The sequence below is a fragment of the Streptomyces sp. NBC_00523 genome, assembly GCF_036346615.1.
In the GTDB taxonomy this organism is placed as follows: domain Bacteria; phylum Actinomycetota; class Actinomycetes; order Streptomycetales; family Streptomycetaceae; genus Streptomyces.
This window is the reverse complement of the sequence record NZ_CP107836.1, coordinates 5800953-6720495: the sequence shown is the minus strand read 5'-3', so window position 1 is coordinate 6720495 and position 919543 is coordinate 5800953. Positions and strand designations below refer to the sequence as shown.

At 72.2% G+C, this 919543-nt stretch carries 784 protein-coding genes, 4 tRNA genes, 7 pseudogenes and 2 riboswitches (2 of these 797 only partly in view); of the genes and pseudogenes, 349 read left to right on the top strand and 446 right to left on the bottom strand.

Annotated elements, in window-relative coordinates:
• The 3 genes in view from OHS17_RS30315 to OHS17_RS30305 are tightly spaced (at most 54 nt apart) and all read right to left on the bottom strand, a layout consistent with a single transcriptional unit that may run on beyond the window.
• Positions 1–34: the 5' portion of a sirohydrochlorin chelatase gene (locus OHS17_RS30315; protein WP_330314738.1), read on the bottom strand. Its footprint begins 845 nt before the window's first position; only the first 34 of its 879 coding nucleotides appear in the window; its start codon is at positions 32–34; its stop codon lies beyond the left edge, outside the window.
• A gap of 2 nt (positions 35–36) precedes the next feature.
• Positions 37–342 carry an urease subunit gamma gene (locus tag OHS17_RS30310; RefSeq protein WP_018523064.1) on the bottom strand — a complete coding sequence of 102 codons (306 nt, stop codon included), beginning with the start codon at positions 340–342 and terminating at the stop codon, positions 37–39.
• A 54-nt stretch (positions 343–396) separates the two neighbouring features.
• Complete coding sequence (locus OHS17_RS30305; protein ID WP_330314737.1) at positions 397–1356, bottom strand: urea transporter; 960 nt, start codon at positions 1354–1356, stop codon at positions 397–399.
• A 198-nt stretch (positions 1357–1554) separates the two neighbouring features.
• Here OHS17_RS30305 and OHS17_RS30300 point away from each other — a divergent pair, with 198 nt between their 5' ends.
• Together OHS17_RS30300 and OHS17_RS30295 are read left to right on the top strand one after the other, a co-directional pair.
• Positions 1555–2025 carry a fluoride efflux transporter FluC gene (locus OHS17_RS30300; protein WP_330314736.1) on the top strand — a complete coding sequence of 157 codons (471 nt, stop codon included), beginning with the start codon at positions 1555–1557 and terminating at the stop codon, positions 2023–2025.
• A complete protein-coding gene (locus tag OHS17_RS30295) occupies positions 2022–2396 on the top strand; it encodes a fluoride efflux transporter FluC (protein WP_330314735.1) in 375 nt (124 codons plus the stop codon). The genes OHS17_RS30300 and OHS17_RS30295 overlap by 4 nt, the downstream gene beginning before the upstream one ends.
• Before the next feature lie 64 nt (positions 2397–2460).
• Here OHS17_RS30295 and OHS17_RS30290 read toward each other — a convergent pair whose 3' ends face one another.
• Both OHS17_RS30290 and OHS17_RS30285 read right to left on the bottom strand, forming a co-directional pair.
• On the bottom strand, positions 2461–2637 hold the full coding sequence (locus OHS17_RS30290) for a hypothetical protein (protein ID WP_330314734.1): 177 nt from the start codon (positions 2635–2637) through the stop codon (positions 2461–2463).
• A 345-nt stretch (positions 2638–2982) separates the two neighbouring features.
• Positions 2983–4467 (bottom strand): SDR family NAD(P)-dependent oxidoreductase, encoded by a 1485-nt coding sequence (locus tag OHS17_RS30285; RefSeq protein WP_330314733.1) that lies wholly within the window; start codon positions 4465–4467, stop codon positions 2983–2985.
• 206 nt (positions 4468–4673) lie between these two features.
• Here OHS17_RS30285 and OHS17_RS30280 point away from each other — a divergent pair, with 206 nt between their 5' ends.
• The 5 genes from OHS17_RS30280 (at position 4674) to OHS17_RS30260 (ending at position 9594) form a co-directional block, all read left to right on the top strand.
• Positions 4674–5576, top strand: coding sequence for an RNA polymerase sigma factor SigF (locus OHS17_RS30280; protein WP_330314732.1), 903 nt, complete (start codon positions 4674–4676; stop codon positions 5574–5576).
• A 148-nt stretch (positions 5577–5724) separates the two neighbouring features.
• On the top strand, positions 5725–6984 hold the full coding sequence (locus tag OHS17_RS30275; RefSeq protein WP_330315398.1) for a PP2C family protein-serine/threonine phosphatase: 1260 nt from the start codon (positions 5725–5727) through the stop codon (positions 6982–6984).
• Entirely contained in the window at positions 6974–8599 is a 1626-nt protein-coding gene (locus OHS17_RS30270; RefSeq protein ID WP_330314731.1) for a sensor histidine kinase, read from the top strand. The genes OHS17_RS30275 and OHS17_RS30270 overlap by 11 nt, the downstream gene beginning before the upstream one ends.
• Positions 8596–9039 carry a response regulator gene (locus OHS17_RS30265; RefSeq protein ID WP_328903796.1) on the top strand — a complete coding sequence of 148 codons (444 nt, stop codon included), beginning with the start codon at positions 8596–8598 and terminating at the stop codon, positions 9037–9039. The genes OHS17_RS30270 and OHS17_RS30265 overlap by 4 nt, the downstream gene beginning before the upstream one ends.
• 99 nt (positions 9040–9138) lie before the next feature.
• Positions 9139–9594, top strand: a complete 456-nt coding sequence (locus tag OHS17_RS30260; RefSeq protein WP_330314730.1) for an ATP-binding protein — start codon at positions 9139–9141, stop codon at positions 9592–9594.
• A 39-nt stretch (positions 9595–9633) separates the two neighbouring features.
• On the opposite strand, the gene OHS17_RS30255 is transcribed toward OHS17_RS30260, so the two are convergent.
• The gene (locus OHS17_RS30255) at positions 9634–10809 is read right to left on the bottom strand and encodes a PP2C family protein-serine/threonine phosphatase (protein WP_330314729.1); all 1176 of its coding nucleotides are present in this window, start codon (positions 10807–10809) and stop codon (positions 9634–9636) included.
• A gap of 80 nt (positions 10810–10889) precedes the next feature.
• Here OHS17_RS30255 and OHS17_RS30250 point away from each other — a divergent pair, with 80 nt between their 5' ends.
• Both OHS17_RS30250 and OHS17_RS30245 read left to right on the top strand, forming a co-directional pair.
• Entirely contained in the window at positions 10890–11402 is a 513-nt protein-coding gene (locus OHS17_RS30250) for a MarR family transcriptional regulator (RefSeq protein WP_330314728.1), read from the top strand.
• 250 nt (positions 11403–11652) lie between these two features.
• The gene (locus tag OHS17_RS30245) at positions 11653–11985 is read left to right on the top strand and encodes an STAS domain-containing protein (protein ID WP_330314727.1); all 333 of its coding nucleotides are present in this window, start codon (positions 11653–11655) and stop codon (positions 11983–11985) included.
• Between the two features lie 72 nt (positions 11986–12057).
• Here OHS17_RS30245 and OHS17_RS30240 read toward each other — a convergent pair whose 3' ends face one another.
• The gene (locus tag OHS17_RS30240; protein ID WP_330314726.1) at positions 12058–14418 is read right to left on the bottom strand and encodes a GH92 family glycosyl hydrolase; all 2361 of its coding nucleotides are present in this window, start codon (positions 14416–14418) and stop codon (positions 12058–12060) included.
• A gap of 250 nt (positions 14419–14668) precedes the next feature.
• On the opposite strand from OHS17_RS30240, the gene OHS17_RS30235 reads away from it, so the two are divergent.
• Positions 14669–15832, top strand: a complete 1164-nt coding sequence (locus tag OHS17_RS30235; RefSeq protein WP_330314725.1) for a DMT family transporter — start codon at positions 14669–14671, stop codon at positions 15830–15832.
• Here the strand turns inward: OHS17_RS30235 and OHS17_RS30230 are convergent.
• From OHS17_RS30230 to OHS17_RS30220, 3 genes are all read right to left on the bottom strand, one after another.
• Positions 15802–17091: a transglycosylase family protein gene (locus OHS17_RS30230; RefSeq protein ID WP_330314724.1), complete on the bottom strand. Its 1290-nt coding sequence runs from the start codon at positions 17089–17091 to the stop codon at positions 15802–15804. The two genes, OHS17_RS30235 and OHS17_RS30230, sit on opposite strands and share 31 nt — an antisense overlap.
• A gap of 121 nt (positions 17092–17212) precedes the next feature.
• A complete protein-coding gene (locus OHS17_RS30225; protein ID WP_330314723.1) occupies positions 17213–17758 on the bottom strand; it encodes a hypothetical protein in 546 nt (181 codons plus the stop codon).
• A gap of 75 nt (positions 17759–17833) precedes the next feature.
• Entirely contained in the window at positions 17834–18355 is a 522-nt protein-coding gene (locus OHS17_RS30220) for a hypothetical protein (RefSeq protein ID WP_330314722.1), read from the bottom strand.
• 181 nt (positions 18356–18536) lie between these two features.
• Between OHS17_RS30220 and OHS17_RS30215 the strand changes: the two genes are divergently transcribed.
• Both OHS17_RS30215 and OHS17_RS30210 read left to right on the top strand, forming a co-directional pair.
• Positions 18537–21047: a glycoside hydrolase family 3 C-terminal domain-containing protein gene (locus tag OHS17_RS30215; protein WP_330314721.1), complete on the top strand. Its 2511-nt coding sequence runs from the start codon at positions 18537–18539 to the stop codon at positions 21045–21047.
• Between the two features lie 8 nt (positions 21048–21055).
• Positions 21056–22153 carry a LacI family DNA-binding transcriptional regulator gene (locus OHS17_RS30210; protein ID WP_330314720.1) on the top strand — a complete coding sequence of 366 codons (1098 nt, stop codon included), beginning with the start codon at positions 21056–21058 and terminating at the stop codon, positions 22151–22153.
• 27 nt (positions 22154–22180) lie between these two features.
• Here the strand turns inward: OHS17_RS30210 and OHS17_RS30205 are convergent, their stop codons facing one another.
• Entirely contained in the window at positions 22181–23527 is a 1347-nt protein-coding gene (locus OHS17_RS30205; RefSeq protein WP_330314719.1) for an ROK family transcriptional regulator, read from the bottom strand.
• A 145-nt stretch (positions 23528–23672) separates the two neighbouring features.
• On the opposite strand from OHS17_RS30205, the gene OHS17_RS30200 reads away from it, so the two are divergent.
• The 4 genes from OHS17_RS30200 to OHS17_RS30185 are packed head-to-tail and all read left to right on the top strand — an operon-like array spanning position 23673 to position 28287.
• Positions 23673–24986 (top strand): ABC transporter substrate-binding protein, encoded by a 1314-nt coding sequence (locus OHS17_RS30200; protein ID WP_330314718.1) that lies wholly within the window; start codon positions 23673–23675, stop codon positions 24984–24986.
• A gap of 10 nt (positions 24987–24996) precedes the next feature.
• Positions 24997–26007, top strand: a complete 1011-nt coding sequence (locus OHS17_RS30195; protein ID WP_018099970.1) for a carbohydrate ABC transporter permease — start codon at positions 24997–24999, stop codon at positions 26005–26007.
• Complete coding sequence (locus OHS17_RS30190) at positions 26000–26908, top strand: carbohydrate ABC transporter permease (RefSeq protein WP_161212061.1); 909 nt, start codon at positions 26000–26002, stop codon at positions 26906–26908. The genes OHS17_RS30195 and OHS17_RS30190 overlap by 8 nt, the downstream gene beginning before the upstream one ends.
• Positions 26909–26928: 20 nt before the next feature.
• Positions 26929–28287 carry a GH1 family beta-glucosidase gene (locus tag OHS17_RS30185; protein WP_330314717.1) on the top strand — a complete coding sequence of 453 codons (1359 nt, stop codon included), beginning with the start codon at positions 26929–26931 and terminating at the stop codon, positions 28285–28287.
• 167 nt (positions 28288–28454) lie between these two features.
• On the opposite strand, the gene OHS17_RS30180 is transcribed toward OHS17_RS30185, so the two are convergent.
• Both OHS17_RS30180 and OHS17_RS30175 read right to left on the bottom strand, forming a co-directional pair.
• On the bottom strand, positions 28455–29036 hold the full coding sequence (locus OHS17_RS30180; RefSeq protein ID WP_161212050.1) for a TetR/AcrR family transcriptional regulator: 582 nt from the start codon (positions 29034–29036) through the stop codon (positions 28455–28457).
• Between the two features lie 276 nt (positions 29037–29312).
• Complete coding sequence (locus tag OHS17_RS30175; protein WP_330314716.1) at positions 29313–30701, bottom strand: cellulase family glycosylhydrolase; 1389 nt, start codon at positions 30699–30701, stop codon at positions 29313–29315.
• A gap of 242 nt (positions 30702–30943) precedes the next feature.
• On the opposite strand from OHS17_RS30175, the gene OHS17_RS30170 reads away from it, so the two are divergent.
• The 7 genes from OHS17_RS30170 to OHS17_RS30140 all read left to right on the top strand — a co-directional run bounded on the left by OHS17_RS30170 (position 30944) and on the right by OHS17_RS30140 (position 38349).
• Entirely contained in the window at positions 30944–31966 is a 1023-nt protein-coding gene (locus OHS17_RS30170; RefSeq protein WP_330314715.1) for a LacI family DNA-binding transcriptional regulator, read from the top strand.
• A gap of 208 nt (positions 31967–32174) precedes the next feature.
• Entirely contained in the window at positions 32175–33278 is a 1104-nt protein-coding gene (locus OHS17_RS30165; protein ID WP_161212048.1) for a lytic polysaccharide monooxygenase auxiliary activity family 9 protein, read from the top strand.
• Positions 33279–33441: 163 nt separating this feature from the next.
• On the top strand, positions 33442–34182 hold the full coding sequence (locus OHS17_RS30160; protein ID WP_018099988.1) for an MgtC/SapB family protein: 741 nt from the start codon (positions 33442–33444) through the stop codon (positions 34180–34182).
• Positions 34183–34225: 43 nt separating this feature from the next.
• Positions 34226–35842, top strand: coding sequence for a PucR family transcriptional regulator (locus OHS17_RS30155; RefSeq protein ID WP_330314714.1), 1617 nt, complete (start codon positions 34226–34228; stop codon positions 35840–35842).
• Between the two features lie 120 nt (positions 35843–35962).
• Positions 35963–37339, top strand: coding sequence for a diaminopimelate decarboxylase (locus OHS17_RS30150; RefSeq protein ID WP_330314713.1), 1377 nt, complete (start codon positions 35963–35965; stop codon positions 37337–37339).
• A 78-nt stretch (positions 37340–37417) separates the two neighbouring features.
• Positions 37418–37900 carry a MarR family winged helix-turn-helix transcriptional regulator gene (locus OHS17_RS30145; RefSeq protein ID WP_330314712.1) on the top strand — a complete coding sequence of 161 codons (483 nt, stop codon included), beginning with the start codon at positions 37418–37420 and terminating at the stop codon, positions 37898–37900.
• Positions 37897–38349 carry a hypothetical protein gene (locus OHS17_RS30140; RefSeq protein WP_330314711.1) on the top strand — a complete coding sequence of 151 codons (453 nt, stop codon included), beginning with the start codon at positions 37897–37899 and terminating at the stop codon, positions 38347–38349. The genes OHS17_RS30145 and OHS17_RS30140 overlap by 4 nt, the downstream gene beginning before the upstream one ends.
• Before the next feature lie 389 nt (positions 38350–38738).
• Here OHS17_RS30140 and OHS17_RS30135 read toward each other — a convergent pair whose 3' ends face one another.
• From OHS17_RS30135 to OHS17_RS30120, 4 genes are all read right to left on the bottom strand, one after another.
• Positions 38739–39377, bottom strand: a complete 639-nt coding sequence (locus OHS17_RS30135; RefSeq protein WP_330314710.1) for an aspartate/glutamate racemase family protein — start codon at positions 39375–39377, stop codon at positions 38739–38741.
• Between the two features lie 21 nt (positions 39378–39398).
• Positions 39399–39752, bottom strand: a complete 354-nt coding sequence (locus OHS17_RS30130) for a GNAT family N-acetyltransferase (protein WP_330314709.1) — start codon at positions 39750–39752, stop codon at positions 39399–39401.
• A gap of 30 nt (positions 39753–39782) precedes the next feature.
• Positions 39783–40208, bottom strand: a complete 426-nt coding sequence (gene panD / locus OHS17_RS30125) for an aspartate 1-decarboxylase (protein WP_018099995.1) — start codon at positions 40206–40208, stop codon at positions 39783–39785.
• Positions 40209–40813: 605 nt separating this feature from the next.
• On the bottom strand, positions 40814–42889 hold the full coding sequence (locus tag OHS17_RS30120; protein WP_330314708.1) for an alpha-galactosidase: 2076 nt from the start codon (positions 42887–42889) through the stop codon (positions 40814–40816).
• Positions 42890–43106: 217 nt separating this feature from the next.
• On the opposite strand from OHS17_RS30120, the gene OHS17_RS30115 reads away from it, so the two are divergent.
• A complete protein-coding gene (locus OHS17_RS30115; protein ID WP_330314707.1) occupies positions 43107–44081 on the top strand; it encodes an alpha/beta hydrolase in 975 nt (324 codons plus the stop codon).
• Between the two features lie 80 nt (positions 44082–44161).
• On the opposite strand, the gene OHS17_RS30110 is transcribed toward OHS17_RS30115, so the two are convergent.
• Together OHS17_RS30110 and OHS17_RS30105 are read right to left on the bottom strand one after the other, a co-directional pair.
• Entirely contained in the window at positions 44162–45043 is an 882-nt protein-coding gene (locus OHS17_RS30110; protein WP_330314706.1) for a fructosamine kinase family protein, read from the bottom strand.
• A gap of 34 nt (positions 45044–45077) precedes the next feature.
• Positions 45078–46625, bottom strand: coding sequence for a GH39 family glycosyl hydrolase (locus OHS17_RS30105; RefSeq protein ID WP_330314705.1), 1548 nt, complete (start codon positions 46623–46625; stop codon positions 45078–45080).
• A gap of 332 nt (positions 46626–46957) precedes the next feature.
• Here OHS17_RS30105 and OHS17_RS30100 point away from each other — a divergent pair, with 332 nt between their 5' ends.
• From OHS17_RS30100 to OHS17_RS30080, 5 genes are all read left to right on the top strand, one after another.
• A complete protein-coding gene (locus OHS17_RS30100) occupies positions 46958–48250 on the top strand; it encodes an ABC transporter substrate-binding protein (RefSeq protein ID WP_330314704.1) in 1293 nt (430 codons plus the stop codon).
• Between the two features lie 10 nt (positions 48251–48260).
• Complete coding sequence (locus OHS17_RS30095) at positions 48261–49283, top strand: carbohydrate ABC transporter permease (protein ID WP_330314703.1); 1023 nt, start codon at positions 48261–48263, stop codon at positions 49281–49283.
• Positions 49283–50176 carry a carbohydrate ABC transporter permease gene (locus tag OHS17_RS30090; RefSeq protein ID WP_330314702.1) on the top strand — a complete coding sequence of 298 codons (894 nt, stop codon included), beginning with the start codon at positions 49283–49285 and terminating at the stop codon, positions 50174–50176. The genes OHS17_RS30095 and OHS17_RS30090 overlap by 1 nt, the downstream gene beginning before the upstream one ends.
• A gap of 125 nt (positions 50177–50301) precedes the next feature.
• The gene (gene arfA, locus OHS17_RS30085) at positions 50302–51801 is read left to right on the top strand and encodes an arabinosylfuranosidase ArfA (RefSeq protein ID WP_330314701.1); all 1500 of its coding nucleotides are present in this window, start codon (positions 50302–50304) and stop codon (positions 51799–51801) included.
• A complete protein-coding gene (locus OHS17_RS30080; RefSeq protein WP_330314700.1) occupies positions 51798–53594 on the top strand; it encodes a CocE/NonD family hydrolase in 1797 nt (598 codons plus the stop codon). The genes arfA and OHS17_RS30080 overlap by 4 nt, the downstream gene beginning before the upstream one ends.
• Before the next feature lie 49 nt (positions 53595–53643).
• On the opposite strand, the gene OHS17_RS30075 is transcribed toward OHS17_RS30080, so the two are convergent.
• The 3 genes from OHS17_RS30075 to OHS17_RS30065 form a co-directional block, all read right to left on the bottom strand.
• Positions 53644–54705, bottom strand: a complete 1062-nt coding sequence (locus OHS17_RS30075; protein ID WP_330314699.1) for a LacI family DNA-binding transcriptional regulator — start codon at positions 54703–54705, stop codon at positions 53644–53646.
• Between the two features lie 73 nt (positions 54706–54778).
• A complete protein-coding gene (locus tag OHS17_RS30070) occupies positions 54779–56314 on the bottom strand; it encodes a glycoside hydrolase family 43 protein (protein ID WP_330314698.1) in 1536 nt (511 codons plus the stop codon).
• Positions 56315–56460: 146 nt separating this feature from the next.
• Positions 56461–57909 (bottom strand): endo-1,4-beta-xylanase, encoded by a 1449-nt coding sequence (locus OHS17_RS30065; protein WP_330314697.1) that lies wholly within the window; start codon positions 57907–57909, stop codon positions 56461–56463.
• A 305-nt stretch (positions 57910–58214) separates the two neighbouring features.
• Here OHS17_RS30065 and OHS17_RS30060 point away from each other — a divergent pair, with 305 nt between their 5' ends.
• On the top strand, positions 58215–59687 hold the full coding sequence (locus tag OHS17_RS30060; protein WP_366438452.1) for a non-reducing end alpha-L-arabinofuranosidase family hydrolase: 1473 nt from the start codon (positions 58215–58217) through the stop codon (positions 59685–59687).
• Positions 59688–59740: 53 nt separating this feature from the next.
• Here OHS17_RS30060 and OHS17_RS30055 read toward each other — a convergent pair whose 3' ends face one another.
• The 6 genes from OHS17_RS30055 to OHS17_RS30030 all read right to left on the bottom strand — a co-directional run bounded on the left by OHS17_RS30055 (position 59741) and on the right by OHS17_RS30030 (position 64873).
• Positions 59741–61399, bottom strand: coding sequence for a catalase (locus OHS17_RS30055; protein WP_330314695.1), 1659 nt, complete (start codon positions 61397–61399; stop codon positions 59741–59743).
• A gap of 166 nt (positions 61400–61565) precedes the next feature.
• Positions 61566–61811 (bottom strand): DUF6480 family protein, encoded by a 246-nt coding sequence (locus tag OHS17_RS30050; RefSeq protein WP_161212407.1) that lies wholly within the window; start codon positions 61809–61811, stop codon positions 61566–61568.
• 134 nt (positions 61812–61945) lie between these two features.
• The gene (locus OHS17_RS30045) at positions 61946–62212 is read right to left on the bottom strand and encodes a DUF4235 domain-containing protein (protein ID WP_018100035.1); all 267 of its coding nucleotides are present in this window, start codon (positions 62210–62212) and stop codon (positions 61946–61948) included.
• Positions 62209–62523 (bottom strand): hypothetical protein, encoded by a 315-nt coding sequence (locus OHS17_RS30040; RefSeq protein ID WP_330314694.1) that lies wholly within the window; start codon positions 62521–62523, stop codon positions 62209–62211. Before OHS17_RS30040 ends, OHS17_RS30045 begins: the two co-directional genes overlap by 4 nt.
• Before the next feature lie 281 nt (positions 62524–62804).
• Complete coding sequence (locus OHS17_RS30035) at positions 62805–64355, bottom strand: pectate lyase family protein (protein ID WP_330314693.1); 1551 nt, start codon at positions 64353–64355, stop codon at positions 62805–62807.
• Between the two features lie 221 nt (positions 64356–64576).
• The gene (locus OHS17_RS30030) at positions 64577–64873 is read right to left on the bottom strand and encodes a DUF3592 domain-containing protein (protein ID WP_330314692.1); all 297 of its coding nucleotides are present in this window, start codon (positions 64871–64873) and stop codon (positions 64577–64579) included.
• 452 nt (positions 64874–65325) lie between these two features.
• On the opposite strand from OHS17_RS30030, the gene OHS17_RS30025 reads away from it, so the two are divergent.
• Both OHS17_RS30025 and OHS17_RS30020 read left to right on the top strand, forming a co-directional pair.
• Positions 65326–66240: an AurF N-oxygenase family protein gene (locus OHS17_RS30025; RefSeq protein WP_330314691.1), complete on the top strand. Its 915-nt coding sequence runs from the start codon at positions 65326–65328 to the stop codon at positions 66238–66240.
• Positions 66241–66261: 21 nt separating this feature from the next.
• Positions 66262–67896 (top strand): FAD-dependent oxidoreductase, encoded by a 1635-nt coding sequence (locus OHS17_RS30020; protein WP_330314690.1) that lies wholly within the window; start codon positions 66262–66264, stop codon positions 67894–67896.
• Positions 67897–67906: 10 nt separating this feature from the next.
• On the opposite strand, the gene OHS17_RS30015 is transcribed toward OHS17_RS30020, so the two are convergent.
• Entirely contained in the window at positions 67907–68431 is a 525-nt protein-coding gene (locus OHS17_RS30015) for a DoxX family protein (protein ID WP_330314689.1), read from the bottom strand.
• Between the two features lie 235 nt (positions 68432–68666).
• Here OHS17_RS30015 and OHS17_RS30010 point away from each other — a divergent pair, with 235 nt between their 5' ends.
• Together OHS17_RS30010 and OHS17_RS30005 are read left to right on the top strand one after the other, a co-directional pair.
• The gene (locus OHS17_RS30010; RefSeq protein ID WP_330314688.1) at positions 68667–70682 is read left to right on the top strand and encodes an NADPH-dependent 2,4-dienoyl-CoA reductase; all 2016 of its coding nucleotides are present in this window, start codon (positions 68667–68669) and stop codon (positions 70680–70682) included.
• A 43-nt stretch (positions 70683–70725) separates the two neighbouring features.
• Positions 70726–71262: a PadR family transcriptional regulator gene (locus OHS17_RS30005; RefSeq protein WP_330314687.1), complete on the top strand. Its 537-nt coding sequence runs from the start codon at positions 70726–70728 to the stop codon at positions 71260–71262.
• A 42-nt stretch (positions 71263–71304) separates the two neighbouring features.
• On the opposite strand, the gene OHS17_RS30000 is transcribed toward OHS17_RS30005, so the two are convergent.
• Positions 71305–72240, bottom strand: coding sequence for a hypothetical protein (locus OHS17_RS30000; protein WP_330314686.1), 936 nt, complete (start codon positions 72238–72240; stop codon positions 71305–71307).
• Positions 72237–73052, bottom strand: a complete 816-nt coding sequence (locus OHS17_RS29995) for a phosphatase PAP2 family protein (RefSeq protein WP_330314685.1) — start codon at positions 73050–73052, stop codon at positions 72237–72239. Before OHS17_RS29995 ends, OHS17_RS30000 begins: the two co-directional genes overlap by 4 nt.
• A gap of 148 nt (positions 73053–73200) precedes the next feature.
• Here OHS17_RS29995 and OHS17_RS29990 point away from each other — a divergent pair, with 148 nt between their 5' ends.
• From OHS17_RS29990 to OHS17_RS29965, 6 genes are all read left to right on the top strand, one after another.
• Entirely contained in the window at positions 73201–73830 is a 630-nt protein-coding gene (locus OHS17_RS29990; RefSeq protein WP_330314684.1) for a TetR/AcrR family transcriptional regulator, read from the top strand.
• A 206-nt stretch (positions 73831–74036) separates the two neighbouring features.
• Entirely contained in the window at positions 74037–75044 is a 1008-nt protein-coding gene (locus OHS17_RS29985; protein WP_018100046.1) for an SPFH domain-containing protein, read from the top strand.
• On the top strand, positions 75041–75940 hold the full coding sequence (locus tag OHS17_RS29980) for a hypothetical protein (protein ID WP_330314683.1): 900 nt from the start codon (positions 75041–75043) through the stop codon (positions 75938–75940). The genes OHS17_RS29985 and OHS17_RS29980 overlap by 4 nt, the downstream gene beginning before the upstream one ends.
• Positions 75941–76010: 70 nt before the next feature.
• A complete protein-coding gene (locus OHS17_RS29975) occupies positions 76011–76499 on the top strand; it encodes a nucleotide triphosphate diphosphatase NUDT15 (protein ID WP_330314682.1) in 489 nt (162 codons plus the stop codon).
• Between the two features lie 68 nt (positions 76500–76567).
• Positions 76568–77062, top strand: a complete 495-nt coding sequence (locus OHS17_RS29970; protein WP_330314681.1) for an FBP domain-containing protein — start codon at positions 76568–76570, stop codon at positions 77060–77062.
• Positions 77063–77105: 43 nt separating this feature from the next.
• A riboswitch (TPP riboswitch) is annotated at positions 77106–77199 on the top strand.
• On the top strand, positions 77190–78572 hold the full coding sequence (locus tag OHS17_RS29965; RefSeq protein ID WP_330314680.1) for a purine-cytosine permease family protein: 1383 nt from the start codon (positions 77190–77192) through the stop codon (positions 78570–78572). (Overlaps the previous riboswitch by 10 nt.)
• 1 nt (position 78573) lies before the next feature.
• Here the strand turns inward: OHS17_RS29965 and OHS17_RS29960 are convergent, their stop codons facing one another.
• From OHS17_RS29960 to OHS17_RS29950, 3 genes are all read right to left on the bottom strand, one after another.
• On the bottom strand, positions 78574–80166 hold the full coding sequence (locus OHS17_RS29960; RefSeq protein WP_330314679.1) for a TROVE domain-containing protein: 1593 nt from the start codon (positions 80164–80166) through the stop codon (positions 78574–78576).
• A 276-nt stretch (positions 80167–80442) separates the two neighbouring features.
• Positions 80443–81375 carry a helix-turn-helix domain-containing protein gene (locus OHS17_RS29955; RefSeq protein ID WP_330314678.1) on the bottom strand — a complete coding sequence of 311 codons (933 nt, stop codon included), beginning with the start codon at positions 81373–81375 and terminating at the stop codon, positions 80443–80445.
• Positions 81376–81627: 252 nt separating this feature from the next.
• Complete coding sequence (locus tag OHS17_RS29950) at positions 81628–82386, bottom strand: DeoR/GlpR family DNA-binding transcription regulator (protein ID WP_330314677.1); 759 nt, start codon at positions 82384–82386, stop codon at positions 81628–81630.
• A gap of 48 nt (positions 82387–82434) precedes the next feature.
• On the opposite strand from OHS17_RS29950, the gene OHS17_RS29945 reads away from it, so the two are divergent.
• The 3 genes from OHS17_RS29945 to OHS17_RS29935 all read left to right on the top strand — a co-directional run bounded on the left by OHS17_RS29945 (position 82435) and on the right by OHS17_RS29935 (position 85439).
• Positions 82435–83148, top strand: a complete 714-nt coding sequence (locus OHS17_RS29945; RefSeq protein WP_330314676.1) for an NUDIX domain-containing protein — start codon at positions 82435–82437, stop codon at positions 83146–83148.
• A gap of 52 nt (positions 83149–83200) precedes the next feature.
• Complete coding sequence (locus OHS17_RS29940; protein ID WP_330315397.1) at positions 83201–84943, top strand: immunity 49 family protein; 1743 nt, start codon at positions 83201–83203, stop codon at positions 84941–84943.
• Between the two features lie 148 nt (positions 84944–85091).
• Entirely contained in the window at positions 85092–85439 is a 348-nt protein-coding gene (locus tag OHS17_RS29935) for an SRPBCC family protein (RefSeq protein WP_330315396.1), read from the top strand.
• Positions 85440–85453: 14 nt separating this feature from the next.
• On the opposite strand, the gene OHS17_RS29930 is transcribed toward OHS17_RS29935, so the two are convergent.
• The 3 genes from OHS17_RS29930 to OHS17_RS29920 all read right to left on the bottom strand — a co-directional run bounded on the left by OHS17_RS29930 (position 85454) and on the right by OHS17_RS29920 (position 88849).
• Positions 85454–85786 (bottom strand): STAS domain-containing protein, encoded by a 333-nt coding sequence (locus OHS17_RS29930; RefSeq protein WP_330314675.1) that lies wholly within the window; start codon positions 85784–85786, stop codon positions 85454–85456.
• Between the two features lie 305 nt (positions 85787–86091).
• A tRNA-Pro gene (locus OHS17_RS29925) sits at positions 86092–86165 on the bottom strand.
• A gap of 50 nt (positions 86166–86215) precedes the next feature.
• A complete protein-coding gene (locus OHS17_RS29920; RefSeq protein WP_330314674.1) occupies positions 86216–88849 on the bottom strand; it encodes an ATP-binding protein in 2634 nt (877 codons plus the stop codon).
• Between the two features lie 110 nt (positions 88850–88959).
• Here OHS17_RS29920 and OHS17_RS29915 point away from each other — a divergent pair, with 110 nt between their 5' ends.
• Together OHS17_RS29915 and OHS17_RS29910 are read left to right on the top strand one after the other, a co-directional pair.
• Positions 88960–89454, top strand: a complete 495-nt coding sequence (locus OHS17_RS29915) for a DUF309 domain-containing protein (protein WP_330314673.1) — start codon at positions 88960–88962, stop codon at positions 89452–89454.
• Positions 89455–89533: 79 nt separating this feature from the next.
• Positions 89534–89944 carry a hypothetical protein gene (locus OHS17_RS29910; protein ID WP_330314672.1) on the top strand — a complete coding sequence of 137 codons (411 nt, stop codon included), beginning with the start codon at positions 89534–89536 and terminating at the stop codon, positions 89942–89944.
• Positions 89945–89956: 12 nt separating this feature from the next.
• Here OHS17_RS29910 and OHS17_RS29905 read toward each other — a convergent pair whose 3' ends face one another.
• The 3 genes from OHS17_RS29905 to OHS17_RS29895 are packed head-to-tail and all read right to left on the bottom strand — an operon-like array spanning position 89957 to position 94054.
• On the bottom strand, positions 89957–91168 hold the full coding sequence (locus OHS17_RS29905; RefSeq protein WP_330314671.1) for an NAD(P)/FAD-dependent oxidoreductase: 1212 nt from the start codon (positions 91166–91168) through the stop codon (positions 89957–89959).
• Positions 91165–92589 (bottom strand): NAD(P)/FAD-dependent oxidoreductase, encoded by a 1425-nt coding sequence (locus tag OHS17_RS29900; RefSeq protein ID WP_330314670.1) that lies wholly within the window; start codon positions 92587–92589, stop codon positions 91165–91167. Before OHS17_RS29900 ends, OHS17_RS29905 begins: the two co-directional genes overlap by 4 nt.
• Before the next feature lie 31 nt (positions 92590–92620).
• Complete coding sequence (locus OHS17_RS29895; protein WP_330314669.1) at positions 92621–94054, bottom strand: FGGY family carbohydrate kinase; 1434 nt, start codon at positions 94052–94054, stop codon at positions 92621–92623.
• 331 nt (positions 94055–94385) lie between these two features.
• Here OHS17_RS29895 and OHS17_RS29890 point away from each other — a divergent pair, with 331 nt between their 5' ends.
• Complete coding sequence (locus OHS17_RS29890) at positions 94386–95372, top strand: hypothetical protein (RefSeq protein WP_330314668.1); 987 nt, start codon at positions 94386–94388, stop codon at positions 95370–95372.
• Positions 95373–95422: 50 nt separating this feature from the next.
• Positions 95423–96952 (top strand): amino acid permease, encoded by a 1530-nt coding sequence (locus tag OHS17_RS29885; protein WP_330314667.1) that lies wholly within the window; start codon positions 95423–95425, stop codon positions 96950–96952.
• A 70-nt stretch (positions 96953–97022) separates the two neighbouring features.
• Here OHS17_RS29885 and OHS17_RS29880 read toward each other — a convergent pair whose 3' ends face one another.
• Genes OHS17_RS29880 through OHS17_RS29865 form a run of 4 tightly spaced genes read right to left on the bottom strand, consistent with a single transcriptional unit; the run spans position 97023 to position 100774 of the window.
• The gene (locus OHS17_RS29880) at positions 97023–97790 is read right to left on the bottom strand and encodes a sulfite exporter TauE/SafE family protein (protein ID WP_330314666.1); all 768 of its coding nucleotides are present in this window, start codon (positions 97788–97790) and stop codon (positions 97023–97025) included.
• A gap of 37 nt (positions 97791–97827) precedes the next feature.
• On the bottom strand, positions 97828–98475 hold the full coding sequence (locus tag OHS17_RS29875; protein ID WP_330314665.1) for a LutC/YkgG family protein: 648 nt from the start codon (positions 98473–98475) through the stop codon (positions 97828–97830).
• Complete coding sequence (locus OHS17_RS29870) at positions 98472–100010, bottom strand: LutB/LldF family L-lactate oxidation iron-sulfur protein (RefSeq protein WP_330314664.1); 1539 nt, start codon at positions 100008–100010, stop codon at positions 98472–98474. The genes OHS17_RS29875 and OHS17_RS29870 overlap by 4 nt, the downstream gene beginning before the upstream one ends.
• Positions 100007–100774, bottom strand: a complete 768-nt coding sequence (locus tag OHS17_RS29865) for a (Fe-S)-binding protein (protein WP_330314663.1) — start codon at positions 100772–100774, stop codon at positions 100007–100009. The genes OHS17_RS29870 and OHS17_RS29865 overlap by 4 nt, the downstream gene beginning before the upstream one ends.
• A 207-nt stretch (positions 100775–100981) precedes the next feature.
• On the opposite strand from OHS17_RS29865, the gene OHS17_RS29860 reads away from it, so the two are divergent.
• Complete coding sequence (locus OHS17_RS29860) at positions 100982–102658, top strand: L-lactate permease (RefSeq protein ID WP_330314662.1); 1677 nt, start codon at positions 100982–100984, stop codon at positions 102656–102658.
• A gap of 18 nt (positions 102659–102676) precedes the next feature.
• Here OHS17_RS29860 and OHS17_RS29855 read toward each other — a convergent pair whose 3' ends face one another.
• The 4 genes from OHS17_RS29855 to OHS17_RS29840 form a co-directional block, all read right to left on the bottom strand.
• Entirely contained in the window at positions 102677–103429 is a 753-nt protein-coding gene (locus OHS17_RS29855; RefSeq protein ID WP_330314661.1) for a FadR/GntR family transcriptional regulator, read from the bottom strand.
• Positions 103430–103521: 92 nt separating this feature from the next.
• On the bottom strand, positions 103522–104565 hold the full coding sequence (locus OHS17_RS29850; RefSeq protein ID WP_330314660.1) for a S66 family peptidase: 1044 nt from the start codon (positions 104563–104565) through the stop codon (positions 103522–103524).
• 9 nt (positions 104566–104574) lie between these two features.
• On the bottom strand, positions 104575–104994 hold the full coding sequence (locus OHS17_RS29845; RefSeq protein ID WP_330314659.1) for a nuclear transport factor 2 family protein: 420 nt from the start codon (positions 104992–104994) through the stop codon (positions 104575–104577).
• Positions 104995–105026: 32 nt separating this feature from the next.
• On the bottom strand, positions 105027–105767 hold the full coding sequence (locus tag OHS17_RS29840) for a class I SAM-dependent methyltransferase (RefSeq protein ID WP_330314658.1): 741 nt from the start codon (positions 105765–105767) through the stop codon (positions 105027–105029).
• Positions 105768–105942: 175 nt separating this feature from the next.
• Between OHS17_RS29840 and OHS17_RS29835 the strand changes: the two genes are divergently transcribed.
• The 3 genes from OHS17_RS29835 (at position 105943) to fusA (ending at position 109668) form a co-directional block, all read left to right on the top strand.
• Positions 105943–106869: a DUF2510 domain-containing protein gene (locus tag OHS17_RS29835; protein WP_330314657.1), complete on the top strand. Its 927-nt coding sequence runs from the start codon at positions 105943–105945 to the stop codon at positions 106867–106869.
• A gap of 102 nt (positions 106870–106971) precedes the next feature.
• Complete coding sequence (locus OHS17_RS29830; protein WP_330314656.1) at positions 106972–107271, top strand: hypothetical protein; 300 nt, start codon at positions 106972–106974, stop codon at positions 107269–107271.
• A gap of 303 nt (positions 107272–107574) precedes the next feature.
• Positions 107575–109668: an elongation factor G gene (gene fusA, locus OHS17_RS29825; protein WP_330314655.1), complete on the top strand. Its 2094-nt coding sequence runs from the start codon at positions 107575–107577 to the stop codon at positions 109666–109668.
• Positions 109669–109725: 57 nt separating this feature from the next.
• Here fusA and OHS17_RS29820 read toward each other — a convergent pair whose 3' ends face one another.
• Both OHS17_RS29820 and OHS17_RS29815 read right to left on the bottom strand, forming a co-directional pair.
• Positions 109726–111171 (bottom strand): glyceraldehyde-3-phosphate dehydrogenase, encoded by a 1446-nt coding sequence (locus OHS17_RS29820; protein ID WP_330314654.1) that lies wholly within the window; start codon positions 111169–111171, stop codon positions 109726–109728.
• Positions 111172–111254: 83 nt separating this feature from the next.
• Complete coding sequence (locus OHS17_RS29815) at positions 111255–112244, bottom strand: Gfo/Idh/MocA family protein (protein WP_330314653.1); 990 nt, start codon at positions 112242–112244, stop codon at positions 111255–111257.
• Between the two features lie 174 nt (positions 112245–112418).
• Between OHS17_RS29815 and OHS17_RS29810 the strand changes: the two genes are divergently transcribed.
• Positions 112419–113162 carry a GntR family transcriptional regulator gene (locus tag OHS17_RS29810; RefSeq protein ID WP_330315395.1) on the top strand — a complete coding sequence of 248 codons (744 nt, stop codon included), beginning with the start codon at positions 112419–112421 and terminating at the stop codon, positions 113160–113162.
• Positions 113163–113328: 166 nt separating this feature from the next.
• On the top strand, positions 113329–115035 hold the full coding sequence (locus OHS17_RS29805; RefSeq protein ID WP_330314652.1) for an RICIN domain-containing protein: 1707 nt from the start codon (positions 113329–113331) through the stop codon (positions 115033–115035).
• A 61-nt stretch (positions 115036–115096) separates the two neighbouring features.
• Here OHS17_RS29805 and OHS17_RS29800 read toward each other — a convergent pair whose 3' ends face one another.
• From OHS17_RS29800 to OHS17_RS29785, 4 genes are all read right to left on the bottom strand, one after another.
• A complete protein-coding gene (locus OHS17_RS29800) occupies positions 115097–116920 on the bottom strand; it encodes a glycoside hydrolase family 2 protein (RefSeq protein ID WP_330314651.1) in 1824 nt (607 codons plus the stop codon).
• A gap of 70 nt (positions 116921–116990) precedes the next feature.
• Positions 116991–117887 (bottom strand): carbohydrate ABC transporter permease, encoded by an 897-nt coding sequence (locus OHS17_RS29795; RefSeq protein ID WP_330314650.1) that lies wholly within the window; start codon positions 117885–117887, stop codon positions 116991–116993.
• Positions 117888–117889: 2 nt separating this feature from the next.
• The gene (locus tag OHS17_RS29790; RefSeq protein ID WP_161212455.1) at positions 117890–118825 is read right to left on the bottom strand and encodes a carbohydrate ABC transporter permease; all 936 of its coding nucleotides are present in this window, start codon (positions 118823–118825) and stop codon (positions 117890–117892) included.
• A 22-nt stretch (positions 118826–118847) separates the two neighbouring features.
• Complete coding sequence (locus OHS17_RS29785) at positions 118848–120221, bottom strand: extracellular solute-binding protein (RefSeq protein ID WP_330314649.1); 1374 nt, start codon at positions 120219–120221, stop codon at positions 118848–118850.
• A gap of 250 nt (positions 120222–120471) precedes the next feature.
• Between OHS17_RS29785 and OHS17_RS29780 the strand changes: the two genes are divergently transcribed.
• Entirely contained in the window at positions 120472–121530 is a 1059-nt protein-coding gene (locus tag OHS17_RS29780) for a LacI family DNA-binding transcriptional regulator (protein ID WP_330314648.1), read from the top strand.
• Positions 121531–121540: 10 nt separating this feature from the next.
• Here the strand turns inward: OHS17_RS29780 and OHS17_RS29775 are convergent, their stop codons facing one another.
• Positions 121541–122143: an HAD family hydrolase gene (locus OHS17_RS29775; protein ID WP_330314647.1), complete on the bottom strand. Its 603-nt coding sequence runs from the start codon at positions 122141–122143 to the stop codon at positions 121541–121543.
• A gap of 127 nt (positions 122144–122270) precedes the next feature.
• Between OHS17_RS29775 and OHS17_RS29770 the strand changes: the two genes are divergently transcribed.
• From OHS17_RS29770 to OHS17_RS29760, 3 genes are all read left to right on the top strand, one after another.
• Positions 122271–122663: an aldehyde dehydrogenase family protein gene (locus OHS17_RS29770; protein WP_330315394.1), complete on the top strand. Its 393-nt coding sequence runs from the start codon at positions 122271–122273 to the stop codon at positions 122661–122663.
• Between the two features lie 591 nt (positions 122664–123254).
• The gene (locus OHS17_RS29765) at positions 123255–124277 is read left to right on the top strand and encodes a helix-turn-helix domain-containing protein (RefSeq protein ID WP_330314646.1); all 1023 of its coding nucleotides are present in this window, start codon (positions 123255–123257) and stop codon (positions 124275–124277) included.
• A 136-nt stretch (positions 124278–124413) separates the two neighbouring features.
• Positions 124414–125403 carry a hypothetical protein gene (locus OHS17_RS29760; RefSeq protein ID WP_330314645.1) on the top strand — a complete coding sequence of 330 codons (990 nt, stop codon included), beginning with the start codon at positions 124414–124416 and terminating at the stop codon, positions 125401–125403.
• A 93-nt stretch (positions 125404–125496) separates the two neighbouring features.
• Here OHS17_RS29760 and OHS17_RS29755 read toward each other — a convergent pair.
• The 6 genes from OHS17_RS29755 to OHS17_RS29730 all read right to left on the bottom strand — a co-directional run bounded on the left by OHS17_RS29755 (position 125497) and on the right by OHS17_RS29730 (position 133029).
• Positions 125497–125570 (bottom strand) — tRNA-Pro (locus OHS17_RS29755).
• A gap of 119 nt (positions 125571–125689) precedes the next feature.
• Positions 125690–127882 (bottom strand): right-handed parallel beta-helix repeat-containing protein, encoded by a 2193-nt coding sequence (locus OHS17_RS29750; RefSeq protein ID WP_330314644.1) that lies wholly within the window; start codon positions 127880–127882, stop codon positions 125690–125692.
• A complete protein-coding gene (locus tag OHS17_RS29745) occupies positions 127879–129345 on the bottom strand; it encodes a M1 family metallopeptidase (protein ID WP_330314643.1) in 1467 nt (488 codons plus the stop codon). The genes OHS17_RS29750 and OHS17_RS29745 overlap by 4 nt, the downstream gene beginning before the upstream one ends.
• A complete protein-coding gene (locus tag OHS17_RS29740) occupies positions 129342–131015 on the bottom strand; it encodes an extracellular solute-binding protein (RefSeq protein WP_161209392.1) in 1674 nt (557 codons plus the stop codon). Before OHS17_RS29740 ends, OHS17_RS29745 begins: the two co-directional genes overlap by 4 nt.
• A gap of 48 nt (positions 131016–131063) precedes the next feature.
• Positions 131064–131924 carry a carbohydrate ABC transporter permease gene (locus tag OHS17_RS29735; protein WP_330315393.1) on the bottom strand — a complete coding sequence of 287 codons (861 nt, stop codon included), beginning with the start codon at positions 131922–131924 and terminating at the stop codon, positions 131064–131066.
• Between the two features lie 82 nt (positions 131925–132006).
• Positions 132007–133029, bottom strand: coding sequence for an ABC transporter permease (locus OHS17_RS29730; protein WP_330314642.1), 1023 nt, complete (start codon positions 133027–133029; stop codon positions 132007–132009).
• Positions 133030–133369: 340 nt separating this feature from the next.
• On the opposite strand from OHS17_RS29730, the gene OHS17_RS29725 reads away from it, so the two are divergent.
• From OHS17_RS29725 to OHS17_RS29705, 5 genes are all read left to right on the top strand, one after another.
• Entirely contained in the window at positions 133370–134359 is a 990-nt protein-coding gene (locus tag OHS17_RS29725; protein ID WP_330314641.1) for a hydroxyacid dehydrogenase, read from the top strand.
• 95 nt (positions 134360–134454) lie between these two features.
• Entirely contained in the window at positions 134455–135549 is a 1095-nt protein-coding gene (locus OHS17_RS29720) for a LacI family DNA-binding transcriptional regulator (protein ID WP_330314640.1), read from the top strand.
• 158 nt (positions 135550–135707) lie between these two features.
• Positions 135708–137114: a M60 family metallopeptidase gene (locus OHS17_RS29715; protein ID WP_330314639.1), complete on the top strand. Its 1407-nt coding sequence runs from the start codon at positions 135708–135710 to the stop codon at positions 137112–137114.
• 28 nt (positions 137115–137142) lie between these two features.
• The gene (locus OHS17_RS29710; protein WP_330314638.1) at positions 137143–139539 is read left to right on the top strand and encodes a polysaccharide lyase 8 family protein; all 2397 of its coding nucleotides are present in this window, start codon (positions 137143–137145) and stop codon (positions 139537–139539) included.
• Between the two features lie 29 nt (positions 139540–139568).
• Positions 139569–141491: a DUF2264 domain-containing protein gene (locus OHS17_RS29705; RefSeq protein ID WP_330314637.1), complete on the top strand. Its 1923-nt coding sequence runs from the start codon at positions 139569–139571 to the stop codon at positions 141489–141491.
• On the opposite strand, the gene OHS17_RS29700 is transcribed toward OHS17_RS29705, so the two are convergent.
• The 10 genes from OHS17_RS29700 to OHS17_RS29655 all read right to left on the bottom strand — a co-directional run bounded on the left by OHS17_RS29700 (position 141492) and on the right by OHS17_RS29655 (position 150571).
• On the bottom strand, positions 141492–142079 hold the full coding sequence (locus OHS17_RS29700) for a GAF domain-containing protein (protein WP_330314636.1): 588 nt from the start codon (positions 142077–142079) through the stop codon (positions 141492–141494). It abuts the gene before it with no gap.
• Positions 142076–142810, bottom strand: a complete 735-nt coding sequence (locus OHS17_RS29695) for a GTP-binding protein (RefSeq protein WP_330314635.1) — start codon at positions 142808–142810, stop codon at positions 142076–142078. The genes OHS17_RS29700 and OHS17_RS29695 overlap by 4 nt, the downstream gene beginning before the upstream one ends.
• Positions 142788–143159, bottom strand: a complete 372-nt coding sequence (locus tag OHS17_RS29690) for a DUF742 domain-containing protein (protein WP_026171133.1) — start codon at positions 143157–143159, stop codon at positions 142788–142790. Before OHS17_RS29690 ends, OHS17_RS29695 begins: the two co-directional genes overlap by 23 nt.
• Before the next feature lie 2 nt (positions 143160–143161).
• Positions 143162–143596, bottom strand: coding sequence for a roadblock/LC7 domain-containing protein (locus OHS17_RS29685; RefSeq protein ID WP_161209832.1), 435 nt, complete (start codon positions 143594–143596; stop codon positions 143162–143164).
• Positions 143597–143603: 7 nt separating this feature from the next.
• Positions 143604–145478, bottom strand: coding sequence for a sensor histidine kinase (locus tag OHS17_RS29680; protein ID WP_330314634.1), 1875 nt, complete (start codon positions 145476–145478; stop codon positions 143604–143606).
• A 322-nt stretch (positions 145479–145800) separates the two neighbouring features.
• Positions 145801–146799 (bottom strand): alpha/beta hydrolase, encoded by a 999-nt coding sequence (locus OHS17_RS29675; RefSeq protein WP_330314633.1) that lies wholly within the window; start codon positions 146797–146799, stop codon positions 145801–145803.
• Positions 146796–147509: a C39 family peptidase gene (locus tag OHS17_RS29670; RefSeq protein WP_330314632.1), complete on the bottom strand. Its 714-nt coding sequence runs from the start codon at positions 147507–147509 to the stop codon at positions 146796–146798. The genes OHS17_RS29675 and OHS17_RS29670 overlap by 4 nt, the downstream gene beginning before the upstream one ends.
• 153 nt (positions 147510–147662) lie before the next feature.
• Positions 147663–148658 (bottom strand): ArsR/SmtB family transcription factor, encoded by a 996-nt coding sequence (locus OHS17_RS29665; RefSeq protein WP_330314631.1) that lies wholly within the window; start codon positions 148656–148658, stop codon positions 147663–147665.
• 105 nt (positions 148659–148763) lie between these two features.
• Complete coding sequence (locus OHS17_RS29660; protein WP_330314630.1) at positions 148764–150032, bottom strand: MBL fold metallo-hydrolase; 1269 nt, start codon at positions 150030–150032, stop codon at positions 148764–148766.
• A gap of 98 nt (positions 150033–150130) precedes the next feature.
• Positions 150131–150571 carry a PPOX class F420-dependent oxidoreductase gene (locus OHS17_RS29655; protein WP_330314629.1) on the bottom strand — a complete coding sequence of 147 codons (441 nt, stop codon included), beginning with the start codon at positions 150569–150571 and terminating at the stop codon, positions 150131–150133.
• A 244-nt stretch (positions 150572–150815) separates the two neighbouring features.
• On the opposite strand from OHS17_RS29655, the gene OHS17_RS29650 reads away from it, so the two are divergent.
• Both OHS17_RS29650 and OHS17_RS29645 read left to right on the top strand, forming a co-directional pair.
• The gene (locus OHS17_RS29650; RefSeq protein ID WP_330314628.1) at positions 150816–152024 is read left to right on the top strand and encodes a Glu/Leu/Phe/Val dehydrogenase dimerization domain-containing protein; all 1209 of its coding nucleotides are present in this window, start codon (positions 150816–150818) and stop codon (positions 152022–152024) included.
• Between the two features lie 88 nt (positions 152025–152112).
• Complete coding sequence (locus tag OHS17_RS29645) at positions 152113–152703, top strand: TetR/AcrR family transcriptional regulator (protein ID WP_018100125.1); 591 nt, start codon at positions 152113–152115, stop codon at positions 152701–152703.
• 40 nt (positions 152704–152743) lie between these two features.
• Here OHS17_RS29645 and OHS17_RS29640 read toward each other — a convergent pair whose 3' ends face one another.
• Both OHS17_RS29640 and OHS17_RS29635 read right to left on the bottom strand, forming a co-directional pair.
• A complete protein-coding gene (locus OHS17_RS29640; RefSeq protein WP_330314627.1) occupies positions 152744–153748 on the bottom strand; it encodes a DUF6745 domain-containing protein in 1005 nt (334 codons plus the stop codon).
• Between the two features lie 90 nt (positions 153749–153838).
• Positions 153839–154165, bottom strand: a complete 327-nt coding sequence (locus OHS17_RS29635; protein ID WP_018100127.1) for a hypothetical protein — start codon at positions 154163–154165, stop codon at positions 153839–153841.
• A 174-nt stretch (positions 154166–154339) separates the two neighbouring features.
• Between OHS17_RS29635 and OHS17_RS29630 the strand changes: the two genes are divergently transcribed.
• Genes OHS17_RS29630 through OHS17_RS29605 form a run of 6 tightly spaced genes read left to right on the top strand, consistent with a single transcriptional unit; the run spans position 154340 to position 160486 of the window.
• A complete protein-coding gene (locus tag OHS17_RS29630; protein WP_330314626.1) occupies positions 154340–155287 on the top strand; it encodes an STM4015 family protein in 948 nt (315 codons plus the stop codon).
• Between the two features lie 7 nt (positions 155288–155294).
• Complete coding sequence (locus OHS17_RS29625; protein ID WP_330314625.1) at positions 155295–156269, top strand: STM4015 family protein; 975 nt, start codon at positions 155295–155297, stop codon at positions 156267–156269.
• The gene (locus OHS17_RS29620) at positions 156250–157395 is read left to right on the top strand and encodes an STM4014 family protein (RefSeq protein WP_330314624.1); all 1146 of its coding nucleotides are present in this window, start codon (positions 156250–156252) and stop codon (positions 157393–157395) included. The genes OHS17_RS29625 and OHS17_RS29620 overlap by 20 nt, the downstream gene beginning before the upstream one ends.
• Positions 157396–157426: 31 nt before the next feature.
• Positions 157427–158239 (top strand): STM4013/SEN3800 family hydrolase, encoded by an 813-nt coding sequence (locus tag OHS17_RS29615; RefSeq protein WP_330315392.1) that lies wholly within the window; start codon positions 157427–157429, stop codon positions 158237–158239.
• Entirely contained in the window at positions 158236–159585 is a 1350-nt protein-coding gene (locus OHS17_RS29610; protein WP_330314623.1) for an STM4012 family radical SAM protein, read from the top strand. Before OHS17_RS29615 ends, OHS17_RS29610 begins: the two co-directional genes overlap by 4 nt.
• A gap of 7 nt (positions 159586–159592) precedes the next feature.
• Positions 159593–160486, top strand: coding sequence for an STM4011 family radical SAM protein (locus tag OHS17_RS29605; RefSeq protein WP_330314622.1), 894 nt, complete (start codon positions 159593–159595; stop codon positions 160484–160486).
• Positions 160487–160505: 19 nt separating this feature from the next.
• On the opposite strand, the gene OHS17_RS29600 is transcribed toward OHS17_RS29605, so the two are convergent.
• Together OHS17_RS29600 and OHS17_RS29595 are read right to left on the bottom strand one after the other, a co-directional pair.
• Entirely contained in the window at positions 160506–161330 is an 825-nt protein-coding gene (locus OHS17_RS29600; RefSeq protein ID WP_018100134.1) for an SGNH/GDSL hydrolase family protein, read from the bottom strand.
• Between the two features lie 183 nt (positions 161331–161513).
• Entirely contained in the window at positions 161514–162437 is a 924-nt protein-coding gene (locus OHS17_RS29595; RefSeq protein ID WP_330314621.1) for a M23 family metallopeptidase, read from the bottom strand.
• A 3-nt stretch (positions 162438–162440) separates the two neighbouring features.
• Positions 162441–162600: riboswitch (cyclic di-AMP (ydaO/yuaA leader) on the bottom strand.
• Between the two features lie 409 nt (positions 162601–163009).
• Between OHS17_RS29595 and OHS17_RS29590 the strand changes: the two genes are divergently transcribed.
• Positions 163010–163822, top strand: a complete 813-nt coding sequence (locus tag OHS17_RS29590; protein WP_330314620.1) for a tyrosine-protein phosphatase — start codon at positions 163010–163012, stop codon at positions 163820–163822.
• Between the two features lie 11 nt (positions 163823–163833).
• On the opposite strand, the gene OHS17_RS29585 is transcribed toward OHS17_RS29590, so the two are convergent.
• From OHS17_RS29585 to OHS17_RS29500, 18 genes are all read right to left on the bottom strand, one after another.
• Positions 163834–164010 (bottom strand): DUF6126 family protein, encoded by a 177-nt coding sequence (locus tag OHS17_RS29585; protein WP_018100137.1) that lies wholly within the window; start codon positions 164008–164010, stop codon positions 163834–163836.
• 42 nt (positions 164011–164052) lie between these two features.
• A complete protein-coding gene (locus OHS17_RS29580; RefSeq protein ID WP_330314619.1) occupies positions 164053–164661 on the bottom strand; it encodes a helix-turn-helix domain-containing protein in 609 nt (202 codons plus the stop codon).
• Positions 164662–164723: 62 nt separating this feature from the next.
• On the bottom strand, positions 164724–166121 hold the full coding sequence (locus tag OHS17_RS29575) for an aspartate aminotransferase family protein (RefSeq protein WP_018100139.1): 1398 nt from the start codon (positions 166119–166121) through the stop codon (positions 164724–164726).
• Positions 166118–168046 (bottom strand): 1-deoxy-D-xylulose-5-phosphate synthase, encoded by a 1929-nt coding sequence (gene dxs / locus OHS17_RS29570; protein WP_330314618.1) that lies wholly within the window; start codon positions 168044–168046, stop codon positions 166118–166120. Before dxs (OHS17_RS29570) ends, OHS17_RS29575 begins: the two co-directional genes overlap by 4 nt.
• An 82-nt stretch (positions 168047–168128) precedes the next feature.
• Positions 168129–169148, bottom strand: coding sequence for an adenosyl-hopene transferase HpnH (hpnH, locus tag OHS17_RS29565; protein WP_330314617.1), 1020 nt, complete (start codon positions 169146–169148; stop codon positions 168129–168131).
• Positions 169149–169153: 5 nt separating this feature from the next.
• Positions 169154–169804, bottom strand: coding sequence for a phosphorylase family protein (locus OHS17_RS29560; protein ID WP_330314616.1), 651 nt, complete (start codon positions 169802–169804; stop codon positions 169154–169156).
• Complete coding sequence (gene shc / locus OHS17_RS29555) at positions 169804–171807, bottom strand: squalene--hopene cyclase (RefSeq protein WP_330314615.1); 2004 nt, start codon at positions 171805–171807, stop codon at positions 169804–169806. Before shc ends, OHS17_RS29560 begins: the two co-directional genes overlap by 1 nt.
• 106 nt (positions 171808–171913) lie before the next feature.
• The gene (locus OHS17_RS29550; protein WP_330314614.1) at positions 171914–173017 is read right to left on the bottom strand and encodes a polyprenyl synthetase family protein; all 1104 of its coding nucleotides are present in this window, start codon (positions 173015–173017) and stop codon (positions 171914–171916) included.
• Positions 173014–174402: a hydroxysqualene dehydroxylase HpnE gene (hpnE, locus tag OHS17_RS29545; protein ID WP_330314613.1), complete on the bottom strand. Its 1389-nt coding sequence runs from the start codon at positions 174400–174402 to the stop codon at positions 173014–173016. Before hpnE ends, OHS17_RS29550 begins: the two co-directional genes overlap by 4 nt.
• Before the next feature lie 149 nt (positions 174403–174551).
• Positions 174552–175505, bottom strand: a complete 954-nt coding sequence (hpnD, locus tag OHS17_RS29540; protein ID WP_073861724.1) for a presqualene diphosphate synthase HpnD — start codon at positions 175503–175505, stop codon at positions 174552–174554.
• A complete protein-coding gene (gene hpnC, locus OHS17_RS29535; RefSeq protein ID WP_330314612.1) occupies positions 175502–176422 on the bottom strand; it encodes a squalene synthase HpnC in 921 nt (306 codons plus the stop codon). The genes hpnD and hpnC overlap by 4 nt, the downstream gene beginning before the upstream one ends.
• Positions 176423–176864: 442 nt before the next feature.
• On the bottom strand, positions 176865–177650 hold the full coding sequence (locus OHS17_RS29530; RefSeq protein WP_018100148.1) for an ABC transporter ATP-binding protein: 786 nt from the start codon (positions 177648–177650) through the stop codon (positions 176865–176867).
• Positions 177643–178572: an ABC transporter permease gene (locus tag OHS17_RS29525; RefSeq protein WP_161212426.1), complete on the bottom strand. Its 930-nt coding sequence runs from the start codon at positions 178570–178572 to the stop codon at positions 177643–177645. Before OHS17_RS29525 ends, OHS17_RS29530 begins: the two co-directional genes overlap by 8 nt.
• A 106-nt stretch (positions 178573–178678) precedes the next feature.
• Positions 178679–179551, bottom strand: a complete 873-nt coding sequence (locus OHS17_RS29520; RefSeq protein ID WP_018100150.1) for a glycosyltransferase family 2 protein — start codon at positions 179549–179551, stop codon at positions 178679–178681.
• An 8-nt stretch (positions 179552–179559) separates the two neighbouring features.
• Positions 179560–180339, bottom strand: coding sequence for a CDP-alcohol phosphatidyltransferase family protein (locus tag OHS17_RS29515; RefSeq protein WP_161212425.1), 780 nt, complete (start codon positions 180337–180339; stop codon positions 179560–179562).
• Entirely contained in the window at positions 180317–181378 is a 1062-nt protein-coding gene (locus tag OHS17_RS29510; protein ID WP_330314611.1) for an iron-containing alcohol dehydrogenase family protein, read from the bottom strand. The genes OHS17_RS29515 and OHS17_RS29510 overlap by 23 nt, the downstream gene beginning before the upstream one ends.
• Entirely contained in the window at positions 181366–182103 is a 738-nt protein-coding gene (locus OHS17_RS29505) for a phosphocholine cytidylyltransferase family protein (protein ID WP_330314610.1), read from the bottom strand. Before OHS17_RS29505 ends, OHS17_RS29510 begins: the two co-directional genes overlap by 13 nt.
• On the bottom strand, positions 182100–183809 hold the full coding sequence (locus OHS17_RS29500; protein ID WP_330315391.1) for a DUF5941 domain-containing protein: 1710 nt from the start codon (positions 183807–183809) through the stop codon (positions 182100–182102). The genes OHS17_RS29505 and OHS17_RS29500 overlap by 4 nt, the downstream gene beginning before the upstream one ends.
• Here OHS17_RS29500 and OHS17_RS29495 point away from each other — a divergent pair.
• The 4 genes from OHS17_RS29495 (at position 183747) to idi (ending at position 186556) form a co-directional block, all read left to right on the top strand.
• Entirely contained in the window at positions 183747–183881 is a 135-nt protein-coding gene (locus tag OHS17_RS29495) for a hypothetical protein (protein ID WP_265539059.1), read from the top strand. The genes OHS17_RS29500 and OHS17_RS29495 overlap by 63 nt on opposite strands.
• Before the next feature lie 406 nt (positions 183882–184287).
• Complete coding sequence (locus tag OHS17_RS29490; protein ID WP_330314609.1) at positions 184288–185226, top strand: cation diffusion facilitator family transporter; 939 nt, start codon at positions 184288–184290, stop codon at positions 185224–185226.
• A gap of 103 nt (positions 185227–185329) precedes the next feature.
• Positions 185330–185836 (top strand): GNAT family N-acetyltransferase, encoded by a 507-nt coding sequence (locus OHS17_RS29485; RefSeq protein WP_443066155.1) that lies wholly within the window; start codon positions 185330–185332, stop codon positions 185834–185836.
• 126 nt (positions 185837–185962) lie between these two features.
• A complete protein-coding gene (gene idi / locus OHS17_RS29480; RefSeq protein WP_161207366.1) occupies positions 185963–186556 on the top strand; it encodes an isopentenyl-diphosphate Delta-isomerase in 594 nt (197 codons plus the stop codon).
• Positions 186557–186575: 19 nt separating this feature from the next.
• On the opposite strand, the gene OHS17_RS29475 is transcribed toward idi, so the two are convergent.
• Both OHS17_RS29475 and OHS17_RS29470 read right to left on the bottom strand, forming a co-directional pair.
• The gene (locus OHS17_RS29475) at positions 186576–187031 is read right to left on the bottom strand and encodes an ATP-binding protein (protein ID WP_026171141.1); all 456 of its coding nucleotides are present in this window, start codon (positions 187029–187031) and stop codon (positions 186576–186578) included.
• A 133-nt stretch (positions 187032–187164) separates the two neighbouring features.
• Positions 187165–187809, bottom strand: a complete 645-nt coding sequence (locus OHS17_RS29470) for an HdeD family acid-resistance protein (RefSeq protein ID WP_018100160.1) — start codon at positions 187807–187809, stop codon at positions 187165–187167.
• A 78-nt stretch (positions 187810–187887) separates the two neighbouring features.
• On the opposite strand from OHS17_RS29470, the gene OHS17_RS29465 reads away from it, so the two are divergent.
• On the top strand, positions 187888–188649 hold the full coding sequence (locus OHS17_RS29465) for an enoyl-CoA hydratase/isomerase family protein (RefSeq protein WP_330314608.1): 762 nt from the start codon (positions 187888–187890) through the stop codon (positions 188647–188649).
• Here the strand turns inward: OHS17_RS29465 and OHS17_RS29460 are convergent.
• A complete protein-coding gene (locus OHS17_RS29460) occupies positions 188636–189271 on the bottom strand; it encodes a DJ-1/PfpI family protein (protein ID WP_330314607.1) in 636 nt (211 codons plus the stop codon). The genes OHS17_RS29465 and OHS17_RS29460 overlap by 14 nt on opposite strands.
• Before the next feature lie 23 nt (positions 189272–189294).
• On the bottom strand, positions 189295–190260 hold the full coding sequence (locus OHS17_RS29455) for a GlxA family transcriptional regulator (RefSeq protein ID WP_330314606.1): 966 nt from the start codon (positions 190258–190260) through the stop codon (positions 189295–189297).
• A 134-nt stretch (positions 190261–190394) separates the two neighbouring features.
• On the opposite strand from OHS17_RS29455, the gene OHS17_RS29450 reads away from it, so the two are divergent.
• Together OHS17_RS29450 and OHS17_RS29445 are read left to right on the top strand one after the other, a co-directional pair.
• A complete protein-coding gene (locus OHS17_RS29450) occupies positions 190395–191252 on the top strand; it encodes an SCO6745 family protein (RefSeq protein WP_330314605.1) in 858 nt (285 codons plus the stop codon).
• Positions 191253–191402: 150 nt separating this feature from the next.
• Positions 191403–193769, top strand: coding sequence for a Tex family protein (locus OHS17_RS29445; protein ID WP_330314604.1), 2367 nt, complete (start codon positions 191403–191405; stop codon positions 193767–193769).
• A gap of 98 nt (positions 193770–193867) precedes the next feature.
• On the opposite strand, the gene OHS17_RS29440 is transcribed toward OHS17_RS29445, so the two are convergent.
• From OHS17_RS29440 to OHS17_RS29430, 3 genes are all read right to left on the bottom strand, one after another.
• A complete protein-coding gene (locus OHS17_RS29440; protein WP_330314603.1) occupies positions 193868–195094 on the bottom strand; it encodes an amidohydrolase in 1227 nt (408 codons plus the stop codon).
• Between the two features lie 39 nt (positions 195095–195133).
• The gene (locus tag OHS17_RS29435; RefSeq protein ID WP_330315390.1) at positions 195134–195802 is read right to left on the bottom strand and encodes a GntR family transcriptional regulator; all 669 of its coding nucleotides are present in this window, start codon (positions 195800–195802) and stop codon (positions 195134–195136) included.
• 112 nt (positions 195803–195914) lie between these two features.
• Positions 195915–197552: an ABC-F family ATP-binding cassette domain-containing protein gene (locus OHS17_RS29430; RefSeq protein ID WP_330314602.1), complete on the bottom strand. Its 1638-nt coding sequence runs from the start codon at positions 197550–197552 to the stop codon at positions 195915–195917.
• Positions 197553–197624: 72 nt separating this feature from the next.
• Here OHS17_RS29430 and OHS17_RS29425 point away from each other — a divergent pair, with 72 nt between their 5' ends.
• Entirely contained in the window at positions 197625–198548 is a 924-nt protein-coding gene (locus tag OHS17_RS29425) for an FAD-dependent oxidoreductase (protein ID WP_330314601.1), read from the top strand.
• Between the two features lie 104 nt (positions 198549–198652).
• Here OHS17_RS29425 and OHS17_RS29420 read toward each other — a convergent pair whose 3' ends face one another.
• Both OHS17_RS29420 and OHS17_RS29415 read right to left on the bottom strand, forming a co-directional pair.
• Positions 198653–200398 carry a BCCT family transporter gene (locus OHS17_RS29420; protein WP_330314600.1) on the bottom strand — a complete coding sequence of 582 codons (1746 nt, stop codon included), beginning with the start codon at positions 200396–200398 and terminating at the stop codon, positions 198653–198655.
• A gap of 74 nt (positions 200399–200472) precedes the next feature.
• Positions 200473–201798 (bottom strand): M14 family metallopeptidase, encoded by a 1326-nt coding sequence (locus OHS17_RS29415; RefSeq protein ID WP_330314599.1) that lies wholly within the window; start codon positions 201796–201798, stop codon positions 200473–200475.
• Between the two features lie 172 nt (positions 201799–201970).
• Between OHS17_RS29415 and OHS17_RS29410 the strand changes: the two genes are divergently transcribed.
• Entirely contained in the window at positions 201971–203011 is a 1041-nt protein-coding gene (locus OHS17_RS29410) for a LacI family DNA-binding transcriptional regulator (protein ID WP_330314598.1), read from the top strand.
• Here the strand turns inward: OHS17_RS29410 and OHS17_RS29405 are convergent.
• The gene (locus tag OHS17_RS29405; RefSeq protein WP_330314597.1) at positions 202974–203873 is read right to left on the bottom strand and encodes an oxygenase MpaB family protein; all 900 of its coding nucleotides are present in this window, start codon (positions 203871–203873) and stop codon (positions 202974–202976) included. The two genes, OHS17_RS29410 and OHS17_RS29405, sit on opposite strands and share 38 nt — an antisense overlap.
• A gap of 142 nt (positions 203874–204015) precedes the next feature.
• Between OHS17_RS29405 and OHS17_RS29400 the strand changes: the two genes are divergently transcribed.
• Positions 204016–204918, top strand: coding sequence for an oxygenase MpaB family protein (locus OHS17_RS29400; RefSeq protein ID WP_330314596.1), 903 nt, complete (start codon positions 204016–204018; stop codon positions 204916–204918).
• A 9-nt stretch (positions 204919–204927) separates the two neighbouring features.
• Here OHS17_RS29400 and OHS17_RS29395 read toward each other — a convergent pair whose 3' ends face one another.
• The 4 genes from OHS17_RS29395 to OHS17_RS29380 form a co-directional block, all read right to left on the bottom strand.
• The gene (locus OHS17_RS29395; protein WP_330314595.1) at positions 204928–205737 is read right to left on the bottom strand and encodes a tetratricopeptide repeat protein; all 810 of its coding nucleotides are present in this window, start codon (positions 205735–205737) and stop codon (positions 204928–204930) included.
• 56 nt (positions 205738–205793) lie between these two features.
• Entirely contained in the window at positions 205794–206405 is a 612-nt protein-coding gene (locus OHS17_RS29390) for a TetR/AcrR family transcriptional regulator (RefSeq protein WP_330314594.1), read from the bottom strand.
• A 72-nt stretch (positions 206406–206477) separates the two neighbouring features.
• Positions 206478–207452, bottom strand: a complete 975-nt coding sequence (locus OHS17_RS29385; RefSeq protein WP_330314593.1) for a GNAT family N-acetyltransferase — start codon at positions 207450–207452, stop codon at positions 206478–206480.
• A 29-nt stretch (positions 207453–207481) separates the two neighbouring features.
• Positions 207482–207958: a macro domain-containing protein gene (locus OHS17_RS29380; protein ID WP_330314592.1), complete on the bottom strand. Its 477-nt coding sequence runs from the start codon at positions 207956–207958 to the stop codon at positions 207482–207484.
• Between the two features lie 104 nt (positions 207959–208062).
• Here OHS17_RS29380 and OHS17_RS29375 point away from each other — a divergent pair, with 104 nt between their 5' ends.
• Positions 208063–208794: a MerR family transcriptional regulator gene (locus OHS17_RS29375; RefSeq protein WP_330314591.1), complete on the top strand. Its 732-nt coding sequence runs from the start codon at positions 208063–208065 to the stop codon at positions 208792–208794.
• A 55-nt stretch (positions 208795–208849) separates the two neighbouring features.
• Here the strand turns inward: OHS17_RS29375 and OHS17_RS29370 are convergent, their stop codons facing one another.
• Genes OHS17_RS29370 through OHS17_RS29355 form a run of 4 tightly spaced genes read right to left on the bottom strand, consistent with a single transcriptional unit; the run spans position 208850 to position 214611 of the window.
• Positions 208850–211021, bottom strand: a complete 2172-nt coding sequence (locus tag OHS17_RS29370; RefSeq protein ID WP_330314590.1) for a 3-hydroxyacyl-CoA dehydrogenase NAD-binding domain-containing protein — start codon at positions 211019–211021, stop codon at positions 208850–208852.
• Between the two features lie 30 nt (positions 211022–211051).
• Positions 211052–212266 (bottom strand): acetyl-CoA C-acetyltransferase, encoded by a 1215-nt coding sequence (locus OHS17_RS29365; RefSeq protein ID WP_330314589.1) that lies wholly within the window; start codon positions 212264–212266, stop codon positions 211052–211054.
• Between the two features lie 51 nt (positions 212267–212317).
• The gene (locus tag OHS17_RS29360) at positions 212318–213460 is read right to left on the bottom strand and encodes an acyl-CoA dehydrogenase family protein (RefSeq protein WP_164403913.1); all 1143 of its coding nucleotides are present in this window, start codon (positions 213458–213460) and stop codon (positions 212318–212320) included.
• Entirely contained in the window at positions 213460–214611 is a 1152-nt protein-coding gene (locus OHS17_RS29355; protein WP_330314588.1) for a CaiB/BaiF CoA transferase family protein, read from the bottom strand. Before OHS17_RS29355 ends, OHS17_RS29360 begins: the two co-directional genes overlap by 1 nt.
• A 213-nt stretch (positions 214612–214824) precedes the next feature.
• Between OHS17_RS29355 and OHS17_RS29350 the strand changes: the two genes are divergently transcribed.
• Positions 214825–216015 (top strand): saccharopine dehydrogenase family protein, encoded by a 1191-nt coding sequence (locus OHS17_RS29350; RefSeq protein ID WP_330314587.1) that lies wholly within the window; start codon positions 214825–214827, stop codon positions 216013–216015.
• A gap of 7 nt (positions 216016–216022) precedes the next feature.
• Here the strand turns inward: OHS17_RS29350 and OHS17_RS29345 are convergent, their stop codons facing one another.
• Positions 216023–216685: an endonuclease V gene (locus OHS17_RS29345; protein ID WP_330315389.1), complete on the bottom strand. Its 663-nt coding sequence runs from the start codon at positions 216683–216685 to the stop codon at positions 216023–216025.
• Between the two features lie 66 nt (positions 216686–216751).
• On the opposite strand from OHS17_RS29345, the gene OHS17_RS29340 reads away from it, so the two are divergent.
• The 4 genes from OHS17_RS29340 to OHS17_RS29325 all read left to right on the top strand — a co-directional run bounded on the left by OHS17_RS29340 (position 216752) and on the right by OHS17_RS29325 (position 220703).
• The gene (locus OHS17_RS29340) at positions 216752–217045 is read left to right on the top strand and encodes a YciI family protein (RefSeq protein ID WP_161210442.1); all 294 of its coding nucleotides are present in this window, start codon (positions 216752–216754) and stop codon (positions 217043–217045) included.
• A gap of 150 nt (positions 217046–217195) precedes the next feature.
• A complete protein-coding gene (locus tag OHS17_RS29335; protein ID WP_018100187.1) occupies positions 217196–217609 on the top strand; it encodes an SsgA family sporulation/cell division regulator in 414 nt (137 codons plus the stop codon).
• A 317-nt stretch (positions 217610–217926) separates the two neighbouring features.
• A complete protein-coding gene (locus tag OHS17_RS29330; protein WP_330314586.1) occupies positions 217927–219558 on the top strand; it encodes an ABC-F family ATP-binding cassette domain-containing protein in 1632 nt (543 codons plus the stop codon).
• A 170-nt stretch (positions 219559–219728) separates the two neighbouring features.
• Entirely contained in the window at positions 219729–220703 is a 975-nt protein-coding gene (locus tag OHS17_RS29325) for an acyl-ACP desaturase (RefSeq protein ID WP_330314585.1), read from the top strand.
• A gap of 44 nt (positions 220704–220747) precedes the next feature.
• Here the strand turns inward: OHS17_RS29325 and OHS17_RS29320 are convergent, their stop codons facing one another.
• Positions 220748–224110: a hypothetical protein gene (locus tag OHS17_RS29320; RefSeq protein ID WP_330314584.1), complete on the bottom strand. Its 3363-nt coding sequence runs from the start codon at positions 224108–224110 to the stop codon at positions 220748–220750.
• A 72-nt stretch (positions 224111–224182) separates the two neighbouring features.
• Between OHS17_RS29320 and OHS17_RS29315 the strand changes: the two genes are divergently transcribed.
• On the top strand, positions 224183–225100 hold the full coding sequence (locus tag OHS17_RS29315; RefSeq protein ID WP_330315388.1) for a chitosanase: 918 nt from the start codon (positions 224183–224185) through the stop codon (positions 225098–225100).
• A 31-nt stretch (positions 225101–225131) separates the two neighbouring features.
• On the opposite strand, the gene OHS17_RS29310 is transcribed toward OHS17_RS29315, so the two are convergent.
• Both OHS17_RS29310 and OHS17_RS29305 read right to left on the bottom strand, forming a co-directional pair.
• Positions 225132–226715 carry a GMC family oxidoreductase gene (locus OHS17_RS29310; protein ID WP_330314583.1) on the bottom strand — a complete coding sequence of 528 codons (1584 nt, stop codon included), beginning with the start codon at positions 226713–226715 and terminating at the stop codon, positions 225132–225134.
• A gap of 97 nt (positions 226716–226812) precedes the next feature.
• The gene (locus tag OHS17_RS29305; protein WP_018100193.1) at positions 226813–227067 is read right to left on the bottom strand and encodes a WhiB family transcriptional regulator; all 255 of its coding nucleotides are present in this window, start codon (positions 227065–227067) and stop codon (positions 226813–226815) included.
• 144 nt (positions 227068–227211) lie between these two features.
• On the opposite strand from OHS17_RS29305, the gene OHS17_RS29300 reads away from it, so the two are divergent.
• The gene (locus OHS17_RS29300; protein ID WP_330314582.1) at positions 227212–229395 is read left to right on the top strand and encodes a DEAD/DEAH box helicase; all 2184 of its coding nucleotides are present in this window, start codon (positions 227212–227214) and stop codon (positions 229393–229395) included.
• A gap of 18 nt (positions 229396–229413) precedes the next feature.
• Here the strand turns inward: OHS17_RS29300 and OHS17_RS29295 are convergent, their stop codons facing one another.
• The 3 genes from OHS17_RS29295 to ligD all read right to left on the bottom strand — a co-directional run bounded on the left by OHS17_RS29295 (position 229414) and on the right by ligD (position 232577).
• Positions 229414–230361 carry a multicopper oxidase domain-containing protein gene (locus OHS17_RS29295; RefSeq protein ID WP_330314581.1) on the bottom strand — a complete coding sequence of 316 codons (948 nt, stop codon included), beginning with the start codon at positions 230359–230361 and terminating at the stop codon, positions 229414–229416.
• Positions 230362–230508: 147 nt separating this feature from the next.
• Positions 230509–231570, bottom strand: a complete 1062-nt coding sequence (locus tag OHS17_RS29290) for an ABC transporter permease (protein WP_330314580.1) — start codon at positions 231568–231570, stop codon at positions 230509–230511.
• Positions 231567–232577, bottom strand: a complete 1011-nt coding sequence (gene ligD, locus OHS17_RS29285) for a non-homologous end-joining DNA ligase (protein WP_161207124.1) — start codon at positions 232575–232577, stop codon at positions 231567–231569. Before ligD ends, OHS17_RS29290 begins: the two co-directional genes overlap by 4 nt.
• A gap of 97 nt (positions 232578–232674) precedes the next feature.
• On the opposite strand from ligD, the gene OHS17_RS29280 reads away from it, so the two are divergent.
• The gene (locus OHS17_RS29280) at positions 232675–233739 is read left to right on the top strand and encodes an ATP-dependent DNA ligase (RefSeq protein WP_330314579.1); all 1065 of its coding nucleotides are present in this window, start codon (positions 232675–232677) and stop codon (positions 233737–233739) included.
• Positions 233740–233804: 65 nt separating this feature from the next.
• Here OHS17_RS29280 and OHS17_RS29275 read toward each other — a convergent pair whose 3' ends face one another.
• From OHS17_RS29275 to OHS17_RS29210, 14 genes are all read right to left on the bottom strand, one after another.
• The gene (locus OHS17_RS29275) at positions 233805–235001 is read right to left on the bottom strand and encodes a lytic transglycosylase domain-containing protein (protein ID WP_330314578.1); all 1197 of its coding nucleotides are present in this window, start codon (positions 234999–235001) and stop codon (positions 233805–233807) included.
• Positions 235002–235029: 28 nt separating this feature from the next.
• Positions 235030–235773, bottom strand: coding sequence for a hypothetical protein (locus OHS17_RS29270; RefSeq protein WP_330314577.1), 744 nt, complete (start codon positions 235771–235773; stop codon positions 235030–235032).
• 33 nt (positions 235774–235806) lie between these two features.
• The gene (locus OHS17_RS29265) at positions 235807–236337 is read right to left on the bottom strand and encodes a hypothetical protein (RefSeq protein ID WP_330314576.1); all 531 of its coding nucleotides are present in this window, start codon (positions 236335–236337) and stop codon (positions 235807–235809) included.
• Between the two features lie 99 nt (positions 236338–236436).
• Entirely contained in the window at positions 236437–237030 is a 594-nt protein-coding gene (locus OHS17_RS29260) for a hypothetical protein (RefSeq protein ID WP_330314575.1), read from the bottom strand.
• Positions 237027–237548, bottom strand: coding sequence for a hypothetical protein (locus OHS17_RS29255; RefSeq protein ID WP_018100203.1), 522 nt, complete (start codon positions 237546–237548; stop codon positions 237027–237029). Before OHS17_RS29255 ends, OHS17_RS29260 begins: the two co-directional genes overlap by 4 nt.
• The gene (locus OHS17_RS29250; protein ID WP_330314574.1) at positions 237545–238807 is read right to left on the bottom strand and encodes an MlaD family protein; all 1263 of its coding nucleotides are present in this window, start codon (positions 238805–238807) and stop codon (positions 237545–237547) included. Before OHS17_RS29250 ends, OHS17_RS29255 begins: the two co-directional genes overlap by 4 nt.
• On the bottom strand, positions 238807–239976 hold the full coding sequence (locus tag OHS17_RS29245) for an MCE family protein (protein WP_330314573.1): 1170 nt from the start codon (positions 239974–239976) through the stop codon (positions 238807–238809). The genes OHS17_RS29250 and OHS17_RS29245 overlap by 1 nt, the downstream gene beginning before the upstream one ends.
• Complete coding sequence (locus OHS17_RS29240; protein ID WP_330314572.1) at positions 239973–241103, bottom strand: MCE family protein; 1131 nt, start codon at positions 241101–241103, stop codon at positions 239973–239975. Before OHS17_RS29240 ends, OHS17_RS29245 begins: the two co-directional genes overlap by 4 nt.
• Position 241104: 1 nt before the next feature.
• Positions 241105–242121: an MCE family protein gene (locus OHS17_RS29235; RefSeq protein ID WP_330314571.1), complete on the bottom strand. Its 1017-nt coding sequence runs from the start codon at positions 242119–242121 to the stop codon at positions 241105–241107.
• On the bottom strand, positions 242118–243149 hold the full coding sequence (locus OHS17_RS29230) for an MCE family protein (protein WP_330314570.1): 1032 nt from the start codon (positions 243147–243149) through the stop codon (positions 242118–242120). The genes OHS17_RS29235 and OHS17_RS29230 overlap by 4 nt, the downstream gene beginning before the upstream one ends.
• On the bottom strand, positions 243146–244450 hold the full coding sequence (locus OHS17_RS29225; protein WP_330314569.1) for an MCE family protein: 1305 nt from the start codon (positions 244448–244450) through the stop codon (positions 243146–243148). The genes OHS17_RS29230 and OHS17_RS29225 overlap by 4 nt, the downstream gene beginning before the upstream one ends.
• Positions 244450–245253: an MlaE family ABC transporter permease gene (locus OHS17_RS29220; protein ID WP_026171148.1), complete on the bottom strand. Its 804-nt coding sequence runs from the start codon at positions 245251–245253 to the stop codon at positions 244450–244452. The genes OHS17_RS29225 and OHS17_RS29220 overlap by 1 nt, the downstream gene beginning before the upstream one ends.
• A 3-nt stretch (positions 245254–245256) precedes the next feature.
• Complete coding sequence (locus OHS17_RS29215) at positions 245257–246117, bottom strand: MlaE family ABC transporter permease (protein WP_330314568.1); 861 nt, start codon at positions 246115–246117, stop codon at positions 245257–245259.
• The gene (locus tag OHS17_RS29210) at positions 246114–247109 is read right to left on the bottom strand and encodes an ABC transporter ATP-binding protein (RefSeq protein ID WP_026171149.1); all 996 of its coding nucleotides are present in this window, start codon (positions 247107–247109) and stop codon (positions 246114–246116) included. Before OHS17_RS29210 ends, OHS17_RS29215 begins: the two co-directional genes overlap by 4 nt.
• Positions 247110–247879: 770 nt before the next feature.
• Here OHS17_RS29210 and OHS17_RS29205 point away from each other — a divergent pair.
• Complete coding sequence (locus tag OHS17_RS29205) at positions 247880–248812, top strand: hypothetical protein (protein ID WP_330314567.1); 933 nt, start codon at positions 247880–247882, stop codon at positions 248810–248812.
• Between the two features lie 81 nt (positions 248813–248893).
• On the opposite strand, the gene OHS17_RS29200 is transcribed toward OHS17_RS29205, so the two are convergent.
• From OHS17_RS29200 to OHS17_RS29190, 3 genes are all read right to left on the bottom strand, one after another.
• Positions 248894–250426, bottom strand: coding sequence for a DUF6801 domain-containing protein (locus tag OHS17_RS29200; protein ID WP_330314566.1), 1533 nt, complete (start codon positions 250424–250426; stop codon positions 248894–248896).
• Between the two features lie 59 nt (positions 250427–250485).
• A complete protein-coding gene (locus tag OHS17_RS29195; protein WP_330314565.1) occupies positions 250486–251100 on the bottom strand; it encodes a hypothetical protein in 615 nt (204 codons plus the stop codon).
• A 111-nt stretch (positions 251101–251211) separates the two neighbouring features.
• Entirely contained in the window at positions 251212–251829 is a 618-nt protein-coding gene (locus OHS17_RS29190) for a hypothetical protein (RefSeq protein WP_330314564.1), read from the bottom strand.
• 746 nt (positions 251830–252575) lie between these two features.
• On the opposite strand from OHS17_RS29190, the gene OHS17_RS29185 reads away from it, so the two are divergent.
• The 6 genes from OHS17_RS29185 (at position 252576) to OHS17_RS29160 (ending at position 259256) form a co-directional block, all read left to right on the top strand.
• A complete protein-coding gene (locus OHS17_RS29185; protein WP_161208666.1) occupies positions 252576–253790 on the top strand; it encodes a helix-turn-helix domain-containing protein in 1215 nt (404 codons plus the stop codon).
• 217 nt (positions 253791–254007) lie between these two features.
• Positions 254008–254271, top strand: coding sequence for a hypothetical protein (locus OHS17_RS29180; protein ID WP_330314563.1), 264 nt, complete (start codon positions 254008–254010; stop codon positions 254269–254271).
• A gap of 92 nt (positions 254272–254363) precedes the next feature.
• On the top strand, positions 254364–254837 hold the full coding sequence (locus OHS17_RS29175; RefSeq protein ID WP_330314562.1) for an SCP2 sterol-binding domain-containing protein: 474 nt from the start codon (positions 254364–254366) through the stop codon (positions 254835–254837).
• A 4-nt stretch (positions 254838–254841) separates the two neighbouring features.
• Complete coding sequence (locus OHS17_RS29170; protein ID WP_073861678.1) at positions 254842–256056, top strand: acyl-CoA dehydrogenase family protein; 1215 nt, start codon at positions 254842–254844, stop codon at positions 256054–256056.
• Positions 256057–256138: 82 nt separating this feature from the next.
• On the top strand, positions 256139–256966 hold the full coding sequence (locus OHS17_RS29165) for a hypothetical protein (protein ID WP_330314561.1): 828 nt from the start codon (positions 256139–256141) through the stop codon (positions 256964–256966).
• A 217-nt stretch (positions 256967–257183) separates the two neighbouring features.
• The gene (locus tag OHS17_RS29160) at positions 257184–259256 is read left to right on the top strand and encodes an MDR family MFS transporter (protein ID WP_330314560.1); all 2073 of its coding nucleotides are present in this window, start codon (positions 257184–257186) and stop codon (positions 259254–259256) included.
• A 58-nt stretch (positions 259257–259314) separates the two neighbouring features.
• Here the strand turns inward: OHS17_RS29160 and OHS17_RS29155 are convergent, their stop codons facing one another.
• From OHS17_RS29155 to OHS17_RS29145, 3 genes are read right to left on the bottom strand one after another with little or no spacing between them, the layout of a single operon-like run.
• Positions 259315–259770 (bottom strand): YchJ family protein, encoded by a 456-nt coding sequence (locus OHS17_RS29155; protein WP_330314559.1) that lies wholly within the window; start codon positions 259768–259770, stop codon positions 259315–259317.
• A 56-nt stretch (positions 259771–259826) separates the two neighbouring features.
• On the bottom strand, positions 259827–260063 hold the full coding sequence (locus OHS17_RS29150) for a DUF397 domain-containing protein (RefSeq protein WP_018100225.1): 237 nt from the start codon (positions 260061–260063) through the stop codon (positions 259827–259829).
• Positions 260063–260923 (bottom strand): helix-turn-helix domain-containing protein, encoded by an 861-nt coding sequence (locus OHS17_RS29145; protein WP_330314558.1) that lies wholly within the window; start codon positions 260921–260923, stop codon positions 260063–260065. Before OHS17_RS29145 ends, OHS17_RS29150 begins: the two co-directional genes overlap by 1 nt.
• A gap of 208 nt (positions 260924–261131) precedes the next feature.
• On the opposite strand from OHS17_RS29145, the gene OHS17_RS29140 reads away from it, so the two are divergent.
• The 3 genes from OHS17_RS29140 to OHS17_RS29130 all read left to right on the top strand — a co-directional run bounded on the left by OHS17_RS29140 (position 261132) and on the right by OHS17_RS29130 (position 265530).
• Positions 261132–261590, top strand: coding sequence for an ATP-binding protein (locus OHS17_RS29140; protein WP_330314557.1), 459 nt, complete (start codon positions 261132–261134; stop codon positions 261588–261590).
• Positions 261584–262021, top strand: coding sequence for a hypothetical protein (locus OHS17_RS29135; protein ID WP_330314556.1), 438 nt, complete (start codon positions 261584–261586; stop codon positions 262019–262021). Before OHS17_RS29140 ends, OHS17_RS29135 begins: the two co-directional genes overlap by 7 nt.
• A gap of 134 nt (positions 262022–262155) precedes the next feature.
• Positions 262156–265530, top strand: a complete 3375-nt coding sequence (locus OHS17_RS29130) for a DUF4132 domain-containing protein (protein WP_330314555.1) — start codon at positions 262156–262158, stop codon at positions 265528–265530.
• Here OHS17_RS29130 and OHS17_RS29125 read toward each other — a convergent pair.
• From OHS17_RS29125 to OHS17_RS29085, 9 genes are all read right to left on the bottom strand, one after another.
• A complete protein-coding gene (locus tag OHS17_RS29125; protein ID WP_330314554.1) occupies positions 265525–266877 on the bottom strand; it encodes a 6-phospho-beta-glucosidase in 1353 nt (450 codons plus the stop codon). The two genes, OHS17_RS29130 and OHS17_RS29125, sit on opposite strands and share 6 nt — an antisense overlap.
• Before the next feature lie 84 nt (positions 266878–266961).
• Positions 266962–268503, bottom strand: a complete 1542-nt coding sequence (locus OHS17_RS29120; protein ID WP_330314553.1) for a cytochrome P450 — start codon at positions 268501–268503, stop codon at positions 266962–266964.
• Between the two features lie 85 nt (positions 268504–268588).
• Positions 268589–269203, bottom strand: coding sequence for a GTP-binding protein (locus tag OHS17_RS29115; protein ID WP_330314552.1), 615 nt, complete (start codon positions 269201–269203; stop codon positions 268589–268591).
• The gene (locus OHS17_RS29110; protein WP_018100233.1) at positions 269184–269555 is read right to left on the bottom strand and encodes a DUF742 domain-containing protein; all 372 of its coding nucleotides are present in this window, start codon (positions 269553–269555) and stop codon (positions 269184–269186) included. Before OHS17_RS29110 ends, OHS17_RS29115 begins: the two co-directional genes overlap by 20 nt.
• Positions 269552–269959: a roadblock/LC7 domain-containing protein gene (locus OHS17_RS29105; RefSeq protein WP_018100234.1), complete on the bottom strand. Its 408-nt coding sequence runs from the start codon at positions 269957–269959 to the stop codon at positions 269552–269554. Before OHS17_RS29105 ends, OHS17_RS29110 begins: the two co-directional genes overlap by 4 nt.
• Positions 269956–271569, bottom strand: a complete 1614-nt coding sequence (locus tag OHS17_RS29100) for a sensor histidine kinase (protein WP_330314551.1) — start codon at positions 271567–271569, stop codon at positions 269956–269958. The genes OHS17_RS29105 and OHS17_RS29100 overlap by 4 nt, the downstream gene beginning before the upstream one ends.
• A 320-nt stretch (positions 271570–271889) precedes the next feature.
• Complete coding sequence (locus OHS17_RS29095) at positions 271890–272396, bottom strand: MarR family winged helix-turn-helix transcriptional regulator (RefSeq protein ID WP_018100236.1); 507 nt, start codon at positions 272394–272396, stop codon at positions 271890–271892.
• Positions 272393–274069, bottom strand: coding sequence for an FUSC family protein (locus OHS17_RS29090; protein WP_330314550.1), 1677 nt, complete (start codon positions 274067–274069; stop codon positions 272393–272395). The genes OHS17_RS29095 and OHS17_RS29090 overlap by 4 nt, the downstream gene beginning before the upstream one ends.
• A 147-nt stretch (positions 274070–274216) precedes the next feature.
• Entirely contained in the window at positions 274217–275053 is an 837-nt protein-coding gene (locus OHS17_RS29085; RefSeq protein ID WP_330314549.1) for a phospholipid scramblase-related protein, read from the bottom strand.
• Between the two features lie 116 nt (positions 275054–275169).
• Between OHS17_RS29085 and OHS17_RS29080 the strand changes: the two genes are divergently transcribed.
• From OHS17_RS29080 to OHS17_RS29065, 4 genes are all read left to right on the top strand, one after another.
• Positions 275170–275589, top strand: coding sequence for a hypothetical protein (locus OHS17_RS29080; RefSeq protein WP_330314548.1), 420 nt, complete (start codon positions 275170–275172; stop codon positions 275587–275589).
• A gap of 95 nt (positions 275590–275684) precedes the next feature.
• Positions 275685–276335, top strand: coding sequence for a DUF3105 domain-containing protein (locus tag OHS17_RS29075; protein ID WP_330314547.1), 651 nt, complete (start codon positions 275685–275687; stop codon positions 276333–276335).
• On the top strand, positions 276332–276982 hold the full coding sequence (locus tag OHS17_RS29070) for a DUF305 domain-containing protein (protein ID WP_018100241.1): 651 nt from the start codon (positions 276332–276334) through the stop codon (positions 276980–276982). Before OHS17_RS29075 ends, OHS17_RS29070 begins: the two co-directional genes overlap by 4 nt.
• Before the next feature lie 75 nt (positions 276983–277057).
• Positions 277058–278299 carry an ROK family protein gene (locus tag OHS17_RS29065; RefSeq protein ID WP_330314546.1) on the top strand — a complete coding sequence of 414 codons (1242 nt, stop codon included), beginning with the start codon at positions 277058–277060 and terminating at the stop codon, positions 278297–278299.
• 67 nt (positions 278300–278366) lie between these two features.
• On the opposite strand, the gene xylA is transcribed toward OHS17_RS29065, so the two are convergent.
• On the bottom strand, positions 278367–279536 hold the full coding sequence (gene xylA / locus OHS17_RS29060; RefSeq protein WP_330314545.1) for a xylose isomerase: 1170 nt from the start codon (positions 279534–279536) through the stop codon (positions 278367–278369).
• 229 nt (positions 279537–279765) lie between these two features.
• Between xylA and xylB the strand changes: the two genes are divergently transcribed.
• The 3 genes from xylB to OHS17_RS29045 all read left to right on the top strand — a co-directional run bounded on the left by xylB (position 279766) and on the right by OHS17_RS29045 (position 283438).
• The gene (xylB, locus tag OHS17_RS29055) at positions 279766–281256 is read left to right on the top strand and encodes a xylulokinase (RefSeq protein ID WP_330314544.1); all 1491 of its coding nucleotides are present in this window, start codon (positions 279766–279768) and stop codon (positions 281254–281256) included.
• A gap of 83 nt (positions 281257–281339) precedes the next feature.
• Complete coding sequence (locus OHS17_RS29050; protein WP_158680413.1) at positions 281340–282605, top strand: VWA domain-containing protein; 1266 nt, start codon at positions 281340–281342, stop codon at positions 282603–282605.
• Positions 282605–283438 carry a hypothetical protein gene (locus OHS17_RS29045; protein WP_330314543.1) on the top strand — a complete coding sequence of 278 codons (834 nt, stop codon included), beginning with the start codon at positions 282605–282607 and terminating at the stop codon, positions 283436–283438. The genes OHS17_RS29050 and OHS17_RS29045 overlap by 1 nt, the downstream gene beginning before the upstream one ends.
• A gap of 52 nt (positions 283439–283490) precedes the next feature.
• Here OHS17_RS29045 and OHS17_RS29040 read toward each other — a convergent pair whose 3' ends face one another.
• From OHS17_RS29040 to OHS17_RS29030, 3 genes are read right to left on the bottom strand one after another with little or no spacing between them, the layout of a single operon-like run.
• On the bottom strand, positions 283491–284225 hold the full coding sequence (locus OHS17_RS29040; RefSeq protein ID WP_330314542.1) for a GNAT family N-acetyltransferase: 735 nt from the start codon (positions 284223–284225) through the stop codon (positions 283491–283493).
• A gap of 55 nt (positions 284226–284280) precedes the next feature.
• Positions 284281–285468 (bottom strand): GDSL-type esterase/lipase family protein, encoded by a 1188-nt coding sequence (locus OHS17_RS29035; RefSeq protein WP_330314541.1) that lies wholly within the window; start codon positions 285466–285468, stop codon positions 284281–284283.
• A 41-nt stretch (positions 285469–285509) separates the two neighbouring features.
• Positions 285510–286088, bottom strand: a complete 579-nt coding sequence (locus OHS17_RS29030) for a TetR/AcrR family transcriptional regulator (protein ID WP_330314540.1) — start codon at positions 286086–286088, stop codon at positions 285510–285512.
• Between the two features lie 193 nt (positions 286089–286281).
• On the opposite strand from OHS17_RS29030, the gene OHS17_RS29025 reads away from it, so the two are divergent.
• Entirely contained in the window at positions 286282–286788 is a 507-nt protein-coding gene (locus OHS17_RS29025; RefSeq protein ID WP_330314539.1) for a DUF4232 domain-containing protein, read from the top strand.
• Between the two features lie 38 nt (positions 286789–286826).
• On the opposite strand, the gene yicI (OHS17_RS29020) is transcribed toward OHS17_RS29025, so the two are convergent.
• Together yicI (OHS17_RS29020) and OHS17_RS29015 are read right to left on the bottom strand one after the other, a co-directional pair.
• Positions 286827–289097 (bottom strand): alpha-xylosidase, encoded by a 2271-nt coding sequence (yicI, locus tag OHS17_RS29020; protein WP_330314538.1) that lies wholly within the window; start codon positions 289095–289097, stop codon positions 286827–286829.
• 52 nt (positions 289098–289149) lie between these two features.
• Positions 289150–292011 (bottom strand): glycoside hydrolase family 3 C-terminal domain-containing protein, encoded by a 2862-nt coding sequence (locus tag OHS17_RS29015; protein WP_330314537.1) that lies wholly within the window; start codon positions 292009–292011, stop codon positions 289150–289152.
• A gap of 448 nt (positions 292012–292459) precedes the next feature.
• On the opposite strand from OHS17_RS29015, the gene OHS17_RS29010 reads away from it, so the two are divergent.
• The 6 genes from OHS17_RS29010 to OHS17_RS28985 all read left to right on the top strand — a co-directional run bounded on the left by OHS17_RS29010 (position 292460) and on the right by OHS17_RS28985 (position 301229).
• Positions 292460–294067, top strand: a complete 1608-nt coding sequence (locus OHS17_RS29010; RefSeq protein WP_330315387.1) for an extracellular solute-binding protein — start codon at positions 292460–292462, stop codon at positions 294065–294067.
• Between the two features lie 83 nt (positions 294068–294150).
• Positions 294151–295227 carry an ABC transporter permease gene (locus OHS17_RS29005; RefSeq protein WP_330314536.1) on the top strand — a complete coding sequence of 359 codons (1077 nt, stop codon included), beginning with the start codon at positions 294151–294153 and terminating at the stop codon, positions 295225–295227.
• Positions 295224–296186, top strand: a complete 963-nt coding sequence (locus tag OHS17_RS29000; RefSeq protein WP_164627641.1) for a carbohydrate ABC transporter permease — start codon at positions 295224–295226, stop codon at positions 296184–296186. The genes OHS17_RS29005 and OHS17_RS29000 overlap by 4 nt, the downstream gene beginning before the upstream one ends.
• A 92-nt stretch (positions 296187–296278) precedes the next feature.
• On the top strand, positions 296279–298255 hold the full coding sequence (locus tag OHS17_RS28995; RefSeq protein WP_330314535.1) for a beta-galactosidase: 1977 nt from the start codon (positions 296279–296281) through the stop codon (positions 298253–298255).
• Positions 298252–300489: a glycosyl hydrolase family 95 catalytic domain-containing protein gene (locus OHS17_RS28990; RefSeq protein ID WP_330314534.1), complete on the top strand. Its 2238-nt coding sequence runs from the start codon at positions 298252–298254 to the stop codon at positions 300487–300489. Before OHS17_RS28995 ends, OHS17_RS28990 begins: the two co-directional genes overlap by 4 nt.
• A gap of 32 nt (positions 300490–300521) precedes the next feature.
• On the top strand, positions 300522–301229 hold the full coding sequence (locus tag OHS17_RS28985) for a glycoside hydrolase family 12 protein (protein WP_330314533.1): 708 nt from the start codon (positions 300522–300524) through the stop codon (positions 301227–301229).
• A 48-nt stretch (positions 301230–301277) separates the two neighbouring features.
• On the opposite strand, the gene OHS17_RS28980 is transcribed toward OHS17_RS28985, so the two are convergent.
• The 4 genes from OHS17_RS28980 to OHS17_RS28965 all read right to left on the bottom strand — a co-directional run bounded on the left by OHS17_RS28980 (position 301278) and on the right by OHS17_RS28965 (position 307236).
• A complete protein-coding gene (locus OHS17_RS28980) occupies positions 301278–302285 on the bottom strand; it encodes a LacI family DNA-binding transcriptional regulator (RefSeq protein ID WP_330314532.1) in 1008 nt (335 codons plus the stop codon).
• Between the two features lie 190 nt (positions 302286–302475).
• On the bottom strand, positions 302476–303729 hold the full coding sequence (locus OHS17_RS28975; RefSeq protein WP_330314531.1) for a cytochrome P450 family protein: 1254 nt from the start codon (positions 303727–303729) through the stop codon (positions 302476–302478).
• The gene (locus OHS17_RS28970) at positions 303726–305021 is read right to left on the bottom strand and encodes a cytochrome P450 (RefSeq protein ID WP_330314530.1); all 1296 of its coding nucleotides are present in this window, start codon (positions 305019–305021) and stop codon (positions 303726–303728) included. The genes OHS17_RS28975 and OHS17_RS28970 overlap by 4 nt, the downstream gene beginning before the upstream one ends.
• A 148-nt stretch (positions 305022–305169) precedes the next feature.
• A complete protein-coding gene (locus OHS17_RS28965) occupies positions 305170–307236 on the bottom strand; it encodes a phosphocholine-specific phospholipase C (protein ID WP_330314529.1) in 2067 nt (688 codons plus the stop codon).
• A gap of 289 nt (positions 307237–307525) precedes the next feature.
• Here OHS17_RS28965 and OHS17_RS28960 point away from each other — a divergent pair, with 289 nt between their 5' ends.
• The gene (locus tag OHS17_RS28960; protein ID WP_330314528.1) at positions 307526–308761 is read left to right on the top strand and encodes a hypothetical protein; all 1236 of its coding nucleotides are present in this window, start codon (positions 307526–307528) and stop codon (positions 308759–308761) included.
• Here OHS17_RS28960 and OHS17_RS28955 read toward each other — a convergent pair.
• Entirely contained in the window at positions 308715–311777 is a 3063-nt protein-coding gene (locus OHS17_RS28955; protein ID WP_330314527.1) for an Eco57I restriction-modification methylase domain-containing protein, read from the bottom strand. The two genes, OHS17_RS28960 and OHS17_RS28955, sit on opposite strands and share 47 nt — an antisense overlap.
• Positions 311778–311994: 217 nt before the next feature.
• Here OHS17_RS28955 and OHS17_RS28950 point away from each other — a divergent pair, with 217 nt between their 5' ends.
• The 5 genes from OHS17_RS28950 to OHS17_RS28930 all read left to right on the top strand — a co-directional run bounded on the left by OHS17_RS28950 (position 311995) and on the right by OHS17_RS28930 (position 317684).
• Positions 311995–313731 (top strand): AAA family ATPase, encoded by a 1737-nt coding sequence (locus OHS17_RS28950; protein WP_330314526.1) that lies wholly within the window; start codon positions 311995–311997, stop codon positions 313729–313731.
• A 21-nt stretch (positions 313732–313752) separates the two neighbouring features.
• Entirely contained in the window at positions 313753–314481 is a 729-nt protein-coding gene (locus OHS17_RS28945; RefSeq protein WP_330314525.1) for a response regulator transcription factor, read from the top strand.
• On the top strand, positions 314465–316525 hold the full coding sequence (locus tag OHS17_RS28940; RefSeq protein WP_330314524.1) for a sensor histidine kinase: 2061 nt from the start codon (positions 314465–314467) through the stop codon (positions 316523–316525). The genes OHS17_RS28945 and OHS17_RS28940 overlap by 17 nt, the downstream gene beginning before the upstream one ends.
• Positions 316526–316628: 103 nt before the next feature.
• Positions 316629–316997, top strand: coding sequence for a sortase-dependent protein (locus tag OHS17_RS28935; RefSeq protein ID WP_330314523.1), 369 nt, complete (start codon positions 316629–316631; stop codon positions 316995–316997).
• A gap of 90 nt (positions 316998–317087) precedes the next feature.
• Positions 317088–317684: a class F sortase gene (locus OHS17_RS28930; RefSeq protein ID WP_330314522.1), complete on the top strand. Its 597-nt coding sequence runs from the start codon at positions 317088–317090 to the stop codon at positions 317682–317684.
• Positions 317685–317694: 10 nt separating this feature from the next.
• On the opposite strand, the gene OHS17_RS28925 is transcribed toward OHS17_RS28930, so the two are convergent.
• Both OHS17_RS28925 and OHS17_RS28920 read right to left on the bottom strand, forming a co-directional pair.
• Positions 317695–318516: an RNA methyltransferase gene (locus OHS17_RS28925; RefSeq protein ID WP_330315386.1), complete on the bottom strand. Its 822-nt coding sequence runs from the start codon at positions 318514–318516 to the stop codon at positions 317695–317697.
• A 110-nt stretch (positions 318517–318626) separates the two neighbouring features.
• Positions 318627–318711 (bottom strand) — tRNA-Leu (locus OHS17_RS28920).
• 257 nt (positions 318712–318968) lie between these two features.
• On the opposite strand from OHS17_RS28920, the gene OHS17_RS28915 reads away from it, so the two are divergent.
• A complete protein-coding gene (locus tag OHS17_RS28915; RefSeq protein WP_330314521.1) occupies positions 318969–320273 on the top strand; it encodes a DUF2254 domain-containing protein in 1305 nt (434 codons plus the stop codon).
• An 18-nt stretch (positions 320274–320291) separates the two neighbouring features.
• On the opposite strand, the gene OHS17_RS28910 is transcribed toward OHS17_RS28915, so the two are convergent.
• The 16 genes from OHS17_RS28910 to OHS17_RS28835 form a co-directional block, all read right to left on the bottom strand.
• On the bottom strand, positions 320292–321455 hold the full coding sequence (locus tag OHS17_RS28910) for a sugar phosphate isomerase/epimerase family protein (protein WP_330314520.1): 1164 nt from the start codon (positions 321453–321455) through the stop codon (positions 320292–320294).
• 6 nt (positions 321456–321461) lie between these two features.
• Positions 321462–322886 (bottom strand): nucleotide pyrophosphatase/phosphodiesterase family protein, encoded by a 1425-nt coding sequence (locus OHS17_RS28905; protein ID WP_330314519.1) that lies wholly within the window; start codon positions 322884–322886, stop codon positions 321462–321464.
• Complete coding sequence (gene eboE, locus OHS17_RS28900; RefSeq protein WP_330314518.1) at positions 322883–324058, bottom strand: metabolite traffic protein EboE; 1176 nt, start codon at positions 324056–324058, stop codon at positions 322883–322885. The genes OHS17_RS28905 and eboE overlap by 4 nt, the downstream gene beginning before the upstream one ends.
• A gap of 4 nt (positions 324059–324062) precedes the next feature.
• Positions 324063–324911 carry a TatD family hydrolase gene (locus tag OHS17_RS28895; protein ID WP_330314517.1) on the bottom strand — a complete coding sequence of 283 codons (849 nt, stop codon included), beginning with the start codon at positions 324909–324911 and terminating at the stop codon, positions 324063–324065.
• Complete coding sequence (locus OHS17_RS28890; RefSeq protein ID WP_330314516.1) at positions 324911–325573, bottom strand: EboA domain-containing protein; 663 nt, start codon at positions 325571–325573, stop codon at positions 324911–324913. The genes OHS17_RS28895 and OHS17_RS28890 overlap by 1 nt, the downstream gene beginning before the upstream one ends.
• A 21-nt stretch (positions 325574–325594) precedes the next feature.
• Positions 325595–326452: a sugar phosphate isomerase/epimerase family protein gene (locus OHS17_RS28885; RefSeq protein ID WP_330314515.1), complete on the bottom strand. Its 858-nt coding sequence runs from the start codon at positions 326450–326452 to the stop codon at positions 325595–325597.
• Complete coding sequence (locus OHS17_RS28880; protein WP_330314514.1) at positions 326449–327333, bottom strand: SCO3242 family prenyltransferase; 885 nt, start codon at positions 327331–327333, stop codon at positions 326449–326451. The genes OHS17_RS28885 and OHS17_RS28880 overlap by 4 nt, the downstream gene beginning before the upstream one ends.
• Positions 327330–328448, bottom strand: a complete 1119-nt coding sequence (locus OHS17_RS28875; protein ID WP_330314513.1) for an inositol-3-phosphate synthase — start codon at positions 328446–328448, stop codon at positions 327330–327332. Before OHS17_RS28875 ends, OHS17_RS28880 begins: the two co-directional genes overlap by 4 nt.
• Positions 328449–328564: 116 nt before the next feature.
• Complete coding sequence (locus OHS17_RS28870) at positions 328565–332281, bottom strand: ThuA domain-containing protein (protein ID WP_330314512.1); 3717 nt, start codon at positions 332279–332281, stop codon at positions 328565–328567.
• Positions 332282–332577: 296 nt separating this feature from the next.
• Positions 332578–333582, bottom strand: a complete 1005-nt coding sequence (locus tag OHS17_RS28865; protein ID WP_330314511.1) for a sugar phosphate isomerase/epimerase family protein — start codon at positions 333580–333582, stop codon at positions 332578–332580.
• 14 nt (positions 333583–333596) lie between these two features.
• Positions 333597–334811, bottom strand: coding sequence for a Gfo/Idh/MocA family protein (locus tag OHS17_RS28860; RefSeq protein ID WP_330314510.1), 1215 nt, complete (start codon positions 334809–334811; stop codon positions 333597–333599).
• Between the two features lie 50 nt (positions 334812–334861).
• Positions 334862–335902: a substrate-binding domain-containing protein gene (locus OHS17_RS28855; protein ID WP_330314509.1), complete on the bottom strand. Its 1041-nt coding sequence runs from the start codon at positions 335900–335902 to the stop codon at positions 334862–334864.
• A gap of 58 nt (positions 335903–335960) precedes the next feature.
• Positions 335961–336995 carry an ABC transporter permease gene (locus OHS17_RS28850; protein WP_330314508.1) on the bottom strand — a complete coding sequence of 345 codons (1035 nt, stop codon included), beginning with the start codon at positions 336993–336995 and terminating at the stop codon, positions 335961–335963.
• On the bottom strand, positions 336992–338518 hold the full coding sequence (locus OHS17_RS28845) for a sugar ABC transporter ATP-binding protein (RefSeq protein ID WP_330314507.1): 1527 nt from the start codon (positions 338516–338518) through the stop codon (positions 336992–336994). Before OHS17_RS28845 ends, OHS17_RS28850 begins: the two co-directional genes overlap by 4 nt.
• Before the next feature lie 62 nt (positions 338519–338580).
• Positions 338581–339762 carry an ROK family protein gene (locus OHS17_RS28840; protein ID WP_330314506.1) on the bottom strand — a complete coding sequence of 394 codons (1182 nt, stop codon included), beginning with the start codon at positions 339760–339762 and terminating at the stop codon, positions 338581–338583.
• A 168-nt stretch (positions 339763–339930) separates the two neighbouring features.
• Entirely contained in the window at positions 339931–340884 is a 954-nt protein-coding gene (locus OHS17_RS28835; RefSeq protein ID WP_018100299.1) for a beta-ketoacyl-ACP synthase III, read from the bottom strand.
• Positions 340885–341119: 235 nt separating this feature from the next.
• On the opposite strand from OHS17_RS28835, the gene fdhD reads away from it, so the two are divergent.
• Positions 341120–341956, top strand: coding sequence for a formate dehydrogenase accessory sulfurtransferase FdhD (gene fdhD, locus OHS17_RS28830; protein ID WP_330314505.1), 837 nt, complete (start codon positions 341120–341122; stop codon positions 341954–341956).
• A 31-nt stretch (positions 341957–341987) separates the two neighbouring features.
• On the opposite strand, the gene OHS17_RS28825 is transcribed toward fdhD, so the two are convergent.
• Positions 341988–343001: a bile acid:sodium symporter family protein gene (locus tag OHS17_RS28825; RefSeq protein WP_330315385.1), complete on the bottom strand. Its 1014-nt coding sequence runs from the start codon at positions 342999–343001 to the stop codon at positions 341988–341990.
• Positions 343002–343125: 124 nt separating this feature from the next.
• Between OHS17_RS28825 and OHS17_RS28820 the strand changes: the two genes are divergently transcribed.
• The 3 genes from OHS17_RS28820 to OHS17_RS28810 all read left to right on the top strand — a co-directional run bounded on the left by OHS17_RS28820 (position 343126) and on the right by OHS17_RS28810 (position 347054).
• A complete protein-coding gene (locus OHS17_RS28820; RefSeq protein ID WP_330314504.1) occupies positions 343126–344010 on the top strand; it encodes a LysR family transcriptional regulator in 885 nt (294 codons plus the stop codon).
• A 314-nt stretch (positions 344011–344324) separates the two neighbouring features.
• The gene (locus OHS17_RS28815; protein WP_330314503.1) at positions 344325–346124 is read left to right on the top strand and encodes an AMP-dependent synthetase/ligase; all 1800 of its coding nucleotides are present in this window, start codon (positions 344325–344327) and stop codon (positions 346122–346124) included.
• 93 nt (positions 346125–346217) lie between these two features.
• Entirely contained in the window at positions 346218–347054 is an 837-nt protein-coding gene (locus OHS17_RS28810; protein ID WP_161209738.1) for an aldo/keto reductase, read from the top strand.
• Between the two features lie 76 nt (positions 347055–347130).
• Here the strand turns inward: OHS17_RS28810 and OHS17_RS28805 are convergent, their stop codons facing one another.
• Positions 347131–348066, bottom strand: a complete 936-nt coding sequence (locus OHS17_RS28805; RefSeq protein WP_330314502.1) for a class I SAM-dependent methyltransferase — start codon at positions 348064–348066, stop codon at positions 347131–347133.
• 62 nt (positions 348067–348128) lie between these two features.
• Entirely contained in the window at positions 348129–348869 is a 741-nt protein-coding gene (locus tag OHS17_RS28800) for a class I SAM-dependent methyltransferase (RefSeq protein ID WP_330314501.1), read from the bottom strand.
• 102 nt (positions 348870–348971) lie between these two features.
• Here OHS17_RS28800 and OHS17_RS28795 point away from each other — a divergent pair, with 102 nt between their 5' ends.
• On the top strand, positions 348972–349934 hold the full coding sequence (locus OHS17_RS28795) for a LysR family transcriptional regulator (RefSeq protein ID WP_330314500.1): 963 nt from the start codon (positions 348972–348974) through the stop codon (positions 349932–349934).
• Between the two features lie 4 nt (positions 349935–349938).
• On the opposite strand, the gene OHS17_RS28790 is transcribed toward OHS17_RS28795, so the two are convergent.
• Complete coding sequence (locus OHS17_RS28790; RefSeq protein ID WP_330314499.1) at positions 349939–350244, bottom strand: 4a-hydroxytetrahydrobiopterin dehydratase; 306 nt, start codon at positions 350242–350244, stop codon at positions 349939–349941.
• 63 nt (positions 350245–350307) lie between these two features.
• On the opposite strand from OHS17_RS28790, the gene OHS17_RS28785 reads away from it, so the two are divergent.
• Complete coding sequence (locus OHS17_RS28785; protein WP_330314498.1) at positions 350308–351117, top strand: helix-turn-helix domain-containing protein; 810 nt, start codon at positions 350308–350310, stop codon at positions 351115–351117.
• 51 nt (positions 351118–351168) lie between these two features.
• On the opposite strand, the gene secD is transcribed toward OHS17_RS28785, so the two are convergent.
• The 4 genes from secD to ligA form a co-directional block, all read right to left on the bottom strand.
• Positions 351169–353460, bottom strand: coding sequence for a protein translocase subunit SecD (gene secD / locus OHS17_RS28780; protein WP_330314497.1), 2292 nt, complete (start codon positions 353458–353460; stop codon positions 351169–351171).
• A 44-nt stretch (positions 353461–353504) separates the two neighbouring features.
• Positions 353505–354083, bottom strand: a complete 579-nt coding sequence (locus tag OHS17_RS28775) for a hypothetical protein (RefSeq protein ID WP_330314496.1) — start codon at positions 354081–354083, stop codon at positions 353505–353507.
• Entirely contained in the window at positions 354080–354871 is a 792-nt protein-coding gene (locus tag OHS17_RS28770) for a rod shape-determining protein MreC (RefSeq protein WP_330314495.1), read from the bottom strand. Before OHS17_RS28770 ends, OHS17_RS28775 begins: the two co-directional genes overlap by 4 nt.
• A gap of 157 nt (positions 354872–355028) precedes the next feature.
• Complete coding sequence (gene ligA, locus OHS17_RS28765; RefSeq protein WP_330314494.1) at positions 355029–357128, bottom strand: NAD-dependent DNA ligase LigA; 2100 nt, start codon at positions 357126–357128, stop codon at positions 355029–355031.
• A 290-nt stretch (positions 357129–357418) separates the two neighbouring features.
• On the opposite strand from ligA, the gene OHS17_RS28760 reads away from it, so the two are divergent.
• The 3 genes from OHS17_RS28760 to OHS17_RS28750 all read left to right on the top strand — a co-directional run bounded on the left by OHS17_RS28760 (position 357419) and on the right by OHS17_RS28750 (position 360118).
• Entirely contained in the window at positions 357419–358354 is a 936-nt protein-coding gene (locus OHS17_RS28760; RefSeq protein ID WP_330314493.1) for a DUF1996 domain-containing protein, read from the top strand.
• Positions 358355–358424: 70 nt separating this feature from the next.
• On the top strand, positions 358425–358991 hold the full coding sequence (locus tag OHS17_RS28755; RefSeq protein WP_330314492.1) for a DUF305 domain-containing protein: 567 nt from the start codon (positions 358425–358427) through the stop codon (positions 358989–358991).
• Between the two features lie 74 nt (positions 358992–359065).
• Positions 359066–360118, top strand: coding sequence for a LacI family DNA-binding transcriptional regulator (locus OHS17_RS28750; protein ID WP_330314491.1), 1053 nt, complete (start codon positions 359066–359068; stop codon positions 360116–360118).
• Here the strand turns inward: OHS17_RS28750 and OHS17_RS28745 are convergent, their stop codons facing one another.
• Together OHS17_RS28745 and OHS17_RS28740 are read right to left on the bottom strand one after the other, a co-directional pair.
• Complete coding sequence (locus OHS17_RS28745) at positions 360119–362209, bottom strand: phage holin family protein (RefSeq protein WP_330314490.1); 2091 nt, start codon at positions 362207–362209, stop codon at positions 360119–360121.
• 84 nt (positions 362210–362293) lie between these two features.
• On the bottom strand, positions 362294–362698 hold the full coding sequence (locus OHS17_RS28740) for a hypothetical protein (RefSeq protein WP_330314489.1): 405 nt from the start codon (positions 362696–362698) through the stop codon (positions 362294–362296).
• 224 nt (positions 362699–362922) lie between these two features.
• On the opposite strand from OHS17_RS28740, the gene OHS17_RS28735 reads away from it, so the two are divergent.
• Both OHS17_RS28735 and OHS17_RS28730 read left to right on the top strand, forming a co-directional pair.
• Positions 362923–363705, top strand: coding sequence for an MBL fold metallo-hydrolase (locus OHS17_RS28735; protein ID WP_330314488.1), 783 nt, complete (start codon positions 362923–362925; stop codon positions 363703–363705).
• Positions 363702–364328: a DedA family protein gene (locus OHS17_RS28730; protein ID WP_330314487.1), complete on the top strand. Its 627-nt coding sequence runs from the start codon at positions 363702–363704 to the stop codon at positions 364326–364328. The genes OHS17_RS28735 and OHS17_RS28730 overlap by 4 nt, the downstream gene beginning before the upstream one ends.
• Here OHS17_RS28730 and OHS17_RS28725 read toward each other — a convergent pair.
• From OHS17_RS28725 to OHS17_RS28715, 3 genes are all read right to left on the bottom strand, one after another.
• The gene (locus tag OHS17_RS28725) at positions 364276–365367 is read right to left on the bottom strand and encodes an MBL fold metallo-hydrolase (RefSeq protein WP_330314486.1); all 1092 of its coding nucleotides are present in this window, start codon (positions 365365–365367) and stop codon (positions 364276–364278) included. The two genes, OHS17_RS28730 and OHS17_RS28725, sit on opposite strands and share 53 nt — an antisense overlap.
• A 36-nt stretch (positions 365368–365403) precedes the next feature.
• The gene (locus OHS17_RS28720) at positions 365404–366654 is read right to left on the bottom strand and encodes an aminotransferase class I/II-fold pyridoxal phosphate-dependent enzyme (protein ID WP_330314485.1); all 1251 of its coding nucleotides are present in this window, start codon (positions 366652–366654) and stop codon (positions 365404–365406) included.
• Positions 366655–366795: 141 nt separating this feature from the next.
• Entirely contained in the window at positions 366796–367569 is a 774-nt protein-coding gene (locus tag OHS17_RS28715) for an IclR family transcriptional regulator (protein WP_330314484.1), read from the bottom strand.
• 113 nt (positions 367570–367682) lie between these two features.
• On the opposite strand from OHS17_RS28715, the gene OHS17_RS28710 reads away from it, so the two are divergent.
• The 3 genes from OHS17_RS28710 (at position 367683) to OHS17_RS28700 (ending at position 370579) form a co-directional block, all read left to right on the top strand.
• The gene (locus OHS17_RS28710) at positions 367683–369179 is read left to right on the top strand and encodes a bifunctional phosphatase PAP2/diacylglycerol kinase family protein (protein WP_330314483.1); all 1497 of its coding nucleotides are present in this window, start codon (positions 367683–367685) and stop codon (positions 369177–369179) included.
• 177 nt (positions 369180–369356) lie between these two features.
• Positions 369357–370166 carry a class I SAM-dependent methyltransferase gene (locus OHS17_RS28705; RefSeq protein ID WP_330314482.1) on the top strand — a complete coding sequence of 270 codons (810 nt, stop codon included), beginning with the start codon at positions 369357–369359 and terminating at the stop codon, positions 370164–370166.
• Positions 370167–370225: 59 nt separating this feature from the next.
• The gene (locus tag OHS17_RS28700; RefSeq protein WP_330314481.1) at positions 370226–370579 is read left to right on the top strand and encodes a VOC family protein; all 354 of its coding nucleotides are present in this window, start codon (positions 370226–370228) and stop codon (positions 370577–370579) included.
• On the opposite strand, the gene OHS17_RS28695 is transcribed toward OHS17_RS28700, so the two are convergent.
• Positions 370576–371112: an AAA family ATPase gene (locus tag OHS17_RS28695; RefSeq protein WP_330314480.1), complete on the bottom strand. Its 537-nt coding sequence runs from the start codon at positions 371110–371112 to the stop codon at positions 370576–370578. The two genes, OHS17_RS28700 and OHS17_RS28695, sit on opposite strands and share 4 nt — an antisense overlap.
• Before the next feature lie 15 nt (positions 371113–371127).
• Positions 371128–373095: a DUF5107 domain-containing protein gene (locus OHS17_RS28690; protein WP_330314479.1), complete on the bottom strand. Its 1968-nt coding sequence runs from the start codon at positions 373093–373095 to the stop codon at positions 371128–371130.
• 185 nt (positions 373096–373280) lie between these two features.
• Between OHS17_RS28690 and OHS17_RS28685 the strand changes: the two genes are divergently transcribed.
• Together OHS17_RS28685 and OHS17_RS28680 are read left to right on the top strand one after the other, a co-directional pair.
• A complete protein-coding gene (locus OHS17_RS28685) occupies positions 373281–373616 on the top strand; it encodes a DUF6204 family protein (RefSeq protein WP_161211258.1) in 336 nt (111 codons plus the stop codon).
• 108 nt (positions 373617–373724) lie between these two features.
• The gene (locus OHS17_RS28680; protein ID WP_330314478.1) at positions 373725–375593 is read left to right on the top strand and encodes a transketolase; all 1869 of its coding nucleotides are present in this window, start codon (positions 373725–373727) and stop codon (positions 375591–375593) included.
• Here the strand turns inward: OHS17_RS28680 and OHS17_RS28675 are convergent.
• The 7 genes from OHS17_RS28675 to OHS17_RS28645 all read right to left on the bottom strand — a co-directional run bounded on the left by OHS17_RS28675 (position 375586) and on the right by OHS17_RS28645 (position 382840).
• On the bottom strand, positions 375586–376170 hold the full coding sequence (locus tag OHS17_RS28675; protein ID WP_330314477.1) for a GNAT family N-acetyltransferase: 585 nt from the start codon (positions 376168–376170) through the stop codon (positions 375586–375588). The two genes, OHS17_RS28680 and OHS17_RS28675, sit on opposite strands and share 8 nt — an antisense overlap.
• Positions 376171–376239: 69 nt before the next feature.
• Positions 376240–376479 (bottom strand): DUF1049 domain-containing protein, encoded by a 240-nt coding sequence (locus OHS17_RS28670; RefSeq protein WP_018100331.1) that lies wholly within the window; start codon positions 376477–376479, stop codon positions 376240–376242.
• 122 nt (positions 376480–376601) lie between these two features.
• Positions 376602–377546, bottom strand: a complete 945-nt coding sequence (locus OHS17_RS28665) for a S66 peptidase family protein (protein WP_330314476.1) — start codon at positions 377544–377546, stop codon at positions 376602–376604.
• A complete protein-coding gene (locus OHS17_RS28660) occupies positions 377543–379531 on the bottom strand; it encodes a S9 family peptidase (RefSeq protein ID WP_330314475.1) in 1989 nt (662 codons plus the stop codon). Before OHS17_RS28660 ends, OHS17_RS28665 begins: the two co-directional genes overlap by 4 nt.
• 24 nt (positions 379532–379555) lie before the next feature.
• Positions 379556–380899, bottom strand: coding sequence for a M20/M25/M40 family metallo-hydrolase (locus tag OHS17_RS28655; protein ID WP_330314474.1), 1344 nt, complete (start codon positions 380897–380899; stop codon positions 379556–379558).
• Complete coding sequence (locus OHS17_RS28650) at positions 380892–381725, bottom strand: M55 family metallopeptidase (RefSeq protein ID WP_073861611.1); 834 nt, start codon at positions 381723–381725, stop codon at positions 380892–380894. Before OHS17_RS28650 ends, OHS17_RS28655 begins: the two co-directional genes overlap by 8 nt.
• A 113-nt stretch (positions 381726–381838) precedes the next feature.
• The gene (locus OHS17_RS28645) at positions 381839–382840 is read right to left on the bottom strand and encodes an aldo/keto reductase (protein WP_330314473.1); all 1002 of its coding nucleotides are present in this window, start codon (positions 382838–382840) and stop codon (positions 381839–381841) included.
• A 120-nt stretch (positions 382841–382960) separates the two neighbouring features.
• Here OHS17_RS28645 and OHS17_RS28640 point away from each other — a divergent pair, with 120 nt between their 5' ends.
• Positions 382961–383851 (top strand): LysR family transcriptional regulator, encoded by an 891-nt coding sequence (locus tag OHS17_RS28640; protein ID WP_330314472.1) that lies wholly within the window; start codon positions 382961–382963, stop codon positions 383849–383851.
• 51 nt (positions 383852–383902) lie between these two features.
• Here OHS17_RS28640 and OHS17_RS28635 read toward each other — a convergent pair whose 3' ends face one another.
• The 4 genes from OHS17_RS28635 to OHS17_RS28620 all read right to left on the bottom strand — a co-directional run bounded on the left by OHS17_RS28635 (position 383903) and on the right by OHS17_RS28620 (position 390399).
• The gene (locus OHS17_RS28635) at positions 383903–384622 is read right to left on the bottom strand and encodes a class I SAM-dependent methyltransferase (protein ID WP_330314471.1); all 720 of its coding nucleotides are present in this window, start codon (positions 384620–384622) and stop codon (positions 383903–383905) included.
• A 97-nt stretch (positions 384623–384719) separates the two neighbouring features.
• The gene (locus OHS17_RS28630) at positions 384720–387155 is read right to left on the bottom strand and encodes an ATP-binding SpoIIE family protein phosphatase (RefSeq protein WP_330314470.1); all 2436 of its coding nucleotides are present in this window, start codon (positions 387153–387155) and stop codon (positions 384720–384722) included.
• Between the two features lie 152 nt (positions 387156–387307).
• Positions 387308–389770 (bottom strand): MFS transporter, encoded by a 2463-nt coding sequence (locus OHS17_RS28625; protein ID WP_330314469.1) that lies wholly within the window; start codon positions 389768–389770, stop codon positions 387308–387310.
• A gap of 185 nt (positions 389771–389955) precedes the next feature.
• Positions 389956–390399, bottom strand: a complete 444-nt coding sequence (locus OHS17_RS28620; RefSeq protein ID WP_330314468.1) for an SRPBCC family protein — start codon at positions 390397–390399, stop codon at positions 389956–389958.
• 148 nt (positions 390400–390547) lie between these two features.
• Here OHS17_RS28620 and OHS17_RS28615 point away from each other — a divergent pair, with 148 nt between their 5' ends.
• From OHS17_RS28615 to OHS17_RS28600, 4 genes are all read left to right on the top strand, one after another.
• The gene (locus OHS17_RS28615; RefSeq protein ID WP_330314467.1) at positions 390548–391594 is read left to right on the top strand and encodes an Rv2578c family radical SAM protein; all 1047 of its coding nucleotides are present in this window, start codon (positions 390548–390550) and stop codon (positions 391592–391594) included.
• Between the two features lie 132 nt (positions 391595–391726).
• Entirely contained in the window at positions 391727–393304 is a 1578-nt protein-coding gene (locus OHS17_RS28610; protein WP_330314466.1) for an alpha/beta hydrolase, read from the top strand.
• Positions 393279–393971: a GNAT family N-acetyltransferase gene (locus OHS17_RS28605; RefSeq protein WP_330314465.1), complete on the top strand. Its 693-nt coding sequence runs from the start codon at positions 393279–393281 to the stop codon at positions 393969–393971. Before OHS17_RS28610 ends, OHS17_RS28605 begins: the two co-directional genes overlap by 26 nt.
• Complete coding sequence (locus OHS17_RS28600) at positions 393854–397045, top strand: type ISP restriction/modification enzyme (protein ID WP_330315384.1); 3192 nt, start codon at positions 393854–393856, stop codon at positions 397043–397045. Before OHS17_RS28605 ends, OHS17_RS28600 begins: the two co-directional genes overlap by 118 nt.
• A gap of 33 nt (positions 397046–397078) precedes the next feature.
• Here the strand turns inward: OHS17_RS28600 and OHS17_RS28595 are convergent.
• From OHS17_RS28595 to OHS17_RS28575, 5 genes and pseudogenes are all read right to left on the bottom strand, one after another.
• Positions 397079–397990 (bottom strand): annotated as a pseudogene (locus tag OHS17_RS28595) (IS5 family transposase).
• A gap of 21 nt (positions 397991–398011) precedes the next feature.
• On the bottom strand, positions 398012–398341 hold the full coding sequence (locus tag OHS17_RS28590) for a hypothetical protein (RefSeq protein WP_129858186.1): 330 nt from the start codon (positions 398339–398341) through the stop codon (positions 398012–398014).
• 46 nt (positions 398342–398387) lie between these two features.
• The gene (locus tag OHS17_RS28585; protein ID WP_330314464.1) at positions 398388–398759 is read right to left on the bottom strand and encodes a hypothetical protein; all 372 of its coding nucleotides are present in this window, start codon (positions 398757–398759) and stop codon (positions 398388–398390) included.
• A gap of 191 nt (positions 398760–398950) precedes the next feature.
• On the bottom strand, positions 398951–399964 hold the full coding sequence (locus OHS17_RS28580) for an EcsC family protein (protein WP_330314463.1): 1014 nt from the start codon (positions 399962–399964) through the stop codon (positions 398951–398953).
• A 240-nt stretch (positions 399965–400204) separates the two neighbouring features.
• Positions 400205–400780, bottom strand: coding sequence for a HEAT repeat domain-containing protein (locus OHS17_RS28575; protein ID WP_330314462.1), 576 nt, complete (start codon positions 400778–400780; stop codon positions 400205–400207).
• A gap of 341 nt (positions 400781–401121) precedes the next feature.
• On the opposite strand from OHS17_RS28575, the gene OHS17_RS28570 reads away from it, so the two are divergent.
• The 10 genes from OHS17_RS28570 (at position 401122) to pssA (ending at position 412770) form a co-directional block, all read left to right on the top strand.
• Complete coding sequence (locus OHS17_RS28570) at positions 401122–402903, top strand: 3-hydroxyacyl-CoA dehydrogenase family protein (protein WP_330314461.1); 1782 nt, start codon at positions 401122–401124, stop codon at positions 402901–402903.
• Between the two features lie 91 nt (positions 402904–402994).
• The gene (locus tag OHS17_RS28565) at positions 402995–403810 is read left to right on the top strand and encodes a TetR family transcriptional regulator (RefSeq protein ID WP_026171159.1); all 816 of its coding nucleotides are present in this window, start codon (positions 402995–402997) and stop codon (positions 403808–403810) included.
• A gap of 53 nt (positions 403811–403863) precedes the next feature.
• Complete coding sequence (locus OHS17_RS28560; protein ID WP_330314460.1) at positions 403864–404676, top strand: GNAT family N-acetyltransferase; 813 nt, start codon at positions 403864–403866, stop codon at positions 404674–404676.
• Between the two features lie 351 nt (positions 404677–405027).
• The gene (gene ccrA / locus OHS17_RS28555; protein WP_443053341.1) at positions 405028–406389 is read left to right on the top strand and encodes a crotonyl-CoA carboxylase/reductase; all 1362 of its coding nucleotides are present in this window, start codon (positions 405028–405030) and stop codon (positions 406387–406389) included.
• A gap of 1 nt (position 406390) precedes the next feature.
• Positions 406391–408403, top strand: coding sequence for a protein meaA (locus OHS17_RS28550; RefSeq protein ID WP_330314459.1), 2013 nt, complete (start codon positions 406391–406393; stop codon positions 408401–408403).
• Positions 408400–409365, top strand: a complete 966-nt coding sequence (locus OHS17_RS28545) for an HpcH/HpaI aldolase/citrate lyase family protein (RefSeq protein WP_018100350.1) — start codon at positions 408400–408402, stop codon at positions 409363–409365. The genes OHS17_RS28550 and OHS17_RS28545 overlap by 4 nt, the downstream gene beginning before the upstream one ends.
• A gap of 1 nt (position 409366) precedes the next feature.
• The gene (locus OHS17_RS28540; protein ID WP_330314458.1) at positions 409367–409900 is read left to right on the top strand and encodes a MaoC family dehydratase; all 534 of its coding nucleotides are present in this window, start codon (positions 409367–409369) and stop codon (positions 409898–409900) included.
• The gene (locus OHS17_RS28535; protein WP_018100352.1) at positions 409897–411102 is read left to right on the top strand and encodes an acyl-CoA dehydrogenase family protein; all 1206 of its coding nucleotides are present in this window, start codon (positions 409897–409899) and stop codon (positions 411100–411102) included. The genes OHS17_RS28540 and OHS17_RS28535 overlap by 4 nt, the downstream gene beginning before the upstream one ends.
• A gap of 182 nt (positions 411103–411284) precedes the next feature.
• Positions 411285–411932, top strand: a complete 648-nt coding sequence (locus OHS17_RS28530) for a phosphatidylserine decarboxylase (protein ID WP_018100353.1) — start codon at positions 411285–411287, stop codon at positions 411930–411932.
• Positions 411919–412770, top strand: coding sequence for a CDP-diacylglycerol--serine O-phosphatidyltransferase (gene pssA, locus OHS17_RS28525; protein ID WP_191133900.1), 852 nt, complete (start codon positions 411919–411921; stop codon positions 412768–412770). Before OHS17_RS28530 ends, pssA begins: the two co-directional genes overlap by 14 nt.
• Positions 412771–412835: 65 nt before the next feature.
• On the opposite strand, the gene OHS17_RS28520 is transcribed toward pssA, so the two are convergent.
• Positions 412836–412976 carry a hypothetical protein gene (locus tag OHS17_RS28520; RefSeq protein ID WP_330314457.1) on the bottom strand — a complete coding sequence of 47 codons (141 nt, stop codon included), beginning with the start codon at positions 412974–412976 and terminating at the stop codon, positions 412836–412838.
• A gap of 240 nt (positions 412977–413216) precedes the next feature.
• Between OHS17_RS28520 and OHS17_RS28515 the strand changes: the two genes are divergently transcribed.
• Positions 413217–415574: a discoidin domain-containing protein gene (locus OHS17_RS28515; RefSeq protein ID WP_330314456.1), complete on the top strand. Its 2358-nt coding sequence runs from the start codon at positions 413217–413219 to the stop codon at positions 415572–415574.
• Positions 415575–415649: 75 nt separating this feature from the next.
• Here the strand turns inward: OHS17_RS28515 and OHS17_RS28510 are convergent, their stop codons facing one another.
• The 6 genes from OHS17_RS28510 to OHS17_RS28485 form a co-directional block, all read right to left on the bottom strand.
• Entirely contained in the window at positions 415650–416900 is a 1251-nt protein-coding gene (locus tag OHS17_RS28510) for an ABC transporter substrate-binding protein (RefSeq protein WP_330314455.1), read from the bottom strand.
• Complete coding sequence (locus tag OHS17_RS28505) at positions 416897–417988, bottom strand: branched-chain amino acid ABC transporter permease (protein WP_330314454.1); 1092 nt, start codon at positions 417986–417988, stop codon at positions 416897–416899. Before OHS17_RS28505 ends, OHS17_RS28510 begins: the two co-directional genes overlap by 4 nt.
• Entirely contained in the window at positions 417981–418871 is an 891-nt protein-coding gene (locus OHS17_RS28500; protein WP_018100368.1) for a branched-chain amino acid ABC transporter permease, read from the bottom strand. The genes OHS17_RS28505 and OHS17_RS28500 overlap by 8 nt, the downstream gene beginning before the upstream one ends.
• The gene (locus tag OHS17_RS28495) at positions 418868–419650 is read right to left on the bottom strand and encodes an ABC transporter ATP-binding protein (RefSeq protein ID WP_330314453.1); all 783 of its coding nucleotides are present in this window, start codon (positions 419648–419650) and stop codon (positions 418868–418870) included. Before OHS17_RS28495 ends, OHS17_RS28500 begins: the two co-directional genes overlap by 4 nt.
• Positions 419638–420438, bottom strand: a complete 801-nt coding sequence (locus tag OHS17_RS28490) for an ABC transporter ATP-binding protein (RefSeq protein WP_330314452.1) — start codon at positions 420436–420438, stop codon at positions 419638–419640. The genes OHS17_RS28495 and OHS17_RS28490 overlap by 13 nt, the downstream gene beginning before the upstream one ends.
• 242 nt (positions 420439–420680) lie before the next feature.
• Complete coding sequence (locus OHS17_RS28485; protein WP_330314451.1) at positions 420681–421811, bottom strand: glycerate kinase; 1131 nt, start codon at positions 421809–421811, stop codon at positions 420681–420683.
• A 105-nt stretch (positions 421812–421916) separates the two neighbouring features.
• On the opposite strand from OHS17_RS28485, the gene OHS17_RS28480 reads away from it, so the two are divergent.
• Positions 421917–422408: an NUDIX hydrolase gene (locus tag OHS17_RS28480; protein WP_330314450.1), complete on the top strand. Its 492-nt coding sequence runs from the start codon at positions 421917–421919 to the stop codon at positions 422406–422408.
• A 14-nt stretch (positions 422409–422422) separates the two neighbouring features.
• On the opposite strand, the gene OHS17_RS28475 is transcribed toward OHS17_RS28480, so the two are convergent.
• Positions 422423–422623 (bottom strand): hypothetical protein, encoded by a 201-nt coding sequence (locus OHS17_RS28475; RefSeq protein ID WP_018100373.1) that lies wholly within the window; start codon positions 422621–422623, stop codon positions 422423–422425.
• A gap of 40 nt (positions 422624–422663) precedes the next feature.
• On the opposite strand from OHS17_RS28475, the gene OHS17_RS28470 reads away from it, so the two are divergent.
• Both OHS17_RS28470 and OHS17_RS28465 read left to right on the top strand, forming a co-directional pair.
• Positions 422664–423305, top strand: coding sequence for a class I SAM-dependent DNA methyltransferase (locus OHS17_RS28470; protein WP_330314449.1), 642 nt, complete (start codon positions 422664–422666; stop codon positions 423303–423305).
• A 239-nt stretch (positions 423306–423544) separates the two neighbouring features.
• Positions 423545–424129 carry a TMEM165/GDT1 family protein gene (locus OHS17_RS28465; RefSeq protein ID WP_330314448.1) on the top strand — a complete coding sequence of 195 codons (585 nt, stop codon included), beginning with the start codon at positions 423545–423547 and terminating at the stop codon, positions 424127–424129.
• Between the two features lie 68 nt (positions 424130–424197).
• Here the strand turns inward: OHS17_RS28465 and OHS17_RS28460 are convergent, their stop codons facing one another.
• From OHS17_RS28460 to OHS17_RS28430, 7 genes are all read right to left on the bottom strand, one after another.
• Positions 424198–424698, bottom strand: a complete 501-nt coding sequence (locus tag OHS17_RS28460) for a methylated-DNA--[protein]-cysteine S-methyltransferase (protein ID WP_330314447.1) — start codon at positions 424696–424698, stop codon at positions 424198–424200.
• Entirely contained in the window at positions 424695–426185 is a 1491-nt protein-coding gene (locus OHS17_RS28455; RefSeq protein WP_330314446.1) for an AlkA N-terminal domain-containing protein, read from the bottom strand. Before OHS17_RS28455 ends, OHS17_RS28460 begins: the two co-directional genes overlap by 4 nt.
• Positions 426186–426454: 269 nt before the next feature.
• Positions 426455–428167, bottom strand: coding sequence for an aldehyde dehydrogenase family protein (locus tag OHS17_RS28450; RefSeq protein WP_330314445.1), 1713 nt, complete (start codon positions 428165–428167; stop codon positions 426455–426457).
• Positions 428168–428197: 30 nt separating this feature from the next.
• Positions 428198–429499, bottom strand: a complete 1302-nt coding sequence (locus OHS17_RS28445) for an MFS transporter (protein WP_330314444.1) — start codon at positions 429497–429499, stop codon at positions 428198–428200.
• A gap of 30 nt (positions 429500–429529) precedes the next feature.
• Complete coding sequence (locus tag OHS17_RS28440; RefSeq protein WP_330314443.1) at positions 429530–430453, bottom strand: TauD/TfdA dioxygenase family protein; 924 nt, start codon at positions 430451–430453, stop codon at positions 429530–429532.
• Between the two features lie 181 nt (positions 430454–430634).
• Positions 430635–431237 (bottom strand): TetR/AcrR family transcriptional regulator, encoded by a 603-nt coding sequence (locus tag OHS17_RS28435; protein ID WP_330314442.1) that lies wholly within the window; start codon positions 431235–431237, stop codon positions 430635–430637.
• A gap of 56 nt (positions 431238–431293) precedes the next feature.
• Positions 431294–432814, bottom strand: coding sequence for a class I adenylate-forming enzyme family protein (locus tag OHS17_RS28430; protein WP_330314441.1), 1521 nt, complete (start codon positions 432812–432814; stop codon positions 431294–431296).
• A gap of 73 nt (positions 432815–432887) precedes the next feature.
• Here OHS17_RS28430 and OHS17_RS28425 point away from each other — a divergent pair, with 73 nt between their 5' ends.
• Positions 432888–433505 carry a TetR/AcrR family transcriptional regulator gene (locus OHS17_RS28425; protein WP_018100383.1) on the top strand — a complete coding sequence of 206 codons (618 nt, stop codon included), beginning with the start codon at positions 432888–432890 and terminating at the stop codon, positions 433503–433505.
• Between the two features lie 24 nt (positions 433506–433529).
• A complete protein-coding gene (locus tag OHS17_RS28420) occupies positions 433530–435188 on the top strand; it encodes an acyl-CoA dehydrogenase family protein (RefSeq protein ID WP_330314440.1) in 1659 nt (552 codons plus the stop codon).
• A gap of 30 nt (positions 435189–435218) precedes the next feature.
• Here the strand turns inward: OHS17_RS28420 and OHS17_RS28415 are convergent, their stop codons facing one another.
• The gene (locus OHS17_RS28415) at positions 435219–438566 is read right to left on the bottom strand and encodes an ATP-binding protein (protein WP_330314439.1); all 3348 of its coding nucleotides are present in this window, start codon (positions 438564–438566) and stop codon (positions 435219–435221) included.
• Between the two features lie 139 nt (positions 438567–438705).
• Between OHS17_RS28415 and OHS17_RS28410 the strand changes: the two genes are divergently transcribed.
• Both OHS17_RS28410 and OHS17_RS28405 read left to right on the top strand, forming a co-directional pair.
• Entirely contained in the window at positions 438706–440007 is a 1302-nt protein-coding gene (locus OHS17_RS28410) for a hypothetical protein (RefSeq protein WP_330314438.1), read from the top strand.
• A gap of 16 nt (positions 440008–440023) precedes the next feature.
• A complete protein-coding gene (locus OHS17_RS28405; RefSeq protein WP_330314437.1) occupies positions 440024–441043 on the top strand; it encodes a DUF389 domain-containing protein in 1020 nt (339 codons plus the stop codon).
• Between the two features lie 6 nt (positions 441044–441049).
• Here the strand turns inward: OHS17_RS28405 and OHS17_RS28400 are convergent, their stop codons facing one another.
• The gene (locus OHS17_RS28400) at positions 441050–442486 is read right to left on the bottom strand and encodes a phytoene desaturase family protein (protein ID WP_330314436.1); all 1437 of its coding nucleotides are present in this window, start codon (positions 442484–442486) and stop codon (positions 441050–441052) included.
• Positions 442487–442573: 87 nt separating this feature from the next.
• Between OHS17_RS28400 and OHS17_RS28395 the strand changes: the two genes are divergently transcribed.
• Positions 442574–443416, top strand: a complete 843-nt coding sequence (locus OHS17_RS28395; RefSeq protein ID WP_383168556.1) for a nucleotidyltransferase domain-containing protein — start codon at positions 442574–442576, stop codon at positions 443414–443416.
• A 6-nt stretch (positions 443417–443422) separates the two neighbouring features.
• On the opposite strand, the gene OHS17_RS28390 is transcribed toward OHS17_RS28395, so the two are convergent.
• A complete protein-coding gene (locus OHS17_RS28390; RefSeq protein ID WP_330314435.1) occupies positions 443423–443854 on the bottom strand; it encodes a MarR family winged helix-turn-helix transcriptional regulator in 432 nt (143 codons plus the stop codon).
• Between the two features lie 90 nt (positions 443855–443944).
• On the opposite strand from OHS17_RS28390, the gene OHS17_RS28385 reads away from it, so the two are divergent.
• A complete protein-coding gene (locus tag OHS17_RS28385; RefSeq protein WP_330314434.1) occupies positions 443945–444790 on the top strand; it encodes an SDR family NAD(P)-dependent oxidoreductase in 846 nt (281 codons plus the stop codon).
• A 15-nt stretch (positions 444791–444805) separates the two neighbouring features.
• Here the strand turns inward: OHS17_RS28385 and OHS17_RS28380 are convergent, their stop codons facing one another.
• The 6 genes from OHS17_RS28380 to OHS17_RS28355 all read right to left on the bottom strand — a co-directional run bounded on the left by OHS17_RS28380 (position 444806) and on the right by OHS17_RS28355 (position 452906).
• Positions 444806–445633 (bottom strand): inositol monophosphatase family protein, encoded by an 828-nt coding sequence (locus OHS17_RS28380; protein WP_330314433.1) that lies wholly within the window; start codon positions 445631–445633, stop codon positions 444806–444808.
• Positions 445634–445680: 47 nt separating this feature from the next.
• Positions 445681–446961 (bottom strand): lectin, encoded by a 1281-nt coding sequence (locus OHS17_RS28375; protein WP_330314432.1) that lies wholly within the window; start codon positions 446959–446961, stop codon positions 445681–445683.
• 285 nt (positions 446962–447246) lie between these two features.
• Positions 447247–448911 carry an ABC transporter family substrate-binding protein gene (locus OHS17_RS28370; protein WP_330315381.1) on the bottom strand — a complete coding sequence of 555 codons (1665 nt, stop codon included), beginning with the start codon at positions 448909–448911 and terminating at the stop codon, positions 447247–447249.
• Positions 448912–448982: 71 nt separating this feature from the next.
• Complete coding sequence (locus tag OHS17_RS28365) at positions 448983–451064, bottom strand: ABC transporter ATP-binding protein (RefSeq protein ID WP_330314431.1); 2082 nt, start codon at positions 451062–451064, stop codon at positions 448983–448985.
• Positions 451061–451921 (bottom strand): ABC transporter permease, encoded by an 861-nt coding sequence (locus OHS17_RS28360; protein ID WP_330314430.1) that lies wholly within the window; start codon positions 451919–451921, stop codon positions 451061–451063. Before OHS17_RS28360 ends, OHS17_RS28365 begins: the two co-directional genes overlap by 4 nt.
• A gap of 1 nt (position 451922) precedes the next feature.
• The gene (locus tag OHS17_RS28355; RefSeq protein WP_161207841.1) at positions 451923–452906 is read right to left on the bottom strand and encodes an ABC transporter permease; all 984 of its coding nucleotides are present in this window, start codon (positions 452904–452906) and stop codon (positions 451923–451925) included.
• 267 nt (positions 452907–453173) lie between these two features.
• Here OHS17_RS28355 and OHS17_RS28350 point away from each other — a divergent pair, with 267 nt between their 5' ends.
• Positions 453174–454238, top strand: coding sequence for a lipoate--protein ligase family protein (locus tag OHS17_RS28350; protein WP_330314429.1), 1065 nt, complete (start codon positions 453174–453176; stop codon positions 454236–454238).
• Here the strand turns inward: OHS17_RS28350 and OHS17_RS28345 are convergent.
• Complete coding sequence (locus tag OHS17_RS28345; RefSeq protein ID WP_330314428.1) at positions 454235–455722, bottom strand: amidase; 1488 nt, start codon at positions 455720–455722, stop codon at positions 454235–454237. The two genes, OHS17_RS28350 and OHS17_RS28345, sit on opposite strands and share 4 nt — an antisense overlap.
• A 113-nt stretch (positions 455723–455835) precedes the next feature.
• Positions 455836–456177, bottom strand: a complete 342-nt coding sequence (locus OHS17_RS28340) for a hypothetical protein (RefSeq protein ID WP_330314427.1) — start codon at positions 456175–456177, stop codon at positions 455836–455838.
• A 259-nt stretch (positions 456178–456436) separates the two neighbouring features.
• Between OHS17_RS28340 and OHS17_RS28335 the strand changes: the two genes are divergently transcribed.
• On the top strand, positions 456437–457210 hold the full coding sequence (locus tag OHS17_RS28335; RefSeq protein ID WP_330314426.1) for a hypothetical protein: 774 nt from the start codon (positions 456437–456439) through the stop codon (positions 457208–457210).
• Here the strand turns inward: OHS17_RS28335 and OHS17_RS28330 are convergent.
• The 8 genes from OHS17_RS28330 to OHS17_RS28295 all read right to left on the bottom strand — a co-directional run bounded on the left by OHS17_RS28330 (position 457173) and on the right by OHS17_RS28295 (position 465747).
• Positions 457173–458735, bottom strand: a complete 1563-nt coding sequence (locus OHS17_RS28330; RefSeq protein WP_330314425.1) for an NCS1 family nucleobase:cation symporter-1 — start codon at positions 458733–458735, stop codon at positions 457173–457175. The two genes, OHS17_RS28335 and OHS17_RS28330, sit on opposite strands and share 38 nt — an antisense overlap.
• A 94-nt stretch (positions 458736–458829) precedes the next feature.
• Positions 458830–459846, bottom strand: a complete 1017-nt coding sequence (locus tag OHS17_RS28325; RefSeq protein ID WP_073861569.1) for a TIGR03842 family LLM class F420-dependent oxidoreductase — start codon at positions 459844–459846, stop codon at positions 458830–458832.
• A gap of 11 nt (positions 459847–459857) precedes the next feature.
• The gene (gene hydA, locus OHS17_RS28320) at positions 459858–461258 is read right to left on the bottom strand and encodes a dihydropyrimidinase (RefSeq protein ID WP_330314424.1); all 1401 of its coding nucleotides are present in this window, start codon (positions 461256–461258) and stop codon (positions 459858–459860) included.
• Positions 461259–461332: 74 nt separating this feature from the next.
• Positions 461333–462616: an aspartate aminotransferase family protein gene (locus OHS17_RS28315; RefSeq protein WP_073861567.1), complete on the bottom strand. Its 1284-nt coding sequence runs from the start codon at positions 462614–462616 to the stop codon at positions 461333–461335.
• The gene (locus OHS17_RS28310; RefSeq protein ID WP_330314423.1) at positions 462613–463455 is read right to left on the bottom strand and encodes a nitrilase-related carbon-nitrogen hydrolase; all 843 of its coding nucleotides are present in this window, start codon (positions 463453–463455) and stop codon (positions 462613–462615) included. The genes OHS17_RS28315 and OHS17_RS28310 overlap by 4 nt, the downstream gene beginning before the upstream one ends.
• Before the next feature lie 171 nt (positions 463456–463626).
• Positions 463627–464907 (bottom strand): hypothetical protein, encoded by a 1281-nt coding sequence (locus tag OHS17_RS28305; RefSeq protein ID WP_330314422.1) that lies wholly within the window; start codon positions 464905–464907, stop codon positions 463627–463629.
• Positions 464908–465049: 142 nt separating this feature from the next.
• Positions 465050–465430 (bottom strand): PPOX class F420-dependent oxidoreductase, encoded by a 381-nt coding sequence (locus OHS17_RS28300; RefSeq protein ID WP_330314421.1) that lies wholly within the window; start codon positions 465428–465430, stop codon positions 465050–465052.
• Positions 465431–465477: 47 nt separating this feature from the next.
• Positions 465478–465747, bottom strand: a complete 270-nt coding sequence (locus OHS17_RS28295) for a helix-turn-helix domain-containing protein (protein ID WP_018100409.1) — start codon at positions 465745–465747, stop codon at positions 465478–465480.
• A gap of 72 nt (positions 465748–465819) precedes the next feature.
• On the opposite strand from OHS17_RS28295, the gene map reads away from it, so the two are divergent.
• Positions 465820–466587, top strand: a complete 768-nt coding sequence (gene map, locus OHS17_RS28290) for a type I methionyl aminopeptidase (protein ID WP_018100410.1) — start codon at positions 465820–465822, stop codon at positions 466585–466587.
• Between the two features lie 56 nt (positions 466588–466643).
• Here the strand turns inward: map and OHS17_RS28285 are convergent, their stop codons facing one another.
• Positions 466644–467465: a glycoside hydrolase family 75 protein gene (locus OHS17_RS28285; RefSeq protein ID WP_330314420.1), complete on the bottom strand. Its 822-nt coding sequence runs from the start codon at positions 467463–467465 to the stop codon at positions 466644–466646.
• A gap of 67 nt (positions 467466–467532) precedes the next feature.
• A complete protein-coding gene (ggt, locus tag OHS17_RS28280) occupies positions 467533–469350 on the bottom strand; it encodes a gamma-glutamyltransferase (protein ID WP_330314419.1) in 1818 nt (605 codons plus the stop codon).
• 105 nt (positions 469351–469455) lie between these two features.
• On the opposite strand from ggt, the gene OHS17_RS28275 reads away from it, so the two are divergent.
• From OHS17_RS28275 to OHS17_RS28265, 3 genes are all read left to right on the top strand, one after another.
• Positions 469456–470199 carry a hypothetical protein gene (locus tag OHS17_RS28275; protein ID WP_330314418.1) on the top strand — a complete coding sequence of 248 codons (744 nt, stop codon included), beginning with the start codon at positions 469456–469458 and terminating at the stop codon, positions 470197–470199.
• 39 nt (positions 470200–470238) lie between these two features.
• Positions 470239–471024, top strand: coding sequence for an AraC family transcriptional regulator (locus tag OHS17_RS28270; protein WP_330314417.1), 786 nt, complete (start codon positions 470239–470241; stop codon positions 471022–471024).
• Between the two features lie 84 nt (positions 471025–471108).
• Complete coding sequence (locus OHS17_RS28265) at positions 471109–472281, top strand: 4-hydroxybenzoate 3-monooxygenase (protein WP_330314416.1); 1173 nt, start codon at positions 471109–471111, stop codon at positions 472279–472281.
• On the opposite strand, the gene OHS17_RS28260 is transcribed toward OHS17_RS28265, so the two are convergent.
• Together OHS17_RS28260 and OHS17_RS28255 are read right to left on the bottom strand one after the other, a co-directional pair.
• Positions 472278–473057: a hypothetical protein gene (locus OHS17_RS28260; protein WP_330314415.1), complete on the bottom strand. Its 780-nt coding sequence runs from the start codon at positions 473055–473057 to the stop codon at positions 472278–472280. The two genes, OHS17_RS28265 and OHS17_RS28260, sit on opposite strands and share 4 nt — an antisense overlap.
• On the bottom strand, positions 473057–473521 hold the full coding sequence (locus OHS17_RS28255; protein WP_330314414.1) for a hypothetical protein: 465 nt from the start codon (positions 473519–473521) through the stop codon (positions 473057–473059). The genes OHS17_RS28260 and OHS17_RS28255 overlap by 1 nt, the downstream gene beginning before the upstream one ends.
• 233 nt (positions 473522–473754) lie before the next feature.
• Between OHS17_RS28255 and OHS17_RS28250 the strand changes: the two genes are divergently transcribed.
• On the top strand, positions 473755–474552 hold the full coding sequence (locus tag OHS17_RS28250) for an SAM-dependent methyltransferase (protein ID WP_330314413.1): 798 nt from the start codon (positions 473755–473757) through the stop codon (positions 474550–474552).
• A 13-nt stretch (positions 474553–474565) separates the two neighbouring features.
• Here OHS17_RS28250 and OHS17_RS28245 read toward each other — a convergent pair whose 3' ends face one another.
• From OHS17_RS28245 to OHS17_RS28225, 5 genes are read right to left on the bottom strand one after another with little or no spacing between them, the layout of a single operon-like run.
• Positions 474566–475096 carry a hypothetical protein gene (locus OHS17_RS28245; RefSeq protein WP_330314412.1) on the bottom strand — a complete coding sequence of 177 codons (531 nt, stop codon included), beginning with the start codon at positions 475094–475096 and terminating at the stop codon, positions 474566–474568.
• Entirely contained in the window at positions 475093–476514 is a 1422-nt protein-coding gene (locus OHS17_RS28240) for a sensor histidine kinase (RefSeq protein ID WP_330314411.1), read from the bottom strand. Before OHS17_RS28240 ends, OHS17_RS28245 begins: the two co-directional genes overlap by 4 nt.
• A complete protein-coding gene (locus OHS17_RS28235) occupies positions 476511–477194 on the bottom strand; it encodes a response regulator transcription factor (protein ID WP_330314410.1) in 684 nt (227 codons plus the stop codon). The genes OHS17_RS28240 and OHS17_RS28235 overlap by 4 nt, the downstream gene beginning before the upstream one ends.
• Positions 477195–477253: 59 nt before the next feature.
• Positions 477254–478948: a murein biosynthesis integral membrane protein MurJ gene (gene murJ, locus OHS17_RS28230; protein WP_330314409.1), complete on the bottom strand. Its 1695-nt coding sequence runs from the start codon at positions 478946–478948 to the stop codon at positions 477254–477256.
• Positions 478945–480108, bottom strand: a complete 1164-nt coding sequence (locus OHS17_RS28225) for a lipid II:glycine glycyltransferase FemX (protein ID WP_330314408.1) — start codon at positions 480106–480108, stop codon at positions 478945–478947. The genes murJ and OHS17_RS28225 overlap by 4 nt, the downstream gene beginning before the upstream one ends.
• 226 nt (positions 480109–480334) lie before the next feature.
• Between OHS17_RS28225 and OHS17_RS28220 the strand changes: the two genes are divergently transcribed.
• Positions 480335–481552, top strand: coding sequence for a L,D-transpeptidase (locus tag OHS17_RS28220; RefSeq protein ID WP_330314407.1), 1218 nt, complete (start codon positions 480335–480337; stop codon positions 481550–481552).
• An 86-nt stretch (positions 481553–481638) separates the two neighbouring features.
• Here the strand turns inward: OHS17_RS28220 and OHS17_RS28215 are convergent, their stop codons facing one another.
• The 10 genes and pseudogenes from OHS17_RS28215 to OHS17_RS28170 form a co-directional block, all read right to left on the bottom strand.
• Positions 481639–482511 carry an amino acid ABC transporter permease gene (locus OHS17_RS28215; RefSeq protein WP_328903419.1) on the bottom strand — a complete coding sequence of 291 codons (873 nt, stop codon included), beginning with the start codon at positions 482509–482511 and terminating at the stop codon, positions 481639–481641.
• Positions 482508–483152: an amino acid ABC transporter permease gene (locus tag OHS17_RS28210; protein ID WP_018100426.1), complete on the bottom strand. Its 645-nt coding sequence runs from the start codon at positions 483150–483152 to the stop codon at positions 482508–482510. The genes OHS17_RS28215 and OHS17_RS28210 overlap by 4 nt, the downstream gene beginning before the upstream one ends.
• A 17-nt stretch (positions 483153–483169) precedes the next feature.
• Positions 483170–484063, bottom strand: a complete 894-nt coding sequence (locus tag OHS17_RS28205) for a glutamate ABC transporter substrate-binding protein (protein WP_330314406.1) — start codon at positions 484061–484063, stop codon at positions 483170–483172.
• 32 nt (positions 484064–484095) lie between these two features.
• On the bottom strand, positions 484096–484839 hold the full coding sequence (locus OHS17_RS28200) for an amino acid ABC transporter ATP-binding protein (RefSeq protein WP_164631497.1): 744 nt from the start codon (positions 484837–484839) through the stop codon (positions 484096–484098).
• Positions 484840–484976: 137 nt separating this feature from the next.
• The gene (locus tag OHS17_RS28195) at positions 484977–485417 is read right to left on the bottom strand and encodes a DUF6278 family protein (protein ID WP_330314405.1); all 441 of its coding nucleotides are present in this window, start codon (positions 485415–485417) and stop codon (positions 484977–484979) included.
• A 117-nt stretch (positions 485418–485534) separates the two neighbouring features.
• Positions 485535–486314 carry an exodeoxyribonuclease III gene (locus tag OHS17_RS28190; protein WP_330314404.1) on the bottom strand — a complete coding sequence of 260 codons (780 nt, stop codon included), beginning with the start codon at positions 486312–486314 and terminating at the stop codon, positions 485535–485537.
• A 48-nt stretch (positions 486315–486362) separates the two neighbouring features.
• Complete coding sequence (locus OHS17_RS28185; protein ID WP_330314403.1) at positions 486363–487022, bottom strand: MBL fold metallo-hydrolase; 660 nt, start codon at positions 487020–487022, stop codon at positions 486363–486365.
• 12 nt (positions 487023–487034) lie between these two features.
• Complete coding sequence (pcaDC, locus tag OHS17_RS28180; protein WP_330314402.1) at positions 487035–488312, bottom strand: bifunctional 3-oxoadipate enol-lactonase/4-carboxymuconolactone decarboxylase PcaDC; 1278 nt, start codon at positions 488310–488312, stop codon at positions 487035–487037.
• A 32-nt stretch (positions 488313–488344) separates the two neighbouring features.
• Complete coding sequence (locus OHS17_RS28175) at positions 488345–489451, bottom strand: IS110 family transposase (protein ID WP_330314401.1); 1107 nt, start codon at positions 489449–489451, stop codon at positions 488345–488347.
• A 381-nt stretch (positions 489452–489832) separates the two neighbouring features.
• Positions 489833–490150 (bottom strand): annotated as a pseudogene (locus tag OHS17_RS28170) (transposase); the annotation flags it as partial.
• Positions 490151–490390: 240 nt separating this feature from the next.
• Here OHS17_RS28170 and OHS17_RS28165 point away from each other — a divergent pair.
• The 5 genes from OHS17_RS28165 to OHS17_RS28145 all read left to right on the top strand — a co-directional run bounded on the left by OHS17_RS28165 (position 490391) and on the right by OHS17_RS28145 (position 504427).
• A complete protein-coding gene (locus OHS17_RS28165) occupies positions 490391–491173 on the top strand; it encodes a transposase family protein (protein WP_330314400.1) in 783 nt (260 codons plus the stop codon).
• Positions 491174–491767: 594 nt separating this feature from the next.
• Positions 491768–493318: an FG-GAP repeat protein gene (locus OHS17_RS28160; RefSeq protein WP_330314399.1), complete on the top strand. Its 1551-nt coding sequence runs from the start codon at positions 491768–491770 to the stop codon at positions 493316–493318.
• Between the two features lie 241 nt (positions 493319–493559).
• Positions 493560–497003, top strand: a complete 3444-nt coding sequence (locus OHS17_RS28155) for a LamG-like jellyroll fold domain-containing protein (protein ID WP_330314398.1) — start codon at positions 493560–493562, stop codon at positions 497001–497003.
• A 228-nt stretch (positions 497004–497231) separates the two neighbouring features.
• Entirely contained in the window at positions 497232–503930 is a 6699-nt protein-coding gene (locus tag OHS17_RS28150; RefSeq protein WP_330314397.1) for a polymorphic toxin-type HINT domain-containing protein, read from the top strand.
• Between the two features lie 5 nt (positions 503931–503935).
• A complete protein-coding gene (locus OHS17_RS28145) occupies positions 503936–504427 on the top strand; it encodes an SUKH-3 domain-containing protein (protein ID WP_330314396.1) in 492 nt (163 codons plus the stop codon).
• An 838-nt stretch (positions 504428–505265) separates the two neighbouring features.
• Here OHS17_RS28145 and OHS17_RS28130 read toward each other — a convergent pair.
• Positions 505266–505400: pseudogene (locus OHS17_RS28130) on the bottom strand (3-oxoadipate enol-lactonase); the annotation flags it as partial.
• A gap of 100 nt (positions 505401–505500) precedes the next feature.
• On the opposite strand from OHS17_RS28130, the gene OHS17_RS28125 reads away from it, so the two are divergent.
• From OHS17_RS28125 to OHS17_RS28100, 6 genes are all read left to right on the top strand, one after another.
• Positions 505501–506085, top strand: coding sequence for an ArsR/SmtB family transcription factor (locus OHS17_RS28125; protein ID WP_330314395.1), 585 nt, complete (start codon positions 505501–505503; stop codon positions 506083–506085).
• Between the two features lie 13 nt (positions 506086–506098).
• Positions 506099–506287 (top strand): hypothetical protein, encoded by a 189-nt coding sequence (locus OHS17_RS28120; RefSeq protein ID WP_330314394.1) that lies wholly within the window; start codon positions 506099–506101, stop codon positions 506285–506287.
• Between the two features lie 126 nt (positions 506288–506413).
• Positions 506414–506653 (top strand): hypothetical protein, encoded by a 240-nt coding sequence (locus OHS17_RS28115; protein ID WP_161207781.1) that lies wholly within the window; start codon positions 506414–506416, stop codon positions 506651–506653.
• 19 nt (positions 506654–506672) lie between these two features.
• On the top strand, positions 506673–507140 hold the full coding sequence (locus OHS17_RS28110) for a hypothetical protein (RefSeq protein ID WP_330314393.1): 468 nt from the start codon (positions 506673–506675) through the stop codon (positions 507138–507140).
• An 86-nt stretch (positions 507141–507226) separates the two neighbouring features.
• Positions 507227–508453: a metallophosphoesterase gene (locus tag OHS17_RS28105; protein ID WP_330314392.1), complete on the top strand. Its 1227-nt coding sequence runs from the start codon at positions 507227–507229 to the stop codon at positions 508451–508453.
• A gap of 125 nt (positions 508454–508578) precedes the next feature.
• On the top strand, positions 508579–509568 hold the full coding sequence (locus tag OHS17_RS28100) for a helix-turn-helix domain-containing protein (RefSeq protein WP_443053268.1): 990 nt from the start codon (positions 508579–508581) through the stop codon (positions 509566–509568).
• Here the strand turns inward: OHS17_RS28100 and OHS17_RS28095 are convergent.
• A complete protein-coding gene (locus OHS17_RS28095) occupies positions 509550–509948 on the bottom strand; it encodes a nuclear transport factor 2 family protein (protein ID WP_330314390.1) in 399 nt (132 codons plus the stop codon). The genes OHS17_RS28100 and OHS17_RS28095 overlap by 19 nt on opposite strands.
• A gap of 242 nt (positions 509949–510190) precedes the next feature.
• On the opposite strand from OHS17_RS28095, the gene OHS17_RS28090 reads away from it, so the two are divergent.
• Positions 510191–513247 carry an AfsR/SARP family transcriptional regulator gene (locus OHS17_RS28090; RefSeq protein ID WP_330315380.1) on the top strand — a complete coding sequence of 1019 codons (3057 nt, stop codon included), beginning with the start codon at positions 510191–510193 and terminating at the stop codon, positions 513245–513247.
• Between the two features lie 12 nt (positions 513248–513259).
• On the opposite strand, the gene OHS17_RS28085 is transcribed toward OHS17_RS28090, so the two are convergent.
• Complete coding sequence (locus OHS17_RS28085; RefSeq protein WP_018100441.1) at positions 513260–513454, bottom strand: hypothetical protein; 195 nt, start codon at positions 513452–513454, stop codon at positions 513260–513262.
• Positions 513455–513770: 316 nt separating this feature from the next.
• Here OHS17_RS28085 and OHS17_RS28080 point away from each other — a divergent pair, with 316 nt between their 5' ends.
• The 15 genes from OHS17_RS28080 (at position 513771) to OHS17_RS28010 (ending at position 550643) form a co-directional block, all read left to right on the top strand.
• Positions 513771–515126: a helix-turn-helix domain-containing protein gene (locus OHS17_RS28080; RefSeq protein WP_330314389.1), complete on the top strand. Its 1356-nt coding sequence runs from the start codon at positions 513771–513773 to the stop codon at positions 515124–515126.
• A 167-nt stretch (positions 515127–515293) separates the two neighbouring features.
• The gene (locus OHS17_RS28075) at positions 515294–527938 is read left to right on the top strand and encodes a non-ribosomal peptide synthetase (RefSeq protein WP_330314388.1); all 12645 of its coding nucleotides are present in this window, start codon (positions 515294–515296) and stop codon (positions 527936–527938) included.
• On the top strand, positions 527935–528717 hold the full coding sequence (locus OHS17_RS28070) for a thioesterase II family protein (protein WP_330314387.1): 783 nt from the start codon (positions 527935–527937) through the stop codon (positions 528715–528717). Before OHS17_RS28075 ends, OHS17_RS28070 begins: the two co-directional genes overlap by 4 nt.
• A gap of 46 nt (positions 528718–528763) precedes the next feature.
• Positions 528764–529801 (top strand): TauD/TfdA family dioxygenase, encoded by a 1038-nt coding sequence (locus OHS17_RS28065; RefSeq protein ID WP_330314386.1) that lies wholly within the window; start codon positions 528764–528766, stop codon positions 529799–529801.
• 8 nt (positions 529802–529809) lie between these two features.
• Positions 529810–531639, top strand: coding sequence for a non-ribosomal peptide synthetase (locus tag OHS17_RS28060; protein ID WP_330314385.1), 1830 nt, complete (start codon positions 529810–529812; stop codon positions 531637–531639).
• Positions 531640–531701: 62 nt separating this feature from the next.
• Positions 531702–535517, top strand: a complete 3816-nt coding sequence (locus OHS17_RS28055) for a condensation domain-containing protein (protein WP_330314384.1) — start codon at positions 531702–531704, stop codon at positions 535515–535517.
• Positions 535518–535692: 175 nt separating this feature from the next.
• Positions 535693–542796 (top strand): amino acid adenylation domain-containing protein, encoded by a 7104-nt coding sequence (locus OHS17_RS28050; protein WP_330314383.1) that lies wholly within the window; start codon positions 535693–535695, stop codon positions 542794–542796.
• A complete protein-coding gene (locus OHS17_RS28045) occupies positions 542793–543008 on the top strand; it encodes an MbtH family protein (protein ID WP_164399134.1) in 216 nt (71 codons plus the stop codon). Before OHS17_RS28050 ends, OHS17_RS28045 begins: the two co-directional genes overlap by 4 nt.
• A 176-nt stretch (positions 543009–543184) precedes the next feature.
• Entirely contained in the window at positions 543185–543598 is a 414-nt protein-coding gene (locus OHS17_RS28040) for a cobalamin B12-binding domain-containing protein (protein WP_330314382.1), read from the top strand.
• Positions 543595–545922 (top strand): amino acid--tRNA ligase-related protein, encoded by a 2328-nt coding sequence (locus tag OHS17_RS28035; RefSeq protein WP_330314381.1) that lies wholly within the window; start codon positions 543595–543597, stop codon positions 545920–545922. The genes OHS17_RS28040 and OHS17_RS28035 overlap by 4 nt, the downstream gene beginning before the upstream one ends.
• Entirely contained in the window at positions 545919–547214 is a 1296-nt protein-coding gene (locus tag OHS17_RS28030) for a glutamate synthase-related protein (protein WP_330314380.1), read from the top strand. The genes OHS17_RS28035 and OHS17_RS28030 overlap by 4 nt, the downstream gene beginning before the upstream one ends.
• Positions 547211–547615 (top strand): hypothetical protein, encoded by a 405-nt coding sequence (locus tag OHS17_RS28025; RefSeq protein WP_330314379.1) that lies wholly within the window; start codon positions 547211–547213, stop codon positions 547613–547615. Before OHS17_RS28030 ends, OHS17_RS28025 begins: the two co-directional genes overlap by 4 nt.
• A gap of 146 nt (positions 547616–547761) precedes the next feature.
• Entirely contained in the window at positions 547762–549051 is a 1290-nt protein-coding gene (locus OHS17_RS28020; protein WP_330314378.1) for an MFS transporter, read from the top strand.
• 7 nt (positions 549052–549058) lie between these two features.
• Positions 549059–549823, top strand: coding sequence for a 4'-phosphopantetheinyl transferase family protein (locus OHS17_RS28015; RefSeq protein WP_330314377.1), 765 nt, complete (start codon positions 549059–549061; stop codon positions 549821–549823).
• Between the two features lie 139 nt (positions 549824–549962).
• Entirely contained in the window at positions 549963–550643 is a 681-nt protein-coding gene (locus OHS17_RS28010; RefSeq protein ID WP_330314376.1) for an AroM family protein, read from the top strand.
• A gap of 15 nt (positions 550644–550658) precedes the next feature.
• On the opposite strand, the gene OHS17_RS28005 is transcribed toward OHS17_RS28010, so the two are convergent.
• Positions 550659–551429: an IclR family transcriptional regulator gene (locus OHS17_RS28005; RefSeq protein ID WP_018100456.1), complete on the bottom strand. Its 771-nt coding sequence runs from the start codon at positions 551427–551429 to the stop codon at positions 550659–550661.
• Between the two features lie 201 nt (positions 551430–551630).
• On the opposite strand from OHS17_RS28005, the gene OHS17_RS28000 reads away from it, so the two are divergent.
• The 3 genes from OHS17_RS28000 to OHS17_RS27990 are packed head-to-tail and all read left to right on the top strand — an operon-like array spanning position 551631 to position 555851.
• On the top strand, positions 551631–553283 hold the full coding sequence (locus OHS17_RS28000) for an OPT/YSL family transporter (RefSeq protein WP_330314375.1): 1653 nt from the start codon (positions 551631–551633) through the stop codon (positions 553281–553283).
• 56 nt (positions 553284–553339) lie between these two features.
• Positions 553340–554404: an S-methyl thiohydantoin desulfurase domain-containing protein gene (locus OHS17_RS27995; RefSeq protein ID WP_330314374.1), complete on the top strand. Its 1065-nt coding sequence runs from the start codon at positions 553340–553342 to the stop codon at positions 554402–554404.
• Positions 554397–555851 (top strand): M20/M25/M40 family metallo-hydrolase, encoded by a 1455-nt coding sequence (locus tag OHS17_RS27990; RefSeq protein ID WP_330314373.1) that lies wholly within the window; start codon positions 554397–554399, stop codon positions 555849–555851. Before OHS17_RS27995 ends, OHS17_RS27990 begins: the two co-directional genes overlap by 8 nt.
• 7 nt (positions 555852–555858) lie before the next feature.
• On the opposite strand, the gene OHS17_RS27985 is transcribed toward OHS17_RS27990, so the two are convergent.
• The 6 genes from OHS17_RS27985 to OHS17_RS27960 all read right to left on the bottom strand — a co-directional run bounded on the left by OHS17_RS27985 (position 555859) and on the right by OHS17_RS27960 (position 562478).
• A complete protein-coding gene (locus OHS17_RS27985) occupies positions 555859–556458 on the bottom strand; it encodes a class F sortase (RefSeq protein WP_330314372.1) in 600 nt (199 codons plus the stop codon).
• A 49-nt stretch (positions 556459–556507) separates the two neighbouring features.
• Positions 556508–557176: a hypothetical protein gene (locus tag OHS17_RS27980; RefSeq protein ID WP_330314371.1), complete on the bottom strand. Its 669-nt coding sequence runs from the start codon at positions 557174–557176 to the stop codon at positions 556508–556510.
• Between the two features lie 206 nt (positions 557177–557382).
• Complete coding sequence (locus tag OHS17_RS27975) at positions 557383–558243, bottom strand: ABC transporter ATP-binding protein (RefSeq protein WP_330314370.1); 861 nt, start codon at positions 558241–558243, stop codon at positions 557383–557385.
• Positions 558240–559976, bottom strand: a complete 1737-nt coding sequence (locus tag OHS17_RS27970) for a dipeptide/oligopeptide/nickel ABC transporter permease/ATP-binding protein (protein WP_330314369.1) — start codon at positions 559974–559976, stop codon at positions 558240–558242. The genes OHS17_RS27975 and OHS17_RS27970 overlap by 4 nt, the downstream gene beginning before the upstream one ends.
• A complete protein-coding gene (locus tag OHS17_RS27965) occupies positions 559973–560914 on the bottom strand; it encodes an ABC transporter permease (RefSeq protein ID WP_018100464.1) in 942 nt (313 codons plus the stop codon). The genes OHS17_RS27970 and OHS17_RS27965 overlap by 4 nt, the downstream gene beginning before the upstream one ends.
• A gap of 28 nt (positions 560915–560942) precedes the next feature.
• Positions 560943–562478 (bottom strand): ABC transporter substrate-binding protein, encoded by a 1536-nt coding sequence (locus OHS17_RS27960; RefSeq protein ID WP_330314368.1) that lies wholly within the window; start codon positions 562476–562478, stop codon positions 560943–560945.
• 156 nt (positions 562479–562634) lie between these two features.
• Here OHS17_RS27960 and OHS17_RS27955 point away from each other — a divergent pair, with 156 nt between their 5' ends.
• Complete coding sequence (locus tag OHS17_RS27955; RefSeq protein ID WP_330314367.1) at positions 562635–563267, top strand: TetR/AcrR family transcriptional regulator; 633 nt, start codon at positions 562635–562637, stop codon at positions 563265–563267.
• 4 nt (positions 563268–563271) lie between these two features.
• Here OHS17_RS27955 and OHS17_RS27950 read toward each other — a convergent pair whose 3' ends face one another.
• Positions 563272–564192: an SGNH/GDSL hydrolase family protein gene (locus OHS17_RS27950; protein ID WP_330314366.1), complete on the bottom strand. Its 921-nt coding sequence runs from the start codon at positions 564190–564192 to the stop codon at positions 563272–563274.
• Between the two features lie 325 nt (positions 564193–564517).
• Between OHS17_RS27950 and OHS17_RS27945 the strand changes: the two genes are divergently transcribed.
• Entirely contained in the window at positions 564518–566812 is a 2295-nt protein-coding gene (locus tag OHS17_RS27945) for a glycoside hydrolase family 3 C-terminal domain-containing protein (protein WP_330314365.1), read from the top strand.
• Position 566813: 1 nt separating this feature from the next.
• Positions 566814–567989, top strand: coding sequence for a serine hydrolase domain-containing protein (locus OHS17_RS27940; RefSeq protein ID WP_330314364.1), 1176 nt, complete (start codon positions 566814–566816; stop codon positions 567987–567989).
• A 55-nt stretch (positions 567990–568044) separates the two neighbouring features.
• Here the strand turns inward: OHS17_RS27940 and OHS17_RS27935 are convergent, their stop codons facing one another.
• Together OHS17_RS27935 and OHS17_RS27930 are read right to left on the bottom strand one after the other, a co-directional pair.
• Positions 568045–568632: a TetR/AcrR family transcriptional regulator gene (locus OHS17_RS27935; RefSeq protein ID WP_330314363.1), complete on the bottom strand. Its 588-nt coding sequence runs from the start codon at positions 568630–568632 to the stop codon at positions 568045–568047.
• Between the two features lie 10 nt (positions 568633–568642).
• On the bottom strand, positions 568643–569938 hold the full coding sequence (locus OHS17_RS27930) for a glycoside hydrolase family 1 protein (protein WP_330314362.1): 1296 nt from the start codon (positions 569936–569938) through the stop codon (positions 568643–568645).
• 219 nt (positions 569939–570157) lie between these two features.
• Here OHS17_RS27930 and OHS17_RS27925 point away from each other — a divergent pair, with 219 nt between their 5' ends.
• Positions 570158–571714, top strand: coding sequence for a family 20 glycosylhydrolase (locus tag OHS17_RS27925; RefSeq protein WP_330314361.1), 1557 nt, complete (start codon positions 570158–570160; stop codon positions 571712–571714).
• A 7-nt stretch (positions 571715–571721) separates the two neighbouring features.
• On the opposite strand, the gene OHS17_RS27920 is transcribed toward OHS17_RS27925, so the two are convergent.
• On the bottom strand, positions 571722–572396 hold the full coding sequence (locus OHS17_RS27920; protein ID WP_330314360.1) for an ArsR/SmtB family transcription factor: 675 nt from the start codon (positions 572394–572396) through the stop codon (positions 571722–571724).
• Between the two features lie 65 nt (positions 572397–572461).
• Here OHS17_RS27920 and OHS17_RS27915 point away from each other — a divergent pair, with 65 nt between their 5' ends.
• A complete protein-coding gene (locus OHS17_RS27915; protein WP_330314359.1) occupies positions 572462–574045 on the top strand; it encodes an isocitrate lyase/phosphoenolpyruvate mutase family protein in 1584 nt (527 codons plus the stop codon).
• On the opposite strand, the gene OHS17_RS27910 is transcribed toward OHS17_RS27915, so the two are convergent.
• The 8 genes from OHS17_RS27910 to OHS17_RS27875 form a co-directional block, all read right to left on the bottom strand.
• Positions 574007–574606 (bottom strand): hypothetical protein, encoded by a 600-nt coding sequence (locus OHS17_RS27910; protein WP_330314358.1) that lies wholly within the window; start codon positions 574604–574606, stop codon positions 574007–574009. The genes OHS17_RS27915 and OHS17_RS27910 overlap by 39 nt on opposite strands.
• Before the next feature lie 13 nt (positions 574607–574619).
• Positions 574620–575783, bottom strand: a complete 1164-nt coding sequence (locus tag OHS17_RS27905) for an ROK family glucokinase (protein ID WP_018100476.1) — start codon at positions 575781–575783, stop codon at positions 574620–574622.
• Between the two features lie 145 nt (positions 575784–575928).
• Positions 575929–576771, bottom strand: a complete 843-nt coding sequence (locus OHS17_RS27900; RefSeq protein WP_330314357.1) for an ATP-binding cassette domain-containing protein — start codon at positions 576769–576771, stop codon at positions 575929–575931.
• Positions 576768–577814 carry an ABC transporter permease gene (locus OHS17_RS27895; protein WP_330314356.1) on the bottom strand — a complete coding sequence of 349 codons (1047 nt, stop codon included), beginning with the start codon at positions 577812–577814 and terminating at the stop codon, positions 576768–576770. Before OHS17_RS27895 ends, OHS17_RS27900 begins: the two co-directional genes overlap by 4 nt.
• Positions 577811–578824, bottom strand: a complete 1014-nt coding sequence (locus tag OHS17_RS27890; RefSeq protein ID WP_443053282.1) for a sugar ABC transporter substrate-binding protein — start codon at positions 578822–578824, stop codon at positions 577811–577813. Before OHS17_RS27890 ends, OHS17_RS27895 begins: the two co-directional genes overlap by 4 nt.
• 141 nt (positions 578825–578965) lie before the next feature.
• Positions 578966–580141: a cytochrome P450 family protein gene (locus OHS17_RS27885; RefSeq protein ID WP_330314354.1), complete on the bottom strand. Its 1176-nt coding sequence runs from the start codon at positions 580139–580141 to the stop codon at positions 578966–578968.
• An 86-nt stretch (positions 580142–580227) separates the two neighbouring features.
• Entirely contained in the window at positions 580228–580926 is a 699-nt protein-coding gene (locus OHS17_RS27880; protein WP_330314353.1) for a response regulator transcription factor, read from the bottom strand.
• A complete protein-coding gene (locus OHS17_RS27875; protein ID WP_330314352.1) occupies positions 580923–582137 on the bottom strand; it encodes a sensor histidine kinase in 1215 nt (404 codons plus the stop codon). The genes OHS17_RS27880 and OHS17_RS27875 overlap by 4 nt, the downstream gene beginning before the upstream one ends.
• Positions 582138–582284: 147 nt before the next feature.
• On the opposite strand from OHS17_RS27875, the gene OHS17_RS27870 reads away from it, so the two are divergent.
• On the top strand, positions 582285–582488 hold the full coding sequence (locus tag OHS17_RS27870; RefSeq protein ID WP_330314351.1) for a hypothetical protein: 204 nt from the start codon (positions 582285–582287) through the stop codon (positions 582486–582488).
• Positions 582489–582493: 5 nt separating this feature from the next.
• Here OHS17_RS27870 and OHS17_RS27865 read toward each other — a convergent pair whose 3' ends face one another.
• Positions 582494–583423 carry a DMT family transporter gene (locus tag OHS17_RS27865; protein ID WP_330314350.1) on the bottom strand — a complete coding sequence of 310 codons (930 nt, stop codon included), beginning with the start codon at positions 583421–583423 and terminating at the stop codon, positions 582494–582496.
• 200 nt (positions 583424–583623) lie between these two features.
• Between OHS17_RS27865 and OHS17_RS27860 the strand changes: the two genes are divergently transcribed.
• Both OHS17_RS27860 and OHS17_RS27855 read left to right on the top strand, forming a co-directional pair.
• Positions 583624–584370, top strand: coding sequence for an SDR family oxidoreductase (locus tag OHS17_RS27860; protein ID WP_330314349.1), 747 nt, complete (start codon positions 583624–583626; stop codon positions 584368–584370).
• 83 nt (positions 584371–584453) lie between these two features.
• The gene (locus tag OHS17_RS27855; RefSeq protein ID WP_330314348.1) at positions 584454–585284 is read left to right on the top strand and encodes an aldo/keto reductase; all 831 of its coding nucleotides are present in this window, start codon (positions 584454–584456) and stop codon (positions 585282–585284) included.
• 34 nt (positions 585285–585318) lie between these two features.
• On the opposite strand, the gene alc is transcribed toward OHS17_RS27855, so the two are convergent.
• On the bottom strand, positions 585319–586434 hold the full coding sequence (alc, locus tag OHS17_RS27850) for an allantoicase (RefSeq protein ID WP_330314347.1): 1116 nt from the start codon (positions 586432–586434) through the stop codon (positions 585319–585321).
• Positions 586431–587780 (bottom strand): allantoinase AllB, encoded by a 1350-nt coding sequence (gene allB, locus OHS17_RS27845; protein WP_330314346.1) that lies wholly within the window; start codon positions 587778–587780, stop codon positions 586431–586433. Before allB ends, alc begins: the two co-directional genes overlap by 4 nt.
• A 314-nt stretch (positions 587781–588094) precedes the next feature.
• Between allB and OHS17_RS27840 the strand changes: the two genes are divergently transcribed.
• Positions 588095–588895: an IclR family transcriptional regulator gene (locus OHS17_RS27840; RefSeq protein ID WP_018100489.1), complete on the top strand. Its 801-nt coding sequence runs from the start codon at positions 588095–588097 to the stop codon at positions 588893–588895.
• A gap of 51 nt (positions 588896–588946) precedes the next feature.
• Here OHS17_RS27840 and OHS17_RS27835 read toward each other — a convergent pair whose 3' ends face one another.
• Together OHS17_RS27835 and OHS17_RS27830 are read right to left on the bottom strand one after the other, a co-directional pair.
• Positions 588947–589627: an ABC transporter ATP-binding protein gene (locus OHS17_RS27835; RefSeq protein ID WP_330314345.1), complete on the bottom strand. Its 681-nt coding sequence runs from the start codon at positions 589625–589627 to the stop codon at positions 588947–588949.
• The gene (locus OHS17_RS27830; protein WP_330314344.1) at positions 589624–590691 is read right to left on the bottom strand and encodes an ABC transporter permease; all 1068 of its coding nucleotides are present in this window, start codon (positions 590689–590691) and stop codon (positions 589624–589626) included. The genes OHS17_RS27835 and OHS17_RS27830 overlap by 4 nt, the downstream gene beginning before the upstream one ends.
• 109 nt (positions 590692–590800) lie before the next feature.
• Between OHS17_RS27830 and OHS17_RS27825 the strand changes: the two genes are divergently transcribed.
• Positions 590801–592003, top strand: coding sequence for a sensor histidine kinase (locus tag OHS17_RS27825; RefSeq protein ID WP_330314343.1), 1203 nt, complete (start codon positions 590801–590803; stop codon positions 592001–592003).
• The gene (locus tag OHS17_RS27820) at positions 592000–592632 is read left to right on the top strand and encodes a response regulator (RefSeq protein ID WP_018100493.1); all 633 of its coding nucleotides are present in this window, start codon (positions 592000–592002) and stop codon (positions 592630–592632) included. Before OHS17_RS27825 ends, OHS17_RS27820 begins: the two co-directional genes overlap by 4 nt.
• Positions 592633–592652: 20 nt before the next feature.
• Here the strand turns inward: OHS17_RS27820 and OHS17_RS27815 are convergent, their stop codons facing one another.
• Positions 592653–592967, bottom strand: a complete 315-nt coding sequence (locus OHS17_RS27815) for a DUF5955 family protein (RefSeq protein WP_026171170.1) — start codon at positions 592965–592967, stop codon at positions 592653–592655.
• 185 nt (positions 592968–593152) lie between these two features.
• Between OHS17_RS27815 and OHS17_RS27810 the strand changes: the two genes are divergently transcribed.
• Both OHS17_RS27810 and aceB read left to right on the top strand, forming a co-directional pair.
• Complete coding sequence (locus tag OHS17_RS27810; protein WP_330314342.1) at positions 593153–593746, top strand: nucleotidyltransferase family protein; 594 nt, start codon at positions 593153–593155, stop codon at positions 593744–593746.
• Between the two features lie 232 nt (positions 593747–593978).
• A complete protein-coding gene (gene aceB / locus OHS17_RS27805; RefSeq protein ID WP_330314341.1) occupies positions 593979–595598 on the top strand; it encodes a malate synthase A in 1620 nt (539 codons plus the stop codon).
• Between the two features lie 64 nt (positions 595599–595662).
• Here aceB and OHS17_RS27800 read toward each other — a convergent pair whose 3' ends face one another.
• The 4 genes from OHS17_RS27800 to OHS17_RS27785 form a co-directional block, all read right to left on the bottom strand.
• Entirely contained in the window at positions 595663–596559 is an 897-nt protein-coding gene (locus OHS17_RS27800) for a sucrase ferredoxin (protein WP_330314340.1), read from the bottom strand.
• Positions 596560–596575: 16 nt separating this feature from the next.
• Positions 596576–597787 (bottom strand): cupin domain-containing protein, encoded by a 1212-nt coding sequence (locus OHS17_RS27795; protein WP_330314339.1) that lies wholly within the window; start codon positions 597785–597787, stop codon positions 596576–596578.
• Positions 597784–598128 (bottom strand): hypothetical protein, encoded by a 345-nt coding sequence (locus OHS17_RS27790; protein ID WP_018100499.1) that lies wholly within the window; start codon positions 598126–598128, stop codon positions 597784–597786. Before OHS17_RS27790 ends, OHS17_RS27795 begins: the two co-directional genes overlap by 4 nt.
• 146 nt (positions 598129–598274) lie before the next feature.
• Positions 598275–600563 (bottom strand): glycosyl hydrolase family 18 protein, encoded by a 2289-nt coding sequence (locus OHS17_RS27785; RefSeq protein ID WP_330314338.1) that lies wholly within the window; start codon positions 600561–600563, stop codon positions 598275–598277.
• Between the two features lie 212 nt (positions 600564–600775).
• Between OHS17_RS27785 and OHS17_RS27780 the strand changes: the two genes are divergently transcribed.
• From OHS17_RS27780 to OHS17_RS27760, 5 genes are all read left to right on the top strand, one after another.
• Positions 600776–600851: transfer RNA gene (locus OHS17_RS27780), tRNA-Cys, on the top strand.
• Between the two features lie 26 nt (positions 600852–600877).
• Positions 600878–602014, top strand: a complete 1137-nt coding sequence (locus tag OHS17_RS27775; RefSeq protein ID WP_330314337.1) for a gala protein — start codon at positions 600878–600880, stop codon at positions 602012–602014.
• Positions 602011–603756 (top strand): ankyrin repeat domain-containing protein, encoded by a 1746-nt coding sequence (locus OHS17_RS27770; protein WP_330314336.1) that lies wholly within the window; start codon positions 602011–602013, stop codon positions 603754–603756. Before OHS17_RS27775 ends, OHS17_RS27770 begins: the two co-directional genes overlap by 4 nt.
• Positions 603753–604967 carry an AAA family ATPase gene (locus OHS17_RS27765; protein ID WP_330314335.1) on the top strand — a complete coding sequence of 405 codons (1215 nt, stop codon included), beginning with the start codon at positions 603753–603755 and terminating at the stop codon, positions 604965–604967. The genes OHS17_RS27770 and OHS17_RS27765 overlap by 4 nt, the downstream gene beginning before the upstream one ends.
• A gap of 4 nt (positions 604968–604971) precedes the next feature.
• Positions 604972–606183: a vWA domain-containing protein gene (locus OHS17_RS27760; protein WP_330314334.1), complete on the top strand. Its 1212-nt coding sequence runs from the start codon at positions 604972–604974 to the stop codon at positions 606181–606183.
• Here the strand turns inward: OHS17_RS27760 and OHS17_RS27755 are convergent.
• Complete coding sequence (locus tag OHS17_RS27755; protein ID WP_330314333.1) at positions 606180–607175, bottom strand: fibronectin type III domain-containing protein; 996 nt, start codon at positions 607173–607175, stop codon at positions 606180–606182. The genes OHS17_RS27760 and OHS17_RS27755 overlap by 4 nt on opposite strands.
• Before the next feature lie 132 nt (positions 607176–607307).
• Here OHS17_RS27755 and OHS17_RS27750 point away from each other — a divergent pair, with 132 nt between their 5' ends.
• Together OHS17_RS27750 and OHS17_RS27745 are read left to right on the top strand one after the other, a co-directional pair.
• Complete coding sequence (locus tag OHS17_RS27750) at positions 607308–608369, top strand: amidohydrolase family protein (RefSeq protein WP_330314332.1); 1062 nt, start codon at positions 607308–607310, stop codon at positions 608367–608369.
• 37 nt (positions 608370–608406) lie between these two features.
• Positions 608407–608988: a TIGR03086 family metal-binding protein gene (locus OHS17_RS27745; RefSeq protein ID WP_330314331.1), complete on the top strand. Its 582-nt coding sequence runs from the start codon at positions 608407–608409 to the stop codon at positions 608986–608988.
• A gap of 59 nt (positions 608989–609047) precedes the next feature.
• On the opposite strand, the gene OHS17_RS27740 is transcribed toward OHS17_RS27745, so the two are convergent.
• On the bottom strand, positions 609048–609731 hold the full coding sequence (locus OHS17_RS27740) for an alpha/beta fold hydrolase (protein ID WP_330314330.1): 684 nt from the start codon (positions 609729–609731) through the stop codon (positions 609048–609050).
• Between the two features lie 60 nt (positions 609732–609791).
• On the opposite strand from OHS17_RS27740, the gene OHS17_RS27735 reads away from it, so the two are divergent.
• The gene (locus tag OHS17_RS27735; RefSeq protein ID WP_330314329.1) at positions 609792–610622 is read left to right on the top strand and encodes a chitosanase; all 831 of its coding nucleotides are present in this window, start codon (positions 609792–609794) and stop codon (positions 610620–610622) included.
• A 115-nt stretch (positions 610623–610737) separates the two neighbouring features.
• The gene (locus tag OHS17_RS27730) at positions 610738–611604 is read left to right on the top strand and encodes a chitosanase (protein ID WP_330314328.1); all 867 of its coding nucleotides are present in this window, start codon (positions 610738–610740) and stop codon (positions 611602–611604) included.
• 67 nt (positions 611605–611671) lie between these two features.
• Here the strand turns inward: OHS17_RS27730 and OHS17_RS27725 are convergent, their stop codons facing one another.
• From OHS17_RS27725 to OHS17_RS27680, 10 genes are all read right to left on the bottom strand, one after another.
• Positions 611672–613120, bottom strand: a complete 1449-nt coding sequence (locus OHS17_RS27725; RefSeq protein ID WP_443066154.1) for a nucleobase:cation symporter-2 family protein — start codon at positions 613118–613120, stop codon at positions 611672–611674.
• 272 nt (positions 613121–613392) lie between these two features.
• Positions 613393–614790 carry an 8-oxoguanine deaminase gene (locus OHS17_RS27720; RefSeq protein ID WP_073861498.1) on the bottom strand — a complete coding sequence of 466 codons (1398 nt, stop codon included), beginning with the start codon at positions 614788–614790 and terminating at the stop codon, positions 613393–613395.
• 42 nt (positions 614791–614832) lie between these two features.
• Entirely contained in the window at positions 614833–616230 is a 1398-nt protein-coding gene (locus OHS17_RS27715) for a nucleobase:cation symporter-2 family protein (protein ID WP_330314327.1), read from the bottom strand.
• A gap of 67 nt (positions 616231–616297) precedes the next feature.
• Positions 616298–617221, bottom strand: coding sequence for a factor-independent urate hydroxylase (pucL, locus tag OHS17_RS27710; RefSeq protein WP_073861496.1), 924 nt, complete (start codon positions 617219–617221; stop codon positions 616298–616300).
• 7 nt (positions 617222–617228) lie between these two features.
• On the bottom strand, positions 617229–617621 hold the full coding sequence (uraH, locus tag OHS17_RS27705; RefSeq protein WP_330314326.1) for a hydroxyisourate hydrolase: 393 nt from the start codon (positions 617619–617621) through the stop codon (positions 617229–617231).
• A gap of 17 nt (positions 617622–617638) precedes the next feature.
• Positions 617639–618148: a 2-oxo-4-hydroxy-4-carboxy-5-ureidoimidazoline decarboxylase gene (gene uraD, locus OHS17_RS27700; protein ID WP_018100515.1), complete on the bottom strand. Its 510-nt coding sequence runs from the start codon at positions 618146–618148 to the stop codon at positions 617639–617641.
• Positions 618149–618325: 177 nt separating this feature from the next.
• The gene (locus tag OHS17_RS27695) at positions 618326–618703 is read right to left on the bottom strand and encodes a helix-turn-helix domain-containing protein (RefSeq protein ID WP_018100516.1); all 378 of its coding nucleotides are present in this window, start codon (positions 618701–618703) and stop codon (positions 618326–618328) included.
• On the bottom strand, positions 618700–618951 hold the full coding sequence (locus tag OHS17_RS27690) for a hypothetical protein (protein ID WP_073861495.1): 252 nt from the start codon (positions 618949–618951) through the stop codon (positions 618700–618702). The genes OHS17_RS27695 and OHS17_RS27690 overlap by 4 nt, the downstream gene beginning before the upstream one ends.
• Before the next feature lie 39 nt (positions 618952–618990).
• The gene (locus OHS17_RS27685; RefSeq protein ID WP_330314325.1) at positions 618991–620166 is read right to left on the bottom strand and encodes a lactonase family protein; all 1176 of its coding nucleotides are present in this window, start codon (positions 620164–620166) and stop codon (positions 618991–618993) included.
• A 170-nt stretch (positions 620167–620336) separates the two neighbouring features.
• Positions 620337–621176, bottom strand: coding sequence for a GntR family transcriptional regulator (locus tag OHS17_RS27680; protein ID WP_018100519.1), 840 nt, complete (start codon positions 621174–621176; stop codon positions 620337–620339).
• Positions 621177–621403: 227 nt separating this feature from the next.
• Here OHS17_RS27680 and OHS17_RS27675 point away from each other — a divergent pair, with 227 nt between their 5' ends.
• The 8 genes from OHS17_RS27675 to OHS17_RS27640 all read left to right on the top strand — a co-directional run bounded on the left by OHS17_RS27675 (position 621404) and on the right by OHS17_RS27640 (position 631344).
• Positions 621404–622672, top strand: coding sequence for an extracellular solute-binding protein (locus tag OHS17_RS27675; protein WP_330314324.1), 1269 nt, complete (start codon positions 621404–621406; stop codon positions 622670–622672).
• A 44-nt stretch (positions 622673–622716) separates the two neighbouring features.
• Positions 622717–623703: a carbohydrate ABC transporter permease gene (locus OHS17_RS27670; RefSeq protein WP_330314323.1), complete on the top strand. Its 987-nt coding sequence runs from the start codon at positions 622717–622719 to the stop codon at positions 623701–623703.
• Positions 623700–624542 (top strand): carbohydrate ABC transporter permease, encoded by an 843-nt coding sequence (locus OHS17_RS27665; RefSeq protein WP_330314322.1) that lies wholly within the window; start codon positions 623700–623702, stop codon positions 624540–624542. The genes OHS17_RS27670 and OHS17_RS27665 overlap by 4 nt, the downstream gene beginning before the upstream one ends.
• Before the next feature lie 60 nt (positions 624543–624602).
• A complete protein-coding gene (locus tag OHS17_RS27660; RefSeq protein WP_330314321.1) occupies positions 624603–626195 on the top strand; it encodes a beta-N-acetylhexosaminidase in 1593 nt (530 codons plus the stop codon).
• Between the two features lie 40 nt (positions 626196–626235).
• Positions 626236–627678 carry a cellulose binding domain-containing protein gene (locus OHS17_RS27655; protein ID WP_330314320.1) on the top strand — a complete coding sequence of 481 codons (1443 nt, stop codon included), beginning with the start codon at positions 626236–626238 and terminating at the stop codon, positions 627676–627678.
• A gap of 200 nt (positions 627679–627878) precedes the next feature.
• A complete protein-coding gene (locus OHS17_RS27650) occupies positions 627879–628718 on the top strand; it encodes a TIM barrel protein (protein ID WP_330314319.1) in 840 nt (279 codons plus the stop codon).
• A 40-nt stretch (positions 628719–628758) separates the two neighbouring features.
• Positions 628759–629658 (top strand): 2-hydroxy-3-oxopropionate reductase, encoded by a 900-nt coding sequence (locus OHS17_RS27645; RefSeq protein WP_330314318.1) that lies wholly within the window; start codon positions 628759–628761, stop codon positions 629656–629658.
• 228 nt (positions 629659–629886) lie between these two features.
• On the top strand, positions 629887–631344 hold the full coding sequence (locus OHS17_RS27640) for a catalase (protein WP_330314317.1): 1458 nt from the start codon (positions 629887–629889) through the stop codon (positions 631342–631344).
• 293 nt (positions 631345–631637) lie between these two features.
• Here OHS17_RS27640 and OHS17_RS27635 read toward each other — a convergent pair whose 3' ends face one another.
• Positions 631638–632126: a hypothetical protein gene (locus OHS17_RS27635; protein WP_330314316.1), complete on the bottom strand. Its 489-nt coding sequence runs from the start codon at positions 632124–632126 to the stop codon at positions 631638–631640.
• A gap of 204 nt (positions 632127–632330) precedes the next feature.
• Between OHS17_RS27635 and OHS17_RS27630 the strand changes: the two genes are divergently transcribed.
• A complete protein-coding gene (locus tag OHS17_RS27630; RefSeq protein WP_330314315.1) occupies positions 632331–632807 on the top strand; it encodes an RICIN domain-containing protein in 477 nt (158 codons plus the stop codon).
• Here the strand turns inward: OHS17_RS27630 and OHS17_RS27625 are convergent.
• Positions 632794–633513, bottom strand: coding sequence for a hypothetical protein (locus tag OHS17_RS27625; protein ID WP_330314314.1), 720 nt, complete (start codon positions 633511–633513; stop codon positions 632794–632796). The genes OHS17_RS27630 and OHS17_RS27625 overlap by 14 nt on opposite strands.
• Positions 633514–633743: 230 nt before the next feature.
• On the opposite strand from OHS17_RS27625, the gene OHS17_RS27620 reads away from it, so the two are divergent.
• A complete protein-coding gene (locus OHS17_RS27620; protein WP_330315378.1) occupies positions 633744–633968 on the top strand; it encodes a cold-shock protein in 225 nt (74 codons plus the stop codon).
• An 11-nt stretch (positions 633969–633979) separates the two neighbouring features.
• Here OHS17_RS27620 and OHS17_RS27615 read toward each other — a convergent pair whose 3' ends face one another.
• From OHS17_RS27615 to OHS17_RS27595, 5 genes and pseudogenes are all read right to left on the bottom strand, one after another.
• A complete protein-coding gene (locus tag OHS17_RS27615) occupies positions 633980–634687 on the bottom strand; it encodes a hypothetical protein (protein WP_330314313.1) in 708 nt (235 codons plus the stop codon).
• A 71-nt stretch (positions 634688–634758) separates the two neighbouring features.
• Positions 634759–635232, bottom strand: coding sequence for an ATP-binding protein (locus tag OHS17_RS27610; RefSeq protein WP_330314312.1), 474 nt, complete (start codon positions 635230–635232; stop codon positions 634759–634761).
• 220 nt (positions 635233–635452) lie between these two features.
• Positions 635453–635578 (bottom strand): annotated as a pseudogene (locus OHS17_RS27605) (thiamine pyrophosphate-dependent enzyme); the annotation flags it as partial.
• Positions 635579–635592: 14 nt separating this feature from the next.
• A complete protein-coding gene (locus tag OHS17_RS27600) occupies positions 635593–635886 on the bottom strand; it encodes a DUF1330 domain-containing protein (RefSeq protein WP_330314311.1) in 294 nt (97 codons plus the stop codon).
• 35 nt (positions 635887–635921) lie between these two features.
• A complete protein-coding gene (locus tag OHS17_RS27595) occupies positions 635922–636488 on the bottom strand; it encodes a carboxymuconolactone decarboxylase family protein (protein WP_330314310.1) in 567 nt (188 codons plus the stop codon).
• A gap of 67 nt (positions 636489–636555) precedes the next feature.
• Between OHS17_RS27595 and OHS17_RS27590 the strand changes: the two genes are divergently transcribed.
• The 4 genes from OHS17_RS27590 (at position 636556) to OHS17_RS27575 (ending at position 639133) form a co-directional block, all read left to right on the top strand.
• Positions 636556–636912 carry a winged helix-turn-helix transcriptional regulator gene (locus OHS17_RS27590; RefSeq protein WP_330314309.1) on the top strand — a complete coding sequence of 119 codons (357 nt, stop codon included), beginning with the start codon at positions 636556–636558 and terminating at the stop codon, positions 636910–636912.
• Between the two features lie 46 nt (positions 636913–636958).
• Positions 636959–637219, top strand: coding sequence for a cold-shock protein (locus OHS17_RS27585; protein ID WP_330315377.1), 261 nt, complete (start codon positions 636959–636961; stop codon positions 637217–637219).
• 391 nt (positions 637220–637610) lie between these two features.
• Complete coding sequence (locus OHS17_RS27580; protein WP_330315376.1) at positions 637611–638357, top strand: NAD-dependent epimerase/dehydratase family protein; 747 nt, start codon at positions 637611–637613, stop codon at positions 638355–638357.
• Between the two features lie 119 nt (positions 638358–638476).
• The gene (locus OHS17_RS27575; protein WP_330314308.1) at positions 638477–639133 is read left to right on the top strand and encodes a DUF6518 family protein; all 657 of its coding nucleotides are present in this window, start codon (positions 638477–638479) and stop codon (positions 639131–639133) included.
• On the opposite strand, the pseudogene OHS17_RS27570 reads toward OHS17_RS27575, so the two are convergent.
• The 3 genes and pseudogenes from OHS17_RS27570 to gcl form a co-directional block, all read right to left on the bottom strand.
• A pseudogene (locus tag OHS17_RS27570) lies at positions 639130–640041 on the bottom strand (IS5 family transposase). The gene OHS17_RS27575 and the pseudogene OHS17_RS27570 overlap by 4 nt on opposite strands.
• Before the next feature lie 21 nt (positions 640042–640062).
• A complete protein-coding gene (locus OHS17_RS27565) occupies positions 640063–640392 on the bottom strand; it encodes a hypothetical protein (RefSeq protein WP_129858186.1) in 330 nt (109 codons plus the stop codon).
• A 305-nt stretch (positions 640393–640697) separates the two neighbouring features.
• A complete protein-coding gene (gene gcl, locus OHS17_RS27560) occupies positions 640698–642473 on the bottom strand; it encodes a glyoxylate carboligase (protein WP_330314306.1) in 1776 nt (591 codons plus the stop codon).
• Positions 642474–642743: 270 nt separating this feature from the next.
• On the opposite strand from gcl, the gene OHS17_RS27555 reads away from it, so the two are divergent.
• The gene (locus OHS17_RS27555; protein ID WP_330314305.1) at positions 642744–643442 is read left to right on the top strand and encodes a hypothetical protein; all 699 of its coding nucleotides are present in this window, start codon (positions 642744–642746) and stop codon (positions 643440–643442) included.
• A 154-nt stretch (positions 643443–643596) separates the two neighbouring features.
• A complete protein-coding gene (locus OHS17_RS27550) occupies positions 643597–643821 on the top strand; it encodes a hypothetical protein (RefSeq protein ID WP_018523791.1) in 225 nt (74 codons plus the stop codon).
• 4 nt (positions 643822–643825) lie between these two features.
• Here the strand turns inward: OHS17_RS27550 and OHS17_RS27545 are convergent, their stop codons facing one another.
• Positions 643826–645433: an AMP-binding protein gene (locus tag OHS17_RS27545; protein ID WP_330314304.1), complete on the bottom strand. Its 1608-nt coding sequence runs from the start codon at positions 645431–645433 to the stop codon at positions 643826–643828.
• On the bottom strand, positions 645430–647106 hold the full coding sequence (locus OHS17_RS27540) for an AMP-binding protein (protein ID WP_330314303.1): 1677 nt from the start codon (positions 647104–647106) through the stop codon (positions 645430–645432). The genes OHS17_RS27545 and OHS17_RS27540 overlap by 4 nt, the downstream gene beginning before the upstream one ends.
• A 136-nt stretch (positions 647107–647242) precedes the next feature.
• Here OHS17_RS27540 and OHS17_RS27535 point away from each other — a divergent pair, with 136 nt between their 5' ends.
• Positions 647243–648094: a helix-turn-helix transcriptional regulator gene (locus OHS17_RS27535; RefSeq protein WP_330314302.1), complete on the top strand. Its 852-nt coding sequence runs from the start codon at positions 647243–647245 to the stop codon at positions 648092–648094.
• Positions 648095–648191: 97 nt separating this feature from the next.
• Here the strand turns inward: OHS17_RS27535 and OHS17_RS27530 are convergent, their stop codons facing one another.
• Positions 648192–649337, bottom strand: a complete 1146-nt coding sequence (locus tag OHS17_RS27530) for a winged helix DNA-binding domain-containing protein (protein ID WP_330315375.1) — start codon at positions 649335–649337, stop codon at positions 648192–648194.
• 143 nt (positions 649338–649480) lie between these two features.
• On the opposite strand from OHS17_RS27530, the gene OHS17_RS27525 reads away from it, so the two are divergent.
• The gene (locus OHS17_RS27525) at positions 649481–650359 is read left to right on the top strand and encodes a DMT family transporter (RefSeq protein WP_330314301.1); all 879 of its coding nucleotides are present in this window, start codon (positions 649481–649483) and stop codon (positions 650357–650359) included.
• Positions 650360–650396: 37 nt separating this feature from the next.
• Here the strand turns inward: OHS17_RS27525 and OHS17_RS27520 are convergent, their stop codons facing one another.
• Positions 650397–650981, bottom strand: coding sequence for a TerD family protein (locus OHS17_RS27520; protein ID WP_018100552.1), 585 nt, complete (start codon positions 650979–650981; stop codon positions 650397–650399).
• Between the two features lie 214 nt (positions 650982–651195).
• Positions 651196–651426: a DUF6296 family protein gene (locus OHS17_RS27515; RefSeq protein WP_018100553.1), complete on the bottom strand. Its 231-nt coding sequence runs from the start codon at positions 651424–651426 to the stop codon at positions 651196–651198.
• 168 nt (positions 651427–651594) lie between these two features.
• On the opposite strand from OHS17_RS27515, the gene OHS17_RS27510 reads away from it, so the two are divergent.
• Both OHS17_RS27510 and OHS17_RS27505 read left to right on the top strand, forming a co-directional pair.
• Positions 651595–652047 carry a DUF5709 domain-containing protein gene (locus OHS17_RS27510; RefSeq protein WP_330314300.1) on the top strand — a complete coding sequence of 151 codons (453 nt, stop codon included), beginning with the start codon at positions 651595–651597 and terminating at the stop codon, positions 652045–652047.
• 121 nt (positions 652048–652168) lie between these two features.
• Positions 652169–652531 carry a nuclear transport factor 2 family protein gene (locus OHS17_RS27505; protein WP_164624700.1) on the top strand — a complete coding sequence of 121 codons (363 nt, stop codon included), beginning with the start codon at positions 652169–652171 and terminating at the stop codon, positions 652529–652531.
• Here OHS17_RS27505 and OHS17_RS27500 read toward each other — a convergent pair whose 3' ends face one another.
• From OHS17_RS27500 to OHS17_RS27465, 8 genes are all read right to left on the bottom strand, one after another.
• Positions 652532–653575 (bottom strand): aldo/keto reductase, encoded by a 1044-nt coding sequence (locus tag OHS17_RS27500; protein WP_330314299.1) that lies wholly within the window; start codon positions 653573–653575, stop codon positions 652532–652534.
• Positions 653572–657411, bottom strand: a complete 3840-nt coding sequence (locus OHS17_RS27495) for an ABC transporter ATP-binding protein (protein ID WP_330314298.1) — start codon at positions 657409–657411, stop codon at positions 653572–653574. Before OHS17_RS27495 ends, OHS17_RS27500 begins: the two co-directional genes overlap by 4 nt.
• Positions 657408–658793, bottom strand: a complete 1386-nt coding sequence (locus OHS17_RS27490; protein ID WP_164631385.1) for an LLM class flavin-dependent oxidoreductase — start codon at positions 658791–658793, stop codon at positions 657408–657410. The genes OHS17_RS27495 and OHS17_RS27490 overlap by 4 nt, the downstream gene beginning before the upstream one ends.
• Entirely contained in the window at positions 658777–659574 is a 798-nt protein-coding gene (locus OHS17_RS27485; RefSeq protein WP_330314297.1) for an ABC transporter ATP-binding protein, read from the bottom strand. Before OHS17_RS27485 ends, OHS17_RS27490 begins: the two co-directional genes overlap by 17 nt.
• Positions 659550–660422 (bottom strand): ABC transporter permease, encoded by an 873-nt coding sequence (locus OHS17_RS27480; protein WP_330314296.1) that lies wholly within the window; start codon positions 660420–660422, stop codon positions 659550–659552. The genes OHS17_RS27485 and OHS17_RS27480 overlap by 25 nt, the downstream gene beginning before the upstream one ends.
• Complete coding sequence (locus OHS17_RS27475; protein WP_330314295.1) at positions 660419–661486, bottom strand: ABC transporter substrate-binding protein; 1068 nt, start codon at positions 661484–661486, stop codon at positions 660419–660421. The genes OHS17_RS27480 and OHS17_RS27475 overlap by 4 nt, the downstream gene beginning before the upstream one ends.
• A 20-nt stretch (positions 661487–661506) precedes the next feature.
• Positions 661507–662031 (bottom strand): flavin reductase family protein, encoded by a 525-nt coding sequence (locus OHS17_RS27470; protein ID WP_018100562.1) that lies wholly within the window; start codon positions 662029–662031, stop codon positions 661507–661509.
• A 332-nt stretch (positions 662032–662363) separates the two neighbouring features.
• Complete coding sequence (locus OHS17_RS27465) at positions 662364–663638, bottom strand: ROK family transcriptional regulator (RefSeq protein ID WP_330314294.1); 1275 nt, start codon at positions 663636–663638, stop codon at positions 662364–662366.
• A gap of 334 nt (positions 663639–663972) precedes the next feature.
• Here OHS17_RS27465 and OHS17_RS27460 point away from each other — a divergent pair, with 334 nt between their 5' ends.
• Positions 663973–666447, top strand: coding sequence for an endonuclease/exonuclease/phosphatase family protein (locus OHS17_RS27460; RefSeq protein WP_330314293.1), 2475 nt, complete (start codon positions 663973–663975; stop codon positions 666445–666447).
• A 21-nt stretch (positions 666448–666468) separates the two neighbouring features.
• On the opposite strand, the gene OHS17_RS27455 is transcribed toward OHS17_RS27460, so the two are convergent.
• From OHS17_RS27455 to OHS17_RS27445, 3 genes are read right to left on the bottom strand one after another with little or no spacing between them, the layout of a single operon-like run.
• Positions 666469–667389 carry an alpha/beta fold hydrolase gene (locus OHS17_RS27455; RefSeq protein WP_330314292.1) on the bottom strand — a complete coding sequence of 307 codons (921 nt, stop codon included), beginning with the start codon at positions 667387–667389 and terminating at the stop codon, positions 666469–666471.
• A gap of 22 nt (positions 667390–667411) precedes the next feature.
• Positions 667412–668656 (bottom strand): beta-ketoacyl-[acyl-carrier-protein] synthase family protein, encoded by a 1245-nt coding sequence (locus OHS17_RS27450; RefSeq protein ID WP_018100566.1) that lies wholly within the window; start codon positions 668654–668656, stop codon positions 667412–667414.
• Complete coding sequence (locus tag OHS17_RS27445; RefSeq protein WP_026171182.1) at positions 668653–668886, bottom strand: phosphopantetheine-binding protein; 234 nt, start codon at positions 668884–668886, stop codon at positions 668653–668655. Before OHS17_RS27445 ends, OHS17_RS27450 begins: the two co-directional genes overlap by 4 nt.
• A 333-nt stretch (positions 668887–669219) precedes the next feature.
• Here OHS17_RS27445 and OHS17_RS27440 point away from each other — a divergent pair, with 333 nt between their 5' ends.
• Positions 669220–670764, top strand: coding sequence for a peptidoglycan-binding protein (locus OHS17_RS27440; RefSeq protein WP_330314291.1), 1545 nt, complete (start codon positions 669220–669222; stop codon positions 670762–670764).
• Positions 670765–670798: 34 nt separating this feature from the next.
• Here the strand turns inward: OHS17_RS27440 and OHS17_RS27435 are convergent, their stop codons facing one another.
• On the bottom strand, positions 670799–671365 hold the full coding sequence (locus OHS17_RS27435) for a dihydrofolate reductase family protein (protein ID WP_330314290.1): 567 nt from the start codon (positions 671363–671365) through the stop codon (positions 670799–670801).
• Between the two features lie 98 nt (positions 671366–671463).
• Between OHS17_RS27435 and OHS17_RS27430 the strand changes: the two genes are divergently transcribed.
• Positions 671464–672504 carry a hypothetical protein gene (locus OHS17_RS27430; RefSeq protein ID WP_330314289.1) on the top strand — a complete coding sequence of 347 codons (1041 nt, stop codon included), beginning with the start codon at positions 671464–671466 and terminating at the stop codon, positions 672502–672504.
• A 148-nt stretch (positions 672505–672652) separates the two neighbouring features.
• Positions 672653–673873: an MFS transporter gene (locus tag OHS17_RS27425; protein WP_330314288.1), complete on the top strand. Its 1221-nt coding sequence runs from the start codon at positions 672653–672655 to the stop codon at positions 673871–673873.
• A 70-nt stretch (positions 673874–673943) separates the two neighbouring features.
• On the opposite strand, the gene OHS17_RS27420 is transcribed toward OHS17_RS27425, so the two are convergent.
• The 6 genes from OHS17_RS27420 to OHS17_RS27395 form a co-directional block, all read right to left on the bottom strand.
• A complete protein-coding gene (locus OHS17_RS27420; RefSeq protein WP_330314287.1) occupies positions 673944–677702 on the bottom strand; it encodes a S8 family peptidase in 3759 nt (1252 codons plus the stop codon).
• 109 nt (positions 677703–677811) lie between these two features.
• Complete coding sequence (locus OHS17_RS27415) at positions 677812–678963, bottom strand: XdhC/CoxI family protein (RefSeq protein WP_330314286.1); 1152 nt, start codon at positions 678961–678963, stop codon at positions 677812–677814.
• Between the two features lie 33 nt (positions 678964–678996).
• Positions 678997–680454 carry an NCS2 family permease gene (locus OHS17_RS27410; protein ID WP_020207247.1) on the bottom strand — a complete coding sequence of 486 codons (1458 nt, stop codon included), beginning with the start codon at positions 680452–680454 and terminating at the stop codon, positions 678997–678999.
• Between the two features lie 270 nt (positions 680455–680724).
• Positions 680725–683109, bottom strand: coding sequence for a xanthine dehydrogenase family protein molybdopterin-binding subunit (locus tag OHS17_RS27405; protein ID WP_330314285.1), 2385 nt, complete (start codon positions 683107–683109; stop codon positions 680725–680727).
• A gap of 3 nt (positions 683110–683112) precedes the next feature.
• Positions 683113–683709 (bottom strand): (2Fe-2S)-binding protein, encoded by a 597-nt coding sequence (locus OHS17_RS27400; protein WP_093704893.1) that lies wholly within the window; start codon positions 683707–683709, stop codon positions 683113–683115.
• Positions 683710–683711: 2 nt separating this feature from the next.
• A complete protein-coding gene (locus tag OHS17_RS27395; RefSeq protein ID WP_330314284.1) occupies positions 683712–684602 on the bottom strand; it encodes an FAD binding domain-containing protein in 891 nt (296 codons plus the stop codon).
• A 257-nt stretch (positions 684603–684859) separates the two neighbouring features.
• Here OHS17_RS27395 and OHS17_RS27390 point away from each other — a divergent pair, with 257 nt between their 5' ends.
• Both OHS17_RS27390 and OHS17_RS27385 read left to right on the top strand, forming a co-directional pair.
• Entirely contained in the window at positions 684860–686581 is a 1722-nt protein-coding gene (locus OHS17_RS27390) for a PucR family transcriptional regulator ligand-binding domain-containing protein (protein ID WP_330314283.1), read from the top strand.
• A gap of 175 nt (positions 686582–686756) precedes the next feature.
• Positions 686757–687542: a hypothetical protein gene (locus OHS17_RS27385; protein WP_330314282.1), complete on the top strand. Its 786-nt coding sequence runs from the start codon at positions 686757–686759 to the stop codon at positions 687540–687542.
• Positions 687543–687587: 45 nt separating this feature from the next.
• Here the strand turns inward: OHS17_RS27385 and OHS17_RS27380 are convergent, their stop codons facing one another.
• On the bottom strand, positions 687588–688352 hold the full coding sequence (locus OHS17_RS27380; RefSeq protein ID WP_330314281.1) for a GntR family transcriptional regulator: 765 nt from the start codon (positions 688350–688352) through the stop codon (positions 687588–687590).
• A gap of 145 nt (positions 688353–688497) precedes the next feature.
• On the opposite strand from OHS17_RS27380, the gene OHS17_RS27375 reads away from it, so the two are divergent.
• Both OHS17_RS27375 and OHS17_RS27370 read left to right on the top strand, forming a co-directional pair.
• Complete coding sequence (locus OHS17_RS27375; protein ID WP_330314280.1) at positions 688498–689346, top strand: (2Fe-2S)-binding protein; 849 nt, start codon at positions 688498–688500, stop codon at positions 689344–689346.
• Between the two features lie 206 nt (positions 689347–689552).
• Entirely contained in the window at positions 689553–690635 is a 1083-nt protein-coding gene (locus OHS17_RS27370) for a DUF2637 domain-containing protein (RefSeq protein WP_018100582.1), read from the top strand.
• A gap of 48 nt (positions 690636–690683) precedes the next feature.
• On the opposite strand, the gene OHS17_RS27365 is transcribed toward OHS17_RS27370, so the two are convergent.
• Together OHS17_RS27365 and OHS17_RS27360 are read right to left on the bottom strand one after the other, a co-directional pair.
• Positions 690684–691049 carry an ATP-binding protein gene (locus OHS17_RS27365; protein ID WP_330315374.1) on the bottom strand — a complete coding sequence of 122 codons (366 nt, stop codon included), beginning with the start codon at positions 691047–691049 and terminating at the stop codon, positions 690684–690686.
• 156 nt (positions 691050–691205) lie between these two features.
• A complete protein-coding gene (locus OHS17_RS27360; protein ID WP_330314279.1) occupies positions 691206–693071 on the bottom strand; it encodes a serine/threonine-protein kinase in 1866 nt (621 codons plus the stop codon).
• 175 nt (positions 693072–693246) lie between these two features.
• Between OHS17_RS27360 and OHS17_RS27355 the strand changes: the two genes are divergently transcribed.
• The 3 genes from OHS17_RS27355 to OHS17_RS27345 all read left to right on the top strand — a co-directional run bounded on the left by OHS17_RS27355 (position 693247) and on the right by OHS17_RS27345 (position 694793).
• Positions 693247–693837, top strand: coding sequence for a TetR/AcrR family transcriptional regulator (locus tag OHS17_RS27355; RefSeq protein WP_330314278.1), 591 nt, complete (start codon positions 693247–693249; stop codon positions 693835–693837).
• Positions 693838–693987: 150 nt separating this feature from the next.
• Positions 693988–694380 (top strand): ribonuclease domain-containing protein, encoded by a 393-nt coding sequence (locus OHS17_RS27350; RefSeq protein WP_330314277.1) that lies wholly within the window; start codon positions 693988–693990, stop codon positions 694378–694380.
• A 23-nt stretch (positions 694381–694403) separates the two neighbouring features.
• Positions 694404–694793: a barstar family protein gene (locus tag OHS17_RS27345; RefSeq protein ID WP_330314276.1), complete on the top strand. Its 390-nt coding sequence runs from the start codon at positions 694404–694406 to the stop codon at positions 694791–694793.
• Between the two features lie 12 nt (positions 694794–694805).
• Here OHS17_RS27345 and OHS17_RS27340 read toward each other — a convergent pair whose 3' ends face one another.
• From OHS17_RS27340 to OHS17_RS27300, 9 genes are all read right to left on the bottom strand, one after another.
• Positions 694806–697163: a M9 family metallopeptidase gene (locus OHS17_RS27340; RefSeq protein ID WP_330314275.1), complete on the bottom strand. Its 2358-nt coding sequence runs from the start codon at positions 697161–697163 to the stop codon at positions 694806–694808.
• 232 nt (positions 697164–697395) lie between these two features.
• Entirely contained in the window at positions 697396–698085 is a 690-nt protein-coding gene (locus OHS17_RS27335; protein WP_330314274.1) for a GntR family transcriptional regulator, read from the bottom strand.
• A gap of 69 nt (positions 698086–698154) precedes the next feature.
• Entirely contained in the window at positions 698155–699156 is a 1002-nt protein-coding gene (locus tag OHS17_RS27330) for a proline racemase family protein (RefSeq protein WP_330314273.1), read from the bottom strand.
• Between the two features lie 14 nt (positions 699157–699170).
• Complete coding sequence (locus OHS17_RS27325) at positions 699171–700079, bottom strand: dihydrodipicolinate synthase family protein (RefSeq protein ID WP_330314272.1); 909 nt, start codon at positions 700077–700079, stop codon at positions 699171–699173.
• 53 nt (positions 700080–700132) lie between these two features.
• On the bottom strand, positions 700133–701563 hold the full coding sequence (locus OHS17_RS27320) for an FAD/NAD(P)-dependent oxidoreductase (RefSeq protein WP_330314271.1): 1431 nt from the start codon (positions 701561–701563) through the stop codon (positions 700133–700135).
• Positions 701544–701882 (bottom strand): (2Fe-2S)-binding protein, encoded by a 339-nt coding sequence (locus OHS17_RS27315; RefSeq protein WP_330314270.1) that lies wholly within the window; start codon positions 701880–701882, stop codon positions 701544–701546. Before OHS17_RS27315 ends, OHS17_RS27320 begins: the two co-directional genes overlap by 20 nt.
• Positions 701883–701951: 69 nt before the next feature.
• Positions 701952–703124 carry an NAD(P)/FAD-dependent oxidoreductase gene (locus tag OHS17_RS27310; RefSeq protein WP_330314269.1) on the bottom strand — a complete coding sequence of 391 codons (1173 nt, stop codon included), beginning with the start codon at positions 703122–703124 and terminating at the stop codon, positions 701952–701954.
• An 81-nt stretch (positions 703125–703205) separates the two neighbouring features.
• Positions 703206–704948: a pyruvate dehydrogenase gene (locus tag OHS17_RS27305; RefSeq protein WP_330314268.1), complete on the bottom strand. Its 1743-nt coding sequence runs from the start codon at positions 704946–704948 to the stop codon at positions 703206–703208.
• 113 nt (positions 704949–705061) lie between these two features.
• A complete protein-coding gene (locus tag OHS17_RS27300) occupies positions 705062–706621 on the bottom strand; it encodes a protein phosphatase 2C domain-containing protein (RefSeq protein WP_330314267.1) in 1560 nt (519 codons plus the stop codon).
• Between the two features lie 267 nt (positions 706622–706888).
• On the opposite strand from OHS17_RS27300, the gene OHS17_RS27295 reads away from it, so the two are divergent.
• Both OHS17_RS27295 and OHS17_RS27290 read left to right on the top strand, forming a co-directional pair.
• A complete protein-coding gene (locus OHS17_RS27295; RefSeq protein WP_330314266.1) occupies positions 706889–707866 on the top strand; it encodes a helix-turn-helix domain-containing protein in 978 nt (325 codons plus the stop codon).
• Between the two features lie 51 nt (positions 707867–707917).
• Complete coding sequence (locus OHS17_RS27290; RefSeq protein ID WP_026171186.1) at positions 707918–708400, top strand: DUF456 domain-containing protein; 483 nt, start codon at positions 707918–707920, stop codon at positions 708398–708400.
• Here OHS17_RS27290 and OHS17_RS27285 read toward each other — a convergent pair.
• Positions 708325–709752: a DNA-3-methyladenine glycosylase 2 family protein gene (locus tag OHS17_RS27285; RefSeq protein ID WP_330315373.1), complete on the bottom strand. Its 1428-nt coding sequence runs from the start codon at positions 709750–709752 to the stop codon at positions 708325–708327. The genes OHS17_RS27290 and OHS17_RS27285 overlap by 76 nt on opposite strands.
• A 72-nt stretch (positions 709753–709824) precedes the next feature.
• Entirely contained in the window at positions 709825–710994 is a 1170-nt protein-coding gene (rsgA, locus tag OHS17_RS27280; protein WP_330314265.1) for a ribosome small subunit-dependent GTPase A, read from the bottom strand.
• A gap of 316 nt (positions 710995–711310) precedes the next feature.
• Between rsgA and OHS17_RS27275 the strand changes: the two genes are divergently transcribed.
• Entirely contained in the window at positions 711311–711811 is a 501-nt protein-coding gene (locus OHS17_RS27275; protein WP_018100602.1) for a DUF5949 family protein, read from the top strand.
• A 104-nt stretch (positions 711812–711915) separates the two neighbouring features.
• On the opposite strand, the gene OHS17_RS27270 is transcribed toward OHS17_RS27275, so the two are convergent.
• The 6 genes from OHS17_RS27270 to OHS17_RS27245 all read right to left on the bottom strand — a co-directional run bounded on the left by OHS17_RS27270 (position 711916) and on the right by OHS17_RS27245 (position 714694).
• Positions 711916–712326, bottom strand: coding sequence for a rodlin (locus tag OHS17_RS27270; RefSeq protein WP_330314264.1), 411 nt, complete (start codon positions 712324–712326; stop codon positions 711916–711918).
• Positions 712327–712444: 118 nt separating this feature from the next.
• Positions 712445–712615: a hypothetical protein gene (locus OHS17_RS27265; RefSeq protein ID WP_018100604.1), complete on the bottom strand. Its 171-nt coding sequence runs from the start codon at positions 712613–712615 to the stop codon at positions 712445–712447.
• A 114-nt stretch (positions 712616–712729) separates the two neighbouring features.
• Complete coding sequence (locus OHS17_RS27260; RefSeq protein WP_330314263.1) at positions 712730–713140, bottom strand: rodlin; 411 nt, start codon at positions 713138–713140, stop codon at positions 712730–712732.
• 103 nt (positions 713141–713243) lie between these two features.
• Positions 713244–713534: a hypothetical protein gene (locus OHS17_RS27255; RefSeq protein ID WP_018100606.1), complete on the bottom strand. Its 291-nt coding sequence runs from the start codon at positions 713532–713534 to the stop codon at positions 713244–713246.
• A gap of 255 nt (positions 713535–713789) precedes the next feature.
• On the bottom strand, positions 713790–714023 hold the full coding sequence (locus OHS17_RS27250; RefSeq protein ID WP_018100607.1) for a chaplin: 234 nt from the start codon (positions 714021–714023) through the stop codon (positions 713790–713792).
• A 269-nt stretch (positions 714024–714292) separates the two neighbouring features.
• A complete protein-coding gene (locus OHS17_RS27245) occupies positions 714293–714694 on the bottom strand; it encodes a rodlin (protein ID WP_018100608.1) in 402 nt (133 codons plus the stop codon).
• A 382-nt stretch (positions 714695–715076) separates the two neighbouring features.
• Between OHS17_RS27245 and OHS17_RS27240 the strand changes: the two genes are divergently transcribed.
• Positions 715077–716018 carry a chaplin gene (locus OHS17_RS27240; protein ID WP_330315372.1) on the top strand — a complete coding sequence of 314 codons (942 nt, stop codon included), beginning with the start codon at positions 715077–715079 and terminating at the stop codon, positions 716016–716018.
• An 87-nt stretch (positions 716019–716105) separates the two neighbouring features.
• Here the strand turns inward: OHS17_RS27240 and OHS17_RS27235 are convergent, their stop codons facing one another.
• The 5 genes from OHS17_RS27235 to OHS17_RS27215 all read right to left on the bottom strand — a co-directional run bounded on the left by OHS17_RS27235 (position 716106) and on the right by OHS17_RS27215 (position 722610).
• On the bottom strand, positions 716106–717041 hold the full coding sequence (locus OHS17_RS27235) for a dihydrodipicolinate synthase family protein (protein ID WP_330314262.1): 936 nt from the start codon (positions 717039–717041) through the stop codon (positions 716106–716108).
• Positions 717038–718018: an ABC transporter ATP-binding protein gene (locus tag OHS17_RS27230; protein WP_330314261.1), complete on the bottom strand. Its 981-nt coding sequence runs from the start codon at positions 718016–718018 to the stop codon at positions 717038–717040. The genes OHS17_RS27235 and OHS17_RS27230 overlap by 4 nt, the downstream gene beginning before the upstream one ends.
• Positions 718015–719982, bottom strand: a complete 1968-nt coding sequence (locus OHS17_RS27225; RefSeq protein WP_330314260.1) for a dipeptide/oligopeptide/nickel ABC transporter permease/ATP-binding protein — start codon at positions 719980–719982, stop codon at positions 718015–718017. The genes OHS17_RS27230 and OHS17_RS27225 overlap by 4 nt, the downstream gene beginning before the upstream one ends.
• Position 719983: 1 nt before the next feature.
• The gene (locus OHS17_RS27220) at positions 719984–720934 is read right to left on the bottom strand and encodes an ABC transporter permease (RefSeq protein WP_330314259.1); all 951 of its coding nucleotides are present in this window, start codon (positions 720932–720934) and stop codon (positions 719984–719986) included.
• 80 nt (positions 720935–721014) lie between these two features.
• Positions 721015–722610 (bottom strand): ABC transporter substrate-binding protein, encoded by a 1596-nt coding sequence (locus tag OHS17_RS27215; RefSeq protein WP_330314258.1) that lies wholly within the window; start codon positions 722608–722610, stop codon positions 721015–721017.
• A 169-nt stretch (positions 722611–722779) separates the two neighbouring features.
• Here OHS17_RS27215 and OHS17_RS27210 point away from each other — a divergent pair, with 169 nt between their 5' ends.
• From OHS17_RS27210 to OHS17_RS27200, 3 genes are all read left to right on the top strand, one after another.
• Positions 722780–723499: a FadR/GntR family transcriptional regulator gene (locus tag OHS17_RS27210; protein WP_330314257.1), complete on the top strand. Its 720-nt coding sequence runs from the start codon at positions 722780–722782 to the stop codon at positions 723497–723499.
• Between the two features lie 171 nt (positions 723500–723670).
• The gene (locus OHS17_RS27205; RefSeq protein WP_330315371.1) at positions 723671–724672 is read left to right on the top strand and encodes an acetylxylan esterase; all 1002 of its coding nucleotides are present in this window, start codon (positions 723671–723673) and stop codon (positions 724670–724672) included.
• Between the two features lie 17 nt (positions 724673–724689).
• Positions 724690–726126, top strand: a complete 1437-nt coding sequence (locus tag OHS17_RS27200) for an exo-alpha-sialidase (RefSeq protein WP_330314256.1) — start codon at positions 724690–724692, stop codon at positions 726124–726126.
• A gap of 35 nt (positions 726127–726161) precedes the next feature.
• Here OHS17_RS27200 and OHS17_RS27195 read toward each other — a convergent pair whose 3' ends face one another.
• Together OHS17_RS27195 and OHS17_RS27190 are read right to left on the bottom strand one after the other, a co-directional pair.
• A complete protein-coding gene (locus OHS17_RS27195) occupies positions 726162–726857 on the bottom strand; it encodes an ABC transporter ATP-binding protein (RefSeq protein WP_330314255.1) in 696 nt (231 codons plus the stop codon).
• Positions 726854–727969: an ABC transporter permease gene (locus tag OHS17_RS27190; RefSeq protein ID WP_330314254.1), complete on the bottom strand. Its 1116-nt coding sequence runs from the start codon at positions 727967–727969 to the stop codon at positions 726854–726856. The genes OHS17_RS27195 and OHS17_RS27190 overlap by 4 nt, the downstream gene beginning before the upstream one ends.
• Positions 727970–728107: 138 nt before the next feature.
• Between OHS17_RS27190 and OHS17_RS27185 the strand changes: the two genes are divergently transcribed.
• Positions 728108–728689: a TetR/AcrR family transcriptional regulator gene (locus tag OHS17_RS27185; protein WP_330314253.1), complete on the top strand. Its 582-nt coding sequence runs from the start codon at positions 728108–728110 to the stop codon at positions 728687–728689.
• 6 nt (positions 728690–728695) lie between these two features.
• Here OHS17_RS27185 and OHS17_RS27180 read toward each other — a convergent pair whose 3' ends face one another.
• A complete protein-coding gene (locus OHS17_RS27180; RefSeq protein WP_330314252.1) occupies positions 728696–729385 on the bottom strand; it encodes a FadR/GntR family transcriptional regulator in 690 nt (229 codons plus the stop codon).
• Positions 729386–729489: 104 nt separating this feature from the next.
• Here OHS17_RS27180 and OHS17_RS27175 point away from each other — a divergent pair, with 104 nt between their 5' ends.
• The 5 genes from OHS17_RS27175 (at position 729490) to OHS17_RS27155 (ending at position 734290) form a co-directional block, all read left to right on the top strand.
• Positions 729490–730449, top strand: coding sequence for a dihydrodipicolinate synthase family protein (locus OHS17_RS27175; RefSeq protein WP_330314251.1), 960 nt, complete (start codon positions 729490–729492; stop codon positions 730447–730449).
• Entirely contained in the window at positions 730446–731444 is a 999-nt protein-coding gene (locus tag OHS17_RS27170) for an ROK family protein (RefSeq protein WP_330314250.1), read from the top strand. The genes OHS17_RS27175 and OHS17_RS27170 overlap by 4 nt, the downstream gene beginning before the upstream one ends.
• Complete coding sequence (locus OHS17_RS27165; protein WP_330314249.1) at positions 731441–732121, top strand: N-acetylmannosamine-6-phosphate 2-epimerase; 681 nt, start codon at positions 731441–731443, stop codon at positions 732119–732121. Before OHS17_RS27170 ends, OHS17_RS27165 begins: the two co-directional genes overlap by 4 nt.
• 62 nt (positions 732122–732183) lie before the next feature.
• Positions 732184–733641 carry a sialate:H+ symport family MFS transporter gene (locus tag OHS17_RS27160; RefSeq protein WP_330314248.1) on the top strand — a complete coding sequence of 486 codons (1458 nt, stop codon included), beginning with the start codon at positions 732184–732186 and terminating at the stop codon, positions 733639–733641.
• 127 nt (positions 733642–733768) lie between these two features.
• The gene (locus OHS17_RS27155; protein WP_330314247.1) at positions 733769–734290 is read left to right on the top strand and encodes a cupin domain-containing protein; all 522 of its coding nucleotides are present in this window, start codon (positions 733769–733771) and stop codon (positions 734288–734290) included.
• Between the two features lie 8 nt (positions 734291–734298).
• Here the strand turns inward: OHS17_RS27155 and OHS17_RS27150 are convergent, their stop codons facing one another.
• The 6 genes from OHS17_RS27150 to OHS17_RS27125 form a co-directional block, all read right to left on the bottom strand.
• Complete coding sequence (locus OHS17_RS27150) at positions 734299–735525, bottom strand: acetyl-CoA C-acetyltransferase (RefSeq protein WP_330315370.1); 1227 nt, start codon at positions 735523–735525, stop codon at positions 734299–734301.
• A 128-nt stretch (positions 735526–735653) separates the two neighbouring features.
• Positions 735654–737855 carry a B12-binding domain-containing radical SAM protein gene (locus tag OHS17_RS27145; protein WP_330314246.1) on the bottom strand — a complete coding sequence of 734 codons (2202 nt, stop codon included), beginning with the start codon at positions 737853–737855 and terminating at the stop codon, positions 735654–735656.
• A complete protein-coding gene (locus OHS17_RS27140; protein WP_241836429.1) occupies positions 737852–739192 on the bottom strand; it encodes an MFS transporter in 1341 nt (446 codons plus the stop codon). Before OHS17_RS27140 ends, OHS17_RS27145 begins: the two co-directional genes overlap by 4 nt.
• Positions 739193–739219: 27 nt before the next feature.
• On the bottom strand, positions 739220–739813 hold the full coding sequence (locus OHS17_RS27135; protein WP_018100615.1) for a flavoprotein: 594 nt from the start codon (positions 739811–739813) through the stop codon (positions 739220–739222).
• The gene (locus OHS17_RS27130; protein WP_330314245.1) at positions 739813–741180 is read right to left on the bottom strand and encodes a radical SAM protein; all 1368 of its coding nucleotides are present in this window, start codon (positions 741178–741180) and stop codon (positions 739813–739815) included. Before OHS17_RS27130 ends, OHS17_RS27135 begins: the two co-directional genes overlap by 1 nt.
• Positions 741181–741274: 94 nt before the next feature.
• Positions 741275–741472 carry an aroma-sacti cluster domain-containing protein gene (locus OHS17_RS27125; protein WP_018100617.1) on the bottom strand — a complete coding sequence of 66 codons (198 nt, stop codon included), beginning with the start codon at positions 741470–741472 and terminating at the stop codon, positions 741275–741277.
• Between the two features lie 221 nt (positions 741473–741693).
• Between OHS17_RS27125 and OHS17_RS33925 the strand changes: the two are divergent.
• The 6 genes and pseudogenes from OHS17_RS33925 to OHS17_RS27100 form a co-directional block, all read left to right on the top strand.
• A pseudogene (locus OHS17_RS33925) lies at positions 741694–741837 on the top strand (helix-turn-helix domain-containing protein); the annotation flags it as partial.
• Between the two features lie 6 nt (positions 741838–741843).
• Positions 741844–742218: an aroma-sacti cluster domain-containing protein gene (locus tag OHS17_RS27120; protein ID WP_330314244.1), complete on the top strand. Its 375-nt coding sequence runs from the start codon at positions 741844–741846 to the stop codon at positions 742216–742218.
• Positions 742215–745328, top strand: a complete 3114-nt coding sequence (locus OHS17_RS27115) for an AAA family ATPase (protein WP_330314243.1) — start codon at positions 742215–742217, stop codon at positions 745326–745328. The genes OHS17_RS27120 and OHS17_RS27115 overlap by 4 nt, the downstream gene beginning before the upstream one ends.
• Positions 745325–746200, top strand: a complete 876-nt coding sequence (locus OHS17_RS27110) for a S8 family serine peptidase (RefSeq protein WP_330314242.1) — start codon at positions 745325–745327, stop codon at positions 746198–746200. Before OHS17_RS27115 ends, OHS17_RS27110 begins: the two co-directional genes overlap by 4 nt.
• Before the next feature lie 13 nt (positions 746201–746213).
• Positions 746214–746738 (top strand): GAF domain-containing protein, encoded by a 525-nt coding sequence (locus tag OHS17_RS27105; RefSeq protein ID WP_018100621.1) that lies wholly within the window; start codon positions 746214–746216, stop codon positions 746736–746738.
• Complete coding sequence (locus tag OHS17_RS27100; protein WP_330314241.1) at positions 746731–747714, top strand: hypothetical protein; 984 nt, start codon at positions 746731–746733, stop codon at positions 747712–747714. The genes OHS17_RS27105 and OHS17_RS27100 overlap by 8 nt, the downstream gene beginning before the upstream one ends.
• A 1-nt stretch (position 747715) precedes the next feature.
• On the opposite strand, the gene OHS17_RS27095 is transcribed toward OHS17_RS27100, so the two are convergent.
• A complete protein-coding gene (locus OHS17_RS27095) occupies positions 747716–748612 on the bottom strand; it encodes a LysR family transcriptional regulator (RefSeq protein ID WP_330315369.1) in 897 nt (298 codons plus the stop codon).
• A 164-nt stretch (positions 748613–748776) separates the two neighbouring features.
• Here OHS17_RS27095 and OHS17_RS27090 point away from each other — a divergent pair, with 164 nt between their 5' ends.
• Both OHS17_RS27090 and OHS17_RS27085 read left to right on the top strand, forming a co-directional pair.
• Positions 748777–750330, top strand: a complete 1554-nt coding sequence (locus OHS17_RS27090) for a 3-hydroxyacyl-CoA dehydrogenase (protein ID WP_330314240.1) — start codon at positions 748777–748779, stop codon at positions 750328–750330.
• An 80-nt stretch (positions 750331–750410) separates the two neighbouring features.
• Entirely contained in the window at positions 750411–750806 is a 396-nt protein-coding gene (locus OHS17_RS27085) for a VOC family protein (RefSeq protein ID WP_330314239.1), read from the top strand.
• Here OHS17_RS27085 and OHS17_RS27080 read toward each other — a convergent pair.
• Positions 750803–751498: a helix-turn-helix domain-containing protein gene (locus OHS17_RS27080; protein ID WP_330315368.1), complete on the bottom strand. Its 696-nt coding sequence runs from the start codon at positions 751496–751498 to the stop codon at positions 750803–750805. The genes OHS17_RS27085 and OHS17_RS27080 overlap by 4 nt on opposite strands.
• A 53-nt stretch (positions 751499–751551) precedes the next feature.
• On the opposite strand from OHS17_RS27080, the gene OHS17_RS27075 reads away from it, so the two are divergent.
• On the top strand, positions 751552–751896 hold the full coding sequence (locus tag OHS17_RS27075; RefSeq protein ID WP_018100627.1) for a CU044_2847 family protein: 345 nt from the start codon (positions 751552–751554) through the stop codon (positions 751894–751896).
• A 4-nt stretch (positions 751897–751900) separates the two neighbouring features.
• On the opposite strand, the gene OHS17_RS27070 is transcribed toward OHS17_RS27075, so the two are convergent.
• On the bottom strand, positions 751901–753028 hold the full coding sequence (locus OHS17_RS27070) for a YihY/virulence factor BrkB family protein (protein WP_330315367.1): 1128 nt from the start codon (positions 753026–753028) through the stop codon (positions 751901–751903).
• Between the two features lie 74 nt (positions 753029–753102).
• Here OHS17_RS27070 and OHS17_RS27065 point away from each other — a divergent pair, with 74 nt between their 5' ends.
• From OHS17_RS27065 to OHS17_RS27000, 14 genes are all read left to right on the top strand, one after another.
• The gene (locus OHS17_RS27065; RefSeq protein WP_330314238.1) at positions 753103–754740 is read left to right on the top strand and encodes an acyl-CoA dehydrogenase family protein; all 1638 of its coding nucleotides are present in this window, start codon (positions 753103–753105) and stop codon (positions 754738–754740) included.
• A gap of 336 nt (positions 754741–755076) precedes the next feature.
• On the top strand, positions 755077–756291 hold the full coding sequence (locus OHS17_RS27060; protein WP_330315366.1) for a helix-turn-helix domain-containing protein: 1215 nt from the start codon (positions 755077–755079) through the stop codon (positions 756289–756291).
• Positions 756292–756372: 81 nt separating this feature from the next.
• Positions 756373–756969, top strand: coding sequence for a GNAT family N-acetyltransferase (locus OHS17_RS27055; protein WP_026171188.1), 597 nt, complete (start codon positions 756373–756375; stop codon positions 756967–756969).
• A 185-nt stretch (positions 756970–757154) separates the two neighbouring features.
• A complete protein-coding gene (locus OHS17_RS27050; RefSeq protein WP_309486338.1) occupies positions 757155–757238 on the top strand; it encodes a putative leader peptide in 84 nt (27 codons plus the stop codon).
• A gap of 114 nt (positions 757239–757352) precedes the next feature.
• Positions 757353–759050 carry a nitrite/sulfite reductase gene (locus OHS17_RS27045; protein ID WP_330314237.1) on the top strand — a complete coding sequence of 566 codons (1698 nt, stop codon included), beginning with the start codon at positions 757353–757355 and terminating at the stop codon, positions 759048–759050.
• Positions 759047–759226: a hypothetical protein gene (locus OHS17_RS27040; protein ID WP_330314236.1), complete on the top strand. Its 180-nt coding sequence runs from the start codon at positions 759047–759049 to the stop codon at positions 759224–759226. The genes OHS17_RS27045 and OHS17_RS27040 overlap by 4 nt, the downstream gene beginning before the upstream one ends.
• A complete protein-coding gene (locus OHS17_RS27035; RefSeq protein WP_330314235.1) occupies positions 759223–759939 on the top strand; it encodes a phosphoadenylyl-sulfate reductase in 717 nt (238 codons plus the stop codon). The genes OHS17_RS27040 and OHS17_RS27035 overlap by 4 nt, the downstream gene beginning before the upstream one ends.
• Positions 759940–759962: 23 nt before the next feature.
• Positions 759963–760508 (top strand): adenylyl-sulfate kinase, encoded by a 546-nt coding sequence (cysC, locus tag OHS17_RS27030; RefSeq protein ID WP_018100635.1) that lies wholly within the window; start codon positions 759963–759965, stop codon positions 760506–760508.
• Positions 760505–761440, top strand: a complete 936-nt coding sequence (gene cysD / locus OHS17_RS27025) for a sulfate adenylyltransferase subunit CysD (RefSeq protein ID WP_330314234.1) — start codon at positions 760505–760507, stop codon at positions 761438–761440. The genes cysC and cysD overlap by 4 nt, the downstream gene beginning before the upstream one ends.
• Positions 761441–762772 (top strand): sulfate adenylyltransferase subunit 1, encoded by a 1332-nt coding sequence (locus OHS17_RS27020; protein ID WP_330314233.1) that lies wholly within the window; start codon positions 761441–761443, stop codon positions 762770–762772.
• Positions 762773–763024: 252 nt separating this feature from the next.
• Complete coding sequence (locus OHS17_RS27015) at positions 763025–764134, top strand: aliphatic sulfonate ABC transporter substrate-binding protein (RefSeq protein WP_330314232.1); 1110 nt, start codon at positions 763025–763027, stop codon at positions 764132–764134.
• A 25-nt stretch (positions 764135–764159) separates the two neighbouring features.
• Positions 764160–764957, top strand: a complete 798-nt coding sequence (locus OHS17_RS27010; RefSeq protein WP_330314231.1) for an ABC transporter ATP-binding protein — start codon at positions 764160–764162, stop codon at positions 764955–764957.
• Entirely contained in the window at positions 764944–765855 is a 912-nt protein-coding gene (locus OHS17_RS27005) for an ABC transporter permease (protein WP_330314230.1), read from the top strand. The genes OHS17_RS27010 and OHS17_RS27005 overlap by 14 nt, the downstream gene beginning before the upstream one ends.
• Before the next feature lie 7 nt (positions 765856–765862).
• The gene (locus tag OHS17_RS27000; protein ID WP_330314229.1) at positions 765863–766621 is read left to right on the top strand and encodes a sirohydrochlorin chelatase; all 759 of its coding nucleotides are present in this window, start codon (positions 765863–765865) and stop codon (positions 766619–766621) included.
• Positions 766622–766636: 15 nt separating this feature from the next.
• On the opposite strand, the gene OHS17_RS26995 is transcribed toward OHS17_RS27000, so the two are convergent.
• Together OHS17_RS26995 and OHS17_RS26990 are read right to left on the bottom strand one after the other, a co-directional pair.
• A complete protein-coding gene (locus OHS17_RS26995) occupies positions 766637–767269 on the bottom strand; it encodes a mycothiol-dependent nitroreductase Rv2466c family protein (RefSeq protein ID WP_330314228.1) in 633 nt (210 codons plus the stop codon).
• Between the two features lie 68 nt (positions 767270–767337).
• On the bottom strand, positions 767338–767919 hold the full coding sequence (locus OHS17_RS26990; protein ID WP_330314227.1) for a TIGR03086 family metal-binding protein: 582 nt from the start codon (positions 767917–767919) through the stop codon (positions 767338–767340).
• A 137-nt stretch (positions 767920–768056) separates the two neighbouring features.
• Here OHS17_RS26990 and OHS17_RS26985 point away from each other — a divergent pair, with 137 nt between their 5' ends.
• A complete protein-coding gene (locus OHS17_RS26985) occupies positions 768057–768893 on the top strand; it encodes an ABC transporter ATP-binding protein (RefSeq protein WP_330314226.1) in 837 nt (278 codons plus the stop codon).
• A gap of 3 nt (positions 768894–768896) precedes the next feature.
• On the opposite strand, the gene OHS17_RS26980 is transcribed toward OHS17_RS26985, so the two are convergent.
• Both OHS17_RS26980 and OHS17_RS26975 read right to left on the bottom strand, forming a co-directional pair.
• Positions 768897–769274 carry a nuclear transport factor 2 family protein gene (locus tag OHS17_RS26980; protein WP_330314225.1) on the bottom strand — a complete coding sequence of 126 codons (378 nt, stop codon included), beginning with the start codon at positions 769272–769274 and terminating at the stop codon, positions 768897–768899.
• A gap of 115 nt (positions 769275–769389) precedes the next feature.
• Positions 769390–770592, bottom strand: a complete 1203-nt coding sequence (locus OHS17_RS26975; RefSeq protein ID WP_330314224.1) for a S8 family peptidase — start codon at positions 770590–770592, stop codon at positions 769390–769392.
• 359 nt (positions 770593–770951) lie between these two features.
• Between OHS17_RS26975 and OHS17_RS26970 the strand changes: the two genes are divergently transcribed.
• Entirely contained in the window at positions 770952–773243 is a 2292-nt protein-coding gene (locus OHS17_RS26970; RefSeq protein ID WP_330314223.1) for an MMPL family transporter, read from the top strand.
• 54 nt (positions 773244–773297) lie between these two features.
• On the opposite strand, the gene OHS17_RS26965 is transcribed toward OHS17_RS26970, so the two are convergent.
• Genes OHS17_RS26965 through OHS17_RS26955 form a run of 3 tightly spaced genes read right to left on the bottom strand, consistent with a single transcriptional unit; the run spans position 773298 to position 776358 of the window.
• Positions 773298–774590 carry an ABC transporter substrate-binding protein gene (locus OHS17_RS26965; RefSeq protein ID WP_330314222.1) on the bottom strand — a complete coding sequence of 431 codons (1293 nt, stop codon included), beginning with the start codon at positions 774588–774590 and terminating at the stop codon, positions 773298–773300.
• Positions 774590–775429 carry a carbohydrate ABC transporter permease gene (locus OHS17_RS26960; RefSeq protein ID WP_330314221.1) on the bottom strand — a complete coding sequence of 280 codons (840 nt, stop codon included), beginning with the start codon at positions 775427–775429 and terminating at the stop codon, positions 774590–774592. Before OHS17_RS26960 ends, OHS17_RS26965 begins: the two co-directional genes overlap by 1 nt.
• On the bottom strand, positions 775426–776358 hold the full coding sequence (locus OHS17_RS26955; protein WP_026171190.1) for a carbohydrate ABC transporter permease: 933 nt from the start codon (positions 776356–776358) through the stop codon (positions 775426–775428). Before OHS17_RS26955 ends, OHS17_RS26960 begins: the two co-directional genes overlap by 4 nt.
• Before the next feature lie 124 nt (positions 776359–776482).
• Between OHS17_RS26955 and OHS17_RS26950 the strand changes: the two genes are divergently transcribed.
• A complete protein-coding gene (locus OHS17_RS26950) occupies positions 776483–777349 on the top strand; it encodes a phosphotransferase enzyme family protein (protein WP_330314220.1) in 867 nt (288 codons plus the stop codon).
• A 182-nt stretch (positions 777350–777531) separates the two neighbouring features.
• Here OHS17_RS26950 and OHS17_RS26945 read toward each other — a convergent pair whose 3' ends face one another.
• Both OHS17_RS26945 and OHS17_RS26940 read right to left on the bottom strand, forming a co-directional pair.
• On the bottom strand, positions 777532–778260 hold the full coding sequence (locus OHS17_RS26945) for a 3'-5' exonuclease (protein WP_330314219.1): 729 nt from the start codon (positions 778258–778260) through the stop codon (positions 777532–777534).
• 67 nt (positions 778261–778327) lie between these two features.
• On the bottom strand, positions 778328–779560 hold the full coding sequence (locus tag OHS17_RS26940) for an SAV2148 family HEPN domain-containing protein (protein ID WP_018100654.1): 1233 nt from the start codon (positions 779558–779560) through the stop codon (positions 778328–778330).
• 367 nt (positions 779561–779927) lie between these two features.
• Here OHS17_RS26940 and glgX point away from each other — a divergent pair, with 367 nt between their 5' ends.
• Together glgX and treY are read left to right on the top strand one after the other, a co-directional pair.
• Positions 779928–782090, top strand: coding sequence for a glycogen debranching protein GlgX (gene glgX, locus OHS17_RS26935; protein WP_330314218.1), 2163 nt, complete (start codon positions 779928–779930; stop codon positions 782088–782090).
• A gap of 91 nt (positions 782091–782181) precedes the next feature.
• A complete protein-coding gene (treY, locus tag OHS17_RS26930) occupies positions 782182–784548 on the top strand; it encodes a malto-oligosyltrehalose synthase (RefSeq protein ID WP_330314217.1) in 2367 nt (788 codons plus the stop codon).
• Position 784549: 1 nt separating this feature from the next.
• Here treY and OHS17_RS26925 read toward each other — a convergent pair whose 3' ends face one another.
• The 3 genes from OHS17_RS26925 to OHS17_RS26915 form a co-directional block, all read right to left on the bottom strand.
• On the bottom strand, positions 784550–785545 hold the full coding sequence (locus OHS17_RS26925) for a cytochrome P450 (RefSeq protein ID WP_330314216.1): 996 nt from the start codon (positions 785543–785545) through the stop codon (positions 784550–784552).
• A gap of 151 nt (positions 785546–785696) precedes the next feature.
• Positions 785697–786341, bottom strand: coding sequence for a hypothetical protein (locus tag OHS17_RS26920; protein WP_330314215.1), 645 nt, complete (start codon positions 786339–786341; stop codon positions 785697–785699).
• Positions 786342–786372: 31 nt separating this feature from the next.
• The gene (locus tag OHS17_RS26915) at positions 786373–787272 is read right to left on the bottom strand and encodes a LysR family transcriptional regulator (RefSeq protein WP_330314214.1); all 900 of its coding nucleotides are present in this window, start codon (positions 787270–787272) and stop codon (positions 786373–786375) included.
• Between the two features lie 88 nt (positions 787273–787360).
• Here OHS17_RS26915 and lpdA point away from each other — a divergent pair, with 88 nt between their 5' ends.
• Positions 787361–788782 (top strand): dihydrolipoyl dehydrogenase, encoded by a 1422-nt coding sequence (gene lpdA / locus OHS17_RS26910; protein ID WP_330314213.1) that lies wholly within the window; start codon positions 787361–787363, stop codon positions 788780–788782.
• A 9-nt stretch (positions 788783–788791) separates the two neighbouring features.
• On the opposite strand, the gene OHS17_RS26905 is transcribed toward lpdA, so the two are convergent.
• Complete coding sequence (locus OHS17_RS26905; protein ID WP_330314212.1) at positions 788792–789358, bottom strand: DUF1707 and FHA domain-containing protein; 567 nt, start codon at positions 789356–789358, stop codon at positions 788792–788794.
• Between the two features lie 165 nt (positions 789359–789523).
• On the opposite strand from OHS17_RS26905, the gene OHS17_RS26900 reads away from it, so the two are divergent.
• On the top strand, positions 789524–790480 hold the full coding sequence (locus OHS17_RS26900) for a GNAT family N-acetyltransferase (protein WP_330314211.1): 957 nt from the start codon (positions 789524–789526) through the stop codon (positions 790478–790480).
• A gap of 65 nt (positions 790481–790545) precedes the next feature.
• On the top strand, positions 790546–792306 hold the full coding sequence (gene treZ / locus OHS17_RS26895; protein ID WP_330314210.1) for a malto-oligosyltrehalose trehalohydrolase: 1761 nt from the start codon (positions 790546–790548) through the stop codon (positions 792304–792306).
• A 17-nt stretch (positions 792307–792323) separates the two neighbouring features.
• Here the strand turns inward: treZ and OHS17_RS26890 are convergent, their stop codons facing one another.
• The gene (locus OHS17_RS26890) at positions 792324–793451 is read right to left on the bottom strand and encodes an aminopeptidase P family protein (protein WP_330314209.1); all 1128 of its coding nucleotides are present in this window, start codon (positions 793449–793451) and stop codon (positions 792324–792326) included.
• A 67-nt stretch (positions 793452–793518) separates the two neighbouring features.
• Entirely contained in the window at positions 793519–794130 is a 612-nt protein-coding gene (locus tag OHS17_RS26885; protein ID WP_330314208.1) for a nucleoside/nucleotide kinase family protein, read from the bottom strand.
• 60 nt (positions 794131–794190) lie between these two features.
• Here OHS17_RS26885 and OHS17_RS26880 point away from each other — a divergent pair, with 60 nt between their 5' ends.
• Complete coding sequence (locus OHS17_RS26880) at positions 794191–794577, top strand: VOC family protein (RefSeq protein ID WP_018100666.1); 387 nt, start codon at positions 794191–794193, stop codon at positions 794575–794577.
• Positions 794578–794589: 12 nt separating this feature from the next.
• On the opposite strand, the gene OHS17_RS26875 is transcribed toward OHS17_RS26880, so the two are convergent.
• The 4 genes from OHS17_RS26875 to OHS17_RS26860 form a co-directional block, all read right to left on the bottom strand.
• A complete protein-coding gene (locus tag OHS17_RS26875) occupies positions 794590–795489 on the bottom strand; it encodes a LysR family transcriptional regulator (RefSeq protein ID WP_330314207.1) in 900 nt (299 codons plus the stop codon).
• A 70-nt stretch (positions 795490–795559) separates the two neighbouring features.
• On the bottom strand, positions 795560–796753 hold the full coding sequence (locus tag OHS17_RS26870) for a glycine C-acetyltransferase (protein ID WP_161211242.1): 1194 nt from the start codon (positions 796751–796753) through the stop codon (positions 795560–795562).
• Between the two features lie 27 nt (positions 796754–796780).
• Entirely contained in the window at positions 796781–797809 is a 1029-nt protein-coding gene (gene tdh / locus OHS17_RS26865; RefSeq protein WP_161211243.1) for an L-threonine 3-dehydrogenase, read from the bottom strand.
• Between the two features lie 234 nt (positions 797810–798043).
• Positions 798044–798490: a MarR family winged helix-turn-helix transcriptional regulator gene (locus OHS17_RS26860; protein WP_018100673.1), complete on the bottom strand. Its 447-nt coding sequence runs from the start codon at positions 798488–798490 to the stop codon at positions 798044–798046.
• A 244-nt stretch (positions 798491–798734) separates the two neighbouring features.
• On the opposite strand from OHS17_RS26860, the gene OHS17_RS26855 reads away from it, so the two are divergent.
• Positions 798735–799355 carry an L-threonylcarbamoyladenylate synthase gene (locus tag OHS17_RS26855; protein WP_018100674.1) on the top strand — a complete coding sequence of 207 codons (621 nt, stop codon included), beginning with the start codon at positions 798735–798737 and terminating at the stop codon, positions 799353–799355.
• A gap of 52 nt (positions 799356–799407) precedes the next feature.
• On the opposite strand, the gene OHS17_RS26850 is transcribed toward OHS17_RS26855, so the two are convergent.
• Together OHS17_RS26850 and OHS17_RS26845 are read right to left on the bottom strand one after the other, a co-directional pair.
• Entirely contained in the window at positions 799408–799623 is a 216-nt protein-coding gene (locus OHS17_RS26850; RefSeq protein WP_330314206.1) for a hypothetical protein, read from the bottom strand.
• Positions 799624–799742: 119 nt separating this feature from the next.
• Positions 799743–800720 (bottom strand): helix-turn-helix domain-containing protein, encoded by a 978-nt coding sequence (locus tag OHS17_RS26845; protein WP_330314205.1) that lies wholly within the window; start codon positions 800718–800720, stop codon positions 799743–799745.
• A gap of 269 nt (positions 800721–800989) precedes the next feature.
• On the opposite strand from OHS17_RS26845, the gene OHS17_RS26840 reads away from it, so the two are divergent.
• Positions 800990–803437: a GTPase-associated protein 1-related protein gene (locus tag OHS17_RS26840; protein WP_330314204.1), complete on the top strand. Its 2448-nt coding sequence runs from the start codon at positions 800990–800992 to the stop codon at positions 803435–803437.
• Positions 803438–803455: 18 nt separating this feature from the next.
• Here the strand turns inward: OHS17_RS26840 and msrB are convergent, their stop codons facing one another.
• The 4 genes from msrB to OHS17_RS26820 all read right to left on the bottom strand — a co-directional run bounded on the left by msrB (position 803456) and on the right by OHS17_RS26820 (position 806757).
• Entirely contained in the window at positions 803456–803860 is a 405-nt protein-coding gene (gene msrB, locus OHS17_RS26835) for a peptide-methionine (R)-S-oxide reductase MsrB (protein WP_018100678.1), read from the bottom strand.
• Between the two features lie 10 nt (positions 803861–803870).
• Positions 803871–805268 (bottom strand): UDP-N-acetylmuramate--L-alanine ligase, encoded by a 1398-nt coding sequence (gene murC / locus OHS17_RS26830; RefSeq protein ID WP_330314203.1) that lies wholly within the window; start codon positions 805266–805268, stop codon positions 803871–803873.
• Positions 805269–805337: 69 nt separating this feature from the next.
• Positions 805338–805790, bottom strand: coding sequence for a hypothetical protein (locus tag OHS17_RS26825; RefSeq protein ID WP_018100680.1), 453 nt, complete (start codon positions 805788–805790; stop codon positions 805338–805340).
• A gap of 202 nt (positions 805791–805992) precedes the next feature.
• A complete protein-coding gene (locus OHS17_RS26820; RefSeq protein ID WP_198956930.1) occupies positions 805993–806757 on the bottom strand; it encodes a pyrimidine reductase family protein in 765 nt (254 codons plus the stop codon).
• Positions 806758–806794: 37 nt separating this feature from the next.
• Between OHS17_RS26820 and zapE the strand changes: the two genes are divergently transcribed.
• The 17 genes from zapE to OHS17_RS26735 all read left to right on the top strand — a co-directional run bounded on the left by zapE (position 806795) and on the right by OHS17_RS26735 (position 823237).
• Positions 806795–807937 carry a cell division protein ZapE gene (gene zapE, locus OHS17_RS26815; protein ID WP_330314202.1) on the top strand — a complete coding sequence of 381 codons (1143 nt, stop codon included), beginning with the start codon at positions 806795–806797 and terminating at the stop codon, positions 807935–807937.
• Positions 807938–808026: 89 nt separating this feature from the next.
• The gene (locus OHS17_RS26810) at positions 808027–808452 is read left to right on the top strand and encodes an OsmC family protein (protein WP_330314201.1); all 426 of its coding nucleotides are present in this window, start codon (positions 808027–808029) and stop codon (positions 808450–808452) included.
• Between the two features lie 187 nt (positions 808453–808639).
• Entirely contained in the window at positions 808640–809446 is an 807-nt protein-coding gene (locus tag OHS17_RS26805; protein WP_330314200.1) for a polyphosphate polymerase domain-containing protein, read from the top strand.
• Positions 809443–810120, top strand: coding sequence for a DUF4956 domain-containing protein (locus OHS17_RS26800; protein WP_330314199.1), 678 nt, complete (start codon positions 809443–809445; stop codon positions 810118–810120). Before OHS17_RS26805 ends, OHS17_RS26800 begins: the two co-directional genes overlap by 4 nt.
• The gene (locus OHS17_RS26795; RefSeq protein ID WP_330314198.1) at positions 810117–811826 is read left to right on the top strand and encodes a CotH kinase family protein; all 1710 of its coding nucleotides are present in this window, start codon (positions 810117–810119) and stop codon (positions 811824–811826) included. The genes OHS17_RS26800 and OHS17_RS26795 overlap by 4 nt, the downstream gene beginning before the upstream one ends.
• Positions 811827–811956: 130 nt before the next feature.
• Positions 811957–812676, top strand: coding sequence for a response regulator transcription factor (locus OHS17_RS26790; RefSeq protein ID WP_330314197.1), 720 nt, complete (start codon positions 811957–811959; stop codon positions 812674–812676).
• Positions 812677–812710: 34 nt separating this feature from the next.
• On the top strand, positions 812711–814222 hold the full coding sequence (locus OHS17_RS26785; protein WP_330314196.1) for a sensor histidine kinase: 1512 nt from the start codon (positions 812711–812713) through the stop codon (positions 814220–814222).
• 93 nt (positions 814223–814315) lie between these two features.
• Complete coding sequence (locus tag OHS17_RS26780; RefSeq protein ID WP_330314195.1) at positions 814316–815689, top strand: alkaline phosphatase PhoX; 1374 nt, start codon at positions 814316–814318, stop codon at positions 815687–815689.
• A 172-nt stretch (positions 815690–815861) separates the two neighbouring features.
• Positions 815862–816251, top strand: a complete 390-nt coding sequence (locus tag OHS17_RS26775) for a DUF6507 family protein (RefSeq protein WP_161207474.1) — start codon at positions 815862–815864, stop codon at positions 816249–816251.
• The gene (locus tag OHS17_RS26770) at positions 816248–818431 is read left to right on the top strand and encodes a hypothetical protein (protein WP_330314194.1); all 2184 of its coding nucleotides are present in this window, start codon (positions 816248–816250) and stop codon (positions 818429–818431) included. Before OHS17_RS26775 ends, OHS17_RS26770 begins: the two co-directional genes overlap by 4 nt.
• Positions 818412–819059, top strand: coding sequence for a pentapeptide repeat-containing protein (locus OHS17_RS26765; protein WP_330314193.1), 648 nt, complete (start codon positions 818412–818414; stop codon positions 819057–819059). The genes OHS17_RS26770 and OHS17_RS26765 overlap by 20 nt, the downstream gene beginning before the upstream one ends.
• A gap of 8 nt (positions 819060–819067) precedes the next feature.
• The gene (locus OHS17_RS26760) at positions 819068–819373 is read left to right on the top strand and encodes a hypothetical protein (RefSeq protein WP_330314192.1); all 306 of its coding nucleotides are present in this window, start codon (positions 819068–819070) and stop codon (positions 819371–819373) included.
• Between the two features lie 18 nt (positions 819374–819391).
• Positions 819392–820081, top strand: a complete 690-nt coding sequence (locus OHS17_RS26755; RefSeq protein WP_330314191.1) for a hypothetical protein — start codon at positions 819392–819394, stop codon at positions 820079–820081.
• Positions 820082–820098: 17 nt separating this feature from the next.
• Complete coding sequence (locus tag OHS17_RS26750; protein WP_330314190.1) at positions 820099–820575, top strand: pentapeptide repeat-containing protein; 477 nt, start codon at positions 820099–820101, stop codon at positions 820573–820575.
• A complete protein-coding gene (locus OHS17_RS26745; RefSeq protein WP_330314189.1) occupies positions 820572–820877 on the top strand; it encodes a hypothetical protein in 306 nt (101 codons plus the stop codon). Before OHS17_RS26750 ends, OHS17_RS26745 begins: the two co-directional genes overlap by 4 nt.
• 37 nt (positions 820878–820914) lie before the next feature.
• On the top strand, positions 820915–822342 hold the full coding sequence (locus OHS17_RS26740) for a DUF6177 family protein (protein ID WP_330314188.1): 1428 nt from the start codon (positions 820915–820917) through the stop codon (positions 822340–822342).
• 46 nt (positions 822343–822388) lie between these two features.
• On the top strand, positions 822389–823237 hold the full coding sequence (locus OHS17_RS26735; protein WP_330314187.1) for a polysaccharide deacetylase family protein: 849 nt from the start codon (positions 822389–822391) through the stop codon (positions 823235–823237).
• Positions 823238–823243: 6 nt separating this feature from the next.
• On the opposite strand, the gene OHS17_RS26730 is transcribed toward OHS17_RS26735, so the two are convergent.
• The 4 genes and pseudogenes from OHS17_RS26730 to OHS17_RS26715 form a co-directional block, all read right to left on the bottom strand.
• Complete coding sequence (locus OHS17_RS26730) at positions 823244–823432, bottom strand: hypothetical protein (RefSeq protein ID WP_026244837.1); 189 nt, start codon at positions 823430–823432, stop codon at positions 823244–823246.
• Between the two features lie 14 nt (positions 823433–823446).
• Positions 823447–824117 (bottom strand): annotated as a pseudogene (locus tag OHS17_RS26725) (ABC transporter).
• Positions 824114–824956, bottom strand: coding sequence for an ABC transporter ATP-binding protein (locus OHS17_RS26720; protein WP_330314186.1), 843 nt, complete (start codon positions 824954–824956; stop codon positions 824114–824116). The pseudogene OHS17_RS26725 and the gene OHS17_RS26720 overlap by 4 nt, the downstream one beginning before the upstream one ends.
• A gap of 65 nt (positions 824957–825021) precedes the next feature.
• Positions 825022–825699 carry an AIM24 family protein gene (locus tag OHS17_RS26715; protein WP_330314185.1) on the bottom strand — a complete coding sequence of 226 codons (678 nt, stop codon included), beginning with the start codon at positions 825697–825699 and terminating at the stop codon, positions 825022–825024.
• Between the two features lie 71 nt (positions 825700–825770).
• On the opposite strand from OHS17_RS26715, the gene OHS17_RS26710 reads away from it, so the two are divergent.
• The 4 genes from OHS17_RS26710 (at position 825771) to OHS17_RS26695 (ending at position 829799) form a co-directional block, all read left to right on the top strand.
• Positions 825771–826526, top strand: a complete 756-nt coding sequence (locus OHS17_RS26710; protein ID WP_330314184.1) for a peptidyl-tRNA hydrolase — start codon at positions 825771–825773, stop codon at positions 826524–826526.
• Positions 826527–826647: 121 nt separating this feature from the next.
• Positions 826648–827934, top strand: a complete 1287-nt coding sequence (locus tag OHS17_RS26705) for a DUF692 domain-containing protein (protein ID WP_330315365.1) — start codon at positions 826648–826650, stop codon at positions 827932–827934.
• Between the two features lie 5 nt (positions 827935–827939).
• Positions 827940–828953 carry a TIGR04222 domain-containing membrane protein gene (locus OHS17_RS26700; protein WP_443066153.1) on the top strand — a complete coding sequence of 338 codons (1014 nt, stop codon included), beginning with the start codon at positions 827940–827942 and terminating at the stop codon, positions 828951–828953.
• Between the two features lie 63 nt (positions 828954–829016).
• A complete protein-coding gene (locus OHS17_RS26695) occupies positions 829017–829799 on the top strand; it encodes a TIGR04222 domain-containing membrane protein (protein WP_330314183.1) in 783 nt (260 codons plus the stop codon).
• Between the two features lie 132 nt (positions 829800–829931).
• Here the strand turns inward: OHS17_RS26695 and hemQ are convergent, their stop codons facing one another.
• Entirely contained in the window at positions 829932–830666 is a 735-nt protein-coding gene (hemQ, locus tag OHS17_RS26690; protein WP_020487531.1) for a hydrogen peroxide-dependent heme synthase, read from the bottom strand.
• Between the two features lie 4 nt (positions 830667–830670).
• Entirely contained in the window at positions 830671–832143 is a 1473-nt protein-coding gene (gene hemG / locus OHS17_RS26685) for a protoporphyrinogen oxidase (RefSeq protein WP_330314182.1), read from the bottom strand.
• A gap of 102 nt (positions 832144–832245) precedes the next feature.
• On the opposite strand from hemG, the gene OHS17_RS26680 reads away from it, so the two are divergent.
• Positions 832246–833628 carry an FAD-dependent oxidoreductase gene (locus OHS17_RS26680; RefSeq protein WP_330314181.1) on the top strand — a complete coding sequence of 461 codons (1383 nt, stop codon included), beginning with the start codon at positions 832246–832248 and terminating at the stop codon, positions 833626–833628.
• A gap of 22 nt (positions 833629–833650) precedes the next feature.
• Here the strand turns inward: OHS17_RS26680 and hemE are convergent, their stop codons facing one another.
• Entirely contained in the window at positions 833651–834724 is a 1074-nt protein-coding gene (gene hemE / locus OHS17_RS26675) for a uroporphyrinogen decarboxylase (RefSeq protein WP_330314180.1), read from the bottom strand.
• 92 nt (positions 834725–834816) lie between these two features.
• Here hemE and OHS17_RS26670 point away from each other — a divergent pair, with 92 nt between their 5' ends.
• From OHS17_RS26670 to OHS17_RS26650, 5 genes are all read left to right on the top strand, one after another.
• Positions 834817–835476: a DUF3000 domain-containing protein gene (locus OHS17_RS26670; RefSeq protein WP_330314179.1), complete on the top strand. Its 660-nt coding sequence runs from the start codon at positions 834817–834819 to the stop codon at positions 835474–835476.
• A 301-nt stretch (positions 835477–835777) separates the two neighbouring features.
• Positions 835778–836440: a helix-turn-helix transcriptional regulator gene (locus tag OHS17_RS26665; RefSeq protein ID WP_018100712.1), complete on the top strand. Its 663-nt coding sequence runs from the start codon at positions 835778–835780 to the stop codon at positions 836438–836440.
• A gap of 115 nt (positions 836441–836555) precedes the next feature.
• Positions 836556–837830 (top strand): HRDC domain-containing protein, encoded by a 1275-nt coding sequence (locus OHS17_RS26660; RefSeq protein ID WP_330314178.1) that lies wholly within the window; start codon positions 836556–836558, stop codon positions 837828–837830.
• Between the two features lie 284 nt (positions 837831–838114).
• On the top strand, positions 838115–839341 hold the full coding sequence (locus OHS17_RS26655; protein WP_330314177.1) for a thiolase family protein: 1227 nt from the start codon (positions 838115–838117) through the stop codon (positions 839339–839341).
• Positions 839338–841467, top strand: coding sequence for a 3-hydroxyacyl-CoA dehydrogenase NAD-binding domain-containing protein (locus OHS17_RS26650; RefSeq protein WP_330314176.1), 2130 nt, complete (start codon positions 839338–839340; stop codon positions 841465–841467). The genes OHS17_RS26655 and OHS17_RS26650 overlap by 4 nt, the downstream gene beginning before the upstream one ends.
• Positions 841468–841518: 51 nt before the next feature.
• On the opposite strand, the gene OHS17_RS26645 is transcribed toward OHS17_RS26650, so the two are convergent.
• The 7 genes from OHS17_RS26645 to OHS17_RS26615 all read right to left on the bottom strand — a co-directional run bounded on the left by OHS17_RS26645 (position 841519) and on the right by OHS17_RS26615 (position 852923).
• Positions 841519–842811: a phosphodiester glycosidase family protein gene (locus OHS17_RS26645; RefSeq protein ID WP_330314175.1), complete on the bottom strand. Its 1293-nt coding sequence runs from the start codon at positions 842809–842811 to the stop codon at positions 841519–841521.
• 56 nt (positions 842812–842867) lie between these two features.
• Positions 842868–843590: an Ig-like domain-containing protein gene (locus tag OHS17_RS26640; RefSeq protein WP_330314174.1), complete on the bottom strand. Its 723-nt coding sequence runs from the start codon at positions 843588–843590 to the stop codon at positions 842868–842870.
• 14 nt (positions 843591–843604) lie between these two features.
• Positions 843605–844414: a rhamnogalacturonan acetylesterase gene (locus OHS17_RS26635; protein ID WP_330314173.1), complete on the bottom strand. Its 810-nt coding sequence runs from the start codon at positions 844412–844414 to the stop codon at positions 843605–843607.
• On the bottom strand, positions 844404–848888 hold the full coding sequence (locus OHS17_RS26630) for a bifunctional glycosyltransferase/CDP-glycerol:glycerophosphate glycerophosphotransferase (RefSeq protein ID WP_330314172.1): 4485 nt from the start codon (positions 848886–848888) through the stop codon (positions 844404–844406). Before OHS17_RS26630 ends, OHS17_RS26635 begins: the two co-directional genes overlap by 11 nt.
• Positions 848885–850099, bottom strand: a complete 1215-nt coding sequence (locus OHS17_RS26625; RefSeq protein ID WP_330314171.1) for a CDP-alcohol phosphatidyltransferase family protein — start codon at positions 850097–850099, stop codon at positions 848885–848887. Before OHS17_RS26625 ends, OHS17_RS26630 begins: the two co-directional genes overlap by 4 nt.
• Before the next feature lie 188 nt (positions 850100–850287).
• Complete coding sequence (locus tag OHS17_RS26620) at positions 850288–851793, bottom strand: hypothetical protein (protein ID WP_330314170.1); 1506 nt, start codon at positions 851791–851793, stop codon at positions 850288–850290.
• Between the two features lie 23 nt (positions 851794–851816).
• Positions 851817–852923: a hypothetical protein gene (locus OHS17_RS26615; RefSeq protein WP_330314169.1), complete on the bottom strand. Its 1107-nt coding sequence runs from the start codon at positions 852921–852923 to the stop codon at positions 851817–851819.
• A gap of 254 nt (positions 852924–853177) precedes the next feature.
• Between OHS17_RS26615 and OHS17_RS26610 the strand changes: the two genes are divergently transcribed.
• Positions 853178–854281: an LCP family protein gene (locus OHS17_RS26610; RefSeq protein ID WP_330314168.1), complete on the top strand. Its 1104-nt coding sequence runs from the start codon at positions 853178–853180 to the stop codon at positions 854279–854281.
• 128 nt (positions 854282–854409) lie between these two features.
• Here OHS17_RS26610 and OHS17_RS26605 read toward each other — a convergent pair whose 3' ends face one another.
• Positions 854410–855540 (bottom strand): hypothetical protein, encoded by a 1131-nt coding sequence (locus OHS17_RS26605; protein ID WP_018100723.1) that lies wholly within the window; start codon positions 855538–855540, stop codon positions 854410–854412.
• Positions 855541–855716: 176 nt separating this feature from the next.
• Between OHS17_RS26605 and OHS17_RS26600 the strand changes: the two genes are divergently transcribed.
• Positions 855717–856112, top strand: a complete 396-nt coding sequence (locus tag OHS17_RS26600) for an NTP pyrophosphohydrolase (RefSeq protein ID WP_330314167.1) — start codon at positions 855717–855719, stop codon at positions 856110–856112.
• Positions 856113–856137: 25 nt separating this feature from the next.
• On the opposite strand, the gene OHS17_RS26595 is transcribed toward OHS17_RS26600, so the two are convergent.
• From OHS17_RS26595 to ngcE, 9 genes are all read right to left on the bottom strand, one after another.
• Complete coding sequence (locus OHS17_RS26595) at positions 856138–857643, bottom strand: amino acid permease (protein WP_330314166.1); 1506 nt, start codon at positions 857641–857643, stop codon at positions 856138–856140.
• 159 nt (positions 857644–857802) lie between these two features.
• Positions 857803–859779, bottom strand: a complete 1977-nt coding sequence (gene dxs, locus OHS17_RS26590) for a 1-deoxy-D-xylulose-5-phosphate synthase (protein WP_018100726.1) — start codon at positions 859777–859779, stop codon at positions 857803–857805.
• 187 nt (positions 859780–859966) lie between these two features.
• Positions 859967–861283 carry a sugar ABC transporter permease gene (locus OHS17_RS26585; protein WP_330314165.1) on the bottom strand — a complete coding sequence of 439 codons (1317 nt, stop codon included), beginning with the start codon at positions 861281–861283 and terminating at the stop codon, positions 859967–859969.
• Positions 861280–862068, bottom strand: a complete 789-nt coding sequence (locus OHS17_RS26580; protein WP_063822575.1) for an ATP-binding cassette domain-containing protein — start codon at positions 862066–862068, stop codon at positions 861280–861282. Before OHS17_RS26580 ends, OHS17_RS26585 begins: the two co-directional genes overlap by 4 nt.
• Positions 862069–862303: 235 nt before the next feature.
• The gene (locus tag OHS17_RS26575) at positions 862304–863371 is read right to left on the bottom strand and encodes a sugar ABC transporter substrate-binding protein (protein WP_026171201.1); all 1068 of its coding nucleotides are present in this window, start codon (positions 863369–863371) and stop codon (positions 862304–862306) included.
• Positions 863372–863494: 123 nt separating this feature from the next.
• On the bottom strand, positions 863495–864694 hold the full coding sequence (locus OHS17_RS26570) for an ROK family transcriptional regulator (protein ID WP_330315363.1): 1200 nt from the start codon (positions 864692–864694) through the stop codon (positions 863495–863497).
• A gap of 223 nt (positions 864695–864917) precedes the next feature.
• Positions 864918–865838, bottom strand: a complete 921-nt coding sequence (locus OHS17_RS26565; RefSeq protein WP_330314164.1) for a carbohydrate ABC transporter permease — start codon at positions 865836–865838, stop codon at positions 864918–864920.
• A 94-nt stretch (positions 865839–865932) separates the two neighbouring features.
• Positions 865933–866856 (bottom strand): carbohydrate ABC transporter permease, encoded by a 924-nt coding sequence (locus tag OHS17_RS26560; RefSeq protein ID WP_018100732.1) that lies wholly within the window; start codon positions 866854–866856, stop codon positions 865933–865935.
• 50 nt (positions 866857–866906) lie between these two features.
• Positions 866907–868352: an N-acetylglucosamine/diacetylchitobiose ABC transporter substrate-binding protein gene (gene ngcE, locus OHS17_RS26555; RefSeq protein WP_073861363.1), complete on the bottom strand. Its 1446-nt coding sequence runs from the start codon at positions 868350–868352 to the stop codon at positions 866907–866909.
• A 500-nt stretch (positions 868353–868852) separates the two neighbouring features.
• Here ngcE and OHS17_RS26550 point away from each other — a divergent pair, with 500 nt between their 5' ends.
• A complete protein-coding gene (locus OHS17_RS26550; RefSeq protein WP_443066152.1) occupies positions 868853–872698 on the top strand; it encodes a GH92 family glycosyl hydrolase in 3846 nt (1281 codons plus the stop codon).
• A gap of 61 nt (positions 872699–872759) precedes the next feature.
• On the opposite strand, the gene OHS17_RS26545 is transcribed toward OHS17_RS26550, so the two are convergent.
• Positions 872760–873404, bottom strand: coding sequence for a histidine phosphatase family protein (locus OHS17_RS26545; protein WP_330314162.1), 645 nt, complete (start codon positions 873402–873404; stop codon positions 872760–872762).
• Between the two features lie 115 nt (positions 873405–873519).
• Positions 873520–874401, bottom strand: coding sequence for a LysR family transcriptional regulator (locus OHS17_RS26540; RefSeq protein WP_202533223.1), 882 nt, complete (start codon positions 874399–874401; stop codon positions 873520–873522).
• A gap of 158 nt (positions 874402–874559) precedes the next feature.
• On the opposite strand from OHS17_RS26540, the gene OHS17_RS26535 reads away from it, so the two are divergent.
• Positions 874560–875732 (top strand): alpha/beta hydrolase, encoded by a 1173-nt coding sequence (locus OHS17_RS26535; protein WP_330314161.1) that lies wholly within the window; start codon positions 874560–874562, stop codon positions 875730–875732.
• Here the strand turns inward: OHS17_RS26535 and yicI (OHS17_RS26530) are convergent.
• Positions 875701–877950 carry an alpha-xylosidase gene (gene yicI, locus OHS17_RS26530; protein WP_330314160.1) on the bottom strand — a complete coding sequence of 750 codons (2250 nt, stop codon included), beginning with the start codon at positions 877948–877950 and terminating at the stop codon, positions 875701–875703. The two genes, OHS17_RS26535 and yicI (OHS17_RS26530), sit on opposite strands and share 32 nt — an antisense overlap.
• A gap of 268 nt (positions 877951–878218) precedes the next feature.
• On the opposite strand from yicI (OHS17_RS26530), the gene OHS17_RS26525 reads away from it, so the two are divergent.
• The 4 genes from OHS17_RS26525 to OHS17_RS26510 are packed head-to-tail and all read left to right on the top strand — an operon-like array spanning position 878219 to position 882656.
• On the top strand, positions 878219–879448 hold the full coding sequence (locus tag OHS17_RS26525) for an ABC transporter substrate-binding protein (RefSeq protein WP_330314159.1): 1230 nt from the start codon (positions 878219–878221) through the stop codon (positions 879446–879448).
• 12 nt (positions 879449–879460) lie between these two features.
• Complete coding sequence (locus tag OHS17_RS26520; protein WP_330314158.1) at positions 879461–880408, top strand: carbohydrate ABC transporter permease; 948 nt, start codon at positions 879461–879463, stop codon at positions 880406–880408.
• Positions 880409–880413: 5 nt separating this feature from the next.
• Positions 880414–881268, top strand: a complete 855-nt coding sequence (locus OHS17_RS26515; protein ID WP_265539856.1) for a carbohydrate ABC transporter permease — start codon at positions 880414–880416, stop codon at positions 881266–881268.
• 8 nt (positions 881269–881276) lie between these two features.
• On the top strand, positions 881277–882656 hold the full coding sequence (locus OHS17_RS26510) for a GH1 family beta-glucosidase (protein WP_330314157.1): 1380 nt from the start codon (positions 881277–881279) through the stop codon (positions 882654–882656).
• A gap of 72 nt (positions 882657–882728) precedes the next feature.
• Here the strand turns inward: OHS17_RS26510 and OHS17_RS26505 are convergent, their stop codons facing one another.
• Positions 882729–882989 carry a GlsB/YeaQ/YmgE family stress response membrane protein gene (locus tag OHS17_RS26505; RefSeq protein WP_018100744.1) on the bottom strand — a complete coding sequence of 87 codons (261 nt, stop codon included), beginning with the start codon at positions 882987–882989 and terminating at the stop codon, positions 882729–882731.
• A gap of 270 nt (positions 882990–883259) precedes the next feature.
• Here OHS17_RS26505 and OHS17_RS26500 point away from each other — a divergent pair, with 270 nt between their 5' ends.
• Both OHS17_RS26500 and OHS17_RS26495 read left to right on the top strand, forming a co-directional pair.
• On the top strand, positions 883260–884096 hold the full coding sequence (locus tag OHS17_RS26500; protein ID WP_330314156.1) for an FG-GAP-like repeat-containing protein: 837 nt from the start codon (positions 883260–883262) through the stop codon (positions 884094–884096).
• 170 nt (positions 884097–884266) lie between these two features.
• Entirely contained in the window at positions 884267–885148 is an 882-nt protein-coding gene (locus OHS17_RS26495; protein WP_330315362.1) for an FG-GAP repeat domain-containing protein, read from the top strand.
• 78 nt (positions 885149–885226) lie between these two features.
• Here OHS17_RS26495 and acnA read toward each other — a convergent pair whose 3' ends face one another.
• Together acnA and OHS17_RS26485 are read right to left on the bottom strand one after the other, a co-directional pair.
• Positions 885227–887941, bottom strand: coding sequence for an aconitate hydratase AcnA (acnA, locus tag OHS17_RS26490; RefSeq protein ID WP_330314155.1), 2715 nt, complete (start codon positions 887939–887941; stop codon positions 885227–885229).
• 198 nt (positions 887942–888139) lie between these two features.
• On the bottom strand, positions 888140–888832 hold the full coding sequence (locus tag OHS17_RS26485) for an MOSC domain-containing protein (protein WP_330314154.1): 693 nt from the start codon (positions 888830–888832) through the stop codon (positions 888140–888142).
• Positions 888833–888980: 148 nt separating this feature from the next.
• On the opposite strand from OHS17_RS26485, the gene OHS17_RS26480 reads away from it, so the two are divergent.
• Positions 888981–890510, top strand: a complete 1530-nt coding sequence (locus tag OHS17_RS26480) for a helix-turn-helix domain-containing protein (protein WP_018100749.1) — start codon at positions 888981–888983, stop codon at positions 890508–890510.
• 93 nt (positions 890511–890603) lie between these two features.
• Here OHS17_RS26480 and OHS17_RS26475 read toward each other — a convergent pair whose 3' ends face one another.
• The gene (locus OHS17_RS26475; RefSeq protein ID WP_330315361.1) at positions 890604–891440 is read right to left on the bottom strand and encodes a LysR family transcriptional regulator; all 837 of its coding nucleotides are present in this window, start codon (positions 891438–891440) and stop codon (positions 890604–890606) included.
• Between the two features lie 210 nt (positions 891441–891650).
• On the opposite strand from OHS17_RS26475, the gene OHS17_RS26470 reads away from it, so the two are divergent.
• The 3 genes from OHS17_RS26470 (at position 891651) to OHS17_RS26460 (ending at position 894132) form a co-directional block, all read left to right on the top strand.
• Positions 891651–892010: a DoxX family protein gene (locus OHS17_RS26470; RefSeq protein WP_330314153.1), complete on the top strand. Its 360-nt coding sequence runs from the start codon at positions 891651–891653 to the stop codon at positions 892008–892010.
• Between the two features lie 491 nt (positions 892011–892501).
• Positions 892502–892627 (top strand): hypothetical protein, encoded by a 126-nt coding sequence (locus OHS17_RS26465; protein ID WP_330314152.1) that lies wholly within the window; start codon positions 892502–892504, stop codon positions 892625–892627.
• A 101-nt stretch (positions 892628–892728) separates the two neighbouring features.
• Entirely contained in the window at positions 892729–894132 is a 1404-nt protein-coding gene (locus tag OHS17_RS26460) for a cytochrome P450 (RefSeq protein ID WP_330314151.1), read from the top strand.
• A 77-nt stretch (positions 894133–894209) separates the two neighbouring features.
• Here the strand turns inward: OHS17_RS26460 and OHS17_RS26455 are convergent, their stop codons facing one another.
• Positions 894210–896357, bottom strand: a complete 2148-nt coding sequence (locus tag OHS17_RS26455) for a glycoside hydrolase family 3 N-terminal domain-containing protein (RefSeq protein ID WP_330314150.1) — start codon at positions 896355–896357, stop codon at positions 894210–894212.
• Between the two features lie 164 nt (positions 896358–896521).
• On the opposite strand from OHS17_RS26455, the gene OHS17_RS26450 reads away from it, so the two are divergent.
• Entirely contained in the window at positions 896522–897328 is an 807-nt protein-coding gene (locus OHS17_RS26450) for an endonuclease/exonuclease/phosphatase family protein (RefSeq protein WP_330314149.1), read from the top strand.
• Between the two features lie 37 nt (positions 897329–897365).
• Positions 897366–898958: an alpha-amylase family glycosyl hydrolase gene (locus OHS17_RS26445; protein WP_330314148.1), complete on the top strand. Its 1593-nt coding sequence runs from the start codon at positions 897366–897368 to the stop codon at positions 898956–898958.
• Between the two features lie 46 nt (positions 898959–899004).
• On the opposite strand, the gene OHS17_RS26440 is transcribed toward OHS17_RS26445, so the two are convergent.
• The 6 genes from OHS17_RS26440 to OHS17_RS26415 all read right to left on the bottom strand — a co-directional run bounded on the left by OHS17_RS26440 (position 899005) and on the right by OHS17_RS26415 (position 905571).
• The gene (locus OHS17_RS26440; protein ID WP_330314147.1) at positions 899005–900417 is read right to left on the bottom strand and encodes a sulfatase family protein; all 1413 of its coding nucleotides are present in this window, start codon (positions 900415–900417) and stop codon (positions 899005–899007) included.
• The gene (locus tag OHS17_RS26435) at positions 900414–901133 is read right to left on the bottom strand and encodes a hypothetical protein (RefSeq protein ID WP_330314146.1); all 720 of its coding nucleotides are present in this window, start codon (positions 901131–901133) and stop codon (positions 900414–900416) included. The genes OHS17_RS26440 and OHS17_RS26435 overlap by 4 nt, the downstream gene beginning before the upstream one ends.
• Positions 901130–902014: a carbohydrate ABC transporter permease gene (locus OHS17_RS26430; protein WP_330314145.1), complete on the bottom strand. Its 885-nt coding sequence runs from the start codon at positions 902012–902014 to the stop codon at positions 901130–901132. The genes OHS17_RS26435 and OHS17_RS26430 overlap by 4 nt, the downstream gene beginning before the upstream one ends.
• Entirely contained in the window at positions 902014–903000 is a 987-nt protein-coding gene (locus OHS17_RS26425) for a carbohydrate ABC transporter permease (protein WP_330314144.1), read from the bottom strand. The genes OHS17_RS26430 and OHS17_RS26425 overlap by 1 nt, the downstream gene beginning before the upstream one ends.
• A complete protein-coding gene (locus OHS17_RS26420) occupies positions 902997–904253 on the bottom strand; it encodes an extracellular solute-binding protein (protein ID WP_330314143.1) in 1257 nt (418 codons plus the stop codon). Before OHS17_RS26420 ends, OHS17_RS26425 begins: the two co-directional genes overlap by 4 nt.
• 259 nt (positions 904254–904512) lie before the next feature.
• Positions 904513–905571, bottom strand: a complete 1059-nt coding sequence (locus OHS17_RS26415; RefSeq protein ID WP_330314142.1) for a LacI family DNA-binding transcriptional regulator — start codon at positions 905569–905571, stop codon at positions 904513–904515.
• A gap of 215 nt (positions 905572–905786) precedes the next feature.
• Here OHS17_RS26415 and OHS17_RS26410 point away from each other — a divergent pair, with 215 nt between their 5' ends.
• Positions 905787–907202, top strand: a complete 1416-nt coding sequence (locus tag OHS17_RS26410; RefSeq protein ID WP_330314141.1) for a lamin tail domain-containing protein — start codon at positions 905787–905789, stop codon at positions 907200–907202.
• Between the two features lie 170 nt (positions 907203–907372).
• Here OHS17_RS26410 and OHS17_RS26405 read toward each other — a convergent pair whose 3' ends face one another.
• The 7 genes from OHS17_RS26405 to OHS17_RS26375 all read right to left on the bottom strand — a co-directional run bounded on the left by OHS17_RS26405 (position 907373) and on the right by OHS17_RS26375 (position 913940).
• Complete coding sequence (locus tag OHS17_RS26405) at positions 907373–907879, bottom strand: MarR family winged helix-turn-helix transcriptional regulator (protein WP_330314140.1); 507 nt, start codon at positions 907877–907879, stop codon at positions 907373–907375.
• A gap of 49 nt (positions 907880–907928) precedes the next feature.
• A complete protein-coding gene (locus tag OHS17_RS26400; RefSeq protein WP_330314139.1) occupies positions 907929–908339 on the bottom strand; it encodes an STAS domain-containing protein in 411 nt (136 codons plus the stop codon).
• The gene (locus OHS17_RS26395; RefSeq protein ID WP_330314138.1) at positions 908336–909427 is read right to left on the bottom strand and encodes a cobalamin B12-binding domain-containing protein; all 1092 of its coding nucleotides are present in this window, start codon (positions 909425–909427) and stop codon (positions 908336–908338) included. The genes OHS17_RS26400 and OHS17_RS26395 overlap by 4 nt, the downstream gene beginning before the upstream one ends.
• On the bottom strand, positions 909424–910977 hold the full coding sequence (locus OHS17_RS26390) for a PP2C family protein-serine/threonine phosphatase (protein ID WP_330315360.1): 1554 nt from the start codon (positions 910975–910977) through the stop codon (positions 909424–909426). The genes OHS17_RS26395 and OHS17_RS26390 overlap by 4 nt, the downstream gene beginning before the upstream one ends.
• Before the next feature lie 275 nt (positions 910978–911252).
• Positions 911253–912437: a PP2C family protein-serine/threonine phosphatase gene (locus OHS17_RS26385; protein WP_330315359.1), complete on the bottom strand. Its 1185-nt coding sequence runs from the start codon at positions 912435–912437 to the stop codon at positions 911253–911255.
• Positions 912438–912623: 186 nt separating this feature from the next.
• A complete protein-coding gene (locus OHS17_RS26380; protein ID WP_330314137.1) occupies positions 912624–913154 on the bottom strand; it encodes a putative immunity protein in 531 nt (176 codons plus the stop codon).
• Between the two features lie 27 nt (positions 913155–913181).
• Positions 913182–913940 (bottom strand): MerR family transcriptional regulator, encoded by a 759-nt coding sequence (locus OHS17_RS26375; RefSeq protein ID WP_330314136.1) that lies wholly within the window; start codon positions 913938–913940, stop codon positions 913182–913184.
• Between the two features lie 205 nt (positions 913941–914145).
• Here OHS17_RS26375 and OHS17_RS26370 point away from each other — a divergent pair, with 205 nt between their 5' ends.
• The 4 genes from OHS17_RS26370 (at position 914146) to OHS17_RS26355 (ending at position 917753) form a co-directional block, all read left to right on the top strand.
• Positions 914146–914916: an MBL fold metallo-hydrolase gene (locus OHS17_RS26370; protein WP_330314135.1), complete on the top strand. Its 771-nt coding sequence runs from the start codon at positions 914146–914148 to the stop codon at positions 914914–914916.
• A gap of 55 nt (positions 914917–914971) precedes the next feature.
• Complete coding sequence (locus OHS17_RS26365) at positions 914972–915745, top strand: class I SAM-dependent methyltransferase (RefSeq protein WP_330314134.1); 774 nt, start codon at positions 914972–914974, stop codon at positions 915743–915745.
• Positions 915746–915854: 109 nt separating this feature from the next.
• A complete protein-coding gene (locus tag OHS17_RS26360; protein ID WP_330314133.1) occupies positions 915855–916448 on the top strand; it encodes an ArsR/SmtB family transcription factor in 594 nt (197 codons plus the stop codon).
• A 33-nt stretch (positions 916449–916481) separates the two neighbouring features.
• Positions 916482–917753: an MFS transporter gene (locus OHS17_RS26355; RefSeq protein WP_330314132.1), complete on the top strand. Its 1272-nt coding sequence runs from the start codon at positions 916482–916484 to the stop codon at positions 917751–917753.
• On the opposite strand, the gene OHS17_RS26350 is transcribed toward OHS17_RS26355, so the two are convergent.
• Together OHS17_RS26350 and OHS17_RS26345 are read right to left on the bottom strand one after the other, a co-directional pair.
• Positions 917750–918403 (bottom strand): hypothetical protein, encoded by a 654-nt coding sequence (locus OHS17_RS26350; RefSeq protein WP_330314131.1) that lies wholly within the window; start codon positions 918401–918403, stop codon positions 917750–917752. The two genes, OHS17_RS26355 and OHS17_RS26350, sit on opposite strands and share 4 nt — an antisense overlap.
• Before the next feature lie 77 nt (positions 918404–918480).
• Entirely contained in the window at positions 918481–918978 is a 498-nt protein-coding gene (locus tag OHS17_RS26345) for an ATP-binding protein (protein ID WP_330314130.1), read from the bottom strand.
• Positions 918979–919101: 123 nt separating this feature from the next.
• On the opposite strand from OHS17_RS26345, the gene OHS17_RS26340 reads away from it, so the two are divergent.
• Positions 919102–919543, top strand: the 5' portion of a protein-coding gene (locus OHS17_RS26340; RefSeq protein WP_330314129.1) for a helix-turn-helix domain-containing protein. The gene runs 413 nt beyond the window's last position; 442 of the gene's 855 nt are visible here — the first part of the coding sequence; its start codon is at positions 919102–919104; its stop codon lies off the right edge, out of view.

The window sequence follows — 919543 nt, the reverse complement described above, 5'->3', positions numbered from 1 at the left end:
CGCAGACGGCGATGACGGCCGCGTTCCCGGCCATGGTCAGCCGCCGATGGGGTCGTGGACGGAGACCAGCTTGGTGCCGTCCACGAAGGACGCCTCGACCTGGAGGAGGCCGAGCATCTCCCGTACGCCGGGCATGGTGGCGTCCTCGCCCACGATGTGGCGGCCCAGCTCCATGCAGTCCGCGACGCTCTTTCCGTCGCGGGCCGCTTCGAGGATCGCCTCGGTGATCAGCGCGACCGACTCGCTGTAGTTGAGCTTGAGGCCGCGGTCCTGGCGCTTGCGGGCCAGGTCGGCCACGACGTACACGAGCAGTTTGTCGATCTCGCGGGGGGCGAGGTTCATCGTGGGTGCCTTCCTCGGGATGTGCGGTGGCGGGGCTGCTGGGCTCGGGTCCGGTCAGCTGCGGCGCAGGCGCGGCAGCAGCGGGACGGCCGCCAGCAGCGTCCAGGTGGTGAGGATGAACGGCCAGGTGAAGGTGTGGCCGCCGAACGGTTTGAAGAAGGAGGTCAGGGTGGCGGTGAGGCCGGTGCTGACCATCGCGCCGAAGACCGCGTAGGCCGCGGTCCAGGTGGTGTTGGCCATGAAGACGGCGCCGAGGCCGATGGCGACGAGCACCGCGTTGTAGCCGTAGATGCCGTTGGCGATCAGGTCGGTGGGCGCGCCGAGCAGCCAGGCGGCAACGATTCCGGCGATGCTGCCGACGGCCGCGTAGAGCACGACGCGCAGGCCGGCGAAGGCCAGTCCGACGAGCATGATCAGTCCGACGTACCAGCTCTCGACCAGGAAGATCTGCGAGACGTTGTTGAAGAAGGCGTGCCAGAGGTCGTTCCAGGTGATCCCGGTGTCCCCGCTCGTCGTGCTGGAGACGGCCGCCGGGGCGCCGTGCCAGACCCGGTCGAAGGACGGGGCGCCGACCACCATCACGCCGGAGACCAGGCAGAAGGGCGCGGTCATGGGCGTGAGGTTGTACGGCGTGAGGAACGTGGCCAGGGTCGCCATGAGGATGACGCAGAGGACGGCGCCCACGACGGTCAGCACATAGGTGGCCGGGTGGTGGCCCAATGAGGAGACGAGCGCGATGCCGGTCAGGCAGCCCGCGAACCCCTGCATGCCGAGCGCGATGCTCCCCCGGTCGACGGCCAGCGCGTAGGCGGTGGCCGTGGCGACCAGCGTCCCGATCGTCGCGAACAGGCCCGTCCGCCAGCCCGCCACCCAGAGGCCGGCGAGGATCGCGGCGCCGGTGTACAGGCTGGCCTGGAAGTCGACCTGCCCGACGCCTCGCAGTGACGCCAGGAGGTACGCGGACGGCTGGCGGCTCTCCAGTCTCCGGACGAGATGCGGCTCGGCGAGGGACAAGGCAGGCTCCAGCGGCTCGTCGTCACATGGGGTCGGGGCGCGACGGATGCACGAGGACGTCCGTCATATGCCATGAAGTCATACAAAGTTGGCTTCTTCGCGCCGGGAGCGATCCGGGTAGTCCACTCGGGTACACCGCGGGAGGCGCGCGGCCGTCCCGGCCCCCAGGGCCCGGCCGTCATCCGTAGCATCCGCGGGATGGCCCGTAAGATGCGGTTGCACCAGCACAGCCACCCCGACCACCATCCCGGCGTGCAGTTCCCGGTCGTGGTGGCCGTCGCGGTCGGCGGGGCCGCGGGGGCCTGCGCCCGGTACGCGGCCGAACGCCTGTGGCCGACCGGGACCTTCGCCTTCCCTTGGACGGTCCTGCTGATCAACACGGTGGGCTGCCTCCTGATGGGGGCCCTGATGGTCACCCTGAAGCTGCGCTTCCCCGGGGCTCCCCGGCTGATCAGTCCGCTGCTGGGCACCGGGGTGCTCGGCGGCTTCACCTCGTTCTCGCACTACACGGACAATGTGCGGCAGCTCTTCGAGAACCATCAGCCCGGTTACGCGACCGGCTGCCTGGTGCTGACCGTGGTGGCGGCGCTGGCCGCAGTGACGGCCGGGGCGTTCACGGCGCACTTCGCCTTCGGCCGGTCCTACGATGAGCGGGGCGAGGCGTCATGACCGACTGGCTGCTCGTGCTGGCCGGCGGCCTGGTGGGCGCGCCGGTGCGCTATCTGCTCGGCGTGGACGCGAAGTTCCGCCTGCACAGCGCCTTCCCCTGGGGCACCTTCGCGGCCAACACGGGTGCGGCGATGTTCCTCGGCTTCGTCGCGGAGGCGGCCACCGACGGTGATCTGGGCACCCGGCTGAATCTGCTGCTGGCCACCGGCTTCTGCGGGGCCCTGTCGACCTGGTCGACGTTCTCGTACGAACTGCTCACCCTCAACTCGGCCCGCCGGCTGGGCCTGGCGGCGGCCTATCTGCTGCTCACCGTCGGCACCGGGCTGGGCCTCTCCTTCGCCGGGGCCGCCGTGGCGCGCGCGGTGTTCTGAGGGGCGGCGGAACGCACTGTGGCCCGCCCCGGTGGGGGACGGGCCACAGCGTGTGTCCGAGGGGTCAGTCGATGCCGGGCAGGATGTGCGGCTCGGCGAGGTCCTCCTCGTAACCGGCCAGGCGGATCGGCGCGGATCTGGCCCAGACCTCGATGTTCTGGAGCTTGTCGCTGCCGCGCCCCGGCTTTGCGTGCCGTTCGGCCGGACGCTTCTCTTGCTTCGCCAATTCCGGTGTCGTCACCGCGCACTCCTTCGTGTCGCGTGGCCCCGGGCGTCGCCGACGCTCCGGTTCTCATTGCCGGGAATCAGCCGCCCATGCGGGGCAGGGGCAGGAACAGTTCGGTCGCGGTGGCGCCGGGTACGGGGCGGGACGGCGACTTGGTTGACAAGCCTGTCCCAGGACGGTCGAGGAAGGTTCGTGGACTCCTCGATGACGTCCGTTCACATCAGAGTAACCAAATGAGCGCGTCCGCGCTCGATGGAACGTGTGCCATGGGTCACTTTCAGCCACCGCGTACGGAAAAGACCCGGCCAGGAAATCATCCCTGCCGGGTCTCCGCATTCCGGGGCGACCGCCCTCGCTCCCCTACCAGTTGGCGGGGGCGTAGTCCTTCAGGAAGCAGCCGTACAGCGCCTCGCCGGCCTCGCCGCGCACGATGGGGTCGTAGACCCGGGCGGCGCCGTCGACCAGGTCGAGCGGGGCGTGGAAGCCCTCCTCGGCCAGCCGCATCTTGTCCGGGTGCGGGCGCTCGTCGGTGATCCAGCCGGTGTCGACGGCGGTCATCAGGATGCCGTCCTTCTCGAACATCTCCTGGGCGCTGGTGCGGGTCAGCATGTTCAGCGCGGCCTTGGCCATGTTGGTGTGCGGGTGGCCCGCGCCCTTGTAGCCCCGGCCGAACACGCCCTCCATCGCGGAGACGTTGACCACGTACGCGTGCTGGGCGGCGGTGGCCGCCATGGCCGGGCGGAGCCGGCTGATCAGGATGAACGGCGCGGTGGAGTTGCAGAGCTGGACTTCCAGCAGCTCGATCGGCTCGACCTCGTCGACTGTCTGGATCCAGCTGTTGGTGTCGTGCAGGTCCGGGACGAGACCGCCCGCGTCGATCGCGGTGCCGGCGGCGATCCGGGCCGGCGTCGCCGAACCGCTGACCAGGGCCAGGTCCGTGACCTCCTGGGCGCTCAGCGTCTCCTTGCGCGCGGCGGGCAGCGCGGCGACCCGGTCGACGCTGCCGCTGCCGAAGGTGCCGATGACCTCGGCGGCGGGCAGCTCACCGGCGGGCAGCGGGGCCGACTCGGCGGACAGCAGCTCGCTGTACGCCTGCGGGGAGCGGCGGACCGTCTGCGCCGCGTTGTTGATCAGGATGTCGAGCGGGCCCTCGGCCGCCACGGAGTCGGCGAGCGCGACGACCTGGGCCGGGTCTCGCAGGTCGATGCCGACGATCTTCAGGCGGTGGATCCACTCGTCGCTGTCCTCCATCGCCTTGAAGCGGCGGATCGCGTCGTTGGGGAAGCGCGTGGTGATCGTGGTGTGCGCCCCGTCACGGAGCAGCCGCAGCGCGATGTACATGCCGATCTTGGCGCGGCCGCCGGTGAGCAGCGCCCGGCGGCCCGTCAGGTCGGTGCGCGCGTCGCGGCGGGCGCGGTTCTCCCGGGCGCAGTCCTGGCAGAGCTGGTGGTAGAACGCGTCGACCTCGACGTACCGCTTCTTGCACACGTAGCAGGACCGGGGCCGCTGGAGGATGCCGGCGATCTCGCTCCGGGCGGACGAGGACGGCAGGACCCCCTGGGTCTCGTCGTCGATGCGCTCGGCCGAGCCGGTGGCGGTGGCCTCGGTCACCGCCTTGTCGTGCGCGGTCTTGGCGGCCCGGCGCTCCTGGCGCCGGCGCTGCTTCACGGTCCGGTAGATCCCGGCGGTGGCCCGGCGCACCGCGATGGCGTCCGGGTGGTCGACCTCGATGGTGTCGAGCTCGTCCAGCACGCTCAGGCAGACGGCCAGCCGCTCGGGGTCGATACCCGGGCCGAAGGTCTCGGTCCCGGCCACGATCTCGGGGCCGTCCTCTGTCACCGTCATCGCCGTTCCTCTGTGCTCGTGCCGCCGGCCTCACCGGGGGCGTGGGGCTCGGTCAAGTTTGCCATGATCCACGCGCTGCTCCGATCGGGTGAGTACGGGGCCGGGCGGAAGGAGCGCAAAAAAGTTTCGCATCAGTTGTGCATGGCCTCGCGGATCCGGGGCAGGCGGTGTGCGAAGCACTTGGCGAGCAGGAGGGGCCACACATCATGGCGACCACGACGGAGCAGACCCACGGAGTCCTCGGCGACGCGCGCACGCTCTCCGGACAGGACGGCGCACCCCTCGGTGCGGGGACTGCGGAGCTGCCGTGGATCGAGGACACCGGGAAGGTCGCCCCCAAGGACGCCCGGGCCCTCTCGAAGATGTTCCTGGACCAGCTGCAGACGCTGGAGGAGGGCACGCGCGAGTACCAGTACGCGCGCAACACCCTCATCGAGATGAATCTCTCGCTGGTGCGGTACGCCGCCTCGCGGTTCCGCAACCGCGGCGGTGACGACACCGAGGACATCATCCAGGTCGGCACCATCGGCCTGATCAAGGCCATCGACCGCTTCGACCTCTCGCGCGAGGTGGAGTTCGCCACATTCGCCGTCCCCTACATCGTCGGCGAGATCAAGCGCTTCTTCCGCGACACCACCTGGGCGGTGCACGTGCCGCGCCGGCTCCAGGAGCTGCGGGTCGATCTCGCGAAGGCGAAGGAGGCGCTGTCTGCGCGGCTGGACCGCGATCCGACGGTCGCCGAGCTGGCCGCCCACCTCGATCTCTCCGAGGAGGAGATCATCGAGGGCCTGGTCGCGGCCAACGGGTACTCGGCGGGTTCGATCGACACCCCCACCGCCGACACGGACTCCGGCAACGAGCAGCGGTCGCTGGCCGATGTGATCGGTGAGGCCGACCCCGGCATGGAGACCGTCGAGAACCTGCACACGCTGGCGCCCCTGCTGGAGCAGCTGGACGAGCGCGAGCGCCGGATCGTCCAGATGCGGTTCGGCGAGGAGATGACGCAGGCCCAGATCGGCGCCGAGCTCGGGGTCTCGCAGATGCACGTGTCCCGGCTGCTCGCCCGCATCGTCAAGCGGCTGCGGGCGGGAATGTCCGTGGAGGCCTGACCCTCTCGAATCGGTCGCACACCGACGTAGTGTGGCCGAAGACGATGCGAACGACGCCCGGCGGCAGATCGCCGGGCGTCGTTCACATATGCTGCGCAACACCGGCGGGCGGCCCGCTCGGTACAAGGAGAGAGTGAAAGTGGCTGAGATGCGCCTGGGCGCCCCGGCCCGACCTCCCGTCCCAGTGGCCTTCCCGGTCCAGGCGGCATCCGAGGCGGACGACCGCGACTCCGTGTGGGACGTCGGCGGCACCATTCTGCTGGTCGAGGACGACGCGGGTGACGCCCTCCTCGTCGAGGAGATGCTCGCCGACGGCGAGCTGGACCCGACGCTGACCTGGTGCAAGACCCTGTCCGAGGCGCTGGCCTTCCTGCGGTCGCACCACGCTCCCGTCTGCGTACTGCTCGACCTGCACCTGCCCGACGTGCACGGTCTGAGTGCCGTCACCCAGATCGTGGAGACGTCCCCCGACGCCGCGATCGTGGTGCTCACCGGCCTGGCCGAGTCCGACGCGGGGCTCGCCGCCGTGGCGACCGGCGCACAGGACTACCTGATGAAGGGGCTGCTCGATCCGCAGGCCCTCGCGCGCGCCATCCGGTACGCCCTCCAGCGCAAGCAGGTTGAGCGGGCCGCCTCGGCGCTGCGCGCCAACCAGCTGATGGCGCAGGAGAACGCGCGCCTGGAACGCGGGCTGCTGCCCGTCCCCCTGCTGAACGACGACACCTTCCAGGCCGTCGCCCGCTACGAGCCCGGCCGGGCCCACGGGCTGCTCAGCGGTGACTTCTACGACGTGGTGCAGACGCCGGACGGCACGGTGTGGGCGGTCATCGGCGATGTGTCGGGGCACGGCGCGGCGGAGGCCGCGCTCGGGGTGTGCCTGCGGGTCGCCTGGCGCACCGCCGTCCTGTGCGGCACCGACCCGTTGGAACAGCTCGGGCTCCTGGAGTCGATCCTCGTCGCCGAGCGCTCCGACCCCCATCTCTTCGCGACCGTCACCTCGCTGGCCTTTCCGCCCAGCCGCGACCGGGTCCGCGTCATGCGGGCCGGCCACCCCGGGCTGCTGCTCCGGCACGGCGCGGAGGTCGACTGGGTGGAGCCCGAGGGCGGGATGGCGCTCGGGCTGCTGCCCGGGCACGGCCAGTGGTCGGTCACCGATGTGGAACTCGCCCCCGGCGCCGCCCTCGTCCTGTTCACCGACGGCCTCTTCGAAGGGCGCACCGGACCGCACAGCCGGCTGGGCGAGGAGGGGCTGCTCGACATGGCCCGGGAGCTGGCGCCACTCGGCGCCCGCCCGTTCATCGACGCACTGGTCGCCGGCGCCACGGAGGCCGCGGCCCCCCACGGGGGTCTCGCCGACGACGTCGCCGTCCTGCACCTCGGCTGGAGAAGCACCCCGCATGAGCAATGAGATACCGGACCCCGTCGTCCAGCCGGCCGGCCGGTGGGCGCGGCTGTCCGTACAGAACTGGGTCCACCTGATCCTGGGCGCCTTCGTCCTCGTCGTCTGCGCCTGCGTGGTCGCGGGCGGCCTGGTCCTGGCCGGGATCTCGGACCGGACCACCGAGCTGGTGGACCGCATCCAGCCCGCCCGCTCCGCCTCCTTCCAGCTCCAGAACGCGCTGCTGAACCAGGAGACGGGGGTACGGGGCTACGCGCTGACCGGTGACGACTCGTTCCTGGAGCCGTTCGCCGCCGGCAAGAAGGAGGAGGCGGACCGGCTGGCCCGGGTGCGCTCCGCGATGGGCGACCAGCAGCCGTACAGCCGCGACCTGGACCGGATCGCCGCCGCCGCCGCGGAGTGGCGCCGGGTGCACGCCGACCCGCTGATCGCCGGTGTCCGGCGCGACGGCCCCGGGGCGCGCTCGTCCGCCAGGACGGCCGAGAGCAAGGCCGCGTTCGACAAGCTGCGGCAGCTGTACGGCGCCCAGCAGGCGCATCTCGACGACGCCCGGGACCGGGTGCGCGGGGAGCTGGACGACGCCCGCCACACCCGCGACCGGGTACTCACCGCCCTGCTGATCGTGTTCGCGCTCTGCGTGATCGCCCTCAGCATGCTGCTCCAACGCACCGTGGGGCGGCCGCTGAACGCGCTCGCCGAGGCGTCCCGGCGGGTCCGCTCCAGCAGCTTCCGCCGGCAGCGGATCGAGGTGCGCGGGCCCGCCGACGTACGGGCCGTGGCCGCCGCGGTCGAGGACATGCGGGGCAGGCTGGTGGCCGAGCTGGACGCCGTGCAGGAGCGGGAGGACGTGCTGGCGCAGCAGACCGTGGAGCTGCGCAGGTCCAACTCGGAGCTGGAGCAGTTCGCGTACGTCGCCTCGCACGACCTCCAGGAGCCGCTGCGGAAGGTCGCCTCGTTCTGCCAGCTGCTGGACAAGCGGTACGGGAACGAGCTCGACGGCCGCGGCAAGCAGTACATCGACTTCGCGGTCGACGGCGCCAAGCGCATGCAGGTGCTCATCAACGACCTGCTGACGTTCTCCCGGGTCGGCCGGGTCCACGACAGCTGGACGCCCGTGGAGCTGGACCGGTCCCTGGACCGGGCGCTGGCCAACCTGGGGATGGTGATCGAGGAATCGGGGACCACGGTGGTCCGCGAGGACCCGCTCCCCTCGGTCACCGGCGACCCCACGACGCTCGCGATGATCTGGCAGAACCTGATCGGGAACGCCGTGAAGTTCCGCCGCGCCGACGAGCCGTGCGTGATCACGGTCGGCTGCGAGCGGGAGGGCGACGACTGGCACTTCACGGTGGCCGACAACGGGATCGGCATCGCGCCGGAGTTCGCGGAGAAGGTCTTCGTCATCTTCCAGCGCCTGCACGCCCGTGACGAGTACGACGGCACGGGGATCGGCCTCGCCCTGTGCCGCAAGATCATCGAGTTCCACGGGGGCAGGATCTGGCTCGATCCCGATTCCCGTCAGGGGGCGCGGGTCCACTTCTCGCTCCCCGCCGACCCCGAGCCCGAACCCGCGGAAACCAACGACGCCGCAGCCCCTGCGGAGATCACCGGAGCGACCACGTGAACACCCCTGTAGAGCCCATCGAGGTCCTCCTGGTCGAGGACGACCCGGGCGACGAGCTGATGACCCGTGAAGCGTTCGAGGACAACAAGATCCGCAACACGCTCCATGTGGTCCGCGACGGCGAGGAGGCGCTCGACTTCCTGTACCGCCGGGGTGCCCACGCCGACGCGCCCCGGCCCGATCTGATCCTGCTCGACCTGAATCTGCCGAAGTACGACGGCCGCCAGGTGCTGGAGCAGATCAAGCAGGACCCGGAGCTCGCGCTGATCCCGGTCGTCGTGCTCACCACCTCCTCCGCCGAGGAGGACATCCTGCGCAGCTACAAGCTGCACGCCAACGCCTACGTGACCAAGCCGGTCGACCTGGACCAGTTCATCGCGGCCGTCCGGCAGATCGACGACTTCTTCGTCACCGTGGTGCGGCTTCCCGGCCGCGCGTAATATTCGCTGACGACGCAGGGGAGTGGGATCTCCCGACGCGGGTACACGATCACACGAAAGAGGTCTGCGACCTCCCCCGCTGCGCCCTGGCTGGAGCACATGAACGAACAGGCGATCTCCCGGCCGGACGACTCCCCCCGGAGCTGTCCGCCCACGGAGGCATTGCACAGCGCCGAAGTGTTCGACGGCGAGCCGGGCTGCATTTCCCAGGCGCGGGCACTGGCGGACCGCTTTCTCGGCAGGCTGGTGTCCGAGTGGATGGCCGTGCTCGGCACGCACACCCGTAACGACCTCATGCTGGCCGTGAGCGAGCTCGTCACCAACGCGGAGCGCTACAGCCACGGCCCGTATCTGCTGGAGCTGGAGGGCACGGCGGAGCGGATCAGCATCACGGTGTACGACAGCAGCAGCGCGCTGCCCGTGTTCTACGCCCCCGACCCGAGCCGCCTGGGCGGCCACGGCATGGAGATCGTGGTGGCCCTCTGCGACCGCGTCACGGCCGAGCGGGTGCCGGTCGGCAAGCGCATCCGGGCGGAGTTCACGCTCAGCAGCTGAGCCGGGGAGTACCGGACCGGGCCGCACCCCGGCCCGGGTTCAGCCCCTGGCGTCCGGCCTGCCGAACCAGTCGATGCACATGACCAGGGCGTCGTCCAGGGTGTCGGACGCCCGGTGTTCCGCGAGTTCACGCAGGACCGCGCCGGGCACGGCGGCCGCCGGCAGCAACCGGGTGGCGAGGACGGCCCTGGACAGGCCGCGTTCCGCGAACGTCTCACCGGCCGGCGAGATCGCGTCGTAGACCCCGTCGCTGACGAGCAGCAGCCGGTCACCGGGGCGGGCCTGGAGGTGCTGGACGGCGTACTGCGACTCCTCGAACATCCCCAGCGGGAGCTGGGCGTCCAGCGCGACCCGGGTGACCGTGCGGCCGCGCAGCCGCCACAGCTGCGGGGAGCCCGCGTCCACCGCCTCGACCGATCCCGTGGGCAGGTCGAAGCGGAGCAGCAGCGTCGAGACGTGGGCGGCGCCGCGGTGCTGTTCGTAGATGGCCTGGTCGGCCAGGGCCGCCTGGTCCGCGATGCCGATCCCGGCCCTTCTGGCGTTGCGCAGCGCGTTGACGGCCAGGTTGGTGAGGAGGGAGGCGCGGATGCCCTCCCCCAGGCCGTTGGTCACGGCGACGCTCAGCTGGTCGCCCTCGGCCGCCCAGTCGAAGTTGTCGCCGTGGATGGCGTAGGCGGGTTCGAGCTGGGCTCCTATGGCGTACTCGGCGGCGACGAAGGACCTGGCCGGGAGCAGCTGCCACTGCATCTCCGCGGCGAGGGTGAGGCGCGTGGTGCGGCGGGCCCGCTGGTAGTGGTCGGTGTCCCGCTCGGCGACGACGATCTCGTGGGCGAGGAGGTCCGCGACATGGGTGAGGTCGTCCGTGATCTGCGGGGTGGCCCGCGCGGAGGGCAGCCGGACGGTGAGAATGCCGAGGCGTTCGCCCCGGACGGTGACCGGGAAGTGGTGGTCGGCCGCGTCGTCCGGGCCGGTGCGGCCCTGGTGCGGGCGCTGGCTGCCGAAGGCGCGGCCCTGCGGGCTGTTGTTCAGGGAGAGCGGCTGCCCGGGTCCGTCGCCGGCGTCGACCGGGTTGAGCACGGTCATTCCGTAATCCGCCAGCAGAAGCTGCACCGAGAGGGCCCCGTACGATTTCGCGAGGATCTCGCGCACCGTCTTCACCAGGGCATACGGCGGCGCCGCGCGGAGCGCTCGTTCGATATCCGTGGGGGCATTCACGCTGTTTCGCCCATTCTTCGGTGGCCGACGGGAGCGGAGCCAGGCTGACAGGAGCACGCTACGGGTGACAGAGTGGAAGAATGCCCCACCGCACCGGACTCCCTCACCGCCCTGAACAGGTGTCCGAGGACGTCTGTGCCGCGTCCGAGCTTCTGGAGGTGTTGTGGGGGCGTGGCCAGGAGGCCGCCGCCCGGGGAGTTGTCTCCCCCTCCCAGCTTCGCGCGCTCCTCGTCATCGAGCAGCACGAGGGGAGCAATCTGCGCTCGCTCGGGAAGGCGCTCGGCTCGCGGGCCCCGTCCGTGAGCCGGCTGTGCGACCGGATGGAGGCCATGGGCCTGGTCCAGCGGGACCCGAGCCCGACGAGCCGCCGGGAGGTCGAGCTCCGGCTGACCCTCCAGGGCCGGGAGCTGCTGGAGGAGTACCGGGCGATCCGCACGCGGGAGCTGACCGCCGTGCTGGAGCGGATGCAGCCCTCCGAGGTGGCCGCTCTCGCCGTGGGGCTGACCGCCTTCCGCTCGGCGGCATCGCAGCGGCTCACCGGTGAGCGGAGTACCGCCGCCCGGCTTCGCGACGATGTCGCGGACAGCGCCTAGCTTCATGCACGCCCCTGCTTCCGCGTTCCGAAGGCGCCGCTCGGACGGGCGCTCACGTTGATCGTTCGGTACAGATTGTTGCCCCACGAAGAATGTTGTCAAATGGCAACTGTTACTTTTATCGTTGAGCATTCCCGCCGCGAGCAGGGACGGAGCAGAATCGGACTGCCCGTCCGATCGCGGCGTTACCCCCCCCCGCCCAGTGCAACACGAGGTGAACGTGCTTCCACCGCCCAGCGCCGGCAGAGCCATGCAGATCGTCCCACGGCAGGAACGTGGGGCGTTGGTGCTCGCTGTAACCGGTGACCTCGACATCGACAACGTGGCGCCCCTCGGCACCGCGCTGGAGAACGCGTCGCTTGAGGGTGCCGGGCCGGTCGTCGTGGACCTCTCGGACGTGAGTTTCGCCGACTCCACGACGGTGAATGTGCTGCTCCAGGGACAGGCGGCCCTCGGTCCCCGGCTGCGGCTCGCCGCACCCTCGGTCTTCATGGAACGGCTGATCTCCGTTCTCGGCCTGGACAGCGCCGTCCCGGTCTTCCCGAGCGTCGCCGAGGCGATCGACCCGCCGCTTCCCGTGTAGCGAAGAGGCAAACACCGAGCGCCCTTCTCCCCGCCGACGGGGAGAAGGGCGCTCGGCCGTGCGGCCGCCCGGTCAGTCCAGGGCGGGCGGAGCGTCCTCGGGCGAGGTGCCCCACGCCGACGGCTCGCCGCCCACCGTGAAGGAGAGCGAGCGGGCCGAGCGGATGTCGTCCGTCGTCAGGTAGGTACGCGACTGCGTCGCGCCGTCGAGCCGGGCGGACTGGATGTAGCGGTCGGCGTCCGAGGTGCCGGGGGCCCTGACGGTCAGCGCGCCGCGCGGGTAGTAGCGGCGGTCGAGTTTGATGTCGACGCGTTCGAACGCGGGCGTGGACAGGCCCCAGGTGTCGGTGCCCGGCTGGACCGGGAAGACGCCGATGGACGAGAGCACCATCCAGGCGGACATCGTGCCGAGGTCGTCGTTGCCGGTCATGCCGGTCGGGCCGTTGGTGAAGAGCGTCAGGGCCGCGTGGACCACGTCGGTCGTCTTCCACGGCTGGCCGGTGGAGAGGTAGGTGTACGGGGCGATGAGGTCGGGCTCGTTCTGCGGGTTGTACTTGTCGGCGTTGTAGTACGCGTACGGGCCGTTCACCCACACCTCGCGAGCGGTCTTCGCCGGGTCGGCGAGGAGCTTGTCGTACGCGAAGAACGAGTCGAGCCGCTGGTTGGCGGCGTCCTTCCCGCCGATGAGGTCGACCATGCCGGGGATGTCCTGCGGGACCAGCCACTGGTACTGCCAGGACGTGCCCTCGTGGAAGCCCTCGCTCTCGGCCGGGTCGGCGGGACCGGTGAAGGCGCCGGCGGCGTCGCGGGCGCGGAAGAAGCCGGTCGAGGGGTCGAAGATCTTCCGGTAGTTCTGCGCGCGGGCCCCGTAGCGCGCCGCATCGGCCTTGTGGCCGAGGTCGCGGGCCATCTCGGCGAGCATGCCGTCCGAGAGGGCGTACTCCAGGGTCGCGGAGGCGCCGTGGTCGAAGTCGGAGTCACCGGGCTTCGCGTGCGGCCGGTCCTTGATGTACGGGGCGAAGCCGTCCTTCAGGTACTGGACGTTGGCCTCGCGGCCGACGGGCGCGGAGTCGGTGGGCGGGACCCCGTCCGCGTTCTTCTTCAGCGCGCGGTACGCCTCCTCCTCGTACCCCTTCAGCAGGCCCTGCTGGTAGGCGTTGGTGAGGAAGGGCGTGACCGGGTCGCCGGTCATGATGTTGGTCTCGACCGTGCCGTAGCCCCACTTGGGCAGCCAGCCGCTCTCCGCGTCGATACGCAGGACGGATATCGCCATGTCGCGGGATTCGCGCGGGGCGAGCAGGGAAAGCAGCTGGGCCTGGCTGCGGTAGGTGTCCCAGAGCGACCAGTTCTGGTAGTAGGTGAAAGTCCCATGCGAGTCGACAGCGCGGTGCTTCTTCTGGTCCCAGCCCGTGTAGCGGCCGTCCACGTCGCTGCCCACGTTGGGCGCGAGGAAGGACCGGTAGAGGGAGGAGTAGAAGGTCCGGCGCAGTTCGTCGCTGCCGCCCTGGGCCTTCACCCCTTCGAGGCGGTCCTCCCAGGTGCGTTCGGCGGAGCGCAGGACGTGGTCGAAGCTGTGGCCGCCCTCGGCACGGAGGTTGAGCGCGGCGCCCTTGGCGTCGACGTAGCTGAGCGCCGTGGTGGCCTCGACGGTGCGGTCCTTGGTGGTGTCGAACCGCAGCCAGGCACCGTTGCGGGCGTCGGTGGCCGTGGACTGCTTCGCACCGGTGACGGTGTCGCCGTTCCAGGTGCCGGAGGTGGTGAAGGGGCGGTCGAAGCGGGTGATCGTGTAGACCGTGTACGGCTTGGTGTCCTGGCAGAAGCCGCTGCCGGTGATGGCGGTGCGCACGGTGCGGTTGTCCAGGATCTCCACGTCGGACGAGAGCGTCCGGTGCAGCGACTGGCCCGCGTTGAGCAGGACGTTGGCCTTGTCGGTGGCCGGGAAGGTGTAGCGCTGCACGCCGGTGCGCTGCGTGGCGGTCAGCTCGGCCTCGATGCCGGTCTTGAGCCCGACCCGGTAGTAGCCGGGGCTCGCCTTCTCGTCGTCGTGGCTGAACTCCGCCGCGTACTTCGCGTAGTCGGTCTCGGTGACGTCGCCGGTGGTGGGCAGCGTCGGCAGGTCGCCGCCGAGGCCGCAGCCGACGCCGGAGAGGTGGACGGAGGAGAAGCCGCGGATGTGGTTCTCGCCGTAGTCGTAACCGGTGTTGTGCCCGGTGTCCGGCGAGAGCTGCACCATGCCGAAGGGCACGGAGGCGCCGGGGTAGGTGTTGCCCTCGTTCTGGGTGCCGATGAACGGGTTGACCAGATCGGTCAGCCGGCCGTCGCTCCGCGGGGCGGCCTCGGCCGTGGCCCCGGGGAGGAGGACACCGCCCAGGAGCGCGGCGGCAGCGAGTACGGCCGCCGGGCCGCGCAGCCCCGGCCGTGGGGTCCGATGCATGGTGAGACTCCTTAGGACAACGTTGTCAGAGCGCGATCATTCTTGGATTCCGCCGTGACCGCGTCAAGGGGTCGGACGGACACCATCCGTGTCGGTCCCGTGAAGGCCGCCCTCACCAAGATCCTTCTGACGTCCGGCGCGCGGAGGACTACCGTCAAGAGGAGGACACCCGGACCACTGCCGTACTACCAAAGCAGTACGCCGGATCGCCGCCTCAGGGACGACGACGCGGCGGCTGGAAAAGGGGATCGTGGTGTACATGAGTTCCCTTGCGCTGTCCGTGCTCCTGTCACTGGTCTCCGCGGTCGCCTACGCGGCCGGGGCGATCGTCCAGGAGCGCGTGGCCACGGCCTCCGACGGCCGCTCGCTCGCACCGCTGCGCAACCGGGTCTGGTGGGCGGCCGTGACGCTCAACGGGCTGGGCGCCGTCCTGCACGTCGTGGCGCTGGCGTACGGCCCGCTGAGCCTCGTCCAGCCGCTGGGGGCGCTCACGATCGTCTTCGCGCTGCCGATGGCCGCGCTGTTCGTACGCCGCAGGGCCGGGGCCACGGCCTGGCGCGGCGCGGTCATGGCGACGGTGGGTCTGGCCGGGCTGCTCGCGCTGACCGGCAGCTCCGACGCGCACAGCCTGGGGGCGCCGCAGCAGCTGATGCTGGCGATGGTGACCTTCGGCGCGGTGGCCGCGCTGATCCTGCTCTCGCGGGCGATGCGCCGCCCGGTGATGCGGAGTGTGGTGCTGGCCGGGGCGGCGGGTGTCGCGTTCGGCATCGCGTCGGTGTACACGAAGACCGTGGCCATGGAGTGGACGGCCGGTGCCGTGAAGTCCGGGCTGCTGCCGCTGCTGGTCATCGCGGCGCTGGCGGGCGCCGGTCTGCTGCTGTCCCAGGCGGCCTACCGGGGCGCGGGTCTGACGGCCCCGCTGGCGACGGTGACCGTGGTGAATCCGGTGGTGGCCGCGGCGGTGGGGATCACGCTGTTCGGCGAGCAGTTCCGGCACGGGGTCACGGGCACGGTGCTGGCCCTGGTGTGCGGGGCGGTCGCGGCCGGCGGGCTGATCATGCTGACCACGGAACGGATGACCGCGGAACGGCTGACCGCCGAGCGCCCGGCGCCGGTGGAGCCGGAGACCGCGGACGCGGAGGACGCGGAGGAACCCGCGGATTTCGCCGCGCCCGCCGGGCCGCCGGCCTCGACGGGCACCCTGTCTCGCACGGTGGAGCCGGTTCCGGCCGCCGCGGCCGGTCCCGGGGCGGGTCCTCGGACGCCGCGCCCGGCGCTGCCCGGGCGGATGCCGCTGGACGGCCTGGCCGGGCGCGTGGAGTTCGGCCATCGCCCGGGCGCCGCGCGCCGGGCCGCCGCCAGGGAGGCCGGTGACCGGGGCGTTCAGACCTTGACGCCGCCCGCCCGGAGGTAGGCCAGCGGGTCGATGTCGGAGCCGTACTCGGGGCCGGTACGGACCTCGAAGTGCAGGTGCGGCCCCGTGACGTTGCCGGTGGCGCCGGAGCGGGCGATCCGCTGGCCGCCGCCGACGTGCTGCCCGCCGCGCACGAGCAGCGAGGACAGGTGCGCGTACTGGCTGTACTTGCCGTCCCCGTGCCGGATGACGACCTGGTAGCCGTACGGCCCCGCCCAGCCCGCCGATACGACGGTGCCCGCCGCCATCGCCTTGACGGAGGTGCCGGTGGGGACGGGGAAGTCGACACCCGTGTGGTAGCCGCTGGACCAGGAACCGGCCTGGTGGTACGGGGTGCCGGTGCGGGCGACGACGGGGGCGGTGAGTCCGCTGTGCTTCTGCGCGTGCTCGGTCTTGTGCGTCTGGGTCTTGCGGGTCTCGGTCCGCTGCGGCTGGGTCTTCTTCGGCTGCGGCTTCGTCTGCTGCTTCTGCTGCGGCTTGGGCGTCTGGACGGGCTTCGGCGCCGTCTTCGGCGTTGCCTTCGGGACCGCCTTGGAGGCCGTCTTCGGTTCGGCCTTCGTGGCCGTCCTGGGCGTTCCGGTCAGGGTCAGGCGCTGGCCGGGGAAGATGAGGTCCGGGTCGTCGCCGACGACCGCGCGGTTCGCCGCGTAGAGCCGCTGCCAGCCGCCCTGGAGGTGCTGATCGTCCGCGATTCCGGAGAGCGAGTCGCCCGGCGTCACGGTGTACGACTCGCGCTTGCCCGGGACCGTGGTCGGCGTGGCCGGGGGTGTGGACTGCTTGGTCCGCACGGGGCGGGACGACAACGACGCGTTGTCCTGCTTCTTGGGCGTCGGGACGCTCGCCCTGCGCTCACTCTGCGGGCTGACGTCGGGCGTGGCACCGCCCCGGGTCAGGCCCGCCTTTCCGGAGCAGACCGGCCAGGCGCCGGGGCCCTGGCCCTCCAGGACCTTCTCCGCGATGGCGATCTGCTGGTCCCTGGTGGCGAGGTCGGCGCGCGCCGCGTAGACCGTGCCGCCGTACGCCGCCCAGGTCGAGCGGGTGAACTGGAGGCCGCCGAAGTAGCCGTTGCCGCTGTTGATGTGCCAGTTGCCGGTGGACTCGCAGGCGGCGACCTTCTCCCAGACGTCCGCCGAAGCGGCGCCCGCCGAGGCGGCGGTGAGGAGCGGGAGGGCGAGGCCTGCGCCTCCTGCCGTGACGGTGAGCGAAGCCCGGTTGATGCGGCTCGGCTGGTATCTGCGGTGCCGTCCGTTCGCGGCCATGACTTGGCTCCCCCACTGGCTGTAGGACATGTCGCAAGCGGTCAACTTATGGGCAGACAGCGGGTGATGACAAGACCACGGTACGTTTCGGCCATCGCCGCGCGGCGCGGGTGCGGGGCGGTCAGCGGAGGGCGAAGGTCAGCGGCCAACCGGTGCCCAGGGAGCGTTCCGACGCGCCGACGGCCTGGCCGTTGACCCGCGACGTGATCGTGAGCAGGCGGTCCTCTCCGTCGAGGTCCCCGGTCCCGGCGAACCTGAGCCGGACCTTCCGCCTGGAGTCCGCGGGCAGTTCCCCCAGCGGCAGGGTGAACGTCTCGGCGAGCAGGGTGCCGTCGTCCGGCGCGGAGACGTCCTGCCAGCGGCCGTCGTCGTACCACTGGGTGCGCAGGCGGGTGGTCACGGCATGGCGCCGCGAGCCGGAGCAGCCGACCCCTTCGAGCGGGTTGTCCGGTCCCGCCTCGCAGGCGCCGAATTCGGCCTGAACCTGGGCCTGCGGGTAGCCGCTGTGGGAGTGGTTGACGACGGTGTACGTCACCTCGGTCCAGCGCCCGTGGCCCAGCGCGGCGGGCTCGTCCACCGTGGCGTGGTCGAGCGACAGGGTGGCCGGGCGCACCGACGCGTGACCGCGCGCGAGGGTCCCGGAACCGTCGGACAGGGTGACGTCCACCGGGAGTTCGTCGCCCTCGAACCGGGGTCTGTCGTCAGACTGGCGTCGTCCGCCCGGAGGGCGGGCCGGGCGGCGTCAGGTGCGTGCTCTCGGCGTGCCGGCCCCAGACCCCTGTACTGGATGTACTGGGGTCTGGGGCCGGTGCGGCGAGAGTGCGTGCATGGCGTCGCCCGGCAGACGCCAGTCTGACGACAGGCCCCGGGGTCCGGCGTGCGGGGTGACATCCAGGAAGCCGAGCAGGCCGCCCTTCGGCATGCTCGTCCGGAACGTGCCGGTCCAGCCGCGCTTGTCCCGGTCGGCGGCGAGCGCGATGACCTTCCAGCCCGCGTCGGACCTCTCCTCCAGCTCCGGAACGGGGTCACCGGTCCGGGAGGCTCCGATGTGCACCCGCACGCGGACTCCGGGGCGGGTGGGCCCCTCGTTGTCCAGGTGCATCGCCAGCCCGAGGCGGGTGTCCCCCGGCGCGCCGATGTTCTCCAGCCGGACGGCGACGGGCGGCGAGGCGGACGGGCTCGGCTCCGGGCCGGGACCGCTGCCGCCGCACGCGGCCAGGAGTACGACGAGGGCGAGGACGCCCGTGACGCGTATGGCTCTCATGTTTCCCCCAGAACAAGGACCGGGGGCATGGTAAGCCCCGCCCCTGGACCGGGAGCCCGAACAGGCCCGCTCCGGGCCCCCATTGACACGGTCGGCGGCGAGCGGGGACCCTGGGCGCGACTGCCGGGAGAGCGCTCTCCGATATCCGTGGGAGCGCGGTGCACGAAGGAGCATGGCCGCCATGACGGACGAAGAGACCGAACCGCTGCTCGACAAGCTGGACGCGGCACAGAAGGTTCGTCTGCTCACGGGCGCCAGCAACTGGCGCACGTACGCCGAACCGGCCGCCGGGCTGCGCGCGCTCACCCTCTCCGACGGCCCGGCCGGTGTCCGGGGCGAGACCTGGGACGAGCGCGAGACCTCTCTCGTCCTCCCCTCCCCCACCGCGCTCGCCGCCTCCTGGGACGAGCGGCTGCTGACGGACCTCGGCGCGCTGCTCGCCTCCGAGGCGAGACGCAAGGGCATCGACGTCCTCCTGGCCCCCACCCTCAACCTGCACCGTTCCCCGCTGGGCGGCCGGCACTTCGAGTGCTTCTCCGAGGACCCGCTGCTCACCGGCCGCACCGGCACGGCGCTGATCCGGGGCATCCAGTCGGGCGGAGTGGCCGCCACCGCGAAGCACTTCGTCGGCAACGACGCCGAGACGGACCGGCTGACCGTCGACGTGCGGATCGATGAACGCACCCTGCGCGAGGTGTATCTCGCCCCGTTCGAGGAAGCCGTCGCGGCCGGGGTCTGGGCGGTCATGTCCGCGTACAACAAGGTCGACGGCGTCACCATGTCCGCCTCACCGCTCCTGGAGCACCCGCTCAAGGACGACTGGGGCTTCGACGGTCTCGTGGTCTCCGACTGGGGCGGCGTACGGACCCTCCTCGACGCCGCGCGCTCCGGACAGGACCTGGCGATGCCGGGACCGGACAGCCCCTGGGCGGCCGGTCTGCTCGCGGCGCTCGAAGCGGGTCTGGTCCCCGCCGACGCCGTGGACGACAAGGTACGCAGGCTGCTGCGGCTGGCCCGCCGGGTGGACGCGCTCGGCCCGGACCGCCCGGCGCCCCGGCCCGCGACAGCCCCCGAGGCCGGGCGCGCCCTGCTGCGCCGCGCCGTGTCCGCCGGTGCGGTGCTGCTGCGCAACGAGGGCGGGCTGCTGCCGCTGGCCGCGTCGGCGCTGAAGTCCGTGGCCGTGATCGGGCCGCACGCCACCGCCGTACGCATCCAGGGCGGCGGCAGCGCGGAGGTCTTCCCCGAGCACGTGGTGACCCCGCTGGCCGGGATCGAGCGGGAGCTCGACGGAGTGGCGGCGGTGACGTACCGGCCGGGTCTTCCCCCGTCCGGGCGGCCCGAACCGCTCGGCCGCGACCGGGCCCGCGATCCGCGCGACGGCGAACCCGGGGTGCTCGTGCGGCTGCTCGACGCGGACGGGGCCGAACTCCACGCGGAGCACCGGCTGTCCGGGCGGATCGTGGAACCTTCGACGCCCGCGGGGGACGCGGCGTTCGTCGAGATCCGGGCGCTCCACCGGCCCGCCGAGAGCGGCACCTGGACCTGGGCGGTGGGCGGCTGGGGCGACATCTCGCTCTCCGTCGACGGGCACGAGGTGCTGTCCGGCACCTTCCCGCTGGACAGCGACGACCCGACCCGGGTACACGTCGCCCCGCCGCTCCGCACCGCCCGCGTGGAACTGACGGCGGACCGCGAGGTGGAGGTCGTCGCGCTCCGCTCGCTCGCCCCGGGATCGGGGGTCGCGACGATCCTCGCCGCCGCCCCGCCCGCCGGTGACGCGGAGACCGCGCTCGCCGAGGCGGTCGCCGCCGCACGCGCCGCCGACGTGGCGGTGGTGGTCGTGGGCACGACGGAGCAGAGCGAGTCCGAGGGCCACGACCGGGAGAACCTGGACCTGCCGGAGGGCCAGGACGCCCTGGTGCGGGCGGTGGTGCGGGCCAACCCTCGCACCGTCGTCGTGGTCAACGCGGGCGGCCCGGTCGCCCTGCCCTGGCACGAGCGGGTGCCCGCGCTGCTGCTCGCCTGGTTCCCGGGCCAGGAGGCCGGGGGCGGGCTGGCCGACGTGCTGTTCGGGCAGGCCGAGCCCGGCGGACGGCTGCCGACCACCTGGGCCGCCGCCCAGGACGACGTACCGGTGCTCGGGACCTCGCCCGACGGCGACGGGCGGCTGCACTACACGGAGGGCCCGCACATCGGCTACCGGGCCTGGCTGCGGTCGGGGGCCGCTCCGGCGTACTGGTTCGGCCACGGGCTCGGGTACACCGGCTGGGCGTACGAGGAGCTGACGGCCCCGGCGGCGGTGCGGGCCGGGGAGCCCTTCGACGTACGGGTGCGGGTGCGGAACACCGGGCGGCGGCGCGGGCGGGAGGTGGTGCAGGTGTACCTGGCGCGGAGCGGGTCCGCCGTGGAACGGCCGGTGCGCAAGCTCATCGGCTACGCGGCGGTCGTGGCGGAGCCCGGGGAGAGCGCGGTCGCGGTGGTCCGGGTGGGCGGGCGGGCGCTGGCCCACTGGTCGCCCGGTGGGCGCGGCTGGGAGACGGAGGCGGGTGCGTTCACGCTGCTCGGGGGCCGTTCGGCGGGCGATCTGCCGCTCACCGCGCGGATCGTGGCGGGGCCCGGCGCGAACTCGGCCGGGAAAGGATCCGGTAACGGTTCGGAGCACGATGGAGAGCGCTCTCCGCTGATGCTATAAATGCGCTCATGACGGATGATCTGCGACCGGCCGGAACACCCACCCTTGAGGACGTGGCGAGGGCGGCCGGTGTCTCCCGCGCCACCGTCTCCCGGGTGATCAACGGCGTACGGAATGTCGACCCGGTAATCCAGGAGGCGGTGCGCCGCGCGGTCGCCTCCACCGGCTACGCGCCCAACCGCGCGGCGCGCTCGCTCGTGACCCGGCGCACCGACGCCATCGCGCTGGTGGTGTCCGGCGCGGGCGTCGAGCCGGAGACGCAGACGGAGGAGGACGCGCCGGCGGACGAGGCGGACGGGGGTGAGGGGGCCTCGTTCACCGGGCAGGTCTTCGCCGACCCGTTCTTCGGGCGGGTGGTCACCGGAGTCGTCAACTATCTGCGGCCTCGCGGGATGCATCCGGTGCTGATGTTCGCCGAGACGTCGCGGGCGCGGGAGGACGTGGTGGCATTCCTGCGCCAGGGCAGCGCGGACGGCGCGCTGGTCGTCTCGACACACGCGGAGGACCCGCTGCCGGGCATGCTGACGGACGCGGGGCTGCCCGCCGTGCTGTACGCGCGCCCGGCGCGGGCGGCCCGGATCAGCTATGTCGACGTCGCCCATCAGGACGGCGCGCGGCTGGCCGCCGAGCATCTGCTGGCCCGGGGCTGCCGCCGGATCGCGACCATCACCGGCCCGCTCGACGTGCCCGCGGTGCAGGAGCGGCTGGCCGGGTTCCGGGACGCGATGACGCAGAACGGGCACCCCTACATCGCGATCGCCGAGGGGCGGTTCACCCAGGAGAGCGGCGAGACCGCGATGGAGCGGCTGCTCGTCGAGCATCCGGACCTGGACGGGGTGTTCGCGGCCAACGACCTGATGGCCACGGGCGCCTGCCACGTCCTGCGGGAGCGCGGCAAGCGGGTCCCGGAGGACGTCGCGGTGATCGGCTTCGACGACAGCAGCGCGGCCCTGGCCTGCCGCCCGCCGCTGACCACGGTCCGGCAGCCGGTGGAGGCGATGGCCGCCGAGATGGCCCGGCTGCTGATCGAGCGGCTGGGCAAGCCGGAGGGCGCCGCGACGTCCGTGATCTTCGAGCCGTCGCTGGTGGTGCGGGACTCGGCGTAGGAGCCCGCAGACCGCCGGAGACCCCGCTCACCCCGTCCGGGGCCGTTCCCTGCTGCGTACGGCGTCCGCCGGGGTCCGGAGCGCCGCAGGTGCGGTGGGGCCCGGGCGGGTCGCCGGTGCGGGGCGGCTGCCGCCGCGCGCCAGGAAGTCGGCCAGGGGCAGGGTCGCCGCGCCGACCGTGACCGCGTCCGGGCCGAGGCGGCCCATCTCGATGGTGGTCCGGGCCGCGGCGTGCTTCAGCGCGTACTCCTGGGCGTACCGCCGGATGTCGGGCAGCAGGTGCGGGCCGATGAGGAGGCCCGCCCAGCCGCCGAGCAGGATGCGCTCGGGCAGGAAGAGGTTGATCAGGTCGCCCAGCGCGGCGCCCAGGCACTCGGCGGTCTCGTCCAGGAGCGCGACCGCGACCGGGTCCGGCTCGACCCCGGGGGGCGGGTAGGCGGCGCCGAGGAGCGCGGCGAGCGCGGTCTCGTCGTCGGCGTCGGCGGGCAGCGGGCCGCCCGCCTCGTGCCAGCGCTCGCGCATCGCCTCGGCACCCGCGTACGCCTCCAGGCAGCCGATCGAGCCGCAGCGGCACCTCCGGCCGCGCAGCTGCACGGTGCTGTGGCCCCACTCCAGGGCCTGGCTGCTGCGGTCCTCGTCCAGGAGTCCGCCGTGGTTGACGCAGGCGCCGACGCCGGAACCGATGAGCGCTATGGCCGAGGCTCCCGCGTCGCGCCCGCCGCCGAACCACATCTCGGCCTGGCCGAGCGTCTTGGCGCCGTTGTCGATGAAGAACGGGACCTCCGGCGGCACCCGCACGGCGTCCCGGAGCAGCCGCTCGAAGGGGACGGCGCTCCAGTCGATGGTCTGGCCGTGCACGACGGAGCCCACGTCGCCGACGGAGCCGTCCGGCGCGTGGCGCTCGATGATGCCGGGGACGCCGATCCCGATGCCGAGCAGCCGGTGCGGGTCGGCGCCGGCGTCCCGCAGCACGTCGGCGACGCCGCTGCGGACATGGCCGACGATGCGGTCCACGTCGTAGCCGTGCTGGGCGAGCAGCCGCTCGGTGCGGGCGAGTTCGGTCAGGGAGAGGTCGAAGAGCTCCACCCTGATCCGAGTCTCACCGATGTCGATGCCGATGAGGAGGCCGCCGCCGGGGGCGACGCGCAGCAGGGTGCGGGGGCGGCCGCCGTCGGAGTCCACGACCCCGGCCTCCTCCAGGAGGTTCTCCGCGGAGAGCTCCGCGACGACGTTGCTGATGGAACCCGAACTCAGCCCGGTCGCCGGACCGAGCTCCTGGCGGCTCAGCGGGCCGTCGAAATACAACCGTTGCAATACCCGCGACCGGTTGCCGCGTCGCAGGTCACGCACGGTCCGTCTGTTGCGCTCAGCCATGTGGCTCCTTCCCTGGCGGAAACATACCGCGACCCCGGGACTTGACGCGACCTTCTCTCACCTCTTAAATCACGTCATAAATTAAGTCCTGAAGGTCATTCGGTTCTCGAACACAGCCTTCCTCCCCGGAAAGGGGCCATCCCGTATGCGCACCATCAGAGCCGCGGCAGCCGTCACCCTCGCGATCTCCATAGCCGCCGGTGTCACCGGCTGCGGAGGCGGTACGTCCTCGGGCGGCGGCAGCAACGATTCGCCGAAGACCCTCACGTACTGGGCCTCCAACCAGGGACCCAGCATCGAGGCCGACAAGAAGATCCTGACGCCCGAGCTGAAGAAGTTCGAGAAGCAGACCGGCATCAAGGTCAAGCTGGAGGTCGTGCCGTGGGCCGACCTGCTCAACCGGATCCTCGCCGCCACCACGTCCGGTCAGGGCCCGGACGTGCTGAACATCGGCAACACCTGGTCGGCCTCGCTCCAGGCCACCGGCGCGCTGCTCCCCTGGAGCAAGGATAACTTCGACGCGATCGGCGGCCGTGACCGGTTCGTCGACTCGGCGGTCGCCTCGGCCGGTGCGGAGGGCCAGGACCCCGCCGCGGTCCCGCTGTACTCACTCGCGTACGCCCTCTACTACAACAAGAAGAGCTTCGCCGACGCCGGCATCGAGAAGCCCCCGGCCACCTGGGACGAGCTGGTCGCGGACGGCAAGAAGCTCTCCAAGGACGGCAAGTGGGGGCTGGGCGCCGAGGGCTCGAACCTCTCCAACAACATCCACCAGACGTTCGTCCTGGGCCAGCAGCACGGCGCCGACTTCTTCGACGCCGACGGCAAGCCGACCTTCACCTCGGACGGCGCGGTCGCGGCCGTGAAGCAGTACATCGACTTCATGGCCAAGGACAAGATCATCGCTCCGGGCAACGCGGAGTACGCCCAGAACCAGTCCCTGACGGACTTCGCCAAGGGCAAGACCGCGATGGTGCTGTGGCAGGCCGCCGCCTCGACCTTCGCCTCGCAGGGCATGAAGCCCGAGGACTGGGGCGCCGCCCCCGTCCCCGTCGCCTCCGGCACCCCCGGCCAGGGCAAGAACACCAACTCCATGGTCGCCGGCATCAACATGGCGGTGTTCAAGAACACCAAGAACATCGACGGCGCCAAGAAGTTCGTGAAGTTCATGACGAGCGACGAAGAGCAGAAGCTGCTCAACAAGACCTACGGGTCGATCCCGCCGGTCAAGACCGCCCAGGCGGACGAGGCGTTCTCGGCGCCCGACCTCGCGGTCCTGCGCGACACGCTGGCCAAGAGCGCGGCCCCGCTGCCGCAGGTCCCCAACGAGTCGCAGTTCGAGACCGCCGTCGGCACCGCGGTCAAGGAGCTGTGGGCCGACGCGGCCGCCGGACGCCCCGTGACCACCGAATCCGTCAAGGCGCGCCTGGAAAAGGCCCAGCAGACGATGCAGCAGTAAGGCTCCCTTCATGACCGCCACCGTGACCACCGACAGCCTGACGGAAAAGTCGGACAGGGTGACGAGCCGGGGCAGCGGGGGTGCGCGCAGGAGACTGCCGCGCATCCCCGACCGGATCCGCCAGGGCGGACTGCCCTATCTCCTGCTCCTGCCGGCCGTCCTGCTCGAACTCCTCGTCCATGTGATTCCGATGATCATCGGAATCGTGATGAGCTTCCGCCAGTTCACGCAGTTCTACATCAACAACTGGGGCGGGGCGCCCTGGAGTGGCTTCGACAACTACAAGATCGCCGTCGACGTCAACGCCCCGATCGGCGAGGCACTGCTCCACTCGTTCTTCGTCACCTGCGTCTTCACGTTCTTCGCCGTCGGCCTGGCGTGGCTGTTCGGGGTCGCGGCGGCGATCATGCTGCAGGAGAACTTCCGCGGCAGGGGCTTCCTGCGGGCGATCTTCCTCGTCCCGTACGCCCTGCCGGTGTACGCGGCCGTGATCACCTGGGCGTTCATGTTCCAGCGGGACAACGGCCTGGTGAACCACGTGCTGCACGACCAGCTCGGGATCACCGACCAGCCCTCGTTCTGGCTGATCGGCGACAACAGCATCTACGCGCTGATCATCGTCTCGGTCTGGAAGGGCTGGCCCTTCGCCTTCCTGATCGTGATGGCCGGGCTCCAGAACATCCCGCGCGAGCTGTACGAGGCCGCCTCGATCGACGGCGCCGGCATCTGGCAGCAGATCCGCAAGATCACGCTGCCCTCGCTGCGCCCGGTCAACCAGGTCCTGGTGCTCGTCCTCTTCCTGTGGACGTTCAACGACTTCAACACCCCGTACGTGCTGTTCGGGAAGGCCGCCCCGGAGAACGCGGACCTGATCTCGATCCACATCTACCAGTCCTCGTTCGTCACCTGGAACTTCGGCACCGGCTCCGCGATGTCCGTGCTGCTGCTGCTGTTCCTGCTGGTCGTGACGGCCGTCTACCTGTTCATCACCTCACGCGGAAGGAAGGGCGCCGATGCCTAGCCCTGCCCAGCCGTCCGTGCTGCCGGCGAAGACGACGGGGCGCTCGCGCCCCCGTTCCCCGATGGCCGCGCCGCAGTCCTTCCTCTGGACCCGCCGGATCATCCTGACCCTCCTGACCGGATTCGTCCTGCTGCCCGTCTATGTGATGATCAGCAGCTCGCTGAAGCCGCTCCAGGACGTGTCGGGGAAGTTCCACTGGATCCCGTCCGGGCTGACCATCAAGCCCTACATCGACATCTGGGACACCGTTCCGCTCGCCCGGTACTTCGTCAACTCACTGATCGTGGCGGGCGCGGCGACGGTCCTCTCGGTGATCATCGCGATCTTCTCCGCGTACGCGGTGAGCCGCTACAAGTTCCGCGGCAAGCGCGTCTTCACTGTGACGGTGCTCTCCACCCAGATGTTCCCGGGCATCCTCTTCCTGCTGCCGCTGTTCCTGATCTTCGTGAACATCGGCAACAGCACGGGCGTCGCCCTCTACGGCTCGCGCGGCGGTCTGATCCTCACATACTTGACGTTCTCGCTGCCGTTCTCCATCTGGATGCTCATCGGCTACTTCGACTCGATCCCCCGGGATCTGGACGAGGCGGCGCTCGTCGACGGCTGCGGCCCGATCCGCGCCCTGTTCCAGGTCGTGGTTCCGGCCGCCGTGCCGGGCATCGTGGCCGTCGCGGTGTACGCGTTCATGACGGCCTGGGGCGAGGTCCTCTTCGCCTCCGTCATGACCAACGACGCCACCCGCACGCTGGCCGTCGGCCTCCAGGGTTACGCCACCCAGAACGACGTGTACTGGAACCAGGTCATGGCCGCCTCGCTCGTCGTCAGCGTGCCGATCGTCGCCGGCTTCCTGCTCCTCCAGCGCTACCTGGTGGCCGGCCTGACCGCGGGAGCCGTCAAGTGACCGCCCCGGAAAGGAAGTCCGTGAACGACCTCAGCGCCCTGCCGGCCGGCTTCACCTGGGGCGTCGCCACCGCCGCGTACCAGATCGAGGGAGCCGTGGCCGAGGACGGCCGCGCCCCCTCCATCTGGGACACCTTCTCGCACACCCCGGGCAAGGTGGCCGGCGGCGACACCGGCGACGTGGCCTGCGACCACTACCACCGGGTCCCGGAGGACATCGGCCTGATCAAGGAGGTGGGGGCGAACGCGTACCGCTTCTCGCTCGCCTGGCCGCGCATCGTGCCCGGCGGCGACGGACCGGTCAACGCGGCCGGCCTCGACTTCTACGACCGGCTGGTGGACGGGCTGCTGGAGGCCGGGATCACCCCGTTCGCCACGCTCTACCACTGGGACCTGCCGCAGGCGCTCCAGGACCGGGGCGGCTGGACCGTACGGGAGACCGCGGAGCACTTCGCCGCGTACACCTCGGTCGTCGTGGAACGCCTCGGGGACCGGGTCAAGGACTGGGCGACCCTCAACGAGCCGCTGTGCTCGGCGTGGATCGGCCACCTGGAGGGCACGATGGCACCGGGTCTCACCGACCTGACCGCCGCCGTCCGGGCCTCGTACCACCTGCACCTGGGCCATGGCCTCGCGGTGCAGGCGATCCGGAGCATCTCCCCCGACGCCCGGGTCGGCATCGTCAACAACCTCAGCCCCGTCGAGGCGGCCACCGACCGTGAGGCGGACCGGGCGGCGGCGGTGCGCGGTGACGGGCACATCAACCGCTGGTGGCTCGACCCGATCCTCGGGCGCGGCTACCCGCAGGACATGGTGGACCTGTACGGAGTCGAACTCCCCGTCCAGGAAGGCGACATGGAGCTCATCTCCGCGCCGCTGGACTGGCTGGGCGTCAACTACTACTTCCGCCAGGTCGTCACCGCCGACCCGTCCGGCCCGGTCCCGCACGCCAAGCAGGTGTACCTGCCCGGGTCCCGCCACACCCACATGGACTGGGAGGTGCACGCCCAGGGCCTGGAGCAGTTGCTCCTGCGCCTCACCGAGGAGTACGGCGTCGAGCGCATCTACGTCACGGAGAACGGCTCGGCCTACCAGGACGTCGTGCTGCCCGACGGGTCCGTGCACGACCCCGAGCGCACGCAGTACCTGGAGGAACACCTCGCGGCCTGCGCCCGCGCCGTCCGCAAGGGCGCCCCGCTGGCCGGGTACTTCGCCTGGTCGCTCCTCGACAACTTCGAGTGGGCGTACGGCTACGACAAGCGGTTCGGCCTGGTCCACGTCGACTACGCGACCCAGCGCCGCACGGTCAAAACCAGCGGCCGCCGCTACGCCGAACTGATCCGCGAAGCGACAACACCCCGCTCCCGCAAGGCCGCCTGACACCCAGCCAGGGCTCCGGACAGCCCCCGGCCGCGACGGACCACCGCCGCCGCCGGGGGTTTCGGGGTGCGCGACGCAGCCACCGGGCGGCACCCCACCACTGGACGTGCACCGCGCACCGGCCGACAGGCCGCCGGATGCCCCATGCGCTCCGGCCCCGGCGAGGGCTACGCCCCCTCGGTCGCCCGCGCCCAGTTCGACAGCAGGAAGTGCAGCCCCTCCACCGCGCGCTCCCACGACTTCTGCACGGGCCGCGGCGCCTCGAAGCCGCCGTCACCCTCCAGGGCGGTGAAGCCGTGGAAGGTGCTGCGCAGCAGGCGTACCGCGTCCGTGAGGTCGGGTTCGGTCAGGCCGTACGCGCGGAGCATCGCGGAGGTGGTGCGGAGGGTGCGGTGGTACGCGGGGGCCTCGGCGACGATCGCGGGGTCGACGCGGTACTGCGTGGCCGCGTACCGGCCGGGGTGCTCCAGCGCGAAGGTGCGGTAGGCGTCGGCGAAGGCGACCAGCGCGTCCTTCCCGGCCCGGCCGGCCACCGCCGCCTCGATGCGATCGATGAACTCCTCGGCGGCCAGCAGCGCGACGCGTGTCCGCAGGTCGCCCAGGTTCTTGACGTGGGAGTAGAGGCTCGCGTCCTTGACACCGAAGCCCCGGGCCAGCGCGGAGATGGTGACCTTGTCGAAGCCGGCCGTGTCCGCCAGATCGGCCGCAGCCGCCACGACCCGTTCGGTCGTGAGCCCCGCGCGCACCATGTCCACCCCTGCCGACGTGTTTCCTAGACCCCTTAGCTTTGCGCTCCGCCGAATATACACAGAAGCCCGCGGTGGTCACGGATGGCCGTGACCGCCGCGGGCTTCCGTACCGCGCCGACAGCGGGGAGTGGGTCGACACGGTGGCCGAGATCGCTCGGGAGAGCGCTCTCCCAAAGCGCTCACAGTGTCTCGCCGCTATCGACGGAGTGTCAAGGTTCGGCCCGTGGACACACGGATGCGGAGCCCCGGCCGCGCCGGGGCCCCGTATCTCACGGATCAGCTGGTGGGGAAGTTGTCCGGGGTGCTGATCCGGGACTTGAGCAGCGCGCCCGACTCGGTGAGGACACCGCTGCTGCTGTAGTCGCCGCCGTCGCAGGTGCCGGGCTTGAAGGCGGCACTGCTCTCATTGGCGTCCGAGTAGGTCCAGTTCGCGTAGCTGATCTTCAGCTGGTCGAGCAGATCCAGCCAGGCGGTCGTGCTCGCCTGGTCCAGCGCGCCGCCGCCGGTGGCGCTCACCGTGCCGAACTCCGTCACGAAGAGCGGGAGTCGCGAAGCGGCCCGGCTCACCGTCGAGCGGTAGTTGTCCTTGTGACTGGCGGCGTAGAAGTGGAACGCGTACATGATGTTGGTGGCGTTGACGGGGCTGTTGACGACCTCGCTCTCGTTGGAGCCGTCCGAGACACCGAGCGACGACCAACCGCGCGTGCCGACGATGACGACCGCGTCCGGGTCGGCGGCCCGAATGACCGGGATGACCTGCTCGGCGTAGTTCTTGATGCCCGCCCAGCTCACACCGTTGGGCTCGTTGGCGATCTCGTAGATGACGTTCTTCTTCGAGGCGTTACGGGCGGCGACGGACGCGAAAAAGGTCTTGGCGCGCTCCAGGTTGTAGTTCGGGTCGCCCGGCGTGAGGGTGTGGAAGTCGATCAGGGCGTACATGCCACGGGCCTCGGCCATGTCGACCAGGCTGTTGACCTTGTTGGTGAAGCCCGCCGGGTCGGTCTCGTAGCCGTCCTCCTGCACGTACATGGCGGTGCGCAGCAGGTCCGCCTTCCAGTCGTTCGCCAGCGCGTCCAGCGACGCGTTGTTGTAGCACTGGCTGAACCACTGGAGGCCGTGCGTGCTCATGCCGCGCAGCTGGATCGGGCGGTTGTACTGGTTGCACAGGTTTGTGCCGCACACATGGAGCTGGCCGTTGGTCTCCACCGGGGTGCCACCCCCCGTGGCCGGTGGCGGATCGTCGTCGTCGCCCCCGCCCCCGACGGTCCCCGTGCAGGCGACGCCGTTGAGCGTGAAGCCCGTGGGCGCCGGGTTGGCGCCCGAGAAGGAGCCGACGAAGCCCAGGTCCGCCGTGCCGCCGGTGGCCAGGGAGCCGTTCCAGTCGACGCCGGCCGCGGTGACCGCGGAGCCGGACTGCGACCAGGTGGCGTTCCAGCCCTGGACCACCTTCTGGCCCGAGTCGGGCAGGGTGAACTTGAGCCGCCAGCCACTGACGGCGTCACCCAGGTTGGTGACCTTCACCCCGCCCTGGAAGCCGCCCTCCCACTGGCTGGTGACCGTGTACTCCACCTTGCAGCCGGTGGCGGCCGCCGCGGGAGGGCCGGCCAGGACCGTCAGGCCCGTGGCCGTGGCACCGGCCGCCAGCAGAGCCAAGAAGCGTTTCACAGCATTTCTCCTCGTTCGTAGGGGGACCAACTGAGGAACAACTGGATGGGAGCGCTCCCAGAACCCATCGGCCCTGGACCGTACACGCCGCGGGTCGCCGCGCATAGCCATTCGACGCTGTCATGCACAAATAAACTTGGGAGCGCTCCCAGGAGAACGGCCCGATCACGCCGTCAATTGATCCGACTCCCCCGGCCGTTCACCCTCCTGGCCGTAGGATCGGTGCCTCTTGGGGGTGGTCCATGCTGAACAGGGGTTCCGGCACGCCGACGCTGGAAGAGGTGGCGGCGCTCGCCGGGGTGGGCCGGGGCACCGTCTCCCGAGTGATCAACAACGCCGCGGGCGTCCGGGAGTCCACCCGCCGCGCCGTGCAGCGCGCCATCGACGAACTGGGTTACGTGCCCAACCTGGCCGCCCGCTCCCTGGCCGGACAACGCGCGGGCGCCGTCGCCCTGGTGATGACCAAGACGGACTGGCGGCTGTTCGGGGAGCCGTTCTTCTCGGAGATCGTGCGCGCGGTCGGGGACGCCCTGAACGAGCAGGGCGTGCAGCTCCTGCTCACCCTCGTCCGTACGGACAGCGAACGGCAACGGCTCCTGGAGTACGTGCGCGGCGGCCGGGTCGACGGGGTGCTGCTCATGTCGGTGAGCGCCGAGGACCGGCTGCCCGACATGCTCGCGGACGCCGGGGTGCCGACCGTGCTCCTCGGCCGCCGCTCGGGCGACGAGCGGGTCACCTATGTGGACGCCGACAACGTTGGCGGGGCGCGGGACGCGGTCGGCCATCTGGTGCGCGGCGGGCGCAGAACCATCGCCGCGATCGCCGGTCCGCCCGAGATGTACGTCGCCCAGTGCCGACTGCGCGGCTACCGGGAGGCCCTGCGCGAGGCGGGCTGCGCCGAGCCCCCGTCCCTGGTGGCCCAGGGCGACTTCACCGAGGCCAGCGGGCGGCGCGCGATGGCCCGCCTGATCGAGCGGCATCCGGAGGTCGACGCGGTGTTCGCCGCGTCGGACAGCATGGCGGCCGGGGCGCTGGCCGCGCTGCGCGCGGCGGGGCGGCGGGTGCCGGAGGACGTGGCGGTGGTCGGCTTCGACGACTTCGAGCTCGCCGAGCAGACCGACCCGCCGCTCACGACGGTCCAGCAGCCGATGGAGGAGATCGGCCGGGCGATGGTGCGGCTACTGCTGGAGGAGATGAGCCGGCCGAAGGTCGCGTGGCACCACGTGATTCTGCGTACGCGGCTGATGGTGCGTCAGTCCGGCTGATGCGCAAGGTGGTTGACGACAGCCGGTAGGCGCGTGCGCCAATCGCGGCCCATTTCAGCCGATGCTGGCCGCAGGGTTGTCAGGGACACGACTACTGCCTTACAGTCCCCTACCAACGAAAGCATGGGAGCGCTCCCACATTCCGCACCCCCGTAATCCCTTCGCACCCGCACCCGCACCCGCACCCGCACCCGCAGAAGGAGACACCATGGCACGACGCAGAACACAACTCGCCTCCCTGGCGGCGGTGCTGGCGACACTGCTCGGCGGTATCGCCTTCACCCTGCTGGGCCAGGGAAGCGCGCAGGCCCACGGTGTCACCATGTCACCTGGCTCGCGCACCTACCTCTGCTGGCTGGACGCCAAGACGAGCACCGGTTCGCTGGACCCGACCAACCCCGCGTGCAAGGCCGCCCTCGCGGAGAGCGGCGCGAGCTCCCTGTACAACTGGTTCGCCGTGCTGGACTCCAACGCGGGTGGCCGGAACCAGGGTTACGTCCCGGACGGCACGCTGTGCAGCGCCGGTGACCGCTCCCCGTACAACTTCACCGGCTACAACGCGCCGCGCGGCGACTGGCCCCGTACGCACCTCACCTCGGGCGCCAAGATCGAGGTGGACCACAGCAACTGGGCCGCGCACCCGGGCGAGTTCCGGGTGTACATGTCCAAGCCCGGGTACTCCCCCACCACCGAACTGGGCTGGGACGACCTCGATCTGATCCAGACGGTCTCCAACCCGCCCCAGGTGGGTTCGCCGGGCACCGACGGCGGTCACTACTACTGGGACCTGACCCTGCCCTCGGGCCGCTCGGGTGACGCGGTCATGTTCATCCAGTGGGTGCGCTCGGACAGCCAGGAGAACTTCTTCTCCTGCTCCGACATCGTCTTCGACGGCGGAAACGGCGAGGTCACCGGCATCCGCGGCTCGGGCAGCACCCCCGACCCGGACCCCACCGACCCGACCCCGGACCCGACCGACCCCACGGACCCGACCGACCCGCACACCGGGTGCATGGCGGTCTACAACGTGACCAACTCCTGGAGCGGCGGCTTCCAGGGCTCCGTCGAGGTCATGAACCACAACACGACGGCGCTCGACGGCTGGGCCGTGCAGTGGAAGCCCGGCACCGGCACCACGGTCAGCAGCGTGTGGAGCGGGGTGCTGAGCACCGGGTCCGACGGCACGCTGACGGTGAAGAACGCCGACTACAACCGGTCGATCCCGCCGGACGGCAGCGTCACGTTCGGCTTCACGGCCACCTCGACGGGCAATGACTTCCCCGTCGGCTCGATCGGCTGCGTCAGCCCGTAACCCCTGACGCGGACGGCGGCGGTTCCCGGCGGCTCGGGAGCCGCCGCCGCCTTCTTGTGGCGGCCTTGACCCGCGACCGCCCGCCGCTTGCCTCCGGGCCCCGATTGGACGGGTACGGTGGACTCTGTCCGATCATGTTCCGCCGGACGGGTACGGAGGCTGCGTGGCACTCGACATCAACGAACCGTTCGGTCAGAACTGGACGCACGCGGCGCAGTTCGGCATCGCGTTCGTCCTGTCGTGCGCGATCGGGATCGAGCGTGAGATCCGCCAGAAGGCGGCCGGGCTGCGCACCTACACGATCGTCGGGCTCGGGGCCGCGCTCTTCACACTGGTCAGCAAGTTCGGCTTCTCCGACGTCGTGGTGACCGGCCAGGTGGAGCTGGACCCCTCGCGGGTCGCGGCCCAGATCGTGTCCGGGCTCGGCTTCATCGGCGGCGGCGTCATCTTCGTCCACCGGGGCTCGGTGCGGGGCCTCACCACGGCGGCCTCCATCTGGCTCACCGCCGCCGTGGGCTGCGCGGCCGGCGCCGGGCTGCCCGTGCTCGCGACGCTGGCCACGCTCGCGTACTTCCTGGTGTCCTACGGCGTACGCCCCCTCGCCCACCGGCTCCCCACCCTGCGCAACGCGTCCATCGGCTACCGCATCACGTACACCGAGGGCGTCGGGGCTCTGCGCGAGCTGGTCAACCACTGTACGGAGACCGGGTTCGCGGTGTCCGAGCTGACCACGCTCTCCGGGTCCGGCAGATACCGGCGGCGGCGCGCGCAACCGGACGCCGAGGGGACCGTGGAGATCGCGCTGAGCGTGCAGGGGCGGGGCGACCCGGACGCGCTGACGGCACGGCTCGCGGGCACGGCCGGGGTCCTGGCGTGCAGCCGGAACGACCTCAACGACGAGTGAGCGCCGGTCCCGCGCCGCGGGGGTGCTCGTATGCTCGGCTGCCATGACGAGCCGTGCCGCCCTCCCGCCGGAGCCGTCCGTCGCGCTGCGCGAGGTCCTCGCCTTCGACGACGGGGGTAGCCTGCGGCTGCTGCTCGCCCCGGCCGGCCGTGACGTCGGAGTGCGCGGGGTGGCTGTGGGCGACGAGGGCCCGGCCCGGTCGCTGGACGGCTGCCTGGTCCTGGTCACCGGGGCGCCCGCCTCGTCCCCCGAAGCCGCCGCCCCGGTCCGCGAGGCCGCGCGCCGGGGCGCGTCCGGCGTGGTGCTGCGCGCCGTGGAGGGGGTGGCCGTCGCGCCGCAGGTGCTCGCCGCCGCCGAGGAGGCGGGGGTGGCCCTGCTCACCCGCGCGGAGTGGGCCGACTGGACGGACGCCGCCGCGCTGCTGCGTTCCGCGCTGGCCTGCGCCCGGGCGGGCGCCGACGACGGAGCTGCCGGGCGGATCGCGCCCGGGGGCCCGGAGAGCCTGAGCGCGCTCGCGGCGGCCGTCGCCGAGTACACCGGCGGGTCGATCACCATCGAGGACACCCGCCTGCGGGTCCTGGCCCACTCCGCCACCGGCCCCGACGCCGATGCGCTGCGCCGGTCCACCATCCTGGGCGGCCGGGTCCCGGAGTGGCGGGTCGCGGAGCTGCGGCGCAGCGGGCTGCTGCGGACGCTGTGGACGTCCCGGGACGTGATCCACCGCGCGGCCGACGCCGAGGGACCGGAGCGCCTGATCATCGCGGTCCGCAGCGGCCCGGAGGTCCTGGGCTCGATCTGGGTGGCCGGCGACGGACGCCCGCTGCGCCCGGACGCGCCGGACGCGCTGCGCCGGGCCGCCGAGGTCGCCGCACCCCTGCTGGTGCGGCACCGGCTGCGCGAGAGCGGCGCCGCCCGCCGCAGCGAACTCGCGCTGCGCGGACTGCTGTACGGGGACGGGGACGCCCGTACGCACGCCTGGTCGCTCGGCCTCTCCCCCGACGCCGCCTGCGCGGTCGTGGTCGCCGAACCCCTGGCCGCCGCGCCCGCCCCGGGCGACCGCACGCTCGACGTGGCCGCGCTCCAGGCCGCGACGTACCGCCCGTCCGTACGCGTGCTGCGCGACGGCGACCGGCTGCTGGTGCTGCTGCCCGTGGACGCCGGGCCGGACCGGGGCGCGGCGGCGCTGGCCCGGGAGCTGGCGGGCCAGGCGCAGGACGCCGGGGCGCTGGCGGGGGCCGGTCCGGTGGCGGCGGGGGCGGCCGGGGTGCGGGAGTCGTGCGAGGAGGCCCTGCTCGTCGTACGGGTGCTGCGCGAGCGGGCGGCGGCGGGGGACGCCCGGCGGTCGGCGGACGCGGCAGGCGTGGGCCCCTCGCTGGATGTCGCCCGGGTCCTGGACGCCGCCCGGCCGGTCTGGGAGGCGGGGCGGGGGCCGGTGCACGAACTGGTCCGGACGGATCTGGCGGCCGGGGGCGAGCTGGTCCGGTCGCTGGCGGCCTATCTGGACGCGTCGGGCGACGTGGCGCGGGCGGCGGAGCGCCTGGTCGTCCACCCGAACACGCTGCGCTACCGGCTGCGGCGCGCCCGGGAGCGGTTCGGGGTGGATCTGGACGACCCCGACACCCGGCTGCTGGTCACGCTCGCCGTCCGGCTCAGCGGGTAGGTTGCGGTCTGTCCGTACGGCCGCGCCTCCTCTTCACTGTTGGCCGACCGGACAAGGAAGCGCACCGTTCTTGGCCGCCCGGACAGAGACCTGGGGGCACTCATCGCCGACTCTGGCTCCATGAGCCTTTCTTCGCCCTCCTCCGCCCTCTCTCCCTCGATCCCGGCGGGCTCCGCGCGTGTCGCGGCGGTCGTCCGCCACGCCGTGGCCGCCGGTCTGCTCGGCGAGGCGAGCCCGGTCGCCGGTTTCATCGACACGGACGGCGTCCGCGCCTCGGTCGCCGCCCTGCACGAGGCGTTCCCCGGGGTGCCCGCCGTGCTGCACACCTTTGCCGCGAAGGCGTCCTCGCTGGTCCCCGTGTTGCGGCTGCTCGCCCGGTGCGGGATGGGCTGCGAGGTCGCGAGCCCGGGTGAGCTGCGGCTGGCGCTGGACGCCGGGTTCGCGCCGTCCCGGATCGTGCTGGACTCGCCCGCCAAGACCCGGGACGAGATCCGGCACGCCCTGGCCGTGGGCGTGGCGATCAACGCGGACAACCTGGACGAGGTGGCCCGGATCGCCTCGCTGCGCCCGTCGGACGCGGTGTCCGCCATCGGCCTCCGGGTGAACCCGCAGGTCGGCGGCGGCTCGATCGGCGCGATGAGCACGGCGACGGCAACCTCGAAGTTCGGCGTGGCGCTGCGCGACCCCGGCGCGCGCGAGCAGGTCGTGAAGGCGTTCGCCGCTCACCCGTGGCTGACCCGGCTGCACGCCCATGTCGGGTCGCAGGGCTGCTCGTTGGAGCTGATCGCGGCCGGGATCGCCGAGACGTACCGGCTGGCCGAGGAGATCAACGAGACGCTGGGCCGCCGCCAGGTCACCGGGCTCGACATCGGCGGCGGCCTGCCGGTCAACTTCGCCGACGACGAGGTGCGCCCCACCTTCGCGGCGTACGCGGCGGCGCTGCGGGCGGCGGTGCCGGGTCTCTTCGACGGGCGGTACGAGCTGGTCACCGAGTTCGGGCGGTCTCTGCTCGCGAAGAACGGCTTCATCGGCGCGCTGGTCGAGTACACGAAGGACGCGGGCGGCCGCCGTATCGCGCTGACCCACGCGGGGGCGCAGACCGCCACCCGTACCGTCTTCATGCCGGACGCCTGGCCGCTGCGGGTCGGCGCCTTCGACGCCGAAGGACGACCCAAGGACGGGCCGATGGTGGTCCAGGACATCGCGGGGCCGTGCTGCTTCGCCGGGGATGTCGTCGCGCACGCCCGGGAGCTGCCCGAGCTGCGGTCGGGCGACTTCGTGGTGCTGTACGACACGGGGGCGTACTACTTCTCCACCCCGTGGTCGTACAACAGCCTGCCGCGCCCGGCGGTGTACGGATTCGACCTCACCGGTACGAGCGGCCGCGAGGATCCGGTGGTGCGGTTCGCGCCGGTGCGCGACGCCCAGTCGCTGGACTCGGTCTCCGCCGAGAGCGGCCTGGCGCACGCCGACGCGCTGCTCGACATGGGGGACTGAGCGGGCGGGTGTGCGCGCCGCGGTGGCCCTCGCGGAATTTAGTAGCCATGGACATAGTAGCCATGTACGTTATTCGTCATGAGCAATGCGATCGAGGGCGCAACCCCGGGTTTCCTGGTCTGGCGTCTGTCCATGAAGTGGCGGGTGGCCATCGACCGCGCGCTGACACCGCTCGGCCTGACGCACGCGCAGTATTCGCTGGTCGCCTCCCTGCAAGGCATGGAGCATGCGGGGCTGCGGCCGAGTCAGCGGGCGCTGGCGGACCACACCGGACTCGAAGCGCTCTACGTCTCGAAGCTGGCCCGCGCCCTGGAGGCAGCGGGCCTGGTCGAACGGACCACCGACCCCTCGGACAGCAGGGCCGTCCGGCTCTCACTGACCGAGGAGGGCCGCGTGACGACGGAGCGCGCGGTCGCGGTGGTGCGGGAGCTCGTCAACGGGCTGCTCGCACCCCTCGGCGGTCTCGGCGGCCAGGGCACCGAGGCGTTCACCGAGGCACTGACGGCCCTGCTCGACGTGCCGGTCCCCCCAGCCACCGCTTCCCGCGAGGAGTCATCATGACCACCCCACCCACCGCACCCACCGCACCCACCGTGAACGGCCAGGTCATCGGCATGGCCCACTACGCCACCCGCGCGCTCGCCGAACGGCTGCTGCCCCGGGGCGCCACCTTCCACCAGGCCTTGGCGCTCAGCGCCGCCGAAGCCGCGGGCGGCACGGTCGGGCGCCGTGCACTGATCGAGCGCCTCACCGGCGCCGTGAAGCTCGGCGTTCCGGCGGCGGAGGCCACCGTCGGCGAGCTGACGTCCGCCGGTCTGGTGGAGGAGCGGCCCGGGGACCTGCTCGCGCTCACCCCGGCGGGCGACGCGCTGATCCAGTCGTACAAGGCGGGCGTCGCCGACCTCGCTGCCCGGCTCTACGGAGACCTGCCGGCCGAGGACCTGGCCGCGGCGGGCCGGGTGCTGACCGAGGTCACCGCCCGGGCCGACGCGATGCTGGCCGCGGGCTGAGGGCCTGCCGCACGCCGGGGCCGCCGATCCGCGGCGCTCAGACCGGTGACGGCTCGGGCTCGGGCGGCGGCACCGGGTCGGGGTCCGGCGACGGCGGCTGCGGAATCGGGTCGGGCGCGGGCCCCGGAGGCGTGGGCGTCGGGCCCGGGGGCGTGGGCACGGGCGGGGTCGGCGCGGGCGGCGTCGGCTCCGGCAGCGGACCCGGGGTCGGCGCCGGAGGGACGGGGTCGGGGAACGGATGAGTCATCTCGGGCCTCCGAACGATCGGGGGTGGACCTCTTCCACCGTCTCCCGGAGCGGCTGCCCGCGCCCGGCGAGCCCATACGTACGGACGCGGAACTCCGCTGCGTACGGACGAAGCGACGGAGCGCGCACGCGACCCCGCCGGGTCACCGCCGCGCGGCCGCCACGGCTGCGGCCAGGCCGGGGCGCGGGCTGGACAGGACCGGGATCGCGGTGGTCGTACGCTCGGCCGCGCCGGCCATGGAGCCCTGGGCGAGCACGATGACGTCCGCGTCGCGCACCTCGTCGGCCGAGGCCGCCACCAGGTCGAGGAAGCCGTCGTTGTCCCCTGCCGTGAAGCGGTCCCAGGCACCGTCGACCAGCACGGTGCGCACGTCGGCCCCCGGCAGCCCGGCACCGGCCGCCTCCTCGGTGAGCAGCGCGCGGGTCGGCTCCAGGGTGGAGGTGAGGGCGGCGAGGACGGTGACCCGGCCGGCCCGGACGGCCGCCGCCGCCATGGGCCGGTCGACGCGCAGGACAGGGACGCCGACCGCGACCCCCGCCGCCTCCGCCACGGCCCCGATGGTCGAGCAGGTGCAGAGCACGGCGTCCGCGCCTTCGGCCACCAGCTCCGCGACGACCGCCTCCACCTCGTCGGCCACCGCCTCGGGCCCCAGCGCCGCCGCCGTGGTCAGCAGCTCCTCCCGTACGACGTGGCGCAGGGCGGTTCCCGGGTGGTCGGCGTCGCGCAGGGCGTCGAAGACCGGGACGTGGACGGGTGAGGTGTGCAGCAGCGCGAGCGTCATGGCCGGGCCGCTCCTTCCGGTTCAGTACAGCTCGGGGTGCGAGGCCAGCTGCGTCTTCGCGCGCTCGACCAGCCCTTCGGGCGCCTCGGGGGCCTCGTCGGGATGGCGCGAGGCCCACTTCGCGGCGTACGGGCACAGCGGCACGACCGGGACGCCCTCGCGCCCCGCCATGGCGTAGAACTCCCTGACCAGGGAGGCGCCGATGCCCTTGCCCTCGTGCCCGGACCCGACGACCGTGTGGACGGCGACGAGCCCGGCGGGCTCACCGTCCATCACGAAGTACGCGATCACGCCGACGGCCTCGCCGTCCTCGTACGCGGACAGCTTGCCGGCCGCCCGGTCGTCACGGATCTCGGGCCCGGTCTGCTCTGCCATGGCGCTGTGCCCCTCGTTGGGAGAGCCGCCTCAGCGCGCCGCGGGCACCGCGTGCGGGCTGCGCTCGGTGTCACTGCCCGGCACGGGCGCGGAGGCGTCGGCACCGAGTGCGACGATGCGGTTGTCCGCGTCGACGTGCACGATACGCGGGACCAGGGCACGCGCCTCGGCATCCTCGACCTGGGCGTAGCTGATGAGGATGACCAGATCACCCGGGTGCACCAGATGGGCGGCGGCCCCGTTGATCCCGATCACCCCGGAACCGCGCTCGCCCTCGATGACGTACGTCTCCAGCCGCGCCCCGTTGTCGATGTCCACGATGTGCACCAGCTCCCCGGGCAGCAGATCCGCCGCCTCCATGAGCTCGGCGTCGACCGTGACGGAACCGACGTAGTGCAGGTCAGCCTGGGTGACGGTGGCGCGGTGGATCTTGGACTTGAACATGGTGCGCAGCATGTGGGGCTCCTGGAGGACGGCTCCCTGCCTGCGTTCTTACAGGTCAAGGGCTGGCTGCCCAGACTACAGCGAGTCGCTTGCTCCCGGCAGCCCTCCTCAAGTGATTCAGGCCCCGTGCGGCCCGGCGCCAGTAGCCGGGCCCGAAGCGGCCCGTGCGCTCGCCCGGGGCGATGTCCTCCGCGGGCTGAAGCAGGTCCACAGCCGGTCGGAGGTGCACAGGACGTTCGGGGCGTCGCGGCCGGGGCCGATGTTGTTCTTCGCGCGGAAGAGGAGAGGGTCGGGGCCGAGGCGCCTCGCTCAGCCCCGGCGGCCGGCGGCACCACCCGCACGGTCAGCGTCGCGTGCGGGCGTCTCGCCGGCGCCGGGCCCGCGCGTCTCGGGCAGGCCGGGCCCCGGCGCCTAGGGCCTGTCGTTCACCGTGCCGGTGCGCGACGGCGAGCGCGGGCGCGAGGAACAGCCAGATCGTGGTGCCCCTGATGATGGTCCTGCCGCGGTCGGTCGCGGTCCTCGTGCTCCCGTCCTTGCCCAGCAGGGGGACGCAGTGGCGTAGCGGCGCCCGGTCCCGGTGGGGTGGTCGTGCTGCGTTGCGGGCCGGCGCGGTGCGGTCAGTGGGCGCGGACGGCGTGCAGGACGAGCGCCGACTCGGGGTGGAGGAGAGGCAGTTCGAGGCCGATGTACGCGAGGAACTCGCCGGTGAACTCGGCATGTTCCGCGTACCAGCCGGGCGCTCGGCTCAGTCCGCCGGGGGCGGGGGCCCGGGGGCCGACCGGGGTGAGCCGGTAGACACCTTCCGGGTCGAGGCCGGTGAAGCGGGCCCGGGACGGGATCTCCGCGCGGGTCGCCGTGAGTTGGACGTACGACAGGAGCGCCTCGCTGCCGTCGGGGGCCACCACGGCGGTGAGCGAGGCGGCGTCGTCGTCGGGGCTGTCGTGGCGGTACAGGCGGCCCGTGTGCAGCAGGGTGCGGTGGCGCTTGTACTCGGTGACCCAGCCGGCGAGTTCGGCGCGTTCGGCGTCGGTGGCGGTGGTGATGTCCCACTCGATGCCGAAGTGCCCGAACAGCGCGGTCGCGGCGCGGAAGGCGAGGGTGTGCGTACGGCCGGTGCTGTGGCAGGTGGTCGGTCCGACGTGGGCACCGGTCAGTTCGAGGGGCAGCAGCAGGTTGGTGCCCCGCTGGATCTCCTGACGTTCCAGGGCGTCGTTGCAGTCGGAGGTCCACACGCGGTCGGTGTGTTCCAGGATGCCGAGGTCCACGCGTCCGCCGCCCGAGGCGCAGCTCTCGATCTCCACACCGGGGTGGCGCCCGCGCAGCTCGGCCAGGAGCCGGTACGCGGCGCTGGTCTGGGCCCGGACGGCGGCACGGCCCTCGTGGCCCGGCTCGACCAGGTCGCGGTTGTGGTCCCACTTGAGGTAGGCGATGTCGTAGGCGGAGAGCAGCGCGTCGAACCGCTCCAGCAGATAGGCGTAGGCCTCCGGCCGGCACAGGTCGAGCACCTGCTGGTTCCGCCAGTCCGGCGGAAGCCGGTCGGCGGCGTGCAGCGCCCACTCGGGGTGCTCCCGCAGGAGCCGGGAGTCGGGGCTCACCATCTCCGGCTCGCACCACAGCCCGAACTCCATGCCGTGCGCCCGCACATGACGGATCAGCGGGTCGAGCCCGTCCGGCCACACGTCCGGGTCCACGTACCAGTCGCCCAGACCCGCGGTGTCGTCGCGTCGGCCGAGGAACCAGCCGTCGTCCAGGACGAAGCGCTCGACGCCCACCTCCGCCGCGCGCTCGACCAGCGGCATGAGGCGCCGCGGATCGTGGTCGAAATAGGTGGCCTCCCAGTTGTTGAGGACGACGGGACGCGGCCGCGCCTCCGGGTCGGGGTGGTGGGCGCGGGCCCGCAGCCAGTCGTGGAACCGGGGCGTGATGCCGTTGAGTCCGGTCGCGGAGTACGCGGCACAGAGCCAGGGCGTCACGTATTCCTCTCCGGGTGCGAGGGCGCACTCGCCGGGCAGGAGCAGTTCTCCGGTGCCGATCACGCAGCCGTTGGACGGCATGCGTTCCGCGTAGGAGCGCTGGTTTCCGCTCCACGCGAGGTGCACCGACCAGACCTCGCCGTCGTCCCAGCCGAATCCGGGCGTTCCGGCGGACAGCAGATACGGGCTGTCGTGACCGGGACGGCCCCTGCGGCTCTCCCGCAGATGGGTGCCGTGGCTCAGCGGGTGGCGCTGGGGCTGGCGTTCCTTGGCCCACCGGCCGGTGAAGTCCATGACCTCGACCGCCCGCGAGGGAATCGGCAGCACCGGTGTCAGCTCGTCCAACTGGTACGCGTCGGTCCCGGTGTTGCGCAGCCCGTGCCGCATCCGCAGCAGCCCCGAAGCCGTCAGCTCCAGCTCCGCCCGCCACGCCAGCCGACTGTGCGGGTCCTCGGCGTGAACGGTGAGCCGGGCACCGTCGGCGCGAACGGTACGGCCGTGGGTGAACGAGGGCGACCAAGCCGTGCCCGCCCGGTGGCCGATGAGGCCGGGGCGGCCCTGATGGACCTGGGCGTTCAGCGGGAGGAGCGAGGTCCCGGCGACCGCGTCACCCAGGCTCCGGGCGGTGGCCTCGGAGAGCCCTCTCCCCCAGTGCAGGACGCGCCCGTCCGTCTCGTCGGCAACCAGGCTGACGCCTGCGGCGGTCAGGTGAATGGGCATGTGTGGTCCCTTCCGGCGCTGACTGTATATCCGGCCTGTGCGCGCCCACCCCGGCTTCCGGCGGGCATCGTGGGCGGTCCGTCGGCGGTGGGCGGTGCGGTTTCCTTCTCCCCACGTTGCGAAGCGTGGAACCAGCGCGAACGATGGAATCGGGCCCGATTCCCGAGATGCGAGGGCGCGTGGACTGGGCGCTCGTGCGTCATGACCTGGAGCGGACATGACTGATCTTCCTCCTCCGATCACCCCCTATCTGGAACCGGCCGCGAAGGATCTGTGCGAGGCGACGGATCCGCATCCGCGGATCTACGAGGTCCCTCCGGAGAAGGGCCGGGACATCCTGCTCGGCCTGCAGAGCGACGCGTCCGTCCCCCGTCCCGACGTGGACGAGGAATGGGTCGACGTGGACGCGGGCGAGTGGGGCACGGTACGTGTCCGCATCATCCGGGCCGCCGGGTCCACCGGGCCGCTGCCGGTGGTGTTCTACATCCACGGCGCCGGATGGGTCTTCGGGGACGAGAAGACCCACGACCGCCTCTTCCGCGAGCTCACGGTCGGCGCCGGGGCGGCCGGTGTCTTCCCGGTCTACGACCGCGCGCCCGAGGCGCAGTACCCGACCCAGGTCGAGCAGAACTACGCCGTGGGGCGGTGGGTCCTGGAGCACGGCGCCGACCACGGCCTGGACACCTCGCGGATCGCCGTCACCGGCGAGTCGGTCGGCGGTTGCATGTCCACGGTGTTCGCGCTGATGAACAAGGAGCGCGGCGGGATCGACCTCAAGGCGCAGGCGCTGCTCTACCCGGTGACCGACGCGGGCTTCGACACCCCCTCGTACCACCAGTTCGCCGAGGGCTACTACCTCACCCTCGACGGCATGAAGTGGTTCTGGGACGCCTACACCACCGACCCCGCCCAGCGCGCCGAGCACCACGCCTCGCCGCTCCGGGCCTCCCTGGACCAGCTCAAGGGCCTGCCCAGGACGCTCGTCATCACCGATGAGGCCGATGTCCTGCGCGACGAGGGCGAGCAGTACGCCAACAGGCTGCGCGAGGCCGGTGTGGACGTGACCTCCGTCCGGGTGGCGGGCATGGTCCACGACTTCCTGCTCCTGGACAGCCTGCGCGACACCCGCGCGGCCAACGTCGCCCGCAAGCTCGCCGTGGACTTCCTCCGCGCGGCGCTGCACGACGACTGATCCGAGGGGCGGGCCGGTCTTGCCCCGCCGCTGGTCCTCGCGTTCGGGCACCGGGCACGACGGAGCCCGATCCAGGGAACTCAGGACCGGCGGAACGGGGCGAGTGTGGCACGTACGAGGTCCGCGGCTCCCCAGTCCGCGTCGAACTGGGCGATGACGGCCAGGTGCTGGCGCAACTGGAGGATCGGCATGCGTGCGCGCCAGTCCCGGTCGAGGCCGGTCAGCTCCGCGTAGACCTCGAAGAACACGTGCGACTCGGGCGGAGGCGATGTCGTCCACAGGTGAGCCAGGTCGACCTCCGCCCACAGGTAGGACACGGCCGGATCGATCAGCGCGGGCCGCCCTTCGGCGGTGGCCATGACGTTCATCGTCCACAGATCGCCATGCGTCAGACACGCGGGCGCGGGCGGCAGCAGATCCGGCAGCCGGTCGCACAATCGCTCCAGCGCCGCCCGGTCCCCGGCGTCGAGCGCTTCCTCGACACGTCGTTCGCCGAGCCAGCGCAGCAGACGGTACCGGGCGAAGAACTCGAATCCGTCGTCGGCCCAGGCGTTGACCTGACGACGACGCCCCAGCCAGTTGTCACGGTGCCATCCGAATCGGGGATGCCGCGTGGCGGTGTGCAGGTGGGCCAGGACATGCGCGAGCTGCTCCCAGAACGACTCGGTCGCCGGCCGGGGGTGCAGCGCGGACAGTACGAGTACGTCGCGGTCGGCGAAAACGACCTCGGGTGTGGTGATGCCTCCCACCTCGCGCAATACGGTCAGCCCTTCGGCTTCCGCGGCGAAGACGTCGTCAGACGGTGACTCGGCGAACGCCTTGGCGAACACCGACGTGCCGTCGGCGCGGCGGGCCAGTCCGCCGGTCGCGGCGAAACCTCCGGTGGTCGGCTCGACCGCGATGACATCGGTCAGGCCCGCCGCGAGGAGGCGATCCCACAGGGAGACGGTCGCCTTCGGCACGGGTGTGCTCCTCTCATGCGGTGGGGTGGAGTGCTCAGTCCTGGGCCGCGAAGGCGTCGGCCCCCTCGTCGCCGAGCCCGAACAGGCGGTCGTCGCTCCACCAGTCGGGCGTCTCGTCGGCGACCGGGGTGAGCTCCACGAGCGTCACCTCGTGCCGGCTCAGGACGAGGTGCACGTCGGCACGCCCGCCGACCACGGGAACGTTCCCGTGCGAGCGGGCCGGTTCGGCCGCCTCGCGCAAGGCGTCGATCTGACGGCGGCCGGGCGCGAGCGGCCGGCCCATCTCGCACCAGGCGGTCCAGGGGTTGCCCGCCTCCTCACTCACGGAGCGGCGACGGAGATAGGCGGAGCCCCGCGCGTCCGGGGCTCCGACGGGCAGGGACAGCCGGAGGGAGCGCCCGTTCACGGGATCGCCGCCCGCCGGGTCGGCCGGTGCCCAGGCCAGCACGGTGATCCGGCCGTCGTCGTGCCGTGTCACCAGGTGGTCCTCACCCCGGGCAAGGATCTGCTCCCCCATCTCCGCCATGAATGTGTACAAGTGGTAGGTGGGCTTCTTGATCTGGCGGTGCGTCAGGAGGCCGAATCCGCCGTGGAACGCCGCCGTGGGTATGCCCACCTCTTCGAAGACGTCACTGAAGGTCCAGTACGAGAAGGAGTCCGCGAGGTCCCCTCCGTTCACGAGTACCGGGGCCAGGTACGCCGCATGGAACGCGGTGTCGTGGATCGGGTTGTCCGGCCGGTACGAGGAGTTGAACTCCGTGATGTGCAAGGGGAGTTCCGCGAGCCGGGTGCCCGCCAGCTGCCGTCGCGGGGCCTCGAACTGCTCCAGCAGGGCCGAGGCCGGCATGAGGGTCTGGTGAGCGCCGAACGGTACGGGCTGGACGGGGCCGGACGAGTAGGCGTGGCGGCTGACGAAATCGATGGGCAGGTCGCGAGCCTCCACGAACTCCGCGAAGCGCTGGATCCACTCGTCCTGGTAGCCCGGCGCCAGCGACGGACCGCCGACCTGGAGCCCGGCGTCGACCTCCTTGACGGCCAGCGAGGTCACCTCGTACAGGCGGTGATAGCCGTCCTGGTCGGAGGCCCAGAACGGAGCCAGGTTCGGCTCGTTCCACACCTCGACCGGCCACCGGCGCACCTGGTCGGCGCCGTAGCGGTCGATCAGGTGCCCCATGACGGCCCGGACGAGGTCCGCCCACTCCCTCTCGTCACGCGGAGGAGTGATGTTGCCCTTCCACCAGAACACGGTGTCGTCGCCGGAGGCCAGCCCCGAGGGCATGAACCCCAGTTCGAGGAAGGGTGCGATGCCCATCTCCAGGTAGGCGTCGACCACTTGGTCGACGTACGTGAAGGCGTGACGTACGCGGCGCTCGCCGGCGTGGTGGTAGGGGTGGTGGATGCCCATCCCGTCGCTGAGGAGGCCGTGCCCCCGGATGTACCGGAAACCGATGTCGCGCTGAACGAGGGCGAGCGATTCCTGGTAGTCGCGCCGTAGCGCGAGATCGAGGCGGCCGGTGCCGACGCAATGACGCCAGGCATCGGAGAGTCGGGCTGTCGGCTGTCGGGGGACGACGATCCGCATGGTGGGGTTCCTCTGCTGCGGTGCGGCGCGAGGCGCGCCTGGACGGGCGGGCGGAAGGCCGGCGCTCGCTCAATGTGCTGCGCACCGTAGGGAGATCGGGAAAGCGGTGTCAAGACGTCGGACGGACCGTCCGGCGATCTTCGGGCGCCCTCTCGCGGCCCGCCGCCCCGGCGATCGAAACGATCGATAACGATCCCGCAACTTGCGAAAACTAATGGTTGCTCAGCGTTCATTTCAGGCGGTAGACCTTGCACCTACCTCACGGGTGGCTCATTAATTTGCGCAAAAAACCCGGCAGTTGGACCACCGGCAACAGATCAGGAGTTCCCACGATGACGAGGAGAATCCGCAGCACGACCGGTGCCGCGATCGGCTTGTGCGTCGCACTCGCCGCTGCCGGCTGCGCGGGCGGCGGCGACGACGGCAGCGGTACGTCCGACGGGCACGCCACGGTGACCGTCTGGACGAATGCCATGGAAGGCCGGGGCGCCAAGTACTGGAAGGACGCCGCGAAGGCGTACCAGGCCCTGCACAAGGACGTGACGGTCAAGATCCAGTCGGTCCAGAACGAGGACCTCGACGGCAAGCTGCAGAACGCGCTCAACTCGAACTCGGCGCCGAGCATCTTCCTCCAGCGCGGCGGCGGCAAGATGCAGGCCATGGTCGACGCCGGGCAGATCCGGGCACTGGACCTGACCGACACCGACCGGGCGAACGTGGGCGAGGCGGCCCTGCAAGGTGTTTCGATCGACGGCAAGGTCTACGCGATGCCGCTCGACACCCAGCCCGAAGGCATCTACTACAGCAAGGACCTGTTCAAGAAGGCCGGCATCACCGCGCCACCCACGACGATGGACGAGCTCACGGACGCCGTCGCCAAGCTGAAGACGGTCAAGGTCGCGCCGATCGCCGTCGGCGCCAAGGACGCCTGGCCGGCCGCGCACTGGTACTACAACTTCGTTCTGCGTGAGTGCAGCCAGGAGACCATGCAGGAGGCCGCCAAGTCGCTCACGTTCGACGACCCGTGCTGGAACAAGGCCGGCGAGGACCTGGCAGGTCTGCTGGGGCACACCCCCTTCCAGAAGGGCTTCCTGACGGCGACGTCGCAGCAGGGAGCCGGATCGTCCGCCGGCATGCTCGCCAACCGCAAGGCGGCCATGGAGCTCATGGGCAACTGGGACCCCGGTGTGATCGCGGACCTGACGCCCGACAAGAAGCAGCTCCCCGACCTGGGATGGTTCCCCTTCCCCGCGGTGCCCGGCGGGAAGGGCGACCCGACCGCCATCATGGGCGGCGCCGGGGGCTACTCCCTCGCCAAGAACGCGCCGAAGGCGGCAGCGGACTTCCTCCGGTTCGTCGTGACCAAGGAGCAGCAGGAAGCGTACGGGAAGGCATTCGACACCATTCCGGTGAACAAGGCCGCCCAGGGGGTCGTCACCGAGACGTACAACATCTCGGCGCTGCAGGCGTTCAACAAGGCGGCGTACTCCATGCAGTTCCTCGACACCGTGTACGGCCAGAACGTCGGCAACGCCATGAACATCGCCGTCGTGAACCTGATGGCCGGCAAGGGCACGGCCGGCGACATCGTGAAGGACGTCAAAGCCGCCGCCGAGAAGGGCTGAGTAAGCAGACATGAGCGACACCCTGGGCGCTGACCCGGCCCACGGCCGCCAGTCGCAGGGCATGCAGGGGGCCAGGGGTGTGGCGAAGTCCGCAACCCCGGCTCCGCCGCGAGCGGCTGCCCACCGCCGAGGCCGTGCCAGGATGCGACTGGAGATCGCGGTCCTGTCCGCGCCGGCGATCATCATGTTCCTGGCGTTCGTGATCTTCCCGATCGTGCTCGCCGCGTACTACGGGTTCTACCGGTGGAAGGGCTACGGAGATCCCACCGACTGGGTCGGCCTGAGCAACTACAAGCTGATCCTGACCGACCCCGCGTTCCACGACGTCCTGTGGCACAACGGGCTGCTCCTCGTGCTGTCACTGGTCGTCCAGGGCCCGATAGCGATCGCCCTCGCCCTGCTGCTCAACCAGAAGATCCGCGGCCGCTCGGCGATCCGCGTCCTGATCTTCGTGCCCTACATCGTGTCCGAGATCATCGTCGGCATCGGCTGGGGCTTGATACTGCAGAGCGACGGCGCCGCCAACGGACTGCTGGAAAGGATCGGCCTGGGATCCCTGGCAGCCGACTGGATCGCCGACCCGGACCTGGCCATCTGGACCCTGGTCGCCATCATCACGTGGAAGTACATCGGCTTCGCGGTGATCCTCATGCTCGCCGGCCTCCAGTCGATCCCCGAAGAGATCTTCGAGGCCGCGCAGATCGACGGTGCCACCTACTGGCAGATCCAGCGCCGCATCACGCTGCCGCTGCTGGGGCCGACGATCCGCATCTGGGCCTTCCTGTCGATCATCGGCTCACTGCAGTTGTTCGACCTCGTCTACATCATCTGGGGCCCGTACGTCGCGGGCACGACCGGCACGTCGACGATGGCGATCTACATGCTCGCCCAGGGACGCAACGCGGGCAACTACGGCTACGGCAGCGCCGTCGCGGTGGTCATGTTCGTCATCTCGCTCGTCGTCGCCCTGATCTACCAGCGCTTCGTCCTGCGCCGCGACCTCCGGGGCGCCGTCACGGAAGGGACCGTGTGATGAGCGTGACGACCACCGTTTCCCGGACGTCCCCCGCGCCGGAGCCGACGCCACCCACCGGCCGCCGCGGCGCTCCGCAGAAGTGGGGCAGCCCGGTCGTCTACTTCGTCGCGCTGCTCTTCGTCGGTGTGTGCGTCGCACCGGTTCTCTACATCGTGCTCGGCGGATTCCGCTCCAACTCGCAGATCACCACGGATCCGGCCGGCCTGCCGCACCCTTGGGTGATCGGCAACTACACCGGCATCCTCACGTCGAACGTCTTCTGGGGCGAGTTCGCCAACTCCCTCATCGTCGCGATCGCCAGCACCGTCGGCATCGTCGCCACGGGGATGATGGTGAGCTTCGTCATCGCACGCTACGACTTCAAACTCAAGGGGGCGATGTACTCCCTGTTCGCCGCCGGGTTGATGTTCCCCCTGGTCATCGCGATCACTCCGCTGTACCTGGTCATCAAGGACCTCGGACTCGTCGACAGCCTGCTCGGCGTGATCATCCCGCAGATCGCCTTCGGCCTGCCGACCACCGTCATCATCCTCGTACCGTTCCTCAGGGCCATCCCGAACGAGATCGAGGAGGCCGCCGCGATCGACGGGCTGGGCCGGCTCGGCTTCTTCTTCCGCATGGTGCTGCCGCTGTCACTGCCCGGCGTGGTGACCGTCGGCATCCTCGGATTCGTCGGCAGCTGGAACAACTACATCCTGCCGCTGTACATCCTCAACACGCAGGCGAACTACACCCTGCCGCTCGGCGTCCAGGTCTTCACCTCCCAGTACTCCACGGACACCGCGAAGGTCCTCGCCTTCACCTCACTCGCCATGCTGCCCGCACTGGTCTTCTTCTCGATATTCGAGAGGCGCATCGTCGGTGGCCTCACCGGCGCCGTGAAGGGCTGACGCAGGCATCCGGCCCGCCGTACCGCCCACCCCTGCCCTGCCCCTGCCGCACGTCCCGGCGGGGGCGGGCCGCTGCCCGGTGCCGACCGCCCGGCACGCGCCATCACCGCGAAAGGACCGCCGCATTGCCCCGCGCCCACATAGAACTCGACAGGCAGGCCGTCATCGCCCCTGTCCAGCGCCGCACCTTCGGCTCGTTCGTCGAGCACCTCGGCCGGTGCGTGTACACCGGTCTCTACGAGCCGGGTCACCCGAGCGCGAACGCGGACGGGTTCCGCATGGACGTCGTCGGTCTCGTCCGGGAACTCGGCAGCACGACCATCCGCTACCCGGGCGGCAACTTCGTCTCCGGGTTCCGCTGGGAGGACTCGGTCGGCCCGCGCGAGAAGCGGCCGGTGCGCCGCGACCTCGCCTGGCGTTCACTCGAATCCAACCAGGTCGGTCTGGACGAGTTCGCGCGATGGCTCAGGCTCACCGGCTCCGAGTTGATGCTGGCCGTCAACGTCGCCACCCGGGGCATCCTGCCCGCACTCGACCTGCTGGAATACGCCAACCACCCGTCCGGCACGACGTTGTCGGACCTGCGCGTCGCCCATGGGACTCCGGAGCCGCACGACGTGCGCATGTGGTGCCTCGGCAACGAGATGGACGGGCCGTGGCAGACCGGTTTCATGACGGCGGACGACTACGGCAAACTGGCCGCCCGCACCGCCGCCGCCATGAAGCGGGCCGACGCGAACCTCGAACTCGTCGTCTGCGGCTCCTCCGGATCGGCCATGCCGACCTTCGGCGACTGGGAACGCACCGTACTGGAGCACTGCTACGACCACGTCGACTACGTCTCCTGCCACGCGTACTACCAGGAGCACGACGGCGACCTCGGCTCCTTCCTCGCCTCGGCGACCGATATGGACTACTTCATCGACACCGTCGTCGCGACCGCCGACCACGTGGGGCACAAGAAGCGCTCGTCCAAGAAGATCGCCGTCTCCTTCGACGAGTGGAACGTCTGGTATCTCAAGGAGCACCAGGAATCCGACAAGATCCAGGACGAGTGGCAGCACGCACCCCGTCTCCTGGAGGACACCTACACCGTGGCGGACGCCGTGGTCGTCGGCAACCTGCTGATGACGCTGCTGCGCCGCAGCGACCGCGTCACCTCGGCATCCCTGGCCCAGCTCGTCAACGTGATCGCGCCGATCATGACGGAACCCGGCGGCCCGGCCTGGCGGCAGACGACCTTCTACCCGTTCTCGATCACGAGCCGGCTGGCCACCGGAGAGGTGCTCCGCCCCCTGATCGACGCGCCGGTGTACGAAACGGCTCGCTACGGTGAGGCGTCCGTCATCGACGCCGTCGCGACCGCCGACGAGGACCGGGCCGCGATCTTCCTCGTCAACCGCGACACCGCGGAAGCGGCCGAGGTCACCGTGGACGTGCGCAGCCTCGGCCGCTCGCACATCACGGAGGCGGTGACCCTGGCCGACTCCGACGTCTACGCCAGGAACACACTCGCCCACCGGGACCGGGTGACCCCGGTCCCGAACACCGGCGCGGCACTCGCCGACGGCCTGCTCACCATCGAGCTGCCGCCGACCTCCTGGACGGCGGTCGCCCTGCGGTGAGCGACGGCACGAGCGAGGCTCAACCGCAGACCGGCTTCCGGGCCACCGGCCCCGCGGACGATTCGGCGGACCCGGTCGCCGAACGCCGCGAGACAGCCTGCGCGTTGCGTGACGGGACGCGCCTGCGCACCCTGCTCCTCATTCCGCACGGACCTGGGCCCTGGCCCGCTCTGCTGACCCGCCACCCCTACGACATCGCCCGTGAGGAGCGCGAGGGGATGCTCGACGTCGGGCGGCTCGTCGCCGCCGGATACCTCGTCGCGCTCCAGGACGTCCGGGGCCGCTACGGCTCCGAGGGGGTGTTCGTCCCCTGTGCGCAGGAGGTGGACGACGGCGCCGACGCCGTGGCGTGGCTCGCGGGGCTCCCCGAGTGCGACGGCACCGTCGGGATGTGGGGCGCCTCCTACGCCTCGGACACCCAGTTCGCCGCCCTGCTCGGAGGCTCACCGGGGTTGCGGGCGGTCGCCGCGGCCATGACGCCTGCGTTGTCGGCACTCGACGGTTTCCGGTTCCGGGGCGGGGTGCCCGAGATCGGCAGCACCCTGGCGTGGACCCACTACGCGATCGCCCCGGATCTGATCGCGCGCATCGGTTCCGTACGCGAACGGGAGGCCGAGACGGCACGGTGGGAGGCCACCGAGCGGGCGCTCACGGACCGTTCGGCGTTCCGGGCCGGGGCCCCGCACACCGCGCAGGACGCAGAGGCGATCGTCGCGTGGGGTCTGGACCTGCTGCGGGAGCCGCTCGCGTCGGGACGTCATCGCGAGGGAAAGGTCGTCGACCGGATCGAAGCGGTCGACGTACCGGTCTTCCTGATCGGCGGCTGGTTCGACGTCTTCCTCGGCCCGACCCTGGAGCTCTACCGGCGGCTGCTGCGCCGTGCGAAGAACACCGGCGGACCGGCCCCCCGCCTCCTGGTCGGCCCCTGGACGCACGACGACTTCTCGGGCCGGGCCGGCGGAGCGGCCTTCGGACCGGAGGCGTCCGCCGACCATCTCGGCGGCCACGGCGACCTCACCACCCAGCACGTGCTGTGGTTCGGCGCCACCCTCCGCGCCGCGTCGGCGGACTTGCCGCCGGTGCGGGTGTTCCTCATGGGCGCGAACCGGTGGATCGAACTGGGGGAGTTCCCTCCGCCCGGCACACGGACGCTGGAGCTGTACCTGAATGCCGAAGGCACGCTGACGACAGAGGCGGCCGGGCCCGGCGAACGGCGGCTGACGAGCGATCCGGCGTGCCCCGTTCCCACGTGCGGCGGATCGGTGCTCCTCTTCGGGCCGTTCGGAGCGGGGCCGGAGGATCAGGCGGCAATCGAGGCGCGTCAGGACGTGGTCTCCTGGCGGACCGCACCGCTCACCGAGGAACTCACTGTGCTGGGCGCGGTCCGCGCCGTCATCCACCTCACGACGACGGGGAACGACGCGGACGTGATCGTGCGACTGTGCGACGTGGGCCCGGACGGTGTCAGTCGCGTCGTCACCGACGGGGTGCAGCGCGGGTCGGCGCGGGTCGTGGACCCGGTCACGGGCGTGGGCCGGCGACGGCCGTTGGAGCCGGGCCGGGACCACGAGTTCGTGATCGATCTCTGGTCGACGGCGCACACGTTCCTGCCGGGCCACCGGGTGCGCGTCGACGTCGCGCCCAGTTCGTCACCGCGCTGGGACGTCGGAAGCAACGTCTTCGACCCGGCCGGGCAGGCGGCGGAGCCCGTCGTCGCGGTGTACACGATCCGTCATGGCGCCGCCCGTCCGAGCCGCCTCGTCCTCCAGGTCGTGCTGACTGCGCCGTCCTGACGCGGACGGGGACCACGACAGGAAAGCGGGCCCGAGCCGTCCGCCCCGGTCAGCGGGGCGACGGCGCGACCGCCCGGACGGGACCGGTGGAGGCCCGGACGACCAGTTCCGTGGCCAGTTCCATGCGCGCGGGTGACCGGGCGCCCCCGTCCTCGCCCCGGGAGAGCTCGATGAGCAGCTTGACAGCGGCGGCGCCCAACTCGGTACTCGGCTGTCTGACCGTCGTCAGGCCGGGGGTGATGTACTGCGCCTCGGGCAGGTCGTCGAAGCCGATGACGCTGATGTCCTCGGGGATGCGCTGGCCCCGGGCCGCCAGTGCGTCGTAGACGCCGAGGGCCATGGAGTCGGCGCAAGCGAAGATTCCGGTGATCCCCGGATCGCCGTCGAGCAGGGCATGGGTGGCGGTCGCGGCCTTCGCCCGGTTCCACGCGCCGTGGGCCACCGAAACGGTGGCGCTGCCCGCGGTCGTGGTGTCGGCGGCCGCACGGAATCCGTCGACGCGCGCCCTGCTGAAGAGATGGCGGGCATGGCCGGCGACCACGCCCATCCGCTCGTGCCCGAGCGACAGGAGGTGTTCGCCGGCCATGCGGCCGCCTTCCCAGTTCGCCACACCGACGCTCGCCACCCCGGAGGGGGGTGTGCTCATGGGATCGATCAGCACGACCGGGACACCCGCGGCGAAAAGTGCGCCGAACTGCTGCGACGCGGGATCGACCAGCGTCCCGATCACACCGATGGTGCGCCTTCGCAGCAGCCGCGACACCCAGTCGCCCTGCGGCTGGGCGAGGGTCAGGACGACGTCGAGCCCCGCTGCCGCCGCTTCACGTCCGACACCGGCTATCAGAAGGTTCGCCCACGACCCCTCGAAGTGGGTGACCACCAGGTCGAGCACCTGGGAAAGGCCGCCGCTGTCGTCGCGCCGCTTCTCGCTCTTGGCCCCGGCCCGGCGGGTGTAGCCGACGGCCCGCACGGCTTCCATGACCTTCGCACGGGTCTCCGCCGAGACGTCCGTTCCGCCTCGCAGCACCTTGGACACCGTGGGAACGCTCGTACCGGCGGTCTTGGCCACCAGGGAGAGGGTGGGGCGCGATGCGGCTGGTCGGGGCGGCATGGGGAAAGGTTAGCCCAACCGAGGAGGGGGCCCTTCGCAGGCCGGAGGCGGCTTCGGGCGGGCGCGCGGGGCCTCATACGGACGGCGGCGGAGCCGGGACGTACTCGTACCAGTCGAACGCGACCGAGCCCCGCGTGGCGTACATGCCGATCACCCGGCCGGTGAATCCGCAGGCGACCTCGGTGGAGAGGTAGCGCCCGTCCAGTTCGGCCAGCGGCGAGGCGTCCGGCGCTCCGGGATCGCCGAGCCAGAAGGCGAGGGTGTCGGGGCCGGTGGTGCCGCCGTCCGTGAGGTGGGGGGAGGCGGGGACGAGGTCGCACGTACGGATTGCCACGGTGAGGCGCAGCGGCCCGGCGGTGACCGGCCTGCGGGCCACGGTCCGGACCAGGGGGCCGATACGTGCGACGACGCGGGCCTCCCCGTCGCCGGCCTCCACCTCGTAGTGGTGGGCCTCGTCCAGGCGTACGCAAAGACCGCCGCGGCCCGTGCCGGGGTCGATCAGTGCGGTGACCCGGCAGTCGTGGTGCTGCTGGCGGCGGCCGACGAAGGTGTACCCGGGGGTGTCCAGGGTGGGGCCCGTGGCGTGGAGAACCAGCCGGCCGGGCCGCTCAGTGAGGGACCAGGAGCCTTCCGGGCGGGTGAACGGCGAGATCCAGTGGGGCGCGAGGGCCGGCGCGTCGAAGTCGTCGCGGACGGGCGGCGCGGCGATGGGGTGCCAGGCACCGCCCGGGGCCGGGTGGTGCCCGGGGACGGGCGCAACGACGGGCCAGCCCTCGTCGTCCCACTCGACGGGCGTCAGGTACGTCTCGCGGCCGAGCACGTGCACGTCAGGGGTGAAGCCGCGTGGGCGGACGCCGAGCAGCACCATCCACCAGCTGCCGTCGGGAGCCTGCACCAGGTCGGCGTGGCCGGCGTTCTGGATGGCGCGGGCGGTCCCGCTGTGGGAGAGCAGCGGATTGGCGGGTGCGCCCTCCCAGGGGCCGCGCGGCGAGCGGCTGCGGGCGATGGACACGCTGTGGCCGCGCTCCGTGCCGCCTTCCGCGATCAGCAGGTACCACCAGTCGCCGATGCGGTAGAGGTGTGGTGCCTCGGGGAACTTGAGACCGCTGCCCGACCACGTGGGGAAGGGCCCCTCCAGGACCTCCCCCGTCACCGGGTCGATCCTGGCCATGTTGATGCCCCCGGCGGGTCCGGAGAAGGCGCACCAGCAGGTGCCGTCCTCCTCCCAGGCGAGGTCGGGGTCGATGCCGGTCAGATCGATCCACACCGGATCGCTCCACGGCCCCTCGGGCCGCTCGGCCGTGACGACGAAGTTGCCGCCCCCGTCGACGTTGGTGTTGATGACCCAGTAACGGCCGTCGTGGTGACGGATCGTGGGGGCGTACAGACCGCCGGACGCCTTGGCGCCGGGGAGCGGCAGGGGCAGCTGCGCCGGGCGGTCCAGGACGTTGCCGATCTGCTCCCAGTGCACCAGGTCCTTGCTGTGGAAGAGGGGCAGCCCCGGGAAGTACTCGAAGCTGGAGCACACCAGGTAGTAATCGTCACCGGCCCGGCAGATGCTCGGATCGGGGTGGAAGCCGCTGATCACCGGGTTGTCGTACGTGTGCACAGAAGCGGATCCCTTCAAGGTGCCGGGGTGCGGGGGTCGCCTCGGCAAAGCGGTGGGCCACGCCGCAGGGGCCACCGCCGTAACGGCGGTGGCCCCCGACTCTCAACCGATTCCCCGCAGGGCGAGGAGGCCGGCGCGGGACCGTGTCAGGACGACAGGGCCCAGCGTTGGTTGCTGCCGCCCGAGCAGGTGTAGAGCTGGAGCTGGGTGCCGTTGGCGCTGCCGGCTCCCACGGCGTCGAGGCAGAGTCCGGACTGCACGCCGACAATGGATCCGTCGGAGTTGATCCGCCACTTCTGGTTGTCGCCGCCCCAGCAGCTGTAGATCTGGATCTTGGCGCCGTTGCCGCTGCCGGCGGCGTCCAGGCACTTGTTGCCGTATACCTGCAGTTCCCCGGCGGAGGTGGACACCCACTGCTGGTTGGTGGCGTTGTGGCAGTCGTACAGCTGGACCGCGGTGCCGTCCGAGGTGCTGGAGTTGGGCACGTCCACGCAACGGCCCGAAGCGACGCCCTTCAGCTGCCCGCTCCCCTCGTTCCCGCCCGGGTCGGGGGGCGTGGTGGAGCCGCCGTTGAGGGCGTTCAGGACGGAGGTGTAGGCGGCCTTCTTGCTGCCGTCGTTGTTGAACAGCAGCGGCGTGTCACCCGAACGCCAGGAGTCGCTGTCGCGGACGCCCCAGACGGTGATGCCGAGGCAGCGCGATACGGCCAGGCAGTCGTTGGTCACGTTGGCGTAGGTCGAGGCCGACGCGCCCTGGATGTCGAGCTCGGTGATGGCCACGTCCACGCCGAGGGCGGCGAAGCTCTGCAGGGTGGTGCGGAAGTTGCTGTCGTACGGGCTGCCGCTGTTGAAGTGGGACTGGAAGCCGACGCAGTCGATGGGCACGCCGCGCTGCTTGAAGTCCTTGACCATGTTGTACACGCCCTGGGTCTTGGCCCAGTTCCAGTTCTCGATGTTGTAGTCGTTGTAGCAGAGCTTGGCGGACGAGTCGGCGGCGCGCGCGGTACGGAAGGCCACCTCGATCCAGTCGTTGCCGGTGCGCTGGAGGTTGGAGTCCCGGCGGCCACCCGAGTTGCCGTCCGCGAACGCCTCGTTCACGACGTCCCACTGGGCGATCTTGCCCTTGTAGTGGCCCATCACACCGTTGATGTGGTCGATCATCGCCTGGCGCAGGGTGCTGCCGCTGAGGCTTTGCATCCAGCTGGGCTGCTGGGAGTACCAGGCGAGGGTGTGCCCGCGCACCTTCTTGCCGTTCTGCACCGCCCAGTTGTAGACGCGGTCGCCGGCGCTGAAGTTGAACTGGCCGCGCTGCGGCTCGGTTGCGTCGATCTTCATCTCGTTCTCGGCCGTCACCATGTTGAACTCGCGGGAGGCGATCGAGGTGTACGCCGAGTCGCCGAGCTTGCCCGAGGCGATGGCGGTGCCGAAGTACCGCCCGCTCTGCGCCGCGGCGGCGCCGAGGGTCGACTCGGCGGCATGCGCGTTCGAAGGTGCGACCAGTGCGGCGGACGCGCCCAGGACGCCGACGAGCAGGGCCGGCAGGAGTGCGCGGAGTGGCCGGCTGAGAGCGGATCTCGGAAGGGCGTAGGAGCCCATGGCTGTGCCTCCTCGGTAGGGGGGATCGGGGAAGGACCGGAGCGCGGCGGGCCGTGTGACCCGCTCAGCAACGGATGATTGAGGCTTTGACCGTGACTCGTCAATACTTCGGTCAAAGAATGTTTCCGAACTTGAAACGAAATATTTCGGAACGCCTGACGCTGAGTTATCCGCAAGAGAATCCGCCGTACACCTTGACTGTGAGCGCTAACATTTCTAGCTTGTGGCACCACACGCGGAGCCCTGTTCGAAACATTTCGACGGTGTCTCTGCCCTCAAACCCCTGCTCTCAGGAGGTCCCCCCCATGCGGTGTCGCCCCTTGTTTCCCTTCCACAGAGGTCGGCTGCTCGCCGTCCTGGCGCCCTTGCTGCTCGTCGCCGCGTTCCTCGGTGCGCAGCCCGCCACCGCAGCGACCGTGGACCCCAGCGCCTCGTACGTGCTGGTCAACCGCAACAGCGGCAAGGCGCTGGACGTATACAACCTGGCGACGAACGACGGAGCCCGCATCACCCAGTGGTCCCGGAACGACCAGGCCCAGCAGCAGTGGCAGTTCGTCGATTCCGGAGACGGCTACTACCGCATCCGGTCCCGCCACTCGGGCAAGGTGCTGGACGTCTACAACTGGTCGACGGCGAACGGCGGTTCAATCGTCCAGTGGTCCGACCTGAACGCCACCAACCAGCAGTGGCGGCTGGCCGACAGCGGTGACGGCTACGTGCGGCTGATCTCGCGCCACAGCGGCAAGGCCCTCGAAGTGCAGGGCGCCTCCACCGCCGACAACGCCAACATCGTCCAGTACGACGACTGGAGCGGCGCCAACCAGCAGTGGAAGCTGGTGAAGGCCGGCGACGAGAACCCGGGCACCGGTACCTGCGAGCTCCCGTCCTCGTACAGCTGGAGCTCCACGGGCGCGCTGGCGCAGCCCCGGTCCGGCTGGGCCTCGCTGAAGGACTTCACCGTCGTCCCGTACAACGGCAAGCAGCTCGTCTACGCGACGACGCACGACAACGGGACGAGCTGGGGTTCCATGAACTTCAGCCCGTTCACCAACTGGTCGGACATGGCGTCGGCCGGCCAGAACGCGATGTCCTCCGGGACCGTCGCACCCACGCTCTTCTACTTCGCACCGAAGAACATCTGGGTGCTCACCTACCAGTGGGGCGCGACCGCCTTCTCGTACCGGACGTCGAACGACCCCACCAACGCGAACGGCTGGTCGGCCCCGCAGACCCTCTTCTCCGGGAGCATCAGCGGCTCCGGCACGGGACCGATCGACCAGACACTCATCGGGGACGGGACGAACATGTACCTGTTCTTCGCCGGTGACAACGGCAAGATCTACCGGGCCAGCATGCCGATCGGGAACTTCCCGGGCAGCTTCGGGACGTCCTCGACCGTGGTCATGAGCGACAGCACGAACAACTTGTTCGAAGCCCCGCAGGTCTACAAGCTGCAGGGCCAGAACCGTTACCTCATGATCGTCGAGGCGATCGGCTCCCAGGGCCGCTACTTCCGCTCGTTCACAGCCACCAGCCTGAACGGGTCGTGGACGCCCCAGGCCGCGACCGAGAGCAATCCCTTCGCCGGCAAGGCCAACAGCGGGGCCACCTGGACCAACGACATCAGCCACGGCGAACTGATCCGCACCGGGGCCGACCAGACCATGACCGTCGACCCCTGCAACCTGCAACTTCTCTACCAGGGCCGCAGCCCCCAGTCCGGAGGTGACTACGGTCTGCTGCCCTACCGCCCGGGTCTGCTGACGCTCAAGCGCTGACCGCGCCGACCCCGGCCCTCCCGCGGCGGACGCGCGAGAGGGCCGGGGTCGGTTCAGCGGGTGACGACGTGGCGTTCGTCGGGGACGCAGTGGGTCATCGTCAGGCCCGTGACGTCGCGCGGCGGGTTGTCGCCGAGGCGGGAGAGGCGCTGCCGGTCCTCGTCGGTGAGGGTCTGGCCGGGCAGCGGCTCCAGGCCCTTGACGTCCGCGGGGGTGATGCGGAGCCCTTCGCCGATCTTGAGGCCCAGGTCGTTCTCCACGAGCAGGAAGTGCCAGACCATCCGCTCCTGCACCGGCCGGTCGCACTGCGAGAGCAGGTCGACGAGGTTGTGCACGAGGTCGTCGCGCTCCCACTGTTCCATCAGGAGGTAGCGCTGCCCGGCCTGGAGGTAGTCGTTGGTCCGGGGGATGCGCTTGCGGGTGAGCCGGCCGCGCACCTCGGGGCCCACCTCGTCGTGCGTGGGGTAGTGCGCCTCGCGCAGGCCGCCCGTGATGGACGGCTCGTAGTTGACGATCGGGTTCCCGCCGCCGCCGTCCACGTGATACGTCATCAGGCCGTCGCGCTGGTTGGTGCGCACCGTGGCGTTCTTGGCCTGGTTCACCGGCAGTTGCAGGTAGTTGGGCCCGACCCGGTAGCGCTGGGTGTCGCTGTACGAGAAGGTGCGGCCCACCAGCATCTTGTCGTCGGAGAAGTCGAGCCCGTCCACCAGCACACCGGTGCCGAAGGAGATCTGGTCGTTCTCCGCGAAGTAGTTCTCCGGCATCCGGTCGAGCACCATCCGGCCCACCGCCCTGGGCGGGAAGTCCTGCTCGGGCCAGGTCTTGGTGTCGTCCAGCGGGTCGAAGTCCAGCTCCGGGTGGTCGTGGTCGTCCATCAGCTGGACGAGCAGTTCCCACTCCGGGTGGGCCCCGCGCCCCACCGCCTCGTACAGGTCCTTCGTGGCATGACCGAGGCCGTCGGCCTGCACGTTGGCCGCGTCCTCCTCGGTCATGCTGCGCACGCCCGCCTTGGGCATCCAGTGGTACTTCACGAGGAAGGACTCGCCGGTCTCGTTGACCCACTTGTACGTGTTGACGCCGAAGCCCTGCATGTGGCGGTAGTCCGCCGGGATGCCGCGCGGGCTGAACAGGTTGACCAGCATGTGCATCGACTCGGGCGTCTGCGACATGAAGTCGAAGATGCGCCTCGGCTGCTGCTCGAACGTGACGGGGTCCGGCTTGAGGGCGTGGATGACGTCGGGGAACTTGATCGCGTCCCGGATGAAGAAGATCCCCAGGTTGTTCCCGACGAGGTCCCAGTTGCCGTCCTCGGTGTAGAACTTCACCGCGAAACCGCGCGGATCGCGCGCCGCCTCGGAGGAGTCCCGGCCGCCGATGACGGTCGAGAAGCGCACCGCGACGTCCGTGCGCTTTCCGCGCTCCTGGAAGAGCTTGGCGCGGGTGAAGCGGGCGACGGGCTCGTCGCCGAGGGCACCGTACGCCTCGAAGTAGCCGTACGCGGTCACGCCCCGGGCGTGCACGACGCGCTCGGGGATCCGCTCGCGGTCGAAGTGGCTGATCTTCTCCAGGAACTGGTAGTTCTCCAGCGTGGCCGGGCCACGGGCGCCGACGGTGCGCTGGTTCTGGTTGTCGTACACGGGATGGCCCTGCCGGTTGGTGAGCGTCTCGCGCTCGTCACCGGCGGCGGGCCCCCTGCTCGATACGTCCGTCACGTGCGTCGACTCCTTCGGAACGTGTACGTATGCGCCTTTTCCTCAAGCTATGCGAGGTTGACGCACCCGGCAGGGCGGGCCGCCCGTGCGGGCGCGCGGACACCGCCTTCCCGCTCCGGGCGGGTGCGGCTGTTCGGGTTCGGGTTCGGGTCGCCGCTCCCCCGCGTCAGAGCAGCAGGATGATCGCGTACACCAGGAAGAACGCCGCCATGAGCAGCGTGATGCCGATGATCAGCGCCATCGGGGCCTTCGCCCAGCCCTTCGGCGGGTTGTACGTGGTGTCCTGGGGCCCTGCCCCCGACAGGCCGCTCTCGGGGGGCGGCGTCTCCCCGGGCGGCACTCCGCCGGCGGGGTCCGGTCCTGTGGTCGCGCGGGGTTCCCGGTCCGGGTCCGGGGTCTGCGAAGGAGTCATGTGATCCACGTTCCCCGAAGACCGCCGGGTTCGCCCGCGCACGGCCCGCGTGCGCCTGTCGGCGGGTCCCGGTACGCGGAGGGGGCCGGCGCCCGTGGTCGGGTGCCGGCCCCCTCCGTTTCCGCTGCGCCGCTTCAGCCCGGCCAGCTGCCCGTCAGGCGGCGGGCGGTCACCGCGCCGGAACGCTCTATCGCCGCCTTGACCACGGCGAAGATCGCGCCCTGGACGGCCGCGGCGAGCAGGATCTCCCTCCAGCGGCGGTCCTCGTCCATGGCGTCGGGGGCATCGCCCTCGCCCTCGATGACCTTCCACACCTGCTTGAACGCCATGCCGGCGAGCATGCCGCCCGCGGCGCCCAGGATGAGCCCGACCGGCTTGTAGGCGATCTTGGCCGCGTTCACCGGCGGTGGCCCCGGCCGCGGCGGACCAGCATGACCACCGCGAGCAGGGCCCCGGCCGCGAGCAGCGGGGTGCGGTGGGTGCGCGCCGCGGTGGCGGCCTGGCCCGCGGTCTCCCGCAGGGGTTCCGGCGCCTTGTCCGCCGCGTACTGTCCGGCCTTCGCCGCGCTCTCGCGTACCTGGGCGGCGGCCTGGGCCGTCTTCTCCAGGACGGGGTCCGGCGTGCGCTCCTTCAGCTTCTGGGCGATCAGTGCCGCCTTGTCGCGCACCTGGACGGTGGCCTGGGCTGCCTTCTCCGCGGTCTCCTGCTTCACAGCGGTCGTCCTCTCCTGCGTCTGCGCCTTGTTGCGGGCCTCGACGCTGTCGATGGTCTGCTCGGGTGCCGGCTCCCCGTCTCGGATCTGCCGGGTGCCCGCCGGGGCGGTGCCCTTGCGTACCGCCTGCCCGGCTCCATGGTGGTCATACGGGGCCGGCCGTTCTTCCTTGATCGTCCGATTCGCGGGCCGCGCCCATCCGTCCGGCGCAGTGGTGCGCGAAGGGCCGGTCCGGGGAGGGTGCAGCTCCCCGGACCGGCCCGGCTGTGCGTGCGGGGCCGCTATCCCGCGTACGTCTCGAACTCGGCGATCCTCGGTGTGCCGGCGGCCGAGGTGATCTCGAAGGTGATCTTGCGCAGGGAGGTGGCCGGGATGGTGATCGTGCCCGCGCCGCTGCCGGTCTTGAGGACCGCTCCGGTGTCGGCGTTCAGGAGCCGCCAGGATCCGGTCACGCCCTGGGCACCCGCGGCCTCGCGGATCGTGACGGCGGAGACGGTGGTGGCGGAGGCCCACTTGACGGAGACGGAGCCGGTCGATCCGGCCGGGGACCAGTAGGTGCTCAGGTCACCGTCGCGCACGTTGCCGTAGCTGGTGCCGCTCGCCTTGCTGGAGCCGTCGGCACCGGCACCGAGGCTGAGGTTGGTGCCGGCGGGTGTGGTCGGGTCGGTCGGGTCCGTGGGATCGGTCGGGTCGGTGGGGTCCGTCGGGTCGGTCGGGTTCGTCGTGGAGCAGTTGCCGTCCGAGACCTTGAGCCCCTTGTTGGCGCCCGCCGTGCTGGTCACGATCGCGGGCACGCAGGAGGACGCGTCGAGGGTGTACGCGTAGGGGATGCTGACCGTGGTGTTGGACTGCGGGTTCGGGCCGGCCGGGTGGTTCTCGGTGCCGGGCGAGGACCAGGTGACGTTGTCGAAGGTGTTGCCGCTGACCTGCCAGTACCCGGTGGTGTCGGTGTAGAAGGTGCCCAGGACGTCCTTGGAGTCCTTGAAGTAGTTGTTGTCCACCTTGGCGTGGGCACCGGCCCGGGAGTTGATCCCGGACTTGTTCAGCTTCACGTAGTAGTTGTTGTAGATGTGGGCGATGCCGCCGCGCAGCAGCGGTGTGCGGGAGTCGACGTTCTCGTACAGGTTGTGGTGGAACGTGACGAAGCCGTTGTCGAGCTGCGTCTCGCTGGAGCCGATGAGGCCGCCCCGGCCGGAGTTGCGCAGGGTGCTGTAGGACAGCGTCACGTACTGGGTGTTGTCCTTCATGTCGAAGAGGCCGTCGAAGCCGTCGTCCTCGCCGCCGGACGCCTCCAGGGTCGCGTGGTCGACCCAGACGTTGCGGACGTCGCTCTCCATACCGATGGCGTCGCCGCCGTTGGAGGTGGGCGAGCCGGACTTCTTGACGTTCTTGACGGTCACGTTCTGGATGATGATGTTGCTGGACTGGCGGATGTGGATGCCCAGTTGGTCGAAGACGGCCCCGCCGCCGACACCGACGAGGGTGACGTTGCTGATCTGCTTGAGCTCGATGACCCCGGCCGCCGTGTTGCAGCTGTCGCCGGACACCTTGGCGGTGTTGGCGTGGTTGATGGTGCCCTCGACCTCGATGATGATCGGGGTGCTGCTGCTGGCCCGGCCGCACAGGGCCTGGTGGATCTGGGTCCCGGTGGTGGCCCGTACGGTCTGCCCGCCCGCGCCGCCCGTGGTGCCGCCGTTCTGGCTCGCGTAGCCGGTGGCGCCGCCCGCGACGGCTGCGGATGCCGCGGGCATCGTCAGGACCGCTCCGGCCGCGGCCGCCAGGGCCATCGTGGACAGCGCCGCAGAAAGTCTCAGTGCGACTGGTCGCCTCATGTTCGTTCCCATTCGTCGAAGAGAGATGGAAAGCGCTTTCTGGTTGGCGAGGATAGAGGCGTCAAGACTTGCCGTACAAGGATGTGAACGCGAAAAGATGGCGCTTTCTTGATTTGGGCACGTCAACACCAGGACGTTACGGTCCCAATCGGTCCGTAACGCTGCCTGTCGAGGCTCCGGGCAGCCGGAGCGGCCGTACGGGGACGGCCCCGCGGGTCGGTTCAGAGCACCCCGGCGAGGATCGCGGCCGTCACCAGTGCGAAGGCGCACCCCAGCCCGGCCACGAGTTCCCGGGCGCACCGGGTCCCGAAGGACGGGGCCTGCGCGGTGGCCGCCTCGGGGGTGTCCTCCGCGTAGTACACGGCCACGAAGTCACCCTCTGCCACGTCCGGTTGGCGGCGGCGCTCCTCGAAGGAGACGGCCCGGCCGGCCTCCGTACGGAACTCCAGGGTGGCGTGCGACTGGGTGGTGGGGACCCCCTCGGCGTCCTGCGCCTCCTCCGTCGGACACCCGTGCACCGCGCCTCGGCGGTACGCCCGGCCCACGCGGCCCGCAGCCGGGGGCCCTCCATCTGCCGGTCGAGGCTCCGCGCGAGACTCACGGCCGCGGACACGGCGATGACGAAGTAAACGGCGACGATGACCATGACGCTCCCCCGGGTCGGCCGCCCCGGGGCCGCACCGCCGGGCCGCGGCAGACCGCCATGATCCCCCGGCCCCGATGCGCGGACAAGGGCCCCCGGGGCCCCGCGCCAACGCCCCGCACACGGGCCCGCCGTGGAGAGAACGTACGAATTTCCTACGCGGGGGTAGTGAGCGCGCGCCTCTTGCTATACCTTCCGTCTAACAGCTTGCTAGACGTCGCGTCTAACAAGCGAGGGCGGCGTCCGACGGCCGGCGATCTCATCGGGCCGTACCCGATGAGGGCCGGACGGCGCCGGGGTCGATCTCTCGAGTCAAGGAGCCGCAGCATGGCAAGCAGCACCGTTCGGCCGGAGGACCAGGACCGGGCCGCCGAGCAGGACGTCGCCCGGCGCCTGCTCGATTCGTCCGCGAAGCTCTCGTACGACCCGGCCACCGAAGTGGACTGGGACACCCCCCTCGACACGGACCACCACGGGGCGAGCCCCGAGTGGAGCACCCTCTACGCCACCGCGTACTGGGGCGAACTGACGGAGGCTCAACGCAAGGCGCTGACCCGCCAGGAGGCCGCCTCGGTCGCCAGCACCGGCATCTGGTTCGAGATGATCCTCCAGCAGATGGTGCTGCGGGACATGTACGCCAAGGACCCGACCGACCCGCGCTTCCAGTGGGCGCTGACCGAGGTGGCCGACGAGTGCCGCCACTCGATCATGTTCGCCCGGGGCGCGGCGAAGCTGGGCGCACCGGCCTACCGGCCGCGCCGTCCGGTGGTCGAACTGGGCCGCGCCTTCAAGACCCTTGCCTTCGGCGAGGCGGCGTACGCGGCGATCCTCGTGGCGGAGGAGGTGCTCGACGTGATGCAGCGCGACTGGATGCGCGACGAGCGCGTCGCGCCGTTCGTCCGCACGATCAACAACATCCATGTGGTGGAGGAGTCCCGCCACATGAAGTTCGCCCGCGACGAGACCCGCAAGCGGCTGCGCGACGCGGGCCCGGTGCGCCGCCACCTCAACGCGCTCGTCGTCGCCATCGCCTCGTACTACATCGTCACCAGCATGGTGAACCGGGACGTCTACGCGAACGCCGGCCTGGACGCCGCCCGGGCGCGGGCCGAGGCGAAGACCAACGAGCACCACAAGTCCCTGATGCGGTCGAGCTGTTCGGGGCTGATGGAGTTCCTGGCCTCGGCCCGTCTGCTGACGAAGCCGGCCCTGTTCTTCTACAAGCGCGCCCACCTGATCTGACCCGAGCCGAGAGCCCGAGCCATGACCTACGCCATCACCCAGACCTGCTGCAACGACGCCACCTGTGTCGCCGTGTGCCCCGTGAACTGCATCCACCCGACGCCGGAGGAACCGGACTTCGGCCGTACGGAGATGCTGTACGTCGATCCGGAGGCCTGCATCGACTGCGGGGCGTGCGCCGACGCCTGCCCGGTGGACGCGATCTTCCCGGTGGACAGCCTCTTCGGGGCGCGCAAGGAGTACGCCGCCATCAACGCGGCCTACTACGCGGACCGGGAGCCGGAGCCCGCCACCGGGCCCAACTTCCATGCCTGGGGCGCCCCTTCCTTCGAGCGGAGCCTGCCGTCCGACTTCGCGCCGATCCGGGTCGCGGTCGTCGGCACCGGGCCCGCCGGGATGTACGCGGCCGAGGACCTGCTGCTGCACACCAACGCCGAGGTGACCCTGATCGACCGGCTTCCGGTGGCCGGCGGGCTCGTCCGGTACGGCGTCGCACCGGACCACCCGGGGACGAAGGGGGTCGGCGAGACCTTCGCACGGTTCCACGCCCACCCCAGGGTGCGGATGCACCTCGGGGTCGAGGTCGGTACGCACCTCTCCGCCGAGGAGCTGTCGGCGCACCACGACGCGGTGATCTACGCGGTCGGGGCCGGCGCCGACCGCCGGCTCTCGATCCCGGGCGAGGACCTGCCGTCGAGCATCGCGGCGACCTCGTTCGTCTCCTGGTACAACGCGCACCCGGAGGTGGCACCGGACACGGTGGACCTGTCCCGGGCCGAGCGGGTGGTCGTCGCCGGGAACGGCAACGTGGCGCTCGACGTGGCGCGCATCCTCGTCGCGGATCCGGCGGGGCTCGCGGGCACCGACATCGCCGACCACGCGCTGGCCGCCCTGCGGGGCTCCGGGGTGCGCGAGGTCGTGCTGCTCGGGCGGCGCGGCCCGGAGGACGCCGCCTGTACGTCGTCCGAGCTGCTGGCGCTCAAGCATCTTCCGGGGGTGGAGCTGGTGGTGGACAACCACGATCCGCGCATCGGCCCCGCGATCGAGGACGCGGTCCCGGGCAGCGCGGCCGCCGTGCTGCGCGGGGTGCGCCGGGAGTCCGTGGACTGGACGCGGCCGCCTGCGGAGGGGCGGCGCATCGTGCTCCGCTTCCACTCGGCGCCCGTGGAGATCACCGGCCGGGACGACGTGGAGGGCGTCCGGGTCACGGCGGACGGGGGCGAGTCCGCGATACCGGCGCAGCTGTTCCTGCGGGCCATCGGCTACCGGGGCCTCGCGGTGCCCGGGCTGCCCTTCGACGAGGCGAGCGGCACGGTGCCGCACGAGGGCGGCCGGGTGGCGGGCCGGCCCGGCACGTATGTCGTCGGCTGGATCAAGCGGGGGCCCTCCGGGGGCATCGGGGCCAACCGCACCTGCGCCGCCGAGACGGTCGGCACGCTGCTCGCGGACGCGGTCGCCGGTGCGCTCCCCTCCCCCGCCCACCCCGCCAGGGCTTTCGGCCGCCTGGTCCGGGGCCGCAGCCGCCAGGTGGTCGACGCGCGCGGTCTGGCCGCGATCGACCGGGCCGAGCGGGCGCGGGGCCGGGACGGCGGGCGCCCGAGGGTGAAGTTCGGCACGGTCCCGGAGCTGGTCGCGGCGTCGAAGGGGCGCCGCTGAGGGGCCCCCTTCAGAACTCCTCCGGCTCCGGCATCCGCGCCCGGGCCCGCTTGCCGACCACCGCCGCGGCCGCCGCCGCGCTGCCCGCGAAGGCCAGGGCGACCATCCAGGGCCGGTTGAACGCGTGGCCCGTCGCGTGGTCGACGGAGTAGCGCCCGGGGCCGGTCAGGCCGATCGCGGCGGCGGTGAAGCCGAGGAACGCCGGGTACTCGTAGCCGCCGCCCTGCGCGAAGAAGCCCGCGGGCGCGTGGACGGCCACCGCGCCCGCCATCGCCCCCGCCGCCGCCGCACCGGCGGCGGGCGTGGCCAGGCCCAGGGCGAGCAGCACGCCTCCGCCCGCCTCGCCGAGCCCGGCGGCGAGCGCGCTGTGCTTCGGCGGATGGAAGCCCATCGCCTCCATCGCGGCGGTGGTCCCCTCGATGCCCCCGCCGCCGAACCAGCCGAGGAGCTTCTGCGCTCCGTGCGCGGCGAGCACCGCGCCGGTGCCGGCGCGCAGGACGAGCAGACCGAGGTCGTGACGGTTGACGCAGCCCATGGCGGTCTCCGGTGGGTTCCGGGGCCCCGCCCGGACGGCACGGGCCCCTCGTTTCCGTACGTCACCACTCTCCGCGCCCCGCGGAGCACGGGGACCGCGGTGTTACTCCATCCGGGCGACTCACGCCGGGCCGTGAGCCGTGACACAGTGCGACGAACGCCATTGTGCAACTTGTTGCACAATGGCGCGGCGTTGGATTAGAACTGGGGGCGACGCCACAGCGAGGAGCCGCCGCATGAGCCCGTATCCGCACCTTCTGAGCCCGCTCGACCTCGGGTTCACCACCCTGCCGAACAGGGTCCTGATGGGGTCGATGCACGTCGGCCTGGAGGAGGTCGAGAACGGCTTCGAGCGCATGGCGGCCTTCTACGCCGAGCGCGCCAGGGGCGGCGTCGGCCTCATGGTCACCGGCGGCATCGCGCCCAACGAGCGCGGCTGTACCTTCCCCGGCGGGGCGAAGATGACCACCGAGGCGGAGGCGGCCGAGCACGCCCGGGTGACCTCGGCGGTGCACGAGGCGGGCGGCCGGATCGCCATGCAGATCCTGCATTTCGGCCGGTACGCGCATCACCCGGACCTGGTGGCGCCGAGCGCGCTCCAGGCGCCGATCAGCGCGTTCACCCCGCACGCCCTGACCGACGACGAGGTCGAGGCGACGATCGAGGACTTCGCGACGGCGGCGGCGCTGGCCCGGAGCGCGGGGTACGACGGCGTCGAGATCATGGGCTCCGAGGGCTATCTGATCAACGAGTTCATCGCCTCGGCGACCAACCACCGCGAGGACCGCTGGGGCGGCTCGTACGAGAACCGCATCCGCTTCCCCGTCGAGATCGTGCGCCGGGTCCGCGAGCGCGTGGGCGACGACTTCATCATCATCTACCGGCTGTCGATGCTGGACCTGGTGCCCGGCGGCTCCTCCCTGGAGGAGGTCGTGCACCTGGCCCGGGAGATCGAGGCGGCCGGCGCGACGATCATCAACACGGGCATCGGCTGGCACGAGGCCCGCATCCCCACCATCGCGACCTCGGTCCCCCGGGCCGCGTTCACCTGGGTCACCGAGAAGGTGCGCGGAGCGGTCTCCGTACCGCTGGTGACGAGCAACCGCATCAACACCCCCGAGGTGGCGGAGCAGGTGCTCGCGTCGGGCCGCGCGGACATGGTGTCGATGGCCCGGCCGTTCCTCGCCGACCCGGACTTCGTCGCGAAGGCGGCGGCGGGCCGCGCGGACGCGATCAACACCTGCATCGGCTGCAACCAGGCGTGCCTGGACCACATCTTCAGCGGCAAGGTCACCTCCTGCCTGGTCAATCCGCGCGCCTGCCACGAGACGGAACTCGTCCTCTCGCCGACCCGGACCCGCAAGCGCGTCGCCGTCGTCGGCGCCGGTCCCGCCGGTCTCGCCTGCGCGGTCACGGCCGCCGAGCGCGGCCACGAGGTGACGCTCTTCGACGCGGCCGAGGAGATCGGCGGGCAGCTGAACGTGGCCCGCCGGGTCCCCGGCAAGGAGGAGTTCAACGAGACGCTGCGCTACTTCCGCACCCGGCTCGCGGAGGAGAAGGTCGCCCTGCGGCTCGGCACTCCGGTCGGCGCCGGGGACCTCGACGGCTACGACGAGGTCGTGCTGGCCACCGGGGTCACGCCCCGCACCCCCGCGATCCCCGGCGTCGACCACCCGAGCGTCGTCAGCTACCTGGACGTGCTGCGCCACGGCGCGCCGGTCGGCGACCGGGTCGCGCTCGTCGGGGCGGGCGGGATCGGCTTCGACGTGGCGGAGTTCCTGACGGACGGCGGCGAGGAGGCGAGCCTGGACCCGGAGGTGTTCTTCCGGCAGTGGGGCGTCGACACCGCCTACCGCGGGCGCGGCGGCCTCGCGGCCCCGGAGCGCCCGAAGACCGCGCGCACCGTGCATCTGCTCCAGCGCAAGGCGAGCAAGGTCGGCGCGGGTCTCGGCAAGACGACCGGCTGGATCCACCGCACCGAGCTCCGCCACCGCGGGGTCTCGATGGCGGCGGGCGTCGCGTACGACCGGATCGACGACGAGGGCCTGCACATCACGGTGGGCGAGGAGCGGCACGTCCTGCCGGTCGACACGATCGTGCTGTGCGCCGGGCAGGACCCGCGCCGGGACCTGTACGAGGAACTGCTCGCCGCGGGCCGCGAGGCGCACCTGATCGGGGGCGCCGACGTCGCGGCCGAGCTGGACGCCAAGCGAGCGATCCGGCAGGGCACGGAGCTCGCCGCCGCCCTCTGAACCGGACGGCCGGGGAGACCCGGCCGTACCTAGGATGCACCCCATGTCACTGCCGCACGCGATCCTCACCGCCCTGCTGGAGAAGCCCTCGTCGGGGCTTGAGCTGACCCGCAGGTTCGACCGGTCGATCGGTTACTTCTGGTCGGCGACGCACCAGCAGATCTACCGCGAGCTGGGCAAGCTGGAACAGACCGGGCAGATCAGGGCGCTGGAACCCGCGCAGCCGGCCCGGGGGCAGAAGAAGGAGTACGAGGTGCTGCCGGCGGGCCGCGAGGCGCTGTCCGCCTGGGTGGCCCGGCAGGAGGACCCCAAGCAGGTACGCGATCCGCTGCTGCTGCGGATGCGGGCGGCGGCGGTCGTCGGGGCGCCCGGCCTCGACACGGAGCTGCGCCGCCATCTGGAACTGCACCGGCGGCAGCTGGCGGAGTACCGGGAGATCGAGGTCCGCGACTTCCCGCCGGAGCGCGACACCCCCGGGGACCGGCTGCGGCACCTGGTGCTGCGGGGCGGCATCGACCTGGAGAACTTCTGGATCGGGTGGATCACCCGGGCGCTGGAGGACTACCCGGAGCCGGCGTAATCGCTACGGACCGGGCCCCCGTGACGCGTACGGCGTACGGAGTCAGTGGCGTCCCGCGCCGACCCGGCGGCGCTGTTCGCGGCGGGCGACGCGGGGGCTGCTGATGACCACCCGCGACGGGGCGGGCGGCGCGGCACCGGCCACCGCGGGCGCGGTCTGCGCCTGGGCGCGGGTCAGTAGGATCACGCCCCGGACCGCCGCCACCGTGCCGATCAGCGCCGGGACCAGACCGGCCGGTCCGCCCTGGAACCGCTCCCCCAGCAGCGCCAGGCCGATCGCCGCGGCGGCGACCGGGTTGGCGAGGGTGACGACGGCGAGCGGGGCCCCGAGCCCGCCCCGGTAGGCGGTCTGGGAGAGCAGCAGGCCGCCCATCGCGAAGGTGGAGACCAGCACGGCGACGACCACCAGGCGCGCGCTGAGCAGCGGTCCGGTGTGGTCGGTCACCGCGACGGTCAGGGTCTGGGTGAGCGCCGACGCGACGCCGGACGTGATGCCGGAGGCCGCCGCGTGCCGCAGCCCGGGGCGGGCGCCGGGGCGGCTGAGCCCGGCGACCAGCGCCATGGTCCCGGCGCCCACGGCCAGCGCCTCGGTCATGGTCAGGGTCTCGTGCGGGGCGGCGCCGCCCGCCGTCAGGAGCAGGGCGCCGAGGCCGAGCAGGGTGAGCAGCGTGCCGCGCCACTCGGTGACCGTGACCCGGCGGCCCGCCGCCCGGGCGCCGAGCGGGACGGCCGCGACCAGGGTCAGCGCGCCGAGCGGCTGGACCAGGGTGAGCGGGCCGTACTTCAGGGCGGCCACGTGCAGCAGGGCGCCGCCCGCGTTCAGGCCGACCGCGCACCACCAGGCGCCGCGCCCAAGGAGCCGGAGCGCGCCGGTGCCGGGGGCGGTGCGGCCGGCCAGCCGGGCCTGGGCGACCGCCGCGGCGGCGTAGGCGGCGGCGGAGACGAGGGAGAGCGCGACGGCGACCAGGGTGGCGTTCACCGGCGCGCCCCGGAGGTGGCGTACACCGCACCGTGCTCCCGCTGCCGGACGACGGACGGCCACGGCTGCGGCGGGCGGACCGGTTCGGCGCGCGGGAGGCGGAGCGCGGCGAGCGAGACGGAGAGCAGCGCGGCCACCACGATCGAGTCCAGCCAGTAGTGATTGGCGGTTCCGACGATGACGAACAGGGTGATCGCCGGGTGCAGCAGCCACAGCCAGCGCCACCGGGAACGGGTGGCGACGACCAGGCCGACGCCGACCATGACGGCCCAGCCGAAGTGCAGTGAGGGCATCGCGGCGAACTGGTTGGCCATGGAGTCCGTGGCCGGCTGGGCCCCGTACACCGAAGGTCCGTACACCTGGCCGGTGTCCACGAGGTGGGTGGCGGCGAGCAGGCGCGGCGGGGCGAGCGGGAAGAGCAGGTGCAGGGCGAGCGCGGCGCCGGTGAGCGCGGCGAGGACGCGGCGCGCCCAGACGTAGTGGCGGGGGCTGCGCCAGTAGAGCCAGGCCAGAAAGAGCAGCGTGGCCGGGAAGTGCACGGTCGCGTAGTAGGTGTTCGCCAGGTGGATCAGCGTCTCGTTGTGCAGCAGCAGGCCCTGGACCGCGCCCTCGCCGGGCAGGTGCGCGGCGCGCTCGGCGTCCCAGACGTGGCCCGCGTTGCGGAACGCCTCGTCCACATGGCCGTTCGCGGCCTGGCGGCCGAGCTTGTAGATCAGGAAGAGCCCGACGACGAGAAGAAGCTCGCGGACCAGGGGCGGGCGGGCGAACGTGTCCGGCTTCCGATCGGCGGGCGTGGTGCCGGCGTACTTCACCCGGTGCCCCTTTGCTGATGCGCTTCGGCGGACGTCCGCCCTTATCGATACGCCAGTGTACCGATACGGCGGCGTATCGGTACACACGCGTATCGGTACACTGGCGTATCGATGGACCTCGTCGCAGAGTCGCAGAGAGGGAAGACACATGTCGCCGCAGCGGACCGAGCAGGAGCAGACCCCCGCGCAGCGCCGCTCGAAGATCACGCCGGAGCGGGCGCAGGAGCTCTACACCGCCGTGCTCGACATGCTGAGGGAGAACGGCTACGAGTCGCTGACGATGGAGGGGGTCGCCGCGCGGTCCCGTTGCGGCAAGTCGACGCTCTACCGCCAGTGGGGCTCGAAGCCCGAGCTGGTGGTGGCCGCCCTGCACGGCACCCGGCGCGGCGCCCTGCGGAAGATCGACACCGGTTCGCTGGCGGGCGACCTGCTGGAGGCGGCGCGGGCGATCGGCGAGGGCGCGGGCCGCGACACGCCCCTGATGCTGGCGCTGAGCCATGCGGCGCTCCAGAGCCCGGAGCTGCTGTGCGCGCTGCGCGAGTCGCTGATCCTGCCGGAGCTGGCCGCGATCGACGCGCTCGTACGGCGCGGAGTGGAGCGCGGCGAGGTGGCGCCGGACAACCGCGCGGCGGACTTCGTCTCCGCGCAGCTGCTCGGCGTGATGCGGGCCCGCCCGATGCTGGCGGGGGCCCACGCGGACGAGACCTACCTGGTCCGTTTCGTGGAGGCCGCGGTCCTTCCCGCACTCGGCCTGGACGCCCCGGCGTCCGGGTCCTGACAGGCGTGGGCCGTCGTCCGAGCGGATGACGGCGGCCCGCTCGCGCCGCACCGTGGGGACGGGGGCGGCGCGCACCCGGCCGGCCGGTGACTTCCCGGAAGTCACCGGCCGTTCGCGTACCCGGAACCTCCTTTATTCGTCCTCTTGACGATAAGGCGGGATTCCGCTTATCGTCGTCATGACGAAAACGACATCTGGGGGTCCCCATGGCCGACATCACCCGCCGCTTCGGCTGGCGCCATCTCCGCTCGGCGCCCACCGCGCACATCCGCCACCACAAGCGCGGCAAGCTGACCCACGACGGGGCCGGACTGAGCTTCTGGTACCGGTCGCTGAGCGCCGCGCTCTCCGAGGTGCCGGTCAACGACCGCGAGCTGGCCATGGCGTTCCACGCGCGCACCTCCGACTTCCAGGACGTCACGGTCCAGGCCACCGTCACCTACCGGATCAGCGACCCGGCCGAGGCGGCCGCCCGCCTCGACTTCTCGGTCGACCCGGACACCGGGGCCTGGCGCGGCGCCCCCCTCGAACAGATCGCCACCCTGCTCACCGAGACCGCCCAGCAGCACACCCTCGACGTGCTGGCCCGCACCCCGCTGGCCGGCGCCCTGGTCGACGGGGTCGCCGCCGTCCGCGAGCGGGTGGCGGCCGGTCTCGCCGCCGAGCCGAGGCTCCCCGCCACCGGCATCGACGTGGTGGCCGTCCGCGTCGTCGCCATCCGCCCCGAGGCCGAGGTGGAGCGTGCCCTGCGCACCCCCGCCCGCGAGCAGATCCAGCAGGAGGCCGACCGGGCCACGTACGAGCGGCGCGCCGTGGCCGTCGAGCGCGAGCGGACCATCGCCGAGAACGAGCTCGCCAGCCAGATCGAACTGGCCCGGCGCGAGGAACAGCTGGTCGAGCAGCGCGGCACCAACGCCCGCCGGGAGGCCGAGGAGGGCGCCGCCGCCGACGGGGTGCGCGCCGAGGCGGAGGCCGCCCGCACGGTGCGGCTCGCGGGGGCCGAGGCGGAGGCGGCCCGGCAGGTGGGCGCGGCGCGCGCCGAGGCGCAGGCGGCCTGGCTGCGGGCGCACGGCGAGGTGGAGGCCGCGACGCTGCACGCGCTGGCGGCCACCCGGCTCGCCGAGAACCTGCCGCACATCGACAGCCTCACCCTGTCGCCGGACGTGCTCACGGGCCTGCTCAGCAAGCTGGGCCGGCCGGAGGCCGGGGCGTGAGCCTGGCCCCGCGGGCGGTCCTCGTCCACCGCACCACGGAGTACGAGGAGCTGCTGGCCCGCCACGGCACGCACGGCCAGGCCGCGTTCCTCCTGGCCGCGCGGGGCCGGTCCATCGAGGAGGTGGCCCGGCGGCACGAGCGGACCCGGCAGGCCCTGGCGGATGTGGCGGCGGCCGTTCCGCTCACCTGGCGGCACTGCCGGGTGGAGCGGGCCGACCTGGACCGGTTCCTGTTCGCGCCGGAGGACGTGGTGGTGGTCGTCGGGCAGGACGGCCTGGTCGCCAACGCCGCGAAGTACCTCTCCGGCCAGCCGGTCATCGGCATCGACACCGACCCGGGCCGCAACCCCGGCGTCCTGGTGCGCCACCGCACGGCCGACGCGGCGGCGCTGATGCGGGCGGCCGTGGCGCCGGGCGGGCGGGCCGACGCGCTGACGATGGTGGAGGCGGTGGCCGACGACACGCAGCGGCTGCTCGCCCTGAACGAGGTCTACCTGGGCCCGCCGGGCCACCAGACGGCCCGCTACCGGCTCGGGCCCGACACGGCGGACTCCCCGGCCGAGCCGCAGGCGTCCTCCGGCGTCCTGGTCGGCACCGGCACCGGGGCGACCGGCTGGCTGCGCTCGCTCTGGCAGGAGCGCCACAGCACCCTCCCGCTGCCCGGGCCCGCCGATCCCCGGCTGCTCTGGTTCGTCCGGGAGGCGTGGCCCTCGCCGTCGACCGGGACGTCGTTCGTCGCGGGCGAGCTGGGGCCCGGGCAGGGGCTGCGGCTGACCGTGGAGTCGGACCGGGTGGTGGTGTTCGGCGACGGGATGGAGGCGGACGCGCTGGAGCTGACGTGGGGGCAGAGCGTACGGCTCGGGGTCTCGGAGACCTCGCTGCGGCTGGCGGTATAGCGCGGGGGTGGACGCGGCATCCCCGTAGGCTCCTCAACGCCCACCGCCCCGCCCCGTCCAGAGGAGCAGCATGGCCACCGAGAACCCCCTCGCCCCGTCCCGTAACTCCCGGCCGCCCAAGGCCCAGGCCGCGCTGGGGGTCGGGGTGATCGTGCAGGACGCGCAGGGCCGGATCCTGCTCGGCCGGCACCACAGCGGCACCTGGGAGCTGCCCGGCGGCAAGGTCGACCCGGTGCCGGAGTCCGTCGCGGCGGCGGCCGTGCGGGAGCTGCGCGAGGAGACCGGGCTGACGGTCCCCGAGGACGGGGTCACCGTCTTCGCGATGCTGCACGACGCACTCGGCGGGATCAACCGCGTGACGATGGCCGCCCTGGTGCGCGTGGAGACCGGCGCGGCGCGGGTGACCGAACCGCATCTGATCAGCACCTGGGAGTGGACACCGCTCGACGCGCTCCCGTCGCCGCTGTTCGACCCCTCGGCGCAGATCCTCGCGACCTGGCGCCCGGACCTCGGCATCCCGCATCCGCCCGTGCACCGGCTCCCCCTCGTGACCGAGTAGCCCCAGGTGAGCGCCTAATCAAATTAATCGTTTGCCTAGGGGCCATAGGCAGGGTTAGCTTCGTGGGTATGAAGGCCCTGACCGAGCAGGACATCCGCTCATCGTTCGTGAATTGCTCCAAGGGGGAAGCCAAGCGTCTGCCGCTCCCCCGCGACTTCGAGGAGCTGCCGTGGGACGACCTCGACTTCCTCGGCTGGCGCGACCTGTCCGCGCCGGGACGCAGCTACATCGTCACCGAGCACGACGGCAGGCATGCCGGGATCTCGCTGCGCTTCCCGTCGCAGCAGCGCGGCTTCCTGCACCGGAGCATGTGCTCGCTCTGCCTGACCACGCATCCGGGCAGCGGGGTCTCCCTGATGACCGCCCGCAAGACCGGTCCCGCCGGGCGTGACGGCAATTCGGTCGGCCTGTACATGTGCACCGACCTGGCCTGCTCGCTGTATGTGCGCGGGAAGAAGAAGGTGGACTCCGGGGCCCGGTTCAAGGAGAGCCTGACCACGGAGGAGCAGATCGCGCGCACGGTCGACAACCTCCACGCGTTCGTGAAGAAGCTCTTCAGCTGACCCCTGCGACGGCATCGGACGGGCCGGCGTTATTCTGGCCGCCACACCGGACACGGGGTGCCCCGCACGGGGCTGAGATCACACCCGTCGAACCTGAACCAGTTAGCACTGGCGGAGGGATGTCTTCATGTCGTTGCCGTATGCCCAGGACGAGCGCGCCGCCTTCGGCGGGCGCATGCCCACCGCCCCCGGCGATCTGCACGTCGAGGCGAACGGGATAGCCCCGGTCCCCGAGGACCGCCGCTACGGCCGGGCGGGCCGGCTGTTCACCGTCTGGTTCGCGCCCAACCTGACCATGACCGGCGTCTTCACCGGCACCGTCGGCGTCGCGCTCGGCCTGGACTTCGCGACCGCGCTCGCCGCCGTCGTGCTCGGCACCCTCGTCGGCGCCGCGCCGACGGCGTATCTGGGCACCTGGGGCAGCCGCACCGGGTCCGGCCAACTGCCGCTCGCCCGGATGGCGTTCGGTCCGGGCGTCGTGCTGCCGGGCGCCCTGCAGTGGCTGTCGTCCATCGCCTGGGACGCCCTGATCGGCCTGTTCGGCGGGGACGCGCTGGCGCAGTTGTGCGGCTGGCCGTTCTGGCTGGGGGTCCTGGTCATGATGGCCGCGCAGGGCGCGCTCGGGGTGCTGGGTTACGAGGTGATCCACCGGCTCCAGACCGTGATGACGTTCGCCCTGGCCGCCGCCTTCGCCGTGCTCGCCACGAAGCTCCTGAACGGGGTGGACCCGGTGACCACTTCGGCCGTGCACGGCGCGGACCGGGCCGGTGCGTTCGTCCTGACCTGCACCATCGCCCTGAGCCTGGCGCTGTCCTGGGCGCCGTACGCGAGCGACTTCAGCCGTTATCTGCCGCGCGAGACGTCCCGGCCTCGCATGTTCTGGTGCACGCTGGGCGGGATCAGCGCCTCCTTCGTGGCGGTCCAGACGATCGGGCTGTGGGGTGCGTCGGTCTTCACGGACCAGACCGCGCGCGGCATCGACTCCCTGCTCGGCGGGGGCGCGCTCGGGGCGTTCGGGCTGCTCGCGGTGGCGCTGGCCGCGCTGTGCAGCAACGCGATGAACGACTACAGCGGCTCGCTGGCCTTGCAGACCATGGGCGTACGCCTGCCGCGTCCGGTGGCGGCGGCGCTCGCCGCCGCCCTGGGGTTCCCGCTGGTGCTGTGGATGCACGCGGCGGACACGACCGCCCGCTTCCAGAACGTGCTGCTGCTCGTCGGCTACTGGATCCCCGGCTTCGTGGCGATCGTGGCCGTGGACTGGCTGGTCCGCGCCCGGGCCCGGCGGGGCGCCCCCGTCGACCTCGCGGCCGAGCACGCCCGCCCGCGCCCCTGGTGGCCGGCGCTCGCCGCGTTCGCCGTGGCCTTCGGGGCTGCGGTGCCGTTCATGAGCACCGGGCTGTACGTGGGCCCGGTGGCCGAGGCGCTGCACGGGGCGGACCTGGCGTACGGGGTGGCGTTCCTCGTGGCACTCGTGGTGTACGCCCCGCTGCGGATGCGCCGGGCCCGCTGACTCACGCCTCGGCGGTCCACGGCCAGGCTTCCCGGCGTCCGTTCTCGATGAGCCCGGCCAACCGGAACGCGGCGTCGGTGAGCCCGCCGAAGGTGTGCCGGTTCGGCCGGTCGGGGCCGTGGGCCGGCCGGTATCCGGCGAGGTTCCAGGTGTACACGGGGACCTCGCGCGGGATGGGGTCCGGGCCGCCGGGGGCGTAGGGCAGGGCCTGTTCGTCGGTGACGACGAGCACCCGGTCGTGCTCCCGGTAGTGGGTGCGCAGCGCCTTGGTGGTGTCGGTGCCGCCGAGCGTGTGGAACCGCTTCAGCACGTCGAGGACCGGTTCGCCGGGCGCATACGGGACCGGCGCGCTGCGCCGGCCGAACTCCACCAGGTCCGCCTGCTCGGCGCGCAGGGCGAGCGCGGTGCCGAACACGGCTGCCGTGTCGGCCCGGTTGAGCCGGGAGCGCTCGGAGTGGGTGTCCCAGAACATCGAGTCGGACCGGTCCACCAGGACCAGGGTGCGCCCGGGCAGCGCGGGCACGTGGGCCAGGCAGTGGCCGAGGGCGGCTTCCAGCGCGGCGGCCCAGCGGGGTGCGGCGTGCTGGTGGGCGGCGAGGTAGCGGAACGGGAACTGCCGGGCGCGGGCGACCTCTTGAGGGTCCGCGATGCGGGCGGCGACGCGCTCGGCGGCCTCGTCCGTCAGGCCCGCCCGGTCGAAGTTACGGAGGTTGCGCAGGAGGGCCATCGGACCCATGGCGGGGATCAGCGCCTGCCAGACGCTGGCATCCATCGGCCCGTGCAGCCACCCGGCCACGGACTCCCAGGTCATGCCCGCCCCGGTCAGCCGTTCCGGGCCACCGGGGCCGGTGATCAGGGCGCGCCGCTCGTCCACCGGGGTGTCCAGGAGCGCCCGGTGCGCGGTGAGCAGCCGGTCGGCGGCCGGGGCGGTGGCCCGGTCCGGGTGGTGGCGGCGGTCCAGGGCGTACCGGAAGAGCGCGCCCTGCCAGGGCTTGGCCCGGTCGGGGGACGCGTGCACCAGGTTGAGCACATCACCGAAGCGGAAGCCGTGGGACGCGGTGTCGTACTTCAGCAGGGAGCGGGACGTGTAGAGCCTGCGTACGGCGTCGGCGACGCCCCGCTTCACGGGCTGCGGCACCTGGCGCCCGTACGTCGCGATCCAATGCGCGAGCAGTTCGCCGGGCTCGTCGGCCCGTTGAAGCACGGCGTCGACCACGGACCGGTTGGAGGGCCCTTCGCTGCTCCCGGCCGTGAGCCTCGCGCGGACGTACGCGGCGGCGCCGACCAGGGACGCGGTGCGCATGTTGCCCTCGCCGCGCAGCCAGCGGAGCAGCCCGGCCGTCCAGGCGGGGTGCTCGACGGCGAGACGTGCGACGAGAGCGGTGTACCGGTCGTCGCGGTCCGCGCCGCTCTCGTAAAACGTGTCCTGGGAGACGAAGTTGCCGACGGCGAGGAGGAAGAGTTCCTCGCGGGGCTCCCGGATGTACGCGGGGCCGCCCTCGTAGGTATGGGGTTCACGTGCGGTGGAGCCGGGCACGGGCCGGGTGGCGGTCAAGTGGCGGGCGGCGGCCGAGACATGCGGGGCCACCAGCATCTCGGACCAGACCTTCGAGACGCGTCGGGAATGACGAGGCAGTGAATCCCCCCGAATTCGAGCGATGGTGAGGCGCGCGCCCGGCGAGATCAAGGAGCATGGCGGCGGCGTCACTTGGAGTGTCAGAAGGAAGGAGCCGCAGCCGGGCGCACCGCCGGGCGCGGGCGCGTCGGTAACGTACAAGACCCGCCGAGAGGCGCACCACCGATTTACCGCGCACCCGCTCCGACGGGGCCCGGGACCGGCGGTGGCCCGCCGGTCCCGCCGGCCCGTCCGTCAGGGCATCCTGGCCGTCCCCGTCGGCGCACACTGCATCTGCTTCTCGGAGGGGATCTCCCCGCACACGCTCATGGAGTCGAGCGGCGCCTCCTTGGAGACCCCGAGCATCTTGGTGTACGAGTCGTGCTCGAAGCGGATGAAGGCGTCCAGCTCCATCCCCCGGGCGTCCCTGATGATCACCTTGTCGCCGACGGCGCCGCCCTCGATCCGGCCCCAGACCGCCTGGCAGGCGGCGCTGTAGCGGAGCTCGATCTGCATCCCGCGCAGATAGGTGCTCTTGGCGGTCTTCGCGTCCCACTGGCATTCCATGGCCTGGGGGTCGTTGCGCCAGCAGGTGTCCGCCGTGCACTTGACCTTGATGTCGCCCGCGCCGGGCACGAGGTCCGCGCCCTGTCCGCTCGCCTTCTTGCTCTCGGTGCGGGTCCTGGCGGCGTCCGGGCTCCGGTCCGCTCCCGCGAGATACGGGGAGAGCAGCCCGGTCGCCACCGAGCCCATCAGGGCACCGGCCGCGATGTACCCGATCACCGCGCAGCGCCGCCGCCACGAGATCCCGGGCCGCCCGCCCGGTGTCCGCCCCTCGGCGGCCGGGTCACCGGCGGCGGTGTGCGTGACCGTGGGCCGGTCCCGGCCGGCCGCGACCGGCATCGGGTCCGTGACCGGGGCGCCGGCCCTGGCCAGCAGGTCGAGCAGCGGTTCCGGCGGGGTGCCCGCCACCGCCGCCAACTGCTCGACCGCCACGGGGGTCGGCAGTTGCTTGCCGTTGAGGAACCTCTCCCACGAGGAGCGGCTGTAGTGCGTACGGTCGGCCAGACCGCCGAAGCTGAGCTGCGCCCCCTCCTTGATCCTCCGCATCTCCGCGCCCAGTTGGGCGCGGGCCGCATCCGTGGCATCCGGTGCCGGGTTCTTCCGGTCCGACTTCGCGTTCGACATGCAAGAGCCCCCCTCGTCATGTGCGCCCCACGCGTCGTTTCCTCCCCCGGACCGACGCGGCGCGAGGGACACAATAGATCGGGTAGGTGACAGCTCCGCAGCAGCTCAAGCGCGTGGCGCGGCGCGGAATCGGGCCTGCCTGTCACACGACCTGCCGAGCCGTTCCGGGCACCCGCGAAGGTCTGCGCGGGTTGCCAGGAATCCGTGCACGCGATGCCAAGTTGCCGCCGCCGAAGGACGGCCAAGGGCCCGTCACTCGGCCACAAGGACCTCCACCCCGAGCGCCTGAAGCCGTTCGACCACCGGATCACGGGGATCGGCGTCGGTGATCAGGCCGGTGATCTTGTCCCACGGCAGGACGCGGTACGGGGACGCGGTCCCGATCTTCTCGCGGGAGGCGAGGATGTAGGTGTCGGCGGCCCGCGCGGACAGGGCGCGCTTCATCGCCGCTTCCTCGACGTCCCCCGTGGTCAGCCCCGCCTCGGGGTGGACGCCGGTGACGCCGAGGAGGCACAGGTCGGCGGAGACGTTCTGCGCGGCCTCGACCGCGGCGGCGCCGCAGGTGACCGCCGAGTGCTTGAAGACGCGTCCCCCGAGAAGGAACAGCTCGGCCCGCGGGTGGTCGATCAGGGCCGTGGCGATCGTCGGGCTGTGCGTGATCACCGTGCAGGCGAGGTCGCCCGGCAGTGCCCGCGCCACGGCGAGGGCGGTGGTGCCGCCGTCCAGGATCACCGAGCCGCCCGGCCGCACCAGCGCCGCGGCCACCGCGGCGACCCTCCGCTTGCCGTCCGGGGTTACCGCCCGCCGGGCGTCGTAGTCCACCACCGCGGGAGAGGCGGGCAGCGCGCCCCCGTACACCCGCTGGCACAAGCCCTCGGCGGCCAGATCACGGAGGTCGCGCCGCACGCTGTCCTCGGAAATCCCCAGTTCGGCGGCGACCTCCTTGGCCACGATCTTTCCCGTACGGGCGAGCAGATCGAGCAGGTGCTCGCGTCGTTCAGCTGCCAGCATTCACGTTCCTTCCTAGTCTTGCATGTTTCTGCATGTATCTTAGCCGCCATGACCGACGTATCTCTGCCCAACCTCAGCTCGGACGGCTGCCCTGGCGTCGACGCCCCGGATCACCGCGGCCGCACCGGGCTCCATCTCGCCGGACGGGACCTCGACCGCAACCCCGGTGTCCGGATACGCGACGTCGAACTCACCTCCCAGGGCTGGCACGTCCTGCGCCGGACCACCTTCGACTACCGGCGCCGCGACGGGCGGTGGGAGACCCAGCAGCGCGAGACCTATGACCGGGGCAACGGCGCCGTCGTCCTGCCCTACGACACGGAGCGCGGCCGCGTCCTGCTGACCCGCCAGTTCCGCTACCCGGCGTACGTGAACGGCCACCCCGACGGCATGCTGATCGAGGCCGCCGCCGGGCTGCTGGACGAGCAGGACCCGTACACCGCGATCCGCCGCGAGAGCGCCGAGGAGCTCGGCATCCGTCTCGGCGAGCTCGTCCCCGTGCTCGACGCCTACATGAGCCCGGGCTCCGTCACCGAGCGCCTCCACTTCTTCGCCGCCCCCTACACCCCGGCCGACCGGACCGGCGCGGGCGGAGGTGTGGAGGAGGAGGGCGAGGACATCGAAGTCCTCGAACTCCCCTTTGCCGAGGCCCTCGCCATGACCCGCGACGGCCGCATCACCGACGGCAAGACCATCATGCTCCTGCAATGGGCAGCACTGTCCGGACCGTTCGCCCCGGGCCAGGACTTCCCCGGGACTTAGGCTGTCGGGAGATCGATCAAGGAGCGGGGCAGTGCGAATAGAGCGTCACCAGGTGGGCCAGGCAGCCGTATCGGCAGCGCGTACGGACTTCACGAACCGGATCGGGAGCCAGGTCCGGTCCATGTCGAAGGCGGACCGGATGACCACCTGCGACTGGAGGATGATCGCCGACGAGTTCCTCGACTACCTGGGCGCCCTCTCCGTGGAGACCCCGGATCTCGACACACCGGAGGCGAAGGCGGCCCTCAAGGACGCCTCGGAAGCCGCGGCCGGATCGGTCGCCTACGCCGCCTACCACCCGCACTGCAGCTTCCACGTGTTCCTGGAGTACGTGAACTTCGGCATGAGCTACGAACCGGGCGAGGACGCGCCGGAGGAGAGCGTCACCGCCCGGGACTGGATCGACGCGCTCTGCCTGGCCGTCCTCAGGGACAGGGCCCAATGGCACGGCGAGGCATTCCACTTCGCCCGGCAGAAGTTCGCGGCGGAGGCCCAGGGCACACCCGTGGGCGAACTCGTCACCGGGCTGACGGCCGTGGTCCTGGACGACACCGGCAACGAGGACGAATACCCACCGAGCACCCAGCAAAAGCTGGCCGCCGTCGACGCGGCCCTGGAGCGCGTCCGCGCCCGCGCCGCGGAGACCGGCCGGCCACTCCTCGATCAGCCGGACAGCGTGGCGCTCCACGCGTTGCGCACCCTGGTCGTCGAGGACCGGGACGCCTTCGACACCGCGCTCGCCGGTCTGCTGACGGGGCACGCCGCACGGCAGAGCCCTGCCGCTTCCCCGAGCACCCTGCTCCCGCTGGTCCCCCTCGCTCTCGCCGCGCTCGCGTACAGGACGCTGGGCTGGACACCTGCCGTCGCCTCGGACTACCTCCCTCACGCGCTGGTCACCGGCTTCGAGACCCGGGGCCCGAGGGTCGGGGGACTCGGCCGGGACCGGCGGCCGGACGCCGTCGCCGCGCTCGCCGCGGGTCCGCTGGTGGTGGAGCGGCCCGCCTGCGAGCGCGACGGACTTCCGCAGATCGAGGCCCTGTACGAGAAGAACCTCCGGAAGGCGTTCGCCGCCGACGACGACGGAGAAGGGCACGTTGCCGTCTGGCGTCTCGGCATGGCGATGAACGACCAGGAGCGCCTCTTCAAGTGGCGGGCGGGCAACCCCGGCCACGACACGGGCGCCCAGCTCGCCGCGGTCCGGCTGGCCTCCCGGCTGGGGGCGGCGCTGTTCCGCATCGCGATGGCGGAACCGGGCACCGACGTCGAGCTGGTCATCGACGGGCACACCGTCCGCTGTGCAGCCGAGCGGGGTGACAGGGCGAGTGCGGGCAACTGGCAGACGGCCGTCTCCCTCGCCCTGATCACCGGGGCACGGGAGGACCTCGCTCCGCTGGTCCTCACCGGCCCCGTCTTCGCGCAGCCGGACGGCTCCGCGTTCGCCGCGTACCGCAAGGCCCTCCACGCCTACTTGACGGGCGACGACCCCGAAACGGCCGCCCAGCCGGCGCTGCGGGAGGCGGAGAAGGCCAAGGACTGGGGCTTCCCCATGCCGCCCGCCGTGCTGCTCTCCCAACTCGTGGAGGGTGACGAGGAGAGCTTCAACCTCGCCCTGGCCGACGCGCTCGAAGCCCACCGGGCGCACCACCAGGTCGCCGACCGAGGCGACGACCCCGACGCCTCCGTCAACCTCGACGTGCTCGCCCTGGCCTGCCACGCCCGCCGTCGCGGGTGGGCGGTCCGCGTGGACAGCCCCTACCTGCCGCTGGACCTCCTGCGGACCGCCGAACCCTTCTAGGGCCTGTCGTCAAACTGGCGTCGTCCGCCCGGCAGACGGCAGTTTGACGACAGGCCCTGGCGGACTGCCCGCCGACCGGCGCGCTCCGGACTTCCGTGCGCATGCTGGGAGGGTGAGGAGAACGGTACGCGCTGTGGGTGCGGCGCCTGTGGAATCGGTGTGGAAGCGGTACGTCCGGACCGCCGCCTGGAGCTCGTGGGCCCCGCAGATCCGGGCCGTGGAGGCGGAGGCGGAGCTGCGGGCGGGCATGCGGGGGCGGGTGGTGCCCGTGGTGGGGCCGGGCGTCGACTTCGTCGTCGAGGCCGTCGACCATCGGGCCCGTACCTGGCAGTGGCGCGTCCGGGTGGGTCCCGTGCGGATGCGTCTGTGGCACGCCGTGCGGGCCCGTACGCCGTCCGGCACGGAGGCGGAGCTGCACCTCGACGGGCCCGCCCCGGTCGTGGTCGCGTACGCGCCGCTGGCCCGCCGTGCGTTGCGCCGTCTGGTACGGGACTGAGGCGGGCCGGGCGGTCAGGACCCGGCGGGTGTCGCGGTCAGCCGGTCGGGGCCGAAGGTGCCGGGGTTCATGTCGGCGGCGAGGAGCAGCAGGCGCAAGGGCTGGGGCTGAAGTCCGGTCACGGTGATCCTGCACTCCGGGGCGCCTTCCCGCGCCCGCGGCGGCAGCAGGAGGTGGAGGCCGGAGACGTCCATGAAGGGTGTGCCGCGCAGGTCCCACTGCACCTCGGTGACGTACGCCGGGAGTGCCGAGGCCGCCGCGCGCAGCGGGGTGAGGGTGTCGGAGTCGATGTCGCCGCACGGGGTGATGCGTGCGGATGTGCCGTGGATGGCGGTGGTGATGTCCATGGTGGGCGCGCCCCCTTCCGGGGGTTGTTGAGCCCAAGGGCGAAGCACCCCCGTGGGGGGCTACGACGATGGCAGGGGGCCGGATGCCCGGGACGGGGGCAACGCCCGGCTCCCCGAAAGACCGTCACCCGTGGCGGGGCCGACGGTCGGTCTCGTGTCAGCCCACCGTCGCACACTTACGTCCCGTCCTGCGAGTCCCCCCGGGGGCCTCCTACGAGAGAGACTGCCCGCCCAGTCCCCGAGAACGATCGAAGGCCGGTCTCGGAAAATTCCGAAACCGGCCTCTGACCTGCGACTCCTATGAGTCGGGACGACAGGATTTGAACCTGCGACCCCTTGACCCCCAGTCAAGTGCGCTACCAAGCTGCGCCACGTCCCGCTGCCGTTCACCCGGTCCGGCCGGGTGGTGGCTGCAGGGAAAACATTACCTCACTCGGTGGACCGGATCGACGCGCGTGCCTGCTCGGCGCGGGCGGCCAGTCCTTCCGCCCCGCAGGCGGTGGCCAGTTTGTGCGCGCGGGCCAGTTCGCGGGGCGAGCGGGTGGCGATGCCGTAGTCGACCAGGGCCTGGGCGAACTCGTAACCGGAGGGTGACGCCTCCAGATGGCGGACCGCCTCGCCGAGGAGGTGCACGGACTCCTCCGGGCGCGCGAAGAGGGCCACGCAGCGCAGGGCCTCGCCGATCGCGGTCTCCGTGCCGAAGCGCTCCGCGTGGACCCGGGCCGTGTTGGCGAGCTGGGCGGCGCGGCCTGGGTCGTCGTCGGCGAGGGCACGGGCCAGGTCGCCGGCCCAGGGGCCCCAGATGCCGTTGAACCTGCCGCGCGGTTCCAGCGAGCGCCCGGCCGCCTCCAGCTCGGTCACCGCTTCCTTCGTACGGCCTTCGGCCAGCAGCAGGCGGCCCCGGACGCACGGCGCGTCCGGCAGCACCATGGCGCTCGGGTACGGCAGACCGAAGTCGTAGTGGTCGGCGACCTTGCGGGCCTCGGGGACCCGGCCCCGGGCGAGCAGGGTGTCGATGAGCAGGCAGGCCGCGTCCCAGTGGACGGGGAGCCCGCTGCCGACGCGGTCCGCGAGGCGCAGTCCCTCGCGCAGGAAGCCCTCCGCCTCGGCGAGGCGGCCCCGGCGGCGGTGGACCAGGCCGAGCAGGGTGTGCGCGAAGGCCAGGTGGGCGCCACTCCAGCCGGAGATCTCGAAGGCCCGGACCGCCTCACCGAACAGCTCCTCGGCGCGGTCGAGCCGGTCCGTGAAGGCGTAGGTGATCCCGACCATGGCGGGGAGCTCGAAGCCCCACTCCGAGTCGGTCCAGCCGAGTCCGCGTGCGGGGTGGCCGTTCACCAGGGCGCGCTCGCAGAAGTCGACGATGACCTCGGCGTTCTCGCCGCGCAGCATGGCGTCGAAGGCGCGGAGCGTGAGCAGGGCGCGTTCGGCGTTGTCCCGGCCCTTGAGGTGGTCGGCGTTGGCGGCGAGCCGGCGCGAGCGGCCGGGGCCGTCCTCCTCGGTGGCCTGCATGCCCTCCCAGAGGAAGTGGGCGGCCTGGAGCCGCATCAGACCGGGTCCCGGTGCCGTGCGCTCGGCCTCGGCCGCGAGGGCCAGGGCCGCCTCCTTGAGCTGGTTGTTGTGGGACAGCGCGGCGGCGAGCCGGAACGTGGCGTCCACCCGCAGATCGTCCACGAGGCCCGGCATGTCCAGGGCGGCGCGCAGGTGCTGCACGGTGGTGGCCGGGGAGCTGAGCAGCGTCGCGCAGCCCAGCTCGTACAGCAGAGTGGCGCGTACGTCGTGGCGCGGCGGCTCTTCGAGCGCGCGTTCCAGGCAGCGCCGGGCGGCCTCGGGGGCGCCGACGGCGAGGTGCTGGTTCGCGGCGGCCCGCAGCTGTGCGACGAGTTCCTGGTCGTCGTCCGGGTGGACTTCGAGCAGGTGGCGGGAGGCCGCGGCGGGGCCGAGCCCGGCGTTGGTGATGGCCCAGGCGGCCCGGCCGTGCATCGCGGTGCGGGTGGCGGGCGGGATGGAGCGGTAGACGGCCGAGGCGATCAGCGGGTGCACGAACTCCAGCGGGTCGAAGCCGGTGACGATACGGGCCTCGCGCAGCCGGGCCGTGCAGTCCGCGGCCTCGGCGGAGCTCATCCCGGCCAGGGACGCGGCGACGTCCTGGGAGATGTCGGTGCCGAGGACGGCGGCCGCCCAGGCGAACCGGTTGGCGTTGGTGCCGAGCCGTTCGAGGCGGGCAACGAGGCCGCTGCCCCGGGCGGAGGCGCCGAGTTCGCGCAGGAGCCCGGCGGACTCCTCCAGTGGGGCCAGCTCCTTGTCCTGGACCTTGGCGACGAGCTCGACCGCCTCGTAGGGATTGCCGCCGGTGACGGCCCAGACCTCACGACAGAACGGGTCGTCGGCGTGCTCGCCGAGGGTGGCGCGGACCAGTTCGGCGGTGGCGTCCGGGGTGAGGGCACGCAGGGCGACGCGGATCTGCGCGGGGTGGCCGTCGGCCGCGTTGCGCGCGGCCTCGCGGGCGGCCAGCTCCTCCGGGCGGTGGGCCTGGACGACGAGCACGCGCAGGTCGCCGAGGCGGGCGGTGAACGAGGAGAGCCAGGCCAGGGATTCGCCGTCCGCCCAGTGGGCGTCGTCGATGATGAGGAGCAGCGGACGGTGGCTGAGCCGGGAGGCGAGCCGCTTCACGACGTAGTCGAGGCCGTCGCGGACACCCTGCGGATCGGGCTGCGGGCCGGAGGGCTCGGCGAGCCCCAGGGCCGGGGCGGCGCTGTCGAACCAGGGGCCGAACAGGGCCCGTACTTCGTCGGGCGGGAACTGGCCCAGGGCCGGCTGGAGCAGCTGCCGTACGACGTGGAACGGCACCGAGGTGACCGTCTCACCGCCGCGTGCCGACCAGATGGTGCACCGGTCCGCCGCCATGGCCCGGATCTCGTCCAGGAGCGCGGTCTTGCCGATGCCTGCCTCGCCGCTGTAGATCAGCAGCCCGCCGGTGGCCTGTGCCCCGCAGAGCGAGTCGATGGCTTGTGCGGCAGTGGCGAGTTCCGGTTCGCGCTCATAAAGCGGCCGGGACGGCTTCATGCCTACCCTCCCCCAAAGTGGTGACCATGGTGGTCGAGCCTAGTCGCGCGCGGGGTCCCACGGACAGTGGTTCGGACAGTTCACCGCAGGTGCGGGGCACAATCGGGGGCGTGAACGAGACACGCAGGGACCGGGATTCCGAGGGACGGGCGCACAACGCGCGCCCCCGTGACGGGCTGGGGCGCCCGCTGCCGTACGGGACGCCGGGGGTGGAACGCCAGCCGGAGGGCGTCGAACGCACCGCCGGTGAGACCGTCCGGGAGGCGCAGCGGCTACTGGACGCGGGCATGCCGTTCCACGCGCACGAGGTCTTCGAGGACGCCTGGAAGTCTGGCCCGGAGTCGGAGCGGGACTTGTGGCGCGGGCTCGCCCAGCTGGCCGTGGGCCTGACCCATGCCGCCCGGGGCAACGCGACCGGCGGGGCGCGGCTGCTGCGACGCGGCGCGGCGGCGCTGGAGGCGTACGGCACGGGCGAGGCGCACGGGATGGGGCTCGGGGAGCTCACCGGCTGGGCGCGGGGGCTGGCGACGCGGGTGGAGCGTACGGGCGCGGGGCCGGTGGACGCGGCGGCGGAGGCACCGAGGCTGCGGGCGGAACAACCGTGAACCACAACTCGGCCTGGTTTCGACGGTGTTGTTTGACAACGGCGAACAGGCCGGGGTGGAACCATTACGATCCCGCGTCATGAGCACTTCTGACCAGGACCGAGCCGTGGACGCCCCGATAGCCGAGGACACCGCCGAGACCACCGCCGAGGACCCGGCCGAGGACGTCACGGACGACCTCTCGGACGACGTCGAGGGCGGTCTCGCGGAGGAGGGTGAGGACACCGGCGAGCGCCGGCTGACCCCGCGCCAGGCGAGACGGCTGCGCATCGTGCTCTCCTCGGTCGGCATGGTGGCGATGGCGGTGGTGCTCGGGCTGCGGCTCGCGAGCCGCGCCTCCGTCCTGGTGGTCGGGGTGTACGGGCTGGCGCTGATCCTCTGCGGGATCGTGATCGAGCTGAGCCGGAACGGCCGCACCCGGCTCGGAAGCTGGCTGCTGGCCGTCGGGCTGGTCGCGGCGATCGGCGCGGACTGGCTGCTGATTCCCTGAGCGGTACGGGGGTCAGGCGATCCGGAGGTGCACCGTGCCGCCGTCGGGCTCGACGCGTCGCAGCCAGTAGGCGGTGAGGGTGAAGGAGCGGCCCGGCGCGACGGACCGCGCCAGGCGTCTACGGTGCAGCAGCGCCCCGTCCTGGCTGACGACGAGCAGCGGTGCGGTCAGCCGTCGGCCCGTCCGCAGCAGGAGCCGGCGCCCGCCGGGCCCGGTGACGTTGGGGGCGGCCCATTCCAGCGGTGCGGCGACGGCGAGGGGCGCCCCGCCCGTCGGCCAGCTGCCGGTGTCCAGGTGGGCCAGCACGGGTCCGGTGACGGCCCGGCCCTCGCGGGCGGCGGTGGCCGCGCTCTCCCCGCCGTGCAGGAGGTTCCCGACGGCGAAGACCCCAGGCTGTCCGGTGCGGTACGCGGGGTCGTGCGCGGGTCCCCTGGTCCCGGGGTCCATCGGGAGGCCGCCGCGCCGGGCGAGTTCGTGGTCGGGGATCCAGTCGGCGGTGAAGACCACGGTGTCGCAGGCCAGGGTGGCGGTCCGCCCGTCCGCGTGGCGCACGCGAACGCCGGTGAGACGGGGGCGGCCGGTCAGGGCGGTGACGGTGGTGCGGGTGAGCAGGGGTGCGCCGCCGGACGGGCGTACGGCCGCGAAGGGGCGGGGCGGGTGCTCCGTGACGCGGGCGACGAGGCGGACCCCGGCGGTGCGCAGGGTGTCGGCGGCGGCGAGGCTGACCGGTTCGTCGCCGACGACCACGGCGCGGGTGCCGATGGGCTGGTGGTGCAGGTGGACGGACTGCTGGAGTTCGCCGGTGGTGTAGACGCCATCGGGGCGGGTGCCGGGGACGAGCCGGGCGGCGCGGGAGCGTTCGCGGGCGCCGGTGGCGAGGACGACGGCCCGGGCGGTGATGCGTTCCAGGCCGCCGGGGCCGGTGGCGTCGAGGGTACGGGGCCCGGCCCAGCCGGTGACCGTGATGCCGGTGCGGAGCGTGGCGCCGGCCGTGCGGGCGTCAGCAGCGCAGCGCAGGGCGTACGCGGGACCGGTGAGATCGCCGCTCGCGCGCGTACCGAATCCGCCGTGGGCGCAGTGCCTGGGGGCGCCGCCCGGCTCCTGGTCGCGCTCCAGCACCTCGACGCGCGGCACCCCGGCGGCGGCGAGACCGGCCGCCGCCGCGAGGCCGGCCGGTCCGGCGCCGACGATCAGTACGTCGACCGGGCGTTCGCGGCGGCTCATGGGCGGGCCTCCTCGATCCGGGCGCGGAGCGCGGCCCCGCAGTGGAAGCCCTGGCAGCGTCCGTTGCCGGCCCGGGTCCTGCGGGCGAGCCCCGCGGCCGAGCGCGGCGGGAGCACCGAGGCGAGAGCGTCGCGGATCTCGCCCTCCGTGACGCGCTCGCAGTGGCAGACGACCGTGCCGTACGCGGGATCGCGCGCGATCAGACCGGCGTCGAGGTAGGGGCGCTCGGAGGTCTCACCGAGACCGGGCAGGGTGAGGGGGGCCGGTTCGGCGGGCTCCCCCGGGTCGAGTCCGGCGCCGGGGAGCAGGGAGACGACGTACTCGGCGATCGCCATGGAGGCGGTGAGTCCGGTGGAGCGGATGCCGCCGACGGTGATGAGGGCCAGGTCCGGGTGGGCCGTGATCCGGTAGTCCTCCTGGCCGGTGGCGGCGCGCAGGCCCGCGTAGACGGCGGTGACCTCTTCGTCGAGCAGCCGGGGCAGGACGCGGCGGCCCTTATCCCGCAGCAGGGCGAGCCCTTCGGCGGTGGACTCGGTGGCGTCCTTGTCGTCCAGGTCCTCGGCGGTGGGGCCGAGCAGGACGTTGCCGAAGACGGTCGGCGCGACCAGGACGCCCTTGCCGGCGGCGGTGGGGACGGGCAGCAGGATGTGGTGGACCAGGTCGCGGGCGAGCTTGTCGAAGACGATGAGCTGGCCCCGGCGGGGGCGCACGGTGAAGGTGTCGAGGCCCAGCAGCCGGTCGATCGCGTCGGCGTGCAGCCCGGCGGCGTTGATCAGCAGGCGGGTGCGCAGGGTGCCCCGGGCGGTGGTGAGGGTGTGCAGGCCCCCGGCGTACGCGATGTCCTGGACGGGGCAGTCGAAGTGGAGGTGGACCCCGGCCAGGACGGCTTCGGTGGCGTAGGCGAGCGGGGTGGTCCAGGGGCAGATGACGGCTTCGTCGGGGATCTCCAGGGCGCCGAGCGCGCCGGGCCCGAGGTGCGGTTCGCGGGCGGCGGTCTCCTCGGCGTCCAGCAGCCGGGCCGCGTGGTAGCCGTTGCGTTCGGCCTTGGCCAGCAGGGCGGGCAGGGCGTCGAGTTGTTCCCGGTCCCAGGCGACGAGGAGGGCGCCGACGCGCTCGACGGGGATGCCGGTGCGGGCGGCGTACGCGGAGAGCAGGCGCTGCCCCTCCCGGACGAGGCGGGCCTCCAGGGTGCCGGGGGCGGCGTCGAAACCGGTGTGCAGGATGGCGGTATTGGCCTTGGAGGTGCCGTTGGCGATGTCGTCCGTGGCCTCGACGAGGGCGGTGCGCAGGGGGTGGCGGGCCAGTGCGCGGGCGATGGCGGTGCCGACGACTCCGGCGCCGATGACCGTGACGTCGTAGGGCGGTTCGTCGGGGAGCGGGTCCGCGGCGCGGGTGACGGTGGGCCGTGTCGCGGCTACCACGTCGTCGGGCCTGTCCGATGGGCCTTCGCGCTCACGCCCGCTCCAGCAGCCCGCGCACCGCGGTCCGGAACGTGTCGAGGCGTTCGGCCGCCTCGTCCGGGCCGATGCGGGGTTCGTAGACCGCGGCCGGTTTCCAGTCGGGGACGGCCCGGGCGAGCGGGAGCGTGGGGTCGGCGCCCATGCGGGCCACCGCGCCGACGCCGAGCGCGGTGACGTCGGGGAGCGCGGACACCTCGACCGGGCGTTGCAGCAGGTCGGCCTGGGTCTGCATGAGGAGGGCGGAGCGGGTGAGGCCGCCGTCGACGCGCAGGACGGACAGGGGGGTGCCCCGGTCGGCGGTGACCGCGGCGGCCAGCTCCACCACCTGGGCGGCGATCCCCTCGCACAGGGCGCGCACCAGGTGCCCGGCCGAGGTGTCGAGGCCGAGCCCGGTGACCGAGCCGCGCAGGTCGCTCCGCCACCAGGGGGCGGCGAGGCCGGCGAGTGCGGGGACGAAGGTGACGCCGCCGGTGTCGGGGACGGTGGCCCCGACCGGGTCGAGATCGGCGGCGCCCGCGATCACCCCGAGGTCCGTGAGCCAGCGCACCGCGGAGGCCGCCGTGTAGACCTGGCCGTCCAGGCAGTAGCTGGTGCGCCCGCCGAGCCGCCAGGCCACGCAGCTGACCAGTCCGCCGGTGCTGCGGCGCGGTGCGGTACCGGTCCCGGCGAGGAGGAACGCGCCGGTCCCGTAGGTGCACTTGGCGACGGACGGGTCCAGGGCGCTCTGGGCGAGCAGGGCCGCCTGCTGGTCGACCAGGAGCCCGGTGAGCGGGAGTTCGCCGCCGAAGACCCCCGTCGTACCGAAGGATCCGGCGGCGTCGGTCACGGTCGGCAGCCGCTCGTCGCCGAGGCCGTACGCGTCCAGCGCGGCCGGTGACCAGGCGACGCGGTCCAGGTCGAGGAGCTGGGTGCGTCCGGCGGTGGCGGCGTCCGTGACGAAGGCGCCGGTGAGCTGGTGGACGAGCCACGCGTCGCTGGTGGTGACGACGCCCTCGCGGGTCAGTTCGCGGCGGATCCAGGCCATCTTCGGCGCGGCGAAGTACGGGTCGAGAGGGAGTCCGGTGAGGTGGTGCAGTTCGTCGCCGCGGGGCGCGAGTTCCGCGCAGACGTCGGCGGCGCGGCGGTCCTGCCAGACGATGGCCTCGGTGAGCGGCCGCCCGGTGTCCGGGTCCCAGGCGAGGACCGTCTCGCCCTGGTTGGCGAGCCCCACGGCGTCGACGGTGCCGCCCGATTCGGCCAGCGCCTGCCGGCCTGCCGCGACGACCGAGGCGAGCAATGCGGCCGGGTCCGTCTCGACGGCACCACCGGGACCGTAGCGGGGCCGTACGGGGGCGGAACCGGACCCGGTCACGCCGCGCTCGGGACAGATCACCAGCGCTTTCGTTCCCGATGTGCCCTGGTCGATTGCCAGCACCGGGCCTGTCATCGGTTCTCCAGCGGTACGCGAGCCCGAGGGCTCGAACGGAATCGTGATCTTCGATCGCGGCCACCCAGAGTGGTGCAGCCCAGCGGTTACGTCAAGCACGCGCCGGCCGTCTGTCCGGAACCGTTCGAAGGGGGCAGGGAGGTGCCAACACGAGTAACCAGTAAGCGACTTGGGTGGAATCAATGATTCGTTCGAGAGTTCCGCGCAAAGGGCTCTACACTCACCGCCGAGCAGCAACCGGAAGCCCAAAAGCGGTTCGTTCTTCAACTGTTTCTCCGCCGCAATAATCCCTGAGGATCGATGAATTCAGCACCCCGTCCCGAGCGCGTCCATGGCCAACGGTGAATTCCGGCCGGTTTACCATCCGGCCGGCCACGACAAGGAACTCCGAGCGGCGTTACAGGACTTACGCACCGGCCGCTGGATCGCCATGCGCGACCTGCTGGCGGGCACCCCGGACTGGGCCCGGTGGACCCAGCGCACCCAGGTCCTCGGCGCGGTCGCGGCGGGGACGGACGCGATACGGACCTGGCTGACCGAGGAGCCGGAGAGCGTCGCGGGGGCCGTGATGCGCGCCCGGGTCGCCGTGGAGCGCGCGGTACGGGCCAACCGCTCGGGCCACCCCAGCGGCCGGGAGCTCTGGCAGGAGGCGTGGGAGGCGTGCCGTGCGGCGGCGCACGCCGCACCGGCCGACCCGGTGCCCTGGGTGTGCCTGCTGGCCCTGTCCCAGCTGGACGACGACCAGCGCCTAGCCGAGCACCGGCTCCCGCCGCCCGGGCCCATGCTGTTCCCCGGCCCGTGGGGGCTGCTGGCGGAGGCCGACCGGCGGGACCCGCACAACCGCGAGGCGTACCACCGGATGCTCCAGTTCGTGTACGCGCGCAGGGCGGGCGGCACGCTCTCCGAGGCGGTGAACTTCGTTCAGTGGGCGTCGTCCACGGCGCCCGAGGGCTCGGCCCTCCATGCGCTCCCGCTGTACGTCCGGGTCGAGCGCTACCGCCGCGAGCACGACCACGACAAGGCCCTCGACCTGCACTGGGTCACCGAGGACGCCGAGCGCGAGGCGGTGCGCGCGCTGGACGTCTGGTACCGCCGCTCCCCCGCCGCCGGCCGCACCCTGCCCGACCTCAACCACCTGGCGCACGCCCTGTGGGGGGCGCTCCGGTTCGCCGACGCGGCCGAGGTGTTCCGCGAGCTGGGCCCGTACTTCACCTCGCTGCCCTGGGCCTGCCGCTCCCGTACGCCCGACGATCCCGGCGGTGCCGAGGAGGTCTTCGTGCGGGCGAGGGCCCGTGCGCTGGCGGCGGACCCCGGCTGAGCACCCGCCCCCTTTTCCGAGTTGCCCATCCACCCCCCAGGAGGTCCTCCATGTCCGTGTCCACCTCGCCCCGCAAGGGTGCCGGGACCAGTGCGCCGAAGGACGAGGAGCAACGGCTCCGTGAGCTCGGCTACCAACCGGTCCTGGCCCGCCGCATGGGCGGGTTCGGCAACTTCGCCATCAGCTTCTCCGTCATCTCGATCCTGTCGGGGTGCATGACCCTGTACGGCTTCGGCATGTCGACGGGGGGGCCGGCCGTGATGCTGTGGGGCTGGGCCGGGGTCGGCCTGTTCGTGCTGTGCGTCGGCATGGCGCTGGCCGAGGTGACGAGCGCGTATCCGACGTCGGGGGCGCTGTACTACATGGCGGACCGGCTGGGCGGCCGTAAGTGGGGCTGGTACACCGGCTGGCTCAATCTGCTCGGGCTGCTCGGCGCCATCGCGGGCATCGACTACGGCGCCGCGCTGTTCACGGGCGCGCTGATGAACCTCCAGTGGGGCTTCACGCCCACCCCGGGCAAGACGATGATCATCTTCGTCTGCATCCTGCTGCTGCACGCCGTCCTCAACCTGTTCGGGGTGCGGCTGGTCAGCATCCTCAACTCGATCAGCGTGTGGTGGCACCTGGCGGGTGTCGCGGTGATCGTCTCCGTACTGGCGATCGTGCCCTCGCACCACCAGTCGCCCTCGTTCGTCTTCACCGAGTTCGTCAACGACACCGGCTGGCACAACCCCTTGTACGTGGCGGCGATCGGACTGCTGCTCGCGCAGTACACGTTCTGCGGCTACGACGCCTCGGCCCACCTGTCGGAGGAGACCTCGAACGCCTCGGTGTCGGCGGCGCGCGGCATCGTCCGGGCGATCTGGGTGTCGTGGGTGGCCGGTTTCGTCCTGCTGGCCGGGCTCACCTTCGCCATCCAGGACTACGCGGGTACGCAGAACAGCGACACCGGTGTGCCGCCCGCGCAGATCCTGATCGACGCGCTGGGCACCTCGGGCGCCACGGCGATGCTGCTGATCGTGATCGCGGCGCAGCTGTTCTGCGGCAACGCCGAGGTCGCCGCCGCCAGCCGGATGGTGTTCGCGTTCAGCCGGGACAACGCGCTGCCCGGCTCCTCGCTCTGGCGGAAGGTGAGCGCGCGGACGCAGACACCGGTTCCGGCGGTGTGGCTTTCGGTCATCGTCGCCGGGGTGCTGGCCCTGCCGTCGCTGTACTCGGAGACCGCGTACGGCGCGGTGACCGCGATCAACGTCATCGGGATCACGCCCGCTTACGCGATCCCGATCTTCCTGAAGCTGCGCGCCGGGAGCCGCTTCCAGCGCGGGCCGTGGCACCTGGGCCGCTGGTCGAAGCCGGTCGGCTGGATCGCGGTGGTGTGGGTGGCGATCGTGACGGTGCTGTTCCTGCTGCCGCAGTCGTCCCCGGTGACCATCGACTCGATGAACTACGCGTCGATCGCCCTGGTCGCGGTGCTGGTCCTGGCCACGGTGTGGTGGTTCGTCGCGCGGCGCTCGTACGGCACGCCCTCGGCGTACGGGAACGCGCGCGAGCAGGCGGAGATCGAGGAGGGCATCATCTGACCGGCCCCGCCGCCCTACGCGAGACGGCCCCCGCGGACGCGTGTCCGCGGGGGCCGTCGGCGTAACGCGTTCAGACCAGGAGGAGCTGGAGGCCGCCGACGACGGTGGCGGCCAGGACGATGCGTTCGAAGAGCCGCTGGTTGATGCGGTCGACGCATTTCCGGCCGATCCAGGCGCCGGGCAGGACGAACACCAGCAGGCAGGCGTCCAGCAGCAGGGAGCGCCCGTCGATCAGTCCGAGGCCCACGCTGAACGGCACCTTCGAGGTGTTGACGATCAGGAAGAACCACGCCGAGGTGCCCAGGAAGCCCAGTTTCCGGAATCCGGCCGAGAGCAGATAGAGCGACATCACCGGGCCGCCCGCGTTGGCGACCATGGTCGTGAAACCGCCGAGCACCCCGTACGAACGCGCCTTGAGCCGTTCACCGGCGGTCGGCGGTCCATCGTCGGCGCCGGGCTCGGCGACGGTCTCCGCCGTGCGGCGGCGCCAGACGGTGACGCCGGCCATGAAGACCAGGATCGCGCCGATCGAGGTCCGCACGGTGGCGTCGTCGGCCCACATCATGAACAGCGTTCCCGCCACCACGCCGGCCGCGACGGCCGGGAAGAGCCGCAGCAGGGTCGGCCAGTGCGCGTGGCGCCGGTAGACGAGGACGGCGAGCACATCGCCGGCGATCAGGATCGGGAGCAGTACCCCGGTGGATTCGCGGGCGGGGAGCACCGCCGCGAAAACCGCGAGGCTGATCGTGTTGGCGCCGCTGACGGCCGTCTTGGAGAAGCCGACAAGTGCGGACGCCGCGGCCAGTGCCGCCAGTTGCCAGAGGGTAAGTGTGTCCATGCCAGGCAGAGAGCGTAATCCCGCCCGGCATGAGCACCTAAACGTCTGTGCGAATCACGACCGCGAGGGTGCGCGGGCCGTGGACGCCCTCGACCCGCTCCAGCTCGATGTCGGAGGTGGCCGAGGGCCCGCTGATCAGCGTGGTCGGGCGCTCCGGCACCAGCCGGGCCACCGCCTCCGGCACACCCACCTCCACGGTCGACAGGTCGACCACGCACACATGAAGGTCGGGCACGAGGGACAGCGCCCGTCGCCCCTGGTCGGGCGAGCCGTCCAGGAAGATGGTGCCGGTCTCGGCGCAGCTGACGGCGGACGCGGTGACGACCCCGTCGAGGGCGTCCAGGCGCGGCGCCGGAATGTCCGCGGAGTCCTGCCGGACCTCGCCCTTGTACGCGGCCAGCCACCCGGTGTCGAGTCCCGGGGGCACACCGATGCGCGCGGCTCCCCGCTCCCGCAGCACCTCGGCGATCACCTCGGCGGTCCGGTCGGCGGTGCACGGGTGGACCTGCGCCTTGTAGTCGACCAGCCGGTCGGTGAAGAGGGCGAGGCGTTCCTCGTCGGGGAGGGTGCGCCCGGTGCGGTAGACGCGCGGGCCGGGGGTCTCCCCGGCGGGTGTCTCACGGGCGGGCGCGAGGGCGAGCGCGTCCCGGACGCGGCCGAGCACGGTCTCACGGGCGGTCGTCATGCGCCGTCCTCCTGCTGCTGGTTGCGGGTGTGTTCGGCGGACGCCTCGCGCATGGCGGCCGCGCCCTCGGCCGAGGCCAGCCAGGCACGGAAGGTCTGCTTCGGCGGGGCGGGGGTGTCGCGGCTGTCGCTCCAGCCGTTGAGCGGGGGCGGCAGCGCAGGGAGCTTCCCGTCCCGGGCCAGGACCCGGCCGAGCCGAGCGGCCTTCTGCGCGGCGGTGTACACCTTGGGCCGGCCCATGACCGCACCGGCCGCCTTCATGGCGAGCTTCTCTGCGGTGGTGCCGGACTGCTCGGTGTGCTGGTGGCGCAGTTCGACCAGCAGCGAGGGGATGTCGATCTTGACGGGGCAGGCGTCGAAGCAGGCCCCGCAGAGACTGGAGGCGTACGGCAGCGAGCTGTTGGGGTCGTCCTTGGCGGCGTCCATCCCGGCGAGCTGCGGAGTGAGGACGGCCCCGATCGGTCCGGGATAGGTCGAACCGTAGGCGTGGCCCCCGGCCCGTTCGTACACCGGGCAGACGTTGAGGCAGGCCGAGCAGCGGATGCAGTTCAGCGCCTCGCGGCCGATGCGGTCGGCGAGGGCTGCGGTCCTGCCGTTGTCGAGGAGGACCAGGTGGAAGGTCTGCGGTCCGTCCCCGGGGGTGACGCCGGTCCACATCGAGGTGTACGGGTTCATCCGTTCGCCCGTGGAGGAGCGCGGCAGGAGCTGGAGGAAGACCTCCAGGTCCTGGTAGCGCGGGAGGATCTTCTCGATGCCCATGACGGTGATGAGCGTGTCGGGGAGGGTCAGGCACATCCGGCCGTTGCCCTCGGACTCCACGACGGAGAGGGTGCCGGTCTCGGCGATCCCGAAGTTGGCCCCGGAGACGGCCACCTTGGTGGTCATGAACTTCTCGCGCAGGTAGGCGCGGGCGGCGGCGGCCAGGTGGGCGGGGACGTTGTCCAGGGCCGGGTCGACGCCGGGGATCTCGTTGAGGAAGATCTCCCGGATCTCGTCCCGGTTGCGGTGGATCGCGGGGACGAGGATGTGCGAAGGCTTGTCGTGGGCGAGCTGGACGATGAGTTCGGCGAGGTCGGTCTCGTGCGCGGCGATGCCGAGGGATTCGAGGTGTTCGTTGAGGCCGATCTCCTGGGTGGCCATCGACTTGACCTTGATGACCTCGTCGCTGCCCGTCTCCTGGACCAGCCGGGCGACGATCTCGTTGGCCTCGACTCCGTCGCGCGCCCAGTGCACGGTGCCGCCGCGTGCGGTGACGTTGCGTTCCAGCTCCTCCAGGAGTTCGGGGAGCCGGTTCATGGTGTCGGTCTTGATGGCCGACCCGGCGTCGCGCAGCTCCTCCCAGTCGGGCAGTTCGCCGGTGGCATGGAGGCGTTTGGCCCGGATGGTGTGGGTGGCCCGGCCGAGGTTGCGGCGCAGCTGCTCGTTGCCCAGCTCGTCGTGGGCGGCGGCGGGGAACTTGCGGTCGCCGCGCAGGTTTCCCGTGCCGTACGGGGAGCGGGGCGGGGTCGCGGGCATGCCGAGAAACGTCGCGCTCATCGGGCGGCCTCCGTCAGGACGTGCGGCGAGGTGCGGGTGGCGGACAGGATCTGGGCGAGGTGCAGGGTCCGCGTCCCGGCCTTGATGCGGGAGAGCCCGCCGCCGATGTGCATCAGGCAGGAGGAGTCACCGGCGGTGCACACATCGGCTCCGGTCGCGGTGACGTGGCGCATCTTGTCCTGGAGCATGGCCGTCGAGGTGTCGGCGTTCTTCACGGCGAAGGTGCCGCCGAACCCGCAGCAGGAGTCGGCCTCGCCCAGCTCGACCAGGTCGATCGCGTCGACGGCGCGCAGCAGCCGCAGCGGTTTGTCGCCGACCCTGAGCATGCGCAGCGAGTGGCAGGTGGGGTGGTACGTGACCCGGTGCGGGAAGTACGCGCCGACATCGGTCACGCCCAGCACATCCACCAGGAGTTCGGACAGCTCGTACGTCTTCGCCTTGACGGTGGCGACGCCCGCGCGCAGCGCCGCGTCCCCGTACCGCTCGGCGACGATCTCGTGCTGGTGGCGGACCGATCCGGCGCAGGAGCCCGACGGCATGACGACGGCGTCGATGGAGGCGTCGCCGAACTGGGCGGCGAAGTTGCGGACCAGCGGGACGGGCTCGCGCTGGTAGCCGGTGTTGACGTGCATCTGGCCGCAGCAGGTCTGGCCCGGCGGGAACACCACGTCGTGACCCAGGCGGGCCAGCAGCACCGCGGTGGATTTCACCGCCTCGGGGAAGAGCGTGTCTCCCAGACAGGTGGCGAAGAGTCCGATACGCATGGAACCTCCCCGATCGCAAGTTATGGTCCGACCATACTACCCTCCGGCCGTCTCCGGCGGGGTGCAGGCGCATCCGGGGAGCACCCGAAGAGCCTCTGGAGCGCGAAGTGACCTGGCCAGCATTTGGTCTGACCTTATTGACATACGACATCTCCGGTGTCCTACTGATCGCTGAATCAGCTGCGTCACTCAGCGAGGAGTAATTCCGTGGCTTCCGCACCACCCGCCACCGTGCCGGCTTCGTACGCGCCGGACGTCCACGCCATCGGGGGCAGCCTCCTGGCGACCGCGCTGGTGAGCCTGATCCCTCTGGCCGTGTTCTTCGTGCTCCTGATGGCGGCCAAGCGCTCGGCGCTGGTGTCCGCGCTGGGTTCGGTCCTCACAGCGCTGCTCGTCGCGGTGACCGGCTTCGGGATGCCGGTCGGACTGGGGCTGCTCTCGGCGTCCCAGGGACTGGTCTTCGGCCTCTTCCCGGTGATGCTGATCGTCGTCGCGGCCATCTGGTTCTACGAACTCACGGTCGTCAGCGGCCGGTTCGAGGATCTGCGCCGTTCGTTCAGCGCCGTCGGCCGGGGCGACCTGCGGGTACAGGCGATGCTCATCGCGTTCTGCTTCGGCGGTCTGCTGGAGGCGCTGGCCGGCTTCGGCGCGCCCGTCGCCATCACGGCCGTGATGCTGCTGGCCCTCGGCCTGCCCCCGGTCAAGGCAGCGGTCACGGTGCTCCTCGCCAACACCGCGCCGGTCGCGTTCGGCGCCATGGCCATCCCCGTCACCACCGCGGGCAACCTCACCGGCATTCCCCCCGAGGACATCGCCTCGGTCATCGGCCGCCAGTCGCCCCTGCTCGCGATTTTCGTACCGCTGCTGCTTCTGTTCGTCGTGGACGGCACGCGCGGCATCCGTCAGCTGTGGCCGATCGCGCTGGTCACCGGTGGCGTCTTCGCCCTGACCCAGTTCTGGTGCGCCAACCACTTCGCGTACGAGCTGACCGATGTGGTCGCCTCGCTCGTCGGGTTCGGCGTCGCCGTGCTGATGCTGCGGTTCTGGAAGCCGCGGACGCCGGACGACCAGCGCTCCCAGGTGGAGAACGAGCCGCTCACCCGGCACCGGGTCACCTATGCCGTCCTCCCGTACATCCTGGTGATCGCGATCTTCGGGATCGCCAAGCTGCACGTGGGCGGTCTTGACATGCCCGAGGTGCTGGGCCACGCCAACCTGAAGATCGAGTGGCCGGGCCTCTACGGCGAGCTGATGACCACCGGCGGTACGCCCTCGTCCAGCGCGGTGTACACCCTGGAGGTGCTGGGCAATCCGGGCACCCTGCTGATCATCTCCGGCATTCTGGTCACGCTGGTCTACCGCTTCGCCAAGGACCGCGACGTCTATCCGATGACCGCCGGCACGGCGCTCTCGGCGGCGGGCCGGACGCTGAAGAACATGCGGACCGCCATCGCGACGGTCGCCACCGTGCTCGCGCTGAGCTACGTGATGAACCAGTCCGGTCAGACCGTTGCCATCGGCACCTGGCTGGCGACGGCGGGCGGCCTGTTCGCCCTGCTCTCGCCGGTGCTGGGCTGGCTCGGCACCGCCGTGACCGGCTCCGACACCTCGGCCAACGCGCTGTTCGCCAACCTCCAGCAGACGGCCGGGCAGACCGCCGGGATCGACCCGACCCTGCTCGTCGCCGCGAACACCTCCGGCGGAGTGGTCGCCAAGCTGGTGAGCCCGCAGAACCTGACGATCGCCGCCACCGCGGTCGCGATGCCGGGCTCGGAACGCATCCTGCTGCGCAAGGTCGCCGGATACAGCGTGGCCATGCTGGCCGTCCTCTGCGTGCTGGTCTACCTCCAGTCCACGGCCGCGCTCTCCTGGATGCTGCCGTAGGACCGTGCGGCGGGGGTGCTACTCCGCGCCCTCGCCGCCGGAGCCGGTCCGGTCCTCGTCCACCAGCGTGCCGTGGAAGCCGCGGATGTGACGCTCGGCCAGGTCGGCCGCCGCCTCGCCGTCACCGGTACGCACCAGCCTCAGCATCTCCGTGTGCTCGGCGTTGAGCCGGGCCTGGGTGGCGGGCCAGTCGTCCACCTCTTCGAGGGCCCGCAGGATGAGGGGCCGTACGGACTCCCGTACCGCGGCGGTCAGTGTGGAGGTCAGCGCGTTGCCCGAACCGCTCGCCACCTTGACGTGGAACTCCGTGTCGAGTTCGTTGAACTCCTCCGGCCCGATGCCCTCCCGCGCCATCCGGGCCACCACCGCGCCCGCCCCGTCCAGGTCCTCGTCGGACGCGTGCTCCGCGGCGGCCGCGAAGCTGGAGCGCTCCAGGGCGACCCGGGCCTCCATCACGTCGTGCAGGCTGTAGCTGCCGAGGGCGAAGTGCAGGCGCAGCAGCCGGCCGAGCGCGTCGTCCGGGTTGCGCACGATACGGGCGCCGGAGTCGTGGCCCCGGCCGGGCTGCGCGACCAGCACGCCGATCGTCTCGAGCACCCGCAGCGCCTCCCGGAGCGCGGAGCGGCTCACCCCGAACACGGGGGCCAGCTCGCGCTCCGGCGGCAGCCGGTCCCCGGCCCTCAGCTTCCCGGCGAAGACCTGCTCCTCGATGCTCTGGAGCACGAGTTCATGGGTCCGGGCCTGCCGTACGGGCTGCCACTCGACAGGCATCCGCTTCTCCACTCCCCGTTCGGGCGTATGCGTACATCACGACTATGTCACACACGCCATGTGGTCGGACCACAAACGGGGCGCCGGCCCGCTCAGTAGGTGACGGTGATGCGCCGGGCCACACCGTCCACCCGGATGGTGCCGCCGAACGGGATGATGACCTGCGGGTCCGTGTGACCGCAGTCGACGTCGAAGACGGCCATCGTGTCGGGGGCGTACTCCGCGAGGGCGCGCAGCACCGCCTCCCGCTGCTCGCGGCAGTACGCCGCCCCGGCTTCCGCGTCGAGCGGCCGGTCGAAGGACCAGTTCTTGGCGCGCGCCATCAGCAGGGCGGGGAAACGCCGCAGCAGGCCCCGCTCCCCCATGTTGCGCAGGATGCGGTACACCTCGTCGGCGCTGGGCAGTTCCTCGGAGGTTTCGAGGAACAGCACCCGGCCCTCGTAATCCTCCGGGGGCAGGATCTCCCGGTCGGCCATCAGCATCCAGGCCAGGATCTCCAGGTTGCCGCCCCAGCTTGCCCCCTCGACCACCCGGTCGGCGTGGTGCCAGGTCCAGCCATCGGCGGGGAGCAGTTCGGGCTCCTGCTCGAAGGTGTGCGGGTCCCTCCAGTCCCGGTTGGTGCTGCCGGTCTCCTTCGCGGGCGCCAGCTCGTACGCACCGTGGGTGAAGAGTGCGGCCCGCAGGGACTCGGCCGTCTGCGGGTGCAGCGCGCCGGGGCGGCCGAACTCGACCATGACGGTGCCGCCGTGGTAGCCGACGATGCCGAGGTTGTCGAGGAACACCAGCAGGTTGGTGTTGTCGCTGTAGCCGAAGAACGGTTTGGGGTTGGCGCGCAGCAGTGCGCGGTCCAGGTGGGGCAGCACGGTGATCTGGTCGTCGCCGCCGATGCTGGCTATGACGGCCTTGATCTCCGGGTCGGCGAACGCCGCGTGGAGGTCGGCGGCGCGTTCCTGCGGGGTGGAGCCCATCTTCCGGGTGCAGGGATACTCCACCGGCTCCAGGCCGAAGTCCTCGCGAAGCCTGCGCAGACCCAACTCGTAGGGCAGCGGCAGGATTCCGGGCAGACCGGAGGCCGGTGAGAGCACGGCGACGCGGTCGCCGGGACGGGGCTTGGAGGGATAGCGCGAAGGTGTCATCGGGTGAGCCTATGCAGCGCCGCCGGGGCTGTCCGCCGGATATCCGGCGGCGGCCCGGTCGGGACCGGCCGGGGTGCCCTGGTGGAAGTACAGCCGCCACCGCTCACCGGTCCTGCGCCACAGCGAACTGCGCCTGAACAGCAGGCCGTTGCGCTCGGTGACGTACGTCAGGTGGACCAGATCCGGGGCGAGCAGGGTGCCGGAGAGCTCGGAGACGACCGGGGCGGGGTCGTCGTCCTCGACGGCGGAGGTGACGGCGAGGATCGAGGCGCGGTCGTAACGTCGCCCGGAGGCGCCGAATTCGGCGAACTCCGGGTCGAGCAGTTCCGTCACCGCCTCGGGCGACGCCCGTACCGCCGGGTCGAGCAGTCGCAGTTCGCCCGCCATGGCGGCCCGTACGGCCCGCCCTTCCTCGTCGCTGAGCTTCATACGGACCGACCTTACGTCGGCGGGGCGCGCGGTCAGGCCAGGACCAGCAGGTCCATCCAGCTCACGGCGGGCCGGTCCGGCTCCTGCTCCGCCGCCGTACGCAGGCGGCGCATCCCGCGCTCGAACTCGTCGTCGCCGAGGCCGCGCAGCTTCGCGTCGGTGTCCCGCCTGATCCGGTCGGCGAACGCGGCGAGGCTCGGCGCGCTCTCCTGCGGCACCGCGTGCAGCGCGACGCGGGTGAAGCCGGCCCCGGCAAAGGCGGCGCACGTCCGCTCCACCGTCGGGTAGCCGTCCACGATGCGTTCGGCGCCGGGGAAGAAGCGGACCCGCAGGTCCCGTGCGCACCGGCCGGGGAAGGAGTTGCGGATGAGCACGGGGGCGCCGGGCTTCAGGGCTCTGCGCAACTCCCGGGCGGCTGCGGCCAGATCGCCGATGTGGTGGACGACCGAGCCCAGCCAGGCCGCGTCCGCGCAGCCGTCCGGCACCGGCAGCGCCTCGGCCCGCCCGTCCAGCGCCTCGATCAGCCCGTTTTGGGGGATCAGCGCCCGCATGGCGGCGGCCGGTTCCACGGCCAGGACCCGGACGCCGAACCAGTCGGCGAAGGCGGAGGCGAAGGAGCCGGTGCCCGCGCCCACGTCCAGGACGGTGGCGCCCGGTGCGAGTTCCACCTCGGCGGCGACGGCGGCGCGCCAGGCGGTGAGCCCGTCGCGCGGGATCTCCCGGGCGAGGCGGTAGTCCTCGGCGAAACGACGGTCGGGGGCGGTCGCTTCCATGGGGCCCTCACTTCTGGGCGCGGTCGGGCGGGTCCACCGCGCCTCGTCGGCGGATGCTAGCGACACCCCCTCCACATGTCTAGACCAAGGAAGGCGGCAGCTGCGGGCGGTGGACCGACGGGGTTCCCCCACCCGGTTCATAGGATTCTCAGGCAGTCCGGTTAACGTGTCGGGCGTGACCCAGACGAGCCCGCCCGGCTGGCATCCAGACCCCGGGTATTCAGGATTTGGCCCCCGCCACGAGCGCTGGTGGGACGGCACCCAGTGGACCGACCATCTGCGCGTACCGCCGGCGGCCGTCCGCAGTAGGCGCATACGCATCGGGGCGGGCATCACCGCCGCCGTGGTGGTGCTGGCCGCCATCGGGGGTGGCGTCTATCTACTGACGGACGACTCGGACGGCAAGAGCGACACCGCTGCCACCACCCCCTCCGCCTCCCCATCGCCCGGACCCGACCGGCAGCGCGGCGGCGGCCCGGGCGGCAGCGGCGGCAACGGTGACGAGCGCGGCAACGGCGGCTCCGGTGACGGCGGCGACAACCAGTCGCCGGAGCAGGGCCAGCCGCAGATCGAGGACGGTTACGCGACGGACCTGGCCAGCGGCATCAGCATCCCGGTCCCCGACGGCTGGAAGGGCGAGTCGGGTATGGGCGCCGGGGTGACCACCGGGTCCTACGCCTGCCCCGGTGACACCGAGCAGAAGTGCGTGCGCGGCGGGGTGTTCTCCGCCCCGGCCGAGGCGCTGAAGCTGACCACCAAGACGGCGCAGGCCACCGCCGAGAAGGACATCGAGACCAACGCCAACGAGTCCTACGGTGAGAAGATCTACGGCGGCATCACCTCGCACGAGGAGCTGAAGTCCGAGGCGGTCACGGTGGCCGGGCAGCAGGGCTACCGGGTGCGCTGGAAGGTGGTGACGAAGAACGGCGACGACGGCTACGTCGAGTCGCTGGCCTTCCCGTCCCCGCTGGCCAAGGACATGCTGGTGGTGATCCGCTCCGGCTTCGACATCAACACCAAGGCGCCTTCGCTGTCCGTCCTGGACACGATCACGAAGGGCATCAAGGCGGCGTCGGGCGGGGGCTCCGGCACCAACGCCTGAAGGTCCGGCGGGCGCGCCGCACGGTCCGGGTGAGTATCCGGGCCGTGCGGTCTGAGTACGTACCCCGATCCCGGGCCGGGGCGCCGCCGCTGAAATGGGGTCATGGCTCCCGACCCGAAGCGCCTCCGCGTGCGGCACGTCACCAGTGCCGGCACCTCCCTGGCCCTCTCGCTCGCCCCGCTCGTGATCGGCGTGCTGTTCGCGCGCACGATGGCCCTGGACCCGCACACGCCGGTGAACGCCCTGATCACCCGGGGTGGCCGGGGTGTGGGTCCGTCGCCCGCCGAGTGGCGCGGCTGCGGCCGGAGCGCGCTGCGCCGGTGCCGGAGCGCCTGCCGGCCGCTGGGTCCGGGACGCACCCGGCCGAAAAACCGGTTCCCCCGCACGCCCCGCCTTCCCTAAACTCGCCCCACACCGCGCGCCGGCCGTCCGCCGTCGCGTCCGCCGTGACCGTTGAGGGGAGACCGCCGTGCGTTACCGCACCGCTGCCGTCGTCCCCCCGTCGCGGTTCGAGGTGATCCTGGTGTCTCGCGCCGCCCGGAGCCGGCTGCGCGGCCGGCCCCGGACCCCGTGACGAACACCCGGTCCCCGCACATTTTCTGACATGCAGTCATGTCGAGTGGGGCCCGCAGGCCCGCATCCGGGCCGCTTCGTCCGGGGGTATCGCGCCGTCTTCTTCCGGATCATCCCGAAAGGCCACCGGCCGTGCGTACCCACCAGCACCGTTCTCCCGTCATCGCTCTCACCACCGTCCGCAACCTGGGCATCCTCGCCCATGTCGACGCCGGCAAGACCACGGTGACCGAGCGGATCCTCTACACCACCGGCACCACTCACAAGCGCGGTGAAGTCCACGACGGTACGACCATCACGGACTTCGACTCCCAGGAGCGCGACCGGGGCATCACCATCTTCGCCGCGGCCGTCAGCTGCACCTGGGACGGTCACCGGATCAACCTCATCGACACCCCGGGTCACGTCGACTTCGCCGACGAGGTCGAGCGTGCGCTGCGGGTGCTCGACGGTGCGATCGCGGTGTTCGACGCGGTCGCCGGGGTGGAGCCGCAGAGCGAGTCGGTGTGGCACCAGGCGGACCGGCACTCCGTTCCGCGCATCGCCTTCGTCAACAAGCTGGACCGAGCCGGTGCGGACCTGGACACGGCGGTCGCCTCGATCCGGAACCGGCTGCACACCGTTCCGCTCGTGGTGCAGCTGCCCATCGGGGCGGAGGACGCCTTCCGCGGTGTCGTCGACCTGGTGCGCATGCGCGCCCTGGTGTGGGCGGACGGCGCCGATGCGTACGAGGAGGGCGAGGTGCCCGACGGGCTGCGCGAGGAGGCGGTCCGGCGCCGGCGGCTCCTGGAGGAGGCGGTGGCGGAGCTGCATCCGGCGGCCCTGGAGGAGTTCTGCGTACGCTCCGAGTTGTCGGCACAGACGCTGACCGGGGCGCTGCGAGATCTGACGCGGACCGGTGAGGGGGTCGTGGTGCTCTGCGGTTCGGCGTACCGGAACCGGGGTGTCGAACCGCTGCTGGAGGCGGTCGTCGCGTATCTGCCCTCCCCTCTCGATGTGCCGCCGGTACGGGGCACGCTCGACGGGGCGGTGCAGGAGCGGGCCGCCGATCCTCAAGGGCCGTTCGCCGCGCTGGCGTTCAAGGTGAACGCGACCGCGACGGGCCGGCTGACGTATCTGCGCGTGTACGCGGGAACGATCCGGAAGGGGGAGACGGTGCTGGACGCGACCACCCGGCGCAGTGAGCGCGTCGGGCGCATCCTGCGGGTCCAGGCGGACCGGCATGTGGACGTGGACGCGGCGGTGGCCGGGGACATCGTCGCGGTCATCGGTCCGAAGGCCGTCCGTCCCGGTGCCACGCTGTGCGCGCCCGGTGCCCCGCTGGTCCTGGAACCGCCCACGGTGGCCGATCCGGTCGTGTCCGTGGCGGTGGAGGCGCGGCGGAGCACGGACACGGAGCGGCTGATGGCCGCGCTGGTGCGGCTGGCCGAGGAGGATCCGTCGCTCGTGGTGCGGGCGGACCCGGAGACCGGTCAGACCGTTCTCTCGGGCATGGGCGAGCTGCATCTGGAGGTGGCCGCGGAGAAGATCCGCCGCGACCACGGTCTGGATGTCCGGGTCGGCCGCCCGCAGGTCGCGCACCGGGAGACGCTGGTGCGCGGGGTGTCCGGTCTGGTCTACCGGCACGTCAAACAGGACGGCGGGGCAGGGCAGTTCGCGCATGTGGTCATCGACGTCGAACCGCTGGAAGCCACCGGCGGGGACGGCGGCGAGGCGGCGGCGGAGTTCGCGTTCGGTTCCGCGGTCGTCGGCGGCCGGGTGCCTCAGGAGTACGTGCGGGCGGTCGAGGCGGGCTGCCGGGACGCGCTGACCGAGGGGCCGCTGGGCGGGCATCCGGTGACCGGGGTGCGGGTGACGCTGACCGATGGCGCGACGCATCCCAAGGACTCCTCGGAGATGGCGTTCCGCACGGCGGGGCGGTTCGCGCTGCGGGAGGCCCTGCGGGCGAGCGCGATGGTGCTGCTGGAACCGGTGGTCGAGGTGACGGTCACCGTGCCGGGTGACGCGGTCGGCGGGGTGCTCGGCGACCTGGCCGCCCGGCGCGGCCGGGTCTCCGGCTCCACCACGCGGGGCGGTGCGGCGGTGGTCACGGCGACCGTACCGCTGGCCGAGCTGTTCGGTTACGCGACGCGGCTGCGCAGCCGTACGCAGGGCCGGGGCACGTTCACCACCCGGGCGACGGGGTATGCGCCCGCGCCCGCCGTCACCGCCTCCGGGACCGGCTGACGGTCAGGTCCCGCCCGCCTTCGTGGCGGGCGGGACCTGTCGTCGTACGGGCCGGGGTCAGGCGACGGGGACCGGGAAGGTCGGGTACTCGACGCCGGAGACGTACTGCACGACCCGGATGACCTGGCACGAGTAGCCGAACTCGTTGTCGTACCAGAGGTAGAGGATCGCGTTGTCGCCGTCCACCTGGGTGGGTCCCGCGTCCACGATGGAGGCGTGGCGCGAGCCGATGAAGTCGCTCGACACCGCGTCGGGGGCGGTCGTGAAGTCGATCTGCCGCTTGAGCGGGGAGGTCAGCGACACCTCGCGGAGGTAGTCGAGGACCTCGCCGCGGGTGGCCTCGCGGCCCAGCTTCAGACTGAGGATGGCGATCGACACGTCCGGGACGGGGACGCGGATCGAGCTGCCCGTGATCGTCGCCTCCAGGTCGGGCAGCGCCTTCGCGACGGCGGAGGCGGCGCCCGTCTCGGTGATGACCATGTTGAGCGGCGCGGAGCGGCCGCGGCGGTCGGAACCGTGGTAATTGTCCAGCAGGTTCTGGTCGTTGGTGAACGAGTGGATGGTCTCCACGTGTCCGCGCAGCACGCCGTACTCGTCGGCCATCGCCTTCAGCGGCGGCACGATCGCGTTGGTGGTGCAGGAGGCGCAGGAGATGATCTGCTCGTCGGGCTTGATCATGTCGTGGTTGACGCCGTGCACGACGTTGAGGACGTCGCCCTTGCCGGGGGCGGTCAGCACGACCTTGGCGATGCCCGGGCGCAGGTGCTTGGACAGGCCCACGCGGTCGCGCCACTTGCCGGTGTTGTCGATGAGGATGGCGTCATCGATGCCGTAGGCGGTGTAGTCGACGGAGGTCGGGTCGTCCGAGTAGATGACCTGGATCTCGTTGCCGTTGGCGACGATCCGGTTGTTCGCCTCGTCCACGGTGATCGTGCCCTGGAACTGGCCGTGGATGGAGTCGCGGCGCAGCAGCGAGGCGCGCTTGACGATGTCCTGGCCCGCTCCCTTGCGGACCACGATGGCGCGCAGCCGCAGGCCGTTGCCGGAGCCGGCCTTCTCGATGAGCAGCCGGGCGAGCAGGCGGCCGATGCGGCCGAAGCCGTAGAGGACGACGTCGCGCGCCTCGCGGCGCTCGATCTTGTTGTCCCCGGTGGCGCCGGCGACGGCCTCCGCGGTGAACTCCGCCGCGCTGAGGCCGCGGTCATCGGCCTTGTGGGTGGCGGCGAGCATGCCGATGTCGATCTGGGAGGGGCCCAGGTCGAGAGTGGTGAGGGCCTGGAGGAAGGGCAGGGTCTCGGTGACCGAGAGCTCCGCGCCGTCGATCTGCCGGGCGAATCGGTGGGTCTTGAGGATGCTCACCACCGATTTGTTCACCAGCGAGCGGCTGTGCAGGAGGACGGTGACGTCCCGCTCGCGGTGCAGCTTCCCGATGATCGGAATCATCGATTCCGCGATCTCCTCGCGGTTTTTCCAGTTGGTGAACGCGTCGTCATTGACAGTCACAGGTTTATCTTTCGAGCTAGGCGGCGCTCATATGGTAACCGGACGTTCATTCGACGCCTCACCCCGGCCCGGCCTCCCCGCCCTCACTCCCCCACGCGCACCGGCCGCCCCGTGCGCCGAGAGCGGTCGGCGGCCTCCGCGATCAGCAGCGCCGCCAAGGCGTCTGCCCCGGTGCAGGGGCTGGGCCGCAGACCTGCCGCGACCTCGGTGAAGGCCGCCATCTCGGCGACGTACGCGTCGTGGAAGCGGCTGAGGAACCCGTCGTACGGGGCGGTGCCGGACGGCGTCCCGTCGGCGGTGGTCCGCAGGGGCGCGCGGTCCCCGTACCCGGTGGCCAGCGTGGCCCGCGACCCGGCGAGCTCCATGCGCGCGTCGTATCCGGCGCCGTTGTAGCGGGTGGCGGTGCAGCTGACGAGGGTGCCGTCGTCCAGCGTGAGGACGGCGACGGCCGTGTCGACGTCACCGGCCGCGGCGAAGGAGCCGTCGCCCCGGTTGGCCCCGGTGGCACTGACCTCCACGACCTCACGGCCGGTGACCCAGCGCACGCTGTCGAAGTCGTGCACGGCGCAGTCCCGGAAGATGCCGCCGGACAGGGGCAGGTATCCGGCCGGTGGCGGCGCCGGATCGGCGGTGCACGCCCGTACGGTGTGCAGCCAGCCGAGCTCCCCGGCGGCGGCCGCGTCGCGCAGGGCGGTGTACCCGGCGTCGAAGCGGCGCTGGAAGCCGACCTGGAGCGGCACGCCGGAACCGGCGATACCGGCCAGCAGGGCGTGGGTGGCTTCGAGGCCGGCGGCGACCGGCTTCTCGCAGAAGACGGGCACCCCGGCGGCGACGGCCGCGCGGATCAGCGTGTCGTGGACGGCGGTGGGGGCGGCGATCACGACCCCGTCCAGGCCGGAGCCGAGCAGCGCGTCCAGGTCGCCCGCCCAGTCGGCGCCCAGCTTCCCGGCCAGCTCGCGGGCCTGCTGCTCGACGGCGTCGTGCAGGACGAGACGGCCGACGGCGGGCAGAGCGGCGAGGGTGGCGGCGTGGAACGCGCCGATGCGGCCCGTTCCGATGAGTCCGATGCGCATGCGCGGGTGCCTCCGGGGCGGATGGGGGCCTGCTGGCCGACGCTCCTGATCTTCATCTTTGTATCGTCGCCGATCGCGCCGGGTCAAGCATTTGTACTGACATATATACGTACTGAGCTGGGTGCGGGCTTACGGCATACTGAGTACGTGGCACGACGTTCCGAGGAGCCCGGCATGGAACCGCTCACCAGGCTGATCACCATCGACCGGTCCAGCCCGGTTCCGCTGTACTTCCAGTTCGCGCAGCAGCTCCAACACCTCATCGAATCCGGCATGTTGGCGCCCGGCGCCCGGCTGGAGAACGAGATCGGGCTGGCAGACCGGTTCGGGCTCTCGCGCCCGACGATGCGTCAGGCCATGCAGCATCTGGTGGACAAGGGGCTGCTGTCGCGCAAGCGCGGGGTGGGCACCCAGGTCGTCAACAACCGGGTCCGCCGCCAGGTGGAACTCACCAGCCTGTACGAGGACCTGCAGCGCGAGGACCGCCGCCCGCGCACCGAGGTCCTGTCGATGCGCGTCCGCCCCGCCGAGGGCCGGATCGCCGCCGCCCTCCAGCTCGAACCGGGCATGGACACCGTCGAGTTGCGCCGGCTCCGGTACGCGGACGACGAGCCGATGGCCGTCCTGGAGAACCACCTGCCGATGGGCCTGGCGGACCTCACCGAGGACGACCTGGCCGCGCACGGGCTCTACGCGCTGCTCCGGCGCTCCGGCATCACCCTGCGGTCCGCCGAGCAGACCATCGGCGCCCGCCGGGCCACGGCGGCCGAGGCCCGGCTGCTGGCGGAGGGGCGCGGCGGCACCCTGCTCACCGTGGAGCGCACGGTTCTGGGCGACGGGGGCCGCCCGGTGGAGTACGCCCGCCATCTGTACCGGGCGTCCCGGTACTCCTTCGAGATGACGCTTACGGCACCCTGACGCGCCCGGCCCCGACGCGCTCGGGCAGCCATTGAAGCGGAAGCCGTTCGCCCTGTTTACATCGATGTACATCCGGCCCTACTGTTTCGCCGTCAGCAGCCCCGCCGGACAGGACCTGGGCCACCCCCCACGCCTTCGTGCCCCCGTGCCCCGAGGAAGGAAGCCTGTGCTCTCCTTGCGCCGACCCCCCAAACCCGCATCCCACCGCTCCCCCGCGCCGACAGGCCGCCTCGCTCACTGGGCGGCGCGTGCCGTCGCCCCGGTCCTGGCCGCCGCCATCGGCCTGACCTTCGCCCCGGCGTCGGCCGCCCCCGCGACCTCCCCCGCCGCGCCTGCCGTCGCCGCCGCCAACGGCACGCCGCTGGGCAGCGGGACCGGCCTCTACCCGAGGGTGATCCGGCTGGAGCACAACGGCTCCGCCAACGGCCGGGTGCTCGCCAGCGTCGTCACCTTCAACGGCAACAACGGCGTCGGTGCCATCCACGAGAGCACCGACGGCGGAGCCACCTTCCGGCAGGTGGGCAGTGTGGCCGAACCGGAGTCGTCGGGCGGGCAGGGCCTGTGCTGCTCCACCCTCTTCGAACTCCCGCGCCAGGTCGGCTCGTTGGCGCCCGGCACCCTGCTGTGGTCCGCCTCGTCCGGCGCGGACGAGCAGAACCGCCGCATGGCGCTGCGCGTCTGGCGGAGCAACGACGTGGGCCGGACCTGGTCCTACCTTTCCACCTGCGCCACCGCGAACGGCACGGGCGGGCTGTGGGAGCCGGACCTCTCCGTCGCCGCCGACGGGGCGCTCGTCTGCCACTACGCCGACGAGACGGACCCCGCGCACAACCAGAAGCTCGCCGCCGCCCGTAGTTATGACGGGGTCACCTGGCAGGACCGCCGCAACACGGTCGCCAGCTCCTGGGAGCCGGACCGGCCGGGGATGCCCATGGTGCGCCGGCTGCCGAACGGCACGTACTTCATGAGCTACGAGATCTGCAATCCGGGCGGCCAGTACCAGTGCGTCGTGCACTACCGGACCTCCCCGGACGGCTGGGACTGGGGCGACCCGGCATCGCTGGGCTACCGCCCGGAGACCGTGGACGGCAAGTACTTCCGCGCCGCGCCGACCATCGCCTGGGCGCCCGCGCCGGGCGGCGGGGCCAACGGCCGCCTCCTCCTCATCGGCCAGCAGCTCCTGAACCGCGACGGCACACCCGCCGCCGACAGCGGCCGCACGATCCTCGCCAACACGGAGAACGGCACCGGCCCGTGGTACGAGATCGAGGCCCCCGTGAAGGTCGCGGCACCGACCGCCACGTACTGCCCGAACTACAGCTCGCCGCTGCTGCCCTCGGCCGACGGCCGCACCGTGCTGGAGATCGCGACGGACTGGGACGGCGACGTCTGCCGCCCGTACGTGGCCACCGGCCCCCTCACCGGCAGCGGTGACGCGGCCGGGGTGGCGGACGGGGCGCGCTACCGGCTGCTCAACGCCAACAGTGGCCAGTGCTTAAACGTCGCCGCCGACTCACGGGACGCGGGCGGCAACGTACAGCAGTGGACGTGCAACGGCCTCGGTCCGCAGGCCTGGACGCTCCGGGCGCACGGCGACGCGTTCACGCTCACCGGCGTCAACAGCGGCTTCTGCCTGGACGTGGAGAACGGCTCCGCGACGCCCGGCGCGAACGTACGGCAGTGGTACTGCAACGCGGCGGCCGCGCAGGACTGGCGGCTGGAGAACGCCGGGCGGGGCTACTACCGCTTGGTGGTCAAGTCCTCCGGGCAGTGCCTGGACGTCTCGCAGGGCTCCCGTACGGCGGGGGCCAACGTGCAGCAGTGGACGTGCAACGGCCAGCAGCCGCAGCTCTGGCGGCTCGAACGGGTCTGACCACGACGGATGCCCACCCCCTCGCGGCGAGGAGGGGGTGGGCATCCGTCATGCGCGACCGTCAGCCGGCGTCCGGCTCCTCGATCGCCGCGGGCCGCAGCTGGGCCTCTCGGATGCGGGCGATGTCCAGCTTGGTGCCCCGGTCGAAGCGGTAGACGCCGTTCTGCTCCTGGAAGACGTCGGTCAGCTGGGTGTAGCAGTAGCCGAACATGTCCGGGTCCTCCAGCAGCGCACCGGTCAGACCGGCGAACCGCTCGTGGAACTCGTCCTCGGTGCGCACCCGGTCGCCGTAGCCCCAGGAGACCGTACGGTCGCTGCCCGACTGCTCGGCGGCTGCCTCCGGGTCCCACCAGACCCCGCCGAACTCGCTGACGAAGTAGGGCTGTCCCCGGTACGGCTGCGAGTACGCGGCGCCGTTCTCGTACGCGTTGACGAACGGCTCCCCCTTCGCGAGCCCGGAGACCAGCTGCCGGAAGGCGGCCGGGTCCTGCTCGTAGGTGTGGGAGTCGTAGATGTCGGTCTCCAGGACCCGGTGGGAGTAGCCGGAGGCGTCGATGACCGGGCGGGAGGTGTCCATGGCCTTGGTGGCGAGGAACATCGCGCGGGTCACATCGTCCAGCTGGGTGATCCGGTCGTGGAGCTTCTGGTACGTCTCGTTGAGCGGGCACCAGCCGACGATCGACGGGTGGGAGTAGTCGCGTTCGACGGCTTCCAGCCACTGCGCGACGAACGAGGCGTCGGGCCGCTGGTTGTCGCCGGAGGAGCCGCCGACCTCGCAGCCCCAGTCACCGAACTCGCCCCAGACCAGGTAGCCGAGGCGGTCGGCGTGGTGGAGGAAGCGCTCCTCGAAGACCTTCTGGTGCAGCCGGGCCCCGTTGAAACCGGCCTCCATGGCGAGCTCGATGTCGCGGACCAGGGCCTCGTCGGTGGGGGCGGTCATCAGCCCGTCCGGGTACCAGCCCTGGTCGAGCACCAGGCGCTGGAAACGGGGGCGGCCGTTGAGGAGGACGGCCTTGCCCCGGATGGAGACGGAGCGCAGGCCCGCATAGCTCTCGATGGTGTCGGCGGATTCGCCGTCGGGTCCCAGGAGTTCGAGGCGCAGCCCGTACAGGTGGGGGTCCTCGGGGCTCCACTCGCGGCGCCGGTCCTCCGGGACGGGCAGGTACAGGCGGGGGGCCAGGTCGAGGTCGGCGCGGGCCTCGGCGCGGCAGACCTCGCCGGTGCCGTCGCTGAGGACGGCGCGCACGCGGTGGCCGGGGAGGTTGGCGGACAGGGGCAGTTCGAGGTGGAAGGCCCCGGCGGCCAGGTCGGGGGTGATGCGGGGGCGGCGCAGATGCGCGTCGGCGACCGGCTCGGCCCAGACGGTCTGCCAGATGCCGGTCGTCCGCGTGTAGTTGCAGTCGTGGTTGGCGTACTGGATCGCCTGCTTGCCGCGGGCCTGCGGGCCGGACTTCGGGTCGCGGGCGCGGACGGTGATCTCCACCTCGCGCCCGGCCGGGGCCAGGTCGCCGAGGTCGGCGGTGAAGGGGGTGAACCCGCCCCGGTGGCGTACGACTTCGGTACCGTCCACCCAGACGGTGGTGTCGTGGTCGACGGCGCCGAAGTGCAGCAGCACCCGGCGGCCGGCCCACTCGGCGGGCGCGGTGAACCGGCGCCGGTACCAGACGGCCTCCAGGAAGTCGGTGTCGCCGACGCCGGAGAGCTCGGACTCGGGTGCGAAGGGTACGAGGATCTCACCGGTCAGGTCGCGTTCCAGGAGCCCGCGTTCGAGACCGCTGTCCCCCTGGTCGGTCTCGAACTGCCAGGTCCCGTTGAGGTTGAGCCAGTCGCGCCGTACGAACTGCGGGCGCGGGTACTCCGGACGGGGGACGGAGGGGGTGTGCACAGGTACTCCAGGTGGATCGTGGTGACGGCCGGCCGGGAGACCGGCGCCGGGGCAGGGACAGTCGGCGGGGTCAGCCGCCGCCGAGGCCGGTGGTGGCTACGGAGTTGACGATGCGCCGCTGGAAGAGCAGGAACATGACGATCAGGGGCAGCGCGGCCAGCAGGGCCGACGCCATGGACTGGGCGTACTGGATGCCGTACGCGTCCTTGACGGTGGCGAGGCCGACCGGGAGCGTCATGAGGTCCGGGTCGTTGGTGACGACGAAGGGCCACATGAAGTTGTTCCAGGCGCCGATGAACACGAAGATCGCGACGGCGGCGACGATCGGCCGGGACAGCGGAAGCACGATGGAGGTGAAGACCCGCAGCTCGGACGCGCCGTCGATGCGGGCGGCGTCCTCGAGTTCGCGGGGTATCGCGTCGAAGAAGCGCTTCAGGATGAAGACCATCATGGGCGCCACCACCTGCGGCAGGATGACGGCCGCGTAGGTGTCGACCAGGTGGAACATCGTCATCTGCTTGAAGAGCGGGACGATCAGCAGCTGCGGCGGGACCATGATCGCGGCGACGGTGACCGCGAGCAGCGTCCGGCGGCCGCGGAAGGTGCCGCGCGAGAAGCCGTACGCGGCGAGCGTGGAGACGGCCGTGGTGATCAGGGTGACCAGGACGGAGATCAGCAGACTGTTGAACGCCCAGGTCGGTACGTTGCCGCGGTCCAGGATCTGCCGGTACGCGGAGAGGGTGAAGGCTCCCTTGAACGGCGAGAGGCCCGACTTCATCACGTCCTGCTCGCTCTGCAGCGAGGTGGCGACCGCCCAGACGAAGGGCAGCAGCCAGGCGACGGCGAGCACGGTCAGCGTGGTCCCGGCGAGCACCCGGGGCAGCCGCCCGTGACCGAGCAGCAGGGGCGAGCCGGACTCCTCGCGCGGCCGGCGCGGGCGGCGCACGGGGGTGGAGATGGCGGACACGGTCAGCCCTCCTGACGGAAGAAGCGGAGTTGCAGGACGGAGACGACGATGACGATCGCGAAGAAGATGTAGCTGACCGCCGAGGCGTAGCCCAGCCGGTATCCGGTGAACCCGACGTCGTAGACGTATTCCAGGATCGGGCGGGTCGAGCCGTTGGGGCCGCCCTTGGTGAGGATGTAGATCTGGTCGAACACCTTGAGGGACGCGAGGACTTGGAGCATCGCGACCAGCACGGTGGTGTGGCGCAGCTGCGGCAGGGTGACCGACCACAGCCGCCGCCAGGCGCCCGCGCCGTCGAGCGCGGCGGCCTCGTCGTACGTGGTGGGCAGGGACTGCAGGGCGGCCAGGTAGAGCAGGAAGTTGAAACCGACGGTCCACCAGACGGTGAGGGCGGCGACCGACCACATCGCCACGGACTCGTCGGAGAGCCAGCCGACGGGTTCCATGCCCAGCGAGGTGAGCAGCTGGTTGCCGAGGCCGATGTCGGGCTGGTAGAGCCACGTCCAGATGAGCGTGACCACCGTGACCGGCAGCAGGTACGGGGCGAAGTAGGCCAGCCGCCACACCCATTGGCCGGCCAGTCCGCTGTGCACGAGCAGGGCCATGCCGAGCGCGACCAGGACGAGCGGTACGCAGGAGATGACGGTGAAGAGGACGGTGTTGCCGAGGCTGCTCCAGACGTCCGGGTCCCCGAACGCCTCGGTGTAGTTGGCGAATCCGACGAACTCGGTGCCGCGCAGGCTGAGCGAGGCGTCGGTGAGGCTCATCCAGAGGCCTTGGACGATGGGCCAGACCAGGAAGAGCGCGAACACGACCAGGAACGGCAGGACGAACAGCCCGCCGCCCCGGGTCAGCGAGCGGCGGCGCCGGGGCGCGGCCGTCGTCGCGGAGGGTGGCTGCGGGGGCGCCGCGGCTCCGGCGGGCGCGGTGGTGGTCACGATGCGGCTCCTTCGGCTGTCGTCAGGCGACCGGGTTGGGCTGGCGCAGCAGGGCGTCCGCCTCACGGACCATCTGCCGTACCGCGCTCTCGGCGGAGGTGTTGCCCAGCAGCGCCGACTGGAGCGGCTGGCACATGCGGTTCTGGAAGTTGCCGCCGGCCCCGGCGAACCAGTTCGGCGGGTCGAGCACGGCGATCTCGCCGGCGGCCGCGTAGGACGACTGGGGGTCGAGCTTCGCGTACTCGGGGCGGGCCTGCACCGGCAGGTAGGCGGGGATGTGGCCGGCGCTCGCCCAGGTCAGGCTCTGTTTGACGATCTCGGCGATGTAGCGGTGCGCCTGGCGGCGGCGGGCCGGGTCGGGGTCGTTCTGGTGCGGCAGGACGAAGCTGTGCGAGTCGGCGTAGACGGCCGGGCGGGCGAAGACCTGCGGGAAGGGGGCGGCGCCGAGGTGCTTGATGCCGGACTTCCGGAACGTGGGCAGCTCCCACTCCCCCGCCATGATCATGCCGCCGCGGCCGTCCATGAAGGCGGCCATGGCGCCGTTGTAGTCGAGGTTGTTGGGGTTGGTGCGCCCGTCGAAGAGCTGCTTCATGAAGGTGACGACCTTCACCGCGGCGTCGATGTCGATCTTCGGCGGCCCGCCGTCGGGCAGCGTGAAGGAGGCCCCGGTCTGGGCGTACAGCGCGGCGAACTGGCGCCAGCTCTGGGCGGTGTCGGTGACGTGCCCGAAGAGCACGCCGGACTTGCCGGTGATCTCGGCGAGCTTCTTCCCGGCGTCCAGAAGGGCTTCGGGCGATCCCATCGGCGCCAGGTGGCCGGAGGAGTCCAGCAGTCCGGCCTTGTCGGCCACGTCCTTGTCGTAGAAGACGATGAAGGGGTGGACGTCCAGCGGGACCGCGTAGACCGTGCCCTGGTGCTGGGCGCGCTTCCAGACGGCGGGCGCGAAGTCCTTCTCGCTCACGCCGAATTCGGCGAGGACGTCCAGGTCGAGCGGGTCGAGCAGACCGCCCGGGGCGTATCCGGCCAGCCGTGACAGGTGGAGCACGGCGACGTCGGAGGCCCGACCGCCCGCCGCCGACATGGCGAGCTTCGTGTAGTACGACGGGCCCCAGTCCAGGATCGTGCGGTCCACGTCGAAGCCGTCGGAGCCCCTCGAGACAGCGGCGATCATCTCGTCCATGAGCATGCCGTCGCCGCCCTGGAAGAGGTCCCAGACCTTCAGTGCGGACGCCCCGCCCGCACTGGCCGGCGAGGCGCAGCCGGTGAGCGGGCCCGCCGCGAGCAGCGCGGCTGCCCCGGCCGTGCCGTAACGCAGCAGTCCGCGGCGCCCGATGGCGGGCGGACGGCCGGAGTCCGGGGGTCCGGGCAGCCCTCGTGCGGGAGGTGCAGAGTTCATCACTGACCTTTCGACGCCGGACGACGTGCCCGGCCGACGGCAGGCGCCATCGGCACGGCAGCCGTCGGCCGCCCGTGCACATCGGGGGTGATCCGCGCCGGTCTCCCGATGCGGTGACCTGTTTTTACATCGATGTACATTGGCTGTAAAGAGCTGGGTCATCACCTGTGCCGGATGCACCGCCCATCGGTCCGGGGCCGCCGGGGCGTACGGCATAGACTCGGCGCGTACCGAGGGTGGGGAGTCGCGGGTGGCACGACCGAGGATCAAGGACGTCGCACGGCACGCGGGGGTGTCGGAGAAAACGGTGTCCAACGTGCTCAACGACTATGTGCACGTGTCCGACCGGACGCGGCGGGTGGTGCAGGAGGCCATCGACCACCTCGGCTACCGCATCAACCTCGCCGGCCGCCATCTGCGCAGCGGACGCACCGGCATCATCGCCCTGGTGGTGCCCGAACTCGACGTCCCGTACTTCGCGGAGCTCGCCCGGCATGTCGTCCGGGAGGCCGAAAAGCGCTCCCTGACCGTGCTGATCCACCAGTCGGGCGGCGACCGCGAGCGCGAGAAGGCCGCCCTCGCCGGTTTCGGCTCGGACTTCGTGGACGGCGTCATCCTCAGCCCGCTCGCCCTCGCGCCGGACGACCTGCGCGCCCACACCGGACCGCCGCCGACCGTCCTGCTCGGCGAGCTGCTCAACGAGGGCGCGGACCATGTGGCGATCGACAACGAACGCGCGGCCCGCGAGGCCACCGAGCACCTGCTCGCGCTGGGCCGGCGCCGCATCCTCACGGTCGGCGGCCGGGACGACGGCTGCGTCGGTACGGCCCAGGCCCGCACCCGCGGCTTCCGCCTCGCGCTGTCCGGGGCGGGCCTGCCGTACGACCCGGCGTCGCTGCTGCCGGTGGAGGCGTTCCACATGAGCGACGGCGCGGACGCGGTCCGCCGGGTGCTGGCCTCCGGCGCCCGGCCGGACGCCCTGCTCTGCCTGAACGACCAGCTGGCGCTGGGTGCGCTGCGCGCGCTGCACGGTTACGGGGCACGGGTGCCCGAGGACGTGGCGGTGATCGGTTTCGACAATGTGGAGGGCGGCCGCTTCAGCGTGCCGTCCCTGAGCACGGTAGCCCCGGACAAGGAGGCCGTGGCCCGGGTCGCGGTGGACCTGCTGCTGCACCGCATCGAGGAGGCCACGCGCCCGGACGCCACCGGGAGCCCGGCCGCGGAGCACCCGCAGGACCGGGTGGTGGCGCACCGCCTGGTCCTGCGCGAGTCCACGGAGGGGGCGGCCGGGCGCGACGGGGTGTGGTGAGCGGCGGGCGTCAGCCCGTGAGCAGCCGCTCCAGGGTCCGCCGGAGCGCGGCCCCGCCCTCGAAGAGCTCGGCGGTGAGCCCGAGTTCGCGTGCGGCCCGGACGTTGGCCTCCCTGTCGTCCACGAAGAACGCCTCTTCGGGCGCGGCCCCGAGCAGTCCGAGCGCGCCCGCGAAGGCTTCCTCGGCGGGCTTGGTCGCCCCGAGCGCGCACGAGAACGCGAGCACGTCGAAGCGGTCGTTCACCTCGGGCAGCCGCTCGGGCAGCCCGGCGCGCAGCAACGCGTCGTTGTCCGTGAACAGGGCCGTCGGCCGGTCCCGTACGAGGTCGGCCGCGGCAAGAACGTCGGGGTCGGGCTCGAACGCCCCGCACCAGATGCGGCGCAGCTCCTCCGCCGTACCCGCGAACCCCAGTCGCCGCCTGATCTCCCCCTCCACCTCTTCGGCGCTCCCCTGCCCCCGGTCCCAGGCCGCGATCAGCCCTGCCCCGTACAGCTCCGACTCGACGCGCCGCGCGGGGAGCCCGCACACGGCCCCGAGACGTTCGAGCCGCCGCTCACGGTGAAAGCGGCAGACGACACCACCGAGATCGAAGAGGAACACCCGAGGCTTCATGCAGGGCAATCTAGCCCTGTCCGGCGGACCGTGACCGCGGTTTCCTCGACCGGTGTGGTCGGTCCGCAGGGTCGGTGGACCTTTCCCGGGCCGCGTCCGGGCCCCAGCCGGCCAGGAGGCGTAGTGCCTGTTCGCCTTCGGCGGCAGCCGGATCGACCGACCCGGGTTCTCCCTCGAACCGACGATCGTCACGGACCTCACCGAGGACAACCCGCTGTTCCACGAGGAGGCGTTCGGCCCCGTGCTGTCCTTCTACGTCGTGGACAGTGAGGAGGAGGCGATCCGGCCGGCCAACGCCACGCGCCTCGGCCTGTGTTCCTATGTGCGCGACGCGGACGTCGAGCACGCCCGTCAGGTGGCCGGCCGCCTGAAGGCCGGGATGGTGTACATCAACTCCTGCTTCGCCGACTCGCCCCGGCTGCCCTTCGGCGGGGTCAAGAACTCCGGGTTCGGCCGCGAGGTGTCCGAGCTCGGCATCGGCGAGTTCCTCAACCGGAGGATGGTGAAGGTCGCGAGGTGACCACGGCCCGGGCCCGGCAGCCCGCGGGCCGCCGGGTCAGAGGAAGAGGACGCGGCCTGCGTCCCGGCCGAGCTGCCCGCGCCGCTGCGCGCGGCCCTGGCCCGGATCCGTCCGGGGACGCGCATCGTCTCCATCTGCTCCGGCGCGTTCACCCTGGCGGCGGGACTGCTGGACGGGCGGCCCGTGACCACGCACTGGGTGCTGGCCGACCGGTTCCGCAGCCTGTTCCCGCACATCGACCTCGACCCGGACGTGCTGTTCATCGACGACGGCGACGTCCTGACCTCTGCGGGTGCCGCCTCCGGGCTCGACGTCTGCCTGCACCTGATCCGGTCCGACCACGGCAGCGCCGTCGCCAACCGGGTCGCCCGGCGGCGCTTCGCTGCGCCAGCACCTGCACGCGGTCATCGGGGTCTCACGAAGGCGTACCGCAACACGTTCCGCGCGCGGGCTGTGCGACGGTTGCGGACTGACGGTCACGGCACCTCATGCCCTTCGGCGATCCGAGCTGCCGGGCCACGCTGCCCCTCGCCCCCCATATGGCCGGGCACCACCTACCGGAGCAACTCCCCCTCCGGGCACCATCGTTGCATGCCAAGCTTCAGGGGTACGCCCGGGAAGGAACCGGCGGAGACGGGGCCCGTGGCGACCGTGGACACCGACGAAATCGCGCTCCCCGACCGGTTCGGCTGGTGGAGCGACATGGTCGGCCGGGAAGTCATGCCCGTCTCGATCCGGAGTCCGCACGCTCGACGTTTCCGGGGCTGGGCGGAGGCCATGGAACTCCCCCGCAGCCGACTCGCGGCCTTCGGCTTCTCCCCTCTGACCGCGCGGCGCTCCCCGGCTCAGATCCGCAGGGAGGACCCCGAGGACGGCTTCCTGGTGCTGGTTCGGGAGGGCAGGGTCCGTTTGGAGCAGGGGCGCAACGACGTCGGCCTCGGGCCGGGCGACATGTCCCTGTTCTCCAGTTCGAGACCGCTGGCCTGCGACTTCGTGGACACGGGTGCCCCCGTCCACATCACCCTTCTCCGTCTCCCGCTGGCCCTCCTCCCGTTGTCCGGGAACCGCGCCGACCGCCTGCTGGCCGAGCCGCTGCCGGCCGGGACCGCCTCCGGCGCACTGCTGGTCCCGTATCTGACCTCCTTGCCGAAGGCCGCCCGTACCGCGGGTCCTGCCGAACTCGCGAGGCTGGGCACCATCGCGGTGGACCTGGCCACATCTCTCTTCGCGGCGCGACTCGACGACCGGCGCGCACTGCCCGCCGAGTCGCGCAGAACAGTGCTCCTCGCCCGGATCGACGCCTTCATCGAGCAGCACCTCGATGACCCGTCCCTGGGTCCGGCGGCCGTCGCCGCCCATCACCACATGTCCGTACGGACCCTTCACCACCTCTTCCGCGACGAGCGGGAGTCCGTCGCCGCCACCATCCGGCGCCGGAGACTGGAACGGTGCCGCGGCGACCTGGCCGAGCCCGGCCTGCTGCACCTCACGGTCGGCGAGATCGCCCTGCGCCGGGGCTTCCGGCACCCGGCCGACTTCAGCCGGGCCTTCCGCAGGGCCTACGGGGTCCCGCCCAGCGAGGTCCGGGCCGGGCATGCGCTGAATGCGCCGTAACTCCGCGCTGTCCGCCAAAGACAGGACGCGCCGGGGCGGGCCACATTGGTCCCCCACCACGCCGCACGTCGTGGGGGACGACGAGAACCGGGCGTGGCGCCTCGCGGGGGCCGGGCACCGGAGCCGGGGGGAGCGCATGGAGGCATCCGCGTTGGCGGCCATGGTCGTCGCGATCATCACCGCGACGGCGACCGAGGCGGCGGGCGCCGTCGGCCAGGGAGCGGGAAACGCGCTCGCCGAGGCCCTGCGTGCCCGGCTCGCCGCGACGGAACGGGGGCGGACGGCCCTGGACACGCTGGACCGGGCCCCGGACGACCTCGCCGCGGTGGCCTCGGCCAGGTCCGCGATCCAGGAGGAGATAGAGGCGGACCCGGAGCTGTCGCACCAGTTGCACGTGCGGCTGACCGCCCCCTCGACACGGACCACGGGCAGCCTGATGATCAGCGGCAGCAGGGTCTCACGCAGTTCCATCGCCCTGGGACCGCTGACCGTGCACAACACCCGGGCCGGGCGGGCCGTCATCGCCCTGGTGGCCGCCCTGCTGGTCGCCGTGGTCGTGCTGGCCGTGTACGGAGGCGTGGAGCTGCTCGTACCGAACGGCTCTCCCGGGGCGTCCCGGAGCGGCGACCACAACGCCGTGCGCACCCTGAACGCCGACGAGGTCAGGCGGGTCGTCCCGGACCTCGCGAGCATGCCCGGCGACTGGAAGAGGGACGGGTCCGTCAGTTCCGGCCGGAACGAGAGCGTCAACTGCTCGTGGGCCGAGGGGAGGTTCGTCTCCGCCTACGGGCGCGACAGCTCGGGAACGCTGGTCCGCAGCGTGTTCAGGGTATGGTCCTGCTCCAGCGCGGCGGCGAGCGCGAAGGCTTTCGAGGAGAGCCGGGCGGGCCTGACCACCGGGGCGGACGAACTCCCCCTTGCGGAAGTCGGCGATCAACGTGCCGCGACGACCACGCACGATGCCGCCATGGACGAGACGACGGCACGTGCCGCAATCCGTGTGGGCACGGTCCTCATCGAACTCCGATACGGGCCTGGGCTCTCCTCCGACGAGGAGTGGACCGCGGAATTCGAACAGCTGGCCACGGTGGCCGCCGACCGGGCCCAGCGGGCCCAGAACGCCTGACCGCCGGTTCCGGGTGCGGCAACCGGACGGAAACGATCGAGGGCCGGTCTCGGATGTCTCCGAAACCGGCCCTCGATCTACGACTGTCACCAGTCGGGACGACAGGATTTGAACCTGCGACCCCTTGACCCCCAGTCAAGTGCGCTACCAAGCTGCGCCACGTCCCGATGCCCGTCTGACCTGGGGTTTCCCCTTGGCCGAACGCGCATGAGAACAATACCGCACTTCATCGGGTGGTCACGAACCGCTTTCCCGTGCGACGCGCTCCGTGTCCGGGCGGGCACCCTCAGTGGATCAGGACCTGCGAGAGGGCGATCCGGCCCGTGCCGGTCCTCACGATCCGGACCGTGCGGGTGCGGCTGTCCATGTCCACGACGGTGGGGCGGAGTGCCTTGCCGCTGACGTGGACCGTGGTGTCGTCGGTGACGATGTCGAAGTCGGCCGTCGTCGTGGAGGCGTCGTTCCAGACCTCGACCTGGCGGATGTGGCGGGTGGCCCCGAGGTCCGCCTGCCACCAGGCGCCGTCCTCGGCGAGGGTGCGGGTGTCGGTGTTGGTGTCGGCGTCCAGGGCGAGCGCGGCGGTGGCGGTGCCGTCCGTCGAGGACTGGGTGGCCGTGCCGGTGCGGGCGAGGTCGGTGCGCAGCTGCTCGACCGGGCCGCCGTGGGCTCCGGCGCGGGCGGCGACGGCCAGGGCGGCGGCCGGGAGGCGGTCGAGGCCGGTGTGGTTGCCGGTCATGACGGAGCCGGTGCCGCCGAGGGCGGGGGCGGCGGTGTCGGTCCAGTTGCCGCGCGCGGTGTTCCGGATGCCGTAGTCCGCCCAGTTGGACACCCACTTGTAGCCGATGCGGGTGATGACGTTGTTCTCGACGGTGATGTACGAGGACTGCTCGTCCAGGTAGATGCCGTTGCCGTCGCGCTCGGTGTTGCCGTACGCGGAGCGGTTGATGTAGTTGCCGCCGACGACCGTGCCCGGCTGGGCGCCCTGGGTGTAGATGGCGCCGCCGTCGTGCTGCTGCCGGGCGGCCTCCATGACGTCGGTGATGCGGTTGTTCGTCACCTTGTTGTCCCGGAGCACGGACTTCTGCGCCTCGGGCTGGTTCCAGCCCCAGCCGACGGAGATCGCCGAGTACGGGAGGTGGTCCAGGCTGTTGTGGTCGACAGTGAGCTCCGCCTCGTATCCGGCCCAGATGCCGACCGCGTCGGTGTACTCGACGCCGGTGCGGCTGATCGTGTTGTACGCGACGGTGTTGCGCTCCCCGGTGAGCGCGGCCTCCGGCAGGGGCTCGGTGTCACCGACGTACACCGCGCCCGAGGAGAGGTCGGTGAAGGTGGAGCGGGTGAGGGCGCTGTCCTTGGTGCCGGCCTCCAGGACCGCCCCGGCGCCGCCGAGGTGGATGAAGCGCGCGGAGTCGACGGTGACCCCCCGGCCGCCGCGCACGGTGAGCGCGGCGGCCGGTTTGGTGTAGTAGCGGCCCGCGTGGTCGACGGGGCCGGTGGCTCCGGTCAGGGTGAGACCGGCCTGCATCCCCGCGTAGCCCTCGTCGGTGTCGGGCTGCCGGTAGGCCGCATACGCGAAGCCGATGCCGCTGACCGTGAGGTCGTGGGCGCCGTCCACGGTGAGCAGCTGTTCGGTGTGCGGGCTGACGGCCCGCGCGCGGCGCATGTTCTCGCCCTCGCGCGGGAGGTAGGTGACGGTGCGGTCGGCGGAGTTCCACACGAACTCGCCCGGCTCGTCCAGGAGTTCGGCGGCGTTCTCGAAGAACGCGACCCCGCTGTAGCGGGTGGAGTCGACGGCGGTGGTGTCCCAGGCGGGGCCGGTGCGGTCGGTGCCGCTCGCGGAGTTGGTCCAGCAGGGCTGGGCGAAGGTGAGGGTGTCACCGCTGACGCCCGCGATCCGGCAGTGGTAGTTGCGCCAGCGGATACGGATGACGACCTCGGCGTCCGTGGGGTGCGCCCAGTGGTCGATGCCGGTCGCGGTGGCGCCGGTCATGCCGGTGGCGGTGGCGTCGCAGGTGGCGGCGGAGCACGCCTCGCCCCGGGCGCGGGTGGCGCGGTGGCCGTCCACGAAGAGCTGGCGCGGGGTGACCCCGGCGGGGACGGGGGCGGTCCAGGTGCCGTCGGCGTTCTCGCGCCAGCCGGTGAGGTCCCGGCCGCCGGAGAGGACGGGGTGGGCGCCGGGGGCGGCGGCCCAGGTGGTGCCGGAGTCGGCGGCGCCGAGCTTCAGGGGCGCGTCGAGCCGGTACGTACCGTCCTTGAGGAGTACGCGGACGGCGCGGCGGTGCTCGGTGCGGGCCTGGTCGCGGGCGCCGTCGAGGGTGCAGGGGCGGGCGTAGGTGCAGGCGGAGCCACGGCCGTCCGGGGCGGCGTACAGGGTGCGGGTGCCGGGCGCCGCGACGGCGGGGGCGGCGAGCAGGGCGGTCAGCAGGGCGGCGGTGGCGGACGCGGCGGTGGCTCGTACGACGTTCAGGGGGCGGTTCACGCGGTGGCCTTCCAGTCGGGGTGGCCGGGCATGGGCGGGTTGACGGCCCCGAAGAGCCAGTCGCGCAGGAACGGGTCGAGCGAGCGGTCGCGGGTGGTGTCGACGGTGTGCCGGATGAACTGCTCGGAGGTGTACGTGGAGTCCTTGAAGCGCTTCACCCACTCGCGCATCACGGTGTCGAAGGAGCGCCCGCCGATCCGCTGGTTCAGGGCGTAGAGGACGAGGGCGCCGCCGTCGTAGATGTTGGTGCCGCCGAGCGCCTTGGGCAGTCCGGGCGGGCCGTCGGCGGCGCGGACGGCGTCGAGCTTCTCGTACGTGGCCTTCATCTTGTCCTTGAGGACGGACCAGCCGCGCTCCTCGCCGTACAGACCGGCGTAGTAGACGGCGGGGCCCTCGTTGAGCCAGGCCTGCTGCCAGTCGTCGGGGGTGACGGAGTCGCCGAACCACTGGTGGACGAGCTCGTGGACCATGGTGGTCTCGTAACCGGGCTGTCCCTGGGCGTTGAGCTTGAACCAGTTGGTACCGAAGAGGGACAGCGTCTGGTTCTCCAGCGCGTCGGTATAGCCGTCGTAGATGTGCACCCCGTAGACGGAGAACGGGTAGCGGCCGAACTTCGCCTCCAGCCAGGCCAGATGGTCGGCGGTGCGGGCGACGACCGGGGCGTACGTGTCCTCCTGGCCCCGGGGCACGATGTGCCGCAGGGGCAGGCCGCGGTGGCTGCTGCCATACAGGTAGGTGCCCTTGACGACGGCGATGCCGATGAGCTCGGTGGCCATGCGCTCGCGGAGGGCGAAGTGCCAGACGGTGGAGCCGTCGGCGCGCGGCGTACGGTGCGTCAGCTCGCCGTTCGCGGTGGCGACGTAGCCCTCGGGGGCGCTGATGTGGAAGGTCCACGTCGCCTTGTCGGAGGGGGTGTCGTTGCAGGGCAGGAAGGTATCGGCGCGGGAGGACTGGGCGGCCGAGGCGAACCCGCCGTCGCTGCCGAACCGCCAGCCGGTGAGGCCGAGCCGGGGTGCCTTGCCGTTGCCCCGGTAGCGGACCTCGACGGTGAACGCCTGGTGGTCGCGGAGCGGGCGGGCCGGGGTGACGGTCAGTTCCTGGCCGCTCTGGCCGGGGGTGAGCTGCCAGGTGGCGGGGCGTCCGGCGACGGTGACGGCGTCGATGGTGTGGCCGTCGGTGTCCAGGTTGAAGGCGGACAGGTCCTGGGTGGCCCTGGCGCTGATCCTCACCGTGGCGGTGAAGTCGTACGTCACCGGGGTGAAGTCGAAGGTCAGGTCGTAGTGGGTGACCTGGTAGCCACCGTTGCCGAGGGTCGGGAAGAGCGGGTCGCCGACGCCGTCGGAGCCGGGCTCCGGGTGGAAGCCGTGCGGCCGGGCGGCGGCCGGGCTGGAGAGGGCGGGGACCGTGACGGCTGCCGCCGCGGCGGCGGTGCCGAGTGCGAGGACCGAGCGTCGGGTGGTCACTTCTTCCCCTTCTGGAAGGCTTCCTCGAACTCGCCGCGGGCCTGCTCGCCGCCCTTGGCCAGGTAGTCCTTGACCAGCTGGTCGTAGGCCGACATGGGCTTGCGGCCCGAGATGATGTCCTTGAGCACGTCGCCCTTGAGGGTGCCGAGGCTGCCGGCGCTCTTGGAGTCCCAGGTGGGCGAGGAGTACTGGAGCGTGGGGTCCGGCACCATCATCGGGATCATCTTGGTGAAGGTGTCGTGGACGTGGCGCACGCCCTGCTCGGAGTCGGCGCTGAAGATCGCCGGGACCGCGGACGCGGCGAACTTCCAGGGCACGGTGACGTCCTGGGTGCCCTGCTTGGTGAGCGCCGGGTTGCCCTTGTCGTCGCGGGTGAAGTCCTTGCCCTCGACGCCGTAGTTGATGAGGGTGTATTCGAGGCTGCCGAACGGCGAGGCCGCGAAGTCGGCGAACCGCAGGATCTCCTTGACGCGGTCCCCGGAGGCCTTGCTGATGTGGGTGTTCTGCAGCGCGACGTTGTCCATCCAGGCGACGGCGTCCTTGCCGACGGGCACGAAGGGGCGCGGGTCGAACTTCTTGTTGATCGCCTTCATCGCGGCGATGTAGCCGACGCCCGGCGCGAGGTAGGTGGGCATGCCGTCGTAGACGTACGCGCCCTTGCCGTTCTTGAACATGTCCGTGTACTGGGCCTTCTGCGCCCCGGACATCTGGAGGGTGCCCGGGTAGTAGCAGCCGGCCTTGTACAGCGTGCGGGCCGTCTCGACCGCCGTGCGGTACTCCGGGGTCTCCAGGTCGAGGGTGAACTTGCCCGTCTTCTCGTCCAGCCGCCAGAAGTTGGGCGCTCCGGCGGACATGGCGAGCATGGTGGTGACGCCCGCGATGATGGCGTACCGGTCCTCCTTGGGGCGGGTCAGCTCCTTGCAGACCTCGACGAAGCGGTCCAGGTCGGTGATCTGGTCCAGGCTGGTGACGCCGACCTCCTCGAAGAGGTCGTGGCGGTAGACCCCGGCGCCCGCGGTGCCGGTGCGGGCGATCGGGATGCCGTAGAGCTTGCCGCCGAAGATCGCGCCCTGCCAGGCGCCCTTCGGGATGGCGGCGAGGTTGGGGTAGTCCTTGACCGCGTCCCCGGCGAGGTGCGGGGTGAGGTCGGCGCACTTGGCCTGGAGGAAGGCGGCCTTGTTGTCGACGCCGCCGCTCTCCGGGTACATGAAGAGGTCGGGCAGGCTGTCGCTGGCGACCATCGTGGAGAACTTGGTGCCGTAGTCGTCGGCGGGGACGGCCGTGATGTTCACCTGGCCGCCGAGCAGCTTCTCGATCTCCTGCCAGGCCGCGTTCTTGCCGCGCGAGGGCGGCGGCGGGGAGAAGGTCTCCATGGCGGCGCTGATCGGCTTCGCCCCCTTGAGCGGGGTGGTCTTCGTGGCCCGCAGCGGCTTGGCCGGGTAGCTGAAGAAGCCCTGCGGGACGCCGGCCGCGGTGCCTTCCAGGTCGGGCTTGAGCCCGATGTTGCGGACGGCGCTGCGCGGAAGCAGGGACGCGCTCTTGGCCTCGGCCTTCGCAGTCGTGCCGCCGTCGCCGCAGGCGGCGAGCAGCGGGGCCGCGGCCAGTCCGAGACCGACGCCCGCGCCCAGGCGGAAGAGTGCTCTGCGGTTGATGGGGGTGGAGCTCGACACCTGAATCTCCTTGGAAGAGGGAAGGGAAGGAGTGGGGGACGGCGGCGGTCAGCCCTTGATGGCGCCGGTGAGCACGCCCTTGGTGAAGTAGCGCTGGAGGAAGGGGTAGACGCAGAGGATCGGGACGACGGCGATCACCAGGACCGCCATCTGCACGGCCTGCTGCGGGGCGAGCACTTCGCCCGCGGAGGCGGAGTCGAGGCTCTGGCCCTGGAGGACGTAGGTCCGCAGCACCATGGGCAGCGGCCACTTGTCGGAGTCGTTGAGGTACAGGAGCGAGTTGAAGAAGGCGTTCCAGTACGTCACCGCGTAGAAGAGGCTGATGACGGCGAGGACGGCCTTGGACAGCGGGAGGACGACGCGGACCAGGATGCGGAAGTCCCCGGCACCGTCCACCTTGGCCGCGTCGTACAGCTCCTCCGGCAGGTTCATGAAGAAGGACCGCAGGACGACCAGGTTGAAGGCGCTGACCAGGGTGGGCATGACGAGCGCCGCGTAGGTGTCGTACAGGCCGAGGCCCTTGACCAGCAGGAAGTTCGGGATGATGCCCGCGTTGAACAGCATGGTGAACAGGGCCGTCATCAGGATGAAGCGGGAGCCGGTGACCTCGCGGCGGGAGAGCCCGTACGCCATGCCGACGGTGACGAGCAGACTGGCGAGGGTACCGAAGACGGTGATGCCCACGGAGACGATGAGGGCCCGGCTGACGACGCCGCCGGTGAAGATCGTGCGGTAGGCGTCGAGGGTGGGGTGGTCCGGCCACAGGACGAGGCCGGAGCTCTTGATGATGTCGGTCTGCGAGGCGAAGCTCGTCCCGATGACGCCGACGAGCGGATACGCGACGGCGAGGACGACCACGACGACGGCAACGGCCTTCGCGGTCCGACCGATGCGGGTCGGGCGCTCCATCCACGGCGGGCGGCCGTCGGACTTGCGTACGGGGGCGGGCGCGGGTGCCGGTGTGGTGGTCCGGGCCGTGGCGCGCGTCTTCTCAGCGGTCAGCACCGCGGTACACCCCTTCGTGGCCGAGTCGGTGGGCGAACTTGTTGGCGCCCAGCACGAGTGCGGTGCCGATGACCGCCTTGACGAGTCCGACGGCGGCGGCGACGCCCCAGTCGTTGTCCTTGATGCCGTGGTAGTAGACGTAGGTGTCGAGCACCTCGCCGGCGTCCGGTCCGACCGCGTCGCGCTGGAGCAGGATCTGCTCGAAGCCGACGGAGAGGATCTGCCCGAGGTTGAGGATGAGCAGCAGGATGAGCACGGGCGCGATGCCCGGCAGCGTCACGTGCCACAGCCTGCGCCGGGGTCCGGCTCCGTCGATCGCGGCGGCCTCGTACTGCTGCCGGTCGATGTTGAGGAGGGCGGCGAGGATGATGATCGTGCCCCAGCCGGCGTCCTTCCAGGCAACCTGGAGGGTGAGCAGCCAGGGGAAGGCGTCCGGGTCGCTCATCATGTCGTAGCGGGGCAGGCCCATGCTGCCGAGGAAGTCGGGCAGGACGCCCGCGCCGCCCAGGATCTGCTGGAAGATCGAGACGATGATGACCCAGCCGATGAAGTGCGGCAGATAGACCACGCTCTGCACGAAGCGCCGGATGCGGTCGCTGGCGATGCTGTTGAGCAGCAGGGCCAGGGCGATGGGCACCGGGAAGAAGAACACCAGCTGGACGAGGGCGATCTCCAGGGTGTTGAAGGTCGCGGTCCAGAAGGCCGGTTCGCTGAACGCGGCGGTGAAGTTGGCGAAGCCCACCCAGACGCTGTGCATGTAGCCGAGGTACGGCTGGTAGTCCTGGAACGCCACCACGTAGCCGAGCAGCGGCACGTAGTGGAAGACGATGAAGTAGAGCAGGCCGGGCAGGGTGAGCAGCAGCATCACCCGGTCGCGTTTGAGGCGCTGTCCGAGTGTGAGCCGGTGCGGGGCGGCGAGGGCCGGGCCGGGCGGCGGGGCGGGCTCATCGGCCCGCTTTCGCCGCGTTCGCCGCTTTTCGCGCGGCAGCGGAGGTGCTGTGTCAGCCATGGTGGGTCCTGTTCGGCTGGGTGGCGCGTGGTGTGCCTTCTGCGGCGGCAAGTTAGTAAGCGGTTAACCCAAGCGTCAAGGGATCTGAGCGAACGTCTTCACCAGGCGTCGGCCTTCGGGGCGAATTCCGGGGCGGCAAATCTCAACAAAGCAGCCCTAGCTGCCTATTCGGGCTGGTGGTGCGCTTGACGGTCGGCCGTGGACGTCCCTAGCGTGCCGGTCATTCGATAGAACACGATTACTATCCGGAGGCAGGGTGCGAACCACCGAAGAGGCGCCGGCCCGTTCCGGTCCCGAGGCAGCGGATCCGCCCGGGAGGCGGCCGCGCACGGTTCTGGTCATGAGCACGGGGCTGCTGGACGACGTCTTCCCGCCCGCCGTCCGGTCGCGTCTCGAGGAGACCGCCGAACTGCTCGACCCGGCGGTGATCAGCGAGTTCGACTCCCCCGCCGCCGCCCGGGCGCTGTCCGCCGCAGAGGTGCTGCTGACCGGCTGGGGCTGTCCGCCCGTGGACCCGGCGCTGCTGGACCGGGCACCCGCGCTGCGGGCCGTCGTCCACGCGGCGGGCACGGTGAAAACGTTTCTGTCACCTGCCGCCTTCGACCGCGGGATCGTCGTCTCGTCGGCCGCCGCGGCCAACGCCGTGCCGGTGGCCGAGTACACCCTCGCGGCGATCATCATGGGCGCCAAGCGGGTGTTCCCGCTCGCGGGCCTCTACCGGGCCCGCCGCACCCATCGCACCGCCGCCGACCTGGACCGCCACCACTGGCTCGGCACCCATGGTCTGACCGTAGGGGTGGTCGGGGCCTCCCGCATCGGCCGCCGCGTGATCGAGCTGCTGCGGATGGCGCTGGACGCGGAGATCCTGCTGCACGACCCGTACGTGAGCGCGGCCGAGGCCGCCCTCCTCGGCGTGACCCCCGCCGACCTGGACACCCTCGTGGCGACGAGCGACGTGGTGAGCCTGCACGCCCCGGACACGCCCGAGACCCGGAACATGATCGACGCCCGGCGGATCGGCCTGATGCGCCCCGGGACGCTGCTCGTCAACACCGCGCGCGGCCCGCTCGTGGACACCGAGGCGCTCACCCCGCACCTGGTCAGCGGCCGGCTCGACGCGGTCCTCGACGTCACCTCGCCCGAGCCGCTGCCGCCCGGCCACCCCCTGTGGGACCTGCCCAACGTGTTCCTGACCCCGCACCTGGCGGGCGCCCAGGGCAACGAGGTGGGGCGGCTGGGCGCGCTCGCCGTGGACGAGCTGGCCCGGTACGCGCGGGGCGAGCCGTTCGGCCACCCTGTGCACCGGGCCGACCTGGGGAGGATCGCGTGACCGCCCTTCCGCCGCGGGCTCCGGGACCGCGGCGGACCGGGCCCGCCGCGGCACTAGGCTCGTCGTCACACAACAGCCTTCAGGGGGTGAGCCGGATGCGCCGGCAGAGCACGGCCGGGGACGGACAGCGGCGGGCGACGGTCACCGATGTCGCCCGGCGCGCGGGCGTCTCGACGGCCACCGTCTCACGCGTCCTGAACCGCAACTACCCCGTCGCCGAGGCGACCCGGGAGCGCGTCGAGTCCGCCATGCGCGAGCTCGGCTACGTGGTCAACGCGCACGCCCGCGCCCTGGCCGGCGTCTCCAACCGCACCGTCGGCATCATCGTCAACGAGGTCATCGACCCCTTCTACGCGTACATCGCGCGCGGGGTCGAACGGGAGGCGGCGCTCGGCGGACGGCTCTGCCTGGTCTGCTGCACCCAGGGCGACCCGCAGCGCGAGCTGGCCTTCATCGACCTGATGCACGAGCGCCGGGCGGACGCGGTCGTGGTCGTCGGCGGCTCCATCGCGGACCGGGGCTACACCTCGGAGCTGGCCCGCCGGGCGCGCGAGCTGGACGCGGGCGGCTCGAAGCTGGTCCTGTGCGGCCGGCCCCCGCTCGGCGAGTCCGCGCCGACCGCCGCCGTGGAGTACGACAACGAGGGCGGCGCCTTCGCGATCACCGACCACCTGCTGATGCAGGGTCACGAGCGCATCCTCTACCTGGGCGGTCCGCCCAAACTCTCCACCACCCGCGACCGGCTCGCCGGGCACCGCCGCGCCCTGGAGCTGCGGGGCGTGCCGGTCGATCCCGAGCTGGCCCAGCCGGGCGCCTTCAGCCGTGGCTTCGGGTACCGGAGGATGGCGGAACTCCTGCGGGACGGACCGGAGTTCACCGCCGTGTTCGCGGCCAACGACATGGTGGCGGCCGGTGCCGCGCAGGCCCTGGAGGAGGCGGGCCTGCGAGTGCCCAAGGACGTCTCGCTGGTCGGGTACGACGACATCCCGGTCGCCCAGGAGCTGCGGCCCCGGCTGACCACCGTCCATGTGCCACTGGAGGAGATGGGCCGTCAGGCGGTGCGGCTCGCCGTGTCCGGCGGGGACGAGGACGACTGGCGGGAGCCGACCACCGGGGCACTGCGGCTCGGCACCCACATCGTGGTACGCGATTCCGTGGCACCCCGGACCGGCAGACCGTTCCGCAAGTGACCGGTTACTTCCCGCCTGTCCGCAGTTGGCCATAGAAAATCACAGTAACTTCCCGAGTCCCCTTGCGGCTCGACAGCAACCGCTTACATGCTGGCGGAGCACCCCCCACCGTTCCGGACACCTTCGCCCCTCGTTCATGACTGCAGGGAGAGTTCCGCATGCGTAAGCACACCCCCTCCGCCGCCCCGGCCGCCTCCCCCGCCACCGAGTCCGTCACCGATTCGGCCTCCTCCGTGGGCCGCCGCGCCGTCCTCGGCGCGGCGGCGGGCGCGGGGGCCGCGGCGGTCCTCGGCCTCACCGCCACCGCGGCCCAGGCCCGGCCCGCGACCGGCCGCCCCTCCGGCCGCCCCGTCTCCGTGACCGTCACCGGCCGCCCCGCCGCCGAGGCCGAACGGCTGCGGCTCGCCCAGGCGTTGCGCGGTTCGGAGTTCCAGCCGACCGGCCTGCACGCGCCCGCCGGCACCCCGCTCTCGCTGACCGTCCAACCGCACGACGGCCTCGTGCCCACGCTGTGGATCGGCGCCTGGGACTACTACGGAGAGATCACCGAACCCCGCAGCTACCCGCTGGCCTCCGGCGCCAACACGGTGACCGACCCGCACGGCGGTCCGGTCTACCTGACGCTCACCGGCAACGGCGAGCGGGCGGGCGTGCTCTTCCGGTCCGGGGCGGTCCGGATGCCCGTCTTCACACTGGGCCGGACCGACGAGGCGGACTACCAGCGCCAACTGGACACGCTGACCGATTCGCCCTGGGTGGAGCTGCACGCCCCGCACACCATCATGACGCTGACCCGCGAGGGCGCTCTCCTGTACCGCGACGAGGACCACGCGGCGCTGCTCCGGCTGGTCGAGACCATCGTCGACTCGCATGCCCGGATCAGCGGCCTCGACGGCTCGAAGCCGGTGCACCGGCGCAAGGCGGGGCCGTACCACTTCACCGAGGTCAGCAAGGTGCCCACCGGCGTCGGCGCCTACGCCACGCACGGCTACAACGGCTTCCCGCGCGCCTACCTGGACCGGGCCACCACCGTCGAGGGCCTGCGCACCCGGGGCTGGGGGCTGTACCACGAGCTCGGTCACCTCCATCAGCAGATGGCGTACAAGCCGGGCGGCCTCACCGAGGTCACGGTGAACATCTATTCGCTGGCCGCGCAGCGCACCCTGAAGCAGCCGTCGAACCTGCTCACGGTCGACCCGGCGACCGGTCAGACCGTGTTCCAGAGCTCGCGGGACAAGTTCGGGACGCCCGGTCTCACGTACGAGAAGTCCTTCGGGGCGTACGAGAAGCTGGTGCCGCTGCGCCAGCTGGAACTGGCCTTCGGCGAGGACTTCTGGCCGCGCCTGCACAAGCTGGTGCGCGAGGAGAACCCGCAGTCCGACTACACCGAGGACGCCAAGCGCTACCGGGCCCTGGCCACCTACTCCAGCCGGATCGCGGGCTACGACCTCACGGACTTCTTCGTGAACACCTGGGCGTTCCCCATCGACGCCACGGGCCGCGCCGAGCTCGCCGCGCTGCATCTGCCGCAGCCGCCCGTCGACCCGAGCACGCTCTCCGACTGAGACCGCGACGACGAGGAATGGAGTCATCATGCAGCTGAGCAGAAGGACCCTTCTCGCCGCGAGCGGTGCCGCGGCGTCGGTGGTCCTGACGACGGGTCCGGCCCGGGCGGCGCGGACCGGAGCGACCGAGGAGGCGCCGGTCAACGACTTCGACGTTCTCCTGGAGCGGGCCGCCTCCCTGCTCACCGGCGGCGCGTTCGACGCCTCGGACCCCGACTTCGCGGCCGGAATCGCGGCCCTGAACACCACGGCGGGCGCCCTCTGGGACACCCTGGACCGGAGCGCCGGGCGGACCGCGCTGTGGTCCGACCTCTCGCCGCTCACCGACCCGGGCAACTTCGGCCAGAGCTACACGCGGCTGCGCACGCTCGCCGTCGCGTGGTCCACCCCCGGCACCGCGCTCTCCGGAAGCGCGGAGACGGCCGACGCGCTGCTCGGGGCGCTGCGGTTCGCATACGACACGGCGTACCACCCCTCCGCGCCCGAGGCCGGCAACTGGTGGTTCTGGGAGATCGGGGCGCCGCGCGCCCTGATGGACTGCTGTGTCCTGCTGCGCGAGCGGCTGCCTGCCGCCGATCTCGCGGACTATCTGTCCGTCGTGGACCGGTTCTGCCCGGACGCGGACCGCCGCACCAACTCCCCCACGCTGCCCGAGACCGGTGCCAACCGCACCGACAAGGCGGTGATCGTGGCGCTGCGCGGGCTGCTCGGCAAGGACGCCGACAAGGTGGCGTCGGCCCGCGACGCGCTCTCCGACGTACGCGACTCCGGCCGCAACAGCCTCTTTCGCTATACGACTTCGGGTGACGGCTTCTACGAGGACGGCTCGTTCGTCCAGCACTCCGAGGTGGCCTACACCGGCTCCTACGGCACCGTGCTGCTCGGCGGCGCGGCCTGGCTGCTTTCACTTCTGGCGGGCTCCGCCTGGGCGGTGGCCGACCCGAAGGTGTCGGTGATGTACGAGGCCGTGGAGCGCAGCTTCGTCCCGGTGATCTTCGACGGGCTGATGATGGACGCGGTGCGCGGCCGCGCCATCTCGCGGGAGCGGGCGGGCGACCACCGGGACGGGGCGGCGGCCGTCGCCGCGATCCTGCTCCTGGCGACGGGCGCCCCCGACGACCTGGCGGACCGCTGGCGCTCGCTGGTCAAGGGCTGGTTCAGCCGCAACCGCACCACCCCGTTCACCGCCCTGGCCACTCTGCCCCAACTGGCCCTGGCCAAGGCGATGCTGGCCGACCGCGAGATCCGGCCCGCAGCCCGCACCACGGGCAGTTTCGTCTTCGCGGACATGGACCGCGTCGTCCACCGCCGCCCCGGCTGGGCCTGCACCCTGTCGCTGTCCTCGAAGCGCATTTCCGCGTACGAGGCGGGCAACGGCGAGAACCTGCACGGCTGGTACACCGGCGACGGCATGACGTACCTCTACGACGGCGACGACCTCGGGCAGTACAACGACGGGTTCTGGCCGACCGTCGATCCGTACCGCCTGCCGGGCACCACGGTGGACACCCGCCCGCGCGACGACCTCGGCACCGGCGCGGGCACCTCCACCTACCGGCCGCCGAACGCGGTGGCGGGCGGCGCCGTGCTGGACGGCCGGTACAGCGCTGCGGCGATGGACCTGACCGGCGCCCCGGGCAGCAGCCTGCGGGCCCGGAAGGCGTGGTTCCTGCTCGACAACACGGTCGTGGCGCTCGGCGCGGGGATCACCTCGGGCGACGGCCATCCGGTCGAGACGGTGATCGAGAACCGCAACCTGGGCGCGGACGGCCGCAACCGACTGCTCGTGGACGGGATCCCTGTCCGTAACGGCGCCTCCGGCCAAGCTCGTTGGGCGCACATCGAGGGGGTCGGCGGCTATGTGCTGCCCGGCGGGGCCGCCCTGCGCACCCTGCGCGAGGAGCGCACCGGCACCTGGCGGGCCATCGACACGGGCGCGGACACCGGCGGCAGCACCGACCCCGTCACCCGCCGCTACCTCACCCTCTGGCTCGACCACGGCCCCTCCCCCACCGACGCCGGGTACGCCTATGTGCTGCTGCCCGGTGCCTCGGCGGCGGCGACCGCCGTCTGGTCGGCGTCCCGGCCGGTGCGCGTCCTCGCCAACGACGCCACCGCGCAGGCGGTCGAGGACCGCAGGACCGGTCTGACCGCTGTGCACTTCTGGGCCGCCGGTACGGTCGCGGGCATCACCGCGTCCGGTCCCGCGACGGTCCTGGTGCGGCGGCGCGGCGGCCGGGTCTCCGTGGCGGTCGCCGACCCGGGCCGGACGGGGACCTCGGTCACGGTCGGCCTGCCGTTCGCCGTCCGCCAGGCGTCCGAGGCCGACGACACCGTCGAACTCACTCCGGGCCGCAGGCCGTTGCTCACCGTCGCCGTCGGCGGTTCCCGGGGCCACACCCACCGCGCCGAACTCGTCCAGTAACCACCGCACACACCAGGAGCGCCACCGTCATGTCCGTCGCCCCGCATCTGCACCTGCCGCCCACCGACCGGATCCTGTCCTCCCGCACGGGCTGGACCCGGGCCCACTGGGAGGCGACGGCCGACCGGATGCTGGACGCGCTGACGCCGTACGCGACACCGGGCTTCGCCCAGTACCGGCTGCCCGGCCGGAACAGCTGGTCCGGTGTCGTGTCGGACGGCCTGGAGGGCTTCGCCCGGTCGTTCCTGCTGGCCGCGTTCCGGATCGCGGGCGCGGGCGGGGCGGTCGACCCCGCGCTGATCGAGCGGTACGCGGCGGGGGTGGCGGCCGGGACCGACCCGGCGAGCGGTGAGGCGTGGCCGCGCCTGACTGACTGCTCGCAGCAGCTGGTGGAGGCGGCGTCCGTCGCCATCGCGCTGCACGAGACCCGGCCGTGGATCTGGGACCGGCTCGACGCCCGGGTGCAGGAGCGGGTCGCCGACTGGTTCTCCGGCTTCGTCGGCGGACGCACCTGGGACAACAACTGGCGCCTGTTCCAAGTGGTTTCGGAGCAGTTCCTGGCGTCGGTCGGCGCCCCGTACAGCAAGGCCGACATCGAGGGAGGGCTCGACAGGATCGAGGACTGGTACGTCGGTGACGGCTGGTACACCGACGGCAGCGGGCGCAATTTCGACTACTACATCGGCTGGGCCATGCATCTGTACCCGCTGCTGTGGGCGCGGATCGCGGGGCCGGACGGCGACGGCGGCCGGGCCGCCGTCTATCGGGAACGCCTGAGCCGCTTCCTTGAGGAGTACCCCCACTTCTTCGGCGCCGACGGCGCCCCGGTCCACCAGGGCCGGTCGCTCTGCTACCGCTTCGCGTCGCTGGCCCCCGTCTGGATGGGCGCCGTCGCGGACTGCACCCCGCTCGCGCCCGGGCTCACCCGCCGCCTCGCCTCCGGGGCGCTGCGCCACTTCGCGGAGCGCGGGGTGCCCGACGAGCGGGGGCTGCTGACGCTCGGCTGGTACGACACGTTCCTGCCCACCACTCAGCCGTACTCCGGTCCGACGTCCCCGTACTGGGCGAGCAAGGGCTTCCTCGGGCTGCTGCTCCCGGCCGACCACGAGGTGTGGACGGCGCGCGAACTCCCGTTGCCCGTCGAGGAGTCCGACACCTACACCGCGCTTCCGGCGCCCGGCTGGCTGCTGCACGGCACCCGGCACGACGGGATCGTCCGGCTGGTCAACCACGGCAGCGACCACAACCCGCTCCCGGAAGCGGGCGACACCGACCCGGACGCGGGGGCGGGCGAGGACGATCCGCACTACGCGAAGCTGGCGTACTCGACGGCGACCGCCCCGGAGTCCGCGCCGCACGCCTTCGCCCGGAACATCGACAACCACCTGGCGCTGCTCGCCCCGGACGGCACCCCGTCCCGGCGCCGCCGCATCCACCCGGTGAGCTGCGAGGACCGCGTCGCCGCGTCCTGGTCGGCGGCCCGGCTGCCCGGCGACGAGCGCGCGTACCGGATCGGGACGACGAGCGTGCTGCACGGGCCGTGGGAGATCCGGGTGCACCGGGTCGAGGCGCCGGAGGGCGCCGTGGTCCGGGAGGGCGGCCACGCCGTCGCGCACCGGACGAGCCCGTTCGCCACCTCGGGCCCCGGCTGGGCGCTCGCCCGGACCGCCGACGGCCTGTCCAGCGCGGTGGTCGGGCTGTACGGCTGGGACGGCGGGCCCGAGGACGCCGAGGTGGCGCGGGACGTGGAGTCCAACGCGTACGGACCGCACTCGGCGATCCCGTATCTGCGCGGCGCTCCCCACCCGGGCGGGCAGAGCGTCCATGTCACGCTCGTGGTGCTGTCCCGGGACAGCGTCCACCCGGAGGCGCTGCGCTCGGCCGTGCGGGTGCGGGTGGCCGGGGACGCGGTGACGCTGGGCTTCCTGGACGGCCGCACGGTCGAGGTCTGATCAGAAGCGGGGGCTGTGGTCCTCCCTGCGGTCGAGATGGCCTACGAGTTCCAGCGCCAGGGACTTGATGGTGTCGAGCCCCGCCCTTCCCCAGGGGCGGGGCACGGTGTCCACGGCGCAGACGGCGCCCAGGGCGATCCCGGTGCGGTCGATGAGCGGCGCCCCCAGGTAGGAGCGGATGCCTATGTCGTCCACGACCGGGTTGCCCGCGAAGCGGGGGTAGTCGCAGACGTCCTCCAGGACGAGCGCCTTGCGCCGGACAACCACGTGCGGGCAGTAGCCGTGGTCGAGGGCCACGTACCGGCCGTTGCGGCCGCTGCCCGCCGCGGTGGCCCCCAGGTCCGAGCCCCTGCGGGTCCCGGCGGGGGTGTGCAGTCCGGCGTAGAACTGGCGGTTCCCGTCGATGAAGTTGACCATCGAGAACGGCACGTCCGTCACTTCGGCCACCCTGTCGGCGAAGGCGTCGAAGTTGTCGAACGAGGCGTCGTCCCGCTCCCCGAGTCCCAGGCTCCGCAGCCGCCGCGTACGGGCGGGCGCCTCACCGTCGACGGGGGTGAGCAGCAGCCGCCCGGCGGCGCGCGGGATCACGGCCGGGCCCCGAATCCGGCGTGCCCGGGGAGCGGCACGGCGTCGTCGGTGGCGTTGATGAGGTGCTGGACCAGCGTCACCAGTGTGCCGGTGCCGGAGCTGGCCATGCGGGCGTCGCACAGCACGACCGGCACCTCCGGCGACAGGTCGAGCGCGGCACGGACCTCCTCGGGGCCGTAGCGGTAGGCGCCGTCGAACTCGTTGACGGCGACGACGAATCCGATGCCGCGCCGCTCGAAGAAGTCGACGGCGGCGAAGCACTCCTCCAGCCTGCGGGTGTCCGCAATCACGACCGCCCCCAGCGCGCCCTGCGAGAGCTCGTCCCACATGAACCAGAAGCGTTCCTGGCCCGGTGTGCCGAACAGGTACAGCACGTGCTGGTCGTCCAGCGTGATGCGGCCGAAGTCCATCGCCACGGTGGTGGAGGTCTTCGACTCGACGCCCTCCAGGCTGTCGGTCGCGGCGCTCGCCTGGGTCAGCAGCTCCTCCGTGCTGAGCGGCGCGATCTCGCTGACGGCGCCGACGAACGTGGTCTTGCCGACGCCGAATCCACCGGCGACCAGCACCTTCAACGCGACGGGGAAGCCCTCGGGCGCGGCCTGCGGGGCGGCGTACTCGGCGGTGGCGGTGTCCTGCCCGTACCCGCCGCCGGAGCCGTCGTCCGCGTAGCCGTAGCCATAGCCGGCGCCGTCCGGGTAGCCGTAGCCGTCAGAGCTGTCGTCGTAAGCCATCGAGCACTGCCTCCAGCAGATGTCGGTCGGTGGGCATGTCTTGGAAGGCGGGCGCGTGGGCGGTGACGGCGCCGCAGTCGACCAGGTCCGAGAGGAGGACCTTGGTGACGACCGCGGGCAGTCTCAAGTGGGCGGCGATCTCGGCCACCGAGGTGGGGCCCTCGCAGAGTCCCAGGGCCACCGAGTGCTCGGGGCCGAGGTGGGTCTGCGGGACGCTTCCGGTGGCCATCACCAGGGACAGCAGGTCGAGCACGGCCGTGGGACGGGTACGGCCGTTGCTCACCGTGTAGGGGCGGATGAGGCGGCCCGCCGCGTCGTCGAGCAGCGGCCCGTCCTGGGTGACCGCCATGGTCACAGCCCCGCGGTGCCCGGTGTCCCGGCCGTCTGTCTCACCGGGGTCATCAGATAGGGCCGCACGCTCTTCACCAGCATGGTCATCTCGTAGCCGAGCACGGCGGCGTCGGCGTTGCGGCCGGCGAGGACGGCCAGACAGGTGCCGGAGCCGGCGGTGGCGACGAAGAGGAGCGTCGAGTCGAGCTCCACGACCACCTGCCGGACCTCGCCGTTGTCCCCGAACCTCGCCCCGGCGCTGCGGCCGAGGGAGTAGAGGCCGGCCGCCAGCGCAGCCATGTGGTCGGCGCTGTCGGCGTCCATGCCGTGGAGGGACTTCACCAGCCCGTCGGCGGAGAGCAGGACCGCGCTGCGGGTGTACGGCACGCGCTGGACGAGGCCGCTCAGCAGCCAGTCGAGGTCCGAGACCTGACCGGACGGCATATCGGTCGCCATGGGGCATCTACTCCTTGATGGGGTTCGCTGCGAGTGGGTCGTGCTCGCCGGGGTGGGCGCCGGCGCCGTGCAGTTGCGCGGGCCGGGCGGCGCCCCGGACGGGGAGCGGCCGGGCCGGTGCGCCCAGCTGGGCGGCCGTCGTCATGTGCGTGGCACCGGCCGGGGCCTCGGGCGCGGGCTCCTCATCGGCCTCGGCCCGGGCCTCGGCGAGGTCGATGCCGCGCCGGAAGGCGGCGACGAGCCCGGGGTCGTGCAGGCCGGGTTCGTCTCCGGACCGGGGCGCGGGAGCCTCCCTGAGCTGCGGGACCAGGTGCTCCTGGTTGGCGCGCTTGGGCAGCAGGGGCCGGTCGGCCGTGCTCGTCGGCGCGGTCCCGTCGCCGGACGCGGCCGCGGGCGGGGCGTCGTCCGCGGGCCGGTCCACGCGCTCGGCGCGCAGCGGCAGGGGCGGTACCCCGTCCTGGCGGGCCGGGCCCGGCTGGGCCGGGGTCCGGTGCGGGCTGGGCTGCTGGCTGGGGACGTAGGGCCGGCGTTCCGGCTCGGGGGCGGGCGCCGGATCGCGGGGTGCCGGGCGCTCCTCCAGGGGCGGCGGGCGGTGCACGGGCCCGGTGGGCGGGACGGGCGCTTCACCGGCCATGGCGGGGGCGTCCTCGTCGGCGCCGAGCAGGGTCTGCGGGAGGACCAGGACGGCCTGGGTGCCTCCGTAGATGTTGCTCTGGAGACGTACGGCGATGCCGTGCCGCCGGGCCAGCGAGGCGACCACGAAGAGGCCGATGCGGCCGTCCTGGAGCAGGCGGGCGACGTTGACCTGGTCGGGGTCGGTGAGCAGGGCGTTCATCCGCTTCTGCTCGTCGCCCGGCATGCCGAGCCCGCGGTCCTCGACCTCCAGGGCGAGCCCGGCGGTGACGCGCTGGGCGCGCAGCAGGACCTGGGTGTGCGGGGCGGAGAACACCGTGGCGTTCTCCACGAGTTCGGCGAGGAGGTGGATGACGTCGGCCACGGCGTGTCCGCGCAGGGTGCCGTCGATCGGGGGGACGAGCTTGACCCGGGGGTACTGCTCGACCTCGGCGATCGCCGAGCGCAGCACCTCGGTCATGGTGACCGGGTTGCTCCACTGGCGGCGGGAGACGGCGCCGCCGAGCACGGCGAGGTTCTCGGCGTGGCGGCGGATGCGGGTGGCGAGGTGGTCGACGTGGAAGAGGCCCTTGAGCAGGTCCGGGTCCTCGACCTCGTGCTCCAGCTCGTCCAGCAGCTGGATCTCGCGGTGCACGAGCGACTGGAGGCGGCGGGCGAGGTTGACGAAGACCTCGACCTTCTGGTCCTCGCCGCTGGGCTCGGAGAGGCGGGAGGCCTCGACGACGGCGGCGACGGCGGCCTCCTGCTGGCGGCCCAGCTCCTGGGCCAGCAGCTCGAAGGGGTCGCCGCCGGGCGGCTGGTTCTGCGGGGCGCGCCGGGCGTTCACGGGCTCGCCGCTGCGCAGCTGTTCCACGACGCGTTGCAGGTCGGCCTGGCTCTGGGCGCTGGTCCGGCGCAGCGCGAGGCAGCGGCCGAAGACCGTGGTGGCGGCCCGGTTGGCGGCCAGGAAGGCGGCGAGGATCGCGGCGAGCGCGAGGGCGGCCGCCGAGCCGAGGGCGATCCAGAGCTCCGCGGACGGCCGTGCGTGGCCCGCGCGGGCGGTGAAGATGACGGCCGCTGCGCCCGCGAGGGCGACGGCGAGAGCCGGCAGCACGGCGGTGCGCAGAAGTTGAGGGCGTATGCGCGCCTCGGGGGTCGGGCGGGCGGCACGTGGTCTGGCCGCGGCCGAGTGGGAACGGGCGCCCGGTCGGCCGTGCCGCCCGCCCTCTCGTCGGTCCGGTCGCGCGTCGGGTGCGCGAAGTTGAGACATCAGCGTCCTCGGTACGTGGGGCCCCAGGCATCTGCGTTCATGTGGTGGCGCCTACGGTGGTCGGGCATTCTCGGGTCATCGGCCGGGCAGGCCCGGAGAATATGAGCCCACCGTTGATCACCGGGCACACACGGTAGTCGCCAGAAGTGCGGGCGTGATGGGCAGTTGTGGAACTTGCCCGCCATCCGTCCCGCTCTGGTATGAGCGCTCGCACGGGCGACCGATTCCTGCGGGCCGGTTTCCGGGGCGGTCGCCGTTCCCGTACGCGAGTGAGCCCCCTCGGCGTGGGCCGAGGGGGCTCGTGTGCCGGGGCGCGGAGGTGCTAAGCCTTGCGGAGCCGGGCGATGATTCCGTCGAGGTCGCTCCGGAAGAGGGCGGGGCGGACGAAGTGGCCGCCCGGTTCCTCGTGCCACTCGTGCGGAATCCCGGCCTTGCCGAGCAGCGAGCGGAACTCGCGCTGTCCGGCCAGCACTTGGTTCTCGTTGATCTGGTCGAACCAGTTGACCGGGTCGGGGCTGGTGCCCGCGACCAGGAAGACGCGCTTGTTGCGGTAGCTCTCGATGCGCTGGACCGGGTTGTCGGCGCTGACCCGGGCCTCGTCCCAGAGCGGCACCCCGTAGACCGAGCCGCCCGCCAGGTCGAGCGCGGCGGAGGAGACGTTGGCCCAGTGCGTGACGAGCCCCGCGTCGCGGCGCAGGCTGGCCGGGCCGGAGTGGGCGCTCACGGACGCGAAGTGCCCGTAGTACTTGGCGGCGTACTTGAGCGCGCCGAACCCGCCCATGGAGAACCCGGAGACGGCCCGCCCGTTGTATTCGGCGTACGTACGGAAGTTGGCGTCAATCCACGGGAGGAGCTGGGCGATGTGGAAGGTCTCCCAGTTGCGCGGGCCGGTGTTGGAGCTGACCGGGTTGGAGTACCAGCCGGCGTGTCCGCCGTCGGGCATCACGACGATGAGCGGCTTCCCGGCGGTCCAGGCGCGGATGCCCATGCGGTCGAAGGTGATGAAGTCCTGGTCGGTGCCGCCGCCGTGGAACAGGTAGAGCACGGGGTAGGCCCGGCCGCTCGTGTGATAGCCGTCGGGGAGCAGGACGTTGACGCCCGGGTTCCAGCCGATGGCGTCCGTCGCGAAGCGGTAGTACCGCATGCGCGGGTCGCTCTCGTTCCGGTCCACGATGCGCAGGCCGAATCCGTCCCCGGCCGCGGCGGCCGGTGGGGCGGAGGCCAGGAGACCGGCGGCGCCCAGAGCCGTCGCGGCGGAGAGTCCGCCGGCCGCCCTGAGGACGTTCCTGCGGCTGGGGCGGTCGTTCGCGCGGGCGCTCATGCGGAGTAGCCCTTCGGCGGGATCAGGGTGGCGAGCTGGTCGAAGGAGAGCCAGTAGATCTGGTTGCCGCCGAAGGAGGCGGGGTCGGCGATGAGGACGGTGCGGTCGGCGTCGTCGTAGCCGATGACCGTGAAGTAGTGGTAGATCGTCTGGTTCGACGGGTAGCCGGGCGGCTGGTTTCCGGGCGGGGCCACGATGTTGGTGACCAGCGGGTAGTTGCGGTCGATGTCGAAGACGACGTCGTACCAGAGCAGGTCGCGCTGGGCCTGGGTGGGCGGGTCGTTGGGCATCTCCTTGGTCTCGTACCAGCCGCCGCCGAGGTTGGCGTTGAGCACCCCGGTGACCTGGGATATGTGGTCGGTGCCGTTCACGGTGGTGCCGAGCTGCCAGGCCAGGTCGGACTGGCTCGGCGGGGAGATGCGGGCGGAGAGCGCGATGCGGGTGGCGGCGGGACCGCACCAGTAACCGGTCTCCTGGACCTGGTAGTCGACGTCCAGCCAGTGCGCGGTGGCGGTGCTTCCGGCGTCCACGGTGATCCGGGTGCCGGGCTGGTTGTGCCCGCTGACGACGGCGGTTCCGGCCGACGAGCCGTGGGCGGCGACGGCGGCGGGGGCGAGGTGCGGGTCCGCCGAGGCGAAGGCGGTGCCGGGCTGGACGAGGACTCCGAGGGCGACCGCGGCGACGGCGGCGGACACGAGTCTCCTGCGCATGAAGGCTCCTGAGGGTGGGGGGACGGGCCTTGGGTGCGAAACGGCCGCGCGGGTGTGTGCGCGGCCGTGCGATTCAGGCCCCCAGGGTGGTCCCGCCGCCGCGGGGCCCGCAAGGAACGGAAGCTGGTGCTTACACGCGCAGGTGACGTGCTGTCACGCCGGGGCCGGGTCCTCGGCGGCCAGCAGGGCGCGCCCCTCGGCGGTCGCGACGTGGAAGGAGCGTCCGCCCCGGCGCACGGTGGTGACGAGGCCCGCCTTCCGCAGCACGTTCAGGTGCTGGCTGACGGCGGGGTGGGTCACGCCGAGGAGCCGGGCCGCCTCCAGGGTGGAGCAGCCGGTGCGGGTGGCGCGCAGGACACCGGCGCGGGTGTGGCCGAGGAGCGGTCCGAGGGGGCCGGATCCGGGCGCCGGGCGGGCGCCCCGGGCGGGGACGCACCAGTCGGGGGTGTGGTGGATGGGGTAGACCAGCACGGGGGGCAGCTCGCCGTCGGCCAGGGTGGCGGGGGTGGGCCAGCAGAAGAACGACGGCTGGAGGACGAGGCCCCGGCCGCGCAGCCGCAGGTCCTGGTCGACGGGGTAGGCCACTTCGAGGACGGGCGCCCGCCAGCGGAACTGCGGCCCGAGTCCGGCGAGCAGCCCTTCGGTGCCGCCTTCGAGGAGGCTGCGCAGCCGCAGGGCGCGGTCGGCGTCGATGTCGGCGTGCACCCGGCGCCAGTGCGGTGCGAGCGCTTCCCTCTGGTACGTACGCAGGGCTCCGCCCAGTTCGCGCAGGGCTTCCGCGTCGCCGCCGGCCAGCTCCCCGAGCCAGCCCGGCAGCCGTGCGGGGGCGGCGAGCCGGGCCAGTTCGGCCCGGAGCCGTGGGCGCGGGGTGCTCAGCAGGACGTCGACGGATGCCTGGAGGGAGCCCCGGTCGCCGGTCGTCGGTGTGAGGAAGTCGGGTGAGTAGCCGCGCGGCGGCAGCAGCCGGGAGAGCAGGCGCGGGCTGCCGGAGAGCCGGGGCCGCACCCAGCGCCGCCAGGCGCCGAACTCCCGCTCGCCGTCGCGCCGCTGGAGGGTCTGCACACTGTTGCTGATCTCCCAGAGGAAGTCGGGGCCGGGCGCCACCCGGACCCGTGCGAGGTCGTCGGAGGTGAAGTGCACCCGCAGCATCGCCGCCCCCCTGAGGACGTGACCGTGTCGTCGGCGGAAGCCGTGCTCACCTCACCGCCCGGCGTACGCCCCGCCCGCCCCGTCCCGGACGTACGCCTCGGGATCTCAGGGCTGGGGTGCCCGGTCGCGGTCCCTGCCGGTCTCCTGCGCGGGACGGTCCACCGGTTCGTGGAGCTGTACGTGGACGGGGGGCCAGTTGCCCCAGCCGGGGGCCGGTTCGGCGGCGACGGCGCGCCACCACGGCTCGACGGGCGGCGGATCGGCGGGCTCGAACGGCTGGCCGGGGCGCGGGGCGGCCATGGTGACGCCCACGGACCGGGTGGCGCGCATCGTCCACTCGGCGGGCTCGGCCCAGGGGTGCAGCGCCAGGTTGAACGTCCCCCAGTGGATCGGCAGCATGACGCCCGCGCCGGGGTCGTCGCCCTGGAGGTCGAGGTGGGCGCGCACGCCCTCGTCGGGGCTCATGTGGATATCGGGCCAGGCGCCCGGCTCCGGCAGGCTGTCCGTCCGGTCCTTGGGCCAGTACTGGCTGTAGGCGCCGATCTGGATCATGGTCGCGTCGAACGGGCCGTGCTCGGCGCCGATGGCGCGGAAGCCGGGGAAGTATCCGGTGTCGCCGCTGTGGTAGATCCGGTGCACGGGCCCGGCGACGGCCCAGGAGGCCCAGAGGGTGTGCTGCTGGTTGCGCAGGCCGCGGCCGCAGAAGTGGCGGGCGGGGGTGGCGGTGAGGCTGATGCCGCCGACCGTCGTGGTCTCGTTCCAGTCGAGCTCGCGGAGCCGGTCGGGCGCGACGCCCCAGCGCTCCAGGTGGGCGCCGACGCCGAGCGGGACCGCGAAGACCGTGTCCGTACGGGCCAGGGCGCGGATCGTCGGGAGGTCGAGGTGGTCGTAGTGGTCGTGCGAGATGACCACCACGTCGACCGGTCCCAGGGCGCCGAGCGGCACGGGGGCCGGGTGCAGGCGCCGGGGGCCGGCGAAGGCGAAGGGAGAACAGCGGTCGCCCCAGACCGGGTCGAACAGCACGCGCCGCCCGTCGATCTCGGCGAGGACGCTGGAATGCCCCATCCAGGTGATCCGGAGCCCGGAGGCGGGCGGCCGGGCGAGGTCGGCGACGGTCGTGGCGTGCACGGGCACCGGGGCGGCAGGGGCCCGGAGCACCCGCTCCTCCTTGCGGAAGTAGACCCGGGCGAACTCCAGGGTGGAGCCGGAGGGTCTGATCCGCGCGCCCACCGGGTTCTGGAAGACACCGTCGGCGAAGTGGGGCGAACGTCGGATGCGCTCCATGCGCGCACCGTCCGGGTCGGCCCCGAAGGCAGCGGGGCGCAGCGCACGCAGCCGGGTGCGGAGCGGAAGCCTGTGGTCAGCGCCGGTCACGGGGTCTCCTGAGGAGTCGGGGTCGTCCCATTATGGGCAAGGGGTACGACAGCGCGAGAGGGGAACGTCCGGGGGAGGGCGTTCCCGCCCCGACCGCCTTACCCGCGTTGCTGTCCGTACACATGCTCGACATGGAGCCGTAGGACGACGCGCCGGTCCCGGACCATGGCGGCCCGGTAGTCGTCCCAGTCGGGGTGCTCGCCCTGCACGTCGCGGTAGAGCCGGATCAGCTCCTCCACGGTGTCGTCCGCGGGATCGGCGGCGGTCGCGGACAGCTCGGCGGTGCCCTCCGCGACCGTCCAGGCCCAGCGGTCCTCGCTGGTCACGTGGTAGCTCGCGCGCGGGTCGCGGCGCAGGTTGCGCGTCTTGGCGCGGCCCTCGGTGACCGAGACCCGGACGATGCGCTCTTCGAGGTAGTAGAAGTGGTTGACGTTGGACAGCTGGGGCCTGCCGTCCTGCTTGAGGGTGACCAGGACGCCACCGTCGTTCTCGCCCAGGAGCCCGAGCAGCGCTTCCTGCCGTGCGTCGAATGCGGTCATGCCGTTGCAACGAACAGCCCCGGCCGAGGATTCCGCATTCCGGACGTGATCCGGTCCGCTCCCCCGCCCGCGTCCGCGCACCGGCGCGTTCCGGCCACCGGGCCGCGCGACGGCGGAGGCCGCGTTGACAGGGGCTCCCCGCCTCCCGATACTGACCGACGGTTCAGTAACTGGTCCGGTCGCCTCAGGACCCGGCCCCACCGCGCCCAGGACCGCCCGCCGACAGTGACCGAGGAGCACTCCGATGACGACGCCTCCGGTGTCCCCGCCCGCCCCGCTCATCTCGCTGACCTGGACCGACCACGCCACCGGCTGCCGGGGCCACCTCGTGGTGGACCGGCTGGTGCGCGGGGTGTCCAGCGGCGGCCTGCGGATGCGCCCGGGCTGCACGCTGGAGGAGGTGGCGGGGCTCGCCCGGGGCATGACGATGAAGGAGGCCCTGCACTTCGACGCGGACCGGCCCGGGGCCCGCTACATCCCGCTGGGCGGCGCCAAGGGCGGCATCGACTGCGACCCGCGCGACCCGGCGGCCTACGGCGTCCTGGTTCGCTACCTGCGGGCGATGCGTCCGTACATCGAGAGCGTCTGGACGACCGGTGAGGACCTGGGCCTCTCGCAGGACCTGGTGGACCGCGCGGCGGCGGAGGCGGGTCTCGTCTCCACCGTGCAGGCCGTCTACCCGCTGCTCGACGACGAGGCCGGGGCCCGTCGCCGGCTGGCCGACGCCTTCGCCCTGGAGGTGGACGGCATCGGCCTGGACGAGCTGGTCGGCGGCTGCGGGGTCGCCGAGGCGGTGCTCGCCGCGCTGGACCGGGACGGGGTCGCGTACGAGGGTGCGCGGGTGGCGCTCCAGGGGCTCGGGACCATGGGCGGGGCGACCGCCCGCTTCCTGTCCCGGGCCGGGCTCCGGGTGGTCGCCGTCGCCGACATCAAGGGCACCCTCGCGAACCCGGCCGGGCTCGACGTCGAGGCGCTGCTCGCCGCGCGGGACGCGCACGGCACCGTGGACCGGGGTGCGCTGCGCGCCGGTGACCGGGAACTGCCGGCCGACGCCTGGCTGGCGCAGGACGCGGAGGTGCTGGTCCCGGCCGCCGTGTCCTACGCGGTGGACGCGGTGAACCAGGCCTGGATCAGGGCCCGCTGGGTGGTGGAGGCCGCCAACATGCCGGTGCTGTCGGAGGCCGAGGCGCTGCTCGCGGCGCGCGGGATCACCGTGCTGCCCGATGTGGTGGTCAACTCCGGGACCAACGCCTGGTGGTGGTGGACCCTGTTCGGCGACATCCGGGCCGACGCGGACGAGGCGTTCGCGCACACCCGGCGCGCGATGCGCGAGCTGGTCGGCCTGGTGCTGGCCCGCGCGGCGGCGGACGGCTGCACGCCGCGGGCGGCGGCGCACGCGGTGGCCGCCGACCGGCTGCCGGTGATGGCGGAGCGCTTCGGCTGGTACCGCTGACCTGGACCGCCTGCCCGCCGCCGGTCCGCCCGCCCTGCTCCGGGCGGGCATTGGTTAGGGTGACCGCGTGGCAAGAGTGCGGTTGGGAGTGGCGGAGCGGCGCGAGGAGTTGCTGCGTGCCGCCGTCGAACAGATCGAGGTGCGCGGTGTCGCGGCCGTACGGATCGGCGATGTGGCGGCCGTACTCGGCGTGAGCAACGCCCTCGTGCTGTATCACTTCTCCACCAAGGAGAAGTTGGTCGCCGCCGCCTTCGCGCACGCCGCCGAGAGCGATCTCGCCCATCTGCGCAAGCTGTTGAGCCGCCGCACGACCGCCGTACGCAGGCTGCGAGCGGCCGTCCGCTGGTACGCGCCGACGGGCCAGGCCAAGGGCTGGCGGCTGTGGATCGAGGGCTGGGCGGCCTCCCTCCGCGACCCGGCGCTGCGCAATGTGGCCGGCGATCTCGACCAGCAGTGGAAGGCCGAGTTGGCCGAGGTCATCGAGGAGGGCGCGGCGGCCGGCGAGTTCCACTGCGACGACCCGATGTCCGTGGCCTGGCGGCTGACCGCCCTGCTGGACGGGCTGGCCGTGCAGATGACCTCGTACAACGGTCCGCTGTCCCGGGCCACGATGCTGGAGTGGACCGAGCAGGCGCTCGCCCGTGAGCTGGGCATCGACCACGAGGCCCTGACGGCCTGACCGCCCGCCTTCCTCTTTCCTTTCGGTTCCCCTCCCCCGGTCAGGTCTGCTGAAGCGGTTCGTAGACCTCGCTGTCGAGGCCGAAGGTCCAGGCGACGCCCTCCTTGGCGGTCCTGGTCCTGGGCGGGACCCGGAGCCAGTACGTGCGGTGGGTGCCGTCCGGCTCGGGCGTCGAGTTGACCACCTCGACCATGACGACGTCCTCGTCACCGGCGAGCGCGATCCGCCAGAGGATGCCCGTCTCGTCGCGGTGGACCGGTTCGGCGCCCGACTCGGTGAGGTAGCGGTCGTAGCCGTAGTACTCCAGCATCACGCGGCGCAGCTCCGCGTTCTCCTCGGAGCGGATGCGCTGCGGGGTCAGCGCGGCCAGCTCGTCCAGGAACTCCCGGGGCACGGGCATCCCGCGCCAGGCGTACAGCGCGAAGCCGTCCGGGTAGGAGAGTGCCGGTCCGTCGCCCCGGTCGAGGCGGCCCGCCTCGTCGCGGTGCAGGGCCCCCGGACGCTCGCAGATCACCACGACCCGCTCGTACGGCCACCACCAGCCCGCGTTCCGCGCCACCGCCGCCAGTCCGTCGAGCCGGTCGCCCCGGCCGTCGAAGGCGGCGAGCCACGCCGCGTCGTGCTGGCCGAGGACGGCATCGAGCAGGACCAGGCGCACCCGGGACTCGGCCTCGGTGTCCTCACCGGCGAGGTCGGCGACGACCCCGGCCCGTATCCGCTCGGCGAGGCCCGCCGTGGTCTCCCAGAGCTGGGCGCCGGTGGCCGACCAGAGGGCGGACCAGCCGGCCGGGCCCAGCGCGTCGTACACCCGGCGCCGCTCCTCCGCCCAGGGGCGGGTGCGCACCTCGTCGCGGACCGAGCGCCCCTGGCCTGTCAGCTTCCCGACGGCCTCCACGGCTTCCCTGGGCGAGCCGGCCCATACGAACTCCTCCGGCTCGGCCAGACCCGCGCTGCGGTAGGCGAGCCGCACCCCGTCCTCGGCGGCCGCCCGGTCCGCCGCGCCCGTCGCCGCCGCCACGTCCCGCCAAGAGTCCACGTACTGCATCGGTTTCCCCGTCCCCTGCTTCCGCTGTTCCGCTCTGATTCCCTGATCCCGCACCCTGCGGTCCCGCTGTCCTGCGCGCCCGGCCGTCGCTCAGTCGGCGACGATGCGGACCGCCCCCGGCGCGTACTCCCGCTGGCGCACCACGCGGAACCAGCCCTGGGGCAGCGGGATCGTCGCGTGCTCCTCGTGCACCACGCGGCCGCCCTCGGGGAGGTGGAGCAGCATCGGGCCGAACACCCCGCCCTCCCGGATCAGCCGGCCGGGCCCCGGCACGGCGTGCGCGTGTCCGGTGACCTCACCGAGCGCGAGGACCAGGCGGCCCCGTGCGTCGCGCAGTTCGCCCGCCGCCTCCAGGAGGTGCGCGGGCACCGCCGACTCCTCCAGTGGCACGATCAGTACATCGCCCTGCCGGTACACAGACCTCTCCCCTCCGTGGTGGCACCCGGTGTGCCGGCCACATCGAAAACGCTACGGCGGGGGTCTGACAATCGGCCGCCGAGCCGTCCCGGGCGGGGGCGGTCGCGGCATTGTCAGTGGGCCTTGATAGACCTTGCGGACATCAATCCGCCGCCGTCATCAGGAGCTCAGGGCATGTCCGTGGACCACCTTCACGAGTTGCTCGGCCTTCCGGCCGTCGATTTCCAGTCCGGCACGGACGGCGGCCCCCGGCCCGCCGCCGAGGCCGCCGCCTGGCGGGTGTCGATCGACGCCTACGAGGACGAGGGCACCTGGGAGGAGGAGTTCAACGCCTTCCTGGACGAGGTCGATCCGGCGGGCGTCCGGGCCCTGATCATCGGGCAGTGGGGCGAGTCGTACGAGGAGAAGTCCTCGTATCCGATCGGTCTCGTCATCGCGGCCGCCGACCGGCTGACGTCCCTCGAAGCGGTGTTCGTCGGGGATCTGACGATGGAGGAGGCGGAGATCTCCTGGATCGAGCAGAGCGACGTCACCGCGCTGCTCGACGCCTTCCCCGCGCTGGTGGAGCTGGGTGTGCGCGGCGGCTCCGAGCTGGTGTTCCCGCCCGCGAAGCACGCGCGGCTGCGGGCGCTGACCATCGAGACGGGCGGGCTGCCGCGCGAGGTGGTGCGCGGCGTCCTGGAGAGCGAACTGCCCGCGCTGGAGCGGCTGGACCTGTGGCTCGGCGTCTCGGCCTACGGCGGCGACGCGAACGTGCCGGACCTGGCGCCGCTGCTCGCCGGTACGCGCTTCCCCGCCCTGCACCACCTCGGCCTGCGCAACAGCGAGATCCAGAACGAGATCGCGACCGCGGTGGCCTCGGCCCCGCTGGTGGCCCGGCTGAAGACCCTGGACCTGTCCTGCGGCACGCTCGGCGACGAGGGGGCGGCCGCTCTGCTCGAAGGCCAGCCGCTGACCCATCTCGACGTGCTGGACCTGCACCACCATTTCCTCACCGAGCCGATGGAGCAGCGCGTCACCGAGGCGCTGGCGCCGCACGGGGTGCGGGTGGACCTCTCGGAGCGCTGTGAGCCGTGGGACAACCGGGGCCCGGCGGGCCGCTACGTCACGGTCTCGGAGTGACGGCGCGATGACCGGAATCGATCACCCCTGCTCCTTCCACGACCTGCCCGTCTTCACCCTGCCGGTGCCGGGCGACGACAGCCCGTGGCCCTCGACGCTGCCGACGGCGGACGCCATAGCCTGGCGGCTGGACTGCGGCTGGGAGGAGCAGGAGTTCGCCGCCGTCTGGCAGCACTTCCTGAAGAAGGTCGACCCGGCCCAGGTCCGAGCCCTGGTGATCGGCCCCTGGTGGAACGGCGACTACAGCTCCCTTGCTCCCGTGGTGGAGCTGATCACCTCGGACGCGGCCCGTTTCCCGGCGCTGCGCGCTCTCTTCCTCGCCGATGTCGTGGGCGAGGAGTGCGAGGTGTCGTGGCTCCAGATGTGCGACATCACGCCGGTGCTCCGGGCGTTCCCGCTCCTGGAGGAGCTGGTGGTACGGGGCGGTGGCAGCGGGCTGAACGAGGAGACGCTGGAGCTGCACCCCGTGCGGCACGAGGCGCTGAAGGCGCTGCGCTTCGAGTCCGGCGGGCTGCCCGGTCATGTCGTGCGCGCGGTCGGTGCCTGCGAACTGCCCGCGCTGGAGCGGCTGGAGGTGTGGTTCGGCTCCCAGTGGTATGCGGGGGACGCCACGCTGGCGGACATGGCTCCGCTGCTGTCCGGGGGCGCCTTTCCCCGGCTGCGTCATCTCGGGCTGCAGAACAGCGAGATCCAGGACGAGATCGCCGTGGCGGTCGCCTCCGCCCCGGTCGTCGCGCAACTGGAGTCCCTGGCGCTGTCGATGGGCACGCTCAGCGACGCGGGGGGCCTGGCCCTGCTCGAAGGTCAGCCGCTCACCCACCTGGACTACCTGGACCTGCACCACCACTACCTCAGCGACGAGGTGATGGAGCGCTTCAAGGAGCTGGGCGAGCGCGACGACGTCCACGTCCACCTCGAAGAGGCGGACGACTGGGATCCGGACGACGAGGACGATTCCCGTTATGTCGCGGTCAGTGAGTAGCGGCCCGCCGCGCCTCGCGGTCGTCGGCAATCCGGGCAGCCGCCGCGTCGCCCTGTTCCAGGACGCGGTGGCCGCCGCCGGTCTGCCCGAGGCGCGTACGGTCCCCTGGCTGGACGTGCTGCGGGACGGGGCGCGCTTCCTGCCCGGGGAGACCGTGCGCATCGAGTCGCCCGGTGAGGACGCGGAGGTGGACCGGCTGCTGCGCGGGGCCGACGAGCCGACCCGGGTGGAGGGTTCCGCCCTCTGGTACGCGCGCTTCACCGCCGCCGTACGCGAGGTGGCCCGGGCCGCCGCCGACGCGGGCGCCCACCTGCTCGACGGTCCGGCGGACATCGCCACGCTCTTCGACAAGCGGCTGTGCCACGGGGTCCTGAACGCGGCCGGGGTGCCCGTCCCCGCGTCCCCCACCTCAGGACCGGCCGGGGCGCCCGTGCACGGCTGGGACGAGGTGCGGGCCCTGATGGCCGCCCACCGCATGCCCCGGGTGTTCGTGAAGCCCGCGCACGGCTCGTCCGCCTCCGGGGTGCTGGCCGTGGAGACGGCGGGCGGCGGCAGGATCCGGGCGGCCACCTCCGTCGAGCGGGACCCGGCCGGCCGGCTCCACAACTCGCTGCGGGTCCGCCGGTGCACGACGGAGCGCGAGATCGCGGCGGTGATCGACGCGCTGGCGCCCGACGGGCTGCACATCGAGCGCTGGCTGCCCAAGGCCACCCAGCGCGGCCGGGCCGCCGACCTGCGCGTCGTCGTGGTCGCCGGCCGGGCCACCCACGCCGTGGTGCGCACCAGCGCCTCGCCGATGACCAATCTGCACCTGGGCGGGACACGCGGCGACCTAGCCGGAGTGCGGGCGGCGATCGAGGCGGCGGGCGGCCGTTGGGGCGAGGCCCTGGCGATCTGCGAGCGGGCCGCCGCCGCCTTCCCGGACACCCTCTGCGTCGGCGTCGACCTGTTGCCCCTGACCGGCTGGCGGCGCTTCGCCGTCGGTGAGGTCAACGCCTTCGGGGATCTGCTGCCCAGGCTCACCGGCCTGCCCGGCAGCGGCGCCGAGGGCCTGGACACCTACGCGGCCCAGATCGCCGCCGTACTGGAACGAGCAAGGAACGACCGTGTCAGCACCGCCCCCTGAGTACAGCCCCGAACACCGCCCCGACCCCGATATGAGTGAGGTCGTGGGCAGCCACGACCTGCTGTTCGTCACCCTGGACACCCTGCGGTACGACGTCGCGGCCGAGCTGGCCGCCGCCGGGCGCATCCCGAATCTGGCCCGCCATCTGCCGGGCGGCGTCTGGGAGGAGCGGCACGCCCCGGGCAGCTTCACGTACGCCTCGCACCAGGCGATGTTCGCGGGCTTCCTGCCCACCCCGGCCGCGCCCGGGCCGCATCCCCGGCTGTTCGCCGCCCGGTTCGCCGGGAGCGAGACCACGGCGGAGCGCACCTTCGTGTTCGACACCCCGGACCTGGTGTCGGGGCTCGCGAAGGAGGGGTACCGCACGGTGTGCGTCGGCGGTGTGGGCTTCTTCAATCTGCGCGGCCCGCTGGGCTCGGTGCTCCCCGGGATGTTCCAGGAGGCGCACTGGGAGCCGGAGTTCGGGGTTGCCTCGCCCACCTCGTTCGAGGCGCAGGTGACCCGCGCCGAGGAGGTGGTCGCCGCCCTGCCGCCCGAGCAGCGGCTGTTCCTCTTCGTCAACGTCTCCGCGCTCCACCAGCCGAACTGGTTCCACCAGGACGGGGCGACCCGCGACGCGGGTGACAGCCGTGCGACGCACGCCGCGGCCCTGGAATACGTGGACGCCCACATCGGCCGGCTCTTCGCCGCCGCGAGCAGCCGCCGCCGTGCCTTCGCCATCGTCTGCTCCGACCACGGCACGGCCTACGGCGACGACGGCTACACCGGTCACCGGCTCGGCCACCCGTCCGTCTGGACCGTCCCGTACGCCCACTTCTTCCTGGAACCGGGGGCCGTCCGATGACCGTGACGCACACCGTCCGCCCGTACGAGAGCTATGTGTACGCCTATCCGCACAAGACGGCGTACCGCCCGCTGGCCGGGCAGCCCGGCGGGCGGCCCGAGCTGAGCGAGCTGTGGGCGGGGGAACGCAAGGACGCGCTCTCCCTCTATATGCACATCCCGTTCTGCGAGGTCCGCTGCGGATTCTGCAACCTCTTCACCCGGATCGGCGCCCCCGACGAGCTGACCTCGCGGTATCTCGACGCGCTGGACCGGCAGGCGACTGCCGTACGGGACGCACTGGGCGACGCGGAGCCGGTACGGTTCGCCGCCGCGGCGTTCGGCGGGGGCACGCCCACCTTCCTGACGGCGGGCGAGCTGGAGCGGCTGTGCGACATCGCGGAGAAGCGGATGGGCGCCGATCTGCGGTCCGTCCCGCTGTCCGTGGAGACGTCCCCGTCCACCGCGACCGCCGACCGGCTGGCCGTGCTCGCCGAGCGGGGCGCGACCCGGATCAGCATCGGGGTGCAGTCCTTCGTGGAGGCCGAGGCCCGCGCGGCGGTGCGCCCGCAGCACGCCGCCGACGTGGAGCAGGCCCTCGGAGCCATTCGGGACACCTCCATACCCGTGCTCAACATCGACCTGATCTACGGCATAGAGCGCCAGACCGAGCGGACCTGGCAGACCTCGCTGGACGCCGCGCTGCGCTGGCGGCCGGAGGAGCTGTACCTCTACCCGCTGTACGTGCGCCCGCTGACCGCGCTGGGCCGGCTGGCGAAGAACGAGGCCGACGCGGCCTGGGACGAGCAGCGCCTGCGCCTCTACCGGGCCGGCCGCGACCACCTCCTGGCCCACGGCTACGAGCAGGTGTCGATGCGGATGTTCCGCCGCGCCGACGCCCCGCGCGCGGAGGGGCCCGACGACTACGCCTGCCAGACCGACGGCATGATCGGCCTGGGCTGCGGCGCCCGCTCCTACACCTCGCGGCTGCACTACTCCTTCGACTACGCGGTCCGGATGGGCGAGGTACGGGGCATCATCGACGCCTACACGGCCACCGCGGACTTCTCCCGCGCCGAGGTCGGGCGCTACACCGACGGGGACGAGGCGCGCCGCCGCCATCTCCTCCAGTCGGTGCTCCAGGCGCAGGGCATGCCCGTGGACGACTACCGCGAGCGGTTCGGCACCTCGCCGTACGACGACTTCCCCGAGGAGCTGGCCCGGTTCGAGGACCGGGGCTGGCTGGACGCGGGGGCGCCGGGTCTGCTGCGGCTGTCGCCCGAGGGGCTGGCGTACTCCGACGCGCTGGGCCCGGAGCTCTTCTCCCCCGCCGTGCGGGCCGCGATGGCCGCGTACGAGCTGAAGTGAGGGACCCGTGGACCTGACGATTCTCTACCGGGGCCCGCTCGCCTCCTGCGACTACGACTGCCCGTACTGCCCGTTCGCCAAGCGGCGCGACAGCCGGGAACAGCTGCTGGCGGACCGGGCGGCACTCGAACGGTTCACCGCGTGGGTGGCGGCGCAGACCGGTGACCGGATCTCGGTGCTGTTCACGCCGTGGGGCGAGGGCCTGGTGCGGTCCTGGTACCGCAGGGCGATCGTGGAGCTGGCGGGCCTCCCGCACGTGGGCCGGGTCGCGATCCAGACGAACCTGAGCGGGCGGACGCGGTGGCTGGCCGAGGCTCCGGAGGCGGCCCGCGAACGGATCGCGCTGTGGTGCACGTACCACCCGGGGCAGACGCCGTACGAGCGTTTCCTCGGCCGGTGCGCGGAGCTGCGGGACCTCGGGGTCCGGCACAGCGTGGGCGTCGTGGGGTTCGACGCCCATCTCGGCGAGGCGCGGCGGCTGCGCACGGCGCTCCCGGAGGAGGTCTACCTCTGGGTCAACGCCGCCGAGGGGCACACCTACACGGACGAGGAGGCGGAGCGGTGGACGGAGATCGACCCGCTGTTCCCGTACAGCCGCCATCCGCACCGCTCGGCGGGGCTGCCCTGCCGGACCGGTGAGTCGGTGATCTCGGTGGACGGGGAGGGCACGGTGCGCCGCTGCCACTTCGTCCGGGCGGAGCTGGGGAATCTGTACGACGGGAGCTACCGGCGGGCGCTGGGGCCGCGGGCCTGTCCGCTCGCCGTCTGCGACTGCCACATCGGCTATGTGCACCTGGAGACGCTGCCGCTGTACGACGTCTTCGCGGGCGGCGTCCTGGAGCGCGTCCCGGCGGCGCTGCCGCTGTCCCCGGTCGCCGCGACGCGGTCGCGGGGCGACTGAGGACAGCGGAGGGGGCCGGTCAGAGCGGCAGCAGGTCGGGCCGCTTCGGCTCGACGTGGTCCCCGGACGACTCGCCGCGCAGCCGCCGCCCGATCCACGGGACGAGGTATTCGCGCGCCCAGTGGATGTCGTCGCGGCGGATCTCCAGCGTGCCGCGCGGGGGCTGCGGCGGCCACGGCTGGTCCGGGTCGGCCGGCACGTCGAGTCCGAGGACCTGGGCGGCGCGGAGCGCGACCCGGGTGTGTCCCTCGGGCGACAGGTGGAGCCGGTCGCCGTCCCAGGCGCGCCGGTCCTGCACGGAGCGCAGCGACCACAGGTCGAGGACCGGGCAGTCGTAGCGGTCGGCGATGGCCCGGACGTGGGCGGTGTAGGTGGCGATCTTGCCGCGCAGATGGCGCAGCACGGGGACGCCACGGGTGTCGAAGCCGGTGGTGATCATGACGGTGCCGACCGACCGCGTGAGGTCGGCGACGGCCCGCTCGAAGCGTTCGGCCACGTCGTCCGGGTCGGTGCCCGGCCGGATGATGTCGTTGCCTCCGGCGCAGAAGCTCACCAGATCGGGGGCGAGTTCCTTGGCCCGGGGCACCTGCTCCTCGACTATCTGGTCGAGGAGGCGTCCTCGTACGGCGAGATTGGCGTAGCGGAAGTCCCCGGTCGCCGGGCCGGGCTCCGGGAGCCGGTCCGCGAGGAGTACCGCGAGCCGGTCGGCCCAGCCGACGAACGTTCCGTCCGGGCCGGGGTCGCCGACTCCCTCGGTGAAGCTGTCGCCAATCGCCGCGTACGACCCGATGGCGCCCTGTCGGTCGATGGCGCCCTGTTGAAGGTTGTTCGAATCGTCTGCCACAACCGCATATCCTGCACCCCGGAATGTGACCTACGCGACCGTAATAAGGGGTTGACGGGTGGTGAGATAAACCACCCGGTCAGTTTTCGGTAAAGGGGGAATAAGCAGAGGGACGACGCACCGCCGTGCGCCGTCCCTCTGTGTCGTTCAGCGACCCGGATCACCGGGCCCGTACTGCCTGGATCAGACGTTGATCCCGTGCGACGCCAGGTAGGCGATCGGGTCGATGTCCGATCCGTACTCCGGGCCGGTGCGGACCTCGAAGTGGAGGTGCGGGCCGGTGGCGTTGCCGGTGGAGCCGGAGAGGCCGACCTGCTGGCCCGCGGTCACGGTCTGGCCCGCCGAGACGGAGAGCGAGGACATGTGGCCGTACTGGGAGTAGTGGCCGTCGGCGTGCTTGATGACGACCTGGTTGCCGTAGGCGCCGCCCCAGCCGGCGGTGACGACGGTGCCGGAGGTGATGGCCTTCACGCTGGTGCCGGTGGAGACGGGGAAGTCGATGCCGGTGTGGCTGCCGCTGGACCAGTTGGCGCCGGAGGCGCGGTACGCGGTGGTGTGGTTGCCCGGGACCGGGTGGACGTAGCCGGAGGCGTCGTCCTGGGAGGCGGGGGCCTCGGTCTTGGTCTCGGTCTGTGCCTCGGTCTTGGTCTCGACCTTGGGCGCGGCCTTCGTCTCGGCCTTGGGCGCGGCGGCCTTGGGCGCGGCCTTGGCGGGGGCCTCGGACGTGGTGGCGGCGGGGGCCGCCTTGGCGCCGAGGGTCAGCTTCATGCCCGGGAAGATCAGGCTCGGGTTCTCGCCGACGACCTCGCGGTTGTCCTGGTACAGCTTGTGCCAGCCGCCCTTGAGGTGGTGCTGGGCCGCGATCTTCGACAGGTAGTCGCCGGAGACGACGGAGTACGTGGTGGTGCCGGCGCTCTTCGCGGGCTTGGCCGGGGCGGTGTGCGCGGCGACCGACTTCGAGGTGGCCGGGGCGGACTGCTCCGCGGCGTGGGCACCGGTGGCGCCGAGCAGCGGAAGCGCGATGACGGCTCCGCCGGCGCTCGCGGCGACGACGCCACGGGCGATGGTGCTGGACTTGGGACGGCGGTGCTTACCCGAGTTGGGCATGAAGAATTTCCTCTCCGGCGCCTGCGAGGTGAGCTGTCGGGTTCGGGCTGGAGATGCCCGGCCGCGCCTGGCGCGACTTCACCCCTAGCCGTCCGGTCGTCCCGGTCGGCGGCTTACCTGGTTCCCCCGCTCCTGCCACACGGTGAGTGGGTGCGAATTCCGGACGGCGGCAGGATTGGGCGTTCCATCCGGATGGCATGGAACGTAAGCGAGCCGGGACGACGGAAACAAGCCACGGATTCGGCACCGGATTCCGCACCGGAATTGCGGCGCGGAATTCCGGTCACACTCCGTGGATTACGGATCTTGCCTTTCCGCGCGGCGCGGGGAGTACCCAGCCGGGGCGTCACCACACACCGTCACGGATATGATCCCGCTCACGAACGGGTGATCATCTCCCGCGCAACCAGGGCAAGTTCTACATAATCCGGCAATACGGACATGTCATGGCCATCGTCCACCCCGACGGCGGAGCGGGCGGCCGAGATGATTGCCCCAGGAACCGATGTCGTATCGTCGCGGACGTGGGCCCGTCGGCGACACGCGCCGGGGCAGAGCCTCCAGGAGTGACCGTGACGCAGCAGCTGCCGCAGACCCCGCCGACGGAGCCCGTTCTCACCGGTGTCCGCAACTTCCGCGACGTAGGCGGTCTGCCCACCGCGGACGGCCGCCGGGTGCGCCACGGCAGGCTCTACCGCAGCGGTCACCTGGCGCACGCCACGGTCGAGGACGCGGCCTTCCTCGGCGGGCTCGGCCTGCACACCGTCTTCGACTTCCGCAACGCGGCCGACCACAAGCTGGACGGCCTGGACATCGAGCTGCCGGGCGTACGGAACGTGAGCATCCCGCTCAGCGACCCGGCGGACGGCGCCGAGTTCTGGCGCATGGTGCGCGACGGCAACATCGCGGAGCTGCGCTCGATCCTGGCCGACGGCAAGGGGACCAGCCGCATGGTCGCCTCGTACCGCTCGATCATCCTGGAGCGCACCGCCGAGCACAGCCGGGTGCTGCACGCCCTGGCCGAGGACAGCGTCCCCGCCCTGATGCACTGCGCGGCCGGCAAGGACCGGGCCGGGCTCTCGATCGCGGTGACGCTGCTGGCGGTGGGCGTCGGGCGGGAGACCATCGAGGCCGACTACCTCAAGTCGAACGACGCGCACCGCCGCTACCGCATCCGGCGCAGCGACACCTCGGCGACCGGGATGTCCCCCGAGGTGCTGGAGCTGCTCAACCCGCTCTTCGGTGCCCAGCCCGACTACCTCGCCGCGGCCTTCGCCGCGATCGACGAGACCTGGGGCGGCACCGACCGCTATCTCACCGACGGGCTGAAGCTCACGCCCGCCACCCGTGAGCGGCTGCGCGAACGGCTCCTCGACGAGAGCTGAGGCGGCCCGGCCTACTGGTTGTGCATGCCGACCGCGAAGAGCAGATACAGGAACGCGGCGATGACGTGCCCGGCCACGAGGTAGGCGAAGAGCCGGATGACGAGCCCGCGCGGCATCTTCTTCTCCTGGCTGTCGGCGCCGGGGCGCGGGGCCGGAGTGAGCGGGTCGTAGTGCTCTGAATCGGACATGACTGGCCTCTCTGGCTGCCGGGGTCCGGCGGCCGATACGTCTCAGGCGCGGTGGACCCGGCCGCCGAGGCACAGGTCGGCGGCGGGGCTCTGCAGCAGGGTGTGGACGAAGAGCAGCTCGGCGCCCTCGGGTTCGGGGGCCGCGATCCGGTGCGGGGTGAGGGAGTCGAAGTGCGCGCCGTCGCCGGGCGCGAGGTCGTGCACCGTCTCGCCGAGCGTCACCCGGAGGCGGCCGGTCAGGACGTACAGCCACTCCTCGCCGGGGTGGACGCGGACCAGGTCGCCCTGGGCGCCGTACGGGACGCGGACGCGCAGCGCCTGCATGGCCCGGCCGGAGCCGCCGGCCTGCTGGTACAGCCAGCCGTCGGCGGCCGCGCCCTCGAACGGGCGGCCGCGAACGATGGCGTCCCGCTCCGGGGGCGTCTCGCCGAGGAGCTCGGAGACCGTCGTACCGTAGATCCTGGCCAGCTGGAGCAGCATCGGCAGCGAGGGCTGGCGCCGGGCCGTTTCGAGCCGGGAGAGGTGGGCGGGCGAGAGCCCGGCCCGCTGGGCCGCGGTCTCCAGGGTGAGACCACGGCCTCGGCGCAGATCGCGCAGGCGTGGCGCGACACCGGGCAGCTCATCGGCTGCCAGGTCGTCCGGAGGATTCATGCCTCCATTGGGCCAAAGACTTTCCCCTGAGGCAAATTTCTTGCCTCAGGGGCAAAAACGTCTCAGCGGTTGGCGACGGCCTGCTTCACCAGGGTCCGCCCGAAGTCCCACATCAGTCCCCCGCCGCTGTGCGCGTCGTCCATGACGGCGGTGAACGCCTCCACGAAGCGGTCGACGTCCGCGTCATCGATGACCAGCGGCGGGATCAGCTTGATCACTTCGAGGTGGTCGCCGGAGACCTGGGTCAGGATGCGGTGCTTCTGGAGCAGCGGCACGACGACCATCTGCGCGAAGAGCCCCTTGCGGGCCGCCTGGAGCATGGTCCAGCGGCTGCGCAGCTTCAGCGAGGTGGGGCGGCCGAACTCGATGCCGATCATCAGCCCGCGCCCCCGCACCTCGTGCAGCAGCTCGTAGCGCCCGACGAGCGCGGACAGCCGCTCGCGGAGCAGGTCGCCGGTGCGGCGCGCGTGCGCGACGGTCTCCTCGTCCTCCATCACCGACAGCACCGCGAGCCCCGCCGCCATGGCCTGGGCGTTGGAGCCGAAGCTCGCGGAGTGGACGAGGACCCGGTCCATCGAGGAGTAGACGCGCTTGAAGATCCAGTCCTTGCCGAGCGTCGCCCCGACCGGGACATAGCCGCCGGAGAGCGCCTTGGCGACGCAGACGAGGTCCGGTTCCACGCCTTCCTCGTGCTGGTACGCGTAGAAGTCGCCGGTCCTGCCGAGGCCGGTCTGCACCTCGTCGGCGATGAGGAGGGCCTTGTGCTTGCGCAGCAGCTCCTGGGCCTCGCGCAGATAGCCGGGCGGCGCGGCGAGCACCCCCTTGCCCTGGATCGGCTCCACCACCAGGGCGGCCACGTCGCCGCGCTTCAGCTCCCTGCTCAGCGCGGCGAGGTCGCCGAGCGGGATCGCGGTGTCGGGCAGCAGCGGGGCGAAGCCGTCCCGGAAGCCGCCCTCGCCGTTGACCGAGAGCGAGCCGGTGGTCAGCCCGTGGAAGGCGTGGTCGCAGTACAGGACCCGCGGCCGGCCGGTGGCGTACCGGGCGAACTTGAGGGCCGTCTCGACGGCCTCGGTGCCGCTGTTGCCGAAGAACACCCGGTCCAGGTGCGGGCTGTGGCTGAGCAGCTTCTCGGCGAGCAACCCGGGCAGCGGCTGGCAGTCGAACCGGGTCAGGTCGGCGAGCGAGGCGTCGAGGACGTCGTGCAGCGCCTTGCGTACGACGGGGTGGTGCCGGCCGAGCCCCATGACGCCGAATCCGGCGAGCATGTCGAGGTAGTCGTTGCCGTCCGCGTCCCAGAAGTGCGCGCCCTCGGCCCGTTCGTAGACCTTGTCGAAGCCGATGGTGTGCAGCATGCGCGGGAGCTGGTGGTTGAGGTGCTTGCTGTGCAGCTCGTAGCGCTCGGCGCCGCGCTCGGCGAGAAGCCGCGCCAGATCGAAGCCCTTGGGCTCGTCGTCCTTCATGCCCCGCTCTCCTTGTGCCCGTTGCCCGGAGCGTCCTGCCCCGTGCCGCCGGCCGCCTTCCGGGCGGCCGTGACGGCGCTGATCCGGCCGGCGATCTCGACCGGTGTGAGTCCGATGTCGGCCAGCACCTCGGACCGCTTGCCGTGCGCGAGGAACTGCTCGGGGATGCCGAAGGTGCGCAGCGGCACGTCGACGCCCGCGTCCCGGAGCGCCTGCCCGACCGCCGAACCGACGCCCCCGGCCCGGCTGTTGTCCTCGACCACCGCAATGAGCCGGTGCGCGGCGGCGAGCGGTGGCAGCGCCGCGTCGACCGGCTTGACCCAGCGGGGGTCCACCACGGTGCAGCGGATGCCGGCGCCGGACAGCAGTTCGGCGGTGCGCAGGCAGACGGAGGCCATCACGCCGACGGCGACGAGGAGCACATCGGCGTCCTCGTCGCGCCGCAGCACGTCCATCCCGCCGATCCGGCCGACCGCCCCGATGTCCTCCCCGACCGACTCCTTCGGGAACCGCACCAGGGTCGGCGCGTCGTCCACGGCGACCGCCTCGCGCAGTTCCTCGCGCAGCCGTTCCGCGTCGCGCGGGGCCGCGATCCGCAGCCCGGGCACGACCTGGAGCACGGACAGGTCCCACATGCCGTTGTGCGAGGCGCCGTCGGGCCCGGTGACCCCGGCCCGGTCCAGGACGAAGGTGACCCCGCACCGGTGCAGGGCGACGTCCATCAGGAGCTGGTCGAACGCCCGGTTGAGGAAGGTGGCGTAGACGGCGACGACCGGGTGCAGCCCGCCCGTGGCGAGCCCCGCCGCACTGACCGCCGCGTGCTGCTCCGCGATGCCCACGTCCCAGACGCGGTCCGGGAACGCCTCGGCGAACTTCGTCAGCCCTACCGGGTCCCGCATCGCGGCGGTGAGCGCGACGACGTCCGGGCGCTCCGCCCCGATCGCCGCGATCGCGTCCGCGAACACGGAGGTCCAGGAGGGGCCGGCGGCGGGCACGAGCGGGACACAGGTCAGGGGGTCCATCGCGCCGACGGCGTGGAAGCGGTCGGCCTCGTCCTGGAGGGCGGGAGCGTAACCGCGGCCCTTCTCGGTGATGCAGTGGACGAGGACCGGGCCCCGGAAGCCCTTGGCGCGGTGCAGGGCGGCCTCGACGGCGGCGGTGTCGTGTCCGTCGACCGGGCCGATGTACTTCAGCCCCAGGTCCTCGAACATGCCCTGCGGGGCGACGAAGTCCTTGAAGCCCTTCTTGGCCCCGTGCAGGGCCCCGTGCAGCGGCTGCCCGATGACGGGGGTGCGTTCCAGGAGGCCCTTGCCCCACGACAGGAAGCGTTCGTAGCCGTCGGTGGTACGCAGGGTGGCGAGGTGGCGGGCGAGACCGCCGATCGTGGGCGCGTACGAGCGCTCGTTGTCGTTGACGACGACGATCAGCGGGCGGTCCTTGGCGGCGGCGATGTTGTTCAGCGCCTCCCAGGCCATGCCGCCGGTGAGGGCCCCGTCCCCGATGACGGCGACGACGTGGCTGCCGCGTCCGCGTACCTCGTCGGCCTTGGCCAGACCGTCGGCCCAGCCGAGGACGGTGGAGGCGTGCGAGTTCTCGATGACGTCGTGCTCGGACTCCTCGCGGGACGGGTAGCCGGAGAGCCCGCCCTTGCCGCGCAGCTTGGAGAAGTCCTGGCGTCCGGTGAGCAGTTTGTGCACGTAGCTCTGGTGGCCGGTGTCCCACAGGATGCGGTCGACGGGCGAGTCGAAGACCCGGTGCAGGGCGATGGTCAGCTCCACCACCCCGAGGTTGGGGCCCAGATGGCCCCCGGTCCTGGCCACGGCCTGCACCAGGAACGTGCGGATGTCGTCGGCGAGTTCGCCGAGTTGTGACGCGTTCAGTGCCTTCAGATCGTGCGGCCCCCGGATGCTCTGCAGCAGCGTCATGCCCGGGCCCCCTCTCTGTGGTCCTGTTCCTGCTCAAGGTGATGGCCGGGCTCCGCGCGGGAGCCCGGCCGGGTGTCGAGGCTCAGCCGTTGCCGCCGACGGTTTCACGCATGGCACGCAGGGACTCCTTCAGGGAGCCCATGGTGGCGAGGACGGCGGTGGGTTCGTAGCCGCAGTGCGCCATGCAGTTGGCGCAGCGCGGGTCCTTGCCCCGGCCGTACTTGTCCCAGTCGGTGTCCTCGATGAGCTGGCGGTACGTCGGAACGTATCCGTCACTCATCAGGTAGCAGGGCCGCTGCCAGCCGAACAGGGAGTAGTTGGGGATGGCCCAGGCGGTGCACGGGAAGTCGGCCTTGCCCTCCAGGAAGTCCAGGAAGAGCGGCGAGTGGTTCAGCCGCCACCGGCTCCGGTTGCCGCCGGCGAAGGACTTCTTGAACAGCTCGCGGGTCTGCTCGACGCCCAGGAAGTGCTCCTGGTCGGGAGCCTTCTCGTACGCGTAGGCGGGCGAGATCATCATCTCGTCGACCTTGAGGTCGTCGTTGAGGTAGTTGAGCACCTCGATGATGGTCTGCGGGGTGTCGGTGTTGAAGAAGGTGGAGTTGGTGGTGACCCGGAAGCCGCGCCGCTTGGCCTCCTTGATCGCCGCCACCGCCTCGTCGAACACCCCTTCCTTGGCGACCGATTCGTCGTGCCGCTCGCGCAGCCCGTCGATGTGCACGGCGAACGCGAAGTAGGGCGAGGGCGTGAACTTCTCGATCTTCTTGCGCAGCAGCATCGCGTTGGTGCAGAGGAAGACGTACTTCCTCTTCGCCACCAGCTGGCGCACGATCTCATCGATCTGAGGGTGCATCAGCGGTTCGCCGCCGGCGATGGAGACCATCGGGGCGCCCGATTCGAGCACGGCGCCCACGGCCTGGGCCACGGGCATGCGCTGCTTGAGGACTCCGGCCGGGTGCTGGATCTTCCCGCAGCCCTCGCAGGCGAGGTTGCAGGCGTACAACGGCTCCAGCTCGACGATCAGCGGGAACTTGTCCCGCTTGCGGAGCTTTTGTTCAATGAGGTACGTCGCAACCTTGATGGACTGACGAAGCGGCATGGCCATCTAGCTCACCTCCTGGGGAGCAGCAAAGATCGGTGCCATTCATAGAAAGCCGGCAGGACGGCACGAAGAACGCGGAAAGCCGATATTCCACCGCGGAACGTGCCGATGCGGACGAGCTCATGCTCCGGAGCGTCCACGACCACCCGTACGGCGGCAACCGGGCGTGGCCCGGACCGCAGGGCGGTGCGCAGGGTGGCGGCGGACTCCATGTCCACCGCGATCGCCCCGGTGGCCCGCAGCTCGGCCCGCTCATGTCCCCGGACGACATGGTCGGACCCGGTGAGCGGGCCGGTGTGTACGGTGCGCCCCGGTACGGCCCTGGCCAGCGCTTCGGCCAGCAGCTCCGCACCGGTGCACGGGACGGGGTCCCCGGCCGCCCGGGTCTCCTCGGCCACCACCAGGTCGCCCGGGTGCATCCCGGGCGCGAGGCCGGCGCAGAACCCCGAGGCGATGACCGCGGTGTCCGGCGCCCCGCCGTCCCGTCCGAGCGCGCGCGCCACGGCGGTCTCGGCCGCCCTGGGGCCCATGCCGGTACGGAGCACGGTGACCCGGTCCGGGGCGTCCACCGCCCTCCCCCTGCCGGTGCGCAGGGCGAACTGTTCGATGCCGAGCGCGCAGGCGATCAGCAGCGGGCCGGCCGGCCCGGCCTCTGCCATCAGGCCCCCTCGCGCGTCGGCGTGCGGCCCGCGAACGGGTCGCCGTGGACGTACCGCCCGAGGGCGGTGAGCGGGAAGACCTGCCGGTAGAGGTGGTAGTTGATGGAGAAGTCCCAGGGGAACCCGGTGCCGGTGAAGTAGGGCTCGTCCCAGGAGCCGTCGGCCTGCTGGGTCTCGGTCAGCCAGGCGATGCCCCGGGTCACGGCGACGGTGTCCCGCCGCCCCGCGGCGAGCAGCGCGAGGAGGGCCCAGGCGGTCTGGGAGGCGGTGGACGCCCCCTGGCCGATCCACTTCTCCTCGCTGTAGGAGCGCAGGTCCTCGCCCCAGCCGCCGTCGTCGTTCTGGACGGACTCCAGCCACTCGACCGCGCGCCGGATCGCCGGGTGCGACGGGGGCAGCCCGGCGGCGGTCAGCGCGGGGACCACCGACCCCGTTCCGTAGACGTAGTTGACGCCCCAGCGCCCGAACCAGCCGCCGCCCGGGTCCTGTTCGGACAGCAGCCACTCGATGCCGCGCCGGGTGACGGGGTGTTCGGCGCGGCCCTCGACGGCCAGCATCTCCACCACGTGCCCGGTGACGTCGGCGGACGGCGGGTCGATGACCTCGCCGAAGTCGCAGAAGGGCAGCCGGTTGGGGAAGGGGCTGGTGTTGTCCGCGTCGAACGCGCCCCAGGCCCCGTTGCGGGACCGCATGCCGACGTTCCAGCGCACACCGCGCTCGATCGCGGCGTCCACCCGGGCCTGGTCGGGGTGGCGGACCCGGCGCAGGGCGAGGACCACCTCCGCGGTGTCGTCGATGTCGGGGTAGTTGTCGTTGTGGAACTCGAACGCCCAGCCGCCGGGCTCCAGTCCGGGCCTGCGCACCGCCCAGTCGCCCGGCCGGACGATCTCCTCGGCGAGCATCCAGTCCGCCGCCCTCACGAGCGCCGGGTGGTCGGGGGCGACCCCGGCGTCGGCGAGCGCGATGGTGGCCAGGCAAGTGTCCCAGACCGGGGACTGGCACGCCTCGATCATGCGGGTGCCGTCCTCGCGCCACACGGCGAAGCGGTCGAGCGATTCGAGGCCCGCCCGCATCACCGGGTGTTCGAGGTCGTAGCCGAGGAGGTGCAGGGCGATGACCGAGTAGACGGCGGGCGGCTGGATGCCGCCCCAGCAGCCGTCGTTCTCCTGGCGTTCGATGATCCAGCGGGCCGCGGCGTTCATCGCGACCCGGCGCAGCCGGCGCGGCGCGAACCGGTGGTAGACGTGCAGCGCCTTGTCGAGCCGCTGGAAGAGCCCGTCCCAACTCCGCGCGGGCGCCGGGCGCTTGGGCGGATTCGGGTTCGCGGGGTCGGTGTGCAGCTCGTCCAGGGCGAAGGGGGCGGGCCGGACCGGCCGCTTCGCCGACACGATGGTGAGCGGCACGATGGTCTGGCGGGCCCAGCAGCCGAAGTCGTAGATGTTGAGCGGGACCCACTTCGGGAAGAACATCAGCTCCGGGGGGAGCTCCGGCAGGTCGTCCCACTTCCACCAGCCGAAGAGGGCCAGCCAGATCCGGGTGAAGACCCGGCTCGCGGCGATGCCGCCCTGCTCCCGGACCCAGCCCGCGGCGCGGACCATGTGCGGGTCCTCGGGCCGGTCGCCCGCCAGCCTCAGCGCGACGTACGCCTCGATGGTGGTGGAGAGGTCCGCGGGGCCGCCGTGGAAGGTCGCCCACGTCCCGTCGCCGAGCTGTTCGCCGCGGATGAATCCCGCGGCCGCCCGGACCGTGGCGGGGTCCTGGATGCCGAGGAACTGACGGAGCAGCAGGTCCTCGGCGTCCATCGTGACGTTGGTGGCGAGGTCCCCCTTCCACCAGCCCTGCTCGTCCTGCCTGCCGAGGAGGTGCTCCACCGAGCGCTCCGCGGCCCGCCGCGCGGCGGCGAGTACACCGTCCCCGGCGATGGTTGATTCGGTTGTCGTTCTCCTGGCCGAGGCTGCGCGGGGGTCAACGGCCCCGGTGCTTCCGTCGGTCGTCGCTGTCATGGCTTCCCCTTCGTGCAGGTGGTCCTCTGCTGTGCTGGGGTCTCCGTCGGCCGGCGCCCGTGGGGGCGCCGGCCGGCGACTGCGAGTCATATGGACCAGATAGTGATCATCTCTTTCGTACGACGACGAAGTCCGCGAGCGCGGTGAGCTGCGCCCGCACGGGTTCCGGCATGTCGACACCGTGCAGCACCTCTATGGCGACCGCATGCTGACGACGCGCCTCCTGGGCGGTCCACTCGCGGCCGCCCGCCTCCTCGATGAGCGCCGCACGGGCGGCGAACTCCTCCTCGGAGAAGCTGTCGAAGTCGCTGCTCTTGGCGTCGGCGGCGAGCAGCTCGCCCAGGCGCTCGGAGGCCGGTCCGCCCGCGGCGAGCGCGGCGACGACCGGCAGGGACTTCTTGCGCTGGCGCAGATCGCTCCAGGTCTGCTTGCCGGTGGACTCGGGGTCGCCCCAGATGCCGAGCAGGTCGTCGACCGCCTGGAAGGCGAGCCCGAGGTGGTGGCCGTACGCCTCCAGGACGTCGGCCGTGCGGTCGTCGGCGCCGCCGAGCACCGCGCCGATGGAGCAGGCGCAGGCGAGGAGGGCGCCGGTCTTGTTGCCCTCCATCTCCAGACACTCCTCGACCGTGACGCGCTCGCGGTGCTCGTACGAGATGTCCTGGGCCTGTCCGTCGATGAGCTTGCGGCTCGCCGTGGTCAGCCGCCGGGCCGCCCGGCCCGCCTCCGCCGTGCCGAGCTCCAGCAGGACCTCGTTGGCCAGGGCGAACAGGGCGTCGCCGACCAGGATGGCCTGGGCGGGGCCGTGCACCTTCCATACGGTGTCGCGGTGGCGCCGCTGCTCGTCGCCGTCCATCAGGTCGTCGTGCAGCAGCGAGAAGTTGTGCACGAGTTCGACCGCGACGGCGCCGGGAATGCCGGCCTCGGCCGCGGCGCCGGCCGCCTCGGCGGACAGCAGGGCCAGGGCCGGGCGGACGGCCTTGCCGCCGTCGCCGTCGGCGGGCCTGCCCTGGGCGTCGATCCAGCCGAAGTGATAGGCGGCCACGGTGTCCATGGGCGGTGCGAGCCGGTCGACGGCGGCCCGGAGCACCGGCGTGGAAAGGGCCCGTCCGCGCTCCAGAAGCGCGGTGACGTCCGTGGTGTCCGCCACGGTGTCGGAAGCCGGATTCGCCGGGGTCACTGACTCTCCTCTTGTTCCGGTGGTACTGCTCATGCCGCCTCCTGCAGCGGATGTTCATGGGGGCGGCCGAGCGCCAGGAGCGCGGCGTCCGCGGCACCCGCGCCACTGCGGACCGCGCCCTCCATCGTGGCGGGCCAGCCGGTGGCGGTCCAGGCACCTGCCAGGAAGAGTCCCGGGGCGCGGGTGAGCGTCCCGGGGCGCAGCCGGCCGACGCCGGGTGCGGGCGCGAAGGTCGCGGTGCGCTCGCGGGTGACGAAGAAGTCCCGGATGCCGGCGCCCCGGGCGGCGGGCAGCAGCCGTTCCAGCTCCGGCAGGTAGCGGGCGCGCAGCTCGGCGACGGGCAGTTCGATCTCCTCGTCGGCCGCGGACTGGGAGACCGCGAGGTACTGCCCGGGTCCGGTGAGGCCGGAGGCCTCGGTGCGGTCGAAGACCCACTGGACCGGGGAGCCGAGCGCGGCGAAGAAGGGCCGCTTGAGCACCTTGCGGTCGTAGACGACGTGCACGTTGAGGATCGGTGATGTACCGATCTCCAGGAGCTTGTCCGGTGCGTCGAGCGCGCCCTCGGGCAGCAGGTCGTGGGTCTCGCGCTGCGGCACGGCCAGGACGACGGTCTCCGCCTCGATCCGTTCGGCGCCGGTGTCCACCACCCAGTGCCCGTCCTCGGTGCGGGCGAGGCCGTGGGCCTTGGTGCGCAGTTCGGTGCGGACCCCGGCCGAGTCGAGGGCCTTGCGGCTCATCGTGTCGTGGATGTCCCCGAGGGGTACGGCGGCCCAGCCGATGTCGGCGGCGCCCGCGTCGGAGAGCAGCCCGGTCTTGAAGACCTTCGCGGCGAGCCCGAGCGAGGCGTTGGGGGCGGTGGCGTTGAGGGTGGCGACGCCGACGAGGTCCCACAGCGCCTCGATGGTGCGCGGCGACTGGCCGTGCCGGGCGAGCCAGCTGCCGAAGTCCTCGGCGTCGAGGGCCGGGTCGTCCGGGTCGAGCCGGCCGAGGGCGAGCGCGGCGCGGGCGACACCGGCGCGTTCGGCGAGCGAGAGGTGCGGGTATCCGGCGAGCCCGGCGGCGAGGTGCAGCGGGACCGGGAGCGCGTTGCGGCGCAGCCGTCCGAGGCGGGGGCCCGCGGGCCGCCCGACGTCCAGAACGGGCACGTCCAAACGGTTTTGCAGGGGTGCCAGGCGGGCGCCGTCGACCCGGTCGAGGAACCAGCGGTAGGCGGTGCAGCAGCGCAGGTAGACGTGCTGGCCGTTGTCGACCGTCAGCTCGCCCCGGCGGAACGAGAAGGCGAGGCCGCCGAGCCGGGGCCGCCCTTCGAGCAGGGTCACGTCAAGCCCGGCGTCGGCCAGGCGGAGCGCCGCCGTGACACCGGCGAGCCCGCCGCCGATCACGACCGCGCGGGACGGACGCGTCGCGTCGTCGTTCATGCGTCCCCCTCTCGCCGGCTGCTCGCCCATCGGCCCTGCTCGGATCGGTCCTGCCCAGACAGGGACGCGGCGGCCCGGGCGGGGGTTGCCCGCCGTCCGCCGCGTTCGTCCTTGATGCACATGGTGCGCGAGATGTACCTGAGGCGCATTCAGACACGCCCTCGGGCCGTGCGCCGTGAGATGTGCCGGGCGTCGAGACCGGACAGGCCGCGCACCGCGACGTACGCCTTCTCGTGACCCGGGAGCGAGACCCGGCCGCGCAGCACCGCCTCGGGGTCGCGCTCGATGCGGTCGAGGAGCCTGCGGTAGATGCCGGCCATGGCCGCCACGCAGGCGCCGCTGCGCCGGTCGAGCATCGGCAGCAGCCGGTAGCCCTCGGCGAACAGGGCGCGGGCGCGCCGGACCTCGAAGTGGACGAGGCCCGCGAAGTCGGAGCCGGGCGGCGGGGTGGCCCGTTGGAAGCCCGCGGAGCAGCCGAACTTGGCGAGGTCGTCGGCGGGCAGGTAGGTGCGGCCGTTGCCCGCGTCCTCGCGGACGTCGCGCAGGATGTTCGTCAGCTGGAGGGCGAGGCCGAGGGTGTCGGCGTACTCGGGGGCGCGCTCGGCGCCGGGAGCGCCGGGCTCCGTGCCGAACACGCCGAGGCTCAGGCGCCCGATGGCGCCCGCGACGCACCGGCAGTAGACCTTGAGGTCGTCCCAGGTCTCGTAGACGGCACCGTCCACGTCCATCAGGACGCCGTCGATGAGCTCGTCGAGCCCGTCGAGCGGCAGCGGGAACCTGCGGGCGGCGTCGGCGAGCGCGACGGCGACCGGGTCGGTGTCGTCCTCCTCGACCTTGCCGGCGCGGACGCGGTCGAGCAGGGTGCGGGTGCTCTCCAGGCGGACGCGCTTGGTCTCCGGCTCCAGTTCGCCGTCGCCGATGTCGTCCACCCGGCGGGAGAGGGCGTACAGGGCCGACATGGCCTGCCGCTTCTCGGCCGGCAGCAGCCTGATGCCGTACGCGAAGTTGCGCGCCTGCTGTCCGGTGACGGCCTCGCAGTAACTGTAAGCGGCCTGTACCGGTGCCGACATGTACGTCGTCTGTCCCTCCACGGTCCGGCTCATCCCTCTCTACGCGCTTTTCGCAAAACAACTCCCACTTCGCGCAGCAGGCTGGGCTTGGTGGGTCCGGGCGGTCCGGGCAGTACGTCGAATCCGGCGGCCGCGATCGCGGTGAGGGCGGCGCGTCCTCCTCCCACGAATCCGGCGAGAAGCAGCCTGAGCCTGCCGTGGACGCTACCCACCAGGGGGGTGCCTTCATTCAGCAGATCCCGGGCGCGTTCCGCTTCGTACGCGATCAGGGAGCGGACCGAGGCGTTGGCGGTGGGCGCCGCGAGGTCGGTCTCGCCGACGTGGAAGCGGGCCATGTCCTCGGCCGGAAGATAGATGCGGTCGCGGCCGAGGTCCTCGGCGACGTCCTGGAGGTGCTCCACGATCTGCAGTGCGGTGCACACGGCGTCGGAGCGGCGCAGCCGTTCGGGGCTCGCGGTCCCGGTGAGCTGGAGGACGAGGCGGCCGACGGGGTTGGCGGAGAGCTCGCAGTAGGCGAGCAGTTCCTCGTACGTGCCGTAGCGGCGGACCTTCTGGTCCTGCCGGTTGGCCTCGATGAGGCCGATGAACGGCTCGGGGGTGAGCGCGCGGCGCCGGGCGGTGGGGCGCAATGCCCGCATCAACGGGTGGTGCGGGGTCTCGCCGGTGGTCGCGAAGACGCGGTGCAGGTCGGTCTCGAGCGCGTCGAGCATCGCGAGCCGGTCGTCGCTCTGGGCCGGTTCGAGCCCGAGGTGCACGGCGTCGGCGCCACCGGGGGCGAGGTCGCCGTCGCCGATGTCGTCCACGAGCCGGGCGAAGCCGTAGACGGCCATGAGGTCGTCGCGCCAGGCGCGCGGCAGGAAGAAGGGGGCGACCGGAAAGTTCTCGTGGGCTGCCTTGCCGAGGGTTCCGGATGCGGCGGTATCGAGCCGCGCCTGCCGGGTACGGGTCACTGCGGACCGCCCTGCGCGGGGACGGCGTGAGCACCTCGGAGCGGGAGATCTTCCGTCATAGCCGTCACAACTCCCGTTCTACACTGCTGACCCAAAATACCCCATTCCGGACACGCCGCCCGCCCTTCCGAGTGCCGAGGACGGCTCCCGGCCGTCCTCCCAGGCGGTATCGCCCCACTTGCGGCGAATCAGCACCGGTACAGCTTACGTTGTACAACGCTCATCCAAACGCCGGGGTACGGGCCGCACGGCACCGGCCCCGGGGCCCGCGTCAACTTTCCCCCCGCGGGAGCGCGTTCACGTCATCCGGCGGGAGGAGATCGCGACGGCCGCCGTACGACGAGGCGCGGATGTCCGGACTCCGGTCCACACTCCGGACGCGGAACGGCCCCCGCCGGAAGGGTCTCCGGTGGGGGCCGAGTGCCGTGCGACGCGGGGCGTCCTACTTGCCGGTCTCCCGCTCGTAGGCCCGCAGGACCTCTTCGGTCGGGCCGTCCATCAGGAGCTCGCCCTTCTCCAGCCACAGGACCCGGTTGCAGGTGTCCCGGATCGACTTGTTGCTGTGGCTGACCAGGAAGACCGTGCCGGCCTCCTTGCGCAGCTCCCTGATCCGCGCCTCGGAGCGGATCTGGAACTTGCGGTCACCGGTCGCCAGCGCCTCGTCGATCATGAGGACGTCGTGGTTCTTGGCGGCCGCGATGGAGAAGCGGAGGCGGGCGGCCATGCCGGAGGAGTAGGTGCGCATCGGCAGGGTGATGAAGTCGCCCTTGTCGTTGATGCCGGAGAACTCCACGATGTCCTCGTAGCGCTCGCGGATCTCCTCGCGGCTCATGCCCATCGCGAGGCCGCCGAGCACCACGTTGCGTTCGCCGGTCAGATCGCTCATCAGCGCGGCGTTGACGCCGAGCAGCGAGGGCTGGCCGTCCGTGTAGACGCTGCCGCTCTCCGTCGGCAGCAGGCCCGCGATGGCGCGGAGCAGCGTCGACTTGCCGGAGCCGTTCGTCCCGATGAGCCCGATCGCCTCGCCCCGGTAGGCGGTGAAGGTGACCCCGCGCACGGCGTGCACCTTGCGCACCCCGCGCTCCTGGCCCTTCTCGCGGCGCATGATCCGGCTCAGTGCCGCGGTGGCGCTGCCCTTGCCACCGCCGCCGCCGTTGACCCGGTACACGATGTGCACGTCGTCGGCGATCACGGTGGGGACGCGCCCCGCGGTGTTGTCGTCAGCCACGGCCGTACCGTTCCTCTGCCTTCCAGAAGTACACGAAGCCCACGATGCCCACCACGATCGACCAGGCGAGGGCGACCACCCAGACGTGGTCCGGCAGGTTCTCGGAGCCGTATCCGTCGATCAGGGCGAACCTGACCAGGTCCATGTAGATGGCCGCCGGGTTGTACTGGAGCACGTCGGTGATCCAGGCCGGCTTGTCCGCGAGCATCACCGGGATGGAGAACATGACGCCGGAGGCGTACATCCAGGTCCGCATGACGAACGGCATCAGCTGCGCCAGGTCCGGGGTCTTGGCGCCCATTCTGGCCATGGCGAGCGCCAGTCCGGTGTTGAAGAAGAACTGCATCGCCAGCGCGGGGAGCACCAGCAGCCAGGAGAGCCGGGGGTAGCTGCCGAATCCGACCGTGACCGCGATCAGCACGATCATCGAGTACAGCAGCTGCTGGAGCTGCTGGAGCGAGAAGGAGATCGGCAACGAGGCGCGCGGGAAGTGCAGGGCCCTGACCAGGCCGAGGTTCCCGGAGATCGCGCGTACACCGGCCATCACGGAGCTCTGCGTGAAGGTGAAGACGAACACCCCGGTCACCAGGAACGGGATGAAGACCTCCTGCGGGATCCCCTTCTTCGTGCCGAGGATCAGCCCGAAGATGAGGAAGTAGACCGCCGCGTTCAGGAGCGGGGTCGCCACCTGCCACAGCTGGCCCAGCTTCGCCTGGCTGTACTGGGCGGTCAGCTTGGCCCGGGAGAACGCCAGGATGAAATGGCGCCGCCCCTGGAGCTGGCGCACGTACTCGAGGAGTCCGGGCCGGGCACCGCTGACCGCAAGGCCGTACTTCGCGGCCAGCTCGGCCGCGCTCAGGCCGTCGTCGGCTGAGGGCGGGCTGCTCACCGCAACCGCGCCGCCATGGGTTGTGTCACTCACCAGAAGAAACTCTCGTATTCGAAATGCGCAGCCAGTCGCGGGCGCGGCTCAGGGCGGACAGGTCCCGACAAGAAAAATACGCCTCATGCTCCCAGAGGGGAGCCTCTCAGATGACCGGAGGGCGGCCCAGCCTGGTCAGTCGCCACACCGTACGCCACTTCATCGGGCGGCGCGGTCCGCAGGGCGTCCGCCAGCCTTCCCGGAATCCGCCGAACCACGCCTTCAGCGCCTCGCCGGACGGCCTGCGCAGCAGGGTCAGCAGCATCCACACCCCGAGGTACACCGGGACGAGGGGCGCGGGGAGGTTGCGCCGGGCCAGCCAGACCCGGTTGCGGGCCACCATGCGGTGGTAGACGGCATGGCGGGACGGGGCCGTGGTGGGGTGGTGCAGCACCATGTCCGCGCGGTAGTCGATCAGCCAGCCGGCGTCCAGCGCCCGCCAGGCGAGGTCCGTCTCCTCGTGCGCGTAGAAGAAGTCGCCCGGCAGCGGGCCGACCTCGGCCAGCACCCGGGTGCGCACCGCGTTGGCGCCGCCCAGGAACGTCGTCACGCGGGACGAGCGCATCGGGTCGGCGGCGCGCAGCCGGGGCACGTGCCGGCGCTGGGTGACCCCGGTCTCGGGGTCCGCGATGCGGAAACTGATGATGCCGAGCCGGGCGTCCTCGGCGAACGCCTTCCGGCACAGCTCCGCGGTGTCGGTGAGGGGCAGCAGCCCGTCGTCGTCCAGGAAGAGCAGGGCGTCCACATCGGCGCCGGAGGGCCCGAACGCCTCGATGCCGACGTTCCGGCCGCCGGGGATGCCGAGGTTCTCGGGCAGCTCGACGGTGCGGACGCCCGGGGGGACGTCGGGGACGGGCGAGCCGTTGCCGACGACGACCACCTCGATCCGGTCGCCCTCCTGGGCGGCGACCGAATCGAGCAGGGCGCGCAGCTCGGCCGGGCGGTTGCCCATGGTGATGATGACCGCGCCGAGTTTCATGGGTGTGCTCACTTCAGCCTGCTCGATGCCAGGACCGACACGAGGTGCAGCAGGGTCTGGAGCAGGGCGATGCCCGCCAGGACCGCGACCGCGAGGCGGCTGAAGAAGAAGTCGTCCCGCACCGCGTCGAGGATCGCCGCGACGAGGATGACCAGGGACGCCTCGACGCACAGGATGAGCCGGTGGAACTTCAGCGCACCGGCGGCCCGGCGGGCGAACGCCATGCCGGAGGAGCGCGGCTCGGAGGCGGACTCCTTGACCGGCGGCAGTCCGCCCTGGTGGCGGGCGACGCCGACCAGGTCCGTCTCGGCCTTGATCAGGATCGCGCCGAGCGCGGCGAGCGTGCCGAGGAAGGCCCACAGCCAGTCGATCCGGCCGGTGCCCCACAGGTCGGCGGCGCGCAGGCCGAAGCCGACGAGGACGGCCGCGTCGCACAGGTAGGCGCCGACCCGGTCGAGGTAGACGCCGCCGAGCGAGAACTGCTTCTTCCAGCGCGCGATCTCGCCGTCCACGCAGTCGAGCAGCAGGTACAGCTGGACCATGACGACGCCGAGCACCGCGCCCCAGATGCCCGGGACGAGCAGTGCGGGGGCGGCGAGCACTCCGGCCAGCGTCATCAGGTAGGTCAGCTGGTTGGGCGTGACCTTGGTGTTCACCAGGTACCGGTCGATGCGCAGGGAGACCTCGCGCATGTATATCCGGCCCGCCCAGTGCTCACCGCTGCGCCGGTCCTTGACGCCCGGCGGGTGAACGACCGGGCGGAGTTCAGCTACTGATGGTCTTGGCATAGTCGACGTACGCGTCCCTGATCTGGTCGGTGGAGAGGCTGAGGTGTTCCAGGACCGTGAAGCGTCCCGGGCGGGTCTGGGGCGCGTACTCGACGGCCTGGACGAATTCGTCGGCGGTGAAGCCGATCTCCTCGGGCGTGACCGGCAGACCGTGCCTGCGCAGTACGTCGGCGAAGAGGCCGGACTCGTCCACGGCCCCGCGCAGGTGCATGGCGAAGGCGGCGCCGAGGCCGACCTGCTCGCCGTGGCTGGCGGCCCGCTTCGGGAAGAGCAGGTCGAACGCGTGGCTGATCTCGTGGCAGGCGCCGGACGAGGGCCGGGTGTCGCCGCTGATCGAGATGGCGATACCGGAGAGCACCAGCGACTCGGCGAGGACGGTGAGGAACTCGTCGTCGGCGACGGTGCCGGGGTGGCGCAGGACGGCTTCGCCCGCGGTACGGGCCATGGCGGCGGCCAGTCCGTCGATCTGCTCGCCGTTGACCTGGTGCGAGAGCTCCCAGTCGGCGATGGCGGAGATGTTGGAGATCGCGTCGCCGATGCCGGACCGCACGAAGCGGTCGGGGGCGGCGCGGATCACCGACAGGTCGATCACCATGGCGATGGGCATGGGGACGCCGTAGGAGCCCCGGCCGTTGTCGTTGTCCAGGGTGGCGACGGGCGAGCAGAGGCCGTCGTGGGCGAGGTTCGTGGCGACCGAGACCAGCGGCAGGCCGACCCGGGCCGCGGCGTACTTCGCGACGTCGATGATCTTGCCGCCGCCGAGGCCGACCACGGCGTCGTAGCGCTTGCCCTTGATGTCGTCGGCCAGCTGCACCGCGGCGTCGATGTTGCCGCCGGCGACGCAGTACCAGTCGGCGCCCGGCAGGGCCGGGGCCAGCTTCTCGCGCAGGGCCAGGCCGGAGCCGCCGCTGATCGCGATGGCGAGCTTGCCGGAGGCGGAGATCCGCTGGTCGGCGAGGAGACCGGCCAGGTCGTGCATGGCACCCCGGCTGATGTCCACGAAGACCGGGGACGGGATGAGTCGGGTCAGTACCGGCACGCGATCTCCCGGCCCTTCGCGAGGTCGTCGTGGTTGTCGATCTCGACCCAGCTGACGTCACCGATGGGGGCGACGTCCACGGTGAAGCCGCGGTTGACGAGCTCCTGGTAGCCGTCCTCGTAGTAGAGGTCCGGGTCGCGCTCGAAGGTGGCCTTCAGCGCGTCGGCCAGTTCCTCCGCGGCCTCGGCCTCGATGAGGGTGAGGCCGATGTACTCGCCGGTGGCCTCGGCCGGGTCCATCAGCTTGGTGATCCGCCGGACGCCCTTGCCGTCCTCGACGACGACCTTCATCTCCTCGTCGGCGAGGGACTTCACCGTGTCGAGGGCGAGGATGATCTTCTGCCCGTCGCCGCGCGCGGCCAGCAGGGTCTTCTCGACGGAGACCGGGTGCACGGTGTCGCCGTTGGCGAGGAGCACCCCGCGCTTCAGCTGCTCACGGGCGCACCACAGGGAGTAGGCGTTGTTCCACTCCTCGGCCTTGTCGTTGTCCACGAGGGTGAGCTTCAGGCCGTACGTGGCCTCCAGCTCCTCCTTGCGGGCGTAGACGGCCTCCTTGCGGTAGCCGACGACGATCGCGACCTCGGTGAGCCCGATCTCGGCGAAGTTGGCCAGCGTGAGGTCGAGGATCGTCTTGTCGCCGTCCACCGGCACGAGCGCCTTGGGCAGCGTGTCGGTGTAGGGGCGCAGGCGCCGTCCCGCGCCGGCTGCCAGTACGAGGCCGATCATGCGGTTTCTCCTTCGTCGTGAACGGCGGGCGCCCCGGAGGACACCCAGAAGCGGATGGACTCCACCAGCACGATCACTGCCACGGCCACGGCGAGCACGGTGAGCGCCGTGGTGAAACCGGAGGCTCCGGTGAGTGCGGCGGCGAGCACGGCCACGACCAGGGTCCGGCCCTCGTGTCCGCCGATCGTGCGCACCAGCCACTGGGGCGGGGCGCCGGTGCCGCCTCGGATGCGGTACACCGTGTCGTAGTGATGGTAGGCGACGGCCGAGACCAGGCCGAAGGCCGCGGGGAGCGCCCCGTCGATGTCGCTGCGGGCGGCCAGGATCAGGACCGTGCAGTACTCGGCGGCCCGGAAGACCGGGGGCACGAGCCAGTCGAGTGCGCCCTTGAGGGGGCGCGCCACGGCTATCCCGGAGCAGACCGCGTAGAAGACGGCGGCGATGACCGTCTGGCGGCTGCCGAAGGGCTGCTGGAGCGCGGCGGCGATCAGCGCCCCGGTGCCGACGAGGGCGACCGCGGGGGCGGTCCAGGCGCCGCCGATCTTCGGGCCCCGGGCGGCGATCAGCTGGGCGATGGGGCCGGAGTCCGCGAGATCGGCGAGGGCCTGGGCGGCGCGGTCGGTGCGCCGGGCCTTGCGGGTCAGGGAGCGCAGGAGGCGGCCCGCTGTGGTGTAGCAGGCGGCGAAGGCGCAGCCGATGAGGAGGGCGTAGAAGACGATGCGCGGGGTGGTGACCGCGGTGAGGACGGCGATCATCGCCCAGCGCTCGCCGATCGGGAGCACGATCATGCGGCGCAGCCAGACCGTCCAGCCGACGCTGTCGAGCTTGTCGGAGAGGGCGGCCGTGGGGCTGCTGTTCGCCACCGCGTCGTGGTTGGCCTCGTTGAACGAGAAGTCGATGATGTGGCGGCAGGACTGGAGGACCATCGCGCCGAGCGCCAGCGCCCAGACGTCGTCGCCGTTGCGGGCGGCGCCGAGGGCGAGGCCCGCGTAGTAGGCGTACTCCTTGGCGCGGTCGAAGGTGGCGTCCAGCCAGGCGCCCATCGTGGAGTACTGCAGGGAGTAGCGGGCCAGCTGCCCGTCGGTGCAGTCCAGGACGAAGGAGAACAGGAGCAGGACGCCCGCCGCGACGTAGCCGCCCCGGGTGCCGGTGGCCGCGCAGCCGGCCGCTATCAGCGCGGTGAGCAGGGACGCGGTGGTGACCTGGTTCGGGGTGAGCCCCCGGCGCGCGCACCAGCGGGCGATGTAGCGCGAGTACGGGCTGATGAAGTGGGTGGTGAAGAAGCCGTCGCGGGCCTTCACCGCGCTGCGCAACCGGACCGCCTCGTCGTCCACGGCCTCGACGTCCGTACGGGCGGCGGCGCGGGCGGTCTCGTCGGCGGGCACGGTGGCGACGAGCGAGCCCAGCTCGGGGCGCTGCACCTCGGTGCCCCCGGCCTCCATGGCCGCGGCGAGCCGGCCGGGCACCGTGCGGTCGGTGACCGTGGCGGTGCCGCCCGCGGGCACTCCGGCGCCGACCGCGTCGGTGGTGGCGCGCAGGGCGCCGACCAGGGCGGGGCGCGCCTCGGCCTGTGCGGTGAGGGCGCCGGGCACGGCCGCCGCGGGGAAGCGGGGGTCGGTCAGGGCGAGCCGCAGGGCGTGGCGGTGGCCGACGAAGCGGGGGTCGACCAGGGCGACGCGGTGGGCCGCCGGGACGGCGGCCAGCAGGGTGGCCGCTTCGGTGACGTCGGCGGCTGCCCGGACGTCGAAGCCCAGCGACCGCAGATCGTCCTCCAGTGACGATCCGGGCAGCGGAGCACCTGTGAGAATGGCGGTCGACAGACGAACTCACTCCTTGGGTGCTGACACGGATCGGCACGCGACAGTGCGGCCAGAAGCGGCCGGCGGCATGTCGGCAGAGGCTATCGGATGAACGGAAGCGCGAGTTCACTGCCCGTTCGCGCCCCGTTCCAGGTGGGGCCGGACCACGCGCTCCGTCCGCGATCATCATTGTCGATGGCCGCCCCGCCTGACAAAGCCGGGTGGCCCTCCGCCGTACCAGCGCTCTGACCTGCACACGTTTCCGCAGGTCAGGGACGTTGATAACGGTGTTCAGTGCCGTGTTGCCCGATACCCCCCACCCGTAGTTGACTGGCAGAGCCCGGGCCGGAAGCCCGGGTCCGCGAGACGACCGGGAGGCGTCCCCATGGGGGCAGGGCACGATCACGGACATGCGCACGGGCCGGCGCTCACCGGCACGGCGGCCGCCGCGCACAAGGGGCGGCTGCGCATCGCGCTCTGCATCACCCTGGCCGTCACGGTCATGGAGGTCGTCGGCGGTGTGCTGTCCGGCTCGCTCGCCCTGATCGCGGACGCGGCCCACATGGCCACCGATTCCCTGGGGCTCGGGCTCGCCCTGCTGGCGATCCATTTCGCGAACCGGCCGGCCGGCCCGAACCGCACCTTCGGCTACGCCCGGGCGGAGATCCTGGCAGCCCTGGCCAACTGCTGTCTGCTGCTCGGGGTGGGCGGCTATCTGCTCTACGAGGCCGTACAGCGCTTCATCGATCCGACGGAGACCCGGGGCGGGCTCACGATCGCCTTCGCCCTGGTGGGTCTCGTCGCGAACGCGGTGTCGCTGTCGCTGCTGACGCGCGGGCAGCAGGAGAGCCTCAATGTGCGCGGCGCCTATCTGGAGGTGCTGGCGGACACGCTGGGCTCGGTGACGGTGCTGGTCTCGGCGGGCATCGTCATGGCGACCGGCTGGCAGGCGGCGGACCCCATCGCTTCACTGGTCATCGGGCTCATGATCGTCCCGCGCGCGGTGCGACTGCTGCGCGAGACGCTGAACGTGCTCCTGGAGGCGGCGCCCGCAGGCGTCGACATGGCCGAGGTGCGCGACCACATCACGGCGCTGCCCGGCGTACTGGACGTCCACGATCTGCACGCCTGGACGATCACCTCGGGGATGCCGGTGCTCTCCGCCCATGTGGTGGTGCAGCAGGACCTGCTCGACTCGATCGGCCACGAGAAGCTGCTGCACGAGCTCCAGGGCTGCCTCGGCGACCACTTCGACGTGGAGCACTGCACCTTCCAGCTGGAGCCGAGCGGCCACGCGGAGCACGAGGCGCGGCTCTGCCACTGAGCCCCGGATCCGTGTGCGGTCCGAGGTGTAGGGTTTCGCGGACGTGTACGAACCGGCCCGCCGGCCGGTGCCCGCCCACCCGAGGGTCCCCACGTTGACCGACATGACCTGGACCGTCCGTCCCGAGACGCGGGACGACTTCCCCGCCGTGCACGCCGTGAACGCCGCCGCGTTCCCGACGGAGGCGGAGGCCGCGCTGGTGGAATCGCTGCGCGCGGATCCCGACGCCTGGATGCCCGGCCTCTCGTACGTCGCACAGTCGCCCGACGGCTCGGTCGCCGCGTTCGCCCTGCTGACCCGCTGCCGGGTGGGTGGCGCGCCCGCCCTCGCCCTGGCGCCGGTCGCCACGGCGCCGGAGCACCAGCGCCGCGGCGCCGGCTCGGCAGTGGTGCGGGGTCTGCTGGAGGCGGCGCGGGAGTACGGGGAGCCGCTGGTGCTGGTCCTCGGGCACCCCGAGTACTACCCGAGGTTCGGCTTCGTACCGGCCTCGCGGTACGGAATCCGGCCGTCCTTCGACGTTCCGGACGAGGCGATGATGGCGTTGGTGCTCGATGATTCCGCGCCGGTCCCGAGGGGCACGATTGAGTATCCGCCCGCCTTCGGGGTCTGAGAAACCGGCCGGGGCGGGGCGGACATGCCAGGACCCTAAGTACGGACAAGCCGCTTTTGTACGGCAGACTTGAGCAGACTCGACGGGACCGGCTGCACGGGGCCGGGACCACAGCGAAGGATGGGTATGCCGACCACACCAGTCACCGCGGCGAACACCTCGTCGAACGGCACAGCGGAAGCGATCATGCTCGAACTGGTCGATGAGAACGGCACCACCATCGGTACGGCGGAGAAGCTCGCCGCCCACCAGGCGCCCGGCCAGCTGCACCGCGCGTTCTCCGTGTTCCTCTTCGACGAGCAGGGCCGGCTGCTGCTCCAGCAGCGCGCCCTGGGCAAGTACCACTCCCCCGGTGTCTGGTCCAACACCTGCTGCGGCCACCCCTACCCGGGTGAGGCGCCCTTCGCCGCCGCCGCCCGGCGCACGTACGAGGAGCTGGGGATCTCGCCGTCGCTGCTGGCCGCGGCGGGCACCGTCCGCTACAACCACCCGGACCCGGCGTCGGGCCTGGTGGAGCAGGAGTTCAACCACCTCTTCGTGGGCCTCGCGCAGGAGCGGCTGCGGCCCGATCCGGAGGAGGTCGGCGGGACGGCCTTCGTGACGGCGGCCGAGCTGGCCGAGCGGCATGCCCGTGAGCCGTTCTCCGCGTGGTTCATGACCGTGCTGGACGCCGCCCGGCCGGCGATCCGCGAGCTGACCGGGGACGGCGCCGGCTGGTAGGTCCGGTGCGGCGGAGGGGTCAGAGGGCGGTGCTCAGCGGCAGGGCCGCCCAGATGACCTTGCCGCCGCCCGCGGTGTGCTCGACGTCGCAGGTGCCGCCCGCTTCCCGGGTGATCTCGCGGACCAGCAGCAGGCCCCGGCCGCCGGTCTGCGCGTAGTCGGTCTCCAGGGCCGTCGGGCGGTACGGGTGGTTGTCCTCGACGGACACCCTGACCCAGTCCTCGCCCACGGCCACCTCCACGGCGAGCTCGGGCGAGAGCAGCGCCGCGTGCTTGACGGCGTTGGTGACCAGCTCGGAGACGATGAGCAGCAGGCCCTGGGCGATGTCGTCCTCGATCGGCACGTTCTGGCGCTTCAGCAGATCGCGTACGGCGTGCCGGGCCTGGGGTACGGAGACGTCCGAGGCCGGGGCGGTGAAGCGCCAGACCCCTTCGTACGGCACGGGCCGGGCGGGGGTACTCCCGCGGCTCTCCATAGTCCGGTACCCGCTCTCCACTCGTAGTGACTTCACGTCGAGTACAGGGTGGCGGGCGGGGTTGCTCCGGTCCGTACTATTGAACAGAAGTCGACTCCTATTGACCGGACTCGACTTCATTCGCGCGAGAGCGTCAGTTTTCGGACCGCTTCTGACCGTCCTGGGTGAGCGGGTCCGTTCCTTCTCCCTTGTCCCCCTTGTCTTCACCCGACGCCATCTGCTCGGAGACCATCGAGACGATGCGCCGGCCGCCGATCCCGATGGCGATGAGCCCGAGCCCGTCGAAGAGCAGGGCCAGCGAGAAGAAGCAGCCGAGTACGTAGAGGCTGCTGTGCGGCCAGTCGAAGAGGACGAGCAGGCCGAGGAGCAGCCCGAAGGCGCCCTGGAGCAGGGTCCAGCCGAACTGCGGGCCGCGCACCACGACGCTGCCGACGAGCCGGAAGACCCCGCCGGTCAGGAAGAGCAGCGCGGCGAACATGGTCAGCGCCTCGGCGGTGCCGTGCGGATGGCGGATGACGACGACTCCGGCGGCGATGTTCAGCGCGGCGACCACCACGCCCAGCCAGAAGTAGTTGGTGCCGCGCGACTGGACGGCGTGCACCAGGCCGACGAGGCCGCCGACGAGGAGCAGCCAGCCGAACAGGATCATCGAGGTGAGCGTCGCGACGCCGGTGTAGACGAGGCCGACCAGGCCGGCGATGACGAGCAGGATGCCGAGCAGGGCCAGACCGCCGAAGCTGCGGTGGAGCTTCCTGCCTTCGCGTTCGGGACCGTCCACGTGGGGCTCCTCGGGTGCGTGCCTGTTTCGCGACCCCTTCTTGATCGTAGGTTCGAACACCACGGATAGCATCCGGCCATGGACCGTACGGAACCCCGGCTGGAGCAGACCGTCGCGGACGGCGTCGCCACCGTCGTCATCAGCAATTCCGCCAAGCGCAACGCGATGACGGCCGCCATGTGGGAGGCGCTGCCGGTCCTGCTCGGGAAGCTGGCCGCCGATCCCTTCGTGGGCGCCCTGGTCCTGACGGGCGCGGGCGACACCTTCTGCGCGGGCGCCGACATCTCCTCGCTGCGGGATCCCGGGAGCGATCCGCAGAGCCTGGCCGTGGCGGCCGAGGAGGCGCTGGCCGCGTTCCCACTGCCGACCCTCGCGGCGGTGCGCGGGTACTGCGTGGGCGGCGGGAGCCAGCTCGCCGCCGCCTGCGATCTGCGCTTCGCGGCCGAGGGCGCCCTGTTCGGGGTCACCCCGGCCAAGCTGGGCATCGTCTACCCCGCGTCGTCCACCCGCCGCCTCGTCGCCCTCACGGGTCCGGCGACGGCCAAGCACCTGCTGTTCTCCGGTGAGCTGATCGACACGGAGCGGGCGCTGCGGACGGGCCTGGTGGACGAGGTGCTGCCGGCCGACGGGCTGGACGAGCGGGTCGCCGCCTACGTACGCACCCTGGTGTCCCGGTCCCGGCTGACCCAGGCCGCCGCCAAGGAGTTCGCGGCCGGGCGCGAGGACCGGGACGCGCACTGGGCCGGGCAGGCGCGGGGCAGCGGCGACACCGCGGAGGGGGTCGCCGCCTTCCTGGAGCGCCGCGCGCCCCGCTTCACCTGGGCGCCTACTGAAGCATGAAGCGGCTCCGGCCCCGCCACTCCTCGACCAGGTCGGCCGGTGCCTTGGCCGGCGACCCGGCGTCGTAGGGCGGCTGGGGGTCGTACTCGGTGAGCAGCTGTACGGCCTGGGCGGTCCGGTCGCCGGCGATGCGGCCGAGCAGGGTGAGGCCCATGTCGATCCCGGCCGAGACACCGGCGGCGGTGACGTACTTGCCGTCGAGGACGACGCGTTCGCCGGTGGGTTCGGCGCCGTGGCCCTTCAGGGTGTCCAGGGCGAGCCAGTGCGAGGTGGCGCGCCGCCCCTTCAGGAGCCCGGCCGCCGCCAGCAGCAGCGATCCGGTGCAGACGGAGGTCGTCCAGGTGGTGACCTCGTCCGCGCGGCGCAGCCACCCGAGCAGGTTCTCGTTCTCCATCTGGTGGTGCTGACCGGGGCCGCCGGGGACGATCACCAGGTCGGGGGCGGGTACCTCGTCGAAGGTGCGGTGGGCGACCAGGTCGAGGCTGCCGCTGTCGTTGCGTACCGAGCCCGCCCGTTCGGCGACGAAGACCGCCTCGGCGCCGGGGGCGCGGGACAGGATCTCGTACGGGCCGACGGCGTCCAGCGCGGTGAAGCGGTCGAAGAGAGCGATGGCGATCTGCATGGTTTTCCCGTCTGTCGAGTGGATCAGGAGTGGTCGGCGGTGTGGGAGCCGAAGCGGCGGCGGTATTCGGCCGGGCCCGCGCCGAGCGCCTTGACGAAGGCCCGGCGCATCGCCTCCGGGGTGCCGTAGCCGCAGTCGCGGGCGATCCCGGCGACCCCGTCGGTGGTGTCCTCCAGGAGCCGGCGGGCGTGTTCCAGGCGGACCTGGTCGACGTACCGGCCGGGTGTGGTGCCCGTCTCCGCCTGGAAGGCGCGGGCGAAGTGGCGGGGCGAGAGCCGGGCGCGGGCGGCCAGGGCCTCGACGGAGAGGTCGGCGCCGGGGTGCTCGGTGATCCAGTGCTGCACCTCGCGCAGCGGTTCACGGCGCGCCGTCTGGGCGCTGAGCTGTGCGCTGAACTGGGACTGGCTGCCCGGCCTGCGCAGGAAGACGACCAGGTGCCGGGCGACCGTGAGGGCGACGTCCCGTCCGTGGTCCTCCTCGACCAGGGCCAGCGCGAGGTCGATGCCCGCGGTGACCCCGGCGGAGGTGGCGATCCTGCCGTCGCGTACGAAGATCGGCTCGGGGTCGACCTCGACGGCGGGGTGGTCGCGGGCCAGCTTCTCGCACACGTTCCAGTGCGTCGTCGCCCGGTGGCCGTCCAGCTGTCCGGCCGCCGCGAGCAGCAGCGCCCCGCTGCACACGGAGACCAGCCGCTCCGGCAACGGCCCGTGCGCGCGGAGCCAGTCGACGAGCGCGGGGTCGGGGTCGCGGGTGCCCCAGCCGCCGGGGACGACGAGGGTGTGGGGCACCGGCGCGTCGGCGAGGCAGCCGTCGGGGACCAGGGTGAGGCCGCAGGAGGTGCGGACCGGGGCGCCGTCCAGCGAGGCGGTGCGCAGCTCGTACGAGACCTCGGGGAAGCGGGACGCCCCGGCGAAGACCTCCATGGGGCCGGTGACATCGAGGCTCTGAATGCCGTCGAAGAGGACGACGAGCACGGATCGCTGCTTCATGTCCGCCATCCTGGGCGGCCGCCGGAATGGCCGCAATGACGGGTTCCCCACCTTTCCTGCCATCGACCGCTGCGGCACAGCTCACGTGGACCCGGGGGTTCCTCCCCGTACCGACCAGTCGGTAACGTGCGGGTATGAGTACTCTCCCGCCTCGTGCCGGCCGGCGCTGCCACAACGCCCTCAACCCGCTGCACTCCTCGCTCTACTTCTCCCCCGACCTCGGCAAGGAGCTCGGCGGGATAGGGATCGAGGATCCCTCCGCCGCCTACTTCGCCACCCGCGCCGCCGCCATGGGCGCGGTCGGGGCGGACACGGTGACCGCGACCTTCTACAACTTCAACCACGCGCTCGTGGCGCAGCACGTGCCCGCGATATGGGACATCGCCTCGCCCGCGAAGGTCCTGGACGCGCGGCTGCGCGCCGCCGACGCGACGCTGCGCCGGCTGCTCGGCGAGGAGGTCATCGCCTCGCCGGAGATGGCCGAGGCGGCGCGGCTCGCCCTGCGCGCCACGGAGGGCTGCACCCGGCACGCCCGTCCGCTGTACGCGGCGCACGCCGGTCTGCCGGTGCCGGACGAACCGCACCTGGCGTACTGGCACGCGGCGACGCTGCTCCGCGAGCACCGGGGCGACGCGCATCTCGCCGCGCTCCTCACCGCGGAGCTCGACCCGCTCGAAGCGCTGGTCAGCCACACCGCGACGGGCAAGGGCATGGCGATCCGCTGGATCCTGGCCAGCCGGGGCTGGCGGCGCGCCGACTGGGAGGAGGCGTCGGAGCGGCTGCGCGGGCGCGGGCTGCTCACGGCGGAGGACGAGCTCACCGAGGAGGGCGCCGCGCTGCGTACGGAGGTGGAGGAGGCCACGGACCGGATGGACCTGGGCCCGTACGAGCACCTGGGCGGGCCGGGGGTGGCCCGGCTGACCGAGCTGGGGCGCGGCTTCCTCGCCACGGCCGCGGCGGCGGGCGCCTTCCCGGCGAGCGCCACGGGCTGAACGTAAAACCACGGCCTCTCCCTGGGGTGGCCGGGCGACACGGCGCCCGGCCACCCGGCACAATGCAGGGCGTGTGGCTCCGGGACCGTCCCCGTGGCGGTCCGGGGCCCGACCAGCACAGCCAGCAGGAGAAGGCGAGTCGGTAGAACCGTGACGACGTCCATCGAAGGCAGGATCGCCGAGGAGCTCGGCGTACGCGAGCGACAGGTGAAGGCGGCCGTCGAGCTGCTCGACGGCGGGTCCACCGTGCCGTTCATCGCGCGCTACCGCAAGGAAGCGACCGAGATGCTCGACGACGCGCAGCTGCGCACGCTCGAGGAACGGCTGCGGTATCTGCGGGAGCTGGAGGAGCGCCGGACGGCGGTCCTCGAATCCGTACGGGAGCAGGGCAAGCTGGACGAGGCGCTGGAGGCGCGCATCCGGGCCGCCGACACGAAGGCGCGGCTGGAGGACATCTACCTCCCGTTCAAGCCGAAGCGGCGGACGAAGGCGCAGATCGCCCGGGAGGCCGGCCTCGAACCGCTCGCCTCCGGCCTGCTGGACGACCCCTCGGTCGAACCGCTCGCCGCCGCGGCGGCGTTCGTGGACGCGGACAAGGGCGTCGCGGACCCGGCGGCGGCCCTGGAGGGCGCCCGCGCCATCCTCACGGAGCGCTTCTCGGAGGACGCCGACCTCATCGGCGAGCTGCGCGAGCGCATGTGGACGCGCGGGCGGCTGGTGGCCCGGGTGCGGGACGGCAAGGAGGAGGCGGGCGCCAAGTTCGCGGACTACTTCGACTTCGCCGAGCCGTTCACCGCGCTGCCCTCGCACCGGGTCCTCGCGATGCTCCGGGGCGAGAAGGAGGACGTCCTCGACCTGGTCCTGGAGCCGGAGGAGCCCTCCGAGGCGCCCGGCCCGTCCTCGTACGAGAACATGGTCGCCCGGCGCTTCGGCGTGAACGACCGGGGGCGCCCCGGTGACAAGTGGCTGGCCGACACCGTGCGGTGGGCCTGGCGGACCCGGATCCTGGTGCACCTCGGCATCGACCTGCGGCTGCGGCTGCGTACGGCGGCCGAGGACGAGGCGGTACGCGTCTTCGCGTCGAACCTGCGCGATCTGCTGCTCGCCGCGCCGGCCGGGACGCGGGCCACGCTGGGGCTCGACCCCGGTTTCCGTACGGGTGTGAAGGTCGCCGTGGTGGACGCGACCGGCAAGGTCGTCGCGACCGACGTCATCCACCCGCACGTCCCGGCCAACAAGTGGGACCAGTCGCTGGCGACCCTGGAGCGGCTGGCGCGCGAGCACCACGTCGACCTCATCGCCATCGGCAACGGCACGGCGTCCCGGGAGACGGACAAGCTCGCGGGTGAGCTGTGCGCGAAGCACCCGGAGCTGAAGCTCACCAAGGTGATGGTCTCGGAGGCGGGCGCCTCCGTGTACTCCGCCTCGGCGTTCGCCTCGCAGGAACTGCCCGACATGGACGTGTCGTTGCGCGGCGCCGTCTCGATCGCGCGCCGGCTCCAGGACCCGCTGGCCGAGCTGGTGAAGATCGACCCGAAGTCGATCGGCGTCGGGCAGTACCAGCACGACCTGTCCGAGGTGAAGCTCTCGCGGTCGCTGGACGCGGTCGTCGAGGACTGCGTGAACGGGGTCGGCGTCGACGTCAACACCGCGTCCGCGCCGCTGCTCTCCCGGGTCTCCGGCATCGGCACCGGGCTCGCCGAGAACATCGTGGCGCACCGCGACGCGAACGGGCCGTTCCGGTCCCGCCGGAGCCTGAAGGACGTGGCCCGGCTGGGTCCGAAGGCGTACGAGCAGTGCGCGGGCTTCCTCCGCATCCGCGGCGACGACCCGCTCGACGCGTCGAGCGTGCACCCGGAGGCGTATCCGGTGGTGCGCGCGATGGTGAAGAAGACCGGCGGGGACGTGGCCGCGCTGATCGGGAACACGGGTGTCCTGCGGTCGTTGCGGGCCGACGACTTCGTGTCCGAGAAGTTCGGGCTGCCGACGGTGGGCGACATCCTGAAAGAGCTGGAGAAGCCCGGGCGCGACCCGCGTCCCGCCTTCAAGACCGCCACCTTCAAGGAGGGCGTCGAGAAGATCGGCGACCTGGAGGCCGGGATGGTGCTGGAGGGCGTCGTGACGAACGTCGCCGCGTTCGGGGCGTTCGTGGACATCGGGGTGCACCAGGACGGGCTGGTGCACGTGTCGGCGATGTCGCGGACCTTCGTGAAGGATCCCCGGGATGTGGTGAAGCCGGGGGACGTGGTGCGGGTGAAGGTGATGGAGGTCGACATTCCGCGGAAGCGGATTTCGTTGACGCTGCGGTTGGACGACGAGCAGGCGGCCGGTGGCCGTGGGGCTTCGTCCGGGGGTGAGCGGGGCGGGCGGCCGCCGCGGCCCCGGCAGGGGGGCGGGGGTGGCGGTCGCCAGTCCCGTGGCGGCGGCGGTGGGGGGCGGTCCGCGCCTGCGGCGGCTCCGGCGAGTGGGGCGATGGCCGATGCGTTGCGGCGGGCAGGGCTGTTGAAGGGCGAGTAGCGGGTGGGGGTGGGGGCGGGTGGGGGCGCCTGCGGCGGGCCTTGTCCCCTACCCGCCCCTTCCCGAAACCGGGGGCTCCGCCCCCGGACCCCCGCTCCTCAAACGCCGGAGGGGCTGAAATCACGCGGCGTCAGGCCGTCCGCGACCACGCGGCCCTCGTGCAGCACCGTGCGGTCCTCGCTGCGGTCCATGACCGCAGACGTCACCGTCTCCCCCTCCAGCAGGAGCAGGTCCGCCCTCGCGCCCACCGTGACGCCCGGGCGGTCCGTGGTGGACGTCAGGCGGGGCGGTCCTTCCTGGAGGATGGACGCGCCGCCCATCGTGGCCACGGCTACCGCGTGTTCGATCAGGTCGTCCGCGCGGTAGCCATTCGTGAAGGCCAGTTGCCAGGTGCGGTCCAGCATGTCGCCATTGCCGTACGGGGACCAGAAGTCGCGCTGGCCGTCCTCGCCCAGGCCCACCCGGACGCCCGCGGCGGTCAGGTCGGCCAGGGGCAGGGAGTGGTGGCGGGCGGGGGCCACCGTCGCCATCGCGATGTCCAGTTCGGCGAACTCCTCGATCAGGCGGCGCGTCGTCGCCTCGTTGACCGAGCCCAGGTCGTAGGCGTGCGAGAGGGTCACCCGGCCGGCCATGTCCAGGGCGCGCACCCGCTCCAGGATCAGGTCGACGCTGAACACCCCGAGGGCGCCCGGCTCGTGGAGGTGGATGTCGACCGGGGCGTGGTGGCGCTCCGCGAGACCGAAGACGATGTCCAGGTGGCGTACGGGGTCGCGGTCCAGGGTGCACGGGTCGATGCCGCCGACCACCGCGGCCCCGGAGGACAGCGCCCGGTCCATCAGTTCCGGCACGCCCTTCTCGCGGAGCAGGCCCGCCTGCGGAAACGCCATGATCTCGACCTCGCACCGCCCGGCGTGCGCCTCCTTCGCCGCGAGGACGCCCTCGAACCGCTCCAGGCCGCAGTCCGCGTCGATCTGCGCGTAACTCCGTACGCGGGTGGTGCCGCGCTCGATCATCCGGCCCAGCGTGTACGTGGCCCGGCGGGCGACGTCCCACTCGTCCTCGCGCCAGTGCTCGCGGTCGTTCAGCATCATGCCCCAGACGCCGGGGGCACCCGTGTGCGGGCGGAAGGGCAGGCCCATCCGTGTGGAGTCCAGGTGGCAGTGGACGTCCGAGAACGACGGCAGGGCGAGCCGCCCCCGGCCGGCCACCGTGTCCTCCGTGGCGGGGCGGGCCGGGTCGTGCGGGGTGATCGCGGTGATCACCCCGTCCTCGACGGTGAGGTCGCTGGGCTCTCCGCCCCACGGACGGACGTCGCTGATCAGCATGTGGCGCATCTCCTGTGTGGGTGTGTGGGTGCTACGGGGTCACTCGGCCGGGAGCGTCCCGGTCAGGGCCGTCAGGGACGGCTCCCTGCCCCGTTCGATGTGCGCGTACGCGAGTGCCGCGGCCAGGTCCGGCTTGCCCGCGTGGATCGCGGCGCAGATGTCCCGGTGCTCGGCGCACTGGACGCCCGGGTCGCGGCCCCCGGTGAGGCTGAACAGCCACTGCACCAGGCCGAGGGAGGGCTGCAGTGCGTCCCGGAGCAGGCGGTTGCCGGTCATCGCGACGATCTCCGCGTGCAGGGCGGTGTTGGCCGCCGGGATCTCCGCCGCGTCGCCCCGCGCGGTGGCCGCCTCCGCCGCCTCCATCGCGGCCCGCAACGGCTCCCCGTCGCCCCCGGCCGCGCATGCCTCGGCGGCCCTGCGGGCGGCGAAGACCTCCAGGCTGAGGCGGAGGTCGAAGAGCTCGGCGACGTCCCGCAGCGACAGGTCGCGCACGGAGGCGCCCCGGCGCGGGGACATGACGACCAGGCCCTCGCCGGTCAGGCGGGTGAGCGCCTCGCGGACCGGGATGCGGGAGACGCCCAGGCTCTCGGAGAGCTCGCGTTCGCGCAGCCGTGAACCCGGGGGGTACGCGCCGGACAGGATGCCGGCGCGGATCGCCCGCTCGGCGTGGTCGGCGTGTGAGGCGGCGGGGTCGCCCGCTTGAGTCATCACCAGGCGACCGTAGCACTTGGTATGCCAAGTGCTACGGTCACGGGGGGTGGAATCAGCGGTTATTCAGGCTTCAGCGATCTGCGTCTGCTGTTTGGTATGCCAGATGGGGTCAGGCCTCCGTTACACGGCCCTCTGCCACCTCGATCCGGCGCGTCGTGCGGACCGCTTCCAGCATCCGGCGGTCGTGCGTGACCAGGAGCAGGGTGCCGGTGTACGAGTCGAGCGCGGACTCCAGCTGCTCGATCGCGGGCAGGTCCAGGTGGTTCGTGGGCTCGTCCAGCACCAGGAGGTTGACGCCCCGCCCCTGGAGCAGGGCGAGCGCCGCCCGGGTGCGCTCCCCCGGTGACAGGGTCGTCGCCGGGCGCATCACGTGGTCGGCGCGCAGTCCGAACTTGGCGAGCAGCGTGCGTACGTCGGCGGGCTCCGTCTCCGGGACCGCCGCGCAGAACGCCTCCAGGAGCGTCTCCGAGCCATGGAAGAGCTGGCGTGCCTGGTCCACCTCGCCGACCACCACGCCGGAGCCCAGGTGCGCGTTCCCCGAGTCCAGCGGGAGGCGGCCGAGCAGCGCGGCGAGCAGGGTCGACTTGCCGGAGCCGTTGGCGCCCGTGATGGCGACCCGGTCCGCCCAGTCGATCTGGAGCGAGGCGGGGCCGAAGACGAAGTCGCCGCGTACGACGCGGGCCTCGCGGAGGGTGGCGACGACCGAGCCGGAGCGGGGCGCGGAGGCGATCTCCATGCGCAGCTCCCACTCCTTGCGCGGCTCCTCCACCACGTCGAGCCGTTCGATCATGCGCTGCGTCTGGCGGGCCTTCGCGGCCTGCTTCTCGCTGGACTCGCTGCGGAACTTGCGGCCGATCTTGTCGGAGTCAGTGGCCTTGCGGCGGGCGTTCTTGACGCCCTTGTCCATCCAGGAGCGCTGCATCAGGGCGCGGCTCTCCAGCGACGAGCGCTTGTCCGCGTACTCCTCGAACTCCTCGCGGGCGTGCCGCCGGGCGCGCTCGCGCTCCTCCAGGTAGGCCGCGTAGCCACCGCCGTACAGGTTGATCTGCTGCTGGGCCAGGTCGAGTTCGAGGACCTTGGTGACCGTGCGCATCAGGAACTCGCGGTCGTGGCTGATGACGACGGTGCCGGAGCGGAGTCCGGAGACGTACTTCTCCAGGCGTTCCAGGCCGTCCAGGTCCAGGTCGTTGGTGGGCTCGTCCAGCAGGAAGACGTCGTAGCGCGACAGCAGGAGCGAGGCGAGTCCGGCGCGGGCCGCCTGGCCGCCGGAGAGCGCGGTCATCGGCAGGTCGAGGCCGACGGTGAGACCGAGTTCGGCGGCGGTCTCCTCGGCGCGCTCGTCCAGGTCCGCGCCGCCGAGGGACAGCCAGCGCTCCAGGGACTCGGAGTACGCGTCGTCCGCGCCGGGGGCGCCCTCGACCAGGGCCTCCGTGGCGGCGTCCATGGTGGTCTGGGCCTCGGCGACGCCGGTCCGGCGGGCCAGGAACTCCCGTACGGTCTCGCCGGGGCGCCGCTCGGGCTCCTGGGGCAGGTGGCCGACGGTGGCGGTGGGCGGGGAGAGCCGCAGCTCGCCCTCCTCCGGCCGGTCGAGGCCGGCGAGCAGCCGGAGCAGGGACGATTTTCCGGCGCCGTTGACTCCGACGAGACCGATCACGTCACCGGGGGCGACCACGAGGTCGAGCCCGGCGAACAGCGTGCGGTCGCCGTGTCCGGCGGCGAGATCCTTGGCGACGAGAGTGGCAGTCATCAGGGTGCAGATCCTAATGTGCCGGGGGCGGCCGGGCGGGCGCCCAGGTGTGCGGACCGGAAGGCGGCAGTGGTGGCGGACGTGATCGTGGTGGGCGGCGGGGTCAGCGGACTGACCACGGCGAAGGTGCTGGCCGAGCGGGGCGACCGGGTGCGGGTGTGGTCGCGGGAGCCGGCCGGTGACACGACGTCGGCCGTGGCGGGCGCCCTGTGGTGGCCCTACCGGATCGAGCCGCTGGACCGCGTCGGCGGCTGGTCGCTGGCCGCGCTGCGGTGGTACGAGGAGCTGGCCGTACGCCCGGAGAAGACCGGCGTACGTCTGGTGGAGGGGCTCCACCGGGGCGAGCGGCTGGCGAACCTCGGGGCGTGGGCCGGGGAGCTGAAGGGCGCCGTGGAGACGGCCGACGGTCTGCGGTGCCGGCTGCCGCTGATCGACATGCCGGCGCACCTGGCGTGGCTGGAGGACCGGGTGCGGGCGGCCGGGGGCACGGTCGAGCGCCGCACGGTCACCTCGTTCGCCGAGGCCGCCGCGGAGGCGGGGACGGTGGTCAACTGCGCCGGGCTCGGCGCCCGCGAGCTGGTGCCGGACGCCGGGGTGCGGCCGGTGCGCGGGCAGTTGGTGCTGGTGGCGAACCCGGGGATACGGGAGTGGTTCACGGAGGCCGACCCGGCGTCGAGCGCCACCACTTACTTCTTCCCGCAGCCCGGCCGCCTGGTGCTCGGCGGCACGGCGGAGGCCGACGACTGGACCGCGTCGCCCGACCCCCGCACGGCCGAGGAGATCGTGGCGCGGTGCGCCCTGATCCGCCCGGAGATCGCCGACGCGAAGATCATCGGCCACCGCGTGGGCCTCCGCCCGGCCCGCGACGCGGGAGTCCGCATCGAGGCGGAGGACCTGCCCGGCGGCGCCCGGCTGGTGCACAACTACGGACACGGGGGCGCGGGCGTGACGGTGGCCCTGGGCTGCGCGCGGGAGGCGGCGCGGCTGGTGGCCTGAGGGGCCGGCGAAGCCGGCGCCTCACCCCGCCACGGGGCGCAGTCCGGACCGGAGTGCGCCGCCCCGGGCCGAGACCCGCCCGCCCCGCGGGCCCCGTGGGCCCGCTACGCCGGGCTGGAGCCCCCCGGCTTGTCGCCGTCGTGGCGTTCTGTTGTGATCTGGCTGCCGCCCGGGCCGATGCGGATCTCGAAGTCGCCGTCGTACTTGGCGTGGCCCTCGATGACCGCCGACTCCACGGCCTCCACGCCGAACTCGCGGCGCACGATCAGGGGGTCCTGGCGCAGGTCGCGCATCAGGGCGACGCACATGCAGATCATGACGATGGTGAAGGGCGCCGCGACCAGGATGGTGAGGTTCTGGAGGCCCGCCAGGGCGTCGCCCTTGCCGTTGCCGATGAGCAGCATGATCGCGGCGACCGCGCCGGTGACGACGCCCCAGAAGATGACGACCCACTTGGCGGGCTCCAGGATGCCCTTCTGGGACAGGGTGCCCATCACGATGGACGCCGCGTCCGCGCCCGAGACGAAGAAGATGCCGACGAGGACCATCACCAGGATGCTCATCAGCGTGGCGACGGGGAACTGCTGGAGTACGCCGAAGAGCTGCGCCTCCTGCGTTTCGGCGCCGCTCAGCTTGCCGCCCTCCTGGAGCTTGATCGCGGTGCCGCCGAAGATGGCGAACCAGATCAGGCTGACGGTGCTGGGCACCAGGATGACGCCGCCGATGAACTGGCGGATGGTGCGGCCCTTGCTGATGCGGGCGATGAACATGCCGACGAAGGGCGTCCAGGAGATCCACCAGGCCCAGTAGAAGACGGTCCAGCTGCCGAGCCAGTCCGCGACCTTGCCCGCGCCGGTGGCCTCGGTGCGGCCGGCCAGCTGCGGGAGGTCGCCGAAGTAGGAGGCGATCGAGGTGGGGATGAGGTCGAGCACGATGATCGTGGGGCCCGCGATGAAGACGAACACGGCCAGGATCAGGGCGAGCACCATGTTGATGTTGGACAGCCACTGGATGCCCTTCTCCACGCCGGAGACCGCCGAGGCGATGAACGCCACGGTCAGCACGGCGATGATCAGGACGAGCAGACCGGTGCCGGTCTTCTCCTTCCAGTTCAGCTCGTGGAAGCCGCTGCCGATCTGGAGGGCGCCGAGGCCCAGCGAGGCGGCCGAGCCGAAGAGGGTCGCGAAGATGGCGAGGATGTCGATGAACCGGCCGAGGCCGCCATGGGCGTGGCGAGGGCCGATCAGCGGCTCGAAGACGGCACTGATGGTCTGCCGCCTGCGCCGCCGGAACGTGCTGTACGCGATGCCGAGGCCGACCACCGCGTAGATCGCCCACGGGTGCAGCGTCCAGTGGAACAGGGTGGTGGCCATCGCCGTCTGCATCGCCTCGGCCGCGTCGGCGGGGCGGGTGCCGGGCGGCGGGTCGGTGAAGTGGGCGAGCGGCTCGCTGACCCCGTAGAACATCAGACCGATGCCCATACCGGCGCTGAACATCATCGCGACCCAGGAGACCGTGCGGAACTCCGGCTCCTCGCCCTCCTGGCCGAGCGTGATGTTTCCGTACCGGCTGATCGCGAGCCACAGGGCGAAGACCACGAAGCCGGAGGCGGCCAGCATGAACGCCCAACCGCCGTTGTGGATGAGGCCGTTGAGGGCCTTGTCGGAGACGTCCTCCAGCGAGTCGGTGGCGGTGGCCCCCCAGATGACGAAGGCGAGGGTGAGGCCGGCCGTGACGCCGAACACCACCCGGTCGGTGACGGGGCGCCGGTTCTGGGACGGGTCGCCGGGGAGGTCCGCCGTCACCGACACGTCCCCTCTGCCGTCCGCTCTCTGATCGTCCTGCGACACGAATGGCACCTTTCACGGAAGCTGACAAATAGCTCTCCGTAGGCAGTACCACACCAAACGTCAATCTTTCGGGATCAACAAGCGGTATCGGGTTGACCGTTTGTGAGGTGATATGCGGCCCGTACGTCCAGCAGGAGCGGGATCAGCTTCCGGGCCGGCTGCCGCAGGGGTACGTAGACCCCGTCTCCGTCGGGGCGGGAGGTGACGGCGTGCAGCGCGAGTTCGTCCCCGACACGGGCGAACTGCTCCGGCGTGAGGCGGTAGCCGCAGGGCGGGTCGGTGAGGGTGTCACCCCGCGCCGGGGCCTCGTCGTCCGAGCCCCCGAGGAAGACGGGCCCCCGGTCGTCCGCCCCGGCCGCGCGGGAGGCGGCGGTGGCCGCGGCGATGCCCGCCCGCTGCTCGTCCGCGTACCGGAAGAGCGCCTTGAGGACGACGAGTTGGGAGGTCACGCGGCGGCGGGCGTTGAGGGCGGGGTCGGCGCGCTCCTCGGCGGAGAGCGCGTCAGTGCGGGATTCGGCCAGGAGTCCGACCGCGTGGGTGAGGCCGGCGATGTTGCGCAGGATGCGCTCCTGGCCGTCGCCGGCTGTCCGCTTGACCGCATGGCCGGTGGCCGGGTCGGTCCAGACGCCGTACAGGCCGGTGCCGAACCCGGCCTTCCCGGCGGCAGGCCGCACCCGGTCCAGGGCCAGGGACCGCGCCTCGTCGTGCAGCCGTGGGTCGGTGTTGGGGTTGCGGGGCCACAGGACGAGGAGGTCCTTGTCGTAGTACGGCGCGGTCGCGGGGTACTCGTGCAAGTCCTCGATCACATCGGGCTCGTGGTCGCGCAGTACGGCGGCGACGGCACGGGCCTCCGGGCTGCGCAGGGCGAGGTGGTCGCGGTTGATGTCCACGCCGTCGCCGTTGGTCCGGGTCCCCGCGGCCAGGCCGTCGGGGTTGGCGGTGGGCACGACCAGGACCTCGGTCCGGGCGAGGAGGGCGCGGGTGCGGGCGTCGGTGGCGTACGCGAGGTCCCGGACCGTACTCAGGCACGCCTCGCGCGCGGCGGGTTCGTCGCCGTGCTGGCCGCAGACCAGGAGCACGGTGAGCGCGTCGGGCTCGGTGCTGCCGATCCGGAAGAGGCGCAGCGGGCGGCCCTGGGACGTGGTCCCGATCCGTCGCACGGAGACCCGGTCGCCGCGCCGGGCGAGGCCCGCGAGCAGGGACGCCTCCTCGGACTGCCGGGTCCAGCGCGCGCCGCCGGAGACCTCGAAGCCGGTCCGGGGCGCGGTGGTGCGGGCGGCGTCGGAGGGGACGCTGAGCAGGGGGACGGTCAGGGCGGCGGAGACGACCGCCAGGGCGAGATCGCGGGCACGGCCGCGCCGGGGCAGCCGCCGTCCCCCGGCCGTCGGCGCGATCGGCATGGGCGGAAGTTACAGCGGCGGCGTCCCCGGCGATAGCCCCGTGCACGGCGGATTTCCGGAAACGGGCAGGAGGCTCCAGCCCGTTGGGCGCGGTCCCGACCCACCTGGGCCGGGACTAGGCTGGCGGGGCCGGCCGACCGGCCGGACCCGATGTGCCACAGAGGAGCGTCCCTTGCCCGGTCCGTCCCCCGATGCCCCGCTTCACGCCCGTCCCACGCTGGAAGCGGTGGCGGCCCGTGCCGGAGTCTCCCGGGCGACGGCCTCCCGGGTGGTGAACGGGGGTGCGGGCGTCCGGCAGCCGCTCGTGGACCAGGTGCGCAAGGCGGTCGACGAGCTGGGCTATGTCCCGAACCACGCGGCGCGCACCCTGGTGACCCGGCGCAACGGGGCGGTAGCGGTGATCATCGACGAGCCGGAGGTGCGGATCTTCTCCGACCCGTTCTTCTCCCAGCACATCCGGGGCATCAGCCGTGAACTGAACGCGCACGACGCCCAGTTGGTGCTGCTCCTGGTGGAGGGCCGGGGCGACTTCGACCGGGTCAGCCGCTATCTGGGCGGCGGCCATGTGGACGGGGTGCTGGCCTTCTCGCTGCACACCGACGACGAACTCCCGGCCGCCATACGGCGTTTCCGCGTCCCGGTGGTCTACGGCGGCAGGCCCGGGCGGCCGGGTGCGCCGACCGACGCGGTGCCCTTCGTGGACTGCGACAACCGGGGCGGCGCCCGGGAGGCCGTACGACATCTGGCCGGGCTGGGCCGCCGGAACATCGCGCACATCGCGGGCCCGCGCGACCAGACCTCGGCGCTGGACCGGATCGACGGCTACGCGGACATCCTGCCGGACGCCGACCCGGCGCTGTTCGCGGAGGGCGACTTCACCGTGGAGGGCGGCGCCCGGGCCATGGCCGGGCTGCTGGAGCGGCGGCCGGACGTGGACGCGGTGTTCGCGGCGAACGACCTGATGGCGTCGGGCGCGCTGCGGGTGCTGCGGGAGCGGGGGCGGCGGGTGCCGCAGGACGTGGCACTGGTCGGCTTCGACGACATCGAGTCGGTCGCCGAGGCGACGGACCCGCCGTTGACGACGATACGTCAGGATGTGGTGGGCATGGGCCGGTTGATGGTCCGGTTGCTGATGGAGCGGCTGGAGGACGGCGGCGCGGGACCGGAGTCGGTGATCACGCCGACGCGGCTGGTCCGCCGCGCCTCGGCCTGAGCCCACCCGTACGCGTCGCCCGGTGCGCCGCCCGCGCCCGGCGGGCCCGGGGCAGGTAGCGCAGGCGCTCCGGCAGGACGGGGACGACCAGCCGGACCACCGTGCAGAACCGCCGCAGGGCGCGCTCCTGCGCGTCGGTCCACTCCAGGCCGATGGCCTCGCGGGCCTCGGGCGGCATGAGCCCGACGGTGAGGAACGAGCGGAACCGGGCGAGCGGCGGGAGCAGCACCGGCCACACCGCCCTGAGCAGCAGCCGCAGCGCCCACGGCCCCCGGTCCGGCGGCGGAACGGCGGTGTCGGCGGCGACCAGCTCCGCGACGACGGGGGTCTTCTCGATCTCGTCGGCCAGCATGGCGCGGAAGTACGGCCAGAACTCCTCGATCGTCTGCGGCATGTCCCGGTCCTGGATGCCGAGCACCCGGCCCACCTGGAGCCATTCCGCGTACAGGGCGCGCTCCTGCTCGTGGCTGAGCGGGCGCAGCAGATAGCGGGCACCGTGCATGTAGACGGGGTAGCCGGTGGCGTGCACCCAGGCGTAGTTGGCCGGGGTCAGGGCGTGGTAAGGGCGGCCCCGGGTGTCGGCGCCCTGGATGGTGCGGTGAAGGCGGCGGAGCCTGCGCCCCTCCTCGGCGGCCTCCTCGCCTCCGTACACCCAGAGCTGGAGCGAACCGAGGGAGCGTTCGCCGCGCCCCCAGGGGTCCGTACGGAACACCGAGTGCTCGTCCACGCCCGCGCCGACGGCGGGGTGGGCGACCTGGAGGGTGAGGGCGGCGGGCAGCATCAGCAGGGCCCGCACATCACCCGACAGGCTCCAGAGCACCCCGCCGGGCGGAGGCGGCGCGGGGTCGTTCCTGTGGCTCATGCGGTGCTCCCGGCGGTGGTGTTGACGGCGTCGATGAAACAAGTCGATAGTATTTGTAACTTTGACTCTCCGGAACAGACGTGCCGTCACCTCGTTCCGCGACGGGCGCGTTGAAGCCGGGCCACGGACAGGAGGGCGCACCATGGGCCGGTACAGCCGCCTGCGTGAGATCCGCCGGATGGATCCGGCGCGGGACTACGCCGAGATCCTTCGGTTGATCACCCAGTACGAGTTCCCGTGGGACTACCGGCAGGGCGTGAGCGTGGCGTTCCTGCGTGATTACGGTGTCCCCCGGATCTCCGTGCTCCTCGACCGCACCCAGGAGTTCGAGCGCCACGGGCAGAAGCGGTACGACGACACGGTGCTGATCGGGTACGAGATGGCGGTCGACGGCTTCGACTCGGAGCGGGGGCGGGCGGCGGCGCGGCATCTGAACCGCATCCACGGCAAGTACCGCATCGAGAACGACGACTTCCGGTACGTCCTGGCGACGACGGTCGTGGGGCCGAAGCGCTGGATAGACCGGTACGGCTGGCGCCCGCTGTGCGCGCAGGAGGTGCGGGCGCTCGCGGAGGCGGCGCGGAGGACCGGGGCGATGATGGGCATCGAGGACGTGCCCGACACGTACGAGGGGTTCGAGCGGCTGCTCGACGCGTACGAGGAGCGGATGTTCGCGTACGACCCGGCGAACCGGCGGGTGGCCAGTGCCACGTTCCGGACGATGGCGAGCTGGTACCCGCGCCCGCTGCGGCCGTTCGTCGCCCGGTTCGCGCTGGCCCTGCTCGATGAGCCGCTGCTGAGGGCCCTGGGCTTCCGGCCGCAGCCCCGGTGGGCGCGGACCTCGGCGTCGGCGGCGCTGCGGCTGCGGGCGCGGTGCGTACGCGGGATGCCGGCCAGGCCCCGCCGCCTCCCGGCCCGGCCGCGGCCGCGTTCGTACCCCTTCGGCTGGCGGCTGGACGATCTCGGGCCGCACTGGGCGCGCAGCCGGCCGCTGGAACCGCTGCCGGACGAGGCGACCGCCGGTCCGGGGGCCGAGTGCGGCTGAGGCGCTCGGTCAGGCAGCGTCGATTCGGGCCAGCAGCTCCCGGGCCTCCACGGTGCGGTAGTGGTCCGGCCCGAGGGAGGCCAGGCAGGCGGCGAGGGCGGCGTCGGCCTGAGTGCGGGCTTCGGCGACGCGGCCCAGGCCCAGCAGGGCGGTGCCGGTGGCCAGGTCCACGGCTCCCGCGTCCGGGCCGCGCTTTCCCTCGGGCAGGGCACGTTGCAGTTCGCCGGCGGTCGCGGCCTCGGCAAGCGCTTCCTCGTAGCGTTCCTGACCGTTGAGACTGCGGACCAGGCCGAGCTGGAGTATCTGGCGGAAGGAGGAGGTCGCGCTCGGGTCCGCCAGGGCGTCACGGGCCAGCGCCTCGGCCTTCACGTGCTTCCCCTGCTTGTTGAAGACGTGGACAAGTCCGTTGGTGGCCGCGACCGCGACGAGCCGCTTGTCCTCGTCCGCGGCCCCGGCCGCGGCGCCGACGACGGCCTCGCACTCCGCCTGGCACTCGGCGTGCCGGCCCGTCGCGACCAGCTGCTGGGCTCGGTCGGAGCGGAGTTTCAGGGTCTGCCAGTGCTCGGCGCCGTAGAACGCGCGGGAGACCGCGAGGGCCTCCTCGTACGCGCTGACGGCTTCGGTGTGGCGGCCCTGGGCGCCCACCGAGATGGCGATCACCGTCCACGCCACCACGAGTTCCCTTTCGGACAGCGGCGACCTGATCAGGGCACGCCCCTCCTTCTCCGCCTCGGCGTACTGCCCGGCGTGGTACAGCTCGGCGAGCCGGAGGACGGGGGACGGTTTCGTATGTCTGGCGCGCGACCGGAAGAACTTCATGCCCGGAGCTTAGGGAGGGGGCGCGCGGGGTCCGGAAACGGGTGGGTGCCTCCCGCTCAGGCGGCGAGCAGCGGCACCAGGCAGCGGCGGGCGAAGTCGCGGACCTGGGTGTCGTCGTCCAACTCGAAGCAGCTGACCGGGTTGAGGAGGAAGGAGACGGTGATCCGGACCATGAGCTCGGCGACGGGCGTCGGGTCGGTCTCCGGTCCGCCCTCCAGCCGCCGGACCTCGCGCAGCCTGCCCGCCAGATAGCCCCGGATCGCGAGGAAGGCGGGGCCGCTCTCCACGGTCAGGAAGGGCAGCATCGTCTCGGGCTCCAGGCGCAGCAGCCCGCCGATGAGCGGGTGTTCGCGGATGTGCCGCAGCACGGCGACGAAGCCCTCGACCAGCCGGTCCTCGGGGGTGGGCAGCGCGGCGACGGCCTCGTCCACCTCCGCCACGAACCTGCGGTACTCGCGCAGGAGGCACGCGGACACCAGGCTGTCCTTGTTGCCGATCCGCCGGTACACGGTCACCCGTGACACACCGGCGCGCTTGGCCACGTCGTCCACGGTGGAGCGGCGCAGCCCGAAGGTCATGAACTGCTCGCGCGCGGCGTCGAGGATCTGCTCCCCCAGCACGTCGGCGACCGCCCCGGCCCCCGCCGCTTCCCTGTCGCGCCCCGCCATGAGCCCTCCCCGGTCCGCCCGCACACCCGCAACAGAGTGACACGCCCCGTATCCCCGTACCAGGCCGGGGCGTCAGCCCGGCAGCGGCTTGCGGTAGCGCACGTACTCGTTGCGGCGCCGGAAGCCGACGCTCTCGTAGAGGTCGTACGAGCGGTGCGGGTTGGCCGTCCCGGTGTACAGGCGGGCGCTGGTGGCGCCGTGTTCGCGCAGGCCGCGCAGTCCGGCGAGCAGGACGGCCCGTCCGACGCCCAGCCGCCTGGACCCGGCGCGCACGCTCAGCTCCTCGACCTCGCCGGTCGTGCGGTCCCGGGCGCGGAGCGAGCACAGGGCGACCCCCGCCATCTCCTCGCCCTGCCAGGCGGCCCGCCAGCAGGCCGGGTCCGCCGTGGCCAGGAAGCGTGCGTACGGCCACTCCTCGGTGAAGGCGGCGTCCCGGTACGAGTCGACCACGGTCCGCCAGGCCGCGCGGTAGTCGTCCGGCCGGACGGGCCCGATCCGGATGCCGGGCGGCGGCTCCCCGGCGCCGGGCAGCGCGCCCAGGTCCGGCAGTTCCAGCTCCACCAGACTGAACACGCGCCGGTATCCGGCGTCCGTCAGCAGCCGCGCGGCCTCCCGCTCCCCGGCCATGGCGTTGGCGCCGAACACCGCTGTCGTCGCCGTGCCCTGCTCCGCGACGAGCCCGCGGACGTGCTCCTCGGCCCAGGCGAGCATGGCCGACCCGACGCCGCGCCCCCGGTGGCCGGGCAGCAGGTGGCCCCGGTGCAGATACAGCCAGGTCCCGTCCCGCTCCCGCCACCACCGGACGGCCGCGTACCCGACGACGGCGCCGCCGTGCTCGATGAGGACCTGGTCGCGGGCCGGGTCCGCGAGCGCGGCGGACGCCGTGCCGATCGCCTCCGCGTCCGGCAGTCCCTCCACGACCGAGCCGGGGTCGACCCGGTCGTGCTCCGCGCAGCCCGCGCGCACGGCGGCCATCGCGCTGTGGTCCTCGGCCCCCCGGTACGCCCTCAGGACGTATCCGGGCACGCCGGTCCCGCTCCCCGTCATGACTCCCCCTCAGGTGCCCCGTGCGGGGCTCAGTCGAAGTCGTACACGGTCACCGACAGATTCCGTGCCGTCAACCGGCTTTCTATGAGGGGCTCGATCCGGGACCACGTGCCGCCCGCGAGGCCGCAGCCGATCCGGGGCATGTGCAGCGAGGCGCCGAGCTCCAGGGCATGGCCGGCCACGGTGGCCAGACCCGTGTCGATGGCCTCGTAGCGCACCGGGACGCCTTTGCTCCCCCGGCGCATCCCGTGCTGGCCCACCAGGTTCGCCACGTGGACGAACGGGGAGACCGCCACGAGCTGCACCGCGCCGAGGCCGAAGTCGTTCCGGGCGCGGTCGCGGTGCCAACCGCGGTACGCGGCCTCGGGTTCGGGCCAGCGCCGGGAGAGGGCGAGCACGAAGCCCTTGCCCCAGCCGCCGAGGTCGTTGCAGACGTGGACGATGATCTTGACGCCCTTGCCCTCCGGCGAGGTCGCGTCCCCTCGTACGTACCTGATCTCGGACATGTGTTCAGGCTAGGCGGCGGCACTGACAGTGGCCCGGCCGCACTTTCACATCGGTGGTGAGACAGCAATACTGTTGCACCGGGCACCGGACACGAGGAGCGGACATGGCGACCGAGGCCGAGGAGCCGAAGCTCACCGTCGACGAGCTGGCGGCTCGTGCCGGGGTGACTGTGCGGACGGTGCGGTTCTACAGCACCCGGGGGCTGCTGCCGCCGCCGGTGATCGGGCCGCGCCGGGTCGGGCACTACGGGCACGACCACCTGTCGCGGCTGGCGCTCATCGAGGAGCTTCAGCACCAGGGCATGACGCTCGCCGCGATCGAACGGTACCTGGAGCAGCTGCCGCCCGATCTGAGCGCCCACGATCTGGCCATCCACCGGGCCCTGGTCGCCTCCTGGGCGCCGGACTCCCCGGAGGACGCCTCGCGGGCGGAGCTGGAGCGGCGGGCCGGGCGGACGCTGAGCGGCCAGGATCTCGACCGGCTGGCCGCGCTGGGGGTGCTGGAGAAGGCCGCGCCCGAGGCCGGGGTGTTCCGGCTGGACCCGGGGCTGCTCCGGCTCGGCGTGGAACTGCTCGACGTGCCGATCGCGCACGAGACGATCCTCGCCGCCCGTACGGTCCTGCTGGAGCACACCCGGTCGGCCGCGCAGGAGCTGACCCGGCTGTTCCGGGACGAGGTGTGGAATCCGTACCGGGAGCGGGAGGCGGACCCCGAGCACGTCAAGGCGATGAAGTCGCTGTCCGCGCACATGCAGCCGATGGTGCTCCAGGCCCTGGTGACCGCGTTCCAGCGGTCGCTCAAGGAGGAGCTGCGCGCGGCGTTCACCGCCGAGTGAACGCACGGAGTGCCGTACCGCCGGTCCCGCGCGGTACGGCACTCCGTGCACCGGGTCAGTCGTGGAAGGTCTCGCCCTTCTCCGCCTTCTCCACCAGCAGCGCGGGCGGCAGGAAGCGGTCCCCGTAGCGCTCGGCGAGTTCCCGGGCGCGGGCCACGAAGCCGGGCAGACCGCCCTCGTAGCCGTTGATGTACTGGAGCACGCCGCCGGTCCACGGCGGGAAGCCGATGCCCATGATGGAACCGATGTTGGCGTCGGCGACGGTGATGAGGACGTTCTCCTCCAGGCAGCGGACGCTGTCCAGCGCCTCGGAGAAGAGCATGCGCTCCTGCATGTCGGTGAAGGAGATGTCCGTCCCGGGCTTCGTGAAGTGCTCGCGCAGGCCCGGCCACAGACGGGTCCGCTTGCCCGTCTCGTCGTACTCGTAGAAGCCCGCGCCACCGCTGCGGCCGGGGCGGCCGAACTCGTCCACCATCCGGTCGATCACGGTGTCCGCCGGGTGCTCGGGCCAGGTGCCGCCCGCCTCCTCGACGGCCTTGCGGGTCTCGTTGCGGATCTTGCGCGGCAGGGTGAGCGTCAGCTCGTCCATCAGCGAGAGCACCTTGGCCGGGTATCCGGCCTGCGCGGCGGCCTGTTCGACGGAGGCGGGCTCGACGCCCTCGCCGACCATGGCGACGCCCTCGTTGATGAACTGGCCGATGACGCGCGAGGTGAAGAAGCCGCGCGAGTCGTTGACGACGATCGGGGTCTTCTTGATCAGGCGGACCAGGTCGAACGCGCGGGCCAGCGCCTCGTCCCCGGTCTTCTCGCCCTTGATGATCTCGACCAGCGGCATCTTGTCGACCGGCGAGAAGAAGTGCAGCCCGATGAAGTCGACGGGGCGCGATACGCCTTCGGCGAGGACCGTGATCGGGAGGGTGGAGGTGTTGGAGCAAAGCAGCGCGTCGGGCTCGATGACGTCCTGGATCTCCTGGAACACCTTGTGCTTGAGGGCGGTGTCCTCGAAGACGGCCTCGATGACCGCGTCGCAGCCCGCGAGGTCGGCCACGTCACCGGTCGGGGTGATGCGGGCCAGCAGCTCATCGCGCTTGGCCTCGGTCGTACGGCCCCGGGACAGCGCCTTGTCGAGCAGCTTCTCGCTGTACGCCTTGCCCTTGGCGGCGGCCTCGGCGGAGACGTCCTTGAGGACGACCTCGATCCCGGCCTTGGCGCAGGAGTACGCGATGCCCGCGCCCATCATCCCGGCGCCGAGGACGGCGACCTTGCGGACCCGGCGCTCCTCGATGCCCTTGGGGCGGCTGGCACCGGAGTTGACGGCCTGGAGGTCGAAGAAGAACGCCTGGATCATGTTCTTGGAGACCTGGCCGGTGACCAGCTCGGTGAAGTACCGGGCCTCGACGGTCAGCGCGGTCTCGAAGTCGACCTGGGAGCCCTCGACGGCGGCGGCGAGGATGTTGCGCGGCGCGGGCATCGGCGCACCCGCGATCTGCTTCTTCAGGTTCGACGGGAAGGCCGGCAGGTTCGCGGCGAACTTCGGGTGCGACGGGGTGCCGCCGGGGATCTTGTAGCCCTTGACGTCCCAGGGCTGCTGGGACTCGGGGTGGGCGTCGATGAAGGCGCGGGCCTTCTCCAGCATCTCCTCGGGCGTGGCGGCGACCTCGTGGACGAGGCCGTTCTCCTGCGCGCGGCGCGGGGTGTACTGGGTGCCCTGGAGGAGGACCTTGAGCAGGGCGTCCGCGATGCCCATGAGGCGCACGGTGCGGGTGACGCCGCCGCCCGCGGGGAGCAGGCCGAGGGTGACCTCGGGGAGGCCGATGCGGGAGCCGGGCGCGTCGAGGGCGATGCGGTGGTGCGAGGCGAGCGCGATCTCGTAACCGCCGCCGAGGGCCGCGCCGTTGATGGCGGCGACGACCGGCTTGCCGAGGGTCTCGATGCGGCGCAGCGAGTTCTTGATGGCGGTGCCGGTGTCGAACGCGAGCTGCGCGTTGTCCGGACCGATCCGGATCATTTCCTTGAGGTCGCCACCGGCGAAGAAGGTCTTCTTGGCGGAGGTGTAGATGATGCCCCGGATGGAGTCCTTCTCGGCCTCGGCGCGGTCGGCGACGGCCGCGATGGAGTCCTTGAACGCCTGGTTCATCGTGTTGGCGGACTGGTTGGGGTCGTCCAGTACGAGGGTGACGACGCCGGTCTCGTCCTGTTCCCAGCGGATGGTCGTGCTCTCGGTCATGGGTGTGTCTTCTCCGTAGGAAGGGGACGGTCAGAGACGCTCGATGACGGTGGCGATGCCCATGCCGCCGCCCACGCACAGGGTGGCGAGGCCGTAGCGCCGGTCCCGCCGCTCCAGCTCGTCGATGAGGGTGCCGAGGATCATGGCGCCGGTGGCGCCCAGCGGGTGGCCGAGCGCGATGGCGCCGCCGTTGACGTTGACCTTGTCGAGGGAGACGCCCATGTCCCGGACGAACCGCAGGACGACCCCGGCGAAGGCCTCGTTGATCTCGATGAGGTCGATGTCCTCGATGGTCAGTCCGGCCTTGGCGAGCGCCTTGCGGCTGGCCGGGGCGGGGCCGGTGAGCATGATGGTCGGCTCGGAGCCGGAGACGGCGGCGGAGACGATGCGGGCGCGCGGGGTGAGCCCGTAGCGCTCGCCGATCCCCTGGTTGCCGATGGCGACGAGGGAGGCGCCGTCCACGATGCCGGAGGAGTTGCCCGCGTGGTGGACGTGGTCGATCTTCTCGACCCAGTGGTACTTCTGGAGCGCCACCGCGTCGAAGCCGCCCATCTCGCCGATCGTCGCGAAGGAGGGCTTGAGCCCGGCGAGCGAGTCGGCGGTGGTGCCGGGGCGCATGTGCTCGTCGTGGTCGAGGACGACGAGGCCGTTGCGGTCCTTGACGGGGACGACGGACCGGGCGAAGCGGTTGTCCTTCCACGCCTCGGCGGCCCGCTCCTGGGAGAGCGCGGCGTACTCGTCCACATCGCGGCGGGAGAAGCCCTCGATGGTGGCGATGAGGTCGGCGCCGATGCCCTGCGGGGCGAAGCCGGTCTCGTAGTTGGTCATCGGGTCCATCGCCCAGGCGCCGCCGTCGGAGCCCATCGGTACGCGGGACATCGACTCGACGCCGCCCGCGAGGATCAGGTCCTCCCAGCCCGAACGCACCTTGGCGGCGGCCAGGTTGACGGCTTCGAGGCCCGAGGCACAGAAGCGGTTCTCCTGGACCCCGGCGACGGTGTCGGGCAGCCCGGCCGCGATGGCGGCGATCCGGGCGATGTCGGAGCCCTGGTCGCCGAGCGGGCTGACCACGCCGAGGACGATGTCGTCCACGGCGGCCGGGTCCAGGCCCGGGAAGCGGGCGCGGATCTCGTGGATCAGGCCGACGACGAGGTCGATGGGCTTGGTGCCGTGCAGGGCGCCGTTGGCCTTGCCGCGGCCGCGCGGGGTGCGGATCGCGTCGTAGACGAATGCTTCGGTACTCAAGACAGCTGCCTTTCGAGGGTGGTGGCGCGAGCGTGGTGGGCGGCGAACGGGTCAGGCGAGCAGCGAGCGGCCGATGATCTCCTTCATGATCTCGGTCGTGCCGCCGTAGATGGTCTGGATGCGGCCGTCGGTGAACGCCCGGGCCACCGGGTACTCCGCCATGTAGCCGTAGCCGCCGTGGAGTTGGAGGCAGCGGTCGGCGACGCGCTTCTGCAGTTCGGTCGCCCACCATTTCGCCATCGAGGCGTGCACGGCGTCGAGGGTGCCGTCGGAGTGGTCCACGATGCAGCGGTCCAGGAAGGCCCGGGTGACGGCGCACTCGGTGGCCATCTCCGCGATCTCGAAGCGGATGTGCTGGAGCTTGGCGAGCGGCCGGCCGAACGCCTCGCGCTCCTTCACGTACGCGGTGGTGATCTCCAGGAGGTGTTCGGCGGCGGCGATCCCGGCGACGGCTATGCCCATGCGTTCCTGGGCGAGGTTGGTCATCAGGTGGATGAAGGCGCCGTCGCGCTCGCCGAGCAGGTTCTCCTTGGGGACGCGCACGTCGTTGAAGAACAGCTCGGCCGTGTCCTGCGACTTCTGGCCGATCTTGTCGAGGTTGCGGCCCCGCTCGAAGCCCTCCGCGCCGCGCTCGACCACGATCAGCGAGAGGCCCTTGGCCCCGCCCTCCGGGGTGGTCTTCGCGACGACGACCACCAGGTCGGCCAGGATGCCGTTGGAGATGAAGGTCTTGGAGCCGTTGAGCAGCCAGTGGTCGCCCTTGTCCTCGGCGGTGGTGCGGATGCCCTGGAGGTCGGAGCCGGCGCCGGGTTCGGTCATGGCGATGGCGGTGATGGTCTCGCCGCTGCAGAAGCCGGGCAGCCAGCGCCGCTTCTGCTCGTCGGTGGCGAGGCCGGTGAGGTACGGGCCGATGATGTCGTTGTGCAGCCCGAGCGCGATCCCGGGGGTGCCGGCCCGGGTGAACTCCTCGGCCAGGACCGCGCTGTAGCGGAAGTCGGTGGTGCCGCCGCCCCCGTACTCCTCGGGCACCGCGAGGCCGAGGAGGCCCTGCCGGCCGGCGGCGCGCCACGCCTCGCGGGAGACGATGCCGTCCTTCTCCCACTGCTCGTAGTGCGGAAGGACCTCCTTGGCGAGGAAGGTGCGCACGGTCTCGCGGAACGCGTCGTGCTCTTCGGTGAAGATCTGCCGCTGCATCAGGGAGTGGTGTCCTTCCGGGTGGTCCGCAGGCCGGGCACGTCCCAGTCGGCGGCGACGGCTTCGGTGTCCGCGCCCGGCAGGACGGGCCCGGTGCGCACGGACGTGGGCGTGGCCGAGAAGCGGGGCGCGGGCGCGGGCTGGGTGAGTCCGCCGTGCTCCACGAAGGTGGCGCGGGCGGCGAGATGCGGGTGGTGCGGGGCCTCGCGGAGCGAGAGGACCGGCGCCACACAGGCGTCCGAGCCGTCGAAGACCTCGGTCCACTCGGCGCGGGTGCGGGTGCGGAACCGGTCCGCGACGGCGGCGCGCAGCTCGTCCCAGCGGGCCAGGTCGTTCCGGTCCGGGACGGTGTCCGCGATCCCGAGGAGCTTCACGAACGCGTCGTAGAACCGCTGCTCCAGCGGGCCCACCGCCATGTACTGCCCGTCGGCGGTCTCGTACGAGCCGTAGAACGGGCAGCCGCCGTCCAGCAGGTTGGCGCCTCGCCGGTCCTGCCAGCTCCCGGCCGCGAGCATGCCGTGGATCATCGTGGCGAGGTGGGCGGCGCCGTCCACGATGGCCGCGTCGACCACCTGTCCGGTGCCGCCGGGCGTACGGGCGTGCTGGAGGGCGGCGAGGATGCCGATGACGAGGTAGAGCGAGCCGCCCGCGTAGTCGCCGACCAGGTTGGCGGGGACGGTGGGCGGCTCGTCCGGCCGGCCGATCATGGAGAGGGTGCCGGTGAGCGCGATGTACGCGATGTCGTGTCCGGCGCGCTCGGCGAGCGGTCCGTCCTGGCCCCAGCCGGTCATCCGCCCGTAGACGAGCTTCGGGTTGCGGGCCAGGCAGGCTTCGGGGCCCACGCCGAGGCGTTCCGCGACGCCCGGCCGGTAGCCCTCGATGAGGACGTCGGCGCGGGCGGCCAGGTCCAGGACGGCGGCCGGACCGTCCGGGGCCTTGAGGTCGACCAGCACGGAGCGCTTGTTGCGGTTGGTGAGGTCGCGGGCCGGGTCGATGCCGAGCCCGGCGCCGCCGGGGCGGTCGACGCGCACGACGTCTGCGCCCAGATCGGCCAGCACCATCGCGGCGAACGGGCCGGGGCCGATACCGGCGAGCTCCACCACCCGAAGCCCGTCGAGGGGCCCGCGCGGGCCGTTCCCTGTACTCGCCATCGAGCCCCCAGCGGTATGACACAACTGATGTAACACCGATGATGCTAGGAATGCACCGCGCTCCGCACAACCCCTTGGGCCGAGCAAGCGCTTAGTTCTTTTCGCGGATCCTCATGGATACTCCCCCATGACCCCCTCCCGCCCTCACACCGCCACGGCGGCCGCGCTAACCTCTGCTCGCTCCATCCGGTGCCGTCCTCCGCGGAGGCTTTCGTGAACAGGCAGAACGGGGCCGCACGCCCCTATGACGTAGTCCTTTTCGGCGCCACCGGTTTCGTGGGCGCGCTCACCGCCGAGTATCTGGCCCGGCACGCCCCCGACGGCTGCCGCTGGGCCCTCGCCGGACGCGACCGCGCCAAGCTGGAGAAGCTCCGCACCCGGCTGACCGCCCTCGATCCGCGCTGCGCGGACGTGCCGCTCATCCGGGCGGACGCCGCCGACAAGGGTTCGCTGCGCGAACTCGCCGAGTCCACGCACGTGGTGGCCACGACCGTCGGCCCCTACGTCTGGTACGGCGAGGAGCTGGTCGCCGCCTGCGCGGAGACGGGGACGGACTACACGGACCTGACGGGCGAGCCGGAGTTCGTGGACCGGATGTACGTGGCGCACGACACCCGGGCCCGCGAGACCGGCGCCCGCATCGTGCACGCCTGCGGTTTCGACTCCGTGCCGCACGACCTCGGCGCCTACTTCACGGTCCGGCAGCTGCCCGAGGACGTGCCGCTGCGCGTCGACGGCTTCGTCCGCAGCAACGCCGTCTTCTCCGGCGGTACGTTCGCCTCGGCGCTCACCGCGATGGGCCGGGGCGCGCAGACGGCGCGCGCCGCGAGGGAACGCCGGCTGTACGAGCCCCGGGTGGCCGGGCGCCGCGTCCACGCCCCGCTCGGCCGCCCCCGCTTCAGCCCGGAGACGGGCACCTGGGCGCTTCCGCTGCCGACGCTCGACGCGCGGATCGTCGCCCGCTCGGCGAAGGCGCTGCCCCGCTACGGCCCCGACTTCCGCTACCGCCACTACGCCTCGGTCAAGCGCCTCCCCGTGGCCCTCGGGGGCACCGCCGCGCTCGGCGTACTGCTCGGCGCCGCGCAGGTGCCGGCCGCGCGGGAGTGGCTGATGGGGCGTTACGAGGCGGGCGCGGGCCCGGACGCGGAGCGCAGGCGGCGCAGCTGGTTCACCGTGCGGTTCGTCGGCGAGGGCGGCGGGCGGCAGGTGTTCACGGAGGTGTCGGGCGGCGATCCGGGGTACGACGAGACGGCGAAGATGCTCGCGGAGTCGGCGCTGTGCCTGGCGCTGGACGAGCTGCCGGCCACCTCGGGGCAGGTCACGACGGCCACCGCGATGGGCGACGCGCTGCTCGGCCGGCTGGTGGCGGCGGGGCTGCGGTTCCGGGTGGCGGCGGTGCGCTGAACCGCCTTCAGCCGGTGGCTGCGCGCAGCGCCCTGCGGCACAGGGAGTCCGCCCTGCGCGTGGTCTCCGGCTGCCGGAAGTCCCGGGCGAGCGCGAGGGTGTGGGCGACGGCGTTGTCCAGGCCGGTGCGGTGCCCGACGGAGACGTAGACCGGCTTGGTGCCGGTCCGGGTGCGCAGGGCCCGGCCGACCTCCTCCGCCCCGTCCAGCAGCGGCGACTGGTCCCCGCGCCGCGGTCCCGGCGGTTCGTGGGTGAAGGTGAACGGGCTCTTGGCGACGCCGATGACCGGGAGCCCGGTGAGGACGCCGAGGTGGCTGGCGAGGCCGAAGCGGCGGGGGTGGGCCCTGCCGTACCCGTCGCAGACGACGAGCCCGGGGTCGGTGCCCAGGTTCTCCAGGGCGGCCAGGACGGTCGGGATCTCGCGGAAGGCCAGCAGCCCCGGGACGTACGGGAAGCTGACCCGGCCGACGGCGGTCGCCTCCTCCACCACCTCCAGCGTCGCGGCGTCGAGCACGACGGCCGCCGCCACCACGATGTCCCGCTCGTCGTCATAGGCGACGTCGACCCCGGTCACCCGGCCGGTCCCGGGCGACGGGCCGGGCTCGTCGAGGATCACCCGGCCGCGCAGGGCGTCCTGGACGGCACGGGCCTCGGCGGCGTCGGAGGGCATGTGCAGCGCTGTCATGGTGCGTCACCCTAGGCGGTGGCCCCGGCGCCCCGCCGGTAGCCTGAGATCATGTTCGTACTTGAGCTGTCCTACACCGCCCCGATGGACCGCGTCGACGCGGCGCTGAGCGCGCACGTCGCCTGGCTCGACCGGCAGTACGAGGCCGGGGTGTTCATCGCCTCCGGGCGCAAGAACCCCCGGGACGGCGGGGTGATCCTCGCGGTCGGGGACGACCGGGCGGCGATCGAGGCGCTGGCGGCGACCGACCCGTTCGTGGTCGAGGGCGTCTGCGCGTACCGGATCACCGAGTTCATCGCCACCAAGACCTCGGACGCGCTCGCCCCGTACCGCCAGCGGCTCTGACGGGTGCTCCCGCCGGAACGGGGCACGCGAACAGGCAGCGGCGTGCGCGGTGATACAGCTCACGCCGACTCCCGGTGCACGGATCGGCGGCCTCCGCCGTCTCTACGGGTGCCGGGAACCGTTCGTCCGGTCGCGAGAGGGAGCAGGTTCGTGTCCACGGTCATCGAACAGTCCGTACAGGCCCGCATGGTGGCGTCCGCGCCGCAGATGGAGACCCTGCCCGCCGTCCTGAGCTACGACCGGGCGGACCCCTTCGCCGTACGCATGGCGTTCCCCGCGCCGGCGACGCTGGAAGGGACCGAGGTGTCCTGGCAGTTCTCCCGGGACCTGCTCGCCGCCGGGATGGAGGTGCCGTCCGGGCTCGGGGACGTACGCGTCAGGCCGTTCGGCTACGACCGTACGGTGCTGGAGTTCCACGCCGCCGAGGGGATCGCGATGGTGCATGTGCGCACCGCGGATCTGCGGCGGTTCCTGCGACGGGCCCAGGAGCTGGTGCCCTGCGGCCATGAGCACCGGTTCCTGGACCTCGACCGGAATCTGACCGAGCTCTTCGGCCCCTGCTGAGTCCGCGACCCGCTTGCGCGCGGGGGCCGTTAATCCGATTGCTCCCTCCCCGGGCCCCGCGTAACGTTCCCGGTGTCCTTGTCGTCGCCGAATGGAGCAGGCCCTTGAAGGTCTGAGGTCCCGAGACACCGTGTCGCGTGCCATGACCGGCCTTTGCCGTGTCCGCGCGCCCGAGTGCGACCTCAGCTCTCCGAGCCGTCCTCCGCGACCAGGGCCTTCCCTCCGCGCTACCGGATTTTCCGCCGGAACGCGTCGAATGCCAGTGGCCGGTGTCTCGTCCCGTTGCCCTGTCCTTCCTCGCAACCGGGAGATTCCTCATGTCTACCCCCACCGCCCACATCACCTGTTCCGCCCTGTCCCTGGTCTGGCCCGACGGCGGCCGGGCCCTGGACGGCCTCGATCTCTCCGTGGGCCCCGGCCGCACGGGGCTCATCGGCCTCAACGGGGCCGGAAAGTCCACCCTGCTCCGGCTGCTCGCCGGGGAGATCGAGCCCACCGGGGGCCGGATCGCCGTCTCCGGTGAAGTGGGCTACCTGCCGCAGAACCTGGTCCTGGACACGGAGTTGCGCGTCGACGCCGCGCTCGGGATCGACACGGTCCGCCGCGCGCTGCACGCCATCGAGGCCGGTGACGTCGGCGAGGAGCACTTCACCGTCGTCGGCGACGACTGGGACGTCGAGGAGCGGGCCCGCGCCACCCTCGACGGGCTGGGCCTCGGCCACATCGGGCTCGACCGCACGATCGGCGAGATGTCCGGCGGCGAGTGCGTGCTGCTGCGGCTGGCAGCCCTGCTGCTGGCCCGGCCCGACGTGCTGCTGCTTGACGAGCCGACCAACAACCTGGACCTGTACGCCAGACTGCGCCTGTACGCGGCCGTCGACGCCTGGCACGGGGTGCTCGTCGTCGTCAGCCACGACCGGGAACTCCTGGAGCGGGTCGACCAGATCGCCGACCTGCGGGACTCCACCGTCACCTGGTACGGCGGCAACCTCTCCGCGTACGAGGAGGCGCTGGCCGTCGAGCAGGAGGCGGCCGAGCGCATGGTGCGCGTCGCCGAGGCCGACATGAAGCGGCAGAAGCGCGAACTGGCCGACGCCCAGGTGAAACTGGCCCGGCGCAAGCGGTACGGGCAGAAGATGTACGAGCAGAAACGCGAACCCAAGATCGTCATGGGGGCACGCAAACGCGCCGCCCAGGAGTCCGCGGGCAAGCACCGGCTCCTGCACGCGGAGCGGCTGGCCGAGGCGAAGGAGCGACTGGACGACGCCGTCGAGCTGGTCCGCGACGACGACGAGATCCGGGTCGAACTGCCGCGCACCCGGGTCCATCCGGGCCGGGGCGTGCTGGTCCTGCGCGATCTGGAACTCGCGTACGGGGCGCGGGTGCGGGGCCAGTACGAGGTGCGCGGTCCGGAGCGCATCGCGCTGGTGGGGCGCAACGGGGCGGGCAAGACCACGCTGCTCCGCACGCTCGCCGGTGAGCTGGCCCCGGTGTCCGGCGAGGCCGTGACCGACGTCCCGCTGCGCTTCCTGCCCCAGCGGCTCGACGTGCTGGACGACGGGCTGAGCGTGGTGGAGAACGTGGCGCGGTTCGCCCCGGACGCCACCAACAACCACATCAGGGCGAGGCTCGCGCACTTCCTCTTCCGGGGTGCGCGGGCGGACCGGGCGGCGGGGACGCTGTCGGGCGGGGAGCGGTTCCGGGCGGCGCTGGCCGCGCTGCTGCTGGCCGAGCCGGCGCCCCAGCTGCTGATGCTGGACGAGCCGACGAACAACCTCGACCTGGCGAGCGTACGACGGCTGACCGAGGCGCTGGAGGCGTACGAGGGGGCGCTCGTCGTGGCCAGCCACGACGTTCCGTTCCTGGAATCGCTGGGGATCACCCGCTGGCTGCTGCTCGACGGGGAGCTGCGGGACACCACGGCCGAGGAGGTGCGCGCCGGGCTCTGACAGAGGGAGAGGGGGTGTGCGCCGGGCCGGCGCACACCCCCTCCGCCCTCGGTCACACAGAGTGAGCGACGCTCGCCCGTTCGGGCTTGGCCAGAGCCTTACCGTCGCTTTAACCTACGGTCTCGTAACCTACGAGTCCGTAGGTAATTCTCCCGTCCCCAGGAGCCCTCGTGACGATCACTTCTCCCCATCTCGGCAGTTCACAGGCGTGGACCGATGCCCACCTCCTGTTCGCACTGGAAGAGGTGGTCGAGAAGGAGCTCAACCGGCATCTCAAGGTCGCCAAGGACTGGATGCCGCACGAGTACGTCCCCTTCTCCGACGGGCGCAACTTCCCCGGCGTCTTCGAGGACGGCGAGGCGTGGCGGGCCGAGCAGTCCAAGGTCACCGACATCGGCAAGATCGCGCTCGTGGTGAACCTGCTCACCGAGGACAACCTCCCCAGCTACCACCACGAGATCGCCTCGCTCTTCGGCCGCGACGGCGCCTGGGGCACCTGGGTGCACCGCTGGACGGCCGAGGAGGGCCGGCACGGCATCGTGATGCGGGACTACCTGCTCACCTCGCGCGCCGTCGACCCGGACAAGCTGGAGCAGTTCCGGATGGCGCACATGGCGGAGGGCTTCGAGTCGGACAACCGGCACTCGATGCTGCACTCCGTGGCCTACGTGGCCTTCCAGGAGCTAGCGACCCGCGTCTCGCACCGCAACACCGGGCACCAGTCGGGCGACCCGGTCTGCGACCGGATGCTGGCGCGCATCGCGACCGACGAGAACCTGCACATGGTCTTCTACCGCAACCTGCTGGGCGCGGCGTTCCAGCTGGCCCCGGACCTGACGATGCAGTCCGTGCGCGACGTCGTCGTCAACTTCCGGATGCCCGGCCACGGCATGCCCGGCTTCGAGCGGGCCGCCGCGCAGATGGCGATCGGTGAGATCTACAACATGCGCATCCACCACGACGACGTCATCCAGCCGGTGCTGCGATACCTGAAGGTGCTCGACATCGACGGCCTGGGCCCGGAGGGCCTGAAGGCGCAGGAGGAGCTGGGCCTGTACATGCACGGCCTGGACACCGAGGCGGCGAAGTTCGACGAGAAGCTCGCCGCCCGGAAGGCCCGGATGGCCGCCCGCGCCCAGGGCTGACCGCTCAGGCCCGACCGCACGGAGGTGACGCTCCGGGGGACCGCTCACTCCCGGACCGTCACCTCCGCGTACGCCGCGTCGCGCACCTCCGCCTCCGGGTGGCGCCGCAGCAGCCGCAGCTGGGTCCGCCAGGGCCCGGTCCACCCCGTGTGCCGTCCGCCGGACGCGACCAGCCGCACCGCCAGCAGGCCGTGCGCGAGGCCGCCGTCCTCGGCGAGGCGCCCCGCCACCGCGAGCAGCGTCGCCGCCCCGTCCTCGCCCTGCGGGACACCGTGCTGCGTGCCGTACAGGAGGGCGACGCGGGCGGCGAGCACGGGCCGGCCGGTGACCAGCAGGGCGATGCGGTCCAGCGCGGCGTGCAGCGCGTCCGCCCCGCTCTCCGGGTCCACCGCCCTGGCCAGCAGCTCGACGGCCTGCGGTACGTAGTCGCGGTGGCGGGCCAGCCGGTCGCCGGCGGCGGCGAGGACGGAGCGCAGGGTCGCGTCGGCGCGCCCCCCGGCCGCCGACGCGAGGCGGTTCACCAGGTACACGGCCCGCTGCCGCTCGGGCCGGTCGCGGTCGCTGCCGGCGTCGTCCATGGCCACGGAGTCCGTGAGCGTGGCCAGCGCGCCCATCAGCGCCCGGGCGGCCTCCCCGGAGGCGGCGGGCGCGGCACCGGCCAGCGCGTCGGCGGCCGAGCGCCAGGAGCGGCGGCGCGCCAGGTCCGTCGTGGCGGCGGCCAGCACCTCGCAGATGCCTGGCTCCCACGGTATCCAGCGGGCCACCACGGCGTGGGCGGCCGCGGCCAGCTCCTCGTCGTCCGTGCCGCACACCTCCCGCACCAGGCGCGCGTAGCCGGTGCGGTGCGCCCCGGGCAGGTCCATGGGCCGCACGCGCAGGACGGCGGTGCGCAGCACGGCGGGTCCGGCGGCGGCGTCGGCGAGGAGCCGCCACATCCGCGCGTCGCCGAGCAGCTCGATGGCCCCGGCCACGCAGGCGGCCCGGACGTCCGGGTGCTGCTCGGGGGCTTCGTAGCCCTCGGTGACCAGGTCGGCGGCGGTCTCCCGGGGCAGCCGGGCCACGGCGAGCCGGACGGTCTCCTTGCGGCTGGTGACCTTGCCGGTGCCCGGGGCCAGCCGGGCGCGGAGCATCGGGGCGAGGACGGAGGGGCGGACGTCCTGGGAGGCCCGGCCGGCCGCGAAGACGGCGACCCGGGCGCGGTCGTCCCCGGTGTGGGCGAGCAGGACGGGCAGCATCTCGGGGGCGCGGTCGGTGTGGCCGAGCGCGGTGAGCGCGGCCTCGGCGAGCACGACGTCGTCGGAGCCGGTCCACTCCCCCAGCGACTCGGCGCCGGTCCCGGGGATGCGGGCCAGGGCGACGACGGCGCGCGCCCGTCCGTGCAGCGGCAGCTTCCCGTCGCGCGCGGCGTGGCGCAGGGCGCGTTCGGCGGCGCGGTGCTGGCGGGGCACCCAGCGGCGGATCTCGGCTCCGGGGTGGACGGTCCAGGGGCGGCCGGGGGTCAGGAAGCGGCCGTGCGGCGGCGGGGTCGCGAGGTACGGGTCGAGCAGGTCGGTCCGGGTGCGGGTGAGGACCGCCAGCACCTCGGGCAGGGTGCCGGCCGAGGGGTCGAGCGCGAGGAGCCGTTCGACGCGCTCGCCCCGGTCCGTGTCCGGTTCCAGCCACAGCCGGACGGCGGTCCGCGCGGTGGTGACCGAGCCGAAGCGGATCGCCTGCCACAGCAGGTCCTGGAGCTCGGGCAGCCCGGCCGCGCGGCGGCCCAGCGCCCGGACGAGCGCGAACGCGAGCCCGTAGTCGCTCTTCTCGGCGCCCGCCTCCAGCCAGGGCCGCAGGGCCTCGAACACCTCGTGCTCCTGGCCCCTGCGCAGGGTGCGGTCGAGCCGTCCGAGGTCGGCGCCGCCGGTGTTGCCGGAGATCCGGACCAGGGTGCGCAGCGACCAGCTGACCAGGGCGCGGCGGCCGGTGACGGCGTGTTCGCGCAGCAGCCGTACGGCGAGAGTGCTCAGGGCGTGCCGGGTGGCGTAGGAGGAGTCCCGGGCCTCGACGGCGTCGGCCGCGATCCGGTCCAGGGCGGGTTCCATGGCCTCGGTGAACAGGGCGGCGGGGATGCCCGCGAGGGCGAGGAGGGCAGCCGAGCGGACGGGGTCCTGTTCGTTGCGGAGCCTGGCCATGTCGTCCAGGAGTACGGCGACGGGCCCGGGTGCGCCGGTGCGCCCGGCGTTGCGGACGAGCAGCGGCCAGACGAGGGCCCGGTCCGCGGCGGCGGGCCGGCGGGTGGCGGCGAGCAGCCGGTCCCACACTTCGGCGGCCGGGAGGTAGGACTGGGCGAGGAGCACGGTGTGCCAGTCCTCGCCGCGTTCGGCGGCCCGGTCCGCCATGCGCCGCGCCTCGTCGGCGACGCCGCTGCGGGGCAGTGCGTCGAGGAGGTCCGCGTCGACGGCGGGGCCGCCCGGGCCGCGTCCGGCGGTGACCGAGGCGTGCAGGGCGGTGCGCCGGCCGGGCGGGAGGGCGGCGAGGAGCCGGGCGAGGCCCGCGGAGTTCTGGGCCAGGGCGCGGCCCAGCTCCACGACGAGCCCTTCGGGCGCGGTGCGGGCGAGGCGGACGAGGACGCCGTCGGGCACCCGGCGCGCGCCTTGCTCCAGCATGGACCTGGTCTCGGGGCGCAGCAGCAGCCGGGCGGTGCGGGCCGGGTCGGCGGTGGCGAGGGCGCCGAGGCGGTGGGCCAGCGGCCACGGCAGGGTGGCGGGGCCGAAGCGTTCGAGCAGATCGAGGACGCGGGCGGGCCGGGCGGTGACGGTCGCGGCGATCCCGGGGGCGTACCGCTGCCACCACTCAGGGCGCTGCGGCTCGGGCAGTTCGGCGAGCTGGTGTTCGACGGCGTCCAGGAGGGGGCCGGGGTGGCAGCGGCCCAGGCCGCTCCAGCCGCGTACGGCGTACAGCAGCTCGGGCAGCAGCCGGGCCACGGTGTCGGCGGGGCAGCCGGGGAGCAGCACGGTTGCCTCCGCGTCGCCCCAGTCGCCGCGCACCCGTTCCAGGAGCCGGGCGGCGAGGCCGGTGCGCCCGTCGCGGACGACGGCCCGGAGCAGGCGGCGGCGCGCGGCGCGGGGCAGGTCGTCCAGGGCCTGTTCGTACGCCTCGTCGGGGACGCCGAGGCTCCGGGCGGCCCGCAGGGCGTGGCCCTGCACGAAGGGGTCCGGGTCGGCGAGGTGCGCGCCGGTCCACTCCGCGTCGCCGCCGACGGCCGCCGCGATGGCGGCGAGACCGCGCTCGTACGGGCCGCCACGGTCCAGCTCGTCCAGCACGCGGCGCAATTCCCCCGAAGCGGACAGAACGCGGGCCCGGGCGGCGAGTTCGCGCATGCGCCGGGGGTACGGAAGCGGGTCGAGGGACTTCAGCAGGGCGTCGGTCATGGGGCGATTCTGCCGTGCGGGGGTGTGCCGCCCGGGGGCGGGCGGGGACCGTACGCTGTGCCGGTGAAACCTGTGACCCGCTTCGTTCTCATCGGTGCGCCGCTGGCGATAGCCGTCGCCCTCGTCTTCAACACCGGCGGCGAGGACGCCGGACTGCCGACGGACTCCCCCAAGGCCGCCGAGGCTTCGGCCACCGGGCCGGTGAACCCGGACCCGTTCGCGGCGGCGGACGACGAGGAGCGCGCGGAGATGAACAAGCGGGTCGGCCGGGCGCCGGCCGGGCTCGCCGCGCCGGAGATGCGCGAGATCGCGTGGGAGCTGCTGGCCAGCGCGGAGGGCTCGACGCTGAAGTGGCGCACCCAGTACGCGACGATCGAGGACAGCGGCGACGGCACCGGTTACGCGGCCGGGCTCGTCGGTTTCTGCTCCGGTACGCACGACATGCTGGCGTTCGTGGAGGCGTTCACGAAGGACCACCCGGACAACCCGCTCGCCCCGTATCTGCCCGCGCTGCGCAAGGTCGACGGGACCGGTTCGCACGAGGGCCTGGACCCGGGGTTCACGGGTGCGTGGAAGAAGGCGGCCGAGGACCCGGCGTTCCGCGCGGCGCAGGAGGAGGTCCGCGACAAGCAGTACTTCGAGCCCGCGGTACGCCTGGCGAAGCTGGACGGGCTCGGCGCGCTGGGCCAGTTCATCTACTTCGACACCATGGTGCTCCAGGGGCCGGGGCACGAGGCGGATTCCTTCTACGGCATCCGGCAGGCGGCGCTGGCCGAGGCGGACACGGTCGCGGAGGGCGGAGACGAGTCGGCGTACCTGGACATCTTCCTGGACACGGCGCGCGCCGTGATGAAGTCGAAGAAGAACCAGCAGCACGACACCTCGCGCATCGACACCGCGCAGCGCGTCTTCCTGGAGGACGAGAACCTGGCCCTGGAGCCGCCGCTGACCTGGAAGATGTACGGGGAGACGTTCCGTATCCCGTCGTGATCCCGGCCCTGCGGCGGCCCCTGAAGGCCTTCTAGCCCCGGGCGTCCTGCCGGATCAGTTCGGCGGCCTTCTCGGCGATGGCGACCGTGGGCGCGTGGGTGTGGCCCCGGGTGATGCGCGGCATGACCGAGGCGTCGACCACGCGCAGGCCCCGGACGCCGCGCACCCGGAGCCGGGGGTCGGTGACCGAGCCGGGGTCCTCGCCCATCCGGCAGGTGCCGACGGGGTGGTAGAGGGTTTCCGCCCCGGTCCGGATCGCCTCGGCCAGGCGGTCGTCGTCCACCTCCCCCGGGTAGTGGCCCATGGGTGTCGAGGTGTGCGGGGCGAGAGCGCTGTGGGCGAAGAGCCGTTCGGCGTGGCGGACGCCGTCCATCATGCGCCGCAGATCGGTGCCGTCCGCGAGGTAGCCCGGGTCGATGCGCAGGGCGGAGCGCGGGTCCGGGTGGTCGGTGTCCAGGGTGATGCGGCCGGTGCTCTCGGGCTGGAGGAGGACCACGCCGATCGTGACGCCGTGTTCGGTGGGCGGGGTCAGCCCGTGGTCGATGAACGGGGCCGGGGCGAAGATCAGTTCCAGGTCCGGCGCGGCCGGTGCGGAGGCGCTGCGGACGAAGGCGACGGCCTCCGCCAGGTTGGAGCTCAGCGGTCCGCGCCCGGTGAGCAGGTAGCGGGCGATGTTCACCGGGGCGTCGGCGCCCGTCAGGGTGACCGGGCGCGGGCAGTGCAGGGTGACCGCGAAGGACAGGTGGTCCTGGAGGTTGCGGCCGACGTCCGGGGACGCGGCGCGCACCTCGACGCCCGCGCGGCGCAGTTCGCCGGGGTCGCCGATGCCCGAGCGCAGCAGCAGGTGCGGGGAGCCGATGGCGCCGGCGCTGAGGATCACCTCGCGGCGGGCGGTGAGCGTGCCGGAGCTCTCGGTCTCCACCCCGGTGGCCCGGTCGCCGTCGAAGGCGAGGGCGCGGACGCGGGTGTGCGTGAGGACGTCCAGGTTGGCGCGCTTGGCGGCCGGTTTCAGATAGCCGTCGGCCGCGCTCCAGCGCCGTCCGCGCCGCTGGTTGACGGGGGTGAGGGCGACCCCGCTGTGGTCGGGCGCGTTCAGTTCGGGCAGGAACGTCAGGCCGTCGTCGCGGCAGGCGGTGACGAAGTCGGCGGTGAGCGGGGACGGGCTGCGGGGCGGCGCGATGTGCAGCGGGCCCTCGGTGCCGTACACCGTGCGGTCAACGGCCGGGCCGGACCAGCGCTCGGCGCGCCGGAAGTAGGGCACGATCGCGTCGTGGCCCCAGTCCGGCCCGGCGGACGCCGCCCACGCGTCGTAGTCGTCGCGGTGACCGCGTACCCACATCATCGCGTTGATCGAGGAGGAGCCGCCGAGCGTGTGGCCGCGCGGCCAGAACAGTTCACGGCCGCCGAGCGCCGGCTGCTTCACCGTGCTGAAGTCCCAGTCGAACGGGGTCTTGAACAACTGCGGGAAGGCGGCCGGGATCCGGATCTCCTGCTTGCGGTCGGGTCCGCCCGACTCGACCAGCGCGACCCGCACGGTGGGGTCCTCGGACAGCCGCGCGGCCAGCACGCAGCCGGCCGAACCCGCCCCGACGACGACGTAGTCGTACTCGCTCAACTCGGCTTCTCCTCCAGGTCGACGCGGGTTCCGTCACGCCCACGGGGTCCGCGTACGGAAACGGTGGAGGCCGAAGTCTCGCACGTGCGGGGGTGTTTCAGGCCCGCTCGCGGCCAACTCGGCGCAGCCGCTCCCGCTCCTTCTCGGACAGGCCGCCCCACACGCCGAAGCGCTCGTCGTTGTCGAGGGCGTACTCCAGGCACGCCTGCCGTCCCTCGCAGGCGTTGCAGAGCTGCTTGGCCTCACGGGTGGAGCTGCCGGGGGCCGGGAAGAAGAACTCGGGGCCCGCCTGGGCGCACAGTGCTGTTTCCTGCCAGGAGAAGGCGGGGTCGGTCGCGGTGTTGATCAGCATGACGCCACAGTGCCGTGCCGCGATAAACGACTGATCAACGCCGCGTCAATGGCGCGTCCGCCCGGCCGGGGCACCGGCACCGCATGGGACGATATGAGCCACGTACGCGGAGAGCGGCGGGGTCGCGGAGACAGAGGGACGTACATGAGCGAGGGCGGGGCACCGGCCGGGCGGGCCGCCCGGGAGCTGCTCGTCCGCGCCGACGGTCTGCTGGACGCGGCGCGCGGGGTCCTCGCGGACCACACTCGGGCCGTCACCGCCGTCCGGACGTGCCTGGACCCCCTGCTGGACGCCCTTGTGCGCGCCGATCTCGACTCCATTCCCGTCTCCCGGCTGAAGGACGTCACCGAGGGCCGGCTGCGCCTCGGCGCGATCGAGCAGGCGGGTTTCACGACGGTCGGCCAGGTGTACGGCGCGAACCGCTACGAGCTCCGCCAGATCCCCGGCGTCGGCGCGCAGACGGCGGACCAGGCCTTGGCGGCGGCGGGCGGCATCGCGCACGCGGTGCGGGACACCGTCGCGGTGCGCGTGGACGTGGACGACCGGAACGAGGCGGTGACCGCGCTGCTCGGCGCGGTGTACGGGCTGGTGGCGGCGGGCCCGGACGCGCGGCGGGCGGTGGACGGGGCGCGGGCGCTGGCCGGGCGCCTCGATCCGCTGCTGACGGCGGCCGGTCCGGCGCGGGGGCGGCTGCGGATGCTGTTCGCGGGGCGGCGGTCGCGGGCCGGGGTGCGGGAGGCGGTGACCGGGGTCCGGGCGGCCGTCGCCGACGCGGTGGAGCGTGGGCTGCCGCCGCTGTTCGCCCAGGTGTCGGCCGATCTGCTGCGGGCGCCGGGGTCCCCGGCCGCCGCCTGGGTCGACTTCGAGCTGCGGTCCGCCGAGTACTACAGCCTGCTCGCGGAGCTCTCCGGCTCGGGGCCGGACCGGGACGCGGCGGAGGGGTTCCTGCCGTCGGGGATAGCCGACCGGGTGCGCGGGCTGCGGCTGGACGACGCCAGGCTGCGGGTCTCCCTGCGCGGCTACCAGTCGTTCGGTGCCCGGTTCGCACTCGTCCAGAAGCGGGTGATCCTGGGCGACGAGATGGGGCTCGGCAAGACCGTCCAGGCCATCGCGGCCCTGGCGCACCTCGCGGCGCACGGGGAGACGCACTTCCTGGTGGTGTGCCCGGCGAGCGTCCTCATCAACTGGACGCGGGAGGTCCGGGCCAGGTCCACGCTGCGCGCGCTGCCGGTGCACGGGCCGGAGCGGCGGGAGGCGTTCGCGGAGTGGCGGGATTCCGGCGGGGTCGCGCTGACCACCTTCGACGCGCTGCACGCCCTGCCGGACGCCGGGGAGAGCGGGGTGCGGCCCGGGATGCTCGTGGTGGACGAGGCGCACTACGTGAAGAACCCGGAGACCCGTCGTTCGCGCGCGGTCTCCGGCTGGTCGGGGCTGACCGACCGGGTGCTGTTCCTGACCGGGACGCCGATGGAGAACCGGGTGGAGGAGTTCCGCAGCCTCGTCCGGCAGCTCCGGCCCGAGCTGGCCCCCTCGGTGGGCGCCGGGCACGGCGCGGCGGGCTCGCGGGCGTTCCGCCGGGCCGTGGCCCCCGCCTATCTGCGGCGCAATCAGGAGGACGTCCTCGCCGAGCTGCCCGCCGTGGTCCAGGTGGACGAGTGGGAGGAATTCAGCGAGGGCGACCTGCTGGCGTACCGGGAGGCGGTGGCCGAGGGGCACTTCATGCGGATGCGCCGGGCGGCTTACGCCCGTCCGGAGACCTCCGCCAAGCTGGACCGGCTGCGTGAACTGGTCGGGGACGCGGCGGGCAACGGCCTGAAGGTCGTGGTGTTCTCGTACTTCCGCGAGGTCCTGGAGACGGTGCGCGGGGCACTCGGTGCCGGGGTGTCCGGTCTGCTGTCGGGGAGCGTGGCGGCGGCCCGGCGGCAGGAGATGGTCGACGCGTTCACGGCGGCGGACGGGCACGCGGTGCTGCTGAGCCAGATCCAGGCGGGCGGGGTCGGGCTGAACATGCAGGCCGCGTCCGTCGTCATCCTGTGCGAACCGCAGATCAAGCCGACGACGGAGCACCAGGCCGTGGCCCGGGTGCACCGGATGGGCCAGATACGGACGGTCCGGGTGCACCGGCTGCTCGCCGCGGACAGCATCGACCAGCGCATGCTCGACATCGTGGCCCGCAAGGAGCGCCTGTTCGACGCGTACGCCCGGCGCAGCGATGTCGCCGAGACGACGCCGGACGCGGTGGACGTGTCGGAGGGCGAGCTGGCCCGCCGCATCGTGGAGGAGGAGCAGCGCCGCCTCGGCGCGGCCGCCCGCCCCTCCGTGACGTAGAGCCCGCCCCTGAGCCCTCTACCCGTCGTGCCCGGGGACGGTGCCGTCGCGGTCGGCGACGAGGAGCATGCCGCCCATGCCCCGGTCGGCGTGGCTCTGCACATGGCAGTGGTACATCCAGGCGCCCGCGCCCACGTGTTCGCCCGCGATGACCTGGAAGCCGAAGGAGTCCGCCGGTCCGACGATCTTCGTGTCGACCACCCGGCTCGGGTCGTCGGGGCCGGTGAGCATGCCCGTACGGTTGTCCGCCCAGCGGTGACCGTGCATGTGGAACGTGTGGTAGAAGTCGCCGTGCGTGATCATGACGACTTCGAGCCGGTCGCCGAGCGTGGTCGTGAAGTCCGGGCTCTCCCCGGCCGGGGTGTTGTTGATGGACATGCCGTTGAAGACGATCGTGATCGTCTTGTCCGGCAGGACGTCGCCCCGGCGCCGGACGACCAGCGGCCCGTAGAGCCCTTCGCGGATGCCGCCGGTGCCGTGGGCGGAGCCGACGGCGTGGTCGTGGTAGTGCCAGTAGCCCGCGCTGCCGGGCTGCCAGGTGCCGTCGCGGCGCAGGCCGGCGGTGTGGGTGCGCCAGATGTACGTACGGGTTCCGCCGGGCTCGACGGTGCTGTGGTTCATCCGGGTGCCGTCGCTGGCGATGTCGTAGTCGACGCCGTGCGCGTGCAGCCCGGCCGGGACGTCCAGGGTGTTGACGAACTCGATGTGCAGGGTGTCGCCCTCGTTGAGCTCGATGAGCGGGCCCGGCACGGTGGCCTTGCCCTTTTCGAGCCCGTAGCCCATCCGGCCGTCCGGCAGCTTCTCCACGTACATGCGGATGTGCCGGACCACTCCCCCGGCGGGCGCGCGGCGGACCGGGTGCGGCAGGGCGGTGGCGGGGGCCGGGAGGGACAGCGATGCCACCCCCGCCGCCGCCACGGCCCCGCCGCCCATCAGCATCCGCCGGCTGAAACTTCTGCGGTCCATGTCGAACTCCCCACTGCTGACGGCTGCTGCCGAGGCTCTGGCGACGGGCCGTGACGGACCCGGGAAAATCGCTTACCCACAGTAAGGACAAACTCCGCCCGGGGGCCGCCAAGCCCGGTGGGCGAGTCGCGGAATACGCCTATCGGATCAGGTGAGCGTCGCCGCGTGCTGCGGCATGTGCTCGCGGCCGCCGGGGTGCCGGTGGCGCCATACCCAGAACACGGTGCAGGAGACCAGCGACCAGGCCGCGAGGACCAGGTACGGGAAGACGCGCTGGTGGCCCTGGTAGTAGACGGCGGTGTGCTGGGCGTTGACGGAGGCGCCCGGGGGCAGCCAGCGCCCGATGTGCCCGAGGAGCGAGGGCAGCAGCGGCCAGGAGACGGCCCCGCCGGACGACGGGTTGCCCAGGAGCACCATGACGCCCCAGGTCGGCAGCATCGCCCAGCGGCCGATCAGGGTGTTGAACATGGTGAAGACCATGCCCGAGGTGAACATCGTGAAGGCGAGGATCAGCCAGGACTCGACGAAGGGCAGATCGACCGCCCCGAGCAGCCAGTCGACCACGGCGGCGATGGCGAAGGCGCCGAGGAGCGAGTACGCGACGGTGAAGCCGATCCGCTCCAGCGGGATCAACGACCGGGCGTGCACGCTGAGCTGGATCGAGCCCACGAAGCCGACGATCACCGCCGCGAGCGAGATGTAGAAGAGCGCGAGCCCGCGCGGGTCGCCCTTCTGCAGGGGTTTGACGTCCTGCACGGCCACCGGGATGCCCAGCCCGTCGCCCACCTTCACGGCGGACTCGGCGAGCAGCTGGGCGACGGCCGCCCCGGAGGCCGCGGCCACGTCCAGGGACACGCCCCGGGCGCCGGACCGCACGATGGCGAAGACCCGCTGCTCCTCCAGGGCCTCGCGCGCGGCGGCCGCCGTCGGGTAGACGTGGATGACCAGGGAGGCGTCGAGGGCCTTGTCCATCCCGGCGACGAACTCCCGGCCGCGCTCGGTGTCCGGCTCGCTGACCACGGCGGTGGGGACGCTGTGCGGGGTCGGGTTGGCCATGGCGTACGTGTAGGAGCCGGCGAAGAGCCCGGCGGCGGCGGAGAGGATGAACAGCAGGACGATCGCCGGGAAGTACGGGGACTCCTTGAAGCCCTGCCACTTCTGGCCCCGGGTCAGCGGCCGCCCGTGCGCCCCGTGCTGCGGCTCGCTCACGCCTCGTCGTCCTTGTCGCGGCGGGCGCGGCTCGGCTGCACGCGCTTGGGCTCGCCGGGCATCTTCGGGTACTCGGGCGGGTAGGGCAGGTCGCCGGGGCCGCCGTCGCTCGCGTGGCGGTCGGCGAGTTCGAGCAGCGAGTCCAGGCGGAACGCCTCCTGGTCCATGTCGGCGTGCACGTCGCCGTGTTCCGCGTACCGCACGGGCATGGTGCGGAGGTCGAAGTCGCGGGGCTCGGCGTCGTCCAGCTCCTCCCAGCGCAGCGGGGCGGAGACCGGGGCGTGCGGGAAGGGCCGTACGGAGTAGGCGGAGGCGATGGTGCGGTCGCGGGCGGTCTGGTTGTAGTCCACGAAGATCCGCTCGCCGCGCTCCTCCTTCCACCAGGCGGTGGTCACCCGGTCCGGCATCCGGCTCTCCAGCTCGCGCCCGACCGCGATGGCCGCGCGCCGCACCTCGGTGAACGTCCAGCGCGCCTCGATCGGCACGAAGACGTGGATGCCGCGCCCGCCGGAGGTCTTGGGCCAGCCGCGCAGCCCGTGCTCCTCCAGGACGCCGCGCAGCTCCTGGGCGGCGCGGACCGCGTCGGCGTAACCGGTGCCGGGCTGCGGGTCCAGGTCGATGCGCAGTTCGTCGGGGTGGTCGGTGTCCCCGCCACGGACCGGCCAGGGGTGGAAGGTCAGGGTGCCGAGGTTGGCGGCCCAGAGGACGGCGGCCACCTCGGTGGGGCACATCTCCCGGGCGGACCGCCCGCTCGGGAAGGCGATCGTGGAGGTGGGGATCCAGTCGGGGAGGTTCTTGGGGGCGCGCTTCTGGTAGAAGAACTCGCCCTCGACGCCGTCCACGAACCGCTGGAGGGTGGTGGGCCGGTTGCGCAGGGCGCGCAGGATGCCGGGGCCGACGGCGAGGAAGTACTCGGCGACGTCCCGCTTCGTGTAGCCCTTCTCCGGGAAGTAGACCTTGTCCGGATTCGACAGCCGGACCGCCCGCCCGGCCGCGTCCAGCTCCACCGCTGTGCCCGCTGCTGCCATGTCGGCCACGGTAGGTCGGGCACACATATGCCGCATATCGGGAGACTCCGGTCGCCGTACGGTCCACAATCGGGCCATGGACCTGCCGGTGATGCCGCCCGTGAAGCCGATGCTCGCCAAGTCCGTGAAGCGGATTCCGCCGGGCATGCAGTACGAGGCGAAGTGGGACGGCTTCCGGGCGATCGTGCACCGGGACGGTGACGAGGTGGTGATCGGCAGCCGGACCGGCAAGCCGCTCACCCGGTACTTCCCCGAGGTGGTCGACGCCGTCCGGGAGAATCTGCCGGAGCGGTGTGTGGTGGACGGCGAGATCGTCGTCGCGCACGACGGCCGCCTCGACTTCGACCGGCTCAGCGAGCGCATCCATCCCGCCGAGTCCCGGGTGCGGCTGCTGGCCGGGGAGAGCCCGGCCGCGCTGATCGCCTTCGACCTGCTGGCGCTGGGCGACGAATCGCTTCTGGACACCCCGCAGGCGGACCGGCGCACGGTGCTGGAGGCGGCGCTCGCCGGGGCGTCGGCACCGGTGTACCTGGCCCCGTCCACGACCGACCCGGCACGCGCCGAGGAGTGGTTCGAGCGGTACGAGGGGGCGGGGCTCGACGGAGTCGTCGCGAAGCCGCTCGACGCGCCGTACCGGCCGGACGTCCGAGCCATGTACAAGATCAAGCACGAGCGCACCGCCGACTGCGTGGTGGCCGGATACCGCTTCCACAAGAGCGGCCCGGTCGTCGGCTCGCTGCTGCTCGGTCTGTACGACGACAGCGGCGCGCTCCAGCACGTCGGGGTGTGCGCGGCCTTCCCCATGAAGCGCCGGGCGGAGCTCGTCACCGAGCTGGAACCCCTGCTGACCGACGCCGACGACCATCCGTGGCGCGCCTGGGCCGAGGCCGAGGCGCACGCGGGCGCCCGGCTGCCGGGCGCCCCGAGCCGCTGGTCCGGCAAGAAGGACATGTCCTGGGTGCCGCTGCGGCCGGAGCGGGTCTGCGAGGTGGCGTACGACCACATGGAGGGCGACCGCTTCCGGCACACGGCCCAGTGGCGCCGCTGGCGGCCCGACCGTACGCCGGACGGCTGCACGTACGCACAGCTGGAGGAGGTCGTGCGCTACGACCTCGCCCGGGTGCTGGCGGGCGGCGGCTGAGCCGTCGCGAACACGTGGCCCTCGGGCCTGGCGTCGCCCGGCAGACGGGAATGTGACGACAGGGCCTAGTCCGCCGTGGGCGGCAGGGTGGGCGTGGTGCAGGGTTCGCCGGTCTCCGTGGGGTCGGGCGAGGGCGTGGCCGTGGGCTCGGTGGTGTCGGTCGGGTCGGGAGTCGGGGTGGTCGTGCAGCCCGGGTCCGGCTTCGTCGTGGTCGGGTCCGGGTCGGGGGTGGTGCTCGGGTCCGGGGTGGTGGAGCCGGTGTCCGTGGGGTCGGGCGAGGGGCCGGTGGTGTCCGTCGGGTCCGGGTCGGGCGTGGTGCTCGGGTCGGGGTCGTGGGTGCCGGGTGTGGTCGGGCGGGTACTGGGCTGGGGGCCGACCTCGATGCCGCCGCCGTCCTTGGAACCGGAGCCGCCCACGGGGTGCTTGGGCTTGTCGGGGCTGCCCGCGCCCGGGCTCCTCGGGATGGGCCCCGTGCCGTCGGTGACCGAGTGGATGCCCTTGCGGTAGAACTCCAGCCAGGACAGCACCGTCCGCAGATAGGTCTCCGAGTGGTTGTAGCTGAGGATCGCCCGGTTCATGTCGGAGGGGATCGACAGATCGCGCGTCCCGGCGCAGAGGTAGGCCCCGGCGGCGAGCGCCGCGTCGTACACGTTGTTCGGATCGCGGCGGCCGTCGCCGTTGCCGTCGCGGCCCCAGTGCGCCCACGTCGAGGGGATGAACTGCATCGGGCCGACCGCCCGGTCGTACGTCGCGTCCCCGTCGTAGGCTCCGCCGTCGGTGTCCGCGATGTGGGCGAACCCCGCGCCGTTGAGGACCGGGCCGAGGATCGGCGAGACGGTGGTGCCGTTCCTGTCGACCCGGCCGCCGGCCGCGTGCCCGGACTCGACCTTGCCGATCGCCGCCAGTAACTGCCAGGGCAGCCGGCAGCCGGGGTCGCTGCGGCCCATCGTGGTCTCGGCCCTGCGGTAGGCGGCGAGCACGGTGGCCGGGATGCCCGCCTCGGCCCAGGACTGCCTGGCCGCGTGGCTCTGCTTCTCGCCCTTCTTCGGCGGCTTCGGGCTCTTCAGTGGCGGGAGTTCGGTGTGGTACGAGTCGTCGCTGGGGACCTCGGACCAGACGACGTCGTCCGTCGTGTGGCGGGGCTTCGGGGTCTCCTCGTGCGCGACGAGCTGGGGTGCCTGGGACGCCGTGAGCGCGGCCATCGCGGCGACGGCGGCTGCGGTGCCGCCGAGTCCGCGGCGCATGGTGCCGTTGAACCTCATGCGTGCTCTCCTTGGTGGGTCGTCCGGGTCACCGGGTGAAGGTGTCGATCGCGGAGATCCGCCAGCTGCCGCCCTTGCGGACCGCGTCCACGCTGAACATGGCGGCGGCGTAAGTGGTCTCCTCGGACTTTCCGGTACGGGTGTTGCGCTGGTCGGCGTAGATCAGCAGCCGGGCGCGGTCGCCGTCGAGCAGCTCCACGCCGCTGTCGGTGACGGTCGTGGTGAGGACCAGCTTCTGCTTCGGCGCCTGCTCCCGGACCTCGGCGAGCATGTCCGCGTGCTGCTGGACCGCCTTGCCGGTCAGATACTTCGTCACCGCCGCCTCGGCCTTGGTGGGTGAGGCGTAGTCGTACGAGAAGACCGCGCCGACGGCCTCGGTGATCTGCCCCTTCACCTCGCTGGTGCGGCTGATGTCGGTCAGGGCGGTGTTCTGCCTGCTGGGGTCGTCGCGCAGGCTCGCCGCCGAGGTGAACGCCCAGGCGGCGACTCCGCCGAGGACGAGGGTGAGGACGCAGAGGACGGCGGTCAGGCTGAGGCGCGGGCGGCGCCTCCTGGTCTCCGGCGCGCTCCCCTCATCCGCTTCCGGGGCTTCTTCCGGGGCTTCTTCCGGATCGCCGCTCGCCTCGGCCGTGTCCTGCGTGGCGTCCGGCTTCTCCACATCCGGGCCGCGCCCGGAGCCGGGGCGGGGCGGGGCGGTCGTCGCGGCGCGCTCGGCGGCGGCGACGGTGGCCAGGCGGCGCTGACGGTTGACCAGGTGACGGGTGGTCGACATGTCCGGTTTCCTCTCGGTGCGGGGGCGGGGGTGTCAGCCGGCGGTGTTGCCGACGGGCGCCTGGCCGAGGGCGCTGAGCTTCCACCCGTCGGGGGTGTGGGTGAGCTGGCCGAGCATCCGGCTCTCCTTCACCGCGGGCTTGCCCTTGGGCGCGGTCACGGTCACCCGGAGCGCCACCATGACCCCGGCCTTCCCGGCCCGGTCGTCCAGCTCGGTGACCGCACCGGCCAGCACCTTCGCGGTGCTGACGGTCTTCGCCTCCTGGATCTGCTTCACGAACCCGTCCCGCCCGTCGACCAGTTGCCGGTGCAGGTCCCCGGTGGTGGAGTCCTCCCAGCTGTCCAGCCCCTTCTCCAGCTGCGCGTGGTCGAGCGTGTTCATGTTCTGCACGGCCTGCTCCCCCGCCGCCAGCACCTCGTCGCGGGTCTGGGCGTACGCGGCCGAGCTGTCGTGCCCCGCCTGGTACCGGGACACTCCGCCCCAGCCCGCGGCTGCCGCTGCCGCGACCGTCAGCACGATCGCCGCCGCCACCAGCGGATTTCTCGTCATCGCTACCCGTGCCATCGCTGCCTCTCCCTGCCGGCGGTCCCGCCGTGCTGTGCTGTCCGTGCTCGGTGGTGCGGTGGTGCGGTGGTGCCGTGGTGCGGTGGTACTTCTCGCGGGCTACCGGGAGGTGATCTCCACGATCGTCCAGTGCCCTTCGCGCAGTTGGGCCGTGACGGAGAGCTGCGCGGCCGCCTTGCTCGCCGCCTTGCCCTTGCGCTCGTAGACCTGGTCGAGGAAGACGAGCAGGTGGGCGCTGTCGGGCGTCAGCCGGGTCACTCCGGCGCGCACGACATGGGTGGTCAGGGTGAGCTTCTGGTCGGCCGACTGCTTCTCGACCTGGCCGAACAGCGCCGCGTACTGCTGGAGCGCCTTGCCCGCGAGGAGCTTCTGCGCGGACGCCTTGGTGGCGGCGGTGCCGTCGGGGCTGTACGAGAAGACCTTGCCGAGCGCGTTGGTGACCTCGCCGGCCACCTGGGCGGTCGCCGCGCTGTCGGTCAGCGCGAGGTTGGACGTGGCGGGCGTGTCCCGCAGCTGCCTTCCCGCCACGTACATCACGGCCCCGGCGGCGAGCAGGGCGACGACCAGGACCGCGGCGAGGACGCGCGGCCAGCGGCGGACGGCGCGGGTGCCGGTGTCGGTGCCTTCGGTGTCGTCGGTGCCCTCGGGCGGCTCGACGGCTGCCTCCGGCTTCTCCTCGACGTCCGTGTTCATGCGCCGCTCCCTATGCCGAGCGCCGTGAGCGCCTTGATCTTCCAGCCGTCCCCGGTCCGGGCGAGCGTGGCCTCGAAGCGTTTGCGCTCGGTGCCCGCCTTGCCGCTGCGCGGGGTGACCTCGACGTCGACGGTCGCGATCATCAGCGCGGTGCCGGTCCGCTCGTCCAGCTCCGTGAGCGCGGCGTCGGTCACCTTGCCGCGCGCGGTGGCGCCGGACGCCTTGAGGTCGGCGGCGTCCTTCTTCCGGGTCCGCTTCAGCTGGTCGTGCAACGGGCCCGTGGCGGACTCCAGCCAGCCGGCCAGGCCCGCGTCCACGCTCGTCGCGTCCTTGCCGTCCAGCGTGTTGAGCCGGGCCAGCGCCTGCCGGCCGTCCGCGAGGGCGGCGTCCCGGCTCTTGGCGTAGGCCAGGTCGTCGTCACCGCGCGCCTGGGCGTACGACCAGCCGCCCAGGGCGCAGACGAGGGCCGCGATCAGCAGGACGGCCCAGCCGCCGAGGCTTCGCGTACGGGGGTTCACTCGCCGTCCTCCTGTCCCAGGCCGAGCAGCCGGGCCATGCCCCGGGCCTCCGGTGCCGCGTCGGACGCGGCGCCGAGCACTCCGGGCAGCCGGTCCTCCTCGGTGTCCCCGAGGAGCAGCGCGCCGGCCTTCGCCGGTGGGGGCAGCGGGCCGCCCGTGGGGGCGTTGGCGCTGCCCCGGACGTCGATGCCGGTGCCGGGCGAGGCGGCGCAGCGGGCCTTGGTGTTGACGGCGGGGGCGGGTGAGACGTCGAGGCCGTTGCGGTAGGTCGTGCCCTCGTAGCCGGCGGTGCAGGGCAGCGGCTCGAAGAAGGTGATCGACATGCCGAACCGGGCGCCGTCCTCGTCCACCGCGCTGGCCCCGGCCGCCGCGACGGCGGGGAGCTTCACGAGCAGTTCCTCCAGTCCGCGCTGGCGGGTGACGGCGACGTCGGAGGTGGTGAGGAGGTTGGCGACGACGACCCCGAAGCTGGGTTCGACGTCCCGGAGCAGTCCGCTGATCTGGTTCGTGGCGTCGGGGGCGGCGGCGATCAGCTTGCGCAGATCGGTGTCGGACCCCTTGAGCTGGGCGGCCAGTTCCTTCGCTCCGGAGGCGAACCCCTTGAGTGCTTCGCCCTGTTCGACCTGGGTGCGCAGGACGGTCTTGCCGTCCTCCATCAGCCGGGTGTTGACGGGCAGCGCGTCGTCGGCGGCGTCCACGAACTCGCTGCCGGTGTCCAGGAGGACCTGGAGGTCGTCGCCGCGCCCGCTGAACGCGGTGCCGAACTCGTCCACGACGGTGCGCAGCGAGTCCAGGTCGACCGAGGAGGTGAGGTCGTTGACGCTGGTGAGGACGTTGGTCACGGGCGCCGGGACGGTGGTCTCGGCCTGGTCGATGACCGAGCCGTTCGCGAGGTAGGGGCCCTCGGTACGGGTCGGCCGCAGGTCGACGTACTGCTCGCCGACGGCGGAGAGGTTGGCCACAACGGCCTTGAGGTCGTCGGGGATGCTGGGCGCGGACTTGTTGATCCGCAGCTGGGCCTCGACGCCGTCGTCGGTGAGTTCGATGGGCCCGACCCGGCCGACCGAGACCCCTCGGTAGGTGACGTTGGAGTGCGTGAAGAGGCCCCCGGTGCGCGGGAGTTGCATCTTGACCGTGTAGTAGTCGCGCATGCCGACGTAATGGCCGAGGTCGGCGTAGCGGATCCCGAGGTAGGCGAGCACCAGCACGGAGATGATGAGGAAGGCGATGTTCTTGAGCCGGATGGCGAGGGTGATCATCAGTTGCTCCCCTTCGAGTCCGTGGGCCGGCTCGTCGTCGGCGCCGAGGTCGCGGGAAGGGGCAGCGGGAGTCCGGCACCGGCGGCCGACGGGGCCTGCGCGGGCGGGGTCTCCGGATCCGGGTTGTAGGCCGGGATGATCTGGGTGCCGGGTTCGGCCGTCAGGTCCAGGTACACGTTGAGGTAGTCGCCCTTCACGCCGCGCAGCACCTCGTCCGTGAACGGGTAGGTGAGCAGCACCTGGAGGGAGTCGGGCAGGTCGTTGCCGGAGTCGGCGAGGGCCCGCAGGGTGGGCGCGAGGGCCTTGAGGTCGGCGATGGTGTCCGCCTTGCTCCGGTTGATGGTGGTGACGGCGACGTCGGAGAGGGTGTCCAGGGAGCGGAGCATCGTCATGAGCGATCCGCGCTGCTTCTCCAGGACCTTCATGCCGGGGCTGAGCTTGGTGAGGACGGTGCCGACCTGCTCCTTGCGGCCGGCGAGGGTGCTGGAGAGCCGGTTGACGCCGTCGAGCGCGGCGGTGATGTCGCCGCGGTGGTCGTCCAGGTTGGTGACGAGCTTGTCGACCCGGTGGAGCATGGACTTGACCTGGGGTTCCTGCCCGCTCAGGGCCTTGTTGAGTTCGGTGGTGATGGTCTTGAGCTGCTGGACGCCGCCGCCGTTGAGCAGCATGGACAGGGCGCCGAAGACCTCTTCGACCTCGGGGTTGCGGTTGGTGCGGCTGAGCGGGATGCGGTCGCCGTCGGCGAGGGTGCCCTGCTCCTTGCCCTTGGCGGGCGGCGCGAGCTGGACGTACTTCTCGCCGAGCAGGCTGGACTGTTCCAGCCGGGCGTAGGCGTTGGCGGGCAGGCCGATCTTCCCGTTCACCTTCATGGTGACCCGGGCCTGCCAGCCGTCGGGCGCCAGCGAGATCTTGGTGACCCGGCCGACCGCGACGTCGTTGACCTTGACCGAGGACTGCGGGGAGAGGCTGAGCACGTCCCCGAAGTCCGCGGTGATCTCGTACGGGTGGTCGCCGAGGTCGGCGCCGCCGGGCAGCGGCAGGTCCTCGATGCCGGAGAAGTGCGGGGCTCCGCATCCGGTGACGAAGAGGGTGCAGCACAGGCCGAGCGCGACGAGTGCCGGTCCGCCCGTGGTGCCGAGGGCCGCGGGTCTGCGCGGTCGCCGGTTCATCGGTTCGCCCCCTTCGTGTCCTTGGCGTCCTTGGCGTCTCCGGCGTCCTTCGGGGTGCCGTAGACCGTGCCCACGGCCGGGAGCGGCAGCGCGGGAAGCGCCTGTTGCCGTTCGGCGTCCACCGGGGAGAGCCCCTGGAGGGCGAGGGAGGATTCGAGGAGCGGGCCGCCCATGCTGAGCTCGTTGAGGTTGGTCCGGCCGTTGAGCGTGCGGTGCTCGGGGTCGTACGCGTTGAGGACGTTGCCGGCCGAGAGCGGCAGGACGTCCATCGACTCGGCCAGCGAGGCGCGCTGGTCGACGAGGGCCTGGGTGATCGGCACGAGGGCGTCCACGTTCTTCTTGAGCTCGCCCCGGTTGTCCTTGATGAAGGTCTTCACCTGGCCGAGGGCGGTGCCGAGTTCCTTGAGGGCGGCGCCGAGGTTCTTCTTGTCGTCGGCGAGGAAGCCGGTGACGGAGTTCAGCTGCTCCTCGGCAGCGCGGACGTTGCCGTCGTTGTCCTTCAGCATGGTGGTGAAGGTCTGGAGGTAGGACAGCGTGCTGAACAGGTTGCCGCTCGACTTGTCCAGGGTCTTGGTGGCCTTGCCGAACTGCTCGATGGAGTCGCCGATGTCCTTGCCGTTGCCCTTGAGGTTCTTGGCTCCGGTGTCGAGGAGCCCGGCGAAGGCTCCTTCGGCGTTGGCCCCGTCGGGGCCGAGCGCGGTGGAGAGTTCGGTGATGGAGGCGTAGAGCTGGTCGACCTCCACCGGGACCGCGTTGTTGGCGGCGGGCAACTGGGCGCCGTCCTCCATGGCCGCTCCCCCGGTGTAAGCGGGGGCGAGCTGGACGTACCGGTCGGCGACGAGGCTGGGGGCGACGACGACGGCGTGCGCGTCCTGGGGGACCTGGACGCCCTTGTCGATGTGCAGGACGACCTTGACGTCCTTGCCGCGAGGTTCGACGGATTCGACGCGGCCGACGCGTACGCCGAGTATGCGCAGGTCGGACCCGGCGTAGACGCCGGTGACCTGGTCGAAGTAGGCGGTGACGGTGGTGCCGCCCTGCTCCTCCAGGGCCGAGACCCCGGAGGTGGCGGCGACGGCCACGACGACGAGGCCGGCGCCGATGCCGATGACGCGGGTGAGTCTCATCTCAGTGCCCGCCTTCCTGCTTCGGAGGCATGCAGCCGGTCGCCGGGGGTGTGTTCGCGGGCAGGTAGTTCTTCGGGACGACCCCGCAGACGTAGTTGTCGAACCAGCGTCCGTTGCCGAGGGTGTTGCCGACGAGCCGGTTGTAGGAGCCGGCGAGCGCGAGCACCTGGTCGAGGCTCTTGCGGTTCTTCTTGAGGACCTCGGTGACCCGGCCGAGCGCCTTGAGGGTCGGCTTCAGCTGCTTGTTGTTGTCGGAGACGAGACCGGTGAGCTGGGTGCCCAGGTCGCGGGTGCCGGTGAGCAGCAGGTGGATGGAGTCGCGGCGGGCCTGGATCTCGCCGAGGAGCAGGTTGCCGTCGTCCAGGAGGGTTTCGAAGCCGCTCTTCTTGTTGGCGAGGGTCTTGGTGAGCTGCTTGCTGCCCTTGAGCAGGGTCGCCAGCTGCGCGTCGCGCTCGGAGACGGTCTTCGACAGCGCGGAGAGCCCCTTGGCAGCGCTCTTCACGTCGGGCGGGGAGTCCTTGAAGGTGGCCGAGATCGTCTCGAAGCTCTTGGCGAGCTGCTTGGTGTCGATCTCGCCGATGGTCTCGCCCAGTCCGTTGAACGCCTGGGTGACGTCGTACGGGGAGGTGGTGCGGGAGGCCGTGATGCGCTCGCCGGGGTCCTGCGGGGAGTCGCCGAGCGGGTCGACGGCGAGGTACTTCTCGCCGAGGAGCGTCTTGATGGCGATGCCGACGGTGCTGGCGTTGCCGATCCAGGCGTCCTTGACCTTGAAGGTGACCTTCACCTTGGCGCCGTCCAGGGAGACCCCGGTGACCTTGCCGACCTTGACGCCGGCGATGCGGACCTCGTCGCCCTCGCCGAGTCCGGCGGATTCGGTGAAGTCGGCGCTGTAGGTCGTACCGCCGCCGATGAAGGGGAGCGAGTCGGCCCGGTAGGCGCCGAAGCCGATCAGGGCGAGCAGGAGGAGTCCCACGATGCCGACGGCGACGGGGTTGCGATGGCGTATCGGCTTGATCATGACAGGCACCTCGGCTGGGTGATCTCGATGCCGGTCGGCGGGGTGCTGCCGTCGCTCGTCGTCACGCCGCTGACCTTGGCCTCGCAGAGGTAGAGGTTGAGCCAGGAGCCGTACGAGGTGAGGCGGCTGATGGCCTCCATCTTGGCCGGGGTCTTCTGCAGGAAGTTCTCGATCTTCGGGGTGTTGTCGGCCAGGTTCCCGGAGAGCCGGCCGAGCTGCTTGATGTCGTCCTTCAGGGGCCCCCGGCCGTCCTCGAAGAGGCCCGCGGTGACCGTGGTGAGCGCGCCCATCGCGGTGACGGCCTCGCCGAGCGGCTTGCGGTCGCCCGCGAAGCCGGTGACGAGGGCCTGGAGGGTGTCGACCAGGTCGTTGAAGCCGGCTTCACGGTCGTTGACGGTCTTCAGGACCGAGTTGAGGTTCTTGATCACCTCGCCGATCACCTTGTCCTTGGCGGCGACCGTGCCGGTCAGCGAGCCGACGTGCTGGAGGATGGAGTCGACGGTGCCGCCCTCGCCCTGGAGCACCTGGACGATGGAGCCGGCCAGCTCGTTGACGTCGGGCGGCGAGAGCCCTTCGAAGAGGGGCTGGAACCCGTTGAAGAGCTGGGTGAGGTCGAGCGCCGGGGTGGTGCGCGACAGCGGGATGGTGGAGCCCGGGGCGAAGGTCTCGCCGACGGGGCCCGCGCCCTGGTCCAGGTCGATGTAGCGCTGGCCGACCATGTTGAGGTATTTGATCGACGCGGTCACGGAGGCCGGGAGCTTCTTGCTCCTGCGGACGCTGAAGGAGACCTCGGCGACCCGGCGGTCGGCGACCTTGACCGATTCGACCTGGCCGACCTTGACCCCGGCGACGCGGACGCTGTCCCCGACGATGAGTCCGGTGGCGTCGGTGAACCGGGCCTTGTACGAACGGGTTTCGCCCACACCGCTGTTGGCGATGGACAGGGCCAGGACCGTGGTGGCCAGGCTCGTCACCACGATGAACACGATCGATTTCGCGAGCGGTCCCGCGACGGAACGGCGCTTCACTTGAGCTTCACCTCCACACCGCGGAAGGCCGGTCCGATGAGCACGCTGCTCCACTCGGGCAGGGCCTGCGGCCGGACTTTCAGTGAGGGAGCGACCAGCTCGTTGACGAGCCGGCTCTCCTGCGGCGAGTTGGGCATGCCCAGCGACGGATCGGCCGCCGGGACCTCGACCGGCGTGGCCGGGTCCGGGTCGGCCGGGGCGCTGTCGGCGGCGGTCCTGGCGTCGGCGGTGGGCACGGTCTGGCCGACGTACGGGATGGAGTAGCAGTGCGGTCCGCCGGTCGCGTTGTAGACCGGGGTGTCCTTGCCCGCGACGTACTTCCCCTTGGACGGCACGGTCTTGAGGGTGACGTGCAGTCCCGGCTGGTCGGTGCCCTTGCCGAGCGCCTTGTCCATGGCCGGAACGAAGTTGGCCACGGTGCGCAGGGTGCAGGGGAACTCCGAGGAGTACTTCGCCAGGGTCTCCAGGGTGGGCCTGCCGCTCGCGGCGAGCCGGATGAGGTTGTCCTTGTTCCGCTGGAGGAAGGCGGTGACGTCGCGGGCGGACGCGGTGGTGGAGCCGTACACGTTGGCGAGGTTCGCCTGCTGTTCGGCGAGGGTGCCGCTCGTGGTGGTGAAGTCGGTGAGGGCGTCCAGGATGTCGGGGGCGGAGTCCGCGTAGAGCCGGCTGACCTTGACGAGTTCCTTGATGTCCTCGTTGAGCGTGGGGAGCTGGGGGTTGAACTTCTGGAGGTGGGCGTCCAGCTTCACGAGGGTGTCGCCCAGCTTCTCGCCCCGGCCCTCCAGTGCGGTGGAGACCGCGTTGAGGGTGGCGGACAGCTTCTCCGGCTTCACGGCGGTGAGCAGCGGCAGGACGTTGTCGAGGACCTCTTCCAGCTCGATGGCGTTGCTGGACCGGTCCTGCGGGATGACGTCGCCGGCGCCGAGCGTCTTCGTGGAGGGCACGGGGGGCGGCACGAGGGCGACGAACCGTTCCCCGAAGAGGGTGGTGGGCAGCATCTGGGCGGTGACGTCGGCCGGGATGCGGTCGAGCTTGTCCGGCTTGATGGCGAGGGTGAGCCGGGCGCCTTCGCCGTCGGCCGCGATGTTCCGGACCTGGCCGACGACGACGCCGCGCAGCTTCACGTCGGCGTTCTCGTGCATCTCGTTGCCGACGCTCGACGTGCGTACGGTGACGGTCGCGTCGTGCGTGAAGTCCTTCTCGTACACCGAGACCGAGACCCAGATGAGGACGGCGGGCACGAGGAAGAAGGCGACTCCGGCGGTTCTGCGGGCGGTGGCCCGGGTGGCGCGTGAGGTCATCAGCCGGCCACCTTCACCGTCGTCGTGGCGCCCCAGATGGCGAGCGAGAGGAAGAAGTCGGTGACGCTGATCAGCACGATCGCGTTCCGCACGGAGCGGCCGACGGCCACCCCCACCCCGGCGGGCCCGCCGGTGGCGTGGAAGCCGTAGTAGCAGTGGGCGAGGATCACCATCACGCTGAAGATCAGCACCTTGAGCACCGACAGGAGCACGTCCGCCGGGGACAGGAAGAGGTTGAAGTAGTGGTCGTACGTGCCCGCCGACTGTCCGTTGAACAGGACGGTGACGTAGCGGGACGCGACGTACGAGGAGAGCAGCCCGATCGCGTACAGCGGGATGATCGCGACGACCCCGGCGATGATGCGCGTGGTGACGAGGTAGGGCATGGAGCGCACGCCCATCGATTCGAGGCCGTCGACCTCCTCGTTGATGCGCATGGCGCCGAGTTGCGCGGTGAAGCCGGCCCCGACGGTCGCGGAGAGAGCGAGTCCGGCGACGAGCGGGGCGATCTCGCGGGTGTTGAAGTACGCGGAGATGAAGCCGGTGAACGCGGCGGTGCCGATCTGGTTGAGGGCCGCGTAGCCCTGGAGTCCGACGACCGTGCCGGTGGCGAGGGTCATCGCGATCATCACGCCGATGGTGCCGCCGACGACCCCGAGGCCGCCGCTGCCGAAGGCGACCTCCGCCAGCAGGCGCTGGACCTCCTTGAGGTAGCGGCGCAGGGTGCGCGGGATCCAGATCAGTGCCCGTACGTAGAAGGTGAGCTGGTCACCGGATCTGTCGAGCCAGCCGAGCATTGACATGGGTCAGCTCCCCTTCGCGGGGACGATCTGCAGGTAGATCGCCGTGAGGACCATGTTCACGAAGAACAGCAGCATGAAGGTGATGACGACGGACTGGTTGACCGCGTCGCCCACCCCCTTCGGACCGCCGCGCGGGTTGAGGCCGCGGTAGGCGGCGACGATGCCCGCGATGAAGCCGAAGATCAGCGCCTTGACCTCGCTGACATAGAGGTCGGGCAGCTGGGCGAGGGCGGAGAAGCTGGAGAGGTACGCGCCCGGGGTGCCGTGCTGGAGGATCACGTTGAAGAAGTAGCCGCCGAGGGTGCCGACGACCGAGACGAGGCCGTTGAGCAGGACGGCGACGAGCATGGTGGCGAGCACGCGCGGGACGACCAGGCGCTGCACGGGCGAGACGCCCATGACCTCCATGGCGTCCAGCTCCTCGCGGATCTTCCGGGAGCCGAGGTCGGCGCAGATCGCGGACCCGGCGGCCCCGGAGACCAGCAGGGCCACGATGATCGGGCTGGCCTGCTGGATGACGGCGAGGACGCTGGCACCGCCGGTGAACGACTGGGCGCCGAGCTGCTGGGTGAGCGAGCCGACCTGGAGGGCGATGACCGCGCCGAACGGGATGGACACAAGGGCGGCGGGCAGGATGGTGACGCTGGCGACGAACCAGAACTGCTCGATGAACTCCCGCACCTGGAACGGCCGCCGGAAGGTCTCCCGGGTCACGGTCCCGGCGAGCGCGAACAGCCGCCCGGTCTCGCGCAGGGGCGCGGCGAGCTTGCTGGGGCGCGGGGCCTCGGCCGCCTTCGCGGGCTCCGGGGCGCGGTCCACCGGCTCCGGTTCGCCGGGGGGCCGTACGGGCATGGGGGCGGTCACCGGCGTCCACCGCCCACGGCCGGGCTGTAGCTGTTGAGGATGGCGGTACGGGCCGCCTCCGGCAGCTCGCCGATCATCGACATGACGCGTTCCCGGCGGCGCAGGGCGCCCTGGCGCACCGGCAGGCCGGGCGAGGGCTCCAGCTGGGGGACGACGGTACGCGGGGCGTTGGCCGAGCTGATGCCCTGTCCGTAGCCGTTCAGCTCCTCGGCGGCGAGAGTGGCGGCGTCCTTCTCCTCGGACATGCCGATGGGCCCCTCGCAGCGGCCGGCGAGGAACTGGTTGACGACGGGCAGGTCGCTGGTGAGCAGCACCTCGCGCGGCCCGAAGGTGACGAGGTTGCGGCAGAACAGCATCCCCATGTTGTCCGGCACGGTGGAGGCGATGTCGAGGTTGTGGGTGACGATGAGCATCGTCGCGTCGATCTGCGCGTTGAGGTCGACGAGGAGCTGCGAGATGTACGCGGTGCGGACCGGGTCGAGGCCGGAGTCCGGTTCGTCGCAGAGGATGATCTGCGGGTCGAGGACGAGGGCCCGGGCGAGGCCGGCGCGCTTGCGCATACCGCCGGAAATCTCACCGGGCAGTTTGTTCTCGGCGCCGAGGAGGCCCACGACGTCGATCCGCTCCATGACGATGCGGCGGATCTCGGATTCCTTCTTGCGGGTGTGCTCCCGGAGCGGGAACGCGATGTTGTCGAAAAGCGACATGGACCCGAAAAGGGCGCCGTCCTGGAACATGAGACCGAAGAGCTTGCGCGTCTCCATGATGTCCCGCTCGGAGCCGTTCACCATGTCGACGCCATTGACGAGAACGCGCCCGCGCTCAGGTTTGAGGAGGCCGATGATGGATTTGAGGAACACCGTCTTTCCCGTCCCGGACGGGCCGAGCATGACACTGACCTCGCCTGCGGGAAGCGTGAGCGACACATCCTGCCAGATGTTCTGCTTGCCGAAAGACTTGGTGAGCCCTTCGACCACTACTTCGATTCCCATCCCACCTCCTGCGTGCGCTCACGAAGTGACAGAAATGCGCCGAGGGGCGCACGTTAAGTTCACCGGCACCGCCAGGACAAGCCCTTGAGCAGCCCATTCGCAAAGATCCGGTCCGTTTGTCATCGGATGACAAATTCCGGCCCCGATCTTGTGAAGTACTGCGCACTGCCGTCCGTCGGTGCAGGCCGGAACCCCGCGGCCCAGGGGGCCGGACCTGCGTCCGGGCTCCCTGCCGACGGGCGGGCAACCTCCGGACGCGCCGGAGGAGTTACTGACGGAGGCGACGCTACGGGTGGGTAACCTGGGCCGCAATACCAGGTCATCAAGTTTCCGCGCGAGTACGCGAAGGGGTCGGTTCTTTCTCATCGACTGAGCAGAGCGGCCGGAAAAACTGTCGCCGGGTGACAAGTTCCGGGGCCGGCCGGCGGTGCCCGTACGCCGCACGGCACATCGAGAGGCGCTCGGGACCGGCTCGAATGCACAAGCGGCAGGCAAGATTCCGCATGTCCGGCCGGCCGGAGTCGTGGCGGCGTCCGCGAGGGCCTGCGCACGAAGTGACAAGAAGGCCGGATCTCGTACTCATCCCTGAAGGAGATGCGTACCCCGTCCATAGATTCTCATACGGCGGGATTGTGTACCGGTGTTTCCCGCCAGTAACCTCACGGCTCGGTGAATGGGATGTCGTATCGGCCCCGTCCGACGCGGTCCCGGCACCCGCATTCCGCATTCCGTGCTCAATTCGCTGCGCACATCGGAAACAAGGGGAAGACATGAGAACCTCGAACCGGGTACGTGTGGGGCTGCTGGCCTCTTTCACCGCTCTCGCCGCCGTCGCCTCCATCGGATCGGCCACGGCCGTCACCCAGCTGAACGGCGACTGGGCTCCCTTCAGCCGCTGCCCGGTGGACAACCCGGCCATGCTGGCGGCGGACGGGGCGACGGACATCGCCATCTGCGTCACCTCGCACTCGGCGAGCGGCTCCATCAAGCTGGGCAACACCGTGGTGCCCTTCGGCGCCAGCGACCTCCAGATCGGCGTGGTCAACCACCCGGGCGCCGTCTCGACCGTGGTCTCCCCGAAGGAGGGAGCACTCGTCGCGGACTCCGCGAAGGTGCCGGGCGGTCTGCTCGGCCTGATGTGCCCCAGCGACGTCCCCGTGATCACGGGCATCTGCAACACGCTCACCGACGCCAGCCTGAACCGGGTGACGGCGACCCTCGAGTCGGTCAACACCCCGACCGGCTTCCAGCTCCTGGCGGGCGCGACCACCGGCAAGCCGATCATCACCCTCCCGGTCCGCATCCACCTGCAGAACCCGCTCCTCGGCGACAAGTGCTACATCGGCTCCGCCTCGGACCCGATCCTGCTGAAGCCGCAGAACCTGACCCAGCCGGCCGTCACCAGCGAGAACTTCGCCGGTGACGGAACCCCGGACCCGAACGGCCCGATGAGCCGGCTCAGCCTCCAGGGCGCCACCCAGACCGACACGACGTACGCGGTCCCCGGCACCAACGGCTGCGGTCTGCTCGGCTCGCTGAACTGGGCGGTCAACCTGAAGACGGGTCTGCCGGCGGCCGCGGGCAAGAACAGCGTCACGCTGAACAACGCGCAGACCGACGTGGCGGCGATGAGCGCCCCGGGTGACATCGCCCCGAACGCGGGCAAGGTGATGTCGCAGTACTGGCACTCGGCGGTGCGGTAACCGTCCGGGCGACCGGAGTCCCGAAGGGGCCACCTCCTCCGTGGAGGTGGCCCCTTCGCGGTGCGTCGGCCGGGCGGCGGGCTACGGCTTGGGCTTCGTGCCGGGCAGTTCCGCCGGAGGGGGTGGGCAGTAGGAAGCCTCGGGGTTGGTGGGAATACAGGTCGATGCCTGATCCATGGCGATCCGGTTCCCCGGGCCCGAGATCGCAGCGGTGAACAGCGGATTCAGGTTCTCGCCGCCCGTGCCGCATCCGGTGAAGGGCGGGATGGTGACCTCACCGTCCAGCCGGCCGCCCACTCCCACGTTCGTATACTCCGCCCCGCCATTCAGTACCACTTTGAACGCCTTCTCCGTCCTGCAGTCGCTTCCCACATCCAGTGGTGTGCCGTTGATTCTGACGTCGTGGAGGCGGAGGGACTGCTTGAAGTAGGCCGTGGAAAATGCCGTATCGCCGACGTTTCCGAAGGAGATGGTCATCGGTCCGGCCTCGAAGGACACCTTCGCCGTCACCGGCTGGAAGCCGAAGGCGAGAAAGGTGGAGTCGGCATCCGGAAGTTTGATGGCCGCGAGGGAATCGAAGCGGATGTAGTACCCGCCCACCTCATCGAACCCTCGCATGGTGATGCGCGCCGCCGGCTTCACACTGATGAGGGCAGGATGGTCTGGAGGGGCTGGATTATTGATGATCATGGCTCCGTTCATCTTCTGAACATTGGCCAGGCCCACCACGTTGGCACAGGCGAACTGCGGAGCCGGGTTCTCCACGACACGTGGTGTATCGCCCGGTGGAGGCTGCGGCGCCTCGCTCCCGTCCATCTCCCCCACCGGCGGATCCACAGGACAGTAGTCGGGGTCCTCGTCGTCCTCAGCGGCCGCCGGTTCCACCGCGATGTCCTTCTCCTCCTCCCGGCCGGAGGCACCCGCCGGAGGGGTGGACGTCTCAGGGGTGGCCGGCGGCTCGGCGCCGCTGCCGTCGGTCACATGCGTGGTCGCGAGATGCCCGTTCTCGCCCTCCTTCAGTCGGCACGTCACCTTGCTCAGAGGCGGTGCGCTCTTCTCGGGCTCCGCTGCGGCGGACCGCAGCTCGATCGTCAACTCCGCGACGGAGAAGTCGACATCGCCCGCGGATCCCAGCGTCACGTAGGGGACCTCACCGGAGTGGACGAGGGCCACGTCACCGTCGGCGGGAAGGGGGGTGCTCGGCGCGTACAGCTCCCACGGCGCCTCGGTCGACTCCCCGTTCTGGGCGATCTTCACCTTGAGCGCCGCCCGGCTCACGAACGCCTCGGTGCCTTCCGGCACCAGCCCCGCGAGATCCGCCCGCGAGAGGGTGACGGTGAGCGTCACGGGCCCGGGCTGTACCGGGCGGCCGACCTCACCGGTCTCCGGAACGTCCACCGACACGGCGACCGTGGCGGCCACGGTCGCCGTGCCGCTGTCCTCGGCTCCGCAGGCGGCGGCGAAGCCGGCCGGCCCGCTGCTCTCGTCGGCGGCCGAGCCCCCTCCGGACAGCAGGCCGGCGAGCAGGGCGAGACCGGCGACGGAGGCGACCCTCACGGAACGCCGCGCACGGGTCACAGGTATCTGAGGGTGCATATCGGGCCAGTCCTCCACGGGTGCGATCGGTAGTACAGCTGCGGTGGCGCGGTCGTCCCACGCCTGTGCATTGCGCCCTACAGCGCCCTGAGCACCGGCGCCTTGCCGGTAGACGCCATGGCCACACGCAACGATGCCCTGAGCGTGACGACGTCGGCGTTGTTGACGAGCCCCAGGCAGTTCGCCTTGGAGGCGAGCAGGCCACCGGACGTGTCACCGATGACGAGCTTGCCGGTGTCGTTCTCGTAATGGCCGTGGAGCGTTCCCTTGAAGTCGGCGACGCAACCGAATCCGCCCCAGTGAGCCGAGACCCCGCTGATCCTGACGTCCACCCAGTTCGCATGGGAAGGGTTCTGCCCCACGAGGTCGATGGCCCACGGCGTGGTGCTCGTCGTCACGACCTCGCCGAAGCCGAACTGGCAGTTGCGGGTCGTGATGGCATCGATCGTGCCTATCCTGCCTCCGGTCGCGACGGTCGCTTCGAGTTCTCCAGCAGTCACGTCCAACGAATCGCACGCAATGGTCGCAGCTGGAACGGTCCATGTCGGATAGACAGCATGGGCCGTATACGCCCCAGCGGGCGTCACGCTCCACGAGCCCGTCGTGGCGGCCGAGGCCGAGGACACCACCGACCCGAAGGCAGCGACGAAAGCGGCGGCCACCGTGGCGGATCGTCGTGCGGGGAAGTTCACGGACTCACATCCTCTGGCTCGTGGCGCCGTCTCCGCGACGCCCCCAACGAGAAGGCCGGGCCGGCCGCGAAGAGGCTTCGCGGCCGGCCCGTACCCGTGTGCTGTTGCGCCTTACGGCGTCGTGATCTTCGGCGAGGTGCCCGTCGAGGTGATCTTGACGAGGTACGAGGCCTTGAAGGAGGCCACGTCGCCGTTGTTGATCAGGCCGAGGCAGTTGGCGTTGGACGCCTTCAGCTCCGTGCCCGAACCGTCGATGACCAGCCGGCCGGTGCTGTTGTCGTAGTACCCGTAGGCCTTGCCCTTGAAGTCGGCCACGCAGCCGAAGCCGGTGATGTGGGCCGAGATGCCGGTGACGTTGCCCTTGACCCGGTTGGCGTTGGCGGGGTCCACCCCGGTGACGTTGATCGTCCACGGCGTCGCGGTCATGGAGACGGTGAAGGTGATGCCACCGACCGAGCAGCTGGTGAAGCCGATCGTGCCGATGGTCGCCATGTTGGCTCCCGTGGCACTGGTCGCGTTGACGTTGCCCGCGGTCACGTTGGAGGAGGCACACGACAGGGTCGCGGCGGGGACCGCCAGGGTGGGGCTGGTCGCGCTGGCGGTGTACGCGCCGTTCGGGGTCGCCGACCACGAGGCCGTGGCGCCGGCGGACGCCGTGGTGGCAGCCATACCGAGGGCGGCACTGGCGGCGGTGGCGATGATTGCGGCTCTACGTGCAAGGGTGTTCACGGAATCCGGTTCCCTTCGAGGGTGTGTGACCTACACCGGGGGGCCACTTCCGGCCGGGTGAGCGGCGCTCCCGGAGTGGGGGGTCACGAGACAGGAATGTGGCAGCCCGACCTGACGGACTGCTCGACCTCTTGCGTTCGGCGATGACGCTACGGGCGAGTAATGTCGCTCCGCAACACGCTGGAACAAAGAATCTCCACAATCATCGTTCCCTCTCAGAAATTGCTTGCGAGACGAGTACGGCGGGCGGATTTTTTATCCAGAAGTGAGCAGTTCTCCCGGAGCCGGGGTGCCCGCTCCTGCTCACCCGATGACGGAACGGCACCCCGCTCGGCCCAACGCCCCACGTCACGGCCCTGCCGTACGGTCTCCCCCGGAACGCCTCCGCACTCTTGACTTCCCCCCTGCCGAGGCAGTGGAATTCACCGCGAATAGCGCAGGCGACATTGTTCGGGGAGTCCGGAAGCGCGCGTCGGAGCCACCGCCGCATTACCGGAATCCGGGCCCCCGCATCAGCACCGCACGAGTGATCCACGAGCCGGACTCAAGCGCGGAGGCCGAAACCGGCGGGTGGCTGAAACTCGCCGATACATGGCCCATACATTTCGTCTTGTCCTGCCTGTGTTCAGAGCCACATACGTGGACTATCTTCGGCAGCCGAAGTTGGTACGCACCTGAGAACGGCTGGGAGCGCTCTCCCGTCCGTCACCCCCACCGGGCGCCGGAGAGCAAGAAGGGGTCAAGGTATGCCGGGAGTTGCGCAACCCTCGGAGCTGGGAGAGCCGCTGGGACCGCTGCCGCAGGAGTTCGCCACGATCGTGCGGCCCGAACTGCCCAGCCTCATCAAGGAGATCGGCCTTGAGGTCACCCGCGCCTACCCCGAGTACGCGCGGCTCCTCGACGGACCGTACGGACAGGGCATCCGGGTCGGCGTCGAGCAGAGCATCTCCGTGTTCGTGGACCAGGTGGCCGAGCCGGCCGCCCCCTCCGCACTGCGCGACGAGATGTGCCGCAGGTTCGGCCGTTTCGAGGCGTACGAGGGGCGCAGCCTGGACCAGTTGCAGGGGGCGTACCGGCTGGGCGCCCGCGTCGCGCTGCGCCGGGCGAAGAAGATCGGCAGGCGCTACAACCTCTCCCCCACCATGATGCTGACGTTCGCGGACGCGCTGTTCAGTTACGTGGACGAACTCGAAGCCCTGTCGCGCGAGGGGTACTTGGAGGTGAGGTCGGCCTCCGACGACCACACCGACACCTTGCGGCGCAGGCTGCTGCATCTGATCCTCGCCGGGCGGCCGGTGCCGCGCGTGGCCATCGCCGAGCTGTGCGAGCAGACCGGCTGGACGCTGCCGGACGAGGTGACGCTCGTCGCCGTGCGCCCCTCCCCCGATCTGGACCGGCTGGCGATCGACCGCGACGTACTGGTCGACTTCACCGACCCTCAGCCGCACTTACTGATCCCGGGCCCCTTCGACGACATGCGAAGACGCATGCTCGAACACGCCCTGCCGGGCGTCCGCGCCGCCATCGGCCTGACCGTCCCCTCGTCGCTGGCCTCGGACTCGGTCCGCTGGGCGCGGCGGGTCCTGGAACTCGTGGACGCGGGCGTCATCGAGGACGCGCCGGCCATCCTCTGCGACGACCACCTCATCACCCTGTGGCTGCTGTCCGATCCGGTCCTCCTCGATCAGCTCGCGCGCCGCGAACTCGCCCCGATGGCCAACATCAGCGCCAACCGGCGCGAACGGCTCATCGAAACTCTCAGGATCTGGCTCGACACCCGGGGCACGGCGGCCCAGATGGGCGAGCTGCTCGATGTACACCCCCAGACCGTCCGCTACCGGATGCGCAATCTGGAATCGATCTTCGGCGATCAACTGGTCGATCCGGAGGCGCGGTTCTCCACGGAGACCGTGCTCCGCGCCATGCAGCTGCGGGCTCGCAGCAACGACACACCCATCTGAACAGCGCGCGACGCACCTCAGGCCCGACGAGCACCTCACGCGAAGTCAACCTACTCGCAGGTAAGGGGAAATAGCCGGTCATTCCCAAACGGTTGCCACACGGAGACGTACTCAACGCGAAACCAGGAACTGCGTCTCGTTATATGGAGTGGAGTCGGTCCGCCCACCCGGCGGTCCGACGCCCGACCTCCTGGCCACCATCGAGAGGGAACCCCCCATGACCGCCTCGCACCTGCTCGTCCCCGTCCCCATCCCGGACCGCATCGCCGCGCTCATCGGCGCCTGCACCCCCGCGCACATCCTCCAGGCCGAGTTCGACGCCGACTGCGCCGCGCGCGAGGTCCGCAGGTTCCGCGGTCCCCGGCTGGGTATCGAGGACCAGGCCGACCGCGAGTTCGCCCTGTCGGAGCTGGCCCGCGCCAACAAGGTGCTCGCCGCCCACCACCCCCGGCTCGTGGTGCGTCCCGGCTCCGCCTGGTGACCTCGTACGACGGCCCGCGCCCCATCTTGCGAAGAGACCGCCGCGCCCTTACCTTACTCAAAAGTAAGTTTACTCCAGAGTAAGGAACTGGCGTGGCCGACAACAGCAGCGGCAATGTCACCGGCGAACTGGCCGCCCTCGACTTCGCGGCCGTCTCCCCCGAGGAGTTCGCCCGGATCGTGAAGGGGCTGTCCGCCAGGCAGCTCGCCGAGGTCATGCACGGGGAGCTGCGCGCCCGGGTGCTCGGCGAGGTCTTCGGCCGGATGAAGCAGCAGTTCCGCCCGGAGGCGGCCGGGGCGCTCACGGCGTTGATCCGCTGGAAGATCACCGGTGACACGGAGGTGGTCTACGAGACCTCGATCGCGGACGGCACCTGCACCGTCAGCGAGGGCCGCTCGGAGGCGGAGCCGCGTACGACGCTGATCATGGCGGACGCGGAGTTCCTGAAGCTGGTCTCCGGCAACGGCAACCCCATCACCATGTTCATGATGCGCAAGCTGAAGGTGGCCGGTGACGTCGGCCTGGCCTCGGGCCTCACGCGCTACTTCGACATCCCGAAGGCGTGAGCCGATGAGCTACTTCTCCCTCGCGCTCACCGAGGAGCAGCAGGACCTGCGCAACTGGGTGCACGGCTTCGCCGCCCAGGTGGTGCGCCCGGCGGCGGCCGAGTGGGACGCCCGCGAGGAGACGCCCTGGCCGGTCATCCAGGAGGCCGCGCGCATCGGTCTCTACGGGTTCGAGTCGCTGGCCGACATGTACGGCGACCCGTCGGGGCTCTCCCTCCAGATAGCCAACGAGGAACTGTTCTGGGGTGACGCCGGCATCGGCATGGCCCTGTTCGGCACCTCGCTCGCCGTCGCCGGGATCTTCGCCTCCGGCACCCCGGACCAGCTCGCCGAGTGGGTCCCCCAGTGCTACGGCGACGAGGACGACCCGAAGGTCGCGGCGTTCTGCGTGTCCGAACCGCAGGCCGGCTCCGACGTCTCCGCGATGACCACGAAGGCCCGGTACGACGAGGCGAAGGACGAGTGGGTGATCTCCGGCCAGAAGGCGTGGATCACCAACGGCGGGATCGCCGAGGTCCACGTCGTCGTCGCCTCGGTCGACCCGGCCCTCGGCGCGCGCGGGCAGGCCGCGTTCATCGTGCCGCCGGGCACCGAGGGCCTGGCGGCGAGCCGCACCATCAAGAAGCTGGGGCTGCGCGCCTCGCACACGGCCGACGTCTTCCTGGACGACGTCCGGGTGCCGGGGCACTGCCTGCTCGGCGGCAAGGAGAAGCTGGACGCCCGCCTCGCCCGCGCCCGCGAGGGCTCCACCGCCAAGGGCCAGGCCGCGATGGCCACCTTCGAGGTCAGCCGCCCCACGGTCGGCGCCCAGGCGCTGGGCATCGCGCGCGCCGCGTACGAATACGCGCTGGAGTACGCGGGCGACCGCGAGGCGTTCGGGCGGCCGATCATCGAGAACCAGTCGATCGCGTTCGCCCTGGCCGACATCCGTACCGAGATCGAGGCCGTACGGCTGCTGATCTGGCAGGCCGCGTGGATGGCCCGCAACGACCGCACCTTCGACGCCGGACAGGGCTCCATGTCCAAGCTCCGCGCGGGCGAACTCGCGGTGGCCGCCACGGAGAAGGCCGTCCAGATCCTCGGCGGCGCCGGATACAGCCGGGAGCACCCGGTGGAGCGGATGTACCGCGACGCCAAGATCTACACGATCTTCGAGGGGACCAGCGAGATCCAGCGCCTGGTCATCGCACGGGCGATCTCGGGGCGGCACATCCGCTGAGCGCAGGGGCGGCGGGCGGGGGCGGGAGCGGGCCAGCGAGGATGAGCGGGTCCGCACCACCGTCGCCCCCGGGGGAAACGCCATGCCCGCCGTCCCGCGCCCGTCCGTCCTCTTCGTCACCGACCTCGCCTACGAGGCGCGCGGCCGGCGCTACTGCGACGAGGACATCCGGCTGACGGCGCGGCTGCGCGAGAGCTTCGACCTCGCGCTGTGCCACCCGCGTGACGCCGCCGCCCTGCTGGACCGCTTCGACGCCGTCGTCGTACGCAACAGCGGCCCGGTCCTGCACTACCAGGAGGCGTACGACGCGTTCCGGGCACGGGCCCTGGAGCTGGGCACCCGCGTGTACAACCCGCTGACCGGGCGCGGGGACATGGCGGGCAAGCAGTACCTCGTGGACCTCAGCCGCGCCGGATACCCGGTCATCCCCACCGTGGACCGGGCGGCGGACCTGGGGCTGCTGCCGGAGGCCGAGGCCTATGTCGTCAAGCCGAAGCTGGGCGCGGACTCGGTGGGCCTGCGCTTCGTGACGACGCCGGAGCTCGCCCCGGGCTCCGACGGGACCCTGCTCGTCCAGCCCCGGATCGACTTCCGCTACGAGGTGTCCTTCTATTACGTCGACCACGACTTCCAGTACGCGCTGCACGCCCCGGCCCCGGACCGGCGGTGGGTGCTGGAGCCGTACGCGGCGAGCCCGGCGGACCTGGCGTTCGCCCGGTCCTTCGTGGAGTGGAACACGCTGGACCACGGCATCCAGCGGGTGGACGCCTGCCGCACGGCGGACGGCGAGCTGCTCCTCGTAGAACTGGAAGACCTCAACCCGTATCTCTCGCTGGACCGGGTAGCCGCCCCCGTACGGGAGGCATTCGCCACCCGTATGACGGCCTCGCTGCGGGATCTGCTCGCTTAGGGGCCTCTCGTGTGGATCAGGCCGGGCTCGCGGGCTCTGGCACCGCACCTCGCGGCGTTGTCGTCAATCACCAACGCTCCGCGTTGCCTCAATCCTCCGCCTTGCGATGCACGGCACCAGAGCCCGCTCCCTGATCCGGCCTGATCCACACGAGAGGCCCCACACGTCCGGACGTGCCCCGCATGCGGGTGACACGACGCGATGTGAGGGTGCAAAGGTGACCACTGCCAGCGAGACCGCCCCCGCCGCGCAGAGTGCCGCCGCGCCGCCCGTGCTCGACCCACGCCGCCGCAACATCGTCTTCGCCACGATCGTGCTGGGCATCCTGCTGGCCGCGCTGGACCAGACGATCGTGGGCACCGCGCTGCCGACGATCGTCTCGGACCTCGGGGGCGCCGCCCATATGTCGTGGGTGGTCACCGCCTATCTCCTCGCGGAGACCGTGGCGACGGTGCTGGTCGGCAAGTTCGGCGACCTGTTCGGGCGGAAGATCGTCTTCCAGCTGTCCGCGGTCATCTTCATCACCGGTTCGTTCCTCTGCGGGCTCGCCACGAACATGACGCTGCTGATCGTGTGGCGCGGCCTCCAGGGCATCGGCGCAGGCGGTCTGATGGTCACCTCGATGGCGCTCATCGCCGACGTCATCCCGCTGCGCGACCGGGGCAAGTACCAGGGCGCGATCGGTGCCGTCTTCGGTGTGTCGACGGTGATCGGTCCCCTGCTCGGCGGGCTGTTCACCGACCATCTGACCTGGCGCTGGGCGTTCTACGTCAATGTGCCGATCGCGATCGTGGTGGTCATCGCGGCGGCCCGTACGATCCCGTCCGTGAAGGCGGCCGGGCGGCCGGTCATCGACTACCTGGGCATCGCGATGGTCACGGTCGGGGCCAGCGCCCTGATCCTGGCCACCAGTTGGGGCGGCAACGAATACGCCTGGGGCTCCGGCGTCATCATCGGCCTGTTCGTCCTCGGCATCGTGGCGCTCGCGCTGTTCTGCCTGGTCGAGTTCCGGGCGAAGGAGCCGATGCTGCCGATGCGGCTCTTCGGCAACCCGGTCTTCACGGTCTGCTCGATCCTCAGCTTCATCGTCGGGTTCGCGATGCTCGGCGCGATGATCTTCCTGCCGACGTACCTCCAGTACGTGGACGGCGACTCGGCGACGCTCTCGGGGGTGCGGACGCTGCCGATGGTCGTCGGTCTGCTCGCCGCGTCCATCTTCAGCGGCAACGTGGTCAGCAAGACCGGCCGCTACCGGATCTTCCCGATCATCGGCTCGCTGGTCATGGCGGTGGGCCTGTTCCTGCTCTCCCGGATGGGCCCGGACAGCGGGGTCTGGCTGGAATCGCTGTACATGCTGGTGCTCGGCGTCGGCATCGGGCTCTCCATGCAGGTCCTGACCATCGCCGTGCAGAACACGGTGGACTACGCGGACCTGGGCACGGCGACCTCGGGCGTCACCTTCTTGCGTACGCTCGGCAGCTCCTTCGGCACCGCCGTCTTCGGCACCATCTACGCGAACGCCCTCGGCCCGCACCTCAAAGACGGGATCACCGAGGCCGCGCGGGCGGGCGGCGACCCTGCCGTGCTCGCGAAGGCCTCCCAGAGCCCGGAGGGGCTGCACGCGCTGCCCGGCGCCCAGTCGGCGCCGCTGGCCCAGGCGTACGCGGACACCCTGCACACGGTGTTCCTGTGGACGGTGCCCGTGGCGCTGCTCGGGTTCGTCGTCGCGCTGTTCCTCAAGCAGGTGAAGCTGCGGGACACCGTACGGGCGGGGTCGACGGACATGGGTGAGGGCTTCGCCTCGCCGAACACCCAGGACTCGGCCCGGCTGCTGGAGTTCTCGGTGGCCAAGGTGCTGCGGCGGGTGGACCCGGAGACGGCGCGGCGGATCGTCCTGGAGTCGGACACCCGGCTCGACATGGCGGGCGCCTGGGCGGTGATGCAGGTCGAGCTGTTCACGCGGATGGTCGGCCACGCGGGGCTCCGGCTGATCGCGTCGCGGCACCGGATTCCGCCGGAGGTCCTGGTGCCGGTCTTCGACCGCATGATCGAGGAGGGCTTCCTCACCGGGGACGGCCATCTGTTCCAGCACACCGCGGCCGGTAGCCGCGAGGCCCGGACCATCAACGACGCCTGGGCCCGCTGGCTCAACGACCAGCTGGGCGAGGACGGCGAGCGCCCGGACGACGCCCGGCTGCGTGCCGCGGTCGATGTGATCGCGAAGCGGCTGCTGGCGGAGGACCTGACGCAGGAACTGGCTCCGGTGGCACCAGCGGGCGCGCCGGTCTGAACCCGGCCACTCCTCGGTCCGCTCCTCCTCAGTCCGCGCCTCCTCAGTCCGCGCCTCCTCAGTCCGCGAAGACCGCCGTCTCGTACACCCAGGGGCCTTCGTGCCGGACGAAGCGGCTCTTCTCGTGCAGGGAATCGGCGCGCCCGCCCACCGTGTAGTGGGCGCGGAAGGTGACCGTGCCGGTGGTGTGGAAGGCGCTGCCCTCCGTGGTCTCCAGGATCTCCAGGCCCTGCCAGCGCTGCCCCGGGTCGAAGTCGAGGACGTCGGGGCGGTGGTCCGGGTGCCAGGTGCGCAGCAGGTACCCGGCGTCCCGGACGACGAAGGCCGCGTACCGCGACCGCATCAGCGCCTCGCACGTGGCCGCCGGGGCCCCCGCGTGCAGCCGGCCGCAGCACTCGGCGTAGGCGGCGGGCAGCCCGCAGGGGCACGGCGAAGCCGCGCTGATCTCCGGGAGGGGGGCGGTGCGGGGGCTCGCGGCGGACGGGCGCCGGGAGCGGGAGGTGCGTCGGGACATGGGTCCATTGTGACGTGCGCGGATGCGCGGGCCCGACGGAGGGCTCGTGGCGCGGCTCAGGTCAGCAGGAAGTCGGCCTGGCCGGCCTTGGCGCCCTGGATGAATGCGGCGATCTCGTGGTGGGTGTAGATGAGGGCTGGGCCCTCGGGGTCGGCGGACTGGCGCATGGCGATTCTCCCGTCGGCCAGTTTCATGGCCTCGACGCAGTTGCCGCCGTTGCCACCGCTCCAGGGCTTGTACCAGCCTTCGGAGCCGAGGTCAGCGGCGGGCATGCCGTTGTATATGGGTGTCATCACAGCTCCTTGCGGAAGTCCCGGAGGAGTTCCTTCGTGCGTTGTGCAGTCGCGGCCTGGGCCGCCATGCGGTCCATGACCTCGAGGTAGGAGGCCACCTCCGGTCGCGCGTCGAAGTAGACGGCCCCGGTCAGGTATTCGCTGTAGACCATGTCGGGCAGTTCGGGGACGGCGAACCGGAAGAGCACGAACGGTCCGTACGTCCCCGGGTGGTGACCGGTGGAGAACTCCGCGATCTGCAGGGTGACGTTGGGCATCGTCGTCGCTTCCAGGAGCTTGTCCACCTGGGCGCGCATGATCTCGACGCTGCCCACCGGACGGCGCAGAACGGTCTCGTCCATCACCACCCACAGGCGTGGGGCGTCCGGTCGGGTCAGCAGGGACTGCCGTTCCATCCGCAGCGCCACATGGCGCTCGATGTCCTCCGGCCGGGTCTGGCCGACGGCTCCGGTGCGCATCACCGTCCGCGCGTAGTCCTCGGTCTGGAGCAGTCCGGGGACGAAGTGCGGCTCGTACATGCGCAGGAGGCTCGCGGCCCCCTCCAGGCTGACGTACATGCTGAACCAGTCCGGCAGCACGTCGTGGAACCGCTGCCACCAGCCCGGCCTGTTGGCCTCCTCGGCGAGCTCGACGAACGCGTCGTTCTCCGCGTCGGAGATCCCGTATGCCTTCAGCAGCGCCTGGACATAGGGGATCTTGAGCGCGACCTCGGCCGTCTCCATCCTGCGGACCGTCGCCGCGGTCACGCGCAGCACCTTGGCGGCCTGGTCCCGGCTCAGGCCGGCACTCTCCCGCAGTTCCTGCAGACGCTTGCCGAGAACGACCTGGCCCACGGTCGGGGCGGACCGCGGTTCGCTCACTTCAGACCTCCCCCATGCGCTGTATTTGGGTGCAGTGTGCCATGCGCCTGCCGTCAAAGACACAGCCACTCTGGAATTTTCAGAGTGCCCCTTGCCAAGTGTTCGTGACAGGTAGAGAGTTGGGGTGCGAAACCAGTTGACCTGTCGCGCCCTCGGCCTTTTCGAAGATCGCGAAGCGTGACGCAGCCCCCACTGTGAGGATTCGGTCGTGGCACCTGGCAGTGCGCTCATCCCCCGGCTCGTGGAGACCGGCCCGGGGACCGAAGCGCTCCGGTACTGCTTCGCGCTGCCCGCGCATCCCGAATCGGTCGCCACCGCCCGGCGCCTGACGAAGGCCCGGCTCGGCGAGTGGCGCACCGGCGGCGACACCCTCGACGCCGCGGTCCTGATCGTGTCCGAACTGGTCACCAACGCGGTGGTGCACACCACCAGCGCACGGGTGCTGTGCGAACTGCGGTGCCTGGACGGCCGGCTGCGCGTCTCCGTGCAGGACCAGGGGCACCAGCCGGACGGACCGCGCCTCGGCAGATGCGCGGACGACGAGCACGGACGCGGCCTGCTGCTCGTCGACTCACTGGCCCGCTCCTGGGGCTCGCGCGACGCCGGGGACGGCTCGGGCCGCATCGTCTGGGCAGAACTGCCGCACGGCTCGGAGCACTCATGTTGAAGAACGCCATGAACCACTTCCTCGGACACCGCCGCTCCCGCGAGCCCGCCGGCTCCCCCGGCGGCCGGGTCCAGCTGCCGCTGCCCACGACCCTCTCGGCGAGCCTCGGCTACGACGCGGTCGGCGTCCCCGCGCGCCACGGCTTCCGCCTGATGTCCCATCTGCCGCGCACCGGCTGCGTCTTCGCGGACGGCGAGCGCTGGTGGTGGATCGTGCCGGCCGGTTCCGACCTCGACCTGGACTGGCCCGAGCAGGTGGCGTACGCGCGCGGGGCGTGCGTGCCCGCGGTACGCCCCCGGCTCATCCACCAGCCCGACAGCCGCACGCCCTACACCCCGCCCATCCCGCTGTTCCTGATGGTCTGCCAGGTGACGGGCGTGACGCCGTCCTGGACCCAGGCGTACGGTCCCCGGGCCGTCTCCGCTCCCTGAGCCGGGCGGCGTCCCGGCCGCTCCCCACCCCGGTCACCCTGCGTTGTCAGTGGTCGGTTCTACTGTGGAACCACTGATCGAAACCCGTGGAATACGGGGTCAACGGGTGTGAAGGGGGCGGGCCGGTGCGTGCTGTGGAGCCTTTCGAAGGCGGTGCGTCGCAGTCCGGGGAGACCGGGACGGCCGAGGACACGTTCGTCTTCCCGGACGGCTGGCGGCGCCTGGTCCATCCCCGGCGCGGGGGCGTCCCGAGGACACCGGCCCGGGTGAACGGGAAGCTGGTCGAGGCGGTCGCGGAGCGGACGGCCGAGGAGCACGCCTGGATCCAGGAGTATCTGGACGCGCCGCGCAGCGACGCCGCCCTGGTCGCCGAGGTCCGGCGCCATTTGGACGGGGAGCCCTCCCCCGCCGGAGCCGCTGCGGTCGCGGCGATGGTCGGGATGTACGCGCCACCCGGGAACGCCTGGGCGGACAGCTGGGTGCGGCTCCACGGGCTGCCGTTCGCGGCCCGCGCCGCGGTGGAGCTGTTCATGATCGAGCCGCACTGGATGCAGAGCGGCGCCCGCCGCTCCGACGCATGGCTGGAAAGGCTCTCCCGCGCCCGGGGCACCCGCTCGACCGAGCACCGCCGCCAGGCCGCCGACCGGGTCCGGTGCCTGCTCGCCGCCGCCGACGACGCGACGTACCGGGCCACCGTCGACGCGCTCTCGGCCTCCCGGACGGACCCGCACCGGAGGATCGTCGCCGCCTACCTGGCGCCGAGCGAGGCGGACTGGGTCGCCGCCCTGTGCGCGGACCCGGAAGCGACCCGTGAGCGGGACGCCGGTCTCGTCTCCCTGATCCTCTGCACGCTCGGCTCACCGGACCAGGCGTCCCGATTCGCCCGGGTCCCCGGCTTCGACCGGAGCATGAACACGATCGCCACGGCCGCCGAGGGCATCGGCAACATGCTGGCCCCGCTCCTCGCCGAGGACCTGGAGAAGGGCTACTTCCACGGGGAGGCGCGGCGGCAGCTCGCCCAGGCGCTGGCCGAGTTCCCCACGGACGACGCCTTCCGCGCCCTGCTCGCCCTCGCGGACAACAAGCAGGTCCGCCCGGCCCTCCTGGACGCGATGGACCGCTGTCCGGCCCGCGCGCTGCGGCTGCTCGCCGCGGACGCCGGCGCCGGGACGGGCGCCCCGGCGGCGTCGGCGTCCGGCCTGCTCCGCACGCACATCGCGGGGCACCGCCCCCTGGTGGAGCGGGTGCTGCCGACGCTGGACGATGACCTCGCGGCCGTCGTGGAGCCGCTCCTGAACCCGGCCGGCCGCCTCGCGGACGCACCTGCCGACGCCCTGCCGACCGTGCTCACCGCGCCACCGTGGACCCGGGAGCGCCCCAGGGCACGCCCCGTCAGCGTCACCGGTCTGAAGCCGGACGACGGGAAGGCCGTTCTGTGGGAGGCCGGGGAGCGTGAGGCGTGGGCGGCCACCAGCAGCTGGTACACCCGCCGCGAGGCGGTGGACGACTGGGAGCAGACGCTCGACTCGCTGCGCTACGGGCTCGACGCGGCGGACCTGCGCCCTGCCTGGGTCTACGTCCACGGGCCCGAGGAGCGGGTCGCGCCGCTGCTGGACGACTGGGACCCGGTCGATGTGTGGGACGCCGCCGACACGCTGAAGCCGGTGGCCGCCCGCTTCGGCCTCGGCGCGCTGTCCTTGCTGCTGCGCGTCGTGCCGCGCCGCCCCAGCTCACTCGCCCCGCTGCTGATGCCGTACGTCGACGCGCGGGTCGCCCGGCTCATGGCCGACTGGGCGGTGCGCCTCAAGTCCGCGGCCGCCGTCGCCCGTTCCTGGTTCGAGCGGCACGGCGTTCGGGCGGCGCCGCTGCTCGTGCCGGACGCGGTCGGCAGGGCCGGGGCCGCGCGGCGCGCCGCCGAGCAGGCGTTGCTGCTGATCGCCGGGCTGCACGGCGACGCGGTGGTGCGCGAGGCGGCCGAGGGGTACGGCGCGAAGGCGGCGGCCGCGCTGACCGGGCTGCTGGCCGCGGATCCGCTGGAGCGGGCACTGCCGACCGTCATGCCGGAGCTGCCGCAGTGGGCGGACCCGGTGCTGCTGCCGCAGATCGAGGTGGCGTCGGGCGGGGCCCTGCCGGCGGATGCGGTCCGCCATCTGCTGACCATGCTCGCCCTGTCCGCGCCCGGCGAGCCGTACCCGGGGCTCGCCGAGGCGATGCGGGCCGTGGACGCGGCCTCGGCGGCCGACTTCGCCTGGGCGCTCTTCGAGCAGTGGCGCGCCGCCCTCCTGCCTGCCGAGGGGGCGTGGGCACTGCACGCCCTGGGTCTGCTGGGCGACGACGGGACGGTGCTCCGGCTGACCCCGGTCATCCGCGCCTGGCCCGGCGAGAACGCCCATCACCGGGCGGTGGAGGGGCTCGACGTCCTGGCGGCGATCGGCAGCGACGCGGCGCTGCTCCAGCTGCACACCCTCGCGCAGCGCGTGAGGTTCAAGGCCCTGAAGGCGCGGGCCACGGAGAAGATCGCCGAGGTGGCGGCGGGTCTCGGTCTGACGGGCGAACAGCTCTCGGACCGGCTGGTCCCGGACCTCGGGCTCGACGCGGACGGCTCCACGGTCGTGGACTACGGCAGCCGCACGTTCACCGTGGGCTTCGACGAGCAGTTGCGGCCCTGTGTCCGGGACGGCGACGGCAAGCTCAGCAAGGACCTGCCGAAGCCGGGCGCGCGGGACGACGCGGAGCTGGCCCCGGCCGAGCGCAAGCGGTTCTCGGCCCTGAAGAAGGAGGTGCGGGCGATCGGCTCCGACCAGGTGCGCCGACTGGAGGCCGCCATGGTGACGGACCGCTCCTGGACGGCACGGGAGTTCACCGAGCTGTTCGTCGGCCACCCGCTGGTGTGCCACCTGGTGCGCCGGCTGGTGTGGCTGAGCGAGGCGGACGGGGTGACCACGGCGTTCCGGGTGGCGGACGACCGCGGTTTCGCCGCCGTCGGGGGCGAGGTGTTCGCCCTGCCCGAGGAAGCGACCGTGCGGCTCCCGCACCCGCTGCGGCTGGGCGAGGCGGTGGCCGCCGCCTGGTCGGAGGTCTTCGCGGAGTACGCGATCGTGCAGCCGTTCCCCCAGCTCGGGCGCCGGGTGTTCGCGCTGACCGAGGAGGAGGCCGCCGGTCACCGCCTGGGCCGCTTCGAGGGGATCAAGGTGCCCACGGGCAAGGTCCTCGGCCTGGAACGATACGGCTGGCGGCGCGGCAATCCCGAGGACAACGGGGTGGAGCGCTGGATCTCCAAGCCGCTGGGCGACGACTGCCACCTGGTGATCGCCCTGGACGGGGGCATCGCGGTCGGCGCGGTCGAGGTCTACCCCGAGCAGACCCTGGAGACCGTCTGGCTCGACGTCGAACCGTCCGACTACTGGCACAACCGCCCGCACGACCTGCGGTTCGACGGCTTGGACCTGGTGACCGCGTCCGAGCTGCTGGCCGACCTGACCGCGCTCACGGGGGCCGCCGTGTCATGACCCCGCGGCCCCCAGGTACGCCAGTCCCGGGTGGGCCTTCACATAGCCGTCCACCAGGCGGTGGGCGACGGAGACCGAGTCGACCAGGGGGTGCAGGGCGAAGGCCCGCACCGCGTCCGCGCGGGATCCGCTCGCCGCCGCGTCCAGCACCGCGCGCTCGACGGCCTTCACCGAGGTGACCAGGCCCACCGCGTGGTACGGCAGGGGGTCGACGGAGACGGGGCGGGCGCCGTTGGCGTCGACCAGGCAGGGGACCTCGATCACGGCGTCCGCGTCCAGCACCGAAAGGGTGGACCGGTTGCGGACGTTGAGGATCAGGGTGGTCCGCTCGTCGCGGGCGATGGCCCGCATGAGGGCGAGGGCGACCTGTTCGTAGCCGCCGGATTCGAGGTCGCTCTCCTCGCGCTCGCCGGCCCCGGCGACGTCCCGGTTCTCCGACATGTAGGTGGCCTCGCGCTCCGCCCGGGTGCGGTCCCAGGTGGCCAGGGCGGGGGTCGCCGGGTCCTTCATCCGGCCGTAGAAGCCCTCCTGCTGCTCGCGGAGGAAGGCGCCCCGGGTCTGCGCCGCCTCCTGGTAGGCACGGACCGCCTCGCGGTTGAAGTAGTAGTAGTGCAGGTATTCGTTGGGGACCGCGCCCAGCGAGCGCAGCCAGTCGGCGCCGAACAGCCGCCCCTCCTCGAAGGAGCCCAGCAGCCCGGGGTCGGCCAGCAGGCGCGGGAGTTCGTCGCGTCCGCCGACGTACAGCCCGCGCACCCAGCCGAGGTGGTTCAGCCCCACGTAGTCGACGCGGGCCAGGTCCGGGGCGGCGCCGAGGACGCGGGCGATGCGGCGGCCGAGGCCGACCGGCGAGTCGCAGATGCCGATGACGCGGTCGCCGAGGTGCCGGGACATCGCCTCGGTGACGAGCCCGGCCGGGTTGGTGAAGTTGATGACCCAGGCGTCCGGGGCCAGCCGGGCGATGCGCCGGGCCAGGTCGACGGCGACGGGGACGGTGCGCAGCCCGTACGCGATGCCCCCGGCGCCGACCGTCTCCTGGCCGAGGACGCCCTCGTCCAGCGCGACGCGTTCGTCGGCGGCCCGGCCCGCGAGGCCGCCGACCCGGATCGCCGAGAAGACGAAGTCGGCGCCGCGCAGCGCCTCGTCCAGGTCGGTCGTGGCGTGGACAGCGGGGGCGTCCGGGATGGACCCGGCCTGCTCGGCGAGGACCCGGGCCACGGCGGTGAGCCGGTCGGAGTCCGTGTCGTAGAGGGTGACGGCCGTGACCCGGCCCTCGGCGTGGTCGGCGAGCAGCGCCCCGTACACGAGTGGAACCCGGAATCCGCCGCCGCCCAGAATTGTCAGCTTCACGCTTCCGCATGGTACGTGGGGCGGCCCGGTGGCGAGGGGCGTCGCCGCCCCGCTCCACCGGGCCACCCCGGGATCGCTCCGGTGTCAGTCGCCGTTCCACCAGCGGGTCACGACGCGCCAGAGGCGGGCGGGTCCACCGGGCTTGCGCTGGCGCGGGACCCGGCCGGACAGCGCGTCCGCCGATCCGTCGACCGTCGCGGTCGCCCCGGCCGGGGCGGCGGCCGACGGCGCGTGGGGCCCGTCCAGGGGGGCCCGGACCGGGGTCGGGGCGGTGTGCCGTACGGCGGACTGGACCTCCCAGTCCTGGCGGGCCGCGTTGGGCCTGCCCATCGCCGGCGGCTCCCGGTCGTCCTGCGGGGAGCGGGGGGCGAATTCGGCGGGGAGGTCCACCAGGTGACGGCTCATGAAGTTGCCGACCCACTGCAGTTCGCGCTCGTCCACCGCGAGTTCGAGGTCGGGCAGCCGCATCAGGAGGGCGTCCACGCCGACGTCGGCGATGGCGCGGCCGATGTCCTGTCCGGGGCACTCGTGGGGGCCGCCGCTGAACGCCAGGTGCGAGCGGTTGCCCTCCATGTTGGCGGTCAGGTCGGGGCGGACCACGGGGTCGGTGTTGGCCGGTGCGATGCCGACGATCAGGGCGTCGCCCGCCTTGATGTGCTTCCCGCCCAGTTCGGTGTCGCCGACGGCCCAGCGGCCGAAGACGGCGGTGAACGGGGGCTCGTCCCACAGGGTCTGCTCGACCGCCTCGGGGACGGTCATGTGGCCGCCGCTGAGCCGGGCCCGGAAGCGCGGGTCGGTGAGGACCATGCGCAGCACGTTGGCGATCAGGTTGGCGGTGGCCTCGTACGACGCGATCAGGATGAGCCGCAGGTGCTCGGCGACCTCCTGGTCGTTCATGTTCGCGGGGTGCTCGACCAGCCAGGTCGCGAAGTCGTCGGCCGGTTCGCGGCGGCGGCGCTCGACCAGGCGGGTGAGCGCTCCCACCACGTAGGCGTTGCTCTGGACGGCGGTGGCGGTGCCCTTGATCATGTCGCGGGCCGCCTCGACCATCCGGTCGTTGTACTCCTCCGGCATGCCGAGGATGGCGCACATGACCATCATCGGCAGCCGTTCGGCGAACTCGGCGACGAGGTCGGTGCGGCCCTCCCGGCAGAAGCCGTTGACGAGCCGGTTGCTGTACCGGTTGACGTGGCGCCGCACGCCGCGCGTGTCGATGCGGGCCATGGAGTCGGTGACGGCGCCGCGCTGGCGTTCGTGGGTGGCGCCGTCGGCGAAGACGCAGATCGGCTGCCAGGTGAAGATCGGCGCCAGCGGGTGGTCGGGGGCGACGCTGCCGTCCTGCAGGGCCCGCCAGCGGCGCGAGTCGCGGGAGAACTGCGAGGGCGTACGGGTCATGTGCATGTTCTCGCTGTGGCCGAGGACCAGCCAGGCGGGCACGTCGCCGTGCAGCAGGACCGGGGCCACCGTGCCGTGTTCGGCGCGCAGTTTCTCGTACAGGCCGTGCGGGTCCTGCTCGGCCTCGGGGCCGTAGAGCCGGCGCAGGCCGCCGGGGCCGACGCTCAGGCCGTGGGCCGGGCACTCGGGGGGCGGGACCTGGCCGTGCTCGTAGGGGAAGGGGCTTGTCACGATCGCTCCAGGGGTCGGGCCGCGAGGGCCGGACGGTCGGGGGCGCGGTGGGGACGCGCGGAACGGGTTCGGAAGGATTGCGGGGTCAGCCGATCGGGAGGGCGAGGCCGTGCAGATAGCGCATCAGGGTCATCAGCACATCGCGGCTGGAGCCGCGCAGCCGGGCGTCGCAGTCGATCATCGGGACCTCTTCCGAGAGGTCCAGGGCGCCACGCAGCGCCTCGACGGGGTACTTCGGCGCCTCGGGGAAGGTGTTGATGGCGACGACGAACGGCACCCCCCGCTCCTCCAGGCGCCCGATGACGTCGAAGCTGGTTTCGAGGCGGCGGGTGTCGATGAGGACGACGGCGCCGAGGGCACCCTCGAACAGGCCGTTCCAGAGGAACCAGAAACGTTCCTGGCCGGGGGTGCCGAAGAGGTAGAGGACCAGCTCCTCGCTGATGCTGATCCGGCCGAAGTCCATGGCGACGGTGGTGGCGGTCTTGCTCTCCACGCCGAAGTTGTCGTCCACGCCGACGCCGTCCTGCGTCATCGTCTCTTCGGTGGTCAGGGGCCGGATCTCGCTGACCGAGCCGACCATGGTCGTCTTGCCGACCCCGAACCCGCCGACGATCACGACCTTTACCGCGGCGGTGGCCGTGGTGGGCAGGACGTCCTCGCTGCGGGGGCCCGTGATCGTGTCAGAGTTTCTGAAGTCCATGCATCACCGCTTCGAGGAGGGACCGGTCCGGGAGGGTCGCGCGGACGATCGGCGCGCGCGATTCGATCAGACCGGTGGCGAGGAGTTCGGTGAGGAGCGAGGTCACCACGCTGAACGGCAGGCTGAGATAGGCGGAGAGTTCGGCGACCGATAACGGGGCCTGGCAGAGCCGGAGGATCACGGCCTGTTCGGGCTGGACCGTCGGGGACGGCTCCGACTTCGAGACAATCATCGTGACCAGGTCGAGCGCTGCCCGCTCGCTGCCGTCGGGATCGCCGGTGATGACGTAGAGCCTCTCCGGATCGCTCAGCGCCGGGTCGGCCTTGCGGCGTTCTCGTCGGGGAGAATTCATCCGGCCTGCCCGTCGTGGCGGGGCGGGCTCGTGAGGTGGCCGCCGATGCGTACGACCATGTCGCGCATCCGCGCCCCGACGTGCCCGGCGTCCACCGTCTCACCGGCGAGCACCGCGAGGTAGGCGCCCGCGCCCGCCGCCATCAGATAGAAGAAGCCGCCGGTGACCTCGATGACGACGAGCCGCATCCGGCCGTCGCTGTACGGGATCTCGGAGGCGACGGCCGCCGCCAGGCTCTGCAGACCGGCGCAGGCCGCCGCCAGCCGGTCGGCGACATCGGGGTCGCCGCCGTGCTGGGCGATGCGCAGTCCGTCGGCGGAGAGTACGACGATCTGGTGGATGTCCGGGACGTCGTCGGCGAGTTCCTTGAGCATCCAGTCCATGTTGCCCCGCTGCTGGATCACCGCTGATCTCCCTTGTCCCACGCGTCGTCAGAGTCTTCGTCCGCCCTGGGCTCCTGGGGCACGCCGTTGGCGGCCTTGGTGAACGCCTCCAGCCAGATGCCGGGGGGCGGTTCCTTGCTGTTGTCCTGGCCGTAGCCGTGGCCGTTGGTGCGGCCGGCGGTGGGGTCGGCGGCCTGTGCGGGGAGGTTGTGCGAGCCGAGCGGGGCGCGGCCGCGGCTGCGGCGCTGCGGGAGCCCGCCGGAGGTCCACTCGGTCACGATGGGCACGTCGTCCTGCATGGCGACGGCCGGGGTGGGCGGGGCGGCCGGGCGGGGCTCGGAGACCACCGGGCCGGTCGCCGGGCGCGCGGCGACGGGGCTGGGCTTGCGGCGCTTGCCGCGGGGCGGCACGACGTGCTTCATGTCGGCGAGGTCGATGTCGCTGGTGGGCCGCGAGGTGGCGCCGATGCCGTGGGCGATGCCGGGGGCCGGGCCGGTGGTGATCATGGCGCGGGGCACGATGAGCACGGCGCGCACGCCGCCGTACGCGGACTGGCGCAGCGAGACCTGGAGGTCGTACATCCGGGCCAGGCGGCCGACGACGGCCATGCCGAGGCGCGGGGACTCGCCGAGGTCGTTCATGCTGGATCCGGCCTGGGCCCTGGCCAGCATGTTCTCGGCGCGGGCGCGGGCCTCCTCGCTGAGGCTGACTCCGCCGTCCTCGATCTCGATGGCGATGCCGGTCTGCACCTCGACCGCGGTGACGTGCACCCGGGTCTGCGGCGGCGAGTAGCGGGTGGCGTTGTCGAGGAGTTCGGCGCAGGCGTGGATGAGCGGTTCGACCGCGGTGCCGATGATGGCGACCTTGGCGATCGAGTGCAGATCGATGCGCGGGTACTCCAGGATGCGCGACATGGCGCCGCGCAACACGCTGAACAGCGGTACGGGCTTGGGCCACTGGCGGCTGGGGCGGGCGCCGCCGAGGACCGCGATGGAGTCCGCGAGGCGGCCGATCAGGGCGGTGCCGTGGTCGATGCGGAGCAGGTCGTCGAAGACGTCGGGGTTGCGCCCGTGGTGCTCCTCCATCTCCCGGAGCTCACTGGCCTGACGGTGGACGATCGCCTGGACGCGGCGGGCGACGTTGACGAAGGCGCGCTGTGCGGAGTCCCGGGTCGCCTCCTCGTTGTCGATGATGTCGAGCACCGTGTAGACGAGGGAGCGCTGGGAGTCGGGCAGGTGGCGGTAGACCGGGTCGGAGTCCACCACGTCGCGCAGCACCTCGTCGGGCGAATTGCCCACGCGCAGACGGTGGATGGCGGACGGCAGCAGCTCCTTGCTGATGCGGACGGTCTCTTCGTCATGGTCGGCGATGCGCCGTTCCAGGGCGGTGACGCGCTGTTGGTACTCGGCGTTGCGGCGGCGGATCGTCCGGCCGCGCCGCGCGATCTCCACGGCGAGCGCGGTGACCACGACGGTGGCGAATGCTCCGCACCAGACGACTGGTATCCGCGCGGGCTCGGCAACCAGCGCCGCCGCGGCGGCGGTTGCTCCCGCCATCACGACGACGGGAAGCAACAGGGCGCGGGCGACGGGGGCTTCCCTGCCGGCCGGCGGTGATTCAACACGGGCCATCTGAACCTCTGGCGGTTGATTCGGGATGTATTCCGGAGATTCGGCGCTTGCCTGAACATAGAGAACAAGCGCGCGAATTCATCTCAACTCGGCTTCACTGCGCGTGAGCTTAGTCAGATCGAATCAGCGCTTTCGCACATTCCTCCAACCCCCTGCGCGAGCGCTCCCGCGGTAGTACGCTCACGAGTTTTTGCACGCACCGCCTTCAGGCGTGTGCGGGGAGTGACGGGGCGGAGGAATAAGGAAGAATCGCCCCGCAGGGCGAGAGATGGGCACATACGAACGAAGGTGCCCGTACGAGTGATGCCGGGCGGGGTCAGCTACCGGCGGGCGCCGCCGATGCGCCCCTCCAGTTGGACCAGGAGCTCGCTGAGCTGGGCGCTCAGCCGGTCACGGGACTCGGGGTCGAGCCCGGAGAGCACCGCGCGTTCGTACGCCAGCTGCCGGGGCAGCAGTCCGTCGACCAGGTCGCGGCCCTCGTCGGTGAGGCGGACGTAGGCGACCCTGCGGTCGCGCTCGTCGCCGCGCCGGGCGATCAGGCCGCGCTCCTGGAGGACGCGCAGCCGCTTGGTGACGGCGGCGCCGGAGGAGAAGGTCTCCCGGGCCAGTTCGCCGGGGGTCAGTTCGCGGTCGGTACGGCGTACGGCTCCGAGGAGGTCGAACTCCGGGCGGGTCAGCCCGGCCGCCCGCAGCGGGGCGTCCTCGGCCTGCTGGAGCAGCGCGGAGCAGCGGTTGATCCGGCCGATGAGCTCCATGGGCCCGGTGTCGAGTTCCGGGTTCACGGCCTGCCACTGCCGGACCACCGAGGCGACGATGTCGTCGGTCACACCGCTCCGTTCTCCTGGGCGGGGGCGCTCCACCCCTGCCGTTGTGCTGTCGCCGCGAGCGTACGGTGTCCGGCCTGCTCGGCGGCGAGCACCGCCTCCCGCGCCAGGGCGGGCTGCCACCACTCACCGGCCGCGGTGTCGTCCGCCTCGCGCAGCTCGACCAGGCTGCCGGTGAGCTGTCGGCGGGCGGCGTCCAGGGCGGCGGGCGCGGGCTCCGGCGCGGCGAGGGTCCGCACGGCGTGGGCGCGGGCGCGTTCGGCGTCGGCCAGCGCGCGCTCGACGCGGCCGGTGGCGCGGCGGTTGGTGACCAGGACGGCGGCGAGGAAGCCGACGCCGGCCCCGATCACGGTGTCGAGGACCCGGTCGCCGATCAGCTCGCCGGCCGGGTGGCTGCCCGCGTACTCCAGGACGAGGAGGGCCATCGGGGTCACGGCGACGGAGCCGAGCCAGTAGTTGCGGGTGATCAGCGCCTCGGCCGCGAAGGCGAAGAGGAGGCAGAAGCCGATGAGGGCGAGCGGGGTGGCGCGGGCGGCCGGGAGGACGGCGGCGAAGACCAGGACGCCGATGAGGTTGCCGAGGGTGCGCTGGAGCGTCCGGTTCCAGGAGAGCGTGACGTTGGCCTGGTAGAGGGAGGCGGCGGTGACGAGCGCCCAGTACGGACGGCCGACGCCCACCGCCGAGCAGACGTACCCGGCCAGGGCGCAGCCGACGAGCGTGCGGGCGGCGACCGGGAGGAGCGGGGAGCCGGGGGCGAGGCCGCGCAGCAGCGTACGGAACGAGCCGCGGCGGGCGGTGCGTTCGGCGTCGAGCCCGAAGAGTTCGGCGCCGGTGCCGGGGGCGGGCGGCGGGGTGGGCACGGGGCCCCGGGCGCGGGTGCGCCGGGCCCACTCACGGAGCCGGCCGGCGTCGGCGGGGTCGGGGGTGCCCGCGAGGACCGAGGTCTCGGCGTGGACGACGAGGCGTTCGAGGGCGCGGCGGGCCACGGTGGGGCGGCCGGCGGCGAGGAGGGTCTGCCAGGCGGCGTGCACGGCGGCGACGGCGGCGCGGCGGGTGGCGTGGCCCGGGTCGGCGGCGTGCGCGGCGGCGGCGTTGAGGGCGCGGGCGGTGGCGCGGCGTTCGGGGCCGTCGCGGCGGACGAGCGCGGGGGCGACGACGGCGACGAGCCAGGCGACGGCGCCCGCTCCGAGGGTGAGGGCGAGGTGGCCGGGGACCTGGGCGAGCGTCTGGGGGACGAACAGCGCGGCGGAGCTCACGAAGGTGAAGATCACCGGTCCGGGCGGGCCGATCCGGGTCGCGTCGCAGAGCAGCTTCTGCCCAGCGGCGAGGAGTGCGCCGACCGCGATGAGCACGGCGGTGGAGGTGGTGAGCGAGGCGACGACGAGGGAGGTGCCGAGGCCGGCGGTCATGCCGAGGACGACCCCGGCGACGGTGCCGGCGCGGCGGGCGTACGGGAGGTTGTGGCCGTACAGCGCGCAGAGCGAGCCGGCCATCGTGTACATCACCAGGTCGAGCCGGCCGAGGGCGAGGAGCACCAAGTTGGGTATCGCGGTGGCCACGACGACGCTGGTTGCGGGCTTGAACCACATGTCGGACGGCCGGTTCAGGCGCAGCGGGCCGGTCAGCGGGAGTCTGCGGACGGCGGGCCTGGCGGACCTGATGGTTGTATCGCTCACTCATTCACTTTAACAGGTATTACACAAGTAAAACACCTGGATCGAAACCGGTCCCGGGGATCAGCGTCCCCGGAGGCACCCCCGGACACAGCGCCGCCCGCGCTCCTCCGGTGAGGGGCGCGGGCGGGCAGGCGTACGGAACCGGGCTCAGCCGAGGCCGCGGGCGTCCTGCTTGAGGGCGGTGTCCACGGTCAGGGCCGTCGCCACCACGAGGCTCAGCAGCGGCTCGGGCAGCTGGTAGTGGATCTGGAGGACGTAGTTGTCCGCCGTTGTGAACAGCGTCTTCGCGAGCCCTTCCCAGGTCTTGGTGATCCGGGCGATCTCCTGGTCGTTGTGGTCCACGATCGCGAAGTTCCAGGCGCGCCAGTTCTCGGCCTTGATCGCACCGATCTGCTGACCGCCGGCCATGATCGCGAAGTTGATCTTGCCGATGGCGTTCTGCTGGACGATCTCGCCGACCGGCTGACCGTCGGGGCGCTCCACGACGACCCGGGACTTGATGAACTTCGCCGGGCGGGTCAGCAGCAGCTGCGGCTGGCCGTAGGCGTCGCGGATCTCCAGGCGGTGGGTCAGGTACTGGTCGATGCTGGTCAGGAACCGCAGCACCTTGCGCAGGGCGCCCTGGCCGACCTGGACGACCGAGCCGATGGTGTTGCCGTGCTGATCGAAGACGCTGTACTCGTTCGTCACCTCGATCAGCTTGGCCTTCTGGTTCACGACCAGGACCTGCTGATTGAAGAGCGAGCCGCCGGGGGCGCCGCCCTGCGGGTGCTGCGGGGCCCCCTGCTGCGGAACGGCCGCGGGCTGCTGCGGCACCTGGGCCTGCGGCTGCGGCTGCGGCGTCGACTGCGCGGGAGCCGGGGCCTGGCCGTCCGCGGAGTGGGTGTGCTCCGTCCACTGGGAACCGTCCCAGTAGCGCAGCAGCTGAGGGGCGCCGTGCGGATCCGGATACCAGCCCGCAGATACGTTCGATTGCGTGGTCACCGGGGCACACTATCTCGCCATGGCCGAAACCGGTCCGGCCCTCCGTGGATGCACAGCTTCACCGCTGCCTCCGCCGCACTGCTTGAATCTTCAACGCACCGCGTACGATGTGCGGGATGAACAGGGTGAGCGAGGGGGCGGAGCGGCTGCGCGGCACCGGTGCGCCGGTCGTGCTCGCCTGGCTGTTCGTCCTGGTCGCGCTCGTCTCGTGCTGCGCGCCCCAGTCCGTACGCCCCCACTCCCCCTCCGAGTACGCCCCCGCCTCGGCCCTCGCGGAGCCGACCGACCTCACGGTGGTCCGGGTCGTGGTGGCCGACACCCCCCGCGACCGGGGCGTGGGGGACTCCTGCCACGACGCCTCGGATCATGCGCCGCCCGTCGTGCTGCGCGCCCAGCCGGGCCCGGCGGCGGTCCCCTCGGCGGCCGTGGCGCTGCTCCCGCACCGCCCCCTGACCGGCGGCGCGTCCATACGGGGGCCCTCCAACGACGCGGTCGGAGAGATCGACCCCCTGCGCCTCCAGATTCAGCGGACCTAGGACGGCCGGGGATGCCCCGTGCCCGTTCCCGGGTGCGGCGGCTCCCCCTGCCGTACGCACTCCGTCCCACGATCCGCTGAACCGAAGGACCCCTCATGGCCACCGCCAACAAGCAGAACAACGCCTCCGCCGCCCGTCGCGCCAAGCTGGAGGAGGCCCGCCGCCAGGAGCGGGCCCGTGAGCGCCGCTCCCGCATCATCACGCTCTCCGTCGGCGTGCTGGTGGTCGCCGGGCTCGTCGTCGGGGGCGGCTACCTGATGAACGCGGCCGATGAGCAGGACAAGGCCGAGGCCCAGGCCAAGACCTCGCCCGTCACCGGCGAGAAGAGCTGGGACAAGCTCACGCAGAACCATGTGGAGAAGACGGTCGACTACCCGATGAACCCGCCGGTCGGCGGCGACCACAACCCCGTGTGGATGAACTGCGACGGTGACGTCTACACCCAGGCCATACCGAAGGAGAACGCCGTCCACTCGCTGGAGCACGGCGCGGTGTGGGTCACGTACACCAGCAGGGCGAAGCCCGCCGACATCAAGAAGCTGAACGAGCGGGTGGCGGACACGCCGTACTCGCTGATGAGCCCGGTCGAGGACCAGGCGGCGCCGCTGATGCTCAGCGCCTGGGGGAAGCAGCTCACGGTGAAGAGCGCCACGGACGCCCGCGTCGCGCAGTTCTTCACGAAGTACGTGCAGGGCCCGCAGACCCCGGAGCCGGGCGCCGCCTGCACCGGCGGGATCGCCAAGTGACGGCCGCGCCGCGCACCTCGCGGCCCCTGGTGCTGGCCGGCGGTGCGGTGCTGCTGCTGGCGCTCGCTCTGATCGCGCTGACCCTCGTACGCCCTTCGACGTCGGCACCCGCGGCGGCGGCCTCCGCCTCCGCACCGGCCGAGTCCTCGGCGGACGTGGGGTTCGCGCGCGACATGGCGGTCCACCACCAGCAGGCGGTCGAGATGGCGTTCATCGTCCGGGACCGCACCGCGGACGAGGCGGTGCGGCGGCTGGCGTTCGACATCATCAACACCCAGGCCAACCAGCGCGGCATGCTGCTCGGCTGGCTGGAGATGTGGGGCCGGGCGAAGAGCTCCCCCGGGCCGCCCATGGCATGGATGGGGCACACCTTCACCCCGCGCGGTGACGGCGCGCTGATGCCCGGCATGGCCACCGACGCCGAACTCGACAAGCTGCGGGCGGCCAAGGGCAGGGACGCCGAGATCCTCTTCCTGAAGCTGATGACCGCACACCACAAGTCCGGCGCCGAGATGGCCCAGGCCGCGGCCTCCGCGGCGAAGACCGAGGAGATCCGGAATCTGGCGTCGGGCATGGCCCTGGCCCAGAAGTCGGAGATCGCGCTCATGGCGGACATGCTCAAGGAGCGCGGGGCGTCCGCGTCCTGAGGCGGGCCGGGGCCGGGTGGCCCCGGCCTCGCACGCCCGTACTGGCGTACGGAATCGCATAGGCTCAGGACCGATATGAAGAGCAACCTCACACCGCTGGGGCCCAAGGCCGACAAGGACACCGTCCGGCGCAGCAATCTGAGCCTCGTGCTGCGGGCCGTCCGCGACGAGGGCGAGGGCGAGGCGACCCGGGCCGGGGTCGCCGCGCGCGTGGGGCTGACCCGGGCCGCCGTGTCCTCGCTGGTCGAGCAGCTGCTCGAAACCGGATTCCTGACCGAGTCCGGCAAGACGTTCAGCGGGCAGGCCGGCCGCCCCGGGACCGCGCTCAAGACGGCGCGCACCGGGCCGGCCGGGCTCGGGGTCGAGGTCAACATCGACTACGTGTCGGTGTGCGTGGTCGACCTCGCCGGGACCGGCCGGGTCCGCCTCACCGAGCACCTGGACAACCGGGGCACCCCGCCCGCCGAGGTGCTGGCCAGGGCGGCCGGGATCGCCGCGCGCACCCTGGACTCGGCGCGGGAGCAGGAGCTGTATCCGGTCGGCGTGGCCCTGGCGCTACCGGGCCTGGTCTCGGGCGGCGCGGTCCGCCAGGCGCCGAACCTGGGCTGGAACCAGGTCCCGGCCGAGGAGCTGTTCGCCGCCGCGCTGACCTCGGAGCACCCGGGCCACCAGGAGCTGCCGGTCCGCTCGGAGAACGAGGCGAATCTGGCGGCCCTGGCCGAGCTGTGGTTCGGCGGCCTGGAGCGCATCCGCAGCTTCCTCTATCTGACCGGTGAGATCGGCGTGGGCGGTGCGCTGGTCATCGACGGCGAGCTGCTGCGCGGGGCGCACGGCTTCGCCGGGGAGATCGGCCATGTGGTGGTGGACCCGAGCGGTCCGCAGTGCCGGTGCGGTTCGCGCGGCTGCCTGGAGCAGTACGCGGGGCAGGCGGCGCTGCTGCGGGCGGCCGGGGTCGACGGGGGCGGTGGGCTCGGGGTCGCGGAGCTGGAGAAGCGGGTGCGGGCGGGCGACGAGCGGGCGGTCGGCGCGGTCGCGGAGGCCGGGCGGATGCTGGGCCGGGTGCTGTCGGGGGCGGTCAATCTGCTCGACCCGGACGCGGTGGTGCTCGGCGGGATCTACCGGAACCTGATGCCGTGGCTGGCCGCTCCGGCGGACGAGGAGCTGACGGGCCGCGTGGTGTCCGGGCTCTGGGCGCCCGGTGCGGGCCGGCTGCGCGCGTCGTCGGTCGCGGGGGACGCGGCGCGGGGTGCGGCGGCGCTGGTGATGACGGATGTGCTGGCCGACCCGGTGGCGTACGCCCGTCCGGCGCCTGCCTGAGACGTGCGCGAAGCAACGAGAGGGGGCGGACGCACAGTGCGTCCGCCCCCTCTTCCTTGCCCGTGTGTCAGCGGACGCCGAGCAGGTGGTCCATCGCCAGCTGGTCCAGGGCCTCGAAGGCCATGCCGCGCTCGGCCGCCGCGTCCACGTCGAACTCCTCGAACGCGGAACGGTCGGCGAGCAGTCCGGCCACGCCGTCCTCGGCGGTGCGCTGGGCCAGCTCGTCCAGGCGGGAGGCGCGCAGGGCGTCCTGGACGGCCGGGTCGGCACGGAAGGCGGCGGCGCGCTCCTTGAGGATGAGGTAGTTACGCATGCAGCCGGCGGCGGAGGCCCAGACGCCGTCGTAGTCCTCGGTGCGCGGCGGCTTGAAGTCGAAGTGGCGCGGGCCGGCGTAGTCGGAGTTCTCCAGGAGGTCGACCAGCCAGAACGCCTGGCGCAGGTCACCGGCGCCGAAGCGGAGGTCCTGGTCGTACTTGATGCCGGACTGGCCGTTGAGGTCGATGTGGAAGAGCTTGCCCGCCCACAGGGCCTGGGCGATGCCGTGCGGGAAGTTCAGCCCGGCCATCTGCTCGTGCCCGACCTCGGGGTTGACGCCGACCATCTCGGGGCGCTCCAGGCGCTCGATGAAGGCGAGGGCGTGGCCGATGGTGGGGAGGAGGATGTCGCCGCGGGGCTCGTTCGGCTTGGGCTCGATGGCGAACTTCAGGTCGTAGCCCTGCTCGGTGACGTAGTCGCCCAGGAGGTCGAAGGCCTCCTTCATGCGGTCGAGCGCGACGCGGATGTCCTTGGCGGCGCCGGACTCGGAGCCCTCCCGGCCGCCCCAGGCGACGTAGGTGGTGGCGCCCAGCTCGACGGCCAGGTCGATGTTGCGCATGGTCTTGCGCAGGGCGTAGCGGCGGACCTCGCGGTCGTTGGCGGTGAACGCGCCGTCCTTGAAGACGGGGTGCGTGAAGAGGTTCGTCGTGGCCATGGGGACCACGAGACCGGCCGCGTCGAGCGCCTGGCGGAAGCGCTTGACGATGCCCTCGCGCTCGGTGTCCGAGGAGCCGAAGGGGATCAGGTCGTCGTCGTGGAAGGTGACGCCGTACGCGCCCAGCTCGGCGAGGCGCTGGACGGAGTCGACCGGGTCGATCGCGGCGCGCGTCGCGTCACCGAAGGGGTCGCGGCCCTGCCAGCCCACGGTCCACAGGCCGAAGGTGAACTTGTCCTCGGGGGTCGGTGCGAAGCGTTCCGTCATGGTGGTGCCGCCTTCGGGGCCGTGGGTCCGCAGCCGGTCGGGCGGCCGAACCTCAATTTGTTCACTGTCATGACTAATCATGCACGGGCGGCCCGGGCGACGTAAAGCCCCTGGAGCGGAGACGTCCGCGCACCGCCGCCGCGAACCCGGAACGAGACCTGTTCCGGACGGGTTCGATCACGTAATTTGTTTTGCGTACGATCAAATACATCAGCGAATGAGGTCAGCCATGCCGCCGCATACCGTCGTCATCGGTGTGGACAGCTCCACCCAGTCCACCAAGGCGGCGTTCACCGACACCGCCACCGGCCGGCTGCTCGCCGTCGGCCGCGCCCCGCACGTGGTCACCGGCGAGGGCGGTGCGCGCGAGAGCGACCCCGAGGTCTGGTGGCAGGCCCTGCGCGACGCGGTCGCCGCCGGGCTGAAGGAGTCCGGGACCGCCCCGGCCGACGTGATCGGCATCGCGGTCGCCGGTCAGCAGCACGGCCTGGTCGTCCTGGACGCCGAGGGCCGTCCGCTGCGCCCGGCCCTGCTGTGGAACGACACCCGGTCCGCCCCGCAGGCCGCCGCGCTCACCGCCGCACTCGGCGGCCCGGACGCCTGGACCGCGCGCACCGGTTCCGTCCCGGTGGCCGCGATGACCGCGTCGAAGTGGCAGTGGCTGCGGGAGAACGAGCCGGAGACCGCCGCGGCGGCCGCCGCCGTGCGCCTCCCGCACGACTTCCTGACCGAGCGGCTGTCCGGCCGGGCCGTCACCGACCCGGGCGACGCCTCGGGCACCTGCTGGTACTCCACCGCGACCGGCGCCTACGACCCGGAGCTGCTGGAGCTCATCGGCCTCGACCCGGCGCTGCTCCCCGAGGTGGCGCCGAGCGGCGGGGCGCGCGTCGGTTCACTGACGGACGCGGCCGCCGAGGCGCTGGGCCTGCCCGCCGGGATCGCCGTCGCGGCGGGCACCGGGGACAACATGAGCGCCGCCGTCGGTCTTGGCCTGGGCGGTGCGGGGCTGCTGGACCACCCGGTGCTGAGCCTGGGCACCTCGGGCACGGTCTTCGCCGCGTCCCGGACCCGGCCGGGGTCGGCGGCGCTCTCCGGGTTCGCGGCGGCGGACGGCACGTATCTGCCGCTGGCCTGCACCCTCAACTGCACGCTCGCCGTGGACAAGGTGGCCGCCCTGCTGGGCCTGGACCGCAATGACGCCGTGCCCGGCGGCGAGGCGGTGCTGCTGCCGTACCTGGACGGCGAGCGCACCCCGGACCTGCCGACGGCGGCCGGTCTCCTCACCGGACTGCGGCACGACACGACCCCGCAGCAACTGCTCGGCGCCGCCTACGAGGGCGCGGTGGTGACCGTGCTGCGGGCGCTCGACGAGCTGTCGCGGGCCTGCGGTCTCGACCCGGCGGACCCCGAGGCGGTGGCCCGTCCGCTGCGGCTGATCGGCGGCGGGGCGCGGGGGCGCGTGTGGGTGGAGACCGTACGACGGTTGTCCGGGCGGCCGGTGATCGTGCCGGGGGCCGGGGAGCTGGTGGCGCTCGGGGCGGCGGCGCTCGCCGCTTCGGCGGCGACGGGGGCGGACCCGGTCGCGGTCGCGGCGGGCTGGGACACCGGTGAGGACGTGCTCCTGGAGGCGGTGGAGCGGGATCTGACGGCGTGGGAGCGGGTCGGCTCCGTACTGGAACGGGCGGCCGGGCCGCTGCTCGGCGGGGACCGCGACGGCTGACCGGCCGTCAAGGGCCGCTGTGCGCCTGCACGGCGGCCACCAGCCGTTTTGGATAGCGAACTGATGTTCACTACTATCCGGCGATGATCATAAGAAGAAGGCTGACGGTCGGGGTGGGCATCCTGCTCGCCACCCTGACCGCCGGGCTCGGCTCGGCGCTGCCCGCATCGGCCGACGAAACCCCCACCCAAGCCTCCCCCAAGGTCGAACTGGTCCTCGACGTCAGCGGTTCCATGCGGACCCGCGACATCGACGGCCAGTCCCGGATGAGCGCGGCGAAGCAGGCGTTCAACGAGGTGCTGGACGCGGTGCCGGAGCAGGTGCAGCTCGGCATCCGCACCCTCGGCGCCGACTATCCGGGCGACGACCGCAAGGTGGGCTGCAAGGACACCAAGCAGCTGTACCCGGTCGGCCCGCTGGACCGCACCGAGGCGAAGACCGCCGTGGCCACGCTCGCCCCCACCGGCTGGACCCCGATCGGCCCCGCGCTGCTGGGCGCCGCCGACGATCTCGAGGGCGGCGACTCCACCCGCCGGATCGTGCTGATCAGCGACGGCGAGGACACCTGCGGCCCGCTCGACCCGTGCGAGGTCGCCCGCGACATCGCGGCGCGCGGCATCCACCTGGTCATCGACACGCTGGGCCTGGTGCCCAACGCAAAGATCCGCCAGCAGCTGACCTGCATCGCCGAGGCCACCGGCGGCACCTACACGGCCGTCCAGCACACCGACGAACTGTCCGGCCGCGTGAAGCAGTTGGTGGACCGGGCCGCCGAGCCCGTGGTCACCCCGGTCGCCACGAAGGGCGCCGACAGCTGCACGGACGCACCCGAGCTGAAGCCGGGCCTCTACACCGACCGCGAGAAGTTCGCCGAGCACCGCTGGTACAAGGTCGAGGTGAAGCCCGGTCAGGAACTGCGCGCCTCGGTCAGCGTGTTCGCCGACCGCGCCGTCAACAACGACTACGGGATGCTGCTGCGCGCGGTGACCACGCACGGCCGCGAGATCGTCCGGGGCTCCGAGTCCGGGACCGGGCGCACCGACGCCATCTCGTCCGGGCTGCGCTACCCGAAGCCCGAGCAGGACGAGGACGAGCAGACCCCGGAGACCGTGTGCCTCCAGGTCAGCAACTCGTTCTCGGCCCCGGCCTCGGTGAAGACCACCCCCGGCATGCCGCTGGAGCTGACCGTCGACGTGGTGGACGCGCCCGACGAGGCGGCGGACGTCGCCGCGTTCGGTCTGGGCCACGGCTGGTGGCTGCTGGGCCTGCTCACCCTGACCGGATTGATCGTGGGTCTGCTCTTCGGCTGGATCTCACGCTGGCGCATCGCTGTCTGGAGGACCCGCTGATGTCCCGTACGAGACGTGTGCTCGCGGGCGCGCTGCTGACCGGCCTGGCCGTGCTGACCGGGGCGGGCGCCGCCGCGGCCGACGACCCGTCGCCGAGCCCCAGCGCCTCCGGTGACGGCTCCGGCCCCACGGAAGCCGGCACCACCTTCCGTACCGCCACGGCGCTCCAGCAGGGCGAGACCGCCACCGCGGGGGCCTCGACCGGCGACTACCTGTACTGGGTCTTCCCGGCGGACGCCGGGCAGCGCGCCACGGTGACGGCGAAGGTCACGCTGCCCGAGAGCGCCGCCCGGCACGGGGCGCAGACCTGGCAGGTCGATGTGTACGACGGGCTGCGCCGCCGCCAGGCGTGCATGTACGGCAAGCAGACCGGCACCGCCGCGGCCGACGCCGCCACGGTCGAGCTGACCTGTGTGCTGCGTACCGTCCGGGCCAACGCCGAGCAGTGGGCCAACGACCCGCTGCCAGGCAGCTACTACGTCCGCCTCACGGTCGTGGACCTGGCCCAGGCGGACCTCGGTCTGCCGGTGCACACCGAGGTGGAGGTCGACTCGAAGGACCAGGGCGGATCCGCCGACGTGGACGGCAGCCTGTCGAAGCCGCTGGTCCCGGGGGTCTCCTCGGCCGAGCAGGCTTCGGACGACGGCACGGACGCCTCCGCCGAGCCGGTCGCGCTCGCCGGTGAGCCCGAGGACGGCTGGTCCTCCGGCTGGTGGACCAGCCGCTGGCTGTGGACGGCCGGCGGCGGCCTGCTCGCCGCTCTCGCGGGCGTCTTCGGCTACACGGTGACCCGGGGCCGGGGCCGCCCGCACCACGTGCCGCCGGGCGCCTGACGGTGTGCCCACCGCCGGACCGGTCCCCGCTGCGGGGGCCGGTCCGGCGGCGTTACGCGGGTCCGTGCAGCCGCACGCTCAACTGGCGGCCCAGTTCCCGGTATCCGAGCGCCCTGGCCACGCGGCGTGACGCCTCCGGCCGCGCCCGCCACTGGGGCAGCCGGTCCGCCGCGAGGGCGTGGTGCGTCGCGGCGGACGCCACCGCGCGGGCCAGGCCCCGGCCCCGGGCGCCCGGCGCGGTCAGCACACAGAGGTGGGCGGTCTCCCCGGGCCAGGCCTCGTACCCGGCCGCCGCGATGAGACCGGTGGCGTCCTCGCGTACGACGAAGGCTGGGGAGGTGATCTCGTCCAGCCCGCACTCCCCCGCGTCCTCCTCGCTCACCGACCCGAGCAGCCTCAGCAGCTCGGGGTCACCGGCGGGCAGGGTGGTGACGGTGACGTCCGGGGGCTCGTACGGCCGGAAGTCACCGGCCGCCAGATAGGCGAGGGTGGCCGGGCCCAGCACCTCGGCGACCGACAACTCCCTGCGTATGGCTTCCGGTTCGGCGAGTTCCCGCGTCGGTACGGCCTTCAGCGCGCGGCGCACCTCGTCCGCCGCCGCGTCGGTGGGCGCCGTGACGAGGGCCGCGTCGCCGAGGAGCACCGTGCCCACCCAGGCGGGCGGGCACAGCGCGGACGCGGAAGCCGTGACGACGACCGGGGCGCCGTCAGGGGCGGCGGGGGCAGGGACACCGGCCAGCGTCTCCCACAGGCGGCGGGCCCTGGCCATCAGCGGATCGTCGTTCATCGCCGCATCCTCCCCCGAACGGGCGGTGCGGCGTACTCCCTTTCGCGGCCGGGGATCACGGCCCGGCGAACGCGCCACCCTCTCCGAAGGCCAGGGCCGCGAAGCGGCCGCCCATGCGCAGGTGTGTGGCGGCGTCGGGGTGGAGGGCGTCGGGGAGGGGGAGTTCCTCCGCGTCCGCCTCGCCGTACAGCTCGCGGCCGTCCAGGTAGTGCAACTGCGGGTCCTCGGCGGAGCGTTGGCCCACCAGGGCGGCGAGTTCGTCGCGGATGACGCGGAGCGTCAGCTTGCCGGTGGCACGGCCCTCCGGGTCGCCCATCGCCGCGAAGCGGACCTTGCCCTCGCCGAGGCGGCTGAAGTCGGGGACGCTCGGGCCCGGGGTGTCCTCGTGGATGGGGCACAGCACGGACGACACCACCAGGAGCGGGGTGTCCGGGTGGCCCTCGCGGAGGGTGTCGAGGAAGCCGTGCACCGCCGGGGCGAAGGCGCGCACGCGCATCACGTCGGCGTTGACGAGGTTGATGCCGATCTTGACGCTGATCAGGTCCGCGGGGGTGTCCCGCATCGCGCGGGCCGTGAACGGGTCGAGCAGGGCGCTGCCGCCGAGGCCGAGGTTGACCAGCTCGACGCCGCCGAGCAGCGCCGCACGCGCGGGCCAGGTGGTCGTGGGGCTCGCCGCGTCGGAGCCGTGGCTGATCGAACTGCCGTGGTGCAGCCACACCTTGCGGCCGGAGGCCGGGGCGGGCGTGACGGGCGCGTCGGTGTGCAGGGCAACGACCTCGGTGCGTTCGTTGTACGGCAGCCAGACCTCGACGTCCTTCTCGCGGTCCGCGAGCCCGTCGAACCGCACGGACCCGACCGGCCCGCTACGGAACCGGGTCTGCCCGGTCGCCATGTCGACATCCAGGACGTTGCCGCCGCTCGCCGAACCCCGCGCCGCGAGGACGCCGTCCACCAGCAGGTCGTACACCCCGCCGTCCCTCGGCGGGACGCCTGCGTAGACGGTCCGGGTGCGCCGCGCCTCCAGCTCGATCACCGTGGCCCGGGTCCGGAAGACGAGCCGTACGCCGGAGGGCTGGGCCTCGGCCAGGGCGATCTGGCCGTCCGGGGCCTGGGCGCGGGCGGCGGCGGGCAGGCGGTGCGGGAGCAGCCCGGCGTCGGTGCGCTCCACGTCGAGCGCGCCGCGCAGGAGGGCGGGGGTGACGGGGGTGGTGAACGGGAGGGGTGTCGCTGCGTCGGTGCTCATGGCTCCACTTGGGTCGCGGGGGGGGGCGGTCGGGGGCATCGTTACGCCTGCCCCGCCGCGGGCCAGTTGCGCAGGAGGGCGTCCAGCGCGTCCAGAGTGCGGGACCAGGACTCCTGCGAGTCGGGGACGCTGTGGCTGAACCCGCCCTGGGCCTCCAGGGTGGTGAATCCGTGGAACACGCTGCCCAGGAGCCGCACGGCATGCGTCTGGTCCGGCTCGTCCAGGTCGTAACCGCGCAGGATGGCGCGGGTCATCCGCGAGTGCCGCAGGCCCGCACTGGCGGCCGCCGTCTCGGGGTCCAGCGTCATCTGGGCCGCGGCGTAACGGCCGGGGTGCTCGCGGGCGTAGTCCCGGTACATGTCGCCGAGGGCGGTCAGCGCGTCCTTGCCGGCCCGTCCGACGAGGGCGGCGGCGCCCCGGTCGGCCATCTCCTCCAGGGCGAGCAGGGCGATCCGGGTCTTCAGGTCGTGGGAGTTCTTCACGTGCGAGTAGAGGCTCGCCACCTTGACGTCGAACTGCCGCGCCAGCGCGGACACGGTCACCTGGTCGAAGCCGACCTCGTCGGCCAGCTCGGCGCCCGCTCTCGTCAGGCGTTCGGCGGTGAGACCCGCGCGCACCATGGTCGCCTCCTTGTCCGGGGACGGCCATCATGCGCCTGCCTAAGAGCTTTAGGCAAATACAAAAGGCCTCAAGGCATCCCTCTTCACTCGCGACACGTTGCCGGATCGATATGTCTGTTTTATCGCCGCGAATCCGGCAAACGGCTCAGACTGTCAGAGACAGTCGCCCACCGGCTTCCAGGGGAGAAACACCATGCGTCTGCGCACCGCTCTCACCACCGCCGTCGTCACCGCTGCCGCCACCACCGCCCTGACCGCCCCCGCCGCCTCGGCCGCGACCGCCCCCTGCCAGGAGAAGGACCTCCGCGTCACCGCCGGGCCCGGCGGCTCGCAGAACACCGCCCGGATCTCCGTGGTCAACGAAGGCGGGCGGGCCTGCGCCGTGGACCGCATCCCGACGGTCACGTTCCGGGGCCTGGACGGCTCGGCGCAGCCCGTGCCGCCGTCGACGAGCGGGCCGTACGTGCTGTCCCCGGGCGAGCACGGGTACGCGGCCGTGCGCACGGCCGCGCCGGGGACGACCGAGGGCCATGTCGTGCGCAGCCTGTCCGTCGCGGCGGACCCGGCGCACTACGGGGTGACGTTCGCGGCGTCGGCCGTCGGCATGGCGGACGGCATCCGGGTGTGGGAGCCGGTGACGACGCTCTGGCACGCCTCGCCGGGCACGGCGGACCGGGCGCTGTCGGCGGGAACGGGCTGAGGACACGGGGCGCTCCTGGCGGACCGCCCCGCCGTCGCTCACGCGCCCCGCACCGTCACCGTCCCCCGCCCCTCCCCCGTCGCGCCCGTGGCCTCGGCGACCACGCGGTACGGGCGGTCGATGCGCTCGGAGGTGACGGTCAGGGTGTCGCCGTCGCGGGTCACCCGGAAGGTGGCGGCCGTCGCACCCGCGTGGTCCGGCACGGTCACCTCCGTACCGTCGGCCTCGCCGAACACCCGCAGCGTGAGCCCGTCGAGCCAGTCGCCGTCCGGGCGCCGGTCGTCGCCGCCCCAGGGCAGGACCGCGCCGGGGCGGACGAGGACCGGGAGGCTGTCGAAGCCGTGGGTCTCGTGGCGCCAGGCGGGACCGGTGACCGTCTCGCCGGTGAGCAGGTGGGTCCAGGTGCCCTCGGGGACGTAGTACTCGACCTGCCCGTCCTCCGTGAAGACCGGGGCGACCAGCAGGTCGGGGCCGAGCATGTACTGCCGGTCCAGGGTGCGGGTGGCGGGGTCGTCCGGGAATTCGAGCAGCATGGGCCGCATCACGGGGATGCCGGTGCGGTGGGCGGTGGCGGCGGCACCGTACAGGTACGGCATGAGCCGGTGCTTGAGGAGGGTGAACTTCCGGGCGACGTCGACCGCTTCCTCGCCGAACTCCCACGGCACCCGGTAGGAGACGTTGCCGTGCAGCCGGCTGTGCGAGGAGAGCAGCCCGAAGGCGAGCCAGCGCTTGAAGACCGCCGGGTCCGGGGTGCCCTCGAAGCCGCCGATGTCGTGGCTCCAGAAGCCGAAGCCGGACAGGCTCAGGGACAGGCCGCCGCGCAGGGACTCGGCCATCGCCGTGAACGAGGCGAAGCAGTCGCCGCCCCAGTGGACGGGGAACTGCTGGCCGCCGGCCGTGGCCGAGCGGGCGAAGAGGACCGCCTCGCCGTGGCCGCGCTCCTTCTCCAGGAGTTCGAAGACCGTCCTGTTGTAGATCTGCGCGTAATAGTTGTGCATCCGCTCGGGGTCCGAGCCGTCGTGCCAGGCGACATCGGTCGGGACGCGCTCGCCGAAGTCCGTCTTGAAGCAGTCGACGCCCTGGTCGAGCAGCAGTCGCAGTTTGCCGGTGTACCACTCGCGGGCGGCGGGGCTGGTGAAGTCGACCAGCGCCATGCCGGGCTGCCACAGGTCCCACTGCCAGACGTCACCGTTGGGGCGGCGGACCAGATGGCCGAGTTCGGCGCCCTCCGCGAACAGCGCCGACTTCTGGGCGATGTACGGGTTGATCCACATGCTGATGCGCAGCCCGCGTTCCTTGAGCCGGGCGAGCATGCCCTCCGGATCGGGGAAGACGTCGGGGTCCCAGAGGAAGTCCGACCACTGGTACTCGCGCATCCAGAAGCAGTCGAAGTGGAAGACGGAGAGCGGGATGTCGCGCTCCGCCATGCCCTCCACGAACGAGGTGACGGTCTCCTCGTCGTACGAGGTGCAGAACGACGTCGTCAGCCACAGGCCGAACGACCAGGCCGGCGGGAGCGCCGGGCGGCCGGTCAGCGCGGTGTAGCGGGCCAGCACCTCCTTGGGCGTCGGACCGGCGACGATGTAGTACTCCAGCGACTGGTCCTCGACGCTGAACTGCACCTGGCCGACCGACTCCGAGCCGACCTCGAAGGAGACCTTGCCGGGGTGGTTGACGAAGACGCCGTAGCCCCGCGAGGAGAGGTAGAACGGGATGTTCTTGTAGGCGAGTTCGCTGCTGGTGCCGCCGTCCGCCTGCCAGATGTCGACGCTCTGGCCGTTCTTGACGTACGGGGTGAAGCGCTCACCGAGTCCGTAGATGTTCTCGCCGACAGCCAGGGCGAGTTGGGCGACCATGTGGTGTGCGCCGTCGGGGGTGGTGGCGAAGGCGGTGCCCTTGGTGTCGACGCCGGTCAGGCGGCGGCCGTCCGCGTCGAGAAAGACCGGACCGTACGGGCCGTCGCGGTCCAGCCTCAGGGTCAGCGGACCGCTGGTGAGCTCGATGACGCCGCCGTCCTGCCGGGTGCGGGCGCCGGAGCCGGCCGGGTCCAGCCCGGGGAAGGCGAAGTCCGGTCCCCGGCGGGCCTTTCCGGCGTGGTGCGTGGTGCGGACGCCGATGATCCCCTCGGCCGGGGAGAAGCAGTCGACGGTGATGAGCGGGGTGTTGAGGGTGTCACCGCGTGCGGCGACCCGTTTCACCGCCGCGTACGCGCTGAACTGGTCGGCGCTGGCGCGCAGATCGCGGATCTCGGTCGCGTAGGAGGCGCTTACGCCCTCACGCATGAGCCAGAAGCCGTCGGTGAACTTCATGCGGACTCCTTGCCGGGGGCATCGGAAGGGGGAACGGGGAGGCTGCGGGGTTTCACGCGCCGCTCCCGGTGAAGCCGAGCCGGGCCAGCCGGACCGTGCCGCGCAGCGAGATGCGCAGGTCGCCGGTGCCGGAGGCGGTCAGACCGGCGCGGAAGGCGCGGTGGTCGTACGGTCCGTCCGTGGCGGGCACCGGGACGGTGACGGTGGAGCCGCCGACGGTGATCAGGACGGCCCCCTCGCCGGAGGCCAGGACCTCGACGCCGCTCGTACCGGCGCCGAAGTCGCAGTGGCGGTACAGGAGTGCGTTGGTCTCGGCGGTGGCGGTGACCGCGTCGCCGTCCGTCTTCGCCCGGTCCACGATCGCGGTGCCCAGCTGCTCGTCGTAGTCGGCCGCCTCCAGACCCCGGACCAGGACCGGGCGCGGCCCGGCCGGTTCGCCGTCGACGGTGACGACCGCGACGCTCCGGATGTCCGTGCTTGAGGCGCCCGCCCGGAACTCGTACGCGCCGGGCTCGACGGTCCAGCGGCCGTGCGCCACGTCCCAGTGGCCCAGTTCCTCGACCGGCACGGTGAACGCGAGGCGCTCGGCCGCCCCGGGTGCCAGGTGCAGCCTGCGGTGCCCCACGAGCTGACGCAGCGGCCGGGGTACGGACGGGGCCACGGCCCGTACGTACAGCTGGGCGACCTCGTCGGAGGCGACGGCGCCCGTGTTGGTGACGTTCAGCGAGACGTGCAGCAGGTCGCCCTCGCGTACGGCGGTCAGGTCGCTGTACGTGAAGTCGCTGTAGGTGAGCCCGTGGCCGAACGGATAGAGCGGGGTGCCCTTGTAATAGAGGTAGGTCTGCCGCGAGCCGATGATGTCGTAGTCCAGCAGGCCGGGCAGCTCCGCGTCGGAGGCGTACCAGGTCTGCGGGAGGCGCCCGGCCGGGGAGACGTCGCCGGCGAGGACGCGGGCCAGCGCGGTGCCCGCCGCCTGGCCGCCGTGCGCGGTCCACAGCAGCGCGGGCAGCGTGGCGGCGGCGTCGGACAGGGCGTACGGGTAGGCGGAGGTGACCGCCAGGACGGTGCGCGGGTTGGCGGCGTGGGCGGCGCGCCAGAGGCGTTCCTGCTGGGCGGGCAGGTCGAGTGTGGCGCGGTCCTCGGTCTCGCGGCCGTTGATGTGCGGGTCGTTGCCGACGACCACGATCACGGTGTCGGCGGCCGCGGCGGCGCGGGCGACGGCGTCCTCGCCGCGCTCGGTCACCTCGGTCTCGAAGACGGTGGCGGCGGCCGGATTTTTCTCGTCCGGGGCGGCAACCTTTACGCCGTCGGCGGCGACTGAGACATACCCACCCGTTCCGATGTGCAGAAGGCGGTGACCGCCCGCATGCCCTTCCACCGCCTCCCACCGGAAAGTCTCCTGGACGATCCAGCCGCCCGGCTCGTCCGCGGAGGCGCGTACCCGGCCGTCCTCGGCGACCGAGAGGTAGCGGCCGTCCGGCTCCCGCAGGGTGATCACACCGCCGCCCCAGTCCACGAGCGCCAGCTCGGACGGGGTGTCGGCACAGGTCAGCGGGGGCAGGTCGGTGCGGCCCGCGAGCAGCGCCGGGTCGAGGGCGCCCTCCGGGCCCTGCGCCGCGTCACCGGCCGGGTCCGCCTCGGGGATGTGCAGCCAGCCGTCCGCGCACTTGACGCGGACCAGGTCGGCGCCCTCGGCGTGGATCACGTGATCGGCGCCGAAGCGTTCGCGGAGTCCGTCGAGCGGGGTGGAGCGGTGGATCAGGGTGCCGCTGTACCAGTCGAGCTTGCAGGCGTCCGCGAGGAGCCCGACGACGGCGACGGTCCGGCCGGCGTCCGGGGCGAGCGGCAGCAGCCCGTCGTTCTTCAGGAGCACCACGGCCTGCTCGGCGGCCTCCCGGGCGAGCGCCCGGTGCTCCTCGGTGTCGAGGGCTTCGGTGTCCGCGTACGGGTCCAGCCCGGGGTCGAACTCGCCGAGGGCGAAGCGCATGTGGAGCAGGCGGCGGACGGCGGTGTCGATGTCCTGCTCGTCCAGGAGGCCGCGCTTCAGGGCGCCCTGGATGCGGGCGGTCATGACGGAGGAGTCCTGGCCGTGGTCGGTGAAGCTGTCGACACCGGCGCGCAGGGCGGCGGCGGTCGCCTCCTCGTGGGTGTCGAAGTAGTGCTCGGAGTCGACCAGGTTGGTGGGTGCGCCCGCGTCGGAGCAGACGGCCAGGGGCTGTTCGGTCCAGCTCCGCAGGTGCCGGGAGAGCAGCGGCGACACATGGTTGGGGCGCCCGTTGACCAGGTTGTACGCGGGCATCACGCCGGCCACCGCGCCCGCGCGGACGGCGTCGCGGAAGGCCCTGAGGTCGTATTCGTGCAGCACCCTCGGGCGGACCGAGGAGGACGAGGTGTCGCGGTCGGTCTCGTTGTTGTGGGCGAGCCAGTGCTTGAGGACGGGGGCGGTGCGCCAGTAGTGCGGGTGGTCGCCGCGCAGGCCCCGGGTGTACGCGACGGCGATGGCGGAGGTGAGCCCGGCGTCCTCGGAATACCCCTCCTCGCCGCGCCCCCAGAGCGGGTGGCGCAGCAGGTTGACGGTGGGCGCCCAGACGTTGAGCCCGACCCGGTCGTCGTGGGCGCGCTTGGTGCGGACCTCGTCGCCTACGGCCTCGCCGATGCGGCGGACCAGGTCGTCGTTCCAGGTGGCGCCGAGCCCGACGGCCTGCGGGAAGACCGTGGCCCGGCCCATCCAGGCGACGCCGTGCAGCGCCTCCTGGCCGGTGCGGAAGGCGGCGAGCCCGAGCCGGTCGACCGCCGGGGCGAACTGGTGCAGCATCGCGACGCGCTCATCGGGGGTCAGCCGCCGGAGCAGGTCGTCGACGCGCTCCGCGAAGGGCAGTCGCGGGTCGCGGAAGGGCTGCGGTTGTTCCGTCACGTGCGGGTCCTTCGTCAAAGGTGGGAGGTATGGCGGTGCCGGCGCGTCATGCGGGCCACTGAGCAGCCTCGGACGATCTTTCGAAGCGCTTCGATGCTCGACGGCCGACCCCGCGCGTGTCAAGGGCCCGTCCTCGACCTCTCCCACCTGTACGCCCGCGTTGCACCAGGGGCGGCGTGGAAACAGGTCGGAGGAATCTGTAAACGGACTCTTGTGCGACCGGGACCCTTCACTTAACCTCGCTGCAACATCGAAGCGCTTCGACAGGGCTTCGACAGACTTGCGAAGGGGCGCCCTCGCCCCTGATTCCCCGGGACGGCGACACCGTAGGGCGCCTCCCCGTTGAACCGCCGCACCTGGTGCGCCTCGAAGGGTTGACGCAATGACGCCGAATTCCTCCCCCTCCGCCTCCGCCCCGAGCCGGAGAAGCTTCCTCGCCTCGGGCGTGGTGGCGGCCGTCGCCGTGGCCGGCGGGGTGCCGCTGCTCGCCGCGTGCGGCGGTTCCGGCTCCGGCGCCGGGAGCAAGGAGGGCACGACCACGGGCAAGGCCCTGCAGAAGGTCGTGCCGAGCTACGCCCCGCTGAACCTGGTCCAGCCCGACGTCCCCGGCGTGAACGGTTCGAGCCCGGGCTTCACCAAGCTCCCGGACCCGCTGGTGGTCTCGGTCAAGTCGGTGCCGGGCAAGGGCTCGCAGTTCCGGGTGATGACCCCGCTGTGGGGCACGGTGCCGAAGAAGAACAACCCGTACTACACGGCCGTGAACAAGGCGGTCGGGGCGACGCTCAACTTCGACCCGCAGGACGGCAACACGTACCAGGACAAGATCGGCGCGGTCCTCGCCGGCTCGGACATCCCGGACGTCATGACGATCCCCGGCTGGAACATGCAGGGGCAGATCCGCAACGCCATCACCGCGAAGTTCGCCGACCTCTCCCCGTATCTCGCGGGCGACGCCGTCAAGAAGTACCCCAACCTGGCCAACATCCCCACCGGTGCCTGGCAGTACTCGGTCTTCGGCGGCAAGCTGCGCGGACTGCCCATGCCGACGCCGGTCATCGGCAACGCGATCTTCTACCGCAAGGACCTGACCGGCTCCGGCGCCGTCCCGGCGAGCGCCGACGACCTGCTGGCCTTCGGCAAGGAGTACACGGCCCCCAAGAAGAAGGTGTGGGCCTTCGACGACCTGTGGACGTGCATCCAGAAGATATTCGGGCTGCTCCCGGACGCGCCGCACTACTGGCAGCTGGAGAACGGCAAGCTGGTCCACAAGATCGAGACACAGGCGTACCGGGAGGCGCTGGCCTTCGCCCGCAAGCTCCACGACGGCGGGTACATCCACCCGGACGCCGAGGCCAACAAGGACGCCGACGCGAAGATCCGCTTCACCAGCGGACACGTCGTCATGTACAACGACGGCACCGGCGGATGGAAGGGCATGGTCACCGAACAGGCCGCCGCCAACCCGAAGTTCGACATGCAGGCGCTGGACTTCTTCGGCCACGACGGCGGCGACCCGGTGCTGTGGCAGGACGACCCGGCGGGCATCTTCACCTTCCTCAGCAAGAACCTCTCCAAGGACAAGATCCAGGAGTTCCTCGCGATCGCCGACTACGCGGCCGCGCCGTTCGGCACCGAGGAGTTCATGCTCACCAACTACGGCGTGAAGGGCACCCACTACACCATCAAGGACGGCACCCCGACATACACCCCGCAGGGTGTCGAGGAGGCGCAGCCCTCCACGTTCCTGTTCGTGGCCTCGCCGCCCACCTCCATCGCCTACCCGGACCAGCCGCAGCTGGCCAAGGACTACGCGGGCTGGATGGCGCGCCAGGCACCGCACATCAAGAAGCCCCTCTTCTTCGGCATGCAGGTGGTCGAGCCGCAGCGCTACGCCTCCCTGTACACGCCCTTCGACGACCTCCAGAAGGACATCCGCCGGGGGCGCAAGAAGGTCTCCGACGTCGAGGACGCGGTGAACACCTGGAAGAAGAGCGGCGGCGACAAGCTGCGCGACTGGTACCAGGACATCCTCGACAAGAACGGCTCCGGCAACTGACGCGTACGTAAGGCAAGCAAGGGGGCCGCCGGGTACGCACTGCCCGGCGGCCGGGCTCAGGAGCACGACATGGGGAGCACACGGTGAAGGCACGGGCCACGGTCGCGGCCGCCCCGGACCGCGCCGCCGGCGGGACGGGCGTCCCGGCCGGCGGGAGCGGCGCCGGGGACGGCGACGGCGGGGAGACGAAGAAGGCGGGCAGGGCGCGAGCCGGAAGCGTTCCCGGGCCCCGGCGGGAACGGGGCGGTATCACCTGGCGGCAGCGGCTACGGCGCGACCGCACGCTGATCCTGATGACGATGCCGGCCATCGCGCTGCTGCTGATCTTCAACTACATCCCGCTGCTCGGGAACATCGTGGCCTTCCAGGACTACGACGTATACGACCTGGGCATCACGGGCAGCCCGTTCGTCGGGTTCGACAACTTCACCCGGATCTTCGAGGACTACCGGTTCTGGGAAGTCCTCGTGAACACGCTGGTCATCTTCGTGACCCAGCTGGTCCTGTTCTTCCCGATCCCGATCGCCATCGCGCTGCTGCTCAACACGATCATGAGCACCCGGGTCAGGGCCTGGGTGCAGGCGGTCGTCTATCTGCCGCACTTCTTCTCCTGGGTGCTCGTCGTCACGGTGTTCCAGCAGATGTTCGGCGGCGCCGGACTGGTCGCCCAGTGGCTGCGCGAACACGGTCACGAGGGCTTCGACCTGATGACCGACCCGGGCTTCTTCAAGTTCCTGGTGAGCGCGCAGGCCGTGTGGAAGGACGCCGGCTGGGGCGTCATCGTCTTCTTGGCCGCGCTCGCCGCCGTCAACACCGATCTGTACGAGGCCGCCGCCGTCGACGGGGCCGGCCGCTGGCGCCGCATGTGGCACGTCACGCTGCCCGCGCTGCGCCCGGTCATCGCCCTGCTGCTCGTGCTGCGGGTGGGCAGCGCGCTCAACCTCGACTTCGAGCAGATCCTGCTCCAGCGCGACCAGGTGGGCGCGGGGGCCTCGGAAATCCTGGACACCTACATCTGGTGGACGGGCATCAAGACCGGCGACTTCGGCTACGCGGCCGCCGCCGGGATCTTCAAGGGGCTGTTCAGCGTCGCCATGGTGCTGGGTGCCAACAAGGTCGCCCACATGCTGGGCGAGCAGGGGGTGTACTCGAAGAAATGACAACTCTCCTGGACCAGCGGGCGGAACCGGCGCCCCCCACCGAGACACGCCTCCAGCGCGCCCTGCGCATCGAACCGCGCCCCGTGTGGGAGGAGGAGCCGACGAAGGCCGGTCTCGCCTTCAAGGGCTTCGGGCTCGTCGCGATCTGCGCGGTCATCATCGTCCCCATCTGGGTGGTGCTGGTGACCAGCCTCTCCGACACGAGAACCATCAACGACGCGGGCGGTCTGGTCGTCTGGCCGAAGCACATCACCTTCGTCGCGTACAAGGAGCTGCTGAGCGGGGGCGCCGTGACCCGTGCCGCCGCCGTCAGCGTCGGTCTCACCGTCGTCGGTACAGCCGTCAGCATGGTCGTCTCGATCCTCTGCGCGTACGGGCTCAGCCGCCGCGACTCGTACGCGCACCGACCGCTGCTGATGACCCTGATGGCGACCATGTTCTTCGGCGCCGGGCTCATCCCGACGTATCTGCTGGTCACCGGGATCGGGCTGAGCGACAGCTACTGGTCGATGATCCTGCCGAGCGCGATCAGCGTGTTCAACGTGCTGGTGCTGCGCGGCTTCTTCATGGACACCGCACCCGAACTCATCGACGCGGCCCGCATCGACGGGGCCGGCGAGTGGCGCATCCTGCTCCAGATCATCATGCCGCTGTCGCGCGCGGTGATCGCGGTGATCTCGCTGTTCTACGCGGTGGGCTACTGGAGCCAGTGGTTCAACGCGATGCTCTACATCCAGGACAGCGACAAGTACCCGTTGCAGATGATCCTGCGTCAGCTGGTCCTCCAGCACCAGGTGCCGCCCGGCGCGATGGGCGCGGCCGTCAGCAGTGGCCAGATCAACAGCCTCGCCGTGCAGATGGCGGTGATGATCCTCGCGCTGATCCCGGTCGCGGTGCTGTCGCCGTTCGTCCAGAAGCACTTCCAGAAGGGCATGCTCACCGGCGCCGTGAAGGGCTGACCGGCGCCCCGCACCCCGGGGGGTGTCTTGCTGATCCGACCCTGATCGGCAAGACATCCCCTGAACCCCCACCCAGGAGAACCGGAGACGCCATGCCGTCCCTGCGCGACGCGGCCCGTGGCCGCATCCTCTTCGGAGGCGACTACAACCCCGAGCAGTGGCCCGAGGAGGTGTGGGAGGACGACGTCCGACTGATGAAGGAGGCCGGGGTCAACTCCGTCACCCTCGGCGTCTTCTCCTGGGCGAGGATCGAACCCCGCCCGGGCGCCCGGGAGTTCGACTGGCTGGACCGGCTGATGGGCCTGATGCACGCCCACGGCATCGGCGTCGTGCTCGCCACCCCGACCGCCTCCCCGCCGCCCTGGATGGGGGCCCGGCACCCGGAGACGCTGCCGCGCGCGGAGGACGGGTCCATCGTCTGGTACGGCTCGCGCCAGCAGTTCTGCCCCAGCTCGCCGGTCTACCGCCGTTACGCCGCCGCGCTCACCGAGGACCTGGCCGCGCGGTACGCGGAGCACCCGGCGCTCACCGTGTGGCACATCAACAACGAGTACTGCACGCACTGCTGGTGCGACGAGACGGCGGGCCACTTCCGCCGCTGGCTGCGCGGCCGGTACGGGACGCTCGACGCCCTCAACGACGCCTGGGGCACGGCATTCTGGAGCCAGCACTACGACGCGTGGACGGAGATCCTGCCGCCGCGCAAGGCGCAGTACATGAGGAACCCCACCCAGGTACTGGACTTCAAACGCTTCACGTCCGACGCGCTCATGGAGTGCTTCACCGCCGAACGCGACATCGTCGCCCGGCACACCCCGCACATCCCGGTGACCACCAACTTCATGCCCCTGTGGTCGGGGCAGGACGCCTGGGCGTGGTCGGCCGAGGAGGACATCGTCTCGGTCGACGTCTACCCGGACCCGCGCGACCCGCAGGGCGGGCAGTACAACGCGATGCTCGCCGACATGACGCGCTCGCAGGCGGACGGCCCGTGGATGCTGATGGAGCAGGCGGCCGGCGCGGTGAACTGGCGGGGCGTCAACCACCCGAAGCCGGAGGGGCTGAACCGGCTCTGGTCGCTCCAGTCGGTGGCGCGCGGCGCCGACGCGGTCTGCTACTTCCAGTGGCGGCAGTCCCGGCAGGGCTCGGAGAAGTTCCACTCGGGCATGCTCGGCCACGCCGGTGAGCAGGGCCGCTCCTTCCGCGAAACCCGGCAACTGGGCGGTGAACTGGCCGCGATCGGGTCCGCCGTGTCCGGTACGGGCGTGGCCGCCGAGGTGGCTGTCCTGCACGACTGGGACGCCTGGTGGGCGGGCGCCCAGGAGGGCGCCCCGTCCGCGCGGCTCGACTACGCGGAGGTGATCCGGCGCTGGCACCGGGCGCTGTGGGAGAACGGCACACCCACGGACTTCGCCCGCCCCGACGCCGAGCTGAGCCGGTACAAGGCGGTCCTCGTCCCGCACCTCTACCTCCTCGACGACGCGGCGGTCGACAACCTCGTGGCGTACGTGGCGGGCGGCGGGCACCTGGTGTGCGGCTTCTTCAGCGGCGTCGCGGACGTGGACGACCGCGTCCGGCCGGGCGGGATGGACGCCCGGCTGCGCGAGCTGTTCGGGATCGCGACCCTGCACGAGTGGTGGCCGCTGGAAACGGACGAGACCGTGGAGTGCGACGGCTTCCGGGGCACCCTCTGGTCGGAGGAGCTGGAGGCGGCCGAGGGCACCGAGGTGCTGGCCGCCTACCGCGACGGCGAGCTCGCCGGGCTGCCCGCCGTGCTGCGCCGGGGCCGCGCGGTGTACGTGTCGACGCTCCCCGAGCCCCCGGCGCTGCGGACCCTCCTGGCCGGTGTGGTCCGGGAGGCCGGGGTCGAGCCGGTCCTCGCCGGGCTGCCCGAGGGGGTGGAGGCGGTGCGCCGGGGCGAGCTGCTGTTCCTGCTGCACCACCGCCGCGAGATGGTCACGGTCACCGTGCCCGGCGTGTACGAGGACCTGCTCACCGGCCGCGTGGTGACGGACCGGATCGCGCTCGGCCGCTACGGCGTCGCGGTACTGCGGAGATCCGCGCCGTGACCGGACGTACGGACATCGACTCCACCTGGGAGCCGCGCCCCGCCGCCCGCTGGGAGGACGCCTTCCTCGGCGGCAACGGCCGGCACGGCGCCATGGTGTACGGCGACCCGGCCGACGACCGCGTGATCGTCAACCATCACACCCTGGTCCGGCCCAACGGCAGCCAGCGGGTCCGGCCGCCGGAGCTGGCGGACCGGCTGGGCCGGGTGCAGAGCGCGCTGCTCGCCGGGGACACCGGGGCGGCGGAGCACTTCGGCGCGGGCCGTCCGCTGGTGTGGGTGCAGCCCTTCCACCCGGCCTTCCAGACCCGGGTCCGGCCGGTGCCCGGGAACGCCGCCGACCCGGCCGCGGCCTACCGGCGGGCGGTCGACTTCGCCACCGGTGAGATCACCGCCGCCTGCGAGTCCTGGCGCAGCCGGGTCTTCGTCTCGCGCGCCGACGACGTGATCGTCCAGCACGTCACCGGGCCGGGGCTCGCCGTGGACGTGACGCTCGACCACGCCCTGCCGGGCGCCCCGCCGCGTCTGGCCGTCGGCCGGAGCACCGTGCTCACCCCGGACGGGGCCCGGCTGACGCTGCGCGCGGGCTACCCGGACAGCGAGCTCGCGTACACCGGCGCGACGGTGCTCCGCACGGAGGGCGGGCGGGTCTCGGTGGCGGGCGAGGGCGTCCGGGTCGAGGGCGCGAGGAGCCTGTTGCTGCTGACCCGGGTGCGACGGCACACCGGGCACCTGGATCTGGCGGCGGAGTGCGCCTCGCTGCCGGGCGACGGGTATGCCGCGCTGCTGGCCCGGCATGTGGCGCTGCACCGGCCCGCCTTCGAGCGGGCGGCGCTCACCCTGGGCGCGGACCCGGCGGAACGGGCGCTGCCGGGCTCGGAGTTGGTCCGTCGGCCGGACAGCCCGGCGCTGCTGGAGCGGCTGTGCGCGGCGGGCCGCTACCACCTGCTGTCCGCGTCCGGGACGCTGCCGCCACGGCTGACCGGGCTCTGGACGGGCGACTGGGACACCGCCTGGTCGGGGGCGTTCACGACGAACGCCAACCTGAACCTCCAGATCGCCTCGGCCGCGGCGGCGGCGCTGCCGGAGGTGTCCGAGGCCCATGCGGCGCTGGTGTACGGGCGGCTCGCGGACTGGCGGGACAACGCGCGGGCGATCTTCGGGGCGCGCGGCATCGTGGCCCCGTCGCACACGGACGGCGAGTCCGGGCACACCCGGCACTACCAGCGCGCCTACCCGCTGCACCTGTGGACGGCGGGCGCGGACTGGCTCCTGGAGCCGCTGATCGAGCACGCGGAGACGACGGGGGCCGAGGACCCTCGGCTGACCGCCGCCCTGCACGAAACGGCCCTGTTCTACGAGGACTTCCTGACCCGGACCGGCCCGGACGGGCGGGTGGCCGTCGTGCCCTCGTACTCGCCGGAGAACCGTCCGGCCAACGCGAGCTGGGGCACGGTCGACGCGACGATGGACCTGGCGGCGGCCCGCCACGCGCTCACCGCCTCGGCCGACCGCTCCCCCGATGCCCGGGTCGCCGAACGCCGCCGTGCGCTGGCGGACCGGCTCGCCGACTACCGGGTCAACGAGGACGGCGCGCTCGCCGAGTGGGCGTGGCCGGGGCTCGCGGAGACGTACGACCACCGCCACCTCAGCCACCTGTACCCGGTGTGGCCGCTGGACGCGGTCAACCCGTACGACACGCCCGAGCTGGCCGCCGCCGCGCACCGGGCGCTCGAACTGCGGGGCGCGGAGAACGATTCGGCCCACGGCCATCTGCACCACGCGCTGATCGCGGCCCGGCTGCGGGACGGGGTGCGTGCCTCGGCGGCGGTCCGGTCGGTCCTCGCGGGCGACTTCTTCCACGACTCGCTGATGAGCGCCCACTACCCGGGCCGCAATGTGTACAACGCGGACGCGGCGCATGCCCTGCCCGCGGCCGTGATCGAGTCGCTGGTGCAGTCGACGCCGCGCCGCCTGGTCCTGCTGCCCGCACCGCTCGCGGGCTGTCCGGGCGGTGAACTGCGCGGTGCGCGTACGCGGTTCGGCGCGTCCGTGGACCTGCGCTGGTCGCCCGACGGCACCGCGACGGCGGTCCTGCGCCCGGAGCGCGATGCCCGCGTCGACGTCCGCATGGGCGGGGCCCACACCCTCACCGAAGCCTCCGCCGGCTCCCCCTCGGCTCTCCTGGAGCTGACGGCCGGCGTGGACCGCGTCCTGGAACTCCGGGCGCGGTAGCACTCCCCCCACCCACCATGGAAGGACGACCCATGGCACGACGCACCCTCAGCAGGCTCGCCCTGACCCCGGCGGTGGCCCTGGCTGCCCTCGTCGGCTTCGCCTCCGCCCCGGCCCAGGCGGCCGTCTGGTCCTCGTCGGACCAGTGGGGCACGTACACCACCTCCGACAACTACACCCTCTACAACAACATCTGGGGCTCCGGCGCGGGCACCCAGTCCATCTGGGCCAACTCCTCCTCGGACTGGGGCGTCTGGGCCGACCACCCGAACACCGGCGGCATCAAGTCGTACCCGAACGCCAAGAAGGTGGTGGACAAGCCGATCGGCTCGCTGTCGTCGCTCACCAGCACGTACAACGTCACGGTCCCGTCGTCCGGCGCGTACAACACCTCGTACGACATCTGGGACAGCGACTACGACTACGAGGTGATGCTCTGGGTCAACTACAACGGCGCCGTGGGCCCGTTGGGCACCTCGCAGGGCAATCTGACGCTGGGCGGGCACACCTGGACCGTGTACAAGGGCGACAACGGTTCCAACCAGGTCTTCTCGTTCCTGCGGACCTCGGACTCCACCTCGGGCACGGTGGACATCCTGCCGATCCTGAAGTGGATCAAGGACACCAAGGGCTGGTGGGGCAACGAGACCATCGGTGACGTCCAGTTCGGCTACGAGATCACCTCGTCGGCCGGCGGGCTCGACTTCCGTACGAACGGATTCGGCGTCTCCGCGAGCTGACCCGCACAGCTGAGGAGCCGGCCCCCGCGCGAGGGCCGGCTCACGCGGTCACCGAGGAGCGGGCCCGGTGCTCTCACGCACCGTCAGTTCCGGTGCCAGCAGCTCGACTTCGTCGGTGCCCCGGCCGGACAGCTTGGCGACGACGTGCTCGACGGAGCGGCGGCCCATCTCCTGCGCCGGTATGGCGACGGAGGTCAGCCGCACCGATGCCTGGGTGGCCACCTGTTCGGGGCAGATCGCCACCACCGACACGTCCTCGGGGACGGCCTTGCCCTGCTGGCGGAGCAGGTTGAGCAGCGGCTCCACCGCCGCCTCGTTCTGCACGATGAAGCCGGTGGTGCCGGGGCGCTCGTCGAATATCCGGGACAGGGTCTGGGCCATCGCCGCGTATCCGCCCTCGCAGGGGCGGTGCAGCACGCGCACCCCGGTCTCCCGCGCCTTGGCGCGTACGCCGTCGACGGTCCGCTCGGCGAAGCCGGTGTGGCGCTCGTAGACCGCGGCGGCTTCGCCGATGACGGCGATCTCGCGATGGCCGAGGCCGGCCAGGTGCTCCACGCAGAGCGCGCCGGTGGCCTCGAAGTCGAGGTCCACGCAGGTCAGTCCGGTGGTGTCGGCGGGCAAGCCGATGAGGACGGCGGCCCGGTCGGTCTCGCGCAGCAACGGAAGGCGCTCGTCGTGCAGTTCGACGTCCATCAGGATCATCGCGTCGGCCAGCGAGCTGCCGGCGATCCGCCGCACCGCCGCGGGCCCCTCCTCGCCGGTGAGGAGGAGGACGTCGTAGCCGTGGGTGCGGGCGGTGGTGGCGACCGCGATGGCGATCTCCATCATCACGGGCACGTACATGTCGGTGCGCAGCGGCACCATCAGCGCGATGATGTTGGACCGGCTGCTGGCGAGCGCCCGGGCCCCGGCGTTGGGGTGGTAGCCGAGCTGCTGGATGCTCTGCTCGACGCGCTCGCGGGTGGCGACGGAGATGGACCGCTTCCCGCTGAGGACGTAGCTCACCGTGCTCGCGGAGACTCCGGCGTGCTGCGCGACCTCGGCCAGGGTGACCACGGCTCTCCCTCACGGTCGGACTGGCGAAGCGCTTCGACTCCGCTCCCTCCAGCCGTGACGTGGAGAGACAGCGTGAGCCTAGCCCTGCCGTGACAGCATGTCCAGACCATCTGTCGAAGCGCTTCGACACAGGGGTGGCTTCCGGCTACCGCAACGATATGCCCGCCGGCCGCCTCCCCGTCACACCGGTTCAGCCACCGAGCAGCACCGGGAAGGACTCCATGTCGTTCTGTGTCATCACCGGGAGGTTGCGCAGCTCGGCGTCGGGGATCGCGAGCCGCAGCTCCGGGAAGCGCGCGAAGAGCGCCGGCAGGGCGATGCCCGCCTCGACGCGGGAGAGCGCGGCGCCGGGGCAGATGTGCGGGCCGTGCCCGAAGGTCATGTGCCGGATCGGGGTGGAGCGCGTGATGTCGAAGGCGTCGGCGTCCGGGCCGTGCTGCTCGGGGTCGCGGCCGATCACCCGGTACGAGATGACCACGCCCTCGCCCTTGGCGATGACGGAGTCGCCGACCTGGATGTCCTCGGTGGCGAACCGCATCAGCAGGTGGGTGGTCGGGGTGTCCCAGCGCAGGGTCTCCTCGATCACGGTGTCCCAGGAGACCTCGCCGTCGAGGACCATCCGCAGCTGGTCCGGGTGGGCGAGCAGGGCGCGTACGGCGTTGAGGATGAGCCCGATCGTGGTCTCGTGCCCGGCGGCGACCATGGCCTTGAGGTTGCCGACGACCTCCTCCTCGGTCAGCGGCTCGCCGCCCTCCTCGGCCAGGATCAGCGCGGAGGTCAGGTCGTCGGTGGGGCGCGCGGTCTTCTCGCGTACGAGTCCGGCGTAGAAGACGTCCAGGTCGGCGAGGAGCGCGAGCCGTTCGTCCTGCGGGGTCAGCATGGAGAAGAACTTCTTGTACTGACGGGTCAGCATGGCGTTCTCCGCCGGGTCGACCCCCATCAGCATGCCGACGACCCGCATGGGCAGCGGCTGGGCGAACACCGACTTGAGGTCCACGACGGCCCCGTCCCGGCCGCCCTCCTCCAGCGCGTCCAGCAGCTCGGCGGTGAACTTCTCGATGTCGGGGCGTATCGCCTCCAGGCGGCGGGGCGTGAGCGCCTGGGAGGTCTTGGTGCGCAGCCTGCGGTGCTCCGCGCCGTCGACGGTGAACATCGACCGTCCGGCGTCGATCATGCCGATGAGCGGCCAGGCGTGCGTCACCTCGCCGCTCTGCCAGAGCCCCCAGGCGTTGATGTCCTTGACCAGGCGCGGGTCGACCAGGAGGCGCCGGGCGTCCGCGTGCCGGGTGAGGGTCCACGCGGGCACGCCGAGGAGCTCGATCCGGGCCAGCGGCCCGGCGTCGCGCAGCAGCGCGGTCTCGCCGTCGAGGTCCTGGACCATGGGGTCGATGACCACGGTGGCACCCTGGCTGGCCGCGGCCTGGGCGGCATGGGGGCAGGTCACGAGAATTCTCCTGTCGTGCGTACGGGGGTGAACCGGACGGGGAGCGTGGTGTTGCCGCGCAGGAAGGGGGAGGGCCGCCGGACCAGGTCCTCGACGGCGACGTCGAGCCGGAGGTCGGGCAGCCGGTCGAGCAGGACCTCGATGCCGGTCCTGGCGATGATCTCGGCGATCTCCTGGGCGGGGAACGGGCACCGGTACTCGCCGTGGCTGAAGGCGAGGTGCGCGCCGTTGCCGCCCTGGGCGGGGCCCGGTCCGCCGGATACGCCCTGGCGGATCAGCGGGTCGGTGTTGGCGGCGCCGAGCCCGAGGAGCAGCATGTCCCCGGCCTTGACGCGCTGCCCGCCCAGCTGGGTGTCGCGGGCGGCCCAGCGGCCGGCCAGGATCTGGGTGGGGGTGTCCTCCCACAGCACCTCGTTCATGGCCTCGCCGATGCTGCGCCGGCCGCCGGCCATGGAGTCGGCGAACTCGTCCTCGGTGAGCATCAGCCGGACCGAGTTGCTGATCCAGTCGGCGGTCGGCAGGTGTCCGGCGGCCGTGATGGCCATCAGGTCGAGCGTGTACTCCTCGTCGGTGAACTCCTCGGGGTATTCGAGCATCCGGGAGGTCACGTCGTCCCCCGGCTCGGCCCGTTTCGCGGCGAGCAGGCGGGCCATGTGCTCGCCGAACCGCAGATGGGCGCTCTGTGCCTCCGGCCCGCCGTCCGCGAGGTCCTTCAGTACGCGCGCGATGTCGGCTCCCTCCTCGTCGGGGAATCCGACGAGCCGGGCGAGGACGAGCACGGGCAGCGGTTCGCAGAACTCGGCGACGAGGTCGGCGGTGCCCCGGGAGCACACCGCGTCGATCAGCCGGTCGGCCAGCTGCTCGCAGTGCTGCCGGATGCGGAAGGGGTCGGCGCCTTCGAGGGCGGGGGTGACCATGCGGGCGTGCCGCAGGTGCTCCTTGCCCGCGCTGAAGTAGATGGACGGCAGGGGCCGCCCGACCATCGGCAGCAGGGGCCAGTCGTCGGGGACGTTCGGCCACTGGTTCCACAGGCCGACGTCGCGCGGGTACAACTCGCCGTCGCTGGTGACCCGGTGGAGCTCCCGGTAGCCGATGACCAGCCAGGCCGGGAAGCCGCCGAGCAGTTCTACGGGGACGACGGGGCCGTGCTCGCGGCGCATCGCGCGGTAGACGCTCTGGGGCTCGGCCTGGAAGCCGGGTCCCCAGAGCGGCACGGCGCCGGCGTGGGCCGGGCAGCCGGAGGGGGCGTCCGGGGACACCGGCGCGGACTCGGCCGGGGAGGGGCGCGTCATGATTCCTGACTCCTGTGGCGAACGACGGCACGCGTCAAGATCACGCGGTCAACACTCGCTCACTATAAGGATTTTACGTGCTCCAGGACGGTCATTCGCGATCAATCGTGAACCTTGGATGGTCACGCCGGCCGGTCCGCGTGGGGCCTCAGCCGGTGCGCAGCCCCGGATCGCTCACCCCGGGCGCGCCCGTCTCGACGTGCCCGGCGAAGCGGCGCAGGAAGGTGGCGTCCGCGTCGCTCGTGACGGTGACGTCGTACCAGCGCTTGCTGCGGCGCAGGTCGAGCGTCCGCCGGACGGTCTCCCCCGGACGTACGGAGACGGCCTGCACCTCTCCCCCGTAGGGGGCGGCATTGCGCAGGGTCAGCCGCACGGCTCCGGTGCCGGAGTGGGTGAGGGTGAGTTCGAGGTTGCCCGTCGCGGTGTCATGACGGGCCGTCACCTCCGGTCCCGCGGCCTTGCCGGGGTTGCGGAAGGAGCGCAGGAAGCCGTTCGGACCATGGACGGTGAGGTCGGTGACCCCCTTCGAGTACGCGGTGTTCCAGGTGTCCCCGACCGAGGCGCCCGCGTGCGTGGTGTAGGTCCAGGGCCCGTCCGTGCGGTTGCCGGACGTCACGAGGAACTGCGCACCGGCCGCCGGTCCCCCGCCGAAGGTGAGCCGGAAGGTGCCGACGGCCGGGTCGGCGGTGCCGTCCACCAGCGGCGCGTAGGGCAGCGGGCGGGTGGGGCGCGAGCCGGGCTCCTGCTGCGGCACCGCTCCGGTGGCGGGCGGCACGGGCCTGTAGTCGGGGTGCCGGTCGCCGTCCGGGGGCTCGTAGGCGGCGGTGGACGGCAGTTCGGGCGCGGAGGGGTCCGTGCGCCCGAAGTCGAAGGCGGAGGTGAGGTCGCCGCAGACGGCCCGCCGCCACGGCGAGATGTTCGGCTCGTGCACCCCGAAGCGCCGCTCCATGAACCGGATGACGGAGGTGTGGTCGAAGACCTCCGAGCAGGCGTAGCCGCCGGTGCTCCACGGTGACACCACGGTCATCGGCACCCGCTGGCCGAGCCCGTAGGGGCCCGCCGCGTACCGCAGGTCGCCGGGGAAGTAGTCGGCGGCGGTGTCCACGGTGGACAGCCCCTGCGCGGGCCCGGACGGGACGTACGGCGGCACGACGTGGTCGAAGAACCCGTCGTTCTCGTCGTACGTGATGAACAGGGCGGTGCGTCCCCAGACCTCCGGGTCCGCGGTGAGCGCGTCCAGCACCTGCGCGATGTACCAGGCGCCGTAGTTCGCGGGCCAGTTGGGGTGCTCGCTGTACGCCTCGGGCGCCACGATCCAGGACACCGAGGGCAGCGTCCCGGCCTTGATGTCGGCCTTGAGGTCGTCCAGCAGGCCGCCCCCGTTCTTCAGGTCGCTGCCGGTGCGGGCCTTTTCGTAGAGGGCGTCGCCCGGCTCGGCACCGCGATAACTGTTGAAGTACAGCAGCGAGTTGTCGCCGTACGTGCCCCGGTAGGCGTCACCGATCCAGCCCCAGGACCCGGCCGCGTCGAGCCCGTCGCCGATGTCCTGGTACACCTTCCACGACACCCCGGCCTCTTCGAGCCGCTCCGGGTAGGTCGTCCAGCCGTATCCCCGCTCGTCGTTGCCCAGCTCGGGCCCGCCGCCGGCGCCGTCGTTGCCGGTGTAACCGCTCCACAGGTAGTAGCGGTTGGGGTCGGTCGAGCCGATGAACGAGCAGTGGTACGCGTCGCAGAGGGTGAACGCGTCGGCGAGCGCGTAGTGGAACGGGATGTCGTCCCGGGTGAGGTGGGCCATCGTGGTCGCCGTCTTGGCGGGCACCCACTGGTCGTAGGCGCCCTTGTTGAACGCCCGGTGACCGCCCGCCCAGTCGTGGTTCAGGTCCTGGAGGAACTGCATCCCGAGCGCGTCGGCGGGCGGCCGGAACGGCAGCACCTCCTTCCCAGCGGCGTCCGCCTGGTGCCACACCGGTTTGCCGCTGGGCAGCGTGACGGGGCGCGGGTCGCCGTAGCCGCGTACGCCCTTCATCGTCCCGAAGTAGTGGTCGAAGGAACGGTTCTCCTGCATCAGCACGACGATGTGCTCGACGTCCTCGATGGTGCCCGTACGCCCCCGTGCGGGAAGGGACGCGGCGCGGGCGATGCTGCTCGACAGGGCGGTGAGGGCGACGGAGCCCCCGGCGAGCTTCAGGAGCCGGCGACGGTCGATTTCTGCCATGGGGGGAAACCTTCGCGGTGGGGGGATGTGGGGTGAAGAGCGACTGGAGTGTTCCAGACCCGCCGGCCTCCGCGTAAGGCCCTTGCAGTGTGCACGGAGTGACGCCGGGCGGAACAGTCGGCGAACCTACCCACCGGGACCGGGTCCATTCCCCGGCGATCCGTGAAACTGCCCGGCCCAGGCAGCTACGCACCCTCGGTTCTGCCGAATCCACACCTGACGGAAGCGGCCAGCCCTCCGCGAGTCTGTCCTCGCAACGGCCACCACCGACAGGACGCGAGGTACGCGAGTGGGACACAGACCTCTCTTTCGCTGGATACTCGCGCTCGGCCTCCTGCTCATTACGGGCTCGGCGTTCGCCTACGCGGCCGCGCCGGAGATGCCGGAACTGCGTCAGCTCGACCTGACCGTGCTCACCGAGAAGCCGGACGGCACATGCACCGTGCGGTGGACGGACCCCTACGACCGGAGCAAGCGTGAAGGCGCGTACCGATGCGACCCCGATCGTGATCCGCAGTTGAAGGCACCCTCCTACGACCCCGAGACCGGTCACGGCTGGGACTCCGGTTTCGTGGTCGCGGAGGGGTCGGACAAGGGGCGGCTGTATGTCCTGGGCCAGGACGACGACGTCTACGACGCGCGCATCGCGCTCTCCGACCGGCTGATCCTGTTCGGGCTGCCGCTGCTGGCGGTGGGTCTCGTCGGCGGGAACATTCGGGCGGCGGTCCGGCTGCGCGGTGTCCGTCCCGGCCTGGTGGACCGCGCCTGGCGGCTGGCCGGTGCGGCGGCAGCGGTGGAGGAGGACCGCACGCGGGCCGTCGAGGCGGTGCGCGAGGCGTGGGTGCCGTTGCGGGAGCAGCGGGTGCGCGAGGAGCTGGGCCGGGTGCCCGTGACCCGGCTGCGGGACGACGAGCGGCGCCGCTTCCGGACGAAGGAGTGGGAGAACGCGGGCGTGCGCACTGTGCGCGATGTGCTCGACGCGGGCGTGTGGGAGCTGGGCGGACTGCCGGGCGTCGGACGGCTTACGGCGGAGCAGGCGGTCGCCGCCGCCCGGCGGACGGCCGACGCGGTCGGCGCCGACGTCGTGGTCCGCCTCACCGCCGGCCACTCCGACCCCCGGACGATCGCCCTGGTCACCGCCCTGCACGTGCTGGTGGAGGCCGGGCCGGAGGGACGGGACGCGGCGAACGCGGCCGAGGCGCTGGCCGCCCGCCTCGAACCGCTGCTGACGGACGCCGGCCCCGCGACCGGCTGCGCCACGATGCTCCGGGCGGACCCCGAGGACCGCCGCCGGGCCCGGTCCGCCGTGGCCCGGCTCCGCCACCAGCTGGCCGAGGCGGAGCGCGACGGCCTGACCGCCCGCTTCGGGCAGACCTCGGTGGACCTGCTGCGGGCGCCGAGCGGGGAGCTGGACGCGCTGTCCGCCTGGACGGACTTCGAGCGGCGGCCCCGGGCCTACTACGAGGTGCTCGCCGAGGTCACCCGCGACACCGGTGCCGGGGCCCGGCACCCGGTGGTGGGCTGAGCGGTGAGGTGTAGGTGCCGCCCGTCGCGATCCCCGAGGCGGCCATGTGGTCGTACGCGGTCAGGATGAGGTCCTTGGTGCGGTAGCCGCCGTACCGGGCCTCGTCCTTGCGCCGGACGATGGGGAAGGTGTCCAGGATGTACGCGGTGTCGGCCCGGCCGATCCCGTACAGGTGGAAGAAGAACGCGTCGAGCTCCGCCCGGATCCGGCGGCGGCGTTCCTCGTCCCAGCGGAACGGGCCGCCCGTGTCCCCCAGGTCGGCGGCGAAGGGGCTCATGTCGTGGGCGGTGCAGGTGAGTTCGAGGACGCGCGGCGTCAGGAATTCCGTGTGGCGGTGGACGGTCGCCGGGGGCAGGACGGGGAGCTGGCGGACGTAGAAGAAGTTGAGGTTGAGCCCCGCGGCCTTCTGGCGGGTGACGTAGTCGTAGACAAAGGAGTTGAAGTGCGCCACCAGGGCCGCGCTGTCGTGTGCGTTCCGGGTGTGCAGGAGGAAGACGGAGTCGCCGATCGCCGCCGGGGGCAGGATCGCGGAGATCATGGTGCGCTGGTTGGTGGGGCTGCTGATGCGGAGGAAGGCGAGGTGGCCGGGCGGGGTGCCGGGCGGTGTCTCGGCGCGGTCCACCCAGTTCCCGGGGACGGCCAGGCGGGACGCGGACGCCCAGGCGTCGGCCGTCAGATAGGCGGGTTGGTTCTGGCGCTTGACGGCGGTGGCGCTCTTGACCACGTCGGCCGCGCGGTGGTTGTACGCGTCGACCATCTTGGCCTCGTACAGCGGGAGCATGACCCGGTCGCCGTTGACGTAGTGGTTTCCGGCCGCCTCCCAGCCGGTGGCCGTCAGCTCCTCGCGGGTGCGGAACCGGTGCGAGTCGTTGGCCATGTGGAACATCGTGCCGAAGGTGACGCCCCACGGGTTGCCGTCCGGGTCGCTCTCCTTGATGAGGACGGGGAGCCGTGCGTAGATGCCGAGGGTGATCTCGGCGTCGCGGCGGGTCCGGAAGACCGGGCAGGTGCCCGTGTTGGGGTTGAGGAGCGCGATCTCCTCGGGCGTGAGCGCGAACACCCGCCCCTCGTCGGCGAGTTCGTCCGGGTCGCGGAGGAAGAAGGCGAACCGGGAGGCGGGTTCGCGCAGGGCGCGGCCGGTCAGGGACAGGATGCTGAACTTGAACGAGCGGTGGACGTCGGGGAAGACGGGCGCGGCGTTCTCGAAGTCGTACAGGGCGGCGAGCGCGCCCCCGTCGACCAGGTCCTTGAAGTAGAAGCGGGTCGTCGCGTCCGTGGCGATGCCGGTCGGCACGATCATGCCCATCCGGCCGCGCGGGCCGGTCAGCGCCCGGCCCGCCTCGGCGAACACGGCGTACGTGTTGATGTCACCGCGCCCGGTGAGCGGATAGCGGCCGCCGTTGCGCAGGAAGTGGCTCGTCCCCTCCGCCGTGCGCTTGGCCGCCTCGAACGCGGTGTGCAGGGCGGCCCGGTCCGGGTCCTCCTTGAGCGCGGCGATCAGGCGTTTGCGGGCGGCGGCCGTCTTCGCGGCGGCGATCTCCGCGTCGTGCTGGGCGAAGAACTCCTGCTCCTGGAGCTTGATGCGCTCCCAGGGCGGGTTGCCGAGGACGCAGTCGAAGCCGCCGATGCCGTCGGGGCCGAAGATCTCGGGGAACTCCAGGTGCCAGTGGAAGAACCGGTACCGGTGGCGCAGCCGCGCGATCTCCTCGTGGGTGGAGCGGGGCGCGCCCAACAAGTCGCGGAGGACCGCGTCGGTCACCGCGGGCGGGGCGTCCGCCGTCCTGCGCCACAGGAACGCGGCGCACCAAGCGTCGGCCGCCTCGCGCCCCGGTCCGATGTCCTGGCCGCGGAAGGCCCTTCGCTCGGCCCTGTTCCGCTTCTTCAGGGCCCCGGCGTGCGCGCGGTCGTCGCCCGCCGTGGGGGTGAACGCCGCGTCCGGGATGCCGCCCCGCAGCAGGTCCGGGGCCGCGCCGATCAGGGCGTTGCCGTGCTTGACGCGGGCGTCGAGGAAGGTGAGCGGCCGCCCGGGCTCCGGGGCCTCCAGCCACAGGGCCATCCTGGCCAGTTCGACGGCCATCGGGTCGAGGTCCACGCCGTGCACGCAGTGGGCGACGACCTCGCGGAGGGCGTCGCGGTACGGCTCCGTCGTGCCTCCGCGCACGTCCGCGAGGCGGCGGGCGATACGGCGGGCCGCCGCCACCAGGAAGTGGCCGGAGCCGCAGGCCGGGTCGCAGACGGTGAGGGCCAGGAGCTCCCGGTCGGCGGCGCCCGCTGCCTCGCCGCGTGCGACGGCGGCGTCGAGGACCGGGTCGAGCGCGGCGTCGAGCAGGCACTCCACGAGGGCGGCCGGAGTGTAGTAGGAGCCCGACGTCTTACGGGCGTTGCCGGGGAGCCCGACCAGCGTGAAGGCGCGGTCCGCCGCGTCGATCCGGGGCACGAGCTGGAGAAGCGATTCATGGACGGACCCCAGCTCCTCCGCTTCGAGGCGGCCGAAGTCGACCGGCCGGGCCCGCCGTGTGCCCGGGTCCGGGGCCTCGGACAACTGGCGCACCGCGGTGAGCAGGTCCGCGTCGGACAGCGCGAGCCCGTGCAGCGGGGCGTCGGCCTCCATGGGGGCGAAGAGGCCGCCGAGCCCGGGCAGGCCGAGGCCGGGGTCCCCGGCCGGGTCACCGAGGGCGTCGAGTACGGCGCGCAGCGCCGCGTACAGCTCACTCTGCTCCACGGCGCCGCGCGCACGGGCGCGGAGGCGGGCCGTCGAGAAGTGCGCCGCGTAACGCGCCCTGGCGCCGGCGCTCGCGTCCGGGGACAGCAGGACGTCGCGGTCCTCGGTGACGAAGAGGAAGAGGAGCCGGAAGACCAGGCGCAGCAGGGCGTTGTGGAGGGCGGCGGCGTCCGCGTGCGCGCGCAGCGCGGTGTTGGCGGGGTGCCGCAGGAATCCGGTGCCGAGGGTGGTGAGCGCGGCGCGCACCCCCGTGCGGAGCCGGTCCGGGGTCCGGCTGCTGGGGAGGGCGGACATCAGGCGGTCTTCCCGGCGGTGACGGTGGGGAGGTGACGGTCGCCAGCTGAGGTGGCGGTGGGCAGCGGAGACGGGGAGCGAAATCGTATCCGAGGCGGTCACCGTGCGGGAGGCCCCTCGCCGGGCGTTGGCTATCCTGAACGACCGTTGCGGGTGTGATCACGGGCGGCCGGGGGGCCACGGGCGCGGACGGCGCGCCCGGTGAGGGGAGAGTCACGTGCAGGGTGCCGCGAGCCGGGGGTCGGCCAGGAAGGCCGAGCAGGCGTGGAACCAGGGGATGGTCCTCATGCGGCAGGGGGACAACGCGGGGGCCGCGGCGCAGTTCGCGCTCGCCACGCAGCACGACCCCAGCACCGCCGACGCCTGGCTGGGACTCCATGTGACCGGCACGGACCAGAAGGCGGCGCTGGACGGCATGCTGCGCAACTCGGCGCAGTTCGGGGTCCTGCGGTCGAAGTACCAGCTGCCCTTCCGGTCCACCTTCCAGATCGGCCACTACGTCACCTTCCGGCTGGAGACCTCCCGCGATCTGTGGCTGGCGGCCATGTCGGCGTTCCTGGACGACCGGCGGCTCGACGAGGCGTGGAAGGGTCTGTCCACGGCGCTGCTGGACTGCGACGAGACCCGGTTCGTCTGCACCCGGTACGCGTTCCTGAAGGAGGACTGGCCGCTCGTCCTGAGGTTCGCGCCCGGGATCACCGACGCCTTCCTGCGGGACGAGGCGCAGTTGTACGTGGGCGGGGCGCTGTTCGCCCAGGGGGTCTGCCACGAGTCGCTGAACGTGCTGTCCGCGCTGCCGGGGAAGCTGGGCGCGGGCAGCAGGTTCGACGCCGAGGTGAAGTACTTCATGGGGCGCTCGCTGGAGGCGCTGGGCCGCGAGGAGGAGGCGCTGAAGCGGTACCAGTACGCGTTCCGGTGCGCCCCCGACCTGCTCGACGTGGAGTCGCGCGCCCAGGCCCGCCCGGTGAGCAGGCCCGCCCCGGCGCCCGCCGCCTCCGTCGCGGCCACGGCGGGCGGGGCGGCGCCGCAGACCGACTCGGGCGGCGACGGTGAGGACGGGCTGTCCGCCGACGAGCGGGCCCGGGTGCTCGCCGAGGCGCAGCGGGCGCTCGACGCCATGATCGGTTTGCAGCCGGTGAAGCGCCAGGTCCAGACGCTGCTCGCGCAGTTGCGGATGTCCGCGCTGCGCGAGGAGCAGGGCCTGCCCGGCGGGGCCCGCCCCCGGCACTTCGTCTTCGCGGGGCCGCCCGGCACCGGCAAGACGACCGTGGCCCGCATCATCGGCCAGGTCTTCGCCGGGCTCGGGCTGCTGAGTTCGGGGCATGTGGTGGAGGCCCAGCGCGCCGACCTGGTCGGGCAGCACCTGGGGTCGACGGCCCTCAAGACGAACGAGGTCATCGACTCGGCGCTGAACGGGGTGCTGTTCATCGACGAGGCGTACGCGCTGTACAACACCGGGACGAGCGGCGGCGACGCCTTCGGCAAGGAGGCCATCCAGGTGCTGCTGAAGCGGGCCGAGGACGACCGGGACCGGCTCGTCGTGGTGCTCGCGGGCTACCGGGACGAGATGTCGGGGCTGCTCGCCACCAACCCCGGACTGGTCTCCCGGTTCAACACCCGCGTCGACTTCCCCTCGTACTCCGCGGAGGAACTGGTGCGGATCGCCCGGTCCGTGCTGGCCTCGCAGGGCGACGAGCCGGACGCGGGCGCGCTCGACGTCCTGAACTCGTTGTGCACGGCGATCGTGGACGGCGGCAAGGCCGACCTGGTGGGCAACGCCCGGTTCGCCCGGGAGCTGTGCGCGAAGGCGTCGGCGCAGCGCGATCTGCGGCTGTACTCCGCGCACACCGACTCCACCCCGACCCGGGAGGAGATGGTCACCGTCCTCGCCTGGGACGTCGTCGCCGCCCACGACGAACTGATGGAGGCGCACCGGGACGCGGGCACGGCGTAGCACCTGTCTACGATCGATCGTGTGTGCGCACATGTGATCGTTGCCGAAGACGACGAGAATCAGGCGGAGCTGCTCCGCCGCTATCTCGAACGCGAGGGCCACCGGGTGACCGTGGCGCCCGACGGCCTGGCGGCGCTCGACGCGGTCCGGCACCGGGAGCCCGATCTGCTGGTCCTCGACGTGATGATGCCCCGGGCCGACGGCCTCGACGTCGTACGCGTGCTGCGCGCGGAGCACCGGGAGCTGCCGGTGCTGATGCTCACCGCCCGCACCACGGAGGACGACCTGCTGCTCGGCCTCGATCTGGGCGCCGACGACTACATGACCAAGCCGTACAGCCCGCGCGAGCTGATGGCCCGGGTGCGGACGCTGCTGCGCCGCAGCCGGCGGGGCGCGGGCGGCGAACCGGAGGATGCCGGGGTGCTGCGGGTGGGGGCGCTGGTGGTCGATCCGGTCCGGCACGTGGTGACGGTGGAGGGACGGGCTGTGGAGTGCACCCCGGGCGAGTTCCGCGTCCTGGCCGCGCTCGCCGCCGAGCCGGACCGGGTGTTCTCCCGGCAGCAGCTCCTGGGCGAACTGCACGGCTTCGACCGCTACATCAGCGACCGGACCGTCGACGTGCACGTGATGAACCTGCGCAAGAAGATCGAACCGGCCCCGCGGCGGCCCGTCCGGCTGCTCACGGTCTTCGGCGTCGGCTACAAGCTGACGGACCCGGCGAAGGCGGCGTCCCGTGCGGCGACTTCGTAGCGTGCGCCGCTCCCCCGGCCCCGGCGGGCGACGGACCGTACCCCTGCGCAAGAGCCTGTTCGCCCGGCTCCTCACGGTCTCCGCCCTGGTCGCGGCCTGCTCGGTGGCGGCGACCGCCTGGATCGCCGTGCAGACGACCTCGGGCGCGATCCGGCAGGAGCAGGGCCAGAACCTGGCCGCCGATGCCCGGATCTACCACCAGCTGCTCGGTTACGCGGCGGCCCATCCCACCTGGGACGGTGTCCGGAAGACGGTACGGGAGCTGGCCGAGCAGTCGGGGCGGCGGATCGCCCTGACGACCCAGGGCCGCGCCCCGCTCGCCGACTCGGCGGCCCCGGACGCGGCGGCCCTCCCGGCCCAGGCGTCGGCCGTGGTCGACCCGTTGTCCGTGGACACCGCGCTGGCGTCCGAGGGCGCCGGGGTGACGGGTGCGACCACGGACCGGGTCGACCCGCGCGCCGTGGGACCGTTCCGGCTGCCCGCTTCGGAGCGGACCCGGCTGCGGAAGATCGCGGACCGGGGCGTGGCCTGCCTGGGCGACTTCGGGATCGCCGCGGACGTGGTGGCGGGCGCCAGCGGTCGGCCGCTGATCCAGGTGGTGGGCGGCAACGACCCCGAGCGGATCCAGGGCACGCGGTGCGCCGTGGACGCGCTGGACACCCCGACGGCCACGGAGCGGAAGGCGCTGAAGGCGCTCAACCAGCTGGCCGACGCCTGTCTGGAGCGCCAGGGCCGCGGCGGCGTCCACCTCAGCCTCGCCCTGTCCTGGGGGCAGGCGGCCGAGCCCGTTCCGGCGGAGGCGGTGCCGGTGCCCGCCGCGCCGATGGCCTCGATGCCGCCGAGCGTCGAGCCGAGCGCGGTGCCGACCGAGGCGCCCCGCACGGAGCCTCGTGAAGGGCCCAGCGCGGTGCCGGGCCCCGGGGACCAGCAGGCGGCGGCCACCAGCGAGAACGACCGGGCCATCGCCTCCTGCGTGGGCACGGCCCGCCGGGAGCAGCTGAGTTCGTACGTGGCCTCGCCCGCCCTGCTCTTCATCGGCGACCCGGGCGGCGGGACCGTGCCCGGCTTCGACCTGTCACCGGCGAACACCGCGCGGATCGCGGGCGCGGCGGCCCTGGTGCTGGCCCTGACCGTGGGCGCGTCGGTGCTCGTCGGCGCCCGCCTCGTACGCCCGCTGCGGGCGCTGACGGGCGCCGCCCAGCGGATGCGCGACGGGGAGGACACCGCGCCGGTGGTGGTGGCCGCGGACAACGAGATCGGGCGCCTCGCCGCCACGTTCAACGACATGTCCGCCCACCGCGCCCGGCTGGAGGCGCAGCGCAAGGCCATGGTGAGCGACGTCGCCCACGAACTGCGCACCCCGCTGAGCAACATCCGGGGCTGGCTGGAGGCGGCGCAGGACGGAGTGGCCGACCCGGACCCGGAGTTCATCGCCTTCCTGCACACGGAGGCGGTCCAGCTCCAGCACATCATCGACGACCTCCAGGACCTGGCCCAGGCGGACGCCGGTGCGCTGCGGCTGCACCCCGAACCGGTGGACGTGGCCGAGCTGTTGGGGCAGGTCGCGGCCGCGCACCAGGCCCGGGCCGACGCGGCGGGCGTCGCGCTGGGCGTCCGCCAGGCGGACCTCCCCCTGCCGGCGTTGACGGCCGACCCGGTCCGGCTGCGCCAGGCGGTGGGCAACCTGGTGTCGAACGCCGTGCGTCACACCCCGGAGGGCGGGACGGTCACGCTGCGCGCCTACGGCTCCGAGGACGGGGACGCGGTGCTCGTGGACGTCGCCGACACGGGCAGCGGCATCCCGGCGGACGACCTGGCCCGCGTCTTCGACCGGTTCTGGCGCGGCGAGAAGTCCCGGTCGCGGCGGACGGGCGGCAGCGGGCTCGGTCTGGCGATCGTGCGGAAGCTGGCGGAGGCGCACGGCGGCACGGCGACGGCGGTGAGCACCCCCGGCGAGGGCTCGGTGTTCACGCTCCGCCTCCCGGCCGGTGAGGCGGCCCCTGGTACTCCGGACGACCCTGATGCGATGAACACAACGATCTGACAGCTTCCTCACAACTTGGCGCGAGCCTGTCCGCATGCCTCGCGCCGCGGTGCGCACCCGCACCGCGGCCGCCCCTGAGGCCCTCCGGAACGGAGCTCTGCCCATGCCCCTGCGCACTACCCTGCGTACCGCCCTCCTCGCCGCCGTCGCGGCCGGTGCGGTCTGCGTACCGGCCACCGCGGCCTTCGCCGACTCCTCGGCCAGGCCGACCGCGGCCCCGTCCGAGCCGCGGTCGGAGCAGTCCGCCGAGCCGACCGAGGCGCCGTCCGCCGTGCCGTCGACCGAGCGGACGGAGCCGCCCTCGGCGGTCCCGTCCGCCGCGCCGCGCGGTGGCGTCGCCGCCGGTGAGCAGCCCGCCGGCTCCTCGAACAGCGGCACGACCGCCCTCGCTGGCTCCGCGGCCGCCGCGCTGCTGCTGGGCGGCGCCGGGACGGTCGTCGTGCGCCGCCGCACCGCCCGCCGCGACGGCTGACCCCTCCCTCAGCCGATGAGCCGCAGTGGCGCCGCCCTTCCGACCCGGGCGGCGCCACTGCCGTACGTACGACCCCTGGAGCCCCGACCCATGCCCCGCACCACCCTTGCGCTCAGCGCCGCCCTGACCCTCGCCGCGCTCGCCGCCCTGTCCGGCTGCTCCGGCGACCCCGCACCGCAGCCCTCGAAGGCCCCCGCGTCGGCGGCGGCCCCCGAGGCCCCCGCGCCCACGGCCACCGCCACCGCCGAGCCGCCCACCCACGTCTCCATCCCGTCCCTGGGCGTGGACAGCGACATCATGCGGCTCGGCCTCAACCCGGACCGCACGGTCGAGGTCCCGCCGGCCGACAAGGGCATGACGACCGGCTGGTACACGGGCAGCGCCGTACCCGGCGAACCCGGCGCGGCGGTCCTCATCGGCCACAACGACACCCGCTTCGGCCGGGCCGTCTTCCACGACCTGCGCAAGATCGCCAAGGGCGCGGACATCGTGGTCCGCGACGGCCGCGGCAAGGACATCCACTTCGAGGTCACCGCCCACGAGACGGTCAGCAAGAACGCCTTCCCCACGGCCCGCGTCTACGGTCGCACCACGGAACGCGCCCTGCGCCTGATCACCTGCGACGGCGCCTTCGACGCGGCCGGACACCCGGTGGACAACCTGATCGTGTACGCGAAGCGGAAGTAGCCGGGGGCCGTCAGCCCTTGCGCTTCGCCAGCCGCTGCCGTCGCGCCTCGTACAGCACGATCGACGCCGCGTTCGACGCGTTGAGCGAGCTGGCCGAGCCTGTCATCGGGATGCTGAGCACGTGGTCGCAGCGGTCGCGCCAGGCCGTGCTGAGGCCCGTCGTCTCGTTGCCGATGAGCAGCAGGACGGGCTGGGTGAGGTCGAATTCCGAGGCGTCGCACTCGCCGTCCTCGTCGGTGCCGACGACGACCACGGGGCGCCCCCGGTCGCGCTCCTCGTCCAGCCAGGCGCTGACCTCGCGGTGCGAGGGGGTGCGGACGACGGGGAGGGCGAAGAAGGAGCCGGTCGTCGCGCGGACCGCCTTCGGGTCATACGGGTCGGCCGCGTGCCCGGTCACGATGAGTCCGCGGGCGCCGAAGGCGTCGGCGGAGCGGACGATGCTGCCGATGTTGCCGGGCTGCGTCGGGCGGTCGAAGACGAGGCCGAGGAAGTCCTCGTCGACGCGGATGCGGGACAGCTCGTCCGGCTCCATCTCGACCACGGCCAGGACCTCCGGGGCGCCCTCCGCCTTCTCGCTCAGCTCCGCGAGCAGGTCGGGGGCCATGGCGATGCGTTCCGTGCTGATGCCGCGCACCAGCTCCTCCGCCCAGCGGGAGAGCGGGCGGCTCGCGTCGTACAGGAGGGAGCGGACCGTCCAGCCGTGCTCGACGGCCATGGTGATCGGCCGGACGCCCTGGACGAGGAACTCGCGGGCGCGGCCGCGCTTGGTCCGGTTGGTGAGCAGCGTCTGGAACTGCTGAAAGCGGGCGTTGCGGGTCGTGATCCGCTGCACAGCCACCGGGGGTCCTCCAAGGGGTGATCGGCTCCTCCGGCCACGGCACGGGGCCGCCCCGGAAACCAGAAATTCCCACGGTTCGCGATGAACCGTGGGAACTGGATGAGTGTCCGAGGGGGGACTTGAACCCCCACGCCCGATAAAGGGCACTAGCACCTCAAGCTAGCGCGTCTGCCATTCCGCCACCCGGACCAGGTGATCCGCCCCGGTTTCCCGCGGCGACAAAGAAAACAATACCAGGGGTTTGGGGTGCCTCTCACCTGCATATCGGGTGGCCGGGCGGTGGACATTGCGCTGGTCAGTGCGGTGCGGAGGTACCGGAGAGCCATTTCGCGGGTGCTTCGCCGGGCTCCCGTACGGACCGTCGCGGCGTACGTACGGACCGTGCCGCCGGAGGGTCGGCGGCGGGGTCCACCGGCGGCCGGGCGGGGCGGGTTACGTTCGCCACCATGAGTGATCGCGGCCCCCGTCCTCCCCGCGCGCTGTCGCCGCTGCGCGAGCATCTGCGCGAGACCTTCTGGTTCGCCCCGGCCATGACGCTCGTCGTCGCCTGTGTGCTCTGGTTCGCCGCCTCGGCGCTGGACGAGCAGATCGTCTCGTACCTGCGCGACGAGCAGGCGTACGACGAGATCCAGGATCTCGTGAAGGTCGCCGAGGACACCAAGCAGATCGTCGTCACGGTCAGCTCGGCGATGATGACCTTCATCGGTGTGGTCTTCAGCATCTCGCTGGTCGCGGTGCAGATGGCGAGCGGCCAGCTCACGCCCCGGGTGGTGCGGATCTTCGTACGGAGCCGGATCAGCAAGCTGACCCTGTCGGTGTTCCTCGCGACGTTCGTGTTCTCGCTGCTGGTCCTCAGCTCGTACGAGAGCGAGACCGACCCGCGCCGGGTCACCTCGCTGCCGTTCATTCAGAGCGTGCTGACCGCCCTGCTCGTCGGGCTGAGCCTGCTCCTGTTCATCGGGTACGTGAGCTCCACGCTGCGCCTGATGCAGATCGGGCCCGTCCTCGACCACATCACCCGGGACACCTTCCGGGTGCTGGGCCGGATGCCCGCAGGACGCCCGGGCGGGGGGCCGCTGCCCGAGGAGACCGGGCAGATCCTGTACGAGGGGCGGGCCGGGGTCCTCCGCGATGTCAATGTGGCCCGGCTGGTCCGGGCCGCCCGGCGCCAGGGTGTGGTGCTCCGGCTGGTCCCCCGGCTCGGGGACTTCGTGGTGCCGGGGACACCGGTGCTCGCCGTGCACGGCGGGGCGGCCCCGGCCCGGCACGCCCTGCGGTACACGGTGTCGGTGGGCGTGGAGCGCACCCTGCACCAGGACCTGGCGTTCGGGCTGCGCCAGCTGTCGGACATCGCGCTGCGGGCGCTGTCCGCCGCGACGAACGACCCGACGACGGCCGTGCAGTGCCTGGACCGGATCGTGCAGTTCCTGGCGGCGGCGGTGCGGCTGCCGCTGGGCACCGTGCACCACCGCGACCGCAAGGGCGCGGTCCGGCTGGTGCAGGAGGTGCCGTCGTGGGAGGACCTGGTGGACCTGGGCTTCGAGGAGGTGCGCCGGTGTGCGGCGGGCGTCCCGCAGGTGACCCGGCGGCTGCTCGCCGGGATCGACGACCTGATGCCGCTGGCCGGGCCGGACCGGCGGGGCCCGCTCGTCCGGCACCGGGCGCTCACCGTACAGGCGGTGGAGCACGCGGTGCCGGACGCCGCCGAGCGGGAGTTCTCGCTGCTGCCCGACCGGCAGGGCATCGGCTGACGCGACCGGGCAGGGGTGCTACTTGCGCAGCGCCGCGATGCCCTCGTAGCCGATCCGCGCGTGGTTCAGGGACTGTGCGAGGTCGGTCGGGCTCGGTGCGTTGTCCTGCTCGACCATCGGGTTGCGGTAGCGCGCCTCTCCGACGCGGCTGAAGAACGTCCGGTAGTCGATGATCCCGGTGCCGAACGGGACCATGTCGTAGCCGTCGCCACTGGTGGTGTTGGCGACGCCGTCCTTGGCGTGGAACAGCGGGTAGCGCTTGTTGTTGCGGCGGACCAGGGCCGCCGGGTCGAAGACGTTCTCCCGCTGCGAGCCGTCGAGGGCGGTGTAGGTGTGGAACTTGTACTGGGCGACGTGCGCCCAGAAGATGTCCATCTCCAGCCACACGGCCTTCGGGTCGGTGACCTTCAGGAAGTATTCGAGCTTGCGGACGCCGGAGCTGCGGGTGGGCCGCCCCTGGTCGTCCAGCGGTCCGCCGTCGAGCAGGAAGCCGTAGGCCGCGTCGTGGTTGTGCGTGTACAGCTTGATGCCCGCACGGCGAGCGATCTGCCCCAGCGCGTTCCACTTGTCGGCGGCCACGTCCCAGTCGGCCCGGTAGGCGCTGCCGGTGGGGTCGCCACCCGTGCCCATGTGCTCCATGCCGAGGATGTTCGCCATCTCGAGTTGCCGCTTGAACTCGTCCAGGTCGCTCTGGCTCAGGGGCCAGGACGAGGGGATGAAGCCGTGGTTGCCCTGGGCGCGCAGACCGTAGTCGTCCAGCCAGGAGCGCAGGAGCTTCGCGCCTTGCACCGTTTCGAGGTTGCTGCCGCCGGGTGCGTTGGCGTGCTGGCCGAATCCGGCGAACTCGACCTGCCGGTAGCCGAAGCGGGCCAGCTGCTTGAAGACCTCGCGGAAGCCCGAGGGGAGGCCGGTGCTGAGAGGGTCCCGGCCCGTGGCGTCGCGCACGGTGTACAGGATGATGCCCCGCTTGTCCGCCGGGACGAGAGCCTGCCCGTGCCCGTGGCCATGGTCGTGCCCGTGCCCGTGGCCCTGGTGGGCGAAGGCGGGCGCGGCACCGAGGACGGGCGCGGCGATGGCCGTCGCCGCGGCGGCGGTGCACGTGCTGAGAAAGCGCCGGCGGTTGACGCCGAGGCTGCGCCGCAGGCCGTCTTCCGTACCGGGTGCGTCGTTGTACGCGGTCATGGTGTCCTACCTTCGTTCTGGGGTCGACGGGTCTCCGGGGAGACCGGCCAGCGTGAGGAGCAGGGACTTCACTTCGGTGGCCCGGAGGGGTCCGGTGAACGCGTGGGGGGTGGAGCAGAGGATGAGCGGCCCTTCTTCGTCGCTCGCGGGGAGGCGGCCGTGGCTGCCGCGTATGGGTGAGGGATCGAGCGGCACGACCGCCAGGCGGTAGCGCATGCCGAGCTTCTTGCGGGCGATGGCCTTGGCCGCCTTGACCCGGACGTACGGGTCCTCGGGGTCCATGAAGAGCTCGACCGGGTCGTAGCCGGGTTTGCGGTGGATCTCGACCAGCTGGGCGAAGTCGGGCGCGCGGTCGTCGTCGAGCCAGTAGTAGTACGTGAACCAGGCGTCCGGGTCGGCGACGGCGACCAGCTCTCCGGAGCGGGGGTGGTCCAGACCGTGGGCCTTCTTGCCCTCGTCGTCGAGGAGGAGGTCGATGCCCGGGAGTCCGGCCAGGGCCTCGCGGGCGGATTCGAGGTCTTCGGGGCGGCGTACGTAGACGTGCGCGATCTGGTGGTCGGCGACGGCGAAGGCCCTCGACGTCATCGGGTCCAGGTACTCCATGCCGTCCTGGGTGTGGACCTCCAGGAGTCCGGCGCGGCGCAGCGCCCGGTTGATGTCGACGGGCCGGTCGACCCGGGTGATGCCGTACTCGGAGAGGGCGACGACGGTGCGTCCCTCACGGCGGGCGTCGTCCAGGAGCGGGGCCACCGCTCGGTCCAGGTCGGCCGCGGCCCGGAAGGCGCGCGGGTCGTCGGGGCCGTACCGCTGGAGGTCGTAGTCGAGGTGCGGGAGGTAGCAGAGGGCGAGGTCGGGGTGGCGGGTGTCCAGGATGTGACGGGTGGCGTCGATGATCCACTGCGAGGAGACGAGGTCGGCGCCGGGTCCCCAGAAGTGGAAGAGGGGGAAGGTGCCGAGCTTCTCGGTGAGTTCGTCGTGCAGGGCCGGCGGGCGGGTGTAGCAGTCGGGTTCCTTGCGGCCGTCCGCGTAGTAGACGGGGCGGGGCGTGACGGTGTAGTCCGTGTCGGCACCCATGGCGTACCACCAGCAGATGTTGGCCACGGTGTAGCCGGGATGGGCGCGGCGGGCGGCGTCCCAGAGCTTGTCGCCGGCGACGAGTCCGTTGTGCTGGCGCCACAGCAGGACGTCGCCGAGTTCGCGGAAGTACCAGCCGTTGGCGACGATGCCGTGCTCGGCGGGGGCGGTGCCGGTGAGGAAGGTGGACTGGGCGGCGCAGGTGACGGCGGGCAGGACGGTGCCGAGCGGGGCGTGGGTGCCGGACTGTCCCAGGGCCTTGAGGTGGGGCATGTGGTCGAGGAGGCGGGGGGTGAGCCCGACGACGTCCAGGACGAGGAGAGGGGTGGGCGGGGCGGCCGCCCCGGCGGTGGTCATGGCAGCTCCTTCAGGCCGAGCTCGGTCAGGAGGTCGCGGGCGAGGGCGAGTTCGGCGGCGATGCCGTCGGCGAGCTGGGCGCGGGTGCGGGGGCGCAGCTCGGCGGGGAGCGCCTGCCAGGTGTACGTCTCGACCTCCAGGTGCCGGGTGAGCGGCCTGGCACCGCCGACGAGCCGGGCCAGCGTGGCGCGCAGGACGGGGAGCGTGGAGGTGAGCGGGGGTGCGGGCGGTGCGTGCAGCGGTACGTGGAAGTGGGCGCGCCACGGGGCGCTGTCGGGCAGGATCTCGCCGGTGACGGCCTCGTTGAGGTCGTCGGTGCCGCGCAGCCCGGCGGCGGTGGCGGTCCGGGTCTGGTGGAGGAAGCGCGGTTCGGCGAAGGCCGCGAGGGCGGTGCGTACCTCGGGGAGATGAGGGTGTTCGGCGTGCAGGGCGGCGGACAGTTGCGCCTTGACGGTGGGGATGCCGGCCCCGGTGAGGGCGTCGAGCGCGGTGTCCGGGTCTTCGAAGGACGTGGCGAGGTGGCAGGTGTCGAGGCAGACTCCGATGCGCGGGTGGCCGACGGCGGTCAGGGGGGCGACGGCGTCGGCGGTGGTTTCGACGGTGCATCCGGGCTCGGGTTCGAGACCGATCCGGATGGACTTCTCCGTGAGTTCGGCGAGTGCGTCGAGGCGTTCACCGAGGGTGGTGAGCGCGTCGAGTGCGGTGCGCTCCGCTTCGGGATCGCCCGTGTAGGGGGTGCGCCAGGCGAGGGGCAGGGTGGAGATGGTGCCCTCGGTGACGTCGTCGGGCAGGAGCGCCGCGAGCAGCCGGGCCAGGTCGGTGGTGTGGGCGAGTCGTTCGGGGTCCGACCAGTCGGGCTTGTAGACGCGGTACTTGACCTCTTCGGCGCCGAAGCCCTCGTACGGGAAGCCGTTGAGGGTGACGACTTCGAGGCCGCGGCGGTCGAGCTCGGCGCGCAGGGAGCGCCGTTGCGCGGGGTCGTTGATCAGGGTGTGGGCGGCGTCCCGGGCGAGCCAGAGGCCGATGCCGATACGGTCGCGTCCGAGCCTCCTGCGTACCGGTTCGCAATGGTCGCGGAGTTGGGCGCGGACGCCGTCCAGGGTTTCGGCGGGGTGGACGTTGGTGCAGTAAGCGAGGTGGACGACGGTTCCGTCGGGGTGGCGGAAGCGCATGGCCTCACTCCCCGCCGCGCAGGATGGAGTTGCCCTCGTGGAGCGGCCCGGGGGTGGCGGTGTCGAGGTGGAGGCGGCCGCTCCGTCCGTAGAAGGTGACGGGGTTGCGCCAGAGGACCTGGTCGACGTCGTCGTCGGTGAATCCCGCGGCGATCATGGCGTCGGCCACCCGGCGGGTCTTCAGCGGGTCGCTCCTGCCCCAGTCGGCGGCGGAGTTGACGAGGACCTTCTCGGTGCCGTGGAGCTTGAGGATCGCGATCATGCGGTCCTCGTCCATCTTGGTGTCGGGGTAGATGGAGAAGCCCGCCCAGCAGCCGCTGTCGAGGGCGTCCTTCACCGTCGTCTCGTTGAGGTGGTCGAGCAGCACCGCCTCGGGGTCGAGGGCGGACTCCCGGACGACGTCGATGGTGCGGCGCAGACCGGCGAGCTTGTCGCGGTGCGGGGTGTGGACGAGAGCGGGCAGGCCGTGGTCGGCGGCGAGCTGGAGCTGGGCGGCCAGCGCGTGGTCCTCGGCCGGGGTCATCGAGTCGTAGCCGATCTCCCCGACGGCGACGACGGAGTCCTTGACGAGGTAGCGGGGCAGGGCGTCGAGGACGGGGACGCACCGGGGGTCGTTCGCCTCCTTGGGGTTGAGGGCGAGCGTGCAGTGGTGGGCGATGCCGTACTGGGCGGCCCGGAAGGGCTCCCACCCGAGGAGGCCGTCGAAGTAGTCGAAGAAGCTGGCCGGTGAGGTGCGGGGCTGGCCGAGCCAGAAAGAGGGTTCGACCAGAGCGCGGACCCCGGCGTCGTACATCGCCTGATAGTCGTCCGTGGTGCGGGAGGTCATGTGGATGTGGGGGTCGAAGATGCGCATCAGGTCTCCTCCGTGGGGGCGGCGGCGGGGCCAGAGGCCGTGAGGGCGAGGACGTGGTGCAGGCCGGCGGGGACGGGTCGGCCGGCCGCGATGCGTTCGGACGCGAAGTCGCCGAGCATGCGGGCGAGTTCGGCGTCGCCTGGTGATCTTCGGGCCAGGCCGTCGACGGCCTCGACGGGGACGCCGGTGAACAGGCACTTCAGGACGGCGTGGCGCCAGCCGTGCGGATCGAGGTGGGCGGCGGCGTACGGCCCGACGGCCGCTGCGACGAGGGTGGTGTCGTTGGCGCGCAGGGCGTCCGCGACGATCGGCAGAGCGGCGGGGCCGAGGTCCAGCGCGGGCAGGGCCAGGAGGACCGCCCGGCGTTCGGCGGCGGTGCCCTGTTCGTAGAGGCGGGTCAGGGTGGGCAGACCGGCGCGCGCCTCGGCGAGCAGCAGGACGCGTACGGAGTCCGCGTGTTCGAGTCCGCAGTGGCGGCCGGCGGCGGCGTACCGCAGCTCCCACGGCGCTACGGCGTAGCTGTCCACGGGTGCGGTGGCCGGGTGCGCGGCGGCGTGGGCTGCCTCGGCGAGGGCTTCGTCCAGCCAGGCGCGTGCGGCTCCGCCGAGCAGGGTGTCGAGTTCCTCGCGGGTCAGGAGCGGGGTCGTCGGGGTGTGTGTCATGGCGTGCTCCCTTCGGCGGTCTCAGCGGTTCGACGGGCGGTGCCTGTTCAGGAAGTCGAGGGAGGAGCGGGCCAGGTCGGGGCCCGCGTGGGAGTGACGGGGCAGTTCGACGACGGTGAGCCCGGTGTATTCGCTGCTCCCGAGGGCGTCCAGGGCGGCGAGGACGGGCGGGAAGTCGATCTCGCCGTCGCCGAAGGGGAGGTGTTCGTGGACGCCGCGCCGCATGTCCTCGATCTGTACGTGGCGCAGCCAGGGGGCGGCGTCGCGTACGCAGTCGACGGGCAGGGCGGGCTCCAGGCACTGGCAGTGGCCGATGTCGAGCGTGAGGCCGAGGGGGTCGGGGTCACCGCTGAGCAACCGGAGGTGGTGGAAGTCGGCGAGGTTGGCGAGGAGATGCCCGGGCTCCGGCTCGATCGCCAGGGGGACCCCGGCCCGGTCGGCGGCGCGGAGGACCGGGTCGAGGGCGCCGGTGAGCCGCTGCCAGGCTGCTTCGGGTGCCGTGTCCGGGGGCGTGACGCCGCTGAAGCAGTGCACGGCGTGGGCGCCGAGGTCGGCGGCGACCTCGACGGCCCGGACGAGCAGCGCGGTCCTGGCCGCGCGGGCGTCGGGCTCCGGGTCCAGGAGCGAGGGGCCGTGCTTGCGGCGCGGGTCCAGGACGTAGCGGGCGCCGGTCTCGACGGTGACGCCGAGCCCCAGCTGCTGGAGCCGGGCTGCGACGCGGCGGGTGCGGGCGGCGAGGTCCGGGGCCATCGGGTCGAGGTGCATGTGGTCGAGGGTCAGGCCGACTCCGTCGTAGCCGAGGTCGGCGAGAAGGGCGAGGGCGTCGTCCAGTCGGAGATCGGTGAGTCCGTTGGTTCCGTAGCCGAGGCGGAGGGTCATGTGGGGCTCACCTTCCGGGAGAGGGCGCGGGCGAGCGGGACCAGGCCCATGACGGCGAGCGCGGCCCCGGGTGCTCCGGCGCGTGCGGCGAGGGCGGCCTGGAGCGGGATCATCGCCCGGATGCCGCTGCCGACGGCGCGCTGTGTGAGCGGCGGCGAGGGGTTGAGCACGGCGTGCGTGAGGGGGCGTGCGGCGGTGCGGAGGTAGGCGCCGGTGAGCGCGGCGAGGAGGAGCCTGGTGGGGGCGGTGCGCGGGGCCCGCCGCTCGTGCACCACGGCGCCGGCGATCCCGGTGGCGGCGATGAGCGCGGTGGCGGGCGCGGTGATGGAGCCGCCCCGCGCCTCGTGGCGCGAGACGGAGGTGACCGCGTAGGTGTGCGCGCCGAGCAGAGCGGCGGCGGGCAGGGCGGTGCGGGTGGCGCGCAGCGCCGGATCCCGCCCTGTGGCCGTCGCTCCCAGCAGCAGGTCCAGGCTCCGCGCCGCCGCCATCGCGGCCGGGCCCGCCGGGGTGTGCTTGAGGCGGAGGTCGTACGCCCAGACGGTGGCCGCGAGGGCGGTGGCCACGCCCAGGGCAGGGCGGCCCGCGCGGGCGGCGAGCACCAGGCCGGCCCCGGTCAGGGCGCCGGCCGCCGTGAGGGCAGCGCGCGAGGTGATCCGGCCCGAGGGGATCGGCCGGTGCGGGCGGTCGACGGCGTCCTCGTCGCGGTCGGCCCAGTCGTTGAGCGCCATGCCGGCCTCGTACAGGCAGAGCGAGGCGCCCATCGCCAGGGCCGTGGGGCGGTCGGGGCGCCGGCCGGCGGCCGCGGCGCCCGCGAGGGCGTCGCCGGGGACGGTGAACAGGGCGGAGATCCGCAGCAGTTCCGCCCAGGCGCGTGCCGTCACCGGTCACCCCGGAGCAGCTCGGCGAAGGCCAGCAGCGCCAGGTACTGCTCGGCGAGCGCGGCCGGTCCGCCGTCCGGGTCCTTGAAGTAGAAGCCGAGTTCGGGCCGGGGGCCGGTCAGTCCGACTTCGTGAGCCCGTGCCAGCAACCGGGCCAGGTCGAGGACCAGGGGCGCGGCCAGGGCCGAGTCGCAGCCCTGCCAGGTGGTCTGGAGCACCATGCGGGTCCCGAGGAAGCCGTCGAAGGCGATGTGGTCCCAGGCCGTCTTCCAGTCGCCGAGTGCCGGGACGTCGTCGATGTGGACCTCGCCCTCGGGGGCGTCGCCCAGCGTGTCGGCGAGGACGCGTTCCTTGCCGGCGTTCTTCGCCGCGGCGGCGGCCGGGTCGGCGAGCGCGGCCCCGTCCCCGCCGCCCAGCAGATTGGTCCCGGACCAGGCCCGTACGGGCAGGGCGCGCTGGACGAACATCGGGGCGAGCACGGAGCGCAGCAGGGTCTGGCCCGTCTTGCCGTCGCGGCCGGCGTGCGGCAGACCCGAAGCGGCGACGGCGTCCCGGAGGGCCGGTGCGCCCAGGCCGGTGGAGGGGGTGAAGTTCACGTACGGGCAGCCGGCCCGGAGCGCGGCGGCCGCGTAGAGCGAGCTGGCGGGCAGCCGTACGGCGTCGGGGGCGGGTGCGGGCTCGGTGGAGGAGACGTTGACGACGACGGTCCTGGCCAGGCGGTTGCGGTGGCCGAAGTCCCGGAGGTCGGCGGCGAACGCGGCGATCAGTTCCTCGTCGGTGCGGGTGTCGCCGGGAAGGGGGCCGCCGACGCGTATCTCCTCTTCGGCGGAGCCGAGTTCGGCCCCCACGGCCGAAGGGAGACCGTGCGGGAGCACTCCCCCGGCGGCCAGTTCCTCGGCCCGTTTGGGGAGGGGGCAGTCCAGGATGTCGTGGCCGCCGAAGACGAGGGAGGTGAGGGGTGGCAGGCCGCTGTCGGCGAACGGGGCGGTCTCGGTGACCATGCCGACCGCCGGGTGGAGTCCCGTCGCGACCGCCGCGCACCCCGCTGTGGCGGTGGTGGCGACGGAGCCGTGTGCTCCGATGAACCAGACTCCGGTACGAACGGCGGTTGCTGACACGAGCTGCCTCCCTGGCTGGGGGTTCTGGCTGGGCGGGTCCGGTGGCGCTGTACGCGAGAGGGAGGGCGGCGGGCGGGGCGTGTGGGCCCGCCCGCCGCCGGTCGGGGTACCGCCCCCTACGCCGGGGGCAGCTCCTTCAGCTGGATGTTGCGGAAGGACACCTGGTCGTCGGCCCCGTGGTTCTGGAGGCCGATGTAGCCGTCCTTGAGGCTGCGGACCGGGTCGGTGTTGGTGAAGTCGTTGATCTTCACACCGTTGAGGAAGATCTGGAGCCGTTCGCCGCGCACCTTGATCTCGTAGCTGTTCCACTGGCCGGGCGGGCGCAGCACCCGGTCACGGGCCTTGGTGTCGGCCGCCTTGAAGGTGTAGACGGAGCCGGTGGTGCGGTCGACGGCGTCGGAGGCGTCGATCTGGACCTCGTAGCCGTTGTCCACCGCGGACCAGGGGTCGTCGGACTCCGGGAAGCCCACGAAGACGCCGGAGTTGTCGTCGCCCGCCAGCTTCCAGTCGAGCTTCAGGGAGTACGACTTCAGCTCCTTGGCCTGGTAGGTCAGCAGGCCCATGCCGCCTTCGGAACGCAGCTCGCCGTCGACCACGTCGAACTTCCCGGGGCCTGCCTGCTTCCAGCCTTCGAGCGTCTTGCCGTTGAAGATCGACCGGTAGCCGGTGCTGGGCTTGCAGTCGGCCTTCACCTGGCCGGCCGCGTAACGCAGCCCGCCCGAGAGCAGCTTGCGGAAGTCCGGGTCCGCGTAGGACTCCTTGGTGTGGCCGAGGCCGGTGTAGAAGGAGCGGCCGCCCTCGTAGGTCTGGCACCAGGTGATCGGGTGGTCGCCCTTCATGGTGCCGCCGGTGTAGGTCGTCTCGTCGAGGGTGGCGAGGACCTTCACCTTGTCGCGCGGGTTGGTGCGGTAGTTGTACAGCTCGTCGGTCCGCTGCCATTCGTCGCCCAGGTGGGCGGTGGCCGGGTCCTCGTGGTCCTCGACCCGGACGGTGACGGGCTGGATGGCGGGGTGGCTGTCGAAGTACGCGCCGACGAGTCCGCCGTAGAAGGGCCAGTCGTACTCGGTGTCGGCGGCGGCGTGGACGCCCAGGTAGCCGCCGCCGGTTTTGATGTAGTTCTCGAAGGCCTTCTGCTGGTCGGCGTCGAGGACGTCACCGGTCGTCGACATGAAGACGACGGCGTCGTAGCGGGCCAGGTTGGCGGTGGTGAACTGGCCGGCCTCCTCGGTGGCGTCGACCGTGATGTTGGTGTCCTTGCCGAGTTCCTTCAGTGCGGCGATGCCTTCGGGGATCGCGTCGTGGCGGAAGCCGGCGGTCTTGGAGAAGACCAGGACGCGCTTGGCGGTCTTGTCGGGCGGGGTGTTGGAGAGTTCGAAGTCGTCGATGTCGAAGAGTGCTCCGTCACCGCCCTTGAACACCAGGAAGAGCTCGGTGGCCTTCTTCGGTGCGCCGCGCAGCGGGACGTCGATGTCCTGGAACGTCTCCCAGCCGCCGGTCACGGGGACCGGTGCGGAGCCGAGGATCTTGCCGGTCGGCGAACCGGTGCGCACTTCGAGGAAGCCGCCCGCACCGCCGGAGGAGATCCGGGCGGTCAACTTGGTGGAGTCGCCGAGGATGTAGGGCTTGAAGGAGATCCAGTCGTCGTTGTTGATGTCGCCGACGGTCTTCCCGCCCTCGGCGTTCGCCTTGTCGTACGTCTGGATGCCGGACGAGTCGGAGAAGTGCTCGGCCTGGCGGTGGCGCGGCTGGAGCTGCGCCTGGTCGTGACCGGTCAGTGCGGCCTGGCCGCCGCCTCCGCCGTCGGTGTAGGAGGCGTCGATGACACCGAAGATGTTGGCGTTGGGGTCGTGCCCGCCGTCCATCTCGGTCTTGATGGTTCCGGTGCAGCCGTGGGCCGAGGTGATCGGGTGGCCGTGGCTGTCGTGACCGAGCACGAAGCTGACCTGGACCTTGGAGCAGTCGATCGTGCCGTCCTCGGGATCGGTGACGGTGACCTTGAACGGGATCTCGTCGCCGAAGGTGAACAGCTGCCCGTCACCCGGGAGTTCCAGCTTCACGGTGGGTGCGGTGTTGCCGACGGTCACGTGCACGCTGGCCGAACCGGTGCGTCCGGAGGGGTCCTCGGCGGTGACGGTCGCGGTGTAGGTGCCGTTCTTCCTGTACGTGTACGTGGGGTTCGCGGCCGTGGACGTCCCTCCGTCGCCGAAGTCCCACGCGTAGGTGAGTGCGTCGCCGTCGCCGTCGGTGGTGCCGGCGGAAGAGAACTGCACCTTCAGGGGCGCGGTGCCCGAGGTCTTGTTGGACGAGGCCTCGGCGATCGGGGAGCGTCCGCCGGTGGCGTTCTCGATGCGGTAGAGGGCGGAGTTCTCGTCGCCGCCGAACCAGGAGAGGCCGTAGTCCAGGACGTACAGGGCTCCGTCGGGCCCGAAGGCCATGTCCATGATCTGGGTGCCGGACCACGGGATGTCGTTGATGGACTGCACGGCGCCGTCGGCGTCCTGCTCGATCCGCTTGATCCACTGCCGGCCGAACTCACCGGCGAAGAAGTCCCCGTCGTACGCCTCGGGGAACTTCACGGGCGAGTCGAGATCGGCGTCGTAGTGGTAGACCGGTCCGCCCATCGGCGACTCGGAGCCGGTTCCGAACTCCGGTACGGAACCGCCGTCGTACGGGATCCAGGCGGGCTGGGCCGGGGGCAGGTCCACGATGCCGGTGTTGTGCGGCGAGGTGTTCTTCGGGGCCGCGCAGTCGAAGGCGGCGCCGGAGGTCTTGGTGGCGAAGTCGTAGTCGATGAACGGGTCGTTGTCGCCCGTGCAGAACGGCCAGCCGAAGTTCCCGGCCTTCGTCACCCGGGCGAACTCGACCTGTCCGGCCGGTCCCCGCTTGGGGTCGGCCGCACCCGCGTCGGGCCCGTAGTCGCCCACGTAGACGATGCCGGTCGCCTTGTCGACGGAGAAGCGGAACGGGTTGCGGAAGCCCATCGCGTAGATCTCGGGACGGGTCTTGTCCGTACCCGGGGCGAAGAGGTTGCCGTCCGGAATGGTGTACGAGCCGTCGTCGGCGACCTTGATGCGGAGGATCTTGCCGCGCAGGTCGTTGCTGTTGCCGGCGGAGCGGCGGGCGTCGAACGCCGGGTTGCGGTCCGGGCGCTCGTCGATGGGGCTGAAGCCGTCGGAGGCGAAGGGGTTGGAGTCGTCGCCGGTCGACAGGTACAGGTTGCCGTCCGCGTCGAAGTCGATGTCCCCGCCGACGTGGCAGCACATGCCGCGGGACGTCTGGACGTCGAGCACCTTCTTCTCGCTGCCGAGGTCCAGCGTGCCGTCCTCGTTGAGGACGAAGCGGGAGAGCCGGTTGACTCCGTCGAAGGGGGCGAAGTCGGCGGCGGTGCCGGTCTCGGGGGCGTCGCCCGCCGGGGTGTCCAGCGGGGGCGCGTAGTAGAGGTAGATCGCCCGGTTCTCGCTGAACTCCGGGTCGACGCCTATCCCCTGGAGGCCCTCCTCGTCGTGCGAGTAGACGGGGATCACGCCGGAGATCCTGGTGTTGCCGGCGCTGTCGGTGATGCGCAGCTCGCCGCTGCGCGCGGTGTGCAGCACGCTGCGGTCGGGAAGCACGGCCAGCGACATGGGCTCGCCGGTCTCGGCGGCACCCTTGGCGAGGGTGACCTGCTGGAAGTCTTCGGCGGCGGGCGCCGGCGCGGGCTCCTCGTGGGCGACCGCCGTGCCCGAGGCGGTGCTCAGGCTGAGGGTGGCGGCGGCCAGGAGGCCGCCGGCGAACAGGGCGAGGGATTTGCGGACGCGGCGCCTGGTGCGACTGCCGCTGCGGGTTGTGTGCACGTGTCCTCCGGGTGAGTGCCGGTTGTGCGGGCGGTGCTGCCGTGCCGTTCGCGCGGGGACTGCCGCGCAGGTCGACCGGGTCCGTGCGACGCCGGTGACAGGGAGATGACAGTGGCCTATGTCAGGGACATGTCAGCGCCATGTCAGAGACGGTAGGCCTGTTCGTCCGGGACGGAAAGCCCTTGTGCGCAGAGTTGCCGGACTTTTTCCTGCGTCAGGACAAAGCGGGACGAGGGCAGGACGGAGCGGCCCGGCGGCGCGTGTGGTGCCGCCGCCGGGCGCCGTCGCGAGGGAGATCAGTCACCGCCCCCGAACGCCGCGTCGAAGGACGCGCTCGGCGGGTCGAAGTCGTAGCGCTTCAGGGAGGCCAGCGCCTCCGGTGCGCCCGCCAGCCGGTCCATGCCGGCGTCCTCCCACTCCACCGAGACCGGGCCCTCGTAGCCGATGGACCGCAGCATGCGGAACACGTCTTCCCAGGGCACGTCCCCGTGGCCGGCGGAGACGAAGTCCCAGCCCCGTCGAGGGTCGCCCCAGGGCAGATGGGAGCCGAGGCGGCCGTTGCGGCCGTCCAGGCGCTTGCGGGCCTCCTTGCAGTCCACGTGGTAGATCCGGTCCCGGAAGTCGTACAGGAAGCCGACCGGGTCCAGGTCCTGCCAGACGAAGTGGCTCGGGTCGAAGTTCAGCCCGAAGGCCGGGCGGTGGTCCACCGCTTCGAGCGCGCGGTGCGTGGTCCAGTAGTCGTACGCGATCTCGCTGGGGTGCACCTCGTGGGCGAAGCGCACGCCCTCCGCGTCGAAGACGTCCAGGACCGGGTTCCACCGTTCCGCGAAGTCCTCGTAGCCGCGCTCGATCATGTGCGGCGGGACCGGCGGGAACATCGCGACCAGGTGCCAGATGGACGAGCCGGTGAAGCCGATGACGGTGTCCACGCCGAAGGCGGCGGCCGCCCGCGCGGTGTCCGCCATCTCGGCGGCGGCCCGGCGGCGTACCCCCTCGGGCACGCCGTCGCCCCAGATGCGGGCGGGCAGGATGCCCTGGTGGCGTTCGTCGATGGGGTGATCGCAGACGGCCTGGCCCACCAGGTGGTTGGAGACCGCCCAGCACTTCAGGCCGTACTTGTCGAGCAGGGCCCGCCGGCCGTCCAGGTACGCGGGGTCCGCGAGGGCCTTGTCCACCTCGAAGTGGTCGCCCCAGCAGGCGAGTTCGAGGCCGTCGTAGCCGAAGTCGCGGGCGTACCGGCAGACCTCCTCCAGGGGGAGATCGGCCCACTGGCCGGTGAAGAGGGTGAAGGGACGGGGCATGGCGGCGGGACCTCCTAGAGGGTTACGGGGGTGAGGACGGAGTTCTTCGCGGCGCTCTCCTCCACCGCGGCCAGCACTCGCTGCACCTGGAGGCCGTCCGCGAACGACGGGACGGGCGGGGCGTCGGCGCCCCCGAGGGCGCACACCACGTCCCGGGCCTGGTGGACGAAGGTGTGCTCGTAGCCGAGGGTGTGGCCCGGCGGCCACCACGCCTCCAGGTACGGGTGCTGGGGTTCGGTGACGAGGACGCGCCGGAAGCCGGCCGTGGCGGCGGGTTCGGTGTGGTCGTGGAAGGAGAGTTCGTTGAGGCGCTCCAGGTCGAAGGCGAGCGAGCCGCGCTCCCCGTTGATCTCGAGGCGCAGGGCGTTCTTGCGGCCGGCCGCCATCCGGGTCACCTCGACGGACGCCAGGGCGCCGGAGGCGAGCCGGCCGGTGAAGGCGGCGGCGTCGTCCACGGTGACCGGGCCGGTGTCCCCGGCCGCCGCCCCGCCGCCGATCCCCGCGGACGGTCCGGCGGGCCGGGGGCGTTCGCGTACGAAGGTCTCGGTCAGCGCCGACACCGCGACCAGCGGCTCCCCCGCGAGGTACTGCGTCAGGTCCACCACATGGGCCCCGAGGTCGCCGAGCGCGCCGGAGCCCGCGCGGTCCTTGTCGAGGCGCCAGGTGAGCGGGGAGGCGGGGTCGGTCAGCCAGTCCTGGAGGTAGACGGCGCGGACATGGCGCAGGGTGCCGAGGCGGCCCTCCGCGATGAGCCGGCGGGCGTGGGCGAGGGCGGGCACCCGGCGGTAGTTGAAGCCCACGAAGGCGGAGCGGCCCCGGGCGGCGGCGCGCCCGGCCGCCGCCGTCATGGCCTCCGCCTCGGCCACGGTGTTGGCGAGCGGCTTCTCGCAGAGGACGTGCTTGCCGGCTTCCAGGGCAGCTAGTGCGATCTCCGCATGGCGGTCGCCGGGGGTGCAGATGTCGACCAACTGCACGTCTTCGCGGGCGATCAGGGCGCGCCAGTCGGTCTCGGCGGCGGCCCAGCCGTGCCGTGCGGCCGCGGCCTCGACCGCCGTGCGGTCGCGGCCGCAGACCGCGGCGAGGACCGGCCGCATCGGCAGGTCGAAGACGTGTCCCGCGGTGCGCCACCCCTGGGAGTGGGCGGCGCCCATGAACGCGTATCCGACCATGCCGATCCCGAGCGTCGGCGGCGCCGCCGACTCCTGCTGCGTCTGATCCCTCTGAGCCATCCGGGGCTTCCTCCTCGTCGGTGGTGCGACACGTACGGGCGTGGGGCGGGTCAGTTGAAGCCCGTCGGCAGGTACTGGTCGACGTTGTCCTTGGTGACGACGGCGGAGTAGAGGGTGAGGTTGGTGGGGATCTCCAGCTCGGCGAGCCCGGACACGCCCTTGGACTGGCCGAGGGCACGGGCCAGGTCGATGGCGGAGGCGGCCATGGTCGGCGGGTAGAGGACGGTGGCCTTCAGGACGCTGTTGTCGGCCTTGATGGCGTCCATCGCGGACTTGGCGCCGGCGCCGCCGACCATCAGGAACTCGTCGCGCCCCGCCTGCTTGATCGCGCGCAGGGCGCCCACCCCCTGGTCGTCGTCGTGGTTCCACAGGGCGTCGAACTTCTTCTGCGCCTGGAGGAGCTGCGCCATCTTCGCCTGGCCCGACTCCACGGTGAAGTCGGCCGCCTGACGGGCCACCAGCTCGATGTTGGAGTAGTTCTTGAGCGCGTCGGCGAAGCCCTTGCTGCGCTGCTTGGTGAGTTCCAGGTTGTCGATCCCGGCGAGCTCGACCACCTTGGCGTTCTGCTTGCCCTTGAGCTGTTCGCCGATGTACGTACCGGCGTTGAGCCCCATGCCGTAGTTGTCGCCGCCGACCCAGCAGCGGTAGGCCTGCGGGGAGGCGAAGACGCGGTCGAGGTTGATGACGGGGATGCCCGCCCGCATGGCTTCCAGGCCGACCTGGGTGAGCGCCTTGCCGTCGGCGGGCAGGACGACCAGGACGTCGACCTTCTTGTTGATGAGGGTCTTGACCTGGCCGATCTGGGCGGCGGTGTCGTTGGAGCCCTCGGTGGTCTCCAGGGTGACTTCGGAGTACTTCTTCGCCCGGGACCTGGCCTGCTCGTTGATGGCGTTGAGCCAGCCGTGGTCGGCCTGGGGTCCGGCGAAGCCGATGGTGACGGGCTTGCCCGGCTTGTCGTCGGCGGCGGGCGCCCCGCTCTGCGCGGGGGCGTCCTTCTCCTTGGGGTCGTTGCTGGTGCAGGCGGTGAGGAGGGCGCCGGCGGAGACGGCTGCGGTGCCGAACAGGAGCCCTCTGCGACTGGTTTGCGGCATGGCTGTGGAACCCTTCATCCGGTGGGTGGGTGTGCAGGAGGTGGACGAGCCGGGCGGTTCAGGTCTCGGTGCGGGCGGTGCGGCTCTGGACGAGGACGGCGGCGACGATGATCGCGCCCTTGGCGATCTGCTGGACGTCGCTCTGGAGGTTGTTGAGCGCGAAGATGTTGGTGATCGTGGTGAAGATCAGGACGCCGAGGACGGAGCCGGTGATGGTGCCGCGTCCGCCGCTGAGGAGGGTGCCGCCGATGATCGCGGCGGCGATGGCGTCGAGTTCGTAGAGGTTGCCGGCGGTGTTCTGGCCGGAGCCCGACAGGATGATCAGCATGAAGGCCGCGATGCCGCAGCACAGCCCGGACAGCAGATAGAGGTAGAGCCGCTGCCTGCGGACGTCGATGCCGGCGAGCCGGGCCGCTTCGGCGTTGCCGCCGATGGCGACGGTGCGGCGGCCGAAGGTCGTACGGTTCAGCAGCAGCCAGCCGGCGACGGTGACCGCGGCGAAGATCAGGACGAGCGGCGGGATGCCGAGGACGTAGGAGTCCGGGAGCCCCAGGTCGAGGACCGCGTCGACGGTGACGATCTGGGTCTTGCCGTCGGTGATCATGAGGGCGACTCCGCGCGCCGAGGCGAGCATCGCCAGCGTCGCGATGAACGGCACCACCCTCCCGTACGCGATGAGCACCCCGTTGACCAGACCGGCGCCGACACCGACGAGGACGGCGGTGAACAGGATGCCCGCGAGCCCGTACTCCTGGGTGGCGACGGTGCTCGCCCAGACGGAGGCCAGGGCGACCATCGCGCCGACCGAGAGGTCGATGCCGCCCGAGGTGATGACGAAGGTGACGCCGACGGTGACGACACCGATCACCGACGCCTGGGTCAGGACGAGTTGGAGGTTGCCGGTGTCCAGGAAGGCGTCCGGCTCGGTGAATCCGCCGACGGCCACCAGCACGGCGAGGATGCCGAGCAGGGACAGGGTGTGCAGGTCCAGCCGCAGCGCGGGGACGCGCCCGGTCCGGGGCTTCTTCAGGGTCACGGGGGCGGGGCCCTGGTCCGGCCCGCTCTGCCGCGCCGTGGGAACGGGGTGGGTCATGACATCGGGCTCCCTTCCATCACGAGGTCGAGTACGCGGTGCTCGTCCAGGTCCGTGGCGTCGGCGGTGTGCACCACACGCCCCTCGCGCAGGACGAGCACCCGGTCGGCGAGGCCCAGCACTTCGGGCACTTCGCTGGAGACGAGCAGGACGGCCAGCCCTTCATCGGCCAGTCCTCGGATCACGGCGTAGAGCTCGGCGCGGGCGCCGACGTCGACGCCGCGGGTCGGTTCGTCCAGCAGCAGCACCCGGCAGCCGCGCAGCAACCAGCGGGCCAGGACCGCCTTCTGCTGGTTGCCGCCGGAGAGGTTGCGGACGGGCGTGTCCGGGTTGTCGGGGTGGAGCGACAGGACCCGGGTGGCCTCGCCCGCCGCCCTGCGCTCCGCACCCCGGTCCAGCCAACCCGCCTTGGAGTAGCGGGACATGGTGGACAGCGAGACGTTGCGGGTGACGGATTCGAGCATCAGCAGGGCCTGGGCCTTGCGCTCCTCGGGGGCGAGCCCGATCCCGGCGGCGACGGCGGAGCGCACGCTCCCGGGCCGCAGCGCCTTCCCGTCGACGGTGACCCGGCCCGCGGTGGCCCGGCGCGCTCCGTAGACCGTCTCCAGGATCTCGGAGCGCCCGGACCCGACGAGCCCGGCGAGGCCGACGATCTCGCCGGGCCGCACCTCCAGGTCGACCGGGTCGAACTCCCCTTCCCTGGCCAGTCCTTCGACGGTGAGTACGGGGGCGGCTGCGGCGCGTCCGGGCGGTGGCGGGGTGCGGGGCGGGAAGACGTACTCCACCTTGCGGCCCGTCATCAGCGCCACGATGTCGTGCGTCGGGGTGGTGTCGGCGGGCAGCCCGGCGGCGACGGCCCGGCCGTCCTTGAGCACCGTCACCCGGTCGCCGATGCGGCGGATCTCCTCCAGGCGGTGCGAGATGTAGACGACGGCGACACCCTCGGCGGTGAGCGAGGCGATGATCCGGAAGAGGTTGCCGACCTCGTCGGGGTCGAGCGCGGCGGACGGTTCGTCCATCACGATGAGGCGGACGTCGTGCGAGAGGGCCCGGGCCATGGACACGATCTGCTGCTGGGCGGCGGAGAGTTCACCGACCGGGCGGGAAGGGTCGATCTCCGGGTGTCCGAGGCGGGCCAGCAGGACGGCGGCCTCGGCGCGGGCGCGGCGGGAGCGGACGACGAAACCGGCGCTGGTGAACTCGTGGCCCAGGAAGACGTTCTCGGCGACCGACAGGCCCCGGACCAGGTCGAGTTCCTGGTAGATCGTGGCGATGCCGAGGCGCATCGCGGCCATGGGCGTCCTGAGTTCGGCGGGCGCACCGCGCCAGGTGATCTCGCCGTCGTCGGGCTGGTGGGCCCCGGCGAGGACCTTGATGAGGGTGGACTTGCCGGCCCCGTTCTGGCCGAGGAGGCAGTGGACTTCGCCGGCCTGGACCTCAAGGTCGACGCCGTCGAGGGCGCGGACACCGGGGAAGGACTTGGTGATGCCGGACATGGTGAGCAGCGGTGGTTGCGGAGCCATGACGAATCCCCTCGGCGGACGAGGTGTGGGTATGGGGGGGGCCGTGTGGGCGGCCGGGCGGGTCAGGCGGGTGAGAACAGGTGGTCGCTGATGAGCCTGGCCGCACCGGTGACTCCGGCGGCGGGTCCCAGCTCGCCCAGGACGATCGGTAGGTTGCCGGTGGCCAGCGGCAGGGAGCGTCGGTAGACCTGGGCCCGGACGGCGGCCAGCAGGGTGTGGCCGAGTCCGGTCACCCCGCCGCCGATCACCACCAGGGCGGGGTTGAAGAAGCTGACGAGGCCCGCGATGACCTGGCCGACGTGGTTGCCGCCCTCGCGGATCAGGACGAGTGAGGTGGCGTCCCCGGCGGCCGCGGCGGCGGCCACGTCCGCGGCGGTGAGCCGGCCGGACGCCTCCAGGCGGGCCGCGAGCTCCTCGGACCGTCCGGCGCGGGCCGCGTCCTCGGCGTCGCGGGCCAGGGCGGCGCCGCTGAAGTGGGCTTCCAGGCAGCCCCGGTTCCCGCAGGCGCAGAGCCGGCCCCCGGGTTCGACCTGGATGTGGCCGATGTCGCCGGCGCTGCTCGTCGCGCCCCGGTGGACGGTGGAGCCGACGACGATGCCGCAGCCGATGCCCGTACCGATCTTGACGCAGAGGAAGTCGCCGACGGAACGGGCGACGCCCGCCTGCTGCTCCCCCAGGGCCATCAGGTTCACGTCGTTGTCGACCATGACCGGGCAGCCCAGCTCCTGGCTGAGTGCCTCGCGGACCGGGAAGCCGTCCCAGCCGGGCATGATCGGGGGTGCGACGGGGACGCCCTCGGGGAAGCGGACCGGTCCGGGGACGCCGATCCCGGCGCCGTCGAAGCTGTCGGCGAGCCCGGAGTCCCGGAGCTTCGCCGCCATGGACAGCACCTGTTCGAAGACCGCGACGGGCCCTTCGCGTACGTCCATGGGGTGGTTGAGGTGGCCCAGGACCTCCAGTTCCGCGTTGGTGACCGCCACGTCGACGGAGGTGGCGCCGATGTCGACGCCGAGGAAGCGCAGGTGCGGGGCGAGCCGGATGTTGTGCGAGCGGCGTCCGCCCCGGGACGCGGCGAGTCCGTCGGCGACGACGAGTCCGGTCTCCAGCAGCCGGTCCACCTCGACGGCCAGCTTGGACCGGGAGAGGTCGACCTGATCGCCCAGCTTCGCCCGGGAGTTGGGCCCACCGTCGCGCAACAGCTTGAGCAGTTGCGCCTGGTGGGCGTTCGCGGGTCGTGCCGTCATACGTCTCACGCGCCCCTCCCGCCTCGTCGGCCTGTCCGTCGGGCTTGGGAGGGGAACGTAGCAGCGGTTGCCGGGAGTGGGAAGAAGTCGCGCAGGAATCCGGCTAACTTTCTCCACTCCGAGGACAAAGAGCCGGGCTGTGCTACCGAAGGCCGGACCACGCACGGCTCACGGGCAGCTGATCACCTGTCCCGCGTAGCTGAGGTTGCCGCCGAAGCCGAAGAGGAGGACCGGCGCCCCGCTGGGGATCTCGCCCCGTTCGACCAGCTTGGACAGGGCCATGGGGATGGACGCGGCGGAGGTGTTGCCGGAGTCGACCACGTCGCGCGCGACGACGGCGTTGACCGCCCCGATCTTCCGGGCGACCGGCTCGATGATCCGGAGGTTGGCCTGGTGGAGGACGACCGCGGCCAGGTCCTCCGGAGTGAGGCCCGCCTTCTCGCACACCTTGCGGGCGATGGGCGGCAGCTGGGTGGTGGCCCAGCGGTAGACGGACTGGCCCTCCTGCGCGAAGCGCGGCGGCGTGCCCTCGATGCGGACCGCGTCCCCCATGGCGGGGACCGACCCCCAGAGCACCGGTCCGACGCCGGGGCGCTCCGGGTCGGGCGTTTCGTCGGCGACGACGACGGCCGCTCCGGCGCCGTCCCCCATCAGCACGCAGCTGGAACGATCCGTCCAGTCGACGATGTCGCCCATCTTGTCGGCGCCGATGACCAGGGCGCGGGTGGCGGCACCGGCCCGCAGCGCGTGGTCGGCGGTGGCGAGGGCGTGGGTGAAGCCGGAGCAGACCACGTTGATGTCCATGACCGCGGGCGCCTCCATGCCGAGGCGGGCGGCGACCCGGGCCGACATGCTCGGGGAGCGGTCGATGGCGGTGGAGGTGGCGACGAGCACCAGGTCGATGTCACCCGGCTGGAGACCCGCCGCGGCGAGTGCCTTGGCGGCCGCGTGCGCGGCCAGCTCGTCCACCGGCTCGTCGGGGCCGCCGATGTGGCGGGTCCTGATGCCGACGCGGCTGGTGATCCACTCGTCACTGGTGTCGACCATGGCCGCGAGGTCATGGTTGGTGAGCACCTTGGCGGGCTGGTAGTGGCCGAGCGCCACGACACGTGAGCCGGTCATAAAACGGGGTCCCCTCGCTCCATCTGTCAGGAACCAACCAGTCTTGGTCGCTACCGCCCGGTACGGGGGCAGGTGATCCCACAGGAATCCCGGCTCCGGCTTGGAGGGCTCGGCAGCAGCCCAGGTGATCCGCGGCCCGGCCAGCCGGTGGCGACGCCGTGTCGCCGGTGCAGGACAATGGCACCGTCGGGGTGCTCCGAGGCCCCCTCACCTACAGAAATCGGGTTCAACGGTCATGGGACGGGTCACCGAGCGCCGCCGCACCATCCGCATCCGGGACGGGGCCGTCTCCGCGCGTCCCGACACCCTCGTCGCCGAGGAGCCGCTGGAGATCCGGCTGAACGGGAAACCGCTCGCCATCACCATGCGCACCCCGGGCGACGATTTCGCGCTGGCGGCGGGTTTCCTGGTCAGCGAGGGCGTGATCGGTGACCAGGCAGATGTCCAGTCGATCGTGTACTGCGCGGGCGCGACCGCCGACGGGGTCAACACGTACAACGTGGTGGACGTGCGGCTCGCGCCGGGTGTCGAGGTCCCCGACATCACGCTGGAGCGCAACGTCTACACCACGTCGTCCTGCGGGCTGTGCGGCAAGGCGAGCCTGGACGCCGTCCGCACCACGACCCGGCACCCCGTCGCCGACACTCCCCCGCTGCTGCTGACCCCCGCGCTGCTGGCCGGGCTGCCCGACCGGCTGCGGGCCGCCCAGCGGGTCTTCGACCGGACCGGGGGCCTGCACGCGGCGGCGCTCTTCTCGGAGACCGGTGAGCTGATGGACATACGGGAGGACGTCGGGCGGCACAACGCGGTCGACAAGCTGGTGGGCCGGGCGCTGACGGACGGACGGCTGCCGCTGGGCCGGTCCGTCCTGCTGGTGTCGGGGCGGGCCTCGTTCGAGCTGGCGCAGAAGGCGGTGATGGCCGGGATACCGGTGCTGGCGGCCGTCTCGGCGCCCTCGTCCCTCGCCGTCGACCTGGCCGCCGAGACGGGCCTGACCCTGGTCGGCTTCCTGCGGGGGCCCTCGATGAACGTGTACGCGGGAGAGCACCGCATCGCGCTGGAGGCGGGCTGAGCCACCGGCACGGCTTCGCGGCGGACTCGGGCTAGGACACCGGCACCGTTTCGGGCGACACGGCGTCCTGGCCCTCCCGGGCACGCCGTTTGGCGATGACCGCGCAGACCATCAGCTGCATCTGGTGGAAGAGCATCAGCGGCAGCACCGCCAGGCTCGCCTGGGCGCCGAAGAGGACGCTGGCCATGGGCAGCCCGGAGGCCAGGCTCTTCTTGGACCCGGCGAACTGGATCGCGATGCGGTCCGCCCGGCCGAAGCCGAGGCGCTTTGCCCCGTACCAGGTCAACGCGAGCATCAGCGCGAGCAGGACCGCCTCGGCGGCGAGGAGCGCGCCGAGCCGGGCCGGGGTCACCTGGTGCCAGGTGCCGGCGACCATGCCCTCGCTGAACGCGGTGTAGACGACGAGCAGGATCGAGCCCCGGTCGACCAGGCCGAGGACCTTGCGGTGGCGGGCGAGGAAGCCCCCGATGCGGCGGCGCAGCAGCTGGCCCAGGGCGAACGGCAGCAGTAGCTGGACGCCGATCTTCAGCAGGGCGTCGCCGGAGAACCCGCCCCCGCTGCCGCCGAGCAGCGCGGCGGCGAGGAGCGGGGTGAGGAAGATCCCGGCGATCGAGGAGAAGGACCCGGCGCAGATCGCGGCGGGGACGTTGCCCCGGGCGATCGAGGTGAAGGCGATCGAGGACTGGATGGTCGAGGGGACGAGGCACAGGAAGAGGAAGCCGCTCTGCAGCTGCGGCGACAGGGCGTACGGCACAAGCCCCGCGCTCGCCAGCCCCAGCAGCGGGAAGACGACGAAGGTGCAGGCCAGGACCGTGAGGTGGAGCCGCCAGTGGCGGAGCCCGTCCAGCGCCTCGGCCGTGGACAGGCGCGCCCCGTACAGGAAGAAGAGGAGCGCGACCGCGCCCGTGGAGGCCCCGCCGGCCACCTCGGCGGCCGGGCCCGAGGCGGGCAGCAGCGCCGCGAGGACGACGGTGCCGATCAGCGCCGCTATGTACGGGTCGACCGGCAGCCAGGACGGCGGCTGCGGGATGCGGCGGCGGCTCATCTGCTCCACGTTTCTCTCGGTGAGGGTCGGGCGTGCCCGGGAACCATCCTGCTCGGAGGCCCTCCGATCGGGAAACACGTACACCGCTCTGACTGTCATCACGTTCCGCGATAGCCTGCCGGGCATGTACGACCCCGCGCAGCTGCGCACCTTTCTGGCCGTCGCCCAGACGCTGTCCTTCACCGCCGCCGCCCGCCGGCTCGGGGTGCGGCAGTCCACGGTGAGCCAGCATGTGCGGCGGCTGGAGGACGCGGCCGGGCGGCAGCTGTTCGCCCGGGACACGCACCGCGTCGATCTCACGGCGGACGGCGAGGCGATGCTCGGCTTCGCCCGGACGATCCTGGAGGCGCACGAGCGGGCCTCGGCGTACTTCACCGGGACGCGGCTGCGCGGGCGACTGCGGTTCGGCGCCTCGGAGGACTTCGTGCAGACCCGGCTGCCCGAGATCCTCCAGACGTTCCGGCGCGACCATCCGGAGGTCGAGCTGGAGCTGACCGTGGAGCTGTCCGGGACCCTGCACCGGCAGCTGGAGGCGGGCCGCCTGGATCTGGTGCTGGCCAAGCGGCGGGCCGGGGACACCCACGGGCAGCTGGTCTGGCAGGACGCCCTGGTCTGGATCGGGGCGCCGGGGCTGCGGCTCGACCCGGACCGTCCGGTGCCGCTGGTCGTCTTCCCGCCGCCGGGCATCACGCGGGCGCGGGCCCTGGAGGTGCTGGAGGAGCAGGGCCGCTCCTGGCGGATCGCGTGCACGAGCGGCAGCCTCAGCGGGCTGGTGGCGGCCGCCCACGCGGGGCTCGGCGTGATGGCGCACACCCGGGGCCTGGTGCCGCCCGGCCTGGAACCGGTGCCGGTCCGGGCGGGGCTGCCGGAGCTGGGCGCGGTGGACTTCGTACTGCTGCACGGCAGACGCCGGGGCGGCGCGCAGCAGGCGGCGGACGCGCTGGCGACGGCGATCCTGGCGGGCGGCGACCGGCTGATCCGCGGGGTTCGTGGGCGTGAACCGGCATGACCCGGCCCCGCGAGGGGGAGAATGCCGGGGACGCGGCAGCCGGGAATCCGCCAAACCGGGACACAGCCGCCCACACCGGCAGTGATCGCGGCGTACAGATTCGGTGGAGATTCCCGCGCGAGCCGCTTACCCCGCGGTCCCAAGCGCGCCCGAGCCTTGCCCATCTGGCCGGATTTCGGCCCCTGACCTGTGCATATACCAAGTGGTACGGGCCGTTCCGGACCCTCCCGCGCCGCCACCCGGTGGGGTAGCGTCGCGGCGCTGTGCGGAGCACCCCAAGGAGCAGGTCATTGCGCGAATTCACTGTCCCACCCATGGCGGCCGCGCCCCTCGTGGGCGGCCTCGCCGACGTCGTGTTCGACCATGCCGACGAGGACCCGCACCGGATCGCGCTCGGCCGGAAAGACGCGGACGGGAACTGGCAGGACGTGACGTCGGCCGCGTTCCGTGACGAGGTGCTGGCGCTGGCCAAGGGGCTGATCGCGCACGGGGTGCGGTTCGGCGACCGGGTCGCCCTGATGTCGCGTACGCGCTACGAGTGGACCCTGTTCGACTTCGCGCTGTGGGCGGTGGGCGCCCAGTCGGTGCCGGTCTACCCGACGTCGTCGGCCGAGCAGGTGCTGTGGATGCTGCACGACGCCGAGGTGTCGGCGGTGATGGTGGAGCACGAGGACCACGCGATGACGGTGGCCTCGGTCATCGACCGGCTGCCGCAGCTGAAGCGGCTGTGGCAGCTGGACGCGGGAGCGGTCGCGGAGCTGGTCGAGGCGGGTGCGCACGTCGAGGACGAGGTGGTGCACCGGCACCGGCGGGCGGTGACCCCGGAGTCGGTGGCGACCGTCATCTACACCTCGGGCACCACGGGCCGCCCCAAGGGCTGCGTCCTCACGCACGCCAACTTCATGTTCGAGGCGGACACCATGGCCGCGCGCTGGGAGTCGGTGTTCCACTCCAGACCGGGCGACGAGGCGGTGACGCTGCTCTTCCTGCCGCTGGCGCACGTCTTCGGGCGGATGGTGGAGATCACCGCGATCCGGGGCCGGGTCAAGCTGGGGCACCAGCCGGAGCTGTCGGCGAAGGCCCTGATGCCGGACCTGGTCTCCTTCCGGCCGACGTTCATCCTGGCGGTGCCGTACATCTTCGAGAAGGTCTTCAACGCGGCCCGGCGCAGGGCGGAGGCGGAGGGCAGGGCGGGGCCGTTCGACAAGGCCGTCGACATCGCGGTGAAGTACGCGGAGGCGATGGAGGCCCGGGCCTTCGGCACCGGCCCGGGTCCTTCGGCCGGGCTGCGGATGCAGCACCAGTTCTTCGACAAGGTCGTGTACAAGAAGGTCCGCGAGGCGATGGGCGGCCGCATCCGGCACGCCATGTCGGGCGGCTCGGGCATGGAGCGCAGCCTCGGCCTGTTCTTCGCGGGCGCCGGGGTGACGGTGTACGAGGGGTACGGGCTGACCGAGACGACGGCGGCGGCCACCGCCAACCCGCCGGAGCGCACCCGGTACGGCACGGTCGGGCAGCCGATCCCCGGCAGCACGGTGCACATCGCGGAGGACGGCGAGGTGTGGGTGCACGGGAACCATGTGTTCGGCGGGTATCTCGGCGACCCGAAGGCGACCGACGCGGTGCTCAACGACGGCTGGCTGGCCACCGGGGACCTGGGGTCGCTGGACGAGGACGGCTATCTGACGATCACCGGGCGGAAGAAGGAGATCCTGGTGACGTCCGGCGGGAAGAGCGTGTCGCCGGCCGCCCTGGAGGAGCGGGTGCGGGCGCATCCGCTGGTGGCGCAGTGCATCGTGGTCGGCAACGACCGGCCCTATGTGGCGGCACTGGTCACCGTCGACCAGGAGGCGGTGGAGCACTGGCTGACGATGCAGGGGCGGCAGCAGCTGTCCCCGGGCGAGCTGGTGCGCGACCCGGACCTGGAGATGGAGGTGCGCCGGGCGGTGGTGGCGGCGAACACCGCGGTCTCGCAGGCCGAGTCCATCCGTACGTTCCGCATCCTGGCGCACCAGTTCAGCGAGCAGCACGGGCTGCTCACCCCATCGCTGAAGCTGAAGCGCAAGGCGATCGAGGCGGCGTACGAGACCGAGGTGGACGCGCTGTACCGCTGAGCGGGAAACGGATCGCGGTAGCCGGGAATGCGTGGGCGTTCTTGATCGTTGACCCTGGGAGTCCCACCCCCTCAACGTAAGGATCCTCAGCTCGTGAGCCAGGTCCCCTCCCTCACCCTCAACAACGGCGTCGAGATGCCCCAGCTCGGGTTCGGAGTCTGGCAGGTGCCGGACGACGAGGCGACGAAGGCGGTCGCCACCGCCATCGAGTCCGGGTACCGCAGCATCGACACCGCCGCGATCTACCAGAACGAGGCGGGCACGGGTAAGGCCATCGCCGCCTCGGGCGTCGCTCGTGACGAGCTGTTCGTGACCACCAAGCTGTGGAACAGCGACCAGGGCTACGACTCGACGCTGCGCGCCTTCGACGCCTCGCTGGAGAAGCTGGGCCTCGACTACGTGGACCTGTATCTGATCCACTGGCCGGTCCCGGCCAAGGACGCGTACGTCGACACCTACCGGGCGTTCGAGAAGATCCACGCCGACGGCCGGGCGAAGGCCATCGGCGTGTCGAACTTCCTCCCGGAGCACCTGGAGCGGCTGCTCGGTGAGACCTCCGTGGTGCCGGTGCTCAACCAGATCGAGCTGCACCCGCAGCTCCAGCAGGCCGAGTCCCGCGCCCTGCACGCCCAGCACGGCATCCTCACCGAGGCGTGGTCGCCGCTCGGTTCAGGCAAGGGCCTGCTGGAGGTCCCGACGGTCGTCGCGGTCGCCCGCAAGCACAACCGCACGCCCGCCCAGGCGGTGCTCCGCTGGCACCTCCAGACGGGCAACGTGGTGATCCCGAAGTCCGTGACCCCGTCGCGGATCGCGGAGAACATCGACGTGTTCGACTTCGAGCTCGACGCCGACGACCTGGCCGCCTTCGCGGCGCTGGACGAGGGCAAGCGGCTCGGCCCGAACCCGGGCGAGTTCAACGCCGGCGCCTGACCGCCACGGTTTCACGAAGCCGCCGCCCCCGCTCGTACGCGAGCCGGGGCGGCGGTTTCGTCGTTACGGGGACGGCTCAGGCGTCACGACGGCCCAGGTGCAGGGTGCGGGCCAGGAGCAGGAAGACGTCCGGGCGGCGGTACAGGGATGCCGGGTCCTCGGGGTCGAGGAGCCGGTCGAGCACGGCGAGGTCCTCGGCGTCCAGGTGCTCGCGCAGCCCGCCGCTGCGGCGGGTGAAGTCCGCGACGACCTGTTCGCGGGCCGCGTCGCCGAGGGGCGCGGGCAGGTCGAGCAGGAAGCTGCGGGTGCCCTGCGGGGTGAGGCCGGCCACTCCGAACAGGGCCGCCCAGTTCTCGACCTCGCGCCGGGCGTCAGGCAGTTCGGCGCGCATCTCCTGGAAGAGCTCCGCCTCGGCGGCCTCCATCCGGGCCTCGATCCCGGGCCTGCCGAAGCCCAGGTCGCGCGGCAGCTGCCGGGGCTGGAGCCCGCCCTCGACCAGGGCGACGGTGCCGCCGGGGCGCAGCAGCCCGCCGAATCCGGCGAGCACGGCGCGCTGGTCGCCGATGTGGTGCAGGGTGTTCCCGGCCCAGATGAGGTCGGCCTCGCCCAGGGCGGACAGCTCTTCGGGGAGGGTGGCGTGCAGGGTGGTGACGCGGCCGTCGAGCCCGAGACGGCGCGCCCGGTCCCGGGTGCGTTCGAGGAGGGCGGGGGTGCCGTCGACGGCGACGACCTCGGCGTCCGGGAAGACCTCGGCGAGCAGGCAGGCGACCACCCCGGGGCCCGCGCCGACGTCGAGGACCCGGCGGACCTTCGGGGCGGTGGGCAGGGCGGCGATCCAGCGGGCCGCCTCGGTGTACTGCGCGCTGCTGAGCTCGGCGTTGCGCTCCAGGAGCGGGGCCATGACGTCCCAGTCGGGTTCGGACCCGCCGTGGTGGTGCCCGTGCGCGGAGGGCTCGTGGTGCAGGCCCTGGTGGCCGTCGTGGTCGTGGCCGTGGCCGGAGTGGTTGCTCATGGCACCAGCGTCACCACGCACGGCCGTGCGCGCAAACTTCCTTGCCGTTCCGGCAAGCCGCCCTAGCTGCGCCGGAAGGCCAGCAGCCGGTACTCCGGGTCGGCCCGTTTGCGGTCCTGGTCCGGCAGGGCGGCCAGACTCCGGACGAGCTGTCCGGCGGCGTCCCCCGGCAGGACCAGGCGGGAGGCGTAGTAGCCCCGCCGGACCCCGCGTGCCACGCTCACCGGCGAGCGGCCCTGCCCGTGCCCGGTGAAGGACGCCTCGCCCACCACTTCGAGGCCGCCTTCCGCCGCACGGGCGACGACCAGGTCCGTACCGTCGGCCGGGGTCGGCACCAGGTACGGGACGAAGGTCGCGTCGATGTCGCTGCCCACGTCGTGCGCGGCGTCCTTGTCGACGGTGGTGACGAACACCCCGCCCGGCCGCAGCACGCGCGCCGCCTCGGCCACCACCGCCGGGACCGCGCCCGGTTCGCGCAGCAGATGCAGCAGCCAGACGGCCGAGACCGCGTCGACCGCCGCGTCGGGAAGGGGCAGCCGCCGGGCGTCGGCGAGCACGACGGCGCCGACGCGCTGCCGGGCGACCACGGCCATGCCGTGCGCGGCGTCGGAGCCGGTCACCCGCAGCCCGGGCCGGGCGGCGGCGATCTGCCCGGTGACCAGGCCCGTACCGCAGCCGATGTCCAGCAGGGAGCGCGCGGTGTCCGGCACCAGGCCGAGCACGGCGGCGGCCGCCGCCTCGGCGCGGGGCAGCCCGCCGCGCGTGGCGTCGTAGACCGTGGCCTCTTGGTTGTAATCGAGCATCGGGAGGCGACTCTAGGGCATGACCGCCGCCCGTAGGAGCGAACCAGAGGTCTGTACCACCGACGTATTGCCGTGCGGCCACGGGGGCCATAACGTGCGGTGATGGAGCTGGAGTTGCGCCATCTGCGAACCGTCCGTGCCATCGCCGACACGGGCAGCCTGACCAAGGCCGCCACCGCGCTGGGCCTCGCTCAGCCCGCGCTCAGCGCACAGCTGCGGCGGATCGAGAAGGCGCTCGGCGGCCCGCTCTTCGAGCGCGACCACACGGGCGCGCGGGCGACACCGCTGGGCGAACTGGTCCTGGAACGGGCCCGGATCGTGCTGCCCGCCGTCAGCGAACTCCAGGAGGAGGCCGTCCGGTTCGCCAACGCGATGGGGACCATGGAGCGGTTCCGGCTGGGTGGCACGCACGGCCCGCTGCTCGGCGGCCTCGTGGACCGGCTGGCCGCCGCGCACCCGGCGGCGCCGGTGTCCACGTACACCTCCTGGTCGGTGGCCGAGGTGGCCTCGCAACTGGTGGACGGGCGGCTCGACTTCGCGCTCATCGGGACCTGCGGCGAGAGCGCCGCGCCGGACGCGGACCGGCTGGAGTGGCAGGTCGTCGGGGTCGATCCGGTCTTCGTGATGCTGCCGGAGACCCATCCCCTGGCCGACCGGGCCGAGTTGGAGTTGTCCGAGCTGGCGGAGGAGTGCTGGGCGGACGTGCCGGGTGACGGCTGCTTCGCCGACTGCTTCGTGGCGGCGTGCGCGCGGGCCGGGTTCCGCCCGGTGTCGGTGTACGAGACGGACACCTCGTCCGTCGTCCACCTCGTCCAGGTGGGGCGCGCGGTGGGACTGTGCCGGGCGACGTTCCCGCCGACGCCGGGGGTGGTGACGCTGCCGGTCGCCGGGGCTCCGCTCAGCTGGCGCCATCTGCTGGGGTGGCATCCGCGCTCGGCCGCCGCGTCGGCGGCGGCCGGTGCGGTGAGCGGGCACACCCGGGCGGCGTACGCCCAGGCGGTGGAACGCAGCGAGAGCTACGCGCGCTGGCTCGCCACCCACCCCCGGTTCGGCGCCGCGGCGTGAGGGGTTACTCCGCCCCGTGGCCGGGCGCCACCGCCGCGACGCGGGCGGCGAGGCCGAGGTCCTTCTCGGTGACCTTGCCGCCCGCGTCGTGCGAGTTCACCGAGAGGGCGACGGTGTTGTAGCCGAGCGTCAGGTCGCTGTGGTGGTTCAGCTCGTCCTGGATCGCGGCGACGTGCATCGCGAGCGCGGCGGCGGCGAAGTGCGAGGACAGCCGGTAGGTGCGGGAGATCCTGTCCCCCTCCAGCGACCAGCCGGGCAGCTCGCGCAGCCGGTCCTCGATCTCGTTCTGCGGCAGCGGTGCGGCGGGCATGGGGCGGCTCCCTCACTGGTGGTCGATGCCGGTCGGCGGTGCCGGTGACGTTACGGTCTCCGTATGACAACTGTCGCGCTCGACACGGGGGTAGGGCCGCTGCTGCGCAGCTGGCGGGAGCGGCGCCGGGTCAGTCAGCTGGAGCTCGCGCTGCGGGCCGGCTCCTCGGCCCGGCACATCTCGTTCATCGAGACGGGGCGCTCGCGCCCCAGCGAGGAGATGGTGCTGCGGCTCGCCGAGCACCTGGACGTGCCCGTACGGGAGCGCAACGCCCTGCTGGTGATGGCGGGTTACGCCCCGCACTACGCGGAGACCTCGCTCGACGACCCGGCGATGGGGGCGCTCCGGGACGGCCTCGACCGGCTGCTGCGGGGCTACGACCCGTATCCGGCGTTCGTCGTGGACGGGACGTACACCGTGGTGGCGGCCAATCAGGGGATGACCCGACTGCTCGACGGCGTACCGGACCACCTCCTGGCCCCGCCGCTGAACGCGATGCGGCTCACCCTGCACCCGGAGGGCCTGGCCCCGCGCATCCGGAACCTCCGCGCGTGGCGGGCGGACCTCCTCGCGCAGATGGAGCGCCAGATCGCGCTGGTCCGTTCGCCGGAGCTGCGCGCGCTGTACGAGGAGGTGGCGGGCTATCCGCTGCCGGCCGGGCCGGACGGGGACGAGGACTGGCAGCCGCCCTCGTCGTCGGTGCCGTTCGCCCTGCCGCTGGTCATCGAGCACGAGGGGCACGTGCTGTCGTTCGTCGCCTCGATCGCCACGTTCAACACGCCGATGGACGTGACGGTGGCCGAGCTGGCCATCGAGACGCTGCTGCCGGCCGACGCGGAAACCGCCGCGTATCTGCGCTCGCTGGTGCCCTGAGGACGGACCGGGCCCGTGCCCGCCGGATCGGCTGACACGGGCCCGTCTCGGCTACACCCGCGCCCCGTTGTCGTGCGGGTCGCGGCGCCCGGCGCGCTGCCGGGTGCGCGGCGCCCGGGTGCGGGCGGGCGGCGGGACGTTGCTGCTGCGTTCCAGCAGCAGCGCGGCCGGTACGGCGGTCATCACCGAGGAGTACGTCCCGACGACGATGCCGATCAGCAGGGCGAGCGCGAAGTCCTCCAGGGAGTCGCCGCCGAGCACGGCGAGGGCGGTGAGGATGAACAGGGCACCCATCCCGGTGTTCACCGTCCGGGGCACGGTCTGGAGGACCGCCCGGTTCGCCACCTCCGCGAGGGGCTTTCTACGGGCCTTCGCCCACAGCTCCCGCACCCGGTCGAAGACCACGACCGAGTCGTTGACGGAGTACCCGATGACGGTGAGGAGCGCCGCCAGGAAGACGCCGTCGACGGTGCGTCCCAGCCAGGCGAACACCCCGATCAGGATGATCACGTCGTGCACGAGCGCCCCGACCGAGGCGACGGCGAACGTCCAGCGGAACCTGACCGCCAGATAGGCCAGCTGGACGAGTACGGCGATGGCCAGGGCGATCAGGGCGTTGCGCCGCAGTTCGTCGCCGAGGCTGGGGCCGATCAGCTCGTCCCGGACCTTGGTGGTCGCGCCGCCCTCGGCGGCCAGGGCGGCCCGCAGCGCGTGTTCGCCGTCGTTGTCGAGCTCCCCGGTGCGCACGGAGATGTCGCCCGCACCGGCCGTGGTGACCTCGGCGTCCCCGAACCCGGCGCCCGCGAGGGCGGTCCGCGCGGTCTCGACGTCCACGGGGCGGCTGGTGGAGTACTCGACCAGCCGCCCGCCGGTGAACTCGACGCCCAGGTTGACCCCGCGCACCAGGATGCCCGCGACGGCCACCGCGACGAGGACGGCGGAGACCGTCAGCCAGCGGCGCGGGGAGCGCATCAGCTGCGGGTCGCGCCGGGTGAGCCAGGTCCGCACCCGGCCCGGGATCGCGATGCCGTTGACGCCCCGGTAGTCCGCGACGAACCGCGAGTGCGCCGCGATCTCGGTGAGGGCGCGGGCGATGACCAGCGCGGAGAACATCGACGCCAGGACGCCGATGGCGAGCGTGACACCGAACCCCTTGACCGGTCCGGAGCCGAGGAAGAACAGCAGCCCGGCCGCGATGAGCGTCGTCACGTTGGAGTCGGCGACGGCCGTCCAGGCGCCCTTGAACCCGGCGGCGAGCGAGGCCCGCAGGCTCTTCCCGGGCCGCCCGGCGTACTCCTCCCGGGCCCGCTCGAAGACCAGCACGTTCGCGTCGACCGCCATGCCGATCGCCAGCACGAATCCGGCGAGCCCGGGCAGGGTCAGCGTGACGCCGAGGGCGACGAGGGCCGCGTACGAGATGACTCCATACGCCGCGAGCGCCACGGCGGCGAGGGCGCCGAACAGGCGGTAGATCACGATGATGAACAGGGCGGTGGCCGCCGCGCCGATCAGGGCGGCCCGTGCGCTGGCGTCGATCGCGGCGGCACCGAGCGTCGGCCCGACCGTCCGCTGCTCCACGATCTCGACGGGCACGGGCAGGGCGCCGCCCTCGATCAGCAGGGCGAGTTCGCGGGCCTCGTCCGCGCTGAACGAGCCGGTGATCTGGGTGGAGCCGGAGGGCAGGCCCGAACCGCAGGCGACGGTCGGCGAGACCTGGGGCGAGGAGATCACCCGCTTGTCGAGCACGATGGCGACCCGGCGCCGCTCGTCCTGCACCGGGTGGCAGGCCGCCTCACCGGTCAGCCGGGTCCAGTCCCGGCCGGCGTCCTTGTGGAAGTCGAGGGACACGGTCCAGCCGGCGCCCTGCTGGGCGTCGAAGGACGCGGTCGCCTCCTTGACCCCGGCGCCGGAGAGGGCGGCGGGCCCGAGGGCCAGTGGGCGGCCCTGCTCGTCGGGCAGGGTCAGGCCCTTGCCGTCCTCGGCCGGTTCGCCCGGGCCCTGGACGGCGTGGAAGGTCAGCTGGGCGGTCTTGCCGATGACGTCGGCGGCCTTGCGCGGGTCCTGGACGTCCGGGAGTTCCACGATGATCCGGTCCTCGCCGGACCGGGTGAGCGTCGGTTCCGTCACTCCGAGCGAGTCGATGCGCCGGCGCAGCACCTCCAAGGTGCGGTCGGTGCTCTCGCGGTCGGCCTTCGCGGTGTCGGAGTCCTGGGCCTGGAGCACCATGCGGGTACCGCCCTGGAGATCCAGGCCGAGTCTGGGTGACATGGTCAGCGTGATGAGCACGGAGACGAGCAGCACGGCCGCAGCCAGCACCGCCCGCACCGTGGTGGCGCGCGTCATTGCGGGATTCCTCCGAGGGGGCGCCGGGCACGCCCCTCACCCGGTCAGGACGGCGGGAACGGCACGGCGATGATGGATTGCGGGACCGGCGAGCGGTCCCCGGGCCGGTGGACACCGGCACTCGGGGGCCCGCGCACGCCGGGCAGCGCCACGCGCGGGCGCTGGACGGCGGAGGCGGGGGCGGTACGGACGGACCAGGGGACGGAACGCGGAAGCGGGGCCCACGCGGGGCACGGGACGAGCCCGCCGGGGCCGGGCGGGGGCAACTGGTGTGCGGTACGGGGGTGCTCGGCGGCGGCCCACGGGGTGGTGTCCGGGCCACGGTCGACGGTGGCGGGGGGCGGAGCTGGCGGAGTGGTCCGGGGTGCCTCGGCGGTCGCCTGTTGCACGGGGAGGCCGGGCGCGGTCGTTGCGGTGGGCGCGAGGGTCGCAGGCGTTGCGGTCGGCGCCGTCGTCGCGGGAAGCGCCGCCGACGCGCGTACGGGCAGGCCCGCCCCGGCCGCCGCGGGCGCGCCGCCGACGAGGGCGAGCACGGCGAGAAGCAGCGCGACGAGGTACTGCCGTGCGGCGGACGGGCGGCCCGGGTGCGCGTTCCCCGGGGGCGGCCCCGGGAGCGGGGTCACCGGGGTCGGCCGGGCAGGGCGGGCGCCGCGGCGTGGCGGAGGACGGAGCTGAGGACCAGTCCGGCCCCGCGCACGACCGTGGTCGCCGGGTCGTCCGTGCGCCGGACCGGGACGCCGAGGCGGACCGCGATCCGGTTGGTGACGTCCGGGCGCAGCGCACCGCCCCCGGCGAGCAGCGGGCCCCTGCGCAGGGCGCCGAGCAGCGCGCCGTGCGGGTCCTGCCGCCACATGGCCATGACCATGTCCAGGACCGCGCGGACGGCGGCGGTGGGCGGCTCGCCCGGGTCCAGGTCGCTGAGCCCGGTCTCGGCGAGGCGGGCGTCGCGCACCAGGCCGTCCACCAGCAGGGTCGCCTCGGTCAGCTCGGCGCCGATGTCGAGGACGAGGAGGGGGCCGCCGTCCCCGGGCCCGGCGCACGCGGCGGCGGCGCGGGCGCTGTCCAGGACGATGACGTCCGAGGGGCCGAGCGCATGGAGCAGGTCGCGGGCGGCGGCGCGGTGGCCGGGCCCGGCGAGCACGGGGTGGCTGAGGACGATGACCGCGTCCTCGCGGCGCTCGCCCAGGGCCCGGTCGGCGATGCGGGCCAGCATCCGGCCGCACGACTCCGGGTCCACGATGCGGCCGCGCCGGACGGGCCGGGCGGGGCCCTGTTCACCGGTGCCGTGGACGGTGTCCGCGACGACGCCCCGGCCGGGAACCCAGGCCCGGGTGCGGGAACTGCCGAGGTCGAGGGCGAGGCCCCGGGTGGCGCCCCGGTAGTGCCGCCGTCCGTCGCGCAAAGAACGCATCGCCCCTCACCCCCGGCACGCAGCCGCGGCCGTACACACACCCAGTGACCCGCTGATCGCGAGGCATGGCCGAGCCCTCACTATGCAATAGGGAGGCAAAGAAAGCCACTCCCCAACAAAATCGAAGGACTCGCCCCGCGCGGTCACGCGCCGCGCGTCACGCGTCAACCGGCAGGAACTCCGCTATCAGCTCCGCGAACTCCTCCGGCGTGGCGATCCGCACCCCCAGGTCCTCCGCCTTGGTCCGCTTGGAGCCCGCCTTCTCCCCGGCCACGAGCAGCGTCGTGCGCTTGGAGACGCTGGAGGAGGACTTGCCGCCGGCCCGTTCGACCAGCTCGTTCATCTGGTTGCGCGACAGCTTCTCCAGCGCGCCCGTCATGGCCCCGGTGACCACCACGGTCATCCCGGCCAGCGGAGCGCCCTCGGCACCGGCGGCCGTCTCCTCGTCGGCCTCCTCGCCCGGCGGGGGCGGCGGGGTCGCGCCCGGTTCGGTCATGTTCAGCCCGGCGGCGACCAGCCTGTCGATGAGCGGGGCGAGCTCGGCCAGCTCCGCGACCACACCGGCCGCCTTCTCCTTGCCGATGCCGTCGACGCGCTGCAACTCCTCCTCGTCGGCGGCCCGGATCCGGTCCATCTCCGCGAAGTACCGGGCGATCCGGCGGGACATGGAGCGCCCGGTGCCGCGCACGCCGAGGGCGCAGAAGACCCGGGAGAGCGGCTGCGAGCGTGCCGAGTCGATCGCGGCCAGCAGATTGTCGGTGCTGGTCTCCCCCATCCGGTCGAGCGTCAGCAGCTGTTCGCGTTCGAGCATGAACAGGTCGGCGAAGTCGGCGACGAGGCCGGCGTCGACCAGCTGGACGACCCGGGTCGTGCCGAGCCCTTCGATGTCGAGCTGGTCGCGCCCGGCGGCGTACGAGACGGAGGCGACGATCCGGCAGTCGCGGCCCCGCACACAGCGCCAGCGCTGCTCGCTGCTGTCGATCTCCGAACCGCACTGGGGGCACGCCTCGGGGAATTCGATGGGCTGCTCGTCCCCGGTGCGCAGATGGGCGACGGGCGCCTCGATGCGGGGGATGATGTCGCCCGCCTTGTAGACCATCACGTGGTCGCCGACGCGCAGGTCCCGGCGGGTGATGTCGGCCGGGTTGTGCAACGTGGCGTAGCTGACGGTCGAGCCGTCGATCTCGACGGGTTCCAGCACGGCGCGCGGCGCGATGATGCCGGTGCGGCCCACGTTCCACTCGACGCCGAGGAGGCGGGTGACCTTCTCGACGGCGGGCAGCTTGTAGGCGATGGCCCAGCGCGGGGCCCGGGTGCCGGAACCGGCGTCGCGCTGGTCGGCCGCCAGGTCCGCCTTGATGACGATGCCGTCGATCCCGAACGGCAACGCGGCCCGCAGCGCGGCGACTTCCTCGATCCGGGCTTGGACCTCCTCGACGGCGGCGGCGGTGCGCGGCGCGACCTCCGTGTCCGCGGCGGTGTGCACGCCGAGCTTCGCGACCCGGGCGAGCACCTGACTGTGCGGCAGCTCGGTCAGCTCGGCGGCCAGGGCGCCGGAGTCGGGCAGCGGCAGGGCGCCGTAGGCAAAGAACGTCATCTCCACCGTGTACGCACGGTCCTTGGCGCGCAGGGTGCCCGCGGCGCCGTTGCGCGCGTTGGCGAAGGGGGCGCCGCCGTGCTCGGTGCGGGCCGTGTTCGCCTGCTCGAACTGCTCGGTGGTCATCAGGATCTCGCCGCGTATCTCGATCGTGACCGGCTCCGCGAGCCGCGCGGGGAGCCCGACGACGGTCCCGATCGCGTGGGAGACGTCCTCACCGGCGGTCCCGTCGCCCCGGGTGATCAGCCGTTCCAGACGGCCCTCGTGGTACCGGGCGGCGACCGCGAGGCCGTCGAGCTTCGGCTCGACGCTCCATGCGGTGACGGGCCGTCCGATCCGGCGCTCCAGGGACGCGGTCCAGGTGGCGAACTGCTCGGCCGAGAAGACGTTGTCGAGGGAGAGCATCGGCACGGTGTGCGGCACGTCCCCGACGGCCGCGCCGCCCGCCACCTTGCCGGTCGGCGAGGCGGGCAGCACCTCCTGCGGATGCTCCCGCTCGTACGCGGCGATGCCGCGCGCCAGGCGGTCGTAGGCGTCGTCGTCGAGTGTGCTCTCGCCCGTGGCGTAGTACGCGGCGGCGGCCTGGGCGGCCTCCTCGACGGCGGCGGCGTAGGAGACACGGTCGGCGAGCACGACTGCTGAGTTCGTCATGTCCTCCATCCTGCCGCCCACCACTGACAACGCCCCTGCCGAAGAGGTCGGGAGAGGCCAGGAGAGCGCTCTCCCTGGCTCGGCGCCAAGGGTTTTGGTCAACAAATGCGAGAGAGAGCGCTCTCCCGACTTTCGCGACTCGAACCGCCCCCGCGATACACGGAATCGAAGGTTCGCCAGCTGTATTGACATGCCCCCAACACGCTCTTACGTTCCCTGGCAGAGAGCGCTCTCTCGCCTGATCATGCCGCTCATGATCAGGGCACATCCCCCCACCACTTCCCCCGAACAGGAGTGCCGTGCTCTTCTTCCGTCAACGACGCAGCGGCGAGGACAGCCACCGCAGAACCCCATCGCCCCGGCGGTACCGCACGGCGGCGCTCGCCGCCGCCGCGCTCGCCCTGACCCTCCTTCAGGCCTCCACCGGCAGCGCGTCCGCCGGCGCGCCGGCCCCCGCCCCCAAGGCGGCCGCCGACGTGGTCCGGGTGGCCGAGTTCCTCGCCGAGTGCCCGTACACCCACCGGGCGCCCGACGACCCGATCGTCTTCCCGGGCCTGCCCGGCGCCTCGCACATGCACAGCTTCTTCGGCAACGACTCCACGAACGGCCACTCCGACCTGGCCTCGCTGGAGAAGGCCCGGAGCACCTGCTCACCCGACATCGACCTGTCGTCGTACTGGGTGCCCACCCTGTACGACGGGGACAAGGAGGTGGAGCCCACCGGCACCACGTTCTACTACCTGGGCGAGGGCGTCCGGGACGACGTCATCCGGCAGATCCAGCCCTTCCCCCGGGGTCTGAGGATCGTCGCGGGCAACGCCAAGGCGACCGGGCCGGACGACAACACGATCTCGCGCTGGTCATGCCTGCACCACGGCGAGGTCAACCCGTCGCACGACTTCGTCAACTGCCCGTCCGACGGGATGCTGGAGTCGTACCTCGACTTCCCGCAGTGCTGGAACGGCAAGGACCTCGACTCGCCCGACCACAAGAGCCACATGTCGTACCCGGTCAACGGCGAGTGCCCGGCCACCCACCCGGTGCCGGTGCCCAAGCTCCGCCAGGTGCTGCGGTACCCGGTCAACGGTGACCCGTCCAGGTTCCGGCTGGCGTCCGGTCCCGGCTACACGATGCACGGCGACTTCTTCAACGTGTGGCCCGAGGCCGAACTGGCGCAGCGCGTACGCGACTGCATCAACGCCATCATCAAGTGCGGGGCCGACGGCACCCCCTGACGCACACCCCCGTCCCCACCCGCCCGTCCGGGGCCCCGCGCCCGGACGGGCCCTCCCCGAGGGAGCCCTGATGAAAGCGGCCCGCAGCGCGGCGGCGCTCACCCTGCTGCTCCTCCTCCTGGCCGGCTGCGGCTCCCCGGCGGCCGGGCCGGAGAGCGCTCCGCCGCCCGCCACCGGCGCCCCCGCCGATCCGACCGACGCCGCCTGGGCGCAGCTCATGACCCCGATGAACGAGTCGGCCGTGGCGCTCCTGTCGCTCGCCGCCGACCGCTCCGGCGACACCGCCGTACGGCGCTGGGCGGCCGGGCTGCGGACCTCGCAGAACGGTGAACTGGCCCGGCTGCGCCCGTTGCTGGCCCGGATGGGGCTGCCGGACACCAATGTGCACGAGGGTCACCACATGCCCGGCATGGTGACGGCCGACGACCTGGCACGGGCCCGCACGCTGAAGGGCGCGGCCTTCGACCGGTTCCTGGTGGACCGGATCGGCGGCCATCTGCGCCAGACCGCCCAGGTGTCGCGCTCCGAGACCGGGGCCAGCACCCGGCCGGACGCCAAGCGGCTCGCGGCCGCCCTGGTCTCCGCCCGCCGGGCCGAGATCGCCCGGCTGCCCGCCCCGTCCGGCGCTCCCGGCTGACGGGCGGGTCAACGTAACACCAAGGCAACCATGGCCGTTGCCCCACCGGTCGTACCACCCGGTATAAAGACTGCATGCCTGCCGACGCGTCGCCGCCCGCCCGTCCCGTGACCTTGGAGGACGTCGCCGGAGTGGCCGGGGTGTCACGGGCGACGGTGTCCCGGGTGATCAACGGGGCGACCACGGTGGACCCGGCGCTGCGGCGGACGGTGGAGGCTGCGGTGGACGCCACCGGTTACGTGCCCAACCGCGCGGCCCGGTCGCTGGTGACCCGGCGCACCGACTCGATCGCGCTGGTCGTCTCGGAGCGGGAGCGGCGCACCGTGCCCGAGCCGTTCGTCGGCAGGATGTTCTCCGATCCGTACTTCGGGCGGGTGGTGGCCGGGCTCCTGGAGGTGCTGCGCCCCGCGGGCATCCAGCTGGTCCTGATGCTGGCCGACGACCAGGAGTCCCGCGACCAGCTCCTTTCGTACCTGCGCCACGGGCACGTCGACGGAGTGGTGCTGATCTCCTCGCACGCGGACGACCCGCTGCCCGGGCTGCTGCACGGGACCCGGCTGCCCGCCGTGCTCGCCGGGCAGCCCCGCAGGCCGACGCCGCTCACCTATGTCGAGGCGGACCAGCGGGCCGGGGCGCGGCTGGCCGCCGACCATCTCGCCGCGCTGGGCCGCCGCCGCATCGGCACGGTGTCGGGCCCGCAGGACATGCCGGCCGGTCAGGCGCGGCTCGCCGGGTTCCTGGACGCGGCCGCGGCGCACGGCATCTCCGACGTGGTGACCGCCGAGGGCGACTTCACCCATGCCGGGGGCGCGGCGGCGATGCGGCGGCTGCTGGCGGAGCGGCCGGATCTGGACGCGGTGTTCATCGCGTCGGACCTGATGGCGCTCGGGGCCGTACCGGTGCTGCTGCGGGCCGGGAAGGAGGTCCCGGACGACGTCGCGCTCGTCGGGTTCGACGACAGCAGCGCGGCGCTGGCCTGTGATCCGCCGCTGACGACGGTCCGGCAGCCGGTGGAGGAGATGTCGGCGGAGATGGCCCGGCTGTTGCTCAAGCAGATCGGCAAGCCGGTGGACCCGCCGCCTTCGGTGATCTTCCACCCGACCCTCGTACGGCGGCAGTCGGCCTGATCAGGCGCGGCCGGGCTCCTCGTCGGAGGTCACCGGCACCTGGGGCCCGGACGCCTCCTGGAGCCAGCGCCGGAGGACCCGGTGCACGGCCTCGGCGCCGACGAGTTCGTCGGGGCGCTTCCCGTCCTCGCCGGTGACGGCGTCCAGCGGGTCGGTCAGGGTGCGCGGCCAGAGCAGGAACGGCCGGGACTGGTCGCCGCCCAGGCCGCCGTGCGAGCCGATCTGCTCCTCGAAGGCGTGCACGGTGCCGGTGGCGGGGTCGTACATGGAGTTGACCATCACGTCGGCGACGTGCGGGAAGGTGTCCGTCCGCCGGATCGCGTCCGCGGCGCCGGGACCGTACACGGCCAGCGGCCCCTCTCCGTCGGCCAGCTCCGCCAGGGGCACCCGTACGCCGTCGCGGGCCAGCACCACCGAGCCGTGGCGTTCGCTGCGGACGAGCAGGAAACCGATGCCCGGGTGGTTGGCGAGCGTGGAGAGCAGCGCGGGGTGTCGGCGCTCCAGCTGTTCCTGGGAGGCGCGGCCTCCGATGTCCGGGAAGGAGATCAGGCCTAGGTTGCCGGAGGCGAGGACTATCGGGTCGGAGGGCTTCGCGACGTGCTCCTCCTGCCCCCCGGCGACCGGCCGGTGCAGCGCGATCCGGACCGCGTCGCGGGCCTCGGAGGCGCTGCGGGTGCGCTGGGCGCGCCGGGGCACGGGCAGTCCGCTGCCCGCCCGGACGAGGTCCTTGAGGGTCAGCCCGTACACCCCGGCGAAGGTGTCCCCGGGGCTCTGGCCGTGGTCGGACAGAAGCACGATCCGGTAGGTGCGGGGCGCCTGCTCGGCGACCTTGGTGATCAGGGCGAGCGCCCGGTCCAGGCGGGCGAGCACCTTCTCCGCGTCGCGGCTGCGCGGTCCGGAGTGGTGCGCCACCTCGTCGTACGCGACGAGGTCGGCGTAGACGGCGGTCCGGCCGGCGAACATGTCGCCGATGACGGCGGCGACCACCACATCGCGTTCGACCACGGTCGCGAAGGCGCGGATGAAGGGGTACAGGCCGCCGCGCTTGATGCGGGGCTTCTCCTTGCGGAGGCGGGAGCGGGTCGACTGGGCGATCTCCCGGCAGACCTCGGCGGCGAAGGAGCCGGCGGTGCGGACGGCGTTGGCCGGGTCGGAGAAGTAGGCGAAGTACCCGGCCCGGGAGCGGCGGCCCTTGCCGAGCCGGGCGGCCATCGAGAGGACGAGCGCGAGCTGGGCGGCGCCGCCGCTGAAGAGGTTGCCCCGGCTGGCGCCGTCGAGGGTGAGCAGTCCGCCGTCCCGGGTGCGGGTGATGGCGCGGCGCTGGAGTTCCAGGGCGCTCGCGGGCTTGCTGGAGACCATGACGAGGCCGGTCTCCTTCTCGTACCAGCGGAAGGCGGGGACATCGTGGTTGGTTCCGTGCAGGATGCCGAGCTGGCTGGCGCCGGTCTGGCTGGACCAGTCGGTGCGCCAGGGTATGAGCCGGTGTCCTTCCGGTCCGGCCAGCCAGTGGGCGACGGTCGGCATGACTCCCCCGGCGGCCGCCGCGACGAGAGCGTCATGGCCGACCCCGTCGAGCTGGATGAAGACGGTGCCCGGCGGGCCGCCGCGCGCGTCGCCCGTGCCGGTGCGCCGGCGGCGGCGGTCGGCCAGGCGGGAGAGGCGGCGGCGGTAGGCGTTGTCGTCGCGCACGGCGAGGGCGGTGGAGGTCGCGGAGGCGACGGCGGACATCACGGCCGCGACGGCGACGGCGGTCTCCGGGGCGGCGGCTCCCCGGCCGTCCGGGATGAGCCGGAGCGCGATCAGCAGCAGCGAGCCGTTGAGGAAGAAGACGAGCGCGCCGAGGACCAGGGCCGGGACGATGAGCAGGGCGCGTACCAGGACGGGCCAGACCAGTGCGGAGAGCAGTCCGAAGGCGCCCGCGCCCCAGGCGGCGGTGAAGGCGGTCTTGGTGATGCTGTCGCCGTCGGCGGACTGGAGCCGGAAGTCGGGGAGGATGCCCGCGAGCGCGAGCATGGTGAGCGTCGAGACGGCCCAGACCGCGATCACGCGCATCAGCGCGGCGCCGGCGCGCCGCCATCGTCTGTCGCCCACGCCCTCGTCACCTCATGTCCGGGCCCTGCCGTTCCGGGCCCTTTTCCCAGCCTTTCACAGTGGTCCCGGCGGCCCCGCGCCCGGTCAGCAGCCGTCGTATCCGGCGGTCGGCATGGAGAGGCGGCGGTGCACTCCGGCCTTGCCGTCGGAGGTGTAGGACGGCTCGGTGAGCCCGGCGATCTCCAGGCGTACGCCGCGCCGCTCGCACTCCGCGGTGAACTCCGGCACCGAGGCCAGGGCGCGGGCGAGGACCCGGTCGCAGGGGGCGACGAACAGTTCGACCTCGCCGCTGTCGATGCCGTCCCAGAGCGCGGGGTGGTCGGGGCGCAGCCCGTAGAGGCGCAGCTGCCGGGTGACGACATAGCCCTGGTCGGCGGCCCAGCGGGCGCACATGGCGTGCTGGCCGCGGGTGTCCACGAGGAACGGATCGCTGTCCAGTTCCTCCAGCGGCGTCAGGCTGGCGATGGCCGCCACGCGTACGTCCCCCATGGCCCGTCTTCTCCCCGTGCTCGTCGTTCCCCGACCCTATGCGCCCGTACGCGAGGGCCGAGGGAGCGTTCCGGGGCGGCGAGGGGGCGCACGGGGGCACGGGCCCAGGCCGGTGATCCACGGGTGCGCCGGGGTGCGCGGACCGCACGGGCGTGACTGGCCGTAGGCTCGTCGGGGCAGGGGTGAGGGGGGCCGAGGGCCCGGTGAGCAGGAGGAGGCGGCGCGTGCCGGTGGAGATCACCTGGTGGGGTCATGCCACGTGCACGATCGAGGACTCCGGGGTCCGCTTCCTGACCGACCCGCTCTTCGTACGGCGCTTCGCGCATCTGCGGCGGCGCCGGGGCGAGCTGCCCGGCCCGGACGCGGCCGTGGCCGATGTGGTCCTCATCTCGCATCTGCACTCCGACCATCTGCACCTGCCGTCGCTGGCGCGCGTCGCGCCGGGGGCCCGGGTGCTGGTGCCGCGCGGTTCGGTGCGGTCGGTGCCGGGGCTGCGGCTGCTGCGCCGGGCGCGCGGGCTGCGGATCACCGAGGTGGTCGCGGGCGACGAGGTGTGTGTGGGCGGGGTGCGGGTCCGGGCGGTCCCGGCGCTGCACGACGGCCGGCGCCTGCCGCTGGGCCCGCACCGCTCCCCCGCGCTGGGTTACGTGGTGGAGGGCGCGGCGCGTACGTATTTCGCCGGGGACACCGGGCTCTTCGACGACATGGCGCGGGTGGTCGGCCCGGTGGACGTGGCGCTGCTGCCGGTCGGCGGCTGGGGGCCGTATCTGGGCCACGGGCACCTGGACGCGGGGCGGGCGGCCCAGGCGCTGACCCGGTTGCGGCCGCGCGCGGCGGTGCCGGTGCACTACGGCACGTACTGGCCGATCGGGATGGACGCGGTCCGGCCGCACGAGTTCCACGCGCCGGGCGAGGAGTTCGTGCGGAAGGCGGCGATGGTGGCTCCGGAGGTCGTGGTGCACCGGCTGGCGCACGGCGAGCGGGTCCGGCCGGAGGGCCGCGCGTGATCGAGTTCCTGCGCCAGACGGCGCAGCTGCCCGCCGAGTCGACGCAGCAGGCGGTCGGCTATCCCTCGTTGTTCCTGCTGGTGGCGCTGGGTGCGCTGGTGCCGGTGGTGCCGACGGGCGCGCTGGTGAGTTCGGCGGCCGTGGTGGCGTTCCACCAGTCGGCGCCGTTCGCGCTCCTGGTGGTGTTCGCGGTGGCGTCGTCGGCGGCGTTCCTGGGGGACATATCCCTGTACTGGCTGGGGCAGCGCGGGGTGCGGTCGAAGAACGGGTCGCGGTGGCTGCGGACGATCCGGGACCGGGCGGCGCCGGAGCGCCTTGAGCAGGCGCAGCGGAAGCTGGACGAGCACGGGGTGACGGTCCTGGTGCTGTCCCGGCTGGTGCCGGCCGGGCGGATCCCGGTGATGCTGGCGTGCCTGCTGGGCCGGATGGAGCTGCGTCGGTTCGCCCGGGGCGACGCGCCCGCGTGTCTGGCGTGGGCGGCGACGTACCAGCTGATCGGGATCCTGGGCGGTTCGCTGTTCCCGGAGCCGTGGCAGGGGGTGGTCGCGGCGGTGGGCCTGACGCTGCTGATCAGTGGGGCGCCCGCGGTGTGGCGCCGGACGCGGGCGTGGTGGGCGCGCTGACGTCGGCCCGGCGGGCGGTCAGCAGACGGGAGCCGCCGATGGGCAGGTCCCAGAGCCGGTCGCGGGGGTGTCCGGCGCGCTGCCAGGCGGTCCGCAGCCGGGTGAGGGGTTCGAGGACCGGTTCGGCGGAGAGCAGGAAGGTCGCCCAGTGCATGGGCGCCATCGCGTGGGCGCCGAGGTCCTCGTATGCCTGCACGGCCTCCTCCGGGTCGGTGTGGACGTCGCCGAGCCACCAGCGGGGCTCGTACGCGCCGATCGGCAGCAGGGCGAGGTCGATGCCGGGGTGGCGGCGGCCGATCTCGGCGAACCAGTGGCCGTATCCGGAGTCTCCGGCGAAATAGATCCGGCCGCCGTCCCCCGCACCGGTGGTGTCCTGGACGACCCAGCCGCCCCACAGCGAGCGGCAGGTGTCGGTGAGGGTGCGCCGGGACCAGTGGTGGGCGGGCACGAAGTCGAAGCGGACGCCGTCCAGTTCGGCGTGTTCCCACCAGTCGAGTTCGGTGACGTTGCCGAAGCCCCGGCGGCGGCACCACGCGCCGAGTCCGGCCGGGACGAACAGCGGGGTGTGCCGGGGCAGCCGCCGCAGGGTGGGGGCGTCCAGGTGGTCGTAGTGGTTGTGGCTGATGACGACCGCGTCGACGGGCGGCAGGTCCTCCCAGCGGACGCCGACGGGCGTGATCCGGGCCGGGGTGCCGAGGATGCGGCGGGACCAGACGGGGTCGGCGAGGACGGTGAGGCCGCCGGTGCGGATGATCCAGCTGGCGTGCCCGGCCCAGGTGACGGACGCTGCGCCCGCCGGGACGGGCGGCAGGGGCTCGGGGGCGTACGGCAGCCGGTGGATGTGGCGCAGGCCCTCCGCGTTGGGCCGGATGGCGTGCTCGCGGGCGAGCCGGGACATGCTCCGGACGCCGGGGAGCGGGGCGGTGAGCCGGTCGGCGAAGCTGCGGGGCCAGGTGCGCACCTCGCCGAGGGGACGCGGTGCGACGACCTCGCCGCAGACGGCGGGGGGTGCGAGGGGGGTCTCGGTCCGGTCCGTCATCGGGGCTCCCGTCCAGGAGTGCGCCGGCGGGGTGGGTCAGCGCGGTGCGTCGAGGGCTGCTCGGAAAATGCTCAGCGCTGCGGCGATGTGCGGCAATTCGAGCGGGTCCGGGGCGGTGAGCGCCTCGGCCTGGCGTTCCGGGTCCGTGCCGAGGAGCGCGCCGGTGCCCAGCCGGACCCGGAGCGCGCCGAGTTCGTCGCCGAAGCGGTGGCCGCCGGGGGCGGGGGTGCCGAGCCGGGCGGACAGGAACTCCTCCAGTTCGAGGGAGTCGGTGACGCCCCGGGCGGCGAGCCGGGAGCGGAGCGGGCCGAGGTCCGCGTAGAGGTGGCGGCCGGCCTGCGGGGGCCGGGCGAGGGCACCCCAGCCGAGGACGGCGCGGTGTGCCTCTGCGGCGAGCCGGGCGTGCAGGGCGGCGGAGCGCCGGGCCCGTTCGGTGACGGCGTCCGGCTCGCGCAGCGCGTGGGAGGCGGCCGCCGCGACCGGTCCGGCGACGGAGGCGCCGAGTGCGGTGAGGACGTCGAGCGTACGGGCGTGGCGGGTGGCGGAGCGCGCGGTGTCCGGGAACCGGGCGACGGCAACGGGCCAGGCGGCCGGGGTCAGCGCGCCGTACAGGCCGGAGACCACCGTGACGTCGTCGGGGCACATCTCGGCGGGGCTGACCAGGACCGTGTCGTGCGGGCGGTGCAGGGTGTCGCGCCAGGTCTCGTCGCTGACGATGTGCAGCCCCTCGTCCACGGCGGCCTCGCACGCCTCGCGCACGAGTTCCGGCGGGGCGACGGTGGCGGTGGGGTCGTCGGCCACCGAGAGCAGCAGGAGCCGGGGCCGGCCGCCCTCGGCGCGTACCCGCCGCACGGTTTCGAGGAGGGCGTACGGGTCGGGCACGCCGCCGCACTCGGCGGGGGTGGGCACCTGGTAGGCGGGGCGGCCGAGCAGCCTGGCCTGCGGGATCCAGGAGGCGGGGCAGGGGCGCGGCAGCAGGACGTCGCCTCCGTGCGCGGCGATCAGGGCGAGCAGCAGCGGTGCGGTGCCGGGGGCGGCCGCGACGCGCTCGGGGCCGCAGCGCAGTCCGCGCCGGTCCCAGTAGGCGCAGGCGGCCTCGCGCAGGGCGGCCGATCCGCCGGCGGGCTGGGGCGCGGCGTCACCGGCGGCGGAGGCCAGCACCCCGGCCAGTTCGGGCAGGACGGGCAGGCCCGGCCAGGGGGCCGGCGGCCCGTACCGTACGGGGCCCCGGTCCTCCCGGACCGTGTCCGTGCCGCGCTCGTGCCGCCCGGTCCGTTCCCGGCCCATCGGGCCTCCTTCGCCGTCCGCCCTCGGGCCTGTCTTCAAACTGCCGTCGTCGCCCGGAGCGCGCCGCAGACGGCAGTTTGAAGACAGGCCCTCGGGACCTTTATACGAGGGAACGGGGCGGGGCGCCTTCCCTGGCCCGGTTCACACCGTGCTCCGGTCGTGTCCGAGGCGGCCGGACAGCTCGTCGGCGGCTTCGACGGCGAGGGCGGCGAGTTCCCGCTCGCGCTCCTCGGTCCAGCGGATCATCGGGACCGAGACGGAGAGCGCGGCGACGACCTGCCCCGACCGGTCGCGCACGGGGGCGGCGACACAGCTGACGCCGGGGTCGGACTCCTGGTGCTCCGTCGCGACCCCGCGTTCCCGTACGGCGTCGAGCGCGGCCCGCAGCTCGCGCTCGCCGGTGAGGGTGTGCGGGGTCAGGGCGGCCGGTTCGAGGCCGTCGAGCCGGGCGTCGAGCTCCGGGGCGGGCAGCGAGGCGAGGAGCATCTTGCCGGCGGACGTGCAGTGGGCGGGCAGCCGGTGGCCGGCCGCCGACACCGTGCGGACGGCGTGGGTGGAGTCCGCCTGGGCCACGCAGACGGCGTCGGTGCCGTCGAGGATCGCCACATGCACGGACTCGCCGCACCGCTCGGCGACGCGCCGGGCGACCTGGCGGCCCTCGGCGGCGAGGTCGAGCTGTTCGGCGTACCGGCTGCCGAGCTGGTAGGTGCGCACCCCCAGCCGGTAGCGTCCGGGCCGCTCGGGGTCGGTGACCAGGTACGACCGGGCGGCGAGCGTGGTGAGCAGCTCGTGGACGGTGGTACGGGGCAGCTGGAGCTTGCGGGTCACCTCGGGGGCGGACAGCGTGCCGTCGCCCTGGAGGAAGAGTTCGAGGACGTCGAACGCCCTGGTCACCGCCGGCACGAGTCGCCCCATGGCCCCGCATTCCCCCTTGTTCGGTGTCCCGGCCGCGACCGGTGTGACGAACCTCAGGCTACCTTCGGCGTGGCTGCTGGTTCGGGGCGGCGATGCGGGGTATCCGCTGTCGCATGTCGTCAGCGAGCAATGCTTCCGTCCCGTCCCGGATCGCCGGGCTGCGCGACCGGTTCCACCGGCGCGATCTCGCCGTGTTCCAGAATCTGGCCCAGCGCCACTGGCCGGCCGCGGGGCCGGTGCTGCCCCGCCTGAGCCGCAGCGCCAATCACGGGCTGCTGTGGGTCGGGGCGGCGGCCGGCATGGCCGCGTTCGGCGGCAGCGCCCGGGCCCGGCGGGCCGCGCTGCGGGGCATCGCCTCGCTCGCGGTGGCGTCGGCCGCGATCAACACAGTGGGCAAGGGGGCGGTCCGCAGGGACCGGCCGATCCTGGACGCCGTGCCGGTGATACGGCAGCTGAAGCGGCAGCCGGTGACGACGTCGTTCCCGTCCGGGCACGCCGCGTCGGCCGCCGCCTTCGCGACCGGGGTCGCCCTGGAGTCGCGGGGCTGGGGGGCGATCGTGGCGCCCGTCGCGCTGTCCGTGGCGGCGTCCCGCGTGTACACCGGGGTGCACTACCCGAGCGATGTGCTGGCCGGGGCGGCGCTGGGCGTGGGGGCGGCGTTCGCCCTTCGGGGGGTGATACCGACGAGGGGGCAGCTGCCCGCACCGGGCAGGCCGCCGGCCGACGCGCCCGCCCTGCCCGAGGGCCGGGGCCTCGTGGTGGTCGCCAACCAGGAGTCGGGGACGGCGACCGCGACGGCCGCGCTGATCCGGAACGCGCTGCCGGAGGCGGAGATCGTGGAGTGCGCGCCCGGCCGGCTCGCCTCGGAGCTGGCGCAGGCGGCGGACCGGTGCACGGCGCTGGGGGTGTGCGGCGGGGACGGCACGGTCAATCTGGCGGCGTCCGTGGCGGTGGAGCACGAGGTGCCACTGGCGGTGTTCCCGGGCGGGACGCTGAACCACTTCGCGTACGACCTGGGCATCGAGACCGGCGCCGACGCCTGCTCCGCGCTCACCGCCGGGAGCGCGGTGCGGGCGGACGTGGGCCGGTTCCGGCCGGGGCCGGAGGGCTCCGACGGTTACTTCCTGAACGCCTTCAGCCTGGGCGTGTATCCGGAGCTGGTGCGGATGCGGGAGCGCTGGTCGCCCCGGATCGGCGGCTGGCCCGCGGGGGTGCTCGCGGCCCTGCACGTGCTGCGCGGCGAACGGCCCCTGGAGGCCGAACTCCAGGGCCGGTGCCGCCCGTTGTGGCTGCTGTTCGTCGGCAACGGCCTGTTCCAGCGGGTGGGCCCGGCGCCGGGGCGGCGGCACAACCTCGCGGACGGGCTGCTGGACGTCCGCGTGGTGCACGGCGGCCGGACGCCGGGGCTGAGGCTGCTCGCGGCGGCGGTCGCGGGCCCGCTGACCCGCTCCCCCATGCACGCGGCGGTCCGCCGTCAGCGGGTGCGGATCTCCGGTCTGAAGCCGGGGACGCCGTACGCGTACGACGGTGAAGTGGCGCACAGCGAGACGGAGTTGCTGATCGACAAGCTACCGGAGGCGCTGACGGTGTACTGCCCGAGGCCGGCGTAGGGACACCCGGCCCAGCAGCCAACAGGGGGCGGTCGACGTGGAGTCGGCCGCCCCTTTCGCGCGCCCGACCACTGTCCACATAGCAAGATACCCATCTCATTATTCGGCAACAGGGCCTACGGTGGTCCTACCGATCAGCGCTTTCGCGGTTCGCGTTTCGAGAGAGGATGCACGGTCATGTCGAAGGAGACCGCCGTCTACACCCACGGCCACCACGAGTCGGTGCTGCGCTCGCACAGGTGGCGCACCGCCGCCAACTCCGCCGCCTACCTCGTCGGCGAACTGCGTCCGGGCCTGGACGTGCTGGACGTCGGCTGCGGCCCCGGCACCATCACCGCGGACCTGGCCGCGCTGGTCGCCCCGGGCCGGGTGACCGCCGTCGACACCACCGACGAGATCCTGGCCCAGGCAGCCGAGGTGGCCGCCGAACGCGGCATGGACAACGTGGAGTTCGCCGTGGCGGACGTCCACGCCCTGGACTACCCCGACGACTCCTTCGACGTGGTGCACGCCCATCAGGTCCTCCAGCACGTGGGCGATCCCGTCCAGGCACTGCGCGAGATGCGCCGGGTGTGCCGCCCCGGGGGCATCGTCGCCGCGCGCGACAGCGACTACGCGGCGATGACCTGGTATCCCGAGTCGCCGGGCATGGACCGCTGGGCGGAGCTGTACGGCCGGGTGGCCCGCTCCAACGGCGGCGAGCCGGACGCCGGGCGCCGGATGCTGTCCTGGGCGCGGCAGGCCGGATTCACCGACATCACGCCCACGGCGGGCTCCTGGTGTTACGCGACGCCGGAGAACCGGGCCTGGTGGAGCGGGCTGTGGGCCGACCGCACCGTCGGCTCGGCGTACGCGAAGCTCGCGGTGGACGGCGGGCACGCCACGGCCGAGGAACTGGCGGAGATCGCCGACGCGTGGCGCGCGTGGGGCGCGCAGGACGACGGCTGGTTCATGGTGCCGCACGGCGAGGTGCTCTGCCGGGCCTGAGCGCACGGCCGGACCGAATGGATCACATGGCGGGGGGGTAGCCAACTAACCTGGCCGCCATGGAGATCCTGGGAACCACGCTGCGTATCTGCGTCGCCGACCTGGAGGCCGCGGTCGCCTTCTACGAGCGGCTGACCGGCGCTCGGGCCCTCCGCTTCGAGCGCGGCGGGGTGTCCGTCGCCGCGATCAGCTGCTTCCTGCTGATGAGCGGCCCCGAATCGGAGCTGGAGATCCTGCGCAAGGTCACCGCGACCATCGCCGTGAAGGACGTGGACGAGGCCCACGCGTCCCTGACCCGGGTCGGCGCCCGCGTCATCGCGGGCCCCGTCCCGACCCCGGTCGGCCGCAACCTGATCGCGGTGCACCCGGACGGCTCGGTCTTCGAGTACGTCGACCGCAACGCCCCCGTTTAGGCCAGGCCGGTCCGCTCCAGCACCAGGGCCGCGAGCTCAGCGGTGGGCAGCTCGCCGTCCAGCACCACGGTGTCCTCGCGGAGGCTGCCCACCGCCGCCACGCACTCCGGAATCCGCGCCTTCCCCCAGCGGCGGGCCGCCTCGTCGCGCTCCGGGTCGTCGGGCAGCAGCACCCGGTCGTGCAGCCGCTGTTCGAGTACGGGTGCGGAGACGTTCAGGAAGAAGTGGTGGACCGGGACGCCCGCCTTCTCCAGGGCCCCGAAGATCTCGTCGGCGTACTGCCTGCGGACCACGGTCATCGGCGCCAGGACCGGCCGGCCGTACTCCTCCACCAGCCCCTGGGCCAGCGAGGCCACCTGCCTGCGCCACAGCGGGATGTTCTGGAAGTCGCCGCCCGGCACCTCCACGATCTCGCGCAGCAGGAAGCCGACGTACTCCGGGTCGAAGACCAGCGCCTCCGGCAGTCTGCGGTGCAGTTCGGTGACCAGCCTGGTCTTGCCGCTGCCGAAGGCTCCGTTGATCCAGATGATCATGCAGTGCTTCTCCTGTCAGGTGCGCGGGCGCATCCGGTAGTTGTACGGGTCCGGCAGCGGTTCGTCCGTGAGCCGCTGCCACACCTCCTCGAGGATCTCCGCGCCCTCGCGCAGGTCGGCGACCTCGAAGCCCGCGTCGAACACGGCCTTCGCGGCGTCGGACCGGCCCTCCGCGTGCAGCAGCCGGGCCTCCAGCAGGCGGAACCGGCCGCGCGCCCGGACCTCCGGCGGCAGCCCCTGCCACACCGTCCGGGCGGCCTCGGTGCGCCCCGCCGTGAGCAGCGCCTCGATCGCCTCCCGGCCCAGCGCGGCGGCGGCCGCGGCCCACGGCTCGTCGCCGTCGCGGCGCTCCGCGCACAGCCCGTCGAACGCCTCCGCGTAGTACTCGGCGGCCAGTTCGCGCTGGCCGCTCACCAGGGCTGCCACGGCCAGGCAGCGCAGCAGCGGCCAGCGCGAGTCGGCCGTGGCCAGTCCGCGTTCCCAGCTGCGGACCGCCTGGGCGCGGTCGTCGCCGTGCCACTGCGCGATGCCGAGGTGGTATTCGGTGAGCGGTTCGGCGGGGGCCGTCTCCAGCATGTCCCGCCAGTGCCGGGAGACCAGGGTGGGCCCGGGGACGGTTCCGGCGGGGCCGGGGAACGTGCCCTGGTCCAGCAGCTCCAGCCAGGGGGCCTGCTCCTCGCCCAGCGTGTCGTCCGTGAACGGCGTGCCGGGCAGCTTGTACCGGCCGCGCCGCACCTCCAGGGCGCCCCAGCCGGATCCGGTGGCGAGGCGTTCGCCGGGTTCCGTGTCGGCGTGGGCGCGCCAGGCGGTGTACGCGGCGTCCACGTCGGCGCGCGGCAGGGCCTCCGCGAGCCGCTGCTCGGTCTCGGCGCGGGCGGCCGCCCAGTCGTCGCCGTGCACCACGGAGGGGTCGGCGTCGAGCGGCCCGTACGACTCCAGCCAGCTGAACTCGCCGCCCGGTTCCAGCGGGACGTGTTCCAGCTGGGTGCGGGCCAGTCCGGCCTGGATCTCCGCGTAGCCTCCGGTGCCGGGCTCGGTGAGCCATTCCTGCCAGCGCCGCCCGCCGGGCCCGCTGCCCCAGAGGAACAGCTTGCGGCCGCGCAGCAGGTCGGTGGAGGTCTGGACGAGCCCGCGCCCCTGCTCGTCCAGTGCGGCGATCCAGCGGCGGGCGCCGTCGGGCACCTCGTAGAAGTAGTCGGCGGGGTACTCGCTGCGCAGCGGGTAGGTGCGGTCGGTGCCGCCGCTCTCGGGGACGGGGACCCGGGTCAGGCTGCGCTCGTACCCGAAGTGCCACGCCTCGTCAGCCGGGGCGATCACCCGGCCGCGCTCGTCCTCGGGGACGGCGATGTTGGACCACCAGTAGACGGGCGCGGGCTGCTCGTGCGGATTGCGTATGCGTACGCCGACGTGCAGGAACGCGGAGTCGGCGGGGAGCCACAGGTCCACCTGGAACGGCAGGTCGCGCAGCCGCTCCCACTCCCAGAGCCGGACCATCTCTCCGCCGTCGGGCGCCGGGACGAGCGCCGCGTGCACCGGGGCGCAGGAGAGCGTGGTGTGCCCGGTCGCGCCGATGTTCCACTCGATGCCGCCGGAGAACCAGGCGCCGTTGAGCGCGAAGTCGGCGGGCTGGAGCACCGGGTTGGTGTAGACGAGGTCGCGGCCGGACGGCTTGTGGACGAGCGAGTGGATCCGGCCGCCGAGGCCGGGCAGCACGGTGACCCGCAGATGGTCGTTCTCGATGACGATCGCGTCGAGGTCCGTGGGGACGCGCTCACGCCCGTAGCCGTCCAGGAGGCGGACGGGCAGGACGGTGGTCAGCGGCGCGTGGCCGAGCTGGCGGGCCATGTCGCGCGGGAGCCCGGCCCGGTCCCGGTCTTCGATGACGTGCGTCTCGTCCAGCGGCCGCAGCGCGGGCAGCGGGTTCTCCGGCCCGGTCGCCGCCGCGGGCAGGGTCAGGACGGCACGTCGTACGGTGGTGGCCAAGGCAACCTCGCTCCCTCGCGCGGGCCGCCACAGGACCGGGCGCCCCCCGATGACCATGGAACACGCCGGTCGCCGCGCCGACAAGGGGTGTCTCGGCGCCCGGAATTCCGTTTCCGTCCCGCTCCCGGCCCCCGTACGCTCGCTGCGGACACCGGAAGCGGCGGGCGAGAGGGACAGCGCAACAGATGAGTACGCAGCACACCTACCGGGTGATCGTGCGCGGCACGTTCCAGGATCTGACGGACGCGGCGCGCGAGCGGCTGCTGGCCGAGGTCGAGGAGCACGGGCTCGCCGGAATGCAGTTCACCGAGGAGGGGTCGCTCACCTACGACCGGGTCCTCAAGCACTTCAGCTTCCGCTATGTGGTCGTCTCGGACGCCGAGGACGGCGAGGAGATGGCCGGTGCGATCGCCGAGGACCGGGCGCAGACGACGCTGCGCGAGGCGGGGTACGGGCACGGCGAGCTGCGGTCCACGGCGACGGACATGGACACGATGAAGATCAACTACAAGCGGCGGTGAGGCCGGGCCGGGCGCCCGATGGAGGGCAACCTTCCCCCGGAACGTGATGGACCGCGCGGATTCGGGAACCCGTTCCGTCGTCCCGCCCTCACGCGAAAGGTCCGGCCCATGACCAGCGAACAGACCAGCACGCTCGGCCCCGACAGCGATCTCACCGAGGTCTTCGAGCTCGCCCAGCAGCTGCGGGTGGACTCGGTGCGCGCCAGCACCTCGGCGGGATCCGGGCACCCCACGTCCAGCCTGTCGGCGGCCGATCTGATGGCGGTCCTCATGACCCGGCATCTGCGGTACGACTGGAACGCGCCCGAGAACCCGGCCGGCGACCACCTGGTCTTCTCGAAGGGCCACGCCTCGCCGCTCCTGTACGCCATGTTCAAGGCGGCCGGTGCCATCAGCGACGAGGAGCTGATGACGACGTACCGCCGCTTCGGGCACCGCCTCCAGGGCCACCCCACGCCCGAGCTGCCCTGGGTGGACGTGGCGACCGGCTCGCTGGGCCAGGGCATCGCGTACGGCGTGGGCATCGCGCTCGCCGGGCGGGACCTGGAGAACCAGCCGTACCGGGTCTGGGTGCTGTGCGGCGACAGCGAGATGGCCGAGGGGTCCGTCTGGGAGGCCCTGGACAAGGCCGGCCAGCATCAGCTGGGCAACTTCACCGCGATCATCGACGTCAACCGCCTCGGCCAGTCCGGCCCCACCGAGCTGCAATGGGACACCGGCACCTACGCGCGCCGCGTCGAGGCGTTCGGCTGCCGCGCCCTCGTGGTCGACGGCCACGACCTGACCGAGGTCGACCGGGCCCTGAAGACGGCGGCGGACGGCACCGCCCCCACGGTGATCGTCGCGAAGACGGTCAAGGGGCGCGGGGTCAGCGAGGTCGCCGACAAGGAGGGCTGGCACGGCAAGCCGCTGCCCGAGGACCTGGCCGAGCGCGCGATCGAGGAACTGGGCGGCGTCCGCGACCTGCGGGTGAAGGGCCCCCGGCCGCCGAAGGCCGCGCCCGCTCCCGCGCGGACCGACGCCGCCGTGGAGCTGCCGCGCTTCGAGAAGGGCGACGAGATCGCCACCCGGGTCGCCTTCGGCAAGGCGCTCGTCGCACTCGGCGTACGGCCGGACATCGTCGCCCTGGACGCGGAGGTCGGCAACTCCACGCATTCGGAGGACTTCAAGAAGGCGTACCCGGACCGCTTCTTCCAGACGTACATCGCGGAGCAGCAGATGGTCGCCGAGGCCGTCGGCATGGCGGTGCGCGGCTTCCGCCCGTACGCGACGACCTTCGCGGCGTTCCTCACCCGGGCGCACGACTTCATCCGCATGGCGGCCGTCTCGGACATCACGATGGCGCTCTGCGGGACGCACAGCGGGGTGGAGATCGGCGCGGACGGGCCCTCGCAGATGGGCGTAGAGGATCTGGCGATGATGCGCGCGGTGCGCGGTTCGACCGTGCTCTACCCGAGCGACGCGACCTCGGCGGCGGCCCTGACCGTGGCGATGGCGGACATCGACGGCATCTCGTACCTGCGCACCACGCGTGGCGCCTACCCGGTGCTGTACGGGAGCGACGAGACGTTCCCCGTGGGCGGCTCGAAGACCCTGCGCCACGGCGACGACGACCAGGTCACCCTGGTCGGCGCGGGGGTCACGCTGCACGAGTGCCTGGCCGCCGCCGATCTGCTGGCCGAGCAGGGCGTACGGGCCCGGGTCATCGACCTCTACTCCGTCAAGCCGGTCGACTCCGGCGCGCTGGCTCTCGCGGCCCGGGAGACCGGGGCCCTGGTCGTGGTCGAGGACCACCACCCGGAGGGCGGTATCGGTGAGGCGGTGCTGTCGTCGCTCGCGGAGTCCGGGAGCCACCCGGGCTTCGTCCACCTCGCCGGGAGCAACCTCCCCGGGTCCGGGACCACGCCGGAGCTGCTCGACGCGGCGGGGATCTCCCGCACGCACATCGCGGACGCGGCGCGCGGCCTGGTCAAGTAGCCGCCGTCACCCGGCCGGTGGCACGCGGTCGGCGCATCTCCGCGGTGATCGCCCAGCGTTCGTGGTCGCGCCAGGCGCCGTCGATGTGGAGGAAGTCCGGCGAGTAGCCCTCCAGCCGGAAGCCCGCGCGGCGCACGAGCCCGATCGACCCCGCGTTGTCCGGCTGGACGTTGGCCTCCAGACGGTGCAGGGCGAGCGGGCCGAAGGCGTGGTCCAGGACGAGCTCCAGCCCCTCGCCCATGAGGCCGCGCCCGGCCGCGTGCGCGAAGGCGCCGTAGCCGAGGGCGCCGCAGCGGAAGGCCCCGGCGACGATGTTGTTGATGTTGATGAACCCGGCGATCGCCCCGGGCCCGCCCGCCGCGTCCCGCTCGCACACCAGGAACCCCGCCTTCGTGGGGTCCTCGATGAGCACACCCGCGTAGGCGGCGTACGCCTCGGGGGTGGCGGGCGGGAACAGCCAGGGCCGGTGCAGCGCGGTGCTCTCCCGGGCCCGGGCGGTGAACTCGTCGGCGTCGCCGTGGGTGAAGGGACGGATCGCCGTGCGCGGCCCCTCGGCAAGACAGCGGGTGTCGGACATCGCCCCAGCTTAGAACGGCCGTACGGGGCAGGGCCGGTGAGCCCTGCCCCGTACGGCCGTCGCCCGCCGCTACTTGGACCGCCTGCGGAAGACGTACGCGCCGCACGCCATGCCCGCCACGAACATCACGATCAGCCATACGTAGAGCGGCGCCGTGACCAGCGGGACGATGAGGCGGACCTCGACGTCCTTGGTGTTCTCGGCGATGAACACGACCGACAGAACCGCGATGACGAGGACCAGGATGCGGCCCGGGGTGAACGCCCCGCTGCCGCTCTTCCCGCTGCTCGACACGTCCTTCGGGCTCATGAGCAGCCCCTTTCCCGGCCCTGGTACGGCCGTAGCCCCGGGGCTCCAGCATGGCTCCGCCCCCGTACCCACCGGCGGAGATGTTCGGCCATTCGGGTGACGGGGGCGGGAGACCGGGCAGGTCAGAGCAGGGCGGGCACCTCGACGGTGAGAGTGGCCGGGCCGCCGTCCGCCGGGGCGTCGAGCACCGCGGGCACCCCGAGCGGGACGGTGAGCCCGGTGGGCCCGTGGCCGAAGCCCAGCTCCTCCACGACCGGGACGCCCAGCGCGCCCAGCCGGTCCGCGAGCACCGCCCGCACCTGTGCGTACGGCCCGCACCCCGCCCAGGAACCGCAGGCCACCCCGGCGACCCTGTCGAGCGCCCCGGCCCGCAGCAGCTGGGTGAGGATGCGGTCCAGGCTGTACGGGTCCTCGGTGGTGTCCTCGATGACGAGCAGCCCGCCCCGGGCCGAGCGACGGGCGTGCGGGGTACCGAGGTCGGCGGCGAGCAGGCTCACGCAGCCGCCGTAGGTAATGCCGCGCGCCCGGCCCGGGACCAGCGCCCTGGCGTCCTCCAGGCCCAGGGTCAGCTGCGTCCCCGGGTCGAAGAGCGTGGCCCGCAGGGACTCCTGGGTGCGCGGGTCCTTGAGGAACGTCTCGGTCCCCGCCATCGGCCCGTGCAGGGTGGCGAAGCCGGTCCGCAGCGCGAACGCCTCGTGGAGCACGGTGACGTCGCTGTAGCCGACGAACACCTTGGGCCCGGCCGCGCGCACCGCCGCCCAGTCCACCAGGTCCACCATGCGGTGCGCCCCGTACCCGCCGCGTGCGCAGATCACCGCGTCCACGGAGGGGTCGCACCAGGCGTCCTGGAAGTCCCGGGCCCGGGCCTCGTCCGTACCGGCGAGGTAGTCCAGGTCCCGGTGCACGTCCCGCACATGGGGCATGGGCACGGGGTCGAGGCCCCAGCCGCGCAGGATGTCCAGGCCGGGTTCCAGCCGGTCGGCGGGGACGGGCCCGCACGGCGCGACGACGGCGACCCTGGACCCGGGGCGCAGCCGGGCGGGGCGGACCGACTGGGTGAGGGTCACCGCTTCAGCTCCAGGGTGGCCACGTCGGGCCGGTCGAAGCCGAACACCTGGGCGTACAGGGAGAGTTCGGATTCCAGCGCGTCGATCATCGTGGTGGCGCGGCGGAAGCCGTGGCCCTCGCCCGGGTAGGTGCGGTACGCGTGCGGGATGGAGCGCCCCTCGACGGCGGCGAGGAAGCGCTCGCACTGCACGGGCGGGCAGATGGGGTCGTCCTCGCCCTGAAGGAGCAGGAACGGCACGGTGAGCCGGTCGGTGCGGCCGACCGGGGAGCGTTCCCGGTAGCGCTCGGGGACCTCGGCGAGGGGTCCGACCAGCGATTCCAGGTACTGGGACTCGAAGTCGTGGGTCTCGTCGGTGCCCCAGCCCGCGAGATCGAGGATGGGGTAGATGATCGTGCCGCAGGCGTAGACGTCGGTGCCGGTCAGCGAGGCGGCGCTGGTCCAGCCACCGGCGCTGCCGCCCCGGATGGCGAGCCGGTCCGGGTCGGCGGTGCCCTCGGCGGCGAGCGTCCCGGCGACGGCGGCGCAGTCCTCCACGTCCACGACGCCCCACTGCTCGCGCAGCCGGTTGCGGTAGGCGCGGCCGTATCCGGCGGAGCCCCCGTAGTTGACCTCGGCGACGCCGATGCCGCGTGAGGTGAAGTAGGCGATCTCCAGGTCCAGGACGAGGGCGGCGTGCCCGGTGGGACCGCCGTGGGCCCACACCACGTAGGGCGGCAACTCGCCCTCGGGTCCGGCGTGTCCGGGGTTGCGCGGCGGGTAGATCTGGGCGTGGATCTCGCGTCCGCCGGGTCCGGTGAAGGTCCGCAGCACCGGTTCCGGGTAGTAGGCGGGGTCGACGGCGTCCTCGTGCGGGGTGCCGGTGATCCGGGTGTGCCCGGTCGCGGTGTCCAGCTCGACGATCTCGTAACCGCTGTGCGGGCTCGCGGCGACGCCGGTGACGCGGGAGCCGCGCACGGTGAGCGTCGGCACCCACTCGGTCCACGGGCCCGCGATGTCGACCAGTTCGCAGGTCTCCGGGTCGAGTATGCCGAGGGTGGTGGTGCCCTTGCCGTGCAGGACCGCGATCAGCCCGTTGTCCAGGGGGCGGAACCAGACGAGCCCGATCTTCCACAGCGGCCCGGCGAACTCCTCCTCGCGCGGGCACAGTTCCCGGGTCTCACCGGTGTCCGGGTCGAGCCGGCACAGGTTCCACCAGCCGCTGCGGTCGGTCGCCAGGAGCAGCTGCCCGTCGGCGGTCCACTGGACCTGGGGCACGGATTCCTCGGGGCCTCCGGCGACGGGCCGGGCGCCCTGGAAGGTGCCGTCGTCGCCGATGTCCGCGACCAGCACCTCGGTGCCGTCCCAGGGCATGCGCGGGTGGTCCCAGCCGATCCAGGCGGCGCGCCGCCCGTCGGGCGACACCTCGGGGCCGGTGACGAACCGGTGCCCCCCGTCGCTGAGTTCGCGTACGGCGGACCGGTCGCCCGCCGCCGATCCGTCCAGGGGCACGGCCGCGAGGACCCGGCGCAGCGCGGTGGGTGCCTCGCCGGTGAACTCCTCCAGGACGCACCACACCTCACCGGCCGCGCCCCGGTCCGGCCGGACGCGCGGGTCGGCCCAGCGCAGTCCGCCGCCGACGGCGGAGACCGGGGTGAGCGGCCACGGTTCGCGGTCGCCGTCGGGCTCGTAGGCGTACAGCCGCTGGTCGGCGAAGTGGACGAAGACGACCAGCGGGCCGCCCTCCGCCCGCTCGGTGCCCGCCCAGGGCTGTCCGCCGTACTCGATGACCCGGCTGCGGACGTCCCAGGGGGCGGGCAGTTCGGTGGTGGTGCCGTCGGCGGTGCGGCGGACCAGGGCGCGCCGGCCGGCTTCGGCGGGGCGCGGTTCGGTCCACCACAGCTCGTCGCCGACCGCTCCGGTGTACTCGGGCCGTCCGTCGTGGGAGGCGGCCAGTGCGGCGTCGATCGGTGACGGCCAGCTGCCGTGGGGCTGTGCGGTGGGCATGGGTGTGGGTCTCCCCCGAGTGGTTCAGGCGGTGCGCAGGTAGTGGTCCAGGACCCGGACGCCGAAGTGCAGCGCGTCGACGGGGACGCGTTCGTCCACGCCGTGGAAGAGGGCCTGGTAGTCGAAGCCGACGGGCAGCTTCAGCGGTGAGAAACCGTAGCCGGTGATGCCGAGCCGGGAGAACTGCTTGGCGTCGGTGCCGCCGGACATGCAGTACGGCACGACGTGCCCGTCCGGGTCGAACCGCTCGATGGCGGCGCGTAGTTTCCCGTACGTGGGTGAGTCGACCGGGGCCTGGAGGGCGACCTCGCGGTGGGCGAACTCCCAGTCGACCGAGGATCCGGTGAGCCGGTCCAGGGTGGCGTGGAACTCCTCGTCGCCGCCGGGGACGGTCCGGCCGTCGATGTGGGCGGTGGCGTGGCCCGGGATGACGTTGACCTTGTAACCGGCGTCCAGCATCGTCGGGTTGGAGCTGTTGCGGACGGTCGGGGCGACGAGGGCCGCGGCCGGTCCGATCTTGCCGAGGAGTTCGTCCACGTCGAAGCCGGGGGCGTCGAGGTCCGGATGGATGCCGTGGAGCGCGGCGATCTCGGTGAGGGCGGCGCGGACCGTCGGGGTGAGCCGGACCGGCCACTCGTGCTCCCCGATGCGGGTGACGGCGGCGGCGAGCGCGGTGACGGCGTTGGCCCGGTTGACCTTGGAGCCGTGGCCCGCCTTGCCGCGGGCGGTGAGCTTCAGCCATCCGGTGCCGCGTTCGCCGGCGCCGATGGGGTAGAGCGGCATGTTCGGTCCGGCGTGGAAGGTGAAGGCGCCGGATTCGCTGATGCCCTCCGTACAGCCGTCGAAGAGGGCGGCGTGCCGGTCGGCGAGGAAGCCCGAGCCGTCCTCGGCGCTGGCCTCCTCGTCGGCGGTGTACGCGATGACGATGTCGCGGCGCGGGCGGATACCGGCCCGGGCCCAGTACCGGACGACGGCCAGGACCATCGCGTCCATGTTCTTCATGTCGATGGCGCCGCGCCCCCACACGGTCCCCTCGCGGACCTCGCCGGAGAAGGGGTGCACGGTCCAGTCGGCGGCCTCGGCCGGCACCACGTCGAGGTGGCCGTGGACCAGGAGGGCGGGGGCGGACGGGTCGGTGCCGGGGATCCGGGCGACGACGTTGGTGCGGCCGGGGGTGCGTTCCAGGAGCGCGGGTTCCAGGCCGGTGGCGGCCAGGCGCTCGGCGACGTACTCGGCGGCGGGGCGTTCGCGGCAGTCGCCGCCGCCCCGGTTGGTGGTGTCGATGCGGATCAGTTCGGAGGTGAACGTCACCGATTCGTCGAGCGCCAGGGCGTCGACGGAGTCCTGGGGGGCGGTCGCCTCAACCATACTGCTCCTCCACGGCGGACGAGACGATCGTCGTCACCGCCTTGAACGTGCGGATACCTTCGTACATCGTCGCGCTGGTGTAGGAGACCCGCCTCTCGCCGCTCGGCGCCGCGCCGGGTACGACGGTGGCCGCCGCGGCCAGGTGCTCGGCGTCGAACTCCAGCTCCACGGTGAACGGACCGCCCTCCACCGGCGTGTACCGCCCGGCCGCGGACACGGCCCGGGCGGCGGCCGCCCGGATGTCGGCGGCGGTACGGGCGGGGGTGCGGCAGACGGCGGCGTACCGCGACACGTAGTCCTTGACGGCCACCTTCTCCGCACCGGGGGCGTACCCCTCGGCGTCCACGCAGGTCAGGTCGTCGCCGGTGACGAGGACGACGGGGACCCCGTACTCGGCGGCGACGTGCGCGTTGAGCAGGCCCTCGCTGGCCCGGACGCCGTTCAGCCACACCCCGGTGATGGAGTTGGCGAGGTAGGTGTGGGCGAGGACGCCCTCCGTACCGGCGCCCGTGTGGTAGCCGACGAAAGCCACCGCGTCGACGTCCCCGTGCTGGATGCCCTCGACCATGCTGAGCGACTTGTGCTTGCCGGTGAGCATCTGGACGCGGTCGTCCAGTCTCTCCAGGAGCAGGTTGCGCATGGTCCAGTGGGCCTCGTTGATCAGCACCTCGTCCGCTCCCCCGTCGTAGAAGCCGAGGGCGGCGGCGTTGACGTCGGAGGTGAACAGGGAGCGGCACCGCTCCCACTGCGGCGTGCCGGGCAGCACGTCGGCCGGCCAGGTCACGCCGGTGGCGCCTTCCATGTCGGCGCTGACGAGGATCTTCATGCGGCCACACGGTACGCGCCGATGAACGCCCAGGCCAGGGGTGCCGAGCACGCCACAGGTCCATTCCAATGTCGCCCCCGGCGGCCGCTGCGGGCCGCCGGGGGCGGGGGGCGTCAGCCGCGCTTGGCGCCCTTCAGCAGCTTCTCGATCCGGCTGAGTTCCTTGTCGGTGAAGTGCAGGTTCCGGACCGTCTCGACGTTGTTCTCCAGCTGGGCGACGCTGCTCGCGCCGACCACGGCGGAGGTGACGCGCCCGCCGCGCAGCACCCAGGCCAGGGCCAGCTGGGCGAGGGACTGGCCGCGCGCGGCGGCGAGTTCGTTGAGCTCGCGCAGCCGGGAGACCAGGTCCGGGGTGACCGCCTCGGCCGACAGGAAGGGGCTGCTGCCGGCGGCGCGGGAGCCCTCCGGGATGCCGTTCAGGTAGCGGTCGGAGAGGATGCCCTGCTCCAGCGGCGAGTAGGCGATGGAGCCGACGCCCAGCTCGTCCAGGGTGGTGAGCAGCCCGTCCTCGGGGCGGCGGTCGAGCATCGAGTAGCGCGGCTGGTGGATCAGGAGCGGGGTGCCGAGCTCCTTCAGGATCCGGGCGGCCTCGCGGGTCTGCTCGGGTGAGTAGTTGGAGACGCCGACGTAGAGCGCCTTGCCCTGGCGGACCGCCGCGTCGAGCGCGCCCATGGTCTCTTCGAGCGGGGTCTCGAGGTCGGGCCGGTGCGAGTAGAAGATGTCCACGTAGTCCAGGCCGAGCCGGGTGAGGCTCTGGTCCAGCGAGGACAGCAGGTTCTTGCGGGAACCCCACTCGCCGTACGGGCCGTCCCACATCAGGTAGCCGGCCTTGGTGGAGACGATGATCTCGTCCCGGTGGGCGGCGAAGTCCGTGGCGAGCGCCCGGCCCATCGCGGTCTCGGCGGAGCCGGGCGGCGGGCCGTAGTTGTTGGCCAGGTCGAAGTGGGTGATGCCGAGGTCGAAGGCCCGGCGCAGGATCTCACCCTGGGTCTCCGGTGTCCGGTCCCCGCCGAAGTTGTGCCACAGGCCCAGCGAGAGCGCGGGCAGCTTCAGGCCGCTGCGCCCGGTGCGCCGGTAGGGCATGTTCGCGTAGCGGTCGGCGGACGGGATGTACATACGGGCTCCATGGGAGAGGTGTTCCTGCCATGACCGGCAGGACACCCCCAGGCTGGCCCACTTCGATCCAGTAGTCCAACAGGAGATTCCGCTTGGATTCAGGGCCTAGAGTTCTCAATCATGGAGTTGCGTCAGCTGGAACATTTCGTGGCCGTCGCCGAGGAGCGGCATTTCACCCGCGCGGCGGAGCGGGTCGCCGTCTCGCAGTCCGGGCTCTCCGCCTCCGTACGGGCGCTGGAGCAGGAGCTGCGGACGCCGCTGTTCAGCCGGACCACCCGCAGCGTACGGCTGACCGAGGCGGGTCGCGCCCTGCTGGTCGAGGCGGAACGCACCCTGGCCGGGGTGCGGGCCGCGAAGGAGGCCGTCGACGCGGTACGGGGGCTGCTGCGCGGGACCCTGTCGGTGGGCGTGGAGCAGTGCGTGGCCGGGCTGCGGCTGCCCCGGCTGCTCGCCGCCTTCCACCACGCCCACCCGCACATGGAGATCCGGCTGCGCCAGGAGGGCACGGCACGGCTGGTCGACGGGGTGGCGGGCGGGCGGCTCGACATCGCGTTCGCCGCGACGGTGGACCCGGCGGGCTGGCGCGGCGAGCTGGTCCCGCTGGCCCGGGAGCCCATGGTGCTGCTGTGCGCGCCGGGGCACCGGCTGGCGGCGGCGGACCGGGCGGCCTGGGCGGAGCTGGCGGGTGAGCCGTTCATCGACTTCCACCCGGACTTCGGTCCGCGCCGCGCGGCCGACGCGGCGTTCGCGGCGGCCGGGGTGCGGCGCACGGTGGCCCTGGAGGTCACCGACGTACACAGCCTGCTGGAGCTGGTGCACGAGCAGCTGGGCATCGCGCTCGTGCCGCACCACTTCTCCCGCAAGCCCGAGGCGCGCGGACTGGTGGCGGTGCGGCCGGAGGGCGCCGGTGAGGCGTTCTACGAGAGTGCCGTGGTGCTCCCCGAGGCGCGGGCGCTGAGCCCGGGGGCGCGGGCCCTGATGGCGCTGCTGCGGGACGACACGGGGAGCTGAGGCCGGGGGGGAAGCCGGGGCCGGGGGCTGGAGCGCCCCCGGCGTCCGGCGTCAGCCCGTGGCCAGCACGAACCACCTCGCCGGCAGGTCGATCCGGGTGCCGTCGGGCAGGTTCTCGGTCTGCGGCAGGACCGTGTCGCCGCTGTCCAGGACGGTCAGCCCGGCCGCCGCGAGCAGCCGCGGGACCTCCTCGTCGGTGGCGCTCGCCGGTTTCAGCCCGTGTGCGAAGACCCGGCGCAGCTTCGGGCCCGGCCCGTCCGGGCCCTGCGAGGCGCGTTGCAGGACGTCCTTGGAGGCGGGGGTCAGCTCGGTGACGAAGGCGCGGCCGCGTGCGCCGAGGAGCGTGGCGACGGCGGCGGCGACGGCCGGGCGGGCCTCCGGGTCGCTCTGGTGGATCACCGCCCGCATGTAGACGTTCGTGTCGCCGATGCGCTCGTGCAGGGCGCGCACGGCGTCGGCGTCGGTGAGGTCGAGCGTCTCGTACGCGGCGGTCTCCCCCGGGTCCGCCTTCCGGGCGTGCTCGATCGCCGCCTCCGAGAGATCCACGCCGAGGGCGCGGGGGAAGAGGGTGGCGAGGTGCCGGGTCTGCGTGCCGTTGCCGCAGCCGAGGTCCACGACGGGCAGGGTGGCGTCGGCGTGCGGGAGGAGCAGCCGGCTGTGCGGTACGGCGCTCAGATCGGGGCCCGAGTCCCAAATGGCCGCGCCCGGTTCGTCCGGGGTGGCCGCCCAGTACCCTTCCCACGCCTCGCGGTATTGCTGTGACACGCCCATGCGTACTCCCAAGTCCCGTCGTGCAGGCTCATATTGCTCAGCCAGGGACTACTGCCCAAGGGGGCCCGTGGGCAAGGGTGCGGACACAACCTCTCTGTCAGCGGCGGTGGTTGGGCCGGGGGCGTGGGACGCGGGACAGGGCCAGCTCGAACCAGACGGTCTTGCCGCGCGCGGTGCCGCTGGTGCCCCACTCCCGGGCGAGGCTGCTCACCACCATGAGGCCCCGGCCGAATTCGTCGCCGTCGGTGACACCGAGGAGGGACGCGGGGGCCGGTTCGTCGTCGGTCACCTCGCAGAGCAGCGCGCCGGTGCGGACCAGACGGAGCCCGATGTGGTGGGTGCGGGCGTGCTTGAAGGCGTTGGTGACCAGCTCACTGACCATCAGCTCGGCCGCCTCCACGGCGTCGGGCAGCTCCCAGTCGAGGAGTTGGCCGCGCACCAGGCGGCGGGCCCGGGACACCTCGCGGGGGTCCAGGGCGAGCTGCCACTCGGCGACGTCCTCGTCCGCGATGCCGTTGAGCCGGGCCATCAGCAGGGCGACGTCGTCCTTGCGACCGCCGCCGGTGTTCAGGGCGCGGATGATGGTGTCGCAAGCGTCGTCCATCGACGCGGCGGGGTGGGCGGCGGAGGCGCAGAGCGCGGCGAGCCCGGCCCCGATGTCCTGGCCGCGCACCTCGACCAGCCCGTCCGTGCACAGGACGAGGCGGTCCCCGGGGCGCACCCGCACGGTGGCGGTCTCGAAGGCGACCCCGCCGACGCCGATGGGCGCCCCGGTCGGCAGGTCGAGCAGTTCGGCCCGGCCGTCCTCGGCTCGGACCAGCACGGGCGGGATGTGACCGGCGTTGGCGATCTGGAGCTCGCCCGCGATCGGGTCGTAGACCGCGTACAGGCAGGTCGCGAGGTACTGCTCGCCGAGGCGCTGGGCGAGGTCGTCCAGATTGCGCAGGAGCTGGGCGGGCGGCATCTCCATGGTGGCCATGGTCAGCACCGCGGTCCGCAACTGGCCCATCATCGCGGCCGAGTTGAGCCCGTGGCCCATGACATCGCCGACGACCAGCGCGGTGCGCGAGCCGGGGAGCTTCACCGAGTCGAACCAGTCGCCGCCGATCCGGCCGAGCCGGGTGCCCGGCAGATAGCGGGTCGCGATGTCGCAACCGGCCATGCGGGGCTCGACGTTGGGCAGCATGCTGTCCTGGAGCGTCTCGGCGACGTTCTCCTGGTACGTGTACATGCGGGCGTTGTCCAGGACGAGCCCGGCCCGCGCGGCGAGTTCGGCGCCGGTGGTGCGGTCCATGTCGTCGAAGGGCTCGCGGCCGGGGCGGCGCATCAGGACCATGAAGCCGAGGACCACGTCGCGGGCCTTGAGCGGCACGATGAGCAGCGAGCGGTGGGTGATCAGGGGGCGCAGGTCCCGCTTCTCGAACTCGCCGGAGATCCGGTTGCTCAGCTCCTCGCTCACGTGGGGCACGATGACCGGCTCGCCGGTGACCATGCACTGGAAGAACGGGGTGTGTTCGGGGAAGGCGATGGCCTCGCCGACGGGCACGGTGTCGTCCCAGCGGCCCGGTTCGTCGTTGTGCTCGACCCAGACGCGGTGCCAGATGGTGGTGACGTCGGGCGGCCCGTCGGGGAAGCCCTCACCGGCGAGGACGGCGGCGCGCAGATGCGTACCGGCGAAGTCGCTGAAGCGGGGGACGGCGGCGCTGGTGACCTCGCGGATGGTGCGTTCCAGGTCGAGCGAGGTGCCGATGCGGCCGCTCACCTCGTTGAGGAATTCCAGCCGTTCGCGGACCGCCGCGTATTCGAGGTCCAACTCGGGCCGGGGGACGGCGCGTTGCGGGACCACCCGCCCGTCCGCGCCGTACCGCTCCTCGCGCGCCGGCAGCCCTCCGGCGCGCTTGGGCACGCCCCAGTCCGGGGTGACGGGGATGCGTTCGTGGTGACTGAACTCCAGGACGGGGTAGCCCAGTTCGAGCACCTGGGCGACGATGCCGGTCGCTTCCTGGACGCTCATGTTCGGCAGGATCTCCGGCAGCCGCGCGGACAGCTCGGCGTGGCCGGGGAAGTCGGTGTGCAGGGCGAAGCCGGGGGCGACCGTATGGGCGGGGTGGTCGTCCTGTACGTCACGCAACTGCGCGCAGTCGGCGGCGAGCACGAGGAGCCGCGCCGGTCCGGGACCGGCGAGCGGGTACGCCCACCACAGCACGTCGATCCGGCCGTGCCCCGGCTCGTCCAGCCGGGCCCGGCCCGACGCGGGGTACGGGAAGTCCCCGCTGAGCGAGCTGTCGAGCGCGGGACCCTCGTCGTACCGCGCGGGTGCACCGTTCACCCCCAGCACGCCGGAGACGGGCAGGAGTTCACCGGCCGGGCAGCCGACCGCCTCCGCACGGGCGATGCCGAAGAGCCTTCTCGCCCCGGACGACCAGTGCGAGACCAGCCCCTCCGCGTCGACCACGGCCACGGCGAGCGGCAGGCGGCCGGCCGTGCCGTCGGCCGTCAGTGGTGTCCTCTGCGGCGGCACACCGAGGTCCATGAGGGGAAGGCTCCTTCCTCACCGCGGCATTCCGCGGCGCGTGACTCCACGGTACGGGGATGCGACCGGCGCCCGCGGGCCATCGGCGGAATCCCCCGCGAGGGTGGTGCGCCCCGCGCGCTCCGGGGCGCACCGAAAGGCTCCGGGGGTGTTCAGTCCTCGTGCCCCAGCTGGAGGTCGCGCTCGGTGCGTCCGCCGCCCGCGACCTGGAGGACCGTGGCGACGGGCGGGTACCCGGCCGCGATCACGGTGTACTCGCCGGTGGACAGGTCCACGAAGCGGAACGCGCCGTCCGGGCCGGTGGTCACGGTGTCCACCACGTTGCCCGCCGCGTCCAGGAGCGTGACCCGGGCGTCCTCGACGGGCCGCCCGGCGGTGGCCCGGACGATCCCGCGCAGCACGGCGCCCCCGGCGAGTTCGATGTCCTGCCGGGTCTCCCGGGCCGCCTGCACGCTGACGGGGAGCGCGGCGGGCCGGAAGGCCGGGGCGGAGGCCGCGAGGGTGTATTCCCCCGCGACCAGTTCGCCGATCACGTAGCCGCCCTCGCGACCGCTGCGCGTGGAGGCGACGACCTCGCCGCGTACGTCGGTGAGCGTGACGGCCGCGTCGCGCACGGGCGCCCCGTCGGCGGTGACGACGGTGCCTGCGAGCCGGCCGGCGCCGCCGAGCACCACGTCCAGCTCGACCGGGCGTTCGCCGACGGTGACGCTGACGGCCTGCGGCTGGTGGCCCCCGGCGGCGGCGATCAGGACGTACGAACCGGCGCCCGGCACGCTGAGCGCGTACCGCCCCTCCTCGCCGCTGGCGCCCCGGCCGACCTGCTGGCCCTGGACGTCGATGAGGGTGAGGGCGGCGCGCGGCACCTTCGTACCGTCGGAGTGCTGGACGCTGCCGGAGACCGGGACGCCGGAGAGGTAGCCGGCGGACGGGACGGCGGCGTCGGTGCGGGCGGAGGGGATCGGGGTGTACTCGGTGGTGGCTTCGGGGCCTGCGGTGGTTTCGGGGCTGTGGGACACCAGCGGTTTCTCCTTGAGGAAGAAGGCGAAGAACAGGCCGAGCACGAGGACCGGCACGAGGTAGAGGAAGATCCGGGGCATCGCGTCGGCGTACGCCTGGATGTAGGCGTCCCGCAGTGCGGGCTCCATCGCGTGGACCAGCTGCGGGCTGATCGACTCCGGGTCGGGGAGGTCCGCCCCGGAGGGCAGCCGGACGGCGAGCGCGTCGGCGAGCCGTCCGGCGAACAGGGTGCCGAAGACGGCGGCGCCGACGCTGCCGCCGATCTGCCGGAAGTAGTTGTTGGCGCTGGTGGCGGTGCCCAGGTCGGCGGGGCGCACGGAGTTCTGCACGGCGAGGACCAGGACCGGCATGATCAGCCCGATCCCGAGGCCGAGGACCGCCTGCGCGATGCTGTACTCGAAGCGCGGGGTGTCGGTCTCCAGCCGGGACAGCAGATACATGCCCACCGCCGAGATCGCGCTGCCCGCGATCGGGTAGACGCGGTAGCGCCCGGTGCGGGAGATGAGCTGGCCCGAGATCACGGAGGCGCCGACGACACCGCCCATCATGGGGAGCATCAGCAGACCGGACTCGGTGGCGGTGGCCCCGTCGACCATCTGCAGGAAGCTCGGCAGATAACTGGCCGCGCCGAACAGTGCCACGCCGACGACCGCGCCGACCAGGGCGGTCACGTTGAAGATCGAGTCGCGGAACAGCCGGAGCGGGATGATCGGTTCGGCGGCGCGGCGCTCCACGAGGACGAACAGCAGGGTCGTTCCGGCAGCTCCGGCGCCCAGCCCCAGGATGGTGCCCGAGCCCCAGGCGTACTCGGTGCCGCCCCAGCTGGTCAGCAGCACCAGGCACGTGGACGCCGCGGCGAGGAGCGCGGCGCCGAGGATGTCGAGCCGGGGGCGGACGGTGGGCCGGGGAAGCTTGAGGACGACGGTGATCACGGCGAGGGTGATCAGGCCGAACGGCACGTTGATGTAGAAGCACCAGCGCCAGGAGGCGTGGTCCGTGAAGAAGCCGCCGAGCAGCGGACCGGCCACCGAGGCGAGGCCGAAGGCGGCGCCGATGAGGCCCATGAACCGGCCGCGCTCGCGGGGCGGGACCACGTCCGCGATGATCGCCTGCACACCGATCATCAGCCCGCCGCCGCCAATGCCCTGGATCGCCCGGAAGGCGATGAGCTGGTCCATGGTGCGGGACCAGCCGGCCAGCGCGGAGCCGACGACGAAGACGACGATGGCGAACTGGAAGACGCCCTTGCGGCCGAAGAGGTCGCCCAGCTTCCCGTAGACCGGCAGTCCGATCGTGGAGGCGAGCAGATAGGCGGTGACCGCCCAGGACATCTTCTCCAGGCCGTGCAGCTCGCCGACGATCTTCGGGAGCGCGGTGGCCACGATCATCTGGTCGAGCGCCGCGAGCAGGAGCGTGAGCATCAGCCCGACGAAGACCAGCCGGATGCGGCGGGGGTCCGTCGCCGTGCCGTCGGACGTGCCACCGGGGGCGGTCTCCGCCACGGCGGGCGGCCGCGGAGGCGGGGCGGGCGCGGGCGCCGCCTCGGCGTCCCCCGGGCCGCCGGGCTCGTCCTCCAACAGTGTGATGCCACCCACCACGTGCCGCTCCCCTCGTCGCGCTGCCGCACATTTCTCGCATCGCGCGAGAAGTGAGGGCAAACGCGACGAGGGGCGCCGGCGGCGCACTCAGGGGGCGTATCCCCCGGTGGGAGGCACTACGGCGCACAACCGCACCGCCGCAAAGACCACCCGAACCGGTGAGGCCGGGCGGTGCCGACGCGGGGTCAGTTCTCGATCTCGGCGGCGAGGTTGGCCAGCAGCTCGTCGTAGATGCGGGCGAGGCCCTTGGGCGCGAAGGTCTTCTCGAAGAAGCCGCCGATGCCCCCGGCGCCGTTCCACACGGTCGTGACGACGGCCTTGGACCTGCCCTCACCGGCCGGGGTGACGGTCCAGGTGGTGACCATCGAGGAGTTCCGGTCCGTCTCCACGAGCTGGCCGTCGGTCGGCTCGGTGACCTCCAGGAGGCAGTCGCGCACCCGCTTGCTGGTGGCCTGGAGCTTCCAGTGGACGAGGGTGCCCTCGCCGTCGCCGCCCTCGCGCACCTCGTACTCGCTGTAGTGGGCGGGGAGCACCTTGCCGCGGACGTCCTTGTAGTCGGCCAGCGCGTCGAACACCGCCTCCGCGTCCGCCGCGATGATCCGCTCCGTCGTGGCTTCGACCTGCGCCATGCCTGCTCCTCCAGCACTCGGTTCTTCGGGGTGTGCTGAGCCAACCACCTCGCGTGTCGGGCTCAAAATCCGGGCCGGGACGAAGGGGAAAAAACGATCATGGGAACAAGTGTTCTATTCTCGGTCCAGAACTACCGAGGAGGCGTCCATGCGCTGGGACAATCTGGCTGAAGACAACGCCAACCACCCCACGAGGGGTACGGGTGCGCTCTTCGCCGCCGACGCGGTGACCACCCGCACCTTCGACACCCCCGAATTCCGGGGCATCACCTTCCACGAGATCCGGGCCCGTTCGATCGTGAACCGGGTGCCCGGCGCCTCCCGGATGCCGTTCGAATGGACCGTGAATCCGTACCGGGGCTGCACGCACGCCTGCGTCTACTGCTTCGCCCGCAAGACCCACAGCTATCTCGACCTCGACACCGGGCTCGGCTTCGAGTCGCAGATCGTCGTCAAGGTCAACGCCCCGGAGCTGGTCCGCCGCGAGATCGCCTCGCCGCGCTGGCACGGGGCGCACATCGCGATGGGCACCAACGTCGACTGCTACCAGCGGGCGGAGGGCCGCTACCGGCTGATGCCCGGCATCCTGACCGCCCTGCGCGACCACGCGAACCCGTTCTCGATCCTGACGAAGGGCACGCTGATCCTGCGCGACCTGGAGCTGCTGCGGCAGGCCGCCGAGGTCACCGAGGTCGGCGTCTCGGTCTCGGTGGGCTTCACCGACCCGGAGCTGTGGCGGACCGTGGAGCCCGGCACGCCCTCGCCGGAGCGCCGCCTCGACGTCGTAAGGAGGCTGAGCGAGGCGGGCATCGACTGCGGGGTGCTGATGGCGCCGGTCATCCCGCACCTCGGCGACAGCCCCGAGCAGCTGCGGGCCACCGTCCGCGCGATCGCCGCCGCCGGCGCGACGTCGGTGACCCCGCTCGTCCTGCATCTGCGTCCCGGCGCCCGGGAGTGGTTCATGGAGTGGCTGGGCCACCACCACCCGCATCTCGTACGACGTTACGAGCGGCTGTACGCGGACGGCGCCTACGCGCCGACCTGGTACCAGCGCCGCATCACCCGGTACGTGCACGAGCTGGCGGCCGAGTACGGCATCGGGCCCGCACACCGGGGCACGGCGCGCAAGCTCCCCCGGCGCGAGCCGCATCCGCCGCTCGACGGCTCGGAGCCCACCCAGCTCACCCTGCTCTGAGCGGGCGGCGCCCCCACGGGCCCGCAAACGGGTCATCTCTTACCACAACGGGTCCTTCCGGCTCCGATTGCGGGGAACATGCGGCGGGGGCTGCGTACCGCGCAGCCGTGTTCCCCCATCCCGGGAGGCCATATGACGAACCGTTCAGTACTGCTGTGCGCCCTCGGGGCGACGGTCGCCGGTCTGGTGACCGCCGCGCCGGCCACGGCGGACACCCCGACGCCGCGTGCCGCACCGCTCGCCTGGAAGGACTGCGGTACGAAGTCCTCCCCGACCCTCCAGTGCGCGACGGTGCGCTCCCCGCTCGACCACGACGACCCGGCGGGCCGCCAGGTCACCCTGGCCCTGACGCGCGTGCCGCACACCTCGAAGACCTTCCAGGGCCCGCTGCTGGTGAACCCGGGCGGGCCCGGCGGCAGCGGCCTGTCGATGGCCCCATTCGTCGCCGCCTCGCTGCCGAAGGCGGTCGCCTCGCAGTACGACGTGATCGGTTTCGACCCGCGCGGCGTCGGGAAGAGCCGCCCGGCCCTGGACTGCCTGCCCGGGTACTTCGACCCGGTCAGGCCCGACCCGGTACCGCAGTCCCTCGGCGGCGAGCGGGTCAACCGCAACCGCGCCCGTGACTTCGCGGCGGCCTGCGGCGAGAAGCACCCGGACCTGCTCCCGTACATGGACACGGTGAGCGCGGCCAAGGACCTGGACGTGATCCGGCGCGCGACCGGGGCGCGGCAGCTGAACTACTTCGGCTACTCCTACGGCACCTACCTCGGCACGGTGTACGCGAAGCTCTTCCCGGACCGCGTCCGGCGGCTGGTCCTCGACTCGAACGTGGACCCCGAGGGCGTCTGGTACGAGGACAACCTCACCCAGGACTACGCGTTCGACACCCGGCACAAGGCGTTCGCCGCCTGGGTCGCGAAGTACGACGCCACGTACCACCTGGGCGGTGACCCGGCGAAGGTCGAGGCCGCCTGGTACCGGATGCGGGACGCGGTGAAGAAGCGCCCGGCGGGCAAGAAGGTCGGCGCGGGCGAACTGGACGACACCTTCCTGCCGGGCGGCTACTACAACGGCTACTGGCCGGTGCTGGCCGAGGCGTTCGCCGCGTACGTCAACGACAAGGACGAGAAGCCGCTCGTCGCGGCGTTCGAACGGTTCGGCGCGGTGGACGCGGACGGCGACAACGGCTACTCGGTCTACACGGCCGTCCAGTGCCGGGACGCCGACTGGCCGCGCGACTGGAACACCTGGCGCAACGACACCTGGCGGGTGCACGCGAAGGCCCCGTTCATGGCCTGGGGCAACACCTGGTACAACGCCCCGTGCGCCGACTGGCCGGTGGAACCCCTGAACCCGGTGCGGGTCTCGAACCACGCCCTGCCCCCGGTCCTGCTCTTCCAGGCGACGGACGACGCGGCCACCCCGTACGAGGGCGGAGTCACCCTGCACCGCAAGCTGCGCGGCTCCCGCCTGGTGGTCGAACAGGGCGGCGGCAACCACGGCGTCACCCTGAGCGGCAACGCCTGCCTGGACCGCTACCTGACAGACTATCTGGCCAAGGGCACGGTCCCCCGCGCCGGCCGAGGCGAGGCCGACGCGGTGTGCGCGAAGACCCCCGACCCGAAACCGGACCCCGCCAAGTCGGCCCGCCCGGCGCTACGCCCGGACACGGGCAGCACACTGCATGGGCTGCTGGGGTTCCGGGGCTGAGAAAAGGCGGCGCCTTCCCCGGGGGCGTGCGCAAGGATGGCCGCGTGATCGATCAACCGGCCCCCGCGCACGCCCCCACCCCGTATGGCCGCGACATGACGCTCGCGGACTGCGAAGCCGTCGCGACGGTCCGGGTGCGCGGCTGGCAGAGCGCCTACTCTACGTACTCCCGGAACAGACCGGGACGGGCGTGGGCCGGGCCCTGATGACCGAGGTCCTCGCTCGCGCCACCGCGGCCGGTCACCCGGACCTCGTCCTGTGGGTGCTGAAGGAGAACGCCCCGGCCCGCCGCTTCTACGAGCGCGCGGGCTTCCGCACGCCGGGTTCGTCCACACCGGCGACGGCCAACCGCCCCGTTGACAGTCCGTCGCCCACGCCTGACCATGCGTTACGGGGATCACATCGTCTGACTCGACCCGTGGGGGGCATATGTCAGAGGGGCTGTACGGCTGGCTTGTTTCTGCTGTGTCGGAGTTCGGTCGGACGGCCAAGATCAAACTGTCGGGCGGCGGCAGTGGCGAAGCGTCGATCCGCGGTCCGCTCGAAGCTCTGCTCAAGGTCGTCGGTGAGCGGCATCATCAGCACGAGGTCAGCTGGCACGACGAGTACTCGCTCCCGGACCTGGGCGTCCGGCCGGACTACGCGGTGCGGGCCGGCGGTGAGCTGACGGGCTACATCGAGCTCAAGCGGCCCGGCCTCTCCGTGGACCCCAGTACGTTCGGTAAGACCAACACGGAGCAGTGGGAGAAGCTGCGGAATCTCCCCAACGTGCTCTACTCGAACGGAACCGAGTGGCGGCTGTTCCGCGATGGGCACCAGGTCGGAGAGACGGTCTGGTTCAGCGGTGCGTTGAAGAGCGCGGGCTCGGCCTTGACCCCGGCAGATCCGGCGGCGTTCGACGCATTGCTCAAGATGTTTCTCAACTGGAAACCACCGGCGATCTCCAACGTCTCCCGCCTCGTTCAGCACATCGCGCCTCTGTGCAGGCTCCTGCGGTCCGCGGTCGTGGAGCAGCTGGCAGTCGAACGGAAGTCGTCCGCCGCGGATGACGACCCGCGGGCCAGGCCCTTCACCGGCCTCAAGAACGAATGGCGCAGACTGCTCTTTCCCAGCGCCGACGACGCCACGTTCGCGGACGGTTACGCCCAGGCGGTGACCTTCGCGCTCCTGCTCGCGCGCTCCGAGAACATCCTCGTTCCGGAAGCCGGACTGCATGACATCGGCCGCAGTCTGAACGCCGACCACGCCCTCATGGGCAGGGCGCTGCAACTGCTGACCGACAACGTCAACGACCGCTTCCGGGTGACGCTCGAACTGCTGCAGCGCACGATCACAGGTGTGGACTGGCCCGCCATCCGGGCCGGTAACCGGGATGCGTACCTCCATCTGTACGAACACTTCCTGACTGTGTACGACCCCGCGCTGCGACAGAAGAGCGGCTCCTACTACACCCCGCACGAGATCGTGGAGGAGATGGTCCGCCTCGCCGACGACGTGCTGCGGACCCGCCTCGGACAGCGGACCGGCTTCGGTGAGGACGACGTACGCATCGTGGATCCGGCCATGGGTACGGGCACCTACCTGCACACAGTCATCGAGCGGGTGGCGGAGCGGGCGGCCGACAGCTTCGGCCCGGCGATGGCCCCCGACGCCATCGCCCGGCTCGCTGAACGCCTTTACGGCTTCGAGCTTCAGATGGGTCCGTTCGCCGTCGCCGAGCTCCGGACCTCGGACCTGTTGAAGCGCTACGGAACGCCTGTGCCCCAGGACGGGCTCAACCTGTTCGTGACCGACACGCTCGACAATCCCTTCGTCGAGGGCGAGCAGTTGTACGTGTACGACGCGCTGTCCGCATCCCGGCGGCGGGCCAATCACGTCAAGGCGAACATCCCGGTGAACGTGGTGATCGGGAACCCGCCGTACGACGACAAAGCGGAGAACCGCGGCGGTTGGGTGGAGAAGCGCAACGGCAGCCGGGAATCACCCTTGCTCGACGATTTCAGGCTCGCGGGCAACGGCCGCTATGAGCACGTCCTCAAGAACATGTACGTCTACTTCTGGCGCTGGGCGACCTGGAAGGTGTTCGACGCGCACGAGGACGACAGGCACGGGGTCGTCTGCTTCATCACCCCGTCCGGCTGGACGACGGGTCCCGGAGGGCGAGGTATGCGGCATTATCTGCGCCGCACGTGCGACGAGGGATGGGTCATCAACCTCTCCCCGGAGGGCCAGCGGGCCGAGGTTGCCAGCCGCCCCTTCCCCGGTGTCGCTCAGCCACTGGCCATCTGCGTCTTCGTCCGTAGAGCCGAAGGTGCACGCGGCACGGATCATGCTGCCCGCGTGCACTACCGCTCCGTATCGGGCAGTCGTGACGAGAAGTTCCGGCAACTGCGCGATATCCGACTGGACGACGACGGATGGAGGGACACCCATCCAGCAGGAAGCCGCCCCTTCACACCGGCGACGCAGTCGGGCTGGGAGGAGTTTCCCGCTCTGGACGAGCTCTTCCCATGGGGCAGCCCCGGTGTCAAGGCGAACCGGTCCTGGGTCAGCAGCCCGTCGAAGGAGACCCTGCGCCGCCGTTGGGCAACGCTGATCCGGGAACACGACCCAGAGGCCAAATCCACACTGTTCAAAGAGACCCCGGACCGTACGCTCGGCGAGAGCAGGCAGCCGCTTTTCGGTCACACTGTGCACTCCCGCCCTGTCGGCGAGGAAACACACACCCGTCCCGAGACAGTGCGAATCGCGCTGCGCAGTTTCGACAGGCAGTGGCTGATCGCGGACGGCCGCGTCCTCGATCGGCCTCGCCCAGATTTGTGGGCTGCGATCCGCAACGGCCAGATTTTCCTGAACCAGCAGTCGTCGCACGAGATCGACTCAGGCCCGGCCGTCGTGGCGACGCATCTGTTACCCGATACAGACCACTTCAACGGCCGGGGTGGCCGTGTCATGCCGGTGCTGCACCCCGACGGGTCGCCCAATGCCTCGGCAGGGCTCCTGCGCCACCTCACACGCGCCCTCGGCGGCGATCCGGTGACCGTGTTCGATCTCGCCGCCTACACCGTCGCCGTCACCGGGCACAGTGCCTTCACCGGACACTTCGCGGAGGACCTGCTCACTCCCGGCGTACGCGTGCCGCTCACCCGTGACGCGGAACTGTGGGACAGGGCCACGGCTCTGGGCGCCGAAATCCTTTGGGCATCGACGTACGGCGAACGCTTCGCCGACTCCGACGCCGGCCGCCCTGCCGGTGACATCGGATTCCCGTCCGGCGACGAGCGGCAGGTCCGCTACCTGACCCACATCGGCGGCACCGTCCCGAACGCGATGTCATACGACCCCGACACCCAAACCCTGAACGTGGGTGAAGGCACCTTCGCACCGGTGCCGGAGGCCGTCTGGGCCCATCACGTGGGCGGAATGCGGATCCTGAACAAATGGTTCGGCTACCGCAAGGCAAAGCCGACAAGCAAGAAGACAAGCCCTCTGGACGACATCCACGTCGACAGCTGGCCGCCGGAGTGGACGACAGAACTGATCGAACTGCTCTGTGTTCTGCGTCGCCTCACCGATCTGGCGCCCGCGCAGAACACTCTGCTCACAGAGATCCTCGCGGGCGAAGTCGTCACGTGCGCAGAGCTCGCCGCCGAGGGGGTGACACTCGCATCGGCATTCGCCCGCAAGCCGCGACACCGACCAGAGGGAGGGCTTTTCACGGAGGCGGACGTCATCTGCTGACCTCTGGTGCTCAGGCCGGGCGCGACGCGCGACCTAGAGCCTGTCTGACAAATGATCACCGAGCGGGTTCGCGGAGCCAGAGGATCAGGCATGCCAGGACGACTCCGGCTCGGTAGCGGTCGGCGAGTTTGTCGAACCTGGTCGCGATCGAGCGGAACTGCTTGAGGCGGGCGAAGCATCGTTCGACTACGTTGCGGTCGCGGTAGATGGCCTTGTCGAATGCGGGTGGCCGGCCGCCGAGGGTCCCGCGCCGTCGGCGGTTGGCCGCCTGGTCGCGGCGCTCGGGGATCGTGGCGACGATGCTCCGACGCCGCAGTAGGTGGCGGATCGCCCTGCTGGAGTACGCCTTGTCGCCCAGCACGCGTTCGGGTGTTGTGCGCGGGCGCCCTTCTGCGGCGCGCGGGACGCGGATCCCGGCGAGGACCTGGCCGAAGGCGGTGGCGTCGTTGACGTTGCCGGGCGTGAGCACGATCGACAGAGGAAGGCCCCGGCCGTCGACGGCGAGGTGGACTTTGGTGGTCAGCCCTCCCCGGGAGCGGCCGAGGGCCTGGCGCGCCTGCGCGCGGCCCCGATCTTCCGGTTCGTCCCCGTCCGTGTCCCCTTTTTGCGGGCGCCGGCGGCGTGCTGGTGGGCCCGGTTGATGGTGGAGTCGATCGAGACGCTCCATTCCACTCGGCCCACCGCGTCGTCGCGGACCTGGACATGCTCCAGCAGCTTCGCCCAGGTCCCATCGGACTCCCAGCGGGCGAAACGCTCGTAGACGGTCTGCCACGGCCCGTACCGGTCGGGGAGGTCACGCCACGGGGCCCCGGTCCGCAGGCGCCATAGAACCCCGTTGACCACCTGACGGTGGTCACGCCACGGACGGCCACGCCCGTCCACCTGCGGCAACAGCGGTTCTATCCGCTCCCACGCCGCATCCGTCAGCTCACCTCGACCCGTCACAAGATCAATTATCGACCGACCTCAGTCGCCCATGAACCACAGGTAGCTGCCCGGCGTTGCCGCACACGCTTCCAGGAGCACACCCAGGTCGAGGAGGGCCGCCCGCTGCCCCTCGTCTGAGCAGTTGCGCACCAGGACAGCAACCTCCTGACGAGCGACTTCGGCCTCCTGCTCGTTGAACATGGTGTCCCCGTACGGGTCAACCCAGCCCAACTTGCCGGGCCCGTGGCGGTCGAGCGCACTCAGCGCACGCGCCAGCGCGTCGCCGTGTGCGTAGGACCCACGAAGCAACGTCGTCCGAGACGGACCCTTGCGAGGCCTCCCGGAGTGCAGTTCAAGCTCGATGCCCATCGACCCTCCAATGATCTCTGCCTCACAGCTTCGCAGAGATCATTTGTCAGACAGGCCCTAGTGCCTCTGCGAGCGAGATCGAGCCCTGAGCAAGTCTCCGAACGGTCAGGGCGAAGTGCGGTGCCGCCGCTTCACCGGACTCGGCGAAGCGGGCCACATCGCTCAACCTCAACTCGGATGCCTCAGCGACACGGCGGTAGTGAACCGCTGCTCCAAGCTCCGTGACCACCAGCCAGCCATCCCGCTGCTTCAGCAGTCGCAGCCAGGCCAGGACCGGCACGTCGACGCACACCTGGTCCGGATCAAGACCGCGTGCCGCCGCTGCCCGTGCATGCTGTCGACCGCCGCTGCCCGGGTCGGGCAGCGCGGCGACTGCCAGTTGGGCGAGAAGCCGCCACTGCGCATCGGTGAGGTCCATGTCGGGCATGGGAGCCGGAGAATGCATGACGTCATGCCTAGCACATGGTGCGTCCGGCTCTGGCCAACGCCAGCACCAACCTCCTGCCGTCCGGATGGACCGTGTCCTTTTCAGAAAGCTGACTTCACCGCTGCTGCGACCTGGAGGCACCCCCGGCTCCGACGGCATCAACGCCTCACCAGGCTCGTCACCTACTTGGCGTCGGCCTCAGGAGCGTCACTCGGCTCGGTCGCCAACGCCGTCGGCAGCGGCATCCCGTACTTGTCGCACAAGAACCGCGTCTGGCAGTACCGCTGGGCGTCGGCGGCCACCCTGCCAAGGACCGCGGAATTCATCCCGGCGCCTATCAGGACGCCCACCAACGGCACAACCTTGGCGACGTTCTTGACCGGCACCCTGGCTCCGGACGGGCCCATCTGCTGCATCAACTTCTCAAGCGCGGCAACGAGTCTGTGGTCCTGACGGAGCTTGTTGGACCAGTTCACCCGCCCCTTGAGCGCCTCCGCCGCCCGCGCGGTGTCACGCAGCGGCCCTGCCTTGGCCGCCTGAGCCATGAAGGAACGCTGCACCAGGCGCTGGATGAAGTCCTGCTCGTCGGGGTCCTTGGCGTCGTAGCCGTAGGAGTACGCGATGCGTGCTGCGATCGACGTGCTCATGACTTGCAGAACGAGGATGTCCGCGGTCATCGCGACGGGGATGCCGGCGACCGGGACCATGGCCAGCGCGCCCATGGCCCCGCCCTCTATCGCACCGGTGGCCCGCCACTTCAGAGTATTGCGGGTCAGCAGTCGATCGCAGAACTTCAGATCCTGGCGGCGCAGTTCGGTGAAGCTGTCGAGCTCAAGGCCTCGCTTGCGGGCGATCTTCTCCACGTTCTTGGGGTCGTTGAGCTCCAGAGCCGATTCGTTGACCAACTCGACCAGCGACGCCGCACCCGCGAGCGCCGGGCCCAAGGCCTTGTCGGCGACCGCACCACCCGCCCGACGGATGGGTTCGGAGACCGCCTCCGGCACAGCCTCCTTGACCCGTCTCACCGCATTGCCCGTGGCCTCGCCCGTACGACCGATCGCGGTGCTCGCCCAGTTCGGCAGACCTCGGCGGTTGTTGCGGTTCTGCCAATGCTCGTTGAGCGAGGCCCAAACCTGCTCCTCGTACGGGCTCATGACTGTTGCAACGTCGGCGATCGGGTCGGTGCCAGTGCTCATCCCGGTTCTCCATCTCTACAGTGGCCACTGGGCGCGGGTTGCCCTGCCGACCTTTCCCGTGCGCGCACTGGCGCGGAACGCCGACGGCGAGCTGCAGCAGTCAGTGACGCAGGGGGCGCCCTGACGTCGCTCCCGCTTCTGTCACTTCCATGGGTGACTCAAGAGTGGTGAAGAAGGTTGCACGGGGGCACACAGAAACCCCACAACCGGAACCAGTCGTGCGCCAGCCGGACCACACGCTCACCCCTCCCCCAGCCGCCCGAGCGCCTCCCGCGCCGCATCCGCCAGCCGAGGCCGGGGCAGCGCGGCCTCCAGGACCGGGCGGGCGGCCTCGTCCCCCAGGGCACCCAAGCCTTCCACGCACGCCAGGGCGACGCGCCAGTGCGGTTCGTCCGGGCCGAGCAGCCGGGACAGGGTCTCGATCAGCGCCGGGGCGGATTCCGGGGCCCGGAGGGCGGTGAGGAGGCGGACCGGGTGGAGGGCGTAGGCCGTGCGCAGGGGGTTGGTGGCGAGGGCGGCGGCCGCGCGGGGGGTGCGGGGGTCGGCGAGGCGGGTCAGGGCGTGGGCGGCGCTGACGCAGCGGTCGGGGTCGCGGTGGTTGAGGAGGAGCACCAGGGGTTCGAAGGCGCGCCGGTCGCCTGCGCAGCCCAGGCGGAAGGCGGCGATCTCGCGGGCCCACAGCGGGCGTTCGTGCTCGACCAGCATCCGGGCCAGCTCCTCCTCGTCCTCGGTGGCGAGCAGGGAGCGGTAGGCCGCCGACTCCCCCGCCTCGTCGGCCAGCCGGTGTGCCAGGGAACGGAACTCCTCGTCGTCCATGACCGTCAGCGTATCGGCGGACACGGTGCGTACTGGTGGGGTGCCGAAATGTGGCACGGACCACAACTGGCCAGGGCTGGCGCGCTCGTTACTCGCTGGTTAAGCTCAGTTGAGCGGGATCCCCTCCCGTCGCTCCGATGGCCTGGTGACGCAGCCCCGGAGTGTTGTCGGTTCGGCAGCTGTACGAGACGTGGCCCCGGGACAGGGTCCGTCGCTCCTTTCCGGTCCCGGGCGTGGATCACGCCCGGTGCTCGAACACCACGACAGGCACCTCCCGCACGCCGTGCGCCGCGCGCGCCCCGTGCGTCCCCTCAGTCGTCACTCATCCCTGGAGTCCCGTGATGGACATCCCTCTCTCCACCATTGCCGTCGTCGGCCTCGGCACGATGGGCACCGGAATCGCCGAGGTCCTCGCCCGCTCCGGCCGCGAGGTCATCGGCATCGACACCGACGAGGCCGCCGCCCGCCGGGCCGTCGCCTCGCTGGAGGCGTCCACCGCCCGCGCCGTGGAGCGCGGGCGGATCACCGAGGAGGAGCGGCGCGACGCGCTCGCCCGCTTCCGTACGTTCTCCGACCTCCAGGCGGCCGCCGACGCCGAGCTGGTCATCGAGGTCGTGCCGGAGTCGTACGAGATCAAGCAGCAGGTCTTCCGGGAGCTCGACGCGGTCGTCTCCCCCGCCACGATCCTCGCGACCGGCACCAACGCCCTGTCGGTGACCCGTCTCGCGGCCGAGTCGCAGCGCCCCGAGCGGGTGCTCGGACTGCACTTCTTCAACCCGGCGCCGGCGATGAAGCTGGTCGAGGTGGTCTCCTCGGTGCTGACGGCCCCGCCCGCCGTCGAAGCGGTCACCCAGCTGGCGCGCCTGCTGGGCAAGGAGCCGGTGGCCATCGGCGACCGGCCGGGGTTCGTCGCGGACGGCCTGCTGTTCGGCTACCTCAACCAGGCCGCCGCGATGTACGAGGCGAACTACGCCACCCGTGAGGACATCGACGCCGCGATGAAGCTGGGCTGCGGCCTGCCGATGGGTCCGCTGGCCCTGCTGGACCTGATCGGCATCGACACGGCCCGTACGGTCCTGGAGGCGATGTACTCCACCTCGCACGACCGCCTGCACGCCCCCGCGCCCATCCTGGGCCAGCTCGCCTCCGCCGGACTGACCGGCCGCAAGGCGGGCCGCGGCTTCTACACCTACGCCGAGGCGGGCAGCCAGACCGTGGTGCCGGACGCGCTGACGCCCGCGCCGCGCGGCGCGGAGGCCGCCGGGCGCACCGTGCGGTCGGTGGGCGTCGCGGGCTCGGGGACGATGGCCTCGGGGATCGCCGAGGTCTTCGCCAAGGCCGGTTACGACGTGGTGCTCGCCGCGCGCGGCCAGGAGAAGGCGGACCTCACCAAGGCCCGGATCGCCAAGTCGCTGGGCCGGTCGGTCACCAAGGGGCGGCTGAGCGAGCAGGCCCGGGACGAGACGCTGGCCAGAATCACCGCGGCGGCCTCGCTGGACGCGTTCGCCGAGGTGGACCTGGCCGTGGAGGCGGTCGCCGAGGACCTGCTGGTCAAGCAGGAGCTGTTCGCCACGCTGGACAAGGTGTGCCGGCCGGGTGCGGTGCTGGCCACGACGACCTCCTCGCTGCCGGTCGTCGCGATCGCCCGGGCCACCGGGCGGCCCGAGGACGTCGTCGGGATGCACTTCTTCAACCCGGCGCCCGCGATGAAGCTGGTCGAGGTCGTGCGTACGGTGCTCACCGCCGACGACGTGCACGCCACGGTCCACGAGGTGTGCCACACGGTCCGCAAGCACCCGGTGGACTGCGGGGACCGGGCGGGCTTCATCGTGAACGCGCTGCTGTTCCCGTACCTCAACAACGCCATCAAGATGGTCGAGGAGCACTACGCGTCCCTCGACGACATCGACGCCGCGATGAAGCTGGGCGGCGGCTACCCGATGGGCCCGTTCGAGCTCCTCGACGTGGTCGGGCTCGATGTCTCGCTGGCCATCGAGAAGGTGCTCCACAACGAGTTCCGCGACCCGGGCCTGGCGCCCGCCCCGCTCCTGGAGCACCTGGTGGCCGCGGGCTGCCTCGGCCGCAAGACGGGACGCGGATTCCGCGAATATGCCCGGCGCTGACGCGGGAGCCGGCTGGGGCGGGCTGCTCGGGCCTCCGGGCGGCCCGCCCCCGCAGGCGCGCTCTCCCGCCCCCATGCAGTACGTTCACACCATGTCCCAGCCCGCCAGGTCCACCCGTGTGTCCGCCGCGCCCGACGTCCCGGAGAGTGCCGCGGGCACCCGAGCCGCCGCCCAGCGGCTCAAAATGCGCCGCGAGCTGGCCGCCGCGGCGATGGAACTCTTCGCGACGAAGGGGTACGAAGCGACCACGGTCGATGAGATCGCGGGCGCGGCGGGTGTGGCCCGGCGGACCTTCTTCCGCCACTTCCGTTCCAAGGAAGAGGCCATCTTCCCGGACCACGACGACACCCTCGTACGGGCCGAGGCCGTCCTCAACGCGGCCCCCGCGCACGAGCACCCGCTCGACACGGTGTGCCGGGGCATCAAGGAAGTCATGCGGATGTACGCGGCCAAGCCCGCGGTCTCCGTGGCCCGTTACAAGCTGACCCGCGAGGTGCCCACCCTGCGCCAGGCGGAGATCGCCTCGGTGGCCCGCTACGAGCGGCTGTTCACGCGCTATCTGCTGGGCCACTTCGACGAGCGCGACCAGCACCCCGGCAACGACGACCCGTTGCTGGCGGAAGTCGCCGCGTCCGCCGTCGTCACCGCGCACAACCACGTACTGCGCCGCTGGCTGCGGGCGGACGGGCAGGGCGATGTGGAGGCGCAGCTCGACCAGGCCTTCGCCATCGTGCGCGACACCTTCGGCACGGGCATCGGCGCGGGCCGCACGGCGGGCGCCGAGCCCGCGCAGCCGCCGGCCGCGTCGGTGGAGACGCAGGGCGAGGTGCTGGTCGCGGTGGCGCGTACGGACGCCCCCCTGGACGAGGTCATGCGGACGATCCAGCAGGCCCTCAAGGAGCGCTGAGCCGCCCCGGAAACCCTGTTGCCGGGGTGGTCCCCCGGTGCTGGGGTGTGCGCATGAACGATCATGTGACATCCGAGCGCGCCCGCCTCCTCGCCGTCTTCGACCGGGTGATGCGCGAACAGGCCCTCCCCGACGGCCCCCGCGGCCGCGTCGAACGCGTGGGTGACGTCGTACGGCAGGTGGGCGCCGCGCACGACTGGAACGGGGTGGTGTGGTCCGCGCCGGACCTGGACGCCGCCCGGGCCGACGCGGCGGTCGCGGAGCAGGTGGCGCACAGCGAGCGGCTGGGCTGCGACGCGTTCGAGTGGAAGCTGTACGGGCACGACCGGCCCGCCGACCTGGGCGCGCGGCTGCTGGCGGCCGGTTTCGAGGCCGAGGAGCGGGAGACCCTGCTCGTGGCGCGGGTGGCGGAGCTCGCCACGGAGGTGCCGCTGCCGGAGGGCGTCCGGCTGGAAGAGGTGCGGGACGAGGCGGGCGCGGAGCTGATGGCGCGCGCCAATGAGCGGGCGTTCGGCCGGGACGGGTCCTGGCTGCGCCGGCAGGTCCTGGACCGGCTGCGGGAGGCCCCGAAGCATTTCGTGGCCCTCGTGGCCATGGCGGGCGACGAGCCGGTCAGCTCGGCCCGGATGGAGCTGTATCCGGGCACGGGGTTCGCGGGGCTGTGGGGCGGCGGCACGGACCCGGCGTGGCGCGGGCGGGGCGTATACCGGGCGCTGGTGGCCTTCCGGGCGGGCGTGGCGGCGGAGCGGGGCTACGACTACCTCCAGGTCGACGCCACCGAGGACAGCCGCCCGATCCTGGAGCGCCTGGGCTTCACGGCACTGACCACCACGACCCCGTACATCTACCGCCCAGCACGTCCCTGACCTGCCATACCGGGGCGACTCGTCCCATACCGCCGCCCGTGTTGCTCATGCGTGGCGACCGGCTGACAATTGAGGGAAATTACTGGCACCGAGTGCCTTGTCAGCTGTCACGCAGTGCCATACGTTGAAGGCATCCGGGCGGCCGGCGTGCTGGGATCTCACGTACGCCGGCTGTCCCCGCAAACCACCGCGTTTGCGCGCCCGGGCGCCTGCGTCACCAGGCAACCCTTCTGCTCCACCGAGCAAGCAGCCGAGCACCACCCGCCGAACCGACGGCACACCTCCAGACCCGCATTCCCTGCTCGCAGGGCCCCTCAGCGTTCCCTCAACGCCGCACCATCGGAGGCACCCGTGAAGGAAATCCTGGACGCGATCCAGTCGCAGACCGAGGCGAAGGGCGGCTCCGGCGCGCCCGCCGCCGCCGACTTCGCGGCGCTCCCCGTGCCCGAGTCGTACCGCGCGGTCACCGTCCACAAGGACGAGGCCGAGATGTTCGCGGGCGTCGACAGCCGCGACAAGGACCCGCGCAAGTCGCTCCACGTGGAGGACGTGCCGGTGCCGGAGCTCGGCCCGGGCGAGGCCCTGGTCGCGGTCATGGCCAGCTCGGTGAATTACAACTCCGTCTGGACCTCGATCTTCGAGCCGGTCTCCACCTTCGGCTTCCTGGAGCGCTACGGCCGGGTCAGCGAGCTCACCAAGCGCCACGACCTGCCGTACCACGTCATCGGTTCCGACCTGGCGGGCGTCGTCCTGCGCACCGGCCCGGGCGTCAACGCCTGGAAGCCCGGTGACGAGGTCGTCGCGCACTGCCTCTCGGTCGAGCTGGAGTCATCGGACGGCCACAACGACACGATGCTGGACCCGGAGCAGCGCATCTGGGGCTTCGAGACCAACTTCGGCGGTCTCGCCGAGATCGCGCTCGTCAAGTCGAACCAGCTGATGCCGAAGCCGGACCACCTCAGCTGGGAGGAGGCCGCGGCTCCCGGGCTCGTCAACTCGACCGCGTACCGCCAGCTCGTCTCGCGCAACGGCGCCGGCATGAAGCAGGGCGACAACGTCCTGATCTGGGGCGCCAGCGGCGGACTCGGCTCGTACGCCACGCAGTTCGCGCTGGCCGGCGGCGCCAATCCGATCTGTGTCGTCTCCAGCGACCAGAAGGCGGAGATCTGCCGGAAGATGGGCGCCGAGGCGATCATCGACCGCAACGCCGAGGGCTACAAGTTCTGGAAGGACGAGCAGAACCAGGACCCGCGCGAGTGGAAGCGGTTCGGCAAGCGCATCCGTGAGCTGACCGGCGGCGAGGACGTGGACATCGTCTTCGAGCACCCCGGCCGCGAGACCTTCGGCGCGAGCGTCTACGTGACGCGCAAGGGCGGCACCATCGTCACCTGCGCCTCGACCTCGGGCTACAACCACGAGTACGACAACCGCTACCTGTGGATGTCGCTCAAGCGCATCATCGGCTCCCACTTCGCCAACTACCGCGAGGCGTGGGAGGCCAACCGCCTGATCGCCAAGGGCAAGATCCACCCGACGCTCTCCAAGGTCTACTCGCTGGAGGAGACCGGCCAGGCCGCCCACGACGTGCACCGCAACGCCCACCAGGGCAAGGTCGGCGTCCTGGCGCTGGCCCCGCGCGAGGGCATGGGCGTGCGCGACCACGAGATGCGCGCCAAGCACCTGGACGCCATCAACCGCTTCCGGAACGTCTGACATGAGCGGCCGTCAGAAGGACCGCCCCTGGCTCATGCGGACGTACGCGGGCCACTCCACGGCTGAGGCCTCCAACGAGCTCTACCGGCGCAACCTCGCCAAGGGCCAGACGGGTCTGTCGGTCGCCTTCGACCTGCCGACCCAGACGGGGTACGACCCCGACCACGTGCTGGCGCGCGGCGAGGTCGGCCGGGTCGGTGTGCCCGTGTCGCACCTCGGTGACATGAGGCGGCTCTTCCAGGACATCCCCCTGGAGCAGATGAACACCTCCATGACGATCAACGCCACCGCCATGTGGCTGCTGGCGCTCTACCAGGTCGTCGCGGAGGAGCAGGGCGCCGACCCGGGCAGGCTCCAGGGCACCACGCAGAACGACATCGTCAAGGAGTACCTGTCGCGCGGGACGCACGTCTTCCCGCCCGGGCCCTCGCTGCGGCTGACCACCGACATGATCACGTACACGGTCAACCGCATCCCCAAGTGGAACCCGATCAACATCTGCAGCTACCACCTCCAGGAGGCGGGGGCGACCCCGGTCCAGGAGATCGCGTACGCGATGTCGACGGCCATCGCCGTCCTCGACGCGGTGCGCGACTCCGGGCAGGTGCCCGAGGAGAAGTTCGGGGCCGTCGTCGCGCGGATCTCGTTCTTCGTGAACGCGGGCGTCCGCTTCATCGAGGAGATGTGCAAGATGCGCGCCTTCGGCCGCATCTGGGACCGCGTCACCCGCGAGCGCTACGGCATCACCGACGCCAAGCAGCGCCGGTTCCGCTACGGCGTCCAGGTCAACTCCCTCGGCCTGACCGAGGCGCAGCCGGAGAACAACGTCCAGCGCATCGTGCTCGAAATGCTGGCCGTGACCCTCTCCAAGGACGCCCGGGCCCGCGCGGTCCAGCTGCCCGCCTGGAACGAGGCGCTGGGGCTCCCCCGGCCCTGGGACCAGCAGTGGTCGCTGCGCATCCAGCAGGTCCTGGCGCACGAGAGCGACCTGCTGGAGTACGAGGACATCTTCGCCGGTTCGCACGTCATCGAGGCCAAGGTGGACGAGCTGGTCGCCGACTCGCTGGCCGAGATGGACCGGATCGAGCAGATGGGCGGCGCCATGGCGGCCGTCGAGTCCGGCTACCTCAAGTCCGAGCTGGTCTCCTCGCACGCCGAGCGGCGGGCCCGGATCGAGGCCGGTGACGAGAAGATCATCGGCGTCAACGTCTACGAGACGACCGAGCCCAACCCGCTCACCGCCGACCTCGACGGGGCGATCATGACGGTCGACCCGGCGAACGAGGCGCGGGTCGTGGCCGCGCTCCACGAGTGGCGGGACAACCGGGACGAGCCCCGGGCCACCGAGGCGCTGGCCGCGCTGAAGAAGGCCGCCGCCGGCACCGAGAACCTGATGGAGGCGACCGTCGAGTGCGCCCGTGCGGGGGTGACCACCGGCGAGTGGTCCTGGGCGCTGCGCGACGTATTCGGCGAGTTCCGGGCGCCGACCGGGGTGTCGTCCGCCCCGGTCGCGGTCACCGCCGAGGAGGGCTCGCCGCTCGCCCTCGTACGCGAGAAGACCGCGCGGACCGCCGAGGACCTGGGCGTCGGGCGGCTGCGGCTGCTGGTCGGCAAGCCCGGGCTGGACGGGCACTCCAACGGCGCCGAGCAGATCGCGGTGCGGGCCAGGGACGCCGGCTTCGAGGTCGTCTACCAGGGCATCCGCCTGACGCCCGAACAGATCGTCTCGGCCGCCGTCGCCGAGGACGTGCACTGCGTCGGCCTGTCCATCCTGTCCGGCTCGCACGCCGAGCTGGTGCCGGACGTGCTGGTCCGGCTGCGCCGCACCGGGGCCGGCGACATCCCGGTCATCGCCGGCGGCATCATTCCCCCGGCCGACGCCGAGGCCCTGATCAGGGCGGGTGTCGCCGCCGTGTTCACCCCGAAGGACTTCGGCATCACGGAGATCATCGGCCGTATCGTCGACGAGATCCGGAAAGCGAACAAGCTCGACCCTCTGGAGGTCCCCGCATGACCACCCCCGTCAACCGCCTGCGCCCCCGCCGCTCCTGTCTCGCGGTACCGGGAAGCAACCCCCGGTTCCTGGAGAAGGCCCAGGGCCTCCCGGCCGACCAGGTGTTCCTGGACCTGGAGGACGCCTGCGCGCCGCTCGCCAAGGAGGGCGCCCGCCACCACATCGTGGACGCCCTGAACAACGGCGACTGGACGGGCAAGACCCGGGTGGTCCGGGTCAACGACTGGACGACGCACTGGACGTACCGCGACGTCATCACGGTGGTCGAGGGCGCGGGGCCGAACCTCGACTGCATCATGCTGCCGAAGGTGCAGGACGCCCAGCAGGTCGTCGCGCTGGACCTGCTGCTGACGCAGATCGAGAAGACGATGGGCTTCGAGGTCGGGCGGATCGGCATCGAGGCTCAGATCGAGAACGCCAAGGGCCTCGTCAACATCGATGAGATCGGCGCCGCCTCGCCCCGTCTGGAGACCCTGATCTTCGGTCCGGCCGACTTCATGGCGTCGATCAACATGAAGACCCTGGTCGTCGGCCAGCAGCCGCCCGGCTACCCGGCGGACGCCTACCACTACATCCTGATGCGCATCCTGATGGCCGCCCGGACGCACGACCTCCAGGCGATCGACGGCCCCTTCCTCCAGATCCGCGACGTGGACGCCTACCGCGAGGTCGCGGGCCGCGCGGCGGCGCTCGGCTTCGACGGCAAGTGGGTGCTGCACCCCGGCCAGGTCGACGCGGCCAACGAGGTGTTCTCGCCCTCGCAGGAGGACTACGACCACGCCGAGTTGATCCTGGACGCCTACGACTGGTGCACCTCCGAGGAGGGCGGCAAGAAGGGCTCGGCGATGCTCGGCGACGAGATGATCGACGAGGCCAGCCGCAAGATGGCCCTGGTCATCGCGGGCAAGGGCCGGGCGGCCGGCATGCAGCGCACCTCCAAGTTCGAAGCCCCGGAGGCCTGATATGCAGTTCGGACGCACTTACGAGGAATTCGAGGTCGGTGCGGTCTACAAGCACTGGCCCGGAAAGACCGTCACCGAATACGACGACCACCTCTTCTGCCTGCTGACCATGAATCATCACCCGCTGCACATGGACAGCAACTATGCGGAGAGCACGACCGATTTCGGCAAGAACGTCGTCGTGGGCAACTACATCTACTCGCTGTTGCTCGGCATGTCGGTGCCGGACGTCTCCGGAAAGGCCATCGCCAACCTGGAGATCGAGTCGCTGAAGCACGTGGCGCCGACCTTCCACGGCGACACGATCTACGGCGAGACGACGGTCCTGGACAAGACGCCGTCGAGGTCCAAGAGCGACCGCGGAATCGTCCACGTGGAGACCAAGGGCTACAAGCAGGACGGCACGCTCGTCTGCGTGTTCCGCCGCAAGGTCATGGTCCCCACCGAGACGTACATCAAGGAGCGGGGCGGGGAGCAGCCCGGCCGCCCGGAGCTCAGCCAGCCCTCGCAGAAGAACGTGGAGAAGCAGTCATGACGCGACTCGCCCAGACGGCCGGGCTCACCGAGGTCCAGCGGGAGATCCTTTCGACGGTCAGGGACTTTGTCGACAAGGAGATCATTCCGGTCGCCACACAGCTGGAGCACCGCGACGAGTACCCCACCGAGATCGTCGAGGGGCTGAAGGAGCTCGGCCTGTTCGGCCTGATGATCCCCGAGGAGTACGGCGGTCTGGGCGAGTCACTGCTCACCTACGCACTGTGCGTGGAGGAGATCGCCCGGGGCTGGATGAGCGTGTCGGGCATCATCAACACGCACTTCATCGTGGCGTACATGCTCAAGCAGCACGGCACCCAGGAGCAGAAGGACACCTTCCTGCCGCGCATGGCGCTGGGCGAGGTGCGGGGCGCGTTCTCGATGTCGGAGCCGGCGCTCGGCTCGGACGTCTCGGCGATCAGCTCGAAGGGCGTCAGGGACGGCGAGGAGTACGTCCTGAACGGCCAGAAGATGTGGCTGACGAACGGCGGTACATCCTCACTCGTCGCCGTTCTGTGCCGGAGTGACGAAGGACACCCCGAGGGCACCGCGCCGCACAAGTCGATGACGACGTTCCTGGTGGAGAAGGAACCGGGCTTCGGAGAGGTCCGGCCCGGGCTCACGATCCCCGGCAAGATCGACAAGATGGGTTACAAGGGGGTCGATACCACCGAGCTCATCATGGACGGACTGCGAATTCCGGCCAATCGCGTGCTGGGGGGTGTCACCGGCCGAGGGTTTTACCAAATGATGGACGGAGTCGAGGTCGGCCGGGTCAATGTGGCGGCGCGTGGCTGCGGTGTCGCACAGCGTGCGTTCGAACTGGGCGTTTCCTACGCACAGCAGCGCCAGACCTTCGGAAAGCCCATCGCGCAGCACCAGGCGATCCAGTTCAAGCTGGCCGAAATGGCCACCAAGGTCGAGGCCGCCCATGCGATGATGGTAAACGCGGCACGCAAAAAGGACTCCGGGGAGCGAAACGACCTGGAGGCAGGGATGGCGAAGTACCTCGCCTCCGAGTACTGCAAGGAAGTCGTCGAGGACGCCTTCCGTATCCACGGCGGCTACGGCTTCTCCAAGGAGTACGAGATCGAGCGCCTCTACCGCGAGGCACCGATGCTGCTGATCGGTGAAGGTACCGCCGAGATCCAGAAAATGATCATCGGGCGCCGGCTCCTCGAGGAGTACCGTTTCCAGGGTTGATCGCCCCTTTCGTGGTGATTTTGCCGCGAAGAAGATCACACCCTGTCATCCTCAACCGGTGCCTTCCAGACGTCCGACTCGGCTGCTGGCTTGCCCAGTTGCGGTCAGCAACCGATAACATCGCCGGTAAAAGCCGCCGTCCCCCGTTGCCAGCGCGGCTCAATCCGCTACGAAGGTCATCCATGCCCGACAGCCATACCTCTGCCTCACGCGGCCGGGTCCGCATCGCACGCGGAGCTTCGCCGTGGCTCCTGCCGACCGTCGCCACCGCCGCCCTCAGCCTGACCCGCGCCCGCCGGTCCGGGCGCTGGGCGGCCGTGGCCGTGCCCACCACCGCGCTCGCGGCGGGCATGCTCTGGTTCTTCCGGGACCCGGAGCGCGAGATCACCCGGGGGCGCGTCATCTCACCGGCCGACGGCGTGGTGCAGAGCATCATGCCGTGGAAGGACGGGCGTACCCGCGTCGCGATCTTCATGAGCCCGCTGAACGTCCACGTGAACCGCGCGCCGCTCGCCGGCACGGTGACGTCGGTGGAGCACGTGCCCGGTGGCTTCGTCCCCGCGTTCAACAAGGAGAGCGAGAACAACGAGCGCGTTGTCTGGCACTTCGACACCGAACTGGGGGACATCGAGATGGTGCAGATCGCCGGCGCCGTGGCCCGGCGCATCGTGCCCTACATCCCGCAGGGCACGAAGGTGGAGCAGGGTGAGCGCATCGGGCTGATCCGCTTCGGCTCCCGCGTCGACATCTACCTCCCGGAAGGTGTGGACGTCGCGGTCGAGGTCGGCCAGGCCACCACCGCGGGGGTGACTCGCATTGACCGTGATTGATCCCGACACACAGGCCGGCTGGGTCCCGGAGGCCGAGGAGGACGACGCCGACGACATGCCGCTCTCGCTGCGGCTGTCGATAGCGGACACCCTCACCCTCGGTAACGCCACCTGCGGGTTCATGGCGGTGTACTTCACCACCACGGGCATCCTGATCCCGCACCTCACGGGCAGCGACGAGAGCGGCATGGCGCGGCACTCCGCCGCCACCGCCGTGATCCTCATGCTCATGGCCGCGATCTTCGACCTGTTCGACGGGCTCGTGGCCCGCAAGCTGCGTTCCTCGCCGATGGGCGCCGAGCTGGACAACCTCTCGGACCTCATCAGCTTCGGGCTCGCCCCGGCGTACTTCGTCCTCGTGTACGGCATGGTCGCGGACGACGCACACCAGCGGGTCTCGGCGCTCGCGGCGATCGTGGTGCTGCTCGCCGTGGTGCTCAGACTCGCGCGGTTCTCGTGCGTGACGCTGAAGGACGGCATGTTCCAGGGCATGCCGAGCCCCTTCGGAGCGCTCACGGTCATCTCGATCGTGCTCCTCGAGCTGCCCTTCGTCCCGACGCTCCTCGCGATCATCGGGGTGGCGTGGCTGATGGTCAGCCGGGTCGAGTACCCGAAGCCGCGGGGCGTCCTCGCGGTGGCGATGCTCGGCTGGATCGTGGCCGCGATGGGGCTCCTGGCGGCCTGGGCGCTGGACGCCCCCGGCGGTCAGCTGCTCCTCCAGACCGGCTGTGCGCTCCAGGTGGTCCTGGGTGCGGTCATCCCGCTCTTCGCGACCGCCCGCCGGGTGAACACCTTCCGCGACAACCGCCGCGAGGCACGCGCGGCGCAGCTGCCGTAGCGGACGGTACGAACGACACGAGGGCCCGGATGCCGCAAGGCATCCGGGCCCTCGTGCGTGGTCCCTCAGGCGGTACGGGGCGCGGCGGTGGAGCCGCGTACCGCCAGGCGGGTCGAGAGTTCCAGGCGCAGCGTGTCGACCTGTTCCCCGTCGATGATCCGGAGCAGCCGGCGGTTCCAGTACGCGGACGGGGAGCGGCGGCGCAAGGTGCGGGTGCGCCCGGGGCCGGACCACTGGCCGGCCTCGCAGATGGCTTGCGTAGTGCGAGCGCAGATTGCGCCGAATCCTCGCCAACCGGCGCACTCAACGCATTCCTCTCAGGTTTGAGTCACAAATTTTAGTTCTCGAAGCAGAATCTTGCGCACTGTCGTGGACTTCCTTGCGGCGGTGCTCCTAGCCTGTGGGACGTCCGAAGAGCCCCCACGAGCCGCAAGGACGACTTCGACGTGACTTCCCCACCCCGACGACCGCTGCTCAAGCGGTCCATATCCGCCTCCCTCTCGCTGGCTCTCGCCGCGGTCGGCACCGCCGCCGCCGTGGTGCTGACCGGCGCCCCGGCCGCCCAGGCAGCCGGTGTCCCCGCACCCTCGCCGCTGTCCGTGCCCGGCCGCGGCGCGACCGTCCCGTTCAAGGAACAGGAGGCCGAGTACGCGGCCACCAACGGCACCCTGATCGGCCCGAACCGCCTCTACGGCACGCTGCCCTCCGAGGCGTCGGGCCGGCAGGCGGTGACCCTGGACGCGGTCGGTGAGTACGTGGAGTTCACGCTCACCGCCCCCGCCAACGCGATGTCCTTCCGGTACTCGCTGCCGGACAACTCCGCCGGGACGGGCCGGGACGCCTCGATCGACGTGCGCGTGAACGGGGCCTCGCCCAAGGCGGTGCCGGTGACCTCCAAGTACGGCTGGTACTACGGGGGTTATCCGTTCAACAACAACCCGGGCGACACCAACCCGCACCACTTCTACGACGAGGCCCGGACCATGTTCGGGTCCACCCTGCCCATCGGTACGAAGGTCCGGCTCCAGGTCTCGTCCACCGCCGACTCACCGTCGTTCACCATCGACCTGGCGGACTTCGAGCAGGTGGGCGCGCCCATCGCCAAGCCCTCCGGTGCGCTGGACGTCGTCTCCGACTTCGGGGCCGACCCGACCGGGGCCGCCGACTCGACCGCCAAGATCCAGGCGGCCGTGGACGCGGGCAGGACGCAGGGCAAGGAGGTGTACATCCCGCAGGGCACGTTCCAGGTCCGCGACCACATCATCGTGGACAAGGTGACCCTGCGCGGCGCCGGGCCCTGGTACTCGGTGCTGACCGGGCGCGACCCGTCGAACCGGTCCAAGGCCGTCGGCGTCTACGGCAAGTACGCCGGGGACGGCGGCAGCAGCAACGTCACGCTCAAGGACTTCGCCATCATCGGTGACATCCGCGAGCGCGTCGACAACGACCAGGTGAACGCCATCGGCGGCGCCCTGTCCAACTCGACCGTCGACAACGTCTGGATGCAGCACACCAAGTGCGGCGCCTGGATGGACGGCCCGATGGACAACTTCACCATCAAGAACAGCCGCATCCTGGACCAGACCGCCGACGGGGTGAACTTCCACTACGGCGTCACCAACTCGACGGTCACCAACACCTTCGTCCGCAACACCGGTGACGACGGGCTCGCCATGTGGGCGGAGAACGTCCCGAACGTGAAGAACAAGTTCACGTTCAACACCGTGATCCTGCCGATCCTCGCCAACAACATCGTCACCTACGGCGGCAAGGACATCACCCTGTCCGACAACGTCATGGCGGACACCATCACCAACGGCGGCGGCCTGCACATCGCCAACCGCTACCCCGGCGTCAACTCCGGTCAGGGCACGGCTGTTTCCGGCACCACCACGGCCGCACGGAACACCCTGATCCGGACCGGGAACAGCGACTACAACTGGAACTTCGGGGTCGGCGCGATCTGGTTCAGCGGGCTCAACGAACCGATCAACGGCAACATCAACATCACCGACAGCGAGGTCCTGGACAGCTCCTACGCCGCGATCCACCTCATCGAGGGCGCGACCAACGGGCTGCACTTCAAGAACATCAAGATCGACGGCGCCGGCACCTACGCGCTCCAGATCCAGGCCCCCGGCACGGCCACCTTCGACAACGTCACGGCGACGCACATCGCGCAGTCGAACCCGATCCACAACTGCGTGGGCAGCGGCTTCCAGATCACCCGGGGCTCCGGGAACTCCGGCTGGTACGCCGATCCTCCGGCCTGCACGGGCGTCTGGCCGGACCCGGTGTGGACCAACGGCGGCGTCCCGGGCGGCGGCACCGGCCCGACCGACCCCACCGACCCGCCCACCGACCCGACCGACCCGCCCGAGGAGACCGGTAACCTCGCCCAGGGCCGCCAGGTCACCGAGTCAAGTCACGCCGACGTGTACGGCGCGTCCAACGCGGTCGACGGCAACGCGAGCACGTACTGGGAGAGCAAGAACAACGCCTTTCCGCAGACGATCACCGTGGACCTCGGCGCCGCCAAGTCCGTCAAGCGGCTCGTCCTGAAGCTGCCCCCGGCGTCCGCCTGGGCGACGCGCACCCAGACCCTGAGCGTGTCGGGCAGCACCGACAACAACACGTACAACTCCCTGAAGGGTTCGGCGGGTTACACCTTCAATCCGTCGAGCGGCAACCAGGCGACGGTCACCCTGCCGGGCACGTCGGCCCGCTATCTGCGGCTGACGTTCACCGCCAACACCGGCTGGCCGGCCGCTCAGCTCTCGGAACTGGAGGCGTACACCAGCTGACCGGGAACCCGGAAACACCGGTGGGCGGCACGCATCGCGCGTGCCGCCCACCGGGCATATCCCCAAAGTGGTGCGCTACTTGAGGGTGTAGGACTTGGCGGCCGCCGCGGCCTCGGCCGGCCTGACCACCTTCAGGCCGCCGGGGACCTTGTCGTCCGGCTTCATGATCACGCTCTCCCGGGTGGAGGGCGCCGACGGGTCGGTGAAGTCGTGCGCGACCCCGAAGTCGGTGCCGAATCCGGTGATGGTGAGCAGCGCCTTGTCGACGCCTTCGCGGGTGAGGTCCTTGGCCGCGCACGCCTTCTTCAGGGCCTCGCCGTACAGGTCGGCGGCGGTGTAGCCGGCGATGACCCCGTTGTCGAGACCGTCCTTCGGGTAGGCGGCGGCGTACTCCTTCGCCAGCTTCGCCGGGCCGGTGCCCGGGTCGCCGATGGGCAGGGTGGACGCGGCGACGTAGTAGTCCCGCTTCAGGGCCGGGCCCGCCTGGGTCTTCAGCAACTGCGGAGCGTACGCGGAGTTGTTGCCGATCACCGGGACCTTGAGGCCGGTGGCGGCGGCGACCCCGACGAGCGAGGCGGCCTGGCGGGGGCCCGCGCTGACGACGACGGCCTTGACGCCCGCCTGCTTGAAGGCGGCGACCTGGGCGGTCATGTCGTTGGCGGAGGGCGTGATCTTCTGCTCGACCACGGTGAGGCCCGCCTGCTCGGCGGCGTACTTGGAGCCGGCGAGCGCGTTCTCGCCGTAGTCGCCCTCGAAGTAGACGTGGCCGATCCTGTCGCCCTTGGCGATGCGCTTCTCCGCGAGCAGGTAGTCGATGGCGTTGATCGTCTCGATGTCGTACGTGGCGCCGATGACGCGTACGTACTTGCTGCCGAGCAGATTCGCCGACCATGCCTGCGGGAGCACGAGGCCCTTGTCCAGGCCGTCGATGCGCTGCTCCACCGCCCCGACGAACGGGGAGCCGATGAACTGGACGAAGCCCAGCACCTTCGGTTCCAGCTCGGTGTATCCGGCGACCGCCTTCTGCGGGTCGTAGCCGTGGTCGCGCACGGTGAGCTCCACCTTGCGGTCGCAGATGCCGCCCGCGGCGTTGGTCTGCTTCACCCAGAGCTGCTGGGCCTGGGTGACGCTCTTGCCGAGCGAGGCGTAGACGCCGGTCATGTCGGTGAGCGCGCCGAGCGCGATCACCGAGTCGGTGACACCCTCGCCGGTCCTGACCCCGCCCTTGGCCCCCTCTCCCCCGTCGGAGGACTTCGCCTTCTCGCTGCATCCCGTGAGGGCGAGGGCGAGGGCCGCGCACACGGCCCCGAGCACACGCAGTTTCATTTCTTCTCCCCTGGGTTCTTCATCGGGCGCGTCAGGCCGCCGGGCAGGAACAGGACCGCCGCGACGACCGCGGCGCCGTACAGGTAGCGCGAAGCCTCGCCCGGGGTCAGGCCGCCCGTGCCGGGGGCGGCGACCAACGGCAGCGATTCGCTGTAGTGGGTGAGGAGCTGGGGCAGCAGCGACACGAAGGCCGCGCCGACGACGGCCCCCGCCACGGTGCCGAGCCCGCCGATCACGATCATGGCGAGGTATTCGAGGGACAGGACCATGCCGAAGTACTCGGGTACCGTCCGCTGGAAGACCAGGGCCAGGAGCACCCCGGCCAGTCCGGCGTACATGGAGGACAGGACGAAGACCCCGGCCCGGTAGCGGGCCACCGGGACGCCCATCACCCCGGCCGCGACGCGGTGGTCGCGGAGGGCGTTCAGCGCCCGGCCGGGCCGCCCGCGCAGCACCCCGCGCGCGAACAGACCGCTGAGGAGCAGGGCGAGCAGCGCCACGTACCAGAGCTTCTCGGAGGACTGGAACGGCACCGCGGCCACCAGCACCTCGGTGTCGTCGAAGGTGAGGCCGAAGAGCGACAGCGGCGGCACCGTGCGGCCGTTGTAACCGCCGGTGAGGGAAGAGGCGTTGAACAGCACGTGCTGGCCGATGAAGATCAGCGCCAGGGTGGCGATGCCGAGGTAGGCGCCGCGCAGCCGCCCCGCGATCGGGCTGAACAGCCCGCCCGCCGCACCGGCGAGGAGGACGGCGAGGACGGCCGCGAGCCAGCTGGGCAGGCCGAGCCCGGACAGGGTGTGCCCGCTCTCCGTACCGCCCTCCCCCGCCAGCACGCAGTAGCCGTACGCGCCCACGGCGAGGAAGAAGGCGTGGCCCATGGACAGCTGTCCGGTGGCCCCGGTCAGCAGGTTGAGCCCGATCGCGCCGATCGCGGCGGCCATCGCGAACAGCCCGGCCTGGAGCCAGAAGCGGTCCAGATAGAAGGGGAGGGCGAGCAGCAGCACCGATCCCGCCGCCCAGGCCCAGGTACGGGGACGGCGCAGCCGCGCGGTGACGGTGTACGCGAACGGGGTGGCGGTCTCAGACACGGGCGGGCTCCTTCGTGCCGAGGAGTCCGGCGGGGCGTACGAGCAGCACGATCACCATCACCAGGTAGGGGGCCAGGTCGCCGATGCCCCGGCCGAGGAACGACAGATCGCTCTGGTAGCCGGTGGCGAGCGATTCGGTGACCCCGACGATCAGGCCCCCGGCGAGGGCGCCGGTCGTGGAGTCGAGGCCGCCGAGGATGGCGGCGGGGAACGCCTTGAGCGCGGCGAGCGAGGTCGCCCGTTCCAGGCCGGGCGTGGGGAAGACGGTGAGGAACAGCGCGGCGACGGCGGCCAGTGCTCCGGCGACCGCCCAGGCGGCGAGCGAGACCCGGCCCAGCCTGATCCCCATCAGCGCCGCCGTCCGCGGGTTTTCGGCCGCCGCGCGCATCGAGACGCCCCAGGAGGTGAAGCGGAAGGCGAGCAGGAAGACGGTGATGAGGAGGGCCGCGGCGACGAAAGCCGCGACGCGGGTCTGGGCGAGCGTGACCCCGCCGACGGTGAGGACCCGGTTGCCCCAGGGGTCGCCGAGGGCGAGCACCTCCGTGCCCATGCGCCGGGTGAGTTCGGTGGTCAGGAGGATGTCGACGCCGATGGTGACGATGGCGAGGACGCTGTGGTCGCTGCCCCGGTAGCGGCGCATCACCAGGAAGTCGACGGCGGCGCCGACCACGGCCGCGCCCGCGACTCCGGCCGCGAGGGCGGGCCAGAAGCCGATGTCGTCGTGGAGCACGGCGGTGACGTAACCGCCCGCCAGCAGCAGGGAGGCGTGGGCGAAGTTGACGACCTCGGTGGCCTTGAAGATCACGACGAAGCCGAGCGCGATCAGGGCGTAGACCGAGCCGATGGACAGGCCGCCGAGGAGGAGTTCGATGAAGGTGGTCATTGCGGTGCTCCCAGATAGGCCTGGACGACGGCGGGATCGTTCTGGACCTCGGCGGGCGTTCCGTCGGCGATCCGGCGGCCGAAGTCGAGTACGGTCACGGCGTCCGCGAGCCGCATCACCACCCCCATGTCGTGCTCGACCAGCACGATCGAGATGCCGAGGCCGTCGCGGACCCCGGCCACGACCGCGGCCGTACGCTGCCGCTCGTCGGCGGTCATCCCGGCGACGGGTTCGTCCAGCAGGAGCACCTGGGGCTCCATGCACAGCGCCCGGCCCAGCTCGACCAGCTTCTGCTGCCCGTACGGCAGTGCGCTCGCGGGCCGTTCCAACTCCGCTTCCAGGCCGATGAATTCCGCGATCTCGCGGACCCGTTCGCGATGCGCGCGGGCCTCCCGGGCGGCCGACGGCAGGCGCAGCCCTGCGGCCAGGAATCCGGCCCGGGTGAGCCGGTGGCGGCCGAGCATCAGGGTGTCGGCGACGGTGGCGTACGGGGGCAGCGCGAGGTTCTGGAAGGTGCGGGCGACCCCGAGCGCGGCGATCCGGTGCGGGGCGAGCCCGGTCAGCTCGGTCCCGCCGAGCCGGACGCTGCCGGAGGCCGCCCGGCAGACCCCGGACAGCACGTTGAACGTGGTCGACTTTCCTGCCCCGTTGGGGCCGATGACGGCGTGCACGCTGCCCGGCTCGACGGTGAACGAGACGCCGTCGAGGGCGGTGAGCCCGGCGAAGCGGACGGTGACGTCCCGGACGGTGAGCTGCGCGGGGGCGGTCACGCGGACCACCTGCTCAGGGTGCGTACGGGGGTGCCCGCCGCCCGGTCCGCGTCGGCGGCGGCCGCCTCGTCCACGACGCCCAGATAGCGGCGGCGCACCTCGTCGGATGCGGCCAGTTCGGCGGCGGGCCCGTGCAGGGTGACCTCGCCGACCTCCAGGACGTAGGCCGTGGTGGCGAGGCGCAGGGCGATCGAGGCGTTCTGCTCCACGAGCAGGACGGACGTGCCGGAGGCGTTGATCTCGCGCACCGTGTCGGCGATGCGCTGCGCCATCAACGGGGCGAGGCCGAGCGAGGGTTCGTCCAGGAGGAGCAGCCGGGGGCGGGCCATCAGGGCGCGGCCCATGGCCAGCATCTGCTGCTCGCCGCCGGACAGCAGCCCGGCGCTCTGGTGGGCGCGGCGGGCGAGTACGGGGAACAGTTCGTGCACGTGGTCCCGTGCCCGGGCCGCGGCCCTGCGTCCGCCGTCCGCGCCGAGTGCTCCGGCGCGGAGGTTGTCCGCCACCGTCATACGGGCGAACACCTGGCGGCCCTCGGGGACGTGGACGATCCCGGCGGCGACGATCCGGTCCGGCCGCAGCCGCTCCAGGGGGCGCCCGTCGAACCGGACCGTGCCGGTGGCGGCGCCGCCGTGGAAGCGGAGGGTCCGCGATATCGCGCGCAGCAGGGTGGTCTTGCCGGCGCCGTTGCCGCCGAGCACGGCGGTGATCGTGCCCGTCGGGACGTCGAGGTCGATGCCGCGCAGGGGGCGTACGGGGCCGTAGGTGGCGGTGAGTGCGCGGATCTCCAGCGTGGGCATGGGGGGTGCCTCCTCCTTCCGCGGTTCCTGTGTTGCCACAGGTCAGCAGGGGGAGGAGGGGGGCGTCCATGGGGATGGGGGGATGCGGTGCGGGTGCCCCGGTGGGGCGGGGCGGGGTTGTGCGGGCGCACAGGCGGGGCGCCTGGGGCGGGCCTTGTCCCCTACCCGCCCCTTCCCGAAACCGGGGCTCCGCCCCGGACCCCGCGCCTCAAACGCCGGCGAGGCTGATCTTTGCCCCCGGTTCAGACCAGAAAGTCGCGCGCGATCGACTCCGCCGCGCGCTCAAGCAACGGCCCCGCCTCCGCCATGCACACCGCAGGATCCGGCTCCAGGTCCAGCAGCGCATACGCCCGCCGGATCCCCGCACCCTCCAGCGCCTCCGGCGCAAGCGCGAGGCGGCCGCAGACCGCGACGACCTCCACCCCGGCGGCCCGCGCCGCAGCCGCGACGCCCGCCGGGGCCTTGCCGTGGAGGGTCTGGGCGTCGAGGGAGCCCTCGCCGGTGATGACGAAGGTCGCGCGGTCGAGCGCGGGCGCGAAGCCCAGGACGTCGAGCATGACCTCGATCCCGGGGCGGAAGCGCGCGCCGAGGGCGACGAGCGCGCCGTAGCCGATGCCGCCGGCCGCCCCGGCGCCGGGGAGGTCGGCCTGTGCGGGGCCGAGGATCGACGCGTAGTGCGCGAGCGCCGCGTCGAGGGTCGCGATGTCCGCCTCGGTCGCGCCCTTCTGGCGGCCGTAGACCTCCGGCGCGCCCTTCGGGCCGGTCAGCGGGTTGTCGACGTCGCTGGCGAGGATCAGGTCGATGCCGACGAACCGGGGGTCGAGCCCGGACAGGTCCGCCTCGGCGAGGTCGGCGAGACCGCCGCCGCCCGGCCCGACCGGCTTGCCGTCCGCGTCGAGGAAGCGTGCGCCGAGCGCGGCGAGCATGCCCGCGCCGCCGTCCGTGGTCGCGCTGCCGCCGACGCCGAACACGAGGGTCCGGGCCCCCGCGTCGACCGCGGCGAGCAGCAGCTCCCCCGAGCCGTACGTGGTGGCGGTGAGGGGCGCGAAGACTCCGTCGGGCAGGTGCTGGAGGCCGGACGCCTCGGCCATCTCGACCACCGCGGTGGTCCCCCGCACCGCGTACGCGGCGGTGACGGGGTCGCCCAGCGGCCCGGTCACCCGCGCCTCGCGGCGCTCGAAGCCGGCGGCCACCGCCGCCGCCACCGTGCCGTCGCCGCCGTCGGCGACCGGCAGGGTCTCCACCCGTACATCCGGGACGACGCGCCGCAGACCGGCCGTCACCCGCTCCGCGACCTGCACGGCCGTGAGCGAGCCCTTGAACTTGTCCGCCGCGACGAGCACGCGTGCGGTCACTGCTCCGTCCGTCACCATGATTCCCTTTGCATTCGAACAGGCAGTCGCGCCGCCCCGACCCTATCCGCCGCACCCCCTCCCTGCCCATGGTCTGATCGATCAAAATGCCCCTAGGCTGACCGTGTGACCACTACTGACTACGCCATGTATATCGCCGGTCTTCCCAAGGTCCTCGTCGGTGCCGCCTGTGTCTTCCGGGACGCGCGCGGCCGGGTGCTGCTGGTGGAGCCGAACTACCGGGAGGGGTGGACGCTGCCCGGCGGGACGGTCGAGTCGGCCGACGGGGAGAGTCCGCGCCAGGGTGCGCGCCGTGAGTCGCTGGAGGAGATCGGGCTGGACATCGAGCCGGGGCGGCTCCTCGCCGTGGACTGGGCGCGCGGCAGCGACCGGCCGCCGATCGTGGCGTACGTGTACGACGGCGGGGTCCTGGACGAGGAGCGGCTGAAGGCGATCCGGCTCCAGGAGTCGGAGCTGCTGTCCTGGAAGCTGGTCGAGCCGTCGGAGATCGACCGGCATCTGAAGGGTGCGCGCGCCCGGCGGATGCACGCGGCGCTGAAGGCGCTGGAGTCCGGCGCGGGCGCCGTGGAGCTGGAGGACGGCCGCCCGGTCGGCTGAGGCGGAGCGGGCGGTCAGCCCTGGGTCTCCGGCGGCCTGGTCTCGTCGTCGCGCGCGGTCTCCTCGCGCGCCGCGACGCGGGCCTCTGTGCGGTGGCCGCGCGCGATGTAGTCGCGTACGACGAGTTCGACCGCGTCCTGCGGGTTGCCGACCCCCGCGAGCACCATCACTTCGACCACGAGTTCCGCGTCGAGGCTGACCGCTACCTTCGCCATGGCGCGACGGTAGCACCGCGCCCCCGGTACGGTCCCGGGCATGACTCTCCGCGCCACCCGGGCCTCGTACGACACCGTCGCCGCCGACTACGCCGCGCTCCTGGCGGACGAGCTGGCCGCGAAGCACCTGGACCGGGCGATGCTCGGCGCCTTCGCCGCGTACGTGCGCGGGGAGGGCGGCGGACCGGTCGCCGATCTGGGCTGCGGGCCCGGGCGGGTCACCGCGTACCTGCGGGACCTCGGCCTCGACGCCTCCGGCACGGACCTCTCCCCCGGCATGGTCGCCGAGGCCCGGCGGCGCTACCCGGACCTGCGGTTCGAGGTGGGGACGATGAGCGCGCTGGACCTGCCCGACGGCTCGCTGGGCGGGGCCGTCGCCTGGTACTCGCTCGTCCATACGCCGCCGCGGGAGCTGGGGCCGTACGTGGCCGAGTTCCTCCGGGTCCTGGCCCCCGGCGGCCATCTGCTCCTCGCGTTCAAGGCGGGCGACGACGAGGGCGTACGGCTCGAGCACGCGTACGGGCACCCCGTGGACCTGGACGTCTACCGTTTCGCCCCGGACCGGGTGGCCGGGCTGCTGGAGCGGGCCGGGTTCGAGGTGCGGTCGCGCCTCGTGCGGGCGGCGGATCCGGAGGAGCGCACTCCGCAGGCGTTCCTGATCGCGCGGCGGCCGGTCGCGTGAGGTAATGTGGACGGCTGCGAAGGGGAGTAGCCCCGCAAACCGGTCGTCGACACACTGGAGCCTCATGGTTCCCGGTGGCCGGGCTCGTGGATCATCACGGGCGGGCGAGACCTTCGGTCAGGTATGACACGCCCACGCCCTGTGGGCGGTGCCGTCATGCCGGGCCGAGTGGTCCTCCGAAACGCCGACCGGCACTTCGCGGAGACCCGGGGCCCGGCTCGTACAGAAAGCCACCCGGAATGCATCTCGACCCCCTGGCGATCATCACCGCTTTCGGGCTGATCTTCCTCGCCGAGCTCCCGGACAAGACGATGTTCGCGTCGCTCGCCATGGGCACGCGCATGCGCCCGCTCTACGTCTGGTTCGGCACCTCGTCCGCGTTCATCGTGCACGTCGCCATCGCGGTGGGGGCGGGCGGGCTGCTCGGTCTGCTGCCCGACTGGATCGTCAAGCTCGTCTCCGCCTCGCTCTTCGCGTTCGGCGCGTTCATGCTCCTGCGCGGGGGTGGGGACGACGAGGACGACGAGACGGGCCCGAAGACGGTGACCGGGTTCTGGCCGGTGTACTCGACGGCGTTCATGGCGGTGTTCATCAGCGAGTGGGGCGACCTCACGCAGATCACGACCGCCAACCTGGCGGCGAGCAACGGCACCTGGTCGACTGCGATCGGCTCCGCCGCCGCCCTGATGTCCGTGTCGGCGCTGGCGCTGCTGGCGGGCCGGTTCATCGCGAAGCGCGTACCGCTGAAGACCGTGCAGCGGATCGGCGGGCTGTGCATGCTGGGCCTGGCGATCTGGACGGTGACGGAGATCTTCACCGGCTGAGCCACGTCCATGCCGTACGGCGAAGGGCCCCGCACACGCGTGTGCGGGGCCCTTCGCCGTACCCGCGGTCAGAACAGCGCCGGGGTGCTCGCCTCCTTACCGTTCTCGAACGCCAGCAGGCGCTGCTTGCGGTCCAGGCCGCCGCCGTAGCCCGTGAGGCCGCCCGAGGCCCCGATCACCCGGTGGCAGGGCACGATGATGCCGACCGGGTTCTTGCCGTTGGCGAGACCCACCGCCCGGGAGGCCCCTGGCTTGCCCAGGTTCTCGGCGAGTTCGCCGTACGAGCGGGTCTCGCCGTACGGGATGAGGCGCAGCTGCTCCCAGACGCTGCGCTGGAACGGGGTGCCGTCCAGGTGCAACGGCAGGTCGAAGTCGCGCAGTTCGCCGGCGAAGTAGGCGTCGAGCTGGCGGATCGCCTCGGCGAAGGGGCGGGGATCGGGTGCGCCGAAGGTCGCCTCGGAGGGCCGGTGGCGCTGGCCGGTCATGTAGAGCCCGGCGAGGACGCCGTCGGTGGCGACGAGGGTCAGCGGGCCGTAGGGGCTGTCGGTGACGGTGTGCTGCCGGGTCACGGGGCACTTCCTTCCGCGTCCGGGAGGTGGTTGATGGGGTGGTCGTCCACGGTCCAGAGGTACTGGACGGCGTACGCCCGCCAGGGGCGCCAGCCGGCCGCGCGGGCGGTGAGGGCGGCCGGGGTGGAAGGCAGGCCCAGCTGCTGGGCGGACCTGCGGATGCCGAGGTCGGTCGGGAGGAAGGCGTCCGGGTCGCCGAGGGCGCGCATCGCGATGACCTCGACGGTCCAGGGGCCGAAGCCGGGCAGCGCGGCCAGTTCGGCGCGGGCCCGGTCCCAGTCGGAGTCGGGGCCGAGGCGCAGCGAACCGTCCGCGAGGGCCTGGACGAGGGTGGTGAGCGTGCGGCGGCGGCTGCGCGGGAGGGCCAGCTGCTCGGGGTCGAGTCCGGCCAGCGCCTCCGGGTCCGGGAAGAGGTGGGTGAGTCCGCCCTCGGGGTCGTCCACCGGGGTGCCGTGGGCGGTGACCAGACGGGCGGCGTGGGTGCGGGCGGCGGCGGTGGACACCTGCTGGCCGAGCACGGCGCGGACGGCGAACTCGGCGCCGTCGACGGTCCTCGGCACCCGGCGGCCCGGTGCCGTGTCGACCAGCGGGGCGAGCAGCGGGTCGGTGCGCAGCTGTTCGTCCACGGCGACCGGGTCGGCGTCCAGGTCGAGGAGCCAGCGGCACCGGCTGATGGCGAGGGTCAGGTCGCGCGGGTCGGTGAGGGAGAGCCGGCAGGCGACGTGGTCGGGGCGCGGGGTCAGGGCGACGATGCCGTGGCCGTGCGGCAGGGCGAGGGTGCGGCGGTACGCGCCGTCGCGCCACTCCTCGACCCCGGGGACGGCGGTCGCCGCGAGGTGGCCGAAGAGGTTGCTGGGGTTGAGCGGGGCGCGGTACGGCAGGCGCAGCGTGATGACGCCCGGGGTGGCGGGCGCGGGTGCGGTGCGGGCGGCCCGGGTGCGCAGTTCGCCGGGGGCGAGGGCGAAGACCTCGCGGACGGTGTCGTTGAAGGTGCGCACCGAGGAGAACCCGGCGGCGAAGGCGATCTCGGCCATGGGGAGCGCGGTGGTCTCGATGAGCACCCGGGCGGTCTGGGCGCGCTGGGCGCGGGCCAGGGCGAGCGGCCCGGCGCCCAGCTCGGCGAGCAGCTGGCGTTCGATCTGGCGGGGCGAGTAGCCGAGGCGGGCGGCGAGGCCGGGGACGCCTTCGCGGTCCACGACGCCGTCCCGGATGAGCCGTATCGCGCGGGCCACCGAGTCGGCGCGGGCGTTCCACTCCGGGGATCCGGGGCTGGTGTCGGGGCGGCACCGCTTGCAGGCCCGGAACCCGGCCTGCTGGCAGGCGGCCGCGCTCGGGTAGAACGTCATGTTCTCGGCCTTGGGCGGCACGACGGGGCAGCTGGGGCGGCAGTAGATCCGGGTGGTCAGGACGGCCGTGAAGAACCAGCCGTCGAAGCGGGCGTCCTTGGATTGGACCGCCCGGACGCAGCGCTCGGTGTCGGTGTGCATGGTTCAAGGATGGGCCACCGGCGGGGCCGGTGGCTGGCGGAAATCCGACATGGGCGCGTCCGGAGAGTCCCGTCGTACGCCCGGAGGGCGTGGCCTGCGGCGTCTGGTGCGTGCTCTCGGCGTGCCGGCCGACATCCCTCGTACTGGACGTACTTGGGATGTCGGCCGGTGCGGCGAGAGTGCGTGCCAGGCGTCGCGGGCCAGACGGGACTCTCCGGACGCGCCCTGGGGCGTCGGGCTGCCTGGGGCTGCCCGACGCCCGGGGCGGCTCAGCCGAGGAGGGCGGAGGCGAAGATCCCCGGCAGCCGGGACACCCTCGGGTCGGTCGTGTACGCGGTGAGCCGTTCCATGGTCGTCCGGCCGGTGCGGTTGGTGACGTAGTACGGGGGGCGCGGGGACAGGGACGGGGAGCCGGTGAACAGGCCGCGCGGGGCGGGTGCGAAGGGGGCGCGGACGACCGCCTTCTCGACGTGCTCCAGCATGAACGCGTTGTGCACGAAGCCGACGCCGCTGCCGATGTCCTGGCGGCTGTGCCCGGGGAAGGCGCCCCAGGGGGTGTAGCCGAGGAGGAAGCCGAACGCCGACCAGCAGTTGACGCCGAGGGTGCCGTAGCGGAGCCCGGCGACCGCCTCCTCGACCGCTTGGCGGTGGGCGCGTTCGGTGCGGGGGTGGACGAGCAGGGTCGCGCCGAGGGTGCCGGGGAGCCGGTCGTTGGCGAACTCCGTCGCGGCGCGCAGGAACGCGGGGGCGTCGGCACCCGGCAGGCGTACGACTCCGAGGGCGCTGGCGAACACCTCGATGTCGAGCATCGGGTCGCCCATGTCCGTGATGTCGGGGACGAGGAGGCGGCAGGCGCCCTCGCCGTGGGTCTCGGCGTCCGGGTGGGCGCGGACCACCGCGTCGAGGCGGTCGTCCGCGCCGGGGTAGTAGTCGGCGCGGGGCGGGAGTTCGCGCAGGACCCGGCGGACCTCGGCGAGCAGCCGCTCGGTGCCGTCCCACTCGCGGGGGACGACGAGGATCTGGCTGGCGACGCAGTTGTGGCCGGAGTTGTTCATCTTGCTGGTGACGATGTGCTCGGCCTGGAAACGGAAGTCCGCCGCGCTCCATGGGCCGGGGGTGACGATGCAGGGGCTGACGCCGCCGAGTTCGCTGGTGAACGGCTTGTCGTTGAGCGGGGTGTCCTCGCTCCTGCGCCGCTCGGCCCGGTCGTCGGTGCCCCAGACGATCGCGTCGTGGGTGCGTTCGCTGCCGGTGACGTGGATGGTGTCGACGCCGTCGTGGGTGGTGAGGTAGGCGCCGGTATCGGCGCCGCCGTCCACGAAGCGCACCCAGCCCTTGTCGATGAACTCGGCGAACACCTTCTCGAAGTGCGGGCGCAGGTAGGCGTTGACGGGGTTCATCTTGGCGAGGACGACCTCGCCCTCCGCGTACAGCTTGTGCAGGATGTCGAGCGGGGTGATCGCGGGGACGTTCCCCGCGCCCAGGACCAGGGCGACAGCCGGCTCCCCCTGGCGGCCCCGGTACTCCCCCGCCGCGTCCGCCAGCGCCTGCGCGCGGGTGGTCCCGGGGAGGGTCCACACCTCGGCGGTGAACCCGTTGAGCAGGAGGCGGTCCGTCCCGGTGGCGGGGAAGACGTCGACCAGGACGCGGCCCCCTCGTTCACGGACGGCCGTGCGGTCGACCGGGTCCTGTCCGGCGGCGAGCCTGCGCAGCACGTGGAGGTAGGCGCTCACCGTCTGGGCCAGGGCCCAGGGGGCGGTGACCCAGTCCTCGGCGGCCCAGGCCGAGTCGGCGGCATACCCCTTGGCGGCGGCCGCGTCGGCGACCATGGCGGGCGCGGTCTCGGCGATGCGCGGGAGCATGCGCTCCAGGAGGGCGACGCGTTCGGGGAGCGGCGTTGCGGTCCAGGCGTCGGCGTGGGCGCGGAGTTCGGAGACGGCGAGGTCGAGCGGGCTGGTGTCCAGGGCGGGGGCGGCGCTCACGGGCGGGCTCCTTGGGGCGGTGGGGGCGGGTCAGAGGGTCGGGCGGGCGGTGTCGCGGGCCGGGTCGATGAGCCAGAAGGATGCCGCAGCCCCCAGGGCGAGGAGAAGACCGGAGAGCACGACGGCGTTCTGGTAGCCGCCGGTCCCCCGGGCGTCGACGAGGGCGCCCACCACGGCCGGGGCGGCCAGTCCGGCCAGGGTGACCAGGGCGTTCATGACGCCCAGCGCGCCACCGGCCCTGTTCGGCGGGGCCAGTTCGCTGACGGTGGTCGCCGCGACGGCCGCGTACGAACCGCCGAGCCCGAAGCCGAGGGCGATCAGCACGGTCTTGGCCGTGGCGCCGTCCGCGAGGGGGACCGCCAGACAGCACAGGGCGCCGAGCGCGAGCAGCGTGCCGCCGACCCAGCCCCGGGCGCGGCGGCTGCCGGCGCCGCGCCGCATCAGCCGTCCGGTGACACCGGCCTGGGCGAGCAGGACGATCGCGCCGATGGTCCAGGGGGCGACGACGACGGTGCCCGCCTCACCGGCCGTGTAGCCGAGGGCGTTGCGGAGGTAGGACGGCAGCCAGACCAGCATGAGAGCGACGGTCCAGTAGCTGGTGAAGTAGGCGAAGGTGGCGCCGATCCAGGTGCGGCTGGTGAGGATCGCGCGGTACGGGACCGGGGCGGCGGGCGCCTCCTCGCGTACGGGCGTACGGGCGGTCTCGACGCGGTGTCCGCCGTCGGCGCCGAGCACCTTCCAGACGGCGGCCCAGACGAGGCCCACGCCCGCCAGCACCCACAGGGCGGTGCGCCAGCCGTGGTGCTGGATGACCCAGGACAGGCCGGGCGCGGAGGTGATCACGCCGAGCGTGACGCCGAGGGTGATCAGGGCGCCCGGCAGATTGCGCCGGTCGTTCGGGAACCAGGCGAGGGTGGCCTGCTGGGCCACGGGGAAGGCCGGGCCCTCGGCCGCGCCGAGGAAGACCCGGGAGACGACGAGGACGGCGAGGCCGCCGCCGATCGCCGCGGGGACCTGGGCCACGGACCACAGCAGCGCCATGAGGAGCAGCAGGATCTTCGGTGACACCCGGTCGGCGGCGAGTCCGACCAGGACGGCGGCGACCGAGAAGAGCAGGAAGAACGCGCCGTTGACGAGGCCGAACTGAGTGGCGCTCAGGTGCAGGTCCGCGCGGATCTCGTCGGCGGCGAGGCCGAGCACGGACTTGTCGGCGAAGTTGACCATCATGAAGACCACGAGCAGCGCGGTCACCGTCCAGGCCCGGGTACGGGTGCCGGCGGGTGCCACCACTCGGGTGGGGTGCGGGGGCCGTTCGATCGGTGCCGCGGTCATGGGATCTCCCGGGAAGAGGGGCGGAGGGGGTCAGGAGAGCGGTACGCCGGCGATGGCGATGCGCTCCATGACCCGGCGCTGCGGGAAGTAGTCGTTGATCGCGTAGTGCTGGGTGGCGATGTTGTCCCAGATGGCGATCGAGTCGGCCTCCCAGTGGAAGCGGACCTGGTACTCGGGGATGCGGGCCTGGAGGACCAGGATGTCGAGCAGTTCGCGGCTCTCGGCGTCGGAGAGGCCGTTGATGCGGGTGGTGAAGGGCTCGTTGACGTAGAGCGTCTTGCGGCCGCTGCGCGGGTGGCGGACGACGACGGGGTGCTCGACCCGCGGCCAGGACTTACGGAACTCGGCCTTCTGCTCGTCGTTCATGAGGGCGCCCCAGCTGGGTGCCCAGTCGTGCACGGCGGTGAGCTCGGCGATGCGGGCCTTCAGGTCGTCGGGCAGGTTGTCGTAGGCGGCGGCCATGTCCGCCCACATCGTGTCGCCGCCCGCCCCGGGCACCTCCACAGCGCGCAGGACGGAGCCGAGCGCCGGGTTGACCATGAACGAGTGGTCGCTGTGCCAGATGTTCTTGTTGCCGGCTGCCTTGGCGTCCTTGGCCAGGCGCGAGACGCCGGCCGTCCCGGTCTTCGGGAAGAACGGGTTGGGCTCGGGCGGGCCCCAGACGCCGGACAGGGCGAGCTGATGATCGGCGGTGAAGCCGGTCTGCTTGCGGAAGAAGATCACCTTCCACTCCAGCAGGGCCTGGCGCAGCTCCTCTGCCAGCTCCTCGGTGATCGGGCGGGTCAGGTCGACTCCGTCGAGCACGGCGCCGAAGTGCGGGGTGAGCGGGCTGATCCCGACCTGCCGGTACGTGACCGGCTCGGCGCCGGGCGCGAGGCGTTCGAGGGTGCGGCTCCCGTAGTGCATGAGCGGCTTGTCCAGGACCGGCTTGGGGTTCGTGACAGCGGTCTGCATGGGTGTTCCTCCCGGCGGTGCGCTAATTACGTAACCAGCAGTATCGATATGAGGATGCGGCGGGGCAAGGGGTGTGGCGCATCGATTTCCCGGGGGTTCCGCGGACCGTCCGGTGCCCGTTCCGCGCGTTTCCGGGCATGCCGAAGCACCCGGCGGCGGGGCCGGGTGACGGTAGGAGCGGCTACGCCGGGGCGGCGACCGCGCGGCTGATGAGGTCCACCACGGAGTCCACCAACCGCTGGTCCGGCAGGCGCTGTTCGCCGACCATGCGGAAGACCAGCGAGGCGGCGACGAGCGTCGCGGCGGCGGCGATGTCCACGTCCTCCCGGACGTCGCCGCGCGCCACCCCGCGCTCCAGGAGGTGGCGGGTCTCGCTCATCACGCGGGCCGCGTAGTCGCGGTACGCGCCCGGCTCGGCGCCCGCCTCCGAGGCCGAGCCGATCACCCCGGCGAGCAGCCGCGCGACGCCCGGCTGCCGGTACGCCTCCATGCGCGCCGTCAGCACGGCGCGCAGCTCGGCCCGGAAATCGCCCATGTCGGGGACGGTGAGCGGCCCGATCCGGGACTCGGCGGCGGCCAGGACCAGGTCCTGCTTGGTGGCCCAACGCCGGTACATGGCCGGTTTGCTGACTCCGGCGCGGGCCGCGACCGCGTCCATCGTCAGGGCGCCCATGCCGTTCTCCGTGACCAGCTCGACCACGGCCTCCAGAACGGCCCGGGTGACCCGCTCCTCGCGGGGTCTGCCGGGGCCCCGCTTCGCCTTGGTCACCTGTTCGTCGGCCATGGACCGACCCTACGCGGCCCGGCCCCGCCGCCCGCCGCAGGGGTACGGGCCCCGGCTCACCGCGTCAGCTCCTCGCGCAGCACGTGCTTGGTGATCTTCCCGGACGGGGTGCGCGGGAGGCCGGGGCGCAGCACGAGCTCGCGGGGCACCTTGTAGCGGGCGATCCGGGTCTCCAGCCAGGCGCGGACGCCCTCCAGGTCGAGCGCGGCGCCCTCGCGCGGGACGACCACGGCGACCACGGTCTCGCCCCACTGGGGGTGGGGCCGGCCGACGACGGCGACGTCCAGGACGTCCGGGTGGCCGCGCAGGGCGCCCTCCACCTCCTGCGAGGCGACGTTCTCGCCGCCGGTGATGATCACGTCCTTCATCCGGTCCACGACCGTGACGAACCCGTCCTCGTCCACCCGGCCCAGGTCGCCGCTGCGGTACCAGTCACCCGCGAACACCTCGGCGGTGGCCTTCTCGTCGTCCAGGTAGCCCAGCATGCGGGTGTCGGAGCGCAGCCGGATCTCGCCGGTCTCCCCCGCCCCCGCGTCCGCGCCGTCCTGCCGCACGACCCGCAGCTCGACCCCGGGCATGCCGCCCCTGCCGATCGCGCCGGCCTTGGCGACCTGCTCGGCGGGCGGGAGCGAGGCGCCGACGGGGCCCGTCTCGCTCATCCCGTACACCTGGTGGAAGTCCTCGGAGCCGTACGCCTTCATCAGACGGCGCGCGGTGTCCGCGTCGAGCGGTCCGGCGCCGTAGATCCAGGCCCGCACGGACGAGAGGTCGTACGAGGCGAAGTCGGGGACCGCCTGCGTGGGCGCGATGAGGGCGATCGGGGCGCCGAACATCGCCGTGACGCGTTCGCGCTGGATGACCTCCAGCATGCCCCGGGGTTCGTACTCGCGCTGGAGCACCACCGTGCCGCGCGTCAGCAGCGTGCCCATCACCCAGTTGTTGAGCGGGGACGCGTGCCAGACGGGCATGCAGATCAGGAACCGCTCGTCGCGGCGGAGCGGGATGGCGGCGGCGGTGTAGGCGGCGGTCAGGGTGATCGTCCGGTGGGTGTGGACGCAGCCCTTGGGGGTGCCGGTAGTGCCCGAGGTGTACAGGATCTGCGCGACCTCGCCGTCCGTCCCGGGGTCCCCGGTCCACGGCTCGGCGGCCGCGATGCGCGCCTCGAACGCGTCGGCGGGCAGGGCGTCCGGCGCGGCGTCGGGGTGGCTGACCAGCCAGGTCACCCCGGCGTCGGCGGCGGTGGCGCGCTCCCCGATCTCCGCGTCGACCAGGGCGATCCTGGCCCCGCAGTGGGCCAGCTGGCGCGCCACCTCGCTCGTCCGGAGCTTGTGGTTGACGGGGACCAGGGTGGCGCCCGCGTACCAGGCGCCGAACGCGGCGAACAGGAAGGCGGGGGTGTTGTACGTCATCACGGCCAGCCGGTCGCCCGGCCGGAGCCCGGCCTCCCGCAGCACGGTCGCGGCGCGGCGGGCCGCGTCGGCGAATTCCCGGTAGGACCACCGCTGCTCACGGTAGACGACCGCTTCATGGTCGCCGGCCGAGCGGACGGCGCTGTCCAGCAGGGTACTGAGGTGCATCACGTTCTCCTGACGAGCCGGACCGTGCGAACGGACCATGGCGGGAAACTCTGAATGATGGTTCACTTCTTTCATGGCCTACCGCAAGACCCCAGCCGAAATCAGTCGGCTCGAAGCAGCCAGGGAGCATCTGATCGCCGCCGCCACCTCGGTGGTCACGGAGGTCGGCTGGTCGCAGGCGTCGGTCACCGCCGTCGCCGACTCGGCCGGCATCGCGGCCGGCTCCGTCTACCAGCACTTCTCGTCCAAGGCGGCGCTGGCCGTCGAGGTGTTCCGGCGCGCCGCCGGGCGCGAGGTCGAGGTGCTGGGCACCGTGCTGCGCGAGCCGGGGACCCCGGTCGAGCGGCTGGCCCGGGGCGTCGAGGTCTTCGCCCGCCGCGCCCTGGAGAACCGGGGCCTGGCCTACGCGCTGCTCGCCGCCCCGGCCGATCCGGCGGTCGGCGCCGAACGCCTGGAGTACCGCCGCCGCTACCGCGCCCTGTTCGCCGAGGTCGTCCACGCGGGCATCGAGGAGGGCCTGCTGCCCGCGCAGAACGGCGAGATCACCGCCGCCGCGCTCACCGGCGCGGTCGGCGAGGTCCTGGTCGACCCGCTCGGCGCCGGGGACGGCGCGACCACCGAGGCGCTGCTCACCGAACTCGTCGCCATGGCCCTGCGGTGTGCGGGCGCCCCGCCCGCACAGCAGCCCTGACACCCCTTCCACCAGGAGGTTCCCGTGCCCGAAACCGTCGCCCCGCGCAGCAACCCCACCGCCGCGACCCACGAAGTGACCAACCAGGCACCGCCGTTGACCGGGCACGACGCGGCCGACGACGTGGTGCTCCTGGAGGGCCTGCGCCGCGAGGGCGCCGAGTGGCACACCGAGGAGCTGCACCGCCTCGGCCGCCTCGTCGGCAGCGCACAGGCCCAGGAGTGGGCCGAGCAGGCCAACACCAACGAGCCCGTGCTGCGCACCCACGACCGCTACGGCCACCGCGTCGACGAGGTCGACTTCCACCCCGCCTACCACCACCTGATGAACGCCTCGGTGGGCGCGGGCCTGGCCGGCGCCGCCTGGGCGGACGAGCGCCCCGGCGCCCATGTGGCGCGCGCGGCCGGCTTCATGGTGATGTCGACGCTGGAAGCGGGCCACCTGTGCCCCGTCTCGATGACGTACGCCGTCGTCCCGGCGCTGCGGCACGCCCCCGACCTGGCGAAGACGTACGAACCGCTGCTGACCAGCCGGGTGTACGAGGCCGGGCTGCGCACCCCCGCCGAGAAGCCGGGACTGCTCGCCGGGATGGGCATGACGGAGAAGCAGGGCGGCACCGATGTGCGCGCCAACACCACCGCGGCCACCGAGGCGGGTGACGGGACCTGGCGGCTGCGCGGGCACAAGTGGTTCACCAGCGCCCCGATGAACGATCTCTTCCTGGTCCTCGCCCAGACGCCGGGCGGACTCTCCTGCTTCCTGGTGCCGCGCGTGCTGCCGGACGGCAGCCGCAACACCTTCCGCATCCAGCGGCTCAAGGACAAGCTCGGCAACCGGTCCAACGCCAGCAGCGAGCCCGAGTTCGACGACACGGTCGCCTGGCTCGTCGGCCCGGAGGGCAAGGGCGTGCGCACCATCATCGACATGGTGACGATGACCCGGCTGGACTGCGTCATCGGCTCGGCCGCCGGCATCCGCGCCGCGCTCGCCCAGGCCGCCCACCACGTGCGCCACCGCTCGGTGTTCGGCGCCAAGCTGATCGACCAGCCGCTGATGCGCAATGTGATCGGGGACCTCGCGGTCGAGTCCGAGGCGGCGACCACGCTCGGGCTGCGGCTCGCCGGGGCCGCCGACCGCGCCCAGCGGGGCGACGCACAGGAGCGGGCTTTCCTGCGGCTGGCCACTGCGGTGTCCAAGTACTGGGTGTGCAAGCGCCAGCCGGTCGCGGTCGCCGAGGCGCTGGAATGCCTCGGCGGCAACGGCTACGTCGAGGACTCGGGCATGCCGCGCATGTACCGGGAGGCCCCGCTCAACGGCATCTGGGAGGGCTCGGGCAATGTGAACGCGCTGGACCTGCTGCGCGCCCTGGCCCGGGAGCCGGAGTCGCTGGACGCCTTCCGCGCCGAGGTGGAGGCCGCCTCGGGGGCGGACCGCCGGCTGGACGCGGCCTGGCGGGAGCTGCGCGGCGAGCTGGTCCTCACCGAGGACGCCCCGCTGCGGGCCCGGCGGCTCATCGAGCGCGCGGCGCTGGTGCTCCAGGGCTCGCTGCTCGTCCGGCACGCGCCGACGGCGGTCGCCGACGCGTTCTGCGCCTCGCGGCTCGCCGGGGACCGGGGCCTCGCCTTCGGCACCCTCGCGCCGGACACCGACTTCGCGGGGCTGCTGGAGCGGCTGCCCGCGTAAGCGCCACCGAACGGAGCCGGACCGCCCCCTCTACCGGGCCTCCGGCTCCGTTTCCATGAGCGCCCGCACCTCGGCCGCGTGGGCCGCGCCCGCCGGGTAGGGCAGGGCCCGGACCAGGTCGTCGGCACGTGTCAACGCCTCCCGTGCCGCCTCGCCCTCGCCGAGCCGGTGCAGGGCCAGGGCGAGGACCGTCCGGGCGTCCGTCTCGGCGAGCCGTTCGCCGGTGCGGGCGGCCCGGGCCACCTCGTCGCCCGCGAGGCGCCGCGCCGCCTCGGGCCGGCCGCAGTGCAGCTCGGCCCAGGCGGCGAACACCGGCACGTCCCGCTCATGGCCCTCCACGGCGCGGCGCGCGTGGCCCGGGAGCCCGTCGCGCAGGGCGAGTTCGGCGCGGGCCGCCCGTACCTCGTGGCCCGCCTGCCGGTCCACCAGCCCCGGTGAGGACTGCGCCCTGTCGAGCAGGGCGGCGGCGTCCCGGGCGTCCCCGGTGCGCATCCGGACCAGGGCGAGGGCCGCCAGGGTGTACGGAAGGCACCAGGCGTCGTCCTGCTCGGCGCCCGCGACCGCCGCCTCGGCGAGGGTGCGCGCGGTGTCGAAGTCCTCCAGGAGCAGCCAGAGTTCGGCGAGGTTGGCCCGCTCGAAGGCGGCGCTCCCCGGGTCGCCGGACCGCTCGGCGAGGTCGAGGGCGCGCTGTCCGGTGGCGACGGCCTCGCGGAGCCGGCCGCCCCGCCGCTCGTTCTCCCGCAGGGTCGAGAGCACCGAGCCGAGCAGGGTCGGGTCGCCGTACGCCTCGGCCGGGGGCAGGGCGAGGTCGGCCGCCTCCTGGGCCTCGTCCAGCCGTCCGCTCAGGCCCAGGATGCTGGCCCGCAGCGAGTGGGCCCGGGCCATCAGCCCCTCCCCGGCCCGGCCGGGCACCCGCTGCCCGGCGGCCACCGCCTGCTGGGCGGCCGGGTAGGCGTCCTCGTACCGCCCCTGGATGCGGCACAGCACGGCCTGGGCCAGATAGTGCCCCGTGGCGGGCTCCGGCGCGGTGTCCGGGGTGACCGGGTGCGCGGCCAGCACCTGCCGCCCGGCGTCGGGCAGGCCGGTGCGCCCGAGGGTGTCGGCGAGCCAGGCCGCCGCGAGCACGATGTCCTCGTGGTCGCCGCGCCGGACGAACTCGTCCAGCGCGAGCCGCAGCACCTCGGCGGCCTGGGCGAAGTTCCCCATGCGGCGCAGCACCTGGCTGTGGGCGAGGCGGGCGCGGGCGGCGTCCACGTCGAGCCGGGCGACCAGGTCGCGGTAGTAGCGGTCGGCGGTGTCATTCGCGAAGAGGGCGGCGGCGCGGGCGGCGGCCCGGCGCAGGTATTCGGCGGCGCGCGGGTCGTCGGCGCGGGTGAAGTGCGAGGCCAGGGTGTCCACGGCGTCGGGGCGGCGGCGGAGCACCGCCTGCGCGAAGGCGCCGTGCAGCTGCCTGCGGCGGATGGCGGAGAGCTTCTCGTAGCAGGTGAGCCGGACCAGGGGGTGGCGGAAGGTGAGGCCCACCTCGTGCCGGCCGCCGACCAGGATGTCCCGCTCCTCGATCAGCGAGGCGTCCATGGCGCGTTCCAGCGCGTCGGTGGCGGCGCCCCCGGTGACGACGGGATGGAGTCCGTGCGCGGCGACGTCGAGCAGTTCTGACAACGATGTCTCCGGTCCGGCCACGGAAAGCGCCTCGACCATCCTCCGGGCGTCGTGGTCGAGCCGCGCGAGCCGGTCCGCGACGAGCTGCCGCACCCCGTCCGGGGCGACGGTCCCGGTGCCGTCGGCCATGCCGTGGGCGAGCTCGACGGCGAACAGCGGGTTGCCGAGGGAGAGTTCCCAGATCCGGTCCGGGGCGCCGGAGGCGGGGGCGGCGGTCGGCCCGACCGTGTCACGTACGACGGCGAGGCACGCCTCCTGGTCCAGGCGCGGCACCTCCTCGCGGACGGCGAGGCCCTGGCGGGCGAGGGAGGACAGACCGGCACCGCGCGGGTCGCCGTCGGGTATCTCCTCCTCCCGGTACGTGACGAGGAACCGCCAGCCGTCCGTCCGCGCGGCCCGCCGGGCCAGGTGGCTCAGCAGCTGGAAGGAGCCCAGGTCCGCGGCGTGCAGGTCGTCCAGCACGATCAGCACCGGCTGTACGGTGGCCAGCTCGCCGAACAGACCGGCCGCGGCGCGGAAGAGGCGGTCGCGCTCCTCCTCGGGGCTGCGTTCGGAGTCGGCGCGGACCCGGCCGAGCGCCGGCAGGAACGCGGCCAGTTCGGGGTACTCGCCGCCGACGCGGGCGCGTTCCGCCTCGTCGCGTTCGGCCAGCCAGCCGTCCAGGGCCTCGGCGAAGGCGCCGTACGGGGTGTGCCCCTCCGCGTCGTGTCCGCCGCCCCACAGGACGGCGGTGCCGGAGGCGGCCGCCTGCCGGGCCACCTCGCCGACCAGCCGGGTCTTGCCGACGCCCGCCTCGCCGGTGAGCACGGTGACGACGGCGGGCCCGTCCGCCGCGAGCAGCCGCCCGAGCACGGCCTCGCGCCCGCGCAGAGGGGTGGCGGCGGGGACGCGGAGCGAGGCGGGCAGGGAGGGTGCGGAGGGCGGTCCGGCGGGCTCCGCCGCGAGTGCGGCGCGGTGCAGACGCTCGGTCTCCGGGCCCGGCCGTACGCCCAGTTCACCGTCGAGGGCCGCCCGGCAGACGTGGTACTGGCGCACCGCGCGGCGGCGCAGCCCGAGCCGGGTGTAGGCGTCGATGAGGAGGCGGTGGGCCAGCTCCTCGGCGGGGTTGTCGTCCAGGAGCCGTTCCGCGAGGGTGACCGCTTCCTGGGGCTCGCCGGCCCGGAGGTGGGCGTCGCCGAGGGCGAGGAGCAGCCGCTCCTTGAGATCGGCGAGCCGGGAGCGGCGGCCCTCGGCCCAGTCGGCGTAGCGGTCCTCGGGGAGGAGTTCGCCGGAGAAGCGGCCCAGGGCCTCGCGGAGGACGTCCACGTCACCGGCGGCGAGCGCGGCCCTGGCCTGCTCCTCGGCACGGTCGGCGTCGATGCGGACGCGGGCGGGGTCGAGGTAGAGCAGCCCGCCTTCCGAGACGAGGTACGAGGAGGTGGCGCGGGAGGCGAGCTCGGGTTCGAGGGCCCGGCGGGCGGCGTGCAGGGCGACGCGCAGACTGCCCTGGGCGGCCTGGGGGTCGGCTTCGGGCCAGCAGACGTCGATGACCTGTTCGCGGTGGAGCCGGTGTCCGGGGACGACGGCGAGCAGCTTCACCAAGGACTGCGCGGTCTGCCTCGGCCAGCGCTCGGCGAGGGCCGGTCCGTCGTCGCGTGTCACCCGGAAGCCACCGAAGAGATGTATGCGCACCAGGGGCGGGGCCTGGGCCGTGCTGGGTGCCGTGTGCCGCTCGTTCATGAGGGCGCCCACTCTAACCGGGCCCGCTGTGGCCCCCGGCCGGCCACCCCGGTTGTCCGTTCGGCGCAACCCCGCTCGCGCCCGCCCGCCGGTCGCCGTTGCCTGGACAGTCAGGGATCCGGATCCGGCGGGAGGCGCGGTGGACGACGGCGGCGCGGCGGCGCGTGACGGCTCCTCAACCGCGGAGGTCGAGGCCCTGCGGGAACGGGTGGCCGCGCTGGAGGCGGCGCGCGCCCGGCCGCCCCGGCATCGCGGCCGGTCCTTCCTCGCCGCCGTCCTCATCGTCCTCGGCTGTCTGCTGGCCCCGCTCTCCGTCGTCGCCGCGTGGGCGTCCGACCAGGTCGGGGACACCGACCGGTACGTGGACACGGTCGCCCCGCTCGCCTCCGACCCGCACGTCCAGGACGCCGTGGCCGACCGGGTGACCGACGCGCTCATGACCCGGATCGACCTGTCCACGCTGCTGTCCGGGGTGTCGCCGGACGACCGGCCCCGGCTGGAGAAGGCGCTCGGGCGGCTCGGCGGTTCGCTGGAGGACGCGGTCCGCGGTCTGGTCCACGACCGGGCACGCGCGGTCGCCGCGTCGGACGCCTTCGAGAAGGTGTGGACCGAGGGCAACCGGCGGGCGCACCGGGCCGTCGACAAGGCGCTGACCGGGAAGGGCGGCGGCGCGGTGGAGCTGACCGACGACGCCGTCACGCTGGACCTCGCCCCCGTGATCGACCGGGTCAAACAGCAGCTGGTGGACGGGGGCATGGCGGTCGCCGGGCACATCCCGGAGGTCCACACCGACATCACGCTCATCAGGTCGGAGGACGTCGGCAAGGTCAGGACGTACGTACGGGTCCTGCAGTTCCTGGGCGACTGGCTCGCCGTGATCGCCGTCCTGCTGATCGCCGGAGGTGTGCTGCTCTCGGTGCGGCGGCGCCGGTCGCTGGTGGCGGGGGCCCTGGGCGCGGCGGTCGCCGTGGGGCTGCTCGGCATCGGGCTGCGGATCTTCCGGGCGGTCTATCTGGACGCGCTGCCGGCCGGGGTGTCGCCGGGGGCGGCGGGCGCGGTCTACGACGCGATGACCCGGTTCCTGGGGACGACGGTGCGGATGGTGGTGGCCCTGGGGGTCGTCGTGGCGCTGGCGGCCTGGCTCACCGGTCCCGGGCGGCGTGCCGCGACCGTCCGGGGGCTGTGGACGTCCGGGATCGGCGCGGTGCGGGCCACGGCCGACGGGGCGGGGCTGCGGACCGGTCCGGTGGGCCCGTTCGTACGCCGGTTCCGCGCCTGGTTCACCTGGCTGCTGGTGGCGGGCGCGCTGGTGGTCTATCTGGTGTGGGCGCACCCGACGGGGTGGGTCGTCGTGGGGATCGCGCTCTGTCTGCTGTTCCTGCTGGCGGTGGTGGAGTTCCTGGCGGCCGGGGACCGGGATCCGGACGCCACGCCCGCCTGAGAGAGGAGCGAGGAAGATGGCGGGAGTCGACGCCGAGGCCGTCCGGAGGATGACCGGCGCGCTGTTCATCGAGCGCGGTCTGCGCAGTCCCAGCTCGACCCGGTTCTGGGGGCTGCTCGTGCTGGCCGCCGTCATCGCGAGCGCGGGGGTCGTCGGGGACTCCACGGCCACGGTGATCGGCGCGATGATCGTCGCGCCGCTGATGACACCGATCCTGGGCTGCGCGCTGGCCCTGGTGCTGGCCCGCCGGCGTCAGGTGGTGCGGTGTCTGCTGCTGGTGACCGGGGGCGCGCTGGCGGTGGTGGCGATCGGCATGCTGCTGGGCTGGATCGCCGCCCCGCCGGACGCCTTCGCCTCCAACAGTCAGGTCTCCTCGCGGATCAGCCCGCGCCTGATCGATCTGCTCGCCGCGCTGGCCACCGGGACGGTCGGCGCGTTCGCCCTGGTGCGCGCCGATATCTCGGACACGCTTCCGGGCGTGGCCATCGCCATCTCCCTGGTGCCGCCGCTGGCCGTGACGGGGCTGCTCCTGACGGTGCACCGCTATCACGACGCCGGGGAGTCGGCGCTCCTGTTCGCGACCAACGTGGCCGCGATCGTGGCCACCGGGACCGTGGTCTTCCTCCTTTACGGAGTCCGGGCGGGCGCCGAACGGGCCGACATGCGGGTCGGGCAGTTCCGGGGCTGGACGCTCGTGGCGGTGGCCTGTGTCGTCGTGCTCGTCGCCGTCCCACTCACCGTCGGCACGGTCGGCGTCGCCCGGGACCGTTCGCTGGCGGCCGACGCCCGGCCGGTCGCGGAGCGGTGGGCGGCGACCGGGAAGTGGCAGATCGCGTCCGTGGAGGCGCGCAACGGGATCGTCGTCATCGGTGTGCTCGGCCTGCCGCCGCAGCCGGCGCCGACCGCGCTCCGCGAGGCGCTGGACGACCACGGCATGCGCGACGCCGACCTCGAACTCCACCTGGTCGGCGGGCGCACGCACTGGTGCCCGGCGGACACGGACACCTGCACGGTGCGGGAGGGCGGGCGAAGCTGATCCGGGTCAGCGGCGACGGCCGGGCTCCCCCGACGCGCGCAGCCTTCGCCAGACCGCCTTCGCCGCGTGGTGTCCGGACATGCCGTGCACCCCGGGGCCGGGCGGGGTCGCCGAGGAGCAGAGGAAGACCGCCGGGTGCGCGGTGGCGTACGGGACGCGGGCCAGCTTGGGGCGGATGACGGTCTGGAGCCCGGCGAAGGCACCGCAGGCGATGTCCCCGTCCACGTAGTTCGCGTTGCGCTGCGCGATGCCGGGCGGCCCGGCGACCGCGCGGGCGAGGACCAGGTCGCGGAAGCCGGGGGCGAACCGCTCCAGCTGCCGTTCGATGACCTCGGTCGCGTCGCCCTGCCAGCCCGCCGGGACATGCCCGTACACCCAGAAGACGTGCTTGCCCTCGGGGGCGCGGGAGGGGTCGACCAGGCTGGACTGCGCGGTGATCAGGAAGGGGACGCGGGGGTCGCGGCCGTCGACCGCCCGGCGCAGGGCGTCGTCGATCTCGCCCGCGGTGGGGCCGATGTGCACGGTGCCGGCCCGGCGGGGCTCCTCGGCGGTCCACGGCACGGGGCCCGACAGCGCGTAGTCGATCTTGAAGCAGGAGGCGCCGTAGCGGTAGCCCTGGTAGGCGCGGCCGAGACCGGCGATCCGGGCGAGGGCGGCCGGGGAGGTGTCGAAGACGTAGGCGCGGGCGGGCGGCAGTTCGTCCAGGCGCTTGACCTCCGTACCGGTCGTGATGGTGCCGCCCAGCTCCCGCAGGTACGAGGCGAGGGCGTCGGAGATGGCCTGCGAGCCGCCGCGCGGAACGGGCCAGCCCCGCTCGTGCGCGGCGAGCGCGAAGAGCAGGGCGATGCCGCCGGTCGCGAGGCCGTTCGTCGGCGCGATGGCGTGCGCCGCGAGACCGGCGAGCAGGCCGCGCGCCTTCTCGCCCCGGAAGCGCCGCGAGAGCAGCGAGACGGGCTGGATCGCGTCGAGCCCGAAGCGCGCCCAGCGGTACGGGTCGCTGGGCAGCCCGTCCCACGGGGTGCGCAGGAAGTCCCGGGCGAGGCTGTCCCAGTGGCCGAGGTAGGGGGCGAGGAGCCGGCGGTAGGCACCCGCGTCCCCGGGGCCGAGCGACATCGCGGTCTCCCCCACCGAGGCGGCGAGCACGGCGGCGGTGCCGTCGGGGAAGGGGTGGGCGAGGGCCAGGCCGGGCTGGATCCATTCCAGGCCGTGCCGGTCGAGGGGCATCGTGTCGAAGGCCGGGGAGCCTATGGCCAGGGGGTGCACCGCCGAGCACGGGTCGTGCCGGAAGCCGGGGAGCGTCAGCTCCTCCGTACGCGCCCCGCCGCCGACGGCGGGTCCGGCCTCGAAGACCTGGACGGCGAAGCCCCGGCGGGCCAGTTCGACTGCGGCGGTCAGTCCGTTGGGGCCCGCGCCCACCACGACCGCATCGAGCATCGACGGCACCTTCGGACTCCTTTGTCAGCCGACGGTCGGAGCACCCAGGATATTCGCAGGCACCGACAGCCGGGGGCCGGGTAGTGTCCTCGCCCGATGACCTCAGAGAACTTCGCGGGACCCGCCGATTCCACAACGGCCGCCCGGGTCGCCGAGATGGCCGCCCGGCTCACCCAAGTACCCGGCATCCGGGCCGTCCTGCTCGGCGGCAGCCGGGCCCGGGGCACCCACCGCCCGGACTCCGACTGGGACCTCGGCGTGTACTACCGCGGTACGCCGGACACCGCCGCCCTGTCCGCGCTGGCCGCCGCCTTCCAGGGCTCCCCGGCCGAGGTCACCGGCCCAGGCGGCTGGGGGCCGTGGGTGAACGCGGGCGGCTGGCTGCGGGTGGACGGCGTCCAGGTCGACTGGATCCTGCGCGACGTGGACCGGGTCCAGGCGGTCTGGGCCGACTGCCGGGAGGGCCGCTACGAGGTGGGCGTCCAGCCGGGCCATCCGCTGGGCTTCTGGTCACCCGCGTATCCGGGCGAGGTCGCCCTCGGGCGCGTACTGGCCGATCCGTACGGGGAGTTGACGGCCCTCAAGCAGGAGACCTCGGTCTACCCGGAGCCGCTGCGCAAGGCGCTTGCCGATGCGGCCTGGGAGGCGGAGTTCTCCGTCGCGGGGGCCCGCAAGTCGGCCCCGGCGGGCGACCGGCTGCACGTCTCGCTCTGCCTGTCCCGCGCCTTCGGCATCCTCACTCAGTCGCTCCACGCCCACCACCGCACCTGGTGCCTCAACGAGAAGGGCGCCCTGGCGGCCACCGCGGCCCTCCCCGAGACCCCGCCCGGCTTCGCGGACCGGGTGAACGCGGCCCTGCGCGGCCTGGACCCGGCGGCGGTGGAGACGGCGGCGGAGCTGGTACGCGAGGTGCGCGAGGTGCTGGCCGCCGCTCCCTGAGCGGGCTCAGTCCGCGCGGATCGCGGTGACGCTGCGGGCCAGCAGGTCGCGCAGCGTGTCGCGTTCCTCGGGGGTGAGCGCGTCCGCGATGCGGCGTTCGATGCGGACCGCGCGCTCGTCGGCGCGGCGCAGGGTCTCCGTGCCCGCGTCGGTCAGCCGGGTCTCCAGCATCTTCTGGTGGTAGGGGTGCGCGGACCTGGCGATCAGGCCGCGCTCCTCCAGGTGTTTGAGCACCCCCGCCATCGCCTGCGGGGTCACCAGGCACTCCCGGGCGAGGGCCGCGCCGGAGATCCCGGGGTTGTCGGAAAGCGCGAGCAGCGCCGCGTACTGCGCGACCGTGAGGCCGGCGTCCTTGAGCGCGGCGCTCTTGGCTGCCATGAGGGCCTGCTCGGCGCGCTTGATGTCCAGGCCGAGGCGTTCACCGGCGGTCATTCCCATGGTCGCGAGCGTACAGCGCCGCATATACAGCAAGCCCCGAACATGAGGCAAGCATGGAGTCTGAATCAAGTGCTTGATATAACTCAACCCATGGATACCTACACGGCACCCGACACCTTCACCGGCACCGTCCTCATCACCGGCGCCACCCAGGGGCTCGGCCTCCACCTCGCCCTCGACCTCGCCGGGCGCGGCGCGACGCTGCTCCTGCACGGCCGCGACCGCGCCCGGCTCGACCGGGCGGCCGCCGAGGCACGGGAGCTCTCGGCCGGCCGGGCCGAGGTCCGCACGTATCTCGCGGACCTCTCCGACCTCGACCAGGTCCGGGCCATGGCGGCGGACATCCGCGCGGCCGAGCCCCGGCTCGACGTGCTCGTCAACAACGCGGTGGCGGGCGGCGGAAGCGAACCGCTGCGCCGCGAGTTCGGCGCGCAGGGACACGAACTGCGCTTCACCGTCAATTACCTGACGCCGTATCTGCTGATCAAGGAGCTGCTGCCGCTGCTGTCGGCCTCGACGCCCGCGCGGGTGGTCCAGGTGGCCTCGATGGGCCAGGCCCCCGTCGATCTGGACGACGTCATGATGGAGCGCGGTTACGAGGGCCTTGAGGCGTACTGCCGCAGCAAGCTCGCGATGATCATGGCGACGTTCGACCTGGCCGAGGAGGAGACGGCCCGCACCGGCGTCACCGTCAACGCACTGCACCCGGCCCATCTGATGGACACCGAGGGCGTGCGCGCGTACGGGCTGACGCCCGCCGTCTCCATCGAGGAGGGGGTGCGCCCGACCGTGCGGCTGATCACCGACCCGGCGCTCACGGGGGTCACCGGCCGCTACTTCGACCGGTTCACGGACGCGCGGGCGCACGACCAGGCGTACGACCCCGAGGCCCGCAAGCGGCTCACCGCGCTGACCCGGGAACTGCTGGACCTCTGACCGGCCCGCCCGCCGTCAGACGCCCGTACGCAACGCCGCCAGGACCCGGTCGGCGGTGGCGCGGTCGCGGGCGGCGGTGAAGGGCAGGGCGTTGCCGCCCGCGATACGGAACGGCTCACCGGCCAGCGTGGACTGCGTGCCGCCTGCCTCGGCGACGAGGAGGAGCCCGGCCGCGTGGTCCCAGGCGTACTCCCAGTTGAAGGCGACGGCGTCGCTCTCGCCCCGGGCCACGGCGAGGTATTCGAGGCCCGCCGAGCCGCAGGGGCGGGCGGCGAAGCCCTCGGCGCGCAGGCCGAGCAGGGCCGCCTTCTGCTCGTCGGTGGTGTAGTCGGGGTGGGACATCGCCACGCGCAGCACGGTGTCGGGCGCGGGCGAGCCCGCCCGGATCGGGGTGCCGTCGACCCGCGCACCCTGCCCGCGTACGGCGACGGCCATCTCGTCCAGGGCGGGGGCGTAGGTCCAGGAGGCCAGCAGTTCGCCGCGGTGGGCGAGGGCGACCAGGGTGCAGAAGCCGGGCTCGCCGTGGACGAACTGCCGGGTGCCGTCGACCGGGTCCACGATCCACACGGGCGCCTCGCCGCCCAGCGCCTCGTACACCTTCGGGTCGGCGTGGACGGCCTCCTCGCCGACGACGGCCGAGCCGGGCAGGAGGCGGCCGAGGGAGGCGGTGAGGTGTTCCTCGGCGCGCCGGTCCGCGACGGTCACGAGGTCGTGCGGGCCGTTCTTCTCGATCACCTCGTGAGCGGCGAGCTGCCGGAAGCGGGGCATGATCTCGGCGGCGGCCGCTGCGCGGACCGCCGCCTCGATGTCGGTCAGGTCACCGGCGAGGAAGGCATCGATCATGCCCCCAGCCAATCATGGCCCTCCGGGGCGCCGGAGGGCCGGTCCGGTCAGCCGTTGACCGTCCACTTCTGGTTGGCCGTTCCCGCGCAGGTCCAGATCTGCAGCCGGGTGCCGTTGGCCGCGTTGTTGCCCGTGACGTCCAGGCACTTGTTGGCCTGGGGGTTCACGATGTCGCGGGCCCCGCTGACCGCCCATTTCTGCGCGGCCGATCCGTTGCAGTCCCAGAGCTGGACCGGGGTGCCGTCCGCCGTGCCGCCGGAGGCCACGTCGAGGCACTTGCCGAGCGCCCGGATCGTGCCGTCGCCGCCCACGGTCCACTTCTGCGCGTTGGTGCCGTTGCAGTCGTAGAGCTGGACCGGGGTGCCGTTCGCGGTGTTGGCGGCGGCGACGTCCACACACTTCCCGGCGAGCCCGGTGATCCGGCCGCCCGTGGCGGGCGGCTGGCTGTCGTTGGTGGTGACGCGGACGTGGTCGACCACGAGCTGGTTCGGGAAGGCGGTGCTGCCGTCGGGGTCGCCGGGCCAGTAGCCGCCGACCGCGAGGTTGAGGATGAGGAAGAACGGCTTGTTGAACGCCCAGGCGTTGCCGTTCGTGTCGGCCGGGGTGCGGTGCTGGTAGACGTTTCCGTCCACGGACCAGGTGATGGAGTCGGGCGCCCAGTCGACGGCGAAGGTGTGGAACGCGTCCGCGAACGCCTGGCCGTTCGGCAGGGTGTAGCCCGCGCCGATGCCGCCGGAGCCCGAGTAGCCGGGGCCGTGCAGGGTGCCGTGCACGGTGGACGGCTCGAAGCCGACGTTCTCCATGATGTCGATCTCACCCGAGTTGGGCCAGCCCACCTGCCCGATGTCGTTGCCGAGCATCCAGAAGGCGGGCCACATGCCCTGGCCGCGCGGGATCTTCATGCGCGCCTCGACATGCCCGTACGCCTGGGTGAACTTGCCCGAGGTGTTCAGCCGCGCCGAGGTGTACTGACAGGTCCCGTACCAGCACTGGTAGTTGGAGGGGTTCTCCTTGCGCGCGGTGATGACCAGATGGCCCTGGCCGTCCAGCGCGGCGTTCTTGTTGCCGGACGTGTAGTACTGCCGCTCGTGGTTGTTGACGTTGTCGCCGGTCTCGATCTGCCACTTGCTGCCGTCCACGGCCGAACCGGCCGCGCCGTCGAACTCGTCGGAGAACGTCGTCGTGGCGGTCGCCGCGGCCTGCGACATCGGAGCGGCACCCGCCGGGGAGGGCCCGCCGGTGCCGGCCAGACCCGCGGTGGCCAGGGCGAGAGCGAGTGCCGGGAGTACGGAGCGCAGCAGGCGCCGCGAAAGGCGTGGGGAGTCCATGACTCTCCCTTCCGGTGTGTATGGGGAGGGAAGGGGAACCCCGCCGTGCACACGTAAGCCATGTGCATGACAGGTCGAGCACACACGATGGAGCGGACATGGTGGAGCGGACATGGGGTACTTGGTTCGCTACGTGATTTAAGAAGTGAAGAAAGCCCGTGTCAAGACTTTGGTACGGACCACAGAAGTCGAAGCGAGGAACGGACTCTCACACGCCAACGGCCCGCGGACATGGGGAACATGTCCGCGGGCCGCTGGTTCAGCGCGCCGTGGGGGCGCCGGGCGTCACTTCTGCCAGCCGACCGTCTCCGGCAGCGGGGTGTAGAAGATCGTCGCGCCGACGTTGGCGAGGCCCTTCTTCACGCCGTACGTGGAGGGCCCGCTGAACAGGGGCAGGAAGGCGTACTCCTGGAGCGCCTTCTTCTCGACCTTGTTCACCGCCGCCGTCTGCTCGTCCAGGTCGGCGATCTCCGTGGTGGCGCGGATCTCCTTGTCGAGGGCCGGGTTGCCGGAGCCGGTGATGTTGGAGTCACGGTCAGAGCAGTAGAAGTCGCACAGGTAGCGGGCGCCGAACGGGTCCATGGAGCGGTTGCCCGACAGGAACAGGTCGAACCTGCGCTCGCTGATGGTCTTGGCGAAGTCCGCGTCGTCGCCCTTCCGGATGTCGAGGTGGATACCGGCCGGCTTCAGCATCGCGGCGAGGGCTCCGGCGGTGGCCTTGCCCAGCGGGTCGTCACCCAGGAGGGTGTAGCCCACGTCGAGCTTCTTGCCGTTCTTGACGCGGACGCCGTCGGGGCCGGGCTTCCAGCCCGCCGCGTCGAGCGTCTTCTTCGCCTCGGCCGGGTCGTACTTCAGGACGGCCGACAGGTTGTCCTCGTACCCCTTCTGGAAGCTGTAGAGCACCGCCGAACCGGGCAGCGGCTCCTTGTAGTCGAGCCCCTGGAACTGGATCTTCGCGATCTGGGCGCGGTCGACGCTCTGCTGGACCGCCTTGCGGACGGCCTTCTCGGAGAGGACGGCCGACTTGGTGTTGAAGTACAGGGAGTATTCGAAGGGGCTGCCGCCGCTGCGGATCTCCGTGCCCTTCAGGCCCTTGACCTGCTTCAGGCTCTCCGCGTCGACGGCGGAGGTGTAGTCCAGCTGGCCGTTCTTGAAGGCGTTGACGCCCGCCGTGGACTCCAGGTTGACGTACACCCGCTTGTCCAGCTTGCCCTTCCTCCCCCACCACTTGGGGTTGCGGACGAAGGTGATGTTGCCCGAGTGGGTGTCCCACTTGCCGACGGTGTACGGGCCCGCGCCCCACTCGGGGTGGGCCTTCTTCACGTACGCCTTGTTGAAGTTCGCGACCGTCGCCGCCTTCGGGTGCAGGAAGGTGGTGAACAGGGTGGACCAGGAGGCGTTGACGCCCTTGAAGGTGATGACGGCCTCCTTGGCGTCCTTCCCCTTCGCGACGGACGTGATCTGGTCGTAGCCGTCCGTGGAGGAGGCCGCGAACTCCTTGTCCGAGCCGTTGTTGGCCTTCCAGGTGGCCTCGATGGCCCGCCAGTCGATGGGCGTCCCGTCGTTGAACGCGGCCTTCGGGTTGATCGTCAGGACGACCTTCTGGTTGCCGCCGTCGACGCTGACCTTCACGTCGCTGTAGTAGTCCTTGTTGTACTGCACGTCGCCGGTCGGCGAGTACGTGATCGCGTCGGCGTTGTACCAGCCCCAGACCCGGGACGCGGTCAGCGTGGCATTGACGTTGAAGGGGTTGCCCTGGTCGTCGAAGGTGCCGACGGTGGTGTACGTGCCGCCGTCCTTGATGTTCTCGTACGGCTGCGGGTTGTAGTCGACGGCGGCCGACGCGGCCTTGGGCGCGTTCTTGGCGCCCCCGCCGGAGTCGTCGCTCCCGCCGGAGGACTGGCACGCGGTGGCAGCGACGGAGACGGCGGCGATCAGGGCGACGGGCATGGCCAGTCTTGCGCGCATGGCGGAGTGTTCCTTCTGGTTCGAGGGATGGGAAGAACGGGGGCGGAGGTGCCTCAGACGGCGTGACAGGCGTACGTGTGGCCGGGCTGCCCCGCCACGGGTGAGGCCGCGGGCCGTTCCGTACGACAGCGCTCGCGCACCTCCTCGCCGGCCAGCCGGTACAGCGGGCACCGGTCCACGAAGACGCAGCCCGCAGGCAGCCGGGCGGCGCTCGGCTGTTCGCCCTCCAGCACCACGCGTTCCCGGGTGCGTTCGCGCTTCGGGTCCGGGACCGGGATCGCGGACAGCAGGGCCTTGGTGTACGGGTGCTTGGGGTCGGCGAACAGCGACTCGGTGTCGCCGGTCTCCACGATGTGGCCGAGATACATCACGGCGATCCGGTCGGAGACGTACCGGACGACGGCCAGATCGTGGGCCACCACCAGGTAGGCCAGGCCGAGTTCGCGCTTGAGCCGGGTCAGCAGGTTGATCACGCCCGCCTGCACGGAGACGTCCAGGGCGGAGAGCGGTTCGTCCAGGACGAGCAGCCTGGGCTGGGTCGCGAGGGCCCGGGCGATCCCGACGCGCTGGCGCTGGCCGCCGGAGAGCGCGGCCGGGAAGCGGTCGCTCATCGCCTCGTCCAGGCCGACCAGGGCGAGGAGTTCGCGGACCCGGGCCCGGATGGACGCGCGGTCCCGGCCGATCGCGCGCAGGGGCTCGGCGAGCAGTTCGGAGACCGGCAGCCTCGGGTCGAGGGCACCCATCGGGTCCTGCATCACGATCTGGACGTCCCGGCGCAACTCCCGCAGCCGGGCGCCGGATTCGGCGGACCCCACCTCGGTGCCGGCGATCTCGATCCGGCCGCCCTCGGGCCGCTTCAGGCGCAGGATCTCCAGCAGGGTGGTGGTCTTGCCGCTGCCCGACTCCCCCACCAGGCCCAGGGTCTCCCCGGACCGCAGTTCGAAGCCGACCCCGTTGACCGCGCGCAACGTGCCGACACGGCGTTTGAGCACGGCCCCCTTGGTGACCGGGAAGGTCTTCACCAGGTCCTCGACCCGGAGCACCACGTCCCCGGCGGACGCGTCGCCCCCGACGGGCTCCGCCGCCTCCGCGCCGCCCGCCGGATCGAGCGACCCGGCGGCGATCTCGTCCGCGCGCAGGCAGGCCACATCGCCGTGCCCGGTGACCGCGCGCAGGGCGGGCTCGTCCGTGCGGCAGGCGTCGAGCGCCACGGCGCACCGGCTCGCGAAGGGGCAGCCGGCCGGGAGGTCCACCAGGGCGGGCGGTTCGCCGCCGATCGGGACGAGGGGGCGGCGTACCCCGCTGTCCACCGTGGGCACGGCGGCGAGCAGGCGCGCGGTGTACGGCATCACGGGCCGCGCGAACAGCTCGTCCACGCCCGCCCGTTCCACGAACCGGCCCGCGTACATGACGGCCACGTCGTCCGCGTGGCCCGCGACGACGCCGAGGTCATGGGTGATGAGGACGAGTCCGGCGCCGGTCTCCTTCTGCGCGAGGCGGAGCACGTCCAGGATCTGGGCCTGCACGGTGACGTCGAGCGCGGTGGTCGGTTCGTCGGCCACCAGGACGGACGGTTTGTTGGCGATGGCCATCGCGATGACGACGCGCTGGCGCATGCCGCCGGAGAACTCATGCGGGAAGGAGGCCGCGCGGGCGCGTGGGTCGGGGATGCCGACGAGGTCGAGGAGCTGGACGGCCTGTTCCCAGGCGGCCCGCTTCGTCAGGTCCTGGTGGACGCGCAGGGCGTCGGAGAGCAACCGGCCCACGGTGAAGATCGGGGTGAGCGCGGAGAGCGGGTCCTGGAAGACCATGCCGATGGAGTTGCCGCGGATCGCGGACAGCTCCTTGTCGGTGAGGCCGACCAGGTCCCGGCCGCCGAGGAGCACCTGTCCGCCGGTCGCGGCGCTGGGCGGGAGGAGGCCCATGATGCCCATGGCGGTGGCGGACTTGCCGGAGCCGGACTCGCCGACGATGCCCAGGGTGCGGCCGGGCAGCAGGTCGAAGCCGATGCCGCGCACCGCCTCCACGGGGCCCGCCTCGGACGGGAAGGTGATGTGCAGGTCGCGCACCGAGAGGACCGGGGTGACGGCGTCGCCGGGCGGCGGGGTGGTGGGCAGGGTCGTCGCGAGGGTCATCGTCGGCCTCCTGCCGCACCGGTCGTGGATGTGGGGTCGAGGGCGTCGCGCAGCCCGTCGCCGACGAAGGTCATCGAGACGGTGAGCAGGACGACCAGGCCCGCGGGGAAGGCGAACAGCCAGGGCGCGCTGGTGACGGTGTTCGCCCCGTCGGCGAGCATCGTGCCGAGCGAGACGTCCGGGGTCTGGACGCCGAAGCCGAGGAAGGACAGCGCGGTCTCGCTGAGGACGGTCGCCACGACGCCCAGGGTCAGGTTGACGATGAGCAGCGAGCCGAGGTTGGGGATCATGTGGCGCAGGATGATGCGGGCCGGGCTCACCCCCATGAACTCGGCGGCCGTGATGTAGTCCCGCTCCCGCAGCGAGGTCGAGACGGACCAGATGACCCGTGCGGTGGACATCCAGCCGAACACCGTCAGGACGACGATGAGGACCCGCCAGTCACCGGCGAGCCGGTGGGAGACCAGGGCGAGGATGAGGAAGGAGGGGACGACCAGCAGGAAGTGGATGACGGCGAGGGTCACCTTCTCCACCCGCCCGCCGAAGTACGCGGCGCTTGAGCCGATGACCGCGGCGACGACGATGGTCAGGACGGAGACGCTGACCGCGATGACCAGCGAGCGCCGCAGCCCGTGCACGGCGGAGGCGTAGATGTCGTTTCCGCCCTGGTTGGTGCCGAACCAGTGGGCGCCGCTCGGTGGCTGGGTGAGCGCGGCGAAGTCGGCGTCCGAGTAGGCGTACGGGGTGAGGAGTCCGCCGAACACGCTGAACAGCACGAGGAGGACGAAGATCGCCACCCCGGCGACGGCGAGCCGGTTGCGCAGGAATCGCCGCGCGTAGAGTCGTTGTACGCCCATGTCAGCTCACCCTCACCCGGGGGTCGAGGAAGACGGTGGCGATGTCCGCGAGGATCGCGCCGACCGCGGTCAGGGCGGCGGCGAAGGCGGCCGTGGCGACGGTGCCGTGGATGTCGTTCTTGCTGATGGTCTGGATGAAGTAGCGGCCCATGCCGTTCCAGCCGAAGATCGTCTCGGTGATGACGGCGCCGGTGAAGATCGCCGGGATGCTGAACGCCACGGACGTCGCGGTGGGGATGAGCGCGGTACGCAGGGCGTGCCGGCGGATCGCCTGGGCGCGGGTGAGCCCGGTGGCCCTCGCGGTGCGGACGTAATCGGCGTTGAGGGTGTCGAGCAGCAGCGAACGCTGCGTCAGGTGGTAGCCCACGTAGCCCATCAGGGTCAGGGTGAGGGTGGGCAGGATCAGGTGGAGCACGCGGTCGCCGAGCGTGGGGAGCAGCCCCTCGACGTTCGGTGAGTTCTCGCCCGCGACGTAGAGGAAGTGCAGCCCGGCGTGCTGGTTGAGCCAGATCGCGACGAAGACCACGGCGAGCGCGGCCACCGAGGTGGGGACGTTGAACACGGCGATGGAGACGGCCTGCGAGACCCGGTCCGCCCAGCCGTACTGCCGGGACGCCGTCCAGACGCCCAGCGTGACGCCGATGAGGACGGAGAGGAGCGTCGCCATGACGACCAGTTCGGCGCTGACGAGCGAGCGGTAGCCGATCTCGCCGTTGACGGAGACACCGGTGGGCGACATGCCCCAGTCGAAGCGGGTGACGACGCCGGTGAGCCAGTCCCACCAGCGCTGCACGACCGGCACCGACGGGTCGAGGTTGTACGGCGCGAGCGCCCGGTCGATCTGGGCCTCGGTGCGGACGGGCCGCAGTTCCTTGAAGTTCGACCGGGGGTCCAGGAACCAACTGGCCAGGAAGTAGGTGGCGTTGGTCGCCACCACGATCATCAGGAGCCAGCCCGCCGCCTTGCGCGTCACATGGCGCAGCACGGGTGGCACCTCCTCGCGCACAGGGGACGCGCCGAGAGGGCGCAGGGTCTGGGGGGCGTATGCATGCGCGGTGGTGCTTTCTGGGGGGTCGGGAAAACGTTGCACAGACGTGCGAACGTCAGTCTGGTGCGGGCACCGGGGCCGGCACCAGACCGGGAGCCGTCCCGCCACGACCTCGCAATACCGCCGTAGCAAACGGGCCGGACTGATCATGTTTTGTACGTGAGCGGTAGTTTTCTGTTCGTAGGCGGAAGTGGAGGCAGGACCGTGCACGGTGAGTACAAGATCCCCGGCGGCAAGCTGGTCGTGGTGGACCTGGAGGTCGAGGGGGGCGCGCTGCGCGACGTCCGGGTGGCCGGTGACTTCTTCCTGGAGCCGGACGAGGCGATCCTCGCGATCGACGCGGCACTGGAGGGCGCCCCGGCTACCACCGACACGGTGGCCCTCGCGGCCCGGATCGACGCGGCGCTGCCGGAGTCGACGGTGATGCTCGGGCTCACCTCGGAGGGCGTCGCCGTCGCCGTACGCCGGGCGCTGGCGCACGCCACGGAGTGGAGCGACTACGACTGGCAGCTCATCCACGACGCCCCGCAGTCCCCGGCCCTGCACATGGCGCTGGACGAGGTCATCACGGCGGAGGTGGCGGCGGGGAGGCGCCCGCCGACGCTGCGGGTGTGGGAGTGGGACGCCCCGGCGGTGATCATCGGGAGCTTCCAGTCGCTGCGCAACGAGGTGGACGCCGAGGGCGTCGAGCGCCACGGCGTCACGGTCGTCCGGCGGATTTCCGGGGGCGGCGCGATGTTCGCGGAGCCGAGCAGCACCATCACGTACTCCCTCGCCGTGCCGCAGTCCCTGGTCTCCGGGCTCTCCTTCGCGGACAGTTACGCGTACCTGGACGACTGGGTGCTCGAAGCCCTCGGGGACATGGGCATCAAGGCGTGGTACCAGCCGCTCAACGACATCGCCACCGAGGTCGGCAAGATCGCCGGGGCCGCGCAGAAGCGCGTGGTCGGCCCGGACGGCGGCCCGGGCGCGGTGCTGCACCACGTGACCATGTCGTACGACATCGACGCCGACAAGATGCTGGAGGTGCTGCGCATCGGCAAGGAGAAGATGTCGGACAAGGGCACGAAGAGCGCCAAGAAGCGGGTGGACCCGCTGCGCCGGCAGACCGGCCTGCCGCGCCAGACCGTCATCGAGCGCATGATCGAGTCCTTCCGCAACCGGCACGGGCTGACCCGGGGCGAGGTGACCCCGGAGGAGCTGGCCCGGGCGGAGGAACTGGTCCGTACGAAATTCTCGAACGACGAGTGGACCGCCCGGGTGCCCTAGCCCGTCTTGTCCTGGAACACCGGCGGCCGGTGGTCCTGCCAGCGCAGCTCCGCCTCCAGCTGGGCCGCCAGCGAGACGAGGCGCTCCTCGCCGCGCGACGGGCCGAGGAGCTGGGCGCCGACCGGGAGGCCGTCCGGGGTGAAGCCCGCCGGGACGTTGATCCCGGGCCAGCCCAGCACGTTCCACGGCCAGGCGTAAGGGCACGCCTCGGTCATCGCCACATCGGTGCGCCAGGCGCTCAGCCCGTCGAACCGGCCGATCCGGGGCGGCGGCATCGCGGTCGTCGGGGTCAGGAGCACATCGAACCCGGCGCCGCCGCGTCCGTGGTGGAACAGCGCCCCGATCCGCCGGTGCTGGTGCATCTCGCGCGCCCGGGCCGCCCGCACCACCCTGCCGCCCAGCCGGGTGCCGGTGCGCAGCGCACTGCGGGTGCGCGCGTCCAGGAGCGCCGGTTCGGGGTGCAGGGCGGCGAGCTCGGCGATGCCCGCGGTGGCGCGGGGCACGAAGCCCAGGCCGATGAGCCCGTAGCGCGGCCGGGCCTCCTCGACGTGGTGGCCGAGCCGGGCCAGCGCCTCCGCGAGCGCGGTGACCGCGCGGCGCACGTCGGGGTCGGGTGCCGTGCCGGTGAGGGTGAGCGGGGGCCGCCAGGCGAGCGCGATGCGCAGCCGTCCCGGGTCGCGGCGGGCCGCGGCGGAGGCGTCGACGGGCGGCGGGCGGTACGGGTCCTCGGGGTGCGGTCCGGCGACGGCGTCGAGGAGGAGGGCCGCGTCCTCGACGGTCCTGGCCAGCGGTCCGTTGACGGTGAGGCCCTGGAAGGCGTCGCTGTGCGGGTGCACGGAGATCCGGCCGCGCTGCGGTTTGATGCCGACCAGGTGGGTCCAGGCGGCGGGGATGCGGACGGACCCGGCGCCGTCCGAGCCGAGGGCGGCGGGCACGAGACCGGCGGCGACGGCGGCGGCCGAACCGCCGGACGAGCCGCCGGGGGTGTGGTCGGTGTGCCAGGGGTTGCGGGTGGCGCCGAACGCGGCGCCCTCGGTGAACGGCCACTGGCCGAGCTCGCAGGAGTTGGTCTTGCCGACGATCACGGCCCCGGCCGCGCGCAGCCTGCGGACGGCCTCGCTGTCGGCGGCCGCCGCCGCCCGGTCCCCGGCGCAGCCGAAGTAGGTGGGCATCCCGGCGACGTCCGTGTCGTCCTTCACCGCGACGGGCACCCCGAGCAACGGCAGCCGCTCCCCCGCCGCGAGCCTGCGGTCGGCCTCGGCGGCCTCGGTGAGCGCGGCCTCGGCGCGCAGGTGGCGGAAGGCGTTGAGGGTGCCCTGGCTCGCCTCGATCCGGGCCAGCGCGACGGTGACGAGTGCGGTGGAGGTGGTCCGGCCGTCCGCGAGGGCCCGCACGCTGTCGGCGAGCCCGCGCGGGGCGGGGTCCGGGGTGTCCCGGTCGGGTACGGGTTCTTCGGCCGTTCGGGTGGCCGGGGCTGAGGACATGGGCGGCTCGCCTCCTCGTACCGTCAGGTGCGCACGTACACCTGTCCGCGCGAACGGACTTACTGGAGGGTAACGAGTGGGCGCGCCGCCCTCAACCGTTGCGGCGAAGCTCCTTACGGCCGGACGCTGATCTCGCCGATGCCCGTGCCGAGCCCGGCGCAGTGCGCGGTGGACTGGCCGGACTGGCCCGGGGCCAGGGTGACGTGCTCGCCGTCCACGTCGGGCGACCAGCCGCAGACCAGGTGGACCCAGAAGGTCTGGGTGGTGGAGCCGTTGTTCCGGCACAGCGCGTAACCGGTGTAATCGTCCACGGCGTGCTTGCCGGTGTCGCAGGACAGGCCGGGCGGCGTGGCGGAGGCCGGGGCCGCGACGGCGAGACCGCCCGCCACGGCGAGGGCCGCGGCCAGGCCGGTGGCGGCGGCGCGGCGGGACAGGCTCCCCAGGGTCTTCTTCATGGTGCCCTTTCGGTGGTGACCGCCCGTGACCGCAGGGGCGGCACGCGCGCGGTCGCGTTCGGCTCTGGCGGGCGGATGCCGGAGCGGGCCGCCCGCGGTGTGCCTAACCCGGGAACGCCGGGAAACGTCACGCTGTGTAGACGCCGCCGGGCGTGCCGTGCGCCGAACGGGCGGCGTTCACTCCCCCGGCGTACGCTCGACTGGTCCGGACCGCAGTCGTCCGGAAGCCCCCCACGACTCTTCGCACCGAGGAGGCGACGTGACCGGTTCACTACTCGGCACCCGCCCGGCCGCGTGGGCCGCCGCGTTCCTGATGGGCGCCGGTGCTGCCGGCACCCTCGGCGGTGTGGCCCATGCGGAGGACATCGACCATCTCACCGCCCAGCAGATCGCCGACCGCTCCCGGGACGCGCTGCTCGGCGCGGAGTCCCTGCACGTGTCCTCGCGGGGCGACCTCGGCAGGGGCACCCCGTCCATGTCGCTGGACCTGGCCGTGGACCGGCACGGGAACTGCAACGGTTCGGTGGATCTGGGCCGGAGCCAGGGCAAGGTGCTGATCGTCAAGCGCGGGGACGACGTGTGGCTGAAACCGGACGCGGACTTCTGGAAGAACCAGGTGCCGAACGGCGGTTCGGCCTTCGCGGCGATCGTCGGCGACCGCTATCTGAAGGCGCCCGCCGACAGCCCCCGGCTGCGCGGCCTGACGAAGGCGTGCGACCTCAACACCTTCCAGAAGCTCGTCAGCGACAACGCGAACGACGACACCGGAACCCTCAACAAGGGCCCGAAGACCACCATCGACGGCGCGTCCGTGGTGCCGCTGACCCGGATGCGCGGCGACATGACGCTCACGGTGGACGTCGCCGCCAAGGGCAAGCCCTATCCGCTGCGGCTCTCGCTGCAGGGCGGGGACGGCACGGACGCGGTGGTGAACCTCTCGGACTTCGACCGGCCGGTGCCGAAGAACACGCCGTCGCCGGCCGATTCGTACGACGTCAGCGCGCTGCTGAGCCGGACCTCCGCCCCGACGTGACCCCCGCCATCAGTGCCACGTACACGAGGAGCGAGGCCGCGAGGCCGACCGCCCAGCCGTAGTCCGCGAGCGGCTTCAGGAACGGGATGACGCCGTCCGAGGGGAACGGACCCTCCCCCGGCTTCGAGTGGGAGCCGCCGATCGCAAGGACACCGCCGACCGCGAACGCGGCGACGGCCCGCCAGTTCCAGCCGCCCGTGTACCAGTAGCGTCCGCCGGGCCGGTAGAGGTCGGCGAGGTCGAGCACGGTGCGGCGGACGATCCAGTAGTCGGCGATCAGGATGCCTGCCACCGTGCCGAGCAGCCCGCCGACCAGGCCGAGCCAGGTGAAGATGTACAGCTCGGGCGTCTCGGTGAGCTTCCACGGCATGATGACGACGCCGACGACCCCGGTGATCAGCGCGCCCGTACGGAAGCTGATGAGCTTCGGCGCGAGGTTCGCCAGGTCGTACGCGGGTGAGACGACGTTGGCCGCGATGTTGACGGAGATCGTCGCGACCAGGACGGTCACCAGGGCGTAGAGGAGTCCGAAGACGTTGTCGGTGTGGGCGACCAGCTCGACCGGGTCCCAGACGGCCTTCCCGTAGACGGCCTGCGAGCCGGAGGTGACCAGCACCGAGAGCAGCGCGAACAGGGTCATCGTGGTCGGCAGACCGAGCGACTGGCCCCGGATCTGGGCGCGTTGGCCCGCGCCGAAGCGGGTGAAGTCCGGGATGTTCAGGGAGAGCGTGGCCCAGAAGGCGATCATGCCCATCAGCGACGGGAAGAAGACGGGCCAGAAGTCCTTGCCCCAGCCCAGCTCCGACGGCTGGTCCAGCAGCGGGCCGAAGCCGCCCGCCTTCACCGCGACCCACACCAGGAGCACCACCGCGCCGACGATGACGAAGGGCGCCGCCCAGTTCTCGAACCGGCGCAGCGCGTCCATCCCCCGGTAGATGATGGCGAGTTCGAGCGCCCAGAAGAGGACGAAGCACAGCCAGAGCGTCCAGGGCTGCCCGCCGATCTCGGACGCCTCGGCCCAGCCGCCGAACACCTTGCCCAGCAGCGTGAAGATGCCGACGCCGCCGATCCAGGTCTGGATGCCGAACCAGGCGCAGGCGACGGCCGCCCGGATCAGGGCCGGGAGGTTGGCGCCGCGCAGCCCGAACGAGGCCCGGGCCAGCACCGGGAACGGGATGCCGTACTTCGGCCCGGCGTGCCCGGTGAGCAGCATGGGCCCGAGCACGATCAGGTTGGCGAGCGCGATGGTGAAGACGGCCTGCTTCCAGTCCATGCCGAGCGCGACGAGACCGGAGGCGAGCAGCCAGGACGGGATGTTGTGCGCCATCCCGACCCACAGCGCGGTGAAGTTGTACGTGGTCCAGACGCGCCGCGCCAGCGGGACGGGCAGCAGGTCGGCGTTGACGAAGCGGTTGTCGTCGGGGGCGGCGCCGGGGGCGAGTTCGACGCGGTCGGAGGTGGGGGAGGCGCCGGCCGGTATGGGTTCCGGCGAGGAGGACGGGGAGGGAGGTGCGGTCGATGTCATGGCGGCTGGACCCTTCGCTCGGGGCGGTGCCGTGCGGGGCGGGGCGCGGGGGGTTGCGCGTGCGACCGGGGGGTGCGTACGACCGTGGGGGCGGTCAGTCGGTGAGGGCGGGGATGACGGCGGAGCCGTAGGTGTCGATGGTGGCTTCGCGGGCGTCGTGCATGTTGTACACCGCGAACTGGTCGACGCCCAGACCCTTGAGGTGTCTCAGCTTCTCGACATGGGCGGCGGCCGGGCCGAGCAGGCAGAAGCGGTCCACGATGGCGTCGGGGACGAACGCGGTGTCGGGGTTCCCGGTGCGTCCGTGGTGGCTGTAGTCGTAGCCCTGCCGGTCCTTGATGTACGCGGTGAGCTCGTCCGGGACCAGGCCCGAGTGCTCGCCGTACCGGGCGACGAGGTCGGCGACGTGGTTGCCGACCATCCCGCCGAACCAGCGGCACTGGTCCCGGGCGTGGGCCAGGGCTTCGGGCGAGTCGTCGTCGGTGACGTAGGCGGGGGCGGCGACGCAGATGGTGACGGAGTCCGGGTCGCGTCCGGCCCCGGCCGCCGCGTCCCGTACCGCCTTGATCATCCACTCGGTGAGATAGGGGTCCGCGAGCTGGAGGATGAAACCGTCGGCCTTCTGCCCGGCGAGCGCGAGGGCCTTGGGGCCGTAGGCGGCCATCCAGACGGGGAGCTTTCCGTCCTTGATCCACGGGATGCGGATGGGGTTGCCGTCCACCTCGGCCTCGCGGCCCTCCGCCAGGTCGCGGATGACGTCGATGGCCTCGCCGAGCCGGGCCAGGGTGTTGGGCGGGCGCCCGGCGACGCGCATCGCGGAGTCGCCCCGGCCGATCCCGCACACGGTCCGGTTGCCGTACATGTCGTTGAGGGTGGCGAAGGTGGAGGCGGTGACCTCCCAGGTGCGGGTGCCCGGGTTGGTGACCATGGGGCCGACGGTGAGCCGGTCGGTGTGCTCCAGGATGCTGCTGTAGATGACGAACGGCTCCTGCCAGAGCACCGCCGAGTCGAAGGTCCAGCCGTAGCGGAACCCGTTGCGTTCGGCGCGGCGCATCAGGCTGATCACGGCCGATGCGGGCGGGTCCGTCTGGAGGACGAGTCCGAAGTCCATGCCCGTTGCTCCTAGTTCAGGTACTGACAGGTGGCGCGCGGGGTGTAGCTGCCGTGTCCGGCGCGGCCGGTGTACGTGCGGTGGTCGATGACGACCTCGCCGCGCGAGAGCACCGTCTCGACCTGGCCGGTGAGCTGCTTCCCCTCGTACGCCGAGTAGTCGACGTTCATGTGGTGGGTCTCGGCGGACACGGTCTGCCGGGCCGCGGGGTCGTAGACGACGATGTCCGCGTCCGCGCCGGGCGCGATCGTGCCCTTCTTGGGGTAGAGGCCGAACATCCGGGCCGGGGAGGCGCAGGCGATCTCGATCCAGCGGCGGCGCGAAATGTGCCCGTCCACCACGGCCTGGTGCAGCAGGTCCATCCGGTTCTCGACGCCCGGCATGCCGTTGGGGATCTTCGAGAAGTCACCCCGCCCCATTTCCTTCTGCCCGGAGAAGCAGAAGGGGCAGTGGTCGGTGGAGACGACCTGGAGCTCGTTGTTGCGCAGCCCGCGCCACAGGACCTCCTGGTGCTCCCGGGGCCGCAGCGGGGTGGAGCAGACGTACTTGGCGCCCTCGAAGTCCGGTTCGGCGAGGTTGTCGGTGGACAGGAAGAGGTACTGCGGGCAGGTCTCGCCGAAGACGGGCTGCCCCTTGTGGCGGGCGGCGGCGATCTCGGCGACGGCCTCGTCGGCGGAGACGTGCACCACGTACAGCGGCGATCCGGCGACGCGGGCCAGCTGGATCGCGCGGTGCGTGGCCTCCGCCTCCAGCGCCACCTTGCGTACGTCTCCGTGGTAGCGGGGGTCCGTGCGGCCGGCGGCGAGGGCCTGCTCCACCAGGACGTCGATGGCGATGCCGTTCTCCGCGTGCATCATGATCAGGCCGCCGTTGGACTCGGCCCGCTGCATGGCGCGCAGGATCTGCCCGTCGTCGCTGTAGAAGACACCGGGGTAGGCCATGAACAGCTTGAAGGACGTGATGCCCTCGCCGACGAGGAGGTCCATCTCCTTGAGCGAGGACTCGTTCACGTCCGCGAGGATCATGTGGAAGGCGTAGTCGATGGCGCAGTTGCCGTCCGCCTTGGCGTACCAGGCGTCCAGGCCCTCGCGCAGGGAGCGGCCGACGGACTGGATGGCGAAGTCCACGATGGTGGTGGTGCCGCCCCAGGCCGCGGCGCGGGTGCCGGTCTCGAAGGTGTCGGCCGCGTAGGTGCCGCCGAACGGCATCTCCATGTGGGTGTGCGCGTCGACCCCGCCCGGGATGACGTACTTGCCGGTCGCGTCGATGGTCCGGGCGGCGGTCCAGCCGGCCGCCTCGTCGCTGTCGTGGGCGGCGAGCGCGGCGATCCGGCCGCCGTCGACGAGGACGTCCGCGTGCATCTCGTCCGACGCGGTGACGACCAGGCCGCCGCGGATGACGGTACGGCTCATGGGTACCCCTCCTCGTTGTACGGGTGGAACGCGGGTGCGGGGGTCCTGCCCCGCACCCGCGCGGTTGCCGGCGCTCAGCCCACGGTGCGCAGCGCGTCGGCGAGGATGTCCGCGCCCTCTTCCGCCTCGGGGATGGCGAGCGAGAGCGGCGGGGCGATCCGCAGCACGCTGGTGTTGTGGCCGCCGCCCTTGCCGATGAGCAGGCCGCCCTCGCGCGCCGCCTCCAGGACGGCCGCGGCCGCTTCCGGGTCGGCCTCGTCGGTGCCGGGCTTCACGAGTTCGATGCCGATCATCAGGCCCCGGCCGCGCACCTCGCGGACCCGCTCCGAGGTGGCGCCAATCGCGCGCAGCCGCTCGATGAGCAGGCCGCCGACGCGGCGGGCGTTGCCCTGGAGGTCGTGTTCCAGGAGGTACGCGAGGTTGGCGAGGCCGGCCGCCATGGTGACCGGGGAACCGCCGAACGTCGAGATGGAGTTGGCGTCCAGGCAGTTCATGACCTCGGCGCGGGCGACCACCCCGCCGATGGACATGCCGTTGCCGATGCCCTTGGCGAAGGTGAGGATGTCCGGCGGCCCGTTCTGCGCGTGGGCCTGCCAGCCCCAGAAGTGTTCGCCGGAGCGCCCCCACCCCGTCTGCACCTCGTCGGAGATCCACAGCACGCCGTGCCGGTTCAGCACCTCGCGGAACGCGCCGTACAGCCCGTCCGGCGGTGAGGTGAAGCCGCCGACGCCCTGGATGGGTTCGGCGATCAGGGCGGCCGGGGTGCGGGTGTGGCCGAGCAGGTCCTCCAGGTCCGCGACGCAGGCGGCGGTGAACTCCTCGTCGCTCAGGTGCGCGTAGGGGCCCCGGGTGCGGACGCCGCCGTGCACGTACAGGGTCTGGAGCGGCGAGAGGCTGGTGGGCGACCAGGCGTTGTTGCCGGTGATGGAGACCGCGGAGAAGGACCGGCCGTGGTAGCTGTTGCGCATCGCCAGGATCTGGTTCGACCTGCGGTACGTGGTGGCCAGGAGCAGGGCGGTGTCGTTGGCCTCGGTACCGGACGTGGTGAAGAAGACCCGGGCGTCCGGGATGCCGGAGAGCGAGGCGACGCGCTCGGCCAGCTCGATCATCGGGCGGTTCAGGTAGAGCGTCGAGGAGTGGATGATCCGGCCGGCCTGCTCGCTGACGGCCTTGGTGACCTCGGGCAGGGCGTGGGCGGTCATGGTGGTGAGGATGCCGCCGAAGAAGTCCAGGTAGCGGTTGCCGTCCGCGTCCCAGACGTGGCGGCCCTCGCCGTGCGTGATCTCCAGCGGGTGGCGGTAGTAGAGCGCCAGCCAGTCGGGGCTGACGGCAAGGTGGCGGTGGTGGAGGCTGCTCACGGCTCGACCAGCCCCTCGTACGCGTCGGGCCGTCGGTCCCGGTAGAACGCCCACTGCTGCCGGACCTCCTCGATGAGCCCGAAGTCCAGGTCGCGGATGAGGAGTTCCTCCTCCTTGTCGCTGGCGACGTCGCCGACGAACTGGCCGCGCGGGTCCACGAAGTAGCTGGTGCCGTAGAAGTCGTTGTCGCCGTACTCCTCCTGGCCGACGCGGTTGATCGCGGCGATGAAGTACTCGTTGGCGACAGCGGACGCGGGCTGTTCCAGCTGCCAGAGGTAGGCGGAGAGGCCGCGCGAGGTGGCGGACGGGTTGTAGACCAACTGGGCGCCGTTGAGACCCAGTTGCCGCCAGCCCTCGGGGAAGTGCCGGTCGTAGCAGATGTAGACGCCGACCCTGCCGACCGCGGTGTCGAAGACCGGCCAGCCCACGTTGCCGGGTTTGAAGTAGTACTTCTCCCAGAAGCCCTTGACCTGCGGAATGTGGTGCTTGCGGTACTTGCCGAGGTAGGAGCCGTCGGCGTCGATCACGGCGGCGGTGTTGTAGTAGAAGCCGGACTGCTCCAGCTCGAAGACCGGGACGACGATCACCATGCCGGTCTCGCGGGCCAGGTCCTGCATGCGCCGTACGGTCGGGCCGTCCGGCACCGCCTCGGCCCAGCGGTAGTGCTCGGGCTCCTGGACCTGGCAGAAGTAGGGGGCGTTGAACACCTCCTGGAAGCCGATGATCTTCGCCCCCTGCCGGGCGGCCTCGCGGGCGTGCTCCTCGTGCTTGGCGATCATGGATTCGGTGTCGCCGGTCCAGGTCGCCTGGACGAGTGCGGCGCGTACGACGTGGGACATGAGCTGCTCCTTCGACGCGGCGTCAGAGAGCCTCTTCGTGCTTCTTCTACGCCCGTAGACACGTGCGTAGGGGAGAACGTAAGCCCCGTCACACGGCGGGGCAAGACCATCGCCGTGAACCGGCTGAGTCGATCATGTTTCACACCCGTGCGGGCCAGTACCCCGCGCGCCTCAGCCGAGCCCCGCCACGCGCAGGGCATGCTCGACGCCGCGTTCGCGCTCCTCGGACACCGTCCGGGCGGCGGCGAGCAGTTGCGGTACGAGCCGGGGCGGGTCGATCGAAGCGACCCTGGCCGCGTCCTGCGGCGACCGGACCCGGACGAAGGCGCCGAGCAGCGTCTGCGCCAGTGGACCCCGGCCCGCCCGGTCGAGGGCGGTCGCGGCCTCGGCGATCTCGGCGGCCGGACGCGCGACGCCCTGCCGCAGCAGCTGCCCGCAGTCCTCGGTCCGTCCCGCCGCCGCCAGCGCGTCCACGGCGGCCGCGAGCCCGTCCGGGGGCAGCGAGGCGACCTCCCAGAGCAGGGTCGCCCAGTCCGCGCCGAGCCCGGCCCGGTGCAGCTCCACGGCCAGGAGCGGCAGCCGGTGCCCGGGGAGGGCCGCTGCCTCGCAGAGCACGGCGTGCGCCTCGCCGCTGCGGCCCTCGGCGCGCAACCGGAGCAGCGCGGCCACGACCGCCTGCGCGGTCCGGAGCGCCGCCGGGTCCGGTGAGGCCGCTGGCTGCTCGGTGCCGGGGGCGGCGGGCGCTCCGCCGAAGCGGGCGCCGCGCGGTGAGGCGGCCGGGGCGGCGGGCAGCACGGGCGCCCTCTCCGCGCCGCCGTCCTCGGCCTCCAGGCCCGCGAACCGGGCTCCGGTCGCCTTCCGCTTCCGGGCGGGCGGGGTCGCGCGGGGCGCGGGCTCGGACGCGGTCTCCGGCTCGGGGGCCGCGGGTCTCACGGGGGCCGCCGACCCCGACCCCGTTACGAACCGGTCCGGGGTACGGGAGACGGCCGCCAGGCGGCTGCGGAGTTCGGCGCAGCGGGCCGAGGCGCGGGCATGGTCGTCGCGGGCCCAGGCGAGTGCCGCGTCACCCCCGTCGCCATGGTCGCGGGCCGCCCGCAGCCGCTCGGCGGCGTACGCCTGCTCGCGCAGCATGAGGCCGAGCCGTTCCACCAGGCGGGCGCGGCCGCCGGGGCGGCGGTCGAGGCTGAGGGCGCAGTCCGCGTGGAGCCGGGCGGCACGCGCCGACGCCTGTTCCGCGTACGCGCTCCCCCGCGCCTCCGCCAGGTCGGCGAACAGCGCCTCCATCACGTCCCAGGGCGGCAGCTCCGCGCCCTCCAGGCAGGCGTCCATCCCCACGGGGTCACGGCGGCGGAAGACCCCGTACCACCCCCGCCCGGGATCGAGGAGCGCCACCAGCTCGCGCAGATGTACCGCGAAGTCCCGTACCGATACCACCTCTTGATGCACCGTCACCGTCGCCTTCGGCCGCCGTCGCCCGGAACCCTCCGGTCCGGGGCATTCGACCGCAGGCGTGTTACGGGACGGCTACGCGCGCTTTGCGGGTGCGAGGCGGGCGGGGCGGGCCTTCAACGCCCGGCCCGGACCGGCGCGGGGCTCAGAGGGTGATGGCGATCCCGGTGTGCGGGCGCTTGCCGAGGCGGACGATCATCGCCGGGTAGTCGAGCAGCCAGTACTTCCAGGTGTACTTGCGGCCGATGGCCCGGCGCACGGCGGCAGTCCCCCGCTCGTCGAGCAGCCGGGCGGTGCCCTCGGCGCTCGGGGCGCCCTCCTCGGTCCGCCCGCGCACGTCGCAGACGGTGACCCGGACCCGGGTGTCGTTGCGCAGGCGCTTGACCTTCCAGGAGTCCGTCTTGGTCCAGACGAGCAGTTCGCCGCCTTCGGCCACGGCCCAGACGGGGGTGGCGACGGGCGTGCCGTCCTTGCGGTACGTGGTCAGGCTGACGTACTCGCTGCGCGCGAAGTCCTGGAGGCTCATGACCCCCAGACTATGCGCGCGGGCGCAAGCGGGGCGCGAGTCCCCCGCTATCCGGCGAGCGGCACCGCAGCCGGTTCCGGGGCGCAGCGCAGCAGGAGTTCGTCCATGGAGAGGCCGAGCGCGCCCGCGAGGGCGGCGACGGTGAAGAACGCGGGGGTGGGGGCGCGGCCGGTCTCGATCTTCCGCAGGGTCTCGGCGGAGATTCCGGCATGGGCGGCGATCTCGGTCATGGAGCGGGGGCCGCGCGCCTCGCGCAGCAGCAGACCGAGCCGTTCGCCGCGCAGGCGCTCTTCGGGGGTCAGGGGGGTACGGACCATGCCGTCATTCTAATACCGCCCGGATCCCGACCCCACTCAGACCGGTATAGTAATTGCGGTATTGTAATTGGCATGGTGCAACTCAAGACGGACACATCCATCGAAGCCATGCGTGCGACCGGCCGCGTCGTCGCCCGCATGCTCACCGCCGCCCGGGAGGCCGCCGAGACCGGCGTCTCGCTGCGCGAACTGGACGAGGTGGCGCGCGGGGTGCTGCGCGAGGCGGGCGCGGGCTCGCCGTTCCTGGGCTACCGGCCGCACTTCGCTCCGGTCCCCTTCCCCGCGGTGATCTGCGCGTCGGTCAACGACGCGATCGTGCACGGCATCCCCACGGACTACCGGCTGCGCGACGGCGACCTGGTCAGCATCGACGCGGGTGCCACGCTGGACGGCTGGGCCGGCGACTCCGCGATCAGCTTCACCGTGGGCCGCGCCCGCCCCGCCGACACCCGGCTCATCGACACCGCGTACAAGGCCCTGGAAGCGGGCATCGCGGCGGCCACCGTCGGCAACCGGATCGGTGACATCGCGCACGCCATCGGCACCGTCTGCCGCGGCGCGGGCTACGGCATCCCCGAGGGGTTCGGCGGGCACGGCGTGGGCCGCGAGATGCACGAGGACCCGGGGGTGCCCAACGAGGGCCGTCCGGGGCGCGGGATGCCGCTGCGCCACGGCATGGTGCTGGCCATCGAGCCGATGCTCATCGGGGGCGGCGTGGACACGTACCGCGCGGACCGCGACGGCTGGACCCTGCGCACGACCGACGGCAGCCGGGCCGCGCACGCCGAGCACACGGTGGCGATCACGGACGACGGCCCGCGCATCCTGACCGCGCTCTAGGGCCTGTCGTCAAACTGCCGTCTGCCGGGCGGACGACGGCAGTTTGACGACAGGCCCTAATCCCCGTGTACGAACTCCTCCGCGAGGGCCTGCCCCGTACGCACGGCGGCCTCATGGTCCTCGATCGGTGACACCCGGGAGTCCTTGAACAGGATGTACGTGACCCCGGAGGGCGCGCCGCCGCTGCCCGGGTCCGGGTCGATGCCGAGCGACTGCGCCGTGGCGTACGAGGCTTCGCCGATGATGCGCTCCGGGCCGACGTCGCCGACGACCGCGTACTCCACCTTCTCGCCGTGCACGACGGCGACGACCCCGCCGCCCTTGATGCCGGACTTCGCGTAGTCCCAGACGCCTGAGGGCGCGGGCACGACCACGTACGGCAGCTTCGCCGCGTTCAGCGGGCGGCCGTCCGAGGCGTGGAAGGCGGTGTCGCCGTGGAAGGCGGGGTCGGTGGACGGGTTGCAGGCGGCGGTGACCTGTCCGTCGCAGTCGATGTCCAGGTCGGCCTTCCAGAAGATCGCGTTGTCCGCACCGCATACCGGTACCGTCGCCGAAGTCGCCTCGTCCGTCCGGTACTTGCCGTCCGAGACCTGCTCGCAGGCCGACGCCTTGGCCAGCAGATCGGCCGCCCCGAACCCGGTGCCCTCACGGTCGCGGGCCGGGGCGGGCCCGGGTCGGGAGCGGTGCGCCCGGGCGGGCGCCCGGTGGACCGGCGCCACCAGGGCGAGCGACATGGCCGGCAGCACGGGCCGGGGTGCCGGAGCGGGCGCGGCGAGGGCCGGGTCCGGGTCCCCCGCCACCGCGAGGGTGACGGGGGCCGGGGTGCCCGCGGTGAGCAGTGCGGCACCGGAGGCCGTGACGAGGGCAAGCGTTCGCATGCGCACGGGGGGGGCGCCCTTCTGGCGAGGAGTTGGTCGTGCCGTGCCCCCCTGTGCGGTGTGCGGGTCAGGGCCGCCCGCTGGGCCTCACCACCATCGCCGAGCCGCCACCGCGCCGCTCCTTCTCGGCCGCGGCGAGCCACCGCCCGTCGGGCAGCCGCTGCACGCCGGTCGCCGAGCCGATCTCCGGGTTGAGCTTGAAGACGTGGCCGAGGGATTCCAGCTTCGCCCGCAACGGGCTGTTCCACAGGGCCGGTTCGAGCTCGGTGGCCGGTGCGTTGCGCTGGCTGGCCCGGGGCGCGGCGATGGCGTCGACCAGCGGGAGCCCCCGGTCCAGCTTGCCGGTCAGCGTCTGGAGCACGGTGGTGATGATGGTCGCGCCGCCGGGCGAGCCGAGGGCGAGGACCGGCTCGCCGTGCCGGAGCACGATGGTCGGCGAGATCGAGGAGCGCGGGCGCTTGCCGGGGCCGGGCAGGTTGGGGTCGTGGACGGCGGGGTCGGCCGGCGCGAAGGAGAAGTCGGTCAGCTCGTTGTTGAGCAGGAAGCCGCGCCCCGGCACGGTGATCCCGCTGCCGCCGGTCTGCTCGATGGTCAGCGTGTACGCGACGACGTTGCCCCATTTGTCGGCGGTCGTCAGGTGCGTGGTGTTCTCACCCTCGTACGTGGTCGGCGCGGCCTTCCCCGTGGAGCGGCAGGCGCCGGGGTGGCGCGGGTCGCCCGGGGCCAGTGGACTGGTCAGGACCGCGTCGTCCTTGATCAGGCATTCCCGCGCGTCCGCGAACCGCCGGCTGAGCAGCTGCTTCGTCGGCACGTCCTCGAAGGCGGGGTCGCCGACCCAGCGCCCCCGGTCGGCGAACGCGATGCGGCTCGCCTCGATAAAGCGGTGCAGGTACTGGGCCTCGCTCGCCCGCGAGAGGTCCGTGGACTCCAGGATGTTGAGGGCCTCGCCCACCGTCGTACCGCCCGAGGAGGACGGCGCCATGCCGTACACGTCGAGCCCCCGGTAGTTCACCTTCGTGGGCTCCCGCCGCAGCGCGCGGTAGGAGCGCAGGTCCTTCGCGGTCAGGTCGCCGGGGCGGACGACGCGGTCGGACGCCGGGTCGACGGGCGGGTTGCGTACGGTCCGTACGACGTCCTCGGCGAGTTCGCCCCGGTAGAGCTCGTCCACGCCCTTGCGGCCGACCTCCTCGTAGGTGCGCGCCAGGTCCGGGTTCCTGAGGACCGAGCCGACCTCGGGGAGCTTTCCGCCGGGCAGGAACAGCTTGCGGGTGGCCGGGAAGTCCCGGAACCGCTCCTCGTTGCCGGCCGTCTGCGAGCGGAACGTCTCGTCCACGACGAAGCCGTCCCGGGCGATCCGTTCGGCGGGCTTCAGGACCTGCCGGAGCGACTTGCTGCCCCAGGTGTCCAGAGCGGTGTCCCAGGTGGCGGGGGTGCCGGGGGTGCCGATGCTCAGCCCGCTGGTCACCGCGTCCGCGAAGTCGAGCGGCTTGCCGTTCTCCAGGAAGAGGGAGGAGTCGGCGCTGCGCGGGGCGGTCTCGCGGCCGTCGATGGTGCGGACGGTGTGGCTGCGGGCGTCGTAGTAGACGAAGTAGCCACCGCCGCCGAGCCCCGCGGAGTACGGCTCGGTGACGCCGAGCGCGGCGGCCGTGGCCACGGCGGCGTCGACCGCGTTGCCGCCGTTGCGCAGCACCTCGATGCCGGCGGCCGAAGCGTCCGCGTCGACGCTGGACACCGCTCCCCCGTATCCCACCGCGACGGGTGACATGGGCGGTGGCGCGGGATCATGTCCGGGGTGGGCGGACGAGGAGGGGGCGGCGGCCCCGACCGACACGACGGCGGCCAGAATCGCCGCCAACGACACGTTTCGCCTGATGGAACGTCGCATGCGCAACCTCCGGTGAAGGATCGTCCGCGCAGGGTAACGCCGCTCCGCCCGCCCCGTCAGGACCGCCTCGAACTTGAGGCCGAATGCCCGCTAACATGCCCGCCCATGACCGACGACGTACGCAACATCGTGCTGGGCGTGATAGCCGCCGGCATCAGCGCCGCCCTCGGCTGGCTCGCGCGCACCTATCTGTGGCGGCGCAAGCTCCGCCGCAAGCAGGCGTTCTTCGGGCTGCCGGGGAATTCCGAGTGCCTGCTCGTCGTCAACCGCGACGCGGGCGGCGACGGCTCGGTCCACCGCCACGACGTCTTCGCCCTGCTCGAACTGTCCGCGCTGATCAAGGACTGCGAGGCGCACGCCCAGATCCTGTCCCACGACATCGCGCAGCAGGGCATCGGCGAGCGTACGGAGTTCTGCGTCGGCGGCCCGGTGTCCAACCGCCGGATGGCCGCGCATCTGCACTCCCTGCTCCCCGGGGTGCGGATCAACACCGAACCGGAGCCCGGACCCGACCGGGGCGCCTTCCAGATCGGCTCGGAGCGCTACCGGGTCGAGAAGGGCGCCAGCGAGTACGTGCTGCTGGCCCGGCTGACGACCGGTCAGGACGCCAGACCGGTCTTCCTCTTCTGCGGCCAGCAGGCCATCACCAACCAGGCCGCCACCCGCTACCTGGCCCGCAACCACGAACGCCTCGCCCGCAAGCACGGCAACAGCACCTTCTGCCTGCTCCTGAAGGTGGTCAACTCCCAGGCATACGGCCCCGATGTGGTCGAGCTCGTCGCCGACGTCACCCGCGCGGCCCAGGCCCCGGTCCCCGCACCGCGCACCTCGCACCGCGCGGGGGCCTGAGCGGCCGGGGCGCGGCGGTTCCCGGTAAACTGGTGACCGATGCCGACAAACCGCCAGCCCTCGCCGCCGCCCACGGACGCGGAGGATCCGATTCTGCAGGGCGGAGCCTGGCTGCCGCACGGTTACCGGCTCGACCCGCACAGCCACCACCAGGGCCAGCTGGTCTACGCCGCCGCCGGAGTGCTGGCCACCACGACGGAGCGCGGCACCTGGGTCGCCCCGGCGGACCGGATCACCTGGACGCCCCCGCGCTTCGCGCACGCGCACCGCTTCTACGGGCAGACCGACGTGCGGCTGGTGTCCGTGCCGCGCGATCTGTGCGCCGGTCTCATCGACCACCCCAGCGTCTTCGCGGTGAGCCCGTTGCTGCGGGAGGCCCTGCTGGCGCTCACCGATGAGCCGGAGCGGCGGCCCGGTGCCCACCGGCGTCTCCTCGGCGTGATCGTGGACGAGCTGGCCGATGCCGCGGAGACCTCCCTGCACCTTCCCGAGGCCAGTGACGACCGGCTGCGCGCCGCCACCGACCTCCTGCGCGCGGACCCCGCCCGGCCCGACACCCTGGCCGCGCTGGGCCGGGCGGTCGGGGCCGGCGAGCGCACCCTCAGCCGCCTGTTCCACAGCGAGCTGAGCATGAGCTTCCACCGCTGGCGAACCACCCTGCGGATCCACCACGCCCTGGCGCACCTGACCGACGGAATGTCGGTGACGGAGACCGCGGTGGCGTGCGGCTGGTCCAACCCCTCCACCTTCATCGACGCCTTCACCGACGTCGTCGGCCAGACACCCGGCCGCTACCAGGCGGGCCTCCGCATCCACGGGCGCTAGCCGCACCCAAGCCTGGCGGGTTTCCGGTATCAGGAGTCCGGTTACCAGTGGTTTGCGGTCCGCGGGCCTTTCACAGTGGAGTGCATGACTGAGACACACGACGACACGACCGTCGTCATCATCGGGGCCGGCGTCGCCGGTCTGGCGCTGGGCAACTTCCTGCTGCGCAACGGCGTCGACTGCACGGTGCTGGAGAAGCACGCGCGCGCCTACGTCGAGAAGCGGCAGCGCGCCGGAACCATCGACACCTACGGGGTGCGCCTGTTCCGCGCCTGGGGACTCGAAGAGGTCCTGGCGGGCGACCCGATTCCGCACACCGAGGGCGGTTTCTACCTCGACGGCCACGCGATGCCGGTCGACGTGGACGATGACGACAACGAGAGCATGTACTGCCCGCAGCAGGTGCTGGTGCGCAACCTCACCGAGATCTTCCTGCGCGAGGGCGGCGACCTGCGCTACGAAGCCGCCGACGTCGCCCTGGAGAACCTCACCGAGGGACGCCCCGTGGTGCGCTACCGGGACGCCGACGGCACCGCAGGGGTGATCCGCGGCGACCACATCGCCGGCTGCGACGGCTTCCACGGCGTCTCCCGCCGCTCCGTCCCCGCCTCCGAACTGACCGAGTACTCCCACGAGTACGGCTACTCCTGGCTCAGCGTCCTGGCCGCCACCGAGACCGAACCCTCGGGGATGGCGATCCACGAGCGGGGCCTGGCCGGGATGATTCCGCGAGGCCCCGGGGCCAGCCGCGTCTACCTCCAGTGCGCGGTCGACGACACCCCCGAGCAATGGCCGGACGAGCGCGTCTGGAGTGAACTGGAGGCCCGCTTCGGCACCCCGCCGGCGCGCGGCGAGATCCTGTCCCGGCAGATCGTCCCGCTGCGCAGCGTGGTGTTCGACCCGATGAGCTACGGCAGCCTCTACCTCCTGGGCGACGCCGCGCACATCGTGCCGCCGATGAGCGCCAAGGGCATCCACCTGGCGCTGCACGACGCCGAGGTCTTCGCCCGCGCGGTGATCCGCCGTGTGAAGGACGGTGACGCGAGCCTCCTCGACGGCTACTCGCAGTCCTGCCTGGACCACGTCTGGAACTACCAGGCGTTCGCCAGTTGGATCACCGACCTCATGCACAACGCCGGATACAGCGGCTACGAGGGCGAGTTCAAGAAGCGGATCGCGCGGGCCGAGCTCCAGCGCCAGTTCACCTCCGAGGCGGCGAACCGGCTGTTCGGTGAATTGACCTCCGGCACCAACTAGTCCGCGGGCAGGGGGCTCTCGGGCGCGGTGTGCTCGCCGCCGCGCAGCCGCTGCCGCAGCCCGACGAGCATCGGCATGGTCAGCCCGGCGAAGAGGAAGAGGACGGCGAGCCCGCTCAGTGCCGGGCTCGCCGCCTCCTCGATGTCGAGGGACCAGGGGCTGCCGAGTGCGTAGCAGACGAGGTACGAGCCCTTGGTCATCGTGTAGCCGACGCCCAGGACGGCCGCGACGGCGCACAGGGTGAAACCGGCGCCGGTCCAGGGGCGGGTGGTCCGGGCCCGGCGGGCGGTGCGGCCGCACATGAAGGCGAGTTCGCCGCAGGTGATCAGGACGTAGGAGAGGTAGACCAGCAGGTAGGCGGTCACGGCCGAGTGGTCGGCGTACGCCGTGGTGAACTCGACGGCCTGGCCGTTCGTGGTGAGGAAGAGCGGGACCATGACGGCCAGGACGACGACCGCCAGGCACACGCGCTGGTACAGGGCGGCGCGCAGGTACTCCGGGCGGTAGGCCAGGTCCACCATCGTCATCTGCAACGCCGCACACCAGAGGATGGCGCAGATGTGCGCCACCAGCTTCCCGGCGTTGTCCAGTCCGGTGACCTCCTCGGTCGTCCTTGCGACCGCAGGGACCGCGAAGAAGACGCCCACCGTGCACACACCGAACGCGACCGCGATTAACCAGGTGAACACGCGCGGGTGGTGAAGCGCTCTGCGGGCGCAGAGCGCGGTGACGAGCACTCCCGCGACGGTGCAGGCGCCGAATATCAAGCCGTCCATCAGAGACCTTCCAGTGCATCGGCCGCGTACTGGGCGGCTTCGGTTTCGGTCCGTCGTCGCCGGGCCCTCTTCGGCTTCTCCGCACCCGGTCCGTCGTCGGGCACGGCGGGCAGGCCGAGGGTCCTGCGCCGGTCCTCCAACTGCGCGATCACTTTGCGGAATTCGCTCTCCGGAAGATCGCCCAGCAGGACGAGCACACGGCGCGCGAGAGGGTTCTCGAAGGCTTCGAGTGCCGCGAGGTCGTCGTAGCCGGGGTGCGGCAGCAGGTAGGCGGGCGGCACGTCGCCCAGGGCCCGGCACAGGGCGAGGACGGTTTTGATCGTCGGGTTGTCCTGCTGGCCGCCGGCGAGTTTCGCGATGAGCGCGAACGACGTCGTCGTGGGCGGGTCGGGCAGGTCGTCCACCGCCTGCGACAGGGTGCGCGAGACGTAGGCCCTGCCCCGCGCGTCCTTCCGGTGGGCCATCAGCGACTTCAGCTTGTGCGCGAGGGAATGCGGTCGCGGGTGCGGCCCTTCGCCGGCAGGGCCCCTTCGGGGCTCTCCCTCATCACGGCTCGCGCTCACGTGGTGATCTCTCTCGCCATCATCGATCTTGCTTTGTGTGTACTTTAGTTGACATGTTGTCGGACGCAAAGGCAGGATCGCCGCATCGGCAGACTCTGGAATCCGACCGCAGCGGCCGCCGAGAGGAGCGCCACTTGAGGCAGCACGGCTTACCCGCCCCGGTGATCGACACCGGTCGGCCTCATTCCGCAAGGATCTACGACTACCTGCTCGGCGGCAAGGACAACTACCGGGTGGACCAGCAGGCCGGCGAGGAGCTCGTGGCCGCCGCGGCCCAGGAGCGGGCCGGTGCCCGGGCCAACCGCGCCTTCCTGGAACGCGCCGTCCGCCATGTCGTCGGCGCGGGCCTGCGGCAGGTCCTCGACATCGGCACCGGGCTGCCCCACTCCCCCAACGTGCACGAGGTCGCCCTCGAAGCGGCACCCGACGTGCGCGTCGCGTACGTCGACAACGACCCGATCGTCACCGCACACGCGGACGCCCTGCTGCGCAGCTCCCACCTGGTCGGCGTCGCCCTCGCCGATCTCCGCGACCCGCAGGCCGTCGTGGACCATCCGCATGTCCGCGAGGTCATCGACTTCGGCCGGCCCGTCGCCCTGGTCCTCACCTCGGTGCTGCACTTCCTCACCGACGCGCAGGAGCCCCAGCGGGTCGTCGCCACCCTGCGCGACGCGCTCCCGGCCGGCAGCTGCCTGGTGCTCTCGCACGCCACCGACGACTTCGCCGACTGCCGGGCGGCACAAGCCGTCTACGCCCACGCGACCACGCCCCTCACCCCACGCTCCCACCAGGAGATCGAGAAGTTCTTCGACGGCTTCGAGCTCCTGACGCCGGGCCTGGTCCCCGTCCCGTCCTGGCGGTCGGACGCACCCGTGGCAGCGGTGCCGGCCACGATCGGCGTCTACGGGGCGGTCGCCCGCAAGACCGGCTGAGCGGCGGGAACGGTCAGACCGAGCAGTGCGTCGGACCGATGGCACCGTCGGTGCCCGTCACCGTGACCACTTCCGTACGGTCGGCGGTACGGGCGGTTGCCGCGGTGCAGACCAGCTGCTGGCGGGCGGCCTCCGAGAGGCCGATGACCGGGATGTCGATGGTGGCCTTCACGCCGTCGGCACTCAGCTCGACGGCTGCCTTCATCCGGCCGGAGGGCAGCTCCGAGCGCAGTCCGGCGTCGCGCTCCGCGCGGGTGGGCCCCTCGAAGAGCAGGTACAGCGCGGCGGACACCCCGCCGAGCCGGTTGTCCGCCGAGATCCCACCGCCGACGCCCTCCGGGGGGCTGATGCTCCGGACGACCGGCATCAACCGGGACGCCGATGACGAGGAAACGAAGTACACCAGGGCGCCGTGCTCGCCCGCCGGGGCCACCTCCACGGTCGCCGGTTCACCCGCCTCCACGACGTCCGTCGCGCGGATCCCGCACCCGGTGGCGAGCAGCAGCACGGGCAGCAGCGCGCCGAGCACGCGCCGGCCCCTCACCGCTTCCCCATCGGCAGCTCCACGGTGAACACCGCACCGCCCCCGGGCCGGTTCGCCGCGCCGACCGTCCCTCCGTGCAGCCGTACGTTCTCCTGGGCGATGGCGAGACCGAGACCGCTGCCCGCCGACCGGGTCCGGGCCGCGTCGGCCTTGTAGAACCGGTCAAAAATGTGCGGGAGCACCGCCGCGTCGATGCCCGGCCCGCTGTCCTCCACCTCCAGGACGAGCCGGTCGCCTCCGCGCACCCGTACGGTGACGGGCTCCGCGCCGTGCCGCAGAGCGTTGCCGACCAGGTTGGCGACGACCACGTCGAAGCGGCGCGGATCGAGCACCGCCCGGACACCGTCGGGGAGTTCGGTGGTGACCCGGCCCTCCCAGCGGCGGCCCTGCAGGGTCTTGCGGACGGTCTCGGCGACGTCGACCTCGTCCAGGTGCAGCTCGGCCGCGCGGGCGTCGAAGCGGGATATCTCCATCAGGTCCTCGACCAGGGTGGCCAGTTTGCCGGTCTCCGTGCTGATCAGGCGGACGGCGGCGGCGGTGTCGGGGCGGAGTTCACCGGCGTCCTCGTCCAGGACCTCGGTGACGGCGAGCATACCGGCGAGCGGGGTGCGCAGTTCGTGGGAGACGTCCGAGGCGAAGCGCCTGGCCCGCTCCTCGGCCCGGCGCAACTCCTCGACGGACTCCTGGAGCTTGGTGGACGACTCGTTGAACGTCCAGGCGAGGTCGGCGAGTTCGTCGGAGCCGCGCACCGTGATCCGGGTGTCGAGCTCGCCCCTGCCGATGCCCGCAGCCGCCCGACGCAGGTCGCGGACCGGGCGCAGGACGCTGCGGGAGGCGAGCAGGGCAGGCACCAGGGCGACGAGCAGGGCGGGCAGGGCGCCGTCGCGGGCGGCGGTGACCATGGCGGCCACGTTGGCCTCCTCGGTGGACAGCGGCATCACGGCGTAGAGGACGAGGCCGGTGGGCTGGGTGCCGTCGCCCCGGTCGAAGAGGGCGGGCATGCCGACGGTCAGCCATGGCCTGCCGTCCTTGACGACGCGCTGGAAGGAGCCGTGGGTGTTGTCACGGGTGGCGGTACGCAGGTCGGCGGTGATCACCCCGGAGGAGGATCGGTCCGACGAGGAGGCCCGCAGCTTCCCGTACTCGGCGAACACGGTCCAGCCGCGCCCGCCGCCCGCCCGGGCCAGCTCCAGGCAGACGTGGCGCAGCTGCTCGCCGTCGATGGGCAGGCTGACGGCCTGGTCGCCGACCCGGTCGCGGAACTGGTCGACGGCGGAGTCCTGCGCCTGCTGGAGGATCGCGGAGCGGGCCTCGCGGTAGGTGAGCGCGGCGGTGGTGGCGGCGCTGACGGCCGCGACGAAGAGGAACGCCGCGATCAGCCGGGTGCGGAGGCCGAGGCGGGCAGCGAACAGTTTCACGTAAGGGGCCCGAAGCGGTAGCCGAAGCCTCGGACGGTCTGTATGTAACGCGGGGTGCCCGGGACGTCCTCGATCTTCTGGCGGAGGCGGCGGACGCAGGCGTCGACCAGGCGGGCGTCGCCGTGGTAGCTGTGCTCCCACACGTGTTCCAGGAGCTGCTGGCGGCTGAAGACCTGTTCGGGCGAGGCCGAGAGGTGGAGCAGCAGCTTCAGTTCGGAGGGGGCGAGGAGCAGTCGCTCGCCGCTCTTGGCGACGGCGAGGCCCGCGCGGTCCACGGCCAGCTCACCGTGCGCCTCGATGCCGCCGCGCCCGGCCGGGACGGCGAGGCGGCGCAGCACGGCCCGGATACGGGCCTCGATGACCTCGGTACGGGCGGGCTTGACGATGTAGTCGTCGGCGCCGGCCTCCAGGCCCACGACGACGTCGAAGTCGTCGCCGCGCGCGGTCAGCATGATCACGGGGAGCTGGCTGGTCTCACGGATGCGGCGGCAGACCTGGACGCCGTTCATGCCGGGCAGCATCAGGTCGAGGAGGACCAGGTCCGGCCGGAAGTCGCCGAGCGCGGCGAGCCCGGCCTCGCCGGTGCCGACGGCCCGCAGCTCGTGGCCGCGCCTGCGCAGGCCCAGCTCGACCCCTTCGCGTACGGAGGGGTCGTCTTCTATGAGGAGCACGCGAGGCATGACGTCAGTATCCCAGCGATCAAGGAATGGATTCGAACAGAAGAGCGACGCGGGCCGGTTCAGCCGCGCCGCAGCCGGCCCCGGGCGGCGTTCAGCGCGGCGCTCACCTCGGTGAGCCGCAGCGGCCGGGCCAGCCCCGCCACGACCAGCGCGAGCACAACGGCCCCGGCGCCCAGCGCGGCGAAGTCCCCGAGGCCCGAACCCTCCGTGTCGACGGCGCGGGCCGACCCGTAGGCCAGCGCACCGGCCGGCACGCACGCGGCCATCAGCCGCACATGCGCCCACATCCCTGGCGAGCGGCCGAGCCGGGGGCGCGGGGCGCCGCGCGGGGAGAGCCTGCGGTGCAGCACGTACGCGGTGACGGCGAAGCCGGTGAGCAGAGCGACGGAGTACGCGCCCGCCATGCCGGTCACCGCCCAGCGCGCGGGCAGCGTCAGATAGGCGGCGACCGAGAGCCCGGCGTTGAGGGCCGCGATGACCAGGTTCAGCAGGAACGGGGTGCGGGTGTCGCTCATCGCGTAGAACCCGCGCGAGAGCACGTACTGCCCGGAGAAGGCGATGAGCCCGGGGGCGAACGCGGCCATCATGCCCGCCATCACCGTGATGTCCGCCGGACCGGTGCGCCCGTAGCCGAAGACCGAGCCCATCACCCAGGGCGCGAGCGCCAGCAGCAGCGCGGCGGCCGGGACCACCACGGCGGCGGAGGTGCGCAGCGCGTACGAGAGGTCGCGCCGCACCCCGGCGAGGTCGCCCCCGGCCGCCGCCCGGCTCATGCGCGGCATCAGCGCGGTGACGAGGCTGACGGTCACGATGCCCTGCGGGACGACCCAGAGCTGATAGGCGTAGCTGTACGCGGTGTAGCCGGCGCCGCCCGCGACGTCCTGCTCCGTCGCGTGCTGGCCGCTCGCGGTGGCGAGGCGGGTGATCACCCAGTACGCGGCCTGGTTGGTGAGGACGAGCATGACGAGCCAGCCGGCGGCGCGCAGCGGCCGGGTCAGTCCGCTGCCGCGCCAGTCGAACCGGGGCCGCCAGCGGAACTTCGCGGCGCGCAGCGAGGGCACCAGGGCGAGGCTCTGCACGGCGATGCCCGCCGTGGTGCCCCAGCCCAGCCACTGCGCCTGCGCGGGGGTGAGGGTGCCGTCGGAGCCCGCCGCCGTCCAGAGGTAGAGCCCGAACACGGCGATGATCACGAGGTTGTTGAGGACCGGCGTCCACATCATCGCGCCGAACCGGTCGCGGGCGTTGAGAACTTGGCCGAGGAGCGTGAACAGGCCGTAGAAGAGGATCTGCGGCAGGCAGTAGCGGGCCAGGGCGATGGTGAGTTCGGCCTGGTCGCCGTCGTAGGTGGGGGCGTACACCTGGATGATCAGCGGTGCGCCGAGGACGGCGAGGGCGGTGAGGGCGAGCAGGCCCACGGTGCACAGGGTGAGCAGGCGGTCGGTGTACGCGGCCCCGCCGTCGCCGTGCTCCTTGGCGGCGCGGACGAGTTCGGGGACGAAGACCGCGTTGAGGGCGCCGCCGATGAGCAGCATGTAGAGGATGTTGGGCACGGTGTTGGCGACCGTGTAGCCGTCGGCCCGCAGTCCGGTGCCGAGCGCGGCGACGACGACCGCCGAGCGTATGAACCCCGTGGCCCGCGAGACGAGGGACCCGGCGGCCATCACGGCGCCGCTGCGCAGCACCGAGCCGGAGCCGCGCGCGCCGTTCTCCTCCTCGGGGGCGGCCGCCTCCGGGGCGGCGCCGGTGGCCGTCACCGGCGTGCCAGGTACGCCTGGAACGCCCGGTACAACGTGTTGTTGGCGGCTCCGCCCACCGATGTCTCCCACTCTCCGAGGGTCTCCACGACCTCCCCGCCGGTGCCCAGCTTCCAGCGCAGCAGCCCGAAGGGCCGGTCGTGGGGATCGAGGGTGGAGGATACCCCGCGCATGTCGTACACCTCGGCGCCGCCCGCGAGGGCGTCGCACATCATCTGCCACTGCAGGGCGTTGCTGGGGCGGACCTCGCGGCGGTGGTCGGCGGAGGCTCCCGTCTGGTACCAGACCCGGCGGCCGGTGCTGATCATGGTGTGGGCGGCCAGGATCTCCCCGTCGTGCACGGCGAGGCAGAGCTTCATCCGGCCGGGCCGCTCGGCGTTGAGCACCGCGTACTGGCGCTGGTAGTAGCCGAGCGAGCGGCCGAGCCGGAAGCCGTCGCGCTCCTCGGTGATCCTCAGCAGCCGGTGGAACTCGGGCAGTTCGGCGGCGCTCCCGGTCACGATGCGCACCCCGGCCTTCTGCGCGCGGCGGACGTTGCGGCGCCACTCCTGGTTGAGCCCGGACCACAGGTCCTCGGTGGTGCGCCCGGCGAGCGGCACCCGGAAGACGTACCGGGGCTGGGCGTCCGCGTCGTCGCCGTCCCCGCCGCAGCGCCGCCAGCCGCGCGCCCGCAGCCGGTCGGCCACGGCGGCACCGAGCGGGTCGACCTCGCTCGCCAGGACGTCGCCGACGGTGCGGCCGGGGCCGGTGGCGGCCTTGAGGCGGGCGCCGGTCCAGCGGCGGTAGGCAGGGCTGGGGCCGATGCGTACGGCGAACGCCCCGGCGGCGCGCAGGTGCGCGAGCAGGGGGCGCAGCCAGCGGTCCATTCCGGGATCGGCCCAGTCGGCGGCCGGGCCCTCCGGAAGATAGGCGAAGTATTTCCGGGTGCCAGGGAATTGCCGGTAGAGGACGAGTGCGCTGCCGTTGAGGGTGCCGTCTTCGTCGTGCCAGCCGAGGCTTTCCGAGGACCAGCCCTCTTTCACCCCGGCCCAGGAGGGGTGCTGCAGGAAGCTGGCGTCGGCCCGCGTGGCCAGGTGGGCCCGGTGCGCGTCGGGCGTGAGGCCGTGGACGCGCAGGTCCCGTTCCCTGCTGCGGTCTCCGGTCGCGAGCAGCGCTGACATGTCGGTGGCCCTCCCCCTCGTGGGCCCCGCGGTCTGCTCTGCGGGGCTGCACAGGATGCTCACAGCGGTCCGTGACGGGTCCGCGCGCCGAATGTGACCGGACCATGACCGTTGCGCTGCGCTTCCCGTCACACAGGGAATTCCAGCTTTTCCGCGGATTTACGGAACTTAGGCTCCGGTGCGTTCCTCTTCACCGATGACCGAGTACCGCCCTGGAGGTTTTCCGTTGATTCCCGCATTCCTGATACCGGCGCGCCCGCAGCGCCCCGCCCGGCTCGCGCTGATCGCCGGCTGCGCGGTGCTCGGCGTGACCCTCACGGCCTGTTCCGGCGGCGCCGCCGCGTCGGACCGCGAGGCCGGCAAGAACGGCGACGCGGCTCCCTCGAAGGCGGCGCGGGCCTCCATCTCGGTCAATCTTCACGGCACCGCGGCCGCCGCGGGGAAGCCGGTGACGGTGACCCTGGCGGCCGGAAAGCTGAATGAGGTGACCGTCTCGGCCGGGAAGGACGGCACACTCAGCGGCCGGATATCCGCCGACGGGCGGACCTGGACGTCCGACCGGGCGGCGGCGCCCGGCACCGCGTACCGGGTGGAGGCGCGCGACACCTCGGGCGGCAGCGACACGGCCTCGTTCACGACGCGGGCGGCGGACAAGGTGAACAAGCTGACGCTGGCGCCGGGCAAGAACACGACGGTGGGCATCGCCCAGCCGCTGTCGATCGTGTTCGACAACCCGGTCAAGGACAAGGCGGCCGTCGAGAAGGCCCTCAAGGTGTCGACCTCGAACCACACCGAGGGCTCCTGGGGCTGGCTGCGCGACTACTCGGGCCGCGACCGCGTCGACTGGCGCCCCAAGGAGTACTGGAAGTCCGGGACGCGCATCACGCTGGACGCCGAGCTGAACGGCGTCGACTCGGGCCAGGGCGGCGGCTTCTTCGTACGGGACTACGCGACGACGTTCACGGTGGGCGCGAGCCAGGTGGTGAAGGTGGACCTGGACCGGCACCGGCTGGCGCTGCAGCGGGACGGCCGGACGGTCATGGACGTGCCCGTGTCCGGCGGCACTCCGGGCGGCGACAAGCGCTCGTGGCGGGGGACGGCCGTGCTGATGGCGAAGGAGGGCACGATCAACATGCGCTCCGAGACCGTGGGCCTGGGCCACACGTACGACAAGATGGTCGACTACTCGATGCGGCTGACCTGGTCGGGCATGTACGCCCACGCGGCGCCCTGGAACGCGGCGTACTTCGGGGTGGCGAACCACAGTTCGGGGTGTGTCGGGATGAGCGACGCGAACGCCGCCGCCCTCTACCGGCAGGCTCACGTCGGCGACCCGTTCGAGATCACGGGTGCGGAGACGAAGGGCACGGTCGCGGAGGGCAACGGCTACGGGGCGTGGAACGTCTCGTGGAACGAGTGGCAGACGAGGAGCGCCCTCGGCTGACCGGTCCGCCGGCGCGCAGCTGACCTTCTTCCCGCGTGCGAGAAGTGATCACCGGCTGCTGCCGGGCGGACCCCGCTCCCGTCCGTCTACCGCCCTCCCGGCATCAGTGTGCCGGGCTGTGCCGGTCCGACGCCCACCGCCTCCGTCTTCGGATTGCGCCGTTGCCGCCTCGCCACCCAGGTGGCGAACCAGGAGAGCAGCATGCACATCCCGATGTAGATCGGCGAGATCACCATCACCACGGGGATGAAAGGCAGATCGTAGTCCAAATTGGAGGCGATGAGCTTGCCCGCGTGGAGGAATTCCTCGTACGTGATGAGGTAGCCGAGCGAGGTGTCCTTCAGGGCCACCACCAGCTGGCTGATGATGGTGGGCAGCATCGCGCGGATCGCCTGCGGGGCCAGGACGAAGGTGGTGACCTGCGTCTTCCGCATGCCCAGCGCGTACGCCGCCTCGCGCTGGCCGCGCTCCACGGAGTTGATGCCGGTACGGAACACCTCGGCGAGCACCGAGCCGTTGTAGAGCGTCAGTCCGGCGACCAGCGCGGGCAGCGGCTGCACCTTCAGCGCCACGAAGATGAAGAAGATCATCACCAGGACGGGCATGGCGCGGAAGAACTCGACGAGGATCGTCGCCACCCAGCGCACCGGGCGGTGTTCGGAGAGCCGCCCGACCGCGAGGACGGCGCCGAGGGCCAGCGAGAGGACGGCGGCGTACGCGAACGCCTTGAGGGTGTTGCCGAGTCCGCGCAGCAGGAGTTCCTGGATGCCCTTGTACTCGAAGGGCGTCCACTTGGCGGCGGTGAACTGGTCGGTGTCGAAGAGGAGATAGATCACCCAGCCGATCAGCGCGAGGATGAGGACCGTCGACACGATCCCGTAGAGGCGGTGCCGTTTGCGGGTGTGCGGCCCCGGGATGTCGTACAGGGCGTTGGCGGTGGGTGCGGTGTGGGCGGTCATCGGGCGACTCCCCAGCGCTTTTCCATGACGTGGAAGAGCGCGCTGATGGCGAGGGTGATGATCAGGTACCCCACGGCGATCCACACGAAGGTCCAGATGATGCTGTACCCCAGCTCGTTGAGGGTCTTGTAGGTACCGAGGAGTTCGGTGACGCTGAACGCCCCGGCGATCGCCGAGTTCTTCGCGAGCGCGATGAGCGTCGAGCCGATTGGCGGGATCACCGAGCGGAACGCCTGCGGCAGCACGATGGAGCCGAGGCTCTGCCCGAAGGTCATCCCGAGGCTCCGGGCCGCCTCGCCCTGTCCGGTGGGCACGGTGTTGATGCCGGAGCGCAGCACCTCGCAGATGAACGCGGAGGTGTAGCACCCCAGCGCGAGGATCGCGAACACGTTGAACGGCAGGACGAGCCCGAAGCGCGGCAGGCCGAGGAGCACGGCGAAGAAGAGCAGGGTCAGCGGGGTGTTGCGCAGGACCGTCACCCATACCGTGCCGAACACCCGGAGCGAGCCGACCGGCGCCACCCGGAACGAGGCCATGACGAAGCCGAGGACCAGCGCAAGGATCGAGGCGTAGACGGTGAGTTCGAGCGTGCCGAGGAAGCCCTTGCCGTAGAGCGAGAAGTTGTCGGTGAGTACGTCCATGGGGGTGGGCCGTCCTCTCAGTTCGCCGGGTAGCGGTCGATGGGCGGCGGCTTGGGCGCGGGGGCGCCGGACAGTCCGAGCGTCGCGTCGAACGCCTTCTTCCAGTTGCCGTTCTTCTCATTGGCCTCCAGCGCGTCGTTGAGCGCGAAGCGCAGGGCGTTGTCGCTGCGCGGGACCCCGATGCCGTACGGCTCCTCGGAGAAGGGTTTGCCGACGACCTTCATCTCGTCGGGCGCCTTGGCGGCGAAGCCGAGCAGGATCGCGTCGTCGGTGGTGACGACGTCCACCTGGAACGTCAGCAGGTTGTCGACGCAGATCGAGTAGGTGTCGTACGAGACGAGCTTCGCCTTCGGGTAGTCGGCCGCGATCCGCTGGTACGGGGTCGAGCCCGCGGCGGAGCAGACCGTCTTGCCCGCCAGGTCCTGGGGGCCGTGGATGTCGTCCTCGTCGGTGCGCACCAGGAGCCCCTGGCCCGCCATGTAGTAGGGCCCGGCGAAGCCGACGAACTTCTTGCGCATGTCGTTGATGGTGTAGGTGCCGACGTAGTAGTCGATCTGCCCGTTCTGCAGGGCGGTCTCGCGGTTGGCGGAGGCGATCGTCTTGAAGCGGATCGTCTTCGGGTCGAAGCCCAGCGAGGCGGACATCATGCGGGCGATCTCGATGTCGAAGCCGGAGTAGACGCCGGTGGCCGGGTCCTTCTCGCCCAGGTAGGGCTGGTCCTCCTTGGCGCCCACCCGGAGGTAGCCGCGCTTCTTCGCGCTCCGCCAGGTCCGCGATTCGGGCAGCTCGAAGCCCTTGTCGACCTGGTAGACGGGCAGTTGGTCGGCCTTCGGGCCCTTGACCGGCGGGCTGCCCTCCTTGCCGCAGGCCGCGGCGAAGAGGGCGAGCAGGAGGCCGGCACAGGCGGCCATCAGTTTCCTCGTACGCAACTCAGGGCCTCCCGTCAGTGCTTGAGGATCTTGGACAGGAAGTCCTTGGCCCGGTCGCTCTCCGGGGAGGTGAAGAAGTCCTCCGGGGTGCGGTCCTCCACGACGCAGCCGTCGGCCATGAAGACGACCCGGTTGGCGGCGGAGCGGGCGAAGCCCATCTCATGGGTGACGACGACCATGGTCATGCCCTCGCGGGCGAGCTGCTGCATGACCTCCAGGACCTCGTTGATCATCTCCGGGTCGAGCGCCGAGGTCGGCTCGTCGAACAGGAGCGCCTTGGGGTCCATGGCGAGGGCGCGGGCGATGGCGACGCGCTGCTGCTGCCCGCCGGAGAGCTGGGCGGGGAACTTGTCGGCGTGCGCGCCGAGCCCCACCCGGTCCAGGAGTTCGCGGGAGCGCTGGTCCGCCTCGTCCTTCTTCCGCTTGCGCACCTTGACCTGGGCCAGGGAGACGTTGGCGAGGACGGTCTTGTGCGCGAAGAGGTTGAACGACTGGAAGACCATGCCGACTTCGGCCCTCAGCTGGGCCAGCCCCCGGCCCTCCTCGGGGAGGGGATTGCCGTCGATGGCGATGTGGCCCGACTCGATGGTCTCCAGCCGGTTGATCGTCCGGCAGAGCGTCGACTTCCCGGAGCCGGACGGGCCGATGACCACCACCACCTCCCCGCGGCCGACGGTGAGATTGATGTCCTGCAGTACGTGCAACTTTCCGTAGTACTTGTTGACGTCTCGCAGCTCGATCAACGGATCGACGGCCATACGCTGCCCTACCCACTTGTCGCTCGGTCGAGGTCAGCGCAAACTAACCAGCCCGGCAAGGGACTTCCCGACCGACACGCACCAATGGGGCAAAAGGATTCTTATCGCTTCGCCCGGTCCGCCGCGCGGAGAGAGGGTCAGCCCTCGGCGGACTCCGCGTACACCTGGGACAGTTCGGGGCTGCCGGACATCGCCCAGTCGAGGCCCGCCTCGACCACGTCGATCTCCCGGCCGGAGGCGAGCCGCACGACGGGCTGACCGCTCGGCCAGATGTGCCAGTGCGCCCCGTCGACATTGCGCACCAGGACCGTGCCGAGGTAGAGCCCGGCGTCGTTGCCCAGCCAGGGCAGCTCCTCCGGGTCGTCGCGCCAGCGCGGCACCAGCTGGTCGAGCGCCGTCAACGAGGCGGGGCTGTCGTCCAGTTCGATGCCGCGCTCCCCCACCCGGACCCGGAGCAGCTCGCATTCGGCGAGCAGCTCGGCCACGCCCTCCGGATCGGCGTCGACGACGCCCGCGAGGCCCGTCTTTCGCGTCCCGTCGTAACGCTTACGCCAGTTGTCCAAGAAAGGGATGTTCATACCGCTCAGAATCGCATCCCGGCGCGCCTGCGCACCACAGGGCGCGCGGCCTGTCGTTCGAGTGCCGAACACCAAACGGTCACCGCGCGTTCACGGAACGCGGGCGCCGGGGGACGCTCAGAGGTCCAGGTCGACCACGACCGGGGCGTGGTCGGAGGCGCCCTTGCCCTTGCGCTCCTCGCGGTCCACGTAGCTGTCCTTGACCGCTGCGGTGAAGGGGGCGTTGCCATAGGCGAGGTCGATGCGCATGCCCTTGTTCTTCGGGAAGCGCAGCTCGCGGTAGTCCCAGAAGGTGTACGGGCGGTCGTACTTCAGAGGGCGGGGCATGACGTCGGACAGGCCCTCGGCGCGCAGGGCGGCCAGGGCTTCCCGCTCGGCGGGGGTGACATGCGTGGCCCCCTCGAAGAGGGCCGGGTCCCAGACGTCCTCGTCGGTCGGGGCCACGTTGAAGTCGCCGAGCACGGCGAAGGGGACCGCACCGGCGGCGTCGGCGGCCACGGCCTTGCGCAGCGCCTCCAGCCAGCGCAGCTTGTACGCGTAGTGCTCGTGGGCGACCTCGCGGCCGTTGGGCACGTACACCGACCAGAGGCGCACCGGGCCGCAGGTGGCGCTGATCGCGCGGGGCTCCTGCGCGTCCTCGTAGGCCGGTCCTTCGGGCAGGCCGAGGACGATGTCGGAGAGGCCGGCGCGGGAGATCAGCGCGACCCCGTTCCACCGCCCGTTGGCGTTGACCGCGGACTCGTAGCCCGCCTCGCGGAGCGCGTCGGCGGGGAACTGCTCGGCGGTGCACTTGGTCTCCTGGAGGCACAGCACGTCGGTGCCGCTGCTCTCCAGCCAGGCCAGCAGCCTCGGCAGGCGGGCGGTGATCGAGTTGACGTTCCAGGTGGCGATGCGCATGTACGTAAACCTAACGCCTGCCACTGACAGCCGCCGGGGCGGCGGCCGTCACAGGCCCGTCGAGTCGCCCGGCGCCATGCGGCCGTGGTCGGAGCCGCCCAGCTCGCCGATCTGCCGGTCGTAGATCGGGCGGGCGAGGTCGGCGAGGAGCGCGTCGTGGATGTCGATCGCGCGGCGCGGCTTCACCTCGCGCACGTAGTCGATGACCTCGGAGATCTTGTTCCACGGGGCCATCACGGGGAGCAGGAGCGTGTCGACGGCCCGGCCGGGGACCGTCAGCGCGTCGCCGGGGTGGAAGACCTGTCCGTCGGCCAGGAAGCCGATGTTGGTGACGCGCGGGATGTCCGGGTGGATCACCGCGTGCAGCTCGCCGTGCACCTCGATGTCGAACCCGGCGGCCGAGAAGGTGTCGCCGTGGCCGACCGTGTGGACGCGCCCCGGGAAAGCCGCGCTCAGCCGCTCCGCGACACTGCGCAGGGTCCAGACCCGGGCCTCCGGGTCGGCTTCGAGACCGGCCCGGATCCGCCCCTCGTCGAAGTGGTCGGGGTGCTCGTGCGTCACGAGGATCGCCTCGGCGCCGATCGCCGCGTCGCCCTCCGAGAAGCCGCCCGGGTCGATGACGAGCGTGCGCCCGTCCTTCTCCAGGCGGATGCAGGAGTGCGACTGCTTGGTCAGGGTCGGCGCGGTGTTCCCGGTATGGCTGCTCATATGTCCATCCTGCTACGCGGGCGGCGTCGTTTCCGCCCGAATCACCGACTGCGCGATCGTGAAGGCGGCGCTCGCGGCCGGGACCCCGCAGTACACGGCCGTCTGCATCAGCACCTCCCGGATCTCGGTGGGCGTGAGTCCGTTGCGCAGGGCGGCCCTGGTGTGCGCGGCCAGGCTCTCCATCCGCCCGGAGGCGACGAGCGCGGTGAGCGTGACCGTGGAGCGGGTGCGCCGGTCCAGCCCCTCCCTGCTCCACACCTCGCCCCAGGCGTACCGGGTGACCAGCTCCTGGAAGTCCTCGGTGAAGTCGTCGGTGGCGGCCAGTACCCCGTCCACCTGCGCGTCGCCCAGCACCTCGCGCCGCAGCCGCATGCCCGGCGCGTACGGGTCGGGGCGCCCGCCGGCCGCCGCTTCGGGGGCCGGTCCGGCGGGGGCGATCTCCGCGAGGGGCTGGACGGGGGCGGAGAGCCGGGGCACGGAGTCGGGCATCGGGATGGCCGCCTGGGTGTCCTGCCAGGCGGTGGAGAAGTGGGTCAGCAGGAGATCGGTGACCGCCCCGGGCTGCTCGACGGGCGCCAGGTGCGAGGCCGCGGGCACCAGCGCGAGCCGGGCGTCCGGTATCCCCGCGACCAGGGTGCGCGCGTCGCCCGGCCCGGTCACCCGGTCCTCCGCCCCGACCACGACGAGGGTGGGGACGGGGATGCGGCTCAGTTCCGTACGGACGTCGAAGGCGGCCAGGGCCTCGCAGGCGGCGATGTAGCACCCCGGGTCGGTGGTCCGCACCATCTGGACGGCCCACTCCACGATGGCGGGCTGCGCCGCGGCGAAGGCGGGCGTGAACCAGCGCTCGGGCGCGGTGCGCGCCATGGGCTCCAGGCCGTTCGTACGGACGATGACGCCGCGCTGCCGGAACTCGTCGGCGCTGCCGAACCGGGCGGAGGACGCCACCAGGGCGAGCGCGGCGACCCGGTGCGGGTGCCGCAGCGCCAGGTCCGCGCCGATCGCCCCGCCGATGGAGCACCCCACGTACCCGAAGCGCTGGACCCCGACCCCGTCGAGCGTCGCGAGGAGCCGGTCCCCCAGCTCCGCCACGGCGGTCGCGGGCCGGGCGGGGGCGCCGCCGTGCCCGGGGAGGTCGTACCGGAAGACTCTCCAGTGCCGGACGAGCTCGGGTATCTGGCGGTCCCACATGTGCCATGTAGTACCCAGTGAGGGGCCGATGACCAGGACCGGGGCGTCTTCTGGCCCGTCAAAGCGGTATTGCAGGGTGTTCGGCGGTGTATCACTCACGCCCCGCACCCTCTCACGTCTCACAGACGCCCCTATAACACGGGGGTGCGAGACACCGGTCTGACCAGGTTGAAGACCTCGCGGGCGGCGTATCGCTTGAGGCATCGGATGATCTCACGTCGGGCCTTTCCCTCCTGGGTGCGGCGTTCGTAATACGCCTGGGTTCGTAGGTCGTGGCGTAGTCGGGTGAAGACGATGCGGTGCAGGGCGGCGTTGGCCTGGCGGTCGCCGCCGTGGTTGAGCCGACGCGTTCTTCGCCGGCCGGAGGAGTACTCGATGGGACTGACTCCGCAAAGGGCAGCAAAGGATGCCTCAGTGTTCAGCCGCTCGGGGTTGTCACCCATGGTGATCAGGAGAGTGACGGCGCTGTCCGGGCCGATGCCCACCGGTTCCAGCAGCTGTGGAGCGTGGAGTTCGACGAGCCGGGTCAGGCGTTGGGTCAGCTCGTTGATCTGAGCGGTGAGCTGTTCGATGCGCTCGGCGAGCATGCGTAACGTCATGTGGGTGGCCTGGGTCACCGCCTCCTCGTCTCCCCCACCGTCGGGTGGACCAAGGCGTGCGCAGGTGCGGAACAGCTCGGCGTTGCCGAGGCTGGACATTCGTTCCCGCAGGGCGGGGTCGGCGATGACCAGGACGGCTTTGAGCTGGTTGATCGCCTGGGTGCGGGCCTTGACCGCGGAGTCCTTGGCAAGTTTGTAGATCCGGGCGCTGTGCACGGGTCCGTCGCCCGATTTGGCCTGGGCCCGGGCGCGCCCACTGAGCACGGCTCGCGCGGCGGCCTGGGCATCAAGCGGGTCCGACTTGCCGAGCAGACGGCGGGCCGAGCGGTCGGGCCGGTTCACTTCGAACACCTGGATCTGCTGAGCGAGCAGATATCGGGACAGGCCCGCGCCAAAGGTGCCCGTTCCCTCCACACCCGCCCGGCGTACCGTCCCCCGTTTGCGGGCCCAGACGAGCAGCTGCCGGTAGCCGGCCGCCGTCGCTGGGAAGGACTCGGTGGCCAGGATCTTTCCCAGCGGGGAGATGACGGCCGCGACATGGACTTCGCCGTGCGTGTCCACGCCCAGGAGGACCTCGCGCCGAACCGGCGGATCCGTATCGGAGGAGGAACTGTGCTTTCTACTCGTCCTGCTGGTCATGGTGGTTCACCTTCCGCGTCATAACGTGCTGAGTAGTCGACACTGGCCCGGGCGGTCTGAACTGTGATGGCGCCTGATCATCGGCAAAGCCCCTATGGGGACACGCCCTGTGGCTCGGTGACAGCAAGCACCATCCCGCTACGACAGTCGACAGGCCCGTGACTGGACACTTCGGTCATAAGTCTCATGAGTCAGACCCCGTCCGGGATGGCACTGCACAACCGTCGCATCGATCGGGGTACGACGGCATGACTCGATCACTGGCGGATGACTCCGGCCGAACCGACGCTCAACTTGACCGAACACGCCGACAAAGCGTCGGCTATCGTCCACTTCTGACCGGTACTTCGTGGCCCGCAGCCCTCAGGTCGGCACCGGCTACGGTAGTTCTTCGCCTTTGCGGCTGCGGTGCGAGATGACAAGTCCGGTGCCAGGGTAGCCGCCGTTGGCGATCGTCATGGTTCTGCCGACGGCGGCCTTGGCACCGGATTCCTCCCATGCCTTGGAGTCATTGCGATTCCCGGCGAGCGGCCGGCCGATCATGACGACCAGGCGGGTGTCGGCGTCGATGACGACCTGGTGGTTGGTGGAGTTTCAGTAATTCTTGGACTGCGCGGCGATGGTGTGGTCGCGGGTGGGAACCAAGGTGCCGTCCACGATGAGCACGGCGTCCTTCGCGAACCGCGCGCGCTGCTGGAGCTGGCGGGGCTGGGGGAAACCCCTACCTAACGAGCTCGTGCACGGTAAGCGGTGGGACGTCGAGCGCGGATCGGCGATCATGGCTGCGTGGTGGGGAACGTGACACGCACGGCGATCATCAGCGACCGGAGGATCACCGGCTTATCGGCCGCTGTGATTGCTGAACTCGTGGCCGAAGTGGGCCCGTTGTGGCATGAACGGCACCAGGCCAGGCTTGCGTCCAGGCAGCGGAAGCGTGCCGTGGGCGCTGGTGCGAAGCACCAGATGGTGTTCGTCGACCGGCTCCTGGCCACGCTGGTGCACCTTCGCCATGGGGTTACTCATGATGTGCTGGCCTGCTGGTTCGGCGTGGACCGCTCGACAGTCACCCGGGCTGTCGGTGAGGTGCGGCCTCTGCTCGCCGAGCGAGGGTGCACCGTCAGCCCCGGCGTACGGCTGCGTTCCCTGGCCGAGGTCGTGGAGCATCTCGGCCAGGCCGGGAAGACCGGCATCATCGACGGCACCGAGATCCGGGTCCGCCGCCCGGCCGTCGGCCGCAAGGACCGGGACAAGTTCATCTCCGGCAAGAACAAGCAGAACGCCGTGAAGGCCATGGTCTTCACCGACGGGGACGGGCGACTGCTGTTCTGCAGCCCGACCAGACCCGGAAGCTGCGCGGACATCACCCACGCCCGCAAGTTAGGGCTGGTCAAGCTCCTGGCCGACGGGCCGGCGGTCGAGATCCTCGCCGATGCCGGCTACCAGGGACTCGGAGCACAGACCGGCGGCCGCGTCGTGACGCCCCCGCACCGCAAGTTCAAGAAGAACGCCCCGGACTGGTACGAGGAGATGCACGAGCGCCAGCGCAAAGCTCACTCCTCACGCCGTATCCGGGTCGAGCACGGCATCGCCCACCTGAAGAACTGGCGGGCACTGGCCCGCCACCTCGGCCGCCGCGAGCACATGGACGACACCGTCCAAGCCATCGCCGGCCTACTGTCCCACCAACAGACCGCAGACCGGATCCTGGCTCGGCAGACGTGAGTACCGAGGGCCCCGGCCCATCGACGTCCCACCGCTTACCGTGCACGAGCTCGTTAAGGCCGGCCTCAGTGACGACCTTCACATTACGCACAGTCGCGAATCTCGAGTCCGACGGTCGGGCCATGGAGTGCAACCAGCCATACCCTGGGAGAGCTGAGGTCGCCAGTCGGCCTTGCGCTGGTGGCGATCGCCGCGAAAGATCTGCCGGTTGCAGGTGGGGGCGCAAGGAATTTAGCCTACAACTATGCTTGTTTCGAGCTGAGTTACGGATTCCTGGTGATCGCCTCACGGTCCGGTCTTGATGCGTCGTCGGTCCAGGCATCCATCATCTTTCAGCCAGGGGGACCTCCTTTCGCCGAGAAAGATCAAACCTACTGTGTGTAACCGGAAAGCATGCAGGCGAAGAAACCGAAGGCTGGCTTTCCCTCCAGCCCTCATGCGCTTGATCGACTGTTGTTGCCGAACTGCCGCGAGGCTACCCGGCCATACATTGACATGCGCAGGAAGTGCAGTATTTGATTCGCTCTGCTGTGCGCGGAGGGATGAGACACCGGGGGGTGTTGGCGCGCAGGTTTCTCTCATAGGGGTGGGGTTGTGAAACTGAAATTCCGTATGCCCGGAATCGTCGCTGCGGCCGGATTGCTTGTAGCAGCGTCTGGCTTGGTGTTCACCTACGCAGCGCCGGCTGCCGCGGCGGCGTGCGCGGGTGTCGGCTCTGACTACAACGGCGACGGGCTTATCGACAACGTAGTCACGGACCCGCAGGCGACGGTATCCGGAGTCAAGGAAGCCGGTCTGATCCGGGTCATCTACGCGGGAGACGTGCCCGCTTCCGAGATTTCGCAGGCGTCGCCGAACATGGGATCCGTGGCGCCCGAGCAGGGTGACCGCTTCGGATCAGCCATAGCTTGGACCGACTTCAACGGTGACGGCTGTACTGACCTCGTCGTCGGCACTCCGAACGAAGACCTCGGCTCGGGTGCCGAGGTCATGAGGGACGCCGGCATCATCCACATCATCTACGGTTCGCCCGCCGGTCTCGGCGCCGGTGATCCGGCCACTCTCTACGGCCAAGCCTCGTTCGGGCCGGGAGCGAACGAGGCCGGTGACCTGTTCGGCTACGCGCTGCAGGCCGGTACCGCTGCCTCTGGCGAGCCGTATCTCGTCGTCGGATCCCCCGGTGAAGATGTTCTGGTCGATGGCGTCAGCGTTCCTGACGCCGGTTCCGTCAGCTATGCGGAGGGCAACACAAGAGGCGCGATCACCCAGGACAGCCCGGGAGTCTTCGGCGACGTCGAGAGCGGCGATCAGTTCGGAGCCGCGCTGGCGGGGACAAATCGCTACTTCGCCGTCGGAGAACCGGGGGAGACCCTGGAAAATGCCGCGGCCGCTGGCGGAGTCACCGTCTTCAGCCACACACTCAAGGACGGCATGCCCACCCCGCTCACATGGATCGACCAGGGCGAAGGGCTCACCGGCGCCATCGAGCCCGGTGACCGCTTCGGGGCCGCGCTGTCGATGACCAACTACCGCCCGTCGAAACAGACCTACAACACGGATGCCCTGCTCGCCATCGGCACCCCGGGCGAAGCGATCGGAACGGTTCCCGGCGCGGGTAGCACCACGGTGGTGCGCATCGAACCCTCGGGCACGTTCACCGAGATCAAGGCGCTGGACGCCGGTATCGCGAACGTGGAAGGCGAGCCCGGCGCGGGAGACTCCTTCGGGCAACGGGTAGCCATCACCAACACCGACACCAGCGTGGTGACCAGCACGTCCACCATCCGACTCGCGGTGGGCGTCCCCGGGCGCGACGTGGACGGGCTCGCGGACGCCGGAGTGGTGCACGTGTTCAAGCCCCTCGACACCGACCCGGGAAGTACGGACAAGATCATCAAGCGGGGCTCCGGAGTGCTGCCCGGCACCCCTCACGCCCGTGACTTCACCGGCATCGCGCTCCGCTCCGGCACAAGCGTCCTGTACATAGGCATCCCCTACAGCAAGGACCCCGCGACCTCCAAGGGTGTGCTCTACACGATGCCGTGGACCGACATCGACGGCACGTCGAACGTCGGCACCAAGACCTTCCAGCCCGGCGCCGGCGGCCTCTCGGACATCGGCACTGCCTTCGCGACCGTCGGATGACCGGCGTGAAACGCGAACGACGGCAGAGCCACAGGAGCGAGAGAGAGCGGACGACCAAGTGAAGAGCAACACCATCACGAGACGCAGGCGCGGCCGACGCCCTCTCGTCGCCGTCACACTGACGGCGCTTCTGGCGGCCGGAATCGGCATCACGCCCCTGCCGGGCGGCCTTTCGCCGGCCTCAGCGGCGCCCTCCGAGGAGCGCACCGCTGCCGGAACGGAAGCGGCCCAGGAAGCAGCGGTGGCATCCGACGAACCGGTCGAGGTACTGAGCCTGCGAGACGAGCGCAGTTCCACCGTGGCCAATCCGGACGGCACCTTCACCACCACGACGGCCGTCCAGCCCGTGCGCGCTCGCAAGAACGGCGAGTGGACGGACATCGACACCACACTCGTACGGCAGAAGGACGGCTCGTACACACCGAAGGCCGCCGTGACCGCCATGTCCTTCTCCGGCGGCGGAACGACCACCTTCGGCACGATCCAGAAGGACGGCCGGGCGCTGTCGCTGGACTGGCCGGACAAACTGCCCGAGCCGACGGTCGAAGGTTCGACAGCGACTTACCCCGAGGTGATGCCGGGCGTAGACCTGCAGGTGACCGCCAGCGCCGAAGGATTCTCACACCTCATCGTCGTCAAGGACGCGGAGGCCGCGGACAACCCGGATCTGGCCCGGTTGCAGCTGCCGGTCAGCGCCACCTCGGTCGACCTGCAGGAATCCGAAGACGGTGGCCTGACCGCGACGGACACGGCCGGAGGGACCGTGTTCGAAGCCCCCGCGCCCTTGATGTGGGACAGCACGGCAGGTGACGGCCCCGAACCGGGTGATCCGTCGCCGACGGCCGTGGAGCCCAACAACGGCGAACTTGCGGTGACTCCGCCGGACGGCACCCGTGTCGCCGACGTGGACGTCGAGGTCGGCCGGGACGAGCTGACCCTGACGCCCGACAACGGACTGCTGACCGGCGAGGACACGGTGTATCCGGTCTACATCGACCCCGTGGTGAAGACGGCCAGCCGAAGCTCTTGGACCATGGTGTCGTCGCACTACGCCTCCACCGAGTTCTGGAAGTTCGACAACCACGAGGGTGTGGGCCGCTGCCCGGCCGACGTGTCGTACCTGTGCGCGAGTTCCAGCGACACCAAGAGGCAGTTCTTCGCCATCCCCACCGCATCCTTCGAGGGCAAGGACATCATCAAGGCGGAGTTCGCCGTGACGATGGTCCACGCGTACAGCAGCGACGCCAAGAGCGTGTTGCTCAGCAGGGTCAACTCCACCGGTGCGAGTGCCATCAACTCCTCCACCAACTGGAACAACCAGCCTTCCTGGAAGGCGGACGTCGACAGCGAGTCGCCGACCAACCCCGCTGGTTCCTGCACCGCGGACAACCAGAACGTCTGGTTCGACGCCAAGACGGCCGTCCAGCAGGCCGCCGACAAGGGCTGGGACACCACGACCTTCCGGCTGCGCGCCGGAGACGAGAGCAAATACTCGTACTGGAAGAGGTTCTGCGGCAACGCCCTGCTCTCCGTCACGTACAACCGGCCGCCCCTGGCCCCCTCCATGGCGGACCTCACTATGTCGCCCGGTGGTAAGTGCGAGTACCGTCACGCCGACGAGCATTACGTCTCCGAGGCACCCGTCCTCAACGCCACGATCAAGGACTACGACCACAACGACACCCCCAGCAAGTCCGAAAGCCTCAAGGCCCAGTTCCACGTCTTCTGGACGAAGGACTCGACGCAGGTAGACCACTACGCGACCACGGCCTTCCATACGACGACCGGTACGGGCCAGACGGGCTCCGCCGCGTTCAAGTACACAGTCGGCTCGGACCTCAGCACGGATTCCGACGCGGGCTTCAGCATCCCGTCCAACGTAGCCATCGGCTGGGAGGTGCGGGGCTCGGACGGAACCGCGTGGGGCCCGTGGAGCTCGGCAGGTGACGAAGCGTACCGGTGTGAGTTCATTTACGACGCCACCGCACCCAAGGCGCCAGTGATCACCTCCGCGCAATACCCCGACGACGGGGCCTGGCACGCGGGCGTCGGTGACTACGGCAGCTTCACCTTCGACTCCCCGTCGAACGACGTGGCGAAGTACACGTACCGTTTCAAGGGAGGTAACTGGTCCACGGTCGCGACGGCCACGCCAGGCGGCCCCGCGACGGTGAAGTTCGTGCCTCCCAGCGAGGGGACGTGGAGCGTCGAGGCCAAGGCCGTCGACGCGGCGGGCAACGCCCAGAAGACGTCGATGGGGTACACCTTCCTTGTCGACCGTGGACGCGCCCCGGTGGGCGGCTGGACTCTCGGTGACGTCAAGGGCGCCACCTCGGCAGCCGGCACCGGCTCGTCCCCGGCTGCCGCACCTGGCCCCGGAGTCACCTTCGGCGCCAAGCCCGGACCGCTCGGCGCCGCCGACACGTACGCCGCACTCGACGGCACCGAGAACGCCTACCTCGACGCCGGTCAGCACATCGTGAACACGGACGCCGGCCTCTCGGTCAGCGCCTGGGTGCGGCTGCCGGAGGTTCCGGACCACGACGAGACCGTGATCAGCCAGGACGGCACCGGCCTGCCGGGCTTCGATCTGGGCTACGACAGCGACACCCGCGCCTGGGTCTTCCGTATGCCGTTCAACGACATGGAGTCGCTGGGCAGCTGGCAGGTCACCGGAGGCAAGGTGGTGCCGGACGCATGGACGCACCTCATCGGCTCCTACGACGGCGTCACAGGCATCATGCGCCTCTACGTGGACGGCACGGCGGTCACCACCACCGCGAAGCGGACCACGCCGTGGAACGCCGCCGGAAACCTTCAGATCGGACGCCGGCTGGCCCTCGACGGCTACACCGCCCACCTCAAGGGCGGCATCGCCGACGTCCAGGTCCACGACCGAGTCGTCACCGGCCCCGAGAGCGCGGAGCTGGGCGGCATCGTGGCCCAGCAGCTCGCCTACTGGGATGTCGACACCGCTCCGGCGAGGGTCGCGCCCGAGGCGTACGGCGGCACCGGCCTCACGCTCGGCGGCGGCGCCTCCATCTACGAACCGGCGCCGGGCTGCGCCCCAGAGACAGACCCGGACTGCGTGGAGACCGCACCGGAAGAGCCGATGTGGGGCGACGGCCACCTGCTGCTGAACGGCACCGACGCCTATGCGACACGGTCCGCCGGGCTGCTCTCGAAGCAGGACAGCTTCACCCTGACCGCCCGCGCCCGCCTGTCCTCCGTTTCACCCACGAAGGACCAGACGGTCATGGCGCTCAGTGGGACCCACGGCAGCGCGATCACAGTGGGGTATTCGGCCGCGGACAGCCGATGGGTCCTGATCGCGACCGATGCGGATTCGGCGACGGCCACGAGCACCACCGTCAAGGCGACAGGCTTCCTGCCCAGCAGCAGTAGCAAGGGCGACCACCTCGCCCTCGTGTACTCGGCCGTCTTCGGAGACGTCGTGTTGTACGTAAACGGCGTCGAGAGCGCCCGTGTGCCGTGGGCCAACAGCTGGGACTTCACTACGACCTCGCTCCAGGTGGGCCGCAGACTGACCGGTACCACCGCCGACGCCTTCCTCTCGGGCGCGGTCGACGAGGTGCGTCTGTTCCAGGGCGCGCTCGACGCCAGTCTCGTCGCGACCGTCATGGTCCTTCCCGACGACACGAGCGTCGAGGCGACGCTGTCCTGATCGCCCGCGCTCGGCCGGGGCCGGACCCGCGAGGTTCCGCCCCGGCCGCGCCCCGTTCTCAGAGCACCGATCCCATCTCCTGACGGAGTTCTCATGCGCGCATCACCTTTTGGAAGATCCCAATTCCGCATACCGACACGGTTGGTACGCAAGGTTGTACTCACGGCGACGGTTGCCCTGTCCATCGGCCTGTTGCCCCAATACGCACCGCAGGCAGCCGCCGATGGCGTGACACGTCCCGATACACAGACAAATCTGGACGATCCCGTCGAGGGTAGAAACGGTGTCGTCCGGAAGCAGAAGCGCGCCGACCAGGCCGCACGGGCGGCTGTGACGAAGGCAGCGGTCACCCGGTGGCCCAAGGCGTCGTCGGACGATGTCGCCGTGGCGGCCAAGGGCTCCAAGGGTGCTCGGGCCGAGGGGCTTCCGCTGAAGGCCGCGGCCACGGGAACGACCAGTCCCCGGTCCGTCCGGCTGGCCGTTCTCGACCGTAAGAAGGCAACGGCCGCCGGCATCGACGGTCCGCTGATGACCGTGGCCCGTACCGACGGCGGAGCCGAGAGCGGCCCGGTCGAGGTGTCCCTCGACTACGGTGACTTCGCGGAGGCGTACGGCGGTAACTACGGAGCGCGCCTGCGCCTGGTGACATACCCGGAGTGCGTCCTCACCACGCCCGACCGGCCGGGATGCGCCACGGCAACGCCACTTGCCACCCGTAACGACACGGACAGCACGACGCTGAGCGCGAAGGTCTCCGCCGCGTCGGCCGCCACGACGGCGGCGTCCGGCTCCGGTGTCACCGTGCTGGGCGCGACCGCAGAAGCGGCAGGAAGCCAGGGCGACTTCGGAGCCACCTCGCTGAAGGCGTCCTCCCAGTGGAGCGTCTCCAACTCCTCCGGCGCCTTCAACTGGTCCTACCCCATCACCGCGCCCCCCGTGCCCGGTGGTCTTGCTCCGGAAGTCGGCCTAGCCTACAGCTCCCAGTCCGTTGACGGGCAGACCGCCACCACGAACAACCAGGGCTCATGGATCGGGGAAGGCTTCAGCTACGAACCCGGCTTCATCGAACGCCGGTACAAAGCCTGCGCAGACGACGGCCACGACGACACGATCGGCGACCAGTGCTGGGGCTACGACAACGCCACGCTCTCGCTGCCGGGCGGCGCCTCGGGTGAGCTGATCAAGGACGACACCACCGGCGAGTGGCATGTCTCGTCCGACGACTTCTCTAAGGTCGAGAAGATCACCGGAACAACCAACGGTGACAATGACGGCGAGTACTGGAAGCTCACGTCCAACAACGGCACCCAGTACTTCTTCGGCCGCAACCAGCTCCCCGGGTACGAATCCGGCAACGAGGCCACGAACTCCGCCTGGACCGTCCCGGTCTACGGCGACGACTCCGGAGAGCCCTGCTACAAGTCCACCTTCGACACCGCGTTCTGCAACCAGGCGTGGCGTTGGAACCTCGACTACGTGGTAGACCCCCACGGCGACACCATGTCGTACTTCTACGGCAAGGAGCTCAACTACTACACCCAGGGCCTGAAGACCACGGAAAACGGCAAGGCATACGTCCGTGGCGGGTACCTCAAGCGCATCGACTACGGGCAGCGCGAGGACAAGACCTACTCGACCAAGCCCGCCGCGCGCGTGGTGTTCACCACCGACGAGCGCTGCGTCGGGGATCTCACCGACTGCTCGCCCGGCGCGCTGAAGGACGACACCGCGGCCGACTGGCCCGACGTGCCGTGGGACCGGAACTGCAAGGCGGACACCAAGTGCGCCGGCCAGAACTCGCCCACCTTCTGGACGCGTAAGCAGCTCACCGAGATCACCACCCAGATCCGGAACGGCGCGACCACCTACGAGGACGTCGACCGGTGGAAGCTCGGCCACTCGTACGTGGACAACGGCGACGGGTCGAAGTCACTCTGGCTGAAGAACATCGACCACACCGGACTGGTGGGCGACGACAAGTCGGTGCCCTCGGTCGAGCTCCAGGGCATCCAACTCCCCAACCGCGTCGATGTCCCGAACGACAACATCCAGGAGTTCAACCGGTTCCGGCTGGCCGGCGTCGCGAGCGAGTCGGGCAGCGCGCTGTCCGCCAACTACTCCGAGCCGGAATGCACATCCACCACCTTGCCCAAGGTGGGCGAGTCGACGGTGCGTTGCTACCCGGTCAAGTGGAACCCGCCGGGTGTCAAGGACCCGATCACGGACTGGTTCAACAAGTACGTGGTCACGTCGGTGATCGAGGGTGACCTGGTGGGGGAGAGCCCCGACCAGATGACGACGTACACCTACCTCGGTGACGCGGGCTGGCGGAAGGCCAAGCCCGACGGTCTCTCCAAAACCGACAGACTGACGTGGAGCGACTGGCGCGGGTACGGCAAGGTCCTGGTCGAAACCTCCGACGGCAGCATCAAACCGTCCAACACGAAGACCGGGCACGTCTTCTTCCGCGGACTCGACGGCGACGCCCAACCGGGCGGCGGCACCCGTTCCGTCAGCGTGAAGGACAGCAACGGCACCTCCTACGACGACTCCGACTGGAAATCCGGTACAGAGCTCGAGACGACGACCTACAACGGCGACGAGATCGTCTCCAAGTCGGTCAACACGCCTTGGACGAAGACCACCGCGACCCGCGTCAAGGACTGGGGCACCTCCTACGCCCGGTTCGTGCGCGAGGGCCGTTCCGACACCTACGAGGCGCTGGAGGGCGGGGGCTGGCGGCAAACGGCCTCCACCACGTCGTACGACGACAAGGGCCGGCCGGTTCAGGTCGCTGATTACGGCGAGCTGGACGTAGCGGACAACCAGTGCACCCGCACGGAGTACGCGGACAACGCCTCCAAGCACCTTTACAGCTATGTCTCACGCGTCGAGACCCTGGCCGTCGACTGCAGCACGACCGCCCCGGACCGGTCCAAGGTCGTCGTCTCCGACGAGCTGACGTACTACGACGGTTCGACCACACGCGGTGCGGCGCCGTCCAAGGGTGAGCCGACGCTGGTGAAGCGGCTGGCCTCGCACAACGGCACCACCGGCACGTATCAGGAAGTGTCCACCTCCACGTTCGACCAGTACGGCCGCCCGCTGGTTGTCACGGACGCGGCGAAGACACCCACCACCACGGCGTACACGGACAACGCCTACGGCCTGGCCGTGTCCAAGACCGTGACGAACGTGCTCGGCTGGTCCACGACCACCGAGTACGCGCCCGAGTGGGGCACGCTCTCCGCCCAGACCGACATGAACGGCAAGCGCACCGACCTGGCGTACGACGGTCTCGGCCGCGTCGTCTCGGTGTGGATGCCCGACCGGCCCAAGGCGAGCTTCACCCCCAGCATCAAGTACGACTACGGCATCCGGAAGACCGGACCGAACTACCTGCACACGCAGAAGATCGAGAAGGACGGCGCGTCCTACGGCCACGAGTACACCCTGTACGACGGCCTGCTCCGGCCCCGACAGGTCCAGACGGAGGCGCAGGGCGGCGGACGCCTGCTGGCGGACACCTACTACGACGGCTCCGGCCGTGTGGTGAAGACGAACGACACCTACTATGCCGCCGGCGCTCCTGCGGCCACTCTTTTCGTCCCGCGCAACGAGGACATCGACGCACAGACGGTGACCGAGTTCGATGGTGCCGGCCGGACCACCGCGACGGTTCTGAAGGTCGCGGGTATCGAGAAGAACCGCACCACCATCGCCTACGGCGGCGACAGGGTCCACACGGACCCGCCGAACGGCCAGATTCCGACCACGGCCATCTCGGACGCCCGGGACCACACGGTCGAGCTGCGTCAGTACAAGGGCGACAAGCCGCTCCTCCCTGGGACGGTCAACGACTACGTCTCGACCAAGTACGCCTACACCCCGGCCGGACAGCTGTCCAAGGTCACTGACAACAAGGGCAACATCTGGTCGTACACATACGACCAGCGCGGCCGTAAGCACACTGCGACCGACCCGGACACGGGGTCCTCGACCTACGAGTACGACGACCTCGACCGGCTCGTCTCCACCACCGATTCCCGCGCCAACACCACCACGACGGTCTACGACAAGATCGGCCGCACCACCGAAACGTGGCAGGGAGCGGCCGGCACCGGTACCAAGCTGTCCGTTTCCAAGTACGACACGGTGGCCAAGGGCGAGCTGTACGGCTCGTACACGTACAAGGACGGCGCCGTCCTCTCGTCAGTGACCTATCCGGCCCTGGACGACGACCTGGAACCGACCACGACCAAGTACTACCTGTCCAAGACCGCCGAACCCGAGCTGGGCGGCACTTACCAGTTCGACACCCAGTACAACAAGGACGGCACGGTCGCCGGACAGAACTTCCCGGCTGCGGGCGGTCTGCCGGCAGAGGCACTGTCCTACCAGTACGACGGCCTCCAGCGCCCGGTGGCGATGAACACCTCGCTCGGCGGGATGAGCTACGTCTCCGGGGTGGCCTACTCGCCCACCAACAAGGTGGAGCAGCTGGAGCTGACCACCGGCGAGACGGGCGCCAAGAAGACCTGGCTGTCCTACTCCTACGAGCAGGGCACCTCACGCCTCATCAACGCCCGGGTCGACGTACAGGGCGCCGCCTCGGTGGCGTACGACGCCCGTTACACCTACGACGACGGCGGCAACGTTCGGTCCATCACGGACGCACCCGACGGCGGAACCCGGGACGTGCAGTGCTTCCGTTACGACGGCCTGCGGCAGATGACGGACGCCTGGACGTCGAATGCCACCCCGAACAAAGCGGTGGGCACCGGAGCGACAGAGTCGGCCTGTGCGTCGGCGCCCTCGACCGCGACCGTGGGCGGGACAGCGCCCTACTGGTCGAAGTACGGATTCGACACGCTGGGCAACCGGACGTCGGCAACCGACTACGGCCTGAACGGCGCGGCGACGTCCACGAAGTCCTACACGTACGGCGAGAACGGGAAGGGCCCCCACCAGCTGACCACGGAGGTCGTGGACACCACGGCCACGTCGAGCACTCCCGCGGTCAAGCTGGCCAACACGTACTCCTACGACGCGACCGGCAACACCGAGCAGCGCGTCCTCAACGGCGACACACAGAAGCTGAGCTGGGACAAACAGGGTGAGCTGACCAAGGTCACCAACGCGGACGGCGCCACTACCGATTACGTCTACGACGCGTCGGGCAACCGACTGCTCAGCAAGACGGCCGAGGAGACGACGTTCTACCTGCCCGGCATGGAGCTGCACCTGAAGAAGTCCACGGGTGCGGTGACGGGCGCGCGTTACTACAGTCTCGCCGGCCAGACGGTGGCGGTCAGGGACAACGGCGGCGTCACCTTCCTCGCTTCCGACCACCACGGCACGGCGCAGCTCGCCGTGAACGCGGCCACCGGCGCCACCCAGCGCCGCCGCATGGACCCCTTCGGAGCGGAACGCGAGGGGTCCGCGACGGACTGGGTCGACGACAAGGGCTTCGTGGGCGGCACGGTCCAGAAGGTCACGGGCCTCACGACCCTCGGAGCGCGGGAGTACGACGACTCCACGGGCCGGTTCATCTCCGCCGACCCGATCATCGACTACACCGACCCGCAACAGATCAACGGCTACGCATACAGCCTCAACAACCCGGTCACGTTCTCGGACCCGGGCGGCCTGGCTCCGGACGACTGCGCCCTGGTCGGCGTCGCCTGCAAGCCGACTGGCAACGGCGGCTGGGACGTCAAGCCCACAGGGCAGTACTACACCTACTACGGGGTACAGGCGCCCACAGAGACGCCGTCGCAGTACAAGGCCCGCCAGGCCCAGACGGACGCGGACATCGCTAAACAGCGCGCGATAGCCGCGGCCAAGGAACTGGCCAAGATCGCAGCCGACGAACTGGGCATCACAGACGCCCTGGACTGCTTCACGACAGGCGCGCTCGGCGCGTGCGGCGCGACGGCGGTCAATATCATCTCCAGCGCGGTGGGCGGAATCGTCGGCAAGCTGGCCAAGAAGTACGGCGTTCCCTGGAAATGGAAGAAGGCGGCGGAGCTCGGCAAGCGCCTCTGGAAGCTCGGCGACAAGCTGATCAGCGGAGTCAAGAACTGGCTCAGCAAGTCGAAGCTCGCCCGCAGCTGCAACAGCTTCGTGCCGGGCACCGAAGTCTTGATGGCAGACGGGTCCGCAAAACCGATCGAAGAGGTCAAGATCGGTGACAGAGTTCTCGCCACGGACCCTGAATCAGGAGAGACAAAGGTCCGAGAGGTCACGGCCGAGATCAAGGGCCAGGGCCTCAAGCACCTGGTCAAGGTCACGATCGACACGGACGGCGACAAGGGCGACGACACAGCCTCCGTCACCGCCACGGACGGCCACCCCTTCTGGGTGCCCGAACTGCATGCCTGGATCGACGCCACGGACCTCAAGCCGGGCGATCAACTCCGCACGAGTGCCGGCGCGCTGGTGCAGATCGACGGAGTCGAACGCTGGACCCAAGCAGCCACGGTTCACAACCTCACTGTCAGGGATCTGCACACGTACTATGTGCTGGTAGGTGCTACGCCGGTCCTGGTTCACAACTGCAATACTGGCGACCCGTTGGTGGACCACGCCAATCAGATTCGCAATCAAACAGGTGTGAAGTTCGTATCGGAGTACACGTCTCCTTCGGGTCAGAAGTACTACGGACGCAACAAGCATGGCCAGCAGGCGAGCGGCCCCCTGAAGACGGCTCTGGACGAGGTTGGCCATCATGGAGGTTGCGCCGAGGTGCATTGCCTAATTCAGGCTCAGGCAGCTGAGGGTCCTGCCGCTATCAGGGGAGGTACAATGCGTACAGTGCAGTCGAGAAACAACTCCATGCCCACGTCAAATACGACTGGACACGGTGAACCAGCCAGCCCTTGTGGCCGCTGCGGGCGACTGCTGGATCACCTTGGTATTGGATAGCCGCCATGATCAGATTTGATTCGTTGCGGCCCGATCTGTTGCAAGCTCTTCGTGATGCTGGCTGGCATCCTCGGAGGAGGGTTAGCGTCAGCCCTTGGCTCGACTCCTTGCAGCAGGAAGGGTACCTGCCGAATTTGCAGGCCGAAGAAATCCTTGCTGCGCTGGGTGGGCTAGTCATTGAGCCAATAAATCAGTCTGGCCTAAACTTCAGCAACGATGAACCGTTCAATTTCGATCCCATCTCGGCTGGGTCGGGCCAGCGGGACCTGGCGTCGGAGATTGAGGGAGTCCTGGGCGGGCAGTACTTTCCGATCGGCGAATGGCTCAGTTATTCGAGCGTTTTCATTGAAGCCGATGGGAAGGTAGTAGCCGCCGGGCTCGGATGGATCTGGGAAATGGGATCCACCTTCGAAGATGCTTTGGAGTTGGCGATCTGTGCAGATCGCCCCCTAGTGTGCCTGTACTCCGACCCGGGGCTAGAACCGTGGCCTCACTGACTTCACGGCAGTAAATTGAAGCCCCGCCAGGCGCGTGGCGGATTCTAGGGATCGCCGCAACACGTGGTCGGTTGTGTAGGCGGCGAGTAGTCTATGCAGACGCTCGGCTGGGGTTTCCCAGCCGAGCGTTTTGCGTGGGCGCCCGTTGAGTTCGGCGGCGACGGCGGCCAGGTGTTCGTGGGTGTGGACGGACAAGTCCGGCTCGCCCGACCGCTGGCCATGGACCTGCGGCGACCCTGGGAGAAGCCGGCGGAGCCGAACAAACTGACACCCGCCCGCGTCCGCAGAGGGTTCAGAAACCTGCACGCGAAGACCGGGTCTCCAGCCGGTACACCGAAACCGACCCGGCCCGGGCCAGGCAGGCCGCCGGGCTCGAGGAACCGCTGCCCGGCCACCCGTCACGACGTGGGCAGAGTGCTTGCAACCGGCGAGGCATACAGCCGCCCCGCCCACCACAAGCAAGGCACCAAACCCCGTCGCGGAAGCGGTACTGACACCATCGGCATCAGGAGGCGCTAAGTTTCACGCAAGCGAACAACCGTGTCCTGGTCGATCGCGTGAAGTCCCTGGACCGCGTGTTGCGCATCAGCCGTACGACACGTGCCGCTGTTGTGTCCCTTGCTTCGGTGACTCCCAAGTGGACAACCGCGTGCAACCGCCGCTGCAACCCACCCGTTCGGAAGCCCCGCCAGGCCGCACCTGCGGGGCTTCTCGTCGCACGCCGCTCTCACGCGACCATCACCGACTGCGTAGACTCCCCCGGACCAGAATGCCCTGACCTGGCATTACGCGCTCATCTTGGACTGGCTTGGACGCCCACGGACGGTCTCTACAACCTGTGCCAGGTGGTGCCGAGTGAGGGCCCGATGACCAGGACCGGCGCGTCCTCGGGGCCGTCGAAGCGGTATTGCAGGGTGTTCGGTGGTGTCTCACTCACGCCCTCGACCCTCTCACGTAGCAGGACAGCGCCCATGGGCGGGTTCTCGCCGGGCGAGGTCCAAAGAAACCGATGCAAAGAACCAGTTGCAAAGAAATCCTTGCAACCGAGTCTTTGCATGACTAACATTGAGGCCATGGAAGAACAGCCGGACGGACTGATCCGCAATCTCGACGCCCGCTCGCTGCGGGGGCTCGCCCATCCGCTGCGCATGCAGCTGCTGGACACCCTCCGCTTCGACGGGCCGGCCACCGCTTCCCAGCTCGCCGCGAAACTGGGCGAGTCGAGCGGGTCCACCAGCTACCACCTGCGGCAGCTCGCGGCGCACGGCTTCATCACGGACGCCCCCGAGCACGGCAAGGGGCGGGAGCGCTGGTGGCAGGCGGCGAACCAGGGGCTGCGATTCGACGACTCGCTGCTCAACCACTCCAGCCCGGAGGTGCGCGGTGCTGCCGAGATGTATCTCCAGGAGGTCGCGCTCACCCAGGCCCGGGACCTGTCGTCCTGGCTCGGCGAACGCACCAACTGGCCCGAGGAGTGGAACCGCACCTGGGACATGAGCAGCGCGACCCTGCGGCTGACGCCCACGCTCGCCGGAGAGCTCATCGAGAAGATGCACGCGCTCCTGGACGAGTACCGCGACCGGATCACCGACGAGGACGAGGGCGACAGCGCCCGCGTGCGCGTCCACACCCATGCGTTCCCCCTCACCACCGAGTAAAGGAGAACCACCCATGCACGCCCAGGCCCACCTCGCCCTGCACCAGATCCGCGCCGCCGAACTCCACGCCGAGGCCGACGAGTACCGCCTCGCCCGTTCCGCCCGGGCCCCCCGGCCCCTGCGCACCGTCCTCGGGTGGACCCTGATCGAGGTCGGCCTCCGCCTGACGGCCGCGCCCCGCCGCACCGTCGCGCTCCCCTAGTACGGACTGCCGGTCGACCGCCGCGGCGACTGCCGCCCGGCGCGCGGTCCGGACCCTAGCGTGCCGCACAGGTGAGCGGCCGCCCGTCCGGGCGGCCGGACCGTGTCCGCAGCAAAGGGAGTCCCCATGAAGAAGAACTCGTCCCGGACGGCGGCGGCCTCCGCCGCCGTGGCCCTCGTCGCCGCCGGTGTCCTGGTGGCGGGGTCGGCCACCGCCACCGCCGCCCCCGTCGAGCGCGTCACCTCGCTGGAGCAGCTGAAGGCGAGCATCCAGCAGGCCGCCGAGCAGGAGTCCGGCGCCGCCCTGGACATCAACCCGACCGGCTACATCACCCAGAACGGCGCGGCCGCCCGGGCCGCCTGCTGACGCGAAGGGGCCGAGGACCGTGGACAAGGACAAGTCCCCGACGAGCTGGTGTCCCAGCGGTGACGCGCATGCGCCCGAGGCGGTCGTCCTGGGTGTGCGGTCCGGGCAGGAGGGCCGGGTCGCCTATCTGGCCGACCCGGTGCCCGCCTCCGAGGTGCTGGGCGACGTGCCCGAGGGCATCGACCCCCGGCGCATCCTGCGGTTCGCCTCGCACTGCGTCAGCGGCTGCGCCAACCGCCGCGGCGACGACTGCGCCCTCGTGGAGCGGGTGGTCGCCGCCGCGCCCAGGGTGGTCGAGGCAGCCGTGCCGCGCTGCCACCTGCGGACGAAGTGCCAGTGGTGGACGCAGAGCGGCGTCGAGGCGTGCCGGCGCTGCCCGGCGGTCTCGACCCGCCATCACGCCGACGACGAACTGGCCGGGCTGATCGCGGACCCCACCACCACCCGCGAGCAACTCGACGCCTGGATCGCCGCCGGGACCGGCTGACCCTCCGGCGGTGGCCGTCTCCGGGCCCTCGGGGGCGACCGGGTAAGGTGCCCGGCGGCATTCCGGCCGCCGTCCGAGGAGGAAACGTGACCGACACCAGCGAGGCCCGGTCCGCGGACGGCGGGGCGGCGGCGGCACCGAGCCGGGTGCGGCGCCTGATGCGTTACGTCCCCCTGATCGCCCCGGTGCTGCTGTGGGCCGTGCCGTGCTGGGTGCTGCTGTACACCGGGCAGCACTGGCCGCTCCCCGTCACCGTGGCCGGCACCTGCCTCTTCGCGCTCGGCCTCGTCACCATGCCGGTCGCGATGATGCGGGGCCACGGCAAGCGGCAGCAGGACCGGGCGGCGATCGTCGGGGACAGCATGCTCGGCTCCATCTGGGTGCTGTTCACCTGGTCCGTGCTGCTCGGCGTCCTGCTCCGGCTCGCCCTGACCCTGACCGGGACCGGCGACGGGCAGGACCGGGCCAGGATCGTCACCTGGTCGGTGCTCGGGGCCGCCGCCGTCCTGCTCGCGTGGGGGTACGCCGAGGCGCGCCGGGTGCCGAGGGTGCGCCGGGTCGAGGTCCGAGTGCCGCGCCTGGGGCCGGGCCTGGACGGGACCCGGGTCGCCCTCATCACCGACACGCACTACGGGCCGCTGGACCGGGCCCGCTGGTCGGAGCGGGTGTGCGAGGAGGTCAACGCGCTGGAGGCGGACCTGGTCTGCCACACCGGCGACATCGCCGACGGCACCGCCGACCGCCGCCGCGCCCAGGCCGCCCCGCTCGGCACGGTGCGCGCCGCCCACGCCCGCGTCTACGTCACCGGGAACCACGAGTACTACAGCGAGGCGCAGGGCTGGGTGGACCTGATGGACGAGCTGGGCTGGCAGCCGCTGCGCAACCGCCATGTGCTGCTCGAACGCGGCGGCGACACCCTCGTGGTGGCCGGTGTGGACGACGTCACCGCCGAGTCCTCCGGTCTGGCCGGTCACCGCGCGCACCTCGCGGGGGCGCTGGACGGCGCCGATCCGGACCTTCCGGTGCTGCTCCTGGCGCACCAGCCGAAGTTCATCGACCGGGCCGCCGAGGGCGGCGTAGACCTCCAGCTGTCGGGCCACACCCACGGCGGTCAGATCTGGCCGTTCCACTACCTGGTCCGCCTCGACCAGCCGGCCGTCGCCGGGCTGAGCCGCCACGGCGACCGCACCCAGCTGTACACCAGCCGGGGCACCGGGTTCTGGGGCCCACCGTTCCGTGTCTTCGCGCCCAGCGAGATCACGCTCCTGGTGCTGCGTGCGCCGGAGGGACCGGCCGGGTCCGCCGCGTCCTGACCCGCGACCGGCCGCGGACAACGCTTGTCGCGATCTTGGCCGATCCATCAGACTGCACCTGGCCGGAACCTGACCTGTCCGGCGGCTGATCAGGCGTGAGGGGGTGCCCGACGGTGTGGCAGGAGATGGCGGCGGCCGAGATGGCGCCGGACAACCGGTTCGAGTGGTTCGAGCAGGTGGTGTCCGACGTCCTGCTCCCCACGGAGTTCCGCGCCGCGGACCCGGACAGCTTCGACGCGCGGGGCGGGATGCTCGGTCTCGGGACCGTACAGCTGGCGCGGTTCGCCTACGGTCCGCTGCGGTCGCGCAGGACCCCGGCGCTGATCCGGCAGGGGGATCCGGAGCAGTACCAGCTGGCGCTGGTGACCAGTGGCTCGGCGTGGTTCGCGCAACAGGGCGGCGAGGCCGAACTCGGCGTCGGCGGCATGGCGTTGTGGGACACCTCGCGTCCGTACGAGTCCGGCTCGGGGACGGACGGGCGGGACGTCGAGGTCATCGTCCTGCAGATACCGAAGGTCCGGATGCCGTTGCCCTCGCAGCGGGTGGACCGAATCCTCGCTCGGAGTGTCCCGGGCGATACGGGGATGGGCGCGATCCTGGCCGGTTTCCTGACGAACCTCGCCGCCACGGGGGCCGACTGCTCACCCCAGCAGCTGGGCGTGCTGGGCGAGATGGCCGTGGACATGGCCGCGTCCTGCCTGGCCGACGGCATCGGGTCGTTCCCGGTGGAGGCGCCCGCCGAGCTGCGGACGTCCGTGCTGCTGCGTCGGGTCAGCGCCTTCATCGACCATCACATCGGTGACCCCGGACTGTCCCCGAGCCTCATCGCCGCCCGCCACCACCTGTCGCTGCGGAGCCTGCACGCGCTCTTCCGGGACCAGCCCGAGAGCGTCGCCGCGACGATCCGCCGCCGCCGGCTCGACGGCTGCCGCGCGGACCTGGCCCGCCCCGAGCTGCGCCGGCAGCCCATCCAGGCCGTCGCCGCCCGGTGGGGGTTCACCGACGCGACCGTGTTCAGCCGGGCCTTCCGGACGGCGTACGGGATGGCCCCGCGCGACTACCGTGCGGCCGCCCTGCGCCCGGCGGACAGGGCCGGTCAGGGCACCGCGTGGTAGTAGCGGGTGCAGGACTCCACCATGCCGTCCTCGGCGATACGGAAGACGTCCACGAAGCGCATGCCCGCGTCATGGGCGTGCGTGCCGAGGCGGCGGCCCGCCGCCACCACGTTCCGGGAGTGGGCGACGACCTGGTCGATCTCGTGGCGAGCGGGTGTCCCCAGGTGGTCGCGGTGGGCGTGCAGGAACGCGGTCCGTCCGTGGGCCGTCGGGACGCCGGGCAGGTCCAGGGCGACGTGGTCGTGCAGCAGGGAGGCGCACGCGTCGAGGTCCCCGGCGTCAAGGTATTCGTAGACGAGACGGACATGGTCGGTCCCCGCGGCGGTGACCAGATCACCCCCGGTGTACGGGTCGCTGCTCGTCCAGGCGTCGGTGTGCATGGACGCCTCCTTTCTCCTCCGCCCCGCACTCTTCCGGGCCACGCCAACCCCCGCCTATCGCGCGGCTATTCGCGGGCCGGTCACGCTGGGCATGCAGGATGGACAGATGCGTGAGGGTTGTGAAAACTTTGGGGACGTTGATCCCGGAGCATCAACGCGCTTACGAGCTGGGGGTCTCGGTGGCCGAGGGTACGACGCACACGGTCCAGGATGCCCCGGGCGCGGCGAGACCACCCTTCCAATTGCTGGGCCCGCTCCAGGTGCGGGGCAAGGAGGGGCCGCTGCGGGTGCCGCCGGGCCGTCAGGAGGTCATCCTCGCCGCCCTGCTGCTCGAAGCAAACCGGGTGGTCAGCACGAACTACCTGGTGGACCTCATCTGGGAGGACAGCCCGCCGGAGACCGCCCGCACCCAGGTCCAGATCTGCGTGTCCCGGCTGCGGAAGCTCCTGGCCGGTGCGGACAGCACGGTCTCCATATCGACCCGCCCGCCGGGATACGTCCTGCACGTGGACACCGGGGACGTGGACTCGCTGCTCTTCACCGGCCTGGTCGCGATGGCGAGGCGGCAACGCGACGAGGGCGAGTCCGAGAAGGCGGTGGCGCTCCTGAAGTCCGCGGTGGCGCTGTGGCAGGGGGACTCCCTGACCGGCCTGGACAGCGGCCCCCTGGCCAACAAGGCGCGCCAGCTGGACGAGGAGCGGCTGAGCGCCGTCGAGCTGCGGATGCAGTTGGAGCTGGAGCTCGGCCGGCACGACCGGCTGGTGGGTGAGCTCCAACTCCTCACCCATGAGAACCCGTTGCGGGAACGGCTCCGGGGCCAGCTGATGTGCGCCCTGTACTGGTCGGGCCGGCAGGCGGAGGCGCTTGAGGCGTTCCGGGACGGGCGCCGCATCCTCGACCAGGAGCTGGGCCTCGAACCGGGCCGGGAACTGCGCCGACTGGAGGCGGCCATCCTCGCCGGGGAACTGCCTCCGCCGGTACGGGGGCAGGCGCCCCGGTCCGCCGGTGGGGGCGCCGTCGAGCCCGCCGCGCCCCGGCGCCCGGCCGTCGGCGCCGACCGCGGCGAGCCAGCCCGTAGCGACGCGGGACACGCCACCAACCCGAGCGCCCACCCGGTGCCCGGGGCCGCCCAGGACTCCCCCGGTGCCCCGGCCGAACCACAACCGCACGACGCCCGACCGCAGCAACTCCCCGCCGACGCTTCGGACTTCGTGGCGGACGACGCCCAGCTCGCCGCCCTGGAGAAGGCGCTGACCGGTGGCCGGGAGCGCAAGGCGGTCGGTCTTGCCGTGATCACCGGGAAGCCGGGCACCGGCAAGTCCACGCTGGCCGTGAACCTCGCGCACCGGCTCGCGGAGACGGGGTTCCCCGACGGCCAGTTGTACTGCGATCTGCGCGGCACCGGGACCCCGGCCACCACCGCGGAGGTGCTGGGCCGCTTCCTGCGCGCCCTGGGCATCCCGGGCCAGCTGATCCCGGACTCGCTGGACGAGCGGGCGGAGATGTACCGCACCCGGCTCGCCTCCCGCCGCCTCCTGGTGGTCCTGGACGACGCCGCGTCGGAGAGCCAGGTGCAGCCGCTGCTGCCGGGGAGCCGGGACTGCGCGGTCCTGGTCACCAGCCGGGCCCGGCTGACCGCGCTGCCGGGCGCGCACCGCGTGGAGCTGGACGTCCTGGACGAGGAGCGGGCGCTGAAGCTGCTCTCCCGGATCATCGGGGAGGAGCGGGTGGAGGGCGAGGCCGCGTCGGCCGAGGCCCTGGTGCGTACGGTGGGACGGCTGCCGCTCGCGCTGCGGATCGTGGCGGCCCGGCTCGCCGCCCGTCCGCACTGGACGCTCGCCTCGATGGTGCACCGGCTGGCCAACGAGCGGCACCGGCTGGACGAGCTGGCGCACGGTGAGATGACGATGCGCGCCAGCCTGTCGCTCACGTACAACGGTCTGGCGCCCGAGGACCGGGGGCTGCTGCGGCTGCTCTCCATGGCGCGGACGCCGACGCTGCCGGGCTGGCTCGCGGGTGCGCTGCTCGACGACGACCGGCCGGTGCCGTCGGACCTGCTGGAACCGCTGGTCGACATGCAGATGCTGGACGTGGTCGGGGTGGAGCGGACCGGCGGCTACCGGTACCAGTTCCACGAGATCATCCGCGTCTACGCGCGCGAGCAGCTGGCCGCGCAGGACGCGCCGGAGCTGCGCCGGGACGCGCTCGTCCGGATGGCGGGCGGCTGGATGTATCTGGCGCAGGAGGCCCATCGCAAGGTGTACGGCGGTGACTTCACCGTCCTGCACGGCGACGCGCCGCGCTGGGCGCCGCCCCCGTCGTGCACGAGCGACCTGCTCGCCGATCCGCTCGCCTGGTTCGACGCGGAGCAGGGCGCCCTGTGCGGGATGGTGGAGCACGCCGCCGACGAGGGCCTGCACGACGTCAGCTGGAATCTGGCGACGACCCTGGTCACGTTGTTCGAGGTGCGGGGCCATTACGACCTGTGGGAGCAGACCCACGTACGGGCTCTGGCCGCCGTGCGCAAGGCGGGCAATCTGCGGGGTACGGCCGCCGTCCGGGCCTCGCTGGGTTCGCTGTACATGAGCCGCAACGAGTTCGACATGGCGCGCCAGGCGCTGAGTTCGGCGCTCGACGTCTTCCAGGCGCTGGACGAACCGCAGGGCGAGGCCCTGTGCCGACGTGACATGGCCCTGATCGCACGGACGAACGGCGACGACGACACCGCCCTCGATCTGTACGGGCGGTCGCTGGCGGACTTCGACCGGGCCGGTGACGTGGTGGGGCGGGCGATCGTGCTGACGCAGAGCGCCCACATCCGGATGCGCCGGGGTGACGTGGACGTGGCGCAGGCGCAGTTGGACGAGGCGCTGGAGATCTACGACGGGGTGGGCTATCTCGGGGGCCGGGCGCGGACCTTGCGCCGGGTGGGCCAACTGCTGCTGGAGCGGGGCGAGCTGGACCTCGCGGTGCTGACGTTCACGGAGGTCCTGGAGCTGTGCCGGGATTCCGGTGATGTGATCGGCGAGGGGCATCTGCTGCGGGATCTCGGCCAGGCGTTCGTCATGATGGGGCGGCCCGACAGGGCGAGGTATTTCTTCGACCGGGCCGTCGCGGCCCGGGAGCAGATCATGGATTTCGGCGGTGGCGCTCTGGCCCGCCTGGATCTGGCGCGGCTGCTCGGCGAGGAGGAGCCGGGGCGTTCCCGGGAACTGCTGGCCCCCGCGGTGGAGGTCTTCACGAGCCGGGGGATGAAACGGGAACTGGCTGAGACTCGACGGCTGTTGGGCGCCGGCTGAGTCCTGCGGGGGTCAGTCCCAGGGGTTGTTGTCGGTGGAGCCGGTGGCGCCCGGGGTGGGGGTGCTGCTGGTGCCGGTCGGCTGGGTGCCGGTGCCGGACGTGTCGTCGGCCCAGCCGACCTGGACGCCGATGCCGGTGACGATCACGACCGCGACGGTGGCGAAGGCGGCGCGGAGGGCGTTGCGGGCGGTGGTGTTGCGGTTCATCGGACTGTCCCTTCGTCGGTGTTCCGTTTCCTTCTGGACACCAAGTTAGGAACGCGCGGATTCACGGGACCGCCCCCGCTCCTATCCCCCCGCTATCACGGCACTGGGCCCCTATCACCGGCCCGGGCGGGGGCTCCTGTCGCCTATCCCGAGGGGCCGGCCGGGCCGGTGGCGGCGTTGGTCTCGCGATGCCTCCCGGATAGGGCGCACGCGGAGGATTCCGGCAGCAGCAAGGCACGACAGCCGTCCCCTCCGGCACCCCGGCCCGCAGCCGCTTCCGGGGCGCCCATCCCCCCGACGAGCAGGAGTCCTTCCCATGACGCTCAGCCACCCCCCGCAGGACACCCCGGCCACCACCGCCCCGCTCGGTTCCCTGATACGCGGCCACCGGCTCCGTATCGGCCTGACCCAGCGGGAGTTGGCGGATCTGTCCACCATCAGCGTGCGGGCCATCCGGGACCTGGAGAAGGGGAAGGCCCAGCGGCCCAGGACGGATACGGTGCGGCTCATGGCCGACGCGCTCAGGCTCGGCCCCCGCGCCCGTGCCGCGCTGGAGGCGGCGGCCCGGAGCGGGTCCCGGGCGGACGGTGACGTGCGGCGCCTGTCCATGGAGCGGGCCGCACCGCCCGTGCCGCTGTACCCGCTGGTCGGGCGGGACGCGGAGACCGGTGTCCTGGTGGAGGAGCTGGGGTCCGGCGCCGAACGGCTGGTGACCGTCGTCGGGTTGAGCGGGGTGGGCAAGACCCGGCTCGCCCTGGAGGCGGCCGCCCGTCTGCACGGCGCCGGGCTGCCGGTGCTCTGGCACTACGGTGACGGCGCCACCGCCGACTGCCTGCGCCCCGACGACGACCCGATGCCCCAACTCGCCGACGACTGCGCGCGGTTCCTGCGCGGTGGCGGCGCGTCCGATGAGGTGCTGCCCGCGCTGGCGGACGCGCTGGCCGCCCTCGATGACGACGGCGGTTCCTCCGTACGCGGTGCGGCCGTGCTCGTCCTCGACGGTGCCGACACCGCCGCCCTGGACTTCGGCCGCCTGAGCCGGCTCCTGCGTACGTTCCCGGGCCTGCGGCTGCTGATCACCGGTGAGCGGCCCTGGAACGTGCCCGGTGAACGCCTGTTCCTGCTCTCCCCGTTGGAGGCGCCGGACCCGGCCGCCGGGCATCCGGACGCGCCCGCCGTACGGTTCTTCCTCAGCCAGCTCCGGCGCGTCCGGCCCGACATCGTGCCCGATGAGCAGGCGCTCGCGGATGTGGCCTGGATCTGCCACCGCCTCGACGGCCACCCGGCGGCGCTCGGTGCCGCCGCTTCCTGGCTCACCGTGTGCGACCTGTCCACCTTGCGGAACATCGTGGACTCCGACCCGGCCCCGCTCCTCGACCACCTGGCCGACGGCCCGGACGGCTCCCGCCTGCAGGTCCGGGTGAGCCGCACGCTCGCCGCGCTGCCCGCCCCTTACCGGGCCCTCATCGGCGACCTGGGCGAGGTGGGCGACGGGGAGTTCCTTCTCCAGGACGTCGTGCGGCTCACCGGCCGCCCGCTACCGGAGTGCGGCCGGCTGATCCGCGAGCTACTGGTCGGCGGCGTGATCCGGACCAGCGCGGACGGCGGGCGCTCGGCGTTCCGGGTGCTGTGCGTGGTGCGGGCGGCGGCGGGGGCGACGGCCGGGGTGTGACGGCTCCGGTGCGGCGGCGGACGGGGCGTGCCGTGCCTGCCGTCCGACTGCCGCCGCACCGCCGAACTGCTGGCCCTACCGCCGGAACAACTGCCGCTCGGCGCCCGGCCCCGGCGGTTGTATGGCACTCGCCCCGCCCCCTCCCGCCGCGACTCACAGGAGACCTCATGCCGTCCGACGCCACCGTCGCACCCGCTCCGGCCGCCTCCCGGCTGCCGCTCTCGGAGGCCCAGCGCGATATCTGGACGGCGCACACCCTGGACCCCACCGGCCTGAAGTACAACATCGCGGAGTGCCGGGACATCCTGGGCCCGGTCGACCCGGTGCTGATGGCCGCCGCCTGGCGCCGCCTCGTGGAGGAGGCGGACGTCATGCGCACCCGCTGCTTCGAGGACGACGGCGAGCAGGTGTGGCAGCTGATCGACACCGATGCGGGAGAGCGCACGCTCCCCTACACCGATGTGAGCGGTGCGGCGGACCCGGAGGGCGCGGCCTGGGGGCTGGTGGACGCGGCGGTCGGGGCGTCCTTCGATCTGACCGGCGAACACCCGCTCCGCTGCATGCTGATCAAGCTGGCCGACGACCGGTACTTCTACGTCTACGCCTTCCATCACCTGGTCGTCGACGGCGCGGGCATGGGTATGCTGCTGCAACGACTGGTCGAGCTGTACGAGCGGGCGGTCGCCGGGGAGCCGTGGGGCGACTCCCCGTTCGGCGGGCTCGCCGAGCTGTACGCCGAGGACGCCGCGTACCGGGCCTCCGAGCAGGCCACGGTCGAACGGGCCGCCTGGCGGGAGCACCTGGCGGGCGCTCCGGAGACGTTCCCCAGCCTGGTCAGGGGCGCCGGACGGGCCGCCCCCGCCCGGGCTCTGCTGCCCTTCGCCCGGCGCACCGTCCTCATCCCGGCAGCGGAGGCCGACCGGCTGCGTGCCGTGGCGCGCGCCGAGCGGGTCTCCTGGCCGGTGCTCGTGGTCGCGCTGTTCACGGTCTACCTGCACCGTGTCACGGACCTGGACGAGCTGATGGTCGCCCTGCCGGTGGCGGGCCGAGCCACGAAGACGGCCCGCAGTACGCCGGGCATGACGTCGAACATCGTGCCCCTGCGGCTCCGTGTGGGCACGGACGAGTCCCTGCGGACCCTGGTGCGTGCGGTGGCCGCCGAGGTCAAGCACGGACTGCGCCACCAGTTGACGCGGTTCGAGGACATGCGCCGGGACGCGGGGACACTCACCGGCGGTCGCAGGCTGACCGGGCCGGTGCTCAACATCATGTCCTTCAACGCGGACCTGACGGTCTGCGGCAGCACCACGGTGAACCACAACGTCACCAGCGGCCCGGTGGAGGACCTCAACGTCACCGTGTACGACCTGGGCGCGTCGGACGGTTTCCGCATCGACTTCGATACACCGGTGGAGGGCGTCGACGTCTCCGCCGTGGCCGCCCACCAGGACCGGCTGGCCGCCTTTCTCACTCGTGCGGTCGCGCCGTCCCCCGACGGGGTCGGGCCGGCCGAGCGGAACGCGGCAGAACTGGACGTGCTGACCGCGGGTGAGCGGGAGGTGCTGCTCGGGACGTGGGCCGGGGAGGTGGCCGCTCGGGACGATGTGTCACTCGTGCAGCGCTTCGAGGAGCAGGTGGCGCGGGTCCCGGACGCGGTTGCGCTGATCGACGGCGAGAGCAGCTATACGTACGCGGAGCTCAACGCCACCGCCAACCGCTGGGCGCGCGAGCTGCGCGCACGCGGCCTGGGCCGAGGCCGACTCGCCGGCATCCTCCTGGAACGCAACGCCACCTTCGCCGCCGCGCTCATCGCCGTACTCAAGACCGGCGCCGGACATGTGCTGCTCGACCCGGACTTCCCGGACGAGCGCCTGCGGTCGGCGGCGGACGAGGCCGCGATCAGTCACCTGGTCACACGGGCGGGGCTGGCGGGTCGCCTTGAGGGTGAGTGGGTTACGTGTGTGGAGGGCCCGGATGACGTGGCCCACCACGACGCGGGCGACCTCGGTCTGCCGATCCACGGTGACGACCTCGCCTGCGTGATGTTCACCTCCGGCTCCACCGGGCGGCCCAAGGGCATCGTCTCCTCGCACCGCAACCTCGTATCGACCCTGGTCGGACAGACCTACCTGCCGACGGGTGCGGACGAGGTGTACCTCCAGTCCTCCCCCATCTCCTGGGACGCCTTCAGCCTCGAATTCTGGGGCCCGCTGCTGCATGGCGCACGTGTCGTCCTTCAGCCGGGGCAGAAGCCGGAGCCCTCGCTCATCGCGGAGTTGGCCCCCAAGCACCGCGTGACGACGCTGCTCCTGTCGGCCAGCCTCTTCAACTACCTCACCGACGAACACCCCGAGACCTTCGACTCGGTCACCACCGCGTACACGGTGGGTGAGGCGGCCTCCCCGGTACACGTACACAAGCTTCAGACCGTCCGGCCCGGCATCAAGGTGCTCAACGGGTACGGGCCGGCCGAGGCGATGATCTACGCCACCACACACGTCATCGAGCCCGGCGACGCCCCGCACACCGTGATTCCGATCGGCACCCCGCTGGTCAACAAGCCCCTCTACGTCCTCGATACGTCGCTGAGGCTGTGCCCGCCTGGTGCCACCGGTGAGCTGTACGTGTCCGGCGACGGTCTGGCCCACGGCTACCTGAACCGGGCGGACCTCACCGCCACCAGCTTCGTACCGAACCCGTACGGCGAGCCCGGCACCCGGCTCTACCGCACCGGCGACCTCGCCCACTTCGACCACGACGGGCGGCTGCACTACGAAGGCCGCGCCGACCACCAGATCAAGATCCGCGGCTTCCGCATCGAACCCGCCGAGGTCGAAGCCGCACTCCTCACCCACACACAGGTCACCCAGGCCGTCGTCACCAAGCACCACGACCAACTCTCCGCCTACGTCGTGACGGGCGCTGACCCCGTGGAGCTCCGCCGCCACCTCGCCGACCGGCTTCCGGAACACCTGGTCCCCGCCTACCTCACCCCGCTCGACCGCTTCCCCCTCATGCCGAACGGGAAGATCGACAAGCGCGCGCTACCCGAGCCGGTCGCGGTGGCGTCGGGCGGTCGTGCCCCGCGCACCCTGCTGGAAGAGACCCTGACCGGCCTCTTCACCAGCACGCTCGACGTGCCGGGCACGCTGACGATCGATGACGACTTCTTCCAGCACGGCGGGCACTCGATCCTCGCGGCCCGCCTCACCAACCGGATCGCGCAGGCTCTCGGTGTCCGGCTGACGATCCGGGACGTGTTCGAGAACCCGACCGTGGCGCGGCTCGCGGAGAAGGTCGGCGCGGCGAAGGGCCTTCCGGCGCTGCCTCCGCCGTCCGCCGGTGAGGGGCCGGGCGAGGGACTGGCTCCCATGTCGTTCGCCCAGCGCCGGTTGTGGCTGCTGGCGGACCTGGACGGCGGAAGCACCGCGTACAACGTGCCGATGGCCGTACGCCTGGACGGCACCCTGGACGCCGACGCCCTGGAAGCCGCGCTCAACGACGTCATCGAGCGCCACGCACCCCTGCGCACCCGGTACGAAACGGTGGACGGCGAACCCCGGCAGCGCATCCTCCCGGCCACCGGGGCGCGGGTGCGCATGGAGCGCCGCGAGGTGACCGCCGGGGAGCTGGACCACGCGGTGGCCGAGGCGGGTCGCCACGTCTTCGACCTCCGCAGTGAGCTCCCGCTCACCGTCACACTGTTCCGGCTGGACGGCACCACGCACCACCTGGTCCTCGTGCTGCACCACATCGCCACGGACGGCCAGTCGGGCGAGGCGTACGTGACGGATCTGGCCCGTGCGTACGAGGCACGGATGGCCGGAGCCGAGGGACGGGTGCTTGAGCCGCTGTCGGTGCAGTACGCGGACTACGCGGTGTGGCAGCAGCGGGTGCTGGGCTCGGCCGACGACGCGGACAGCGTGCTCTCCCGCGAACTCGCCTTCTGGCAGGGCGCCTTGGAGAGCCTTCCGGAGGAGCACGGTCTCAACCTGGACCGGCCGCGCCCCGCACGGGCCTCGCACCGGGGCGGTGAGGTGGCCGTCGATCTCGGTGACGACCTGTTCGCCCGCGTGGGTGAGCTGGCCCGCGCCGAGGGGTGCACCCCGTTCATGGTGGTGCACGCGGCCCTGGCCGCAGCGCTCACCCGGCTGGGCGCCGGCACCGACCTGGCCATCGGCTCACCTGTGGCCGGGCGCACCGATGAGGCGCTGCGCGATCTGGTCGGGTTCTTCGTCAACACCCTGGTCCTGCGCACTGACACGACCGGCAACCCCAGCTTCCGGGAACTGCTGGGACGCGTCCGTGCCACGGACTTGGACGCCTTCGCCCACCAGGACGCCCCCTTCGACCTCGTCCTCGATGCCCTCAACCCCACCCGCACACTCGCCCGCCACCCCCTCTTCCAGATCTGCCTCACCCTGGAGACCAGCACACCGGTGCTGGCTCTGCCCGGGGTGCGACCGCAAGCCGTGCAGACGTTCGCCAACGGCTCGGCCAAGTTCGACCTGGAATTCCTGCTCCGCACGGACGACGGCGAGGGCCTGCGCGGCATGGTCGTCTTCGCGGAGGACCTGTTCGACCGCTCCACCGTCGAGCGCATGGTGACCGTGCTCGGAGCGGTGCTGCGCCAGGCGCTGGCCGACCCGGAGGCGCGCATCGGGGACGTCGATGTGCTGTCGGCGGGTGAGCGGGAGGTGCTGCTCGGGGCGTGGGCCGGGGAGGTGGCCGCTCGGGACGATGTGTCACTCGTGCAGCGTTTCGAGGAGCAGGTGGCGCGGGTCCCGGAGGCCGTTGCGCTGATCGACGGTGAGCACAGCTATACGTACGCCGAGCTCAACGCCACCGCCAACCGCTGGGCGCGCGAGCTGCGCGGGCACGGCCTCGGCCGGGGTGACCTGGCGGGCATTCTCTTCGAACGCAACGCCACCTTCGCCGCCGCGCTCATCGCCGTACTCAAGACCGGCGCCGGGCACGTGCTGCTCGACCCGGACTTCCCCGACGAGCGCCTGCGGTCCGCCGCGACCGAGGCCGCCATCAGCCACCTCGTCACCCACACCGCACTCGCCGACCGCCTCCCCGGAACCTGGACCACCTGCACCGAAGGCCCGGACGACCTGACCCACCACGACGCCGGCAACCTCGGCCTGCCGATCCAGGGCGACGACCTCGCCTGCGTGATGTTCACCTCCGGCTCCACCGGACGGCCCAAGGGCATCGTCTCCTCGCACCGCAACCTCGTGTCGACCCTGGTCGGACAGACCTACCTGCCGACGGGTGCGGACGAGGTGTACCTCCAGTCCTCCCCCATCTCCTGGGACGCATTCAGCCTCGAATTCTGGGGGCCCCTGCTGCACGGCGCACGTGTCGTCCTTCAGCCCGGGCAGAAGCCGGAACCGGCGATCATCGCCGAGTTGGCCCCCAAGCACCGCGTCACGACCCTCCTGCTGTCGGCCAGCCTCTTCAACTACCTCACCGACGAACACCCCGAGACCTTCGACTCGGTGACCACGGCCTACACCGTCGGGGAAGCCGCCTCGCCCGTCCACGTACACAAGCTGCACAGCGCCAGGCCGGGGATCAAGGTGCTCAACGGGTACGGACCGGCGGAGGCGATGATCTACGCCACCACCCACACCATCGAGCCCGCCGACGAGCCCCACACCGCCATCCCCATCGGCACCCCGCTGGTCAACAAGCCGCTGTATGTGCTCGACACCGCGCTCCGGCTCTGCGCACCCGGCGCCACCGGTGAGCTGTACGTATCCGGCGACGGTCTGGCCCACGGCTACCTCAACCGACCCGACCTCACCGCCACCAGCTTCGTCCCGAACCCGTACGGCCCCGGCGGGACCCGGCTCTACCGCACCGGCGACCTCGCCCACTTCGACCACGACGGGCGCCTCCACTACGAAGGCCGCGCCGACCACCAGATCAAGATCCGCGGCTTCCGCATCGAACCCGCCGAGGTCGAAGCCGCACTCCTCACCCACACACAGGTCACCCAGGCCGTCGTCACCAAGCACCACGACCAGCTCTCCGCCTACGTCGTCACCAGCGCCGACCCGGCAGAGCTTCGCCGCCACCTGGCCGACAGACTCCCCGAACACCTCGTCCCCGCCTACCTCACGCCACTCGACCGCTTCCCCCTCATGCCGAACGGGAAGATCGACAAGCGCGCGCTGCCCGAGCCGGTCGCGGTGGTGAGCACCGAGCGGATGCCGCAGACGCAGCTGGAAGAGGTGACGGTTGCCCTCTTCAGCCGGGTGCTGCGCACCTCGGAGCCGGCGGGTGTGGACGACAGCTTCTTCGCCCACGGCGGGCACTCGCTGCTGGCGGCCCGCCTCACCAACCACATGGCCGATGTGCTGGGCGTCCGGCTGACCATCCGGGACGTGTTCCAGCACCCCACGCCCGCGCGCCTCGCGCAGTACATCGCCTCGCTGAAGGGGCGCCCTGCGCTGCCGCCCCTGGTCGCGGGCGAGGCGGGCGACGGGCCGGACAGCCCCGTCTCGTTCGCCCAGCGCCGTCTGTGGCTGCTCGCGGAGCTGGACGGCGGGAGCACCGCGTACAACGTGCCGATGGCCGTACGCCTGGGAGGCACCCCGGACGTCGATGCCCTGGAAGCCGCGCTCAACGACGTCGTGGAGCGCCACGCGCCACTGCGCACCGTGTTCACGACGGGCGACGGGGAGCCCCGGCAGCGCGTCCAGCCGGCCGCCGGAGCCCGGGTCGTCATCGAGCGCCGGACGTCGACGGCGGCCTCGCTGGACGGTGACCTGGACGCGGCCACCCGGCACCGGTTCGACCTCCGGACCGGGAACCCGCTGCGGGCCACCTTGTTCGACCTCGAAGACGGGCGCCCCGTCCTGTTCCTGCTCTTCCACCACATCGCGACGGACGGCCGCTCGGCCGGTGTCTTCTTCGATGACCTGTCCCGGGCCTACGAGGCGCGGAGCGCGGGTGCGACCGCGAGCGTGCTTGAGCCGCTTCCGGTGCAGTACGCGGACTACGCGGTATGGCAGCAGCGGGTGCTGGGCTCGGCCGACGACGCGGACAGCGTGCTCTCCCGCGAACTCGCCTTCTGGCGGGACACCTTGGGCGCACTGCCGGAGGAGCACGGGCTGAGCCTCGACCGACCCCGTCCGGCGGTGGCCTCGCACCGGGGCGGTCAGGTCGAAGTGGCCCTGGGAGAGGACCTGTTCGAGCGCATCGGCGAGCTGGCCCGGTCCGAGGGCTGCACCCCCTTCATGGTCGTCCACGCCGCGCTCGCCGCAGCCCTCACCCGCCTCGGCGCCGGCACCGACCTGGCCATCGGCTCCCCCGTCGCCGGACGCACCGACGAAGCCCTGCACGAACTCGTCGGGTTCTTCGTCAACACCCTCGTCCTGCGCACCCACACCGACGGCAACCCCACCTTCCGCGAACTGCTCGAACGCGTCCGCACCACCGACCTCGACGCCTTCGCCCACCAAGACGCACCCTTCGACCTCGTCATCGACACCCTCAACCCCACCCGCACACTCGCCCGCCACCCCCTCTTCCAAATCTGCCTCGCCCTGGAGGCCGGTGAGGCTCCGACGCTGGGGCTGGGCGGTCAGACTGCCGAGGTGCGGGGGCTGACCAACGGTTCGGCCAAGTTCGACCTGGAGTTCCTGCTCCGGTCGGACGACAGCCGGGGCCTGCACGGGGTCGTCGTCTTCGCGGAGGACGTGTTCGACCGGGCCACCGTGGAGCGCATGGTGACCGTGCTCGGCGGGGTGCTGCGCCAGGCCCTGGACGACCCGGAAGCACACATCGGAGACGTGGAGGTGCTGTCGGCCGCCGAGCGGGGGCTGATCCTCGGGCCGTGGGCCGGGACCACCGCCGACATCGGCGCCACCTCGCTGGTCGCACGTTTCGAGGACCAGGCCGCCCGAACCCCGGAGGCCGTCGCGCTCATCGACGGCGAGAGCAGCTACACGTACGCGGAGCTCAACGCCACCGCCAACCGCTGGGCCCACCACCTGCGCGCACGCGGCCTCGGCCGGGGCGACCTCGCCGGCATCCTCCTGGAACGCAACGCCACCTTCGCCGCCGCCCTCATCGCCGTACTCAAGACGGGCGCCGGTTACACCCTGCTCGACCCCGATTTCCCCGACGAGCGTCTTCGCTCGGCCGCACAGGATGCGGGCATCGCCCTGCTCGTAACGGACGACGTCCTCGGGCAGCGTGTGGCAGGCCCCTGGGGTGTGGTCTCGTGCTCCGGCGGAGTGCCGGTGGAGACGCCGGACCGCAACCTGGGTGTGACGGTCACGGGGAACGACGTGGCATGCCTGATGTTCACGTCGGGGTCCACCGGGCGGCCCAAGGGCATCCTGTCCTCGCACCGCAACCTCGTCTCCACGGTCACCGCGCAGACATACGGGAACTTCGGCCCGGACGAGGTGTTCCTCCAGTGCTCACCCGTCTCCTGGGACGCCTTCAGCCTCGAATTCTGGGGCGCACTCCTCCACGGCGGCACCACCGTCCTCCAACCCGGACAGAAGCCCGAACCCGCCCTCATCGCCGAGCTGTCCCACCGCCACGGCGTCACGATGCTCCAACTCTCCGCCAGCCTCTTCAACTACCTCACCGACGAACACCCCGAAGCGTTCGCGTCGGTCACCGTCGCCTACACCGGCGGGGAAGCCGCCTCGCCCGCCCACGTCCACAAGCTTCAGCACCTCTCACCTCACACCACCGTGGTCAACGGATACGGCCCCGCCGAATCCATGGGCTTCACCACCACCCACACCATCGCCCCCACCACCGAACCCCACCCCACCATCCCGATCGGCTCACCCCTCACCAACAAGGCCGCCTACGTCCTCGACGCCACCCTCCAACCCGTCCCACCCGGCGTCACCGGCCACCTCTACCTCACCGGACACGGCCTCGCCCACGGCTACCTCAACCGCCCCGACCTCACCGCCACCACCTTCATCCCCAACCCCTACGGCGACCCCGGCACCCGCCTCTACCGCACCGGAGACCTCGCCCACTTCGACCACGACGGCCACCTGCACTACGAAGGCCGGGCGGACAGCCAGGTCAAGGTGCGCGGCTTCCGCATCGAACCCGGTGAGATCGAGGCCGCGCTCCTCACCCACCCCCACCTCACCCAGGCCACCGTCACCACCCACCGCGACCAGCTCGCCGCCTACGTCGTCACCGACACCGAGACCGCCACGGAAGACATCCGCCGACACCTGATCGACCGGCTCCCCGAGCACATGGTTCCCGCCTACCTCACCGTCCTGGACCGGCTCCCCCTCACCCCCAACGGCAAGATCGACCGACGCGCCCTGCCCGAACCGGCCGCCGTCGCCTCGCAGGGCCGCGCCCCGGGGAGCCAGCTCGAAGAGGTCACGGTCGCCCTGTTCAGCAAGGTGCTGGGCACTCCGGGGCCAGTGGGTGTCGAGGACAGCTTCTTCGCCCATGGCGGGCACTCGCTGCTGGCGGCCCGCCTCACCAACCACCTCGCCGAGGTGCTGGGCATCCGGCTGACCATGCGGGACGTGTTCCAGCACCCCACGCCCGCACGCCTCGCCCAGCACATCGCCACCCTCGACGGCCGGCCCGCGCTCCCGCCGCTCACCGCCGGGGCCTGGTCCGGTGACGGCGACGCGCCCGTGTCCTTCGCCCAGCGCCGCCTGTGGCTGATGGCCGAGCTGGACGGCGGCAGCGCCGCGTACAACGTACCGATGGCGGTACGGCTGACCGGTCCGCTGGACGCCGGGGTGCTCGACGCGGCGCTGCACGACGTGGTCGTACGTCACACCCCGCTGCGGACCGTGTTCGCGACGGTCGACGGCGAACCGCGCCAGCACGTCGTACCGGCCGCGGAGGCCCAGGTGCCCTTCCAGCGCCGCGAGGTGACCTCCGGCGAGCTGGACCGCGCCATGGCCGGGGCCGCGCGCCACGTCTTCGATCTCCGCAGCGAACTCCCCGTCCGGGCGACCCTGTTCGAGGTCGATGACGACTCCTCGGTGCTCCTGCTCCTGCTCCACCACATCGCGACGGACGGCCGGTCCACCGGAGTGCTGTTCGATGACCTGTCCCGGGCTTACGAGGCGCGGAGCGCGGGTGCGACCGGGAGTGTCCTGGAACCGTTGCCGGTGCGGTACGCGGACTACGCGGTCTGGCAGCAGCGGGCGCTGGGGGCCGCCGACGACGCGGACAGCGTGCTCTCCCAGGAGTTGGCGTTCTGGCACAAGACGCTGGAAGGGCTCCCCGAGGAGCACGCCCTGAACCTGGACCGCCCGCGCCCCGCACGCGCCTCGCACCGGGGCGGTCAGTTCGAAGTCGCCCTGGGAGACGACCTGTTCGAGCGCATCGGCGCGCTGGCCCGCGCCGAGGGGTGCACCCCGTTCATGGTGGTGCACGCGGCCCTGGCCGCAGCGCTCACCCGACTGGGCGCCGGCACCGACCTGGCCATCGGCTCACCCGTCGCCGGACGCACCGACGAAGCACTCCGCGATCTGGTCGGGTTCTTCGTCAACACCCTCGTCCTGCGCACCCACACCGACGGCAACCCCACCTTCCGGGAGCTGCTGGAACGCGTCCGTGCCACGGACTTGGACGCCTTCGCCCACCAGGACGCACCCTTCGACCTCGTCCTCGACGCCCTCAACCCCACCCGCACACTCGCCCGCCACCCCCTCTTCCAGATCTGCCTCACCCTGGAATCCGGAGGCGTTCCGGAGCTGCGGCTCGGGGACGCGACGGTCACCGCGATGCCGGACGTCACGAGCGGCGCGGCCAAGTTCGACGTGGAGTTCCTGCTCCGCACGGACGACGGCCAGGGGCTGCGGGGCACGGTGCTCTACGCGGAGGACCTGTTCGACCGGTCCACCGTCGAACGCATGGTGACCGTGCTCGGCGAGGTGCTGCGCCAGGCGCTGGCCGATCCCGAGCTGCGCGTCGGTGAGCTGGACGTGGTGTCGGCCGCCGAACGGCAACTCATCCTCGGGCCGTGGGCGGGGACCACCGCCGACATCGGCGCCACCTCGCTGGTCGCACGCTTCGAGGACCAGGCCGCCCGAACCCCGGAGGCCGTCGCGCTCATCGACGGCGAGAACAGCTACACGTACGCGGAGCTCAACGCCACCGCCAACCGCTGGGCCCACCACCTGCGCGCACGCGGCCTCGGCCGGGGCGACCTCGCCGGCATCCTCCTGGAACGCAACGCCACCTTCGCCGCCGCCCTCATCGCCGTACTCAAAACCGGCGCCGGGCACGTGCTGCTCGACCCGGACTTCCCCGACGAGCGCCTGCGTTCCGCAGCGACCGAGGCCGCCATCAGCCACCTCGTCACCCACACCGCACTCGCCGACCGCCTCCCCGGAACCTGGACCACCTGCCCCGAAGGCCCGGACGAGCTGACCCACCACGACGCCGGCAACCTCGGTCTGCCGATCCAGGGCGACGACCTCGCCTGCGTGATGTTCACCTCCGGCTCCACCGGACGGCCCAAGGGCATCCTGTCCTCGCACCGCAACCTGGTCTCCACGGTCACCGCGCAGACATACGGGAACTTCGGCCCGGACGAGGTGTTCCTCCAGTGCTCACCCGTCTCCTGGGACGCCTTCAGCCTCGAATTCTGGGGCGCACTCCTCCACGGCGGCACCACCGTCCTCCAACCCGGACAGAAGCCCGAACCCGCCCTCATCGCCGAGCTGTCCCACCGCCACGGCGTCACGATGCTCCAACTCTCCGCCAGCCTCTTCAACTACCTCACCGACGAACACCCCGAGGCATTCACCACCGTCACCATCGCCTACACCGGTGGCGAGGCGGCCTCCCCCGCCCACGTGCACAAACTCCAACAGCTCTCGCCCCACACCACCGTGGTCAACGGATACGGCCCCGCCGAGTCCATGGGCTTCACCACCACCCACACCGTCGCCCCCACCGACGAGCCCCACCCCACCATCCCCATCGGCTCACCCCTCACCAACAAGGCCGCCTACATCCTCGACGCCACCCTCCAACCCGTCCCGCCCGGTGTCACCGGCCACCTCTACCTCACCGGACACGGCCTCGCCCACGGCTACCTCAACCGCCCCGACCTCACCGCCACCACCTTCGTACCGAACCCGTACGGCGAACCCGGCACCCGGCTCTACCGCACCGGAGACCTCGCCCGGTTCGACCGCGAAGGCCGCCTGCACTACGAAGGCCGGGCGGACAGCCAGGTGAAGATCCGGGGCTTCCGCGTCGAACCCGCCGAGGTGGAGACCGCGCTGCTCAGCCACCCCCACCTGACCCAGGCCACCGTCACCACCCACCGCCGCCAGCTCGCCGCCTACGTCGTCACCGACACCGGCACGACGACCGAGGACATCCGCAGGCATCTCACCGAGCGGCTGCCCGAGCACATGGTGCCCACCTACCTCACCGTCCTCGACCGGCTCCCCCTCACCCCCAACGGCAAGATCGACCGGCGCGCCCTCCCGGAGCCTGCCGCTGTCGCCTCCCGGGGCCGCGCCCCGCGCAACCCGCTGGAAGAGACCCTGACCGGCCTCTTCGCCCGCACGCTGGGGGCCGAGGAAGCACTGACCATCGATGACGACTTCTTCCACCACGGCGGCCACTCCCTCCTGGGCGCCCGCCTCACCAACCACATCGCGGTCTCCCTGGACGTCCGGCTCACCGTCCGCGACGTCTTCGAGCACCCGACACCGGCCCGGCTCGCCGAGCACATCACCGCGCTGAAGTCCGCACCGGCCGCCAAGAAGGCCCGGCCCACCCTCCGCCGTCGTACCGAGACAGAACGGATCAGCTCATGACCTCCGTGTCCCCCGCCCCCGAAGACGTCGTCTGGGACCTTCCCGGTGACGGCCCGCACCGCCTCTCGCTGCTGGTGCTGCCGCACGCCGGGGGCAACGCCCACGCCTACGGCGGCTGGCGCGAGCACCTGCCGGCCGATGTGCGGCTGCTGATCGGCCAGTACCCGGGCCGCGGCGCCCGCTACTGCGAGGACCTGCCGCTGTCCGTGGACGACCTGGCGCAGCCCGTGGTGGACTCGCTGCCCGCCGACACCGGTGAGCTGGTGGTGCTGGGGCACAGCATGGGGTCGCTGGTGGCCTTCGAGGTGGTACGCGCCCTGCGGGCCGCCGGCCGCACTCCGCGCCTGCTGATCGCCTCCGCGTGCCGGGCGCCGGTGCTGCCGAACCAGTGCCCCGTGCATCCGGAACTGCTGGACGACGACCAGCTGGTCGCGGCCATCAAGGAGCGCGGCGGCACCGACGACGGCATCCTCGACGACCCCGAGCTGCGCGAGATCGTCCTGCCGTCCATCCGCGCCGACTTCGCGATCGACGATGCCTACCGGTGCACCGCCCCGAACGCCCAACTGGACTGCCCCGTGGCGGTGTTCGGCGGGGACGCCGACCCGATCGTCCCGGCGGAGATGCTGGCGGGCTGGTCGCTGGTGACCGGGCACGAGGTCGAGCCGCAGGTGCTGCCCGGTGACCACTTCTACTTCCAGCAGGACCTGGCGGGCTTCTTCGCCCGTCTCAACCCGGTCCTCGACGCCCTGCGCGACTCCGCCGCCGCGTCCGCGTAACCCCACCCCACTTCGTTCGAACCAAGCCGAGAAAGAGGAACCCATCGTGACCGCTCTCGCCCAGCCGCCCGCCGCCGCCACCGGTATCACCCCCGTTCGCGAGCCCGGCAAGCCGGTGATCGTCCACACGCCGGAGTTCGGCACCATGGCGGAGGCCACCGCGTGGCTGAACGCCCAGCGGCATGCGATCCAGGCCGAGTTGCACCGGTCCGGCGCGGTCATGCTGCGCGGACTGCCGGTGCGGGACGCGGCGACGTTCGCCGAGGCACGTGACGCGCTGATCGCGGAGCGGGCCGGCTACAAGGAGAAGGCCACCCCGCGCACGGACTTCGGTGAGGGCGTGTTCTCGTCCACGGACCTGCCGGCCGTCCAGCCGATCCGGCTGCACAACGAGAACAGCTACACGCTGGACTTCCCCGGGGTGCTGCTCTTCGGCTGCGTCACCGCGGCCGAGACCGGCGGCGCGACGACGGTCGGTGACATGCGGGCGGCGCTCGCGAAGCTGCCGCCGGAGCTGACCGCGCGGTTCGCGGAGGCCGGCTGGCTGCTCGTACGCAACTACTCGGACCTGGCGGGCATGCCGTGGCGCAAGGCGTTCTCCTCGGAGGACCCGGCCGGTGCCGAGGAGTACTGCGACGCGCACGCCATCGGCTACGACTGGCTGGACGAGGACACCCTCCGGACCCGGCAGCGGCGTTCCGCGATCATCACGCACCCGGTGACCGGTGAGAAGGTCTGGTTCAACCACTTCGCCTTCTGGAACGCCCGCAGCCTGGACGAGGACGTCCGTGACGTGCTGGTCGAGACGTTCGGCGCGGACGGGCTGCCGTTCAACACCTTCCTCGGGGACGGCACCGCCCTCACCGACGCGGAGGTGGACGCGATCAACGAGGCGTACCAGGCGGTCACCGTACGGGAGAGCTGGCAGACCGGTGACGTGATGCTCGTGGACAACATCCTCTGCGCGCACGGCCGCGAGGCGTTCACCGGCGAGCGGAAGATCCTCGTCGCGATGGGCGAGCCGGTGCCGCTGTCCGACTGCTCGCCCGCCTCCGCCCCCTCCACCACCCTGTACGGAAAGTGAGCCCCGCCATGACCGCCGTACTCCCCGAGCGCGCGACCGCCTCCGCCCTCGCCCACCCGGCCGGCTGCCCCTGCGAGACGTGCACCGCCGCCGGGACCGGCGCCGCCGACCTGATGGCCCGGCTCGCGGCCGTGCCCGGTGACCGCACCGCCGTCGTCGCCGGGGACCGAGAGCTGACGTTCAACCAGTTCCGACAGCACGCCGCCTCGTTCGCGGCCGGGATCACCCGGCGGGGTGCCGGGCCGGAGAGCGTCGTGGCGCTCTGCCTGCCGCGCGGGGCCGACCTGGTCACCGCGATCGTCGGCACCCTCACGGCGGGCGCCGCCTACCTGCCCGTGGACCCGGCTCTCCCCGAGGAGCGGCGGCGGCTGCTCCTCGAGGACTCCGGCGCCGACCTGGTGGTCACGGACGGCACCGGTCCGGCGCTTCCCGGCCCCCGGGCGGTCACGGTCGGCGAGCTGACCGCGCTCCCCGGCGGGGCGTTCGCGCCGGTGCCGGTGGGGCCGGACGCACTCGCGTACGTCATCTACACCTCCGGCTCCACGGGCCGGCCCAAGGGTGTGGAGATCGCGCGCGGTTCGGCCTCGCTGCTGCTGCGGGAGCTGGAGGACGAGGGTGCGGCGCGCGGTGAGGGGCGGCGGGTCGGGTGGAACGCGTCGCCGTCGTTCGACGCGTCGGTGCAGCAGTGGGTGCGGCTGTCGCGCGGGGACACGCTGGTGATGATGGACGAGGAGACCCGCCGCGACCCGGCCCTGCTGGCCGCCTTCATCGACGCGCAGAAGCTCACCGATCTGGACATCACCCCGTCGCACGCCGAACCGCTCCTGGACCTGCTCACCCCGGACGGCGGCCCGCGCCCGCTGACGCTGCTCGTCGGCGGCGAGGCGATCGGCCCGGCCCTGTGGGACCGGCTGGCCGACGCCCACCGGGCGGGTGTGCTGCGCGCGGTGAACGTGTACGGGCCCACCGAGTGCACGGTCGACGCCACGGCCGGCTGGATCGAGGAGCCGGGCGAGCCGCACATCGGTGCCGTCCTCCCGGGGCTGCGGATGCGGCTGCTGGATGCCCGCATGGCGCCGGTCGGTCCGGGTGAGGCCGGGGAGCTGTATCTCGCCGGGCCCCGGATCGCGCGCGGCTACCGGCGCAGCCCCCACCTGACCGCCCAGCGGTTCGTCGCCGACCCGTTCGGCGCGCCGGGGGACCGCATGTACCGCACCGGGGACCGCTGCCGGCTGCTGCCGGACGGGCGCCTCGTGCACCTCGGACGGCTCGACGGGCAGGTGAAGCTGCGCGGCCACCGCATCGAGGTGCAGGAGATCGAGGCGACCCTGAGCCGGGCGGGCGCCACGGAGGCGGCGGTGGTCCTGGGCGAGGACGCCGGGGGCACGCCGTGCCTGATCGCCTACCACCGGGGCGGGGACGCCAGCGCGCTGCGCAGCGCCGTGGCGGGGGCGCTGCCCTCGTACATGACGCCGTCCGCGTTCGTCGCGGTCGACCGGTTCGCGACGACACCCAGCGGCAAGCTGGACCGGTCCGCGCTGCCGGCCCGGATCGAGGCGGCCTCGCCGGTCGAGGCGCCGGAGCGGGGCGCCGGGCTGAACGGGCGGGCGGAGGAGCTGATCGGCCGGGTGTGGGCGCAGGTGCTGGGCGCCGCGTCGATCGGCCCGGACGACAACTTCTTCAAGCTCGGCGGCCACTCGCTGCTCGCCATCAAGCTGGTGTCGCGCGTACGTGCCGAACTCGCCGTCGCGCTTCCGGTGAAGGCGGTCTACGCCCACCCGAGGCTGCGTGATCTCGCCGCCCACATCGAGGAGTTGACGGCCGCCAAGGATGGCTGACCGCCGTCAGTGCCCCGTCCCGTTCTCCCGCCCTCCCCCGTCGTTCCCGAGGAGCAGCAACCGTGATCCCCCTCTCGTACGCCCAGCACCGGCTGTGGTTCCTGAACCGTCTCGAAGGCCCGTCGGCCGCGTACAACGCGCCCGTCGTGCTGCGCCTGGAGGCCGCGCCCGACCCGGGCGCCCTGGAGGCGGCGGTCCGTGACGTGGTGGACCGCCACGAAGTGCTCCGTACGGTCTACAAGGCCGTGGACGGGGAGCCGTACCAGGAGGTCGTCGGCGATCCCGGCGTGCGCCTGGAGGTACGGGAGTGCGGGCCGGGCGAGGACGTGGACGCGCTGGTCACCGCCTTCGTGCGGCTGCCGTTCGACGTGACGAGCGATCTGCCCCTGCGGGCACGGCTGTTCACAGCGCACGACGGAAGTGCCGTGCTGGTGCTGCTCGTTCACCACATCGCGACCGACGGATGGTCCGTCGGCTGCCTGCTCACCGACCTCGACCGGGCTTACGCGGCCCGGTGCGAGGGCCGCGCACCCGGGTGGGAACCCCTGCCCGTGCAGTACGCGGACTACGCGCTGTGGCAGCGGGACATGCTCGGCGAACCCGCCGATCCCGACAGCCTGGCGCACGAACAACTCGCCTACTGGCGTACGGCTCTGGAGGGATCACCGGCCGCGACCCGGCTGCCCGCCGACCGCCCGCGCCCCGCCGAGCCGAGCCACCGGGGAGAGCTGGTCACCGCCCGCCTTTCCGCCGCCGCCCACAAGGCGCTCGCCGCGACCGCCCGCGCCCACCGCGCGACGTTCTTCATGACCGCCCGGGCCGCCCTCTGCGCCGCTTTGCAGGCGGCGGGGGCGGGGCCCGACGTGGTGGTGGGGACACCGGTGGCGGGCCGGCCCGAGGAGGATCTGCACGACCTCGTCGGCTTCTTCGTCAACTCGCTCGCCCTGCGCGCCGATCTGTCCGACGACCCGGACCTCGGCACGCTGCTCGACCGGGTCCGGGAACGGGACCTGGCCGCCATGGCCCACGAGGACCTGCCGTTCGACCTGCTCGTCGAGGACCTCAACCCGGAACGGTCCCTCGGCCTGCACCCCTTCTTCCAGGTCATGCTGACCACGCAGACCGCGCAGGACACCACCTGCACCCTGGGGGCCGTATCCGGCACCCTCGACGCCGCGGACCTGGCCACCGCCAAGTTCGACCTGACCTTCAACTGTGCCGAGACGTACGGTCCCGACGGCGATCCCGCCGGGGTACTGCTCGGCCTGCAGTACGCGACCGACCTGTACGACGAGGAGACGGCTCGCCTGCTCCTCACCCTGTTCCACCGCGCGCTGACCGCCTACGCGGAACAGCCGGCCGGCACACCCCTCAGCCGGACCGGCCTGCTCACCGCCTCGGACCGCGAGGCCATCGACCGCCGTCACGAGGCCCTGACCCGGGCCGAACAGCGGGCCGCCGCCACCCAGGGCGAGCCGCGTGACGGCGAGGACCGGCGCACCGCCGCCGCCGACCCCCGCGAGGAGATCCTTCGCGGCCTGTTCGCGGAGGTGCTGGGCCGGGACGACGTCGGCCCGGACGACAGCTTCTTCAAGCTGGGCGGGCACTCGTTGCTGGCCGGGAAGCTCACCAACCGCATCCGCAAGGCGCTCGGCGTCCAGGCCGCCATCCGTGACGTGTTCCTGGCGCCGACGCCCGCCCGGCTGCTGCGGCGCCTCGCGGAACAGGGCGACGGGCCGGTCCGGCCGCCGCTGCGCCCGGTGCCGGCCGCGGCAAGGCCGAAGCGGCTCCCGCTCTCCGCCGCGCAGCAACGACTGTGGTTCGTCGGCCAGTTGGAGGGCCCGAGCGCGACCTACAACATTCCGGTGGTGACCCGGCTGCGCCGCCCGGTCGAGCCCGCCGCCTTCCGTGCCGCGCTCGCCGATGTCGTACGGCGGCACGAGGTGCTGCGCACGGTGCACCGGTCGGCTGACGGGGAGCCGTACCAGGAGGTGCTGGCGCACGCCGAACCCGTGCTCGACGTGGTGCGGACGGGCGGTCCTGAGGAGCTGCGGGCGGCCGTGGACACCGCCGCCGGGTACGTGTTCGACCTCGCCGCGGAGATCCCGTTCCGGGCGTGGCTCCTGGAGGAGGCCGACGGGGGCCAGGTGCTGGTGCTGCTGGTGCACCACATCGCCGGGGACGGCTGGTCCACCGGCTGCCTGCTCGCCGACCTGGACCGGGCCTACCGGGCCAGGTGCGCGGGCCGGGCGCCCGGGTGGCGACCGCTTCCCGTCCAGTACGCCGACTACACCCTGTGGCAGCACGAGTTGCTGGACGGTGAGCACGGGGTGGCCGGTGAGCAGCTGGCGTACTGGCGCACCGCGCTCGACGGGATGCCGCCGCTGCTCGCGCTGCCCACCGACCGGCCGCGCAGGCCGGAGCCGGACGGGCGGGGCGCGCTCGCGCAGTTCGAGGTGGGCGCGGAGACCCACCGGGCGCTGCTGCGGTGTGCGCGGGAGAACGGCGTCACCCTGTTCATGGTGGTGCAGGCCGCGCTCGCCGCGCTGCTGACCCGGCACGGGGCCGGTGACGACCTGGCCATCGGCACCACCGTGGCGGGCCGGGGCGACGAGGCGCTGCACCCGCTCGTCGGGTTCTTCGTGAACACCCTGGTGCTGCGTACGGACACCTCGGGCGACCCTGCCTTCACCGAGCTGGTGCGCCGGGTCCGCGACGGGGGCCTCGGGGCGTACAGCAACCAGGATCTGCCGTTCGACCGGCTCGTGGAGCACCTGAGCCCGCACCGTTCATCCGCGCACGCGCCGCTCGTCCAGGTGATGCTCCAGGTGCACGCGGCGGGCGCGGGCGACGCCTCGGCGACCCCGTCCGCGCTGGACGGCGAGCCGATGGCGTTCCGGGGCGCGGGAGCCAAGTCGGACCTGACGTTCGCGCTCACCGAGACGGTGGGCCCGGACGGGGAGCGGGCCGGGCTGCGGGGCGCTCTGGAGTACGTCACGGCCCTGTACGACGCGGAGACGGCCCGGCTGCTGGTCCGGCGCCTCGCCGAAACGCTGGACGCGTGCGCGGCGGACCCGGAGGCGCCGCTCTCCGCGCTGGGCGGTGGGCAGCCCGCGCCGGGCGGCCCGGAGGTGGTCCTCGACGCGCAGGGGCGCCAGGTGCCGGTCCGCGTGCCGGGCGAGGTGCACGAGCCGGCGCCGGGCGGTGGGCTGCGCGCCACCGGGCGGCGGGCGTACCGGGGCGCGGACGGGGTGCTGCGGCCGGTGGCCGTCGAACGCGTGAACGGCTATCCGGTGGAGCCCGGCCAGGTGGAGGGTGTGCTGACCCGTCATCCGGCGGTGACCGGGGCGCGGGTCCTCGTCCGCGACGGGCGACTGCTGGTCTTCGTCACCTGCGCCCCGGGGTCGCCGCCCGCCGAGAGCGCGTTGCGCGCCTGGGCCGCCGAGCGGCTGCCCGAGTATCTGGCCCCGTCCCGGGTGGTGCGGACGGCCTGGCTGCCCGCTCCGGGCGAGGACCCGGCGGAGCTGTCCGAGGACGCCGCGGCGGGCCCGGCCGCCGCACCGGCGGGCGGCGGGGGCACGGACCGGCGGCTGCTCGGGATCTTCCGGGACGTGCTGGGCGGGCGGGAGCTCGGGGCGGACGACAACTTCTTCAAGTCCGGCGGGCACTCGCTGCTGGCGGTGCGGCTGCTGAACCGGATCCGGAAGGAGTTCGGCCAGGACCTGACCTTGCGCGATGTGTTCCGCAACCCGACGGCGGCCACCCTCTCCCGGCGGCTCGCCGGGGCCGTGGCCGACGCGATCGAGCCGGAGGACGCCGGTCCGGTGGCCGCTCCGACGCTGCGCCGCCGGACCAGGGCGGGTGCCCGGCGGGGGTGACCCGGGCGGGCGGACGGGGGTGCGGAGCGGCAGCTCCGTAGCCCCGTTTCTGCCGCCCGGAGCTGCCGGGCGGACTGCCGAGAGAGGCGGTCGGGGGCCCCTAGCGTGAAGGCACGGAGGCGAGAGGAACCGTTCGCCCCGGTCTCTCGGCGCCCCAGACGGAGGAAACCCCAGGATGCCCCCCATCAGAACGGACGACCTGCTCGACGGCGGCCCCTCTCCCTCGCCCGCCCCGCCGGTGCTCGACCTCATCGCCCACCAGGCGCAGACCCGCCCCGATGCGGTCGCCCTGGTCCACGACACCGCCCGGCTGACGTACGCGGAACTCGCGGACGCCGTACGGGAACGGGCCCTGACCCTCTCCGCCGAGGGCGCCGCCCCCGGCCGCCTCGTCGCCCTCCACCGCCCGCGCGGGATCGACGCGATCGTCGGCCTCCTCGCCGTGCTCACCACCGGCGCCGCCTACCTGCCCCTCGACATCCATGCCCCCGACGCGCGGAACGCGGCCATCCTCCAGGACAGCTGCGGCGACCTGGCGCCGACGCCCGCCGAGGTGGCCGTCGCCGGTGAACTGGTCCTGCCCGGCCCGGGCGCACCGGCCGGTGCCGCGTACGTGATCTACACCTCCGGCTCCACGGGCACCCCCAACGGCGTGGTCGTCGCCCACGATTCGCTCGCGCACTTCATCGCGGGCGCCGTCCCCGCGTACGGCATCGGGCCCGACTCGCGGGTCCTTCAGTTCTCGCCGCTGCACTTCGACGCCAGCGTGCAGGAGGTGTTCGCGACCCTCGGGGCCGGCGGGACGCTGGTGCTGCGGACGGACGACATGCTGGACGTACGCGACCTGCTCGCCGGCTGCGCGCGGCACGGGATCACGGTGCTCGACCTGCCGGCCGCGTACTGGCACGAGCTGGTCCATGTCCTCAGCACCGGTGCGGTGGGCCTGCCCGGCTGCCTGGACACGGTCATCATCTATGGGGAGGCGGCGCTTCCGGAGCGGGTCGCCCAGTGGCGGGAGCTGACCGGAGAGCGGACGCGGCTGCTGAACGCGTACGGCCCCACGGAGACCACGGTGGTCGCGACGGTCGCCGACCTGACCCGCCACGGGGACGGTCCGGTGCCGATCGGCCGGCCGCTGCCTGGGGTCCGGGCGGCCGTCGTCGGCGGTGAACTGTGGCTGCTCGGCGGTGGCTTGTCGTACGGCTATCTGAGCAACCCGGAGCTGAACGCCCGCCGGTTCACCGAGCTGGACGGGGAGCGCGCCTACCGCACCGGGGACCTCGTCACGATCGGCGAGGACCGGCAGATCCTGTACCACGGGCGGCTGGACGACGAGGTGAAGATCGGCGGGCAGCGCATCGACCCCGCCGCCGTCGACTCGGTCCTGTCCTCGCACCCGAAGGTCCGGGAGGCCGCCGTCGTCGCCCAGCAGGACGCGGACGGGGTCAAGCGGCTCGTCGCGTTCGTCGTCACCGAGGGCGGGGTGGGGGCCGAGGAACTGCGCGGCCTGGTGCGCGAGCGGATGCCCGCCGCCGCCGTGCCCGCCGCCGTCGGTATCGTCGCCGCGCTGCCCCGTACCAGCTCGGGGAAGATCAACCGCAAGGTGCTGCGGACCACGGACCCCCGTCTTTCGGTCGTCCACGAGGAGCCGTTGCCCGCCGAGGACCGGGTGCCGCTGTCGCACGCGCAGCGCCGGCTGTGGCTGCTGGATCAGCTGGACGGGCCGTCCTGCGCGTACAACATGCCGATCGTGCTGGAGCTGGACGGGGTGCCCGACCGGGCGGCGCTGGCCGCCGCCGTCGCGGATCTCGCCGAGCGGCACGAGGTGCTGCGGACCGTGTTCCTGGCCCCGGAGGACGAGCCGTACCAGCATGTGCTGGCCGCGTCGGCGGTGCGGGCGCGTACGGTCGAGTGCCCGGCCGGTGAACTGCGGGATCGGGTCCAGGACTTCGTGTCCGAGACGTTCGACCTGGCGCGGGAACTGCCGCTGCGGGTGGCGCTGTTCGTGCCCGAGGGGGACGAGGGTCCGGAGGCGGTGCTGGCGGTGCTGCTGCACCATGTGGCGGGCGACGGCTGGTCGCTGGCGCCGCTGATGAACGACCTGGCCGCCGCGTACACCGCCCGTGCACAGGGGCGGGCGCCGGAGCAGGAGCCCCTTCCCGTCCAGTACGCCGACTACACCCTGTGGCAGCACGACGTCCTCGGTACGGCTGACGACCCGGACTCCGCCGTCGCGCGCGGGCTCGCCCACTGGCGCGCCGCGCTGGACGGGCTGCCGGCCGTGACCGATCTGCCGCTGGACCGGCCGCGCCCGGCGGTGCCGGACCACCGGGGCGGCGTGGTCGCCACGCGCCTCGATCCGGCCGCGCACGCCCGGCTCGCCGGGCTGGCCGACGCGCACGGCGCGAGCATGCTGATGGTGATCCAGGCCGCGCTGGCCCTCGCGCTGCGGGCGGCGGGCTGCGGGGAGCGGGTGGCCGTGGGGACGCCGGTGGCGGGGCGGGACGACGAGGCGCTGGGCGCGCTCGTCGGCTTCTTCGTCAACACGCTGGTCCTGCCGACCGACACCTCGGGTGACCCGGCGTTCGCCGAGTTGCTGGAGCGGGTACGCGACACGGACCTCGCCGCCTACGAGCACCAGGGCCTCCCCTTCGACCTGCTGGTGGAGCATCTGAACCCGCCGCGCACGCCCGGGGTGCACCCGCTCTTCCAGACGATGCTCACCCTGCGCACGGCCGCCCCGGACGACGCCCCCTTCGCGTTCGGCGCGCTCACCGGCCGCTTCCGGGCGGAGGGCCCCGCGACCACCAAGTTCGACCTGACCGCCGCCTGCGTGGAGCACCGCACCTCCGACGGCTCCCCCGCCGGGCTCGAACTCGGCCTGGAGTACGCGCGTGACGTCCTCGACGAGGACACCGCCCGCCTCCTCCTGGGCGCCCTGGAACGCGCCCTGCGTACGGCTGCCGAGCGGCCCGGGGCGCCCGTCGCCGACTCCGGGCTGCTGGGCGACGAGGAGCGCCTGGCCCTCGCCGGCCGCCGTGAGCGCGTCGCGGCCCTCGCCGCCCGGCAGGCCGCCGACGCCGAGGCGGCCCGGGCGGGCGGCGCACCGGACGCGGAACACCTGGACACCCTGCGGGAGATGTTCGCGGAGATCCTGGGGCTGGACGAGGTCGGCCCGGACGAGGGGTTCTTCACCATCGGCGGCCACTCGATGAGCGGGGTGCGGCTCGCCAACCGGATCAGGGCCCGCCTGGGCGTCGACGTCCACGTCCGGGACCTGCTGCTCGCCCCGACCCCGGCCGCCCTGGCCCGCCGCATCGCGGAACACCGGGCCACCGGCGACGAGGGGCCCGCGCTGGTCCGCCGCACGGAGCGGCCGGAGCGCCTGCCGCTGTCCCGGGCGCAGCACCGGCTCTGGTTCATCGACGCGCTGGAAGGTCCCAGCGCCTCGTACAACATCCCGCTGGTGCTGCGTCCGGCGGAGCCGCTGGACGCCGAGGTCCTCGGCCGTGCCCTGGCCGATCTGGTGGAGCGCCACGAGGTGCTGCGGACCCGCTATCCGTCGGTGGACGGGGAGCCGTACCAGGCGATCGTGGCGGACGCCCGGCCCGTGCTCGACGTACGGACGGTGCCGGCCGGGCGGTTCCGGGCGGCGGTCGCCTCGGCGGCCGGGCATGTCTTCGACCTCGCCGGGGAACTCCCGCTGCGGGCCGCCCTGCTCACCCCGGACGACGGCGGCGGTCAGGTGCTCGTCGTGCTCGTCCACCACATCGCGGCCGACGGCTGGTCGACGGGGCCGCTGCTCGCGGACCTGGGCGCCGCCTACGCCGCCCGCGCCGAGGGCCACGCACCGGACTGGGCGCCGCTTCCCGTCCAGTACGCCGACTACACGCTCTGGCAGCAGGAACTTCTCGACGGACCGGCGGCGCATGACCATCTCGCCTTCTGGGAACGCGCCCTCGCCGGGGCGCCGCCCGTCCTCGAACTGCCCGCCGCCAAGCCCCGCCCCGCCGAGGCCACCCACCGGGGCGGCCACGCGCCGCTCGCCGTCGACGCGGCCACGCACGAGGCCCTGGAGGAGCTGGCCCGGCGCCACGGCGCGACGCTCTTCATGGTGCTGCAGGCCGCGCTCGCCGCCGTCCTCACCCGGCACGGGGCAGGCACCGATCTGCCGCTGGCCACCATGACGGCCGGGCGCGACGACGAGGCGCTGAGCGATCTGGTCGGCTTCTTCGTCAACACGCTGGTCCTGCGCACCGACACGTCGGGTGACCCGGAGTTCGGCGAGCTGCTGGGGCGGGTGCGCGACACGGATCTCGCGGCCTACGCACATCAGCGGCTTCCCTTCGACCGGATCGTGGAACACCTCAACCCGGCCCGCTCCACCGCCCACCACCCGCTGGCCCAGTTCGTCGTCCAGCTGCACCACGACTACACGGCCGACCGCTCCGAGGGGCCGCTGCTCCGGGCCGAACCGGCGCCGCTGGAAACGCTGTCCACCAAGTTCGACCTCACCCTCGCCCTGTGGGAGCGGAAGGACGAGGCGGGGCGGCCGGCCGGTCTGGCGGGTGGGCTCGAATACGCCACCGACCTGTTCGACGCCGCCACCGCCGACCTGATCGCCGCCCACATCGGGCGTCTGCTGCGCACCGTCGCCGCCGATCCGGGGGTACGGATCGGGGCGGTGGGCCTGCTCACCGAGGCCGAGCGGTTCCGGCTGGTCGCGGAGTACAACGACACGGCCACCGCGACCCGCGACCGGGCCCCCGTCCACGAGGTCATCGCCCGCCGGGCCTCGCTCACGCCGGAGGCGCCCGCGCTGATCACCGACGCGGAGACCGTCGGTTACGCCGAGCTCGACGCCCGGGCCGACGCGCTGGCCGCCCGGCTGTTCGCGGCCGGGGTGCGCAGGGGCGACACCGTCGGGGTCCTGCTGGAACGCGGTGTCCCGCTGGTGGTGACCGCGCTCGCCGCCCTCAAGTGCGGTGCCGCGTACGTACCGTTGGACCCGGCCCTGCCCGGGGCGCGGATCGCGCTGATGGTCCAGGACGCGGATGTGCGCCTGATCGCGACGGACACCGGGCAGGCGGCCGTGGTGCCGGAGGAGGTCTCCGTACCGGTCCTCCTGACCGACGCGCCCGCCGAGGGCACCCCGCCTGCGGACCGCGAGGCCGTGGCGGTCGACGGGGACGACCTGATGTACGTGATGTTCACGTCCGGGTCCACCGGCCGCCCGAAGGGCGTCGGCGTCACCCACCGCAATGTGACGGAGCTGGCCGCGGACCGCGACACCACCGCCGGCGGTCCCCACCGGATGCTGGTCCACTCCGCGACCGGTTTCGACGCCTCGGTGTTCGAGATGTGGGTGCCGCTCCTCAACGGCGGCAGCCTGGTCGTCATGCGCGGCGACGGCACCGACCTCGCGGAGACCGCCCGCGCCGTCCGCGAACACGGCGTCACCGTCGCCTACTTCACCGTCGGCCTGTTCCATGTGATGGCCGATGAGGCGCTGGACACGCTGCGGCTGCTGCGCGAGGTGTGGACGGGCGGCGACGTCGCCTCGCCCACCGCCGTGCAACGGGTCCTGACGCACTGCCCGGACACCGCCCTCGTCCACTCCTACGGCCCCACCGAGACGACGTTCGCCTCGCACAACCAGTGGCTCACCGGCGGCCGGGGCTCGCTCGGCGCGGCCGGGCTGCATCTGGGCCGGCCCATGGACAACACCCGCAGCCACGTTCTGGACGCGGCGCTGCGGCCGGTGCCGCCGGGGGTGCCCGGTGAGCTGTACATCGCCGGTACGCATGTGGCGCGCGGGTACACCGGCCGCCCGGACCTGACCGCCGAGCGGTTCGTCCCCGACCCGTTCGAGGCGGACGGCAGCCGGATGTACCGCACCGGTGACCGGGTCGTCTGGACGCCGGAGGGCGAACTGCGGTTCCTGGGGCGGGCGGACGGCCAGGTCAAGCTGCGCGGGGTGCGGATCGAGCCGGGCGAGGTGGAGCACGCGCTCGCCGCGCACCCCTCGGTCGGCCAGGCCCTCGCCGTCGTGCGCGAGGACCGGCCGGGCGAGCGGACCCTCGTCGGGTACGTGGTGCCGCGCGCCGGGTCCGAGGTCGCCGGGGCGGACGTCCTCGCCCTGGCCCGTACCGCGCTGCCCGCCCATCTGGTGCCGTCGGCGGTCGTCGTCCTGGACGCCGTGCCGCTGACCGTGAACGGGAAGCCGGACCGCCGGGCGCTGCCCGCGCCGGACCGGACCGCCGTCGGGTACCGGGCGCCGCGCAACGCCAGGGAGGAGGTGCTGTGCGGGCTGTTCGCCGAGATCCTGGGCGCGCCCCGGGTCGGTCTGGACGACAACTTCTTCACGCTGGGCGGGCATTCGCTGCTCGGTGTGCGCCTGGTGAGCCGGGTGCGCTCGGTCCTCGGCATCGACCGGACGGTCCGCGATCTGTTCCGCGCCCCGACCCCGGCCGGGCTGCTCGGTGCGCAGGACCCGGACGGCACGGCCGGTGCGATGGGCGTCCTGCTGCCGCTGAACACCCGGGGCACCCGGCGCCCGCTGTTCTGCGTACACCCGGGGACCGGGGTCGGCTGGTCGTACGCGGGCCTGGCCCGGCACCTCGGGGAGGACCAGCCGCTGTACGCCCTCCAGGCCCGCGCGCTGAGCGAGCCGGGCCATCTCCCGCGCTCCGTCGAGGAGATGGCCGACGACTACCTGGAACGCGTCCGGCAGGTCCAGCCCTGGGGCCCGTACCGGCTGCTCGGCTGGTCCTTCGGCGGGATCGTCGCCCACACCATGGCCGTCCGGCTCCGCGCGGCCGGTCAGCGCGTCGAACTGCTCGCGCTGATGGATGTCCACCAGACCGGGCCGGGCAGCGTGTCCGTGCTGCCGGCGCGGGAGCCGGATGCGGCGCCCGACGAGGACGCGCTGCCGGAGGCGGCGGACCCGGTGCTCGAAGGCTTCAGCGCCGAGGAGATCCGGGCGGTGCAGCGGGCCTCCGAGACCCATGCGGCCCTCATGGCGCGGCACGTGCCCGAGGTCGCGGACACCGGCGCGGTGTTCTTCACCGCCCGCAGGCCCGGCGAACCGGAAGGCGCACTGGCCGCCACCTGGAATGCTTATCTGACGGGCCGGGTCGAGAACCACACCGTGAATTCCACGCATCTCCGGATGGCCGAGGAAGAACCGCTCGCACACATCGGAAAAGTCATCGCGGAGAAAATCTCTGCACTGCAGGAAAACAGCCTGCGGGAAAACGAAACGAGGAGTTATTCATGAGCGACATCGCGAACCCCTTCGACGACGCCGAGGGCTCCTTCCACGTCGTGGTGAACGACGAGGGACAGCACTCCCTGTGGCCGGCCTTCGCCGACATCCCGGCAGGCTGGGAAGGTGTCTGGGGGCCCGGTAACCGCTCCGAGGCCCTGGAGTACATCACCGCGCACTGGACCGACATCCGCCCCCGCAGCCTGGTCGCCCAGTACGCCTGACCGGCCGCAGCGCCCCTGCCGTGCCCCCGCAGCTCGTGCGGGGGCACGGCATTTCCGCATGCCCGCCGGCCCCTTTTCCCGGAAAACCCGGAAACGGGAAACTGCCGCCCGTTACTGCCGCTCGACTTCCGCCTCTACTTCCGCCTGGGAGGGGTCCGGAAAAATAATATCGAGGCATGAAGATACTCCTGAGCGGAACCGCTTCGGACTCCCATACCTGGAACCTCGTGTATCTCGGGCTGTTCCTGGAGGAGCGGGGGCACGCCGTCGTCGCGCTGGGCCCCTGCGTGAGTCCCCGTCTGCTCACGGCCGCCTGTCGCCGGCATGCCCCCGACGCGGTCGTGCTCAGCAGCGTCAACGGCCACGGCTACCGGGACGCGCTCGCCGCCGTGCGCGCGCTGCGGGCCGAACCGGGGCTCGGCGCCCTGCCGGTGGCCGTCGGCGGCAAGCTGGGCACGGCCGGCCACTCCCGGGAGGACGAGGCGGCCCGGCTGCGCGCGGCGGGCTGCGACGCCGTCCTCGGGGACGGGGCCGCCGACCTGGACGCCCTGTGCGCGTTCCTCGCGGCGCCCGCGCGGGTGGGGGCATGACCGCCACCGCGCCGCGCCCGTTCGGCGCGTTCGTCGCGGCCTCCGCGTCCGCCGGACGGCTGGTGGTCCAGCCCCGCATGGGGTTCGGCGACCCGGCCGCCATGCGTACGGGGCTGGAGCGGACCCGGGCCGCCACGGCCACGACCGTCGGGACGCTCACCATCGACAGCTACACCCGCGTCGGCGACCTCGCGGGCGCCGGTGCCGCGCTCGCCGAGGGGGCCGGGCTCAACGGCTACCCGATCGCCACGCACCCGCTCGCCGTCACCCGGGCCCTGCTCGACGGGGTGCACGACGACGGGTTCCCGGTCCAGGTCCGCCACGGCTCCGCCCGCCCGCAGGCCATCGTCCGGGCCCTGCTCGCCGCGGGGCTCGACGCGACCGAGGGCGGGCCCGTCTCCTACTGCCTGCCGTACGGCCGCACCCCGCTGCGCGAGTCCGTCGCCGCCTGGGCCGAGGGGTGCGAACTCCTCGCGGGGCACGCCCGCCCCGGTTCCGTGCCGCACCTCGAAAGCTTCGGCGGCTGCCTGCTCGGCCAGCTCTGCCCGCCCGGGCTGCTGGTCGCGATGAGCGTGCTGGAATGCCTGTTCTTCGCCCAGCACGGGGTGCGCAGCGTCTCCTTGAGCTACGCGCAGCAGACGGACCCGGGCCAGGACGAGGAGGCGATACGGGCCCTGCGCCGCCTGGCCGGCGAGCTGCTGCCGGCGGGCGTCGACCACCACGTCGTCCTCTACACCTACATGGGCGTCTACCCGCGCACCGAGCGCGGGGCGACCAGGCTGCTGGAGGCGTCGGCGCGGCTCGCGGTGCGGGCCGGGGCGGACCGGATCCTCGTGAAGACGACCGCCGAGTCCCGGCGTATCCCGACCGTCGCGGAGAACGTCCGCGCCCTGGAGACCGCCGCCGCGGCCGCCGCACTCGCCGGTCCCCCGCTGCCCGTGGGCCGGGACGACTCCGAGGTCTACACGGAGGCCCGGGCCCTGGTGGAGGCCGTGCTCGGTCTGCACCCCGACCTGGCCCGCGCGCTGCCCGCCGCCTTCGAACGCGGCCTGCTCGACGTGCCGTTCTGCCTCCACCCCGACAACGCGGGCCGCTCCCGCAGCGTGATCGGCGCGGACGGGAGGCTGCGCTGGTCGGACACCGGCGCGATGCCGATCCGCCCCGACGCCCCGGCCGACCTGGCGCCGCTGACCTCCAACGGCCTGCTCACCGCCCTGAACCACATGGCCGACCGCTACGACCGGCCGCCGGCCGACCCCGTGCCCTCGTACCGACCCCGCACCGACACCCCTCACCACCGCCACGAAGAGGAGCCCGTCATGGACCACGCCCCGCAGGCCGCAGGACCCGCCCTGCCGCCCCCGCTCGGTGAGCACCTGCGCTCCCCGCAGCTGCGCGCCGCCATGCTCGTCCAGCAGGAAGCGCTGTGGGCGGCCCGCGACTTCCTGCGGGGGTCGGGCTTCACGGAGCTGCTGCCCCCGCTCGTGGGACCCGTCACCGACCCGGGCGGGCGCGGGGCCAAGGCACTGGACGTCGACTACTACGGGCGCCCGTACAAGCTGATGACCAGCGCGATCCTGTACAAGCAGGCGTCGCTGCACGGCTTCCCGAAGCTGTTCTACATCGCGCCCAACGTCCGCGTGGAGCCGGAGGAGACCGCCACCACGGGCCGCCATCTGGTCGAGTTCCACCAGATCGACGTGGAGATCGCCGGGGCGAGCCGCGAGGACGCGCAGGAGGTCGCCGCCGGGCTCCTCACCCACGTCGCCGAGCACGTATGGACCGCCGTGCCGGATGTGCTCGCCGAACTGGGCCGCCAGGAGGCCGACTTCGCGGACGTCCGCAGCGGCAAGTACGACGTGTGCACCCATCAGGAGGCCGTGGCACGGCTCCTGACGACTGGTCACCCGCAGAGCCCGGACAGCGAGATCGACTGGACCGGCGAACGGCTCCTCTCCCTGGAGAGCGACCGGCCGTTCTTCATCAACGACTATCCGAAGGGCTCGCGCGGCTTCTACGACCGGGAGGACCCGGAACGCCCGGGGGTGCTGCGGAACTTCGACCTGATCGCGCCGCACGGCTACGGCGAGCTGGTCTCGGGCAGCGAGCGCGAGTCGGACTACGCCACCATCGTCACCCGGATGCGGGAGAGCGGCGAGAACCCCGCCAAGTACGCCTGGTACCTCAAGGAGGCCCGGGAGGGCATCCCGGGCAGCGCGGGCTTCGGGATGGGCCTTCAGCGCCTCGTCCGCTTCCTCACCGGCCTCGACGCGCTGTGGCAGGTCAGCGCCTACCCGAAGCTCCCCGGGGTGGTGGCCCCGTGAGCGCCCTCGCCGCCCCCGGCCTCCCCGAGCGCGCGATCCGCGCCCGCGCCCGGCGCGGCACCGCCGAGGTGTTCCCCGACCCCGGCTCGTACGGTGGAGAGCTCTTCGGCCCCGCAAGCGAGGCCGGTACGGACGCGCTCGACCGGGCCAGGATCGTGCCGCCCGTCTTCATGCCGGAGCGGCTGGAGAAGCTGATCGACCTCGCCCGCGAGCCGGAGTTCGGGGACGTCGAACTGGGCGCACGCACTGGCGGGTTCACCGCCGCGCTGCCGCTCTACCTGTCCGCCTTCGGATCGACCCGGGCGGGCAGCGGCGACCTGGCCGTGCAGGCGTCCCGGCAGGCCGGCCGCCTCGGCATCCCCATGGTCATCGGCGAGAACATGGTCCCCGTGCACGGCTACCGGCGCGGCGGGGACGCCGCCCGCTCCGCGCTCCTCGCGCGCATCGAGGCGTATCTCGACGCGGCGCCCGAGGGGGTCGGCGGGATCGTCGTCCAGCAGTCCACCGAGGACGCCGACTCGGAGGTCTGGAACCTCCTCTACAGCGACCCCGCCACCCGGCCGCTGCTCGCATCGGGGCGCCTGGCCTTCGAGTTGAAGACCGGCCAGGGCGCCAAACCGGGCCTCGGCGGCATGACCGTCGTCGGGGGCGCGGAGGCGGAGGCGCTGGCGGACCGCTTCACGGTCACCGACCCGTTCGGCGCGGACGACGGACGCCGGCTGCGCTGCGCCACGCCGGGCACCTTCACCGACGAGATCCTGCGCCAGCAGCTGCGCTTCATGCGGAACAACTTCCCCAAGGCCCGTACGTGGGTGAAGTTCCACCCGGGCCGCGACATCGCGCACGCCGCCCGCACCGCCTGGGCGGCCGGGGCGGACGCCGTCACCGTGGACGGCGCGGAGGGCGGCACCGGCTGGGCGCCCCGTGTCTTCCTGGACCAGGTCGGCCTCCCGCTCGCGGAGTGCCTGCGCCGGATCGGGCCGCCCGGGGGCTGCCTGCTCGCGAGCGGCGGGATGTGGGAGGGCGGACGTGCCCTGCGCGCCCTCGCCCTGGGCGCCACGGCCGTCGGGCTCGGCCGCGCCGCGCTGGTCGCCGTGGACGAGGACCCGGACCACGGCCTGGTACGCCTCGTCGAGAGCATCGCACTCGAACTGCGCCTGCTCGTGAGCGCGTTGGGCAAGTACGAGGTCGGCGCGCTGAGCCCCGAGGACCTCTGGTGGCCGGACGGCGCCCCCTTCGGCGCCGGAGCACCGCTGCCCGCCGACCCCGCGTCCGCCGGAGCGACGCCGTGACCGGGCGCGCGGCGTCCGGGGCGCGGCGGGCCCCCGGCGACCGGCCCGCCCCGTCACGGCAGCCGCACCGCGTCACCGGCCGCCATCGCACCGTACGGGCCCGGTTCGTGCTGCGGGAGGCCCCCGGCGTCACGGTCGGGGCCGTCGGTCACGGTGTACGCGGCGAGGACGGCCGGGACCCCGTGGCTGACGCGGCCCGGCTCGCCGCCCAGCGCGCCCTGGCCGAGGCGGGCCGGGGCTATCTCGGCGGCCGCCTGGAACTCCGCACCCCCGGGCGCACCCGTGCCGGCCGCGACCGACGGGCCCTGCGGCGCGCCGCGGGCCGGGCCGCCGCGCTGGCCGTCGCGGCGACGCTGCGCGGCGACGACACCGGCGTCGACGTCCGCGTCACGCACCGCTGAAACGACGCGCACCACGCGCCGCGCACCCCGCCACACGCCCCGCACTCCGCACTCCGCACTCCGCACTCCGCACTCCGCACGAAGCCGACCCCAGAACGCCAACTCCAGAACCTCGCCCCGGAAAGCCGACCCAGGAAGCCGAACCCATGACAACGAATCCCACCGCCCCGCCGTCCGAGGCGGGCCCCGCGCCCGACTGGCGGCGCATCGGCAGCTTCGTCACCGGCCAGGCGGCCGTGCAGTGCGGCAGCTTCGCGCTGATCATCGCCATGAACTGGACGGCCGTTCAGCTCGGCGGCCGGTCCGCGGTGACGCTCGTCATCCTCGCCTCCACGCTGCCGCGCGCCCTGATGCTGCTGTTCGGCGGCGCCCTCGCCGACGCCCTCGGCCCGCGCGCGGTCGTCCTGAGGGCCACCGCAACGCGGCTCGTCGTGCTGGTGATCGGTGCCCTGGTCACCGCGGGCGCCCACAGCATCTGGCCGCTGATCGCCGTCGCCGTGGTCGAGGGCTCACTGCTCGGCCTGACCGGCCCGGCGTCGGGGGTCCTGCTGACCCGGCTGGCCCCTCAGGAGCACCTGGGCCGCGCCAACTCCCTGTTCTCCATGGTGATGCGGCTGGCCCCGATGGCCGGATCACCGCTGGGTGCCTGGCTGGTGGTGGCGGGCAGCCTGTCCGGGGTCATGCTCGTCTCGGCGGCCGGGTGCGCCGTGTGGCTGGTGTGCGCGTTCCAGGTGACCCGGGGTATGGCCCGGCCGGAGCGCGGTGCCGGCGCGGGGGGCACGTCGCTGTTCCGGCGCTCCGGCGACGGCCTGGCGCTGCTGGGCCGTCACCCCCGGCTGCGCTGGATGTTCGTCGCCTGCTTCTGCATGGACTTCGCGTTCCTCTGGCCGGCCGAGGTGGCCCTCCCGCTGCGCGCGTCCGGTGAGGGCTGGGGCATCGGCTCGGTCGCGGCGGCCCTGACCGCGTTCAGCGCGGGCGCCCTGGCGTCGGCGGCGGCCGGTGCCGCGCTCGCCCACCGCATCCCGGTCCCGGTCAAGCTGGTCGTCACCGGCACCGGGCTCGCCGTGGGCATGGGCTGCATGGCCCTGGTGCCCTCGCCGGCCGTCCTCGCGGTCACGGCGTGCGCGGTCGGCGTCTTCTCGGGGCTCAACGGACCCGCCCTGGTCACCGCGTACCAACAGGCCGTGCCCGAGGGGAAGCTGGGCGCCGCGATGTCCACGTTCTCGCTGTCCAGCATCGGGGCCGCGCCCCTGTCCCTGGCCGTCTTCAGTTCGCTCTCGGCGCCCCTGGGCGTGACCGGCACCTGGCTGCTGTGCGCCTCCGTCGCCCTGTTCTCGCCGGTCGCCGCCACCCTCGCCCTGCGCGCCCCCCTGACGCGGAACGCCCCCGCCGTGAAGGCCTCCGCCGCCCCCGAGCCCACCGTCACCGCCGTGTGAGGCAGTCATGTCCCTGCTGGACTCCCGCCCGTCACCCGTCCTCGAACCCGTCCTCCTGCCCACCGCGCTCCCCCCGCTGCCCGCCGCGCTCCCGCCACCGGCCGGGCCGGGCCCGGGCCGCCCGCAGCTCTGGCTGGTGGCCACCGCCGCGCACGAGGAGACCGCGGCCCGGTACGCCCCGCTCGTGCTCGGCCCCGCCGAGCTGGCCCGGGCCGAGGAGTTCCGCCGCCCCACCGACCGGGCCACGTATCTGTGCGCCCACGTCGGACTGCGCCGGGTCCTCGGCAACCACCTGGGCGTCGCCCCGCGCACGGTGTCGGTGGCCCGGGCCCCCTGCCCCGGCTGCGGCGAACCGCACGGGCGCCCCGTGCTCCAGGACGGGCCCCTGCACTTCTCGCTCTCGCACTGCGAGGGCCTGAGCCTGATCGCCGTCGCCGCCACCCCGGTCGGCGTGGACGTCGAACCCGTACCGGACCCGCGCACCCTCCTGGAGGCGGCCGATGTCGTCCATCCCCTGGAGGCGGCGGAACTCGCCGCGCTGGCGCCCGCGTTGCGACCGGCCGCCTTCGCCCGGGTGTGGACCAGGAAGGAGGCGTATCTGAAGGGCCTCGGCATCGGTCTGGGCGCGGACCCGTCGGCGGAGTACGTGGGTGCCGGACCGGCACCGGCCGCCCCGGGCGGCTGGCTCCTGGCCGACATCGCCGTCCCGCCCGGCCACCGGGCCGCGGTGGCGGTCCGCCGCGACGAGGCGGGCGGCACCGGTCCGGACTGACCGGCTCCGCCCCGTAACGCCCCCGGCGGTGACCGCCGCCGGGGGCCTCCGCCTGCCGGGCGGGCCGCGCACGGCATTACGTTGTTCCGCAGAAGCCAACCGACTTCCAATATATGGAACTACAGTGAAGCGAGGCCCTGTGCACACCGTGACCTTCCTGACCATCGGCCAGTCCCCCCGCCCCGATCTCTCCGCGGCCATCGAGGCGGAGCTGCCGCCCACGGCACGGATACGGCACGCGGGGGTCCTCGACGGGCTCGGCCGGGCGGAGGTGGAGGCGCGGTTCGGGGCGGTGCGCGGGCGGGCGACGCTGCTGAGCCGCTTGGCCGACGGGGCGTCCGTGACCCTGGACGCCGATGCCGTCGGGGCCGGGCTCCCCGCCCTCGTGGAGCGGGTGGAGGCGGAAGGGGCGGACGTCGTGGTGCTCCTGTGCACCGGGGAGTTCCCGGGGCTGCGGACACGGCGGGCGCGGCTCGTCGAGCCGGACGCGCTGCTCACGGGGTACGTGGGCGCGGCGCTGCGGGGCGCCCGGGTCGGGGTCGTCGTACCGCTGCCGGAGCAGGTGGCGGAGGCCCGGACGAAGTGGCGGGCGCTCGACCCCGCCCCGGCGTTCACCACGGCCTCGCCGTACGCCGACGACGACGGCGCCCTGTGCGAGGCGGCCCGCGCCCGGCTGGACGCGGGGGCGGAGGCGCTGGTGCTCGACTGCATGGGCTACGGGACCCGGCACCGGGAAGCGCTGCGCGCGGCCGGGATCACCGCCCCGGTGCTGACTCCGGGCGCGGTGGTCGGCGCGATGCTGGGGCCGCTGCTCGCCTGAGGGACGGGCCCGGGCCTACTCGGCCACGTACCGCAGCCAGTACGGATCGCCGATCCGCTTCCCGACGCGCCGCGCGGCGTCCCGCACCGCCCGTCCGAAGCGGGCCTCGTTCTCGTGGCGCAGTTCGGGGGCGGGCAGGGCGATCCCGATGCCGAAGACCTGACCCGTATCGCCGTCCACGACGGCCGCGGAGATGCCCGCGACGTTCGGCACGAACTCGCCGCGCGAGGACTCCCAGCCGTCGGCGCGCACCCGGGCCAGCGAGGAGACCAGCTCGCCGGGGGTGCGGGGGGCCGATCCGGTGGCCTGTTCGAGGCGGGCGTCGACGAGCCGCAGCACCTGCGCGTCGTCCAGGCGGGCCAGCAGGGCGCGCCCCATCGAGCTGGCGTAGGCGGGGGCGCGGGTGCCGGCCGGGGTGTAGGCCTGAAGGGCGCCGACCGTGCCGATCCGCATGTGCAGCACCAGCGATTCGGCCCCGTCGAGCACGTCCACGTAACCGGTGTAGCCGAGGTCGGCGACCAGCCTGGCCAGCTCCTCCTCCAGCAGCGACGCCGTGGAGCGGGAGGCGCGGAAGTGGTACGAGGCCTCCATGACGAGTTCGCCGGGCCGGTAGGCGCGGCTCACCGGGTCGCGGTCCAGGAAGCCGTACTCGGCCATCATGCTCAGCGTCCGCGACACGGAGCTCTTCGGCAGGTCGAGGGCGCCCGCCACGTCCGTCACGGTCAGGTCGCGCTGAAGGCGCGCCAGCAGCCGCAGGACGTCCCGCGCGTTGGCGAGTGTGCTCACCGTTCTCCTGCCTCCCCCGGACCCCTGGCCCGTGCGTCCGATCGTAAGGGGCGCCCACATACCGAGACCGCCGCCCACCCCCTTGACGGGTGGGCGTGCCCCGGAGATGATCCAGCACATCCAGATATTCACACACGGTTCCATATTTTAGAACTCCTGGAGCGGTGGACACGCCGCCCCGCACGGAAGCACCGGAGATCCATGAGCACCGACGCGACGAACCGGGCCGTCACCGACGCCCCGCACACCGCGGCCGACGGAGCGCGGCACCCCCGCGCCCTCGCGCCCGGCAATCTGATCCTGACCGTGGTGCTCAGCGTGTTCGGCGCGGTCGTCGGTGTGCAGCTGCTGGCCACCCTCGGCGTCACGCCCAGCACCTCGCTGATCGGCGCGCTCGCCGCGATGACGCTGGCCCGCGTGCCGCTCGTGGCCTTCCGGGGCTTCCGCTCGGTCCACGCGCAGAACCTGGCGCAGACGAGCATCTCGTCGGCCACCTTCGGCGCCGCGAACAGCCTGTTCCTGCCGATCGGCATCCCGTTCCTGTTCGGGATGGACGACATGATCGTCCCGATGCTGGTCGGGGTCTCGGTCGCGATGCTGGTCGACGCCTGGCTGCTCTACCGGATGTACGACACCCCGGCCTTCCCCGCGAAGAACCCGTGGCCGCTCGGGCTCGCCGCCGCCGAGGCGATCCGGGCGGGCGACGAGGGCGGACGGCGCGCCAAGGTGCTCGGGCTCGGGCTGGTGACCGGTCTGGTGGGCGCGGTGTTCTCGCTGCCGATGTCGGCGTTCGGCGTGGCCCTGATCGGCGGCTTCGGCGCGATGGCCGCGTTCGGCGTCGGCCTGCTGTTCACGCAGTACGCGGACCCGCTGTTCGGGCTCGACCTGAACGCGATGTACCTGCCGCACGGCATGATGATCGGCGCCGGTCTCGTCGCCCTGGTCCAGGTCGGCCGGACCATCCTCGGCGCGCGACGGACGAACGCGGCGCGGGCCCGCTCGGCCGGTGCGCCGGACGGTGCCGAGGAAAACGCGGAGGACGGCGCGCGGCGGCTGGGGCGCTCGATGCGGCTGGGGCTCGGCGCCTACCTGGCGATCTCGGTCCTGCTGGCCTTCGGGACCGGCGCGGCCACGCACATGAGCCCGGGCATGCTGATCGGTTTCCTCGTTTACGCGACCGTCGCGGCGTTCCTGCACGAACTGCTGGTCGGCATCGCGTCCATGCACTCCGGCTGGTTCCCGGCCTTCGCCATCGCCCTGATCACCCTGCTGCTCGGCATCCTCATCGGCTTCCCCCCGGAGGCGCTGGTCGTGCTCTCCGGCTTCACCGCCGCGACCGGTCCGGCCTTCGCGGACATGGGGTACGACCTGAAGACCGGCTACCTGCTGCGCGGCGAGAACGCCGACCCCGCCTTCGAACTGGAGGGCCGCCGCCAGCAGTTGATCGCCGCGATGATCGGCTTCGGCGTCGCGATCGCCGTCGTCCTCGTCTCGTACCGGATGTTCTTCGACAACGGGCAGACCGCCCCGATCGACGCCGCGTACGTCGCCGCGATCAAGGCGGGCCCGTCCGTCGAGACCGCGAAGCACCTCGCGCTGTGGGCCGTCCCCGGGGCGGTCGTGCAGCTCGTCGGCGGGTCGAAGCGGCAGCTCGGCATCCTGCTCGCGACCGGGCTGCTCATCACGACCCCGATGGCCGGCTGGATGGTCGCCGCCGGCATCGCCGCCCGCGTCCTCGCCCCGCGCCTGCTCGGCCGGGACGTCAAGGGCGACCTGGAGGTCTTCGCCGGCGGTGCCATCGCCGGGGACGCCCTCTACTCCTTCGGCAACGGCGTGTTCAAGGCCGCCAGGTAGCCGGACCCCCTCCTTCCCCCTCGTACCACCCGCACAGCACCACCCTGGGAGAACCCGTGAAGCGACAGCTGACCCATGACGACATCCGCGCGGCCGTGTACGGCGGTGCCGTACTCGGCGGAGGCGGCGGCGGCTTCGTGGCGCGGGGGCTGCGCACCGCCGAACTGGCCCTCCAGGTCGGCACGCCCGAGCTGTGGAGCGCCGACGAGTTCGCGGACGCCGATCTGACCGCGACCGTGGCCCTGGTCGGCGCCCCCGCCGCGCCCGACCCGCAGGTGCTGCCGACCCACCTGGTGCGCGCCCTGGAACTGCTGCGCCGCGAGCTGCCGGGCGACCTGGTCGCGCTGCACACCAACGAGAACGGCGCCGAGACCACGATCAACGGCTGGTTCCACTCCGCGCTCACCGGACTGCCCGTCATCGACCTGGCGTGCAACGGCCGCGCGCACCCCTCCAGCCAGATGGGGGCGATGGGCCTGCACCGCCGCGAGGGCTACCGGTCCAGCCAGGGTTACGCGGGCGGCAAGCCGCACGCCTATGTCGAGGGGGCCGTCTCGGGCCGCCTGGACGCGACGTCCAACGTGGTCCGGCGCGCGTCCGTGGAGGCGGGCGGCTGGGTGGGCGTCGCCCGCAACCCGGTCGAGGTCGGCTACGCCGTCCGCAACGGCGCCCCGGGCGCCATCGGCTTCGCGATCGAGCTGGGGCACCGCTTCCTGGCCGACGGACCGGCCGGCGCGGCCGCGCTGCTGGGCGGCGAGATCGCCGCGGCGGGGACCGTCCGCGCGTACCGCTGCGAGCAGCGCGAGGGCCTGGACGTGGGCGTCGCGGTCCTGGACGACGCCGACGGCACCACACTGCACTTCGTCAACGAGTACATGGCGCTCGACCTGGCGGGCGGCCGCCGGGCCGCGTTCCCGGACCTGATCACGACGTTCGACGAGGCGGGGCAGCCGCTCGCCTCCGCCGACGTCGAGGTGGGGAAGCGGATCGAGGTGCTGGTCGCCCCGGCGGAGAACCTGCTGCTGTCCCCGACGATGTACATGCCCGAGGTGTACGCCCCCGTCGAGGCGCTGCTCGGCATCGAGTTCGCGCCCGCCGCGCAGGGGCTCGCCCATGTCTGAGCCGTTCCCCGCGGACCCCGGTCCGGTACGGGAGTTCTGCGACGCGCAGTGGGAGACCGAGGTGCTTCCGCTGGTCCGGGACCACATCCGGGTCCCGGCGGTCAGTCCCGCGTACGACCCGGAGTGGGAGGCCCGCGGGCACCTGGACCGGGCCGTCGACGCGGCGGCGGCCTGGCTGCGCGCGGTGCCGCTGCCCGGCCTGCGCACCGAGGTCCTGCGCGCCCCCGGCCGTACGCCCCTGATCTTCTTCGAGGTCCCCGGCGCGGGCACCCGGTCCGAGGAGACCGTCCTCTTCTACGGCCACCTCGACAAGCAGCCCGAGGGCGAGGGCTGGACGGGGGGCCGTACCGCGTGGGAGCCGTCCTTCGACGGCACCCGGCTGTACGGGCGCGGCGGCGCCGACGACGGGTACGCGCTGCCCGCCTCGGTGACCGCGATCCGGGCCCTGGCCGGACAGGGCGCGTCCCGGCCCCGGTGCGTGGGGGTGTTCGAGGCCGGGGAGGAGTCCGGCAGCCCGGACCTGGACCACTGGTTCGGGGAGCTGGCGGACCAAATCGGCGAGGTGGGCCTCGTGGTCTGCCTGGACTCCGGCGCGGGCGACTACGAACGGCTGTGGCTGGTCACGTCGTTGCGCGGGGCCTGCGGCGGCACGCTCGACGTGCGGGTCCTCGGCGACGGCGCGCACTCCGGGGACGCCGGGGGCGTGGTGCCGTCGTCGTTCCGGGTGCTGCGGCAGCTGCTCGACCGCGTGGAGGACGGGTCGACGGGCATGCTGCGCCCCGCCGTCCTGCACGGCGAGGTGCCCCCGGAGCGCCGGGAGCAGACCCGCGAGGCGGCGGCCCTGCTCGGCGACCGGGTCCAGGAGCGCTTCGACTGGTACGGGGACACCTCGGCCGTGGCCGACGACCCCGGGGAACTGCTGCTGAACCGGGCGTGGCGCCCCAGTCTGGAGGTCACCGGGGCGGACGGGCTGCCCCCGGTGGCCTCGGCCGGCAACGTGCTGCGCCCGCACACCCGGGTGAAGCTGGCGCTGCGGCTGCCGCCGACGGTGGACGCCGCGGCGGCCGTCGCGGAGCTGGGCAGGATCCTGGAGGCGGACCCGCCGTACGGCGCGGCGGTCCGCTTCATGCCCGACCGGGTCCTCGCGGACGGCTGGCAGGCGCCCAACGAGGAGCCGTGGCTGAGTGCCGCGCTCTCCGGGGCGAGCCGGGCCTGCTTCGACGGGGCGGACGTCGCCCGGATCGGGCAGGGCGGCACGATCCCGCTGATGGGGAAGCTGTCCCGGCGGTTCCCCGATGCCCAGTTCCTGGCCTGCGGGGTACTGGGACCGGGGGCCAACGCCCACGGGCCGAACGAGTCGCTGCACGTGCCGTACGCGCGGCGGCTCACCGCGAGCCTGGCCCTGACCCTCAACGCCTTCGCCGTCCGGGAGCGGCGCGCCGGGTGAGGGGGTGTCACACCTTCTTCAATGACGTGAGGTGGGCGAAGACGACGACGTTGGCCGCGTAGCCGTTCTTCTTGTTGAAGCGCCCGCCGCAGGTCATCAGGCGGAGTTCCGGACGGCCGGTGCTGCCGTACACCTTGTCGTCGGGGAACTTGTCCTTCGTGTACGTCTCGACCGCGTCGACCGTGAAGACCGCGGTCTGCTTGTCGGCCCGGGTGACGGTGACCTTGTCGCCCTTGTGCAGGGCGTTGAGGTTGAGGAAGATCGCCGGTCCGGTCTCCGTGTCGCGGTGGCCGACGATCAGCGAGGTGCCCTTCTCGCCGGGTGAGGGCCCGTCGCGGTACCAGCCCACCTCCCTGGGCTTACTCATGGGCGGGGCCCCGAGGTGCCCCTTCTTGTCGAGTCCGAGGCCGGTGACCGGCGCCTCGATGAAGATCGCGGGCACCGCGACCTTCACCGGACGCGACGGGGACAGGGGTGCGTGCGAGACCGGCCGGTCGCCGCCGCCCGCGGCGTCGTTGCCGTGGGCGGCGGCGACCGCATCGTCGGACGAGTCGGAACTCGCCCAGACGATGCCGGTCACCAGCGAGGAGGTCACGCACAACGTCATCGTGAGACGACACGCCCGGCTCGGGCCCCGTCGGCGTCTGCTGCGCGGGTTATGCCTCGTTGCGGGCACGGCGGCGTGCGGCTCGGCGGACCATGATCAGCCCGGCGGCTCCGACGGCGCCGGCCGCCAGCGCGGCGGTGGTGCCGACGTTCGAGTCGCTCTCGGAGCTGACGCCCTCCATGTCCGGGACGCCGCCGCCACCGGCGGGGACACCGCCGGACGGCTGCTCGTAGCCCGACTCGGAGCCCGACGCGGCGGAACCGCGCTCGGCGTTGTTGCCGGACCCGTTGTTACCGGCCGGCTTGGTGCAGTTGACCTTGAACGCCTTGTTCTTCGGGCCGGACGGAACGATCCACACCAGCTGGTACGTGCCCTCGGGGAGCAGGTACTCCTGGCTGCGCGCCGAACCGTTCACCAGGGGAAGGGTGCTGGCGAGGGTGTCCCCCGGGGGAACGGTCGGGGGCTGCGCGGTGATGGTCCACGGCACGGCCGGCATGTCGCCGAAGTTGCTGGCCTGGAGGACGAACTTGCAGACCTCGTTGCCGTCGCCGCCGCGCGCCGCCCAGCCGCCGGGGCGGATGTCGATGTCACCGCTGTCGCCGGGGGCGGCGAAGGCGGCGGAAGCCCCGCCGAGGGTGGCGGCGGCGGCCGCGACCACGGCGGCCGCGACGGTGCCCGCGCGAACGCTGCGGGCACGGACAGAAGCGGAAATACGCATGCTGAACTCCTTCGAGCCGGGATGATTGTCGTACTGATCAATCGATCGACCTAAGAGATGCCATGACGCACGGGATAAATGCCGCGTAACACTCTGAAAAGTGCGACAAGTACCCTGAGTAGCCGATAGCGGTCCGACCCGAAGAGCCCCCCGGACACGCGAACGGGGCGCCCGTGAGCGCCCCGATGCGTCCGTGTCCCCGCAGGTCAGCCCGGTACGGACGCGGCCTCCGCCGCCGCGCGCCGCCTGCGCTGCTCGGCCACGTCCGCCACCGGCGAGGCGAGCAGCAGGGTGCGCGTGTAGGCGTGGCGCGGTGCGGAGGTGACCGTCGCGGCGTCGCCCGTCTCCACGATCTCGCCCCGGTGGATGACCGACACGCGGTGGCTCATGAAGCGGACGACGGCCAGGTCGTGGGAGACGAAGAGGTACGCGACCCCCGTCTCCTCCTGGATCTCCAGCAGCAGGTCGAGCACCGTGCGCTGGGTCGTCAGGTCCAGCGCGGACACCGGCTCGTCGCAGATGACCAGCCGGGGCCGCAGGGCCAGCGCCCGGGCGATCGCGACCCGCTGCCGCTGTCCCCCGGAGAACTCGCGGGGCAGCCGGCCCGCCGCGTCGGACGGCAGATGGACCCGCTCCAGCAGCCCGGCGACCCTCCCCCGGGCCTCCCGCGCCCCCTTCCCCTGCCCGATCAGCGGTTCGGCGAGGGTGTCCCCGATGGTGCGCGACGGGTTCAGGGAGGTGTACGGGTCCTGGAAGATGACCTGGAGGTCGCGGCTGAGGGCCCTGCGGCGGCGCGCGGCGGCGTGCTCGATGCGCTCGCCGTCGAAGGCGATCGTGCCGGAGCGCACCGGGACGAGCCCGAGGACGGCACGCCCGATGGTGGACTTGCCGGAGCCGGACTCGCCGACCAGCCCCAGGGTCTCCCCGGGCCGTACGGAGAGACCGACGCCCTTGAGGACCTCGGTCTCCGGGGCGCGCCGCCCCTTGCCGGGGAAGGAGACCCGGAGGTCCCGCACGGCGAGCAGGGCGTCGGCGGCGGCGTCGGGCGCGGCGTCTGGGGTCTTCATGCGGTGACGGTCCTTGCTTCTCGGGGCTGCCAGGGGGCGCGGGCGGGTGCGTCGTCCAGGACGGCCGCGAGCAGGGTGCGGGTGTACGGGTCCTGGGGCGCGCCGAGGATCTGTTCGGTGGTGCCGGTCTCCACGATGCGGCCGCCGTTCATCACGGCCACCCGGTCGCAGAGGTCGGCGACGACCCCGAGGTTGTGGGTCACCAGGAGGACGCCGAGGCCGCGTTCGTCCCGCAGGCGGCGCAGCAGGGCGAGCACTTCGGCCTGGACGCGGACGTCGAGCGCGGTGGTGGGCTCGTCGGCGATGAGGAGGTCCGGGTCGCAGGACATGGCGCCGGCGATCAGGACGCGCTGGGCCATGCCGCCGGAGATCTCGTGCGGGTAGAGGCGCAGGGTGCGGTCCGGGTCGGGAATCTCGACCAGGCGCAGCAACTCGCGTGCCTTGTCGGCGACTTCCCTGCGGCCGAGTCCGAGGTGGTGGCGTACGGGCTCCATGAGCTGGCTGCCGATGGTGAAGGCGGGGTCGAGATTGCTCATGGGTTCCTGCGGTACGTACGCGAGGGTGCGGCCGCGCAGTGCGCGGTGGTCGCGTTCCCGCAGGCCCGCCGTCTCCCGGCCGTTGACCGTGATGCTGCCGCGCGTGACGCGTCCGCCCTCGGGCAGCAGGCCCAGGACCGAGAAGGCCGTCTGGGTCTTCCCGGAGCCGGACTCCCCGACCAGGCCCACGATTTCGCCGGGGCGCACATCGAGGTCGACGCCGTGCACGACCTCCTTGTCGGTGCCGTCGGGCCGGGCGTAGGCGACGGTGAGGCCGCGCACGGAGAGCAGCGCGGCGCGCGGGGCGGTGGACTCCGCGTCCGGGGCCGGGGTCTCGGCGGGCCCGGTGCGTCGGCGGCGGGCGGGCCGGGGCGCCTGGTCCTCCAGGGCGTCGCGTACGGCTCCGGCGAGCAGGACGAGCGCGCAGTTGGTGAGGCCGAGAGCGAGGCCGGGCCAGAGGATGAGCCGGGGGGCGCGCTGGATGTTCTGGAACGCCTCGTTGAGCATGGCGCCCCAGGTGGCGGACGACCCGCTGCCGACGCCGAGGAATTCAAGGCCTGCCTGGAGGGCGATCGCGATCCCGGCGACCAGGGCGGTCTGGATGATGATGGGGCCGCGTACGACGGTCAGGACGTGGCGGGCGACGATGCGCGTGTCGGAGAGTCCGGAGACCTTCGCGGCGTCCACGTACAACTCGCCCCGGACGTTGGCGACGATGCCGCGCACCAGGCGGAAGAAGCTGGGCGCCACCAGGACGCCGAGCACGATCATCAGCACGTGGACGTCCGGGCCGAGGATGGCGCGGGAGGCGAGCAGCACGACCATGGCGGGCAGGGCCATGACGAGGTTGACCGTCCAGTTGGCGGCCGAGTCGAACCAGCCGCCCCGGTATCCGGCGAAGAGCCCCGCCGGCACACCGAGCACCAGCGCGATGGCGAGGGCGAGCAGCGCGCCGCCCAGCGTGTTGCGGCCGCCGTACAGCACGCGGGCGAGGATGTCGCGCCCCGCCGAGTCCATGCCGAGGGGGTGCCCGCCGCTCGGCCCGGCGAACGCCTCGCCGAGCGACGAGGCGCCCGGGTCCTGCGAGGCGATCACGGGCGCGAGGAGCACGGCCGCGACGACGATCAGGAGCAGGGCGGCGGAGAGCCCGCCGAGGGGGTTGCGCAGGACCCTGCGCAGGGTGCGGCCGGTACTCATGCGACCCTCGCCTTGGGGTTGAGCCAGCCGATCAGGATGTCGACCAGGAGGTTGATCAGGACGACACCGACGACGGTGAGCATGACGAGCGCCATGATCACGGGGATGTCGCCGCGGGTGGTGTAGGTGACGGTCATGGAGCCGATGCCGGGGAGCCCGAAGATCTGCTCCACGAGGACGGCGCCGCCGAGCAGGCCGACGAACTGCATGCCGAGCACGGAGAGCGCGGGCGCCGAGGCGTTGCGCAGGACGTGCTTGAACACGATGCGGGACGCGGGCAGTCCGCGGGCGCGCAGGGTGCGTACGTAGTCCTGCCGCAGGGCGTCGATGACGGCGCCCCGCACCTGCTGCGAGACACCCGCGACGGAGGCCACCGAGAGGGAGAGCACCGGCAGGGTGATGGTGGAGAGCCAGCCGCTGGGCGAGTCGGTGAACCCGGTGTAGCCGATGGCCGGGAACCAGCGGAGCCGTACCGCGAAGACCAGCACCAGGACCAGGGTGAGCAGGAATCCCGGCAGGGCGTACCCGACCACGCCCAGCACCTGGACGAAGCGGTCGGCGGCTCCGCGCCGCACCCCGGCCCACACGCCCAGCAGGAAGGCGAGGACCGTGGTGACGGCGGTGACACCGAGCATCAGGCTGGCCGTGACGGGGAGGCGGTTGCCGACGGCCTGGCCCACGTCCTCACTCGTGAACCAGGAGGTGCCGAGGTCGCCCCGGACGGCGTGGGACAGCCAGGTCCCGTACTGCTGGAGCACCGGGTCGTCCAGGCCCAGCGACGCGTTCTTGGCGTCGATGGCGCTCTGGGACGCGCTCTCGCCGAGCAGTTGCCGGCCCACGTCGATGTGCGGGACGGACAGCAGCAGATAGGTGAGGAAGGAGATCACGACCAGGAGCAGGGCTCCGGAGGCGATCCTGCGGGCGATGAAGTTCAGCATGACACTCGGTATCCGTCGGCGCGGGGCGCTACTTGGCGGGCGCGTAGTTGTAGATCGAGGGGACGGCCATACCGGACTGCGGCGCGATCCTCACGGTGCCGTCCGAGACGTGCAGGTAGCTCATCCGGTAGAACGGGACGAACCACGCCTCCTCGACCAGGTGTTGGTTCAGTTCGCGGGCGGCCGACTTCGCCTCGGCCTCGCTGCCGGCCTTGAGCGCGGGCAGCAGCATCCGCGTCACCTTGTCCGTGGTGCCGAACATGTTGAACGCGCCCGGGGTGACGAGCTCGTCGGCCGCCGCCCAGTCCGAGGTGGACTGGCCCATGTTCATGACCATGCCGGAGTACTGGCGGTCCTTGAACACCTTCTGGACGGCCGAGGCGCCGTCGAGGGTGTCCCAGACCAGCTTCACGCCGATGGCCTTGAAGTCGGACTGGAGCGAGGCGGCGAGCGCGTCGTTGACGATCGCCGTGATCCTCGGCAGCTTCAGCGTGAAGCCGTCTCCGTAACCGGCCTGCTTGAGCAGGGACTTGGCCTTGGCGGGGTCGTGCGCGTAATAGGTGTCCAGCTTCTTGTCGTACGCCTGGGTCTCGGGGCCGAAGACCTGCGACGTGGTCCGGCCGCGGTTCTGGCGGATGCGGTCGAGCATGGTGTCGCGGTCGACGGCGTAGTTGAGCGCCTGCCGCACGCGCGGGTCGCGCAGGGCGGGGGTGATCTTGCCGTCGCGGTCGAAGAGCAGCAGGCCCTGGAAGTCGAACTCCTGCTTCTCCGTCTTGACCTTCGGGTCGGACTCGATGGCGATCTGCTGGTCGGAGGTCTGCAGCAGCGCCGCGTTGATCTGCCCGGTCTTGAGGCCGTTGGTGATGGCGGTCTCGTTGTCGAAGAAGCTGATGTTGATGTTCTTGTACGGGAGTTCCTTGCCCCAGTAGTCGGCGTTGCGACTGTAGGACCACTTGGTGCCGACGGTGGTCCGCGTCTTGTCGAGGCGGTAGGGGCCGGTGCCGTCCGGGGTGGTCTTGAGGCTGTCGCCCTTCGCGAACTGTCCGGGATTGGCCATCAGGCCGGGCGCGTCGCTGAGGTAGAACTCCATCGCCGGGTTGGGCTGCTTGAGCTTCAGCGTGACGTGGGTGGCGTCGGTGACGTCGACGGCCTCCAGGTCGTTCAGCCACTTCGCTGAGGCGCCGCCGCCCTTCTGGAAGCGCTCCAGGTTCGCCTTGACCGCCGCGCCGTCGAAGGCGGTGCCGTCGGCGAACTGCACGTCCTTGCGCAGGGTCAGCGCGAGCGCGGTGTGCTCCTTGTTGTACGTCCACTCCGTGGCGAGCATCGGGCTGAAGGTGCCGTCGGGCTCGCGCTTGATGAGGGTGTCGTACACCGCCTGGAAGTACGGCAGGGCGCTGCCGGTGGCGACGGCGGGGTCCAGGCTCTGCGGGAGGGTCATCGTCGCGATGTTCAGCGTGGACGATCCGGCGCCCGCGGTGCCGCCGTGGTCGCCGGCGCATCCGGCGAGGGCGAGCGAGGCCGCGACGCAGGCGGCGACCGTCGCGGTTCGGGCAGTTCTGCTCATGTCTTTCGCTCCGTCTGGAGAGCCGGGGGCACCGCCCCGGCGAAGATTGCCGGTGAGCCTACACACGGAATTAACCACTTGGTAGGTTTTTGCTCGGTGGAATTAACCAGCCGGTAAGTTCTGCTGGACGAGACCCGATCGCGGCAGGAGACCGAAGTGACCGAGACCGCGCCCGAGGCGCCCCGGCGGCTGTCGAAGGGCGAGCGCACCCGCGCCCGCATCCTGGAATCCGCGGCCGAGCTGTTCGCCCGCTCCGGTTTCCTCGCGGTCTCGCTGCGCGACATCGCCGCCCATGCCGGGCTCACCCACGCCGGGGTGCTGCACCACTTCCCCGGCAAGGAGGCCCTGCTCCTGGACGTGCTGAGCCGCCGCGACGAGCTGGACGCGCGCCGCCTCTTCCCCACCGTGCTGGACCCGGGCGAACCGGAGCCGGAGCCCGCCGAGCGGCTGCGCCTGCTGCTCGGCGTGGTCGACCGCAACGCCCGGACGCCGGGCCTGGTCGCGCTGTACGCGAAGCTGTCGGCGGAGGCGTCCGATCCGGACCACCCCGCCCACGGATACTTCGTACGGCGCTACCAGGTCCTGCGCCGCGAGCTGACCGGCCTGCTGGCGGAGCTGTTCGCGGCGGGCGGCGTCCGGGAGGACCCGGCCGCCGTGGCGCAGCAGCTGCTGGCCCTGATGGACGGGCTCCAGACGCAGTGGCTCCTCGACCCGGACGCGGTCGACATGGCGGAGCAGGTCCGCGCCTTCCTCCGCCGCTGCGGCGTGGCGGCGGAGGGGCGGGGCTGAGGCGTCAGTGACCGAGGGCGGCGAGGACGGCATCGGCCGTGCTCCTGTGTCCGGAGGCGTTCGGGTGGAAGCCGGCGCCCTCGGCCGAGTCGGCCGGTTCGATCCAGCGCACCCCCGCGGCCTGGCAGGCGTCGTGCCCGACGGACGGGCCGTAGGTGTCGACGTACCCCGCGCCGCGCGTCCCGGCCCGTTGCGCCATCATCGCGTCGAGCTGCTTCTCCTTGTCCCGGACCCAGCCGAAGTCGCCTTCGGCGAGCGGGACCGTGGCGCGGCAGGAGCTGCCGTCGTCGGGCATCAGCGACGGGTAGCCGACGACGAGGACCCGGGCCTGCGGCGAGCGGGCGCGGATCGCGTCGAGCACCGCGTCGAGCTTCGGCGCGGTGGCGTTGATCCGGGAGCCGATCTCGTCCGTGCCGAACAGGGTGAAGCTGCTCTTGCAGGGCGAGCCGTGCGGGGCGAGGTAGCCGACCAGAACGCACCGGGTGATGACCCCGGCCAGGTCGAGGTCGTTGCCGCCGATCCCGAGGGTGACCAGGGTGGTGTCGGGGCGCAGCGCGTCGAGCTGGGGCGCCACGGTGTCCTGGGGTCCCGCCATGTGGGTGGTGTCGGCCCCGGCGCAGGTGACGTCGGCGAACGACGCGGCGCCCACCGCGGCGGCCACGAGCGAGGGGTAGTTGCGGTCGGAGCGGCCGCAGACGGTGTCGGTCTGCTGCGGGATGCCGAGCCCGGAGCTGTACGAGTCGCCGAGCGCCACGTACCGGACGGGCTCGCCGGACGCCGGAGCGGCCGGGGCGGCGACGCCGGGGGTCGCGGCGGCCGCCAGCAGGGCGACGGCCGCCGCCGCCGCGAGGGCCAGACGCGGGGCGCGGGCCGGGTGGTCCGCCTCTCGGAGCGCGGGGGTGGTCGACCGACCGGATACCGACATGACCGTTCCTCGATTCGTAGGAGTGCGGGGCGATTCATGGGAGTGCGGGGCCGATGAAGCGGTCGGCAGCAGGGAACTCATCGGAGCGGACCGCCCGAGCTCGAAAACCGTACGGTGATCGGTTTCTAGCCGTCAAGAGTCGCGTCCGAAATGAAATCCGGCGGGTCGAGGAGGTCCCGCACGCCGCGCGCGGGGACCCTTGACACTGAAAACCGATCACCATACGTTTTTGGGTCGCATGCCGTCTTGCCCCGATTCGCTCCGCCGGACGGCCACGGCCCGCCCCTCGCCCCGCCCCCCTCACGGAAGCCCGACAGGTATTCGTATGACTCAGCGATCCACTCCCCGCCCCTCCCCCGCCACCGCCCTCCCGCTCGCCGAGAAGGCCGCCCTGACCAGCGGTTCCGGGGACTTCGTCAGCGAGGGGTCCGAGGCGGCGGGGCTGCCCGCCGTCCGGATGTCCGACGGCCCGCACGGGCTGCGGCTGCCCCGGGAGACCGGCGACGGCGGCCAGCTCGACCTGCACAGCGCGGCGCCGGCCACCTGCTTCCCGCCCGCCGTCGCCCTCGGCAGCAGCTGGAATCCGGAACTGGCCGAGGAGGTCGCCGCCGCCATCGCGGCCGAGGCCGTGGCGCACGGTGTGCACGTGGTGCTGGGGCCGGGCATCAACATCAAGCGGTCACCGCTGTGCGGCCGGAACTTCGAGTACTTCTCCGAGGACCCGCTGGTCTCGTCGGAGCTGGGCGGCGCGATGGTGCGCGGTCTCCAGAACGCCGGGGTCGGGGCCTCGCTCAAGCACTACGCGGCCAACAACCAGGAGACCGACCGGATGCGGGTGAGCGCCGACATCGACGAGCGCCCGCTGCGCGAGATCTATCTGCGCGCCTTCGAGCGCGTCGTCCGCCGCGACAACCCCTGGTCCGTCATGGCCTCCTACAACGGCGTCAACGGCGTGCCCGTGGCGCAGCACACCCGCCTGCTCACCGAGATCCTGCGCGACGAGTGGGACTTCGACGGGATCGTCGTCTCCGACTGGGGCGCGGTACGCGACCGGGTCGCCGCCCTCCGCGCCGGCCTCGACCTCCAGATGCCGGGCCCCGGCGGGCACACGGACCGCGAGGTGGCCGCCGCCGTGGAGTCCGGCGCGCTGGACGAGGCGGTGCTCGACCGGACCGTGGAACGCCTCGCCCTCTTCGCCGACCGCGCGACCGGCGGCACCGGGGCGCCCGCCACCTTCGACGCGGACGCCTCGCACCGCGTCGCCGGGCGGGCCGCCGACCAGTGCGTGGTGCTCCTGAAGAACGACGACGCGCTGCTGCCGCTGGACCCGGCGCGCGGCAGCCTGGCGGTCATCGGCGAGTTCGCCCGTACGCCCCGCTTCCAGGGCGCGGGCAGCTCGCAGGTCACCCCGACCCGGCTCGACGTCCCGTTGGACAGCCTGCGCGAGCTGGCGACGGGCGCGGAGGTGCGGTTCGCCGCCGGGTACGCGCTGCCGGGCGCGGAGGACGGGCCGTCGGACGCCGAACTGGCCGAGGAGGCGGTGCGGCTGGCGGAGTCGTCGGACACGGCGGTGCTGTTCCTCGGCCTCCCGGCGCAGGACGAGTCCGAGGGCTTCGACCGCGACCACCTGGACCTGCCCGCCGCCCAGACCGAGCTGCTGCGGCGGGTCCTGGACGTCAACCCGCGCGCGGTCGTGGTGCTGTCCAACGGCGGCGTGGTCCGCACCGTGCCCTGGCAGGACCGGGTGCCCGCGCTCGTGGAGGGGTGGCTGCTCGGCCAGGCGGGCGGCGGCGCGCTCGCCCGCGTCCTGTTCGGCGCGGTCAACCCGTCCGGGAAGCTGACGGAGACCGTCCCGCTGCGCCTGGAGGACTCCCCGAGCCACCTCTCGTTCCCCGGCGAGGAGGGCCGGGCCCGGTACGGCGAGGGGATCTTCGTCGGGTACCGGGGGTACGACGCGCAGCGCCGCGAGGTCGCGTTCCCGTTCGGCCACGGCCTGTCGTACACGACGTTCGGCTACGCGGGCCTGACCGTACGGGAGGACGGGGACGGCTTCCTCGTCACGCTGACCGTCACCAACACCGGCACGGTCGCCGGGCGCGAGATCGTGCAGCTGTACGTGGGCGGGCCGGAAGGTTCACGCGTCCTGCGGCCGGTGCGCGAACTGCGGGGCTTCGCCTCGGTGTCCCTGGAGCCGGGCGCGAGCGCCGAGGTGGCGGTCCGCGTGGCACGGCACGATCTGGCGTACTTCAGCGAACGGGAGGGCGGCTGGAAGGTCGAGGGCGGCCGCTACCGCTTCGAGGCCGGTGCCTCCTCGCGCGACCTCCGCGCCGGGGTGGAGATTGAGGTGGCGGGCGACCCCTCGGGGCTGCGGCTGACCGGCCGGAACACCCTCGCCGAGTGGTTCGAGCACCCGGTGGGCGGTCCGCTGCTGATGGAGGCGTTCGCGAAGGCCCGTACGGACGAGTCCGCGAGCGCGCTCGCCGATCCCATGATGCTGCGGTTCCTCGCCGGTGTGCCGCTCGACGTGATCTGCGAGTTCCCGCAGAGCCCGCTGTCCCCCGAGAGCCTGCCCGCCCTGGCGGACGAGGTGGAGGCGCGCTCGGAACAGCGGGAGGGCTGAGATGGTCACCGGCCGGGTGGCGCCCGGCTGGGAGCCCGTCCGCGACGCCTTCGTACGCGGCTGCGCCGACGACCCCGGCGCCGCGCAGCTGGCCGTCCACCACCACGGGCGCCCGGTGGTCGATCTGGCCTCCGGACCGCCGGACTTCGGGACCGATTCGGTCGGCGTGCTGATGTCCGTGACCAAGGGCCTCGTCGCGGTCTGCGCCCATCTGCTGAGCGAGCGGGGCGCCCTGGATCTGGACGCGCCCGTGGCCCGCTACTGGCCGGAGTTCGCCGCCGCGGGGAAGGCCGGGACGACGGTGGCCGACCTCCTCACGCACCGGGCCGGGCTGCCCGCGTTCTCGGCCGATCCGGCGGGGTGCGGGCTGCCCGGGCTGTTCGACCGGGAGGCCCTGCTGGGCGCCCTGGCGGCGATGCGGCCGGTGTGGGAGCCGGGCACGGCGTGCCTGTACCACGCGCTGACGTACGGCCACCTGGTCGGCGAGGTGGTGCGGCGGGTGAGCGGGCGGAGCGTCGGCGCGTTCTTCGCCGACGAGGTGGCGGGGCCCCTGGGGCTCGACCTGTGGATCGGGCTGCCGGTGGAGGAGGAGCACCGGTTCGCCCCGCAGTTCTCCGTACGCCCCGATCCCTCGCCGGAGCAGGTCGCCGGATTCCTCGCAGGGCTGGGGCTCGCCCCGGACGCGCCGCTCTCGACGGCGCTCCGGGCGTCGCAGGCGGAGGTGGCGGCGGCGGTCCGCGGTCTCGCGACCCGCGAGGGCCGTGCGGCCGAGCTGCCCGGCGCCGGCGGGATCGGCAACGCCCGGTCGCTGTCCCGGATGTACGCGGCGCTGATCGGCCCGGTGGACGGGGTGCGGCTGCTGTCCCCGGCGACGCTGGAACGGGCGGTCGCCCCGCGCGACGACGTGCCGCCCCCGCCCCCGCTCGACGGCGGGGACCCCGCGGGCCGGTCCCGCTTCGGGCTCGGCTTCGAGCTGCCCCGGAAGGGGCTGCCGATGCTGGGCGAGGGCGCGTTCGGGCACGCGGGGGCGGGCGGACGGCTGGGCATGGCCGACCCCCGCAGCGGTCTCGCCGTGGGGTACGTGTGCACGGCGATGGCCTGGGAGCCCGCGGCCGGAACCGATCCGCGCTGGACGGACTGGACGGAGGCGGTGACCGCGACGGCGGCGGCGCTCTGACCCGTACGGGAAACGCTGAAGGGGCGGCGCGCGGGCGCCGCCCCTTCAGTGCTGCTCAGGCCCCTTCCGGCGCCGGACGCGGGTCGAGAACGGCGAGCAGGTCCTCGATGGGCTGCTCCATGTCCGTGGAGCGGTCGATCAGCCATTGCAGCTGGATGCCGTCGGCCACGGCGACCAGGAGCACGGCCAGCCGCTCCGGGGGGATCGCGGAGCTGATCCGCCCCTCCGCGACGCCCTCCCGGACGAAGTCGGCGACGCGTTCGCGCACCACCGGGTAGCGCTCGGCGAAGTGGGCGTGGGCGGGGTGGGCCGGGTCGCTGGCGGCGGCGGCCATCGAGACGAACAGCTCGACCAGGCCGGGGGTCTTCGCGCCCTCCCGGATGATCTCGCGGTAGCCGTGCGGATCGGAGCGCTCCGCCTGCCGCACCCGCGCGGTCTCGTCACGCATCCGCAGGACCTGGGTGAGCAGGTCCTCCTTGGAGTCGAAGTAGTGCATCAGACCGGGCAGGCTGAGGCTGCACTTCGCCGCCACCTTCCGCAGGGAGGTACCCCGGTACCCCTCGGCGGCAAAGATCTCCAGAGCCGCGTGCAGGATCTCGCTGCGCTTGGCCTCGCCCTTCTCGTACGGGCCCCGTTTCGCCATGCCGGTCACCCTAACGCGAGGAGGGTGCGGTCACCGACCCGAGCGGGGCCCCGGCGGGCAGCCGCCGGTCCCGGGACAGGGCGCCCAGCCGGCGCGCCGACTCCTTGGGCGTCCGGGCGAAGGTGTCGCGGTCGACCGCGATCAGCCCGAACGTCGGCCGGTAGCTCCCCCACTCGTAGTTGTCGAGGGCGCTCCAGTGCAGATAGCCGCGTACGTCGACGCCGTCGGCCATCGCCTCGGCGAGGCTCACCAGGGCGCGGGTGGTGTAGGCGATGCGGCGCTCGTCGTCGTCCGTGGCGATGCCGTTCTCGGTGACCAGGATGGGCACGTGCGGGCCGACGACCTCCGCCGTGTGCCGCACCGCTTCCCCGAGCGCCTCGGGGTAGAACTCCCAGCCGGTGAGCGTCAGTTCGGCGCCCGGGGGCGGGGGCAGGGTGCCGTCGGGGCCGATGCGGTGCCGGGTGTACGCCTGGACGCCGATCCAGTCGTCCTCGCGGGCGGCCTCCAGGAAGACGTCCTCGCGGGGCCGGGCGTAGGCGGCCGCGGCGGACTCGCAGCCCGGCTCGGGCTGGTAGACCTGGTTGGCCACGGTCCAGCCGACCTGGACACCGGGCACGGTCTCCTTCAGCGCGGCGGTGGCGGCCCGGTGGGCGCCGATCAGGGCTCGGATGACCTCGGGGTCCGGGACGAAGGAGGCCGGGTCGACGGCGGCGGCCCCGGCCTCGCGGGCGGCGTTCGCCCCGTGCGCGACGCTCTCCCAGCCGTGCTCGGCCGCGTGCCGCTTGAGCGCGTACATCAGGGCCATGATGTTGGGCTCGTTGATGGTGGCGACATGGCGGACGCCCTTGCGCAGGATGCCGGCGCAGGTGCGCGCGTACGCCGCGAACAGCTCGTCCGCGCCGGGGGCCGTCCAGCCGCCGAGCTCGCTGAACCACTGGGGCGAGGTGAAGTGGTGGAGGGTCACGACCGGGGTCAGCCCGCGTTCCAGCGCGCCGCGCACCATGGCCCGGTAGTGCGCGAGGGCGGCGCGCGAGATCCGGCCGCGCTCCGGCTCGACGCGGGCCCACTCGATGCTGAAGCGGTAGGAGTCGAAGCCGAGTTCGCGCAGCAGGTCCATGTCCTCGGGCCATCGGTGGAAGCTGTCGGCCGCGTCACCGCTGGGCTCCTGGACGAAGCTTTCGGGGTGGTTCTCCAGGGCCCACCAGTCGCTGGAGACGTTGTTGCCCTCAACTTGGTGGGCCGAGGTCGACGCCCCCATGAGGAAGCCTTCCGGCAGGGCGAAACCGGGTCCGGCCTCGTGCACCATCGGGTTCTCCTTTCGCCCGGAGGCGGGCCGTTCGCCCCCTCCGCAAAAAGCGTTCATTGATCGGTTTTCGTGTTAGCGTACAGGTGGCAGCGGTACGGGAGAAGAGGCGGCCGGTTCGGTCTCACCCCGGGGCCCGCGCCGAATGCCCTGGGGGCCGGACCCGCCGGAACCTGACGCCGCCGCTCCGGCCCCCACCGCGTACGCCTCAGGGAGATGCCCGTGAACGCCGTCATTCCGCACGCCGACGCCCGACCGTCCTCGCCCTCCGGCGCCCTGCCCGCCGCCTGCGCCTGGCACGTACGGGCGGCCGATCCGGCGCTGGCGGAGGTGGCGGAGACCGTACGGGCGCTGCTCGCCCCGCATCTGCCGGACGCGCCGGGCGGAGCACCCCTGGAACTGGTCCTCGGACTGGACGAGTCGGCGTCCGCCCCACCCCTCGGCGTCTCCCCCGACGGCGGCACGGACCCCGTGGACGAGGGCTACCGGCTCCGCGTGGACGCCGACGGCATCACCTGTCACGGCCGCGCCCCGGCCGGGGTGTTCCGGGGCGCGACGACGGCCCTCCAGCTCATCGCCACCGGTCAACTCCCGTACCAGGACCTGGCGGACGCCCCCCGCTACGCCTGGCGCGGGCTCATGGTCGACCCGGCCCGCAGCTTCCTCACCCCGGACGAGGTGCGCCGGATCATCGACCTCGCCGCGCTCTACAAGCTCAACGTCCTGCACCTCCACCTCACCGACAACGAGGGCTGGCGCATCGAACTGCCCGGCACCCCGGCGCTGACGGCCCCGGGCGCGGAGTTCTACACGGCGGCCGAGTACCGGGAGCTTCAGGAGTACGCGGCCCGGCGGTTCGTCACCGTCGTCCCCGAGATCGACCTGCCGGGCCACTGCGCGACGCTCCGGGCCGCCGTCCCCGGACTGCCCCCGGCCCCCGCCCCGGCCGGGCTCGCGGACCGCTTCCCGTTCGTACCGCCGCTGGACCTGACCGATGAGGCGACCCGCGCCGCCGTCGCCCGCGTCCTCACCGAGGTCTGCGCGCTGACGACCGGCCCCTACGTGCACATCGGCGCCGACGAGGCGTTCGGCGCGACGCCGGAGAGCTTCGACGCCTCCGTACGCGAACTGCGCGCGCTCGTCCGCGCGCTGGGCAAGCGCCCGGTGGCCTGGCAGGAGTCCTCACGCGCCGGGATCGAGCCCGGGGACATCGCGCAGTACTGGGTGGACGTGGAGATGATGGACCTCCCGGACACGGCGGAGGAGCTGGCCGCCCGGCCCGAACTCGTGGCCGCGGGGCGGACCATGGAGATCATCGCGGCGCTGAAGAAGTTCTTCGCCCCCACCGACGACGACCTCCACCGCACCGTCGAGGGCGGCGGGCGCGTGCTGCTCTCCCCGCAGTCGCACCTCTACCTGGACCGCCCGTACGCAACGGAGTTCGCCCCGCCCGAGCAGGCCGCCGAGGCCGCCCGGCTCGGCTTCGACGGCTACCGCCCGCTGGGCGTCCGGCACACGGCGGCCTGGGACCCGGGCGCCTACGCGATCCCGGACGCGAACGTGGCGGGCGTGGAGGCCACGGTCTTCGCCGAGCGGTTCAAGGGCTTCGAGGACGTCTCCGTACTCCTGCTGCCCCGGCTGGCCTCGGTCGCGGAGGCGGCCTGGTGCGGGCGGGCGCCGGAATGGGCCGAATACCGCGAGCGCCTGGCCCACCACGGCCACGTCTGGGCCGACCGGGGCCTGCCCTACTTCGCCTCCACGGAGGTGGACTGGCGCTGAGCGCGGCTCACGCCTCCACCCCCAGCAGCTCCCCGAACGCCCTGCTGCCCTCCGGCGTCACCTTCACCGCGCGCCCCGAGCCGACGCGCCGGACCCAGCCGCGGTCCAGGGCCGCCGTGCACAGCGCCGCGCCCAGGGCTCCGGCGAGGTGGGAGCGACGCTCGGTCCAGTCCAGGCAGGTGCGGACGAGGGGGCGGCGGGCGCCTGCGGGCTGCCGGTAGTCCAGGGTGTCGGTCAGCCAGGTGCGGCCCGCCGGGGTGACGGCGATCCCGGAGCCGGTGTCGACCAGGCCGCGCGCGGTCATCGCGTCCGCCAGGGCCACGCCGAGGCGCCCCGCCAGATGGTCGTAGCAGGTGCGCGCCCGGGCCTCGGCGTCCTGGCGGACCGAGGCGCGCAGGGTGCGCGGGCGGGAGGTGCCGGGGGCGTACGCGGCGAGCGCCTCGGTGAGCGCGGCCGCCTCCGGGCCCGCGAGCCGGACATAGCGGTGCCGCCCCTGGCGCTCCTCGGCCAGCAGCCCGCCGGAGACGAGGCGGGAGAGCTGCTCGCTGGCGGTGGACGCGCTCACGCCCACGTGCCGGGCGAGCTCGCCGGACGTCCAGGCCCGCCCGTCGAGCAGCGCCTCGCAGAAGGCGGCGCGGGTGCGGTCGGCGAAGAGGGCGGCGGTGTCGGCGAGTGAGGACATGCCTCCATGGTGGCGCAGGGACGGTTCGGCGGGGTCCGAAGTGTTCCGGGCCTACGGTCGGAGCCATGAGCCACGCGACCACCCATGAGTTCAGTCAGTACGCGGAGGTCCTGGCGGCCCTCGCCGATCCCGCGCTCGTCCCTCCGGGGCCCGGCCCCTTCGAAGGACCGCCCGGCGCGAGTGTCGCCTGGTTGCGGGCCACGGTGGCGAGGTTCGCGTCGGGTGAGCCGCACCGGCGGCGCCGGGCCCTCGTGGAGGCCGAGCTCGCCCGGCTCGCCCCGGCCGATCTGCACCGGGCGGCCTCGGCGTCGGCTTCCGGGGAGGGCGATCCGCGGACGCGGGTGGTGCGCGGCCTGGCCGCCGCCCTGGACATGCCGGAGCCGGAGCGGGTCGCCCGGGAGGTGGCGGTGGTGGCGGACGCGTACTTCGGCGAGGACGGCAGGGCCGGGGCCGACCGGGCCGTCGCCCGGCTGGTGGACCTGCTCGCGCCGGGCCCGGTGGACGAGGCCGGGCTGGAGGCCGTCGCCAACCGCATCGGGCTCCTGGCCCAGGCGTGCGCCGCGACCGCCGCGCTGGCCGGGTCCGTCGTGGCGGCCGGGTCCGGGGCTCCGACGGCCCGGGTGCTGCGGGACGATCCGCCGGTGCGGGTCATGCGCCGGGTCGCCGCGCGGGCCACCCGGATCGCCGGACGGGACATCGCCGAGGGCGACGCGGTGGCCCTCGACCTGGTGGCCGCCCAGCAGGGCCACCCCGCCCCGCTCACCTTCGGCGCGCCGCCCCGGGTCTGCCCGGGCAGGGCGCACGCCCTCGCGCTGACGGAGGGGCTGCTCGGGCGGCCGATGACCCCGTTCGCCCGCCTCCACCACCAGGGGAGGGCCTTCCTGCTGCCCAACGCCTGGGACTACGCGTCGGCCGCCGCGCTGGCCGCCGAGGGGTTCGGGGCGGTGGGGACCACCAGCCTGGGCGTGGCGGCGGGACTGGGGCTGCCGGACGGGGCCGCGGCGACGAAGGAGGCGACCGTGGACCTGGCCCGGCGGCTCGGGCGCGGGCCGTTCCTGTTCAGCGTGGACGCGGAAGGGGGGTTCAGCGACGACCCGGCGGAGGTCGCCGTGTTCGCGCGGCGGCTGTACGAGGCGGGGGCGGCGGGGATCAATCTGGAGGACGGGCGGGCCGACGGCACCCTCGCCCCGGTGGAGCTGCACGCCGCGAAGATCGCCGCCGTGAAGGAGGCCGCGCCCGGGCTGTTCGTCAACGCCCGCACGGACACGTACTGGCTGGGGCTCGACCGGGAGCGGACGGCCGGCCGTCTCGCGGTCTACGAGCAGGCCGGGGCGGACGGGGTGTTCGTGCCGGGCCTTGCGGACCGGGCGGGGATCGCCGCGCTGACCGCCGCCCTCGTCACCCCGCTGAACGTGCTGTACAACCCGGCCGGACCGGGCATCGCCGAGCTGGGCACCCTGGGGGTGCGCCGGGTCAGCCTGGGCTCGCTGCTGTACCGCGAGGCGCTGACCGGGGCCGTGTCCACGGCGGCCGCGATCCGGGACGGCGGACCGGTGCGGGGCGGGGCACTTGCGTACGCCGAGGTGCAGGCACTGGCGCCGGGCGACGGGTCAGGGGGTGGCGGCGGAGACGACGTACACGACGGGTGACATCGGGTCCGTCATGTCGACGGTGATGTCCTGGGTGGGGCGCGGGTCCTCGTTGGTGTGGGTGGTGCCCGCCCAGGAGACGCCGTCGCCGAAGTACCAGCCCGCGATCTTCGTGTCGCGCGTGCCGATGGTGACCTTGCCGGGCTCCAGGGCGGCGCGCCCGGTGCCGATGTCGGTCAGGAAGGCGTCCAGGCCGTTGGACGTCGTGCGGAACTGCACGTACATCCGGCTGGCCTTCCAGTTGTTCGTCTCGTAGTACTGCACGCCGGTCGCGTACCCGGGGATCGGGACCTCGAAGATGCGGCGCAGCATCTTCGACGGCCAACCGGGCCGCAGGCCTTGCGCGGCGGCCTCGGCGGCCTTGTCCTGGCCGGAGCGGCGGCTCTGGCCCGCCGAGATCAGCAGGTATCCGGCGGGGACGCCGATGAGCAGCACGATGATCGTCGCCGTGATCAGGCGTCGGCGGATCAGATGGCGGCGGCTCTCGGGGGGCCGCCCGTCGCCCTCGTCCGGGGGCGGCGGGGACTGGCGCGGCACGACGGGGTGCTCGGCTGCGGTCATGGGTGTGGGGCCCCTAGGAAGTGCGGGTGTTGCGGTTGCTGCGGAGGGTGCTCGTCGCCTGGTCGTAGATCTGCGCGTACCGCTCGTACCGCTCGACGCGGCGGCGGTTGGTGCGGCGGAAGCGCCGGGCGACCAGCCGGGCGAGGTCCGCCGCGCCGACCATACCGGCCTCCGGGCCGAGCTGCGCCTTCGTGATCCGGGCCTCGGGGCGGTAGCCGCGGCCGGTGAGGTGGCGCTTGAAGGCGTCCCGGGCGGGGCCGATGAGCAGGTCGTCGGCGGCGCTGACCCCGCCGCCGATGACGAAGCAGGAGGGGTCGAGCGCGGCGGCCAGATTGGCGATGCCGACGCCGAGCCACTGGCCGATGTCCTGGAGGAGCTCGACGCACATCGCGTCGCCCTCGCGGGCCAGTTCGGTGATGAGCGGTCCGGTGATGTCCGGGACGTTGCCCTTGACGCGCTCGATGATCCCGTGGGCCACCGGCGAGTCGGCTGCGGCCAGCTCCCGGGCCTCGCGGACCAGCGCGTTGCCGGAGCTGTACTGCTCCCAGCAGCCCCGGTTGCCGCACGGGCAGCGGTGGCCGCCGGGCACGACCTGCATGTGGCCGAACTCACCGGCGACGCCGTACTTGCCGCGCTTGACCTGGCCGTCCTCCAGGATCGCGCCGCCGATGCCGGTACCGAGGGTGATCATGACGAGGTGGTCCTCGCCACGCCCCGCGCCGAAGCGCCACTCGGCCCAGGCGGCGGTGTTGGCGTCGTTGTCCACCATGACGGGGACGACGAGCCGGGAGGCGAGGGCGTCGCGCAGGGGCTCGTCGCGCCAGGCGAGGTGCGGGGCGAAGAGGACCTTGGAGCGGTCCGCGTCGACCCAGCCGGCCGCGCCGATGCCCACCGCGTGCACGTCGTGCCGGTCGGAGAGGTCGAGGACCAGCTCCACGATGGTGTCCTCGACGACCTTCGGGCTCTTGGACTTGTCCGGGGTCTCGGTGCGCACGGTCTCCAGGATCGTGCCGTCGGCATCCACGACACCGGCCATGACCTTGGTGCCGCCGATGTCGATGCCGACGGTGGGGACCCGGGGCGCCGTGAGGTGCGAGCGCCTTTCCCGCGTGCCCACGGTCCGCAGGACGGTCGCGCGGGCGGAGCCGCGGTGTGCGAAGTCGCGGTACGTGCTCATCGTCCCTGAAAGGTGTGGGGTGACCGGGTCAGAAGTGATCCCGGTGGCGGACGGCGCCCGTCCGTCCCGATTCTGCCATTGCCCGGAAGGCGGGGCCGTCGGACGGGCGGGCGGACCGCTCTTCTAGGTCGTGTCCGGACACGACCTACGGCTTGTCGAGGGGGCTCGGGCCGGAGGTGCGCTTCAGCTCGTGGCTCAGCTCCTCCAGCTCGCTGCCGCCCGCCATCTGCCGGGTCAGCTCGTCCAGCGTGACGCTGTCCTTGGTGTGGCTGCCGGCCATGGCACCCCGCTTCAGGAGGACGAACCGGTCGCCGACGAGGTACGCGTGGTGCGGGTTGTGCGTGATGAGGACCACGCCGAGGCCGGCGTCCCGGGCGGCCGCGATGTACTTCAGGACGACCCCGGACTGCTTGACGCCGAGCGCGGCCGTCGGCTCGTCCAGAACGAGCACCTTCGCGCCGAAGTGGACGGCGCGCGCGATGGCCACGCACTGCCGCTCGCCGCCGGACAGGGTGCCGATGGGCTGGTCCACGTCGCGCAGGTCGATGCCCATGCGGAGCAGCGCCGCGTGGGTGGTCTCGCGCATCAGCCTCACGTCGAGGCGCTTGAAGGGGCCGGCGCCGGTCGTCGGCTCGGAGCCCAGGAAGAAGTTGCGCCAGACCGGCATCAGGGGGACGACCGCGAGGTCCTGGTAGACGGTGGCGATGCCCCGGTCGAGGGCGTCGCGCGGGTTGGCGAGGGTGGTCTCCTCGCCGTCGATGAGGAACCGCCCGGCGTCGTGCCGGTGCAGCCCGGCGATGATCTTGATGAGGGTGGACTTGCCGGCGCCGTTGTCACCGAGCACGCAGGAGATCTCGCCCGCGTGCACCGTGAGGGAGACGCCTTCCAGCGCCTTGATGTTGCCGTAGTACTTGGCCACGTCGTCCAGCTCGACGAGGGCCTGCCGGCCGGTGTCCTGCGGCCCTTCCGGGGCCTTGGGGGCCGTCATTTCGTCGCCTCCGCGCGCTTGCGTACCCATGCGTTGAGCAGGGTGGCCAGGAGCAGCATCGCTCCCAGGAAGAACTTGAACCAGTCCGGGTTCCACTCGGCGTACACGATGCCCTTGCTGGTCATGCCGAAGATCAGGGCACCGACCGCCGAGCCGATCGCGGAGCCGTAACCCCCGGTGATCAGGCAGCCGCCGATGACGGCCGCGATGATGTAGATCAGCTCGTTGCCGACGCCCTCGCCGGACTGCACGACGTCGTAGCTGAACAGCAGGTGCTGCCCGGAGACCCAGGCGCCGAAGGCGACGCCGAGGTAGAGCCCGATCTTGGTGCGGATGACCGGGACGCCGACCGCGCGGGCCGCGTCCGCTCCGCCGCCGACGGCGAAGATCCAGTTGCCGAAGCGGGTGCGGAGCAGGATCCAGGTGGCGACGGCCACCAGTCCCGCCCACCACAGCAGCGTCACCTTGAGCTCGACGCCGCCGACGGTCCAGTAGGAGGCGAAGAGCTTGCGGGCGGAGGGGAAGCCCTCCATGTCGCCGATCCTCTTCGTGGAGACCGTGCCGCTGATCAGCTTGGTGAGGCCCAGGTTGAGACCGGTCAGCATCAGGAACGTGCCCAGCGTGATGATGAAGCTGGGGAGTTTCGTGCGGGTCAGCATGAAGCCGTTGAACGCGCCGAAGGCGAGCGTGACCAGCAACGACACGAAGACGCCGACCCAGACGTTGGCCGTCATCTGGTAGCTGAACATCGAGGAGACCAGCGCGGAGCTGGTGACCATCACACCGGCGGACAGGTCGAACTCGCCGCCGATCATCAGGAGCGCGACCGGCGCCGCCATGATCCCGATGGTGGAGGCCGCGTACAGCACGGTGCCGAAGCTGGTGGCGCGCAGGAAGCTGTCGGCGACGACCGCGAAGAAGAGGAAGACGGCGAGCGCGCCGACGACCGAGCCCAGCTCCGGGCGGCCGAGGAGCTTGCGCAGCGGCGAGGTGCGCAGCAGCCGTTCGTCCACGACGGCCGACGATCCGGGCCCGGCGGTCATCGGGTGCCCCGGTCGGCGTACTCGGCGAGCTGGTCGGCGTCCTTCGCGGTGATGATCTGCGGGCCGGTGAGGACCGGGCGGCCGCCGCCGAGGACGTTGCGGTTGTAGCGGTAGAGCCAGAGCAGGTCGACGGCCTCGTAGCCCTGGAGGTAGGGCTGCTGGTCGACGGCGAAGCCGAGGGTCTTGGACTTCAGCCCGGCGGCGACGGCGGCGTTCAGGTCGAAGGTGTCGATCTCGGCCTTGCTGCCGGCGGTGTTCTTCGCCTTGACGGCGGCGTCCGCGAAGGGCGCGCCGAGCGTGACGACCGCGTCGATGTCCTTGTCGGACTGGAGCTTCGCCTCGATGGACGCCTGGACGTCGGGCATGTTGGTGCCCTCCACGTACAGGTTCTCCATCCGGCCGTCGAAGGTCTTCTTGGCGCCGGCGCAACGCTGCTCGTGGCCCACGTTGCCCTGCTCGTGGAGGATGCAGAGGGCCTTCTTGCGGCCGCGCTTGTTCAGCTCGTCGCCGACTGCCTCACCGGCGATGGACTCGTCCTGGCCGATGTGGGTGAGGGCGCCGTACGCCTTGGACTCGGCGGAGCCGGAGTTCACGGTGATGACGGGGATGCCGGCGCGGACGGCCTTGGCGACGACGTCCTTGAGGGCGTCGGGCTTGGCGAGCGTGACGATCAGCCCGTCGACCTTCTTGTCGATGGCCGCCTGCACGAGCTGGGCCTGCTGCTGGCCCTCGTCGTTGTGCGAGTACAGGAAGTTGATGTTGTCCTTCTTGGCGGCCATGTCGGCGCCCTTCTGGACGATGTCCCAGAAGGTGTCGCCGTCGCCCGAGTGGGTGACCATGGCGAACGTCCAGCGGGGCGTGTTCACCGCGGCCCGGCCTTCGGCCGCGGCCTTGGCCGCACGCTCCTCCGCCCGCTTGCCGCCGGTGCTGCTGCATCCCATGAGGGACACCCCCAGCACCGCCGCAAGCACGGCGCCCATCGCACGTACCCCTGTCCGAACCCTTGCCACGACGCCGTGCCCTTCTTGTGCTGCTCGCTGTGCTGCTGCCGGTGGAGCCGGGGCCCTGTGGTCCCGGCCCGGCTGGGCAAGTATCCCCGAGCACGCGCCGCCGCGACCCGGAGGGGCACGAACAGGACGGCGGCGCGTCGCTCACCAGCGCACCGGCAGGCGGCGCACCCCCCGGATCAGCGTGCCGGGCAGCCAGTCGAACGGGGCGGCCTGCGGGTCGGCCGCCAGGCCCGGGCAGCGTTCGAGGAGCGCGCGGATCGCGATGCGGCCCTCCATCCGGGCCAGCGGGGCGCCGAGGCAGAAGTGGATGCCGTGTCCGAAGGCGAGGTGGCCGCGGCTGTCACGGCGGATGTCGAAGCGGTCGGGCTCGGGGTAGCGGGCCGGGTCGCGGTCCGAACCGGCGAGCGAGACCAGGACGGCGTCGCCGGTTCCGATGGTCCGGGAGCCGACCTCGACCGGTTCCCGGGCGAACCGGAGGGTGGCCGTCTCGACGGGTCCGTCGTAGCGCAGCATCTCCTCGACGGCGCCGTCGAGCAGCGAGAGGTCGGCGCGGAGCGCGGCGAGCTGGTCGGGGTGGGCGAGCAGGGCGCGTACGCCGTTGGAGATGAGGTTGACCGTCGTCTCGTGGCCGGCGACGAGCAGCAGGAAGGCCATGCCGACCAGCTCGTCGGGCGAGAGCGCGTCGTCGTCCTCGTGGCGGGCGTCGATCAGGGCGCTGAGCAGGTCGTCGCCGGGTGAGCGGCGCTTGTCCCCGATCAGCTCCGCGAGGTAGCCGCCCATGGCGCGGACCGCCTCGCCCTCCTCCTCCGCGTTCACGGGGGCGACGATGCCGTTGGACAGCTTGCGGAAGGCGGCCCGGTCCAGGTCGGGGACGCCGAGCAGCTCGCAGATCACGGTCATGGGGAGCGGGAAGGCGAGCGCGTCCACGAGGTCGGCGCGGCCCTCGGGGACCATCAGGTCGAGGAGTTCGCCGGTGATCTCCTCGACCCGGGGGCGCAGCGCCTCGATGCGGCGCGGGGTGAACGCGCGGGCGACCAGCTTGCGCAGCCGGGTGTGGTCGGGGGCGTCCGTCTCCAGCATGTTGGCGTTGATCGGGTCGCCGCCGGTCTCGCCGGGCAGCGCCCGCCAGTCCTTGCCGAAGCGCTGGTCGGCCAGGACGGCCCGGCCCTCGTCGTAGCCGACGACGAGCCAGATGCTGTCGAACTCGTCGGTGCGGACGAGGTGCACGGGTCCGGTCGCGCGCATCCGCTCGTAGTAGGGGTACGGATCCGCGGTGAAATCGGCCAACCCGCGCAGATCCACAACGACTTCGGACATGGGCCCGCCCTCCCGGTCGTGTCGTCCCCGCTCCGAGGACCGGCCCGTTCAGCCTATGCCGGGAGGTCTGCCGGGAACGAGGGGCCTCAGGCCGGATTCGATCCGGTCTCGTCGTCCAGGAGTCCGGCGTCGTGGACGAGCAGGGCGATCTGGACGCGGTTGTTGAAGCCGAACTTGGCGAGGACGCGGGAGACCTGGGTCTTCACCGTGGCGACGCTGAGGTAGAGCGTCGCGGCGATCTCCGCGTTGGACCGGCCCCGGCCCACGGCGACGGCCACCTCGCGCTCCCGGTCCGCGAGCAGCGCGATCCGCTCGCGCGCCCGGGCGGCCCGGTCCACGCGTTCCTCCTGCCCGGACCCGGCCGCCCGGGCCATGAGCTGCCGGGTGACGGCGGGCGAGAGGACCGGGTCGCCGGCCGCGACCCGGCGCACCGACTCCACGATCCGGGCGGGCGGGGTGTCCTTGAGGACGAAGCCGGCGGCCCCGGCGCGGATGGCGCGGAGCACCTGTTCGTCGGCGTGGAAGGTGGTCAGGACGACGATCTCCGGCGCGTCGGGCCGGGCGCGCAGCGCTTCGGTGGCGGTGAGGCCGTCCATGACCGGCATCCGGATGTCCATCAGGACCACGTCGGGCCGCAGCCGGTCGACCAGGGCCTCGGCCTCGCTGCCGTCGGAGCCCTCGCCCACGATGTCGATGTCGTCGGCGCCGCCGAGCATCAGCTTCAGCCCGGCCCGGACGAGCGGGTCGTCGTCGACGATGAGCAGGCGGACGGGCGCGTGGGTCATGACGCCCACGGTAGCCAGGCCCGCACCGCGAACCCGCCGCCGGGGGCGGGCCCGTGGTCGAGACGGCCGCCGGCGAGGGTGGCCCGTTCGGTGAGGCCGATGAGCCCCTGGCCGGAGCCGGGGACCGGGGTGAAGGGCTCGGTGGGCGCCGGGTTGCGCACCTCCACGGTGATGCCCTGCCCGGGTCCGCCGGTGACGGCGACGGTGACCTCGGTGCCGGGGGCGTGCTTGCGGGCGTTGGTCAGCGCCTCCTGGGCGATCCGGTAGACGGTGCGCCCGGAGGCGGCGGGCACGGCGTCGGGGTCGGCGAGGCGGTTGTCCAGGGTGACCTTCATGCCCGCATCCCGGGATTCGGCGACGAGCGCGTCGAGGGTGGCGAGGGTGGGCTGCGGGCGGTTGCCGTCGCTGTCGCGGGGGCCGCGGAGCACGCCGATGATCTCGCGGAGGTCCTGGAGCGCCTCGTGCGCGCTGTCCCGGATGACCCCGGCGGCGCGGGCGACCTCGGCCGGGGGCGCGTCGGGCCGGAATTCCAGGGCGCCCGCGTGGACGCTGAGCAGGGTCAGCCGGTGGGCGAGCACGTCGTGCATCTCGCGGGCGATCTCCTCGCGGGCGAGCCGCTGGGCCTGCTCGGCGCGGAGGGCGGCCTCGGTCTCGGCGCGGACGGCGCGTTCACGGAGGGAGACGACGAGCTGGCGCCGGGAGCGCACGATCATGCCCCAGCTGAGGACGAGCAGGATCAGCAGGAGCCCGATGATGGTGGACGCCAGGAACGAGGTGTTCGGGTCGGGGCGCAGATACGGCTGTACGGGGGCGACGGCCAGGGCCCCCGCGCCGACGAGGGCGACCGGGCGGAACGGCCGGTGGACGGCCAGGCTGAACAGCGCGACGAGCAGGGCGCCCGCCGCGACCGGTTCGACGGTGGACAGCAGGGTCAGGGCGACGGCGAGCCCGACCGGCCAGCGGCGCCGGAACCACAGGGCGCAGCAGGCGGCGGCGCCGACGAGGGAGTCCACCAGGACGAAGGTGTCCGATGTGGTGGGGTCGGCCTCTATCGTGGCGAGCGTCGCCAGGCCGATGCCCGCCGCGCAGAGGAACGCGGTGAGGTCGACCACCCAGTCCCGCACGGTGCGGCGGGACCGGCCGCGGTCGTCGGGCAGCTCGGGTCCGGCCATCGCCGAGGGCAGCAGCCAGGGGTACTCCGTACGCGTCATGTCGACAAAGCTACGCACGCGGGCGCCCGGTTCGAGGTGTCCGGGGCGCGGGAGCGACCAAAGTCGCGGAGACGGAGACTTTCGGACCCGGCGGGGCAGCCCACCGGCCGACGCGGCGGAGCGGCCCCGGCGGCCAGGCTCGGGGCCATGAAGAAACTCTGCGAGACGGTCGGGTTCCTGGTCTTCGTCCAGGGGGTCGCCGGGCTGCTCCATGTGTGGCTGGACTGGTTCCGCTTCTTCAACCTGGTGCAGAAGCTGCCGTTCGCCTCCGAGTACCCGGTCTTCGTGTCGATCGTGCTGATGGTGGCGGGCGCGGCCGTCATGATCGCGGCGGACGCGATCAAGGAGTGAGCCGGTCAGGGCGCGCCCGGGTCCGCGCTCCGCCGCCCCCAGGCGGTCCCGGCCAGCACCAGCACGGCGCCGGCCGCCCCGGCGACGCCCAGCCGCTCGCCGCCGATCGCGATGCCCGCGGCGGCGGCCCACAGCGGTTCCGTACCGAGCAGCAGGCTGACCCGGGACGGGGAGGTGCGGCGTACGGACCACATCTGCACGAAGAACGCGAAGAGCGTGCAGAACACCGAGAGGAAGAGCAGCCCGCCCCATTCCCGGACGCCGAATCCGGCGGCGACCGTCCAGGGCGCCTCGCCCGTCCCCGGCGCGGCGGCCAGCAGGGCGAAGACGGCGACGGCGCTGCCGAGCTGCACGGTCGTCAGGGACAGCGAGTCCGCGTCCTGGACGGACTTGATGCGGGACATGAGCAGGACGTGCAGGGTCCGGGCGAGGGCGGCGGCGAGCATGAGCAGGTCGCCCACCGAGGGGCTGGTGAATCCGCCGCCCTGGGTCAGCAGCACCACCCCGGCCACGGAGAGCCCGGCGGCGGCGAGGAAGGTCCCGGTCGGCCGGGTCCGGGTGACGGCGGCCTCGGCGAGCGGGGTGAAGATCATGGTGAGGCTGATGATGAGCCCGGCGTTGGTCGCCGAGGTGTGCACGATGCCGTACGTCTCCACCAGGAAGATCCCGCTGAGCACCAGGCCCAGCAACCCGGCGCCCCGCCACTGCGCGGCGCTCAGCGCGCACAGCCGGCGCCGTCCGGCGACGGCGAGGACGGGCAGCACGACGGCGAACCGCAGCACGAGCACGGCGACGACGGTCTGCGGGGTGGTGATGCCCTTGGCGGCGAGATAACTGGAGCCCCAGACCACCGCGACCAGCAGGACGGGCAGATCGGTGAGCCAGGCCCGGCGCGGCGGGGCGAGGACGGGGGCGGAAACGGCGGCGGAGGACACCTGGACTCCTGCTCTCTCCACAGGGACGACGTGGAGACGGCACCGGCTCGCACTGGGGAACGATCACGCTACCGGGCGTGCTCCCGCCGTGGCGAGCCCCCGGACTCGGCGTCCATTTCCCGCCGGTCTCCGGGCCGCCGGACGACTTTCCTGGTTCCTGTCGGCACGACCGGCAACGGACGCAACGGACAGGAACCACGATGAACAGCACCCTTCCCACCCCCCGCACCGCCCTCGTCACCGGCGGCAGCCGGGGCATCGGCGCCGCGACCGCGCTGCGGCTCGCCCGGGACGGCGCCGACGTGGCGCTGACCTACGTACGCGACGAGCGCGCCGCCAAGGAGGTCGTCGCCGCCGTCGAGGCGACCGGCCGCCGTGCGGTCGCGCTGCGCGCCGACTCGGCCGACCCGGAGGCCGCCGCCTCGGTGGTGCACCGGGCGGCGGCGGAGCTCGGGCGGCTGGACGTCCTGGTGAACAACGCGGGCATCGGCGTCCTCGGCCCCATCGGCACGCTCACGCCCGCCGATGTGGACCGGGTCCTCGCCGTGAACGTCCGGGCGGTGTTCCTCGCCTGCCGGGCGGCGGCCGAGGTGATGGAGCGCGGGGGCAGGATCATCTCCCTCGGCACGGCCCTGAGCCGATACGCGGGCGGACCCGGCGGAACGCTGTACGCGATGAGCAAGTCCGCCCTCTCCGGCCTGACCAAGCCGCTGGCCCGCGAGCTGGGCCCGCGCGGCATCACGGTCAACCTGGTCCAGCCGGGCGCCGTGGACACCGACATGAACCCGGCCGACGGCCCGTTCGCCGAGGGGCAGCGCGCGGCCAACGCGCTGGACCGGTTCGGCACGGTGGCGGAGATCGCCGCGCTGATCTCGTACCTCGCGGGCGCGGAGGCCGCATTCGTCACCGGGGCCGAGCTGGTCGTGGACGGCGGTCACGCCGCCTGACGTCGCGCTGCCGCGCCTCCCCGCCCCGCCTACGCTGGGCGGGGAGGCATGCCCGTAACGGCAGACGAGGAGAAGGGGCGATCATGTCCGGTATCCCGGCGCACACCCTGAACGACGGCCGTACGATCCCGGCGGTCGGGCTCGGCACCTACCCGCTGGACGACGACGCGGCGGAGAAGGCGGTGTCCGGGGCCCTCGGTCTCGGCCACCGGCTCGTGGACACCGCGCTGAACTACGGCAACGAGACCGGTACGGGGCGCGGCATCGCCCGCAGCGGGGTCCCGCGCGAGGAGATCGTCGTCACGACCAAGGTGCCCGGCCGCCACCACGGTTACGAGAAGACGCTCGCCTCGTTCGAGGAGTCCCGGAGCAACCTCGGCCTGGACTACGTGGACCTCTACCTCATCCACTGGCCGCTGCCCAGGGTGGACCTGTACGTGGACACCTGGCGGGCGCTCATCAAGCTGCGCGAGGACGGGCTCGTCCGGTCGGTCGGGGTCTCCAACTTCACCGCCGGACACCTGAAGCGGCTGGAGGACGAGACGGGCGTCGTGCCCGCCGTCAACCAGATCGAGCTGCACCCCCGGCTGCCCCAGGAGGAGCTGCGCGCGGCACACGCGGCGATGGGGATCGTCACGCAGAGCTGGAGCCCCCTGGGGCGCGGCCGGGACCTGCTGGCCGACCCGGACGTGGTGGCCGTCGCCGAGGCGCACGGCGTCACCCCGGGGCAGGCGGTGCTGCGGTGGCACACCCAGCTCGGGGCCGTACCGATCCCGAAGTCGGCCGATCCGGGGCGGCAGCGGGAGAACCTGGACCTGTTCGGCTTCGAGCTGACGCCCGAGGAGCTGGGGCGGATCTCCGGCGGCCCCAGGGAGCGGTTCGGCGGGGACCCCGAGGAGCACGAGGAGTTCTGACGCTCCCGTTCCGCACCCCCGGGGTCCCGGCGTGTCAGCCGCCGAGTTCGGCGTGGCGGGCGGCGAGCCGGGCCGCGCCGCGTTCGGTGAGCGAGCCGAAGAGGCGGAGCCGGGAGATGCCGCCGTCCGGGAAGATGTCGATCCGGACCTGGTCGGCGCGGATCGCCTCGGGCAGCACGAAGCGGTGGTTGGTGTCGGGCTGGAGCCGGGTCCGGGGCAGGAACGCGGCCCAGGCACCGGTCTCCGCGTCCCGGGCGGTGAGCTGTGCCCACCCGGCCGCGTTGCCCTTGAGGTAGGCGGTGTCGATCTCGACGGCGCGGATGTCCGCCTCTTCGGCCAGGTGGTAGTGGATCCAGTCGTTGCCCCGGTCGCGGCGGCGCCGGGTCTCCCAGCCGTCGTCCATCTTGTGGGAGCGGCCGGGCTGGATGGTGTTGGTCGCCGGGGAGTAGAAGCGGTCGGAGGCGTCCTCGACCCGGCCGCCGTTCTCCAGGGCGACGATGTCGAACGTACCGAGCGCGGTCAGCCAGGCGGGGTCGGGGGCGACCTCGCCGTAGACCCTCAGGCGGGCGATGCCGCCGTCCGGGTGCTGGTTGAGCCGCAGGTGCGTGAAGCGGCGCTCCACGTCGACGGCGAAGCCGTTGGCCGCGTGGCCGCCGACGGCGGTACGGGGGACGAGCGTCGTCCACTTCACGTCCGGGGCGAGCAGCTCCTCCGGCGAGGGCGAGCCGGGCAGCGAGACGGCCTCGACGGAGACGGCCTGCGGGTAGTTGCCGCGGAAGTGGGCGGTGTCCACGACCAGGCCGCGCACGATGCCGGGGGCGCCGAGGCGGATCAGCGCCCAGTCGTGGTCCTCGTCCACCGGGTGCGGCCGCTCGGCGCTCGCACCGCGTCGGCGGCGGGTCTCCCAGCCGTCCATGATCTTGCCCTTGTGCCCGAAGCGCTCCGGGTCGAAGTGGGCGGGCTCCGGCCTGAGCAGGTTCTCGCGCTCGGCGAAGAACTCGTCGTTGGCGGCGATCACGCCCGCCCCGAGCCGCCGGTCGGCGAGGTCCACGAGGTGGGTGAAGGGGTGGTCGGCGGTGCGGTAGTCGGCGTACGGGTCGCCGCCGCCGTACGGGTTCGCGTCGCCGGTGAAGTGCGCTGTCGCCGTCATGCCTGGGGGTCCCTTGTCTGGAGGCGGCCGGTGGGTTCGCAGAGCACGCCGTCGGCGGCGATCCGTACACCGCGCAGCCAGGTGGAGCGCACCACGCCGTGCAGGGTGCGTCCGGCGTAGGCGGTGACCTGGTTGCGGTGGAAGAGCTCGGCCGGGTCGACGGTGAAGGTGGCGTCGGGCGCCAGGACCGCGAAGTCGGCGTCGCGGCCCGCCTCGATGGCGCCCTTGTGGCGCAGCCCGGCCAGCTCGGCCGGGGCTGCGGACATCCAGCGGGCGACGTCGTCCAGGGTGTGGCCGCGTCGGCGGGCCTCGGTCCAGATGGCGGGCAGGCCGAGCTGGAGGGAGGAGATGCCGCCCCAGGCGGAGGCGAAGTCCGGGGTCTTCAGGTCGGTGGTGCACGGCGAGTGGTCGGAGACGATGCAGTCGATGGTGCCGTCGGCGAGCCCCTGCCACAGCGCGTCCTGGTTGGCGGCCTCCCGGATCGGCGGGCAGCACTTGAACTCGGTGGCCCCGTCCGGGACCTCCTCGGCGGTGAGGGTGAGGAAGTGCGGGCAGGTCTCGACGGTGAGCCGGACGCCCTCGCGCCGGGCGGCGGCAATCAGCGGCAGGGCGTCGCTGGACGAGAGGTGCAGGACGTGGACGCGGGCGTTCAGCCGCCGGGCGTGGGCGATCAGGCCCTCGATCGCGGTGTTCTCGGCGTCGCGCGGCCGGGACGCCAGGAAGTTCGCGTAGGCCGGGCCGCCCTGCTGCGGCGCGGAGGCCAGGTGGTGCGGGTCCTCGGCGTGCACGATGAGCAGCCCGCCGAAGCCGGCGATCTCGGCCATGGACCGGGCCAGCTGCTCCTGGTCCAGCTCGGGGAACTCCTCGACGCCGGACGGCGACAGGAAGCACTTGAAACCGAACACCCCGGCCTCGTACAGCGGGCGCAGGTCCTTGACGTTGGTGGGGATCGCGCCGCCCCAGAAGCCGGTGTCGACGTGCACCTTGGGCTCGGCGACGCCCTGCTTGACCCGCAGGTTCTCCACCGTGGTGGTGGGCGGCAGCGAGTTGAGGGGCATGTCGAGCAGCGTGGTGATGCCGCCGGCCGCCGCCGCGCGGGTGGCGGTCCAGAAGCCCTCCCACTCGGTGCGGCCGGGGTCGTTCACATGGACGTGGGTGTCCACGAGGCCGGGCAGCAGGACGTCGTCCCCGAAGTCCTCGACGCGGGCACCGGCCGGGGCCTCGGTGTCGTACGGCAGAACGGCGTCGATGGTCCCGCCGGTGACGGCGACCGACGCGGGCCGGGTCCCCTCGGGGGTGACGACGCGCGTCGAGCGCAGTAGCAGCTTCACGTCCGGACCGGACACCGGTGCTCCTCACTTCGCACTTTCAACGAACTGTTGAAGGAGTCTTCACTCGGGAGCGCGACCCGTCAAGACCTCACCCTCGCGCCGCGCCCGCTCCCGGAGCCGCGCTGGAGGTTTCCACAAAGTAAAAGGTGAATTTCGGAGTGCGGAACGTAGAATGGGCCAGGTGCCGCGCGGCCGGGCTGCCGCACCACCTGCGGACACCCGGACAAACGGGCGCTGACCGGCCATGACGGCCCCCGTCGGCTGTGGGCCGGCCGAAAAGGGCCCGGTAGGCTGCTGCCTTGCTCCTCCGCTTCGAAAGGACCGTTGACGTGCCGCCGTCCCACGCCAGCACTTCCGACTCCAAGCCCGCCGGTTCCAGCGGTGGTGTGCAGTCCCTTGAGCGCGCCTTCGACCTGCTGGAGCGGATGGCCGACGCGGGGGGCGAGGTCGGCCTGAGCGAGCTCTCCGCGAGCAGCGGACTCCCGCTGCCGACGATCCACCGCCTGATGCGCACGCTGGTCCTGTGCGGTTACGTACGTCAGCAGCCCAACCGGCGTTACGCGCTCGGCCCCCGGCTGATCCGCCTCGGCGAGTCCGCCGCACGGCTGCTCGGCACCTGGGCCCGCCCGTATCTGGCCCGGCTGGTCGAGGAGACCGGCGAGACGGCCAACATGGCGCTGCTCGACGGCGACGAGATCGTGTACGTGGCGCAGGTGCCGTCCAAGCACTCGATGCGCATGTTCACCGAGGTGGGCCGCCGGGTGCTGCCGCACTCCACGGGCGTCGGCAAGGCGCTGCTCGCGCACACCCCGCCGGACGAGGTGCGCGCCCTCCTCGCCCGCACCGGGATGCCCGCCGCCACCGAGAAGACGATCACCACCCCGGACGGCTTCCTGGAGGCGCTGGACCAGGTGCGCCGGGTGGGCTACGCGGTGGACGACAACGAGCAGGAGATAGGGGTCCGCTGCCTGGCGGTCTCGGTGCCCAACTCCCCCACCTCCGCCGCGATCTCGATCTCCGGCCCGGCGGGCCGGGTCACCGAGGCGGCCACCGAGCGGATCGTGCCGATCCTCCAGCAGGCGGCCAAGGAGCTGTCGGACGCGCTGGCGAGCAGCGGTACGGCGGGCTGAGAGTCCGTGAGGCGGGCCCGGACCTCTCGGAGGTCCGGGCCCGCCCCCGTTTCAGGTGAGCGCCGGGGCGGTCAGGCGGCCGTCCAGCATGGTGACCGTCCGGTCCACCCGGTCCAGGTGGGCGCGGTCGTGCGTGACCAGGACCGTCGCCGTGGACCGCTGCCGGGTCAGCGTCACCAGCAGGTCCAGGACGGCCGCGCCGCGCTCGTGGTCCAGGGCGCTGGTCGGCTCGTCCACGAGCAGCAGGGCCGGATCGTTCATCAGGGCCCGGGCGATGTTGATCCGCTGGCGCTGCCCGCCGGACAGCTGGTGGGGCCTGCGGCCGGCCTGCCCGGCGAGACCGACCGCGTCGAGCAGACCGAGCGCCCGGGCCCGGGCGGCCCCGGCCCGGCCGCCCGACAGATGGGCCATGACCTGGAGCTGTTCGACGGCGGTCAGGGACGGGAGCAGGTTGGGCTGCTGGAAGACGATGCCGACGCGCTCCCGCCGCAGCGCCGCCTTCTCCGCGCGCCCCAGCCCCGTGGTGTCCGTACCGGCGACGACGACCGCCCCGTCGTCCGGGGCGACCAGCGTCGCCGCCACCGCGAGGAGGCTGGACTTGCCGGAGCCGGACGGGCCGACGACGGCGGTGAGGGTGCCGGCGGGCACGTCGAGCCTGACGCGGTCCAGCGCGGTGAGCCGTCCGTCGCCGTCCGGGTAGGTGAGGGTGACATCGGTGAGCGTGAGGGTCATCGGGCACTCCCGAGCGCGGTGAGCGGGTCGACGGCGGTGATCCGCCGGATGGACAGGGCGGCCCCGGCCGCGCCGAGGGCGATCATCACGGCGGCCGGGACGAGGACCGTCGCCGCGTCCAGGACGAACGGCACGGCCCCTCCGGCGACCAGGGCGCCGATGCCGGAGGCGAGGGCGGTGCCCAGCCCCGTACCGACGGCGAGCATCACGACGGCCTGGCCGAGCGCGTCCCGGAGCAGATACGGGGTGGAGGCGCCCAGCGCCTTGAGCACGGCGACATCGCCGCTGCGCTGGATCGTCCAGACGGTGAAGAACGCGCCGATGACCAGGGCGGAGATGGCGAAGAGGAAGCCGCGCATCAGCTGGAGCGAGCCGTTCTCGGCCTGGTAGGAGCCGATGACGGTCAGCGAGTCGTCCAGCGAGAGCGTGCGGGTGCCGGCCGCCCGGTCACCGGCGGCCAGATCGGCGCCGCCGGTGGTGGTCAGGGCGATCACGGTGGCGCGCCCGTCCCCGGACCGCTGCCAGTCGGCGAGGTCGGTCCACACGACCGGGGTGTGGCTGTACGAGGCGTCGCCCGCGACGGCTGCCACGGTGGCCTCCCGGCCGCCGAGGGTCAGCCGGTCCCCGGGGCGTACGCCCAGCTCGTCGGCGCCGCCGCGCGAGAGCACCACTTCGCCGGGGCCGACCCGGGCGGGCGCCAGGCCGCTGCCGGGCTCCACGCCGAACGCGGAGACGGCGGCGGTGCGCTTCCCCGTACCGGCGGTGGCGTTCAGGGTGCGGATGCCGAGCGGGTGCGCGGACGCCACGCCGGGCCGCCCGGCCCAGGCGCGAACGGCGTCCTCACCGACGGACGAGTCGGTGAAGGACACCGACCGGCCGTCCGGCGGGGCGGCGAACGCCAGGTGGTCGGCGTTCAGCCCGGTGACGGCCGAGGTGTTCTCCCGGGCCAGCCCGGCGGTGAGGCCGGACAGCAGGCCCACAAGCAGGGTGATCAGCACGATCACCGTGCCCATGAGCGCGAACCGGCCCTTGGCGAACCGTAGGTCTCTCCATGCGACGAACATGGATCCAGCGTCGTTCTCCCCGGCCCCGGAAACATCGCCCCCGGGCTGGTGACGACATCAACCTTTCGATTGACCGGCTCCGCGCGGCCCGCGCCTACGCTGGAACATCATGGAATCCCGCGTTCACCCCCCGGTCGCCGCCGCGCTGCGGCTGTGTCTGCACGGGCTGGTGCTCGGCCTGCTGGCGCTCACCGCCGTGAAGGCCTTCACCGACGGCCGCCCGCACCCCGGCGCGGTGACGGCGGTCGCCGGGGTGCTGGCCGCGGTGTACGGGGCGGGCGCGGCGGCCCGGTTCGTGCAGCCGGGGACCCGGGCGGGCGCGGGCTGGCTGGCGGCGCTCGGGGTGCTGTGGGCGGCGCTGCTGGTGCTGTCGCCGGACGCGCTGTGGGTGGCGTTCCCGCTCTACTTCCTCCAGCTGCACCTGCTGCCGACGCGCTGGGGCCTGCCCGCCGTGGCGGTGACGGCGGCCGCCGCCATCGCGAGCTTCCTGCTGCACGGGCAGGCGGTCACGCCCGGCACGTTCATCGGTCCGCTGCTCGGCGCGGCCGTCGCCGTCGCCACGGTCCTCGGTTACGAGGCTCTGTTCCGGGAGAGCGAGCGGCGCCGCGAGCTCATCGAGGAGCTGGTCGCGACCCGTGCGGAGCTGGCCGAGGCGGAGCGCACCGCCGGCACGCTGGCCGAGCGCGAGCGGCTGGCCCGGGAGATCCACGACACCCTCGCCCAGGGCCTGTCCTCCATCCAGCTGCTGCTGCGCGCCGCCGAACGGGCGCTGCCGGAGGACGCCCCGGCCGCCGCCCATGTGCACCGGGCGCGCGAGGCGGCGCAGGACAACCTCGCCGAGGCGCGCCGCTTCGTCCGCGCGCTGACCCCGCCCGATCTGGCGAACGGCTCCCTGACGGCCGCCCTGGAACGGCTGTCGGCCCGCTCCACCACGCCCGCGCTCACCGTGCGGTTCGCGGTCAGCGGCACACCGGTCGAGCTGCCGACGCCGTACGAGGTGGCGTTGCTGCGGACCGCCCAGTCGGCGCTGTCCAACACCGTGCGGCACGCCGGGGCGGGGCGGGCGGAGATCACGCTGAGCTTCATGGACACCTCGGTGTCGCTGGATGTGGTGGACGACGGACGCGGCTTCGCGCAGGACGCCGCGGCGGCCGGTGCCACGGAGTCCGGCGGCTTCGGGCTGCCCGCGATGCGCTCCCGGGCCCGGTCGCTCGGCGGCACCCTGAGCGTCGAGTCGGCGCCCGGCCAGGGCACCGCCGTCGCGCTGACGCTGCCGCTGCCGGTGGGCCGGGCCGGGCGGGAGGCGGCATGAGCGGGCCCGTCCGGCTGCTGCTCGCCGACGACCATCCGGTGGTACGGGCGGGGCTGCGGGCCGTCCTGGACACCGAGCCGGACTTCCGGGTCGTCGCGGAGGCCGCCACCGCCGAGGAGGCGGTCGCCCGGGCGGCGGCAGGCGGCGTGGACGTCGTGCTGATGGACCTCCAGTTCGGCGCCGGGATGCACGGCTCGCAGGCGACCGCCGCGATCACGGCGGCGCCGGACGCGCCCCGGGTGCTGATCCTGACGACCTACGACAGCGACGCGGACATCCTGGCGGCGGTCGAGGCGGGGGCGGCGGGCTATCTGCTGAAGGACGCCCCGCCGGAGGAGCTGGCGGCCGCGGTCCGTACGGCGGCGGCCGGGCGTTCGGCGCTGGCCCCGGCCGTCGCGCACCGGCTGATGGACCGGATGCGCACCCCCGCCCAGGCGCTCACCAAGCGCGAGCTGGAGGTGCTGCAACTCGTCGGCGAGGGGCTGTCGAACGCGGAGATCAGCAAGCGGCTGTTCCTCAGCCAGGCGACCGTGAAGTCCCATCTGGTGCACATCTACGCGAAGCTCGGCGTCGACTCGCGCACGGCGGCCGTCGCGGCGGCGACGGCCCGCAGGCTGATCCGGCGCTGATCGCGGCCGTCCCCGCCCGTTCAGCGCTGCGGCGGCTCGCCGAAGAGGTCGACGGCGACCCGGACGTCGCGCAGGGCCGCGGCCAGGGCGCTGACCGAGCCGATCGCCCCCGCGATCAGCAGCAGCGAGCGGCGCAGCCGGGGGATCTCGGGCGCCCCGCTGAGCGCCATCGCGTCCAGCGCGGCGAGCTCGTCCTCGGCGATGGCCCGGTCGGGGAACTGCCCGGGGTGGCCGGCCAGGGCCCGCCGGAGCCGGGAGACCGCGGTACGCAGCTCCGCCACCCTGGGGTCCTCACCGCTGCCGGTCACCCGCTCCTGCCCGACGCTCTTCAACAAAGCTCCCCCTCGCACGTCCTTGTGCCAGTGTCGTTCCGACCGGTCCCGGGACCGTGGTCAAGTGTCCGGGGATGCGGGCAAGTTAACGCCATAAAAGGTGTCGGGCGCCACTCCGCGTGCGTAACACACGCCGCAGAGGTACGAGGCGGTGGGCGGGAGCGGCCGCCGTGGGGTATCCAGGCGGCATGACACACGCACAGATCGCCGGACTGCTGCTCGCCGCGGGCGGCGGCCGCCGGCTCGGCGGACGCCCGAAAGCCCTGCTGGAACACCGTGGCGGACTGCTCGTCGAGCACGCGGTGCGCACGCTGCGCGAGGGCGGCTGCGGCCCCGTCCACGTGGTGCTCGGCGCCTCGGCCGACGAGGTGCGGGCCCGGGCCCGGCTGGAAGGCTGCGGCGTGAGCGTCAACCCGGAGTGGACCGAGGGCATGGGCTCGTCGCTGCGGACGGGGCTCGACGCGCTCGCGGGGACGGGCGCGGACGCGGCGCTCGTGCTGCTGGTCGACCAGCCGGGGATCGGAGCGGAGGCGGTCGCCCGGGTGTGTGCGGCGTACCGGGACCGGTCGAGCCTGGCGGGGGCCTCGTACGCGGGGGAACGCGGGCACCCGGTGCTGTTCGGGGCGGACCGGTGGGCGGACATCGCGGCGGGTGCGGTGGGCGACCAGGGCGCGCGGGCGCACCTGCGGGAGCACCGCGCCGAGATGAAGCTCGTGGAGTGCGGCGACGTGGCACAGGCGTACGACATCGACACTCCGGCGGACCTTTCGCACCTGGAGTGAACGCCCTGGCACGCTGCGCCAGCGCGCGGGCCGTTCTGTCGACCCGAAGAATCTCGACATCAACAAACCATTGAACTTCCACCATGAGGAAACTACTATCCACTGTTCAGAAGCCCTCTGCACCTCAGACGGCGGCCACAGCCGTATCCCGGAGCCCTGGCACGCCGTGCCGAATCGGGCGGCCCGGCGGCCGTGACGCCGTCCGCACCGCCCGCTGAAGGAGTGACAGCTCATGTCCGCACCAGCGCCGTCCTCGCTGGCCATCGTCGATGCCGAGCCCCTGCCCCGGCAGGACGAGGTCCTGACCCCCGCGGCCCTCGCGTTCGTGGCCGAGCTGCACCGCCGGTTCACGCCCCGGCGGAACGAGCTGCTCGCCCGCCGCGGTGAGCGCCGCGCCGAGATCGCCCGCACCTCCACGCTGGACTTCCTCCCGGAGACCGCGGCGATCCGTGCGGACGACTCCTGGAAGGTCGCGCCGGCCCCGGCCGCGCTGAACGACCGCCGGGTGGAGATCACCGGTCCGACCGACCGCAAGATGACCATCAACGCCCTGAACTCGGGCGCGAAGGTCTGGCTCGCCGACTTCGAGGACGCCTCGGCCCCCACCTGGGAGAACGTGGTCCTCGGCCAGCTCAACCTGATGGACGCGTACAACCGCGCCATCGACTTCACGGACCCGAAGTCCGGCAAGTCCTACGCGCTGAAGCCGGCCGAGGAGCTGGCGACCGTCGTCACCCGCCCGCGCGGCTGGCATCTGGACGAGCGCCACCTCCAGCTCGACGGCACCCCGGTGCCCGGCGCGCTGGTCGACTTCGGCCTCTACTTCTTCCACAACGCCCAGCGTCTGATCGACCTCGGCAAGGGCCCGTACTTCTACCTGCCGAAGACGGAGTCGCACCTGGAGGCCCGCCTCTGGAACGACATCTTCGTCTTCGCGCAGGACGAGCTGGGCATCGCGCAGGGCACCGTCCGCGCCACGGTCCTGATCGAGACGATCACCGCCGCGTACGAGATGGAGGAGATCCTGTACGAGCTGCGCGACCACGCCTCCGGGCTGAACGCGGGCCGCTGGGACTACCTCTTCTCCATCGTGAAGAACTTCCGTGACGGCGGAGCCAAGTTCGTCCTGCCCGACCGCAACGCGGTGACGATGACCGCCCCGTTCATGCGGGCGTACACCGAACTCCTGGTGCGCACCTGCCACAAGCGCGGCGCGCACGCGATCGGCGGCATGGCGGCCTTCATCCCGTCGCGCCGCGACGCCGAGGTCAACAAGGTCGCGTTCGAGAAGGTCAAGGCCGACAAGGACCGCGAGGCGAACGACGGCTTCGACGGCTCCTGGGTCGCCCACCCGGACCTCGTCCCGATCGCCATGGCCTCCTTCGACGCGGTCCTCGGCGAGAAGCCGAACCAGAAGGAGCGCCTGCGCGAGGACGTCTCGGTGGCGCCCGGCGACCTGATCGCCATCGACACCCTGCACGCCAAGCCCACGTACGAGGGCCTGCGCAACGCCGTCGCCGTCGGCATCCGCTACATCGAGGCGTGGCTGCGCGGCATGGGCGCGGTCGCCATCTTCAACCTGATGGAGGACGCGGCCACCGCCGAGATCTCGCGCTCGCAGATCTGGCAGTGGATCAACGCGGACGTGGTCTTCGAGAACGGCGAGCACGCCACGGCGGACCTGGCCCGCAAGGTCGCCGCCGAGGAACTGGCCGCGATCCGCGAGGAGATCGGCGAGGAGACCTTCGCCGCCGGCCAGTGGCAGGAGGCCCACGACCTCCTCCTCCAGGTCTCCCTGGACCAGGACTACGCGGACTTCCTGACCCTGCCGGCGTACGAGCGGCTGCGCTGACGTCCGTACCGTCGCACCGAAACCCCGCTCCCCTGGCGTACGCCTCCGGGGCGGGGTTTCGCGTTCAGCCGGCCCGGATCGCGGTGACCTCGTGGAGCATGGCCGCGCTCGTCGACGGGCCGTTGCAGGTGAGTTGGTGTGGTGGGGCGCGGTGGGCGGTGACCTCCACGTCGTACGCGGTCGCCTCGGGGGCGGGGCCGGTGAGGCGGATCAGCCAGTGCTGTCCGGCCCGGGAGGTGCCGGTGACCGTGTAGGCGTGGCGGCCCGCCGGGCCGAAGCGGGCGAGCACAGCGGCGACGGCCGCCTGCTGGGCCGGGAAGAGGTCGGTGTAGCCGCGCAGGTGGGCGGCGTGGACGCGGTCGGCGAGGTGCTGTCCGACCACGGTCACGGCCGAGGCCGCGTCCAGGCCGCCGTAGTAGACGCCGTCGGGCGCGACGAGGACGTTGGCGGCGAACCGGTCGCCGCCCACATGGGTGCATTCCCACACCAGGTCCGGCCACCGTTCGGCCAGCGAGCGGGCCGCCGGGCGGCCGCGGAGGGCGCAGCAGGTGTCGTGCCGTCCGTGGGCGCAGACGAGGACGACGGGCGGGTGCCCGGGCTCCCCGGGCGAGCCGAGCGCGGCGGCGGCGAGCGCCAGGTCCTCGTCCCGCTCCCAGGTCCCCCACTGCTGGCGGTGGGCGCCGGTGCCGTCGTAGCGCAGGACGGCCCAGCGCGGAGGGCCCGCGCCCTCGGGGCGGCGGCCGTGGCGGCGGATCAGGAGGATGCGGGCGCGCACCGCCCGGGCCGCCTCGTAGAGCAGGGACTTCGTCACGGGGTCGAGCGCGAGGCCGTCGTAGCCGTTGGCCGGCCAGGGCGCGTGGTACTCCACGAGGACCCAGACCAGGCCGTACGGGGCGGTGCCCGGGAGCGCGTCGCCGCGGCCCCGGGCGGCGTCGGCGCAGAAGAAGCGTTCCGCTGTCACCGGAGGCGTTCCGCGCTCACTGAGCGGCCGGGACGAGGACACCGGCGCGCAGCAGCCTCCCCGCGCAGGCGAGGCCGAGGTCGCCCGCGGTGCGCACCTCACCGGCGAGCAGGCGGGCCAGGGCGGGCAGGTCCGCGTCCGGGAAGTCCAGCCATCCCACGCGGGTGACCAGGCGATGGCCTTCGAGGCGGGCTTCCAGCGCACCCCGGAGGCGGACCGGGGTGCCGGGGGCGAGTCCGTCGACGGCGGCCAGCTGGGCCAGCGGGCCGAGGGGTGCGGGGCGGGCCTGGGCGCGCCGGGCGCGGTGGAAGTCCGGGGCGGGATCGGCGCCGGCGAGGGCCGCGAGGAGTCGTTCGCGTACCGGAGCGGTCTCCGCGTACGGGTCCGCCAGACCCAGCGGCAGGGAGCCGCGCATCCAGGGGTCGTCGCGCAGTTCGGCGAGCGCGGCGCGCATCAGCTGTTCGGCGAGGGCGTACCGGGCCCAGGTGTGGACGCCGAGCGTGAGGTGGACGGAGACCTCGCCCTGCGCCTCGGCGGCGTGCAGCCAGCCGCGCGGGAGGTAGAGGACGTCGCCCGGTCCCAGCACGGTGTCGAGATACGGCTCGCCCCCGGCGGCCTCGGCGACGGCGCCGCGGTGGTCGGTCCAGGGCTGGTCGCGCAGCGGGTCGGGGTGCACGGGGCGGTGGACGATCCAGCGCTTGGTGCCCTCGGTCTGGAGCACGAAGACGTCGTGCACGTCGTAGTGGGCGTCGAAGCCCCGGTTCTGCGGCGGGGTGACGTAGGCGTTGGCCTGCACCGGGTGGCCGAGTTCGGTGGCGAGCGCGGCGGTGAGGTCGCCGACGGGGGCCCAGGTGCGCTGGAGCGCCTGCAGGACGAGAGTGGCGCCGTCGGCGAACTCCCGCCACAGCGCGGTGTCGTCGGCCTGGTCGCCGATGGTGGCGCCCACCCCGGCGGACGAGGTGAAGGAGGCGTCGGGCAGCGTGGCGCCGTTCTTGGCAACGCGGAGGAACGGCGTACGCAGTCCGCGCCGCGAGAGGAGTTCGTCCACGGCGGCGGCCGGGAAGAGGTCGGAGAAGTCACCGGCCCGGCGGGTGAGCAGCGCCTCCCGGCCCCAGAAGTCGCGGGCGAACGCCTCCCGGCTCGTGCCGGGCGTCAGACGCGACTCCAGGACCCCGGGGGCCGCGCTCGCGGCCTGGGGGCCCTGGGTGCCGGTCGGGGTTGTGCTCAAGAACGGTCCGCGCCGCCGTCGGCCCCGCCGTCGTGGACACCCGGGGTGCCTGCGGCGCCGCCGTCGGCCGGACCCTCGGCGCCACCGTCCGCGCCACCGTCGTGGACGCCCGGCGTACCGGACGCGCCACCGTCGGCCGGACCTTCGGCACCGCCGTCCGCGCCTCCGTCGGCACCGCCGTCCGCGCCGCCGTCGTGGACGCCCGGCGTACCGGACGCGCCGCCGTCCGCAGGGCCCTCGGCCCCGCCGTCGGCCCCGCCGTCGTGGACGCCGGGCGTGCCCGCCGCGCCCCCGTCCGCGGGGCCTTCCTGCTGGTTCGGGTCCTGCTCGGGGCTGGTCATGGTTCCTCCCGCGCATCGAACGGCTGGGGCCGGACCCGTAGCGGGGCCCGGTGGTGAGGCACGGCGGTACCACGGGGGCACCGCCGCGACCAGCCTACCGCTATGGGCGGTAAGTCTCGATTTGAGGGAAATAAGCCGGTGGTGGGCTATTTCAGCCCGTTGTCCAGGGCGCCCATCAGCGTGCCCTGGGTGGTGTCGCCCGACATCTCCCAGACCATGACGCCGAGCAGTCCCTTGTCCTTCACGTAGTCCGTCTTCTTGCCGATGGACCAGGTGTCGTCGAAGGACCACCACTGGCTGCCGGTGTAGCCGTACGTCGAGACGGACTGCTCGTCGTGATGGACCGTCATCCCCGGATAGGCGCCGATGAGGTTCGCGTAGCCCCGGGTGCCGGCCTCCTCGGCGAACTGCCCGGGGGCCGCCCCGCCCGCCGGCTGCCACTCGCCCGCGACGCCGCCGTCGGCGACGCCCTGCCAGCCCCGCCCGTAGAAGGGGATGCCGAGGGTCAGCTTGCGGGGTTCGACGCCCGCGTCGGTGTACGCCTTGATGGCACTGTCCGCGCTGAAGTGGAAGTCGTACGGGTCCTGCGCGTCGTTGTAGAGGTTGGCCTGGTGGCCGGTGCGGTTCGGTTCCCAGGAGTTGTCGCTGCCGGAGCCGTGGAAGTCGTAGCCCTGGACGTTGGCGACGTCGAGCGAGTCGAAGACCTTGGACAGGTCCCAGCCCTCGTCGATCTTCTGCGGGTCGGCGGGGGTGAAGGCGGTCAGCAGGCGGTGGCCGCCGCCCAGCGCGTCGAGCTGCTTGCGGAACTCGGCGAGCAGCAGGGTGAGGTTGTCCTTGTCGTCGGGCGAGTAGTGGTTGCCGGGGTGCCCGGTGCCGGTGCCCGGCCACTCCCAGTCGATGTCGAAGCCGTCGAAGATGCCGGCCGCGCTGCCCGGGCCGCCCGCGCCGTTGTACTCGGGCAGGTTGCCCTTGATGTACATGTCGATGCAGGAGGAGACGAACTTCTTGCGGGCGGCGTCGGTGGCGGCGACGTCCGAGAAGTACTTGGAGTACGTCCAGCCGCCGAGCGAGACCACGACCTTCAGGTCGGGGTGGAGCTTCTTGAGCTTCTTCAGCTGGTTGAAGTTGCCGCGCAGCTTGCCCCAGCCGTCGTCCGCGACCCCGTCCACGGACTGCGAGGCGCTGAATGGGCGGGCGTAGTCGGCGTCCGCGTCACCCGCGCCGGTGCCCTGTTCCGGGTCCTGGGGGTCGGCGGTGGTGCCCTTGGTGACGCCGTTGAGGCAGGTGAGGTTGTGGGGATCGATGTTGGCGAAGGCGTAGTTGACGATGTCGAGCTTGGCGGCGGCGCCGGAGGTCTCCAGGTTCTTGACGAAGTACTGGCGGCCGTAGATGCCCCACTGGACGAAGTAGCCGACCTTCGCGTAGTTCCCGGCACCGACGATGTCGTCGGTCTTCACGGTGAGGACGTTGCTCGCCGGGGAGGCGTTGTCGGCGGCGTCCCGGGCCTTCACGGTGAAGGTGTACGAGGTGGAGGGCGACAGGCCCCCGACGGTCGCGGTGGTCGTGGTGCCGGAGACCGTGGTGGCCAGGGCGGAGCCCCGGTAGATGTCGTACGCGGCGACGCGCTGGTTGTCCGTGGACGCGGTCCAGGCCAGCGTCACGGACGAGGAGTCGGTGGCGGTGGCGCGCAGGGCGCCGGGGGCCGTCGGGGCCGAGGTGTCGGTGGCCGGGTCGACGGTCGTGACGGTCAGCGGGGCGCTTTCGGCGGAGACGTTGCCCCGGGTGTCCTTGGCCCGGACGGTGAACGCGTAGGCGGTGGCCGGGGTCAGGCCGGTGACCGTGGCGGAGGTGGCCGCGGTGGCGGAGCCGACGACCTTGCCGCCCGCCAGGATGTCGTACGAGGCCACGGGGAAGTCGCCCGCGGTGGCGGCCGTCCAGGACAGCGACGCTGTGCGGGCGGTGACATCGGTCTGCTTCAGCCCGCCGGGCGCACCCGGGGGCGCGTCCGCGGAGCCGTCGCACTTGTCGCCGTTGATCCGGCACCCGGTCGGTGCGGTGATCGGGCCGGTGGCGACGAACCAGAAGCTGTACGGCTCGGTGCTGCTGTGCGCGGCGACCGTGCCGTTGTAGTGCGCGTTGACGGCGGTGATGTGGCTGCCCCGGGTGGTGGTGGTCCCGTTGTACGAGGACTGGATCGCGACCCCGGCGGGCAGGTCGAACTCAAGGCTCCAGCCCGTGACGGCGGTGTCCGTGTCGTTGCGCAGGACGTAGGTGCCCTTCCACCAGGGGCCGTTGTCGGCGGAGGTGAAGGTCGCCGTGAGCTTGCCCGCCGCGTGCGCGGGGACCGCTTGCAGGGACAGGAGCGTGAGGAGGAGGCCGAGAACGGCGAGCAGTGCGGTCGCCGTTCTCCGTCTGAGTGGCATGTGCTCGAACATGGTTTCTCCCTTACGGCAGGGACCGGTGAGGCGGTCCTCGGGGAGGTGCGGATGTCGTTCCATGGAGCACACGGGAACGTAATTGGTCTGGACCAAGTCGTCAAGAGGTACAGACCACTTGAGAATCGGGCGCGGCTCGGCCGTCGACGCCCGCACAACCATGGGTGCAGGTGTGCGAATCGATCGTCGTCCTGGTTAGGATCACCGACGGCAAGGCTGTAGCGCAGAGGTCGTCGCGCCCTAGCTGCAAGCTGGAGGACGTCGGTTCGAATCCGACCGGCCTTGCCACCTTTTCTCAGAGGCGGGGGTAAGAGATGTCTGGGCCGATTCCGGTGCGCTGTCCGGCCATTGAACATCCGGACCTGCCCCTCGCCGACCCGGCGCTGCTGGGGCCGCTGCTCGGCCGGCTGGCGGCGGCGGAGCCCGTCGGGGCCGACGAGACCTTCCCGCTGGGCGCGCTGCGCGCCGACGGGCGGGTCGACCTCTGCAAGCAGGGGCTCGGCCCGGCCGGCGCCGCCCGGATCATGCCCGCCCTCGCCCGCTCCCCGCACGCCACCCACGTACTCCTCGGCACCAACTCCCTCGGCGACGAGGGCGCGAAGGCCGTGGCGGCGGCGACGGCCGGGTCCGCGCACGGGCTGCACACCCTGTACCTCGGCTGCAACCGCATCGGCGCCGAAGGGGCCACCGCCCTCGCCGCCGCCCTGGCCGACGACGCCACCGTCCGGGCCCTCTGGCTCAAGCGCAACCCGCTCGGCGACGCGGGCGTCCGCGCCCTGCTCCCGATGCTGCGCCGCAACACCGCGCTGCGCACCCTCGACCTGGTCAACACCGGGATCACGGCCGACGGTCTGGCCGCCCTGCTGGACGTCCTGAGCACCCGTCCGTGCCCCGTCGAACGGCTCTTCCTCGGCGGCAACGGGCTGGGCGCCGACGCCGCGCCGCTGCTCGCCCGGCTGATCCTGGACGCGGGGGTGCGGGAGCTGTACCTGCCGTCCAACCACCTCGGCGACGAGGGCGCCGCCGTCCTCGCGGCCGCCGCCGACCCGTCCCGCCCGGTCCGGCTCGGCCTGGGCGGCAACGGCATCGGACCCGAGGGCGCCCGCGCCCTGGCCCGGGCGCTCGACGGGATCGAGGCGCTCGACCTGGGCCGCCCGCCCTCGGAACGCAGCCTGGGCGCCCCGGCCAACGTCACCGGGGACCCCGGAGCGCACGCGCTGGCCGAGGCGCTGCCCGGCAGCCCGCTGCGCCGCCTCGAACTCAGCCACACCGGGCTGACCGGCCGTGGGGCGAAGACCCTGCTCGCCGCCGTCGCGCCCGGGTCCCGGCTGGAGTACGTGGGGCTCGGCCCCGGGCTGCCGCGCCGGGTGAAGCGTTCCTTCGCGGCGCTGCTGCGCCCGGACGGCGGGGCCCACGCCGATCTGCGCGCGGTCAGGAGCCTGTACCGATGAGCCGGGGTGGCACCGCCCTGTTCCTCTCCTCGGAGCAGGCGGCGAGCTGGCGCCAGGTCCGCCGCTACGCCGTGCCGCGCTCCGTGATCGAGGAGTCGGCCGCGCTGCGGGAGGCCGGCGACTGGCGCGGGGCCTGCGCGGCGGCCGGCTTCGACGTGCGCGTCGACCCGGACCGGGTCTCCGTGCAGTACGGCGCCGAGACCGCCGAAGCCCTCCTCGCCGACCTCCGGGACCTGGTGCCGGACCTGCTGCGCTGGCACCTGCCCCGGATCCTCGCGGGCCGCTCGACCCTGGCCACCGACCGGACCGTCCTCCTCGCGGGCTACGGCTCCGCGCCCGGCGCGTATCTCCAGCTGTCCACCCCGGCCATGGTCGACGGCCCCCAGCGCCTCCCGCTCCGCTTCGGCCCGCCGAAGCGCCGGGCCGCGTACGGACTCACCGACGACTGGCGGTCGCTCGGGCACCTGTGGCGCGCGAGCGAGGCCGGTGAGCTGCGCGCCCGGGCCGGCGGCGCCGACCGGCTGCCGTTCCTCACGGCCGACGGCACTCCGCTCCCGGCGGACCTGCTCCCGCCGGACGAGGACCCGGGCAGCGGCGACCCGGTGGCCCGCGCCGAGTGGATCGGTCTGCTGTACGCGGACGAGCGGATCGCCGACGCGCTGGCGGCGGCCGGGATCGCGTGGGACCCGACACCCCCGGAGATGCCCTCGTACTACCGGACCACCCCGGAGACGATCGTGGCCGGCCTCGCGCTGGACGTGGCGCGGCTGGAGGCGGAGGTGCGCCGGTTCGCGGAGCTCACCGGGGCCGAGGTCTTCCAGATCGGCCAGGACTGGCGGGCGCGCGTCCGGCTCGACTTCACCGGCCCGGGGCTCGGCGGCCCGCTGCGGATCAGGCTCGTCGCCCGCGACACGGCCGACGGCGCGGTCCTCCTGCCCGAGGCGGTCTGGCGCAGGGTGCCCGACCTGGAGCTGCTGGCCGACGGCATCCTGACCCCGACGGACCTGCATCCGCTGGTGGCCCGGTCGCTCTTCCCTGACCACGCGGGGCCGTTCGGGCCGCCCGGGGTCGCGCCGCCCGCCCCGGCGCGGGTGCGCTGCCGGGGCGACTGGCACGAAGTCGGCTTCCGGGACGGGACGCTGACCTCCCCGCACACCGCGCAGGAGCGGCAGCGCGAGAGCGCCCTGCGCGCGTTCGGCGGAGCGGTCACCGGCTGCTTCGCCGTCGAGCACGCCTGCCTCACCGGCACCGGCCGGCTGCCCCGGGCCCTGGCCGCCCAGCGGCGCGACCTCTTCCTCCGCGCCCAGCACGGGGACACGGCGGGGGTCGTGGCGCTGCTGGACGCGGGCGTCGACCCGCGCGTCCGGGACGGCGGCCGGCACACGCTGCTCCACGTCCTGCCCCTGGTCGACCACACCGTGCTGCTCCCCCGGCTGCTGGCGGCCGGGCTCGACCTGGAGGCCAGGGACCACCGGGAGCGCACCCCGCTGAGCGCCGCCGTCTCGGGGCGCGGGACGGCGGCACTCGTCCGGGACCTGCTCGACGCGGGCGCCCGGATCGACGTGAGCGACCAGACCGAACTCTCGCTGGAACAGATGATCCGCAAGTACCGGCGGACCGATCTGCGGTTCCTCGCGGAACGGGTGCTGAAGGAGCATCCGGACGCCGGTTCGGAGTGGTGGGACGAGTGGGACGAGGACCACGACGACGCGTACGACGAAGAAGACGGTGAAGACGCGTGAGCACCGTGGCCCCCGGCGTCCCCGCCCAGGCACCGCCGCACCCGCTGGACGCCGCCGACGCGCTCAACGGGCGGCTGCGCGCCACCCGGACCGAGACCGTCGCCAGCCCGCAGCTCGAAGCGCTGGCCCTGGCGGTGACCGCCAATCAGCCCGTGCTGCTGTGGGGCGAGCCGGGCATCGGGAAGTCGGCGGGGCTCGAACAGCTCGCTGCGGGCCTCGGCCTGGACCTGGAAACCGTCATCGCCAGCGTGCACGAGCCGTCGGACTTCGCGGGGCTGCCCGTCGTCGGGGACGACCCGGCCACGACCGGGGTGCCGATGGCGCCGCCGGACTGGGCGGTCCGGCTCGCCCGGAAGGGCCAGGGGCTGCTGTTCTTCGACGAGTTGTCGTCCGCTCCCCCGGCCGTGCAGGCCGCCCTGCTGCGGGTCGTCCTGGAACGCCGGGTGGGCAGCCTGAAGCTTCCCGACGCCGTGCGCATCGTCGCTGCGGCCAATCCGCCGTCGAGCGCGGCGGACGGCTGGCACCTGAGCCCCCCGCTCGCCAACCGCTTCGTGCACCTGCACTGGACGCACGACCCGCGCACCGTGGCACGCGGCATGGCCGGCACCTGGCCCGAGGCGACCGTCCCCGTGGTCGACCCCGCCCGGACCGCCGGTGCGGTGGCCCGGGCACGGGGCGCGGTCTCCGGATTCCTCACCGCGCGCCCCGGTCTGGTGCACCACCTCCCGGCCGACGCGGAGGGCCGGGGCAGGGCCTGGCCGTCGCCCCGGACCTGGGACATGGCGCTGCGGCTCCTCGCCGCCGGCTACGCGACCGGCACCGGCCGGGACGCCGTCGCCGCCGCCCTGACGGGCGCCGTCGGGGACGGGGCGGGCATCGAGCTCCTGTCGTATCTGGAGAACCTGGACCTGCCCGACCCGGACCGGGTGCTGGCCGATCCGGACGCCTTCGCGCTGCCCGAGCGCGGCGACCGGCAACTGGCCTTCCTGATCGCGGTGGTGGCCGCCGTGCAGGCCGAGCCGACCCGCCCGCGCTGGGAGGCGGGCTGGGCGGTGCTGGCGAAGGCCGTCGCGGCGGGCGTTCCGGATGTGGCGGCGCGGGCGGCGATGGACCTGGCGGCGATGCGGGACACCGACTGGCCGGTCCCGGAGGGCATCGACGCCTTCCTGGAACTCCTCCAGCTCTCGGGCGCGCTGCCGGGGAGCGCCTGAGGCCGTGCCCGGACCGGAGGAGCAACCGGAAGGGCACGCCGCGCGGCTCACGCTGGACCACACCAAGCTGCTCGCCGCGCGGTACCGGGCGGCGAGCGACCGGCCCTACCTGGCGACCGCGCTGTACGCGCTGTCGGTGGTGGCGAGCGACCGGGTGCCGACGATGGGTGTGGACCGGCACTGGCGCTGCTATGTGTCGCCCGCGTTCGTGGAGCGGACGCCCGTCGCCGAGCTGGCCGGGGTGTGGGTGCACGAGGTCGCGCATCTGCTGCGCGACCACCACGGGCGGGCCGCCCGGCTCCCGGCGGCCGACCAGCGCGACGCGCACCGGGTCAATATCGCCCAGGACTGCGAGATCAACGACGACCTGATCAGCGACGGGCTCCCCCTGCCGGAGGGGCGGATGGAGCCGGGGCTCTTCGGGCTGCCGTCCGGTCAGCTCTTCGAGACGTACCTGCCCGCGCTGCCGCCCGGTCCGCCGCCGCACAACTGCGGCTCCGGCGCGCACGGCCGCCCCGAGCCGTGGGAGCTGCCCGGTGCGGAGGGGCCGTCCCCGCTGGGCCCGACGGAGGCGGAGGCGCTGCGCAGGCGTACGGCCGAGTCGATGCGGGCCCACCAGCGCACCCGGGGCAGCCTTCCCGCGGGCTGGCGGCGATGGGCCGAGGAGATCCTGGAACCGGTCGTCGACTGGCGGCAGGCGCTGGCCGGTGCGGTACAGGAGGCGGCGGCCTGGGCCTCCGGGGCGGTGGACTACACCTACCGCCGCCCGTCCCGGCGCAGCGCGGCCCTGCGCGGCGTCGTCCTGCCGACGCTGCGCCGCCCGCTGCCCCGGGTGGCCGTCGTGGTCGACACCTCGGGCTCGATGGGCGACGACGAACTGGCGGCCGCGCTGGGCGAGGTGACCGGGGTGCTGCGGGAGGTGGGCATCCGGGGCAACCGGGTCACCGTGCTGGCCTGCGACGCCGATGTGCACGCCGTCTCCCGGGTGACCTCCGCCGACCAGGTCGCGCTGGGCGGGGGCGGCGGCACCGACATGCGGGTGGGCATCGCCCGGGCGCTGGCCGCGCCGGAGCGCCCGGGCATCGTGGTGGTCCTCACCGACGGGCACACCCCGTGGCCCGACGAGTCGCCCTCGTGCCGACTGGTCGCCGCGCTCATCGGGACGGACGCCCCGCAGCCGCCGTCGTGGATCGAGACGGTCCGGGTCCCCCTCTAGTCGCCCAGGACCACCGTGCGGGCCGCCGAGAAGTCGCCCCATTTGCCGTCCGGGAGCTTGGCGCGGAGCTTCATGGCATAGCGGGTGCCCTGCGGGTCGTTGACAGTGAGTTCGTAGTGCGCCCGGCCGGCGGGCGGCTCGCCTCCCCAGACGATCGTGGTGGTCAGCCGACCGTTCATGTAGAGCTGGTACGCGGGGATCTTGCCGCCCGTCTCGGGCTGCTTCCAGTCCAGCTCGACGGTGTGCTCCTTGCCCTCGGCCCGGTTGGTGATCCGCAGGTCGGTCGGGGCGGTGGAGGCGGGCGCGCCGGGGGCCGACGCGGTGGTGAGGTCGAGGCTCGCGCTGTCCGGTGACGAGGTGTCGGCCGCGTCCCGGGCCCGCACGGTGAACGTGTAGATGGTGCCGGGGCGCAGTCCGGTGAGCCGCGCGGTGGTCTGCGTACCGGGCACGCTGTGGATGCGGGAGCCCTCCTGGTAGATGTCGTACGCGGTGACGCCGACGTCGTCCGTGGACCCGCCCCAGGACAGGGTGGCGGCGCGGCTGCCGTCCGCCTTGCCGCGCGGTGTGCCGGGCCGTGTCGGGGGCTCGTGGTCGGCGGGGGTCGGGGCGGGGGTGGTGACGGACGCGGCGGCGCTCGGCGCGGAGAGGTTCCCGGCCGCGTCGCGGGCGCGGACGGTGAAGGTGTAGGCGGTGGACGCGGTGAGCCCGTCGATGTCGATCATCACCCGGCTCGCGGAGACCGACTTGACCTTCTTGCCCTGGCGGTAGACGTCGTAGCCGGTGACGGCGGTGTCGTCGGTGGCGGCCCTCCACATGACGTGCGCGGAGGTGGCGCTGCTCGCCTGCGCGGTCACCCCGTGCGGTGCGGTGGGCTTCCTGGTGTCCGCCTCGGCCTCCGAGCCGCAGGCGGTGGTGAGTGCGGCGAGGAGCAGGGCGGCGGAACAGGCCAACGCGGCATGCGTGTGGGGGGATCGCACGGTCTTGCCTTCCATCCGGGAGCAATGGTCCAGACCTGTATCGCATGCGGTGGGGGTCTCCGACAAGAGGACGGAGCGGAACCTTCCGCAATGTGCCGGTGTGCCCCCGGACCTTGGCACGCGCGGCGCCTGACGTACCGTCGGCGGATGCTGTGCGTACGAGGTGTGGTGCTGCCGGAACGCGAGGAACGGGCCTTCTGGATCGAGGGCGAGGTACTGCGCGAGGGCGCCCCGCCTGGCGGATTCGCGGGGCGGCGCGCCGAGACCGTGGTCGACGGCGGCTGGCTGGTGCCCGGGCTGGTCGACGTCCACACGCACCCCGGGGCCACCGACACGAGCGAACCGTTCAGCGAGGAGCTGCTGCGCGAACAGCTGCGCGCGCACCGGGACGCCGGGGTCCTCGCCGTCCGCACCCCCGGCACGGCCGCGCGGATGCCGGCCTGGGTGGACGAGGACCGGGAGCTGCCCCGGGTGACGTCGGCGGGCCGGTGGCTGGCCACCCCCGGCAGGTTCATCCCCGGCTTCGGCCGGGACGTGACCGAGGCGGAGCTCGTCCGGGCCGCCGTGGAGGAGTCGGCGGCCTCCTCCGGCTGGTGCAAAGTCGTCGGGGACTGGCGGCAGGACGAGCCCCCGGTGTCCCTCGGCCTGCTCACCGAGGTGGTGACCGCCGTCCACGCGGCGGGCGGCAAGGTGGCGGTGCACTGCCAGACCGCCGAGGGCACCCGCAACGCGGTCCTCGCGGGGGCGGACAGCCTGGAGCACGGCATGCATCTGGACCCCGGGCTGCTGGACCGGATGGCGGCGCAGGGCACCGCGTTCGTGCCGACGCTGGCGGCGTTCGGCAGGGGCGTGGACGCGATGCGGGCGCGGGAGCCGAGTGTGCGCCGCGATCTGTGGCTGGCCGGCTGGGAGTCCATGTCCGGCAACGTCCGGGCCGCCCACGAGGCGGGCGTCACGGTGCTGGCCGGCACCGACTCGTTCCCCTGCGGGACCGTCGCGAGCGAGGCGTCCTGGCTGCTCCGGGCCGGGCTCCCGGCCGAGGCGGCGCTCGGCGCGGCGTCCTGGACGGCCCGCTCGTGGCTGGGCCTGCCGGGTCTGGTGGACGGGGCCCCCGCCGACCTGGTCGCGTACGACACCGACCCGACGACCGATCCGGCGGTGCTCGACCACCCCCGCCGGATCGTTCTGCGGGGACACGTCGTGCGCTGACCGATGAGGTGGCGGCGGTCGGGCAGTCTGCACTGGTATGGACACACAACCGCTCGACCTCGAACCGGCCGCGCGCCGGATCACCGCGCAGCTCGACGCCGTGGACGACGGCGCGCTGGGGGCGGCGACCCCCTGCCCCGGCGTGACCGTGGGCGCCCTGCTCGCCCACATCGAGGGCCTGGCCGTCGCCTTCCGGGACGCCGCCCGCAAGGAGCCGGGACCGGTCACCGACTCGGCGCCCGCCGTGGAGTCCGGCGTCCTCGAAACCGGCTGGCGGACCACGCTGCCCGCCGCGCTCGACGGGATGGTGGCCGCCTGGCGCGTCCCCGATGCCTGGGAGGGCATGACCAGGGCGGGCGGCGTGGACCTGCCCGGCCAGGTCGCGGGGATGGTCGCGCTCAACGAGCTGGTCCTGCACGGCTGGGACCTCGCGAAGGCGACCGGGCAGCCCTTCGACGCCGAGGACGCCCATCTGCGCAACACGCTCGCGCTGCTGGCGGACCAGGGCGACGACCCGTCCCCGTTCGGGCCGCCGGTGCCGGTCGCCGATGACGCGCCGCTGCTGGACCGGGCGGTGGCCAGGGGTGGGCGACGGCCGGACTGGCGGCCGGGAGGCTGAGGGGGCGCGGGGCCGGGCGCGCGCCCAGGTTCACGGTGTACGCGCCGGAGCGCGCGCCCTCAGCTCGTGAAGAACTCCGTGATCCGCTGAGCCGTCTGCTCCGGATCGGCCTCGTGCGGACGGTGCCCGCCGCCCATCGTGACCAGGTGGCAGTCCGGGATCATCGACGCCATGTCCTGGAGGCGCCCCTGCGGCATCGTGCTCGCCGGTCCGCCCGCCAGCATCAGCGTCGGCGCGACGATCTCCCCGAGGCCGCGCGCCCAGGCCGGATCCGGGTCCGCCAGCTCGCCGTTCACGGAGTTCAGCACCGCCTCGTCGTAGTCGGCGGGCCCGTCCGGCTCGACGGCCCGGCCCGCCGCCCCGGGGAACGGCGGCGGGGTCTCCACCAGCACCAGCCGCTCCACCCGGTCCGGGTACTCCTGGGCGAGGAGGTGGGCGACGACCCCGCCCATGCCGTGGCCGACCACGCCCGCCCGGTCCAGTTCGCACTCGTCCAGGAACCCGAGCACGTCGTCGCGCATCAGCTCCAGGTCGTAATCGTCGGGCCAGTCGCTCTCACCGTGGCCGCGCAGGTCGATTCCGTACACCCGCCACTCCCGCCCCAGCAGGCTCCCGGCCGCTTCCCAGCTCGCCGCGCTCGCGCCGAGATCGTGCAGCAGTACGACGGGGGACCCGAACGGGTCACCCCAGCTCCGGTACGCCAGCCGCACGTCGCCGACATCCACCACAGACTGATCATCCATGCCCCCGACGCTACCGCCGAATGCGCCGGGATCACGCCGCCGGCCTGGCAGGCTGGACCGGTGAAGCTCACCCCGCGCGCCCTGGTCACCCCGCTCGCCGCCCTCCTGATGTCCGCCACGACGCTCACCGGCTGCGCCCAGGCCGGAGGTTCGTCCGGCAAGGGACCGGCGGACGGGCTCGCCGCCCCGGCGAAGAAGGACATCGCCATGCAGCTCGTCTCCAGCGCGGAGAACTCCACGCTGGACTGGAAGGCGCAGTACAAGTACATCGAGGACATCGGGGACGGGCGCGGCTACACGGGCGGCATCATCGGCTTCTGCTCCGGCACCGGCGACATGCTCCGGGTCGTGGAGCGGTACGCGAAGTCCCGGCCGGGCAACGCGCTGGAACGCTTCCTGCCCGCGCTGCGGCAGGTGAAGGGCGGCGACGCGCACACGGGGCTGGGCTCCCCCTTCACCCGGGCCTGGGCCGAGGCGGCGAAGGACGCGAGGTTCCGGGAGGCGCAGGACGCCGAGCGGGACGCCTCGTACTTCGATCCGGCGGTGCGCCGGGCGAAGGAGGACGGGCTGGGCACGCTGGGCCAGTTCGTCTACTACGACGCGTACGTGATGCACGGGGAGGCCGACGCGGAGGGCACCACCGGTTTCCGTACGATCCGGAGCCAGGCGCTCGACGCGGCCAGGGCCCCCGCGGACGGCGGCGACGAGACCGCGTATCTCGACGCCTTCCTCGACGCACGGGTCGACGCGATCCGCGAGGAGCCCTCGCACAGCGACACCAGCCGGGTCGAGACCGCGCAACGGGTCTTCCTGGACCGGGGCAATCTGGACCTGGACCCGCCGCTGGCCTGGAAGGTGTACGGCGACAGCTACGAGATCAAGCGCGCCTAGGGCCTGCCCGCCCCGCTCAACTCACCTGTGTCGAAGGGGTGTACGACCACCGTTCGATCCTGATAGGAAAGCTTCCTAACAGAACAGCGGAACGACGAACTCCCTTGGAGGACAGGTGTACGCTCCCCACAAGCGCACCGCACGTCGCACCACCCGATCCGTGCGCGTCGCGCTCGTCGCGCTCGGACTGACCCTCACGGCGGTGCCCGCCACCGCCTTCGCCGGCACCGCCCCCGTCCCCACGGCGGCGGCTCACCACCAGGAGGCGGCCTCGACCGGTCTCGACGATCCGGCGAAGAAGGACATCGCCATGCAACTGGTCTCCAGCGCGGAGAACTCCTCGCTGGACTGGAAGGCGCAGTACGGCTACATCGAGGACATCGGCGACGGCCGCGGCTACACCGCGGGCATCATCGGCTTCTGTTCCGGTACCGGCGACATGCTCGACCTGGTCGAGCTGTACACGCAGCGCAAGCCGGACAACGCACTGGCCGGATATCTGCCGGCCCTGCGCGAGGTGGACGGCAGCGATGCGCACGACGGTCTCGACCCTGGCTTCCAGGACGCCTGGGAGACGGCCGCCCAGGATCCGGACTTCCAGCAGGCGCAGAACGACGAGCGCGACCGGGTGTACTTCGACCCGGCCGTCAGCCGGGCCAAGAGCGACGGACTGGGCACGCTGGGCCAGTTCGCGTACTACGACGCCATCGTGATGCACGGCGACGGCGGCGACAGCACGAGCTTCGGGTCCATCCGGCAGCGGGCCCTGGCGCAGGCGCGGCCGCCGTCCCAGGGCGGTGACGAGGTGGCCTACCTCGACGCGTTCCTGGACGCGCGGGTCTGGGCCATGGAGCAGGAGGAGGCCCACTCGGACACCAGCCGGGTGGACACCGCCCAGCGGGTCTTCCTGCGCAACGGCAATCTGAACCTGGACCCGCCGCTGGACTGGAAGGTCTACGGGGACAGCTTCCACATCGGCTGAACACCGGCGGAACCACTCGTGGCGCGTACGGCCAACCCCGTACGCGCCACGTCGTGCTGACCCTACGTCAGTGGGCGGCGACCTCCATCGCCTTGACCGGGTCGTGACCGCCGGGCGCGGTCCCCGCCTCGGGGTCCGCTTTGCGGCCGAGGTGGTTGAAGGCCAGGTTGAGGACGATCGCCACCACGCAGCCCGTCGAGATCCCGGAGTCCAGGACGACCAGGAGGTCCTTCGGGAAGGCGTGGTAGAAGTCCGGCGCCGCGATCGGTATGAGCCCGACCCCGACGGCCGCCGCGACGATCAGCGCGTTCTCGCCCTTCTCCAGCGCGGCGCCGGCCAGGGTCTGGATGCCGCTCGCGGCCACCGAGCCGAACAGGACGATCCCCGCGCCGCCGAGCACCGGCAGCGGCACCAGCGCGATGACGGACGCGGCCACCGGGACCAGCCCGAGCAGGATCAGGATGCCGCCGCCGGCCGCGACCACGAAGCGGCTGCGCACCTTGGTCATCGCGACCAGGCCGATGTTCTGCGCGAACGCGCTGCACATGAAGCCGTTGAACAGCGGGCTGATGGCGCTGCCCAGGGTGTCGGCGCGCAGCCCGCCCTCGATGGTCCGTTCGTCGGCGGGGCGGTCCACGATCTTGCCGAGGGCCAGCATGTCCGCCGTGGACTCGGTCATACAGACCAGCATCACGATGCTCATCGAGACGATCGCGGCGATCTCGAACTGCGGTGCCCCGAAGTGGAACGGGGTGGGGAAGCCGATCGCGTCGGCGTCCTTGATGGCCCCGAAGTCGGTGATGCCGACAGGGATCGCGATGAGCGTGCCGATGATCAGGCCGAGCAGGATGGCGATCTGCTGGAGGAAGCCGCGCAGCAGTTTGCGCAGGGCCAGCACGACGACGAGGGTGACCGCCGCCATGGTGATGTTGGTGGTGGACCCGTAGTCGTGGGCGGTCGCGTTGCCGCCCTGGGACCAGTTGAAGGCGACCGGCAGCAGCGAGACACCGATCAGGGTGATGACCGTGCCGGTGACCACGGGCGGGAAGAAGCGGACCAGTTTGCAGAAGTAGGGCGCGAGGACGAAGCCGAGGAGGCTCGCCACGATGATCGCGCCGAAGATGACGGCGATCCCGTCGTGCCCCCGGTCCTTGCCGATCGCCACCATCGGGGTCACCCCGGCGAACGAGACGCCGTTGACGAACGGCAGCCGGGCGCCTATGCGCCAGAAGCCGAGCGTCTGGAGCAGGGTGGCTATGCCCGCGGTGAACAGGCTCGCCCCCATCAGGAACGCGGTCTCCTTGGGGGTGAGGCCCACGGCGGGCCCCACAATCATGGGCGGGGCCACCACGCCCGCGTACATCGCGGCCACGTGCTGGAGGCCGCTGGTGAACATCTTCAGCGGGGGGAGCGTCTCGTCGACCGGATGCTTCCGGTCGGACGGGGCCGTCTCCGGCGCACCGTCGTTGTGGGGGGTCGCACTTGCGTCGTCGCGAAACCTGGGCGTAGCTGCCACGGCGGTTCCTCCGGTCGGTTACACGTCGGCGGTGACGTGGGGTTCAGGGAGGTGGTGCCGGAGCCGGTCCGCCGGACCGGGCCCCGTGTGCTGCGGTGGTGCGGTGAGGCAGGTCGAACGGCTGGTGCGGCAGCCGGGGTCGCCGGTGCGGGAGGCGCGTGCGCGTGGGCGGCGCGCCTCCCGCACCGGTTGCCGCGGACCCCGCTCGGGTCCGCGGCGGCCGGGACGAGGGCCGTCCCCCTCGTCCGGCCGTTTCGGGGCCGCCGGGCCCGTCAGGCTCCGGCGGCGATCTGCGCGAGGCGGCGGGCCTCGTCGCGGGTGGCGCGGGCGATGGCCTCCTCGTCGGCGGTGACCAGGCGGCCGGACTCCACGACCGGCTTGCCGTCGACCAGCGACAGGGTGACCGGGGCGGCGGCGCCGAAGACGAGCGCGGTGACCGGGTCGGCGATGGAGGCGTGGGCGAGGGTGTCCAGCTTCCAGAGGACCAGGTCGGCGAGCTTGCCGGCCTCCAGCGAGCCGGTCTGCGCGGCGCGGCCGAGGACCTGGGCGCCGCCGTAGGTGCCGAGGCGCAGCGCCTGACGGGCGTTCAGGGCGCGCTCGCGGTGCGGGCCGAGGCGGTTGATGAGGAGGGCGTTGCGCAGTTCGGTGTGGAGCTCGCCGGACTCGTTGGACGCGGTGCCGTCGACGCCGAGGCCGACCGGGACGCCCGCGGCGAGCATGTCCGGGACGCGGGCGATGCCTGCGGCGAGGCGGGCGTTGGAGGACGGGCAGTGGGCGACGCCGGTGCCGGTGCGGGCGAAGGCGGCGATGTCGGAGTCGTTCATGTGGACGCAGTGCGCCATCCACACGTCCTCGCCGAGCCAGCCGGTGGACTCGAAGTAGTCGGTGGGGCCCATGCCGAACAGCTCGTGGCAGAACTTCTCCTCCTCCACGGTCTCCGAGCCGTGGGTGTGCAGCCGCACGCCCTTGCGCCGGGCCAGTTCGGCTCCCTGGCGCATGAGTTCGGTGGATACGGAGAACGGCGAGCAGGGCGCGACGGCGACCTGGGTCATCGCGTCGAAGGAGGCGTCGTGGTGGGCGTCGACGGTCGCCTCGGTGGCGGCGAGCGCGCCCTCCAGGGTCTCCACGGCGAAGTCCGGGGGCAGCCCGCCGTCCTTCTCGCTGCGGTCCATGGAGCCCCGGGCGAGGGTGAAGCGTACGCCCATGTCGCGGGCGGCCCCGATGATGGCGCCGGACAGGTCGCCGGAGCCCTTCGGGAAGACGTAGTGGTGGTCCATCGCGGTGGTGACGCCGCCGAGCGCCATCATGGCGAGCGAGCCCTGCGCGGCGGCGCGGGCCATCGGCTCGTCGATGCGCGCCCACGTCGGGTACAGCGCGACCAGCCAGTTGAAGAGGTTGTGGTCCGTGGCGAGGCCCCGGGTGATCCACTGGTAGAAGTGGTGGTGCGTGTTGATCAGGCCGGGGGTGGCCAGGTGGCCGGTTCCGTCGATCCGGCGTACGACGTTCTCCAGGCCCTCGGGTGCCCGGCCGGCGCCGACGGACTCGATGCGGTTCCCGGCGACGACGACATAGCCCGAGGCGTACTCGGTGTCGGCGGCGTCGACGGTCGCGATCGAGCAGTTCTCGATGACGATGCGCTCCACCCGGTCGGGGGCTGCCGGTGCTGCCATGGTGCTTCCTTCTCTCATGCGGGATGTGGGCACGGCAGGACCCTAGGAGGATTTGAGTGCCACGGCGGTGCGGCCGTGGGTGCCGAGATGGTGGAAGAACAGGTTGAGCAGGACCGCGACGAGCGCTCCCGCACTGATTCCGGAGCCCAGGACGGTCTGGGCCCAGGACGGGAAGTCGGCGTAGAACCCGGGCGCGGCGAGCGGGACGATGCCCGCGCCGAGGGCCACGGCGACCAGGATGATGTTGGAGCTGTCGTCCAGGCCGGCCTCGGAGAGCGTACGGATGCCGCTGACGGCGATCGAGCCGAAGAGGACGATGCCGGCGCCGCCGAGCACGGGCATCGGGACGAGCGAGACGACCGCGCCGAGCACCGGGAAGAGCCCGAGGACCAGCAGGGCGGCTCCGGCCGCGGCGACGACGTAGCGGCTGCGGACCTTGGTCAGCGAGACGACGCCCACGTTCTGGGCGAAGGCGCTGGTGGGGAAGCCGCCGAAGACGGGGCCGATGAGCGTGGCGAGGCCGTCGGTGCGCAGTCCGCGGGTGAGGGTGCGTCCGTCGGTGCGGCGGTCGCAGATCTCACCGACGGCCAGCATCCCGGCGGAGGACTCCGTCATCAGGACGAGCATCACGATGCACAGCGAGAGGATCGCGGCCGGCTGGAACTCCGGCGCACCGAAGGCGAACGGCGTCGGCACGGCCGCGAGCGGGGCGTCGCGCAGCGCGGAGAAGTCGGCGAGACCGAACGGCACGGCGGCCAGGGTGCCGACCAACAGGCCCATCAGCAGCGCGACTTGGCGCAGGAATCCCCGGCCGAAGCGCTGGATGAGCAGGATCACGACGAGGGTGAACGCGGCGAGCGCGAGGTACTTCATGTCGCCGAAGTCGGTCGCGTTCTTGTCGCCGCCCTGCGCCCAGGAGACCGGTACGGGCATCAGCGTGACCCCGATGAGGGTGATCACGACACCGGTGACCAGGGGCGGGAAGAAGCGCAGGAGTCTGCCGAAGAACGGCCCGACGGCCAGGCAGAACACTCCGGCGACGAGCACCGCGCCGTAGATCGCGGGGAGTTGGTGCCCGGGTGCGCTGGTCTCGGCGATGGCGAGCATCGGGGCGATCCCGGCGGAGGAGGCGGCGTTGACGAACGGCAGCCGGTTGCCGGCGAGGCCGCCGATGCCGAGGGTCTGGAGCAGGGTGGCGCAGCCGGCGATGAGGAGACTCGCCGCGATGAGCCGGGTCATGCCCGCCGCGTCGAGGCCGACGGCCTGACCGATGATCAGCGGAGGGGTGACGACGCCGGCGTACATGGCGGCGATGTGCTGGAGCGCGGCCGGCAGGAGCCGCGCGGGGGTGAGTTTCTCGTCCACCGGATGCACCGCACGCTCCGGCGGGGTGGAACAGGGGCCTTCTGCTTCCGCGGGCCCGGATGCTGGCTGTGCCATGAGGGTTCCCTCCGGCCCGGCCGGTGCCCGGCCGTGAGGAACGGGCGGGCACCGGCGCGGCGCCGCGTCAGAGGTTGGTCATGTCGACCGGGATCTGCGGCTCGACGCCGTCCCGGAGCACGGTGCCCTCGATGAGCCCGTACGGACGGTCGGCCGCGAAGTACACCTCGTTGTCGTTCTTGAGGCCGAACGGCTCCAAGTCCACAAGGAAGTGGTGGTTGTTCGGCAGCGAGAAGCGGATCTCATCGACCTCGCTGCGGTTGTTGATGATGCGCGAACCCATCTGGTACAGGGTCTGCTGGAGCGAGAGCGAGTAGGTCTCGGCGAAGGCGTGCAGCATGTGCTTGCGCGCCTGCTCGTAGGACTTCTCCCAGTTCGGCATGCGCTGCTCGTCGCTGGTCCAGTTGTAGCGCCAGCGGGCGGAGACGTCGGTCGCGAGGATGCGGTCGTACGCTTCCTTGAGCGTCGTGTACTTGTCCTTGACGTAGCCCCAGAACTCGGAGTTGGTCGAGTTCATCACGGTCAGGTCCTTGAGCCCGGAGATGACCTGCCACTTCTCACCGTCGAAGGTGATCTGGGCGGTGCGGATCTCCTGGTTCTTGCGGACGAAGGAGTGCTTGACCTCGTCGGACCCGATGAAGCGGGAGTTCGCGTCGGAGGTGGCGATGCGCTCCCAGGCGTACTCCTCGATGCGGATGCGCGCCGTCTTGATCGGCTCCTGCGAGGTCACGAAGTGACGGGCGAGGTGGATGCCGAACTGCTCGGCGGACTCGATCCCGTGCTCCTTGGCGAACGCGAACACCGTGTTCTTGGTGGTGTCCGTGGGCAGAACGTGCGCGTTGGAGCCGGAGTAGTGGACGTCGTCCATCTCGCCGGAGAGCGCGACCGAGACGTTCAGGTCCTTGATGTGGTGGGTGTCGCCGTCCCGCGTGATCTTGACGACGCGGTTCTCTGCTTTGCCGTACTGGTTCTGGCCGAGAATCGTGGGCATGTGTCTGCTAGCTCCCTCGGTATACGGAGTAGCCGAACGGGTTGAGCAGCAGCGGTACGTGGTAGTGCTCGCCCGGGGTGACGGCGAAAGTGATCGCCACCTCGGGGAAGAACGCGCCGCTGTCCCTTACGCGGGGGGCGTCCTGCTGCGCCTCGGCTTGCTTCTTGGCTGTGAAGTACGGCTCGGTCTCGAAGTCGAGCCGTACGTGGGTGGTGCCCTCCGGCAGGGCCGGCAGGTCTTTGCAGCGCCCGTCCGCATCGGTCGCGGAGCCCCCGAGCGTCACCCACTCGGCACCGGCGCCCTGGCGGGCGGCGAGCGAGACGGCGACATCGGCGGCGGGGCGGCCGATGCTGGTGTCCAGGATGTGGGTGGACACCGATGCGGTGGCGAAGGTGCTCAAGACCTTCTCTCCTTCTGTTACGCGTCTTCCGTGACGAGGCGGGTGAGGCGGATGCGGTTGATCTTGCCCAGTTCGGTGCGCACGATCCCCCGCTCCTGCTCGGGCGAGTTCCCGATGCGGGACTTCACCGCGTCGCGCATCTGCTCACCGGTGGCGCCGGTGGCGCAGATCAGGAAGACATGTCCGAACCGCTCCTGGTAGGCCAGGTTGAGTTCGAGCATCTCGGCCTTGAGCTCCTCGGAGGCCCCGGCCATGCCCCGCTGTTCGCGGGAGGAGGTCGGGTCCCCGGGCTTCGGGCGGCCGATCGGCGGGTGACCGGCCATGGCCTCGGCCAGGTCCTCCGCGCCGAGTGCCGCCGTGGCGGTGTCGCTCGCGGAGAGCAGGGCTTCGGTGGTGGCGTACGGGCGGTGGGCGAGGATCGCTCGTCCCCATGCCGCACTGGCACACACCTCGTGCAGTGCGGCGGCCGCCTCGGCGTCCGCCTGGGTGTTGAACCGGGCGAGGCCCGGCGTGGAGCTCGAAGTCACGGGAGCCTCCGTGGCTGTTCTTCGCTGTGCGTTGGTCGGGCTGCGGATAGCTAACGCCTTCCGCAACACGACGTCAACAGTTTGTTGAAATTCCGTATACAGAAAAAGCCGCCGCCCGGTGACCTGGGCGGCGGCTTGATCGATCATGCGTCGGCAGCCGGTACGTGCGTGGTCCAACTACCCGCTCTTGGCCCCGTTCTCGCGGTTTAGGTAGTTGTAAACAGTGAACCGGGAGACGCCCAACGCCCCCGCCACGGTCTCGACCCCATGGCGTACGGAGAAGGCACCGCGTGCCTCCAGGAGCCGGACCGCCTCCTGTTTGGCCTTGCGGTCCAGCTCGGCCAGCGGCATGCCGTGCCGGCGCTCCATCGCGGCGAGGATGTGGTCCAGCGACTCCGAGAGCTGGGGCAGCCGGACCGCCACGACGTCCTCGCCCTCCCAGGCCAGCACCACATCGTCGGGGTGCGCCTCACCGGGGCCGACGAGCTCGGCCCCCATGGCGTCCACGAGCGGCTTCACGGCGCTGACGAGAGGGTGGTCCACCGGTCCGGTCACTTCGGGTCCTCCCCGATGACGTTGACCTGGAGCGAGACCCGGGTGGCACCCGATGCCAGCGCCTGCCGCAGCAGGCTGTCCACGGCGGTGAGCACCTGGTCGGCACCGCCCTCCGCGGTGTTGCCGAACGGGCCGACGTCGACGGCGTCCAGCCCTGCCCCCTGGATGACCTCGCGCGCCACGACCGCGTGCGCGGGCGCCTCGTCCAGATCGAAGGGCTCGGTGGTGAACTCCACTCTCAAGCGCATGGTGCCTCCCTGATACGGCTCGGGCTCGACCCTAGCGCCCTACACCGGCAGCACGCAGACGGCCGCCGGGGCCGCGTAGGGCGTCCCGACCGAGGTCAGGGAGCCGGATGCGGCGTCCACCCGGAAGGCGGTGACCGTGCCGGACTTCTGGTTGGCGGCGAAGAGCAGGGTGCCGTCCGGCGAGAACGCGGTGTGCCGGGGGAAGTCGCCGCCGACGGGCACGGTGTCGAGCAGGTTCAGCGCGGCTCCGCCGTCCTCGATGGCGTACCGGGTGATGCTGTTGTGCCCCCGGTTCGCGAGGTAGGCGAACCGGCCGTCGCCGGTGACCAGGAACTGCGCGGGGTAGCTGGTGCCGGACCCCGTGCCGGTGGACTGCGGGCCGCCCGGGGTGAGCGTGCCCGTGGCGGGGTCGTAACCGCAGACCACCGCCGTGTTGTCGAGCTCGCAGGCCAGGTAGGCGTGGCGCCCGTCGGGGTGGAAGGTGAGGTGGCGGGGGCCGGCACCCGGCCGCAGCGCGGCGTACGAGACCTGTTCCAGGATGCCGCTCGTCTCGTCAAGCCGGTACGTGTACACCGTGTCGTTCCCGAGGTCGACGGCGAGCACGTGGCCGCCGTCGGGCGAGGTGATGATCTGGTGCGCGTGCGGGCCGTCCTGCCCGGGTCCGGGGGCGGGCGAGCTGTGGGCGACCAGGTCGGTGCGCTCCCCCACGGATCCGTCCTCGGCGAGCGGGTGCACGGCGACGCTGCCCGAGGTGTAGTTGGCGCTGAGCAGCCACCGCCCGCCCGGATGGACCGAGAGGTGACAGGGTCCGGCACCGCCGGTCGACCGGGTGCCGAGGACGCTGAAGGTGCCGTCGTCGGCGAGGGCGACCGCGGTGACGCCGCCGTTCTGCTGCTCGTCCACCGCGTAGAGCGTGGCGCCCGTGGGGTGGAGGGCGAGGTACGAGGGGTTCTCGACCCCCGTGACGACGGTGCGGGCGGTGATGCCCGCCGTCTCGGGGTCGTACGCGGCGACGCCGACGCCGGTGCCGCCCGGGCTGGTCGAGGTGTAGGTGCCGAGGTAGAGGGTGCGGGTGCTCAGGGCCGCGGGGTGGGCGGGGTGCGGCGGGTGGTGGGGGTGCCGGGGCGCGGAGCGCGGGAGGCTGGGGGCGGCGGCGAGGGCGCCGCCCGCCAGGAGGGCTCCGAGCAGGGTGCGGCGGCTGGTGGGGGACGTCATGCGAGGCACCTCGTGGGGTCGGTTGCGTCGGATGTGGCAGCCACAGTGGCCCTACCCGGCGCCCACCGCAAGAGGTGCACCGGCCATTGCGCAGGGCGCAACGCCCTGGCGCCCCGCGCGGGCGCGAGCGGGGACCGGCCCGTGGCGGACCGTCACCCGGCCCGCCCCCCTCAGTCGCCGGACTGGATGTCACCCCGCGTCGAGGACGTGATCGGCTCGCGCTGTGCGAAGTCACCCGGCGGGATGCCCGGGTGGTGCGCGCCCTCGACCGGCTCGACGGCGGCGGCCGGGCCGAGGGCCAGCCGGGACACGATGCGGTAGCGGTCGCCCCGGTAGAGCGAGTGCACGTACTCGACGGGGCGGCCCGTGGTGTCCGAGGTCAGCCGCTCGAAGAGCAGCGCCGGGGACAGCTCGGGCACGTCCAGGAGGCGGGCCTCGGCGCGGGTCACCACGGTCGGCTCGATCGCCTGGACCGCCTCGTGGACGTGCACGTCGTGGCGCTCGCGCAGGTGCTCGTACAGGTCGCCGCTCTCCAGCTCCTCGGCGGAGAGGCCGGGTACGAGTTCCGCCCGGATGTGCAGGTGCTCGATGGCCATGGGCGCGCCGTCGACCAGCCGCAGCCGGGCGACGTACACGATGTCGGCCGCCGGTGACATGCGCAGCTTCCGGCCGACCCGGGCCCCGGCCTGCACGGTGGTGAACTCCAGGAGCCGGCTCGACCAGGCCCCGGCCGCCTGCGGGACCGACAGGGCGAGGTCGGCCGAGATCAGCTCCTGGGTGATCTTCTCGGGCGCGACGAACATGCCCCGGCCGTGCTCCCGCACGAGGAGCCCCGTCGCGACCAGCTCGTCCACCGCGGCGCGCAGGGTAGGCCGGGAGACGCCGAGCGTGGCGCAGAGGGACCGCTCCGAGGGGATCGCGTCGCCGGGGCGCCGGGACTCGATCATTTCCAGGATGGCGTCACGGGCCCGCTCCCGTTTGAGCACCGTCCCCGATGCGTCGGCGTCCATGAGCTGCCCCCTTCTGGCGGGTTACGTACCTGACCACTGGACCACTGGTCAGGTGGAGTGTAGTCGCTATCCCGGGCCATCTCTCCGGGAGGCCGCCAAAATCCCTTGAATACAAGGGGCTTGACGGCTCCATTGGTCCATGCCACCTTCATCCACCAACAAGAGGTGAGCTGTCCAGCGGCCTTCACTGGTCAGGTGGTCAGGTCCTGTTCTCCCAGAGGTGAACCGTGAAGTACCGCTTGCTTGCCGGTGGGTCCGCGCTCGTGCTGGCCGCCGTCCTCAGCGCCTGTGGCTCGTCCGACGATTCCTCCGACGCGTCCGGTGACGGCCGGACCAGCATCGACGTCTGGCTGATGCGCGACAGCGTCTCGGCTCAGTTCCAGAAGGAGTTCGTCCAGGGCTTCGAGAAGGCTCACCCCGACATCCGGGCCCGGGTCCAGATCCAGGAGTGGGACGGCATCGGCGAGAAGATCACCGCCGCGCTCGCCAGCAACGACGCCCCGGACGTCATCGAGAGCGGCAACACCCAGGTCGCCCAGTTCGCGCAGAGCGGCGGGCTGCTCGACCTCAGCGACAAGGTGGACGAGCTGAACGGCAAGGACTGGCTCAAGGGCCTGGCCGAGCCGGGGGCGTACGAGGGCAAGCAGTACGGCATCCCGTACTACGCGGCCAACCGGGTGGTCATCTACCGCACCGACCTCTTCGAGAAGGCCGGCATCGACGCGAAGACCATCAAGACCCGCGACCAGTGGATCGCCGCCACCGAGAAGCTCAACAAGGGCGGCAACCAGGGCATCTACCTGCCGGGCCAGACCTGGTACGCGCTGGCCGGCTTCGTCTGGGACGAGGGCGGAGACCTCGCCACCGAGTCCGGCGAGAAATGGAAGGGCGCCCTGGACACCCCGGAGGCGCTGCGCGGCATGGAGTTCTACGGGAAGCTCCAGGCGCTCGGCAAGGGGCCCAAGGACGCCGACGAGGCCGACCCGCCGCAGGCCGATGTCATGGCGCAGGGCAAGGTCGCGCAGGTCATCTCGACCCCGGGCGGTGCCAATGTCGTCATCGAGAAGAACCCGGACCTGAAGGGGAAGCTGGGCTTCTTCCCGATCCCCGGCAAGACCGCCGACACCCCGGGTGCCGTCTTCACCGGCGGCTCCGACCTGGTGATCCCCACCGCCTCCGGCAAGCCGGAGGCCGCGCTCACCTTCATCAAGGAACTCACCGGTGACGCCTGGCAGAAGAAGCTCGCCGTCGCCATGAGCTACGTACCGAACCGGACCACCCTCGCCTCCGCGGTGGCCGCCGACCCGGGCGCCGCCGCGATGGCGGTCGGCGCGGCGAACGGCCACGCCACGCCCAACACCCCGAGCTGGGCGGCGGTTGAGGCGGAGAACCCGATCAAGGACTACATGACCGCCGTCCTGACCGGGGGTGACCCGGCGAAGGAGGCCGCCAAGGCGTCCGCCGACATCACCCGGGCCATGAACTCCGGCTCCTGATCCCCACCCGCCCATCCGTCCAGACCCCCGAGAGGAGGCGTGCCGTGTCGGTCATCCGGGAACGGACCGCACCCCCCAGTCCCAAGCGCCGGGCCGTACCCGGCACGTCCGGACCACCGCCCCGCCGGCGGCGGTCCGGGGAACCCCGCGGCATCTGGCCGTACGCCCTGATCGCACCGGCCGTCGGCGGCATGCTCTACCTGCTGGTCTATCCGCTGCTGCGGGCGGTCCTGATCTCGCTCCAGGACTTCCGGCTGCGGCAGCTGATCACGGGGGACGCGGAGTTCGTCGGGCTGCGCAACTACCGCACCCTGCTGAGTGATCCGCGGTTCTGGGAGGTGGTCCGGCGCACCTTCCTGTTCATGGCGGTCAACGTGGTCCTGATCATGGTGATCGCGACGCTGGTCGCCCTGATGACCGAGCGCCTGGGCAGGATCGCCCGGACGGTGGTGCTCAGTTCGCTGGTGCTGGCCTGGGCCATGCCGGTGATCGCGGCCACCACGGTCTTCCAGTGGCTGTTCCACTCCGAGTTCGGCATCGTCAACCATCTGCTGACCGGTGCGGGCTTCTCCTCGTTCGACCGGTATCCGTGGTTCGCGCACGGCACCGCCGCCTTCGCCATCCTGGTCCTGCTGGTCGTGTGGCAGTCGGTGCCGTTCGCGGCGATCACGATCTACTCTGCGCTGACCACGGTCCCGACCGAGCTGTACGAGTCGGCGCGGCTGGACGGGGCGAGCGGCGCCCGGATCTTCCGCTCGGTCACCCTGCCGGTGCTGCGGCCGATCTTCCTGCTGGTGTTCTCGCTGGAGGTGATCTGGACGTTCAAGGCGTTCGTCCAGATCTGGGTGATGACCCGGGGCGGCCCGGGCGACGCGACGACGATCCTGCCCGTGTACGCGGTCCAGACCGCACTCGCCGGCCAGCGTTACGACCTGGGCTCGGCCGCCTCGATGGTCACCGTGGTCCTGATGTCCGGGGTGCTCGTCCTCTACTTCCGCCAGATGCTCCGCCAGGAGGACGAGATCCGATGAGCCGTGCCCGTAGCGCCCGACTGCGGCGGCTTCCGCTGAACGCCGCCGCCACGCTGACCGTCCTGGTCTGCCTGTTCCCCGTCTACTGGATGATCTCCACCGCGTTCAAACCGTCCAAGGACATCCAGTCGTCGCACCCGCAGCTCTTCCCGCACACCTGGACGCTCGACCACTTCCGCACCGCCGTGCAGGCCGACGGCTTCGGGATGTTCTGGCGCAACAGCGTCCTGGTGACGGTGAGTTCGATCCTGCTGGCGCTGATCGTCGCGCTGGCGTCGGCGTACGCGGTGGCCAGGCTGCGCTGGAAGGGGCGGCGGCAGTTCATGCTCATGGTGTTCATCGCGCAGATGGCGCCCTGGGAATCGCTGATCATCCCGATCTACATCATCTCCCGCGACACGGACATGCTGGACCGGCTGCCCACGCTGACCCTCGTCTACTTCATGGTCACGCTGCCGTTCTCGGTGATCGTGCTGCGCGGCTTCATCGGGACGATCCCGCCGGAGCTGGAGGAGGCCGCGCAGGTGGACGGCTGCACCAGGACCGCCGCCTTCCGGAAGGTCGCCCTGCCGCTGCTGGCGCCGGGGCTGATGGCCACCTCGCTGTTCGGCTTCATCACCGCCTGGAACGAGTTCGCCTACGCCAACTTCCTGATCATCAAGCACCAGGACAGCCGCACCCTGCCGGTCTGGCTGTCCTCGTTCCAGAACACCTTCGGCACCGACTGGGGCGCCACGATGGCCGCCTCCACCTTCTTCGCACTGCCCGCGCTGGTGGTCTTCCTGCTGCTCCAGCGCCATGTCACCTCCGGCTTCGCTGCCGGCGCCGTCAAGGGTTAGGCCCTGATCCGCCGGACACGGCCCGACCGACGACCCCGCACCCCCTCCCGGAGGCCCCGTATGCCCGCGCCCCGCCCCGAACACTCCCTCGTCCCCCGGCCCCGCAAGGTCTCCGCCCGCCCCGGCCGCTTCACGCTGACCCCGGACACCGGAATCCGCGCCTACCCCGGCGCGGAGGGCGCCGCCGACCTGCTGCGCACCCTGCTCCGGCCCGGCACCGGGCTCCCCCTCGCGCCCTCCGCCACCGGCCGTATCGTGCTCGCCCTGGACCCGCAGCTGAGCGGCCTCGGCGAGGAGGGGTACGGGCTCACCATCGGCCCGGACACGGTGCTGCTGCGGGCCGCCGGGCTGTCCGGCCTGCTGTGCGGGGTCCAGACGCTGCGCCAGCTGCTGCCCGCCGAGGCGCTCGCGGCGGGGGCCCGGCGGGGCGGCGCGTGGTCGCTGCCGTGCGTGGAGATCAGCGACGTCCCGGCGCATCCGTGGCGCGGCACGATGCTCGACGTGGCCCGGCACTTCCAGCCGGTCTCCTACCTGCGTCGTTACGTGGACCTGATGGCCCTGCACAAGCTGAACACGCTGCACCTCCACCTCACCGACGACCAGGGCTGGCGGATGCCGATCGCCGCGTACCCGAGGCTGACGGGGATCGGCGGCCACCGGTCCCAGTCGATGGCCGGTCCGCCGGGCGGGCCCGTCGAGCGCTTCGACGGCGTCCCGCACTCGGGGGCGTACACCACGCGGGAGCTGCGCGACCTCGTCCGGTACGCGGAGGCGCGCGGGGTGCGGATCGTGCCGGAGATCGAGATGCCCGGCCATGTGCGCGCGGCCCTGGCCGCCCATCCGGAGCTGGGCAACGACCCGTCGCGGCGGCTGGGCGTGTGGACCAAGTGGGGTGTCTGCGAAACGGTGTTCGGGGTGCACGAGGAGGTCTTCGACTTCTGCCGGACCGTGCTCGACGAGGTCATGGACGTCTTCCCCTCGCCGTACATCCACGTCGGCGGCGACGAGTGCCCGACCACCGAGTGGGAGAACAGCCCGGCGGCCCGCGAGCGGGCCGCCGCCGAGGGGCTGCCCGACGCGCGGGCGCTGCACGGCTGGTTCATGGGCCGCATCGGGGCGCACGTCGCCGAGCGGGGCCGGATCCCGGTCGGCTGGGCGGAGACCGGCACCGAACTCCCCCCGGAATTCACGGTGATGACCTGGCGCGACCCGGCCCACGCCCGCGCCGCCGCCCGCCGCGGCCACCAGGTGGTCGCCGCCCACTACCGGGCCACCTACCTCGACTACGCGGAGTCCGACGCCCCCGGCGAACCGCTCACGCAGCCGGGCCCGCCCGTTGAGCTGCGCGCGGTGCACGGCGACCGCTCGCTGACCGACGACTGGGAGCCGGGCGACGCGTCCCGGCTGCTCGGTACGCAGGCCCAGCTGTGGACCGAGTACGCGCGCACCCCGGACCGGATCGAGTACCAGACGTATCCGAGGCTGTGCGCCCTCGCGGACCGCGCCTGGTCCGGCGGCGGCGACGGCTGGCCCGGCTTCCTCGCCCGCCTCGGCCACCACACCACCCGCCTGGACGCCCTCGGCGTCCGCTACCGCCCCCTGAATCCCCGGCCGCTCACCGCGGCATCCCCAGGAACAGCGCCAACTTCGTGAATCCCCGCTCCCCCACGACGTTCCCGGAAGGAACAGACGCATGAAGTCACACGCGAAGAGCCGGCTGCGCGCCGCCGCGGCGGCCGCGGTCACCGTGGCCCTCGGCTGTACGGCCCTGGCCGCCGTCCCGACGACGGCGAGCGCCGCCGGCGAACCGATCGCCGTGCAGTACCGCCCCGGCGCGTCCGGCGCGAGCGCCGACCAGAGCGAGCCCTGGCTGAAGGTGCGCAACACCGGCAGCGCGTCCGTGCAGCTCAGCGACGTGAAGATCCGCTACTACTTCAAGGGCGACGCGGTGGGCGAGGTCTACCGGTTCGCCTGCTCCTGGGCGGTGAAGGGCTGCGGGAACATCACGGGCACGTTCGGCACGCCGGCGCACCCGACCGCCACCGCCGACCGCTACCTGGAGATCGGCTTCACCTCCGGCGCGGGCTCCCTGGCACCGGGTGCCGACTCCGGTGACATGCAGCTGCGGTTCTACCGGTCCAACTGGCAGCCGCTGGTGCAGAGCGACGACTACTCGTTCGGCGCCGGCTCGACCTCGTACGCCGACTGGACGAAGGTGACCGCGCAGCTCGGCGGCGCCACGGTCTGGGGCACGGCCCCGGAGGGCAACGACCCGACCGATCCCACCGATCCGACCGACCCCACGGACCCGACCGACCCGGGCGAGAACGGGCCGACGCTCTTCGACGACTTCAACTACAGCAACCACAGCGACCCGAAGATCGCCGCGCACGGCTGGAGCGTCCGCTCCAACGCGGGCGGGCCCGGCGTACCGGGGGCCACCTGGGCGCCGGACAAGGTCACGTTCGCTACGCAGAGCGGCAACTCCATCATGAACCTGGAGACGTCGACGTCCGGCACCGGCGAGTCCACGAAGCAGACCGAGATCCTGACCCAGTCGATGAAGTTCCGCAACGGCACCTACGCGGCGCGGGTCAAGTTCAACGACGCGCCGAAGTCGGGGCCGGACGGCGACCACCTCGTCCAGACGTTCTTCACCATCAACGACCTCAAGGCCCCGATGGCGGACGACTACGCCGAGTACGACTTCGAGTACCTGCCCAACGGCGGCTGGGGCGAGAGCGGCAACATCCTCTACACGACCTCGTGGGAGACCTACCGGCCCGACCCGTGGGAGGCCGTCAACCAGCACACCGAGTCCCGGCAGAGCTACGCCGGCTGGCACGACCTGGTCGTGACCATCGACAACAGCGCGATCACGTACTACATCGACGGCCAGCTCTTCGGCACGCACGGCGCGGCCTATCTGCCGGAGCGCGGGATGTCGATCAACTTCAACCAGTGGCTGATCGACCTCGCCGGGCAGACGAGCACCAGCCCGCGCGCGTACGACCAGCAGGTGGACTACGTGCTGCACGTGAAGGACAAGGTCCTCACGCCTTCGCAGGTGAACGCGAAGGTGGCCGCGTACCGCACGGCGGGGACGACGTTCCAGGACACGGTTCCGGCCGGGTGATCCGGTAGCGGGACGTACGGGCGGGGCGGAGGCCGACGGGCCTCCGCCCCGCTCTTTCGTATGCCCTCCGAGAGGCGCGCGCGACCTCCCTGACCGGCACGAATTTCCGGGCACCCCCTTGACAGCGCCGCCACCCTCCGGGCAATCTTCCATTAAGCAGAAACAAACTTCCGCAATACGGAAGGAGCGCCGAAACCCTCATGGGCTACCCGGACCAGCGCTTCGATGTGAACCTCTCGATCCTCTTCACGGAACTCCCGCTCCTGGAGCGACCCGCGGCAGCCGCCGCGGCCGGCTTCACGGCGGTCGAGCTGTGGTGGCCCTGGATCGAGACCCCCACCCCCGAGCAGGCCGAGCTCGACGCCCTCAAGCAGGCGCTCGACGACGCCGGCACCCAGTTGGTGGGCCTGAACTTCTACGCCGGACAGCTCCCCGGCCCCGACCGCGGCGCGCTCTCCGTGCCCGGCACGGAGTCGGAGCGCTTCCGGGCCAATATCGAGGTGGCGGCCGACTTCGCCGCCTCGGTCGGCTGCAAGGCGCTCAACGCGCTCTACGGCAACCGGGTCGACGGCGTCGACCCCGCCGCTCAGGACGAACTCGCCCTGGAGAACCTGGTCCTGGCGGCCCGCGCCGCCGACCGGATCGGCGCGGTGCTGCTGATCGAGACCCTGAACGCGCCGGAGTCGCCGCGCTATCCGCTGGTGAGCGCACCGGCCGGGATCGAGGTCGTGGACCGGGTCAACGCCGCCACCGGCCTCGGCAACGCGAAGTTCCTGCTGGACCTGTACCACCTGTCGATGAACGGCGAGGACCTCAGCCAGGTCATCACCGCGTACGCCGACAGGACGGGCCACGTCCAGATCGCCGACAACCCGGGCCGCGGCGCGCCCGGCACCGGCTCGCTCCCCCTGGAGCAGCTCCTGGACGAGCTGACGAAGGCCGGTTACGAGGGCTGGGTCGGGCTGGAGTACAAGCCCGACGACCGCCCGAGCGCCGACTCCTTCGACTGGCTCCCGGCCGCGGCGCGGCCCGCCCGCTAGGGCCCGGAGCCCCTGTACACGCTGATCGGAAGGCACCCTCATGAGCAACAACCTCCCCAAGGTTGCGTGGATCGGTCTCGGCATCATGGGTTCGCCCATGTCGGAGAACCTGATCAAGGCCGGTTACGACGTCACCGGTTACACCCTGGAGCAGGACAAGGTCGACCGCCTGGCCGCGGCCGGCGGCACCGGGGCTTCCTCGATCGCCGAGGCGGTCGAGGACGCGGACGTGGTCATCACGATGGTGCCCGCGTCCCCGCAGGTCGAGGCCATCGCGTACGGCCCCGACGGCATCCTGGAGAACGCGAAGCGCGGGGCGCTGCTGATCGACATGTCCTCGATCACCCCGCAGACCTCCGTGGACCTCGCGAAGAACGCCGCCGAGAAGGGCATCCGGGTCCTGGACGCCCCCGTCTCCGGCGGCGAGGCCGGCGCGATCGAGGCCGTCCTCTCCATCATGGTGGGCGGCGAGCAGGCCGACTTCGACACCGCGAAGCCGCTGCTCGAAGCGCTCGGCAAGACCATCGTGCTCTGCGGCCCGCACGGCTCCGGCCAGACGGTGAAGGCCGCGAATCAGCTGATCGTCGCGGTGAACATCCAGGCGTGCGCCGAGGCCGTGGTCTTCCTGGAGAAGTCCGGCGTGGACCTGGCGGCCGCGCTGGACGTGCTGAACGGCGGCCTGGCCGGTTCGACCGTGCTGACCCGCAAGAAGGACAACTTCCTGAACCGGGACTTCGCGCCCGGCTTCCGGATCGACCTGCACCACAAGGACATGGGCATCGTCACGGACGCCGCCCGCAACGTCGGTGCCGCGCTGCCGGTCGGCGGTGTGGTCGCCCAGCTCGTCGCCTCGCTGCGCGCGCAGGGTGACGGCGGCCTGGACCACTCGGCGCTGCTGCGCTCGGTCGAACGCCTGTCGGGCCGGCCCGTCCAGGACTGACCCCGCCCGCTCGCCCTACCTCCCCAGACTTCCGGACGGTGCCGTCGCTGACACCTGTCCTGTCGCGCCCAGGCGCCGGCACCGTCCGGAACACCCTCCCACCACGAATTTCAACAAACTGTTGACGCCGCAACCGGGGTCTCTTTACGCTCCGGACACGCCCCCAGGAATCTGCCCCCTGGCCGTCGCAGTTCAGCAGCTCCCCGTACGGAAGGTCGCCCCGACACCATGACGCAGCGTGTGCTTACGACCGAGTCCGGCGCCCCGGTCGCCGACAACCAGAACTCCGCCACCGCGGGTGCCGGAGGCCCGATCCTCCTCCAGGACGGCCACCTCCTGGAGAAGCTCGCCCGCTTCAACCGGGAGCGCATCCCGGAGCGCGTGGTGCACGCCCGGGGCTCCGGCGCGTACGGCTACTTCGAGGTGACCGACGATGTCACCGCCTTCACCCGCGCCGACTTCCTCTCCGAGGTGGGCCGCCGCACCGAGACGTTCCTCCGCTTCTCCACCGTCGCCGACTCGCTGGGCGGCGCGGACGCGGTGCGCGACCCGCGCGGTTTCGCGCTCAAGTTCTATACGAACGACGGCAATTACGACCTCGTCGGCAACAACACCCCGGTGTTCTTCATCAAGGACCCGATCAAGTTCCCCGACTTCATCCACTCGCAGAAGCGCGATCCGTTCACGGGCCGTCAGGAGCCGGACAACGTCTGGGACTTCTGGGGCAACTCCCCCGAGGCCACGCACCAGGTGACCTGGCTGATGGGCGACCGGGGCATCCCCGCCTCGTACCGTCACATGAACGGTTTCGGCTCGCACACCTACCAGTGGACCAACGCCGCGGGCGACGCGTACTTCGTGAAGTACCACTTCAAGACCAACCAGGGTGTGCGCTCCCTCTCCGCCGACCAGGCCGCCGAGCTCGTCGGCAAGGACGGCAACTCGCACCAGACGGACCTGCTCCAGGCCATCGAGCGCGGCATGAACCCGTCCTGGACGCTGTACGTGCAGCTCATGCCGGCCGCCGAGGCCGCGGACTACCGCTTCAACCCCTTCGACGTCACCAAGGTGTGGCCGCACGCGGACTACCCGCTCCAGCGGGTGGGCCGGCTGGTGCTGGACCGCAACCCGGACAACGTCTTCGCCGAGGTCGAGCAGGCCGCTTTCTCGCCGAACAACTTCGTGCCCGGCATCGGCCCGTCCCCGGACAAGATGCTCCAGGGCCGCCTGTTCGCCTACGCGGACGCGCAGCGCTACCGCTTGGGCATCAACCACACCCAGCTCCCGGTGAACGCGCCGCGCGCCGCCACCGCGGACAACTACGGCCGCGACGGCCTCCACGCCACGCGGTACGGCTCGCGCCACGACAAGAACTACGAGCCCAACTCGTACGCGGGCCCCGCCCAGACGGACACGGCGCTCTCCGCCCCGCTCCCCGTCCAGGGCTGGACCGGCACCCACGAGGCGCCCCTCCACACCAAGGACGACGACTTCTTCCAGGCCGGCGAGCTGTACCGCCTGATGTCGGCCGACGAGAAGGACCGCCTGATCGCGAACATCGCGGGCGGCCTGTCCCAGGTCTCCCGGGACGACGTCATCGAGAAGAACCTCGCCCACTTCCACGCCGCCGACCCCGAGTACGGCAAGCGCGTGGAGGAGGCGGTCCGCGCCCTCCGCGAGGACTGACCTCACCCCCCGAACCCTGCCCGCGCCGACGCGTCCACCCGGATGAGGGGTTGTGCGCGACGCGGGCAGGACGAGGCCGCGGCGTTGGCGCGATGCCAGTGCGGTGGTACGCGGGAGGGCGGCCCGGTCACCAGACCTGAAGGCCCGTGCAGCCCCCCTTCGCGCCTCCGCCGCGGCCCCTGTTCCCCCTGAACGAGGGCGCGGAGTACGGATACGGTCCCGTACTCCGCGCCCTTTTCGCGCGCTGCCGGTGAGGCGGAAACCGACGTGGCGGTGAGCCGAGGTGCGTCACCTCAGAAGACCGGCGGCTTCACCGTGAAGTTCTCGCCGCCGTACAGGGATTCGTAACGGACTTCTATCACCAGTCGGCGAGTGACGAGATCCCAGAACCAACCGTGCTGGTCGTCGCTGAACTCGTCCAGAGAGAAGAGGAAGGTGGACTGTCCGGCCAACACCACGGCACCGGGACGCAGGGAGTGAGCCTTGGGACTCGTCGGCAACAGCTCCCGGATGCGTTGCTGCGTGTGGTAATCCCACTGCCCGATGACCTGCCCGTCCAAGCGTACGACCGAGCCCGTCACGATGGCCGGCCCGAGCCCGGCATTGGTAAGGCGGAGCCCCGCTTCCGTACCTTCGTACGCCTTCACGCGATGCATGTGAAGCATCGGCCGCACCGACTGTCGACCGTGCCGCCTGCTGTCCCGGGCCTGCGTGTAGCTGACCCAGAGAGAGCCGAGTGCCACGACTACCGCCGCAATGGCGGTGACCGTGTCTGCATCCATGCGGATACCCCCGTGCGAAGCCGCGGACAGTGCTCAGGTCCTCCCCAACCGGGATCCGTTCCACTCCTCCACCGACGAGGGAGAGGAAGGCTTCGTCAGCCATCAGCGGGAATTCCTCGTGTTTCAGGCGTGGGAGGCGTGGAGTTGAGGGGAGTTCGCGGATCCTGCTGAGGCACCTCTGACACCATCGCAAGGAGCCCCCCAGTGCGCCGCCCGACCCGTAGTGCCTTCGCCTCCCTCATCGCCGCAGCCGCCCTCGCCCTCCCTCTCCTCACCCCCGCACCCGCCTCGGCCGCCACCACGACCACCAGCCGCTTCGCGAACTACCGCTACGGTGACTGCCTGCGCGAGAACTCCGAAACCGGCCTCAAGGGCGACCGCTGCACCACCGGACGCGGGAGCCTCCTGTGGCAGTGGAACGGCAAGCTCAACACCATCACCACGCTCAAGAACAACTACTGGGGCCGCTGCCTCGACAGCAATGACAAGGGCGACGTCTACCCCCAGCGCTGCAACGGCGGCTCGTACCAGAAGTGGCGCACCGTCCAGCCCGCCGCCCGCAGCGCCGTCATGCTCCAGAGCGTCGGCACGGGCCGCTGCCTCTACCAACAGGACAACGGCTACTACCGCACCACCGCCTGCGACCGGAACGCCCAGAACCAGCGCTTCACCGTCGGCTGAACGAATCTCCCGGCGGATGCAGGTATGACGAGTACTGCTCCAGCTCGTCCAACTGCGCGACGTAGCGTGGTCCGATCCGCGTGCGCCCGTGGCCGAGCACCCACGGCAGCAGCTCCGGGGTGGCGTCGTATTCGTCATGGAAGCCCAGCTTCAGCTCGGACAGCTGGTCCTCGAAGCACCAAAGATCGACAAGCTCTTCCAGATGTCTGGTCGCGCTCGGGGTGCGGGCGTGTCCCCACACCTCCAGCCACGGGTTCAGAGCACCCGTGACAACCGTAACGATGTTCAGGACGTCGTACGCCGCCGTCGGGGCCGGGTACCGGTCGAGCGTCGCCGCCCACCAGGACGCCCACAGCTCCCGCAGCGCGGCCGTCTCCGCCGGCGGCCACCCCGTCCAGTTCGCCTCGACAAACCGCGTCCCGATCAGCCCGGCGTCGAGGTGCGTCTCACCCCTCACCAGTAGCCGCGCGATCCTGGGCACCATCCGACGCAGCAATTCCTCGGGCTTGTCCCAGTGCGAGAGCACTTCGCTCAGCGGGGTCGTCACAAGATCGTCGGGCACCGCCTCCGGCGGCCCCGCCAGCGCGGCAATGTCGGCCTCGCCATAGCAGTACAGACACCCGTCGAGGGCGAAGTCCTGCTCCGGTACGAACACTTCGTCCAGCACATCCAACGCCCACCGCAACCGCTTTTGCGGATCAGCCATGACAGTCTCCTGCCGGTACTCCACCGCCCAGCGGCGAAGAGCGCGACGTTACGCCATGGCCTTCGTCAAGGAAAACGGATTCCTGCTGCTCATCAGCCTGAACGCCTGAAGAGGAAATGGGACACGCGGCGCCATGAGGTTTGGAATGATCACCGAGAGGCCGCTCCTGCGGCTACGAGCGAAGGGAACGGCACATGGGTCGTCGCGGAAGGCTCCGCAAGGAGACGGCGATCGTGACCGCGACGGTGCGCGAGTGGTACGACGAGGAGGGCTGGGGCGTCCTCGACTCACCCGAGACCCCCGGAGGGTGCTTCGGCCACTACGCCGACATCCAGGCACCCGGCTTCCGCACGCTGTCACCAGGCCAGAAGGTCGACCTCACCTGGGAAGCCCCCGGCTTCAAGCAGGACGGCTACGACTACCGCGCGGTGAACATCACCCCCAAGCCCGCCTGACGCCACCGCTACTACGGTCGCTCCTCCGCCGGGCCTACCGCCACGGCAGCCCGGAACAACGCATCTGACAGAAGCAGCGCGTCGTCGACATCCAGGTAGTCGAAGCGGATGCGATTGCCGCCGTGCCCGCCGCGACAATGCCCGCAAGTGGGCACCGATTCCAGGAGCAGCACCGGCCCGGTCGCGGAGATCACTCGCTCCAGTTTCTGGGCGAACCGCTCATGGTCGTGCCAGTCCCCGAGATCGATTGCGCACAAGGCCGACTCGTCACCGCCGAGACCCCGGTAGAGCAGCGCAGCCGCGTCCGTATCGAACAGGCCGATGTCAATGAGGGACAGACTCCCCACGGTCTGGATGTCCACATGCCGCTCGACGCCGAGGCGGGCGAACGCGCGATGCAGATGCAATGCCGCGTTCTGCGCCTCGGCAAATCCTGTCTCCAACAGCCGTCCGATTGCTCGGACTTCCGGCTTCGAAGGCAGGGTGAGAATCAGCTCATGGCCAGGGCTTGACGCGGGTGCGAGGTGTTCCACGTCTGCGGTGATGCCCTCGGCAAGCAGGTGGGCCCGCACGTCTCCGTGCGTCCAGGGGTGAGCGACCGAGGCAGCCAATCGCAGGCGACAACCACCCGGCACAGGGCCTTCCTCCACCTCGAAGTCGAGACCGGCGTACTCCAGGACAAGCCTCAGGGCGCGGGCCGTGGCCATCGGGGTCGTCATTGGAATGTCCTCTAGATAGGTCGAACACCTGCTGGTGATCAGGGTGTTGGTGTGTATGCCGTTTGACGCGGTCACCGCTCGTTGATGCCGACGAGAACGCGACCGACCAGGTTCGTCTCGGCTCGTACGTTTCCGAATGCCGGCAGGTCACCGTCCGGGGGCTGGCCCGGAGGCGACACGAAAGCATCGAGGTCCTTGTGGGGACCCGTGGCATCGAACGCAATCTCGGCCCACACCACTTTTCCCGGCGCGGGACGAGCCGGGTAGTACCCCCAGGCTCTGCTCATCGCCGCCACGATGAAGATCCCTCGCCCGCCGAGCGCATCGACGCCGACCTCCTTCAGAACGGGCGGCCTCGGATCGCGGTCCCACACGGACAGCCTGACGGCACCGGAGACGACCTCCAGCGACAGTTCGAAGGTCTGCACGCCGCCGGACGACGAGGGCGGAGACGTCGACGCCTCACCGTCCTCCGAGTGCCGCACGGCGTTGGTCGCGAGCTCGGAAGCCAGGAGCTTTGCCGTCTCGACCGCGTCGGAGGCCACTCCCCCAGCCCACGAGAACATCGGCAGTGTGCAGCCGCGCCAGAGCCACGCCATTGGGCGTATCCGCCAACGCGAGCCGACTCCTCCGGGGCTGTTGGTGGGGCATGGCGAGCCTCCTGCTTCAGAGTTGGAACAAGTAGTCACCAGTTACTCGCAATGAGTGACCGGCATCTAGATAACTCCGTTCTCCCGAAGGCTGGTTAGGGCGCTCAAGCACTCTGTCGAAGTTGCGCTGCGCCTGGCGGATCAGGCCGAGGTACGAGTTGTTGACCAGCACGTGCACGTACGGGATGCGGTGCTGGGCGCCCACCGCCAATTCCTCCGGCATGAACCGGAAGCTGCGGTCACGCAGGCTCTCGGTCAGTCAACGCCTTCAACGATCCGGAAGTCGCGCTCGACGCCGTCGGCGAGGGCGGCCAGCGCTTCCTGGTAGGCCGGGCTCTCGCGCGCCGCGACGGCCTGGTCGAAGGTGTCGAACTCGACCAGGACGGTGCGTTCGGCGATTCCCGCCTCGTATGCCTCGACGCGAGTGCCGCGGGAGAGGACGCGGCCGCCCCCGGCTTTGACGGCCGGAGGAGCCAGCTTGTTGTAGGCGGCCAGCTTCTCGGGGTCCGCAATGGCGCGGTAGACGCTGACCCAGTAGCCCTTGGGCATGGAATCTCCTGTGTGTGGTGGTGAGTGTGTCCGGCTTACGGGGTGGCCTCGGGGAAACGGGCGCCCCAGGGCTCCTCCTCCAGGAGAAGCGCGTTGGCCAGAAGGCTGATGGTCCGGTACCAGCCGACCAGTACGAGCAGTTCGAGTACGTGAGTCTCGTCGTAGTACGCGCGCAAGGCGTCCCAGGCGGGTTGCGTGAGCTGCGCCGTGTCGTTGAGTTCGTCAACCGCGTGGAGCAGCGCCGTGTGGCGTGGCGACCATGGGGCGCTGGCCACCGCATCCGGCTGGGCAGTTGCCCGGAGCAGTTCGGGGGCCAGTCCGGCCTGCGGCGCCAGGGTCGCGGCGTGGACGCCCCATTCGTAGGCACAGGCCGACCGCGCGGTCACGCGGGCGATGACAATCTCCCGGTCCATGGCGGGCAGGAGTCCATGGCCCAGCAGCCCGGCGCCGAGGGCGAACATGCGTGAGGCCAGCTCCGGGTTGCGGTGCAGGACGCGGAACAGGGCGAGCGGCTCGTGCGGCACACCCGGCGGCATCCAGCGGCGGAGCGCCCGGTCGACATCGGCGGTGTAGGGCGGGGTGAGCGGTTCGATGCGGGGCATGTCGGCACCTCATGCTTCGATTTTCGAACCACTATATGCTTCGAGAACCGAAGCGCAAGGAGTGAGCATGGAAGCCGGAGTGCCACGTCCGGGTCAGCCGGTACGGGGGTCCGCATCGGGACGCCCGGTGATGGCCGCACTTGACCTTCTCGGACGGCGGTGGACGATGCGGATCCTGTGGGAACTGAGCCAAGCCCCGGCCGGATTCCGGGAGTTGCAGCGCCGGTGCGAGCGTATGTCCTCCAGCGTGCTCAGCACCCGGATCGAGGAGCTGTCCGCCGCCCGCCTGCTCGTCCTGGACGGCGACGGCTACCGCCTCACCCCGCTCGGCCGTGATCTTGTCGAGGCGCTGAGCCCGCTGGGCGCCTGGAGTCGGCGCTGGGCCGAGGAAATGGGGCCCGCGACGCCAGGAGAGCTGGAATGATCACCACGTGGCCGACACCTGCGGCCACGAGCGAAGGGAGCGGCACATGGGCCGTCGCGAACATCCTCGCAAGAACACGGCAGTCGTGACCGCGACTGTGCGCGAGTGGAGCGACGAAGAGGGGTGGGGCGTCCTCGACTCACCCGAAACTCCCGGCGGGTGCTTCGGCCACTACTCCGACATCCAGGCGCCAGGCTTCCGCACCCTGTCACCAGGGCAGAAGGTCGATCTCACGTGGGAAGCACCCGGCTTCAAGCAGGACGGGTACGACTATCGCGCACTCAGCATCACCCCAAAGCACGTCTGACACCAAGGACCGCAGGTGGGTTGCGGTTGAGCAAGAGGCAGCGAGGCCGAGGAAGGCTTCGCCGGTCAGCAGCGCGTTTCCCCCCAGGCATAGGGGTCGGCTTTCGTGAATCCTGTCGAGGTACCTCCCAAAACCACCGAGAGGACTCGGCCGCCAACAGCTGGACCAGGCCGCTCCGGCTCCTCTCGTCCACCGCGGCCCTCAGCGTGGCGTCGGAACCGGCGCCAGTGCAGCAGGAACAACGTGAGCGGAGTGAGGCATTGCCATGCCACTATCGACGGGTGGCGCGCCAGGTGCCACAAGCCGCGCGACGGACGTCGAAGCCGGGGGAAGTGCGTTGATTCTGGGCACAGTTGCGGTGACAGGGGCAGCGGGGAATATCGGCTCCTTGGTGCGTGAGGCGCTACGACCCGAGGTGAAACGTCTCGTCCTGCTCGACCGCGTGCCGCTCCGCCCGGAGGCCGAGAACGAAGTCGTGCACACGGTGGACCTGCGGGACGCCGCCGCCGTGGAATCGGCCCTCACCGGAGCCGACCGCGCGATCCACCTGGGCGGCATCCCCGACGAGGCGCCTCTTCCTGATCTGCTCGAAGCCAACGTGCTGGGCACGCACCACGTCCTGGAGGCGGCACGGCGTACGGGCATGGAGCGGGTGGTGCTGGCGAGCAGCAACCGCGTGGGCGGGTTCTACGCCACCGGTCATCTCACCGAACCGCAGGAACCGGCACGGCCTGACGGCCTCTACGGCGTGAGCAAGGTGGCCGTCGAGGCCCTCGGACAGTTGTACGCCGACAAATTCGGCCTGTCGGTGATCTGCCTGCGCATCGGCAGTTTCGAGCCTGCACCGACCGAACCCCGCCACCTGGCCACCTGGCTCAGCCCGCGTGACACCATCGGCTACATCCGAGCCGCCCTGACCGCGCCGCCCTCCACGCGCTTCGTCACGGCTTACGCCGTCTCCGGCAATACCCGCCGCTTCTGGACACTTCCCGACACGTCCGAGCTGGCCTACGTCCCCGTCGACAACGCCGAAGCCCAGGCCGCGGACATCCCCGGAGACCTTGCACCCGATCCGACCGCAGTCCAGGCCGGCCCCTACGCCGACCCCGAGTTCACGCTCAAGCACCTCCGCCCCTGACCTGGGTCGGAGGGACGTCACCGGCACACCGAGGCGGTCCGACAGCGGCCGCCGCCCCAACCGACCAGGGCCCACCCCTCTATACACCGCATGTATAACCGGAATGTATAGTCACCGTCATGACCTCCCCGCCCTCCACGTCCGTGTCGACCTCGCCCCACACCCTCGGCCGCCCCGCCACCGTCACTCCCGTGCTGTGCGCCGCCACCGGTATCGCCCTCGGTGTCCTGACGAACCTGCTCCAGGGGTGGCTGCCCTGGCCCTGGAGCCAGTTGGCGAACTCCGGCGGGGTGTGGTCGGTACTCGCCTTCGCCACCGGCGCGGTCCTCGCGGCGCGCGTCGGCGACGTCCGCCGCATCGCCGCGGCCGGTGCGCTCGCGGAGATCGGCCTCGTCGTCGGCTACTACGGTTACGCGGAACTGGGCCGCGGAGGCATGGGGAGCCTCACCTTCCCCCTCGTCTGGCTGGTGATGGCCTGTGTCGCCGGCCCGCTCTTCGGCGCGGCCGGCGCCTGGTCGCGGCGCAGTCCCCGACTGTGGCGGCGCGTCGCGTCCCTGGGCGCGGTCGGCGGCCTCTTCGGAAGCGAGTCCCTGCACTCCTGGCTGACGCTCGGGTACGCCGACCAGGCCATCGCCTGTGCCGTAGCCGCCTGCGCGCTGCCCCTCGCCCTCGCCCGCACCTGGCGTGAGCGCGGCCTGGGCCTCGCCGTGACGGCTCTCGCTTCCCCGGTGGCCTACGCAGCCGTGTACGGGCTGCTGGATCAGATCTCCGGCTAGAGCCTGTCTGACAAATGATCACCGAGCGGGTTCGCGGAGCCAGAGGATCAGGCATGCCAGGACGACTCCGGCTCGGTAGCGGTCGGCGAGTTTGTCGAACCTGGTCGCGATCGAGCGGAACTGCTTGAGGCGGGCGAAGCATCGTTCGACTACGTTGCGGTCGCGGTAGATGGCCTTGTCGAATGCGGGTGGCCGGCCGCCGAGGGTCCCGCGCCGTCGGCGGTTGGCCGCCTGGTCGCGGCGCTCGGGGATCGTGGCGACGATGCTCCGACGCCGCAGTAGGTGGCGGATCGCCCTGCTGGAGTACGCCTTGTCGCCCAGCACGCGTTCGGGTGTTGTGCGCGGGCGCCCTTCTGCGGCGCGCGGGACGCGGATCCCGGCGAGGACCTGGCCGAAGGCGGTGGCGTCGTTGACGTTGCCGGGCGTGAGCACGATCGACAGAGGAAGGCCCCGGCCGTCGACGGCGAGGTGGACTTTGGTGGTCAGCCCTCCCCGGGAGCGGCCGAGGGCCTGGCGCGCCTGCGCGCGGCCCCGATCTTCCGGTTCGTCCCCGTCCGTGTCCCCTTTTTGCGGGCGCCGGCGGCGTGCTGGTGGGCCCGGTTGATGGTGGAGTCGATCGAGACGCTCCATTCCACTCGGCCCACCGCGTCGTCGCGGACCTGGACATGCTCCAGCAGCTTCGCCCAGGTCCCATCGGACTCCCAGCGGGCGAAACGCTCGTAGACGGTCTGCCACGGCCCGTACCGGTCGGGGAGGTCACGCCACGGGGCCCCGGTCCGCAGGCGCCATAGAACCCCGTTGACCACCTGACGGTGGTCACGCCACGGACGGCCACGCCCGTCCACCTGCGGCAACAGCGGTTCTATCCGCTCCCACGCCGCATCCGTCAGCTCACCTCGACCCGTCACAAGATCAATTATCGACCGACCTCAGTCGCCCATGAACCACAGGTAGCTGCCCGGCGTTGCCGCACACGCTTCCAGGAGCACACCCAGGTCGAGGAGGGCCGCCCGCTGCCCCTCGTCTGAGCAGTTGCGCACCAGGACAGCAACCTCCTGACGAGCGACTTCGGCCTCCTGCTCGTTGAACATGGTGTCCCCGTACGGGTCAACCCAGCCCAACTTGCCGGGCCCGTGGCGGTCGAGCGCACTCAGCGCACGCGCCAGCGCGTCGCCGTGTGCGTAGGACCCACGAAGCAACGTCGTCCGAGACGGACCCTTGCGAGGCCTCCCGGAGTGCAGTTCAAGCTCGATGCCCATCGACCCTCCAATGATCTCTGCCTCACAGCTTCGCAGAGATCATTTGTCAGACAGGCCCTAGCCCTTCCGGGCGGGGCGCGAGCCCTGACGGGCCCGGCGCCGATGAAGTGCTCGGTCTGTGCGCCGCGACGGCCTACGGCGATGGCAGGAGCGTCGGTCTTGGCAAGCACCGGCGCCCAGGAGATCGCAGGGCACCACTTCGATGAGGGTGTCGCCCCAGGGTTCAAGTCCTCTCAGGCACAGCGGAAAGAGCACCTACGGAGGTTCGTAGGTGCTCTTCGGGTACGGCCGCAGACTCTAAGGGATCACGCCTCCGCGAACGGCCTGATCGCCGTAGGTGCGTGGGTCGGGTCCGTCGCCACGTCCTCGAACTCGTTGACCGAGGCGATGTCCGTGCCGCTCATCGCGATGTTCGTGACGCGTTCCAGGATCGCTTCGACCACCACCGGGACGCGGTGTTCCGCGGCCAGCTTCTTGGCCTCCTCGAAGGCCGGGAGGAGGGCGTCCGGTTCGGTGACGCGGATGGCCTTGCAGCCCAGGCCCTCGACGACCTTGACGTGGTCGACGCCGTAGACGCCCAGCTCCGGGGAGTTGAGGTTCTCGAACTCCAGGTTGACCTGGAAGTCGATGTCGAAGTTGCGCTGGGCCTGGCGGATCAGGCCGAGGTACGAGTTGTTGACCAGCACGTGCACGTACGGGATGCGGTGCTGGGCGCCGACCGCGAGCTCCTCCAGCATGAACTGGAAGTCGTAGTCGCCGGAGAGCGCGACGACCGAGCCCTCCGGGTCGGCCGTGGCGACGCCCAGCGCGGCCGGGATCGTCCAGCCCAGCGGGCCCGCCTGGCCGCAGTTGATCCAGTGGCGCGGGCGGTACACGTGGAGCATCTGGGCGCCCGCGATCTGGGAGAGGCCGATCGTCGTGACGTAGCGGGTCTCCGGGCCGAACGCGCGGTTCATCTCCTCGTACACCCGCTGCGGCTTCAGCGGGACGTTGTCGAAGTGCGTACGGCGCTGCAGGGTCGCACGGCGCTCCTGGGTGGACGCCGCCCACGCCGAGCGGTCCGCGAGCTTCCCCGCCGCCTTCCGTTCGCGGGCGACCTCCACGAACAGTTCCAGCGCCGCCTTCGCGTCGGAGACGATGCCGAGGTCCGGGGCGAAGATCTTGCCGATCTGGGTTGGCGCGATGTCCACGTGGACGAAGGTGCGGCCCGCCGTGTAGACGTCCAGCTTGCCGGTGTGGCGGTTGGCCCAGCGGTTGCCGATGCCGAGGACGAAGTCGGACTCCAGGAAGTTCGCGTTGCCGTAGCGGTGCGAGGTCTGGAGGCCGACCATGCCGGCGTTCAGCTCGTGGTCGTCGGGCAGGATGCCCCAGCCCATCAGGGTCGGGACGACCGGCACGCCGGTCAACTCGGCGAACTCCACCAGGAGTTCGGAGGCGTCGGCGTTGATGATGCCGCCGCCCGCGACGAGCAGCGGGCGCTCCGAGGCGTCGAGCATGTCCAGGGCGCGCTCGATCTGCTTGCGGGTCGCGGCGGGCTTGTGCACCGGCAGCGGCTCGTACAGGTCGGGGTCGAACTCGATCTCGGTGAGCTGCACGTCGATCGGCAGGTCGATGAGGACCGGGCCGGGGCGGCCCGTGCGCATCAGGTGGAACGCCTGCTGGAAGACGCCCGGGACCTGCGCGGCCTCCAGGACGGTCGTCGCGGCCTTGGTGACCGGGGCGGCGATCGAGGCGATGTCGACGGCCTGGAAGTCCTCCTTGTGCAGGACGGCGGTCGGCGCCTGGCCGGTGATGCACAGGATCGGGATCGAGTCCGCGATCGCGGAGTACAGGCCGGTGATCATGTCGGTGCCGGCGGGCCCCGACGTACCGATGCAGACGCCGATGTTGCCCGGGCGGGCCCGGGTGTAGCCCTCCGCCATGTGGGAGGCGCCCTCGACGTGGCGGGCGAGCGTGTGGTGGACGCCGCCGGCCGCCTTGAGGGCCGCGTAGAAGGGGTTGATCGCGGCGCCGGGCACACCGAACGCGTTGCTGACGCCTTCGCGCTTGAGGATCTCGACTGCCGCGCGGGCAGCGGTCATACGAGGCATTGAGTGCTCCTGCTCGTCCCTGGGTGGAGTCGGGGATGGAGTCGGGCTCTGTCGCGCCACCTGAGAGCACCACATCACCGGTTCCGCATTGCGGAAAACTTCTTCTGTTATGTGGAAGCAAATCTAGGCCGCGCCCGGACCGCCGTCAAGGGAGGCGGGACGCGCGCGGAGAAGGGCGCCGAGTGGAGCGAATCCGCACCCGGCGGCGGGCTCTTGGGGGAGCATGGAGGGATTACGGAAGTGGTACGGAGGGAGCACGGGGTGGAGTCAGTGCCGGTACGGTGCCCGGCCTGTCGCCGCGACCACGCGTACGTGACCCCCGTCTACCCGTGCCCGTGCGGGGAGCCGACGGCCCCGCCGCTGCTGCGCGGCGCACCCGTCGTCCCGATCACCCATCGCACCTGGAACGACGACTGGGTGACCGTACGGTGCCGGGGCTGCGGGCGGCACGACCAGTGGCCGCAGCCCGAGCTGTGCTGCCCGTGCGGGGCGGTGCTGCGGGTGCCGGTGCGGCCGGTGGCGTCCGCCGGGGCGCTCCGGCCCGCACACATACCGCTGCCGCGCACGGCGGCGGCGCCCCGTCCGGCGTTCCGGCCGCTGACCATCCGTACCGCGCGGGACGCGGTCGCGGCGGCGGCGCTCTATCTGACCTGGCTGGGCTTCCAGGACGTGACGCACCCGGTGAACCGGCCGGCGTCCCGGATCGACCTGCGGGCGTCCGGGCTGATCGCCGAGGTCGACTCCACGACCCGGCCGACCGAGCTCCGGGACGTCGAGTGCCTGTGGCTCAACGCGCTCAACGGCTCGGTGCGCGGGGTGCTGTTCTCGCTCGCGGGCTATACGCCGGAGGCCCGGAAGCGGGCGGACACCCTACGCGTGCCGCTATTCGTCCTGGATCTCACCGGCACGCCGCAGCCGTTGAACGGCGCGGCCGACGAGCTCGTCAGCACCGGGGCCTGACCGCGCGCAACCCATCAGAATCGGACACCCGGGCCGGGCGACGTGTCGTGCCTCACAGAAATCGCCCGGCCACCCTGCGTGTGATCCGTCACGTTCTGGCCAACGGCCCCCGATGTGCGGTTCGTTGTCAGTGGCGGGCCCTACAGTGGAGCGCATGGTCTTAACTCCACGGACTTCACCACCCTCGGACACGCCCGCGCACGCCCCCGCGCTCCCCAGGCGCTCCGCCCTGGAGGCCAACGAGGCGATCCGCGCGCTCGTGGACGCCCGCGCGGGCCAGGACTGGTCCCCCGTGGAGTCCGCCGCGTACGAGGTGCTCCTCCTGCAGTGGGCGGCGGCGACGCGCGGCGACGCGGGGGACGTGATCGAGGCGGCCTGAGCCGCTAGCGGCTGTAGGTCTCCCGCAGTTCGATCTTGCGGACCTTGCCGCTGACCGTCATCGGGAAGGTCTCCAGGATCCGGAGCAGGCGCGGGATCTTGTAGTGGGCCAACTGCCCCTCGCAGAACGCCCGTACGTCGTCCAGGGCCGGCGGGTCGGCCGGGTCGGCGGGGATGACGCAGGCCAGCACCTCTTCCCCGTAACGCTCGTCGGGCACGCCGACCACCTGTACGTCGGCGATCTTCGGGTGGCGGTACAGGAACTCTTCGATCTCGCGCGGGTAGATGTTCTCGCCACCCCGGATGATCACGTCCTTGATGCGGCCGACGATCTGTACGTAGCCGTCCTCGCGCATCACCGCGAGGTCGCCGGTGTGCATCCAGCGCCCCGCGTCGATAGCCTCCGCGGTGCGGTCGGGCTGGTCCCAGTAGCCGAGCATCACGCTGTAGCCCCGGGTGCACAGCTCGCCGGACCGCCCGCGTTCCAGGGTCACCCCGGTCGCCGGGTCGATGACCTTGACCTCGATGTGCGGCATGACGCGGCCGACGGTACCGGTGCGGCGCTCCAGGTCGTCGTCGCGGCGGGTCTGGGTGGAGACCGGGGAGGTCTCCGTCATGCCGTAGCAGATGGACACCTCGTCCATGTGCATCTCGGCCACCACCCGCTTCATCACCTCGACCGGGCACGGCGACCCGGCCATGATGCCGGTGCGCAGCGAGGACAGGTCGTACGAGGTGAAGTCCGGCAGGTTGAGCTCGGCGATGAACATCGTGGGTACCCCGTACAGCGAGGTGCATCGTTCCTGCTGCACGGCGCTCAACACGGCGGCCGGTTCGAACGAGCCGCCGGGGATCACGATGCAGGCGCCGTGCGAGGTGATGCCGAGGTTGCCCATCACCATGCCGAAGCAGTGGTAGAAGGGCACGGGGAGGCAGACCCGGTCCTGCTCGGTGTAGGCGACCAACTCCCCCACGAAGTAACCGTTGTTGAGGATGTTGTGGTGCGAGAGCGTCGCACCCTTGGGGAAGCCCGTGGTGCCCGAGGTGTACTGGATGTTGATCGGGTCGTCGCAGGACAGCTCCGCCTCGCGGGCGGCGAGCTGAGCAACCGTCACCTGAGGTGCCACGGAGAGGAGTTCGTCCCATGAACCGTCGCCGATGTAGTGCACCGCGCGCAAGTCCGGGCAGTCGGCGCGGACCTCCTCGACCAGGGCGCGGTAGTCGCTGGTGCGGTGGGCGAGGGAGGCGGCCAGCAGGGAGATCCCGGCCTGCTTCAGCACGTACTCCAACTCGTGCGCCCGGTAGGCGGGGTTGATGTTCACCATGATCGCGCCGATGCGGGCGGTGGCGTACTGGACGAGCACCCACTCGGGGCAGTTGACCGCCCAGATGCCGACCCGGTCCCCCTTGGCCACGCCCGACGCCATCAGCGCCCGCGCCAGCTCCTCGACGGCCGCGCCGAACTCCGCGTACGTCCAGCGCCGCCCGGACGGTACGTCGACCAGCGCCTCGCGGTCGGGCCAGGCGGCGACGGCCCGGTCCAGGTTGCGTCCGATGGTGTCGCCGAGCAGGGCGGTGGTGCCCGTGCCGTGCGCGTACGAAAGCTCGGTCATGCCAGGTCCCCCTCGGCGTACTCGGTGCCGCCGCCCTGGGCGGTGCGCTCGCGCAGTTCGATCCGGCGGATCTTGCCGGAGACGGTCTTGGGCAGCTCCGCGAACTCCAGCCGCCGCACCCGCTTGTACGGGGCGAGCACGGACCTGGAGTGGGCGAAGAGCACCTTGGCGGTGTCCGGGCCGGGCTCCCAGCCCTCGGCGAGCACCACGTACGCCTTCGGGACGGAGAGGCGGACCTCGTCGGCGGCCGGGACGACGGCGGCCTCGACCACCGCCTCGTGCTCCAGCAGGGCGCTCTCCAGCTCGAACGGGGAGATCTTGTAGTCGGAGGACTTGAAGACATCGTCGGCGCGCCCCACGTAGGTGATGTAGCCGTCCTCGTCGCGGGAGCCGATGTCACCGGTGCGGTAGTAGCCGCCGGCCATCGCCTCGGCCGTGCGCTCCGGGTCGCCGTGGTAGCCGGTCATCAGGCCCACCGGGTGGGTCGACAGGTCGAGCGAGATCTCGCCCTCGGCCGCGCCGGGCTCCCCGCTCACCGGGTCGAGCAGGACCACCCGGAAGCCGGGGCTCGGACGGCCCATGGAGCCGGGCTTGAGGGCCTGGCCGGGGCTGTTGGCGACCTGGACGGCGGTCTCCGTCTGGCCGAAGCCGTCGCGGATGGTGATGCCCCAGGCGCGCCGGACCGCCTCGATGACCTCGGGGTTCAGCGGTTCACCGGCGGCGACGACCTCGCGCGGCGGGGTCTTCAGCTGGGTCAGGTCGGCCTGGATGAGCATGCGCCACACGGTGGGCGGGGCACAGAAGCTCGTAATGCCGGAGCGGTCCATCTCGGCCATCAGGCGGCCGGCGTCGAAGCGGGTGTAGTTGAAGATGAACACGGTCGCCTCGGCGCTCCACGGCGCGAAGAGGTTGGACCAGGCGTGCTTGGCCCAGCCGGGCGAGGAGATGTTGAGGTGCACGTCGCCGGGCTTGAGCCCGATCCAGTACATCGTCGCCAAGTGGCCCACGGGATACGAGACATGGGTGTGCTCGACCAGCTTGGGACTGGCGGTCGTGCCGGAGGTGAAGTAGAGCATCAGCGGTTCGTCCGCGTCGGTCTCGCGGTCCGGTGTGAACGGGCGGGGCGCCTCGGCGGCCTCCGCGTAGTCGAGCCACCCCTCGGTCGGGGCGCCGACGCAGATACGGGTGTAGCGGCCGGGCACCTCGGCGAACTTCGCGGTGTCGGTGTCGCGGACCAGGACGTGCCGGACCCGGCCGCGCTCGACGCGGTCGCGCAGGTCGGCGGGGCCCAGAAGCGGGGTCGCGGGGATGACGACGGCGCGGAGCTTCATCGCGGCGAGCGCGGTCTCCCACAGCTCGACCTGGTTGCCGAGCATGACGAGGATGCGGTGCCCCTCGCGTACGCCCTGGGCGCGCAGCCAGTTCGCGGCCCGGTCGGAGCGGGCGGACATCTCGGCGAACGACACCTCGGTGCGGGTGCCGTCCTCCTCCACGATGTGCAGGGCGGTGCGGTCGTTGTCCCGGGCGATGACGTCGAACCAGTCGAGCGCCCAGTTGAAGTGGTCGTCGCGGGGCCAGCGGAAACCGTCGTAGGCGGCGGCGTAGTCCTCGCGGTGCCGGAGCAGGAAGTCCCGGGCCGCCCGGAACGTCTCCGTCGCACTCGTTTCCGGCATGTGCCCTCCTCTTTACCGACCCGGTCGGTCCTATGGCTCCTCACATGATGTAAACAGTGACCCAGGTCTCACCACCCCCGGACGGGGGTGTCGCGGGGCCGCCATTCCATCGGGGGCCGGGCAGAGAGGCGGCAGGGTGCCGGAATCGGTCGACGCGGTCGAAATGCAAGCGGCGCTGCTTCGGCTGCGCCGGACGAGCGGGCTGCCGGTCGCCTTCGGCGGGCTGCTCGCGGACAGCCGCCACGCCAGGATCGCCGAGGTGAACGGGGCGCGCACGGCGGCGCTGCGCGGGCTCGTGATCTCGTCGGGCAGCGGCCTGGGCGGCAAGTCCATGGCCCTGTCGAGGCCGTGCGCGGTGACCGACTACCGCTCCTCGCGCCACATCAGCCACGAGTACGACACGGCCGTCGCGGCGGAGGGCCTGCGCTCGGTGGTCGCCGTCCCCGTCGTGGTGCGGCGCGAGGTGCGGGGGGTGCTGTACGGGGCGCTGCGTGAACCGCTCCCGCTCGGGGACCGCACGTTCGACGCGGCGGTGGCCGCGGCCCGGGACGTGGAGCAGGCGCTGGTGGTCCGGGACGAGGTGCGGCAGCTGCTGGCCGCGACCCGCCCGGAGCCGGATGCCGCTGCCGTGGCGGCGGGGGCCGCGGGGGCCTGGGAGGACGTCCGGGAGGCGCACCGCGAGCTGCGCGCCCTGATGCCGAAGGTGCTGGACCCGGCGCTCCGGGACGAGCTGCTCGCGGTGTGCGGGCGGCTGGCCTCGGCGACGGGCACCCGGGAGCCCGGGGAGCGGGAGGTCCGGCTCGCGCCGCGCGAGATCGATGTGCTGGCGTGCGTGGCCGCGGGCGCCACGAACACGGTGGCGGCGGACCGGCTGGGGCTGCGCCCGGAGACGGTGAAGGGCTATCTGCGGTCCGCGATGCGGCGGCTGGGGGCGCACACCCGGCTGGAGGCGGTGGTGGCGGCCCGGCGGGCGGGGCTGCTGCCGTAGGCGCGTCTTGCGCCGTCGGACGTACCCCGCACCGCAGGACCCCCAACGCCGTAGGGCGCCCCCGCCCCGTAAACCGTCCCCCGCATCCGCGCCCCCGTCAGCGCCCCAGGTCCACGAACGCCCCGAAGCGGACGTCGTACTCCGTCGCCGGGGTCATCGCCGCCATCAGGTCCCTCGCCTCGCCCGTCACGGCCTCGCGCTCCGCGGCCGTCAGCGGGCGCACCTCCTGGACGGTGACGACGGCGGGGGCGTCGCGCGCGGTGTCCAGCCGCCAGACCGCCGCGAAGAGCCCGTCCACCAGCACGCTGCCGTAGGTCTGGTTGCCCACCCCGTTGAGGCCCTTGAGGGCCGCCGGGATGATCCGGGTGCGGTCGGCGTGGCCGAGGAGGACGTTGTCGAACTCGGGCAGGAAGCGCGGCGGGGCGGGGGTGTCCTCGGCGGGGCGCGGGGCGTCGGGCAGGTCGAAGAGTTCGGTGCCGTGCTCGTCGCGGAAGGTGACGAGCCGGGGCCGCAGCCGCTCGAAGACCTCCATCAGGCGGGTCAGGCCCGCCCAGCTCTGCATGTCCCGCACCGACGCGGGTCCGAACGCGCCGAGGTAGCGCAACACGGCGCGCTCCATGTCGGGCGCCGCCTCACCCGCGTGACCGAGCCAGCGCTCGACGGTGGTGAGCGCGACGCCGCCGCTGATGCCCCAGAGGCCGCGCGGGGTCACCTGGACCAGGGGCAGCAGGCAGCGGGCGGCGATGCCGAGGGCCTGCGGGTCCGCGTCGGGCCACTCCGTGAGCAGTCGCTCGCGGATCTCCTCCGGGCTGCGCGGCGCCTCCTCCACGTGCGCCCGGCTCAGCTCGCGCAGCCGGTCCAGGTCCACGCCCGGGAGGCGCTTGCGGAACATGTTCAGCTCGCGGTCGATGGCGGGCTGCATCAGGGGGCGCAGGGTCAGGGCGTCCTCGGCGGTGTGGGTGTGGATGGTCGAGCGCAGGGAGACGATGCGGACGACCTCGCGCGCCTCCATCAGCACCGACAGATCGGCGGGCCGGAAGCCCTGGAGCCGCGCCAGGAGCTGGTAGTACGGCGGCTTGGTGTTCTGCGCCTGGAGGCCGACGAGGTGGGTGACGGCGTCCTTGGCGCTCATCGCGGTCCGGCGCAGCAGGAGCTGGCGGTCCAGGGTCGCCCGGCCGAGGGCCCGGGGCGTGAGCACGGGGACGGGGGCGGCGCCTGCGGGGGTCTTCTTCTTCGCGGCCATGACGGCACGGTACGCGGCCATGAGGCCGGATTCTGACCTAATGGCACACACGAGGGTGCCGCCCCGAGGCGCGACGTGCGGCGGCGCCACGCCCTCCCCCGGCGAAGCCGGGATCGCGGTGGGGCCGCCCGCATCATGGTCCCGTGATCGCCGTCCTGTTCGCCGTCCTGACCGCCCTCAGCAACGGCTCCGCCTCCGTGCTCCAGCGCCGGGCCGCCCTCGACGTGCCGCAGACCGAGGCCATGCGGGTGTCGCTCATCGGCCATCTGCTGCGCCAGAAGGTGTGGCTCGCGGGGATCGCCCTGGTCATCGTCGCCGCCGTCTGCCAGGCCGTCGCGCTGGCCACCGGGCCGATCTCCGTGGTGCAGCCGATCTTCGTGATCGAGCTTCCGGCGACCCTGCTCCTGGCCGGTTTCATGATGCGGGCGCGCCTGCCACGGACGGTCTGGCTGGGGGTCGCCGCCGTGACGGCCGGGCTGGCCCTCGGCATGGCGACGGCCGCGCCGGGCGGCGGAAGCGACAGCGTGCACGGGGCGGCGTGGGTGCCGGCGCTGATTTTGACGGGCGTGGCCGAGGCGCTGCTGATCGCGGGCGCGCTGGCCACCCGGGGCGATGTGCGGGCCGCCCTGCTGGCCACGGCCGCCGCCTGCGGTTACGCGCTGACCGCCGCGCTGATGAAGGACGCGATGGCGCGGCTCGACACGGGCGGCGCGGGGGCGCTGTTCAGCTCCTGGCAGCTGTACGCGATGGCGGTGGCGGGGGTCGGTGCGCTGTTCCTGCTCCAGAACGCCCTTCAGGCGGGCACCCTCGTCGCCGTTCAGCCGTGTCTGACGCTGGGCGACGCCCTGATCAGCGTCCTGTACGGGGTGACCCTGTTCGGCGAGGAGGTGCGCACCGGCTGGTGGGTGCTGCCCGAGCTGCTGGCCCTGGGGCTGATCGCGGCGGGGTGCGTGGAGCTGGCGCGGTCGCCGCTGGCCACCGGGAACCCGACGGCCCCGGCCCGCGCACGCCGGGTCGACTGACCGGGCGCGCACGGACCGGGGCCGGGACGTACGCGTACTACTTGCTGATCGCGAAACGCATCAGGGCGTGCTCATCGCCCTGCTTGATCTTGCCGGTCTCGTTGATCACCTGGAGCTTCCAGCCGGCGCCGACGCGCATCGCCTTCGCCACGGCGCAGCCGTTGTCGTTGGTGAGCAGGCTCGGCCAGATGTCGGCGACCTGCTGGCTGCTGCCGCCCGTGGCGTCGTAGACCTTGATGCTGACGTTGCGCGCGTTCTGGAAGGAGCTGCCCTTCTTGTACGCGGCGGCGACGAAGACGATCGCCGTGACGTTCGAGGGGACCTTCGCGAAGTCGACGGTGACCGTCTCGTCGTCGCCCTCGCCCTTTCCGGTCTGGTTGTCACCGCTGTGCAGCAGCGAGCCGTTGCCCAGCGGGTCCAGGGAGTCCAGGCCGGCCAGCCGGACCGGGTCCGCGCCCTGCATCGCGATGGCGATCAGGTCGAGGTCGGTGCCCTTCTTCTGCTTCAGCTTCCCCATCAGCCCGCCACTGCTGCCGACGGTGGGGTCCCAGGAGACGCCGATGGAGAGGTGGGTCACCCCGTCCAGGTCCGCCGGGCCGTCTTCCTTCTTCAACGTGATCATGCGTGATCCTCTTCGTGGCGAGATTCCTACAGGGTGAGTCTGCCTGGTGTCCTCCCGCTCCCCCTCACCAGGGGCAAAATTTCGACCAAGTGTGGGAGACACCCGGCCGGATTGTCCTGCCTCGGCATGATGTACGGGTACGTGTCCCCGTGATACGGACACGGCGACGACGCCCGGTCCGGGGTTGCGGACCGGGCGTCGGTTGTCGGCCGTGTCAGGCGGCGTCCTCGCGCACCACCATCGGGGCTCCGAGGTGCTGGTGGCCGCCGCTGGCGAGCATGCGCACCTCCGCGTGATCGCTGATCTCGGCGCGGACGATTCCGGTGTCGTCCTCGTAGACGGGGTGTCCGCCCGCACCGCTCTGTGCCGTCCGGTGGACGGTGACGGCATCGTCCTCCACAGCCGAGGACTGGAAGACGAGCTCGTAGCTTTCCGGATAATCCATGACGGGCTCTCCAGACGACTTTCCCCGGGCCGGCCCCACGGGCACGCCCGGCCTGCACCCTCCATGGTTGCGCAGACCCGGGCCGGACGCAGGGGCGAGCGCGTCCTGCGGGCCGGGGCGGGGGCTGCCTATGCTGAAGGAGAGCCCCGCCGCGGGAAGGGAAGCGCCATGGACGAGGCCGGCCTGGGGGACGACGTCTATCAGCCCCAGCAGGAGTCGGAGGCATCCGATCCGGTCGAGCAGCTCGACACGGAGGACACCTTGGCCGATCCGGACGTGGACGACGTCCTGGACCGGGGTTATTCACCGCCCGAGCGCCCCTACGCGGTGGACGACGTGGGCACCACCGCCGCCGAGCAGCACCGGGGCGAGTCCCTGGAGAGCCGGCTCGCGCGAGAGCGGCCCGAGGACGGCGGGCCGCCCGGCGACGGGGTGGGCGATGTCGTGGACGGGGACGGCGAACCGTGGGACCGCGAGGTCGGCACCGTCCGCGCCGGACGGCTCACCCGGGACCTGGACATCGACGACCCGGACAGCACCGCGGGCGAGGACGTCGGGATCGACGGCGCCGCCGCCTCCGCCGAGGAGGCCGCGGTGCACGTCATCGCGGACGAGGCGTAGGAAGGCCCGTTCTCCCTTACCCCGGAGGTAATCGACGCCCCGCGCGGCCTCGGACATCGTGTTCCTCACGAGCACAGCGCTCCCGGCCCACCGGCCGGGAGCCCTATCGGAGGGACCCATGATGACCACGTACGACGACGCCGTGCAGCGCTACTTCGCCGCCTGGAACGCCGGTCCGGACGAGCGGGAGAAGGCCGTCGCCGCGGCCTTCACCGACGAGGCCGCGTACACCGACCCGCTGGCCGACGTACGGGGCCACGAGCAGCTGGCGGCCGCCATCGGCGGGGCCCAGCGGCAGTTCCCCGGATTCACGTTCCGCCCGCTCGGCGCGGTGGACGGGCACCACGCGCTGGTCCGCTTCGGGTGGGAGCTGGTCGCGCCCGACGGCTCGGCGCCCGTGGCCGGGTTCGACGTGGCGACGCTCGCCGATGACGGCCGGATCGCCTCGGTCAGCGGCTTCCTGGACCGGGTGCCGGCCGCCTGATCACGCGGCGGGGTGCGAACGGCGGCGCAGGGCCGCGTCGGTGAGGTCCGCCGGGTGGTAACCGGCGTCCCGGGACGAGAGGTTGGTGCCGGGCGGGACGATCTTGTCGATCCGGTCCAGCACGTCCTGGCTCAGCCGCACCCGGTCCGCGCCGAGCTGGCCCTCCAGCTGTTCCAGGGTGCGCGGGCCGATGATCGCCGAGGTGACGGCGGGGTGTTCGAGCACGAAGGCCAGGGCGAGCTGGACGAGGGTGAGCCCGGCCTCGTCGGCCAGCTGGGCGAGCGCTTCGGCGGCCTCGAGCTTGGCGGTGTTCTCCGGGGACGCGATGTCGAAGCGGCCCGCCTGGCGTGCGGCGCGGCTGGAGTCCGGCTGGACGGCGCCCTTGCGGTAGCGGCCGGAGAGCCAGCCCCCGGCGAGCGGGCTCCAGGACAGCACGGCGAGGCCGTACCGCCGGGCGGTGGGCAGCACCTCCCGCTCGATGCCCCGGGCGAGGATCGAGTACGGGGGCTGCTCGGCGACGACGCGTTCACGACCGCGCCGCTCGGCGGTCCACTGGCCCTCCACGATCGCGGACGGCTCGAACGTCGAGGTGCCGATGTAGCGGATCTTGCCCTGGTGGACCAGGTCGGAGAGGGCGCCCAGGGTCTCATCGAAGTCGGTGCCGGGCTCCGGGCGGTGCACCTGGTAGAGGTCGATCCAGTCGGTGCCCAGCCGTCGCAGGCTGTTCTCCACCTCGCGGATGATCCAACGTCGGCTGTTCCCCTGCTCGTTGGGGTCGGTGCCGAGGCTGCCGTGGAACTTGGTGGCGAGCACGACGTTGTCGCGTCGGCCGTTCGCCAGCGCCTTGCCGACGATGGTCTCGGACTCCCCGGCCGAGTAGACGTCGGCGGTGTCCACGAAGTTGATGCCGGAGTCCAGGGCGTGGTGGATGATCCGGACGCTGTCGGCGTGGTCGGGGTTGCCGCGGGCGCCGAACATCATGGTGCCCAGGCACAGCGGGCTGACCTTCACTCCGGTGCGGCCGAAATCGCGGTACTGCGTCATCGTGCGTTCTCCTTGACGAGTTCACTGACATTCAGGTGGTCGACGGCCGCGCCGGGGCCGGTCTCCCGGAAGGCGTCCCACAGCCGCCGGTAGGGGCCACGGGCGGCGAGCAGTTCGGTGTGGGTGCCGGTCTCGACCACGGTTCCCGCGTCGAGCACCACCACCCGGTCCGCCCGGGCCGCCGTGGTCAGCCGGTGGGCCACGACGACGGTCGTACGGCGACGGGCCAGGACCTCCGTGGCCGCGGCGACCCGGCGCTCGGTGGCCAGGTCCAGCGAGGCGGTCGCCTCGTCGAGCAGCAGCACGTCGGGGTCGACCAGTTCGGCCCGGGCCAGGGCGAGGAGCTGGCGCTGTCCGGCGGAGAGGTTGCGGCCCCGCTCCCCCACCGGGGTGAGGTAGCCGAGCCGGAGCCCGGCGACCATCTCGTGCGCGCCGACCGCCCGGGCCGCCCGCTCCACCTCGGTGTCCGTGGCGTCGGGCCGCCCGTAGGCGATGGCGTCGCGGACGGTGCCGCTGAACAGGTGCGCCTCCTGCGGGACCACGCCGAGCCTGCGCCGGAAGGCGGTCAGGTCCAGGTCGCGCAGGTCGTGCCCGTCCACCCGGACCGCGCCCGCCGAGGGGTCGTAGAACCGGGCGAGGAGCTTGACCACGGTGGACTTGCCCGCGCCCGTGGCGCCGACGAGCGCGACGGTCTCGCCCGGTTCGATGCGCAGGCTCACCCCGTGCAGGACCTGCTGGCCGCCGGCGCCCGCGTATCCGAAGGACACCGCGTCGAACTCGACCTCGCCGCGCAGCGCGGGCACCGGGCGGGGGCTCGGGGCGGGCGGGGTGCCGGCGGGGGTGTTCATCAGGGCGCGGAGGCGGCCGAGGCCGACCACCGCCTGCTGGTACCCGTCGAAGACCTGCGAGAGCTGCTGGATCGGCGAGAAGAACAGCTCCACGTACAGCAGGAACGCGATCAGGGTCCCGGCGCTCAGCTCGCCCGAGCGGACCTGCGCCGCGCCCGCGGTGAGCACGGCCGCCGAGCAGAGCGTGCCGAGGAACTCCACGAACGGGAAGAACGTGCCCATGTACCGCTGGGCGCGCAGCCGGGAGTCGCGGAAGGAGCGGGCCAGTACGGCGAAGTCGGCGGCGTTGCGCTGCTCGCGGCGGAACGCCTGGGTGACGCGGATCGCGGTGACGTTCTCCTGGAGGCAGGCGTTGACGGCGCTGATCCGCTCCCGGGCCTCGCGGTAGGCGGGGACCGAGTAGTGGCGGAAGACGGCGGTGGCCGCGATGAGCAGCGGGAGCGCGGCGAGCAGGACGAGCGCGAGTTCCGCGTCGATCACCAGGAGGGCGACCAGCACTCCGGAGACGGTGAGCAGGCTGACCACGGCGGTGATCAGGCCGGTCTGCAGGAAGTTCGACAGGGCGTCCACGTCCGTGGTCATCCGGGTCATGATCCGGCCGCCGAGTTCGCGCTCGTAGTAGTCGAGGCCGAGGCGCTGGAGCTGGGCGAAGGTCTTCACACGGAGGGTGTAGAGGAGGCGTTCGCCGGTGCGCCCGGTGGTCCGCACCTGGGCCACGCCGATCAGCCAGTTCGCGGCCACCACAAGCCCGGCGGCCGCCGCGGCGGCGAGCAGGACGTGCCCGGCCTGGTGGGCCACCCCTCGGTCCACGCCGTACCGGACGAGGACCGGCACGGTGATCTGGGCGCCCGCGTCGAGCGCGACGAGCAGCAGGCCGAGGAGCAGCGGCAGCCGGAAGGGCCGGAGCAGGGCGCCGAGCCCGAAGCGGGCGTCGGCGGCGACGGCCTGTTCGGTGGGCACCTCCGGGTCGGCGGCGGGCAGCGGGAGGCGGGCCAGACCGGCGAGGAGTTCGGGGCTGGGCGGGGCCGAGCCGAGCACCCCGCCGCCGGGTCCCGCGCGTCCGGGCCCGGAGGTGGCGGCGGCTTCGGCGAGCGCCTGGGCGGCCCGGACCGCGGTGCCCTCCAGCTGCTCGTCCTCGTCCTCCTCGGGGCGCAGCCACAGGTGCGGGGTGGGGCAGCCGGGGTCGGGTGCGAGGGGGGCGTCCGCGCGGTCGTCCGCGCGGTCGTCCGTGGCCAGGAGGTCCCGGAACAGGGCGGATCGGCCGCGCAGTTCGTCGGGCGTGCCGGTGTCCGTGACCCGGCCGCCGTCGAGGATGGCGACGCGGTCGGCGAGCTCCAGGGTGGAACGGCGGTGGGCGATGATCAGGGTGGTGCGGCGGCGGTCGTCCGCGCGCAGCCGGTGGTGGATCTCGGCCTCCACCCGGGCGTCGATGGCGGAGGTGGCGTCGTCCAGGACGAGCACGGCCGGGTCGCCGATGAGGGCGCGGGCGAGCGCCATGCGCTGGCGCTGGCCGCCGGACAGGGTGAGGCCCTGTTCGCCGACGAGGGTGTCGTAGCCCTGCGGGAGCCGTTCGATGAACTCGTCGGCGCGGGCGATGCGGGCCGCCGCGCGCACCTGTTCGTCGGTGGCGTCCGGCATCCCGTACGCGATGTTGGCGCGCACGGTGTCCGAGAGGAGCAGGCTCTCCTCGAAGACGTAGCCGATCCGGGAGCGCAGCGAGGCGAGGGTGAGGTCGCGGACGTCGGTGCCGCCGACCCGTACCGCGCCGGAGGGCACGTCGTAGAAGCGCGGCAGCAACGCGGCGGCGGTGGACTTGCCGGAGCCGGCCGGGCCGATCAGGGCCAGGGTCTCGCCGGGGCGGATGTCCAGGGTGAAGCCGTCCAGGAGCGGGGAGCCGTCGCCGTATCCGAAGGTGACGTCGTCCCAGGAGAGGGCCGGAGGCGTGTCTGGCAGTTCGCGGGCGTGCGGCGCGTCGGTGATGACGGGGGCCTCGTCCACGACCTCCAGGACGCGTTCGGCACCGGCCCGGGCCTGCTGCCAGACCGTGAGCAGGGTGGCGACCTGGCGTACGGGGGTGACGAAGGAGCCAAGGTAGGTGGTGAACGCGAGGAACGTGCCGAGCGAGATCCGGCCGTGCAGGGCCATCCAGCCACCGAGCGCCAGCACGGCGACCTGGCCGAGGGCCGGGACCGCCTGGAGGGCGGGATTGTAGCGGCTGGTGAAGCGGACGACGCGCAGCCGGGACGCGAACAGGTGGCGGGCGCGCCGTTCGAGGCCGGTGAGCTCGCGCTGCTCCTGGCCGAAGCCCTTCACGACGCGGACGCCGGTGACGGTCGCCTCGACGGTGGAGGCGACCTCGGCGGCCTCCTGCTGGGCGTGCCAGTTGGCGGGGAACAGGTCGCGGCGGCTGCGCAGCGCGATGAGCCAGAGCAGCGGGCCGACGACGAGCGCCACGACGGTCAGCAGCGGCGACAGGAACGCCATGACGGCCAGCGAGAACAGGAACATCAGGGCGTTGCCCGTGAGGTTGGGCAGGAACTGGAGCAGGGTCTGGATGAGGGTGATGTCGGAGATGGACCGGCTCACCACCAGCCCGGTCCGCAGATCGTCCTGCTGGGCGCCGCCGAGCCGGAGCAGCGCGGCGAACGCGTCGTTGCGCAGGTCGTACTGGACTCCCAGCGAGAGCCGCCCCGAGCGGTAGCGGCGGGTGAAGCTCGCGCCGAACCGGAGTGCGCCGAGTGCGGCGAGCAGCCCGGTCCAGGGGACGAGCGAGGCGGTGGTGCCGGCCGCCACCCCGTCCACCACGTGCCGCAGCACGAGGGGCAGGGCGGCGGTGGCGACGGCGGCGGTCACGGCGGCGCCGAAGGCCATGAGGAGATCGGTGCGGTGGCGCAGGCAGTAGCCCAGCAGCCGTCGCGCCCAGCCGGGCGGCGGCTGCCGGAGCGTGCCCCCGCCCGGACCGGTCCCCGGGTTCGGACAGTCGGTCACCGGGCCTCCGCCAGGCCGATGCCGTACTCGCCCGCGCCGCGGACGACGTCGTCGAAGAGGCGGTTGGCGGGGCGGGGCAGCCCGTAGTGGCCGCGCAGGGTGCTCGCGGTGTACTCGGTGCGGAACAGGCCGCGCTCCTGGAGGATCGGCACCACCCGGTCCACGAAGACCTCCAGGCCGGACGGGAGGACGGCGGGCATGATGTTGAAGCCGTCGGCGGCCCCGCTGTCGTACCAGTGCTCGATGGTGTCCGCGACCTGCTCGGCGGTCCCGGCGAAGGTGCGGTGGCCGCGCCCGCCGCCGAGCCGTCCGATGAGCTGACGTACGGTCAGCTTTTCGCGCCTGGCCAGCTCCACGATGAGGGTGTAGCGGCTCTTGGCACCCTCGATGTCGTCCTCGGTGGGGATGTCGTCGGGGAGTTCCGCGTCCAGGTCGAGGTCGTCGGGGGCGATCTTCAGCCGCTTGGCGAGCTGGAGCTTGGCGTACTCGGGGACGATGAGGTTCTCCAGCTCGGCGTCGAGCGCCAGCGCCTCGGCCTCCGTCTCCCCGATGACGGGGACGATGCCGGGCAGGATCTTGATGCCGTCCGGGTTGCGGCCGAGGGCGGTGGTGCGCTCCTTGACGTCCTTGTAGAACGCGATGCCCTCCTCCAGCGTCTGCTGGGCGGTGAACACCGCCTCCGCGTACCGGGCGGCGAAGTCCTTGCCGTCCTCGCTGGAGCCGGCCTGCACGAGCAACGGGTAGCCCTGCGGGGGGCGTTGTACGTTGAGCGGTCCGTCGACCCGGAAGAACTCGCCCCGGTGCCCGATCTGCTTGACCCGCTCGGCCAGGGCGTGCACTCCGCGCTCCTTGTCGGCGATCACCGCGTCGTCGGCCCAGCTGTCCCAGAGCTTGGTGGACACCTCCACGAACTCCCCGGCGCGCCGGTAGCGGTCGTGGTGCAGCGGGGTGTCGTCCAGGCCGAAGTTGCGGGCCGCGTCGGCGCCCGCGGTGGTGACGATGTTCCAGCCGGCCCGGCCGCCCGAGACATGGTCGAGCGAGGCGAACCTGCGGGCCAGGTTGTACGGCTCGTTGTAGCTGGTCGACGCGGTGGCGATGAGGCCGATGTGGCGGGTGGCCCCGGCGAGCGCGGTGAGCAGGACGGTGGGTTCCAGCTTGGCGGCGGGGCGGCGGCCGGGGTCGCCCATCAGGACGGGGCTGTCGGCGAGGAACAGCGAGTCGAGGCGACCGCGTTCGGCGATCCGGGCGAGGTTCTTGTAGTGCTCGATGTCGGAGTTGGCCTCGGCCGGGCTCTCGGGCAGCCGCCAGGACGCCTCGTGGTGGCCGGTGGACATGAGGAAGGCGTTGAGGTGGAGCTGCTTGCGCTCAGGCGTGCGGGGCATGGGAGTCCTTCTTCGCGTCGATGAGGGGCTGGGGCTGGGCTACCCCGAGGGCGGTGAGCAGGGTGTCGCGGTATTCCTGGAAACGCGGGTCGCGGCGGGCGCGCGGGGTCGGCAGGTCGACAGTGAGATCGACGGAGATCCGGCCGTCCTCCAGGACCAGGACGCGGTCGGCGAGTTCGACGGCCTCGTCCACGTCATGGGTGACCAGGAGCACCGCGGGGCGGTGGCGTTCGTAGAGCTCGCGGAGCAGGTCGTGCATCTTGATCCGGGTGAGCGCGTCCAGGGCGCCGAACGGCTCGTCCGCGAGGAGGAGTTCGGGTTCGCGGACCAGGGCGCGGGCGAGGGCGGCGCGCTGCTGCTCGCCGCCGGACAGCTCGTGCGGCCAGGAGCGGTCGCGGCCCTCCAGGCCGACCTCGGCGAGGGCGGTGAGGCCGCGTTCCCGGGCGCCGGGGCCGCGCAGGCCGAGGGTGACGTTGTCGATGAGCCGGAGCCAGGGAAGCAGCCGGGAGTCCTGGAAGGAGAGCGAGACCCGGTCGGGGACGGTGAGTTCGCCGGAGCCCTCGACGGTGTGGTCGAGGCGGGCGACGGCGCGCAGCAGGGTGGACTTGCCGGAGCCGCTGCGCCCGAGCAGCGCGGTGAACTCGCCGGGGGCGACGGTGAGATCGAGTTCCTTGAGGATGTCGCGGTCGCCGAAGCGGCGGACGAGCTTGCGGGTGCGGATGGCGGGGTGCGCGAGGGCCGTCGCGCCGGGGGCGGTCAGCCCGCCAGGGTGCGTCGCCATGACAGGACCTTCCTCTCCACGGCGCGTACCGCCGCGTCCGACGCGAAGCCGAAGATCCCGTAGGCCACCAGGCCCACGATGATCACGTCGGACTGGGCGTACTGCTGGGCCTGGAACATCATGTAGCCGATGCCGCTGGTGGCGTTGATCTGCTCGACCACGATCAGCCCGAGCCAGGACGCGGTGACGCCGAGGCGCAGCCCGACGAAGAAACCGGGCAGTGAACCGGGGACGACGACCTTGCGGATGAACTGCGCGCGGCTCAGGTCGAGCCCTTCGGCGAGTTCGACGTAGCGGCTGTCGATGCCGGTGAGCGAGGCGTACGTGTTGATGTACATGTTCACCGCGACGCCGAGCGCGATGACGGTGACCTTCATCTGCTCGCCGATGCCGAGCCAGAGGATCAGCAGCGGGAGCATGGCCAGGGAGGGGATCGCCCGCTTGATCTGGAGCGGTCCGTCGAGAAGGTATTCGCCGGTCCGGCTCAGTCCGGCGGCGACGGCGAGGAGGACCCCGGCGCTCACCCCGAAGAAGAGGCCGAGCCCGGCGCGCTGGAGCGAGATGAGGACGTTGTCCTGGAGCCGGCCGCTGGAGACCAGGTCCGAGGCGGTGGCGAGGACCGTGCCGGGGCCGGAGAGTATCCGGGGGTCGAGATAGCCGGTGGCGGAGGCGGCCCACCACAGGGCGATGACCAGGACCGGGCCGATGAGCCGCCCGAAGGGGACGGCCCGGCCGGGGCCAAGCCGTCTGCGGGTGCCCCTGGGTGCCGCCGACGGCGCCTTCGCCGGGGCGGCGGCCGCGGCCGGCGGCGGGGCGGGGCGGGTGGTGTGGGTCAGCAGCTCGGTCATGACTTCTCCCGGTACTCGGCGGATACGGCCTGGGCTGCCAGCGCCTCGAAGCGGCGGTCGAACAGTTCGGAGGCGTCCTGCTCCGGTACGAATCCGCCGGCGGCGAGCAGGTCGGCGGTCTCCTGTTCCCAGGCGATGGCCGCGTCCCAGGAGGCCGGGAAGAGCGGCTTGTTGAGCGAGGCGACGATGCGCTTGCCGTCCTCCCGGGAGACGCCCTGGTCCTTGACGTAGTACGTGTCGATCCACTCGTCGGTGTTCTCCCACGCCCAGACCTGGCCCCGGGCCCACAGCGGGATGAAGCTGCGGACGGCGGCGGCCTTGGCCCGGTCGTTCAGCACCTCGTTGGGCGCCCAGAGCACCGAGAGCAGGTCCACGACGTCGGTCTTCACGCCGCGTGCCCCGTCCTTCTCGTACTGGGTGAGGTACTTGGTGAGGGTGGGTTCGCCCAGCGGGGCGACGTCCACCTGCTTGGACTGGAGGGCGGTGAGGAACTGGGTGCTGGGCAGGGCGACCAGCTCCACGTCCTTGTTGCCGATGCCCGCCTGCTTCAGCGCCCGCAGCACCACGACACCCTGGGCCTGCCCCTGGGAGAACCCGATCTTCTTGCCCCGGAAGTCGTCCACGGTCCGGATGTCGGAGCCGGGTGCGGTGGCGAAGACGTACGAGGGGTTGTTCCGCACCTGCACGGCGACGATCTTCGCGCCGACGTCGATGGCGTGGGCCTGGATCGGCGGAATTCCGGCGTTGACGGCCAGGTCGATGGAATGGGCCCGGAATCCCTGGATGATATCGGGGCCCGCGCTCAGGTTGGGCCATTGGGAAACGGTGAAGGGAAGGTCCTTCTCCAGTCCTGCGGGGCCGAGTTGGAGGCGGGTGGAACGCACGGCGACGGAGAGTTTCGTGCCGGGTGGCGGCGCTCCGGACGGCAGTTTTCCGGCCGGTTCGGCGCTCGCGGCGGATTGCGTCTGCGGCGAGCAGGCGGCGAGCGTACCGACGAGGGCGGTGCCGCCGAGGGCGAGGAACGAGCGGCGGCCGAGGACCGGCGATGTGCGGTGGCGTGGCATGGGAAGAGGTCCTGATCCGGTCAGAGGGAGAGGTAGGAGCCGTCGTGGAAGAGCAGCGGGGCGCGGCCCTCGTCGAGCTGGGCGTCCACCACCCGGGCGATGACGATGCGGTGGTCACCGGCAGGGACGATCTGCTCGGTCTCCACCCGCAGATGGCCGGCCACCCCGTCGAGCAGGGGCTCGCCGCCGGGCAGGCGGTGCCAGCGGGTGGGGGCGGCGAAGCGGTCGATGCCGCTGGTGGCGAAGGTGGCGGCCAGGGGCTGCTGGTCGGCGCCGAGGAAGTGCACGACGGCCGTACGGGCGTGCTCGAAGTGCGGCCACGACGAGGTGGTGGTCCCTATGCCGAACGAGATCAGCGGCGGGGTCAGCGAGAGCGAGGTGAGCGAGGTCGCGGTGAAGCCGACCGGGCCCCGGCCGGAGTCGGTGGTGATGACGACGACCCCGGCGGGGTAGCGGCGGAACGCCTGCCGAAAGCGGTCGGGGGCGATCCCCGCCGGGGCGGGGGCGGCGGCCTGGGCCGCGTACGAGGGCACAGTGACGGTCAACGTGTCTCCCGAAGGTGAAAAGCCCGAAAGGGCAGCACGAAAAAGGCAGCTGGAATTGCGCGAAGGCGTGCATGAACACGGCGAGGCGCGCGGACGCGCGGAACGTTCGCCGGATATCAGCGGGTGTTTACCGGAGACCCGGACAGCGGCCGCGACAGGAACGCGGCGCGGCGGGCGCGGACGAGCGGAAGCGCGGCGTCATCGAGGACGCTTTCGCTGAATTCCGCTGTCGGCTGGTCATGAATCCATCATCCCGTGGCCGTTCGCGGCCGGTCAACAATGCAACTGACTGAATTAAGTCGGATTACGGAAGGGGCGCGGCGGGTCCGGTATCAGGAGACCGCGGGCAGCGCCGGCCACGGCCCCAGCGGGTCCGTGTACAGCGACCCGAGCGCCACCGCCCCGCCCGCCACAGCCAGGACGGACCCGGTGAAGCTGCTCGGCACCACGGCCCGCTCGGGGTCGTCGCACACCACCGACCGCTCGGCCACCTCCGCCCGCAGGCCGGCCAGGCACTCCGGCATCCGCCCGGCCCCCGGCTCGACCACGACCAGGACCTCCGGGTCGAACATGTCGAGGAGCAGGGCCGCCGCCCGCCCCACCAGCCGGGCCCGCCGGCGGAACAGCTCCACCGCCCGCGCGTCCCCGGCCAGCGCCCGGTCCAGCAGCTCCGGGAAGGACCCGGTCACCAGCCCCTGGGCGGCGGCGCGCCGCACCATGGCCCGCTCGGAGACCTCCGACTGGAGGCAGCCGGACCGCCCGCAGGAGCACGGCTCCGCACCGCCCGATCCCCCGGCCCCCAGGGGCAGATGGGCGACGCTGCCCGCGCCGGAGCGCGGTCCCCGGTGCAGGGCGCCGTCGGTGGCGAAGGCGGCGTCCACGACCGCGCCGACGAAGAGCAGGACGGTGCTGGCCCGCGTCGATTCCTGGCCGAACAGCTGCTCGGCCCGGGCCAGGGCGCGGGAGTGGCTGTCCACATGGACGGGCAGCCCGGTCGCGGCGGCGAGCAGGTCGCGGGCCGGGACGTCGTGCCAGCCGAGCTGCGGGTGCGCCACGATCACCCCGTCGACCGGGTCGACGCGGTGGCCGGTGGCCAGGCCGAGGGCGAGGACGGTCCGCCCACCGGCGTGCGCGGCGACCAACGCGGGCAGCCGGTCGGCGAGCTGGGCGAGCAGGTGGTGGGGGTCGGTGGAGCCGTGGGGCCGCCGGTCCTCGGCGACGATCCGGCCGCGCAGGTCCATCAGCGAGAGGGTGGAGTGGGCGACGGCGATGTGGGCCCCGGCGACCAGATAGCTGCCGGTGTCGATCTCGACGGGGATGTGCGGGCGGCCGAGCCCCTTGGGTCCGGCGGTCTCGGCGGCCTCCCGGACCAGTCCGCGGGCGAGGAGGCGGCCGACGTGCCCGCTGACGGAGGCGGGCGAGAGGCCGGTGAGCCGGGCGACCGTGGACCGGGCGACGGGCCCGTGGTCGAGGATCGCGCCGAGGACGGAGCCGGTGCCGGTCGGACGGCGGCCGGGCACCGGGGCCGGTATGTCGGCGCGGCGCAGCGGGGTGGCGCGGGTGTCGAGGGAGCGGCGGGCGGGGGCGGGGGCGGAGAGACGTTTCACCGTGTCTTCCAGACCTCGGGGGCGGCGATGGGCGCGGTGTCGGCGCGGCACGGGAGCCGGGGCGCGGAGGGCGCGGGCGCGGTGCCTCAGGCGCGGTGACACACGGCGGAGCACACCCGCTTGAGGTCGATGTGACCCCGCGTCGTGAGATGTGCGGATCGCTGCATGCCGCGCAACGTAGCCGGACCGGCTCAACCCGGTCAAACCATTGCCGCATCCTGGACAGCTCCGGGCGTGACCGAACGTTTTCCGGAATTCACCTCTGATGCCTTGTCATCGCCTGTTCTACGCGCATAGCTTGTGCTCCCTCACCACACTCTGAGGGGCATTCTCCGTGCGCATATCCACCACCCGTTCCGCCCTGCTGGCCGGCGCGGTAGCCGTGACGCTCTCGGCGACCGCGCTGCCCGCCGCCTTCGCGGCCCCGTCCGCGACCGCCGTGATCTCCGAGGTGTACGGGGGCGGCGGGAACTCCGGTGCGACGCTGACCCGCGACTTCATCGAGCTGGCCAACGCCGGCTCGGCCGCGTACGGCCTGGACGGGCTCAGCGTCCAGTACCTGCCGGGCGCCCCGTCGGCGGGCTCGCTGTGGCAGGTGTCCGCGCTGACCGGCTCCGTCGCGCCGGGCGGCCGCTATCTCGTCGCGGAGGCGGCGGGCACCGGCGGCACGGTGGCCCTGCCCACCCCGGACGCCACGGGCACCGTCGCGATGTCCGCCACCGCCGGCACCGTGGCCCTGGTCTCCGGGACGGCCCCGCTGACCTGCAAGACGGCCGCCGATTGTGCCGCCGACACCCGGATCGTGGACCTGGTCGGCTACGGCACCGCGGTCGTCCGGGAAGGCAGCGGACCGGCCAAGGGCACCTCGGCCACCGCCTCCGTGGCGCGGGCGGCCTCGCTGGCGGACACCGACGACAACGCCGCCGACCTGACCGCGGGGGCCCCCTCCCCGGTGAACGCGGCCGGGGAGACCTCGGGCGGCGGCGAGGACCCGGGCGACCCGGGCAACCCCACCGAGCCCGGCACCGTGCGGATCCACGACATCCAGGGCACCACCCGGGTCTCCCCGCTGGACGGCCGGGCGGTCACCGGGGTGCCCGGCGTCGTCACGGCCGTGCGCACCTCGGGTTCGCGCGGCTTCTGGATCCAGGACACCGCCCCGGACGCCGACCCGCGCACCGCCGAGGGCGTGTTCGTATACACCGGCTCCGCCGCCCCGGCCGTCCAGGTGGGCGATTCGGTGCTGGTCAGCGGGACCGTGGACGAGTACTACCCGTCGTCCACCACCCAGTCGGTCACCGAGATCACCGCCCCGAAGGTCACGGTCGTCTCCTCCGGCAACGCGCTGCCCGCGCCGGTGGTGCTGGACGCGAAGACGGTGCCGTCGAAGTACGTGCCCTCGGCCGGGGGCGGCTCGATCGACGCGCTGCCGCTGGAGCCGTCGACGTACGCGCTGGACCTGTACGAGTCCCTGGAGGGCACCCGGGTCCAGATCGCCGACACCCGCGTCACGGGCGCGACGACCAAGTACCACGAGGTCTGGGTGACGGTCGAGCCGAAGCAGAACCCGACCCGGCGCGGCGGCACGCTCTACGCCTCGTACACCGACCAGAACACCGGCCGGATCAAGGTCATTTCGCTGGATCCGGCCGCGCCGGTGCCCACCGCGAACGTGGGTGACGTGCTCGCCGGGACCACCTCGGGCGTCCTGGACTACGACTCGTACGGCGGCTACAACCTCCAGGCCACCGCGCTCGGCAAGGTCACCGACCACCACCTGAAGCGCGAGGTCACGCGCAAGCAGAAGGGCAAGGAGCTCGCGGTCGCCACGTACAACGTGGAGAACCTCGACGCGCTGGACGACCAGGCGAAGTTCGACACGCTGGCCGAGGGCGTCGCGGTCAACCTCTCCTCGCCCGACATCGTGTCGCTGGAGGAGATCCAGGACGACAACGGCGCGGTCAACGACGGCACGGTGGGCTCCGAGGCCACGCTGAAGCGGTTCACGGACGCGATCGTCGCGGCGGGCGGCCCGCGCTACTCGTGGCGCTATGTCGCCCCGCAGGACGGCAAGGACGGCGGCGAGCCCGGCGGCAACATCCGCAACGTGTTCCTGTACAACGCCAAGCGGGTGGACTTCGTGGACCGCCCGGGCGGCGACGCGACGACGCCGGTCGCGGCCGTGAAGACGAAGAAGGGCGTCACTCTGTCGGTGTCGCCGGGCCGGATCGCGCCCGCGAGCGCGGCCTGGGACGACAGCCGCAAGCCGCTGGTCGGCGAGTTCCGCTTCCACGGGAAGTCCGTCTTCGTCGTCGGCAACCACTTCGCGTCGAAGGGCGGCGACCAGCCGCTGCACGGGCGCTACCAGGAGCCGGTGCGCAGCTCGGAGACCAAGCGGGTGCAGCAGGCGAAGGAGGTCAACACCTTCGTCAAGTCGCTGCTGGCGGCGGACAAGTCGGCGCGGGTCGTGGTCCTCGGCGACCTCAACGACTTCGCGTTCTCGCCGACCGTCGGCGCGCTGACCGACGGCAAGGTCCTCAAGCCGCTGATCACCACGCTGCCGAAGAACGAGCAGTACAGCTATGTGTACGAGGGCAACTCGCAGACCCTCGACCACATCCTGACCAGCCCGGGCGTGCGCCGCTTCGACTACGACGTGGTGCACATCAACGCGGAGTTCGCCGACCAGGCGAGCGACCACGACCCGCAGATCGTCCGCGTCGACGTGAACGCCCCGGAGCACGGAAACGGGCACGGGCACGGCGGGCACGACCACGGTCACGGCGGCGGGCACCACGGGCACCACTGATCCGGCCCGCGGGCGGGCGGTTCAGCCGCCCGCCCGCGGCAGCACCGCGTCCGCCGCCTCCGTGCGCGGGCGCGGCAGGGGGGCGACCGGCCGCAGCGCGGGGGCGGGTTCCAGCGGCCGGTCGGTCAGGAAGCGGGCCACCAGGTCCGCCACGTCGTCGGGCCGTTCCAGGACGACCCAGTGGTCCGACTCGCCGATGGTGAGGAAGCGGCTGCCCTCGATCGTCGCCGCGAAGGCCCGCTGGCGCTCCGGCGAGGTCACGGTGTCGTGCTCGCCCGCGAAGACGAGCGCCGGGACCCCGGTCAGCCCGCCGGAGAAGTCCGGGCGGTGCTCCAGCGACCGGCGCAGCGAGCGCTCCGCGTGCGGGGAGTGCGTGAGGGCGTGCACGAAGGACCGGCGGACGTAGCGCAGGGCCAGCTCCCGCCGGTGGACCGGCCGGTCGGGGTCCAGGCACATCAGCGCCTCGGCGGTCAGGGCGGCGAGCCCTTCCGCGTCCCCGGCCTCCAGCCGGTCGACGGCCCGGCTCCAGTCGTCGCGCTGGGCGTCGCTGAGGTGCGACGGTACGCCGCCGAGGACCAGGCGGGCGATCCGGCCGGGGTCGCGCCGGGCGCAGCCGAAGGCGATGGACGTGCCGTAGGAGAAGCCGAAGAGGTTGACCCGGTCGGCGCCCAGGTCGTCCAGGACGCCGGTGACGGCGGCGCACAGGAGGCCGTCCCCGGTGCCGGGCGGCAGCGGGTCGGCGCCGCCCATGCCGGGCAGGTCGAGGGTGATCACGGAGGCGTGCGGGCCGAGGTGCTCGTCCATCTGCGGCCAGCCGTGGATGCCCTGGAGGGCGCCGCCGAGGACGACGACCGGTTCGGTCCGGGGCGCGGGCTGCGGCAGGACGCGGTAGCGGTAGCGGAACCCGCCGACGGTGAGGGTGCGGATGATCTCTTCGGTCATGGAATCTGGTCCTTGGCCCCGGTCACCTGGTGAGGACGAGGGCGGCGTTGTGGCCCCCGAAGCCGAGCGAGGTCTTGACGGCCGCCTCGAACGCGGCGGGCCTGGCCTCCTTGCTCACCACCTCGACCGGGATGTCCGGGTCGGGGGCGTCGAGATTGACGGTGGGCGGGACGAGCTGGTGCTGGAGGGCGAGGACGGTGAGCGCGGTCTCGATGCCTCCGGCGGCGCCGAGGGTGTGGCCGGTCATCGCCTTGGTGGAGGTGACGAGGGGGTGCTCGCCCAGGACCCGGCGGAGCATGGCCGTCTCGATCAGGTCGTTGGAGACGGTGGAGGTGCCGTGCGCGTTGACGTGGCCGATGGCGGCGGGGTCGGTCCCGGCGTCCGCGAGGGCGGTGCGCAGGGCGCGTTCGATGCCGAGCCCGTCGGGGTCCGGGGCGACGGCCGAGTAGGCGTCGCTGGACGAGCCGTAGCCGGTGACGTGGGCGCGCACGGTGGCGCCCCGGGCGCGGGCGTGTTCGGGGCGTTCCAGGACGAGGAGTCCGGCGCCCTCCCCGACGACGAAGCCGTCGCGGTGGGTGTCGAAGGGGCGGCAGGCGGCCTGCGGGTCGTCCAGGCGGGTGGAGACGGCCTTCAGACGGCAGGCGCTGGCGATCAGGAGCCGGGAGCAGACGGACTCGGCGCCGCCCGCGACGACGATGTCGCAGGCGCCGGTGCGCAGCATCTGGTGGGCGGTGCCGATGGCGACGGTGCCGGAGGAGCAGGCGGTGGAGACGGCCTGGCTGGGTCCGTGGGCGCCTAGGTCGGTGGCGACGCTGCTGGCGGCGCCGTTGACGACGGTGAGCGGGGCGAGCTTGGGCGAGACGCGGCGGGCGCCGCGTTCGGTGAGGGCGGTGTGCTGTTCGTCGTAGAAGGGCAGGCCGCCGTGGGCGGAGCCGATGACGACGGCGACCCGGCCGCTGTCCCAGACGGCGGGGTCCAGGCCCGCGTCGGCGACGGCCTCGCGGGCGGCGATGACGGCGAGGTGCGAGAAGCGGTCCATCAGCCGGTGTGCGGCGACGCCGAGCACGGCCCGGGTGTCGAGTCCGGTCACGCTGTACATGAAGTCGCAGGGCAGCCCGGCCAGTTCGGGCCGGTGCGGCACGCAGGGCGCGGTCGCGGGGTCGTTCACGGCGCGCCAGGTGGCCTCGGCGCCGACGCCCGCCGAGGTGACGAGGCCGATGCCGGTGACGGCCGCGGCGAACGGCGGCAGGCGGTAGGGGGCCGTCACGCGGCGGCCTTGCGGCGCACGGCGTCGACCAGCTGGCCGACGGTGTCGCGCGAGGTGAGCTGGACGTCGTCCAGGTCGACGTCGAGCCGGTCCTCGATGAGGAGCCGCAGCTCCTCCAGCGCCAGCGAGTCCAGCCGGAGCTGCCTGAGGGGCACGTCGGGGCGGATCGCCACGGGGTCGGTTCCGAAGTTGGCCGTCAGCAAGGTGCTGATCTCGTCTGCCGTGCTCATGCTCATCGGGCGCTTCTCCGCTGTCGTACGCGGTGACGCCTTGCCGCGTGAGATGTGAGTGCCATCGGGGACGCCGGCCGGTCCGGAGTTCTCTGTTATACGCCCTGTCGGCGGCGGGCCCGGCCCGCGTTCCCCCGTGCGGTGGGCTGCCGTCCAGGTGTGCGAATCCCACGCGGCGCGCGTGTGCTCACCGCCCGTCAACTCCGCCGGAGTGCACGCGCTTCGACACGCCTGCGGGCTGATTGTCATACCCCGGGTGGCTCTCTATCGTGAGCAGGCTTCGCGGCCGGCCGGCCCCGTCGGCCGGCCCTCCCCCACACAGCAGGAGCAGGCATGCCCCCACGCACCGCCCGGACCCGCGCAGCCCTTCTCGCGGCCCTCACCGCCACCGTCCTCGCCGCGACCGGCACCCCGGCCCTCGCGGCGGCGGACCCCTCGCACCCGATGGACCGGGCGTTCACCCGGGCCGCCCGGGCGTTCGACGTACCGCGCGATCTGCTCGCCGCCGTCGGGTACGGCGAGACCCGCCTCGACGGCCACGCCGGACACCCCAGCCAGGCGGGCGGCTACGGGGTGATGCACCTGGTCAGCAACCCCACGCACCACACCCTGGAACGCGCCGCCGCCCTCACCGGCGAACCGGCCGCCGCCCTGCGCACCGACACCGCCGCCAATATCCTGGGCGGCGCCGCCCTGCTGCGCGGTTACGCGGACGGACTGGGCCTCGACGCGGCGGACCGCGACCACCTCGACGCCTGGTACCCGGCCGTCGCCCGCTACAGCGGCACGCGGGGCACGGCCGCCGCGCTCTACGCCGACACGGTCTACACCTTCCTGGCCGACGGGCTCGACGCGCTCACCCCGGACGGCGAGCGGATCACGGTGACCGGGCGGCCGGTCTCCCCGGAGCGGGACGGGGTCGCGGCCGCGGACTCGGGTGCCCGGAGCGCCGACTACCCGGCCGCGCTCTGGGTCCCGGCCGACCCGAACAACTACACCAGCGGCCGGACCGCGAAGATCGACAAGGTCGTCGTCCACGTCACGCAGGGCTCGTACGCGGGCTCGATCAGCTGGTTCCAGGACCCCGTGTCCGAGGTGAGCGCGCACTACGTGGTGCGGTCGTCGGACGGGCAGATCACCCAGATGGTGCGGGACGCCGACACCGCGTACCACGCGCGCAGCGCCAACGCCTCGGCGCTGGGCATCGAGCACGAGGGCTTCATCGACGACCCGACCTGGTTCACGGACGCGATGTACCGCTCGTCGGCCGCGCTGACCGCCTCGCTGTGCGACAAGTACGGCATCCCGAAGGACCGGGCGCACATCATCGGGCACAGCGAGGCCCCGGGCAACGACCACACGGACCCCGGCCCGTACTGGGACTGGGACCGCTACATGGAGCTGGTCAAGGGCACCGGGACGGGCGGCGAGACCCGCGACGGGCTGAGCTTCGCCACGTACACGACCCAGCGCTCCGGCTCGACGGGGCCTCAGGTCACCGCCCTGCAGCGGCTGCTGAACGACCAGGGCTACGCGGCGGGCGAGGCGGACGGCAGCTTCGGGCCCACCACGGCGGCGGCGGTGACCTCGTTCCAGTCGGCGCGCGGGCTCGACGCGGACGGGGTCGTGGGGGCCAGGACCTGGACCGCGCTGCTGTCCGCCGGGTCGACCCCGGTGCTCGCCGAGGACGCCACGGGCGAGGACGTGAAGCGGCTCCAGCGGGCCCTGACGGCGGCGCTGGGCTCGACGGTGGACGCGGACGGCAGCTTCGGCCCGGCGACCGCGACCGCGGTGCGCTCCTACCAGACGGGGCGGGGGCTGACGGCCGACGGGATCGTGGGCCCCGGCACCTGGGCGGCGCTCCAGGCGGGCCGCTGACCGAGCGGTGGCGCCCCGGGCCGGTCCCGGGGCGTCACCGGCCGACGCGGTCGTAGCAGAGCTCCACGACCCCGGTGCCGAACGTGCGGGTCCCGGTGAGGCGGAGGGTCGTCCAGGTCTCGCGCGCCGGGAACATGGGCTTGCCGCCGCCGATGAGGACCGGGTGGACGTAGACGCGGTACTGGTCGATCAGGTCGTGCGCGGCGAAGGACGCCGCGAGGTCGGCGCCGCCGAGCGCGAGGTCGCCGCCGGGCTGCTCCTTGAGGGCCCTGACCTCCTCGGGGACGACCTCGCGGACGATGGTGGTGTTCCAGTCGGCGTGTTCCAGCGTCCGCGAGTAGACGTACTTCGGCATGTTCCGCCAGATGACGGCGAAGTCGGCCATCGGGCCCTCGTTGGCGGGGTCCTGGTCGGCGGTGGGCCAGAAGCCCGCCATCAGCTCATGGGTGACGCGCCCGTCCAGCATGCCGCCCATACCGGCCAGTTGCTCGTTGTAGTAGGTGTGCAGCTCCTCGTCGACCGTGTGCCACTCGATGTTCCGGTCCGGGGCCTCGATGAAGCCGTCGAGGGACATCGACATCCAGTAGATGATCTTGCGCATCGGGTACCTCACCGGGCGTTCGGGGACGGGTCGGGAAGCGCCGCCGACGTTACCGTCCGCCCTTGACGCCGAGCCGGACCGGCGCATAGGTGTCGGGCATGAGACTCGGAGAGGCGCGCGCCGCCGCCGCGCACTGGGTGGCCGCGCACGCCCGCCCCGCGCCGGACTACCTGGGGGCCTACTTCAGCGGCTCCACCGTCGGGCGGCCGGACGACGCGGAGCTGCCGGTCTCCTCGGACGTCGACGTGGTCGTGGTGACGGCGGGCACCGAGGCTCCGGCGAAGCCCGGCAAGCTCACGCACCGGGGCGCGCTGCTGGAGATCACCTACGAGCCGTGGTCCCTGCTGGCCGACCCGGAGGTGGTGCTGGGCGCGTACCACCTGGCGGGCGGCTTCCGCCGGGACACCGTCATCGACGACCCCACGGGGCGGCTGCGCGCGCTGCACGCGTACGTCGCACCGCGCTTCGCCCGGCGGGACCACGTGCGGCGGCGGTGCCTGGACGCCCGGCACCGCGTCGAGACCCGGCTCGCCGCTCTCGACCCCGCGCAGCCGTTCGCGACCCGCGTGATGGCCTGGCTCTTCCCCACCGGGGTCACCACGCACCTCCCGCTGGTGGCCGCCCTGCGCAACCCGACCGTCCGGCTGCGCTACCCCGCCGTGCGCGACGTGCTCACCGCGTACGGGCAGGAGGCGCGGTATCCGGAGCTGCTGGCGCTCCTGGGCTGCGCCGAGGTGTCCGCGCCGCTGGTCCGGCACCATCTCGCCGAGCTGACAAGGACGTTCGACGCCACGGTCCCCGTCGTGCGCACGCCGTTCTTCTTCGGCGGCGACCTCACCGAACGGGCGCGGCCCGTCGCCGTCGACGGCAGCCGGGAGCTGATCGACCGGGGCGACCACCGGGAGGCGGTGTTCTGGATCCTGGCGACCTTCGCCCGTTGCCACACCGTGCTGGCCGTGGACGCGCCCGCGCTGCACGCAGCCCGGCTCCCGGCCTTCCGGGCGGCGCTCGCCGACCTCGCCGGCATCGCGGACACCGGGGACCTGCTCGCCCGCCGCGACGAGGTGCTGCGCTTCGTGCCCCGGCTGTGGGCGGTCACGGAGGAGATCCTGGCGGCCAATCCGGAGGTCGTCGGGTAGGGCGGGGCTCTGCTACCTTGCCCGCGTGTCTCTTCCTCGTGCGTAGGACCCCGTCGAGACCGCGCCCGGCGTACCGGGTGCGGCCATCCGGTGTCCCCGCATACCCGTGGCGCGGCGAGTCCGCGCCACCCTCCCGAGGAAGACCGTCGTGTCCACTCCTTCGTACGTCGCTGTTCTGCGCGTGCCGCACGCCGCGCGCGCCTTCGCCGCCGCGCTGACCGGGCGGCTCTCCTACGGAATCGCCCCGCTCGCCCTGCTGCTCGCCGTCAAGGACGCCACCGGCTCCTACTCCGCCGCGGGCACCGTCATGGCCCTGTTCGGGGCCGCCAGTGTGTTCCTGTCCCCCGCCCGTGCCGGGCTGATCGACCGCTACGGGGCGCGCCGCGCGCTGCCGCCGATGGCCGGTCTGTACGCGGTGCTGCTCACCGTCCTCGCCCTGGTCACCTGGCGGCCGGGCGCGTCCCCCGTGGTCCTCGGGGTCCTCGCCGCGGCGGCCGGGGTCTGCACTCCGCCGCTCGGCCCGGTCATGCGGACGGTGTGGAGCGACCTCGTCCCCGACCGGGAGCTGCTGCGCCGCGCGTACAGCCTGGACGGAGTGGCCGAGGAACTGCTGTACGTCTCCGGGCCGTTGCTGGTGGGCGTCGCGGTGACGGTGACCGGGCCCGCCGCCGCCGTGCTGGCCGGTGCGGTGCTGATCGCGTTGGGGGCGGGGGCGCTGGTCGCCTCGCCCGCCGTGCCGCGCGGGAAGCCGGACCACCGCACGGCGGCCGACGGACCGGCGGCGCCCGGTCTGCGGCTGAGCGCCGTGCCCGCGCTGCGGCGGGCCGTGCTGCTGACGGGAGCCGTGGGGCTCTGCCTCGGGGCGCTGGACCTGCTGGCGGTGGCCCTCACCGAGGCGATGCACCGGGCGTCGGCGGTGTCCTGGGTGCTGGCCGCCCTGTCGGCGACGAGCGCCGTCGGGGGGTTGGCCTACGGGGCGCTGCGGTGGCGGGCCCCGCTCGGGGTGCGGCTGCCGCTGCTGGCCGCCGGGCTGTCCGGCGCGGTGGCGGCGGCCGGTCTCGCGGGCAACGTGTACGTGCTGATCGCCGTGGTCGGGGCGGCCGGGCTGTTCCTGGCACCGGCGCTCACGACCGCGTACCTGATCGCGGACGAGTCGGCGGACGCGGCTCGGCGCACCCGGGCGGGCGCCTGGGTCAACACCGCGTTCAACGCGGGCTCGTCGGGCGGGACGGCGGCGGTGGGGCTGCTGGTGGACCGGCTGCCGCTCGCCCTGTGCTGCGCGGTGGCGGCGGCCCCGGCGCTGCTGTGCGCTGCGGCGATGTGGGGCGCCGGTGTCCGGACGGGGCCCGAGGCGGCGAAGGCGGTCTGACGCACGGAGGCGGCCGCCCACCCGGGAAGGGGTGAGCGGCCGCCTCGTACGCGGGTTCAGCGGAAGCGGGTCACTTCAGGCCGAACGCCCGGATGATCTCCTGGTCCACCGCGAGACCGCCGGCGGCCTCGGCGTGGGCCTTGAGCGAGACCGCCTTGGCGCCCTTCTTCGGGGTCTTGAACCGGGCGGTCCAGGATCCCGTCCGGTCCTTGTCGAGCGACACCGGGCTCCAGGTCTTCCCGTCGTCGTAACTCACCGACAGGCGGGCCTTCGTGGCCTTCACGGCCCCGTTCAGCCACTCCTGCGTGGTGGACGACAGACCGACCTCGGTCCACTTCCCGGCCCGCACGTCACCGGCGAGGTCCGTGGCGACGTCGTAGTCCAGCTGGAGCATCGGGATGTCCACCTGGTACGGACCCTCCGGGTCCAGGGCGCCCGAGACGAACGACCACTCCGAGTGGGTGCGTACGGACGTCTTCCAGGTGTCCGCGTCGCGCGAGGCGTCGAGCACCAGGCGGTAGGGCAGCTTCTCGTCGGGCAGGTCGCCGATGTAGCCGGCCCGGCCCGGGGACTCGTCGAGCAGCTTGTCGCCCTGGTAGACCGTCACCTTGCCGGTGTCGTACTCCTTGTCCGGCATGGAGCCCGAGTGCCCGGCCCCGGCGTCCGTCCACGGGGTGATGTTGTACTGGATGTCGCCGTACTGCGAGCGGTTCGGGCCCCAGTAGGCGGTGCCCAGGCGCGGCCGGGTGACGGGGGCGAACCACTCGGCCTTGTTGGTCGAGCCGGCCCGGTAGTCCATCTCGCCGCCGCGCTCCTCCAGCGCGGTGTCGCTGCCCTCCTCGTTGAACTGCGAGTGGTTCTCGTACCAGAAGGAGGCACCCGGCAGCGGGGTGACCCACTCGGTGCGGGTGCCGGGGAACTTCTCGTACTCCTCGAAGCCGAGCCCGGGGCCGTACTCGGGGATGTCGTAGCGGAAGCCGCCGCCGATGACGTCGCGGTGGCCGTAGAAGGTGTTCTGGATCTTCGCCAGGTCACGGGTGGCCGGGTCGAAGGCGAGCGAGCGGTTCGGGATGGTGCCGTCGTGGCGGTCGACCAGGTCGTAGACGTAGCTCGCGTACTTGTGCTGCTCGACGGTCAGCTTCTCGCCGTGCTGCGCGGCCTTGACCAGGCGCTCGCCGGCGATCCGCTGGACGGAGAGCACCGGGATGGGGAGCGTGGTGCCCCAGTCCGCGTAGGACTCCATCAGCCGGCCGTCGCCGCGGTTGACGACGAACAGCGCCTTGGCGCCTGCGGCGACCGCGGCTGCGGCGCGGTCGGCCGGGGACACCGTGTCACTGGCGCGGATGACCACGGCCATGCCCTTGGCGTCCACGCGCTTGTAGTCGGCGGCGGAGCCGTTGCCCGCGAAGACGCTGCGGAGCTTGTCCCTGCTGTCCTCGGCGACCGCCGATCCGCCCTGCGGGGTGACCGGGACGTCCCGGCCGTCGGACGTCAGGTCGATGAGCTTCTCGCCCTGGCGCCAGCGGGTCAGGAAGGAGAAGTCGCCCTGGGTGACCTTCTTGGTGGGGCTCGCCCACAGCTGGTCGTACGTCAGCGGGATCTGGTACGCGTCGCGCAGGACGGTGCCGTCCGGTGAGGTGCGGGCCATGTCGTAGCGCAGCTGCCGGGTCTCGCTCTCCTTCGGCGTGCTCACGCTGATCTTGCGGGCCTTGGAGGCGTCGAGGGTGGCCGTGACCGGCTTGTTCAGGATGATCTCGGGGGCCGCGAGGAAGACGACGGCCTTGGAGTCCGCGGTGTCGCCCTTGACGTCGGCGGCGGCCCAGGCGGTGTAGTTGCCCGGGGGCAGCCTCAGCGTGGTGTCGCCCGACACCGCGATCGGCGACAGGTTCGGGTCGCCGAGGGCGCCGAGGACGACGGTGCCGTCCATGGGCTTGCCGGAGCGGTCGCGGAGCCGGAGCGTCAGGTCGTAGAGCTCCTGCTCCTTGGTGAGCGCGAAGCCGGTGTGCGCGACGACGGCGCCGGACGCGTCCTTGGCGATCACCTGGCCGGAGAACGTGGTGCCCGCGTCGACCTTCGACGGGTCGAGCGTGAGGACGGCCTCGGCGGTCGAACCGGCCGGGACGGTCAGCTGCTTGACGGACAGCGTGTACGCGTCCGAGTCGCTGTCCGTCGCCAGGTCGAGGGTGACGTCGGCGGTGCCGGTGTTGCGGTAGGTGACGGTGCGTTCGGCGACCGGGTCGGAGGCACTGTGCGGCCAGTCGTACGCGGCGACCTCGACGGAGCCCGTGGCCTCGATGGTGGTGTCGATGGCGGCCTTCACGTCGAGGCGGCCGGTGCCCTGCTCGTACGGGGTGTAGTCGGGCAGCACCTTGGACGAGGTCATCAGCGCGTCCTTGATGCGCTGGCCGGACCAGTCGGGGTGGCGCTGCTTGACGATGGCGGCGGCGCCCGCGACGTGCGGGGTGGCCATCGACGTACCGGACATCGACTGGTACATGCCCTCGATGCCGGGGACGGACTGCGACGCGGCGGCGTTGATGTCGACGCCGGGCGCGGACAGGTCCGGCTTCAGGCCGTAGCTGCGCACCAGCGGGCCCATGGACGAGAAGTCGGCGCGGCCGTCCTGCTTGTCGACGGCGGCGACGGTGAGCGCCTTGTCGGCGGAGCCGGGCGAGCCGATGGTGCCCGCGCCGTACGCGTTGCCCGCGGCGATCACGAAGAGCGGGCCGCCGTCCGCGGAGAGGGTGTTGACGGCCTGGGACATGGGGTCGGTGCCGTCGTCGGCGACCGGGGAGCCGAGGCTCATGGAGACGACGTCGGCGCCCTCCGCCTTGGCCCACTCCATGGCCTCGATGATGCCGGAGTCGGCGCCGGAGCCCTCGTTGCTGAGGACCTTGCCGACGAGCAGTCCGGCCTCGGGTGCGACGCCCTTGTTGACGCCGTCGGACGCGGCGCCGGAGCCGGCGATGGTGGAGGCGACGTGCGTGCCGTGGCCGTTCTTGTCGTCCACCTCCTCACCCGGGACGAAGCTCTTCGTCTCCAGGATGCGGTCCTTGACGTCCGGGTGGTCCTCGTCGATGCCGGTGTCCAGGACAGCGACCTTGATGCCCTTGCCGTCGTAGCCCTCGGCCCAGGCCTGCGGGGCGTTGATCTGCGGCACCGAGTCCTTGAGCGCGGCCTCGGCGCGGCCGTCGAGCCAGAGCTTGGCGATGCCGTTGTCCAGCGAACGGGCCGTGGCGGTGCGCGCGATGTCGTTCCAGAAGGCGCGGGCGGTGTCCTTGCCGGCCTTGAGGGCGGCGCCGTGGATGGACTCCAGCTGCCGGACGGTCCTGCTGCCCTGCGGGGCGACGGGCAGCGAACGGGCCTTGGCCGCGGGGTAGGTGGCGATCAGCGGGATGCCGCCGGTCCTCTTGTCGTCGTAGCCCATCTTCGCGAGCGCCGAGACGTTGAAGAGGCGGCGGTCCAGCTTCCCGGCCGCGAGGAGGCTCTGCGCCTCGTCGGGCAGGACGTAGATGTCGTCCCCGGCCTGCTGGACGTGGACGCCGCCGGTCGCGCCCTCGGGGCGGTCCACGGTGACGGTGTCCTGGTGGCCCGCGCCGTCGGCGTAGTGGACGACGTCACCGGTGACGAGGGTGATGTCGTAGCGGTGAACGGGCCCCGCGGCGGGGGTGGTTGCCGCGGTGGGGGAAGCGGGGGCGGCGTACGCGGCGCCCGTGACGGGCAGCAGCGCGCCGCTCATCAGGGCCGCGGCGGTGGCTATGACGAGGGTGCGTCGCCCGGCGCGTGCGGGTCTCGCCCGGCCGGTCGCGGTGGAGGGGGAGAAAGTCATGGGTGATGATCTACCGGTAATCCGGCCGCCGTGGGACGGTCCGCGCCTGGCGCGAATGTGCCGTGGCGGCTAACCGCCGGTGGTGGACGCCTCGCCTCCGAGGGCTACTTCAGGCCACCGAGCCGATGCGCCCCGCCGGGGGCAGCCCGCCCGGGTGGTGGATCGGGGTGTGCGCGCCGGTCAGCGGGGCGCCGCTGCCGCCGCGCCGGGCCGCGACGATCTCGGCGGCGATCGACAGGGCCGTCTCCTCCGGCGTACGGGCTCCGAGGTCGAGCCCGATCGGCGAGTGCAGGCGGGCCAGCTCCAGCTCGGTGACCCCGGCCTCGCGCAGCCGTTCGTTGCGCTGGAGGTGGGTGCGGCGGGAGCCCATCGCGCCGACGTACGCGACGGGCAGCTTGAGCGCCGCCTCCAGCAGGGGCACGTCGAACTTGGCGTCGTGCGTGAGGACGCACAGGACCGTGCGCGCGTCCACCGCGGTTCCGGCCAGATAGCGGTGCGGCCAGTCCACGACCAGCTCGTCCGCGTCCGGGAAGCGGGCCTTCGTCGCGAAGACGGGCCGCGCGTCGCACACCGTGACGTGGTAGCCGAGGAACTTGCCGGCCCGGACCAGGGCCGAGGCGAAGTCGATGGCCCCGAACACGATCATCCGGGGCGGCGGCACGCTGGACTCCACGAGCAGCGTGAGGGGCTGCCCGCAGCGCGAGCCGTCGGCGCCGATGGTGAGGGTGCCGGTGCGGCCCTGGTCCAGCAGGGCGCGGGTCTCGGCGACCGCGGTGCGGTCCAGCTCGGGGTGTCCGCCGAGCCCGCCCTCGTAACGGCCGTCGGGGTGCACCAGGAGCGGCCGGCCGAGGAGTTCGGCGGGCCCGTCGGTGATCCGGGCGACCGCCGCCGCCTCCCCCCGTACGGCGGCGGCGAGCGCGGCGGCGTACACCGGGCGGGCGGGGTCGTCCGCCCGGACCGGGGTCACCAGGATGTCGATGACGCCGCCGCAGGTCAGGCCGACCGCGAAGGCGTCCTCGTCGCTGTAGCCGAAGCGTTCGAGGCGGGTCAGGCCGTCCTCCAGCGCCTCCTGGCACAGCTCGTACACGGCCCCCTCCACGCACCCGCCGGAGACCGAGCCGATCGCCGTGCCGTCGCGGTCGACGGCGAGCGCGGCCCCCGGCTGGCGGGGCGCGCTGCCGCCGACGGCGACGACGGTGGCCACGGCGAAATCGCGTCCCTGCCCGGCCCAGCGGTCGAGCTCTTCGGCGATGTCCAGCATCTCGGTCTCCTTGCGGGTGAGTGGGGCGGCGGATCAGCTGACGCCGAGCCAGCTCTCGATCGGGTGCAGGGCGAAGTAGACGACGAAGATCACCGTCAGGCCCCACATGAACGCGCCGACCTCGCGGGCCCGGCCCTGGGCGGCCTTGATGGCGACGTACGAGATGACGCCCGCCGCCACACCGGTGGTGATGGTGTACGTGAACGGCATCAGGACCACCGTCAGGAACACCGGGATGGCCACGGAGCGGTCGCTCCAGTCCACGTGCCGGGCGTTCTGCATCATCATCGCGCCGATGACGACGAGAGCGGCGGAGGCCACCTCGGCGGGCACGATCGCGGTGAGCGGGGTGAAGAAGAGGCAGGCGGCGAAGAACAGGCCGGTGACGACGGAGGCCAGACCGGTCCTGGCCCCCTCGCCGACGCCGGTCGCGGACTCCACGAAGACCGTCTGCCCGGAACCCCCGGCGACACCGCCGATGGCCCCGCCGGCGCCGTCGATGAACAGCGCCTTCGACAGGCCCGGCATGCGGCCCTTGTCGTCGGCGAGACCGGCCTCCGTACCGACACCGATGATGGTGGCCATCGCGTCGAAGAAGCCGGCGAGCACCAGGGTGAAGACGATGAAGCCGACGGTCATCGCGCCGACGTCGCCCCAGCCGCCGAAGTCGACGTCGCCGAAGAGCGAGAAATCCGGTGAGGAGACCGCGGAGCCCTTGAGCTCCGGCGGGCCGCTGCTCCAGATCTTCGGGTCTACGTCCGCGACCTTGTTGATCACGAAGGCGACCACGGTGCCGACGACAATGCCGATGAGGATCGCGCCGGGGATGTTGCGGGCCTGGAGCATGAAGATCAGCAGCAGGGTGACCGCGAAGACGAGGACCGGCCAGCCGGCGAGTTCACCGGCGGGGCCGAGGGTCACCGGGGTCGCGGTGCCCTTGCCGACGAAGCCGGCCTTGTAGAGCCCGATCAGGGCGATGAACAGGCCGATGCCCATGGTGATGCCGTGCTTCAGAGGAAGCGGGATCGCGTTCATGATCAGCTCGCGCAGACCGGTGACCACCAGGAGGCAGATCACCACGCCGTACATCACGCACATGCCCATGGCCTGCGGCCAGGTCATTTCGGGGGCGACCTGCGAGGACAGGACGCCGGAGACGCTGAGGCCCGCGGCGAGCGCGAGCGGGACCTTGCCGACGAAGCCCATGAGCAGGGTGGTCACGGCCGCCGCGAGCGCGGTGGCGGTGATCAGGGCGGGCTGGCTGAGCAGATTGCCGTCGACGTCCTTGCCGCCGAGGATCAGCGGGTTGAGCAGAAGGATGTACGCCATGGCCATGAAGGTCGTGACGCCGCCGCGCACTTCCCGGGCCACGGTCGAACCGCGGTCGGATATGTGGAAGTACCGGTCGAGCCACGATCTGCCGGCGGGGACGCGCGAGCCGGGGCCCGCGTCCTCCGCACCGGTCTTCGGCTGCACTGACTGCTGGGTCATGATGCCTGACTCCCAAGGTTCACAGGGGCACCCGCGATGAAGAATCAAGATGCGGGATTTGGGATGACTGCGCTGGCGGCACGACCCGGGGGACGGCCCGAGACGAACTGTTCATGCAGGAGGGAACGGAACGGGTGGTGCTGTTCCGGTGCGGGGGGTTCGGGGCCGCGAGCGGGGCGGGACCCTGGGCCTCCGGGCGGTGCGGGCCGGGAAGTGTGACGTTCGCCGGTGGCACGCACCGCCCGGAGAGCGGTGGGGGCGGAGCCCCGGTCAGACGCCGGTGAGGTGTTCCGGCCGGACCGGCGTCCGGTCGAGCTCCAGACCCGTTGCGTTCCGGATCGCCGCGAGGACGGCCGGGGTGGACGACAGGGTCGGGGCCTCGCCGATGCCGCGCAGCCCGTACGGGGCGTGGTCGTCGGCGAGTTCGAGCACGTCGACCGGGATGGTCGGCGTGTCGAGGATGGTGGGGAGGAGGTAGTCCGTGAAGGAGGGGTTGCGCACCTTCGCGGTCACCGGGTCGACGATGATCTCCTCCATGACGGCGATGCCCATCCCCTGGATGGTGCCGCCCTGGATCTGGCCGACGACCGACAGCGGGTTGAGCGCCTTGCCGACGTCCTGGGCGCAGGCCAGTTCGATGACCTTGACCAGGCCGAGCTCGGTGTCGACCTCGACCACCGCGCGGTGCGCGGCGAAGGAGTACTGGACGTGGCCGTTGCCCTGTCCGGTGCGCAGGTCGAAGGGCTCGGTGGGCCGGTGGCGCCACTCCAGCTCGACGTCGATCGCCTCGTCCTCCAGGACGTCCGCGATGTCCGCCAGCACCTCTCCGCCGTCGGTGACGACCTTGCCGCCCTCCAGGAGGAGTTCGGCGGTCGCCCAGGCGGGGTGGTAGGTGCCGAGCTTGCGGCGGCCGAGCTCCAGGAGCTGTTCGCGGACGGCCTCGCAGGAGTTCTTGACCGCGCCGCCGGTGACGTACGTCTGACGGGACGCGGAGGTCGATCCGGCGGAGCCCACCTGCGTGTCGGCGGGGTGGATGGTGACCTGGGCGACGCCGAGTTCGGTACGGGCGATCTGGGCGTGCACCGTGACGCCGCCCTGCCCGACCTCGGCCATGGCGGTGTGGACGGTCGCGACGGGCTCGCCGCCGATGACCTCCATCCGGACCCGGGCGGTGGAGTAGTCGTCGAAGCCCTCGGAGAAGCCGACGTTCTTCAGGCCGACCGCGTAGCCGATGCCGCGCACGACGCCCTCGCCGTGCGTGGTGTTGGACAGGCCGCCGGGCAGGGCGCGGACGTCGGCGTGCTCGCCGGCGCTCTCCCACTGGCGCTCGGGCGGCAGCGGCATGGCCTTGACGCGGCGCAGCAGTTCGGCGACCGGGGCGGGCGAGTCGACCGCCTGCCCGGTCGGCAGCAGGGTGCCCTGCTCCATGGCGTTGAGCTGCCGGAACTCGACCGGGTCCATGTCCAGCTGCGCGGCCAGCTTGTCCATCTGCGCCTCGTAGGCGAAGCACGCCTGGACGGCGCCGAAGCCGCGCATGGCGCCGCACGGGGGGTTGTTGGTGTAGAGCGCGATCGCCTCGATGTCGACGTCCTCGATGACGTACGGGCCGACGGCCAGCGAGGAGGCGTTGCCGACGACGGCCGGGGACGCGGAGGCGTAGGCGCCGCCGTCGAGGACGATGCGGCACCTCATGTGCGTGAGCTTGCCGTCGCGGGTGGCGCCGTGCTCGTAGTGGAGGCGGGCCGGGTGGCGGTGGACGTGCCCGAAGAAGGACTCGAAGCGGTTGTAGACGATCTTGACGGGCTTGCCGGTGCGCAGCGCGAGCAGGCAGGCGTGGATCTGCATCGACAGGTCCTCGCGCCCGCCGAAGGCGCCGCCGACGCCGGAGAGCGTCATGCGGACCTTGTCCTCGGGCAGGCCGAGGACGGGCGCGATCTGGCGCAGGTCGGAGTGGAGCCACTGGGTCGCCACGTACAGGTCGACACCGCCGTCCTCGGCGGGTACGGCGAGGCCGGACTCGGGGCCCAGGAACGCCTGGTCCTGCATGCCGAAGTAGTAGTCGCCCTTGACGATGACGTCGGCCCGGGCCTCGGCCGCGTCCGCGTCGCCGCGGACGATGGGCTGGCGGTGGACGATGTTGGGGTGCGGCACGTGGCCGATGTGGTGGTCGTCGCGGCCCTCGTGGATGAGGGGGGCGCCGGGCGCGGTCGCGGACGCCTCGTCGGTGACGACGGGCAGCTCGCGGTAGTCGATCCGGATCTTCGCGGCGGCGCGGCGGGCCGTCTCCGGGTGGTCGGCGGCGACGAGCGCGACGGGCTCGCCGTGGTGGCGGACCCGGCCGTGGGCGAGGACGGGGGTGTCCTGGATCTCCAGGCCGTAGTTCTTCATCGCGGCGGGCAGGTCGTCGTAGGTGAGGACCGCGTAGACGCCGGAGGTGGCCAGCGCCTCGGAGACGTCGATGGAGACGATCTCGGCGTGCGCGACGGTGGAGCGCAGGGTGTGGCCCCAGAGCATGTCCTCGTGCCACATGTCCGAGGAGTACGCGAACTCGCCGGTGACCTTCAGGATGCCGTCGGGGCGCAGCGTGGACTCGCCGATGCCGCCCTTGGTGCGGCTGCCCTGGTTGATGTTGGTGGGGGAACCGGTAACGCCCATGGCTCAGACCGTCTCTTCCGCGCGGGCGGCCGCGAGGCGGACCGCGTCGAGGATCTTCTCGTAGCCGGTGCAGCGGCAGAGGTTGCCGGAGAGCGCCTCGCGGATGTCCGCGTCGGACGGCTGCGGGGTGCGCTCCAGGAGCTCGTCGGCCGCGACCAGGAGGCCGGGGGTGCAGAAGCCGCACTGGACGGCTCCGGCGTCGATGAACGCCTGCTGGATCGGGGAGAGCTCCCCGGTGTCTCGGGTCTCGTCGCCCGCGGCGGGCTCGGCCTTCCAGCGCTTGGCCCGGTCCAGCGAGGTGCCGCAGGCGCCGGAGGCGCAGCCGGTGCCGGGGTGGGCCTCGGCGCGGTGGGCGGCGAAGTCGGCCAGGCCTTCTACGGTGACGACGTCGCGGCCCTCGACCTGGCCGGCGGCGACCAGGCAGGAGCAGACCGGGACGCCGTCGAGGCGGACCGTGCAGGAGCCGCACTCGCCCTGTTCGCAGGCGTTCTTGGAGCCGGGCAGGCCCATGCGCTCGCGCAGGACGTAGAGGAGGGACTCGCCCTCCCAGACATCGTCGGCCTCGTGGCGGCGGCCGTTGACCGTGAAATTGACGCGCATGATCAGGCGGCTCCTTCGGTGCTGCGGCCGTTGCCGCGGTATGACTCCCAGGCCCAGCCGAGGGTGCGGCGGGCCATGATCCCGACGGCGTGGCGGCGGTAGCTCGCGGTGCCGCGCACGTCGTCGATCGGGTTGCAGGCGCCCGCGGCGAGGGTGGCGAACTGCTGGGCGACGGACGGGGTGATGATGGTGCGGCTGTCCCAGAACCCGCCCTCCTCCAGCGCGGCGTTCAGGAATGCCTCGGCCTCCTTCGCCCGTACGGGTGTCGGGGCGGCCGATCCGATGCCGGTGCGGACCGTGCGGGTCTCGGGGTGCAGGGCGAGGCCGAAGGCGCAGACGGCGATGACCATCGCGTTGCGGGTGCCGACCTTGGAGTACTGCTGCGGCCCGTCGGCCTTCTTGATGTGCACGGCCCGGATCAGCTCGTCCGGTTCGAGAGCGTTGCGCTTGACGCCGGTGTAGAAGGCGTCGATGGGGATCATCCGGGTGCCGCGTACGGACTCGGCCTCCACCTCGGCGCCCGCCGCGAGGAGGGCGGGGTGGGCGTCACCGGCCGGGGAGGCGGTGCCGAGGTTGCCGCCGACGCCGCCGCGGTTGCGGATCTGCGGGGACGCGACGGTGTGCGAGGCGAGCGCGAGACCGGGCAGCTCGGCCCGCAGGTGCTCCATGATCTGGCTGTACGGGACCGAGGCGCCGAGCCGTACGCTCTCCTGGCCCACCTCCCACTCGGTGAGCTCACCGATGCGGTTGAGGTCCAGGAGGTATTCGGGGCGCCGGTGGTCGAAGTTGATCTCGACCATCACATCGGTGCCCCCGGCGATGGGCACAGCCGTCGGGTGCTCGGCCTTGGCGGCGAGCGCCTCCTCCCAGCTTGCGGGGCGAAGGAAGTCCATGGTGGCTCTCTTCTTCTCAATCGGGTCTTCACGCTGGGCTGGGTGACGGCCGGCCCTCGAACTTGTTCATGTCTTGTTCACGCGGTGTGTGGCCCAGTACACAAGCCCTGCTCCACCTGGTGCAGTCACCGAACCCATGAAGCAGTTGGCTGGTCTCCGCTCATGTCTTGTAGATTCGAACGAATGGCGGGGCTCAACAGCCTCACCGCAACACCCAGACTTCACCCGTACCAACGAAAGAGATCGGCGGCGACCAGATGCGGCTGCGCGCACTGCTGGAGAACGACGCGCTGGGCCTGCGGCTGCTCGGCGGCGACGAGGAGCTGGACCGGTCGGTCCGCGGGGTGATGACGACCGACCTGCGCGACCCGAGCCGCTACCTCACCGGCGGCGAGCTGGTCCTGACCGGTCTGGCCTGGCGCCGGGACGCCGCGGACTCGGAGCCGTTCGTGCGCATCCTGGCGGGTGCCGGGGTGGCCGGTCTCGCGGCGGGCGAGGCGGAGCTCGGCGACATCCCGGACGATCTCGTGGAGGCGTGCCGCCACCACCGGTTGCCGCTGTTCGCGGTCCACGAGACGGTCGCGTTCGCAACGATCACCGAGTACGTGGTGCGCCAGGTGTCCGGCGAGCGGGCGGGCGACCTGGCGGCCGTGGTGGACCGCCACCGAAGGCTGATGACCTCGGGCCCGACCGGCGGCGGCCCCGAGGTGGTCCTCGATCTCCTGGGCTCCGACCTGGACCTCCACGCCTGGGTGCTCTCCCCCACCGGGCGGCAGATCGCGGGCGCGGGCGCCCCGCTGCCCGCCGCCGCCGGGGCCGAGCTGGCCGGGCTGCATCTGGCCGCCGTCCGCTCCGGCCGCCGCGCCCCACACCGGGCGACCCTCGGCGGTACGACGTATTCGCTCTTCCCGATCCGGAACAACGGCCGGGGCGGCGCGGTGCCGCCCGCCCGCGACGTCCGGGAGTCCGTGCTCTCCGACTGGCTGCTCGCCGTGGAGGCCGACGCGAGCGACTGGCCGGCCGCGCGGCTCGACCTGCTCCAGGGCGTCACCCAGCTGATCGCCGTCGAGCGCGACCGGCGCGACGCGGCCCGCACGGTGCGCCGCCGGCTCGCCCAGGAGGTCCTGGAGCTGGTCCAGGCGGGCGCCGCGCCCGCCGAGATCGCCGCCCGGCTGCGCGTGGCGACGCCGGTCCTGCTCCCCGGCCTCGGCACCGCGCCGCACTGGCAGGTCGTGGTGGCCCGGGTCGAGTGGGACGAGGACGGCGCGTCCGAGGTCCGGGGCGGCCCGGTCGCCCAGGCGCTGCTCGAGGAGATCCTGGTCGACCCGGCGGTGACGGGCCCCGATTCGGCGGACCGGATCGCCGTCGCCCACACGGGTGACGAGGCCATCGCCCTGGTGCCGCTGCCCGCCGCCCCGGACCGGCCGGACGGCGAGGCGGCCGAGGGGCCTTCCGACGACAGCGGCACCGAGGGCGAGGACCCCGCCCTGCACGCCGACGCGCTGCTCGCCGCCGTGCGCGCCCCGCTCTCCGCGGGCCTCGGCGACGACGGCCGCCTGACACTCGGTGTCAGCGCCTCCGTGCACTCGGCGGAGGGGCTGCGCGGCGCCCTGGAGGAGGCCCGGCACGCGCGCCGGGTGGCGGCGGCCCGGCCCGGCCGGGTCTGCGCGGCCGGCCACCACGAGCTGGCCTCGCACGTGCTGCTGCTGCCGTTCGTCCCGGACGACGTGCGGCGGGCGTTCACCGCGCGGCTGCTGGACCCGCTGCGCGAGTACGACCGGCGCCACCGCGCGGAGCTCATTCCGACCCTGGAAGCCTTCCTGGACTGCGACGGTTCGTGGACCCGCTGCGCGGCCCGGCTGCACCTGCACGTCAACACGCTGCGCTACCGGGTCGGGCGAATCGAGCAGTTGACGGGGCGTGATCTGGCGCGCCTGGAGGACAAGCTCGATTTCTTCCTGGCCCTGCGGATGAGCTGAAATCCCGGGCCGGGCAAGGGTCCCGGGGGCGTCCGGCCCCGCGTCGCCGATTGTGAAAAGTTTCACCTGACATTGCCTCGACCTCTTGGCCCGGCGTGCCATTCCGTGCTGTGATGCGGCCCATACTCAACAGCTCGACGGCGCGCTCGGGGAGGGCAATGTGGCGCATACCGCCATGTCTGGTTCCGGAACGACAGCAGATGACGATCCTCCGCTCCAGACCGCGGTATGGCGGCTGCGTTCGCGCGGCTGCTGGACGGACGCCGCGGCCCTGCTGGAACACGACGCCGCCACCGACCCGGCCGCGGCCCTCCAGCGGACGGCCCTGCTGACCGAGCGCTGCCTGTACACCGGGCAGGGCTGGACGGACGCCGAGGACGCCCTGCGCACCGCCGAGGCCATGGCCCACGACGACGAGGAGCGCGGCGCGGCGGCCTGCGAGCGCGGCTATCTCGCCTACGCCTCGACCCTGCTCGGGGTGCGGGACCGGGCCGACGAGGCCCGGGTGGCGCTGGGCCGGGCCGCCGCCCTGCTCTCGCCCGCCGCCCAGGGCCGCCCGCTCCTCGACTTCCGGCGCGGCCTGATCGCGCAGAACATCGCGGACTCCCCGCAGGCCGCCCGGGCCGCCTACCGCAGGGCCCACGCGGGTGCCACCGCGCAGGGCGACGCGCTGCTGCTCTCCTCGACCTGGCGCCATCTCGCCCTGATCGCCCTGCGCGAGGGCGAGCTCGCGGAGGCCCGGCACGGCTTCGCGGAGTCCCTGCGGATAAGGGAGGAGCTGGGCTACCTGGTCGGTACGGCCCCGGCGCTCATCGCGCTGGCCGACGCCGAGCCGGAGCCGGAGGCGGCGACCCGGCTGCGCGCCGAGGCGGCCCGCCTCTTCCGGCTGCTGGGCGGCGTCCCGACCTGGCTGGGCCCGCACCTGGACCAGCCCCCGCCGGAGACGATCGAGGCGAACTGAGCGCGGGCACCCAGCCCGTCCCCGTACGCGCGAGGGCTTACGGGGTCAGCCGTCGGCGCCCGCGAAGTGTTCGCGTACGAGCGACTGGACGACCGCCACGTCCTGGGCGATCAGGGCGTCGAGCAGCGCGGTGTGCTCGGAGGCGTCGGCCAGCAGGTCGGCGCGCCGGGTGACCGGGTTGTCCACCAGGGGCCACTGGGAGCGGCGGTGCAGGTCGTCGGCGACCGCGACCAGGCTGTGGTTCCCGGCGAGGGCGAGCACCGCGCTGTGGAAGGCCCGGTCCGCGTCCGCGTAGCTCGCCCGGTCGCCGACGGCCGCGGCGGCCACGGTGGCGTCGGCCAGCGGGCGCAGCGCGCACCAGCGGGCGGGCGGGACGGTGCGGGCGAGCCGCAGCATGACGGGGACCTCGATCAGGGCGCGGACCTCGGCCAGCTCCGCCAGCTCGCGCGGTCCGCGTTCGGCGACCCGGAAGCCCCGGTTGGGCACGACCTCCACGGCCCCCTCGGTGGCCAGCCGCTGCATCGCCTCGCGCACCGGGGTCGCGGAGACGCCGAAGCGGGCGCCGAGCACGGGGGCCGAGTAGACCTGGCCGGGGACGAGCTCGCCGTCGACCAGGGCGGCGCGCAGGGCCTCCAGGATCTGGCCGCGCACGGAGTGCCGCCGCACCTGGGCGCGGGGGGCCTCGTGCGGGTCCTCCCCGTGGGTGTGCTCGCCGCGGGCCTGCTCGGGCACCCGGATGGCCGAGGCGGGCACAGCCGCGCCTCCGGCGTACGGGGGACGCACCTCCTCGCGCGCTCCGCCCTGCTCCACGGGCACCTCCTCGGCCGGTCGCGGGCGCTCTCGCGCGTCGGACGCCCTGAGTGCACGATAGGCGCAAGGGCCCCCAGTTCAAACATCGATCCGGCAGGGTAAGGTAAGGCTTACCTGCTGACGATCGCGAATCGGTGGTCCCCGTATGACCATGCCCGCCCTGCTCCCCGCAGTGACGGCCTCGCCCGTGGCCGACGCCTACGCGCGCCTGACCGAGGTCTTCCCCGGGGTGCGCGCCGAGATCCTCGCCGAGGGCGAGAGCGCCCCCGGCGGCCCCGGCTGGGTGGGTGCGCACGAGCTGGCGGCCGGCGGTGAGGCGCTGGACGCGTTCCTCGCCTTCGACGCCGAGCAGGTGCGCCGGGACTACGGCCAGGAGGGCCGGCCCGATGTGATCGCCAGCTTCGGACTGCACCGGTACGCGTGGCCGGCCTGCCTGCTGGTGACGGTGCCGTGGTTCCTGCACCGCCGGGTACCCCGGGTCCCGGTCGAGGACGTCTCCTTCCAGCGGGCGCTGGGCCATCTGACGCTGCGGGTGCGGGAGTTCGCCTGCCTGCCCGACGACCCGGCGGCCGGGCTGCCGGGGGCCCGGGTGGTGCCCGACAAGGCGGCGCTGCGGGCCGAGGTGCTGGACGCGGTGGCCGAACACCTGGGCCCGGTCCTGGACGGCTTCCGGCCGCGGATGCGGCGCGGCAAGCGAGCCCTGTGGGGGATGGCGACCGACGAGATCGTCGAGGGCCTCTGGTACGTCGCCCATCTGCTGGGCGAGGAGCGGCGCGCCATGACGGAGCTGGAGGCGCTGCTCCCGGGCACCACCAAGCCGTACGTCGGCACCGCGGGCTTCCGCGAGCTGACCGGGCCGAACGGGGAGTCGCTGCCGACCCGGGACCGGGCGAGCTGCTGCCTGTTCTACACGCTGCGCCCCGAGGACACCTGCGTCACGTGCCCGCGTACGTGCGACGAGGAACGCGTCCGCAAACTGACGCCCGCGCCCTGATCCACTCCGCCGGCTTCACTCCGCCCGGACGGGTGGCAGGTATTCGAACATCATGCGCAAACCGCTGAAGGGCGTTCGACCAGAACGTCCATATCGGCGGCCTCCTGCACCCCTTTGGCGTTCTCTTGCCCCGAAACCGCCTGGCCGTGACGGGATTTCCGCCACGATGGCGCCCGAAACGCCCTACGTGACGCAAGGGACCGCGCATGAGACTGACCGACATATCGCTTGACTGGCTGCTTCCGGGCGCCGTGCTGCTCGTGGGGGTCATGGCGGCGGTGGCGGTGGTCGCGCGCGGAAGGCGCGCCTCTGACACAGCAGCCTCGGCGGACGACAGCTGGGAACGCAGCGAGGAGCGGCGCAGACGCAAGGAAGCGCTGTACGCCACCGCTTCGTACGTGCTGCTGTTCTGCTGCGCGGCGGTCGCCGCCGCACTCTCCTTCCACGGGCTCGTCGGCTTCGGCGAGCAGAACCTCGGCCTTTCCGACGGCTGGGAGTATCTGGTGCCCTTCGGCCTGGACGGGGCGGCGATGTTCTGCTCGGTCCTGGCCGTACGGGAGGCCAGCCACGGGGACGCGGCGCTCGGCTCGCGCCTCCTGGTGTGGACCTTCGCCGGTGCCGCCGCCTGGTTCAACTGGGTGCACGCGCCGCGCGGTATCAACCACGCGGGTGCCCCGCACTTCTTCGCGGGCATGTCGCTCTCGGCCGCCGTGCTGTTCGACCGCGCGCTGAAGCAGACCCGCCGTGCCGCGCTGCGCGAGCAGGGCCTCGTGCCCCGCCCGCTGCCGCAGATCCGGATCGTGCGCTGGCTGCGCGCGCCCCGGGAGACCTTCGGCGCCTGGTCGCTGATGCTCCTCGAAGGCGTACGCACGCTGGACGAGGCGGTGGACGAGGTACGCGAGGACCGCAGGGAGAAGGAGCAGAACCGTCTCCGCAGAAAGGACCAGGAGAAGCTGGACCGGGCGCACATCAAGGCCCTGAACCGGCAGAACCGGGCCTGGGGACGGCTCGGACGGGGTGGCTCCCCGGTCGAGGTGGCCGCCCTGGCACCGGCGACGGGCTCCGCGCAGTCCGTCGCGGAGCCCGCCATATCCGAGCCGGGTCAGCTGCCCCTGCGACCCCGGCCATCCCTGCAAGCCGTGAACCACTCGAACTCGGCAAGCGTCCCTGAACTGGGCGCGAGCGAGTCGGCCGCGGTCGATCCCGTCGCCGACGACGACACCCAGGCCCTGCCCCGGCTCGATTCGCTGGAGCAGAAACTCAAGGACCTGGAGCAGCAGTTCGGCTGAGGCGGAACAGCGATGCGAGGAAACGGCCCTGCCGGTCCGGAAGGACCGTCAGGGCCGTTCGCCGTCCAGCTCGAACCACACCACCTTGCCCAGCGAGCGGGGGCTGACCCCCCAGGAGTCGGCCAGGCTCTCCACCAGGATCAGCCCCCGGCCGTGCGTACCGTCGTCGGCGGGCGGTACCTGCGGCTCGGGGTCCATTCCGGGGACGAAGTCCCGCACCTCCACGCGCAGGCGGCGGGGTGCGACGCTCACGGCGACGACCGCGCCGTCGTCCGTGTGCACCAGGGCGTTGGTCACCAGCTCGCTGAGCAGCAGTTCGGCGACCTGCGCCGGTTCTTCCTTCCAGCGGTAGCGCAGTAACTCCCGCACCGCGCCCCGGACTTCCCCCACGGCTGCCAGGTCGGCCCGGTCCACCCTGCGATGCATCCGGGCCTCTTCGTGACGCTCCATCGTTTCCCCCGCCCACACGGCCATTCGCCCCCTGTCTCGAAGGTGCTCACGCAATGCATGCCCCGCCTACCGGCTGTCACGCTTGCGGAGCCCTTCGGACCGGAGGGAATCGTGCGGGGCTCAGGCCCGCTTGTAGTAGTACTGGAACCCGCTGACATCGTGCTGGATGCCGCTGCCGCTGGTGACGAAGGAGGACGGGGCGGTCTCGTTGTAGCAATAGCCAGGGTTGGGTCCGACCAGCTTGGAGGCGCTGATGTTGATCCGGCCGCTGCTGCTTGAGGTCACCTTGGCCTCGTACGGGCAGCTCGCGTACACGTAGTCGGTCAGGGTCACGACGCCCGACTTGGTGATCTTGATGGTGCCGGGCTGGTTCGTGTTGTACACCTCTCCGAACTTCCAGGTGCCGACGAACGACGCCGGCACCGCGCTGCCGCCCCCGCCCGAGCCGCCGGTGGAGGAGCCGCCCGAGGTGCTGGTCGAGCCACCGCCGCCGGACGTGCTCGTGGAAGAGCCGCCGGTGCTGCTGCCGCCCGAGCTGCCGCCGCTCGTCGTGGTGGAGGACGAACCGCCACCGCCCGTGGAGGATGAACCGCCAGAGGACGAACCGCTTCCCGTGGAGCCCGAGCTGCCCGTGTTCCGGCCGTCCTTGCCCGGCTGCCCGTCCTTGCCGTCCTTCCCGTCCTTGCCGGTGTCCGCCTTCTTCCTTTTGCTGGGCGCCGCCTTCGGGCTCTTGCTGCCCGTCGGGGACGCGCTGCCGGCCACCGAGGGTCCCGGGTCGGCGGTCGGGCCGGTGGAGGTGACGGCCGGGGGCGCCGCGTGCGCGTCGCCGCCCTCGTGGCTGAACGGCTGGAGCATGACCAGCGTGCCGCCCCCGCCGCCGAGGACGACCACCAGCGGCACGGTGACCAGCCAGGGGCGGCGGCGCTTCGGCTTCTCCTTCTCCGCCGTCTTCGGGCCCTCCACCACCGCCGCCGCCACCTCGGGCGCCGACCGGAGGTCGACCGTCGGCCGGTCCCCCTCCTGCCGCAGCGGCTCCGCCTCCGCGTCGAGCAACTGCGCCGACTGGCGGGCCAGATGGCTCACGACGGCGGCCGGCAGCCAGGAGGAGGCGACCGGACCGGCCTCGCGCCCCGGCTCGGCCAGCAGCTCGTCCACGGAGGGCCGTTCCTCGATCGGCTTGACCAGCAGCCGGGCGATCAGCGCCTTGAGATCCGCGTCCCGGACCCGTTCGAGCTCGGGCTCGGCCTCCGCGATCCGGTACATGATCGCGTGCTGGTTGCTCGCCCCGTGCCCGAAGGGGAGCGTCCCGGTGGCCGCGTACGTCAGGACGCAGCCGAGGGTGAAGACGTCGCTCTTCGGTACCGCGCTCTCCCCCTGCACCTGCTCCGGGGCCATGAAACCGGGCGTGCCGATCATCATGTTGGTGCTGGTGAGCAGGGACTCGACGGCGGTCCCGATGGCGCGGGCGATCCCGAAGTCGATGACCTTGGGCCCCTCCATCGTGAGCATCACGTTGGACGGCTTGAGGTCGCGGTGGACGATGCCTGCCGCGTGGATGTCCTTCAGCGCGTGCAGCAGCCCCGTGGCGAGCGCCTGCACCGAGGCGGCGGGCAGCGCGCCGTGGCCCCGCACGACCTGTTCCAGGGAGAGCCCGGGCACGTAGCCCGTGGCCACCCAGGGGAATTCGGCGTCCGGGGCCGCGTCCAGGACGGGCGCGGTCCAGCGCTCTCCGACGCGCCGTGCCGCCTCGACCTCGCGCCGGAAGCGGCCCCGGAACTGCGGGTCCGCGACGTGCTCCGCGTGCACCACCTTGACCGCGACCGTGCGGCCGCCGTCGGAGCGGGCCAGGTAGACCCGGCCCATGCCGCCCGCGCCGAGCCGGCCCAGCAGCAGATAGGGCCCGACGCGCGCCGGGTCCGTCGGTGTCAGCGGTTTGATGCCTCCATCGAGGTAGTCCTCGTGGTCCGCGTGGTCGTCGTTGTTCACGCCGGTCTCCTGAAATCCCCGTCTACGGCCGCGACTTGGCGCGACAAACGTTCAGTGTGAAGCAAAGCGGGCCCGGATTGGAACAACTTCTGGAAACAATTCCAGAATATTCTTCTACGCTGCCCCTCGGGGGCATCATGAGGAGCCAGAGATTCCGGAAGCGGGGGCCGAAGCGATGAGTCCGAAGCAGCAACGCGGGGAGGCCACGGCCGCCCAGGTGCTCGACACCGCCCTGGAGCTGTACGCGGACCAGGGCGAGGCCGGCCTTACGCTGAACGCGATCACCTCGGCCAGCGGCGTGAGCGCGGGCAGCATCTACCACCACTTCGGCAGCCTTCAGGGCGTGGTCCTCGCTCTCGCGCAGTCCTGGCTGGGCCGCCTCCTCGGCGAGGTGGTCGGGGCGTTGCAGCAGGTCACGGACGCGCGCGGCGGGGTGCGGGCGCTGACGGAGACGTACCTCCGCTTCATCCAGGAACATCCGGACGCGGCCCGGCTGATGCACTCGGTCACCGTCGACCGCGAGGCCATCACCAACGCGCGCCAGCTCCGGGGCGCCCAGGAGGCCCGGATCGCCCCGCTCGCCGCCTGGCTCCACGCCCACCAGGAGTCGGGCGAGCTGGTCGCCCTGCCGATCCCGGTCCTGGAGTCGCTGATCCTGGGGCCGGTGACGAGCATCGCGCGGCGCTGGCTCGCGGTGGGCGACATCGACATCGAGGAAGCCATCCGCACGGTCCCGTATCACATCTGGCGCTCCGTCAGCCCATGACGGGACGACGGACTGGCGTTCGAGCGCCGCACGGCCGTGGCACTCCGGCGACCCCCGGGACGTGATGTGTTCCCTCTCCACGGTTAACTCTCGAAGAATTCACCTGAGTTGGCGTTGACGGGCCGCTGTCTACGCGCGTCATCATGGAGCATGCGAATCCCCCCACGGATCACCACGCTCGGCGGCGCCGCCGCCCTCCTGTCCGCCCTCCTCGTCGGCGGCCCGGTCACCGCGACCGCCTCGGCGACGACCGCATCGGTCGGCAGCGTCTGTTACTCGGACCTGCCGTCCCAGGCCCACGACACCCTGGATCTCATCGACTCCGGCGGCCCGTTCCCGTACGACCAGGACGGCACCGTCTTCCAGAACCGCGAGGGCGTGCTGCCGTCGCAGAGCACCGGCTACTACCACGAGTACACCGTCATCACCCCTGGCTCCTCGACGCGTGGCGCGCGGCGCATCGTCACCGGTGAGGAGATCCAGGAGGACTACTACACCGCGGACCACTACGAGACGTTCGACCTGGTGGACCACGGCTGCTGACCCCGCACCCATAGGGTCGTCCCATGACCGTGACGTATGTGATCGAGGGTTCCTGGATCACCGGCCTGGACAGCTTCTGGACCGTGGTCGGTGAGGCGGTGAACGGGCCGGGTGGCTACTTCGGCCGTAATCTCGACGCCTTCGCGGACTGTCTGGGCGGCGGCATGGGCGCGCCGGACGACGGTGACTTCGTCTTCGAGTGGCGCGAACACGCTGTGTCCGCCCGGGCGTTGGGACATGCCGAGACGGCCCGCCATCTGGACCGGCTGGCCGCCCGCGCCCATGAGAGCAACCGGAGCCGCCTGCGCGAGGAGTGTGCGCAGGCGGCTGCGGGGCGCGGTCCGACCCTGTTCGACCGGCTGGTGGAGATCATCCGGGACCGGGCGGGGCCGGACGCGCTGCGGTTGCTCTGAGGGCGTGCCGGGTCAGTAGCGCGTCGCGACGCTCACCTGCCCGAAGTCCTGCACCCCGTACAGGCTGATGTAGTGCACCCCGGCGGCCGGGTGGTCGACGGTGAGGGTGTGCACGTTGCCGCTGCCGGTGGCCCTGGCGGTGTACGAGCCGGTGGTCGCCCAGCCGGTGGAGCTGTAGTAGAGGTCGGCGTCGCCCGTGCCGCCGCTGGTGGTGATGGTCAGCCGGTCGGTCCCGGCCGGTATGGAGAGGTACAGGTAGGCGTAGTTGCCCCGGGTGGCGTGCTGGCTCTCGCGGGCGCAGTTCTGGCCCAGTTCGCGGGTGTCGCTGCCGGTGCACGGGGTGGTGGGCTCGGTCGGCGGGTTGGTGGTGGTGCCGCAGCTCCCGGACGCGCAGGCCGTGAGCCAGGTCGCCCAGTCGGCGTCGTAACGGGTGCCGATGGTGGAGGTGAGCAGGGTGCGGGCGCCGTTCCAGTCACCGGCGCGGTAGAGGCCGAGGAGCTTGTCCATGTCGGAGCGGTGCGACTGGAGCATGTAACGGACGGCCAGGTAGCCCCAGTTGTAGACGCGGGTCTGGTCGGCGTTCTCGTAGGTGGTGTCGAAGAGGGTGCGCAGGGTGTAGGTGTGCGCGCCCGCCTGGGTGAGGGCGTCGTCGTAGGTGACGTCGCGGTACGAGTAGGAGACGTACTCCGCGAAGCCCTCGATCCACCAGACGGTCGGGGTGGTGACACCGGCGTCGAAGTCGCCCGCCATGTCGAACCGGCCGTCGAGGTAGTGGGTGTACTCGTGGTTGAGGTTCCAGATCTGGAAGTCGGGCCGGACCCACTCGGCCTCGTAGGCGATGAACCTCGGCTGGTTGCCGGCCGCCGACGGGTCGCCCTCCAGGTACATCCCGCCGTTGTTGGTGTCGATGCCGTAGATGGCTCCGGCGTAGGTCTGGTAGTCGGTGCTGGAGTCGAAGACGACGACCTCGATGGTGGTGTTGCGGTCCCCGGCGACGGGGCCGTTGTCCCGGGCCACCTGGTGGAAGTAGGCGTCCTGGCCGCGCAGGCTGGTGCACGCCTTGGTGAGGTCGTCCGAGGACATCTGCTGGGCGAGGATGCGGATGCTGTCGCTGCAGGTGTACGAGGTGGGCAGGACGGCGCTCTTGAGGCGTGCGGCCAGGTCGCAGGTGCCGTACGCGGAGCAGTTCGCGTTGTCGTAGTAGTCGGCCATCTCGGCAAGCCCGACCCAGAGCGGCGCGGTGGGCCCGGTGATCGAGGAGCGGCCGAGGAGGTCGATGACCAGCGGCTTCGCCGTGGGCCTGAGCGTGTCCTCCTGGAGGAAGCGGGCCAGCTCGCGGCCCGCGTTGGAGGCCAGGTAGGACTGGTCGGTGCCCAGCAGGTCCAGGTGGTCGCGGGCGAATCCGGCGAGCGCGTCGAGCAGGCTCGGATCGGCCGCGACGGCGCTGACGAACGCGGGCAGCTGGTGGCCCCGGAAGGTCACGGTGTAGACGTTGTTGACCGCGTTGAGCATGTACCAGGAGCTGTTGTACGAGGCGTCGTAGCCCGCAAGCAGCCGCTTCAGGACGTCCAGGTAGCGGGCGTTCTGCTCGGCGCTGTCGATGAGGACGACGGCCTCGGCCAGGGTCTCGCCGTTGGCGTCGGTGACATCGCGGGAGTGCGCGGAGGCGAAGAAGGCGTCCAGGCCGCCCTGGATGGCGGTGCGCAGGGCGGTGCCGTACGAGCCGACCGTACCGGGGTCGTAGTACTGCACGTAGTACCCGGCCCGCAGGTAGAGCACCAGTTGGGGCATGCCGGTGCTGCTGTCGCCGGGGTAGGCGGCCGAGCCGTCGCGCAGGGCGTTCGCCACGGTGACCATCTGGGCCTCGCGGAAGGCGAAGTAGCCGTCGTTGCCCTTGACGGAGAAGAGGGTGTTGACGCAGTCGGTGGTGGACGCCTTGATCTGCTGGACGAGGGCGCTGCCGGTGCGGCTGGTGAAGTCGGCGACGGAGCAGGCGGCCGCCCGGGCCAGGGACTTCGCCTTCATGGAGGGGGCCGGGTGGCTCGGTTCGGTGGCGCGCGGGTCGTCGTAGTCGCGTCGCAGCGCGTCCTTGGAGGCGCTGACCGGGGCCCGCTCGGCGGGGCTGCCGGCCGTCTCGCCCAGGTGGGCCGGGTCCTGGGCGGGGGCGGTGGCGGCCTGCGCGGTGGGGCCGCCCGGCTCGGGCGACGCCTCGCCGGTCGTCCGGTGCGCGGTGGCGCTCGCGGCGGCCGGGGCGGTGGGCCGGGGCTCGGCGGCCGGGGCGGGTGCGGCGAGCATGCCGATGCCCAGGCAGGCCGCCAAAGCCGCGGTGGTGAGTCCGGTGACTCTCTGTCGGACCGTTCGTTTCTTCACGTGCCGCCTCCCAGCGGGGTGATGACCGCGCGCCGTCGCGCGGCCGTGGGGGATGGCGCGCGGGTGAGGCCGGACGGGGACGGCGGGCGACCGGAACGGTCAGCGAAGTGACATGGACACGACCTCAAGCGCGACCGTCAGTACAATGGCACATGTCACATGTCTTTAGGAAGCGGCCGTGACCACATTCGTCGGCACGTCAACGCCCTTGCCTACGGGGGAGCTTGAGGCGTTACGCCTGGCTCGCCGGTTCACTCCGGCGTCCGCCCGCCCACAGCGAGCGGACGTGCGACATGTGGCCGAGCATGCAGGCCTCGGCGCCCTCGGCGTCCCCCGCGACCACCAGGTCGAGCAGCTCGATGTGCTCCTCGGCCGAGGCGGCCAGCTGCCCGGACTCGGAGAGCCGGTTCAGCCCGAAGAGCCGGGAGCGCTTGCGGAGTTCGCCGACCTCCTCGACCAGACGCCGGTTGCCGGCCAGTCCCAGCAGGGCGAGGTGGAAGCGCCGGTCCGCCTCCAGGTAGCCCAGGATGTCGTGCCGGCGGGCGGCCTCGACGATCTCCTCGGCGACGGGCCGCAACGCCTCCAGCTCGGCCGTCAGGCCCATGCGCGCGATCCTGCCGACCGTGGGGACCTCGATCATCGCGCGCAGCTCGGTGTAGTCGTCCAGGTCCTGGTCGGTCAGTTCGGTGATCCGGAAGCCCTTGTTGCGGACGGCCTCGACCTGGCCCTCGCGGACCAGGTCGAGCATCGCCTCACGTACAGGGGTGGCGGAGACACCGAACTGGGCGGCCAGCGTCGGCGCCGAGTAGACCGTGCCGGGCCGCAGTTCGCCGGAGACGAGGGCCGCCCGCAGCGCGTGCGCCACCTGGTCGCGCAGGTGCTCCTGCGCCGAGATGGCGTTGAGCGAGCTCAGGCGGGCCATGTCTGTTCCTCCAGCACCGTACGGAGGGCCAGAATACAATGTGACGTTGAACCCGGACCCGGCGCGGGCTCACAGCAGGAAGCCCTCCGGGAAGGGGTCGTCCGGGTCCAGAAAGTACCGCGCGGTCCCGGTGATCCAGGCCCTCCCCGTGACCGTCGGCACGACGGCGGGCAGCGCGCCCACCGTGGTCTCGCCGACCAGCCGTCCGGTGAACCGGGTGCCGATGAAGGACTCGTTCACGAAGTCCCGGTCCAGCGGGAGTTCGCCCCGCGCGTGCAGCTGGGCCATGCGCGCGGAGGTACCCGTGCCGCAGGGCGAGCGGTCGAACCAGCCGGGGTGGATGGCCATCGCGTGCCGCGAGTGCGCCGCGTCGGAGCCGGGCGCGATCAGCTGGACGTGCTTGAGCCCGTGGATGGCCGGGTCCACCGGGTGGACCGGCCGGTCGGCCGCGTTGACCGCCTCCATCAACGCCAGCCCGGCTGCCAGCAGTTCGTCCTTCCGCGCCCGGTCGAACGGCAGCCCCAGGTCCGCCAGCCGCACCATCGCGTAGAAGTTGCCGCCGTAGGCGAGGTCGTACGGCACCTCACCGAACCCGGGCACCTTCGCGGTGAGGCCGAGCCCGGCGCTGAAGGCGGGCACATTGGTGAGGGTGACGGAGGTGGCAGCCCCGCCCTCGACGCGTACGTCCACGGTGACGAGCCCGGCGGGGGTGTCCAGCCGTACGGTGGTGACCGGTTCGGTGACCGCGACCATACCGGTCTCCACCAGCACGGTCGCCACCCCGATCGTGCCGTGCCCGCACATCGGCAGGCAGCCGGAGACCTCCATGAACAGCACCCCGAAGTCGGCGTCGGGCCGGGTCGGCGGCTGGAGGACGGCCCCGCTCATCGCGGAGTGGCCGCGTGGCTCGTACATCAGCAGGGTGCGCACCGCGTCCCGGTGCGCCATGAAGTACGCGCGGCGCTCGGCCATGGTGGCGCCGGGGAGCGTGCCGATCCCGCCGGTGATCACACGGGTGGGCATGCCCTCGGTGTGCGAGTCGACGGCGTGGAAGACGTGGCGGCTGCGCATCGTCCCTCCCCCTCTCAGTCCAGGCCCTCGGCGAGCGCCTTCTCCGTCGCGGCGCGTACGGCGGCCAGCGCGTCGGCGTCGAGCGGCAGGCGGGGCGGCCGGGTGGGCCCGCCGTGCCGGCCGACGATGTCCATGGACGCCTTGATGGCCTGGACGAACTCCGGCTTGGAGTCCCATCGCAGCAGCGGGTGCAGCCGCCGGTAGAGGGGCAGGGCGCGCTCCAGGTCCCCGGTAACGGCCGACCGGTACAGCGCGACGCAGCTGCCCGGAAGCATGTTGGGGCAGCCGGCGATCCAGCCGACGGCTCCGGCCAGCGCGAGTTCGAGCAGCACGTCGTCGGCGCCGACGAGCAGATCGAGGCCGGGCGCCTCCTCCGCGATCTCGTACGCCCTGCGGACATCGCCGCTGAACTCCTTGACCGCGACGACCGACCCCTCCGCGTGGAGCTGCCCGAGCAGCCGGGGTGTCAGGTCCACCTTGGTGTCGTACGGGTTGTTGTACGCGACGACGGGCAGCCCGGCCGCCGCCACCTCGGCGTAGTGCGCGCGGACGGCCGCGTCCTCGCACGGGTAGCCGTTGGGCGGCAGCAGCAGCACGGAGCCGGCCCCGGCCTCGGCGGCCTCCTCGGCGCGGCGCCGGGACTGCGCGCTGTCGTACGAGGAGACCCCGGGCATCACCCTGCCCCCGTCCCCGGCCGCCTCGACGGCGACCCGCACGACCTCCCGGCGTTCCCGGTCGCTCAGGGTCTGGTACTCCCCCAGCGATCCGTTGGGCACCACACCGTCGCACCCCGCGTCGATGAGATCGCGGACGTGTGCGGCGTACGCGTCGAAGTCGACGGACCGGTCCTCGCGCAGGGTGAGCGGCGTGGCGACCATGACACCCCGCCAGGGGGCACCGGTGCGGCTGGGCTCGGAGGTCATACGGGCTCCTTCGGGGTGGGTGTACGGGGCTGGGGCGGATCGGGTGCGCGGGGTCACTCGCCCTCGTCGCGGGCGGCGCGGGCGAGTGCGGCGAGCGGGACCGGGCAGGCCAGGGGGCGCCGGTCGGGAGGCGCGTCGGTGTCGGGCGGGGCGGTCAGGGCCCGGACGGCGAAGCCGCAGGTGCGGCCCTGGCACCAGCCCATACCGGCTCGGGTGAGCAGCTTGGCGGTGCGGGTGTCGCCCGCGCCCAGCTCGGCGACGGCGGTCCGGACCGCGCCGACGGTGACCTCCTCGCACCGGCAGACCTCGGTGTCCGGGTCGAGCCACCCGGTCCACGCGGGCCCCGGCCGGTGCACGGTTCCCATCAGCCCGGCGAATCCGCGCATCCGGCGCCGACGGCGGCGCAGCGTCCCCGCGCGGGCCGGGACCCGGCCGCCCCGCGCGTCGGCGATCACCGACAGGGCGGCCAGCTCCCCTTCGGACAGGGCCAGTTGGACCCCGCCGACGCCCCCGGTCTCGCCGACGGCCCAGACTCCGGGGACGGTGGTACGCAGCCGCGCGTCCACCTCCAGGACCGCCGAGCCGTCCGTGCCGGTGCGGGTGGCGCAGCCGAGGCCGAGGGCGAGGTCCAGTTGCGGGACGAGGCCGTGGCCGACGGCGAGCGCGTCGCAGTCGATGCGCCGGCCGGTCCCCGGCACGGGGCGCCAGGCGCGGTCGATCCGGCTGACCGTGACCCCTTCCACCCGTTCGGTGCCGTGGACGGCGGTGACGGCCCGGTGCGTGAGCATCCGCACCCCGTACCGGGCGAGGCCCGCCCGGTGGCGGACGCCCTCCGCGAGTCGGCCGGGGTTCGCGGCCAGGGTCAGGGGTGCGCGGGCGTACGCCCCGTACCCGGCGGCCTCCACGAGTGCGGGCACCCGGGCCCCGGCCCGGGCCAGGGAGAGGGCGACGGCCTGAAGCAGCGGACCGCTCCCGGCGACGACGACGCGCCGCCCGGGCAGCACGAGCCCCGATTTGAGCATGGCCTGCGCCCCGGCCGCGCCGACCACGCCGGGCAGGGTCCAGCCGGGGAAGGGGAGTTGGCGCTCGACGGCACCGGTCGCGATCACGAGGCGGCGGGCGCGCGGGGCGGCCCCGTCACCGCCGTCCGGGCCGGTGAGCGCGTGCAGGGTCCAGTCCTCGCCGGTCCGTGTCACCGCCCAGACCTGGTGGCCGGTGAGGTGGCGCACCCGACCGGTGGCGCGGTGCCGGTCGAGGCGGGCGGTGAGCGCGGTGAACGTGCCCCAGCCGTGGTGCAGGGCCTCCGGGCGGCCGGCGCCGAGACCGGGGGCGGGTGCGCGGTAGTACTGGCCGCCGGGGGCGTCGGCCGCGTCGATCAGCAGCACGTCGAGCCCGGCGTCGGCGGCGGTGACGGCGGCGGCGAGCCCGGCCGGCCCCGCGCCCACCACGGCGACCTCGGCACGGTCAGGGTCGGGGTGCGGCATGTCCGTTGCCTTCCTGGGTGGTGACGGCGTCGCCGGGCCGGGCGGGCAGCAGGCAGGCCCGCAGGTTGGGGCGACCGTTGACCGTGGCCAGGCACTCGAAGCAGGAGCCGATCCCGCAGAAGGCGCCCCTGGGACGCCCGTTGACCCGGGTGGTCCGCCAGCTGAGGACGGAGGCGGCCCACAGCGCGGCCGCGACGCTCTGCCCGGGCAGGGCGGGCACCGGGCGCCCGTCGAAGGTGATGTCGAACGCGGGCCCGGGTGCGGCCCCGGCAAGCCCGGACGGGGTGCGGGCGGGGTCACGTCGGCGTGCTCGTCTCACCGGGGCTCCTGTCTCGTGGATCGGGCGGTACGGGGAGGGTCGGGGGGGCTCACGGAGGAGGCGGGCGGCTCACGGGGACCCGCCCCCGGAGTCCGCCCCGAAGCGGTCCGGCCGGAACGGCTCCGTGTCCAGGGGTGGCTCCTCGCCCCGGATCGCCGCCGTGACCAGGGCCGCCGTCGCCGGGGCGAGGCCGATGCCCGCGCCCTCGTGACCGCAGGCGTGGAAGAGGCCGGGGACCCGGCGGTCGGGCCCGATGGCGGGGAGGTGGTCGGGCAGGTACGGGCGGAAGCCGTGGTAGGCGCGGAGCACCCGGACGTCCCCGAGGACCGGGAACAGCGCGGCGGCCGCCCCGGCCAGCGCGCTGATCACCGGCACGGACAGGGTGCGGTCGAAGCCGACCCGTTCGCGGCTGGCGCCGATGAGGACGGGCCCGGCGGCGGTGCCCTCCACGACCGGTGACGTCTGCAGGGCGGCCGACGCGCTGGACACGTCGGCCACGTACTCGGCGGCGTACACCTTGTGCCGGATCAGCGGCGGCAGCGGCTCGGTCACCAGGACGAACCCGCGCCGGGGCAGGACCGGCAGCTCCACCCCGGCGAGCGCGGCGAACTCCCCGCCCCGGACGCCCGTCGCGTTGACCACGGCCGGGGCGAGCAGGTCACCGGCCCCGGTGCGGACGCCGAGCACCGCGCCCGTGGGGCCGGTGAGCACGGCGGTGACCGGGCGGCCGGTGTGCAGGGCGGCCCCGGCGTCGCGGGCGGCGCGGATCAGGTGGGCGGCGGCGAGGGCGGGCTGGACCTGGGCGTCCTCCGGGTAGAGGACGCCGCCCGCGAGGCCGGGGGCCAGGTGCGGTTCCAGCGCGGGCAGTTCGTGCGGCGCGACGGCGGTGGTGCGTACCCCTGCCCCGGCCTGTCCGGCGGCGGTCGCGGTCAGGGTCGCGAGGGACTCCTCGTCCGCCGCGACGACGAGGCCGCCCTTCTGCTCGTACTCGACCGCCCCGGGCAGGACTTCGGCCAGCTCGCGCCAGAGGGCGGCGGAGAGCCGGGCGAGGTCGAGTTCGGGCCCGGGCGGCTTGTCGGAGACCAGGAGGTTCCCCTCCCCCGCCCCGGTGGTGCCGCCGGCGACCGGTCCGCCGTCCACCACCGCGACCGAGAGGCCGGACCGGGTGGCGTAGTACGCGCAGGCGGCGCCGACGACCCCGGCTCCGACGACGACAACATCCAGAGGCTGTCTCGTGAACACGCCAGTAATATGTCACATGGCTCTGAGGGTGCCAAGAGCGCGCCGGAGGCACCCTCATGACGCCCCGTCAGCCAGTAAGTGTCAGGGCCGGGGCACGTTCCGGAGGTTGGAGCGGGCCATCTGAAGCATCCGGCCCACCCCGCCGTCGAGCACGATCTTGCTGGCGGACAGGGCGAAGCCGGTCACCATGTCCGCGCTGATCTTCGGCGGGATGGAGAGCGCGTTGGGGTCGGTGACGACATCGACCAGCGCCGGACCCTTGTGCTTGAAGGCGTCCTTGAGCGCGCTCGTCAACTCCTTGGGCTTCTCGACGCGGACGCCGTACGCCCCCGCCGCGCGCGCCACGGCCGCGAAGTCCGGGTTCTTGTTGGTCGTCCCGAACGACGGCAGACCGCCGACCAGCATCTCCAGCTCCACCATGCCCAGCGAGGAGTTGTTGAACAGGACCACCTTGACCGGCAGGTTGTACTGGACGAGCGTCAGGAAGTCGCCCATCAGCATGGTGAATCCGCCGTCGCCGGACATCGAGACGACCTGCCGGTTCCGGTCGGTGAACTGGGCGCCGATCGCCTGCGGCAGCGCGTTGGCCATCGAGCCGTGGCTGAACGAACCAATCACCCGGCGCTTGCCGTTGGGCGTCAGATAGCGGGCCGCCCAGACGTTGCACATACCGGTGTCCACGGTGAACACGGCGTCGTCGTCGGCAAGTTCGTCCAGCACCGAGGCCACGTACTCGGGGTGGATCGGGACGTGCTTCTCGACCTTGCGGGTGTACGCCTTGACCACGCCCTCCAGCGCGTCGGCGTGCTTCTTGAGCATCCGGTCGAGGAACTTGCGGTCGGACTTCGCCTTGACCCGGGGCGTGAGGCAGCGCAGCGTCTCGCGGACGTCGCCCCAGACGGCCAGGTCCAGCTTGGTGCGCCGGCCGAGGTGTTCCGGCCGCACGTCGACCTGCACGATCTTCACGTCGTCGGGCAGGAAGGCGTTGTACGGGAAGTCGGTGCCGAGCAGGATCAGCAGATCGCACTCGTGGGTGGCCTCGTACGCGGCGCCGTAGCCGAGCAGCCCGCTCATGCCGACGTCGTACGGATTGTCGTACTGGATCCACTCCTTGCCGCGCAGGGCGTGCCCGACCGGGGACTTGATCCGCTCGGCGAACTCCATGACCTCGGCGTGCGCCCCCGCCGTGCCGCTGCCGCAGAACAGCGTCACCCGTTTGGCCTCGTCCACCATCCGGCACAGCTTCTCGATCTCGGCGTCGCCCGGCCGCACGGTGGGGCGCGAGTTGACCAGGGCGTGCTCCGCGGAGCGTTCGGGCGCGGCCTGTCCGGCGACGTCGCCCGGCATGGTCACGACGCTGACCCCGCCCTGGCCGACCGCGTGCTGGATGGCGGTCTGGAGCAGCCGGGGCATCTGCTGCGGGTTGGAGATCATCTCGTTGTAGTGGCTGCACTCCTGGAAGAGCAGCTCCGGGTGGGTCGCCTGGAAGTAGTTGAGGCCGATCTCGCTGGACGGGATGTGCGAGGCCAGCGCGAGCACGGGGGCCATGGAGCGGTGGGCGTCGTACAGGCCGTTGATGAGGTGCAGGTTGCCGGGCCCGCACGACCCGGCGCAGGCCGCCAGGTCCCCGGTGATCTGCGCCTCGGCGCCGGCCGCGAACGCAGCCGTCTCCTCGTGCCTGACCTGAACCCATTCGAGGTCCTTGTGCCGCCGCACGGCGTCGACCACCGGGTTGAGGCTGTCCCCGACGACCCCGTACAGGCGTTTGACGCCCGCCCGGGCGAGGATGTCGACGAACTGCTCCGACACGTTCTGCTTGGCCATGGGTGACGCACTCCCTCTGCCTGTGCTCCGTGCACGTCCGGCTGTCCGGGACGCGGGGCGTCAAACCCCGGCCCGGACGGTATCCGGAATCCATCAACCCATGGCGTGCGCGGTTACGCCTCCCAGACGCCGACCGCCGTCCGGTCGTCGGCGTACCCCTTCACCCGGATCTGGGTGTCCGCGAGGAACGCCCCGAGCCCCGGTGCCTCCACGTGCGACCAGCGCGTGGAGAGCTCGGCGGCCAGCTCCGGTTCGCCGCGCAGCGGTTCGGCGAGGCCCGCCCCGCACAGCAGCAGGGTGTCCCCCGGCCGGGCGACGGAGGCCCGGAAGCGGAACGGTTCCGCAGGGGGCGGGAGCGGGTCCTCGACGTACGGGGCGGGGCCCGTGACGATGTCCAGGTCCATGGTCAGCCGGTCGCCGTCGGGCCCGCTCTCGGGCGCGGAGGAGCCGAAGCCGACCACGGGCTCCCCGGTCAGCGCGGCGGGCGGCGGCAGCGCCGGTTCCAGGTCGTGCCAGCTGCCGTCGCGGAGCCGGAAGAGGCCTCCGGCACCGATGCCGAAGAAGACCCGGGTGCGGCAGTCGGGGTCGGCGGACAGCAGCAGGCAGCGCAGGCTCGCGGTGTACGCGTCCGGCTCGACGCCCAGTTCGGCGGCGCGGGCGCGCAGCTTGCCGAAGGCGCGGTCGGTGAGCCGGTGGAGCCCGGACTTCAGGTCGGCGCGGCGGCCCGCCCTTATGTCGTCGGAGAGCCGGGCGTGGCTGCGCCCGACCGCCTCGCCGATCCAGCGGCAGGCGTCCGCCGCCGCCGTGTGCGCCCCCTCGGCACCCCGCGACGCGCCCGCGACGGCCACCAGCACCAGCGCGCTCTCCCCGTTCCCAAAGCGCGCCGTCAGCAGCGCGTCCCGGCGCGGCTCCCCCCGGAACCGGGCCGAGTCACCGCGTACGGACGCGGCGCGCAGCGTGTACGTGCCGTACGTGGCACCGTCCAGCACCGTGTCCGGGACGACACGGTCGAGCGCGTACGGGTCGGTGGCGGGCAGCGCCGTGGGCTCGGCGTCATAGGTGGGCGGCCGGGCCCCGACGTGGACGACCCGGGGCGGCTCAGGCACGACGGCCGGCTCCGGCGGCGCCTCCTCCGGGGCGGGTTCGTCCGCCTCGGCCCGCTCGGTGACGGGCCGCCTGGGCAGCGGAGGCACCTCGCGCCCGGCGGGAACACGGGGGTCCCCGAAGGCGGGCGGCCCGGGCTCCGGGTCCGGCGGCGGGGGCTCGGGGGCCGGCGGTCCCGGAAAGGTGCGCGGGAGCGCGGGCCCGGTCACCGGCTCCCACGGGGCGCGGGGCGGCGCCTGCACGTCCCACGGCGCGCGGGCGGGCGGCTCCGGCGGCGTCTCCCCCGGCGGCCGCGCGACCACGCCCGGCGAGGTGTCCGGCCCCGGGTCCGCCGGCCGGGTGACCGCCGACGGCCCCACCGGCCACGGCTCCTCCCTGGGCTCGGGTATCTCCCCGGGCGTCCTGGGGACCGCGCTCTTCCCGGACGCCACCGTGTCCGACGCCGAGTCGAACCGGTCGTCGAGACTGTCGGCGGCCTGGGCCGCCCCCGCGTCCGGGGCGGATTCGTCGTACAGCCTGCGCCACCAGTCGTCCTCGTGGGCCGCGGGCTTCTCCCCCTGCTGACTCATGTCCTTATTGTCGACCGCGGGGGCCGTACGAAAACGGGCATCCGCAAAATGGGTCCGCCGGGCGACCCCACCCCCCACGGGAAGGACGCCCGGCAGACCGGTCCGGGGAGCGGGTACCGGACAGGGCCGCCGGTCCCGCTGTGCCGTCACATTGGCAGAGTGGCGCACGGTACGGCGATGATGTGCCGTGGCGAAATCACGCCGTGGCGACTTTTCGCCACACGGGGTGCGCCGCACGCGTACGCACGGGTCCGGGGAGGGGTCGGGATGCTGGCAGCCATAGGTCTTGACGAGAGGCAGGAGTCGGCCTACCGCGCCCTCGTGGCGCTGGGGGCCGCCGAGGTGTCCGACCTCTCGCACCGGCTGGCGCTCCCCGAGCGGGACACGGAGCGCGCGCTGCGCAGGCTGGAGCAGCACGGCCTGGCCGCCCAGTCCTCCGCCCGCACGGGCCGCTGGGTCGCGGCCCCGCCCGGCGTCGCCCTGGGGGCCCTGCTCACCCAGCAGCGCCACCAGCTGGAACAGGCCGAACTGGCGGCGGTCCTGCTCGCCGAGGAGTACCGCGCCGACGCCGCCGAACCGGCCGTCCACGACCTGGTCGAGGTGGTCACCGGGGCGAGCGCGGTGGCCCACCGCTTCCACCAGCTCCAGCTGGGCGCGACGAGCGAGGTGTGCGCGCTGGTCACCGGGAAGCCGATCGCGGTCAGCGGCCTGGACAACGAGTCGGAGGAGGAGGCGGCCACGCGCGGCGTCTCGTTCCGGGTGGTCGTGGAGCGCGAGGTGCTGGGCCTGGAGTCCGGGATCACGGAGCTGTCGGCGGCGCTCAGCCGCGACGAGCAGTGCCGGGTGGTCCCCCGGGTCCCGACGAAGCTGGTGATCGCCGACCGGGCGCTGGCCATGGTGCCGCTGACCGGGCGCGGGGCCGAGCCCGCCGCGCTGGTGGTGCACGCGTCGGGGCTGCTGGAATCGCTGACCGGGCTCTTCGAGGCGGTGTGGCGGGAGGCCATGCCGCTGCGGCTCGGCGAGAGCGGCGCGGTCGTGGAGGAGCCGGGCGGCCCGGACCCGACGGATCTGGAGATCCTGTCGCTGCTGCTGGCCGGCCTGACCGACGCGAGCGTCGCCAAACAGCTGGACCTGGGCCTGCGGACCGTGCAGCGCCGGGTCAAGGGCCTGATGGAGCTGACCGGCGTCTCCACCCGGCTCCAGCTCGGCTGGCACGCGTACGAACGGGGCTGGGTGGCCCGGTAGGACCGCTGGTCAGAACGGGCGGGACCGGGTGGACTCCGGCACGCTGGTCAGATGAGTGTGTGGCAGCTCGTCGCCGTCGGACTGGTGATGCTGCTCGGCCTGATCGGTGTGCTGGTGCCGGGCGTGCCGGGGCCGGCGATCGTCTGGGCAGCCGTCCTGTGGTGGGCGTTCACCGACACGACCCCGACCGCGTGGGCCGTGCTGATCGGCGCGACCGCGCTGCTCCTGCTCAACCAGGCGCTCAAACCGCTTCTGCCGCCGCGTCGGCCCCGTGAGTCGGGGGCCCCGCGCCGGACGCTGCTGCTGGGCGGTCTCGGCGGCATCGTCGGCTTCTTCGTGCTGCCCGTCGTCGGGGCGGTCGTGGGATACGTCGGAGTGATCTTCGGGGCGGAACGGCTGCGCCTCGGCAGCCGGGGCGCGGGCTGGACGTCGGTCCGCACGGTGATGCGGGCGACCGGCTACTCGGTGCTCGTGGAGCTCTTCGCGTGTCTGCTGGTGACGGGCGCCTGGCTGGGCGCGCTGATCTGGGGCTGACCGCACGACCGGGCCCGCCGCACCCCGTACGAGCGCCAGGGGCGCCAGCCGCTCGCGCCCGGGGTGCCGTACGGGTCCACGTCCGGGTCGCCCAGGCCGCGCATCCGGATCAGCGCGGCGGTGGCGGGGCCGATGCCGGGCAGCCGCCGGAGCGCCTGCTCGGCCTCGTCGCGGTCGGCGCCCGCGTCCAGGCGTACGGTGCCGTCGGCGAGCGCGGTCGCCAGGGCCCGCAGGGCCGGGTCACCGGCCGCCCCGGCGAGCACGGCCGGCTCGGGGAAGACGTGGGTCAGCGCGCCGCACGGCACGTCCAGCGCCTTGCCGTACTCCTCGACCAGCTCCCCCGCCGCCGCGTCCCCCACCAGGGCCCGCACGGCGAACTCCTCGGCGTCGGCTGCACCCGGCGAGCGCACGCCCGGCCGGGCGGCGACGTCCGGGGCGAGCGCGGGGTCGGCGGACAGCAGCTCGTCCACCGCGTGCGGGTCGGCGTCCAGGTCGAGGAGGCGGCGCAGCCGCTGGACGGCCGTGGTCAGGTCGCGCAGGTCGGTGAGATGGATGCGGGCGTCCAGCCAGTCCCCGGCGGACCGCTCGTCCACGGAGGTGACGGCGGCGCCGTACGGGAGGCGCAGCGTGCGCCGGTAGGTCCGGCGGCCGGGCTCCCCGGTGATCTCCTCGACGCGGGCGACCGGACCGGCGGCGAGCAGGTCGAAGACGTCACCGGCGGCGTACGGGCCCCGGTGGGCGAGCCGGAGCGGAATGCCGGTGGTGCCGGCCTGGCGGACCGCGATGCCCAGCCCCGTACCGGCTTCGGCGCGCAGGGCGCTCGGGGTGCGGGCGTAGATCTGCCGCACGGTGTCGTTGAACTGGCGCAGGCTGCCGAACCCGGCGGCGAAGGCGATCTCGGTGACGGGCAGGGCCGTGGTCTGGAGCAGGATCCGGGCGGTGTGGGCGCGCTGGGCGCGGGCCAGGGCGACGGGGCCCGCGCCCAGCTCCGCGTTGAGCTGGCGCTGCACCTGGCGGGAGCTGTAGCCGAGCCGGTGGGCGAGCCCGGGAACGCCCTCCCGGTCCACCACGCCGTCGCCGATCATGCGCATGGCGCGTCCGACGACGTCAGCCCGGACGTTCCACTCGGCGGAGCCGGGGACGGCGTCCGGGCGGCAGCGGCGGCACGCCCGGAAGCCGTTGGTCTGGGCGGCCGCCGCCGTCGGGTAGAAGCGGACGTTCTTCCGCTTCGGGGTGACGGCGGGGCAGCTCGGCCGGCAGTAGATGCCGGTCGTCTCGACGGCGAAGAAGAACTCGCCGTCGAAACGGGCGTCGCGGCTGCTCACCGCCTCGTACCTGGTCTGTTCGTCCATCACACCGTCCAGTGTGCGCCCCTCCGGGCACCGTCACTCGCGGTTTTCGGACGTCGACCAGGGGTGGTCCGGCTACCGGATCCGGCCGCGCTTGGCGTCCATCGCGGCCCGGCCCTCGGCCCCCTTGCGCTTCCAGTCGCGCCGGATCTCTGCCCGGACCCGGGCGTCGGTCTTGGCGACGATGCGCTGGTTCTCGCGCTGGAGCTTGCGGTAGCTGTCGAAGCGGCGCTCGGGCAGGGTGCCGTCCTCGATCGCCGCCCGCACGGCGCAGCCCGGCTCCGCCTCGTGGGCGCAGTCGTGGAACCGGCAGCCCTCGGCCAGCTCCTCGATCTCCGAGAAGACCTGGCCGACGCCGACCCCGGCGTCCCAGAGGCCGACCCCGCGCAGTCCGGGGGTGTCGATGAGGACCCCGCCGGTGGGCAGCACGAGCAGATTGCGGGTGGTGGTGGTGTGCCGGCCCTTGCCGTCCACGTCGCGGGCGGCCTGGACCTCCATCACGTCCTGGCCGAGCAGCGTGTTGGCGAGGGTGGACTTGCCGGCGCCGGACGCCCCGAGCAGCACACTCGTACCGCCGGAGACGATCGCCGAGAACACGTCGATGCCCTCGCCGGTGGCGGAGCTGACCGGGAGCACCTGCACACCGGGGGCGATGTGCTCGATGTCCTGGACGAGGTGGGAGAGGGTGACCGCGTCCGGGACCAGGTCGGCCTTGGTGAGGACGACGACCGGTTCGGCGGTCCGCTCCCCGGCCCCGGCGGCGTCGCCGAGCAGCGCGTCGCCGCCGGAGCTGGACATGGCGAGGGCCAGGAACCGCTCGACGCGGCCCAGGTCCAGCTCCACGGCCAGCGAGACGCAGATGACGATGTGGTCGACGTTGGTGGCGAGCACCTGGCCCTCGGAGCGCTTGGACGAGGTGGAGCGTACGAAGGCGGTGCGGCGCGGCAGCAGCGTACGGACGAACCGCGGGTCGCCGCCGGCGTCGACGGCCGCCCAGTCGCCGGTGCAGATGATCCGCATCGGGTCGCGCGGCACGACGAAGGCGGTGTCCGCCCAGATCGTGCCCTCGGGCGTGACGATGTCACAGCGCCCGCGGTCCACCCGCACCACGCGTCCGGGCACCAGTCCCTGGGCGGCGTACGGGGCGAACTCGGCGGCCCAGTCGTCGTCCCAGCCGTACGCGGCGAGCGGGTGCGAGGCGGTGGAGCGGGAGGAGGAGAAAGCGGAGGAGGACGGGAGAGACAAGGGAAACCCTTCACAGGGTGGCCCGGCGGTGCGCGTGAGGGCGCGAAGAGGTCAGCCGGTGGCCACGGAGGTGACAAAGAGGAACTTCGACTCGTGGGCAGCGCCCACCGCAACGACCGTCGTCAATGTCCTCACCTCCGCATTCGTCCAGGTCCGGTACCGGCGGCAGGTCCGCCGTCCGTCTCGTCGCACACCTTAGCCCCCGGCGGTCCGGCGGCTCAACGGATTATTCGCGCGGACCCGGTTGTGGCAGTCGTCCCCCGATCGGGTGATACGCATGGAGTTGGACCGGTCGCGGACGGTTAGGGTGCCGCACATGACCTCCCCCCAGACAGCCACCGGCTCGTTCACCCAGGCCCAGTTGGGCACCCTCATCCTGATCGGCTGGAGCGGCGAGTACCGGCAGAGCGGGCGCGACGCCGCCTTCCTGCTCGCCTATTCGCTGGGCGACGGATCGGACGGCCCGGCGGCCGGCGAAAACGCCATGCGGCTCGCGCTGCAACGCTGCGGGCTCCCCGTCGGCGGTGCGCCGGTGCGGGCCGACGAGACGCCGGGGCTCCCCGTGAAGCTCCTCGTACAGGCCGGCCAGGCCGTCCTGACCCTGCCGCACTTCAAGGCGCAGTACCCGGTGCCGCCCGAGTGGCTGGCTGCGGCGAACGAACAGGGCGAGGTGCACGCGATGTTCGCGACCCGCCCCTGGCCGCAGGGCGCGCCCGGGCTCCCCATCGGCGAGGCGGAGCTGCGCGCCTTCGCGGGTGACCCGGACACCATCGCGACCTCGGCGCACTGCGTGCTCCCGGTGCGCAGCATCGGCTGACCCGGCCCACGGAAGAGGCCCACCACCCGGCGAGGGTGGTGGGCCTCCGTCATGCCGTACGCGCCCGCGTCGCACAGGACGGACGACGCGGGCGCGGCGCGCAATCAGTTGTTGGCGACGCCGTTCCCGGAGAGGACCGGGATGTCGTCCACCAGGTGCGACAGGGGCTCGTCGCCCTTGGCCTGGGTGGAGTTGTCGGCGCACTGCTGGTTCTGCGGGTTGGACAGGACGTTGACGTCCTGGACCGCGACCGGCACCAGCAGGCCCACCAGGGAACCGACGTTGGCCTTGACCGGGACGCCCAGGCACAGGTCGTTGAGCGAGCCCTGGATGAGCTGCGCCTGCGGGCTGCCGTCGCCCTGGGTCTCGGCGTTGCCGTACGAGCTGGAGGCGCCGTTGCCGTTGAGGGTCGTGGTGCCCCCGTCGTTGCCGATCGCCATGGCCGCGGGGGCCGCGGCGGCCGTCAGGCCGACCAGGGACACGGCCACTGCCGCGCCGGCCATCATCTTCTTCATCACGCTTCACCTTTCGGAGCGTTCCGTCTGGAACGTATTGATCAACCCCGTGCGGACGCTTCGGTTCCGCTGATCCACCCAAATGGGTTCGATCCCGCATGAGTTCGACGGCTTCGCGTCAGCCCCGGCCGCCCGTCTCGGCCGAGGTGCGCGCCGGGGGCACGAGTCCGCCCAGGTGGGCCGGGGCGGGCTCCGGGGCGGGTTCGGCGTGGGCGGCCCGCCACTCGGCGAGGAGCCGGTCGTAGATCGGGGTTGCGCTGCCGGGGTGCCGGCTGTGGTGCTGGTCCATGCGGAGGCCCTACCCGTTGCCGCGCGGAACGGCCGCCCGCACTACGGCAAGCGGCCCAGCGAGCCGCCCTTTCGGGCGACCGCCGGGCCGCGTGTGGTGCGCCGTCAGTACCGGTCAGTTGTTGCCGGCACCGTTGCCCGAGAGGATCGGGATGTCGTCCAGGATGTGCGACAGGGCCTCGTCACCCTTGGCCTGGGTGGAGTTCTCGGTGCACTGCTGGTTCTGCGGGGAGGACAGGACGTTGATGTCCTGGACCGAGATCGGCACGACGCCGAGCAGCGAGCCCACGTTGGCCTTGGCCGGCAGGGCGATGCAGGGCTTGTTGAGCGAGCCCTGGATGAGCGCGAACTGCGGGCTCCAGTCGCCGTGGGTGGCGGAGTTGCCGTACGCCTGCATGGCACCGTTGCCGTTGACGGTGGTGGTGCCCTGGTCGTTGCCGATGGCCATGGCCGACGGGGCGACCGCGGCGGAGACGCCGACGATCGATGCGGCGACGGCCGTGGAGGCCATCATCTTCTTGATCATGAAACTGCCCTTCTGGTTTTCTCTGGTTGCCCGCCGGTGCCGAGCGCACTGATCAACTCGGCGGGGAGGGAATGGTTGTGGCACTTCACCCGAAAGGTGCGGATCAGTTCGTGAGCGGGAGGCCGCCGAGCAGCGGGGCCGCGCCCTTCGCCGCGTCGGTGGCCTGGCCGGAGACCTTCGAGACGGTGCCGTCCTCGTGCAGGCGTTCGGCGGCGCCGCTGACGGTGTCGAGCACCGGGTCGACCACCTGCGGGGCGGCCGCCGTCACCTGGTTGACGCCTCCGTCGAGGCTGAAGTTGGGGGCCGTGGTCGTGGTGACGGCGAAGGCGGGAGCAGCCGTGCCGAGTGCGACCACGGAACCGGCGAGGAGTGCGGCGGACTTCGCGTACTTCACTTTCGGGTTCCCTTCTCAGCGGCGGCCGTTCCGGTCGCGTCCCCGCGCCGGACGGGCCTTCTTTGACCCTGTCCCCGGCCGCCCTTTCCCTGGCTAACGAACCGGATTCGACGGGGAAACTGGAGGGCCCGGGATTTCTCGGAGCGCGGGCAAGGAAAAGGTTTCGACCCGGGCCGGTCGCGGGCACGGGAAAAGCCCCGGACCGCCGAGAGCGCAGGCCGGGGCTTTTCGAGCCGAGAGAATTCGGCGCGTGGGTCAGTCGTTGACGCAGGCGTTGCCGAAGGCCGGGTTCAGCAGGCCGATGACGTCGATGGTGTTGCCGCAGACGTTGACCGGGATGTGGACCGGCACCTGGATGGTGTTGCCGGAGATGACACCCGGGGAGCCCACGGCCGCACCCTCGGCGCCCGAGTCGGCGAAGGCCGGGGCGGCGGCACCCATGGCCATGAGCGTACCGGCGGCGACGGCGGCGATCTTGGTGTACTTCACTTGAAACCCTTTCTTGTGCGGAGTCCGGAGCGGCCACGGCTTTCGTGCCGCACGAGCGCGGACCTGATCGCTCGTAACTCCGCCACTCTCATTCGTAACGATTTCGGACGGTATGCGACACTGCTCAGCGAGCAGATTGCTCGAATACCGCCCGAATGATGCAGTTTCGGTCAGCCGACCGTGTTCCCGCCCGACACGCGCGGGGCGGCAGCGGGCCCGGGCCGCCCGGAGGAGGAACGCCGGTGGCCCGGGCCCGGGAGGGGGCCGGATCAGCTGTTGCCGGCGCCGTTGCCCGAGAGGACCGGGATGCCGTCCAGGATGTGCGACAGCGGCTCGTCGCCCTTGGCCTGGGTGGAGTTCTCGGTGCACTGCTGGTTCTGCGGGTTGGACAGGACGTTGACGTCCTGGACCGCGATCGGGACGAGGCCGATGAGCGAACCGACGTTCGCCTTGAGCGGCAGGCCGACGCAGGGCTTGTTCAGCGAGCCCTGAACCAGGTCGAACTGCGGGCTGCCGTCGCCCTTGGTCACGGCGTTGCCGAAGGACTGCGAGGCACCGTTGCCGTTGACCGAGGTCGTGCCACCGTCGTTGCCGATGGCCATCGCCTGCGCGGCGCCGAGCCCGAGGATGGAGGCGGCGACGGCACCCGTAGCCAGGACCTTCTTGATCACGATGAACCCTTCTCGTACTGGATACCCCGTAGCCGGAGCGCCCTGAACAACTGCCGGGCCGACGTTTGGTTATCGCCATTCACCCGAATGCCTGGAAGACACGGACGTCCGTACGAAAGTGATCGAGTAATACTGTCGGAAATCGAGAGACGAAACGTTCACTCGTAGCTCCGCCGCGTGCGCACAGAAAATTCACGGCATTCACGTTTCCCATGCACGCGGACGTCGTTATGGGTGTCGTCAAGCCGCTCCGCCAGGAGGGCCGCCTCTGGATGGGCCGGTCCGACGGCTGCTGCACCGCCTGATGAACGAACTGTGGGCCGTGCGCCCGCGAGAAATGTCCCAAGGAAGGGCACCAATGCGAAAAGCCTTGAGTAAAAGCATGCTCGTCATGGCGGCGGCGTCAGGCATCCTGACCGCCTCCGGCGGCTATGCCTTCGCCGATGCCACGGCCGAAGGCGCGGCCGTCGGTTCGCCCGGCGTCGCTTCGGGCAACGTCGTCCAGGTCCCGGTGCACGTGCCCGTCAACGTGTGCGGCAACACGGTCAACGTGGTCGGCGCGCTCAACCCCGCCTTCGGCAACGAGTGCGAGAACAAGGGCGGCGGCTCGGGCAACGGCGGCTCGGGCGCGAGCGCCCAGGGTGTGGCCGCCGGCTCCCCCGGCGTGCTCTCGGGCAACGTGGTCCAGGCCCCGGTCGACATCCCGGTCAACGTCTGCGGCAACAGCATCAACGTGGTCGGCCTGCTGAACCCGGCCGCCGGCAACAAGTGCCAGAACGGCGGTGGCGACGAGGGCAACCCGCCCACCGAGGAGCCGCCGACGGAGCACCCGCCGCACCACCCGCCGCACCACCACAAGCCCCCGCACCACAAGCCGCCGAAGGGCCACCACGACCACGACTGCAACTGCGGCCACGAGCACAACCCGCCGAAGCCGCACCACCCGAAGCCGCCGAAGCCCCCGAAGCCGCCGGTGCACCACCACGACGACGACTGCCCGCCGAGCCACAACCCGCCGAAGCCGCACCACCCGAAGCCGCCGAAGCCCCACAAGCCGCCGGTGCACCACCACAACGACGACTGCCCGCCCAGTCACCACCACAACCCGCCGACGACCCCGCCGACCACCCCGCCGACCACTCCGCCCACGCACAACCCGCCGACCCACACCGGTTGGCACCACACGCCTCCGAAGCACCACAAGCCGCCGCAGATGGCGCACACCGGTGCCAACGAGAACCTGGGCATCGCCGGTGGCGCCAGCGCCGCGCTGGTGCTCGGCGGCGGCCTGCTGATGCGCCGCGCCCGCGCCGCGAAGAAGTGAGCTGACGCTCCCCCGAGCACGAAGAGGTCCGGCCCGACAGCCCTGAGCTGTCCGGCCGGACCTCTTGTCTTCGGTGTGGCTTACGGGTCAGACCGCGCCGAGCCCCGCGCGGTCCAGGCAGGCGGCGACCACCGCCGTCTCCGCTTCGTCGAGCGGGCGCATCGGCGGGCTCATCACATTGGTGGCGATGACCCCGCGCAGCATCAGCGCGGTCTTGAAGGCGCCGAGCCCCGCCGCCGTGGCCGACGCCGTGCCCGGGCGGGCGGCGCGCACGATGTCGAACAGCGCGACCAGCCGGTCCTGTTCGGCGCGCGCGGCCGCCCAGTCACCGCGCACCGCGGCCTCGTGCAGGCGTACGTACCCGTGCGGATCGACGTTGCCGAGCCCGGGCACCGAGCCGTCGGCGCCGCCGAGCATCATCGCGTCGACCACCAGCTCGTGGCCGGTGAGCACGGAGAACCCGGGCAGCTCGCGGGCGCCGATGACCAGCCGGCGGAACGAACCGTCGTCGCCGCTGGAGTCCTTCACCCCGGCCAGCACCCCGTCGGCGGCCAGCGGCAGCAGCAGTTCCGGGTCGAGCTTGCTGTGCACGCAGACCGGCACGTCGTACGCCAGGACCGGCAGGTCGAGGGCGGCGGCGATGTCCCGGAAGTGGCGGTCGATCTCCGTGGCGTGGGTGCGGGTGTAGAAGGGGGCGGTCACGACGACGGCATCGGCGCCGAGCTCGGCGGCGCGCCGGGCGCGCTCGACCGCCCGGTTGGTGGTGGTCTCGATCGCGCCGACGAGGACCGGCACCTGGCCGCCCGCCGCCGCGGTGACGGCCTCGATGACGCGGTCCTGCTGCCCCGGGGTGAGGTAGGCCGTCTCGCCGGAGCTGCCGAGGGCGAAGAGACCGGTGACACCGCCGTCGATGAGGTGGGCGACGACCCGCTCCAGCGAGGGGAGGTCGAGCTCGCCGTCCGCGGTGAGCGGGGTGACGACGGGCGGGATCACTCCCGTGTGGCGGGGGGTGCGGGCGGTCATGCGGTGCTCCTTGCGGACGGTACGGGGATCTGGGGGTGGACGCAGTGGTGGCCGTGCCCGTCGGGTCCCTCGGTCCGGACCGGGAAGACGGTGGCGCAGGCGTCGTCCGCCTTCCAGCAGCGGGTGCGGAAGGGGCAGCCGGACGGGGGGTTGGTCGCGGAGGGGACGGGGCCGGTGACCACGATGCGCTCGGTGCTCTCCAGCAGGCTGGGCGTGGCGGAGAGCAGGGCCTCGGTGTACGGGTGGGAGGGGGCGCCGGCGACGTCGGGCGCGCGGCCCTCCTCCACGATGCGGCCGAGGTAGAGGACGGCGATGCGGTCGGCGAGGTAGCGGACGGTCTGGATGTCGTGCGAGATGAACACCATGCCGAGGCCGAGGCGTTCGCGCAGGTCGACCAGGAGGTTGAGGACCTGGGCGCGGACCGACACGTCGAGCGCGGAGGTGGGCTCGTCGGCCACGATCAGCTCCGGTTCGAGGGCCAGGGCGCGGGCGATGGCGACGCGCTGGCGCTGGCCGCCGGAGAGCTGTCCGGGCAGCGCGGCGAGGGTGTGGCCCGGGAGGCCGACGAGGTCGAGGAGTTCGGCGACCCGGGCGGTGCGGGCCTCACGGGTGCCGCGGCGGTGCACGTCGAGCGGGTCGCGGAGGATCTGTTCGACGGTGAGGCGCGGGTTGAGCGCGGTGGACGGGTCCTGGAAGACGACGCCGACGGCGGAGCCGAAGTCCTGGCGGCGCTGGGTGCCGGTCATCTCCCACAGGTCGCGGCCGTGGAAGGTGACCGTGCCCTCGGTGGGCTTCTGGAGGCCGGTCAGGACCCGGGCGAGGGTGGACTTGCCGCAGCCGGACTCGCCGACGAGGCCGACGATCTCGCCGCGCCGCACCTCCAGGTTCGCGTCGGTGAGGGCGTGGACGGCGTCGCGGCGGAAGACGCCTCCGCTGCGTGCCTTGTGGCGTACGTGGACGCCGTCGAGCCTGATCACAGGGCGCTCCCTTCCAGCTGTGCGCTCTTCGCGGGGTGGTGGCAGGCGAAGCCGTGGTCCGGCTCGGCGCCGCGCGGGGTGAGGTCCGGGGTGGTGGTGCGGCAGAGTTCGGTGGCCGCGCCGCAGCGGGAGGCGAACCGGCAGCCGGGGCCGAAGCCCTGGGGTGCGGGGACGACGCCGCGGATCTGGTGCAGCCGGTCGGCGCCGGCCTCCAGCGAGACGACGGAGCCGAGCAGGCCGCGGCTGTAGTGGTGGGTGGGGGCGGTGAGTACGGAGCGGGTGGAGCCGATCTCGGCGAGGCGTCCCGCGTACATCACCGCGACGCGGTGCGAGAGGTCGCCGACGAGGGCGAGGTCGTGCGAGACGAGCACCATGGCGAAGCCCAGTTCCTCGCGGAGCCGTACGAGGAGTTCCACGACCTGGGCCTGGACGGTGACGTCGAGGGCGGTGGTCGGTTCGTCCGCGATGAGCAGGCGGGGACTGCGGGAGAGGGCCATGGCGATCAGGACGCGCTGGCGCTGGCCGCCGGAGAGTTCGTGCGGGTAGCTGCGCAGGGTGCGTTCGGGTGAGAGGCCGACGAGTTCGAGGAGTTCGGCCGGGGTCTTCGTACCGCCGCGCGAGGTGAGCTGCTTCAGCTGGGTGCCGACGAGTACGGAGGGGTTGAGGGAGGAGAGCGCGTCCTGGTAGACCATCGCGATCTCGGGGCCCATGAGGGCGCGGCGTTCCTTCGGCGGGAGTGCCAGGAGGTCGCGGCCCCGGTACAGGATCTCGCCGCTGACCTCGGCATTGCGGGCGAGGAGGCCCATGACGGCCAGGCTGGTGATGGACTTGCCGCAGCCGGACTCGCCGACGAGGCCCAGGGTCTCGCCCTCGTGGACGGTGAAGGAGAGGGAGTCCACGACCGGGGTCGTGCCGTACCGGTCGGGGAAGCGGATGGCGAGGTCGCGTACGACGAGGAGCTCGGCGGCGTCCTCGGGGACGGGCGTGATGGCGGCTTCCTGGGCGTTGACGCGCCGGGCGAGCTTGGCCAGGGCGGCGTCGATGTCCACGGTGGAGCGGGCCTCGACGGGGTCCGGGGCGGTGGGGGTGCCGGCGGGGGCGGCGGGGCGGGCGGCCCCGGGCGCGGCGGAGGCGTCGGTCAGGCCCTCGGAGAGGATGTTGAGGGCGAGGACGGTGACGAGCAGGGCGAGGCCGGGGAAGAAGGTGGCCCACCAGCCGCCGGCCAGGAGGATCTGCCGGCCGTAGGCGAGGACGCTGCCCCAGCTGGGGTCGGGGTCCTGCACTCCGGCGCCGATGAAGGAGAGGCTGGCCTCGAAGATGATCGCCTCGGCGACCATGACGGTGGCGAAGACCATGACCGGGGCCATGCAGTTGACGGCGACGTGGCGGAGCACGATGTAGCCGCGCCGGGCGCCGATGACCTTCTCGGCGGCGACGTAGTCCTCACCGTACTGCGACAGCACGTTGGCGCGGACGACGCGGGCGAGCGACGGGGTGTAGACGAAGGCGATGGTGAAGATGATGACGGGGACGCTGGTGCCGAAGACGGCGACGAGGACGGCGGCCAGCGCGATCGGCGGGAACGACATCACCACGTCGAGGGTGCGCATCACGGACTCGTCGCCGAGCTTGCGCGAGGTGGCGGCGAGCGCGCCGAGCACGGAGCCGGCGACCAGGGCGACGGCGGTGGCGCCGAGGCCGATGATCAGCGAGTAGCGCGAGCCGTGGACGACGCGGGCGAAGACGTCGCGCCCGGCCCGGTCGGTGCCGAACCAGTGGTCACCGCTGGGTGCCTGGACGGGGGTTCCGGTGGTGAGCGGGTTCTGGGTGAGCAGCGGTGCGAGGACCGCGCCCAGGAGGACGACGAGCAGCACGCCGAGCGCGATGCGGGAGGTGACCGGGAGCGCGCGGAAGGCGATGCCCGGGCGGGAGAGCTTGGTGGTCAGCCGGCTGGTGGCAAACATGTCAGACCGTCCTGATGCGCGGGTTGACCAGCAGGTAGAGCAGGTCGACGATGACGTTGACCACCAGGAACGCGATGGCGATGGTCAGTACGGTGCCCTGGACCAGGGCGACGTCGCCGCCCGTGACACCTTCGAGGATGAGCTTGCCCATGCCGGGCAGGTCGAAGATCGCTTCGATGACGACGGCGCCGCTGAGCAGGTAGCCGACCTTGACGCCGAGCACGGTGAGCGGGGTGACGAGCGCGTTGCGCAGCACCGAGCGGACGACCAGGAAGACGGGCAGGCCGTTGCCGCGCGCGGTACGGACGTAGTCGCGGTCGAGTTCGGCGACCATCGAGGTCCGTACGAGGCGGGCGAGCGAGGCGGCGACGGGGACGGCGAGCGAGACGGCGGGCAGGGCCATGGAGCGCAGCCAGCCGCCGAAGGAGTCGGCGGGGTTGGTGTAGCCGCCGGTCGGGAAGAGCGGGGAGTTCAGGGCGAACTGCTGGATGAGCAGGACGCCGAGCCAGAACGAGGGGATGGCGACCCCTGCCATGGACAGCACCCGGAAGAGCTGGTCGGGCCAGCGGTCGCGGTACATCGCGCCGAGCACTCCGGCGACGACGGCGAGGACGATCGCGAGGATCAGGCCGAGGACCGTCAGCTGGAGGGTGAGCGGGAAGGCGGCGGTGATGCGGTCCGCGACGGGCTGGCTGGGCGGGACCGTCATGCCGAGGTCCAGGTGGAGCAGCTGCCCCAGGAAGTGGAAGTAGCGTACGGGCAGCGGGTCGTTGAGGCCGTTGGCCTCGGCGAAGGCCGCACGGGCCTCGGGTGTGGCGCTCTCCCCGAGCGCGTTGAAGGCCGGGTCGACCGGCGAGAACTGCAGCACCACGAAGACGAGCAGCGCGATGCCGAGGATCATCACCGGCATCATCGCGACGCGGCGCAGCGCGAGCCGGAGAAAAGCAACCATCGTCGGGTTCCTTGCGGTTGGGCGGTCCGGTCCGGTGCGCCGTGTCGGTCGAGGCGCACCGGACCGGGGTTCTGGAAGGGCTAGCCGCGGCTGACGTCCAGGAAGGACAGGCCCGTGGTGGGCAGCGGCTTGAAGCCGGGGAGCGCCTTGTCGTTCCAGGCGGTGGGCAGCTTGCGGTGCAGGATCGGGTAGAGCGCGGCCTCGTCGGCGACGAGGTCCGTGACCTGGCCCCACAGCTCCTTGCGCTTCGCCTCGTCGGCGGCCTGCGCGGCCTTGTCGAGGGTCTGCCGCACCTTCTTGTACGCGGCGGACTTGCCCCAGCCGTAGCGGCTCTCGGGCCAGAAGCCGTAGTAGAACCAGCGCAGCAGCAGGTCGGCGTCGTTGCCGAAGACGGAGGGGTCGCCGGGGGCGACGAGGACCTCGAAGTCGCCCTTGTCGATCTTGGCGTACTGGGCCGGGGACTGGGCGATGTTGAGCGTGACCTTGACCCCGGCGGCCTCCCAGCTCTCCTTGAGCAGTGGGGCGATGTCCTTGACCCAGCCGGTGTCGGTGGTCAGGACGGTGAAGGAGAGGCCCTTGACGCCGGCCTCGTCCAGGAGCTTCTTCGCCTTGGCCACGTCGTGCGTGTAGACGGTGGCGGCCTTGTGGTAGTCGGGGTGGGTGGCGGGGACGTAGCCGGTGGCGGCGGTGGCGTTGCCGACCATGGCGGTGGAGATGATCTTCTCGGTGTCCAGGGCGTAGTGCAGCGCCTGGCGCACCCGCTTGTCGGCGAACCGCTTGTCGGCCGTGTTGAACATGAGGAAGAGCAGGCCGAAGGACTGGACGGACTCGGTCGTGGCGGAGCCGGAGATGCGCTTGACGTCGATGTAGGGGACGTCCTCGATGGCCTGGACGCGGCCGGACTCCATGGCGCTGACGCGGGCCGACTGGTCGGACATCAGGCGCCAGACCATCTTCTTGGCCTTGGCGGGGTGGGCGCCGTTGTACTTGTCGTACGCCTCGAAGACGATCTTGTCCTCGCGGGTGGCGGAGACGAACTTGTACGGCCCCGAGCCGACCGGCTTGGCGTCGAACGCCTTGGGGTCGGCCTCCACGATCTTCTTCGGCACGATCCGGGCGACGGCGATGCGGGACGGGAAGAGCGCGAAGGGGTACTTGAGCTTGAACTCGACCGTGCCCGCGTCGACGGCCTTGACGGTGTCGATGAAGGGCACGAACTGGGCCATCAGGGAGGCGTTCTTGGGGTCCAGGATGCGTTCGAAGCTGAAGACCACGTCGTCGGCGGTGACGGGCGAGCCGTCGTGGAAGGTCGCGCCCTTGCGGAGCGTGGCGCGGTAGGTGGTGGCGTTGATCTTCTGCGGCATCGCGGTGGCGAGCGCGGGCCGGGCCACGAGTGTTGCCGGATCGAGATCCACCAGGCCCTCGAAGATGTGCATATTGGCGGCGTACGGGGTCGCGCCCGAGGTGATCATGGGGTCGAAGCCGGTCGACAGCGGGTAGGACAGGCCGGCCTCGATGAGGTCGCCGCTCCCGCCCTTGCCGGCCGCGCCGTCGGCGGTCGAGGACGGCCCGCCGCACGCGGACAGGCCGGCGGTGATGGCGGCCGCGGCGCCGACGAAGCCGGTGTAACGCAGGAAGGTGCGGCGCTCGACACCGGCTGATCTCAGCTCGGGCACGGGTCCTCCAGGGACTTGAGGTGGGGCGTCTGGGACGGGAAACGGGGGCGGCGCGGACTCGCGGGGCACCCGCGGAACCTTGAGCATCAGACGTCAGATGTCTGATGCCTTGATAGCGTGGGAACGTAGCTTGACAATCGAGAGGGGTCAAGAGGTGGGGAGTTCACATATGTCCGGAACGAAACCCGGCCGGCAGCTGCTCCGGCAGGAAGTCGTGGACGGCATCAAGCGGTACATCCTCGAGGAACGGCTCCGCCCCGGGGACCCACTGCCCACCGAGCCCGCCCTGTGCGAGGCGCTCGGCGCCAGCCGCTCCAGCGTCCGCGAGGCCGTCAAGATCCTCAACGCGCTGGACATCGTCGAGGTCCGCCACGGACACGGCACCTACGTCGGCCGGCTGAGCCTGTCGGCGCTCGTGGAGAGCCTGACCTTCCGGGGCCTGCTCTCCCCCGACGACGACTTCCAGGTCATGGCCGACCTGGTCGACGTGCGCGAGCTCTTCGAGCGCGGGATGGCCGACCGGATCGTCTCGCAGCTCAGCACGGAGCAGCTGGACGCGTTGGACGGCCTGGTGGCCACCATGCGCGAGACCGGGGCCCAGGAGGGGCACGGCTTCGTGGACGCCGACCGCGCCTTCCACGCCCAGCTGGTGGCCCCGCTGGGCAACGAGCTGATCGGCCAACTCTCGATGGCCTTCTGGGACGTGTACACGATCGTCGCGCCGCACCTGGACGGGTTCACGCAGGCCGACGAGACGGAGACGATCACCGCCCACCAGAACATCGTGGACGCCGCGCGGGCCGGTGACATCGCCGGGTTCCTGAAGGCGCTCGGCGAGCACTACGCGCCGGTGCGCCGCCGGATCGCGGAGGCCCGCGCCCGGCGCTGAGCCGCCGCGCGGCGCCGGGCGCCGGTGCCCGGGCGGGCGCGGGCGACCCCGGAACGACCCTTGACGGCCGCCTCGGGCGGTGCCTAGGGTCCGTGTGCCGACAGGACATCTGACGTCATGCATCAGATGTCGAGGCCCACGCTCCCCGCCGCGCCCCAGGAGGGCACCTCCATGCCGTTGACGGACCTCTCGCTCGACGCCTGCCGCGACTACCGGCCGACGCTGCCCGTCCCCGCGGACTTCGACGCCTTCTGGTCCCGGACCCTGGACGAGGCCCGCACCCGGGCGTCCGGCGAGCCCGTCTTCGCCGAGGTGCGGACCGGGCTCACCCAGGTCCGCACGTACGACGTGACGGTCCCGGGCTTCGCCGGGCAGCCGGTACGCGGCTGGCTGCGGATGCCCGCCGGAGCGGCCGGGCCCCTGGGCTGCGTGGTGGAGTTCCTGGGCTACGGGCGCGGCCGGGGCCTGGCCCACGAGAACCTGCTGTGGGCCTCGGCCGGTTACGCCCACCTGCTGATGGACACCCGGGGGCAGGGCTGGTCGGCGGCCGGCGGCGCCACCGCCGATCCGGACGGGGGCGCTTCGGGCGTGGTGCCCGGCTTCCTGACCCGGGGGATCGAGAGCCCCGGGACGTACTACTACCGGCGGCTGTTCACCGATGCGGTGCGCTGCGTGGACGCGGTGCGCGAGCACCCGGGGATCGACCCGGACCGGATCGTGGTGACCGGGGTCAGCCAGGGCGGCGGCATCGCCCTGGCGGTCGCCGGGCTGGTGCCGGGGCTCGCCGGGGTCATGCCGGACGTGCCGTTCCTGTGCAACATCCGCCGGGGCGCCGAGATCGCGGGGCGTCCCCCGTACACCGAGATCGCCGAGTACCTGAAACTGCACCGCGACCGCACCGAGCAGGTCTTCACCACGCTCGCGTACTTCGATGCCGCACTGTTCGCCACCCGCGCGACGGCTCCCGCGCTGTTCTCCATCGCGATGATGGACGACATCTGCCCGCCCTCCACCTGCTTCACCGCCTACAACGGCTATGCCGGGCCCAAGGACGTACGGGTCCACCCGTTCAACGGGCACGAGGGCGGCGCGGAGTACCAGCAGCGGGAGCAACTGGCCTGGGTGGCCACCCTGTTCACCGGCCTGTCATCGGGGCAGGCCGGTCGCTCCTGACGAGAGAGAGATCGTCCATGCAGCGAACCGCCCCTGTCGCCCTGCTCGGCGCCGCCCTGCTGGTCGTCACCACGACCGGCACCGCGCAGGCCGCGTCACCCGCCCCCGGCACGCTCACGTCCCTGGACCTGACCGTCGACGGCGTCGGCTCCCCCCACTACCGCATCCCCGCGCTCACCACCACGGACCGGGGCACCCTGCTCGCCGCCTACGACGCCCGGCCGACCCTGGGCGACCTGCCGTCCAACATCGGGATCGTGCTGCGGCGGAGCACCGACGGCGGTACGACCTGGCAGGCGCAGCAGGTGGTCCGCAAGGACGCCGCGCCGAAGGGGTACGGGGACCCGAGCCTGCTCGTCGACCGGGTCACAGGCCGGATCTTCCTGTTCTACGCGGCCGGGGTGAACCAGGGTTTCCTCGGCTCGGCCACCGGCAACGACGAGACCGACCCGGACGTCCTCCAGGCCGACTACAGCTACTCCGACGACGACGGACTCACCTGGACCCACCGCCGGATCACCAAGCAGATCAAGAACCCGGCCTGGGGCGGCATGTTCGCCGCGTCCGGCGAGGGCATCCAGCTGCGCAACGGCCCGCACAGGGGCCGGCTGATCCAGCAGTACGCCATCCGGAACAACGGGGCCAACTACGCGGTCAGCGCGTACAGCGACGACCACGGCGAGACCTGGCACATGGGCACCCCGGTCGGTCCGGGTGGCGACGAGAACAAGACCGTCGAGCTGAACGACGGCAGGGTCATGCTCAACAACCGCTCGACGCCCTACCGTACGGTCGCGTACTCCTCGGACGGCGGGGTCACGTACACGCCGTTCGTCCAGGACACCCAGCTGCCCGACCCGGCGAACAACGGCTCGGTCATGCGGTACGCCCCCGACGCCCCGGCCTCGGACCCGCAGTCCTCCTGGCTGCTGTTCAGCAACACCGAGGCCACCTCGCGCAAGAACCTCACGGTCAAGATGTCCTGCGACAACGGGAAGACCTGGCCGATCAGGAAGGTCGTGGACCCCGGCGCCGCCGCCTACTCGACGCTGACCCGGCTCCCGGACGGCCGGCTCGGTCTGCTGTACGAGCGGGGGAACTACGAGCACATCACGTACTCCTCGTTCGACCTGAAGTGGCTCGGCGGCACCTGCGCCGACATCACGATCACCCCGCCGGCCACGCTGAAGGCGGGGACGACCGCGGAGATCACCGTACGGGTCGTCAACCGGATGGACGTCCGGCGCGACGCGGGCACGGTCGAGCCGGCCGTGCCCGCCGGCTGGACGACGAAGCCGGTGGCGTTCCCCGCGACCCGGCCGGGCGAGGGCGCCAATGTGAAGGTCCCGGTCACCATCCCGGCCGGCGCCTCCGGCGACGCGAAGCTGACCGCGACGTACCGGTCGAGCGGGAAGTCCGCGTCGGGGAGCAGGACGGTGACGGTCACGCCGTGACGCCCGGGGGTGCGGGCCCGACCGGGCCCGCACCCCTACGCGGTAAGCGCGGCCATGTCCACGACCCGGCCCGCGGCCTCGGCAACCACCGGGTCATGGGTGGCGACGACCGTGACGCAGCGGTCCTCGCGGGTGCGCTCGGCCAGCAGCGCGGCCAGCTCGCCGGCCTGGGAGCGGTCGACGGCCGCGGTCGGCTCGTCCACGAGCAGCAGCCGGGGCGACAGGAGGAGCGCGCGGGCCAGGGCGACGCGCTGGCGTTCCCCGCCGGACAGCTGCTCGGGGCGGTGGCGCAGCCGGTGCCCGAGGCCGACCGCGCACAGCGCCTCCTCGGCCCGGCTCCGGTACGCGCGGGGGCGGCGGCCGGTGATGTACGCGGCGGCCAGGAGCTGTTCGACGGCGGGCAGGCCGGAGAGCAGGTTGCCGCTCTGGAACATGTACCCGATGTCCTCGCGGCGGGCCCGGGCGCGCCCGGCCTCGGAGAGGGCGGCCAGGTCCTCGCCGCCCAGCAGGACCCGGCCGGCCGAGGGTCGCAGCAGGGCCCCCGCCACCGCCAGAAGCGAGGACTTGCCGGAGCCGGACGGGCCCACGAGGGCGGTGAGCACGCCCGGTTCGAAGGTGAGGCCGAGACCGTCGAAGACGGTGGTACGGGTGTCCCCCCGGCCGAACGAGACGGTGACGCCGTCAAGTTCGAGCGCTTGCGGATCCCCGGCGGGTCGCGTCGGCTCGTTCATCGGTTGGCTCCCAGCATGGTCAGCGGGTCGGCGGCGGTGACCCGCCGCAGGGTCAGTGCGGTACCGGCGAGCCCCACGGCCGCGACGGTGCACATGGTGGTGACGAGGGTGGTGGCGGGCAGGCTGAACGGCACCCGCTCCCCCACGAGGAGCCCGACTGCCGCCGCGAGGAGCGCGCCCGCGGCGGTGCCGGCCACGACGACCAGCGCGGCCTGGACCACGGTGTGGGCGAGCAGCCGCCTGCGGGAGGCTCCGAGGGCGCGCAGCAGGGCGAGTTCGGGGCCGCGCTGCACGGTCCACACGGCGAAGAAGGCGCCGACGACGAGGGGGGCGATCAGGTAGAGGAAGACCTGGATCGAGCTCATGGTGACGCGCTCGCCGATGTAGCCGGGGGCCGCCTCGTACGCCTCCTCCTCGGTGAGCGTGGTGGTGGAGTGGCGCTCGTCCAGGTCCGCCGCCGGGGTGCTCGGAGGGGTGCGCAGGGCAAGGGCGCTGAACTGGTCGGGGACAGCCGTGGTGGCGGGTGCGCCCGGCGTGCTGAACCGGATGCGCTGCCAGGTCGTCAGCGGGACGTAGGCGGCGGGCACGTGGCCGTAGCTGAGGCGCCCGGTGGCCCCGACGACCCGCAGCGCGATGCCGAGGCGGTCGATGACGAGGGTGTCGCCGACGGCCACCCCCTCGTCGGCGAGGGCGTCGGAGATCACGACAGTGCCGGAGTCGGCACCGGTGAGCGGGCTGCCGCTGGTGACGGCGGGGTTGAGGAAGCCGTCGGGTTCCACGCCGAAGGCGGCGAGGTCGACCTCGGCGCCCCGGTCGGTGGTGCCGCGGGTGATGGAGACGCCCAGCGGTGTGACGTCGGTGCCGGCGTCCTCACGCCAGGCGGCGGCCGTTTTCGTGTCGAGGAGGCTGCGGGCGAACTGGTCGGACCGGGCGTCGGACGAGAACACCAGGTGGGAGGCGGGCAGGGCGCGCAGCGCGGAGACGGTGTCGTCGCCGAGGCCGGTGGTGAATCCGGAGACGATGCCGACGAGTGCGGCGACGAGCACGACGACGGACCCCATGAGTGCGAAGCGCCCTCGGGCGGCGCGCAGCTCCAGCAGTGCGAGGAACACGGTGGTTCCCTTCGAGGTTTGATTTAGGGACGGTGCGTCGCCAACATAGATGATGGGGACGCACCGTCCCCAAGTGGGGTCCGACAGGATTCCCGGAGGGGGCCGGGGCTTCCGGGCCGGGACTTCTAGACTGGGCCGATGCCCCGGATCAGCGCCGCCACGGTCGCCGAACACCACGCCCGGCAACGACTGGCCCTGGTGCGGGCGGCGCGCGAACTGCTGGAGGGTGGCGACGCCGAGGCGGTCACCTTCGCGGCGGTGGCCCGGGCCACCGGCCTGGCGCGCAACAGCGTCTACAAGTACTTCCCGGGGCGGCCCGAACTGCTCGCGGCCGTGGTCGAGGACGCGATGCCCCGCTGGACCGACGCCATCCGGACGGGCATGGCGGCGGCGCGCACCCCCCGGGAGCGGATCACCGCGTACGTCTCCGCACAACTGGAGCTGGTGCGGACCGGTGAGCACCGGATCGCGCAGGCACTGGCCGGGGTGCGGGACGCGAAGCTGGTACGGGAGAGCGCGGGCAGGGCCCACGCGGAGCTGCTGACCCCGCTGATCGACGCGCTCACCGAGCTGGGCGAGGACGACCCCCGCCGCACGGCGGTCCTCCTGCAGGGCATCGTGAACGCCGCCACGACGGCGATCGAGGCGGGCGACGACTACGCGGCGGTCTCGGAGCGCGCGGTCCGGATGGCGGTCACGGCGATCACGGGCGCACCCTGAGGCTTCTCAGCCCGCGTCCAGCCGGTCGCGGATGCCGTCGAAGTGCGTCCGCATGGCCCGGACCGCCCGTTCGCCGTCGGCCGCCGCCACCGCCGCCACGATCTCGCGGTGCTGGCGGCAGGTGACCGACGGGTCCTGGTGGCCGTCGTCGACGTCCTCGCGCACCCGGTCCATCGCGGCCCAGAACGCGTCCAGCACCTCGCTGAGCAGGTGGTTGTCGAGCGAGGCGTAGAGCGCGAGGTGGAACGCCCGGTCCGTGGCGCGGGCGACCCGGCCGCCCTCCGCCGCCTCGGTCTCCATCGTCGCGACGAGCCCGCGCAGGACGTCGAGGTCGTCCTCCGGGACGCCCGCCGCGACGGCCCCGACGAGCCCGGCCTCCAGCGCCTCGCGCACCTTCATCAGCTCGGCCAGGCCCGGTTCGCCCTGGCGGTGGCGGACGGCGGCCCGGAAGGCCAGGCCCTCGGCGAACGGTGACAGGGAGAGCGAGCCCACGAAGGTCCCGTAACCCCGGCGGATCTCCACGACCTTGACCGCCTGGAGCGACTTCAGGGCCTCGCGCACGGAGACCCGGCCCGCCCCGAAGAGGTCCATCAGCTCGGTCTCGGTGGGCAGGGCGTCGCCGGGGGCGAGGCGGCGCTCCAGGATGAGCTCCTTGACCCTGCGCTCGATGTCCTGGGCCATGGTGGGCCGCGCCACAACGTCCTCCCGGGGTGCCGGCGCCCCTTGACCGTTCGCAGGAGCGTCTGATTAAGGTACCGCAGACATAAGACATCTTACGTCTCACGTCTGGAGCTCTTCTCATGTCCCTGTCCGCACCGCTGCGCGGCGTCGTCCCGCCGGTCTGCACCCCCCTCGACCCCCACGGGGAGATCGACACCGCATCGCTCGCCCGGCTCGTGGACCACCTCGTCGGCGGCGGTGTGCACGGGCTGTTCGCGCTCGGGTCCACCAGCGAGGTCGCCTACCTCACCGACGAGCAGCGCGCCACGGTCCTGGAGACCGTCGTCAACGCCACCGACGGCCGGGTCCCGGTCCTCGCCGGGGTCATCGACACCACCACGGCCCGGGTCGCCGAGCACGCCAGGACCGCCGCCGCCCTCGGCGCGGACGCCCTGGTCGCGACCGCGCCCTTCTACACCCGCACCCACCCCCGGGAGATCGCCGCCCACTTCCGCCGGCTGCGCGCCGAGGTGGACCTGCCGCTGTTCGCGTACGACATCCCGGTCGCCGTGCACAGCAAGCTCTCCGCCGCCCTGGTCCGCGAACTGGCCGAGGACGGCACGCTGGCCGGGCTCAAGGACAGCAGCGGCGACGAGGGCGGGCTGCGCCGGCTCGTCGTGGAGCTCGGCGGCCGCGAGGGCCGGGCGCACGGTCCGGTGCCGGACTTCAGCATCCTCACCGGTTCCGAACTGACCGTGGACGCGGCCCTGCTGGCCGGTGCCGACGGGGTCGTCCCGGGCATCGGCAATGTGGACCCGGCCGGTTACGTACGGCTCTACGAGGCCGCGCGCGCCGGGGACTGGACGCTGGCCGCCAAGGAGCAGGAGCGGCTGGTCGAGCTGTTCGCGATGGTCGACGCGGGCCCGGAGGCGGACATGGGCCGCAGCTCCTCGGCGCTCGGCTCGTTCAAGGCGGCGCTGAGGCTGCTCGGGGTCATCGCGTGCGGCGACACGGTGTTCCCGCAGATCCAGCTGTCGGCGGAGTCCGTCGCGTACGTCTCCGGACGGCTGCGCGACGCGGGCCTGCCGCCGGTCCGATGACGGGCCCGAAGACGGACCCGGTGGCCGCTCCGGTGACCGCTCCCGCGGCGGGTCCGGCGCGGCGGCCGGTCGTGGGCCTGGACCTGGGCGGTACGAAGATCGCCGCCGCGCTGTTCGGCGCGGACGGCACCGTGCTGGCCCGGCACTCCCGGCCCACCCCGGCCCGGGACGGCGCGGCGGCCGTGCTCGACGCGCTCGCGGCGACCGTCGCCGAGGTGGACCCCGGCCGCACCGCGTCCGTGCTCGGCGTCGCGGCGGCCGGGGTCATCGATCCCCGTACCGGCACGGTCACCAGCGCCACCGACGCGATCCGGGGCTGGGCCGGGACCCCGCTGGGCACCGGCCTCGCGGACCGCACCGGCTCCGCGGTGGCCTGCGACAACGACGTGCGCGCCACGGCGGGCCCCGAGCTGGACGCGCTGCGCGCCGAGCACGGCGGCCACGCCTCGCTGCTGTTCGCGGCGATCGGGACCGGCGTCGGCGGCGCGGTCGCGGCCGACGGGCGGATGGTGCACGGCGCGTCCGGCATCGCCGGGCACCTGGGCCACCTGCCGAGCCCGGAGGCGGCCGGGCTGCCCTGCACCTGCGGGGCCACCGGCCATCTGGAGGTCATCGCCTCCGGGCCCGGGATCGCCGCCCACTACGCACGGCTGACCGGCGCGCCCGTGGACCGCCTGGAGACGGTCGCCGCGCGCGCCGCCGAGGGCGAAGCGCACGCCGTCACCGCGATCACCACGGGCGCCCGAGCCGCCGGGCGGGTGCTCGGCGGGCTCGCCAACGCGCTCGGGCCCGACCGGGTCGTCACCGGCGGCGGGGTCCCCCGCATCGGACCGCTGTACGGGGACGCGCTGCGCGAGGCGTTCGCGGCCGAGCTGATGGGGCCGCTGCGCGGGCTCGTCCCGCGCGCCCCGCTCTTCGGCGACGACGCGGCCGTGCTCGGCGCGGCAGCCCTCACCCACACCCTTCCCCTCCACCGACCGGGAGTCCTTCGATGAACGCACGGGAACTGGCCACCGCCCTCCGGGGCAAGCTGATCGTGTCCTGCCAGGCGCCCCCGGGCGACCCGATGCGGGAGACCGCCACCCTGGTGCGGCTCGCGCAGTCCGCGGTCGCCGGCGGCGGCGCGGCGATCCGGGCCAACGAGCCGGAGGTCGTCGCCGCGATCACGGCCGCCGTGGAGCTGCCGGTCATCGGGCTGTGGAAGGACGGTGACACCGGGGTGTACATCACGCCGACCGTCCGGCACGCCCTCGCGGTGGCCGGGGCCGGGGCGGCCGTCGTCGCGGCGGACGCCACCGACCGGCCGCGCCCCGACGGCTCGACATTCGCGGAGCTGGCCGAGGCGGTGCACGCGGCAGGTGCGCTCGTCATGGCCGACGTCTCCACCCTCGCCGAGGGCGTCGCGGCCGCCCGGCTCGGCGCGGACTTCGTCTCCACGACCCTGTCCGGCTATGTGCCCAGGCAGCCGAAGCGGACCGGGCCCGATCTGGACCTGGTCGCCGCACTCGCCGCCGCGACCGTCGTACCCGTCGTCGCCGAAGGCCGTATCAACACCCCCGAGGACGCGGCCGAGGCCCTGGCGCGCGGCGCGCACAGCGTCGTCGTCGGGACCGCCATCACCGCGCCCACGGCGCTCACCGCCCGCTTCGTGACGGGTATCACCCGGCGCTGACCTGCCCCTTTTCGCGGGACGGCTGTTCAAAGGCGAACACCGTCCCGCACTCTGGAGTCACCGTGCACACCACCACACCCCCCACGCTCCCCTGGTACCGCCAGGTGAGCCGCACCCAGTGGAAGTCGTTCTTCGCCGCCTGGATCGGCTATGTCCTCGACGGCTTCGACTTCGTGCTGATCACCCTCGTGCTGACCGAGATCAGCGACGACTTCGGGCTGAGCACGGTGCAGGCCGCCAGCCTGATCTCCGGCGCCTTCATCACCCGCTGGCTCGGCGGCGCCGTGCTCGGCGCCCTCGGCGACCGCTACGGCCGGAAGCTGTCGATGGTGGCGAGCATCCTGCTGTACTCGCTGGGGACCTTCGCCTGCGGGTTCGCCTGGAACTACCACAGCCTGTTCGCCGCCCGGCTGGCCATCGGCATGGGCATGGCCGGGGAGTACAGCGCCAGCTCCACGTACGTCATGGAGAGCTGGCCGCCCGCGCTGCGCAACCGGGCCAGCGGCTTCCTGATCTCCGGCTTCTCGGTGGGCTCGGTGCTGGCCGCCCAGGTGTACGACTGGGTGGTGCCCTCGCTCGGCTGGCGCTGGATGTTCTACCTCGGGCTGATCCCGATCGCCATCGCGCTGTGGATGCGGCGGGCGCTGCCCGAGGCGGAGGAGTGGACGGAGTCCGTCGCGGACGAGGGCGCGAAGCCCAACCCGTTCCGGCCGCTGTTCCCGACCCCGCGCCGGGCGGCCGTCAATACGGTGCTGGTGGCCGTCGCCACGCTCTCGCTGTTCCTGGTCTTCACACCGGGCGGCGCGGGCCTGGTGCCGGTGCTCTCCGTGGTCGCCGGGGTCTCCCTCGCCGCGCTCGCGGTGCAGCTGGGCGGGAAGCGCGGCTGGGTGCTGTACCTGTCGATGATCGTGACGCTGTTCTTCGCGTTCCTCTACTCCTGGCCGATCCAGGCGCTGCTGCCGACGTATCTGAAGACGGAGCTGGGCTACTCCACGGGCCAGGTCACCGATGTCCTGTACTTCGCGGGCTTCGGCACGATGGTGGGCTGCTGGATGGCCGGCTTCCTCGGCGACTGGATCGGTACGAAGAAGGCGTACGCGCTGACGCTGCTCGCCTCGCTCGCCTTCGTGTACCCCGTCTTCGCGGTGGAGGACAACCTCCTGCTCCTCGGCGCCCTGCTCTTCCTGCTCCAGGCGACCAGCTTCGGCATCTCGGGCCTGCTCCCCCGCTACATCGGCGGCCACTTCCCGACCCGGAGCCGGGGCGCGGCCCTCGGCTTCACCTACAACGTGGGCGCGCTGGGCGGGGCGGTCGCGCCGGTGCTCGGCGCGCATCTGGCGTCGGGGATGAGCCTGGGCCGGGCGCTGGCCGTGCTGACCTTCGCGGGCACGGTGGTCGTGGTGCTGCTCGTCGGCTTCGACGTCCCGGCCCGGCTGAACCGGCTGACGGACCCGGACGCGGCAAAGGACCACCTGGCGGCGGGGCCGGTGGCGGACGAGCCGGTGTCCGTGAAGCAGTAGGACGATGGTCGGCCGGGGACGGGCCGCTGGACCTGGTCCCCGGGCGGGTCAAGATCGTCCGCGCGCCCGATGCCGTCCGGCCGGGACGGGGGCGAGGGTGGGGGCACGCCAACCGAAGGAGCGCGCCATGTCGTACCCGGAGCACCTGGAGTACCCGGAGCCCCGCTACCTCGGCGCCACGGGCGAGGTGAACGCCGCCTTCCGGCCGGCCGGCACCCCGCCGGACATCTCCTCGCCGGGCGGCGGCGCCACCCACTACCTCGCCACCCATGAGTCGACCGGCGGTGAGTTCGGGCTGTACAAGGTGGACCTGGCCGCCCGTTCCGCCGGGGCCAGGACCCACTTCCACAAGGCCATGTCGGAGTCGTTCTACGTCCTCTCCGGCGAGATCGAGCTCTACAACGGCGAGAAGTGGGTGACCGGCCGGACGGGCGACTTCCTGTACGTGCCCGTCGGCGGGCTGCACGCCTTCAAGAACGTGACCGACGAGCCGATGTCGATGCTCATGCTGTTCTCGCCGGGCGCCCCGCGCGAGGAGTACTTCGAGCAGGTCGCGGAGATGTCGCAGCGCGGCCCCGACGAGCTGAAGCGGTTCCGGGTCCGCCATGACAGCTACTTCACGGAGGACTTCGGCCCGGAGGCCCCGTAGCCGTCGTGTCAGGGCGCGATGCGCTCGAAGACCGCCGCGAGGCCCTGGCCGCCGCCGATGCACATGGTCTCCAGGCCGTAGCGGGCCTCGCGGCGGTGCAGCTCGCGGGTGAGCGTGGCGAGGATGCGGGCGCCGGTCGCGCCGACCGGGTGGCCCAGCGAGACGCCGGAGCCGTTCACGTTGATCCGCTCCTCGTGGTCCCTCTCGCCGAGGCCCATCTCACGGGTGCAGGCCAGGACCTGGGCCGCGAACGCCTCGTTCAGCTCGATCAGGTCCAGGTCGGCGAGCGTGAGTCCGGCGCGGCCGAGCGCGGCCTGGGTCGCGGGGACGGGGCCGAGGCCCATGGTCGCGGCGGGCACCCCGGCCCGGGCGAAGGAGACCAGCCGGACGAGCGGGGTGAGGCCGAGGCGTCCGGCGGTGGCGGCGCTCGTCACCAGGCAGGCGGCCGCCGCGTCGTTCTGGCCGCTGGCGTTGCCCGCGGTGACGGTGGCCTCCGGGTCGGACTTCAGCATGACCGGGCGGAGGGCGGCGAGCTGTTCGGCGGTGGTGTCGGGGCGGGGGTGCTCGTCGGCGGAGATCACCGTCTCGCCCTTCCGGGTCTTCGCCGTGACCGGGACCGTCTCCTTCTCGTACCGGCCCTCGGCGGCGGCAAGCCCGGCCCGCCGCTGCGAGCGCAGGGCCAGCGCGTCCTGCTCCTCGCGGCTGATCCCGTACGCCCGGCGCAGGTTCTCCGCGGTCTCGATCATGCCGCCGGGCACCGGGTGGTGGACGCCGCCCGCGGTGACCCGGCCCCGGGCGAGCGCGTCGTGGAGCTGGAGGCCGGGGCCCTTGATGCCCCAGCGCCCGTCGTGCGTGTAGTACGGGGCGCCGCTCATCACGTCGACGCCGCCCGCGATGACGACCTCGCTGAACCCGGCCCGGATCTGCATCGCCGCGTCCAGGACCGCCTGGAGCCCGGAGCCGCAGCGGCGGTCGGTCTGGAGGCCGGTCACCGACTGCGGGAGCCCGGCGTCGAGGGCGGCGACCCGGCCGATCGCGGGGGCCTCCGCCGACGGGTAGGAGTGGCCGAGGATCACCTCGTCCACCCGGTCGGGGTCGATGCCGGTACGGGCGACGACCTCGGCGATCACCCGGGCCGCGAGGGCGGCCGGTTTCTCCCCGGCGAACACCCCGCCGAAGCGGCCGATCGGGGTGCGCAGGGGTTCGCAGATCACGACATCGAGGGCGTCGGGCACGGCGGGGCCTTTCCGGGAGACGGGTGCGGGGTCCGGCACGACCCTCGCACCCGGCGGCGTGACCGGTCCAATACCCGGTTTCCCCGGAACCGAGACGCCCGGCGTCTCAATCGGCCGCCCCGGACGCCTCAGGCGCGGGCCTGCGTCGCGAGCATCAGGCGCAGGGCGCGGGTCACGGCGTTGTCCGCGCCGAAGTCCACCCCGGCGGGCACCTCGACGAGGTCGCCGTGGGCGAGGACGAGGACCCCGCAGGAGCCGGGGCGGGCCGTGCCGGTCCCGTCGAGCCATTCCGCGTAACCGCCGGACGTGGTGTCCAGGTCCGCCCGGCTGCGGCGGCTGACCTGCGCCATCAGGTCGCCGATGCCGGTCAGCCCCTCGATGGAGGCGAACGGGATCGTCACGACCGGCTCCTCGACCAGGCGGACGCGGGGCTCCTCGTCGCGTCCGGCGCCCTCGGGGGCCTCGGGCAGCAGGTCCCGGCCGAAGCGGGCGAAGTACAGGAGGCTGTGCGCGGAGTCGATGCCGCCGACGAAGGGCCGGTCGAAGCTGGTCCTGCGGTTGCCCGCGAAGTACTCGCGCGGGATGCGGGGGTCGTCGGCGACCGGCCAGTGCACCTCGCCGGACTCGCGGTCGCGCCAGGGCAGATAGCGCCGGATGTCGTCCGACGCGGAGGTCGGCAGGACGTCGATGCCGAAGCGGTCGGGGTCCTTGGCGACCATGGAGCCGGGGGTCAGCGCGAACACGCCGATGCCGGAGGTCGTCCACAGCTTCTCGTGCCGGTGGAGGAACTCGTACGTCGCCAGCGCCTCCTCGCGGGTCTCGGTGGGGAAGCCGGTGAAGCCCATCATCTGGGCGGCGATGCCGTTGCGCGCCAGCTCCCCGAGGACGTCCGGGACCACATCGATCTTGACGCCCTTGTCGATGAGGTCGAGGACCCGCTGGGTGCCGGACTCGTAGCCGAAGGAGACCGCCACACAGCCGGAGGCGGCGAGGACCTCGCCCGCGGAGCGTTTGGGGAAGGTCCGCTCCAGGCGCAGTTCGGCGGACCACCGCAGGTCCAGGGAGGATTCCGCGAGGGCGGCGGCGAGCGTGCGCAGATAGCGCGGGGACATGGCGTCCACAGCGAAGTACAGGGTCCTGCCGTAGCGGCTGATCTGCCGCAGGTCCTCCAGGACGGCGGCGACGGGGCGTTCGCGGGAGGGCGAGGTCGGCCGGTCGGTGTTGAGGCCGTAGTCGCAGAAGGTGCACTTGTTCCAGTAGCACCCCCGGGTCGGGCTGTAGAGGATCACCGGCTCGGGCGCCCAGTAGCGGTCCCAGTCCCAGACGTCGTACGCCGGGGAGTCCAGGGTCGCCACACTGCTGTACGCGATGACGGGGTCGGGCCTGCGCCGGGTCATCACGCCGCCGATGCCTTCGAAGGCGTCGCCACCCCGGACCGCTCCGTTGCCGACGGCGTCGAGGATGCCGATGAGGGCGGTCTCGCCCTCGCCCGGAACGATGAGGTCGGCGTCCTGGAAGACCCGCCACGCCGACGCCGGGTCGGTGGCGTACTTGACCACGTCGCCGACCTCGGTGCCGCCGAAGACGATCACCGCGTCGGGCAGTTCGGTCCGGATCAGGCGGGCCATCCTCAGGGCCACGGGCAGCTGGCTGGTGTAGTTGACGGAGAGTCCGACCACGGCCCAGGGGCGTTCGCGCAGCTTCGGAACGAACTCGTCGGCGAAGTAGCCCTCGAAGGGGCGGGCCACGGCCGCCGGGACCTCCGGGTCGGACAGGTCCGCCGTGCTGCACAGGTTGACCGCGGACTTCACCCGCATCGAGAAGCCGTCCGCCGCGCCGGGCGGCATCTCCAGCGCGATCAGCTCCCACCACCGGCTCGTCACCGCGACCGCCTGGGCGTAGGTCGGCGGGTGGTAGAAGTGCCCGGGGTCCTGGAACACGCGGATCGCGTCGCGTGCCGAGGTGGCGGTCAGGCCCTCTGCGGCCAGGGCCTGCCGGTAGCGGATCTCGTCGTGGCGGCGGGGGGCGCCGGACCTGGCCTCGATCTCGGCGCGCAACGCGCGGGCCGCCGCGAGCGTGGCGCCGAAGCGCGCCGGGTCGGCGAGATAGGTGAAGGCGTCGAGATTGGCGTCCACGCAGGCGTACTCGGTGTGGCCGGCCGCCCGGGCGGCGCCCACCAGGTACGGGATGGAGTGGTAAGCGGTCGTCGGGTCGGTCACCGGCGGGTTGATCAGCAGGTACGCGGTGTCGCCGGTGCCCCGGCCCGGCCGCGCGCCGTGGTCCGGTCCGCCCTCGAACCGCGGCATGCCCAACGGGACGAACACGCTCATCGCTGTGACTCCTGACTGTTGTCCTGCCCCGGATGCGGGGAGCGGGCGGCCGGGGTCCCGGCGGGTACGGGGACCGGCGGGGCGTACTCGGTGTCGGCGCGGTGCTCGCGGAACACCCGCTGGGTGAGCGCGCCGAGGACGGTGAGGGCGATGGCCCCGCCCGCCACCGGGAAGAAGGGGGCCGCGCCCAGGTGGCGGACCCCGAAGCCGGCCACCGCGACGGAGACCGGGAAGGTGCCCATGACGGCCAGCATGACCAGGCTCATGACCCGGCCGATGAGCGCGGAGGGCGCCCAGACCTGGAGCATCGTCACCACGACGATGTTCTGCCAGCCGCTGGCCAGGGCGTAGACACAGACGCACACCGCGGCACCGGCCAGCCCTCCGGCGTACGGGACGGCGCTCAGGGCGAGGCCCATGACGACCGCGAGCGCGGCGAACAGATAGGCGGGCGACCGCACCGGACGGCTGCGGGCGGCGACCAGGGAGCCGGCCAGACCGCCCAGGCTGAGGCAGGTCAGCAGGATTCCGTAGCCGGTGGCGCCCATGCCCTGGTGGGCGAGTTCGGGCAGCGCGACCTCGATCGTTCCGTTGAAGGCCAGATTGCAGACGAGGGCCACGACGAGCACGACGTGCAGCAGCCGTCCGTGGCGCAGCAGTTCCGGGAAGGACACCTTGCGGGCCGGGGGCTCGTCGGCGGCGTCGGGCCCGTCGTGTTCCGGGGCGTCCGCGCCGGTGCGGATCCGGGCGAGGACCAGCGCCGACACGAGGAAGGAGGCGGCGTCGACGATGAGCGCCGGGCCCGCGTCGAAGGCGGCGACCAGGGCGCCGCCCGCGGTGGGGCCGAGGAGTCCGCCGACCTGGTTGACCATGGTCGACAGGGCGTTGCCCCGGCCCAGGTCCTCCTTGCGCAGCAGGGCGGGCAGGAGGGTGTACGAGGCGGGGATGAACATGCCGGAGCAGGCGCCCAGGACGACGGCGATGGGGGCGAGCTGGCCCAGCGTCGGCGTACCGGCCGAGGCGAGCACCGCGAGGATGCCGACGGCCGCGGCGCGCACCAGGTCGGTCATCAGCATGACCCGCCGGCCGCCGATCCGGTCGGCCACCACCCCGCCCAGCGGAATGGTGACGACGCGGGGAATCCCGTAGCAGGCCAGGACCGTGCCGAGCAGGACCGGGCCGCCGTCGCCGGAGAGGATCAGCCAGGGCAGCGCGACGGCGTAGCAGTAGTCGCCGACCGTGGAGGAGAGCTGTCCGGCGAGCAGCAGCCGGAAGCCGTGCACGGACAGGGGTCCGCCCGTCAGTGCCGTCCGGAACCTTTGTCCGGCTGCTGCCACGTCTCCTCCATCTGCTGGGTGGGGTGGTCAGCCGCCGAGCGGGCCGACCGGCATGTCCAGGAACTCGCCGATCACCGCCGTCACGGTGGCGGGCGGCGGCAGCCCGAGGTTCTTGCGTACGTCGCCCGCGGCGATCTGCCAGCCGGCGGCGGGCACCGGGTCCACGACGGCGTGGCCGTCCGCGCGCAGCCGGTCCACGTTGCGGCGGACGGCGGGGCGTTCCCACATCAGGCTGTTCATGCTCGGGAAGAAGACCACCGGGCGTTCATGGGCGAGCAGGGCGGAGCTGAGGAGTCCGGAGGCGAGGCCGTGGGCGGCCTGGCCGAGCATGTTGGCGGTGGCGGGCAGGACGACGAACCGGTCCGCCCAGACGGCGGGGGCGACATGACCGGTCGTCAGCTCGTCCTCGCCGTCGCAGTACACGTCCCGGCACAGCAGCCGCATGGTCGCGGCCGGGATGAGCGCCGCGGCGGAGCGGGTCATGGCCATCCGGATCTCGACGCCTGGTCCGAGGCCGGTGCGCAGGGCCATCAGGTACTGCGGAACGGCGAGTACGTTGCCGGAGCCGCAGACCCCGATGAGCAGCCGGCGCGGGGTGTCCGGGCCGGTCTCCGCCGTCATCACCGGGCTCCGGCGGGCTCACCGGCGACCTCGTGCAGGCCGCACTGGGCGGCGATGAGGTCCAGCCTGTCCTGGACGTTGTACTTGTAGCCGGGGCAGGGCGGATGGCCCTCCTGCCACGCCTTGGGGCAGGAGCCTCCGCAGGTGGGCATGAAGACGCAGCTCTTGCACCAGGTGGTGCCCGCGGCGATCTCGTCGTTCCAGCCGTCGAAGGGGCCCAGCGGCCGCAGCGGTTCGGTGCCCGCCCGGTCGATGTGTACGAGCGGGAGGCTGCGCTCGGCCTCGGGGACGAGGGGGTACTCGCTGCACGAGAAGATGTTGCCGGTGCTGCTGATGATCTCGGACGAGCGGGTCGTGGCGGGGCAGAGGACCTTGCGCGCGGTGGTCGGCAGCAGCTGCGTGTGCAGCCCGTGACCGGTGAGCAGCCTGAGCCACCCCGTCTCGCGTTCGGCGAACTCGTACTTGGAGACCTCGATCTCCGACACGTCGTTTCCCCAGGAGTGCACGGGAGCGATCGAGAAGGATACGCGGGGGTGACCGAAGCCCAGCTCCGCCATCAGCTCGACATAGCGCGGCACGGAGTCCTGGTTGTGCACATCGACATTCGTCCGGAACGAGAAATGGGTGGGCCCCAGATCCGGTTCGTCGAGTACGGCACGCACGGCGCGCACGATGTTCCAGAAAGATCCGCGTCCGCTTTTCAGCGGCCGGTGTTCATTGTGGATTTCCGGCGGCCCGTCGATCGTGATCTCGAAATGCGTGACCCCGCAGGAACGGATGAGGGTGTTGATTTTTGCGGGATTCAGGAGGGAACCGTTGGTGACGATCACCGAGGAGTAGGCGACCCCGCGCTCGGCGGCGGCGGCCACGAACCGGGGGGCGAGGTCGCGGATGACCGCGTACCCCATCATCGGCTCGGCCCCGAACCAGTCGATGCGGGCGCTGCGGGTCTCCGGGGCGGTCACGGCGCGCAGCACGCGGTCGTGGACCCGGCTGCGGTGGTTGCGGGACAGGCCGCCCTTGGTGTGCTCCTGGCCGCAGTAGGCGCAGCCCATGTTGCAGTAGGAGGTCGGCAGCAGGGCGATGTGCACCGCCGAACGGTCCGCCGAGGCACGCCGGTTGCGGTCGAGCACGACGGCCAGCTCGTCCTCGCCGGCCGGTACGAGCAGCCGGGCCGTGCGCAGGGCGCCGGTCCAGGCCGGGCTGATCGCGGCGGCGTCGCCGGCCTCCAGGGCCCGCGCGGTGGGGAGGTCGACCGCCACGGTGCTCGCGGTGCGGGTGCCGTAGGCGAGCCGTACCGGGACGCCGCTGGTGTCGGCGTACGCACGGTCGCTCAGCACCAGGTATCTGCTGACTTGGTCCATCATCACGCTCCCACTGGGTGTCCGGACGCACGGCGGTCGGGCGCGTCGTCTCCGGCGGGTCCGGCGGCCGGTGCCGCCGGACCCGCCAAAGCTGGGATCAGCAGAGAACGTTGACCTGGTTGTCGTTGACCTGGCCCTCGACCGCGGCCGACACGGCGTTCAGCCGGGCCTGGATCGAGCCGAGGACCGCGACCTCGTCCGGGCTGAGGCCGTTGAAGATCTCGCGCTCGGAGTCCGACAGCAGGTCGACCGGGGTGCCGGCGCTGCGCAGTGCGTCGAGGGGTGCTTGCGACATGGGTCACTCCTTCAGGGAGACGGTCACGGGCTGGTGCAACGGCAAGGCTGCTCCGGCGCCCCCCGGCTTCACATCCCTCGATCGACTATGAATCGGCGGGCGGGTGATCCCGCTCAAGGCGTTCTTGTCCGGAACATGACCCGCAGCTACTCTGACCCCCGGGAGTGAGGAAATCCCTCCGCCGGCCCATGCTTTGCTCACCGAAATGAGGGGTAAAGGGTTTGACCAGGCGTGAAATTCTTATCGCTTCGCTCGTGGCCGCCGGCTCCTCGAACCGGGATATCGCCGAAGCTCTCTGCATCAGCCCGCACACGGTGGCGGCCCACTTATGCAACATGCTTCGAAGAACGGGCGCGTCGAACCGCACGGAAATGATTGCGCGGCTGTACGCCCAGGGCGTTCTGGTCCAGGGGATCTGGCCGCCGCTGCCCGCCGACGAGCGGCAGCGGCAGGAGGCCCCCGAGGCCGTCGGCGCCCTCGCGGCGGCGGTCGCGGAGTGCTCGATCGGACCGGCCGGCGTCTCGCTCGACTGGCCGCACTACGGGAACGAGGTACCGGTAGCCATGACCTTCGACGCCCTGCACGCACTGCGTGAGGCCGGACATCCGGTGGACCTGCTGGCGGTCGAGCAGCGCTCGGTCCTCTCGGCGCTCAGCGAGCAGGAGGTCCAGGTCCTCAACTCCGTCAAGGAGCGGCTGGAAGCGGTCTCCGCCGAGGTGGAGGGACAGGACATCAAGCTCCTGTGAACGCCGCCGCGCGGTGCGGCGGCTGCCGGACGGCGGTGCCGGACGGGGCCCGGTTCTGCCCCGAGTGCGGCACACCGGTGGTCGCGGGGGCGCCGTCGTCGGACAGCCGCAGAATCGTCACGGCGGTCTTCATCGACCTCGTCGGCTCGACCGTGCTGGCCGAGACCCTGGACCCGGAGGCGCTGCGGCGCACCATGGACCGGTACTACCGCGCCTGCACCACGGCGGTCACCGAACACGGCGGTGTGGTCGAGAAGTTCATCGGCGACGCCGTGATGGCCGTCTTCGGCGCCTTCGTCACCCATGAGGACGACGCGCTGCACGCGGTCCGGGCGGCCTGCGCCGTACGCGAGTCCGTGGCGGCGATCGCGACCGGGCCAGGGGTGCGGCTGGACATCCACTGCGGGATCGCCTCGGGCGAGGCCGTGGTGGCGGGGGCACTCGGCGGCGCGGCCCGGGTCGTCGGGGACGTCGTGCACACCGCCGCCCGCCTCCAGTCGCACGCCGGGCCGCACGAGATCCTGATCGGCGCGGAGACCGCCGGGCTGGTCGGCGGCCGGGTCCGCATGGAGGCCGTCGCCCCGCTGCGGGTGAAGGGCAAGCGCGAACCGGTCGCCGCCTGGCGGGCGCTCTCGGTGGCCGAGTCCACGGGCCAGGAGGATCTGGTGCCCCTGGTCGGCCGGGACGCCGATCTGGCCGCGCTGCTGCGCGAGTTCCAGGCGGTCCGCCGCGAGCGCCGCAGCCGTCCCGTCACGGTCACCGGTCCCCCGGGCATCGGAAAGTCCCGCCTGGTACGGGAGTTCCTGGCGCGGCACGACGCGGAGGGGGCCGTCGTCCTGCGGGCCGGCTGCCAGGCGTACGGGGCCGGGCTCGCCCACCGCCCGCTGGCCGACGCGGTCTGGTCGCTGCCCGGCGGCTGGGAGCAGGCCCGCGGCGCGCTGGAGACGCTGCGCCCGAGCGCGGACCGCGCGGTCACCGCCCTCGCCGTCGCGCTGGGCATCCGCACCGGCAACGGGCTCCCGGTGAGCGTCGAGGAGATCGGCTGGGCGTTCCGGCGGCTGCTGGAGGCCCTGGGCCGGGGCACCGCCGTGGTCCTGGTCCTGGAGGACTTCCAGTGGGCGCAGCCGACGCTCGCCGGCATGGTCGCCGAGCTGTGCGAGGGGATACGGGACGCGGAGGTGCTGGTCGTCCGGGTGGCGCGGAGCGAGGCGGCGGCGCCGTCCGGCGGGGACCTGGTGCTGCACCTCGACCCGCTGCCCCGCGCCCACACCGAGCGCCTGGTGGGGCTGCTCGCGGACCGGGCGGAGGTCGCGGCGCAGGAGGCGGTCGCCACCGAGGACGAGCTGTCCCGGGTGGTCCGGGAGTGCGACGGCAATCCGCTCTTCGCCGAGCTGCTGCTGGAGAACCTGTCGGGTCCCCGCTCGGTGGACCAGGGCGTCCCCACCTCGGTCCGGGTCCTGCTGACCGCCTGGCTGGACCGGCTGCCGGCCACCGACCGGGCCGTGCTGGAACGGGCGGCCGGGGTGGGCGGGTCGTTCACCGCCGGGGACGTGCGCGCGCTCGCCGAGGACGAACCGGCCCTGGCCGGAAGGGCCCTGGACGAGGCGCTGAACCGGCTGCTGCGCTCCCGGGTGATCCATCTGTACGGGCCGCCCGGCGCCTACCGGTTCACCCGCGCGCTGGCCCGGGACACCCTGTACGAGATGACCTCGAAGGCCCGGCGGGCGGCCTGGCACACCGTGCTCGCCGACCGGCTCGACGGGCGGGCGCCGGGCCCGGCCGCGGACGGCGACCTCGCCCACCACCTGGAGTCCGCCTGCCGGCTGCTGTCCGAGGCGGACCCGGGTGATCCCGGGCTGCCCGCGCTGACCGGCCGCGCGGCCCGCGCCCTGGTGGCCACCGGGTACCGGGCGCTGCACCGGCGCGACCTGCCCGCCGCCGTCTCGCTGATGGAGCGCGGCCGGGGCCTCACCCCGGACGGCGATCCGCAGCACCGGGTGCTGGCCGCCCGCATCACCGACGCCCATGCCGCGCTGGGCCGTTGGGACAGCGCCCTCCGGGCCGTGGACGGGGCGGAGCGCGGGAACGCGGGGGACGTGCCGACCCGGGACACCTGCGCCATCCTGCGGCAGCTGATCGCCCTGCGCTCGGGCGGACCGGCGCCCGCCGGGGTTCCGTACGGACCGGGTGCCGGGCAGGACGCGCCGGGGGACGCGGACGACCTCAGCTGGTGCAGGCTGCACCAGTTGTCCTCGCTGCGGAGCTTCGCCGAGGGCCGGATCGGCGCGGCGGAGGCCGCCATGCGGGACGCGCTCGCCCGGGCGCACGGGCTCGGCGACACCTATGAGGGGAACCGCATCCTGGCGTCGATCTGCGAGCTGACCCAGTGGTCGCCGACTCCGCTCTCCCAGGCCATCGCGCTCTGCGAAGACCTGGTCGGGCGGTTCGACGGCGACCGGAGCCTGCTCGTGCCGGTCCTGCTGACCCGGGCGCGGCATCTCGCCCTGTCGGACCGGGTGGACGCGGCCCGTGCGGACATCGCGCTGGTCCGCGTCCACTGCGACGACCTGGGGCTGGCCCTCGGCACCCTGGCGGCCGACCAGACGGCGGGGCTCGTGGAGTCCCTGGCCGGTGCGCATCCGGCGGCGGCCGGCCACTACGCGGCGGCGGCGGACGGGCTCGCCGCGCTGGGGCAGGCCAGGACCGCGGGCACCCTGCGGCTGTACGCAGCGCGCGAGCGGTTCCGCGCCGGGACGGACGCCCTCCTGGACGCGCCCGAACTCGCCGATCCGGCCCCGGACTCGCCGACCGAGACGCGTACCCGGGCCGTCCAGCTGGCGCTGCGGGCGCGGGTGCGGGCGCGGGCCGGGGCGTACGGGGAGGCGGCCGGGGACGCCGGGCGCGCCGTCGCCGCCCTGGACGGCACCGACGACCCGTGCCTCATCGGTGATGTGTGGTCCGAGGCGGCCCGGGTGCTGGACGCCGTGGGCGAACCGGTGCGGGCCCGGCACGCGGCCGGGCGCGCGCTGGCCGCGCTGACCGCGAAGGAGGCCGTGCTCCCCGCCCGGACGGTGCGGGCGTGGCTGGCCGGGCTGGAGGAGAGGCGATGAGCGATCCGCCCTGGAGACGGCCCGCGCGGGCCTACACACCGGGCGTCCCGGCCTGGGGCGCGACCCGGGAGCAGGCGGCGGAGGGGTTCGCTTCCGTGCCCATGGACTCGGTCTCGCCCGAGTGGGCCTGGGGCGGCTCCGACGGTTCCGGGGTCCGGGTGTGCGTCGTGGACAGCGGGGTCGAGGGCGGCCATCCGATGGTCGGACCGGTCGACCTCGCGATGACGGCCGTCCAGGACGAGGGCGGCGAGGTGTCGATGGTGCCGTGCGAGCCCACCGACCGCGCCGGGCACGGCACCGCCTGCGCCGGGGTGATCCGGTCCGTCGCGCCGGGCGTCTCGCTCTCCTCCGTACAAGTGCTGACCGACGGGAAGACCGGCAGCGGCCCGGCCCTGATCGCCGGGCTCTCCTGGGCCGTCGAGCAGAACTTCGACGTCATCAACCTGAGCCTGGCGACGACCCGGCCCGCCCTGACCGCGCAGCTCCACGAGCTCGCCGACCGGGCCTACTTCCGCCGGTGCGCGCTCGTCGTCTCGGCGCACAACCGGCCGGTGGCCAGCTATCCCTGGTCGTTCTCCTCGGTGATCTCCGTCGCCAGCCACGACGAGGACGACCCGATGACGTACTACTACAACCCCGCCCCGCCCGTGGAGTTCCACGCGCGCGGGGTACGCGTGCCCGTGGCGTGGCCCGGTGGCGGCACCATCCGCTCCACCGGCAACAGCTTCGCCGCGCCGCACATCTCGGGCCTGTGCGCGCTGATCCTCGGCAAGCACCCCTGGCTCACGCCGTTCCAGCTGAAGACGGTGCTGTTCCTCTGCGCCGGGAACACCACCGGTCGACTTGGAGGTGCGCATGACGAAACCCGTTGACGCCGCGACGCCCGTGGAGCGCCGCCTGTTGCAGTCCATCGTGGAAGTCGCGCGCCATGCGTTCGGCGCGGCGGCCTCCTCGATCTTCCTCATCGATCCCGAGACCGGCGACCTGGTCTTCGAGGCCGTGGCCGGGGAGGGCGACGGCCAGTTGGTCGGCACGCGCTTCCCGGCGGGGACCGGCATCGCGGGCTGGGTCGCCGCCTCCGGCCAGTCGATGCTCGTGGACGACCTGCGCGAGTCGCGGCACTTCTCGGGCGAGGCCGCCGCCTCCACCGGGTACGTGCCCGACAGCATCATGGCCGCCCCGCTGTTCGGCGACGACGAGTGCGTCGGCGTGCTGGAGGTGCTGGACCGGGGGGCGGGCGGCGTACGGGAGATGGCCGACGTCGAACTCCTCGGTCTGCTGGCCGATCAGGCGGCGATCGGCCTGGAACTGCTCACCCGGCTGCGCGCCGCCGAGCCCAGCAACCGTTCCGACAAGGCGCTGCGGCTCCTGGAGATGGCGGAATCGCTGCTGGCCCCGACCCATGGCTGAGCGGTGCGTCCTGCTGCTCACCAGGCGGGGCGACCGGGAGGCGACCGAGGTGTCCGGCCTGCTGCGGCGGATCGGTGTGCCGGTGCACCGGCTCGACGCGGACGGCCTGGCTGACGTCCGGGCCGTTCAGGGGCCGGACGGCGAACTGACCCTGGACGGGCACCGGTTCGCCCCGACGGTGACCTGGCTGCGGCACTTCTCGCCGCGGGCCGCGCCGCTGTCCGGGGCGCCCGGCGGGCGGATGGTGCACCGGGACGCGTGGGCCGCCCTGGCCCGGCAGCTGGCCGCCGCCTCCCCGGCCGCGATCGGCGCGGCCGATCCGGGCCAGCTGGTGCAGCGGGACCGGGCGCGGGCGCTCGGCGTGCGCGTCCCGCGCGGGCTGGTCACCACGGACCCGGCGGACGCGGCCGCGCTGCTCCCCGCCGAGCGGTACGTGCTCAAGGTCCTGGACCGGCACTACGTGGAGCCGGAGCCGGGGCGGTTCGACTGGCACCTGCCCCGGGTCCTGGACCGCGACCGGCTCGCCGGTGTGCCGGGGCTGCCCCGGGGCACACCGGTGGTGGTCCAGGAGTACGTGGAGCACGACGCCGAGTACCGGGTCTACCTCGCCGGGGACGAACTGCACGCCTTCGAGGTGGCCAAGGAGCGCCCCGAGGACATCTGGACCCGCCCCGACGAGGTGCGCGTACGGGAGGTCCGGCCGCCGGACGCCGTGGCGTCGGCGGCGCGTGCGCTGGCCGGGGAGACGGGCGCGGTCTACGGGGCGTTCGACTTCCTGTGGGCTCGGGACGAGCCGGTGTTCCTGGAGATGAACGCGCACGGCGACTGGCACTGGTTCGAGCGCAAGGCCGGTGTCGACGGGGTGACCCGGGCCGTCGTACGGACCGTGCGGGACCTCCACCGGGCCGCCGTCGGCGGCGCCCGCCCCGCGGCCGTCAGCCTGCTCGCCTTCCTGGGGGCGGGCCGGGGCGGCTGAGTCAGCCGCCCGGTGTGGGCAGCGCCCGCTCCGCCACGTCCAGCACCGCGCGCAGGGCGGCCGACGGATTGTCCGTCCGCCAGGCGAGCGCCGGCTGCCGTCTGATCGGCGGCCCGGCCAGCGGGCGGTAGACCAGGCCGCTGAGCTGAATGTGCTGGACGGAGGTGACGGTCAGCGTCACCCCGACGCCCGCCGCGACCAGCGCCAGGATGGTGTACGAGTCCGGCGCCTCCTGCACCACGCGCGGGCTGAACCCGGCCGCCTCGCAGGCCTGGGTCATCGCGTCGCGCACGGTGGAGCCGGTGTTGGCGGGGAACGCGACGAACGGCTCCCCGGCCAGCGCGTCGAGCGGGATCTCCGGGCGGGCGGCGAGCGGATGGTCGAGGGGCAGCGCGCACACCAGCTCCTCCTCGTCGATCACCCGGCAGCTCACGCCGGGCGCGGTCACCGGCAGCCGGACGAACCCCAGGTCCAGCGAGCCGTCCGCGACCCGGGCGAGCGCCACGTCGGCGTAGGTCTGGCCGGTCATGACCAGCTCGATGCCCGGGTGGGCGGCCCGCACCGCCCGGGTGAGCAGCGGCAGCGTCTCGTGGCTGGACGCGCCCGCGAAGCCGATGCGGACCCTGCCGTACGCGCCCTGTCCGGCCGCCCTCGCGGCCCGTACCGCCGTGTCCAGGTCGTCCAGCACGGTCCGCACCGGCTGGAGGAAGGACTCCCCGGCGCTGGTGAGCCGCACCGAGCGGGTGTTGCGTTCGAAGAGCTGGACGCCGAGCTCCTTCTCCAGGCGGCGGATCTGCTGGCTCAGCGGCGGCTGCGCCATCCGCAGCCGTTTCGCGGCGCGTCCGAAGTGCAGTTCCTCCGCCACGGCGAGGAACGCGGACAGATACCGCAGCTCCATACCGCTCCCCTCCCCCGGACCGGCCCCCATCATGGAGTCGTCGGTCATTGATGCGTCAAGCGTCTCGGTCCGAGCGTAATTCGGTATTGGACGGCGATCAAAGCCACTGAAAGCGTCGGCAGCGCGGGCACCCGGCCCGCCCCCGTGAGAGGACCGTGACCCGCATGCGTATCAGGATCGTCGGCGCCGGAGCCATGGGCCGCGGCATCGCCCAGTGGGCGGCCTCGGCCGGACACACCGTCGAGCTGTGCGACGTACGCGCCGAGGCGGTGACCGACGCCGTCGCCTTCGTGCGCTCCATGCTGGACCGGGCCGTGGCCAAGGGGCGGATGGCGGCGGCGGACGCGGAGTCGGCGGCGGAGCGGCTGGTCCCGCTGGACGACCCGTGGGCGGCGGGCCCCGGGGTGGAACTGGTGATCGAGGCCGTACGCGAGGACCTGGCGACGAAGACCGAGGTGTTCGGGCGCCTGGAGCAGGCGCTGCCCGCCTCCGCCGTGTTCGCCACCAACACCTCCTCGCTCTCGGTGACCCGGATCGCCGCCGCGCTGAAGGACCCGACGCGCCTGGCCGGGCTGCACTTCTTCAACCCGGTGCCGCTGATGCGGATCGTGGAGGTGGTGCCCGGAGCGGCGACCCGGCCGGAGATCCCGCCGCTGCTCACCTCGCTCGTGGAGGGCTGCGGCCACCGCGCGGTGACGGTCGCGGACACCCCGGGCTTCCTGATCAACCACGCCGGGCGCGGCCTGGTGACGGAGGCGCTGGCGCTCCTTGAGGAGAACGTCGGGGAGCCCGCGGACATCGACCGGATCGCGCGCGATGTGCTGGGGCTGCGGATGGGCCCGTTCGAGCTGATGGACCTGACCGGGCTCGATGTGACGGCCGCCGTCATCGACTCGATCTGGGAGGGCTTCCGTTACGAGGACCGGCTCCGCCCCTCCTTCCTCACCCCGAACCGGGTGGCGGCGGGGCTGCACGGCCGCAAGACCGGACGCGGCTGGTACGCGTACGGCCCCGAGGCCACCGGACCCGCGCCGGAGCCGCCGGTCGCCGGGGACGCGGACCGCCCGGTGCACGTCTTCGCGCCGGACCCCGCGCGGGAGGCCGGGGCGGCCACGCTCCGCGAGGCGCTGGCTGCGGCGGGCGCCGCCGTGGAGAACGGGGCCCGGCCGTCGGACGCGGCGGTCGCCCTGGTCCCGGTCTGGGGCACCCCGGTGGCCTCGGCGGTCGCCGCGCACGGGCTGCCCGCCGGGCGCACCTTCGGCGTCGACCCGCTGCCCGCGGCGGGGCGGCGACGCGTGCTCGCGGTGACCCCGGCGGCGGACGCGGCGGCGGCGCGGGACGCCCGCGCGGTGCTGGCCCGGGCCAAGGACGGCGGTGAGCCGTTCGCGGTGTCGGTGGTCCGGGACACGGCGGGCTCGGTCGCGCAGCGGCTGCTGGCCTCCGTCGTGTCGGTCGCGGCGTCCATCGCGGAGCGCGCGCTCGCCGCCCCGGCCGACATCGACGTCGCCGTCACGACGGGGCTCGGTTATCCGGTGGGCCCGCTGGCCTGGGGCGACCGGATCGGCGCGGTCCGGATGCTGGAGCTGCACCGGGCGCTGTACGCGTCGACGGGCGACCCGCGCCACCGCCCGACGCGCTGGGTCACGGAGCGCGCGGCGCTGGGGCTCGCGCTGACGGACCCGGGGACCTCGCCGGGGGATGTGCTCGGGGCGCTGTGACGGAGATCCGCCCGGGCGCGGACCGGGCCGTGACCGATTCGTACAAGACGGTGGGCGGCGGGCCCGCCTACGGTCGGTCCATGACTCCACGACTCGACGCGATCTCCCTCACCACCGCCGACCTGCCCGCATCCCTCGCCTTCTACCGGCGCCTGGGGCTCGACATCCCGGCCGGCGCGGAATCCGCACCCCATGTGGAGGTGGCCCTGCCGGGCGGCGAGCGCCTGATGTGGGACACCGAGGACGTCGTGCGCTCCCTCGACCCCGACTGGCAGCCGCCGTCGGGCGGGGACCGGCTCGGGCTCGCCTTCCTGTGCGACAGCCCGGCGGAGGTCGACGCGGTCTACGCGGACCTGACCGGTGCGGGATACCGGGGGCACCTGAAGCCGTGGGACGCGGTGTGGGGGCAGCGGTACGCCGTCGTTCTCGACCCGGACGACTGCGCGGTCTCGCTGTTCGCGCCCTCGGGCGCCTAGGACCGGCCGAAGTACGCGGTCAGGGTGGTGCCGGCCAGGTCGCGCATGTCGCGCGCCAGATGGGCCTGGTCGGCGCAGCCCGCCGCGAGTGCCGCGTCGGCGTACGGCAGCCCCGAGCGTACGAGGGCCAGGGCCCGCTGGAGGCGCAGTACCCGGGCGAGGGTCTTGGGCCCGTAGCCGAAGGCGGTCAGCGAGCGCCGGTGCAGCTGGCGGGGGCCGAGCCCGGCGCTCCGGGCGGCCTCCGCGACGCTGCCGCCCGCCTCAAGCCGCGTGGCGACCGCGCGCATCAGCGGGTCCGGGGGCCCGGTGCGGGCCGCCCGGTCCAGAGCGATGTCCTCCAGGGCGGCGGCCGGGTCGGCCGCTTCGGCGACGCGCTCGGTGAGGCGGCGGACCGGGGCGCCGGGCCACAGCGCGGCGAGCGGCACCCGGAGGTCGCGCAGCTCGTGGGCGGGCACGCCCAGCAGGGCGGGGGCGGCCCCGGGGGCGAAGCGGATTCCGGCCCAGCTGCCGCCGGTGCCGGTGGCGGGCGCGGTGTGCGTGTCCGGTCCGGCGACGAGCAGCCGCTCCCCGCTCCAGAGCAGGTCCATGCAGCCGTCGGGCAGCACCGGATGGGCGGTGCCCGGCTCGACGCTCAGGGTCCACACCTTCGCGCCGTCCAGTCGCGACGCGCGCTCTGTATAGCTGTCGCCCATGCCACTAGTGTCGACGGACACGGCAGCGTGCGTAATCGGCTACGGGGGCGGTCATGGCGTCACTGATGGAGTTCACCACGGACAACGGGGCGACGGTGACCGTGGAGGTCGACCGGCACGCGCCGGGTGCGCAGCTGGTGGCGCGGGACGGGCAGCACGCCCTGGCGCGCGCGGGGCGCACGTTCGACAGCGCGCTGGAGGGCATCCGCTCGGCGGCCGAGTCGGCGCTCGCCGTGTTCCGGGACGGACGGCTGAAGCCGGACGGGGTGGAGCTGGAGTTCGGCGTGAAGATCACCTCGGAGGCGGGCGCGGTGATCGCGAAGAGCGCGCTGGAAGGCCATCTGACGGTGAAGCTGTCCTGGTCGCCGGGGTCGCAGAGCGCGCCGGACGCCGACTGAGCGCTCACTCGTCGTACGGGTTGGACCGGTCCGCGTCCTTCTCCCGGCCGGGCTTCTGGAGCCGGGACTTCACGTCGTCCGGCGGCAGGAACCGCGACCAGCGCTCGGGGAACTCGGAGGGCATGTACGGGCTGTCGCCCTCGTCGCCCTCGTCATCGTCGTCGTCCTCGTCGGCCGGCGGGCCGCCGTGCCAGCTCTCCGCCTGGGTGCGGGCGACGAACTCGGCGGCCTGGGCGGCGCGCACCCGGTCGTTCGCGGCGCGGGCGGCGGCCGTCGCCACCGAGGGCCAGACCCGGTCGATGGCCGCGTTGACGGCGGCGCCCACCAGGACCGCGAAGGCGGAGACGCCGATCCAGAGCAGCACCGCGATGGGGGCGGCCAGCGATCCGTAGATCGTGGGGCCCTCGACCGTACTGGTCAGGTAGATCCGGAGCAGGAAGCTGCCGAACACCCACATCGCCAGGGCCACCAGGGCGCCCGGCATGTCCTCGATCCACGGCGAACGGACCGGCACGGACACGTGGTAGAGGGTGGTGAGGAAGGCGACCGAGAGCACGATGACCAGCGGCCAGTACAGGACGCTTATGACCTCGGTGCCCCACGGTATGAGCTCCACGACCCGGTCCGGGCCGACCACGAGCAGCGGCAGCACGACCGCGCCGAGCAGCAGCGCGACCACGTACAGCAGGAACGCGAGCATCCGGGTCCTGACGATGCCGCGCTGGCCGTCGAGCCCGTACATGACGGTGATCGTGTCGATGAAGACGTTGACCGCGCGGGAGCCGGACCACAGGGCGATCGCGAAGCCGAGGGAGATGACGTCGGGCCGGGCGCCGGTCGTGACGTCGGACAGCAGCGGCTTGGCGAAGTCGTTCACGCCCCGCTCGGAGAGCATGGTGTGGGCCGCGCTGAGGATGTTGCGCTCGATGGACGCGACCGTGGTGGTGCTGGTCCACTCGTCCACGTAACCGAGCAGGCCGATCAGGCCGAGGAGCAGCGGGGGCAGGGACAGCAGGGTGAAGAACGCGGCCTCGGCGGCGAGTCCCAGGATGCGGTACTCCATGCACGAGTTGACCGTGTCCTTGAGCAGTTGCCAGGCGAGCTGCCGCTTGGAGACGTTGCGGTAGAGCACTCGGGCCCGGTGGAGCCGGCCCGGTGGCCGCTCGGGTGTTTCGTTTGCTGCCTGCACGTCCTTACCGTATCGGCATGGCGACCACCACCCACACCGTGTCCAACCAGGCCCCTCCCCTGCTCGGCCATGACGTCTTCGGTACGGACCGGGTACTCGGCGAGGCCGTGGAACGTCATCTTCCGCCCGAGGTCCTGGACGAGGCCCGGGTCGGGCTCACCGCGCTCGGCCGGGCGGCGGGCTCCGCGCAGGCGGCGTCCTGGGCGACGCAGGCCAACGAGAATCCGCCGAAGCTGCGCACCCACGACCGCTACGGCCACCGCGTCGACGAGGTCGGCTTCCACCCGGCCTGGCACCGGCTGCTCGGGCACGCCGTCGGGGCCGGGCTGACCGGTGCCTGGGACCGGCCGGGCGGGCATGTCCGCCGGGCGGCGGGTTTCCTGGTGTGGACGCAGGCGGAGGCGGGCCACGGCTGCCCGCTCTCCATGACGCACGCGGCGGTGCCGGCCCTGCGCGCCGAGCCGGAGGTGGCCGCACAGTGGGAGCCGCTGCTGACCTCGCGGGTGTACGAGGAGGGGCTGCGGCCGCCCCTGCGGAAGGCCGGGGTGCTGCTGGGGATGGGCATGACCGAGAAGCAGGGCGGCTCGGACGTGCGGGCGAACACCACGCGCGCCGAGCGGCTGACCGAGGACGGGGCCTACCTGCTGACCGGGCACAAGTGGTTCTGCTCGGCGCCGATGTCCGACGGCTTCCTGGTCCTCGCGCAGGCCCCCGACGGCCTCACCTGCTTCCTGCTGCCCCGGGTGCTGCCGGACGGCAGCCGCAACGCGTTCGCGATCCAGCGGCTCAAGGACAAGCTGGGCAACCGGTCCAACGCCTCGGCGGAGGTCGAGTTCGACGGGACGTGGGTGCGCCGGATCGGCGAGGAGGGGCAGGGCGTCCGCACGATCATGGGGATGGTGGCGGCGACCCGGCTGGACTGCGTGACCGGTTCGGCGGCGCTGATGCGGCAGGCGGTGGCGCAGGCGGTCCACCACACGACGCACCGGTCCGCGTTCGGCGGGCCGCTCGTGGACAAGCCGCTGATGCGCAACGTGCTGGCCGACCTCGCGGTGGAGTCGGAGGCGGCGACCGTGCTGGCGATGCGGCTCGCGGCGGCGTACGACGACGGCGGCGAGAGCGAGTCGGCGTTCCTGCGGCTCGCGGTGCCGGCGGCGAAGTACTGGGTGACCAAGCGGTGCACGCCGCTGGTGGCCGAGGCGCTGGAGTGCCTGGGCGGCAACGGCTACGTGGAGGAGTCGGGGATGCCCCGGCTGCTGCGGGAGGCGCCGCTCAACTCCCTCTGGGAGGGGTCCGGGAACGTCCAGGCGCTGGACGTGCTGCGGGTGCTGCGGCGCGAACCGCTCGCGCTGAACGCGTTCCTCCAGGAGGTCGGGCGGGCCCGGGGCGCCGATCACCGGCTGGACGCGGCGATCAGGGACATGCTGACGGAGCTGGCCGACCTGGCGGGGATCGAGGCGCGGGCGCGCCGGGTCGTGGAGCGCATCGCGCTGGTGCTCCAGGGCTCGCTGCTGGTGCGCTGGGCGCCGCCCGAGGTGGCGGACGCCTTCTGCGCTTCGCGCCTGGGAGGGGACGGGGGCGCGGCGTTCGGGACCCTGCCGCACACCCTGGATCTGGCGTCGGTCGTGGCCCGGGCCCGGCCGGTGGAATCCTGACCGGACACAGCAACGGGGGGTGGTGCTGCGCCGACACGGCACCACCCCCCATGCTGTACACATCGCACGTGAGGGCCGGGGGCCCCGCAGTGCGGTGTGTCGCCACTCTTGTACGGTCCGGGGACCCTCGCCAGAGTTGCAGAGGGTTGCAACCATTGTGTGGAGTTGCGGTATCGGGGCCCGGGCGGCGGCAGGATGGGGCGCGGCCCGCGCACCGGGCCGGCAGTGGGGTGAGGGGGAACCGGCGTGGAGACGACTCCGGCGGACGTGCTGCGGCCGATTGTTCAGGAGAGCCCGCAGGCCAGACGCCAGGTGCACCGGTCCCGGGAGGCGCGGATGGCGGGCGACCGCATGCGCGCCGTGCCCCGGGCGGAGATCGGCGCCTCCTGGGACCGGGTGCTGCGCAGCGGCATCGATCCCGAGCAGACGACGCACAGCAGGCTGCTGGAGACGGACGAGATCGAGCACCGGCGCCGCAGCTCCGCGCTGGGCGAGGTGATGCCGCTGCTCAGCGACGGGCTGACCAGCATCGCGGACGCCTCGCAACAGATCATGGTCGTCACCGATGTCGAGGGCCGGGTGCTGTGGCGCGAGGGCAACACGGGGGTGCTGCGCCGGGCCGACGACATCTGCCTCGCGGAGGGCGCGGCGTGGTCCGAGGAGATCACCGGCACCAACGCGATCGGCACGGCGCTGGCCTCCCGCGCCCCGGTGCAGGTGCACTCGGCGGAGCACTTCGTGCGCACCCTGCACGGCTGGACGTGCGCGGCGGCCCCGGTACGCGATCCCCGGGACGGCCGGCTGATGGGGATCGTGGACATCAGCGGGCCTGCGTCCACCTTCCACCCGACGACGCTGGCCCTGGTGCGGTCGGTGGCCCGGCTGGCGGAGAGCGAGATCCGGGTGCGGCATCTGGAGGCGGTGGACCGGCTGCGGGCGGTGGCCGCCCCGGTCCTGAGCCGGATCGGCGGCCGGGCGGTGGCGGTGGACGGCCACGGCTGGACGGCGGCGGTGACGGGGATGCCCCCGATGGACCGGCTGCCGCTGCCGAAGTCGCTGGGGCCGGGCCGGGTGTGGCTGCCGTCGCTGGGCATGTGCCGGGTGGAGCCGCTGCCGGGCGGCTGGCTGGTCCAGGTCGCGGACGGGACGATGGACAGCCCGCCGCGCCGGGTGGTCCTCGATCTGAGCCGGCCGCGCGCGCTCGCGGTGAACGTGGTCAGCCCGGTGGGCACCTGGACCCAGCGGCTGTCTCCGCGCCACGCCGAGCTGCTGTACGCGCTGGCGCTGCACCGGGAGGGGCGTACGGCCTCCGAGCTGGCCCGGGACCTGTTCGGTGACGCGACCAGGACGGTGACGGTGCGGGCGGAGATATCGCGGCTGCGGCGCCATCTGGCCGAGGTCCTCGCGCACCGCCCGTACCGGTTCGGCGAGGGCGTGGAGGTGGAGGTCGTCCACCCGGAGCACCCGGCCGACCTGCTGCCGCACTCGCAGGCCCCGGTGGTGACGGCGGCCCGCGAGGCGCGCGAGCGGGAGGGGCCGGTGGCGCGGTGAGGCGGGGCCGGGGGCGGCAAGGGCCCCGCTGACCAGGGCCCGGGTGGGGCGAGGGGGGCGGGGCATGGTTGTCTGGCAGCCATGAGCGACCCCGTACGACCCGCGCCACCGGCCTCCGAAGAGGTGACCATCTGGTCCCTGGAGCAGACCTCGCCCGATGATCTGCGGCCGTCGGCCGTGCCGGACGCGGAGGTCCGGATCGTGCGGTCCGAGGTGCCGCTGCCCGAGTTCAGCCGCTTCCTGTACACGGCGGTGGGCGGGGACATCCGGTGGACGGACCGGCTCGGCATGACGTACGCGCAGTGGCAGGAGGCCCTGGAGCGGCCGGGCGCGGAGACCTGGGTGGCGTACGCGAACGGCACCCCGGCGGGCTACATCGAGCTGGACCCGCAGGACGACGGCGTGGTCGAGATCATGTACTTCGGGCTGATCCCGGCCTTCCGGGGGCGGCGGATCGGCGGTCATCTGCTGTCGTACGGCGCGGCCCGCGCCTGGGACCTGGCCGAGCGGTGGCCGGAGCGGCCGGCGACGAAGCGGGTGTGGCTGCACACCTGCTCCAAGGACGGTCCGCACGCGATGGACAACTACCTGAGGCGCGGCTTCCGGTTGTTCGACACGCGCACGGAGCTGGAGGAGCCGGTGGACACCCCCGGCCCGTGGCCGGGCTCCGGCCGCTGAGCGGTGCCCCGCGCACAGCCGTAGCCACTTCCGCAGCAAATCCCCTTGCTTGTCCGGTTTTACGCTGCACCCCGGCGCCCGCCCCCTGCGTGACGGGCGCCACATCGTCTCATCAGGCGGGACCACGCCGTCCACATCATGGATAGTGGTGGACTGCCGCGAGATCCCCATGACACGCTTCCGTCATGTCCGGAACTGGAATTGCCTTGGTGAGTCGACGCCACGTCGACCTCGGCCGCATGTCCAGCGCCATCTGTCCGGCGAGCTGAGAGTCCCAGCACCGCCGAGATCCCCTTGCTTCAGTTCAGCCCTGCGCACCGCCGCGCTTCACGCGAGTGTGCAGTTCAGAGCCGCCCTCCCGCAGTCCCGAAGGACGTACTGTCATGGCCGCAACCCCGGAAAAGCCTGCGCCCGCCGCGCCCCGCCGCAAGGTGGGCCGCCACCGCGGCGAAGGTCAGTGGGCCCTGGGGCACTACACCCCGCTCAACGGCAATGAGCAGTTCAAGAAGGACGACGACAGTCTCAACGTGCGGACACGCATTGAGACGATCTACTCCAAGCGCGGATTCGACTCGATCGACCCCAACGACCTGCGGGGGCGCATGCGTTGGTGGGGGCTCTACACCCAGCGCAAGGCCGGCATCGACGGCGGCAAGACCGCGGTGCTGGAGCCCGAGGAGCTGGAGGACAAGTACTTCATGATGCGGGTCCGCATCGACGGCGGGAAGCTGACCACCGAGCAGCTGCGCGTCATCGGCGAGATCTCGCAGGAGTACGCGCGGGGCAGCGCGGACATCACCGACCGGCAGAACGTCCAGATGCACTGGATCCGCATCGAGGACGTCCCGGCGATCTGGCAGAAGCTGGAGGCCGTGGGGCTCTCCACCACCGAGGCGTGCGGCGACTGCCCGCGCACGATGATCGGCTCCCCGGTGGCGGGCATCGCCGCCGACGAGATCATCGACGGCACACCGGCGCTGGAGGAGATCCACGCCCGGTACATCGGCAGCCCCGAATTCTCCAACCTCCCCCGGAAGTTCAAGACCGCGATCTCCGGATCCCCGGTCCAGGACGTCGTCCACGAGATCAACGACATCGCCTTCGTGGGCGTCGAACACCCCGAGCACGGACCGGGCTTCGACCTCTGGGTCGGTGGCGGGCTCTCCACCAACCCCCGGCTGGCCGAGCGCCTGGGCGCCTGGGTGCCGCTGGACGAGGTCGCGGACGTCTGGGCCGGCGTGGTGGGCATCTTCCGGGACTACGGCTACCGCCGGCTGCGCAACCGGGCCCGGCTGAAGTTCCTGGTCGCCGACTGGGGCGTCGCCAAGTTCCGCCAGATCCTGGAGGACGAGTACCTGAAGCGCCCGCTCCTTGACGGGCCCGCCCCGGCGGAGCCGAGCAGCCGGTGGCGCGACCACATCGGCGTCCACCCGCAGCAGGACGGCCGCTTCTACGTCGGCTTCGCCCCCCGGGTCGGCCGGGTCGACGGCTCCACGCTCGCCAAGATCGCCGAGCTGGCCGAGGCGCACGGCTCGGGCCGGGTCCGGACCACCGTCGAGCAGAAGATGATTATCCTCGACGTCGAGCAGGACCGGGTCGAGTCGCTGTCCGCCGGTCTGGAGTCGCTCGGCTTCCAGGTGAAGCCGTCCACCTTCCGGCGCGGCACGATGGCCTGCACCGGCATCGAGTACTGCAAGCTCGCGATCGTGGAGACGAAGGCGCGCGGCGCCTCCCTCATCGAGGAACTGGAGCGCCGTCTCCCCGACTTCGACGAGCCCCTGACCATCAACATCAACGGCTGCCCCAACGCCTGCGCCCGCATCCAGACCGCGGACATCGGGCTCAAGGGCCAGCTGATGCTGGACGAGAACGGCGAGCAGGTGGAGGGCTACCAGGTCCACTTGGGCGGCGCACTCGGCCTGGACGCCGGATTCGGCCGCAAGGTGCGCGGTCTGAAGGTCACCTCGGCCGAGCTGCCCGACTACGTGGAGCGCGTGCTCGGCAGGTTCCAGGAGGAGCGCGAGGACGACGAGCGCTTCGCCACCTGGGCGGCCCGCGCCAGCGCGGAGTCGCTGTCATGAGCGGGCGCGCCGCACCCTTCCACTGCCCGTACTGCGGGGACGAGGACCTGCGTCCGCACGAGGCCGGGCACGGGGCGTGGGAATGCGCCTCCTGCAATCGGGCGTTCCAGCTGAAGTTCCTGGGCCTGCTGAGCCGGGGACTGCAGGCCAACGACGTTGGAGGGAACGGGATATGACGGTCACTCAGAACATCGACACGCTCACCGGTGAGGAGCTGCGGGAGCTCGCCGAGCGGGCCGGGCGCGAGCTGGAGGACGCCTCCGCGCTCGACATCCTGAAGTGGGCGACCGACACCTTCGGGCCCCGGTTCTGCGTCACGTCCTCGATGGAGGACGCGGTCGTCGCGCACCTCGCCTCCCGGGTGATGCCCGGCGTGGACGTGGTGTTCCTGGACACCGGCTACCACTTCGAGGAGACCATCGGGACCCGGGACGCGGTGGACGCCGTGATGGACGTCCGGGTGATCACGCTGACGCCGCGTCAGACAGTCGCCGAGCAGGACGCCGAGTACGGGCCGAAGCTGCACGACCGCGACCCCGACCTCTGCTGCAAGCTGCGCAAGGTCAAGCCCCTGGAAGAGGGCCTGACCGCGTACGCCGCCTGGGCGACCGGGCTGCGCCGCGACGAGTCCCCGACCCGGGCGAACACCCCTGTGGTCGGCTGGGACGAGAAGCGCCGGAAGGTGAAGGTCTCGCCGATCGCCCGCTGGACCCAGGACGACGTGGACGCCTACGTCGCCGAGCACGGGGTGCTCACCAACCCGCTGCTGATGGACGGTTACGCCTCCGTGGGCTGCGCGCCCTGCACCCGCCGGGTGCTGGAGGGCGAGGACGCGCGGGCCGGCCGCTGGGCCGGGCGCGGCAAGACCGAATGCGGGCTGCACGGCTGATGACGACTGATCAGGAGACTTCGATGAGCGTGACGGAGACGGGGGCCACCGTCTGGCTGACCGGTCTGCCGAGCGCCGGCAAGACCACCATCGCCTACGAACTCGCCGGGCGGCTGCGTGCCGAGGGCCACCGCGTGGAGGTGCTCGACGGCGACGAGATCCGCGAGTTCCTGTCGGCGGGCCTCGGCTTCTCGCGCGAGGACCGGCACACCAACGTGCAGCGGATCGGCTTCGTTGCCGAGCTGCTGGCGGCGAACGGCGTCAAGGTGCTGGTCCCGGTCATCGCCCCGTACGCGGACAGCAGGGACGCCGTCCGCAAGCGGCACCAGGCCGAGGGCACCGCGTATCTGGAGGTGCACGTCGCCACTCCGGTCGAGGTGTGCTCGGAGCGCGATGTGAAGGGTCTTTACGCCAAGCAGGCGGCGGGCGAGATCAGCGGCCTCACCGGGGTGGACGACCCCTACGAGGCGCCCGAGTCACCCGATCTGCGGATCGAGTCGCACCGCCAGACCGTGCAGGAGTCCGCGGCGGAGCTGTACGCGCTGCTGAGCGAGAGGGGTGCGGCGTGACGACCGTCGCGACTGTGCAAGAGGGCACGGACAATCCGTACGCGCTGAGCCACCTGGACTCGCTGGAGTCCGAGGCGGTGCACATCTTCCGCGAGGTGGCGGGCGAGTTCGAGCGGCCGGTGATCCTCTTCTCCGGCGGCAAGGACTCGATCCTGATGCTGCACCTGGCGCTCAAGGCGTTCGCGCCGGCGCCGGTGCCGTTCACCCTGCTGCACGTGGACACGGGGCACAACTTCCCCGAGGTGCTGGCCTACCGCGACCGCGTGGTCGCCGAGCACGGGCTGCGGCTGCACGTCGCCTCCGTGCAGGAGTACATCGACGCCGGCAAGCTCCGCGAGCGCCCCGACGGCACCCGCAACCCGCTCCAGACCGTGCCGCTGACCGAGGCCATCCAGCAGCACCGCTTCGACGCGGTGTTCGGCGGCGGCCGGCGCGACGAGGAGAAGGCGCGCGCCAAGGAGCGGGTCTTCTCGCTGCGCGACGAGTTCTCCCAGTGGGACCCCCGCCGCCAGCGCCCCGAGCTGTGGCAGCTGTACAACGGCCGGCACGCCCCCGGCGAGCACGTCCGGGTCTTCCCGATCTCCAACTGGACCGAGCTGGACGTCTGGCAGTACATCGAGCGCGAGGGCATCGAGCTGCCGGAGATCTACTTCGCCCACGAGCGCGAGGTGTTCAACCGCAACGGCATGTGGCTGACGGCGGGGCACTGGGGCGGGCCGAAGGAGCACGAGGCCGTCGAGACCCGTCTCGTGCGCTACCGCACGGTCGGCGACATGTCCTGCACCGGGGCCGTCGACTCCGACGCCACCACGCTGGACGCCGTGATCACCGAGATCGCCGCCTCCCGGCTCACCGAGCGGGGCGCGACCCGCGCCGACGACAAGATGTCCGAGGCCGCGATGGAAGACCGTAAGCGCGAGGGGTACTTCTAAATGACCACCACAGCTGAGCAGTTGAGCGCCACCACCCTGCTGCGTTTCGCCACCGCCGGGTCCGTCGACGACGGCAAGTCCACCCTCGTGGGACGCCTGCTGCACGACTCCAAGTCTGTCCTCACCGACCAGCTGGAGGCCGTCGAGCACGCCTCGCGCAACCGGGGCCAGGAGGCGCCGGACCTGGCGCTGCTGACCGACGGGCTGCGCGCCGAGCGCGAGCAGGGCATCACCATCGACGTCGCCTACCGCTACTTCGCCACGCCCCGGCGCCGGTTCATCCTCGCCGACACCCCGGGCCACGTGCAGTACACCCGCAACATGGTCACCGGCGCCTCCACCGCCGAGCTGGCCGTGGTCCTGGTCGACGCCCGCAACGGGGTGGTCGAGCAGACCCGCCGGCACGCCGCCGTCGCCGCCCTGCTGCGCGTCCCGCACGTGGTCCTCGCCGTCAACAAGATGGACCTGGTGGACTACGCGGAGCCGGTGTTCGCCGCGATAGCCGAGGAGTTCACCGCGTACGCGGCCTCCCTCGGGGTCCCCGAGATCACCGCGATCCCGATCTCCGCGCTCGCCGGCGACAACGTCGTGGAGCCGTCCGCCCACATGGACTGGTACGGCGGGCCGACGGTCCTGGAGCACCTGGAGACGGTCCCGGTCAGCCACGACCTGACCGGCTGCCACGCCCGCTTCCCGGTCCAGTACGTGATCCGCCCGCAGACCGCGGAGCACCCCGACTACCGGGGCTACGCGGGCCAGATCGCCGCCGGGGTGTTCCGGGTCGGCGAGTCCGTGACCGTGCTGCCCTCGGGCCGCACCTCCACGATCGAGGGCATCGACCTGCTCGGGGACCCCGTGGACATCGCCTGGGCGCCCCAGTCGGTGACCCTGCGTCTGGCGGACGACATCGACGTCTCGCGCGGCGACCTCATCGCGCCGGTGGACGACGCGCCGGTCGTCACCCAGGACGTCGAGGCGACCGTCTGCCACGTCGCGGACGAACCGCTCACCGTGGGCCGGCGGGTGCTCCTCAAGCACACCACACGCACGGTCAAGGCGATCGTCAAGGACATCCCCTCGCGGCTGACCCTGGACGACCTCTCGCAGCACCCGGCCCCGGGCAAGCTGGTCGCCAACGACATCGGCCGGGTCGTGGTCCGGACCGCCGAGCCGCTGGCGCTCGACGCGTACGCCGACTCGCGCCGCACCGGTTCCTTCCTGCTGATCGACCCGGCGGACGGCACCACCCTCTCGGCGGGCATGGCGGGCGCCTCGTTCGCCGCCGTCGAGGAGCCTGCGGCCGCGGACGACGACGCGGAGTGGGACTTCTGATGAGCATCGACGTCTTCTCGACCTTCGCGAAGGAGGGCGGCCGCGTCGGCAGCGGCGCCCTGGGCAGCGGTCAGGGCGGTGTCGGGCGATGTGCGCGATGACGTACGCGCACTGCCCGCGCGCCCTGCAGCACCACCAGCACCGCACGCACCGCACGCACCGCACGCATCGACGAAGACCTGCCGACTTCCCGGCCGCGCCCCCGCACGTACGAGGGGCGTGAGCACCGGGCCTCCGAGAGGAAGACCTCCCGTGCCTGCCCCCCGTACCACGCGCCGCCGCAGTATCGCCGCCGTCGCCGCCCTGCCCCTGCTGGCCGTGGCGCTGACCGCCTGCGGCTACGGCTCCGAGTCGACGGACGACTCCAAGAAGGTGAACGCGGCCAGCGGCAAGAAGCTCTCCGTGGACACCGTGCGCATCGGGTACTTCCCGAACCTCACGCACGCCACCGCGCTCGTGGGCGACCAGGAGGGTCTGTTCCAGAAGGAGCTGGGCGGCACCCAGCTCAAGACCGCCACCTTCAACGCCGGCCCGTCCGAGATCGAGGCGCTGAACGCCAACTCGATCGACATCGGCTTCATCGGCCCCTCGCCGTCCATCAACGGCTACACCAAGTCCAAGGGCCAGAACCTGCGGATCATCGGCGGCTCCGCGTCCGGCGGCGTCAAGCTCGTCGTGAACCCTGAGAAGATCAAGACCCTGGACGACCTCAAGGGCAAGAGGATCGCGACCCCCCAGCTCGGCAACACCCAGGACGTGGCCTTCCTCAACTGGATCTCCGAGAAGGGCTGGAAGGTCGACGCCCAGAGCGGCAAGGGTGACGTCTCCGTCGTCCGTACGGACAACAAGGTGACGCCCGACGCCTACCGCTCCGGTTCCATCGACGGCGCCTGGGTCCCCGAGCCGACCGCCTCCAAGCTGGTCGCCGAGGGCGCGAAGGAACTGCTGGACGAGTCGACGCTGTGGCCGGACGACAAGTTCGTGATCACCAACATCATCGTGTCGCAGAAGTTCCTGAAGGCGCACCCGGACGTGGTCGAGGCCGTGCTGCGCGGCTCGGTGAAGACCAACGCCTGGATCAACGCCAACCCGGACAAGGCGAAGGCCTCCGCCAACGCCGCGCTGAAGAAGCTCACCGGCAAGGAGCTGCCGGCCGAGGTCATCGACCCGGCCTGGAAGTCGATCCAGATCACCGACGACCCGCTGGCCGCGACGCTCGACGCGCAGGCCCAGCACGCGGTCAAGGCCGGTCTCCTGGAGAAGCCCGACCTCAAGGGCATCTACGACCTGAAGCCGCTCAACAAGATCCTCAAGGCCGCGGGCAAGCCCGAGGCCGACGACGCCGGCCTCGGCGCCAAGTAACCAGCCGCCCGAAGACTCCCAGGAGGTGACGACCGTGGCGAACACCCTCACCAAGGCCGAGGACCGTGTCCAGGTCGGGCACGCCGCTCGTATCGCGCATGTCTCGAAGTCCTTCGCCGGGCCCGCGGGAAGCCAGCTGGTCCTGGACGACATCAGTCTCGATGTCGCCCCGGGCGAGTTCGTCACCCTCCTGGGAGCCTCCGGGTGCGGCAAGTCGACCCTGCTCAATCTGGTGGCCGGGCTCGACCGGCCGACCGGCGGGACCATCGAGACCCCGGGTGGCCGCCCGGCGCTGATGTTCCAGGAGCACGCGCTGTTCCCGTGGCTGACCGCGGGCAAGAACATCGAACTGGCCCTGCGCCTGCGCGGGGTACCGAAGACGCAGCGCCGCGCCGAGGCGGAGCGGCTGCTGGATCTGGTCCGGCTCGGCGGGGCGTACGGGAAGCGGGTGCACGAGCTGTCCGGCGGTATGCGGCAGCGCGTGGCGATGGCCCGCGCGCTCGCCCAGGACAGCCAACTGCTTCTGATGGACGAGCCGTTCGCCGCGCTCGACGCCATCACCCGCGATGTGCTGCACGACGAGCTGACCCGGATCTGGCGCGAGACGAACGTCTCGGTCCTCTTCGTCACACACAACGTGCGCGAGGCCGTCCGCCTCGCCGAGCGCGTGGTGCTGCTCTCGTCCCGCCCCGGCCGGATCGCCCGTGAGTGGACGGTCGACATCGAGCAGCCGCGCCGTATCGAGGACACCGCCGTCGCGGAACTGTCCGTCGAGATCACCGAACAACTGCGTGGGGAGATCCGCCGTCATGGCCAGCACTGACATCAAGTCGGACGAGGCGGGGTCCGGCGGGAGTCGGAAGCAGGACGACCTGGCCGGGCTCGAAGCCGGTCTGGACGCCCTGGACGCGGTGCAGGTGCAGCGCACCCCGGTGCGCGAGGTCCTGCTGCGCAAGGTCCTGCCCCCGCTCATCGCGGTGGCCCTGGTCCTGGTCGTCTGGCAGCTGCTCGTCTGGGGCGAGGTGACCGAGGACTACAAGCTGCCCTCGCCGTCCGCCGTCTGGGACAGCGCTCACGACATGTGGCTCCAGGGCACGCTGCTCGAAGTGGTGTGGACCAGCGTCTCGCGCGGTCTGCTCGGCTTCCTGCTGTCGGTCGCGATCGGTACCCCGCTGGGGCTGCTGGTCGCCCGGGTGAAGTTCGTCCGGGCCGCGATCGGCCCGATCCTGTCCGGGCTCCAGTCCCTGCCCTCGGTGGCCTGGGTGGCCCCGGCGGTCATCTGGCTCGGGCTGAACGACTCGATGATGTTCGCGGTCATCCTGCTCGGCGCGGTGCCCTCGATCGCCAACGGCCTCGTCTCGGGCGTCGACCAGGTGCCCCCGCTCTTCCTGCGGGCCGGCCGCACCCTCGGCGCGACCGGGCTGCGCGGCACCTGGCTGATCGTGATGCCGGCCGCCCTGCCGGGCTACCTGGCGGGCCTCAAGCAGGGCTGGGCGTTCTCCTGGCGTTCGCTGATGGCCGCCGAGATCATCGCCTCGTCCCCGGACCTCGGCCTGGGGCTCGGGCAGTTGATGGAGAACGGCCGCAACAACGCGGACATGCCGGGGATCTTCCTCGCCATCATCCTGATCCTGTTCGTCGGCATCGCCATCGACCTGCTCATCTTCAGCCCGCTGGAGCGGTGGGTGCTGCGCAGCCGCGGTCTCCTCGTCAAGAACTGAGCCCTCCATGTCCTCTCCGGTCCTCCTCGTCATCGCCCACGGCAGCCGCGACCCGCGGCACGCCGCGACCGTGCACGCGCTCACCTCGCGGGTACGGGCGCAGCGGCCGGGGCTCCGGGTGGAGACGGCCTTCCTGGACTTCAACGCGCCGTCGGTGCCGCGGGTCCTGGAACGGCTGGCCGCCGAGGGCGCGCCCGAGGTGGTGGCGCTGCCGCTGCTCCTCACCCGGGCGTTCCACGCCAAGTCGGACATCCCGGCGGTGCTGCGCGAGGCCCGCGCGGCGCTGCCCCGGCTGCGGGTCCGGCAGGCCGAGGTGCTCGGCCCGTCACCGCTGCTGAACGCCGCGCTGGAACGGCGGCTGTACGAGGCCGGGGTGCGCCCCGGCGACCGAAGCTCGACCGGGCTCGTCCTGGCCTCGGCGGGCTCCTCAGACCCGGAGGCGATCGCAGTGATCGCTGAAATCGCGCGGGAGCTGCGGCACACCGGTTGGTGTTCCGTGCGGCCTGCGTTCGCCTCCGCATCTCTTCCCCGCACCGAGGACGCGGTACGGGCCCTGCGGGCCGAGGGCGTCCGCCGCGTGGCGGTCGCCCCGTACGTCATCGCGCCCGGCCGCCTCCCGGACCGCATCGCGGCGGGGGCGGCCGAGGCCGGCGCGGACGTGCTGGCCGGGGTGCTGGGCCCGGCCCCGGAGCTGGCCCGGCTGCTGCTCGACCGCTACGACGAGGCGAACGCGACGGCGGCACGGCGGGTCGCGGCCAGCGCCTGAAACCGCCGGCCGGCGTCAGCCGACGTCGATCCCGCCCGTACGGGTGCGCTTGAGCTCGAAGAAGTCGGCGTGGCCCGCGAGCACCCGGAAGCTGTCGAAGAGCCGGGCCGCCTCCTCGCCGCGCGGGATCGCCCGCAGCACCGGCCCGAACCACACCGTCCCGTCGACGTGGATGGTGGGCGTGCCGACGTAGCCGCCCGCCTCCGGGTCCTGGCCCGCCTCGTGGCTGCGCCGCACGGCCTCGTCGTACGTCTCGCTGTGCGCAGCCTCCGCGAGGTGCGCGGGCAGGCCGAGCTCGGCGAGGGCCTCGGCGACGACCGCGTCGAAGTCCTCGTTCTTCTGCTGGTGGATGCGGCTGCCGAGGGCGGTGTAGAGGTCGCGCAGGACCTCCTCGCCGCGCTCCTCGGCCGCGGCGGCGGCGACCCGGACGGGGCCGATCGAACGGTCGACCAGGTCGCGGTACCAGTCGGGGAGTTCGTTGCCCATGTTGTGCAGGTAGAGGCTCATGACGTGGAAGCGGAGCTCGATGTCGCGGTGCTGCTCGACCTCCAGCATCCAGCGGGAGGTGATCCAGGCGAACGGGCAGGCCGGGTCGAAGTAGAAGTCGACGACGGGCCTGCCCGGTTCCGGGGCGGGGTGAGTGGTCATGGGGTGAGCCTAGCCAGCCGGTGGCGCAGTCCCCCGGGCCATTCGGCACCCGCCTGCCTGGGCCATTCTCAGCCCGCGGTCCACTGCGGATCGCGCCCGCTCAGCGCCAGGGCGCGGGTGAACCCGGTGGCGCCCGGGACGTCCACCTCGTCGGTGAACCCCTCGTACTGCCGGTAGAGCGCGGCGGTCTTCTCGACGGTGCCCAGGATGTACGCGGCGGCCTCCTCGGAGAGCCGGAACTCATGGCCGGTGGCGCGGGCCACGTCCCAGCCGTGCAGCGCGATCTCCTCGATGAGCATCGCGGCGGTGTCGGCGGCCGGGGACGCGGAGTCGCCCTCGCCGATGGTGCCCTCCCAGACGGCGGGGTCGGACCAGGCGGCGACGGCCCGGTCGAGCTGGACGGCGTACCGCTCGGCCCAGTCGGCGTCGGCGGTGAAGTCGCGGGCGATCAGCTCCTCGGGAAGCTCGGTGCGGCGGGCGCGGTGCTCCATGCCGTGCGAGGTGTAGAGGACCCAGTGGTTCACGAGGGTGCGCAGGTCCCAGTCCGCGCAGGGGGTGGCGGCGGCGTCCAGCTGGGTGGCGGTGACGCCCCGGGCCACGCGGGCGGCCTCGGCGGCGCATTCGGTCATGTGGGCGTGCTCGGTCTTCATGCGTTCCACCCTAGGCACGCGCGTACGGCCGGTCTTGAAGAAAGGCGACAGGTGCCGGGCGCGGAGGGTGTACCGGCCACGGATAGGCTTCCGGTGCGCAGAAAGGCGCTCGCGCCCGTACGAAGGAGCAGCCGCACGTGACCACCACCGCACCCCTGTCCCCCTCCGTCGTCACGGCCCCGGTCCCGGTCATCCGGGCCGACGAGGTCTCTCTCGTACGCGATGGGAACGTCCTGCTCGACGCGGTGTCGCTCACCGTGCGCGGCGGGGAGCACTGGGCGCTGCTCGGGGCGAACGGGGCGGGCAAGAGCACCCTGCTCGGGCTGCTCGGGGCGGTGACGCATCCGACGCGGGGTTCGGTCGAGGTGCTGGGGCGCACGCTGGGGCGGGTGGACCTGCGGGAGTTGCGGACGCTGCTCGGCCATGTCAATCCGCGCCATCCGCTGCGTTCGCCGCTGACGGTGAGCGAGGTGGTGCTGACCGGTCTGACTAACTCGGTCGAGCCGGTGCCGCGCTGGTCGCCGGGTCCGGGGCAGCGGGAGCGGGCGGAGCGGCTGCTGACGATGCTCGGGATGGGCGGCAAGACGGGGTCGCGCTGGCCGGCCCTGTCGCAGGGTGAGCGCGGCCGTACGCTGATCGCCCGGGCCCTGATGCCGCAGCCCCGGCTGCTGCTCCTGGACGAGCCGGCGACCGGGCTCGACCTGGCCGCCCGGGAACAGCTGCTGGACAGCCTGGACGCGTTGCGCGAGGAACACCCGGAGCTGGCGACCGTGCTGGTCACCCATCATCTGGAGGAGCTGCCCGCCTCCACGACCCACGCGATGCTGCTGCGCGGCGGGCGGTGCCTGGCCTCGGGCGGGGCGGACGAGGTGCTGACCACGGACCTGGTCAGCGAGTGCTTCGGCCACCCGGTCCGGATCAGCCGGACGGACGGCCGGTGGGCGGCCCGGGCGCGGCGGGCGGCCCGGGGCTGACGCTCAGCGGTCGGGCGTGGCCTCGAAGGGTGTGGCCTGGTGGTAGTAGAGGAGCCAGCCGGCCCGGGTGAGCCGCCAGAGCGAACTGCGGTGGGCGCGCTTGTTCCTGGCCTCGGTGTCGAAGGTGAGGTGGACGAGCCCGTCGGCGAGGTACACGCCCCGCATTCGTGAGGCGGTGAGCCGGCCGGGGCCCGGGGCCCGCCCCGAGACGAGCAGGTCGATGATCGTGTCCCGGTCCCAGTGGCGGCCGGTGGTGTCCACCTCGCGGTAGTCGGGGTGCAGCACCTGGTCGAGGAGGTCGGCGGAGGCCCGGACCAGGGGGTCCAGGAGCTGGAGCTCCCCCTCGATGGCCGCGGCCACGCCCGGCGCCGGCTCGGTCATGCCCGTCTCCCGCCCGTGTCGGTCGTCATGGGCCCAGCGTAGAACGGGCATCACGCACCGCGCGGCCGCCGCGCCCCGTGGGGGAGAGCGCGGTGGCCGCCGGTGGGTGGCGCTGTTACTCGACGATCTTCAGCAGCTTGTTCGCCGTGCCTTCGGTGGCGTTGCTGATGGCGTCCGGGGTGGCGCCGTCGGTCAGGGCCGTGGAGACCTCGGCCGGGGTGGCGTCCGGGTGCCCGGCCAGGTAGACGGCGGCGGCGCCGACGACGTGCGGGGTCGCCATCGACGTACCGGAGATGGTGTTGGAGCCGGTGTCGCTGTCGTTCCAGGACGAGGTGATGTCGGAGCCCGGGGCGTAGATGTCCACGACCGAGCCGTAGTTGGAGAACGACGACTGCTCGTCGTCCACGGTGGACGAGGCGACGGTGATGGCCTCGGGGACGCGGGACGGGGAGCCCTCGCCGGCGTCGCTGGACTCGTTGCCGGCGGCGACCGCGAAGGTGACGCCGGAGGCGATGGCCTTCTGCACGGCCGCGTCGAGCGCCTCGTCCGCGCCGCCGCCCAGGCTCATGTTGGCGACGGACGGGCCCTCGTGGTGCTCGGTGACCCAGTCGATGCCGGCGACGACCTGCTCGGTGGTGCCGGAGCCGGAGTCGTCCAGAACGCGGACGGCGACGATCTTCGCCTTCTTGGCGACGCCGTAGGTCGACCCGGCTATGGTGCCGGCGACGTGGGTGCCGTGGCCGTTGCCGTCGTCGGCGCTGTCGTCGTTGTCGACGGCGTCGAAGCCGGAGCTGGCGCGGCCGCCGAACTCCTCGTGGGTGGTGCGGACTCCGGTGTCGATGACGTAGGCGGTGACGCCCTCGCCCGCGCTGTCCGGATAGGTGTACGCGTTGTCGCCCGCGGTCTCCGTCTGGTCGATGCGGTCCAGGCCCCAGGACGGCGGGTTGTCCTGGGTGGCGTCGATGTGGAACTTCTTGTTCTGGACGACCTTCGAGACGGCGGGGTCGGCGGCGAGCCGCTTGGCCTCGGTCTCCGAAAGGCCGCTGGCGGAGAAGCCGTTGATGGCCGAGCTGTAGTTGCGCTTGAGCTTTCCGCCGTACTCCTTGGCGAGTTCGGCCTTGTCCGCCTTCTGGTCCAGCATCACGATGTAGCTGCCGGAGACCGCGGTCGCCGCGTCGGCGCCGTAGATCTTGCCCATGGCCGGAGCGGGTGTCGCTCCGGCGAACGGGGTACCCAGCAGGGTGACGCCGGCGGCTGCCGCGACCGCGGTGATGGAGGCGGTCAGCTTGAACCGGCGTGCGCGCTTGTGAATGGCCATGAAGAGGGGTCTCCTCGTCATTCTTTGTGGGGGGATTGGCCCTCGGCCGGAAAATCTCCGGGGGCTGGCTCGAAACCCTGACCGATTGACGCGCGCAGATCAATACCTCGCTACAGCTCCGACGCACTCGCCAACTTTTCGTCACAGGAAGGTCGCAGGAGCCCCTCGATACGCCGATCACCTTTACGTGTAAGGGGCTTCGATGCTCCGTCTCGGGGGCAAGCCCCGTCCGCAGGGCGGAGAAGGGCCGCGCCCGCCTCGCCGGAGAGCATGACGCCCTCGTCTTATGCCGCCCCTACCTTCGGAATCGGGAGGCGACGGCGTGGGGCCGGTGCCGTTCACGAGGGGGCAGGCCCGTCATGGGGAATGGGGATGCGGCACGGACGCGGGGGCCGCGGGTGCGGGGCGTCGCGGCCCGGGCGGGCGGCTGGAGCGCCCGGCACCGCTGGGCGGCGGTGACGATCTGGGTGCTGTTCGTCGTCCTGGCCATGGGGCTCGGCTCGGCGGCCGGCCGGGTCGACGTCAAGGAGAGCGACCAGATGTCCGGCGAGGTGGGCCGGGCCGTGCAGATCATCGAGGACGCGGGGCTCAAGGACCCGGCCGGTGAGACCGTGCTCATCCAGTCGGAGGGCAAGGACGGGGCGGTGGCCGGGTCGGCCGAGTTCCGGGCGGCCGTCGAGGACGTCATCCGGGCCGTGCAGGACACCGGTGAGGTCACCGCCGTCACCTCGCCGTACACCACGAAGACCATCTCGGCCGACGGGCACAGCGCGCTCGTGCAGTTCGAGATGAGGGGCGACCCCGAGACCGCGAGCGAGCGGGTCGCGCCCGTGCTGAAGGCCGTCGAGAAGGTGGGCGGGGCACATGACGGGCTGCTGATCGAGGAGATCGGCGGCGCCAGCATGGGCAAGACGTTCGACGACGCCTTCGGGAGCGACTTCCAGCGGGCCGAGCTCTCCGCCGTGCCGGTCGCGCTCGGCATCCTGCTCATCGCCTTCGGCGCGCTGGTCGCCGCGCTGCTCCCGGTCGCCCTCGCCCTCACCGCGATCATGGCGACCATGGGCCTGATGGGGGTGGTGAGCCACTTCCAGCCGATGAGCGACACCGCCAACTCGGTGATGCTGCTGGTGGGTCTGGCCGTCGGCGTCGACTACTGCCTGTTCTATCTGCGCCGGGAGCGCGAGGAGCGGGCCAGGGGCCGGGACGCCCGGACCGCGCTGATGATCGCCGCCGCGACCAGCGGACGCGCCATCGTCGTCTCCGGTGTGACGGTCTGCGTCGCGATGGCGGGCATGCTCTTCACCGGCATCGCGGAGTTCCAGGCGATGGGCCTGGCCTCGCTGATGGTCGTCGCCGTCGCCATGGTCGGCTCGGTCACCGTGCTGCCCGCGCTCCTCTCGCTGCTCGGCGAGCGGGTCGAGAAGGGCCGGGTGCCGTTCCTGAACCGCCTGAAGCGCTCGGAGCGCGGTGGCGCCGACGGCGAGAGCCGCGTCTGGCGCGCGGTGCTCACCGCCGTGCTGCGCCGCCCCTGGACCGCGCTCGTGGTCGCCGCCGGGGCGCTCGCGGCCATCGCGCTGCCCGCGCTCTCCATGCACACCCAGAACCTCACCCTGGACCAGGAGTTCGGCGGCTCGCTGCCGATCGTGCAGACCTACGACCGGCTGAACGAGGCGTTCCCCGGCGGCGCCGACCCGGCGCAGGTCGTGGTGCGGGCCGACGACATCGGAGCGGCGCCGGTACGCCGGGCGCTGGAGGAGTTCCGCAGGCAGGCCGTCTCCTCCGGGGCCTCGAAGGGCCCGGTGGACATCGTGACCCACGACGCGGAGAACGTCGCGGTCATCGACGTACCGCTGGTCGGCGGTTCGGACCAGAAGCGGGCCGAGAAGAGCCTGGACCTGCTGCGGGACACCGTGCGTCCGGCGACGCTCGGCAAGGTCGCGGGGGTCGAGGCGCCGGTCACCGGGCAGGTCGCCGGGTCGAAGGACTTCAACGACCAGATCGTCGGCTCGGTCGTGCCGGTCTTCGCCTTCGTGGTCGTCTTCGCCTTCCTGCTGATGCTGCTCTGCTTCCGCTCGCTGACCGTGGCCCTCACCTCGATCGTCCTCAACCTGCTCTCGGTGGGCGCCGCGTACGGCATCCTGACGGCGGTCTTCCAGCACGGCTGGGGTGCCTCGCTGGTGGGCGCGGAGGGCGTCGGCGCGATCGTCTCCTGGCTGCCGCTGTTCCTCTTCGTGATCCTCTTCGGGCTCTCGATGGACTACCACGTGTTCGTGGTCTCCCGCATCCGTGAGGCCCGCCTCCAGGGCCGCGGCACCCGCGACGCCATCGCCCACGGCGTGGTCACCACGGCCGGGGTCGTCACCAGCGCCGCCGTGATCATGGTCGCCGTGTTCGCGATCTTCGGGACGCTGTCGATGCAGTCCATGAAGCAGATGGGCGTCGGCCTGGCGGCGGCCGTGCTGATCGACGCGACGATCATCCGCGGGGTGCTGCTCCCGGCCGTGATGGCCCTGCTGGGCGAGCGCAACTGGTACTTCCCGAAGTGGCTGCGGTGGCTGCCGGACATGACGCACGACGAGTCGTACGACGACGAGCCGGGCCCGTCCGCACCGGCGCGCGGCGGCGAGGAGCCGGAGCGGGTCGGCGTCTGACCTCCGTCCCGCAGGTGCCCTCCGCCCGGACCGCCGGGCGGAGGGCCCGCGCGTTCAGCGCTGGTAGCGGGCCAGGACCCGGTTGCCGTCGGTCACCAGACGCTTCTTCAGCTCGGCGGCGTCGATCGCCCCGCTGTAGTACTCCTGGAGCGCGGGGGTCGCCACCTTGTCCTTCCACTCGGGGTAGCCGCGCACCGACTGGGCCGGGGCGGACCGCAGCGAGGCGGCCAGCGCGACGCCGGTCGCCCAGCCCCGGTCCGCGGTGTGCAGGGAGGGGTCGGCCAGCGCCTCGGTGCCGGTGGGCAGCATCCAGTCCCCCTTGGCCAGCCGGACCATGTTGGCGGGCTTCAGCAGGAAGTCGATGAACTCCACCGCCTCCTTCTTGTGCGGGCTGTCCTCGGCGACGGACAGGGTCTGCGGGCTCACCCCTTGGGCCAGTCCGTCCCGGCCCGCCGGGGCGGGCAGCACCGTCCAGTCGAAGCCCTTCGGAGCCTGCTCCACGATCTGCTGACGGTACGAGAACCCGAGCGGCACCATCGCGTACTTGCCGCCGAAGAAGCCGGGCAGGGTGTCGCCGCCGCCCATGCCGAGCGCGGTGCGGGCGGCGCTGTGGTCGGTGTTGACCTGGTCGTGGATGGTGTCCGGGACGACCTGGTCGCCCTCCCCCATCGCGACGGTGACCTTGCCGTCGGCGCCCCGGTGGAAGAGCTCGCCGCCCGCCGAGAGGCCGAGGTTGAGGGTGACGGAGACCGGCTCCTTGAGGGGCCAGGCGACCCCGTAACGGCCCTCGCCGCTCAGCTCCTTGGTCACCTGCCGGAACTCCGGCCAGCTCCACGGCTGCCCGGGGGTGGGGATGCGGACCCCGGACGCCTTGAGGATCTTGGTGTTGGCGATCAGGACCCGGGGCTCCTGAAGGAAGGGCACGCCGTACACCCCGCCGTCGAAGGTGGCCGTCTCCCAGCTGTTGCGCGGGATGCCGTCCGTCAGCCCCTTCGGCAGGAGGGGGCGGAGGTCGGCGAGATAGCCCCCGTACGCGAAGTCGGCGAGGTCGTCGGAGGCGTCGTGGATGATGTCGGGCGCCTCGCCGCCCTCGAAGGAGGTGAGGAGCTGGTCGTGGACGCTGTCCCAGCTGCCCTGGACGTACTCGACCCGGATGTCGGGGTGGGCCGCGTTCCACTCCTTCACCAGCCGCTTGTTGATGTCGACGGACTCCTTCTGCCAGGCCAGCGACTGGAAGCGGAGGGTGATCTTCCCGTCGGCCTCGCCGTCGTCGCCCGCGCCGCAGCCGGTGAGCAGCAGGGCGAGCGCGGTGGCCGCGGCCGCTGCCGTACGTACCAGCGCGCGCATCAGTTCTTCACCGCCCCGGCCAGCATGCCGCCGGTGATCCGCCGCTGGATCACGGCGAACAGCACGAGCGACGGGAGGGTGGCGAGGAACGCGGCGGCGGCGAGCGGCCCGAGGTCGCTGGCGCCCTCGGCGCCGAGGAAGTGCGTGAGTACGACCGGCAAGGTCTGCTTCTCCGGGGTCTTGAGGAGGACGAGCGCGAAGAAGAACTCGTTCCACGCGGTGATGAACGCGAAGAGGGCCGTGGCGACGATGCCGGGGGCCAGCAGCGGGGCGGTGACCGAGACCAGGGTGCGCAGCCGCCCGGCCCCGTCGACCGCCGCCGCCTCCTCCAGCTCGCGCGGCACGGCCCGTACGTAACCGACGAGCATCCACAGCGCGAAGGGCAGCGCCCACACCACGTAGACCAGGACCAGGCCCCAGAGGGTGTTGATCAGGTGCAGGTTCTTCAGGACCAGGAAGAGCGGAATGATCAGCAGGACGAAGGGGAACGCCTGGCTGACCACGACCCAGCCGGTGGCGGCGGTGGAGAGGCGGGTGCGGTGGCGGGCCATCACATAAGCCATCGGGGTCGCGATCAGGACGGCGATCAGTCCGGCCGAGAGCGCGGCGATCAGCGAGTTGGCGGCGGCCCGCAGCAGCGGCTGCTCGTCAAACGCCTGCCGGAAGTTGTCCAGCGTCGGGTGCTGCGGAATCCAGGTCGGGTGCAGGGAGCCGAGCTCCGGGGCGGGCTTGAAGGCGGTGGAGATCAGCCACAGGAAGGGGAACGCGAGGAAGATCAGGTAGCACAGCAGCGCCACGTACTGCCCGGCGCGCACGGACCGTCTGGTACGCATGCTCATCGGTCGTCGCCTCCCCTGAGCCGCCCGGCGAGATACACGGCGAGGATCACGGAGATCACGGCGACCATGACGCAGCCCATCGCGGCGGCGTAGCCGAACTGCCCGTAGCGGAACGCCTCCTCGTACGCGAAGAGCATCGGCAGCCGGGTGCGGCCGCCGGGGCCGCCGTTGGTCAGGACGTAGACCAGGGCGAACGAGTTGAAGTTCCAGATGAAATTGAGCGCGGTGATGGAGAGGGCGACCGGTCTGATGGCGGGCCAGGTCACCGTGCGGAACCGGCGCCAGGCGCCCGCCCCGTCCAGCGCGGCGGCCTCGTGGAGTTCGTGCGGGGTGTTCTGGAGTCCGGCCAGCAGGGCGACCGTGGTCTGCGGCATGCCGGACCAGACGCCGACGAGGATCACGGCGGGCAGCGCGGTCGCCAGCCCGGTGAGCCAGTCGCGGCCGTCCCCGAGCCCCAGATCGCGGATGGTCTCGTTGAGGATTCCGGCGTCCGGGTTGTAGACCAGCCGCCACATGATGCCGACGACGACCTCGGGCATCGCCCACGGGATGATCGCCAGGGCGCGGGCCAGCCAGCGCATCCGCAGGTTCTCGTTGAGCAGCAGGGCGAGGCCGAGGGCGAGCACGAACTGCGGGACGGTGACGCCGACCGCCCACACCAGGCCGATCCGGAACGACTCCCAGAACAGCCCGTCGTGCAGCAGGTCCCGGAAGTTCAGCGTGCCGATCCACTGCGTGGCACGGGTGCGGCCGGACTGGGCGTCGGTGAAGGCCAGCGCGATGCCGTAGAGCAGCGGGCCGACGCTCAGGACCAGGATCGGGATCAGGGCGGGCAGGACCAGGAACCAGGTCCCGGCGCCCCGGTCGGCGGCGCCCTTGCCGGGTGGGCCGTCCCGCCCGGACCGTACAGTCGCACTCGCCAATGTCATGTTTACGCCCCCTTTGCGTCGTTCGACCGGCTAGTTGCCGTTCTGGCCGCTCAGGGGCCTCCGTCATCGTGCTGACGGGCCGCCGGTTCGTCAAGGCAACCTGCACGGATGCGAAAATCGGACCATGAACGAGATGGAAGCGCGCGAGGTGCTGGCCGCCGCCGGGTTCCCCGGGGGCGCGGAGCTGCTGGCGCTCGGCGAGAACGCGGTGTTCACGGCCGACGGCCTCGTCGTCAAGGTCGGCCGGGACGCCGTGAGCCACCCCGAGCTGCTGGAACGCGCCGAGCGCGAGGTGGCCGTCGCCCGGTGGCTCGCGGCCTCCGGTGTCCCCGCCGTGCGGGCCGCCGAGGACGGCGCCCGGCTGGTCGGGGGTCATCCGGTGACCGTGTGGCACCGGCTGCCCGAGGCGGTGCGGCCCGCCGAGCCGCGCGATCTGGCCCCGCTGCTGACCGCCGTCCACGCGCTGCCCGCGCCGGACGACTTCGCGCTGCCGCGCCGGGAGCTGCTGGGCGGCGTCGAGCGGTGGCTGCGGCTGGCGGGCGACGCGATCGATCCGGCGGACGCGGCGTATCTGCGCGAGCGGCGGGACGGGTTCGCGGCGGCGGCCGCGGCGCTGGTCCCCCATCTGCCGCCGGGGCCGATCCACGGGGACGCGCTGGCGCGCAACGTCCATGTCGGGGCGGACGGGCCGGTCCTGGTCGACCTGGAGACCTTCTCCTCGGACCTGCGCGAACACGACCTGGTGGTCCTCGCACTGTCCCGCGACCGGTACGGGCTGGCGGCGGACGCGTATGACGCGTTCACCGCGGCGTACGGGTGGGATGTCCGGGAGTGGGACGGGTGCGGGGTGTTGCGGGGGGCGCGCGAAACGGCGAGCTGCGCGTGGGTGGCACAGCACGCACCCTCGAACGATGCCGCTCTCGCGGAGTTCCGCCGCCGGGTGGCGTCCCTGCGGGAGGGGGACTCCTCGGTGCGGTGGTATCCGTTCTGAGTCGGCTGGGTGCCCCCGGTGTGCCCAACCAGCGTGTGTCCTCAATCGCCGGACGGGCTTGATTGTGCCGCCGGTCGTGTTCTTCCCGCAGCTGGGATCCGCACAGACCCAAGCCGGTCCGGCGACCAGCCGACAAGCGAGGACGGCCCACTCAAGCCCGTCCGGCGTGAGGACAACGCGGGTCAGGCCGTCGTGCGGATCGGCTCCCGGACCGGCCACTGGCCGTCCACCACCGCGTCCGGCGTGCCCTTGCGGCGGAGGAAGGCCTGGAAGTCCGCCGCCCACTCCGCGTGCCACGTGATCTGGCGGTCGTGCAGGGCGGGCGGAGGGAGTTCGGCCACAGCACGGTGGCGGGCGGCTATCGCGTACGCCACACGCACCGCGGCCAGCGCGTCCGCCGCCGCGTCGTGCGCGCCCCCGTGCACCACGCCGTACTCGACGCAGACCGCCTCCAGATTCCGCTTGCCCTTGCGATAGCGGTCGACCGCCCGGTCGATGGTGTACGGGTCGATGACGGGGCCGACGGGCGCGCCGCCCAGCCGGTCGGCGAGCGGGGGCAGCCCGTGGCGGTCCAACTCCGCCGTGAGCAGCGTGAGGTCGAACGCGGCGTTGTACGCGACGACCGGGACGCCCCGGCGCCAGTACCCGGCGAGCGTGTCGGCGATCTCGTCGGCCACCTCGCGCGCGGGCCGGCCCTCCGCCGCCGCCCGCTCGCTGCTGATGCCGTGGATCGCGGACGCCTGGGCCGGGATGCGGATGCCCGGGTCGGCCAGCCAGGTGTGCCGGGCGACCGGCTCACCGTCCCGGTCGTCCACCGCGATCACCGCGGCCGTGACGATGCGGGCCTCCAGCGGGTCCGTCCCCGTCGTCTCCAGATCGAAGCCGACCAGCGCGTGCCGGTGCCAGCTCATCCCGTACCTCCTTCATGGTGCTCCCCCGGATGACGACCACCCTCGCACGGGCCACTGACAACGCCGCTCAGGAGACCGGCCGGGAGTCGGTCCACACCGACTCGAACTCCTCGCGGTACGTCTCGAACAGCCCGTGCTCGTACCCCTGCCCCGCCCGGACCACCGCACGCCCGCCGCCGCGCAGCACCAGCACCGGTGCCTCCATGCCGCGCGCCCGGCGCAGATAGGTCTGGACGACCCCGACCGCGTCGGCCCCGTCGCCGTCCACCAGGTAGGCCGTGAAGCGCGGGGTCTCGTCGAAGACGTGGATCTGGAAGGCGTCCGGGTCGCGGAGCTTGGCGCGCACCCGGCGGGTGTGCAGGATGTTCATCTCGACGGACCGGCTCAGCTCGCCCTTCTTCAGGCCGAGCTCCCGCTCGCGGCGCTTGACCGCGCTGCTGGCCGGGTTGATGAAGAGCAGCCGGATCCGGCAGCCCGACTCGGCGAGCCGGATGAGGCGGCGTCCGGAGAAGTTCTGCACCAGCAGGTTGAGCCCGATGCCGATCGCGTCGAGCCTGCGGGCGTCGCCGAACAGGTCCTCGGCGGGCAGCTGGCGCTGGAGGCGCACGCGGTCGGAGTGGACGGAGACCACGTCCGCGTACCGGTCGCCGACCAGCTCCTCCACCGCGTCGACCGGGAGCCGGTCCGCGGAGGGCACCCCCGCGCCGCTGCCCAGCATCTCCAGGAGCCGGGCGGAGGCCCGCTCGGCCTGGGCGAGCACCGCCTCGTTGAGCGCGCGGTTGCGGGAGACGACGTTGCGGGCGACCTCCAGCTCGTCGAGTGCCAGTTCGACATCGCGGCGGTCGTCGAAGTACGGCTCGAAGCACGGCCAGTGCTGGACCATCAGCTCGCGGAGCTGGGGCAGCGTGAGGAAGCTGAGGACGTTGTCGTCGGCCGGGTCGAGCAGATAGCCCTTGCGGCGGGAGACCTCGCGCACGGCGACCGCGCGCTGCACCCACTCCTGTCCGGCGGGCCCGGCGGCGGCCACCACCCAGTCCTCGCCGTGGACGGGCTCGTAGATCGGCCGGAGCACCGCCGCGACGACGGCGCGCAGCCGCTGTTCGACCAGATTCAGCCAGATGTAGGCGCGCCCGGCCCGCTGCGCGCGCGTGCGCACCTCGCTCCAGGCGTCGGCGTCCCAGTCCAGCTCCGCGCCGATCTCCAGGGGCTGTGCCAGCGATACCGCCCCGGGCGGGACCTCGGCCACGTCCCCCTCGTGACCCGCGTCACCCGGGGGCAGCTCGAACCCTCCCGAGCTCACCCACGCACCGCCTTCCACTCCCCCACCAACGATCAAGGAAGGGTACTCCGGGAGCGGGAGCCGGTGCAGCCTGATGCGCAGGCTCCTTTACCAACTCCCCATGGAATCAAACCTGTTCCGGTCGGCGGGTTCGACGGGAGTGAGCGGATTCATAGGGATTAAACACCCCAGCCAGGGCCACGAACCGGACAGCTCGGGCAGGGGCCCGGCCGGAGGCCGGTTCCGGGCGACACGGAGAGGCACGAGGTTGACCGACGGGCCGACGTCCTAGGTAAGGCGCGCTCTTTCGGGGAAGATCTGGCCCGGGGCCCCCAGGTGGTCCCGTAGTTCGCCAGGCGACCGCGGCAGGACGGGAAGAGTCGAATCCATGCAGGTGTGGCCGGGACAGGCGTACCCGCTCGGTGCCACGTACGACGGCGCCGGGACCAATTTCGCGGTCTTCTCGGAGGCCGCCCACCGAATCGAGTTGTGCCTGCTGCACGACGACGGTTCCGAGACGGCGGTGGAGCTGAGGGAGACCGACGCGTTCGTCCGGCACGCGTATCTGCCCGGGGTGATGCCCGGTCAGCGCTACGGCTTCCGCGTGCACGGCCCGTACGAACCGGAGCACGGCATCCGGTGCAACTCCGCGAAGCTGCTCCTCGACCCGTACGCCCGCGCGGTGTCCGGGCGGATCAAGTGGGGCGAGGAGGTCTACGGCTACCCGTTCGGGAAGCCCGACGCGCGCAACGATCTCGACTCCGCCCCGCACACCATGACCTCGGTCGTGGTGAACCCGTACTTCGACTGGGGCGACGACCGGCGCCCCCGCACGGACTACCACCGCACGGTGATCTACGAGGCCCATGTGAAGGGCCTGACGATGCTCCATCCGGGGCTGCCGAAGGAGCTGCGCGGCACGTACGCCGGGCTGGCGCATCCGGAGATCATCGCGCATCTGACGGAGCTGGGCGTCACGGCGATCGAGCTGATGCCGGTGCACCAGTTCGTCCAGGACCACCGGCTGGCGGACGCGGGGCTCGCCAACTACTGGGGCTACAACACGATCGGCTTCTTCGCCCCGCACAACGCCTACGCCTCCTGGGGTGACCGGGGCGAGCAGGTCCTGGAGTTCAAGCAGGCCGTGCGCGCCCTGCACCAGGCGGGCATCGAGGTCATCCTCGACGTGGTCTACAACCACACCGCCGAGGGCAACCACCTCGGGCCCACGCTGTCGTTCCGGGGCCTGGACAACGCCTCGTACTACCGGCTGACCGACGACCAGCGGTACTACATGGACACCACGGGCACCGGGAACTCGCTGCTCATGCGGTCGCCGCACGTGCTCCAGATGATCATGGACTCGCTGCGGTACTGGGTGACCGAGATGCATGTGGACGGCTTCCGCTTCGACCTGGCGGCCACCCTGGCCCGGCAGTTCCACGAGGTGGACCGGCTGTCGTCGTTCTTCGACCTGGTGCAGCAGGACCCGGTGGTCAGCCAGGTCAAGCTGATCGCCGAGCCGTGGGACGTGGGCGAGGGCGGCTACCAGGTGGGGAACTTCCCGCCGCTGTGGACCGAGTGGAACGGCAAGTACCGGGACACGGTCCGCGACCTGTGGCGGGGCGAGCCCCGGACCCTGGCCGAGTTCGCCGGGCGGCTGACCGGGTCCTCGGACCTGTACCAGGACGACGGGCGGCGCCCGCTGGCCTCGATCAACTTCACCACCTGCCACGACGGCTTCACCCTGCACGACCTGGTCTCGTACAACGACAAGCACAACGAGGCCAACGGCGAGGGCAACCGGGACGGCGAAAGCCACAACCGGTCGTGGAACTGCGGTGCCGAGGGCGAGACGGACCGGACCGAGGTGCTGGAGCTGCGCGAGCGTCAGATGCGCAACTTCCTCGCCACGCTGATGCTGTCGCAGGGCGTGCCGATGCTCAGCCACGGCGACGAGTTCGGGCGTACCCAGCAGGGCAACAACAACGCCTACTGCCAGGACAACGAACTGTCGTGGGTGCACTGGCCCGAACCGGCCGCCGCGGTGGGCGAGGACGGCGAGGAGGAGGAGGAGAGCGCCGAGCCCGAGGACATGAGCCTGCTGGAGTTCACCCGGGCGATGGTGTGGCTGCGCCGCGACCACCCGGTCTTCCGGCGCCGCAGGTTCTTCCACGGCCGCCCGGTGGAGGGCACGCACGACGAGTTGTCCGACATCGCCTGGTTCACGCCCGAGGGCCAGGAGATGACCCAACGGGACTGGCAGGCCGCCCACGCGAAGGCCCTGACCGTGTTCCTGAACGGGCACGCCATCTCGGAGCCGGGGCCGCGCGGGGAGCGGATCTCCGACGACTCGTTCCTGCTGATGTTCAACGCGAGCGCCGAGACGCTGGAATTCGCGGTGCCGGTCAACCACGGCCGGCAGTGGCACGCCGTCGTGGACACCGCGCGCCCGGCCGGGGTGCTGCCCGGGGCCGGACCGAAGGTGGCGGCGGGCGATCGGGTGACGCTGGTGGGCCGGAGCATGGTGGTGCTGCAACGCCCGGCCTGACCGGTCGCGCGGGGCCGCCCGTGTCACCCCGTCGTGCCCTTGTGCCCGGCGCGGTGACACAGGCGGCCCCGATGTGGGTACGAAGGTCTTCATGACGCCTACCGCCACGTACCGGCTCCAGCTCCAGCCGGAGTTCCCGTTCCGCGCCGCCGAGGACGCCGTGCCGTACCTCGCCTCGCTCGGCGTCTCCCATCTGCATCTCTCCCCGGTCCTGGAAGCGGTGCCGGGCTCCCGGCACGGCTACGACGTCACCGACCACGGCCGGGTCCGGGACGAGCTGGGCGGTGAGGAGGGGCTGCGGCGCCTCGCCCGCACCGCTCGGGAGCACGGGCTCGGCCTGGTCCTGGACATCGTGCCCAACCACATGGCGGCCGACCCCGTCCACAACCATGCCCTGCGCGAGGTCCTGCGCGAGGGCCCGGACTCCCCCTACGCCCGCTGGTTCGACATCGACTGGACGGCCGGTGACGGGCGGATCCTGCTGCCGGTGCTGGGCGGCCGGATCGGCGACGAGATGGAGCGGATGCGGGTCGACGGCGAGGTGCTGCGCTACGGCGAGCAGGAGTTCCCGCTCCGCGAGGGCACCGCCGGCCTTCCGCTCCCGGAGCTGCTGGACGCCCAGCACTACCGGCTCGGCTGGTGGCGGCTGGCCCGTACCGAGCTGAACTACCGGCGGTTCTTCACCATCTCGGAGCTGATCGGGGTGCGGGTGGAGGACCCGGAGGTCTTCGCCGCCACCCACGGCAAGATCCTCGAACTGGTCCGGGACGGGGTCGTGGACGGTCTGCGGATCGACCACCCGGACGGTCTCGCCGACCCGGCGGGCTATCTGGAACGGCTCTCCGGGGCGAGCGGCGGGGTGTGGACGGTGGTGGAGAAGATCCTCACCGGCTCCGAGCCGCTGCCGGCCGGGTGGGCGGTGGCCGGGACCACGGGCTACGACGCGCTGTACCGGATCGACGGCCTCTTCACCGACCCCCAGGGCGCCGCCGAGCTGCTGGGCCACTACCACGAGGCCGCGTCCCCGGCCGGTGACCGGGGAGGCTACTGGACGGCGACCGTGCGCCGGGCCGCGTACCGCGTCGTCACCCATGAACTGGCGGCGGAGACCGAGCTGCTGACCCGCCTCGCCTCCCGGATCTGCGCCGAGGACCCCGCGCTGCGCGACCACGCCCCCTGGGCGCTGCGCACCGCCGTGCGCGAGCTGCTGGTGCGCGTCCCGGTCTACCGCCCGTACGTGACGGCGGGCGGCCCCTGCTCGGAGGCGGCCGAGGCGACGCTCGACGCGACGACGGTGAGCGACGCCAAGGCGGCCTTCGCGGTACGCGAGGAGGCGTCGGCGGTCGACGTGGTGCGGGACCTGGCACTGGGTCGGCTCGGTGGCGGCGCGGACCGGGCGGCGTTCTGCGCCCGGTTCGCCCAGACGTCGTCCGCGCTGCGGGCGAAGGCCGTCGAGGACACCGCGTACTACCGCTATCTGCCGCTGATCTCGGCGAACGAGGTGGGCGGCGACCCGGGGCACCCGGCCGTCGAGCCGGAGGACTTCCACGCCTTCTGCACCCGCCTCGCCCGCGACTGGCCCGCCACCGGGACGGCGCTGACGACGCATGACACGAAGCGCAGCGCGGAGGTCCGGGCGGGCATCGCGGTGCTCTCGCAGTGCCCGGGGCGGTGGGCGGGTCTGGTGGCGGGGCTCGGGCGGTCCGCCCAGGCCGCGCCCGATCCGCAGCTGGCCTGGCAGGCGTGGCAGACGGCGGTCGGCTGCGTGGGGATCCCGGCCGGGGAGCGGGCGGCGCGGCTGGAACCGGCGCTGCTGAAGGCGGTGCGCGAATCGGGGCTCTTCACGAGCTGGACGGAGCCCGATCCGGTGTACGAGCGGGTGGCTTCGGACTTCGTCGCGGCCGGGCCCGCCGCGGACACCGGCCCGGTGCGGTCCCTCGTGGAGGAGTTCGCCGCCCCGCTCGCCGCGCATGTGCGGGCGCAGTCGCTGGGCGCGGCGCTGGTGCACCTGACGATGCCGGGGGTGCCCGACCTCTACCAGGGCACCGAGCGCGCGTATCTGGCGCTGGTCGACCCGGACAACCGGCGGCCGTTCCGGGAGCCGTCGCCGGACGCGCCCGCCGACGAGAAGGCGGAGCTGACCGGGGTGGCGCTGCGGCTGCGGCGGGAGCGGCCCGCGGTGTTCGGCGAGTCGGGCACGTACGCCCCGCTGCGCGCCTCGGGCCCGGCGGCGGCGCACTGTGTGGCCTTCTGCCGGTCCGGGGAGGTCGTCACGGCGGTGACCCGGCTGTCGCTGCGGCTCGCGGAGTCGGGCGGCTGGCGCGGGACGCGGCTGGCCCTGCCCGACGCGGGCGTGTGGCGGGATCTCCTCACGCCGGGCAGGGAGTTCTCTGGCGGCACCGCGGAGGTCGCGGAGCTGTTCGCGGACCGGCCGGTGGCGCTGCTCGTACGGGGGTGACTCAGCCCGGCCGGACGAGGAGAGAGCGCGGGCCCCGGGTCAGCAGGCCCGTGGCGGCCGGGCGGAAGCCCTCCGCCCAGCGGAGCCGGGGCATCGCGTCGAGCAGGGCGCGCAGGCCCTGTTCGGCCTCCAGGCGGCTGAGGGCCACGGCCGGGCAGCCCGCCGGGCCGGTCAGCGCGCGGTCCTGGTCCGGGCGGAACGGGTCGAAGGCGTCCGGCGCCGCGAACCGCCCCGGGTCGCGCGCGGCGGCCCCGACGAGGCAGGCGACGGGCGCCCGCGCGGGGAGGGTGCCGCCGCTGAGGGCGACCTCGGTGACCGTGCGGCGCAGGACGACCTGGACCGGCGGATCGCGGCGCAGCGACTCCGTCCAGGCCCGGCCGGTGAGCGCGGGTTCGATGCGCAGGGCGGCCAGCAGGTCGGGGTCGTCCAGCAGGTTGGCGAGGAGCGAGGCGAGCACGGTCCGGCGCAGGGCGGTGTGCCGGGCGCAGGGGCCGTCACCGGCCGGTGCGGCGGGCAGCCAGCGGCAGAACTCCTCGACCAGGTCGGCCCGGGAGGAGCGGGCGATCCGCCGGGCGAGAACGAAGGCGGTGCGCTCCACGCGCTCGGCGAGGCTGTCCGGGACCGTGCCGGTCACCACGGTGTAGCGGTCGGCGGGCAGACAGCGCGGGCTGCCGTGGCACAGGCCGAGCGGCGCGGGCCCGCCCCGGGGCGCCCCGTCCTGCGGGAAGCCGGTGAACCGGGGGTCGGTGAGGGCGGTGGTCACATCGTCGTACCGGCTGACCAGCCAGGCGCCGAGGGGCACGTCGTAACTGAGCGGGTACTGCTCGCGCAGCATCCGGTAGAAGCGGTACGGGTCGCGGGCCGCGCCGCGCGCGAGGAGGCTGGGCCCGGTGCAGGCCCGGCCGGTCCTGCGGGACCTGGCGGAACGGCCGGCGTGGGCGCGTGGCTCGGGCGAGGTGGTCGGGGCCGGTATGTCTCGGGGCGCGTCTGCCTGCATGGCGGTTCCCCCGGGGCGAGTCGGTGCGCCGGTGGACGGCGCGGTCTCCCTCAGGGCATCACCTGAACGGGCCCGTCGCAGTCGGCGCGCGGCCGTTCGGGTGACGTCGCGGGGGTCGGCGAGGTGGCGGGGCGCGCGCTCCCGGCGCCGCTCAGTCGAGGCTGTCGAAGACGGGCCTCCGGCCCGCGCGACGCCGTACGAATCCGCGCAGACCGGCCAGGAGGGTGAGGCACGTCCAGCCGACGACGCCCATGACCAGCATGCCGAGGCTGTCACCCGGGTCGACGTCGGACGCGGCCGCCATCGGGACGACGCCCTCCGGGTCGCTGATGACCTCGATCCGGTCGCCCACCGCCCAGTCGGGGTCGTCCCCGTCGTAGTTCAGGGTCTCCTTGAGCTCACCCAGGCGCCCTTCCAGGGTGAAGCGGTGGTGGGAGCCGCCGCTCGTGGCGGCGCTGTCGGCCGTGATGCGGGCGGTCTCGCGCACGCCCCGGCCGTCGAGCACGGCCTCGGGCGCGTACTGGACCGAGCCGACGAGCACCAGCAGCGCCGGAAGCGCGGAGAGGGCGGCGAGCCACCAGGCGCAGTGCAGAAAACGCAGGACGATCACGAAGCCGAGGCAGCCGATGAGGCCGGTGACGATGGGGACGGCGACCAGGTCGAGGGCGAGGTAGGAGACGCCCGTGTTGACCGCGGCGATGCCCCAGCCGAGGACCACCACGGCGAGGGTGATCAGGAAGTACGGGCCCCGGCCCACGGTCGGACGCGGCGCCTTCTTCATGTCCACGGCAGTCATCGGGGCAGCATAGACAACCGCCCCGCCCGGCTCAGCGGCCGGTCCGTGGCCCGGACGGCCAGGACGCGGCCAGGAGTTCGGTGAAGGCGGCGGCCGCCCCGGCCTGCTCCACCCGGGAGAAGACCGCGAGCGGACGGGCCCACGGCGGGTCCACGGCGAGCACCGCGCAGTCCTCGCCGACCGCTCCCCGTACGACGTGGGCGGGGGCGGTGGTGACGCCGACCCCGGCCGCCGCCATGCGCACCGCCGTCGAGGTGTGCTCGGTGCGCACCGCCGTACGCGGGCGGAATCCGGCCCGGGCGCAGGCGCGGTCGATGAAGGGGACGCCGTCCACCAGCGGTTCCATGGCGCAGCGCACCCAGAAGCGGTCGGCCAACTCCTGGAGACGGACCGAGGCGCGCCCCGCGAGGGGGTCGTCGAAGGGGACGACGAGGACGATGTCCTCCGCGCCGATGGGGACGACGGGGCCGCTCCAGCGGGCGGGCGGCGGGCCGACGGCGAGGTCGGCGGTGCCCCGTTCGACCCGGTCCTCCAGGGCCTCGGTGGTGGCGTACTCGTGCAGCACGAGGGCGACGCCGGGGTGGGCGGTCCGCCAACGGGCGAAGACCTCGGGGAGGATGCCGACGGCGATGGCGTGGACGGTGGCGATGTGGAGTTCGCCGCCCTGCGCACCGGCGGCGGCGCGCGCCGCGCGGCGGGCCTGGGCGGCGCTGCGCACGGAGCGTTCGGCGTGCGGCAGGAAGGCGCGGCCCATCGCGGTGAGCCGCGCCCCGCGCGGCAGCCGTTCGAGCAGGGGCCCGCCGACGGCCCGTTCCAGGGCCTTGACCTGGTGGGAGAGCGCGGGCTGGCTGACGTGGAGCCGCTCGGCGGCCCGGGTGAAGGACTCCTCCTCGACCACGGTGAGGAAGTACTCCATCTGCCGCAGGCTCATCGCGCCCTCTTCCCATGAGCTCCGTGCATGGAAACCACAGAAACATTGCCTTGGACGCATGGCAAGGACCGGGCGGAGGGTGGGAGCCATGACACAGGACCAGCGGGTGGGGGAAGCGGACGTCGTCGTCATCGGCGGCGGGACCGGGGGCTATTCGACGGCGCTGCGGGCGGCCGGGCTCGGGCTGAGCGTGGTGCTCGCGGAGCGGGACAAGGTGGGCGGGACCTGTCTGCACCGGGGCTGCATCCCGAGCAAGGCGATGCTGCACGCGGCCGAACTGGTCGACGGCATCGCGGAGGCGCGTGAGCGGTGGGGCGTGAAGGCGGTGCTGGAGTCCGTGGACTGGCCGGCGCTGGTCGCCGCCCGCGACGACATCGTGGCCCGCAACCACCGGGGCGTGCAGGCCCACTTGGCGCACGCACGCGTGGAAGTGGTGGCGGGAAGCGCCGAGTTGACCGGGCCGCGCTCGGTGCGGATCGAGGGGTACGGGGAGGTGGCCGCTCGGTGCGGCATCGTCCTGGCGACCGGATCGCGGCCCCGGATGCTGCCCGACCTGACGGCGGACGGGCGGCGGGTGGTGACCAGTGACGACGCGCTGTTCGCGCCCGGGATGCCGGAATCGGTGCTGGTGCTGGGCGGCGGGGCGATCGGGGTGGAGTACGCCTCGCTGCACCGGTCGATGGGGGCGCGGGTGACCCTGGTGGAGGCGGCGGACCGGCTGGTCCCGCTGGAGGACGCGGAGGTCTCCCGCCATCTGACCCGGGGGCTGAAGAAGCGGGGCATCGACGTGCGGAGCGGGACGCGGCTGCTGGAGACCGTGCTCCTCGACGACGGTGTACGGGCCACGCTCCGCACCCCGCGCGGCGAGACCGTGACGGTGGAGGCCCGGCGGCTGCTGGTCGCGGTGGGCCGGGTCCCGGTGACGGACGGGCTGGGACTCGCCGCCGCCGGACTGGCCCCCGATGAGCGGGGGTACGTGGCACCGGCGGACTGGTCGCGGCTGGAGACCCCGGTGCCGGGCATCCACGTGGTCGGCGATCTGCTGCCGCCGCCGTCCCTCGGGCTCGCCCACGCCTCGTTCGCGGAGGGGCTGTTGGTCGCGGAGGCCCTGGCGGGGCGCCGTACAACGGCGGTGGACTACGACGCGGTGCCCCGGGTCACGTACTCGGCACCGCAGACGGCGGCGGTGGGGCTCTCCGAGGCGGCGGCGCGCGACGCGGGCCACGACGTCGTGGTCAACACCCTGCCGCTCACCGCCGTCGCCAAGGGCATGGTGCACGGGCAGGGCGGCATGGTGAAGGTGGTCGCCGAGCGGGACGGGCGGGTGCTCGGCGTGCATCTGGTCGGGCCGCACGTCTCGGAGATGATCGCCGAGTCCCAGCTGATCGTCGGCTGGGACGCGGAACCCTTCGACGTGGCCCAGCACATCCACCCGCACCCGACGCTCTCCGAGGCGGTCGGCGAGTCGTTCCTCACCCTGGCGGGCCGGGGCCTGCACCAGCAGGCGTGACCGGGTGCGTCAGGCGGGCGGCCGGAGCGCCGGGGCGGAGAGCCGGAACATCATGCGGCCGAAGCTCACCTGGTCCCCCTCGCGCACCGGGACCGTGCCGGTGACGCGCTGCCCGTTGACGCAGGTGCCGTTGGTCGAGCCGAGGTCCCGCAGCAGCCAGCGGTCACCGTGCGCGGTCAGCTCCGCGTGCATCCGGGAGACGGTCTCGTGGCTGAGCCGCAGTCCGTTGCCCGGGTCGCGGCCGATGAGCAGGGGGGTCGGGCTGGGGACGGGCAGCAGCAGCTTGGGCAGCCGCTCCGCCCGCCAGGCCCGGCGGACCCGCTCGGGGAAGCCGGAGACCCCGCCGACGACGCGCAGCAACTGCCGCGACCAACGGCCCTCGCGCTCCAGGTCCTTGGTGAGGGCTTCCAGCTCATCGGGGCGGGTGGTCGTCAGCGCCACCTCCATGCGCTGCATGAAGGTGTCCTGGGAGAGCTTGCCCTGGGCGGCGCCCTCCCTGAGCACACCGAGAACACGGTCGCGCTGCGCGTCGGACAGGCGCGCGGTGGGCGTGTGGTACTCGAACGGGGACGTCACGGCTCGATTGTCGGTCCGACGGCCCCGGGGTGTCCAGAAGAACCCCGGTTTCCGGCCCCTCTGACCTGCACCGGATATCCAGGGGCGGCCCGTACGGAACGTTGCTAGGGTCGGCCGCTGCCGTCCGGAGACCGCCGTGACGCGCCCCTTCATCTTGGGAGCCCAGTGCCCGACGCACCGCTTGATCTGACCATCCGTCCGCTGACCGGCCCCGAGGAGCTGAAGCTCTTCCTCGAACTCCCCTACGTCCTCGACCACGAACTGGCCGACGATCTCGCCACGGGCCGCCGTCGCCCGGAATGGATGTGGGTGGCGCTGCGCGGTGACCGCGTGGTGGCACGGATCGCCTGGTGGAGCAGGGACGGCGCGGCGCCGCTGCTGCTCGACTTCTTCGACCTGGACGACACCCTGCCGCCCGCCGCGCGCGAGGAGGCCGGGCTGCGGCTGGCCGAGACCGCCACGGCCGCCGTCGTCCCGGCCGGTGCGCCGCGCCCCGAGTACGGACGGTTCGTGCCGCCCGACTGGCGCGAGGACCCGGCCGTCCGCGAGGCCGTCGAGGCCCGGATCCGGGTCATGGAGCGCACCGGGGCCCGGATGCTCGTGGAGAGACTGCGCCTGGAGTGCCGCGCGGGGACCCCGGTGCCAGCCGCGAGCGGACGGCTGCGGTTCCGGCCGGTGGCGGGGCGCGAGGACCTGCTCGCGCTGATGACGCCCGTGATGGAGGGGACCCTCGACGCGCACGGGCAGCAGGACCTGGCGTCCGGCCTGACGCCGCGCCAGGCCGCCGAGAAGCATTACGACGAGGAGCTGGCCGGGTACGCCACGCCCCGGGAGTGGTGGCGCGTCGCGGAGCTCCCGGACGGTGAGCCGGTCGGCTTCGTGATCCCGGCCCGCAACGACTACAACCCGATCATCGCGTACATCGGTGTGCTGCCCGCCCACCGCGGCCGCGGCCACATCGACGACATCCTCGCCGAGGGGACGCGGATCTTGGCCGCGCAGGACGGGGTGGAGCGCATCCGGGCGGCGACGGACCTCGGCAACGTGCCGATGGCGAAGGCGTTCGCCCGGCTGGGCTACGTCAATTTCGAGCGCGCCTTCGACATGGTGTGGGACGCCTGACGGGCGCCTCGCCTCCGTAGCACCATGGGCCGGGGCGACCGGGCCCGGGAGCGAGGGAGTGCTGCATGTTGTTCGAGGTATGGGCACCCGATGCGGGGTCGGCCGTGCTGCGGCTGGCGGGCGAGCTGCGGCCCATGGAGCCCGATCCGGACCGGCCCGGCTGGTGGACCGTGGAGGCGGAGGCCGCGGACGGCGACCGCTACGGCTTCGCCCTGGACGGCGGTCCGGTGCGCCCCGACCCCCGCTCGCGCCGCCAGCCGGACGGCCCCGACGGCGAGTCGGCGGTGGTCGACCACGACGCGTACGCCTGGCGCTCGGAGTGGGCGGGGCGCGAGCTGCCCGGGGCGGTCCTGTACGAGCTGCACATCGGCACGTTCACCGCCGAGGGCACGTTCGACGCGGCGGCGGACCGGCTCGGCCATCTCGCGGAGCTGGGTGTCACCCATGTGTCGCTGATGCCGGTGTGCCCGTTCCCGGGGGTGCACGGCTGGGGGTACGAGGGGGTGTCGCTGTGGGCCGTCCACGAGCCGTACGGCGGACCCGAGGGACTTAAGCGCTTTGTCGACACGGCGCACGGTCTGGGGCTCGCCGTCGTCCTGGACGTCGTCCACAACCACCTGGGCCCGTCCGGGAACTACCTCCCCGCGTTCGGCCCGTACTTCACCGAGACGCACCACACCCCGTGGGGCGCGGCGGTCAACCTGGACGCGCCGGGCTCCGACGAGGTCCGGGCGTATCTGCTGGGCAGCGCGCTCGCCTGGCTGCGGGACTACCGGCTCGACGGGCTGCGGCTCGACGCGGTGCACGCGCTGGCCGACACCCGGGCGCTGACCTACCTGGAGGAGCTGTCCGCCGGGGCCGACGCGCTCGCCGCCGAGCTGGGGCGCCCGCTGCCGCTGATCGCGGAGTCCGATCTGTGCGACCCGCGCACCACGACCCCGCGCGAGGAGGGCGGGCTCGGGCTGCACGCGCAGTGGAACGACGACTTCCACCACTGCCTGCACACCGCGCTGACCGGTGAGTCCCAGGGCTACTACGCGGACTTCGCGGCCGCCCCGCTGGCCGGGCTCGCCAAGACGATGACGAGCGCCTTCTTCCACAACGGCACGTACTCCAGCTTCCGGGGCCGTACGCACGGCCGCCCCGTCGACGTCACCCGCAGCGCCGCCCACCGCTTCGTCGGCTACGCCCAGACCCACGACCAGATCGGCAACCGGGCCCTCGGCGACCGGCTCGCCGCCTCCCTCTCCCCCGGGCTGCTGGCCTGCGCGGCGGCCCTCGTGCTGACCGGCCCCTTCACGCCGATGCTGTTCATGGGCGAGGAATGGGGCGCCCGCACCCCGTGGCAGTTCTTCACCGACCACACGGACCCGGAGCTGGCGGAGGCCGTACGCACGGGCAGGCGGCGGGAGTTCGGGGCGCACGGCTGGGCGGAGGAGGACATCCCGGACCCGCAGGACCCGGCCACCCGGGCCCGCTCCTGCCTGGACTGGGACGAGCTCCACCACGAACCGCACGCCCGGCTGTACGCCTGGTACCGCGAGCTGATCGCCCTGCGCCGCACCCTGGCGGACCTGCGCGACCCGGACCTGGCGAGCGTCAAGGCCGCGTACGACGACGGGGCGCGGTGGCTCGCGCTGCGCCGGGGCGACCTGCGGATCGCGGTCAACCTCGACGCGGAGCCGGCCGCGATCCCGCTGGGCAACGGGCGGCACCGGGGCGGTCCGGGGCGGGTGGTGGCCGCGTGGCTGCCGGTGGACCCACCGGGCCCGGACGGGATGCTGCACCTGCCGCCGGAGTCCTGCGTGGTCCTCGCCGACGACTGAGGCGAAGGGCCGCCGGGCTACTCCACGATGGCGAGTTCGCGGGCGGTGGCGTTGAGCCGGCGCCCGCCGTCCTCGGTGACGGTCACGATGTCCTCGATCCGGACGCCGAACCGGCCCGGCAGATAGATGCCGGGCTCCACCGAGAAGCACATGCCGGGCACCAGCGGCTGCTCCTCGCCCTCGATCATGTACGGCGGTTCGTGGGTGGTGACGCCGATGCCGTGGCCGGTGCGGTGGATGACGCGTTCCCCGTAGCCGAACTCGGTGATGACCGCGCGGGCGGCCCGGTCGATCTCCTGGCAGGCGACGCCGGGGCGCACCGCCGCGCAGCCCGCCTGCTGCGCCTCGCGCACGATGTCGTGGACCCGCTGCTCCTCGGCGGTGGGCTCGCCGACGTGGACGGTACGGGAGGTGTCGGAGCCGTAGCCGTGCTTGAGGCCGCCGAAGTCGAGGACGACCATGTCGCCCTGCTCGATGGTGCGTGTCCCCGCCTCGTGGTGCGGGTTGGCGCCGTTGGGGCCGGAGCCGACCACGGTGAAGTCGACCTGGGAGTGCCCGTGTTCGGTGAGCAGCCGGGCCAGGTCGGCGGCGACCTCGGTCTCCTTCCGGCCGGAGAAGCGGACCTTCAGGATCTTCTCGTACGCGGCGTCGGCGGCGGCCCCGGCGGCGGCGAGCCGGTCCAGCTCGTGGGCGTCCTTCACCGCGCGCAGCATCGGGAGCGCCTGGGTGAGCGAGGCGTACGAGGAGTCGGGCAGCCGCTGCTGGAGGCCGAGCAGGTGCATCGCCCAGGCGTTGTCGCTGATCCCGAACCGGCCCCGCGCCTCCAGCAGCGGGGCGGTGACCTCGTACGGGTCCTTGCCGTCCGTCCAGTCGCGCAGGGTCAGGGCGGGGGCGCCGACGGCCTTCGCCGCGTCCGGCGCCTCAAGGGTCGGCACGACGAGGACGGGGTCGCGGTCGGCCGCGAGGACGAGGAGGGTGAGGCGTTCGGTGATCGCGGTCGGCTGGTAGCCCGTCAGGTACACCAGGTCGGGGCCGGGCGCGACCAGCACCCCGGCGAGCCCGGCCGCGGCGGCGCTCTCGGCGGCCCGTGCCATCCGGGCCCGGTAGTCGTCGGCGGTGAACGGCACGGGCTGGTTCGTGGGCATGCGGGCCTCCTGACGGCACGGAACGGCCCTCCCATCCTGCCCGCCCGCCGGTGCGCGCGCGAGCGGGTCAGCGGACGACGAGGTCGGCCCGGTCGCGGCCGGCCGCGACGAGCCGGGCGTTGGCCTCGTCGGACCGCGCCACCCAGCGCTCGGCGTCGGCCCGGGCCTTTCCGTACCGCACATGCCGGGCGACCAGCCGGGGCACGCGCACCGCGTCGTCCGGGTCCAGGTACCACGCCTCGTCCAGCAGCCCGCGGACCGGGGCCCAGGGCCCTTCGTCGTACAGCAGGTAGTTGCCCTCGGTGACGACGAGCGGGACCTCCGGGGATACGGGGATCGCCCCGGCGACCGGTTCCTCCAGGGTCCTGTCGAAGGCGGGGGCGTACACGACGGTGCCGGGCTCGGGGGCGCGCAGGCGCCGGAGCAGGGCCACGTACCCGGCGGCGTCGAAGGTGTCGGGCGCGCCCTTGCGGCCGGTCCGGCCGAGGCGTTCGAGCTCCGCCCCGGCGAGGTGGAAGCCGTCCATGGGCACGACGACGGCGAGCGGCCCGAGCGCGTCGGCGATCCGCCCGGCCAGGGTCGACTTGCCGGCTCCGGGCGGCCCGGCGATGCCGAGGACGCGCCGACTGCCGGTGCGGGCGAGGCGGTGCGCGCGGGCGGTGAGGTCGGGGAGGTCCATGCGGATAGTGTCGCGTCCGGGCGGGCGCCCCGTCCCCCCACCCGCACCGCGAGGAGTTCCATGGCCCACATCGCCCTGGTCACGCTGGTCGTCCGCGACTACGACGAGGCCCTTTCCTTCTACACCGGGGCCCTCGGCTTCGAGCTGGTCGAGGACACCGACCGGGGGGACGGCTCGCGCTGGGTGGTGGTGCGGCCCCGGGGCACCGAGGGCACGGGGCTGCTGCTGGCCCGCGCCAAGGACGAGGCCCAGGCGGCGAGCGTCGGCGCGCAGACCGGGGGCCGGGTCGGCTTCTTCCTGCACACCGAGGACTTCGCGGGCGACCACGCCCGGATGACGGCGGCCGGGGTGCGCTTCCTGGAGGAGCCGCGCCACGAGGTCTACGGCTCGGTCGCGGTCTTCGAGGACCTGTACGGCAACCGCTGGGACCTGCTCCAGCCGGCGTGACGGGGCCGCCCCTCAGCCCGCCGCGCCCGCCAGCGCTTCCAGGACCGGTGCGATCAACGGGTGGGCCTCGGCGCCCCGGCGCACCGCCGCGAAGACCCGGCGGGTGGGGGCGGTCCCGCGCACCGGGCGGACCACCACACCGGTCAGGGCCATGCCGCGGAGGGCGGTGCGCGGCACCAGGGCCACTCCGGCGTCCGCACCGGCGAGGGCGACGACCGCGTGGAAGTCGTCCGAGGAGTGTTCGAGGTTCGGTGCGAAACCGGCGTACTCGCAGGCCAGGACCACCACGTCGTGGCAGGGGTTGCCCGGGTACGGCCCGATCCAGGCGTCCTTGGCCAGCTCGGCGACGGCCACCTGCTCCTGGCCCGCCAGCCGGTGCCCCACCGGGAGCACCGCGTCGAACGGCTCGGAGTAGAGAGGGACGCGGGTGAGCCGGCGGTCGTCCTCGCCGGGGGCGCCCCGGTACTCGACGGCGACGGCCACATCGACCTGCCGGTCCAGGACCATGGGGACGCTCGCGTCGCCCTCGGCGTCCTGGACGCGGACCTTGATGCCGGGGGCGGTCCGGCTCAGCGCGGCGATGGCGGGGGCGAGCACCAGGCCGATGCCGGTGGCGAACGCGGCGACCGTGACCGTACCGGCCTCGCCGGAGCCGTACGCGGCGAGCTCGGCCTCGGCCCGTTCCAGCTGGGCCAGGACCGCGTTGGTGTGGGTGAGCAGGATCTCGCCGGCCGGGGTGAGCCTGGCGCCGCGCGAGCCGCGTTCGACCAGCCGGTGGCCGGTCTCCTGCTCCAGGGCGGCGAGCTGCTGGGAGACGGCGGACGGGGTCAGGTACAGGGCGGCGGCCGCGGCGGTCACCGTGCCGTGGTCCGCCACGGCACGCAGGACGCGCAGCCGCCGGGCATCGATCATGTGCCCATTGTCCCAGGTCGCGGGCCCAGGTCGCGGGGGCGCCCTGACCGCCCCCGCGACCAGCCGGGGACTAGCCCTCCAGCTCGGCGCGCGCCGCGACGAACGCGTCGACCGCGCGGTTCACGTCCTCCGTGGAGTGCGCCGCGGAGAGCTGGACGCGGATGCGGGCCGCGCCCTGGGGGACGACCGGGTACGAGAACCCGATCACGTACACACCGCGCTCCAGGAGCAGCTCCGCCATCCGGCCTGCCTTCGCCGCGTCCCCGATCATGACGGGGGCGATGGCGTGGTCGCCGGGCAGGATGTCGAAGCCGTTCTCGGTCATCCGGGTACGGAAGAGCGCGGTGTTGGCGTTGAGCCGCTCGCGCAGGTCGCCGGCGGACTCCAGGAGGTCGATGACCTTGAGCGAGGCGGCGGCGATGACCGGGGCGAGCGAGTTCGAGAAGAGGTACGGGCGCGAGCGCTGACGCAGCAGGGCGACGATCTCGGCGCGGGCCGCCACGTAACCGCCGGAGGCGCCGCCGAGCGCCTTGCCGAGGGTGCCGGTGATGATGTCGACGCGGTCCATGACGCCGTGCAGCTCCGGCGTACCGCGCCCGCCGGCGCCGACGAAGCCGACGGCGTGCGAGTCGTCCACCATGACCATGGCGTCGTAGCGCTCGGCCAGGTCGCAGATCTCGCGCAGCGGGGCGACGTAACCGTCCATGGAGAAGACGCCGTCGGTGACGATCAGCCGGCGCCGGGCCCCGGACGCCTCCTTGAGCTGCTTCTCCAGGTCGGCCATGTCCCGGTTGGCGTAGCGGAAGCGCTTGGCCTTCGACAGGCGGATGCCGTCGATGATCGAGGCGTGGTTGAGGGCGTCGGAGATGACCGCGTCCTCGGCGCCGAGGATCGTCTCGAACACGCCGCCGTTGGCGTCGAAGCAGGAGGAGTAGAGGATCGTGTCCTCCTGGCCCAGGAAGGAGGAGAGCCGCTGCTCCAGCTCCTTGTGGACCTCCTGGGTGCCGCAGATGAAGCGGACCGAGGCCATGCCGTAGCCCCAGCGGTCCAGCGCCTCGTGCGCGGCGGCGATCACCTCGGGGTGGTCGGCGAGACCCAGGTAGTTGTTGGCGCAGAAGTTCAGCACCTCGCCGGGGCGGCCCCCGGCGGTGACGGCAACGGTCGCGGACTGCGGGGTGCCGATGACGCGCTCGGGCTTGTGCAGCCCGGCCGCCTCGATCTCTTCGAGGGTGGTGCGCAGATCGTCGCGTACGGAGTCGAACATGCCGGATTCCTTAGGGAGGTGAGGAGGTCAGACGGTCCAGTCGAGGATGACCTTGCCGCCGCGCCCGCTCGCCGCGTCGTCGAAGGCCGCCTCGAAGTCGCGGTAGCCGTACCGGCCGGTGATCACGGGGGCGAGGTCGAGACCGCCCTCCAGCAGGACGGACATGGCGTACCAGGTCTCGTACATCTCGCGGCCGTAGATGCCCTTGACCGTGATCATCGAGGTGACGATCCGGGCCCAGTCGACGGCGAACTCCTCGGCGGGGAGGCCGAGCATGGCGATCCGGCCGCCGTGCGTCATGTTCGCGATCATGTCCCGCATCGCCTCGGGGCGGCCGGACATCTCCAGGCCGATGTCGAAGCCCTCGCGCAGGCCCAGCTCCTGCTGGCCGTCGGCGATGGTGTGCTCGCCGACGTTGAGCGCCAGGCTGACGCCGACCTTGCGAGCCAGCTCCAGGCGGGCCTCGCTGACGTCGGTGATGACGACGTTGCGGGCCCCGGCGTGCTTGGCGACGGCGGCGGCCATGATGCCGATCGGACCGGCGCCGGTGATCAGGACGTCCTCGCCGACGAGCGGGAAGGACAGCGCGGTGTGGACGGCGTTGCCGAACGGGTCGAAGATCGCGGCGACGTCGAGGTCGACGGGGACCCGGTGCACCCACACGTTGGACGCGGGCAGCGCGACGTACTCGGCGAAGGCGCCGTCACGGCCGACGCCGAGGCCCAGCGTGGAGCGGCAGAGGTGGCGGCGGCCGGCCAGGCAGTTGCGGCACTTGCCGCAGACGAGGTGGCCCTCGCCGCTGACCAGGTCGCCGACGGCGATGTCGGCCACGTCCGCGCCGATCGCGGCGACCTCGCCGACGAACTCGTGGCCGAGGACGAGCGGGGTGGAGATGGCCTGCTGCGCCCAGCCGTCGTAGTTGCGGATGTGCAGGTCGGTCCCGCAGATGCCGGTGCGCAGGACCTTGATCAGTACGTCACCGGGGCCGGTCTCGGGCTCGGGGACGTCCATCAGCCAGAGTCCGGGCTCGGCCTTCTGCTTCACGAGTGCCTTCACGGCTGCGGCTCCCTGTACGGCGTTGAGCTCCCCGGGCCGGGGGCATGCCAGAGGAAGCCTGCGGCCCGGGGAAGGATGAGAGGGACGGCATGGCAGCGCGCTCGCACCGGCTGCCGCGCACCATCCTCCGCCGTCACGGAGCAATCTGCCGTACCCCGCGCCCCAGGTCCATCGAGGTTTTCTTAAGCGGGACCGCAGCTCCGCTTCACACCGTGCGCGTTCCGCCCGTACGGATCAGTCGCGCGGCCAGGGCCTGCCGTCGAGGCGTTCGATGTCGCGGTTGAGCCGGGCCAGATCGTCCGCGAAGCGGGCGGCCTCCTCCGGGGTCCAGTCGGCGAGGACCCGTTGCAGTCCCTCGCGGTTCTCGGCCCGGTCCTTGTCGAGGCGGCGCTCACCCTCGTCCGTGATGACGAACTTGCGCGCGATCCCGCCGTCCGGGTCGGCGATGCGGTCGACCACACCGGCCCGGAGCATCGCGGCGGTCTGCCGGTTCAGCGTCGAGGTGTCGAGGCCGAACGCGTCGTGCAGCTGGCCGATCGACATCGGGCCCTGGGCCCGGATGCGGCTGAGGAGGATGTACGCGCTCCGGTCGAGCCGTCCGCCGCCGCGCGAGGTGAGCAGGCTCATGTGCCGGCCGAGCAGCATCGTCTCGAACTCGATCCGGTCCACAGGCATGTCCACGCGCGGCTCCCTCAAGACTGCGGTACGCCTCCCCACCGGAACGGCGACCTCTCTGTACACATATACCACGGAATGTGTGCACGATGCACGCACCATGCATGATGCATAGCTCGCCGCGCCGGACGCCAACGGCCGGAGAGGTTTGAACGGCGGCCGCCACTCGAAAAGGTTGTCCTGCCCGCCCGGGAGCCACACAATCCGTCGCACCGGGAGCCGTTCGCGCGCCCGGTCGTAGACTCGCCGGATGGCGAAGTATTTCGACGTACACCCCGAAAATCCCCAGCAGCGCACCATCACCAACGTGGCCGAAAGCATCCGCTCCGGGTCGCTCGTCGCGTACCCGACGGACTCCTGCTACGCACTCGGGTGTCAGCTCGGCAACCGGGACGGCCTGTCCCGCATCCGGGCGATCCGCAACCTCGACGACCGCCACCACTTCACGCTGATGTGCCAGAACTTCGCCCAGCTCGGGCAGTTCGTGCACATCGACAACGACGTGTTCCGTACGGTCAAGGCATCGACGCCCGGCCAGTACACCTTCATCCTGCCGGCCACGAAGGAGGTGCCGCGCCAGCTGCTGCACCCCAAGAAGAAGACCGTGGGCGTCCGCATCCCGGACCACCCGGTCGTGCAGGCGCTCCTGGGCGAGCTGGGCGAACCGCTGCTCTCCAGCACGCTGTTGCTGCCCGACGAGGCCGAGCCCCTCACCCAGGGCTGGGAGATCAAGGAGCGCCTGGACCACGAGGTGGACATCGTCCTCGACTCCGGCGACTGCGGTACGGAGCCGACGACCGTCATCGACTTCTCGGACGGTGAGCTGGAGATCGTACGCCGGGGAGCCGGCGACACCTCGCGCTTCGAGTAGTCCGGCCCGGCCCCCGCGACCTCGCCGAATGATCGCGGGGGCGGCCGCCGCCTCAGACGAGGACGGAGGCCGTTCCGCCCGGCAACCAGCCGTCGGGCTCGGCGCCCGGGAACCACCCGGCGGGCTCAGCGCCCGGGAACCAGCCCGTGGGCTCGGCGCCGCGGGAGACGGAAGGCGCGGGCGGGGTGGCGGCGGAGGCGGCCGGTGCCATGGCCCCGCCCATCACCACCAGCGCCGCCGCGGCCAGACCTGGGAATACGCACTTCATCTTCATCGAACTCCCCTTGCTCGGTTGCTCGCCACCCGGACCCCGGCGTCCCCCCGGAGCACCGGGGTCCGATGACCAAAGCTTCCCTCCCCCGTCATGCGCATGTCTTTGACGTACGGTCACCACTGACTTGACGATGCGTGCCGGTAGTCGCGGGGCGACATGCCGTAGGCCGTACGGAAGCTGCGGGTGAAGGTGGAGTGGTCACGGAAGCCCCAGCGCACCGCGATCTGATGCACGGTCACCTCGCTCAGCGCCGGGTCCCGCAGATCCCGGCCGGCGCGCTTCAGCCGCATCCCCCGGATCCACGCCGTGAGCGTCGTGCCGCGCGCGCTGAACAGCCGGTGCAGGTACCCCACCGAGAGGTGGTGCGCGCCGGCGATCGTACGCGGGGACAGGTCCGGGTCGTTGAGGTGCTGCTGCACGAACGCCTCGATGCTCAGCAGCAGGGCCCCCTTGCGGGAGTCGTCCCCGGGCACCGGTTCCACGTCCGCGTGGTGGTCCACAAGGGCGGTGAGCACATCGCCCGCGATCTCCGAGAGGCGGCTGCGGTCGTTCGGTCGGTACGCGCGCGACTCGTCGGCCAGACTGCTCATCAGGTGCACGAACATCCCGGCGAAGCCGCCCTGCCCCGGGAGCCGCCGGGCGAGCAGCGGCTCCACGAGGTCCGCGGACGGGCCGAGCAGGGCGCGCGGGACATGGGCCCGGATCAGCGTCGCGGGCTCACCGCCGGGGGCGCCCATCCGGATCTCGAAAGGGCTCGAACTGTCGTAGAACGCGAGGTCGTTCGGGCCCAGGACCGCTTCCCGCCCGGCCTGGTTGAGCACCGTCACGCCGGAGGGGGCCAGTGCGACGCAGACCAGCTCCGGATCGGCCTGCCGCACCATCCGGGCGGACCGCACGACCCGCCCCGGTGACATCGTCAGCTCGGCCACGCACACCGTCGCGAGATCGACGCCCCGGACCAGGGCGGTGAAGTCCTCGGCCTCCGGGCTGAGGACGCCCATGGCGTGCTCGCTGGTGAGGAACGCGTCGTTGAGCGCGGCCAGCCGCTCACGCGGCGCCAGGTCATCCCGATCGAAGAGTGTATGCAGCATGGCTCTCCCCCCGGAGCCCCACGGTAGCCAACACCTCGCGCCCCCACCGCGCCGATTCGGCCACGCGTTCGGCCGCCCGGCGGCGGTCCCGCGCCCCCGGGCTTCCGGCCGCAGGGGCACAAGGGCGTGTCGCTCCTTGATAGCGTCGCCCCAGCGACTGCGGAGCACTCCCCGCCGGGGTCGCCGCTCTCTGCCGGGACGGCGCTGCCACCGCGAGGGCGGGTGCGGGTGGCAGGGGATCTTCAGGCAGGGACGAAGAGAGCCGACGCATGAGCCTCGCGCAGTTGCACTACACCTCCGCGGACGGGGACGGAACCGGCGAGGACGGGCCGACAGCCGCCCGGTTCACGTCGGTTGACGCCTCGATACCCGCGTCCGTGCTGACCGAGGCGGGACCGCTGCTGGCGTACGAGGCGCCGCGCGGCACACCCGACCGGCTCACGGACACCGCCCTGCGCGCCCTGCCCGAGGCGTACAGCTTCCACGTGCTCTCCGACGGCAGCGGGCTGCTGGCCCGGACCGTCGCGGTCCGCTCCCCCCGGACCTCCGCCGTACGCTTCCACGCCCACGCGGTCCACCTGCCCCCCGGCACCCGGCTCCCCGGGGGGACGCTGCCGCTCACCGCCTGCCGGTCCGCCCGCTGGGCCGCCGCCACCCCGGACCGCCCGCTGCCCGATCCGCTCACCGCTCCGTCCGCCCCGAACGGCCACGAGGCGCGCGAGCGCGAGGCGCTGAACGACTTCGCCGTCTCCCGCGGCCCCTGGCTCGCCGGGGTGCTGTCCGACCTGCGCCGCCTGCACGGACCGGACGGGCCGGAGCGGGTCGTCCTGGCCGAGCGGCAGAGCGCGGACGTCGCCCGCTGGATCGCGCTCGCCGGGCTCGCCCTGCCGGACGGGCTCGCCGAGCACCTGACCTTCACCACGTACACCCGCCGCCCCCGCGAGGCGGCCGGGCGGGTGGTGGGCGTGCTGCCCGAGGACGCCGAGGAGCTGGCGGACCCCGGGCTTCGTGTGCACCTGTGCGCCGGTCCGCGCCCGGAGGGGCCGGTCGGCGACACCTGGGCCGAGACGGCCGCCCGGGTCTGGCGCGGCCGGGCGCCGGAGCTGTTCCGGGAGGCGGCCGCGCTGCCCGGTGAGCCGTTCGCGGCAGGGCCGCTGGCGGTGACGGCCCTGTGCGCCGGGATACCGCTCGGCACCGAGGAGCGCGCGGCGGCCGCCGACTGGGCCGCCGAGCGGCCGTACGCCCTGGACGGGGCCCGCACCCGCCGGCTGGTCGAGGCGCTGACCGCGCCCGGGACCGACGACCGCTCCGGGCCCGAATTCGACGCCGCCGGGCGGCTGTTCGCGGCGCTCGACGGCCGCTCCCCCGCGACGACCACCGCCCCGCTCGCCGCGATGCTGGTGACGGAGGCGGTGCGCGGCGGCAACGGCTCGCTGGAGCTGCCCGGCCGCACCGCCTTCAGCGGACCGGAGGGCGCGGCCGTCGCCGGGGTGCTCGGGCCGGAGATCATGACCGAGCTGGGCGGCGCGGGCGTCGGCCTGGACGTGGCCCGTACGGTGCAGCTGCTGCGGGTGGCGCGGCTGCTCGGGGTGGACTGCGCCGGACTGCTGCCCTCCGTGGTGGACCGGCTCGCGCCCGCGCTGCTGGCGGGCGGCGAGGAGGGCGCCCCGGGCTGGGCGCCCGCGCTGCTGGAGCTGATGGACGAGCAGTTCGACGTGCGTACGGCCCTGCTGGGCGCGCTCGACCGGATCGCGCCGGACCATCCGGCCGGGGTCGCGCGGCTGCTGAGCCGGGTGCCGCTGCCGTTCACCGGCACGCAGGCGCTGCCGCATCTGCGGATGTGCGCCGGGGCGCCGGAGGCGAGGGCGGGCTGCGGCGACGACCGGGTCGCGACGCTCCAGCGGATCCTGCGGACCGGTGGGGTCTCCCCGTTCGCGGAGCCGCTGGTGCTGCGGACAGCGGTGGGCCTGGTCTGGGAGGAGGAGGCGCCGACGGCCGCCGAGGCCCGGCAGCTCCTTGAGGCGGCGACCTCGGACGCGCACCGGGCGGCCGGCACCTGGTCGCTCCTGGTGGCCGCCGCGCTCGCGGCCGGCGCCGACGACGGGGCGGCCCCGGAGCTGGCCCACGACCTGCTGCGCGGCTTCCCGCAGGAGACCGGGGGCCGGGTGCGCGCGGCGCTCCAGCTCCTGGAGTTCGCCGACGAGGTGCGCTCGGGCGCGGCGGGGCCGGACTGGGCCGAACGGGTGCGGACGCTGCGCGCGGAGGCGGATCCCGTGGAGCCGGGCGTGCTCGGGCAGGCGTGCGACGCGGTGGCCGGGCGGCTGCTGGCGCCGGAGCGGCCCGACGAGGAGCTGTACGCCCTGGTGCAGAGCGGGGACGCGGACCTGATCGCCGCCTATGCCCGGACCGCGCGCGGTGACGGCGTCCGGGCCCGGCTGGCCGCCGACCCGGCCTACGCGGCCGACTGCTTCACCGTGTGGACGGCCCACCCGCACGCCGGCGCCCCGTGGACCGAGGCCGCCGCCGGGCTCCTCGACGAGGTGCTGCGGCCCGTGGTGCGGGGGCTGCCCGCGGACCGGGTCGCGGCGGTCGAGGACGCGGTCGGCCGCTCGGGCAGCAGCGGCCGGGCGGACGCCTTCCGCGACTGGAACCGCCGCGAGCGCGGCACGCTGGGCCGCCTGGGCCGCCGCATCGCGGGACGGGTGCGGCGGGCCTAGGCGGGACGGTCGCGTGGATCAGGCGTCGGGTGTCAGCCGCAGCGAGATCGAGTTGATGCAGTAGCGCTGGTCCGTCGGGGTCGGGTAGCCCTCGCCCTCGAAGACGTGGCCCAGGTGGGAGCCGCAGCGGGCGCAGCGGACCTCGGTGCGGACCATGCCGTGGCTGCGGTCCTGGATCAGCTCGACCGCGTCGGTGTCCTTCGGGTCGTAGAAGGACGGCCAGCCGCAGTGCGACTCGAATTTGGTGTCGGAGCGGAACAGCTCCGCGCCGCAGGCCCGGCAGGAGTAGACGCCCTCGGTCTTGGTGTCCGTGTACTCACCGACGAACGCGGGCTCGGTGCCGGCCTTGCGCAGCACCGCGTACTCGGCGGCGGTGAGCTCCTCCCGCCACTGTTCGTCCGGCTTCTCGACGTCGTACGTCACGGTGGCTCCTTCAGTTCGACAGGTGGTCCAGGATCCGCGGGCCGAGGTCGGTGACGTCGCCCGCTCCCATGGTGAGAACGAGGTCGCCCGGCTTCGCCATTCCCGCGACGACCTCGGGGACCCGGTCCTTGTCGTGGACGGCGGTGACGTCGGCCCCGGCGGCGCTGGCCGCGTCGATGATCAGGGCGCTGGTGACGCCGGGGACCGGGTCCTCGCGGGCCGGGTAGATGTCCAGGACCACGGAGGCGTCGGCGAGGGCGAGGGCCTGGCCCATCTCCGTACCGAGCTCCTGGGTGCGGGAGAACAGGTGCGGCTGGAAGACGACGAGGAGGCGGGCGCCGGTGGCGGCGCCGCGCATGGCCTCCAGGTCGGCGGTCATCTCGGTGGGGTGGTGCGCGTAGCTGTCGATGACCTGGACCCCGGCCGCCTCGCCCTTGAGCTGGAGACGGCGCTTGACCCCGGTGTACTTCCCGAGGGCCGAGGCGAGGTTGTGGGCGGGGATGCCGAGGGCGATCCCGGCGGCGAGGGCGGCGACCGCGTTGAGCGCGTAGTGGCGGCCGGGCACGGACACCGTGAAGGTGAGGAACTTCCCGCCGAGGATCACCGTGACCTCGCTGGTCAGGCCGCGCGGGGTGATCTTGTGGACGCGCACGTCGGCGGTGCCGGACTCGCCGTAGGTGACGACGGTGAGCGCGGGCAGCGCCTCGCGGACCCGGCGGGTCAGCTCAACGGCGCCGGACTGGTCGGCGGAGACGACGAGGGTGCCCCCGGGGACGATCTTCCCGGCGAAGGTCTCGAAGGACTCGTAGATCTCGTCCATCGACGCGTAGTTCGCGTGGTGGTCCAGCTCGACGTTGAGGACGATCGCGACGTCGGGGTCGTACTTCTGGAAGCTGCGGTCGCTCTCGTCGGCCTCGGCGACGAAGAGGTCGCCCTCGCCGTGCGTGGCGTTGGTGCCGGGGCCCGCCAGGTCGCCGCCGATGGCGTACGAGGGGTCGAGGTCCAGCTCGCTCAGGGCGACGGCCAGCATCGACGTGGTGGTGGTCTTGCCGTGGGTGCCGGCGACCGCGATGGAGCGGAGCCCGCCCATGAGCGAGGCCAGGGCGTCGGAGCGGTGCACGACGGGGACCGACAGCTCCCCGGCGCGCACCAGCTCCGGATTGTCGGCGCGGATGGCGCTGGAGACGACGACGCAGCTCGCGTCGTCGGCCAGGTGCCCGGCGGCGTGCCCGATGTGGACGGTCGCCCCCAGCGCGCGCAGCGCCTCGGCCGTCGGGGACTCCTTGGCGTCGCTGCCCGCGACCTTCGCGCCGCGCTGGGCGAGGATCTTGGCGATGCCCGACATTCCGGCGCCGCCGATGCCGATGAAGTGCGGTCGTTCCATGGCGGCGGGAATGCCGGCTGCCATCTTTGCCTCCCTGGTGAAGAGATTTCAGCGCGGTCCGGGTTGCCCTCCGGGTCCCCGCGCGGCTTCACCCTATTCGCTGTGCGCGAAGAGCTTGAGCACCGGGACGCCGACCTTGTGCCGGGCCCGGGACGCCCAGTCGCGGTGGAAGAACTCCTCGACGTAGTGGGGCGCGGTCAGCACGATGACCTCGTCGGCCTCGGACTCCTCGACCACCGAGGTGAGCTTGTCCAGGGGGTGGCTCTCGATCACCTGTCCGACGGCCTCGGAGCCCGCTTGGCGCAGGGCCTCCAGGGAGACCTGGAGGGCGAGCTCGGCCGACTCCCTGGCGCTCCGGCCCTCGGGTTCCTCGCTCTCGCGGGCCGCTTCCTTCAGTTCGCCCATCGCCAGGTCGTCGATGGCCCGCAGCAGGACGTCCGCCTGGTCGCCGCGCGGCTGCATGAGGACGACGAACGAGGTGCGGTCCTCCCCGTGCAGGGTGGTGACGAATTCGATGTCCCCGGAGGTGAGGGCCTTCTCGATCATCAAAACGCTGGTGAACACCACAGAGCCCTTCTCTTCAGCGACCGTCGCGGGCCGCTGCCGAAACCATCCTTCCCCGCGCTCGCACGGGGTCTGCGAGATCCATTCTGCCCACGGAACGCTAACCGGAACATGATATTCCGCTCATAGCCACCGCATGGGGCGGTACGGGGAGAGCTCTGGGGCGTACGGGGAGGGCGGGGCCTCAGGACCTGCGGTAGCGGCTGAAGAGGAAGCCGTCCTCCTCCAGCAGCGAGGCCAGGGCGAATCGTTTCGGCACCGCGACGGCCGGCCCGCCCGCGATCCGCTGGGCGTCACCGGCCGTGAGCATCGGCGCGACGGTCAGGCACAGCTCGTCCAGCACCCCTTCGGCGACGAACTGGCCGAGCAGCCGGGGCCCGCCCTCCGTCAGCAGCCGCCGGTGTCCCCGGTCGGCCAGCTCCCGCACGGCGCGGGCCGGGTCGACGCGCGAGCCCTCCCCCGCGATCACCACCTCGGCGCCCGCCTTCCGGGCCGTCGCGATCCGGTCCGGGGGCGCGCCCGCACCGGTCAGCACCAGCGTCGGGACCAGCGGCGACACGAAGAGCGGGAGCGAGAAGTCCAGGTCCAGGCTGCCGCTGACCACGGCGACGGCCGGGGCGGGGGTCTGCCCCGCCGCCGCCCGGCGCGCCGCGAAGGCATCCCGCGCCCTGGCGGGGCGGTAACCCTCCTGGCGTACGGTCTGGGCGCCCGCGATCACCACGTCGGCCAGGCCGCGCAGGGTGCCGAAGATACGCATGTCGCTCTCGCAGGAGATCGGCTGCGAGCGGCCGTCGTGCTGGGCGGCCCCGTCGAGCGTGGACACCATGTTGGCGCGCAGCCAGGGTCCGTCCCCGGCGGGATAGGCGTAGGCGTCGGCGAGGCGGTCCAGGCTCCATTCGCCGGAGGTGTCGGCCGCTGTCAGGTCGGTCACAGGGAACAGGCGTCGCATGTCCGGCAGTCTGGCACGGGTCGTAAGCTTGACGGTTGTGTCGTCCTCCCACGCCGTGCCGGGGTCCAGCCCCATAGCCGAAACGGCCCCGCTGTCCCTGTGCGCCCGCGAGCCGCACGTCCCCGCCGACCGCCTGGTCGCCGAGATGGTGCCGCCGCCGCGCTTCGACTCGGTGCGTTTCGATACGTACGTACCCGACCCGAACCAGCCGAGCCAGACCGAGGCGGTCCGGGTCCTCAGCGACTTCGCCGCCGGGCTCGGCGGGGCGCACGCGTCGGGGTCCGGGAAATCAGGAAGAGCGCGAAGCGCATCCCTTGAGGGGTGGTGGCGGGCGACGGGTGGGCGGTTCGGCCGGAAGGCGGCTGCCGCGCCCTCAGGCCCGCGCGGGGTGTATCTCGACGGCGGGTACGGGGTCGGCAAGACCCATCTGCTCGCCTCGCTCTGGCACGCCACCCCGGCCGCGCCCTCGCTGAAGGCCTTCGGCACCTTCGTGGAGCTGACGAACCTGGTGGGCGCGCTGGGCTTCCAGCAGACCGTGCGCACGCTGAGCGGGCACCGGCTGCTGTGCATCGACGAGTTCGAGCTGGACGACCCGGGCGACACCGTGCTGGTGTCCTCGCTGCTCAGCCGCCTGGTCGAGGAGGGCGTCGCGCTGGCCGCGACCTCCAACACGCTGCCCGGCAAGCTCGGCGAGGGCCGGTTCGCCGCCGCCGACTTCCTGCGCGAGATCCAGGGCCTGTCCGCGCACTTCCGCCCGCTGCGCATCGACGGCGAGGACTACCGCCACCGCGGTCTGCCCGAGGCCCCGGCGCCGTTCTCGGACGAGCAGGTCACCAAGGCCGCGTACGCCACGCCGGGCGCCAGCCTGGACGACTTCCCGGCGCTCCTCGACCACCTGGCCCGCGTCCACCCGAGCCGGTACGGCGCGCTGACGGACGGGCTGAAGGCGGTGTGCCTGACCGAGGTGCGGGCGGTGCCCGACCAGTCGACCGCGCTGCGGCTCGTGGTGCTCGCGGACCGGCTGTACGACCGGGAGGTGCCGGTCCTCGCGGCCGGGCTGCCCTTCGACCGGCTGTTCAGCGACGAGATGCTGAACGGTGGGTACCGGAAGAAGTATTTCCGGGCGATCTCCCGGCTCACGGCGCTGGCGCGCGACGCGAAGGGTCTGGTGGCGCAGTAGGTTCGGGGGCGTAAGGACGTACCGTCGGCGGCGCACGACGCAGTGCCCCGCCGTTCCCGTACCACCGCGCACCGTTCGAAGGGACCAGCATGGCTACCACGCGTACCGCCCACACGGAATGGGAAGGCAACCTCCTCGAGGGCAAGGGGGTCGTCACCCTCGACTCGTCCGGGATCGGCGAGTACCCGGTCTCCTGGCCGTCCCGCGCGGAGGAGGCGAACGGGAAGACCAGCCCGGAGGAGCTGATCGCCGCGGCCCACTCCAGCTGCTTCTCGATGGCGCTCTCGCACGGTCTGAGCGGCGCCGGCACCCCGCCGGCCCGGCTGGAGACCAAGGCCGATGTCACCTTCCAGCCGGGCACCGGCATCACCGGCATCCACCTCACCGTGGTGGGCACCGTGCCGGGTCTGGACGAGGCGGCCTTCGTCAAGGCGGCCGAGGACGCCAAGGCCAACTGCCCGGTCAGCCAGGCGCTTTCAGGCACGACGATCACACTGAGCGCCTCGCTCGCCTGAGCCTTTCCCCCCTGTGTCCCCGGGCCGCCCGCCCGGGGACACAGCTGTTTCCGCACCCGCCGTGTTCACCTTCCGGCCCTCTCGAATCCTCCTGCAATCCACCCGGGTTTCTCATCGCCTCCTCATCCGTCGTTGGTTGCGTGTCGCGGGCCGGCCGGTCCGGCACGGACGACGAAGGAGGCGCACGGTGTCGCAACCCGACACAGCCACACTGGACCCCCCACCGCCGCATGTGGCGAGCAGGCTGCACGCCTTCAACAGATACGAGCTGAAGTACCTGGTCCCGGTCGAGCAGGCCGCCGAACTCCGCGACGAGCTCGGTGAGCGGATGGACCGCGACCTGAACAGCCCGGTCGGCGGGTACGGGGTGTGGAGCCTGTACTACGACTCTCCCGAGCTGCGGTTCTACTGGGAGAAGATCGAGGGCCTGAAGTTCCGCCGCAAGCTGCGCATCAGGCACTACGGCGACCCGGCCGGGGTCACGGACGACTCCCCGGTCTGCGTCGAGATCAAGCAGCGCGTCAACCGTGTCACGCAGAAGCGGCGCATCACGCTCCCGTATCTGACGGCTCGTCAACTCTGCGACGCGCGTGAGCTGGTGGAGCACGCCCCCACGGAGCGCGCGTTCGTCCACGAGGTGCTCGACCTCGTCGTACGGCTCAACCTCCGGCCCACCGCGATGACCGGCTACCAGCGCGAGGCGCTGGTCGGGCGGGCCGCCGACACCGGGCTCCGGGTCACCTTCGACCGGCGCATCCGGGGCCGCGACCGCGACTTCCACTTCGGGCAGGCGCATCCGGAGAACCGGTTCACCGTGCCGCCGCACCTGTCGGTGATGGAGATCAAGGTCAACGAGCGCACCCCGCACTGGATCACCGATCTCGCGGCCCGCCGCAATCTGAGCCTCATCCGGGTCTCCAAGTACGTCCAGTCCATCGAGGCGTTCGGGCTGGCACCCCGGTCCGCCTTCCATCTCGAAGCGGGAACACAGTGAATTTCGATCTGCAGGAACTCAGCGGGACGTTCAGCGTCGCCGACGTCGTCGTGGCGATGGCGCTGTCCTTCGTCCTGAGCACGGTCATCGGCTACGTCTACCGGTACACCCACCGGAACGTGTCGTACAGCCAGTCGTACGTCCAGACCCTGGTCATCGTCGGCATGATCGTCGCCCTGATCATGCTCGTCGTCGGGTCCAACCTGGCCCGCGCGTTCTCCCTGGTCGGCGCGTTGTCCGTGGTCCGGTTCCGGAACGCGGTCAAGGAGACCCGGGACGTCGGGTTCATCTTCCTGGCCATGGCGATCGGCATGGCCTGCGGTGCCCGCTTCTACACGCTGGCCGCGGTCGGCGCGGTCGTCATATGCGCGGTCGTCGTCATCATGCACAAGTTCGACTGGTTCACGCTGAACGTGCAGCGCCAGGTGGTCAAGGTCCAGGTCCCGGCGGGCGAGGACTACACGCCGGGCATCCGTGACGTGCTGATCAAGTACACGACCGAGTTCGAGCTGGTCTCCACGGAGACGATCCGGGGCGGGGCGCTGAACGAGGTGTTCTACACGGTCCGGATGAAGAAGGGCACCGAGCCCAGCGACCTGGTCACCGCGCTCCAGGAACGCACCTCCGGCCAGCGCGTGACGGTCCTGACCGGTTACGACACCACCGACCTGTGAGCCCCGTCGACGGCACGCCCCGCGGGCGACGGCTGCGCGACCGCGTACCCGTACGCCTGCGGCACCACTGGAAGCCCGCCGGGGCGCTGTGCGCGGGGCTCGCGGTGATGCTGTACGCGTTCGGCGACGCGCGGGTCTCCCCGTACGTCACCTCCGCCTCGCGGGTGGAGGCCGACACGATCACGGACGACGTGAAGGGGACGGTCGGGCTGTACGACACGTCCGTGCGGCACTCCGTGCAACTGGAGTACAAGCAGACCGACTTCGACAAGATGATGAAGGAGTTCAAGAAGGACGGCACGAAGGACTCCATCCCGGCCGACCTCACGATCGACGGGGTCTTCCTGAGCGACGTCAGCATCCGCCTCAAGGGCAACTCGACGCTGATGTCGCTGCGCGGCAACCGGGGCGGCGGTCCGGGAGGCGGCCAGGGCGGGATGCCGGGCGGCGCGGAGGGCGGCATGCCGGGCGGCGGTATGCCGACCGGCGGTACGGGGCAGCGCGGCGGTCAGGGCGGTGATGCCGCCGGCGACGGTCAGGCCCCGGGTGACGCGGCCGGTGGCGGTCAGGCTCCCGGCGGCGCCGCCGGTGGGCGTGGTGGCGGGATGACGCAGTACAACCTGTCCGCCGACAAGCCCGAGGAGCTGCCCTGGCTCATCAAGGTCGACGAGTACGTGGAGGGCCGCGCCTACCAGGGCGAGCGGGAGATCTCGCTGCGCCCGGGCAGCGACGCGCAGGTCCCCCTCAACGAGGCGCTGGCGCTCGCGCTGATCGACGGCACCGGGGAGCCGGCCGAGCGGTACGGCCTCACCACGCTGAAGGTCAACAACCGGCCGACGGCCGTACGGCTCTTGGTCGAGAACCCCGACACCGAGTACGCGGAGGCGGTCGACGGCGAGTCCGTGGTCTACAAGGCCAGGGCGGGCGGCACCTTCGACTACCAGGGCGACGACCCCTCGAAGTACGAGACATCGTTCCGGCAGCTCAACAAGGTCGGCAGCCAGGACCTCGAACCGGTGATGAAACTGACCGAGTGGGTCGAGAAGGCCTCCGACAAGGAGTTCGCCGCCGACCTCGACCAGCACGTCGACGTCGACTCGTTCGCCCACTACGTCGCCACGCAGAACCTGCTGATGAACTTCGACGACATGGCGGGCCCGGGGAAGAACTACCTCCTCGGGTACGACCTGAACAGCAAGAAGTTCTCGGTGCTCGGCTGGGACTACAACCTCACCTTCAGCGGGGACGCGACGGCGGGTCCTGACGACGGGATGAGCATGGGCGGCGGCCGCCCCGGTGGAGGCCAGGGAGGCGGTCCGGACGGCGGCGACCAGCCGGACGGGATGCCGGAGGACATGCCCGAAGGCTTCCCCGGCGCACCCGACGGCGGTGACGGCGACGACGCGGCCGGTGCCCGGCGCGGCGGCGGCATGATGTCCGGGCACGCCCTGAAGGAACGGTTCCTGGAGCTCGACGCCTTCGACGCCGTCTACCGGACGGCGTACCAGGACCTGTATGAGAAGTTCTACGCCTCCGGCAAGGCCACGAAGACCCTGGACGACCTCGCGGAGCAGGCGACCCGGGCCGGTGTCCCCGCGAAGGACGTCAAGAGCGCGGTCGGCACCCTGCGTACCACGGTCACCCAGCGCACGGCGGCGCTGGCGAAGGACCTGTCCGTCTCGAAGAGCGAGGAGGTGACCGGCTGACCTCCGGCGCGCCCCGGACCCCCGCCGGGGCGCGCCCCGTTCCTGTGAACGCGCACAAGTTCCGCCCGTAGCATCGCGCCGCACGGCGCCGCCCGGACCGTGTCCGCAACGCCGCGAGGTGATCCTTCCCATGGGCGACCGGTCAGCCCGGCACACCGTCCTGGTCGTCGAGGACGACCCGGGTATCCGTACGCTGCTCACCTCCGCCCTGACCGCGGCCGGTCACAGCGTCGCCTCGGCGGCGAACGGGCGGGACGCGCTGGACGCCGTGGAGCGCCGCCGGCCGGACCTGGTCGTGCTGGACGTGATGCTGCCGGACACGGACGGCTTCGCCGTGACGCGGGCGCTGCGGTCCCGGGGCGACTACACCCCGGTGCTGTTCCTGACCGCGCGCACGGACATCGAGGACCGCATCATCGGGCTCAGCTCGGGCGGCGACGACTACGTCACCAAGCCGTTCCACATCCAGGAGATCCTGCTGCGGATCCGGGCGATCCTGCGCCGCACCGGTGGCGCGCCCCGCCCCCCGGCCGAGCAGCCGCCGCTGCGGTACGCGGACCTGAGCGTCGACCGCGAGCGGCACACCGCGCACCGGGGCGGGGAGCCGGTGCGGCTGTCCCCCACCGAGTTCCGGTTGCTCGTCTGCCTGATGTCGCGGGCCGAGAAAGTGGTGGAGAAGCAGGAGATCCTGCTGGCCGTGTGGAGCTACGGCTTCGCCGGGGACACCCGCATCGTGGACACGTACATCAAGAACCTGCGCCGCAAGATCGACCGCGCGGACCGGCCGCTGATCCACACCGTGCGCGGGGTGGGGTACTGCCTGCGGCTGCCCCGCACGGACGCGCCGTGAGGTTCCTGCCGCACCGGCCCCGCACGGACGCGCCGTGAGGTGCCTGCCGCACCGGCCCCGCTCGGTACGGACCCGGCTGGTGCTGATCTCGACGGTCCTTGCCACCGTGGCCGTGCTGGTCTCGCAGGCGGCGGGACTCGCGGTGATGCGGTCGTGGCTGACGGGCCAGATCGACCACCGGCTCACGCACTTCCGCCCGCCGCCCCCGGCCGCGTACGGGAGGCCGCCGCACGGTCCGGTGCCCGAGGACGCCCTGCCCTCCGACTTCCGGGTCTTCTTCTACGGCTCCGACGGGCGGCTGCGGCCCGACTCGCTCGGCAGCGGCACCGGCCGCCCCCGGCTGCCCGCGACCGCCTCCGGCCTCGCCCCGGAGCGCGGCCACCCCGCCACCGTGCCGGACGCGGACGGCGGTTCGGCCTGGCGGGTGGTCACCGACACGGCTCCGGACGGGCGGCGCGTCGTCGTCGCGCTGCCGCTGGGCACGGTGGAGGGGGCCACGTCGAAGCTGCTGTGGTTCAGCCTCGCGATCGGGGGCGCCACCGCGGCCGGGGTCGGACTGCTCGGCAGTGCCGCCGTGCGCCTGGGGCTGCGCCCGCTGGCCCGGATGGAGCGGACCGCGCTGCGGATCACCGGCGGCGAGTCGGCCCTGACGGTCACGGACACCGACCCGCGCACGGAGACCGGGCGGCTCGGGCTCGCGTTCAACACGATGCTCGGCCAGGTCCGGGCGGCTCTGCACCGCAAGGACGCCTCCGAGCAGCGGCTGCGCCGTTTCATGGCGGACGCGGGCCACGAGCTGCGCACCCCGCTCACCTCGATCCAGGGGTTCGCCGAACTCCTCGTGGAGCAGCCGCGCCTGCCCGCCGCCCGCCGGCGCGAGGCCCATGTGCTGATCGCCCGGAACGCGGAGCGGATGAGCCGGCTCGTGGACGACCTCTTCCTGCTGGCCAAGCTGGGGTACGCGCCCGTGGCGCACCGCGAGACCGTGGACCTGCTGTCGCTCGCGGCGGACGGGGTCGGCGCGGCCGTCGTCGCGCATCCGGGCCGCGACGTACGGCTGGCTCCGCTGGGCGGGGGCGGGCGGGACGGGTCCGCGCTGGACGTGGTGGAGGCGCTGGGCGACGCCCATCAGCTGTCCCAGGTCATCGGCAATCTGCTGGCCAACGCCTGCGTGCACACCCCGCCCGGCGCGCGCGTCGAGGTCCGGGTCGGCGCGGTGCGCACCGGGCCGGACACCGGCGGGACCGACCGGCCCGGCCGCTGCGGTGCGACGGCGGCGCTGCCCGCCGGGGTGGAGGTGTGCGTGGTGGAGGTCGCGGACGACGGGCCGGGGCTGGCGGCCGACGCGGCCCAGCAGGTCTTCGAGCGGTTCTACCGGGGGCCGTCGGCCGACCGGGAGGGCGCCGAGCCCGGGTCCGGGCTCGGCCTGTCGATCGCGGCCACCATCGCCGGGGCGCACGGTGGGCGGCTCGAACTCGACACCCGGCCGGGCGACGGCGCGACGTTCCGGCTGCTGCTGCCCCGGAGCGTCGGCGCGGGTCCGTGAACCGTGGCGTGACAACGTTCAGCGAGGGCCCCGAACGGGCAGACCAGCTCGTGACGATGCCATGCCACCTGTACCCCACGCAGGGAGTTGCCCATGTCAGTCGTACCCCGTCCCCCCGCGTCCCGGCGAAACGTTCTGGCGGCGGGTGCCGCCGCCGTCTCGATCGCCTTCACGGGGGCGTTCACCGAACTCTTCGCGGGCAGCTCCGCCGCGCGCGGTCACGAGGGCTACGGCCCGCTCGTGCCGGACCCGGACGGCCTGCTCGACCTGCCGAAGGGCTTCCACTACCGGGTGCTGTCCCGGGAGGGCGACCGGCTCCGCTCCGGCGAGGGGCAGGTGCCCAGCCACTGCGACGGCATGGCCGCGTTCGGCGGCCGGGGCGGGCACGTACGGCTGGTCCGCAACCACGAGAACCGGGTGGACGCCGCGATCCCCGTACCGACGGTCGAGGGGCTGACGTACGACCCGATGGGCAAGGGCGGCTGTACGGCCCTGGAGCTCGACGGCCACAACCGGGTGCTGTCCGAGCGGGTCGCCATCGCCGGTACGGCGGTGAACTGCGCGGGCGGGCGCACCCCCTGGAACACCTGGCTGACCTGCGAGGAGACCGAGGACAGGGCCGGCACCAACGGCTACACCAAGGACCACGGCTACGTCTTCGAGGTGGACGGCGCCGATCCGCGCCGTACCGGCGCCGTGCCGCTGACCGCGATGGGCCGCTTCATGCACGAGGCCGTCGCGATCGACCCGCGCGACGGGACGGTGTACGAGACGGAGGACGCGTTCGAGAAGCCGTTCGGGCTGTTCTACCGCTTCCTGCCGAAGAAGCCGCTGGGCGGTACGGGTTCGCTGCGGGCGGGCGGCCGGCTGGAGGCCATGCGGGTGCCGGGGGTGCCGGACCTCTCGGCCGTGCGGGAGACCGGGACGGTGTTCGAGGGCGTCGAGTGGGTGCCCGTACCGGATCCGCAGGCCGCCGAAACCCCCATCCGCTTCCAGGACTTCGGCCCGAAGGGCATCACCCACGGCCAGAAGCTGGAGGGCTGCTACTGGGGCGGCTCGTCCGTCTACTTCGTCTCCAGCTTCGCGCACCGCGACGAGGGCTCGGCGGCGGACCACTACGGGCAGGTCTGGCGCTACGACCCGCACACGCACCGGCTGACCCTGGTCATCGTCTTCGGCCCGGACACCGACCTCCAGCTCCCCGGCGAGTCCCCCGACAACATCACCCTGGCCCCCGACGGCGGCCTGATGGTCTGTGAGGACGGCGGCGGCGCCCAGCACGTGTTCGGCCTGACCCGGCGCGGCGAGGTGTACCCGATGGCGCGCGGCCGACAGAACATCGGGACGCCCGGGGCGCCGGAGTGGGGCGAGTTCGCGGGTGTCACGTTCGCACCGGATTACGGGACGATGTACGTGAACGTCTACACACCGGGCACCACGTTCGCGGTCACGGGTCCGTGGCGCTGACGGGCTGAGCGGAACCGCGGCGCACCCCGCCGCGTCTTTGCAGACGGCAACATGGGGTTTGATCCTTCCGGGTGTGCCGGTGCAGGATGGCGGGGTGTGCTCCGGTGTGCCCGCGCTTCGGCGCGGCGGCGCCCGGGCGCTGAGCGGCAGAGATTCTTGACGGGGGGGCACCGTGACCAAGTGGGACATCGACCCCGGCGGCGTTCGTCGGGTGCTGAAGAAGACCGCCGAGGTGGGCGGCGAATTCAAGACGGAGTTCACGTCGTACAACGACCACCTGGTGGGGTCGGCGACGTCGGCGGGCACGATGGTGCTGGGCGGGACCGAGATCCCCAAGGGGGGCGCGTTCGGCCCGGTGGCCCAGGCGTTGCAGGAGTTCCAGCAGCACACACTCAAGGACCTGCAGTTCCTTCCGGTCCGGGCGGCGAAGTCCATGACGGGGGCGCGGCTGGCCACTGAGGCGTACCTCGCGGGCGATCTGGAGATGGCGAAGAACAAGCAGGAGCAGTACTCCAAGGCGCCGACCCCGGAGGAGCTGAAGGGGAAGGGCCCGAAGAAGTGATCGATCTGGCGAAGATCCCCTTCTACACCGGCAATCTGGAGGCCCTGGAGAAGCACGCGGCCACGCTGAAGACGACCGCCTCCGACATCCGGACCACGGGCAAGGACGTCCACACGGCCTTCCAGGCGCTGGACCCGGTCTATGACGCCCCGGAGCAGGAGGAGTTGCTCGACTCCACGATTCCGGTACGCGACAAGGCGGACGCGTTCGCGGACAAGCTGGAGTCGGTGAGCGGGGCGCTCTCGGGTTTCGCGACGACGGCCCGGCCGCTGGTGGCCCGGATGAACCGGCTCCGGGAGGACGCGGCGAGGTTCGTCGCGGAGAACAGGGACGACGACGACTGGCAGCAGGACCAGGACAAGATCGACGAGAACGCCCGCCTGGTCCACGAGGTCGGGACGACGTGGGTGGCCTTCCAGGGCGCCGAGCGCGACGCGGCCAACAAGATCACGGCGCTGGTGGGCGGTACGCACTTCGTCGTGGACGACGGTTCGCACAAGGCCGGGATGTACGGCTTCAAGGCGGACGACGTCAAGGACGCCGGTGAGACGCCGTGGGGCACGGTGGACGAGCGCGAGTACACGGGGCTGCGGGCCGCGTGGGAGTGGACGAAGGACAACGTCGGCGGTGCGCTGAAGGGCTTCTTCGTCGACGGGGTCTGGGGCACGATCAAGGGCCTCGGCAGCATGATCAACGTCTTCGACTGGGACAACTTCAAGAAGACCTGGTCGGGCATCGGTGACGTCTTCGGCGGCATCAGCGCGTATCTGATGACGCCGTACGACTGGGCGATGGACAAGATGTTCGGCCCGGCGGACCACAGCGACACCGACCGCCAGAAGGCGGCCTTGCGCAACTTCGGCAAGTCGCTGGTCGCCTGGGACGAGTGGGGCCACGACCCGTCGCGCGCCTTCGGTTCGGTGCTGTTCAACGTGGTGACCATCGGCTCCGGTTCACTGCTGAAGCTGGGCAAGGCCGGCAAGCTGGGCGTGGTCGCGGACGCCGCGTCGGTGGCGGGCAAGGCGGGCGTACTGGTCGACCCGATGAGCTACCTCGGCAAGGCGGCGGGCGTCACCAAGATCAAGGTCGGCGACCTGATGGACAGCCTGCGGACGAGCTCCGCGGGCGTGGACGACATGGCCCGTACGGCCCCGACCGGCACGGCCCCCCACCCGACGACGGAGACCCCCGGCCTCCACTACACCGACCACAACGGCAACCCCCGCGTCGTCGGTAACGACGCCGTCATCCGCGACGAACACGGCAACCCCGTACCGGACACCGAGCCGGTCCCGGAGCCCCACAAGAACGAACTCCCGGACACGCACGAGCGCGTCCCGGACCACGAGAAGGTCCTGGAGGGCGCGGGGGGCCCGAGCCGCGTGGAGAACTCGGCGAACCACCCGCCGAACGGCTCCCACCCGACGACGGGCGGCACGACGCACCACACGACCCCGTCGACGGGCGGGCATGTGACGGAGCATCCGACGGGGTCGGGCGGTGGGTCCGGTGCGGGATCGCACACCGACACCGGCGGCGGCAGCAGCGGTGGTGGCTCCGACACCGGCACGCCGGGCGGTGGCGGCGGCCACGGGGACGGAAACGACGGCTCCGGCGGGGGCGGCCACTCGGACGGCCCGCACGGCGGCGGCGAACGCCCGAACGAACCGCTGCCCGAACTGACACCGGAGGAACGGGCCGGACACTGGGGTCACCTCGACGAGGTGGAGAAGCGGTCCCCGGAGGACTTCGGCGACATGAAATACGACCCCGATCACCGCGGCAAGGTGTCCCCCTCCTCCATGGACGAGGCTCGCGTGGGACTCGACCTGCGGGAGCAGGGGCGCCTCCCGGCGGACATTCAACGTCCGCCGGGCGCCGACATGGGCGAGTTCTATTCTCCGAGCACCGGCAAGTACTATGACATCAAGGGCGTCCATTCCTTCTGGCCACCTTTCAACAATGTGCGGAATCCAGATCTCCTCGCCCGGCCGTTCCCCGGCGCGTACAACCCGGTAAGGGACGTCCAGACATGGACCAACACGTTCACCGAACAGATCGATGACATGGGCCGCGTAGTCGTGATCGACGTCCGGAACGCGAATCAAGCAGCGATCGACAGCTTCAAGGACATTGTCAAGAGCCACGGTTGGGAAGATCATGTCATCTGGTACCCCTAGGACTTGGAAGCCGGCCGCCTTTCCCGTCGATCCTGAGGCAACGCGCCAATTGCAGGAATGGCTCGCCGAGGACGGTTACAGCCTTTTCGGAATCGAGAACGATTTCCGGGGCGCCGATCTCTCGGGCGGTGATTTCACTCAGGCATGGTTCACCCAGGCGAACCTGAAGGGCGTGCGGTTCACGGGTGCGAGCTTCTACCGCGCGGATCTCCAGTCGGCTGACCTCACCGGTGCGGACCTCACCGATGCCGATCTGGTCCGGGCGAATCTCAATGATGCGGTACTCCGCTCCGCACGACTCGACGGTGCCGACATGGTCAAAGCGTCGCTGCAGAACGTGGACGCGTCACAGGCGAGCTTCCGCGGAACCCGGATCATGGCCGCGTCGCTGTTCGGCGTCGATCTGAGGGGGGCGGACCTGACCGATGCGGTCCTGACCCACAACGCGTTCAGGGTCACCGTCGATGACACCACCGTGGTACACGGCCTGACCGGCACAGTCTTCGGACCTATGACGGTCGTCAGCGGCGATTCCTCCGTCGAAGTGGGCGGCGCGGAATTGGAGGCGTGGGTCAGTGGGCGCGGCGGGCAGGTTGAGGTCCTGCCGCCACACCGGCCGGCACGGTAGGTGCTGCCTTGGCAGAAAACGTCCAGGCAGACCCTCGCTTCCGGAATTTCTTCAGGGCGTATCTCGATCTTGAGCGCGGATACGAGAACACCGGCCACCTGCGGCGCACCCTGTGGAGTTTCAGGGATTCATACGTGGACCTGATCCGTTCAGGCTTCGAGGAGATCCTGACGGACGACGATTTCGGGCCTGCCGAGTACGAACGGCTGACCGACATCGAGTTCCCCGACCGGCAGACACTCCGCGCCTACCTTCGGGATATGTATGCCTACCTGTTCGGCGACGCACCGGAACAGCCGATACCCGCGGGTTAGTTCGAAGAAGAGGACCGAATGGACCAGGAACGCAACCGCGTCGCCGGTCTCATCCGTGTGATGAACGACCCCGGCGCCCCGCTCATGGACCGGTTTCTGGCGTGCCGGGATCTGACCGAAGAGGGCGAGGCGGCCGGGTTTGAAGCGGTGATCCGGGCGGCCGGTGACCCGGAGGGCACCCCGTGGTACGAGTTCTCGATCGACCGGAAGTTCTCCGTCGACAGCACGTTCTCGCAACTGGCGGTGGCCGTCGACGCGAGCCACTACGAGATCGAGGAGAAGGGCACGACGGCGCTGCGCGTAGAGGCGTTCCGCGCGCTCGTTCAGCTCGCCGACACGCAGTACTTCGAGGACCGGCTCGGCGAGCTGATCGACAGCGCCACGGTCAGGGCGGCGCTCGGTGAGATCAAGGAAGCCATCGGCCGAGGTGTGCGCGCCCTGGCCGCCGGCGAGAAGTCCCGGTTCGACCTGGCCACCCAACTCGTGGACCTGGCGTGCGCGGTGGCCCCCGTCGACGGACCGCTCTCGGTGGAACTGGCCACAAGCGTGCTGCACGTCGCCGCCTCGCCCCGCGCACTGGAGCACGCCGTCACCATCGTCTTCCGGGCCGAGGGTCCGGAGATCCGGGAGTTCGGCGAATACCTCACGTCGGTCGGCAACGAGCGCGTACGGACGGAAGTCCGCGAGGCGCTCGAAGGCTCGCGGTGACGGAGCCGCCGGTCACCGTGCCGGACGCCTGGCAGCCTGCCGCACTCCCCGCCGACCCTGCGGCCGCAGAGCAGCTCCGCGAGTGGCTCGCCGCCGAGAAATACAACCTCAACGGGACGGGGCGGGACTTCCGGGGCGCGGACCTCTCGGGTGGGGATTTCTCGAATTACTGGTTCACCGACGCCGTACTCGTCGGTGTACGGCTCGTCGGAGCTTCCTCCGGAACACGTTTCATCGGCGCGGAGTTGCTCGACACCGACATGAGGGGCAGCGACCTGTCCGATGCCGTGGTCGAGGAGAACTACTTCGGGATCAAGGTGGACGACACCACGGTCCTTCGCGGCTTGCGGGGCACGGGCTTCGGCCCGGTCACCGTTGTCAGCGACGGCTCCTCGCGCGAAGTGGGCGGTGCGGAACTCGAAGCCTGGATCAGTGCGCGCGGCGGGCAGGTTCAGGTGATCCCGCCGCGCCGACCGGCAGGAGGTACGCCTTGAGCGAGCCAATTCAAGCGGACCCGGACTTCAGAAGCTTTTTCAGAACTCAACTCGACCTCGAGGGTGGATATTACATCACAGGCGATTTGAGGCGCACGTTGTGGAGCTTCAGCGATTCCTACGTTGACTTGATCCGCTCCGGATTCGAGCAGATCATGGCAGATGAGAACTTCGGCCCCGCAGAATATGAAGGGCTGACCGATATCGAATTCCCGGACAAGGAGACACTGCACGCCTACCTCCGGGACATGTACGACTACCTGTTCGGCGATGCGCCGGAACAGCCGATGCCCCCTCGCTAGCCAGAATCCCCGCCCCTCTGACCCCGAAGGACCCCGCATGACCCAGGACGTCGTCGCACTCACCCGGCGGATGCCCGACTCGCTCAGTGTGCTGGCCGGGTTGCTCGCCGGCGGGCCCGATCTGCGGGTGGGGACCACCGGGGACGGGGCCGTCGTGCAGTTGTGCGACGACGAGGGGCGGCCGCTCGTGTCCGTCGAGGTGCCCCTGTTGATCCAGGTGCCCGGGGAGGCCGTTCGGCTGCTCGGGGCGGAGGCCACTCCGGAGGGGGACGGGCCCTGGTGGTGGGTCGAGGCGCGGGCTGCCGCCGGGGTGGACCGGGCCGAGGAGCTGGCCGGGGCCTTCGCCGCGCGGCTGACCATGCTGCTCGGCGGCAGGGTCTGGCCGGCCGACGCCCCCGGCACCACCGGCGCCGCCCGCCCCCTCGACGTCTCGGGCATCACGGCCGTGCCCGCCCCCGCCGCCGCGCAGCCCGCCGTCGACATGCTCACCGACCAGGCGGCCGTCGTCATCCAGGACCGCCCGGTCGTCCCCATGACGAGCTGGCTGACGGAGGCGCTGCGGGCCACCGTGGAGAGCGAGCGGTCGCTCCAGATCGTCACCCCGCCCCACTGCACGCTCTCCCTGCCGACGCGGCTGCTGCTCCAGTCCACCTCCTCGCGCTGGGTCGTCCAGGACGAGCGCTGCGGCTACTACGACGGCCTCACCGGCGCCGTACTGCGCTGGCAGGACGACGCGTTCGCACCGGACCGGCGCGAGGACGGCCAGACCCCGGTGGCCGAGGCGTTCACCGAGGCCGGGCCCTCCGGCGAGCGGCAGCTCGTCGTGTCGCTCCGGACCGTGCACCGCCCCACCGCCGACCTGGTGCTCGGCGGTGCCCTGGAAGCCGCCTGGGAGGCGCTGACCGGCGCGCCCCCGGCCGGCTGGGGGACCTCGGAGCCCGCAGGGCTCGTCTGGTCGCGGCGGCGGCTGACCGACCTGGCGTACGAACGCGCGCCCCGGCCGACCTGGCTGGTGGCCGTCGGCAGCCCGGACCGCCCCGCCGTCGCCACCCTCCAGGTGAACCGCACCTCGGACGGGGTGGAGGAGGACATCACCCTCGTCCTCGGCTACGGCTCCGACGAGCGCCCGCCGCTCGACGCGCTGCCGGGACTCGCCGACGAGCTGGTGACCCGGCACGGGCTGCGGACCATGCTGTGCCAGCTGGGCGAGGGCCGCCGCGACCTGAACGCCCCGCCCCGCTTCGAACGCCCCCCGCTCCCGCACTCCTTCACGCTCGGCTCCGCCGAGGTGGCCGAGGTCGGCCGCGACACCGCCGCCCGGACGCCGCTCGAAGAAGCGCCGGTGCGCGTGGGCCCCGGCGGCCGGCCGGGCTACTACTACCCGCTCGGCGACGGCGAGACCGCCGAGAGCTGGGCGGCCCTCGAACAGCTGATGCGCCATCTGCGTGGGGCGCCCCCGGTCTAGCGCGCCAACCCCGTGCACCTTCCATCCGGTCGGCTAGCTTCCGGAAATGATCGGATTTACACATAAGGCGGCCGTTCTGGGAGTGCTGGGTGCGGTGCTCGTCGGCTGCGGCCAGGCACAGCCGACGCGTACCGCCGCCGAACGGCCGTCCGCCTCCCCCGCCGTGGAGAAACCCGCCCGGAAGCCCGCCGACAAGCCCCCCGTCATGGCCCCCGGCCCCGGCGGGCTGACCCCCGTCTTCACGCGCGGGCCGCAACGCGCCGCGAAGGTCGTCGCGCTGAGCTTCGACGCCGATATGACGGCCGACGAGGGGCCGCGCGCGGCGGCCGGTGAGCACTTCGACAATCCGGAACTGATCGCCCTGCTGCGCCGCCTGAAGGTGCCCGCGACGGTGTTCATGACCGGGCGCTGGGCCGAGGAGTACCCGGACCAGGCGCGCTCCATCGGCACCGATCCCCTCTTCGAGATCGGCAACCACTCCTACAGCCACTACGCGTTCACCACCCCCTGCTACGGGCTGCCGACGGTCGAGAAGGGCGCCGTGCGCAAGGAGGTCCAGCGGGCGTTCGGGGCGATCCGGGCGACCGGCGCCCGCAACGTCGTCCCGTACTTCCGCTTCCCCGGCGGCTGTTACGACGACGACACGCTGCGTGCCCTCGGGCCGGAGAAGGTGACCGCCGTGCAGTGGGACGTCGTCAGCGGCGACGCCTTCGCGACGGACGCGGACGCCGTCGCCGAGCAGGTGCTCGACGGGGTGCGGTCCGGTTCGCTCGTCGTCATGCACTGCACCCGCAGCGCGGCCCCGGTCACCGCCGAGGCGGTCCGCCAGGTCGTGCCGGAGCTACGGAAGCGCGGCTACCGCTTCGTCAGGGTGTCCGAGCTGATGGGCGGCTGAAACGCGTCAGCCGGAGCAGGCCGTGCGCTGGGCCTCCTGCCACTCGCAGACCGGGCACAGCGTGATCCCCTTGACCGACTCCGCGTACTCGGTCGGCTTCCGGCACAGCACGCACTCGGCGTACGGCGGCCCCTCGGCCCGCTCCGGCGACTCGGCGGGCGACGTCTCGCAGTAGGACCCCGGTTCCTCACTCATACGTACGAGCCTACTCAGCCCCGTACCGAAGTGAGGCGGCAGACGAGCGCGAACGCGGCGGCCGTCACGACGGCCGCCGCGAGCAGCGGGAGCACCGGTACGTGCACCGTGCCGGTCAGCGAGCCGGTGACCAGGCCCGTCACCGCGTACTTCGCGGGCGATCCGGTGCTGACCAGCGCCAGCAGCGCGACGATCACGGTCGCCGCGATGGACCAGCCGCGTCCGTGCAGCAGCGGCCGGCCGCACAGCGCGCCCGCCGCCGCGCCCAGCAGCACGCAGCACGCGGTGGCGAGGACTCCGGCTGCCCCGGCGGGCGCCAGGGCACCCGCACCGCGTGGTCCGTGCTCACCGGGTCGCTGATCGCCAGGACCACGGCGGTGGCGGCCCCGCCCAGCAGCGCGGCGCCGCCCAGCGCGGTGAGCAGGGCCGCCAGATGGGCCTTCGGCTGCCCGCCCGCCGCCGCCGCGACGACCGTCCGGGCGGCGGGCGGCTCCTGGGTGACGCAGACGCGCGCCAGCCAGGCGGTGACCGGGAGCATCCCGGCGGCGGTGTAGCCGAGCGAGTCGAGGACGGGCTGCCCGGAGCGGATGCCGACGGCGAGGAAGGCCAGGTAGAGCAGCACGGGGGCCAGCCAGCGCTGGGACCGCACGAGCAGGTCGGCCTGGTAGCGGATGAGCGCGTTCATGGTGCGGGGTCCCCGTCCCGGGTGGGTGTGCCGTGCGGCGCGGATTCCGGTGCGGGGCGCGCCCCGCGCGCCTGCTCCACGCATCCGATGTGCCACCGCGGCCGGGCCGACAGCAGCGCCGCGAGCAGCGCGTCGGAGTGCGTCGCCGCGACCATGAGGCGGGCCGTTCCGTCGTCGCTCAGGGTGTACGCGGGAGCCCCGGGCAGTCCGGACGGGAGCGGGGTCCCCGGCGGGGCCGTCGCCTCGATGCGGACACGGGGCTCAAAGCCGGTCGCGAGCGGGGCGGCGGTGAGGCCCAGCCCCTCCACCCGGTACGCGGCGTCGACCGCGCCCGCCAGCCGTCGCGGGTCGTGGTCGACGTACACGACCGTAGCCCCGGCGGCGACGCGCTCTGCCACGGCCCGGTCCAGCACGTCGCGCGCCTCGGTGTCGAGGCCGGTCCACGCCTCGTCCAGCACCAGGAGTTCCGGTTCGGCGAGGAGCGCCTGGGCGACGGCGACCTTCTGGCTGGTGCCCTTGGAGAGTTCGGCGAGGGGCGTCCGGGCGTGCGCGGCGGCACCGAACCGGGTGAGCCAGTGGTCCGCCCGGGCGGCCGCCTCGGCTGCGCGCAGCCCGTGGACGCGGCCGAGGTGGACGAGATACCCGGCGGCCGTGAAGGGCAGGGCCGCCGGGAAGCGCTCGGGGACGTACGCCGTGCGCGGCCGGCCCGTGACCCGGCCCTCGGAGGGCGCGTCGATCCGGGCCAGCAGCCGCAACAGGGTCGACTTCCCGGTGCCGTTGGCGCCCTCGACGCGGACGAGGGCGCGCGCGGGCAGGGCCAGGTCGACCCCGCGCAGCACCCAGGGTCCGGTGAGCCCGTACCGGCGGCCGGCTCCCCGCAGCCGCAGGACCTCCGTACCGGTGCTCAGTGCGACGACGCCTTCTCGGGCTTCAGCTCGCTGGGCCGTACGATCACGAACCCCTCCCCGTCCAGGCGCAGTTGGACCGCCTCGCCGGAACCGCCCCGGATCATCGAGCCGACGCTCTGCGAGCGGTGCAGCGAGGTGTTCAGCTGGGCGCTCCAGCCGACGACGGCGTCCGTGTCCACGAACACCGGCTGCTGCGGGGTGACGGGGATGACGATGGGATACCCGTCGCACATCAGGCCCAGTTTGCCGTAGCCGGTGAAGACGCTGTTGAAGAGTCCGCCGCCGGCCATCCCGGCGCCCTTGACGGTCTTTATCTCGTACGCGAGCGAGGCGTCGAAACACAGGACGTTGCGGCCGTTGATGGTGAGGGCGTCGCCCTGCTCCATCTCCACGATGAAGCAGTTCGCGGCCTCGTGGGCGAACCACGCCTCGCCCTGGCCGCGCACGGCCATCAGCGGCAGTCCCTCGCCGGTGACCGCCCGCTTGAGCAGACCGCCGATGCCCTGGCTCTTGTGCTCGAACTGGAGGTTTCCGCGGAAGGCGACCATCGAACCCTGGCGGGCGTGCATCTCCCCGTTGACCGCGTATTTGATGGATTTGGCGTTCTGCAGGGTCATCCCGGGGACGGTCGCCTGCTCGGCCATGTGCTCGCTGGAAAAGAGATCGCTCTTCATGGACGGCATCCTCGCCCGGAGCCTTCCATTCCGCCAAGAACGGTGTCCGGGGCGGCTGGCAGACTGGGCGGGTGAGCAGCAACGACATCCCCGCGTCCCCGTCCGCCGAGCCCGCCGCAGTACCCGTGGACAGCCCCTTCCGGTCCGAGCGGACGGACCGGGACGAAGCACCCCAGTACGTACTGCCGTTGGTGGTGCACATCGAGAAGGCCGCGCCGCCCGCCCGCACCGACGCCCTGCGCACGGCCGCCCGCGCGGTGCTCGTGATGCTGTCCGACGAGCGGTCGGTGGGCGAGGGCGAGTGGGCGCGGGTGATGCGGGACTGGCAGGACGCCCGCATCCGCAAGGTCGTCCGGCGGGCCCGGGGCGCGGAGTGGCGCAAGGCGTCGGCCCTGCCCGGGATCACGGTGACGGGCGAGGAGGCGGAGGTGCGGGTCTTCCCGCCGGTGCCGCTGGACGGCTGGCCGAAGGAGCTGGCCAAGCTCCAGGTCTCGGGCACCGACCTGGACGACCCGGAGCCGCCGGCCGCGCCCGGCCCGGCGCACCCGGTGCTCTGGCTCAACCCGGACCTCGGCATGTCGGCCGGCAAGGAGATGGCGCAGGTCGGGCACGGGGCGCAGCTCGCCTGGTGGGAGCTGTCGGAGACCGGGCGCAAGGCGTGGCGCGAGGCCGGTTTCCCGCTCTCGGTGGCCACGGCGGAGCCGGGCCGCTGGGCGGAGCTGACGGTGAGCGGGCTGCCGGTCGTCCGGGACGCGGGCTTCACGGAGATCGCCCCGGGCTCGTGCACGGTGGTCGCCGACCACCCGGCGCTGCGGCGCCGTCGCTGAAAGGACAGCGACCGGCGGAACCTCAAATGAAGCTCTGAACGTCTCCCCTCCCGGATTCACGACCGCGAACCGGGGTCATCACCCCTGCACGAACCAGAGGGGGAGCAGCATGGGGGACGGTATGAGGCTGGGCATCGGGATCGGCTGGCGGCCGGAGATCGCCGACGAGGTGGAGGCGCTGCCGCGGCTCGACTGGGTGGAGGCGGTCGCGGAGAACCTCTGCGCCGATCATCTGCCGGACTCCCTGGTACGACTGCGGGAGCGCGGGGTCACCGTGGTGCCGCACGGCGTCTCGCTGGGCCTCGGCGGCGCCGACCGTCCCGACCCCGGCAAGCTCGCGGACCTCGCCGCCCGGGCCACGCTGCTCGGCGCGCCGCTGGTGACCGAGCACATCGCCTTCGTACGGGCGGGCGGGCCGCGCACCGGGTCGCCGGTCCTGGAGGCGGGCCATCTGCTGCCGGTGCCGCGCACCCGGGCGGCGCTGGACGTGCTGTGCGAGAACGTGCGCATCGCGCAGGACGCGCTGCCGGTGCCGCTGGCCCTGGAGAACATCGCGGCGCTGCTCTCCTGGCCGGGCGAGGAGCTGACCGAGGGGCAGTTCCTGGCGGAGCTGGTCGAGCGGACCGGCGTGCGGCTGCTGATCGACGTGGCCAATCTGCACACCAACCACGTGAACCGGGGCGAGGACCCGGCGGCCGCGCTGGACGGGCTGCCGGTGGAGGCCATCGCGTACGTGCACGTGGCGGGCGGGGTCGAGAAGGACGGCGTGTGGCACGACACGCACGCCCACCCGGTGACCGCCCCGGTGCTCGATGTGCTGGCGGAGCTGCGGTCCCGGGTGGACCCGCCGGGGGTGCTGCTGGAGCGCGACGAGGCGTTCCCGCCGCCCGGTGAGCTGGCGGGCGAGCTGGACGCGATCCGGGGCGTGCTGGCGAAGGGCGACGGCGCGTCGGCGGCCTGGGCGCCCCCGGAGGCCCCGCCCGCCGCGCCCGTCGCGGAGTCCGTACGGGACGGTGTAGCCGTCGCGCAGACCGCGCTGCTGTCCGCCCTGGTCGCCGGGACGTCCGCGCCGGAGGGGTTCGACCCGGACCGGCTCCGGGTGCAGAGCCGCGCCCTGGCCGCCAAGCGCGCGGACGTCGTGGCCAAGGTGGCGCCCGAGCTGCCGGAGATCCTGGGGGACGGCTACCGGGCGGCGTTCCTCGCGTACACCGGAGCGCGGCCCATGACGTCGGGGTACCGGCGCGACGCCCTGGACTTCGCCGAGCACCTGCTCATCGCGGGCCGCCCGGCGGACGACGCGGCCCGGCGACGGCTGACGCGGTGGTGGCGGGACCGGGCCGCGCCCCGGCCGCCCGGGCGCGCGACCCGGCTGGCCCGGGCCGCCCGCTCCGTGCTGGCGGGGCGGTGACGGGCATGGACGGGATGCTGGTGTTCCTCACGCTCGCGGTGATCGCCTCGTTCACCGTGCTGATCATCGGCCTGGCCCGCTCCCGCCGGGGGGTGGGCGGTCCGGCGCACGACCTGTCCGAGGTGGCGTTCCTGAACGGCGGGCCCGGCCGGGTGGTCGACACCGCGTTGGCCGCCATGCACGCGGACGGCCGGCTGGCCATCGGCGGACCCGGCATCGTGGCGGTGCTCCGGCCGGTCGCGTACGACCCGGTGGAGCGGGCGGTGCTGCACGCACTGGCGGCCGCGCCGAGCGGGTCGCTGGCGGCGCTGCGGGTGGCGGTGATGCGGCACCCGGCGGTGCAGGAGACCGGGGACGGTCTCGCCGCGCGGGGGCTGCTGGCCGCGCCCCGTGCCAGTGTCGTGTGGCGCGTCTGGGGCCTGTTGCAGACGTTTCTGTGCCTCGCGTCAGCTCCGGTCACCATCGGACTGGCCATCGCCCGGTTCACGGAGGGCGACGACGGCGCCGACTGGAGCTATCCGTTCGCGGTGGCGATGATCCCGGCCGTCGTCGTCGGCTTCGTGTCCGGCCTGGTCTGCGCGGCGGTGGCCCGGTCCCGGATCACCCGCGCGGGGCGCAGGGCCGCTGCGGAGTTCGGGGCCGCGCACGCCCACCGCACCGACCCGGGGTTCCTGGTGGCGACCAGGGGGCTGCGCGGCGTCGCGGACCCGGAGCTGCGGGCGCACCTGGTCGCCGCCGCCCGGACCCGGCCCAGCGCCGCCTCGTACACCGCGTACGGCGCCGCGGCGCTGACGGTCGCGCCGGCCGTGTGGTGCGCGGGGGCGAGCCCGGGCGGCGGCTGCGGCAGCTCCTCGGGCAGCAGCTGCGGCGGAGGCGGCGGGTCGAGCTGCGGGGGCAGCGGGTCGAGCTGTGGCGGAGGCAGCAGCTGCGGCGGAAGCGGATCGAGCTGCGGGGGCGGCAGCAGCTGCGGCGGCGGGTCCAGCTGCGGTGGCGGGTCGAGCTGCGGCAGCAGTTCCTGAGACGGCCGTCCACTTACTGGACGAGCTATGGCGCGGCGGGCGGTGCTGGCATAGAACACCGGCATGGTGCCGTTTCTGTTGCTGCTGGTCGCATGGGGTGCGGCGGGTCTTTCCTGCGCCCGGCTCTGTATTGCGGCAGCCCGCGCGGCCCGGCGGCCGATGGCCGCGACCGGTGCGCCGCGCGGACGGCAACTCACGCTGTACGAGGCGGCGTTCCTGGCGGGCGGGCCCGGCCGGGTCGCCGATCTGGCGCTGGTCTCCATGCATCTGCGGCGGCGGCTGCTGCTGGCCCACACCGGCTGGGCGACGGTCGTGGACCCCGAGGGCAGCGACGAGGTGGAACGTACGGTGATCCGGGCCATAGGTCCGGAGGGCCAGTCGCCGATAGCGCCGGTGCGCGCCTCGGCCGCGGCGGCCGACGCCGTACGCGCGGTGGCCGACCGGCTCGTCGCCGCCGGTCTGGCGCTCCCGCACGGGGCGGACGTCGCCTCGGCGGTGCGGGCGGTGCGCGGGGCGGCGCTGCTGGTGGCCGCGCTGGGCGCCGCCGCCCTGCTCGCGCCCGGCGCCGGGGACACGGCCCCGATGCCGGTGTGGTTCGCGCTGCCGCTCGCGCTGACCCTGGGGTGCCTGGCCATCGCCCGGATCGAGGCGCACCCCTACGGTTCCTGGGCCTCCCCGGCCGGGCAGCGGCTGCTGGCGGCGTGCGCGGTGCCGGGGGACGGTGCGACGGGCGACACGCTGGTGACGGTCGCGGTGCGCGGGGTGGCCGCGGTGGACGACCCGGCGCTGCGGGCGGCGCTGACCGGCCGGTCGGGCGTACGGAAGCGGCTGGGCGCCCGCGAATGACGAACGGTGCGGCGCGCAGAAAGCGCGCCGCACCGCTGAGCCGAACCCGGTGTCGCTGGAACAGCGGACGGCACGAGGTGCCGTGGACCCGCCGTCTGATCTTCCGGGTTGGGGTGGTCACAAGCCCGTTCGCTAGGCGAGCCCGGCCACCAGGTCCGCGACCGACTTGCGCCGGCCGGTGAAGAAGGGGACCTCCTCGCGGACGTGCATCCGCGCCTCGGAGGCCCTGAGGTGACGCATCAGGTCCACGATGCGGTACAGCTCGTCCGCCTCGAAGGCCAGCATCCACTCGTAGTCGCCGAGCGAGAACGAGGCGACGGTGTTGGCACGCACGTCCGGGTAGCCGCGGGCCATCTTGCCGTGGTCGGCGAGCATGCGGCGACGGTCCTCGTCGGGCAGCAGGTACCAGTCGTACGAGCGCACGAAGGGGTAGACGCTGACGTAGTTGCGCGGCGTCTCGTCGGCGAGGAACGCCGGGATGTGCGACTTGTTGAACTCGGCGGGGCGGTGCAGCGCCATGTTCGACCAGACCGGCTCCAGGTGGCGGCCGAGCCGGGTGCGCCGGAAGAGGTTGTACGCCTCCTGCAGCTCGTCCGCTGTCTCCGCGTGCCACCAGATCAGGAGATCGGCGTCGGCGCGGAGGCCCGAGACGTCGTAGGTGCCTCGGATGGTGATGTCCTTCGCGGCGAGCTGGTCGAACAGCTCCTGGACCTCACCGGCGACGGCCGCGCGGTCCGTGTCGGCGGGCAGGACGTCGCGCAGCTTGAAGACGGACCACAGTGTGTAGCGGATGACGTCGTTGAGGTCCTTGGCCTTCTTGCCGGCGTTCGGAACCTTGCTTGATGTCGCAGTCTCAGGAGCACTCATACGGCTATTGTCCCGCCTCGCTCCGAGTGCCCTGAACCAGGGTCGGCGTGGCGATGATCTCCCCGGTGAGATCCCCGGCGATCTCGTCCGCCGCCCGGTGCGCGCTCGCCACGCAGGCGGGGATGCCGACCCCGTCGTACACCGCGCCGCACACCCGCAGCGCGGGCAGCTTCGCGACCTCGTCGCGGATGCGGGCGACCCGGGTGAGGTGGCCCACCGGGTACTGCGGCAGTCCGCCGATCCACCGGGTGACCTCGGTCGCCACGGGCCGCGCGGTGAGCCCGGTCGCGGCGGCGAGGTCGCGCAGCGATACGCCGACGAGCTCGACGTCTTCGCGGTGCAGGTGCTCCTCCTCGCCGTACCGGCCCACCGAGGTCCGCAGCACGAAGAGGTCCGGGGCCGCGTCGGCGACCCACTGCCACTTGTGCGTGGAGAAGGTGGCGGCCTTGATGGTGTGCCCGTCGACCGGCGGTACGAGGAAGCCGGAGCGCCCGTCGAAGGCCGTGCCGGTGACGTCGGAGCGCCGGAACGCCATGGTGACCAGCGCCATCGACGCGTACTCGACGCCCGCCAGTTCGGCCGACGCCCCCGGTGACTCGGCGGCGAGCAGCGTGGCGGCGGACCAGGCGGGCACGGCGAGGACGAGGCCGTCGGCGGAGACGACCCCGGTGTCCGTGCGGACGTCCCAGCCGTCGGTGTTACGGGTCAGGCCCAGCACGGGGGTCTCGGTGAGGATCGCGCCGCCCCCGGCGCGCACGGCGTCGGCGACGGCCCCCGGGAGGGTGCCGATGCCGCCCTCGATGCCCTGGAAGACGGGCCCGGTCTGCTGCCGGGCGGCGGCCCGCTCCTGGAGCCGGGTGACCCCGTCGAGCAGGGAGCCGCCCTCCCGGGCCGCCTCGAAGAGCTGCGGTACGGCGGCGCGCATCGAGATCCGGTAGGCGTCGCCCGCGTACACCCCGCCGAGCAGCGGCTCCACCAGCCGGTCCACGACCTCGCGCCCCAGCCGGTCCGCCACGTACGCGCCGACGGCGACGTCCTCGCCGACGGCCACCGGGGGCAGTTCGCGGTCCTCGGCGATCCGGGCCAGCCCCTCGGCCGACAACACCTCGCCGAGGACGGACGGGTCGCCCGGGACGCCCATCACATGGCCCTTGGGCATCGGGCGCAGCGCGTCGCGCGTCCACAGTGCGGCGGTGGCCGTGGCGGGCGGCTGGAGGCGGTTGCCGAGGCCCACGGCGCGGGCCAGGGCGACGGCCTCCGGGCGGCGGGCGAGCATGGACTCGGCGCCGAGGTCGACCCGGACGCCGGCGACCTCACCGGTCATCAGCTTGCCGCCGAGCCGGTCGGTCGCCTCCAGAACGGTGACCCTGAGCCCGGCGCCGACGAGCCGGTGGGCGGCCGCGAGTCCGGCGATACCGCCGCCGATGACGACGACGTGACGGGGGGCCCGGTCCGCGCGGTGTGTGGATGGCTGCATGGCTCCACTCTCTCAAACCGGTTCCGGGCCCCGGCCACGGCCGTTCGGAACCGGTGGAAGCCGTAGCGTGGGTGTTTTCGGACGCGCTTCGGAGGGACCGGCATGGCGGCGGAACGACTGGTGGTCATCGGCGGGGACGCGGCGGGCATGTCCGCCGCGTCCCAGGCACGGCGGCTCAAGGGGCCGGAGGAGCTGAGCATCACCGCCTTCGAGCGGGGGCACTTCACCTCGTACTCCGCATGCGGCATCCCGTACTGGGTCGGCGGCGACGTGACCGACCGGGACGACCTCATCGCCCGTACGCCCGAGGAGCACCGGGCCCGCGCCATCGACCTGCGCACCCGCACCGAGGTCACGGAGATCGACGTGGCGGGGCGCCGGGTACGCGCCCTGGACCGGGAGTCCGGCGAGACGTACTGGACCGGGTTCGACAAGCTCGTCATCGCCACCGGGGCGCGGCCGGTGCGCCCCGACCTGCCCGGCATGGACGCGCCCGGGGTGCACGGGGTGCAGACGCTGGACGACGGGCAGGCCCTCCTGGACAGCCTGGACCGGACGGAGGGCCGGCGCGCGGTCGTCGTCGGGGCGGGGTACATCGGCGTCGAGATGGCCGAGGCGATGCTGAAGCGCGGCTTCGAGGTGACCGTCCTCAACCGCGGCGAACAGCCGATGGCCACGCTCGACCCGGACATGGGGCGCCTGGTCCACGACGCGATGGACGGGCTCGGGATCACCACGGTGAACGGGGCGGCCGTCACCGCGATCCGGACCGGGGACGACGGCCGGGTCACCGAGGTCGTCACCGACGACGCGTCCTATCCGGCGGACATCGTGGTGCTGGGCATCGGCGTCGAGCCGGAGACGGCCCTGGCCCGGGAGGCCGGGCTGCCGCTCGGGCCGCACGGCGGGCTGCTCACCGACCTGGCGATGCGCGTCCAGGGCCACCCGGACATCTGGGCGGGCGGCGACTGCGTGGAGGTCCTGGACCTGGTCGCGGGCCACACCCGGCACATCGCGCTCGGCACGCACGCCAACAAGCACGGCCAGGTCATCGGCTCCAACGTGGGCGGCGGCTACGGCACGTTCCCCGGTGTGGTGGGTACGGCGGTGAGCAAGGTGTGCGACCTGGAGATCGCCCGGACCGGGCTGCGCGAGAAGGACGCCCGGGCGGTGGGCCTGCGGTATGTCACGGCCACGATCGAGTCGACCAGCCGGGCGGGCTACTACCCGGACGCCCGGCTCATGACGGTGAAGATGATCGCGGAGTACCGCACGGGCCGGCTCCTCGGCGTGCAGATCGTGGGCCGCGAGGGCGCGGGCAAGCGGGTCGACGTGGCCGCGGTGGCACTCACCGCCCGGATGACCGTCGAGCAGATGACCGCCCTGGACCTGGGCTACGCCCCGCCGTTCTCGCCGGTCTGGGACCCGGTCCTGGTGGCGGCCCGCAAGACCGTGTCGGTGCTGCGGAAGGCGGGCACCGACTGAGCGGCGCCCGCCTCCGCGGGGTTCAGCGGGCGGTGCGGGTGTGGACGTATTCGACGAGGCGGGAGAGCGCGTCCGGGTCCATGTTCGGCATGACGCCGTGGCCCAGGTTGAAGATGTGGCCCTCCAGACCGGCGGCCGCGTCCAGCACCTCCCGGGTCTTGGCCTCCACCGCGGAGGTCGGCGCGAACAGCACCGCCGGGTCGAGGTTGCCCTGGAGCGCCTTGCCGGGGCCGACGCGGCGCGCGGCCTCGTCCAGCGGCACCCGCCAGTCGACACCGACGACGTCCGCCCCGGCCTCGCCCATCAGGCCGAGCAGTTCGCCGGTGCCGACGCCGAAGTGGATGCGGGGGACCCCGTACGCGGCGACGGCGTCGAAGACCTTCGCGGAGGCGGGCAGCACGGAGCGCCGGTAGTCGGCGGGGGCCAGGGCGCCGACCCAGGAGTCGAAGAGCTGGACGGCCGAGGCGCCGGCCTCGATCTGGACCTTGAGGAAGGCACCGGTGATCTCGGCGAGCCGGTCGAGCAGGTCGGCCCAGAGCTCCGGGTCGCCGTACATCATGGCCTTGGTGTGCTCGTGGTTACGGGAGGGCCCGCCCTCCACGAGGTAGCTCGCGAGGGTGAACGGCGCGCCCGCGAAGCCGATCAGCGGGGTCTCCCCCAGCTCGGCGGTGAGCAGCCGGACGGCCTCGGTGACGTACGGGACGTCCTCGGGGGTCAGGTCGCGCAGCCGGGCGAGGTCGGCGCGGGTGCGGATCGGCTCGGCGATCACCGGGCCGACGCCGGGCTTGATGTCGAGGTCGATGCCGATGGCCTTCAGCGGGACGACGATGTCGCTGTAGTAGACGGCGGCGTCGACCTTGTGGCGGCGGACGGGCTGCATCGTGATCTCGGCGACGAGCTCCGGCATCGTGCAGGACTGGAGCATCGGGATGCCTTCGCGCACCTTCAGGTACTCGGGCAGCGAGCGCCCCGCCTGGCGCATGAACCAGACCGGCGTGTGCGGGACCGGCTCGCGCCGGCACGCCTTGAGGAACGCCGAGTCGTAGGTGGCGGAAGTCTTCGTCTGCGGCCCGGAGGGGCGGTCGTTGGCACTCACGCACAGAATCTTCGCACGCGTGGGCAACGAGCCCGGCCCCGCACGGGTGTCCTTCCGCACACGGAGCTCCCGTTCCGCCTACTCTTCCCCGCATGGCTGCGGCTCAGGGACACATCTCCGGTCAATCCGATGGCGCTGACGGCACGGACGGCGCGGAGGGTGGTGCCGTACCGTCCGCGTTCCGTTCGGCGGTGGACGCGCTGCGCGCGGCGCGGCTGCGTCCCGAACTGGAGGTGGAGCCGACCCGGCCGCCGAAGCGGCTCGCCCCGCACGCGTACGCGCTGGAGGCCGCGGTGGTCGACGGCGACGACGACCTCGCCGACGGCCGGCTCGTCCTGCTCCACGACCCGGCCGGCCACGAGGCGTGGCAGGGCAGTTTCCGGCTCGTGACCCTCGTCCGCGCCGAGCTGGAGCCGGAGATGGCCGCCGATCCGCTGCTCCCCGAGGTCTGCTGGTCCTGGCTGACCGGCGCGCTGGAGGCCCGGGGCCTGTTCTATGGGGAGGCGGGCGGCACGGTCACCATGGCGGGCTCGCACTACTTCGGCGCGCTGGAGACCCGGCGCCCCGCGACGCAGATCGAGATCCGGGCCTCGTGGACCCCGCGCGAGGGGCTGGGCGGCGCACCGGACGCGGCGGCGCACCTGGTCGCCTGGGGCGACCTGCTCTGTCAGATCGCGGGCCTGCCGCCGTCGGGCCCTCTCGACGCGGCGGTGGTCACGCTCCCACAGCGCCGGGGCCCGCAGACGACGTAGTCCCTGTCCTGAACGGCGCGAGCGGGGCGGCCTCCGGGCCGCCCCGTTTTCCGTGCCGCCACCCGTGCCGCCGCGTCAGGTGATTTCCGTGACACTGCGTCATGCGATCAGTTTCAGCCAGCGGAAAACGCTCTCAGGAATCGATCGAGAACCCCATTTGCCCGAATTGTTACTCAATAAATCGTGATCTTCCCCTAAAGGAGCAGGGGTCTGCTGCCGAAGGAGTCAATGACCCTTCAAGCACGGTTCGCCCCGGCTTCACCCCCGAGCCGGCCCGTCCCGCCACTCCCCAGGAGGCCTGGTGTCCGTTCTCCTCGAGCAGCCCGCAAGCCTGGTCGCCTACCGCCCGAACAAGCCGACGGCCATGGTCGTCGTGGCCGACCCGCGCGTCCGTTCCACCGTGACCCGCCATCTGTGGGCCCTCGGAGTTCGTGACGTCATCGAGGCGTCGTCCATCGCGGAGGCCCGTCCCCGCGTCGGCAACCCGCGCGACATCTGCGTAGCCGACGTCCACCTGCCCGACGGTTCCGGGCTGACCCTGCTGTCCGAAACCCGAGCCGCCGGCTGGCCCAACGGTCTGGCCCTGTCCGCCGCCGACGACATCGGCGCCGTGCGCAACGCCCTCGCGGGCGGAGTCAAGGGCTACGTCGTCACCGGCACCCGTACCAACATCGGCCACCCGGCCCGTCCCGGCGTCGCCCCCATCGGCGCCACCGCCGCCCGGATGCACCGCCGGCCCCCCGGCACCCCGAGCCACCCGGGCGGCTACCGCGAACTGTCCGGCCGCGAGGTGGAGGTCCTGCGGCTCGTCGCCGAGGGCCAGTCCAACAAGGCCATCGGTGTCTCCATGGGTCTTTCCGCCCTGACCGTGAAGAGCCACCTCGCCCGCATCGCCCGCAAGCTGGGCACCGGCGACCGCGCCGGCATGGTCGCGGTGGCCCTGCGGACGGGCATCATCCACTGATTTCCCGCCCCCGGCCGGTGCACGGCGTACGGAACCGGCTGGATTACGTGCATCGGCGCCTGCCGACGGAACGTTCCGTCGGCAGGCGCCGCGCACACACAGATACCCTTGACACGTGACCGACGCCCAAGAGACCGCAGCAGACACATCACTGCGAACCACCGGGGGCGCTCCCCCGGACGACGTCGCCCCGGCGCCGATCCCCTTGCTCGAACCGCGCGAGGGCATTCCGCCGGTGGTGGCGTCCGACGACGCCCTGGCCGGGGTGATCGCCGCATTCGCCGCGGGCTCGGGCCCGGTGGCCGTGGACGCCGAGCGGGCGTCCGGCTACCGCTACGGCCAGCGCGCCTATCTCGTCCAACTGCGCCGCGACGGGGCGGGCAGCGCGCTCGTGGACCCCGTCGGCTGCCCCGACCTCTCCGGGCTCGGCGAGGCCCTGCACGGCACCGAGTGGATCCTGCACGCGGCGACGCAGGACCTGCCCTGTCTGCGCGAGATAGGGATGACACCGACCGGGCTCTTCGACACCGAGCTCGCCGGACGGCTGGCCGGTTTCCCGCGCGTCGGCCTCGGCGCCATGGTCGAGAACGTCCTCGGCTACTCGCTGGAGAAGGGCCACTCCGCCGTCGACTGGTCCACCCGCCCGCTGCCCGAGCCCTGGCTGCGTTACGCCGCGCTCGACGTTGAACTCCTCATCGACCTGCGCAACGCGCTGGAGGACGAGCTCGACCGGCAGGGCAAGCTGGAATGGGCCCAGGAGGAGTTCTCCGCCATCGCCTCGGCGCCGCCCGCTCCCCCGCGCCAGGACCCGTGGCGCCGCACCTCCGGGATGCACAAGGTCCGCCGCCGCCGTCAGATGGCGGTCGTCCGGGAGCTGTGGAACGCCCGGGACCAGATCGCCCGGCGGCGCGACATCTCGCCCGGCAAGGTGCTCGGCGACGCCGCGATCATCGAGGCCGCGCTCGCCCTCCCGGCGAACACCCAGGCGCTGACCGCCCTCACCGGCTTCGGTCCGCGCATGGGCCGGCGCCAGCTGGAGCAGTGGCAGGCCGCCGTGGACCGGGCCAAGGCGCTGCCCGACACGGAGCTGCCGCAGCCCGGCCAGGCCCTCGCGGGACCGCCGCCGCCGCGCGCCTGGGCCGACAAGGACCCGGCCGCCGCCGCCCGGCTCTCCGCGGCCCGCGCCGCGGTCTCCGCGCTGGCGGAGCGGCTGCACCTGCCGCAGGAGAACCTGATCACGCCGGACACGGTGCGGCGGGTCTGCTGGGAGCCGCCGAAGAACCCGACGCCGGAGACGGTGGAGTCCGCGCTCGCCGGGTACGGCGCGCGACACTGGCAGATCGAGCAGGTCGCCCCGCTGCTGTACCGGGCGCTCACGCAGCCCTCGTAACGGCACGCGGCCTCTCGTGACGGCATAGGGCAGGGGCGTAATCACGCCACGTTCCGCGCGGCCCGCGCGGAACGCGAATGGCCCGGACGGACTCGTTTTCGAGTCCGTCCGGGCCATTCTCCGTGTGCGGAGGGGTGCTCTCCGGGCAGTTTCCGCGTGTGACGTTCGCCGCTCCGGCCACAGGGGGTGGGCAGTCTGGTTACCCGCAAGTAGCATGACCGGAGCGGCGTGCCTCCGGGCGCGCCCCGCAGCAGTGCCATCCCGCACCCTGGAGGAGAGCCATCGTGCCTCGTACCATCCGGGACGTCGTCTTCGTAGACGGCGTCCGCACCCCGTTCGGCAAGGCGGGCCCGAAGGGCATCTACCACGAGACCCGCGCCGACGATCTCGTCGTGAAGGCCATCCGGGAGCTGCTGCGCCGCAACCCGGACCTGGACCCCAAGAAGATCGACGAGGTCGCCATCGCCGCGACCACGCAGATCGGTGACCAGGGCCTGACCCTCGGCCGTACCGCCGGCATCCTCGCCGGTCTGCCGCAGTCCGTCCCGGGCTACTCCATCGACCGCATGTGCGCGGGCGCCCTGACCGCCGTCACCTCGACGGCCGGCTCCATCGCCTTCGGCGCGTACGACGTCGTCGTCGCCGGCGGTGTCGAGCACATGGGCCGCCACCCGATGGGCGAGGGCGTGGACCCGAACCCGCGGTTCGTGTCGGAGAAGCTGGTCGACGAGTCCGCCCTCTTCATGGGCATGACCGCGGAGAACCTGCACGACCGGTACCCCACGATCACCAAGGAGCGCGCCGACGCCTACGCGGTGCGGTCGCAGGAGAAGGCCGCCAAGGCGTACGCCAACGGCAAGATCCAGCAGGACCTGGTGCCGGTCTCGGTGCGCCGCACGAACGCGGAGGCCGGTGAGACGGGCTGGGGCCTGGTCACCGCCGACGAGCCGATGCGCCCGGGCACCTCCATGGAGTCCCTGGCCAACCTGAAGACCCCGTTCCGCGCCCACGGCCGCGTCACCGCCGGTAACGCCGCGGGCCTCAACGACGGCGCCACCGCCTCGCTGCTCGCCGCCGAGGACGTCGCCCGCGAGCTGGGCCTCCCGGTCAAGATGCGCCTCGTCTCGTACGCCTTCGCGGGCGTCGAGCCGGAGGTCATGGGCTACGGACCGATCCCGGCCACCGAGAAGGCCCTCGCCCAGGCCGGTCTTTCCATCACGGACATCGGTCTCTTCGAGATCAACGAGGCGTTCGCCGTACAGGTGCTGGCGTTCCTGGAGCACTACGGCATCGCCGACGACGACGCCCGCGTCAACCAGTACGGCGGCGCGATCGCCTACGGTCACCCGCTGGCCTCCTCCGGCGTCCGGCTGATGACGCAGCTGGCCCGCCAGTTCGAGGAGCACCCCGAGGTCCGTTACGGCCTCACGACCATGTGCGTCGGCTTCGGCATGGGCGCCACGGTCGTCTGGGAGAACCCGCACTTCGAGAACGCCGGAGGCGACAAGTGAGCACCACCACCGAGCTTCTGAAGGGTGCGGCCGAGCTGTTCCCGGACGAGGTCGTCACCCAGGCGCACGTACGCCACCTGGACCTGCCGGCCGGTGCGGGGCGCTTCGCCCTCATCACGCTGGACAACGGCCTGGACCACACCAAGCCGACCACCTTCGGACCGCAGTCGCTGGCGAACCTCGACGCCGCGATCGACCAGGTCGAGAAGGAGGCCGCCGACGGCGCGATCACCGGCGTCGGCATCACCGGCAAGCCGTTCATCTTCGCGGTCGGCGCCGACCTCAAGGGCGTCGAGCTGCTCAAGGAGCACAAGGACGCGCTCGCCATCGGCAAGGGCGGCCACGACGTCTTCCGCCGCCTCTCCGGTCTCGCGGTGCCCACGTTCGCGTACTACAACGGCGCGGCGATGGGCGGCGGTGTCGAGGTCGGGCTGCACTGCTCGTACCGCACCGTCTCCAAGGCGCTGCCGGCGTTCTCGCTGCCCGAGGTCTTCCTCGGTCTGGTCCCCGGCTGGGGCGGCTGCGTGCTGCTGCCGAACCTGATCGGCGCCGACCGCGCGGTCTCGGTGATCATCGAGAACTCGCTGAACCAGAACCGCCAGCTCAAGGGCAAGCAGGTCTTCGAGCTCGGCATCGCGGACGCGCTCTTCGAGGGCGCGGACTTCCTGGAGCGGTCCCTCGTCTGGACCGCGGACGTGCTCAACGGCACGGTCGCCGTGGAGCGCCCCGAGATCGACCGCGGGGACGCCTGGGACCAGGCCGTCGCGCGCGGCCGGGCCATCGCCGACTCCAAGGTGCACGGTGCGGCCCCGGCCGCGTACCGCGCGCTGGAGATCGTCGCCGCGGCCAAGGACGGCGACCTGTCCGCCGGCTTCGACCGCGAGGACCAGGCCCTGGCGGACCTGATCATGGGCGGCGAGCTGCGGTCCGGGATCTACTCCTTCAACCTGGTCCAGAAGCGCGCCAAGCGCCCGGCCGGGGCCCCGGACAAGAACCTGGCGCGCCCGGTCACCAAGGTCGGCGTGGTGGGCGCGGGCCTGATGGCCAGCCAGCTCGCCCTGCTCTTCCTGCGCCGCCTGGAGGTGCCGGTCGTGCTGACCGACATCGACCAGGAGCGCGTCGACAAGGGTGTGGGCTACGTCCACGCCGAGATCGAGAAGCTGCTCGGCAAGGGCCGCATCAACCAGGACAAGGCCAACCGCCTGAAGGCCCTGGTCACCGGTGTGCTGGACAAGGCGGAGGGCTTCTCCGACGCCGACTTCATCATCGAGGCGGTCTTCGAGGAGATCGGCGTCAAGCAGCAGGTGTTCGCGGAGGTCGAGGCGGTCGCCCCGGCGCACGCGATCCTCGCCACCAACACCTCGTCCCTCTCGGTCACCGAGATGGCGTCGAAGCTGAAGAACCCCGAGCGGGTCGTCGGCTTCCACTTCTTCAACCCGGTCGCGATCCTGCCGCTCCTGGAGATCGTGCGCGGCGAGCAGACGGACGACGCCTCGCTGGCCACCGCCTTCGGTGTGGCCCGCAAGCTGAAGAAGACCGCGGTGCTGGTGAAGGACGCCCCGGCGTTCGTCGTCAACCGCATCCTCACCCGCTTCATGGGCGAGATCCAGAACGTCATCGACGAGGGCACCCCGGTCGAGACCGCGGAGAAGGCCATCGAGCCCCTCGGCCTGCCGATGTCCCCGCTGGTGCTCCTGGAGCTCGTCGGCCCGGCGATCGGCCTGCACGTCTCCGAGACCCTGAACCGCGCCTTCCCGGAGCGCTTCACGGTCTCCGAGAACCTGGCGGCCGTCGTGAAGGCCGGCAAGCGCGGCTTCTACGTCTACGACTCCGGCGCGCCGGTCCTCGACCCCGAGGTCGCCGCCCTCCTCAAGCAGGGCGACACCGTCCTGACCGAGGAGCAGGTCCGCGACCGCGTCCTGGACGCGGTGGCCCAGGAGATCGGCCTGATGCTGGACGAGGGCGTCGTGGCCGAGGCCCAGGACATCGACCTCTGCCTGATCACGGGCGCCGGCTGGCCCTTCCACCTGGGCGGCATCACGCCGTACCTGGACCGCGAGGGCGTCTCGGAGCGCGTGAACGGGAAGAAGTTCCTGGCGGCGGGCGTGGCCAGCGTTCCGGCGTAACAGGCTCGCTGACGCGAATGGCGGCCCGGCACACACGTGCCGGGCCGCGGTTCATTCGGCGATCACCGCGACGGCGGTGGCCACCGCCCGTTCGGTCTGCCGGCCGCCCGGGGAGTCGGTCGGCCTGTTCCCCACCTCGCCGTCGACCACCATCGTGGTCGATCCGCCACCGTCCAGGTTGACGGCGTCCTTCGCCCCCAGCGCGATCATGATGTCGGCCGCCTCCGGCATGGACACCCCGACGCTGACGCCCGGCTGCCGCCCGTCGAACGTCACCAGCAGCAGAGTGCCGTCCTCGGTGACACCCGCGGCGGTTCTGGGCTCCCGCCGGTCGAGCGCGGCCCGGGTCAGGCCGTTGGCCTCGCCGTTGATCCAGCGGCGGCCGTCGCGGACGAGCGCGGGGCCGGCACCGACCACCGAGGTCTCCGCGCCGGACAGTTGGACGCCCCGGCTGTCGCGGACCTCGGACGTCACGTTCAGGTGCGCCCCCGGCCGGGCGTGGGCCCTGAGCCAGGCCGCGCCCTCGCCCGTGCCGCTCAGGACGCGTCCGCCCCGGGGGACGGGGCCTCCGGCGGGCGACCGCAGCGCCGTCACCCGTCCGTCGCGGTCGAGGAGCGCCTCCGTGCCGTCGCCCTTCGGGGTGGCGGCGCCCCACTCGCCCGTGAAGGCCACGATCTCGTCCTCGTCCACGCACAGCTGGTTGTGCGCGGGGGCGGACATGGGTTCGCCGGTCCGGGCGAGCCGGTCGCCGCCCACTCCCCCGCACCCCAGGATGCGGCCGGGCGTGCGGTTGATCCCGTCCAGCTCCCGGTGCGCGCCGTCGGATGCGGCCAGGGAGGAGGACGAGGTGACCTCGCCGATCCGGGGCCTGGCCGAGCCCCCGCCGAGGATCAGGGCGGTCCGTCCCTCGGCGGCCTCGCTCAGCAGGCTGCCCTCGGCGACGTACACGCCGAGCGGGTCTCCCTCGTAGCCGCTGAACGCGGGCCCGCTGCGGATGTCGAAGAAGGAGCCGTTCACCGCGGCCCAGGCGCCCGCCGTTCCGGCCATCGCGCGCACGGTCTCCGAGCGGGCGAGGGAGGTGCCGTGCACCGCTTCCACACGCAGCGGCGCGTCGGGGGACACGGCGATGACGCCGACCCGGACCGGGCTTCCGTCGGCGAGCCGGCGGGTGGACCGGGTGAGTTCGGCCCCGGCCGGCACCGAGGGCCGAAGGCTTGCCGCCCTGGGCGACGCGCCCCCGTCGTCGGCCCCGCCGCCGCCCGGAGCGCAGGAGGACAGCAACAGGCAGGCGGCCAGGGCGTACGCGCCCGCACGGCTCATGGCGACCGCCCCTCTGGTAGTCACTCGGCGGTCCTGGTTCCGGTCGACGCGGAGAGCACGCCGGTTCGCGCCGCGGGGCCTCAGCCCGCGATGGCTCCCGGCGTCATGGTCAGGTCCCCCACGTAGACGGTGACCTGGGCGCGGGTGAGTCGTTCCGCCGGGTCGGCGAGTACGTAGTCGAAGGAGTCGTAGCCCGCGAATCCGGCGACCGGGCTGTACGTCACCAGCCCGTCCGGGGTCACGGAGGTCTCCCCGAACCGCGCGGGGCCGACGCCGACGAGCCGTACGCCGTCGCCGAGCCCTTCCGTGAGCCCGTTGAGCGCGCCCCGGTAGCCCGGCGGCACCATGAGCTTCCTGCCCTGGGGCGGAAGGGGGGCGATCCGGTAGCCGAGCTGCTTGACCGACCGCGTGCTCGCCGTGAGGCTGCTGCCGCCGTCGGCGATGATGCCCGCACGCAGCTGGGGGACGAGGAAGGCGTGGCGGGGCACGTTCTCGTGGACCGTGAGCGCGAAGCGGGCGGTGCGCTCCTCGCCCGTGACCGTGGAGGTGGCGTAACGGTCGCCGACCGCGAGGAGGCTCATTCCGGCGGCCCGCTCGATCGTCGCGGCCTCGCTGAAGGACTCCACCATCAGATAGCCGTAGTAGCGCGACCCCGGGCCCTCGGGGATGACCTTGAACTCGAACTCGACCGTCTCGCCCGGCCGCAGGGGAAGCGCGGGATCCTTGTCCCCGTGCAGCTCCACCGTGCAGACGATCTCGGGTCGGCCCGGCTGGACGCTGCGCAGCCGCGCTATCGGGTACATGTGCCGTACGTCCGTCACAGTTCCGCCCCCGCACCGGAGGTCCGGGAATGGGTCAGGGCCGCGTGCGCCTCGTCGTCCAGCCAGGTCACCGCGGAGGGCGGGAAGTCCTGCCGGTCGAGGTCGACGGTCCAGTTCGCCGGGATGATCTGCTGGGTCACCAGGGAGTACGCGACGAACCGGGCGCAGGCGATGGCTCCGGCCGGGACGAGGTGACCGGGATCGTCGAAGCCCTCGGGGTAGTTGGGGTGCTCCCCCGGCCCGAGGTGGATGAAGAAGGAGCGGGTGCCCTCGTCTCCCAGCTCCGACCACCAGGAGAGGCTCTGGTGGTACAGATCGATGTAGGGCGTGCTGGTCTCCACGGCGACGTCGCTCATCGCCATGGCGTACTCCACGTGCTCCCGCGACAGGTTTCCGTGCGCGTCGTGGGTGTTGCGCTCGTGTGTGCTCACCAGCACCGGGTGCGCGTTGCGGGAGCGGGCGCCGTCCACGAAGTGGCGGAGGTAGGTGCGGAAGTCGCCGAACGCCTCGGTCCTCAGCCATTTCTCGGGCTTGGCGTCGTTGATGCCGAACGAGATCAGCATGTAGTCGCCCGGCCGGATGTTCCGGAGGATCCAGTCGAGCCTGCCGCGCTCGCTGAACGTACGGGAACTGGCGCCCGCGCGAGCGCAGTTCACCACCTCGATCCGGCGGTCGAAGAAGAGCGGGAGCACTTGGCCCCAGCCCGTCATCGGGGCCCGGCTCATCTCCCGCGCGACCGACGTCGAATCGCCGGCGATGAAGATCCGGCAAGCGGCTTCGGCGCCCGCACCGTTCTCATGCAGCACTTGCCCACACCCTCTCCGTCTGCCGCACGTGCTCCGGGACGGTCGGTCCCGGAGGGGCGAGCTCGCTCGCACCGGCGGTTCCCAGGCTGTCGATCGCCTCGTAGACCCGCTCGCAGTTGCCGTGGTCCCGGTGCGCGAAGAACCGCTCGGCCCGTTCCCGGTAGGGCGACTGCACGACGAACCGGTTCCGGATCGAGGCGATGATCTCTTCCACGGCCTCGTCCACCGTGCGGCAGACCGGGCCGAAGCCGTCCGTCGACAGGTTGAAGTACCCGCGCTTGTAGTGCCGACCGTAGAAGTCCTCTTCGTCGAAGGGGACGTAGACGATCGGAGTGTCCATGTAGGCCACGTCGAAGAAGACGGAGGAGTAGTCCGTCACCATCAGCGAGCATTCCTTCATGGCCTGCTGCACGTTGCGTGCCTGCGGATCGGCCACGACGATGGACGGCGAGTCCAGCTGGAAGTGGTGCAGGTACGGGCGGATCTCGTAGTGCGGGAAGAACTCCAGGTCCACGCCGAACCGGTCCAGCGCCTGCGCCAGCCGGGGGTCGGACAGGAGCGCGCGGTAGAACCGGAAGTACTCGGACTGCGTGAACGAGGTCTTCGCCGGGCCCCGGCCCTTCTTGTACGAGGCGGTCACGATCCACTGGCGCCAGGTGGGCATGAGCAGAATGCGCGGGCGCTGCCTCGGCTCCTTGTCCAGGGCGTCGAAGCGGGTGAACCCGGCGAGGACGGCGCGCTCCCCGTAGCCCGCCTCCTCGGCGAAGAACTCCCGTTCCTGGCGTCCACCGGTGATGATCATGTCGTAGCTGGTGATCCACTGCGACGCACCGCTGGTCACGTCGTTGTACGTGATGCCGTGCTGGAGGAATATCCGCTGGTACCGGATCAGCTCACCGAACCGGTGCAGGTAGAGGGCCTTCCGGTATCCCTGCGGGACCAGATAGGACTCGGAGTCGTACGCGCCGATGAGCTTGGTGGCGTGGAGCAGGTACATCCGGTGCTTCCACGAGCCGAGCTTCAGCACGTTCCCGTACGGGCTCACCTTGGCGAGGTCCGGGGAGTTGCCGTCGATGACGTAGTAGGCGTTGCACCGCTTCCGGTTCTGCCGGATCCACTTGAAGAAGTGGTACGAGTTGTCCTGCGCGGTGTCGGAGCGCTCGCCGATCACCCATATCTCGCGGGAGTGCAGCAGGGGGTAGGTCAGCCAGTAGGCCAGCCTCATCCGCCAGCCGGGGTTGCGCCGCTTCATGATCCTGATCTCGCGGGCGGTCCGCCAGAGGATCTGCTTCGCGCGGGCCAGTGGGGTGCGGCCGATCAGCCTGAAGTGCAGGGAGTCGCCGTCACCGATGGTGAGCATGTACGAGTGCCGGCCGATCGCGCCGACGCCTTTGAGGCGGTGCAGGGGCAGCCGGGCCTTCATCACGACGTTGCGGTGGCGCTCGCCGTCGGGGGAATGGACGCGGAGCCGGAAGTCGCCCGCCTTGTATCCCCCTTCGGCCAGCTTCTCCAGCGGGATCTCGGCGTACCAGCCGGCGTAGACGTCCTTGCCGTTCCTGGCGTTGCTGAGGTCACGCCGGTAGATCTGGCGGAGCGGGACGACGATCTTCTCGACGGACGTCTGGTGCACGAACTCCAGGCGGTTGACGAACTTCGAGTCGATGTTCAGGCCCGGGAAGGACATGCAGCCCTCGACCACCAGGACGGAGCCGCGCGAGCGCACGGACTCCACGACGACGTTGGGGTCCTTCACCCGCGCGGCACTCGACTGGTTCGCCGGGCCGCCGAACATGCGGAAGAAGCCGTGGCCGTCCATGTGGACGGCCAGCGGCACGTTGTCCAGCACGCTCTCGGGCGAGACGAACAGCTCGAAGTTGCCGGTCTTGGCGGCATAGTGGTCGAGCTGCTGGGCGGGGTTGGTGACGAACTCGTCGATCACCTCGTCCGGGATGTCCGCGTAGTGCGCCCGCAGGCCGGGGAAGATCTCTTCCAGCTGGGACCGGCCCATCATGTTGCGGGCGTTGCAGAGGAAGCCCTTGTAGGTACGCGTGACGTACCGGTGGAACATCCTGCGGATCTCCGGGGACTCGGCGCGCGACACTTCGAGCAGGAAGTGGTTCAGCTTGAGGTGGTCCCAGTAGTTCGCCGGCTTGCTCCACAGGGAGTCCATGATGGACGAGCCGTCGGGGCGTCCGCGGTAGTAGTAGACGGGCCGGTCGACCACGCTGATGGCCCGGGCGCGCAGCATGGCGGGCAGCGTCAGCCAGGCGTCCTCGAAGTGGACGCCCTCCCCGAAGCGCAGACCCAGCTCACGGAGCAGGCGGGTGCTGAACAGCTTGTTGCAGGCCGAGCCGCTGAAGATCAGGTCGGGCAGCTCCGCGAAGTCCTGGACGACGCGGTCGCCCTCGCCGAAGTACTTCTTCCAGGGGCCGTAGGGGCGGTCCGGGAAGTTGACGAGGTCGCCGACCACCACGTCCGAGCCGTCGCGCCGGGCGGCCTGGAGCATCGCGGCCAGCGCGTCCTCGCCGAGGATGTCGTCGGAGTCGAGGAAGGTGACGTAGGGCGCGGTCACCACGTCGAGCCCGTTGTTGCGGGCGTTGCCGAGGCCGCCGTTCTTCTGGTGGACGACGACCACGTTGGCGTAGAACGAGGCGAAGTGGTCCAGCATCCGCGACGTGTCGTCGGTGGCGCCGTCGTCCACGAGGATCACCTGGGTGCTCGCGAACCCGCGCTGGGCGGCGATCGAACCGAGGCAGTCGTCGAGGTACTTCTCGACGTTGTAGCAGGGCACCACGACGGCCAGTTCGTACGGGCCCGGCGCGTGCGGGAGCGGTGCGGAGACGCTGTCGAGCCACCACATCCACGGGGCGGTCGGGTCGCTCTGCTCGGCGTCGAAGGTGCGGCTGCCGTCGACTGCGCACCGCAGCGCGAGGTTGCCGCTGACCGTGCGGTACCCCTCCAGGTCCTGGCCGTGGCCCCGGAAGGTGAAGCCGGCGAGGTCGATGTCCCGCACGTTGAGCGGGGACCGGGACCGGGACCGCTTCCACTCCACGATGACGGAGACGTTCCAGACGGTGCTGTCGGAGAAGTCCTTGCCCAGCAGGGACTCCAGCTCCACCGACCCCGCGAAGCCGACGAGCCGCTCGCCGACTTCGACGGCCGTCCCCGGGACGGGAGCGGTGAGGTCGCGCTTGGTGTGCCGGTTGCGGACGGCCAGCGTGAGCTTGAGGTCGTCGCCGGATCCGATGCGGCCGAAGCGGTTGACGAGGCTCCCCTCGCAACTCAGCTTCCCGTCCGTGACGGACCAGCGGTCGAGCTGGGCGAAGAGCGGGACCTGGGAGAGGTTCGCGGTCGAGAGCCCGAGTTCCGTGACGTCGAGCATCCGCCGGGCCTCGGGCAGGTGCATGTGGTCGCCCGACCAGTAGACGCGCCCCTCCTCCTCGACCAGGAAGGACGACAGCATGCTCTTGCGCTGCGCGTAGTCCAGCGTGGTGAGGGCCGCCTCGATCTCCTGGTACATGAGGAAGAAGGCACGGACCCGGTCCACGGGGTCGCAGAGCTCGAAGGCCTCCTCGCTGATGGAGAAGAGGTAGTTGCTCGCTATCTGCGCGAAGCCCTGCTGGAAGTCCGGGCCGCCCTCGGCGAGGGCTCGCATGTAGAGCCGGAGGTCGTGGGCGAGGAACTTGGAGTCCTTGCGGACCTTGAGCTGCCACAGTCCGCGGTCCTGGAGGAACGCGTCGGTGGCGCGGTGCACCGCGACGCGGTCCGTGATGCTGCGCAGCTCACCGGTGCGGCCGGTGATCGAGGCACCCTCGGTCTCCCACATCCACCGGTAGACGGGGTCGGTGATGATCGTGATCCCGTCGGCGAGACAGCCGGCCACGGTGGAGAAGTAGGTGTCCTCGTAGAAGACCCCTTCGGGGAAGAAGACGCCCTGCGAACGGAGGAACTCCACCCGGTACAGCTTCGCCGCCGCGATGGGGTCGGTGAGCATCAGCGGGAATTCCACCAGGTTGGGGACGGTACGCCCCAGCGCGAAGACCTCGGGAGCCCATGCCTGGCTGTCGCCGGTGGCCCGGTTGACCCTGATGGCCTTGCCCGCGGTGATGTCGCTGCCGGTCTCCAGCGCGCTGGCGAGCAGCAGCTCGCAGGCCCTCGGGGGCAGCTCGTCGTCGGCGTCGAGGAACATCACGTAGCGGCCGGCGGCCTGGGCGATGCCCATGTTGCGCGGCGCGCCCACGCCCCCGCTGTTCCGGCCGCGGCGCAGGACCCGCACCCGCGGGTTGTTGCCGGCGAAGTTCTTGACGACGTCGAGTGTGTTGTCCGTCGAGGCGTCGTCCACGACCACGACCTCGACCAGCTCGTACGTCTGGTTGACGGCGGACTGGACGGCCTTGCCGATCGTCGTCGCGGCGTTGTAGGCCGGGATGACCACCGTCACCCAGACATCGGGTGTGTCCCGTTCGTTGTTCATCGGACGCTCTCTCGCTCACCCGGGTAGCGGCGCTGCTGCGGCAGGGAGGAGGGACGCGCACCGAGTGAGCCGCCCGGCACCTGGAGGCGGAGGGTGTGGCCCTCCTCCCAGCCGCCCGGCTCCTGCGACGTGTAGGGCTCGGGGTACGGCTGGAAGAACGGGTCCTCGTCGGGCTGCGGGTCGATGAGCCGCTGGTCGACCAGGAGGGGGTCCTGCTCGCCCCGGCGGTGCCGGCCGCGGTGCAGGTGGGGTGCGATGGTGCCCGCCTGGGTGGGGGTGACGCTCAGCTCTTCCATGACGGCGGTGAAGTCACGGGTGGAGAGCCAGAACTTGTACATGATGACCAGCTCGAAGATGCCGAGGAGCACCGCGGAGACCACGGTGACCTCCAGGATCCGGCCGATGAGCGGGCCGACGATGAAGATGAACATCTGGAACTCGATGCCGCTGATGAGGTGCGGCCTGATCCGGCTGCGGAGCAGGGCCTGGCGGAACCGCTGGTACCAGGGGAAGCGGTGGCGGAACTGTGCGTGGAGGTCCACGACGTGCCCGGCGGTGGCCTGCTCCTTGAGGGTCTGGGCCTCCGCCTCCGGGTTCTCGCGCAGCAGGTCTTCCATGAACTGGATCTTCGGGGCGGCCGGCTCCTCCGCGGTCCCCTGCGCGGCCTCGGCCGCGGCGAGTTCGGCCTCCTGCTTCTCGCGGGTGACCTTCTCGATCTTCGCGCGCATCGACATGCGCATCTTGTAGATCTGGAGGGCGTCCACGTAACGGAGCATGTCGAGGAAGACGACGAGCAGCGCAGCCAGCAGAAAACGTTCGTCGTCGGTGCGCAGGTACTGGCCGCCCATGAGGGCCAGGGCGCAGAAGAGCACGCGGATGCGGTCGAAGACGTAGTCCAGCCAGCCGCCGAACACGGTGCCGTTGCCCTTGAGGCGCGCCAGTTTGCCGTCGATGCAGTCGAAGATGAAGCTCAGGTGGTAGAGCGCGGCCCCGATGATGAGGGACTGTGTGTCGCCCTTGAGGAACATCGCAGCCGAACCGAGCCCCACGAACAGCGCGGCCCAGGTCACGCGGTTGGGCGTGATGAAGCGGAACCGGGCCATGACGATGAGCATCCGGGTCGCGACGGGGTCGACCAGGACCACCGTCCACCAAGCGTCGCGCTTTTTGCATGTCAGTTTCTGGACAGCGCGCAGGGACAGTTTGGCCATAACCCCTCAGTCACGAGAACGACAGCGAACAGGCCCGCCGACGCGTTCAACGTGAAGGTGCCTTCATGTTCACAACATGCACACGGGTCCCTCACAAGAAGGCTTGCAGACCTTATCAAAACTTGATCCAGCCCCAACCATAATTGATCGTCAGCGATCAGCGGGGGGATCGCCGGCGATCGCCAATATCACGCTGAGTACCAAGATCCAAAAGTGAAGCCCTCGGCGTGTGACTCTCGGTGAGAGACCGCGAGCTTCGCCCCCTCCGTCAGGGTCGCCACCGTGACCCTTCCGGTACGGTCCCGGAGCACCGCGGGCACCCCGTGCGCCGCCTCCCCCGCCGGCCCGTTCCACCAGACGCCCGCGTCGGGCCGCCCCTCCGCGAAGGCGCCGATCTCGCAGGATCCGCCGGCCCCGGAGCGGACGAGCAGCGAGTAGTCCCAGCCGTCGACACGGACCCCGGCCACCCCGGTGACCGGCCCCTCGCCCTCGGCCGCCCCCAGGGGGACCGGGGCGTGCGCGCCCGACTGCCAGACGCACGGCTCGTTCGTCCGCAGATCACGGAAGACCACCGTGCCCGGTTCGGGGCCCGCCGCCAGGGAGCCCGGGCGAGGAGCGAACGGCACCGCGCGGTCCTCGGTCCAGTCGGCGTCGTATCCGGGGCGGTGCCAGCGGACGACGCCCGGGGTGTCCCGCAGCCGGGCGAAGAGCTGGACGTCCCCCTTGGGCGTGGTGACGGTGACCAGTTCGTCCGCGACGCGCAGGCCCGAGAGGTGGCGCCACGGCGTCCAGGCACTCTCGGGCCGCTGCTCGCGGTAGCTCACGCTGTGCCCGAAGTTCCGCGCGAAGACGACGACACCGCCCGCGGCGTCGAACCCGGCCGCCGGGAATCCGGTCTCCCGGCTCTTGTACGCGTCCCCGGGGTTCGGGCTCCCGAGGGAATGCCACGGAGTGAGCGGATGCCCCGAACGGTACTGCGCGGCGTGGACGATCTCCACGTTCTCCCCGCCGTCCGTGCGCGCGGTCCTGCGCAGCGCGAAGAGGTGGGCGAAGCCCGAGAGGTCGCGCACGACACGGAGGCCGGGCATCAGCCTGGGCCCCGGAAGGAGCTCGGGCCCGTCCCAGTCCGCGCCGTGCGGGCGCGACCGCGTCCACCGCAGCACGCCCGCCGCCGAAGGGAGGAACGCGGTCGCCCGGCCGTCGAACCCCTCGGTCAGCCACCCCGTCACGGCCGGGTAGCGCGGGCAGGAGGTGGCGGGCAGGTGCGGAGTGGCCGCCTCCGTCCGGCGGCAGTCGACCAGTACGGGCGTCGCCGATTCGCGCTGGAGGGCGCGTGCGGCGTCCAGCGCGAGCAGCGCCGCGGCAGCGCGCCCCGGCGGCTCGTCGTGCACGGGGCAGTTCCGGTCCGTGTCCCAGCCCTGGTGGGTCGGATCGGGGTCCGCGCTGCGGATGCGCAGGGGCTGGAGGGCCCGCAGCTCCTTCACGATTCCGGTGACGCCGGGCTCGTCGAGGATCCGGGGCCGCCCCAGGACCTGGCACCCGCGCGCGGAGGCGTCGGCGAGCGCGCGGTCCAGGGCGGCGCGCCCCTCCTCGTCGTCGTCCCGGAGACAGATCACCGCGATCTCCGGCCCGGCGGCCGCCTCGGCCGCGACGAGCAGCGCGGCGTCGGCCGCGCACTCCGCTACGACGGCCACACGGCCGTTCCCCGCAGGGGCTTTCATATCCGGCTCCAGTCACCCAGGGTCAGACCGGGGCCGTCCGTCTGCCGCGCGAGGACGGGGCGTCCGTCGGCCCCGGATACGGCCACGACGACCCGTCCGTATCCGTCGAGCGCGAGCGAGGGGTCACCGGCGGCGGTCGCACCGGTGTCGGTCCACCACATCCCGCCCCGTTCCTCCTCGGTGGAGCAGGCGCCCAGATGGACCGAGCCGTCCGGGCCCCGCACCGCGAGCACCGTGCAGTCGAAACCGTCCACCGTCCCCCGCACGGCCGCGATGCGGCCGTCGCCCGGAGTTCCGCCCAGCGGCATCGGCCAGTTCCCGGGCCGGAAGGCGACGACTCCGCCGCCGCGGACATCGGTCAGGTAGTGCGTCATGCGCCCCGGAGCGGTCTCCAGAGCCGTCGCGCTCCCGGGCAGCGGGACGACACCGGCGTCATAGCCCCGGGTCAGACCCTCGCCCTGGCCGCTCTGGCGCAGATGGAGGGCCGCCGCGCGGGTGGGGGCGAGCAGCTCGACCAGTCCGCCGGCAGTCGCCGCGAGTGACGGCCGGTCGGTGACTCCGGCGATGTCGAGTTCCTTCCACGCCTCCCACTGCCCGTTCCGGTCCTCCCGTCGCAGCGCCGCGCCGCCCCACGCCGTCGGAACACAGACGTACAGCGCGCCGCCGTTCGCCACGGCCGCACTGGGGACGCCCACCTGCTCGGAGCGGTCGAGGTCCTTGAAGGGGTTGCCCAGCGACCGCCACTCGGTGACGGGCCGTCCGGTCTGGTACTGCGTGGCGCACACGATGTCCACGGCGGACCTGCCGTCGACCTTCGACCGCACCCGGCGCCCGACGAAGTGGACGTAACGATTCTGGCCCTGGGTCACCGTGAGGTGGGTGAGGTCCTTCACCGGATGGGCGTCCGGCCCCGACCAGCGCGAAGCACCGACCGCCTCCTGCGTCCAGCGGAGCAGCGCGTCCCCGGTGTGCAGATAGACGGTGAGCCGGCCGTCGTGTCCGGCGAGCAGCCAGGGACCGCCCTCCGTGCGGCCGGGCTCCCCCTCGCCCTGGGCGGAGGGCGCGTCCCGCCGCTCCGTTCCGTACAGCGAGGCACCCCGCATGGCTCGTCCTCAACCTTTCAGGGCAGCGGGCCCCCAGGACGGGGGCCGGAACCGAGACATCATAGACAGGACCGGAACAAATGAGCGATGAGCGCCCGTTCTGTCACAGTTGCGCGACAGCCTTCGTACGTACACCTGATCGACTGCTTATAGTGCTCATCCCGGGAAAACGAGGACCGGCTCCACCCCCCACCCGAGTCCCAGCCCATCATTTGCGCCCTGACCAGGCCACAAGCTGTGAGGACTCATTCAGGATGAGCCAAGACGACACGACCCCCGGCCAGGGGAGCTCCCCGGAGACCCCCCGCCGCCGTGGGCGCAAGCGTGTCCGGACGCGGGGCCAGCGAATACGGCGGGTGATCCTGGTCTCGGCCCTGGTGCTCGTCGTCGCCGCGGGCGGCACCGCGTGGTGGTTCTGGAGCCACCTCAACGGCAACATCAAGGGCGTCGACATCAACAAGGCGCTCGGTGAGGACCGTCCCGAGAAGCTGCCCACCAGCGGGCAGAACCTGCTGGTCCTGGGGTCCGACTCGCGGGCCGGCTCGGAGAACAAGGAGCTGGGCGGCGGGATCGGGGTCAGCGGGGCCCGGTCCGACACCGCGCTCGTCGTGCACATCCCGGAGGGCCGTGACAAGGCCGTCGCCGTGTCCATCCCGCGCGACACCCTGGTGACCCGGCCCGAGTGCACCAAGGGCGACGGTTCGACGGTGGCCGGCAAGGACCGTGTGATGTTCAACTCGGTGTACTCGCAGGTCGGTCCGGCGTGTGTGGTCAAGACGGTCGAGAAGATGTCCGGGGTGCGGATCGACCACTACCTGGAGATCAACTTCGCCGGGTTCAAGGGGCTCGTGGACGCCATCGGCGGGGTGAACATCGACGTCAAGGAGCCCATCCACGACAAGAAGACCGGGCTGAACGTCGACGCCGGACCGCACAAGTTCGACGGCACCGAGTCCCTGAAGTTCGTCCGTACCCGGTACAGCCTCAGCGACGGCACCGACCTGAGCCGCATCGGCCTCCAGCAGCAGTTCCTGATGGCGCTGCTCAAGGAGGTCAAGAGCCAGGACCTGCTCGGCAGCCCGACCAGCGCCTACAAGATCGCCAACTCGGCCACGGCGGCCCTGACCACCGACGACGAGCTGGCCTCGCTCACCTCGCTCGCGAAGTTCGCCCGGTCCATGAACGGGGTCGACCCGGACACGATGGAGACGATCATGCTCCCCGTCGAGTACGACAAGATCGACCACAACCGCGTCGTGGCCGTGAAGTCGCGGGCGGACGCGCTGTGGAAGGCGCTCCGCGAGGACACCCCGATCCCCGAGTCCGCCAAGAAGTCCCCGGCCCTCGGCCAGGGCTGAGCAGCATCGCGGCATACGGCCCCGGGAGCGGTCCCGGGGCCTTGGGGGGTGTCTTGCCGGTCAGGGCCGGGTCCGCGGCGTCTGGCACGGCCTGACCGACCCTGACCGGCGAGACACCCCCTAGTGGTTCACACCCGCTGGGCCGGTCCCAGCGCGAGACCCGGTTCGTCGTTCTGCCGGGCCACGTACAGCCCGCCGCGTTCGCCGATCATCGCGAGCACCACGCGCCCCTCGCCGTCGAGCGCCAACGCCGGGGGCGCCGAGGTGCGTTCGCCGGTCGCCGCCCACCACAGGCCGCCCGCCTCGTTCTCCGTGCCGCAGGCCGCGAGCAGGACGCGACCGTCGCGGGTGCGGTGGGCGAGCACCGTGCAGTCGTAGTCGTCCAGTTCGGCGCGGAGCACCGCGATCCGGCCCTCGGCCGGGGTGTCCCCGATCGTGATGGGCGGGGTGTCCAGGCGGGTGGCGACCAGGGTGCCGGTGGTGGCGTCGGTCCAGTAGAAGGTGTTGCGGTCGGGCGCGGTCTCCAGCACGCTCACCGCGCCGCCGGCGATCTTGACGTTGAGGTTGTCGCCCTTCTGGAAGGCGCCGCCCGGCTCGGCCTGGGCCCACCGCATGGCCTTGTTGGTGCCGGGGACCAGGAGCTCCATGCGGCCCGAATCGGCGACCGCGACGGCCATCGTCTCCTTGCCCAGAGTGCCCCTGAGGTCCTTCCACCCCTCCCACTTGCCGCTCTTCGCCTCGCGGCGCAGCATCATGCCGCCGTTGGCGTTGCGGACGAAGACGTGGACCATGCCGGTCGGGGCGACGGCGGCGGCCGGCGGGCCGATGCGGGCGGCGCGCTCGTCGCCGTCCTTGTACGGATTGCCCACGGTCCGCCACGCGGTGACCGGGCGGCCCGTCTGGTACTGGATGGCGTGCACGAGGTCGACCTGCGGCTGCTCCTCGTCGCCGTGCACCGTGCGGCGGCCGATGAAGTGCACGTAGCCGTCCGGGCCCTGGGCGACGCCGAGGTGGGTCAGGTCCGGGACCGGGAAGAATTCGGGGCCCTGCCAGCCGGGGCCGCCGGGGCATTCCTCGGTCCAGCGCAGCAGCCCGTCCTCGTTGCGCGCGTAGGCGGTGAGCCTGCCGTCCTTGCCACGCACGAGCCAGCGTCCGTCGACCGGGGTCTCGCCGGTGCCACGGGCGCTTTCGACGTCTCGCAGGGCATCGTCGCCCTTGCCCGAGGCGCTCCCCTGGGCACGTCTCGACCTGACTCGCATGTCGTGGCGTCTTCCTTCCGTGATGGTCCGCCCCCGATCTGCGGCTTTGTGTCACGACCGGCATCCGGAAGGCGGGGAGCACCCATCATAGAATCACCGTTCGAACCCTTGGAATCACCGCGTCCGCACCGCTTGCGCGCGGCTTCGCCACACCCCGGGCATGACAGGGTGGCCCCATGCCGAATCCGCTGCCCCTGGTGATCGTCGACGCGGCCAATGTCGTCGGGTCCGTCCCGGACGGCTGGTGGCGGGACCGGCGGGGTGCGGCCGAGCGGCTGCGCGACTCGCTGGTTCCCTACGCCTCCGACGGCCTGCCCGGTACGCCCGGCCCCGTCGACCTGGTGCTGGTGGTCGAGGGGCGGGCCCGGGACGTCGCGCCGGTGCCCGGGGTACGGGTGGCGGCTGCCCCGGGCAGCGGTGACGACCTGATCGCCGAACTGGCGGCGGGCGCGGCGGCGGAGACCGCGCCGCGCCCCTGTGTCGTCGTCACCGCGGACCGCGAGCTGCGCCGCCGGGTCGAGGCGCACGGGGCGCGGTGCACGGGGCCGCGCACGGTGCGGCCGGAGGCTTAGGGCCCTTCCCCCGGATCAGGCCGGGTCAGACCCGGTCGCGGTTCACCCGGCTGTGCGAGCGGCCGTACGCGAAGTAGATGACCACGCCGATCACCATCCAGACCACGAACCGCAGCCACGTCTCGGCGGGCAGGTTGAGCATCAGCCAGACCGAGGCGGCCACCGACACGATCGGGACGGCGGGCACCCACGGGGTGCGGAACGCGCGGTGCAGGTCCGGGCGGGTGCGGCGCAGCACGATGACGCCGAGCGCGACGACCACGAAGGCGAAGAGCGTGCCGATGTTCACCAGCGTGGCGAGCTCGTTGATGCTGGTCACCCCGGCGACGACGGCGATGATCACGCCGAGCAGGATGGTCGGACGGTACGGGGTGCGGAAGCGCGGGTGCGTCTTGGAGAAGAACCTCGGGAGCAGGCCGTCCCGGCTCATCGCGAAGAACACCCGGGTCTGGCCGAGCAACAGGATCATGCAGACCGTGGTGAGGCCGACGGCGGCGCCGAAGCTGATGACGCCGGCGTAGAAGGGATGTCCGACGGCCTTGAAGGCGTCGGCGAGTGGGGCGCTGACGGACAGCTCGGTGTAGTGCTGCATGCCGGTGACGACGATCGACACCGCGACGTAGAGCACGGTGCAGATGAACAGCGAGGCCAGGATGCCGCGCGGCATGTCGCGCTGCGGCAGCTTCGTCTCCTCCGCGGCCGTGGCGACGACGTCGAAGCCGATGAAGGCGAAGAAGACGATGGAGGCGGCGGTGAAGATGCCCATGACGCCGAAGTTCGTCGGGGCGTAGCCGAAGATCAGCTGGACCAGCGGGGCGTCGAACCCGGACCCGGAGGGCTGGGGCTGGGCGTCGGGGATGAACGGGGAGTAGTTCCCGGTGTCGATGAAGAACAGGCCCGCGATGATCACGATCAGGACGACGGCGATCTTGATGGCGACCACCACCGTGGTGACCCGGGCGGAAAGCTTCATGCCCAGGACCAGGATCACGGTCAGGATCAGCACCAGGGCGAAGGCCAGGATGTCGAAGCCGAAGCCGTCCGCCACGTCCGGCCCGGACAGCACGTCCGGCAGGTGCCAGCCCGCGTTGTCCAGCAGCGAGCGGACGTAGCCGGACCAGCCGACCGCGACCACCGCCGTGCCCAGCGCGAACTCCAGCACCAGGTCCCAGCCGATGATCCAGGCGACCAGCTCGCCGAGGGAGGCGTACGAGAAGGTGTACGCGGACCCCGCGACCGGGACGGTGGACGCGAACTCCGCGTAGCACAGGGCGGCCAGCGCGCAGACGACGCCCGCGACGACGAAGGCGAGGGCGGTGGCCGGGCCCGCCGTCTCCTTGGCGACCTTGCCGGTGAGGACGAAGATGCCGGTGCCGATGACGACGCCGACCCCGAAGACCGTGAGGTCGAGGGCCGAGAGCGACTTCTTGAGGGCGTGCTCCGGCTCCTCGGTGTCGCGGATGGACTGCTCGACCGTCTTGGTCCTGAACAGCCCGTTGCCGCTCGGGGGCAGGTCCTGCTGCGTGCTCACCGGCGTACCTCCACGCACTCGTCGTGCACGCCAGTCTCCGGACCCGGCCCCACCACCCGTTCGCGGCACGCCTGCCGCGGCCGGATTTCACGCGAACGGGCCGGTCGGACCACTCGTTACGGGTGGTCCGACCGGCCCGTTCGGCCGAGCTGCTACGGGTCAGTCCCGGACGCGCTCCACGACGGTGCGGTCCTCCGCCGATTCGTAGCGCCCGTCCAGCTTGGCGACCAGGCCGGTGACCTGGCGGGCGATGTCCGGCGCGGTCAGCCCGATCTCGGCCATGACCTCCTTGCGGGAGGCGTGGTCGAGGAAGACCGGCGGGATGCCGAAGTCGCGCAGCGGGACGTCGACGTCCGCGTCGCGCAGCGCCTGGGAGACCGCGGAGCCGACGCCGCCGGCCCTGCTGTTGTCCTCGACGGTGACGACGACGCGGTGCTGCGCGGCGAGCGGGGCCAGGGCCTCGTCCACCGGCTTCACCCAGCGCGGGTCCACGACGGTCGTGGAGATGCCCTGGGCGTCGAGCAGGTCGGCGATCTCCAGGCACATCGGGGCGAGCGCGCCGATGGAGACGAGCAGCACGTCGGGCCGGGCGGCGCCGGGCTCGCGGAGCACGTCCATGCCGCCCACCGTGCCGACGGCCTTGACCGACGGGCCGACCGCGCCCTTGGAGAAGCGGACGACCGTGGGTGCGTCGTCCACCTCGACGGCCTCGCGCAGCTGGGCGCGGACCTGGTCGGCGTCGCGCGGGGCGGCGATCCGCAGGCCGGGCACGACCTGGAGGATCGACATGTCCCACATGCCGTTGTGCGAGGCGCCGTCCGTACCGGTGATGCCGGCCCGGTCCAGGACGAAGGTGACCCCGCACTTGTGCAGGGCGACGTCCATCAGGACCTGGTCGAAGGCGCGGTTGAGGAAGGTGGCGTACACCGCGAAGACCGGGTGGAGGCCGCCGGTGGCGAGGCCGGCCGCGGAGACCGCGCCGTGCTGCTCGGCGATGCCGACGTCGTAGATCCGGTCCGGGAAGTCCTTCTCGAACCGGGTCAGGCCGACCGGCTGGAGCATGGCCGCGGTGATCGCGACGATGTCCTCGCGCTCGTGGCCGAGCTTGACCATCTCCTCGCCGAACACCGAGGTCCAGTCGAGGCCGGAGGTGGCGACGGGCAGGCCCGTGTCGGGGTGGATCTTGCCGACGGCGTGGAAGCGGTCGGCCTCGTCCTGGAGCGCGGGGGTGTAGCCGCGACCCTTCTCGGTGAGGCAGTGCACGATGACCGGACCGCCGAAGCGCTTGGCGCGCTGGAGGGCGGATTCCAGGGCCTCGATGTCGTGGCCGTCGATGGGGCCGACGTACTTGAGGCCGAGGTCCTCGAACATGCCCTGCGGGGCGATGAAGTCCTTGAGGCCCTTCTTGGCGCCGTGCAGCGTCTCGTACAGCGGCTTGCCGACGACGGGGGTGCGCTCCAGGAGGTCCTTGCCGCGGGCCAGGAAGCGTTCGTAGCCGTCGGTGGTGCGCAGGGTGGCCAGGTGGTTGGCGAGGCCGCCGATGGTGGGTGCGTAGGAGCGCTCGTTGTCGTTGACGACGATGACGAGGGGGCGGTCCTTGGCGGCGGCGATGTTGTTCAGCGCCTCCCAGGCCATGCCGCCGGTGAGGGCGCCGTCGCCGATGACCGCGACGACGTGGTCGTCCTTGCCGCGGACCTCGTTGGCCTTGGCGAGGCCGTCGGCCCAGCCGAGGACGGTCGAGGCGTGCGAGTTCTCGATGACGTCGTGCTCGGACTCGGCGCGCGAGGGGTAGCCGGAGAGGCCACCCTTGCTCTTGAGCCTGCTGAAGTCCTGGCGGCCGGTGAGGAGCTTGTGCACGTAGCTCTGGTGGCCGGTGTCGAAGAGGACCTTGTCCTTCGGCGAGTCGAAGACCCGGTGCAGGGCGATGGTGAGCTCGACCACGCCGAGGTTGGGTCCGAGGTGTCCGCCGGTCTTGGAGACCGCGTCGACCAGGAAGGTCCGGATCTCCTCGGCGAGCTGCTCCAGCTGCTCGGGAGTGAGCCGGTCGAGGTCACGCGGTCCGCCGATGCGGGTCAGCAGATCCCATCCGTCGCCCACCACCGCCCGTGCGTGACGCGCTTCGCGCGGCTGTGTCACCGTGCCTCCTTGCGATTGTGCTGGTCGAGCATGCCGATCCGATGAGTCTAACGGCCTCCCCCCGAAGCGGGAGTCGGGGCGTGCTGCCCCTTCCGTGCCGGTACGCGCCGGAGCCCGGCGCCCTCCGTGGGGGCGCCGGGCTCCGGCGGGTGGTGCGTACGCGCGCGGCCTGCGGTGTTGCGTGTCGCTAGGCGCGCCCTGCGGTCTTCTGCGTCTTGCGGGAGACCGAGTCGATGATCACGGCGATGAGGAGGACCGCACCGGTGATCATGTACTGGATCGCGTTGGACGACAGGTTCATCTGGTTGAGGCCCTGGACGATCGACTGGATCACCAGGATGCCGAGGAGCGCCGACCAGACCTTGCCGCGTCCGCCGAACAGGGACGTACCGCCGATGACGGCCGCGGCGATGCACATCATGAGCTGGTTGCCGCCACCGAGGGAGCGGTCGGCGCCGCCGGTCGCGGAGGCCAGGAAGAGGCCGCCGACCGCACCGAGCGTGCCGGAGATCATGAACACCGAGATGCGGATCCAGGAGACGTTGATACCGGCGCGGCGCGCGGCCTCGACGCCACCGCCGACCGCGAAGACCTGACGGCCGTACGTGGTGCGGCGGAGCACGAAGTCGGTGATGACCAGGATCGCGAGGAAGATCACCAGGGAGAGCGGGAGGCCCTGCTCCTGGTTGAACGCGTACGCGGCGAGGAGGGCCAGGACGGCGAGCAGCACGGTGCGCAGGATGATCTCGCTCTGCGGGCGGGCCGGCAGCTCGGCGGCCTTGCGGCGCCGCGCGTCACGCAGCTGCGTGAGGTAGAAGGCGACGATCACGACGATGGCGAGGCCGTAGGCGGCGGCGACGTCCTCGAAGTAGTAGCTGGTCAGGTCGCGGACGAAGCTGCCGAGCGGGGTGGTGATGGTGGACTTCTCGCCCATCACCCAGGTCTGCATGCCGGCCCAGCCCAGGAAGCCCGCCAGGGTCACGACGAACGCGGGCACGCCGATCTTGGCGAAGACGATGCCGTGGAAGGCGCCGATGACCGTGCCGGAGAGGATGCCGAGCACGATGGCCAGGCCGTCGGGCATGTCCGTGCCGAGGACGGCCCACACCGCGCCCGCCAGACCGGCGACGGAGCCGACCGCGAGGTCGATCTCGCCGAGCAGCAGGACGAAGACGATGCCGACGGCCATGATGCCGGGGCCCGCCGCGTACAGCGTGATCTGGTCGAGGTTGTACGAGGTGAGGAAGTTGCCGGTCTCGGCCTGGAAGACGATGCCGATGATGATCAGGCCGACCACGACGGGCAGCGAGCCGATCTCACCCGAGCGCACCTTGCGCTTGAACTCGGTCCAGTAGCCCTTGAAGCCCTGCTCCCGGACGAGCAGCCGGGGGTCGACGACGCGCACGGCGCCCTCGGCCGCCGCGGGGGCCTCGGTGGTCTCGGGGGCCTCGGTGGGCTCCGCCTGGGCCGGGACCTTGGCCGAAGTCTCGTTGGTGTTGCTCACTTGGATGCCTCCGCGCTGCGCGACTTGCGACGGGTCACGGCGTTGTCCGTGGCGCCCGTGATCGCGGCGATGATTTCTTCGTGGCTGGTCGTGGCCACGGGGAAGACGCCGTTGTTGTGGCCGAGTCGCAGCACGGCGACCTTGTCGGCCACGGCCTTCACATCGGCCATGTTGTGGCTGATGAGGATGACGCCGAGGTTCTGCTCGCGCAGCCGCTCCACCAGGTCGAGCACCTGGGCGGTCTGCTCGACGCCGAGGGCCGCGGTGGGCTCGTCCAGGATCACGATCTTGGGGTTGCCGACCAGGGCGCGGGCGATGGCCACGACCTGGCGCTGACCGCCGGAGAGCGCGGCGACCGGGATGCGGACGCTGGGGATGCGGATGGAGAGGGTCGACAGGAGGTCCTGGGCCCGCTTCTCCATGGCGACCTCGTCGAGGACGCCGCCCTTCTTGATCTCGCGCCCGAGGAAGAGGTTGGCGACGACGTCCAGGTTGTCGCAGAGCGCGAGGTCCTGGTAGACGGTGGCGACGCCGAGGTTCTGGGCGTCGTGCGGACGGCTGATGTCCACCTTCGCGCCCTCCCACTCGATGACGCCCTCATCGATGGGGTGCACGCCGGCGATCGTCTTGACCAGCGTGGACTTTCCGGCACCGTTGTCGCCGACGAGGGCGACCACTTCTCCGGCGTGGACTTCGAGATCGACACCGGAGAGGACCTGGACCGCTCCGAATCGCTTGAAGACTCCACGCAACGCCAGCACGGGCGTCTGTGACACGTGAACCATCTCCTTCGCCGCCTGACCGGCGGGGATGTGCCGCCTGACCGGCGGAGACGCCGCGCCGCGAGGGCAGCGTCGACATACGGGAAGCACTGGGGGGAAGAGTGTCCGGCACCCGGCCGGAAGCGGGGTGTGAGCCGACCGGGGCCGGACAGTCATGGGGGCGCGGGCGGGTTCCGCCGTGCGGGGCGGACCCGGGCCCGCACGCGCCGGGGCCTGTCGGCCCCGGCGCGAGGAGGGACTACTTGATGCCCAGCGCGGTGCACTTGGCGGCGATGTCCTTGACGCAGACGTCGGCGACCTTGTAGATGCCGTCCTTGATCACGGTGGACTCGATGTTGTCCTTGTTGACCACGGTCGGCTCGAGCAGCGTGGACGGAACGCCGTCCGTCTCGCCCTGGGCGCCGATGTCCTTGCCCTGGAGCAGGTTGACGGCGAACTGGGCGGCCGCGGGGGCCAGCTGCTTCGGCGACTTGTAGATCGTGAAGGTCTGCGTGCCGGCGATGATCCGCTGGATGCCCGGGAGCTCGGCGTCCTGGCCGCCCACCGGGATGTCCTTGATGCCGGCGTTGCTCAGCGAGGTGATGATGCCGCCCGCCATGCCGTCGTTGGCGGAGTAGACGGCGTCGATCTTGCCCTTGCCGACCGAGGAGATCGCGGCGGTCATCTTCTCACCGGCGATCTTCGGGTCCCACTCGCCGGACGCCTCGTAGGCGATCTTGATCTTGCCGTCGAGGGACGCGTGGGCGCCCTTCTTGAACAGACCGGCGTTCGGGTCCTTCTCGTCGCCGTTGATCATGACGAGGTTGGCCTTGGCGGCCTTGGCACCCAGGGCGTCGAGGACGGCCTGGCCCTGGAGGCGGCCGATCTTCTCGTTGTCGTGGCTGACGTAGGCGTCGGCACCCGCGATGGCGCGGTCGTACGCGACGACCTTGACGCCCTTCTTGTGGGCGGCCTCGACCCAGGCGGCGGACTTCTCGGCGTCGACCGAGGAGATCGCGATGACCTTGATGCCGTCGGCGATCTGCTGCTCGAACTGCTGCTTCTGCTGGCCGACGTCCCCGGCCGCGTTGTTGTAGACGACCTCGCAGTCGGCGCAGTCCTTCTTGACCGCCTCGATGAACAGCGGCTTGTCCAGCGTCTCGTAGCGGGCGGTCTTGTTCTCCGGGAGCAGCAGACCGATCTTGGTCTTGCTGCCCGAGTCCGCCGAGTCCTTCTTGTCGTCGCCGGCCTTGCCGCAAGCGGCGAGGGAGACGGCCATCGAAACGGCGGCCGTGCCTATGACGATGCGTCGCGTCATTGCGTTCATTGGGGGTTTGCCTCCCTGACGAGGCCGCAACGTCGCGGCCGAGGTGGCTGGAAGTCAACTCGGCCGCGAGGGCGGCGTCAAGGAGTAAATCCTTAACGAGATGACAACGGTGCCATTCGTTATCTAAGTGAAGGCAGGAGTGGCCGCAGGGAGGGTGCTCTCCAAAAGGGTTGAATCCCCCATCTCGCTCAGGACGAGCGCCAGCGCGCCCAGCACCTCCGCACGGCCCCCCAGGGCCCCCGGAAGCACGGACAGCTGCCGGGCCGCGCTGGGGATGGCGTAACGCGACACGGAGTCCCTGATGGGCCCCAGGACCAGCTCCCCGGCCTCCGCCAGCGAGCCGCCCAGCACCACGCGGCTCGGGTTCAGCAGATTGCAGAGGTTGGCCACCCCGCTGCCGATGTGCCGCCCGACGTCACCGATCACCCGTCGGCAGCCCGGATCCCCCTCGCGGGCCAGCTGGACCACCCGCTCCATGGTGAGATCGGGGCCGTGGCTGGGCTGGAGCAGGGGCAGGACGTAGCGCGCGGCCGTGAAGGTCTCCAGGCAGCCGCGGTTGCCGCAGCGGCAGACCGGGCCCGATTCGTCCAGGGTGATGTGGCCGATCTCGCCGGCCGTGCCGCCCGGGCCCCGGTAGATGTGCCCGTCGATCACCAGACCGGCGCCGACACCGCTGGCGACCTTGATGTACGCGAGGTCCCTGACCCCCCGGCCGCTCCCCCACACCAGCTCGCCCAGGGCCCCGAGATTGGCGTCGTTGTCCACGTAGACCGGCACGCCGAGGCGGGCGGCGAGCTCCTCGCTGGGGTTGATGCCCGTCCACCCCGGCAGGATCGACGTGGAGCCCAGGGTGCCGGACTCGACGTCGATCGGGCCGGGTACACCGAGTCCCACCCCGATGACCTTCCCCGGGCTGATCCCGGTGGTCTCGATCAGCCGCTTGACCAGCTGTTCCGCCCGTCCGAAGCCCTCGGCGGAGGAGGCGTCGACGTCCAGCGGCTCGGACTCCTCGGCGAGCACCTGGTGGGCCAGGTTGCCGACCGCCACGCGCAGGTGGGTGTGGCCGAAGTCGACGCCGATCACGATGCCCGCGTCACCGCTGAGCGAGACGCTGCGGGCCCGGCGGCCGCCCGCCGAGGTGGGGGTCACCTCGACCGTGCCGCTTTCCTTCAGTTCGCGAACGATATTGGAGACGGTGGCCGCGGAGAGGCCCGTACTCCTGGCGATCTCCGCCTGGGTGAGCGAACCAGCCATGCGTACGGCGCGCACGACCCGCTCAAGGTTGGCGCGATGCAGAGACGTCTGCGACCCCGGAGTCTCCATCGACTCACTCACTCCTGCCATATTCTCCAACATGTGAACTCTAAGCTGACCGTTTTCGGGCGGGCCCCGTCAAGACCTTGAGCAGTCGGAGCCACCGATGAGCACCGCTCCTCCACCCCGCGGCCCGGGCGAAGTCCCCCGTACACAGACGAACCGCCCGCCGGCTGGGATGCCGGCGGGCGGTTCGCTTCGTTCGTGAAGTGCGTTCAGGGTGTACGGGGCGTTACTTCACCGCTCCCGCGGTCAGCCCCGCCACGACCTGGCGCTGGAAGATGATGTAGGCCGCGAGGACCGGCAGCATCGCCATCACCAGACCGGCGAAGAGGCCGGACCAGTCGCCCTTGTAGCCCTGGCTGCTGGCCAGTTCGACCAGACCCTGCGAGAGCACCCGGTACTTCGGGTCGGTGTTCAGCACCGTCGGCAGCATGTACTGGTTCCACTGGCCGAGGAAGTTGAAGATGCCGACGCTGATCAGTCCGGGCTTGGCCATCGGCAGCATGACCTGGAAGAACGTCCGGGTGTGCGAGGCCCCGTCGATCATCGCCGCTTCCGCCACCGACCCCGGTAGCGTCCGGAAGAAGGAGGTGAGGAAGAAGACGGTGAAGGGCAGCGAGTACGCGATGTAGACCAGGATCAGTCCGTGCCGCGTGTTCAGCATCCCCATGTTGTTCATCACGAAGAACAGCGGGACCAGCGCCAGGATGATCGGGAAGCTCATCCCGCCGATGAACATGTAGTAGATGAAGCGGTTGCCCGGGAAGTCGAACCGGGCGAGCACATAGGCCGCCATCGAGCCGAGCAGCAGGGTGCCGATGAGCGAACAGCCCACGACGACGATCGTGTTGAAGAAGTAATCGCTCATGTGCGCCTGGCTCCAGGCGCGCGACCAGTTCTCGAAGTGAAGCGTGTCCGGCAGCTTCCACGGCGTCGACAGGATCGAGTCGTCGGTCTTGAACGACGACATGATCGCCCAGAGCAGCGGCAGCACCACCAGGATCGCCCAGATGATCAGCACGCCGTGCGAGAAGACGTTGAGGGTCTTCCCCTCGCTGGTCTTCTTCTCCTTGCCCGCCGGGGCGGGCGACTTGGACACGGGGGCCGGTTCCGTCGCCGCGACCGCGGGAGGGGTTTCAGTGGCCTTCACGCGTGCTCACCTCGTACTACTGTCGAGCCGGCCGCCGCGGCCGGGCTGTCTTGCCTGCTGGGGGTGCGGGGAACGCGTCCCGGGAAGCGCGGCATCAGAACTCCAGCCGCTCGCGCCGGCCCAGCCGCATCACGACGGCGGCGAACGCCATGGTGACGACGAGCAGTCCGACACCGATCGTCGTCGCGTATCCGGCCTGACCGTCGCGGAAGGCGGTCTGGTAGACGTACAGCGGCAGGATCGAGGTCGAGTAGTCGGGACCGCCGGGGCCGACCGTCATGACCTGGACGGCCGTGAACGCCTCGACGCCGAGGGCCAGGATGCCCATGTAGACCCAGCCCGACTGGATGGTGTCCCAGAGCAGCGGGACGGTGATCTTGAAGAACGTCGTGATGCGGCTGGCCCCGTCCAGGAGCGCCGCCTCGTAGAAGTCCTTGGGGATGGACGCCATTCCGGCCGAGAAGAGGACGACGAAGAAGCCGACCGTCGACCAGACCAGCACCACCATGACGCAGATCAGCGCCAGATTCGGATCGCCCAGCCATTCCGGCTGGACGGAGTCGAGACCGATCCCCTCCAGCGCCGAATTGATCATGCCAGAACGCGGGTTGTACGCGAACTGGAACAGCAGGGCGACGATGACGATCGACAGGACCTGCGGGAAGAAATAGGCGATCTTGTAGAAGCCCGATCCCCGCACGCCGGCGACCGCGGCGTTCTTCCGCCGACGGCCTCCGACGTTGAGCATGAAGGCGAAGAAGAGCGCGAGGCCCAGCGTCACCAGCGGCAGCACCAGCACGAGAATCACGCTGTGCTGGAGCGACTTCCAGAAGATGTCGTCCTTCAGCATCCTGGAGTAGTTGCCGAAGCCGACCATCTTGAAGTCGGGGCTCAGTCCGGTCCAGTCCGTGAAGGAATAGTAGATGGCCTGGATGAACGGCCAGATGACGAAGACCGCATACAACACCAAGGGGACTACCAGGAACCCCACAATGAACCGGTACTTGCCGTGCTGCATCGTTTACCGACCCCGATCTTTCCGCGGGTGCCGCCGCTGGTGACGGTTGCTCACTGGTGCTTGTAGTGCTTGATGGACTGGTCCTTGGCCGCGGCGTCCGCGTAGCCCTGGATCTTCTTGATGGCCTCGGCCGGGGTCAGTCGGCCCGCCATCATCTCACCGAGACCGGCGGTGCCGATCTGCTCCTTCTGGAGCTTGACGTACCAGTCCTGGAGGCGCGGGTTCACCACGTTGTCGCCGGCCTTCTTCAGCGCGTCGACACCGGACTGCATGGCCGTGGAGAGGGTCAGGCCGTCGGTGCCGCCGTTGAAGGCGCTCAGCGACTTCACCTGCTTGGTGAAGTTCTTCGAGGACTCCTCGGAGAGCATGATGCGCAGCTGCTCCATGCCGCCCTGCGGGTTGGCCGCCTTGGCCGGGACGACGAAGGGCTCGCCGCCGGACGCCCAGATGGTGCCGAAGGGCATCGCGTCGGACTTGTCCAGGCTGGACGGAGCCGCGACCATCATCTTGAAGTCCTTGGGCGTGGTCGGCGCCGCCTCGTTCTCCACCCACGAACCGTTCGGGATGAAGAGCGCCTTGCCCTTGGTCCACTCGGTCTGCGACTGGATGTGGGTCAGGCCCGGGGTGCCCTTGAGGATGTACCCCTTCTTGTAGAGCTCGTAGTACGCCTCGAAGGCCGCCTTGACGGCGGGGTCCTTCCACGCGTTCGGCTCCAGGTTGTCGATCTTGTCGAGAACCTCCCGGCCGCCGATCTTGGCGATGAACGGGTAGAGGGAGAACGGCAGGTAGTACGGGTACTTACCGGCGTACGTCCAGCCCGCGATGCCCTGCTTCTTCGCCTTGGCGCAGAGGGCGAGCATGTCGTCCCAGGTCTCGGGGTACTCCGCGTCCAGCTTCTCCAGGTTGGTCTGCGAGTACCACACGCCGTACACGGTGTACGCGTAGTACATGATCCAGACCGGGTCGCCCTCGAACTGGCCCATCTCCAGAACGCCCGGACGCAGCGTGTCGCGGACCTTCTTGCTCGGGTCGTCGTAGGACGGGGCGTCCATCAGCGGGGTCAGGTCGAGCAGCTGCTTCTTGCCGACGAGGACACCCATGTCCATCTGCTCGGCGCCCGAGTTGTCGATCAGGTCCGGCGGGGTGCCGCCGTTGAAGCGCGGCTGGAGCTGCGACTGGATCTTCTGCGTCGAGGTGTGCTTGACCTTGGCCTTCGGGAACGCCTCGCCGTACTTCTTCTCGGCGTCCTTGGCGTACTGGTCGCCGAAGCCGCCGTTGAAGATCACCACGTCGAGCGCGGCGCTCTCGTTGACGCCCAGCGGGTTCTTCGCGCTGGTCTTGCCCTTCTTGACGGGCTCGTCGCCGCCGCTGTCGCCGCTCGCGCAGGCGGACAGGAAGCTCATGGTCGGAACGGTGATCAGACCGAGTGCGGCAGAACGCTTGATCACATCGCGACGGCCAAGGCCCTCATTGTTGTGGGCGGAGGTGGATCCCATGCTCAAGTCCTCGCCTTCTCCAGGACTCAGGCGGTGTGTACCGGTCGCCCCGTCGTAATTCGCCTCAGCGAAGGGCCCCGCCACCGCGGTCAGTTGCGCTTGGGTGGTACAGATTTCAGGCTAACGATTGCCGTGGGGGGCGACGGGGGACCGAACAGCCGACGCACCTGCGGCGTCGTGCTTGTCCTGCCCCCGTGTCCCCCAGCCGCACAACCGGTGAACCAGCTGTGCAGACGCCGACAGGTATAGTCCACTTGCCGCCAACTGAGCAAGATCGAAAGCAAGGTTGCACGGCAGTCTTTCCCGAGTTGAGACCTCGCGGATACCTCGACACTCCGGACCCTCCTTCGGATGTAACGATTTCCGCATTCCGGTCGATTCGGCGGCGGGCCCCGATCCAACTCCCTTGACACCATCAGCCACTTGCCTCCCTACTTGTTCCTGCGCATCTTCTGACAACGTTGTCCAAGCGCGCACTTCCCCGGGAGGAATGGCTCGGCATGCACCCCCGACACCGTTCTCGTACGAGACGAAGCAGCACGGCAGCGCTGATCGCGACCTCTTTGGTCCTGGTCGTGACAGCCCCCACGGCGGCCGCCGCTCAATCGGCCGGGTCTGGCCCCGGAGGCCAAAGGCCCACGGGTGACCGGACGTTCAGCACGTCCTTCGAAGAAGACGAAAAGCAGCCGGACTGGCGCAATTCCGTAGAAGAGGGCCCCGACGGAAAGAAGCGGTCATCGGGTGTCGATGGCGGATTCTCCTCCGGAATACCGGGCAATGTGACCGACCAGGTCACCGACGTCCGCGCCAGCGACGAGAACACCGGCGGCGGGGAGGTGAAGGAAAACCTCGTGGACGGCGAATCCGGTACGAAGTGGCTGTCGTTCGAGCCCACCGCCTGGCTGGAGTTCGACCTCGCCGACCCGGTGAAGGTCGTGACGTACGCGCTCACCTCCGCCGACGACCACGACGAGCGCGACCCCAAGGACTGGACGCTCCAGGGCTCCGAGGACGGCACGACCTGGACGGACCTGGACACCCGCACGGGCCAGACCTTCAGCGAGCGCTTCCAGACCAAGTCGTACGACTTCGAGACGGACAAGGCGTACCAGCACTTCCGCCTGAACATCACGAAGAACAACGGCGCCACCGACGCCACCCAGCTCGCCGACGTCCAGTTCTCCGACGGCGACACCTCCGCCCCCGCGCCCTCCGACATGCGCACGCAGATCAGCAACGGCCCCTCCGGCTCCCCCACCGCGAAGGCCGGCGCGGGCTTCACCGGCACGAAGGCGCTGCGGTACGCGGGCACCCACAAGGCCGACGGCCGGGCGTACTCGTACAACAAGGTCTTCGACGTCAACACGCGCGTCGAGCGGGACACCGAGCTGTCCTACCTGGTCTACCCGCAGATGGGTGAGACGGACCTGTCCTACCCGGCCACGCACGTCGCGGTGGACCTGGCCTTCACGGACGGCACCTACCTGAGCGACCTGCGCGCCACCGACACCAACGGCGGGCTGCTGACGCCGCAGGGCCAGGCGGACGCCAAGCGGCTCTACGTCAACCAGTGGAACAAGGTCGACGCCTCCATCGGCACCGTCGCGGCGGGCAAGACCGTCGACCGCATCCTGGTCGCGTACGACTCCCCCAAGGGTCCGGCGAAGTTCCAGGGCTGGATCGACGACCTGAAGATCGCGCCCGCGAAGCCGGAGAAGCGCAAGGCGCACCTCTCGGACTACGCGTCGACCGTCCGGGGCACCAACTCCAGCGGCTCCTTCTCGCGCGGCAACAACTTCCCCGCGACGGCGGTCCCCAACGGGTTCAACTTCTGGACGCCGGTCACCAACGCCGGCTCGACCAGCTGGCTCTACGACTACGCGCGGGGCAACAACGACGACAACCTGCCCACCCTGCAGGCGTTCGCCGCGAGCCACGAGCCGAGCCCCTGGATGGGCGACCGGCAGACCTTCCAGCTGATGCCCTCGGCGGCCTCCGGCACCCCGGACGCCTCCCGCACGGCCCGCGCACTGCCGTTCAAGCACGAGAACGAGACCGCGCGGCCGCACTACTACGGTGTGACGTTCGAGAACGGCCTCAAGGCCGAGATGACGCCGACCGACCACGCGGCGCGGATGCGGTTCACGTATCCGGGCAAGGACGCGAGCATGGTCTTCGACAACGTCTCCAACGACGGCGGGCTCACCCTGGACCCGGCGACCAGCTCGTTCACCGGCTTCTCCGACGTGAAGAGCGGCGGCTCGACCGGGGCGACGCGGCTGTTCGTGTACGGCGTCTTCGACGCGCCGGTCACCGCGAGCGGCAAGCTCTCGGGCGGCGGCGGTGACGACGTCACCGGCTACCTGCGCTTCGACGCGGGCAAGGACCGCACGGTGAACCTGCGCCTGGCGACCTCGCTGATCAGCATCGACCAGGCGAAGAAGAACCTGGCCGCCGAGATCCCCGCCTCGCGCTCCTTCGCGCGGGTCGAGGACAAGGCGCAGGGCGCCTGGGACGACCTGCTCGGCAAGGTGGAGGTCGAGGGCGCCACCACCGACCAGCTGACCACGCTGTACTCCAGCATGTACCGGCTCTACCTCTACCCGAACTCGGGTTCCGAGCGGGTCGACGGCAAGGACAAGTACGCTTCCCCGTTCTCCCCGCAGGTCGGCTCGGACACCCCGACGCACACCGGCGCGAAGATCGTGGACGGCAAGGTGTACGTCAACAACGGCTTCTGGGACACGTACCGGACGACTTGGCCGGCGTACTCGCTGCTGACGCCGAAGAAGGCCGGTGAGATGGTCGACGGCTTCGTGCAGCAGTACAAGGACGGCGGCTGGATCTCCCGCTGGTCCTCGCCGGGTTACGCGGACCTGATGACCGGCACCTCCTCGGACGTGGCGTTCGCCGACGCGTACGTCAAGGGCGTGGACTTCGACGCGAAGGCGGCGTACGACGCGGCCGTGAAGAACGCGACGGTCGTCCCGCCGTCCTCGGGCGTGGGCCGCAAGGGCATGGAGACGTCCCCGTTCACCGGGTACGCCGACACCACGACCCATGAGGGCATGTCCTGGTCCATGGAGGGCTACGTCAACGACTACGGCATCGCCAGGATGGGCGAGGCGCTGTACAAGAAGACGCACGAGCAGCGCTACAAGGACGAGTCCGAGTACTTCATGAACCGGGCCCGCGACTACGTGGAGCTGTTCGACGACAAGGCCGGCTTCTTCCAGGGCAAGGACGCGAAGGGCGACTGGCGGCTGCCGTCCGGGCTCTACGACCCGCGCGTCTGGGGCTACGACTACACGGAGACCAACGGCTGGGGCTATGCCTTCACCGCTCCGCAGGACAGCAAGGGTCTGGCCAACCTGTACGGCGGCCGGGACGGGCTCGCCAAGAAGCTGGACACGTACTTCGCCACCCCGGAGACCGGCACCCCGGAGTTCGCGGGCAGCTACGGCGGCGTCATCCACGAGATGACGGAGGCCCGTGACGTACGGATGGGCCAGTACGGGCACAGCAACCAGGTCGCCCACCACGTCACCTACATGTACGACGCGGCCTCGCAGCCGTACAAGACGCAGGAGAAGGTCCGCGAGGTCCTGGGCCGCCTGTACACGGGCAGCGAGATCGGCCAGGGCTACCACGGCGACGAGGACAACGGCGAGCAGTCGGCCTGGTACCTCTTCTCCTCGCTCGGCTTCTACCCGCTGGTGATGGGCAGTGGCGAGTACGCGATCGGCTCGCCGCTCTTCACCAAGGCGACGGTGCACCTGGAGAACGGCCGCACGCTGGTCGTGAAGGCGCCGAGGAACAGCGCGAAGAACATCTACGTCCAGGGCCTGAAGGTCAACGGCAAGAAGTGGACCTCCACCTCGCTGCCGCACGACCTGCTGGCCAAGGGCGGGATGCTGGACTTCGACATGGGTCCGAAGCCGTCCGCCTGGGGCACCGGCAAGGACGCCGCGCCGGTCTCCATCACCAAGGACGACCAGGTGCCGTCGCCGAGGAAGGACGTGCTGAAGGGCGAGGGCCCGCTGTTCGACAACACCTCGGCCACCACCGGCACCGCCGCCACGGTCGAGCTGCCCGTCCCGTCCGCCGCCAAGGGCGTCCAGTACACGCTGACCTCGGCCGCCAAGGCGACGGCGCCGAAGGGCTGGGTGCTCCAGGGCTCGTCGGACGGCAAGAGCTGGAAGGACCTCGACAAGCGGTCCGGCCAGTCCTTCGCCTGGGACAAGCAGACGCGGGCCTTCTCCGTGAAGTCCCCCGGCTCGTACGCGCACTACCGGCTGGTGTTCGACGGTGAGGCGTCGCTCGCGGAGGTGGAGCTGATCGCCTGACCATGCCCCGCGTAGGCCGACGGCCGGCAGCCCCCTGCGGGCTGCCGGCCGTCGGCGTTCCTCAGGCGTGCTCCGGCTTCTCCGGGACCGCCGCCGGGAACAGGCTCTCCGGCAGGGTGACGTTCCACGCGGTGATGACCGGGTTGCCGTGCTCCCGGCCGAGCCGGGACACCGCGCCCGTGGCCAGCTGGAAGAGCGTGCCCTCGGCCGGGGTCAGGCGCAGGTAGCGGGCGGTCAGGACGCGCAGGAAGTGCGAGTGGGCGACGAGCACGATGTCCCCGTCACCGGCGCGTCCGGCCGCCTCCGCGACCTCGGCCAGCACCCGGTCCGCCCGGTCCCCGACCTCGGCCGGGGTCTCCCCGGGGTGGGCGGCCGGGCCGGCGCCGACCCCGTCGGTCCAGAGGTTCCAGTCGGGCCGGGTGCGGCGGATCTCGTCCGTGGTGATGCCCTCGTAGCCGCCGTAGTCCCACTCGCGCAGCTCCGGGGTGATGCGGGGCGCGGCCAGCCCGGCGAGTTCGGCGGTGCGCCGGGCCCGGACCAGGGGGCTGACCAGGGTGAGCGCGACCGAGCGGTCGGCGAGCAGGGGGGCCAGGGCGCGGGCCTGGCGTTCGCCGAGGGGCGTCAGGGGCAGATCGGTGTGGCTGGTGTGGCGCCCGTCGCGGGACCACTCGGTCTCGCCGTGCCGGATCAGGATCAGCTCGCCCATGTGTAGGCCATCCGCTCTCAGTGCTGTTACCGCTCACGTTCCGTACAGGCGCTAACCCGCCGGTCCACGATCGCATTCCGGCCGGGGCGGTGCGGGCGGGCGCGCCCGGGAGACGTCAGTGCCTGAGCCGGTCGGCGTCGGACGACGCCTCGGCGAACGCGCGGGTGAGCGGTGACTCCGCCGCCGTGCGCCAGACCAGGGCCCAGCGGCAGGGGGGCGCGTCGCGGATGGGGACGTAGGCCAGGCTCGGCCAGGCGTAGAAGTCCTGGGTCTCGGCCGGGACGGCGGCGGTGGCCTGGCCCGAGGCGACGACGCTGAGCGCCTCCTGCCAGGTGGTGACCCGGGGGCCCCGGCGGACCGGGCGGCCGGAGGGGGTGTGCCGGGGGTTGAGGACCTCCTCCATGGCGGCGGGGATCGATCCGCCCTCGACCACGGCGCAGTCGCCGAAGTCCTCCAGGCAGACGGACTCCCGCCCCGCGAAGGGGTGCCGGGAGGAGACCATCAGGAGCAGCGCGGAGGTGTGCGCGGTCGGCAGGACGGTCAGGCCGGGCCCTTCGGCGGGCAGCCATACGTAGACCATGTCCACGTCGCCCGACAGCAGGAGGTCGAGCGGTGAGGCGGGCTGGATCTCGCGGTGCCGGACGCGGGCGTCGGGGTGGCGGGCCTGGAAGAGGTCGAGGGTGTCCTTGATCTGGAGGGCGTACGGGCCCATGGTGCCGAGGGTCAGGGTGCCCCGGGTGCCCCGGGCGCTGGCCTTGGCGGCCTCGATGCCCTGGGTGATCTGCTCGTGGCCGCGCTTCAGCGCCTCGTACAGCTGCTCGCCGAGGGGTGAGAGGCGCACGGTGCGTGTGGTGCGGTCGAAGAGGGGGCCGCCGATGAGGCGTTCCTGTTTCCTGACCAGCTGGCTGACCCGGCCGGGGCTGACGCCCAGCCGCTCGGCGGTGCGGCTGAAGTGCAGCTCCTCCGCGAGCGTCAGGAATATCTCGATCTCCCGCATCTCCACGCCCGGCCCCCCGGATTCTTTAGTCCAGAGTCAAAAGACGTTACCAGTAACGTCGTTGATGCCTGCCGCCCGTCGGGGAAGACTGGTTAGCGCTGCCCTCGACCGGGGGTGCGCACGAGTGGGCAGGCCCGGCTGCCGTTCCAGGAGGTGCCGTGCCTGTCGGATATCTGATCCCCGTGCTCATCGTCGCGATCGGCACGTGGTGTGCGCTGAGACCGGTGCCGTTCGAGCACCCGCTGGGCCGACCCAGCTACATCTTCGGGCTGGCCGCCAACGAGCTGCCGTTCGCCGCCTTCTTCTGGATGCTGCTCGTCCCGACGGCGATGGCGTTCGCCCAGGACGACGTCATGGACTCGCCGGGCGCCTGGGGCATCGTCGCGCTGGCCACCCTGACCGTGCCCGGGCTCGCGGTGATCGCCCACCGCGCGTGGGGCGACCGGGACCGGATCGAGCGGGCGATGGCCGAGGGTCTCGGCAGGAGCTGGCGCGCCGAGATCGACGCGGACCTCGCCGAGGGGCTGCGGCGCCGGCCCCCGTGGCTGCGCGTCCTGTTCGTACCGATCCTCAAGCGCCGCGCGGACGTGCGGCGGGTGGCCAACCTGTCGTACGGGGATGCGGGGCGCCGCAATCTGCTCGACGTGTACCACCACCGGGCCCGTCCGCAGGGTGCGCCCGTGCTGATCCACATGCACGGCGGCCACTACAGCGGCGGCCACAAGAACAGCCAGTCGCTGCCGCTCCTGTACCGGCTGGCGAGCCGGGGCTGGGTGACCATCAGCGCCAACTACCGGCTGAAGCCGCAGGTCCGGCACCCCGAGCACATGATCGACCTGAAGCGGGTGATCGCCTGGGCGAGGGAGCACGCCCACGAGTACGGTGCCGACCCCTCGACCCTGTTCGTGGCGGGCAGTTCGGCGGGCGGCCACATGGGGTCGATCGCCGCGCTGACCCCCGACGACCCCGCGTTCCAGCCGGGTTTCGAGGACGCCGACACCTCGGTCACCGGACTCGTCGTGCTGAACGGCTTCCTCGGCTCGTACTGGCACCAGGGCCCCGAGTCGTCCCCGCTGGGCCGTGCCCGGCCGGACGCGCCGCCCATGCTGATCGTCCACGGCGACCTGGACCCGCTGGTGCCGGCCGACGACATCCGCGAGGTGGCCGAGGGGCTGCGCGACGCGTCCGAGAACCCGGTCGTGTACGCCGAGCTGCGCGGCGGGAACCACGCCTTCGACCTGTACCACTCGCTGCGGTTCGACGCGGTGGTGGACGCGGTCGAGGCGTTCACCGCCTGGGTCAGATCGCGGGAGCGCTCACCCCGGGCGTGACGGTCACCGCCTCGTACGGCCGGTCCGTGTCGGCGGTGACCCGCAGCGTGCCGCCCTCGCGGATCACCTCGTACGTGGCGGCGGGCTCGCCCGTGAGACCGGGGACGGTGACCGTGCGGCGGAGGTCGCCGGTGCCCTCGGGGGCGTACACGCGCAGCTGGAGGTTCTCCGTCCACGCGCCGTCTGGGCGGGAGGTGTCCGCGCCGACCGGGAGGACCGCGCCGGGGCGGACCAGCAGCGGGAGGCTGTCGAAGCCGTAGGTGTCCCGGTGCCAGGCCGGGCCGGTGACCGTCTCGCCGGTGAGCAGGTGGGTCCAGGTGCCCTCGGGGACGTAGTACTCCACCTCGCCGTCCTCGCTGAAGACCGGGGCCACCAGGAGGTCGGGGCCGAGCAGGTACTGCCGGTCGGCGGTGCGGGCGGCCGGGTCGTCCGGGAACTCCAGGAGCATCGGGCGCATCACGGGGACGCCGGTGCGGTGGGCCTCGACGGCCGCCCCGTACAGGTAGGGCATCAGGCGGTGCTTGAGCTCCGTGAAGCGCCGGGCGACCGCGACCGCCTCCTCGCCGAACTCCCACGGGACGCGGTAGGACGAGGAGCCGTGCAGCCGGCTGTGCGAGGAGAGCAGCCCGAAGGCGAGCCAGCGCTTGAAGACCGCCGGGTCCGGGGTGCCCTCGAAGCCGCCGATGTCATGGCTCCAGAAGCCGAACCCGGACAGGCTCAGAGACAGGCCGCCGCGCAGGGACTCCGCCATGGCCTCGAAGGAGGACCAGCAGTCGCCGCCCCAGTGCACGGGGAACTGCTGGCCGCCGGCCGTGGCGGACCGGGCGAAGAGGACGGCCTCGCCCTGGCCGCGCTCCTTCTCCAGGAGCTCGAAGACGGCCTTGTTGTACAGGTGCGTGTAGTAGTTGTGCATGCGCTCCGGGTCGGAGCCGTCGTGCCAGACGACGTCGGTGGGGATGCGCTCGCCGAAGTCCGTCTTGAAGCCGTCGACGCCCTGGCCGAGGAGGGTGCCCAGCTTGTCCTGGAACCAGGCGGTGGCCTCGGGGTTGGTGAAGTCCACCAGGGCCATGCCGGCCTGCCACTTGTCCCACTGCCAGACGTCGCCCTCACGGGTGCGGACGAAGTAGCCCCGGGCCGCGCCCTCCGCGTACAGGGGGCTCTTCTGCGCGATGTACGGGTTGATCCAGACGCAGATCCGCAGGCCCTTGTCCTTGAGCCGGGCGAGCATGCCCTCGGGGTCGGGGAATACGGCCGGGTCCCACTCGAAGTCGCACCACTGGTACTCGCGCATCCAGAAGCAGTCGAAGTGGAACACGGAGAGCGGGATGCCCCGCTCGGCCATGCCGTCCACGAACGAGGTCACGGTCGCCTCGTCGTACGCGGTGGTGAACGAGGTGGTCAGCCAGAGTCCGAACGACCAGGCCGGGGGCAGCGCCGGGCGGCCGGTGAGCGCGGTGTAGCGGGCCAGCACCTCCTTGGGGGTGGGTCCGGCGACCACGAAGTACTCCAGCGTCTGGTCCTCGACGCTGAACTGCACCTGGCCGACCGCCTCCGAGCCGACCTCGAAGGAGACCTTGCCGGGGTGGTTGACGAAGACGCCGTAGCCCCGCGAGGAGAGGTAGAACGGGACGTTCTTGTACGCCTGCTCGCTGCTGGTCCCCCCGTCCGCCTGCCACATGTCGACCACCTGGCCGTTCTTCACGTACGGCGTGAACCGCTCGCCGAGCCCGTGGACCGTCTCGCCGACGCCCAGCGCGAGCTGCGCGACCATGTGGTGCGCGCCGTCGCCGGTGGTGGCGAAGGCCGTCCCCTTGCGTCCGGCGGCGGTCAGGACGCGCCCGTCCGCGTCCCGGAACTCCAGGCCGAAGCCGTCCTCGGGGACCCGGAGGGTGAGCGGTCCGCTGGTCAGCTCGGCGGCCCCGGCGGCCTCGCGGGTGGTGGCGGAGGGGTCACCGGTGGCGCCGGGCAGGGCGAAGTCGGGGCCCGGGTGGCGCTTGCCCGCGAGGTGGGTGACGCGGACGCCGATGACGCCTTCGGCGGGGGCGTACGCCTCCACGGTGATCAGCGGGGCGTTCAGGGTGTCGCCGCGCCGGGTCACGCGCTGGACGGCCGCGTAGGCGGTGAGGCGGCCGGCGTCGAGGCGGAGGTCGCGGAGTTCGGTGGCGTACGAGGCGTGGACACCGTCTCGCATCTGCCAGAAGCCGTCGGTGAACTTCATGGGGGGTCCGTTCCTGTGGTTCCTGATTTTGATCGTACACAAAACAAATATTTTTCGAAGCGCTTCGATTCGCCCGCCGAAGGCCATGGATCCGCCGGAACAAGGGCTCGAACACCCCGCGCGAGCGGCCATGTTTCCCCTGTGTGACCTGCGCGTCACCGGGACGGTCTAGAAACGGACGCCCCCATGCCGTATTAGTACTGGCAGCAAACAAATCGGTCGGACGGCAGCGCAGCCGCCCGGGCCCTTGCCGACAAGAGGCAGCTGAATGTCGAACCGCTTCACCCCACGGGTCGCCGTCCCGCTCACCGTCGTCTCCGCGCTGATCGGCGGTGCGGTCCTGTCGGGCTGCGGCCAGCAGCGGGACCCGGACGTCTACACCGTCCTGAACTCCTCGACCGACGAGTCGTACCACCGCTGGGACGCCGAGACGCTGGCCCGGTGCGGCAAGCGGCTGGGGGTGACCATCGAGCAGCAGAGCGTCCCGGCCTCGCAGGTGATGACCAAGGCGCTGCGGATGGCGTCCTCGAAGTCGCTGCCCGACGTGCTCCAGCTGGACGCCTCCGAGATGCCGACGTTCGCCGACGCGGGCGGGCTGATCCCGCTGAAGGACCTGGGGCTGACCACGAAGGACATCCCCGAGGGGATCGTGAACTTCGGCTCGTACGAGGGCACGTACTACGGAGCCGCCCGCACGGTGAACACGCTGGCGCTCTTCTACAACAAGGACACCCTCGACAAGGCCGGCCTGAAGGTCCCCACCACCTGGGACGGGATGCGCGAGACCGCGAAGAAGCTCACGCGGGGCAAGCGGTACGGACTGGCGCTCAGCGCGGGCGGCGCGGAGGACGGCGTCTTCCAGTTCACGCCCTTCATGTGGTCCAACGGCGGCGACGAGACGAAGCTCGACAGCCCCGAGGTGGCCGGGGCGCTGGACTACTGGAAGAGCCTCCTCAAGGACGGCTCGCTCTCCAAGTCCACGGTCAACTGGACCCAGGCCGACGTGAACGACCAGTTCATGGCGGGCAACGCGGCCATGATGATCAACGGCCCCTGGCAGGTGGAGACCCTGAATTCCAAGAAGGGGCTGAACTGGGGCATCGCCGAGATCCCGGTCCCGAAGGCCGGCGACGACTCGGTGGGCCCGCTGGGCGGCGGCGTACTGACCGTGCCCAACACCGGTGACGAGAAGCGCGAGAAGACGGCCGCGAAGATCATCGGCTGCATGTCCGGCGAGCAGGAGCAGATCACCTACGCGCTGAACAGCTGGATGGTCCCGGCCAACGAGAAGGCCGCCGCCGAGTGGCGCACGAAGGTCCCGGAGCTCGACGCCCTGGCCGACCAGGTCGCCACGGCCCGTTCGCGTACCGCCAAGCTCGGCGCGCGGTGGTCGTCCGTCTCCCTCGCGCTCCAGAGCGCGTTCCAGTCCGCCCTGACCGGCGAGTCGAGCGAGGCCGCCCTCACCCGCGCCCAGAAGCGCGCGACGAGCGGGAACTGAGGTATCCGAACCATGTCGACCACCACCGCTGCCCCGGCGCTCGTGACCGCGAAGACCGCGAAGCCGCCGAACCCCGCCCGCGTCCGGCGCCGCAGGCGGCTCGCCCAGTGGGGCTTCATCGCCCCCGCCGTGATCTTCATGGCGCTGTTCTTCGGCTACCCGCTCGTCCGGAACATCGTGATGAGCTTCCAGGACTACGCGCCGTCCACCTTCTTCACGGGCGAGTCCCCGTTCAACGGAACGGACAACTGGAGCAAGGTCTTCAACGACGAGCTCTTCGGCAAGGCCCTGGTGCACACCGTCCTGTTCACGATCGGCTCGCTGATCGGGCAGTTCTGCGTCGGCCTCGGCCTCGCCGTCTTCTTCAACCGCCGCTTCCCGCTGAACGGCGTGCTGCGGTCGCTCATCCTGCTGCCGTGGCTGGTCCCGATGGTCGTCTCGGGCGTCGTCTGGCGGCGCATCCTCGACCAGGACACCGGCGTCCTCAACTCGTTCCTCGGCACCCTCGGCCTCGGCGGCGACACCCCCTGGCTGACCAGCACGAGCATGGCGCTGATCTCGGTGATCCTGGTGAACATCTGGATCGGCATCCCGTTCAACATGGTGATCCTCTACGGCGGACTCCAGGAGGTCCCCAAGGAGCTGTACGAGGCCGCCTCGCTGGACGGCGCCTCCGCCTGGCGGACGTTCCGCTCGATCACGCTGCCGATGCTGCGGCCGGTGATCACCGTGGTCCTGGTGCTCGGCTTCATGTCGACGGTGAAGATCCTCGACCTGATCCTGGCGCTCACGGACGGCGGACCCGCCGACTCCACGCAGACCCTGGGCACCCTCACGTACCAGAACTCCTTCGTCCAGCTGGACTTCGGAGCGGGTGCCGTGGTCGGCAACATCCTGATCCTGATCTCCGCCGTCTTCGCGGTGTTCTACCTGCGGGCCAACCGCAACGAGGGGAAGTGACCGGCATGGCGAGCACCGTGCGTACCCCCGCCGCGTCCACGCGGTCCACCGGCCGTCCGAAGCGGCGCTGGGGCGCCACCGTCTTCGGCGTCCTGGTGCTGTGCGTGATGCTGTTCCCGCTGTACTGGATGGTGAACACCGCGCTCCAGCCCGAGTCCGGGCTGCTGGAGGTCGACCCCGTCCCGCACGGCCTGGACCTGTCGGGCTTCCGCTCGGCGCTCACCGACCAGGGCGGCAATCTGCTGACCTCGCTCGCGGTGGCGCTCGGCGCGGTCGTCATCTGCCTGGCGGTCTCGGCGCCCGCCGCGTACGGGCTGGCGCAGTTCAGGCTGCGCGGCACCCGGACGATCGTCTTCGGCACGCTGATCACCCAGATGGTGCCGGGCATCGTCATCGCCAACGCCCTGTACAGCGCGTACGTGGATCTCGGCCTGGTCAACTCGTACGCCGGTCTGATGCTGGCCGACGCCTCGCTCGGCATACCGTTCGCGATCGTGCTGATGCGGTCGTTCATGGTGGCGATCCCGCGCGAGGTCATCGAGGCGGCCGAGGTCGACGGGGCCGGGCGCTTCCGGACGTTCGTGCGGGTCGTGCTGCCGATGAGCCGCAACTCGCTGATCACGGCCGGGCTGTTCTCGTTCCTGTACGCGTGGAGCGACTTCATGTTCGCGCTGACGCTGAACACCACGGACGACGTGAAGCCGATCACGCTGGGCATCTACCAGTACATCGGCGCCCATGTCGGCGACTGGGGCTCGGTGATGGCCGCTTCCGTGCTGTCCGCGGTGCCGGCGGCGGTGCTGCTCGTCCTGTCGCAGAAGTACATCGCCGCCGGGATCACCGGTGGCTCGGTCAAATAGGGGTATCCATGGATAAGTTCCCGGTCTTCCCGCCCGACTTCGTCTTCGGCGCGGCCACGGCCTCGTACCAGATCGAGGGGGCCGTCCGGGAGGACGGGCGCGGCCCGTCCATCTGGGACACCTACAGCCACACGCCCGGGAGGACGGACGGCGGAGACACGGGTGACGTGGCGTGCGACCACTACCACCGCTACCGGGAGGACGTGGCGCTGCTGCGGGAGCTGGGTGTCGGTTCGTACCGCTTCTCGATCGCCTGGTCGCGCATCCTGCCGGAGGGCTCCGGCGCGGTGAACCCGAAGGGCCTCGACTTCTACTCCCGGCTGGTGGACGAGCTCCTGGAGGCGGGCATCGAGCCGGCCGCCACCCTCTACCACTGGGACCTGCCGCAGGCCCTGGAGGACCGGGGCGGCTGGCGGATACGGGAGACGGCCGAGCGGTTCGGCGAGTACACCGCGGTCGTGGCGGAGCACCTGGCCGACCGGGTGCCGCGCTGGATCACCCTCAACGAGCCGTGGTGCAGCGCCTTCCTCGGCTACTCCGTGGGGCGGCACGCGCCCGGCGCCAAGGAGGGGCGCGGCGCCCTGGCCGCCGCCCACCACCTGCTCGTCGGCCACGGCCTGGCGATGAAGGCGCTGCGGGCCGCGGGGGTCCGCGAGGCGGGCATCACGCTGAACCTGGACCGCAACGTCCCGGCCGCCCCGACGGACGCCGACCGGGCCGCGGTGGTCCGCGCGGACACCCAGCACAACCTGGTGTGGACGGAGCCGATCCTCGCGGCCCGCTACCCGGCCACCGAGGAGGACACCTGGGGCGAGCTGATCACCGGCCAGGACTTCCGGCGCGAGGGCGACCTCGACCTGATCTCCCAGCCCCTGGACTTCCTGGGCATCAACTACTACCGACCGATCGTGGTGGCCGACGCCCCGCACCGCGAGCCGGACCCCGCGCTGCGGGTCGCCACGGACAACCGGTACGCCGAGGGGCAGTACCCGGACGTGCGGCGGACGGCGATGGGCTGGCCGGTCGTGCCGGAGTCCTTCACCGATCTGCTGACCGCGCTGAAGGACACCTACGGGGACGCGCTGCCGCCGGTGCACATCACGGAGAACGGTTCGGCGGAGCACGACACCGTGGAGCCGGACGGTGCGGTGCGGGACGCGGACCGGGTGGAGTACCTGCGGACGCATCTGGCGGCGCTGCGGTCGGCGATGGACGCGGGCGTGGATGTGCGGGGCTACTACGTGTGGTCGCTGCTGGACAACTTCGAGTGGGCGCTCGGGTACGCGAAGCGGTTCGGTATCGTCCGGGTCGACTACGACACCCTGGAGCGCACCCCGAAGGACAGCTACCGCTGGTATCAGGCGCTGATCGCGGCGCACCGGGGCTGACCGGCACGACGAACGCCCTGTCCACCGCACGCGGCGGTGGACAGGGCGTTCGTCGTCGTACGGGCGGCCCGGTCAGGCGCGTCGTCGGGCCCACATCGGGCTGATGAAGGCGATGAGCACGGCGGCCACACCGATCTGGAAGATGTGGCGGATCCAGTCGATGCCCCCGGTGTCACGCACACCGAAGGCGCTGGCGAGGGCGTTGCCGGCGAGGCCGCCGACGATACCGAGCAGGACGGTCAGCCACAGGGGGATGGGCTGACGGCCGGGGACGACCAGCTTGGCCAGCAGGCCGATGATGAGTCCCGCGATGATGGCCCAGAGAAATGACACGACAACTCCTCTTCTACCGCTGTCCGACTGGCTTCGGGAAGCTGACTTCCGCATGCCCGGCATGCACCGGTGTACGCATGCCGCCGCGAACAAAGGGCGGCCGCGGCCCTCGCGGTGTCCGCATACCGGGGCGAAGACGATGCGTTGGCCTCATTTCGACAAACCCTTGGAGACGTGAGGGAGTCGTGAAAGGATCACCCTCAATTCCGTGGCGTGTCCCCGTATCCCGCGGCGCGTCACGCCTCGTCCCACCACCCATGGAGAACACACGTGGCCAAGATCTCTGGCCGTCGGCTCGCCGCCGCTGCGATAACCGCGGCCCTGGTCGTCACCGGCGCTGCCGCCGCCTCCGCCTCCGCCGCCGAGGTCGGCGACGCGCCCATGTTCGGCCTCTACGGCCTCGACGGCTCCGGCAACGCGTACACCTACGTGCCGCAGGGCGACGGCACCCTCTCCGCGCGCGTCCAGTTCGAGACCGGCATGACGAACCTCGCGTTCGTCGGCCTGGTGGACAACGACGCGGACAACCTGGCGGACGGCCGCTGGCAGCTCGGCACCTCGGGCAACATCTACTACTACGAGGGCAACTCCCCGGCCAAGAAGATCGGTTACGGCTGGGACACCTACAACACCGTCGTCTCCGTCGGCCAGTTCGGCGGCGGCGAGGGCGGCGACCTGCTCGCCCGCGACAACAAGGGCGACCTCTACCTGTACCTGGGCTACGGCGACGGTACGGTCACCAAGCGCCTGAAGGTCGGCTACGGCTGGGACATCTACAGCCAGATCGCGGGCAACGGCGACCTGGACGGCGACGGCAAGGGCGACCTCGTCGCGCGCGACAAGTCGGGCGTCCTCTGGCTGTACAAGGGCACGGGCGACCAGAAGGCCCCGTACGCCAAGCGCACCAAGATCGGCAGCGGCTGGAACCAGTACAACACCCTCTTCGCCGCCGGTGACCTGAACATGGACGGCCGGACCGACCTGGTCGCCCGCAACGCCAAGGGTGAGCTGTACCTGTACGCGGGCACCGGCAACGCGGCCGCCCCGTACAAGCCGAAGGCCCTCATCGGCACCTCGGGCTGGAACACGTACCGCCTCTTCTTCTGAGACCGGTCACCGTCACAGTGGTTACACACTCATGACGAAACGTGAAGGTTTCACGAACGAAATCGTGACACGATTTCCGTGAATCGGTGGCCCGTCGCCAACGTGCGGCGGGCCGCTCCCACTTCACGATCCATGGAGTACTTGTGGCCAAAACCACTGGCCGGCACCACATGCGCACCGCCGCTCGCGCGGCAGCCGCGGCGCTCACCGCCGCCCTCGTCGCCACTGGCACCTCCGCCGTGGCCGCCGACGCCCCGCAGCCTTCGCTCGGCGCCTCGGCCGACCAGCCGGCAGCGGCCCCGGCCGCCGCGGCCGCCGCCGCCAACCCGCACTTCTCGCTCTACGCGGTCAACTCCGCGGGCATCGCGTACGCGTACGGCCCGAACGGCAAGGGTGGCCTCACCGCCCGCAAGCAGTACGGCCAGGGCTGGACCGGCGTCACCGCGATGATGCAGGTCGACCACCAGAACGACGGTGACAGCGACGGCCTCTGGTTCCGTGAGAGCAACGGCGACCTGGGCTGGCTGCCGTTCGACTCGTCGGCCGTCAAGGTCGGCTACGGCTACAACACCTACAGCAAGCTCGTCTCCCCCGGCCAGATCGGTGGAGCCGCGGCCGGTGACATCCTCGCCGTCGACACCAAGGGCGACCTCTACGTCTACCTCGGCTACGGCAACGGCAAGGTCACCAAGCGCATCAAGGCCGGTTACGGCTGGAACATCTACAGCGAGATCGCCGGCAACGGCGACCTCAACGGCGACGGCAAGAACGACGTCGTCGCGCGCGACAAGTCGGGCGTCCTGTGGCTGTACAAGGGCACCGGCAACCAGAACGCGCCGTTCGCCAAGCGCACCCAGATCGGCAGCGGCTGGAACCAGTACAACCGCCTGATCTCCACGGGTGACATCGACCAGGACGGCAAGACCGACCTGATCGCCCGCAAGGGCGGCGAGCTGTACCTGTACAGCGGCACCGGCAACGCCTCGGCCCCGTACAAGGCCAAGAAGCAGATCGGCACGAGCGGCTGGGACAGCTACAAGTTCCTGTTCTGATCAGGCTGTGAGAGACAGAGAGGGCCGCACCCCCGTCGCCGGGGATGCGGCCCTCTCGCCGTACTGGAGCCGGTCCGGTTACTTGCGGATCAGGCTGCGGAGCACGTACTGCAGGATGCCGCCGTTGCGGTAGTAGTCCGCCTCACCGGGGGTGTCGATGCGGACGACGCCGTCGAACTCCACACCGGTGTCGGTGGTGACCTTGACCGTGCGCGGGGTCGTGCCGTCGTTCAGCTCCGTGACGCCGGTGACCGAGAAGGTCTCCTCGCCGGTGAGGCCCAGGGACTCGGCGGTCTGGCCCTCCGGGAACTGGAGCGGCAGGACGCCCATGCCGATGAGGTTCGAGCGGTGGATGCGCTCGTACGACTCGGCGATGACGGCCTTGACGCCGAGGAGCGCGGTGCCCTTGGCCGCCCAGTCGCGGGACGAGCCGGAGCCGTACTCCTTGCCGGCCAGGATGACCAGCGGGGTACCGGCGGCCTGGTAGTTCTGCGAGGCGTCGTAGATGAACGACACCGGGCCGTCGGCCTGGGTGAAGTCGCGGGTGAAGCCGCCCTCGGTGCCCGGCGCGATCTGGTTGCGCAGGCGGATGTTGGCGAACGTGCCGCGGATCATGACCTCGTGGTTGCCACGGCGCGAGCCGTAGGAGTTGAAGTCACGGCGCTCGATGCCGTGCTCCGTGAGGTACTGACCGGCCGGGGTGTCGGCCTTGATCGCACCGGCCGGGGAGATGTGGTCGGTGGTGACCGAGTCGCCCAGCTTGGCGAGGACCCGGGCGCCGGTGATGTCCTCGACCGGCGAGGTCTCCATGGTCATGCCCTCGAAGTACGGGGGCTTGCGCACGTAGGTGGACTCGGAGTCCCACTCGAAGGTGTTGCCGGTCGGGATGGACAGCGCCTGCCACTGGGCGTCGCCCGCGAAGACGTCCTGGTAGGACTTGTTGAACATGTCCTCGCCGATGGCGTTCGCCACGACGTCGTTGACCTCGGCCTCGGAGGGCCAGATGTCGGCCAGGTGGACGGGCTTGCCGTCCTGGTCGACGCCGAGCGCGTCCTTGGTGATGTCCACCTTCATCGAACCGGCGAGGGCGTACGCGACGACCAGCGGCGGGGACGCCAGGTAGTTCATCTTGACGTCGGGGTTGATCCGGCCCTCGAAGTTGCGGTTGCCGGAGAGCACCGAGGTCACGGCCAGGTCGTGCTCGTTGACCGCCTTGGAGACCTCCTCCGGCAGCGGGCCGGAGTTGCCGATGCAGGTGGTGCAGCCGTAGCCGACGAGGTTGAAGCCGACCTTGTCGAGGTACGGGGTCAGGCCCGCCTTGTCGAAGTAGTCGGTGACGACCTTCGAGCCCGGGGCGAGGGTGGTCTTGACCCACGGCTTGCGGGTCAGGCCCTTCTCGACCGCCTTCTTCGCCACGAGCGCCGCGGCGACCATGACGTACGGGTTCGAGGTGTTGGTGCAGGAGGTGATCGCGGCGACGGTGACGGCGCCGTGGTCCAGCTCGTACGTGGAGCCGTCGGGGGCGGTGACGGTCACCGGGTTCGTCGGGCCGGCGGCGCCGATGGCCGGGGAGTCGGAGGCCGGGAAGGACTCCTTGCCCGCCTCGTCCACGCAGTCCACGTAGTTGCGGACGTCCTGGGCGAACTGGGCCTTGGCGTTGGCGAGGACGATGCGGTCCTGCGGGCGCTTCGGGCCGGCGATGGAGGGGACGACCGTGGAGAGGTCGAGCTCCAGCTTCTCGGAGAAGTCCGGCTCGGCGGCCGGGTCCAGCCAGAGGCCCTGCTCCTTGGCGTACGCCTCGACCAGGGCGACCTGCTGGGCGTCGCGGCCGGTCAGGCGCAGGTAGTTGAGGGTCTCCTCGTCGATCGGGAAGATCGCGGCGGTGGAGCCGAACTCCGGCGACATGTTGCCGATGGTGGCGCGGTTGGCGAGCGAGGTGGCGGCCACGCCCTCACCGTAGAACTCCACGAACTTGCCGACGACGCCGTGCTTGCGGAGCATCTCGGTGATGGTCAGCACGAGGTCGGTGGCGGTGGTGCCGGCCGGGAGCTCGCCGGTCAGCTTGAAGCCGACGACGCGCGGGATGAGCATGGAGACCGGCTGGCCGAGCATCGCGGCCTCGGCCTCGATGCCACCGACGCCCCAGCCCAGCACGCCGAGGCCGTTGACCATGGTGGTGTGCGAGTCGGTGCCGACGAGGGTGTCGGGGTACGCCTGGCCGTTGCGGACCATGACCGTACGGGCCAGGTGCTCGATGTTGACCTGGTGGACGATGCCGGTGCCCGGCGGGACGACCTTGAACTCGCTGAACGCGGTCTGGCCCCAGCGCAGGAACTGGTAGCGCTCCTTGTTGCGGCCGTACTCCAGCTCGACGTTCTGGCCGAAGGCGTCCTTCGTACCGAACTTGTCGGCGATGACGGAGTGGTCGATGACCAGCTCGGCCGGGGCGAGCGGGTTGATGCGCTCCGGGTCGCCGCCGAGCTCCTTGACGGCCTCACGCATGGTCGCGAGGTCCACGACGCAGGGCACACCGGTGAAGTCCTGCATGATCACGCGGGCCGGCGTGAACTGGATCTCCTGGCTGGGCTGCGCCTGGGAGTCCCAGCCGCCGAGCGCGCGGATGTGGTCGGCGGTGATGTTCGCGCCGTCCTCCGTGCGGAGCAGGTTCTCCAGCAGCACCTTCAGGCTGTAAGGGAGGCGCGCGGAGCCCTCGACCTTGTCCAGCTTGAAGATCTCGTACGACTCGTCGCCCACGCGCAGCGTGCTGCGGGCGTCGAAGCTGTTCGCCGACACGACAGTCTCCTTCATCAATGTGCGCGTATCTCCGCGCCGCGCCTCACCACGGCGGGCGCCGCGTGGTGCCGCCTCGGACCACCGGGCCATCCGCTAAGGTAAGGCTTAGTTAGGTAACCCTTACCGGGGGTGGCCCGCTGTGCGCCTTCGGCATATATCTCGATGTCGAGATAACTCTAGTACATGACCGCGGAAGGGTCATGTCCGGGCGCCCCGATCGGGGCGCGTGGCGTCCGTGCGGCGGCGGACCGCCTCCTTCGTCTCGTCGGGCAGCGCGTCGGCGGCGAGGAGGCGCGGCAGCAGGTCCGGTTCCAGGGTGGTGGCCCGGAACTCCAGCGCGACGGTCACGTCGTGCGCGGGCCGGTGCACGATCTCCAGGCGGTCGCCGGAGCGGATCTCGCCGGGCTCGATCACCCGGAGGTACGCGCCGGGCACGGCCGCCCGGGTGAACCGCTTGATCCAGCCGTCCCGCTCCAGCCAGCCCTGGAAGGTCCCGCACGGTATCCGGGCGCACGACACCTCCAGGACGACGTCCGGCCCGATCCGCCAGCGCTCCCCGATCAGGGCGCCGTTGACGTCCACGCCGAGGGTCGTCAGGTTCTCGCCGAACATCCCGTTGGCGAGCGGCCGGCCGAGCTCGGCCTCCCAGCCGTCGAGGTCCTCGCGCGCGTAGGCGTAGACGGCCTGGTCGGTGCCGCCGTGGTGCTTCACGTCGTAGACGCGGTCGCCGGCAAGACCGACGGCGCCGGTGCCCTTGGGTCCCGGGGCGGTCACCGCGACCGGCCCGTCGACGGGCCGCTTGTCGATGCCGGTCGCGCTGATCCCCTTCCAGGGGTTGGGGCGGGGACGGCCGATGTTCACGGAGAGCACGTGCGTGCCGCGGGAATCCATGGGGCGGGACCCTATGAGGGGCGGGGCCCGGACGCGAGGGAGTTTCGGGCACCGCCGTTCACTCCCCCGCCCCGTCCGGCACACCACTCTCACCCGAACGGCACACCCCCACGCGAGTGCAATCTCATATCTGAGATAGCCTTTCGGCATGTCAGATGACTACCTCGTACGTATCGGCAAGCTCATCCGTGACGCCCGTCAGCACCGGGGCTGGACACAGAGCCAGCTCGCCGAGGCGCTCGGCACCAGCCAGAGCGCGGTGAACCGCATCGAGCGCGGCAATCAAAACATCAGCCTTGAGATGATCGCCCGTATCGGTGAAGCACTCGACAGCGAGATCGTCTCGCTCGGCTACGCCGGTCCCATGCATCTGCGCGTGGTCGGCGGGCGCCGGCTCTCCGGCGCGATCGACGTCAAGACCAGCAAGAACGCCTGTGTGGCGCTGCTGTGCGCGTCCCTGCTCAACAAGGGCCGTACGGTGCTGCGCCGCGTGGCCCGTATCGAGGAGGTCTACCGCCTCCTCGAAGTGCTCAACTCCATCGGCGTGCGCGCCCGCTGGATCAACGACGGCACCGACCTGGAGATCGTGCCGCCGGCCCGGCTGGACATGGACGCGATCGACGCGGACGCCGCCCGCCGCACCCGCTCCATCATCATGTTCCTCGGCCCGCTGCTGCACCGCATGGACGCGTTCAAGCTGCCGTACGCGGGCGGCTGCGACCTCGGTACGCGGACGATCGAGCCGCACATGATCGCGCTGCGCCGCTTCGGCCTGGACATCGCCGCCACCGAGGGGATCTACCACGCCCGGGTGGACCACTCCGTCACGCCCGGCCGCCCGATCGTGCTGACCGAGCGCGGCGACACCGTGACCGAGAACGCCCTGCTGGCCGCCGCCCGCCACGACGGCACCACGGTCATCCGGAACGCCTCCTCCAACTACATGGTCCAGGACCTGTGCTTCTTCCTGGAGGCGCTGGGCGTACGCGTGGACGGCGTCGGCACGACGACCCTCACGGTGCACGGTGTGCCCGAGATCGACGTGGACGTGGACTACTCGCCGTCCGAGGACCCGGTCGAGGCGATGAGCCTGCTGGCCGCGGCCGTCGTCACGGAGTCCGAGCTGACGATCCGCCGGGTCCCCATCGAGTTCCTGGAGATCGAGCTCGCGGTCCTGGAGGAGATGGGCGTCGACTGCGACCGCACCGCGGAGTACGCGGCGGACAACGGCCGCACCCGGCTGGTGGACCTGACGGTCCGCCCCTCCAAGCTGGAGGCGCCGATCGACAAGATCCACCCGATGCCGTTCCCCGGCCTCAACATCGACAACGTCCCCTTCTTCGCGGCCATCGCGGCCTCGGCCCACGGCCAGACCCTGATCCACGACTGGGTCTACGACAACCGCGCCATCTACCTCACCGACCTCAACCGCCTCGGCGGCCGCCTCCAGCTCCTGGACCCCCACCGCGTCCTGGTCGAGGGCCCCACCCGCTGGCGCGCCGCCGAAATGATGTGCCCCCCGGCCCTGCGCCCCGCGGTGGTCGTCCTCCTCGCCATGATGGCGGCGGAAGGCACGTCGGTACTGCGCAACGTGTACGTGATCAACCGCGGTTACGAGGAGCTCGCGGAGCGGCTGAACTCGGTGGGGGCGCAGATCGAGATCTTCCGGGACATCTGATACGAGGATGCCGCCGCACCCCGTCCGACCCGCTGAGCCACGGGTCGGACGGGGTGCGGCGGCATCTCCGGGACTTTGGACCTGCGGCGGCCCTCAGCCCCCGTACGCGGCTGTCGCCATCTCCACGAACGACCGGACCAACGGGTTGCCGTCGCCCTCGTTCCACGCGACCACCACGCGGCTCGGCGCCATGTCCGCCAGCGGGACCACGGCCAGTTCGGACGGCAGGTCGTGACCGAGAGGGGCCAGGCCGATCGTGCCGTTCCACAACACGGCCTGAAGACACTCCTGGACGGCGCGTACCACCGGCCCCTCGCGCGGACGGCCGCCGTTCCAGTAGGACTGCCAGACGGGATCGGTGCCCGGCGGGAACTGGAACCAGCGCCGATCACTCAGCTCGGCAGGCCGCAACCGGGTACGCCCGGCGAGCGGATCGTCGGCGCGCAGGACCACGCCGACCGGATCGCTGCGCAGAGTCCGCACGGCCAGGGCCGTCTCGTCGAACGGCGCCCGGGTGAGCGCGACATCGACGAGCCCGGCGCGCAGCCCGCACGTGGGGTCGGCCAGGTCGGTGTCGCGGATGCGGATGTCGATGCCCGGGTGCTTCCGGCGGAAGGCGGCGGCGAGCCTGGACGCTCCCGGGTCGGTGCCGTCGCCCAGGATGCCGACGGTGAGGGTCGTGGTCCCGGTCGCGGCGTTCACCCGGACCCGGACGCGGTCGGCGTGGTCGAGCAGGGCGCGCGCCTCGTCGAGCAGTACCGTGCCGACCGGTGTCAGCGCGACCCCGGCGGGCGAGCGGATGAGGAGGGGGGCGCCGACCTCGGCCTCCAACTGCTTGATCGCACGGCTCAGCGGCGGCTGGCTCATATGCAGCCGGGTGGAGGCCCGGCCGAAGTGGAGTTCCTCGGCGACCGCCACGAAATAGCTCAGGGTTCGTAGCTCCACGCTGCAACGATACCCATCGGGTATCGGCCCCGCAGGATGGGTCTTGGACAGGCACGGAGCTCCGGCTGTGCACTTGTACCCATGGCCGAAGAAGCGCGGCCCCATGTCCCTGAATGCTTCACGCAACGGACCTGACGACCACCGGAACAACCGATGGGGCGGCCCCGCTGACCGGTGGCCCCGGAAACGAGAACCATGAACACGGCCTACTGGATCGTCGCGGGCCTGCTCGCACTCTTCTACCTGTACTCGGGCACGCTGAAAGCGGTCCGCAGCCGTGATCAGCTGCGCCCGATGATGGCCTGGGTCGACCGCGTGCCCCTGCCCGCCCTAAGAGCGCTGGGCGCGGTCGAGATACTCGGTGCCATCGGACTGGTCCTGCCGCCGCTGACCGGCATCATGCCGTCCCTGGCCATGGCCGCGGCCATCGGCTTCGTCCTGCTCCAGGCCGGGGCGATCGCCGTACACGTGAGCGGCGGAGACCGCCGCGTCGGGCTCAACATCGGCCTCCTCGTGGCAGCGGCGGCAACCGTCTGGCCGGCCACCGCGCTGTGACGGGCCCGCACGGCGGTCGACCCGAACGGTCAGCGGAAGTAGAACAGTTCGAGGTCGCCCTCATCAAGGCCGCGGAGAAGGCCGACCGGGTCCAGCCGGCGCGCTGGAGCAGTCGTCGCATCGGCTGGTTGGAGACGTGGGTCGAGGGGGCCTCCCTGAATCGAACAGAATTCCCCCCTACGGGGTGAAACCTATGCCTATGGCTGAAAGATCGGTTCATGGCCTCGGCGGTTCTGCTGGGATGACGTCGAAGCGTCCGCGCCGGACCGTACGAACCGGAGTTGAACCGGGAGTTCGTGAGCGGGCGCGAGTGAAGCGGCTGTCCGCCGGGTTCCCGCACGGTTCCGGTGCAGATCACATACGAGGTGTCTTGTGCAGACCCATGCGGTGTCCGGGCTCACCGGCGAGCGCTTCGCCCGGGTGAGGAGTCCGGGCTGCGCGACAGCGGCCGGCGCATCCTGCGCGTCCCGCCCGGGCTGCTGCGACGGGTCATGCTCCGGCCCGGTGTCCGGCTCGCCGTCAGCCACATCGCCATCAACGGCACCTACCGGGTGCTGGGCGCCCCCCTGCCCGCCGCGTGCGTACGTGCCCTCGAAGAGCTTGACGGCCTCCGGTAGACGCCGGGCGCACAGGACGCCGCCCCCTGGCGGCTCTCGTTGCCGCGCAGAGAAAAGACACGGGCCGTCGAGCCCATGGAAGCCCAGGAGGCTTGGCAGATATGCCCAAGGAGATCGATCCCGGGGAATGCCCGGTATCGCGGGAGGAGCCGGTGTCGCGGGAGGAGGCGGGTGTCGCACACTCCCGTACGCTGCGGTTCTGGCTCGATCCGGCGAATCTCGCGGTCCGTCTCGGCCAGGCGGGTCCCGTCGTCAGGACGAAGACAGGGCCGGCGGTCGCCTTCCAGGTCAACGATCCGTCGCTGATCCGGAAGGTCGGGTGCGGGGAGGACGTCTTCCAGTTCTGGAACGCGGACCCGTGTCTCCGGGGCTTCGCCGAGAACGGCTTCCCGGGCACCGAGGGCCAGGCTCACCGTGACCGGCGCGCGCTGATGAAGCCCTCGCTCGCGGCACCCCGTCTGACGGCCCTGGGACCGTCCGTACGGGACAGTACCGAGCGCTTGGTCGCGGGCCTCCCCGGCGACCGCCCCGTGGACATCCCCATCGAGATGAGCCGTCTCGTGGCCGGCCTCGTCATCGAGACCGTCCTGAACAGCGCCATCTCCCCGGACACGCTGAACGCACTCGCCCGCGCGCGTTCGGTCCTGTCCGCAAGGGTGTTCTGGACGTACGCGCTGTCGTCCTGGCCCTGGGTGCCCGTGCCGCGGCGGCGCGCCTTCCGCCGTGCGTTCGCGACGCTGAACGAGGCCGCCCGGGAGGTCTACGCACGCCACCGGCCGGACGCGGACGGAAACGACGTCGTCTCGGTGCTCAAGCGCGCGTCCGAGGACCGGCCGGACGTGGCGCTGCACGATGTGCGCGCGCTGCTGTTCGCCGGCATCGAGGCGACGGCTTCCACACTCTCCTGGGCCTGCTACGAGTTGGGCCGCCACCCCGACCACCAAGCCGCCATCCGGGCCGAGGCCGACGCCGTCCTGGGCGCCGACGCCCCGGCCGACGCCATCGGCCCGGGCCGGCTGCCCTTCACCGTCGGCTTCGCCAAGGAGGTCACGCGGCTGCACGGGATTCCGTTCCTCGTACGCCGCCCCCGCCACGCGACCCACGTGGGCGACCAGCCGGTGCCCGCCGGCGCCCTGGTGACCCTTCCCCTGGGCGCGCTGCGCCGTGATCCCGCGCGGTACGCCCGGCCCGACGAGTTCGACCCCCTGCGCTGGTCGCCCGAGGCCCGGCCCCCGCTCTCCTCCGCCGCGCTGCTCCCCTACGGGATCGGCCCCCGCTACTGCCCCGGCGCCGCGGCCTCCGACATCCTGGTGCCGGTCGCCCTCGCGAGCCTGGTCCGCTCGCGGACACTCCGTACGGCGTCGACCGGCAGGACGGTCCGCGTCAGCCTCGACCTCACCCCCACGCCCAAGGGCCTGGCCATGGTCGCCACACCCCGCGAGCCGTGCCCCCCGGCTCCTGGGCAACCGTCCCCTGAGCAAGCCGCACCCGTCCGACGGCACTGAGCGAAAGCGACCCTTCATGACCGGTGCCCGTTCAACTGCGGGCAGGGCGGGCGCGGTTGCGTGGAGGCGGCCTCGGCTCAGACCAGCCGCAGGCTCCCCCGGGTCGTCGTTGCCGAGCTCGTGCCCGTGTAGATGTCGATGCGGCCACGTTCCAGGACGTACGTGCCCGAGGGGTCGTTGGTCCAGTAGCCGAGGTCTTCCGCGGTCAGGGTGAAGCGGAGGTGGCGCTGCTCGCCCGGCGCCAGGGTGACGCGTTCGAAGGCGCGGAGCCTGCGTACCGGCTGGACCACGGACGCCGCGACGTCGTGGATGTAGAGCTGGACGACCTCGTCGCCGCTGCGGTCGCCGGTGTTGGCGACGGGGACCGTGATCTCGACGGTCTCGCCGCGTTCCAGGGCGTCCACCGTGATCTCGGTGCGGCTCAGCTGCGGTTCACCGGTCGTGAAGGTGGTGTAGCTCAGGCCGTGACCGAAGACGAACTGCGGGCCGTCCGGCAGGTCCAGGTACTTGGAGACGTACTTCTCCGCCGCGTCGTAGGGGCGGCCCGTCGACTCGCGGTTGTAGTAGACCGGGATCTGGCCGACCGTCCGGGGGAAGGACACCGGCAGCTTGCCGCCCGGGTTGACCGCGCCGAACAGGAGGTCCGCGACCGCGTTCCCCGCCTCGATGCCCGCGTGCCACGCCTCCAGGACGGCCGGTGCGCGGTCCACCCAGCCGCCGATGGTGAGCGGACGGCCGTTGACAAGGACGACCACGAAGGGCTTGCCGGTCGCCGCGACGGCCTCGATCAGCTGCTGCTGGCCCGCGGGGAGGTCGATCTCGCTGCGCGACGCGGCCTCGCCGCTGATCGCGGAGTCCTCGCCGACCACGACGACGGTGACGTCGGCCGCCCAGGCGGCTGCAGCGGCCATCGCCGGGTCACCGCCGCCGGAGTGCCGGACGTCGGCGCCCGGCGCGGCCGCGCGGATCGCGTCGAGCACGCTGACCGTGTCGAACACCAGCCGGCCGGGGCCCGCCCAGGTGCCGTGCTGGTCCGTGGAGTCGGCGTGCGGGCCGACCACGGCGATCGTGCCGCTCGGCTTCAGCGGCAGGACACCGCCCTCGTTCTTCAGGAGCACCATCGACCGGGCGGCGGTCTCCCGCGCGGCGGCCCGCGCCTCGGCGGTGGGGCCCTCGATCTCGGCCGCCTCGTCGGTGTACGGGTCCTCGAAGAGGCCGAGGGCGTACTTCAGGCGCAGGATGCGGGTGACGGCGTCGTCCAGGCGTTCCATGCTGATGCGGCCCCCGTCGAGCAGGTCCGCGCCGTGGTCCGCGATGTGCGTGGACACCATCTCCATGTCCAGGCCGTGCGTGAGCGCGAGCTCCGCCGCGTGCGCCGCGTCCTCCGCGTAACCGTGCGCGACCAGCTCCATGACGCCCGTGTAGTCGCTGACCACGAAGCCGTCGAAGTCCCACTCGCCCTTGAGGATGCTGTTCATGGTGTGGCTGTTGGCGTGCGCGGGAACGCCGCCCACGGTGTTGAACGCGGCCATCACCGTCGCCGCGCCCGCGTCCAGCGCGGCCTTGAACGGCGGCAGGTAGTGGTTGCGCAGCCGCTGCTCGGAGATGTCCACGGTGTTGTAGTCCCGGCCGCCCTCGGCGCCGCCGTAGGCCACGAAGTGCTTGGCGCAGGCCGCGACGTGCCGCTCGGACCGGAGCCCCGAGCCGTCGGCGGGCCCCTGGTAGCCGCGTACCTTCGCCACGGCCAGGACGGCGTTCAGATACGGGTCCTCGCCGCTCGATTCGGCGATCCGGCCCCAGCGCGGTTCGTTCGTCACGTCCATCATCGGCGAGAACGTCCAGCGCACGCCCTGCGAGCGGGTCTCGGCGGCCGACACCCGGGCGTCGGTCTCCGCCACGGCCGGGTCGAAGGCCGACGCCTGCGCGAGCGGGATCGGGAAGGTGGTCCAGAAGCCGTGGATGACGTCGAAGCCGAAGAGCAGCGGGATGCCGAGCCGGGACTCCTCGACGGCGAGCCGCTGGAGGTCGTTGGTCCACTTCGCACCGTGCAGGTTCAGCACGGAACCGAGCCGCCCGGCCCGGGCCAGCGCCTCGATCTCCTTCGTCTGGCCGCCGCCAGGACCCGTGTCCCCGGTCCAGGTCAGCTGCTGGACCTGGCCGAGCTTCTCCTCGGTCGTCATCCGGCCGAGGAGTTCCTTGACCTTGTCGTCGTGCGATCGGAGCATGTCGGGTCCTTCGTGGCGGAAAGCGGGAGGTGAGCGGGCCCTTGCCGGACGAAACAGCGGGGGCTAACGTCGCTCGCAGCAAGAAATGTAAGCGCATTCAGACGAGGGGGCAAGGAGTCATGGCCCCTCGTGACAGAATCGATGAGTCAGCACGGGAGACATCCATGGCCAACAGCGCGTCGGCCCTGCGCGTCATGAGCTTCAACCTCCATGTGGACTGGGACGGTTCGCCCCGCCCCTGGTCGGGGCGCCGGGACGCGGTGGCGGCGGTGCTGCGGGAGGCGCGGCCCCAGCTGCTCGGCACCCAGGAGGGCCGCCCGCACCAGGTCGCGGACGTGCTCGCCGCGCTCGGACCCGGTTACGCGAGGACCGGCCGGGACCGCGACGGCGACGGGACCGGTGAGCACATGGCCGTCTTCCACGACCGCGACCGCCTCGACGCCCTGGACCACGGCGACTTCTGGCTCTCGGACACGCCCGAGGTGCCCGCCTCCGAGACCTGGGGCGGCGGCTGCCCGCGCATGGCGACCTGGGTCCGCTTCCGGGACCTGGCCACCGGGATCGCATTCCTCGCCGTGAACACCCACCTGGACCATGTGAGCGCTTACGCGCGCACCCGCGCGGCCGGGCTGCTCGTGGAGCGGTCCACCGCCCTGGCGCCCGGCCTGCCGGTCGTCGTCACCGGTGACTTCAACACCCCGGCCGGGGACCCCGAGGTGCACGGCGTGCTGCTCGCGCGGGGCGGCCTGGACGACACCTGGGACCGTGCCGAGGAGCGCGGGCCCGCGTACGCCACCTTCCACGACTACCGCGCGCCGGTCGCGAACGGCCCGCGCATCGACTGGATCCTCGCCTCGCGCGGTACGCGGGTACGCGAGGCGTCCGCCGCGCTGCCGGGGCCCGTCGCACCGAGCGACCACCTTCCCGTGCGCGCCCTGATCGAGTTGCCGTCTGCGCCCGTGGGGCGCTGAGCCCGCGTTCCCGTACACCCTTATCGGAGGAATCCGCATGTCATCCCCCCGCCCGGCGACCGAATGGCTCGCCGACGCCGTGCTCTACCAGATCTATCCGCAGTCCTTCGCCGACTCCAACGGGGACGGGATCGGCGACTTCGCGGGGATCGAGGCGCGGCTCGACCATCTCGAGTGGCTCGGGGTGAACACCGTCTGGTTCAACCCGTGCTTCGTTTCGCCGTTCGACGACGCCGGGTACGACGTGGCCGACTACCTCAACGTCGCCCCGCGCTACGGCACCAACGAGGACCTGGCCCGGCTCACCGAGGCCGCCGGGCGCCGTGGCATCCGGGTGCTGCTCGACCTGGTCGCCGGGCACACCTCGGACCAGCACCCCTGGTTCCGGGCGTCGGCGAACGACCCGGCCGACCAGCGGTTCATCTGGGCCGACACCGAGCAGGCGCCGCCCGGGTTCGTCGCCTCGCCCGGCAGCCGGTCCGGGTTCTACCAGCCGAACTTCTTCGAGTCGCAGCCCGCGCTCAACTTCGGGCACGCGCGCATGGACCCGGCGGAGCCCTGGCGGCTGCCCGTCGACGCCGAGGGGCCCCGCGCCAACCGGCAGGCGCTGCGCGACATCATGGACCACTGGCTGGACCTCGGCCTGTCCGGCTTCCGCGTCGACATGGCCGCGTCGCTGGTCAAGGACGACCCGGGGCAGGCCGAGACCGCGAAGCTCTGGACCGAGCTGCGCGGCTGGCTGGACCGGGTGCACCCGCGCGCGGCGCTGCTCTCCGAGTGGGGCGACCCGCAGGTCTCCGTCCCGGCCGGGTTCCACGCGGACTTCTTCCTGCAGTTCGGACCGCGCGGTGACGGGCTGCCGCTCCGGTCGCTCTGGAACAACTGGGAGGGCACGGTCAGCGAGCCCTGGGAGCCGCTTGAGCCGTACTTCGGGGCGCGGGGCGAGGGCGGGTTCGCCACCTTCCTCGACGCCTGGCGCGAGGCGACGGAGGTCATCGGGGACGCCGGGTTCATCTCGCTGCCCACGGCCAACCACGACTTCTCGCGCCTCGCCACGGGCCCGCGTACGGCCGAACAGCTGCCCGCCGCCTTCGCGTTCCAGCTGACCTGGCCGACGCTCCCCGCGATCTACTACGGGGACGAGATCGGCATGCGGTACGTGCCCGGCACGCCCACCCGCGAGGGCAGCCGACTGGGTCCGCGGTACGACCGGGCCGGGTCCCGTACGCCCATGCAGTGGGACGACTCGCCGAACGCGGGCTTCTCCACCGCGCCCGCCGACGCCCTGTACCTGCCGCTCGACCCGGACCCGGCGCGCCCGACGGTCGCCGCCCAGCGCGCCGACGAGGGCTCCCTCCTCCACCTGGTCAGGCGGCTGATCGCGCTCCGCAAGGCCACCCCGGAGCTGGGCAGCGGGGCGTCCACGGAGGTGCTGCACGACGGGTATCCGCTGGTGTACGTCCGGGGCGGGCGCTATCTGGTCGTGGTCAACCCGCGCTCCGAGGCCGCCACGACCGCCGTGCCCGTCGGCCCGGTCACCGCGGTGGAGGCGCGCGGGGTCACCGTCGCGGACGGGCGCGTCCACGCCGAGGGCTTCGGCTTCGGCGTCTTCGCACTCGACGCCGGCTGACCGGTTCCGCCCCCGCCCGGTGCCGGGCGGGGGCGGAAGCCGTACCTCAGCCGGGGGTGTCACCGTACTGCCGTTGCAGCGCCGCCAGTTCGGCCGTCAGCTCCACGACCAGATCCCGGTACCCCGGGTCGTCGTACCGGTTGTGCAGTTCGTCCGGGTCGGCGACCAGGTCGAAGAGCTCCCACTCGGGGGCGCGGGTCTCGTCCTTGGCGCCCGGCTGGCCGGAGCCGTGGCCGGGGTAGTGGATCAGCTTGTGGGTGTGGGTGCGGACGCCGTAGCTGGCCTGGACGTTGTGGCAGACGTCCAGGTGCTCGAAGTAGCGGTAGTACACCGACTGCCGCCAGTCGTCCGGCCGTTCGCCCCTGAGCAAGGGCACCAGGCTTCTGCCCTGCATCCGTGGATGCGCTTCCACTCCGGCGAGGTCCAGGATCGTCTGGGCGTAGTCGACGTTGACCACCAGCTCGTCGCAGCTGCTGCCCGGCGGGGTGACGCCGGGCCATCGCACCACCAGCGGAATGCGCAGCGAGGGTTCGTACATGAACCGCTTGTCGAACCAGCCGTGTTCGCCCAGGTAGAAGCCGTGGTCGGAGGTGTACGCGACCGCCGTGGACCGGTCCAGGCCGGTGAGGTCCAGATAGTGCAGGACCCGGCCGACGTTCTCGTCCAGGGCGGCGATGACGCGCAGGTACTCCTTGATGTAGCGCTGGTAGCGCCACTCGCGTTCCTCGCGCTCGTCCAGGCCTTCGGGGACGGGTGCCTTGAGGTCCTCCGGGAGCAGGTCGCGCATCCGCATCTCCGCCTCGGCGGCCGCGCTCGCCCGGTGGCGGTAGTCGTCGTGGAGGGTGCGGGGCGCCGGGATGTCCACGTCCTCGTACAGGTGGCGGTGGCGTTCGGCGGGTTCGAAGGCGCGGTGCGGGGCCTTGTGCTGGATGAACAGCGCGAAGGGCTTCTCGCGGTCCCGGCGGTCGAGCCAGTTGAGCGCGAGGTCGGTGATGAGGTCGGTGACGTAGCCGGTGTGCTGCCGCTCCCCGTCGCGGGTGACGAACGTCGGGTCGTGGTAGACGCCGTGTTCCGGCAGCACCTCCCAGTGGTCGAAGCCGACCGGGTCGGAGCAGCCCCCATGGCCCAGGTGCCATTTGCCGATGATCGCGGTCTGGTAGCCCGCCTCCTGGAGCATGCTCGGGAAGGAGGGCTGGGTGGCGTCGAACTTCTGGCCCTCCTGTTCGAGCGTCGTCATGCCGTTGACGTGGCTGTAGGTGCCGGTCAGCAGGGACGCCCGGGCGGGCGAGCAGATGGAGTTGGTGCAGAAGGCGTTGTCGAAGCGCATGCCCTCGGCGGCCAGCCGGTCGACGGCGGGCGTCCTGTTGATGACGCTGCCGTAGGCGCCGATCGCGGGTACGGCGTGGTCGTCGGTCATGAAGAACACGAGGCTGGGGCGCTCGGTGCCGGTGGTGCTCATGGCCCGGGGTCCTCCTTGGCTGGTGCGGGGTGCGGGCAGGCCCGGTCGCGGGCCAGTCGCAGGGTGCGGCTGCCCGGCATGGGCAGGTCGAGCGTGGTGCGTACGAGACCGTCCGGGCCGGTGTGCGCGAGGGCTTCGGGGCCGGTGTCACCGGCGGGGCGCATCCGGTAGCGGGCGCCCGGTTCGAGCCCGGCGAACTCCACGGTGACGCGGCGGCCCAGCGCCGGTACCGGTATCGCGCGGGGCCGGTCGGCGGCGGCGTTGACCACGCGCACCTCGACCGTGCCGTCGCGCGCGGTGACGGTGGCGGTCACCAGGGCGCGGGCCCCGTCGCCGGTGAGGTGCGCGGGGCGGTGCGGGGCGCCGGCGTCGATCCGGACCCGGACCCCGGCGGGTGCGCTGCCCGGGGCGAGCGCGCAGCCGCGCACGGGGCCGGGCAGCGGGGGCCCGGGGCCCTCGGGCGTCCTGGGCGCGATCCGGTACCAGTAGCCGCGGCCGGGCTCGGCGCGCGTGTCCGCGTACGGCGGGAGGACCGGGCCGGGGTGCAGGGGCTCGTACGGTCCCTCGTAGTGATCGGAGCGGTGGACGACGTAACCGGCCGTCCCCGGCGCCGGCAGCCAGTCGAGCAGCACATGGCCGATGCCGTCCCGGGACCGCAGGACCGTGCCCCGCGCGGGCGGCACGCCCGCCGGGGCGAGGCCGGGGCGCCCGTTCACTTCAGGCCGGAGGTCGCGATGCCCTGGGTGAAGTGCCGCTGGAGGGCGATGAAGACGGCGACGACCGGGAGCACCACGAGGAAGGCGCCGGCCATCAGCACGCCGTTCGAACCGGCGGCCTTGGTGGGGTCGGTGGCGAAGGTGGCGAGGGCGACCGGCAGGGTGTACTTGTCCGGGTCGTTGGTCGCGACGAGCGGCCACAGGAAGTTGTTCCACGAGCCGAGGAACACGAAGATCGTCAGCGTGGCGAGGGCCGGCTTGACCAGCGGGATCACGATCCGCCAGAAGATGTACCACTCGCCGGCGCCGTCGATGCGGGCCGCTTCGAGGAGTTCGTCGGGGATCGCCGCCATGAACTGCCGCATGAGGAAGACCCCGAACGCGCCCGCCGCGAAGGGCAGGATGAGCCCCGCGTAGCTGTCGAGCAGCCCCATCTTGCTCATCATCACGAACTGCGGCAGCAGCATCAGGTTGCCCGGCACCATGAGGGCGCCCAGCACGATCGCGAGCACGCCCCGCTTGCCGAAGAAGTTCAGCTTGGCGAGCGCGTAGCCCAGCATCGAGCAGAAGACCAGGTTGCAGGCGGTCACGACGACGGCGACCACCGCGGAGTTGAGGAAGTTCCGCGCGATGTCCATCAGGTCGAGCAGTTCGCGGAAGTTCGCGAGGGTCCACTCGGTGGGGATCCACACCGGCGGGCTGGCGCCCAGGTCCTGCGGGGTCTTGAAGGCGGACACCGCCATCCACAGGAAGGGCGCGGTCATCACGAGCAGGCCCAGGATGAGCAGCGTGTACGTGAGGGCCTTGGTGCCCGGCCTGCGCGAGGTGGCGGTGCGCCGCCTGCCCGGTGCGCTCTTGGTGGGGAGGTCGGTGGCGCTCATCAGGTCTTGTCCTTCAGCAGGCGGAACTGGAGCAGCGTGACGGCCAGCACGATCGTGAAGAGGACGTAGGCCATGGCGCTCGCGGAGCCCATGTGGAAGAAACTGAAGCCTTCCTTGTACATGTGCAGCGACACGGTGAGGGTGCTGTCGCCGGGTCCGCCGTCGGTCATCACGAAGGGTTCCTCGAAGACGTTGAGGAAGCCGATGGTGGTCATCACCGCGACGTACAGCATGGTGGGCCGCAGCAGCGGGACCGTGATCCGGCGGAACTCCTGGAAGGCACCCGCGCCGTCCAGCTTGGCGGCCTCGCGGACCTCGACCGGGATGGCCTGGAGTCCGGCGAGGAAGAGGACCATCGCGGTGCCCATGTTGCGCCAGACGGCCATCACGATCAGCGACGGCATCGCGAGCGCCTTGGAAGCGAGGAAGTCCGGCGTGGAGAAGCCGAGCTGCGCGCCGAGCCCGGCGATCAGGCCCTCCGAGGGGTCGAGCACGAACCGCCAGATGACGGCCACCGCGACGATGGCGGTGACCACGGGGACGTAGAAGCCGACCCGGAAGAAGGTCCGGAAGCGGTCGATGCCGGAGTTGAGGAGCACGGCCGCGACCAGTCCGCTGCCGATGGTCAGCGGGACGCCCAGCACCACGAAGTAGCAGGTGTTGAAGAGCGCCTTCATGAACTTCGGGTCGTCGAAGAGCGCGGTGTAGTTGTCGAATCCGACGAAGTTCGCGTCGAGCGGGTGGGTGACGTTGCGCAGGCCGAAGTCGGTGAAGCTCATGAGGAGCGTCGCGACGATCGGGAACGCCATGAAGGTCAGGAAGAGGGCCAGGAACGGCGTCGAGTACAGCCAGCCGGCGAGGTTCTGCCGGGAGAGCCGGTCGGGGCGGAGCTCCTGGCCCGCCGGGTCCTGCTGTCCGGGAGGGCCGCCGGCCTGGGCCGGAGCGCGGTCCAGGCCTGCCCCGGCCCGGGTGGCGGCGGTCTTCACTGGGAGATCAACCCCTCCGTGGTCGCCTGGAGCTTCTTGGCCTCGGCGGCCGGGTCACCGCCCTGTGCGATCTTCTCCAGGGTGCCCTCGATGGCGGCGGCGATCTCGTTCCACTTCTCCAGGGCCGGGATCTCCTTGCCGGTGTCCAGGGCCTGGCGAAAGACCTTCAGGCTGTCGGCCTCGGCGCTGTCCTTGATCTCCGGGAGGTCGTAGGCGGCCTTGCCGGCGGGCAGCGACTTGGTCGCGCCGTACCAGGCGGCCTGCGTCTCGGGGGTGGTCAGGTACTGGGTGAACTTCTCGGCGGCGGCCTTGTGCTCGCTGTCCTTGAAGGTCACGAGCGAGGCGCCGCCGACCCAGGAGACGGACCCCTTCGGGCCCGCGGGCAGCGGGGCGGTCTTCCACTTGCCCTTCAGCTGCGGCTGCTGCTCGTTGAGGTTCTGGACCATCCAGGGGCCGGACATGAACGTCGGCTCCTCGCCCTTGGCGAAGGTCTTGGCCACGTCGGCGCCGGGCACGAAGTTCTTCTTGGCGAGCCCGTCCTTGAAGTAGCTGCCCCACGTCCGGAACGCCTTCACGGCCTCGGGGGTGTCGAGCGCGGCCTTGCCGTCCGCGTCGGTGAGGCTGCCGCCCTCGGAGTACAGGAACTGCAGCCAGCTCTGCCAGGCGCCGGTGTTGCCGGGCTGGAGCGCGGTGCCGAACTGGGCGCCGTTCTTCTGGTACGCCTCGGCGAGCTTGTGGTGGTCGTCCCAGGTGACGGGCGCCTTGTCGACGCCGGCCTTCTCCGCGAGGTCGGTGCGGTAGTAGAGACCGCGTACGTCGGCGTACCACGGAACGCCGTAGGCGGTGCCGTCCACCACGTTGCTGTTCCAGGTGGCGGGGAAGAAGTCGGCCTTTTTGAAGGCCTTGGTGTCCACCGGCTCCAGCACGTCGAGCGCGATGTACTGCCCCATCATCGTGGAGCCCATCTGCGCCATGTCGGGGAGCTTCCCGGCGGCCGCGGCGGCGGTCATCTTCTGGCCGACGACGTCCCAGCCGATGGGGGTCACCTTGACGGTGATGTTCGGGTTGTCCTTCTCGAAGTCCTTGGCGACCGTGGCGAGCCGCTTGGCCTCCTCGCCCATGCCCCAGACGGTCAGGGTCTGCTTGGCGTCGGCGGACTGCTGCGCGCCACCGCCACCGCCGCAGGCGGTGAGGGACAGCGCGGCGGCCACTACGACGGAGATACCTGTGACGGTCTTGGCGGGGCGTGCCATGGAGCTCCTCCTCGAGCTGTGTATGCGCTATCTGAAAGCGCATACAGAACTCTGCGATATGGGTCTGGATCGCTCAAGAGGGATGGGATAACGCTTGGGTAACGCGGGGGGTGGCGGGGTTGACCGGGGGCGTACGGGGGTGAGCTCCGGGAGTACGGGCGTGGCCTCAGGGGTGCTTTGACTCCGGGCGTGCGGGGTGAGCTCCCCCGGGCCTGTGGGAGCGCCCCTGACCTGGGCTTACGGGCCCGCGCCCCGCCCCTTACGCCGCCGCGTCCGCCGGGCAGCCGCAGCTGCGGCGCAGCACCGCGGAGACGGGCAGCAGCCGCTCCTGCGGGGGTCTCTCGCGCTCGGCGAGCCGGGCCACCAGCAGTTCGACGGCCTCCACGCCCAGCTGCCCCATCGGCTGCCGGACCGTCGTGAGCGTCGGCCGCACGAGCCTACTGAGGGGGATGCCGTCGAAGCCGGTCACGGCGATGTCCCCGGGCACGTCGATGCCGCGTGCCTCCAAGGCGTGCAGCGCGCCCACGGCCATCTGGTCGTTGGCGAACACCAGGCCCTGGGGCCGGGGCCCCTCCGCCGCCCCGAACAGCGTCTCCACCGCCTGGCGCCCGGCGGCCTGGGTGAGGTCGCCCCGCAGGTCGGGGGCCTTGGGCAGCGGGAGACCGGCTTCCAGGTGGGCGGCCTGGTAGCCGAGGAACCGGGCCTCGCCGTCCGGGGAGTCCGCCGGCCCGCCGACGAACGCGAGCCGCCGCAGCCGGTGCGGGCCGAGCAGGTGCCGCGTGATCTGAAGCTGTCCGTCGAAGTTGGCCACCTTCACGTGGTCGATGCCGTCGTACGGCTCGCCCGCGAGCAGCACGACCGGGACCCGCCGGGCCACCATCTCCAGGGTCTCGTCCGGCACGGCCTGGGCGAGGACGGCGAGCCCGTCCACCCGGCCCGCGACCTCGGTGAGCCGGGTGCCCGCGTCGTCGGCGTGCGAGGAGGCGATGAGCAGCGCGTATCCGTGGCGCCTCGCGGCGCGCTCCATGCCCCTTATGACCTCGTCGGAGTAGAGGGTGACCTCGCCGGGGTCGGCGGCGGACGCGCTGTCCGCCTCCGCGTCGTGGAAGTCCGGGTAGCACAGGCCGAGTACCCCGGTGGAGCGGCTGGCGAGGCCGCGGGCGCTGCCGCTGGGCACGTACCCGAGTTCGCGCGCGCTGGCCAGCACGCGTTCGCGGGTCTCCCCGCGCACCGATTCCGGGCTGCGGTACACCCGCGACACCGTGGCGATGGAGACCCCCGCCCGCTCGGCAACGTCGTACACCGTAGGAGTACTCATCGCGCCGCGTCACCTCTCTTCCCCTGTGGTGGGGAGATGTTCCCACATGCGGGGCAGGTGTATGGAAGCGCATTCACTCATTCCGCCGCCGAGGTGCGGGGCCCCGCAGAGTTTGCCCGGCGTTCGCGAGCCGTCCTCCCGGGGGTGGGCATTCCGTTCGGGCTGGGCCGAGAGCGTCGGGCCGCCCGCCCCACGACTACGTCAGGATGGATTCCGTGACCGCATCGCCCTCCCGCCCACGGCGGCCCCGCGCTCTCGCCCGCTTCCTCGTCGCCGCGCCGCTGCTGGCGGCCGGCGCGCTGACCGGGGTGCCGGCGGCGCACGCGGCCCCGGCCGACGACGTGCGTATCAACGAGGTGGTGACCACCGGCGACGTGAACGACTCGGTCGAGCTGTACAACAAGGGCGGCTCGTCGGTCGACGTGTCGGGCTGGGTCCTGAAGGACGACGACAAGGACCACGCGTACAAGATCCCCTCCGGGACGACGCTGGCGCCGGGCGCCTTCCGGGCGTTCGACGTGAGCGGCGCGTTCGGTCTCGGGTCGGCCGATGAGGCGCGGCTGTATCTGGCGGACGGCAAGACACAGGTGGACGGCTTCTCGTGGAGCAAGCACTCCGCTCCGTCCTGGTCGCGTTGCCCCGACGGCACCGGCGCGTTCAAGCAGGCGGCGTCGGTGACGCTGGGCGCCGCGAACGCCTGCGGTACGGGTGGGGGCTCGACGGCCCCCGTCGCGTGGCCGGGCGGCAGCTCGGTCGCCACCGCGGACGGCGCGAACGTGTTCGGCGAGGACCTGAGCGGGCTCTACCAGGACGGCAGCGTGCTGTGGGCGGCGCAGAACAGCGGCAAGCTGTGGCGCCTGGTGCGGGACGGGTCCGGCGGCTGGAAGCCGGACACCGCGAACGGCTGGTCCTCGGGCAAGACCCTGCGCTTCCCGGGCGGCTCCGGCAGCCCGGACGGTGAGGGTGTCACGGCGGCCGCCGGGGAGATCTTCGTCGCGAGCGAGCGCAACGGGGACGCCTCGGGCACGAGCCGCCTGTCGGTGCTGCGGTACGACGTGAGCGGTTCGGGCTCGTCGCTGACGGCCGCCAAGGAGTGGAACCTCACCTCCGACCTCCCGTCGACGGGCTCCAACCTCGGCCTGGAGGCCGTGACGTGGATTCCGGACGCGGCGCTGACGGGCGCCGGATTCAAGGACGCGTCGACGGGCGCGGCGTACGACCCGGCGCACTACGCCGCCCACAGCGGCGGCGTCTTCTTCGTCGGCGTCGAGGGCACGGGCATGGTGTACGGCTACGTCCTGGCCGACTCCGGCTCGTACACCCGGATCGCCTCCTTCAGCAGCGGCATGTCCGGCGTGATGGAACTCCAGTGGGAGCCCCAGGCATCCCGCCTCTGGGCGGTCTGCGACGACACCTGCGACGGCCGCCACCAGACGTTCACGGTCAACGCGACGGGCACGTTCGCCCCGGCGGCGGCGTACAACCGCCCGAGCGGCATGCCGAATGACAACAACGAGGGCTTCGCGCTGGCGGGTGCGGACGAGTGCGTGTCGGGGTCGAAGCCGGTGTACTGGTCGGACGACGCGAATGACGGCGGGCACGCGCTGCGGCGGGGCAGCGTCAGCTGCTGAGGGCGGCCGACGAGGAGGGGCGGGCGCGTCAGGGGCTGCCCGCGCGCCTCCCCGGAGGCCTGTCCGCCGGGCAGGGATTCGGACGGTCTCGGGGCGGCCTCATCCGCGCCGGCCCGTGAGCGGGTGCGGGGCTCCAGGGGGTGTTCCCGGCGGAGGTGAAGTGTCGGCGTTCAGGCAGCGGAGTGGTCGGCGGGTACGTGGGGTCTTTCACCGGCGGCGGTGTCCAGTTGTGCCTGAAGCGCAGCGAGTCCGATGGCGAGGGCGGCGCGCTCGGTGGGGGGAATTCTGTCAATGGCCTGGTGGAGCATGGTGTCGCGCTGCTCACGGATACGTTGCAGGTGTTCTTTGCCTGTGCGGGTGAGTCGCAGGGTGACCTCGCGGCCGTTGTCCGGGCAGGGCCGACGTTCGAGAAGGCCGATGGCCTGAAGCCGGTCACACATACGGGTGACCGTCGGGGGGGCTGAGGCCAGACGTTGGCAGACGGTGCGCATGCGTATGCCGTTCTCGCGGTCGACGACGTACATCAGGCGCAGCTGTGAGGTGGAGCTGGGGGCTGTGGTGCCGGTGGTGGAGTGTCTGGCGTGCTCCCACATCACGTCGAGGAGTTCGGTCAAGGCGCTGGCGGACCGAGTTGCCTCGTGCCAGGTGTTGCTGGGGGCGGCGTCTGGTACGGTCACGGATTCCCCGTCGGTGGGTGCTTATGTCCAGTGAACGGTCGGGAGAGGTTCAGGTGTTCGCGTCCGGTGCGGTGGGACCGGCCGATACGGCGTTGTCGTGTGGTGCCGGGGGATTCGCGGCACCCTCGCCGCCTGGGCCCATGAGGTGGCTGCGGATTCCGGTGAGGTCCAGGAGCCGCTCCAGCTTGGCAGGTCGGTCATCCAGGTGGAGACGCACCCCTGCCGCGGTGGTGAGGCGGTGGATCATCAGCAGGGCCGAAAGGCCCATGGAGTCGATGGTGCCGAGGTGCGCACAGCGCAGACGCAGCTCGGACGGCGCGGCCCGTTTCGACAGGCGGCCGCTGACCTCATCGACCAGGCGATCGGCGCCGATGTAGTCGAGGTCTCCGCGTATCTCCACGAGGATGCTGTCCCGGGAGTCGGTCGTGGTCAGCTGCAGGTGATCGGGGTGTGTGGTCATACGGGGTTCCCGGCGGCGGTGGATATGGCGGCGGTCAGGGTGTGGGCGGCGGCCGTGAGCATACGGACGGCCCGGGGGAAGTCCTTGAGTTCGCGGCTCAGGAGGTCCAGGGCCGGGAGCAGGCTGTGGGCGGGTACGCCGCGTGCCTGGAGGATCTCCGCGGTCCAGGTGGTGAACCAGGTGAAGAGTTCGTCGTCATCGAGGTAGAGGGCGGTGGCGAGGAACTCCACGATGTGCGCGAGGTCCTCCGCGGTCCGTTCACGCTGGGCGTCGGTGTAGTCGCGGAGGACGGGGAAGGAGTCCTCCAGCGCGGCGAAGACTGTCTGGACGAGCGTGGCGCCGGTGCGGGTGACCATGGTGTATTCCTGGTCGGCCAGATGTGGCAGGTCGTCGACCTGCTGGTGATCGGGCGACGGCAGCGGCAGTGGGCTGCTGATGAGACGGTCGGCGGCGGCGCGGGCGTCCGGTGCCCATGCGTCGGCGCCCAGCAGCTTCGCGTAGCGGCCTTCCGGACCGAAGGCGGCCCCGCCGACGATGACCGGGACACCGATCGCCTGGCACGCGGTGATCACCGCGTGCGCGGTCGGCAGCCTGGTGGCGAGGGAACTGGACAGGGCCACCGCATCCGCCCGGGTGTTGTGGAGATGGGAGATGAGGTGCGGTGTGGGGACCTGGGCTCCGAGGTAGTCCACCCGCCAGCCACGGAGTTTCAGGACCTCGGCGAGCAGACGGGCGGGGAGGGCGTGCCATTCACCGTCGACGCAGGCGACGGTGACGCGCCCCCGGTTGGCGGCCGTACGTGCGGTGGGGTGCAGGCTCACCGCGGTGACCGCACGGTCGTTGATGGCGGTCGCCGCGTGCTCCTGGGCGACGCTGAGCCGGTTGGACGCCCACTCCTGACCGACGCGGCCTTGCACCACGGCGATCACGTCGAGCAGGACGCTCTCCGCGGGGATCCCCTCATCCAGCATCCGCAGGACGAGCTCGGTGGCCGCGTGCTCGTCCATGGCCGCGACGGCTTCCCACAGCCGCTCCACGGGCTCTTCGAGCGAGGCACCGGCCGCGCGAGGCCGGGAGCTGGTATTCATGCGGTGAACCTGCCCCGTGTGTGTCCGTCCACCGCGCTCAGGTGATGCGTGTGGGGTGCGGCGATCACAACGACGGCCATGTCGTCGTGAGTGCGGTTGCCGAGCCACTGGGCGGCCAGCATCTGTACGTGCTCGGCGATCCCCTCGGCGGGCATGCCCGCGCACTGGGACAGGGCGCGCTTGAGGCGCTTCTCACCGAACATGTCGTCGCCCATCGGCCCGCCCTTGGCCTCGGTGATGCCGTCGGTGTAGAGGACACACGACTCACCGGGTGCGAGCGAGACGGCGGCCGTGGTGGCGGAGATGTCCGGGATCGCACCGATCAGGGTGCCGTGCGTGTCGGCCTCCTCGACGCTGCCGTCCGCTCGGATGATCAGGGGGCAGGGATGACCGCTGCTGGTGAGGTCGAGGTCCACCTTGTTTCCGCGTCGTACGGCGGAGGCCAGGACCAGGGTGGCGAAGCGGGTGTGGTGGGAGCTGAGCAAGGCGGTGTTGAGCAGGCCGAGCATGCGCTGGTGGTCGCCGGCCAGGGGCAGCAGAGCGTGCAGAGTGTTACGGATCTTGCCCGTCAGCACAGCGGCTTCCAGGCCCTTGCCGCACACGTCTCCGAGAGAGACCAGCGAGGCTTCGCCCTCGACGGCGGCCGGGTGCACATCGTAGAAGTCGCCCCCGATGCGCTCATGATCTCCGGAAGGCCGGTAGCGGCCGGCGAAGTCCACCCCGGAGATCTGGTGCAGGACCGGGGGCATGAGCTCACGCATCAGCACGTCGGTGATCGCGGTCTGCTCCGCGTACAGCCGGGCGGCGGACATCGCGGCACCGGCGCGGGCGGCGAATACCCTGGCGAAGACCTCCTCCTCCTCGCTGAAGGCCGCGGTTCCCGTCTTCCGGAGCAGGATGAGCGCCCCGGCGGGAACCCCCTGTCCGGGCAGGGGGGTGATCACGATCGAGCCGACCGTCCCGAGTTCCTGCGGCAACATCCAGCCGGGGGCTGTGGACGGGTCGATCCATCGTGAGGGAACCGGGGGGAACCCGCGCATCGCCTCGCCCAGACCCGGCACGTCGTCAGGGTTCACCTTCACGGTGGACTGGACCGGGCCACTGCCGCGCAGGCACGTCACCAACGGCAGCCGGTGCCCGTAATCCGGGGCGACGACCAGTGCGGCGTCCGCGAGGCTCTCGGCAGCCAGCAGCGCCGTCACGTCCATGCAACGTCCCAGGTTGAGGGAGGCGAGCAGCGTGCTGGACGCCTTCGCGAGGAAGGCGGTCCGCTCCCGCTCCATCCGCAGAGCCTCCCGGACCAGTTGGTGATCGTTGTCATCCACCAGCCACCATGCCACCCGGCCCTCGCTCTGCGCACTGGGGTGCGCTTCGAAATGCCGTCCGGCGATATCTCCGCGCAGCGGCTCCCCGGCGTCCCGGGCCGGGTGTCGACCGGGAGCGCTCAGCGTGGCGTGTGCGGCACTGAGCCAGGCCGGGACCACGTCCGCGAGTGGCGTCCCGGGCAAGGCGCTGGGCAGGAGAAGGCGTGCGGCGTCATTGCAGCGCACCACGGCGCCCCGGGCGTCGGCCACGAGAACCGGGTACGGAGCCTGGCCCCAGAAGGGGTCCGTACCCGTGTGCCGCGGGGAGTGAGCTTGAGTGGAAACCAAAGACCGAGGACCCGCTGCGCGAATCCCTCACCTCATCAACTAGACGATTGCCTGGAGGCAACCATCCCTCCCGGAGCCTCCGCACCGCAAGCTGCCCGCCCCCTTGGAGACGCCTCTCACACATGGGGCGCACAATCTTCGCATCTTGGACCACATGCCCACGCAGTCGGGGTTCAGCGATCGCCGCTACCCGCACGGCCCAGCCAGTCCAGGCACAGCACAAGGGAATCGTCCTCTGCCGGACCCGCACCGCGATGGTCCAGCAATTCCTGCAGCATCACCCTCGGCACTTGCGAAGCGGGCAGTAGGCGAGTGCTGTTGATCGATCCGGCCAACGCGCGCCGGCGGTACTTCTCGCCGTCCGGGGACAGAGCGTCGTAGACACCGTCGCTGACGAAGAGGAGACGGTCTCCCGGCTCGACCTCGAAGTACTGCGGTGTGTACTCGGTGTCCTCGAACATGCCCAGCGGCGCCTGCGCCTCCATCTCGACCGTCTCGATCACCCCCCGGCGCACGCGCCAGACCTTCGGGGAGCCGGCATCGATCATCTCCACCCGTCCCGTAGGAACGTGGAAACGGAACAACAGCGTCGAAAGGTACTGGTTGCCCCGGTGCTGCGCGTACACCGCCTGATCGGCCATATACGCCTGATCGCCCAGGCTCAGCCCGGCGCGGCGGGCATTGCGCAGGGCATTGACGGCGAGGTTCGTCAGCAAGGCGGCATCGATGCCCTCACCCATGCCGTTACTGACGGTCACGTAAAGGTCATCAGCCGAGGCCGACCAGTCGAAGCAGTCACCGAAGATCGCGTAGGCAGGCTCCAGCTGGGCGCCCAGACTGTACTCCGGCCGCGAACACGAGCGCCCGGGCAGCAACTGCCACTGCATCTCGGCGGCAAGCGTGAGCCGCTCCGCCCTGCGCGCCTGCAGGAAGAGGTCCGTGTCCCGCCCGGCGACCACCACTTCATGCGCGAGCGCGTCGGCGCAGGCCTGCAGGTCCTCCACCACGGCGGGCTCGACCCCGTCGCCCACGGGCAGGGTGACACCGAGAACGCCCAGCCGGTCACCCCGGACGCTGACCGGCAGGTATACCGTCGCCTCGGACGCCGAGCGGTCATGCACACACTGCGGTTCCTGAGCACCGAACGCACGACCCGGAGCGCTGTCGTAGACGGATACCGGCGGCCGGGTGTGCGGCAGCACCTCGACGGGCTGCAGCCGCGTCATGGCGTAGTCGACCAGCAGAAGATCGACGGCGAGGGCGCCATGGCGGCGCACGACCGTGGAACGGAACACGTCGAAAACCTCGTGGGGCGCGGCCTCGCGCAAAGCGCGCTCGACCGCACTGGGTCTATGCATTTCTGCTGAACCTGCCTTTCTTCTGTAAATATCCATCAAAACGACCGTCGCTGTCGAACAGCCGGAGGGGCATGAAGCCCACTCGGGAGTGTCACACGCGCAACGCCCGCGCCCGGCCAGTACTCCCACGGCAGCGGACCGGCTGGAGGCGGGGCTGCGGCACGGCGCCCCGCGCCTCTTCCGCGCCTACGGGACCCGGCGGAGGGAGGCGTCCAGCGCGGCCATGAGCTGCGCGGCGCGGCTCCTGCCCCCGAGGGCGGGCGGGTAGCGCCGGAGGACGTCGATCAGGACCGGCGCGGCCTGCTCACGGACCCTTTCCACGGCCCGCTCCCCGGCCCCGGGATCGTCGCCCGCGCGGATCTCCGCGATGCGGGCAGCGTTCGCGGCGGCGCGCAGGATGTGGGCGACCTGGTGGGCCTTCGCGATCGGGTGCAGGTAGGCGGCGGACGCGGCGTCGCCGGCCGCCTGCGCGGCGAGGCGGGCGGCCTCCGTGGCCGCGTCCTTCGCGGCGCGGTGGGCGTCCATCGACGCGACGCGCTGGAGCCGGGTCCTGGGCGCGCCGCCGATGAACTCCCGGGCCGCCTCGATGGCGGCCCGGGGCCGTACATCTCCGGGGTGTGCGTCCTCGAACACCGCCAGGACGTCCTGCGCCGCCTCGGTGGCGTAGCGCGCTACGGCCCTCAGCTCGTCCAGGGACAGTTCGAAGTCGCTCGTCACGCCGGTGATCCTCGCACGGGCGTCCGTTCAGCCGAGCCGGTCCGCCGTGTACGCCTCGATGGCATCGCGCTGGAACGCGGCGAGGCCGGGCGCGATGGCTTCGTAGGCCGCGCGCCATTCCGGGTTGTCCACGACGGAGCGGCCCATGGCCAGGTGCTCGTCGGCGGACACCGGGCGCAGGGCGGAGAGCAGCCGGTAATGGGCGTCGACCTCCTCCTGGACCGGGGCGGAGTCGGCCGCGTGCCCGTCGGCCCGGAGTTCGGCGAGGCGGATCATCCTGGCCGTACGGTCGCGCTGGCCGGCCTCGATGTCCTCGGGGCTCCTTCCGTCGACGTGCTCGGCGACCCGCTCGGCGTGGGCGGGGAAGTCGCGCAGGCTCTCCTGGTACTGGTCCGGCTGTACGCCCTCGAAGAGGTTCTCCGGTCGGTTGATGGTCATGGGTGCGTCGTCCTTCCTGGACTGTTCCAGTTCGGCGATCGTGCGCGAGACAGTGACGGCCAGCGTGTCGAGCCGGTCCCGTTCGGCGAGGAGCCGCCGGTGGTGGCCGCGCAGGGCCTCCACCGCGTCGACCTGCTCGGCCAGGACGCGCCCGATGTCCTCCAGCCCGAGCCCCAGCTCCCGCAGGACCAGGATCTGCTGGAGCCGCAGGAGCTGGGCCTCCCCGTAGTACCGGAGCCCGCCCGCCCCCGTCCGGGCGGGCGGCAACAACCCGATCGCGTCGTAATGCCGCAGCGTCCGGGCGGTCACCCCGGACATCCGCACCACCTCGGCGGTCGGCCACTCCATCGCCTTCACCTCGCGCTTTCGCCGTACCGGGCCGGTGTTTCCGGCCCTGTCCCACGACCGTAGAAACTGCCGTTACGTCAGCCGCAAGGCGTCGCTTCGGGCGGCGGGCGCACTCGCTGTTCGGCGCCGCACGCGCACAGAATCGCGCTACGGGGCAGCTGTCTTCCAGACGTCGCCTCCCGTAACTGTGTTCTAGGATCTCGGGATGAGTGACGAGCCTTTTCGCCTCACGGTCCTGGGCTGCGCAACGCCCTACCCGAGCGTGGACAATCCTTGCTCCGGCTATCTGGTGTCGGGCGGGGACACCCGTATCTGGGTGGACGCGGGCAGCGGGACGCTCGGCCCGCTCCAGCGGCATGTGCGGCTGGATGAGCTCGACGCGATCTGGATCTCGCATCTGCACGCCGATCACAGCGCGGACCTGCTCACCGCGTACTACGGAGCCCTGTACGCGGACATCCGCCTCGCGGCGCCCATCCCTCTCTACGGTCCGCCCGGGATCGCCGACCGGCTGGCCGGCTTCCTCACCAACACTCCGGCCCGCAGCCCGATCGAATCCGCCTTCTCCGTCACCGAGTTGCACGACGGGCACCAGGCGGCCACCGGCTCGCTCCGGCTGACCAGCCGGGCGGTGTCGCACGGCATGCCGGCCTTCGCCGTGCGCATCGAGGCGGCGGGCAGATCGCTGGTGTACTCCGGGGACACGGCACCGTGCCCGAGCCTCACGGAGCTGGCCGAGGGATGCGACGTGCTGCTGTGCGAAGCCGAGAGTGCGCAGGCACCGGCCGAGGGCGAGCAGGTGCACCACACGCCCGAGGACACCGGCGACACAGCGAGCACGGCCGGGGCGGGCCGACTGATCGTCACGCACGTCGGCCGCTTCCTCACACCGCAGCAAGCGGTGGCGCGTGCATCGGCGCGGTTCGGCGGTCCCGTCGATTACGCCGCCCCCGGGACCACCTTCCCGATCGGCTGAGCGCGGTGGAAATGGGCGTGCGGACCGCCTGTGCCCTCTGCCAGCATGGCCCGCCATGACCGCGACGCGGGCCACCGCCCTCTTCGATCAACTGGCCTCGGTGTACGACGAGGTGCTGCCGTTCTTCACCGGGTTCACCCGACAGCACATGGCGTGGCTCGCTCCCGGGCCCGGGACCCGGGTCCTCGACCTGGGGGCCGGGCGCGGCGCCCTGACCGGTGCCGCGCCGGCCCGTGGCTGCCGGGTGACGGCGGTGGACTGCGCTCCGGGGATGGTCGAGCGGCTGGCGGCGCAGTATCCGCAGGTGCACGAGGCGCGGGTGATGGACGTTCACCAACTGGACCTCCCCGACGACTCCTTCGACCTGGTCTGTGCGGGGTTCGTCGTCCACCTGCTCGATGATCCGGCTGCGGCGGCCCGGGAGTTCCGCCGCGTCCTCGCCCCCGGCGGGGTGTTCTCCTTCTCCGTCCCGGGTGACGTCGAGGACGCGCCGGAGTGGGAGTTCTACGGGGCCCTCTTCCGGGAGTTCCAGCCCCTGATTCCCGAGGGACAGGGGCGGCCGAGTCGCCCCCTGGACGCGGAACGGCTGCTCTCGTCCACCGGGTTCACCGGCATCGGCGAGACCGCCATCGAGCAGCGCCTGCCCGTCCCGGACGCCGACACGTTCTGGGACTGGGGGCTCTCCCACGGCTCCCGCGCCTACTTCGACGCCCTCCCGGCCGATGCCCGTACGGAGTTCGAGGCGCGGGTGCGGGCGACGCTGTCCGCCATGGACCCGATCGTGTTCGCGGCCGGGGCCCACCTCTGGAGGGGCACCTCAGCGGCATGACCTCGGGCGTGGCGGCCTGCCGCCACGCCCGAGGTCGAGTCGGGCCGCGCAACGGCCCACTGTGAAGCGGATATTGCGAAGTCTACGCTTCACATCTACCGTGTCGTGCATGCGACCGAAGCACGAGCCCGAGCAGATCACCGACCTGACCCGGTTGAGGGCGTTCATGAACCCGCTGCGGATGCAGCTCTACCGGCTGCTGTACGCCGCGGGCACCGCGACCGCCTCCCAGCTCGCCGAGCACGTCGATGAGACGCCCTCGCTGGTCAGTTACCACCTGCGCAAACTGGCCGAGCACGGCTTCGTGGCCCAGACGAGCGGCGAGGGCGGCGACGGCCGGGAGCGGTGGTGGCAGGTGGCGTCCGAAGAAGGGTGGGGCTTCCGGGACTCGGACTTCGCCGACTCACCGGAGGGCGCCGCGGCCGTCGGTGCGGTGACCCGGGGGATCTTCGACACCCGCGTCGCCCAGTACCGCACGTATCTCGACCAGAGGGCCGCCTGGGGGAAGCGGTGGACCGACGCCGCCTACACCTCGGAGTGGCTGCTCGACCTGACTCCGGACGAACTCGACCGGATGAGCGACGAGTTCGAGGCACTGGCCCGGCGCTGGCGGGAGCGCGGCAAGGCCGCCAAGGCCGCCGGTGACACCGAGGACCGTGAGCACGTGTCCGTGCACATGTACGGCTTCCCCTTCCGGCCCTGACCTGCCCCTCCCCCGACCCGACCGGAGCCCGCCATGACCGCCACCCCGGAAACAGCCCTGTCCGAGCCCGCCACCGCACCGGCCCACCGGGACGGCAACGTGCTGCGCTGGCTCACCGCGTACACCGCGTCCCTCGTCGGCGACAGCGTGTACTTCGTCGCCCTGGGCTGGTCCGCCCAGAAGGTCGCCGGTCCCACCGAAGTCGGTCTCGTCATGGCCTCCGGGGCGATACCGCGCGCGTTACTCATGCTCGGCGGCGGCGTGGTCGCCGACCGGCTCGACCCTCGCCGGGTGATCCTCGGCAGTGACACCTTGCGCTGTCTCCTCATCCTCGCTGCGGCCGCCGGTATCGCCCTGGCCTCGCCGGCGTTGTGGATCCTGGTCGCAGTCGCACTCGCCTTCGGCGCCGTGGACGCGCTCTTCGTACCCGCTGTCGGCGCGCTCCCGCCGCGCATCACCGGCCCCGGCCAGCTGGCCCGCGTCACCGGCCTGCGCTCGCTGTCGATGCGCCTCGGCCAGATCGCGGGCCCGCCGGTCGGCGGCCTGGCCATGGGACTGGGCGGGCCCGCGGCCGCCTTCGCCGTCGCCGGTGTGCTCTTCGCGCTGTCCGTGCCGCTGCTGCTGACGGTACGCATACGGCCCCTCGCGTCCGAGGGCGCGGAGCCGCCGGGCCCCGGCACCGCGCGGGGTGAACTGCTCGACGGCCTGCGCTACATCCGCCGTCACCCCCTCCTCGGCCCGCTCGTCGCCGCCTGCGCCGTCTGCGAACTCGGGCTCGTCGGCACCCTCAACGTCGGCATGGTGCTCCTCAACGCCGAACGCGGCTGGGGCCCGGCCGGGTACGGCTGGATCGTCAGCAGCTTCAGCGCGGGCGCCGCGGCGAGCGCCGCGCTGCTGGCCGTTGCCGGATGGCTGCCCCGCGCGGGACTGGTCCTGGCCGGAACCCTGCTCACCGGCTGCGCGGGAGCGGCAACCATCGCCCTGGTACCCGCCCTCTGGCAGGCCGCGCTCCTCGCCACGCTCATCGGCCTCACCGCAGGCATCTTCGGCAGCCTGGACAACGCCCTCATCCAGACCGCCACGAACCCGGCCAACCTCGGCCGGGTCACCTCCGTCGTCATGCTCGCCATGGTCGGACTCGCCCCTCTCAGCTATCCCCTGGTCGGCGCCGCCATCGGGGCCTGGGGATCCGCCGCCGTGTTCGCCGGGTGCGCCGCCTTCGCCGGGCTGGGCGTCGTCATCGCCCTCGCGTCGAGCGCGGTGCGGGATGCCGAACTGCCCCGGCAGCGCCGGGCCGTGTCCTAGCGCCCCGGCCAATGCGGGCTCGGCAGGCCGTCGTTGCCCATGTGGGCGCGTCGCCACAGCCCCGTCCAGGTGTACGGGGTCTGCGGGACGACCGGGTGTCGCCGCCCGCACGGGCAGGGCGCCAGCACCCAGGCGCACCCGGGGCACAGCGTCACCCAGCCGTGCCCGGACGAGTGGGACACCGGTGGTCGCTCGTCGCCGCAGGCGGGGCAGCCGGGGAGGTCCGCGCCGTCCAGGAGCGCGTTCTGGCGCCGGACGTACGCGGGCAGCCGCAGCGGCGGATGGCGGAACGGGTCCTCGTACCAGCCGCGGTTCGGGCTCTCCGACCAATTCCGCAGCCACCACGGGCGCGGGCTCGCCACAGCCCGCCGCCCCGCCCGCTTCTCCGCCCGGCGCCACGCGGCGTACTCCTCCGTCCGCGCGAGCCACAGCACCCGCGCCTCGTGCAGTTCCTCCACCGCCCGTACGAGGGAGTCCGGGTCCGCCTCCAGCCGCCGGGGGATCGCGGCGCTGAGGGTGAGGTGGTGGTACGTCGCCCGGAGGCCGTACGGAGCGAAGACGGTGAGGCAGGTCCGCAGTGCGTTGTGGCGGCGGTGTACGGGGTGACCGGCATCGTGCACGTGCGCCCGGTGGGTCAGGAAGCTGGTCATCGCGTGGCCGACAGGTCCGGAGCGACCTCGCCGTTCACGTACGCCGCCTGTGCCGTCCTCGGTCCCATGCCCGCATGCTAATCCGCGCCGCCGGCCGTCAGCTCGTACTCAGCCCACACCGTCTTCCCCGGTGCCTGCTTCCTCGGGTACCAGCCCCAGCGCGTGGCCAGGCCCTCGACCAGCAGCAGGCCGCGGCCGTCGTCCGCGAGGCCCGCCGCCGCGAGCTTGCCGGGGCGGGGCGGGACGCGTTCGCCCCGGGTGTCGGTCACCTCGATCCGGGCCGTAGGACCGGGGCGCTCCACGACGCGCAGCAGCAGGTGGAAGTCCCTGCCCTGCACGTGGCCGTGGCGCACCGCGTTCGCCGTCAGCTCGGCCGTGATCAGGACGACCGCCTCGTGCGCCTCCGTCCCGTACGGCAGTCCCCAGGCGTCCAGCCGGACCGCCGACAGGCGGCGGGACAGCCTCGCGCCCCGGGGCGTGGAGGTGAACCGCATGTCGAAACTCGGGGTGCCCAAGTGGGGGAAGTTGAGCGTGTGTTGTGTGTGGCGGTGGGGGCTGTCGATGTTGCTCGTCATGGCTACGAGAGTCCTCGCCGTGGCGTAGCGTGACCAGTGGTGACGCACCGACGCGATCTCCTTGTACGCGCGCTGTCGGCACCAGTACGTGGAACACGGCGCGATCGAGCGAGGCAGGGTGCGATGACGGCTGAGCGGGTGGACCCCGGAGAGATGGACGCCGCCCAGGCGGCGGACAAGGCGGGTCAGGATGTGGTCATTGCCTTCGGGCAGAGCCTGAAGACGTTACGCGTACGGGCGGGCATGCAGCGGGACGAACTGGGCCGCCGTCTGGGGTACTCGGCGTCAACCATCGCCTCCTTCGAACAGGGCCGGAGGATTCCGCCCCCCAGGGCGATCGACCAGGCCGACAAGGAGTTGGGCGCGGACAACCTGCTCACGGTGTGGAAGGAGCCGGTGGAGAAAGCGCAGTACCCGGTGTTCTTCCAGGGCATGGCGCAGCTGGAGAAGCAGGCGATGGAGCTGCTCGTCTACGACACGCATGTCGTCAACGGCCTGCTTCAGACGGAGGCTTACATGCGGGCGCTGCTCGACATGCGTCGTCCGCCTCTGGACCTGGAGACGA

Excerpts from the sequence above, each read along its gene's own strand:
- OHS17_RS26375 (WP_330314136.1), bottom strand. The coding sequence starts at position 913,940 with ATGGAGTGGCCGACCGCCGAGGTGGTGCGGATGTCCGGGGTGACCGCC.
- OHS17_RS28565 (WP_026171159.1), top strand. The coding sequence starts at position 402,995 with ATGTCCCAGCCCGCCAGGTCCACCCGTGTGTCCGCCGCGCCCGACGTC.
- OHS17_RS28050 (WP_330314383.1), top strand. The coding sequence starts at position 535,693 with ATGCCCCCCATCAGAACGGACGACCTGCTCGACGGCGGCCCCTCTCCC.
- OHS17_RS29320 (WP_330314584.1), bottom strand. The coding sequence starts at position 224,110 with ATGACCGACGCCCTGCTGAAGTCCCTCGACCCGCTTCCGTACCCCCGG.
- OHS17_RS28125 (WP_330314395.1), top strand. The coding sequence starts at position 505,501 with ATGGAAGAACAGCCGGACGGACTGATCCGCAATCTCGACGCCCGCTCG.
- OHS17_RS26480 (WP_018100749.1), top strand. The coding sequence starts at position 888,981 with ATGTCAGATGACTACCTCGTACGTATCGGCAAGCTCATCCGTGACGCC.
- OHS17_RS29640 (WP_330314627.1), bottom strand. The coding sequence starts at position 153,748 with ATGCAGTACGTGGACTCTTGGCGGGACGTGGCGGCGGCGACGGGCGCG.
- OHS17_RS30035 (WP_330314693.1), bottom strand. The coding sequence starts at position 64,355 with ATGAGGCGACCAGTCGCACTGAGACTTTCTGCGGCGCTGTCCACGATG.
- OHS17_RS29250 (WP_330314574.1), bottom strand. The coding sequence starts at position 238,807 with ATGATCACCCTCGCCATCCGGCTCAAGAACATCGCCTTCCTCATCATC.
- OHS17_RS27125 (WP_018100617.1), bottom strand. The coding sequence starts at position 741,472 with ATGTCGCAAGCACCCCTCGACGCACTGCGCAGCGCCGGCACCCCGGTC.
- OHS17_RS26630 (WP_330314172.1), bottom strand. The coding sequence starts at position 848,888 with ATGAACAACGAACGGGACACACCCGATGTCTGGGTGACGGTGGTCATC.
- OHS17_RS29695 (WP_330314635.1), bottom strand. The coding sequence starts at position 142,810 with ATGGCTTACGACGACAGCTCTGACGGCTACGGCTACCCGGACGGCGCC.
- OHS17_RS27920 (WP_330314360.1), bottom strand. The coding sequence starts at position 572,396 with ATGTCCTCACTCGCCGACACCGCCGCCCTCTTCGCCGACCGCACCCGC.
- murC (WP_330314203.1), bottom strand. The coding sequence starts at position 805,268 with ATGGCAGCCGGCATTCCCGCCGCCATGGAACGACCGCACTTCATCGGC.
- OHS17_RS28115 (WP_161207781.1), top strand. The coding sequence starts at position 506,414 with ATGAAGAAGAACTCGTCCCGGACGGCGGCGGCCTCCGCCGCCGTGGCC.
- OHS17_RS28375 (WP_330314432.1), bottom strand. The coding sequence starts at position 446,961 with ATGGACTCCCCACGCCTTTCGCGGCGCCTGCTGCGCTCCGTACTCCCG.
- OHS17_RS29950 (WP_330314677.1), bottom strand. The coding sequence starts at position 82,386 with ATGCTGGCAGCTGAACGACGCGAGCACCTGCTCGATCTGCTCGCCCGT.
- OHS17_RS27350 (WP_330314277.1), top strand. The coding sequence starts at position 693,988 with ATGCGAATCCCCCCACGGATCACCACGCTCGGCGGCGCCGCCGCCCTC.
- OHS17_RS29685 (WP_161209832.1), bottom strand. The coding sequence starts at position 143,596 with ATGGCGACCGATATGCCGTCCGGTCAGGTCTCGGACCTCGACTGGCTG.
- OHS17_RS29715 (WP_330314639.1), top strand. The coding sequence starts at position 135,708 with ATGCGTAAGCACACCCCCTCCGCCGCCCCGGCCGCCTCCCCCGCCACC.
- OHS17_RS28300 (WP_330314421.1), bottom strand. The coding sequence starts at position 465,430 with ATGAGCCTCCAGGACTTCGCGCGCAGCGAGTACGTCAGCCTGACCACG.
- OHS17_RS29405 (WP_330314597.1), bottom strand. The coding sequence starts at position 203,873 with ATGAGCCACAGGAACGACCCCGCGCCGCCTCCGCCCGGCGGGGTGCTC.
- OHS17_RS27625 (WP_330314314.1), bottom strand. The coding sequence starts at position 633,513 with ATGGCTGATCCGCAAAAGCGGTTGCGGTGGGCGTTGGATGTGCTGGAC.
- OHS17_RS30170 (WP_330314715.1), top strand. The coding sequence starts at position 30,944 with ATGCTGAACAGGGGTTCCGGCACGCCGACGCTGGAAGAGGTGGCGGCG.
- OHS17_RS30295 (WP_330314735.1), top strand. The coding sequence starts at position 2,022 with ATGACCGACTGGCTGCTCGTGCTGGCCGGCGGCCTGGTGGGCGCGCCG.
- OHS17_RS26575 (WP_026171201.1), bottom strand. The coding sequence starts at position 863,371 with ATGAACGCAATGACGCGACGCATCGTCATAGGCACGGCCGCCGTTTCG.
- OHS17_RS27585 (WP_330315377.1), top strand. The coding sequence starts at position 636,959 with ATGGGCCGTCGCGAACATCCTCGCAAGAACACGGCAGTCGTGACCGCG.
- OHS17_RS30280 (WP_330314732.1), top strand. The coding sequence starts at position 4,674 with ATGGCGACCACGACGGAGCAGACCCACGGAGTCCTCGGCGACGCGCGC.
- OHS17_RS30115 (WP_330314707.1), top strand. The coding sequence starts at position 43,107 with ATGACTGATCTTCCTCCTCCGATCACCCCCTATCTGGAACCGGCCGCG.
- OHS17_RS28475 (WP_018100373.1), bottom strand. The coding sequence starts at position 422,623 with ATGGCGAAGGTAGCGGTCAGCCTCGACGCGGAACTCGTGGTCGAAGTG.
- OHS17_RS26850 (WP_330314206.1), bottom strand. The coding sequence starts at position 799,623 with ATGAAGTGCGTATTCCCAGGTCTGGCCGCGGCGGCGCTGGTGGTGATG.
- OHS17_RS29930 (WP_330314675.1), bottom strand. The coding sequence starts at position 85,786 with ATGGACATCACCACCGCCATCCACGGCACATCCGCACGCATCACCCCG.
- OHS17_RS29625 (WP_330314625.1), top strand. The coding sequence starts at position 155,295 with ATGACCGGAATCGATCACCCCTGCTCCTTCCACGACCTGCCCGTCTTC.
- OHS17_RS27650 (WP_330314319.1), top strand. The coding sequence starts at position 627,879 with ATGGGCTACCCGGACCAGCGCTTCGATGTGAACCTCTCGATCCTCTTC.
- OHS17_RS29855 (WP_330314661.1), bottom strand. The coding sequence starts at position 103,429 with ATGCCTGTCGAGTGGCAGCCCGTACGGCAGGCCCGGACCCATGAACTC.
- OHS17_RS27145 (WP_330314246.1), bottom strand. The coding sequence starts at position 737,855 with ATGAGCGTGTTCGTCCCGTTGGGCATGCCGCGGTTCGAGGGCGGACCG.
- OHS17_RS27590 (WP_330314309.1), top strand. The coding sequence starts at position 636,556 with ATGGAAGCCGGAGTGCCACGTCCGGGTCAGCCGGTACGGGGGTCCGCA.
- OHS17_RS30250 (WP_330314728.1), top strand. The coding sequence starts at position 10,890 with ATGCCCCACCGCACCGGACTCCCTCACCGCCCTGAACAGGTGTCCGAG.
- OHS17_RS27095 (WP_330315369.1), bottom strand. The coding sequence starts at position 748,612 with ATGGAGCTGCGGTATCTGTCCGCGTTCCTCGCCGTGGCGGAGGAACTG.
- OHS17_RS27055 (WP_026171188.1), top strand. The coding sequence starts at position 756,373 with ATGAGCGACCCCGTACGACCCGCGCCACCGGCCTCCGAAGAGGTGACC.
- OHS17_RS27375 (WP_330314280.1), top strand. The coding sequence starts at position 688,498 with ATGACCATGCCCGCCCTGCTCCCCGCAGTGACGGCCTCGCCCGTGGCC.
- OHS17_RS27655 (WP_330314320.1), top strand. The coding sequence starts at position 626,236 with ATGAAGTCACACGCGAAGAGCCGGCTGCGCGCCGCCGCGGCGGCCGCG.
- OHS17_RS27060 (WP_330315366.1), top strand. The coding sequence starts at position 755,077 with ATGGCGGGCGACCGCATGCGCGCCGTGCCCCGGGCGGAGATCGGCGCC.
- OHS17_RS28445 (WP_330314444.1), bottom strand. The coding sequence starts at position 429,499 with ATGACCGCGGCACCGATCGAACGGCCCCCGCACCCCACCCGAGTGGTG.
- OHS17_RS26450 (WP_330314149.1), top strand. The coding sequence starts at position 896,522 with ATGGCCAACAGCGCGTCGGCCCTGCGCGTCATGAGCTTCAACCTCCAT.
- OHS17_RS28045 (WP_164399134.1), top strand. The coding sequence starts at position 542,793 with ATGAGCGACATCGCGAACCCCTTCGACGACGCCGAGGGCTCCTTCCAC.
- OHS17_RS29380 (WP_330314592.1), bottom strand. The coding sequence starts at position 207,958 with ATGTCCGAGATCAGGTACGTACGAGGGGACGCGACCTCGCCGGAGGGC.
- OHS17_RS27550 (WP_018523791.1), top strand. The coding sequence starts at position 643,597 with ATGGTCTTAACTCCACGGACTTCACCACCCTCGGACACGCCCGCGCAC.
- OHS17_RS29615 (WP_330315392.1), top strand. The coding sequence starts at position 157,427 with ATGAGTGAGGTCGTGGGCAGCCACGACCTGCTGTTCGTCACCCTGGAC.
- OHS17_RS29210 (WP_026171149.1), bottom strand. The coding sequence starts at position 247,109 with ATGGGAATCGAAGTAGTGGTCGAAGGGCTCACCAAGTCTTTCGGCAAG.
- OHS17_RS28965 (WP_330314529.1), bottom strand. The coding sequence starts at position 307,236 with ATGGCAGAAATCGACCGTCGCCGGCTCCTGAAGCTCGCCGGGGGCTCC.
- OHS17_RS30275 (WP_330315398.1), top strand. The coding sequence starts at position 5,725 with ATGCGCCTGGGCGCCCCGGCCCGACCTCCCGTCCCAGTGGCCTTCCCG.
- OHS17_RS29485 (WP_443066155.1), top strand. The coding sequence starts at position 185,330 with ATGACCTGGACCGTCCGTCCCGAGACGCGGGACGACTTCCCCGCCGTG.
- OHS17_RS30285 (WP_330314733.1), bottom strand. The coding sequence starts at position 4,467 with ATGACGGTGACAGAGGACGGCCCCGAGATCGTGGCCGGGACCGAGACC.
- OHS17_RS27810 (WP_330314342.1), top strand. The coding sequence starts at position 593,153 with ATGACACACGCACAGATCGCCGGACTGCTGCTCGCCGCGGGCGGCGGC.
- OHS17_RS28235 (WP_330314410.1), bottom strand. The coding sequence starts at position 477,194 with ATGCCTCGCGTGCTCCTCATAGAAGACGACCCCTCCGTACGCGAAGGG.
- OHS17_RS28645 (WP_330314473.1), bottom strand. The coding sequence starts at position 382,840 with ATGTACATCCCGTCCGCCGACCGCTACGCGAACATGCCCTACCGGCGC.
- OHS17_RS28615 (WP_330314467.1), top strand. The coding sequence starts at position 390,548 with ATGCGCTGGGACAATCTGGCTGAAGACAACGCCAACCACCCCACGAGG.
- OHS17_RS26810 (WP_330314201.1), top strand. The coding sequence starts at position 808,027 with ATGGCTACCACGCGTACCGCCCACACGGAATGGGAAGGCAACCTCCTC.
- OHS17_RS29785 (WP_330314649.1), bottom strand. The coding sequence starts at position 120,221 with ATGAACTCTGCACCTCCCGCACGAGGGCTGCCCGGACCCCCGGACTCC.
- OHS17_RS29665 (WP_330314631.1), bottom strand. The coding sequence starts at position 148,658 with ATGCTGCGGGTGCACTTCACCTCCGACGACCTCGCACGGGTCCGGGTG.
- OHS17_RS26820 (WP_198956930.1), bottom strand. The coding sequence starts at position 806,757 with ATGCGACGCCTGTTCCCTGTGACCGACCTGACAGCGGCCGACACCTCC.
- OHS17_RS26360 (WP_330314133.1), top strand. The coding sequence starts at position 915,855 with ATGCGACCGAAGCACGAGCCCGAGCAGATCACCGACCTGACCCGGTTG.
- OHS17_RS29890 (WP_330314668.1), top strand. The coding sequence starts at position 94,386 with ATGGCCAACGGTGAATTCCGGCCGGTTTACCATCCGGCCGGCCACGAC.
- OHS17_RS26395 (WP_330314138.1), bottom strand. The coding sequence starts at position 909,427 with ATGAATACCAGCTCCCGGCCTCGCGCGGCCGGTGCCTCGCTCGAAGAG.
- OHS17_RS28015 (WP_330314377.1), top strand. The coding sequence starts at position 549,059 with ATGTCCCTGCTGGACTCCCGCCCGTCACCCGTCCTCGAACCCGTCCTC.
- OHS17_RS27750 (WP_330314332.1), top strand. The coding sequence starts at position 607,308 with ATGCTGTGCGTACGAGGTGTGGTGCTGCCGGAACGCGAGGAACGGGCC.
- OHS17_RS26605 (WP_018100723.1), bottom strand. The coding sequence starts at position 855,540 with ATGCGAGTCAGGTCGAGACGTGCCCAGGGGAGCGCCTCGGGCAAGGGC.
- OHS17_RS30165 (WP_161212048.1), top strand. The coding sequence starts at position 32,175 with ATGGCACGACGCAGAACACAACTCGCCTCCCTGGCGGCGGTGCTGGCG.
- OHS17_RS26840 (WP_330314204.1), top strand. The coding sequence starts at position 800,990 with ATGAGCCTCGCGCAGTTGCACTACACCTCCGCGGACGGGGACGGAACC.
- OHS17_RS29975 (WP_330314682.1), top strand. The coding sequence starts at position 76,011 with ATGGCCACCGAGAACCCCCTCGCCCCGTCCCGTAACTCCCGGCCGCCC.
- OHS17_RS27205 (WP_330315371.1), top strand. The coding sequence starts at position 723,671 with ATGCCGTTGACGGACCTCTCGCTCGACGCCTGCCGCGACTACCGGCCG.
- OHS17_RS29440 (WP_330314603.1), bottom strand. The coding sequence starts at position 195,094 with ATGCTGATCAGCGACGTCCGTCCGTGGGGCGGAGAGCCCAGCGACCTC.
- OHS17_RS27300 (WP_330314267.1), bottom strand. The coding sequence starts at position 706,621 with ATGAGTCAGCAGGGGGAGAAGCCCGCGGCCCACGAGGACGACTGGTGG.
- OHS17_RS28720 (WP_330314485.1), bottom strand. The coding sequence starts at position 366,654 with ATGGGCCGGGAACGGACCGGGCGGCACGAGCGCGGCACGGACACGGTC.
- xylB (WP_330314544.1), top strand. The coding sequence starts at position 279,766 with ATGCCGCCGCATACCGTCGTCATCGGTGTGGACAGCTCCACCCAGTCC.
- OHS17_RS29670 (WP_330314632.1), bottom strand. The coding sequence starts at position 147,509 with ATGCGCAGGAGACTCGTGTCCGCCGCCGTCGCCGCGGTCGCCCTCGGA.
- OHS17_RS30135 (WP_330314710.1), bottom strand. The coding sequence starts at position 39,377 with ATGACGCTCGCGCTGCTGCACACCTCACCCGTCCACGTCCCGGTCTTC.
- OHS17_RS27175 (WP_330314251.1), top strand. The coding sequence starts at position 729,490 with ATGTCCCTGTCCGCACCGCTGCGCGGCGTCGTCCCGCCGGTCTGCACC.
- OHS17_RS29030 (WP_330314540.1), bottom strand. The coding sequence starts at position 286,088 with ATGGTGCGCGCGGGTCTCACCGCCGAACGCCTGACGAGAGCGGGCGCC.
- OHS17_RS28190 (WP_330314404.1), bottom strand. The coding sequence starts at position 486,314 with ATGCGCATCGCCACCTGGAACGTCAACTCGATCACCGCCCGCCTGCCG.
- OHS17_RS27235 (WP_330314262.1), bottom strand. The coding sequence starts at position 717,041 with ATGACCGCCCGCACCCCCCGCCACACGGGAGTGATCCCGCCCGTCGTC.
- OHS17_RS26385 (WP_330315359.1), bottom strand. The coding sequence starts at position 912,437 with ATGCATAGACCCAGTGCGGTCGAGCGCGCTTTGCGCGAGGCCGCGCCC.
- OHS17_RS27330 (WP_330314273.1), bottom strand. The coding sequence starts at position 699,156 with ATGCGCAGCCGCCACGTCTTCCACGCCGTCGACTCGCACACCGAGGGC.
- OHS17_RS28655 (WP_330314474.1), bottom strand. The coding sequence starts at position 380,899 with ATGGTTGAGGCGACCGCCCCCCAGGACTCCGTCGACGCCCTGGCGCTC.
- treZ (WP_330314210.1), top strand. The coding sequence starts at position 790,546 with ATGTTGTTCGAGGTATGGGCACCCGATGCGGGGTCGGCCGTGCTGCGG.
- OHS17_RS29735 (WP_330315393.1), bottom strand. The coding sequence starts at position 131,924 with ATGGAGCGCCCGACCCGCATCGGTCGGACCGCGAAGGCCGTTGCCGTC.
- OHS17_RS26465 (WP_330314152.1), top strand. The coding sequence starts at position 892,502 with ATGCTCCGGCCCGGTGTCCGGCTCGCCGTCAGCCACATCGCCATCAAC.
- OHS17_RS29330 (WP_330314586.1), top strand. The coding sequence starts at position 217,927 with ATGTCTACCCCCACCGCCCACATCACCTGTTCCGCCCTGTCCCTGGTC.
- OHS17_RS29170 (WP_073861678.1), top strand. The coding sequence starts at position 254,842 with ATGAGCTACTTCTCCCTCGCGCTCACCGAGGAGCAGCAGGACCTGCGC.
- OHS17_RS27660 (WP_330314321.1), top strand. The coding sequence starts at position 624,603 with ATGCCCGCGCCCCGCCCCGAACACTCCCTCGTCCCCCGGCCCCGCAAG.
- OHS17_RS26780 (WP_330314195.1), top strand. The coding sequence starts at position 814,316 with ATGTCAGTCGTACCCCGTCCCCCCGCGTCCCGGCGAAACGTTCTGGCG.
- OHS17_RS28800 (WP_330314501.1), bottom strand. The coding sequence starts at position 348,869 with ATGCTCGATTACAACCAAGAGGCCACGGTCTACGACGCCACGCGCGGC.
- dxs (WP_330314618.1), bottom strand. The coding sequence starts at position 168,046 with ATGACGCTGCTGCAGAGCATCCGGGGGCCGCACGATCTGAAGGCACTG.
- OHS17_RS28790 (WP_330314499.1), bottom strand. The coding sequence starts at position 350,244 with ATGCCCGCCGCACCGCTGCCGCAGAACGAGATCGAGGACCGGCTGCGC.
- OHS17_RS29000 (WP_164627641.1), top strand. The coding sequence starts at position 295,224 with ATGACAACTCTCCTGGACCAGCGGGCGGAACCGGCGCCCCCCACCGAG.
- OHS17_RS29690 (WP_026171133.1), bottom strand. The coding sequence starts at position 143,159 with ATGGCGGTCACCCAGGACGGGCCGCTGCTCGACGACGCGGCGGGCCGC.
- OHS17_RS27130 (WP_330314245.1), bottom strand. The coding sequence starts at position 741,180 with ATGATGGACCAAGTCAGCAGATACCTGGTGCTGAGCGACCGTGCGTAC.
- ligA (WP_330314494.1), bottom strand. The coding sequence starts at position 357,128 with ATGGAGGACATGACGAACTCAGCAGTCGTGCTCGCCGACCGTGTCTCC.
- OHS17_RS27545 (WP_330314304.1), bottom strand. The coding sequence starts at position 645,433 with ATGACCGAGCTTTCGTACGCGCACGGCACGGGCACCACCGCCCTGCTC.
- OHS17_RS29895 (WP_330314669.1), bottom strand. The coding sequence starts at position 94,054 with ATGACAGGCCCGGTGCTGGCAATCGACCAGGGCACATCGGGAACGAAA.
- OHS17_RS27225 (WP_330314260.1), bottom strand. The coding sequence starts at position 719,982 with ATGTTTGCCACCAGCCGGCTGACCACCAAGCTCTCCCGCCCGGGCATC.
- OHS17_RS27110 (WP_330314242.1), top strand. The coding sequence starts at position 745,325 with ATGAGCGATCCGCCCTGGAGACGGCCCGCGCGGGCCTACACACCGGGC.
- OHS17_RS28035 (WP_330314381.1), top strand. The coding sequence starts at position 543,595 with ATGACCGCCACCGCGCCGCGCCCGTTCGGCGCGTTCGTCGCGGCCTCC.
- OHS17_RS29705 (WP_330314637.1), top strand. The coding sequence starts at position 139,569 with ATGTCCGTCGCCCCGCATCTGCACCTGCCGCCCACCGACCGGATCCTG.
- OHS17_RS28285 (WP_330314420.1), bottom strand. The coding sequence starts at position 467,465 with ATGCGAACGCTTGCCCTCGTCACGGCCTCCGGTGCCGCACTGCTCACC.
- OHS17_RS26735 (WP_330314187.1), top strand. The coding sequence starts at position 822,389 with ATGATCGGATTTACACATAAGGCGGCCGTTCTGGGAGTGCTGGGTGCG.
- OHS17_RS28345 (WP_330314428.1), bottom strand. The coding sequence starts at position 455,722 with ATGTCCTCAGCCCCGGCCACCCGAACGGCCGAAGAACCCGTACCCGAC.
- hpnH (WP_330314617.1), bottom strand. The coding sequence starts at position 169,148 with ATGGCCATGCCGCTTCGTCAGTCCATCAAGGTTGCGACGTACCTCATT.
- OHS17_RS27270 (WP_330314264.1), bottom strand. The coding sequence starts at position 712,326 with ATGAAGAAGATGATGGCCGGCGCGGCAGTGGCCGTGTCCCTGGTCGGC.
- OHS17_RS28395 (WP_383168556.1), top strand. The coding sequence starts at position 442,574 with ATGACCTCAGAGAACTTCGCGGGACCCGCCGATTCCACAACGGCCGCC.
- OHS17_RS28145 (WP_330314396.1), top strand. The coding sequence starts at position 503,936 with ATGATCAGATTTGATTCGTTGCGGCCCGATCTGTTGCAAGCTCTTCGT.
- OHS17_RS29885 (WP_330314667.1), top strand. The coding sequence starts at position 95,423 with ATGTCCGTGTCCACCTCGCCCCGCAAGGGTGCCGGGACCAGTGCGCCG.
- OHS17_RS28585 (WP_330314464.1), bottom strand. The coding sequence starts at position 398,759 with ATGGACCTCACCGATGCGCAGTGGCGGCTTCTCGCCCAACTGGCAGTC.
- OHS17_RS27990 (WP_330314373.1), top strand. The coding sequence starts at position 554,397 with ATGTCTGAGCCGTTCCCCGCGGACCCCGGTCCGGTACGGGAGTTCTGC.
- OHS17_RS26560 (WP_018100732.1), bottom strand. The coding sequence starts at position 866,856 with ATGCAGCACGGCAAGTACCGGTTCATTGTGGGGTTCCTGGTAGTCCCC.
- OHS17_RS28500 (WP_018100368.1), bottom strand. The coding sequence starts at position 418,871 with ATGACCACCTTCATCGAACTCCTCCTCGGCGGCCTGTCCATCGGCTCG.
- OHS17_RS26470 (WP_330314153.1), top strand. The coding sequence starts at position 891,651 with ATGAACACGGCCTACTGGATCGTCGCGGGCCTGCTCGCACTCTTCTAC.
- OHS17_RS27035 (WP_330314235.1), top strand. The coding sequence starts at position 759,223 with ATGACGGTCACTCAGAACATCGACACGCTCACCGGTGAGGAGCTGCGG.
- OHS17_RS28935 (WP_330314523.1), top strand. The coding sequence starts at position 316,629 with ATGCCCCTGCGCACTACCCTGCGTACCGCCCTCCTCGCCGCCGTCGCG.
- OHS17_RS29465 (WP_330314608.1), top strand. The coding sequence starts at position 187,888 with ATGGACCGTACGGAACCCCGGCTGGAGCAGACCGTCGCGGACGGCGTC.
- OHS17_RS26945 (WP_330314219.1), bottom strand. The coding sequence starts at position 778,260 with ATGAGCTGGCACCGGCACGCGCTGGTCGGCTTCGATCTGGAGACGACG.
- OHS17_RS30260 (WP_330314730.1), top strand. The coding sequence starts at position 9,139 with ATGAACGAACAGGCGATCTCCCGGCCGGACGACTCCCCCCGGAGCTGT.
- OHS17_RS28385 (WP_330314434.1), top strand. The coding sequence starts at position 443,945 with ATGGATACCTACACGGCACCCGACACCTTCACCGGCACCGTCCTCATC.
- OHS17_RS29270 (WP_330314577.1), bottom strand. The coding sequence starts at position 235,773 with ATGTCGACCACCCGTCACCTGGTCAACCGTCAGCGCCGCCTGGCCACC.
- OHS17_RS26520 (WP_330314158.1), top strand. The coding sequence starts at position 879,461 with ATGTCGACCACCACCGCTGCCCCGGCGCTCGTGACCGCGAAGACCGCG.
- OHS17_RS26640 (WP_330314174.1), bottom strand. The coding sequence starts at position 843,590 with ATGTACCCGATAGCGCGGCTGCGCAGCGTCCAGCCGGGCCGACCCGAG.
- OHS17_RS27390 (WP_330314283.1), top strand. The coding sequence starts at position 684,860 with ATGCGGCTGCGCGCACTGCTGGAGAACGACGCGCTGGGCCTGCGGCTG.
- OHS17_RS27000 (WP_330314229.1), top strand. The coding sequence starts at position 765,863 with ATGTCCTCTCCGGTCCTCCTCGTCATCGCCCACGGCAGCCGCGACCCG.
- OHS17_RS27410 (WP_020207247.1), bottom strand. The coding sequence starts at position 680,454 with ATGACCCAGCAGTCAGTGCAGCCGAAGACCGGTGCGGAGGACGCGGGC.
- OHS17_RS30120 (WP_330314708.1), bottom strand. The coding sequence starts at position 42,889 with ATGCCCATTCACCTGACCGCCGCAGGCGTCAGCCTGGTTGCCGACGAG.
- OHS17_RS29435 (WP_330315390.1), bottom strand. The coding sequence starts at position 195,802 with ATGACTCAAGCGGGCGACCCCGCCGCCTCACACGCCGACCACGCCGAG.
- OHS17_RS29585 (WP_018100137.1), bottom strand. The coding sequence starts at position 164,010 with ATGTCCGATTCAGAGCACTACGACCCGCTCACTCCGGCCCCGCGCCCC.
- OHS17_RS30065 (WP_330314697.1), bottom strand. The coding sequence starts at position 57,909 with ATGGGCTCCTACGCCCTTCCGAGATCCGCTCTCAGCCGGCCACTCCGC.
- OHS17_RS30005 (WP_330314687.1), top strand. The coding sequence starts at position 70,726 with ATGTCACTGCCGCACGCGATCCTCACCGCCCTGCTGGAGAAGCCCTCG.
- hemG (WP_330314182.1), bottom strand. The coding sequence starts at position 832,143 with ATGCAGCCATCCACACACCGCGCGGACCGGGCCCCCCGTCACGTCGTC.
- OHS17_RS29475 (WP_026171141.1), bottom strand. The coding sequence starts at position 187,031 with ATGGAGAGCCGCGGGAGTACCCCCGCCCGGCCCGTGCCGTACGAAGGG.
- OHS17_RS28910 (WP_330314520.1), bottom strand. The coding sequence starts at position 321,455 with ATGACCGCGTACAACGACGCACCCGGTACGGAAGACGGCCTGCGGCGC.
- OHS17_RS28485 (WP_330314451.1), bottom strand. The coding sequence starts at position 421,811 with ATGGTGACGGACGGAGCAGTGACCGCACGCGTGCTCGTCGCGGCGGAC.
- OHS17_RS30210 (WP_330314720.1), top strand. The coding sequence starts at position 21,056 with ATGACGGATGATCTGCGACCGGCCGGAACACCCACCCTTGAGGACGTG.
- OHS17_RS28985 (WP_330314533.1), top strand. The coding sequence starts at position 300,522 with ATGGCACGACGCACCCTCAGCAGGCTCGCCCTGACCCCGGCGGTGGCC.
- OHS17_RS28360 (WP_330314430.1), bottom strand. The coding sequence starts at position 451,921 with ATGGGCGTACAACGACTCTACGCGCGGCGATTCCTGCGCAACCGGCTC.
- OHS17_RS26460 (WP_330314151.1), top strand. The coding sequence starts at position 892,729 with ATGCCCAAGGAGATCGATCCCGGGGAATGCCCGGTATCGCGGGAGGAG.
- OHS17_RS28325 (WP_073861569.1), bottom strand. The coding sequence starts at position 459,846 with ATGGACTTCGGACTCGTCCTCCAGACGGACCCGCCCGCATCGGCCGTG.
- OHS17_RS26790 (WP_330314197.1), top strand. The coding sequence starts at position 811,957 with ATGGGCGACCGGTCAGCCCGGCACACCGTCCTGGTCGTCGAGGACGAC.
- OHS17_RS28605 (WP_330314465.1), top strand. The coding sequence starts at position 393,279 with ATGGGCTGCTGGGGTTCCGGGGCTGAGAAAAGGCGGCGCCTTCCCCGG.
- OHS17_RS29850 (WP_330314660.1), bottom strand. The coding sequence starts at position 104,565 with ATGACACCTTCGCGCTATCCCTCCAAGCCCCGTCCCGGCGACCGCGTC.
- OHS17_RS29710 (WP_330314638.1), top strand. The coding sequence starts at position 137,143 with ATGCAGCTGAGCAGAAGGACCCTTCTCGCCGCGAGCGGTGCCGCGGCG.
- OHS17_RS28205 (WP_330314406.1), bottom strand. The coding sequence starts at position 484,063 with ATGGCCGCCTGTGCCGGCCTCCTGCTCGCCCTCTTCGCCGCGGCCTGC.
- OHS17_RS29725 (WP_330314641.1), top strand. The coding sequence starts at position 133,370 with ATGAGCACGGGGCTGCTGGACGACGTCTTCCCGCCCGCCGTCCGGTCG.
- idi (WP_161207366.1), top strand. The coding sequence starts at position 185,963 with ATGCCGACCACACCAGTCACCGCGGCGAACACCTCGTCGAACGGCACA.
- cysC (WP_018100635.1), top strand. The coding sequence starts at position 759,963 with ATGAGCGTGACGGAGACGGGGGCCACCGTCTGGCTGACCGGTCTGCCG.
- OHS17_RS28370 (WP_330315381.1), bottom strand. The coding sequence starts at position 448,911 with ATGCCCGTCGCCCTGATCGCCGCCGTCTCCGTCGCTGCCACCGCGTGC.
- OHS17_RS27790 (WP_018100499.1), bottom strand. The coding sequence starts at position 598,128 with ATGACCAGCCCCGAGCAGGACCCGAACCAGCAGGAAGGCCCCGCGGAC.
- OHS17_RS26615 (WP_330314169.1), bottom strand. The coding sequence starts at position 852,923 with ATGCGGGGTGCCTCGCTGTACGGAACGGAGCGGCGGGACGCGCCCTCC.
- alc (WP_330314347.1), bottom strand. The coding sequence starts at position 586,434 with ATGACGGCGACAGCGCACTTCACCGGCGACGCGAACCCGTACGGCGGC.
- OHS17_RS27930 (WP_330314362.1), bottom strand. The coding sequence starts at position 569,938 with ATGGTGCACGAGGCCGGACCCGGTTTCGCCCTGCCGGAAGGCTTCCTC.
- OHS17_RS29505 (WP_330314610.1), bottom strand. The coding sequence starts at position 182,103 with ATGATCGGCCTCGTACTGGCAGCCGGCGCGGGACGGCGCCTGCGCCCC.
- OHS17_RS29080 (WP_330314548.1), top strand. The coding sequence starts at position 275,170 with ATGAACAGGGTGAGCGAGGGGGCGGAGCGGCTGCGCGGCACCGGTGCG.
- OHS17_RS28380 (WP_330314433.1), bottom strand. The coding sequence starts at position 445,633 with ATGATCGATGCCTTCCTCGCCGGTGACCTGACCGACATCGAGGCGGCG.
- OHS17_RS26960 (WP_330314221.1), bottom strand. The coding sequence starts at position 775,429 with ATGAGCATGCGTACCAGACGGTCCGTGCGCGCCGGGCAGTACGTGGCG.
- OHS17_RS28265 (WP_330314416.1), top strand. The coding sequence starts at position 471,109 with ATGACTGAGACACACGACGACACGACCGTCGTCATCATCGGGGCCGGC.
- OHS17_RS28560 (WP_330314460.1), top strand. The coding sequence starts at position 403,864 with ATGAACGATCATGTGACATCCGAGCGCGCCCGCCTCCTCGCCGTCTTC.
- OHS17_RS29620 (WP_330314624.1), top strand. The coding sequence starts at position 156,250 with ATGTCGCGGTCAGTGAGTAGCGGCCCGCCGCGCCTCGCGGTCGTCGGC.
- OHS17_RS28705 (WP_330314482.1), top strand. The coding sequence starts at position 369,357 with ATGTCGAAGGAGACCGCCGTCTACACCCACGGCCACCACGAGTCGGTG.
- OHS17_RS27685 (WP_330314325.1), bottom strand. The coding sequence starts at position 620,166 with ATGACGTCCCCCACCAGCCGCCGCACCCTGCTCGGAGCCCTCCTGGCG.
- OHS17_RS27355 (WP_330314278.1), top strand. The coding sequence starts at position 693,247 with ATGAGTCCGAAGCAGCAACGCGGGGAGGCCACGGCCGCCCAGGTGCTC.
- OHS17_RS29680 (WP_330314634.1), bottom strand. The coding sequence starts at position 145,478 with ATGTCTCAACTTCGCGCACCCGACGCGCGACCGGACCGACGAGAGGGC.
- OHS17_RS27720 (WP_073861498.1), bottom strand. The coding sequence starts at position 614,790 with ATGGCAGCACCGGCAGCCCCCGACCGGGTGGAGCGCATCGTCATCGAG.
- OHS17_RS27635 (WP_330314316.1), bottom strand. The coding sequence starts at position 632,126 with ATGGATGCAGACACGGTCACCGCCATTGCGGCGGTAGTCGTGGCACTC.
- OHS17_RS28890 (WP_330314516.1), bottom strand. The coding sequence starts at position 325,573 with ATGACACACACCCCGACGACCCCGCTCCTGACCCGCGAGGAACTCGAC.
- OHS17_RS29880 (WP_330314666.1), bottom strand. The coding sequence starts at position 97,790 with ATGGACACACTTACCCTCTGGCAACTGGCGGCACTGGCCGCGGCGTCC.
- OHS17_RS27530 (WP_330315375.1), bottom strand. The coding sequence starts at position 649,337 with ATGGCCGCGAAGAAGAAGACCCCCGCAGGCGCCGCCCCCGTCCCCGTG.
- OHS17_RS29650 (WP_330314628.1), top strand. The coding sequence starts at position 150,816 with ATGACGACGCCTCCGGTGTCCCCGCCCGCCCCGCTCATCTCGCTGACC.
- OHS17_RS28510 (WP_330314455.1), bottom strand. The coding sequence starts at position 416,900 with ATGAAACTGCGTGTGCTCGGGGCCGTGTGCGCGGCCCTCGCCCTCGCC.
- OHS17_RS27065 (WP_330314238.1), top strand. The coding sequence starts at position 753,103 with ATGGCGACCACCACCCACACCGTGTCCAACCAGGCCCCTCCCCTGCTC.
- OHS17_RS28185 (WP_330314403.1), bottom strand. The coding sequence starts at position 487,022 with ATGAGCAGCCATACCGGGAACACCGCGCCGACCCTGACCAAGCAGTCG.
- OHS17_RS28970 (WP_330314530.1), bottom strand. The coding sequence starts at position 305,021 with ATGACGCGCCCCTCCCCGGCCGAGTCCGCGCCGGTGTCCCCGGACGCC.
- OHS17_RS27785 (WP_330314338.1), bottom strand. The coding sequence starts at position 600,563 with ATGTTCGAGCACATGCCACTCAGACGGAGAACGGCGACCGCACTGCTC.
- hydA (WP_330314424.1), bottom strand. The coding sequence starts at position 461,258 with ATGAGCCGTACCGTCATCCGCGGCGGCCTGGTCGTCACCGCGTCGGAC.
- OHS17_RS27185 (WP_330314253.1), top strand. The coding sequence starts at position 728,108 with ATGCCCCGGATCAGCGCCGCCACGGTCGCCGAACACCACGCCCGGCAA.
- OHS17_RS26570 (WP_330315363.1), bottom strand. The coding sequence starts at position 864,694 with ATGGAGACTCCGGGGTCGCAGACGTCTCTGCATCGCGCCAACCTTGAG.
- OHS17_RS29240 (WP_330314572.1), bottom strand. The coding sequence starts at position 241,103 with ATGAGACTCACCCGCGTCATCGGCATCGGCGCCGGCCTCGTCGTCGTG.
- OHS17_RS29945 (WP_330314676.1), top strand. The coding sequence starts at position 82,435 with ATGACCGACGTATCTCTGCCCAACCTCAGCTCGGACGGCTGCCCTGGC.
- OHS17_RS27430 (WP_330314289.1), top strand. The coding sequence starts at position 671,464 with ATGAGACTCGGAGAGGCGCGCGCCGCCGCCGCGCACTGGGTGGCCGCG.
- OHS17_RS28725 (WP_330314486.1), bottom strand. The coding sequence starts at position 365,367 with ATGACGGACCGGACCGAGACCCCCCTCGCACCCCCCGCCGTCTGCGGC.
- OHS17_RS30230 (WP_330314724.1), bottom strand. The coding sequence starts at position 17,091 with ATGGCCGCGAACGGACGGCACCGCAGATACCAGCCGAGCCGCATCAAC.
- OHS17_RS27455 (WP_330314292.1), bottom strand. The coding sequence starts at position 667,389 with ATGACCGAAGAGATCATCCGCACCCTCACCGTCGGCGGGTTCCGCTAC.
- OHS17_RS30150 (WP_330314713.1), top strand. The coding sequence starts at position 35,963 with ATGAGCCTTTCTTCGCCCTCCTCCGCCCTCTCTCCCTCGATCCCGGCG.
- OHS17_RS30245 (WP_330314727.1), top strand. The coding sequence starts at position 11,653 with ATGCAGATCGTCCCACGGCAGGAACGTGGGGCGTTGGTGCTCGCTGTA.
- OHS17_RS29520 (WP_018100150.1), bottom strand. The coding sequence starts at position 179,551 with ATGAAACTCGGCGCGGTCATCATCACCATGGGCAACCGCCCGGCCGAG.
- OHS17_RS28100 (WP_443053268.1), top strand. The coding sequence starts at position 508,579 with ATGGCGGCGGCCGAGATGGCGCCGGACAACCGGTTCGAGTGGTTCGAG.
- OHS17_RS29630 (WP_330314626.1), top strand. The coding sequence starts at position 154,340 with ATGTCCGTGGACCACCTTCACGAGTTGCTCGGCCTTCCGGCCGTCGAT.
- OHS17_RS26515 (WP_265539856.1), top strand. The coding sequence starts at position 880,414 with ATGGCGAGCACCGTGCGTACCCCCGCCGCGTCCACGCGGTCCACCGGC.
- ggt (WP_330314419.1), bottom strand. The coding sequence starts at position 469,350 with ATGCGACGTTCCATCAGGCGAAACGTGTCGTTGGCGGCGATTCTGGCC.
- OHS17_RS26680 (WP_330314181.1), top strand. The coding sequence starts at position 832,246 with ATGGCGGCGGAACGACTGGTGGTCATCGGCGGGGACGCGGCGGGCATG.
- OHS17_RS30100 (WP_330314704.1), top strand. The coding sequence starts at position 46,958 with ATGACGAGGAGAATCCGCAGCACGACCGGTGCCGCGATCGGCTTGTGC.
- OHS17_RS28275 (WP_330314418.1), top strand. The coding sequence starts at position 469,456 with ATGACCGACGACGTACGCAACATCGTGCTGGGCGTGATAGCCGCCGGC.
- OHS17_RS27195 (WP_330314255.1), bottom strand. The coding sequence starts at position 726,857 with ATGAACGAGCCGACGCGACCCGCCGGGGATCCGCAAGCGCTCGAACTT.
- OHS17_RS27830 (WP_330314344.1), bottom strand. The coding sequence starts at position 590,691 with ATGTTCGTCGCATGGAGAGACCTACGGTTCGCCAAGGGCCGGTTCGCG.
- OHS17_RS28435 (WP_330314442.1), bottom strand. The coding sequence starts at position 431,237 with ATGGCCGACGAACAGGTGACCAAGGCGAAGCGGGGCCCCGGCAGACCC.
- OHS17_RS28000 (WP_330314375.1), top strand. The coding sequence starts at position 551,631 with ATGAGCACCGACGCGACGAACCGGGCCGTCACCGACGCCCCGCACACC.
- shc (WP_330314615.1), bottom strand. The coding sequence starts at position 171,807 with ATGACAGCGACGACCGACGGAAGCACCGGGGCCGTTGACCCCCGCGCA.
- OHS17_RS29810 (WP_330315395.1), top strand. The coding sequence starts at position 112,419 with ATGGAACCGCTCACCAGGCTGATCACCATCGACCGGTCCAGCCCGGTT.
- OHS17_RS29275 (WP_330314578.1), bottom strand. The coding sequence starts at position 235,001 with ATGAGGTTCAACGGCACCATGCGCCGCGGACTCGGCGGCACCGCAGCC.
- OHS17_RS27985 (WP_330314372.1), bottom strand. The coding sequence starts at position 556,458 with ATGACGTTGTGCGTGACCTCCTCGCTGGTGACCGGCATCGTCTGGGCG.
- OHS17_RS29675 (WP_330314633.1), bottom strand. The coding sequence starts at position 146,799 with ATGAGCGCCCGCGCGAACGACCGCCCCAGCCGCAGGAACGTCCTCAGG.
- OHS17_RS28075 (WP_330314388.1), top strand. The coding sequence starts at position 515,294 with ATGCCGTCCGACGCCACCGTCGCACCCGCTCCGGCCGCCTCCCGGCTG.
- OHS17_RS28820 (WP_330314504.1), top strand. The coding sequence starts at position 343,126 with ATGTACGACCCCGCGCAGCTGCGCACCTTTCTGGCCGTCGCCCAGACG.
- treY (WP_330314217.1), top strand. The coding sequence starts at position 782,182 with ATGACGCCTACCGCCACGTACCGGCTCCAGCTCCAGCCGGAGTTCCCG.
- OHS17_RS30215 (WP_330314721.1), top strand. The coding sequence starts at position 18,537 with ATGACGGACGAAGAGACCGAACCGCTGCTCGACAAGCTGGACGCGGCA.
- OHS17_RS30220 (WP_330314722.1), bottom strand. The coding sequence starts at position 18,355 with ATGAGAGCCATACGCGTCACGGGCGTCCTCGCCCTCGTCGTACTCCTG.
- OHS17_RS27950 (WP_330314366.1), bottom strand. The coding sequence starts at position 564,192 with ATGTCGGTATCCGGTCGGTCGACCACCCCCGCGCTCCGAGAGGCGGAC.
- OHS17_RS26485 (WP_330314154.1), bottom strand. The coding sequence starts at position 888,832 with ATGGATTCCCGCGGCACGCACGTGCTCTCCGTGAACATCGGCCGTCCC.
- OHS17_RS26715 (WP_330314185.1), bottom strand. The coding sequence starts at position 825,699 with ATGAAGAGCGATCTCTTTTCCAGCGAGCACATGGCCGAGCAGGCGACC.
- OHS17_RS28740 (WP_330314489.1), bottom strand. The coding sequence starts at position 362,698 with ATGGGGGACGTACGCGTGGCGGCCATCGCCAGCCTGACGCCGCTGGAG.
- OHS17_RS28040 (WP_330314382.1), top strand. The coding sequence starts at position 543,185 with ATGAAGATACTCCTGAGCGGAACCGCTTCGGACTCCCATACCTGGAAC.
- OHS17_RS29065 (WP_330314546.1), top strand. The coding sequence starts at position 277,058 with ATGAAGAGCAACCTCACACCGCTGGGGCCCAAGGCCGACAAGGACACC.
- OHS17_RS26915 (WP_330314214.1), bottom strand. The coding sequence starts at position 787,272 with ATGAGCCTGCGGCAGATGGAGTACTTCCTCACCGTGGTCGAGGAGGAG.
- glgX (WP_330314218.1), top strand. The coding sequence starts at position 779,928 with ATGCAGGTGTGGCCGGGACAGGCGTACCCGCTCGGTGCCACGTACGAC.
- OHS17_RS28670 (WP_018100331.1), bottom strand. The coding sequence starts at position 376,479 with ATGAGCCCGAAGGACGTGTCGAGCAGCGGGAAGAGCGGCAGCGGGGCG.
- OHS17_RS26355 (WP_330314132.1), top strand. The coding sequence starts at position 916,482 with ATGACCGCCACCCCGGAAACAGCCCTGTCCGAGCCCGCCACCGCACCG.
- OHS17_RS27335 (WP_330314274.1), bottom strand. The coding sequence starts at position 698,085 with ATGGCCCGCCTGAGCTCGCTCAACGCCATCTCGGCGCAGGAGCACCTG.
- OHS17_RS29345 (WP_330315389.1), bottom strand. The coding sequence starts at position 216,685 with ATGCCCTCCGACGCCGCCGAGGCCCGTGCCGTCCAGGACGCCCTGCGC.
- OHS17_RS29450 (WP_330314605.1), top strand. The coding sequence starts at position 190,395 with ATGAGTACTCTCCCGCCTCGTGCCGGCCGGCGCTGCCACAACGCCCTC.
- OHS17_RS27220 (WP_330314259.1), bottom strand. The coding sequence starts at position 720,934 with ATGGTTGCTTTTCTCCGGCTCGCGCTGCGCCGCGTCGCGATGATGCCG.
- OHS17_RS29905 (WP_330314671.1), bottom strand. The coding sequence starts at position 91,168 with ATGAGCCGCCGCGAACGCCCGGTCGACGTACTGATCGTCGGCGCCGGA.
- OHS17_RS28885 (WP_330314515.1), bottom strand. The coding sequence starts at position 326,452 with ATGACCCTCCGCCTCGGCTACGGAACCAACGGACTCACCGATCTCCGA.
- hpnD (WP_073861724.1), bottom strand. The coding sequence starts at position 175,505 with ATGAGCCGGACCGTGGAGGGACAGACGACGTACATGTCGGCACCGGTA.
- OHS17_RS30180 (WP_161212050.1), bottom strand. The coding sequence starts at position 29,036 with ATGGTGCGCGCGGGGCTCACGACCGAACGGGTCGTGGCGGCTGCGGCC.
- OHS17_RS28955 (WP_330314527.1), bottom strand. The coding sequence starts at position 311,777 with ATGTCCGCCCTCCCCAGCAGCCGGACCCCGGACCGGCTCCGCACGGGG.
- OHS17_RS28785 (WP_330314498.1), top strand. The coding sequence starts at position 350,308 with ATGACAACTGTCGCGCTCGACACGGGGGTAGGGCCGCTGCTGCGCAGC.
- OHS17_RS28465 (WP_330314448.1), top strand. The coding sequence starts at position 423,545 with ATGCATCTCGACCCCCTGGCGATCATCACCGCTTTCGGGCTGATCTTC.
- OHS17_RS27775 (WP_330314337.1), top strand. The coding sequence starts at position 600,878 with ATGTCTGGGCCGATTCCGGTGCGCTGTCCGGCCATTGAACATCCGGAC.
- OHS17_RS30105 (WP_330314705.1), bottom strand. The coding sequence starts at position 46,625 with ATGCGGATCGTCGTCCCCCGACAGCCGACAGCCCGACTCTCCGATGCC.
- OHS17_RS27515 (WP_018100553.1), bottom strand. The coding sequence starts at position 651,426 with ATGGATTATCCGGAAAGCTACGAGCTCGTCTTCCAGTCCTCGGCTGTG.
- OHS17_RS27600 (WP_330314311.1), bottom strand. The coding sequence starts at position 635,886 with ATGCCCAAGGGCTACTGGGTCAGCGTCTACCGCGCCATTGCGGACCCC.
- OHS17_RS27715 (WP_330314327.1), bottom strand. The coding sequence starts at position 616,230 with ATGGCACAGCCAGCATCCGGGCCCGCGGAAGCAGAAGGCCCCTGTTCC.
- OHS17_RS26885 (WP_330314208.1), bottom strand. The coding sequence starts at position 794,130 with ATGGACCTCCCCGACCTCACCGCCCGCGCGCACCGCCTCGCCCGCACC.
- OHS17_RS29910 (WP_330314672.1), top strand. The coding sequence starts at position 89,534 with ATGAGCACTTCTGACCAGGACCGAGCCGTGGACGCCCCGATAGCCGAG.
- OHS17_RS30310 (WP_018523064.1), bottom strand. The coding sequence starts at position 342 with ATGAACCTCGCCCCCCGCGAGATCGACAAACTGCTCGTGTACGTCGTG.
- OHS17_RS26370 (WP_330314135.1), top strand. The coding sequence starts at position 914,146 with ATGAGTGACGAGCCTTTTCGCCTCACGGTCCTGGGCTGCGCAACGCCC.
- OHS17_RS26980 (WP_330314225.1), bottom strand. The coding sequence starts at position 769,274 with ATGACCGAGCCGGCGCCGGGCGTGGCCGCGGCCATCGAGGGGGAGCTC.
- OHS17_RS29025 (WP_330314539.1), top strand. The coding sequence starts at position 286,282 with ATGCGTCTGCGCACCGCTCTCACCACCGCCGTCGTCACCGCTGCCGCC.
- OHS17_RS26700 (WP_443066153.1), top strand. The coding sequence starts at position 827,940 with ATGGACGGGATGCTGGTGTTCCTCACGCTCGCGGTGATCGCCTCGTTC.
- OHS17_RS27905 (WP_018100476.1), bottom strand. The coding sequence starts at position 575,783 with ATGAGCACGTACCGCGACTTCGCACACCGCGGCTCCGCCCGCGCGACC.
- eboE (WP_330314518.1), bottom strand. The coding sequence starts at position 324,058 with ATGCGCTTCCGCCACCCCGACGGAACCGTCGTCCACCTCGCTTACTGC.
- OHS17_RS29075 (WP_330314547.1), top strand. The coding sequence starts at position 275,685 with ATGGCCACCGCCAACAAGCAGAACAACGCCTCCGCCGCCCGTCGCGCC.
- gcl (WP_330314306.1), bottom strand. The coding sequence starts at position 642,473 with ATGACCGCTGCCCGCGCGGCAGTCGAGATCCTCAAGCGCGAAGGCGTC.
- OHS17_RS28865 (WP_330314511.1), bottom strand. The coding sequence starts at position 333,582 with ATGCCCCGTCCCTTCACCCTCTTCACCGGCCAGTGGGCCGATCTCCCC.
- OHS17_RS27640 (WP_330314317.1), top strand. The coding sequence starts at position 629,887 with ATGACGCAGCGTGTGCTTACGACCGAGTCCGGCGCCCCGGTCGCCGAC.
- OHS17_RS30060 (WP_366438452.1), top strand. The coding sequence starts at position 58,215 with ATGCGGTGTCGCCCCTTGTTTCCCTTCCACAGAGGTCGGCTGCTCGCC.
- OHS17_RS27500 (WP_330314299.1), bottom strand. The coding sequence starts at position 653,575 with ATGACGCAGTACCGCGATTTCGGCCGCACCGGAGTGAAGGTCAGCCCG.
- OHS17_RS26670 (WP_330314179.1), top strand. The coding sequence starts at position 834,817 with ATGGCTGCGGCTCAGGGACACATCTCCGGTCAATCCGATGGCGCTGAC.
- OHS17_RS28545 (WP_018100350.1), top strand. The coding sequence starts at position 408,400 with ATGACCACCCCCGTCAACCGCCTGCGCCCCCGCCGCTCCTGTCTCGCG.
- OHS17_RS29155 (WP_330314559.1), bottom strand. The coding sequence starts at position 259,770 with ATGTCCCGACGCACCTCCCGCTCCCGGCGCCCGTCCGCCGCGAGCCCC.
- OHS17_RS29045 (WP_330314543.1), top strand. The coding sequence starts at position 282,605 with ATGTCCCGTACGAGACGTGTGCTCGCGGGCGCGCTGCTGACCGGCCTG.
- OHS17_RS30140 (WP_330314711.1), top strand. The coding sequence starts at position 37,897 with ATGACCACCCCACCCACCGCACCCACCGCACCCACCGTGAACGGCCAG.
- OHS17_RS28610 (WP_330314466.1), top strand. The coding sequence starts at position 391,727 with ATGACGAACCGTTCAGTACTGCTGTGCGCCCTCGGGGCGACGGTCGCC.
- OHS17_RS30090 (WP_330314702.1), top strand. The coding sequence starts at position 49,283 with ATGAGCGTGACGACCACCGTTTCCCGGACGTCCCCCGCGCCGGAGCCG.
- OHS17_RS29150 (WP_018100225.1), bottom strand. The coding sequence starts at position 260,063 with ATGACACCCATATACAACGGCATGCCCGCCGCTGACCTCGGCTCCGAA.
- OHS17_RS28630 (WP_330314470.1), bottom strand. The coding sequence starts at position 387,155 with ATGGACCTCGGTGTGCCGCCGCAGAGGACACCACTGACGGCCGACGGC.
- OHS17_RS28805 (WP_330314502.1), bottom strand. The coding sequence starts at position 348,066 with ATGAGCAACCACTCCGGCCACGGCCACGACCACGACGGCCACCAGGGC.
- OHS17_RS27540 (WP_330314303.1), bottom strand. The coding sequence starts at position 647,106 with ATGCCGGAAACGAGTGCGACGGAGACGTTCCGGGCGGCCCGGGACTTC.
- OHS17_RS27210 (WP_330314257.1), top strand. The coding sequence starts at position 722,780 with ATGTCCGGAACGAAACCCGGCCGGCAGCTGCTCCGGCAGGAAGTCGTG.
- OHS17_RS30075 (WP_330314699.1), bottom strand. The coding sequence starts at position 54,705 with ATGCCGCCCCGACCAGCCGCATCGCGCCCCACCCTCTCCCTGGTGGCC.
- OHS17_RS28815 (WP_330314503.1), top strand. The coding sequence starts at position 344,325 with ATGGCGGCCGCGCCCCTCGTGGGCGGCCTCGCCGACGTCGTGTTCGAC.
- hpnE (WP_330314613.1), bottom strand. The coding sequence starts at position 174,402 with ATGAACGACGACGCGACGCGTCCGTCCCGCGCGGTCGTGATCGGCGGC.
- OHS17_RS29395 (WP_330314595.1), bottom strand. The coding sequence starts at position 205,737 with ATGAAGTTCTTCCGGTCGCGCGCCAGACATACGAAACCGTCCCCCGTC.
- OHS17_RS28310 (WP_330314423.1), bottom strand. The coding sequence starts at position 463,455 with ATGTCCCACGTCGTACGCGCCGCACTCGTCCAGGCGACCTGGACCGGC.
- OHS17_RS30095 (WP_330314703.1), top strand. The coding sequence starts at position 48,261 with ATGAGCGACACCCTGGGCGCTGACCCGGCCCACGGCCGCCAGTCGCAG.
- OHS17_RS30025 (WP_330314691.1), top strand. The coding sequence starts at position 65,326 with ATGGCAAGCAGCACCGTTCGGCCGGAGGACCAGGACCGGGCCGCCGAG.
- OHS17_RS26600 (WP_330314167.1), top strand. The coding sequence starts at position 855,717 with ATGCCGAATCCGCTGCCCCTGGTGATCGTCGACGCGGCCAATGTCGTC.
- OHS17_RS27565 (WP_129858186.1), bottom strand. The coding sequence starts at position 640,392 with ATGGGCATCGAGCTTGAACTGCACTCCGGGAGGCCTCGCAAGGGTCCG.
- OHS17_RS27165 (WP_330314249.1), top strand. The coding sequence starts at position 731,441 with ATGAACGCACGGGAACTGGCCACCGCCCTCCGGGGCAAGCTGATCGTG.
- OHS17_RS30050 (WP_161212407.1), bottom strand. The coding sequence starts at position 61,811 with ATGACTCCTTCGCAGACCCCGGACCCGGACCGGGAACCCCGCGCGACC.
- OHS17_RS27370 (WP_018100582.1), top strand. The coding sequence starts at position 689,553 with ATGAGACTGACCGACATATCGCTTGACTGGCTGCTTCCGGGCGCCGTG.
- OHS17_RS26610 (WP_330314168.1), top strand. The coding sequence starts at position 853,178 with ATGAGCCAAGACGACACGACCCCCGGCCAGGGGAGCTCCCCGGAGACC.
- OHS17_RS27940 (WP_330314364.1), top strand. The coding sequence starts at position 566,814 with ATGGTCACCGGCCGGGTGGCGCCCGGCTGGGAGCCCGTCCGCGACGCC.
- OHS17_RS28755 (WP_330314492.1), top strand. The coding sequence starts at position 358,425 with ATGAAAGCGGCCCGCAGCGCGGCGGCGCTCACCCTGCTGCTCCTCCTC.
- OHS17_RS26455 (WP_330314150.1), bottom strand. The coding sequence starts at position 896,357 with ATGCTCCGATCGCACGACGACAAGGTCAAGGAACTCCTCGGCCGGATG.
- OHS17_RS29580 (WP_330314619.1), bottom strand. The coding sequence starts at position 164,661 with ATGAATCCTCCGGACGACCTGGCAGCCGATGAGCTGCCCGGTGTCGCG.
- OHS17_RS27645 (WP_330314318.1), top strand. The coding sequence starts at position 628,759 with ATGAGCAACAACCTCCCCAAGGTTGCGTGGATCGGTCTCGGCATCATG.
- OHS17_RS26920 (WP_330314215.1), bottom strand. The coding sequence starts at position 786,341 with ATGACTGCCGTGGACATGAAGAAGGCGCCGCGTCCGACCGTGGGCCGG.
- OHS17_RS29965 (WP_330314680.1), top strand. The coding sequence starts at position 77,190 with ATGTCGTTGCCGTATGCCCAGGACGAGCGCGCCGCCTTCGGCGGGCGC.
- OHS17_RS28685 (WP_161211258.1), top strand. The coding sequence starts at position 373,281 with ATGAGTACGCAGCACACCTACCGGGTGATCGTGCGCGGCACGTTCCAG.
- OHS17_RS29970 (WP_330314681.1), top strand. The coding sequence starts at position 76,568 with ATGAAGGCCCTGACCGAGCAGGACATCCGCTCATCGTTCGTGAATTGC.
- OHS17_RS29280 (WP_330314579.1), top strand. The coding sequence starts at position 232,675 with ATGGACCTGCCGGTGATGCCGCCCGTGAAGCCGATGCTCGCCAAGTCC.
- OHS17_RS29185 (WP_161208666.1), top strand. The coding sequence starts at position 252,576 with ATGCCGGGAGTTGCGCAACCCTCGGAGCTGGGAGAGCCGCTGGGACCG.
- OHS17_RS27960 (WP_330314368.1), bottom strand. The coding sequence starts at position 562,478 with ATGAGCAGAACTGCCCGAACCGCGACGGTCGCCGCCTGCGTCGCGGCC.
- OHS17_RS27615 (WP_330314313.1), bottom strand. The coding sequence starts at position 634,687 with ATGACGACCCCGATGGCCACGGCCCGCGCCCTGAGGCTTGTCCTGGAG.
- yicI (WP_330314160.1), bottom strand. The coding sequence starts at position 877,950 with ATGAAGTTCACCGACGGCTTCTGGCAGATGCGAGACGGTGTCCACGCC.
- OHS17_RS27855 (WP_330314348.1), top strand. The coding sequence starts at position 584,454 with ATGTCCGGTATCCCGGCGCACACCCTGAACGACGGCCGTACGATCCCG.
- OHS17_RS28835 (WP_018100299.1), bottom strand. The coding sequence starts at position 340,884 with ATGACCGGCTCACGTGTCGTGGCGCTCGGCCACTACCAGCCCGCCAAG.
- OHS17_RS29180 (WP_330314563.1), top strand. The coding sequence starts at position 254,008 with ATGACCGCCTCGCACCTGCTCGTCCCCGTCCCCATCCCGGACCGCATC.
- OHS17_RS27505 (WP_164624700.1), top strand. The coding sequence starts at position 652,169 with ATGACCACGTACGACGACGCCGTGCAGCGCTACTTCGCCGCCTGGAAC.
- OHS17_RS27290 (WP_026171186.1), top strand. The coding sequence starts at position 707,918 with ATGAGTGTGTGGCAGCTCGTCGCCGTCGGACTGGTGATGCTGCTCGGC.
- OHS17_RS27520 (WP_018100552.1), bottom strand. The coding sequence starts at position 650,981 with ATGATCACGTTGAAGAAGGAAGACGGCCCGGCGGACCTGGACGGGGTG.
- OHS17_RS26870 (WP_161211242.1), bottom strand. The coding sequence starts at position 796,753 with ATGTTCGACTCCGTACGCGACGATCTGCGCACCACCCTCGAAGAGATC.
- OHS17_RS27480 (WP_330314296.1), bottom strand. The coding sequence starts at position 660,422 with ATGACCGAGCTGCTGACCCACACCACCCGCCCCGCCCCGCCGCCGGCC.
- OHS17_RS27295 (WP_330314266.1), top strand. The coding sequence starts at position 706,889 with ATGCTGGCAGCCATAGGTCTTGACGAGAGGCAGGAGTCGGCCTACCGC.
- OHS17_RS29235 (WP_330314571.1), bottom strand. The coding sequence starts at position 242,121 with ATGATCAAGCCGATACGCCATCGCAACCCCGTCGCCGTCGGCATCGTG.
- OHS17_RS26880 (WP_018100666.1), top strand. The coding sequence starts at position 794,191 with ATGGCCCACATCGCCCTGGTCACGCTGGTCGTCCGCGACTACGACGAG.
- OHS17_RS26855 (WP_018100674.1), top strand. The coding sequence starts at position 798,735 with ATGGCGAAGTATTTCGACGTACACCCCGAAAATCCCCAGCAGCGCACC.
- OHS17_RS26975 (WP_330314224.1), bottom strand. The coding sequence starts at position 770,592 with ATGGCCATTCACAAGCGCGCACGCCGGTTCAAGCTGACCGCCTCCATC.
- OHS17_RS29560 (WP_330314616.1), bottom strand. The coding sequence starts at position 169,804 with ATGGCAGAGGCCGGGCCGGCCGGCCCGCTGCTGATCGCCTGCGCGCTC.
- OHS17_RS29515 (WP_161212425.1), bottom strand. The coding sequence starts at position 180,339 with ATGCCAAGACCATCAGTAGCTGAACTCCGCCCGGTCGTTCACCCGCCG.
- OHS17_RS28455 (WP_330314446.1), bottom strand. The coding sequence starts at position 426,185 with ATGCACACCGACACCGAGCGCTGCGTCCGGGCGGTCCAATCCAAGGAC.
- OHS17_RS29225 (WP_330314569.1), bottom strand. The coding sequence starts at position 244,450 with ATGACCTCACGCGCCACCCGGGCCACCGCCCGCAGAACCGCCGGAGTC.
- OHS17_RS26845 (WP_330314205.1), bottom strand. The coding sequence starts at position 800,720 with ATGCTGCATACACTCTTCGATCGGGATGACCTGGCGCCGCGTGAGCGG.
- OHS17_RS27740 (WP_330314330.1), bottom strand. The coding sequence starts at position 609,731 with ATGGATGATCAGTCTGTGGTGGATGTCGGCGACGTGCGGCTGGCGTAC.
- OHS17_RS28215 (WP_328903419.1), bottom strand. The coding sequence starts at position 482,511 with ATGACCGCCCACACCGCACCCACCGCCAACGCCCTGTACGACATCCCG.
- OHS17_RS30145 (WP_330314712.1), top strand. The coding sequence starts at position 37,418 with ATGAGCAATGCGATCGAGGGCGCAACCCCGGGTTTCCTGGTCTGGCGT.
- OHS17_RS29035 (WP_330314541.1), bottom strand. The coding sequence starts at position 285,468 with ATGAGCACCGACGCAGCGACACCCCTCCCGTTCACCACCCCCGTCACC.
- OHS17_RS28915 (WP_330314521.1), top strand. The coding sequence starts at position 318,969 with ATGAGTGATCGCGGCCCCCGTCCTCCCCGCGCGCTGTCGCCGCTGCGC.
- OHS17_RS27395 (WP_330314284.1), bottom strand. The coding sequence starts at position 684,602 with ATGGACTTCCTTCGCCCCGCAAGCTGGGAGGAGGCGCTCGCCGCCAAG.
- OHS17_RS29385 (WP_330314593.1), bottom strand. The coding sequence starts at position 207,452 with ATGACGGGGAGCGGGACCGGCGTGCCCGGATACGTCCTGAGGGCGTAC.
- OHS17_RS29720 (WP_330314640.1), top strand. The coding sequence starts at position 134,455 with ATGCGCCGGCAGAGCACGGCCGGGGACGGACAGCGGCGGGCGACGGTC.
- OHS17_RS28795 (WP_330314500.1), top strand. The coding sequence starts at position 348,972 with ATGGAGCTGGAGTTGCGCCATCTGCGAACCGTCCGTGCCATCGCCGAC.
- OHS17_RS26765 (WP_330314193.1), top strand. The coding sequence starts at position 818,412 with ATGTCATCTGGTACCCCTAGGACTTGGAAGCCGGCCGCCTTTCCCGTC.
- OHS17_RS27100 (WP_330314241.1), top strand. The coding sequence starts at position 746,731 with ATGGCTGAGCGGTGCGTCCTGCTGCTCACCAGGCGGGGCGACCGGGAG.
- yicI (WP_330314538.1), bottom strand. The coding sequence starts at position 289,097 with ATGAAGTTCACCGACGGCTTCTGGCTCATGCGTGAGGGCGTAAGCGCC.
- OHS17_RS27420 (WP_330314287.1), bottom strand. The coding sequence starts at position 677,702 with ATGACTTTCTCCCCCTCCACCGCGACCGGCCGGGCGAGACCCGCACGC.
- OHS17_RS29730 (WP_330314642.1), bottom strand. The coding sequence starts at position 133,029 with ATGGCTGACACAGCACCTCCGCTGCCGCGCGAAAAGCGGCGAACGCGG.
- OHS17_RS29260 (WP_330314575.1), bottom strand. The coding sequence starts at position 237,030 with ATGAACACGGACGTCGAGGAGAAGCCGGAGGCAGCCGTCGAGCCGCCC.
- OHS17_RS30190 (WP_161212061.1), top strand. The coding sequence starts at position 26,000 with ATGCCTAGCCCTGCCCAGCCGTCCGTGCTGCCGGCGAAGACGACGGGG.
- OHS17_RS28200 (WP_164631497.1), bottom strand. The coding sequence starts at position 484,839 with ATGGCCGTCGATCCGTTGATCGAGCTGCGAGACGTCAACAAGTACTAC.
- pucL (WP_073861496.1), bottom strand. The coding sequence starts at position 617,221 with ATGCCCACGATTCTCGGCCAGAACCAGTACGGCAAAGCAGAGAACCGC.
- OHS17_RS26825 (WP_018100680.1), bottom strand. The coding sequence starts at position 805,790 with ATGATCGAGAAGGCCCTCACCTCCGGGGACATCGAATTCGTCACCACC.
- OHS17_RS28640 (WP_330314472.1), top strand. The coding sequence starts at position 382,961 with ATGGAGTTGCGTCAGCTGGAACATTTCGTGGCCGTCGCCGAGGAGCGG.
- OHS17_RS28710 (WP_330314483.1), top strand. The coding sequence starts at position 367,683 with ATGTCGTCAGCGAGCAATGCTTCCGTCCCGTCCCGGATCGCCGGGCTG.
- OHS17_RS28425 (WP_018100383.1), top strand. The coding sequence starts at position 432,888 with ATGGCCTACCGCAAGACCCCAGCCGAAATCAGTCGGCTCGAAGCAGCC.
- OHS17_RS26965 (WP_330314222.1), bottom strand. The coding sequence starts at position 774,590 with ATGCGCGCGCTGGTACGTACGGCAGCGGCCGCGGCCACCGCGCTCGCC.
- OHS17_RS27405 (WP_330314285.1), bottom strand. The coding sequence starts at position 683,109 with ATGGGCGTTACCGGTTCCCCCACCAACATCAACCAGGGCAGCCGCACC.
- fdhD (WP_330314505.1), top strand. The coding sequence starts at position 341,120 with ATGGGACGGGTCACCGAGCGCCGCCGCACCATCCGCATCCGGGACGGG.
- OHS17_RS28845 (WP_330314507.1), bottom strand. The coding sequence starts at position 338,518 with ATGGCTCCGCAACCACCGCTGCTCACCATGTCCGGCATCACCAAGTCC.
- OHS17_RS29460 (WP_330314607.1), bottom strand. The coding sequence starts at position 189,271 with ATGCAGATCGCCATCGCTCTCTTCGACCGCTTCACCGCGCTGGACGCC.
- OHS17_RS28340 (WP_330314427.1), bottom strand. The coding sequence starts at position 456,177 with ATGAAGAAGACCCTGGGGAGCCTGTCCCGCCGCGCCGCCGCCACCGGC.
- OHS17_RS27510 (WP_330314300.1), top strand. The coding sequence starts at position 651,595 with ATGGACGAGGCCGGCCTGGGGGACGACGTCTATCAGCCCCAGCAGGAG.
- OHS17_RS28260 (WP_330314415.1), bottom strand. The coding sequence starts at position 473,057 with ATGGACGGCTTGATATTCGGCGCCTGCACCGTCGCGGGAGTGCTCGTC.
- ngcE (WP_073861363.1), bottom strand. The coding sequence starts at position 868,352 with ATGGGATCCACCTCCGCCCACAACAATGAGGGCCTTGGCCGTCGCGAT.
- OHS17_RS27895 (WP_330314356.1), bottom strand. The coding sequence starts at position 577,814 with ATGACCGCCGGGCCCGGATCGTCGGCCGTCGTGGACGAACGGCTGCTG.
- OHS17_RS27980 (WP_330314371.1), bottom strand. The coding sequence starts at position 557,176 with ATGCGTATTTCCGCTTCTGTCCGTGCCCGCAGCGTTCGCGCGGGCACC.
- OHS17_RS27910 (WP_330314358.1), bottom strand. The coding sequence starts at position 574,606 with ATGACCGCAGCCGAGCACCCCGTCGTGCCGCGCCAGTCCCCGCCGCCC.
- secD (WP_330314497.1), bottom strand. The coding sequence starts at position 353,460 with ATGACGCGCGCCACCACGGTGCGGGCGGTGCTGGCTGCGGCCGTGCTG.
- OHS17_RS26345 (WP_330314130.1), bottom strand. The coding sequence starts at position 918,978 with ATGACGAGCAACATCGACAGCCCCCACCGCCACACACAACACACGCTC.
- OHS17_RS28490 (WP_330314452.1), bottom strand. The coding sequence starts at position 420,438 with ATGCCCACGCTGGAGATCCGCGCACTCACCGCCACCTACGGCCCCGTA.
- OHS17_RS27135 (WP_018100615.1), bottom strand. The coding sequence starts at position 739,813 with ATGACGGCGGAGACCGGCCCGGACACCCCGCGCCGGCTGCTCATCGGG.
- OHS17_RS29340 (WP_161210442.1), top strand. The coding sequence starts at position 216,752 with ATGTTCGTACTTGAGCTGTCCTACACCGCCCCGATGGACCGCGTCGAC.
- OHS17_RS27975 (WP_330314370.1), bottom strand. The coding sequence starts at position 558,243 with ATGAAGACCCCAGACGCCGCGCCCGACGCCGCCGCCGACGCCCTGCTC.
- OHS17_RS29610 (WP_330314623.1), top strand. The coding sequence starts at position 158,236 with ATGACCGTGACGCACACCGTCCGCCCGTACGAGAGCTATGTGTACGCC.
- OHS17_RS28895 (WP_330314517.1), bottom strand. The coding sequence starts at position 324,911 with ATGCGCATCTTCGACCCCCACATCCACATGACCTCCCGCACCACGGAC.
- OHS17_RS27680 (WP_018100519.1), bottom strand. The coding sequence starts at position 621,176 with ATGGACGCCGACGCATCGGGGACGGTGCTCAAACGGGAGCGGGCCCGT.
- OHS17_RS29430 (WP_330314602.1), bottom strand. The coding sequence starts at position 197,552 with ATGACTGCCACTCTCGTCGCCAAGGATCTCGCCGCCGGACACGGCGAC.
- OHS17_RS28195 (WP_330314405.1), bottom strand. The coding sequence starts at position 485,417 with ATGAACATCCCTTTCTTGGACAACTGGCGTAAGCGTTACGACGGGACG.
- OHS17_RS26350 (WP_330314131.1), bottom strand. The coding sequence starts at position 918,403 with ATGACCAGCTTCCTGACCCACCGGGCGCACGTGCACGATGCCGGTCAC.
- OHS17_RS27265 (WP_018100604.1), bottom strand. The coding sequence starts at position 712,615 with ATGGACCAGCACCACAGCCGGCACCCCGGCAGCGCAACCCCGATCTAC.
- OHS17_RS30300 (WP_330314736.1), top strand. The coding sequence starts at position 1,555 with ATGGCCCGTAAGATGCGGTTGCACCAGCACAGCCACCCCGACCACCAT.
- OHS17_RS28365 (WP_330314431.1), bottom strand. The coding sequence starts at position 451,064 with ATGACCCTCGCGACGACCCTGCCCACCACCCCGCCGCCCGGCGACGCC.
- OHS17_RS26625 (WP_330314171.1), bottom strand. The coding sequence starts at position 850,099 with ATGGCCAAACTGTCCCTGCGCGCTGTCCAGAAACTGACATGCAAAAAG.
- OHS17_RS29115 (WP_330314552.1), bottom strand. The coding sequence starts at position 269,203 with ATGGACTTCAGAAACTCTGACACGATCACGGGCCCCCGCAGCGAGGAC.
- OHS17_RS26540 (WP_202533223.1), bottom strand. The coding sequence starts at position 874,401 with ATGCGGGAGATCGAGATATTCCTGACGCTCGCGGAGGAGCTGCACTTC.
- OHS17_RS26755 (WP_330314191.1), top strand. The coding sequence starts at position 819,392 with ATGGACCAGGAACGCAACCGCGTCGCCGGTCTCATCCGTGTGATGAAC.
- OHS17_RS26430 (WP_330314145.1), bottom strand. The coding sequence starts at position 902,014 with ATGAGCGCCACCGACCTCCCCACCAAGAGCGCACCGGGCAGGCGGCGC.
- OHS17_RS28430 (WP_330314441.1), bottom strand. The coding sequence starts at position 432,814 with ATGCACCTCAGTACCCTGCTGGACAGCGCCGTCCGCTCGGCCGGCGAC.
- OHS17_RS28415 (WP_330314439.1), bottom strand. The coding sequence starts at position 438,566 with ATGAACGAGCGGCACACGGCACCCAGCACGGCCCAGGCCCCGCCCCTG.
- OHS17_RS29550 (WP_330314614.1), bottom strand. The coding sequence starts at position 173,017 with ATGAGCAGTACCACCGGAACAAGAGGAGAGTCAGTGACCCCGGCGAAT.
- OHS17_RS27080 (WP_330315368.1), bottom strand. The coding sequence starts at position 751,498 with ATGGGCGACAGCTATACAGAGCGCGCGTCGCGACTGGACGGCGCGAAG.
- OHS17_RS27490 (WP_164631385.1), bottom strand. The coding sequence starts at position 658,793 with ATGCCCCGCACGCCTGAGCGCAAGCAGCTCCACCTCAACGCCTTCCTC.
- OHS17_RS27965 (WP_018100464.1), bottom strand. The coding sequence starts at position 560,914 with ATGCTGAACTTCATCGCCCGCAGGATCGCCTCCGGAGCCCTGCTCCTG.
- OHS17_RS29370 (WP_330314590.1), bottom strand. The coding sequence starts at position 211,021 with ATGACCGAGAGCACGACCATCCGCTGGGAACAGGACGAGACCGGCGTC.
- OHS17_RS28930 (WP_330314522.1), top strand. The coding sequence starts at position 317,088 with ATGCCCCGCACCACCCTTGCGCTCAGCGCCGCCCTGACCCTCGCCGCG.
- OHS17_RS28095 (WP_330314390.1), bottom strand. The coding sequence starts at position 509,948 with ATGCACACCGACGCCTGGACGAGCAGCGACCCGTACACCGGGGGTGAT.
- OHS17_RS27345 (WP_330314276.1), top strand. The coding sequence starts at position 694,404 with ATGACCGTGACGTATGTGATCGAGGGTTCCTGGATCACCGGCCTGGAC.
- OHS17_RS27305 (WP_330314268.1), bottom strand. The coding sequence starts at position 704,948 with ATGGCCAAGCAGAACGTGTCGGAGCAGTTCGTCGACATCCTCGCCCGG.
- OHS17_RS27260 (WP_330314263.1), bottom strand. The coding sequence starts at position 713,140 with ATGATCAAGAAGATGATGGCCTCCACGGCCGTCGCCGCATCGATCGTC.
- OHS17_RS29300 (WP_330314582.1), top strand. The coding sequence starts at position 227,212 with ATGAGCGAGGGCGGGGCACCGGCCGGGCGGGCCGCCCGGGAGCTGCTC.
- OHS17_RS27880 (WP_330314353.1), bottom strand. The coding sequence starts at position 580,926 with ATGACCCACGCGCCCGTCCGCCTGCTCATCGTCGACGACGACCCGCTC.
- OHS17_RS28330 (WP_330314425.1), bottom strand. The coding sequence starts at position 458,735 with ATGACATCGACCGCACCTCCCTCCCCGTCCTCCTCGCCGGAACCCATA.
- OHS17_RS29415 (WP_330314599.1), bottom strand. The coding sequence starts at position 201,798 with ATGCCGATCGCGCCGACGGCCGGGGGACGGCGGCTGCCCCGGCGCGGC.
- OHS17_RS28660 (WP_330314475.1), bottom strand. The coding sequence starts at position 379,531 with ATGCCCACCGCACAGCCCCACGGCAGCTGGCCGTCACCGATCGACGCC.
- OHS17_RS28225 (WP_330314408.1), bottom strand. The coding sequence starts at position 480,108 with ATGTCAGCGCTGCTCGCGACCGGAGACCGCAGCAGGGAACGGGACCTG.
- OHS17_RS27020 (WP_330314233.1), top strand. The coding sequence starts at position 761,441 with ATGACCACCACAGCTGAGCAGTTGAGCGCCACCACCCTGCTGCGTTTC.
- OHS17_RS30130 (WP_330314709.1), bottom strand. The coding sequence starts at position 39,752 with ATGGCAGAGCAGACCGGGCCCGAGATCCGTGACGACCGGGCGGCCGGC.
- OHS17_RS28680 (WP_330314478.1), top strand. The coding sequence starts at position 373,725 with ATGACCAGCGAACAGACCAGCACGCTCGGCCCCGACAGCGATCTCACC.
- OHS17_RS28120 (WP_330314394.1), top strand. The coding sequence starts at position 506,099 with ATGCACGCCCAGGCCCACCTCGCCCTGCACCAGATCCGCGCCGCCGAA.
- OHS17_RS28675 (WP_330314477.1), bottom strand. The coding sequence starts at position 376,170 with ATGTCCGACACCCGCTGTCTTGCCGAGGGGCCGCGCACGGCGATCCGT.
- OHS17_RS27820 (WP_018100493.1), top strand. The coding sequence starts at position 592,000 with ATGAGCGGGCCCGTCCGGCTGCTGCTCGCCGACGACCATCCGGTGGTA.
- OHS17_RS26890 (WP_330314209.1), bottom strand. The coding sequence starts at position 793,451 with ATGCCCACGAACCAGCCCGTGCCGTTCACCGCCGACGACTACCGGGCC.
- OHS17_RS27200 (WP_330314256.1), top strand. The coding sequence starts at position 724,690 with ATGCAGCGAACCGCCCCTGTCGCCCTGCTCGGCGCCGCCCTGCTGGTC.
- OHS17_RS27485 (WP_330314297.1), bottom strand. The coding sequence starts at position 659,574 with ATGGCGACGCACCCTGGCGGGCTGACCGCCCCCGGCGCGACGGCCCTC.
- OHS17_RS28405 (WP_330314437.1), top strand. The coding sequence starts at position 440,024 with ATGGCGGGAGTCGACGCCGAGGCCGTCCGGAGGATGACCGGCGCGCTG.
- OHS17_RS27860 (WP_330314349.1), top strand. The coding sequence starts at position 583,624 with ATGAACAGCACCCTTCCCACCCCCCGCACCGCCCTCGTCACCGGCGGC.
- OHS17_RS26970 (WP_330314223.1), top strand. The coding sequence starts at position 770,952 with ATGGGGAATGGGGATGCGGCACGGACGCGGGGGCCGCGGGTGCGGGGC.
- OHS17_RS27900 (WP_330314357.1), bottom strand. The coding sequence starts at position 576,771 with ATGACGGCCCCCAAGGCCCCGGAAGGGCCGCAGGACACCGGCCGGCAG.
- OHS17_RS29360 (WP_164403913.1), bottom strand. The coding sequence starts at position 213,460 with ATGCAGCGGCAGATCTTCACCGAAGAGCACGACGCGTTCCGCGAGACC.
- OHS17_RS26525 (WP_330314159.1), top strand. The coding sequence starts at position 878,219 with ATGTCGAACCGCTTCACCCCACGGGTCGCCGTCCCGCTCACCGTCGTC.
- OHS17_RS28535 (WP_018100352.1), top strand. The coding sequence starts at position 409,897 with ATGACGCGACTCGCCCAGACGGCCGGGCTCACCGAGGTCCAGCGGGAG.
- OHS17_RS26695 (WP_330314183.1), top strand. The coding sequence starts at position 829,017 with ATGGTGCCGTTTCTGTTGCTGCTGGTCGCATGGGGTGCGGCGGGTCTT.
- OHS17_RS26550 (WP_443066152.1), top strand. The coding sequence starts at position 868,853 with ATGCACCCCCGACACCGTTCTCGTACGAGACGAAGCAGCACGGCAGCG.
- OHS17_RS28715 (WP_330314484.1), bottom strand. The coding sequence starts at position 367,569 with ATGGGGCGACTCGTGCCGGCGGTGACCAGGGCGTTCGACGTCCTCGAA.
- OHS17_RS27045 (WP_330314237.1), top strand. The coding sequence starts at position 757,353 with ATGGCCGCAACCCCGGAAAAGCCTGCGCCCGCCGCGCCCCGCCGCAAG.
- OHS17_RS27435 (WP_330314290.1), bottom strand. The coding sequence starts at position 671,365 with ATGCGCAAGATCATCTACTGGATGTCGATGTCCCTCGACGGCTTCATC.
- OHS17_RS28295 (WP_018100409.1), bottom strand. The coding sequence starts at position 465,747 with ATGGTCCGTACCCCCCTGACCCCCGAAGAGCGCCTGCGCGGCGAACGG.
- OHS17_RS26995 (WP_330314228.1), bottom strand. The coding sequence starts at position 767,269 with ATGACCACTCACCCCGCCCCGGAACCGGGCAGGCCCGTCGTCGACTTC.
- OHS17_RS26875 (WP_330314207.1), bottom strand. The coding sequence starts at position 795,489 with ATGATCGATGCCCGGCGGCTGCGCGTCCTGCGTGCCGTGGCGGACCAC.
- OHS17_RS27275 (WP_018100602.1), top strand. The coding sequence starts at position 711,311 with ATGACCTCCCCCCAGACAGCCACCGGCTCGTTCACCCAGGCCCAGTTG.
- OHS17_RS28590 (WP_129858186.1), bottom strand. The coding sequence starts at position 398,341 with ATGGGCATCGAGCTTGAACTGCACTCCGGGAGGCCTCGCAAGGGTCCG.
- OHS17_RS28635 (WP_330314471.1), bottom strand. The coding sequence starts at position 384,622 with ATGGGCGTGTCACAGCAATACCGCGAGGCGTGGGAAGGGTACTGGGCG.
- OHS17_RS27875 (WP_330314352.1), bottom strand. The coding sequence starts at position 582,137 with ATGACGCGTACGGAGTACCCCTGGCTGCTGCCCTCGGCGATGGCCGGA.
- OHS17_RS28080 (WP_330314389.1), top strand. The coding sequence starts at position 513,771 with ATGACGCTCAGCCACCCCCCGCAGGACACCCCGGCCACCACCGCCCCG.
- OHS17_RS28905 (WP_330314519.1), bottom strand. The coding sequence starts at position 322,886 with ATGACCACCGCCGGGGCGGCCGCCCCGCCCACCCCTCTCCTCGTCCTG.
- OHS17_RS27575 (WP_330314308.1), top strand. The coding sequence starts at position 638,477 with ATGACCTCCCCGCCCTCCACGTCCGTGTCGACCTCGCCCCACACCCTC.
- OHS17_RS27870 (WP_330314351.1), top strand. The coding sequence starts at position 582,285 with ATGAAGAAACTCTGCGAGACGGTCGGGTTCCTGGTCTTCGTCCAGGGG.
- map (WP_018100410.1), top strand. The coding sequence starts at position 465,820 with ATGGTGCAACTCAAGACGGACACATCCATCGAAGCCATGCGTGCGACC.
- OHS17_RS28840 (WP_330314506.1), bottom strand. The coding sequence starts at position 339,762 with ATGACGGCACGACCCGCGAACGCCCACCAGGCGCAACTGCTCAAGCTG.
- OHS17_RS28070 (WP_330314387.1), top strand. The coding sequence starts at position 527,935 with ATGACCTCCGTGTCCCCCGCCCCCGAAGACGTCGTCTGGGACCTTCCC.
- OHS17_RS29305 (WP_018100193.1), bottom strand. The coding sequence starts at position 227,067 with ATGCTGATCAACACCGCGACCGACCCCGCCTTCTCCTGGCAGGAAACA.
- OHS17_RS28860 (WP_330314510.1), bottom strand. The coding sequence starts at position 334,811 with ATGGCTCAGAGGGATCAGACGCAGCAGGAGTCGGCGGCGCCGCCGACG.
- OHS17_RS26445 (WP_330314148.1), top strand. The coding sequence starts at position 897,366 with ATGTCATCCCCCCGCCCGGCGACCGAATGGCTCGCCGACGCCGTGCTC.
- OHS17_RS27935 (WP_330314363.1), bottom strand. The coding sequence starts at position 568,632 with ATGGCGAAACGGGGCCCGTACGAGAAGGGCGAGGCCAAGCGCAGCGAG.
- OHS17_RS29815 (WP_330314653.1), bottom strand. The coding sequence starts at position 112,244 with ATGCGCATCGGACTCATCGGAACGGGCCGCATCGGCGCGTTCCACGCC.
- OHS17_RS29870 (WP_330314664.1), bottom strand. The coding sequence starts at position 100,010 with ATGAGCGCGACGTTTCTCGGCATGCCCGCGACCCCGCCCCGCTCCCCG.
- OHS17_RS27050 (WP_309486338.1), top strand. The coding sequence starts at position 757,155 with ATGTCCGGAACTGGAATTGCCTTGGTGAGTCGACGCCACGTCGACCTC.
- OHS17_RS27120 (WP_330314244.1), top strand. The coding sequence starts at position 741,844 with ATGATTGCGCGGCTGTACGCCCAGGGCGTTCTGGTCCAGGGGATCTGG.
- OHS17_RS28570 (WP_330314461.1), top strand. The coding sequence starts at position 401,122 with ATGGACATCCCTCTCTCCACCATTGCCGTCGTCGGCCTCGGCACGATG.
- OHS17_RS26925 (WP_330314216.1), bottom strand. The coding sequence starts at position 785,545 with ATGCAGGCAGACGCGCCCCGAGACATACCGGCCCCGACCACCTCGCCC.
- OHS17_RS27170 (WP_330314250.1), top strand. The coding sequence starts at position 730,446 with ATGACGGGCCCGAAGACGGACCCGGTGGCCGCTCCGGTGACCGCTCCC.
- OHS17_RS29205 (WP_330314567.1), top strand. The coding sequence starts at position 247,880 with ATGAGAACCTCGAACCGGGTACGTGTGGGGCTGCTGGCCTCTTTCACC.
- OHS17_RS27835 (WP_330314345.1), bottom strand. The coding sequence starts at position 589,627 with ATGACCCTCACGCTCACCGATGTCACCCTCACCTACCCGGACGGCGAC.
- OHS17_RS27090 (WP_330314240.1), top strand. The coding sequence starts at position 748,777 with ATGCGTATCAGGATCGTCGGCGCCGGAGCCATGGGCCGCGGCATCGCC.
- OHS17_RS29400 (WP_330314596.1), top strand. The coding sequence starts at position 204,016 with ATGGGCCGGTACAGCCGCCTGCGTGAGATCCGCCGGATGGATCCGGCG.
- OHS17_RS30010 (WP_330314688.1), top strand. The coding sequence starts at position 68,667 with ATGAGCCCGTATCCGCACCTTCTGAGCCCGCTCGACCTCGGGTTCACC.
- OHS17_RS27040 (WP_330314236.1), top strand. The coding sequence starts at position 759,047 with ATGAGCGGGCGCGCCGCACCCTTCCACTGCCCGTACTGCGGGGACGAG.
- OHS17_RS30015 (WP_330314689.1), bottom strand. The coding sequence starts at position 68,431 with ATGGGCTGCGTCAACCGTCACGACCTCGGTCTGCTCGTCCTGCGCGCC.
- OHS17_RS29165 (WP_330314561.1), top strand. The coding sequence starts at position 256,139 with ATGCCCGCCGTCCCGCGCCCGTCCGTCCTCTTCGTCACCGACCTCGCC.
- OHS17_RS30240 (WP_330314726.1), bottom strand. The coding sequence starts at position 14,418 with ATGCATCGGACCCCACGGCCGGGGCTGCGCGGCCCGGCGGCCGTACTC.
- OHS17_RS27475 (WP_330314295.1), bottom strand. The coding sequence starts at position 661,486 with ATGCCACGCCACCGCACATCGCCGGTCCTCGGCCGCCGCTCGTTCCTC.
- OHS17_RS28060 (WP_330314385.1), top strand. The coding sequence starts at position 529,810 with ATGACCGCCGTACTCCCCGAGCGCGCGACCGCCTCCGCCCTCGCCCAC.
- OHS17_RS29265 (WP_330314576.1), bottom strand. The coding sequence starts at position 236,337 with ATGGCACGGGTAGCGATGACGAGAAATCCGCTGGTGGCGGCGGCGATC.
- OHS17_RS28650 (WP_073861611.1), bottom strand. The coding sequence starts at position 381,725 with ATGAAGATCCTCGTCAGCGCCGACATGGAAGGCGCCACCGGCGTGACC.
- OHS17_RS27755 (WP_330314333.1), bottom strand. The coding sequence starts at position 607,175 with ATGGAAGGCAAGACCGTGCGATCCCCCCACACGCATGCCGCGTTGGCC.
- OHS17_RS29220 (WP_026171148.1), bottom strand. The coding sequence starts at position 245,253 with ATGTCAATGCTCGGCTGGCTCGACAGATCCGGTGACCAGCTCACCTTC.
- OHS17_RS29135 (WP_330314556.1), top strand. The coding sequence starts at position 261,584 with ATGTTGAAGAACGCCATGAACCACTTCCTCGGACACCGCCGCTCCCGC.
- OHS17_RS28700 (WP_330314481.1), top strand. The coding sequence starts at position 370,226 with ATGGAGATCCTGGGAACCACGCTGCGTATCTGCGTCGCCGACCTGGAG.
- OHS17_RS27440 (WP_330314291.1), top strand. The coding sequence starts at position 669,220 with ATGCCCCCACGCACCGCCCGGACCCGCGCAGCCCTTCTCGCGGCCCTC.
- OHS17_RS29865 (WP_330314663.1), bottom strand. The coding sequence starts at position 100,774 with ATGCGTATCGGACTCTTCGCCACCTGTCTGGGAGACACGCTCTTCCCC.
- OHS17_RS27595 (WP_330314310.1), bottom strand. The coding sequence starts at position 636,488 with ATGCCCCGCATCGAACCGCTCACCCCGCCCTACACCGCCGATGTCGAC.
- OHS17_RS26705 (WP_330315365.1), top strand. The coding sequence starts at position 826,648 with ATGAGGCTGGGCATCGGGATCGGCTGGCGGCCGGAGATCGCCGACGAG.
- OHS17_RS26950 (WP_330314220.1), top strand. The coding sequence starts at position 776,483 with ATGAACGAGATGGAAGCGCGCGAGGTGCTGGCCGCCGCCGGGTTCCCC.
- OHS17_RS27075 (WP_018100627.1), top strand. The coding sequence starts at position 751,552 with ATGGCGTCACTGATGGAGTTCACCACGGACAACGGGGCGACGGTGACC.
- OHS17_RS30155 (WP_330314714.1), top strand. The coding sequence starts at position 34,226 with ATGACGAGCCGTGCCGCCCTCCCGCCGGAGCCGTCCGTCGCGCTGCGC.
- OHS17_RS29775 (WP_330314647.1), bottom strand. The coding sequence starts at position 122,143 with ATGAAGCCTCGGGTGTTCCTCTTCGATCTCGGTGGTGTCGTCTGCCGC.
- OHS17_RS30200 (WP_330314718.1), top strand. The coding sequence starts at position 23,673 with ATGCGCACCATCAGAGCCGCGGCAGCCGTCACCCTCGCGATCTCCATA.
- OHS17_RS27745 (WP_330314331.1), top strand. The coding sequence starts at position 608,407 with ATGGACACACAACCGCTCGACCTCGAACCGGCCGCGCGCCGGATCACC.
- OHS17_RS29245 (WP_330314573.1), bottom strand. The coding sequence starts at position 239,976 with ATGAACCGGCGACCGCGCAGACCCGCGGCCCTCGGCACCACGGGCGGA.
- OHS17_RS26955 (WP_026171190.1), bottom strand. The coding sequence starts at position 776,358 with ATGACATTGGCGAGTGCGACTGTACGGTCCGGGCGGGACGGCCCACCC.
- OHS17_RS26730 (WP_026244837.1), bottom strand. The coding sequence starts at position 823,432 with ATGAGTGAGGAACCGGGGTCCTACTGCGAGACGTCGCCCGCCGAGTCG.
- OHS17_RS27155 (WP_330314247.1), top strand. The coding sequence starts at position 733,769 with ATGTCGTACCCGGAGCACCTGGAGTACCCGGAGCCCCGCTACCTCGGC.
- OHS17_RS26580 (WP_063822575.1), bottom strand. The coding sequence starts at position 862,068 with ATGGTTCACGTGTCACAGACGCCCGTGCTGGCGTTGCGTGGAGTCTTC.
- OHS17_RS27325 (WP_330314272.1), bottom strand. The coding sequence starts at position 700,079 with ATGACCTCCGAGCCCAGCCGCACCGGTGCCCCCTGGCGGGGTGTCATG.
- OHS17_RS27085 (WP_330314239.1), top strand. The coding sequence starts at position 750,411 with ATGACTCCACGACTCGACGCGATCTCCCTCACCACCGCCGACCTGCCC.
- OHS17_RS29990 (WP_330314684.1), top strand. The coding sequence starts at position 73,201 with ATGTCGCCGCAGCGGACCGAGCAGGAGCAGACCCCCGCGCAGCGCCGC.
- OHS17_RS29100 (WP_330314551.1), bottom strand. The coding sequence starts at position 271,569 with ATGGCCCGTGTTGAATCACCGCCGGCCGGCAGGGAAGCCCCCGTCGCC.
- OHS17_RS29765 (WP_330314646.1), top strand. The coding sequence starts at position 123,255 with ATGCCAAGCTTCAGGGGTACGCCCGGGAAGGAACCGGCGGAGACGGGG.
- OHS17_RS28530 (WP_018100353.1), top strand. The coding sequence starts at position 411,285 with ATGCCCGACAGCCATACCTCTGCCTCACGCGGCCGGGTCCGCATCGCA.
- OHS17_RS29985 (WP_018100046.1), top strand. The coding sequence starts at position 74,037 with ATGGCCGACATCACCCGCCGCTTCGGCTGGCGCCATCTCCGCTCGGCG.
- OHS17_RS27320 (WP_330314271.1), bottom strand. The coding sequence starts at position 701,563 with ATGCCGCACCCCGACCCTGACCGTGCCGAGGTCGCCGTGGTGGGCGCG.
- OHS17_RS29455 (WP_330314606.1), bottom strand. The coding sequence starts at position 190,260 with ATGAAGCAGCGATCCGTGCTCGTCGTCCTCTTCGACGGCATTCAGAGC.
- OHS17_RS30270 (WP_330314731.1), top strand. The coding sequence starts at position 6,974 with ATGAGCAATGAGATACCGGACCCCGTCGTCCAGCCGGCCGGCCGGTGG.
- OHS17_RS27970 (WP_330314369.1), bottom strand. The coding sequence starts at position 559,976 with ATGAGTACCGGCCGCACCCTGCGCAGGGTCCTGCGCAACCCCCTCGGC.
- OHS17_RS27285 (WP_330315373.1), bottom strand. The coding sequence starts at position 709,752 with ATGGACGAACAGACCAGGTACGAGGCGGTGAGCAGCCGCGACGCCCGT.
- OHS17_RS28695 (WP_330314480.1), bottom strand. The coding sequence starts at position 371,112 with ATGATCATCTGGATCAACGGAGCCTTCGGCAGCGGCAAGACCAGGCTG.
- OHS17_RS29655 (WP_330314629.1), bottom strand. The coding sequence starts at position 150,571 with ATGACCGCATTCGACGCACGGCAGGAAGCGCTGCTCGGGCTCCTGGGC.
- OHS17_RS29920 (WP_330314674.1), bottom strand. The coding sequence starts at position 88,849 with ATGAAGCCGTCCCGGCCGCTTTATGAGCGCGAACCGGAACTCGCCACT.
- OHS17_RS27945 (WP_330314365.1), top strand. The coding sequence starts at position 564,518 with ATGACTCAGCGATCCACTCCCCGCCCCTCCCCCGCCACCGCCCTCCCG.
- OHS17_RS28620 (WP_330314468.1), bottom strand. The coding sequence starts at position 390,399 with ATGGCGCAGGTCGAAGCCACGACGGAGCGGATCATCGCGGCGGACGCG.
- OHS17_RS28020 (WP_330314378.1), top strand. The coding sequence starts at position 547,762 with ATGACAACGAATCCCACCGCCCCGCCGTCCGAGGCGGGCCCCGCGCCC.
- OHS17_RS26510 (WP_330314157.1), top strand. The coding sequence starts at position 881,277 with ATGGATAAGTTCCCGGTCTTCCCGCCCGACTTCGTCTTCGGCGCGGCC.
- aceB (WP_330314341.1), top strand. The coding sequence starts at position 593,979 with ATGTCCGCACCAGCGCCGTCCTCGCTGGCCATCGTCGATGCCGAGCCC.
- OHS17_RS28850 (WP_330314508.1), bottom strand. The coding sequence starts at position 336,995 with ATGACCCACCCCGTTCCCACGGCGCGGCAGAGCGGGCCGGACCAGGGC.
- OHS17_RS27885 (WP_330314354.1), bottom strand. The coding sequence starts at position 580,141 with ATGTCCGAAGTCGTTGTGGATCTGCGCGGGTTGGCCGATTTCACCGCG.
- OHS17_RS28770 (WP_330314495.1), bottom strand. The coding sequence starts at position 354,871 with ATGCGTTCTTTGCGCGACGGACGGCGGCACTACCGGGGCGCCACCCGG.
- OHS17_RS29040 (WP_330314542.1), bottom strand. The coding sequence starts at position 284,225 with ATGAACGACGATCCGCTGATGGCCAGGGCCCGCCGCCTGTGGGAGACG.
- OHS17_RS28575 (WP_330314462.1), bottom strand. The coding sequence starts at position 400,780 with ATGGACGACGAGGAGTTCCGTTCCCTGGCACACCGGCTGGCCGACGAG.
- OHS17_RS26420 (WP_330314143.1), bottom strand. The coding sequence starts at position 904,253 with ATGGCACGCCCCGCCAAGACCGTCACAGGTATCTCCGTCGTAGTGGCC.
- OHS17_RS27665 (WP_330314322.1), top strand. The coding sequence starts at position 623,700 with ATGAGCCGTGCCCGTAGCGCCCGACTGCGGCGGCTTCCGCTGAACGCC.
- OHS17_RS29295 (WP_330314581.1), bottom strand. The coding sequence starts at position 230,361 with ATGGACCGCAGAAGTTTCAGCCGGCGGATGCTGATGGGCGGCGGGGCC.
- OHS17_RS29110 (WP_018100233.1), bottom strand. The coding sequence starts at position 269,555 with ATGAATTCTCCCCGACGAGAACGCCGCAAGGCCGACCCGGCGCTGAGC.
- OHS17_RS26545 (WP_330314162.1), bottom strand. The coding sequence starts at position 873,404 with ATGGGCGAGCTGATCCTGATCCGGCACGGCGAGACCGAGTGGTCCCGC.
- OHS17_RS29830 (WP_330314656.1), top strand. The coding sequence starts at position 106,972 with ATGGCTCCCGACCCGAAGCGCCTCCGCGTGCGGCACGTCACCAGTGCC.
- OHS17_RS27385 (WP_330314282.1), top strand. The coding sequence starts at position 686,757 with ATGTCTGGTTCCGGAACGACAGCAGATGACGATCCTCCGCTCCAGACC.
- OHS17_RS28550 (WP_330314459.1), top strand. The coding sequence starts at position 406,391 with ATGAGCGGCCGTCAGAAGGACCGCCCCTGGCTCATGCGGACGTACGCG.
- OHS17_RS28825 (WP_330315385.1), bottom strand. The coding sequence starts at position 343,001 with ATGAGCCGCCGCCGCATCCCGCAGCCGCCGTCCTGGCTGCCGGTCGAC.
- OHS17_RS26440 (WP_330314147.1), bottom strand. The coding sequence starts at position 900,417 with ATGAGCACCACCGGCACCGAGCGCCCCAGCCTCGTGTTCTTCATGACC.
- OHS17_RS29955 (WP_330314678.1), bottom strand. The coding sequence starts at position 81,375 with ATGTCGAACGCGAAGTCGGACCGGAAGAACCCGGCACCGGATGCCACG.
- OHS17_RS28085 (WP_018100441.1), bottom strand. The coding sequence starts at position 513,454 with ATGAACCGCAACACCACCGCCCGCAACGCCCTCCGCGCCGCCTTCGCC.
- OHS17_RS26740 (WP_330314188.1), top strand. The coding sequence starts at position 820,915 with ATGACCCAGGACGTCGTCGCACTCACCCGGCGGATGCCCGACTCGCTC.
- OHS17_RS28750 (WP_330314491.1), top strand. The coding sequence starts at position 359,066 with ATGCCTGCCGACGCGTCGCCGCCCGCCCGTCCCGTGACCTTGGAGGAC.
- OHS17_RS27690 (WP_073861495.1), bottom strand. The coding sequence starts at position 618,951 with ATGCGCTTGAGAGTGGAGTTCACCACCGAGCCCTTCGATCTGGACGAG.
- xylA (WP_330314545.1), bottom strand. The coding sequence starts at position 279,536 with ATGACGGAACGCTTCGCACCGACCCCCGAGGACAAGTTCACCTTCGGC.
- OHS17_RS28440 (WP_330314443.1), bottom strand. The coding sequence starts at position 430,453 with ATGCAGACCGCTGTCACGAACCCCAAGCCGGTCCTGGACAAGCCGCTC.
- OHS17_RS26990 (WP_330314227.1), bottom strand. The coding sequence starts at position 767,919 with ATGAAGACCGAGCACGCCCACATGACCGAATGCGCCGCCGAGGCCGCC.
- hemQ (WP_020487531.1), bottom strand. The coding sequence starts at position 830,666 with ATGAGTGCTCCTGAGACTGCGACATCAAGCAAGGTTCCGAACGCCGGC.
- OHS17_RS27400 (WP_093704893.1), bottom strand. The coding sequence starts at position 683,709 with ATGCGCGTCAATTTCACGGTCAACGGCCGCCGCCACGAGGCCGACGAT.
- OHS17_RS27770 (WP_330314336.1), top strand. The coding sequence starts at position 602,011 with ATGAGCCGGGGTGGCACCGCCCTGTTCCTCTCCTCGGAGCAGGCGGCG.
- OHS17_RS30205 (WP_330314719.1), bottom strand. The coding sequence starts at position 23,527 with ATGGCTGAGCGCAACAGACGGACCGTGCGTGACCTGCGACGCGGCAAC.
- OHS17_RS29840 (WP_330314658.1), bottom strand. The coding sequence starts at position 105,767 with ATGGAAGCGACCGCCCCCGACCGTCGTTTCGCCGAGGACTACCGCCTC.
- OHS17_RS28580 (WP_330314463.1), bottom strand. The coding sequence starts at position 399,964 with ATGAGCACTGGCACCGACCCGATCGCCGACGTTGCAACAGTCATGAGC.
- OHS17_RS27005 (WP_330314230.1), top strand. The coding sequence starts at position 764,944 with ATGGCCAGCACTGACATCAAGTCGGACGAGGCGGGGTCCGGCGGGAGT.
- OHS17_RS29960 (WP_330314679.1), bottom strand. The coding sequence starts at position 80,166 with ATGCTGGTGGCCCCGCATGTCTCGGCCGCCGCCCGCCACTTGACCGCC.
- OHS17_RS28995 (WP_330314535.1), top strand. The coding sequence starts at position 296,279 with ATGCCGTCCCTGCGCGACGCGGCCCGTGGCCGCATCCTCTTCGGAGGC.
- OHS17_RS28255 (WP_330314414.1), bottom strand. The coding sequence starts at position 473,521 with ATGGCCCACCGGAAGGACGCGCGGGGCAGGGCCTACGTCTCGCGCACC.
- panD (WP_018099995.1), bottom strand. The coding sequence starts at position 40,208 with ATGCTGCGCACCATGTTCAAGTCCAAGATCCACCGCGCCACCGTCACC.
- OHS17_RS28470 (WP_330314449.1), top strand. The coding sequence starts at position 422,664 with ATGACTCTCCGCGCCACCCGGGCCTCGTACGACACCGTCGCCGCCGAC.
- OHS17_RS28855 (WP_330314509.1), bottom strand. The coding sequence starts at position 335,902 with ATGCCGCAAACCAGTCGCAGAGGGCTCCTGTTCGGCACCGCAGCCGTC.
- OHS17_RS26415 (WP_330314142.1), bottom strand. The coding sequence starts at position 905,571 with ATGAGTACTCCTACGGTGTACGACGTTGCCGAGCGGGCGGGGGTCTCC.
- OHS17_RS29390 (WP_330314594.1), bottom strand. The coding sequence starts at position 206,405 with ATGGCGGGGCGCGACAGGGAAGCGGCGGGGGCCGGGGCGGTCGCCGAC.
- OHS17_RS29875 (WP_330314665.1), bottom strand. The coding sequence starts at position 98,475 with ATGACGACCGCCCGTGAGACCGTGCTCGGCCGCGTCCGGGACGCGCTC.
- OHS17_RS27240 (WP_330315372.1), top strand. The coding sequence starts at position 715,077 with ATGCTCGTCATGGCGGCGGCGTCAGGCATCCTGACCGCCTCCGGCGGC.
- OHS17_RS27445 (WP_026171182.1), bottom strand. The coding sequence starts at position 668,886 with ATGAGCACGGCAGACGAGATCAGCACCTTGCTGACGGCCAACTTCGGA.
- OHS17_RS26400 (WP_330314139.1), bottom strand. The coding sequence starts at position 908,339 with ATGACCACACACCCCGATCACCTGCAGCTGACCACGACCGACTCCCGG.
- OHS17_RS27415 (WP_330314286.1), bottom strand. The coding sequence starts at position 678,963 with ATGCTGGACATCGCCGAAGAGCTCGACCGCTGGGCCGGGCAGGGACGC.
- OHS17_RS26495 (WP_330315362.1), top strand. The coding sequence starts at position 884,267 with ATGCGCACCGCCGCTCGCGCGGCAGCCGCGGCGCTCACCGCCGCCCTC.
- OHS17_RS29375 (WP_330314591.1), top strand. The coding sequence starts at position 208,063 with ATGGCGACCGAGGCCGAGGAGCCGAAGCTCACCGTCGACGAGCTGGCG.
- OHS17_RS29355 (WP_330314588.1), bottom strand. The coding sequence starts at position 214,611 with ATGGCGAGTACAGGGAACGGCCCGCGCGGGCCCCTCGACGGGCTTCGG.
- OHS17_RS28270 (WP_330314417.1), top strand. The coding sequence starts at position 470,239 with ATGCCGACAAACCGCCAGCCCTCGCCGCCGCCCACGGACGCGGAGGAT.
- OHS17_RS28540 (WP_330314458.1), top strand. The coding sequence starts at position 409,367 with ATGCAGTTCGGACGCACTTACGAGGAATTCGAGGTCGGTGCGGTCTAC.
- OHS17_RS29490 (WP_330314609.1), top strand. The coding sequence starts at position 184,288 with ATGGGGGCAGGGCACGATCACGGACATGCGCACGGGCCGGCGCTCACC.
- OHS17_RS26365 (WP_330314134.1), top strand. The coding sequence starts at position 914,972 with ATGACCGCGACGCGGGCCACCGCCCTCTTCGATCAACTGGCCTCGGTG.
- OHS17_RS29050 (WP_158680413.1), top strand. The coding sequence starts at position 281,340 with ATGATCATAAGAAGAAGGCTGACGGTCGGGGTGGGCATCCTGCTCGCC.
- OHS17_RS29760 (WP_330314645.1), top strand. The coding sequence starts at position 124,414 with ATGGAGGCATCCGCGTTGGCGGCCATGGTCGTCGCGATCATCACCGCG.
- OHS17_RS29595 (WP_330314621.1), bottom strand. The coding sequence starts at position 162,437 with ATGCCCAACTCGGGTAAGCACCGCCGTCCCAAGTCCAGCACCATCGCC.
- OHS17_RS29845 (WP_330314659.1), bottom strand. The coding sequence starts at position 104,994 with ATGAAGCTCAGCGACGAGGAAGGGCGGGCCGTACGGGCCGCCATGGCG.
- lpdA (WP_330314213.1), top strand. The coding sequence starts at position 787,361 with ATGACACAGGACCAGCGGGTGGGGGAAGCGGACGTCGTCGTCATCGGC.
- OHS17_RS28175 (WP_330314401.1), bottom strand. The coding sequence starts at position 489,451 with ATGACCAGCAGGACGAGTAGAAAGCACAGTTCCTCCTCCGATACGGAT.
- OHS17_RS30020 (WP_330314690.1), top strand. The coding sequence starts at position 66,262 with ATGACCTACGCCATCACCCAGACCTGCTGCAACGACGCCACCTGTGTC.
- OHS17_RS27825 (WP_330314343.1), top strand. The coding sequence starts at position 590,801 with ATGGAATCCCGCGTTCACCCCCCGGTCGCCGCCGCGCTGCGGCTGTGT.
- OHS17_RS30195 (WP_018099970.1), top strand. The coding sequence starts at position 24,997 with ATGACCGCCACCGTGACCACCGACAGCCTGACGGAAAAGTCGGACAGG.
- OHS17_RS28390 (WP_330314435.1), bottom strand. The coding sequence starts at position 443,854 with ATGGGAATGACCGCCGGTGAACGCCTCGGCCTGGACATCAAGCGCGCC.
- OHS17_RS27915 (WP_330314359.1), top strand. The coding sequence starts at position 572,462 with ATGAGCCACGCGACCACCCATGAGTTCAGTCAGTACGCGGAGGTCCTG.
- OHS17_RS29575 (WP_018100139.1), bottom strand. The coding sequence starts at position 166,121 with ATGAAGGACGACGAGCCCAAGGGCTTCGATCTGGCGCGGCTTCTCGCC.
- OHS17_RS28210 (WP_018100426.1), bottom strand. The coding sequence starts at position 483,152 with ATGGACGTACTCACCGACAACTTCTCGCTCTACGGCAAGGGCTTCCTC.